General features: G+C 41.4%; 776 protein-coding genes, 12 tRNA genes, 3 rRNA genes, 31 pseudogenes, 1 CRISPR repeat array and 2 riboswitches (2 of these 825 running past the window's edge). Of the genes and pseudogenes, 417 read left to right on the top strand and 405 right to left on the bottom strand.

The window, feature by feature from the left end; translation table 11 throughout:
* Positions 1–637 carry the 5' portion of a Crp/Fnr family transcriptional regulator gene (locus ACR5KR_RS25135; protein WP_094349203.1) on the bottom strand. Its footprint begins 65 nt before the window's first position, so 637 of the gene's 702 nt are visible here — the first part of the coding sequence; it begins with the start codon at positions 635–637; the stop codon falls past the left edge of the window.
* A gap of 634 nt (positions 638–1,271) precedes the next feature.
* On the opposite strand from ACR5KR_RS25135, the gene ACR5KR_RS25130 reads away from it, so the two are divergent.
* Together ACR5KR_RS25130 and ACR5KR_RS25125 are read left to right on the top strand one after the other, a co-directional pair.
* Positions 1,272–5,357, top strand: coding sequence for a hypothetical protein (locus tag ACR5KR_RS25130; protein ID WP_448268420.1), 4,086 nt, complete (start codon positions 1,272–1,274; stop codon positions 5,355–5,357).
* A 458-nt stretch (positions 5,358–5,815) separates the two neighbouring features.
* Complete coding sequence (locus ACR5KR_RS25125) at positions 5,816–6,469, top strand: sugar transferase (RefSeq protein ID WP_445629977.1); 654 nt, start codon at positions 5,816–5,818, stop codon at positions 6,467–6,469.
* Positions 6,470–6,499: 30 nt separating this feature from the next.
* Here the strand turns inward: ACR5KR_RS25125 and ACR5KR_RS25120 are convergent, their stop codons facing one another.
* Positions 6,500–7,336 carry a carbohydrate ABC transporter permease gene (locus tag ACR5KR_RS25120; RefSeq protein ID WP_334716902.1) on the bottom strand — a complete coding sequence of 279 codons (837 nt, stop codon included), beginning with the start codon at positions 7,334–7,336 and terminating at the stop codon, positions 6,500–6,502.
* A 201-nt stretch (positions 7,337–7,537) separates the two neighbouring features.
* Between ACR5KR_RS25120 and ACR5KR_RS25115 the strand changes: the two genes are divergently transcribed.
* Positions 7,538–8,170 carry a DUF416 family protein gene (locus ACR5KR_RS25115; protein ID WP_448268419.1) on the top strand — a complete coding sequence of 211 codons (633 nt, stop codon included), beginning with the start codon at positions 7,538–7,540 and terminating at the stop codon, positions 8,168–8,170.
* 357 nt (positions 8,171–8,527) lie between these two features.
* On the opposite strand, the gene ACR5KR_RS25110 is transcribed toward ACR5KR_RS25115, so the two are convergent.
* The 6 genes from ACR5KR_RS25110 to ACR5KR_RS25085 all read right to left on the bottom strand — a co-directional run bounded on the left by ACR5KR_RS25110 (position 8,528) and on the right by ACR5KR_RS25085 (position 14,743).
* Entirely contained in the window at positions 8,528–9,538 is a 1,011-nt protein-coding gene (locus ACR5KR_RS25110) for a catalase family protein (protein WP_448268418.1), read from the bottom strand.
* A complete protein-coding gene (locus ACR5KR_RS25105; protein ID WP_448268417.1) occupies positions 9,535–10,152 on the bottom strand; it encodes a 5-formyltetrahydrofolate cyclo-ligase in 618 nt (205 codons plus the stop codon). The genes ACR5KR_RS25110 and ACR5KR_RS25105 overlap by 4 nt, the downstream gene beginning before the upstream one ends.
* Before the next feature lie 67 nt (positions 10,153–10,219).
* Complete coding sequence (locus tag ACR5KR_RS25100; protein ID WP_445629981.1) at positions 10,220–11,164, bottom strand: GDP-L-fucose synthase family protein; 945 nt, start codon at positions 11,162–11,164, stop codon at positions 10,220–10,222.
* Between the two features lie 23 nt (positions 11,165–11,187).
* Positions 11,188–12,267 carry a GDP-mannose 4,6-dehydratase gene (gmd, locus tag ACR5KR_RS25095; protein WP_445629982.1) on the bottom strand — a complete coding sequence of 360 codons (1,080 nt, stop codon included), beginning with the start codon at positions 12,265–12,267 and terminating at the stop codon, positions 11,188–11,190.
* Positions 12,268–12,733: 466 nt separating this feature from the next.
* The gene (locus tag ACR5KR_RS25090; RefSeq protein ID WP_445632027.1) at positions 12,734–13,489 is read right to left on the bottom strand and encodes a sugar transferase; all 756 of its coding nucleotides are present in this window, start codon (positions 13,487–13,489) and stop codon (positions 12,734–12,736) included.
* Positions 13,490–13,600: 111 nt separating this feature from the next.
* A complete protein-coding gene (locus tag ACR5KR_RS25085) occupies positions 13,601–14,743 on the bottom strand; it encodes a glycosyltransferase (RefSeq protein WP_445629983.1) in 1,143 nt (380 codons plus the stop codon).
* Positions 14,744–15,022: 279 nt separating this feature from the next.
* On the opposite strand from ACR5KR_RS25085, the gene ACR5KR_RS25080 reads away from it, so the two are divergent.
* The 3 genes from ACR5KR_RS25080 (at position 15,023) to ACR5KR_RS25070 (ending at position 18,264) form a co-directional block, all read left to right on the top strand.
* On the top strand, positions 15,023–15,961 hold the full coding sequence (locus ACR5KR_RS25080) for an NAD-dependent epimerase/dehydratase family protein (RefSeq protein ID WP_448268416.1): 939 nt from the start codon (positions 15,023–15,025) through the stop codon (positions 15,959–15,961).
* 273 nt (positions 15,962–16,234) lie between these two features.
* Positions 16,235–16,765: a hypothetical protein gene (locus ACR5KR_RS25075; RefSeq protein WP_448268415.1), complete on the top strand. Its 531-nt coding sequence runs from the start codon at positions 16,235–16,237 to the stop codon at positions 16,763–16,765.
* 77 nt (positions 16,766–16,842) lie between these two features.
* Positions 16,843–18,264 carry a protein kinase domain-containing protein gene (locus tag ACR5KR_RS25070; protein ID WP_448268414.1) on the top strand — a complete coding sequence of 474 codons (1,422 nt, stop codon included), beginning with the start codon at positions 16,843–16,845 and terminating at the stop codon, positions 18,262–18,264.
* Positions 18,265–18,371: 107 nt separating this feature from the next.
* Here the strand turns inward: ACR5KR_RS25070 and ACR5KR_RS25065 are convergent, their stop codons facing one another.
* Positions 18,372–19,112, bottom strand: coding sequence for a hypothetical protein (locus tag ACR5KR_RS25065; protein WP_448268412.1), 741 nt, complete (start codon positions 19,110–19,112; stop codon positions 18,372–18,374).
* A 178-nt stretch (positions 19,113–19,290) separates the two neighbouring features.
* On the opposite strand from ACR5KR_RS25065, the gene ACR5KR_RS25060 reads away from it, so the two are divergent.
* The 5 genes from ACR5KR_RS25060 (at position 19,291) to ACR5KR_RS25040 (ending at position 21,963) form a co-directional block, all read left to right on the top strand.
* Entirely contained in the window at positions 19,291–19,935 is a 645-nt protein-coding gene (locus ACR5KR_RS25060; protein ID WP_448268411.1) for a L,D-transpeptidase, read from the top strand.
* Between the two features lie 135 nt (positions 19,936–20,070).
* A complete protein-coding gene (locus tag ACR5KR_RS25055) occupies positions 20,071–20,295 on the top strand; it encodes a hypothetical protein (protein WP_448270435.1) in 225 nt (74 codons plus the stop codon).
* Between the two features lie 79 nt (positions 20,296–20,374).
* A complete protein-coding gene (locus tag ACR5KR_RS25050) occupies positions 20,375–20,614 on the top strand; it encodes a hypothetical protein (protein WP_448268410.1) in 240 nt (79 codons plus the stop codon).
* Between the two features lie 35 nt (positions 20,615–20,649).
* Positions 20,650–20,967, top strand: a complete 318-nt coding sequence (locus ACR5KR_RS25045; RefSeq protein WP_448268408.1) for a hypothetical protein — start codon at positions 20,650–20,652, stop codon at positions 20,965–20,967.
* Between the two features lie 120 nt (positions 20,968–21,087).
* On the top strand, positions 21,088–21,963 hold the full coding sequence (locus tag ACR5KR_RS25040) for an SMP-30/gluconolactonase/LRE family protein (RefSeq protein ID WP_448268407.1): 876 nt from the start codon (positions 21,088–21,090) through the stop codon (positions 21,961–21,963).
* Positions 21,964–22,252: 289 nt separating this feature from the next.
* On the opposite strand, the gene pgsA is transcribed toward ACR5KR_RS25040, so the two are convergent.
* On the bottom strand, positions 22,253–22,789 hold the full coding sequence (pgsA, locus tag ACR5KR_RS25035) for a CDP-diacylglycerol--glycerol-3-phosphate 3-phosphatidyltransferase (protein ID WP_445629991.1): 537 nt from the start codon (positions 22,787–22,789) through the stop codon (positions 22,253–22,255).
* A 214-nt stretch (positions 22,790–23,003) separates the two neighbouring features.
* Here pgsA and ACR5KR_RS25030 point away from each other — a divergent pair, with 214 nt between their 5' ends.
* From ACR5KR_RS25030 to ACR5KR_RS25000, 7 genes are all read left to right on the top strand, one after another.
* Positions 23,004–24,425 (top strand): aspartate ammonia-lyase, encoded by a 1,422-nt coding sequence (locus ACR5KR_RS25030; protein WP_448268406.1) that lies wholly within the window; start codon positions 23,004–23,006, stop codon positions 24,423–24,425.
* A 167-nt stretch (positions 24,426–24,592) separates the two neighbouring features.
* Complete coding sequence (locus tag ACR5KR_RS25025) at positions 24,593–25,564, top strand: DUF362 domain-containing protein (RefSeq protein WP_448268405.1); 972 nt, start codon at positions 24,593–24,595, stop codon at positions 25,562–25,564.
* 1,123 nt (positions 25,565–26,687) lie between these two features.
* A complete protein-coding gene (locus tag ACR5KR_RS25020) occupies positions 26,688–26,873 on the top strand; it encodes a hypothetical protein (RefSeq protein WP_104905165.1) in 186 nt (61 codons plus the stop codon).
* Between the two features lie 404 nt (positions 26,874–27,277).
* Positions 27,278–27,790 carry an inorganic diphosphatase gene (locus ACR5KR_RS25015; protein WP_445629994.1) on the top strand — a complete coding sequence of 171 codons (513 nt, stop codon included), beginning with the start codon at positions 27,278–27,280 and terminating at the stop codon, positions 27,788–27,790.
* Between the two features lie 178 nt (positions 27,791–27,968).
* Complete coding sequence (panD, locus tag ACR5KR_RS25010; RefSeq protein ID WP_292729447.1) at positions 27,969–28,352, top strand: aspartate 1-decarboxylase; 384 nt, start codon at positions 27,969–27,971, stop codon at positions 28,350–28,352.
* A gap of 11 nt (positions 28,353–28,363) precedes the next feature.
* Positions 28,364–29,266, top strand: a complete 903-nt coding sequence (locus ACR5KR_RS25005) for an MBL fold metallo-hydrolase (protein WP_448268403.1) — start codon at positions 28,364–28,366, stop codon at positions 29,264–29,266.
* 47 nt (positions 29,267–29,313) lie between these two features.
* On the top strand, positions 29,314–29,526 hold the full coding sequence (locus ACR5KR_RS25000) for a hypothetical protein (RefSeq protein WP_448268402.1): 213 nt from the start codon (positions 29,314–29,316) through the stop codon (positions 29,524–29,526).
* Positions 29,527–29,536: 10 nt separating this feature from the next.
* Here ACR5KR_RS25000 and ACR5KR_RS24995 read toward each other — a convergent pair whose 3' ends face one another.
* From ACR5KR_RS24995 to ACR5KR_RS24980, 4 genes are all read right to left on the bottom strand, one after another.
* Positions 29,537–30,538, bottom strand: a complete 1,002-nt coding sequence (locus tag ACR5KR_RS24995; protein WP_448268401.1) for a WD40 repeat domain-containing protein — start codon at positions 30,536–30,538, stop codon at positions 29,537–29,539.
* A 225-nt stretch (positions 30,539–30,763) separates the two neighbouring features.
* Positions 30,764–31,981 (bottom strand): HhoA/HhoB/HtrA family serine endopeptidase, encoded by a 1,218-nt coding sequence (locus ACR5KR_RS24990; protein ID WP_448268400.1) that lies wholly within the window; start codon positions 31,979–31,981, stop codon positions 30,764–30,766.
* A gap of 268 nt (positions 31,982–32,249) precedes the next feature.
* Positions 32,250–33,572, bottom strand: coding sequence for a D-alanyl-D-alanine carboxypeptidase (locus ACR5KR_RS24985; protein ID WP_448268399.1), 1,323 nt, complete (start codon positions 33,570–33,572; stop codon positions 32,250–32,252).
* A gap of 822 nt (positions 33,573–34,394) precedes the next feature.
* Positions 34,395–35,465, bottom strand: coding sequence for an LOG family protein (locus ACR5KR_RS24980; protein WP_445630001.1), 1,071 nt, complete (start codon positions 35,463–35,465; stop codon positions 34,395–34,397).
* A gap of 764 nt (positions 35,466–36,229) precedes the next feature.
* Here ACR5KR_RS24980 and ACR5KR_RS24975 point away from each other — a divergent pair.
* The 3 genes from ACR5KR_RS24975 to ACR5KR_RS24965 all read left to right on the top strand — a co-directional run bounded on the left by ACR5KR_RS24975 (position 36,230) and on the right by ACR5KR_RS24965 (position 40,733).
* On the top strand, positions 36,230–37,024 hold the full coding sequence (locus ACR5KR_RS24975) for a GNAT family N-acetyltransferase (RefSeq protein WP_445630002.1): 795 nt from the start codon (positions 36,230–36,232) through the stop codon (positions 37,022–37,024).
* Between the two features lie 124 nt (positions 37,025–37,148).
* Positions 37,149–38,828 carry a glycosyltransferase family 39 protein gene (locus ACR5KR_RS24970; protein ID WP_448268398.1) on the top strand — a complete coding sequence of 560 codons (1,680 nt, stop codon included), beginning with the start codon at positions 37,149–37,151 and terminating at the stop codon, positions 38,826–38,828.
* Positions 38,829–39,116: 288 nt separating this feature from the next.
* Positions 39,117–40,733 carry a glycosyltransferase family 39 protein gene (locus ACR5KR_RS24965; RefSeq protein WP_448268397.1) on the top strand — a complete coding sequence of 539 codons (1,617 nt, stop codon included), beginning with the start codon at positions 39,117–39,119 and terminating at the stop codon, positions 40,731–40,733.
* Between the two features lie 494 nt (positions 40,734–41,227).
* On the opposite strand, the gene ACR5KR_RS24960 is transcribed toward ACR5KR_RS24965, so the two are convergent.
* The 5 genes from ACR5KR_RS24960 to ACR5KR_RS24940 all read right to left on the bottom strand — a co-directional run bounded on the left by ACR5KR_RS24960 (position 41,228) and on the right by ACR5KR_RS24940 (position 44,280).
* Positions 41,228–42,406, bottom strand: coding sequence for an ATP-binding protein (locus tag ACR5KR_RS24960; RefSeq protein WP_445630005.1), 1,179 nt, complete (start codon positions 42,404–42,406; stop codon positions 41,228–41,230).
* Positions 42,407–42,563: 157 nt separating this feature from the next.
* Positions 42,564–42,644, bottom strand: a complete 81-nt coding sequence (locus ACR5KR_RS24955) for a hypothetical protein (protein ID WP_448270327.1) — start codon at positions 42,642–42,644, stop codon at positions 42,564–42,566.
* Positions 42,635–42,880 carry a hypothetical protein gene (locus tag ACR5KR_RS24950; protein WP_445630006.1) on the bottom strand — a complete coding sequence of 82 codons (246 nt, stop codon included), beginning with the start codon at positions 42,878–42,880 and terminating at the stop codon, positions 42,635–42,637. Before ACR5KR_RS24950 ends, ACR5KR_RS24955 begins: the two co-directional genes overlap by 10 nt.
* A gap of 112 nt (positions 42,881–42,992) precedes the next feature.
* Complete coding sequence (locus ACR5KR_RS24945) at positions 42,993–43,187, bottom strand: hypothetical protein (RefSeq protein WP_322713506.1); 195 nt, start codon at positions 43,185–43,187, stop codon at positions 42,993–42,995.
* Positions 43,188–43,368: 181 nt separating this feature from the next.
* A complete protein-coding gene (locus ACR5KR_RS24940; protein ID WP_448265662.1) occupies positions 43,369–44,280 on the bottom strand; it encodes an IS982 family transposase in 912 nt (303 codons plus the stop codon).
* 357 nt (positions 44,281–44,637) lie between these two features.
* On the opposite strand from ACR5KR_RS24940, the gene ACR5KR_RS24935 reads away from it, so the two are divergent.
* On the top strand, positions 44,638–45,135 hold the full coding sequence (locus ACR5KR_RS24935) for a GNAT family N-acetyltransferase (RefSeq protein ID WP_445630007.1): 498 nt from the start codon (positions 44,638–44,640) through the stop codon (positions 45,133–45,135).
* Positions 45,136–45,203: 68 nt separating this feature from the next.
* Here the strand turns inward: ACR5KR_RS24935 and ACR5KR_RS24930 are convergent, their stop codons facing one another.
* The 6 genes from ACR5KR_RS24930 to ACR5KR_RS24905 form a co-directional block, all read right to left on the bottom strand.
* Positions 45,204–45,821, bottom strand: coding sequence for a class I SAM-dependent methyltransferase (locus ACR5KR_RS24930; protein ID WP_445630008.1), 618 nt, complete (start codon positions 45,819–45,821; stop codon positions 45,204–45,206).
* Between the two features lie 145 nt (positions 45,822–45,966).
* Positions 45,967–48,435, bottom strand: coding sequence for an EAL domain-containing protein (locus tag ACR5KR_RS24925; RefSeq protein WP_448268396.1), 2,469 nt, complete (start codon positions 48,433–48,435; stop codon positions 45,967–45,969).
* A gap of 21 nt (positions 48,436–48,456) precedes the next feature.
* Complete coding sequence (locus ACR5KR_RS24920) at positions 48,457–49,494, bottom strand: sensor histidine kinase (protein WP_445630010.1); 1,038 nt, start codon at positions 49,492–49,494, stop codon at positions 48,457–48,459.
* A 75-nt stretch (positions 49,495–49,569) separates the two neighbouring features.
* A complete protein-coding gene (locus tag ACR5KR_RS24915; RefSeq protein ID WP_335000001.1) occupies positions 49,570–49,998 on the bottom strand; it encodes a response regulator in 429 nt (142 codons plus the stop codon).
* Between the two features lie 15 nt (positions 49,999–50,013).
* A complete protein-coding gene (locus ACR5KR_RS24910) occupies positions 50,014–51,507 on the bottom strand; it encodes a sensor histidine kinase (protein ID WP_448268394.1) in 1,494 nt (497 codons plus the stop codon).
* Between the two features lie 34 nt (positions 51,508–51,541).
* On the bottom strand, positions 51,542–51,703 hold the full coding sequence (locus ACR5KR_RS24905; RefSeq protein WP_445630012.1) for a hypothetical protein: 162 nt from the start codon (positions 51,701–51,703) through the stop codon (positions 51,542–51,544).
* Positions 51,704–52,361: 658 nt separating this feature from the next.
* Between ACR5KR_RS24905 and ACR5KR_RS24900 the strand changes: the two genes are divergently transcribed.
* The 8 genes from ACR5KR_RS24900 to ACR5KR_RS24865 all read left to right on the top strand — a co-directional run bounded on the left by ACR5KR_RS24900 (position 52,362) and on the right by ACR5KR_RS24865 (position 58,585).
* Positions 52,362–52,649 carry a Mo-dependent nitrogenase C-terminal domain-containing protein gene (locus tag ACR5KR_RS24900; RefSeq protein WP_445630013.1) on the top strand — a complete coding sequence of 96 codons (288 nt, stop codon included), beginning with the start codon at positions 52,362–52,364 and terminating at the stop codon, positions 52,647–52,649.
* A 169-nt stretch (positions 52,650–52,818) separates the two neighbouring features.
* Positions 52,819–53,493 carry a response regulator transcription factor gene (locus ACR5KR_RS24895; protein ID WP_448268393.1) on the top strand — a complete coding sequence of 225 codons (675 nt, stop codon included), beginning with the start codon at positions 52,819–52,821 and terminating at the stop codon, positions 53,491–53,493.
* A gap of 202 nt (positions 53,494–53,695) precedes the next feature.
* Positions 53,696–54,664 (top strand): arsenosugar biosynthesis arsenite methyltransferase ArsM, encoded by a 969-nt coding sequence (arsM, locus tag ACR5KR_RS24890; RefSeq protein ID WP_448268391.1) that lies wholly within the window; start codon positions 53,696–53,698, stop codon positions 54,662–54,664.
* A gap of 143 nt (positions 54,665–54,807) precedes the next feature.
* A complete protein-coding gene (locus ACR5KR_RS24885) occupies positions 54,808–55,773 on the top strand; it encodes an anion permease (protein ID WP_448268390.1) in 966 nt (321 codons plus the stop codon).
* Positions 55,774–55,816: 43 nt separating this feature from the next.
* Positions 55,817–56,824, top strand: a complete 1,008-nt coding sequence (gene arsS / locus ACR5KR_RS24880; protein WP_448268388.1) for an arsenosugar biosynthesis radical SAM (seleno)protein ArsS — start codon at positions 55,817–55,819, stop codon at positions 56,822–56,824.
* A complete protein-coding gene (locus ACR5KR_RS24875) occupies positions 56,824–57,594 on the top strand; it encodes an SDR family NAD(P)-dependent oxidoreductase (RefSeq protein WP_448268387.1) in 771 nt (256 codons plus the stop codon). Before arsS ends, ACR5KR_RS24875 begins: the two co-directional genes overlap by 1 nt.
* A gap of 230 nt (positions 57,595–57,824) precedes the next feature.
* Positions 57,825–58,139, top strand: a complete 315-nt coding sequence (locus ACR5KR_RS24870; protein ID WP_448268385.1) for a ribbon-helix-helix domain-containing protein — start codon at positions 57,825–57,827, stop codon at positions 58,137–58,139.
* A 2-nt stretch (positions 58,140–58,141) separates the two neighbouring features.
* Complete coding sequence (locus tag ACR5KR_RS24865; RefSeq protein WP_448268384.1) at positions 58,142–58,585, top strand: type II toxin-antitoxin system VapC family toxin; 444 nt, start codon at positions 58,142–58,144, stop codon at positions 58,583–58,585.
* Positions 58,586–58,656: 71 nt separating this feature from the next.
* Here the strand turns inward: ACR5KR_RS24865 and ACR5KR_RS24860 are convergent, their stop codons facing one another.
* Positions 58,657–59,577, bottom strand: a complete 921-nt coding sequence (locus ACR5KR_RS24860; RefSeq protein ID WP_448268383.1) for an alpha/beta hydrolase — start codon at positions 59,575–59,577, stop codon at positions 58,657–58,659.
* A gap of 56 nt (positions 59,578–59,633) precedes the next feature.
* Between ACR5KR_RS24860 and ACR5KR_RS24855 the strand changes: the two genes are divergently transcribed.
* Positions 59,634–59,795 (top strand): hypothetical protein, encoded by a 162-nt coding sequence (locus ACR5KR_RS24855; protein ID WP_445630020.1) that lies wholly within the window; start codon positions 59,634–59,636, stop codon positions 59,793–59,795.
* On the opposite strand, the gene ACR5KR_RS24850 is transcribed toward ACR5KR_RS24855, so the two are convergent.
* Together ACR5KR_RS24850 and ACR5KR_RS24845 are read right to left on the bottom strand one after the other, a co-directional pair.
* The gene (locus ACR5KR_RS24850; RefSeq protein WP_322671179.1) at positions 59,784–60,080 is read right to left on the bottom strand and encodes a hypothetical protein; all 297 of its coding nucleotides are present in this window, start codon (positions 60,078–60,080) and stop codon (positions 59,784–59,786) included. The genes ACR5KR_RS24855 and ACR5KR_RS24850 overlap by 12 nt on opposite strands.
* Before the next feature lie 259 nt (positions 60,081–60,339).
* Positions 60,340–61,977, bottom strand: a complete 1,638-nt coding sequence (locus ACR5KR_RS24845) for a hypothetical protein (RefSeq protein ID WP_448268381.1) — start codon at positions 61,975–61,977, stop codon at positions 60,340–60,342.
* Between the two features lie 87 nt (positions 61,978–62,064).
* Here ACR5KR_RS24845 and ACR5KR_RS24840 point away from each other — a divergent pair, with 87 nt between their 5' ends.
* Positions 62,065–65,400, top strand: coding sequence for an alpha-mannosidase (locus tag ACR5KR_RS24840; protein WP_448268380.1), 3,336 nt, complete (start codon positions 62,065–62,067; stop codon positions 65,398–65,400).
* Positions 65,401–65,737: 337 nt separating this feature from the next.
* On the opposite strand, the gene ACR5KR_RS24835 is transcribed toward ACR5KR_RS24840, so the two are convergent.
* From ACR5KR_RS24835 to ACR5KR_RS24825, 3 genes are all read right to left on the bottom strand, one after another.
* Complete coding sequence (locus ACR5KR_RS24835; protein WP_445630023.1) at positions 65,738–66,127, bottom strand: hypothetical protein; 390 nt, start codon at positions 66,125–66,127, stop codon at positions 65,738–65,740.
* A gap of 583 nt (positions 66,128–66,710) precedes the next feature.
* Positions 66,711–67,262, bottom strand: coding sequence for a DUF2231 domain-containing protein (locus tag ACR5KR_RS24830; protein ID WP_448268379.1), 552 nt, complete (start codon positions 67,260–67,262; stop codon positions 66,711–66,713).
* 33 nt (positions 67,263–67,295) lie between these two features.
* The gene (locus tag ACR5KR_RS24825) at positions 67,296–68,036 is read right to left on the bottom strand and encodes an LmeA family phospholipid-binding protein (protein WP_448268378.1); all 741 of its coding nucleotides are present in this window, start codon (positions 68,034–68,036) and stop codon (positions 67,296–67,298) included.
* A 244-nt stretch (positions 68,037–68,280) separates the two neighbouring features.
* On the opposite strand from ACR5KR_RS24825, the gene ACR5KR_RS24820 reads away from it, so the two are divergent.
* From ACR5KR_RS24820 to ACR5KR_RS24805, 4 genes are all read left to right on the top strand, one after another.
* A complete protein-coding gene (locus tag ACR5KR_RS24820) occupies positions 68,281–68,847 on the top strand; it encodes an HD domain-containing protein (protein WP_448268377.1) in 567 nt (188 codons plus the stop codon).
* 184 nt (positions 68,848–69,031) lie between these two features.
* Positions 69,032–69,568, top strand: coding sequence for a hypothetical protein (locus tag ACR5KR_RS24815; RefSeq protein WP_445630026.1), 537 nt, complete (start codon positions 69,032–69,034; stop codon positions 69,566–69,568).
* A 21-nt stretch (positions 69,569–69,589) separates the two neighbouring features.
* Positions 69,590–70,426, top strand: a complete 837-nt coding sequence (locus ACR5KR_RS24810; RefSeq protein ID WP_448270325.1) for a CheR family methyltransferase — start codon at positions 69,590–69,592, stop codon at positions 70,424–70,426.
* A 201-nt stretch (positions 70,427–70,627) separates the two neighbouring features.
* A complete protein-coding gene (locus tag ACR5KR_RS24805) occupies positions 70,628–71,407 on the top strand; it encodes a hypothetical protein (RefSeq protein ID WP_334999967.1) in 780 nt (259 codons plus the stop codon).
* Between the two features lie 253 nt (positions 71,408–71,660).
* On the opposite strand, the gene truB is transcribed toward ACR5KR_RS24805, so the two are convergent.
* On the bottom strand, positions 71,661–72,545 hold the full coding sequence (gene truB, locus ACR5KR_RS24800; RefSeq protein WP_448268376.1) for a tRNA pseudouridine(55) synthase TruB: 885 nt from the start codon (positions 72,543–72,545) through the stop codon (positions 71,661–71,663).
* Between the two features lie 448 nt (positions 72,546–72,993).
* Between truB and ACR5KR_RS24795 the strand changes: the two genes are divergently transcribed.
* Positions 72,994–73,500, top strand: coding sequence for a hypothetical protein (locus ACR5KR_RS24795; protein ID WP_445630029.1), 507 nt, complete (start codon positions 72,994–72,996; stop codon positions 73,498–73,500).
* A gap of 180 nt (positions 73,501–73,680) precedes the next feature.
* Here ACR5KR_RS24795 and ACR5KR_RS24790 read toward each other — a convergent pair whose 3' ends face one another.
* The 3 genes from ACR5KR_RS24790 to ACR5KR_RS24780 all read right to left on the bottom strand — a co-directional run bounded on the left by ACR5KR_RS24790 (position 73,681) and on the right by ACR5KR_RS24780 (position 78,626).
* Positions 73,681–75,471 (bottom strand): ATP-binding protein, encoded by a 1,791-nt coding sequence (locus ACR5KR_RS24790; protein WP_448268375.1) that lies wholly within the window; start codon positions 75,469–75,471, stop codon positions 73,681–73,683.
* Between the two features lie 277 nt (positions 75,472–75,748).
* Positions 75,749–76,222: a response regulator gene (locus ACR5KR_RS24785; RefSeq protein ID WP_445630031.1), complete on the bottom strand. Its 474-nt coding sequence runs from the start codon at positions 76,220–76,222 to the stop codon at positions 75,749–75,751.
* A gap of 52 nt (positions 76,223–76,274) precedes the next feature.
* Entirely contained in the window at positions 76,275–78,626 is a 2,352-nt protein-coding gene (locus tag ACR5KR_RS24780) for an ATP-binding protein (RefSeq protein WP_448268374.1), read from the bottom strand.
* Between the two features lie 315 nt (positions 78,627–78,941).
* Here ACR5KR_RS24780 and ACR5KR_RS24775 point away from each other — a divergent pair, with 315 nt between their 5' ends.
* On the top strand, positions 78,942–79,184 hold the full coding sequence (locus ACR5KR_RS24775; RefSeq protein ID WP_445630033.1) for an AbrB/MazE/SpoVT family DNA-binding domain-containing protein: 243 nt from the start codon (positions 78,942–78,944) through the stop codon (positions 79,182–79,184).
* The gene (locus ACR5KR_RS24770; RefSeq protein ID WP_448268373.1) at positions 79,178–79,621 is read left to right on the top strand and encodes a type II toxin-antitoxin system PemK/MazF family toxin; all 444 of its coding nucleotides are present in this window, start codon (positions 79,178–79,180) and stop codon (positions 79,619–79,621) included. Before ACR5KR_RS24775 ends, ACR5KR_RS24770 begins: the two co-directional genes overlap by 7 nt.
* 46 nt (positions 79,622–79,667) lie before the next feature.
* On the opposite strand, the gene ACR5KR_RS24765 is transcribed toward ACR5KR_RS24770, so the two are convergent.
* Positions 79,668–81,443, bottom strand: coding sequence for an alpha/beta hydrolase (locus tag ACR5KR_RS24765; protein WP_448268372.1), 1,776 nt, complete (start codon positions 81,441–81,443; stop codon positions 79,668–79,670).
* 507 nt (positions 81,444–81,950) lie between these two features.
* Complete coding sequence (locus ACR5KR_RS24760) at positions 81,951–82,874, bottom strand: DMT family transporter (protein WP_448268371.1); 924 nt, start codon at positions 82,872–82,874, stop codon at positions 81,951–81,953.
* Positions 82,875–83,158: 284 nt separating this feature from the next.
* On the opposite strand from ACR5KR_RS24760, the gene ACR5KR_RS24755 reads away from it, so the two are divergent.
* A complete protein-coding gene (locus ACR5KR_RS24755) occupies positions 83,159–85,321 on the top strand; it encodes a cytochrome-c peroxidase (RefSeq protein ID WP_448268370.1) in 2,163 nt (720 codons plus the stop codon).
* A gap of 263 nt (positions 85,322–85,584) precedes the next feature.
* Here ACR5KR_RS24755 and ACR5KR_RS24750 read toward each other — a convergent pair whose 3' ends face one another.
* Complete coding sequence (locus ACR5KR_RS24750) at positions 85,585–86,886, bottom strand: serine hydrolase (protein ID WP_448268369.1); 1,302 nt, start codon at positions 86,884–86,886, stop codon at positions 85,585–85,587.
* Positions 86,887–87,766: 880 nt separating this feature from the next.
* Here ACR5KR_RS24750 and ACR5KR_RS24745 point away from each other — a divergent pair.
* Positions 87,767–88,024 carry a hypothetical protein gene (locus ACR5KR_RS24745; protein ID WP_448268368.1) on the top strand — a complete coding sequence of 86 codons (258 nt, stop codon included), beginning with the start codon at positions 87,767–87,769 and terminating at the stop codon, positions 88,022–88,024.
* 422 nt (positions 88,025–88,446) lie between these two features.
* On the opposite strand, the gene ACR5KR_RS24740 is transcribed toward ACR5KR_RS24745, so the two are convergent.
* Complete coding sequence (locus ACR5KR_RS24740) at positions 88,447–89,625, bottom strand: GNAT family N-acetyltransferase (protein ID WP_448268366.1); 1,179 nt, start codon at positions 89,623–89,625, stop codon at positions 88,447–88,449.
* A 420-nt stretch (positions 89,626–90,045) separates the two neighbouring features.
* Here ACR5KR_RS24740 and ACR5KR_RS24735 point away from each other — a divergent pair, with 420 nt between their 5' ends.
* The gene (locus tag ACR5KR_RS24735) at positions 90,046–90,366 is read left to right on the top strand and encodes a DMT family transporter (RefSeq protein WP_445630041.1); all 321 of its coding nucleotides are present in this window, start codon (positions 90,046–90,048) and stop codon (positions 90,364–90,366) included.
* A gap of 360 nt (positions 90,367–90,726) precedes the next feature.
* Here the strand turns inward: ACR5KR_RS24735 and ACR5KR_RS24730 are convergent, their stop codons facing one another.
* The 4 genes and pseudogenes from ACR5KR_RS24730 to egtC form a co-directional block, all read right to left on the bottom strand.
* Positions 90,727–92,391 (bottom strand): FAD-dependent oxidoreductase, encoded by a 1,665-nt coding sequence (locus ACR5KR_RS24730; protein ID WP_448268365.1) that lies wholly within the window; start codon positions 92,389–92,391, stop codon positions 90,727–90,729.
* A gap of 64 nt (positions 92,392–92,455) precedes the next feature.
* Complete coding sequence (locus ACR5KR_RS24725) at positions 92,456–92,665, bottom strand: hypothetical protein (RefSeq protein WP_334720607.1); 210 nt, start codon at positions 92,663–92,665, stop codon at positions 92,456–92,458.
* A gap of 707 nt (positions 92,666–93,372) precedes the next feature.
* A pseudogene (locus tag ACR5KR_RS24720) lies at positions 93,373–94,713 on the bottom strand (IS4 family transposase).
* 177 nt (positions 94,714–94,890) lie between these two features.
* On the bottom strand, positions 94,891–95,703 hold the full coding sequence (egtC, locus tag ACR5KR_RS24715; RefSeq protein WP_448268364.1) for an ergothioneine biosynthesis protein EgtC: 813 nt from the start codon (positions 95,701–95,703) through the stop codon (positions 94,891–94,893).
* A gap of 264 nt (positions 95,704–95,967) precedes the next feature.
* Here egtC and ACR5KR_RS24710 point away from each other — a divergent pair, with 264 nt between their 5' ends.
* Positions 95,968–96,570, top strand: coding sequence for a hypothetical protein (locus tag ACR5KR_RS24710; RefSeq protein WP_448268363.1), 603 nt, complete (start codon positions 95,968–95,970; stop codon positions 96,568–96,570).
* 274 nt (positions 96,571–96,844) lie between these two features.
* On the opposite strand, the gene ACR5KR_RS24705 is transcribed toward ACR5KR_RS24710, so the two are convergent.
* On the bottom strand, positions 96,845–98,176 hold the full coding sequence (locus tag ACR5KR_RS24705; protein ID WP_448268362.1) for a serpin family protein: 1,332 nt from the start codon (positions 98,174–98,176) through the stop codon (positions 96,845–96,847).
* Positions 98,177–98,573: 397 nt separating this feature from the next.
* Positions 98,574–100,169, bottom strand: coding sequence for a S8 family serine peptidase (locus ACR5KR_RS24700; protein ID WP_448268360.1), 1,596 nt, complete (start codon positions 100,167–100,169; stop codon positions 98,574–98,576).
* Between the two features lie 240 nt (positions 100,170–100,409).
* Here ACR5KR_RS24700 and rpe point away from each other — a divergent pair, with 240 nt between their 5' ends.
* Positions 100,410–101,117, top strand: coding sequence for a ribulose-phosphate 3-epimerase (rpe, locus tag ACR5KR_RS24695; protein ID WP_094349276.1), 708 nt, complete (start codon positions 100,410–100,412; stop codon positions 101,115–101,117).
* Positions 101,118–102,322: 1,205 nt separating this feature from the next.
* Here rpe and ACR5KR_RS24690 read toward each other — a convergent pair.
* The 3 genes from ACR5KR_RS24690 to ACR5KR_RS24680 form a co-directional block, all read right to left on the bottom strand.
* Positions 102,323–102,670: a HetP family heterocyst commitment protein gene (locus ACR5KR_RS24690; RefSeq protein ID WP_448270323.1), complete on the bottom strand. Its 348-nt coding sequence runs from the start codon at positions 102,668–102,670 to the stop codon at positions 102,323–102,325.
* Positions 102,671–103,979: 1,309 nt separating this feature from the next.
* Entirely contained in the window at positions 103,980–104,102 is a 123-nt protein-coding gene (locus tag ACR5KR_RS24685; RefSeq protein ID WP_448268358.1) for a hypothetical protein, read from the bottom strand.
* 527 nt (positions 104,103–104,629) lie between these two features.
* Positions 104,630–107,059, bottom strand: a complete 2,430-nt coding sequence (locus ACR5KR_RS24680) for a GH116 family glycosyl hydrolase (protein WP_448268356.1) — start codon at positions 107,057–107,059, stop codon at positions 104,630–104,632.
* Between the two features lie 773 nt (positions 107,060–107,832).
* Between ACR5KR_RS24680 and ACR5KR_RS24675 the strand changes: the two genes are divergently transcribed.
* Both ACR5KR_RS24675 and ACR5KR_RS24670 read left to right on the top strand, forming a co-directional pair.
* Positions 107,833–111,024 carry an nSTAND1 domain-containing NTPase gene (locus ACR5KR_RS24675; RefSeq protein WP_448268355.1) on the top strand — a complete coding sequence of 1,064 codons (3,192 nt, stop codon included), beginning with the start codon at positions 107,833–107,835 and terminating at the stop codon, positions 111,022–111,024.
* Positions 111,025–111,312: 288 nt separating this feature from the next.
* Positions 111,313–111,785 (top strand): annotated as a pseudogene (locus ACR5KR_RS24670) (hypothetical protein).
* Between the two features lie 276 nt (positions 111,786–112,061).
* Here the strand turns inward: ACR5KR_RS24670 and ACR5KR_RS24665 are convergent.
* On the bottom strand, positions 112,062–112,439 hold the full coding sequence (locus ACR5KR_RS24665) for a CU044_2847 family protein (RefSeq protein WP_322668253.1): 378 nt from the start codon (positions 112,437–112,439) through the stop codon (positions 112,062–112,064).
* Positions 112,440–112,506: 67 nt separating this feature from the next.
* On the opposite strand from ACR5KR_RS24665, the gene ACR5KR_RS24660 reads away from it, so the two are divergent.
* The 4 genes from ACR5KR_RS24660 to ACR5KR_RS24645 all read left to right on the top strand — a co-directional run bounded on the left by ACR5KR_RS24660 (position 112,507) and on the right by ACR5KR_RS24645 (position 119,060).
* Positions 112,507–116,697, top strand: coding sequence for an nSTAND1 domain-containing NTPase (locus tag ACR5KR_RS24660; RefSeq protein WP_448268354.1), 4,191 nt, complete (start codon positions 112,507–112,509; stop codon positions 116,695–116,697).
* Between the two features lie 376 nt (positions 116,698–117,073).
* Positions 117,074–117,478, top strand: a complete 405-nt coding sequence (locus tag ACR5KR_RS24655; protein WP_445630051.1) for a DUF4112 domain-containing protein — start codon at positions 117,074–117,076, stop codon at positions 117,476–117,478.
* Between the two features lie 39 nt (positions 117,479–117,517).
* Complete coding sequence (locus ACR5KR_RS24650; RefSeq protein WP_448268353.1) at positions 117,518–117,652, top strand: hypothetical protein; 135 nt, start codon at positions 117,518–117,520, stop codon at positions 117,650–117,652.
* A gap of 202 nt (positions 117,653–117,854) precedes the next feature.
* Positions 117,855–119,060, top strand: a complete 1,206-nt coding sequence (locus ACR5KR_RS24645) for a glutathione S-transferase family protein (RefSeq protein ID WP_445630052.1) — start codon at positions 117,855–117,857, stop codon at positions 119,058–119,060.
* Between the two features lie 4 nt (positions 119,061–119,064).
* On the opposite strand, the gene mtnB is transcribed toward ACR5KR_RS24645, so the two are convergent.
* The 4 genes from mtnB to cutA form a co-directional block, all read right to left on the bottom strand.
* Complete coding sequence (mtnB, locus tag ACR5KR_RS24640; RefSeq protein WP_445630053.1) at positions 119,065–119,700, bottom strand: methylthioribulose 1-phosphate dehydratase; 636 nt, start codon at positions 119,698–119,700, stop codon at positions 119,065–119,067.
* Positions 119,691–120,320, bottom strand: coding sequence for an HAD-IB family phosphatase (locus ACR5KR_RS24635; protein WP_445630054.1), 630 nt, complete (start codon positions 120,318–120,320; stop codon positions 119,691–119,693). Before ACR5KR_RS24635 ends, mtnB begins: the two co-directional genes overlap by 10 nt.
* 142 nt (positions 120,321–120,462) lie before the next feature.
* Complete coding sequence (locus ACR5KR_RS24630; RefSeq protein ID WP_448268352.1) at positions 120,463–121,017, bottom strand: 1,2-dihydroxy-3-keto-5-methylthiopentene dioxygenase; 555 nt, start codon at positions 121,015–121,017, stop codon at positions 120,463–120,465.
* Between the two features lie 199 nt (positions 121,018–121,216).
* A complete protein-coding gene (gene cutA / locus ACR5KR_RS24625) occupies positions 121,217–121,531 on the bottom strand; it encodes a divalent-cation tolerance protein CutA (protein ID WP_448268351.1) in 315 nt (104 codons plus the stop codon).
* A gap of 115 nt (positions 121,532–121,646) precedes the next feature.
* On the opposite strand from cutA, the gene ACR5KR_RS24620 reads away from it, so the two are divergent.
* Positions 121,647–121,757 carry a hypothetical protein gene (locus ACR5KR_RS24620; RefSeq protein ID WP_448270321.1) on the top strand — a complete coding sequence of 37 codons (111 nt, stop codon included), beginning with the start codon at positions 121,647–121,649 and terminating at the stop codon, positions 121,755–121,757.
* 260 nt (positions 121,758–122,017) lie between these two features.
* Here ACR5KR_RS24620 and ACR5KR_RS24615 read toward each other — a convergent pair whose 3' ends face one another.
* The 5 genes from ACR5KR_RS24615 to ACR5KR_RS24595 form a co-directional block, all read right to left on the bottom strand.
* A complete protein-coding gene (locus ACR5KR_RS24615) occupies positions 122,018–123,022 on the bottom strand; it encodes an aldo/keto reductase (RefSeq protein ID WP_448268350.1) in 1,005 nt (334 codons plus the stop codon).
* A 259-nt stretch (positions 123,023–123,281) separates the two neighbouring features.
* A complete protein-coding gene (locus tag ACR5KR_RS24610) occupies positions 123,282–124,553 on the bottom strand; it encodes an MFS transporter (RefSeq protein WP_448268348.1) in 1,272 nt (423 codons plus the stop codon).
* Positions 124,554–124,753: 200 nt separating this feature from the next.
* The gene (locus tag ACR5KR_RS24605; RefSeq protein ID WP_448268347.1) at positions 124,754–125,857 is read right to left on the bottom strand and encodes an aliphatic sulfonate ABC transporter substrate-binding protein; all 1,104 of its coding nucleotides are present in this window, start codon (positions 125,855–125,857) and stop codon (positions 124,754–124,756) included.
* 99 nt (positions 125,858–125,956) lie between these two features.
* A complete protein-coding gene (locus tag ACR5KR_RS24600; RefSeq protein ID WP_445630060.1) occupies positions 125,957–126,175 on the bottom strand; it encodes a TauD/TfdA dioxygenase family protein in 219 nt (72 codons plus the stop codon).
* A 345-nt stretch (positions 126,176–126,520) separates the two neighbouring features.
* Positions 126,521–127,600: a TauD/TfdA dioxygenase family protein gene (locus tag ACR5KR_RS24595; protein WP_448268346.1), complete on the bottom strand. Its 1,080-nt coding sequence runs from the start codon at positions 127,598–127,600 to the stop codon at positions 126,521–126,523.
* A 318-nt stretch (positions 127,601–127,918) separates the two neighbouring features.
* Here ACR5KR_RS24595 and ACR5KR_RS24590 point away from each other — a divergent pair, with 318 nt between their 5' ends.
* Complete coding sequence (locus ACR5KR_RS24590) at positions 127,919–128,578, top strand: DUF1003 domain-containing protein (RefSeq protein WP_448268345.1); 660 nt, start codon at positions 127,919–127,921, stop codon at positions 128,576–128,578.
* 356 nt (positions 128,579–128,934) lie between these two features.
* Here the strand turns inward: ACR5KR_RS24590 and ACR5KR_RS24585 are convergent, their stop codons facing one another.
* Both ACR5KR_RS24585 and ACR5KR_RS24580 read right to left on the bottom strand, forming a co-directional pair.
* Positions 128,935–130,032 (bottom strand): sulfate ABC transporter substrate-binding protein, encoded by a 1,098-nt coding sequence (locus tag ACR5KR_RS24585; RefSeq protein WP_448270319.1) that lies wholly within the window; start codon positions 130,030–130,032, stop codon positions 128,935–128,937.
* Between the two features lie 440 nt (positions 130,033–130,472).
* Entirely contained in the window at positions 130,473–130,706 is a 234-nt protein-coding gene (locus ACR5KR_RS24580; protein ID WP_448270317.1) for an EF-hand domain-containing protein, read from the bottom strand.
* A 712-nt stretch (positions 130,707–131,418) separates the two neighbouring features.
* On the opposite strand from ACR5KR_RS24580, the gene ACR5KR_RS24575 reads away from it, so the two are divergent.
* Positions 131,419–132,831: a hypothetical protein gene (locus tag ACR5KR_RS24575; RefSeq protein ID WP_448268343.1), complete on the top strand. Its 1,413-nt coding sequence runs from the start codon at positions 131,419–131,421 to the stop codon at positions 132,829–132,831.
* Positions 132,832–133,512: 681 nt separating this feature from the next.
* On the opposite strand, the gene ACR5KR_RS24570 is transcribed toward ACR5KR_RS24575, so the two are convergent.
* Complete coding sequence (locus ACR5KR_RS24570) at positions 133,513–134,661, bottom strand: alanine--glyoxylate aminotransferase family protein (protein ID WP_445630064.1); 1,149 nt, start codon at positions 134,659–134,661, stop codon at positions 133,513–133,515.
* Between the two features lie 529 nt (positions 134,662–135,190).
* On the opposite strand from ACR5KR_RS24570, the gene ACR5KR_RS24565 reads away from it, so the two are divergent.
* The 5 genes from ACR5KR_RS24565 (at position 135,191) to ACR5KR_RS24545 (ending at position 143,710) form a co-directional block, all read left to right on the top strand.
* Positions 135,191–140,923 carry a putative Ig domain-containing protein gene (locus ACR5KR_RS24565; RefSeq protein ID WP_448268342.1) on the top strand — a complete coding sequence of 1,911 codons (5,733 nt, stop codon included), beginning with the start codon at positions 135,191–135,193 and terminating at the stop codon, positions 140,921–140,923.
* Positions 140,924–141,279: 356 nt separating this feature from the next.
* Complete coding sequence (locus ACR5KR_RS24560; RefSeq protein WP_448268341.1) at positions 141,280–141,669, top strand: DUF1499 domain-containing protein; 390 nt, start codon at positions 141,280–141,282, stop codon at positions 141,667–141,669.
* 269 nt (positions 141,670–141,938) lie between these two features.
* Positions 141,939–142,604, top strand: a complete 666-nt coding sequence (locus ACR5KR_RS24555; protein ID WP_445630067.1) for a DUF1345 domain-containing protein — start codon at positions 141,939–141,941, stop codon at positions 142,602–142,604.
* 114 nt (positions 142,605–142,718) lie between these two features.
* Positions 142,719–142,964 carry a ChaB family protein gene (locus tag ACR5KR_RS24550; RefSeq protein WP_445630068.1) on the top strand — a complete coding sequence of 82 codons (246 nt, stop codon included), beginning with the start codon at positions 142,719–142,721 and terminating at the stop codon, positions 142,962–142,964.
* Between the two features lie 179 nt (positions 142,965–143,143).
* Positions 143,144–143,710, top strand: a complete 567-nt coding sequence (locus tag ACR5KR_RS24545; protein WP_448268340.1) for a GNAT family N-acetyltransferase — start codon at positions 143,144–143,146, stop codon at positions 143,708–143,710.
* An 18-nt stretch (positions 143,711–143,728) separates the two neighbouring features.
* Here ACR5KR_RS24545 and ACR5KR_RS24540 read toward each other — a convergent pair whose 3' ends face one another.
* From ACR5KR_RS24540 to ACR5KR_RS24525, 4 genes are all read right to left on the bottom strand, one after another.
* Positions 143,729–144,211 (bottom strand): cupin domain-containing protein, encoded by a 483-nt coding sequence (locus tag ACR5KR_RS24540; protein WP_445630070.1) that lies wholly within the window; start codon positions 144,209–144,211, stop codon positions 143,729–143,731.
* 515 nt (positions 144,212–144,726) lie between these two features.
* Positions 144,727–144,894 (bottom strand): hypothetical protein, encoded by a 168-nt coding sequence (locus ACR5KR_RS24535; protein ID WP_445630071.1) that lies wholly within the window; start codon positions 144,892–144,894, stop codon positions 144,727–144,729.
* A 286-nt stretch (positions 144,895–145,180) separates the two neighbouring features.
* On the bottom strand, positions 145,181–150,223 hold the full coding sequence (locus tag ACR5KR_RS24530; RefSeq protein ID WP_448268339.1) for a PAS domain S-box protein: 5,043 nt from the start codon (positions 150,221–150,223) through the stop codon (positions 145,181–145,183).
* A gap of 348 nt (positions 150,224–150,571) precedes the next feature.
* Complete coding sequence (locus ACR5KR_RS24525) at positions 150,572–150,763, bottom strand: EAL domain-containing protein (RefSeq protein ID WP_448268338.1); 192 nt, start codon at positions 150,761–150,763, stop codon at positions 150,572–150,574.
* A gap of 386 nt (positions 150,764–151,149) precedes the next feature.
* On the opposite strand from ACR5KR_RS24525, the gene ACR5KR_RS24520 reads away from it, so the two are divergent.
* On the top strand, positions 151,150–152,151 hold the full coding sequence (locus ACR5KR_RS24520; RefSeq protein ID WP_448268337.1) for an ABC transporter ATP-binding protein: 1,002 nt from the start codon (positions 151,150–151,152) through the stop codon (positions 152,149–152,151).
* The gene (locus tag ACR5KR_RS24515) at positions 152,152–152,964 is read left to right on the top strand and encodes an ABC transporter permease (protein WP_448268336.1); all 813 of its coding nucleotides are present in this window, start codon (positions 152,152–152,154) and stop codon (positions 152,962–152,964) included. It abuts the gene before it with no gap.
* A 28-nt stretch (positions 152,965–152,992) separates the two neighbouring features.
* Here ACR5KR_RS24515 and ACR5KR_RS24510 read toward each other — a convergent pair whose 3' ends face one another.
* Positions 152,993–153,367, bottom strand: a complete 375-nt coding sequence (locus ACR5KR_RS24510) for a four helix bundle protein (RefSeq protein WP_448268335.1) — start codon at positions 153,365–153,367, stop codon at positions 152,993–152,995.
* Between the two features lie 148 nt (positions 153,368–153,515).
* Here ACR5KR_RS24510 and ACR5KR_RS24505 point away from each other — a divergent pair, with 148 nt between their 5' ends.
* From ACR5KR_RS24505 to ACR5KR_RS24490, 4 genes are all read left to right on the top strand, one after another.
* Complete coding sequence (locus ACR5KR_RS24505; RefSeq protein ID WP_448270315.1) at positions 153,516–155,348, top strand: GldG family protein; 1,833 nt, start codon at positions 153,516–153,518, stop codon at positions 155,346–155,348.
* A gap of 185 nt (positions 155,349–155,533) precedes the next feature.
* Positions 155,534–156,160, top strand: a complete 627-nt coding sequence (locus tag ACR5KR_RS24500; RefSeq protein ID WP_448268334.1) for a DUF4340 domain-containing protein — start codon at positions 155,534–155,536, stop codon at positions 156,158–156,160.
* A gap of 96 nt (positions 156,161–156,256) precedes the next feature.
* Positions 156,257–157,111, top strand: a complete 855-nt coding sequence (gene purU / locus ACR5KR_RS24495; protein ID WP_448268333.1) for a formyltetrahydrofolate deformylase — start codon at positions 156,257–156,259, stop codon at positions 157,109–157,111.
* A gap of 119 nt (positions 157,112–157,230) precedes the next feature.
* Entirely contained in the window at positions 157,231–157,632 is a 402-nt protein-coding gene (locus ACR5KR_RS24490; protein ID WP_445630079.1) for a nuclease A inhibitor family protein, read from the top strand.
* A gap of 66 nt (positions 157,633–157,698) precedes the next feature.
* On the opposite strand, the gene ACR5KR_RS24485 is transcribed toward ACR5KR_RS24490, so the two are convergent.
* The 4 genes from ACR5KR_RS24485 to ACR5KR_RS24470 form a co-directional block, all read right to left on the bottom strand.
* Positions 157,699–158,544: a DNA/RNA non-specific endonuclease gene (locus tag ACR5KR_RS24485; RefSeq protein ID WP_448268332.1), complete on the bottom strand. Its 846-nt coding sequence runs from the start codon at positions 158,542–158,544 to the stop codon at positions 157,699–157,701.
* 334 nt (positions 158,545–158,878) lie between these two features.
* Positions 158,879–159,061 carry a hypothetical protein gene (locus ACR5KR_RS24480; RefSeq protein WP_448268331.1) on the bottom strand — a complete coding sequence of 61 codons (183 nt, stop codon included), beginning with the start codon at positions 159,059–159,061 and terminating at the stop codon, positions 158,879–158,881.
* Between the two features lie 188 nt (positions 159,062–159,249).
* Entirely contained in the window at positions 159,250–160,083 is an 834-nt protein-coding gene (locus tag ACR5KR_RS24475) for a hypothetical protein (RefSeq protein ID WP_445630082.1), read from the bottom strand.
* The gene (locus ACR5KR_RS24470) at positions 160,080–160,325 is read right to left on the bottom strand and encodes a hypothetical protein (protein WP_445630083.1); all 246 of its coding nucleotides are present in this window, start codon (positions 160,323–160,325) and stop codon (positions 160,080–160,082) included. Before ACR5KR_RS24470 ends, ACR5KR_RS24475 begins: the two co-directional genes overlap by 4 nt.
* A gap of 372 nt (positions 160,326–160,697) precedes the next feature.
* Here ACR5KR_RS24470 and ACR5KR_RS24465 point away from each other — a divergent pair.
* The 18 genes and pseudogenes from ACR5KR_RS24465 to hemL all read left to right on the top strand — a co-directional run.
* Positions 160,698–161,391, top strand: a pseudogene (locus ACR5KR_RS24465) (ISAzo13-like element transposase-related protein); the annotation flags it as partial.
* A 641-nt stretch (positions 161,392–162,032) separates the two neighbouring features.
* Positions 162,033–163,037, top strand: coding sequence for an oxygen-dependent coproporphyrinogen oxidase (gene hemF / locus ACR5KR_RS24460; protein WP_448268330.1), 1,005 nt, complete (start codon positions 162,033–162,035; stop codon positions 163,035–163,037).
* A gap of 657 nt (positions 163,038–163,694) precedes the next feature.
* On the top strand, positions 163,695–163,967 hold the full coding sequence (locus tag ACR5KR_RS24455; RefSeq protein WP_448268329.1) for a hypothetical protein: 273 nt from the start codon (positions 163,695–163,697) through the stop codon (positions 163,965–163,967).
* Positions 163,927–164,553 carry an L-2-amino-thiazoline-4-carboxylic acid hydrolase gene (locus tag ACR5KR_RS24450; protein WP_448268328.1) on the top strand — a complete coding sequence of 209 codons (627 nt, stop codon included), beginning with the start codon at positions 163,927–163,929 and terminating at the stop codon, positions 164,551–164,553. The genes ACR5KR_RS24455 and ACR5KR_RS24450 overlap by 41 nt, the downstream gene beginning before the upstream one ends.
* A 5-nt stretch (positions 164,554–164,558) precedes the next feature.
* Positions 164,559–165,992, top strand: a complete 1,434-nt coding sequence (locus ACR5KR_RS24445) for an FAD-binding protein (protein WP_448268327.1) — start codon at positions 164,559–164,561, stop codon at positions 165,990–165,992.
* Positions 165,993–166,089: 97 nt separating this feature from the next.
* Complete coding sequence (locus ACR5KR_RS24440) at positions 166,090–167,544, top strand: glutamyl-tRNA reductase (RefSeq protein ID WP_448268326.1); 1,455 nt, start codon at positions 166,090–166,092, stop codon at positions 167,542–167,544.
* Between the two features lie 40 nt (positions 167,545–167,584).
* Positions 167,585–168,649, top strand: coding sequence for an aromatic ring-hydroxylating dioxygenase subunit alpha (locus ACR5KR_RS24435; protein WP_448268325.1), 1,065 nt, complete (start codon positions 167,585–167,587; stop codon positions 168,647–168,649).
* Positions 168,650–168,879: 230 nt separating this feature from the next.
* Positions 168,880–170,208: an IS4 family transposase gene (locus tag ACR5KR_RS24430; RefSeq protein ID WP_448270096.1), complete on the top strand. Its 1,329-nt coding sequence runs from the start codon at positions 168,880–168,882 to the stop codon at positions 170,206–170,208.
* Positions 170,209–170,411: 203 nt separating this feature from the next.
* Positions 170,412–171,464, top strand: coding sequence for a uroporphyrinogen decarboxylase (hemE, locus tag ACR5KR_RS24425; protein WP_448268323.1), 1,053 nt, complete (start codon positions 170,412–170,414; stop codon positions 171,462–171,464).
* 5 nt (positions 171,465–171,469) lie between these two features.
* Positions 171,470–172,456: a hydroxymethylbilane synthase gene (gene hemC / locus ACR5KR_RS24420; protein WP_448268322.1), complete on the top strand. Its 987-nt coding sequence runs from the start codon at positions 171,470–171,472 to the stop codon at positions 172,454–172,456.
* 120 nt (positions 172,457–172,576) lie between these two features.
* On the top strand, positions 172,577–173,569 hold the full coding sequence (gene hemB, locus ACR5KR_RS24415; protein ID WP_448268321.1) for a porphobilinogen synthase: 993 nt from the start codon (positions 172,577–172,579) through the stop codon (positions 173,567–173,569).
* Positions 173,570–173,617: 48 nt separating this feature from the next.
* Positions 173,618–174,117: pseudogene (locus tag ACR5KR_RS24410) on the top strand (alpha/beta fold hydrolase).
* 319 nt (positions 174,118–174,436) lie between these two features.
* Entirely contained in the window at positions 174,437–175,474 is a 1,038-nt protein-coding gene (hemF, locus tag ACR5KR_RS24405; protein WP_448268319.1) for an oxygen-dependent coproporphyrinogen oxidase, read from the top strand.
* A 219-nt stretch (positions 175,475–175,693) separates the two neighbouring features.
* A complete protein-coding gene (locus ACR5KR_RS24400) occupies positions 175,694–176,884 on the top strand; it encodes an ABC exporter membrane fusion protein (protein ID WP_448268318.1) in 1,191 nt (396 codons plus the stop codon).
* Between the two features lie 158 nt (positions 176,885–177,042).
* Entirely contained in the window at positions 177,043–178,218 is a 1,176-nt protein-coding gene (gene devC / locus ACR5KR_RS24395) for an ABC transporter permease DevC (protein WP_448268317.1), read from the top strand.
* Positions 178,219–178,324: 106 nt separating this feature from the next.
* Complete coding sequence (locus ACR5KR_RS24390; RefSeq protein ID WP_448268316.1) at positions 178,325–179,071, top strand: DevA family ABC transporter ATP-binding protein; 747 nt, start codon at positions 178,325–178,327, stop codon at positions 179,069–179,071.
* Positions 179,072–179,106: 35 nt separating this feature from the next.
* A complete protein-coding gene (locus tag ACR5KR_RS24385; RefSeq protein WP_448268315.1) occupies positions 179,107–179,679 on the top strand; it encodes an SOUL family heme-binding protein in 573 nt (190 codons plus the stop codon).
* A gap of 160 nt (positions 179,680–179,839) precedes the next feature.
* Positions 179,840–181,138 (top strand): glutamate-1-semialdehyde 2,1-aminomutase, encoded by a 1,299-nt coding sequence (hemL, locus tag ACR5KR_RS24380; RefSeq protein ID WP_448268314.1) that lies wholly within the window; start codon positions 179,840–179,842, stop codon positions 181,136–181,138.
* A gap of 20 nt (positions 181,139–181,158) precedes the next feature.
* On the opposite strand, the gene ACR5KR_RS24375 is transcribed toward hemL, so the two are convergent.
* The 3 genes from ACR5KR_RS24375 to ACR5KR_RS24365 all read right to left on the bottom strand — a co-directional run bounded on the left by ACR5KR_RS24375 (position 181,159) and on the right by ACR5KR_RS24365 (position 185,919).
* Positions 181,159–184,689, bottom strand: coding sequence for a WD40 domain-containing protein (locus ACR5KR_RS24375; protein WP_448268313.1), 3,531 nt, complete (start codon positions 184,687–184,689; stop codon positions 181,159–181,161).
* A 481-nt stretch (positions 184,690–185,170) separates the two neighbouring features.
* The gene (vapC, locus tag ACR5KR_RS24370; protein ID WP_448268311.1) at positions 185,171–185,578 is read right to left on the bottom strand and encodes a type II toxin-antitoxin system tRNA(fMet)-specific endonuclease VapC; all 408 of its coding nucleotides are present in this window, start codon (positions 185,576–185,578) and stop codon (positions 185,171–185,173) included.
* The gene (locus tag ACR5KR_RS24365) at positions 185,575–185,919 is read right to left on the bottom strand and encodes a hypothetical protein (protein WP_448268310.1); all 345 of its coding nucleotides are present in this window, start codon (positions 185,917–185,919) and stop codon (positions 185,575–185,577) included. Before ACR5KR_RS24365 ends, vapC begins: the two co-directional genes overlap by 4 nt.
* An 856-nt stretch (positions 185,920–186,775) precedes the next feature.
* Here ACR5KR_RS24365 and ACR5KR_RS24360 point away from each other — a divergent pair.
* Positions 186,776–189,064: an FUSC family protein gene (locus ACR5KR_RS24360; protein ID WP_448268309.1), complete on the top strand. Its 2,289-nt coding sequence runs from the start codon at positions 186,776–186,778 to the stop codon at positions 189,062–189,064.
* Between the two features lie 324 nt (positions 189,065–189,388).
* Here ACR5KR_RS24360 and ACR5KR_RS24355 read toward each other — a convergent pair whose 3' ends face one another.
* The 3 genes from ACR5KR_RS24355 to ACR5KR_RS24345 all read right to left on the bottom strand — a co-directional run bounded on the left by ACR5KR_RS24355 (position 189,389) and on the right by ACR5KR_RS24345 (position 190,239).
* Entirely contained in the window at positions 189,389–189,589 is a 201-nt protein-coding gene (locus ACR5KR_RS24355; protein WP_448268308.1) for a hypothetical protein, read from the bottom strand.
* 98 nt (positions 189,590–189,687) lie between these two features.
* Complete coding sequence (locus ACR5KR_RS24350; RefSeq protein WP_445630107.1) at positions 189,688–190,014, bottom strand: DUF3140 domain-containing protein; 327 nt, start codon at positions 190,012–190,014, stop codon at positions 189,688–189,690.
* Positions 190,015–190,023: 9 nt separating this feature from the next.
* Positions 190,024–190,239: a hypervirulence associated TUDOR domain-containing protein gene (locus tag ACR5KR_RS24345; protein WP_445632034.1), complete on the bottom strand. Its 216-nt coding sequence runs from the start codon at positions 190,237–190,239 to the stop codon at positions 190,024–190,026.
* A 43-nt stretch (positions 190,240–190,282) separates the two neighbouring features.
* Here ACR5KR_RS24345 and ACR5KR_RS24340 point away from each other — a divergent pair, with 43 nt between their 5' ends.
* Positions 190,283–190,492: a hypothetical protein gene (locus ACR5KR_RS24340; RefSeq protein WP_445630108.1), complete on the top strand. Its 210-nt coding sequence runs from the start codon at positions 190,283–190,285 to the stop codon at positions 190,490–190,492.
* Between the two features lie 72 nt (positions 190,493–190,564).
* Positions 190,565–190,762: a hypothetical protein gene (locus ACR5KR_RS24335; RefSeq protein WP_448268307.1), complete on the top strand. Its 198-nt coding sequence runs from the start codon at positions 190,565–190,567 to the stop codon at positions 190,760–190,762.
* Here ACR5KR_RS24335 and ACR5KR_RS24330 read toward each other — a convergent pair.
* From ACR5KR_RS24330 to ACR5KR_RS24320, 3 genes are all read right to left on the bottom strand, one after another.
* Entirely contained in the window at positions 190,740–191,081 is a 342-nt protein-coding gene (locus tag ACR5KR_RS24330) for a hypothetical protein (protein ID WP_448268306.1), read from the bottom strand. The two genes, ACR5KR_RS24335 and ACR5KR_RS24330, sit on opposite strands and share 23 nt — an antisense overlap.
* Before the next feature lie 146 nt (positions 191,082–191,227).
* On the bottom strand, positions 191,228–192,523 hold the full coding sequence (locus tag ACR5KR_RS24325) for a sensor histidine kinase (protein WP_448268305.1): 1,296 nt from the start codon (positions 192,521–192,523) through the stop codon (positions 191,228–191,230).
* 17 nt (positions 192,524–192,540) lie between these two features.
* Entirely contained in the window at positions 192,541–193,218 is a 678-nt protein-coding gene (locus ACR5KR_RS24320) for a response regulator transcription factor (protein ID WP_448268304.1), read from the bottom strand.
* A 65-nt stretch (positions 193,219–193,283) separates the two neighbouring features.
* Here ACR5KR_RS24320 and ACR5KR_RS24315 point away from each other — a divergent pair, with 65 nt between their 5' ends.
* The 4 genes from ACR5KR_RS24315 to ACR5KR_RS24300 all read left to right on the top strand — a co-directional run bounded on the left by ACR5KR_RS24315 (position 193,284) and on the right by ACR5KR_RS24300 (position 196,815).
* A complete protein-coding gene (locus ACR5KR_RS24315) occupies positions 193,284–193,679 on the top strand; it encodes a hypothetical protein (RefSeq protein ID WP_445630112.1) in 396 nt (131 codons plus the stop codon).
* Positions 193,680–193,807: 128 nt separating this feature from the next.
* Positions 193,808–194,011 (top strand): putative sulfate exporter family transporter, encoded by a 204-nt coding sequence (locus ACR5KR_RS24310; RefSeq protein WP_448270313.1) that lies wholly within the window; start codon positions 193,808–193,810, stop codon positions 194,009–194,011.
* A gap of 273 nt (positions 194,012–194,284) precedes the next feature.
* Positions 194,285–195,913 carry a Na/Pi cotransporter family protein gene (locus ACR5KR_RS24305; RefSeq protein WP_448268302.1) on the top strand — a complete coding sequence of 543 codons (1,629 nt, stop codon included), beginning with the start codon at positions 194,285–194,287 and terminating at the stop codon, positions 195,911–195,913.
* A gap of 200 nt (positions 195,914–196,113) precedes the next feature.
* Positions 196,114–196,815: an ATP-dependent Zn protease gene (locus ACR5KR_RS24300; protein WP_448268301.1), complete on the top strand. Its 702-nt coding sequence runs from the start codon at positions 196,114–196,116 to the stop codon at positions 196,813–196,815.
* Positions 196,816–196,908: 93 nt separating this feature from the next.
* Here the strand turns inward: ACR5KR_RS24300 and ACR5KR_RS24295 are convergent, their stop codons facing one another.
* Positions 196,909–198,174, bottom strand: a complete 1,266-nt coding sequence (locus tag ACR5KR_RS24295) for a glycoside hydrolase family 10 protein (protein ID WP_445630115.1) — start codon at positions 198,172–198,174, stop codon at positions 196,909–196,911.
* Between the two features lie 372 nt (positions 198,175–198,546).
* Here ACR5KR_RS24295 and bchI point away from each other — a divergent pair, with 372 nt between their 5' ends.
* Both bchI and ACR5KR_RS24285 read left to right on the top strand, forming a co-directional pair.
* The gene (gene bchI / locus ACR5KR_RS24290) at positions 198,547–199,671 is read left to right on the top strand and encodes a magnesium chelatase ATPase subunit I (protein WP_448268300.1); all 1,125 of its coding nucleotides are present in this window, start codon (positions 198,547–198,549) and stop codon (positions 199,669–199,671) included.
* A gap of 194 nt (positions 199,672–199,865) precedes the next feature.
* Positions 199,866–200,162 (top strand): hypothetical protein, encoded by a 297-nt coding sequence (locus ACR5KR_RS24285; RefSeq protein ID WP_094348316.1) that lies wholly within the window; start codon positions 199,866–199,868, stop codon positions 200,160–200,162.
* A 69-nt stretch (positions 200,163–200,231) separates the two neighbouring features.
* On the opposite strand, the gene ACR5KR_RS24280 is transcribed toward ACR5KR_RS24285, so the two are convergent.
* On the bottom strand, positions 200,232–201,326 hold the full coding sequence (locus ACR5KR_RS24280; protein ID WP_445630117.1) for a nucleotidyltransferase domain-containing protein: 1,095 nt from the start codon (positions 201,324–201,326) through the stop codon (positions 200,232–200,234).
* Positions 201,327–201,592: 266 nt separating this feature from the next.
* The gene (locus ACR5KR_RS24275) at positions 201,593–201,826 is read right to left on the bottom strand and encodes a Nif11-like leader peptide family natural product precursor (RefSeq protein ID WP_448268299.1); all 234 of its coding nucleotides are present in this window, start codon (positions 201,824–201,826) and stop codon (positions 201,593–201,595) included.
* 555 nt (positions 201,827–202,381) lie between these two features.
* Here ACR5KR_RS24275 and rplU point away from each other — a divergent pair.
* The 4 genes and pseudogenes from rplU to ACR5KR_RS24255 all read left to right on the top strand — a co-directional run.
* The gene (gene rplU, locus ACR5KR_RS24270) at positions 202,382–202,789 is read left to right on the top strand and encodes a 50S ribosomal protein L21 (protein WP_448270311.1); all 408 of its coding nucleotides are present in this window, start codon (positions 202,382–202,384) and stop codon (positions 202,787–202,789) included.
* Positions 202,790–202,818: 29 nt separating this feature from the next.
* Positions 202,819–203,115, top strand: coding sequence for a 50S ribosomal protein L27 (rpmA, locus tag ACR5KR_RS24265; protein WP_375480351.1), 297 nt, complete (start codon positions 202,819–202,821; stop codon positions 203,113–203,115).
* Positions 203,116–203,457: 342 nt separating this feature from the next.
* On the top strand, positions 203,458–203,808 hold the full coding sequence (locus ACR5KR_RS24260; protein WP_448266046.1) for a transposase: 351 nt from the start codon (positions 203,458–203,460) through the stop codon (positions 203,806–203,808).
* 25 nt (positions 203,809–203,833) lie between these two features.
* A pseudogene (locus ACR5KR_RS24255) lies at positions 203,834–204,280 on the top strand (transposase); the annotation flags it as partial.
* A gap of 59 nt (positions 204,281–204,339) precedes the next feature.
* Here ACR5KR_RS24255 and ACR5KR_RS24250 read toward each other — a convergent pair.
* The 4 genes from ACR5KR_RS24250 to ACR5KR_RS24235 form a co-directional block, all read right to left on the bottom strand.
* The gene (locus ACR5KR_RS24250; RefSeq protein ID WP_448268298.1) at positions 204,340–204,510 is read right to left on the bottom strand and encodes a carbohydrate porin; all 171 of its coding nucleotides are present in this window, start codon (positions 204,508–204,510) and stop codon (positions 204,340–204,342) included.
* A gap of 95 nt (positions 204,511–204,605) precedes the next feature.
* The gene (locus ACR5KR_RS24245; RefSeq protein WP_445630120.1) at positions 204,606–206,342 is read right to left on the bottom strand and encodes a diflavin flavoprotein; all 1,737 of its coding nucleotides are present in this window, start codon (positions 206,340–206,342) and stop codon (positions 204,606–204,608) included.
* A gap of 285 nt (positions 206,343–206,627) precedes the next feature.
* Complete coding sequence (locus ACR5KR_RS24240) at positions 206,628–207,140, bottom strand: phosphate-starvation-inducible PsiE family protein (protein ID WP_012407378.1); 513 nt, start codon at positions 207,138–207,140, stop codon at positions 206,628–206,630.
* Positions 207,141–207,277: 137 nt separating this feature from the next.
* Positions 207,278–209,008: a diflavin flavoprotein gene (locus ACR5KR_RS24235; protein WP_448268297.1), complete on the bottom strand. Its 1,731-nt coding sequence runs from the start codon at positions 209,006–209,008 to the stop codon at positions 207,278–207,280.
* A 219-nt stretch (positions 209,009–209,227) separates the two neighbouring features.
* On the opposite strand from ACR5KR_RS24235, the gene ACR5KR_RS24230 reads away from it, so the two are divergent.
* Complete coding sequence (locus ACR5KR_RS24230) at positions 209,228–210,175, top strand: 1-aminocyclopropane-1-carboxylate deaminase/D-cysteine desulfhydrase (RefSeq protein ID WP_448268296.1); 948 nt, start codon at positions 209,228–209,230, stop codon at positions 210,173–210,175.
* Between the two features lie 25 nt (positions 210,176–210,200).
* Here ACR5KR_RS24230 and ACR5KR_RS24225 read toward each other — a convergent pair whose 3' ends face one another.
* The 6 genes from ACR5KR_RS24225 to ACR5KR_RS24200 form a co-directional block, all read right to left on the bottom strand.
* Positions 210,201–211,358, bottom strand: coding sequence for a cysteine desulfurase family protein (locus ACR5KR_RS24225; protein WP_448268295.1), 1,158 nt, complete (start codon positions 211,356–211,358; stop codon positions 210,201–210,203).
* Between the two features lie 5 nt (positions 211,359–211,363).
* Positions 211,364–211,990 carry a restriction endonuclease subunit R gene (locus ACR5KR_RS24220; protein WP_448268294.1) on the bottom strand — a complete coding sequence of 209 codons (627 nt, stop codon included), beginning with the start codon at positions 211,988–211,990 and terminating at the stop codon, positions 211,364–211,366.
* Between the two features lie 171 nt (positions 211,991–212,161).
* The gene (locus ACR5KR_RS24215) at positions 212,162–212,389 is read right to left on the bottom strand and encodes a hypothetical protein (RefSeq protein ID WP_448268293.1); all 228 of its coding nucleotides are present in this window, start codon (positions 212,387–212,389) and stop codon (positions 212,162–212,164) included.
* 29 nt (positions 212,390–212,418) lie between these two features.
* Positions 212,419–212,817 (bottom strand): hypothetical protein, encoded by a 399-nt coding sequence (locus tag ACR5KR_RS24210; protein WP_448268291.1) that lies wholly within the window; start codon positions 212,815–212,817, stop codon positions 212,419–212,421.
* Between the two features lie 52 nt (positions 212,818–212,869).
* Positions 212,870–213,349, bottom strand: a complete 480-nt coding sequence (gene bcp, locus ACR5KR_RS24205; RefSeq protein ID WP_448268289.1) for a thioredoxin-dependent thiol peroxidase — start codon at positions 213,347–213,349, stop codon at positions 212,870–212,872.
* Between the two features lie 143 nt (positions 213,350–213,492).
* Positions 213,493–215,259 carry a protein kinase domain-containing protein gene (locus ACR5KR_RS24200; protein WP_448268288.1) on the bottom strand — a complete coding sequence of 589 codons (1,767 nt, stop codon included), beginning with the start codon at positions 215,257–215,259 and terminating at the stop codon, positions 213,493–213,495.
* A gap of 234 nt (positions 215,260–215,493) precedes the next feature.
* Here ACR5KR_RS24200 and ACR5KR_RS24195 point away from each other — a divergent pair, with 234 nt between their 5' ends.
* From ACR5KR_RS24195 to ACR5KR_RS24185, 3 genes are all read left to right on the top strand, one after another.
* The gene (locus ACR5KR_RS24195; protein WP_448268287.1) at positions 215,494–216,435 is read left to right on the top strand and encodes an FAD-binding domain-containing protein; all 942 of its coding nucleotides are present in this window, start codon (positions 215,494–215,496) and stop codon (positions 216,433–216,435) included.
* A gap of 55 nt (positions 216,436–216,490) precedes the next feature.
* Positions 216,491–216,919 carry a hypothetical protein gene (locus ACR5KR_RS24190; RefSeq protein ID WP_445630130.1) on the top strand — a complete coding sequence of 143 codons (429 nt, stop codon included), beginning with the start codon at positions 216,491–216,493 and terminating at the stop codon, positions 216,917–216,919.
* A 1,061-nt stretch (positions 216,920–217,980) separates the two neighbouring features.
* Positions 217,981–218,301 carry a hypothetical protein gene (locus ACR5KR_RS24185; RefSeq protein WP_322673634.1) on the top strand — a complete coding sequence of 107 codons (321 nt, stop codon included), beginning with the start codon at positions 217,981–217,983 and terminating at the stop codon, positions 218,299–218,301.
* A 43-nt stretch (positions 218,302–218,344) separates the two neighbouring features.
* Here ACR5KR_RS24185 and ACR5KR_RS24180 read toward each other — a convergent pair whose 3' ends face one another.
* The 7 genes from ACR5KR_RS24180 to ACR5KR_RS24150 all read right to left on the bottom strand — a co-directional run bounded on the left by ACR5KR_RS24180 (position 218,345) and on the right by ACR5KR_RS24150 (position 227,803).
* A complete protein-coding gene (locus tag ACR5KR_RS24180; RefSeq protein WP_448268286.1) occupies positions 218,345–218,689 on the bottom strand; it encodes a DUF2103 domain-containing protein in 345 nt (114 codons plus the stop codon).
* Between the two features lie 5 nt (positions 218,690–218,694).
* A complete protein-coding gene (clpS, locus tag ACR5KR_RS24175; RefSeq protein ID WP_448268285.1) occupies positions 218,695–219,021 on the bottom strand; it encodes an ATP-dependent Clp protease adapter ClpS in 327 nt (108 codons plus the stop codon).
* A gap of 360 nt (positions 219,022–219,381) precedes the next feature.
* Positions 219,382–221,412: an FAD-dependent oxidoreductase gene (locus tag ACR5KR_RS24170; RefSeq protein WP_448268284.1), complete on the bottom strand. Its 2,031-nt coding sequence runs from the start codon at positions 221,410–221,412 to the stop codon at positions 219,382–219,384.
* Positions 221,413–221,477: 65 nt separating this feature from the next.
* Entirely contained in the window at positions 221,478–221,711 is a 234-nt protein-coding gene (locus ACR5KR_RS24165; protein WP_445630133.1) for a hypothetical protein, read from the bottom strand.
* A gap of 267 nt (positions 221,712–221,978) precedes the next feature.
* Positions 221,979–225,932 carry a DUF4912 domain-containing protein gene (locus tag ACR5KR_RS24160; RefSeq protein WP_448268283.1) on the bottom strand — a complete coding sequence of 1,318 codons (3,954 nt, stop codon included), beginning with the start codon at positions 225,930–225,932 and terminating at the stop codon, positions 221,979–221,981.
* Positions 225,933–226,425: 493 nt separating this feature from the next.
* Positions 226,426–227,532, bottom strand: a complete 1,107-nt coding sequence (locus tag ACR5KR_RS24155; RefSeq protein WP_448268282.1) for a precorrin-8X methylmutase — start codon at positions 227,530–227,532, stop codon at positions 226,426–226,428.
* A 133-nt stretch (positions 227,533–227,665) separates the two neighbouring features.
* Positions 227,666–227,803, bottom strand: a complete 138-nt coding sequence (locus ACR5KR_RS24150; RefSeq protein ID WP_448268281.1) for a hypothetical protein — start codon at positions 227,801–227,803, stop codon at positions 227,666–227,668.
* A 199-nt stretch (positions 227,804–228,002) separates the two neighbouring features.
* Between ACR5KR_RS24150 and ACR5KR_RS24145 the strand changes: the two genes are divergently transcribed.
* The 5 genes from ACR5KR_RS24145 (at position 228,003) to ACR5KR_RS24125 (ending at position 237,102) form a co-directional block, all read left to right on the top strand.
* Positions 228,003–229,943 (top strand): heavy metal translocating P-type ATPase, encoded by a 1,941-nt coding sequence (locus tag ACR5KR_RS24145; RefSeq protein ID WP_448268280.1) that lies wholly within the window; start codon positions 228,003–228,005, stop codon positions 229,941–229,943.
* Positions 229,944–230,180: 237 nt separating this feature from the next.
* Entirely contained in the window at positions 230,181–231,041 is an 861-nt protein-coding gene (gene rsmI, locus ACR5KR_RS24140; RefSeq protein ID WP_448268279.1) for a 16S rRNA (cytidine(1402)-2'-O)-methyltransferase, read from the top strand.
* Between the two features lie 494 nt (positions 231,042–231,535).
* Positions 231,536–231,814, top strand: coding sequence for a GlsB/YeaQ/YmgE family stress response membrane protein (locus tag ACR5KR_RS24135; protein ID WP_289796500.1), 279 nt, complete (start codon positions 231,536–231,538; stop codon positions 231,812–231,814).
* A gap of 68 nt (positions 231,815–231,882) precedes the next feature.
* Positions 231,883–232,791, top strand: coding sequence for a hypothetical protein (locus ACR5KR_RS24130; RefSeq protein ID WP_448268278.1), 909 nt, complete (start codon positions 231,883–231,885; stop codon positions 232,789–232,791).
* A 690-nt stretch (positions 232,792–233,481) separates the two neighbouring features.
* Complete coding sequence (locus ACR5KR_RS24125) at positions 233,482–237,102, top strand: response regulator (protein ID WP_448268277.1); 3,621 nt, start codon at positions 233,482–233,484, stop codon at positions 237,100–237,102.
* A 321-nt stretch (positions 237,103–237,423) separates the two neighbouring features.
* Here the strand turns inward: ACR5KR_RS24125 and ACR5KR_RS24120 are convergent, their stop codons facing one another.
* The gene (locus ACR5KR_RS24120) at positions 237,424–238,440 is read right to left on the bottom strand and encodes a ribose-phosphate pyrophosphokinase (protein WP_445630140.1); all 1,017 of its coding nucleotides are present in this window, start codon (positions 238,438–238,440) and stop codon (positions 237,424–237,426) included.
* Between the two features lie 1,401 nt (positions 238,441–239,841).
* On the opposite strand from ACR5KR_RS24120, the gene ACR5KR_RS24115 reads away from it, so the two are divergent.
* Positions 239,842–241,590, top strand: coding sequence for a protein kinase domain-containing protein (locus tag ACR5KR_RS24115; RefSeq protein WP_448268276.1), 1,749 nt, complete (start codon positions 239,842–239,844; stop codon positions 241,588–241,590).
* On the top strand, positions 241,590–242,285 hold the full coding sequence (bioD, locus tag ACR5KR_RS24110; protein ID WP_448268275.1) for a dethiobiotin synthase: 696 nt from the start codon (positions 241,590–241,592) through the stop codon (positions 242,283–242,285). Before ACR5KR_RS24115 ends, bioD begins: the two co-directional genes overlap by 1 nt.
* A 228-nt stretch (positions 242,286–242,513) precedes the next feature.
* Here the strand turns inward: bioD and ACR5KR_RS24105 are convergent, their stop codons facing one another.
* The 3 genes from ACR5KR_RS24105 to ACR5KR_RS24095 all read right to left on the bottom strand — a co-directional run bounded on the left by ACR5KR_RS24105 (position 242,514) and on the right by ACR5KR_RS24095 (position 246,992).
* Complete coding sequence (locus ACR5KR_RS24105; protein WP_448270309.1) at positions 242,514–245,225, bottom strand: PAS domain-containing sensor histidine kinase; 2,712 nt, start codon at positions 245,223–245,225, stop codon at positions 242,514–242,516.
* A gap of 154 nt (positions 245,226–245,379) precedes the next feature.
* Entirely contained in the window at positions 245,380–245,517 is a 138-nt protein-coding gene (locus ACR5KR_RS24100) for a hypothetical protein (protein WP_448268274.1), read from the bottom strand.
* Positions 245,518–245,690: 173 nt separating this feature from the next.
* Positions 245,691–246,992: an adenylate/guanylate cyclase domain-containing protein gene (locus ACR5KR_RS24095; RefSeq protein WP_448268273.1), complete on the bottom strand. Its 1,302-nt coding sequence runs from the start codon at positions 246,990–246,992 to the stop codon at positions 245,691–245,693.
* Positions 246,993–247,116: 124 nt separating this feature from the next.
* Here ACR5KR_RS24095 and ACR5KR_RS24090 point away from each other — a divergent pair, with 124 nt between their 5' ends.
* Both ACR5KR_RS24090 and ACR5KR_RS24085 read left to right on the top strand, forming a co-directional pair.
* Complete coding sequence (locus tag ACR5KR_RS24090) at positions 247,117–248,700, top strand: DEAD/DEAH box helicase (RefSeq protein WP_448268272.1); 1,584 nt, start codon at positions 247,117–247,119, stop codon at positions 248,698–248,700.
* The gene (locus tag ACR5KR_RS24085; RefSeq protein ID WP_448268271.1) at positions 248,630–249,844 is read left to right on the top strand and encodes a DUF790 family protein; all 1,215 of its coding nucleotides are present in this window, start codon (positions 248,630–248,632) and stop codon (positions 249,842–249,844) included. The genes ACR5KR_RS24090 and ACR5KR_RS24085 overlap by 71 nt, the downstream gene beginning before the upstream one ends.
* A gap of 57 nt (positions 249,845–249,901) precedes the next feature.
* On the opposite strand, the gene ACR5KR_RS24080 is transcribed toward ACR5KR_RS24085, so the two are convergent.
* A complete protein-coding gene (locus tag ACR5KR_RS24080; protein WP_448268270.1) occupies positions 249,902–250,924 on the bottom strand; it encodes an aromatic ring-hydroxylating dioxygenase subunit alpha in 1,023 nt (340 codons plus the stop codon).
* A gap of 81 nt (positions 250,925–251,005) precedes the next feature.
* On the opposite strand from ACR5KR_RS24080, the gene ACR5KR_RS24075 reads away from it, so the two are divergent.
* Positions 251,006–251,425 (top strand): mCpol domain-containing protein, encoded by a 420-nt coding sequence (locus ACR5KR_RS24075; protein WP_448268269.1) that lies wholly within the window; start codon positions 251,006–251,008, stop codon positions 251,423–251,425.
* A complete protein-coding gene (locus ACR5KR_RS24070; RefSeq protein WP_448268268.1) occupies positions 251,422–252,204 on the top strand; it encodes a hypothetical protein in 783 nt (260 codons plus the stop codon). Before ACR5KR_RS24075 ends, ACR5KR_RS24070 begins: the two co-directional genes overlap by 4 nt.
* A gap of 18 nt (positions 252,205–252,222) precedes the next feature.
* Here ACR5KR_RS24070 and ACR5KR_RS24065 read toward each other — a convergent pair whose 3' ends face one another.
* From ACR5KR_RS24065 to ACR5KR_RS24020, 10 genes are all read right to left on the bottom strand, one after another.
* Positions 252,223–252,621, bottom strand: coding sequence for a type II toxin-antitoxin system VapC family toxin (locus tag ACR5KR_RS24065; protein ID WP_448268267.1), 399 nt, complete (start codon positions 252,619–252,621; stop codon positions 252,223–252,225).
* Positions 252,618–252,863 (bottom strand): type II toxin-antitoxin system Phd/YefM family antitoxin, encoded by a 246-nt coding sequence (locus ACR5KR_RS24060; protein WP_448268266.1) that lies wholly within the window; start codon positions 252,861–252,863, stop codon positions 252,618–252,620. Before ACR5KR_RS24060 ends, ACR5KR_RS24065 begins: the two co-directional genes overlap by 4 nt.
* Before the next feature lie 36 nt (positions 252,864–252,899).
* Positions 252,900–253,190: a 2Fe-2S iron-sulfur cluster-binding protein gene (locus ACR5KR_RS24055; protein ID WP_448268265.1), complete on the bottom strand. Its 291-nt coding sequence runs from the start codon at positions 253,188–253,190 to the stop codon at positions 252,900–252,902.
* Between the two features lie 52 nt (positions 253,191–253,242).
* Complete coding sequence (locus ACR5KR_RS24050) at positions 253,243–254,436, bottom strand: P-aminobenzoate N-oxygenase AurF (RefSeq protein WP_448268263.1); 1,194 nt, start codon at positions 254,434–254,436, stop codon at positions 253,243–253,245.
* Positions 254,437–254,475: 39 nt separating this feature from the next.
* Positions 254,476–255,381, bottom strand: coding sequence for a ferritin-like domain-containing protein (locus tag ACR5KR_RS24045; protein WP_448268262.1), 906 nt, complete (start codon positions 255,379–255,381; stop codon positions 254,476–254,478).
* Positions 255,365–256,426, bottom strand: coding sequence for an aromatic ring-hydroxylating dioxygenase subunit alpha (locus ACR5KR_RS24040; protein ID WP_448268261.1), 1,062 nt, complete (start codon positions 256,424–256,426; stop codon positions 255,365–255,367). The genes ACR5KR_RS24045 and ACR5KR_RS24040 overlap by 17 nt, the downstream gene beginning before the upstream one ends.
* A gap of 5 nt (positions 256,427–256,431) precedes the next feature.
* On the bottom strand, positions 256,432–257,172 hold the full coding sequence (locus ACR5KR_RS24035) for a hypothetical protein (RefSeq protein WP_445630154.1): 741 nt from the start codon (positions 257,170–257,172) through the stop codon (positions 256,432–256,434).
* Positions 257,173–257,431: 259 nt separating this feature from the next.
* Positions 257,432–258,436, bottom strand: coding sequence for a Rieske 2Fe-2S domain-containing protein (locus tag ACR5KR_RS24030; RefSeq protein ID WP_448268260.1), 1,005 nt, complete (start codon positions 258,434–258,436; stop codon positions 257,432–257,434).
* Positions 258,420–258,836 (bottom strand): Mpo1-like protein, encoded by a 417-nt coding sequence (locus ACR5KR_RS24025; protein ID WP_448268259.1) that lies wholly within the window; start codon positions 258,834–258,836, stop codon positions 258,420–258,422. The genes ACR5KR_RS24030 and ACR5KR_RS24025 overlap by 17 nt, the downstream gene beginning before the upstream one ends.
* Positions 258,837–258,960: 124 nt before the next feature.
* Positions 258,961–260,910 carry a tetratricopeptide repeat protein gene (locus ACR5KR_RS24020; RefSeq protein WP_448268257.1) on the bottom strand — a complete coding sequence of 650 codons (1,950 nt, stop codon included), beginning with the start codon at positions 260,908–260,910 and terminating at the stop codon, positions 258,961–258,963.
* Positions 260,911–261,365: 455 nt separating this feature from the next.
* Here ACR5KR_RS24020 and ACR5KR_RS24015 point away from each other — a divergent pair, with 455 nt between their 5' ends.
* Both ACR5KR_RS24015 and ACR5KR_RS24010 read left to right on the top strand, forming a co-directional pair.
* Positions 261,366–261,542: a hypothetical protein gene (locus ACR5KR_RS24015; RefSeq protein ID WP_448268256.1), complete on the top strand. Its 177-nt coding sequence runs from the start codon at positions 261,366–261,368 to the stop codon at positions 261,540–261,542.
* A 169-nt stretch (positions 261,543–261,711) separates the two neighbouring features.
* Positions 261,712–262,026 (top strand): helix-turn-helix domain-containing protein, encoded by a 315-nt coding sequence (locus ACR5KR_RS24010; RefSeq protein ID WP_334716995.1) that lies wholly within the window; start codon positions 261,712–261,714, stop codon positions 262,024–262,026.
* Positions 262,027–262,069: 43 nt separating this feature from the next.
* On the opposite strand, the gene ACR5KR_RS24005 is transcribed toward ACR5KR_RS24010, so the two are convergent.
* The gene (locus ACR5KR_RS24005; protein ID WP_448268255.1) at positions 262,070–263,824 is read right to left on the bottom strand and encodes an N-acyl-D-amino-acid deacylase family protein; all 1,755 of its coding nucleotides are present in this window, start codon (positions 263,822–263,824) and stop codon (positions 262,070–262,072) included.
* 250 nt (positions 263,825–264,074) lie between these two features.
* On the opposite strand from ACR5KR_RS24005, the gene ACR5KR_RS24000 reads away from it, so the two are divergent.
* A complete protein-coding gene (locus ACR5KR_RS24000; RefSeq protein WP_448268254.1) occupies positions 264,075–264,524 on the top strand; it encodes an orange carotenoid protein N-terminal domain-containing protein in 450 nt (149 codons plus the stop codon).
* Between the two features lie 550 nt (positions 264,525–265,074).
* On the opposite strand, the gene ACR5KR_RS23995 is transcribed toward ACR5KR_RS24000, so the two are convergent.
* The 4 genes from ACR5KR_RS23995 to ACR5KR_RS23980 form a co-directional block, all read right to left on the bottom strand.
* Positions 265,075–265,380: a hypothetical protein gene (locus ACR5KR_RS23995; protein ID WP_322673668.1), complete on the bottom strand. Its 306-nt coding sequence runs from the start codon at positions 265,378–265,380 to the stop codon at positions 265,075–265,077.
* Between the two features lie 287 nt (positions 265,381–265,667).
* Positions 265,668–267,887, bottom strand: coding sequence for a CHASE2 domain-containing protein (locus tag ACR5KR_RS23990; protein WP_448268253.1), 2,220 nt, complete (start codon positions 267,885–267,887; stop codon positions 265,668–265,670).
* Between the two features lie 108 nt (positions 267,888–267,995).
* Complete coding sequence (locus ACR5KR_RS23985; RefSeq protein WP_448268251.1) at positions 267,996–268,775, bottom strand: DUF928 domain-containing protein; 780 nt, start codon at positions 268,773–268,775, stop codon at positions 267,996–267,998.
* Between the two features lie 252 nt (positions 268,776–269,027).
* Positions 269,028–269,705, bottom strand: a complete 678-nt coding sequence (locus ACR5KR_RS23980) for a Mo-dependent nitrogenase C-terminal domain-containing protein (protein ID WP_448268250.1) — start codon at positions 269,703–269,705, stop codon at positions 269,028–269,030.
* A gap of 385 nt (positions 269,706–270,090) precedes the next feature.
* On the opposite strand from ACR5KR_RS23980, the gene ACR5KR_RS23975 reads away from it, so the two are divergent.
* The 9 genes from ACR5KR_RS23975 to ACR5KR_RS23935 all read left to right on the top strand — a co-directional run bounded on the left by ACR5KR_RS23975 (position 270,091) and on the right by ACR5KR_RS23935 (position 277,072).
* Positions 270,091–271,191 (top strand): glutamate-cysteine ligase family protein, encoded by a 1,101-nt coding sequence (locus ACR5KR_RS23975; RefSeq protein ID WP_448268249.1) that lies wholly within the window; start codon positions 270,091–270,093, stop codon positions 271,189–271,191.
* A gap of 549 nt (positions 271,192–271,740) precedes the next feature.
* Complete coding sequence (locus tag ACR5KR_RS23970; RefSeq protein ID WP_448268247.1) at positions 271,741–272,097, top strand: hypothetical protein; 357 nt, start codon at positions 271,741–271,743, stop codon at positions 272,095–272,097.
* Positions 272,098–272,346: 249 nt separating this feature from the next.
* A complete protein-coding gene (locus ACR5KR_RS23965; RefSeq protein ID WP_448268246.1) occupies positions 272,347–272,886 on the top strand; it encodes a Dps family protein in 540 nt (179 codons plus the stop codon).
* 34 nt (positions 272,887–272,920) lie between these two features.
* Positions 272,921–273,163, top strand: coding sequence for a hypothetical protein (locus ACR5KR_RS23960; protein WP_448268245.1), 243 nt, complete (start codon positions 272,921–272,923; stop codon positions 273,161–273,163).
* A gap of 53 nt (positions 273,164–273,216) precedes the next feature.
* Positions 273,217–273,984 (top strand): ChaB family protein, encoded by a 768-nt coding sequence (locus tag ACR5KR_RS23955; RefSeq protein WP_448268244.1) that lies wholly within the window; start codon positions 273,217–273,219, stop codon positions 273,982–273,984.
* 373 nt (positions 273,985–274,357) lie between these two features.
* On the top strand, positions 274,358–274,591 hold the full coding sequence (locus ACR5KR_RS23950; RefSeq protein WP_094352841.1) for a hypothetical protein: 234 nt from the start codon (positions 274,358–274,360) through the stop codon (positions 274,589–274,591).
* Positions 274,584–274,865, top strand: coding sequence for a hypothetical protein (locus ACR5KR_RS23945; protein WP_445630171.1), 282 nt, complete (start codon positions 274,584–274,586; stop codon positions 274,863–274,865). The genes ACR5KR_RS23950 and ACR5KR_RS23945 overlap by 8 nt, the downstream gene beginning before the upstream one ends.
* 772 nt (positions 274,866–275,637) lie before the next feature.
* Positions 275,638–276,201: a hypothetical protein gene (locus tag ACR5KR_RS23940; protein WP_448268243.1), complete on the top strand. Its 564-nt coding sequence runs from the start codon at positions 275,638–275,640 to the stop codon at positions 276,199–276,201.
* A 319-nt stretch (positions 276,202–276,520) separates the two neighbouring features.
* Positions 276,521–277,072: a L,D-transpeptidase gene (locus ACR5KR_RS23935; RefSeq protein WP_448268242.1), complete on the top strand. Its 552-nt coding sequence runs from the start codon at positions 276,521–276,523 to the stop codon at positions 277,070–277,072.
* 295 nt (positions 277,073–277,367) lie between these two features.
* On the opposite strand, the gene ACR5KR_RS23930 is transcribed toward ACR5KR_RS23935, so the two are convergent.
* Together ACR5KR_RS23930 and ACR5KR_RS23925 are read right to left on the bottom strand one after the other, a co-directional pair.
* Positions 277,368–278,597 carry a glycosyltransferase family 4 protein gene (locus ACR5KR_RS23930; RefSeq protein ID WP_448268241.1) on the bottom strand — a complete coding sequence of 410 codons (1,230 nt, stop codon included), beginning with the start codon at positions 278,595–278,597 and terminating at the stop codon, positions 277,368–277,370.
* Between the two features lie 10 nt (positions 278,598–278,607).
* Positions 278,608–279,141 (bottom strand): annotated as a pseudogene (locus ACR5KR_RS23925) (sensor histidine kinase); the annotation flags it as partial.
* Between the two features lie 68 nt (positions 279,142–279,209).
* Here ACR5KR_RS23925 and ACR5KR_RS23920 point away from each other — a divergent pair.
* Positions 279,210–280,321, top strand: a protein-coding gene (locus ACR5KR_RS23920) for an IS630 family transposase (RefSeq protein WP_445631798.1) whose coding sequence is annotated in 2 segments (ribosomal slippage) — positions 279,210–279,630 and positions 279,630–280,321 — 1,113 coding nt in all. Because the reading frame shifts where the segments join, the coding sequence is not laid out codon by codon here.
* Between the two features lie 733 nt (positions 280,322–281,054).
* On the opposite strand, the pseudogene ACR5KR_RS23915 reads toward ACR5KR_RS23920, so the two are convergent.
* Together ACR5KR_RS23915 and ACR5KR_RS23910 are read right to left on the bottom strand one after the other, a co-directional pair.
* Positions 281,055–281,360: pseudogene (locus ACR5KR_RS23915) on the bottom strand (response regulator); the annotation flags it as partial.
* Positions 281,360–287,326 (bottom strand): AAA family ATPase, encoded by a 5,967-nt coding sequence (locus ACR5KR_RS23910; RefSeq protein ID WP_448268240.1) that lies wholly within the window; start codon positions 287,324–287,326, stop codon positions 281,360–281,362. The pseudogene ACR5KR_RS23915 and the gene ACR5KR_RS23910, both read right to left, overlap by 1 nt.
* Positions 287,327–287,828: 502 nt before the next feature.
* On the opposite strand from ACR5KR_RS23910, the gene ACR5KR_RS23905 reads away from it, so the two are divergent.
* A complete protein-coding gene (locus ACR5KR_RS23905) occupies positions 287,829–288,008 on the top strand; it encodes a hypothetical protein (protein ID WP_448268239.1) in 180 nt (59 codons plus the stop codon).
* A gap of 138 nt (positions 288,009–288,146) precedes the next feature.
* Here the strand turns inward: ACR5KR_RS23905 and ACR5KR_RS23900 are convergent, their stop codons facing one another.
* A complete protein-coding gene (locus ACR5KR_RS23900) occupies positions 288,147–288,779 on the bottom strand; it encodes a response regulator transcription factor (RefSeq protein WP_445630179.1) in 633 nt (210 codons plus the stop codon).
* Positions 288,776–289,612 carry a S1C family serine protease gene (locus ACR5KR_RS23895; RefSeq protein ID WP_448268238.1) on the bottom strand — a complete coding sequence of 279 codons (837 nt, stop codon included), beginning with the start codon at positions 289,610–289,612 and terminating at the stop codon, positions 288,776–288,778. The genes ACR5KR_RS23900 and ACR5KR_RS23895 overlap by 4 nt, the downstream gene beginning before the upstream one ends.
* Positions 289,613–289,704: 92 nt before the next feature.
* On the opposite strand from ACR5KR_RS23895, the gene ACR5KR_RS23890 reads away from it, so the two are divergent.
* A complete protein-coding gene (locus tag ACR5KR_RS23890) occupies positions 289,705–290,055 on the top strand; it encodes a hypothetical protein (RefSeq protein ID WP_448268237.1) in 351 nt (116 codons plus the stop codon).
* 118 nt (positions 290,056–290,173) lie between these two features.
* On the opposite strand, the gene ACR5KR_RS23885 is transcribed toward ACR5KR_RS23890, so the two are convergent.
* A complete protein-coding gene (locus ACR5KR_RS23885) occupies positions 290,174–291,085 on the bottom strand; it encodes a S1C family serine protease (RefSeq protein WP_448268236.1) in 912 nt (303 codons plus the stop codon).
* A gap of 310 nt (positions 291,086–291,395) precedes the next feature.
* On the opposite strand from ACR5KR_RS23885, the gene ACR5KR_RS23880 reads away from it, so the two are divergent.
* From ACR5KR_RS23880 to ACR5KR_RS23860, 5 genes are all read left to right on the top strand, one after another.
* Positions 291,396–292,250: a uroporphyrinogen-III synthase gene (locus tag ACR5KR_RS23880; protein ID WP_448268235.1), complete on the top strand. Its 855-nt coding sequence runs from the start codon at positions 291,396–291,398 to the stop codon at positions 292,248–292,250.
* 103 nt (positions 292,251–292,353) lie between these two features.
* Positions 292,354–292,668, top strand: coding sequence for a ferredoxin (locus ACR5KR_RS23875; RefSeq protein WP_445630185.1), 315 nt, complete (start codon positions 292,354–292,356; stop codon positions 292,666–292,668).
* Positions 292,669–293,274: 606 nt separating this feature from the next.
* Positions 293,275–294,051, top strand: a complete 777-nt coding sequence (locus ACR5KR_RS23870; protein WP_448268234.1) for a class I SAM-dependent methyltransferase — start codon at positions 293,275–293,277, stop codon at positions 294,049–294,051.
* 117 nt (positions 294,052–294,168) lie between these two features.
* Positions 294,169–294,867 (top strand): glutathione binding-like protein, encoded by a 699-nt coding sequence (locus ACR5KR_RS23865; protein WP_448268233.1) that lies wholly within the window; start codon positions 294,169–294,171, stop codon positions 294,865–294,867.
* 66 nt (positions 294,868–294,933) lie between these two features.
* Positions 294,934–295,506 carry a GNAT family N-acetyltransferase gene (locus ACR5KR_RS23860; RefSeq protein WP_448268232.1) on the top strand — a complete coding sequence of 191 codons (573 nt, stop codon included), beginning with the start codon at positions 294,934–294,936 and terminating at the stop codon, positions 295,504–295,506.
* A gap of 75 nt (positions 295,507–295,581) precedes the next feature.
* Here ACR5KR_RS23860 and ACR5KR_RS23855 read toward each other — a convergent pair whose 3' ends face one another.
* Together ACR5KR_RS23855 and ACR5KR_RS23850 are read right to left on the bottom strand one after the other, a co-directional pair.
* Positions 295,582–296,934 (bottom strand): cytochrome P450, encoded by a 1,353-nt coding sequence (locus tag ACR5KR_RS23855; protein ID WP_448268231.1) that lies wholly within the window; start codon positions 296,932–296,934, stop codon positions 295,582–295,584.
* Positions 296,935–297,043: 109 nt separating this feature from the next.
* Positions 297,044–297,940 carry a helix-turn-helix transcriptional regulator gene (locus tag ACR5KR_RS23850; RefSeq protein ID WP_448268230.1) on the bottom strand — a complete coding sequence of 299 codons (897 nt, stop codon included), beginning with the start codon at positions 297,938–297,940 and terminating at the stop codon, positions 297,044–297,046.
* A 205-nt stretch (positions 297,941–298,145) separates the two neighbouring features.
* On the opposite strand from ACR5KR_RS23850, the gene ACR5KR_RS23845 reads away from it, so the two are divergent.
* The 8 genes from ACR5KR_RS23845 to ACR5KR_RS23810 all read left to right on the top strand — a co-directional run bounded on the left by ACR5KR_RS23845 (position 298,146) and on the right by ACR5KR_RS23810 (position 310,526).
* Positions 298,146–299,450 (top strand): O-acetylhomoserine aminocarboxypropyltransferase/cysteine synthase family protein, encoded by a 1,305-nt coding sequence (locus tag ACR5KR_RS23845; RefSeq protein ID WP_448268229.1) that lies wholly within the window; start codon positions 298,146–298,148, stop codon positions 299,448–299,450.
* A 171-nt stretch (positions 299,451–299,621) separates the two neighbouring features.
* Positions 299,622–300,683 carry a homoserine O-acetyltransferase MetX gene (gene metX / locus ACR5KR_RS23840; protein WP_448268228.1) on the top strand — a complete coding sequence of 354 codons (1,062 nt, stop codon included), beginning with the start codon at positions 299,622–299,624 and terminating at the stop codon, positions 300,681–300,683.
* 415 nt (positions 300,684–301,098) lie between these two features.
* The gene (locus tag ACR5KR_RS23835) at positions 301,099–304,386 is read left to right on the top strand and encodes a cyclic nucleotide-binding domain-containing protein (protein ID WP_448268227.1); all 3,288 of its coding nucleotides are present in this window, start codon (positions 301,099–301,101) and stop codon (positions 304,384–304,386) included.
* Between the two features lie 185 nt (positions 304,387–304,571).
* On the top strand, positions 304,572–306,212 hold the full coding sequence (locus ACR5KR_RS23830; protein WP_448268226.1) for an FAD-binding oxidoreductase: 1,641 nt from the start codon (positions 304,572–304,574) through the stop codon (positions 306,210–306,212).
* A gap of 170 nt (positions 306,213–306,382) precedes the next feature.
* A complete protein-coding gene (locus ACR5KR_RS23825; protein ID WP_448268225.1) occupies positions 306,383–307,369 on the top strand; it encodes a hypothetical protein in 987 nt (328 codons plus the stop codon).
* Between the two features lie 26 nt (positions 307,370–307,395).
* Positions 307,396–307,587 (top strand): hypothetical protein, encoded by a 192-nt coding sequence (locus ACR5KR_RS23820; RefSeq protein ID WP_448268224.1) that lies wholly within the window; start codon positions 307,396–307,398, stop codon positions 307,585–307,587.
* 438 nt (positions 307,588–308,025) lie between these two features.
* Entirely contained in the window at positions 308,026–310,230 is a 2,205-nt protein-coding gene (locus ACR5KR_RS23815) for an adenylate/guanylate cyclase domain-containing protein (protein WP_448268223.1), read from the top strand.
* 122 nt (positions 310,231–310,352) lie between these two features.
* Positions 310,353–310,526 (top strand): hypothetical protein, encoded by a 174-nt coding sequence (locus ACR5KR_RS23810; RefSeq protein WP_448268222.1) that lies wholly within the window; start codon positions 310,353–310,355, stop codon positions 310,524–310,526.
* A 53-nt stretch (positions 310,527–310,579) separates the two neighbouring features.
* On the opposite strand, the gene glmS is transcribed toward ACR5KR_RS23810, so the two are convergent.
* Together glmS and psaC are read right to left on the bottom strand one after the other, a co-directional pair.
* Positions 310,580–312,451: a glutamine--fructose-6-phosphate transaminase (isomerizing) gene (gene glmS / locus ACR5KR_RS23805; RefSeq protein WP_448268221.1), complete on the bottom strand. Its 1,872-nt coding sequence runs from the start codon at positions 312,449–312,451 to the stop codon at positions 310,580–310,582.
* Positions 312,452–312,966: 515 nt separating this feature from the next.
* On the bottom strand, positions 312,967–313,212 hold the full coding sequence (gene psaC / locus ACR5KR_RS23800; protein WP_012411495.1) for a photosystem I iron-sulfur center protein PsaC: 246 nt from the start codon (positions 313,210–313,212) through the stop codon (positions 312,967–312,969).
* A gap of 624 nt (positions 313,213–313,836) precedes the next feature.
* Here psaC and ACR5KR_RS23795 point away from each other — a divergent pair.
* Positions 313,837–314,844 (top strand): methyltransferase domain-containing protein, encoded by a 1,008-nt coding sequence (locus ACR5KR_RS23795; protein ID WP_445630222.1) that lies wholly within the window; start codon positions 313,837–313,839, stop codon positions 314,842–314,844.
* Between the two features lie 168 nt (positions 314,845–315,012).
* Here ACR5KR_RS23795 and ACR5KR_RS23790 read toward each other — a convergent pair whose 3' ends face one another.
* Complete coding sequence (locus tag ACR5KR_RS23790; protein WP_448268220.1) at positions 315,013–315,249, bottom strand: hypothetical protein; 237 nt, start codon at positions 315,247–315,249, stop codon at positions 315,013–315,015.
* Positions 315,250–315,458: 209 nt separating this feature from the next.
* Here ACR5KR_RS23790 and ACR5KR_RS23785 point away from each other — a divergent pair, with 209 nt between their 5' ends.
* Entirely contained in the window at positions 315,459–315,827 is a 369-nt protein-coding gene (locus tag ACR5KR_RS23785) for a Dethiobiotin synthetase (protein WP_322713264.1), read from the top strand.
* Between the two features lie 113 nt (positions 315,828–315,940).
* Here ACR5KR_RS23785 and ACR5KR_RS23780 read toward each other — a convergent pair whose 3' ends face one another.
* The 6 genes from ACR5KR_RS23780 to ACR5KR_RS23755 form a co-directional block, all read right to left on the bottom strand.
* Positions 315,941–316,552, bottom strand: a complete 612-nt coding sequence (locus tag ACR5KR_RS23780; RefSeq protein ID WP_448268219.1) for a hypothetical protein — start codon at positions 316,550–316,552, stop codon at positions 315,941–315,943.
* Positions 316,553–316,795: 243 nt separating this feature from the next.
* Positions 316,796–318,013, bottom strand: a complete 1,218-nt coding sequence (locus tag ACR5KR_RS23775) for an ABC transporter permease (RefSeq protein WP_448268218.1) — start codon at positions 318,011–318,013, stop codon at positions 316,796–316,798.
* Between the two features lie 11 nt (positions 318,014–318,024).
* The gene (locus ACR5KR_RS23770) at positions 318,025–319,494 is read right to left on the bottom strand and encodes an efflux RND transporter periplasmic adaptor subunit (RefSeq protein ID WP_448268217.1); all 1,470 of its coding nucleotides are present in this window, start codon (positions 319,492–319,494) and stop codon (positions 318,025–318,027) included.
* 397 nt (positions 319,495–319,891) lie between these two features.
* On the bottom strand, positions 319,892–320,092 hold the full coding sequence (locus ACR5KR_RS23765; protein WP_448268216.1) for a hypothetical protein: 201 nt from the start codon (positions 320,090–320,092) through the stop codon (positions 319,892–319,894).
* The gene (locus ACR5KR_RS23760; RefSeq protein ID WP_448270307.1) at positions 320,093–320,161 is read right to left on the bottom strand and encodes a hypothetical protein; all 69 of its coding nucleotides are present in this window, start codon (positions 320,159–320,161) and stop codon (positions 320,093–320,095) included.
* Between the two features lie 26 nt (positions 320,162–320,187).
* Positions 320,188–320,538 carry a hypothetical protein gene (locus ACR5KR_RS23755; RefSeq protein ID WP_448268215.1) on the bottom strand — a complete coding sequence of 117 codons (351 nt, stop codon included), beginning with the start codon at positions 320,536–320,538 and terminating at the stop codon, positions 320,188–320,190.
* Positions 320,539–320,850: 312 nt separating this feature from the next.
* Here ACR5KR_RS23755 and ACR5KR_RS23750 point away from each other — a divergent pair, with 312 nt between their 5' ends.
* Positions 320,851–321,762 carry an IS982 family transposase gene (locus ACR5KR_RS23750; RefSeq protein ID WP_448265662.1) on the top strand — a complete coding sequence of 304 codons (912 nt, stop codon included), beginning with the start codon at positions 320,851–320,853 and terminating at the stop codon, positions 321,760–321,762.
* Between the two features lie 228 nt (positions 321,763–321,990).
* On the opposite strand, the gene ACR5KR_RS23745 is transcribed toward ACR5KR_RS23750, so the two are convergent.
* From ACR5KR_RS23745 to ACR5KR_RS23725, 5 genes are all read right to left on the bottom strand, one after another.
* Entirely contained in the window at positions 321,991–322,593 is a 603-nt protein-coding gene (locus tag ACR5KR_RS23745) for a hypothetical protein (protein WP_448268214.1), read from the bottom strand.
* A 45-nt stretch (positions 322,594–322,638) separates the two neighbouring features.
* Complete coding sequence (locus tag ACR5KR_RS23740) at positions 322,639–323,664, bottom strand: glucokinase (protein ID WP_448268213.1); 1,026 nt, start codon at positions 323,662–323,664, stop codon at positions 322,639–322,641.
* Positions 323,665–323,749: 85 nt separating this feature from the next.
* Entirely contained in the window at positions 323,750–324,397 is a 648-nt protein-coding gene (locus ACR5KR_RS23735) for a histidine phosphatase family protein (protein WP_448268212.1), read from the bottom strand.
* A gap of 165 nt (positions 324,398–324,562) precedes the next feature.
* Positions 324,563–324,910, bottom strand: coding sequence for a DUF1493 family protein (locus tag ACR5KR_RS23730; protein ID WP_448268211.1), 348 nt, complete (start codon positions 324,908–324,910; stop codon positions 324,563–324,565).
* Positions 324,911–325,286: 376 nt separating this feature from the next.
* Positions 325,287–328,523 carry a WD40 repeat domain-containing protein gene (locus ACR5KR_RS23725; RefSeq protein WP_448268210.1) on the bottom strand — a complete coding sequence of 1,079 codons (3,237 nt, stop codon included), beginning with the start codon at positions 328,521–328,523 and terminating at the stop codon, positions 325,287–325,289.
* A 322-nt stretch (positions 328,524–328,845) separates the two neighbouring features.
* Between ACR5KR_RS23725 and ACR5KR_RS23720 the strand changes: the two genes are divergently transcribed.
* From ACR5KR_RS23720 to ACR5KR_RS23700, 5 genes are all read left to right on the top strand, one after another.
* Positions 328,846–330,384 carry an ArsA family ATPase gene (locus ACR5KR_RS23720; RefSeq protein WP_448268209.1) on the top strand — a complete coding sequence of 513 codons (1,539 nt, stop codon included), beginning with the start codon at positions 328,846–328,848 and terminating at the stop codon, positions 330,382–330,384.
* A 54-nt stretch (positions 330,385–330,438) separates the two neighbouring features.
* The gene (locus tag ACR5KR_RS23715; protein ID WP_448266169.1) at positions 330,439–331,560 is read left to right on the top strand and encodes an IS630 family transposase; all 1,122 of its coding nucleotides are present in this window, start codon (positions 330,439–330,441) and stop codon (positions 331,558–331,560) included.
* Entirely contained in the window at positions 331,538–331,909 is a 372-nt protein-coding gene (locus ACR5KR_RS23710; protein ID WP_448268208.1) for an ArsA-related P-loop ATPase, read from the top strand. Before ACR5KR_RS23715 ends, ACR5KR_RS23710 begins: the two co-directional genes overlap by 23 nt.
* A 45-nt stretch (positions 331,910–331,954) precedes the next feature.
* Positions 331,955–332,239, top strand: coding sequence for a hypothetical protein (locus ACR5KR_RS23705; RefSeq protein WP_448268207.1), 285 nt, complete (start codon positions 331,955–331,957; stop codon positions 332,237–332,239).
* A 237-nt stretch (positions 332,240–332,476) separates the two neighbouring features.
* Positions 332,477–333,445 carry a WD40 repeat domain-containing protein gene (locus ACR5KR_RS23700; RefSeq protein WP_448268206.1) on the top strand — a complete coding sequence of 323 codons (969 nt, stop codon included), beginning with the start codon at positions 332,477–332,479 and terminating at the stop codon, positions 333,443–333,445.
* Between the two features lie 312 nt (positions 333,446–333,757).
* Here the strand turns inward: ACR5KR_RS23700 and ACR5KR_RS23695 are convergent, their stop codons facing one another.
* Positions 333,758–334,150: a hypothetical protein gene (locus ACR5KR_RS23695; protein WP_448268205.1), complete on the bottom strand. Its 393-nt coding sequence runs from the start codon at positions 334,148–334,150 to the stop codon at positions 333,758–333,760.
* A 148-nt stretch (positions 334,151–334,298) separates the two neighbouring features.
* On the opposite strand from ACR5KR_RS23695, the gene ACR5KR_RS23690 reads away from it, so the two are divergent.
* Complete coding sequence (locus ACR5KR_RS23690; RefSeq protein ID WP_448268204.1) at positions 334,299–335,336, top strand: PDDEXK nuclease domain-containing protein; 1,038 nt, start codon at positions 334,299–334,301, stop codon at positions 335,334–335,336.
* Positions 335,337–335,429: 93 nt separating this feature from the next.
* Here ACR5KR_RS23690 and ACR5KR_RS23685 read toward each other — a convergent pair whose 3' ends face one another.
* Together ACR5KR_RS23685 and ACR5KR_RS23680 are read right to left on the bottom strand one after the other, a co-directional pair.
* A complete protein-coding gene (locus ACR5KR_RS23685; RefSeq protein ID WP_445630237.1) occupies positions 335,430–335,747 on the bottom strand; it encodes a hypothetical protein in 318 nt (105 codons plus the stop codon).
* 161 nt (positions 335,748–335,908) lie between these two features.
* Entirely contained in the window at positions 335,909–336,160 is a 252-nt protein-coding gene (locus ACR5KR_RS23680; RefSeq protein ID WP_099068605.1) for a gas vesicle protein GvpG, read from the bottom strand.
* Between the two features lie 212 nt (positions 336,161–336,372).
* Between ACR5KR_RS23680 and gvpN the strand changes: the two genes are divergently transcribed.
* From gvpN to ACR5KR_RS23585, 19 genes and pseudogenes are all read left to right on the top strand, one after another.
* Positions 336,373–337,545, top strand: a complete 1,173-nt coding sequence (gene gvpN / locus ACR5KR_RS23675) for a gas vesicle protein GvpN (protein ID WP_448268203.1) — start codon at positions 336,373–336,375, stop codon at positions 337,543–337,545.
* Positions 337,542–337,889, top strand: coding sequence for a gas vesicle protein (locus tag ACR5KR_RS23670; protein WP_448268202.1), 348 nt, complete (start codon positions 337,542–337,544; stop codon positions 337,887–337,889). The genes gvpN and ACR5KR_RS23670 overlap by 4 nt, the downstream gene beginning before the upstream one ends.
* Positions 337,876–338,310 (top strand): gas vesicle protein K, encoded by a 435-nt coding sequence (locus ACR5KR_RS23665; RefSeq protein WP_445637992.1) that lies wholly within the window; start codon positions 337,876–337,878, stop codon positions 338,308–338,310. The genes ACR5KR_RS23670 and ACR5KR_RS23665 overlap by 14 nt, the downstream gene beginning before the upstream one ends.
* 36 nt (positions 338,311–338,346) lie before the next feature.
* On the top strand, positions 338,347–339,117 hold the full coding sequence (gene gvpF / locus ACR5KR_RS23660; protein ID WP_448268201.1) for a gas vesicle protein GvpF: 771 nt from the start codon (positions 338,347–338,349) through the stop codon (positions 339,115–339,117).
* 111 nt (positions 339,118–339,228) lie between these two features.
* On the top strand, positions 339,229–341,055 hold the full coding sequence (locus tag ACR5KR_RS23655) for an AAA family ATPase (RefSeq protein WP_448268200.1): 1,827 nt from the start codon (positions 339,229–339,231) through the stop codon (positions 341,053–341,055).
* Positions 341,056–341,138: 83 nt separating this feature from the next.
* Positions 341,139–341,828, top strand: a complete 690-nt coding sequence (locus ACR5KR_RS23650; protein WP_448268199.1) for a GvpL/GvpF family gas vesicle protein — start codon at positions 341,139–341,141, stop codon at positions 341,826–341,828.
* Between the two features lie 239 nt (positions 341,829–342,067).
* Positions 342,068–342,289, top strand: coding sequence for a gas vesicle structural protein GvpA (gene gvpA / locus ACR5KR_RS23645; protein ID WP_163931998.1), 222 nt, complete (start codon positions 342,068–342,070; stop codon positions 342,287–342,289).
* 75 nt (positions 342,290–342,364) lie between these two features.
* Positions 342,365–343,060, top strand: coding sequence for a gas vesicle protein GvpC (locus ACR5KR_RS23640; protein WP_448268198.1), 696 nt, complete (start codon positions 342,365–342,367; stop codon positions 343,058–343,060).
* Between the two features lie 430 nt (positions 343,061–343,490).
* On the top strand, positions 343,491–344,894 hold the full coding sequence (locus tag ACR5KR_RS23635) for a response regulator (RefSeq protein WP_448268197.1): 1,404 nt from the start codon (positions 343,491–343,493) through the stop codon (positions 344,892–344,894).
* A 128-nt stretch (positions 344,895–345,022) separates the two neighbouring features.
* Positions 345,023–345,385 (top strand): response regulator transcription factor, encoded by a 363-nt coding sequence (locus ACR5KR_RS23630; RefSeq protein WP_448268196.1) that lies wholly within the window; start codon positions 345,023–345,025, stop codon positions 345,383–345,385.
* A 14-nt stretch (positions 345,386–345,399) separates the two neighbouring features.
* A complete protein-coding gene (locus ACR5KR_RS23625; RefSeq protein WP_448268195.1) occupies positions 345,400–345,933 on the top strand; it encodes a chemotaxis protein CheW in 534 nt (177 codons plus the stop codon).
* A 280-nt stretch (positions 345,934–346,213) separates the two neighbouring features.
* Positions 346,214–351,454: a GAF domain-containing protein gene (locus ACR5KR_RS23620; RefSeq protein WP_448268194.1), complete on the top strand. Its 5,241-nt coding sequence runs from the start codon at positions 346,214–346,216 to the stop codon at positions 351,452–351,454.
* Positions 351,455–351,591: 137 nt separating this feature from the next.
* The gene (locus ACR5KR_RS23615; protein ID WP_448268193.1) at positions 351,592–354,741 is read left to right on the top strand and encodes a hybrid sensor histidine kinase/response regulator; all 3,150 of its coding nucleotides are present in this window, start codon (positions 351,592–351,594) and stop codon (positions 354,739–354,741) included.
* 18 nt (positions 354,742–354,759) lie between these two features.
* On the top strand, positions 354,760–355,014 hold the full coding sequence (locus ACR5KR_RS23610) for a four helix bundle protein (protein ID WP_448268192.1): 255 nt from the start codon (positions 354,760–354,762) through the stop codon (positions 355,012–355,014).
* A gap of 14 nt (positions 355,015–355,028) precedes the next feature.
* Positions 355,029–355,136 carry a hypothetical protein gene (locus tag ACR5KR_RS23605; RefSeq protein ID WP_448268191.1) on the top strand — a complete coding sequence of 36 codons (108 nt, stop codon included), beginning with the start codon at positions 355,029–355,031 and terminating at the stop codon, positions 355,134–355,136.
* Between the two features lie 51 nt (positions 355,137–355,187).
* A complete protein-coding gene (locus ACR5KR_RS23600) occupies positions 355,188–356,210 on the top strand; it encodes a chemotaxis protein CheW (protein WP_448268190.1) in 1,023 nt (340 codons plus the stop codon).
* Between the two features lie 142 nt (positions 356,211–356,352).
* On the top strand, positions 356,353–357,603 hold the full coding sequence (locus tag ACR5KR_RS23595; protein ID WP_448268189.1) for a GAF domain-containing protein: 1,251 nt from the start codon (positions 356,353–356,355) through the stop codon (positions 357,601–357,603).
* Between the two features lie 131 nt (positions 357,604–357,734).
* Positions 357,735–359,957 carry a hypothetical protein gene (locus ACR5KR_RS23590; protein WP_448268188.1) on the top strand — a complete coding sequence of 741 codons (2,223 nt, stop codon included), beginning with the start codon at positions 357,735–357,737 and terminating at the stop codon, positions 359,955–359,957.
* Between the two features lie 196 nt (positions 359,958–360,153).
* Positions 360,154–360,522, top strand: a pseudogene (locus ACR5KR_RS23585) (rhomboid family intramembrane serine protease); the annotation flags it as partial.
* Here the strand turns inward: ACR5KR_RS23585 and ACR5KR_RS23580 are convergent.
* Positions 360,523–361,665: an IS4 family transposase gene (locus tag ACR5KR_RS23580; RefSeq protein ID WP_448268187.1), complete on the bottom strand. Its 1,143-nt coding sequence runs from the start codon at positions 361,663–361,665 to the stop codon at positions 360,523–360,525.
* A gap of 178 nt (positions 361,666–361,843) precedes the next feature.
* Between ACR5KR_RS23580 and ACR5KR_RS23575 the strand changes: the two are divergent.
* Together ACR5KR_RS23575 and ACR5KR_RS23570 are read left to right on the top strand one after the other, a co-directional pair.
* Positions 361,844–362,224, top strand: a pseudogene (locus ACR5KR_RS23575) (rhomboid family intramembrane serine protease); the annotation flags it as partial.
* Between the two features lie 233 nt (positions 362,225–362,457).
* Positions 362,458–363,129 (top strand): rhomboid family intramembrane serine protease, encoded by a 672-nt coding sequence (locus tag ACR5KR_RS23570; RefSeq protein WP_448268186.1) that lies wholly within the window; start codon positions 362,458–362,460, stop codon positions 363,127–363,129.
* A 148-nt stretch (positions 363,130–363,277) separates the two neighbouring features.
* Here the strand turns inward: ACR5KR_RS23570 and ACR5KR_RS23565 are convergent.
* From ACR5KR_RS23565 to ACR5KR_RS23535, 7 genes and pseudogenes are all read right to left on the bottom strand, one after another.
* A pseudogene (locus ACR5KR_RS23565) lies at positions 363,278–363,529 on the bottom strand (lipopolysaccharide biosynthesis); the annotation flags it as partial.
* A gap of 21 nt (positions 363,530–363,550) precedes the next feature.
* Positions 363,551–364,616: pseudogene (locus ACR5KR_RS23560) on the bottom strand (IS630 family transposase).
* Positions 364,502–366,607, bottom strand: coding sequence for a GumC family protein (locus ACR5KR_RS23555; protein WP_448268185.1), 2,106 nt, complete (start codon positions 366,605–366,607; stop codon positions 364,502–364,504). The pseudogene ACR5KR_RS23560 and the gene ACR5KR_RS23555 overlap by 115 nt, the downstream one beginning before the upstream one ends.
* Before the next feature lie 220 nt (positions 366,608–366,827).
* Complete coding sequence (locus ACR5KR_RS23550) at positions 366,828–368,186, bottom strand: polysaccharide biosynthesis/export family protein (protein WP_445630256.1); 1,359 nt, start codon at positions 368,184–368,186, stop codon at positions 366,828–366,830.
* A 234-nt stretch (positions 368,187–368,420) separates the two neighbouring features.
* Positions 368,421–369,143: a cyanoexosortase B system-associated protein gene (locus ACR5KR_RS23545; protein ID WP_448268184.1), complete on the bottom strand. Its 723-nt coding sequence runs from the start codon at positions 369,141–369,143 to the stop codon at positions 368,421–368,423.
* 184 nt (positions 369,144–369,327) lie between these two features.
* Positions 369,328–370,221, bottom strand: coding sequence for a cyanoexosortase B (gene crtB, locus ACR5KR_RS23540; protein WP_448268183.1), 894 nt, complete (start codon positions 370,219–370,221; stop codon positions 369,328–369,330).
* Positions 370,222–370,334: 113 nt separating this feature from the next.
* Positions 370,335–371,528 carry a DegT/DnrJ/EryC1/StrS family aminotransferase gene (locus ACR5KR_RS23535; RefSeq protein ID WP_448268182.1) on the bottom strand — a complete coding sequence of 398 codons (1,194 nt, stop codon included), beginning with the start codon at positions 371,526–371,528 and terminating at the stop codon, positions 370,335–370,337.
* A gap of 741 nt (positions 371,529–372,269) precedes the next feature.
* On the opposite strand from ACR5KR_RS23535, the gene ACR5KR_RS23530 reads away from it, so the two are divergent.
* Positions 372,270–373,823, top strand: a complete 1,554-nt coding sequence (locus ACR5KR_RS23530) for a GAF domain-containing sensor histidine kinase (protein ID WP_448270306.1) — start codon at positions 372,270–372,272, stop codon at positions 373,821–373,823.
* A 331-nt stretch (positions 373,824–374,154) separates the two neighbouring features.
* The gene (locus ACR5KR_RS23525; RefSeq protein WP_445630260.1) at positions 374,155–375,573 is read left to right on the top strand and encodes an IctB family putative bicarbonate transporter; all 1,419 of its coding nucleotides are present in this window, start codon (positions 374,155–374,157) and stop codon (positions 375,571–375,573) included.
* A gap of 77 nt (positions 375,574–375,650) precedes the next feature.
* Here ACR5KR_RS23525 and ACR5KR_RS23520 read toward each other — a convergent pair whose 3' ends face one another.
* Positions 375,651–375,929: a WGxxGxxG family protein gene (locus ACR5KR_RS23520; protein ID WP_448268181.1), complete on the bottom strand. Its 279-nt coding sequence runs from the start codon at positions 375,927–375,929 to the stop codon at positions 375,651–375,653.
* Positions 375,930–376,110: 181 nt separating this feature from the next.
* Entirely contained in the window at positions 376,111–376,578 is a 468-nt protein-coding gene (gene smpB / locus ACR5KR_RS23515) for an SsrA-binding protein SmpB (protein WP_094349892.1), read from the bottom strand.
* A gap of 619 nt (positions 376,579–377,197) precedes the next feature.
* On the opposite strand from smpB, the pseudogene ACR5KR_RS23510 reads away from it, so the two are divergent.
* The 3 genes and pseudogenes from ACR5KR_RS23510 to ACR5KR_RS23500 form a co-directional block, all read left to right on the top strand.
* Positions 377,198–377,755, top strand: a pseudogene (locus ACR5KR_RS23510) (response regulator transcription factor); the annotation flags it as partial.
* 180 nt (positions 377,756–377,935) lie between these two features.
* The gene (locus tag ACR5KR_RS23505; RefSeq protein WP_448266395.1) at positions 377,936–379,078 is read left to right on the top strand and encodes an IS4 family transposase; all 1,143 of its coding nucleotides are present in this window, start codon (positions 377,936–377,938) and stop codon (positions 379,076–379,078) included.
* A gap of 20 nt (positions 379,079–379,098) precedes the next feature.
* Positions 379,099–379,233 (top strand): annotated as a pseudogene (locus ACR5KR_RS23500) (response regulator transcription factor); the annotation flags it as partial.
* A 62-nt stretch (positions 379,234–379,295) separates the two neighbouring features.
* Here ACR5KR_RS23500 and ACR5KR_RS23495 read toward each other — a convergent pair.
* From ACR5KR_RS23495 to murC, 4 genes are all read right to left on the bottom strand, one after another.
* On the bottom strand, positions 379,296–379,775 hold the full coding sequence (locus ACR5KR_RS23495; RefSeq protein WP_445630263.1) for a low molecular weight protein-tyrosine-phosphatase: 480 nt from the start codon (positions 379,773–379,775) through the stop codon (positions 379,296–379,298).
* A 69-nt stretch (positions 379,776–379,844) separates the two neighbouring features.
* Positions 379,845–380,192, bottom strand: a complete 348-nt coding sequence (locus ACR5KR_RS23490; RefSeq protein ID WP_322673862.1) for a YbaB/EbfC family nucleoid-associated protein — start codon at positions 380,190–380,192, stop codon at positions 379,845–379,847.
* A gap of 193 nt (positions 380,193–380,385) precedes the next feature.
* On the bottom strand, positions 380,386–381,387 hold the full coding sequence (murB, locus tag ACR5KR_RS23485; protein ID WP_445630264.1) for a UDP-N-acetylmuramate dehydrogenase: 1,002 nt from the start codon (positions 381,385–381,387) through the stop codon (positions 380,386–380,388).
* 123 nt (positions 381,388–381,510) lie between these two features.
* Entirely contained in the window at positions 381,511–382,974 is a 1,464-nt protein-coding gene (murC, locus tag ACR5KR_RS23480; RefSeq protein WP_445630265.1) for a UDP-N-acetylmuramate--L-alanine ligase, read from the bottom strand.
* 403 nt (positions 382,975–383,377) lie between these two features.
* On the opposite strand from murC, the gene nadD reads away from it, so the two are divergent.
* Both nadD and ACR5KR_RS23470 read left to right on the top strand, forming a co-directional pair.
* Positions 383,378–384,004: a nicotinate (nicotinamide) nucleotide adenylyltransferase gene (gene nadD / locus ACR5KR_RS23475; protein ID WP_445630266.1), complete on the top strand. Its 627-nt coding sequence runs from the start codon at positions 383,378–383,380 to the stop codon at positions 384,002–384,004.
* 117 nt (positions 384,005–384,121) lie between these two features.
* Positions 384,122–385,135: a type I glyceraldehyde-3-phosphate dehydrogenase gene (locus ACR5KR_RS23470; RefSeq protein ID WP_322681363.1), complete on the top strand. Its 1,014-nt coding sequence runs from the start codon at positions 384,122–384,124 to the stop codon at positions 385,133–385,135.
* Between the two features lie 72 nt (positions 385,136–385,207).
* On the opposite strand, the gene thiL is transcribed toward ACR5KR_RS23470, so the two are convergent.
* Positions 385,208–386,251, bottom strand: coding sequence for a thiamine-phosphate kinase (thiL, locus tag ACR5KR_RS23465; RefSeq protein WP_448268180.1), 1,044 nt, complete (start codon positions 386,249–386,251; stop codon positions 385,208–385,210).
* An 89-nt stretch (positions 386,252–386,340) separates the two neighbouring features.
* Between thiL and ACR5KR_RS23460 the strand changes: the two genes are divergently transcribed.
* A complete protein-coding gene (locus ACR5KR_RS23460) occupies positions 386,341–386,922 on the top strand; it encodes a Uma2 family endonuclease (protein WP_448268179.1) in 582 nt (193 codons plus the stop codon).
* Positions 386,923–387,022: 100 nt separating this feature from the next.
* Here ACR5KR_RS23460 and ACR5KR_RS23455 read toward each other — a convergent pair whose 3' ends face one another.
* Positions 387,023–388,129 carry a peptidylprolyl isomerase gene (locus ACR5KR_RS23455; RefSeq protein WP_448268178.1) on the bottom strand — a complete coding sequence of 369 codons (1,107 nt, stop codon included), beginning with the start codon at positions 388,127–388,129 and terminating at the stop codon, positions 387,023–387,025.
* 343 nt (positions 388,130–388,472) lie between these two features.
* On the opposite strand from ACR5KR_RS23455, the gene efp reads away from it, so the two are divergent.
* The 3 genes from efp to ACR5KR_RS23440 all read left to right on the top strand — a co-directional run bounded on the left by efp (position 388,473) and on the right by ACR5KR_RS23440 (position 390,106).
* On the top strand, positions 388,473–389,030 hold the full coding sequence (gene efp, locus ACR5KR_RS23450) for an elongation factor P (RefSeq protein ID WP_448268177.1): 558 nt from the start codon (positions 388,473–388,475) through the stop codon (positions 389,028–389,030).
* A 108-nt stretch (positions 389,031–389,138) separates the two neighbouring features.
* Entirely contained in the window at positions 389,139–389,696 is a 558-nt protein-coding gene (accB, locus tag ACR5KR_RS23445) for an acetyl-CoA carboxylase biotin carboxyl carrier protein (protein WP_448268176.1), read from the top strand.
* Between the two features lie 62 nt (positions 389,697–389,758).
* The gene (locus ACR5KR_RS23440; protein WP_448268175.1) at positions 389,759–390,106 is read left to right on the top strand and encodes an ArsR/SmtB family transcription factor; all 348 of its coding nucleotides are present in this window, start codon (positions 389,759–389,761) and stop codon (positions 390,104–390,106) included.
* A gap of 85 nt (positions 390,107–390,191) precedes the next feature.
* On the opposite strand, the gene ACR5KR_RS23435 is transcribed toward ACR5KR_RS23440, so the two are convergent.
* Positions 390,192–390,803, bottom strand: a complete 612-nt coding sequence (locus ACR5KR_RS23435; RefSeq protein WP_445630271.1) for a GerMN domain-containing protein — start codon at positions 390,801–390,803, stop codon at positions 390,192–390,194.
* Between the two features lie 562 nt (positions 390,804–391,365).
* The gene (locus ACR5KR_RS23430) at positions 391,366–393,174 is read right to left on the bottom strand and encodes a proline--tRNA ligase (RefSeq protein ID WP_448268174.1); all 1,809 of its coding nucleotides are present in this window, start codon (positions 393,172–393,174) and stop codon (positions 391,366–391,368) included.
* Between the two features lie 174 nt (positions 393,175–393,348).
* Here ACR5KR_RS23430 and ACR5KR_RS23425 point away from each other — a divergent pair, with 174 nt between their 5' ends.
* The 3 genes from ACR5KR_RS23425 to ACR5KR_RS23415 all read left to right on the top strand — a co-directional run bounded on the left by ACR5KR_RS23425 (position 393,349) and on the right by ACR5KR_RS23415 (position 397,000).
* On the top strand, positions 393,349–393,918 hold the full coding sequence (locus ACR5KR_RS23425; RefSeq protein ID WP_448268173.1) for a Uma2 family endonuclease: 570 nt from the start codon (positions 393,349–393,351) through the stop codon (positions 393,916–393,918).
* Positions 393,919–394,190: 272 nt separating this feature from the next.
* Positions 394,191–395,573, top strand: coding sequence for a 1-acyl-sn-glycerol-3-phosphate acyltransferase (locus tag ACR5KR_RS23420; protein WP_448268172.1), 1,383 nt, complete (start codon positions 394,191–394,193; stop codon positions 395,571–395,573).
* A gap of 497 nt (positions 395,574–396,070) precedes the next feature.
* A complete protein-coding gene (locus ACR5KR_RS23415) occupies positions 396,071–397,000 on the top strand; it encodes an XDD3 family exosortase-dependent surface protein (protein ID WP_448268171.1) in 930 nt (309 codons plus the stop codon).
* 336 nt (positions 397,001–397,336) lie between these two features.
* Here the strand turns inward: ACR5KR_RS23415 and ACR5KR_RS23410 are convergent, their stop codons facing one another.
* The 17 genes from ACR5KR_RS23410 to ACR5KR_RS23330 all read right to left on the bottom strand — a co-directional run bounded on the left by ACR5KR_RS23410 (position 397,337) and on the right by ACR5KR_RS23330 (position 410,103).
* The gene (locus ACR5KR_RS23410; RefSeq protein WP_448268170.1) at positions 397,337–398,530 is read right to left on the bottom strand and encodes a PD-(D/E)XK nuclease family protein; all 1,194 of its coding nucleotides are present in this window, start codon (positions 398,528–398,530) and stop codon (positions 397,337–397,339) included.
* Between the two features lie 258 nt (positions 398,531–398,788).
* Positions 398,789–399,331 carry a (2Fe-2S) ferredoxin domain-containing protein gene (locus ACR5KR_RS23405; protein ID WP_448270303.1) on the bottom strand — a complete coding sequence of 181 codons (543 nt, stop codon included), beginning with the start codon at positions 399,329–399,331 and terminating at the stop codon, positions 398,789–398,791.
* Between the two features lie 136 nt (positions 399,332–399,467).
* Positions 399,468–399,671, bottom strand: coding sequence for a putative nitrogen fixation protein NifT (nifT, locus tag ACR5KR_RS23400; RefSeq protein ID WP_069070440.1), 204 nt, complete (start codon positions 399,669–399,671; stop codon positions 399,468–399,470).
* Entirely contained in the window at positions 399,646–399,933 is a 288-nt protein-coding gene (locus ACR5KR_RS23395; protein WP_069070441.1) for a nitrogen fixation protein NifZ, read from the bottom strand. Before ACR5KR_RS23395 ends, nifT begins: the two co-directional genes overlap by 26 nt.
* The gene (gene nifV / locus ACR5KR_RS23390) at positions 399,920–401,053 is read right to left on the bottom strand and encodes a homocitrate synthase (RefSeq protein WP_448268169.1); all 1,134 of its coding nucleotides are present in this window, start codon (positions 401,051–401,053) and stop codon (positions 399,920–399,922) included. The genes ACR5KR_RS23395 and nifV overlap by 14 nt, the downstream gene beginning before the upstream one ends.
* A 371-nt stretch (positions 401,054–401,424) precedes the next feature.
* Positions 401,425–401,622 (bottom strand): DUF2949 domain-containing protein, encoded by a 198-nt coding sequence (locus ACR5KR_RS23385; RefSeq protein ID WP_094349915.1) that lies wholly within the window; start codon positions 401,620–401,622, stop codon positions 401,425–401,427.
* 302 nt (positions 401,623–401,924) lie between these two features.
* Positions 401,925–402,170 carry an Asr1405/Asl0597 family protein gene (locus ACR5KR_RS23380; RefSeq protein ID WP_448268168.1) on the bottom strand — a complete coding sequence of 82 codons (246 nt, stop codon included), beginning with the start codon at positions 402,168–402,170 and terminating at the stop codon, positions 401,925–401,927.
* A gap of 125 nt (positions 402,171–402,295) precedes the next feature.
* Positions 402,296–403,036, bottom strand: coding sequence for a serine O-acetyltransferase (gene cysE / locus ACR5KR_RS23375; RefSeq protein WP_448268167.1), 741 nt, complete (start codon positions 403,034–403,036; stop codon positions 402,296–402,298).
* A gap of 924 nt (positions 403,037–403,960) precedes the next feature.
* Positions 403,961–404,437, bottom strand: coding sequence for a hypothetical protein (locus ACR5KR_RS23370; protein ID WP_448268166.1), 477 nt, complete (start codon positions 404,435–404,437; stop codon positions 403,961–403,963).
* 90 nt (positions 404,438–404,527) lie between these two features.
* The gene (locus tag ACR5KR_RS23365; RefSeq protein WP_448268165.1) at positions 404,528–404,968 is read right to left on the bottom strand and encodes an HNH endonuclease; all 441 of its coding nucleotides are present in this window, start codon (positions 404,966–404,968) and stop codon (positions 404,528–404,530) included.
* A gap of 9 nt (positions 404,969–404,977) precedes the next feature.
* A complete protein-coding gene (locus tag ACR5KR_RS23360; RefSeq protein WP_445630284.1) occupies positions 404,978–405,232 on the bottom strand; it encodes a hypothetical protein in 255 nt (84 codons plus the stop codon).
* 25 nt (positions 405,233–405,257) lie between these two features.
* Positions 405,258–405,482 carry a type II toxin-antitoxin system HicB family antitoxin gene (locus ACR5KR_RS23355; RefSeq protein ID WP_445630285.1) on the bottom strand — a complete coding sequence of 75 codons (225 nt, stop codon included), beginning with the start codon at positions 405,480–405,482 and terminating at the stop codon, positions 405,258–405,260.
* Between the two features lie 2 nt (positions 405,483–405,484).
* On the bottom strand, positions 405,485–405,745 hold the full coding sequence (locus ACR5KR_RS23350; RefSeq protein ID WP_445630286.1) for a type II toxin-antitoxin system RelE family toxin: 261 nt from the start codon (positions 405,743–405,745) through the stop codon (positions 405,485–405,487).
* A complete protein-coding gene (locus tag ACR5KR_RS23345) occupies positions 405,738–405,968 on the bottom strand; it encodes a hypothetical protein (RefSeq protein ID WP_335215026.1) in 231 nt (76 codons plus the stop codon). Before ACR5KR_RS23345 ends, ACR5KR_RS23350 begins: the two co-directional genes overlap by 8 nt.
* A 15-nt stretch (positions 405,969–405,983) precedes the next feature.
* Positions 405,984–407,411, bottom strand: a complete 1,428-nt coding sequence (locus tag ACR5KR_RS23340; RefSeq protein WP_448268164.1) for a HEAT repeat domain-containing protein — start codon at positions 407,409–407,411, stop codon at positions 405,984–405,986.
* A gap of 52 nt (positions 407,412–407,463) precedes the next feature.
* Complete coding sequence (locus tag ACR5KR_RS23335) at positions 407,464–409,596, bottom strand: NACHT domain-containing protein (protein ID WP_448268163.1); 2,133 nt, start codon at positions 409,594–409,596, stop codon at positions 407,464–407,466.
* A gap of 333 nt (positions 409,597–409,929) precedes the next feature.
* The gene (locus tag ACR5KR_RS23330) at positions 409,930–410,103 is read right to left on the bottom strand and encodes a hypothetical protein (RefSeq protein WP_448268162.1); all 174 of its coding nucleotides are present in this window, start codon (positions 410,101–410,103) and stop codon (positions 409,930–409,932) included.
* 156 nt (positions 410,104–410,259) lie between these two features.
* Between ACR5KR_RS23330 and ACR5KR_RS23325 the strand changes: the two genes are divergently transcribed.
* The gene (locus ACR5KR_RS23325) at positions 410,260–411,867 is read left to right on the top strand and encodes a PQQ-dependent sugar dehydrogenase (protein ID WP_448268161.1); all 1,608 of its coding nucleotides are present in this window, start codon (positions 410,260–410,262) and stop codon (positions 411,865–411,867) included.
* Positions 411,868–412,138: 271 nt separating this feature from the next.
* Here the strand turns inward: ACR5KR_RS23325 and ACR5KR_RS23320 are convergent, their stop codons facing one another.
* The gene (locus tag ACR5KR_RS23320; RefSeq protein ID WP_445630290.1) at positions 412,139–413,101 is read right to left on the bottom strand and encodes an NAD(P)-dependent alcohol dehydrogenase; all 963 of its coding nucleotides are present in this window, start codon (positions 413,099–413,101) and stop codon (positions 412,139–412,141) included.
* Positions 413,102–413,344: 243 nt separating this feature from the next.
* Here ACR5KR_RS23320 and ACR5KR_RS23315 point away from each other — a divergent pair.
* Positions 413,345–413,527 (top strand): annotated as a pseudogene (locus ACR5KR_RS23315) (element excision factor XisI family protein); the annotation flags it as partial.
* Between the two features lie 39 nt (positions 413,528–413,566).
* On the opposite strand, the gene ACR5KR_RS23310 reads toward ACR5KR_RS23315, so the two are convergent.
* A complete protein-coding gene (locus tag ACR5KR_RS23310) occupies positions 413,567–414,145 on the bottom strand; it encodes a Uma2 family endonuclease (RefSeq protein WP_448268160.1) in 579 nt (192 codons plus the stop codon).
* A gap of 1,135 nt (positions 414,146–415,280) precedes the next feature.
* On the opposite strand from ACR5KR_RS23310, the gene nifB reads away from it, so the two are divergent.
* Together nifB and ACR5KR_RS23300 are read left to right on the top strand one after the other, a co-directional pair.
* Positions 415,281–416,726 carry a nitrogenase cofactor biosynthesis protein NifB gene (gene nifB, locus ACR5KR_RS23305; RefSeq protein WP_322698465.1) on the top strand — a complete coding sequence of 482 codons (1,446 nt, stop codon included), beginning with the start codon at positions 415,281–415,283 and terminating at the stop codon, positions 416,724–416,726.
* Positions 416,727–416,829: 103 nt separating this feature from the next.
* A complete protein-coding gene (locus ACR5KR_RS23300) occupies positions 416,830–417,150 on the top strand; it encodes a 4Fe-4S binding protein (RefSeq protein WP_448268159.1) in 321 nt (106 codons plus the stop codon).
* Positions 417,151–417,211: 61 nt separating this feature from the next.
* Here the strand turns inward: ACR5KR_RS23300 and ACR5KR_RS23295 are convergent.
* Positions 417,212–417,686: pseudogene (locus tag ACR5KR_RS23295) on the bottom strand (transposase); the annotation flags it as partial.
* A 197-nt stretch (positions 417,687–417,883) separates the two neighbouring features.
* Here ACR5KR_RS23295 and ACR5KR_RS23290 point away from each other — a divergent pair.
* From ACR5KR_RS23290 to ACR5KR_RS23280, 3 genes are all read left to right on the top strand, one after another.
* Positions 417,884–418,363, top strand: coding sequence for a helix-turn-helix domain-containing protein (locus ACR5KR_RS23290; RefSeq protein ID WP_448265850.1), 480 nt, complete (start codon positions 417,884–417,886; stop codon positions 418,361–418,363).
* A 68-nt stretch (positions 418,364–418,431) separates the two neighbouring features.
* Entirely contained in the window at positions 418,432–418,683 is a 252-nt protein-coding gene (locus ACR5KR_RS23285; RefSeq protein WP_448265851.1) for a hypothetical protein, read from the top strand.
* Positions 418,628–418,969 (top strand): transposase, encoded by a 342-nt coding sequence (locus tag ACR5KR_RS23280; protein WP_448265852.1) that lies wholly within the window; start codon positions 418,628–418,630, stop codon positions 418,967–418,969. Before ACR5KR_RS23285 ends, ACR5KR_RS23280 begins: the two co-directional genes overlap by 56 nt.
* 222 nt (positions 418,970–419,191) lie before the next feature.
* Here the strand turns inward: ACR5KR_RS23280 and ACR5KR_RS23275 are convergent.
* Positions 419,192–420,126, bottom strand: a pseudogene (locus ACR5KR_RS23275) (IS630 family transposase); the annotation flags it as partial.
* A gap of 1,134 nt (positions 420,127–421,260) precedes the next feature.
* Here ACR5KR_RS23275 and ACR5KR_RS23270 point away from each other — a divergent pair.
* The 6 genes and pseudogenes from ACR5KR_RS23270 to ACR5KR_RS23245 all read left to right on the top strand — a co-directional run bounded on the left by ACR5KR_RS23270 (position 421,261) and on the right by ACR5KR_RS23245 (position 428,550).
* Positions 421,261–421,806 carry a helix-turn-helix domain-containing protein gene (locus tag ACR5KR_RS23270; protein WP_445630294.1) on the top strand — a complete coding sequence of 182 codons (546 nt, stop codon included), beginning with the start codon at positions 421,261–421,263 and terminating at the stop codon, positions 421,804–421,806.
* A gap of 75 nt (positions 421,807–421,881) precedes the next feature.
* Positions 421,882–424,899: a peptidase domain-containing ABC transporter gene (locus tag ACR5KR_RS23265; RefSeq protein ID WP_448268158.1), complete on the top strand. Its 3,018-nt coding sequence runs from the start codon at positions 421,882–421,884 to the stop codon at positions 424,897–424,899.
* Positions 424,785–425,850, top strand: a pseudogene (locus tag ACR5KR_RS23260) (IS630 family transposase). Before ACR5KR_RS23265 ends, ACR5KR_RS23260 begins: the two are co-directional and overlap by 115 nt.
* A 24-nt stretch (positions 425,851–425,874) precedes the next feature.
* Positions 425,875–426,105 (top strand): annotated as a pseudogene (locus ACR5KR_RS23255) (multidrug ABC transporter permease); the annotation flags it as partial.
* Between the two features lie 46 nt (positions 426,106–426,151).
* The gene (locus ACR5KR_RS23250) at positions 426,152–427,681 is read left to right on the top strand and encodes an HlyD family efflux transporter periplasmic adaptor subunit (RefSeq protein ID WP_448268157.1); all 1,530 of its coding nucleotides are present in this window, start codon (positions 426,152–426,154) and stop codon (positions 427,679–427,681) included.
* 104 nt (positions 427,682–427,785) lie between these two features.
* On the top strand, positions 427,786–428,550 hold the full coding sequence (locus ACR5KR_RS23245; RefSeq protein WP_448268156.1) for a peptidylprolyl isomerase: 765 nt from the start codon (positions 427,786–427,788) through the stop codon (positions 428,548–428,550).
* On the opposite strand, the gene ACR5KR_RS23240 is transcribed toward ACR5KR_RS23245, so the two are convergent.
* From ACR5KR_RS23240 to gnd, 12 genes are all read right to left on the bottom strand, one after another.
* Positions 428,532–429,461, bottom strand: a complete 930-nt coding sequence (locus ACR5KR_RS23240; RefSeq protein WP_448268155.1) for an MsnO8 family LLM class oxidoreductase — start codon at positions 429,459–429,461, stop codon at positions 428,532–428,534. The genes ACR5KR_RS23245 and ACR5KR_RS23240 overlap by 19 nt on opposite strands.
* A 63-nt stretch (positions 429,462–429,524) precedes the next feature.
* On the bottom strand, positions 429,525–430,544 hold the full coding sequence (locus tag ACR5KR_RS23235; protein WP_448268154.1) for a ThiF family adenylyltransferase: 1,020 nt from the start codon (positions 430,542–430,544) through the stop codon (positions 429,525–429,527).
* 18 nt (positions 430,545–430,562) lie between these two features.
* Entirely contained in the window at positions 430,563–431,606 is a 1,044-nt protein-coding gene (locus ACR5KR_RS23230; protein ID WP_448268153.1) for a T3SS effector HopA1 family protein, read from the bottom strand.
* A 17-nt stretch (positions 431,607–431,623) separates the two neighbouring features.
* Complete coding sequence (locus ACR5KR_RS23225; protein ID WP_448268152.1) at positions 431,624–432,577, bottom strand: aminoglycoside phosphotransferase family protein; 954 nt, start codon at positions 432,575–432,577, stop codon at positions 431,624–431,626.
* Between the two features lie 127 nt (positions 432,578–432,704).
* On the bottom strand, positions 432,705–432,914 hold the full coding sequence (locus ACR5KR_RS23220; protein WP_445630302.1) for a hypothetical protein: 210 nt from the start codon (positions 432,912–432,914) through the stop codon (positions 432,705–432,707).
* 423 nt (positions 432,915–433,337) lie between these two features.
* Positions 433,338–434,453: a T3SS effector HopA1 family protein gene (locus ACR5KR_RS23215; RefSeq protein ID WP_448268151.1), complete on the bottom strand. Its 1,116-nt coding sequence runs from the start codon at positions 434,451–434,453 to the stop codon at positions 433,338–433,340.
* A gap of 22 nt (positions 434,454–434,475) precedes the next feature.
* Complete coding sequence (locus ACR5KR_RS23210; protein WP_448268150.1) at positions 434,476–435,636, bottom strand: phosphotransferase; 1,161 nt, start codon at positions 435,634–435,636, stop codon at positions 434,476–434,478.
* Positions 435,636–436,244 (bottom strand): helix-turn-helix domain-containing protein, encoded by a 609-nt coding sequence (locus tag ACR5KR_RS23205; protein ID WP_448268149.1) that lies wholly within the window; start codon positions 436,242–436,244, stop codon positions 435,636–435,638. Before ACR5KR_RS23205 ends, ACR5KR_RS23210 begins: the two co-directional genes overlap by 1 nt.
* A 352-nt stretch (positions 436,245–436,596) precedes the next feature.
* Positions 436,597–436,740 carry a hypothetical protein gene (locus ACR5KR_RS23200; RefSeq protein ID WP_448268148.1) on the bottom strand — a complete coding sequence of 48 codons (144 nt, stop codon included), beginning with the start codon at positions 436,738–436,740 and terminating at the stop codon, positions 436,597–436,599.
* A gap of 19 nt (positions 436,741–436,759) precedes the next feature.
* Positions 436,760–438,214: a GMC family oxidoreductase gene (locus ACR5KR_RS23195; RefSeq protein WP_448268147.1), complete on the bottom strand. Its 1,455-nt coding sequence runs from the start codon at positions 438,212–438,214 to the stop codon at positions 436,760–436,762.
* 74 nt (positions 438,215–438,288) lie between these two features.
* Entirely contained in the window at positions 438,289–439,668 is a 1,380-nt protein-coding gene (gene zwf, locus ACR5KR_RS23190; RefSeq protein WP_445630311.1) for a glucose-6-phosphate dehydrogenase, read from the bottom strand.
* A gap of 11 nt (positions 439,669–439,679) precedes the next feature.
* A complete protein-coding gene (gnd, locus tag ACR5KR_RS23185; RefSeq protein ID WP_445630312.1) occupies positions 439,680–440,702 on the bottom strand; it encodes a phosphogluconate dehydrogenase (NAD(+)-dependent, decarboxylating) in 1,023 nt (340 codons plus the stop codon).
* 1,027 nt (positions 440,703–441,729) lie between these two features.
* Here gnd and ACR5KR_RS23180 point away from each other — a divergent pair.
* From ACR5KR_RS23180 to ACR5KR_RS23170, 3 genes are all read left to right on the top strand, one after another.
* Positions 441,730–442,161, top strand: coding sequence for a hypothetical protein (locus ACR5KR_RS23180; RefSeq protein ID WP_445630313.1), 432 nt, complete (start codon positions 441,730–441,732; stop codon positions 442,159–442,161).
* 140 nt (positions 442,162–442,301) lie between these two features.
* Positions 442,302–442,502, top strand: a complete 201-nt coding sequence (locus ACR5KR_RS23175) for a hypothetical protein (RefSeq protein ID WP_445632278.1) — start codon at positions 442,302–442,304, stop codon at positions 442,500–442,502.
* Between the two features lie 170 nt (positions 442,503–442,672).
* Positions 442,673–443,536: a DUF6671 family protein gene (locus tag ACR5KR_RS23170; RefSeq protein ID WP_445630314.1), complete on the top strand. Its 864-nt coding sequence runs from the start codon at positions 442,673–442,675 to the stop codon at positions 443,534–443,536.
* 402 nt (positions 443,537–443,938) lie between these two features.
* Here the strand turns inward: ACR5KR_RS23170 and ACR5KR_RS23165 are convergent, their stop codons facing one another.
* Together ACR5KR_RS23165 and ACR5KR_RS23160 are read right to left on the bottom strand one after the other, a co-directional pair.
* Positions 443,939–444,076 (bottom strand): hypothetical protein, encoded by a 138-nt coding sequence (locus ACR5KR_RS23165; RefSeq protein ID WP_448270301.1) that lies wholly within the window; start codon positions 444,074–444,076, stop codon positions 443,939–443,941.
* Between the two features lie 301 nt (positions 444,077–444,377).
* Positions 444,378–444,533, bottom strand: coding sequence for a hypothetical protein (locus ACR5KR_RS23160; RefSeq protein WP_448270300.1), 156 nt, complete (start codon positions 444,531–444,533; stop codon positions 444,378–444,380).
* A gap of 507 nt (positions 444,534–445,040) precedes the next feature.
* On the opposite strand from ACR5KR_RS23160, the gene ACR5KR_RS23155 reads away from it, so the two are divergent.
* Together ACR5KR_RS23155 and ACR5KR_RS23150 are read left to right on the top strand one after the other, a co-directional pair.
* Positions 445,041–446,576: a phytoene desaturase family protein gene (locus ACR5KR_RS23155; RefSeq protein ID WP_448270298.1), complete on the top strand. Its 1,536-nt coding sequence runs from the start codon at positions 445,041–445,043 to the stop codon at positions 446,574–446,576.
* A gap of 112 nt (positions 446,577–446,688) precedes the next feature.
* Entirely contained in the window at positions 446,689–446,937 is a 249-nt protein-coding gene (locus tag ACR5KR_RS23150; RefSeq protein WP_445630316.1) for a hypothetical protein, read from the top strand.
* A 78-nt stretch (positions 446,938–447,015) separates the two neighbouring features.
* On the opposite strand, the gene ACR5KR_RS23145 is transcribed toward ACR5KR_RS23150, so the two are convergent.
* Positions 447,016–447,420: a hypothetical protein gene (locus ACR5KR_RS23145; protein WP_448268146.1), complete on the bottom strand. Its 405-nt coding sequence runs from the start codon at positions 447,418–447,420 to the stop codon at positions 447,016–447,018.
* A gap of 13 nt (positions 447,421–447,433) precedes the next feature.
* Here ACR5KR_RS23145 and ACR5KR_RS23140 point away from each other — a divergent pair.
* From ACR5KR_RS23140 to ACR5KR_RS23120, 5 genes and pseudogenes are all read left to right on the top strand, one after another.
* Positions 447,434–448,296 (top strand): annotated as a pseudogene (locus ACR5KR_RS23140) (protein kinase domain-containing protein); the annotation flags it as partial.
* Positions 448,297–448,341: 45 nt separating this feature from the next.
* Complete coding sequence (locus ACR5KR_RS23135; protein ID WP_445630317.1) at positions 448,342–448,710, top strand: hypothetical protein; 369 nt, start codon at positions 448,342–448,344, stop codon at positions 448,708–448,710.
* Positions 448,707–448,862, top strand: coding sequence for a hypothetical protein (locus tag ACR5KR_RS23130; RefSeq protein ID WP_448268145.1), 156 nt, complete (start codon positions 448,707–448,709; stop codon positions 448,860–448,862). Before ACR5KR_RS23135 ends, ACR5KR_RS23130 begins: the two co-directional genes overlap by 4 nt.
* A 22-nt stretch (positions 448,863–448,884) precedes the next feature.
* Positions 448,885–449,265, top strand: coding sequence for a transposase (locus tag ACR5KR_RS23125; protein WP_445630319.1), 381 nt, complete (start codon positions 448,885–448,887; stop codon positions 449,263–449,265).
* 299 nt (positions 449,266–449,564) lie between these two features.
* Complete coding sequence (locus tag ACR5KR_RS23120) at positions 449,565–449,693, top strand: hypothetical protein (protein WP_445630320.1); 129 nt, start codon at positions 449,565–449,567, stop codon at positions 449,691–449,693.
* 260 nt (positions 449,694–449,953) lie between these two features.
* Here ACR5KR_RS23120 and ACR5KR_RS23115 read toward each other — a convergent pair whose 3' ends face one another.
* On the bottom strand, positions 449,954–450,535 hold the full coding sequence (locus ACR5KR_RS23115; RefSeq protein WP_445630321.1) for a Uma2 family endonuclease: 582 nt from the start codon (positions 450,533–450,535) through the stop codon (positions 449,954–449,956).
* A gap of 182 nt (positions 450,536–450,717) precedes the next feature.
* Positions 450,718–452,262, bottom strand: coding sequence for a fdxN element excision recombinase XisF (gene xisF / locus ACR5KR_RS23110; RefSeq protein WP_448268144.1), 1,545 nt, complete (start codon positions 452,260–452,262; stop codon positions 450,718–450,720).
* A 136-nt stretch (positions 452,263–452,398) separates the two neighbouring features.
* Here xisF and nifS point away from each other — a divergent pair, with 136 nt between their 5' ends.
* The 5 genes from nifS to nifD all read left to right on the top strand — a co-directional run bounded on the left by nifS (position 452,399) and on the right by nifD (position 458,014).
* Positions 452,399–453,607, top strand: a complete 1,209-nt coding sequence (nifS, locus tag ACR5KR_RS23105) for a cysteine desulfurase NifS (protein WP_445630323.1) — start codon at positions 452,399–452,401, stop codon at positions 453,605–453,607.
* A 103-nt stretch (positions 453,608–453,710) separates the two neighbouring features.
* Positions 453,711–454,610, top strand: coding sequence for a Fe-S cluster assembly protein NifU (nifU, locus tag ACR5KR_RS23100; RefSeq protein WP_445630324.1), 900 nt, complete (start codon positions 453,711–453,713; stop codon positions 454,608–454,610).
* A gap of 224 nt (positions 454,611–454,834) precedes the next feature.
* Complete coding sequence (locus tag ACR5KR_RS23095) at positions 454,835–455,191, top strand: globin domain-containing protein (protein ID WP_322709718.1); 357 nt, start codon at positions 454,835–454,837, stop codon at positions 455,189–455,191.
* Positions 455,192–455,529: 338 nt separating this feature from the next.
* Positions 455,530–456,423, top strand: coding sequence for a nitrogenase iron protein (gene nifH, locus ACR5KR_RS23090; RefSeq protein WP_445630325.1), 894 nt, complete (start codon positions 455,530–455,532; stop codon positions 456,421–456,423).
* A gap of 148 nt (positions 456,424–456,571) precedes the next feature.
* The gene (gene nifD / locus ACR5KR_RS23085; protein WP_448268143.1) at positions 456,572–458,014 is read left to right on the top strand and encodes a nitrogenase molybdenum-iron protein alpha chain; all 1,443 of its coding nucleotides are present in this window, start codon (positions 456,572–456,574) and stop codon (positions 458,012–458,014) included.
* 372 nt (positions 458,015–458,386) lie between these two features.
* Here the strand turns inward: nifD and ACR5KR_RS23080 are convergent, their stop codons facing one another.
* Positions 458,387–459,070, bottom strand: coding sequence for an HNH endonuclease (locus ACR5KR_RS23080; protein ID WP_448268142.1), 684 nt, complete (start codon positions 459,068–459,070; stop codon positions 458,387–458,389).
* A gap of 469 nt (positions 459,071–459,539) precedes the next feature.
* Here ACR5KR_RS23080 and ACR5KR_RS23075 point away from each other — a divergent pair.
* Positions 459,540–459,667 (top strand): annotated as a pseudogene (locus tag ACR5KR_RS23075) (restriction endonuclease); the annotation flags it as partial.
* A gap of 281 nt (positions 459,668–459,948) precedes the next feature.
* Here ACR5KR_RS23075 and ACR5KR_RS23070 read toward each other — a convergent pair.
* From ACR5KR_RS23070 to ACR5KR_RS23005, 14 genes are all read right to left on the bottom strand, one after another.
* Complete coding sequence (locus tag ACR5KR_RS23070) at positions 459,949–460,182, bottom strand: hypothetical protein (protein ID WP_334973154.1); 234 nt, start codon at positions 460,180–460,182, stop codon at positions 459,949–459,951.
* Positions 460,182–460,469, bottom strand: coding sequence for a type II toxin-antitoxin system HigB family toxin (locus ACR5KR_RS23065; RefSeq protein WP_448268141.1), 288 nt, complete (start codon positions 460,467–460,469; stop codon positions 460,182–460,184). The genes ACR5KR_RS23070 and ACR5KR_RS23065 overlap by 1 nt, the downstream gene beginning before the upstream one ends.
* Before the next feature lie 122 nt (positions 460,470–460,591).
* Positions 460,592–461,200: a hypothetical protein gene (locus ACR5KR_RS23060; RefSeq protein WP_448268140.1), complete on the bottom strand. Its 609-nt coding sequence runs from the start codon at positions 461,198–461,200 to the stop codon at positions 460,592–460,594.
* A gap of 264 nt (positions 461,201–461,464) precedes the next feature.
* Positions 461,465–462,991: a slipin family protein gene (locus tag ACR5KR_RS23055; RefSeq protein WP_448270296.1), complete on the bottom strand. Its 1,527-nt coding sequence runs from the start codon at positions 462,989–462,991 to the stop codon at positions 461,465–461,467.
* 744 nt (positions 462,992–463,735) lie between these two features.
* Positions 463,736–463,808 (bottom strand) — tRNA-Ile (locus ACR5KR_RS23050).
* A gap of 216 nt (positions 463,809–464,024) precedes the next feature.
* Complete coding sequence (locus tag ACR5KR_RS23045; RefSeq protein ID WP_448268139.1) at positions 464,025–465,086, bottom strand: reverse transcriptase family protein; 1,062 nt, start codon at positions 465,084–465,086, stop codon at positions 464,025–464,027.
* A 397-nt stretch (positions 465,087–465,483) separates the two neighbouring features.
* Positions 465,484–465,558, bottom strand: a tRNA-Met gene (locus tag ACR5KR_RS23040).
* A tRNA-Met gene (locus ACR5KR_RS23035) sits at positions 465,558–465,633 on the bottom strand. The genes ACR5KR_RS23040 and ACR5KR_RS23035 overlap by 1 nt, the downstream gene beginning before the upstream one ends.
* A gap of 140 nt (positions 465,634–465,773) precedes the next feature.
* Positions 465,774–466,268: a COP23 domain-containing protein gene (locus tag ACR5KR_RS23030; RefSeq protein ID WP_448268138.1), complete on the bottom strand. Its 495-nt coding sequence runs from the start codon at positions 466,266–466,268 to the stop codon at positions 465,774–465,776.
* Between the two features lie 131 nt (positions 466,269–466,399).
* The gene (locus tag ACR5KR_RS23025) at positions 466,400–466,657 is read right to left on the bottom strand and encodes a hypothetical protein (RefSeq protein ID WP_448268137.1); all 258 of its coding nucleotides are present in this window, start codon (positions 466,655–466,657) and stop codon (positions 466,400–466,402) included.
* Positions 466,658–466,847: 190 nt separating this feature from the next.
* Positions 466,848–467,891: a phytoene desaturase family protein gene (locus ACR5KR_RS23020; RefSeq protein WP_448268136.1), complete on the bottom strand. Its 1,044-nt coding sequence runs from the start codon at positions 467,889–467,891 to the stop codon at positions 466,848–466,850.
* Entirely contained in the window at positions 467,888–468,430 is a 543-nt protein-coding gene (locus ACR5KR_RS23015) for a phytoene desaturase family protein (RefSeq protein ID WP_448268135.1), read from the bottom strand. The genes ACR5KR_RS23020 and ACR5KR_RS23015 overlap by 4 nt, the downstream gene beginning before the upstream one ends.
* Positions 468,431–468,623: 193 nt before the next feature.
* Positions 468,624–468,971 carry an immunity protein TriTu family protein gene (locus ACR5KR_RS23010; RefSeq protein WP_448268134.1) on the bottom strand — a complete coding sequence of 116 codons (348 nt, stop codon included), beginning with the start codon at positions 468,969–468,971 and terminating at the stop codon, positions 468,624–468,626.
* Positions 468,972–469,032: 61 nt separating this feature from the next.
* Positions 469,033–469,611 carry a hypothetical protein gene (locus ACR5KR_RS23005; protein WP_445630332.1) on the bottom strand — a complete coding sequence of 193 codons (579 nt, stop codon included), beginning with the start codon at positions 469,609–469,611 and terminating at the stop codon, positions 469,033–469,035.
* A gap of 274 nt (positions 469,612–469,885) precedes the next feature.
* Here ACR5KR_RS23005 and ACR5KR_RS23000 point away from each other — a divergent pair, with 274 nt between their 5' ends.
* The 4 genes and pseudogenes from ACR5KR_RS23000 to ACR5KR_RS22985 all read left to right on the top strand — a co-directional run bounded on the left by ACR5KR_RS23000 (position 469,886) and on the right by ACR5KR_RS22985 (position 475,568).
* Positions 469,886–470,536: a TraX family protein gene (locus tag ACR5KR_RS23000; protein ID WP_448268133.1), complete on the top strand. Its 651-nt coding sequence runs from the start codon at positions 469,886–469,888 to the stop codon at positions 470,534–470,536.
* A 447-nt stretch (positions 470,537–470,983) separates the two neighbouring features.
* Positions 470,984–472,105 carry an IS630 family transposase gene (locus ACR5KR_RS22995; RefSeq protein ID WP_448268132.1) on the top strand — a complete coding sequence of 374 codons (1,122 nt, stop codon included), beginning with the start codon at positions 470,984–470,986 and terminating at the stop codon, positions 472,103–472,105.
* Between the two features lie 439 nt (positions 472,106–472,544).
* Positions 472,545–473,933, top strand: a complete 1,389-nt coding sequence (nifE, locus tag ACR5KR_RS22990) for a nitrogenase iron-molybdenum cofactor biosynthesis protein NifE (RefSeq protein WP_448268131.1) — start codon at positions 472,545–472,547, stop codon at positions 473,931–473,933.
* 522 nt (positions 473,934–474,455) lie between these two features.
* A pseudogene (locus tag ACR5KR_RS22985) lies at positions 474,456–475,568 on the top strand (IS630 family transposase).
* A 1,582-nt stretch (positions 475,569–477,150) separates the two neighbouring features.
* Here ACR5KR_RS22985 and ACR5KR_RS22980 read toward each other — a convergent pair.
* Positions 477,151–477,930, bottom strand: a complete 780-nt coding sequence (locus ACR5KR_RS22980; RefSeq protein ID WP_448268130.1) for a hypothetical protein — start codon at positions 477,928–477,930, stop codon at positions 477,151–477,153.
* 706 nt (positions 477,931–478,636) lie between these two features.
* Between ACR5KR_RS22980 and ACR5KR_RS22975 the strand changes: the two genes are divergently transcribed.
* Complete coding sequence (locus tag ACR5KR_RS22975) at positions 478,637–479,062, top strand: hypothetical protein (RefSeq protein WP_448268129.1); 426 nt, start codon at positions 478,637–478,639, stop codon at positions 479,060–479,062.
* Between the two features lie 291 nt (positions 479,063–479,353).
* Here the strand turns inward: ACR5KR_RS22975 and ACR5KR_RS22970 are convergent, their stop codons facing one another.
* Positions 479,354–480,238, bottom strand: a complete 885-nt coding sequence (locus tag ACR5KR_RS22970; protein ID WP_448268128.1) for a glycoside hydrolase family 75 protein — start codon at positions 480,236–480,238, stop codon at positions 479,354–479,356.
* 161 nt (positions 480,239–480,399) lie between these two features.
* Here ACR5KR_RS22970 and ACR5KR_RS22965 point away from each other — a divergent pair, with 161 nt between their 5' ends.
* The 3 genes from ACR5KR_RS22965 to ACR5KR_RS22955 all read left to right on the top strand — a co-directional run bounded on the left by ACR5KR_RS22965 (position 480,400) and on the right by ACR5KR_RS22955 (position 483,816).
* Positions 480,400–480,621, top strand: a complete 222-nt coding sequence (locus ACR5KR_RS22965; RefSeq protein WP_448268127.1) for a hypothetical protein — start codon at positions 480,400–480,402, stop codon at positions 480,619–480,621.
* Positions 480,618–482,804, top strand: a complete 2,187-nt coding sequence (locus tag ACR5KR_RS22960; protein WP_448268126.1) for a sensor histidine kinase — start codon at positions 480,618–480,620, stop codon at positions 482,802–482,804. Before ACR5KR_RS22965 ends, ACR5KR_RS22960 begins: the two co-directional genes overlap by 4 nt.
* 364 nt (positions 482,805–483,168) lie before the next feature.
* Positions 483,169–483,816, top strand: a complete 648-nt coding sequence (locus tag ACR5KR_RS22955) for a class I SAM-dependent methyltransferase (protein WP_448268125.1) — start codon at positions 483,169–483,171, stop codon at positions 483,814–483,816.
* Between the two features lie 201 nt (positions 483,817–484,017).
* On the opposite strand, the gene ACR5KR_RS22950 is transcribed toward ACR5KR_RS22955, so the two are convergent.
* The gene (locus ACR5KR_RS22950; RefSeq protein ID WP_445630340.1) at positions 484,018–484,815 is read right to left on the bottom strand and encodes a dienelactone hydrolase family protein; all 798 of its coding nucleotides are present in this window, start codon (positions 484,813–484,815) and stop codon (positions 484,018–484,020) included.
* Positions 484,816–485,263: 448 nt separating this feature from the next.
* On the opposite strand from ACR5KR_RS22950, the gene ACR5KR_RS22945 reads away from it, so the two are divergent.
* Positions 485,264–485,803, top strand: coding sequence for a DUF2267 domain-containing protein (locus tag ACR5KR_RS22945; protein WP_448268124.1), 540 nt, complete (start codon positions 485,264–485,266; stop codon positions 485,801–485,803).
* Positions 485,804–485,868: 65 nt separating this feature from the next.
* Here the strand turns inward: ACR5KR_RS22945 and ACR5KR_RS22940 are convergent.
* Positions 485,869–486,225, bottom strand: a pseudogene (locus ACR5KR_RS22940) (XisI protein).
* A 236-nt stretch (positions 486,226–486,461) separates the two neighbouring features.
* Here ACR5KR_RS22940 and ACR5KR_RS22935 point away from each other — a divergent pair.
* Together ACR5KR_RS22935 and ACR5KR_RS22930 are read left to right on the top strand one after the other, a co-directional pair.
* Positions 486,462–487,064 (top strand): hypothetical protein, encoded by a 603-nt coding sequence (locus ACR5KR_RS22935; RefSeq protein WP_445630342.1) that lies wholly within the window; start codon positions 486,462–486,464, stop codon positions 487,062–487,064.
* A gap of 123 nt (positions 487,065–487,187) precedes the next feature.
* Positions 487,188–487,757: pseudogene (locus ACR5KR_RS22930) on the top strand (Uma2 family endonuclease).
* A gap of 60 nt (positions 487,758–487,817) precedes the next feature.
* Here ACR5KR_RS22930 and ACR5KR_RS22925 read toward each other — a convergent pair.
* The 3 genes and pseudogenes from ACR5KR_RS22925 to ACR5KR_RS22915 all read right to left on the bottom strand — a co-directional run.
* Positions 487,818–488,339, bottom strand: coding sequence for an alpha-ketoglutarate-dependent dioxygenase AlkB (locus tag ACR5KR_RS22925; RefSeq protein WP_448268123.1), 522 nt, complete (start codon positions 488,337–488,339; stop codon positions 487,818–487,820).
* 258 nt (positions 488,340–488,597) lie between these two features.
* Positions 488,598–488,867: a UPF0175 family protein gene (locus tag ACR5KR_RS22920; protein WP_448268122.1), complete on the bottom strand. Its 270-nt coding sequence runs from the start codon at positions 488,865–488,867 to the stop codon at positions 488,598–488,600.
* A gap of 165 nt (positions 488,868–489,032) precedes the next feature.
* Positions 489,033–490,376: pseudogene (locus ACR5KR_RS22915) on the bottom strand (site-specific integrase); the annotation flags it as partial.
* A gap of 178 nt (positions 490,377–490,554) precedes the next feature.
* Here ACR5KR_RS22915 and ACR5KR_RS22910 point away from each other — a divergent pair.
* The 12 genes and pseudogenes from ACR5KR_RS22910 to ACR5KR_RS22855 all read left to right on the top strand — a co-directional run.
* Positions 490,555–490,722 (top strand): annotated as a pseudogene (locus tag ACR5KR_RS22910) (nitrogenase molybdenum-iron protein alpha chain); the annotation flags it as partial.
* Positions 490,723–490,942: 220 nt separating this feature from the next.
* Positions 490,943–492,478, top strand: coding sequence for a nitrogenase molybdenum-iron protein subunit beta (gene nifK, locus ACR5KR_RS22905; protein WP_445630346.1), 1,536 nt, complete (start codon positions 490,943–490,945; stop codon positions 492,476–492,478).
* A gap of 207 nt (positions 492,479–492,685) precedes the next feature.
* A complete protein-coding gene (locus ACR5KR_RS22900; protein WP_448268121.1) occupies positions 492,686–493,033 on the top strand; it encodes a Mo-dependent nitrogenase C-terminal domain-containing protein in 348 nt (115 codons plus the stop codon).
* A 162-nt stretch (positions 493,034–493,195) separates the two neighbouring features.
* Positions 493,196–494,578 (top strand): nitrogenase iron-molybdenum cofactor biosynthesis protein NifE, encoded by a 1,383-nt coding sequence (gene nifE, locus ACR5KR_RS22895; protein ID WP_445630348.1) that lies wholly within the window; start codon positions 493,196–493,198, stop codon positions 494,576–494,578.
* Positions 494,578–495,909 carry a nitrogenase iron-molybdenum cofactor biosynthesis protein NifN gene (gene nifN, locus ACR5KR_RS22890; protein WP_448268120.1) on the top strand — a complete coding sequence of 444 codons (1,332 nt, stop codon included), beginning with the start codon at positions 494,578–494,580 and terminating at the stop codon, positions 495,907–495,909. Before nifE (ACR5KR_RS22895) ends, nifN begins: the two co-directional genes overlap by 1 nt.
* Before the next feature lie 193 nt (positions 495,910–496,102).
* On the top strand, positions 496,103–496,516 hold the full coding sequence (nifX, locus tag ACR5KR_RS22885; protein ID WP_445630350.1) for a nitrogen fixation protein NifX: 414 nt from the start codon (positions 496,103–496,105) through the stop codon (positions 496,514–496,516).
* Positions 496,513–496,989: a NifX-associated nitrogen fixation protein gene (locus tag ACR5KR_RS22880; protein ID WP_448268119.1), complete on the top strand. Its 477-nt coding sequence runs from the start codon at positions 496,513–496,515 to the stop codon at positions 496,987–496,989. Before nifX ends, ACR5KR_RS22880 begins: the two co-directional genes overlap by 4 nt.
* 133 nt (positions 496,990–497,122) lie before the next feature.
* The gene (locus tag ACR5KR_RS22875) at positions 497,123–497,323 is read left to right on the top strand and encodes a CCE_0567 family metalloprotein (protein ID WP_100900533.1); all 201 of its coding nucleotides are present in this window, start codon (positions 497,123–497,125) and stop codon (positions 497,321–497,323) included.
* Positions 497,320–497,637, top strand: coding sequence for a nitrogenase-stabilizing/protective protein NifW (gene nifW, locus ACR5KR_RS22870; RefSeq protein WP_322674579.1), 318 nt, complete (start codon positions 497,320–497,322; stop codon positions 497,635–497,637). The genes ACR5KR_RS22875 and nifW overlap by 4 nt, the downstream gene beginning before the upstream one ends.
* 10 nt (positions 497,638–497,647) lie before the next feature.
* Positions 497,648–498,445 carry a HesA/MoeB/ThiF family protein gene (locus tag ACR5KR_RS22865; protein WP_322709710.1) on the top strand — a complete coding sequence of 266 codons (798 nt, stop codon included), beginning with the start codon at positions 497,648–497,650 and terminating at the stop codon, positions 498,443–498,445.
* Between the two features lie 280 nt (positions 498,446–498,725).
* Positions 498,726–499,097, top strand: a complete 372-nt coding sequence (locus tag ACR5KR_RS22860; RefSeq protein ID WP_322681497.1) for a HesB/IscA family protein — start codon at positions 498,726–498,728, stop codon at positions 499,095–499,097.
* Between the two features lie 228 nt (positions 499,098–499,325).
* Positions 499,326–499,625: a 2Fe-2S iron-sulfur cluster-binding protein gene (locus ACR5KR_RS22855; RefSeq protein ID WP_445630352.1), complete on the top strand. Its 300-nt coding sequence runs from the start codon at positions 499,326–499,328 to the stop codon at positions 499,623–499,625.
* A gap of 415 nt (positions 499,626–500,040) precedes the next feature.
* Here ACR5KR_RS22855 and ACR5KR_RS22850 read toward each other — a convergent pair whose 3' ends face one another.
* Positions 500,041–500,250 carry a TOBE domain-containing protein gene (locus ACR5KR_RS22850; RefSeq protein WP_322667910.1) on the bottom strand — a complete coding sequence of 70 codons (210 nt, stop codon included), beginning with the start codon at positions 500,248–500,250 and terminating at the stop codon, positions 500,041–500,043.
* A gap of 298 nt (positions 500,251–500,548) precedes the next feature.
* Between ACR5KR_RS22850 and ACR5KR_RS22845 the strand changes: the two genes are divergently transcribed.
* The 5 genes from ACR5KR_RS22845 to ACR5KR_RS22825 all read left to right on the top strand — a co-directional run bounded on the left by ACR5KR_RS22845 (position 500,549) and on the right by ACR5KR_RS22825 (position 505,063).
* Positions 500,549–501,430: an AAA family ATPase gene (locus tag ACR5KR_RS22845; protein ID WP_448268118.1), complete on the top strand. Its 882-nt coding sequence runs from the start codon at positions 500,549–500,551 to the stop codon at positions 501,428–501,430.
* A 35-nt stretch (positions 501,431–501,465) separates the two neighbouring features.
* Entirely contained in the window at positions 501,466–502,605 is a 1,140-nt protein-coding gene (gene lysS, locus ACR5KR_RS22840; protein ID WP_445630354.1) for a homocitrate synthase, read from the top strand.
* 327 nt (positions 502,606–502,932) lie between these two features.
* Positions 502,933–503,421, top strand: a complete 489-nt coding sequence (locus tag ACR5KR_RS22835; RefSeq protein ID WP_448268117.1) for an ankyrin repeat domain-containing protein — start codon at positions 502,933–502,935, stop codon at positions 503,419–503,421.
* Positions 503,384–504,670, top strand: coding sequence for a nitroreductase family protein (locus tag ACR5KR_RS22830; protein WP_448268116.1), 1,287 nt, complete (start codon positions 503,384–503,386; stop codon positions 504,668–504,670). The genes ACR5KR_RS22835 and ACR5KR_RS22830 overlap by 38 nt, the downstream gene beginning before the upstream one ends.
* 18 nt (positions 504,671–504,688) lie before the next feature.
* Positions 504,689–505,063, top strand: coding sequence for a hypothetical protein (locus ACR5KR_RS22825; protein WP_445630357.1), 375 nt, complete (start codon positions 504,689–504,691; stop codon positions 505,061–505,063).
* A gap of 15 nt (positions 505,064–505,078) precedes the next feature.
* Here the strand turns inward: ACR5KR_RS22825 and ACR5KR_RS22820 are convergent, their stop codons facing one another.
* The 5 genes and pseudogenes from ACR5KR_RS22820 to ACR5KR_RS22800 all read right to left on the bottom strand — a co-directional run bounded on the left by ACR5KR_RS22820 (position 505,079) and on the right by ACR5KR_RS22800 (position 507,094).
* On the bottom strand, positions 505,079–505,558 hold the full coding sequence (locus ACR5KR_RS22820) for a hydrogenase maturation protease (RefSeq protein ID WP_445630358.1): 480 nt from the start codon (positions 505,556–505,558) through the stop codon (positions 505,079–505,081).
* A gap of 18 nt (positions 505,559–505,576) precedes the next feature.
* A pseudogene (locus ACR5KR_RS22815) lies at positions 505,577–505,936 on the bottom strand (XisI protein).
* Positions 505,937–505,945: 9 nt separating this feature from the next.
* Positions 505,946–506,305: a DUF5615 family PIN-like protein gene (locus ACR5KR_RS22810; RefSeq protein WP_445630359.1), complete on the bottom strand. Its 360-nt coding sequence runs from the start codon at positions 506,303–506,305 to the stop codon at positions 505,946–505,948.
* 2 nt (positions 506,306–506,307) lie between these two features.
* Positions 506,308–506,532, bottom strand: a complete 225-nt coding sequence (locus ACR5KR_RS22805; protein ID WP_445630360.1) for a DUF433 domain-containing protein — start codon at positions 506,530–506,532, stop codon at positions 506,308–506,310.
* A gap of 139 nt (positions 506,533–506,671) precedes the next feature.
* Positions 506,672–507,094 carry a hypothetical protein gene (locus tag ACR5KR_RS22800; protein ID WP_448268115.1) on the bottom strand — a complete coding sequence of 141 codons (423 nt, stop codon included), beginning with the start codon at positions 507,092–507,094 and terminating at the stop codon, positions 506,672–506,674.
* Between the two features lie 232 nt (positions 507,095–507,326).
* Here ACR5KR_RS22800 and ACR5KR_RS22795 point away from each other — a divergent pair, with 232 nt between their 5' ends.
* Positions 507,327–507,536, top strand: coding sequence for a type II toxin-antitoxin system HicB family antitoxin (locus tag ACR5KR_RS22795; protein ID WP_448268114.1), 210 nt, complete (start codon positions 507,327–507,329; stop codon positions 507,534–507,536).
* 92 nt (positions 507,537–507,628) lie between these two features.
* Positions 507,629–508,210 (top strand): hypothetical protein, encoded by a 582-nt coding sequence (locus ACR5KR_RS22790; protein ID WP_448268113.1) that lies wholly within the window; start codon positions 507,629–507,631, stop codon positions 508,208–508,210.
* 267 nt (positions 508,211–508,477) lie between these two features.
* Here the strand turns inward: ACR5KR_RS22790 and ACR5KR_RS22785 are convergent, their stop codons facing one another.
* The 4 genes from ACR5KR_RS22785 to ACR5KR_RS22770 form a co-directional block, all read right to left on the bottom strand.
* Complete coding sequence (locus tag ACR5KR_RS22785) at positions 508,478–510,073, bottom strand: nickel-dependent hydrogenase large subunit (protein WP_448268112.1); 1,596 nt, start codon at positions 510,071–510,073, stop codon at positions 508,478–508,480.
* Positions 510,074–510,338: 265 nt separating this feature from the next.
* Positions 510,339–511,301 (bottom strand): NADH-quinone oxidoreductase subunit B family protein, encoded by a 963-nt coding sequence (locus tag ACR5KR_RS22780; RefSeq protein WP_448268111.1) that lies wholly within the window; start codon positions 511,299–511,301, stop codon positions 510,339–510,341.
* 440 nt (positions 511,302–511,741) lie between these two features.
* Positions 511,742–511,939: a hypothetical protein gene (locus tag ACR5KR_RS22775; RefSeq protein ID WP_445630365.1), complete on the bottom strand. Its 198-nt coding sequence runs from the start codon at positions 511,937–511,939 to the stop codon at positions 511,742–511,744.
* A 93-nt stretch (positions 511,940–512,032) separates the two neighbouring features.
* Complete coding sequence (locus tag ACR5KR_RS22770; RefSeq protein WP_448268110.1) at positions 512,033–512,872, bottom strand: Rpn family recombination-promoting nuclease/putative transposase; 840 nt, start codon at positions 512,870–512,872, stop codon at positions 512,033–512,035.
* A gap of 470 nt (positions 512,873–513,342) precedes the next feature.
* Between ACR5KR_RS22770 and ACR5KR_RS22765 the strand changes: the two genes are divergently transcribed.
* From ACR5KR_RS22765 to ACR5KR_RS22750, 4 genes are all read left to right on the top strand, one after another.
* Positions 513,343–514,311 (top strand): hypothetical protein, encoded by a 969-nt coding sequence (locus ACR5KR_RS22765; protein WP_445632044.1) that lies wholly within the window; start codon positions 513,343–513,345, stop codon positions 514,309–514,311.
* Positions 514,312–514,517: 206 nt separating this feature from the next.
* Positions 514,518–514,784: a hypothetical protein gene (locus ACR5KR_RS22760; protein WP_445630367.1), complete on the top strand. Its 267-nt coding sequence runs from the start codon at positions 514,518–514,520 to the stop codon at positions 514,782–514,784.
* Between the two features lie 8 nt (positions 514,785–514,792).
* Complete coding sequence (locus ACR5KR_RS22755; protein ID WP_445630368.1) at positions 514,793–515,017, top strand: hypothetical protein; 225 nt, start codon at positions 514,793–514,795, stop codon at positions 515,015–515,017.
* A 63-nt stretch (positions 515,018–515,080) separates the two neighbouring features.
* Positions 515,081–515,926, top strand: a complete 846-nt coding sequence (locus tag ACR5KR_RS22750; RefSeq protein ID WP_448268109.1) for a NifU family protein — start codon at positions 515,081–515,083, stop codon at positions 515,924–515,926.
* A gap of 161 nt (positions 515,927–516,087) precedes the next feature.
* Here ACR5KR_RS22750 and ACR5KR_RS22745 read toward each other — a convergent pair whose 3' ends face one another.
* On the bottom strand, positions 516,088–516,309 hold the full coding sequence (locus tag ACR5KR_RS22745; protein WP_448268108.1) for a hypothetical protein: 222 nt from the start codon (positions 516,307–516,309) through the stop codon (positions 516,088–516,090).
* 208 nt (positions 516,310–516,517) lie between these two features.
* Between ACR5KR_RS22745 and ACR5KR_RS22740 the strand changes: the two genes are divergently transcribed.
* The 7 genes from ACR5KR_RS22740 to hypB all read left to right on the top strand — a co-directional run bounded on the left by ACR5KR_RS22740 (position 516,518) and on the right by hypB (position 524,071).
* Positions 516,518–517,732: a hypothetical protein gene (locus ACR5KR_RS22740; RefSeq protein ID WP_448268107.1), complete on the top strand. Its 1,215-nt coding sequence runs from the start codon at positions 516,518–516,520 to the stop codon at positions 517,730–517,732.
* Complete coding sequence (hypF, locus tag ACR5KR_RS22735) at positions 517,722–520,070, top strand: carbamoyltransferase HypF (RefSeq protein WP_448268106.1); 2,349 nt, start codon at positions 517,722–517,724, stop codon at positions 520,068–520,070. The genes ACR5KR_RS22740 and hypF overlap by 11 nt, the downstream gene beginning before the upstream one ends.
* Before the next feature lie 81 nt (positions 520,071–520,151).
* A complete protein-coding gene (locus tag ACR5KR_RS22730) occupies positions 520,152–520,409 on the top strand; it encodes a HypC/HybG/HupF family hydrogenase formation chaperone (protein WP_448268105.1) in 258 nt (85 codons plus the stop codon).
* 129 nt (positions 520,410–520,538) lie between these two features.
* A complete protein-coding gene (gene hypD, locus ACR5KR_RS22725; RefSeq protein ID WP_448268104.1) occupies positions 520,539–521,720 on the top strand; it encodes a hydrogenase formation protein HypD in 1,182 nt (393 codons plus the stop codon).
* Positions 521,721–521,778: 58 nt separating this feature from the next.
* Positions 521,779–522,882 (top strand): hydrogenase expression/formation protein HypE, encoded by a 1,104-nt coding sequence (gene hypE, locus ACR5KR_RS22720; RefSeq protein ID WP_448268103.1) that lies wholly within the window; start codon positions 521,779–521,781, stop codon positions 522,880–522,882.
* Positions 522,883–522,902: 20 nt separating this feature from the next.
* Positions 522,903–523,244 (top strand): hydrogenase maturation nickel metallochaperone HypA, encoded by a 342-nt coding sequence (hypA, locus tag ACR5KR_RS22715; protein ID WP_445630376.1) that lies wholly within the window; start codon positions 522,903–522,905, stop codon positions 523,242–523,244.
* The gene (gene hypB, locus ACR5KR_RS22710; RefSeq protein WP_448268102.1) at positions 523,235–524,071 is read left to right on the top strand and encodes a hydrogenase nickel incorporation protein HypB; all 837 of its coding nucleotides are present in this window, start codon (positions 523,235–523,237) and stop codon (positions 524,069–524,071) included. Before hypA ends, hypB begins: the two co-directional genes overlap by 10 nt.
* A gap of 149 nt (positions 524,072–524,220) precedes the next feature.
* On the opposite strand, the gene ACR5KR_RS22705 is transcribed toward hypB, so the two are convergent.
* The 7 genes from ACR5KR_RS22705 to ACR5KR_RS22675 form a co-directional block, all read right to left on the bottom strand.
* Positions 524,221–525,105: an Rpn family recombination-promoting nuclease/putative transposase gene (locus ACR5KR_RS22705; RefSeq protein ID WP_448268101.1), complete on the bottom strand. Its 885-nt coding sequence runs from the start codon at positions 525,103–525,105 to the stop codon at positions 524,221–524,223.
* A 385-nt stretch (positions 525,106–525,490) separates the two neighbouring features.
* Positions 525,491–525,865 (bottom strand): hypothetical protein, encoded by a 375-nt coding sequence (locus ACR5KR_RS22700; RefSeq protein WP_322667938.1) that lies wholly within the window; start codon positions 525,863–525,865, stop codon positions 525,491–525,493.
* Positions 525,855–526,862, bottom strand: coding sequence for an LLM class flavin-dependent oxidoreductase (locus ACR5KR_RS22695; protein WP_445632045.1), 1,008 nt, complete (start codon positions 526,860–526,862; stop codon positions 525,855–525,857). Before ACR5KR_RS22695 ends, ACR5KR_RS22700 begins: the two co-directional genes overlap by 11 nt.
* A gap of 149 nt (positions 526,863–527,011) precedes the next feature.
* Entirely contained in the window at positions 527,012–527,374 is a 363-nt protein-coding gene (locus ACR5KR_RS22690) for a hypothetical protein (protein WP_069068421.1), read from the bottom strand.
* Positions 527,375–527,787: 413 nt separating this feature from the next.
* The gene (locus ACR5KR_RS22685; RefSeq protein ID WP_445630380.1) at positions 527,788–528,099 is read right to left on the bottom strand and encodes a hypothetical protein; all 312 of its coding nucleotides are present in this window, start codon (positions 528,097–528,099) and stop codon (positions 527,788–527,790) included.
* A gap of 2 nt (positions 528,100–528,101) precedes the next feature.
* On the bottom strand, positions 528,102–528,389 hold the full coding sequence (locus tag ACR5KR_RS22680; protein ID WP_445630381.1) for a hypothetical protein: 288 nt from the start codon (positions 528,387–528,389) through the stop codon (positions 528,102–528,104).
* Positions 528,390–528,424: 35 nt separating this feature from the next.
* Positions 528,425–528,847 (bottom strand): hypothetical protein, encoded by a 423-nt coding sequence (locus ACR5KR_RS22675; protein WP_448268100.1) that lies wholly within the window; start codon positions 528,845–528,847, stop codon positions 528,425–528,427.
* Between the two features lie 1,017 nt (positions 528,848–529,864).
* Between ACR5KR_RS22675 and cysK the strand changes: the two genes are divergently transcribed.
* From cysK to ACR5KR_RS22655, 4 genes are all read left to right on the top strand, one after another.
* The gene (gene cysK / locus ACR5KR_RS22670) at positions 529,865–530,824 is read left to right on the top strand and encodes a cysteine synthase A (RefSeq protein WP_445630383.1); all 960 of its coding nucleotides are present in this window, start codon (positions 529,865–529,867) and stop codon (positions 530,822–530,824) included.
* Between the two features lie 579 nt (positions 530,825–531,403).
* The gene (locus tag ACR5KR_RS22665; protein WP_448268099.1) at positions 531,404–532,099 is read left to right on the top strand and encodes a LabA-like NYN domain-containing protein; all 696 of its coding nucleotides are present in this window, start codon (positions 531,404–531,406) and stop codon (positions 532,097–532,099) included.
* 210 nt (positions 532,100–532,309) lie between these two features.
* Positions 532,310–533,020, top strand: a complete 711-nt coding sequence (locus ACR5KR_RS22660; protein WP_448268098.1) for a response regulator transcription factor — start codon at positions 532,310–532,312, stop codon at positions 533,018–533,020.
* Positions 533,021–533,025: 5 nt separating this feature from the next.
* Positions 533,026–534,114 (top strand): sensor histidine kinase, encoded by a 1,089-nt coding sequence (locus ACR5KR_RS22655; protein WP_445630386.1) that lies wholly within the window; start codon positions 533,026–533,028, stop codon positions 534,112–534,114.
* Positions 534,115–534,517: 403 nt separating this feature from the next.
* On the opposite strand, the gene ACR5KR_RS22650 is transcribed toward ACR5KR_RS22655, so the two are convergent.
* From ACR5KR_RS22650 to ACR5KR_RS22640, 3 genes are all read right to left on the bottom strand, one after another.
* A complete protein-coding gene (locus ACR5KR_RS22650) occupies positions 534,518–535,399 on the bottom strand; it encodes a succinate--CoA ligase subunit alpha (protein ID WP_448268097.1) in 882 nt (293 codons plus the stop codon).
* Between the two features lie 296 nt (positions 535,400–535,695).
* Positions 535,696–536,922, bottom strand: coding sequence for an ATP-grasp domain-containing protein (locus ACR5KR_RS22645; RefSeq protein WP_445630389.1), 1,227 nt, complete (start codon positions 536,920–536,922; stop codon positions 535,696–535,698).
* 443 nt (positions 536,923–537,365) lie between these two features.
* Positions 537,366–537,518, bottom strand: a complete 153-nt coding sequence (locus ACR5KR_RS22640) for a hypothetical protein (protein WP_322697736.1) — start codon at positions 537,516–537,518, stop codon at positions 537,366–537,368.
* A 53-nt stretch (positions 537,519–537,571) separates the two neighbouring features.
* On the opposite strand from ACR5KR_RS22640, the gene ACR5KR_RS22635 reads away from it, so the two are divergent.
* Positions 537,572–539,326, top strand: a complete 1,755-nt coding sequence (locus ACR5KR_RS22635) for a hypothetical protein (RefSeq protein WP_448268096.1) — start codon at positions 537,572–537,574, stop codon at positions 539,324–539,326.
* Between the two features lie 182 nt (positions 539,327–539,508).
* Here ACR5KR_RS22635 and ACR5KR_RS22630 read toward each other — a convergent pair.
* The 5 genes from ACR5KR_RS22630 to rsmA all read right to left on the bottom strand — a co-directional run bounded on the left by ACR5KR_RS22630 (position 539,509) and on the right by rsmA (position 543,070).
* Positions 539,509–539,580: transfer RNA gene (locus ACR5KR_RS22630), tRNA-Gly, on the bottom strand.
* 171 nt (positions 539,581–539,751) lie between these two features.
* Complete coding sequence (locus ACR5KR_RS22625; protein WP_448268095.1) at positions 539,752–540,363, bottom strand: sporulation/spore germination protein; 612 nt, start codon at positions 540,361–540,363, stop codon at positions 539,752–539,754.
* 331 nt (positions 540,364–540,694) lie between these two features.
* The gene (locus ACR5KR_RS22620; protein WP_445630392.1) at positions 540,695–541,024 is read right to left on the bottom strand and encodes a DUF3082 domain-containing protein; all 330 of its coding nucleotides are present in this window, start codon (positions 541,022–541,024) and stop codon (positions 540,695–540,697) included.
* Between the two features lie 163 nt (positions 541,025–541,187).
* Positions 541,188–542,141, bottom strand: a complete 954-nt coding sequence (ispE, locus tag ACR5KR_RS22615; protein ID WP_448268094.1) for a 4-(cytidine 5'-diphospho)-2-C-methyl-D-erythritol kinase — start codon at positions 542,139–542,141, stop codon at positions 541,188–541,190.
* A 104-nt stretch (positions 542,142–542,245) separates the two neighbouring features.
* Positions 542,246–543,070 (bottom strand): 16S rRNA (adenine(1518)-N(6)/adenine(1519)-N(6))-dimethyltransferase RsmA, encoded by an 825-nt coding sequence (rsmA, locus tag ACR5KR_RS22610; RefSeq protein ID WP_448268093.1) that lies wholly within the window; start codon positions 543,068–543,070, stop codon positions 542,246–542,248.
* A gap of 687 nt (positions 543,071–543,757) precedes the next feature.
* Here rsmA and ACR5KR_RS22605 point away from each other — a divergent pair.
* The 4 genes from ACR5KR_RS22605 to ACR5KR_RS22590 all read left to right on the top strand — a co-directional run bounded on the left by ACR5KR_RS22605 (position 543,758) and on the right by ACR5KR_RS22590 (position 549,741).
* Positions 543,758–545,248 (top strand): 16S ribosomal RNA (locus ACR5KR_RS22605).
* Between the two features lie 370 nt (positions 545,249–545,618).
* Positions 545,619–548,515: ribosomal RNA gene (locus ACR5KR_RS22600) — 23S ribosomal RNA — on the top strand.
* A 122-nt stretch (positions 548,516–548,637) separates the two neighbouring features.
* A 5S ribosomal RNA gene (gene rrf / locus ACR5KR_RS22595) occupies positions 548,638–548,755 on the top strand.
* Together the 16S, 23S and 5S rRNA genes form the textbook arrangement of a ribosomal RNA operon.
* A gap of 182 nt (positions 548,756–548,937) precedes the next feature.
* Positions 548,938–549,741, top strand: coding sequence for a prohibitin family protein (locus tag ACR5KR_RS22590; protein WP_445630395.1), 804 nt, complete (start codon positions 548,938–548,940; stop codon positions 549,739–549,741).
* Positions 549,742–550,015: 274 nt separating this feature from the next.
* Here the strand turns inward: ACR5KR_RS22590 and ACR5KR_RS22585 are convergent, their stop codons facing one another.
* Positions 550,016–550,477, bottom strand: a complete 462-nt coding sequence (locus tag ACR5KR_RS22585) for a hypothetical protein (protein WP_445630396.1) — start codon at positions 550,475–550,477, stop codon at positions 550,016–550,018.
* Between the two features lie 497 nt (positions 550,478–550,974).
* Between ACR5KR_RS22585 and ACR5KR_RS22580 the strand changes: the two genes are divergently transcribed.
* Positions 550,975–551,247: a hypothetical protein gene (locus ACR5KR_RS22580; RefSeq protein WP_445630397.1), complete on the top strand. Its 273-nt coding sequence runs from the start codon at positions 550,975–550,977 to the stop codon at positions 551,245–551,247.
* Between the two features lie 179 nt (positions 551,248–551,426).
* Here the strand turns inward: ACR5KR_RS22580 and ACR5KR_RS22575 are convergent, their stop codons facing one another.
* The 3 genes from ACR5KR_RS22575 to ACR5KR_RS22565 all read right to left on the bottom strand — a co-directional run bounded on the left by ACR5KR_RS22575 (position 551,427) and on the right by ACR5KR_RS22565 (position 554,023).
* The gene (locus tag ACR5KR_RS22575) at positions 551,427–551,855 is read right to left on the bottom strand and encodes a DUF2358 domain-containing protein (RefSeq protein ID WP_445630398.1); all 429 of its coding nucleotides are present in this window, start codon (positions 551,853–551,855) and stop codon (positions 551,427–551,429) included.
* A 12-nt stretch (positions 551,856–551,867) separates the two neighbouring features.
* A complete protein-coding gene (locus ACR5KR_RS22570) occupies positions 551,868–553,022 on the bottom strand; it encodes a glycoside hydrolase family 10 protein (protein ID WP_448270294.1) in 1,155 nt (384 codons plus the stop codon).
* 182 nt (positions 553,023–553,204) lie between these two features.
* Entirely contained in the window at positions 553,205–554,023 is an 819-nt protein-coding gene (locus ACR5KR_RS22565) for a DUF1206 domain-containing protein (RefSeq protein ID WP_448268092.1), read from the bottom strand.
* Positions 554,024–554,228: 205 nt separating this feature from the next.
* On the opposite strand from ACR5KR_RS22565, the gene ACR5KR_RS22560 reads away from it, so the two are divergent.
* The 5 genes and pseudogenes from ACR5KR_RS22560 (at position 554,229) to ACR5KR_RS22540 (ending at position 558,990) form a co-directional block, all read left to right on the top strand.
* A complete protein-coding gene (locus tag ACR5KR_RS22560; protein WP_448268091.1) occupies positions 554,229–555,092 on the top strand; it encodes an alpha/beta fold hydrolase in 864 nt (287 codons plus the stop codon).
* A 310-nt stretch (positions 555,093–555,402) separates the two neighbouring features.
* Positions 555,403–555,858 (top strand): pentapeptide repeat-containing protein, encoded by a 456-nt coding sequence (locus ACR5KR_RS22555; RefSeq protein WP_094353507.1) that lies wholly within the window; start codon positions 555,403–555,405, stop codon positions 555,856–555,858.
* 211 nt (positions 555,859–556,069) lie between these two features.
* Positions 556,070–556,273 (top strand): annotated as a pseudogene (locus ACR5KR_RS22550) (hypothetical protein); the annotation flags it as partial.
* A gap of 96 nt (positions 556,274–556,369) precedes the next feature.
* On the top strand, positions 556,370–557,626 hold the full coding sequence (locus ACR5KR_RS22545) for an MFS transporter (RefSeq protein WP_448268090.1): 1,257 nt from the start codon (positions 556,370–556,372) through the stop codon (positions 557,624–557,626).
* Between the two features lie 179 nt (positions 557,627–557,805).
* Positions 557,806–558,990, top strand: a complete 1,185-nt coding sequence (locus ACR5KR_RS22540; RefSeq protein WP_448268089.1) for an anion transporter — start codon at positions 557,806–557,808, stop codon at positions 558,988–558,990.
* Between the two features lie 90 nt (positions 558,991–559,080).
* Here ACR5KR_RS22540 and ACR5KR_RS22535 read toward each other — a convergent pair whose 3' ends face one another.
* From ACR5KR_RS22535 to ACR5KR_RS22520, 4 genes are all read right to left on the bottom strand, one after another.
* The gene (locus tag ACR5KR_RS22535) at positions 559,081–559,434 is read right to left on the bottom strand and encodes a hypothetical protein (RefSeq protein WP_448268088.1); all 354 of its coding nucleotides are present in this window, start codon (positions 559,432–559,434) and stop codon (positions 559,081–559,083) included.
* 4 nt (positions 559,435–559,438) lie between these two features.
* The gene (locus tag ACR5KR_RS22530; RefSeq protein WP_448268087.1) at positions 559,439–560,833 is read right to left on the bottom strand and encodes an RNA polymerase factor sigma-54; all 1,395 of its coding nucleotides are present in this window, start codon (positions 560,831–560,833) and stop codon (positions 559,439–559,441) included.
* A gap of 179 nt (positions 560,834–561,012) precedes the next feature.
* Entirely contained in the window at positions 561,013–562,338 is a 1,326-nt protein-coding gene (locus ACR5KR_RS22525) for a sigma-54-dependent transcriptional regulator (protein ID WP_448268086.1), read from the bottom strand.
* Positions 562,331–563,779 carry a sensor histidine kinase gene (locus ACR5KR_RS22520; protein ID WP_448268085.1) on the bottom strand — a complete coding sequence of 483 codons (1,449 nt, stop codon included), beginning with the start codon at positions 563,777–563,779 and terminating at the stop codon, positions 562,331–562,333. The genes ACR5KR_RS22525 and ACR5KR_RS22520 overlap by 8 nt, the downstream gene beginning before the upstream one ends.
* A 344-nt stretch (positions 563,780–564,123) precedes the next feature.
* On the opposite strand from ACR5KR_RS22520, the gene ACR5KR_RS22515 reads away from it, so the two are divergent.
* Positions 564,124–565,086, top strand: a complete 963-nt coding sequence (locus ACR5KR_RS22515) for a hypothetical protein (protein WP_445630410.1) — start codon at positions 564,124–564,126, stop codon at positions 565,084–565,086.
* 208 nt (positions 565,087–565,294) lie between these two features.
* Here the strand turns inward: ACR5KR_RS22515 and metK are convergent, their stop codons facing one another.
* Both metK and ACR5KR_RS22505 read right to left on the bottom strand, forming a co-directional pair.
* Positions 565,295–566,569 carry a methionine adenosyltransferase gene (gene metK, locus ACR5KR_RS22510; RefSeq protein WP_322688170.1) on the bottom strand — a complete coding sequence of 425 codons (1,275 nt, stop codon included), beginning with the start codon at positions 566,567–566,569 and terminating at the stop codon, positions 565,295–565,297.
* A 260-nt stretch (positions 566,570–566,829) separates the two neighbouring features.
* A complete protein-coding gene (locus tag ACR5KR_RS22505) occupies positions 566,830–567,834 on the bottom strand; it encodes a phosphoribulokinase (RefSeq protein WP_445630411.1) in 1,005 nt (334 codons plus the stop codon).
* A 1,218-nt stretch (positions 567,835–569,052) separates the two neighbouring features.
* On the opposite strand from ACR5KR_RS22505, the gene petH reads away from it, so the two are divergent.
* The 4 genes from petH to ACR5KR_RS22485 all read left to right on the top strand — a co-directional run bounded on the left by petH (position 569,053) and on the right by ACR5KR_RS22485 (position 572,846).
* On the top strand, positions 569,053–570,399 hold the full coding sequence (gene petH / locus ACR5KR_RS22500) for a ferredoxin--NADP reductase (protein ID WP_445632047.1): 1,347 nt from the start codon (positions 569,053–569,055) through the stop codon (positions 570,397–570,399).
* Positions 570,400–570,524: 125 nt separating this feature from the next.
* Positions 570,525–571,811, top strand: coding sequence for a homoserine dehydrogenase (locus ACR5KR_RS22495; RefSeq protein ID WP_448268084.1), 1,287 nt, complete (start codon positions 570,525–570,527; stop codon positions 571,809–571,811).
* A gap of 364 nt (positions 571,812–572,175) precedes the next feature.
* Entirely contained in the window at positions 572,176–572,430 is a 255-nt protein-coding gene (locus tag ACR5KR_RS22490) for a FitA-like ribbon-helix-helix domain-containing protein (RefSeq protein WP_445630413.1), read from the top strand.
* Positions 572,427–572,846 carry a type II toxin-antitoxin system VapC family toxin gene (locus ACR5KR_RS22485; RefSeq protein WP_448268083.1) on the top strand — a complete coding sequence of 140 codons (420 nt, stop codon included), beginning with the start codon at positions 572,427–572,429 and terminating at the stop codon, positions 572,844–572,846. The genes ACR5KR_RS22490 and ACR5KR_RS22485 overlap by 4 nt, the downstream gene beginning before the upstream one ends.
* A gap of 127 nt (positions 572,847–572,973) precedes the next feature.
* Here the strand turns inward: ACR5KR_RS22485 and ACR5KR_RS22480 are convergent.
* The 5 genes from ACR5KR_RS22480 to glcD all read right to left on the bottom strand — a co-directional run bounded on the left by ACR5KR_RS22480 (position 572,974) and on the right by glcD (position 579,348).
* Positions 572,974–573,045, bottom strand: a tRNA-Lys gene (locus ACR5KR_RS22480).
* 62 nt (positions 573,046–573,107) lie between these two features.
* Positions 573,108–575,357 carry a GAF domain-containing protein gene (locus ACR5KR_RS22475; RefSeq protein WP_448268082.1) on the bottom strand — a complete coding sequence of 750 codons (2,250 nt, stop codon included), beginning with the start codon at positions 575,355–575,357 and terminating at the stop codon, positions 573,108–573,110.
* 347 nt (positions 575,358–575,704) lie between these two features.
* Positions 575,705–576,268, bottom strand: a complete 564-nt coding sequence (locus ACR5KR_RS22470; protein ID WP_445630432.1) for a hypothetical protein — start codon at positions 576,266–576,268, stop codon at positions 575,705–575,707.
* Positions 576,268–577,506 carry a glycoside hydrolase family 10 protein gene (locus ACR5KR_RS22465; RefSeq protein WP_448268081.1) on the bottom strand — a complete coding sequence of 413 codons (1,239 nt, stop codon included), beginning with the start codon at positions 577,504–577,506 and terminating at the stop codon, positions 576,268–576,270. The genes ACR5KR_RS22470 and ACR5KR_RS22465 overlap by 1 nt, the downstream gene beginning before the upstream one ends.
* A 369-nt stretch (positions 577,507–577,875) precedes the next feature.
* Complete coding sequence (glcD, locus tag ACR5KR_RS22460) at positions 577,876–579,348, bottom strand: glycolate oxidase subunit GlcD (RefSeq protein ID WP_445630434.1); 1,473 nt, start codon at positions 579,346–579,348, stop codon at positions 577,876–577,878.
* Between the two features lie 224 nt (positions 579,349–579,572).
* Here glcD and vapB point away from each other — a divergent pair, with 224 nt between their 5' ends.
* Both vapB and ACR5KR_RS22450 read left to right on the top strand, forming a co-directional pair.
* The gene (gene vapB, locus ACR5KR_RS22455; protein WP_448268080.1) at positions 579,573–579,809 is read left to right on the top strand and encodes a type II toxin-antitoxin system VapB family antitoxin; all 237 of its coding nucleotides are present in this window, start codon (positions 579,573–579,575) and stop codon (positions 579,807–579,809) included.
* Entirely contained in the window at positions 579,806–580,195 is a 390-nt protein-coding gene (locus ACR5KR_RS22450) for a type II toxin-antitoxin system VapC family toxin (protein ID WP_448268079.1), read from the top strand. Before vapB ends, ACR5KR_RS22450 begins: the two co-directional genes overlap by 4 nt.
* Before the next feature lie 84 nt (positions 580,196–580,279).
* Here the strand turns inward: ACR5KR_RS22450 and miaA are convergent, their stop codons facing one another.
* Positions 580,280–581,182, bottom strand: a complete 903-nt coding sequence (gene miaA / locus ACR5KR_RS22445; RefSeq protein WP_448268078.1) for a tRNA (adenosine(37)-N6)-dimethylallyltransferase MiaA — start codon at positions 581,180–581,182, stop codon at positions 580,280–580,282.
* A gap of 365 nt (positions 581,183–581,547) precedes the next feature.
* Here miaA and gyrB point away from each other — a divergent pair, with 365 nt between their 5' ends.
* Positions 581,548–583,485 (top strand): DNA topoisomerase (ATP-hydrolyzing) subunit B, encoded by a 1,938-nt coding sequence (gyrB, locus tag ACR5KR_RS22440; protein ID WP_445630438.1) that lies wholly within the window; start codon positions 581,548–581,550, stop codon positions 583,483–583,485.
* 293 nt (positions 583,486–583,778) lie between these two features.
* Positions 583,779–584,405, top strand: a complete 627-nt coding sequence (locus ACR5KR_RS22435) for a fasciclin domain-containing protein (protein ID WP_445630439.1) — start codon at positions 583,779–583,781, stop codon at positions 584,403–584,405.
* 451 nt (positions 584,406–584,856) lie between these two features.
* On the opposite strand, the gene ACR5KR_RS22430 is transcribed toward ACR5KR_RS22435, so the two are convergent.
* A complete protein-coding gene (locus tag ACR5KR_RS22430) occupies positions 584,857–585,039 on the bottom strand; it encodes a hypothetical protein (protein ID WP_445630440.1) in 183 nt (60 codons plus the stop codon).
* Positions 585,040–585,930: 891 nt separating this feature from the next.
* On the opposite strand from ACR5KR_RS22430, the gene rpoD reads away from it, so the two are divergent.
* Complete coding sequence (rpoD, locus tag ACR5KR_RS22425) at positions 585,931–587,100, top strand: RNA polymerase sigma factor RpoD (RefSeq protein ID WP_322669476.1); 1,170 nt, start codon at positions 585,931–585,933, stop codon at positions 587,098–587,100.
* 141 nt (positions 587,101–587,241) lie between these two features.
* On the opposite strand, the gene ACR5KR_RS22420 is transcribed toward rpoD, so the two are convergent.
* From ACR5KR_RS22420 to gyrA (ACR5KR_RS22410), 3 genes are all read right to left on the bottom strand, one after another.
* Positions 587,242–587,427 carry a chlorophyll a/b-binding protein gene (locus tag ACR5KR_RS22420; RefSeq protein WP_109009401.1) on the bottom strand — a complete coding sequence of 62 codons (186 nt, stop codon included), beginning with the start codon at positions 587,425–587,427 and terminating at the stop codon, positions 587,242–587,244.
* 311 nt (positions 587,428–587,738) lie between these two features.
* Positions 587,739–588,197, bottom strand: a complete 459-nt coding sequence (locus ACR5KR_RS22415; RefSeq protein WP_448268077.1) for a GNAT family N-acetyltransferase — start codon at positions 588,195–588,197, stop codon at positions 587,739–587,741.
* 9 nt (positions 588,198–588,206) lie between these two features.
* A complete protein-coding gene (gene gyrA, locus ACR5KR_RS22410) occupies positions 588,207–590,738 on the bottom strand; it encodes a DNA gyrase subunit A (protein ID WP_448268076.1) in 2,532 nt (843 codons plus the stop codon).
* 471 nt (positions 590,739–591,209) lie between these two features.
* Here gyrA (ACR5KR_RS22410) and ACR5KR_RS22405 point away from each other — a divergent pair, with 471 nt between their 5' ends.
* The gene (locus tag ACR5KR_RS22405; RefSeq protein WP_448268075.1) at positions 591,210–591,608 is read left to right on the top strand and encodes a response regulator; all 399 of its coding nucleotides are present in this window, start codon (positions 591,210–591,212) and stop codon (positions 591,606–591,608) included.
* Between the two features lie 199 nt (positions 591,609–591,807).
* Here the strand turns inward: ACR5KR_RS22405 and ACR5KR_RS22400 are convergent, their stop codons facing one another.
* Positions 591,808–592,701: a tetratricopeptide repeat protein gene (locus ACR5KR_RS22400; protein ID WP_448268074.1), complete on the bottom strand. Its 894-nt coding sequence runs from the start codon at positions 592,699–592,701 to the stop codon at positions 591,808–591,810.
* A 466-nt stretch (positions 592,702–593,167) separates the two neighbouring features.
* Here ACR5KR_RS22400 and ACR5KR_RS22395 point away from each other — a divergent pair, with 466 nt between their 5' ends.
* The 6 genes from ACR5KR_RS22395 to ACR5KR_RS22370 all read left to right on the top strand — a co-directional run bounded on the left by ACR5KR_RS22395 (position 593,168) and on the right by ACR5KR_RS22370 (position 600,984).
* Positions 593,168–593,659, top strand: coding sequence for a hypothetical protein (locus tag ACR5KR_RS22395; RefSeq protein WP_448268073.1), 492 nt, complete (start codon positions 593,168–593,170; stop codon positions 593,657–593,659).
* 100 nt (positions 593,660–593,759) lie between these two features.
* Entirely contained in the window at positions 593,760–595,367 is a 1,608-nt protein-coding gene (locus tag ACR5KR_RS22390) for an efflux RND transporter periplasmic adaptor subunit (protein ID WP_448268072.1), read from the top strand.
* A gap of 22 nt (positions 595,368–595,389) precedes the next feature.
* Positions 595,390–596,670: an ABC transporter permease gene (locus ACR5KR_RS22385; RefSeq protein ID WP_448268071.1), complete on the top strand. Its 1,281-nt coding sequence runs from the start codon at positions 595,390–595,392 to the stop codon at positions 596,668–596,670.
* Positions 596,671–596,735: 65 nt separating this feature from the next.
* A complete protein-coding gene (locus ACR5KR_RS22380) occupies positions 596,736–597,407 on the top strand; it encodes an ABC transporter ATP-binding protein (RefSeq protein WP_445630447.1) in 672 nt (223 codons plus the stop codon).
* Between the two features lie 114 nt (positions 597,408–597,521).
* Positions 597,522–598,934 (top strand): TolC family protein, encoded by a 1,413-nt coding sequence (locus tag ACR5KR_RS22375; RefSeq protein ID WP_445630448.1) that lies wholly within the window; start codon positions 597,522–597,524, stop codon positions 598,932–598,934.
* A gap of 382 nt (positions 598,935–599,316) precedes the next feature.
* Entirely contained in the window at positions 599,317–600,984 is a 1,668-nt protein-coding gene (locus ACR5KR_RS22370; protein ID WP_448270067.1) for an IS1634 family transposase, read from the top strand.
* A 497-nt stretch (positions 600,985–601,481) separates the two neighbouring features.
* On the opposite strand, the gene ACR5KR_RS22365 is transcribed toward ACR5KR_RS22370, so the two are convergent.
* Positions 601,482–603,746 carry a cation:proton antiporter domain-containing protein gene (locus ACR5KR_RS22365; RefSeq protein ID WP_448268070.1) on the bottom strand — a complete coding sequence of 755 codons (2,265 nt, stop codon included), beginning with the start codon at positions 603,744–603,746 and terminating at the stop codon, positions 601,482–601,484.
* Positions 603,747–603,918: 172 nt separating this feature from the next.
* Complete coding sequence (locus ACR5KR_RS22360; protein ID WP_448268069.1) at positions 603,919–604,737, bottom strand: class I SAM-dependent methyltransferase; 819 nt, start codon at positions 604,735–604,737, stop codon at positions 603,919–603,921.
* Between the two features lie 45 nt (positions 604,738–604,782).
* On the opposite strand from ACR5KR_RS22360, the gene ACR5KR_RS22355 reads away from it, so the two are divergent.
* Positions 604,783–605,493: a class I SAM-dependent methyltransferase gene (locus tag ACR5KR_RS22355; RefSeq protein ID WP_448270292.1), complete on the top strand. Its 711-nt coding sequence runs from the start codon at positions 604,783–604,785 to the stop codon at positions 605,491–605,493.
* A gap of 72 nt (positions 605,494–605,565) precedes the next feature.
* Complete coding sequence (locus tag ACR5KR_RS22350; RefSeq protein WP_448268068.1) at positions 605,566–606,255, top strand: Uma2 family endonuclease; 690 nt, start codon at positions 605,566–605,568, stop codon at positions 606,253–606,255.
* 65 nt (positions 606,256–606,320) lie between these two features.
* Here the strand turns inward: ACR5KR_RS22350 and ACR5KR_RS22345 are convergent, their stop codons facing one another.
* Together ACR5KR_RS22345 and ACR5KR_RS22340 are read right to left on the bottom strand one after the other, a co-directional pair.
* Positions 606,321–606,617 (bottom strand): hypothetical protein, encoded by a 297-nt coding sequence (locus ACR5KR_RS22345; RefSeq protein ID WP_445630453.1) that lies wholly within the window; start codon positions 606,615–606,617, stop codon positions 606,321–606,323.
* 28 nt (positions 606,618–606,645) lie between these two features.
* Positions 606,646–607,113, bottom strand: coding sequence for a VOC family protein (locus ACR5KR_RS22340; protein ID WP_448268067.1), 468 nt, complete (start codon positions 607,111–607,113; stop codon positions 606,646–606,648).
* Positions 607,114–607,190: 77 nt separating this feature from the next.
* On the opposite strand from ACR5KR_RS22340, the gene ACR5KR_RS22335 reads away from it, so the two are divergent.
* Positions 607,191–607,664 (top strand): DUF4385 domain-containing protein, encoded by a 474-nt coding sequence (locus ACR5KR_RS22335; RefSeq protein WP_448268066.1) that lies wholly within the window; start codon positions 607,191–607,193, stop codon positions 607,662–607,664.
* A gap of 170 nt (positions 607,665–607,834) precedes the next feature.
* Here ACR5KR_RS22335 and ACR5KR_RS22330 read toward each other — a convergent pair whose 3' ends face one another.
* From ACR5KR_RS22330 to ACR5KR_RS22315, 4 genes are all read right to left on the bottom strand, one after another.
* Positions 607,835–608,191 carry a GNAT family N-acetyltransferase gene (locus ACR5KR_RS22330; RefSeq protein ID WP_448268065.1) on the bottom strand — a complete coding sequence of 119 codons (357 nt, stop codon included), beginning with the start codon at positions 608,189–608,191 and terminating at the stop codon, positions 607,835–607,837.
* Between the two features lie 420 nt (positions 608,192–608,611).
* Positions 608,612–609,631, bottom strand: coding sequence for an aldo/keto reductase (locus ACR5KR_RS22325; protein ID WP_448268064.1), 1,020 nt, complete (start codon positions 609,629–609,631; stop codon positions 608,612–608,614).
* A gap of 231 nt (positions 609,632–609,862) precedes the next feature.
* Positions 609,863–610,198: a cytochrome c6 PetJ gene (petJ, locus tag ACR5KR_RS22320; RefSeq protein WP_448268063.1), complete on the bottom strand. Its 336-nt coding sequence runs from the start codon at positions 610,196–610,198 to the stop codon at positions 609,863–609,865.
* Between the two features lie 52 nt (positions 610,199–610,250).
* Complete coding sequence (locus ACR5KR_RS22315; protein WP_445630459.1) at positions 610,251–610,475, bottom strand: hypothetical protein; 225 nt, start codon at positions 610,473–610,475, stop codon at positions 610,251–610,253.
* 191 nt (positions 610,476–610,666) lie between these two features.
* On the opposite strand from ACR5KR_RS22315, the gene ACR5KR_RS22310 reads away from it, so the two are divergent.
* On the top strand, positions 610,667–611,467 hold the full coding sequence (locus tag ACR5KR_RS22310; RefSeq protein ID WP_445630460.1) for a histidine kinase: 801 nt from the start codon (positions 610,667–610,669) through the stop codon (positions 611,465–611,467).
* A 202-nt stretch (positions 611,468–611,669) separates the two neighbouring features.
* On the opposite strand, the gene ACR5KR_RS22305 is transcribed toward ACR5KR_RS22310, so the two are convergent.
* The 4 genes from ACR5KR_RS22305 to ACR5KR_RS22290 form a co-directional block, all read right to left on the bottom strand.
* Positions 611,670–611,861 (bottom strand): YqaE/Pmp3 family membrane protein, encoded by a 192-nt coding sequence (locus tag ACR5KR_RS22305; protein ID WP_322695459.1) that lies wholly within the window; start codon positions 611,859–611,861, stop codon positions 611,670–611,672.
* A 126-nt stretch (positions 611,862–611,987) separates the two neighbouring features.
* Positions 611,988–612,389 carry a phage holin family protein gene (locus ACR5KR_RS22300; RefSeq protein WP_448268062.1) on the bottom strand — a complete coding sequence of 134 codons (402 nt, stop codon included), beginning with the start codon at positions 612,387–612,389 and terminating at the stop codon, positions 611,988–611,990.
* 344 nt (positions 612,390–612,733) lie between these two features.
* Positions 612,734–613,075 carry a 2Fe-2S iron-sulfur cluster-binding protein gene (locus ACR5KR_RS22295; RefSeq protein ID WP_448268061.1) on the bottom strand — a complete coding sequence of 114 codons (342 nt, stop codon included), beginning with the start codon at positions 613,073–613,075 and terminating at the stop codon, positions 612,734–612,736.
* Positions 613,076–613,088: 13 nt separating this feature from the next.
* Positions 613,089–615,248 carry a Tex family protein gene (locus tag ACR5KR_RS22290; protein WP_448268060.1) on the bottom strand — a complete coding sequence of 720 codons (2,160 nt, stop codon included), beginning with the start codon at positions 615,246–615,248 and terminating at the stop codon, positions 613,089–613,091.
* A 500-nt stretch (positions 615,249–615,748) separates the two neighbouring features.
* On the opposite strand from ACR5KR_RS22290, the gene ACR5KR_RS22285 reads away from it, so the two are divergent.
* The 8 genes from ACR5KR_RS22285 (at position 615,749) to ACR5KR_RS22250 (ending at position 624,188) form a co-directional block, all read left to right on the top strand.
* Positions 615,749–615,967, top strand: coding sequence for a hypothetical protein (locus ACR5KR_RS22285; protein WP_445630465.1), 219 nt, complete (start codon positions 615,749–615,751; stop codon positions 615,965–615,967).
* A 1,300-nt stretch (positions 615,968–617,267) separates the two neighbouring features.
* Complete coding sequence (locus ACR5KR_RS22280; protein WP_448268059.1) at positions 617,268–617,456, top strand: hypothetical protein; 189 nt, start codon at positions 617,268–617,270, stop codon at positions 617,454–617,456.
* Between the two features lie 399 nt (positions 617,457–617,855).
* Positions 617,856–618,245, top strand: coding sequence for an EamA family transporter (locus ACR5KR_RS22275; protein WP_448268058.1), 390 nt, complete (start codon positions 617,856–617,858; stop codon positions 618,243–618,245).
* A gap of 18 nt (positions 618,246–618,263) precedes the next feature.
* Complete coding sequence (locus ACR5KR_RS22270) at positions 618,264–618,620, top strand: EamA family transporter (protein WP_322695464.1); 357 nt, start codon at positions 618,264–618,266, stop codon at positions 618,618–618,620.
* A gap of 82 nt (positions 618,621–618,702) precedes the next feature.
* Positions 618,703–620,007 carry an NAD(P)/FAD-dependent oxidoreductase gene (locus ACR5KR_RS22265; protein ID WP_448268057.1) on the top strand — a complete coding sequence of 435 codons (1,305 nt, stop codon included), beginning with the start codon at positions 618,703–618,705 and terminating at the stop codon, positions 620,005–620,007.
* 45 nt (positions 620,008–620,052) lie between these two features.
* Positions 620,053–620,877, top strand: a complete 825-nt coding sequence (locus tag ACR5KR_RS22260) for a glycosyltransferase family 2 protein (protein ID WP_448268056.1) — start codon at positions 620,053–620,055, stop codon at positions 620,875–620,877.
* A 309-nt stretch (positions 620,878–621,186) separates the two neighbouring features.
* Positions 621,187–622,659: a TldD/PmbA family protein gene (locus ACR5KR_RS22255; protein ID WP_448268055.1), complete on the top strand. Its 1,473-nt coding sequence runs from the start codon at positions 621,187–621,189 to the stop codon at positions 622,657–622,659.
* A gap of 188 nt (positions 622,660–622,847) precedes the next feature.
* Positions 622,848–624,188 carry a TldD/PmbA family protein gene (locus ACR5KR_RS22250; RefSeq protein WP_445630471.1) on the top strand — a complete coding sequence of 447 codons (1,341 nt, stop codon included), beginning with the start codon at positions 622,848–622,850 and terminating at the stop codon, positions 624,186–624,188.
* 65 nt (positions 624,189–624,253) lie between these two features.
* Here the strand turns inward: ACR5KR_RS22250 and ACR5KR_RS22245 are convergent, their stop codons facing one another.
* The 4 genes from ACR5KR_RS22245 to ACR5KR_RS22230 form a co-directional block, all read right to left on the bottom strand.
* Positions 624,254–624,694: a pentapeptide repeat-containing protein gene (locus ACR5KR_RS22245; RefSeq protein WP_322695469.1), complete on the bottom strand. Its 441-nt coding sequence runs from the start codon at positions 624,692–624,694 to the stop codon at positions 624,254–624,256.
* 294 nt (positions 624,695–624,988) lie between these two features.
* Positions 624,989–626,002: an aspartate carbamoyltransferase catalytic subunit gene (locus ACR5KR_RS22240; protein WP_448268054.1), complete on the bottom strand. Its 1,014-nt coding sequence runs from the start codon at positions 626,000–626,002 to the stop codon at positions 624,989–624,991.
* 525 nt (positions 626,003–626,527) lie between these two features.
* Positions 626,528–627,880: a magnesium transporter gene (gene mgtE, locus ACR5KR_RS22235; protein WP_448268053.1), complete on the bottom strand. Its 1,353-nt coding sequence runs from the start codon at positions 627,878–627,880 to the stop codon at positions 626,528–626,530.
* Between the two features lie 435 nt (positions 627,881–628,315).
* The gene (locus ACR5KR_RS22230) at positions 628,316–629,437 is read right to left on the bottom strand and encodes a glycosyltransferase (RefSeq protein ID WP_448268052.1); all 1,122 of its coding nucleotides are present in this window, start codon (positions 629,435–629,437) and stop codon (positions 628,316–628,318) included.
* A gap of 1,926 nt (positions 629,438–631,363) precedes the next feature.
* On the opposite strand from ACR5KR_RS22230, the gene ACR5KR_RS22225 reads away from it, so the two are divergent.
* Positions 631,364–634,570: a glycoside hydrolase family 15 protein gene (locus ACR5KR_RS22225; protein WP_448268051.1), complete on the top strand. Its 3,207-nt coding sequence runs from the start codon at positions 631,364–631,366 to the stop codon at positions 634,568–634,570.
* Between the two features lie 41 nt (positions 634,571–634,611).
* On the top strand, positions 634,612–634,989 hold the full coding sequence (locus tag ACR5KR_RS22220; protein ID WP_445630478.1) for a GxxExxY protein: 378 nt from the start codon (positions 634,612–634,614) through the stop codon (positions 634,987–634,989).
* Between the two features lie 133 nt (positions 634,990–635,122).
* Here the strand turns inward: ACR5KR_RS22220 and ACR5KR_RS22215 are convergent, their stop codons facing one another.
* The 3 genes from ACR5KR_RS22215 to ACR5KR_RS22205 form a co-directional block, all read right to left on the bottom strand.
* Positions 635,123–635,443: a YkvA family protein gene (locus ACR5KR_RS22215; protein WP_445630479.1), complete on the bottom strand. Its 321-nt coding sequence runs from the start codon at positions 635,441–635,443 to the stop codon at positions 635,123–635,125.
* A gap of 193 nt (positions 635,444–635,636) precedes the next feature.
* Positions 635,637–637,358 (bottom strand): protein kinase domain-containing protein, encoded by a 1,722-nt coding sequence (locus ACR5KR_RS22210; RefSeq protein WP_448268050.1) that lies wholly within the window; start codon positions 637,356–637,358, stop codon positions 635,637–635,639.
* Between the two features lie 295 nt (positions 637,359–637,653).
* The gene (locus ACR5KR_RS22205) at positions 637,654–638,502 is read right to left on the bottom strand and encodes an alpha/beta fold hydrolase (protein ID WP_445632048.1); all 849 of its coding nucleotides are present in this window, start codon (positions 638,500–638,502) and stop codon (positions 637,654–637,656) included.
* A gap of 321 nt (positions 638,503–638,823) precedes the next feature.
* On the opposite strand from ACR5KR_RS22205, the gene ACR5KR_RS22200 reads away from it, so the two are divergent.
* Positions 638,824–640,356, top strand: a complete 1,533-nt coding sequence (locus ACR5KR_RS22200; protein WP_448268049.1) for a SagB/ThcOx family dehydrogenase — start codon at positions 638,824–638,826, stop codon at positions 640,354–640,356.
* 193 nt (positions 640,357–640,549) lie between these two features.
* On the opposite strand, the pseudogene ACR5KR_RS22195 reads toward ACR5KR_RS22200, so the two are convergent.
* From ACR5KR_RS22195 to ACR5KR_RS22160, 8 genes and pseudogenes are all read right to left on the bottom strand, one after another.
* Positions 640,550–640,752, bottom strand: a pseudogene (locus tag ACR5KR_RS22195) (IS4 family transposase); the annotation flags it as partial.
* A gap of 417 nt (positions 640,753–641,169) precedes the next feature.
* The gene (locus tag ACR5KR_RS22190) at positions 641,170–641,898 is read right to left on the bottom strand and encodes an ABC transporter ATP-binding protein (RefSeq protein WP_322669515.1); all 729 of its coding nucleotides are present in this window, start codon (positions 641,896–641,898) and stop codon (positions 641,170–641,172) included.
* Between the two features lie 308 nt (positions 641,899–642,206).
* Positions 642,207–642,431, bottom strand: coding sequence for an indolepyruvate ferredoxin oxidoreductase subunit alpha (locus ACR5KR_RS22185; protein ID WP_104907250.1), 225 nt, complete (start codon positions 642,429–642,431; stop codon positions 642,207–642,209).
* Positions 642,432–642,743: 312 nt separating this feature from the next.
* Positions 642,744–643,958, bottom strand: coding sequence for an ATP phosphoribosyltransferase regulatory subunit (locus tag ACR5KR_RS22180; RefSeq protein WP_445630482.1), 1,215 nt, complete (start codon positions 643,956–643,958; stop codon positions 642,744–642,746).
* On the bottom strand, positions 643,958–644,914 hold the full coding sequence (locus tag ACR5KR_RS22175) for a J domain-containing protein (RefSeq protein WP_448268048.1): 957 nt from the start codon (positions 644,912–644,914) through the stop codon (positions 643,958–643,960). Before ACR5KR_RS22175 ends, ACR5KR_RS22180 begins: the two co-directional genes overlap by 1 nt.
* Before the next feature lie 74 nt (positions 644,915–644,988).
* On the bottom strand, positions 644,989–645,801 hold the full coding sequence (locus tag ACR5KR_RS22170) for an inositol monophosphatase family protein (RefSeq protein WP_445630484.1): 813 nt from the start codon (positions 645,799–645,801) through the stop codon (positions 644,989–644,991).
* A gap of 236 nt (positions 645,802–646,037) precedes the next feature.
* Positions 646,038–646,583 (bottom strand): thermonuclease family protein, encoded by a 546-nt coding sequence (locus tag ACR5KR_RS22165; protein ID WP_448270289.1) that lies wholly within the window; start codon positions 646,581–646,583, stop codon positions 646,038–646,040.
* 74 nt (positions 646,584–646,657) lie between these two features.
* Positions 646,658–647,026 carry a 2Fe-2S iron-sulfur cluster-binding protein gene (locus ACR5KR_RS22160; protein WP_445630485.1) on the bottom strand — a complete coding sequence of 123 codons (369 nt, stop codon included), beginning with the start codon at positions 647,024–647,026 and terminating at the stop codon, positions 646,658–646,660.
* Positions 647,027–647,132: 106 nt separating this feature from the next.
* On the opposite strand from ACR5KR_RS22160, the gene ACR5KR_RS22155 reads away from it, so the two are divergent.
* Positions 647,133–647,217, top strand: a tRNA-Ser gene (locus ACR5KR_RS22155).
* 354 nt (positions 647,218–647,571) lie between these two features.
* Here ACR5KR_RS22155 and ACR5KR_RS22150 read toward each other — a convergent pair.
* Positions 647,572–649,806: a glycoside hydrolase gene (locus tag ACR5KR_RS22150; protein WP_448268047.1), complete on the bottom strand. Its 2,235-nt coding sequence runs from the start codon at positions 649,804–649,806 to the stop codon at positions 647,572–647,574.
* 78 nt (positions 649,807–649,884) lie between these two features.
* Complete coding sequence (locus ACR5KR_RS22145; RefSeq protein ID WP_012408256.1) at positions 649,885–650,115, bottom strand: NifU family protein; 231 nt, start codon at positions 650,113–650,115, stop codon at positions 649,885–649,887.
* A 498-nt stretch (positions 650,116–650,613) separates the two neighbouring features.
* Here ACR5KR_RS22145 and ACR5KR_RS22140 point away from each other — a divergent pair, with 498 nt between their 5' ends.
* Complete coding sequence (locus ACR5KR_RS22140; protein ID WP_445630487.1) at positions 650,614–651,042, top strand: hypothetical protein; 429 nt, start codon at positions 650,614–650,616, stop codon at positions 651,040–651,042.
* 165 nt (positions 651,043–651,207) lie between these two features.
* Here the strand turns inward: ACR5KR_RS22140 and ACR5KR_RS22135 are convergent, their stop codons facing one another.
* Both ACR5KR_RS22135 and ACR5KR_RS22130 read right to left on the bottom strand, forming a co-directional pair.
* Positions 651,208–652,971 carry a sensor histidine kinase gene (locus ACR5KR_RS22135; protein ID WP_445630488.1) on the bottom strand — a complete coding sequence of 588 codons (1,764 nt, stop codon included), beginning with the start codon at positions 652,969–652,971 and terminating at the stop codon, positions 651,208–651,210.
* Between the two features lie 179 nt (positions 652,972–653,150).
* Positions 653,151–653,387: a hypothetical protein gene (locus ACR5KR_RS22130; RefSeq protein WP_094353260.1), complete on the bottom strand. Its 237-nt coding sequence runs from the start codon at positions 653,385–653,387 to the stop codon at positions 653,151–653,153.
* 660 nt (positions 653,388–654,047) lie between these two features.
* Between ACR5KR_RS22130 and lepA the strand changes: the two genes are divergently transcribed.
* From lepA to ACR5KR_RS22105, 5 genes are all read left to right on the top strand, one after another.
* A complete protein-coding gene (gene lepA, locus ACR5KR_RS22125) occupies positions 654,048–655,859 on the top strand; it encodes a translation elongation factor 4 (protein WP_448268046.1) in 1,812 nt (603 codons plus the stop codon).
* A 599-nt stretch (positions 655,860–656,458) separates the two neighbouring features.
* A complete protein-coding gene (locus tag ACR5KR_RS22120; protein WP_448268045.1) occupies positions 656,459–659,131 on the top strand; it encodes a PAS domain S-box protein in 2,673 nt (890 codons plus the stop codon).
* 210 nt (positions 659,132–659,341) lie between these two features.
* Positions 659,342–660,529 (top strand): glycosyltransferase family 4 protein, encoded by a 1,188-nt coding sequence (locus ACR5KR_RS22115; protein ID WP_445630491.1) that lies wholly within the window; start codon positions 659,342–659,344, stop codon positions 660,527–660,529.
* Positions 660,530–660,812: 283 nt separating this feature from the next.
* Positions 660,813–662,678 (top strand): alpha-amylase family glycosyl hydrolase, encoded by a 1,866-nt coding sequence (locus ACR5KR_RS22110; protein WP_448268044.1) that lies wholly within the window; start codon positions 660,813–660,815, stop codon positions 662,676–662,678.
* 331 nt (positions 662,679–663,009) lie between these two features.
* Positions 663,010–664,056: a cyanophycinase gene (locus ACR5KR_RS22105; protein ID WP_322696019.1), complete on the top strand. Its 1,047-nt coding sequence runs from the start codon at positions 663,010–663,012 to the stop codon at positions 664,054–664,056.
* A 610-nt stretch (positions 664,057–664,666) separates the two neighbouring features.
* Here the strand turns inward: ACR5KR_RS22105 and ACR5KR_RS22100 are convergent.
* On the bottom strand, positions 664,667–665,167 hold the full coding sequence (locus tag ACR5KR_RS22100) for a hypothetical protein (protein WP_445630493.1): 501 nt from the start codon (positions 665,165–665,167) through the stop codon (positions 664,667–664,669).
* Between the two features lie 802 nt (positions 665,168–665,969).
* Here ACR5KR_RS22100 and ACR5KR_RS22095 point away from each other — a divergent pair.
* The 3 genes from ACR5KR_RS22095 to ACR5KR_RS22085 all read left to right on the top strand — a co-directional run bounded on the left by ACR5KR_RS22095 (position 665,970) and on the right by ACR5KR_RS22085 (position 668,249).
* On the top strand, positions 665,970–666,662 hold the full coding sequence (locus ACR5KR_RS22095; protein ID WP_445630494.1) for a phosphoribosyltransferase: 693 nt from the start codon (positions 665,970–665,972) through the stop codon (positions 666,660–666,662).
* Between the two features lie 347 nt (positions 666,663–667,009).
* Complete coding sequence (locus ACR5KR_RS22090; RefSeq protein ID WP_448268043.1) at positions 667,010–667,747, top strand: SDR family oxidoreductase; 738 nt, start codon at positions 667,010–667,012, stop codon at positions 667,745–667,747.
* 367 nt (positions 667,748–668,114) lie between these two features.
* Positions 668,115–668,249, top strand: coding sequence for a hypothetical protein (locus ACR5KR_RS22085; RefSeq protein WP_448268042.1), 135 nt, complete (start codon positions 668,115–668,117; stop codon positions 668,247–668,249).
* Here ACR5KR_RS22085 and ACR5KR_RS22080 read toward each other — a convergent pair.
* Positions 668,233–668,529, bottom strand: coding sequence for an ABC transporter substrate-binding protein (locus tag ACR5KR_RS22080; RefSeq protein ID WP_448268041.1), 297 nt, complete (start codon positions 668,527–668,529; stop codon positions 668,233–668,235). The genes ACR5KR_RS22085 and ACR5KR_RS22080 overlap by 17 nt on opposite strands.
* A gap of 83 nt (positions 668,530–668,612) precedes the next feature.
* Between ACR5KR_RS22080 and ACR5KR_RS22075 the strand changes: the two genes are divergently transcribed.
* The 3 genes from ACR5KR_RS22075 to ACR5KR_RS22065 all read left to right on the top strand — a co-directional run bounded on the left by ACR5KR_RS22075 (position 668,613) and on the right by ACR5KR_RS22065 (position 674,593).
* Positions 668,613–671,063, top strand: coding sequence for a hypothetical protein (locus ACR5KR_RS22075; RefSeq protein WP_448268040.1), 2,451 nt, complete (start codon positions 668,613–668,615; stop codon positions 671,061–671,063).
* 457 nt (positions 671,064–671,520) lie between these two features.
* Complete coding sequence (glgP, locus tag ACR5KR_RS22070; RefSeq protein WP_448268039.1) at positions 671,521–673,734, top strand: alpha-glucan family phosphorylase; 2,214 nt, start codon at positions 671,521–671,523, stop codon at positions 673,732–673,734.
* A gap of 103 nt (positions 673,735–673,837) precedes the next feature.
* Positions 673,838–674,593, top strand: a complete 756-nt coding sequence (locus ACR5KR_RS22065) for a Uma2 family endonuclease (RefSeq protein ID WP_448268038.1) — start codon at positions 673,838–673,840, stop codon at positions 674,591–674,593.
* Positions 674,594–674,713: 120 nt separating this feature from the next.
* On the opposite strand, the gene ACR5KR_RS22060 is transcribed toward ACR5KR_RS22065, so the two are convergent.
* The 6 genes from ACR5KR_RS22060 to ACR5KR_RS22035 form a co-directional block, all read right to left on the bottom strand.
* A complete protein-coding gene (locus ACR5KR_RS22060) occupies positions 674,714–676,855 on the bottom strand; it encodes a hypothetical protein (RefSeq protein WP_448268037.1) in 2,142 nt (713 codons plus the stop codon).
* Positions 676,856–677,413: 558 nt separating this feature from the next.
* Positions 677,414–679,450 (bottom strand): NAD-dependent DNA ligase LigA, encoded by a 2,037-nt coding sequence (ligA, locus tag ACR5KR_RS22055; protein ID WP_448268036.1) that lies wholly within the window; start codon positions 679,448–679,450, stop codon positions 677,414–677,416.
* 87 nt (positions 679,451–679,537) lie between these two features.
* A complete protein-coding gene (locus ACR5KR_RS22050) occupies positions 679,538–679,729 on the bottom strand; it encodes a hypothetical protein (protein ID WP_448268035.1) in 192 nt (63 codons plus the stop codon).
* 393 nt (positions 679,730–680,122) lie between these two features.
* On the bottom strand, positions 680,123–682,414 hold the full coding sequence (glgB, locus tag ACR5KR_RS22045) for a 1,4-alpha-glucan branching enzyme (protein ID WP_448268034.1): 2,292 nt from the start codon (positions 682,412–682,414) through the stop codon (positions 680,123–680,125).
* Positions 682,415–682,685: 271 nt separating this feature from the next.
* Positions 682,686–683,018, bottom strand: coding sequence for a hypothetical protein (locus ACR5KR_RS22040; RefSeq protein ID WP_445630504.1), 333 nt, complete (start codon positions 683,016–683,018; stop codon positions 682,686–682,688).
* A gap of 687 nt (positions 683,019–683,705) precedes the next feature.
* Positions 683,706–683,945: a hypothetical protein gene (locus ACR5KR_RS22035; RefSeq protein ID WP_445630505.1), complete on the bottom strand. Its 240-nt coding sequence runs from the start codon at positions 683,943–683,945 to the stop codon at positions 683,706–683,708.
* Between the two features lie 488 nt (positions 683,946–684,433).
* On the opposite strand from ACR5KR_RS22035, the gene ACR5KR_RS22030 reads away from it, so the two are divergent.
* The 4 genes from ACR5KR_RS22030 (at position 684,434) to ACR5KR_RS22015 (ending at position 689,597) form a co-directional block, all read left to right on the top strand.
* Positions 684,434–685,111, top strand: coding sequence for a hypothetical protein (locus ACR5KR_RS22030; protein WP_448268033.1), 678 nt, complete (start codon positions 684,434–684,436; stop codon positions 685,109–685,111).
* Between the two features lie 360 nt (positions 685,112–685,471).
* Positions 685,472–687,310 carry a peptidoglycan D,D-transpeptidase FtsI family protein gene (locus ACR5KR_RS22025; protein WP_448268032.1) on the top strand — a complete coding sequence of 613 codons (1,839 nt, stop codon included), beginning with the start codon at positions 685,472–685,474 and terminating at the stop codon, positions 687,308–687,310.
* Positions 687,311–687,587: 277 nt separating this feature from the next.
* Complete coding sequence (locus ACR5KR_RS22020) at positions 687,588–688,685, top strand: iron-containing redox enzyme family protein (protein WP_448268031.1); 1,098 nt, start codon at positions 687,588–687,590, stop codon at positions 688,683–688,685.
* Positions 688,686–688,901: 216 nt separating this feature from the next.
* Positions 688,902–689,597: an SAM-dependent methyltransferase gene (locus ACR5KR_RS22015; RefSeq protein ID WP_448268030.1), complete on the top strand. Its 696-nt coding sequence runs from the start codon at positions 688,902–688,904 to the stop codon at positions 689,595–689,597.
* A gap of 260 nt (positions 689,598–689,857) precedes the next feature.
* Here ACR5KR_RS22015 and ACR5KR_RS22010 read toward each other — a convergent pair whose 3' ends face one another.
* On the bottom strand, positions 689,858–691,027 hold the full coding sequence (locus ACR5KR_RS22010) for a DUF3466 family protein (protein WP_448268029.1): 1,170 nt from the start codon (positions 691,025–691,027) through the stop codon (positions 689,858–689,860).
* A gap of 35 nt (positions 691,028–691,062) precedes the next feature.
* Positions 691,063–692,055 carry a glycerophosphodiester phosphodiesterase gene (locus tag ACR5KR_RS22005; RefSeq protein ID WP_448268028.1) on the bottom strand — a complete coding sequence of 331 codons (993 nt, stop codon included), beginning with the start codon at positions 692,053–692,055 and terminating at the stop codon, positions 691,063–691,065.
* A gap of 627 nt (positions 692,056–692,682) precedes the next feature.
* Here ACR5KR_RS22005 and ovoA point away from each other — a divergent pair.
* A complete protein-coding gene (gene ovoA / locus ACR5KR_RS22000) occupies positions 692,683–694,020 on the top strand; it encodes a 5-histidylcysteine sulfoxide synthase (RefSeq protein WP_448268027.1) in 1,338 nt (445 codons plus the stop codon).
* A gap of 201 nt (positions 694,021–694,221) precedes the next feature.
* On the opposite strand, the gene ilvC is transcribed toward ovoA, so the two are convergent.
* Positions 694,222–695,217: a ketol-acid reductoisomerase gene (ilvC, locus tag ACR5KR_RS21995; RefSeq protein WP_448268026.1), complete on the bottom strand. Its 996-nt coding sequence runs from the start codon at positions 695,215–695,217 to the stop codon at positions 694,222–694,224.
* Positions 695,218–695,299: 82 nt separating this feature from the next.
* Positions 695,300–695,470, bottom strand: a complete 171-nt coding sequence (locus ACR5KR_RS21990; protein ID WP_448268025.1) for a hypothetical protein — start codon at positions 695,468–695,470, stop codon at positions 695,300–695,302.
* 309 nt (positions 695,471–695,779) lie between these two features.
* Between ACR5KR_RS21990 and ACR5KR_RS21985 the strand changes: the two genes are divergently transcribed.
* Positions 695,780–696,355 carry an SMI1/KNR4 family protein gene (locus tag ACR5KR_RS21985; protein ID WP_448268024.1) on the top strand — a complete coding sequence of 192 codons (576 nt, stop codon included), beginning with the start codon at positions 695,780–695,782 and terminating at the stop codon, positions 696,353–696,355.
* A gap of 24 nt (positions 696,356–696,379) precedes the next feature.
* Here ACR5KR_RS21985 and ACR5KR_RS21980 read toward each other — a convergent pair whose 3' ends face one another.
* Entirely contained in the window at positions 696,380–697,828 is a 1,449-nt protein-coding gene (locus tag ACR5KR_RS21980) for a HEAT repeat domain-containing protein (RefSeq protein WP_448268023.1), read from the bottom strand.
* A gap of 300 nt (positions 697,829–698,128) precedes the next feature.
* Here ACR5KR_RS21980 and ACR5KR_RS21975 point away from each other — a divergent pair, with 300 nt between their 5' ends.
* From ACR5KR_RS21975 to ACR5KR_RS21945, 7 genes are all read left to right on the top strand, one after another.
* Positions 698,129–698,341 carry a hypothetical protein gene (locus ACR5KR_RS21975; RefSeq protein ID WP_448268022.1) on the top strand — a complete coding sequence of 71 codons (213 nt, stop codon included), beginning with the start codon at positions 698,129–698,131 and terminating at the stop codon, positions 698,339–698,341.
* Positions 698,342–698,532: 191 nt separating this feature from the next.
* The gene (locus ACR5KR_RS21970; protein ID WP_448268021.1) at positions 698,533–699,465 is read left to right on the top strand and encodes a DUF4349 domain-containing protein; all 933 of its coding nucleotides are present in this window, start codon (positions 698,533–698,535) and stop codon (positions 699,463–699,465) included.
* A 234-nt stretch (positions 699,466–699,699) separates the two neighbouring features.
* A complete protein-coding gene (locus ACR5KR_RS21965; RefSeq protein WP_448268020.1) occupies positions 699,700–701,055 on the top strand; it encodes an NAD(P)/FAD-dependent oxidoreductase in 1,356 nt (451 codons plus the stop codon).
* 156 nt (positions 701,056–701,211) lie between these two features.
* Positions 701,212–702,447, top strand: coding sequence for an LL-diaminopimelate aminotransferase (locus tag ACR5KR_RS21960; RefSeq protein WP_448268019.1), 1,236 nt, complete (start codon positions 701,212–701,214; stop codon positions 702,445–702,447).
* Between the two features lie 137 nt (positions 702,448–702,584).
* A complete protein-coding gene (locus ACR5KR_RS21955; protein WP_448268018.1) occupies positions 702,585–703,223 on the top strand; it encodes a Uma2 family endonuclease in 639 nt (212 codons plus the stop codon).
* A gap of 136 nt (positions 703,224–703,359) precedes the next feature.
* Positions 703,360–703,674 carry a hypothetical protein gene (locus ACR5KR_RS21950; protein WP_448268017.1) on the top strand — a complete coding sequence of 105 codons (315 nt, stop codon included), beginning with the start codon at positions 703,360–703,362 and terminating at the stop codon, positions 703,672–703,674.
* 9 nt (positions 703,675–703,683) lie between these two features.
* Complete coding sequence (locus tag ACR5KR_RS21945) at positions 703,684–704,100, top strand: DUF559 domain-containing protein (RefSeq protein WP_448268016.1); 417 nt, start codon at positions 703,684–703,686, stop codon at positions 704,098–704,100.
* Positions 704,101–704,350: 250 nt separating this feature from the next.
* Here ACR5KR_RS21945 and ACR5KR_RS21940 read toward each other — a convergent pair whose 3' ends face one another.
* From ACR5KR_RS21940 to ACR5KR_RS21930, 3 genes are all read right to left on the bottom strand, one after another.
* A complete protein-coding gene (locus tag ACR5KR_RS21940; RefSeq protein WP_448268015.1) occupies positions 704,351–704,644 on the bottom strand; it encodes a hypothetical protein in 294 nt (97 codons plus the stop codon).
* A gap of 57 nt (positions 704,645–704,701) precedes the next feature.
* The gene (locus ACR5KR_RS21935) at positions 704,702–706,030 is read right to left on the bottom strand and encodes a voltage-gated chloride channel family protein (RefSeq protein ID WP_448268014.1); all 1,329 of its coding nucleotides are present in this window, start codon (positions 706,028–706,030) and stop codon (positions 704,702–704,704) included.
* Between the two features lie 95 nt (positions 706,031–706,125).
* A riboswitch (Fluoride riboswitch) is annotated at positions 706,126–706,209 on the bottom strand.
* 30 nt (positions 706,210–706,239) lie between these two features.
* Positions 706,240–707,427 carry an MFS transporter gene (locus tag ACR5KR_RS21930; RefSeq protein ID WP_448268013.1) on the bottom strand — a complete coding sequence of 396 codons (1,188 nt, stop codon included), beginning with the start codon at positions 707,425–707,427 and terminating at the stop codon, positions 706,240–706,242.
* A 201-nt stretch (positions 707,428–707,628) separates the two neighbouring features.
* Between ACR5KR_RS21930 and ACR5KR_RS21925 the strand changes: the two genes are divergently transcribed.
* From ACR5KR_RS21925 to ACR5KR_RS21915, 3 genes are all read left to right on the top strand, one after another.
* A complete protein-coding gene (locus ACR5KR_RS21925) occupies positions 707,629–708,153 on the top strand; it encodes a Chromate resistance protein ChrB (RefSeq protein ID WP_445630523.1) in 525 nt (174 codons plus the stop codon).
* 271 nt (positions 708,154–708,424) lie between these two features.
* Entirely contained in the window at positions 708,425–709,294 is an 870-nt protein-coding gene (locus ACR5KR_RS21920) for a zinc metalloprotease HtpX (protein ID WP_448268012.1), read from the top strand.
* A 230-nt stretch (positions 709,295–709,524) separates the two neighbouring features.
* Positions 709,525–709,929 carry a hypothetical protein gene (locus ACR5KR_RS21915; RefSeq protein WP_448268011.1) on the top strand — a complete coding sequence of 135 codons (405 nt, stop codon included), beginning with the start codon at positions 709,525–709,527 and terminating at the stop codon, positions 709,927–709,929.
* 181 nt (positions 709,930–710,110) lie between these two features.
* Here ACR5KR_RS21915 and ACR5KR_RS21910 read toward each other — a convergent pair whose 3' ends face one another.
* On the bottom strand, positions 710,111–714,094 hold the full coding sequence (locus ACR5KR_RS21910; protein ID WP_448268010.1) for a beta strand repeat-containing protein: 3,984 nt from the start codon (positions 714,092–714,094) through the stop codon (positions 710,111–710,113).
* 913 nt (positions 714,095–715,007) lie between these two features.
* Here ACR5KR_RS21910 and ACR5KR_RS21905 point away from each other — a divergent pair.
* The 3 genes from ACR5KR_RS21905 to lnt all read left to right on the top strand — a co-directional run bounded on the left by ACR5KR_RS21905 (position 715,008) and on the right by lnt (position 720,704).
* Positions 715,008–716,327 (top strand): chloride channel protein, encoded by a 1,320-nt coding sequence (locus ACR5KR_RS21905; RefSeq protein ID WP_448268009.1) that lies wholly within the window; start codon positions 715,008–715,010, stop codon positions 716,325–716,327.
* 152 nt (positions 716,328–716,479) lie between these two features.
* The gene (gene gyrA / locus ACR5KR_RS21900; protein ID WP_448268008.1) at positions 716,480–719,083 is read left to right on the top strand and encodes a DNA topoisomerase (ATP-hydrolyzing) subunit A; all 2,604 of its coding nucleotides are present in this window, start codon (positions 716,480–716,482) and stop codon (positions 719,081–719,083) included.
* On the top strand, positions 719,064–720,704 hold the full coding sequence (lnt, locus tag ACR5KR_RS21895; protein ID WP_448268007.1) for an apolipoprotein N-acyltransferase: 1,641 nt from the start codon (positions 719,064–719,066) through the stop codon (positions 720,702–720,704). The genes gyrA (ACR5KR_RS21900) and lnt overlap by 20 nt, the downstream gene beginning before the upstream one ends.
* Here lnt and ACR5KR_RS21890 read toward each other — a convergent pair.
* Positions 720,701–721,348 carry an rRNA large subunit pseudouridine synthase E gene (locus tag ACR5KR_RS21890; RefSeq protein ID WP_448268006.1) on the bottom strand — a complete coding sequence of 216 codons (648 nt, stop codon included), beginning with the start codon at positions 721,346–721,348 and terminating at the stop codon, positions 720,701–720,703. The genes lnt and ACR5KR_RS21890 overlap by 4 nt on opposite strands.
* Positions 721,349–721,435: 87 nt before the next feature.
* Positions 721,436–721,663 carry a hypothetical protein gene (locus ACR5KR_RS21885; RefSeq protein WP_322698644.1) on the bottom strand — a complete coding sequence of 76 codons (228 nt, stop codon included), beginning with the start codon at positions 721,661–721,663 and terminating at the stop codon, positions 721,436–721,438.
* Between the two features lie 841 nt (positions 721,664–722,504).
* Between ACR5KR_RS21885 and ACR5KR_RS21880 the strand changes: the two genes are divergently transcribed.
* From ACR5KR_RS21880 to ACR5KR_RS21870, 3 genes are all read left to right on the top strand, one after another.
* Positions 722,505–723,497 (top strand): 2-hydroxyacid dehydrogenase, encoded by a 993-nt coding sequence (locus tag ACR5KR_RS21880; RefSeq protein WP_448268005.1) that lies wholly within the window; start codon positions 722,505–722,507, stop codon positions 723,495–723,497.
* 77 nt (positions 723,498–723,574) lie between these two features.
* Positions 723,575–723,671: riboswitch (TPP riboswitch) on the top strand.
* Between the two features lie 7 nt (positions 723,672–723,678).
* A complete protein-coding gene (gene thiC / locus ACR5KR_RS21875; protein ID WP_448268004.1) occupies positions 723,679–725,052 on the top strand; it encodes a phosphomethylpyrimidine synthase in 1,374 nt (457 codons plus the stop codon).
* 419 nt (positions 725,053–725,471) lie between these two features.
* Positions 725,472–726,563, top strand: a complete 1,092-nt coding sequence (locus tag ACR5KR_RS21870; protein WP_448268003.1) for a DUF6745 domain-containing protein — start codon at positions 725,472–725,474, stop codon at positions 726,561–726,563.
* A gap of 24 nt (positions 726,564–726,587) precedes the next feature.
* Here ACR5KR_RS21870 and ACR5KR_RS21865 read toward each other — a convergent pair whose 3' ends face one another.
* Positions 726,588–727,118 (bottom strand): hypothetical protein, encoded by a 531-nt coding sequence (locus ACR5KR_RS21865; protein ID WP_448268002.1) that lies wholly within the window; start codon positions 727,116–727,118, stop codon positions 726,588–726,590.
* Between the two features lie 2 nt (positions 727,119–727,120).
* Here ACR5KR_RS21865 and ACR5KR_RS21860 point away from each other — a divergent pair, with 2 nt between their 5' ends.
* Positions 727,121–727,345, top strand: coding sequence for an ATP-grasp domain-containing protein (locus ACR5KR_RS21860; RefSeq protein ID WP_448268001.1), 225 nt, complete (start codon positions 727,121–727,123; stop codon positions 727,343–727,345).
* A 1,031-nt stretch (positions 727,346–728,376) separates the two neighbouring features.
* On the opposite strand, the pseudogene ACR5KR_RS21855 reads toward ACR5KR_RS21860, so the two are convergent.
* Positions 728,377–730,367, bottom strand: a pseudogene (locus tag ACR5KR_RS21855) (S8 family serine peptidase).
* 478 nt (positions 730,368–730,845) lie between these two features.
* Between ACR5KR_RS21855 and ACR5KR_RS21850 the strand changes: the two are divergent.
* Together ACR5KR_RS21850 and ACR5KR_RS21845 are read left to right on the top strand one after the other, a co-directional pair.
* On the top strand, positions 730,846–731,409 hold the full coding sequence (locus tag ACR5KR_RS21850) for a hypothetical protein (RefSeq protein ID WP_448268000.1): 564 nt from the start codon (positions 730,846–730,848) through the stop codon (positions 731,407–731,409).
* A gap of 98 nt (positions 731,410–731,507) precedes the next feature.
* Positions 731,508–732,392 (top strand): DUF4351 domain-containing protein, encoded by an 885-nt coding sequence (locus tag ACR5KR_RS21845; protein ID WP_448267999.1) that lies wholly within the window; start codon positions 731,508–731,510, stop codon positions 732,390–732,392.
* A gap of 98 nt (positions 732,393–732,490) precedes the next feature.
* On the opposite strand, the gene ACR5KR_RS21840 is transcribed toward ACR5KR_RS21845, so the two are convergent.
* The 6 genes from ACR5KR_RS21840 to ACR5KR_RS21815 form a co-directional block, all read right to left on the bottom strand.
* Entirely contained in the window at positions 732,491–733,642 is a 1,152-nt protein-coding gene (locus ACR5KR_RS21840; RefSeq protein ID WP_448267998.1) for a hypothetical protein, read from the bottom strand.
* A 120-nt stretch (positions 733,643–733,762) separates the two neighbouring features.
* On the bottom strand, positions 733,763–735,019 hold the full coding sequence (locus tag ACR5KR_RS21835) for a diaminopimelate decarboxylase family protein (RefSeq protein WP_448267997.1): 1,257 nt from the start codon (positions 735,017–735,019) through the stop codon (positions 733,763–733,765).
* 39 nt (positions 735,020–735,058) lie between these two features.
* Positions 735,059–736,873 carry an asparagine synthetase B family protein gene (locus ACR5KR_RS21830; protein WP_448267996.1) on the bottom strand — a complete coding sequence of 605 codons (1,815 nt, stop codon included), beginning with the start codon at positions 736,871–736,873 and terminating at the stop codon, positions 735,059–735,061.
* A 5-nt stretch (positions 736,874–736,878) separates the two neighbouring features.
* Positions 736,879–737,502: a DUF3859 domain-containing protein gene (locus ACR5KR_RS21825; protein ID WP_448267995.1), complete on the bottom strand. Its 624-nt coding sequence runs from the start codon at positions 737,500–737,502 to the stop codon at positions 736,879–736,881.
* A 626-nt stretch (positions 737,503–738,128) separates the two neighbouring features.
* Complete coding sequence (locus ACR5KR_RS21820; RefSeq protein WP_448267994.1) at positions 738,129–738,383, bottom strand: DUF7219 family protein; 255 nt, start codon at positions 738,381–738,383, stop codon at positions 738,129–738,131.
* Positions 738,384–738,684: 301 nt separating this feature from the next.
* Positions 738,685–740,505 carry a ShlB/FhaC/HecB family hemolysin secretion/activation protein gene (locus tag ACR5KR_RS21815; protein WP_448267993.1) on the bottom strand — a complete coding sequence of 607 codons (1,821 nt, stop codon included), beginning with the start codon at positions 740,503–740,505 and terminating at the stop codon, positions 738,685–738,687.
* A 207-nt stretch (positions 740,506–740,712) separates the two neighbouring features.
* On the opposite strand from ACR5KR_RS21815, the gene ACR5KR_RS21810 reads away from it, so the two are divergent.
* The 3 genes from ACR5KR_RS21810 (at position 740,713) to ACR5KR_RS21800 (ending at position 746,972) form a co-directional block, all read left to right on the top strand.
* Entirely contained in the window at positions 740,713–745,866 is a 5,154-nt protein-coding gene (locus ACR5KR_RS21810) for a CHAT domain-containing protein (RefSeq protein ID WP_448267992.1), read from the top strand.
* Between the two features lie 188 nt (positions 745,867–746,054).
* Complete coding sequence (locus ACR5KR_RS21805; protein WP_448267991.1) at positions 746,055–746,675, top strand: hypothetical protein; 621 nt, start codon at positions 746,055–746,057, stop codon at positions 746,673–746,675.
* Between the two features lie 223 nt (positions 746,676–746,898).
* Positions 746,899–746,972: transfer RNA gene (locus tag ACR5KR_RS21800), tRNA-Val, on the top strand.
* Between the two features lie 261 nt (positions 746,973–747,233).
* Positions 747,234–747,843: direct repeats of the CRISPR family, unit length 37 nt; unit sequence CTTTCAACCCACCCAGTACCTGGAGGGTTGTTGCCAC.
* A 445-nt stretch (positions 747,844–748,288) separates the two neighbouring features.
* On the opposite strand, the gene cas12k is transcribed toward ACR5KR_RS21800, so the two are convergent.
* Complete coding sequence (cas12k, locus tag ACR5KR_RS21795) at positions 748,289–750,208, bottom strand: type V CRISPR-associated protein Cas12k (protein ID WP_448267990.1); 1,920 nt, start codon at positions 750,206–750,208, stop codon at positions 748,289–748,291.
* An 81-nt stretch (positions 750,209–750,289) separates the two neighbouring features.
* Between cas12k and ACR5KR_RS21790 the strand changes: the two genes are divergently transcribed.
* The 4 genes from ACR5KR_RS21790 (at position 750,290) to pglX (ending at position 758,730) form a co-directional block, all read left to right on the top strand.
* A complete protein-coding gene (locus ACR5KR_RS21790; RefSeq protein ID WP_448267989.1) occupies positions 750,290–750,742 on the top strand; it encodes a MerR family transcriptional regulator in 453 nt (150 codons plus the stop codon).
* Positions 750,743–751,032: 290 nt separating this feature from the next.
* Positions 751,033–751,626 carry a DUF1788 domain-containing protein gene (locus tag ACR5KR_RS21785; protein WP_448267988.1) on the top strand — a complete coding sequence of 198 codons (594 nt, stop codon included), beginning with the start codon at positions 751,033–751,035 and terminating at the stop codon, positions 751,624–751,626.
* A complete protein-coding gene (gene brxC / locus ACR5KR_RS21780; protein WP_448267987.1) occupies positions 751,623–755,159 on the top strand; it encodes a BREX system P-loop protein BrxC in 3,537 nt (1,178 codons plus the stop codon). Before ACR5KR_RS21785 ends, brxC begins: the two co-directional genes overlap by 4 nt.
* A 64-nt stretch (positions 755,160–755,223) precedes the next feature.
* On the top strand, positions 755,224–758,730 hold the full coding sequence (gene pglX, locus ACR5KR_RS21775; RefSeq protein ID WP_448267986.1) for a BREX-1 system adenine-specific DNA-methyltransferase PglX: 3,507 nt from the start codon (positions 755,224–755,226) through the stop codon (positions 758,728–758,730).
* Between the two features lie 48 nt (positions 758,731–758,778).
* On the opposite strand, the gene ACR5KR_RS21770 is transcribed toward pglX, so the two are convergent.
* Both ACR5KR_RS21770 and ACR5KR_RS21765 read right to left on the bottom strand, forming a co-directional pair.
* A complete protein-coding gene (locus ACR5KR_RS21770) occupies positions 758,779–759,132 on the bottom strand; it encodes a XisI protein (RefSeq protein ID WP_448267985.1) in 354 nt (117 codons plus the stop codon).
* Positions 759,120–759,536, bottom strand: a pseudogene (locus tag ACR5KR_RS21765) (XisH family protein). The gene ACR5KR_RS21770 and the pseudogene ACR5KR_RS21765 overlap by 13 nt, the downstream one beginning before the upstream one ends.
* 100 nt (positions 759,537–759,636) lie before the next feature.
* On the opposite strand from ACR5KR_RS21765, the gene pglZ reads away from it, so the two are divergent.
* Together pglZ and brxL are read left to right on the top strand one after the other, a co-directional pair.
* On the top strand, positions 759,637–762,204 hold the full coding sequence (gene pglZ, locus ACR5KR_RS21760; RefSeq protein ID WP_448267984.1) for a BREX-1 system phosphatase PglZ type A: 2,568 nt from the start codon (positions 759,637–759,639) through the stop codon (positions 762,202–762,204).
* Between the two features lie 91 nt (positions 762,205–762,295).
* Complete coding sequence (gene brxL, locus ACR5KR_RS21755; protein WP_012411909.1) at positions 762,296–764,314, top strand: protease Lon-related BREX system protein BrxL; 2,019 nt, start codon at positions 762,296–762,298, stop codon at positions 764,312–764,314.
* Here brxL and ACR5KR_RS21750 read toward each other — a convergent pair.
* Both ACR5KR_RS21750 and ACR5KR_RS21745 read right to left on the bottom strand, forming a co-directional pair.
* Positions 764,311–764,940: a BrxA family protein gene (locus ACR5KR_RS21750; protein WP_448267983.1), complete on the bottom strand. Its 630-nt coding sequence runs from the start codon at positions 764,938–764,940 to the stop codon at positions 764,311–764,313. The two genes, brxL and ACR5KR_RS21750, sit on opposite strands and share 4 nt — an antisense overlap.
* A 243-nt stretch (positions 764,941–765,183) precedes the next feature.
* Positions 765,184–765,396: a ribbon-helix-helix domain-containing protein gene (locus tag ACR5KR_RS21745; RefSeq protein WP_335049635.1), complete on the bottom strand. Its 213-nt coding sequence runs from the start codon at positions 765,394–765,396 to the stop codon at positions 765,184–765,186.
* Positions 765,397–765,526: 130 nt separating this feature from the next.
* Here ACR5KR_RS21745 and ACR5KR_RS21740 point away from each other — a divergent pair, with 130 nt between their 5' ends.
* From ACR5KR_RS21740 to ACR5KR_RS21730, 3 genes are all read left to right on the top strand, one after another.
* The gene (locus ACR5KR_RS21740; RefSeq protein WP_448267982.1) at positions 765,527–766,084 is read left to right on the top strand and encodes a hypothetical protein; all 558 of its coding nucleotides are present in this window, start codon (positions 765,527–765,529) and stop codon (positions 766,082–766,084) included.
* Positions 766,081–766,383, top strand: coding sequence for a helix-turn-helix domain-containing protein (locus ACR5KR_RS21735; protein WP_448267981.1), 303 nt, complete (start codon positions 766,081–766,083; stop codon positions 766,381–766,383). The genes ACR5KR_RS21740 and ACR5KR_RS21735 overlap by 4 nt, the downstream gene beginning before the upstream one ends.
* A 103-nt stretch (positions 766,384–766,486) precedes the next feature.
* Positions 766,487–766,687, top strand: a complete 201-nt coding sequence (locus ACR5KR_RS21730; RefSeq protein ID WP_448267980.1) for a hypothetical protein — start codon at positions 766,487–766,489, stop codon at positions 766,685–766,687.
* 206 nt (positions 766,688–766,893) lie between these two features.
* On the opposite strand, the gene ACR5KR_RS21725 is transcribed toward ACR5KR_RS21730, so the two are convergent.
* The 7 genes from ACR5KR_RS21725 to ACR5KR_RS21695 all read right to left on the bottom strand — a co-directional run bounded on the left by ACR5KR_RS21725 (position 766,894) and on the right by ACR5KR_RS21695 (position 774,902).
* Positions 766,894–767,544, bottom strand: coding sequence for a hypothetical protein (locus tag ACR5KR_RS21725; RefSeq protein WP_448267979.1), 651 nt, complete (start codon positions 767,542–767,544; stop codon positions 766,894–766,896).
* Between the two features lie 37 nt (positions 767,545–767,581).
* Positions 767,582–768,577 (bottom strand): ImmA/IrrE family metallo-endopeptidase, encoded by a 996-nt coding sequence (locus ACR5KR_RS21720; RefSeq protein WP_448267978.1) that lies wholly within the window; start codon positions 768,575–768,577, stop codon positions 767,582–767,584.
* A 202-nt stretch (positions 768,578–768,779) separates the two neighbouring features.
* Entirely contained in the window at positions 768,780–769,316 is a 537-nt protein-coding gene (locus ACR5KR_RS21715; protein WP_448267977.1) for a TniQ family protein, read from the bottom strand.
* Complete coding sequence (locus tag ACR5KR_RS21710; RefSeq protein WP_448267976.1) at positions 769,313–770,143, bottom strand: TniB family NTP-binding protein; 831 nt, start codon at positions 770,141–770,143, stop codon at positions 769,313–769,315. The genes ACR5KR_RS21715 and ACR5KR_RS21710 overlap by 4 nt, the downstream gene beginning before the upstream one ends.
* A 3-nt stretch (positions 770,144–770,146) precedes the next feature.
* The gene (locus ACR5KR_RS21705) at positions 770,147–771,901 is read right to left on the bottom strand and encodes a Mu transposase C-terminal domain-containing protein (RefSeq protein ID WP_448267975.1); all 1,755 of its coding nucleotides are present in this window, start codon (positions 771,899–771,901) and stop codon (positions 770,147–770,149) included.
* Positions 771,902–772,199: 298 nt separating this feature from the next.
* A complete protein-coding gene (locus tag ACR5KR_RS21700; RefSeq protein WP_448267974.1) occupies positions 772,200–772,592 on the bottom strand; it encodes a hypothetical protein in 393 nt (130 codons plus the stop codon).
* Positions 772,593–772,607: 15 nt separating this feature from the next.
* Positions 772,608–774,902: an ATP-binding protein gene (locus tag ACR5KR_RS21695; RefSeq protein ID WP_448267973.1), complete on the bottom strand. Its 2,295-nt coding sequence runs from the start codon at positions 774,900–774,902 to the stop codon at positions 772,608–772,610.
* Between the two features lie 346 nt (positions 774,903–775,248).
* On the opposite strand from ACR5KR_RS21695, the gene ACR5KR_RS21690 reads away from it, so the two are divergent.
* The gene (locus tag ACR5KR_RS21690) at positions 775,249–776,439 is read left to right on the top strand and encodes a transporter substrate-binding domain-containing protein (RefSeq protein WP_445630548.1); all 1,191 of its coding nucleotides are present in this window, start codon (positions 775,249–775,251) and stop codon (positions 776,437–776,439) included.
* A gap of 214 nt (positions 776,440–776,653) precedes the next feature.
* Here the strand turns inward: ACR5KR_RS21690 and mazG are convergent, their stop codons facing one another.
* Together mazG and ACR5KR_RS21680 are read right to left on the bottom strand one after the other, a co-directional pair.
* Positions 776,654–777,478, bottom strand: coding sequence for a nucleoside triphosphate pyrophosphohydrolase (mazG, locus tag ACR5KR_RS21685; RefSeq protein ID WP_445630549.1), 825 nt, complete (start codon positions 777,476–777,478; stop codon positions 776,654–776,656).
* Between the two features lie 51 nt (positions 777,479–777,529).
* On the bottom strand, positions 777,530–778,117 hold the full coding sequence (locus ACR5KR_RS21680; protein WP_448267972.1) for a metal-binding protein: 588 nt from the start codon (positions 778,115–778,117) through the stop codon (positions 777,530–777,532).
* A gap of 144 nt (positions 778,118–778,261) precedes the next feature.
* Here ACR5KR_RS21680 and ACR5KR_RS21675 point away from each other — a divergent pair.
* Positions 778,262–778,334: transfer RNA gene (locus ACR5KR_RS21675), tRNA-Val, on the top strand.
* 139 nt (positions 778,335–778,473) lie between these two features.
* Here the strand turns inward: ACR5KR_RS21675 and ACR5KR_RS21670 are convergent.
* From ACR5KR_RS21670 to ACR5KR_RS21660, 3 genes are read right to left on the bottom strand one after another with little or no spacing between them, the layout of a single operon-like run.
* Positions 778,474–779,862: a TniQ family protein gene (locus tag ACR5KR_RS21670; protein WP_448267971.1), complete on the bottom strand. Its 1,389-nt coding sequence runs from the start codon at positions 779,860–779,862 to the stop codon at positions 778,474–778,476.
* Positions 779,852–781,003: an AAA family ATPase gene (locus ACR5KR_RS21665; protein ID WP_448267970.1), complete on the bottom strand. Its 1,152-nt coding sequence runs from the start codon at positions 781,001–781,003 to the stop codon at positions 779,852–779,854. Before ACR5KR_RS21665 ends, ACR5KR_RS21670 begins: the two co-directional genes overlap by 11 nt.
* Positions 781,000–783,690 carry a TnsA endonuclease N-terminal domain-containing protein gene (locus ACR5KR_RS21660; RefSeq protein WP_448267969.1) on the bottom strand — a complete coding sequence of 897 codons (2,691 nt, stop codon included), beginning with the start codon at positions 783,688–783,690 and terminating at the stop codon, positions 781,000–781,002. Before ACR5KR_RS21660 ends, ACR5KR_RS21665 begins: the two co-directional genes overlap by 4 nt.
* A gap of 174 nt (positions 783,691–783,864) precedes the next feature.
* On the opposite strand from ACR5KR_RS21660, the gene ACR5KR_RS21655 reads away from it, so the two are divergent.
* The 4 genes from ACR5KR_RS21655 to ACR5KR_RS21640 all read left to right on the top strand — a co-directional run bounded on the left by ACR5KR_RS21655 (position 783,865) and on the right by ACR5KR_RS21640 (position 787,403).
* Positions 783,865–784,125 (top strand): helix-turn-helix domain-containing protein, encoded by a 261-nt coding sequence (locus tag ACR5KR_RS21655; protein ID WP_448267968.1) that lies wholly within the window; start codon positions 783,865–783,867, stop codon positions 784,123–784,125.
* 50 nt (positions 784,126–784,175) lie between these two features.
* A complete protein-coding gene (locus ACR5KR_RS21650) occupies positions 784,176–785,165 on the top strand; it encodes a TniQ family protein (RefSeq protein WP_448267967.1) in 990 nt (329 codons plus the stop codon).
* 118 nt (positions 785,166–785,283) lie between these two features.
* Entirely contained in the window at positions 785,284–785,451 is a 168-nt protein-coding gene (locus ACR5KR_RS21645) for a hypothetical protein (protein ID WP_448267966.1), read from the top strand.
* A 5-nt stretch (positions 785,452–785,456) separates the two neighbouring features.
* The gene (locus ACR5KR_RS21640) at positions 785,457–787,403 is read left to right on the top strand and encodes a P-loop NTPase fold protein (RefSeq protein ID WP_448267965.1); all 1,947 of its coding nucleotides are present in this window, start codon (positions 785,457–785,459) and stop codon (positions 787,401–787,403) included.
* A gap of 121 nt (positions 787,404–787,524) precedes the next feature.
* On the opposite strand, the gene ACR5KR_RS21635 is transcribed toward ACR5KR_RS21640, so the two are convergent.
* The 7 genes from ACR5KR_RS21635 to ACR5KR_RS21605 all read right to left on the bottom strand — a co-directional run bounded on the left by ACR5KR_RS21635 (position 787,525) and on the right by ACR5KR_RS21605 (position 795,435).
* Positions 787,525–790,179, bottom strand: coding sequence for a type I restriction endonuclease subunit R (locus ACR5KR_RS21635; protein ID WP_448267964.1), 2,655 nt, complete (start codon positions 790,177–790,179; stop codon positions 787,525–787,527).
* A 3-nt stretch (positions 790,180–790,182) separates the two neighbouring features.
* Positions 790,183–790,428, bottom strand: a complete 246-nt coding sequence (locus ACR5KR_RS21630) for a hypothetical protein (RefSeq protein WP_448267963.1) — start codon at positions 790,426–790,428, stop codon at positions 790,183–790,185.
* Between the two features lie 54 nt (positions 790,429–790,482).
* Positions 790,483–791,748 (bottom strand): restriction endonuclease subunit S, encoded by a 1,266-nt coding sequence (locus ACR5KR_RS21625; RefSeq protein ID WP_448267962.1) that lies wholly within the window; start codon positions 791,746–791,748, stop codon positions 790,483–790,485.
* The gene (locus tag ACR5KR_RS21620) at positions 791,745–793,358 is read right to left on the bottom strand and encodes a type I restriction-modification system subunit M (RefSeq protein WP_448267961.1); all 1,614 of its coding nucleotides are present in this window, start codon (positions 793,356–793,358) and stop codon (positions 791,745–791,747) included. The genes ACR5KR_RS21625 and ACR5KR_RS21620 overlap by 4 nt, the downstream gene beginning before the upstream one ends.
* Before the next feature lie 76 nt (positions 793,359–793,434).
* Positions 793,435–794,712: a hypothetical protein gene (locus ACR5KR_RS21615; RefSeq protein ID WP_448267960.1), complete on the bottom strand. Its 1,278-nt coding sequence runs from the start codon at positions 794,710–794,712 to the stop codon at positions 793,435–793,437.
* Positions 794,713–794,846: 134 nt separating this feature from the next.
* On the bottom strand, positions 794,847–795,131 hold the full coding sequence (locus ACR5KR_RS21610) for a hypothetical protein (RefSeq protein ID WP_094340309.1): 285 nt from the start codon (positions 795,129–795,131) through the stop codon (positions 794,847–794,849).
* Entirely contained in the window at positions 795,124–795,435 is a 312-nt protein-coding gene (locus ACR5KR_RS21605) for a hypothetical protein (protein ID WP_448267959.1), read from the bottom strand. The genes ACR5KR_RS21610 and ACR5KR_RS21605 overlap by 8 nt, the downstream gene beginning before the upstream one ends.
* Before the next feature lie 107 nt (positions 795,436–795,542).
* Here ACR5KR_RS21605 and ACR5KR_RS21600 point away from each other — a divergent pair, with 107 nt between their 5' ends.
* Positions 795,543–795,794 carry a helix-turn-helix domain-containing protein gene (locus ACR5KR_RS21600; protein ID WP_229461300.1) on the top strand — a complete coding sequence of 84 codons (252 nt, stop codon included), beginning with the start codon at positions 795,543–795,545 and terminating at the stop codon, positions 795,792–795,794.
* A gap of 234 nt (positions 795,795–796,028) precedes the next feature.
* On the top strand, positions 796,029–796,310 hold the full coding sequence (locus ACR5KR_RS21595; protein WP_448267958.1) for a hypothetical protein: 282 nt from the start codon (positions 796,029–796,031) through the stop codon (positions 796,308–796,310).
* 70 nt (positions 796,311–796,380) lie between these two features.
* Here the strand turns inward: ACR5KR_RS21595 and ACR5KR_RS21590 are convergent, their stop codons facing one another.
* The 5 genes from ACR5KR_RS21590 to cas6 form a co-directional block, all read right to left on the bottom strand.
* Complete coding sequence (locus ACR5KR_RS21590) at positions 796,381–796,557, bottom strand: hypothetical protein (protein ID WP_448267957.1); 177 nt, start codon at positions 796,555–796,557, stop codon at positions 796,381–796,383.
* A 183-nt stretch (positions 796,558–796,740) separates the two neighbouring features.
* Positions 796,741–797,409, bottom strand: a complete 669-nt coding sequence (gene cas5, locus ACR5KR_RS21585; RefSeq protein ID WP_448267956.1) for a type I-MYXAN CRISPR-associated protein Cas5/Cmx5/DevS — start codon at positions 797,407–797,409, stop codon at positions 796,741–796,743.
* Entirely contained in the window at positions 797,406–798,374 is a 969-nt protein-coding gene (locus ACR5KR_RS21580; protein WP_448267955.1) for a CRISPR-associated protein, read from the bottom strand. Before ACR5KR_RS21580 ends, cas5 begins: the two co-directional genes overlap by 4 nt.
* The gene (cas8a1, locus tag ACR5KR_RS21575) at positions 798,358–799,929 is read right to left on the bottom strand and encodes a type I-MYXAN CRISPR-associated Cas8a1/Cmx1 (protein ID WP_448267954.1); all 1,572 of its coding nucleotides are present in this window, start codon (positions 799,927–799,929) and stop codon (positions 798,358–798,360) included. Before cas8a1 ends, ACR5KR_RS21580 begins: the two co-directional genes overlap by 17 nt.
* Before the next feature lie 2 nt (positions 799,930–799,931).
* Positions 799,932–800,594 (bottom strand): type I-MYXAN CRISPR-associated protein Cas6/Cmx6, encoded by a 663-nt coding sequence (gene cas6 / locus ACR5KR_RS21570; protein WP_448267953.1) that lies wholly within the window; start codon positions 800,592–800,594, stop codon positions 799,932–799,934.
* Between the two features lie 421 nt (positions 800,595–801,015).
* Here cas6 and ACR5KR_RS21565 point away from each other — a divergent pair, with 421 nt between their 5' ends.
* On the top strand, positions 801,016–801,147 hold the full coding sequence (locus tag ACR5KR_RS21565) for a hypothetical protein (protein ID WP_448267952.1): 132 nt from the start codon (positions 801,016–801,018) through the stop codon (positions 801,145–801,147).
* Positions 801,148–801,260: 113 nt separating this feature from the next.
* On the top strand, positions 801,261–801,836 hold the full coding sequence (locus ACR5KR_RS21560; protein WP_448267951.1) for a Uma2 family endonuclease: 576 nt from the start codon (positions 801,261–801,263) through the stop codon (positions 801,834–801,836).
* Between the two features lie 153 nt (positions 801,837–801,989).
* Here ACR5KR_RS21560 and ACR5KR_RS21555 read toward each other — a convergent pair whose 3' ends face one another.
* Both ACR5KR_RS21555 and ACR5KR_RS21550 read right to left on the bottom strand, forming a co-directional pair.
* Positions 801,990–807,554: a WD40 domain-containing protein gene (locus ACR5KR_RS21555; RefSeq protein ID WP_448267950.1), complete on the bottom strand. Its 5,565-nt coding sequence runs from the start codon at positions 807,552–807,554 to the stop codon at positions 801,990–801,992.
* A gap of 129 nt (positions 807,555–807,683) precedes the next feature.
* Entirely contained in the window at positions 807,684–809,039 is a 1,356-nt protein-coding gene (locus ACR5KR_RS21550; RefSeq protein WP_448267949.1) for an ATP-binding protein, read from the bottom strand.
* A gap of 286 nt (positions 809,040–809,325) precedes the next feature.
* On the opposite strand from ACR5KR_RS21550, the gene leuC reads away from it, so the two are divergent.
* The 7 genes from leuC to ACR5KR_RS21515 all read left to right on the top strand — a co-directional run bounded on the left by leuC (position 809,326) and on the right by ACR5KR_RS21515 (position 818,302).
* A complete protein-coding gene (gene leuC, locus ACR5KR_RS21545) occupies positions 809,326–810,729 on the top strand; it encodes a 3-isopropylmalate dehydratase large subunit (protein WP_448267948.1) in 1,404 nt (467 codons plus the stop codon).
* Between the two features lie 162 nt (positions 810,730–810,891).
* A complete protein-coding gene (leuD, locus tag ACR5KR_RS21540) occupies positions 810,892–811,500 on the top strand; it encodes a 3-isopropylmalate dehydratase small subunit (protein WP_448267947.1) in 609 nt (202 codons plus the stop codon).
* A 104-nt stretch (positions 811,501–811,604) separates the two neighbouring features.
* The gene (locus ACR5KR_RS21535) at positions 811,605–813,545 is read left to right on the top strand and encodes a DUF4209 domain-containing protein (RefSeq protein WP_448267946.1); all 1,941 of its coding nucleotides are present in this window, start codon (positions 811,605–811,607) and stop codon (positions 813,543–813,545) included.
* Positions 813,542–813,976, top strand: coding sequence for a type II toxin-antitoxin system VapC family toxin (locus tag ACR5KR_RS21530; protein WP_448267945.1), 435 nt, complete (start codon positions 813,542–813,544; stop codon positions 813,974–813,976). Before ACR5KR_RS21535 ends, ACR5KR_RS21530 begins: the two co-directional genes overlap by 4 nt.
* Before the next feature lie 559 nt (positions 813,977–814,535).
* Positions 814,536–816,080, top strand: a complete 1,545-nt coding sequence (locus ACR5KR_RS21525) for a calcium-binding protein (protein ID WP_448267944.1) — start codon at positions 814,536–814,538, stop codon at positions 816,078–816,080.
* A 789-nt stretch (positions 816,081–816,869) separates the two neighbouring features.
* Positions 816,870–817,951 (top strand): IS630 family transposase gene (locus ACR5KR_RS21520; RefSeq protein WP_448265160.1). Its coding sequence is split into 2 segments (ribosomal slippage): positions 816,870–817,344 and positions 817,344–817,951, totalling 1,083 coding nucleotides; the frame shifts between segments, so codons are not numbered across the junction.
* 9 nt (positions 817,952–817,960) lie between these two features.
* A complete protein-coding gene (locus tag ACR5KR_RS21515; RefSeq protein ID WP_448270287.1) occupies positions 817,961–818,302 on the top strand; it encodes a DUF6174 domain-containing protein in 342 nt (113 codons plus the stop codon).
* 422 nt (positions 818,303–818,724) lie between these two features.
* Here ACR5KR_RS21515 and ACR5KR_RS21510 read toward each other — a convergent pair whose 3' ends face one another.
* The gene (locus tag ACR5KR_RS21510) at positions 818,725–819,915 is read right to left on the bottom strand and encodes an FAD-dependent oxidoreductase (protein WP_448267943.1); all 1,191 of its coding nucleotides are present in this window, start codon (positions 819,913–819,915) and stop codon (positions 818,725–818,727) included.
* 716 nt (positions 819,916–820,631) lie between these two features.
* Between ACR5KR_RS21510 and ACR5KR_RS21505 the strand changes: the two genes are divergently transcribed.
* The 4 genes from ACR5KR_RS21505 (at position 820,632) to ACR5KR_RS21490 (ending at position 824,836) form a co-directional block, all read left to right on the top strand.
* On the top strand, positions 820,632–821,180 hold the full coding sequence (locus ACR5KR_RS21505; RefSeq protein WP_448267942.1) for a (2Fe-2S)-binding protein: 549 nt from the start codon (positions 820,632–820,634) through the stop codon (positions 821,178–821,180).
* The gene (locus tag ACR5KR_RS21500; protein ID WP_448267941.1) at positions 821,167–822,144 is read left to right on the top strand and encodes an FAD binding domain-containing protein; all 978 of its coding nucleotides are present in this window, start codon (positions 821,167–821,169) and stop codon (positions 822,142–822,144) included. Before ACR5KR_RS21505 ends, ACR5KR_RS21500 begins: the two co-directional genes overlap by 14 nt.
* Positions 822,145–822,237: 93 nt before the next feature.
* The gene (locus ACR5KR_RS21495) at positions 822,238–824,427 is read left to right on the top strand and encodes a xanthine dehydrogenase family protein molybdopterin-binding subunit (RefSeq protein WP_448267940.1); all 2,190 of its coding nucleotides are present in this window, start codon (positions 822,238–822,240) and stop codon (positions 824,425–824,427) included.
* Between the two features lie 163 nt (positions 824,428–824,590).
* The gene (locus ACR5KR_RS21490; RefSeq protein ID WP_448267939.1) at positions 824,591–824,836 is read left to right on the top strand and encodes a hypothetical protein; all 246 of its coding nucleotides are present in this window, start codon (positions 824,591–824,593) and stop codon (positions 824,834–824,836) included.
* A 488-nt stretch (positions 824,837–825,324) separates the two neighbouring features.
* Here the strand turns inward: ACR5KR_RS21490 and argJ are convergent, their stop codons facing one another.
* The 3 genes from argJ to ACR5KR_RS21475 form a co-directional block, all read right to left on the bottom strand.
* Positions 825,325–826,488 carry a bifunctional glutamate N-acetyltransferase/amino-acid acetyltransferase ArgJ gene (argJ, locus tag ACR5KR_RS21485; protein WP_448267938.1) on the bottom strand — a complete coding sequence of 388 codons (1,164 nt, stop codon included), beginning with the start codon at positions 826,486–826,488 and terminating at the stop codon, positions 825,325–825,327.
* Positions 826,489–826,774: 286 nt separating this feature from the next.
* Entirely contained in the window at positions 826,775–828,289 is a 1,515-nt protein-coding gene (locus ACR5KR_RS21480) for an ATP-binding protein (protein WP_448267937.1), read from the bottom strand.
* An 18-nt stretch (positions 828,290–828,307) separates the two neighbouring features.
* On the bottom strand, positions 828,308–830,284 hold the full coding sequence (locus tag ACR5KR_RS21475) for a PAS domain-containing sensor histidine kinase (RefSeq protein ID WP_448267936.1): 1,977 nt from the start codon (positions 830,282–830,284) through the stop codon (positions 828,308–828,310).
* 546 nt (positions 830,285–830,830) lie between these two features.
* Between ACR5KR_RS21475 and ACR5KR_RS21470 the strand changes: the two genes are divergently transcribed.
* The 8 genes from ACR5KR_RS21470 (at position 830,831) to ACR5KR_RS21435 (ending at position 839,712) form a co-directional block, all read left to right on the top strand.
* The gene (locus ACR5KR_RS21470) at positions 830,831–831,454 is read left to right on the top strand and encodes a hypothetical protein (protein WP_448267935.1); all 624 of its coding nucleotides are present in this window, start codon (positions 830,831–830,833) and stop codon (positions 831,452–831,454) included.
* A gap of 651 nt (positions 831,455–832,105) precedes the next feature.
* Positions 832,106–832,567, top strand: coding sequence for a hypothetical protein (locus ACR5KR_RS21465; RefSeq protein WP_448267934.1), 462 nt, complete (start codon positions 832,106–832,108; stop codon positions 832,565–832,567).
* Between the two features lie 286 nt (positions 832,568–832,853).
* Positions 832,854–833,033 carry a GNAT family N-acetyltransferase gene (locus ACR5KR_RS21460; protein WP_448267933.1) on the top strand — a complete coding sequence of 60 codons (180 nt, stop codon included), beginning with the start codon at positions 832,854–832,856 and terminating at the stop codon, positions 833,031–833,033.
* Positions 833,034–833,625: 592 nt separating this feature from the next.
* Positions 833,626–834,549, top strand: a complete 924-nt coding sequence (locus ACR5KR_RS21455) for a formylglycine-generating enzyme family protein (protein WP_448267932.1) — start codon at positions 833,626–833,628, stop codon at positions 834,547–834,549.
* 172 nt (positions 834,550–834,721) lie between these two features.
* Positions 834,722–837,127, top strand: a complete 2,406-nt coding sequence (locus ACR5KR_RS21450) for a sulfatase-like hydrolase/transferase (protein WP_448267931.1) — start codon at positions 834,722–834,724, stop codon at positions 837,125–837,127.
* Between the two features lie 163 nt (positions 837,128–837,290).
* A complete protein-coding gene (locus ACR5KR_RS21445; protein WP_448267930.1) occupies positions 837,291–838,163 on the top strand; it encodes a bile acid:sodium symporter family protein in 873 nt (290 codons plus the stop codon).
* Positions 838,164–838,272: 109 nt separating this feature from the next.
* Positions 838,273–839,154 (top strand): class I SAM-dependent methyltransferase, encoded by an 882-nt coding sequence (locus ACR5KR_RS21440; protein WP_448267929.1) that lies wholly within the window; start codon positions 838,273–838,275, stop codon positions 839,152–839,154.
* A gap of 117 nt (positions 839,155–839,271) precedes the next feature.
* Positions 839,272–839,712: an SDR family NAD(P)-dependent oxidoreductase gene (locus ACR5KR_RS21435; RefSeq protein WP_448267928.1), complete on the top strand. Its 441-nt coding sequence runs from the start codon at positions 839,272–839,274 to the stop codon at positions 839,710–839,712.
* Here ACR5KR_RS21435 and ACR5KR_RS21430 read toward each other — a convergent pair.
* Positions 839,698–840,222: an IS630 family transposase gene (locus tag ACR5KR_RS21430; RefSeq protein ID WP_448270086.1), complete on the bottom strand. Its 525-nt coding sequence runs from the start codon at positions 840,220–840,222 to the stop codon at positions 839,698–839,700. The two genes, ACR5KR_RS21435 and ACR5KR_RS21430, sit on opposite strands and share 15 nt — an antisense overlap.
* Before the next feature lie 47 nt (positions 840,223–840,269).
* Entirely contained in the window at positions 840,270–840,770 is a 501-nt protein-coding gene (locus tag ACR5KR_RS21425; RefSeq protein WP_448265554.1) for a helix-turn-helix domain-containing protein, read from the bottom strand.
* Between the two features lie 47 nt (positions 840,771–840,817).
* Here ACR5KR_RS21425 and ACR5KR_RS21420 point away from each other — a divergent pair, with 47 nt between their 5' ends.
* On the top strand, positions 840,818–841,102 hold the full coding sequence (locus ACR5KR_RS21420; protein WP_448267927.1) for a hypothetical protein: 285 nt from the start codon (positions 840,818–840,820) through the stop codon (positions 841,100–841,102).
* Between the two features lie 13 nt (positions 841,103–841,115).
* Here the strand turns inward: ACR5KR_RS21420 and ACR5KR_RS21415 are convergent, their stop codons facing one another.
* From ACR5KR_RS21415 to ACR5KR_RS21405, 3 genes are all read right to left on the bottom strand, one after another.
* A complete protein-coding gene (locus tag ACR5KR_RS21415) occupies positions 841,116–841,313 on the bottom strand; it encodes a hypothetical protein (protein ID WP_448267926.1) in 198 nt (65 codons plus the stop codon).
* Between the two features lie 109 nt (positions 841,314–841,422).
* Positions 841,423–841,752, bottom strand: coding sequence for a hypothetical protein (locus ACR5KR_RS21410; RefSeq protein WP_448267925.1), 330 nt, complete (start codon positions 841,750–841,752; stop codon positions 841,423–841,425).
* Positions 841,753–842,081: 329 nt separating this feature from the next.
* Positions 842,082–843,020 (bottom strand): DNA-methyltransferase, encoded by a 939-nt coding sequence (locus ACR5KR_RS21405; RefSeq protein ID WP_448267924.1) that lies wholly within the window; start codon positions 843,018–843,020, stop codon positions 842,082–842,084.
* Positions 843,021–843,245: 225 nt separating this feature from the next.
* On the opposite strand from ACR5KR_RS21405, the gene ACR5KR_RS21400 reads away from it, so the two are divergent.
* Together ACR5KR_RS21400 and ACR5KR_RS21395 are read left to right on the top strand one after the other, a co-directional pair.
* A complete protein-coding gene (locus ACR5KR_RS21400; protein ID WP_448267923.1) occupies positions 843,246–843,899 on the top strand; it encodes a class I SAM-dependent methyltransferase family protein in 654 nt (217 codons plus the stop codon).
* A gap of 3 nt (positions 843,900–843,902) precedes the next feature.
* A complete protein-coding gene (locus ACR5KR_RS21395; protein WP_445630598.1) occupies positions 843,903–845,123 on the top strand; it encodes a glutathione S-transferase family protein in 1,221 nt (406 codons plus the stop codon).
* A 230-nt stretch (positions 845,124–845,353) separates the two neighbouring features.
* Here the strand turns inward: ACR5KR_RS21395 and ACR5KR_RS21390 are convergent, their stop codons facing one another.
* The 5 genes from ACR5KR_RS21390 to ACR5KR_RS21370 form a co-directional block, all read right to left on the bottom strand.
* Positions 845,354–845,623, bottom strand: coding sequence for a hypothetical protein (locus ACR5KR_RS21390; RefSeq protein ID WP_448267922.1), 270 nt, complete (start codon positions 845,621–845,623; stop codon positions 845,354–845,356).
* Positions 845,624–845,764: 141 nt separating this feature from the next.
* Positions 845,765–846,178: a class I SAM-dependent methyltransferase gene (locus ACR5KR_RS21385; protein ID WP_448267921.1), complete on the bottom strand. Its 414-nt coding sequence runs from the start codon at positions 846,176–846,178 to the stop codon at positions 845,765–845,767.
* 405 nt (positions 846,179–846,583) lie between these two features.
* A complete protein-coding gene (locus tag ACR5KR_RS21380) occupies positions 846,584–847,921 on the bottom strand; it encodes an LLM class flavin-dependent oxidoreductase (RefSeq protein ID WP_448267920.1) in 1,338 nt (445 codons plus the stop codon).
* A 33-nt stretch (positions 847,922–847,954) separates the two neighbouring features.
* On the bottom strand, positions 847,955–848,281 hold the full coding sequence (locus ACR5KR_RS21375) for a MetQ/NlpA family ABC transporter substrate-binding protein (protein WP_448267919.1): 327 nt from the start codon (positions 848,279–848,281) through the stop codon (positions 847,955–847,957).
* A 424-nt stretch (positions 848,282–848,705) separates the two neighbouring features.
* Positions 848,706–850,694: a M48 family metalloprotease gene (locus ACR5KR_RS21370; RefSeq protein ID WP_448267918.1), complete on the bottom strand. Its 1,989-nt coding sequence runs from the start codon at positions 850,692–850,694 to the stop codon at positions 848,706–848,708.
* Positions 850,695–851,205: 511 nt separating this feature from the next.
* On the opposite strand from ACR5KR_RS21370, the gene ACR5KR_RS21365 reads away from it, so the two are divergent.
* Complete coding sequence (locus tag ACR5KR_RS21365; RefSeq protein ID WP_448267917.1) at positions 851,206–852,513, top strand: glutamate-5-semialdehyde dehydrogenase; 1,308 nt, start codon at positions 851,206–851,208, stop codon at positions 852,511–852,513.
* A gap of 62 nt (positions 852,514–852,575) precedes the next feature.
* Here ACR5KR_RS21365 and ACR5KR_RS21360 read toward each other — a convergent pair whose 3' ends face one another.
* Both ACR5KR_RS21360 and ACR5KR_RS21355 read right to left on the bottom strand, forming a co-directional pair.
* Entirely contained in the window at positions 852,576–853,085 is a 510-nt protein-coding gene (locus tag ACR5KR_RS21360) for a GNAT family N-acetyltransferase (protein ID WP_448267916.1), read from the bottom strand.
* 80 nt (positions 853,086–853,165) lie between these two features.
* Positions 853,166–854,581: an isochorismate synthase gene (locus ACR5KR_RS21355; protein WP_448267915.1), complete on the bottom strand. Its 1,416-nt coding sequence runs from the start codon at positions 854,579–854,581 to the stop codon at positions 853,166–853,168.
* Between the two features lie 310 nt (positions 854,582–854,891).
* Between ACR5KR_RS21355 and menA the strand changes: the two genes are divergently transcribed.
* From menA to ACR5KR_RS21340, 3 genes are all read left to right on the top strand, one after another.
* Positions 854,892–855,788 (top strand): 2-carboxy-1,4-naphthoquinone phytyltransferase, encoded by an 897-nt coding sequence (gene menA, locus ACR5KR_RS21350; RefSeq protein ID WP_448267914.1) that lies wholly within the window; start codon positions 854,892–854,894, stop codon positions 855,786–855,788.
* 75 nt (positions 855,789–855,863) lie between these two features.
* Entirely contained in the window at positions 855,864–856,859 is a 996-nt protein-coding gene (locus ACR5KR_RS21345; RefSeq protein WP_448267913.1) for an o-succinylbenzoate synthase, read from the top strand.
* The gene (locus ACR5KR_RS21340) at positions 856,844–858,226 is read left to right on the top strand and encodes a 2-succinylbenzoate--CoA ligase (RefSeq protein ID WP_448267912.1); all 1,383 of its coding nucleotides are present in this window, start codon (positions 856,844–856,846) and stop codon (positions 858,224–858,226) included. The genes ACR5KR_RS21345 and ACR5KR_RS21340 overlap by 16 nt, the downstream gene beginning before the upstream one ends.
* Here the strand turns inward: ACR5KR_RS21340 and ACR5KR_RS21335 are convergent.
* Genes ACR5KR_RS21335 through ACR5KR_RS21325 form a run of 3 tightly spaced genes read right to left on the bottom strand, consistent with a single transcriptional unit; the run spans position 858,219 to position 859,415 of the window.
* Positions 858,219–858,665 (bottom strand): acyl-CoA thioesterase, encoded by a 447-nt coding sequence (locus ACR5KR_RS21335; protein WP_445630611.1) that lies wholly within the window; start codon positions 858,663–858,665, stop codon positions 858,219–858,221. The genes ACR5KR_RS21340 and ACR5KR_RS21335 overlap by 8 nt on opposite strands.
* Positions 858,666–858,693: 28 nt before the next feature.
* Positions 858,694–859,152, bottom strand: coding sequence for a type II toxin-antitoxin system VapC family toxin (locus tag ACR5KR_RS21330; RefSeq protein ID WP_448267911.1), 459 nt, complete (start codon positions 859,150–859,152; stop codon positions 858,694–858,696).
* Positions 859,149–859,415 (bottom strand): FitA-like ribbon-helix-helix domain-containing protein, encoded by a 267-nt coding sequence (locus ACR5KR_RS21325; protein WP_448267910.1) that lies wholly within the window; start codon positions 859,413–859,415, stop codon positions 859,149–859,151. The genes ACR5KR_RS21330 and ACR5KR_RS21325 overlap by 4 nt, the downstream gene beginning before the upstream one ends.
* Between ACR5KR_RS21325 and ACR5KR_RS21320 the strand changes: the two genes are divergently transcribed.
* Positions 859,415–859,546 (top strand): hypothetical protein, encoded by a 132-nt coding sequence (locus ACR5KR_RS21320; protein ID WP_448267909.1) that lies wholly within the window; start codon positions 859,415–859,417, stop codon positions 859,544–859,546. The genes ACR5KR_RS21325 and ACR5KR_RS21320 overlap by 1 nt on opposite strands.
* Here ACR5KR_RS21320 and ACR5KR_RS21315 read toward each other — a convergent pair.
* The gene (locus tag ACR5KR_RS21315) at positions 859,529–859,744 is read right to left on the bottom strand and encodes a hypothetical protein (protein ID WP_179065221.1); all 216 of its coding nucleotides are present in this window, start codon (positions 859,742–859,744) and stop codon (positions 859,529–859,531) included. The two genes, ACR5KR_RS21320 and ACR5KR_RS21315, sit on opposite strands and share 18 nt — an antisense overlap.
* A gap of 466 nt (positions 859,745–860,210) precedes the next feature.
* Here ACR5KR_RS21315 and ACR5KR_RS21310 point away from each other — a divergent pair, with 466 nt between their 5' ends.
* Both ACR5KR_RS21310 and ACR5KR_RS21305 read left to right on the top strand, forming a co-directional pair.
* Positions 860,211–862,277, top strand: a complete 2,067-nt coding sequence (locus tag ACR5KR_RS21310) for an NACHT domain-containing protein (RefSeq protein ID WP_448267908.1) — start codon at positions 860,211–860,213, stop codon at positions 862,275–862,277.
* A gap of 68 nt (positions 862,278–862,345) precedes the next feature.
* A complete protein-coding gene (locus ACR5KR_RS21305; protein WP_448267907.1) occupies positions 862,346–862,699 on the top strand; it encodes a four helix bundle protein in 354 nt (117 codons plus the stop codon).
* A gap of 51 nt (positions 862,700–862,750) precedes the next feature.
* On the opposite strand, the gene ACR5KR_RS21300 is transcribed toward ACR5KR_RS21305, so the two are convergent.
* Positions 862,751–862,835, bottom strand: a tRNA-Ser gene (locus ACR5KR_RS21300).
* Positions 862,836–862,966: 131 nt separating this feature from the next.
* Positions 862,967–863,887: a TIGR04168 family protein gene (locus ACR5KR_RS21295; RefSeq protein ID WP_448267906.1), complete on the bottom strand. Its 921-nt coding sequence runs from the start codon at positions 863,885–863,887 to the stop codon at positions 862,967–862,969.
* Positions 863,888–864,036: 149 nt separating this feature from the next.
* Here ACR5KR_RS21295 and nadA point away from each other — a divergent pair, with 149 nt between their 5' ends.
* The 3 genes from nadA (at position 864,037) to ACR5KR_RS21280 (ending at position 865,380) form a co-directional block, all read left to right on the top strand.
* Positions 864,037–865,011: a quinolinate synthase NadA gene (gene nadA / locus ACR5KR_RS21290; protein ID WP_448267905.1), complete on the top strand. Its 975-nt coding sequence runs from the start codon at positions 864,037–864,039 to the stop codon at positions 865,009–865,011.
* Positions 865,012–865,135: 124 nt separating this feature from the next.
* Positions 865,136–865,221: transfer RNA gene (locus ACR5KR_RS21285), tRNA-Tyr, on the top strand.
* A gap of 87 nt (positions 865,222–865,308) precedes the next feature.
* Positions 865,309–865,380 (top strand) — tRNA-Thr (locus ACR5KR_RS21280).
* A gap of 238 nt (positions 865,381–865,618) precedes the next feature.
* On the opposite strand, the gene ACR5KR_RS21275 is transcribed toward ACR5KR_RS21280, so the two are convergent.
* The 3 genes from ACR5KR_RS21275 to ACR5KR_RS21265 all read right to left on the bottom strand — a co-directional run bounded on the left by ACR5KR_RS21275 (position 865,619) and on the right by ACR5KR_RS21265 (position 867,053).
* A complete protein-coding gene (locus ACR5KR_RS21275) occupies positions 865,619–866,197 on the bottom strand; it encodes a hypothetical protein (RefSeq protein ID WP_448267904.1) in 579 nt (192 codons plus the stop codon).
* Between the two features lie 33 nt (positions 866,198–866,230).
* Complete coding sequence (locus ACR5KR_RS21270; protein ID WP_445630621.1) at positions 866,231–866,908, bottom strand: group I intron-associated PD-(D/E)XK endonuclease; 678 nt, start codon at positions 866,906–866,908, stop codon at positions 866,231–866,233.
* A gap of 72 nt (positions 866,909–866,980) precedes the next feature.
* Positions 866,981–867,053: transfer RNA gene (locus tag ACR5KR_RS21265), tRNA-Arg, on the bottom strand.
* 358 nt (positions 867,054–867,411) lie between these two features.
* Here ACR5KR_RS21265 and ACR5KR_RS21260 point away from each other — a divergent pair.
* The 3 genes from ACR5KR_RS21260 to ACR5KR_RS21250 all read left to right on the top strand — a co-directional run bounded on the left by ACR5KR_RS21260 (position 867,412) and on the right by ACR5KR_RS21250 (position 870,092).
* Positions 867,412–868,071, top strand: a complete 660-nt coding sequence (locus tag ACR5KR_RS21260) for an Npun_F0813 family protein (protein ID WP_322669652.1) — start codon at positions 867,412–867,414, stop codon at positions 868,069–868,071.
* Between the two features lie 140 nt (positions 868,072–868,211).
* Positions 868,212–869,063, top strand: coding sequence for a hypothetical protein (locus ACR5KR_RS21255; protein WP_322669653.1), 852 nt, complete (start codon positions 868,212–868,214; stop codon positions 869,061–869,063).
* A gap of 21 nt (positions 869,064–869,084) precedes the next feature.
* Complete coding sequence (locus tag ACR5KR_RS21250; RefSeq protein ID WP_445630622.1) at positions 869,085–870,092, top strand: transposase; 1,008 nt, start codon at positions 869,085–869,087, stop codon at positions 870,090–870,092.
* 80 nt (positions 870,093–870,172) lie between these two features.
* Here the strand turns inward: ACR5KR_RS21250 and ACR5KR_RS21245 are convergent.
* Both ACR5KR_RS21245 and ACR5KR_RS21240 read right to left on the bottom strand, forming a co-directional pair.
* Positions 870,173–871,114: pseudogene (locus ACR5KR_RS21245) on the bottom strand (ADP-ribosylglycohydrolase family protein).
* An 87-nt stretch (positions 871,115–871,201) separates the two neighbouring features.
* On the bottom strand, positions 871,202–872,143 hold the full coding sequence (locus tag ACR5KR_RS21240; RefSeq protein WP_448267903.1) for an ADP-ribosylglycohydrolase family protein: 942 nt from the start codon (positions 872,141–872,143) through the stop codon (positions 871,202–871,204).
* A 391-nt stretch (positions 872,144–872,534) separates the two neighbouring features.
* On the opposite strand from ACR5KR_RS21240, the gene ACR5KR_RS21235 reads away from it, so the two are divergent.
* The 5 genes from ACR5KR_RS21235 (at position 872,535) to ACR5KR_RS21215 (ending at position 879,755) form a co-directional block, all read left to right on the top strand.
* Positions 872,535–873,074, top strand: coding sequence for a hypothetical protein (locus ACR5KR_RS21235; RefSeq protein WP_445630624.1), 540 nt, complete (start codon positions 872,535–872,537; stop codon positions 873,072–873,074).
* 239 nt (positions 873,075–873,313) lie between these two features.
* Positions 873,314–875,230, top strand: coding sequence for a sulfite reductase, ferredoxin dependent (sir, locus tag ACR5KR_RS21230; RefSeq protein ID WP_448267902.1), 1,917 nt, complete (start codon positions 873,314–873,316; stop codon positions 875,228–875,230).
* 88 nt (positions 875,231–875,318) lie between these two features.
* Positions 875,319–876,158 (top strand): RsmE family RNA methyltransferase, encoded by an 840-nt coding sequence (locus ACR5KR_RS21225; RefSeq protein WP_448267901.1) that lies wholly within the window; start codon positions 875,319–875,321, stop codon positions 876,156–876,158.
* 68 nt (positions 876,159–876,226) lie between these two features.
* Positions 876,227–877,291, top strand: coding sequence for a tetratricopeptide repeat protein (locus ACR5KR_RS21220; RefSeq protein ID WP_448267900.1), 1,065 nt, complete (start codon positions 876,227–876,229; stop codon positions 877,289–877,291).
* A 145-nt stretch (positions 877,292–877,436) separates the two neighbouring features.
* Positions 877,437–879,755: a VIT domain-containing protein gene (locus tag ACR5KR_RS21215; RefSeq protein WP_448267899.1), complete on the top strand. Its 2,319-nt coding sequence runs from the start codon at positions 877,437–877,439 to the stop codon at positions 879,753–879,755.
* Between the two features lie 34 nt (positions 879,756–879,789).
* On the opposite strand, the gene ACR5KR_RS21210 is transcribed toward ACR5KR_RS21215, so the two are convergent.
* On the bottom strand, positions 879,790–880,350 hold the full coding sequence (locus tag ACR5KR_RS21210; RefSeq protein WP_445630629.1) for a hypothetical protein: 561 nt from the start codon (positions 880,348–880,350) through the stop codon (positions 879,790–879,792).
* A gap of 517 nt (positions 880,351–880,867) precedes the next feature.
* On the opposite strand from ACR5KR_RS21210, the gene ACR5KR_RS21205 reads away from it, so the two are divergent.
* Positions 880,868–881,503: an esterase/lipase family protein gene (locus ACR5KR_RS21205; protein ID WP_448267898.1), complete on the top strand. Its 636-nt coding sequence runs from the start codon at positions 880,868–880,870 to the stop codon at positions 881,501–881,503.
* A 107-nt stretch (positions 881,504–881,610) separates the two neighbouring features.
* On the opposite strand, the gene ACR5KR_RS21200 is transcribed toward ACR5KR_RS21205, so the two are convergent.
* Complete coding sequence (locus ACR5KR_RS21200; protein WP_322696621.1) at positions 881,611–882,042, bottom strand: VOC family protein; 432 nt, start codon at positions 882,040–882,042, stop codon at positions 881,611–881,613.
* A 403-nt stretch (positions 882,043–882,445) separates the two neighbouring features.
* Between ACR5KR_RS21200 and ACR5KR_RS21195 the strand changes: the two genes are divergently transcribed.
* From ACR5KR_RS21195 to ACR5KR_RS21170, 6 genes are all read left to right on the top strand, one after another.
* Positions 882,446–883,267: a DUF92 domain-containing protein gene (locus tag ACR5KR_RS21195; protein ID WP_448267897.1), complete on the top strand. Its 822-nt coding sequence runs from the start codon at positions 882,446–882,448 to the stop codon at positions 883,265–883,267.
* 382 nt (positions 883,268–883,649) lie between these two features.
* Entirely contained in the window at positions 883,650–884,432 is a 783-nt protein-coding gene (locus ACR5KR_RS21190) for a peptidylprolyl isomerase (RefSeq protein WP_445630633.1), read from the top strand.
* On the top strand, positions 884,381–887,083 hold the full coding sequence (locus ACR5KR_RS21185; protein WP_445630634.1) for a type I secretion system permease/ATPase: 2,703 nt from the start codon (positions 884,381–884,383) through the stop codon (positions 887,081–887,083). Before ACR5KR_RS21190 ends, ACR5KR_RS21185 begins: the two co-directional genes overlap by 52 nt.
* 347 nt (positions 887,084–887,430) lie before the next feature.
* A complete protein-coding gene (locus ACR5KR_RS21180; protein ID WP_448267896.1) occupies positions 887,431–888,360 on the top strand; it encodes an SPFH domain-containing protein in 930 nt (309 codons plus the stop codon).
* Positions 888,361–888,363: 3 nt separating this feature from the next.
* Positions 888,364–888,582: a hypothetical protein gene (locus tag ACR5KR_RS21175; protein WP_445630636.1), complete on the top strand. Its 219-nt coding sequence runs from the start codon at positions 888,364–888,366 to the stop codon at positions 888,580–888,582.
* 697 nt (positions 888,583–889,279) lie between these two features.
* On the top strand, positions 889,280–891,040 hold the full coding sequence (locus ACR5KR_RS21170; protein WP_448267895.1) for a S8 family peptidase: 1,761 nt from the start codon (positions 889,280–889,282) through the stop codon (positions 891,038–891,040).
* Positions 891,041–891,374: 334 nt separating this feature from the next.
* Here the strand turns inward: ACR5KR_RS21170 and ACR5KR_RS21165 are convergent, their stop codons facing one another.
* The 5 genes from ACR5KR_RS21165 to ACR5KR_RS21145 form a co-directional block, all read right to left on the bottom strand.
* Positions 891,375–892,883, bottom strand: a complete 1,509-nt coding sequence (locus ACR5KR_RS21165) for an HlyD family efflux transporter periplasmic adaptor subunit (RefSeq protein WP_445630638.1) — start codon at positions 892,881–892,883, stop codon at positions 891,375–891,377.
* A 64-nt stretch (positions 892,884–892,947) separates the two neighbouring features.
* Positions 892,948–893,823 carry an SDR family oxidoreductase gene (locus tag ACR5KR_RS21160; RefSeq protein WP_445630639.1) on the bottom strand — a complete coding sequence of 292 codons (876 nt, stop codon included), beginning with the start codon at positions 893,821–893,823 and terminating at the stop codon, positions 892,948–892,950.
* Positions 893,824–894,872: 1,049 nt separating this feature from the next.
* Positions 894,873–895,961, bottom strand: a complete 1,089-nt coding sequence (locus tag ACR5KR_RS21155) for a fatty acid desaturase family protein (RefSeq protein WP_448267894.1) — start codon at positions 895,959–895,961, stop codon at positions 894,873–894,875.
* Between the two features lie 634 nt (positions 895,962–896,595).
* Positions 896,596–897,498, bottom strand: coding sequence for a S1 RNA-binding domain-containing protein (locus ACR5KR_RS21150; RefSeq protein WP_445632052.1), 903 nt, complete (start codon positions 897,496–897,498; stop codon positions 896,596–896,598).
* Between the two features lie 127 nt (positions 897,499–897,625).
* Positions 897,626–898,366, bottom strand: a complete 741-nt coding sequence (locus tag ACR5KR_RS21145; RefSeq protein WP_448267893.1) for a dienelactone hydrolase family protein — start codon at positions 898,364–898,366, stop codon at positions 897,626–897,628.
* 270 nt (positions 898,367–898,636) lie between these two features.
* On the opposite strand from ACR5KR_RS21145, the gene ACR5KR_RS21140 reads away from it, so the two are divergent.
* Complete coding sequence (locus tag ACR5KR_RS21140) at positions 898,637–899,620, top strand: GntR family transcriptional regulator (RefSeq protein WP_448267892.1); 984 nt, start codon at positions 898,637–898,639, stop codon at positions 899,618–899,620.
* A 54-nt stretch (positions 899,621–899,674) separates the two neighbouring features.
* Positions 899,675–900,874 (top strand): FAD-dependent monooxygenase, encoded by a 1,200-nt coding sequence (locus ACR5KR_RS21135; protein ID WP_448270285.1) that lies wholly within the window; start codon positions 899,675–899,677, stop codon positions 900,872–900,874.
* Positions 900,875–900,888: 14 nt separating this feature from the next.
* On the opposite strand, the gene ACR5KR_RS21130 is transcribed toward ACR5KR_RS21135, so the two are convergent.
* The 4 genes from ACR5KR_RS21130 to tig all read right to left on the bottom strand — a co-directional run bounded on the left by ACR5KR_RS21130 (position 900,889) and on the right by tig (position 905,890).
* On the bottom strand, positions 900,889–901,809 hold the full coding sequence (locus tag ACR5KR_RS21130) for an alpha/beta fold hydrolase (protein WP_448267891.1): 921 nt from the start codon (positions 901,807–901,809) through the stop codon (positions 900,889–900,891).
* Positions 901,810–901,995: 186 nt separating this feature from the next.
* Positions 901,996–903,336 (bottom strand): ATP-dependent protease ATP-binding subunit ClpX, encoded by a 1,341-nt coding sequence (gene clpX, locus ACR5KR_RS21125; RefSeq protein WP_292775233.1) that lies wholly within the window; start codon positions 903,334–903,336, stop codon positions 901,996–901,998.
* A 9-nt stretch (positions 903,337–903,345) separates the two neighbouring features.
* On the bottom strand, positions 903,346–904,044 hold the full coding sequence (gene clpP / locus ACR5KR_RS21120; protein ID WP_445630643.1) for an ATP-dependent Clp endopeptidase proteolytic subunit ClpP: 699 nt from the start codon (positions 904,042–904,044) through the stop codon (positions 903,346–903,348).
* 406 nt (positions 904,045–904,450) lie between these two features.
* Positions 904,451–905,890, bottom strand: coding sequence for a trigger factor (gene tig, locus ACR5KR_RS21115; protein ID WP_448267890.1), 1,440 nt, complete (start codon positions 905,888–905,890; stop codon positions 904,451–904,453).
* 1,090 nt (positions 905,891–906,980) lie between these two features.
* Between tig and ACR5KR_RS21110 the strand changes: the two genes are divergently transcribed.
* The 4 genes from ACR5KR_RS21110 to ACR5KR_RS21095 all read left to right on the top strand — a co-directional run bounded on the left by ACR5KR_RS21110 (position 906,981) and on the right by ACR5KR_RS21095 (position 911,820).
* Positions 906,981–908,018, top strand: a complete 1,038-nt coding sequence (locus ACR5KR_RS21110) for an aspartate-semialdehyde dehydrogenase (protein ID WP_448267889.1) — start codon at positions 906,981–906,983, stop codon at positions 908,016–908,018.
* Positions 908,019–908,166: 148 nt separating this feature from the next.
* Positions 908,167–909,051 (top strand): 4-hydroxy-tetrahydrodipicolinate synthase, encoded by an 885-nt coding sequence (gene dapA, locus ACR5KR_RS21105; protein WP_448267888.1) that lies wholly within the window; start codon positions 908,167–908,169, stop codon positions 909,049–909,051.
* A gap of 280 nt (positions 909,052–909,331) precedes the next feature.
* Positions 909,332–911,104, top strand: coding sequence for a ribonuclease J (locus tag ACR5KR_RS21100; protein WP_448267887.1), 1,773 nt, complete (start codon positions 909,332–909,334; stop codon positions 911,102–911,104).
* 155 nt (positions 911,105–911,259) lie between these two features.
* Complete coding sequence (locus tag ACR5KR_RS21095; protein WP_448267886.1) at positions 911,260–911,820, top strand: Uma2 family endonuclease; 561 nt, start codon at positions 911,260–911,262, stop codon at positions 911,818–911,820.
* 180 nt (positions 911,821–912,000) lie between these two features.
* On the opposite strand, the gene ACR5KR_RS21090 is transcribed toward ACR5KR_RS21095, so the two are convergent.
* Complete coding sequence (locus ACR5KR_RS21090; protein WP_448267885.1) at positions 912,001–912,612, bottom strand: hypothetical protein; 612 nt, start codon at positions 912,610–912,612, stop codon at positions 912,001–912,003.
* Positions 912,613–913,133: 521 nt separating this feature from the next.
* Between ACR5KR_RS21090 and ACR5KR_RS21085 the strand changes: the two genes are divergently transcribed.
* Positions 913,134–913,511, top strand: coding sequence for a Mo-dependent nitrogenase C-terminal domain-containing protein (locus tag ACR5KR_RS21085; RefSeq protein WP_445630648.1), 378 nt, complete (start codon positions 913,134–913,136; stop codon positions 913,509–913,511).
* 110 nt (positions 913,512–913,621) lie between these two features.
* Here ACR5KR_RS21085 and ACR5KR_RS21080 read toward each other — a convergent pair whose 3' ends face one another.
* Complete coding sequence (locus ACR5KR_RS21080) at positions 913,622–915,478, bottom strand: caspase family protein (protein WP_448267884.1); 1,857 nt, start codon at positions 915,476–915,478, stop codon at positions 913,622–913,624.
* 203 nt (positions 915,479–915,681) lie between these two features.
* On the opposite strand from ACR5KR_RS21080, the gene ACR5KR_RS21075 reads away from it, so the two are divergent.
* From ACR5KR_RS21075 to ACR5KR_RS21065, 3 genes are all read left to right on the top strand, one after another.
* Positions 915,682–916,173, top strand: coding sequence for a hypothetical protein (locus ACR5KR_RS21075; RefSeq protein WP_448267883.1), 492 nt, complete (start codon positions 915,682–915,684; stop codon positions 916,171–916,173).
* Positions 916,174–916,369: 196 nt separating this feature from the next.
* Positions 916,370–916,543, top strand: a complete 174-nt coding sequence (gene rpmF / locus ACR5KR_RS21070) for a 50S ribosomal protein L32 (protein WP_445630650.1) — start codon at positions 916,370–916,372, stop codon at positions 916,541–916,543.
* 295 nt (positions 916,544–916,838) lie between these two features.
* On the top strand, positions 916,839–917,441 hold the full coding sequence (locus tag ACR5KR_RS21065) for a sulfite oxidase-like oxidoreductase (protein ID WP_448267882.1): 603 nt from the start codon (positions 916,839–916,841) through the stop codon (positions 917,439–917,441).
* Between the two features lie 121 nt (positions 917,442–917,562).
* On the opposite strand, the gene ACR5KR_RS21060 is transcribed toward ACR5KR_RS21065, so the two are convergent.
* Together ACR5KR_RS21060 and ACR5KR_RS21055 are read right to left on the bottom strand one after the other, a co-directional pair.
* Positions 917,563–918,945 carry an aldehyde dehydrogenase gene (locus ACR5KR_RS21060; RefSeq protein WP_448267881.1) on the bottom strand — a complete coding sequence of 461 codons (1,383 nt, stop codon included), beginning with the start codon at positions 918,943–918,945 and terminating at the stop codon, positions 917,563–917,565.
* Positions 918,946–919,135: 190 nt separating this feature from the next.
* Positions 919,136–920,281: a hybrid sensor histidine kinase/response regulator gene (locus ACR5KR_RS21055; RefSeq protein WP_445630653.1), complete on the bottom strand. Its 1,146-nt coding sequence runs from the start codon at positions 920,279–920,281 to the stop codon at positions 919,136–919,138.
* Between the two features lie 470 nt (positions 920,282–920,751).
* On the opposite strand from ACR5KR_RS21055, the gene ACR5KR_RS21050 reads away from it, so the two are divergent.
* Positions 920,752–920,967, top strand: coding sequence for a hypothetical protein (locus ACR5KR_RS21050; RefSeq protein WP_448267880.1), 216 nt, complete (start codon positions 920,752–920,754; stop codon positions 920,965–920,967).
* 76 nt (positions 920,968–921,043) lie between these two features.
* On the opposite strand, the gene ACR5KR_RS21045 is transcribed toward ACR5KR_RS21050, so the two are convergent.
* From ACR5KR_RS21045 to ureC, 4 genes are all read right to left on the bottom strand, one after another.
* The gene (locus ACR5KR_RS21045; protein ID WP_448267879.1) at positions 921,044–921,415 is read right to left on the bottom strand and encodes a type II toxin-antitoxin system VapC family toxin; all 372 of its coding nucleotides are present in this window, start codon (positions 921,413–921,415) and stop codon (positions 921,044–921,046) included.
* Complete coding sequence (locus ACR5KR_RS21040; protein WP_233718030.1) at positions 921,409–921,624, bottom strand: hypothetical protein; 216 nt, start codon at positions 921,622–921,624, stop codon at positions 921,409–921,411. The genes ACR5KR_RS21045 and ACR5KR_RS21040 overlap by 7 nt, the downstream gene beginning before the upstream one ends.
* Positions 921,625–921,748: 124 nt before the next feature.
* A complete protein-coding gene (locus ACR5KR_RS21035; protein ID WP_448267878.1) occupies positions 921,749–922,702 on the bottom strand; it encodes a transposase in 954 nt (317 codons plus the stop codon).
* A gap of 3 nt (positions 922,703–922,705) precedes the next feature.
* Positions 922,706–922,746, bottom strand: the end of a protein-coding gene (gene ureC, locus ACR5KR_RS21030) for an urease subunit alpha (RefSeq protein WP_448267877.1). The gene runs 1,675 nt beyond the window's last position; the window shows 41 of its 1,716 coding nt (coding positions 1,676–1,716); its start codon lies beyond the right edge, outside the window — the gene reads right to left on this strand; its stop codon occupies positions 922,706–922,708.

Genomic DNA, 922,746 nt, shown 5'->3' with positions numbered 1-922,746 from the left:
TCAAGCCTTTTTTTTCTAGCCTTGTCAATACTCGTGTCACCGTTTCCCGCGCCAGTCCGCTCAAACTACTCAATTCCCGATGAGGTAAATTGGGGATTTCGGTTCCAGTTTGCCCTTTTTTTCCCTGTCCTTCTGCCAAAAATAACAACGTATCTGCTACCCTTGACTGGCTATCAGATTCCCGCAACCGCAATCGGCGATTTACTTGCCGCAAACGTCGTGCCATGAGTTGCGCCAATCGAACTCCTGCCAAAGGTTCTATCTGAAGTAATTTGACAAAATCCTGAGCAGGCATACTACCAATTACCGTTGGGGCCAAGGTAATCACATCCGTGGATCGAGGTGCTTCATCTAGCGCCGCCATTTCACCAAACAATTCACCTTTGCCAATAATATTTAGCGTTACCTCTTTTCCTTCCAGATTGTAGGTGCGAATTTTTACCCATCCGTCCATAATAAAATACACAGAACCACCCCAGTCATTTTCCAGCAGAATCACCTGATTGGCTGGGTGAGTGCGGGTAACGAGATGGGTGAGGGCTGATTCCACAGCAGTTTCTGGCAACCCTTGAAAAAAGGGAGCGGAGGCGATCATCCAGGAATTAGCCTGTGCTTGCAAGCTATATCGATCTTCCATTACGACATCTTTAACTCAAGCTGCTATGTACACACAAAAAACAGGAGCGCCATTTGTAGCCTAAGCTATCATTGCACAGCTCCCTTTCAAAGAAAAAACTAAACTATGCTACACAAGAAAGCGACAAGAAGTTTTTCTAAATAATCTTTACCTATAAGTTTAAACGGGATAAAAGTTTTGCAAAAAGTAGTTTATAGCCTGCGGTTGGATTGCTTAGGGGCTAGCTGCACTGCAAACTTGATTAGTTATGAATATAGGCAAACAACATTAATGATACTAAAGGGAGTAAATTATTGCTCAGGTATTTTAGCGATTTTCAAAAATAGGCAACCAATGACCTGGAAAATTAAGCTTTTCGAGCAAAGGCTGTCTGAAGAAGACAAGGAGAGGGAAAGACAAGGAGATGGGGGGACAAAGAGAAACTTTTTTCCTTGTTTTCTTCGATGATTGAAGATTGCCACGACTCCCAGTAATCCATAACATAATGACTAGTCACAATTCCAAGTAGCGGCTTTGGCCACTCAAAATGTCTTCTATGGTCGACGCTGCGCGTAGCAAGATCCCCATAGAGATACAGTGATTGTAAATTAATTGTCATATTCGTTGACATACATTTCTAAGTAAGGTAATCAAAGTGACTTTTAGTACAGATGAAATTCAAAAGCTGATCGCAGACATTGACAACTTACTTGCCAACGGTGGCAAGCGCCTGTCTAAATTTCTGTCTGGTCAGGCACAAGAGCCTAAAGAAGTTTTAGAGCGAATTCGTGACTTCTTGGTGAGATTACAAGAAAAAGAAGCATTAGAGAGCAGCATCCCAAATCAGTCTTCTGAAGAACCGCCAACGCCAAGGGCGATCGCAAAGCCATCGCCTTTGTTAACAAAATTTATCGATCGCGATCGTAACCAGTATCCACTACCGCAGCCCGAACTCACTCAGGAACCGAGTCCTGTTGGCACCGGACAATTAAATAATGAATTTTCCAGATTGATTCAGCCGTTGCGATCGGAATTAGAATTGCTTTTGCAAGAGCGAGCCACTCTCATACAAGAAATTCGGCAACTAGAACAAAAGCGATTGCAAAACTACTCGTTAGCGCAGCAGTTGACCAACCAGGAACAAATGATTACCGAGTTTTTACAGGTACTCATGAGTCGCCTTGTGCCAACTTTAACACCACTGATGGGACAGACAAGGGAAAATTCCACCAGTTCTTCAGGAGGAACTAATTACACAACAAACTCTACAACTCAATCTTTATTAGAATCCTCTGACGATGTGGAGCGCTTAACCCAGCTAGCTAGGGAGTTAGATCGACGCCTATTATCACTAGATGGGACGGTGAATGTAGTCTTTGAAGCACTACAGCGCAACATTAATACTTATTACGAATCCCTGTCGCAAGCACTGGCAAGAATGCATAGCAAGGGAATGCAAGGCGAACAGCTGATGGCCAGCTTTGTCAACAATTTGACCCAGCATTTGCAACCAGAATTCCCTAGTTCGCAGTCATCTTTCTTGGCAGGAGAATCTGAGACACTATCATCATTGACTGAACCAGCCGAGATTGCAGCTGGAGTTGCGCCCCAATCCTTGGAGCTTATCCAGCCAGAAACTTCATCTCCACTCACAATTGAGCAACAGGAAACTACCCTAACGGAGGATTTAGATGCAGTGCTGTTGCAGCTTGGTGTAGACTCATCTGAATATTCTCAAACCCCGACCGAATTACCGGAAGATATTTCTGCGGCAATTGGTGATGAAGTAGACCAACTTTATGCCAGTTTGTTTGATGCTGGTGATGTTAATAATCCCAGCCTCAATGTTCCCACAAATGACTTATCTGCTGCCACAGCCTCTCCATCACCGTTGAACATCGCCCAGACCCCGCCTGTCTCTCCAAGCGTGGATTCTGCGGCTGTAACTCCAGATACGGGTCTTTCAACTCAAGAGACTTTAGGCGAAACCACAGATTCATCAGAGCCACAGGAAGAACTATTTTTTGAAGAAGAGACTGACCTAGATTCACCTCTTAGCTTCTCTACTCCACAAATAGACAGTTTGTCACAAATCGGCACTCAGCCAGCTAGCGTTGATACAATTAATACTCTAACTGAGTTATTACCTGATGCCGATAGTGAACTGCAATTGCAGGAAGTCTCATCTTCTGTAGATAATGCCACAACTACAGCAACTGACTTATTGCCCGATCCAGATAGCGAACTGCAACTTCTGGAAGTCTCATCTTTTGTGGATGATGCCACAATCACAGCACCAGTGACTCCAGAAGCACCAGAAATTGAGTTGGTAGAGCCTAGCGAAAGTATCGTTACATCGGAAGTATTAATTAACAGCGATCGCTCCCAACTGTCTTCAGATAACTATATTGCTGCTTCACCCCAAGAAAACTTACTTTTTATTGAGTCAAACCAGTCTCCAGCCATACCAGATATTTCTTTAGATGAAGAACAGTTGCAGCAATTAGATCGGGATTTGGCTAATTTCGATCGGCAGCTAAATTCTGAGTTGCAGCCAGCTACCAACTTGGATGTTTTCTCGGAACCACTTGATAACATTCAAGACACAATCCCCACAACTTCCCCTGAAAATCCCCAAATAGCAGAGAATACATCAACTGCTGCTTTCTCCAGTTTGGCAGTTCCCCAGGTAGAAACTGAAAAAAAAAAGGAAGTCACAACTCCTGTTCCAGAAAGTTCTTTACCTCCAATTACTCACTCCATAAATAATCCAGAAGTTTCGTCCAATATTTTAGAATCAGTCTGGTATTTAGGAATTGATTTAGGTACAACAGGAATTTCCGCTACATTATTAAATCGCTCGACTTTTGTTGTACATCCTATCTACTGGTCAGCAGAAAATCCGCCAGGAACAAGTTCCTTTCAGCAATCATTTCGTTTACCAACAGAGGTTTATCTGCCTACAGCTTCTGTACCCCACGGTGAAAACGAAACTATCGAAGCACATGAGCAGACAGCACCTGCGGCTGTTGCTCAAGATAAAGCACCCGATCGCTCGGCTACTACTTCTGCAACACCAAAATCGACAGCAGATCCGACGCAAAACAATCTCTACTCGGCGCAGTTGAAACCCTATCTACAAGTAGCCATTCCCTACAAGAGCGAACGACAGAAATGGGAACCTGTTTTGCAATTAAATGAATTTTCGGCAGGGCCTTTGATTTGGGTTGTGCGATCGCTCTCTAAGTTACTATTAACCCTCAAATCCGAAAAAACAAGTACCACCCCTAGTTTAGTGGCTGCCGCTGTTGGAATCGGCGAACAAGATTTTCCCCAGATTATCAATAATATTGCTGGTGTAATTTGTACCTGTCCATCTAGCTGGTCGGAACAATACCGCTTTAACGTACGGGAAGCTTTACTCACTAGCAAACTTATTCAACATCCGCAGCAAGTCTTTTTTGTTGAAGAAGCGATCGCTAGTCTACTTTCGGAACTCGATGCTGCTAATGGCGAGCAAGTAAAACTAAGCGATGCTCAAGGTACTCATCCAGCAAAAACTAGCGAACATCCGATTGTTGGCAACACCCTGGTGATTAACATTGGGACAACTGCCACAGAAATGTTGCTGGTGAATCTACCAGAAACCTTGCAGCAATTGACATACAATGATTTCATGCTCCACAGTTTTGCTTATGCTGGCAAGGGTATTGAACAAGATATAATTTGCCAACTGCTATTGCCACCGAAATCTCGGCAATCACGCAGAGAAACACCAAGCGATGGCAAAACTACCACGAGTAATTCTTGGCAATGGCAGCCGTCAATTCCCGGTTTAGACCAAATGCATTGGCAGACTTTAGGGTTGGAAGAATTAGAACTACCTAGAGTCGGAGAACCAGATATCACTGCTCGCATTCGTCTCCAACAGCGTCTAGAAAGTTCTTTACTGGGACAGGCGGTATTAGATGCGGCATTAGCCCTAAAGCTGATTTTGCAACACCAAGACTCTTTTACCCTAGAATTAGCCGATCAGCGGTGGGTTTTGCAGCGACGAGACTTAGAAAGCCAGGTATTTATTCCCTTTGTGCGCCGCCTGAACCGAGAACTTAACAAGTTATTGGTAGCTCGTGGTATCCCCACAGAAGCGATTAATCAAGCGATCCTGACTGGTGGAGTGGCTTGTGTTGGGACGGTGAACCGCTGGTTACGCCAAAAACTTCCCAGCACTAAGATTATTCAAGATTTATATCTCGGCGAAAACGGCGCTCCCAATTGCAGCCGGGTTGCTTATGGTTTGGCGATGCTGCCTCTGCATCCGCAGATTTTAGATATACCCAGGCAACAATACACTGATTATTTCTTGTTTACAGAGTTGTTGCGACTGCTACCAGACCGTCCCTTATCTTTCGGTGAAGTTATTCAGTTATTTGAGGGTCGTGGGATTAATACTCGCATTTGTCAGCAACGGCTGCTGGCTTTTTTGGAAGGTGAACTGCCTTCCGGTTTGATACCTTCAGTCACAGAATTAACCTGGCTGACCCAGAGTTCGCAAGAAAATCCTGACTATCAGGCGATCGCCACAGCACCACTATTTGAAAAACAAGGAAGTCTCACTTATCGTCCCAATTCTCAACAACTGTTGTCTTTACGTCGCTATCTAGATGCAATTAAGGCTAGTAATCAGCAATCACTGGAGGAACCATATACGGTGAATTTTGCCTTAGAGGTCGATTGTTGAGACTACTACCGCAAGGCGGAATTAAAAATTAAAAATGAATACAGCATCAGGGTTTCGTTGATTTGAAGTGATTGGTTTATTTCCGTCGTGTTGTACTAGTAGATCGCGCTAGAAATAAGAATACTACTCAAAATTCCAAATGCTCATAACATCAGCATTTGGAATTTTGCGAATTACTACTAGTACTTCAGCACAGTAATTTTTGGGATATGTGGGATATATACGATAGTATTATCTTTTTATTAGTTTTTATTAGATGCATAAAATACCGTAATTTTACAATCTATCACTTGAATTGAAAGATTCTGTAAATTTTGAGTTTTTGATTTTTATATTGGTTAAAATTTATGTATATTAACACTCGGTAGTAGACAACAGCAGTAAAAATCGCCTAAGAATCACGTCTATGTCTACCCTACTAATGTAAAAATTCTTGTTATAAAACTAAGTTAGTTCTTGTGAATAATCTTTATCTTTATTCAGTTAATTGTTTGCAACAGCCTTCACACCCGTCAACGTTAAGCGTGAGAAAACGATTAATTGACATTGTTGGAGCCATTGTGGGGCTGATTGTTACATTTATAATAGCAATTCCTGTAGCAATTGCTACCTTTATTCATGAGCCAAGTCCAATATTTTATTCTCAAATTCGCTGTGGTTTAAACGGAAAAACTTTTCGCATCTGGAAATTCCGCTCCATGATAGTCGATGCTGATAAACTCAAGCATTTGGTTGAGAACCAAGCCAAAGGTCACATCTTTAAATCTGTTGACGATCCTCGCATTACTCCTGTTGGGAAATTTTTGCGGCGTACTAGCTTGGATGAATTCCCTCAATTTTGGAATGTTCTGATCGGGGACATGAGTTTAGTTGGTACTCGTCCACCTACTCCTGATGAAGTCAACAATTACGATCCACACCACTGGGATAGATTGCGAGTCAAACCAGGCATTACCGGAGAATGGCAAGCTAATGGGCGTTCCAGCATTACAGACTTTGAAACCATTGTGAAAATGGATATGGATTATCAACGCAAGTGGTCTGTAACTTACGATCTGAGTCTGATTATTAAAACTATCTGGGTAGTCTTGAAAAAGACTGGGGCTTATTAAATTGGGGGATTGGGCATGGGAAAAATATTTTTATCCCTTAACGCCGCTACCTGTTTCTGTAGGTACAATATAACGTTGTAAAAACAGGAATAGTAATAATACTGGGGCGATCGCAATTACTGAGCCAGCAGCTACCAAGCGCCAGTCAAGAGAAAATGTACCTGCTAGTTTTGCGACTCCCAAAGGAAGAGTGTATAAATTTTCGTCTTGGATGACAATTAAAGGCCACAAAAAGTCACTCCAAGCACCAATGAATACGAAAATAGCTAAAGTTACCAGTGCTGGGCGAACTGCTGGTAACATAATATGCCACCATAATCCTAACTCTGAGCTGCCATCCATCCGGGCGGCTTCTTCTATTTCTTTCGGGACACTCATGAAAGCTTGGCGCAACAGAAAAATGCCAAAGGCAGAAGCTAAACTCGGAAAAATCATCCCTAAATAAGTATTTCTCAAACCCATCTGGACTGTCAAAATATAAAGGGGAATCATCACAATTTGGAAGGGAATCATAATCGTAGAGACGATCGCTACAAAAATCCAGTCTCGTCCGACAAAGGACAATCTTGCCAACGGATAGGCAGCTAAAGCGCAAAATAGCAGATTTAAGCCCACAGTCAGTACTGATACTAAGGTACTGTTATACAGGTATTGTCCAAAAGGTAGAGAGTTCCACACACTAGAAAAGTTATTCAGTGTCGGTTGACTGGGTAGCAACTGTGGTGGCGACTGAAAAATATTTTCCGTTGGCGATTTTAAGGCTGTACTAATTAGCCATAGTAAAGGAAAGAGCATCAACAGTGCGATCGCTCCCAACAGTGCATACATTAGTAGAATCTGCGATCGTGATTTTTTCCAGTTCAGCATTTTATTACGAATTTTCAATTTTAATTATACAATTTGGTTAAAGCAATTCTATATTGTTCGTTATAAACAAGATCGCCAAGTTTTTTGAGAATTCGGGGATCTATGACTTTCAGAATGTAAGAGTGTCAATCACAATTAATAATAAAGTAAATATTAACCCTTATGCACTACTGCCTTGATAGGCATAGCACTATAAATAAGATGAATCTTAAACTTTACGAATTTAATGTTTTGGAAGCGGAGTTAACAGAATTATCACCTGTTCACAGACTTGTCTTTGCTGCTAGCTGTTGCGAAAGACTTTTACCTAACTATAGTCTTGTGAAGCAAGAAGATGGTTGGGGCGATCCTTCTATCCTTAGAAATGTACTCAATGAGGTATGGTCATTTCTTGAAGGAAAACCAGTAAATGCCAAACAAATTTGTCAACTATTGAAAGTATGTGACGAAGCAGTTCCCAATGCAGATTATGTTTCAGGATCGCAGTATGATGTTGAAGCACAGGAAGCTGCTTCTGCAATTTGCTTTACTTTGGAAGCTTGTCTTGATCCAACACCAAAAAATATTATTAAAGTAGCAAAGTGTGTAATGAATACAATTGATGGATATCTTTCTGCCATGAAAGATATTGAAGATCCTAATTGGTGGGATGAAAAATCACTTGAAGAACAAAAAGAAGAATTTAGTAACCATATGTTTGCCATACGAGAAATGGCAAAGCAAAGCGAAGATTTACAAAAGTTAAAAACCGTTGATAAATTAGATATTAATTTTCTACAATGCTTTCGTACTTCATTTATTAATCAACGAAAAAGTCTGATTGATTTACCTTGAGTTATATAATAATACGCCTTGATTTTTGAAGTTATTTGCGTAGGTAGCGAGTAGGGAATAAGCCTTTTCCAGATGTACGGAATTTTTTCAAAAGTCAAACAAATTCTGCTATATCTATAGCATTGCTAAAAAGATTCGTTAAAAACCAATATGCTTGGGTTAAGTCTAATTGTAAATTAGCTTTAACTTAGGGATTTTGGCACTAACCCAAGCGTATTGCCTCAAAGACAATATCACTGACTTATTTTAAAAGTAGGTAATTGAGGCATTTCAATTTTCGCTAATCAGATAATATTGTCATGATTCAAGTTTCTGTACAACCTTTTCACAGCTTTTTTTTAAGTGAATTGAGAGTAGTTAATCTTCAATCGCTACATAAGGTTGTGGTTCCCGCGAACGTTGGGCAATTTGTTCTCGCCGATACTTTGCAAGTTCGCTGTAAAGCCTCTTGCGAGAGAGATTTACACTGCCAACAGGCTCATGCTCTAGCAGCGTATGCCAAGGGGAAAACAATATACCCTCATCTAAACGTTTGCGTTCTTCAAAGTCAAATTTCTGACTGGGAATACGGACAGTTGCAACTTTAATAAATGGTGAATCTGCTTCTTGCCATTCTTGAACGTGGTCTTCAATCGGTGTTTTGTCGTCATCTACATAAAACTGAATTAAAAAGTCAAAAGACGCTTCTCGACCTTCTTCAGTCAAATATTTGACCAGCGTTTCTCGAAGGTAATTTTCTGATTCTGGAAGTGTTTCTGGTGTTTTTTCAGGCTGTTGAGATTTGACAGATAGTTTTACAATCCGCTCACCAAATTTAAACGGAGCCATACTCCAATATTGAATCAAAAGTGGATTTCCTAACTTTTTGCTACCAATTTTTTGCAAGATAGCAAAGGCGTAACCAAGTTCTTCCAGCCGTTCTGGGGAAAGTTTTCCACTACCTGCTTGGGAAAGATCGGCGTAATCACGAACATCTTTAGTCAAGAAAATAGGATAATTGTTAAGTATAAAATCTTGAGTTTTTTCTTCATCATCCAAGACTTTTTGCCCCTCCACATTCATCACCTTGATGGCGATACCGCGAACATCAGGCTGGCTATCGGAGTGGAATTTACCACGTTTTTCAGGCGAACCACCACTAGAGAAACGAATCCATGCAGGATAGGTTTGAGGCGTTTTGAACAAACCTACTCTTAGGTTTTCAGGAAGATTGGGTTCAATAATAAACTCTCCCCAAACGAGTCCATGACTTTTGCTATGAATTTGGCGGAGGTCTGGGCCGTTTTTTTGTTGAGCTTGGAGACTAGTTGCTATAATTTCGTCAATTATTGCTTCTTGCTCAGTGGTAGATGACGTTGGATTAGTCATAAAACATTTGATAATGTGTCCTCATTATCCTGAATCCTGGAACCTTTATGAGTCAATCCGGTTTCCGTACAAATAACTTGTAGTGGTTTATCCCAAGGTTCAATAGGTATATGAGACAAATAGGCAAAATCAAAGACAATTCCGATAGTCGGCTTTGTCTGCCATTGCGGTAAACTGAGTAAGCGATCGTAATATCCGCCGCCATAACCTAAACGATATCCTTGATAGTCGCAAGCTACACTGGGGACGAGAATCAAATCCACTTCAGCCGGATCTAATATTAGAGCATCGGCGTGCGGTTCAGGAATGCCATAAGCGCCTGTTTGGAGAGAATCTTCAGGTGTCCAAATATGCCAACATAGGGATTTATTAACGCAGCGAGGAAATCCCCAACGATATCTGGTGTTGGCAAATAGTGGACTGAGATCGGGTTCTTGACGAAAGCTGAAATAAGCGAGTATTGTTTTTGCTTGGGTGAATAAAGTAGAGTTTTGTAAATAAGAGCATAAGCGATCGCTTTTTTCTCTCCATTCTCTAACGGACATTGATTGACGGGTTTTGAGTAGAGTGCGGCGCAGTTCTACTTTATTTAGTTGATAATTAACTTTATCCATAAAAATAGTCAAAAAAATAAGCTGGGCATTACCCAGCTTGGATCGCTTTACATTCACCAGAACATAGTTATGCAGCGTGTTGACGATACCACTCAATGGTATTCTTTAGCCCTTCTTCAAAGCTCACCTGAGCCGTGAAATTAAAGGCTTGTTTTGCTCGTTCAGTATCTAAACAGCGGCGGGGTTGACCATTAGGCTTATCAGTTTGCCACACAATTTCCCCCTTAAACTCCATTAATTCGCAGATTAGAGTTACTAAATCAAGAATGGAGATTTCATAACCGGTTCCCAAGTTAACTGGTTCCGATTCGTTATAGAATTGAGTCCCCATCACAATCCCCCGTGCTGCATCTTCTGAATAGAGAAACTCACGGGTAGGACTGCCATCACCCCAAACTTGAAGTTCCTTTTCTGCATTAATTTGGGCTTCGTGAACTTTGCGAACTAATGCTGGAATGACGTGAGAACTTCCGGGGTCAAAGTTATCTTCTGGCCCATATAAATTTACTGGCAGTAGGTAAATTCCATTAAAACCGTACTGCTGACGATAAGATTGCAATTGAACTAAAAGGGCTTTTTTTGCAATTCCGTAAGGGGCGTTGGTTTCCTCTGGGTAGCCATTCCACAGATCGTCTTCTTTGAATGGCACTGGAGTGAATTTAGGATAGGCGCAGATTGTGCCAACACAAACAAATTTTTCTACTCCCGCTTGGTAGGCAGCGTGAATTAGCTGGGTTCCCATGATCAAGTTATCGTAGAATAGCTCTGCGGGTTTTTCACGGTTCAAACCGATACCACCCACATGAGCTGCTAGATGGATGATTATGTCTTGCTGGTCAACTGCACGTTGGCTATTTTCCCAGACACGCAAATCGGAATCGCGCGATCGCGGTATTGTAATTTTCTCGCGATCGGCTCCTGCTTTACACAGTTGATCTATCACCTGACGGCCTAGAAACCCCGATCCACCAGTGACTAGAATCCGTTTATTTTTTAGTTCTAAGGCGGTCATATTTTATCCTCTGTGATGCCAAATCAAAAGTGCAAAGCGCCCAGTGTTTGACGAATAGTCGCAATGTCATCTGGAAATTGTGAACCTTTTCCATTGGGTGAAGTATGACCCAATGCTTGTAAGTCTGCTTCTACCATTAGGGAAACTAGTTCTTCAAAGGTTACTGATGGTGTCCAGCCCAAGTTCTGCCGTGCTTTGGTAGAATCGCCAATCAACAACTCTACCTCAGATGGACGCAGGTAACGCTCATCAAACTCTACATAATCTTGCCAATTAAGATTCACATAACTAAATGCCAGTTCCAAAAACTCTCGTACCGAGTGGGTTTCACCAGTAGCAATTACGTAATCGTCTGGCTGGTCTTTCTGCAACATCAACCACATTGCTTTAACGTAATCCTTGGCATAGCCCCAATCTCGCTTGGCATCTAGATTACCCATATAAATCTTTTTCTGCTTCCCAGCAACGATACCAGCCACCGCTCTAGTAATTTTGCGGGTTACAAAGGTTTCACCCCGCCGTGGTGACTCGTGGTTAAAAAGTATGCCATTACAAGCAAACAAATTATAAGATTCACGATAATTTACAGTTTGCCAGTGAGCGTAAACTTTCGCACAGGCATAGGGACTGCGGGGATAAAAGGGCGTTGTCTCAGTTTGAGGTACTGCTTGTACTAAACCGTACATTTCTGAAGAACCTGCCTGGTAAAATCGCACCTGAATTCCGGTACGATGCTGGTAGTCTCGAATTGCTTCCAACAGACGCAATGTCCCCATTCCTACTGCATCTACTGTGTATTCTGGTGAATCAAAGCTGACTCTGACGTGGGATTGAGCGCCGAGGTTGTAAATTTCTACTGGCTTTACTTCTTCTAAAATACGCCGTAACGTTGTACCGTCTGTCAAGTCACCGTAGTGAAGAAACAAGCGTACTCCCTCTTTGTGGGGGTCTTCGTAAATGTGATCGATGCGGTCTGTGTTGAAGGTAGAAGTCCGGCGAATTACCCCATGAACCTCATAACCTTGTTCCAACAAAAACTCACTTAGATATGAACCATCTTGTCCAGTAATACCAGTAATCAACGCTCGCTTCTGTTGCGTCATGCTCAATTATCCCTTATTGTCTTTGATTAAAAAGTTACAGCCAATCTTATACAACCTAGCAACTAATTGCTGAATTGCCTAATGGGAAACCTACGAGTTCTTGTTGTTATGAGACTTTTTCCGTAAATAAATATACTGAAGAAAAAGCAATCTAGCACGTAAGTCCAACATTTAGATAACTCAAAATTATTTAACTATGTATATTTTCTTTTACCAGATACGAGATTATTTTTATGTATATTTTTTTTTCAAAACTTCATATATCTCTAGTTATGTGAAGACTTAATAAAATAGCCATTTGAAATTAGACTTCTGGCAAAAGTGCCAAATATCTACACTCACAGAAGTCTGAATTAAGTAGAAAAGCACAAATGATAGAGATAAAAATGAGCAATCCTTGAGCGTGAGGGGAGAATTAGTACTTAGGGGCATTAACTGCCCCACAGAATTCACCCTAAGTATTTACTCAGTAAGCACCATTATTTTTAGTTAGAATTACTACATCAACAGTTTTCAAGATGATCCATAAATCAAGCCAGAAATTCCTAAATTTGACATAATGCAGGTCTATTTGGACTCTCCGAGGATAAGGAATGTCATTACGTCCAGATACCTGCCACAAACCAGTAATTCCTGGACGGATTGTTAAAATCTCATCAATATGATAACCGTATTTTGGCAATTCTTCTGCTACCAAGGGTCGGGGGCCGACTACACTCATATCCCCTTTTAAAACATTCCAGAACTGGGGAAATTCGTCTAAGCTAGTAATTCGTAAAAATCGACCAATTTTGGTAATCCGGGGGTCTTGTTTTAGCTTAAAACTGCTCTCAAATTCTTGTCGCAACTCGGGCGATGTTTCCATCATTTGCATGAGGATTTCGTCCGCATTGCTTACCATTGTTCGGAATTTAATACAATTAAACGCTTTGTAATTTTTCCCTACCCGTTCCTGGATATAAAATATTGGCCCTTCTGAGCTCAAGGCAATCAGCAAGGCCAAAATTAAGTAGACGGGGAAGAACAAAATCAATACCGACAGCGAAAACACTATATCGAAGAGTCGCTTGGCAAACTCTCCGTTTAAACCCTGAAAAGATAAACCTTTGGGCTTAACTTTTGGCGTCTTCGTTTTTTGACCGCGTTTTAAGAAACGCACAGACGCTCTAGTGTCTTGCCTTACGCCTCGCTTGCCGGAGAGGAGTGAGCTCTGGGCAGTCATCATACTCCTTAATAATCCACACCACACATAGTCCCAATATTAAAGCCAAAATGAGATGCTTCTGGGGGAAATTGCCAAAAGCCTAAAAAAATAAGATGTTAATCAAGACCATCATTGCAAAAATGGTCTTTTTTCGTTGCACTTGTTTACAAAATCTAGATAACGATCTGCAAAGATTTGCGGTGAAAACTGCGCAGCGTGCGATCGCATATACTCGGAACTGAACGAACCCTCATACATTTCAAATTTTTCTACTGCCTCCACCAAAGCCGCCTCTGTTTGCGTCTTGAAAAATATACCTGTCCCTGTATCCGCACCAGAGCGAATATCTCGCACTGTTTCTAGAGCACCCCCTGCACCATAAGCAATTACTGGCGTGCCGCAGGCTTGTGCTTCCACTAGGGCAATACCAAAATCTTCACAAGCTGCATACACAAATGCTTTAGCCCTAGACATATATTTTTTTACCACATTATCGGGTTGCCAACCGAGTATTTGGATATTTGAGTTTGCCATCTTGCGAATCTTATTCATTTCATCTCCTGTACCAATGACTACTAATGGTCGTTTTAGTTGATTAAAAGCCTTGACAATCAACGATATTTGCTTGTAACTCACTAACCGGGAAACTGTCAGGTAAAAGTCCTCTTTCTCAGATAGAAACGGAAATTGAGCAATATTCACTGGTGGATAAATGACTGTTGCTTCTCGCCGATAGCAACGCCAAATCCGCCGAGCTGTATGTTGCGAGTTAGCAATGAAATAATCAACGCGATTGGCACTCAATACATCCCACTGGCGCAAACGATGTAATAAATATCGCGTCACCCATCCAGGTAAGCCACTACCCAGTTTACTGTGGCGCAGATAATCAAAGGTCAAGTCCCAGGCATAGCGCATAGGGCTGTGACAGTAGCAAATATGCATCTGTTCGGGAGTGGTAAGGATTCCTTTGGCAACAGCATGGGATGAAGACAGAATGACATCATAATGCCGCAAATCCAGTTGTTCAATTGCCAAGGGCCACAAAGGCAAGTATTTTTGTATACCGTTGCGGGCATAGGGAAAGTTCTGGAGAAACGTCTTGCCAATTTGACGCTTATATAAATAACTTTCTCTGTTGCTGGATTCAAAATCTATGAGAGCATACAAATCAGCATCAATGTGATTCAAAATTTCTCGGACAACGAGTTCTGAACCACCTGTGGCTTTGGGTGTCAGCCACTCATGAACTAGGGCATATTTCAAGGGCACAGCTAAACAATTCAAAATTCACGCATTCAAAATTGAAGATAGTTTTTTTAGACTCCGACTGAAAAGTTTCCTATTGTAATTAATTAACGGGAAGTGCTTCAGATTAGCAAATGGGACGGAATCTTTCCCTCAGAGGTTCCAGATGGATCTACAACCTGATAACCTCAGATTGGGAATGGGGTATTGGGTATTGGGGATGGGTTATTCTCCTTGTCTTCTTAGTCCCCAGTCCACAATACCTACTCTCTTAATGACAACTGATATAGAAAGGGTGAATTTATGCGAATTCTGATTATGGGTGGTACTCGGTTCATTGGTGTCTATTTGACTCAACTACTAGTGGAAAAAGGACACGAGGTAGTGCTGTTCAATCGTGGAAATCGGCCAGCACCTCCTTTACAGGGAGTAGGACAAATTATAGGCGATCGCACAGATGCTACTCAATTAAAAGCAAAATTATCACAAGAAAACTTCGATGTCATTTTTGACAATAACGGTCGAGAACTTACTGATACTCAACCACTAGCAGAAATTTTTCAAGACCGAGTGCAACATTTTGTGTATATGAGTTCTGCGGGAGTGTATCTCAAATCCGATCAATTGCCCCATGTAGAAGGCGATGCAGTAGATCCCAAAAGTCGCCATCAGGGTAAACATGAAACAGAAGCTTACCTGACTCAATTGGGATTACCATTCACTTCTATTCGTCCTACTTATATTTACGGCCCTCGTAATTATAATGAGTTAGAAGGCTGGTTTTTTGACAGAATTGTGCGCGATCGCCCCATTCCCATCCCCGGAAATGGCTTGCATATCACCCAGCTAGGTCATGTAAAAGACTTGGCAAAAGCTTTGACTCAGGTTTTGGGCAATGAAAAAGCCATAGGACAGATTTATAATATCTCAGGCGATCGCTTTGTCACTTTTGATGGTTTAGCCCGTGCTAGCGCTGTTGCGGCTGGCAAATCACCCGATGCTGTCAAAATCGTCCATTACGACCCGAAAAAGTTTGATTTCGGCAAACGCAAAGCTTTTCCGATGCGGGTGCAGCATTTCTTTGCTTCGGTAAATAAAGCGCAAACAGAATTAAACTGGCATCCTGAATATGATTTGATTTCTGGGCTGACTGATTCTTTTGAAAATGATTATTTAATATCTAAAAGCGAGCGAGCCGAGGTTGATTTTTCTCTAGATGAAGAAATTTTGCAAGCTTTATAAGACTAATTTAAGGCTTGTACTTTTGGTTGGGTTTAAGCGACGGTTGCCCGTAGGGCAATCGTCAATTTCACATGAATTGACCATTAATAATTACGCAAAATATGGTAATCCATAATTTGGATTAATACTTTTAGACCGATTCTGCTTGATTAATACAAAAGTTTAAAATTCGATGACACATCATTCAAACATAATTATAAATCTGTATAATATTTTCAGGAATCAAACCATACTGAATTGTAATTATCTGTAGAAAGTTACAGGGTTGTAATAATGAATACACTAACTTTACAGTGTGCAATTACTTTCCAATGGAATGATGCTGGTAACAGAAGAATTAAGATAGCACATAGAGAAAAAGTTCGTGCCTTGAGAGAAAAAAAACCTGCATATAACAAGCTTTTATTAAAAAATGAATGTTCAGAACCTGTGTATGTTGCTGCTAGCTTCATCGCTTTAGATGATGTATTACAAACTAAAGGTTGGTTTGTTCTGCAACCTAATGGTGGAGAATCATCACCTGGTTATTTGACAATATCTGATGGAATATTTTTACACGCAACAATTAACAAAGGCGATCGAGAACCTCCGATAAAAGGGGAAGGAGATAAAACAAGCACTATAAAAAGAGTTGTTACAACAAAAGAATTTGACTATATTGAAGAACCTTTTCTCGATCCAAATGAAGAAAGCAAATCAGTTGAGGTTTTTTACAAAGTTAAATTTGATTTTCCCCCAACTATTGGAGATGAGTACACAACTAAAACTTTTAAGTGTAAGGGAAATACTTTACAGTTAAATTAATATTAATGGGCATAGGGCAATTCTAGTTTTCCAAAAGTAATACAAGACGTTAAGTAACATCCTATAAAATTACATGGATGGTAATGAATACAGTTCTTCGGAAACGTTACAAAATCTTAGGCAGCTTGGGAAGTGGTGCATTTGGCGACACCTATTTAGCTGAAGATTTAGATTTGCCTAGCAAACCTAAATGTGTCGTCAAACACCTTAGACCTAAAAATGTCAAACCAGAAGTTTTGATGCTCGCTAGACGCTTATTTGAGAGCGAAGCAGAAGCTTTATATCGCTTAAGTAATCTTAGTAAGCAAATCCCTAAACTATTTGCTCATTTTGAAGAAAATGGCGAATTCTATCTGGTGCAAGAATTTGTGGATGGGCATGATTTAGCAGCAGAAATCATTCCTGGTAATCCCTGGAGTGAAGATAAAATTGTTCAACTATTGCAACAGATTCTAAAAGTTTTAGTTGTCGTTCATCAGCAGAACATCATCCACCGTGATATAAAACCCCAAAATTTGATGCGTTGCCGTAAGGATGGCAAGATTGTACTGATTGACTTTGGAGCAGTTAAAGAAATTAAAGGTTTGGCGGCGAATTCTGAAGGTCAAGTTACTTCAACTATTATTATTGGCTCTAGTGGCTATATGCCAGATGAACAAGCTAATTCTAAGCCAAAACTATCTAGTGATATATATGCAGTAGGAGTGATTGGTATTCAAGCTTTGACAGGCAAATTACCTAAAGACTTTCAAGAAGACCGCAACAATGGAGAAATAATTTGGCGAAACGAAGCAAATGTTAGCAATAAATTAGCTAATGTTTTAACTAAAATGGTGCGTAAAAGATTTAGTGAGCGATACCAAACAGCAAGCGAGGCTTTGCAAGCACTGAATTCTGTATCTCCAAGACTATCAAAATCAACAACGTCGTGGAAATTACCATTTCGCCAAAAAGTTTTAGTTGCAACTGGAGTAGGAGCAGGAATACTTGCAATACTTGTGTTAGCTCCTTTAATTCTATTGTCTACCAAAACGACCGAAAACTTTACTCAACTACCGTGTGATGCTAAACTATCTTCATTAGAATTAAATTTACCAAAATTACCAGATAAACCAGATAGAAAGTTTAAGAATAATATCAGCTATTATGGCTCTTCTGATGAGAATAATAACTTCAGCGGTAAGGGAATCTTAGTCTTTAAAAATGGTGATAGATATGATGGAGATTTCAAAAATCATAAGCGTGATGGTTGTGGAAGATTTTCATTTATAGGTGGAAATGTATATGAATATTATATAGGTCAGTACGTAGACGATCGGCCTAACGGTCTAGGAAAATTAAGATGGAAAAATGGTGATGAGTATAGAGGGAATTTCAAAGATTATGAATGTGAGGGGGAAGGAGTATTTAAACCTGCAAATGGATCTTCTAAAAGTGGAATTTGGCATAAAGGTAATTTGTTAGGAGACAACATATCCATATCATGTAATCAAAAGTAAATATAAATATTATATTGGGTAGATTTTAATATTTGAAATTAGTAAAGATTAGTTTAATGATAAACTAACCGTAAAACAGCAGACATCAAGGAATAAGGAAAAATGAATCAAAAGCAATGTGAAAAATCAAAATTTATCTCTAGTGCAGTTTCTTTACTCTTTTTAACTTCTTGTTTCAGCTTTGCGATTCTCCCACAAATAGGATTGGGACAATCTACAAAGCAAGAAACACCCACTAATAACACCACAGAACCAAATAGCACAGGGCAAGCAACACCACCTGCTTCTGACGAAATCAAAAACCCGATAACACCTACTAATAACACCACACAACCAAATAATTCACAGCCAGCAACACCACCTGCTTCTGACGAAATTAATCCAAATACTGGCAATACCACAACGCCGACTAATCCAAATACTGGCAATACCACAACGCCGACTAATTCAAATACTGGCAATACCACAACGCCGACTAATTCAAATACTGGCAATACCACAACGCCGACTAATCCAAATACTGGCAATACCATAACGCCGACTAATCCAAATACTGGCAATACCACAACGCCGACTAATCCAAATACTGGCAATACCACAACGCCGACTAATCCAAATACTGGCAATACCACAACGCCGACTAATTCAAATACTGGCAATACTAAAAAGCCGACTAATTCAAACACTGGCAATACTAAAAAGCCGATTAATTCAAACACTGGCAATACTAAAAAGCCGATTAATTCAAACACTGGCAATACTAAAAAGCCGATTAATTCAAACACTGGCAATACCAAAAAGCCGACTAATTCAAATAATGGCAATACCACAGAGCCAACATATCCCATTCCAGGACGAGGATAAAACTTATTTGATTAGTGAGATTTTGCAAAATAGTTGAGTAAAAATTCAGAATTCAGACTTCAAACTAGTTGAAATTTGAGTTCTGAATTACTATTAATAAATAAAAGCAAAATTAAAAATTAAATATTTTATAATAAACTTATAAATTTAATGCAATAGATTATGAACAATAGTGTGTATTATCGTAATGTTCTCAAGTTGGGATTAATCTCAATTGCTTTGCTTTTCTGGCTTCAATTACGTGCTATTGCCAAAACTACAATTGAGCAAAGAGTAACGGAGAAGACAATAATTAGTCAACTGAACTCTCCTCCCGCGCAGCCAAATCTTCCTAGCACTTCTGAGCGAATGATGCGTTTACTGCTGAGGCTAAAGCTTCCAGTGCAGACAACCCCTCCTAATACTTCTGAGCAAAATATCCATTTACTACTCTTTCTCAAACAACGAAAACTTTATGTTTATCGGGGGGATGTTTTACAAGCCAGCTATCCCGTAGCTATTGGTAAACCAAAGTGGGAAACGCCTACAGGCAAATTTAAAGTGCTTAATATGGTTAAAAACCCAACTTGGCGAAATCCATTTGTTAATTACACAGAAATTATTCCTCCAGGTTTAGAGAATCCTCTAGGAGAACGTTGGATTGGATTTTGGACTGATGGAAAAGACCAAATCGGATTTCATGGTACTTACAAGCGAGACTCTGTAGGGAAGGCAATTTCTCATGGTTGCGTTCGTATGTATAATGAGGACGTGCGAAAATTGTATGAAATGGTGACAATAGGTACTCCTGTAATTGTAGTTCCTTAAATACAGATAAATGTACATAAATAACGATGATTTATTCGTTATTACCGTTGTTCATCTATGATTTCGGTTTCGTAAAATTTTGGTGATAAAAAATAAATTTATCGAGAGATGTTTTCAATCAGCAGTGTTAGCTTTTTGTTGGCAAAAGATAAATATCCTGAATATGATTTTATTTCTGGTTTACAAGATTCTCTGAAAAATGACTATTTAGCTGTGGACAGAAGGTTTCGCGCAGAAGTTGGGGTTGAAAAAGGTGAAATTCGTCAGGCAAACCAGAGTCCTCTGGGTATTCACTGGGAAGATCGTACATTGTTGGTAGGGTTTCTTTTGAAGGACGAGGGGGGTCTGTTTGGTACATAACGGGAATCCTGACCGACTAATTTTAAGTTAACAGATCGCGATAAAGGTTTGGCAAAAATCAAAAGACAAATTTTTGAAAATGAATGAACGCGAAAATATTCAACAATATTTCAGAAATCTTCTAGAAATTATTGAAAATCAAAGACCTGGATACATTGCTGTTTTAAAAGATGGTTTACTCGATGATGAAATTCAGAATAGCATTACAACTCATCCAATTCCTGAAGGTTTAATCGCTATATATTCATGTGTTAAAGGATGTTGTTTTGAACTTCCTAATAATTTTAATTTTCCTACATACTTCCTGGATACAATTTAATCGAAATTGATAAAGTAGATAGCGTTATAAATCGTTTGCATAGCGTACATAAAGATCCAGACTATTGGGGATGGCAACCAGATATGATTCCTTTTTTATATGGTAGCGGAGGTGATTACTATTGCGTCAGAACTTTGCCAGACAATCAATCAGTTGTATGGACTCCTAAAGATGATGTTCTATATATAATTTGTCAAGGTATTAAAGATTTTATTTTAATAATTACGGAATGCTATAAACAAAATGCTTATTTTTTGGATGAAGATAGAGATTTAGAATGTAATTATGATTTAGAAGAAAAAATTATAGTAAAATTCAACCCAAATTATTATTATCAAAATGGGTTAAAATAAAAATAACGATCAAACGCATAAAATCCATTTGTTATAAGTTAAACCAAGAACTTAAGAGTAGAGATTGAGTTGACATTGGGTAAAGATGTATACTTCATTTAATATTTAAATTAACTGCTTATGGGACAATATCCACTCCACAATGTTCTACAAGCCCGTGCCCGTTTAGGTGAAAGCCCCATCTGGGACTGTACCAGAAGCTTACTGTACTGGGTTGATATTTATAACCATCAAGTGCATCAGTTCAATCCTATTACGGGGGAAAACTGCTTTTTTGATGTAGGAGATGTAGTAGGTGCGATCGCAACAGCAGGTGCAGATAGATTAATTATGACATTACGTCATCACTTGGCATTCCTCAATACCCAGACAGGCGAAGTTACTCCCATTTTGGAGATTGAAGGAAATCTGCCAGATAACCGTTTTAATGATGGTAAATGTGACCCCCAAGGCCGCTTTTGGTTCGGCTCAATGTGTTCTTTAGAAAAACCCCAAGCTAGTCTTTATCGTTATGATGCTGATGGTTCATTGCATATCATGGAAACGGGATTGACTATCTCTAATGGTCTGGGGTGGAGTCCGGATCAAAAGACGTTTTACTTAACAGATTCTCCTGAGCAAAAGATATATGCTTACGATTTTGATTCAGTTACAGGTAGCATTACTAATCGCCGGATTTTTGTTGATTTAACTCATGAATCTTTCTATCCAGATGGGTTGACAATAGATAGTGAAGGACATATTTGGTCAGCTATGTGGGATGGATGGTGTGTGATTCGTTTTAGCTCTAAGGGCGAAGAGATATTGCGGATAAAGCTACCCGTGCAAGTGCCAAGTAGCTGTACTTTTGGGGGCGAGAATTTGCAAACACTCTACATCACCACTGCTTCAGTTGGACTCAGCCAAGCGGAAATTGAAAAAAGTTTCTACTCAGGTGATTTGTTTGCTCTCCAAACTGATGTTACCGGATTACCTAGCTATGATTTTGAGAAATAAAGTATTAGCTGTGTAAAAGTGAAGCGCTAAATTGCCTCTCGCATTCGTTCAACTCGACTCTTTACTTGTTTGCAAATTATAAAAATTCCGAGTTGCGAGTTCCGATCTCGAAGTTTCCAGTTGCGATCGTGAAGTTCCGAGTTTTGAATCTCAAGTTTCGAGTTTTGATCTCGAAGTTTCCAGTTCAGATCCTGAAGTTCTGAGTTTTGATTTCAAAGTTCCGAGTTTTGATCTCGAAATTCCGAGTTTTGAGGTTGTTGCCAATATTCCTGTGTAGCTTATTCCTGGTTCATTTTACATCTAATAGAGTATTTTCCTTAATTGGATTTTGCGGCAAAAGATAAATACCACCAGAAATTAAAGTTAGGGCAACAGAAATCCAAAAGGCAATTATAGAGGGAGTTTGCCACACTTCAGGTAGGGGTGCAATTAGAAGTGCGATCGCAACTATTTGACTAATAGTTTTGAGTTTACCCCAAATATTCGCTCCGGTAATTGTTGTTTGATTTACTCGCCAACCAGCGATCGCTAATTCTCGCGCTAAAATCAAAAACACTCCCCAAGCCGGTATTTTTTCTAGTTCAATCAAAACCATCAATGGCGCTAGTACCAGAAATTTATCCACTAAGGGGTCAAGAAATTTACCCAACTCACTAATTTGGTTGAGTTTCCGCGCCAAATAGCCATCTAACCAATCAGTTAACGCCGCAACGATAAAAATCGCCAAACATATCCACCTAGCTTGTGGTGTGGGGTTGTACAAGCCATAAAGCAAAAATGGTACACCCAGAAGGCGAGAGAAGGTAATCCAGTTGGGTAGAGTCATAGGATATTGGGCATTGGGCATTAGGAGTGCTGTTAGCGTCAACGGGGCGTTTAGCCCGTGCTGAGTTAAGAGTTAACAGTAGAGACGCGATTAATCGCGTCTCTACAAGAGTTAGGAGTTTTGTTTACCCCCTTGTCACCTTGTCTCTAATTCTCCCCACTTTCTCCCTAAGCGTGGGAAAATCTGTTTTCTGAAGCTCTCTTAAAACAATACTATGACTGAATACACAGACTCTCAATTCCGCATCGAACGCGATTCGATGGGCGATCGCCAAATTGCTAGTAGCGTTTATTACGGCATTCAAACACTACGGGCGATTGAAAACTTTCCCATTAGTGGCATCAAGCCTTTAGCTACTTACGTAGATGCTGGATTGATAATTAAAAAAGCTACAGCAATTGTGAATGGAGAACTAAATTGTATTCCCCAAGATATTAGTCAGGCGATTGTGCAAGCAACTGATGAAATCTTAGCTGGGAAGTTCCGCGATCAATTTGTTGTGGATGTTTATCAGGCGGGTGCTGGAACATCCCACCATATGAATGTTAACGAAGTTCTCGCAAATCGCGCCTTAGAAATACTTGGTGAAGAAAAGGGCAATTACAAACGTGTTAGTCCCAACGACCATGTTAATTATGGACAGTCTACCAATGATGTGATTCCGACTGCAATTCGCATCGGTGGTTTATTGGCATTATCTAAAACATTACACCCAGCAATAGATGGAGCGATCGCATCTTTAGAAAACAAAGCTGTAGAATTTCAAGATATCGTCAAATCTGGCAGAACCCACTTACAAGATGCTGTACCCGTGCGTTTGGGTGAGAATTTTCGAGCTTGGGCGCAAATTCTTACAGAACACCAAAACCGAATTTATACCGCCTCTGGAGATTTGATGGTGCTGGGTTTGGGAGGTAGCGCAGCCGGAACGGGATTAAATACTCATCCTTTGTATCGCGCCCGTGTGGTAGAAGTTCTCTCAGAATTGATTGATACTCCTTTAGAACCTGCGCCCCATCTCATGGCAGCTATGCAAAGTATGGCTCCATTTGTGAATGTTTCTGGTGCGTTGCGGAATTTAGCCCAGGATTTAGCCAAAATATCTCATGATTTACGGTTGATGGATTCGGGGCCAAAAACAGGCTTGAAAGAAATTCAACTGCCTCCAGTGCAACCCGGTTCCTCGATTATGCCAGGGAAATATAACCCAGTCATGGCAGAGATGACATCAATGGTGTGCTTTCAGGTGATGGGTTACGATAGTGCGATCGCTTTAGCCGCACAAGCCGGACAATTAGAATTAAATGTGATGATGCCGCTAATTGCCTATAACCTAATTCACAGTATCGAAATTCTCGGCAATACCATCGCTGCACTCACCGAACGCTGCATTGAGGGAATTACTGCCAATCGAGAACGTTGTTTAGCTTATGCCGAAGGCAGTTTAGCTTTAGTAACCGCACTAAATACCCATATCGGTTATTTAAATGCCGCAGCTGTCGCCAAAGAATCTTTAGAAACTGGTAAATCTCTGCGGCAAATTGTTTTAGAACGAGGATTAATGAATGAAACAGATTTAGCCACAGTGTTAAATCTAGAACAAATGAGTGGTATCTTACCGCTCAAAACAGAATAATAGTTTATGGGGCATGGAGCATTGGGTAGGGCATGGTATTCTCCTTGTCCCCCTCATTCTTGACCCTGCGTGAAGCTTTAGCTACTTTTTATTTAGTCTTTTCTTCAATTTTGAATTTTGAATTTTGAATTTTGAATTGATTTCTCCCTCTATCCCCTACCTATACTATGCAGACTCAAAAACCAGCTGTTAGTCTCATTCGAGCTACATCTTACGAACGAGAGGCTTTACGAGAATCCTTAGTCACACTGCTGGAACCTTTTGGAGGAATAGCAGCGTTTGTCAAAAAAGGCGATCGCGTTTTACTCAAACCGAATCTACTTACCGGATCGCGTCCTAGTAAAGAGTGTATCACCCGTGCCGAACTAGTTTATGAAGTTGCCCAAATGGTAATTGATGTTGGCGGTAAGCCATTTTTGGGCGATAGTCCTGCTTTTGGTAGTGCCAAGGGCGTAGCAATAGCAAATGGCTATCTGCCTATTTTAGAAGAACTCAATCTTCCCATCATCGATTTTCACGGTCAGCGTTACCAAACCGTTAGTGATAATTTTAACCATTTGCGCCTGTCTAAAGAAGCAATGGAAGCAGACGTAGTGATTAACCTACCGAAAGTTAAATCACATGCTCAGTTGACATTAACACTGGGTGTAAAAAACCTGTTTGGTTGTGTCCCCGGCAAAATGAAAGCTTGGTGGCACATGGAAGCGGGAAAAGACGCGAATAGATTTGGTGAAATGTTAGTAGAAACTGCCAGAGCGATTAACCCTGACTTAACCATATTAGATGGCATCATCGGTCACGAAGGTAATGGCCCCAGCAACGGGGAACCTCGCCAACTGGGCATTTTAGCAGCCGCATCAGATATATTTGCCTTAGATCGGGCAATGGTAGAAATCCTCAATGTTTCTCCTGAACAAGTGCCCACAGTTGCAGCTTCTCAAAGGCTAGGAGTTTGTCCAGAACTTGCTGCCATAGAGTTTCCACATTTAAATCCTGACTTATTAAAAATAGAAGATTGGCGGCTACCAGACAAGTTAATGCCCATTGATTTTGGTATGCCCCGCGTCATTAAGTCTACCTTTAAGCATCTTTACACCCGATTTATCAAGGAACCAATCAGTGTTTATGCAAGGCAGTAGGGGGCGGGGAGATGAAGAAGCAGGGAGGCAGGTGGTCACTGAGCGTAGCCGAAGTGGGAGCAGGGGGAGAATAACTCTTAACTCCTAACTCATCTACGGATAAGGGTTAATCGCGTCTCTACTCCTAACTCAGCACGGGCTAAACCCTAGCTATCCGCTAACAGTACTTAGCACTCAGCACTGTTTTGCTCAATGCCCAATTTAGTGCAAACGTCGTTACAGCAATTTCATTTATTAGCAGAATAATCTGTAATTACCCTCCGATCGCTTAACTAAACCGCCCTATTATATTTAGTGGCGGTTTTTTTCGCTGATTAATTTGTTATACAATTTTTCGTCTGAGATTTTGATTTATTCAAAAAGTTATACGGATTTAGGATCTGGAAATTGGCATTAGGTATTTTGTTCAGATATGGGGATTTGGTAATAACTTACTATACCTCTAGGCCACTTTCTCAAACTTATTTACTCTATCTTTATGTAGATTGACAAAATGGCTGTGATATTACACAGATTGCAAAATTTAAATTCTTAAATATTTGTTTAGTGATATCACTGAATCCATTCTGCCTTATACAGTTGATGTATCTGTGTTTATTCGGTAGTTATCATTGGTTACAAAAATCGTTACTACTATTTCTTCTCTGGTGTCAAATATTTTGTGTATAACTACTATATAACAATCAATTGCACTGAATATCTATCAGTGCAATTGCGGTTTTGTGTCCTGTATCACAAATTAGCAATTCCAGTAAAATGACCTTATCAAAAGCTTTATAGAATGTTATAATCATGAAGTATCGGATAAATATGTTTTGCTAATTAATCTTTAATCAGCGAAAAAATGTAACTTATGATGCTGTCAAAGTTTGCTTTGCGTATGCAACCCGTTACACCATACAAAGAAACACCTGAAAATATTAATTACAAAATAAAACATGATTTGTTTAATTGTAACTTTGTATTAAGAATTCTATGTATAAAAAGCCTACTATGACAGTTGTATAACTGGTTTAAATTGTAGAATGCTACACATTTTACAGTTTAAAAATAGCTAAAATAGCATTAATACTCTCACTGAGAGAGTAAACCTACACAGTGTTGCGAAGAACTTCAATTTTGTATGAATTCAAATAGCCAGTCTGCCAATGCCGATACATATTCCCAACGTTTGGCAGACATTGTGGGAACTGCGATCGCTCTATTGACTCTTACCCTACCCGTATTTGTCATCGCCCACTATTCTTCAACCAATGTTCAAAATAACCAGCAACCTCTGATCCAAAATATACAAAGAAATCAAGATTGATCGAGCTTCATAGTCGCATTTTCTCATGAGGATATCTACAAAAAAGCAGAACACTGATTTTGTAGACAATCTCTGAAGATGTGGGTGTAGTTAGTCAAAAATAAGCTAAATCTGGATTGTGTGACTCCAGATTTCAGTTGTCTTAACAAAGTTAGGGCAGAAATCCCCCTAACAGCAATTAAGGGCGGAGAATATCCATAATACCCTCTTGGAAAAAGCGTTGCGAGCAAACTTCGTAACGCTTTTTCTATTTTTTCCCCTCCGCACCTCTGCTTCTTGTACCCAACGGCCCCATGCCCTGGAATAAATACCTTGGGAAGAGATCCATATTGCCCTAAAATTCTACACGGGGAGCGAAGCTGACAGAGTGCCCCCATGATTCACAGTTATCAGAGGAGTTTTTTGTGGACTTATCTCGTATTCCTGCCCAACCAAAACCGGGTCTAATCAACGTTCTGATTGAAATTACTGGCAAAAGTAAAAATAAATACGAATACGACAAGGAACTACAAGCTTTTGCTCTAGACCGAGTACTTTATTCCTCAGTACAATATCCTTATGACTACGGCTTTGTACCTAATACTTTGGCTGATGATGGCGATCCCCTAGATGGTATGGTCATAATTGATGAGCCGACCTTTCCCGGCTGTATTATTGCTGCGCGACCAATTGGCTTTTTGGAGATGATTGACGGTGGCGATCGCGATGAAAAAATCCTTTGTGTTCCTGACAAAGATCCGCGCTACACTCAGGTAAAATCCCTGAATGACGTAGCACCACACCGCTTAGAGGAAATTGCTGAATTTTTCCGTAGTTATAAAAATTTAGAAAAAAAGGTGACTGAAATTCTCGGTTGGCAAGATGTAGACAAGGTTGCAGCTTTAGTTGAAAAATCCGTCAGAGCTTATAGAGGATAATAGAAAAGTTAGGAGTACAGACGCGATTAATCGCGTCTGTACATGAGTTAAGAGTTAAGAGTTAAGAGTTAAGAGTTAAGAGTTATGAATTTTTATTCCTCACTCCTAACTCCTCACTTCACTTTGCTAACTTTCCCTTGTTACGGATTTTATAATCTGCCACCAAACCCAAACCAGAATGCAGCGTACTCTCCTTTTGGCAAAAATTCATAACTGCACCCTTACAGGGGCAAATATCAACTACGTGGGTAGTATCAGCATTGATGAAATCCTTTTGGAAAAAGCTGGTATCTTACCTTATGAGCAGGTGCAAGTAGTTAATAGTGCCAACGGCCAGCGCTTTATTACTTATGCGATCCCTGCTCTAGCTCATTCAGGAATCATTGAGCTAAATGGAGGTGCGGCACGTCTAGGCATTATTGGCGATCGCTTGATTATAATGACTTACGGGCAGTTTACTCCAGAAGAGTTAAAAAGTTACTCTCCTACGGTAGTCATTGTGGACGAAAAAAACAGGTTGTTGGAAGTGCGGCGCTACGATGACCTGCTCAGTAAGGTCTAATTTCAAGGAAAATGTCAAATTTTGAGTTGTCGGATTCCCAGAGCTACATAACAGAAAAGTCATCTACCCTGCCCAGTAGCCCAGCAGATGAATTTATCGTGCAATTTTGGGGTGTCAGAGGTTTGATACCCACTCCCAGTAGCAACACCAATCGTTATGGTGGTAATACCGCTTGTGTAGAAATATATGTGGCTGGGAAACGCTTGATTTTTGATGGCGGTACTGGCTTACGCATATTGGGTAAAACTTGGCAAGAACTGCAACAGCCACTAGAAGCCCATTTATTTTTTACCAACTGCCAATCAAACCGAATTCAAGGGTTTCCCTTTTTCGCTCCTGCATTTATTGGGGAAAATTGCTTCCATATTTACGGCATAGCTGCCTCAAATGGAGCCTCAATCAAACAATGTCTGTACGATCAGATGCTCCAGCCACACTTTCCTTACCCTTTACAGGTAATGCAGTCAGAATTGCAATTTTACAATCTGACCCCAGAAAGTGACGTAAAGTTAGATGATGTCACCATTACCACTGCATTAATTAATCAAACTCAGCGGTCAGTTGGCTACCGAGTTACTTGGCAAGAGTATAGTGTTGCCTACATCACAGATTTGCACCAAAATGCCGATCAAGTGGAGCGAGAGCGGATTTTAGAGTTTATTCAAGGCGTTGACTTGCTGATTGCCAATGCCACTTACACTCCGCCGACATCTCACAACCATGATTCTGCTGATTTACTCTGGCAAGCTGCGGTGAATGCAGCTCTGAGTGCTGGCGTCAAACAGCTAGCTATTTCTCATCATCACCCAGATGACCATGATGATTTTCTCGATCGGGTGCAAGTCGATATTAAATCTGCTTTTCCTCAAGCGATACTAGCCCATGAAGGTCTAGTATTAGTTGTTGGTAAGTGATTTAGACACGATCGAGTTTCTAAGATCAGTTGATAGTCTAATTGATCGTGAGTACTCTCAATCGAGTGCTGAAACACTCTTTGCAACTTTACCCTGAGCAGCAAGAAATGCCGATCGAGATTCTCCAAAACCGCCACCGCGAAAATCGTCGTGCAGAAATAGCGACGGATGCCCAACAAACGCTAGCTGATTTTCATACAGGTAAATTTCGGCATCAGTCAGCCCAAGATGTTATTTCAGCATTACGTGGGGTTAGCTAAGACAGATGCTTTAATGATTACAGCAACTCCCATTACTATGCCAAACTTTGATGCTGTCATTAAACGCATAGCTGACAATGGTTTTCCCATCTAGGCTAATTGTGAGATTGTCAATCCTAGACTTATGCCCATACAGTACACAAAGCTGCTGCCTATTCTCTAGATCCCAAACTTCAATTTCGTTAATATTGCCAACGGCAAGCAGTGAACCATCAGGTGTCATAGCATTATGAGGCATACCCGAATCAGGTTCACGCTGGCTGATACCAAGTGTATAAAGGAATTCCGTAGTTTGTATATCCCAAATGGCAACGGTCGTTTCTTTTACTAAGTTTGGTTTGTCCCTTTGTGCCACAGCAGCAATGATTTGACCATTTGGGCGAGTTGCAACTGCATCAAGCCAATGCCTACAAAGACAATTGGGGAAATGGAGGGAATAATTTGAAGCTAGAGCATTAAATGTGCTGATAACTTGCCCATTTTGCCAATCCCAAACTTGAGTTAGGAGATCAAATGCTTGAGCTACCAAAATACTACCATCTGGGCTGGCTAGTAAACAGCGGATTGGAAGATATGCATTTGCAAATAGCAAGGTGCGGAGTAATTTTCCCGTTGAGGATTCAATAACATTAATCTCAATGGTGGCATTCGTACCATAAGGAGCTTTGCAGGTAGCTGAAAATAATACTTTTCCATCAGGAGTAAATGCTAAAGCACTGGAATCTCCTTGAAAACAGAAGACTTCCTCTCCTGTCCAAAAGTCATAGGTTCGGAGATTGCCATAGCTATCATTACTGATGATGCTTTTCCAGTCTGGATTTACCAAAGTATTAAAGTGACCATACCGATCTCCATGCAGTTCAAATGAATGGTTGGTATTCCCAGTGGTTAAATCCCAAACCTTGACAAGATTGTGAAAACAGCCTACCAGAAGAATTCCATCTGGGCTTAAGCTTAAGCTGTTTAAGTACTCTGAATGAGGTTCATCAAAGGTATGAAGACATGGAAACATAAACAGACTCTAGAAAAGAGTTCAGCGATAATAAATTTTTTAAATTACATATTTAGGTGGACAAGAAGGTAGAATCGGGAAATCTATCTCATTGGGCTGCTCCTAGTAAACGAGGCGGAGCCTCACAGAGGGCATTCCCAGCCAGAGGCTGGGAACGAGAGAAACGAGAGAAAGCTTTTCTAGACTGTCTAATATGCTTAAGTTGACACCAATAACAGATGTGTTCTACGAAGCATTTTGCAACTCGGCTGTGCGGACTGAAAGCTGCTCTGTCTTATTACCTCGTTGCACTTTTACCTGTAATACTTGACCAAGGCGACTGTCTTCCACAACATTCTGCAATTGTTCGGCACTGGTAATTGCTTTACCATCAATTTGCAGAATTACATCTCCGCGTCGGATACCCGCAGATGCAGCTGGAGAATTGGGGACAACTCGCATAACAAAAACACCATTAATTTCTGGTATCTGAATCGGAGAGTTGGGATCGGTATTATTTTGCTTGGCGAGATCGGGTGTCAAAGTTAGCATTTGCACACCGAGATAGGGATGAGCAACTTTGCCATCGCGTTGTAGTTGCGCGGCGATCGCTTTAGCTTTATCAATAGGAATGGCAAATCCAATACCCATTGCATCAGGGCGAATGGCTGTGTTGATACCAATTACTTCACCTTGACCATTCAGTAGTGGCCCGCCAGAGTTACCAGGGTTAATAGCAGCGTCTGTCTGAATGAAATCCAAACGTTTGTCACTAATGCCGACTTGGGCGCTGGAACGTTTGAGGGTACTGACAATTCCCAAGGTAACAGTATTATCAAATCCCAAAGGATTACCGACTGCGATCGCCCAATCTCCTACTTGTACATTACTAGAAGAACCCAAAGGCGCGACTGGTAAATCGTTACCAGCGTTAATCTTGACTACTGCCAAATCTGTAACTTCATCAATACCTTGAACTTTACCTTCAAAGGTGCGACCATCTTTGAGTCGGACTGTTACTTTATCAGCTTTATCGACCACATGAGCATTAGTCATAACTAACCCGCTCTTGTCAATAATGAAACCTGAGCCTAAACCACGTAACTGTTCAGACGGCGGCATCTGTTGGGAGAAACCGTCACCAAAAAACCGACGGAAAAAGGGGTCTTCCATAAATGGATCGACGCGGCGAGTAATTGTTCGCTCAGTATCAATGCGGACAACTGCTGAACCAACACGATTCACTGCTGCTGTCACAAAGCTACTGCTTCCGATCGCAGCACTAGCTGGTGATTGCCGTTGAGCAATTAGATTTGAAGTATCAACAGCAGTTATTGTGGGTGCTGGTTCGGCTTGGGAGGGTGACACCTGCAATGTGCTAATCGCTAGCACAACTCCTAGCGCGATCGCTAAAACATGAGTAGTGAGTTGACGTAGAGACCGAGATATTTTGGGAAATCGCATAATCACAACCTAATTTATAAGCTTAATTGTTGCTTAGTCGTGACAAATCTATTTACAGTTATTTTTATTTCAGGTTTCGCCTGCTCTTTCCCCTATTGGGGTTAGGGTATTTTGCGAACTACCTGTAATCAACTTAATAGAAAATTTAACCCAAAAGCTATTATGGACATTTACCCTTTACAAGTTCGGTTTTTACCCATCAATAAAACTTTTGGATTGCGAATAAGATTAGTCCGCTCTCTGTTCTAACTGTAGACTATGGAAGTCCCTAACTTTTGTATAAAATTTCATTGCGATTAGCTGCACCTAGCTGGGGTAAAGAGTTGATGGCTGAGTGGGGAGTGAGGTTAACAGGAACAGTTAGAGGTAATTGTAATTGTTTGACAACACTTTGCAAGAGTTGGTCTTGTCCAGTCCGCAAACCCCAGACATTTGTGCCACGGTTGATAATAGCAAACCAAACCAAACCGCGATCGCGTGTGGGCATCACTCCCGCTAAAGCGCTCACATCCCGGAGAGTACCAGTTTTGATCACAGTCGCCAGGGGAATGTGTCTGGTGTGTAGTGTCCCCCGATGATCGAATCCAGACATCGGGAACAAGTCAGCTAGATTCAGTTGATGGGCAGATGCCTCAGCTTGAATAGCCATAAACATGGCACACACAGCCCTGGGGGAAATGCGATTTTCCGGCCCCAATCCAGAACCATTGATTAACTGGATTTCCGCTTGTGGCACTCTCGCCAGATTAGCAGCAGTTGATTGGACTACAGGCGCTCCCCCTACTGAATCTGCTAGCATCTCTGCCATATCGTTGTTACTATAAACGTTCATTTCCTTGAGTAGTTGCTTCAAGGGCAATGAGCGATGACGCAGTAACAAAGTTTGTTGAGGGTTTGGTTGCGCCTCAACTTTCACCGCGCCAGCAATCACAACTTGAGGCTTGGGTGTTCCCTTGGGCATGATTGAGTGGGTGTAAATCGCAGGGCGTCCCCAAGTGGCACGATTTAGCGTTTGCTTGAGCATCAGACCGGCTAGCATTGGCTGACGTTGAAAATTCATGGCAAAACTGCCAGTAATAATCAAATTCCCCTTTACTTGCTTGATGCCCATTTGATTGAGAGTATTACCAAGAGCGATCGCTTCTTCCCAAACAAACAAAGGATCGCCACGCCCTGTAACCACCAAATCGCCCTGCACAACTCCATTTACCACAGGGCCAGTCACACTCACCAAAGTATCAAATTGATAATCTGGTCCCCAAGTTTTCAAAGCAACTAGTGAAGTGGCAATTTTAGTTAAAGAAGCAGCCGGCAGAGGTGTCGTACCTTGGTGATTTGCCATCAGCATCGGCCCTGACTGCATCCAAATTCCCTGACTCTCAGCCAGATTTTGCGCCACCACTTTTGATGTAATCAGCTTTTTCAAATATTCCTGCACCGTAGTCGCCCCAGTTGGATTTGGATCGGGGGCAAGAACAAAGCCAGGGCTACTTTGCCAAGTTAGTGCATCTAAGGCATCTAGAGGTTTGATTTGTACTCCAGCCATTTCCAGCCAAAGCGACACCAAACCTGAACCCAATAATTCCAGCATTTTTTATTCCTCTGTTAGGATCTCAAGCGTTGTTTACTGTGCTAATATACAAGCTTTTTTACAAAAATCAGTATTGAGTCATAATAACTGGTGTTTTTCTCATCTGTAAGTAGGGTGATTATATTGTTTTCGTGGCTTGCTTGGACAATGCCAAAATCCTCACTGCTCATGAAGATAGCCGCATGAATATATAAAATATTTTTGATTTGTGGAGAGACTACGCCGTTGGCGATGTCGACGACGGACTGTATTGTACCCCTACAGGGAAGCAAGGGAAGCTTGCGGTAGCGTCTCCAACAGAAGAAGACTCGCTCTCAGCTGCCTACTCCTACAAAGAAGCAAGCTACGCCCAGGGTGTCGCAGCCTGATAATAAAAGGCTTTATGCTGTGCGATCGCTCTTGGTAATTTCATAACCTTGAAACAAGGAAAGGGAGAGTATTCAAAATTCTCTCCCTTTTTTCCCTTAATACAAGGTGAGTTCGATGAACCTCTCCCGGACAACCTCCCTCTCCCACGGGTCAAGGGAGGAGCAACGAGAAATTAGGGTTTTGGCTTTCCTCTCCGTGTCCAAGAGGGGTTGCGGGAGAGGTCAAAAAAGGGCTTGTCGAACTCCTAAGAAACAAGGCAGGAGGCAGGAGGCAGAAGGCAGAGGGGAAGAGGATTTGACTTGTTTCTTTCGCCCTTCCCGCAGGTGCGCCTCCGTTGGAGACTCACGTTAATACATTAATCAGCATTCAAGTTGCATAATCAGGGCGGATAAGATGTCCGCCCCATAAGATAGTGAGAAAATTTTAATATGCAAATTAGATGTGTTTTATTACCTACTTTCTTTCTGGATGCGCTACATCCTCTAATGAAGGAGTACCCATCCGGTTAATTGTGGCAATCATCTGATACAAACGTCCCAAATCGCGTTGATTGAAGTACAAAATGAGGCGAGGTAGTCCAACAGTTTCATCTTGTGCTTCTTGAGGTAATGCCTGACTTTTTTCAATTCTTCCTTGAATAATAATGTCGCTAAAATCAGCATTAAGTTTTTCTAACAGAGCGTCTGATATATCTGTCTTCAGACGGATGACTAACTTATTGCTGACATAACGACTGGAATGATAAACCTGGTAAAAACGGGTGATAGCATCACAAGCCACATCCAGGTTATCTGTCACCGTGTAAAGGCTGGGGTCTTCAGGATTGACCAGACCGTTTTGCACTAGTTGCTTATCAATATATTCGCTCCAAGAGCGCCAGTAATCACCACCAGGGCGATCGATTAAAACTAAAGGTACTGGCCCAAATTTACCAGTTTGGCTTAATGTCATACATTCAAAAGCTTCATCTTGAGTACCAAAGCCTCCCGGAAACAAGGCTACAGCATCACTTTCTTTGAGAAGAAACAACTTGCGGGTAAAGAAATATTTGAAGTTAATTAGCTTGGGATCGCCCTCGATAAAAGGGTTTGCTTGCTGTTCAAAGGGTAACTGAATGTTTAATCCAAAGGAATTTTCTCGCCCAGCACCTTCATGACCCGCCTGCATGATTCCACCACCGCCACCAGTCATCACCATAAATCCTAATTGAGAAACAGCGCGAGCAAACTCAAGGGCCATTTGGTATTCTGGTCTATCTGGCGCTAGACGAGCAGAACCGAAGATGGTGACTTTGCGAACGTGGCGGTAATCATAAAAAAGCTGGAAACCGCGCTCCATATCTGCTAATGCAGCGGATAATATTTTCCAATCGAGACGCTCAATTTCGGTATCAGCTAGACGAACAATAGTAGTAAGTGCTTGCTGAATAAATTGCCGATTTTTTAATGTCGGTAAACGAACGATCAACTCAGCGATATCCGCCTGTAAAGACTCTAATGTGTCAAACGACGCAGATGAGGTCATGAGAACTGCCGCAACAATGGCACTATATTTTACGTGAACTACTTACACTCTAGCAAGCGGGAATAGCTCTCTGATGTGCAGTTAGCAAATTCAGAACTAGTTTTGAAGCTGGAAATTCTAAAAATCTTTTTGATAAAGCTTGTTGCGATACTTAAACTTTTGAACACCATCGCAAGTTCTCTCGGTCGACCAATTGACATAACTCCCTCACTTAGGTTAATTATCGTCACAATATACAGCATTCAAGTTGGTGAGGTACACAAGCTCACGTCTGTTGCCCAAATATAAAACGTGTTTTACCCCTGAATTCCGAATTCTGCTGTATATCAGAGTTTGTGTCAAATGCTATGAATTACATCTATAGCGTATATCAAAAGAAAATTTTGTATCTTATTGCCAGATTTTTTAGGAATTAATGCTCATAATAAAAGCACTCTAACCTTAATCTAAGAAAGTAAAAAAGCTCTTAGACCACAATACCGTTCAGTGAAACCTAAAATCCTTGCTAGAGACGCGAAATTGAACCGAGCAACTCTTGGAGATGCTGCGCGATCGCCCCGCTATGCTAACATCTTGCTGCGCTAACGCGTCTTTATAGGTCAAAAATCAGTATAAAAAATCCTTAACTGAAGGGTATTGGTCTAAAGGATCTTTTGTCGAAAACTGTCTCAATTACACTTCGACACATTAATGCATAATGTGACCTGTTTGTTTAGTGCCTAAATCCTAGTAGAATAATTTCGCAAATCTAAGTAGGAAGATAGATGGAAGTTTCTGGACGCAACATCAATTACCCACTGAATCCTCCTTCCCCTCTTGAAGATTTTCCCGTCCTTCAAACTGAAAAATATACCCTACGACTGGCTTCAACTGAAGAAGAATTAGAATCCATTTTTCGGTTGCGTTTTGAGGTGTTTAATCTGGAACTAGACTTAGGATTTACTGCTTCTAACTTTAACCAGATGGATATAGATAAGTTTGATGCGGTTTGCCATCATTTAATCTTAATCTCCAAACAAACGGGTAAAACGATTGGAACTTATCGGATGCAAACTTATACAATGGCTTCTCAAAAATTGGGTTTTGATGCTACCGATATATTTAATCTTAATGGAATTCCCAATTCTGTACTTCAGGTAGCAGTGGAAGTTGGGCGTGCATGTATAGCGAAAGAATATCGCAATATTCAAGCACTTTTACTGCTCTGGGAAGGGCTGGCAAATTATCTCATCTGGAGTAAAAACCAATATTTCTTTGGTTGTGCATCATTACTGACACAATGTCCTTGGCAAGCAACTTGCGCTTATAATTATTTTCAGCATAATGACTTCATGCATCCGAGTATTTTGGTTTATCCAAATCCACAATTTTGTCTAGAAATGCCTCAAAGTTGTCCAAATAAATATAATAATTTTGAAATTCCTAAAATTTTGCAGGCATACTTGAATATTGGAGCTAAAATATGCAGTGTTCCAGCTATCGATCGGCAGTTTAAAACCATTGATTTTTTAACTATATCTAATGGCAAAGACTTTGCTAGATGGCGCTATCAAATTTGATAACACTCAATCAAATTACCTAAGCTGTATCTGATGAACAAACTCAGATATAATTCCTAACGAACGTATCTCATTTAGTCCACCTAACTGAATTATATTAGACAAATTATTGGGAAAACTACTTATGCACCATCTCAAATTGGCTCCGAGTTGGTTGCGATTTTTAATTATTTTATTATTGACAATGGGTATATTGTTTCGTTTTTCTAATCTTGATGGGAAAGTTTTTTGGCACGATGAGACTTTCACTTTATTACGGATTTCTGGTTATACGGCAAATGAAGCTAAACAACAACTTTTTAATAATCGGATCGTTAGTGGAGAAAGTTTTGCCCAGTTTCAAGGTGCAAATCCAGAAAAAAGCTTAAATGATACAATTATGTCTTTAGCAAAACAAGATTCTCAACATCCACCGTTATATTACATAATAGCCAGATTGTGGGTGGAAATCTTTGGTAATTCGGTGACGGCAATTAGAAGTTTATCAGCCTGCATTAGTTTGCTGGTTTTCCCTTGTGTTTATTGGCTATGTCGAGAATTATTTAATGTGCCATTATCGGTTCCTGGTGTTGCGATCGCACTCATGGCTATCTCTCCAATTCACCTAGTATACGCCCAAGAAGCACAAGAATATATTCTTTGGTTAGTCACCATTTTACTATCCAGTGCGTCTCTGCTGCGAGCCATGCGGCTAGAAGATGAGCTAGCAGAAGAACGACAAAAACCAGATTTATTTGCTATTTGGAGCCTTTACGCAGTCACTTTAGCCATTAGTCTTTATACATTTATTTGGAGTGCATTTGTAGCAGTTGCTCACGGAATTTATGTAATGATAACTGCTAAATTTAAGTTTACTGAAACTGTGAGAGCTTATCTGCTAGCATCACTAGTTGGTTTTTTAGCTTTCATGCCTTGGATAACAATTGTAATTGGTGACTTTTTTCAATTTTTAATTTCAGCAGACAAAACAACAACACAATCCGATTTAATACCTATATTTCCATTTTTTTCAATGCAGTTAAGCCGGATTTTTTTTGATATAGACCTTAGTTCCGAAAATCCTATAGGCAATTTAATTGCACTAAGCTTTTTAATTTTGGTAGGATATTCTATTTATTTTATTTGCCGAGTAACTAACTATATAGTCTGGTCTTTTATCATCACATTAATTGTAGTACCAACATTACCCATAATATTGCCAAATTTAATTATTGGAAGTATGCGAGCGTCTACTGAAGCATATTTAATTCCATCTTATTTAGGAATCCAAGTAGCTGTTGCTTATCTACTAACTACGCAACTATATAATGGCAGCAGATCGCGTCGGAGCTTTTGGCACATAATCATGGCATTAGTGATTATTTGTGGTTTGATTTCTTCTAAGGTGAGTTCCCAGGCAGAAACTTGGTGGAATAAGGGTATGAATTATGGCAATCCTCAAGTTGCCCAAATCATTAATCAGAGTAATCGTCCACTTTTGATTAGTGATGCTTTGGGTAATAATTATGGTGATGTCTTTTCTTTAAGCTATCTTTTAGAACCAAAAGTGCGATTTCTGTTAGTGAACAATCAAAAAATTCCTAAAATTCCTGATGGGTTTACTGATGTGTTTTTACTTAATCCTTCAAAGGCTTGGGGTAAAATCATAGAAAAAAAATATAAATTCAAAACAGATATTGTTTATAGCGATAACTATTATTCAATTTGGAAATTTGCTAAGACTCGTAATTTGCGCCGACGTAATATCTCACCTAATAATCAATTACCTGCCGAGCTATCAACTAAGCCAACAATTCTTCCATAGCTCCAACTCTTGAAAAGTTCTTTGTTGCCCAAATAAGCCTGCTTGGAGTACATAAACCCACTTCTCCCACTTCACTAAAAAAAAAGTTTTTGTAGCTAAATATACAATTATTATCATGTACAAAAAACTACTGAGTTTAATTACTACCTCCGCTACTTGACTAACTGACTATTTATAATTGCAACCCACCACTATTTGGTTAGATATTTTTAATAACTAGTTTGGAGAGTTATAAAGTTGTTTCGTTAAAGTAGATAATTGTTGTACAAGTTATTGTGAAATTTAGTTATGCGGCTCCAACTTGCTCCCAATAGGTTGCGGTTTCTCATTGTAGTTTTGTTAATGGTGGGTATATTTTTTCGTTTTTTTAACCTCGATCGCAAAGTTTACTGGCACGATGAGACTTTTACTTCATTGCGAATTTCTGGTTATACGTCAAATGAAGCCAAGCAGCAAATATTTAATGGTCGCATAATTAATAAGGAAAGTTTTGCCAAATTCCAAAATCCCAATATGGAGAAAGGCTTACGTGACACAATTATATCTTTGGAAGTAGACGATCCACAGCATCCACCACTGTATTATATACTCGCTCGGCTTTGGGTGGGAATCTTTGGCAATTCGGTAACGGTAATTAGAAGTTTATCTGCCTTTATCAGTTTGCTGATTTTTCCGAGTATTTATTGGCTGTGTAGAGAATTATTTAAATCATCGGCATGGGTATCGGAGGTTGCGATCGCACTCATGGCAATCTCCCCTATTCACTTAGTATATGCCCAAGAAGCACGAGAATATATTCTCTGGATAGTGACTGTATTACTATGCAGCGCTTCATTACTACGAGCATTACGATTGGAATCACAAGGTGGAGTACTACGTATACTAAATTGGGGAATGTATGCAATCACCTTGGTGCTTAGTCTCTATACATTTTTATTCAGTGGATTTGTTATAGTCGCTCATGGGATTTATGTAATTGCCACTGCAAAATTTAGGTTTACTAGAACAGTAAAAGCTTATCTATTAGCATCTTTAGCAGGGTTTTTAGCTTTTACACCTTGGATACAGGTTGTGATAGTTAACTTGTTGCAATTAAAAAGTTCAACAGCTTGGACAAAAAGACATTTACCCTTAGATGATTTAATTAAATCTTGGCTTTTACAGTTAAATCGGATTTTTATTGATTTAGACTTAGGCTTTGAAAATCCGTTTACCTATGTAATTACGCCATTTTTTTTAGTTCTTTTTGGATATTCTATTTATTTTATTTGTCGAAAAACTAACTATAAAATTTGGTTGTTTATTATCACGCTAATTATGGTTCCTGCATTACCTTTAATGCTACCAGACTTACTTTTTGGGGGTATACGCTCACTTGCCGAACGTTATTTATTGATTTCTTATTTAGGAATTCAATTGTCTGTTACTTACCTACTCGCTACGCAGCTACATAATAAGAGTTTAGTACGCCGACGAATCTGGCAAATAATCATGGGACTAGTGATTATTGGTGGACTAGTTTCTTATGGAGTGAGTTCTCAGGCTGATACTTGGTGGAGTAAGGTTATTAGCTCTGGTAATCCACAAGTTGCAAAAATTATTAATCAGACTAATCATCCACTTTTGATTAGTAATGATTCTGGTATTAATTATGGTAATGTCTTTTCTCTCAGTTATCTTTTACAACCAAAAGTGCAGTACCAATTAGTAAAAGGCCGTTCTATCCCCAATATTCCTGATGGTTTTACTGATATTTTTTTACTAAATCCTTCAGATACCTGGCGTCAGCAAATAGAAACAAATTATAATTATAAAACTTTTGTAGTGTACGGTGACAAAAATTATTTGGTCTGGAAAATAGAAAATCCACGTAGCGATGTATTTTTTGAAAAAATTAGGACTTAAGCAAAACTAGACGCTGTAGTTATGGGCAATTCATATAAATGAATTCGCGTCAGATAAAGAAGGAACTTAATTGTGTTTCAACTATTATTTGCATAACTTTATCTTCCAAAATATTTCCATATATTTTTGATGGCAAATACGCCAACGCAGGTTGCAAATTTTAGCAGGTAATAAAACTTGTCCAACACCAAATTCCCAAGCACCAAAATAAGCAGAGGAGCAGAGGGGTAGGGGGCAAGGGAGCAGGGAGCATACTTCGACTCCTTTCGACTTCGCTCAATGACCAACGCTCAGTAACCGGGGAGCAGGCGGAGAATAGCTCTAACTCAACTCATTACTCATTACTCCTAATGCTCAATGCTCAATGCCCAATACTTCGACTACGCGGTAGTTGAGCGCAGTCGAAACTCAGTACAAGTGCCCAATGATGGCAGTTGCTCCACTTGGGGAGACCCCAATACCCAATGCCCAACTATGATAATTTACTTGCCTAATTATTGTAGTGGCAGAGTGACAATTACTGTTGTGCCGACACCCTGCTCACTTTCTAATTGAATATGACCACCATGTAACTCCACACATTTTTTAACTATAGTGAGTCCCAGTCCTGTTCCTTGAATTACACCCACATTGCTGGCGCGATAGAAGGTTTGAAATAGATGAGTTTGATCTTTGAGAGGAATCCCCATTCCCCGATCTTTGATTTGGAAAATTGCGAGGCGATCTTTGCAAATCAAATCAAACCAAATAGTGTCACTTTCAGGAGAATATTTAATGGCATTGGAAATTAAATTAGTTAAGATACAATTTAGTAGGTCTTCATCAATTTGGGCTTGGGTTGATTCACCTTGACAAGTAAAGATAATGCTGTGCTTACTACCTGCATTGAGTTGAAGAATATCTGTGAGTTCGCTACAGAAATTTTCTAAATTTAAAAGTGTAGGTTTGTATTCGAGTTTAGCTGCTTCCGTTTTACTCAAGAACAATATCTCATCTAAGAGATTAATCATCTGGTTGATAGCATTTTGTATTCGATCGAAATATTTAATTCTCCGGATATCAGTTAGTTTATTGCTGTTGTATTCCAGGATATCTACAGCCGTCCGAATCGTAGTCATAGGGGTGCGGAACTCGTGAGAAACCATTGCTACAAAGTTTGACTTTAACTCGTTAAGTTCCTGTTCTTTTGCCAGTGCTTGACGGGTGCGTTCTTCACTCTCGCGTAGTTGGTTGAGAATTTCGCTTCTTTCAATGGCATAGCGAATGGCACGCACTAACCATTGGATAGTGATTTTATCTTTAACTAGATAGTCTTGCGCTCCTTCTGCTAATGCTTGCAGTGCTAAATCTTCATCATCAACACCTGTTAATATTACAACTGGGATATCAGGTACTGCTGCCCTAAATTCTTTCAACGTGTCCAGTCCAATAGAGTCTGGAAGGCTGAGGTCTAACAAAACTAGGTCGAATCTGCGTTGCTTTCGACTCTCTATCTGAGAATTATCAAGGTTAGACGTAGAATTTTCCCTGCTAGCTTCTATCGCCTCAGATAACCGTTCAACATGTAACATCTGCCATTGTTCTTGATCTGAATTTAAAAATATCCGGCGTAGGAGATAAGCATCACTTGCACTATCTTCTACTAATAGAATGTGAATTGTGAGCTTTTCCATAGTACAGGGTTATATCAATTTGTTAGATAATCACCTGATTTCCTATTTTGTAGATAGGGCTAGAATTCATTCGCTTATTAGAGGGTTAATAAGCGGTTATTAAATATATATTTAAAGATACCTTAATTTGCGTTGAAGGTAAAATAAAATACTGTTCCTACGTCCGGCCTAGTTTCGACTCAGCCCAGATGCGATCGCCATATCGCTCAACGATTTTTTTGTAGATAGCTAGACTAATGCCAGTACCAGAAACTCGACGAGTATGAAGACGGCGGAAAACCTCAAAGATTTGCTCAAGATATTGAGACCATTATCCTGAGCGATCGCTATATGTAAATTACTAAGAGCTAGACTGGGAGCAGTATTACAGTCAACGAGAACAAATTGATGATTGCGAGTACCCACACGAGAATAAACATAGCTGCGGTAAGCTACGCTAACGCCCCAACGTAGAGACAATGCAATTTTTGACATAAAAACAAGTGGAGATGTAGTGTAACACCACATTTCCACTCTAAATTTAGTGTATTAGGGTTACAACAAAAGACCCCACGAGCTGATTAAAACTTGAGAAAGTTCAAATTAATTAACGTGACTCAGTTCCTTGATTGGGGCTACCTGCTACACCATCGTTTTCTGGAGCTTCTGGAGTAGCAGTGGATTTAGCATCACTGCCTTGCGCATCACCAGTTTTGCGGATACTTTCGTCAGTAGGGGTTTCGCCGTCAGCAGAAGCAGTAGACGCAGGTTGTTCATTATTAGATTTTTGTTGTTCAGCCATGATTACATCCCTAATTATTTATCGTTGAGATGATCTTAAAAAATTAGGAGTATGAATGCATCTATCCAGATATAGTTATGGCTGATTTCTACCTCTATCGGAAGTATTGCTTAGTATTACTCATGTATGCTGAAAAAATCCAGAAATGTAGAGTTATTTAACCTTAACGTGAGTTCGACGGTTAGAAAACGGCAGGAGGTAGTGCAGGTAAATCTTTTGGGTAAATATCAATCGATGGTTTTTTGGGTAAATAGGTGTAAGCAGTTAAACCAGCCATCAGATTGACCAAAAAGTTAAACACACTACGATGCCGAGAGTGTTCTATTTGACACATATTTTTGAGATGGTCATTGACTGACTCAATTACAGCCCGTTTGCGTAAAAGAATTTTATCAATCAGTTTTACCAAACGATTTTTCATTTTCTTCTTAGATTTAGTAACTAACTCTAAACCTCGTTCGTATAACTCTTCAAATAATTTTTGCGAGATATATCCTCTATCTCCAAAAAGTTTACCAATTAAGTCACGAGTCATATCTGGAACTGGTTTACGGTCATCAACATTTGCCGGAGTTAGTTTGAATGCCAGTAATTCTCCTTTATCGTTAATAATTAAATGAAGTTTAAAGCCAAAGTGCCAGCCCACAGCATTTTTACCCCATTTCACTAACCCTTTAAAAACTTTATGGGCGTGTGCCCGGCAATTGTGACAAACATCAATTGGGGTGGAATCGATAAAACTAATCCCTGTAATTTCTCCTGTCCGTGTATGCAAAAAACAACACAGCAACATTAAACTCCAGGGCAGAAGTTCCACAAATCTTGTGTAACTGACCAAATTTGGAAACGCTCCACGCCAGCTTTGTAGCACATGCAACGTGTAGAACTCCTTGAAAGTTTTATAACCACTACCATGAAATGCGATCGCGATTGTCATCACCTCTGATAAATGCATTCGGGAAGTGCTACGACGCTCTCCCTTTGTGGATGGTAACTGTGGTACTTGTTCCCACAAATTCTCCCACTGGTTACAAAAATCATCTACGTCACAGAATATTTGTACGATATCGAGGCGAGATACAATGGTAGACATAGCCGAGACCCTTATTTTTCTGAGATATTTTTAGTCTCGGCGTTTTTTTGTGCCTTTTTTGCTCATTCTCAATTAATCTTAGCGATCGCCACCACCAGGTGCTTCGCGCCATCGCAACACCTACCCAGTTTCTCATGTTTCATATCTAGCAAGCTTTTTGCCGTTTTCTATCCGTCGAACTCACGTTAACCTTACAACCCTTCCTATCGCTAAGGGAGAACCTGGAACGGGTTTTATGTCTAAGATGCTTTTAAAATTGCTTTATTGATAGTTGCCAGGAAATAGCAAGCGATCTGAGTCTGGCTAGGCGAATAATATGGTTTGATGATGGTGATACAAACTATCAAAGTCTAATTAATGAACCAGAACAATCTATCGTTACCATCTGGATGTATCCTTCGCAAGGCAACCTCTGGGGATCAGTGGTCGATTCGATTGCTGGTATTTTCAGCGAAACTCGATCCAACCCAATTAAATTGGCAGCAATTTTGGGTAATTGAATACAATCAGAATCTGATAGCTTGTGGACAGCTACGTAATTTCTCAGGGGCACAAGAACTTGGTAGCTTGGTCGTTGCATCAGCTTGGAGAGGTCGCGGTTTGGGTAGTTTGCTAACGCAGCATTTGATTAATACAGCAACGCAACCACTTTATCTGGAATGCTTAGGTCAACGGCTGGTGCAGTTTTACAGTCACTTTGACTTTGTGCCAATATCTTTTGAAGATTTGCCACAATTTCCCAAGACAATAGGCTTATCTACGCTTAAAGAGAAATTTAGATTCTCGCAGTTAGCTAAAAGGCTGCTCAAAGTTCCTGTGGTATTTATGGAATATCGAGGTCAGGCTAATTCGTAATTCGTAATTTCAGATATGCAGAACAAGGCTTGATACAAGATGTTTCCAACTTTTTATTGCCTCCATTTTCAAATCGGAGGTTTAGCAAAAATTGTTAGTAAGACAGGCCCTAGTAAATAATGGTGATTCAAACACAATAGCCCAGCAGAGGAGCCAAGAAGTTGACGTTGATTAGGGCTGTAGAGTCTAATTCCACGGGGAGAGACTGGCAATAATTGAGGTTCTGTCTCTTTTTTGGAAGTCATGTCAACTAAATAAAAGCGTCCACCAGGAGAAAGTACCCGTGCTATCTCACTAACCACCTGTTTTGGTTCCAAATAGTGCAAGAAGCTGATAGTATTGAAAACGGCATCAAATTGACCATCAGCAAAGGGAAGAGACTCAGCTTTGCCCTCAATATAAATTAAGCGTGGACGGTGGCGGTTGTTCTGTCTTGCTACCCGCAACATATTAGCAGACAAATCCAATCCGGTAGCTTGGAGATTGGGAAACTGAGTAGCAAGGCGCTCAAGCAAGCGTCCAGTACCACAGCCGATATCAAGTACATTTGCTGGCTCTGGTAAATCGACGTACTCCAGCAACCGTTGGTGAATGGCTCGATAAAACACTGAAGGAAAGAACCAATCGTAACTTGATGCCCATAGGTCAAAAAATAGCTTTTTGTTTTTGAAAAAGTCATCAGTCATTAGTTTTCGCAGCTTTCTTAAAGCTTGATGCTTTTTGAGGGTAAGTTTAGCTGCGCCTCCAAGAATTTGGTTAACAACACAAATTAACTATAGCGGTTCTGAATTAGTTGTAATATGTTGCTCTTGTCAGGTTATTTAAACTAAGCTAACTAGGTTCAATGCCATATAAAATCAATGTTTCTACCGACTTGTTATCGAGGGGTTGGGAGAAAAAATATCCCTGTGCATATTTGCATTTCATCACTTGAAGTTGCGCCAGTTGTTCTAGTGTTTCTACGCCCTCTGCGATTACATCTATATTTAGACTCTGTGCTAGAGCGACGATCGCTTGAACAATCTCTAAGTTTTCTCCATTAGCACCAATCTTAGCAATAAAGGAACGATCAATCTTCAAGGCATTACTGGGAAAGCGATGCAGATAACTCAAGGATGAATAGCCGATGCCAAAATCATCTAAGTGTAATTGAATATTCATCTGTTGCAGTTGCGATAGCATAAAAGTTGCTAATTGCATATTCTCCATAAGTACGCTTTCAGTAATCTCCAGCTTTAAACTGCCAACTTCTAAACCAGTCTCTTGGATAATTTGGTTAATTTTCTCAATCAGCCCAGGTTGGGAAAACTGCTTAGTAGAAAGATTTACACTGATCGTTAAAGGTGGGTCAGTAGGAAATTGTACTTGCCAAGCCCGCATCTGCCGACAAGCCTCGCCTAGTATCCAATAACCAATAGGGATAATCAACCCAGTTTCTTCTGCCAGGGGAATAAAGCTGTCTGGAGATATTAATCCGTGTTGCGGGTGCTGCCAACGAACCAGAGCCTCGAAGCCAATAATTTTGTAAGTTTCTAATAAAACAATTGGCTGGTAGTAAACTTGAAACTCCTGGCGTTCAACTGCCCGTCGTAGATCCATCTCTAACTCTAATAGCTGGGTTACTTGGGCGTACATGGTTGAGTCAAATATTGCATGGCGTGCCTTACCCAATGCTTTAGCGCGATACATTGCAATGTCAGCATCGCGCAAGAGTTCCTCCGGTCGGTTATAACTACCCTTGCTCAGGGCGATGCCAATACTAACGGTGGTGAATACCTCGTACCCACTGAGTTGGAACGCAAATGTCAGAGCTTCGTGTATCCGCTCCACTACGGTGATTACGTCATTGGCATTTTGGAGATCGTCAAGCAAAATTGTAAACTCATCTCCCCCTAGACGGGCAACTGTGTCTCCAGTACGCAGGCAATTTTCCAATCTCCGAGCAAGGGCAGTTAGCAGTCGATCGCCAATCATGTGACCGAGACTGTCGTTGACAACTTTGAAGCGATCTAGGTCTAGAAACAGAACAGCGAATGTATAGTTCGCGCGTCGTTTTACCTGCATGAGCGCACGTTCTAGCCGTTCCATAAATAAGGCACGGTTTGGCAGGCCGGTTAAGACATCGTGAAAGGCATCATGAATTAATTGTGCCTCCGCAAGTTTGAGAGCGGTAATGTTGCGAGAAATACTTAAAACAAAATATACTGAACCATCACTAGTTAATTCAGGCACAAGGCGGGTATGGTAATGTTTTGTTTGCTGGCCGATCGCTAAACTGCATTCAAACTCCGTTTCTTCTTTGGTTTGAAAAACTCGCCGAAGCTTGCGATCGCATATCCAGCAAAATTCTTCTGGTAGACTTAACTCTGCATTTGTTTTGCCGATAAATGTCTCGGCTGATATTCCTGTAACTTTTTCAATAGCTGGATTAACGTAAACGTAGCGCAATTGAGGGTTAAATCTGGAAATAATATCAGGTGCATTTTCAACTAGTGCTTTGAATTCTTGCTGGCGACGCGCTAGTGCCTCTAGAATTTGGTTGCGTTCGGTGATATCCTGAAAGACCAAAACTGCACCTGTGATATTACCGTTGTCATCTTTAATCGGTGCAATACTATCATCAATTGGTATTTCTGTACCGTTTTTAGCAATAAGTATCGTCTGTTCTGGTAGACCGACAGTAACGCCCGACTGAAGGACTTGCTCTACAGGATTTTCAATTATTATACGAGTTTTTTCATGAGCAATATTAAATACTTCTGTTGCTTCTTTCCCAAATGCATCTGCGTAATTCCAACCCGTCAGTACCTCCGCAATTGGATTCATAAAATTCACAGTTCCAGATTCGTCGCTAGTAATCACAGCATCTCCAATACTTTTAAGTACAGTAGTCAGCCATTGTTCATTCTGTTTTAATTTTTTTTCCGTCCGATGTTTAGAAAGAGTAATTTCAATCGTGAACTTTAATTCTTTTTCTTTGAAGGGCTTGAGAATGTAGCCAAACGGCTCTGTTACCTTTGCTCGATTCAATGTTGATTCATCTGCATTAGCAGTCAGATATATGATTGGAATATTAAAAAGATTATGAATTATCTGAGCAGCCTCCACACCATCCATTTTTCCTTTGAGGTGAATATCCATTAGAACTAAATCAAGAGAATCATCTGCTGCTTTCCTAATTGCTTCTTCTCCCGAATCGGCAAGCGCCATAACACTGTATCCAAATTTCCTCAGCCGACTTTGTATATCCATTGCCACGATGATTTCATCTTCAACAACTAATATATTTACTGGGTTCATGATTTTATTTAACTTCTAAATTTAGAAAATTTTATTCGTAAATATAATTTTATACTCTATTCCCTTGTTGTTGGTAAAATCGATATTGCCTTGTAACTGATGTATTAGACCTTTGACTAATCGTAAACCTAATGATTCTGTAGCTTGAAAGTCAAAATCTTGGGCAAAACCAACACCATTATCACCTATAGTAAGTGTAAACAAATTTCCTTCTGTGGAGCAAAAGTCAATATAAATTTCTCCTGGTTCTCTTTGGGGAAAGGCATATTTTAGGGAATTTGAAATAAGTTCGTTGATAATCAAACCGCAAGGAATAGCTGCATCAATGGCTAGAAAAACCTCCTCAACATTCATTTTCAAGGTAATATCGCTGGAATTAACGTTGTATGAATAAAATAAATTAGTTACTAAATCTTGGATATAGTCGGCAAAATTAATCCTTGCCAAGTCTTGAGATTGATATAGTTTCTCGTGGATCAGAGCCATTGATTCAATCCGGTTCTGGCTATCTTTGAATACCTCAAGAGCTTGATTGTCCTTGAGATACTCTGCTTGCAGGTTGAGCAGACTAGAAATAATCTGCAAATTATTTTTTACCCGGTGATGAATTTCTTTCAATAGCACTTCTTTTTCTTGAAGCGATGCTTTAATCTGCTCCTCTGCTTGTTTACGCTCCCGCCTCACCAGTGCCTCACGCAACTCGCGGGTAACAGCAGGGGTAAGCCGTGCTAGATTGCCTTTGATGATGTAGTCATGGGCACCAGCTTTCATAGCGGCTACTGCCGTATCTTCACCAATCGTGCCTGAGACGATAATAAATGGCAAGTCAAGTCCACTTTCCTTAACCTGCTTCAGTGCAGCCGGGGCGCTAAAGGTGGGCATGGAATAATCGCAGATCGCGATATCCCATGTTTGCTCTGCGATCGCAGCTTTCATAGCTGTGGGTGTATCAATTCGTTCAGAGGTTACTTCATAGCCTCCACGTTGCAGTTCGCGCAGTATCAACAAAGCGTCGTCTTCTGAATCCTCAACAAGTAATACACGCAGTGGTATACCCATGTAATTCGTAATTCGTAATTCGTAATTGAGAAAGTCAGCTTTGCATCTATAACCTGATTTTGGAGGATTGGTAAGCTATATTCTTGGTGGTGATTCATTTAAGACAAACCAGTACAATCCTAGTTGTCGCACTGCTTCACTGAATTGGGAAAAGTCTACTGGTTTGCGAACATAGCTGTTGGCTCCCAAGCTGTAACCATTGATTAAGTCTTGCTCCTCTTTGGAGGAGGTGAGAATGACGACGGGAAGAATTTTTGTCCTGTCATCGGTTCGTAGGTGTCGCAAAACTTCTAGACCATCCATTTTAGGCAACTTCAAATCTAGAAGGATGAGATTCGGCATAACGCTCATGTCGCGATCGGCGTATACACCTTTACCAAAGAGATAATCTAGGGCTTCTACCCCATCGCGCGCTACTACTACCTCGTTCAGAATATTGTTTTTCTTAAGTGCGCGTAGAGTGAGCGCTTCATCGTCAGGATTGTCTTCTACAAGTAAAATCATGTTCTATTCCTCTAGTTAAAGGGTGAAGTAAAATGTTGCACCTTGCTCCACTACGCTTTCTGCCCAGACACGGCCACCATGACGGTGAACAATGCGCTGTACAGTAGCTAGTCCGATGCCAGTACCTTCAAACTCAGTCATAGCGTGTAGGCGCTGAAAAGCACCAAAGAGTTTGTCAACATAAGCCATATCAAAGCCTGTGCCATCATCACGGACAAAATATACATGGCTGTCATTTTGCTGTAAAAGCCCAAATTCTATCCGTGCTTTTTGATGTTTACCTGTAAACTTCCAGGCATTACCCAGTAGGTTTTCTAGCACGATCCGTAACAGATGAGCATCACCATTAGCAACCAATCCCGACGTAATGATAAACTCTACTTGGCGTTCTGGTTGGGTTTTGTGCAACTCTGTAGCGATCGCCTCCACCAATGCGCTCAGATCGACCTTTTCGTAACGCATCTCACTACGCGTTAATCGTGACAGATTTAGTAAATCGTCGATCAGTTGTGCCATTCGCTGGGTGGCTGCACGCACTCGCTGGAGGTAGTTTTGACCTAGTGCGTCCAGCTTGTCAGCATAATCTTCTAGTAGTGCTTGGCTAAAGCCGTCGATGCTCCGCAAGGGAGCGCGCAAGTCGTGAGACACAGAATAACTAAATGCTTCCATCTCTTTGTTAGTGGCTTCGAGTTGTGCTGTGCGTTCTGCAACTCGTTGCTCAAGCTGGACGTTCAGACGCAGAATCTCTGACTCCGCCTTTTTACGCTCATTAATTTCAGTTTGCAATTCTTCGTTAGTGTTTCTCAGTTCGGCAGTCCGTTTGTTAACCTCTATTTCTAATTCATCGCGAGCCTTTTGCAGAGAATTTTCCATCCGTTTACGTTTGACAAGTTCCTGATTGGTAATCGTGGCTGCCAAACCAACGATCGCAGAAGCGATAATGCTGCCAAAAATAGTCAGCAAAGTTGTTTGATGAGCGCTGGCGTTCGCCTCCATTGACCGCTGTTTCAACAACTCATTCTCTTCGTTCTCCATAGCTGTGGTCAGCATTCGGATGTCCTCCATAATCTGCTGACCCCGATCTGTCTGAACTATTTGCAGCGCGGACTCTAAATTTTTGCTCCTAGCGTTAATCGTCTGTTCAATCAAAACCAGTTTTTTAGTTATCAGAGGTTCAAGGCGATCGAGCCGCCGCTGTTGATTCGGGTTATCCGCAGTCAATTGGCGTAGAGTCTTAAGTTTCTGAGCAATCTCGCCAGTTGCACTGCGATAGGGTTCCAAATACCGTTCTTTGCCTGTGAGAAGATAGCCTCGTTGTCCAGTTTCTGCATCTTTGATCTGTGACATTACTTCTTTTGTCTTTTCAAGCACCTCGCGTGTATGTGTTACCCATTGAGCGTTTTCTCTATACTGAAGCAAACTAAGATATGAGATGATGCCAACACCAGTCATAATTGCGACTGCTATTACAAAACTGCCTGTATTCTTTTTGTAAATAGCCCATTCCATTTTTTACCTTCCTAGTTGAAAAAGTAGCTGCTGGCTAAATTGGTAAAAACGGTGAGCCAGTGCTGTAGAACGGTAACAGTTGCTCTCTACTGGCTATCTTCTTTTCTTTAGGAGAGGCTGCGTTAGTGTCGTTAGGATCGTCACGCGTTCCCGTCTCTGAAACAGAAGGGTGACTAGCAGCCCAACTACTCGTCATAGTTTTAGTAACTGATACCAAGTTTCTTAACTTTGAGAGCGAATTAGCCCTAATAAAGGATATCTATAATTAGTTAATGATTGTGACCGTATATTTTCTGAGACATGAGAAAGCAAATAATAAATTTTGTTAAATGATTCAGTATATTTCCGCAGCCATATTCACGATATTTTCGCTTGCATAAATTATATCAATGTGCTAAGTCACATCAGCAATTGCACTTAAAAATCTTTACTTATATTAGCTTGATATTAAATTGATTGGCAAATACGTAGACTAAATAGAAACATAAATTACTATCAGTAACCTGAAAAATTCTGCATCGTCCAGGGATTGAGGCGAAATGTTTGTCAAATAGTGCCAATTTGCCCAAAAGCGTTGTCCTGTAACCTTTTTGCCCTGAAAATCGAGCTTCTTTACGAGAGAAAGGTTAGGAGGTTAGGTTTTGGATAGATTTTTCAATATGAAGTGAAAAGTCAGGACAAATTATCGGGAACTGTAGTACTTGAATGTGTAGTTAACACTACAATTTCTACCTCTGTAGAGAACCAAAGAAAAAGTAATAAGTGCATAAAACTATAAAACCGATCTGTATCTATTTATAGAGGTTCAAATACAAAAAACTCAATCTAGTTTGAAATTATCAAGGTGAAAAATTATGACAAGCTTTATTCAAGTTCGCTCACACAATGACCTACTGCACCCAGTCCGCGAGTGGTTGGAAACGATAGAAATTCATAACTCCAAATTGGCTCATTTTCTATGCAAAGCTATTCCTGCTCAATGTCCCTTTGAGCGAGACATCATGCTGCTTGGCCGGAAGCTATTTCATATTCCACCTATGTGTAAATTAAATCCTCTATACGAGGAAGTGGTTGGTTTGCGTTTTAGAGCGCTCTGTTATCTCGCCGATGAATGTGGTGAAGATATCACAGCTTATTGCTGATCGCCAGTTGGATTGTTCTTCGATCGAGCAGCGATCGGTAATTGCAGATTTACGGTTGTTACTTACTCAGGTTTATACTAAGCTAACGTACACCTAATTAGATGTTTGGCTATTAAGTAGCTGGCACTATTGTTGCTTCCCGTATCCTGCTGAAATTATTAAGATCATCATGACGCACATCTTACTGATTGAAGATGAGGTCAAACTGGCACGATTTATCGAATTGGAATTGAATTATCAAGGCTATCAAGTCAGTATTGCCTACGATGGATTAACTGCACTCACCGCAGCCAGGGAGTTGCATCTGGATTTAGTACTTTTAGACTGGATGTTGCCTGGTTTGTCGGGGTGGGAAATTTGCAGCCGCCTGCGGAGTATCGCCCAGAAAGTGCCGATAATTTTATTAACCGTTAAAGATGAAGTAAGCGATCGCATTGCAGGTTTAGACGCTGGTGCTGATGATTACCTGGTTAAACCCTTCAGCGTTGATGAATTATTAGCCAGAGTCAGCGTTCGCCTACGAAGAAGCAATCAAGTAGAGTACGCAGATGTTTTAGAATTTGAAGACCTAAGTTTAAATCGTCGCACGCGGCAAGTGTACCGAGATCGGCGGTTAATTGAGTTAACTGCGAAGGAATTTGATTTACTAGAATATTTGTTGGCCCATCCGCGACAGATAATTAGCTGCGATCGCATTTTAGAGGAAGTCTGGGGTTATGACTTCATGGGCGATGCCAACATCATTGAACCCTACATTAACTACCTGCGCCTGAAACTTGAAGCCAATAACGAAAAATGTCTCATTCAAACTGTGATTGGTGTTGGCTACACATTGCATGATTGAATTGGGGATTGGCAAAGACAAGCGAAAGACTTTTCAATAATTCTTCTTTATTCTCTCGGTGCCTATTGCTTAAAAGCAAAGCATTTAAATATAGCGAACTTTGGCGTTTTTGGCAATCTCTACAAAAACTCATCCAACTTAGAGTTAATTATATTAGGATGCACAAAGCTATCATCATCCAAAATCCAAAACTCAAAGTGGCATGACCTATCTAGAAACAGCAGCGCAATTCTACCGCGAAGTTGCCCAAACCCCGCAAGTTGGACTTTGTTGTGTACAAAGTACGCCCCTGCAACTACCAGGATTGAAAATTCCTTTACCAATGCAGGAAATGAATTATGGTTGTGGCACCACTGTTCACCCCACCGAACTAGGAAACCAACCTACAGTACTGTACGTCGGCGTTGGTGGCGGCTTAGAAGCGTTGCAATTCGCTTATTTTTCCCGTTATGCAAGTGCTGTAATTGCCGTTGAACCGGTTGGGGCCATGCGGGAAGCAGCTGCACGTAATTTGGAAATTGCTGCTCAAGAAAACCCCTGGTTTAACACCAGATTTGTCGAAATCCGCGAAGGTGATGCTTTCAACTTACCTGTTGCTGATGGTAGCGTCGATATCGTGGCACAAAATTGTCTTTTCAACATCTTTGAACCAGAAGATTTAACTCGTGCTTTAAAAGAAGCATATCGGGTGTTAAAACCAGGTGGACGCTTGCAGATGAGCGATCCAATTGCGACTCGTCCCATTCCAACACATCTTCAAGATGATGAGCGGCTAAGAGCCATGTGTTTATCAGGCGCACTCACATATCAAGAGTATACTGAAAAGATTATAAATGCTGGTTTTGGTCAAGTTGAAATTCGTGCCCGTCGTCCTTATCGCCTACTAGATTCCCAGACTTATAATTTAGAAGAAAACCTACTTTTAGAAAGTCTGGATTCAGTCTCATTTAAAGTTGTCATTCCAGAAGATGGTGCTTGCATTTTCACTGGAAAAACAGCAATTTATGCTGGTTCTGAACCCTTCTTTGACGATTTGGCAGGTCATATACTTCAGCTAGGTATTCCGACTGCGGTGTGTGATAAAACGGCTGCTAAACTTGCTGCTAGTAACCCAACAGAAATAATTGTTACCAATTCAACTTGGCACTATAACGGTGGTGGCTGCTGTTAATTTATTCAGAAAGAATTCAGGTGTCGGAATTCATTCAGAATGGTTCTGTGCGACTGGATGATGAATGCACAAATTAAATATTTCACTAATTACATTCTGAATTCTAGATTCTGAACTATGACTTCTTTTTTATAAACTCAAAAATGTTGTTAATAAATCTATTTTTAGCCACGCTTTTTTTAGCATATTCAAATGGAGCGAATGATAATTTTAAAGGTGTAGCAACGCTGTTTGGTAGCCGAACTAGCAGCTATCAAACAGCAGTTTTATGGGCAACTTTCACAACTTTTGCTGGTGCAATAACTGGGATTTTTTTAGCAGGAGCATTAATTAAAAACTTCTCTGGAAAAGGACTATTACCTGATGCGATCGCTAATTCTCCAGAGTTTCATCTCGCAGTGGCGATCGCTACTGGATTGACTGTAATCATTGCTAGCCTCATGGGGTTTCCCATTTCCACAACTCACAGTTTAACAGGTGCGCTGGCTGGCGCTGGATTAGTTGCGATCGGACTGCAACTTAATTTTGCCGCTTTAGGAACTTCCTTTATTTTGCCTTTATTACTCAGTCCAATCATGGCTATTCCCTTGTCCGCAGGAATTTACAGCTTATCTGGCTATATTAATTCCAAATGGCATCTACCAGTCAACCAAAAAATGATTGATGCTTGTCATTTTTTCAGTGCGGGAATTGTCAGTTTTGCTAGAGGATTCAATGATACTCCGAAGATTGTTTCACTCATCCTAATTATTGAGTATTTCTCGATTCAGGGAGGAGCGATTTTGATAGCGATCGCAATGGCACTTGGTGGTTTACTCAACTCCCAAAAAGTTGCAATAACCATGAGTGAAAAGATTACTTCAATGAATCATACTCAAGGCTTATCAGCAAATATAGTAACTGGAGTTCTAGTCATTGCAGCTACTCGGTTTGGGCTTCCAGTTTCTACGACTCACGTTTCAGTTAGTTCTATTTTTGGTGTTGGATTAATTAACAAAAAATCTAAATCTAATACTCGCGTTTTTTATCAAATTCTACTATCGTGGATTTTAACTTTACCAACTGCTGCAATTATTAGTGCGATCGCCTACAGATTACTGCAAGGTTAGAAAAATTGAATGTTGTTGTGCAATTTTTTAGGAGTAGTAACTAATGCAAACTCAAGCAAAAATTATCCGAAATCCAGCAATCACAGCCTTTCAAAATAAACTCAGTTCACCTTTGACCAAGAAAGGAATCACTGTTTTACAAGTTAATCTAGGCAAACGTTGTAATCTTGCTTGTACACACTGTCATGTAGAAGCCGGGCCAAAACGTACAGAAGAACTTTCTCCTAAAATTTGCGAACAATTGACTTCACTAATCCATAAATTTCCCGAAATTAAAATTGTGGATTTGACTGGTGGCGCACCTGAAATGAATTATGGATTTAAGCCACTGGTAGAAGCAGCAAAAACAACTGGTAAACAAGTAATTGTCCGGTCTAATTTGGCGATTTATTTTGAAGATGGATTTGGTTATTTACCAGAATACTTTGCTAAACATCAAGTAAGAATTGTGGCTTCTCTACCCTGTTACCTAGCAGATAATGTTGATAAAATGCGCGGTACTGGTGTTTTTGATAGTTCAGTCAAAGCTTTGCAGTGGCTTAACCAACTCGGCTATGGTAAAGACCAACATTTAATTCTTGATTTGGTTTTTAATCCTCAGTTACCCACTGAGGAAAAATTTTCTTTGGCTCCCGAACAGAGCAACCTAGAACGAGATTACAAAATGTTCTTACAAGAACATTTTAATATTGTGTTTAACAACCTCTTTACCTTTACTAATCTACCAGTTGGTAGAACCAAAATGCATTTAGAACGTAGAAAACTGTACGCTAGCTATTTGCAGTTTTTAGAGTCGCATTTTAATCCCAGCACAGTTGAACATTTAATGTGTCGCGATGAACTTTCAATTGACTATCTGGGCAATGTATATGATTGTGACTTTAACCAAATGATGAATTTGCCTGCAAAAACTCGTAATGGTGAAACTTTGACAGTTGGCAAATTGTTAGAAGCTGGCAATTTAGACCTGATTAATGAGGTACAAACTGCTGCTTATTGCTATGGTTGTACTGCTGGGTGTGGTTCTAGTTGTGGTGGCGCTTTGCTCTAATGTCTTTTATCGATGAAATTAATCCTGTCAATGCTTTGATTGTGGGAGCCAGCCAAGGTATTGGTTTAGGTTTTGTGAAAAAATTGCTACAAAATCGCACAATAGCTAAAATTTATGCAACTTCTCGTCAACCGAAATTGGCCTCAGAGTTAATAGCTCTTGCAAACGAATATCCTGAGCGATTAATTTGTTTGGAGATGGATATTACTGACGAGTTACAAATTATTGAAGCTGTTCAGAAAATACATACTCAAGTTGACAAACTGCATTTGGTAGTCAACTGTGTAGGACTGTTACATGAAGATACTTTGCAACCTGAAAAAAGCTTAAGACAGATCAATTCAGAAAATTTGTTGCGCTACTTTCAGATAAATAGTATTGGTGCTGTCTTACTGGCTAAACATTTATTGCCTCTGTTTCGTCATGGAGAACGCAGCGTGTTCGCCACTATTTCTGCTAAATTGGGCAGTATTGGCGATAACCAACTTGGTGGATGGTATGGCTATCGGGCTTCTAAAGCAGCACTTAATATGTTGATGCGAACTGCGGCAATTGAGTATAAAAGAAGTTGTCCGAAAGCATTAATAGTAACATTGCATCCTGGTACAACTGATACCCGCCTTTCTCGTCCTTTCCAAAGAAATGTCCCTGCGGAAAAATTATTTTCAGTAGAACGTACTGTTACCCAATTATTGGCTGTCATCGAACAGCTTCAAGAAGGCGATAGTGGACACTTTTTCTCATGGGATGGGAGCAGATTGCCTTGGTAATTGCGTTACGCTGGTGTTAGTAGTCTGCAAACCTAAAAATACTAAGTGAGGACTGGGAAAAGGGGAAAGGGGAAAGGGTAAGGGATTTAAACCCTTTTCCCCTTCCCCCTTACCCTTTTACCCCGCCAAGTCACGAAAGCGAACTATTTGTGAAACTCACGTTACTTGTAACCAAAGCCTATGAAGTTTTTTGTGCCAGCAACCAAGGATAATATCAAAACGGAGAAGGTATGACTAACATTCATATTTCCTTACCTGAGTCGATGAAAGTCTTTGTCGAAGAACAAGTAGCTAAAGGTGGTTATAGTTCAGCCAGTGAATATCTTCAAGAGCTAATCTTTCAAGATCAACAGTGCAAAAGCCAAGAAGGAAAATGCGCTCAGTTGATGGCAAAGCTTCAGACACAAGGTCAACTGAACAATGAGGAGTTTGAAGTCGTTGCAGATAAGTTAGCTGACGAATTTGCGCTATGTGTTGGGTCAAATTTAGCAGTCCTGTCAGATTATGCTGTGACTCGTGAGAGTATTTATGAGGATCATCCTTAGCAGTGGTATATCTCATAGACACTAACATCCTACTGCGTTTTGTAGATCGCACTCACCCACTACACCCAATAATACGAACTGCAATCCAAAAACTGCGACGCGATGAACATACACTGCAAATCACCGTGCAAAACTGCGTTGAGTTTTGGAATGTTGCTACAAGACCAGCCACAAAAAACAGATTTGGCTTAACACCAACAGATGCAGATCGGCTGCTGCGACTGATTGAACGCCTCTTTCCATTGTTGCCTGATATGCCTACTATTTACCCTGAGTGGCGTAGGCTTGTTGTTGCATTCAATGTATCAGGTATCCAAGTGCATGATGCTCGTCTCGTTGCTAATATGAAGGTGAACAGCATAACGCATATTTTGACATTCAATATTAGAGATTTCATTCGCTATGCGTCTGAAGGAATTGTAGCGGTTGATCCAACAACACTGTAGTTGTTATTTTTCAATGTGCGATCGCTAGGATACTATAGCCATAGAGTTAATCAAGCCTCAGTACTGAAAGGCTAAGAATTAGGAAACTCTAACTCAGCGCTTCCTCGTGCTAACTGCGCTATCTCAGATGGTAGGTGTCGCTCTAACCAATCTTCCAAATCAGCCATTACCTCTCGATAATTGAGGTCACTCTGAATCTCATGATAGGCTCCTAGATACTCAATTCTCAGCTTATCTTTGCAGTTTATCCGTTGGCAAAAAATGTCGCTTCCTGCTGGCAAAGCTACTCGGTCTGCACCACCGTGGAGAATTAATAATGGTAATTGCCAATCACCTGCATGAGCATTAATCCAATCAACTGTTGCAAAGAATTCTGTAGCCAGACGGGCAGTAGCAAGGGTATGTCGCAGTGTATCCTGAGCGATCGCAGCTAAAACCTGCGGATCTCGTGAAGCAGTACTGATGTCAATGCCTGTATTCAGTGTGAAACGCGGCCACACCCGTGAAAGCATTTTTCCTAAAAGTACCCGAATCGGTGAAACCCCAACTTTCCCCAAGGTTGGCGCAAGAGCGATCGCACCCTGCAATAATGATGCTTGTTGGGGATAGCGCAGAATGTAATCTAAGACAATCACCGCGCCTAAGCTGTGACCCAAGAGAAAAACTGGACATCCAGGATTTTGAGTCTGAATTAACTGTAAAAAAGCTCCCAAGTCTTCACGAAACTCACTCCAAGCGTTGATATAGCCTTGCTGACCTGGTGAGCGTCCATGACCGCGCAAATCTAAGGCGTAGATAGCGTATTGCTTGGGTATCAAATGTTCAATGATATTACTGTAGCGATCGCTGTGCCCTCCGAGTCCATGCACAATGGTTAATATTGCCCGGACTTGACCCTCTGGATGCCAGCTTTGGTAATACAGTTCAAGTCCTCCAACACCTGTAAATCTGCCTTCTTTACGAGAAGCTAGGCGATCGCTATGGTCAATCATAGGGTTAATTTTTTACGTATTCTCCCAACAAGCTACTAAAAAGTCAACTGGAACGGGTGTGGAAAGAAGAAATTGCTGTCATAGAAGCGGCTAAAGCAGGAAGGCAAGATTTAGTTGAGCTAGCCGCAGCAATTAAACAGACAGTACCCACAGGGGAAGACATGCATACACTGCGACAAATAGAAATCATATATTGTGGTAAGAGATTATTTTTCTAAAAAGTTTGTAACTTTGAAATTTGATGTTCCCTCCCAACAGTGGTTCAAAAATGCACTTACCTGGGCATCTACTGAATCAGCCGATTCCCTAGATGCATTAAATTGTACTGCTGTCACAATGTATTCAAAGATAATTACAAACTGCTTTTGCGGTGAAATTCTTTCGACTACAATTGTTTCACCTATCTTCGGGATTTGAGGCAGATTTACCACAAACGTCTCAATTTTCGGTTTATCTAATGGATTTTTGAAATTGAAGTATTTACAGTAAACAATAATTTTCACTTAGACAACCACCAATAACAATTCAAAATTCCAAATTCACGCATTCAAGAATATGTAGGGTATCTGTGAACAGCTTTTGCTTAAGTAAGTACCATTCGTCCTATAATTTCTTAAAAAATATCTACCAGTTTATACCAACTCACCCAAATCAGGCTACAGATGTAAATCTAGAAACCCAGATGCAATCTGACAAGTCTTAATTACGAATTACGTAGCTTGCTTCTCGCCTTTGGCGAGTATTACGAATTACGAATTAGTCTTATTTCCCTTGCCACAGCTGCCGCAACGACTGAAAAACCTTTACAAATCTTTCTTCTAGCCAGACCATAACATAATCAAGCCATTCCAAAAGTTGCTCTAAGGGGTGCTTTTCATAACCAGTTGAAGTTGCTGTGGTTTCTATCCAGTCTGGCTGTGCCTCAACTTGACTACTTTGATGAAATTGCTGTTGCAAAATTTCCCCTTTACGACTCTCGCTTTTAGTTTGGGAAATACGGGTTTGAGTTTGTTTTACAGAGGCGACTTTTCCAGATATTTTTTGACTTGAGGCGAGATTACTACTTGGTTGTTTTCTTTGTACCAAACCAGATCCGAATTTAGGTTGTTTTACACTCAAATTTTTTTGTGGAAAATGCCTTATTGATAAACTTGGGGCTAAAGCAGGATTTTTCCCCTCAGAAAGTGTAACTGACTTGTCAGCAACGGTTTTGGTGTCACCAAATAAATCATTCCACGTTAGCCAAGGATCGTTTGTAAAATCCTGGTTCTCTTCCACAGGGCTTTTGGATAAGGCTTTTCTCAGGCGTGACGAAAAGAGTTTACCTGGCATCTCATTACTAATTGTTGTCTCAAGTGTTTTTCTATTACCAACACCAAAAAAGTAATTAAGCGCCGCCTCAATCAAAGCCTGAAAATTCTGTGAATGAGTCTCTAAACCATCAGCGTTGGGAGCAATCTCTCCTTTAGCAGCTAATCGATCTTTGCCATAAAGAAATATGTTTAACTGGGTTTGGGCAACTTGGATAACTTCCTGACTACGTTTTTGCGCTGGGACTAAAGCATTCGATTCCAACTTCGCAACGGTTATATCTAGAAATGCTAATAATCTATTTGTATTAAGTAAATCTTTTGGTATACCCTCGGCTAAAACTGGAATTTTAGCTGGATTTACGTCAGTGAGTTTTGCTAATAATTGGTCAATTTGTGGTAATAGCCGCGTTTCTTTTTTAGCTATAATCAAACGCCAACACTGCCAGTAATTAGCAACTTCGTTAATAATTCGGTCTTCTAATTTTGCCTGTTGTTTGGGTGTTAAGATATCTAGAATTTCATTGTCGGCAGTAACAAGTACTAAATTTCGATTCATCAAATTTGTGGCAATTCCTTGCACTATTGGAAGACGTTGTTGAAGGGCATTGTCTAATTGTGAAGGGTTGAGACTGAGAGCTTGATTAGCGGTAATATTTGATGATTGAGTAAGATTAGAGTTCTTTTCAACGAATTTCAGCCGAAAAACTCCCAATAAAGCCAAGGGATTGAAATGTTCAGATGCTTTCGTAGGAGTGGAAGCGGGTTCATCTGGTGACAGGTGATTGACTGCCTCTAGTACATTTTGAATGGGACTATCAGCATCGGGTAGAGTTTCAGGCTGGAAATCGGTATCATTTGGTTGTAACTTTAATCTAGTTTGTGGTTCTCTAGTATGTAGCGTTTTCCCAGATGATTCAGATGACTGAAACAGTAGATACACTGGGTAAAGTAGTACCTCGACACCCCACTTAGTGGCGACTTGCAAATGCCGAAAGGTATGTTCCCACTGTTGTGTCACCCGCCGAGATTGCTGGTGGACAAAGTTAAATAGTCTGCTTTGATAACGACCAGAGGAACCAGAAGACATAGTAGTAATTTTTTAGTTCAAGTCTTGTTAAGTTGTGAGACTCGCGCCAAACAATAAAAACGACCAACACCTCATCTTAGCGAATATATGACCCCGACTGTCTCTCAATCCCAGACCAAATTTATCTCACAAACAATTGAGCAACTGCGCTCTTTTTGTCAAGTTAATATCCAGTCTACGTGGCTGTATCAAGAATCTGACTTAGTTATTACTGATGTTGTAGCTGCTGATTTGTCTCATTGGCAACCTGTCCAGTTGAATGCTAAAGAACATATTGCTTGGACGGGCGGGAAAAAAGTGCTATGGCTGGTGCAAAGATTGGTAGTTCCCCAAGATTTACACGGTTATCCCTTAGCGGGGTTATCTTTGCGGCTGGCGCTGGTTTGGTGGGCGGATTCTGCTGAGATTTATGTAAATGGCGAGTTAGTGCTGGAGGGTGATTTATTTGATTGTTCGCCGAGAGTGCTTCTCAGTCAAGGGGTGACGCCAGGGGAAGAATTCACTGTGGCTTTGCGGTTAGTGAGTCCGGGACATTGTGATGGTGCTTTAGTGCGATCGCTCCTAGTTTATGAGTCTTATGTTGATAATAATCCCGATCCGGGTTTTGTGGCTGATGAGTTAGCTGTGGTGCAACTTTATTTGGAAAAATTTGCGCCGGAGAAGTTGGATGTTTTGGCGGCGATGGTGGGGGAGGTTACGAACCGCCAAGACGCCAAAGACGCCAAGGAAGAGTTAGTAAGATCGTTTTTATCTCTACGCCAAAATTTAATTCAATCCGATATCTTAGCCCCCCTTTTGAAGGGGAGCCACTGCGGTCTTGGGGTCTCCCCAAGTGGAGCAAGTGGCGTGGGTTGGGGGGATCAAAAATCTAAAATTTTCTTGTTGGGTCATGCTCACTTAGATTTAGTATGGTTATGGCCTGTAAGTGAAACTTGGAATGCGGCGCAAAATACTTTTGAGTCGGTTCTGAAGTTGCAAGCAGATTTTCCTGAGTTAATTTTCTGTCATTCAAGTCCCGCACTTTATGCTTGGATTGAAGAACATCGCCCGGATTTATTTAGGGCAATTCAAGCACAGGTAGCCGCCGGACGTTGGGAAGTTGTCGGCGGAATGTGGGTGGAACCGGAACTCAACTTAATTGCTGGTGAATCAATAGTCCGTCAGCTACTATATGGTCAGCGCTACATTCAGGAGAAATTTGGCAAGCTTTCAACTGTGGAATGGGTTCCAGATTCTTTTGGTTTCTGTGCAACTTTACCGCAGTTTTTCGCTAATGCCGGAATTGAGTATTTTGTGACGCAGAAGTTGCGGTGGAATGATACTACTAAATTTGATTATGGGGCTTTTTGGTGGCGATCGCCTGACGGTAGCGAAGTCTTTAGTTTGATGTCTGCACCCATCGGTGAAGCTATAGACCCAGTTAAAATGGCATCCTACGCTCTTGAATGGCAAACTCAAACTGGTTTACCAGAATCCCTCTGGCTTCCCGGTGTCGGCGACCACGGCGGCGGCCCTACCCGTGATATGTTAGAAACCGCCCAACGCTGGCAAAAGTCACCTTTGTTCCCAGACTTAGAATTTACGACGGCTGAAAAGTATTTACAGCAACTTGTAGAGACGCGATTCATCGCGTCTGTTAATAATCATGATTCTTCTCCTGCCTCCCCATCCTCCTCATTCCCTACTTGGAATGACGAACTATACTTAGAATTCCATCGCGGTTGTTACACTACCCACGGCGATCAAAAACGCTGGAATCGTCGTTGTGAAAATTTATTATATCAAGCTGAACTATTTGCTACCTTGGCGACTGTAAGCTGTGGTGTGGCATATCCGAAAGCAGAAATTGAAGCAGCTTGGAAACAAATGTTATTTCAACAGTTTCACGATATTTTACCTGGTTCTTCAATTACCCAAGTTTACACAGATGCCTTGCCCCAATGGCAGCAAGTGGAACAAGTAGGAACGAAAATATTACAGGAATCACTTTTAGCGATCGCATCTCACATTACCCTATCAGAGCCACCAAAACCCGATAGTCTGCCTATTTTTGTTTTCAATTCTCTCAATTGGCAACGTTCTGAGGTAGTCTCTGTAGCCTTACCCACACCACCAACAACTACCCAGGAATGGCAGATTTACGATGCTTCTGGAAACCAGCTTGTCTCCCAATTATCTGAACCATCAACGCTACTATTTCTCGCCACCGAAATTCCACCTGTAGGCTACCGCATATTTTGGCTTTCCCCTTCACTCTCTAGTCCAGACGAGATGAATCGCGTTTCTCCCTCATCTCCCGCACTCTTCCCAGACTGGATTTTAGAAAATGAATTCTTGCGAGTTGTTATAGATCCCGACACCGGAGATTTATCAAGTGTTTTTGACAAAACTTATCAGCGAGAAGTTTTGAGTGGGGCGGGGAATCAACTGCAAGCTTTTAAAGACAGTGGGCAATATTGGGATGCTTGGAATATAGACCCCAATTATGCTCAACATCCCTTACCTTCAACAAATCTTCAATCTGTTCAGTGGTTAGAACAAGGCCCAGTGCAAAGTCGTGTGCGCGTGGTGCGTCAGTTGGGTGAATCGGAATTTTGCCAAGACTATATTTTGCAAGCTGGTTCACCTCTGCTGAACATTGCTACAACTGTCAATTGGCAAGAAAATCATGTCTTAGTGAAAGCTGCTTTTCCTCTAAATATTGAAGCTGACTTTGCTACTTATGAAATTCCCTGTGGCGCGATTCGCCGCCCAACTAAACCGCAAACTCCCGCAGAACAAGCAAAATGGGAAGTTCCTGCTTTGCGTTGGGCTGATTTAACAGCAGAAAACACACAGACAGAAGATACCGCAATCCCAAATCGTTATGGTGTCAGTTTGCTCAATGATTGTAAATACGGTTATGACAGCAAACCAAACCAACTCCGTCTAACACTGCTACGCAGTTCTAATTGGCCAGACTCAAAAGCCGATCGAGGTTTTCACGAGTTTAAATATACCTTGTATCCTCATGCTGATAGTTGGGAATCAGCCCATACAGTACGGCGTGGCTATGAATTGAATATACCATTGCAAGTGATATTCAATTGGCCACTGGCAAAACCCTCCACTGCTGCTATCGGCACTATTGAAGGAGTAAGTTTCCTAGATTTATCAGCTGAAAATTTAATCTTGATGGCCTTAAAGCCATCTGAAGACGATCCACAGCAATTAATTCTGCGATGTTATGAACCTCACGGAGAAACAGCCGAGTTATCTTTGCAAAGTGATTTAGGGTTAAATCTTGGAAATACAGTAGATTTATTAGAGCGTTCCGCCAGTACTGAATTTTCATCTTTGCAACAAAAACAAATATTGATTATACAACCTTGGAAAATCGCCAATTTTAAGGTGATACCAGCGATTAATCCCAGGCTGAAGTGAGCCACCATATTTAATGTTTAGTAATTAATAGAACAACTACTGGCGTGGCAAGGCTAAATTTGTGCATTAGCAAACTCTTGTGGGATAAGCTCTCTAGCCCGTCTTTTTTGGCGGGCAAGATGCCCGCCCCACAATAAAATTTATTGCAACATTTTTGTCTTGTCACGCCACTACTAACCATTAGACATCTGGTGAACTAAATATGTGTTATCCGAAATATTTAGTAGGCAAAATTCATGTAGCTGGAGGCTTCCCATAGCATTTTCTGGAAGCAAGCTACGCGTAGCCTTTCCATTAAGAGAAGGGTATTATGCCTACGTCATTTTTACTCCTATCTCTAATAGCGTCGGCGGATAATCTGGTATCGTCCGTAGGGCTGCCGTCGTTCGATAATCTGGCGTTGTCTAAAACGCTGCCGTTGTTGGATTCTCTGATATCGTCCGTAAGGCTGCCGTCGTTGGATTCTCTGGTATCGTCCGTAGGGCTGCTCTCGTCGGATTATCTGCCGTCTCTCGTAGGGTTGCCCTCGTCTATAGTATCGTCTTGACCACCGTTGAGCAATTAAAAGCTCTCCGGTTTTATTTCCAACCAGGTTAGCATCTGGTGCAACGCTCTGTTCATTCAGAGTATTACTTAGAGAAATATCTTTGGCTTCAGCTAATGAGGGCGGAGACACAAAGGCAAATAGCAATACTGCTATTGAAGATAACTTCCTGAAACCTTTCATGTTTTTGCTTCTCTAAACTTTCGGTAATAACTTTATTAAAACACTTTAAAGTCTGAAAGTTAGCAATCGCGCACTTTTTTAAACTTAATTTAGTATGAAATTCAATCTTGCAATTTCACTCTTTTGTATAATTGCAATTTTTATAAGCTTGTGTATATAAAGAGTTAGTATATTAACAGGATGTATTTTTTTTACCACATAGACAAAGTATACAGTTATTAATTAAACAAGCTAAATTTTTTATTGTAATATGAGTTTAAAAGCCTTGCTGGGCAAGGAAAATATCCTCCCAAATTTTAATTTATAAAAACTTTAGCTCGGACTTATCTCCATTCCCCAAGATGTATCAAAACTGTATCCAATGCAAACGATAACTGCTAAATATTCTTAGCGTAAGCTGTAAATAATAATCTGTCATTGGATTTGTAGTTTCAGGCAACTATCTTGTTAAATGCTGCATTTTTCCTATTTTCTGCCTCACTTCTCTACAAGAGGCTGCGGCAACGACTACGCTCAGTGACCACTTGCTTTCTGCCTCCTGTCTGATTGTTGAGCGTAGTCGAAACACTGCCTTACACATCCTTTAAGGATATCTTCTGCTACCTCCACCCACTACACCAATTTTGTGGCGATAGGAGAGTTCAGCGCCGAACCAACCAGAAGCACTGGTTAGCGTACCGACAACAAGCGAGATTAACAGTCCCCAAGGTAGTATTCGAGATTCAGCGTCACCTAAACGTAAGAGAAAGTTAACGAGTGATAAAACTAGTATAGAAACGTTAAGTATCAAATGCGTCCAACCGGCGGCGCGCTTGCGGACTCGTTCAATTTTCACAAAGTCGCTCAGACCGATTGTAGATGCAAGGATGCCTCCAGCTAATCCAAGTCCGATTAACCATAGCGAAGCTCTAGCCCAAAAGAAATCGCCAGTTAACCAGTAACCAATGTCACTTCCCAAAGCAGCGGCTAAAAATGCTATGGGAAAGATCACACTCAAGGGGTGTAGGGGATGTCCGGCGATCGCAACTGTACTAGGTACACCAGTATCACGATACTCACTGTCGTTACTTTCAATAACTGGTGGAATATTTGGAAAAGGGGTTGAACCTGTTTGCGTTGTTTCTGTAGTTTCCATTATTAGTATCCTGAATTTATGAACGTTACATTTTTAAGCTGAAGGAATTTTTTCCACATAAGCTTCAGCCTGTAGGATTAGTTTACCTACTTCTACTTTTAGTTGGTTGACTTGCAAACTCATACCATCTAAATCAAAGTTACTTAGATTCAAAATTTCGCTAGTTTGATCGATCAAAGCTTTTGTCAACTCTGGCGATATTTCCTCACTTTCGCCATATTCGACATTTTCCAAAGCAACACTTTTTCCATTACTGCTAATTTTGGGAACTGCGGAAAAAGCAACTTGCTGATTTTCATCAGTTTCTACTAACTTTATGCTGGCATTTAGTGCTACTTTCCCATTACCCGGTAATCGAAAATCTACATCTTGAGGTTCAATAGTCCTCAGCTGCTCGTTAATATGGATTTTTTGACTTTGCAGTTGCGATCGCACATATTCGGAGTTGAAAGCACGATTAATATCAGCTTCGGTTAACACAACCTCTGCATTAGCTTCAGTCGGTTTAGTTAGTTCAATTTTACCAAAAGCCACACTTAGAGGATTAATAGCAACATTAGTCATTTGCATTTCCAATTCCTCCATCCGGAGGTCTTTCTGCATAACTAAACCTTCACCTTCAATCGTGACTTCATCCACCTCTCCCTGAACCAGTTTCAGCGGGTCTGTTTTGATGTCTACATCTAAATTTTCGACTTCATCTAATTGACTAGATAATCCTATTTCTGCCGCTTTATTGAGAGCTTGCTCTCCTAATCCAGGATTGTCTGGCATTATGTAAATTAACTCCTAGTTGAAAACACATCCTTGAGTAAATTTAATCAACTAACAGCAGAGTTTTATCTATCTGTCGATGGAATATAGATTTAAATATTATCTATCTAATTTCAAATTCAAACTTTACTTGTATACTCATTTCATCCTTTATTACCTCTGCACTTGGAGCGATTTGTTATAAAATTGACACAAACCCAATATTTCGGTTGAGTTATTCTGACTGCTGGAATTTTTTTATACAATGCTCTCAGAACGTTTTACCGCAGCCCTGATCTACGCCACCCAACTACACGCCAACCAAGTTCGTAAAGGTTCAGGTGTCCCTTATGTTGCCCATTTATTAGGTGTCACCAGTATTGCTTTAGAATACGGGGCAAATGAAGATGAAGCGATCGCAGCTCTTTTACACGATGCGATCGAAGATCAAGGTGGCGCTGCAACACGAGAAGAAATTCGCCGTCGCTTTGGTGACAATGTAACGGCAATTGTAGATGGTTGTACTGACGCTGATACAACTCCAAAACCCCCTTGGCGACAGCGAAAGGAGGCATACATTGCTCATATTCCTACAGCTTCCCCATCAGTACTGCTGGTGTCATCAGCTGATAAACTTTACAATGCCCAGTCTATTCTCAAAGATTATCGCATTTTGGGCGAATCACTTTGGGAACGTTTTCATGGACGTAAAGAAGGTACTCTTTGGTATTATCGGGCGCTTGTAGATGCCTTTAAAAAGACTGAAAGCACTGTAATAATTGAGGAATTAGAACGGGTGATTTCGGAAATTGAAGTCTTAGCATCTACATAAAAAATTTATTTACCCAGAAGTAGATAAAAGATTTATTAGAACTAGACAAACGGATTTTTTACAAACACGATATAGTCATGTTTCTCACGAATAAATTTTGGCTTTTAGGTTCTCTCTCTAGATAAAAAACCTTTCTCTCGGTAGATAGGTGTACTGACATGATTGTGACTGGTATGTTACCAATATGACGATAGTAAGACAAAACACCCTAAATCCAACTGTAAATCCTTCAGTAAATCCTCCAGAAAACTTGGCAGAAAAATATGCAGAAGCAGAGCGGATGCGTGATGTTCTGCTTTTACTGCAAAACTTGATTAACAGTGAAGAAGCCACTGTAAAACTAATTCTGGATTGTCTTTATGATGTTGGTTCAGTCAATTTGATTAATCAAAAGCTTCGCCTAAAACCCTTAAACAGGGTGATGAAATTAATTGCCCGAATGTCTAAACCAGTTTTTAGAATCTTAGCTTTAAAATGGTTTAAAAAGAACTGTCCGCAACTGATTACTAATTGGCTACACACGCAAGTCTCCTTTGAAAATCTCCAAAAGACACCTGAACAAGTAGCTATTGAAGTTGTACAACTAGAACCATATTCCATCCCACAGAGAGAAAGCCTGAGCCAAGAGATAAAAAATCTGCGCTATCAGGTTAGATGGCTAGCTGGAATTTCAATAATTGCGATCGCTGTTTTAGTAGTAAAAGCCATTCGGTTAAACTGAAACCGATGAATTATGAATATTATGCCTCTGCCCAAACCGATCTTGGAGGACATAGAAATACACTTACTCTTAGAAGGTGTATATCAGTACTACGGTTATGACTTTCGCAATTATGCTCTTTCATCACTCAAGCGCCGTATTCAGGGCTTCATGCAATTAGAAGGGGTAGCAAATATTTCTGCATTGCAAGAGCGGTTACTACATAATCGCGCCTATTTAGAAAGATTTTTGCTGGCTCTGACGGTGAATGTAACATCAATGTTTCGCGATCCCAGCTTTTATAATACCTTCAGAAATCAGGTTATTCCTTTCTTACAAACCTATCCGTTTATTCGGATCTGGCACGCTGGATGTTCAACTGGTGAAGAGGTCTATTCAATGGCAATTTTACTGCAAGAAGAAGGACTTTATCACCGTTGCCGCATATATGCCACTGATACGAATGAGAAGGTATTACAAAATGCTAAAAGTGGGATTTTCTCGTTGAAAATGATGCAGGAATATACTCACCTGTATCTAAAAGCAGGCGGCAAGAAATCTTTCTCAGAGTATTATACAGCAGCTTATGACAATGCTATTTTTCGAGCGTCTCTAAGAGAAAATGTGGTTTTTGCCCAGCATAATTTAGCCACTGATAGTTCTTTTAATGAGTTTAATGTGATTCTTTGTCGTAATGTCCTCATATATTTTAATCAGGTACTTCAAAAGCGAGTACACGAACTGTTTTATAATAGCCTTTGTACTTTTGGCATCTTGGGTTTAGGAAGACAAGAATCTATCAGATTCACCTCTTATGAGCCTTACTATGAAGAGTTAGTAAAGGGTGAGAAAATATATAGGAAAATAGTAGGTATGTGAAAAGAATGCTTTGAACGGGTAATTGAATTATGAATTATGAATTATCTGAAAATAACTAATACTCAATATCCCAAAAATTATGAATAAAATTGCGCTCGTTGTCAAAAGACAGTCTGTCAAACATTTATTATTGTGTTCAGAAGATAGATTTAGCGAGCGTTTAAGGTAAATTACACATTAAAGTATTAAAGGAGATTGTCGATGCAACTTCTCGAATGTCCTCCTGTTGCAGTCATTGCTGGAGAAAATGCGGTTCATGTTTCTCAACTACCTTCTATATGGCAAGACATTGCTAGAGGAACCACGAGTGTCGGACTTTCCCAACCCCAAAGCTATGTTGAGATGGCACAGCTATTTTTGTATAAATTAGAACGTGGTGATGTTGATTTATTTAGCGATCGCCCCCAACTAGCTCACCTAATACCCTCATTTTCTCAGCTATTTGCACAACTAGCATGGGAAACCTTAGAGTTTTTTGGACAAGACTTTCTCAAACACAGCTATCCGAACTTTGCAGAAATTCTTTGCGATGTGGAGTCAAAAGGAATTGATTACGCTGATGAAGTAAAAGTGGCTCGCATCGGCATAGATTTATTTAATGAATTTGGTTATGAACTACCTGCTAGCTTTTATCACGTGCATTTAGCACCAATTTACCGCGATCATGTTTTTGAAGAACGTGCTTTGCGATTCGATCGGCGCGATATTGAGCATAAACGTGCTTGGGATGCCATACTCCATGCAGGTAAGGTATTTGCTATTCAAATGAAGGTGCAAAGTATTGCCTCCAAATACGGTTTTACTTATCAGCATGGCTGCGGTTGCAACTCTCATCTATCTTCTATTGATGTATCTCGTGGGGCGTTTGAATATGAATTGAGTTCCGACAAGCGCCAGCGATGGATTCGCAGTTTCATCTGGACTGCTTGGTATGAGTATGCTTTCTTTGCGATCGTACCTAATACGAGTTATTTAGTTTAACAAGAAAGGAGTCAGGAGTCAGAATTCAGAATTGAATTGTGTCTCGTTCCCAGTCTCCGACTGGGAATGCTGTTCTAGAGGCTCCGCCTCCTTATTGAAGTGCATTTCCAGCCTAGAGGCTGGAAACGAGATTTGAAAAGGCTTTCAGCTTAAGTTGACACCAATGCGACTTAGCGTACCCTTGCAGCGAATAAAGCAAGCTGTAGGGAGCGTCTCCGGCTCCAATCCTAAATTCTGACTCCTGAATTCTTCTTTAAGAAATCGCCTCAAAAACCATTTGCGGAATCAACACTTCATCTTGTAATTGTCCAATACCTAAAAAGTGAGTCTCTTCTTGATAAACTCGCACTATCCCAGTAATATCAGAATCTAGAGAAACTCGCTGACCTTGACACCATTTTTGAGCAGGTATTGCTGGTAAAGTCACAGACAACAAATGTTGTAACGCCGCATCAGGGGCGAGAGGTTGAAATGTCCCGCCTTGCAATTTAGCTTCTAAGTCGGTGAAAGTGAGACTATCTGTTAAATCGAAACCACTGCTTTGGGTACGGAGCAAAGCCGCAAGTGTGCCACCAGTTTCTAAGATTGCACCTAAGTCACGAGCGATCGCTCTAATATATGTACCAGATCCACAGGCGATCGCCACATCCAATTCGGGAAAATCTCCTTCTCTCCAATCCAAAATATCTATCTGAAAAATTTCCACTGTTCGCACTGGAACTTCCACTATTTCACCTTTACGTGCTAAGTCGTAGAGACGTTTCCCATCCACTTGAATTGCACTATAACTCGGTGGTATTTGCTCAATCTTGCCTTCAAATTGTGCCAGTGCAGTTTTCACCTCTGCCAAACTCAATCCAGCACAAGCTTGAGAACTAATGATTTCACCTTCTAAATCATCGGTTGTAGTCCGCACACCCAGACGAATGGTAGCCTTGTAAGCTTTGTTTTCTGGCAGATATTGCAATAATCTTGTGGCTTTACCAAGTGCGATCGGTAAAACCCCTGTTGCTGCTGGATCTAAGGTTCCCGCATGTCCTACACGTTTGAGGCGCAACAATTTTCGCACCCGCGCTACGCAGTCGTGGGAAGTCCAGCCAAATGGTTTGTTTAAGTTGAGAAAACCTTGAAATAACACAAAATCAATACTTACAGCTTCTAAACTCTATTAAATACTTATTTAATCCTCAAAGCATTAATCTTTAGCAATTAAAGTTTATCGAAACAGAATTCAGAAGTCAGGAGTCAGAATTCATTCTGACCGAAAAAGCGGATAGCGAGTCGTAGAGAGCGTCTTGATTCAGAATTTTGAATTCTGAATTCTGCATTTTTTTTCAATTAAGCATTATTTTATCAGTATCAAGACATTCTCTAAGCACTTTACCGAATAATATCCAAAAAGTGCAGATAATGCCGAGTATTTTCCGCAAATATCACGATGTCATTTATAACTTCCAAGACATAAAACTGTAATATTCAAGAAATCTCATAGAAAACTTAATGAAAGTTTTGATTGTCATTCAAAGATTTTATCTGTAGGGCTTTTAGCCAAACAACTATCAATAGGTTTTACGAACATAAATCAAATGAAAAAATCAATCTTCACTACTACATTGTTTTTTTGCTCTATGTTGATTATGAGTTGTAGTAACTCAGACAATATTGCTTCTCAACAGAATAAAGTTAATTTAGCAAATACTGCAACAGCTAGGCAAGTTAATTCTGAATCTATTTCTGTAAATCAAGTAAAACTAGATAACAGCAAAAAAACTATTAAGTCAGCATCAACTGAAAAAACATCTCCTAAAAACAATCAATCCAAAGAAATTAAAAACGATAATCCAAGTTCTGGTACTATCAAAGATATGCAAAACGGAGACTTGAAATGCTACGTTACTGTTGTCGATGAAAATGGCAAAGTATATGAAGGTGTCGGTGCAGTCTTTGAGGTTTGCGAACCAGAGAAATACGTCAACAAAAAAGTAAAAATGTCTTATTCTCTAGAGAACGTCAGTGATTGCCAAAGTTCTGAGCCTTGCGGGAAAACAATCAAAGAATGGTTAATTAGCAAGATAGAAATTCAAGATCGATAATTACAATATGCTTTTTAAAATTATCTAAATCAACGTGAGTTCGATGAACCTCTCCCGGACAACCTCCCTCTCCCACAGGGAAAGGGAGGAGCAACCAGAAATAGGGTTTTGGCTCCCCTCTCCGTGTCGGAGAGGGGTTGGGGGAGAGGTCAAAAAAGGGCTTGTCGAACTCACGTTTTATCAAGTGGATGATGGGGATAATTGACCAGTTGGGCATATTTTCGGTAAGCTAACTGTAACTTTAGTTCCTTGCCCCACTTCACTTGACAAAGTAATATTGCCACTATGTAACTCGACACAAGCTTTAGCGATCGCGAGTCCTAAGCCAGTACCAGGAATTGTGTCAACGTTACTTCCACGACTGAAGGATTGAAACAAATTTTCTCGATCTACCATCGGGATGCCAATTCCCCAATCTTTGATGTAAAAAATCGCTTCTGATTCTTTGCCGATCAGGTGAAATTCTACACTACCTCCATCTGGAGAGTACTTAATTGCATTGGACATTAAGTTAATAAAAATTTGTTGCAAAAGTCCGCGATCGCCCCAAAATCCATGATGATTACCAGTAATTTTAAAAATCAATTCGTGGCGATCGCTTACTGTTTCTCGCTCTTGTTCTAAAAGGTCAGAAAAAAATTGTAGTAAATCGACTAAGATTGGTTGAAACTTGGGTTTTTCCAGTTCAAGTTGGTTAACCAGAAGCATATTATCCACGAGTTTGGACATATACCTTGCTTTCTGTTCAATGATTCCCAAGAACCTCTGTTGTTTGGACTCATCTAGTTGCTGGCTATGTTTTACCAAAGTTGATGCCGCAGCCAGAATTGAAGTTAGCGGCGTTCGATACTCATGGGAAACTGTTGTAATTATTTGGGATTTAAATACATTGAGTTGCTTTTCTTTGACAAGGGCTGCTTGAGTTTGGGCTAACAATTCCGCCTGTTGAATAGCGATCGCTAACTGTACTGATACTTCATTGAGCATTTCTGCATCATCAGTTTGCCACTGTCGCTCTCCGGAATTATGGTGAGCAATCAATAAACCCCAAAGCTTAGGGGTTGGGTTTCCATTGTTGCTCAGATTAATCGGAACTACCAGATTTGCCTTAGTATTAAATTGCTCTTTTAGGCTGACACAATTACACAAGCCAAGCTCATAGATATAAGGCATTGGCGATTGGGAATTAGGCACAAAAGGCAGAGGGGCAAGGGGGCACAGGGGCAGAGGGGAAAGACCTACTGCAACTTCCCCCTTGCTCCCTGCTCCCTGCTCCCTGCCCCCTGCCCCCTGCTCCCTGCCCCCTGCCCCCTGCTCCCTGCTCCCCTGTTCCCCAGTCCCAGCGCCAACCCGATCGCACAATGCCACAGTGCTGTATGACTCAACTGAAGAGGCAACTATTTTACCATCTGTATCTGGGGCAAACTGATAAACCATGACGCGATCGCACTTCAGAAGTTGCTGTACTTCGGCTACAGCCGTATTCAAAATTTGCTCTAGGTTAAGAGACTGGCGAATTCGTAAAGCAGTTGTGGCAATTAGGCGTTGTCTCTCCTGAGTTTTGAGCAGTTGGGCTTGCAAGCACGACTGCTTAATGGCGTTGCGGACTGCTAGTTGCAGCACATCCTGTGTAAGATTTTGCTTGACTAAGTAATCCAAAGCACCTCGTTTCATTACCTGCACAGCGATTTCTTCATCACCGCGCCCTGTCAACATAATCACGGGGACAGAAGTCTTAAATATCTTCTGCTGGATGCGATCGAAAAATTCTAACCCACTCATATCAGGTAGGCAAAAATCCAGCAAAATGACATCGCAGCGTACTTTTTGGCACAAAGCAAGTCCTTCTTCTGCACAGTCTGCCTCTAAAATCTGGTAGGACTGGTGCGGATCTTTCAAAAGATATCGACGATAGATTTTCCGATCTGCGGCACAATCATCGATGATAAGTAGCGTCCATGTGTCCAACATAAGGTTATGAGGATCAGGGAGCTATATAGATCCCTTTTATCCAGATTGTGTTTTCTTGCATAATTCTAAAAATAATATAAAATAAGTGTAAATAAAATCTAAATTCTTTAGTAATCCTAAAGAAATACCAAATAGTCAAAAACAGTAAAATAGGGAAAAAATCTAACAGAGACAAACAGACACAGTGACTCAAAGAGGAAAATGTCTCTGTGTCCTCTGAGCCGTCTCCTTTATTATCGGTTATCCCCTACTGCTAGATCGACAAAAAATAAATAAATTAATCCAACACAGGCGGCGTATTGGCTTCAAGCCAGTAGTCTACAAATGCCTGGATCGTCTTTTTTAGTTCCTGAGCATCCATCGGTTTTACCAGATATCCATTTGCGCCTCTTTGGTAGCACAATTCAATATCTTTGGGGTTAGATGATGTGGTAAAAACAACGATGGGGATTCCCTTAAAACTCTTATCTTGCTTGAGCCGATCTAAAATGTCACGCCCATCAATACCTGGCAAATTGAGATCGAGCAAGATTACAGAGGGTCGTAATGCTACTTTTGAGTTGGGTAAGTCTTCGTCCTTAGCGTAGGCATCGTTTCCCTGTTGATAAAGGAACTCTAAAACCTCATCCCCATTCGTACAACGGTGTATGGGGTTCTGGACGGACATACGCCGCATCAGACGTTGCAGCATCCGAAAATCTTCATTGCTGTCCTCAACAACGAGCAGCGGTTCATGAAGTTTTTTTGTCATTCTTGGTCTTAAAAGAGCTTAACAAAAATATATATTTAGTCATTATCTTAAACTATTCCAGCGTAAAATAAAAAATTGAGCCAACGCCTACGGTAGATTCAACCCAAATGTGACCGTTATGAAGCTCAACAATCTTCTTAACAATAGCTAGTCCTGCACCTGCTCCTCCACCGTACTTTTGCTGGGAATGGAGCCGCTTAAATAATCTAAAGATAGTTTCTAGGTGATGCTGTGGAATTCCAATGCCGTTATCTCGGACATAAAATATTGGGCATGGGGCATGGGAAAGAGGCAGAGGGGCAGGGTGCGGGGGGCAGAGGGGAAAACTCTCCTCCCTTGCTCCCTGCTCCCTGCTTTCTTGCTTCTTCCCTTGCTCCCCTGTTTCTTCTTGAGAAAAGTAGCCAATCTCAACCCATTGCTCTGTCTTATCGTTATATTTGAACGCATTACCAAGCAGATTACTGAAGACTTCATTAACCAGGACTCGATCGCACAAAACTGTTGGTAAAGGCCGAGGAATGCGAATATCCACAAGCCCAGAGTCTTGGCGACTAGCACGAAAAATGTCAATTACTTGGTTGAGTAATTCGTTGAGGTCAGTTGCTTGCAAGCGCAGTTGGGCTTGTCCTAACTGCGATAACCGCAGCAGAGCATTAATCAGAGTTTCCATGCGTACAGACAAGGATACTACCGTTTGCAAGCACTCAATTCCATCATCATCTAATACTTGGGCATAGTCTTCTAACAGCACTGTCGAGAAGTTATAAATGCCCCGCAAAGGTTCCTTGAGGTCGTGGGAAGCGGCGTAGGCAAAGGATGCTAGTTCTTGATTGCTGCGTTCTAACTCCAGGTTGATTTTAGCTAATTCATCCGCTTTCGAGAGTACAATACCAACGATCGCATTATTCAAAGCGATCGCACTGTCAAGTTCGCAAGGTTTCCAAGGTAGAGAAGTTAATCTAACCGTTTCTTGCCATTGTTCAAAGGATTTACGGGGAGACAGGGTATAGCTACCGTCTGCCTGTGCTTGCATGGATTCTTGTGGATTTCCTGCCCAGTGTACCGTTTGAAGAACTTCAGGGCGAAACCAAAGGATATAATAGCGCCGAATTTTAGAAATCCGCAGTAGCAACAAGCCACTAGCAGTATCTTTAAATACTAGTGCCTCTTGGTAAAGCTTCGGCAGAGAATCAGTAGCAAACAGATTGTCACTAACTTGGGTATTCGCCCATTCAATCAGTGCCCGAACTTCATCAATATTTGGTGTTGTCCCCACAAGGGTAATTTCATTATCCAGACAAACCGCAGCTCCAGAAGCACTAACAAGATCGAGCAAGCGAATTTCCGGTTTAATTAAGGCATCGATAAAATTGTCTGCTTGGGAAATAGACTCAAGGAACTCAGACTGTAGCGATTTGAGTTTTACTTTATAATCCCATTCCGAGTTACTAATTTTGTGTGCTAATTCTGAAGATGCAATCTGTCCCAAAAATTCGCACATCTTGCGGACTTCGTAAGAAATATACTTTGGTGTTTGATGGTGACAGGATATTAATCCCCAAAGCTTTTGCTCTTGAATAATTGAAATCACCAAAAGAGCCTTCACCCCCATATTTTGATGATATTCAGTACAACACCAATCAAAACTCCGCAGCAGACAGTAGCTTAAATCAAGATGCTGATGTGTTGTCGGATTTTCCGTTGGAACTAGTTTGACAGGTTCGGCAGTCAAATCGGGGAGAAATCTCAGAAAGCAGCGCGTGTATAACTCCCTAGCCTGCGCTGGAATATCTGTAGCGGGATAGTGGAGTCCTAAATAAGGTGATAAATCTTCCCGTTTAACTTCTGCAACCACAGAACCCGCTTCTGACTCGTCAAATTGATAGACCATCACTCGATCGAAACCGATGATTTTTTGGACTTCTTGTGCTACTAAATGCAAAAATTCTCCCAAATTGGATGTCCTTTGCATTTTAGCGATCGCTTCACTCGCAAAACTATGAAAGTTTAAGAAACTCATCTCAAATTCCGAGTCAGTTGGTTCTAGCTCCAGAATCACAGCTTCTTCTGTACGATGAGCAATAGCATCAAAGTATATTTCCCCATGTAAAGTATTTATTGATACTTTAAAAACATTAGCGCTGCCAACCTTTTTGACTAAGCACTGCTTGACAATTTCCACTGGCTGAGGTTCAAGTAAATAGCTCAAAGGTTTACCGAGCAAATCTTCTGGAGCTTTATACAAATACACTTGGGTATTGTTGCTAACTTGCAGTATCTCTAATTGAGTACTGAGTGCCAGGAGAATGCCATGAGGTTGAATAGAGCCAGGTATGTGAATAGGTTTGCGATCGTGGTTAGTCAGGGCAGTAGCTTGGGCTGTAGTATATTCCGGCTGGCTCATAACTGAACTTATGTAAAGCTAGTTTTAAAATAGCGCAATTAAATGTCATATTTCTTTAAAGTATATGTCCTAAAGTATGAATGCGATCGCATATATCTGTACTGCTTATGGTTTTTACACTAATTAAGGTAAGTGCAAATAACTAGAAGATGGTGTAGTGGCGTGGCAAGGCTTCCATAACATAGCGAAAATACAAATTAATTATGGTATATTCAAAGTAGATACAAAAAAGAGTCCAAAATAGGTGCGTCAAGCTCCGAAAGTTTTATGTTTGGGTGTGAAATTTTTTAAGAAAGCATTTATTTGGAGGTAGTTATGACTACAGTTGTTACGAAGTGGGGAAACAGTCTAGCTATTCGACTTCCGAAAGCTTTGGCTGAACAAGTTAATGTCAAAGAGGGGACAGATGTAACTTTCAGCATTTCAGGCAATAGTATTGTCATCACGCCGCAGCAGCGAAAAAAATATACCCTTGATGAATTATTGGAAGGTATGACTCCAGATAATTTGCATTCTGAAATTGATACTGGATCTGCTGTGGGGAATGAAGTTTGGTAGTTAAACTATACATTCCAGATAGAGGTGATATTGTCAAGTTAGATTGCGGAACTACAAAGCAAATTACGGCTGATTCGATCCGACGTGTATTAGCCCTGAGAACATCAGGAATGTCATTTGAAGATATTGCTGAAACCCTTAATGCTGAATTAAAACCTCAAGGGCGTGAGCAGATGGGCTATCGTCCTTTTTTAGTTATGTCGCCGTTAAAATACAATCGAATGGCTTCTATAGTTCTAATTTGTCCAATTACTAATCAAAAAAAAGGTCTTAACTTTGAGGTTCCGCTTCCTGACGGAATGATAACCAGTGGCGTGGTGCTAGCCGATCGGCTCAAATCACTAGACTGGAAAGCTAGAAAGGTTTTGTTTGTAGAGAAAGTTGAACAAAAGTTAATTGAAGAAGTGCAAGCAAGAATTGAACCTCTAATTTTATAAAGGTGCAAATAAATTTTACAGACGTAATTAATTACGTCTGTACAAATCAAATAAAAATCATTACATGCAGTAATGCAACACCAATATCCAACATCCAAAATCCGAAGCTGACTATGGTGTTGGGAACTTTTTTGTTAACGAGTTTGGCTCCTTTGATATCTAATAATTGTGCTAATTCAGTTGTATTCAATGACTTAACGAGACTCAAGCCAAGAGGCTTACTAGAAATGCTTTGAGTGTAAGCGGCGTTTAGGTAGGGTGTGTATTGCGGCTTGCCTGCAATGTATGTTTGGAAGAAAGGTAAACTCAAAACATTTATGTAACGACGCGCTTGAGAAGCATCACCAATCATATCGGCAGGTAATGCTACTTGTTGATTTGCAGGGTTTGCATTGCCAATGGTGGAAAAGTGTGTGCCACCTATAAGCATGACGAGATACTTTTGGGAATTTGTCAACCAGGAGAAAGGTAAAATTTGCTCGGATAAAGCTGGTGCAACTGTATCATCACTACTGCTGACAATCATCACTGGAGTTTTAATTTGACTTAAGCCAGCTTTGCCGAAAATCGAACTCGTAATGGGATTAACTGCGATCGCAGCTTTGACTCTCTCATCCCGCAGGTTATAATCTTTGCCAAATTTGCTAATGCTCAATTCTAAAGCGCGACACTGGAGCAGTAAAGACATATTCCAGGTATTTTGGAGTGCTGCTGGTTGACAGTCTTGTTTTAGCTGCTCAAAGTTAATTTTAGCGCCTGCCAGGGCTAAGGCTGTATAGCCTCCCAAAGATTGACCAAATACTCCGACTTGTTGCAGATTTAAGCGACCTTTAAACCGTGAATCAGATTGATTACCTTTTTGCAATTGATTCAGTATATATGTTATATCCCTTGGTCGGTCTTGAAATTCGCTTGGTTCTGCTACTTCAATAGCGCGTCCTTTTAACAGAGAACGCAATTGTTTCGCATCACTACCAGGGTGATTGGGAACAACGACGGCAAATCCGTAAGAAGCTAGATGAGTGGCTAAATATTGAAAGTTACTGCTATCTAAACCCAAGCCGTGAGAAATGACAATTATCGGTGCAGCATTCTGGACATTGGGAATGTAAACATCAGTCAATAAAAGTCGATTGCGGGTTGAGTCGAAAAACTTCAAGATGTATTTTTGCGACTTAAATTTTCCCGGAACCTTTAAATCGGGCAATTGCGAGAAATTTGGTGGAGAAATGCTCTCAGCTTCTATTTTAGACTTTTGGGAAACAGCTGCGACCGCTTGATGAGTTTGGTTAACAAGTTTCTCCAATTGTGTAGCTATTTCAAAAGTCTCGGCGACATCAAGGCGAATGCTGCTGCTGGGATATTTACGCAACACATTTAAAAGTGTCAAGCCTCCCGATTCTCCAGAGGCTAAAATTAGCGCCGAACGCAAAGTACCAAATCCTGGTTCTGGCTGATTGGTTTTAATCACTTGCGCCAATCGATGCAGTAAAAATTCTCCTTGGGGTGTGTAGAGAAGTTGCGAAACTACTACTGGACTAACTTTCACGCGATTAAGTAAAATCCGCCGCAATTCTTGAAGCTGTTCTAAAGGCAGATATCGCTGATAAGCTGCTAAGTCTTCGTTAATTACACCTGTTTTGGCGTAGTTCTCTAAAGTCCTGACTGAAATGGAAAGCTCTAAAGCTGAATAAGATGCATAAATCCGCTCTGCTGCCAAGACAGAATTACTAATTCCAAACGTTGGCAACACCATTGAAAGAACCAGCAATAAAGAATTTTTTCTGAGGGTGCTGGCCCAATTACCAAACAAACTATTCATCGCTCAACTGTTTCGGTGGTCTGGTTTTATCAGGTGTTGGCTTTGGTAGTTATTCGGGCGCCCTGCTTGGTTTACTTAAAGTTATTAGCCTCAATTTTATCAAAACAGAATTTAGGAGTCAGTAGTTATAATTGACGATGAATTATGTATGACTTGCGAATGTAGCTGGCTGAAAATAATGGGTATAAATGGGTTTAAATTTTCCACCAAATTTGAGATTTAGTAGTCAAAAAAAGTAGTGATTCCCAATGCCCTAGTAATTTCTTCTGACTCCTGAATTATGATTTCTGAATTCTTTTGCAAGGATATTTCGGCTATAAAGTCAACAATCAAATCCTACAAAGTCACGCAGATGGGTAAAGTATCCGACTGACTTCAGTAGTTTGCCTTCACTATTAAATCATAACAAATAAAAAATAGTTTGCCTCAGTATTTATGTTGTAGCTTTGAATATTGCACAAATTTACTAGATGAAAAAGCCAGTAAAAATCCTGAAAAACATGGCATTTAATCAGCTTTTCCCAAGGCGATCGCTACTGAACCTATAACTACTAAACCCGCTCCAAATATTGCTATGAGGGTGAAGTGTTCTGGTGGTGTCCAATCAGGTGCAATAACTGATACAATCGCTACTGCTATTAATGTCACAATGGGAGCTAAAGCTAATACTGCACTTACTCGTGATGCTTCCCAATGTTGTAATGATTCAGAAAAAGCACTGTAGGCGATTAAGGTATTCAAGGCACAAAAAATCAACATTCCTAAATGGAAAGGATCGAGTATAAAAAGTGATTTAACTTTTGCTAGAGGAGTGAATAATAAAGTACAACCTCCATAAATAACCAACATGATGCTGGTGGAAGATAAAGATTGTAATAACTGCTTTTGCGCCAAAGCATAAATAGCCCAAGCTGTCGATCCTAGTGCGATTAAAATACTACCTAGTATATATGTGCCATGTGCTGTAATTAAACTCGTTAGTTGCTCGCGAAAAAACAAAAGATAACCACAAATCATGACACTAACGCCAATCCATTGAGACAGCCGATAACGTTCTTTAAAAATTACTAACCCTCCAAAACCTAATAAAAGGCTAGATAATTGAATCAGAACTTCAGCGTTAGCAGGCGATGTTAATGCTAAACCTTGGATAAACGAAAAGTAATTAATCCCTAAAAATATTGTCGCGATCGCTAATAATTTTCCAGAAGCAGAGCGCAATTGTTCTAATTTTGGTAATTTGCCGCGTATCCCTAAATACACAGCAAGCAGTACAAATGATACCAAAAAGCGAAACCAAATTACGGTATAGACATCAAGTACTTGTAGAATTACTGCAAGAGCAATAGGTAAAATTCCCCACAAGAAGACTGTCAATAGCGATAACATTAGTCCTAAGCGCCACCGACCAGAACTTTGATGTATTAACATTAAAATATCCCAAAAATAAGATTGATAAGTAAGTTATATCTAATTTAAATATCTAAACATTTTATCAAACTCTTATCGATAAAATATATTAATAGTTTAGTTCATCCAAATTCAATATAGAATAACCAATTTTTTCAACTCAATTTATAATTCGTAGCCCGAAGAGGGTGTTTTTTTTGTATTCACGTAAAATTCGTAATTTGCGTGTTCATTTTACATGAATATTAAATTTCAAACTTCCTCAAAAATGTATACTTTATCTTGGTGTTACTTTAGAAAAAACTATGGGGATTATACCCATAATCAGCTTAGTAATCTTCACCACCGCTTTATCAAGTTACTTATTGCTGACCTCAAGAGGTCGATTTTTGCTCAAATCTTTGGTGACAAAAATAAAGCGGCAAGAGTGGAAATTCAGATATGGCAAAGCTAATTACTTAAGATCGAGATTTTTAAGGACTGTAACAATTGCTGCCATTATTCTCGTAGCAGTAGTAGCCGGAAATACTGTATCAGCAGTTACAGGCCCGTCTCCAGTTTCTCTCAAGAGTGTATCGGTTCCAGAACCTGACAATCTTGGAGACTTCGTAAAAGACAAAACGGCTGCAATCAAATTAGGAAAGACTCTTTTTTGGGATATGCAGGTTGGGAGTGATGGAAAGACCTCCTGTGCTAGTTGTCACTTCCATGCTGGAGCTGACAATAGATCCAAAAATCAGATTGCTCCTGGGCTTTTGCGGGTCAACGCCGATGGTACAGAGAATCCAGATTCAGTTTTTAATGTCGGCGGACTACCAAACTATCAGCTTAAACCAGGAGATTTTCCCTTCCACAAGCTGTCAAACCCAAACGATCCTAAAACTGTTGTATCTGACCGTAACGATGTCAGTTCTTCTCAGGGGATCTTCAATACGAAGTTTGTGGATGTCACACCTGGGAATGCAGAAGACAAAGTTACCACTGAGCCAGATCCGGTGTTTAACGTAAAAGGTATCAATGTGCGGCGCGTCGAGCCGCGTAACACGCCAAGCGTGATTAATGCCGCATTCAACTTTCGCAACTTTTGGGATGGAAGGGCACAAGATATCTTTAATGGGGTGAACCCCTTCGGTTTAAGAGATCCTAACGCCGCTGTCGTCAAGGCTATAAACCCAATTAGGGCAGAATTTGTGAAAGTCAGCCTCAATAACTCGTCTTTGGCATCTCAAGCTGTCGGGCCGCCACTCAGTTCTTTTGAGTCATCCGCAGATGGTCGCACTTTTCAAGAAATTGGTGATAAGTTCGGGAGTGATAAGTTGGGGCTAATTGACAGAATATCTTTCACCGCTGGTAAGGGTAAAAAGCTCCCCCGAAAACTTGCGAAAAAGTTATTACCTCTTAGACCGCTAGCTAAACAGATTGTGCATCCACAAGACAGCGTTTTAGGTAAAGATAGTAGATCGCCTAAGCCTGGACTTAAAGATAAAACATACGAGCAGATGATTCAAGATGCCTTCAAGCCGGAGTGGTGGAATTCTACTCGCCTCATCCAAGTTGACTCTGACGGTAAACGGACTATTGTCAAGAGGCCCGATCGCTCTTTGACGACTAATGAGTATACATTGCTAGAGTACAACTTCTCGCTATTCTTTGGGCTGGCAATTCAGTTGTACGAGTCTACGCTCATTTCCTATGATACGCCCTACGATCGCTACTTGGAAGGAAACACCAGCGCCCTAACCGCGCAGCAGCAACGAGGGAAAGGACTGTTTGAGGGCAAAGCTTTGTGTATTGCTTGCCACAGTGGAGTAGAATTAACAGCTGCTTCAGTCAGCAACGTGGCTAAAGAAGGACGAATCAAACGTGCGCCGTTCGCGCCAAACTCCCCAGAAGACACTGGTTTCTTCAATATCGGTGTCAGACCAGCCACAGACGACCCCGGTTTGGGTGGTTATGACGGTTTACAGAGTAAAGGTCAACGTAATCCGCTTTCAGAGGCACGATTGGCTCAGTTGGGTAAATTTAAGGATCTCCTTGGCGAAAACCCCCCAGCCCTTAATCCACCGTTGAATTCCACTGAGCCTGTGTTTGCAAATGGAGCTTTCAAAGCACCTGGACTTCGCAATGTGGAACTAACTGCTCCCTACTTCCACAATGGAGGTCAGGCGACTCTAGAGCAAGTGATTGATTTTTACAATCGTGGTGGTGATTATGGAGTACTTCCACCGCTAAATCTGTCATCAGTAGAAAAACAAGAATTAGTCGCCTTTTTAAAAGCGCTGACTGATGACCGAGTTCGGTTTGATAAAGCGCCCTTTGACCATCCACAATTGTTTATCCCTAATGGACATGTGGGTAACACTAATTACGTTGTCAATGACGGCACTGGTAAAGCTACAGATGACACAGTGGAAATTCCTGCTGTTGGTAGGAGTGGTAATGGTGGTACACCAAATTTCCTAAGTTAATCTCATTTCACGACGAAATACCTGAATACAGATAAATATCTAGGGACGTACAGATGCACGTCCCTATTTTTACGATTTAGTGCAATTGCGAAGTTCGTAGTGAGGGCTTTAGCCTTCAAACCAAGGACTAAAGTCTTTACTACAAACTTATTCACCCTACTCAATACTCAGCACTCAGCACTCAGCACTCAGCACTCAATACTCAGCACTCAGCACTCAGCACTCTTCATTGATGTGGTGGACTAGTAATTACGATCGCTTGACTAACGAGTGGGCTCGCCAAGTATTGGTTGTATATTGCTAACTTTGGTATTGTCTAGGTAATTATAGACTCTTCTGGAAACTTCACGGACAAAATCGCCGGCTCTTGAATCGTAGTTTGGTCTTTGCACCAAAACACCTGCTAAATAGCTTTTGCCGTTGGGCATTTGAATAATACCCGCATCACCAATGATAAATCTCAATGTACCAGTTTTGTGGGCAATGGTAGCTCCTTGGCCGATACCGGCTGGTAGTAAACTATTGGTTTTCACATGGCGCATAATGCCTAAAACTCGATCGCGGCTAGTTGGGGATAACAAACGATTATTAGAAACTAACGCCGCCAATCTGACCAAATCTTTGGAACTAGTTGTATTTGTGCCACCGATGTCTGGAAGTAGATTCCGAAGTGCTGTATTTTGCAATCCCCAGCTACGAAAACGTTGACTAACTTTTGCGGTACCACCCAAGCGATCGAGAATTAAATTGGTGGCGGTATTATCGCTGATTGTCATCATCAAGGTAGCAGTTTCCAGGACACTAAATTTAGTGCCAATGGGTTTGTATTGCATAATTCCAGATTCACCCACCTTTAAATCGCGCCGCATCACTAATTTATCGGTAAGTTTAATTCTACCTGCATCTATTTCTTGGAAAAGAGCCACTAATAAGGGGAATTTGATTGTACTGGCAGCAGCAAATCTTTTTTCGCCATTAATATCTATATAGTTTCCTGTATCTAAATCCAAGAAAAATATTCCCGGATTTAAGGTTTTATAACTTGCTAACAAACTGCGAATCTGAGAAGTAATACCAACCATTTCTTGACCAAGATTCACAACTCCAGCAAATGTCGATGCATCTGTGGATTTGATGGCAATATCTTCTCGATTTTCCCCAACAATGGGATTACTTTGGCGGTTAAATGAATTGAATTTGAAAATCCAATGAGAAAGGGAATCTCCTTTAACTGATATATTTTGGGAAGTCACATCATAACCCGGAGCTAACTCGACGACAAAACGAGTAGTTTGAGAGTCTGGTTTGCCGAGGCGAATTTCTTTCACCGCCTTACCAAAACTTCGTTTGACAGTATCGGAATTAAAATTAGTTCCGGGTAAGTCAATCACTAATCGATTCGGATTATCTAATAAAAAGGCTTTTGGTTCTATTCCCGAAGTGGTAGTTAAGTCTAATTGATTTTGGCTAGAATCATAGTACCAAGACTGTAATTGTGAAGCTTTAGCTTGTCCTGCAACTAAAACCAAACTGCTTAAACCAATCGCCAGTAGATGTGATTTCATGTTGTGAATGTGGGTGTGCAAGTTAGGAGAAACTAATCAGGTTTACTTAGATTGTTTTCTGATGACTGTGCTGAACTTCCGGAGAAAAAGTCAGAAATCCCGTTGAGTTATTTTTACCAGATGATATTGGGGATTAGATAAGCACGATAAATCATCATTACTTATTCAAAGTAAATCGCTGATAGTTTTATTTGTGGTGTGAGTTGATAACAACAGAAATTGTTAATCTAGCGGAAGGACGAGCAAAGGATTAATTATGTTTCCAACTTATGTTTTGTAGAGAGAGAAAGTAAAATTTATTCACTAAAACCCTAATACATATAGATTTCGCGTAGACGCACGCATTGCCTATTAGTGTCAACTTAACGTAAAACTCTTGTCAAGACATGATATAGAGTTCATTCACTTACGGTTATTTACTGCGTCACCCCACCCTAACCCTCCCCTTATAAACTATGCGTTACCCACATCTTTCTTTACAATCTTAAAACCCATGTTTTCTAAGCATCTTAGAGACTGAGGGGTTAGGCATACTTGACAAATTAGCTCTTAGTCTTATCGCTAAAACTGTGTTTTTATTGAGAATTAACGACGAACTAATCAGGGTTACAAAAACCAGAGCGATCGCTCTCGCAAATGTTAAGAAAGATCCGGGTAATGGATAGCCCTTATAAAGGGGAGCCACTGCGTTGGACGGGTTTCCCGGCTTGTACCGCTAAAGCGGAACCCGCAGGGTAGCAAGGTGAGGGAACTAGATTTCTTTTTTCCCCCCCAATAAACGGGGGGATTAAGGGGGGTAATTCGACTTGTGTACACCGTAGCCTTTATAAGGAAAGGGAATTAGAAGTTCTAGTTTTCCCTTTCTGATGTTATTTTGGCGATGCCTGGGTTGGGGTACGCCAACGCATTTGTTGATTTGGCGAACGCATTTGTTATTTCGGCGAACGCATTTGTTGATTTGGCGAACTCATTTGTTGATTTGGCGAACTCATTTGTTGATTTGGCGAACTCATTTGTTGATTTGGCGAACGCATTTGTTATTTCAGCGAACTCATTTGCTATTTCGGCGAACGCATTTGTTATTTTGGCGAACTCATTTGCTATTTCGGCGTGTCCAGAACGCACTCTACTGGCGTGACAAGGCTAAAATAGTGCATTAGCTTGACTCTTGTGGGATGGGCGTCTCGCCATTGGTGTCAAGTTAAGCTCAAACTCCTTTTCAAACCTCGTTTCCAGCCTCTGGCTGGAAATGCAACTCAAAAGCGGCTCTGCCGCAAGTCTTGAGGCAGAGCCTCAACGACGAACATCCCCAGTCGGAGACTGGGAACGAGACAACCGAGAACAGGCAAACTGGGGAATAGAATAACATTTATACGCAATAATCTTGGTGAGCTAAAAGTTCCTTCTTGGGAGATTGACATAACTATCTTCACCTTCTCCCACGCCTCACTTCGACAGACATCCCTCTGGCTGGTTTTGACTACGCAAAACTATCCCTCTCCGACTCTCAAGAAGAGCAGACTTGAACTAACACAGAGAAAGATTCGTTGACAGATGATCTTAAAAGAAATCAGCTACCCAAGGAGAACTACCTGCAAAGATTTGCGTAGCTGCTGAAATAGCGGTTTCTGTCCCATGCAGTTTTCCGGCTATTTGCAAATGGTAGGGAGCGAACAAACTTGTATATAGTGGTGCTAGTTCCCGAATATCTAACTGCAATTCACCCTTTCCACCTTTGGTAACTTCACCGCGTCCATTGGCAACAGAAAGAATAAATTTACCATTGTTTGCATCTAGCAAATTATCTTTAATATCTAAATGCAATTCAGTTTCAATTCCCGAAGGATAACCCCGCATGGACAGCGCCTTGACTACATCTACTATTCGGAGCATCCAACGCATCGTATTCTTAAGCTTGGCAGTTTGCTCTGGTAGCAGCAATGTCAAGGAATCAATTGCAGAACTCCTCCATCGCACGCGTTCAATTTGGGAGCGATGACTGGCAAGAAAAGACCAGAATGTTTGTGCAGCCGCAGTTGTGAGAATTACCCAATCTTTGATTCGCAGAATTGCGCCATCTTCTTTTGGATGTTGACTAAAAAGGATGTAACCTTCGGGTTTCTCTTTGGTACCGATAAAATACGCGTAAAATGTTTCCTTCTCATCTGGTTGAATTAAGCGTTCCCAGATTGCTCGATGTCGGTCTAAATATCCATGCGTTAGTTTCGCCTGCTGCTGATATAGTTCGTGAAAGACTTGATGATTAATTGGCACTATTGGTTGTAAAGGTAGAGGTTGCTCCCGCAGTTGGATACTTTTAGTTGCAATTTCCCAATTACACCAGCTACCCCCCTGCTCATACCCGACTTTTCGATACAAGCCTTGAACTGCTGGATAAAGAGCAGAGAGCGGTATACCTCTAGCATAAAGTTCCTTGAGCGTCTGCTGCATGAGAGCGATCGCAGCTCCCGAACCGCGATACTCTGGAGCAATACCCACAACGGCAATTCCTGTCATTGGTACGCGCACACCACCCCACCACTGACCCATATCCAGAGTTGCCAATCCACCAACTAATTGCCCAAATCCCCGAATAATACGGAAATTTTCTACACCAATGAGATTGATATAAGCTTCTTCACCACCAACTCCGCTGATGAAACACTGCTCAAGGATATATATCAGCTGCTGAATATCCTGTGGATCGGCAAGAGTGCTGTATTCAAATTGAGCCGTCATTTCTTCTACCATTAGTAGGACAAAAACACAATCACACTACAGCAGATGTTGCTCGAATGCTTGAGCAATTTATCGCCATAAAGCCCCGGAATCAGCCTCAATTATACTACTGCACGTTTGGTTTTAAATGTTGGACTACTTGTCAATATGCTGGATTCAGGGTTATTGGTCTAGATAATTAGTCTTTCAAAACGCGAACAATCGCGTCTCTATATAAGGGTTTTGTGGCTCTATCTGAACTGTATTTACTTAAATCGTTTCTTTGTGAAGCTGCATATATTTGCCTTCGCAACACTCTTCCTCCAAAGCATCTTCATTGAGAATTGATATTACACTTGTAAAAATTTTTAATGAGTTACTTCAGGAGTGTTTATTCTATTTTTAGGGCGAGTTGCTCTTAACTAACCACTTACAAAAAATATGTCAACAAGTTGGATTTACCTTATATTAGCAATCCTCTTTGAGGTTTCAGGCACAACTTGCATGAAATTATCACAGGGATTTACTAAAATAGTTCCTTCAGTATTAATATTTGTCTTCTATGGACTTTGTTTTACTTTTTTGACCTTTGCTCTCAAGAAACTTGAAGTAAGTATCGCCTATTCTGTCTGGGCTGGATTAGGAACTATTCTAGTAGCTCTTATTGGGATTATTTGGTTTCGGGAATCTGCCACATTCATCAAACTTGTGTCGATCGCCTTAATCATCATCGGGGTAATTGGGATCAACGCAAGTCAATGAAGGGAGCAGGGGGCAGGGGGCAGGGGAGCAGGGGAGCAGGGGGGCAGGGGGCAGGGGAGCAGGGGAGCAGAGGAGAGGGTTTGCAGATTAGACTTCTTGGCATTTGTCGGGAAAAGGGTAAAGGGTAAGGGTGAAAGGTTTGTTATTTTCCTTTTCCCTTTTCCCACAAGAGTACAAAAAGAACTTTTGCAAGAGACTCTATGAGTGGAACTCACAAGGAACAATAAAAATATCTCTTCCCCAGTCCCCAGTCCCCAGTCCCCAGTCCCCAGTCCCCAGTCCCCAGTGCCCAGTCCCCAGTCCCCAGTCCCTATTTTTAAGGCAGGTCTATTTTATACAGCTTAGTATTGGCTGCTTTAGCTAAACATTACTTAGGTAGCGGTGAACGAATTGAATGGCGATCGAACCTTCTCCGACACCGGATGCCACCCGTTTAATTGAGCCATAGCGGACATCTCCGGCTGCGAAGATTCCGGGAATGTTGGTTTCTAATAAGAAAGGAGAGCGTTCTAAAGACCAACCACGAGGAGATTTGCCATTATGCGCTAAGTCCGGCCCCGTGATGATAAACCCCTGAGCATCGCGTTGAATAACGCCATCGAGCCAATCGGTTTTGGGGCTAGCACCGATAAAGATAAACAGCGATCGCGCCGACACGGTTTCGATTTGTCCAGTGTTAGCATGGGCGATCGCAATTGCTTCTAAATGTTCCTCTCCCTTCACTTCCACGACGGTGCAACCCGTGCAAACTTTGATATTTTCAGTTGCAGCAATTTGGTCAATCAAATATTGAGACATACTTGATGCTAGTGATTGACCCCGTACTAACATAATCACTTTGCTGGCATACTTAGAAAAATGCATTGCTGCCTGTCCGGCAGAGTTTGCCCCGCCTACCAAGTAAACCTCTTCGTTGGTGCAGGCGATCGCCTCAGTCATGGCAGCACCGTAATAAATTCCTGCTCCTGTGAGCTTCTCGGCTCCTGGAACCTTTAGCAAACGGTAGGAAACGCCTGTTGCAACTAAAAGTGCATGGCAACTAATCTCGTTACCATCTGCTAATTGCAGAATCCGATAAGGATCTTCTAGTCGAACGCTAGTTACTACTTGAGGAGTGAGAATTTCTACTCCAAATCGCCGCGCCTGGGTGACTCCCCGCCTTGCCAAATCACTACCACTCAAACCAACAGGAAACCCCAAATAGTTCTCAATCCGCGAACTCGTACCTGCTTGTCCTCCTGGCGCTTCCCGCTCAATTAAGACAGTACTCAATCCTTCAGAAGCGCCATAGACGGCAGCTGCTAATCCGGCGGGGCCAGCACCCACGATCGCTAAGTCATAAAAGGGACGCTCTGCCTGAGTTTGCAGTCCAATTTTGGCGGCAATCTCTAAATTAGATGGTTGAATTAATCGGGAACCATCGGGAAACATCACTAAGGGTAATTGTTGTCTACAATCAGCTTGGGCGAATTCCACCAATTTTTCTGCATCCGGCTCCAGTTCAATATCTAACCACTTAAATGGAATCTGGTTACGTGCTAGGAAGTCTTTCACCTGATGTGAAAAAGGCGACCAGCGATTACCAATGACTCGAATGCCTTCAAAGGGTGGGCGAAATCCTGCTAGCCAGTCATCTAGCAAATCATCTAAAACCGGGTATAGTCTCTCTTCTGGTGGATTCCAAGGCTTGAGTAAGTAATAATCAAGTCTGGCACTATTAATCGATTTAATCGCAGCATCCGTATCTGCATAGGCCGTCAACAAGGCACGTTTCGCATCGGGAAAGATGCTTTTTGCTTGTTCCAGAAACTCCACGCCTCCCATTTGGGGCATACGTTGATCCACTAGAAATAAAGCAACTGATTCATTGCGCAATTTTAGTTGCTGCACCACATCCAGAGCCGCGATCCCGGAATCTGCCCGGACAATGCGGAAGCGATCGCCATACTGATGACGTAAGTCTCGTGACACCGCTTGCAATACTTCTGGATCGTCATCGACGGTTAAAATTGCTGGTTTCGCCATAACTACTGTTACTTAACAATTGCAGTGTCTAGCCGTTATCTTCAAAAATCTGCTGTCAAAATATCTACTGTTTAACCAGTTGCTTTAAACGAAAGTATGCCTCTTCTGGTGTCAGCGGTTCCGATTGACTTTCATTGGGTATATAAAATACCCAGGTATCGGGAAAGTAATGCACCACAAAGCTAGGAATCAAACCTAAGCTTACTGCTTGCTTGCCGAGTTTTTCAGTTTGTTCCTCTAAACTCAGTTGGTCATGAAATGAGTGTTCAGCCATACTTTTACATCTCCCTGTACTTTATTTGACCCTGGAAGAAGGTTCAAAACCAGCATTGCACGAATTTAGCTAAAGGTGATTTACACCATGTTTTAGAATGAGCTTGAGAATATTTTGGTAGTAAACCTAAATAATTTCAAATATGCTTTCGTAGAGAATCATAAAACTATTTGGGTCATTCAGGGTAACTGAAATTGGATTGAATCAGGCAACAGGGCATTTTTGGCGTTGAGGTCTGAGGAAATCATCTGTTTCCCTCTATACTCGTAATCGGCACTACAAGTAAGTATGCGATCGCTCCTGCTTGGCTGTGTACAGTGATGGACAGAGTACAAGGGAGCCATAAAATGAATGATGATTGCGTCACCGATGACTCGCTAATACCAATTTAAAAAAAGAATGCGACAAATAGACCACTTGTAGAGACGCGATTCATCGCGTCTTTAGCCAAAAATGTGTTGCAATCATTAATTGAATTGGTATAACGCATCTCTACAAGACGCACTCGCGTTCGCTATCGGTGACACTAGCTAGCTCCCAGAGGAGTTGAAAGACGGATAATTTATGTTGTCTCTCTCATTTGCTTCCAACTGTTGCCTTTTGGCACAAGCAATAACAATGCTTGTCTACCATCACACCAACTTTAGGGACTTCCAAAGAAAAAAACATTCAATTTTTATTGTGGGGTGGGCGTCTTGCCATTGGTGTCAAGTTAAGGCATCAGCCCAAGTGTAAAGCGAGGTTGCGGCATTGCGTCGGTGTCGCTGACGCACTGCTTTTACCAAGCCCATAGAGCGGTGATGCTCAACTAACCAAGGAATAAGTTGAAGTTGTGAGTTTTGCAAGAGTGCGCGATGGAAAAAATATAAACTGCGGAAAACCATTTCCACGGAAATTCGCTCTATTGGTTGTTGCAGAGCGAGTGCGACATCAGCACACAAATCATTGAGAACAGCATAGAAAATCCATGTAGCATAAACTTGCATCTGTATACCATTATTGCCACCAACCCAGAGATAGGACAAACCCAACAATCTTTTTGTGAGTAAAAATGCATCTTCGATTTGCCAACGTCGGCGATACAACTCACAAACTGATTGTGGTGAAAGTTGTTGTGGGTCAAGGACATTGGTTAAGTAATGATACCAAGTCTTTCCCCAGAGTACAGATACTTGTCGCATCGGGTAGTGACAAGGATCGGTATGGTGAAGACCCATTTGAATGATTTCGTCTTTGTAATGAGAACCACTAGAAAGCACGCGCACAACTTGATAGCGCACTTTGGCTTTTTGTCTGGTTAAAACATATTTTCTGGCTTCAGTTAGGGTATCAAACCATTCAAATCCATAGAAGCCCATATCTGTTATCAGTAAACCGCCCACTGGTAAGCGTACTTGTAGTTCTTGCCACCACTTAGTTTCGTTACGTTTGGCATCGGCATCAAAAAACGCTGCCACTGGGCGATGGCTGAATGCTTCCACCACCATCAACATCTTCCCACCCAACACTGCGTTTGTTTTTTCTTGGAGTTGTCCTAAATGTTTTTTGACTGCTTCTAGAGTTGATGCATCCGCTATCCATACTGCACTGAACTCTTCAACCACCGATGACCACCGGGGGTCAACTTCTGTAGGATTTTTTTTGACTGCTAGACGCTCTATTACTTGCTCAAACAGTCCAACAAACAGCTTCGCTGGCAAGCTTTCAAGCCGTTGAGATAGCGCTTGCCGACTCACAGACATTGCTTCTACCCACAATAATCCTTCAACTTCTAGGCAGCACAGCACATCTGTTAAATAATTTATTTGTCGATACACTAAACTCAGCACTATTGCTGCCATCACTGGTAGCGTTAGTACCCGCGATGCCTACGGCGGGCTGCGCCTACGCAAATTCCGCTGTTTGTCTTTTACATCTTTGAGATTGGCAAATGTCCCTGGAGTTACCAGTTCAATCAATCGTGATTCTATCTCCTGAGTTGTTGGGGCTGGGCAACTTACCCGATGTCGAAAATCTGGATTCCCTTGTTTTTTACGTGGCTTACTCATGGCTCAATCAACACCCTTGTGTTGAGTTTAGCCATTAAGTTTTACCCACTTGACAAGTCTCCTTTTTTCTTAACTTGACACCAATGACAAGATGTCCACCCCACAAGATTGAATAATTTATTTCTTGGTAATCCCTTAGAGGGAAAAGCTCAATTTCCACAAAATCGCAATCCTTTTTTAAACCCCAATGGGAACAAATCTCTCCAATATGCTAATTGTTGGCTGTAATGATTGGGCTTCAACAAATAGCGCACTTTGCTCATCAAAAGCAGTCCAATTTTGGTGATTGGATAAAGGCTCAGAAGCAACAATAACTTGGTTTGGCTGCTTGAGTTCATCATAAGACCAATAAAGAGTAGGTGCTTGTGTGCGATAAGCATAGCGAATTGCTGCAACTGCTTGACCATCACTGACAATTACATTGGCACTAAAGCTGGTGTCGTGTTCTGATGCCAACTTAGTCAATTTTTGAACTGTGGCATTTAATGCTGACAACAGAGTGCTGTTTGGAGACGACTGCCACATTTCCACTAGTAGGGCGAAGATGTGTTCAGAGTCAGTCGTACCTTTAATCAGGCGGTAAGTGGAATCAGAAAGGCTCTTACGTATTGGTCTACAAAGAGTTTGTTGAAAGTTTGATATCTCGCCATTATGTACAAACAAAAGTTTCCCACTACGAAATGGCTGACAATTGCTAATGTCGAGCGATTCACCTGTTCCAGCTAATCGGACATAGCCTAAAGTACAACTGGATTGTACATAGTTGCTCAACTCTTCCAGATTCGGCTCGTTCCACAGCGGGATAGTATTTCGGTAAATGAATGGTTTACCCACTTCATCGTACCAGCCTACACCTACTCCGTCTCCACAAACTACTCCTGATTTTAATTCCAAAGGACTGTAACTTTGTTTGTAGAGCGAATGCTCTTGTTTATACAGCAACTCATCTAAGAGGATGGCGTTACCAAGATAGCCAATTAATCTACACATAAAAAAACGATGTTGCTGAAAGAGTAAGAAAAATCAGTCACAAGCCCCGATAGAAATCGAACCTTTTAACTGGACAATTATTGCAAATCATTACTAATTTAACAATTATTGTTGATCTTGTGTATGTTTGATCTGTGACTTTAGTCATGGTTTTGTTGTCTTGCTAAAGATATAGAACAGAAGCTAAAGTAATATTTATTCCTTACCTTTGTTTGAGCTTGATTTGTGAATTATCCGTTCACATTCAAAGGATTTTAGAGAACTATGCCAATTAACAAACACATTAATCTTAATCAAGGATGTTTCCTTAATCCGGCAAATAAACAGATAGTTGTTAATTTAGCTAGTGAAGATATTTTAAATTTAATCACGCAAGAATTAAAAAATCGTTACTCTCCAGAAACTCAAAAAAACCTACTTGAGGAGAGTTCAAAATTATTACCTAATTTTGTATTTCAAGAATTATTACAACGCCAACAGCAGGTAGTAGATATTAACCCAGATAGTTTAATTGTGGTTAGCTGTCAGATAGCAGAGGCAGAAGTCGATGATTTGGGATTTGATTTAAATGTCGAAGTATATTTTGTAGTTGGAGATATAAAAGGTCAAAACCATTTTCGGGCTAATCAAATAGTCCTTTGGTCGAATATATGGGGTGATGAAGAACAGCCTTTTGATTTAGAAGATGAACTAGGCGAACAATTCTGGACAAGTTATCAAATTCAGTTGCTTTTTGATGAAAAAGAGCAGCAAACAATTGAACTGGAACTATCACAAATAGATGATTATGCCGCGAGGTTAGAATTTTTTCCATCACTAAAAATATTTTCACCATCCATAGTTCCCTTTACGGATAATGAATTCTAAAAATTATTATCCGCAGATACAGTGAATGTAAACCTCGTCTAACTTGAAAACCGTAGTTTTATAAGTTGGGTACAGCGATAGCGTAACCCAACATAAAATTTGGTGGTAATGTTGGGTTGCGTTTCACTCCACCCAACCTACAAAAATATATTTTTTAAAAAATTCTATATCTTAACATAGATCGGGTTTAAATTAATCATTTATATTCACTGAATATTTTATTTTTTGGAAGTTCTCTTTTAAAAAGATGAAGTCTTCAATCCCTCCTACATTCTCATTGTGGTTCGATAATTGAACCCATAAACAAAATGTTTCCCGTCTGATTATCCCTGATGGCACAGAAGAAGGGGCGATCGACAATCATTCGGAATGGTTCTGGTTCTTGTCTGGCAGATGTTGCTACTATTCCCACTGAAGTAGCCGCAGCCGCTTCAGTGCCTTCTTCGTTCACTTCAACAAAAGTTTTATGCTTAACTTGGCTAATGGCAAAATTTTTACCCATGCCAGAAAAATTGGCTTTGTTGCTGAAAGCCTCCCCCATACCTAAAGTTTTTAAAGCATCATTGAGTGTAATCTCGTAATCTGTTTTGAAGCGGGGTAGGCGAATAAACCCTTTTTGATTGTTGAACTGAGTCATCCATTTTTCCCAGTTCTCAACATTCAAGTCTTGATAAAATGCTTTGAGGTTGGAATTCTTTTTGGGTAAGAATATATAAAAACTTATCTTACCATCTTTCCCATAAGGTAAACTAACTGCCTGAGATTTTTCGCTTTCATAGTATTTATAATCACCCTCCTGTGACATCATTGGGTGTTGTTTTTGCCTGCCAGATGTGATGTAAAAAGGGTATGAAGCAGTTTCTTTCTTGTCAAATTGGTTACTCCAATTACCTTTAAAATATATGGCATTAATCAGAAATAATACCTGATTTGGTTCAATTTTTTCAACTATTTTAGTGATTTTACCGTTAGTATTTTCTTTGACCCAGTTATTGATAATGCTAGATGCGGCGGCATCTTGAAAGTTTAAATTGCTGATTTTAGCTTGATAGAAGTCCTGGGTTCTCTTGAGAAAGTCTGGTGCAAAGCTAACATTTTGATTTGCCCAAAGGGAGTTAGCAATTTTCAATTGCACTTTCGTATCCGAATTGTCTAAAAGCTGTTTTAATACCGCCGCATAAGAAGAGTTGATTTCTGGTAGATTCATCCCTTGTAATTCCAGGGTTTTTGCCATTGCTTGTTGAGTCGAGCCGCTAGCGCCGTTATAAGTCATTGCAAGAGCGATCGCAACACTCGAAGGTGAGATAAAAATATTCTTCTCACCTCGATCGTTTTTCAGAACTTCTGAAAATAGTTTGAAGCCAAACTTGTTGCTAGACTCAACAATTTTTGTATCAGTGTTGGCTGTTTTTTTTTGCAATGGAGTTTCTGGCTGAGGTAAACTAGATTGGGCAAGGGCACTTTTATTACTATCGACTTGAGAACACCCTAATACACTGAATAGAACAACGCTTGCAGCTGCCAAAGCATAACGTCTGCCTAGACTAACACCGTAACGTCTTTGCAGGAAATTTTCTTTTGCATCACTCAATTTATGGCGATTCATTCTGCTACCTCACTTGCCAAAGATTCCCGATTTGTGCTCAGAGTTGACGCAGATACTGTGTCAATGATTAACTATTGCATTTACTCCAATAGAAAAATGGGACTGTTACAGTTTTTGTAACAGCAAATTAGTAGCTCAGAGTAATTAAACACAACTTGTGGAGTTGCTAATTCCTTATTGAGACGGCTATACAGACGAGTTAGAAAAATTTTGATTTCTAAGAATTTTTATCTTTACGTATAAACGTATTGTAAGTTACGCAATCATAAAATAACCACTTCTGTGAGGTTTTTAGAGCTCGAATAACGTTTCTTAGAGGCAGAAAATCTCGTTCCCATGCTCTGTATAGGAACGAGAAAACGCTGTAATTTTACACAGATATTTGTGCTAACTTATTTCAATTAATCGGTACACTCCACCAAGCTAAACTGTAGGGTTGAGTCGCTTCATTGAACTTTTGACGAAACTGGACGCGGATTTTGTAATTGCCAGTAGCAGTAACGGGGCAGAAAATATGTTCTACACTATCAATTTGGCTGATTGAGGAGCAAACAGCGCCAGCTTCAGAATTTTGAGCATCAGCTTTTACTAAGTAGAGGTCGAGATTATTTAAGCCGCGATCGCGAAAATTTTCGCCTACATCATATTGCTGGTTTTTATTTTTATCGTTGAGTTCTACCAATCGATCCCAACTCAGGGTGACAGCAACAAAACTTCCCTGCTTTAACGGTTTTGCTAATATATAGTCAACAGATGCTCCAACATCAACTGTGCGATAATCCCAACCAATAGCCGGAACCGCAGCTGATGCTTGCCATTGACCAGCATTAAATTGCTGATAAGCGCGAAACGCGTTCAAATGACCTGCTCCCATTTGGGCATCCAAAGGAATTTTTGGATCTTTATAAGCATCAGAATCTAGCCAGTTTTGATTTTGTTTATCAATTAGCGTCCGAGTCATTCCCAACTTTAAGCCATCGCCGCTATCTAGAAGTTTATCTGCTGAATTCAGCAATATAGCTTTCATCACTTGATGCCGCCGAGAATCAATGCTCCAGTGGGGTTGTTTTGTTCGCATCTGTCGGTCTGCCAGTTCCTGCAACAGAGCAACGGTAGCTGTAACTTGAGGCGCCGCAAAACTTGTACCTGTAACCTTGTTCAATTTGCCATCTGGATTGAGCAAAGAAATATTATTACCAGGAGCAACTAAACTGATAGCGCGACGCCCATCAAGGTCAAATTCCTTTCCAGCTAGTCTTTGATTCACCCCTTGGTTAACACCCGCCAGATTAGCCACGTCTACTTTGTTAAAAACTCCCCCTCGGCGGGATGAAAAAGCCACATTTATTCCGTTAAAATTATCTGTAGGAATAGGAATGCCGCCTTTGCCCTGGTTGCCTGCGATCGCATACAAAACATCATGAACGCGACTAGACCAGTCAACACATAAAGTTAGTAAAGCATTGCCGTCTAAAGTAGCTTCCGGTCTAGGATCGCGGCTCAGAGGTTCCCCAAAGCTAAAGTTGATCGCACGGACATCGCCACCATTTTGGAGCGCTATGTGCTGTGCCGATAAGCACTCTTCTGGCTGACCCATGTTTTTAGTCGAACCCACTGCTGATGAATACAATCGCGCTCCCGGCGCAACTCCTGGCAAAGCTTTGTCTTGACTCACCATCACACCAGCGACATTGTAGGCGTGAGGGTCAACACCGCTATTAGACTTAGCTGGGCCATTGCGTAAGAAAACCGCTGCTAAAGATATGGCACGATTTTTAGACACCGCCTTATCCCACCCAAACATTCCCGGCCGACCAATTTCCACTTGACCAATAGCAATCTTGCGACCGATTAAATTATAAGGAGGTTTGTGTAGCTTTAGAGCATCAATGCCATTAGTTCCTAGTGCAGATTCTAAAGCTGAAGCAATTACCGGCGCACTCAGACAAGAAGCAGTTAATCCCCAAAATATCCAGGTTAGTTTTTTAGTCATTTGTTATTAGTCATTGGTCATTTGTCATTTGTCACTTGTACTGAGCGTAGTCGAAGTATTTGTCATTGGGTATGTGAAGAGACGACAAGATAAGAGGATCTAACTTTTGTCCCCTTGTCTCCTCTGCTCCCCTGCTCCTCTGCTTTCCCACTCCCCAAAAAACCGGGATCAAAATTATGAGTCTTGTTCAATGTTTTGTTACAATGCGTACAGAAGAGGACGCTTAAAAACCCACTAGCCATGACCCAAAACCTATCTCAAAAGCCCATTGTAATTTCTCCATCTATCCTATCAGCCGATTTTAGTCGCTTGGGTGACGAAATTCGTGCCGTAGATGCAGCTGGAGCGGATTGGATTCATGTTGATGTCATGGACGGTCGTTTTGTACCTAATATTACGATAGGCCCTCTGATTGTCGAGGCGATTCGTCCGATTACAACCAAGCCTCTGGATGTCCATTTGATGATTGTGGAGCCAGAAAAGTATGTAGAAGGATTTGCTAAGGCTGGTGCTGATATTATCTCCGTACACTGCGAGCATAACGCTTCCCCACATTTACACCGCACCTTGGGGCAAATTAAAGAGCTTGGTAAAAAAGCTGGTGTTGTACTTAATCCTGGTACTCCTCTAGAGCTAATTGAATATGTTCTAGATTTGTGCGATTTAGTACTAATTATGAGCGTCAACCCTGGTTTTGGTGGTCAAAGCTTTATCCCTGGTGTGTTACCCAAAATCCGCAAGCTACGCCAAATGTGTGATGAACGTGGTCTCGATCCCTGGATTGAAGTGGATGGGGGGCTGAAGGCAAATAATACCTGGCAAGTTTTGGAAGCGGGAGCCAATGCGATCGTCGCCGGTTCAGCTGTGTTTAATGCTAAAGATTATGCTGAGGCTATTACAGCAATTCGCAACAGCAAGAGTCCTACTCCAGAATTAGCTAAGGTTTAATTCTTTTTTGAATTAACCAATCATTAAATATGGAAGTGAAAAAGAATGTAGAGACATAGCGGTACTACGTCTCTACAAGACTTCTAGATTAATTTCACCAGATATCTATTATCCACAAAAAATAAGGTGGGCAATTTGCCTACCTTATTTCTTTTTATATACAGATAAAAAACTGGAAGCTATTTAAGTTTTGAACTTCCAGTAGTGTTATATAAATTGAAAGTTTATAAACCAAAGATAATCCCGGTTGGGAGGACTAGGATTACAATAGTCGAAAGAGAAGCGTATGAGCTACTAGTTCTACCAGCCAAGGACAACAATTTCACCGTAACTTTTCTATTTCCGTTCCTGAAATTGATGTTAAGCGTTTGCAATATTTAACTAAAGCAACACCAACCACAGGATAGAAAGTTTGATCGGCATTACTCGCACCGTCTGCAGTCAGTGAAAGCTGTGTAAAATTTGGCTTGGGGGAATCCACCTCCTCAAATTCTTTTTGCTCAAACTTCCTCAGAAAAAGAACCACCAGTAGCAACGTTGGATTATTGGTCTTGGTCTAGGAGTTATTTACTCCATCAAATTCTGATTACTTTTGTAATCAGTTTGATTGATTTCATAGTTAGAACTAATCGTTGATTTTATTTTTTAAATTAACTTGCTTGCCAAATCACCTCTATTTTGGTTGAAGTTGTATTTGTTATTAGTTTACCAATATCATTAGTATATATTTGCCATTTTGGCAGATTTTTGCCAAATTTATGAAATTAATGACTGCGATAGAAAACCTGCTATGCTATAAATTTTAAATTAGCATCGCAGGCTTTCAGATAATCAATCAACTTTAGAGCAGAATCTATTGATTCCAAATACTTTTTAATTGAATCCACAGGATTTCAAGGAAACGTCTTGAACATTTTCTGGTTTTAATGGCGATTTGCTTGATTGATGTTCGTTAATTTGCTGTGTCAATCTCTGGTCTAAACTCCCACTAAGGATTTATCAAAAAAGTTCGGTTTAAAACCTCGCCCTCGTAGGCGAAAAAATCCTTGTCTCACTCGGTAGGTGGAAACCCCACTCATATTGTGGGTGGCTGTATTTAATGCGTGAATTTTGTTAGCGCCGGCGGCAAGCAAGCGAGTCCGTGTACTCTTACAGGGAAGCAAGCTACGCGCAGCATTTCGTAGAAAGCGTCATTTTGAATTGATTCATGCTTTTTGTTTTCTAACTACTTCTAGATAAGCTAAGTCTTTAATTTTGCTTAAGCAGCTTGATGACGCATTATTCTCAGACTGAGAATCATGAGCGTGTTTCAGCATTTTTAGATTTTCAGTTTGCTGTTGTTTTGTCCTATCGGCTTGAGAATTTTCTTTGAGCAATCGATTGTAGGTGCGATATGGAATGTAATGGAGAGGATTATAACCACCAAATCGCAGCATTAAAACACATGCCCAAGAATACTTTCCAGCAAGAATTGCCTCAACTACTTTGTCAAATTGTTGAGCTTTTACTGTCTTATCTAAGTTACTACTAATACCAGCAATGTCTTGATTCATCATAGTTTTAGTTATCCTGGATGAAGTAAACTATTTTCTTTTTTTGCGATTGTTGGTGTTTCAATTGAGGCGTACAGACTGCACTAGCCTTTTTGAAAAGGTTGAATTGCTTGTGGCCAATTATTAGCACTACAGCGGTGTGAAATGTTTACAAGAGATAAAAATCCATAAGTAAATGATTTTTCTTGGTTCACACGCTTATATTTCTTACTACTGTTTAATTAGGCAATTTCCGGGAAGTTTGCATATTTTTTTAGACTAACAAAAAAAATATATTATCTTTGAGCGGTATTAGCACCATTCGTATTTATACTATTTTTTGTCGTTCATGTCATCTGCTAATTTAGTCTATTGGTAGGTTAAATTTACTGAATGTATTTAGATACTTACTTGTGGATTGTGCAGCTTTTAGTTTTGTCCCCTTTGGCTAATTCTTGAGGGGTGTTACCCCTCACCCGATATCATTTTAAAACCTTTATTATTATCGAGTAACTAAAAAATAGTACCATTAACTAGAATGTAAAACAACTAGATAAAAATATTAGTAAATCGGTGATAAAACCATTGCCAGCAATAGTATTGAGCCTATTTTTCAATAAGTTAACTTGGACAATAAGACTTATTAACCTTGTCTTTATTGGTTGGCAAAAGCTACAGCTTTAGCGTATCTAAATAAAATTGTTGTCAATCAATCGGAAATATTTCATAATGCTTGGATAAGAATCATAAAATAGCCCATACTTCAAAGATAAGTTTTGGCTAATAATATATATAGATAATTCTAATGCTCGTTAGCGGAGTTAATAAAAACATCCGCAGATGGATACCTTTATAAAAAATTAGTAGTCTAAGTTTGTACAATATTAGAGAATTTGAGAATAGAGATAAAGCTAATTAACAAAGAATATTATGAACTTGATTTAGCAGTGATTTCTCTAATGTCTAAATATCTATAAAAATCTGCTTTGATTCGGAGAAATTATTTGCATGGTGCGCGTTCGCAAAGCGTCCCGCAGAGAAGCGCAGCGCAAGCGCGATAGGGAGAGACCAGGGAACGGGGAACAGGGAAGAAAGAATAAAAGTATACTGAGTTTTTTTCAAAAATAAAATGCGAGTCTTGTAGCAGATTTAAAAAATTGAGATTACAAATGTAGTAACAATTGGGCTAAATGGCGTACAAGATCAAAAATCAATATGCGATCGCCTTTATCTCTCCAGACAACTACACAATGAATTACTTGACAACGAGCTATCCAAGGGTTATAGTATGAGTCCAGCTTACTTAAAACTAGTCCTTACTGATAACGCTTCACATCTTGCAAGTTTGGGCTGCTTCTAGTAAAGGCTGGTGAAATGCACCTGTAAGATTTACTGGCGTTAAGTTACGCAAGCTGTAGGGATTTAAGCGTATGCACCAGTGCTGGCTAATCATTGCCAAACACGAAGCGCTACAATCCGATCAACTTTGCTGTTGAGTAAAGTAATAGGCACGTTATAACCTAGCTTTTGATTGCGAACGTAATCTAGGAACTATCAGCAATATTTATAGCTAAAGCTAGTGATATTTGCATTTTTTGAAACATTAGGCTTATAATTCTCAATGCTTCAACTCTTACCATTACTGAAATTTTCCTTCGCTTCCGGAAACACTCGGAAAATAAAATCGCAAATCTAAATTTTACTTTTCCAAATGAAGGCAAGTTAAATTCTGTAGGGACGCACATCTGTCATAGGTGTCAACTTAAGGTAGAAGTTATTTAAGAGTAAGGGTTCTATGCCCTCATCCCCTAACCCCTTCTCCCAATATGGGAGAAGGGGAACTGGAGAATTTGCTTCCTTTTGCTAATTTTGGGAGAGGGACTGGGGACAAAACTTATACAGTCAGAAGATTTCAGCTTAAGTTGACACCAATGACATCTACGTGTGTTGTATCAAAACGAGAACCGCTTTGATAGTCAATCAATTAATCACTAAGTAAATCCCCCAAATCGCCATTGGCCGCAGGTAAGTGCTAGCGCGGAAAGTACCAGTTGCGGTGATAGCTTCTGGCGTGCGAAATTGTAGACCATTTTCATAAATTTGCTGCACCACAGCTTGCGTCAACCTCAACGCTTCATCTTTCATTCCCATTTGCACGAGAAAAGCCGCCAGCCCAAAGTTTATCCCCGTCCAAACTTCTAAAGGATGAGTAGCTTGGGGATTTTCTGGCGAGCCATCACGACGAACACCATTAGCAGCACCAAATTCACCATTACAGAATTTCAAAAAGCAAGCGTCATAAACGGTTTTCAGCGCCGAAAGGGCGCGATCGCTTGGTACAATATCAGGTAAGTCCAGCAGACGTGCATAAAACTGTCCGCACAATTGATCTGCCATCACTACATCGGAACCACTTTTACTATCAAGTCGGTAATATTCCCCATTCCAGAGTTTTTCTTGGTAAATAGGCAGAGATTGTTGTAACCAAGTTTCATAAGTGGATTTTTGCGCTGCCAACTCCGTTGTGTTACTTGTCTGGTAAGTTAATAAAATATCGCTGATGGCGATCGCAGCCTCTAGCGCCGCTAACCATAACCCACCACAATAAGCACTGACACCTTGTAACCGCCAATCATCAAAGGTTTGGTCAGGCGCACCAGAATTTTCCGGAATCCCATCGCCATCGAGGTCAAAAGTTTTCAGGTAGTCGAGCGTTTGAACAATCGCATTCCAGCAATCTGCCAGGAATTCTACATCGTCAGCACCCGTGAGTAAAAAATCACGGTATACTTGCAAAACGAAATCACTACCTAAATCTTTCCATAAATTACAGTCTTGATAGCTGGTGTAGTTGGTTTTCTCCCAAACGTGTTCGTTCGGTGCGCCTAAATCGTGGGGTGTTGCACCTGCAACTTTGCGAACTGCAATCGGGCTTTCGGCCTTAATTGTCATGTAATAGCCAATGATTCGGGGAGTATCATCACCTTGAGGAATCGCCCGTGCAAATGCCCGAATCACCGACTTTTCTAATTCTGGAAACAGCATCAGCAGGGCAAAAGAGCCATACAACCGTACATCTAGACTTTCATACCAACGGTAATCTAGGCACTCCAGCACTGCAAACTGACCGATAGGGTTAAGTTCTGATGCTGCACTCCAGAGAGTACCGCCGCTGGTGAGGTCATAAAGCTCATTAAATAGAGCCATTTTAAACCAGTTGGGTAAATCTTCCCGGTCGAGAATGGGTTTTTGCCAACTTTGAATTTGCGATCGCCAGTTTTGGTATTCTTGTAATGCAGTGGATGCGATCGCCCAAGCATTGTTGCCATTTTTACCAAAAAAATCTGTATATCTGCGGTAATAGTTGACTCCAGCCGCAAATTCTGTAATAGGCAAATCCCAAGCGACGACAAAAGGAATTTCCAGAGTTTCACCTGGTTGGAGAGTGAAGCGGATTGCGATGCCTGCGGCCGGCGTAGCCATCGCAGCCCCGATTTGTGTATTCTCTGTTGCTGGAGTAGTATCAACATAATTAGGCAAAGAGCCATCTTTAGCAAAGCTTTGCCATACCTCATCACCCCTACCTTCAGGATTCCAGCGGCTATGATGAAATACTTCCACCTGCGGATGTTTCAGCGTCGCAATACACCAAGTTCCGTCACCTTCTTGCAAAGGTTCATTACTACCAACCCGACCTAAAACACAGCCAAACTGTTGTTTATTTTCAACTATCTGGTTGTAGTTTCCTTGACTTTCGCCCCAGCGTGGTTGGTATTCGTAAACCGGACTTCCATCATCGCGCACGCGCACTTCGGGAGATTTGAGAGCGTTTGTAAACCAGCCCACCATATTTTGCCAAGTGAGCATAATGCCCAGAGTAATCGGTGTATCTGTGGGGTTGTGGGCATTCCAGACAAATATTGCCACAGGATAGCTAGTTTCTTGGTAATTACCTGCCCACACTGGGGAAAATTGCTCACAAGTCAACTGTGTTTGAAATACATTTTTGTATACAAACCAGCTACGTGGATATAGCGCGTGATAATCGCCCGTTCCCTCTGTGTCGGGAGGTGTCGGATACCATTGCCACGCTTTGAGAGTGTCATCAACAGGCGCTTGCGTAGATAAAGCGTAGGTTTGGGAAGATGTGCTATTGGATTCAAACACACTGAACTGACAAGCGGGAACGTTTTTGAAGGTATGCTCGCCGCCGTCGATGTGCCACAAGTTAAAGTCTCCCCGTGAAGAACGACCAATGCAACCTGCACCAAAGCCGCCTAAAGGCATACCATGCCAAGGGCCATCATCAATATTACTTGCATAGCGGACTGTATAAGGTTTATCCCAGCCTAAGCCGATGGGACGGCTCCAAGTGCAAGAGGGAATTTTCAAAGAGAGTTGATTTGTCATCGCCTAATGTTACAGCGTGCAGTTACGTCAATAGACCTCTTGCAAAAGTTACTTTTGCAAGAGGCGGGAAAAGGGGAAAGGTCAAAGGGGAAAGGTTTTTTTATTCCTTTTCCCTTTCCCCCTTACCCTTTTCCCTACTTCTGCAAGAAGTCTAATGAAGACTAGCGCGATGTGAGATTTTTCTCAAGGTAGTAGCACGGTAATGCCCATTGGTATCTAAAACTTCTCGCTTTGTGCATTTTTTATTCAGAATCGGGTTTTGGGAAAAGGTTAAGGGTTGAATGGCACGCTTGTTAAAATACAGCCCTTGCTCTGACTGGTTAAGAGCCTCTAGGCTCTTAACCCATTCTGGGAGGCTCCGCCTCCAGTAGCTTGACAAGAGGCAGAGCCTCTTTTAAATACATTCCCAGCCTGAAGGCTGGGAACAAGACAACACAAGCCTTTGGGCTTTACAAGTGTGCCATTCGGGTAAGAGTTAAAGGTTTTTTCTTTTCCCTTTAACCGAGAAGTATTGCATTAGTGTCAACTTAAGTTGAAATTTTTTAACTGGTCGTAGCCCGCCCTTAGACATTGCTGCCGTAATTACTACTGAACCACAAGGTATAGAGCTTATCCCAGTCACTAAGACTTTAATATTGTGCTTTTACTGCGTGTTACTCAACTGCTACTTGAACTTGAAATCTAGAGTTTTTAACTCTAGTGGGTAAATAACTCGTTAATTTGGGTATTTTAAAGCACAGAGGTAATTTTCTCAATAGTTTTAACAAAACAAGATGACACAATACGCCCTTGTAGTTGAAATTGCTCACAATGACAACAGTTTCGGCAGCCTGACTAAACCTATTGATGATGCAGAGACTGTGGTTAACACAGAAAAATTTTTGCTGGTGGTAGATGAGTTTGAGAAAGTATTTACAGTTTGTATAGATAAAGAAGAACGGCAGAGATTTATTGAACTACTGACTGGGGTAGTAGAGATTCATGATTCGCGGTTAGCAGTTGTAATTACTATGCGAGGCGATTTTCTGGAATCCTATTTAGATAATCCTTCTCTGACTCACCTGGTTCAAACCCCAGTAGTTGTTATACCGCCTTTAACTGGAGTTGATTTCAAGGAGACAATCGCCAAACCTGCCCAGCTTCAGGTTCATAGCGTTGAAGAAGCAGGAGGATTAAAAATTCTCCAAAATCTTCAACAAAAACCAGGAAATTTGCCATTGTTAGAGTTTGCCTTAACTAAACTCTGGGAGAAACGCGAGCAAAAGAAACATCAACTTACCCAAGAAGAGTATGAGAACTTGGGAGGATTAACTGCGGTGTTAAATCTCTATGCAGAAAATGTTTATCACTACCAAGATTATCAGAAAGAATATCCAACTCAAGAACGCACTCAGCAAGAAAAGGAATGGATTAAGCAGATTTTTCTGCGGTTAGTGGGAACGGGAGAGGGAGGAAAGGATACCCGACAGCACCAACCAAAAGCCACATTATTAAATATTGCAGGTGATGATGCCAATCAACAGCAACAACTTAGTGAGTTGCTAGATGGTGAAACAGGATTGGTTAAGGGACGCTTATTAGTTTCTGAGAAAGATGAAAAAGGAGAAGTCTGGATTAATTTAGCTCATGAAGCTTTAATTGAAAGTTGGCAGCAGTTTGCCCAGTGGCGACAACAAGACCGAGACTTGCGACCGTTGAGCGAGTCATTAGAAAATACCCGACGGGAATGGTTGAACGAAAGGCCGGATGACAAATATTTAATCCAAAAGGGATTGCTGGCCCAAGTGAGAGATAGCTGGCAACAATTGCAGGCCGATTTGCAATCATCCCAACAAGATGAGGATTTTTACCAGCATAGTGATGCCGACGACAAAGACCGGATTGCCGAGATGGAAAGGGCGCTTACTGAATCCCAGTTGCGAGAAAAAGCGGCTAGAGTAGACGATTTATTGCCCTTACAACCCCTAGATAGTCTAGTTTTGGCAATTCAAGCTATGGGGGAAAATCAAGAGAAACTACCCCAGCAGATTCTTGCATCAGTTCAGAACAGTTTGAATCGGGTAGTAAATAAAGCAAGAGTCTTGATTCCCTTCTGTGGTCATGAAGGTAATGTCTTTTCTGTCGCTATCAGCGCTGATGGGCAGACGATTGTCAGTGGCGGTGAAGACGGTACTGTACTGTTGTGGAATTACCAAGGTCTTTCCTTAGCTGAACCTTTGCGTGGTCATCAGGGTAATGTCAATTCTGTCGCTATTAGCGCCGATGGGCAGACGATTGTCAGTGGCGGTGCTGACGGTACTGTACGGTTGTGGAATTACCAAGGTCTTGCCTTAGCTGAACCTTTGCGTGGTCATCAGGGTAATGTCAATTCTGTCGCTATTAGCGCCGATGGGCAGACGATTATCAGTGGCGGTGAAGACGGCACTGTACGGTTGTGGAATTACCAAGGTCTTGCCTTAGCTGAACCTTTGCGTGGTCATCGGGGTAATGTCTCTTCTGTCGCCATCAGTGCCGATGGACAGACGATTGTCACTGGCGGTGCTGACGGCACTGTGCGAGTGTGTAACCGCCAAGGCCTTCCCTTAACTAAACCATTGCGTGGGGATAAAAATGATGTCTCTTCTGTCGCCATCAGTGCCGATGGGCAGACGATTGCCAGTGGTGGTGCCGATGGAATGGTGCGGTTGTGGAATTACCAAGGTCTTCTCTTGGCTGAACCTTTGTATGGTCATGAGGGGAATGTGAGGTCTGTAGCCATCAGCGCCAATGGACAGACGATTGTCAGTGGCGGTGCTGATAGTACGGTACGGTTGTGGAATCGCCAAGGTCTTTCCTTAGCTGAACCTTTGCGTGGTCATGAGGGGAATGTGAGGTCTGTGGCCATCAGCACCGATGGGCAGACGATTGTCAGTGGCAGTGATGGCGGCACTGTGCGGTTATGGAATCGCCAAGGTATTGCCTTAGCTGAACCTTTGCGCGGTCATGAAGGCAATGTTAGGTCTGTCGCTATCAGCACTCATCGTCAAACAATTGTTAGTGGTAGTACTGACGGCACGGTGCGGTTTTGGAACCACCAAGGTCTTCCCTTGGCGAAACCTTTGCGCGGTCATAAGGGTTGGGTTTATTCTGTTGCCATTAGCATCGATGGTCAGACGATTGTCAGTGGCGGTACTGACGGTACGGTGCAGTTGTGGAATCACCAAGGTCTTGCCTTAACTGAACCTTTGCGCGGTCATCAGGGTTGGGTCTATTCTGTCGCCATTAGCACCGATGGTCAGACGATTGTTAGCGGTGGTAGTGACGGTACGGTGCGTTTGTGGAACCTGCAAGGTCTTGCCTTAGCTGAACCTTTGTATGGTCATCAGGGTTATGTCAATTCTGTCGCCATCAGTGCCAATGGGCAGACGATTGTTAGTGGCGGTGATGACGGCACTGTGCGGTTGTGGAATCGTCAGGGTCTTCCCTTGGCTGAACCTTTGCACGGTCATCAGGGTTTTGTCAATTCTGTTGCCATTAGCGCTGATGGGCAAACGATTGTTAGTGGTGGTACTGATGGCGCTGTGCGGTTGTGGAATCTGCAAGGTCTTCCCTTGGCTGAACCTTTGCGCGGTCATAAAGGCTGGGTTTATTCTGTCGCCATTAGCGCCGATGGGCAGACGATTGTTAGTGGCGGTGATGACGGCACTGTGCGGTTGTGGAACCTGCAAGGTCTTCCCTTGGCTGAACCTTTACGCGGTCATGAAGGTTGGGTTTATTCTGTCGCCATTAGCACCGATGGGCAAACGATTGTTAGCGGCGGTGAAGATGGCACTGTGCGGTTGTGGCGCGGTGACTGGCGTGCATGGTTGCAAGTTTGTTGTGACAGGTTACGTTACCATCCCGTCTTCACCAATCCGCAAACAGAGGAGGCAAAAGCCGCTTGTGAAACCTGCCAAAAATATGTTTGGAGTAAAGTCAGTGGGTAACAACACAGTATTACTGTGCCTCTAAGAAGGTTTGTATTAAACTCAATTGCAAACGGCTATCAAGCAACACATCCTTGGGTAAAGACGCGATAAATCGCGTCTCTACAAGTGGTCTATTTGTCGCATTCTTTTTTCAAATTGGTATAAATTATGGTGAGCTAAAGGCTTAGGCGTAACCCGCACTTTGACAAAGCTCACCTTTTGTCTTTGGAATTTTTATTGGTGTTATTGAAATTATGATATATTTAAGCACTTTAAAACTAAACAAAATACTGTAGACTAATTTCTATGTCCACAGCCCCAATTAGTGCAACACTAGCGCAATCAGATAGAGATGCTGTGTTGCAAGCGATCGCTACAATTAAAGAAAAGCTACCATTTTTGATTGATTTAAGTAACGAGGAGCGGAAAGCTTTACCCAAGATGGGAGATAAAAGCCGCGCTTTTGTAAGCATTGCATTAGAAGTGGCGACACAGAACCCAGAGTTTTTACCGCGATCGTTTGACCTTAATGAGATACGAAAGACGTACAATTATTTGAAGCTTTGTATCCAGTAGTGCTGTCTTTGTCACAATTACAAGAGTTGCTGGACGATACATCTATAGCAGTGGGTAGTGAAGCTTATGCAGCCGCGTTGCAGGTATATAACTATGCCAAAGCTAGTGGACAAGGCGCTGGTTTAAATGGAGTAGTTGAGGAAATGGGGCAAAGGTTCGCCCGTAAATCTCGGAAATCCAAGCCTCAAGCCGCAGCGTTGTAGAAAATAGCTCGGCGATATCGCACTTCTAAGGTGCAATGTTGAGGCTAAGAACTCGGATGTTGGAGTAAAGTGCTCGGTGTTCCGAGTTCTGAACTCGAAGTTTCAACCTCAGAACATGGAAGTTCGAGATAAGAACACGAAACTTGAAGCTATGAACAGCAATGTCCGAGATCCAAAGGTGAATCAAAAGCGTAGACGTAGCCCATCAAAAACATCGCTTTCATAAATTCATAGCAGAGTTGAAGGTACAAAGCTTATCCTTGGCAAAGCAAAACCTTAAGTGCTGGAATTTTGCTTATTTTCAGGAAACTTACACTTCACCTCAATTTCAAAATTACTCTCCGCCGAACCTTCAGTTACGAAGGGGATACCAGTTTTTCCGCCTATCTTCAAGCCAAACTTCAGAGTTACCTCTTCGACTTCAGCAGCACCTAAATTTTTAAAAGCGCCAATGGCATATTTGGTATAAGCTCGAATTTGATGGTGAACTTCCTCAATCTTGACAAATGCCTCTTCCCGAAAACCGTAGGATTCTTTCTCCTCATCAACTTCCGGTGTGACAACTTCTGGTATATTTGGCGTTTCCTTTGACTCGAACAAAATGGTATAGATTTCCCCGTCTTCTTCAAAGACTAAACGTTCTATGTTCGACATCAAGCCCTCAGATTTTAGGTGTATTTAAGTTATCTTATTCTGTAACAGACAACTTAAATACGTATAGATGGCTCGTTACGCGCTTGTAGTTGGCATTACAGATTATACAAATCAGCTTTCTAATCTCACAAAACCAGTTACGGATGCCGAAGCAGTCGCGCAGGTACTAAAAGCGCATGGTGATTTTGAGGATATCGTTGTTCTCAAAGGGAAAGTTAGTACAACTAAGTTGGCTGAAGCTTTAAAAACACTTTTGCAACAACAAGCAGTTAAAAACGAAGCGCTAATTTACTTTACAGGGCATGGCATCACTGTATCTGACAGCTTAGGAACACTACAAGCATATCTAGCAACCTCTGACTTGACAATTGTCACTCAAGGCAATCAGATTATTGAGCAAACAGGTGGGATTAGTCTTTTAAGTCTCAACAATTTAATTAGAGACTCCGACTTGAGTAGTCTAGTAGTGCTGTTAGATTGCTGTCATAGCGGTGAATTTTTAGAACGCAATCTCATCGAGAAAACTCTGACTGCCTTTATTTCACAGCGCGATTACTACTTTATTGCTGCTTGCAGAGGTTTTCAACAAGCTTATGCCAAAAAAAGCGAACAACACAGTATTTTTACAACAGCTTTGTTGGCTGGTTTGTCACCAGACAACACTAACGATCGCGGACAGGTGACAGGCGATCGCCTCTTCGATATACTTGCTACAGAACTCAAAGGTAGTGGACAAGAACCAATCCGCATGGGTTGGGGGCGTTCCATTACTCTAATTAACCACAACATTCAAACCCAAGCTCAAACCTTTGAGGTAAAAGAAGAATGTCCTTACCAAGGTTTAAAAGCCTTTGAAGCGGAACAAAAACAGTTTTTCTTTGGGCGCAAGCAGGTTGTAAGAAAGATTCTGGGGAAACTGGCACAAAATCCCTTTGTTCCAATTATTGGCGCTTCCGGGAGTGGTAAATCTTCTGTGGTTCAGGCGGGTTTGATTCCAGAATTAGATCGTAGAATCTGGCAAATTTTACCGCCAATCAAGCCAGGATTTCAGCCTTTGCAGGAATTGAGAGGAGTTCTGAAAGTATTTTTTCCAGGAGCGAGAAAAGAAAAATTGCTTTGGGAGTTGATTACTAATGAAACGAATCCTTTACCTGTAATTTTGGAGCATCTCACAGGTGCAGAAAAATTTTTATTGGTAGTAAACCAGTTTGAGGAATTATTTACTGTCTCTGTTGCTGAAGAAAAGCAGAGATTTATTGAATTGCTGACTCAGGTAGTAGAGATGACCGATTCGCGGTTGTCAGTTGTGATTACCATGCGATCGGATTTTCTCGAATCATGTTCAGATTATCCGTCTTTAAATAAATTAATTGAAAATCAGCTTGTTTTGATGCCGCGGATCACTGGAGTTGATTTAAAAGAGACAATAACCGAACCTGCTAAACTTCAAGGTCATAGTGTTGAAGAAGGACTATTACTGAAAATTTTAGAAGATGTTGGTAAAGAACCGGGATACTTGCCGTTGATGGAGTTTGCTTTAACTAGACTCTGGGAAAAACGCGACCAACAAAAGCATCAACTCACCCTAGAACAGTATGAAAACTTCCAAGGATTGACAGGGGCGCTGAATTTTCATGCAGAAAATGTTTATCTTTACGAAGATTATCAACAAGATTGCCCAACTCAAGAACGAAATGAACAGGAGAAGGACTGGATTAAGCAAATTTTTCTGCGATTATTGCGAACTGGAGAGGCAGAAAAGGATACGCGACAGCGCCAACCAAAAACTGAACTGTTAGCCATTGTAGGTAATAACCAAAAACAGCAACAAGCATTAAGTGAATTGCTAGATGAAGGATTAGTGAAAGGACGTTTGCTAGTAGCTGGGAAAGATGAACAAGGAAAAGCTTGGATTGATTTAGCCCATGAAGCCTTAATTGAGGGTTGGCAGAGGTTTCAAGAGTGGCGACAACAAGACCGAGATTTGCGGCGGTTGAGCGATAGGTTAGCAGATGTATTACGCGAGTGGGTGAACAAAGGGGAGAATGAAAAATACTTAATGCAGGGGGGATTGTTAGCAGAGGTGCGCGAAAATTGGGAACAGCTAGAGTTTTTATCATCACCTCAAGCGAAGAATTTTTATCAGCGCAGTGATGCGTATGAAAAAGACCGAATTAATATTTTAGAGCGGGCACTCACCCAAGCTACTTTGCGAGAAAAAGCTACAAGGGTATTGAATTTACTACCTTTCAAACCATTAGATGGTCTAGTTTTGGCGATTCAGGCAATAGGTGAGAATCTTGACAAGATGCCAGATCAGATTCTCACCCCAGTTCAGAACAGCTTGCATAGAGTGATGGAAACAGTTAGAGTGTCCATTCCCTTCCTGGGACATGAAGGTACTGTCAATTCAGTTGCTATTAGCCCGGATAGTCAAATGATTGTCAGTGGCGGTCTTGACGGAACAGTACGCTTATGGGATGTACTAGGCAATCCTATCGGTCAACCATTTCAGGGGCATGAAGACTCCGTATATTCAGTTGCTATTAGCCCGGATGGTCAAATAATTGTCAGTGGCAGTCGGGACAAGACGGTGCGTTTGTGGGACATTCAGGGCAATCCTATCGGTCAACCCTTTTACGGGCATGAAGCTTATGTTACTGCCGTCTCTTTTAGTGCCGATAGTCAAATGATAGTCAGTGGCAGTTGGGACAAGACAGTGCGGCTATGGAATCTAATAGGCCAACCTATCGGTCAACCCTTTTACGGTCATGAAGATGTTATCTTTTCAGTTGTTTTTAGCACCAATGGTCAAATGATAGCCAGTGGCAGTTGGGACAAGACGGTGCGTTTGTGGGATATCCAAGGTCACCCTATAGGTAAACCATTTTGGGGACACGAGCATGAAGTCTATTCAGTTGCCTTTAATCACGATGGACAGAAAATTGTTAGTGGCAGTCGTGACCGAACGCTGCGGTTATGGGATTTAGCGGGTAGCCTCATCGGTCAACCGCTTAGTGGACATGAAAATTCTGTCTTATCAGTGGCCTTTAGTCCTGATGGGCAAAAGATAGTTAGTGGCAGTAGCGACAACACAGTTCGGTTGTGGGATTTAATGGGCAACCCCATCGGTCAACCGTTTAGGGAGCATAAAAATGTTGTCTGGTCAGTGGCCTTTAGTCCTGATGGGCAAAAGATAGTTAGTGGCAGTCGTGACCAAACAGTGCGGTTGTGGGATTTAACGAGCAATCCGCTTACTTACCCCTTCAAGGGGCATGAAAGTTCAGTCAATTCAGTCGCCTTTAGTCCTGATGGGCAAAAGATAGTCAGCGGCAGCAGTGACGGGATAGTGCGTTTGTGGGATATCCAGGGCAAACCTATTGGTGAACCTTTTCAGGGGCATGAATATTCTGTGCGGTCAGTCGCTATTAGCCCCGATGGGCAAAAGATAGTCACTGGGAGTGATGACGGGACAGTAAGGTTATGGGATATACAGGGTCACTCCATCGCTCAACCCTTGCGTGGTCATGAGAATGTTATCTTTTCAGTTGCTCTTAGCTGCAATGGGCAAAAGATAGTTACTGGCAGTGATGACGGGACAGTAAGGTTATGGGATATACAGGGTCACTCCATCGCTCAACTTTTACGGGTAGATGAAGGTGAACTGACCGCCATTGCCTTTAGTCCCGATGGGCAAAAGATAGGTACTGGCAGTCGTGAAGGGAAAGTGGAGTTATGGGATATCAAGGGTAACCTGCTCAGTCACTCCTTACAGGATCACGAAGGTTCTGTCACCGCCATTGCTTTTAGTCCCGATGGACAAAAGATAGTTAGTGGCAGTATTGACAACACAGTGCGGTTATGGGACTTAGCAGGTAACCCCATCAGTCAACCATTTTGGGGGCACGAGAATTATGTTTGGTCAGTCGCCTTTAGTCCTGATGGGCAGATAATTGTTAGTGGTAGCGACGATAACACATTGCAGTTATGGGATTTAGCAGGTAACCCCATTGGTCAACCGTTTAGGGGACATGAAGATTCTGTCTGGTCAGTAGCTTTTAGCCCCAATGGGCAAAAGATAGTTAGTGGCAGCGATGATGGAACAATAAGGTTGTGGCGGGGTGGTTGGCGTGCATGGTTGCAAGTCTGTTGCGACAGGTTGCGTTACCATCCCATCTTCACCAATCCGCAAACCGAGGAAGCAAAAGCCGCCTGCGAAGTCTGCCAAAAATATGTTTGGAGTAAAGTAAGCGGGTAAAAACACGGCATTGCCGTACCTCTAAGAAGGTCTGTACTCGATTCAATTGCAAACGGCTATCAAAGCAGTAAGTGTCGATTTACGCTAGCAGAAACTTGCTGTTTACCTGCACCTACGAATACACTAATACACCCTGACCTTCCTGGATTTGCAATATATCTATGCATTGGTACGAGGGGTAAAGATGACTGGGCGGCAGAGATGTTAGAGAGTATGCAAACTTATGGAGAAAACGTCTTATATCATGTCTGGCTAATTAGTTATAATGCTTTTTTAGGCAGTATTCAAGATTTTTATTCACACTTGTTATTTCTAACGGTACAAGACAAAGAACTAAAAATGGTGCAATTTAAAAGTAGTGTAAATATGGTCAATTATGGACGCTGCCAAACGCCTTGCTACTCTAAATCGCATCCGCAAACTCAGCCGTCTGATGGATACATCAATACGTATCCCTTTGACAGGTTTTCGCATTGGCATAGACCCAATCATTGGTCTAGTTCCAGGTGCTGGTGATTTAATCAGTACAGCGTTTTCAGCTTACATTATATTTTTAGCTACTCAGTTTGGCATCCCGCGTCAAGACTTAGCCAAAATGATTTTTAATGTAGGTTTGGAAACAGTCGTTGGTACTGTGCCTTTAGTAGGTGATTTGTTTGATGCTTTCTATAAGTCCAACATTCGGAATTTGGCAATTTTAGAGCAACATTTGACAGTAGTTGAACCAGAACTAAAAAAAGTGTCTGATGAACTTTACTCTCAAAAATTCAGCAAAATTTAAGTAGGAAAAGAGCGCAATTTATGGCCATAGGCATCGCCATTGCACATTTACGATGTATTTTCTAGTACATTACTAGCCAGTTGTGGTGAAGCGATGACCGAGCGCTGTGGGTGGGCTGCTGAGTTCTTCTACAGCGTTGGGTCAACAACTGGCGATTTGCGTCTGTTCTGTTGATATCTCATTTAAAGGGCAATTCAAAGACAAGTTATGCCAAATTGCCAAAACCTTTGAAGGCGGTATCGTCACTTCAACTTTTTCTTAAAGAAGAGTGGAAAGAATTGATGGGCGAACCTATCGGTTAAATTCAGCCTTGGTGTAATTGAAAATATTGTAGAGTATAGAATTGTCCTAAGTATTGCTCTACGAAACTCCCCCTATGACTACCGCACCCTTAAGCTGGGAAGAACTAGAAACCCTCACGGACTATCAAATAGATACCGTTAATGGTCCCACCAACGCTAGAGCTAGGTTGCGCTTGTTTGGTCAGCCGGAATCTGATGTGCGGGTAACGCTGTACCGCGATAACCATGCTTGGTGTCCTTACTGTCAAAAAGTTTGGTTATGGCTAGAGGAAAAACAGATCCCCTACCGCATCGAAAAAGTGACAATGTTCTGCTATGGGGAGAAAGAAAGTTGGTACAAACGTAAGGTACCATCAGGAATGCTCCCCGCGATCGAGCTAGATGGACGGGTTATTAAGGAAAGCGATGACATTTTGATCGCTTTGGAAAAGATATTTGCTCCATTGAACCAAGGGATGGAAGACCGCACGGTGCTTCCTCTACGTCAATTAGAACGACTTTTATTTAGAGCCTGGTGCGTTTGGCTATGCTCTAGAACCGATTCCTCTCAACAAGAACAACGCAACCGAGAACAATTTATCGGAGTGGTGGCTAGGGTCGAGGAGGCTCTGAGTAGCGCCCCAAGCCCTTACTTTTTAGATAGCTTCGGCATCGTCGATGTCATTTTTACGCCATATCTCGAACGGATGAATGCGAGCCTTTACTACTACAAGGGCTACTCACTGCGGGAGGAAAACCCTCGTTTAAGCGCATGGTTTGCGGCAATGGAAAGCCGACCAACCTACTGCGGTACCCAGAGCGACTTTCACACCCACGCACATGATTTGCCGCCCCAGATGGGGGGCTGTTGGGAAAACGGCGAAACCCAGATGCTTCTCAATAAAGCGCGGGTGGATAACGGCCCCTGGTTTGGACTACCAGATGTTACTTATCCAGAGCCGAAAAACTCCCGTATGGAAGCTCTTAAACGAACTATCGACCACCGGATCAATATTATCCGAGTCAACCCCTTAGATGATAAATTGTTCGATCTAGCGCTACGTTGTGCTTTAACACACATGATGACAGGGGAAGACTGTGTACCCCCATCGGGATCTGATGTCGCTCTCCGATATTTGCGCGATCGCATTAATGTACCACGAGACATGTCTATCTACGCAGCCAAGCGATTGAGGGAATCCCTAGAAAAAACCGCAGCCCTTGCAGGTGATGGGCAGCCAGCCCCCATTGCCACTAAGCATCGACGAGATCAAGACCCCTCTAACTTTGCCATCAAGTAGAATTTCAGATATTTATGCCTAAGCGAATGGCAGCAACCATGTAGCGAAAGATGTAGTCTAATAACTCAATATAATTACGAGCAGCTTCAAGAGAACAAGCCCAAACTGTCAAACCATGATCTCGAATTAGTAATGCGGATATTTGCGGTGGAGTGACGGCAAAGCGTTGTTCAATATCACCAGCAATCTGGGCAACTTGGAAATGATTAGCAAAAATTGGCACTATACAACAGGAATTTTCTTGCCAAATTCCCAAACCTTTGAGCATTTCTAGGGGTGGTAAAAGTAAACTATCATCTTCAACCAAACGAGAAACCAAATTGCTCTCAACAGAATGTATATGATAACAAGCAAGTGATTCTGGAAACAGGCGGTAAACTAATTGATGAATAGCTGTTTCAGCTGAAGGTATCACCTGGGTGGCTGATGCTTCTATTTTGCCATCTGGAGCAATCAGAACAAAATCGTTGAGTAATAACTTACCCTTAGATTTACCACTAGCTGTAATCCAAAAACTACCATCAGCTAATCGAGCCGAGAGGTTGCCGGCAGTTCCTACCATCCAACCTTGTTGGTAAAAATACCGAGCAGTGCCAATTAGTTGCAAACGAGGATCTGCTATTGTTGGGTTTAACTCCATGATTTTGCTAAATAATCGCGGATTTGAAAAAAATCATCCCAAGAAATATAGGGTTTTTGGTGTTCATCTAAATATTTTGCTAAGGGAGAGCGTGCAAAGACAACAGAAGCTTGCAATCCCATATTTAAGTCGGTGATGGAGTCACCAATCGCGATCTTTTCATCGGCTGGGTACCGATCCATAACTTGCACTTTAGCGATCAGTTCTGTATCTCCTTCGTATTCAGAATTTACTTTTAAATAAGTACTGCTAATATCGACATCTACAGCATAAATTCTCTCTATTCTATGCACTATCCCATCCAAAACGACCTCTACCATTCCCCGTAGTCCCCCAGAAATTACTATTAATGAAACTCCCTGAAACTCCAAAAAATCCAACAATTCTATAAACCCAGGACGTATTAATTGAGGTTTAGTAAATTCCAGAATTTCTGGATAACTTGCAGATGGAATTGATTGCAGAATTTCCTTGACTCCCTCTCGCAGTGTCAGCCTTTTAGCATACATTTCAGGCAGTAGTTTTGCAGAAATTACTGGTGCAAACTTTTTTAGAACCGCGACAAAAGTTTCGTCAACTGTAATAGTGCCATCAAAGTCACAAAAAACAATCCGCTTCATACTAATTTGTAATTCGTAATGTTTGATAATTTAGAATTGAGCGAAGAAAGATAGAAGGCAGAAAATATATTTTTGTCCTCTGTGGAACGGGTTTAAAGTCCCTAAATTTATTTATGGGGATTACTTTCTGCCTTCTGCCTTTTCAACTCAGCAGAGGTTGGCGGGTGCGAATTTCTTTGCCTGTATATTGGGGTATCCAACCTTCTGTGGTGATGAAATAGCGTACTGCTTTCACTCGCTTTGCTGGGGTAAGATAAAACCAATGTTCGGTTCCAGCTGGAATGTTGATATATTCTTCTGGTTGTACTGTCAGTTCTACTTGACTACCATCAGAACGTACAAAGCCAAAAATTGCTTCTCCATCAATGATGTAGCGGACTTCATCATCTGCATGGGTATGAATTTGGTCAAACTTTGCCATTGACTCATCGAGGTTAGGAATCCCTTGATGAAGGACAACCAAATCACGAGATTTATAATCGGCTGTCTGTTGTAGTTGCTCAAAGTAACTATCTATTGCTTTGAGTACTTGTTCTTTTTCATCTTCGTTGAGACTATCCTGTGCTAACAAATGTTGGAGTCTGGGGTTATCTCCTACCGTTTGACGATTAATTTGAATATTCAGAGGGGCTAATTCCTGAGCAATGTGAATTAAATCGGTGTAGAGAGTTCCATTTTCTAGTTTGAGAATTGCCATTTTTGACCTCCAGTAAAATAGTTAGAATAAGCTTGTTGAGGCATAAGGAACTTCCAACTAAAAAAATATCCTATCGCTGTGTAAGTAGAGGAGAAGGCTTGCCGTGAGCGACTCGTGCCGACTTGTGCCGAGCGAAGTCGAGGTAGCAAAACTAAGGTAAGTCAAGGGAAGCAGGGGAAGAAATGGTATTAGCTAATTTCTATTGTGAGCGTGGTGAAACTTCTGCATTCAACCAATTGACAAAACCCTGATTAATTGCTGTTGGAGAAATTTCGGCGATAAAATTAGTATAATTAATATGCTCATGAATAAGTTTTTCGATTTCTAAAGCATAACCATCTTGAGTTTTGATAATTAAAACAACTTCTGGTTCTTCAGTAATGTCTCCTTGCCAACTATAAGCACAAGTAATCGGGAACCAATTGACACAAACTGCTAACTTACATTCTAGTAATGCCCGACCAATTTGACGCGCTTCATCTGTATTATTTAAAGTTACATAGTAGATTTTCATAAAAGTTTCCGAAATTGAGAAAGCCGCTATTGTAGCGAGAATTAAGCGAGAAAATTTCCATTGAATTGAGATTGATGCTGATTATAGAATGTGTCCATAATTACTACAACAGCAAATTGTTACAGATATTAAATCTGGGTTAATTCCTTTTTATATTACTGCTACTGTGGGAACAACCTCATCTCATGCCATAGATCCATTTACAGAAATAAATGCGATCGCTTGAGCGTAATAGTATCCCAGACCACTATTACCCCTTGTGGCGATCGCCGTTTTACTAGCTTTAATTGGTGTTTGCATCATGTTCAGCCTGTAAACTGAAAACCTATGTCAATTCAAGCGCAGCAGTAACAAGTTCGCGATGGTGGGGTACTTTGACCGCGATCGTCACCAAATCAACACCTGAATATGCTTACCCTGACTGAACAAGACGGAAAAACGACGTAGCACATCGCAATCCAAGGGTCGATCAAGTACTTAGTTGCTCTATGGGCGATTTCCAGAAGGGTACTCATGCCCTAAAATGGGATGGGGTGTGTAAGGTTCTTCTAGGAATTTGCGTTCTCGATCGGAGAGTTCTAAATCCACCGCCTCGACAGCCTCTTTGAGATGTTCGATCTTGCTAGCGCCTATTATGGGAGATGTTACACCTGGTTGATGTAATAGCCAAGCTAAGGCAATTTGTGTGGGTTTAACCCCTCGTTTTGTAGCTAATTCAACTACGCGCTCAACTATTTGAAAATCTGAATCTTGATAGTAGAGTTTGTGAGCGAATTCGTCAGTTTTTGCACGTAGTGTTTGCCCATAGTCTGACTTACTGCGATTCCCTGACAAAAAGCCCCGCGCCAGAGGACTCCAAGGAATAATACCAATCCCTTGATCTCGGGCTAGAGGTATGACTTCTCGTTCTTCTTCTCGATAGACTAAGTTGTAGTGATTTTGAATTGATACAAAGCGAGTCCAGCCGTGAATGTCTGCTGTATAAAGGGCTTTGGCAAACTGCCATGCGTAAACACTAGAAATCCCCAGGTAACGGACTTTACCTGCTTTCACAAGATCGTGAAGTGCTTCTAAGGTTTCTTCGATTGGTGTCTCATAGTCCCAACGGTGAATTTGGTATAAGTCTACATAATCGGTCTGTAGTCGCCGCAAAGAAGCATCAATGCTATCAAAAATATGTTTGCGAGATAGTCCTCGATCGTTTGGGCCATCGCCGACTTTCCCATGTACTTTGGTAGCAATCACAACCTGATCTCTGTTTGCAAAGTCTTTGAGCGCTCGCCCGACAATTTCTTCACTGGCGCCCAAGGAATACACATCGGCGGTATCAAAGAAGTTAATCCCCAATTCCAAAGCCAGTTTTATAAATGGGCGACTTTCTTCTTCTTCTAATACCCATTGGCGCAATTTACGGGAGCCATAAGTCATCGTGCCGAGGGTGACACGCGATACTTTGAGTCCAGTTTTGCCAAGATTTACATATTTGATCATACTGTCTGCTCTACTTTTGTTGGGATACTTAATAACGTTGTGACATTTCTACAGGCAGCTGGGAGGTGCAATTAACTTCATCGGTGCGTCCTCAAGCTAATTTTTAATGAATTACTAGAATGTTGTTACCAAAGGCTTTGCACTTTTCTCGTACACTCGATCTGCCTAAAGGATTGCAAAGCTATGAGCATTACTTTACAACAGCTAGGACTTAAATACTATATACCAATCGAGTTACCGGAGTTAATGATTATAAAATTTAAGAATCAATCCAACGGCTCACTGCTGGCAATTGTGCACAGAACCATAGCGCACCTAAGATATTTAGACTGCCACAGACGATCAAGGCATTAGTCGCACCAAAATTCTGTGCCAAAGTTCCAGCTAACAGATTCCCAAAGGGCATCATACCCACCATTGCTAGGGCATAAAAACTCATCACCCGTCCCCGCTTATCCTCGGCAACTAGGGTTTGGATAATCATATTACTACTGGTAATCAGAAGGATAGAAAAGCAGCCTGTAAACACCAGTATGATTATGGATAATCCAACTTGACGCGATAGTGAGAAGGAAATCAAACTTATCCCAATCAAGACTTGAGCGGCTACAATCAAACGCTCTAAGCCTGCAATCCCTCGCCTAACACTCAGATATAAACAAGCAAACAACGAGCCAATGGGCGCTGAGGTGCTGAGGTGAGCCATTGTAGTTGCATCCCCATTTAAAATCTTAGCTGCGAAGATGGGCATGAGCGCGACATGAGACATCCCGACTAAACCTTGTAACGCCAGTATTAATAAAATTGCTCTAATCGGCTGGAACTTGGAGACATATTCAAAGCCCTCCCGCAATTTCTGTAAAGTATCGCTAAGGCTCGTTAGGATCTGCGTAGGTCGGACTTTCAGCCGCATTGCTAGCAGGGTAAAGATAGCAGGAATATAGCTGAGGGTATCGTAGAGAAAACAATATTTCACCCCTAGCGTCGCAATCAAAATCCCGCCCATAGCTGGCCCCAATACCAGCGAGGAACTTAACATCACTGAATTCAAAGCGATCGCATTACTCCAATCGGCGCGATCGTCTACGGTTTCGGTGACGATTGTATGGCGCACGGGCATATCTAATCCCTTGAGCAAACCATTGAGAACACTCAATACCAATAGGATGGGAAACGTAATCCAATTCCTAAAGGTAAGAATTGTCAAAGCCAGGGAAACACTAATTCCCAATATCTGCACCAGCATTAACAAGTCACGACGACTCCAGCGATCGGACAATACGCCCGAAAACGGAATCACTAATAACGTCGGTAAAAATTGTACAAAGCCCGCAACTCCCAACAACCAAGCTGATTGAGTTAAATCGTATACCAGCCAAGGAATAGTTAACTGTTGGGTCATAAATGTCCCAGACATTGATAGTAACTGTCCCCCAAAAAACAGGCGAAAATTACGCCAGCGAAAGGCGGGTAAATATTGGTAAATGATATTACTTACGCGATCGCCTAGTTGTCTATTCCAAATTTTCATTAGCGGAATTATACGATGTTATCCTAAATCTTAGAGTACCTAATATTTAGTTTCGCAAATAATTATAGGATAATGCGTAGTTTCCCGCCGTAGGTCTTACCCTGAGCCTGTCGTACCCCTCCGGGGAAGCAAGCTACGCGGAGCGTCTCGTAGAGAAGGGCATCGCGTCTGGTTTTGTAACAAGCTTGCTGATTCAAAGATTAAGCCTTATTCCTAACGGCATCCGGTGTAATTGCTGCATACTGTTGGGCAGTTAGAGTTGCTCCTCGAATATCGACTAGTTTAGGCACAACTTTCAGTTGATATAGAAGATCCGCAATCTTTTGTTGAGCGCTAATTACTTCCTCAGTAATTGGTCTCATGTCATATTTTTTTCTTGTCAGCGTCAACTCCATAGTATCGACATCAGTCTTGACCTTCGGTGCCAGGATTTCAGCAGCAGCCCGCCTATTTTTATTTGCCCACAGCCCAATCTCATAGTACTCTGACAAAATTGCTTTCAAGAGGTCAGCGTTATTAGTGGCAAAATCTCGTGAAGCTAGGTAATAACCTCCTGGCGTCTTAATTCCTTGGGCGTTTCGTAAGACTCGAATAGTGCCTTCCCGTTGCAGCTTGATCAGACTAGGATCGCTTTCTACAAAAGCATCAACCGTCTTGTTCAAAAACGCTGCTCTTCCATCTGCAATTGCTAGATTCACTGATTCAATATCACTGATTTTTAGCCCTACCTCTTCAAACGCTTTCACCACAAAAAAGGTCTGAGCCGTCCCTCTAGAATAAGCAACTTTTTTACCTTTAAGACCTGCCAATGTTTGGATTGGAGAATCCTTTAGCACAACAATTGCTGAACCTTCTCCAGTACCTGGCGGCGTATTAACTACATAAATCAGATTAGTACCAGCTGCCTGAGCAAAAATAGGTGGTGTTTCACCTGTTGGCCCCATGTCGATACTACCCACATTTAAGGCTTCTAATAGCGGTGGCCCGGATACAAATTGAGACCAAGTAACACCTATTCCTTGAGGAGCTAAACGTTTTTCAATTACGCCTTTTTCGTGTGTTAGATCCCCAGAAACTTGGTAGCCAAGTCGAACCAGCTTGGTATTGCTACTACTCTTAATACTAGTGTTACTGGCAATGCTATTGCCGATACTGGTCTTGTTTGTACCACAACTGGCTAAAGTCGTAAAAGAAACTAATCCATAGAAAGCGTAGAGTAAATCACGTCTGGATATTGAATATTTGCCAATTTGCACTTTTCTCATAACTTTGATGTTGATACCTTTAGGTAAAAATTTAGGCACTGTTGTACTATGTTTTCTCCCTTTTCTCTCTAAGAGAAAAAGAAGAAAATGCTTTGTCTTTGTATCTGAAATAATCTACAAATGTTAGCTAGCTGAACTTTAGAACGGACGGCTAGCCCGAAGGCTGACCCGTTTCAGAACACGGGTTGCATTGGCATTAAATTCAGGACGGTAGTGAGATGTTGCCTGATTATCCCAATAAAGCAGGTCGCCCTTGCTCCACTGGTGCCGATAGGCAAACCGGGGTTGCTTAATATGCTCCTGCAACCTTGCAATTAGTTTTGCTCCTTCTACATGGTCATAATCGAGAATATTCACATCGCTGAATGTATTTAAAAAAGGCTCTGCCTCTTGTCAAGAAGATCGGAGGCAGAGCCTCCCAGAATGGGTTAAGAGCCTCTAATACCATTTTGGATTTTAGATTTTAGACTTCGGCTCCTTTCGACTTCGCTCAAGGCAAGTCGCTCAGTCGAACGATTTTGGATTGTGAAACATCCATTGGATAAATGTTTCAGTTTTCCATCTGTCGCAATCATTTTTCACGCTTGGTATAAGCTCTTAATCAGTCAGAGCAAGGCTGTATCTTAACAAGCGTGCCATTCGGTTCAGAGTACTTTTAAATTTACTCAGCACTGCTTTGAAAAAAGCTAACAGGACTCAGGTTTACGAAAGCACTGGTTGTGGTTCCTTAGACTCAGCTTTCTGCTTGAAGACAGTTGGTACTTCTGCGTTGAACACCTCACCTTGAACCACTTGGGAGCGGAAACCATCAACTCCAACTGGAACATCACCAGTAATAGTGGTGCGATATAACAGACGCTCCACATCCAAATGATCTAAATCTTGAGGAGCTAAATGCACAGTGGCGCGGTTATCCCAGAACGCGATATCACCATTGTTCCAACGGAAACGGGTGGTGTAGGCAGGCTTGGTGATTTGGTTGAAGAACAACTCAAGTAACAGTTTGCTCTCTTGTGGTGACACGTCAATAATGTGCGAGGTGAAGCCAGGGTTCACGAACAACGCACGTTCGCCAGTCTCAGGATGAACCCTGACTACTGGGTGGATTGAGACTAGTGGATTGACAGCAATGCGCTCGTCGAATTTGCCGTTGCGGGGCTGATACCCGCCCCCATTAAAGCGATGTTCAGCTTTCAATGTGTCTGCTAGTGCCCTAAGGGGTGCTGACAGTCCCTCATAAGCCGCAACTAGATTACTCCACTGAGTGTCACCACCGAAGCTGGGGACATTAACCGCGCGTAAAATTGACCCTGCTGGTGGATTAATAGCTGCCGTTACGTCTGTGTGCCAAGGACCACCAGTGCGAAAACCGTACTGCTTCTCATAGAGCTTACGATCTACGGGTTTGATCTGTGGGAATCCTGGTACTGGTTCAGGCTCTCCGAGTGGATGTGCGAAAGTTACTTCACCGAAACGAGATGTAAACTCAACCTGGGCAGCATGATCTATGTTCTGACCACGAAAGAACACAACTTTCCATTTCAATAATGCTTTACGGATTTCTTGAACTTGCTCGTCAGAAAGAGGATGGGAAAGGTCTACGCTACCGATTTCGGCACCGATGAAACCAGCAACTTGTTTAACTTCTATATGTTTGTAGCCCATGTAGATTCTCCAGAGTTTGATCTGTAGGGTGGTGTTCACACTCGCCTGTTTCTTTTGGAATTTTGCTAATATGCGATCGCAACATTCCTGTGCTGGGAGTAGAACTGAAAATATCATACATTATTCCGATAGATTTACCGTAGTATACAATGCTATTTAACAATTTCCTGTGTTTTTGCAGCTAGATTCGGAATTGAGACACTGATACCCTTCTCTACGAGAAGCTCTTGCTAGCTTGCTTAAGAGGAGGGGTACGGCAGGTTCGACTCCGCTCACCAGCCGCTTAGTGACCATCGTATACATCGCTGGGATTCTCACGAGCAATTACTTCTATTTATCGTTTTGAAAAAAAAGAATATTTGCTTCTATCGACAGTAAACCTTAATTTTAAAGTATCAAGCCAAACACATACTGAATTAACAAAACAGGTGTAGCATGAGTACAACCAAAAAAATATTGTCAAATAGCGTTGATGTACAAGCACTTCAAAACACTCAATTTGCACAGAAAGCTCCAGACGCATCAATAGAGCAATTAACGCCCGGACAACAGCTTGCTGATAAATTAGCAAACCATGTAGGCTCTTGGAAATTCCTGATTTGCCAAAGTACCATTTTGGCCGGATGGGTGGGAATGAACTTGACACCAGGAGTTCCCCACTGGGATAATTCACCGTTCATCATGCTCAACTTAGTGTTTTCATTTGCTTCAGCCTACACAGCGCCAATTGTATTGATGAGTCAGAATCGCCAGTCTGACACTGACCGCAGAAGTGCCGAAATCGACCACCAAGTGAATCTTAAAGCCAGTCAAAATATTGAACTACTACATCAGAAATTGGATGAATTACACTCTCAAAGGCTTAACGAACTAACTCAAATTATTAAAGACCAGCAACAAACTATTAATGAGATGAAAGAAACTTTAGTATCTAGTCCGACAGATAATAAAGAAGCTAAAGTGGTTCTATTACCAGGCTTGCATGTTCAAATTAATAGCAAATTTCCTAAACAAGCTTCTGGGAATAAATCTTTTACAGTTGCTCAAGCAGCTGGAGACAATAATAAGGTTGTTGAAAAACTGATTTATCACTAAAAATCAGCCATAAATGCTTTTTTTATTAGCAGATAAGAGTATGAACTTTCTCTTCATGATAGTCGATTTAGTTAAACTCAAGTTCTTTAAATAGTAATTTTTGTTTGGATATTTATCTAAGATTATAGACCATAAGCTTTTCTCTAATATGGCTTATGGTCTACATTAGACCTCTTGGCATTTGTCGCGAAAAGGGGAAGGGTGGGGTCCCCTGTGGGGATAAGGGGCGGGGGGAAGGGAAAAAGTTCTGCAAAAGTCCCTTTACCCTTTTTTCCCCAAGAGTGCAAAAAGCACAAATGCCAAGAGGTCTATTGATAATCATGTAGGTTGTAAAAATTCTGAGAATTTCAAGCTATTTATTTTGAAGATTTCTGAGCTTGAATTCGATCAAAAATAGCACCTTCATTAAAAAATTTCTGTTGAATATTGTTCCATCCTCCTAAATCTTCTGCTTTGAACAGAGTTTTAACTTTAGGAAAATTACTACCCAATTCTTTTACAATCGTATTATTTACAGGACGAAATCCTATTTTAGAAAATTCCCGTTGTACCTCTGGGGTATAGAGATATTGAACAAATGCTTCTGCAACTTTCCGAGTTCCATGTTGCTCGACGTTCTTATCTACCACAGCAATTGGATTATCAATAGATATATTCACATTAGGGACAATATATGAGAACTTTTCGCCTTTTTGTTTTGATAAAATCATTTCATTTTCATAGTTAAGTAAAGCATCCCCTTGACCTTGTTTAAAGAACAATTCGCTGGCATTACGAGCAGTCTTGGGCAGCACAGGTACATTTTTATAAACTTTGGAAGTAAAATCTAATGCTTGCTTCTCATTCTGACCAGTTTTTATTATGTAACCCCATAAACTTAAGAAGTTCCATCGCGCACCACCAGATGTTTTCGGGTTAGCTGTCAGTACGCTCACTCCTGGTCTTGTCAAATCTGTCCATGTTTTAATATTTTTGGGATTTCCCTCACGAGTAGCGATCGCACCTACGGATTGGGTGACAATTGCATTATTTGGTGCTTCTTTTTCCCAACCCGGTTGAATAAAACCTGTGTGAACCAGTTTGTCAACATCAAGGGCTAGTGATAGGTGTATCACATCAGCCTCTAAACCATCAATCACATTTAGGGTTTGAGAACCAGAGCCATCATAACTTTCAGTAAACTTCAGATTTTGGTTATGCTCTTTTTTCCATTTTTCTACAAATTGTGGAATAATTTGCTCGTATGCAGCCTTTGTCACTGAGTAAGAAACAAACGTTAGGTTGACATCACGCTCTGAAGTGGCGATTCTATTACCAGTGTTATCAACATTAGCTCCAGAGCAAGCACTCATCACTATACTTAAGCTTACTCCCGCCAAAAATAGGGATATAAACCCCCAGTTTCTTATAGCTTGCCAAGCTTTAATAGTACAAGTGTGAACTTGTTTCCTGATATAGTTTAACTTCCAACTATGCTGCCGCTTGTTTCTCAAAATTTTCCTCCTCTATTAAATTCGGTAAGCCGAGAGATTTACTGTAGTTTAGAGGTATTATAAGATAGTTGCGATTCATTGCATAACCTTTGGTTAACCTAAATTTAAACAATTTGTATATGTAGAACACCGAAAGCACTTCACCTGCCGGATCGTTGAGGCTCAAATGGTGTCAAGTTAACCTCAAACAAGCAACTAGTAGTTCGCCAAGGAAACGCAAGCGGGGTAAAGGGTAAGGGGAAAAGGGGAAAGGGAAAATAACAAACCTTTCCCCCTTTCCCCTTCACCTTTTCCCGACTTTTGCCAAGAAGTCCAATGACCATGAAAATTACAAATCCCTCAAAGCATGGGCTAGAGAGGGATTTTTGGTTATTGGGTATTGGATGTTAGAGATTGGGTTGCTAGTTTAAATTATTTGCTTTCTCAACTGCTTCCTTTAACTCTTCAAAAGTAATACTGCCGTCTTTGTCTGAATCATAATTTACTAGCAATTCCTGGGGACTAGTGGTATTTGTTTCTGATGAAATGATTGCACTTAAGCCAGGACTTAAAAAAAGGTCATTAATGGATACTTTGCCATCTCCATCGGTATCTAAGTTATTAAAAAGGGATTGAAGCTCTTGCTCGGTCATGATAAGTTTCTATCTGAACTAGTTTTTCAACTTAATATCTCATTAATCTTTGATTAATATCTCAAAATTAAAAAAACTTGTATCTTTAGACGTAGAAACGGCGATCGCTGGGGCTGAGATCGGTTGTACGCTGTGGGTTACAGGGTTTACAGTCTGACGACGAAAATAAATTGACTAGGCGCTCAGTGACCACCGCAGGCATCGACTTCTTGGTTGAGTACAATTTCAAAGCCTTGCGACAATTCATCAAATGCCTTACGGTTTAGTCCAGTCAATGCCCTCAGCAGGCGTCTTCTTTCAAAACCCGATTGATGTCTAGCATTTTTCTGTCTGATTCCAGTTGCTAATCGTTACTCTACCTTATGAAGCGACAAGTCTAAAGAAGACTAGTCAAAAATTCTTAGCTAATTTTCCGGAATGGGTAACAATGGCGTGGTAGTAAATATCAGAGCATCGATATTATACTGAACCTCTATAACTAACCTTCGGGGAATATATCCCCACTGTTTTCCCTCAAGAACCCGGTCATTAAAACCGGGTTTTTGGTGTTTATACCAAGTTACAGTCGAGCAAGTCAGGAACAGAGCGATGCCTACGGGTGGCTACACCAACGCAGCACTTCTCTCAATTGTCTGGGTATCAAATAAAACTATTGTCCAGAAACTTTTAAGAGATTTTATTGGTCTGGTTCTCCAAATTCTGCAAAAATTAACCAATGTCATCTTCTGCTCAAGGTATTCCCGGATTACCCGATTTGACGCATCCAGTTGAGCTTGTTCAATTTGGAACCCAAGCGCTCAAAGCTTCACTGTTATTAGTATTTTTGGTCGTAGCTTTAGGAGTTGCGATCGCACTCATCAGTTTTTCTCTGCGTCGCAGTCAGCCGGAACAGTTTATATTCATTGGCGAATGGGCTGTTCGTTATTCCCAACTGTTACGGGGATTACAGCATTTAACTCTAGTATTAGTCTTGTTAGTTCCGGGATTTTTTCTGTGTTCGACTTTGAGCAATCGCTATCACTACTGGGAACAAACAAAGGTAGCTCAAGTAGCTGAAAGTGTCGCAGGTGAAAAGCTCGAACAATCTGCCCCGCAGATCCGCTACACTATCCAGGAGCCATACTCTTATACCACGCAAGCCAATGGCAAGATAGTCAAAGTCAATGATACGCGAGAGATTAACCGGTTCTTAACGCTGGGTGGTTCGCAAATTCAAGTCAAGCTAGACCAAAGCGTAGATGTTCCAGGTCGCAGTTCAATTTATCGCGTGGAATACACTGCTGATTATAAAGTAGTTAACCAACTCAAGGATATTAATAATTTCTTTTTTGAAGCATCGCCACCTAACGGCTACACACTTCTTGCTGGCTACAAAGTAGAGCGTAACGGCACTAGGCTACAACAAACTAATCCGGGAGACTATGGCTTTCCCTTCCAGCTGCAACCAGGAGAAGAAACCACCTTTCGAGTCACCTATCAGGCTCAAGGCGGGCCTCGCTGGGTTTACAGCGCCGCCGGACAGTTGCTTTCTAATTTTCGCCTCACAGCAATTGCCAACTTTGCTCCGGCTGATTTTGCTAGTGGTGTTGTACCGAATGAGATTAAAGTTAATGGACGTAGTACTCAGTTTACTTGGAAATTTGACGATAATGTTTCAGTCAAAAATCCATTTGGGGTGTTTACTAACACTGACCCCATTCGTCATACTGGCATCATTCCCCGGCTTTTATTACTAGCACCGGCAATATTTTTGTGGTGGATATTGTTGTTATATTTGTCACTGCCAATGAGTTTTAGAAATATTGCGATCGCTGCTAGTATTTTCTTTGCTTGTCTGTTGACTTTGACCTATCTAGCTCGTGTTATCAATGCTCAATTGGCTTGGACTTTAATTTCCATCATTTTACTAATTTTAACATGGGGATTGGGAGCTAGCCGCAGTGCTTCCCTGGCTGCGATCGTGGCTACTATTGCTGGAGCAATACTACCTATTTTTGGATTATTAGTACCGTTTAGCGGACTAACCCTTAGTTTAGCGGGTTTGCTTTCAGCGATTTGGCTAGCAGTTCGTCACTGGTATGGCAATACTTTTCGGGTTTTGGGGAAAGGGGAAAGGGAAAAGGTTTGAATTTACCTTTACCCGCAAACCAAAAAAGAGATTGTTGGGTTTATCCGAAAAGTATTGATATCATGTCCGGCTAATCACTTATGATTACCGTATCTGTGCAAAAATCCCAAAAGTCTCTTTCCCCCTGCCCCCAGCAAGAACTGCCCTCTAAATGATAAGTCTTCAACCGGACATGATATGACTGGTACGGCTGGTACAGTTTGCACCCAGAAGATCAAAGATTGCAGACTCAGAAAAATGTTAAAGATTAGATGATTCCGCTATGATTAGCGAAGTTTTAACGTCGGGCATTTATGGATAACGATTTACTTGCTTTCTTTGCGGCTGCTGGGTTACTCATTCTCTATCTTATCTTCTCAGCTTTAACTGAAATGGGGACTAAATTGCCTTGGAAGAAATAAGCTGATGGGCTAAAAAGTTTACACTTCTAAACCTCATTGGGGTTGGAAAAAAAAGTAAACATCCTTTAGGCTTGGTTAATATATTTATTGTTCGAGATAGTACCAAATGCGCGATCCACAAAATAACCACATTAAAGTTGAGCCGGCAACCCTGGTTTTGATTGTATCTGTCTTAATACTTTTGCCTCTGCTGGTTGTTGGCTTTTTCTCGCAGTGAAGTTAGCGCGATGCTCTTTTTCTCAGGTGCGTTAAGCTACTTTTAACGCACCATATATCAAAACTACTTAGGCAAAACCTGCCGCAGTGCTGCTAAAAGTTGGTCAACACTTTCCTTTCGACTATTAAAGCCCATCAATCCCACGCGCCAAACTTTACCTGCGAGTTCGCCAAGACCACCGCCAATTTCAATATTATGTTCATTGAGTAACTGCTGTGCGATCGCTTTACCATCTACCCCGGCTGGAATACGGACAGTGGTAAGCGTTGGCAATCTATACTCTTGTTCAACGTGCATACTCAGTCCTAAATTCTCTAAACCTTCCCAGAGATATTCTACGTTCTTTTGATGCCGCTGCCAGGAATTTGCTAATCCCTCTTCTGCAAGCAAACGTAGTGCTTCCCGCAATGCATAGTATAAATTAATAGGTGCTGTGTGGTGATAGGTGCGTTCAGCGCCCCAATACTTGCCCAGCAACAACATATCTAAATACCAGTTTGCAACTTTCGTTTGTCGCTGTTGCAATTTTTCAACTGCACGCGCACTCATTGTAAAAGGAGAAGCACCAGGCGGGCAACCTAACCCTTTTTGGCTACAACTATAGGCTAAGTCAACTCCCCAAGTATCCAAAAACAAGGGGACGCCGCCCAAACTTGTCACCGTATCCACTAATAACAAAGTGCCAAATTCACGACACAAATCAGCGACCCCTTCCAAGGGTTGACGTGCGCCTGTGGAAGTTTCGGCATGAACTAGAGCTAAAATAGTTGGACGATGAGTTTTTAAGGCAGTTTGAATTTCCTCCAAGTTGAAGACTTGTCCCCAAGGTTTGGTAATGGTTCGCACATCAGCGCCATAACGCCCAGCCATATCCACAAGGCGATTACCAAAGTAACCAGCTACACCTATTAAAACTACATCACCGGGTTCTACAGCATTGGCAATGGTTGCTTCCATTGCAGCTGTTCCCGTACCGCTGACTGCAATAGTGAGTGAGTTTTCTGTTTGCCATACGTACCGTAGCAACGACTGAATTTCATCCATGAGTGCAAGAAAAGTTGGGTCAAGATGCCCAACGGGTGAAGTATTCATCGCTTGGAGAACTGTGGGATGGGCATTAGATGGCCCTGGCCCCAACAGCAGACGGGACGGGATTTCTAGCGGCGTGAGTTGCAAGCGCCCGGAGTCGTTAATTGAAATTGTTTGCGTCATAAATCTCTCTTCATTTAGACGATACTTACCGGATCATATAGGAATCCGATTTGATTCGGAGAACTTACTTGTCTAGGGAGGAAACAGGAAATCTAGCAATAGGGCATTGCAGAACAGTGCTATGAATTGAGGCAAGCAGAGGAAACTGAGGAAATTTTTGGACGTTGCTAAATCATTCCGCAAATATGCAACGTCAGGATATAGATGTGTACTCAACACGGTTCGGATAAGTCTTTTTAACTCAGAATTCCCTTTAGGAAAAGGTTACTGGGTTTGGGTTAGAGGTTTTTTCTCTCCCTTTCCCCTTTCCCCTTTCCCCAAACCGTATTGGATGTTTACTGAGTTTTTTATCAAAAGTTTCAGCTACTTTCTATGCCCAAAATTTCTAAATCTTCATTAATTAAACTGGTGGATTTACCGAGGGAAAGGATTTATTTTATTCCTACATTGAAAGTGAAAGCAACTACAAGAAACGATCTGCAAAAAGTTTCATTTTTGCTGAATATCAGGGATTTACCATTGGAAATTTATGATAAAGCATAATAGCAATAAAAACTTTACTATAAACAAAATATCTAACAGCATTAATATTAAATCAACTTTAGACTTGTATCCTACTCGCCTAGTTTTTATTGACCCACAGGTTGATGACTACCAAAGTCTGGTAATGGGTGTATTACCAGATACCTCAATTGTAGTCTTAGATGCCAACCAAGATGGTATTGAGCAAATTAGTCGAGTGCTGGAGTCTCATCAGGGAGTCAATAGCCTGCACATTGTTTCCCACGGCGCACCTGGGTGCATCTATTTGGGCAACAATCAACTCAACAACGAAACGCTCAATCGTTACGCAGCCCAACTTATGGGTTGGGCAAATGCTTTGGGTGAAGACGCACAACTACTGCTATATGGTTGCAAAGTCGCTCAAACCGAGCCAGGTGTATTGTTTATACGCTGTCTGAGCGAATTGACAGGTGCAGTAGTAGCGGCCTCTGATGACTTGACAGGGAGTGCTGCATTAGGTGGTGATTGGGAACTGGAGGTTTCTACAGGATCTATTGTTCCTCGTTTAGCGTTTGGGCAAGAAGTAATAACAGCCTACGCTTCAATTCTATCTGTAGTTCTCGATGCCAGCTTTGATAGTGATGGCAAAGTCACTACTGATATTGGTACTAATACCACTGACATTGCTAGAAGCATTGTCATACAAGACGATGGCAAAATTCTGCTAGCGGGAGTGAGTAATAATAACTTTGCTGTAGTACGTTACAACAGCAATGGTAGTCTCGACACTAGCTTTAATAGTACTGGCAAAGTCACTACTGACTTCGGCAATACTGACATAGCATACAGCATTGCCCTGCAAGACGATGGCAAGATTCTGGTAGCGGGAGCGAGTAGTAGTAACTTTGCTGTGGTACGTTACAACAGCAATGGAGGTCTTGATACCAGCTTTGGTACTGCTGGCAAGGTTACTACTAACTTGGGCAGTACTGACATAGCCTACAGCATTGCCCTACAAGACGATGGCAAGATTTTGCTGGCAGGAAAGCGCGGTAATGACTTTGCTGTGGTACGTTACAACAGCAATGGAGGTCTTGATACCAGCTTTGGTACTGCTGGCAAGGTCATTACTAACTTGGGCAGTACTGATATAGCCTACAGCATTGCCCTGCAAGACGATGGCAAGATTCTGTTAGCGGGAGTGAGTAATAATAACTTTGCTGTGGTACGTTACGACAGCAATGGTAGTCTCGACACCAGCTTTGGTACTGCTGGCAAGGTCATTACTGATATTGGTACTAATACCACGGACACCGCCTACAGCATTGCCCTGCAAGACGATGGCAAGATTCTGTTAGCGGGAGTGAGTAGTAATAACTTTGCTGTGGTACGTTACGACAGCAATGGAAGTCTCGACACCAGCTTTGGTACTGCTGGCAAGGTCATTACTAACTTGGGCAGTACTGACATAGCCTACAGCGTTAGCGTGCAAGCTAATGGCAAAATTATTGTGGCGGGTTCGAGTAACAATAACTTTGCTTTAGTACGTTACAACAGCAATGGTACTCTTGACACTGATTTCAACACTACTGGCATTATCACTACTGATATCGGCACAAAGACTACTGATAATGCCTATGCTCTCACCCAACACGATGGTACGGTAATAGTCGCGGGAATAAGCGCCAATAACTTTGCTGTGGCACGTTACAGGGTTAACCAAAATCCAGTACTAGTGAAGGAAATCGCAGACAAAGAGACTCCAGAAGACATAAATTTCAACTTCACAATCTCAGATAGCTTCCAAGATCAAGATCCTGAAGACATTCTCACTTACACTGCCACTCTCGAAAACGGTGACTCTCTACCGAGTTGGTTAACCTTGAATGCTGCAACCAAAACCTTCAGTGGCACTCCCTTGAATGAGAATGTGGGTAGCTTGAACATTAAAGTTACTACTACGGATACTTATCTTGCTCAAGTCAGTGATGTGTTTACGCTCACCGTTAAGAACGTCAACGATCCGCCAGAGGTATTTCAGGCGATCGCAGATAAACAAGCAACAGAAGATACAGTTTTCACCTTCACTATCCCAGACAACACCTTTAAGGATGTCGATGCTGGCGACATTCTCACTTACACTGCCACTCTCGAAAACGGCGACTCTCTACCGAGTTGGTTGAATTTTAATGCTGCAACCAAAACCTTCAGTGGCACTCCCTTAAATGAGAATGTGGGTAGCTTGAACATTAAAGTTACTGCTACGGATTTAGCTCTTGCCCAAGCGAATGATATTTTTGTACTCACCGTTAACAACACCAACGATCCGCCAGAGGTGGCGAATGAAATTGCTAACCAACAAGCAACAGAAGATACAGTTTTCACCTTCATTATCCCAGACAACACCTTTAATGATGTCGATGCTGGCGACACTCTCACCTACACTGCCACTCTCGAAAATGGTGAGTCTTTACCGAGTTGGTTAAGCTTTAATGCTGCAACCAAAACCTTCAGTGGCACTCCCTTAAATGCAAACGTGGGTAGCCTGAACATTAAAGTTACTGCCACGGATTTAGCTCTTGCTCAAATCAGTGATGTGTTTACACTCACTGTTAACAACACCAACGATCCGCCAGAGGTGGCGAATGAAATTGCTAACCAACAAGCAACAGAAGATACAGTTTTCACCTTCATTATCCCAGACAACACCTTTAAGGATGTTGATGCTGGCGATAGCCTCACTTACACCGCCACTCTCGAAAACGGCGACTCTCTACCGAGTTGGTTGAGTTTTAATGCTGCTACCAAAACCTTTAGTGGCACTCCCTTAAATGAAAACGTGGGTAGCCTCAACATTAAAGTTACTGCTACGGATTTAGCTCTTGCCCAAGCGAATGATATTTTTGTACTCACCGTTAACAACACCAACGATCCGCCAGAGGTGGCGAATGAAATTGCAAACCAACAAGCAACAGAAGATGCAGTTTTCACCTTCATTATCCCAGACAACACCTTTAAGGATGTTGATGCTGGCGACACTCTTACTTACACTGCCACTCTCGAAAATGGTGAGTCTTTACCGAGTTGGTTGAGTTTTAATGCTGCAACCAAAACCTTCAGTGGCACTCCTTTAAATGCAAACGTAGGTAGCCTCAACATTAAAGTTACTGCTACGGATACTGCTCTTGCCCAAGCGAATGATATTTTTGTACTCACTGTTAACAACGTCAACGATGCGCCAGAGGTATTTCAGGCGATCGCTCCTCAACAAGCAACAGAAGACACACTTTTCACCTTCATTATCCCAGACAACACCTTTAAGGATGTTGATGCTGGCGACACTCTCACCTACACTGCCACTCTCGAAAACGGCGACTCTCTACCGAGTTGGCTGAGTTTTAATGCTGCGACCAAAACCTTCAGTGGCACTCCCTTAAATGCAAACGTGGGTAGCTTAAACATTAAAGTTACTGCCACGGATTTAGCTCTTGCTCAAATCAGTGATGTGTTTACGCTCACTGTTAACAACACCAACGATGCGCCAGAGGTGATGAACGAAATTGCAAACCAAGAAGCAATAGAAGACACAGTTTTCAATTTCACTTTCTCAGAAGACACCTTTAAGGATGTCGATGCTGGCGATAGCCTCACTTACACCGCCACTCTCGAAAATGGGGATTTTCTACCTAGTTGGCTAACCTTCAATGCTGCTACCAAAACCTTTAATGGCACTCCCTTAAATGCAGATGTGAGTAACTTCAACATTAAAGTTACTGCTAGGGATATTTTTGGGGTTGAAGTCAGTGATGATTTTGCACTTACTGTTAAGAACGTTAACGATGCACCAGAGTTAGTTGAGGCGATCGCTAATCGAAAGGTACTTATAAATACGCAGTTCAATTTCACGATCCCAGAAAATACCTTCATTGATATTGATGCTGGCGATAGCCTCACCTACACTGCTACTCTCGAAAACGGCGATCCACTGCCCAGTTGGCTAACTTTTAATTCTGCTACCCGAAATTTTAGTGGTACTCCGACGATGGAGAATTTGGGTAATCAAAATATCAAAGTCACTGTCAAGGATATTTCTGGGGATGAAGCCAGTGATGTGTTTGTATTGACAGTTGCTAAGTTCAATAGTGCGCCAATTGTAGATCGGACGATCGCTGACCAAAAAGCCACAGCAAAAACTACCTTCAACTTCACCATTCCTGAAAACACTTTTAGCGATGTGGATATTGAAGATACCTTGACCTATACTGCTACCTTAGACAATGGCGATCCACTACCTAGTTGGTTAAGCTTCAATGCTAACGAGCTTACCTTCAGTGGCACTCCTACGAATGATGATGTGGGTAGCTTGAACATTAAAGTCACCGCCACAGATCCGGCTCTTGCTGAAATTAGTGATGTATTTGCACTCACAATTGCTAAAGCTAACAATCCACCAATTGTAGAGCAGGCGATCGCTGACCAAAAAGTTACGGCAGAAACTACCTTTAACTTCACTATCCCTGAAAACACCTTTAGCGATGTAGATATTGAAGATACCCTAACCTACACTGCTACCTTAGACAACGGCGACCCACTACCCAGTTGGTTAAGCTTCAATCCTAATAAGCGTACTTTCAGCGGCACTCCTACGAATAATAACTTGGGTAGCTTGAACATCAAAGTTACTGCCAAAGATTCGGTTGGGGCTGAAGTCAGTGATGTGTTTGCACTCACCATTGCTCAAGAAATTACTGCTGAGACTAAATCAACTAGCCTACTGACAAGAATTACAGGTGATATCTTTACGATCAAAAATCAAGTTGACGGTGAAAAAGCCAAACTCTCAGTCAAGATTAAAAGCAACACTTCTGAAGAAGTCAATGAACTGGGTGTATTTGTCGTTGACGATGCAGAAGGTAGGATTAATGGCGTAGCCCCTGGTGCTGCAAATTACACCGAACTAGCTCTCCAACGAGCAACAGTGCTTCTTTCATCTCTTGCCAAACTACCCAATGGTTTTAATCCCACTGACCTCAGCAGGTTACTGGAGTTCAACTCTGAGAGCAACCTAAGATTTTATTTAATCCGTAGCAGCACGACTCAGGCGGTGCTATCTGGACAAACCCCGTTTTCTCAGGTGCTTTTTTCCTCGGATACGAATGCGGACGATACAGGGTTCTCTCTCAACTTCCAGAATTTGGTTGTCAAGATTGCAGCAACAGAGCAAGATCCACCTCTAGGTACTGGTCTTCAAGGAAAGTATGAACCCGAACTAATTGATTTACGGGATGTGAAACAATTGGTGAAAGCCGAATTTGTAGTTCATAGAGAAGCAGCTTTTAACAACTTTGTTGGCTTTTATCAGATAACTGATGAGAATGGTGGCATCGATACCAATGGCGATGGTAAACCAGATGTGCTGGTTGGACAGGCGGGTTATACTCAAGCAGCTATTAGTCACCGTGTCGCTGGTATTGATTTGAGTGTAGCTAACGAAGGTACAGCAACTTTCACAGGTAATTTCCAACCTGGTGCTATTTTCGTCCCATTTATCATCGTTAATGCCGGGACTGATGCAATTCTTGATAGCAATACCAATAACGATCCGGCAGTTTACTTCTCCTTCTTGGGTGCTAACACTGACAAAGCAGATCATATTCGCCTATTAGGAAATAACGCTTTTGGCTTTGAGGATTTGGCTAATGGCGGCGATCGAGATTATAACGATTTGATTGTCCGAGTTAATTTGAGTATCGCCTAGTAGTTCGCTTTCGTAACTTGGCTCTTTAAAGGGCAAGGGGGAAAGGGAAAAGATGTTTACTCCTTTAACCTTTAACATGAACCCCTTTTCCCAGCCCTCACCTAACAATTTTGGGTTGGCAGACTACTAGTCTGAAGTAACTTGGTATAGGTGTAATATAGCCTGTAAGCTTTATTGAGCAAAGAATACAGGCTTTTTTTATGAAAAAGTCAAATATTGAGTTCATAAAGAGCGATCGCATCACCGATGTTTTAGTGAATCTGTCATTTGCCAGAAGATGCGATTACAGCAAAATATTACAGTGATTCAAACAAATGTGTGAGAGTATATTTATTCACTCACCCGGAGACATAATTATGGTTTTTGCTGGCAAACGACCAAATAATTTAGGTATTAGCAACGGTAAATTAGCATCTTGCCCTAATTCTCCCAATTGCGTTTCTAGTCAGAGTACAGATGCATCTCATCAAATTGCACCACTGACTTTTACATCTACTCCAGAACAAGCGATTACTAATCTTAAACAGATTATTGAGTCTTTACCAAGAACCAAAATCATTACTTTCAGTAATGATTATTTATATGCAGAATTTAAAAGTGCTTTACTGGGATTTGTGGATGATGTAGAATTCTATCTAGACCGGACTGCCAATGTTATCCATGTACGTTCAGCTTCACGTTTAGGTCAAAGCGATTTGGGTGTTAATCGTAAACGCATAGAGACGATTAGAGCCAAGTTCCAATAATTTTTAATTGAACTAAAAGCTGGAGATTAAAGACTGGGAAGATAAAGAAGTAGTTGGACAAAATTAATTACACAATGTCATTGCGAGTGAGACATTCCCAGAGTATTGGGTGATTCACAGAGTTTGCAATGGTTGTAAATATTTTTGTCCATCTACTTATGTGGATTTAGACTATTGTAAAATCTGGAATGAAGATTGTGGAATGTGGTGTAGTGTTTCACCAAAAATTATGAATTACGAATTAGTTAAACTCTGCGATCGCTAAATTTGTGAAATTTAATTTATTTAAAAACTTTGACTCTCGACCCCGACTAATTGTTGCTGTCGGATTTGCTGTATTAGTTTCAGTCATCCTGCCGCCTTCTCTGCACTTACCTACTCGCATTCTCTGCGCTTGGAACTCCGGTATTGACTTTTTCTTAGCGATAACGTGGTGGAAAATGACCAAGGCTAACCCAGAAAAAATTCGCCGTTATGCCGAGAGTGAATACGAAGGACATTTGGCTATATTTATGCTGGTAATTGCTGCGGCTTGTGCCAGTGTTTTAGCTATTGGGTTTTTACTTGATAAAAAAGGATTGTCAATAATTCAGCTTACCCTACACGTTGTACTTTCAATTATGACCATTGTCGGTTCCTGGTTATTAGTGCATACGATGTTTGCAGTGCAATATGCGCACAGTTATTATAAATATATTAATCGTAATCATAGTGAAGAAATCACTAGAGGTTTAGATTTTCCTCATAACGACTATCCAGACTACTGGGAATTTTTATATTATTCATTTGTTGTCGGCATGACCAGTCAAGTTTCAGATGTGCAGACAACATCACCCTATATGAGACGCTTGACTCTGTTACATGGCATATTATCATTTTTTTTCAATACCACCATTTTAGCTATGAGTATTAATATCATTGCATCGCTGATTTAAAAATTGTTTGACTCAGCCAAAAGTATGATTATTTAGTCTCTACTTAGAGAAGGAGGAAATTAGATTACCAGTTCTTTAGCATGGACTCAAGTTAAGATAATTCGGAGTGAGTTCATGCCTTATAACAAAATAGATGAATTAGCGGAAGACATCAAGGGACAACTGCCTGAACACGCACAACAGATTTTTCTTGCGGCATTTAATGCTGCTGAAAGTGATGGTTCGAGTGAAGAGGGTGCGCGCGATATTGCTTGGAATAGTGTAAAAAATGAATACGAACCAGGCAATGATGGTAAATGGCAGAGAAAGCCTGAAGACACTGCGATACATAATAAAGCTGTTGTATCTGGTGGAAACTAAGTAAATCTCACCTGTGGATAACTATCTAATCTCAAGGGTCTTATAAGGGTTTAAGGGGAATTTTATTCTTAGAAAATAGAGATAAAATTCCTCTTTTTTCACAAATTATGTCAGAATATAGATACTTTTAACGACTTATATTAATAGCTGCTATAAAAAATATTCTATCTATACAGGATATGCTGACTCGAAAAGGCGAAATATCTATTCGTCTCATGCAAGATGAAATGTATGATTATGAGTTGATGGCAAAATGGTTAACTAATGCAAAAGTTTTAGAATTTTATGAAGGAAGAGATAATTTTTTCCCTTTAGAAAGAATTATAGAAACTTACAAACCGATGGTTAGAGGAGATGAGCCGATTATTCCTTGCCTCCTCTACTATCAAAATATTCCCATTGGTTATTTGCAGTATTGTACGCTCAATGACTTATCGGAAACTGATAGACAATTGTATCATCTCGACCAAACCGATCGCGTCTATGCGATTGACTTATTCATCGGCGAAACCGGCTATTGGAACAAGGGAATTGGTACAAAAATGCTGTCAGTATTTATCAACTATCTTTTTGAACAGTGTCAAGCTCAGAAAATTGTTATAGATCCGCACGTTAACAATTACCGTGCTATTCGCTGTTATGAAAAATGTGGTTTTGTGAAAGTAAAGCTATTGCCGGCACATGAATTGCATGAAAGAGAATACTCAGATTGTTGGCTCATGGCAATAGAGCCAAAGAAATCATGAGGAAATGCATTCTACCTATTATGCCTTCTTACCTGCTACTGGTTCAGCTATATTTTCCATATCCACCAGATTCCACTTTAAACCTTTGCTCCTATATATACGCTTGTGCAAATTTGGATAATCACCGATATCATGCTCTAGCCTTTGACCAACTACTATACATTTGAATATAGAATTGCCCGTGTTTTTCAGGTTGTGCGGCTTACCACCAGCGCGATATCCAATAAAATCTCCTGCTTTCACTGGATAAACGCTTTCTCCAATTGTGGCTTCAGCTTCTCCCTCAAGAATGTATACGCACTCTTCTTCGTGATAGTGCATATGAAGCTCCGTTGATTCACGTCCAGGCTCTACTTCAATGATGTGGAAACCGATATTTTTTAAACCTGTCAAATCTCCTAAAGACTTATTTAGTCTGCGAGCATTAGAGTTGAGAAAATGTGTTTTTTCTAGTCCTTCATAAGACTCAATCTCTTCTTTGGTGACTAAATACTTTTCCATTTCTTGATACCAAGGTGCTAAGAAATTTGATGTTGAACAAGTGAGGGGCCTAAAGATCGATTAAGACGGAAGTTAAAACAGGTTCAAGAGGTTCCATCTCAGCAGAAGCGATGCCCTTCTCTACGAGACGCTCCGCGTAGCTTGCTTCCACGTTCGCGTAGCGTCCCGTAGGGAAGTGGTACGACAGGCTCAGGGTAAGACCTACGGCGGTAAACTACGCTTCTATTTGTGGATGGGATTATATCATCACCTCGTTATTAAGTGCAACTTCAGAGAAAATTGGTATCAGTTAATGTCTGACTGGATACCGAGAGTAGTAAGTAAAGCGGCGTGAATAATTCAAGGTTTGTAGTGTTCGCGAAGCGTCTCGCAGAGAGGCTTTCAGCCCTCAAAAGAGGACTAAAGTCCTCACTACAAACTAATCTCAATATTTTTTACATTACTTAATCTAGTTTGATTTCTTCTTACCGACTTACTTACATCAGTTTAGATCGTAGCTATAGTAGGTTACTAAATTAACTTGCGTGTTCCCAGTCACTAAGTAACTCATGTTGTTGGACTATTTTATGGGATTTACGAAATGGTACTTTGGGAGTACCAATACTCTTACCAGGAAAAGACTGTTTTTTCGTCTTGGGAGGTCTATTTTCTAGGGTTGTTGAACTGAACTGTTGGGTTTTCATTGGTAAATAAATCTCTGATTAAAACCTGAGCATTAATTTAACGTGAGTTTGACAAGTCTTATTTGACCTCTCCCCCAGCCCCTCTCCGATGCGGAGAGGGGAGCAAAAAGCTTAATTTTTCTTTCTCCTCCCTTTCCGTTTCGGAAAGGGAGGCTGGGAGGGAGAGGTTCATCGAACTCACGCTAATTTATAACATCAATTTGCAAACGGCAAATTTCTAAATAAAAATAAAAAATATATATTTAATTTGATTTGTAAAAGAAAGAAGAGAAATTAAAGAGTTTATTTACTCAGAAGGTGAAGTGTGCCCAATGAGACTAACGATCGCTGCGGCTAAATCCGCTGGATCGACGGGTTTAGGTAGATGTTTTTGAAATCCTGCTGTCATTGCTTGGTTGTAGTTAATTTCTCCTGCATAAGCAGTCAAAGCGATCGCCGGAATTTGTCCGCCTTGCTCTGGTGGTAATTTTCTCACTTCACGTAGCAACATATACCCATCCATGAAGGGCATTCCAATATCGCTTAAGAGGATATCTGGGTTTGATTGCATTAATGTTTGCAGCGCTTCATCTGCTGATTCAACTGCCGTTACCGTCGCGCCATATTGTTCCAGCGCAAAGCTAAAAAACTCTCGCACATCGGCTTGATCGTCCACAAGCAGGATTTGGACTCCAGCCAGTAATGTCTCTTCAGTACTGAGTTCTGCTTGAGAAGTCTCACTACTGCTAACTCGCAACTCAGAATTTTTGAGCAAAGGTAGTTTAACTGTGAAGGTAGCTCCTTGTCCTTCTCCGGGACTCTCTGCCTGAACTGTGCCACCGTGAAGTTCTACCAGATGACGCACAATTGCCAGTCCCAATCCCAATCCGCCAAATACTCTGGTTGTCTTAGCATCTGCTTGCCGAAAGTAATCAAAGACGTAGGGCAAAAATTCTGGGTTAATTCCTTTACCTGTATCAATTACCTGGATTTGGGCATCTAAACCAACTTGCTCGAGACGCACTTGTACAAGTCCATTCGTGGGTGTGAATTTAACGGCATTGGAGAGGAGATTCCACATCACTTGTTGCAAGCGATCGCCATCGCCGAGAACTTTGCCGATATCATTACTTAACACCGTTTGAATTTGAATCGATTTAGCTTCTGCTGCTAAACGCACCGTTTCTAATGCAGCTGCGATCGCTATTTTCAAATCCACTGCATGGAGATTTAACCTAACTTTACCTTGCAAAATCCGCGAAACATCAAGTAAATCTCCAATCAATTCGGTTTGTAACCTGGCATTGCGCTCGATTGTTTCCAATGCTCGGATTTTAGTAGCTTCGTCGAACTTGCGGGTTCTGAGTAACTTTGCCCATCCTAAAATTGGATTCAAGGGAGTTCGGAGTTCGTGAGAAAGGACAGCGAGAAATTCATCTTTAATTCGGTTGGCTGTCTCGGCTTGGGCCCTAGCAGTCTTTTCAGCTTCGTAAAGTTGAGCGCGGGCGATCGCCTGAGCACACTGCTGTCCCAGTGTCAACATAAATCCCCGGTCTTCTTCATTAAATATTTGTCCAGTCGTAAAGCTTAATCCCAGTGCGCCAATTACTTTACCTTCTACTACCAAGGGAATGGAAGCCCAGGCATTATTCCCCATAACAGTCACAACATCTGCTAACTCAGGATATCTAGCAATCATGGCTGCTAAATTTTCTAAAAAAATCGGCTGCCCAGTTCTGACTGTTTCTGCTATTTGGTTAGGTGCTGCGATCGGAAAAGTTGTCAAAGTATTGATGAGCGTTTGCGGATAGCCAATTGCTTGCACAACATTTAGGGTAGTATTTCCCTCAGTCAGTAAGACAACGGAACCACCAGTAGCTTCCAAGGCGGCAATGCCTTGGTTCACCACTACATTAGCTACTTGTTGGGGAGTTAAGGCTTCCGAGAAGGCAGCAGTTATTCTTTGTAAAAGTACTGTGCGATTGACAGACCGTTCAGTTTCCTGGTAGAGTCTGGCGTTGTCGATGGCTGTCGCTGCCCGCCGAGCAATATCTTCTGCTAAAGCCAAGTCTGTTTGTTGATAGTACCGACCAGATTCGGCGGTAAAAAAAGAGATTGCTCCAAATAATTGCCCGCGAGAACGAACTGGAATCACCATTAGAGAACGAATATCCAAACTTTGCAGCAATTGCAGATGTTCGTCGTCTTCAGACATCTGTAAAAGATGTGAGTCAGATAATTCGGGATAAAAGACAGATATTCCTAAGCGTAGCTGCCGTACCAGCTCTTTGGCTTTGGTTTTAGGTCGATAACGCCGTCGGATTTCGTCTAAAATATTCAGTTTTGTGGAATCGGCAATTGCGATCGCAATTTGTTTACTTGACCAATCTTCCTGGAAAACATCTACAATGCACAAATCGGCTAAAGTTGGAACTGCTAGATTAGCTACATTTTCTAAAGTTATTTCATAATCCAATGAGGCAGCTAGTAAGGTACTGGCTTCGACTAAAAAGTTTTGTGTGGCTTCAACTCGTTTGCGATGGCTAATATCTTCAATAATCCCTAATGCATACATTGGTTGTCCCTTCGCATTCCAAACCGCTGATGAAGTTAGATTTACCCAAACAATAGAACCATCTTTGCGGATGTAGCGCTTCTCTAAGGAATATCCACTAATTTCTTTTGCTAAAACTCGCCGAGCATTTTCCAAATCAACTTCTAAATCGTCAGGGTGGGTAATTTCCTGGAAGTTCATTTGCATTAACTCTTCATGGCTATATCCAGTAATTTCGCATAGGGCAGGATTAATTTGCAGAAATCGTCCATCCAACGCTACTAGAGTAATACCGACAGTTGCCTGATTGAACATTGCCCGAAACCTTTCTTCACTTTCTCGCAAAGCAACTTCTGTTTGCTTTGCTGCGGTCACATCTGCCAAAATAATCCCAATTCCTATTGTTTCACCCATTGCGTTATTAACTGGGTAATAGTTGCCCAGCCAGTAACCGTAACGTCTTGGTTGTTTTCTTGTCTCACCGCTGATTTCCATATTCAGCAGGGGTTCTCCAGTATCTAACACCTGCTGTAATTGTGGCTCTAACTCAGCCGCCATTGCTGGCAAGACTTCTTTAAATTTGCGTCCTAGATGTTCTTCTATATCTAAACCGTTAATGTCAGCGAAAACTTGATTAATGCGGATATATCGCAGTTCTCGATCCAAAAAGCATACAGCAATAGGAGCTGCTTCTAGCAGCGCATCTAGAAGAGATAGAGATTCAGCATAATGGACTAAAGCTTGGTGGATGTCTCGATAAAGTTGGGCATTTTCCACTGCTAAGGCAGCACGATGAGTAATATCTGTTGCTAAAGTTAGGTCAGTGCGATCGTAGCGACGGTCTGATTGAGTGCTGACAAAGGTAATACAGCCGAGTATGCGCCCTTTTGCGATTAACGGCACAATCATTACAGACTTCATCCCCAATTGCCGAACAAGTTCTAAGTGTTCCTGATTCTGAGTAGTTGCTACTAATAGCGAGTCAGATACTTCTGATATCAATTCACTTTGTCCAGTTTGCAGTACTCTAGTAATTGCACTTGCACTCTTGTAATCTGTCACATACTCCTGAAGTTTACGCGCCAATTCCGCTTTCGATGGGTCTGCATGGGCAATGGGTAGGCGGCGAATGGAACCATCTTCATTTAAAATATCGACGCTACACCAATCAGCTAGCTGGGGAACTGAAATTTTGGCGATTTGTTCTAAGGTTTGTTCATAATCTAACGAAGCAGAGAGTACACTACTAATTTGGGCAATATAGCGTAGTCTTTCCTCAGCCTGGTTGCGCTCTGTAATATCGAGAACAAAAAAAGCTCCTCGATCTACAGTCCCTTCAAAGTGGCTACCACCTATCAAAATCGGGAAGCGTGAGCCGTCTTTACGGATATATTCTTTTTGATATGGTGTACAAAAGAAACTGTCTTGTAATTGAGTTATTGCTTCTCGATCGAGTGGCACGTACTCTGTAGGAGTTAGGTCTTGCCAGCGAAGTGTTCCAGAAAGTAATTCTTCACGGGTATAACCGACCATATTCAGCAAGGCATCGTTAGCGTCTGTAATCCTGCCGTCTTTATCCCAGAAGCCGATACCAATCATGTTTGAATCAACCACACTGCGAAACTTAGCTTCGCTTTCTCGTAATGCTTGTTCAGTTTGTTTGAGTTGAGTAATATCAATTGAACTAATGCCCACTCCCAACAACTGTCCATTCGGCAAACACACCGGATAATAGCTGACAAGACCATAACGATATACCCCAGGCGGATAGGTTTCACCGCTCACTTCTTGATTGAGTAGGGGCTGCCTAGTTTCCATCACTTGCTGAAAAACAGGCTCAATTTGCGCCGCCCATTCTGGTAGTACTTCCCTAAAAGTGCGACCAATATGTTGAGTTTGCGGTACACCGTTAATAGCAGCTAGCGTTTCATTCGCATGAATGTAGCGCAGTTCAGGATCGAGAAAAGCCAGCGCCACTGGCGAACTAGTAAGCCAAGCATTGAGTAAAGCCAGAGATTCATCTTTTTGCCCAATAGCTTGTTGAAGTTCCTGGTGCAACCTGGCTTTTTCTAGTTCTGCCTGCTTGCGCTCAGTAATATTCACACCTGCACAGGTGATACCTAAAATGTTATTGTCTGCATCCCTTAGCGGTTCAACTAGCAAATCGTAGTAACGATTTTCTTGACCAATTGTCAAATAAACCTCTTGGCGGGTTACAACACCAGTTTTTATTACCTTTAGCTTAATTGCCTGCAATTGCGCTGCTACTGAGGCGGTAAATAATTCATCATCAGACTTACCTAACATTTCCTCAACAGTTTCTGGACTTTGAGGATTATGAATCCACTGATATCGCAAATCGCGATCTTGCTGAAAGACCACGATATCTGAACTACTTAACGCTAATCGAAATCTTTCTTCACTAACTCTCAGCTTTTGGAGATTTTCATCCGCTCTTGTTTTAGCAGTTTTTAATGCTTCACATAAAATACTAAAGAGCAATCCTTGCAATGCAAATAACCCAATTTGCACAGAATTAGATAAATTAAAACTCAGCTCATAAGCTGGAGGGAGAAAGAAATAATTGCTCAGTAATGCAGACAATGAAGTTGCTAACAACCCTGACTTAAAACCACCATACCAAGCACTCAACATTACAGCGCTAAAAAATAGTAGAAAAGGAGTTCCACTCATGCTTAACCAAGGGTCTAGGATTAACATTAGCACTAATGCTAGTGCGACAATTAATACAACAAGGACATAACGCAGTAACTGAGGATAATCAATATGGGGCATGAAAAGTTTTGGGAAAAACTAATACTCATTGCTGAGACTGTACATACCCTAAGCTAGTTTTTGATTTTTAGTAAGTTATCTACAGATAGATTTTTGCTGAGTTCTAAAAGTCTCTTTTGCCAGAGGTCAATGTTTTAGTTATCTGATATGTGGAGTAAACAATTAGCTCGACCCATCAAGATAAATAACATTATTTGGCTAATTTAAAATAATAAATACAAATACTAGCTAATTTATAACAAAAATTATCGAATAATATCTGGTTCAAGATAGAGAGAAACAGAAAATCTTGATTGTAGTTGTGAGATAACCTATTTAGATCGTCCAACTGCTTTTTAAATTAGCTTATCATTTGCCGAATTCACCAGAGGATAAATACATAGTTTGAGTTGCTAGAAGTATTTGTGCTGTCTCATATTTTAGAGGTTTAGAGAACAGATAACCTTGACCAAATTCGCATCTAAGTTCCTGTAACCATAAAATTTGTTGTGGTGTTTCAATACCTTCGGCAATAACGGCTAATCCGAGTTGATTGCTCAAAAGAGAAATGAGAAATAGTTTCTTTCAAGATACTCTTGCTTAATTAACTTGACACTGCTCCTAGTACAGATTGGCTATGGTGTACACACAAATCTAAAAAAGCTCGATTTTCCATTATTCTCTTGTTTATCTCGTTTCTATGCAGAGTATGAGAATGGCTTATTAGGGGCTGATGGCTTAATTTGACACCAATGGCATCTTATAGGGGACGGGTGAGGACACCCATCCCACAAGAAAGTTTGGGATGTTTTTTATTTGGAAGTGCCTAAAGAGGTTTTTCAGGAACTTTACCCATTGTCAGCTAATCTTTGTGTCAGTCCCCCATACTCAATATTGCGATCTAAGATTATTGGGTATTCTATAAATTTGCGATCGCCACTATACGGATGATTGAAGTTGAACATCTGAGTAAAATATACGGCTCTACCCCAGCAATTACTGATGTCACCTTTAGCGTCGAACCTGGGGAGATTTTAGGGTTGTTGGGCCCCAATGGCGCTGGAAAAACCACAACCATGCGGATTCTGGCTGGTTATTTACCGGCAACCAATGGAAATGCTCGAATTGCTGGTTATGATGTCCATGAGAATTCTTTGGCTGTGCGCCAACGCATTGGTTATTTACCGGAAACACCGCCATTATATCCAGACATGACGGTGGAGGGATTTTTGCATTTTGTCGCCCGAATTAAGGGAGTTCCAGCAGGCGATCGCCCCAACAAGGTATTAGCCGCCATCGAACGCTGCAACTTGGAAGATAAGCGGCGAGTAATTATTCGCAAACTCTCTAAAGGATACCGCCAACGGGTAGGAATTGCTCAAGCGATCGTTCACGATCCCCCAGCAATCATTTTGGATGAACCCACCGTTGGACTCGATCCCCGACAAATAATTGAGGTGCGGAATTTAATCAAAAGCCTCGCTGGTACTCACACAATTATTCTTTCCACGCATATTTTGCCAGAAGTGAGTATGACTTGTAGCCGCGTCGCCATCATCAATCGCGGTAAAGTGGTGGCAACTAATACACCAGAAAACCTGATGACTCAGTTGACAGGTGGTTCTGGGTATGAGTTGGAAATAGAAGGAGAAGCCGCCTTAGCGAAACAGGTATTGCAAAAAGTTGCGGGTGTGAGTTTGGTTGAATCAATTCCTATAGCTGGAGGTCATCAACCCCAGTCAAATCGCGCTTACCTGCGGGTAATATCGCAACCAGGAAAAGAACCAGGACGCGATATTGCCACAACATTAGTGCGTGCGGGATTTGGTTTACATGAACTGCGGCGGGTTAACGCCACCTTAGAAGACGTATTCTTGCAACTAACCACAGAAGAAAAAAATTTCGATCCTGAGGTAGACTTAGCAGCAGACAAAGAAGGAGCAGCGTAAATGGGTATAGTGCTGAGTAATATTATTGCCATTTATCGCCGAGAGTTACAGAGTTATTTTGTATCACCTTTGGCTTATGCGATCGCAGGCATATTTTGGTTGATCGCCGGGTTATTCTTCGTGATGATTTTGCTAGGGCCAGATGGCATTTTAGTAGGAGTCGCGGCAATAGATGCACAAGGGCAACAGCTGGGAGTGCCAACACCACCAATAGATGTCCCCTACGAATTTGTCCGAGCATTTTTAGATCGCATGGGATGGCTATTGTTATTTATCCTGCCCATACTTTCAATGGGACTCTATGCCGAAGAACGGAAGCGCGGTACTTTAGAACTTTTAGCCACCTCACCAATCACCAATTGGGCGGTAGCTGTAGGTAAATTATTAGGCGTAGTAACATTTTTTATCACAATGGTTGTACCCATGCTAGTGTTGGAAGCGATCGCCATCAGCGGCTCAAATCCACCAATGACGCCCTCAATTCCCTTACTGGGTCATATTGGATTAATCTTACTAGCAGCAGCAATTTTATCTGTAGGAATGTTTATTTCCTCATTAACAGACAGCACAATTTTATCTGCCGTTCTTACCTTTGCAGTCATCTTATTATTGTTATTGATTGATTTAATCGCCAAAATTGTCCCTGGCCCCGTCGGTGAAGCTTTAGGTTATCTATCGTTGCTGAAACATTACAACACATTAATCCAAGGCATTTTTGATACTAGCGCTTTAATTTTATTCGCCAGTTACATTTTTTTTGGCATCTTTCTTACAGCTCAATCAATTGATGCACTGCGTTTTCAAAGGCAATAGTCATTTGTCATTTGTCCTTTATCATTTGTTATTCGTCATCTGGGACATTGCCAATTGAGTTTAGGTAGGAGTTTAATTTGGGTGCTAGTTCGTTAATAATTGTTTTGATTGCATTTATCTGTTCGGTAGTTAATAATTTACGAGTGTAAGCGCGTCTTAACCAATGTTGAGTTTCATTCAAAGAGCCTCTTGCTATTTTTATAAAACGTCTATTTTCTTGAAAACTACCTCTTCCTACACCTTCTGCTATATTGGCACCGATACTGTCTGCCGAACGTACAATCTGTTTACCAATTGTATCTTTTGCAAAAAAATTCCATCCTTCAACAATTTTCCAAATGTCATCTGCTAGTTGTTCTGATAATTGATAAACCTGTAATTCTTGGAAACGCCTTGTTGCCATTCATGCACTTGTATTACTTATTTTTATCCACTCAATTTTCGTCGATATATTTTAAATTGTCACTATTTTTAGACAAATGACCAATAACCAATGACAAATGACAAATGACAAATGACCAATGACCAATGACAAATGACAAATGACAAATATGAAGATAGTTGCAAAAAAGAAACTGTGGAAATATCTGTTTTGGTTAGGCCCATTCCTAATTACTGTCGGCTTAACAGCTGGGTTAGTCTCTGACCAGTGGGGACTAATTCCATTAGTATTTCTGATTACAGGAATTGTTATTAGTGGGTTGGGGATAATATGGCAAAGCTACCAGAGTAACTGGTGGAATCGTCGTTCTACCCAAGCTGGGACTAATGCCCTAGTGGCAACTCTGGCAATATTAGCAATTTTGGGATTGATTAACTTTTTGGGAACTCGCTATCACTTACGAGCAGACTTAACAGAGGCTCAATTATTTACCCTCGCACCCCAATCACGTGAATTAGTAAGGGTTTTACCACAGCCAGTGAAAGTATGGGTATTTGATATTAACCAAAATCCCCAAGATAGAGAACTACTAGAAAATTATCAACGCCAAAGCTCAAAATTTAAATACGAGTATATCGACCCCCAAGCTAGACCAGGACTTGCAGAAAAGTTTGGCGTCAAAGATTATGGAGAAGTTTATTTAGAATCTGGCGATAAACGGCAATTAGTACAAACAATAAATGAAAATGAGCGATTGTCAGAAATTAGATTAACTAGTCGCCTACAACAATTAACAAATTCAACCACAGCTAAAGTTTACTTCCTCCAAGGTCATGGCGAACGCCAACTTTCGCCTGGTAAAGATGCAATATCACAAGCAGTTCAAGGATTAGGCGACAAAAATTTCACAACATCACCCCTGAATTTAGGAGAAACTTCCAAAGTTCCTCAAGATGCGGCTGTAGTGATAGTAGCTGGCCCCAAACGAGGGCTGTTTGAGGGTGAAGTCAAAGCTTTGCAAGACTACCTTAATCGCGGCGGTAACTTACTGCTGATGATCGATCCTAATACCGATCCCAAACTTAATAGCTTGCTACAAGAGTGGGGTGTTCGTCTGGATAATCGTTTAGCAGTCGATGTCTCTGGCGAAAGCGTTGTGGGACTTGGCCCTGCTGCGCCCTTAGTCACAGAATATGGACAACATCCGATTACCAAAGATTTCGGTAACGGTAATTCTTTTTATCCGATTGCGCGACCACTGGAAATTACCTCTGTGCCTGGTGTTCAGGCTACTCCACTGTTACGAACCAAACCCTACCCCAGCAGTTGGGCAGAAAGCGACCTCCAAAGCGAAAAATTAGAGTTTAATGCAGATAAAGACCTGAAAGGGCCTTTAACCTTGGGCGTTGCTTTAACAAGAAAACAAACACCCAAATCTGCTTCCACTCCCCAAGTTTCACCCACACCTTCACCTCTACCATCACCAACAACTCAAAGCAAGACTAGCCCGACTCCTTCCCCTTCTTCCAAGACTCCGCAAGCCTTACCCTTACCATCGCCAACAACTCAAAGCAAGACTAGCCCGACTCCTTCCCCTTCTTCCAAGACTCCGCAAGCCTTACCCTTACCATCACCAACTACTCAAAGCAAGACTTCTCCCACTCCCCCTACTTCCCCTGCCCCCTCTGCCTCCCCTGCCCCTCCTTCCTCTGCTGCCTCATCTCAAACAGCTACCGAGTCCCGGTTAGTAGTTTTAGGAAATTCCGATTTCGCCACTGATGGTTTGTTTCAACAGCAATTAAATGGAGATGTATTCCTCAACTCAGTTACTTGGCTGAGTCAACAAGATCAGCAACCCCTTTCCATTCGTCCCAAAGAACCGAAAAATCGGCGAATAACCCTGACAACCACACAAGCTAATCTTTTAATATTGTCATCTCTGTTAGTTTTACCCTTAATTGGGTTTGCGATCGCAGTTATTATTTGGTGGAAACGACGGTAAGAAGAGACGCGATTAATCGCGTCTGTACAAGAGTTAGGAGTTATAAATATTAACTCTTTACCAATGACAAATACTTCTCTACGAGAGGCTGCGCCAACGGCTTCGCTCAGTACAAGTGACAAATACTTCTCTACGAGAGGCTGCGCCAACGGCTTCGCTCAGTACAAGTGACAAATGACTAAAAAATGAAATTGCCACGAACGACTTTAATTTTGATACTGCTAGCGCTGGGTTTAGGTGGTTTTGTTTACTTCCATGAAATTCGAGGTGCAACTGTGCGCGAAGAAATCAAGGAGCAAAAGCAGAAAATTTTCTCTTTTGGAGAAGATGATGTGCAGTCTTTAACAGTCAAGACAAAAAAACTTACCCTGAATCTGGAACGTAACCCTGAATCTTCTAGTAAACCCAAGTGGTTAATCAAATCTCCAATATCGGGGCCAGCAAATGATGCTATTGTTTCTTATTTAATGGATTTGTTGGTCAAGGGTAATAGCGAGCGTACTTTATCAACTTCAGCAAAACAGCTTAGAGAATTTGCCTTAGATCCACCCCAAGCAACTATTAATATCACCCTGAAAAACCGACAAAGCCATCAGTTGATTTTGGGTAAATCTAACTTTAACGGTCGTTTATTGTATGCTCAAGCTGACCCTACTCCTAAACCCGATGGAAATATAAATGTGCTGTTAGTATCTACAGATTTTGCCAATGCCGTAAATCGGGAACTATCAGAGTGGAAACAACCTGTAGATAATAGTCAGAAGCTACCTGGACTCAGCACTCCTTTACCAACTCCGACAAATAGTAAATAAGCAATTACGGTTTCTGTGGTATGTTTCGGTAACGCACAATGGGTTAGCACATCTGTGCTACTCTACTTCAAATCTGACTAGTTTTTCTAAGTTACTATGACAAATCCCACAGCAACATTGCTGATTTCCTGCCCCGATCGAAGGGGACTGGTGGCGAAATTTGCTAATTTCATCTATTCTAACGGTGGTAATATTATTCACGCAGATCAGCATACAGATTTTGCTGCTGGGTTATTCCTCACCCGGATTGAATGGCAGTTAGATGGGTTCAATTTACCGCGAGAATTTATTGCCCCTGCATTTAATGCGATCGCCCAACCTTTAGATGCTAAATGGAAATTACGTTTTTCTGATACAGTACCACACATTGCTATTTGGGTAAGTCGGCAAGACCATTGTCTATTTGATTTAATTTGGCGACAACGTGCTAAAGAATTTGTTGCTGAAATTCCTTTGATTATTAGTAATCATTCTAATTTAAAGGTAGTGGCAGAACAATTTAATATTGACTTTCAGCACATTCCCATTACTAAAGATAATAAATCAGAACAAGAAGCCCAACAACTAGAATTACTCCGCCAGTACAAAATAGATTTAGTTGTATTGGCGAAATATATGCAGATTGTTAGTGCAAATTTTATTAATCAATTCCCACAAATTATTAATATACATCACTCATTTTTACCAGCTTTTATCGGAGCAAATCCCTATCACCGAGCTTTTGAACGTGGTGTGAAAATTATTGGTGCAACTGCTCATTACGCCACAGCTGATTTAGATGCAGGCCCAATTATTGAACAAGATGTAGTGCGAGTTACCCACCGTGATGAAGTTGATGATTTGGTAAGAAAAGGCAAAGATTTGGAGAGAATTGTATTAGCCAGAGCAGTGCGATCGCATTTACAAAATCGTGTATTAGTATATGGGAATAGAACAGTAGTATTTGAGTGATTTCATCTCCGAAGGAATGCAAGAGAGCGATTGCGGGAAGTTGTGAGATGATGTTTTCTAGACAGTCTTTGTCAATTATCTAACTCAAAAATCAATGCTCATAACCATAAATAAATTTTATGACTAACGAGATTACGGAAAAACTTAAACAAGCCTTTGATGGTTTGTTAATGATAAGTGAATCAGAGTATCCTTTTGAAGCTTTTTTGTGGTCTAATCAAGCGCAAGAACCTTTGACAAATCAAAAACTTCTCCAGTTAACAGGACATCCTCAAGAAACATCAGTTGAAGAAGTAGAACTAGATTATTTTTTTCGGAACTGTGCCCAAGAAAAAGAATGGCACGATGAAATACAACGACAAAATGTGCCAAAGTTTAAATCACTTGTCAAAAAACTAAGAGATTGCCTCACTAATATCAAGGTTTATTGCATAGGTACGATCAGTATTGATGTCTATATTGTTGGTAAAACTTCAGATAAAGATTTAGGCGGAATTTCGACAAAAGTTGTAGAAACCTAACGAATCAAACATCAGCCTATCTATAATTTGCAGATAGGCTTTAAGTTTTAAGTGAAGTAAGTATCCTTACAAATTGTCAACTCTAGACTCGATTACACTTTGAACAGACGAAGAAACATTAGAGAGCAAATTGTAACCAGTATTTGTTTCAATGGAATCAACACTAACTCTGTAGTTTGTCCAGTTATTATTTCTAATTCCCTGTGAATTAGGCATATTCACTGCAATTACTCTTGTGTTATTAGTAACGCTGCTAGCATCAGAATTTGATGAATTTAATACTACAATAACCTTCCACGTTCTAGTCGGAACTGTAACGTTACCATTAGCAATTGTGTTTTTTGTTCCATTCGACCCAGTTCCACCAGTGCCATAGGAGCCTGAAATAATATAGAGTTCTTTCCCCTGGTTTACTAAGTCTCTAGAATAGTTTTCTAGTGCAGCCCAAGGCCCCTGATTATTATCAGGTGACTGAGGAATTATATTCGTCATTAAAAAAGTAGCAGAGTTATTGGTAACTGTATTTGTCCTATCTGCTGAAGCAGTCATGTGTCCCCTATCAAAACCGCTACCAGTGTAATCGGAAGAAGTGACTCGGTAGCAGCTTGAAGGTAATGTAGTATCTGCACGAAAATCATCTTGGCGAGGTGCGCTTCCTAGCCATGATGTGTTTAGCTGCCAACTTACCCAATTTGGTGTCCCTCTATAGCAATTGTAAGAAACTGCGTATTGAGATTTGCTCAACAAAAGATTACTGTAACTACTGCCAGCATTACTAGGATTGCCCATTCTTAGATGAACGCTTGAGGGTTGTGCTGTTAGTGGCTTTTGTAGATAATTAAGCAGAGTGAAAGATATTGCTGTTGGTACAGCAATAGGTAGAATAGCCCTGAGAAAATCAGACTTCTTCATTTGTTACTATTTATTTGTTTAAACAAACTACAATTGTCTCTGTTAAAGTTACAGTAATTCAGTAAAACTTACCAATCGCAATATAGCTATGGTTGTATAAAGAGAGGTTAAAAAACTGTAAATAGTGCGTTAACATCTAGTAATTATTTAGGTGACGCTCTGAAATTAGATAATCACCTAAATAAGATGAAAAACTTATATATTATTTGCTTTAATAACTGAGTGATGGCGCGGAATGCCCGCGCCCAAGCGATCGCTATTTTCGCTCTACTGAGGCCTAGAGAGTATTTTGACTGATTGACAAAATACGCTCGATCTTAACTCTCATGAGAGCTTAGAAAGAGGAAGGAATATTAAAAAATAGTCCTTGGTCGAATTGATCTTTCAAAAAGTTTTCGAGTTCAATTTCGTCGTCATTCGGAATTTGAAACCAAGTCTTGATGTTGTGCTTCAAGAAGTAGCCGAAAGATTTCCAGCCGAAAAGTTGCTGCCCAATGCTTGTGATTGCGACGTTCATTGTATTTTCCTCAGGTTGTTTGAAGTATGTGATTAAGAATTGGTTAAACAAATTGGCGTTCTACAACAAATGGATAAATTCTGGCAAGCAGTTTTTGTACAGGGAAAGCAGGCAAAGAGATTTTATACTAAATCATCCCGCTTTCTCTGCAACGCCAACAAATTAATCATTGTTTAGCGATATTTACATTAGCAAATGTATTCAGGAATAGAATTATTCTTACTACAAGCGTCTAATTTGAACTGATTCAATATCTGCTGTAATTCCACTTCTGGTATATACTTCTCCTTAAGCGAGTTGAAGTACAACAGTGCAGTTTCATAGCAGGCGACAGTTATGTTAGTGCGCTCCTCTGAAGTTAGTGCTGCCACTATTTGAACTGTCTCCTCCACATGCTTTACGTCACTACCTAAACAACTGTGCATTCGCAGGCAGCGAGTAGCATAGGTATTAGGTGGTAGTATCGCTTCCACCAGTTGGATATGCTCTGCTTTAATATTCATTGCTAGACGTTCCATCGTATAGCAATACCCAACGCAACTAATTGGATCTGCTGCTTGTACGCTCTGAGTGAAGAAACTCAGCAAAGCCATAGCACTCGGAGAAACAAGTGTTTTTACTACAGCTTCCGCATCATATCCCATCGACTGAATATCAAGCAAGGCGAGGCGATCGTGACCTTGTTCTTCACGAGCTTTTTCTGCTGCCCACTGTGCTAAACTCCAGCGTCCCAATCTAGCAAAGCGCCGAGCTGCTTCTTCCATTAATAGCCCAGTAGAGTGAGTTAAATGGTAGGAAGCGGCAAGTTGCCAGATCCAATGAGAGGGAGTTAAGGCAGGTGGCTTGCAGTTTGGTAATGTATCTTTGGCAGCAGATACTATAGCTCTATCTAGAAGCTTGCGAGTCTCAGATATAGTGTCCCTGTTAAATATCAGTTGGATAAAGGGATTACTGCTCTTTAGACTTAATTCCTTACTTTTGTTAGGTTTGTCGATGTTAGTTGAACGAAATAATAGATTCATGGCAAATTTCTTTCATGGGTTGTTTCTACCCATTCACGAATAAGGTTGTAGAGGATAAAGCGTTGCATAACCTCTCTTTGGGCACAAAGAACTTTAAATTGTATCTTCAGAGACGAGGGAATGTATGCCTTGATATGCGTGATATTGTCTCGGTCTTCATCTAAGGTGTCAGTCGTGAAAGAAGAAGTTGGCCCATCAGCCTTTACCCATTCGCTAATTAATACTTCCAAGACTTCACTCATCTTTAATCCATATTGTGCACAGAGCGCTTTAAACCGAAACTTAAGCGCTTTCGGCATACTACCTTTAATCACCGTATATGCCTCTTGCTCCTCCTTATACATCCAGGTTACAAAAACGAAAGTTCAAAAGTCCTTTGTGATCTAGGGTAAGTTTTCTGAAAAATTTCACCAGTAAAGACTAGTGAAGTTAAGAAAAAAGTTATTTAGTAGTAACAACACTACAAGTATTTTTCTAGAAATTCCAGAAAATAAAATATACAAATATAATAATCATTCTGAAAAAACAGGGAGAGATTGGCGATCGCTAATCTCTCCCTCCCTTTTTGTAGTAAATTCAATGATGATTGGATTTTTGGGTGAACAGAGATGCCTATACAATTAACGGATTCACTGAAAAAGTTGTTGAAGGAAACTGCACGGCAATTAAAAGGTGCAGATAAACGTAAATTTATAGCACAAACAGTAGTGGCATTAGGATACGGAGGACAATCTCTAGCGGAGCGAGAGTTAGGATGGAATCGCGTAACTATTAGTAAAGGAATTAAAGAATTAACTACTAGTATTACTTGCGTGGATAACTATCGAAATAGAGGACGTAGTAAAGCAGAAGCAAAACTCCCAAATCTTTTAGAAGATATCAAAAAAATTGCCGATTCGCAAAGGCAAATAGATCCAGATTTTAAAGGCGAACGAGTGTATACACGCCTTTCTGCTGGTGAAGTGAGACATCAGTTAATTGAAAAGTTTGGTTATAGCGATCGAGAATTGCCAACTTCAGAAACAATTCGTGTCAAGTTAAATGATTTAGGATATTGCCTCAAGAAAACTGCTAAAATGCAACCTCAAAAAAGTACCCGAAAGAAAGTGACGTAGTTTTTGAGCAATTAGCTATAGGACATCAAGAAAATAAGCTTTAGATAAATCAGGTATTTTACATTTAAGTTAATATTGGCTCATTTACTCGTGGTGGTATAAATCAAGTGCTAACGGTAAATGATGACCATGATTTTACCCAAAAACAAGCATGACTCCTTACGGTATGTTTGTTTTAGAGCTATTTTTATATTGAATAATTTTCACTAATTACTTTCCTAGTTTCCAGTCCCTATTTTCAAGGCAGGTCTATTTACCAAAAATACAGTGTATCTCGCCTGTTTAAATGATTATTATTCTAGCAAGTTGTATATTTTATTTTCTGGAATTTCCTAAATATTGAAAAAGCGAAAAAATTAGTACAAGCGTAAATCATCGGTAACAATGTTTTGTCTTCTATCTAAAGAATGACATATTGATTATGTTTAAGTTAAAAATTAGCTAAAAATAACTTATTGTTTAGTTAAGTTAAAATTTTACCAAACAATTGATTTTAAGTGTGACTAGTTACGGTTATTGAAGTTATCCTGTTTTTCTTCTGCCAACTAGGCAATTACTTCTTAATAATTTCTTTATAATTTTCCTAAAATTCTAAATCTTCACTAGTAAAAATTTGGCTAACGGAAAAAAATAGATTACGAAAAGATTTAGGTAATGCGAAACCTAAAAGTAATTAACGCGAAAGGCTAGCTCTTTTCTTTCCAGATTTTGCTACAAAGCAAACATACTTAATCAATGAAACTCCAAGCTGACAACTTGAGAAGTAACTGCCAATTTTTATAGATTCCAAAATTTCTTCGGAAATAATTATTTAGTCACAACGAGGTCATCGTCATGGTTCAAATTCTTGAAAATCCAGCAGTCAAGCAACCACCAATTAGTAATAGAGTTGAAAGTTTTTTGTTAGATATGTTCGATAATGTTTGCGAAGCTATTGAGGAAATAGATGGAAGTAAACTTCACGAACAACGCTGGACAAGAGATGAAATAGGGCAATGGGTACAAGGTGAAAACAGTAACGGTGCTATCTATATCGACAAGTCGCTGCGGAGCGGTAATGTATTTGAAAAAGTAGGTATCAACTACGTATCAATGCAGGGTGAGTTACCTCCTGGTGTCACCTTTCGAGGATCGGATGTTGTGATGGCTGACCCAACAACTATAACCCCAGATGAAAAAGGTACTTCTTTCTTCGCTACGAGTACCAGTGTTGTGATTAATGCATATAATCCAATGGTGCCGACAGCACACGTTAACTATCGGTACTTTCAATTGGGTGATGGTACTGAACTTGGTTCTTGGTGGTTTGGCGGTGGAGGTGATTTAACACCAATTTACTTATTTGAAGAAGACGCAGTTCATTTTCATCAAGTACATAAAGCAGCTTGCGACCAGCACGATGCAGAACTCTATCCACGCTTGAAAAAGTGGTGTGATGAATACTTTTATCTTCCTCATCGCAGTGAGTGTAGAGGTGTAGGTGGAATTTTCTTTGACAATTTACAACATTCCGATGCCGAAACTCTACTTTCCTTTGTAAAAACTTGTTCTGAAGCTTTCATTCCTGCCTATTTTCCGATTGTCAAACAACGTAAGGATATAGAGTTTACGGAAGAGCAAAAATATTGGCAGCGCATCAGACGCGGACGTTATGCCGAATTTATTCTTCTGCATGATAGAGGTGTTCGATTCGGATTGGCAAGCGGCATCGTGAGTACCCAAAGTGTCCTCAATTGTATGCCTGGAGAAGCGTTTTGGAAGTATAACGACCAACCCGCTGCTGATAGCGAAGAGGCAAAACTTCTGGAGGTACTGAGAAATCCCCAAGAGTGGGTATGAAGAAAGGGAAAGGGGTAAAGGGGAAAGGGGAAAGGAAACTCCTGCCCTTTTAAAAGCAGGGGTTTCAAATATAGACACTGATTTTTCTCTCTGCGAGACGCCAAGGGCGAACGCACTACGTGTCTGCTCAATCTTCTTTTTTGTTCGACCTATTTAAAAACACTTGCTCTATACCTTGTGGAGAAAAGTTCTTTATTTGTGCCCTTTCCCCCTTTTCCCCTTCTTGGTAAAGGCGTTAACAGCAGATTTGAAAACATGGCTACCCAAATCCTAATGCCGTTTCACCTGAAGATTGATACAGATTGCAGGGAAATAAGAAAAGTAATTTGGATCGAAAATTGAGTGAAATGGTATAAGAAGCGCCTAATTTTTACTCTTCACATTTATTTAGAGATAGCCTATAAACAGGAAGTTACAAGGTGTTTATGGAAAAATTGCCGACGAGTATTTGGCTAAAAATTAACAAATCATTTCGTGGGTCTAACTCAACTGAAGTCGTCAACTTCAAAACTGAAATTACCAAATTTTTACCAATTCAATGGTTGAGTTATTTCTCCATTGAACAACTGCGGGAAGTTGACATTGTATTCCTGTGTATGTTTTTTAGCAGATATCTAGCGTTGACGCTCGTTTTACTATACTTATGGAGTTCTATTCATGCTAGTCCTGAATCGCCAAGGACATGCTAGCCCTGAATTAGTCAGGATAATAAACTCCATCTTTGAGCAGGATACCAAAGATTTGATTGACAAGTTATGTAGTCAATCGGAAGAATTTATGAGCAAAAGAGTTGATGGCGATCGCTATCTCCAATATAGCAGCGATCGCCCATTGATTACCTCGTTTTTCCAAGTCATTCAAATTAGTAAAAAAATACGGAGAAGTGCCAATGGACAACGTTATAGGTATTGGCGACATTACCATGAATGATGTGATGCAAATGGATTCTTCCAAAGCAGTGAGTATGTTTAGGAATCGATTTGCAGCCTACAAAAAGCTGGCAGATGAAATTGGAGAAGATGCAGCTTTTGAACAAATGATGTTAGCCTACCCCGCTCATCAAAAGGCTTTCATGGGTGCTTTCATCGATAATACCACCATAGCCAAAGGCTTTACCGATGCAATTCCGATCTTTCGGATCATGGGCTTCAAAATGCAAGTCGTAGATATTTCCCAACCAGGAAAAGATGCTGCACTAGAAATTCAACGAGTTTGTCCGGTTCTTACAATTGCCAAAGAATATGGGCTTGAAAGCCCTTGCCGAGTTATTTGTGAGATGGAACAAGAAGCAACCAGGAGAGCATTTCCTGGGATGAAAGCCGCAATTATTAGTAAACAGGCAGATGGTGACTGCGTTTGTATGTTCAAATATGAAAGACCTGCCAAAGGGTTAGAAGTAAAGCCACAAAAATCACCCAGCTTATTCTCTCATATTCTCGATTTGATTCGCTTGACTCCTAAAATCTTGCAGATTGGGATAAATCTTTTAAAAACGTCTCTTTCTAAAGGATCGTAACTTTTATGAATGGCATCATTCAAGACCTCAAGCATTTGATTGCAGGTGAAGTCAGCAACGCTTCAGAAATTTTGACAGAAGTTTCTCAAGATTTTGGTGGTATATTCCAAAAGTCTCCCCAAGTTGTTGTCACTCCTCAAAACGCTAACGATATTGCCCAAACTGTTAAATATGCCGCTCAAAAAGGATTAGTAGTTTCTTCACGTGCTGCGGGACATTCCTTAGGTGGTCAGTCTTTAAACCAAGATGGAATCGTTTTAAATATAAAGAATCTCGATAAAATTCGAGATATTCAAAAAGAGCAACTTTGGTTTAAAGCTGATGCGGGGACTTCTTGGAATCAAGTAATTGATGCTTGTATCCCTGATGGTTTAGTTCCTCCTGTATTAACCAATTATTTTGGTGTTTCTGTAGGAGGAACTCATTCTGCGGGTGGTATAGGTGCAGCCTCTTTTCTTTATGGAAATCAAGCTGATAATTGTCTTGGTGTAGAAGTTGTAACCGCAGAAGGCGAGATTCTCTGGTGTTCGCCTGAAGAAAACAGCGAACTTTTTAATCACGTACTTTGCGGTTACGGTCAGTTTGGAATTATTACCCAAGTTCAGCACAAACTTAGAATTTTCCCCTCTCAAACTCGCACTTATTTACTGTTCTATGACAACCTAGATGCTCTTTTGCATGACAAACGGGTTTTAGTAACCGAACAAAGAGTAGATCATCTCGTATCTTTCCCAGTTCCCTGTTTGCAAGGAGTATCTAGAGTAACAGGAATAATGCAACCTTTGATTCAATGGTTTTACACGTTGCGGATTACTGTTGAAGCAAATTGTCTTGACGTTATTGATGATAAAGAAATCTTTGCTGGCTTAAATTTTTACCGTCATATCCATACTGAAGACTTGGGATTTGAAAAATTCATCGAACCGATGATTCAAGTAGATAGCAAGGATATTGCTCACCCTTGGATGGATGTTTTTCTTCCGGCCTCATCTGCTAAAAATTACATCGAAACGGCTCTCAAACAGTTGCCTTCTTTTCTCGATATTAGTAAAGCGCAGATGGGCTGCTTTTGCTTGGTAAATCGCAATAATAAGATGCCGATGTTTCGTTTACCAAAAGAGGAAGAACTGATTATTGGGTTTGGAATTTATCCCAGCATTCCAAAATCGCAAGTTCAACCCATCTTAGCTGAATTGAAAAAGCTGAGTAATCTGAGTTTAGAAATGGGTGGAAAAAGATATTTAACTTGCTGGATAGATTTTACTATTCAACAGTGGCAAAGCCAATTTGGCGATTACTGGCCAAAAGTTAATGAAATTAAAAAGAAGTACGATCCCAAAGGGACATTTAACTCTGGCTTTTTTGAATACGAACAGATTGCCCAACCGGAAAACCAATTTGTTAAGGAAGTTGCTACAAAATCTGCGATCGCAGTATAAGTCACTTCTCAATCATCTTGTTTAAAATCAACTCTAATTCACCATCCATATTACTTGACCGAGGCTCTAGAAGAGGACAAACTTCAAAAGAGGAAACATGAATATTGCACTTGTAGGTCTTAGTCATAAAACAGCTCCAGTTGAAATTCGGGAAAAACTGAGTATTCCAGAGGAGCAAATTGAAAACGCGATCGCCCAACTGTGTAAATACTCTCACATTGAAGAAGCTGCTATTCTTAGCACTTGCAATCGTTTAGAAATTTACGTAGTTGTCAACAAGATAGACCGAGCAGCTGCTGAGGTGACGGAGTTTCTTTGCGAGTACAGTAAACTGCCTTTTTCAGACTTACATCAATACTTGTTTACTCTGCTACAGCAAGATGCTGTTAAACATTTGATGCAAGTTGCTTCTGGTTTAGATAGCTTGGTGTTGGGAGAAGGACAAATTCTGGCTCAAGTTAAACACGCCTACCAATTAGTTCAGCAACACAATCAAGGCGAACGCATCCTCAATCAGTTGTTCAAGCAAGCTGTTACCACTGCAAAGCGGGTGAGAACGCAGACATCAATTGGTACGGGTGCGGTTTCGGTTAGCTCTGCGGCAGTAGAATTAGCCCAAATCAAAGTAGAGAAGTTATCGGCTTGTCGAGTGACAATTGTCGGTGCTGGTAACATGGCTCGGCGACTGGTACAACATCTCATCGCTAAAGGCGCAACTCAAATTTCCATTGTCAATCGTTCCGTCGAACGCGCTCAGGAATTGGCGAATCAATTTAGTGATGCTGGAGTGCAATATTATCCGCTTGCTGAATTGATGTCATTAGTGGCAGCTTCAGATTTGGTTTTTACTAGCACTGCTTCAGTTGAACCTTTGCTTGATAGAGCTAAACTCAAAGCTGCATTGCAACCCGAACAGCCTTTGATGCTGGTTGATATTTCAGTGCCTCGTAACGTTGATGCCGACGTTAATGAGTTGCCTCACGTTCGGGTGTTTAATGTTGATGATTTAAAAACCGTTGTTGCCCAGAATCAAGAAAGTCGCAGGCAAATGGCAATAGAGGCGCAAGCATTAATCCAAGAGGATTTAGAAGCATTTCAAACTTGGTTGCGATCGCGAGAAACTGTTTCCATTATTAGCTGTTTGCGAGACAAAATGGAAAAAATTCGCGAACAAGAGTTAGAAAAAGCTTTGTCGCGTATGGGGTCTGATTTTGCTAAAAAACATCAAGAAGCCGTCGAAGCCCTAACTCAAAGGATTATCAACAAAATTCTCCACGAACCAATGGTGCAATTGCGGACGCAGCGAGATTTGGAAGCTCAACGTCTTGTCCTCCAGGTTCTACAAGTGTTGTTTAATCTAGATACAAAAGAGGTGCAATCTAATGTTGTTGCCCAAACATCCTCTTTATCAATCAGCACCATAGAGATAGCAGCAAAAAACATCAATCTTGGTCAAGTGAATCTTGAAAATGTCAAAGTTGCTCAAATGAGACTTGAAAGTATTGAAGTCCATGCAAAAGTTGAAGAAGTTATTGCTCAAAGCGTAACTTAAGAAACTCCATGATTCTTAATAGCAATAGCAGGAAGCAAGTATGTTAAAAAACTTCTGGTACGCTTGTGAGTTCAGCGCCGCCGTTACCACAAAGCCCAAGCAAGTTCGGATATTAAATCAGAAATTTGTCTTCTACCGTAACGCTAAAGGACAACTAATCGCTTTACAAGATCGGTGTCCCCATCGTGGCGCTGCCTTATCTCTCGGTTGGGTAAAAGATGATTGTGTCTATTGTCCCTATCATGCCTGGAAGTTTCAAGCAGATGGAAGATGTATTAACATTCCTGCTAATCAACCCGGAATTCCTATTCCTAAGAATGCTCGTGTAGATAGCTATCCAACACAGGAAAAATACGGTTTTATCTGGCTATTTTATGGTGATTTACCAGAACAAGAACGTCCGCCAATCCCACCATTGCCAGAATTTGAAGACCCAAGGCTACAGAAAATTTTCTTTGAATACGAACTGAACGCTCACTACACCCGCACGCTAGAGAATGATATGGATATGTCTCACGTATCTATTATTCATTCCAAGTCTTTCGGGAATGGGTTTGCATTAGAGCAAAAAATGGAAGATTACGAGTTGAATATAGGGGAGTGGGAAGGTCACGCTAAAGTTAATGTCCGAGATTATACCAAAGCCAAAGACATTTTCGCCTTTGTCTTTCGCCCATTGAAAGCCAATGTAAAGGTGACTCTAGGCTTTTATATGCCCAATATCACGCGCTTAGTGGTTGACTTCGGTCGTGGCAAGCTAGTTAATTTTACTGTTCACGTTCCTGTTGACGATCGCACCACCATTACTAAGCGAATTCAGTTCCGCAGTTTTTTAACTTTCCCTTGGGCTGATGGCATCTTTCAACGGGCAGCTTACAAAGTTGTGATGGAAGATAAGGGAGTTGTGGAGTCTGAATATCCGATGGCAGTCCCAGATAAGTTGTCAGACGAAGTTCACGTTCCTTGCGATAACTTATCTATTGCTTATCGCAAACTTCGGCAAAAATGTTTGGCGATGGGATGGGGTATGAAACCCGATCGAAACCCATCAAACAACTCGAACGGAAATTTAATCCAACCTTCTTCTGTTTTATTGAAGAACTAAATTTAGAGTTTGCATAACTAGGGCGGGCAAGATGCATTGGTGTCACCCCACCCTAACCCTCCCCTTTACAAGCTACGGTGTACACACAAGTCCAAGTAAAGTAATAAGGGAAGGAGTTGTGGGGAGAAAAAGGTGATGGAAAATCCAATCAAAAGACACGCGCAAGCAGTTGAGGGAAAAGCATTTGGAGACCCGCGACTCTCTAAAAGGGGGCAGCATTGTACGAAGCTTTGGGAAAAAATCAATCAGTGAGCATTCGCCAAATAAGTAAAAATAGAGCCGAACAAGTAGGATACTATCGGTTTTTGGAGAATGAGAATGTGACAGTAGGGGAATTAGTGCGAAGCCTATCAGACGAATGCGTAACTCATGTAGAAGGAAAGCATATATTAGCTATCAGTGATACAAGCGAAATTAACTTGCAGTCTCATGTAGGCAGGTTGAAAGCAAAGGGTGTCGGTGTAGTCGGAAACAACACGGATGTAGGATTTTATATTCATCCAACACTAGTATTAGATGCAGCAAATGGATTTCCCTTGGGGATAAGTACAGTACAACTGTGGACGAGAGATATTAACCATCAGGATAAGCATGAGCGCAATTACAGCCGATTACCAATAGAAAAGAAAGAATCATACAAGTGGCTACGTTCTGCCGAAGAAACGCAAAGATGTTTAACTATTGGCAATGCCAAAATAGTGACTCACATCGCCGACCGCGAAAGCGATATGTATGAGGAATTTGCTACAGTCCCAAATCAAGACAATCATGTGTTGGTGAGAGCGCGCATTGACCGTCGCCTTGTGGGAAAAACCCAATCACTTTATACATACTTAAATGAACAGCCCAGTGAGGGTACTTATACAGTCAATGTGCCGTCAGATGCACGCCAAAGTAGAACAGCAAGGGAGGCATTATTAATTGTTCGCCGTGCGGTAGTGAAAATTCAACGTCCAGATAAGTTGAATGGGCAAGATTATCCCCCTAGTGTGACACTTTACGCAGTGGAAGCAGTTGAAGTCAACCCACCATCAGGTCAAGCACCGATTCATTGGCGATTACTCACTACCCACCAAGTCGTTTGTTTAGAACAAGCACTACAGGTGATTCGATGGTACACATGGCGATGGCGAATTGAACAACTGTTTGCCACACTCAAAACTGCCGGATTAAATCTCGAAGCCACCCAATTAGAGTCGGTTACCGCCATTCAACGATTAACTATATTAGCCTTGTCTGTTGCTGTGCGAATTTTACAACTGATTGGTGGACGGGATCATCCTGATTTACCGGCAAATATTGCTTTTTCTCATGAGCAACAGCAATATTTATCTACTATTGCTCCTACTTTAGAAGGTAAAACTCGACTGCAACAAAATCCCTATCCTCCTTCAACTCTTGCTTGGGCGACTTGGATTATCGCTCGGCTTGGTGGTTGGTCTGGTTACAAATCCCAAAAACCTCCCGGTATTACTACTTTGAGCCGCGGACTTGAGCAATTTGAATCCACCTTTTTTGGCTGGAAGCTCGCTCTGGGCAAACTTGTGTGTACACCGTAGCCTTTACAAGGGGAGGGAACTGGATTTCTTTTTCCCCCTTTATAAGGGGGGATTAAGGGGGGTAAAGCGTATGTGGGACAAGCGTTTAAGCTGAAGTTGACAACCCCACAAGATTGGATTATTTGTTGCCAATGACAAATTTTTGAAGGCAATTGTGCATACTCGGTCTTGAAATGACAATTATTAAATCCAGGGAGAAATACATGGGAAATTATACGTTACTGCAAGCTGCGCGAGGTGAGGTACTCGATCGCCCTCCAGTATGGGTGATGCGCCAAGCAGGTCGCTACATGAAAGTTTATCGAGATTTGCGTCAGAAGTATCCTTCGTTTCGCGATCGCTCCGAAAACCCCGATCTGGCCGTGGAAATCTCGCTGCAACCTTTCCATGCCTTCCAACCCGACGGGGTGATTATGTTTTCCGATATCCTCACGCCGTTGCCTGGTATGGGTATCTCGTTTGATATTCTTGAAAGTAAAGGGCCGATATTCGAGCGACCAATCCGCACGCCAGCACAAATTGAGGCGCTGACTGCCCTTGAACCCGAAGCTTCTTTACCCTTCGTGCAGCAAATTCTGAGGACGCTACGCCAAGAAGTTAACACTCAAGCTACCGTTTTGGGGTTTGTGGGCGCACCTTGGACATTAGCTGCTTATGCAATTGAAGGTAAAAGCTCGAAAGACTACGCCATTATTAAGAAGATGGCTTTTTGCGAACCTGCAATGCTGCATCAATTCTTAGGGAAACTGGCAGATGCGATCGCAGTTTACGCCCGTTACCAAATTGATGCCGGTGCCCAAGTCGTGCAACTGTTTGATTCTTGGGCGGGACAACTAAGCCCTGAAGATTTTCAGACGTTTTCCCTACCTTATCTGCAACGAGTCGTGCAACAGGTTAAGGCAACGCACCCGGATACACCCCTGATTTTGTATATCAACAACAGTGCTGGCATTTTAGAGTTAATGGCGCAATCGGGTGTTGATATCATTAGCGTAGACTGGACTGTAGATATGGCAGTAGCGCGGCAACGACTTGGTGCAAATATTGGAGTCCAAGGAAATATCGATCCGTGCGTGTTGTTTGGTACTAAAGAACTGATCCGCGATCGCATTCTCGACACGATTCGCAAAGCGGGGAACCGAAAGCACATCCTCAATCTCGGTCACGGGATTTTACAGAACACTCCCGAAGAGAATGTTGCTTTCTTTTTCGAGACAGTCAAACAACTCAGCTACTCGTCAAACGATCTCAACTAAAAGTTATGACTTCAGTTCAACCCGCTTCATCTCACATCTCGACTCCGGTTCGCACCATCCGCATCGGTTCTCGGAAAAGCCAACTCGCACTCGTGCAAACTTACTGGGTTCGAGAACAACTCCAAAAGCACTTTCCCGATATTTCCTTTGAAGTCCACACTATGTCTACCCAAGGCGATAACATCTTGGATGTGGCGTTAGCCAAGATTGGCGATAAGGGACTATTCACCAAAGAACTCGAATTAGGAATGCTCAACCAGGAGATTGACTTTGCAGTTCACTCTCTCAAGGATCTGCCGACTTGTTTGCCAGAGGGGTTAGCGTTAGCAGCCGTAACAGAAGGGGAAAACCCGGCAGATGCTTTAGTTGTGCATGAAAAACACAAAGATAAGCAAATCGATAGCCTGCCAGAAGGCACAGTTATCGGTACTTCTTCCCTACGCCGCCTTGCACAATTGCGTTATCACTTCCCCCACTTTACTTTTAAGGACGTGCGCGGCAACTTAAATACGCGCTTGGCAAAGTTGGATGATGGAGAATACGATGCGCTAATTTTGGCAGCAGCAGGATTGCAACGATTGGGAATGAGCGATCGCATTCATCAAATTCTGCCCACCGAACTTTCTCTTTATGCCGTCGGACAGGGAGCTTTAGGGATTGAATGCCGCGCTGAGGATTTGCAAGTACTGTCATTACTCAAAGCAATCGAACACGTTCCCACCCGCGATCGCGTTTTAGCCGAGCGTGCCTTCTTGCGAGAACTAGAAGGCGGTTGCCAAGTACCAATCGGTGTTAATACGCAACTAGACGAGAATAATCTTACATTAACAGGATTAGTCGCCAGCGTCGATGGCAAACGTCTAGTAAAAGATTCTGTCACGGGCACTGCTAGCGAAGCGGAAAATTTAGGTATTCAATTAGCTCATAACTTGCGGCAACAAGGAGCAACAGAGATTTTGACTGAAATTTTCCAGACAGTCCAGCGAAGTTAAGGGCTTGCAACTAAGTAGGCAGGGAGGAGACAGAAAAATACGATTAAAAGGGTAAAGATTTTTTCGCTCGCTGCTTTCCCCTTTACCCCTTACCCTTTACCCTTTACCCTTTTTAATATTATGTTTCCAATTCATCGCCCGCGTCGGCTGAGAAGCCATCCCCAATTGCGGCGGATGGTGCGCGAAAATGTACTGACAACCAGCGATTTAATCTACCCGCTTTTTGCCGTACCGGGTAAGGCGATCGCCAACGAAATTAAATCCATGCCAGGAGTTTACCAACTTTCTGTAGATAAAATCGTCGAAGAAGCGAAGGAAGTATACGACCTCGGCATTCCAGCGATTATTTTATTTGGCATTCCTGAAGGCAAGGATTTAGACGCAACAGGCGGTTGGCACGATTGCGGCATCGTGCAGCAAGCTGCCACCGCCGTCAAACAAGCAGTCCCAGAATTAATCGTCATTGCCGATACCTGTCTGTGCGAATACACTACTCACGGACACTGCGGTTATTTAGAAGTAGGTGATTTAACTGGGCGCGTTCTCAACGATCCGACACTGGAATTGCTGAAAAAAACGGCAGTTTCGCAAGTCAAAGCTGGCGTAGATATCATCGCGCCTTCGGGAATGATGGATGGTTTCGTGCAAGCCATTCGTTCGGGTTTAGATGAAGCGGGTTATCAAGATACGCCGATATTATCTTATGCCGCCAAGTATGCTTCGGCTTACTACGGGCCTTTCCGAGATGCTGCTGAGTCTACACCACAATTTGGCGATCGCAGAACCTACCAAATGGACTTTGGTAACGGTCGTGAAGCCTTAAAAGAAATCGAACTCGACATTACCGAAGGTGCAGATATGTTAATGGTCAAGCCCGCCTTGGCCTACATGGATATTATCTGGCGCGTCAAGGAAGCAAGTAATCTACCCGTTGCTGCTTACAACGTTTCTGGCGAATACTCGATGGTTAAAGCTGCTGCCCTCAACGGTTGGATTGACGAAGAACGGGTGGTAATGGAAACATTGACTGGTTTTAAACGGGCTGGCGCTGACTTGATTCTCACCTATCACGCCAAAGATGCAGCCCGTTGGTTAGCAAAACTTGGCAATTAAACTTTCTAGTTTCGATTTCATGTCGTTCATCTAGAGGAAGAATTTATCATGTTCATTCCACTCGGTTTTGTTCAACGCTCCGTTTTAATTAGCTTGGGAAAGATGGCCTATTACACTAACCAAGGTGAACTTTGGGCAACCGATGGAGTGGGCGATACGCCATCGGGCACGTTACGCGAAACTTTGATATTCTTCCACGGTATTGGAGGTGGAGCATCTGCCTACGGGTGGTCGAAGGTGTATCCAGCATTTGCAGGAGATTATAGAGTGTTGGCACCCGACTTGATTGGCTGGGGGCGATCGGATCGTCCCGAACAAAGTTATCTGCCAAACGACTACATCGCGATGCTAATTGAGTTCATCGAGAAGACATGCCAAGCCCAGCGAAGTTTACAGGGCCGGACGTAGGGCGTCGCCTTGCAAATCTAAATCCACAAGCAATTCAAGCATTTATCGAACTAGAAAATGTAGGGTTGAATCCAGAACTGGAAGTGCCGGAAGTAATAATCGGATTAATTCGCAAGTTTTTGCCTGTGTTGGGGCAGTAAATTTTTGAGAAACTTCACTGTTTTCAAAGGCTGCGTATATCAATTGTATCAACGTGCTTCAGTTGTAGCTAAATCGAAATGGCTGCGGAAGTATCAAGCCAGTTATTCCAGATAAGAACCACTACCAATATAGTTCGGTTAAGATCCCCCCGCCTACGGCGACCCCCTTAAAAAAGGGGTAAAAGAGGTTTATAAGCCCCCCTTTTTAAGGGGGGTTGGGGGGATCTTCGAGGAATAAACACCTTAACTGAACCGTATTGGAACCACTACAAACTTTCAAAATATTCGCTATTAGGAAATAAAAAAATAGGTTGCTCTCATGAAAACTACTTTAACTCCTCAAGCAAATCAATCAAAATTTCTACCCCCAGTTGATGCCAAGACTAGGGTGAGCCAGTTCATGCGACAGCTGCAAGACGAAATCTGTCAGGGTTTGCAACAGCTAGATGGCGAAGGCACGTTTGCTGAAGATGCATGGGAACGACCCGAAGGAGGTGGCGGGCGATCGCGCGTCATCCGCGACGGTGCAGTATTCGAGCAAGGTGGAGTTAATTTCTCTGAAGTCTGGGGTTCTCATTTACCGCCTTCAATCTTGGCACAACGTCCAGAGGCTAATGGACATAAGTTTTATGCCACCGGAACTTCAATGGTATTGCATCCGCGCAATCCTTACGTGCCAACGGTTCATCTCAACTACCGCTACTTTGAAGCTGGCCCGGTTTGGTGGTTTGGCGGCGGCATCGATTTAACGCCTTACTATCCGTTTGCTGAAGATGCAGCTCATTTTCATTACACATTAAAACAAGCTTGTGACGCGCACGATCCCGAATATTATCCAGTGTTTAAACCTTGGTGCGACGAGTATTTTTATCTCAAACACCGTCAAGAAATGCGCGGCATTGGCGGCATCTTTTTTGACTATCAGGACGGTCAAGGTCAGCTTTATCGAGGCCCCGATCCCAAAGGAACAGCCGCATATAACAGCGATCGCGTTGGCATCCCAGCAACCCGCAATTGGGAAGAATTATTTGCATTCGCACAAGATTGCGGTAAAGCTTTTCTACCTGCTTACACGCCAATTGTCAAGCGGCGGCAGTCAATGGAGTATAGCGATCGCCAACGTAATTTTCAATTATATCGGCGCGGACGCTACGTTGAATTCAATTTAGTTTACGATCGCGGCACGATTTTCGGACTGCAAACTAACGGGCGCACAGAGTCGATTTTGATGTCTTTACCTCCGTTAGTGCGTTGGGAATACGGCTATCAACCCGAACCAAACACCCCAGAAGCCGAGTTATACGAAGTATTCTTAAAGCCTCAAGATTGGGCAAGCCTGACATCTCTTGTAGTTTAACTTTTGCCGTCAAAACATAAGAAATGTCATTTGTCATTTGTCATTGGTCATTTGTCATTTGTCATTCGTCATTTGTCATTCGTCATTTGTCATTTGTCATTAGTTATTTGTCATTAGTTATTTGTCATTCGTCATTTGGCATTCGTATTTACAAAGGACAAATGACTAATGACCAAGGACAATTTTACTAAAGTCCTCGCTGAAATTTGAAGGATTGACATGAATTTACAATCGCTCTCAAAACCTTCAACACAATGGATGCTGGGTGTAGTTGTGGCTGGTACTGCTCTTACAGGAATTATCGCTTTCTACGGTGTTTCTCAATCAAAACCAACCAGCAAACCTGTTGAAGTTGTGCAACCCAGACCAAAGATTGAGGAAATTACTGCTTTAGGACGGATAGAACCAGCAACGGAAGTCATTAAAGTATCCGTACCTGCTACCTTAAGCAACGATCGCGTAGCCGAACTACTCGTACAGCGGGGCGGTAGCGTTAAAGCCGGTCAAGTAATTGCAATTATGGATTCGCGCGATCGGCTGCAAAATGCTCTACTGGAAGCACAAGCACAAGTCAAAGTATCCCAAGCAGAGTTAGCCAAGGTGCAAGCTGGCGCCAAATCTGGAGAGATTGCCGCCCAAAAAGCTGAAATCGATCGCCTTGAAGAAGAGTTAAAAGGCGAAATATCTACTAGAGATGCCACTATCTCTCGCTGGCAAGCCGAAGTTAAAACTGCCAATAGTGAGTATAATCGTTATTCCTCGCTTTACCAAAACGGCGCGATTTCTGCTGTGGAAGTAGATCGAAAACAACTTGCTCTAGAAACAGCGCAAGCACAGCTTACCGAAGCTAGAGCTAACCAGAATAAGAGTGTAGATACCCTACGGCAGCAAATCGAGCAAGCTAAGGCCAACCTAAATAAGATTGCTGAGGTACGTCCGGTAGACGTGCAAGCAGCTGAGGCCGAGGTTAATAAAGCGATCGCCGCAGCCAAAAAGGCTGAAGCCGATCTCGCTGAAGTTTATATCCGCGCACCTATAGCGGGTCGCATTCTCGATATTAAGGCCAAACCCGGAGAAGTCGTTGGTGAGAAAGGCATTGCCGAACTCGGACAAACCAGTTCGATGGAAGCGATCGCAGAGATATATGAAACTGATATTGGCAAAGTTCGTGAAGGTCAACAGGCAACGATTTCGAGTGAGTCGTTCTCCCAACAGTTGCGCGGAACCGTTCGGCTGATTGGACTACAGGTGATCCAACAAGAAGTCACTAGCGGCGAACCTGGAGAAAACCTCGATCGCAAAGTTGTTGAAGTGAGAATTGCACTCGATCCCCAAGCTAGCAAACAAGTTGCAAACTTAACTAACTTGCAAGTACAGGTTGCCATTCAGCCGAATAACAATATCAACTAATAAAAGCGAACAAGCAAATTTAATACTAATTATCAAAAATAATGCGGCAAACAAACCATTTTGTAGAGACGCGATGAATCGCGTCTTCACTTCACCCAAAGATATGTTGCTTAAATTTTGAATTTTGAATTTATAATTTTGAATTGGAGCGAAGCAACTTGACTATATTCGGTAAATTATTTCGTAAAACCCCACTTGCTTGGCGGCAAATGAGCCGTCAAAAGACTCGATTGTTAGTTGCTATAGCAGGAATCGCCTTTGCTGATTTTTTAATGTTTTTTCAACTCGGAGTTAGGGATGCACTATTTGATTCGCAAGTTACTCCCTATACCACGCTTAAAGGAGATTTATTTTTAGTCAATAAACTGTCTGATAACTTGCAATCTATCAAAAGTTTTTCCAGAAATAAACTCTATAAAATAGCAGGTGTTAACGGTGTAAAATCCCTGGCGACGCTATATGTGAGTCAAGCATCGTGGCGAAATCCTGAAAATCTAGCTAGCCGTAAACTTTTCGTCTATGGAATCAATCCAAATCAGCCAGCATTTGACTTACCAGAAGTCAATGGACAATTGAATAAACTGAAGTTATTGAATCGAGCGTTATTTGATAGAGCTGGATTGGTTCCTCAGCTTGGAGACGTTCCTAGTTTGCTGAAAAAACAGAATTCGCTTATCGTCCAAACTAACGATTATCAAATTCAAATAGTTGGATTATTTAAGCTCGGTTCTTCTTTTTCTGCTGACGGCAATTTGATCGTTAGTGATTCTACCTTTTTACGACTCTTTCCCCAACGCCAAGCAAACGACATCGATCTTGGTATTATTGACGTAGAATCAAATGCCTCCATTGAGCAGATTCAGGCTGATTTACGAGCCAAGCTACCGGATGATTTACTAGTACTAAACATCGCTGAATTCACTGCTCGTGAAAGTGCATATTGGTCTACAGGCTCCTCTATTGGTCCGACTTTTAACCTTGGTGTCGCAATCGGTTTTTTAGTTGGAGCAGTCATTGTTTATCAAATTCTTTATACTGATGTTTCAGATCATTTGCCCGAATATGCAACTTTAAAAGCAATGGGTTACAGCGATATATATCTAATTAAAGTTATCGCTCAAGAAGCTTTTATTTTAGCAATTTTGGGTTTTATTCCCGGCTTTTTGCTCTCAAGTGGATTTTACATTTTTTTTCAATCCGTGACGTTTTTACCGACTGCAATGAAATTAGCTCGTGCGGTAACTGTGTTAGTGTTGACTTTCGTCATGTGTATTGGAGCGGGAACGCTTGCCATACAAAAATTACGAGCAGCCGATCCGGCTGATATCTTCTAAGTTTTGAGCGATCGAGTGATGATTTTTGAGTTGAAGTTTAGCAAAATATCCTATTTCAAAACTCATAGTTTTCTAGAACGAAACCCAAATTTACAGTTGAATTCTCATGCCGCAAGAAATTAGTCTCGTAACTCAAAGTTCAAAACTCAAAGTTCAAAATACTTCCCAACAAGCAGTTATTTCAGTTTGCCATCTCGATTACTACTTTGGTCGGGGACAACTCTGCAAGCAAGTCTTGTTTGATATTAATCTCGACATTTATTCTGGAGAAATCGTGATTATGACTGGCCCATCTGGTTCTGGGAAAACCACCTTACTAACACTAATAGGTGGATTGAGAGCCGCAAAAGAAGGCAATTTGAAAGTTTTGGGACAGCAAATGTGTGGGGCTAGTAAGCGGCAATTGATGGAAGTGCGGCGGCAGATTGGTTATATTTTTCAGGCACACAATTTGTTGACTTTCTTAACTGCCAAGCAGAATGTCCGAATGTCTTTAGAACTGCACGATGAATACCTAAAGCAAGATATAGATCGGCTGGCGACGGATACTCTCAAAAGTGTTGGTTTGGGCGATCGCATCGATTATTATCCAGATAGTCTCTCTGGAGGGCAAAAGCAACGAGTTGCGATCGCTCGTGCCCTAGTCAGTCATCCTAAAATTGTTCTTGCCGATGAACCTACTGCTGCTCTTGATAAAAAATCAGGTCGCGATGTTGTAGATATCATGCAGCGTTTAGCTAAAGAGCAGGGTTGCACCATTTTACTCGTCACTCACGATAATCGAATTCTTGATATTGCCGATCGCATTATCCACATGGAGGATGGACGGTTAGTACAAGAAGTGGGAAAGTAAGAAACGCATTAATTTTAATTATTTGTGGAAGTCTGATGAGTCAAACCGAAGAACCAAAATATTGCGTATTGCAATCTTATGATGATATTGAAATCCGGCAATACGAGCCAAAAATTGTTGCCGAAACACTCATTGAAGCCCAAAGAGATCGAGCAAACAAAGCTGCATTTTCGATTCTTGCCGCTTACATATTTGGTGAAAACACATCTGTAACAAAAATTGCCATGACCGCGCCCGTCACGCAATCCCAGCCAAGTGAAAAAATCGCCATGACTGCGCCCGTCATTCAACAAGAAGCGGGAGAAAATATTGCTACAAGCACTTGGGCGGTACAGTTCGTAATGCCCTCAGAATACACCCTGGCAACGCTGCCAAAACCAAAAGATTCTCGCATTGCTATCAAAGAAGTTCCCAGCAACAAAGTAGCAGCAATCCGTTTCTCTGGTTTAGCTGGGGATGAACAATTGAAAGAAAAGGAAGCCAAATTATATGCTTTTCTTGCTCGGCAAGGTATCGAGACAAAAGGTAAACCGATTTATGCTTTTTATGACTCTCCCTTCATCTTGCCCGCATTCAGACGCAATGAAGTCATGCTCGAATTGAAATAATATCTGCACGTTTTGATTGTCACTTTTAATAACTAGATTCTCGCTCTTTGCGATCGCATCATCCACAAAAAGGTAATCGAGTGGAAGAAAAACAAACTGCGCGTAAGTCCTATTAACTTTTAACTCTAGAACCCAAGCCAAAATCTCAGGAGAAAAAATTATGATTGCAACGACTCGCTTCATAACCACCCAATCGCAAGAAATCTTTGCTGCTGCCCAAAAATTAATGCCAGGAGGAGTCAGTTCTCCCGTGCGGGCTTTCAAATCTGTTGGCGGACAGCCGATTGTGTTCGATCGCGTCAAGGATGCTTACATCTGGGATGTGGATGGCAATCAATATATCGATTATGTCGGCAGTTGGGGGCCTGCTATCTGCGGTCACGCTCATCCTGAAGTTATTGCTGCTCTCCACGATGCCTTGGAAAAAGGAACTAGCTTTGGTGCGCCCTGCTATCTAGAAAATGTACTGGCACAGATGGTAATCGATGCTGTTCCCAGTATCGAAATGGTGCGTTTTGTCAACTCCGGCACAGAAGCTTGTATGGCTGTGCTTCGTCTAATGCGAGCTTTTACGGCGCGGGAGAAAGTAATCAAGTTTGAAGGCTGCTACCACGGACACGCCGATATGTTTCTTGTGAAGGCTGGCTCTGGCATTGCCACCCTTGGCTTGCCCGATTCTCCTGGCGTGCCCAAATCCGTAACTAGCAACACGCTGACGGCTCCTTTCAACGATTTAGAAGCAGTAAGAGTATTATTCGAGCAAAATCCCGATGAAATTGCTGGTGTCATTGTTGAACCTGTGGTTGGAAATGCAGGTTTTATTCCACCTGCTGCGGGTTTTCTTGAAGGTTTGCGAAAACTCACGCAAGAGCATGGAGCGCTGCTGGTATTTGATGAAGTGATGACGGGCTTTCGCATCGCTTACGGTGGAGCGCAGGAAAAATTTGGTGTTATTCCTGACTTGACTACCTTAGGTAAGGTCATCGGTGGCGGTTTACCCGTAGGCGCTTATGGCGGTCGCCAAGAAATTATGTCGATGGTTGCTCCAGCCGGAAACGTGTATCAAGCCGGAACGCTTTCGGGCAATCCACTGGCAATGACGGCAGGAATTAAGACGCTAGAGTTGTTGCAACGACCTGGAACTTACGAGTATCTCGATCGCCTTACAAAGCGACTCACAAATGGGATACTCGAAATTGCTAAACAAACAGGTCACGCGGCCTGCGGCGGTCACATTAACGGCATGTTTGGTTTCTTCTTTAACGAAAGCCCTGTTCGCAATTATGAAGATGCCAAAAAGTCTGACTTAAGTAAATTTGCTAGCTTCCATCGCGGTATGTTGGAACATGGAATTTATTTAGCTCCATCTCAATTTGAAGCTGGATTTACTTCTTTAGCTCATACCGAAGCAGACATCGATCGCACCCTTGAAGCAGTCCGAACAGTTATGTCTCAGTGAGCTAGGCTAATGATTGGAATTTAGATAACTGCTCCTAAAGAGGTCAACGTGGCAGTTGTCGCCTCAGTTAAACCTTTAACTCCGAAAATATTCATTTGTTCATAGGGCTTACTTGCTCTCATGGTTTTTAAGCATTTGCCTGCTACGATATCCCAAAGTTTAATCGTTTCATCGTCACCGCCACTAACTAAGGTTTGGTTGTCTGGACTAAAAGCAACCGACCAAACCAAGCCTGTATGTCCGTGCAAAACTTTCAGACACTCACCTGTAGAGACATCCCACAACTTGATTGTCAGATCGTGACTCGTGCTAGCCAGTATTTTGCCATCAGGGCTAAAGGCGATGGATTGCAACCAGTTTGTGTCTGCTTGTAAAACTTTGAGGCACTCGCCCGTGTCTGGATTCCACAACCTGATTGTTCGATCTGGACTGGCACTTGCCAAGATATTACCATCGGGAGCGATCGCAATTGCCCAAATCCAACTCGTGTGTCCTGCCAATGTTCTGAGGCACTCACCCGTCTGAATATCCCACAATTTGATTGTTTGATCCCAAGAGCCACTCGCCAATATCTCGCCTTGAGAGATGAAAGCAACTGACCAAACCGCAGCGTTATGTCCCTGTAAGGTTTTTAAAGCTCGACCAGAACGCATGTCCCATAGTTTTATAGTACAGTCTTCACTGCCACTTGCGATGGTTTGGCTGTCTGGACTAAAGGCAATCGATAAAACTGCGGCGCGATGTCCCTGTAAGGTTTTTAAGGTTTGACCTGAAGAAACATCCCATAGCTTTACTGTTTTATCTACACTACTGCTGACTAGGATATTTCCTTGATGATTAAAGATAACTGAATGAACCGAGTTGGAATGTCCTTTTAACACTTGGAGGCATTCGCCAGTTGCAACATCCCATAATCTCACAGTGCGATCGCGGCTGCTACTAGCAAAAATTTGACCAATGCTTGGTAAACTGGCACTAACAGGACTAAAACTAACACAGAGTATTTGATTGGTATATCCTTGTAGGGTCTTGAGGCATTCACCTGTCTCGACACTCCATAGCTTCACAGTTTGATCGTGGCCGCCACTAGCCAAAAGCTTACCTTGGGGACTAAAGGCAACTGAAAAGACCCAGCTGAAATGTCCTTGCAGCGTTTTGAAGCATTCACCCGTATTGACATTCCATAACTTCACCGTATGATCGTGCCCGCCACTAGCCAAAAAATCGCCTTGCGGGCTGAAGTCCACTGAAAAAACTCGATTAGAATGCCCCAGAAGTGTTTTGAGACATTCACCCGTTTGAGTCTTCCATAGCTTAATAGTTTGATCCTCGCTGCCAGTTGCTAGTATCTGACCATCTGGACTGGGGGTAATTGACCGGATTCCACTATTATGATGCTTTTGAAACGTTTGAATGCACTCTCCAGTGTTGATATCCCACAATTTAACGGTGCGATCGTCGCTACCGCTCAATAGTTGAGCATCTCCCCTAAAGACAACAGAGAGTACCCAACTCAAATGTCCCTCAAGTGTTTTGCAGCATTCTCCAGTGCTACTATTCCATAACTTCACGGTGCAGTCATCGCTGCCACTTGCTAATGTGCAATTATCTTGGCTAAATGCAACCGACCAAACCTCATTTGTATGCCCTTCTAAGGTGCGAAGGCACTGACCAGTACTAACATCCCATAGCTTTATTGTGTAATCTGTGCTGCCGCTAGCGAGAATATTACCATCAGGGCTGAACGTCAGTGATGTTACCCAACTTTTGTGTCGCGTGCAGATCAAGACTGGTTGCACATCGCTAACTTGGTACAGATGAATTTCTCCATTACTGTCACCTATGGCCAGAAGTTCTCCATCAGGACTAAAGGCTACCGCATGAATAGCGCCAAAGGTTTCAGTAAAGGTACACCTCGCTAGATTTGCATAGGCAAAATTCGTATTTTGCAAATTTACATCTCGCAGGTCAGCCTGCCAAATGGTTAAACCAGAGAAATCATAGCCCGTTAAATTAGTTTCTAGTTGATTGAGTAAGTTAAGAATATTACCTGCTACATATCCCGGCTCCAAGGGTGATTTCTCTCGCTGCTTGAGTAAGATTTGAGTCAGTTCATATTCCAAGTTTTTTTTACCTTGCAACAGTGGAATTAATCGGTTAATCAGGGGATAGAGAATCAGACGAATTTGAGTCTCTCTTACATAGTCTTTGGCAGTAGCTTTGATCAAAGCATGGCTTCTAAAAAGAGAAAACTCCTGCTTTGCAATCTCCTCACAAACTTGCTCAACCAAGCGACTTGTCACGTACTCCATCACGACTGGCTGTAGAGTGAAGCAAGTTGTATGTCGTTCAATAAGCGATCGCCGTCCCAAAGATTCCAGCGTTTCAACTAAATTGAGTTGGGGAAAAGGCGATACTAAATCTTCTCGTAACTTGGAGAGACTCACTGGCTCCCGATTAATCGCTAGCCAGTACATTACATGCTTTCCCTCATCAGATAAACGCTCAAATTGCTGCTCTAATAAATCGCGAAGATCGCCAAATACGGTGGTTTCTTCTTTTAAAAACTCACAAATATAACCATCAAATAAATCTTGAATTGTAGTTGCGACAATTTTTAAGGCTAAGGCATTGCCTCCATAGCGTGTAACCAGTGCGCTGAATTGAGTTTCTGAACCCTTAAGCCTTTTACTCTTAAGAATTTCCTCTCCCTCTCCTTCTTTAAGTCCACCCAATCGCAAAGTTCGCACTGGCAAGGCTTCTCCTTCTAGAGAGGCGACCTCTTTCGGTTTTTCTCGCGTTGTCAGTAGCAAGCAACTCTGATGGTCTGATTTACCTACTCGTTTGAGGAGTTCGCCATACTGCTCGTATCCAAGGCTATATTGTCCTGCTCGACTCCCACCACGTAATACAGCATCTACATTATCGAACACGACCAAGCAGCGCATTTCCTTAAAGTAGTTAAGCAACTGAGAAATCTTATCACTAACGCTTTCCGGCAATTCTGCCTCAGTTTCTTGCTCATCAGACAGAAACTGAATAATACTAGCCAAGAATGTATCAATAGGTGGAGCGTCATACAGCGATCGCCAGACAATACAATCAAATTTGTCTTGCATTAGTTCTGCCAATTTAATCGACAGAGAAGTTTTTCCGACTCCACCCATTCCGAGAATGGTAACTAATCGACACGAATCCTTCAGCAGCCACTCATCCAGAGTACTGAGTTCTTCTGTACGTCCGTAAAATGCTAAGACAGAAACAGCTTCCCCCCAATCTTGACGGCCATTGGAATCTGAGGTTGAATAGTAGCCTTCGCATAGAGAGCTATCAAAACCAAGAAAGAGAGCCTCAAGTGTTCGCTTGTCAACTCCCTTCCTACGGTTCAAAACTTTTCTAATTGTTAGAGGATCTAAGTTAGTGCGGTAGCTTAACTCTTCAAGAGTAAATCTCTTGCCAAAATTATCTCGAAACTCAAACTTGTGCCTTGCTTCCTCAAACTTCTGTAAACCAACAGAAGTGAGTATAACTCCGCGCTTGCGTCTTGGCATACCCAAATTCCTCTACAGACAAAGATAGATTTAGCACAGAACTTAAGTACTTTTTCACCCAAGATATATTTATAACTGTTTTCGGTTTTTTTTGATAATGTCAACAATGACTTTTTTCCTTTTAACCGAAACTTCCCAGAATTGACTAAAACGTTTTGCTAGAATCGCACAAGCGATCGCACTTTCCGAAAATCTCCTAGAACACCAGAAAAAGGCTTACAACAAAACTCTAGCTGAAAAGATGTGGATTTACCAAAAGCGCCAAGAAGAGCAAGTACAGAATGGGCTGGAAGTTATTCTCAGTAAATGCACCATAGTTTAATCGCTTTGGTTACAGACTTATCTTTGTCAATCGCACTTACAAAATCGTGTATGAGTATATGGTAGTACAATAGCGATACTTGATTAATTTTATACTAGTGTAAATACAATAGAACGAGTGCGGAAAGTTGTGAGATAATGTTTTCTAGCCAGTCATTTGTCAATTATCTATCTCCCAATCTTCAATCAGTAAGTTATTAATCCGCTTAAATTCTCTGGTGTTATGGGTAACAAGGCTTAAGTGATTTGTCAGTGCGATCGCAGCAATTTGTAAATCATAAGCTCCAATTGGAGTGCCTAATGCTTCTAGCTGAGATCGAATCATTCCAAATGCCATTGCTGCGAGATCGTCAAACGGTAGTGATATAAATTGAGCTAAAAATTCTTCCTGTAAGGTAAGATTACGTTCTGGGTTGGCACTTTTCATTGCGCCATAAAATAATTCAGCTTTGACGATTGAGCAAACGGCAATATCTTTAGTAGCAGTGGTTTCTAATTTCTGCTTTAAGGTGAAATTTTTACCACGCATATAGATAATGCAAGTGTTAGTATCTAGCAGAAATTTCACAGGATGGGTTCGCGTTCTTGTTGTTGTCCTTGGGAATGGCGAAAGAATGTTTCATCTTGAATACATCCATAGAATTTAGTCAAAGGATATTCTGGAGTTTCAATTTGGGTTTCTAGTTCTAGGGACTCAATAAGGGTTTTTAGCAATGTCAAGCCTCGGCTAAGGTCGAGTCCTTCGGTGAGTTCAGCCAAGGGGGATTGACGGAAGAATTCTGGAAGTTTGGTGGGTTGGTCTGGGTGGGTATTATGTGCAATCAGGTTTTGGGCAAGGAATTGGATAATATACAGTTTATCGTTGGGGGAAAGCTGAAGGAGTTGTTGTTCGAGTTCTGGGATAGCCATGATGGGGTTTAAGTGGAGGATAATTTTATTTTACTTTCACTCTTCAAGGGTTAATTTAGTTTGACTGGTTTTTTATCGGTTAATAGACCTAACCCCCTAACCCCCTTCCTGAAGCGGGAATGGGAAAAATTGGGATTAATCAGCTTAAAGCTATGAATCATTTAATTAACGAACTTTTTGTAAATATAAAATCAGACGACGAACGTGTACGCAGTAATGCAATTACTGATATATCATTCATCCTAGAAATTAATTCTTGGCAGTTACCACTAGATGAAAGACTGAGTAGATATGATAGTTTAATCAAAAAGGAGTTAATAACTATAAATTTAACTGAGAGCGAATAGGCAGAAATTGTAGAATTCCTAAAAAGAGAGATTATTGATTCAAATAGATCGAAGAGTAGTTTATTATTTGCTATAGGTAAATCTTCATCAAGAACCGGACTTTTAGCACTACTAGATATTATTCAAAATTCCTCTTCTGAATTTAATCCAAATGAGTCCTATCAAGCTTTAGTTTCTTTAGAGAGGATATTGTTCTGGAATAATTATGGATTATCTAATGAAGAAAAAAGAAACATTGTTTCTGAAATAAATCCTACAGCTTTTATAGAAAGTAAATTGGCATGGGCATTGAATAATTCTCATTCACCCCATTCAACCGGATTGCAGTATACTGCCGAAGGTTTACTAGATGGTTTAAGTCATTATCTCTAATGTTTTAAACTAGTCATAGTAAAAATTAAGCAACTCCATGACCTCAAAAGACATATTACAGACATCCGCCACGCTGTTATATCTGGCTAAAATGCTTTAAGAAGCGATCGCGCTTTGTTATAATCGCCAGTCTGATAATGTCATTTACAGATAAACGTCCTCTGGGTTGGTTGTTGCAGCAGTTTCAACTCCAGCCAGGTAAGCCCGCCCTTTCCACTGGATTGCGTAGCCTTTTTGTACTGGGTGTCCCAATTGGAATTGGCATCATTACAGGTCATACTGCTGAAAGTGCGATCGCCACTATGGCAGCTTGGTTTGTTGGGATGGTAAATGTTGACGGAGCTTACCGTCAGCGAGCAATTGCGATGATTGCAGCTACGATTGGGGTAACTGTGATGTTTTTAATCGCAAGTCTGGTTAGCAGTCATCTCTGGTTAGCTGTCCCGGCTACATTCTTGGTAATATTTATCGCAGGTTTAGCGAATCTCTATGGCAACGTGGCTGCATCTGTCAGCTTGATTACTTCGATCATGTTTGTGATTGCGCTGGCTAGATTCGCTTCATTTTCTAATTTGCCTACTCTTATTCAACACTGTGCGCTATGTCTAGCTGGTGGAACATGGACAACTGTCTTGTCATTAGGACTGTGGGTGGTGCGTCCTTATGTACCTGCAATGCAGATAGTTGCTAACTGTTATTTCTCATTAAGCAATTTTGTGGACTTAGCAGGCCACAGGGCATTAAATCCAAAGGATCGTCAGGAGTGGGAACAGCGATTTTTGCAAGCTCAGGATACAGTTATTCAAAACTTGACATCTGCCCGTAGCGTCTGGACAACGATCTGGACTAGGCAAAGAGGAGCTAACTTACGAGGAAATCAGTTACTCGTATTAATCGAGGATGTAAATCAAATTGTTAATTCTGTTGTCGCACTGAACGAACTATTAGCGATCGCATCGGAACATCAATTATTTTCTCGGTTACAGCCAGAAATTCAGCAAGTGATAGAACAGTCAGCAATTGCTCTGCAAATGTTATCAGAAGCGATCGCCAAAGGAAAAAACTCACCTCACTTAGGGGATCTCGATCGGAGTCTTGAAGCACTAGAACACCAAAGACAAGTTCTGCGATCGCAAGTCCTCAATCAAACCATCACTGCTCAAACAGATGATTATTCCGATCTCCTCAACCTTGGGAAAATTACAGCCAGTCTGACAAAGCTAGTAGAGCAAATTCATACTGATGCAGAGATTGTTACAGATTTAAGCCAAGGAAAACTGCGTAACAGCATTGCCCAACGAGATATTTCCCCCCCAGCCCAACCAGAACGTTCTACAATCATTGATACGCTGCGAAATAACTTCACTTTTGATTCAGTCCTCTTTCGTCATGCGTTGCGCCTCGCACTGATCGTAACTTTTGCTGAATTAATTGCATCGCTATTCCAACTACCTAGAGGCTACTGGATCACGCTCACAGCTTTAGTTGCACTCAAACCCAACTTTGGCGGAACGTCACAGACAACAGTCCAAAGAGTCATCGGTACTATTTTGGGTGGAATTATTGGCATTGCTCTGATTTTAGTAGTTAAGAATCAATTGGCGATCGCAGTTTGTTTCCTGCTGCTAGTATTTGTGGCGATGTCGGTGCGATCGTTAAGCTACAGCATATTTATCATACTGCTCACTCCGGCGATCGTATTGCTACTCAACATGATTAGTGCAGGTGGCTGGGAGGTTGGAGTATTGCGGATCTTCGATAGCTTTGCTGGGGGTGTCTTAGCACTACTTGGTAGTTATTTGCTTTTCCCTAGTTGGGAACGACAGCAACTTCCTGCACAACTGGAAAAGACAATTCGAGCTAATCTTGCTTACTTTCAGCAAGTAATAGCTAACTATCTTCATCCAGAACATAATGCGATCGCTGATTCTATCAACATGCTACGCCACCAAGCTGCACTAGAGAACGTCAACGCTAACGCCGCAGCTCAACGATTGTTCAGCGAACCTCGTCACATTCAGGGAGAAATCGAACCTGTAATGACGCTGATGGCATACATTCGCGGCTTTTTCAGTTCGGTAACAACTTTGGCAGAACATCTGCGGGAATTTAGCGGCGAGTACCAATTTACTGAACTCAAGCGACTTGCCGATACCATTGTCCAAGTTTTGGAAAACTTAGCAGATGCCCTTGGACAGGGACACTCACCCCAACCATTACCAGCGCTAGATAGCGATCTCGAAGCAATTCACAACCAAATCCAACAGCTACATACTGCTCGGTTATCAGAAATTGCTACCAATTCCAACACTTTAACTCCCACATTACAAGCCGTTCGAGAACAAACTCCACTTTCTACAGAACTGGATCGAATTGTGAATGAAATTAAAATTATGCACTGTGTAATTGCTCGTCTGCAAGAATAATTTTCTTTTCACGCTGGTGCTGCGTTTTGCGCACCACGCGGGTGTTAACCTCTTGATTTTTTGTGAGTCTGCGATCGCAGCGACTATTTTCGAGGGACGATCGGCTGCTTTAACGTGAGTTCGACAAGCTTTTTTTGACCTCTCCCCCAACCCCTCTCCGTGTCGGAGAGGGGAGCCAAAACCCTAATTTCTTGTTGCTCCTCCCTTTCCCCGTGGGAGAGGGAGGTTGGGAGGGAGAGGTTTATCGAACTCAGGTTGCTTTAGCAATGCGCCGAAGGATTTATAACCCGCAACTTGGGTTAGTACAACATTTGAAATTCGTAGCTAATCAAATTTGGCAATACGTTGCGATGCCAATGTATCCCTTTGCGATGCCAATGTATCCTTTTGCGATGCCAATGTATCCTTTTGCAATGCCAATGCATCCCTCTGCAATGCCAATGCATCCTTTTGCAATGCCAATGCATCCTTTTGCAATGCCAATGCATCCTTTTGCAATGCCAATGCATCCTTTTGCAATGCCAATGCATCCCCCTACATAAAAAATGCTATGCTTTTACGCAAAACTGTATTTAGGGCGATCGCAGGAATTTGCCCACCTCAATGGCGGGCTATGAGGTACTTTACTTAATTGGATCGTGTCCCCAATTCTTCAAAGAATAGCACCAGCGTGTGTCTTCCAAATCACCCGATGGCTGCTGTGCAAGATGACGATGGACGTAACTAATAACTTTCTTCATGTGCGAAAGATCGTCGTTGGTGTAATCATCCTTTTTCTGCAATAGCTCGATGATACGCCGTCCAGATTTATGACCGATTGACTCATCGTCGCCATCTTTTTGCCCGACAGTTTGTGACTCATCCGTATCTAGCCAAGACTCTAGTTCTTTAGGTGTCATATTGACAACTTGATGAAACTCGTCAATCACCCCTTTAACATCTTTACTCATGACTCAGCATTACTCCTCTACTTTCTTCAGAGCATCAGGCTTGTGAGCAGCTTGTTTTCCTGTCTTATCGCTTTCAACTAAATATTCGGGATTATCTTCACTTGCAGTAACATGGTGTTCTTTAATATCTGTAGGTGAAGTGAGCTTCTTTACAACTTTGCCAGTTGTCTTACCTTGTGAAGTGTTCCATTCAACGCGATCGCCTTTTTTAAATTCTTCAGCCACATTCATCCCCTATTTGATGTTTTATACCTACTAAATTCACATTATGTCTGCGACTGGAAAAGCAGCCATCATTCTGGTGATAGAGAAAAAAACAGCAAACAAGATTAGTCAGCGTTGCAGAGAAAGCGGGATGATTTTGCTAGTTTTGTGGGATGGGCCGAAAAGCCATTGGTGTCAACTTAACGTAAAACCGATGTCCTGCAAGGAACTTCAGTTCCTTGCTCATAGCAAAAGTCATCTAAAAGATGACTAAATATTCCGGAAAATCTTTAGTCTCTTTAGATGACTTGAGCTGTTAGCCTGGAACTTTAGTTCTAGGCGGGTGATGAAGCCAACAGTGAAGCCATTTCTAGCTAGACACGTATGGCATCTTGCCCGTCCCTTGTATTTCGCGGCGCTCGTGTCGCCCACCCTACAAGAATCATTCCTTGATTCAGCAACGCCGGTTAGTCTTCAGCAATCAAAATTAGATTCATGGGAACAACCTGAAGTATCGGAATTTAATCGTCATGAATTTGAATAGTTTCACCGTTGGCACGAGTAATACTAACTGCTTTGAACTCATTGTCGTCATAGTTGCCAACTACGGTGACTTGTTCTCCTACAGAGAGGTTAATGGGTTGTCCTAACTGAGGTTCTGCCTCAACGATGATTTGTCCCTTACCATCGTTGAGAATGAACTCGTCATCTAAAAGCTTACTAACTTGACCGGAGATAGTAGTAACACGAGCATTTGACAAATTCTCAATTTGGTTTGGTGCTTTCTGCGCTCCCACCTCAAAAGAAATTAGCAACGCAAACAAGCCAGTTAGGACGATGCTGGGTATAGGATTGAAATTCATTTGTTAAGTCCTCCAATCTGATGTGTAACTCACGCTTATTTTCAGATTGCCGGATAAAAGTAACTAGAAAGTAACAGCACGGTCTTAAGCTAAGAAATTCCTTCACTAACAATTAAAATCTTTGCTTGCCCAATATTAATTGCTTGTTATGGTGAGGGTTTAGGCATGAAGGGTAGCTTGATTTGAAATGTAGAGCCTTTACCCAAACAGCTGATTGCGATAATTTGTCCTCCATGTACCTGGACAATTTGTTGGGCGATCGCTAATCCTAACCCGAAGCCTCCTGTATGGCGCGATCGCACACTATCTACTCGATAAAACCGCTCAAAGATATGCGGTAAATCTGCGTCTGGAATCCCAATACCGCTATCCTGTACTTCAATTACCACCCAACGAGACTCTAAGAAGACTCGTAAGCAAACTTTACCTCCAGACGGTGTGTAGCGGCAGGCATTACTAAGAAGATTTGTTATTGCTTGCCGCATTAAATCTGGATTTATTCTCAACATTACCAATTGTTCAGGAAATTCGCTGGTGAATTCTAAGTTTTTTACTTTTGCTGAGTGAGTGTATTCCTCTACTAATGCTCCCAGCCAGCTAACCAAATTGACGAGGTGAAGTGCCTCTGGCTTTAACTGTCCTTCATTTCGAGCTAAGAATAATAAATCACTAATCAACATTCCCATTGATTCAGCAATCTGGTCAATATTTTCCAGGGAACTTTGCTGTTGATTGGGATCGATTGGTTCGAGCAAACTAAACTGAGCATGATTCCGAATTGCCTGAAGGGGTGTCCGTAGCTCGTGGGAGGCATCAGCTGTAAAACGCTGTAATTGCTCGTAGGATTGGCGAATTGGCTGCATGGCCATTCCACCAAGAAACCAACCTGTCAAACCAATTACGCTTAAAGCAATGGGTACACCTACTATTAAAAACAGTCTCAACGACCATAGAGTTTCTTCAACAGGCGCTAAAGAAGCGGCTATCTCTAGATAGCCAATTAATTGTTTATCCTGAAAAACAGGAACTGTTAATTGACGCAGCTGTTTATTTTGGCGAACACTGGTAGAAACGCGATCGCTTAACTCAATTGTTTGAAATCCTAATCGATTATTTAACTGCTCTGATGGAATGACACCAAAAAACTCTAGTAATTGCTTTTTGGGAGTGTACCAACGGGCATAAATAATTTTATTGTCAAAGGGCAAAGCTTCACCACCCAAGATCGGGACATCTTCGAGACTAATGCGTTGCTGTTCTTGGTAAAGTCCATCTTCAACGCCAGCCGCCATCAACTGAGTTGTGTTGTAAAGTTCTTGGTCAAATGCCCGCAATTGCTCTTTTGCTTCTAAAAAGTAAAGTATTGTTGCAAATATCGCCAGAATACTTCCCATAGAGAGCGTAAACCAGCGAGCTAGGTTACGCCGACTGCGGTTGAACATGTTAGGGATTAGCGATCTCATGATTCAGGAGCAACTAATCGGTATCCTATTCCGTAAACAGTCTGTAGCCAATCTTCTGCTTTGACTATCTGTAAGCGTTGCCGCAGTCGATGCACTAACATCGTTATTGCTTTACTATCTGGGTGTATATTCCACTCCCAAAGTGCTTGTTCGATTTGGTCATGAGTGAGTACCTGACTGGGATGTCGAAAGAAATATTCCAACAATTGAAACTCTCGACCCGACAACTGGACTGTAACTTCCTGGCGTTGTAACGTTAGAGTGTTGAGATGAAGTTGTAAGTCGGCTAACTCTAGCGTGTCGCCTTGCCAGAGTGGCACTCTGCGTCCCAATGCTCGTACTCGTGCCAATAGTTCGAGCAAACTAAAGGGTTTAACCAAATAGTCATCTGCACCAACATCTAAAGCAGATACTTTATCCAAAATTGCATCTTTAGCTGTGAGAATCAGCACTGGAGCCGTTTTTCCTGCTTGACGATACTTTTGACACAGACTAACACCACTCACCTTGGGCAACATCCAATCTAAAATTAACAGGTCGTAGTCTCTCTGTTGTATTAACCACTGGGCTGTTTCACCATCTTCAGCACCGTCTACAATATGTCCGACTTTCGATAGCGCCCCCTGTAGTGGTTGTAACTGAGTAACATCATCCTCTACAAGTAAAATTCTCATTCATCATGTCGCTGTACTTTTTTCTCTTTCCTATGATGAATTAATCATCAAACTTTTTCTGTATTATGGCTCGACCTCGTTGGTTGCAATTTCTCATTAACTTAGGACTAGAGTTTTGGCTGCCACTACCCTTAATCGGACTGTTTTTTTGGTTGAGTACGGGTTTGCTAACGCATCAAGTATTGAGTTATACCTATGACACAACTGCCCAAATCCACTCCGACTCAAAACATCAAATTCAGTTTTCTGTTTCACTAGCTGTCATGTCTATTGAAGCTGTAATTCAACGCAAAGAAAAGTTAACTGAAGTTAAAGTTTACACTGCTGATTCGCTTTTAAAGGAAATGGAATTTGAGTTTCCTGTGACTGAATTTGCTCAAGTTGATGCCGCGATCGCTCAAGCTTTAGGATTACCAATAACAGCAATAAAGCAGTTAATACGTTATCGCATTGAAAACTAATACCAAATCGTACCTCTAGCTTTAACTCATTCTAGGATTCCAAAAAAACACATAAATTAGATAGATTTACCGTATAATTAGTACACAATTTGAGAGTTAAGTGCTAATCAAGCGCAACATGGCTTGATATAGGTAAAGGAGCAATCGAAGCTGAAGACGATGATGCAGCGTTTGCGATCGCGGCAATTTTAGCATTAGGTGCGTTTGGGCTGTTTGTTTACCCACTGATTGGACATACCTTCGGCATGAGCGATCGTGCTTTTGGACTTTGGGCAGGTCTGGCGGTGGACAACACAGCAGAAGCTACAGCAGCCGGCGCGCTTTTGCCATAAACCACAGCCAATAGCCGCCCCCAAGCCCGCCGCAGTCTCGACATAGGCGGCTGTCGTAAAGCTCTGTGATTTAGAGAGCGCAGATTTTCTGGGAGATCCTTGTATTAGTTTGAATCTTTTTCAAAGAATATTGTTTTTCTTGAACTTCGGCATATTTAGCACTCAAGATTAACCTTTACCATATTTATTTAACCAAAAGTTAACTTATCCTTAAATACAGTATGTATACCAACTTACTGTATTTTTTGTAAGTTAGCAAAGTAAGGTGTGCTGATGCTGAAGACTCAAGATCCCACACAAGTGTTGATACTGTTAATTGGAGGTTCAACGCTACTTCTGTACGGAGTGAGACTAGTTACTGATGCAATGGAGCGGGCATTAGGTTCACGTCTGCGGCTGGTGATGATGAGGCTGGCGAGGCATCCTCTGGCAGCTTTTATATCAGGGATTATCGTAACTATGCTGACCCAAAGCTCCACAGCAACTGCCTCGGTGATGGTGGGACTGGTTAGCGCTCAGTTAGTACCCTTAGCAGCAGCAGTAATCATGCTACTGGGAGCTGCTGTAGGCTCTACATTGGTCGTACAACTGTTGGCGTTCCACATTACTGAATATGCACAAGAGTTCCTGGGTTTAGCGGCAGCGTTTGCGCTGTTGACTCAACGCAAGGCACTGCGGGATGTTGGTCGTGGTGTATTCAGTTTTGGATTGGTATTGCAGGGTTTAGCAATGATTGACGCGAGTAGCGCTCCTATTGCCGATAATCCGATTACGAATGAAATTATGCAGGCACTCTCCCAGTCTCCTTTAGTACTGATATTACTGGGTATCTTGCTGGCAGCAGCATTTGTCTCCAGCATCGCCGCAATCGGAATTGTTATGGCTTTGGCTGGAGGAGGTGCCCTCCCACTAGAAGCGGCTTTGGCAGTAATGCTAGGTGCCAATATTGGCACAACACTCATGCCCTTACTCACTGCATTGAACAGAGGCAGCGTTGTTGGACGCCGACTAGGATTTATCTATGTTGGCACTAGGCTTGTTGGGGGAGTATTGGTGCTGGCATTGCTCAATCCCTTGACAGTGTTATTGACTCGTCTACTCCCCAATCCTTCAACACAAGTAGCATTAGCACACCTGGGATTTAACTTAATATTGGCGATCGCTTTTGTGCCACTAGCAGGTCTACTTGCAGACTTAGCGACCAGACTTCTACCAGAGCCTGAGACAGAAAAGAAACTAAGTGCACGCTACCTCGATCCCAATGCATTGACGTTGCCTGCCGTTGCACTCGGTCAAGCAATGCGTGAGGTTATGCGGATGGCAGATTTGTCCGCAGAGATGTTACAGCTTAGTATTCAAGCGTTTGAAGACGGAGTGAAAGATTTACCTAAACAGATTGGGGCACTCGATAACCAGCTTGACGACATGGAAACTGCTATTAAGCATTATCTGATTCAAATAAACGATCAACTGCTAACGGCAGAACAGTCGCAACGGGAGTTAACATTGCTTTCTATCAGTACGGAGTTAGAGGCAATTGGCGACATCATCGACCGACAACTTATGCGATTAGCCCGACGCAAACGGCGCAAACAAATTGCTTTCTCTGAGCTAGAGTGGAACGACATTGTTGCTTACCACGGCGAGGTACTAGGACTGCTACAACGAACACTAACAGGGCTAGCTGCACAAGACTCAACTATTGCAGATGAAGTATTGTCTCAACGGCAGTGCCTCAATCAATTTAAGCGGGAAATTTATCTACGACATCTCCAGCATCTGAGTTCAGGAGATCCTGTCAGTCTTAATGCCAGTTCCATTCTCTTGGAGATGGTTAATGCAATGAGCCGTATTCTTTCTCATATCAGTAGCATTGCCCGTGCCATTCAGGGAGAGTTGTGATTTATTAACGGGACTTAAAGATTTTTGAGGAAAAAATAAGCCTCAAACCCATGCAGAGTAAGGTAAATAGACCAAAGACTAAAAATGGTTTAAACCCAGATATACCAATAAACAAAGCAAAACGATGTCGAAGTCTCTCTATAATATACATTAATTCCCACATAATGAAGAAATATTAAGTTGCATTCAGAAAACTTTCAATGAGCCAAACTAGCCTAAATTTAGTTGCAATATCTATCTTTCTCATGACCCTATCGGTATTGGTGGGGCCATTCTTCAACTTATCTCCGACAGTACCAGCACTTGCTACCTTCACCATCTTAGGCATCGCGACATTAGATAGTTTCAGCTTGCAAGGCAAGGGTGGTACTATCTTTTTAGATTGGATTGCTGGTTTTTCAAAAGAACACCGCGATCGCATCGTCCACCACGAAGCAGGACATTTCTTAGTTGCTTACCTGTTGGGCATTCCCGTTACTGGCTACACACTCAGCGCTTGGGAAGCGTGGAAACAGGGACAACTTGGCCAAGGCGGTGTCAGCTTTGATGATGGCGAATTAGCATCTCAATTAGAACTAGGTAAAATCAGCGCCCAAATGCTAGACCGCTACTGCACTGTTTGGATGGCGGGTATTGCTGCTGAAACCCTGGTTTTTGATAATGCTGAGGGTGGAACTGATGATAAAAGTAAGCTGATCGGAGTCTTGACAATGTTAGGCTTTTCTGAATCAGTTTATCAGCAGAAAATGCGGTTTCATGCTCTCCAGGCAAAAACTCTACTGCAAGAAAATTGGTCTAGCTATGAGACTTTAGTTAATGCTATGCGACAACGTACTTCGGTAGAAGATTGTCATGCTGAGTTAGCAGTAGGTAGTGGGAAGCAAGAAGTTGTATCAAGCTAGTAATGAAGAGTTTGTAGTAAGCACTTTAGTGCTTATAAAATAAGGACAAAAGTCCTTACTACGAACTTATTAACATTATCTTAAACAGAAAATTTATTCAGCTCTGGCGCGGAGTGCCGGAGATGGAAAAAGATTTGCAAATCCAGCTTGTCGTTCAGCTAAAGATTCTAGATTGTTGTTCCAAAGACTTTCATAATAAAAGAAGGTTACGCCTAGACCGCGTTCTTGGGCAGCCCGCACCTGAGACTTGATTTGCTGTATGGGAACAGGATTATTTCGTAACCCTGTCATAATTCCAACTCCAGTTGGAATTCTTTGTTGCGCTTCTTGAATTTCTGCGCGGGAAATATTTGCCACAAAACTTTTTAGATCCGGACGATAAATTTGCACAATTAACTCGTCCACAAGATTTTGTCGCATCCAACCTAGCCAATCTTGCAAGTGAAACTTGTAAGCAAAATCATAGTAATTAGGAGAAACAGAGAAAATCGCCTGGGGTTTTCTCTGTTTCACCGCTTGATTAAGTTTTCCCATGAATGCCGTAATCTTATCTGCCCGCCACTTTACCCATGCCGCATCTTGGGAATTTTTTGGGGGACGATTCTTGGTTTCTTTGGTGTACAAAGCAACTGTATATTGGTCGTAGCCAAACTCGTGAGGCAAACTCATGTGATCGTCAAACTGAATGCCATCGGCATCATATTGAGTAACAGTTTCTAGCACTAAATCGGTGATGAACTGTTGCACTTTTGGATGGAACGGATTGAGCCACATCACTTCACCAGCCGCACTGTTTGAAGTTTGGCTACCATCTTGCTTTTGTGTGAACCAATCCGGGTAATTCATTGCTAGTTCTGAGGTTGGGGGAGCCATGAAACCAAACTCAAACCAGGGAATCACTAGCAATCCTTGGCGATGGGCTTGGTTAATCAGGTCTGCCAAAATATCATGTCCATCTGAACCTTTGTAGACAAAAGGTTGAATACCTGCACGTTGTGCTAAGGCACTAGGATACATCACATAGCCAGAATTCCACACCACAGGATAAATTGTGTTGAAGTTCATCCGCCGCAGTTGACTCACTGCATCCTGCACCTTGTCTCGATTTTTGAGGGTGTCAAAATCATTAGTGGTCATCCAAACTCCGCGAATTTCCTGACGAGGTATCTGTGCGATCGCAGGGGTGAAACTGTCCGCCAACAATACACTAAAAAAGGATATTAAAATAAGAATCGGAAAAAAAGACTTCAGTAGTCGCCGCCAACTTTGGACAATAAAAGATGATTTCATAAATTTGAATGATGCATTAACTACCCACACACGCCATTGCTCACTTTTACGATTGAATCTACTAACCATATAGTCTACAAGTATTTATGCTTAGTACAGAATTGATGAGTTGGTAGTTGTTCGTTCTCTACTTATGGAACATTTGCACCAAAAAACTAAAACAGACAAATTAAGATAGTTGACGCAGCTAATAAGTATTTGTGCCCAATAGATATTGATATTGGGAATGGGGCATTGGGAAAAGACAAGGAAGACAAGGAAGAGGGGGGAGACAAGGAAGAAACTGGTTCAATAATTCTCCCTTGTCCCCCTTGTCCCCCTTGTCCCCCTTGTCCCCCTCATCTCCCCCTGCTCCCCTACTCCCGATCTTCACATTCCCCCATGCCCTACCTGTGTCACAATAAAGAACTGTAATAAGAAAAATATTGTTAAGGTAATTTAGTGAGTCCAACTGCTCAATCCACGGCAAGTGCGCGTCGCGTAGTATTTCCTTTTACGGCAATTGTGGGCCAGGAAGAAATGAAACTGGCGCTGCTATTGAACGTGATTGACCCCAAAATTGGGGGTGTAATGATTATGGGCGATCGCGGCACCGGGAAATCCACAACTATTCGGGCGCTGGCGGATCTGCTACCAGAAATTTCTGTGGTTCCTAATGACCCCTTCAGTAGCGATCCTAGCGACCCTGACTTGATGAGCGATGAAGTCCGCCAACTGTTAGAACAAGGGGCAGAAATTCCCATAGCTCACAAAAAAGTTCAAATGGTAGACCTGCCGCTAGGAGCTACAGAAGATCGAGTTTGTGGCACAATCGACATCGAGAAAGCTTTATCTGAAGGTGTCAAAGCTTTTGAACCGGGACTGCTGGCAAAGGCTAACCGGGGCATTCTCTATGTGGATGAAGTCAACTTACTAGATGACCACCTTGTAGACGTGTTACTCGACTCCGCTGCCAGTGGATGGAATACTGTAGAACGAGAAGGTATTTCTATCCGTCACCCAGCGCGTTTCGTGCTTGTGGGTTCTGGAAACCCAGAAGAAGGCGAACTACGCCCCCAATTACTCGATCGCTTTGGGATGCACGCAGAAATTCACACAGTCAAAGAACCAGCTTTGCGGGTGCAAATCGTGGAACAACGGGCGGATTTTGACCAAAACCCGCCAGTATTTCTCGAAAACTATAAAGCCCAGCAAGAGGCATTACAACAGCAAATTGTCAATGCTCAACAGCTTTTGCCAGAAGTGAAAATTGAGTACGATCTGCGGGTGAAAATTTCTGAAGTCTGTTCAGAACTAGATGTAGATGGTTTGCGGGGTGACATTGTTAGTAACCGCGCCGCCAAAGCGTTAACAGCTTATGAAGGACGCACTGAAGTTACAGTTGATGATATCCATCGCGTCATTACGCTATGCTTGCGTCACAGACTGCGGAAAGACCCTTTAGAATCGATTGATTCTGGCTACAAAGTCGCCAAAGTTTTTAGCCGTGTCTTTGGCGTCGAACTACCAGAAAGTGATACTGCACAAAAGAACGGCACAGGTCAAAAATTAGGAGCTAGAGGTTAAAAGTTAGGAGCGGAGCCGGAAACGCTCCGCCTCCGGTGAAGAATTAATAGTTAAGAGTTTTGAATGGAAAGCTGCTTCATATCTCACAATTTTATTTAATTCCTCACTCAGCACTGACTATATATAACTCCTAACTCCTGTACAGACGCGATTAATCGCGTCTCTACTTCTAACTCAACATTCAGCACTGAAATATGAGATTTTGGTCTTTTTGGTTCAACAGCTTTGTTCTATCTAGCCAATACAACCCGCCCAGGTTTGTAGAATTATTGATGCTCTTATTAGCGATCGCAATGCTGGCAATAGCCAGTATTTTACCTGACATACCCTATTTAATCTTAGGCTTGAGCTTAGTAGTTGGGGCATCTATTTCCATCTTAGTGCGGGAAGCGATCGCCCCCTCACCCCAAACACGAATTACCCAACTAACAGCATCTCTATTACTCATCATCAGCCTCTATGGTTTTGCTGATTTAATGTACACTCTTTAAAATTTGTCATTAGTCATTTGTCCTTTATCCTTTGTTCCTAATCAATAACCAATGAGCAATGACCAATGACTAATGACTCCATTTTTGCATTTCCACCAATTCCATACATAACTCATTAATTTGCTCCAAATCAGGTTTATGAGGTAGAGCAGATTGTTCGCAAACAACTTCCATTTCGGCGACCAAATCTTCTGCTATTTTCATCACCTGTTCATAAGAATACTCACCTTTTAAAATAGCTTTTAAATCTTCAACATCACCAGCTATTCTCCTATCTACAATCACTTCACCTCGCCGCAATATTTCTACTCCACTGCGTAACAATCTAATGCAGTGCATTCCATGTTTGAGGTCAAAACCCGACTTTCTTTCCATTTCTGCTCTAGCCGGATTTCTATTCTCCTGCCAAGATAAGTAAGCCTTCCATTCTCTTAATGCTATTTGATAGCTTTGACTTTTCTGAAGCAGACGGATAAAATCTTTACGGCTATTGGTTAACTTTTGGGTATATTCCAAAGTTTCATCAGGTAAAGCATATTGTTTTAATACTCCTTTAAAATCAATATCTGCTGTCAGCAATTGATATAATTGTTCTGCTTCTTCTAAAAACTCAATTCGTCCTCTGATTAAGTTATAAAGATACTCCAGAAAAGCATTTAGCTCATCTTTGCTCAGAGGTGCTTCGTCTTCTATAGCGAAGTCAGATGGTATCGGTTTTTTTTGCGGTGGCTTTAACAACCACTTCCGATGAGTTTCCATCTTTTTGATTTGGGCAAAGGCATAACCAGTGTAAGTATGTTTTACCTTTTTACTCAAAAATAACTGTTTACGATCTATTAAATGCTGTCCAACTGCGCTTAAAAAAGGATAGTTATTCAACCAAAGCAATTCTAAAACATTGGGATTTGCACCTGCTAATAACTGGAGGATTTTTCTTAATTCATATATAACTGTGTCTTTGTTACCATCAACGAATGGAAATATTCCTGGTTCATCCCAACCAGTATCTTTTTGTTCTATCCGATCGAATCCCAAATAGTACCTTTTGGGTGCGATAAATACTCCCCGATAATCAAAGTCGGAATCAGGACGATTTAAACCATAGCCGTGGCTACCAGCCAAACCAATTAAAATAGTTCTTTGCTCAACTTCTATTCTTTTCATATCACCTGATTAAAATATAGTCATCCTAACTCATGAATTAAGCAGGTGGCGAGATAGAGAGTAGAGAAAAGGTTTTTAACTCTCTTCAGATATTACATAGATACTGTCACAGCATAAATAAGATCCCCGACTTCTCTAGGAAATCAGGGATTTGAGCATTGTGTTTAACAGGAATACCCCTAAAGGAGATGATGCAACAGTATCCCCTTAAGGAGCAAAACTTGTCAATCATTTGTTTCTAGACTTTCGGTTTCCTAAAACAGGAATTATCTAGGATAAATGTGGCGTCTATTCCCCCATCCTGGATTGACAATGGCAGCTAAATCTTCTTCAGATAATTTGCTGATTTCACTATCCAGTTCTTTAGCGGTGAAATCATAGCCACGCTCTTGAGCAATTTTGATGAAGGCTTCTGGATCGGCTGTTGCTTTGAGTCTTTCCTGTAACGCTTGATCTTGTTTTACAGCTTGAAAAAGTCGGGCAGCATTTTGCTGTGTCATAACAATCAATCTCCTGTTTGAAATATCAGGTTTGAATGTGATAGTTTAACTCTTGAGGATTCACTAACTTTTGTAAAGAATTTATAAATGAGATTCCTTGTATTTCATCTTAAAACAAAGAAAAAAAATGTGTTGATTTTGATAAAAAAATATAACTTTCAAACTAATATTAACGTTAATTTTTTTAAAATCAGCCCTAAGATAGTAGCAATTTTTATCTATCAACAATGAATTCTGATTTCTTGTAAATAGAATTTACATTCGTGCGGGTGAGCGATGCTCATAACGACTATTGGCTAATTTCTCCCCACTCTTGGAAAATGAGCGATCGCACAGAGTAATTAACTGATTTTTCATCTTCAGGCTGACCAAATAGCAATGCCAAACGCAAAAAATCCTATTACAGCTTGACCTGACGCCTATTAATAAAATACAATGTTAGATTGTCTGTCTAATTCCTGCTCGGATCAGGTAGACATATTACAAAGGCTGGCAAAAGCATCTCTACAAGAGATAAAAACCAGCTACCTGTACGGCAACCTCAAGGACAATTCCATGACCTACGCGATTATTGAAACTGGCGGCAAACAAATACGAGTAGAGCCAGGGCGGTTTTACGACATTGAACTGCTGGCGGTCGAACCAGATGAAAAAGTTACAATAGATTCCGTATTACTCGTGCAGCACGATGGCGAAGTCACCATTGGACAGCCATTAGTAACAGGTGCGACTGTAGAAGGGACTGTACTGCGACATTACAGAGGTCGTAAAGTCCTGGTATACAAAATGAAGCCGAAAAAGAAAACCCGCAAAAAACGGGGGCATCGTCAGGAAATTACCAGACTTATGATTGATTCTATCACCCTCAACGGTGCAGTGTTTGCTGCCCAAGGAGAAGCAGAAAAGGAAACCCCCGTTCTAGATAACACTGCTGCTGAAGAAGTTGAAACCGCTGCTGAATAATAAAAGAAGTAGATACACAAGAGGAAATCATGGCTCATAAGAAAGGAACAGGTAGTACACGCAACGGTCGTGACTCTAATGCCCAACGTCTGGGTGTCAAACGTTATGGCGGTCAAGTTGTACGCGCAGGAAACATTCTCGTGCGTCAACGCGGCACCAAATTCCACCCTGGTAACAACGTCGGTATTGGCAGCGATGACACTTTGTTTGCCTTAATCGACGGTGTTGTAACCTTTGAGAGAAAGGGCAAAACCCGTAAAAAAGTTAGTGTTTATTTACCTACAACTGCTGCTGAGGCAGCTCCTGCTGAAGCAGTAGCAAGTTAGAGTATTAGGGTAGGCATCCTGCCGTTGGTGCCAAGTTAAGAGACCTCTTGCAAAAATATATTTTTGCACTCTTAGAGAAAAGGTTAAAGGGGAAGGGAAAATTCTATTTCTTTCCCCTTTCCCCCTTCCCCCTCCCCCCTCTTTCTGGGGCAGGTTTTTTTGATTAGACAAATTTTTGGGATTTTAAAACCAAAACCATTGTCTGAGAACTTAAAACTACGTTCAATAATTGAGAACATTCTCAACTATTTATCGAAAGCCTAAAAGCCTGCCCTTGAATCTATCCCACTAATACCAGCAATGTGATAATCTACTGTTGATGACGGTAAGTTATATCAGGGTATGGCTGGGCGATTTGAAGGATTAAGCGATCTAGAATGGAGGCTATTTGAAGATATATTCCCCAAGGAACCAGAAAAGCGCGATCGCGGAATGCCACACGCTCCATTTCGCCATGTGGTTAATACCTTGCTGTATATATTGATAACAGGATGTCGTTGGTGTGATGTTCCTTCAGGAGAAATATGGGCATCAAAAAGTGCAGCGCACAGATGGCTACAACGTTGGCAAACAGATGGAACATTAGATAATTTACAAGCACGTATATTAGGCATTGCAGAAGAAAAAGGATTAATCAACTGGAACTACGGCGCGGTGGACGGGTCTTTTTCCCCCTGGGAAAGGTGGCGGTGAGGGGGTTGCGTATGGTCGTAAGGGTAAAGGGATTTTGATACATACGCTCACTGAGGGGAACGGGATGCCCTTAGCTAATTGCACAACGCCTGCTAATGGCAATGAGCGAGAGCAGGTTTTACCACTTCTAGATAGCGTCAAAGTCAAAACGAATAAACCCGGTAGACCTCGTAAACGAGTTAAAGTTATTGCTGCTGATAAAGGTTACGATTCCAAGGATAAACGTGCAGCTTTGCGTAAACGTGGTATCAGGCCGCAATTACCCAAGCGTGTTTGGAAGAACAAGAAAAATCGAGGTAGACCAATTAAAATCTCAGTTCCACGTTTTCAACAAGAGCGTTGTTTCGCTTGGTATCAAAGAAAATACCGCCGTCTGGTTGTGCGATGGGAGCGAATTTCGGACTGCTTCAACGCTTTTCTTTCTCTAGCGACAATTCATATTTGGATTAATCGGATTTTATTAGTGGGATAGATTCCTTGAAAGCCCTCCCCCCTTCCCCTTTACCCCGCTTTAGTCACGAAAGCGAACTACTAGAAAGTAAAAGTTGTGCGAAGTGCGCCTACAATTGCTGTGTTATTAGCACTAAAGCCTTCCGGGCTAAAGATGAAATATACACCAGGGGTAATGGAGATATTGTCATTAACCCGATAGTTATAAAACAAACGTTGATAAATAACAAATGCCAAGATGTTGGGGTGCATGTTAAAGGTTACTGGATTTGGGAAAATTCCATACCTTTACCCTTTAACCCTTCCCCTTTTCCCCACAATGCCAAGAAGTCTAGTGAACAGTCAGATTAATAATAGCTGCCAGATTTACGATACTCTAAAGCAGTAACACCATCATTTTCCAACACTTCACCGCGATCGATGACGGCATAAATTAACCATCGATCGCCACATTCCAGCTGATTTTGCACTGTACATTCTAAATAGGCTAATGCCTCATTCAGAATCAAACAACCGTTAAGAGCAGTTTTTGTGTCAAGATTTGCAAAAGGATTATCCCCTAAAGTGCTGTGACGAGAAAAATAGCGGCGGACATTTCTTCCTTCTTTAAGGATATTCAGCACAAATTTATCGCCAGGATGATGCATTAACTCTGCATTTTGCTCGTTAGCGATCGCAATCATAATTCCTGGCGGGTTAAAAGTTGCCTGAGATACCCAAGAAGTTAAAACCCCTTTGTGAGTTTCTTCATCACGAGTTGTCACAACACACAGAGAACCAACGATCCGCCCCACCGCTTGTTCGGTACGATCTACATGGGTTTCTGTCACAATATGGCGGGAAGTCCGCAGTTTTTTAGTTTTCTTCAAGTTTTGGGCAAAAAAAGCACCAGCTTCTTGACATTGCTGAAGAATTTCAGGAGTCGGACTGAAACGCACCCGAATTGTTTCAAATCCTAGTTGATAATTAGCATCTTTGAGCTTGCTTTCGATTAAATCTATTGCCTCGCCACTCCAGCCATAAGAACCAAACACCCCTGCCAACTTAGTTTTAGCTGCCACCGAGAGGACTATTCCTAAAGCAGTTTGAATTTGAGTCGGTGCATGGCCGCCTAAAGTGGGTGAGCCAATAATCAAGCCATCGCAACTTTCTACAATGCGGTTAATCTCCGCAGAATCGGCTAGTTCGCAGTTGATTGATTCTACATTAACTCCATTTTGGATCAAACCTTGAGCGATCGCATTCGCCAGAATTGCTGTATTTCCATAAGCAGAAGCATAAAGTAAAGCGACACTCAATTCTTGAGATTTTTGTCCTTGACACCATTGACGGTAATCATAAGTAAAACGACTCAGGCTGTAACGAACAACTGGCCCGTGTGCTGGGGCATAACATCTGGCTCCCAAAACCGATATTTTATCTAAGGCTACTTCGACTTGTTTTGCTTGGGGGGCATGGAGACATTCAAAATAGTAACGACGTTCCGCATCTAAACCCTTCCAATCTTCATCAAACAAAGTATCTTCGCAAATATGAGCGCCGAAAAGTTTATCTGTGTAGAGTATTTTTGTCGCGGCATCGTAGGTACAAAGTCCATCCGCCCACCGAGGAGTTGGTACAGTAATAAATGATAGAAGATGTCCTTGTCCTAAATTTAGAGTATCTTGCGATCGCATCGCTTGAATAGGTGATTCCAATTCGGGAAAGGCAGTTCTAAGAGCATTGGCGGCGGGACGAGAACAAATGAGAGTGGCTTGAGGAACCAGAGAGAGTAATACTTGCAAGGTTGCTCTGCGGTTCGGATTGACATGACTCAGAACAATGTAATCGAGGGAGATGAAATCTAGATGTTGTGCTAGTTGCTCAAGGTAAATTTCGGTAAAAGATTCGCCGGGAGGGTCAATTAAAGCCTTTTTATCAGCTTGAATCAGATAAGAATTCGCTGTAGTTCCCCGTTGGCGGGAATATTCAACCTCAAATTTTAATCTGTCCCAAGTCCGCGACCGTAAAATCAGAGTATTTTTACCAATTTCAGCAACTTGTACATCTCTGCTATGGTTGGGCATTAATGTGGCAGCAGACATAATAACCTCTGTTAATAATGGGGAATTGGGCACTTGTACTGAGCGTATCGCTAAGGGACTTCCAACTAAAAAAATATCCGATCTTGGTGTAGGCAGGGGGAGAAAGAAAAATACGATCTGAGTAAATTGGATAATTTATTTTCTGGAAGTCGCTAAAGCCAAAGCTCCGCTAACGCACAGCGTCTCGTAGAGAAATATTAGGCATTGGGCATTGGACATGGCAGAAGATTATCTTCTCTACAGACACGATTAATCGCATCTCTACCCACTCCCTACTGCCTATTTTTAATGACCATTGTTTTGTATTAATTCGGACTTTGCTCGGCTTCTATAGCGTTTAGAGACTTCTTGTTCCGGGTCAATACCTTCAAAAGTAGGGGGTAGCCAAACTCGGAGAAATAGTAGTACTCCCAGGACTAATAAAAAAGCACAAGTTGCTAAAACTTGACTCCAACTTGTTTCTAGAACACCTTTAACAATGACTTCCCGCAAGGCGGAAACGATGGAAACTTCAACAGCTACTCCAATAGATACTCGATGTTCTTGCAGATAAATAATCAGCAATCGGAACAGCTCAACTAAGATAAGTAAAAAGAGAATATCGGCAGTAACAGCATGAAAATCTAAAGGTGGAAGTAACGAGAGAAACATATCTCTCACCTGAAGCACCATGAAGCTAAATAAACCGATACACAAAGAAATTACAATTACATCTTGGATAAATTCCAAGCTTCGGACAACGCGCCCACGATTGATTTCGTACATGGTAATCGGGGTATTTTCAACAGATTTATACATAGTTTTTTGGGAGACGCGATGAATCGCGTCTGTACAAGAGTGGGTAGAGACGCGATTCATCGCGTCTGTGGTAAGCAGGCAAATAAGGGAGGCAAAGGGACAAAGAGAATGACGAATGACAAATGACCAATGACTAATTAGTAATGATTGCCAATTTTGCGATGATGCGCAGCAGTAAGTGCATGTAAGTTGGCAACTCTTCCAGTTTGGACTGTGCTATAAATTACCCAATGATCTCCACAATCCATGCGGCTAGTAATTTCACATTCCATGTAAGCTAGAGCTTCAGCTAAAACGGGCGATTCATTTTTAGCTGGATATGTTTTCACTCCCGCAAATCTATCTGCACCAGGAGCAAAACGCTTGAGGAAATGTTTCATTAATCCTTGATATTTGCCTTCTTCTAAAACATTTAAAACAAAGCGATCGCCAACGTGCATCAAGGATTCAATTGCCCGATCTTTGGATACTGCGATCGCAACTCCCAATGGCTCAAGACTGGCTTGTGTCACCCACGAAGCCAACATCGCACTCTGAATTTCTCCTTTTTTGGCGGTGATAATGTATAATCCTGTGCTAATCCGCCCTAAAGCTTTTTCTAGCTCGGTATTGATAGATTTGATTTGTTTTATGGTGCGATCGCGGGTTAACCATTGACCCATATCTGTCCCCGCTTCATCACAAAGTTGTTCCGTTGCTTGGGTAGGAATTTCTTTAACTAAAATAGGTGGAAAAGCTTCTGTTAATCCCAATTCTTGAAACTTATTGCGTAACGGATAAATTGGTTCATCTTCTCCCCCTCCCGACTCTAATAAACCAATTGCTTGTTTCTTATGAACAGCAGCTAAAATTGTACTTAAAGCCGCTTGAGCTATTATCGAAGATTGCGCTGGCATGGCAATTATTAAACCAGAAGCTTGTGTAACTAATTCTCGAACTTCTTGAGGCTCGGCGCTATTGAAGTCTACTAATTCTATTGCCACACCTGTTTTCGCGCATCCATGAGCTATTGTACGGACTAAATGTTCGCTATGCCCGTAGCCTTCAACATAAAATAGAGTTACTAAAGTCTCTGTTTTGGCTTGTTCTAAACTCCAGTTTTGATATCGTCCCAGCCATTCGGAGATATAGTTTTGTAATAAAGGCCCATGTCCTGTAGCAACAGTTGCTATTTCTAACTTTTCAATCCGCTTTAAAGCTGCCAAAACAGACCGGGCATTCGGCCCCATGAGACAATCATAGTAATATTTAAAATCTTCCTCAAGTAAGGTGATATTTTCATCAAAAGTGTGGTCATCACAGTAGTGCATCCCAAACACATCGCAAGTGTAGAGTGTGGAAGTTTTATGGTCATAGGTCAAGATTGTGTCAGGCCAGTGTAAGTTAGGTGCAGAGATAAATTCTAATTCGTGTCCGTTGCCTAAATCTAAACGCTCTCCACTTTTCACTTGTATTGATTTAAATGGCTGGTGAACCATATTTTCTAAAAATTGAATAGCTACCTTTGCAGCAACAACAGTAATGGAAGGAGCTAATTCTAAAATATCTTTCACTAAGCCACTGTGGTCTGGTTCTGTATGGCTAATAATCAAGTAATCTATCTTAGTTGGATCGATTAATCCCGTCACTACCTCAAGATATAATTGCTCAAACTTACGATGAGATGTATCAACTAAGGCAACTTTTTCTCCTTGAATTAAGAAAGAATTATAGGTTGTACCATTTCGTAAACCAAACTCGATATCAAAACGTTCTCTATCCCAATCGAGACAACGTATAGCAGTCGTTTGAGGAGCAATTTCGACAGTTTCAATTGTCAAACGTCCAGGATTGGAAATAACTTGAGTAAGCTGTGTGAGTGCAACCATTTCTTTTCTCCAAAAGAATATTATCTGGAGCGAGTGTTATGTTTCTTATATTTACCTGAAACACTCAATTAGTAAAATGCCAATTTCTAAAGCTAATCATTAGAAAGATTTATTCATCATTTAGCTTGACTTACCATTGAATTACTCAATGTTTATCATTACTTTTATATTCGATAATGAATGTGAAAAAATGCAAATTATAAGTTAAAATCTTGACAGATGTCGTTAACTTTTCTTCCTCCTCCTCTACAACAAATCAACAGCGAAATCGCCCGTAACACTGATGTTGAACTGTATGTGCTGCGTCTGGATCTCCTGCACCCGTGGGTTAACGGCAATAAGTGGTTCAAGCTGAAATACAATCTTTTAGAGGCCAAAAAGAAAAATTTCACAACACTGCTAACCTTTGGCGGCGCTTATTCCAATCACATCTATGCAACTGCGGCGGCTGGTAATCTTTTCGGTTTTCGCACCATCGGCGTAATTCGTGGCGAGGAGAGGCTACCATTAAACGCAACGCTGAGTTTTGCTGTACAACAGGGTATGCAGCTTGTGTATCTAAACCGCGAAATGTATCGACAGCGCAACACGCCAGCGTTAGAGGAATATCTGCGACAAAGTTTTGGCGAGGTGTTTATCATTCCCGAAGGCGGGAGTAATTTAAATGGTGTGCGCGGCTGCACAGAAATAGTTAGTGATGCGACGATCGCCTTTAATCATATATGCGTAGCCTGCGGTACAGCCACCACACTAGCTGGAATAGCGCTTTCGTTGCATGAAAGACAAAGAGCGATCGCTTTTCCCGTATTGAAGAATGGCGCATTTCTTGCACCAGAAATCGAAAGTTTGTTGACAAATTACCTCGCCTCTGATTTACCTGCACCCTATAGTCCCGCTTCCTGGGAATTGGTATGTGATTACCACTTTGGCGGCTATGCAAAGGTGAACGACGAGTTACTACTGTTTAGCAAACAGTTTACACAGGAACATGGCGTACCTCTCGATTACGTATATACCGCCAAAATGTTTTATGGAGTGATGGATTTATTAAAGCAGGGATTTTTTTGTAAAGGCGACTCCTTGTTGCTAGTACACACAGGCGGCTTACAGGGCAATGCCGGGATAGAGGAGCGTTTTCAAAGGTTTGCTAAAATCTCAGAGACGTAGTATTGCTACATCTCTACAAGAGTTCTTACCGTTTATTTTGTAAACTTTGAATAGTAGCGATCGCATGTTTCGCTACAATATCAATCTCCGCTTCTGTATTAAACCTGCCAATGCCAAACCTTATCGAGGCATAAGCTAGCTGTTGGGGGTGTCCCAATGCTATGAGAACATGGGAAGGAGCAGTATTTGCTGACGAACAAGCTGAACCAGAAGAAACTGCCATTACTGGCTGCAATCCTAGCAAAAGCGCGGCTCCATCCACTTTCTCAACACTGATACTCAAGTTTCCCGCCAATCGCTGTTGAAGATTTCCGTTGAAATGAATTCCTTCGACTTGCGATAGCTGTTCCCATAATCTTTGTCTTAATTGGGTGAGGCGTTGGGTTTCTGTTGCTTGTTCAGCCAAAGCGATTTCTACAGCTTTCCCAAAGCCGACAATTTGCGGTGTATACAATGTACCAGAACGCATCCCCCGCTCATGTCCGCCGCCGTGCTGCTGGGGAGCCAGTTTTACTCTGGGGTTGCGTCTGCGGACGTACAGCGCTCCAATACCTTTGGGGCCATATACTTTATGTGCTGTTAGCGACATCAAATCAATTTTCATCGCTTGCACATCTAAGGGAATTTTACCAATAGCTTGGGCAGCATCGGAGTGAAAAATGATATCGTGTTCATGGCACATTTCCCCAATTTCTGCCAAAGGCTGTAACACGCCAATTTCGTTATTTGCAGCCATCACCGAGACTAAAATCGTTTCAGGACGGAAAGCTTTTTTTAACTCAGTTAAATCAATCAATCCATCTTTTTGGACAGGGAGAATAGTAATTTCAAAACCGAGACTTTTTAAATAATTACAAGGATCGATTACTGCACTATGTTCAGTGGCAACAGTAATAATATGCTGACCTTTTTTAAAATAAGTTTCAGCAACACCTTTTATCGCTAAATTATTGGCTTCTGTTGCACCACTCGTAAACACAATTTCTTCTGGTGTGGCGTTGATTGCTGCTGCTAAAATTTCTCGCGTTTGTTTGACAGCAGCTTCTGCTTCCCAACCATAAACATGACTAATACTTGCTGGGTTGCCAAATTTTTCTGTGAAGTAGGGAAGCATTGCTGCTAGTACCCGTTCATCTACGGGTGTAGTAGCGTGACAATCAAGGTATATAGAACGAATATACATAATTATTAACTCAAACTTTGACTCAAATTTTTTAATACACTTAGAACTTGATACAGTTCATTTTTTCTCCTCAACAGCGTAAATTCATCAGACAATGCATACTTTGGTATATTTTGTTGAGTCAGTTTTATAAAAATGAAATGACTACCATTTGTTACTAATCCAAAAGTAGGTTTATCTTGATTAGGATTAGCCAACATATACACAAGTGCTTGAGGTACGGCTTCTAAAAGAGAAAAGCTAGACCTTTTAGATTCAATTACTAATAACCAGAATTGTTCTTGAATAACTAAAACATCAATTCTATCTCTAATGATTTCTCCTTCATCTTCTGCCGAAATTTCGATTGATTCCTCGCCTCTCATATAAAAAGGCTCATCATAAAATCCAGCTAAATTGAGTAAAGGAGATAAAACTACTAATTTTACCGTTTCTTCTGACAAAGGAGGACGCTTGACTAAACGGAGAAAATGAAGTTTTATTCTGTCTAAATTTTGCTTTTCTAAATCTGTGATTTCCGGTAAATTTTCAAACCATTCTGTGAAAAATGCCTCATCTTCCGCTAGCTGTAGGCTAAATCTTTCTTCCAAGTAGGCAAGCCCGACATTTTGTGCTTGGATAAATTGAACCATAATTCATTTTAAAGGTGCAATATAACTATTATGACATTATTACAGTATTAACCTAATGGTTCCAGATAGTTTTGAGAGTTTGTAGTAAGCATTTTAGTGCTTAGTAAATAAGAACTTGCTTATATATCAATTTAAATTTGACATACGATTATATATAAAAAGCAAAGATAATTAATTTAAAACTTGACCTATTTTTTTTAATATATTCAAAATTTTATATAATTCATTCTCACGTCTATATAAAGTGAATCTATCAGATAAAGCATACATTAGTTTATCTTGTTTTATTAGCTTAATAAATTGGAAATCTTCTCCATTCATTACTAAGGAATATGCAGGATGCTCAGGCTGAGGATTTGCTAGCATATAAGTTAGTGCTTGTGGAATTGCTTTTGCCAAGGAAAAACTAGACCTTTTAGATTCAATTATCAGTAACCATAGTCATCTTGGAGAACTAAGACATCAATTTTTCCTTTAATAATTTCTTTAGTATCTTCGGTAGTTACTTCATTATCAATGATAAAAGTTTCACTAATTTCTACACTTTCTTCAGTAGCAATATAAAAAGGAGGACGATAAAAACCAGCTAAATCTAATAATGGAGATAATACTACCAATTTTACTGCTTCTTCTAAAAGAGGAGCATTTTCAAGTACGTTAAGATAGTTATTTTTAACTCTGTCTAAATATTGCTTTTCTAATTCGGGAATTTCCGGGATATAGTCAAAACACTCTGTAAAAAATTGCTCATCTTCAGATTTATAGAGAGCAAATTTTTTCTTTAAGTACGCAAGAGTAACATTTTGGGCTTGGATGACTTGAATCATGTTTATTTCTGACTTGAATTATCACCCTAGCAGTTTCTAGCATCCAGCCGCCTTACGTGGCTGCTAATTCCCGTAATTTAGTTAAAACTGCTTGAGCATGACCTTTGGTTTTGACGTTGGGCCAAGTATAGACAATAATTCTATCAGGTGAAATTAAAAAGGTTGACCGAGCAACACCCATATATTCTTTACCCATAAATTTTTTCAATCGCCAAGCGCCGTAGGCTTCGATTAAAAGATGTTCTGGGTCGCTTAAAAGAGCGATCGCCAAGTTATGTTTGCTGATAAATTTACAATGGGATTTACCCAAATCTGGACTTACACCTAAAATTTTCGCTCCTAGTGCGCTGAAGTCTTGATACAACTCGCTGAAATCTTTCGCTTCAGTGGTACAGCCCGGTGTATCATCTTTGGGGTAGAAGTAGAGGACAACCCATTGACTGCTGAGGTCGTCGAGAGTGACTAAATTGCCATTTTGGTCAGGAGTGGAGAAATCTGGTGCTGGTTGTCCGACTTGGGGAATGTTGCTCATAATGAAGGTGTGAGAAATTGGAATCGCTTTAGAATTTTACATAGATTGAGCGATCGCACGTAACCACTAATTACGAATAGTATTAGTTTTGGTTAAACAATAGCAAAACCCAAACAATTATAAGTAATTTTTCTGACAACTTACTACTTAACTGAAAAGGTACGAAGACTTGCTTCAAATATTGGTAATCGTTGTTCAAATTCATCTGCTCCAGTCGAAAAAATTATACTCCAAATAGTCCTGCCATCTTTAATGACATAATATATTTGTTTTCCGCTTCTACCTAGTGATGTTTCTGTGATTATCCATCCTACCTGATAATTATCAACCAACTCAGTTTTCATATCGATTATACGAATTTGAGTAGGAAAGTGCTTGCTCACCTCTTGTAAGTAAGTTTCTAAATTAATCGTAAAAGTTACTTGTTCTTTTGAGACAATTACATTAGTTAAAAAGCCTGAGTTACCCTTGACCGAATCTAAAGCCCAGATGACAAATGCTGAAGGATTTTGCTGGACTATTTTAACAAAGTTCTCAAGGTCTGGATTATGACTTCTTAAACTTGTCCTTAATTCGTCTAATTTATCGTTTAAATCTCCACCTTCCCAACTTGGAGGCAACCATAATTCTGCGCCACCACCCTCAAACTTCTTCCAACCAAATGGAACACCTGAAGGTGTGTTTTCTTCGGAAGTAGAAGGTTGCTGACTCGTTGAATCAGTATTTGCTTGCTCAGAATTACTTGTTTGTAAGTTAGTTGGTGTTGAAGTTACAACTGGTTGACTTGCATGAAAATCAAATAACTTATAAATTCCCCGACTACCAAATTTAATTAAAAAAAGTATAACGAAAGCAATTACTCCACCTGTAAATTGGGCGGCTTTGCTAGAGAATATATTGGTTTCAGTTTTTAAAGATTGAACTTGAGTAGTCCCTGAGGTTTGAAGTTGCCTACTTTGTTTAGGCTTTTCTATTTCTGTAGGTAGTAATTGTGATGCTGAAGAACCAGTAGAATATGACTGTACATTTGAATTAATTTCTGATAGACACCTCAAAATCATTTGGGCATTTTGAGGACGCTTTCCAGGAAATGCTTCCATTAGATAATCAATCAAACCAGCTACCTGCTTAGATGTTTGTAAGGCACTGTCTCGCCACATTAACTTACCAGTTCGTGGGTCTTCAGAAAATTGATCTGGAGATTTGCCAGTAAGTAAATAAACAAATGTGCGACCGAGGGCAAAAAAGTCTGATTGTGGTACGGCTTTACCATTGGCTTGTTCTAATGGTGTATAACCTGGTGAAAAAATCCCTGTTATATTCTGCCCTGCTGCTTTTTGATGATAGGTTAAGGTAACTTCTCTTGCTGTACCAAAGTCTATCAAAGCCAGATGTCCATCTGCTTTGAGCATAATATTTGGTGGTTTGATATCTCGATGAAAAAAGTTCTGTTGATGCACTTCATGCAAAATATTTGTCAACTGGGTTAGCCATAAAAGTGCTAAATTTTCATCTATGGGGCGATTACCTCGTTGTTCCATATATTGGTACAAATCCAACCCCTCGATTTTTTCCATTACCAAGCAATGTAGTGGCGTTTGGCGATTTTTGGGAGAGAAGGTAAAGTACCCATCTCCCTTTGGAATTCCGGGATGATTCAGATGGCTTAAGACTTGTGCCTCCTGCTGAAACAGTGATACTGCCTTGGTATCATCTAGCATCAGAACTTTTAATACTTTGAGGGTGTTAGCGTGGTTGACTTCAAATGTCTTGGCAAAACCACCAGCACCTAATTGACGAGTCACTCGATACTGTCCTTTCAAGAGCAATTCTGAGCCACAAGCTTGACAAAACAGTATATTTTCAGAATTTTGGGGTCTTGGGCATTGGAGATTGATGCAGAGGGTCATGGTGTTTTTTGCAACACAGTTTGCCCTGATAGTCTAGCCTTACGGTGATATTCACGTCACCAGTAAAAATTAGGACAATGAACGATTCCTGCGGTTATTGGTAGGCTACGCACTCATTCATCTTTGCTTAAGTTCTCTCATCAGGGTGAGAGCGATCGCTTATATTTATTCGCGATAATAATAACTTAACCTACAAGTATTTTTGTTTATCTATTCTTACTCTTCAACGTTCACATGCCTAAAGATATGCAACGCCAATTTACCAACCGCGATGAGTTGGTAGCCTACCTGCGCGAACAATTCCCAGGCGCAGCCGAACGCGATCGCCACATCAGCGAAACTGTGGGGGGACGCAAAGCGGCAGAAACAGCGCTACAAAAAATTGACCCCGTTCGCTACGCCCAAACACGTAATTTCTTCGCAGGTGCAGTCACGCGTCTTTCGCCTTACATCCGCTATGGGGTTTTGAGTTTGCGAGAAATTCGAGATTATGTTCTCAACCAAGTACAACAACAAGAGGATGCTACGAAACTAATTAACGAATTAGGTTGGCGCGATTACTGGCAACGGTTGTATATAAAGTTGGGGGATGAAATCTGGAAAGACCAGGAAGAGTACAAAACTGGTTATACTATGGGCGAATATGCATCCGAATTGCCGCAAGATATCAGAGAAGGAACTACAGGCAGAGTTTGCATTGACAGTTTCAGTCGTGATTTGAGAGAAACTGGCTATTTACATAACCATGCCCGAATGTGGCTAGCGGCTTATATTGTCCATTGGCGGCGTATTCGTTGGCAAGCTGGAGCCAAATGGTTTCTCGAACACCTTTTAGATGGCGATCCTGCTAGCAATAATATGTCATGGCAGTGGGTTGCTAGCACTTTTAGTCAGAAACCGTATTTTTTCAACCGTGAAAACTTAGAACGCTACACCAAAGGCATTTATTGCCAGAAATGTCCCCTTTATGGTCATTGTGATTTTGAAGGCAGTTATGAAGAATTAGAACAGCGACTTTTTCCCAAAGGCGAATTTAGCAAACAACCTAATAGCCAAAGTTGGCAGCGTGGAAAGAAAGGAAAGGGGAGCAGGGGGAGTAGGGGAGGACAAGGAGGACAAGGGGGACAAGGGGGACAAGGGGGACAAGGGGGACAAGGGGGACAAGGAAGAGAATAATAACTCTTGACAAATGCCAAATGACAAATGACCTATGACAAATGACAAATGACAAATGACTAAACCAATTGTTTGGGTACATGGAGATTGCCTCAGTCCAAATAATCCCACATTGCAAAAATACCCTGATGCCCCAGCTATCTGGGTTTGGGACGAGGCTTTGATAGAGGAATGGCAATTGAGTCTTAAACGTCTGACTTTTATCTACGAATGTTTGCTAGAGTTACCTGTTGTTATTCGCCGTGGCGATGTGGCACAAGAAATTTTAGCTTTTGCTCAAGAACATGATGCTAATTTAGTTGTCACAGCCAATAGTCCCAGTCCCCGATTTGATGATATTTGTAATCAAATGGAGCGTTCTATAGCAGTGGAAGTGTTAGAGGTAGAACCATTTTTTAGCTATGACGGCTATATTGACTTGAAACGGTTCTCGCGCTATTGGAAAGTGGCGCAAAATTATGTTTATCAAAAGCCCTTACCCTAAATCTCTTTTATATAGCGGTTTTCAATTGCGTGAAATACAGACCTAACCCCCAGCCCCTTCCCTGCTAGCGTTGGGGAGTAAGCCTCAAAGCCTCTCTCCTTTTACGCGACTACGGTGTATACACAAGTCAAAAAAAGTTTGATTTTCCATTGTTTTCTCGTTTATCTCGTTCCCATGCTCTGCATGGGAATGCTCCTCGTTGAGGCTCTGCCTCTAATCTAGCATTGAGTCAGAGACTCAATGAATGCATTCCCAGTCTCCGACTGGGAACGAGGAAATGTTGTGCCCTCCCCTTTATAAGCGATGCCCTGAGCTTGTCGAAGGGGGGAGGGTTAGGGCTTTCAAGGGCAGGCTTTTAGGCTTTCGATAAATAGTTGAGAATGTTCTCAATTATTGAACGTAGTTTTAAGTTCTCAGACAATGGTTTTGGTTTTAAAATCCCAAAAATTTGTCTAATCAAAAAAACCTGCCCCAGAAAGGAGGGTTAGGGTGGGGTAAAACCAAGATTTATCAACTACTTGAGACTTGTGTATACACGGTAGCCTTAATCACTGGAGTATAGCCCAATTTGGGAGAAGGGTTGGGGGATGAGGGCAGTTAATCTTACCTAAAAGATTTTGATTTTTTAAGTAAGATTAACTCATAAGTTAATTACAACAATTGCTGCAATCATTTAAACCTTTCTTATACATGACAGAACAATTGTTGCAAAGTATTAAGCCTTTCCAGCACTTGCTTATATATTTCTGGGAAAGACTTAAACCTTTCTTATACATGAAAGAACAATTGTTGCAAAGTATTAAGCCTTTCCAGCAAATGCTTATATGTTTTTTGGAAATACTTAAACCTTTCTTATACATGAAAGAACAATTGTTGCAAATGCTTCAATTTTGGCAACTAGTCTTGTCTTGCAGGTTAATGGAGTTACAAGTGCTGAGTTGCAAGTGAGATTTTTCAGTCAGCAGTTTTTATTCTATTGAGGTTTGTAAATAATTTGTATATCTGCAAGGAATATTCCTTTAGACTGAGTTTCAACTGAAAAAATGTGGGAATAAACACAAATGCATTCGTTAAATATATTTTGTCACGAATCTGTAGTTGCTGTTTCCTTTGTCGCTTGCATTATTGGACTGTTGTTACTGTGGGATGGTAAGCAGCAAACAAATGAGATGGAAGAAACAGAGCGAATTCTGTTTAGAATGAGCTTTAGTTACTGGCTAGTTTACTGTGTAGCTTTTGGCATCGAAAAAATAGTTTTACCTGGCTGGGAATCTGTAGTCATGACTTTGAAAATAACTACAGCTTTGTCATATTTCTTAACTTTTTCTTGTATTGTTAGTCTGCCGCTACATAAATTTGCAGTACATCGGGTTGAGGAATAGTTATTGGGTATGGGCCAAACAAGGCATGGGGCATTGAGTATGATTAACATTTCATCGCGATCGCTAATGCAGCTTCTAGTTTATCTTGGGACAAAGTTGTTAAAATAAACACCTCTTGTACCGTTTTCCCCTGCCGCGCAATGACTTTATAGCCGCCGCGAATCGGTACTGAGACGCGTAGTTGCATTTTTGGACTGTGACCTTTCGATCGTCCAATCACACCCGGCGTCACAGTTTGGATACCATCCTGCTGACAAAGACGTTCTAAAATGGGGATAAGACCAGAAAGGTGTGTTGAGTGATTCCAAACCAGTCTGGCGGCTTTTTGTGTTCGCGTAGCGTCTCGTAGAGAAGCCGTGCGGAGGGGATCTACGGAGGGTTTGCCCATAATAATTAAGCTGCTTCTAGAGGTGCCATTGTCAAACCTGCTCGGCGCAGCTGCTGGTGATAGAGTTCCGCAGGTTCTTGGGGCCCGACCCAGACGATCGCTTGACCTTCATAGTGTACCTGATTAGTCAGATCCCACGCGCGATCGCCAGTCATTCCCGGAATATATTTCATCAAACATTCAGACACATGTTGGAATGTATTAAAATCATCGTTTAATACAATCACTTTGTAATTTGGATAAGTCTTACGGATAACTTGATTAGACCGTTCAGGAGCTATAGTTGGTGCTGTGGACATCCTGTAAACATCTGCTGAAAGTGTCATAACCATAAAACAATTGGTCAAGATAATTTTACAAAACTACACTACAAGTAATTAGTTTAGTTCATTGTTTAGTAGTCTGTTGTCATTTGTCATCTGTCATTTGTCCTTTGTCCTTTGTCATTTGTCATTTGTCTTTAATCAATGACCAATGATATTGTGTCCGGCTAAGGACTTATCATTTATACCGCAGTTCTTGCTGGGAGAAGAGGTTTTTGGGATTTTGCACAGATTCGGTAATCATAAGTGATTAACCGGACTTGATATGACCAATGACCAATACTTCGACTACGCGGTAGTTGAATCTCGACTTCGCTCGATTACCGCGCAGTCGAAACTCAGTACAAGTGACCAATGACAAATGACAATCTATTTCCAATTATCCCAGTTTTCGTTAAAAATAGATGTATCTGGGAAGGCGGTAGGGTTGCCATTTTGTTGCAAAAGCCGTTTGAGTGCTTCTAGTTGTGGCTCTTGTTTAGGCAAATCATCAACTAGTTGGTAAGGTGCGATCGCATTTTTGAGTGCAAAACTAGCAATAGTTCCCGCAGCTGCGCCAGCAGACCATTCAAATGAGTGTACGCGATAGGCAGCAGCAGCAATATGACTAGTAGCAATACTTTTGCCACCTACGAGCAAATTATCAATTTTTTGGGGAATCATTGCCCTCAAAGCAATTTGGAAGGGATAAGCTTGACCCGCACCACGTCTTTCGCCGGGACGTTCTGTGTTTCCAGGGGCTTCTGGGGGACTATTCACCATGCAAGGATGGAAATCTATGGCGTAGTGACCAATACCCACAGCATCGGGGAAAATGGTAGAACGAGTCCGTCGCATTGCTTTGTCTGGTGGAACTTTACCGTCAATTACTGATATTGCTTCTAAACCTGCAACTGCTGCTCGTAGCCGACGATACATATCTGCTGGCAGAGTCTTTGAGTAATACTCATCATTATAATCTCGGCGGGAAATATCAATTTCTCCAATACTAAAGCCTTCAGCTTGCCCCCAACTGGGGCGGCCGATGATGCGCCGTCCTTCTCGCATATAAGGATATTTTGATAAACCATGTATTGTCCCCATTGGGGAATTTAAACCGGAAACAAAGCGGTTATTAGTTTGTGGCTGCTTGACACCATCCCCTAGTTGAGAATCTGTAGTCCCTGCTACCAACCAGTAATAAAAAGATAAAGCGTTTTCCTCAGCCTTGCGGAGGGTTTCTGTCCGCAGTCCTCCCATCCAACCCCCTGGTTCTAACTGTCCAGTAGCTTGTAATTGTTGGCGGGTATAAATTAAGTTATCTTGGGCTGTTCCGGGGCGGTAGTCGTTACCCCAAGTCCAGTTTTGCATTGAGATATCCCCTGGTGTAGGAGCATCAAAACTGACACCACCGAATTTTGCTGGTTTCCCTTTATTTGGACTCCAGATGCGACGATAGGTAAAAACTAAATCAAAGTTAGCCAGTCGCGTTAATTCATAGCTGAAATATGGCGCATATTCTGGATAAAATGCAGGCATTGTCTGCGGTTGCGGTTCCTTGGTGGCCTCCATTGCAAAGGTGTAGGTAAAGCCTTGAGGACAATAGGGGTCATTATTAGCACTGGAAGCAGAAGGTTCTAGGTAAGAACGGGCATCAATACCTAATCGGTAAGGAACATCAGCAAGGGCGATAATTTCTCCGGTTTCGCTAGCGTCTACGACATACCATTTAGGAGCATCTTCTTTCACTGGCTTGGGGATAAAACGAACAATCGTTTTAGTAAACCGAGACGAGTCTTCGTAGCGATAAGCATCTTCAATGCTTTGAGATAACGTAAAAGTATTGAGAGGTGGCGCGCCTTTTGCTGGTTGATGTTGAATTGCGATCGCACTATTAATTATTTTGCCATCAGCAGCGATTTCCAAATCCTTAATTACTGTGTTGGGAAACCATTGCAATTTCCCTTTGCCCTGCTTCTCCGCATCTTTAAGCATCTGGGCTAAAATGGCGTGAGCATCGCGGGGAAGAAAACACGATTCACTTACCCAGCAGTCACCGGGGTTAAGTTTACCGTATTTACGTCCAATGCGGTTTCGCAATTCCAGATAACCGCGAGAATAGAATTTTAAAGCTCGTTGAGTTGGGCGTTCATCTAATGCAGATGTCCCTTGAGCAGAAATTTGTCCTCCCAGCCAGTCTGTAATTTCTGTCAGACAAACTGTTCGCCCTGCTAGTAACCCCTCATAAGCTGTGGCTACACCAGAAAGTCCACCACCCACAACTAAAATCTCGCAATTTACACTTTTATCTGGGGTTCTCGGTGGTGCGGCGTTCGCCTCATCAAATACAACTAAGCTAGAGATTAAATTAAGACCGATCAGCGATGTTAAGCTAAAAGCTACTTTATGTCTATGTTTCATAGTTAAAAAAACCGCTCCAAATCCTGTGTCACCTTGTAGACGTTAGCATTTAGGAAATGTCTAGCTCAAGAAATTTTTCCAGAGCAAAAGACGCGATGAATCGCCGTTTTGACATACAGACGCGATGACGCCGTTTTGACAATACAGACGCGATGAATCGCCGTCTCTACAATACGCGATGAATCGTGTCTTTGTGATGATTTATCACATTTTTGCGATCTATAATTTTCATCAAAAAACCTTAATTGAATCGCATTGTAATCTCTTCTGCTAACAGGGATAAAAACAAAAGTTGGCATAATAAAATCCCCCCTTCCTACACTCCCTAAAAAGGGAGAATTGGGCTAGAGAGGAATGGCACTAACAAAAGATACAGCCCTTGCTCTAACTGGTTAAGAGCCTAGAGGCTCTTAACCCATTCTGTGAGGCTCCGCCTCCAGTAGCTTGACAAGAGGCAGAAGCCCACTTTAGATACATTCCCAGCCTCTAGGCTGGGAACAAGACGACACAAGCCTTAGGGCTTTTGTTAGTGCCATTCGGGTTAGAGGGGATAACTCAAGGTAATGTTAGCTTTCGGAAGTTTCCTGAGAGAACTTCTTATGGATAGTTCTGGTGGATTCCCCATCAGCAGCTACCGTGATCAGATAGTCCATTAGACCATCTGAAAAGGGGAGACGTAGGTGGAAAGTACCATCGGATTTAATTTTGATGGCATGACCGCCAATGTTTACGTTGGTATTTGGTTGAGTTGCTCCGTGAATAATTAACTCAGCATCAGCCACAAACCAAAAATCTCCGTGGGGACGACTGAATACCCGGACGTTAGCGGAACGCGCGATGAGTAACCAACGATCGCCATCAGCAATATAGCCAATTTCAACCATGTAATCGCGATCGCTCACCGGAATTGCCACAAAGCGATCGCGTGCTACTTCTTCAGATTCATACTGCTGGACAAGTTGGGGACTTTGATAGCTCAAGTCAATGCCAGTCACATCATAGAGCCGCACTGCTAATTGGGAACCGCCCTGTTGGCGTAGTGCTTCAGACTGAGCTTTGGAGATGTGCCAAGAGACATAAGCCCATTTGGGAGTGCGGGGTGTGAGGACAATACTGCTCTCTTCTGGGGCTGTTTCTGCTTCTACATTTGCCAAGCCAACAGCGGTTTCGCTGACTAATGGTACATTTTCAACAGTGGAATCTGTTGTCGGCTCTGTAGGCACTGGACTAAAGACACGAACGATCGCAGAACGGGCAATGAATAACCAGCGACCGCCATCAGCGACATAGCCAATTTCAGCTATGTAATCGCGATCGCTGATGGGAATTTCCACAAAGCGATCGTGTGCTGTCTCTTCACATTCATACTGCTGGACAAACTGCGGAGTTTGATAACTCAAATCAATGCCAGTTACATCATACAGTCGCACTACCAATTGAGAGCCGCCCTGTTGTCTCAGTGCTGCTTTTTTAGCTTCGGAAATCTCCCAGGAGACTTCAGCCCATTGGGAAGTGCGGGGTGTGAGGACAATACTGCTCTCTTGTTGGACATCTACCAAATCAACATCTGTTCGCTCCGCTTGCTCCGCAATTGCGACATCATCAACTACGGGATCTGGATTCACAGGGCCGAAGACACGAACAATTGCAGAACGGGCAATGAATAACCAGCGATCGCCATCAGCGAGATAGCCAATTTCAGCTATGTAGTCGCGATCGTTCAGGGGAATGTCCACCAATCCTTCGCTTTCTGTTTCCTCAGATTCATACAGCTTTACCAGCTGCGGAGTTTGATAACTCAAGTCAATGCCAGTTACATCATACAGCCGCACGATCAATTGAGAGCCGCCTTGTTGCCGCAGTGCTGCTTTTTTGGCTTCGGGAATCTTCCAAGCGACATGAGCCGATCCATCTGTATCTGGTGTGAGGACAATACTGCTTTCTTCTTGAGTATCTACCAAACCAATAGCTGTTTCGCCTGCGATTGCCACATCATCAACTATCGGATCTGGATTCACAGGGCTGAAGATACGAACGATTGCAGAACGGGCGATGAATAACCAGTGTTCGCCATAAGCGATATAGCCAATTTCAGCAATGTAATCGCGATCGGTCTGGGGAATTTCTACAACGCGATCGTCTGCTGTCTCTGCACATTCATACTGCTTCACCAGCTGCGGAGTTTGATAACTCAAATCAATGCCAGTCACATCATACAGCCGCACTGCCAATTGAGTACCGCCTTGTTGCCACAGTTCTGCTTTCTTGGCTGGGGAAATCTCCCAAGAGACATGAGCCGATGTATAAGTATGCGGTGTGAGCACAATACTACTTTCTTCATCAGCATCAACTGCAATCGTCTCATTTGGAGCATCCGCTCCAAAAGTGCTAGCCCAAGCGCCAACTCCCGCGCCGGCTGCTAAAGCTGCGGCTGCGGCCAAATCTGTGGAGTTAGCTTCCCCAACAGTCGGCTCGGCAGGAAGTTCTGACTCTGGCAAACTTAAAGTGGGTTCGGCTGCGTCCGCTACCACATTCAATGCATCTTGACTCAATACATCTTCTGGAAATTCCGGTAAATCGAGCAGTGAAGATGTATCTGTCTCTGATGCTTCCACATCGGCTGTGGTTTCGTCAGATTCCGCTAAGGGCAATTCATCGACTGAGGCTGTATCCTCAGTTGAGGTGATACTTTCTAGCCAGTTCAATTCTGCCTGAAGTTCCTCTTCTGCCCGATCTTCACTAATTGCTGTGTCCCAGTAGCCAAAATCAGATGATGCTTGTGGCACATCTGGTAATTCTGGGAGTGGGGCTGTCACCTCAGATGAAGGCAGTTCTACATCAGACAACTCTTCTGGAATGTTACCTGGATAAGGATATGAAGTATTTACTACAGCCGCCGGAGCTTCTATATCCCATGCAATTTCATCAGACTCAGGAGTGTATGTCTCCGTATAATTACTGTGATTGACAGTCTCATCAATGGCGTCTGTTTCTGTTTCTTTGTTATTAAAGGTAGACCAAGTAGCCGTCCCGATACCTGTGGCTATAGCTGCACCACCTAAAGCTGCGGCTCCCAAATTGTTATTTTCTGAGCCATTCGCTACGCTCGATGTCGCGCCTTCATAGAGGTTAGAAGTACCATTACTTGTCTCTTGGACTAAATTTGCTGTCTCCTGAGTAACATTTTGGTTCAGATCGGATTGTGTTTGAGCGTAAATGTTGAAAGGAGTGCGATCGGGGGTTTCTTGCTCTTGAAAGTGCGGTACTGCCTGCTCCTCCAGCGTCGTTCCATTCAGGGAGGAAACTGTGCTGGCATTGAGCGCCGCCGTTTCTCCATTAGGTGGATGAGGATTTGATTCTGGTAAATTATCTGTTTCCTCGGTGGGCGATGGGCGTTTTTTTAGAATCCACACTAGTAGAGATGCAGCTACAGTTATAAAAAAGACAGGTAGCAGCAACCACAATGGTGTTTCTTTATTTACAATTGGAGCGCTTTGTGTAGGTGCAGCCACAAAGGGCTGTTCGCCAAATGCAGAACTAGTGGCACTAGGGGAAGGCGTAGGCGCTGGTGTTGTTTGGACACCTGGAGAAGCTGCAACAGCAGGTTGTAAGACGCTGGCTGCGATCGCCTCGGCTTCGGCAGCTCTACCTTTTTCTATAGCTTGCTGTCCTGCGGGTGCTAGGGTAAAGCCAAGAAAATCTACTGCGGTTAAACTCTGATCTTTTTTGTAAACGTAAACTAAAGGTTGCGAGAAGGGATATCTCGCATCAGATGGCAAGGCTTGATGTAATTGCAGAACTCGCACATCTTTCAACTTCGACACCTGATTAGCTAATACATAGCTGATGCCGTCTTTGCCCAGTTGTTTGATGATTTCTGCGGTATTATCGTCACTTACTTGGGTAGCATTAGCCCCTGTAGCAAATTCAGCAGTTTTGAAGGCTGGATAAGTACGAAAAGTATTGCGAGTTTCACTGGTGTTCGGGCGATCGATGAATCGAATCTTGGCTGAAGGCCCTCCCAGTTGTGACCAATTTGTAATTTGTCCCCGAAAAATCCGGGCAAATTGCTTACTAGTCAAGCTTCCTTTGAAAGGATTTTCTGCACCAACCACGATCGCAATCTTCTCACGCTGCAAACGAACTTGCTCTAGTCCTTGAGCTTTTTCTGCTGGCGTCAACCCGCGCCCCATTGCGACTATATCGATTTTGCCATCTAGCAAATCTTTCAGCGCTTTCTCAGTGCCGTTAGCAGCAACTTCAACCTTTTTACCGATAAACTGTTTTTCAAAACTTTCTTTCAGGCTTTGGTTGATTGCACTTAAGCTACTGGAACCGTCAATCCTCACTATCGGTTCATTCTGCACTGTTTGTGGCAGTGGCGACGAGGTAGCTTCAGGTGTAGATTGTGCCAGCATCGGTGCTGATACCACCAGAGATGCTGCCATCGGGGTTGTAGCTAAGGCAACCCACAATAACAGCCTGACTATCGAAGTATCTTTTTTTTCTTGTTGCCACATAAGCCCCTTAATTAAAGTAAAAAATAGAAAGCCTGCCAGTCCTAAATCGCGATCTTTATAAAGATAATGGAGGAGACGGGCTAATTATACATCTGAGTTATCTTTAGTTCTAATTACTTCAAAGCACTTATGCTGATTTATACTTCGCTCTAGCTTGGATAGCATAATAATTTATACTCTAATTGTCAAAGTCTGTTTACTATAAATTCTTCTAAGTTATATTGCAACTTATAGCAAGTTAGTAGTTGATGACCGCGATTATGAATTATTGAATTACTAAAACTGGTAAAGTGTAGCAAATTCAATATTATTTAACAATATTATTTTCAGTAGTGCGGAGTCTGAGTGCTGAGTTATGAGTTATGAGTGCTGAGTTATAAGTTATGAGTGTTGAGTGTTGAGTAAAAATCCTAGTTCCTAGAACATTTTCATGCAAGGCATTTGAAACTCGTTTCACTGAGACTGTCTTAAATGAATACTTATTGTTCAGCACTCATTTGAGATAACAATGACAATCTGGCTTATCTATTAGTGACTCCACCAAAGCATTTAGGGCAGTTGCAGCTAATGCGCCACCTCCCAAAGTCCCTTCAACTGTAATAAAAGGTATCCCTTGTTGCATCAGTTGTCGCTTGGCTGCGGGAGCATGACTAAAGCCAATGGGCATTCCAATTACTAATGCAGGCTGAATTTTTTGGTTAGCAATCGCTTCACAAGTTTCGAGAAGTACTGAGGGAGCATAACCAACTACCAGCACACAACCATTACTTACTTGCAGCAATTTTTCTCGCCATTCTCGATGTTGCCAAAAAGCAACTTCTGCTTCAGTGGCAGTGGTAATATGGGGGTTATCAATCAAGGTTTCAGTGCGGCATCCTAAGTGAAGCAATCGGGTTTGATCTAAAGTAGCAGCAACCGTTTGAGTATCGACAACAATTTGACAACTTGCAGATAAAGCTTTTCGACTAGCTGCGATCGCATCTCGACTCAATTTCACAAAGGACACCAAACTGACATCGCCACAAGCCAAAACCAACTGAGAAATTAAGTGCTGTTCAATTTCCGAACGGTGAGACAGATCGGGTAGTAAGCGTTGTAGCGATTCAGTAAAAGCTTCTGAATGGGTATGAATTTCAGCATCCAAGCCACTCCAGAGATTTTCCAATCCCCCCAATCCAGCCTGAGTTTCAACATCAAGTAACTTCAGTTGCGCCAAAACTTCCGCCTGGATAATTTGACAATGGCGATCGCGTCCCAATAATCCTTCTAATGCTGAAGCTGTTTGTCGCAGTTGGGAGATTTGTTGCATCACCGCGCGATATTGCTGCTGGAGTTGTCCCATTAGGTTAGCCGTTGTATCGGCTTCTGGTTCCACCTCCAAAATATTGCGGATATGGTTTAGCTGAAACCCTTGCTGTTTGAGTGCGACAATCCGTTGCAACCGGAGGACATCTTTTTGGGTGTAGAGACGGTAATTGCTGCGCGATCGCACTGGTTGCGGTAGCAGCCCCAATTGATGGTAATGGCGCACCATTCGCGGAGTTAAACCTCCACCGACTGCATCAGTGAGTTCTTTAATAGTTAAGCAACCAGCATTCATAAATTTACTCTAATAACGGCAAAATTCTTTGTAATTCTCCACAAGCCGCCTGAAGAGACAGCGGCGCATTTTCATCTAAACCTTGGTAACACTGATTGACCAAGTTTTCTACATAAGGCTTGCAATCTCTACTCTACGCCAATTCATAAAGCCAACCCCGTGCAATCAGTTCTGAAATGGGTAATCCAGTATTTTCAGCAACTTCATTACTAATTTTTTTCACTCGTATAGGTGGATTACTTTGACGCTCAAACCAATAACCTAAATGCAATTTTAAACGTAACAGTTAAATCGTCGCATTTACCTTCTTTCCGCTTTTGAAAAACACTCAAAAAACACAGATAAAGATTTACTCTGCGTACCTTTGCGCTTCCCTCAGCGCCCCTTTGCGTTTCAAAATCATTATAAACCTTGACATTAACATTAATGTCAAGGTTTAGCCTAAGAGAGTCCTTGTAAATTCATCTCTCATGCTCTACCCCCAACGTTTGGGCCAATTCACCAAAGAACACACAGATACCATAGCCGCCCTTTTGTGTGGCTTATTGTTATTTCTTGGATGGTTCGCCTTGCATCTCGGTTGGCTAGGATTGGCATTCCTGTTGCTACCCGCTGCTTATATAATTGGCGGTTATGAAAGTGCGCGGGAAGGATTAACTACCCTTTTCAAAGAAAAAGAACTCGATGTAGATTTGCTGATGATTGTCGCCGCCATTGGTGCTGCTAGTCTTGGCTTATGGCGAAGAGAATATCATCTAATTATTGATGGGGCAATTTTGATTCTGATTTTTGCCATCAGTGGCGCATTAGAAGGCTATGCCATGCAGCGAACTGAGCGCAGTATCAGGAGTTTGATGAGTTTGACACCAGATACAGCAAGGGTTTTGCTTCAGGGAAGAGAAGAGGAAATTCCGATCGGTCAGCTAAAAGTGGGTGATGAAATTGTTGTTAAACCTGGAGAGCTAATTCCGACTGATGGGATAATTTTATCTGGTTACAGCACCCTCAATCAAGCTGCAATTACAGGCGAGTCTTTACCTGTAGAAAAAACAGTGGGCGCAGAAGTATTTGCTGGTACACTCAACGGCTATGGTGCATTGCAGATTAAAGTACACAAACCAGCCCAAAGCAGCTTGATTCAGCGGGTGATTCGTTTGGTAGAACAAGCGCAAACACAAGCACCACCTTCCCAAGAGTTTATCGATCGCTTTGAGAAAGGATATGCCAAAGTCATTGTAGTAGCTGGGATATTACTGGCAACTTTACCCCCATTTCTTTGGGGTTGGGATTGGGAAACAACAATTTATCGCGCTCTTACTTTCCTTGTAGTGGCTTCTCCCTGTGCGTTGATGGCCGCAATTATGCCCACCCTGCTTTCAGGAATCGCCAATGGTGCAAGACAAGGGATTTTATTTAAGAATGGGGCACAGTTGGAGAAAATTGGCCAAGTCCGAGCGATCGCATTTGATAAAACTGGTACTCTCACAACAGGACAGTTGCAGATATTTCAAATAGTTTCAGTTAGTGAATACACTCAACATGATGTATTAAAAAATGCTGCTAGTGTAGAATCCTCTTCCGAACATCCCATCGGTAAGGCAATTGTACAGGCGGCTGGTGATTTAGATTGGGTTGCTGCAATCCGAGTACAAGCTATACCGGGACAGGGAATTGTCGGAATTGCTCAAGAACAACAAGTGATTGTGGGTAATGCCGTTTTTGTACAGCAGTATGTGACAAATTTACCTGAAGAATTGCGAGAAATCGTTCAATTTTGGGAGCAAGAAGGTAAAACTGTGGTTTGGGTAGCACAGGAAGGAAGGGGAGCAGGGGCGCAGGGGAGCAGAAGGGCAGAGGTGATAGGTGTAATTGCGATCGCAGATCGGGTAAGAGTCGAAGCAGCCGCAACCATCAGCAGATTAAAGAAACTGGGAGTTGAACAAATTGTCATGTTAACCGGGGATAATGAAGAAACTGCTCGCAGTGTCGCCAAAGCAGTCGGAATCGATCGGGTGTATGCCCAACTTTTACCAGAGGATAAGCTGAATGTTATCCGCCGTTTACAGCAACAATATCAAACTGTGGCAATGGTAGGCGATGGCATTAATGATGCACCAGCTTTAGCGCAAGCATCTGTAGGTATAGCGATGGGAGTATCTGGTAGCGATGTGGCATTAGAAACCGCAGATATCGTACTAATGGCAGACAGGTTAGAAAAAATTGCTGTAGCGATGCATTTGGGTAGGCGATCGCAAGCCATAGTAAAACAAAACATAGTTGTAGCGTTGAGTTTCATTATGTTGCTTTTAGTCGGCAACTTTCTAGGAAATATTAACCTACCCATCGGCGTCATTGGCCATGAAGGTTCCACAGTATTAGTTACCCTCAGTGGACTAAGATTATTGAAATAAGATAGCCCGCAAGATAAGCAACAAAACCCAGTAGAGACGCGATTTATCGCGTCTTAAAAAACCATAAATACCCGAAATCACTAAAATTGATGAATTAGAAACTCTCATCGGGTCAAAAAAACCAAAATTTGAGTATGGAGTGTTATCAATACTCAATTCGTATTAAACATAAATTATTATTTTGACCTCCTAACTCCTAACTTGTAACCCCTAACTCCTAACTCCTAACTCTTGCTCATGCAAACCGATCCAAAACCAGGAACACTTTACGTTGTCGGTACACCAATTGGCAACCTGGAAGATATCACCTTTCGGGCGGTACGAATTTTGCAAACTGTGGATATCATTGCTGCGGAAGACACGCGTCATACGGGGAAACTGCTACAGCATTTTCAAGTTAAAACACCCCAAATGAGTTACCACGAACACAATCGTACCAGCCGTATTCCAGAATTATTAGAGCATTTAGTTAATAATAAAGCGATCGCTCTGGTGAGTGATGCGGGGATGCCAGGTATTTCCGATCCTGGATATGAACTAGTGAAAGCCTCTATTGAAGCGGGAATTCCTGTAGTTCCCATTCCTGGCGCTAGTGCAGCAATTACCGCTTTGAGTGCAGCTGGATTACCAACAGATCGGTTTGTCTTTGAAGGCTTTCTCCCAGCGAAAACCCAACAGAGACAAGAACATTTAGAATCTCTGCAAACAGAATCTCGCACCTTGATTTTCTATGAATCGCCGCACCGTTTGCGAGATACTTTACAAGACTTAGCTCTTATTTGGGGAAGCGATCGCCAAATTGTGCTAGGACGGGAGTTAACTAAATTGTATGAGGAATTTTGGCGAGGGACCATTGCCGAAGCGATCGCTTACTACACTCAACGAGAACCCCAAGGTGAATATACATTAGTAGTAGCGGGAATTCCAGCCAGTCAGCCCCAACTGACAGAAGCAGAACTGAAAGCCGAATTGAAACAGTTAATTAGTCAAGGGATATCGCGATCGCAAGCTAGCCGTCAGTTAGCAAAATTTACTTCCCTTCCCCGTCGCCAACTATATCAACTAGCTCTTTCTATAGTCTCCAGTCCTGAACCTTGAACGGCTGATATCGCTTTTTTGAAAATCAAAAATCTAGATGTGAAATGTCTATATTTCTTTGTTTTTTTTTCCTTTTCTGTCTTTCTCTACGAAATACTACAGACATCTTGAAAAGTAACTTTTGCTTTTTGGTTGGGGTGCATGTTAAAGGTAAGGGAAAATTCCATACCGTTACCCTTTAACCCACTTCTGTAAGAAGTCCTACGCTTACCCATACAGGGAAGCAAGCTACACCTCGTGTCTCATCTAGAATGCGGTTAGCTTCCCGATCTACATCTTGTATGATGTTAAATAGGACTGCTATACAAATAGTTTAATGTACAGAATGTGACGAATTTGTATATTCATCCTCAAAGGTGACTTGGCGAATATTCAAATGATATCTAAAGATTTCTGATATTAGTTCTTTAGATAGATCGAAAATTTTAGAAGCAAACTTTAATATGAAATAGTCAAATGCAAATAAAGCAGATTTTTAGTGAAGGAGAAATTCAATGACTAACATTATTGCTTGGTTGGTTTTGGGTTTAATCGCAGGTGCGTTAGCTAAGTTATTTTATCCTGGAACCCAAGGTGGCGGTATTATCTCTACCATTATATTAGGAATCCTTGGGGCCGTATTCGGTGGTTATTTGGGTCAAGTATTACTAGGAAGTAGTTCGGCAGCAGCTGCATCTGTAGGAGCTTTATCTCTGGGAAGTATTTTATTTGCTGTTATTGGTGCAATGATACTAATTTTCCTTTGGGGTTTACTGACTCGTCGCGCTGTGTAATTACCTCAAATACCTCAAATTGAGGTAACAATCTTGGGAATCACTTCTAACTGCAATAAACCGAGAAAATGACATTAGAGAAAGAGCGAAGAACTATAGGAGTTTTCGCTGGGTATTCCGATGCACAATTGGTACTTCAGGAACTAAAAGCTTCTAATTTTCCAATGGACAAAGTTTCTGTTATTGCACGGAATACAGAAGAAAGTGATATTGCTGGTGTTGAAATCATCGAAAACACTGGCAATACATCCTTAAAAGATGCTGCTGGAGCCGTTGCTAGTGATTCTTTAGGAAATATTGCTGCTTTATCAGTCGATATAGTCCTCTTGGTAATTCCTGGTATAGGCCCAGTCATCTTAGCCGGAGCGGAAGTAACAGCGATCGCTACCACTTTAGCAGGTGGTTTATCTAGTTTGTTCTTAAGTTTAGGAATTTCTGAAAGGCAAGCACAGGGTTATAGCGATCTTGTCTGTAAAGGTTACTATTTGGTAATAGTAACCGGTATAGACATAGAACTTCGTCTTGCCAAGAGGATTTTTAATCGCCGCGATGTTCAACAATGGGGAGTCTTTGAGCCATACTCGACCCCAAATAATCGCTACAAATATGCACTCGGTATTTTTTACCGACATCAAGACGCACAAGCAGCGGTTACTGAATTGAAAACCGCCGACTTCCCCATGAGTCAAATTTCAATAGTTGTTAAAAATACAAGCAATCTGGGTGATATCTCTGGGGTCAATATCAGCAGTTCCCAAGATAAATATACTACTTTAGGAATTTCTGATGAGCTAACTAAATATTACGATCATCATCTGACTCTTGGTCATTACTTATTAGTACTAAAAGGCACTGATATCTATGTGGCAGGTGCAAGAGCCATTTTAGAGAGTAACAAGGTTCAACATTTTAGTATTTATAGTCAATCCGAGCTTGATGCAGCTAGAAGCGATCGCCAAGTGATTAACAACTTCTAGTTAAATGTCAAGTTAATATCAACATATTTTTCAACACGCCATGATTGTGCATATTCCTAACAATACTTTTGTACTATAAATTATCTACTTCTATGGGTATAGGTTGTCTTTTAAAATCTTGACTTTCCTGGGGAATGAATGCTGCTGGCGATCGCTAAGGTTATGGTTGGGTAGATTGATGTACAATGGCATAGATGTTATATCTAACCGCAAAATGCACTATATCTAATGTCTAGATAAATTATGTTTTAATTAATTTAATTTTCCTGATTGGGCTGTTTAATTTTACTATCCAGCCTCTTTGTTAATCTAAAAATTATTTAACCATTATTATATAAACTTTAAAATACCTTTTTTTAGCTAATGTGAAATTTAGAATCTGAGCAAAAAATTTTACTTATCCCCGGCAATATTCAATCAAAAGCATAATCAAGTAGTTGCTTCTTTTAAAAGAAGTTATGCTACTGAATGATTTCTTGTCAAAATCTTAAATAAAAATATAGTATTTAGATATATAATTATTTAAGTACCGTTACATTTGTAAAAAATTAGGATACAAATGATAATAGTTGGCGTGCAAAAAATTAGGTATATCCTAGAGAAACTAAATATCCCCCATTGATTTTGCATAGCCAAAACATAATTAAATAGTCTCAAAAACAGAAATAATTTGAATACCTGCGTGGAGTAATGTTAAACCGTTTGAAGATTGGACCCAAGATTGGAGTAAGTTTTGCCTTGAGTTTGGCAACTCTGACCACCATTGGTTTAATCTCCTACCAAAGCACCAATGAGCTAATTGAAACTTCGCGCAAAGAAAGCCATACTTACGAGGTGTTAAGTCAGCTTGAAGACCTCAACTTGCAACTGACAAATGCTGAGACTGGGCAACGCGGTTACATTATTACTGGAGAACAGCGCTATTTAGAACCTTATGACGCTGCCATTCAAGTACTGAATCAAAAAGTTAGGGAACTTCAAAGGTTAACAGCAGATAATCCCAACCAACAAAATCGGCTTGATATTTTGCAGCCACTACTAACCCAAAGAATGGCTGTGATGAAAGATGTCATAGAGCTACGGCAAAGCCAAGGCTTAGAAGCTTCTCAAAAAGCTGTTCTGACAGACCAGGGTAAGCAACTGATGGATAATATCCAGAAAGTTATCCAGGCGATGAAAAATGAAGAGAATGCACTGCTCAAACAGCGTTCTGAGAAGGCACAAGCAGCCGGTCGGCAAACGCTCGCCAGCATTGTCTATAGTATTCCCTTCTTTTCTTTGCTCTTAGCTTTGATTGGCTTCACCTTGACCAGACATATTTCAGTACCTCTGAAGCAAGTTTCTGATTTGGCAGAAACAATGGCAGATGGGGATTTATCGGTAAGTTTACCAGATAGCGATCGCCAAGATGAAATTGGCGTGTTGACGCGCACCTTTAACCAGATGATCGTTAATCTGCGAAACACCACTCAAAAAAATGAGGAGCAAAACTGGCTCAAATCTAACTTAGCTGAATTTACTCAGATGCTCCAAGGGCAGCGAAATCCCGAAAGCGTGTCTAGTCTGATATTGTCGAATTTAGCACCGCTAGTTGGGGCATCACAGGGCGTTTTTTATGTGATGGACTCCATAAACGACCAGCCTATACTGAAGTTGCTGAGTGGTTATGCTTATAAAGAGCGAAAAAACCTAGCAAATCAGTTTCGTTTGGGTGAGGGATTAGTGGGACAATGCGCCCTAGAAAAACAAAGAATCCTGCTCACAGAAGTTCCCAGTGATTATATCCGCATCACTTCCGGCTTAGGAGAAGCCCCACCATTAAATATTATTGTCTTGCCCATACTATTTGAGGGGCAGGTAAATGCTGTAATTGAACTTGCCTCTTTTGGGCCTTTTAACCAGTTGCACCTAACATTTTTAGAGCAATTGAGTGAAAATCTAGGTGTATTTTTAAATAACATCGCCTCACAATTGCAAACACAGCAACTACTTGAAGAGTCTGTTGCTTTAACAGAAGAACTGCAAAGCCAGCAAGAAGAACTACAGCAAAGCAATCAACGCCTAGAACAACAGGCGCACGAGTTAGAAGAATCACAATTTCTTGTCAAGCAATCTAACGAAGAATTGCAACAACTAAATGAGGAGCTAGAAGAAAAAGCAGAATTGTTAGAAGTTCAAAATCGGGAAGTGGCCCGCAAGAACCAGGAAGTCGAGCGAGCGAGAAAGTCTTTGGAAGAAAAAGCTGCACAACTGGCCTTATCTTCCAAATATAAGTCAGAATTTCTGGCGAATATGTCCCACGAACTGCGGACACCATTAAATAGCTTATTAATTTTAGCAAGGCTACTGGCAGATAACTCGCTTAACAATTTGACCGACAAACAAATAGAGTACAGCCGGACTATTTACTCGGCTGGAACTGACTTGCTGGAATTAATCAATGACATCCTCGATTTGGCCAAAATTGAGTCGGGTACTATGTCGCTCGATATTGAGCAAATTGCTCTTGCAGATTTGGAAACATCTTTAGAGCAGACTTTCCGGCAAGTTGCCCACAATAAAGAACTCAGTTTTACTATTGAACGGGATAAGAAGTTACCCCCGACAATTTATAACGACTCCAAACGTCTGCAACAAGTGCTGAAAAATCTCTTAGCTAACGCCTTTAAATTTACAGAACAGGGAAGCGTAAAGTTACAAATATTCCAAGTAGATAATTCCACGATCGCTTTTGCCGTCAGCGACACGGGCATAGGCATTCCACCCGAAAAGCAGAAGATTATTTTCGAGGCATTTCAGCAAGCAGATGGCACAACTAGCCGCAAGTACGGCGGGACTGGCTTGGGCTTGTCCATTAGCCGTGAATTAGCTCAACTGTTGGGAGGGAGAATTGAACTACTCAGCCAGCCAGGACAGGGAAGCACCTTCACCCTTTACTTGCCCAAACAACAGAAAAAGAATAGTCAAAATATCACCACACCACCCCTTGAGCCAACCACCCCGATGCTCACAGCATCGACCATAAAAGAACTGCCAATGGTGGAAAACAGACCCACTGTAGACATCTCTCCATCAGTGAAAGTACTTCCCAGCTTACCCCACGATATTCCAGATGACCGAGAAATAATTCAACCAGGCGATCGCATTTTGCTAATTATCGAAGATGACGATAAATTCGCCCGCATCTTACTAGATATGGCACGTCAGCAGGGTTTTAAAACTATTGTTGCTTTGCAAAGCAAACAAGGTCTAGCACTAGCAGAACAGTTTAAACCCAATGCAATTATGCTAGATATCCACATGCCAGAGATGGATGGTTGGACGGTGCTGGATCGTCTAAAACATAAACCAGATACCAGACATATACCAGTACACATACTTTCTGTTGATGAAAGACAACAACGGGGATTACAGCTTGGAGCAATTACCTATCTACAAAAACCCGTGTCTCCAGAAGCGCTAACTCAGGTATTGACTGAGATTAAAGGCTTTATTGAGCGTCAGGTAAAAAATCTTTTAATTGTAGAAGATGACCCCGTACAAGCCCAAAGTATTATCGAACTGATTGGTAACGGCGATGTCCAGAGTACAGCAGTGGGTACAGGAGCAGAAGCTCTCTCGATTTTGCGATCGCATCACTTTGATTGTATGGTACTCGATCTTGGTCTGCCCGATATGAGCGGGTTTGCCCTAATTGAGCAGATAAAACTTGAACCCAAGCTTTTGAAACTGCCGATAATTGTTTACACAGGTAAAGAACTCAGCCGACAAGAAGAAACCCAGCTGCGGGGACTAGCAGAAACAATTATTATTAAAAATGTGCGATCGCCAGAGCGGTTGTTAGACGAAACTGCCCTGTTTTTGCATCGGGTGCAAGCAAATTTGCCCACACCAAAGCGGCAAATACTAGAGCAACTACATCAAACTGACCCGGTGCTGGCTAATCGGAAAATTTTGATTGTAGATGATGATCTCAGAAATATTTTTGCCCTGACCAGCTTTTTAGAAAGCTATCAAATGCAAGTGCTATTTGCCGAAAATGGCAGAGATGGCATAGAAAGACTGCAAGCTAATCCTGAGATTAATATAGTATTGATGGATATCATGATGCCGGAAATGGATGGTTACGAAACCACCCGTGCCATCCGCCAACAACAACAGTTTCGCTCACTACCAATCATTGCTTTAACTGCTAAAGCCATGCCAGGTGACAAAGAAAAATGCATCGAAGCTGGAGCCTCTGACTATATCACCAAACCTGTAGATACCGAGCAACTGCTTTCACTACTGAGGGTTTGGCTGTATCGGTAAGCAAGTAGAGAGTAGGGAGTCTCTCGTTCCCATGCAGAGCCAATCCCCGTTACAGCTCTTGTGCAGCGATTAGGGGTTTAGCCCACAAGGGACGTTATATCATTTTGGATTTTAGATACTTCGACTTCGCTCAGTACAAGTTTTGGATTTTAGACTTCGGCTGCGCTCAGTCGAACGGTTTTGGATTGGGAATTGCCTTGATGTGTCTGATTTAGTGTGAATCCATCTATTAGTGTTGGCATAATAATTAAAAGCAAAAACCCACACTGCACCCAATCAAGGAGTCAATGTGGGTAATTTATCCCTATAACGGGAATGTAGTTAGCGGAACATACTACTAACTGAAGTATCTTCATGAATCCGCCAGATAGTTTCTCCCAACAGATTAGCTACTGACAGCACCACTAGTTGTGGAAAACGATTGTTTTCTGGTATGGGAATGGTATTGGTAACAATAACTTCCTCAAACAAGCCACTAGACAACCGCTCCATCGCTGGTGGAGAGAATACTGCATGAGTTGCACAGGCATATACCTGACGCGCTCCTTCTTCACGCAGTAATCGCGCTCCTTCTGCGATCGTTCCCCCAGTGTCGATCATGTCATCCACTAACACTGCCGTTTTGCCTTTAACATCACCGATAACATTTAACACTTCTGCGACATTATGTGCCTGACGACGTTTGTCAATAATCGCCAGTGGAGCATCATCCAGTTTTTTTGCAAATGCCCTAGCTCGTGCTACACCACCAACATCGGGAGAAACAACCACCAGATCGGGGAGTTGTTTGCTGGCTAGATAATCTAGCAATACTGGTGAACCGTAAACATGGTCAAAGGGGATGTCAAAATAGCCTTGAATCTGAGCCGAGTGTAAATCCATTGCGAGAACGCGGTTGGCACCTGCTTCCACGATCAAGTTAGCAACCAGTTTGGCGGTTATTGACTCTCGTCCTGCCGTTTTGCGATCGGCACGAGCATAACCATAGTAGGGAATTACTGCCGTTACCTGTCGCGCAGAAGCTCGACGACAAGCATCAACCATAATCAATAATTCCATCAAATTATCGTTTACAGGTTGACAACATGGCTGGATTAAATAGACATCACAACCCCGAATGGATTCTTGGATTTGAACGTAAAGTTCTCCATCCGCAAATCTTTTGCGAATCATTGGTCCCAAGTCCATGCCCAGATAACGAGCGACTTCTTGAGACAGTTGTAAATTGGCAGAGCCAGAAAACAGCCGCAGGCGATGATTATCGTTCAGTCCTGTTGCAGATGGTTGCACTTTGAAAGTTGCAGAACTGAGCACAGCAGATCCTCTATGTGCATTCATAGTAATATTATCATTAGGGATTTAATAGATTTAACCAAGAAATAGCCTAAAAAAACATCTGTAAGTTTTGTTGAAGCTTCCATACAAAATTTAAACATTTTTGCATAAAATTATTATTCGCTACTTATCTAGTCTTCTTGGCAAACAAGCTATTCATAGCTTAACTGACATCAAGTCCATGCACTAGCTCTATAGTTCAATTTTTTAGTTGAGGTAAATAAGCCTAATTGCTTAAACATTATTGGTGTGCTAAGTTTTTATAATTACCTCATTGATAGCTGACAGTAAAGCATTGACAACTTTAGTGATATTAAAAAGTTTGTTCTCACACAGTATAGCACTTGTCACTAAGTAGTCAAAGAGTAGCTTATTACTCTATAATCTACGCATTGACAAAAGTGACAATTATTGTAAAGCCTAGAAAAAGCTGGCAGTGGACAAAATTTATCCACGCACTAGCAAGTTTTTAGATAAAGATTAAATAAAGATATTTTTTTGATACTTAATATTACTTAATGATAGTAATATTATTTAAATAGGTTATTGTAAATATTTTTACTTAAAAGTTGGTAGTTGAATATAGAAAAATTGTTCAATATCGATATTAGACCTCTTGCAAAAGTAACTTTTGCACTCTTGCGGTCAAAGGGGAAAGGTCAAAGGGGAAAGGTTTTTTTATTCCTTTTCCCTTTCCCCCTTACCCTTTTCCCTACAAATGCCAAGAAGTCTATTGAATTTGTCTGCGAACATTCTGTCAAGTAGAAACTACCAATCACATCTGAACTAGTGAGTGACCGTATTATTGCTGAGGAAAAATTCTACTTGAGGGTATACCTGATTTTTGAGTGGTTGCGATCGCTCTACTTAGGTGCAGCGAGAACTGCCTCTGCCCTGCGATTCATAGGGAACAGGGAATAGGGAATAGGGAAGAAGGAATAAATGTGTACTGAGTTGTTTTCACGCAATCAAATACGAGTCTTATAGCTCAAATAATAATTGACAAAATCAAGATTTGTAGTGCTAAAGAAATCATTATTGAGTGAGATAACACTATTCTTTATAAAGACGCTTGCTACCTATTTTATTGTGCAGAAGCTTGGCTGACACTAGCACAGTTAGCCGATTGCAATTTTTTCTTTTTCTACAGGATTGATTGAAAAAGAGATGAGTGATTTGTATAACTTCGATTCTCAAGTTAATTTTGAATATTTCAAAATTTATCGTTTTCCCAGGCAGAGAAATTGAATTGAGGAGTTATACAGTAGGAAACAACCTTCCTCTGGTAGAGTCTACTTGTTGAGTATAGTAGAATATTGCCGCAGGTAACTGTCCGTCGCCTCTTGGACTTAATCTTTGTGGGTGACTTCCTCCTCAGTTGCTACTACACTCAATCAACCGATCATGCAACCACCGATTACAGTTGGCACTGTCTTGCAAAACCGTTACCGCATAATTCAAATTCTCGGACAAGGAGGATTTGGTAGAACCTATCTGGCAGAAGACCAGAGGCGCTTTAACGAACTTTGCGCGATCAAAGAATTGAATTCAACAGCAAGGTCGGCTTTGGATTGGGAGAGGGCACAAGAGCTTTTTCACCGAGAAGCTGCCATTTTATATCAAATCGAACACCCACAAGTGCCGAAATTTCGGGAAAGATTTGAGCAAGACCAACGCTTATTTTTGGTGGAGGACTACGTTGCAGGTCAGACGTACCGCACTCTGCTGGCTGAACGTCAAGCTGTGGGTAAAACTTTCACAGAGGCTGAAGTATTGCAGCTGATAGAGTTGTTGTTACCCGTTTTAGAGCATATTCACAGTCGAGGAATTATTCACCGGGATATTTCGCCAGAAAACATTATTTTGCGAGATAGTGATGCGAAACCTGTGTTAATTGACTTTGGGGTGGTGAAAGAACTGGCAACGCGTTTACAATCGCCAAATAATCCCCTGCCAAAAACCACCGTAGGAAAATTAGGCTACTCTCCCAGCGAACAAATGCAAACAGGAGGAGCCTATCCTAGTAGTGATTTATATGCATTAGCGGTAAGCGCGATTGTTTTGCTGACTGGTAAAGAACCAAAGGATCTATTCGATCAAAACCAACTAACTTGGAATTGGCAGCGGTGGGTAAAAGTGAACCCGCGATTTGCTATGGTGTTGAATCGAATGTTGAATCATATACCGAGCGATCGCTATCAAAGTGCTACTAGTGTATCTCAAGCACTACAACCTTTACACGAAGTCAGTCCTCCGAATGTAAATGTGTCTAACTTGCAGACAATGGCAGTTAGTCGCCGTCCTGACTTAGTAGCACCAGCAACTTCGCCCAAGAAACCCGCTCCTGTAATTCCACCAAGTCCCACAAACTCAATTTTGGATAATCCATTAGCGATCGCCGCAATTGCCATTGTTGTCACGATCGTAGCAGGATTTGGTTCTTGGGCACTAGTCAGTTCCATCCGCAGTCAGTCAAAAACATCAGACGAGACGCTTCCACAAAATTTCCCTTCACCAGTAATTTCTGGTGGTACTACATTCACACCGACACCGACACTGACACTAACACCGACACCGATACCGACACCCACACCTACTAACGAGCCACCTGTTGTATCTACTAAGCGCCTCAACCTTACAGCATCTAACCCAATCAAGGTTGAAGGTACTCTCAAAGCAAATCAAATCATCCAGTACAGCTTTTTTGGGCGAGAAGGTACTAAATTAAACACGTTTATTGACCCAGAAAGCAACATTCTGCTAACAGTCTTAAGCCCCAATGGACAACCAGTTGATAGTACTGCCCAACAAGTCACATTTTATCAAGGCACATTATTGGTTACTGGTAGATATACTATTGAGTTAACTCTGCTTTCAGGAGTTGCCGAAAGCAATTACAATCTCAATGTTGCATTAGAAAAACCAGTCAAACCAACACCGACAGAGACACTCTTGCCAATTCCCACAGAAACACCTTTGCCAATTCCCACAGAAACACCTTTGCCAATTCCCACAGAAACACCTTTGCCACTTCCCACAGAGACACCTTTGCCACTTCCCACAGAAACACCCTTGCCAATTCCGACCATTACTGAAGCGCCGACTTTGCCGCCGACTGATGGAACACAACCATTTTCTGGCCAAAGAAATTAATGTTAAACACACTACTGATTACTGGAACTGATACGGAAGCTGGTAAAACTGTTTTAACAACAGCGTTAGCAGCTTATTGGCAAAAATATTACCCGCAGCGTCGCTGGGGAATTATGAAACCAATTCAATCGGGGATTGGCGATCGCGAGTGGTATCAAAAGCTATTCGTGCTAGAACAATCTGCTGAAGAAATTACACCTTTATACTTTCAAGCACCTCTGGCTCCGCCCATAGCAGCAGCACGGGAAAATCGCCAAGTAGATTTAGCACTTGTGTGGCAAGCTTTGTCTAAGTTGCGATCGCAGCGTGATTTTGTACTTATAGAAGCCTTGGGAGGTCTAGGTTCGCCAATAACTGAAGAATTAACGGTAGCTGATTTAGCGGGGGAATGGCATTTACCAACGGTATTGGTAGTACCAGTGAGATTGGGTGCGATCGCTCAAGCAGTAGCGAATGTAGCATTAGCTAGACAATCGCGCGTCAATCTCAAAGGCATTGTTTTGAACTGCGTACAAAGACGAACAGATGCAGAAATAGCCGATTGGACACCATCTCAATTGATTCAATCACTCACTAACACGCCAGTTTTAGGCTGCTTACCCTATCTAGATAACCTGACTGATTTAGATAAACTTGCTCAAATAGCATCAGATTTAGATTGGGAAACACTAATACCAATTCAAAATTCAAAATGACGCTCGCAGACTCGCTAACGCTGCGCTAACAAAATTCAAAATTAAGAAAGCCAGATAGAACAGGAGAAATCAATTCAAAATTCAAAACTTGTACTGAGCGTAGCCGAAGTATTCAAAATTCAAACATTTTAGAACTTCTGCCTCCTGCCCCCTGCTCCCTGCCCCCTGCCCCCTGCCCCCTGCCCCCTGCCCCCTGCCCCCTGCCCCCTGCCTCCTGCCTCCTGCCTCCTAAATAGCTTTCATTGACAGACTGACAATGAATGTCGCCCCCTGTCCAATTCCTGAACTTTGGGCTAACACTGTACCACCGTGTAATTCTACCAAGTGACGGACGATCGCTAACCCTAATCCTAGTCCGCCATGCGATCGCGTGCTGGAACTGTCAGCTTGACGAAAGCGTTCAAATACATGGGGTAGGAATTCGGCAGCAATTCCCGCTCCCGTATCACTCACCCGAATTTGCACGTAAGATTCAATGCACTCTAATTGCACATCAACTCTGCCGCCCTTGGGTGTAAACTTGACGGCGTTAGAGAGCAAATTCCACACAACCTGTTGCAAGCGGTTGGCATCGCCCACAACTATCTCCACTTTCGGGTCGAATTTACATTTGATACTAATCTCTTTAGCCTGGGCTGCTGGATACACAGTATCAATTGCCGCCTCTACAAGCGATACAAGTTCAACCCGCTCCCTCCTTAAATGGAGTGTGCCTCTAATAATTCGTGATACATCGAGAACATCTTCAATTAGTTGTGTCAGGGATCTAGTATTACGTTCAATTGTCTCTAGTGCCCGGCCAGTAGTAGCTCGATCGAAGTTGCGAGTTCTAAGTAGCTGTGTCCAGCCGAGTATAGCATTGAGGGGTGTACGGAGTTCGTGGGAGAGTGTGGCGAGAAACTCATCCTTCATTCGGTTTGCAGTTTCGGCATCGGCGCGTGCTGCTTGTTCGCGTTTAAGTAGTTCTTCGCGTTCTTGCTCTGCTTGCTTGCGATCGCTAATATCAATCATGAATCCATGCAGTAGCTGCGGCCCATTTTCATCCCGCACTACATTTACAATGTCATATAGCCAGACAACTCTGCCATCAGCAGCCAACATTCTGTATTCAAATTCGTAATTATTTAGTGATAGAGAAGATTCTTGGCAATACTCAATAGCCCACTTCCGATCTTCTGGATGCATATTTTTTTCCCAGAAATTATCGGTGTACCAGTCTGACAATGGATAGCCTAGAATCTCAACAGTTTGTGGCCCTACGTAAGTAAAATTCCCAGTATTGGCATTTACCTCCCAAGGAATCACGCGGACTTTTTCGGTAAGTGTTTTTAACCGTTTCTCGCTTTGTTTGAGAGCTGCTTCTGCTAACTTGTGAAGTGTAATATCTGTGACCAGGGCAACAAATCCTGCAACTTTCCCCTCTTGACTGAACTGGGGAATGTAAGTGACATTCACGTAACGGTTTGTGCCATCTTTATTGGGTAATTGGGTTTCGTAAGTTACTTGCTCTCCTGAAAGTACTGCTTCTACATAAGGAAGAATAGACTGATAAACCGACTCTCCCAAAATTTCTCTAATATGTTTACCAGAAATTTCGGAAGCAGGAAGCTCATACCAGTCTTCATATTCTTTATTATTAAAGCGATAACGCTGCTCGCTATCAACATAAGAAATCTTGACGGGCACAGCATTAGTAATTAGGCGCAGTTCATCTTCTCGTTGACGGAGTGCTGCTTCCGCTCGTTTGCGTTCTGTGATGTCGCGTTGAGTTCCCCACGCTCTCACTAAAAATCCATTTTCGACAATTCCCACTAGATTATTCAAAAAATATTTGGAATTACCTTGCTTATCTATTTCATGGGACTCGGCATCAATTAGTCGGTAGTTAGAACGGATAAAGTTACGCAGGTATGCAATATTATGTGGATCGGAGGCAACAAGAAAGTCTCCTAATCTGACACCGATGATTTCTTCGGCACGAGAACAGCCATACATCTGTGCCATAACATTGTTGCATTCTGCCAAGTAAACATATTGGTAAAAATGTTGAATTTGTTCATCTTCTGGACAATCTATTGAAATTGGTACTTCCAGTTCGATGCACCAAATACCTTCTGAACTCTGCTCCAAAAAAGTGCGGTAGCGTTCTTCGCTTTTGGAAAGGGCAAGTTCTGCTTGTTTGCGTTTGCTTATATCAATCACAAAAGAAATAATATCATTTTGGTTATTTTCTAACAAAGCAGAATCTAACAGAATAGGAACGCGGCTCTTATCTTTGCGGATATATTCGTTCTCAAAAGGCTGACACACGCCTTTAGTTGTGAGTTCTGCGATTGCACTGTTGTTAGTTTCAATATATTCTGGTGGGATCATGTCGTGCCATCTGACTCGTCCTGCTAGCAAATCCTCCTGAGAATAACCTACCATTCGTAAAAAAGCATCATTAGCTTCTGCGTAGGTGTAGCCCGCACTTCGACAAAGCTCAGTGACCGCCGTAGGCATCGCCCCGTCCATATTGGCTACAATTACCCCAATAATGTTGGACTCTACCAACCTTTTAAATCTGGCTTCGCTCACCTGTAGTTTCTGCAAACTCGTTTGAAGATGTTGTTTGGCAGTGCGTAATTCTAGGTTCAGCAAGTTAATAATTGTTGTTACCAGCACAAACAAGCCTAAGCGCAGTATGTTGTCTAGACTTGCAACCAAGAGCGAAAACACTGGTTCTAAGAAAAAGTAGCTGACGGCTAAAGTAGACAAAGCAGTAGCCAGTAACCCTGCTTCCATACCGCCATACCTGGCACTAACCGCTACGGCAGCAAAAAATAGCAGAAAAATACTTGGTTTGAGTAGTGGCTGTAGCAATAGTGTTAATAGCAATACGCTACCAACAGCCAATAGTGCCACAACATAAGGCGCTAGAAGAGAACGTGTTCCTCTCAATGTGGCTTCTCCTTTTATGCAGCTAGCTAAAGGATTATTCCCAAAATCAGCTAGAAAATGTGACGCCGATAGCGAGTCTTCTTCCAAGGGCGATAGCAGCATTAGCGAGTTATCGAGCGTCACAGATCGTCTTAGACCTCGCTCAACACCTAAATTATGCATCGGAAAAATACACATCTAAACCTCGTCTACCTTGAGAACCGTAGTTTTGTAGTTTTGTAGTTTTGTAGGTTGGGTGCAGCGATAGCGTAACCCAACATAAATCAGGTAGTAATGTTGGGTTGCGTTTCACTCCACCCAACCTACATAAATATATCTTTTAATATTTTTTAAAAAACTCTAGGTTTCAACATAGATGAGGTTTAATCAGTTAGTTGCTGCAAATCTATCTAAAGTAGTAAAACTGAGTTTTAACAAATGTTCAATGTTAAAATTTTCTGAACTATGAATTATGACTTCTATTTATTAAGTTTTTAAATTAATTCCCTTTAGTATATAAGTCATCATTTCACCTTTACCTTTCACTTTAATTAAACCTCGTTTTTCCAATAAATATTTATCCTTTAAAAGTTGATAAGTTGCTTCACAAACCTGGATACTACCTGCAATACCATGTGATTCCATTCTACTAGCTATATTGACTGTATCTCCCCAGAGGTCGTAGGCAAACTTTTTCAGCCCAATCACCCCTGCAACTACTGGCCCTGTACTAATGCCAATACGAATGCTAAAGGATTGGTTATTTTCTTCGTTAAAAGTAGCTACAGCATTTTGCATATCCAAAGCGATGTCAGCTATTGCTGGAGCATGATTGTTAGATTGATTTGGCAACCCCGCAACAGCCATATACGCATCGCCAATGGTCTTAATTTTCTCTACCCCATGACGTTCTGCTAATTGGTCAAACAGACAGAATATTGTATTTAATAACTCGACTAATTCCGCCGGGGAGGTATGAGATGAAAGCTCTGTAAAGCCAACAATATCAGCAAATAGCACCGTAACTTCCAGAAAGTTATCGGCAATAGTTGCTGGCTGTTGTTTTAATTGTTCTGCAATCATCTCTGGCAAAATATTTAGTAGCAGCCGTTCAGATTTATGCTGCGCTAGTTCCATTGCCTTACTAGCGTAAAATTCTTTTTTTCGTAATCGTTCGTATAAATAAACAGAGAAAACACAAATTATGCAAGTCCAAAATAAATATAATCCTTGCTCAATATAAAAAGCTAAGGGATTTTTCAAGATAGGATTATATACAATATATAAAGTTAAATAGCAAAGTATTGTGCCGATTTGAGATATTAAATGCATCCACCATTGGACTGGAATGATTGTAGCTTGAGTGATAAACATCAAAGTCCAAATATGGCTTCTCGGTTCTAAATTATTGAACAGCAAAGCTATATCAATTTGGACAACACAAGTTACAGACCAGCACAAACTTAAAAAAATTAAATCAGGATAACGGCGACCGATAGAAGTTTTGCATAAACCCCAACAAATAAGAGTGAATAATTCTACTACAAGACCAATTTTAAAGGCGTATATCTTGCCTTCTAATTGTGAATTTACCCAAAGAAAAAAAGCAATTAAAGTCAAGCCAGCTATTAATATAATCTGCGCCTGCAATTGCAACCGTTTCAGCAAAAAGCTCTGTCGCTGTTCTTTGTAGGATTCGGACAGGTTATTGTTGGTTTGCCGATAGGACATTCCATGACTAATGAGCGCATCTAGTTGGGTTTTGTCGGAGTTAGTTGGATGAATCATGCACTTTTTGCGTTATTAGTAATCAAAGGAGTGGGGGGATAAGGGAGATAAGAGAGAATAACTTTTAACTCCTAACTCCTAACTCCTAACTCTTAACTCCTCACTCAGCACTCAGCACTCTCAAATGGCTCGTACCCCTACATTAAATTTTGATCGTGGCACATTAATTTTGCATCCACCACCACGCGGTAAAGGTTGGATGGACTATGCTACGTGGGATGATAGAGTTGAAAAATTCCGCATCCCAGCAATTAGATACCGATCGCTAGTGGAAGCACTACAAGCGGAAGATGTGAATTTTATCGATGAGGCCAAGCAATTTTATCCTGTAGATTTGGTTCCTACTCTGGAAATGGAACCCTATCCCCACCAGACTGAGGCGCTAGCGGCTTGGAAACTGGCGGGTAGGCAAGGGGTGGTTGTGCTTCCCACAGCGGCGGGAAAGACTTATTTGGCGCAAATGGCGATGCAATCAACGCCACGCACGACGCTGATTGTAGTGCCAACTTTGGATTTGATGCATCAGTGGTATGCACATTTAGTAGCGGCTTTCCCCGATGCTGAGGTGGGATTACTGGGAGGTGGTTCGCGGGATCGAACGGCAATTTTAGTTGCAACTTACGATAGTGCCGCAATTCACGCTGAGACGTTGGGAAATCAATATGGATTGATTGTTTTTGATGAATGTCATCATTTACCAACAGATTTTAATCGAGTAATTGCAGAATATGCGATCGCACCTTATCGCCTGGGACTCTCCGCGACACCGGAACGTACTGATGGCAAGCACGCTGACTTAAATATCCTCATTGGTCAAGAAGTATATCGCAAACGCGCTGAAGATTTGGCAGGAAAGGCGTTAGCAGAGCATGAAATTGTCCAAATTAAGGTAAAGTTATCGCAACTTGAACGGGAAAGATACAACCAGTTAATTCAAACTCGCAACGACTTTTTGAAGCAATCAAAGATTTCTTTGGGAAGTTTGCAAGGTTGGCAAATGTTCGTGCAAATGAGTGCGCGATCGCAATCTGGACGTAGGGCAATGTTAGCGCATCGAGAAGCGAAAGATATTGCTTTGGGTACTGATGGAAAGTTGCGAATTCTGATTAATTTATTAGCAGAACATTATCCATCACGAATTTTGATTTTTACTGCGGATAATGCGACGGTTTACCGCATTTCTCAAGAGTTGCTGATTCCGGCAATTACTCATCAAACTCCTGTGAAAGAACGGCATGAGATATTAACCAAGTTTCGAGAGGGTAAATATAATACTTTGGTTGCTTCTCATGTGTTAAATGAAGGTGTTGATGTCCCGGCGGCAACTGTTGCAATTATTTTATCGGGGACTGGTTCGGCTAGGGAGTATACTCAGCGATTGGGTAGGGTTTTACGGAAGGGTAATATTGAGAATAAACAGGCGATTTTATATGAGGTAGTGGCGGAGGATACGAGTGAGGAGGGGACTTCGGCTAGGAGAAGAGGACAAGGGGACAAGGAGACAAGGGGACAAGGGGAGAAGAAAGGGAATTTGCAGGTTGTCTATGGGAGTGGGAAGGAACGGAGTTTGAAGGCGGCGGAACAGTTAGAAATTAATTATTCAATCCAAAATCCAAAATCTAAAATCCAAAATTCAGATGTTACCGACAGACTTACTGATGCATCGCCAAAACGGGGAGGAGATCATTCCGAAGAGACTGAAGATTGATCGAGCAACTTCAGATTTGGCGATTGAGTTAATTAATTATTTTCAATCAGCAGTGGGGAAGACTCAAGGTATGCTTGAGCGACAACTGACTGATTTTGAAGGAGATTCTACAGATTATCGGGTGAAGCGGGGGTTAGCTTATATTCTCAAAAGCAGTTTTTGTACTTTTGAGGTAGTTAGTCCGCTGGAACCACAGATGTTAAGAGAACGGGTATTTTCGTTGTCTGCAAAGTCTGTTGCTAGTCGAGAATCAACCCAAGTTACTTTGAGTAAAATTGCTGATGAGTTAACTCAAGAACTTGAGCGGGAAGTTTTATTAGAACAGGTTCGGAATGGATTATATGCTGATTTATCTGAGAATAAGATTTTGACAGTGTTTGATGCACCAACAGCGCCAGATTTATTAAATAGATATAACTTATCTCAGGTGCAAGGTGTGTTTTATAAAGCCAGTCAACTGGTGTTAAATGCTCACCGGAATGTTCCGGGAGAATATAAGTTGTTATTTCGCTATTTAAAGTTGTTTCAATTAATGGCTTATATTGAAGGTGATGCTGACCACGGGTTTACAATTACCATTGACGGGCCGACGAGTTTGTTTAATCCTAGTACGCGATATGGGTTAGCGATCGCTAAACTTATTCCGGCTTTACTTCACGTTACTAAATGGAGTCTTTCTTCGATTCTGCAAACCCGTGACCCTTATACAAATACCTGGAAAACTGGACGTTTTACTCTTAATTCTGAATGTGGTTTAGTATCTCACTATCCACCAGGTAAGCCCTACGATAGTATGTTAGAAGCATCTTTTGCTGATAAATGGGATGCATTGAAAAGTGGTTGGGCTTTAGAGCGAGAAGTTGATTTAATACCAATTCCTGGTAGTGTGATGATTCCTGATTTTCGCTTGGTACATTCTGATGGACGTACTTTTTTATTAGAAATTGTTGGTTATTGGCGACCAGAATATTTACAAAAGAAGTTTTCTCAGGTGCGGCGGGCTGGGCGTGATGATTTAATTTTGGCAATTTCTGAGCGACTTAATTTAGAGAAAGCGGGAGTAAAATTAAATGATGTCCCCGCCAGAATTGTTTGGTTTAAAGATAAGTTATTGCCAAAAGCTGTGTTAGCTGTGATGGATTGAACAAGGAAAAATGACTGGGAAAATCATAACTAATTTATGTGGAGATGATATTATTTTTTAAACCCAAAATGTAACTTTTACTGATTGATTTGGCAATAAACGCGGATCTTCTCCACGAGATATAGCTGCGATAATTGACTCCACAAATATATGAATTGTGTCCGCAGGTGTATTATAAAATTGTGTCCCGTATTTAGCGATCGCTTCTCCTTGAATACCTAAAATTTCCACGTCTTGACGGATAATATGTTGAGCAGTCCACCGCACAAAGGGACGCGCTAACTTATTCCAAATACCGTAGTTATAGGTGACATCGGTGTAAACCAGGGTTGAATTATCGGTTTCTGGAATAGATTGACTGGTAATGAATAAATGGCGATTGCGTACCATTTTATACTCTACAGAGGTAATATTTGGCATATAAAAGCGATCGCTATGTTTAATCTCTGCATTCTGCAAATTCAGAAAACGGCTGTACCATCCCAAATTAGTGTTTTCGTTGCGATACTCCACCAAAACCGAACCATTGCAGCGTTCTACAGTCATCTCTAACTTTTGTTGGCGGGAAGTACGGAAAACCCCAGGATGAACAAAAGCCGTATGGGGAATATCAATAAAGTTCTCTGCACAATTAGTCACATTGTTCGCAAAACGGTTAATTACCCGCACCGTCTCCCATCCGGTTTGTTGGTAGTGAGGCATAGAAAAGGGTTCAAGATCGACGCTTGGGGCATCAGCTAACCGCACATAAATATAGCCATCTTGTTCTTTGGTAGCGTAACACTTGGCTCGACGCTGTGGGGAAGGTTTGAAATCATCTCCCTCGGCTGGAACTGCAACAACATTCCCAGCGCCGTCATATACCCAACCATGATAGGGACATTGCAAAGCACCATCACAGATTTTACCTGTAGATAGACGGCTATTGCGGTGTAAACAGCGATCGCGCAAAGCTACGGGTTGTCCATCTTCACCCCGAAATATCGCTAACCATTCTCCTAAAATGCTACGTGATAATACCTTGTTAGGTTGTAGTTGGTTGCTGAGTGCGACAATATACCAAAAGTCTGCGAATTGCATAGTGGGTGAGAGCGATCGTATTTAAATTATGGCAATGTCTTGAGTAGAACTGCATTGCTGTATATTATTGTCAGGTAGTTGATGAGTTTTCAGCGAGGAGTTTCAAGAGGTAGCGTGTACAAAAACTCACTAATCTGTATAGGTGATGGCGATAACATCGGTGATGTAATTGATTTTTATCTACTTTCAGACAATCTTGAAGAAGCTAGTCAGTTTTCGTCCAAAGTAAAAGTAACTCTTGAAAATATAGCGGAACTAGCAGAGAGGGAAATTCATGCTTCTTTAGTTTACGTTGCTGGTGATGATATATGTTTCACTGTTTCAGCAGATTTAAATATAATTGAAATTCTGACTTACTATTCATATTTTTTTCTTAAAGAAACTGGAAAAACAATGTCATTTGGCATTGGTAGTACATCAGTTGAGGCATTAATTTCTTTAAGAAAAGCAAAAGTATCAGGTAAGGGATGCGTAATTAGTTTTGGCGGGGGTCAGAATTGAAAGCACTATATATTTTTGTAACTACTGATAGACCAGATCAATATGTTAATTCAATTGTCCGTTGTATTGAGGAAGGCACAAAGAAGATCATATTTGTTCAGGTTGAAGATAGTCAAACTGAACAAGTTAAACTAAATTTGTTGCGAACAAATGTTTATAACTTAATTCAGAACCTTTCAACAGGTTGTTACAAGTACTACATTGGCGATCGCAAAGATACAGTTATCTCCCTTGATACTGTTTACAATCCCGATGAATTTTCTAGATTGAAAGCAAAGTATAGCTTTTGTTTATCAGATAGTATCGATTGGGAAGTTGCAAGAATTCAATATCTCGACTTAAGACAATACATATCATCACTGAAAAAAAATAAAGACTTAATTATTGATGTTACAGCAGTATCCAAAGTTTATATAGGAGATATATTTGCTTGTTCTTTACTTGAAAATATTAAGAGTTTATATACGTTTGAATTATTAGTAAAGCCTGATTTTGATAAGCCTTGGAAAACACTTATTCATGAATTAGAAGATAGTAAAAAATATAAATATACTAATTTAGTCTCAACACCGATATTTAAGGAGAGTACTAAATCAGTCTTGATCAGAACAACTCCTTTGTTGATTTCGATATTTGGTACTGTTTTATTTATAGGCTTAACACTTGCAGCCATTTCTATTCTTGGTTTCAGTAGTGTGTTTGCACAAGCTATGAGTACTGTCGGAACGGTATTGGGAATTATTTCATTTTTCCTCATTTACTTTCCTATACGTACTTAAAAGATTACATAAAAATATTCACCATTTGGCAGCCCAAAGCAGGGAAATATCGTATTTATTGAACATTGAATCGGCACTGACAATCGTCATTTCTTCTATCTGAGCCTGTGCAATCAACATTCTGTCAAAAGGATCTCGATGATGCAACCGTAAAGCAGCCGCTTGTAAAGCATGAGACGCTGTAATTTCCAGCGATCGTACTCGCAACTGTGCCATCCGACTAGAAATATAACTATCTAAAGGATCTGGCAGTGGCAACTTGCCGATAGCAACTTTTATACCTATTTCCCAAATACTGGCAACTGATAACCATAATTCATTGTTTTCATCAGCAATGTGTGCGATCGCCTCCTCATTCAAACGCTCTGGTTGGGCAAACCACCATAACCAGCACTGCGTATCTAGCAAAAGTTTCACTCCTCACCGCCGTCAAATGCTACCAACATCTCATCCGGTAAAGGAGCATTAAAGTCCTCTGGCACTACAAAACGCCCTTTATCCTGTCCTAAACTATCGCGGCGATTTGATGAGGTGCGAAACGGAACCAACTTGGCAACAGGAATGCCTCTGTCAGAAATAATGATTTCCTCTCCATGTTCTACCCGCAACAAAAGCTGTGAGAGATTTGTTTCAGCTTGATGGATATTTACGGTTTCCATGATTTTATCTAAGTCTCTAAATTGAGTTTAACCAATTCATCTTTCTAGTCTACGAATTTCAACATTACCTGTAACATCAAGCTGACAGGCTAACCGCGTATGAAGATTATTAGGTGCTAATGTCTCTAACATTTCCTGTTCATCAGGTTGAGGAGGAGAAATATCACCAATAACCTCAACCAAACAAGTGCCACAAATACCAGTCCGGCAACCAAACAAGACAGGTGAATTTTGAATTGTGAGATGTTCAGATAAACTTTGATGACATTCCAGAGTGATAGGGATAAAATCACTTCCCGGAAACGATATCTTACAAAAGTCAGCCATAATACGCAACAATTTTACTTAAACAACACTCTCTAATTCCTCTCTGAGCCGGTCACTGAGCGTAGTCGAAGTGCTGCGTCTCTGCGTGAGATAAAAATAAATCCTCTTTATATTCAAAACCTTGAAATGCCTTTTTTTGAGTTGCCAAATATCGAGAAACTGAGTTAGTCGCCATTAGAGACATATCCCGATTACGTTGCCAAAGATAATCAAGCTTTTCAACATACACCTGATAAGATTTCATCGCCTCATGATGAGTTGAAAAACTGCGCTGTAATCCTTCCGATTCTTCTGTAAAACAACGCCGCATCATTTCTTTAGCATCCATGTCACTCATCTCAAAAATTGGCGATCGCAACACCCGATAAATCTTGTTATACAGCGCCGGATCGTACCAAAAAATTCCGTTAATCGCAGCCGAAAAATGGAAATGATCGCGCTGACATCCCAGCAATCCTAAATTAGCAACTAGTTGCTCAAAAGCAGTCGGTGGCTTCAGACAAGTGACAACATCGTGAGATATAATTGTCGAACTATTAAAATGAAAACTTTCATCCATGAAGTGATAATAGGAGACTTTAGCCGGAATTGGAGCAGCTTCAGGATGGGGATGTTTTTGATAATAATTGCTGAGTTTGTGTTGTACTAACTTGCCGTTTAGCGTCCGTACTCCCCGGACTGTAAAATACTGACAAGCCAAAAAAGTATTATTCGCAGAAATCAACCCAAAGTATTGAAGTTGAATTTTTTTCCACCAAGTTTTTAGGGCATTGGTGTCAGCATAAACCATCGTTTCTGTAAAGGGCCCGCGCATGGGGTAGGTAAAGATAAGTTCCCCAAATAACGTTTGTTCCACCTGTTTGGCAATTGTGCGGAAAGCGTTAATGTGCGATCGCTCTTGGGAAGATTCCAAATCTAAGGTATCGCAGATTAAGCGAAAATCTTCTTGAGCATAAAGTCCGGCTGCACTGGTTTGATTGAAAAAGATAGTTGCAATTTCAGCAGAAACAATTTGTGAGTAATAAGCTACCCAGTAAAGTTGGTTCAAAATTATACGCTGATGTTGGCTCGACTGTTCCCATAAAGGTGTACCATATAATAGGGAAAACTCTTCTGGGTTCCAATACTCGTTTTGACAATCCTCATAGCGAAAATTGGTAACTGCTTCATCCATTAAAGCAGTATGGTCTTGCTGTTTATTGCGAGTGTGGTTAATTTGTAATTTGCGATGAATAGTTTTTTCCATATCCGTTTTTATTTCATGCAGAGATAAGATTGAGATTTATTACACACATTGATGGGCGGGGAGTGGTTCAAAGGCTCCGCGTTCTTCTAAATTTTGCAGGATAGACTGGGCTGATGTTCCCCCCATGAGCGATCGCAATATTTGTAATCTTGTTCCACTATGGGTTTCAGTATCTAGTTCTTCTAAAATTTGGATTTTTTGCGATCGCGTCAGATGTCCTTTCACTTGTTCGATTGCTGATAGTACACTTTGCGGTCCCACCTGTACCATAAACAAAAACTGTGCCAATATATCGAGAATTGTTGTTTGACTGAATGCTGAAACAGTAATTTGATTAAACAAGGTGGTTCCTGTAGCGTGATGACGGGATTCAGATTGTAAAAAACTGGCAAAAAGTTCTCCTAAAACTGGATAACGGCATTCTTTAGCTAAACGCCGATAATGGCTTAAACCCCATCCTTCTAAAACAACTTGCAGCACAAACAATAAAACTGTTTTATCTGCACTTTCAACCACTTCTGATAGTAAGCACAAAAACGGATCGTTCGTGCTAGTTACTTCCATTGCTGGGAAAAAATGGCTAATTTGGTGAAGGTGGGTAGCTTCATCAGCCGTAAACAATCCATAAAGCATTCGTTCTTCAACTGTTTCGGCTAAAAGTACCATTTTTGCCATATAGCCAACACCTGCTTTCTCGATGAAATATGATTCTTCTAACAGACTACGGTTGGCAAGTTCTAGAATAGCAGATTGTTCATTAATATTAGATTGTTGAAAAATTTTGACTTGATGTAAGTTCAAAAATTCAGCATCCCAATAATTTAATTGTGGGTAATTAGTATAATTATTCTGATTAGATAAGGCTGCTGTTAATATCCGTCGCAAACGGTCATCAGAATTTGTGTGCGGTAGATTAAAACCGACAATGTTATATTTTGAATCCATGTTCAGGGCTAGGTATTGATAGGGTTTGAATATTTTGATAATTAACAGTTTCCCAAGTTCCCCAGCTTAAAGCTTTCTGGTGATTAACGTGCTGAATAAATTCCAGAATAGATCGATCTGCTTTAGTAGGAGTCTTTAAATCAAACTGAATTGTTTGAAATACCTGTGTATCCCCTTTTGCAAAGTAATTACCAACTTGCTGAGTTAACCATAACAAACCACGATTTAAAACCCATCCCCAAAATCCCGGACGCTTGGGAGTAACAAGAATTGTTTGCCCTTCAGTTTTACCACCTTCAATCATTCGCAGTGTAAATATAATGTAGAAGTGCAGAAAATCTGGCCCTAGCGTCACAGTGCCAGTACTGCCATACCAGTAACACATACTATAAGTAACTTCGTTGCGATATAGAGGACGAATCAGGCGAATTAACCAGGAATCATCCCCTCCCCGTGTAGTGTTGCTGAAGGTAATAGCATTGGGGTTGAGGTTTTGAGAATAAAATATAATCTCTAAAGGTAAATTGTGTACTGTATTGAAATGGTGAGCATCAATCGCATTAATTAGTAAGACATTGGGATGGCAGTTTTTGACAAATCGAGTCCCCAATATATGATCGCAATCTGTTTGTTCTAGTTCTGGTACAAAAGGCAGCAAACTTGGCTTTTCTTCTCCCACCCAAACCCAAATCATGCCGTACTTTTCTGCCGTATGCCAAGTTTTAATGCACACAGGTAGCGGTTTTCCGAGAGAAGGAACATCTACACAAATTCCGCGACTATCATACTTCCAATTATGAAAAAAGCAGCGAATTCCATCACCTTCTACCTTACCTTCTGCTAAATGAGCGCCCATGTGTGGACAATAAGCATCTATAGCTACTACCTGACCACTAACTCCCCGATAAATTGCCAGATTTCTACCTAGCAAAGTTATAGCTTTTACCTGGCCAAGCTTTAATTTTTTTGATGGTAATGTCCAGTACCATCCCTCTATAAATTGTGTTGGATTATTAAAGTTTAAATGTGGGTTGCTAGATGGCATAAAAATTAAATAAGAACACAATCTTGCACAAATTGTAACGATGATTCTGACTTCCACATCCGTTGTCCAGAACGAGTGAGATTGTCATAATTAATTTCAGTTAAACAAACTAATTCATCGCCTAACCGATAGCCAAGATTCTTTTCCTCGAAAAACTGGATATGAGGATTAGTTTGTCGTCCTGATGGAATTTCAATCAACCCTTCCCGTAAAATTTGGGGATGTGGAAACCGGACAATACCAGTTGCTTCTTGATATAAGTTACCATAATATTCCTGTGCCAAATTATCCATTAGATGCTTAACATCAGTAGGTGTTGTGACATCATAACGCGGATAGAAATCTTGCCAAAAAGTAGGGAGAAAACGATAAGTGCGAAAACCAGAGCAGATTAGTAGCCAGTAAAGTTTATTTTCTGCATAATTTTGACGAAGAAAATTAATGGCGGCAATCCAACTACGTGGTAGTGTTGTACTCGACCAAGCACTAGGATCAACAATAGTGTCGCCAGAATACACCACACTAATTTTTTCTCCCAAAAAAGTCTTTTGGGATAACAGCAAAGTTGAAAATCCTTTGAGTGCGTTGGATGTTTCATCTCTCAACAACAAAACCCAGTTTTTGCGCTCTAGATCAATTTCAAAACCATCCCAGGTTATACCTTGAAAGTGATTTTGCAGCAAAGCATACATGGCGGTGCGATCGCTTTGTTGCAAATTTTCAACAGGAATCAGCAAACTCTTCATTGCGCGGAAATTACCTAAACTTGATTTGTATTATATTTAATTAAAACTTTATCGACCATTATGGTAAATTTACGGTGCAATGTGACAGATTCCAGAATGGTTATCTACATTACAATTCTATATTTACATCTTGCACCTTTTAAATCAGAGTTGATGTAAATCACGCACTCTACAAAATAATTAAGATGTATTTAGATTGAGAAACAAAACGCAACATTATCAAAGCTTTTATTGGTTACGCGATCGCTAATCCAGTCTACTATTTTACACCCCTATTTTTTGACCATCGAGACGGTTCTAGCTGATTTACATACTCCATATATTCAGCTAATGGCCGATCGATACTAAGGAGTAAATTCGGATTAAAGCGAATATTATCGTAAATTTTGCCATCTTCATCTCTGAGCATATAGTAAGCCAAGCGAGTACAGAATAGCAAAAACTGACTAAGTAGATACCCTAGAATACCTTGACGTTTTTCAGTTACATAAATCGGTTGAATTCTCGTTTTTCCAGGTGAAATTGGAGTATAAGCATATATCATATACAGTGGCGGAAAAAGCCTGACATCTTTCATCATTGTTAACAAACCAATGCAACCATGAGCATAACGCATTGAATATTGATATGTAGAACCAAGAAATCTTTGACCTAACTTTTCTCTCCAAGTAGTTTGAGGGAATTGTCCCCGCATTGTAAAGTCAATTTGCGTTCCTAATTCACTGCGATGTAGCGACAAATTCATTTTGATGTCTAAATGATGAATTGTTTTTAAATGTTGAGCATCAATACCGTTCATCATACAAATATGATGATGGCAACTTCTGGCAAATGCAATATCAGCTTGTGCAACAATTTCTTTTCCCTTTAATTCATCAAAATCAGCTACTCTCTCTGGTGCTTTAGCATCTGGATAAATCCAGATAAATCCATACTTTTCCTCTGTTGCATAAGCTTGTAATTTAGCTTGAGTAGGAATTTCTGATTGACAGGGAATATTTTGACAAATTCCTGTTTCATCAAATGCCCAATGATGAAATGTACAACGAATCCAATTACCATCAACCTTCCCAATTCCTAAATCTGTCCCCAAATGAGGGCAGTAAGCATCTAAAGCCCGTACTTGCCCATCTTCACCTCTAAAAATGACAATTTTATGACCGCATACTTCTACAGATTTTGCTGTTTTTTTAGGGATTTCATGACTAGCACAGGCAATATACCAACCTTTAGCAATCACATCCCAATTATTGAATACTTTCATAATTGTTTAATAGATAATTATTTAATATTTCTTGTCGTTGGCGAATATCATCTCGATATTTCCCCGTCAAAATTCTAAATAACATTTTACCTAAACAATAAGAAGCCCGCCAAGAAAATACAGCATCTTGTAAATCAATATGGCTACGCTCAAATAAAAAATGTCCAGTTAATCCCAACAATTGAGTTAACGGTAGGCCCAAGAGCAACCAAAAATTTTGCAACTTCCAAGTATAAAAAAGTAAACTGTAAAAAAAGAATATCCCAAAAATGTGTAGAGTAATATTAATTGGATGTTGATGTTTAAGAATAAAAATGTCCCAATAGTTTGTAAAAGGATGATCAAGAATTTGATTATTAATCCGATTTTTTAACTTTTGTTGAGGATTATAATAATTCATGTCAAAACCTTCTAGAATTAATCTTTAGTTTAGTGCCAAGAGTGCGATCGCTCTACAGATAACGGCTAAGACCGCCAAAACACAACATTCTGGTACGTCAGTTGTTAGGTAGGTTTCGTTGGTTTTAAAAGTTTGAGCTTGCTAATCCATCTATATTTAGAGAATTTATCAGATCAATTATGTTTTGCTTGTTATGAGTATCGGGAGCAAGCTCTAATAATTTATGGAAATCAGAAATTGCTTGATTTAGTTGTTTAAGATGCAGGTAAGTATAGGCTCTATTAAAATATGCAGGTGCTAGAGATGGATCTAACTCTATGGCTTTCTCATAATCTAGAATAGCTTCGTTAAAACAACCCATAGTCTTATAAATATTTCCTCTATTAACATAAGCACCAGTATATTCAGGTTCTAACTCAATAGACTTAGAGTAATCGGATAACGCATTATCTAACTTATTTAATAAAAAATAAGCATTACCACGATTATAATATGCTTTAGAATATGTTGAGTTTATCTGAATTGCTATATTATATTCAGCAATTCCCTTTTCTATTTCACCAAATTTTACATACAAAATTCCTAAGTTGTAGTGTGGCATATCGTATTGTGGGTCTATTTCAATTGCTTGTTTATAATCTTCAAACGCTGCTTTTTCATCACCTATTTTTTTGTACAAATTTCCTCGTGAATTGTAGACAAGTACATATTTTATGTTTAATTGAATTACTATATTATAATCCTCTAATGCTTGTCTTAAATTACTTAAATCAGAATAAACAATTCCTCGGTTATAGTAGGCATTTATATAGCCATCATTAAGTTCAATTACTTTTGTATAGTCTAAAATCGCTTTCTCTGCTTCTTCCAAAAGACGATATGCGTTTCCTCGATTGTAGTAAGCATCTATAAAATTTTTATCGATATCTATTGCTTGAGTAAAATCAAGTACAGCTAAATCAAGTTTATTTAGTTCCGTATAAGTAATACCACGCCCATAGTAAGCATGAGAGCAGCTTCCATCTAGCTCAATAGCCGTTGAAAAATCTGACAATGCTTGAGTAGTATTGCCCATCTGAATGTTAGCAACAGCGCGATTGAAGTATCCTACCGGATGGCTATTGCCTGATTCTATACCTTTACTAAAAGCTTGTTCAATAAACTCATATTTTTCATTGAGAGCAATATTGACGAATCCTAAATAAAAATATAAATTTGCTAAACTTTCTTTGATTTCTTCATTGTTTACTGATTTCATACATTTTAAGGCATCTTCTAAGAAGAATCTAGACGATTTAAACTCATTTTTCCAGAAATAAATTTGCCCAATGGTAAATTGAACAAGGTAAGTAAATTGAAAAGGTAAATAATGATGAATGTAAATAGGAAAATCATCAGGTGGATGCATTAAATTTACAAACCTAGCAGGTATCTCATTTGGAATTATTAGTTTATCTTTTTGTAAAATAGTGTAGCGTGGAAAAATTCCTCCATCATCATAATGTCCCCAGATAAAAGCCGTAGCATTGTAACTCTTACCCACAGCTTTCATAACTTCAAATTCATTGCGTCTAAATACTTCCTTGACAGATTCGATTCTTACATCATTAAAATTAGATTTATTCAGAGAAGTATTGAGTGATTCTAGTATACTGCCAGTAACATCATAATTTACATTTTTGCTAGCATTAAAAAAATCAGCTATGAGGATAAGTATTTCATTATCTGAGGCGGGTTTTAATTCTTTAATAGAATTCTCCATATCTTGATAATATTGAGAATTTTTCCGCCATTTTTCAACTGCTAAGTGTAGGTCATTTATATATTTCTTAGCTTCACCGATAGTCCAGCCTTTACTCTGGCTTGTTCTTGTATCATACTTGTCATGATGTTCAAGACAGAGAAAAGCTAAATTTTCTAGTTTGCTATTACAGTTATTTCTATCCAAGTGAGCTATTTGTCCTGGCTTCTCACAAAAATCATTATTTAAACCAAAACAAAGACAGCACCTTCTACCACTTTTATACAGAACTTCAGTTTCTATATCACTAGATATTTTCTTTCGAGTCGTCATAGTATTTCATAAAAATAATGGATAGGTTATTAAGCAGAGGTTTGCATATAATTTATACCTTAATAGTCATTATCAGCCACACAAATACCTTTACATTTAATACCGTTCGTAGCAGTGCGCTGACAATGAGAACATAGAACTTTTTCGTTTTCTGTTTCTTTATTTATGTTTATATTAGTGTTTGCCTGTAGCTTGTCTTTGTCGATCGGGAGTTTTACATTCATAAGAATAAGCATGGAGGAATTTATTGCTGTTTAAATTTTACAAGCCATTGAGGAGTGATTGCCGATACAACTCTCCGTAAGATAATTCAACAAGGAAACAAAACACTTCCCAACCTTTCACGCCCCAAGCGATCGCTCACCTTGCCCACACAAACAACCTGAATCCCATTAATATAAGTTCGCTTTCATAGGTATATTATATCAATATATCAGATATGATATAACTACAGCATGGGAGATCAAAGTAAACCTTTAGTTTGGTTACATGGTGAAGTTAAAACCCCACCTTTCAGTCAAGAAGCACGCATAGAAGCGGGTGTTCTGCTCAGACAATTACAGGAAGATGAATCCCTTGGGTTGCCACATTCACGCCCTATGCCAAGTATAGGAATTCACTGTCATGAATGACGTATTCGAGATGCAGATAAAAACTGGAGGATCATTTATCGGATTGATGACGATGCAATCTTGATTGTTGAAGTCTTTAATAAAACAACGAGAACAACATCCAAGAAGATAATTGAGGTTTGCAAAAAGCGTCTGAGGAAATACGATACCGATCAACAGGAGTAATATGATGGATCAAGCGAAGAGAGAACGTTTGGAATCTAAAGGCTGGAAAATTGGCACAGTTTCAGATTTTTTGGAGTTAACACCTGAAGAAAATATCTTAGTTGAAATTAAGCTAGCTCTCAGCCAAAACTTGAAGGAGCGCCGACAAAAACTTATGACTCAAAGTGAACTCGCGGCTAAGATTAGTTCTAGCCAACCTCGAATTGCTAAAGCTGAAAATGGCGATGCTTCAGTATCAATTGAATTGTTGATCCGGGCAATGTTAGCAACAGGTGCAACTCCTCAAGATATTGGACAGGTGATTGCTGGTGTGGGGTAAAAGCAATTCAATGCTCTCCTCTCAAGCCTCCGTATGAGATAATTCAAACAGGAAACAAAACAGTTCCCAACTTTTCACGCCCCAAGCGATCGCTCACTTTCCCCCGACAAACAACCCGAACTCCATTAATATAAACTCCTTGCACAATCTCATCCGAACCGCGCTTAACCATCCGAGGTTCACCATCTAAAACTGGATCTGATATCTGCACTTGCGGGCTAATTGGCTGATTTAAAGCATTGGGATCGAGTAAAACTATATCTGCTTTTGCACCAACTTTCAGAACTCCCGTATCAAGACGAAACCAACCAGCAGGTTCTCCGGTAACGCGGCAAATCGCAGCTTCCGGTGAAAGAAATTTCGTTGCAACTGCTTGTTTGAGCAAAGACAAAGCTCCATCATAGTAGCCCAGGTTACGCACGTGAGCGCCAGCATCGGTAAAACCAGGCAAAATATGCGGATGCTGCATCATCGCTAAACGGGGTTTGAGGCGATCATTCGCTCCCGTCGCTACCCAGCGTAAATCTGTATCGTATTTTTGTAATGCGTGGATAAATAAATCCACTGGTTCTTGTTGCTTTTGACGAGCAATTTGGGCAAAACTTAACCCTTGCCAACTTGCTTCAGGACAGTGAATAACTTCCATCAAATCTAACTGACGATGGAATGATTTACGCCGTTTACTCAGCCATTCTTGGCGAAATTGACAACGAAAAACTTCCGATGCCCATAATTGTTGCCTTTCTTCTCGTGATTGACAACCATTGAGTTGTGCGCCTGTGGAGAATTCTTCAAATAAGGGAGTCACAGATCCATCAGAGTAAATGGTGAAAGGTTCGGTTAAGGTTTGAAAACGCACATTACCATTTAGAAGCCGATTCCAAATAAATAGTAGCGGGGAAAATATTCGCCAGAGGTTGCGATCGTGTACGGCATCTAAGGCTGAGAGGACTGTTAGCCGCAGTGGTTTTTGTCCAATCCCTGAACCCATCCGCAGAATATCTACAAAGGAAGCAAGTCTTTGTAAATTGGGTGTGACTTGAAAAACGCGATCGCACCGCCGACACAAATCCGCTAACATTGCATATTCTTTAAATTTCGCGTGTTGAGAGGGAATTGTGCAGCCTTGCCATTCTCCACTCATCCGATGCCAGGGAAACATATCAATAGAAATGCCAATAAAGCCAGCATCTATTGCATCTCTGGCTATGCGCTGCATAAGTTTTAGTTCAAATTTTGTCGGCTGAACAGTTAAGCTGCGTTCTAATCCCATCACATGAGCGCGTAAGGCACTGTGTCCAAACATTGGGGCAACATTGGGGCCGAGGGGTAACTGTTGCAAATGCTGTAAATATTCTGCTGGTGTTTGCCAGGAAACCGACTTTTGTAGCCATTTTGCAATCAGCCGATGGGAAAGTGTCTCTACTCTCTGAAAAATATCAGCCAGGATTTGGGGTTGGGCGATCGCAACAGACAAGCTACAGTTACCAATAACCACGCTGGTAACACCATGACGCACTGATTCGCTCAATCCTGGTGCAATTTCTAACTCTAAATCGTAATGAGTATGAATATCTATAAATCCCGGTGTCACCCATAACCCAGAAGCATCAACCACTTCACGCGCTGGGGTAGTTAAGAAGGGTGCAAGGGTGACAATCCGTCCGTTTTGAATGCCGATATCTTTGCGAACAGGTGGAGAGCCTAAGCCATCGAAAATTAACCCGTTTTGAATCAGCAAATCTAACATGATTGTTTGTTTTCCTTTGACATCGCCTACAGTGGGCGGGTACGCCATCGCACCACAGTATGACGCAAATATTCATTGCTACATCTTATACTACATAATCATGAACCCCTTCAAGCGATCGCTGAGAGTTTTCACATACATCGAAGCAGGCATTTTTGTAACTAGCAATTTCAGTTATCTATATCTGTCTTATGTAATAAGTTCTATACCTACCCTAAGTAGGGTTATCTATCTGTATTTGTTCGTTAAGTTGTATGAAGTTGAAAGCAAAATACCCTTAACTTAGTTGGAGTTTTTTATGACTTACACAATTGATGAAGCAACAAGACCAGCTTTAGAAACTTTTCAACGCTTTGATGTAGATACTCAGCTAGCCCTACTTTGGTTCGGTTATCTCGATCTTAAAGAGCAGCTACAACCAGCACCTCCTCCAAGCGTTGAACAGCCTGCCAAAGCAGTGTTTGACAAATTCCTGGACTTGTCTAAAGAAGAGCAACTGCAAGCACAACGCGACATTATTAATGGTGCAGCTAACGATATCAGCCAAACCTATAATAGTCTGAGTCCCAATGCCAAATTAGACGTTTGGTTTCTGCTGGCACAAGGAATGGAGGATGGAAGCATAATTCAAGTGCCCTCGGACTATCAACTTCCAACTGAAACAGATGAATTTGTCGCATCGATCAAAAATCTGGAGTTTGAGCAACGGATTAATTTTATGTTGAGTGTTGTGGAAACGTTCGGTTAGTTAAGTCCAAGAATTTTCAAACTTTCTAGAATTGGGGATAACTGAAAGTAGTAAATTAAGCTAGACCTGGCTGTTTTTACTCTACTTTAATAGACCTTAACTTAGAACTACCGCAGAGATGCTCATCTTTGCGGTAGTCTTGATGAAAGTTAATATCTGTCGGTTGACTCATTTTATAACAGTTTTCAGGTATGTATTTGAACCACATTGATTGTAGGGGCATAAGGTCTTCCGTCCCTAGCGCTTGATTTAGATTTTTCCAACCGCACGATCGCATTATAATCAAGTACACTTCGAGCAATCGCGATCTTTTTAAGCTTTCAACAGATTTATTTTATAAGTATCTAGGCATAATAAATTTCAAGTTTTTAGTAAGGACTTTAGTGCCGATTATCCTTGCTCTGAGCGATAAATCGCTCACTACAAACTAGGAGTTTATTTTATATTTAATTATGTCTACCTACTTAAATCTTTAAAGCAGTAGTTGAAATAAAAATCCCTGTCAACTGTCTGTGACAGGGATAGCAGTTTTGAGATAATAGCTTGTCTCTTAGCTAACAAAATCTTTGTGAGCAGCGACAAGCATCTGAGCTTGCCTTAAAACGTTTCCGAATAAATAAAAAGGAATCTGCCAAGCTGCAACGGTAACTTCTTTGACTATATCTTGTACGCTAACTGCGATTAATTCATGCTCTGGCGGCTCTCCCTCAACTGTACCAGACCAAGTAAAAGCTAATAAGAAATCATCATCTCCAGGCAAGGATGCAATCAAACATTCTTCTGGTGTTGGTTCGCAAATAATTCCATAATCATTTGCAAGTTCTACTAATCTTTGAAATTTGTTTCCGTTTGTCATTTGTTCTTAGGATGTAATTGAATCTCAGTTTTAGAAGAAATCATATTTTTAACTCCAGAACTCAAGTGAGTTGCTATATAGCAGAAATTACGAATTATTAATTATTCGTTGAAAATTATGAGTTATTGGAGTTAGATCGGGCTTAAGTCCAAAATATTACCGCGATCGCTTGATTGTATCAGCAACAATTGTTACTGTTTTAGAAAAAGCTATACTACCTACTTTTTCGGTTTACCCTATTTACATACACCTCCATTTGTTATCATTTCAAGATTGATGCTTTCATCTCACCCTAGTTGACGCAGTGCATTGAGAATTGCGATCGCTTTTGGGGGAACTGCTGTAAACCGAAGCAGAAAAAGATGCTCGTCAACATTAGACTGTTCGATTGCCTTGGCATAGATATCTTCTTCTGTAGCCATTTCTGCCTCAATCAATAACTGGAGTTTGAGATTACTCAAGAGTTCTAAAGAATGTGGCGATCGCAGCTGCGCTCCTTTTTCTGAGAGGCTAATCAATTCACCCATAAATACTGTTCCTACTGCATGTTTTCCCTGCAAAATGGAGTATTTTACAGGTATTTTTTGAGTAAGAACGATCATTTCTTCATCATATTTAGGCAAGAATAAATTATATTTACCACCAATGCCACGAATTTCACAAATTGTCACAGGGTGTTTTATGCCCTTGGGTTCTATTTGTGATTGCCCAGCAATTTGTAGGTCAATATTGGCATCCTTACAGGTATTTTCGGAAATTAAAATTTGTCCTCCCACTGTATAAGATTCAATTCGAGCAGCCAAATTAACATGACTGCCAATAACTGTATATTGAGCGCGTTTTTGAGAACCAACATTTCCCGCTACAGCCTCTCCTGTATTAATCCCAATTCCCATTTCCAGAATTGGGAAATTCATGTGCTGATTTTGTTCATTCACTTGCTGCATTGCTAACTGCATGGCAATCGCACAAGCGATGGCTCGTTGAGAATCATCCTTGCGACTAATTGGCGCACCAAACACCACAAAAATCCCATCACCCATGAACTCATTAATCGTGCCTTTATAGTGGTTAATCACATCTGTCATTATTCCCAGATAAAGATTCAAAATCTTTACTACTTCTTCCGGGGGCAATTGTTCGGAAATAGCCGAGAATCCTCTTAAATCAGATACGAGAACCGTAACTTTTCGGCGTTCTCCTCCTAGCTTTAACCCAGAAGGAGTTTCGAGGATATTAGCGACGATTTCATCAGTTAGATAGCGGCCGAGGGTTTTTCGCATCTCGGTAGCACTTTGGGCAATATACTGAGTAAGTGCGATCGCAGAACCTCCAAAAGCTAGCAATGAAGGGATAACGGGAATCCACCAACCAGCCAAAAACGCCAGAAAACTACCACCAATTAAACCCCCACCTGCCAATAAAACACTAACAGCCATGAGGATTTTCTGGTTGCTACTGTGGCGTTGCAGCCAACACAAGCTAGCACCAATAATTGACCAGATCAAAATTAATAGCCATTCTAGCGGGTCAGGTAAACACTTAATCAATGGACGGCCTTCCATTGCCGAACTTAAAATTTGACTAATCAAATTAGCATGAATTGTCACACCCGCCATCCGTTCCGGATCGGTCAACACATTACTGCTGTAAGGTGTATAGAATAGATCCTTTAAACTTTCAGCAGTAGCACCAATTAGTACCACCTTGTCTCGCATTAAATCTGGTGGAATGAGATTCTCTTGCACTTGAGTAAGAGAAACTTTAGTAAACTGCTCTATCCGTCCTCGGTAATTCAACAGCACTTGATAGCTTCCAGCATCAGCTCGGACGTAACCTCCATCATTAGGTTCAAAAATTGGGAAAATACCCCGATTTAACTGCAAGTAATTAGAGTTAGTTGCCGATGGCTTGGCAGTAATACCTTCAGGTTTCAAGTACAACAATGCCAGTTTTAACCCAAAACTTTCCAGAATCTCGTCATTATTTAAATTTACGTACAATAATGCTCGCCGAATTTTGCCATCTCCATCTATAGGTAAATCATTCGACCCAACTTGATTAAGTTTCTTCAGTTCTGGAGATGAATCAACCGCCGAACTATCAATAGTATCAGAGACTTTTTGGACTCCAATCAAATTAGGAGTAGACTTAAACACCTTAAGTAAGTCTTGATGACCGGGATTTACAGGTAAATCACGATAAATATCTAAACCAATCGCTCTGGGTTTTTGCTGTTTGATTTTTTCTAACAAACTAGCAAGTTTTCCATCAGGCATAGGCCACTGTTCCTGCTTGCGGACATCTGCCTCATTAATCTCAACTATGACAATGCGGGTATCAGCCGATTCTCTTGGACGAAGGAGAAAAAATTGATCTAGTGCTGCCAATTCCAACAATTGCAGTAATCCAGTCAAGCGTATTGCAATCACCAGGGCTGTAATATTGGGAACAGCAAATAAAACACCCCGCCATTGCCAAATGTGCGGTTTCAGCTTTGTCCACATAATATTTAGTGCTGAGTGCTGAGTGTTGTTAGCGGAAGCGGGGCGTTTAGCCCGTGCTGAGTTAGGAGTTAGGAGTTAGGAGTTAGGAGTTAAGAATTTTTCCTCAGCCTAATGCCCTCTGCCCAATGCCTCGTGCCCTTCTTTCGTAAATGTGCAACAATCAATCAATGGTTCGGAAGCGATCGCACTCAAACCTACAGACTTGAAAAATTGTTTCCAATCCAGCCTCGCTTTGAAATTATTCGGCTCAGTCCGGCGTAGCTGCACTAAACTAGTCAGCGCTTCATGCCAAATCCCAGCTTCTGCATAGATAGTGGGCAACTTGTACAAATTTGCCTTTGCTAACGCCTCTGACAAAGTTGCTCCTGGTTGAGTGCGTTCCACCCAACCATCTACAGTCGGATTTTCACTATTGTCTTGATTATCACAAATAATTGTTAGATACCAATGATAAGTTTTACCTACAGCGAGTGCAGGGGCACTGTCAGGAAGTTTAAAGCTAATAATTCCCGATTTATTTGGAAGTGTAAAAGAGGTTTCATAAAATACGTTCTGGTCTTCAGTCAAAAGCAGAAAATTGGCTGTTTTGAGTTGAGATGGAGGTATATACCAGAAAAATGTTGGATGTTGAGCAAATGTCAGCCCTAATTTATCTGGAGGTATTAAGGGAGTTATTAGTTGTTTGCCTTTTAGGCAAGAGCTACCACGGGTAGAACCACCAGCACTTGCAGGAAGTTTTCCCCGCTGTGGTGGTTTAAATGTTTGACTAATTTGCCAAGTTTTATTGGCATGGTACGACTGAGCTTGTACCTGTGCTGTTAAAGCAGAAAGCAAATACAAAGGTAAGGAAAAGGGTACAAAATATAAAGATGGTTTCATCCATTTCATATTGATAATGCCTGAGTTCTAGATTAGTCAGGTGAATAAATCAAGTATTCCCAAAAGCAGAGTTAGATTTTTCACTCAACTACAGAACTATTTATTGGGCATTGGGCATTGGGCATGGACAAGAGACAAGGTAGACGAGGAAGAGGAGGAGACAAGGGAGAAACTTGTTCAATAATTCCCCCTTGTCCCCCTTGTCTTCCTTGTCTCCCCTGCCCCTCTGCCCCCCTGCTCCCTACTCCCCTGCTCCCCTGCTCAAATATATGGCGATACATCTTCACCGCATTTATCTGCTAAATAGGAGAGGGCACGAAAACGTAAGCCTACCAGTTGCTCATATAACGGGTTAATTTTACACATCGGTGGGATATGCACAATTTTGCGTCCAAATAGGGTGACATCCCGTTCAAAGGGACACTGGGCGGGAATCATTTTACACAAAAAGCGGGCTACTCTTGGGTCTTGGATATCTAGCCCATCAAGCCAGTCTTGCAGGGGGTGTAGGGCATTGATTTGACGCTTTGTTAGCCCAGTGCTGGCGATAGTGGGGGTAATTTGCTGTGGGTATTCCAGAGTGTGGCGAAGGGCTTCGAGTAACTTCTGTGGCTGTTCCAAAGCTTGACAGAACTGTTGCAGAACTTCATCTTCGCTGGGAGAATAAGTACCATCTGCGATCGCTACCATTATCGCTGTCCTTAAGAAATTTTCTGCAGCTGGTGTACCTTTACCCAACGCTGCGGCTAATTCCTCTGGCGTAATTACCTCTAGTGAGTCAAATTTAATCTTAGGAGCTAATTCATTTTCGGTGATGCTGGCAATTAATTCCTGTTCTTGATCGTCAAAATTACCATCAGCCCAAGCAATAGTAAGCAGTCCACGCAACCAAGCGGCAATCTGTTCGCTGCTGTAGGGGGATTGAACGGTACTTGTCATAAACTCTATGTCTCAAGCTTTCCTCAGTCACTACTACGCTACCCTAACCAGTGACTATGAAGATAGTGGAAGCAGCACAGAAAAATAAATCAGAGAAGTTTTCAAATCGCAATAGTCGGTCTTAAGGTAAAATTCATTTGTAGGATTATTGAGAATATTTCTACTTAAAGTAAATTTAATTGGAGTATCTCAAATATTCATCAGGTTTAAGACTGTAATTTGCGCCACAGAATGATGGAGTTTTCTAAGTATGCAAACCTGCCAGCTAAATATCGCCGACGCTTTTCTCTAATGAATCGTTTACTGATATTACTTGCTTCTCTATAGAATTGCGATCGCTTGGCATTAGTGAAATTAGGTTAACTCTCAAAAATTAAGGTATATAATGTTTTTCTTTGGCATTGAACATGAAGTCGCGTTTTTGAACAATGAGGGGAAATTTGCTGATTTCTCCCACACAAAATTTGCTGATTTCAATCAAATTATTGCAAGGCTACCTACATATCCCAGTGATTATCCTCAACTCCGCGTTGGCGATGCGGGTATTAAAATGAAGAGATGGTACATTGAGGGATTTGAAAGATTTGCGGATTCTGATGAAGTCATAGACTGTCATGTTAAAGGTATTGAAATTAGAACAACTATCCACTCTAGTATTCTAGGCGCCATTACTGAATTATCAGAAAGTTTTAACTTGCTACGTCAGGTTGCCGCTGACTTTGGCTTATCACCAGTTTTGGTGAGTTTCAATCCTTACAATCCAGCTTTTGAGCCTCAACCCCCATTAAACAATTATGAAATTAAACAGCTAGAAGCTTTTCCTGACGAACAAACTGCTAATATTCACATGGTATCTTATGGGCCAGATTTAAATATTTCCGTGGCAGATTTGTCAACTGAAGATGTAATTGATATTGGCAGAAAGTTCACTTATTACAGCCCCTATATCGTTCCTTTTAGTTATAGCTCTCCCTTTTATAATGGAGGTTTATGGGATGGACTATCGGTACGAACATTTATCAGAACTGGAAAAAGACCAGCGACTCTGGTTTTTGTTCAAAAAGAAGAACAACTTATTAATAGTATACCTGCCTTAACAAAAATTGCCCGGATTCCGGCGGAAGTGGGACGCATCGAATTTAAAGCTTGTGATAGTTGTGATAATTTTTTAATCTATGCGGCTTTGCTGGTATTATTGAAAGGTTTGGTGTTAGATAAAACCTTACTGGGTAGAGCAACTGTACCGGATGCAGCGTTACACCAACTTTCTGCAAAAGAAGCGTTTGAAAACGAAGATATTTTTGAAAATGCCACAAAAATCTTCCAAGCAGCCGAAGTTGCTTTAGGAGATGACCCAGATGTTCATTATTTAACGCCCTTAAAAGTGCTGCTGGAAAAGCGAAAAACAAGATCCCATGAATTAATAGAAATGTTTCATCACGTAAATTCAATAGAAGAGGTTATAAGGCAGACTTATCAAGTTTAAAAAAAAGATTTATTTTTCTCCTTTTATTTATTAAGAGGGGATTAAGCAGAGTCTTTATATAATTATATAAATTAATACTTTACAAATGTCCTTTAAAGTGCATATTCCTTCAATTCCTTTAATTTGATAAAGTCCAGCTAACTGAACATAAATAGTATAGGCATTAGCTTGAAAAAACTAGATTAAGTCGATATACCTAGAGACTGATTTTATTCTAACTAAAGATGTAGTAAAATTCATTCTAGAGATTGATGCATACCCTAGCTTTTTCAAAGTAAAAGTGTAGACAGGGAACTGAAATGAAGGATTTCAATTATGAAATCTAATAATTTTGCTAAAGAATTAAGGTGGTATTTGCTTATTACGCCTTACTAATTCGATGCAGAAATACAAAAAATCTCTTCGTCAGGTTCGTTTTTCAAGAACTTCTAAATTGAAGCGGAGCTTGCCACTTTTATTATTGCTTAAAATTGCTGAGTAAGTAAAGGTATATGCTTCGCTCTTTCAGTAAAAGTTCTGCGTTGTTAAAGCTGTTATGGAGGATTTCAAATGAAGATGATTACTTCTGTTTTATCTTTTTTACGTCCAGTACGTTTTTTAGTAGTGGCCTTTACTTGTGCCCTACTCTTATTATCTAATGCTTTTCCTGCTTTTGCAATTGGTACCGACCCAAGTAACCCTACTGAAGCTACTACACAACTGCTTGACATTCAGCGCAAAACTGACGAAGCCGCTAAAGAACCACCAGAAGGATTGGAAAAGACTCAAAAGGAGGCTAACGAAGGACTGAATGAGGTTCAGGGAGCCGCTGATATTGATAAGCAGAAGCGTCCTGAAAATTCTCAGGGTGCAAGAACTATCGAAGAAAAAGCAAATAATTTATTTGACAAAATTACAGGTAAATAACAGAGTTAGTATCTTAGTAATTTTTTGGTAGTAATGGGTGATTGCATGAAAGCAGTCACCCATTACTACTTTTTAATGTGGCGATCGCAACTGAAATTAAATATAAAAATATGTTCATCCCTATTAAGGTGTAAGTATAGCTATGAAATGTGATGATTAATTTAAACTGATAATGTTTCCTTTGGTTGATGTGGATTATGTGGAAAATTTGGCAAGTTAATAAATAAGTTTGCTTAGGGATGGAAAATAATGCGTGCGATAAACATTGGTTTGACAGACGAACAGCGTCAAGGTGTAATTAATCTGTTGAATCAGGATTTAGCAGATGCCTATTTACTGCTGGTGAAAACCAAAAAGTATCACTGGGATGTCGTTGGCCCTCAGTTCCGCTCTTTGCACCAGCTTTGGGAAGAACACTACCAAACGCTGACTCTAAATATTGATGCTTTGGCAGAGCGGGTTCGCGCTTTGGGCGGTTATCCAGTTGGTACATTGGAAGGATTTCTCAAGCTTGCTACCCTTAAGGAACATGGTGGTAATGTGCCCACAGCAACAGGGATGGTATCTAATTTAGTGGACGATCACGAGCAGGTTATTCGTAATTTGAGAGACCATGTAGATCAGTCTGGTGAAAAATTCCACGATCAAGGAACTGCTGACTTTTTGACTGGACTACTCGAACAGCATGAAGAAATAGCTTGGATGCTGCGTTCATTTATTGAAGGCGAAGCACTAGATGCAGATGGCAAACAGCCAGCAGCAGGGGCTAAGACTCCCGTAGGTGTATAGCTCATAACATCTGAGTTAAGAAGGAAGGCTGTATGTGAAATCAATTGAGGGAGGATCGATTCCTCCCTCAATTGATGTGAAAGAATTAATCTGCCTGGATCTACTCATTCACCTTGCCAATTTGGGAATTGAAAATTGGTTCATGCGCCAATCCCACTTAACGCCAGTCCGCTCAAGTCGGAAATTCCGCCTACGCGGCTGGTTCATTTATGTATGCTGGGGAATCTGTCTAGTGCAGTGGTTCATCCCGATCGGTGCAATCAATCTAACAATATAAAAATTGATTGGTCATCTTCATTGCCAAAACAACATAATACAAGGAGTTTTTAAGTGTCAGAAGTATACAAAGCAGAACGTACTATTTCTGCTGTATTTAAAGAACAGAAGCAAATTGATGATGTGATTCGACGTTTACTAGACAGGGGTGTGCCTAGAGATCATATTTCGGTCATGGGCAGAAATTTCCAGTCGGAAACGAGAATTGCTGGCTTTATTAGTAAAAAAGATGTGATTCTAGGGGGTTTGAGAACAGGAGCAGTTTTTGGTTCTTTGTTTGGTTCCTTTCTCAGCTTGCTTACGGGTGTAGGCGTACTGTTTATTCCCTTTGTCGGCCCAATTGTGGCAGCAGGGCCTATTGGTGCAGTGCTATTGGGGGCTGCTAGTGGAGCGATCGCAGGTAGTGCAGGTGCTGGTCTAGTATCGGTTCTGACTACTTTGGGAATGCCAGAAGATAAAGCGGCTATCTACCAAACTCGCTTACAAGCTGGCGAATTTTTCGTGATGGCAGAAGTTCCGAGCGATCGCACTGGCGAATTTCAATTGCTGCTCGAAAGTGCAGGTGGCGAAGAAATTAACACGATTGAGAAAACTCTGGCTCGTCCTTGTTCTGGACAGTGTAACAGTCCAGCAGACTTGTCTCCTGAAGTTCGCGCTCATCTTTCTGATGAAGCTCAGAGTACATTCATTGAACGATATAATGCTGTACTCAATGAAAAAAGTGACGAGTTCACAGCCGAACAAGCTGCTTGGGAGACTATTCACCAACAATATGAAGAAGATGAAAATGGTGTCTGGTCTAAAGCTAAGGTCAAAGCCTGAAGAAGCCAGGAGGTAGGAGTCGAAACACTGACTCTTGCCTCTAGTGTGGAACTACTGTGCAAGACTAGATATCAGGGATTTATAACAAATAAATTATCCAATATTGTGGGGTGGGTTTTGTGGCTTACCCCACAAAAAGCAAGTATATTGGCAATAATCTGGGAATAATTGTAGATATTTATACGTATTATGGCAGGCGATCGCACTTAGATAGAAATTGCCTACTCTGGGTCTAGTTTGCATAATTTTGGGTACATTACCGCAAATGCGCTGATACTTTAATTTCTCCTCTTCATAAATTCCGCAAAAACACCGTTACGCTATTTGTGTTTGCGATCAAAACTTAGAGCATCCAGTTTATGAGGGCGGATTTATGACCAACCCTGTAAAGACGGTTATCCAAGTCAATCTGGAGATGGCTCTAGAAGTAGCTCAAGAATTAGAGCAAGCTCCATACACTCAACTCGGTGCTTATTGTTTGGAAATTTTACGGGAAATCGGATGTGCTGGTACTGAACTCCCAGTTAACTTACAAACTCGCGATCAGCAGCTAAATTTCATTACAGGCTTTGCATCTTATGCTTTTGGGGAGGTACAAAGTGTATAAAGCATTAATTGATGATATATTTTCTGATTCCGAAGATACAGAAGAAACTACCTTTCCTGCCACAAATGAAGATTTATTAATCTTAACAGAAAAATATTTAGGGTTTGAAATTCCCTCAAAGGTTTTCTTGCAAGCTATAGCCATTGCTGATTACGACGGTGCAGCTGCTTTTCGCTACGTTGATAATTATTTGATTACTCTCAAAAATAAGAAGAAGCGTAAGCAGAAGAAATTACTTGTGTTAGGTTGTTCGACTAGATTTGACAATAATTGACGTGTTTATTCACCAGTTAACTAAAAACCAATACGATTTAGATAAGATAATTTGCACGGCTGATGTAGAGGCGTTGTATTACAACGTCTCCGCACATTTGTTTCAAAAAGACAATAAACAACAATAACAATTTATCTAGAGTTAGTGGTAGGGCAAACGCATTTTATTTACTAATAAAAAATCAAAAGGATTCTCAAGTTATCTAATTGAAGAAGGCATGAGGCAGAGAGCAGAAGACAGTATTCATTCTGCCCTCTGCCTTTTTCGATAACTGTCATTGATGAGATTATAAACAAAACAAATCCGCTCTTCTCGGAAAATATCAATTAGCTTATTTTAAAATATATAACTCTTTAGTAAAAGTAAAAAACTCACGATTTGGGTAATGGATAGCTTTACCAAAAAGAGAGGTTGAGAGAGAGGTTCAGCCTCGCTAGATTAGGAAACGCTATATGAGATTTAAAACATTATTTTTAATCAACAAAGTAGTACATTAAACATATATCTAAAGAAATAGATTAATTAATAATTAACTAAACAAATACTGTCTAGAACATCACAAATTAATTTAATACCAGACCATACTTTAGGCAGAAGGTTAAGAAAATTAATTCAGTTAACTTAGTTAATTAAATAACAACTTATCGGCTCAATACTTTTGATTGAAATCCTTGCTTGGAGTTGAGAAATAGAAAAGCTTTTTCTATATTTCAACAAATTGCTTACTAGCATAAGAACCATTTAACTTTAAACTCAGCTTCAGGAGATACCAATGAACTTAAACCACAGTAAAAATTTGCTCAAAATGCTTGCTAGCCTCGTGGGAGTTGCTAGTACTGGTGCTTTAATAAGTCTTCCAGTATACGCTCTGCCCCAACCCATCTCTAGAAATTTGGAAACTAGTCAAGCCCCCATAGGTGATAGATTGTACTCTCAAGCAGGGCAATCTACAGGAGGTGATTCTACCACCGGAACGCAGCAGTATCCAAATAATGGCACTAGTGGTAGTGGAACTGGTACTAGTGGAACGCAGCAGTATCCAAATAATGGCACTAGTGGAATAAATAATGGTACTGGAACACAGCAGTACCCAAATAATGGCACTAGTGGAATAAATAATGGTACTGGAACACAGCAGTACCCAAATAATGGCACTACCGGAACACAGCAGTACCCAAATAATGGCACTACTGGAGCACAGCAGTACCCAAATAATGGCACTACCGGAACGCAGCAGTATCCAAATAATGGCACTACCGGAACGCAGGACAATACAGGAAGTAATAACACTACAGGTGGACAAAACACTGGTGGAGGTGTCAGAGCGCTCTGGTAATTTCTTAGCCCTATACGATATAGGCTAGAGAGCTTGTTAAGCTTGCTTCCTCTACTTAGATGATTTCAAATCATGACTGTTATCAACAGTAAATGCAGTAGAAAAGATGAGATGCCATGTCAATTGATTCGATTTCTACTGCAACTACTTTTGACAATTTTGTTTTACCTTCCTCACAAAATTACATATCTAATGCTAAACTCTTGTGTTCATCAGAATGATTCCTCAAATAACTACAGAGCATAATCAGCTCAAAAATTAAACAATTGATAATTAATTTGGTACTAAAATATTGATAGACAGAATTTAAAATTTAAAAATGTTCAAGCAATTAGATAAGTTAGTTATTTTTATTTGTGCATCTGGATTAAACTTTAATCCGGCTATGTCTTTAGCTTCTGAACTAAGAGTTCCTTCTCATACTTCAACCAACAATTTAGTCTCTCAAACGGCTTATATTAATAATAATTTAATTATTCAACCTCTTCACCTAGAGATCAGCCTTCGCAACCGTCGAGTAACCCTATATCGAGGAAAAAACCGAATTAAAAGTTATCCCATAGCAGTAGGCCGCCAAGACTGGGAAACCCCAATTGGTAATTTTCGAGTGCGTACAATGTTAGAAAACCCTACTTGGATAAACCCTTTTACAGGTAAAGCTATCCCAGGAGGAGACCCTGAAAACCCCCTTGGCAAATACTGGATTGGATTTTGGACAAACGGTAAAAATTGGGTTGGCTTTCACGGTACCCCTAATCCTGATTCAGTAGGTAAGGCTGCCTCACACGGTTGTATTCGGATGTACAACAACGATGTTAGAGAATTATTCTATCAGGTTAATATGGGAACACCAGTTACTGTGGTGCGATAGCTGATATAGGGTTATTACCGAGACAATTTTAGATTTTAGATTTTGGATTTTGGATTAAAGTCAAAATCCAAAATCTAAAAAAGGTTTCAAGCCTCTCCATTTATGGAGAATATTTAAAAAAATCATTATTGAAGCCTCTTCTTTAAAGGAGAGGTTAATCCTTGCATCGTAAATCCTTTCATCCAAAATCGACGTGACGAAAGTCTTAGTCGAGGGTAGCTAGTTATTAACCCGGCGTTGCGGCTTTTCATTTTAATCGAAAATCTAAAATCTAAAATTGTTCGGTCATTACAAATTACGGATTAGTATTACTTCTGGCAAGACAAACTTGTTCATAGCTTTTACCAGCAATATCCCAAGTGAATTCTGTTTCTACCAGTTGCCTGCCATTGTGAGACAATTCTGAACGCAGATGTGGACGATCGAATAGTTGACTAATAGCGGTGACGTACTCTGCTGGTTTATTGGCTCGTAATGCCCGTAATGGATGATTGGCAGCATCTACAGCTAATCCCTCTAAGCCGCGATCGCTGGCTACTACAGGTATACCAGCTGCCATTGCTTCTAAAGTTTTATTTTTAATACCAAACCCAGTCCGCATCGGTACAACGCAGATGGTGGCTTGATGTAAATATTCTGCCATCGAAGGTACACGCCCCAGCACATTAATTCCTGGTTTTTTATCAAGTGCCAAAACTTCTGCCACTGGGTGAGAACCGACAATATCGAAAGTAGTATCGGGATACAATTTTTGGATTTCTGGCAAAACTTCATTGCTGAAAAAGCAGACAGCATCAATATTTGCTAAATTATCCATTGCACCAATAAAAATTAGGCGATGTCCTCCGGGATCGGTGGTACGCTTGGGGAAAGAAACTAAATCTACGCCATTGGGAATAACTGTAATCTCACTATTGGGGTTAAATTCTTGTAGTTGAATTTTATCTTCTGCTGTTGTCGCCACAATTGCCGAAAATTTAGCGCAGTAGTTTTGCTCATAACGCCGCAAAAGTGGCAGATTAATTTTGTCTCTGAGTGAATTTTCGGAAATGCCTGTTGCTAATTGGTTCTGACAGGTAGCGTAAACAGAACTATGAACATTAACAATGGTTTTTAGCTGTTTCTGAAAATGTGGCTGCACATAAATCTCATTGACGCTATGTTCGCAAGTAATTACATCACATTTTCCCGCTTCCACCCAGTTATTAACCCATGTTTGCATCTCAACTGAGTAGCGGTTAAATACGCTTGGCGGTGTTCCCTGCTGCAAAAATCTGCCAAATCGTTGTATTTTTTGCAATATTCCCGTGGTTTGAGAATCTGGCGGGCGTTCAAAAATAGCTAGACGATCCACACAATCGCGTAATCCTGCTACTTCTGCGTCTGTAACATCACTTTCGCGTTGAGTCGCGAGGGTGACAGTATGACGTTGACTCAAGTACTTGAGTAAATTAAATGTCCTAACTTGGGTTCCTCCACGCGTTGCTGGGTAAGGAAAGGTGGAAGATAGCATTAAAATGTTCATATCAGCGTCTTCAAAAGTTTTTGGTTGAGCCAAAATAGGAAGGTGCAGCCAAAGTCAATTCTAAAGGGTGCGATCGCAGCGGAATTTTAATCATAAACTCTGTTCCCTGACCGGGTGCTGAAATACACGTTATTTGACCACCATGTTTAGAAACAACAATTTCCTGGCTAATCGACAAGCCTAAACCCGTACCTCTACCTACGGGTTTTGTTGTAAAGAAGGGGTCAAATAGGCGATCGCGTACTTCCTCTGTCATCCCGGGGCCAGTATCGCCAATCCTAATAGTCACAAACTCATTGTCAGTTACTTCGGTGCGAATCCGAATCGTGCTGCGGCAAAAGTAAATTTCTTGGGGCGATCGCTCTTTATCATACTCCTCCAAAGCATCAATTGCATTCGCCAGTAGATTCATAAACACTTGGTTGAGTTGTCCTGGATAACACTCCACAAGCGGTAGATCGCCATACTCTTTAACGAGTTGAATACCTAGTTGGTTAGAACTGGCTTTAAAGCGATTGTGCAAAATCAGCAGCGTGCTATCTAGTAGTCTGCCAAGCTAACTTTGCTAAGTAAAACCTTTAATTGGTAAACTAGCCAAAAACGGGGTATAACATGGCAAAAAAGTACATTGTAGACTTGAATGAGGATGAAGTTTCACAACTACAAGCAATAATTAAAAAAGGTAAGCACAAAGCAAGAACGATAATCCGTGCAAACATTCTTCTGATGGCTTCTGAAGGAGAAACTGATCAAGCGATCGCTGGCACAGTTAGAGCGCATGTTGCGACAGTACAGCGAATACGAGAAAAATTTGTCATTGGAGGGTTAGATTTTGCTTTAAAGGATGAAGTCCATCCACCAAAACCTAAAAAACTAAATGAAAAACAAGAAGCATTTTTAATTGCAACTGCTTGTTCTAATCCACCAGTTGGAAGAGTACGTTGGACAATGCAATTATTAGCAGATCATTTAGTGAACGTTGGGATCGTAGATTCAATTTCGGATGAAACAGTACGTCAAACTTTAAAAAAAATGAAATCAAACCGTGGTTAAAAGAACAGTGGTGCATTCCTGAAGTTAATGCAGAATATGTTTTCCGAATGGAAGATGTACTGGATTTATACAATGAGCCTTACGATCCTAAACGCCCCGTACTTTGCTTTGATGAGCGCCCATATCAATTAGTAGAAGAAGTAAGACTTCCTCTGCCACTAGAGCCGGAGCAACCTGAACGTTATGATTTTGAGTATAAACGGAACGGGACAGTAAATTTATTTGCGTGTTTTCAACCTTTGGCAGGCTGGCGGCATATTGAAGTTACACAGCGTCGAACTAAAGCCGATTTTGCTCTTCAGATGAAAAATTTAGTGGATGTTTGCTACCGAGATGCTGATGTGATTCGTTTAGTAGTTGATAACCTGAATATTCATACCCCCAGCGCATTATATGAAGTTTTTCAACCAGAAGAAGCGCGACGAATTGTTCAAAAATTAGAGTTTCACTATACTCCTAAACATGCCTCTTGGCTGAATCAAGTAGAAATTGAATTATCTGTTTTATCTCGCCAATGTTTAGAACGGCGTATTCCTAATGCAGAAATATTATCTTCTGAGATTGCCGCTTGGGAGAAACAACGTAATCAGCAAAAAGCCAGTGTCTATTGGGCTTTTCAAACCAAAGATGCTCGCCGAAAGATGCAGCGTTTATATCCAAGCTTAACCTAGCAAAATTGCCTTGGCAGACTACTAGTCCAGCGTGAATATCTACCAGCTTCATTTGGGCTTCATCGACGCGGGAAAAAATCCGTAACGACTGAATAATTTCGCGGATGCGGTCAGCCCCAACCTTCATCGAACTCAGCAATTTGGGCAGGTCTTCACTCAAAAATTCTAAATCTATCGCCTCAGTCAGCTTTTGAATTTCAGGTAGAGGTGAGGGAGTGTACTTGGCATAGAGGTTCAAGAGGTCGAGCAAGTCTTGGGTATATTGATAGGCGTGAGTCAGATTTCCATAGATAAAGTTGACAGGATTGTTAATTTCATGGGCGACACCTGCCACCAATTGTCCTAGACTGGACATTTTTTCACTATGAACCAGTTGGCTTTGAGTTTGTTGAAGTTGGCGAAAGGCGAGTTCTAGGCGATTGGCTTGTTCTCGATAGCGTGCTTCTGATTCTTGCAATGCTTGTTCTGTACAAATGCGCTCTTGAATTTCCTGTTGCAGCAGCTGATTAGATTGCTCAAGTGCAGATGTCCTTTCTTCCACGCGTTCTTCTAACTCAGATGTCAGTTTTAAGAGGGCGTTCTCTGCCTTAGTTCGCTCTTGAATCTCCTGCTCTAGATGCACATTTTGCTCTTGCAGTTTCTTCGTCAGATTTCGGATGCTTAAATGGATTTTGACACGGGCTAAAACCTCTTCATGCTGAAGCGGCTTAGTGATATAATCTACTGCCCCAAGATTCAACCCTCTGACCTTATCCACCGTTTCAGAAAGCGCCGTCATAAAGATTACGGGGATATCTTTCGTTGATTCTTGAGCTTTCAAATGCTGGCAAGTTTCAAACCCGTCCATACCAGGCATGAGTACATCTAATAAAATTAGATCGGGAAGAGCGTATTCGACCTGTTCAATTGCATCCTCGCCATCCTGCGCCACTAAAACTTGGAAGCCAGAATCAGCCAAGAAATCAAATAACACTCCTAAATTTGTTGGGTTATCATCAACGATTAAGATAATGCCATTTTCAATGTTGGAAAGACTCATTAATTTACTCCTATATTTTTTAAAATTTCACGGATTTTTTTAACTTGAAAACCTTTAGCTAATTGACGCAACTCTAAAGAAAAAGGCGCATATTTCACATCCATTTCTTCCAATTGATTAACTCGCTCCACAATACCTTTAAGATCGCCTTTCATTGCTAAATTCAATAGAGTAGCTATTTCCTCTGTCGAAGGAGTTACCAATGATTGCTGAGAATTTTCTGCTTGATTATCTTTAGATACTTGAGTTTCTCCATCATCATAAATCCATTCCAGTTTTAAGTGATACTGTAACTTTTCTAAAAGCTCTGTTATGCGAATAGGCTTAGGTAGAAAATCATTGCAACCCGCCTCTTTACTTTTGTTGAGATCGAAATCAAAAACACTGGCAGAAGTGCCAATGACGATCGCATTCTTTAGTTCAGGCGATCGCCGAATGCGACGGGTAGTTTCAAAGCCATTCATTTGAGGCATCAACAAGTCCATTAAAATACAATCTGGATTCGATTCAGATGCTTTATTGAGGCAATCTTGACCATCTATTGCTTCCATAATTTCAAATCCTAAAGGCGATAGCATCTTAACCAAGATTGCTCGATTTTCTGCTCTGTCATCTGCAACAATAACTTTCCGTTTATCGCCTTTAAAACTTTGGATATTTCGTTGCACTTTTTTGACAACATCAGCGTATTGAGAAACTTCAGGTAAATCTAAATCAAAGAAGAAAACGCTCCCTTTGCCTAAAGTACTCTTCACCTGGATTTCGCCACCCATCATCTGAACTAATTGGCGGGTAATTGCCAGTCCCAATCCTGTTCCTTCTGCTTTGCGATCGCGATCTCCTACCTGCTGGAATGGCAAAAATATCTCTTCTAATTGCTCTGGTGCCATACCAATTCCTGTATCTTCTACCTGAAACCGAATTTTACCTTCCTGATAGCCAACTTTGAAAGCCACGCCTCCAGTTTCAGTAAACTTAACGGCATTACCTAGTAAGTTAATCAAAGCTTGCCGTAACCGTTTTTCATCAGCCTTGACACCTGTAGGAAGTTGAGTAATCTGTTCAAAAATTAAGCAAATACCTTTTTGGTCGGCACGGATACGGCAGATTTCGGCAATGCCTTCGAGAAATTCTGGAAAATGAAAATCCGTTAGGTAGAGTTCCATTTTTCTCGCTTCAATTTTTGAGAGGTCTAAAATGTCATTGATCAGATTCAAGAGGTGGTCGCCACACTGATGAATAATATTCACACCATCTTTTTGTGAGTTAGTTAAACTTTTTTCACGCTTGAGGATTTGGGCATAACCCAAAATGCCATTAAGTGGTGTTCTCAGTTCATGGCTCATGTTGGCAAGAAAATCACTTTTAGCCCGGTTGGCTGATTGGGCGATTTCTTCTGCTTTTTGCAAATGCACATTTTTTTCCTGTAACTCTAAAGTTCGCTCTTGTACTTTAGCTTCTAAGTTAGTGTTGGCTAATTTTAAGTCTTTATAAAGACGAGCATTTTCAATGGAAATTGCTGCTTGCGAAGATAACAGTTGTAATACTTCTAAGCGATCTGATGTAAATGCACTAATGGTGAGATTATTTTCTAAATAAAGAATGCCACTAAGTTTTCCTTGATGAATGAGCGGTGTACACAAAACCGATTTAGGTTTATGGGTGGCGATGTATGTATCTGTGGTAAATGTTCCTTCACTAGTTGCATTGCTGAGGACAACATTTTCTTTAGTTCGGGCTACATAATTAATCAGTGAAATTGGTAACTGCTGACTAGTTGATACTGGGATTCCTTGTAGCACAGTTACATCAGTTTTGTCTACTGCTCCTGATGCTTCTATTAGCAAATCTCCTGATTTTTCTAAAATTAAGTAGCCTGTTTGAGCGCCAGCATTTTCTAGCACAATTGTCATTAACTTAGTTAGCAAATTGCTCAAAACTATTTCTCCAGAAAGAGCTTGAGATGCTTTCATAACTGTGGCTAAATCCAGCGAGTCTGAAGCATTTTCACTCGTAGAGCTAATTATCCGAGTCACGTTTGTACTGACGGTTTCTCGCTTTGATATCCGAAATAGTTGAGGATATCTTTTTTCCAAGTCTTTGACTTTTGCCTTCGCTCCCCAGCAACCATATCCATAGTAGGCATCGCTGAGATAGGTATTAGCAACTTTATCTCTCCCACAAGCAAAATAGAACTCTGCTGCTAGTTCCGAGGCTAGAGCTTCTTCTTGAATATATCCATGTTCTCTGGCTCCAGTTATGGCTCGATCGTAAAACGCGATCGCTTTGGCATCTTGTTGCAATACTCGCGCCTTTTCTGCTTCCACTAAATCGTACTTATGCTGATAGTTTGCATGAGAATGCAACGCCCATTGCTTCATTTTTTTCTGCTGCGCTACCACTTGGCTGAGATATTCTTGGCGCTCGCTTTTTGATGCACTGGGATACAAAGCTAGAAGAGTCAAAGAAGAGTATAACTTGTGTTCGGCTTTGTACATCAACCCTTGTCCACCTTGTTCGTATTTTTCTGCCGACAAGGCATTCTCAGCAGCGCGATCGTAATTTTTAAATAAATAACCCAGAATCAGTTTAGAAACATAGATAGGATAAATAGCCATATAATTATTGCTATCTATCAGAATTGGCAACATTTTATTTTCATCGAAACTTTCGCCAATTAATCTATATGGTTCAGCCGTTTTTTTAATTAAATTCAAACCTGTTTGTCGGACTATCTGAGCATAAATAATTTGAAACTCTTGTTTGGTTCTTTGCATCAAAGCAATATAATGCGCCTGTTTCTGGAGAGTTGTTTCTAGATTTTCACCGATAAAAAACAAATGCGTACAATAAAAACAAGCCGAATAAGAAGCATATTCTAAATCTCCTGTTTCCAGTCCTCTTTGGACACCCTCAATTAACGGTTCTATAGTATTAATAGCTGGCTCTTTCCAATGCCTGATAAAATAATTAAATGTTTCATAAATTTTCGCTGTCATCTCCTTGGCATTAAATTGATTTAATAGTTTTAAGCCTAGCTGACCAAATTGATAGCCAGAATCCATGTCTTCAAAAGCGCCACATAAGAACATTCCATAAAGTGCATACACATAAGCTGACAGAGGAGAGTTTCCATATTTGAGACAGAGATTGGTCATTTTAAAAACAACCTGGGGATAAAGTTCGGGAGCTGCAATATAAACCGGAGGAATCAAATTTATCAAAACTCGCAGTGCAGCTAATTTATAAACATCAGTCATTTCTGGCAATTCTATTAAATCCTCAATCCGTTTTCCTCCTAAATTCAATCTAGTCAATCTCGTCGGGGGTTTTTCTGATAAAGGCAACCCTAGCATTTTTAGCACTTGCATTCCAGTATTTAACGCAGCTTGCATTTGGTTTTTAGCAATATAAAACTGCATTTTTGTCTCATACACCTGGACTCGATCGAGCAGGGTTTTTGCCCGTGCCAAAACTACATCAGAAAGCATTTCTGCTCGCTCAAAATTAGTGTTGAGGAATTCTACTGCTGCTGTTTCTACATGGAGGTTGAGTGTCATGTCATACTGAGACTGCCAACTATCTGCTGCAAGTAGTTCCAAACCTAGATTTAAATATTTAACAGATGATTCATACGCTGTTGCTGCTTTTGCTTTCTGTCCAGCTATAAGATTGAGTTGAGCTAGTCTATCTTTTTGAGGCTGTTGGGTAATGAATTCAGCACCAACATTTAGTTGGTTGACAATTTCAAAAATGTTTTCTTCAATGTCCGTTTCCGAGGTATGTATTAGTAATAGTTCGCCGATTTTTAGGTGAGTCTGTTTTTTCCGATCGTCTGGAATGAGAGAATAAGACGCTTGCTGTACCCGGTCGTGTAAGAACTTATAGGTAATGGGTGATGGGCGATCGGTAATGGGCGATCGCCTATTCTCAGTTTCCATTTGTTCTGAGTCGAAAACGAGTGGTGTTTTGTAGGAGTTGTTAAGGGGTAGAACCAAACCTGATTGCAAAGCTTCCCACAAATCTGCGGCTGTTTCTGACTTAGATGTTTTATTAATAATTGCCAAGATATCTAAAGTAAACTTATCCCCAATGCAAGCGGCGAGTTTTAAGACATTCTGTGTTTTCTCAGATAGTTTTTGAATCTGATTTGCCATAAATTCAACGACATTATCAGTTATATTAACTCTTTGAATAAACTCAATATTCCATTGCCAAAAACCAATCTCAAAGTCAAAGAATAACAAGTTATCCTGATAAAGAGATTTGAGTAACTGAGTTAAGAAAAAGGGGTTGCCTTGGGTTTTTGTAAAAACTAACTCAGCTAACAGCTTTACTTTTAAAAGTTCGCTACGAAGAGTATCGGCTACTAACTGATTGACGTGAGCGATATCCAAAAGCTGGAGGATAATGTTATTTACGATCGCACCAGTCTGTTGAATCTCCTCTAAGGTCTGAATAAAAGGATGAGTGGCATTTACTTCGTTATCTCGATATGCACCAATTAGCAATAGATATTGGCTATCTGGGTCGGTCATAATTAACTGGATCAGCTTGAGGGAAGCTGAATCCGCCCACTGCAAGTCATCCAGAAACAAAACTAGCGGGTGTTCGGGTTGACTAAATACATGAATGAATTGTTGAAACACCCGATTAAATCGATTTTGTGATTCTGACGATCCTAATTGAGGAACTGCTAGCTGCGGGCCAATAATCCGTTCTAATTCGGGAATAACGTCTATAATCACTTGAGCGTTGGAGCCAAGGGCATCTATTAGTTTTGATTTCCAAACGGCTATTTGCTCATCGGTTTCTGTTAGCAATTGCCGCATCAAATCTTTGAATGCTTGAATTAAGGAAGCAAAAGGAATATTCCGCTTGAATTGGTCAAATTTACCGGAGATAAAATAACCCCGCTGGCGCACAATCGGTTTGTGAACTTCGTAAACTAAGCAAGATTTACCGATGCCTGAGTAACCAGAAACTAGCATCATTTCTGTACTACCAGAACTGACGCGATCGAATGCTTCTAACAAAGTAGCAACTTCTATTTCCCGTCCGTAGAGTTTTTGCGGGATCGAAAATTGACTGTATGAATCTAATTGACCGACAATAAAGTGGGAAATCTCGCCATCCGTCTGCAACTGAGTCAGACAGGTTTCTAAATCGGCTTTTAGTCCGAGAGAACTTTGATATCTATCTTCAGCGGTTTTAGCTAACAATTTCATTACAATGTCAGAAACCGCTGAAGGAATTTTGGGATTGAACTCTTGAGGGGTTATTGGTGTTTTGGCAATATGGCAATGAACAAATTCTAGAGGGTCAGCGGCATTAAAAGGCAGCGAACCTGTCAGCATTTCATAAAAAGTAACGCCTAAAGAATAGAAGTCGGTACGGTAATCAATTGACCGATTCATTCTTCCGGTTTGCTCCGGTGACATATAGGCGAGAGTGCCTTCTAATAAATTGGGATTGCTGATGCTTTGATTTTCTTTTTCTAACCGCGATGCAATACTGAAGTCAATAATTTTAACTTGCCCGGTTTTTGGGTTAATAACGATATTGTCAGGTTTAATATCTTTATGAATAATTTTGGCTTGATGCAGTTGAGTGAGAGTAGATGCTAGCTGAATGGCTATTGTGAGAAATTCGGTTAATGATAATTGGCGATCGCTAATATACTTTTTCAGAGATTCTGCACCAAAGTCTGCCAAAATTAGGGCTAGACCGTTATGATGATTTTCTAACGCTAGAGACTTGACAATTCCTTCTATATCTACTAATGTCTGCGATATTTTATATTCATGTCTGAGTCGGGTTAGTTCTTCGAGGCTGGGATACTCGGCTTTCAGGGCTTTAACGATCGCAAGGCTTTGATCTAACTGCTTGGAAGCGCGATAAATAACGGTATTCACACCTTCATGCAGAGCTTCAATAAGATTGTAACCGGGAAGGACAGGTATCATTTTTCTAAGCCTAAGTAATACGATGAACTGGGCATGACGCTAATAAACGTTATCTACAACTGTCAAATAAAAAGACAATCAGGTGCTTTCTTTAGCATTCCCAGCCAGCCCAAAATTTCTCTAAGGCTAAATAAAGCTCAACATTTGGAAATATATGCTTGGGTTAAGGATAATTGGTCTTTCAAGACGCGATAAATCGCGGGTCTTTCAAGACGCGATAAATCGCGTCTCTACGTCTGGGTTTTGTTGCTCATTCTGAACTGTATAGACGCTGCGTTATCCAATACGGTTCGGATAAGCATTTTTCACTTTCCTTGTGGTCTGGGGAAAGGATAAGGGGAAAGGATGTATTCAAAACCTTTCCCCTTTCCCCTTTCACCTTTAACCGAACTGTATTGCTGCACTATCTGCTTTTTCGGTCAGAATACCCAACTGAATTCTGTATTGATAACGTCTCATATTTTTAATAGACATCTTGCAAAAGTTATACCAAGCGTGAAAAATGATTGCGACAGATGGAAAACTGAAACACTTATCCAATGGATGTTTCACAATCCAAAATCGTTCGACTGAGCGACTTGCCTTGAGTTTCGACTGCGCGGTAATCGAGCGACTTGTACTGAGCGTAGTCGAAGTAAGTCGAGATTCAACTACCGCGAAGTCGAAAGGAGCCGAAGTCTAAAATCTAAAATCCAAAATGGTATTACTTTTACCAGATGTTGGGGTGCATATTAAAGGGTAAAGGAAATTCCATACCTTTACCCCTTACCCCTTACCCTTTTCCCCACAATACAATGCCAAGAAGTCTAATAACTAAAGATCAAAGCATAATCAAACCCAGTCGCACACCCACAGCAACAGCCTCAGTGCGGCTAGAGACAGTGAGCTTTTGAAAAATAGACGAGAGATGAAATTTGACGGTATGCTCAGAAATATGCAAACGTTTTGCGATCGCTTTATTTCCCAACCCCGATCCCAGCATTCCTAAAACCTCTATCTCCCGTGGTGTCAAGGTTTGTACGGGATTTGTTTCGATTTTTTCGCGGATAGACAGTAATTCTACAGCATTTGGGTGCAGCACCAGTAAACCAAAAGCGATCGCTTCCACAGCCGCAACAATTTCTGACTCTGTACTAGTATTAGGCAATATCCCGCGGATACCAGAACGTAACGCCGTCTCTAAGTCGATGCTGTCGAGTTCTTCAACAATGACGATTATTCCTAATGGGTATTGCTGTTCTTGAATAACTAGCAATTTTTCCCACACCGCTTGTTGAAAATTCCCGCTCAAATCGACCAGCACCACATCCGGCTGTAATTGCCCAACTTCACTCGCCAATACATCCAAATCGGATGCACTCCCCACAACCGTTAACCGAGGATTGGTAGTCACCACAGCTGATAACCCTGCCCGCACCACAGGGGAAGTAGCAACTACCATCACTCGGATCATGTCGCCTCCACAGCAGTTTTATCGGACTGCACTTCAACATAAATCACGAATTGCTGTCTACCCCGTAGGAGTTGTAGCGGCACAGATCCTTTACTTTCATGGAGATATTTGCTTAAGTCATTCATGCTAGTAAATAATCGCCCCGAAACTCCAATTAAAACATCGCCGATTTGTATACCAGCATTTTCTGCCGCACTGTTAGGTAAAATTGACAGCACCAATAAACCCAAGCTACGCCTACTTAAAAGCACAGGTTGCAGTGTCACTCCCAACTGCGGACGACTATTTCCCTGTAAAAAACGCTCAACGGTGTTGCTGGGAACTGCCACAGCCAAACCATTAACAATCATCGTATTAATTCCCACGACAAGGCCTTGACAATCGGCAAGTGGCCCCCCAGAATTACCAGGATACAGCTGCAAATCGGCCATAACTGCTCGTGGATTTTTTGCATGGATAATTCCAGTTGTCACAGCGCCACTGTCAGCAAAGGGATTACCCACCGCCAAGACTAATTCACCCACTCGTAGCGCTTCAGAATTGCCGATAGTTGCAGCAGTTAAATCAGTGGCGACAATTTTCAGAGCTGCTAAATCCTGCTGTGGATCGAATTGTGTACGCACCGCATCAAATACTCTTCCATCTGCCAATTCTACAGTTGCGCGATTGCTGGTTGCCACATGGGCATTAGTGATAATTAATCCGTCAGATTGCCAAATGACACCAGAACCGACTCCCTGAGAGCCGCTTTTTACTTTGACAGTGCGTAGGCGTAGTTTAGCAGCTACCTCTGTCAATTCAGCAGCGATGTTAGTTAATGTTGTGTTTGCCATGTTATACAATTTTTGAGCGTGTGAAAGTAGAATCTAGTGATGTCCTTTGTGATTTGTCCTTCGTCCTTTGTCTTTTGTCCTGAGAAATACAAATGACTAATGACGATTCGAGCAAAAAGGTGCAACTTCCGAGTTCAGAGGCTCAACGTTCCAGCAAAAAGGTGCAACGTTCGAGCAAAAAGGTGCAACGTTCGAGTAAAAAGGTGCAACGTTCGAGCAAAAAGGTGCAACTTCCGAGTTCAGAGGCTCAACGTTCGAGCAAAAAGGTGCAACGTTCGAGTAAAAAGGTGCAACGTCCGAGCAAAAAGGTGCAACTTCCGAGTTCAGAGGCTCAACGTTCGAGCAAAAAGGTGCAACTTTCGAGTTCAAAGGCTCAACGTTCGAGTAAAAAGGTGCAACTTCCGAGTTCAGAGGCTCAACGTCCGAGCAAAAAGGTCGAATGAATCAAAACATTTAGATAAATCTTGACAAAGCTAGTAGTCTGTCAATAAATAATTGATGGATCAATTACCTGTAGAGACGGCGATTTATCGCGTCTCTCTAACCCATCCCAAATTGGTATTATTCTTCCTTAGTAGGTCGTTCGCCAAGTGCGATCGCTAACTCAATTAACACTCCACCCCGGACAACTTGCACGTTGACAGTTTTACCAATGCGATCGCTACTATTGAGCAGCGCCAACACATCACCTGTATCGCTCACAGTTACGCCATCGAATGTTACCAAAACATCGCCAAGCAGTATACCTGCATTGTCAGCAGGCCCCGCAGCCTCAACGTTGACAACAATTACCCCAGTTGCCGAACTTAAATTGAGAGCAGTTTTTAGATTCTTTGGTAAACGTACAGGTTGCATTCCCACACCCAAGTAGCCCTTAGAAATGCGTCCTTTTGCTACTAATTGGTCAACCACGCGATCGACTGTAGCAGTGGGAATTGTCAGAGCAGTACCACGCCGCCCCGATGTATTCATGCCTACCACAAAACCAGCCGCATCTACGAGCGGGCCGCCCGCAAACCCAGAGTAAAGGGTGATATCTGGGCGGATAAATTGGTCAATATTCCCGCCACTCATACTCCGCCAAGTACCGCTAACCACACTTACTGCACCCATCGCCGCCCTTAAATCACCTTCGCTACCTCTTGCCAGTCCTAACACGAGATGACCAACTTTGAGCGTTTTAGCATCGCCAACTTTGGCCACAGGTATTTCTGCATTTTCTAGTTTAAAAACAGCTATATCGGTGCTAGAGTCATGACCGATGAGTGTTACTGGTGCAGTGCTACCATTTGATAAGGTAATCGTGATATCGTCATAGCGCTGGAGGCACTCATCAGAGGTAACAATGATGCCATTACGCCAATGAATGCCGCTTGGGGAAACACGTGTACCCCCATTCACCGCAACCACAGCACTCCCAGCTTGTTCTACGGTGTCAGCTAAACTGTTGGACAAAGCCAGTAATGAAGACATAAGATTTCCCGCAAACGTTTTTAGATGTTTATATCGTGCCGTTTTCTCAACACAGATGACATCGGAAAAATGGAGAGTAATTCATCCTAGAAAAATGGCTAGGATTTATATCAGCTTTTTGGCGTTGCTGAATTTTTATACTTCACTCAAGCAAGAACCGCTATATTTCAATATGCGTATTGCTCTCTACATCTTGTATTGCGCTATATTATTCAGCTTACGACAGCGAGGTGAGCGCTCACTCTAGCCGTCATCCAGAATTCATGCTGAATTCTGACTCCTGACTCCTGAATTCTGTTTCAAGAAACAAATGCACACCCAATCAAAACAAATCAACCTGCTGACTCCATCGAGAAACTTACCTCTCTATGGCAAGAGAATTTTAGTAACAGCACCGAGAAATTATGCTTATAGGTTATCCGAACAAATCATCAAAAAAGGTGGTTTACCTGTTTTCATGCCTACCATCGAAACCTGCTATTTATCAAACTACACTCAGTTAGATGCCGCTTTAGCCGATATAAATGAATTTGATTGGATTGTCTTTACAAGTAGAAATGGCATCACTGCATTTTTTCACCGCATAAATGATTTACATATTCCCATCTCTGCGGTGGAAAAATGTCACTTATGTGCATTAGGAAAAGATGCAGAAAGCTTATTGTCTTTTTGTGACAAGGTGGATTTGATCCCAGCAGAATCTAGCCCAGCCGGAATTGTGGCTGAATTAGCGAAACTCCCGCAAATTCACGAGAAAAAAGTGCTGATCCCGGCTCCAGAAGTTGTGGGTTTGCCTGAACCTGATGTTGTACCCAATTTAATTAGGGATTTGCAGCAATTGGGCACAGAAGTAACTCGCGTACCCACATATATTACGCAGGGTTTAGATAAAACTATCTATGGTATGGAATTAAACCTGATGCGCGAAGGAATTATTGATGTAATTGCCTTTAGTAGCACGGCGGAAGTAGAAAGCTTTTTGACAATGGTCAACTCGCAAAGCGATTACGAACATTGTGTTATTGCATGTTTTGGCCCTTACACCAGTGCTAATGCACAAAAGTTGGGTATGAATGTCTCTATCGTGGCTAGAGATTATAATTCATTCGAGGGATTTGCTGAAGCGATCGCAGCATTTTTTACTCTTACTTGCGATAAAAATTAAGCATCTTCAGATGCAAAATAATCAACCAAATTTCACTCTAGACTAGCTGCACATAAACCCGTAGTATCGAAAATGGAGTTTATATTGAGTTAGGAAGTTTTACATGGCAACTTACAAAGTTACATTACGTATCCCAGAAGGTGAAGAAAACGCAGGCGAACACGTAATTGAAGTCCCTGATAGTGAGTACATCCTAGAGATCGCTAACGAGGAAAATGGGCTTGACTTGCCCTATTCCTGTAACGCTGGTTCTTGCTCTACCTGTACCGGGAAGCTAATTTCAGGTACAGTTGACCAATCAGATCAGAACTTCTTAGACAACGATCAAATTGACGAAGGATGGGTTCTTACCTGCGTTGCCCGCCCCACTTCTGATTGCGTTATCGAAACCCATCAAGAAGAAGCGCTTAACGGTTAAGAATGGGTAAGGGTTAAGGGGATTAGTGTCATACTTAAACCCCAACCCTTTTCAAATCTTTTTTCTCCTGCTGAAAATGCTGCTCATAGGGTTACTGCCTCCGTTGCTGGCGATAGAAGCCGTCCATTGTATACATTACCCTAAAAAAGTGTGGAAATTAAGCTGCGATCGCAAGTAGTTATAAAATGTGCAGCAACATTTTGATAATTTGCATTCTCTGAAAGATTAGCTAAAACTTACAACCGCTTCCACAATTCCACCGCCGACATTAGACTTCTTGGCATTTGTAGGGAATTGGGTTTGGGGGAAAGGGAAAAGGAATAAAAAAACCTTTCCCCTTTGACCTTTCCCCTTTGACCGCAAGAGTGCAAAAGTTACTTTTGCAAGAGGTCTATTCAACAACTACGCGCGCAATAGGCAAAGAGTACTAAGCCTGGAGTAAAAAAGGGGAAAAAGAAGGGGACAGATGAGTTTGTCTGAGGTGCAGAATTATGGAATATCAGCCCTCACGCCAACCCCGCAGTGCTTGGACATGGGAAATAGAACTACGTCCGTGGGTAGAGAACTTCTAGCCTAGACAATTGTTACAAGAATAGTTTTGTAGGTATGAAAATTGATTTTGGTGCAACTGCTACTGATTATGCAAAACACCGCGCTGGGTTTCCTAGTTCATTATTTAATAAATTGTCTGAATATGGTATAGGTTTACCAGGGCAGAATATTGTTGACCTCGGTACAGGAACAGGGACACTAGCGCGGGGGTTTGCCGATAGAGGTGCTTATGTAATTGGCCTAGATCCATCAGCCTCACTTTTAGAACAAGCCAGACTGTTAAGCGAATCTGTGCAACTTAAAGTAGATTATCGAGTTGCAAGTGCCGAGAATACCGAGTTACCAAACGCCAGTGCGGATGTGGTGACAGCTGGACAGTGTTGGCATTGGTTTGACCGTCCGCGTGCTGTCAAGGAAATTACTCGCATATTGAAAGTAAATGGCTTGCTTGCGATCGCACATTTTGATTGGATACCCTTAAAAGGTAATGTAGTTCACGCAACGGAACAACTAATCAAAGCTCATAATCCCGCGTGGAATTTGGGCGGTGGTAATGGTTTGTATCCCCTGTGGTTACAAGATATTGGCGAAGGAGGATTCCGAGAAATCCGCACATTTTCTTACGATATGTTTGTGTCTTATACACACGAAGCTTGGCGGGGACGAATTCGTGCTAGTGCTGGTGTAGGAGCCAGTTTGACACCAGAAAAGGTAGAAGTATTTGACCAGGAATTGGCAACATTGCTTGAAACACAATATTCTACACCAATTCTTCAGGTTCACCATAGAGTTTGGGCAGCGATCGCAAAAGCACCACAATCTAATTCGTAATACTTCTCTACGAGAGGCTGCGCCAACGGCTACGCTCAGTACAAGTTCGTAATTAAGAGATGTCTGTAACACACTATTAACCTACAAAACAATCGCACAATTTTAGGAAAAATAACCATGATCGATCTTTATTATTGGACAACCCCAAACGGTCATAAAATCACCATTTTCTTAGAAGAAGTCGGCTTACCATACACCATAATTCCTGTAAATATTGGGGCTGGGGATCAATTTAAGCCGGAATTTCTGAAGATTTCTCCTAATAATCGGATACCTGCGATCGTTGACCGCGAACCAGCAGATGGAGGTGCGCCAATTTCGGTATTTGAGTCTGGGGCAATCTTGCTATATTTGGCAGAAAAAACCGGGAAATTAATCCCTCAAGATTTACGCGATCGCACTCAAGTTTTAGAATGGTTGTTCTGGCAAATGGCAGGATTAGGGCCAATGGCGGGACAAAATCATCACTTTAGTACTTATGCTCCCGAAAAGATTGAATATGCGATTAACCGCTATGTGAATGAGACGGGACGCTTATATGCAGTGCTGAATAAGCAACTAGCAGATAAAGAATTTGTGGCTGGCGATTATTCCATCGCCGATATTGCTGCTTATCCCTGGATTGTGCCGCATGAACTCCAAAGTCAAAACCTAGAAGATTTTCCTCACCTTAAGCGCTGGTTTGAGACAATTAAAGCGCGTCCGGCAACCATTCGCGCTTACGAGAAAGCCGAAGCATTGAAAACTCAAGCGCTCGATCCAGATAAGTCACGAAATTTGTTATTTAACCAGTCGGCGAAGACTATTCAGCCTTAAGCTTTTTGAATAGTTTTGTCACGGTGGCGATCGCTCATTTAGCTCTAACCCCAGATCATCGCAACTATGAGCAACGGCTTTTTACCATCTTCCTTTCCTCAATTAGAAACAGCAAGGCTGCTTCTTCGTGAGACAACGTTACAGGATGCTGAAGCTACCTTTGCTGTATTCTCCGATCCGAGCGTGACACAGTTTCACGATCTTGATACCTTCACTTCTATTAAAGAAGCGATGTCTACGACGGGCTACGCCTACGCTCTCATTGGACGTAGAGCCAAGCGGTTTGAGCGAGGAGATGGAATTCGCTGGGGGATTATTCATAAGCAAGACAACGTTTTGATTGGTTCTTGTGGGTTTACCTGGAACCCACAAGAACACTCAGCCGAAGTCGGTTATGAGCTTGCCAGTATTTTTTGGAGACAAGGTATTATGACTGAGGCAGTAAGTACTATCTTGCAATTTGGGTTTGAAAAAATGGATTTGCGTTTCGTTATTGCCCAAGTCATGCTGGAAAATATCGCTTCTAAAAATTTGCTAGAAAAGTTAGGTTTTCACAGTCAGGGTATACAGAAACAGTATGCCTTCTTCAAAGGACAGTATCACGATCTGGAGCAATTTGTGCTTAAAAAAACTGAGTGAATAATTTATACAAATTTTAAAAAAGAATGCGACAAATAAACCATTTGTAGAGACGCGATGAATCGCGTCTTTAACTTAGTTTCCCCATTCGATGTTGCTGACTTGCGCCTGTAATTTTCCTTCTACTTGAAACGGTAGTTGATAATAGTTGTTAGGTTCATATTCTGGTGTCACTTTCCAATCATATCGTTGCAGCAACGTTGCCAAAAAAATCTTCATTTCCATTTTGGCAAACTCTATTCCAATGCATATATGTTCGCCACCACCAAAACCAATTAAAGCAAAGGAGTCTTTTTTATCTTCTTCGCGGGGAGGGGCAAAGCGTTCTGGATCGAAACTTTCTGGGTTAGTATAAATCTCGCTCATGCGATGCGTTAATCCTTGAGCAACAATCACCACCCAACCAGGAGGAATGCGATAACCTGCATATTCAATTTCTTTTACAACTCCCCGAAACAGCACTACACCTGCGGGGTTGTAAAGTCGTTCTATTTCTTTGAAAAAATAAGTCATTTGATTAAGTTGCTTGAGGTGTCCCAAATTCAAAGGTTCATCTTTGACAACTTCTGTAAGTTCTTGGCGAAGTTTTTCACGCCATTGGGGACGCGCTGCCAATTCAACCATTGCCCACGTTAAAGATGTAGCAGTAGTGAAATGTGCTGCATTTAATAAGTGGATCAGTTCGTCTACGATCTGTGATTGGGCTAAAGCATTTCCCTCTTCATCTAATGCTGCCAAAAACAATCCTAATACATCACAAGACTCCTCTAAGTTGCCTTGAAGTTTACGTTCGCTGATAATTTTTTCTAAGAAAGCTTTCAACTGACGACGAGCATTTTGGGAACGACCATATTTTGTGAACGGTATATCTAACCGTAATAGCGCCAATGCTCCTTGCGTCAAAGTATTATACAACTGTTCGACTTGCTCAACTTCGTTTTGTAGTCGAACACCTAATAATAGCCGAATTCCAATTCGCAATGCTAACTGATTAAATTCATTCTTGATGGAAATTGGACTGTTTTGCACCCAGTTTTCTAAGCACTTGTTAACTTCAGCTTGCATAATGTCAAAATAATTAGCAATGGCTTTACTATGAAACGCTGGAGCCATTAAACGACGAGTCCGGCGATGTTCTTCACCATCCTGAAGCATCATAGGCCGCCCAAAAATATGCTCCATAGCCACTTTCCATCCTAAGTAGGAAGATACATAATCGGCTTTTTCTTGCAAAATTAGTCGATTTGCTTCCACTCCTACCAAAACTGCATATTTTTTTCCTAAAATGCTGGTTTTAAAAACTGGCCCATAGCGTTCATAGTTCTTCGCCAGTCCCCACCCTTGGGTAGCAAATAATCGGAGAGTTTCACCTAAAATGGGTAGCCCAAAGCTACCAGGCATTTCCTGGGCTGGTTTTAGTTGTGTCATTTTTTTTGACTACAGATTCAAAGTGTGGTGATAACTATTGAGTCTAGCTTTAACAATATCGTGCTGTCTCACGCAATCTTCCGAAAACTAGTGTTATCTTCCGAAAAGTTCAGTGTAGCTTTTTAAATGCTTGAGGAGTGATGCCGATATATTTGCGAAAAACCTTAGTGAAATGACTTTGACTTTGAAATCCTACTAATTGGGAGACTTGTATAACTGATAATTCTCGCTTCGCAAGTAAATACTTTGCTCTTTCAACTCGGCATTGGGTGACATATTGATGAGGTGCTATTCCCATTGATTGCTTAAACAAGCTAGCAAAATAATGCGGACTTATCTGGGCGATCGCCGCAATTTCTGCAAGTGACAAATTTTGGTCTAAGTTATCATTGACATAAGCGATCGCTTCTTTTAATTTATGTTTTGGTAATCCACCTGTGTATTCTCGAATGATAAATTTTTGCGTTGAGTAACGTTTCAATAAATGCACCGCCAGCAGATTTACTGCTGATTCCATATACAGTGAACTATCAAATCCACTAGTTTCTATTTCTTGTTTGAGTGTCAGGCCAATTTGTTGAATCAATGGATCGTGAGTTTGCAGTTGTTGTACAATTTCAACTGCATCAGGATTTACTGATTCGTAAGCAACACGAGTAATCATCGTTGGTTCAAAACCCAAGTGAATAAACCCTAATTCCTGTTCAAATTGTACTGCTGGAGAAATTTGGTGAGCAGGAAAAATCCCCACATCAGTTGTTGCATAAGATTTACTTTGCCAGTGTCCGTTAATTTTTAATTTTGCCTCAAACTCTCTACTGTAAATGGTAATAATGTGCTGAAAAGGCGATGTCTCAGGAAGTTGATAGTTTAACTGGCGATGATAGGCAAAATAAAAACCATTGCAACCTGTAACTGGGCTGGAAATAATTAAAGGTTTGGGAAGAAATTGCTTTAGTTTGTCTGGTTGGGCAGCATTAATTTTAAAAGGCTGGTCTATTTGCATGACGACTCACACGCTTGTTTTCTAAATATAAATTAAGAGGTGTTAATTCCCATTTTCTATTTTCCAACTTGTTGTGCTAGAGATGAGGAATCCTGGGCGCAAACAGTTAAAATACGGTAAGCCTTCCAAATTACCGTTAATTTCTCCCAAACAAGGCTCAATTATTCTTGCTTGTTTGTATAATTGGAAACTCAAATAACTGCTTATGTCAGAACAATATCGTTTTGAAACCTTGCAAGTTCATGCTGGACAAGAGCCGGCTCCTGGAACTAATGCTCGTGCTGTACCGATTTACCAAACGACTTCCTACGTTTTTGACGACACCGACCACGGAGCGCGGTTATTTGCTCTTCAGGAATTTGGTAACATTTACACCCGCATCATGAACCCGACGACAGATGTATTTGAAAAGCGGATTGCTGCTTTAGAAGGGGGTGTAGCAGCATTAGCAACTGCTAGTGGGCAAGCGGCGCAATTCTTGGCAATCAGTACAATTGCTCAGGCTGGGGATAATATCGTTTCCACTAGTTTTTTGTATGGAGGAACATATAATCAGTTTAAAGTTTCTTTACCACGTTTAGGTATTCAAGTCAAGTTTGTTGAGGGAGATGACCCAGAAAGTTTTCGTCAAGCGATCGACGATCGCACCAAAGCCCTATACGTTGAAACCATTGGCAATCCTCAATTCAATATTCCCGACTTTGCCGCTTTAGCTCACATTGCCCACGAAAACGGCATTCCTTTAATTGTGGATAATACCTTCGGTGCTGGTGGGTATCTAGTTCGACCGATTGAGCATGGTGCAGATATCGTAGTAGAATCTGCAACTAAATGGATTGGCGGACATGGTACTTCCATTGGTGGTGTAATTGTCGATTCGGGTAAATTTGATTGGGGTAACGGCAAATTTCCTCTATTTACTGAGCCAGCACCAGGCTATCATGGGCTAAATTTTCAAGAAGTGTTTGGCCCTAGTGGAACATTTGGTAACATTGCCTTTATTATTCGCGCTAGAGTCGAGGGGTTACGAGATTTTGGCCCGTCCTTGAGTCCATTTAACGCCTTTCTGTTACTGCAAGGATTAGAAACTCTCTCTTTGCGTGTAGATCGTCATACGAGCAATGCCCTAGAATTGGCTCGGTGGTTAGAGCAACAAGAGCAAGTATCTTGGGTTAATTATCCCGGACTTCCCAATCACCCACATCATGAACGAGCGAAAAAATATCTTCGGCATGGTTTTGGGGGAGTTTTAAACTTTGGTATCAAAGGTGGACTAGAAGCGGGTAAAGCTTTTATTAATCATGTAAAATTGGCGAGTCATTTAGCAAATGTTGGTGATGCGAAAACCCTTGTTATTCATCCCGCTTCTACAACCCATCAACAGCTAAGTAATCACGAACAGCTTTCAGCAGGTGTGACAGCCGATTTGGTGCGAGTATCAGTGGGAATTGAACATATCGACGACATCAAAGCAGATTTTGAGCAAGCATTCCAGCAAGTTAGGATTTAGTTTTTAATTGGGCATGGGGCATTGGGCATTGGCCATTGGGCGTTAGGAGTGCTGAGTAATGAGTAATGAGTAATGAGTAATGAGTTTTGTTTATTCCCTTGTCCCCTCACTCCCTCATCCCCCTGCTCCCTGCTCCCTGCTCCCCTGCCCCTCTGCTCCCCACTCCTAAATATGATCTACTCAGACTTCATCTCACCGCAAACCCAGTTTTACCAGCTAACAATACCATTTCAATTAGAAGGCGGCGAAACATTAATTGGGGTTCAGGTTGCTTATCGCACCTGGGGACAGTTAAATGCTCAAGGCGATAATGGGGTACTGATTTGTCATGCCTTAACTGGTTCCGCTGATGCTGATGATTGGTGGGAACCTTTATTTGGTTCAGAGAAAGCCTTCAATCCAGAACGCGACTTTATTGTATGCAGCAACATTTTGGGAAGTTGTTACGGTACAACTGGGCCAACCACTATCAACCCCATAACGGGAAACTATTATGGCGTATCCTTCCCTAAAATTACAATCCGAGATATGGTTTGCCTGCAAGTTGCACTATTAGAATACCTGGGTGTTCAATCTCTGCGGTTAGTAATTGGTGGTTCGCTCGGTGGAATGCAAGCACTGGAGTGGGCGTTGTTATATCCAGAAAAGGTGAAAGCGATCGCACCCATTGCTGTTTCTGGCAGACATTCAGCTTGGTGTATTGGATTAAGTGAAGCCCAAAGACAGGCAATTTATGCCGATCCAAATTGGCAAGGAGGGAACTACACCCCGGATGCGCCGCCAAACCAAGGACTAGCAGTAGCACGGATGATGGCGATGTCTACTTACCGTTCTTGGAATAGTTTTACAAACCGCTTTGGACGCGAGTATGATGCATCTGAGCAGTTTACTATAACCAGTTACTTACAGCATCAGGGTCAAAAGCTAACAGAACGATTTGATGCCAACACTTACATCACTCTCACCCATGCAATGGATCGCCACGATATTGCACGCGATCGCACCAGTCCTGATTTGTCAGATTATGAATCTATTCTGCAAAGCATCCAGCAACCAACTTTAGTTGTTGCAATTGATTCTGACATCCTCTATCCTCCAGTAGAACAACAAGAATTGGCAAATTTAATCCCTAATGCTCAACTGGCGTGGCTGAATTCAACCCACGGACATGATGCATTTTTAATTGATATGGCTGCATTGAATGAACTGCTGATCTCTTTTCGGCGTTGCTGAATCAAGGGATGATTCTTCTAGGGTGGGCGACACGAGCGCCCTGAAATACAAGGGACGGGCTTTTCGGCCCATCCCACAAAACTGGCAAAATCATCCCGCTTTCTCTGCAACGCCGTTTTTTCTTTCTTTGTCAGGACTAATAATAAAGGCAAAGCGGATGACCCGATTAAGTACTTCGCAGAAAGAGAGAATCAAGATTTAGGCGTGGTTAAATATCTGCGAAAGCCAGTCTCCAGGCTGGATTTGTCCGCTTTTCCTGCACCTTCACGAACATTTGTGCAATTACCTTAACTTCTCACTGATGGAGTGACCCATATCTTACTACTGGTATAATCTAGCCAATAAATCAGAATTCTTGGAGTTCTACAACTCCAGTCAACTTCCATAACCATACAGAATAATCAGGATTGCCACCATGTTTCATCGAGTTGCGGAAAAACAAATGCATTTTGTTAGATGGCTGCTCGTTATTGGCTGGATTTTTCTCATTTTATCGTTATTTTACGACCCAATTTCGCCATATCTCACCCAGCCTACTACTGGGTGGAGTATTTTCCGTCTAAACCCGAATCTCTTAGACCCGATGAAATGCCAAGAGGTTGTCACAGTCCAAGGAAAGTGTGTTGATGTCAAACCTTTTGCATTAGGAGCCAAAATCTTTTGGGGAATTGTAGTTCCTTGTGGAGTATTGATTATCTTTGTTTTAGGACATGAAACATGGCGGCGGATTTGTCCGTTATCTTTTCTATCACAAATTCCGAGAGCGTTAGGTAAGCAACGTCAACGCAAAATCACTAATCCTCGCACGGGAGCAGTGCGCTATGAACTAGCTAAAATAGCAAAAGATTCTTGGCTTGGTCGCAATCATTTATACTTCCAATTTGGGTTTCTTTGCATTGGTCTTTGCTTGAGAATTTTATTTATTAATGCCGATCGCCTGTTTTTAGGATCTTTTATTATTCTGACAATTCTATCAGCAATATCGGTAAATTATCTGTTTGCTGGTAAAACTTGGTGTCAATATTTTTGTCCTATGGGCCCCGTGCAGATGGTCTATAACGGGCCAAGGGGATTGTTAGGAAGTGAGGCTCACCAAGGTCAAAAACAGATTGTTACTCAGTCTATGTGCCGGACATCAGATAAAGATGGTAACGAAAAAAGCGCCTGCGTTAGCTGCCAATCTCCTTGTATGGACATTGATGCAGAACGGTCTTACTGGGAAATTTTTAACAAGCCAGGTCGGAGAATAGTTCAATATGGCTATGTGGGACTAGTCATCGGTTTTTATCTTTACTATTTTTTGTATTCTGGCACTCTCGATTATTACTATTCTGGAATTTGGAGTCATGAAGAAAATCAGTTAGCAACTCTTTTAAATCCTGGATTTTATATTTTTGGTAAGCCGATTCCGATTCCGAAATTAGTTGCAGTTCCTCTTACTATTGGGGCTTTTGTTGCAGCCAGTTACTTCTTATTGTCGAGGATAGAAAAAGAATACAAAGCTTATTGTCAACGGATTAATAAACCTCTCAGTAAACAACAAGTACAACACAATATTTTTGCAATTTCTACCTTTGTAGTTTTCAATTGTTATTTCTTATTTGCTGGTCGTCCCATACTCAAACAACTACCAAATCTCATAGAGCTAGGATTTAACGCTTTAGTCATTCTCGTCAGTACATTATGGCTGTACAGAACACTCAGCCGTAGTGCTGAAACTTATTCGCGGGAAAGTCTTGCAGAAAGTCTGCGTCGTCAGTTGGCTAAATTAACAGTTGATTTCTCTAAATTCTTAGAGGGTCGGTCAATGGCAGACCTGAAACCAGATGAGGTGTATGTTCTTGCTAAAGTACTGCCCAGTTTTAGTAAAGAATCTAGCTTTCAGGTTTACAAAGGATTGCTGCGCGAAGAATTAGAACAAGGAAATGTAGAGCCGGCAAATAGCTTAGATGAACTCAAACAAATCCGTTTGGAATTAGGACTTAAGGATGAAGAACACTTCAATATATTGACAGAATTGGGAGTAGAAAACCCATCTTTATTAGATCCAACTAAACGCAGAAGTCGGGAAAATCAGTTAAGAATTGAAAGCTATCGGCAAGCTTTAGAACTACAATTATTAGATTTGATCGAGATGGGAGTTCCCTTGCGTCAAGCACTCCAGCGCCGAGACAAGCAAATTCAAAGCCTGAAACAAGAGTATGGCATCACAGCAGAGGAAGAAGCACAAATTTTATCCCAAATGGTTGATGAAAACAGTGCTATTCTCCGCAAGGCAGAGATCCTACTTACACAGTTAAAGGAGCTAACTGTCCGCTACAAAGTTTTAAGTAATTTTCCCAGTCATCAAGCACCCGTGTTTGTCTTGCTGCGATTAGTCGCTATTGAAAACAAACAACTAATTATCACCAAGCAATTATTGAGTATTCTCGAAGTTTTGCAAGATGCGCCGGAAGCTGTGAAAATAGCTAGTACCATTGGCATACTTGCAGAAAATGTATTGCCAAATATCCTGAATGAAGCTAATAATACTTGGCGCTGGCAAGAAAGAATTGCTGAGGAAGCGATCGCACTTCTGCAACCCGATGATTTAGAATTAGCAGCAACCTTTGAGACTCCAGCACAGACAGTTGATGACGAAGCACCGACGCAAATATTTGTTGCTGGGCAACCAATACCAAAGGTGATAAGAGCCAATCATCAACCCTTTGCGATCGATATTCTTAAAGAACTTTTGCAAGAACTAGAGCCACTCATCCAAGCAGCTGCACTTTACGCCCTAGAGCAACTCGACCCACAGCAAGGCCGCGAACAAGCACGCCAGTTACTCAACTCCACAAAACCCGGAGATTGGCTAGTGCAGGAGACAGCAGAAAATATTTTGGGTCTGGATGAAGGACAGGCTGCTGCTTTGTTGCAAACTCTCATGGCTGAAGTGAAGGCGGAGGGAAAAATACAACAGCTTGTCTTTCAGCAATCAGCAGTGCAAGTGGGACGTAGTTTAGCAAATGATATCATCTTGCCCAATGCCAGAGTATCTCAGCACCACGCGATATTTCATCTTGACGAGCAAGAAGTGAGATTAACAGTGCTCAAAAGTGCCTATGGGTTACGTATTAATGATAAACGCATAGAAAATGATACCGTGCGTCTCCAGCCAGGAGATGTGATTCGGTTTAGCCCAGCAGAGGAACCAGCTATAACTGTGAGTTGGAAAAAGCAATCGCCAGTAGACTCAGCAGTAGCAAAAGAAACTTTCAGCACCCTGGATAAGCTGTTATTGATGTTTGAAACCAGTCTTTTGCGAACGGTGAAGCCGGAAGCGACGCTCGAACTGGCTCGCAAGGCTGAGATTCGAGTTTACCGTCAAAGAGAAATTATCTGTAAGGCTGGAGAACCATCTGATGAACTGCTGTTGTTGATCGATGGTGAAGTTGATGTAACGGTTCTGCAAGGAGATATTGAGGTTGTCGTCAATACAATTCGCTCAGGCGAAACTATTGGTGAAATGGGAGTTTTGACTAGGCAAGCGCGATCGGCGAATGTAGTTGCCAAGGCTGAAATCAATCGAGTTTTGGTCATAGAGGCGAAAGATTTTGAGACACTATTACGCAATGATTCGGAAGTGTCGAGGAGTTTGTTGCTGAACATGATTGGTCGTTTGCAAAGGTTAACTGCACAAGTTAAAGAAAGTCAGAAGTGAAAAGGGGATTGGGTATAAGAATGGGGAAAGGGAAAGGGGTAAGGGGGAAAGGGGAAAGATTAAATTTATTCCTTTTCCCTTTTCCCTTTAACCTTTTCCCCAAACCTCTTAGTTCAAAATGCTTATCCGAACCGTATTGATACCCAATGCTCCATAGCTAATAATTGAAACTTAGGAAGGTTGGTATGCTCAAAATCAAACTGTTAAACTCAAAAATACCCACAGAGAAACAAGAGTTAGACATATCGCCAGAACTTATGATTAATGGCGAATGTTTTATCGGTCGCTCCCGCAATTGTGGTGTAGTCCTGCCCAGTGTTGAAGTTAGCCGAGTTCACAGTAGTATCCGCTATGAAGAGGGCGAATATTACTTCTGCGATATGGCTAGCCTGACTGGCTCCCGCATTAATGACCAAGCGGCGGGTCTAAACCAAAAATATCTCCTGAAAAAGGATGACATTATTCGGATTGGCGAATTTATCCTCACTGTTGAAGCAACTGGATCGACAACAGATAATGCAGAGGTCGCACCAGTTCGGGAAGTCCAAAGCCAAACACCAACTCTTCCACAGGCGACATACACCACTCCTATTCCCCAAGTGAGTCAGCAAGCAAGTCAGCCGACTCGTTCGCCTAGTGAGTATATGCCGATCGCACTTGTGCCGCCAGAACAAATCAGTCGGTGGACAAAAGGTGATTTAATGGTTCGTTGTGTGGCAATAATTGACGAAACTGATGATGTGAAGACGTTTCGCTTTGCTGCTGACCCACCAATATTATTTACCTACCAACCTGGTCAGTTTATGACGCTGAACCTGGAAATCAACGATAAACCAGTCAAACGCTCTTACTCAATCTCTTCAACTCCTTCACGACCCCATACTTTAGAAATTACAGTCAAGCGTGTTCCTGCACCACCAGATGTTTTGGATGTACCGCCTGGTTTAGTTTCCAATTGGTTGCACGACAACCTCAGAGTCGGTAGTGAAATCAAAGTCAGCGGCCCTTTGGGAAAATTCACTTGTTTTGCCAACCACAGTGAAAAACTATTGTTTATTTCTGCGGGAAGTGGTATTACACCGATGATGTCTATGTCACGATGGATGATGGACACCGCTGCTGATTGCGATATTGTCTTTTTCCATTGCGCCCGCAGTCCTCGTGATATTATTTATCGCCAGGAACTAGAGTTAATATCTAGCCGCCAACCTAAGTTTCGTTTAGCGATCGCCATTACCAGACCCGAAGCAGGTCAAGCATGGTATGGCTTTATGGGCAGACTCAACGAACAAATGCTGTATGCGATCGCTCCTGATTTTTGGCAGCGTACAGTATATGTCTGCGGGCCGAGTCCTTTTATGCAAGGGGTAAAAACTATGCTAGAGCAAATCGGATTCCCCATGCAAAACTACTATGAAGAAAGTTTTGGCGGAGCGAAAAAGTCAAAACTCCAGCCATCGGTTCCGCCTCAAGTAGTCACTGAGCAAGTTACCAAAGTGACAACAGTAGTACCAAAACCAGTAATTTCCACCCCAGTTACTGTTCCAGTTAAAACAACAGGCTCTTTTACTCTAGTATTTTCCAAGTCTGGCAAAGAAATTACCTGCACTGGAGAAGAGCCGATTTTAGAGTTAGCTGAACAAGAAGGAGTGGCGATCGACAGTAGTTGTCGCAGTGGAGTCTGCGGTAGTTGTAAAACGCGGAAGCTTCAAGGAGAGGTGAAGTATTTAGGAGAACCTGATGCTCTCGATGAAAGCGAACAGGAGGAAGGCTATATTCTCGCTTGTATTGCTCACCCTAGAGACCGAGTTGCGATCGATGCTTAGGGATCGAATAAAATAATTGCCTTGTTTTTGGGCAATTATTTTATTCGCCGTTATAAATTTATCTGTTCTATAAAATTAGACTCAAATATTCCAGCTTGAAGTAAGCAGCATCTAATCTTACTTTTACAAGGTGTTTCAGATGTTCGATTTCTAATAGATTTCTAATAGAGATGAATTCACAAAACCAACAAAACTGGCTTTCCCAGCAAACATCCACAGAAAATATACCATATATCAGTAGTGATTTTACTGAAAGTGTTGCTAAGGTAAATAAATTTGTTCTAGCAGAGTTTGAGCGTGAAATTACCGAAAAGCAATTGTACTACCATACAAAAGATCATTTGATGGCTGTACAGCAACGCGCTCAATTAATTTTTCAAGTCATTCGTCCTTATTTGTCAGCTGATGTAGAGACAATTAAGAGGATGGAATTGTTACTGGATGTTTGTGCGATCGCTCATGACTTAGTACAAATCTTTATACCTCATCAACCGCACACATCCAGACGACGAGAAGCAGGTGTCAGTGAAAATGCAACTATAGAAATTCTATTGAATTATATACGAGTTTTAAATCAACAAATATCAGCATCTTATCCAAAAAGTGCGGCTCTTTTCACAGATACAGATTTGGAAATCATTCAAGAAGCGATCGCCGCTACAATTTGTGATTACGATACAACAGAGAAAGCCATTTATCAACCCTCTCTTTATAATCAGAACAAACCTATTTCACCAGTAGCTTGCATCATTGCTCTAGCAGATATTGGTTCTTTAGGAATCGAAGGAATAGCATCTTATAACCAGGAGGGTAGCCTACTCTTTTTAGAAGAAAATCCAGACATTATTCCTATCATTAAAAATCAGAACGTGCGAACTCTGGCTACAGATAATCCAGAACTGTACGAAAATATTAGACAACGTTTACTCAGACGTGCAAAATTTCAAGTTAATTTTGCAAAATCTCGCCTAAATCGGCTCTCTCGTGAGTTAGCCTCTTTACCAGCAGATGCAATCCCTACATTAACTCAAGCAGTTTTTCAATATCTAAATCTAGAAACCATACAAGAAATTGAAGCAACTACCCCCACAAATGAACAAACATCTTTAGAAGTGTTAATTAAATTTTTTGAATTTGAGCGATTTATCAGTAATTGAATTGGGAACTGGGAATTGCAAGAATTATGAACTCTTATTCCAAAATTCAGAATTCTGACACCAAAGGACATTGCCATGTCATGTTAATACTGCTTTTCTACGTTCGTAATGTTTTGTACGCCATTGAAAGTTCCCGTGTAGTTGAGGCGATACCCAGGATAGCGTTGAGAAAAGTGCATCATGTTCCAGACTATGTAGCTGGTTTATTTAATTACTGAGGTAAAATTGTACCAGTAATAGACTTATGTCATTTGATTAGTGGTAAATTTAGTCGCTTATGTCTAAGTACCCGCATTATTATGGTAAGCTACCCTAATCAGAATTCTAGATAACAATATTTAGGATTAATAGCAGAAAAAATTACAGAAACATTAAATAAATCAGAAACAGATTTTATAGATTCCGGTATTCGTGTTAAAGAAGCACCATATTTAGGAGGGACGTTGATGGATGAGAAAGGCATAATTCAGCGCATTCATTTAGAAAAACTGTTTGCTGAAGCAGAAAATACCTATTTATTGACATACTAATTGCCATTGTCTTTGGTTTGTATTTTAGTAAGTCCATAGTTCAAAAGCTGAGTGAATTAGTAAAAATTTCTTAGCATATAGCTAATAGTAATTCCACCGCACAGATAAAATCATCAGATAGACAAGATGAAATCGATAAACTACAAACTGCTTTTTCTATACAAGACTTACGCAACTATTAAAAAAGCAAGTCGCTCAAAAAAGTTTCGTCTGCGAACTGTTCTGATTGTTCCATTTATTATTCCCATTATTGCGTCAACTGGCTTGGTGGGGTGGTTCTCTTTTCGCAATGGACAGCAGGCGATCGATGATCTGGCAATTCAGTTGAATGGTGAAATTAGTGCCCGCATTAAGCAACACGTTTTGGACTATTTGAATAAATCTTATAATGTTCTGAAACTCACCGATGCGGGTATCCAAAGTGGCAATTTAAAGCTTGATGACTTTGAAGGATTGCAACGCTATTTCTGGCAGGTAGTGCGACACGATGGCTTAGAGAGCTATCTGTCTTTTGGGAACGAACAGGGCGAGTTTGTTGGTGTGGAACATCGAGAGGATGGCACAATTCAACTCAAAATTCGCACCAAAGCTACTGAGCCGATGCGCGAAATCTACTTGCTGGACGATCGCGGCGATCGACAAAAGCGGTTGAAATCGGCGAAGTACGATACCACCTTCCGCCCCTGGTATAGAGCCGCCGTGCAAGCTCGTAAACCTACGTGGAGTCCAGTTTATCCATTCTTTTCCCGTGAGAATACGTCTTTGGGGATTTCTCCAGTCCGTCCTGTCTACGACTCGAACGGCAAGCTGCTGGGGGTTTTGAGCGTTAACATCACCTTGATGCGAATCACAAACTTCCTGAAACAGCTTTACATTAGTCCCCACGGACAGAGCTTTATCATGGAGCCGTCGGGACATTTGGTCGTCAGTTCAACCATTCCGGAGCCATTCAAGGTTAAAGGTGGCGAAAGAGACGATCGCCAAATTGAGCGAATGCCAGCCGCTGATAGTCAAAATGCCACAGTGACTGCTACTGCCCGATATTTACGCCAGCATTTCGGCCTGTTTGAGGCCATTAAGACCAGTCAACACCTAAAGTTTCAAATTAACGGTGTGTGGCACTACGTTCAGGTCATGCCAATTCAGGATGGTCGAGGTATTAACTGGCTAGCGGTGGTGGTTGTTCCTGAAAATGATTTCATGGCACGGATTAATGCCAATACTCGTACCACCATTCTGCTGTGCGTACTGACATCTGCGGCGGCAACTGCGATCGGTCTTCTTACGTCTCGTTGGATCAGCCACCAAATTTTCAAACTTAACACAGCGTCTCAAGAGATTGCCAGTGGAAATCTCGAGCAACACGTTGAAGTCAACGGCATCATCGAGATTGAGAAGCTGGCTGATTCGTTTAACCGCATGGCATTTCAACTCCAGGAATCCTTCGAGAGATTGGAAACTCAGAAGAATTCCTTTGCCCGGTTCTTTCCCCCCGAATATCTCAAGTTTCTCAACAAGCATGGGGTAACAGACATCGAACTGGGCGATCACGTCAGCAAAGAGATGGCGGTCATGTTCTCGGATATTCGCTCCTTTACAACCCTATCCGAGAAGATGACTCCCAAAGAGAATTTCGATTTTGTCAATGCTTACCTGCGACGGGTTTCTCCAGAAATTCGCGCCCATGATGGCTTTGTAGTGAAGTTCTTGGGTGATGGCATGATGGCAGTCTTTCCTAATGGTGTGGATGATGCCGTTGCCGCAGGGGTTGATAAATTCAAACGGGTACAGAAATACAACCGGAAACGAGAATCTCAAGGCTACTTGCCAATTGATGTGGGCATGGGTATCCACGTTGGACACATGATGGTGGGCATGATAGGGGAACACAACCGGATTCAAGGGGATGCGTTCTCTGATAATGTGAATCTGACTGCTCGTTTGGAAGGATTGACAAAGTTCTATGGTGTTTCATTACTAATTTCTGAAGAGGTCTTGGAGCGATTGAGCAACCCAGAGCAGTACAAAATTCGCTTTTTGGATCGAGCGATCGTTAAGGGTAGAACTGAACCGATCGCGGTTTACGAAGTGCTCGATGCCGAAACAGAAGCAATCCGAAAACTAAAACTTGACACCTTGCAAACCTTTGAGCGAGGACTTCAACACTACTGTCGGGGCAACTTTACTGATGCCAAAGCCTGTTTTGAACAGGTACTTGCAGTGAACTCTCTCGATAAGACTGCCAAACTCTATCTAGAACGAGTCCAAGAATTGCTGCTAGAAGGTACTCCAGCCAATTGGAATGGCGTATGGGCATTTACACAGAAGTAAAATTCGTTCAATTTATAGCAGTCGCCAAGGCGACTCTTGACTCTCGCCAAATACTGAAACGCTGACTGGTCAATCTTTTCCCTTATGCCTTGTGCCTTCTGCCTTTTCCTATAGCTCCTTCCATGACAACTTCAATTTATCTACCCACTACATTTGCAGATGCGATCGCCTGCGTCCAACAATTTGCCTTGTGTAGAGAAATAATTCGGTTCAACAATTTCTTACTCTCGGAGCTTGAACCTATCGTTGCCTACCAAATAATTCGATTGAACAATTTAAGCGCACTCTCTACATAAGCCTTAATTGTCAGCAAAAAACTTGAATACGAATTATTCCTCCACAAAAAATACTACTCTACAGTGACACTTTTAGCAAGATTCCTTGGCTGATCGACATCTAAACCGCGACGGGCAGCAATATGATAAGCCAATAATTGCAGTGGAACTACTGTCAGAATCGGAGAAAGCAATTCATCTACATGAGAGACAGGGAGTAAATCGTTAAAGATTTCCGCAGCTTCGCCATCGTTGACGGGGGTAACACCAATTAACCGAGAATCTCTGGCTTTGGCTTCTTGGGCATTAGAAATAACCTTTTCGTAAACACTACCAGGAATTGCGATCGCAACTACTGGTACTTTCGCATCTAAAAGTGCGATCGGGCCATGTTTCATCTCTCCAGCTGGATACCCTTCTGCGTGAATATAGCTGATTTCTTTTAATTTCAACGCCCCTTCTAAAGCAATGGGAAAGTTAATTCCTCTACCCACAAAAATAAAATCTTTAGTTTCGGCAAATTCGTGGGCTAGCTGTTCGGTTAAACTTTCCTGATTTGCCAAAGTCGCCTCAATTTCTTTGGGAATCTGTCGCAACCCATTAATAATTTGATCTAGTGTATCTTTTGAAACTGTCTGACGACGAGCTGCTAAATCCAATGCTAAAGCATAAAATGCCATCAGTTGAGCGGTAAAAGTTTTCGTCGCTGCTACCCCAATTTCAATTCCTGCTAGGGTACTAATAATATGCGGTACCAGATGACCAAGGCTACTTTCGGGGCGATTAGTAATACCCAGTAGTCGCGCTTGATATTTGGGTTCTTTCCCTTGGCGACGTTCTTTTTCCATCGTCAAAGCTGCTAGGGTATCGGCTGTTTCACCTGATTGGGTAACGCCAACGATTAAGGTGTTAGCCGTCACGGGTGATGGTGCATAGCGATACTCAGAAGCATAATGTACTTGAGTTGAAATTCCTGCTAGTTGTTCGAGTAAATATTTTCCGATTAATGCTGCGTGCCAACTGGTACCACAGGCAACGATCTGAATTTGTTCTAAATCGGTATATAAGTCTTCAGATAAACCAAGATTGATTGGGGATTCGGTAGATTCGGCTGGATTGAAGTATGCGTCTAAACTAGCTCTTACTACTCCTGGTTGCTCATGAATTTCTTTGAGCATGAAGTGTTTGAATCCCTGCTTTTCTACCATTGCCGGATTGAAGTTGAGCAGCCGGGGTTGTTTTTTCAACCTGTCGCCAGCAAAATTGTAAATCTCAACGCCCAAAGGTGTGAGGCGGGCAATTTCGCCATTTTCCAGAGGTAGCACTGCACGGGTGTAAGCAACGATCGCAGGTGTATCAGAGGCACAAAATAACTCCCCTTGACCAAAACCAATTACTAAAGGTGCTTGTTGGCGAACAACAATCAATTCATCGGGGAAATCAGCAGAAATAACTGCAAGTGCAAACGCCCCGCGCAAGTGGTTAACGGCTTGGCGAACTGCCTCAAGGAAGGGAGATGAGGGGGGAAGATTCTTTAAAAATTCGGCTATCAGATGGGGAATGACTTCGGTATCGGTTTCAGAACGAAATTCGTGTCCTTTGGCTTTGAGTTCCTCGCGTAACTCGCGGTAGTTTTCGATAATGCCATTTTGCACCACCGCCACTCGTTTTGCCGTATCCAAATGGGGATGGGCATTATACTCTTCTGGTTTGCCATGAGTTGCCCAGCGTGTATGACCAATACCAATTTGGGCAGGGGTTTCTATTTGTTCCAATTTAGAACGCAGGTTATGGAGTTTACCTTTTGCCCGCACACAATTTACCTCACCTTCCCAAACAGTGGCGATTCCAGCCGAATCGTAGCCTCTGTACTCTAGTTTCTCCAGTCCAGCTAGTAAAATGTCTGTCGCTGCTTGAGTGCCTATATATCCAACAATTCCGCACATTCTTCACACCACTTTTTTTCAGGATGATTAAATCCAGTATAGTAGGTAGCATAAAGTGGACGTTTTGCAAAGAAAAAGGGAGTAAAATACTCCCTCTACCACTAGTAGTACGCCTTGGCAACGCAAGCGGGGTAAAGGGTAAGGGGGAAAGTGGGGTCCCCTCTGGGGATAAGGGGCAGGGGGAAAGGTTTTTTATCCTTTACGCTTTTCCCTTTAACCTTTACCCAACCTCCACCTAACATTTTTAGGTTGGCAGACTACTAGGTATTGTTATGGATTTTAGGTTTTTTTACAGCAGATTCTCCGTCAGCTTTTGACCTGACGGTACAAATACAACTTCTAGGATTAGATACCCAGAGATTATATCCCCAATCTAAAATTGCGATTTCATGAAGAGTGCTGAGTTCCGAGTTCCGAGTTCCGAGTGAAGAATCAAAAAATTGTATTTGTGATTTACTTCTTTTTATCTCAGCACTTAGCACTCAGCACTCAGCACTCCGATCGGCACTCAGCTTTTAGTAAGCTAGACCCATACTGCGAGTTGTTTCAGCGCCCAGGTAAACCCGGATGCTCAAAAAGTCGGTGGGACAAGCAGTTTCGCAACGCTTACAGCCCACGCAGTCTTCTGTACGGGGTGAAGAGGCAATTTGAGCAGCTTTACAGCCATCCCAAGGAACCATCTCAAGTACATCAGTTGGGCAAGCGCGGACGCATTGGGTGCAGCCAATGCAGGTATCGTAGATTTTTACGGTATGAGACATTGAAAAAACGGCTCCTTTCGAGTGTTCTTCTCTGCGAAAGAATCATAATCAACGCATAGTCTACCGCAGTGGTTGATAGGCCGTAATCAAAAGGCTACATAACTTTAAACAATGTAATAAGCACCGTTAAAATTTGCTTTTGCGAGATTGTCCCTATTGACTGATAATCAGCAACATCATTAGAGCGTATTTCCCCTATTGCATTACCAGAATTTGGTGAAAACGTAAAGATATATGAAACAAAATTCAATCTATAAAGATTACATCGGAGTTATCTATGGTACTTGTTGCTTAATAACTATGTACAGTCAAACAAACCAAATTTGTAACAAAATATTAATTATTATTTAAAGTTTCCAACTAACTGTATGCAGAATAATCTAATTTTGCGATCGCTAACCCGCCAAAACTAGGCGATCGCAGTCATAGTTTGCGTGATAATTGGCATAAAATATACTAATATTCTTAGTACAGTTGAGAATTAGAGGACTTCTATTTGATTTTTAAAATACACCTAAGATATGATTTTCCCACTAAATCCAGTTTTTGATGGGTAAAGCCTATCTTAATATTAATTCAAATTTTTCACAACTCATTTAGGATTGCTATATATAGGTGGTTACTATGACTAAACTTCAAAATCAAATGATAGTTAAATATGGTGTTTTATTTTCTAAAGTTTTTAGGTATGTCAGATATTATCCTGAAGATATAATTCGTATATTTTGGTTTGCTGTTTTTATCGGATTATTCTATTTATCTAATTGGCGCTCACCAAATAATGAAGAATTTATTTATTTAGTATATGCATACTTTTTACTTTCTCCACTTTCAGAAGAAGAACTTTTATTTTACAAAGATAATCTTGACAAAGGTAATTTTTCCAAAATTCAGGTTATTCTCTCTTATTTAATGTTACCAATTGGCATTGAACAAAAACTTTTTTCTCGAACAGGCATAGAGGCACATCACTTAGCAAGGGTCAAACTCGTACAGGAAATATTGCCACAGGCTGAGTATATTCTCGATTTAGGAGGTTCTTGCCCTGGTTCGCCAGAAGGTGCGCTCATGGTAATGGGTTATCCGTACCATCCGCAACAGTTGGATATTGTTGATCTCCCACAGGAGGAAAGAATTTATAATCCGCAATCTGAGGAACATCCCCAGCAATTCATAACTCCAGATAATCTCACAAAAATTAATTATATCTATCGCTCAATGGCAGATTTATCTAATTTTTCAGAACATACCGTTGACCTTGTATGGTCAGGACAAAGCATTGAGCATGTAACAGAAGAAGAAGCCGAAAAAGTAATTCAAGAAGTATTTAGAGTTATCAAACCAGGTGGCTCATTTTGTTTAGATACGCCAAATCGTCAGCTGACAAAGCTTTTGGTACGTAGAGGATTTGTACATCCTGAACATAAGATTGAATATACACCTGATGAATTGATTGCAAAAATTCAAAAAGCTGGTTTTATTATTAAAAAAAAATTAGCTGTTTCTCCAATGCCCTATAGTTTAAAAACCAAAAGATTTAGCAAACTGGAATTGATGAACAGTATTAACTTTTCGGAAAATATAAACCAAGGTTTTTCTTTTTTCATCTATTGTAGTAAGCCAGAGAACTGATAAAATGTTCGCATTTTACTTGCATAATTAGGGTCGGCAAGACTTCAGTGTGAATTGTTTGGTATCAAACAGGCGATCGCACTCAGCAATTTTTTTGCGATCGCTCACCGATAAATTGTATATTTAACTTTTTAAGTCTGATAATTTCATTATTTATATTCCTATATATTAAAGAATTTCCGAAATTGCAAATTCATCATTGATAGCAGTAATTTGGGTTTGAATATTTGGCTCAGTAGCGGTTAATTGCAGTTGTTCATCTAAATTTTCAGTATCAGTAAAATTATCTTTTGCATACTCATTTTCTCGAATTTTACGAACAATACTTTCTAACAACCAAAGTTGTTCTTCCACAGACAAGGCAAGGATAGAGCGCTCAATTTCTAGTAAATTCGGTGAGATCATTTTACTTTTGATTCCTATTTAGATGTATTTTTCAAAGATATTATATTCAGTCTATCTGGTTAACCTAGAGCATGGCTAATTCCCGATCGTTTTCCCCACGCTTATCATTTCACAAATCATCAGAGATTGCTATAAATAACTAGAAAGCCGTTTGATTACTTTTTAATTAAGTATTACTGCTGAAGCAAAATGTACGCTAAACTGACTACATGAATTACGAAACAGCTAGGAAACTCCTCATAGATCAGACAATCACAACCGAGGAAAACCCAGATGCGCTGTTAACGCGTATGAAACAGGGCAAACCGCCGGTACCCGGTCAGATCACTTCGATTTTGTTGGCATTGAAAGTGGTGTTTGAAGCCCTCAAAGATGCAAAGAGCGTAGACCGAGAACTGGCTTTAGCCCTTTATCAGTTAAGTATTAAGGCGCAACAGCTATTTGGCGCAGGGCGTAAAGCCGGGGTTGATTGGCCACCACTACTCAAAGAAGATTTACTACGAATTTCCTTAGCAGCTGAAAGTATCTTTTCGGGTATATGGCAAACCTTAGCGACTATGGAGTTGGGGAAGAGATGAGGGACAAGGGGACAAGGGGACAAGGGGACAAGGGGACAAGGAAAATAATTCCTCACTCCTAACTCAGCACTCCTAACTCAACATTCAACACTCAGCACTCAGATAGATGCCTATTAACGAATTTGCAGTTCATTTTCTAACTTGTCTAAGTCAGTTTTGAGCAAAACAGTCATTTGACCGGTAAAAGCTTTGCCATTCTTGGGTTGGGCAACTTCCACCCAGTATACATAGCGATCGCCTACTCGTAATTCTCCCTTTAAAGCTTCCCGAATCGGAGTTTTGGCTAGACGCGCCGAATTAACTACCTTCTGGTTGGGATATTGATACACGACTTGGGCGCGATCGTAGTCTTGATAAATCTCCAAGCCATAAATTACCCGCAAGGATTCTTGGAGACGCGCAAATGTCATGCCGTTAATAGCATCATACATAGTGATGCGCTCAGTCCGAATTGTGCCCCGGTCTTTGGAAAACTCCACCCTACCAGGAGGCAATACTGACGCTTGAAAAGTGAATCGTTGGGCAGCAGTATCAGTCTTTTGCACAAATAATTGCTCCCCTCTCCTGGGGCGCAGTGTCGGATGTGCTTTAATCCAAGTGCCTACCTCTTCTGTACTTTGTCCTGGTAAAGCATTGGCTGGGGAATCAAAAAGCGTTCCCACACAGAGCCAGGGCACTAGAGAAAAAGGCAAAATTAAACAGTTAAGTAGAGATTTTTTGAGCATTTTACTGTTCGGGATTTTTATAGAAATTTCCCCATTTGGGATTAACCATAGTCTTCCCGTTTTTCAGCAAAATTACTTCAATGGATTGTAGCGATCGCGCATCGATGCCTTTATCGATCGCTCAACAATAAAACTCATATCAATACTATTCGGTTAACGCAAGAGAGGCGATGAATCGCCGTCTCTACAATGATTAGTCGTTTTGTCTTGACGGCGATTTATCGTGTCTTTGCAATCGTTGATCTACGCACTTCTCAAAGCCACAATCGGGTCGAGTTTAGCAGCACGACATGCAGGAACAACGCCAAAGAATAAACCAATACCCCCAGAGACACCAACTGCCATAGTAATCGCTATAGGAGAAAGACTCGCTTCTAAAGGAGTCAAGGCTGCCACTAATAGGATGCCACTAATGCCAACCGCAGTCCCAACTAAGCCGCCAGCTGCGGAAACAATCACTGCTTCAATGATGAACTGTAGCAAAATATCTTGCTCAGTTGCGCCGATCGCTTTTCGCAATCCGATTTCTTGGGTGCGTTCGGTGACGGAGACTAGCATAATATTCATAATGCCAATGCCGCCGACAAACAAAGATATACCGGCGATCGCAGCTAGCATAATTGTCAATGCACCTGTAATTTGACCGACAGTTTGCAAAGCATCTTTCTGGGTGCGAAGAGTAAAGTCATCTTCACCATTAATTTTGTGTCTTAGACGCAGCAAATTAGTAATTTGAAATTCTGCTGCATCCACGCTATCGGAATCACGAGCGGCAGCAACGAGATAATCTAAGGCAATACCATAAGGAGAATTTTTGCCCACAAGTCGGTTTGCTGATGTGGTGATTGGGATTAAGGCAGCATCATCATAATCTGCTCCTACGCTGGAACCTTTGGCTGTTAACGTCCCAATCACTTGAAAGCTGGTATTTCCAACTCGTAATTGCTGTCCTACAGGGTTACTATTACCAAATAGTTTTTCTGCCAAATCTCCACCCAGCACTACCACTTGGTTATTTCGCTTGATGTCTACCTCAGAAAAAAACCTGCCTTTATCAGTTTCAAAATCCCGCACAGATAGAAAACTAGGAGTTGTACCAATGATGTTGACATCGGTATTTCTGTTGCGGTATGTAATTACCTGTCTTCTGTTTAACTCTGGTGCAACTCCTACTACTGTTGGTACTTGAGAAGCGATCGCATCCGCATCTTGCAACACCAGAGTTTTTGGCACTTCAAAGGAGATTCGCTGAGTTTCTCGATTACCTGGCAGTACAAATAGCACATTTGGCCCTAGTGACTCCAGCTGTTTATTCACATACTTCTGCCCACCTTCGCCAATGCCAATCATGGCAATCACCGAGGCATTGCCAATAACTATACCCAGCATGGTGAGGGCACTACGCAGCTTATTCGATAGCAGAGTTTTCCCCGCCATATTCATGCTTTCAAGGAAATTCATATCTTATATAATTACGAATTACTCTGTTCTTTAGCCTTCTCAATTTTGTAATCTTTGGGTGGGTTAACAAAAATGCGATCGCCTGCTTTAACTCCCTCTAAAATCTGAGTTTGGTCTTGAATTTGTGCCCCAACTGTAACTTCGCGGAACTGGGGTTTATTTTTTGCATCTGGTACGAGTACGCCAGTTTTACCTTTTTCGGTGACAATTGACACCGTTGGTAATACCAAGGCATTATTAACGCGATCGCCTAAAAAAGTCAGGTCCACATTTAAGCCAGAACGCAGTTTATCTATGCCAGTATCGATAGCAACCCGCACCTGAAAGGATGTCACACCTTGTTCCACCACTGCTTCGGGAGCAATCAGGCGTACATGACCTTTAAAAACTCGATCGGGATAGGCATCAGCGACAATTTCCACCTGCTGTCCCTGTTTCATTCTGCCAAGATCGGCTTCGGGAACTTGAGCTAATATTTCTAAACCCCTTGCTACGGCGACAATTGAACTGGAAGTTGCCGATGCACTAGTAGAAGCAGAGGTAGTGGGTGTGACAAATGCACCTGGTTCGGCATACTTTTGGGTAACAATTCCCGACAGAGGAGCGCGAATAATAGTATCTTCTAACTGCACTTGTACGCCCTTTAATTGAGCCTCAGCAGATGCAACAGCGGCTTGACGCTGGACAATTTCTTCAGAACGGGTTCCATCTTCTAACAGTACCAATGCTGCCCGTGCTTCATTAACAGCAGCTTGCCGTTGGTCGATTTCTTCACTGCGAGTGCCACTTTGGACTAAGGAAAATCGTTTTTTCGCTTCTTCTAAATTGGCTCTAGCACTTTTGTCGTCGCTGATGGCTTGATCGAGTAATTGTTTTTTCTCTGCTCCTTCTTTATATAGATATTGGTAACGCTTTACCTGTTCGCTGGTGTAATTCACCCTTGCTTGAGCCGCATCTACTTGGGATTGAGATTGAGCAATTTCTTGGGGACGATTACCAGCCTTAGCTGCGGCTAATTGAGCTTGAGCTTGTGCTAATCGGGCCCTTGCTTGAGCGATTTCTTGAGGACGACTACCAGCAAGGGCTTGGGCTAGCTGTGCTTGACTTTGGGCTAAGTTAGCACGGTATTGACTCCTTTGAGCCTCAATACTGGCACTATCCATGCGGGCGAGAATTTGCCCTTGTTGAATGCGATCGCCTTGTTCCACGTATAATTGCGACAGCACTCCGGGATTCTTCGGACTAATATTTACGCTCTGAACTGGCACGACTTTGCCACTAGCTGTAATCCGCAACGTCACGTTTTGGGCTGCAACTGGCACAGTTAGTTGAGCAATATCTTCTTTGTTTGTCCCTTGGTTTACCAAGGTGTAAGTTGTTATAGTACCCACAACCAAAGCACTCCCCGCTATCAGCCCAATCAGCCAGCGCGATGGATGCTTAACTTTGCCAATAACTGGAATTTCTATGTGCGTAGCCATATTTATAGAAGCCTGTAAATCTTGCTGTATAAAAATATTTTTTAGTTAGAGCAGAAGTGGAGAGTACGGAGTTGTTAAAGCTTTAGGATTAAATTTTTATAAGTTAACTAACAACTAGACGCATAATCAGCTTCACAGTTGCTTAATCTTACTTCATACTAGGCATTCGTATTTCTGTATGTCTTCACCTGAAAGGGTGACTTTAGCCACAGCATATTCATGCAATCTGGAACTATTCGTGAGAAACAAGATTCCCGACTTTTTTGAGAAACTGGGAATCTACGGCGGGCAATTCTCACAAATCAGATAGGATTGCTGTAGTGCGATCGCGCTTTAGTTGCTCGGTATCCTTTGCTTTTTCCCTACTCCCCATTCTCTACCGCAAAGCAGTTTGTAATTATTGCTGAAATTGGGTTAATAACCAAGCACCAACTTGACTTTGATTTATTTGACGAGTTTGCTCTAATGCATCGTTTAATAAAGAAATAGCTAATCCTGATAATACCTGAGATTCTGTAATCCGCCTACTACCTTGGTTTTCAATAGCAAAAGCCATAACTTGGACATTTTGGACATTTAAAATCCAGTATTCTTTCACTTATAAATCTTCGTATAAAAGTCGTTTTTCACCTCGATCGTCAGCAAGTGAGGTATTAGCCACTTCAATAACTAAATCTGGTGGTGAATATATATCTAAATTGATGATAGAAGTGCCGTAAGGAATGACATCAGCATTTTCACCAATATAGTAAGATAAGACACATCAGGTTGAGCTTCCTTAAAGCCTGTTTTGCGATATGTACAGTTATCCTTGCCATTTAAAGCAATGCCTTTGATGCTGGCAAACAAGTTAACAGCAAAGAGAATAATTGCATGGTCGCTGGCATGGTTATTCACGATTGCGTAGATTTCAATCCTCATCTGTCCATTGTGATAATAGCCCTTGGCTTTTTCGTAGGCAGGATTTTCAATTATTTGGATATATTCATCCCAAGTTACTGCTATCCAGGTATCGGTTACTAGTTGGGTCTGTAATTCGCTCATAATATTGCGAAAGAGGAACTTTAACAACGATCGTACAAGTTTAATTTTCCAACACTAAGCTGACAGCAAAGCTTTAACTGCCTCCTGCTATATATTAGGCCTGCAATTAATTACAAGGCTAATATAACGTGAGTTCGACGGATAGAAAACGGCAAAAAGCTTGCTAGATATGAAACATGAGAAACTGGGTAGGTGTTGCGATGGCGCGAAGCACCTGGTGGTGGCGATCGCTAAGATTAATTGAGAATGAGCAAAAAAGGCACAAAAAAACGCCGAGACTAAAAATATCTCAGAAAAATAAGGGTCTCGGCTATGTCTACCATTGTATCTCGCCTCGATATCGTACAAATATTCTGTGACGTAGATGATTTTTGTAACCAGTGGGAGAATTTGTGGGAACAAGTACCACAGTTACCATCCACAAAGGGAGAGCGTCGTAGCACTTCCCGAATGCATTTATCAGAGGTGATGACAATCGCGATCGCATTTCATGGTAGTGGTTATAAAACTTTCAAGGAGTTCTACACGTTGCATGTGCTACAAAGCTGGCGTGGAGCGTTTCCAAATTTGGTCAGTTACACAAGATTTGTGGAACTTCTGCCCTGGAGTTTAATGTTGCTGTGTTGTTTTTTGCATACACGGACAGGAGAAATTACAGGGATTAGTTTTATCGATTCCACCCCAATTGATGTTTGTCACAATTGCCGGGCACACGCCCATAAAGTTTTTAAAGGGTTAGTGAAATGGGGTAAAAATGCTGTGGGCTGGCACTTTGGCTTTAAACTTCATTTAATTATTAACGATAAAGGAGAATTACTGGCATTCAAACTAACTCCGGCAAATGTTGATGACCGTAAACCAGTTCCAGATATGACTCGTGACTTAATTGGTAAACTTTTTGGAGATAGAGGATATATCTCGCAAAAATTATTTGAAGAGTTATACGAACGAGGTTTAGAGTTAGTTACTAAATCTAAGAAGAAAATGAAAAATCGTTTGGTAAAACTGATTGATAAAATTCTTTTACGCAAACGGGCTGTAATTGAGTCAGTCAATGACCATCTCAAAAATATGTGTCAAATAGAACACTCTCGGCATCGTAGTGTGTTTAACTTTTTGGTCAATCTGATGGCTGGTTTAACTGCTTACACCTATTTACCCAAAAAACCATCGATTGATATTTACCCAAAAGATTTACCTGCACTACCTCCTGCCGTTTTCTAACCGTCGAACTCACGTTAATATAGTAGAAGTTATTAGTTATCGAACAGAATTCAGGAGTCAGTCGTCATAATTCAGTTGGGTATTCTGTATGACTGGCGGATGAATAATCAGCGTTTTTACACCCCTACCAAATTGAAAATTTGGTGGTGCGACAAAACAGTTGCGGGTCTGAATCCCCACTGAAAGATTGCTGAATTCTGAATTCTGTATTCTGTATTCTTCTTCAATTCACTTTTTCAATACTACATTGAAAGAATTTAAATACCCAGTAATGGTTTTAGCTAATGTCTTTTGCTGTTTTTTTGTAGTTATTGCCATTACTTGATATAGTCTTCCTTCGGCAACATACATTCTACTTATAGTAATTTTCCCTCCAGAATTGATGTACTGAATTTCTTTGCCCGGATGATTATTGTAACTACGAATGTTTCGTTGACTAATTAAATTACTTTTCGTAGTCTTTAAAGCCATATCCCGTGCATTATTAAGAACAACTTGAGGATCGGCCATTTGACCGTAACTATAAGGGAAATCATTGTAAGCAACTATGTATGCTACTTGCTGTTTTGGTGGTTGAGCGACAAATATTTCTAGGTTAATTTCCCCCATGTAAGTTTTTTGGGATTCGGTGTTTCTGCTGGGGCTTCCCGGCATCAAAATCGTAAAACGTCCATCTGGAGCGGTGAATAACTTCCATTGTGGCTGCACGGGTTGAGAAACCTTTGGTTTGACAACAGCTACCGGAGATTTGGGTTGACGCGCTTCCACAAGAACAGAGCCACCACAAACAATGGTGGCGGCTATTAGTGGTAACAGACTTTTAACTGTCATATTTTTTGCCCTTTGAGATGCCGATCTCACTGATGATGCCAGCTGTTATAACCTAGCAGCACATAAAGCAGCACCAATTAGGCCGACTTGCGAGTTGAGGATAATATACACGGGTATCTCTTCGAGGAGGCGGCGCATTCTACCTTTTTGGGTGAAATTTAACAAGAAACCGTTATTTTGAATTAAGGGGAGAATTTTAGGCGCAATCCCACCAGCGATGTATAAGCCACCGTAAGGTAGGAGTTTCAGGGCGAGATTACCGGCTTCTGCACCGTAAGCTTCTACAAATAATTGCAAAGTTTGTTCCGAGAGGCGATCGCGTCCTTCTAGTGCAGCCGTACCAATAACAGCACCAGGATCGACACTTTTCTCTTCTTGTCCGGCTTCTTGTTCCCAAGTTCTAACGATTTGGGCAATATCTGGTGATTCTGTGGCAAATTTGCGATCGCGCAAAAATTGGTAAATCGCCACAATTCCCATTCCAGAAACCACGCGTTCTACAGAAACGCGCTGGATATCATGTTTACCCAACAGGTATCTCAACAGTTGAAACTCGATCTCGTTGCGAGGGGCAAAGTCAGCGTGTCCACCTTCTGAAGAAAAAACTTGATAGTGGTTCCCCTGCTTAATTAAAAATCCTTGCCCTAAGCCAGTACCAGCACCAATAATTCCAATGGGGGTTTCGGGTTGAGGTTTGCCAACTTGTAACGTGTACAAGTCTTCTTTTTGTAAACCTGAAATGCCATAGCCAACCGCGGCGAAGTCATTAATCAAAGAAATATGCGGGATACCCAATTCTTCTTGTAGACGTTCGGTATCCAGGAACCAGGCTAAATTGGTCAGTTTGGCAGTATTTTTGACAATGGGGCCGGCGATCGCAAAACAAGCTTTTTCTGGTGTAGGTGTATTAGCTTTGACCAAAAACTCCTGCACTATCGGTACTAAATCAGGAAAATCGGCACTGTGGTAACTTTCCTGATAAATAGTATGTAAAGCTGGTGAGTCTGATTTTTCAACCAATTGCAGAATAGTTTTCGTACCGCCGATGTCTCCTGCTAGTAACAAAGTCATAGAATTTATTGGTGAATTAAATTACTTTTTTTGTAAGATATACTCAACCTAGCAGAAGTCATGAACACAAATCTCTATCAGAGGTTTAAGCAAATCGAATAACTTCTTCTATGTGGGTTAAATGGGAAGTATCTCCCGTTAGTTCTAATAACCATTCTGGGTCTTGGCGTACCACTTTTACCAGAGAACATAAAGAAGCTTTGACTTCTGTTTTGGCAATTTCCCCCACTAGCCCCATTGCTCCGCCCAATACAGATGCACCATGTGCTACAAGCAGGATATCTTCTGGGTAGAACTCAGTAGCTAAACATCTAGCAGTTTGTCCAGAACGTTCTCGCACTTTTTCGTGAGTTTCAGGATATTTGGCGGCGATGCGCGAGGTATAGCTGCTGTCAATTCTGGGGAATAACTCTGCTAACGCTGGAGTTGAGAGTCTTTTGGGTTCTTCTGTCATCCAAACTGGATTTAGCCATTCACTCAAGCCGGTTTCGAGTTTAATCGGCAAGTCGAGCATTTCTGCAACTGCATTTGCCGTTTGTACGGTTCGCAGGAAAGGAGAAGCAAAAATATGGCCAATATTTTCTTTTTTTAATCGTTTAGCTAACTGCTGTGCCTGCACCATACCATCATTAGACAAGGGTGGATCGTAGCGTCGTTCGGCGGTAAGAAACCAATCGGGGTTTACGAAGTCGAGGCGGTTAGCGTGTCTTGCTATCCAGACTATTTGACTCATGGGTTTAATTATTCCGATGAATAGAATTCGCCGCTAAACAAATATATAGATATCTGCAAGGAAGGCTGCAAATATTAATATAGGACAAAAATCGTAATAATATTTAATAATAATAATGATTAGAAAAACTTATCAGTATAAACTAGTTAAGATTGTGTAACGAACTTAAATGTAAATATCAGATTGGGACGGTTCAAACCAAACTCCACATTCAATAACTGATAGTAGATGGCTGACGGTAATTGTTTTGAGTGTGCCGTAACGTTTGCGATAGTAACACTTAAAAAGTAAAGAAAATAAATGTGGTTCTTCATGGAAGTAACGGTAAAAAACAAACCCCTGCCAATCTATGCCAAACTGTTCAGCGATTTTATAAAATAGTTCCTCAACATCATCACCATCTATTTTGAGGTCTTCCTGAAGCCGTATATTAAGAGTAATATCTTTTGTTTGCACGCCTAGTTCATTAGAAATAATTGCTGCAAGTTGGTTAAATCTATCTGTAAATGACATAAGCTTTTCAGGTGACAAACTCCAGTAGCAAGAATCCTATTAACAAGGAAATTATTACCAGGTAAATACTGGTCAAGCATCTATGAACTGGTAGCAAGATAGGGTTATTGTAGCCATCCAACTTTTGCAATAATCAGATTTAGTCGCAGATATTTTAACTCGTGAAATTATGCCAGTACTACTAACTGTTTATTTTCATCCAAGCTTTAGATGACTTAATTCTATTCCTGCAAATGTTGGGTTTCGTTCCTCAACCCAACCTACTAGTACGGCAAGCTTAATTTATTGAATTGAGTAATTCTGTTAATGATTGGACTTTGGTTTCCGTAAGTTTTTGAAACCCAATATTTTAAGCTTGCGGTGCTAGTAAGCCGAGTTATTGGTTCTCTGTGGGTACTGATTGCCAAGCAAGGCGATGTTTCCAGTGCGATGTGAAATTAAGTTGAACAACTTGCTTAAAGTCGTCCAAAGCTGCTGAAAACGCTTTCTCTTTTAGCTCACCTTGGTTGTTCAACTGTTTAGGGCATTGTAGATTCCATACATATTTTTGACAAGTTTGGTGGGCAATTTCTACATCGCTGCCATTTTCAGGATTTTGAAAGACGGGATGATAATGTAACCTGTTGCAGCAGACTTGCAACCATTCTTGCCACCCACATTGCCACAAGCGGACTGTTCCATCAAGACTACCACTGGCAATCAGTTTACCATCAGGGCTAAAAGCTGCGGAATTTACCCAATACTCATGCCCGCGCCAAGGTCTGCCAATGGGGTTGCCGTGAATATCCCACAAGCGCACTGTCGAATCATTGCTGGCACTGACAATCCACTGACCATCAGGGCTAAAGGCGACAGAATTAACTTCTTTTTCATGTCCGTGCCAAGGTTGACCAATGGGGTTGCCGTTGCTATCCCACAAGCGCACTGTCGAATCATTGCTAGCACTGACAATCCACTCACCATCAGGGCTAAACGCTACAGAATTAACTTCTTTTTCATGCCCGTGCCAAGGTTGACCAATGGGGTTGCCGTTGCTATCCCACAAGCGCACTGTCGAATCATTGCTGGCACTGACAATCCACTTACCATCAGGGCTAAAGACGACAGAATTAACTTCTTTTTCATGTCCGTGCCAAGGTTGACCAATGGGGTTGCCGTTGCTATCCCATAAGCGGATTGTAGAATCATTGCTGGCACTGACAATCCACTTACCATCAGGGCTAAAGGCGACAGAATTAACTTCTTTTTCATGCCCGCGCCAAGGTTGAGTCATGGGGTTGCCGTGAATATCCCACAAGCGGACTGTCGAATCATTGCTGGCACTGACAATCCACTGACCATCAGGGCTAAAGGCGACAGAATTCACTTCTTTTTCATGTCCGCGCCAAGGTTGAGTCATGGGGTTGCCGTGAATATCCCACAAGCAGACTGTCGAATCATTGCTAGCACTGACAATCCACTGACCATCAGGGCTAAAGGCGACAGAATTGACCCAATTCTCATATTTGCGCTGCGATCGCCTGATGACCCGATCTTGTAGTATTTGATCTAGCTCCCACAAACGCACAGTTTTATCGCCACCACTGATAATCAGCTTGCCATCGGGGCTAAAGGCTAGGGAATTAACCTGTCCCTCATGTCCCCGCCAAGGTTGAGTGATGGGGTTGCCATTTATATTCCACAAGCGTATTGTCCGATCGCAGCTACCACTAACAATAAACTTACCATCAGGGCTAAACGCTACAGAATTTACACGTCCTTCATGCCCGCGCCAAGGTTGACCGATGGGATTACCTTGGATGTCCCACAACCGCACTGTAGAATCACTACTACCACTGACAATAAACTTGCGATCGGGGCTAAAGGCGACGCAAATAATTTTTGCTTCATGTTTGTGCCAGGGTTGAGTAATGGCGTTACCTTGTAAATCCCACAAACACACCATTCCGTCAAAACCAACACTGATAATAGAATCGCCATTTGGACTAAAGGCGACGGAAATCACTCCTTCCTTGTGTCCGCGCCAAGGTTGAGTAATGGCGTTACCTTCTAAATCCCACAAACACACTGTTCCGTCAAAACCAACACTGACAATAGAATCGCTATTTGAGCTAAAGGCAACAGCAATAACTCCTTCCTCATGCCCCTGCCACGGTAGAGTAATCAGATTACCTTGTAGATTCCATAAACACAAAATTCCGTCAATACTGCCACTAACAATAAATTTGCCATCAGGACTAAAGGCTAGACAATTAACCTCTTGCTCGTGTCCCAGTAAAAATTGAGCAGTAGGATTGCCCGTGATATTCCACAAGCATATCGTAGAATCGGTACTGCCACTGGCAATAAACTGGCCATCAGGACTAAAGGCTAGACAATTAACCTCTTGCTCGTGTCCGCGCAAGCTATTTGCTTCTGTGGGCGTGTTTGTTGCTTCCTTTAAGCTTCCCAACACAGAAGCTAGAAGCTGGTTTGGGTATTTCTCTAAATTCTCACCTATTGTTTGAATTGCCAGCACCAAACCCTCTAGCGGTTGGACAGGAAGTAAATTCAAAACCCTGGCGGATTGTTCGCGCAGTTTTAATTGGGTCAGTGCAAGGTTTAACTTTTGAATCTCTTGTTCCTTTTCTTTCAAATGGCGATCGTGCCATTCAACAGTAGGATTAATAAATTGATTACTTTGTTCGTTGAAATAAACAAATATTTGCTCTTTTAGTTCTTGATAAGTCTTTGTTTTCAGAACCAAGTTTTGAATATTTTCGCTTTTCCACAGTGCATCTAGAGTGTATTCCAGAAGTGGTAAAGAATCACCTTGTTGGTGAAAATCATCAATAATTTGCTCAATTAGTCCTGGTTCAAAGGTCACGCCATATCTCGCAGCAGGTTCAGCGATCGCTAAATTTAATTCCTCATCGCTCATTCTAGTGAGAATACAACTATAGCGATCGTGGATCTTCGCAAGTTGCGGATACTCACTAAATCTATCCAAAAAATCAGAGCGCATTGTTAAAACAATTTTGACAGAGCTATCCTGCTGCTGACTCAGATGAAAGAGACTAGCAACAAATTTGTCACGTTCTGGCTTTTGAGTTTTCGTAAATAGTTCTTCAAATCTGTCAATAACAATCAGAACGCACTCATAATCTTGTTTAAGTATGGTGACAATTTTAATTAAAATATCTTCTCTTATCTCTTGACTAATGTCTGCTATTTTAAATTGTTTTCCATAGGTGAAATCAAAACATTTCTGTAAAGATTTAAAAGGATTTTCGTTTGGTTGAAAAGTTATGTTAATTAACGAGTTTTTATGATATCCTAAATAAGGAATTAAACCTGCCAGAATTAATGATGATTTGCCGCTGTATGCTGCTCCTAAAAGCAAGAGTGCATTATCTTTTTTTAGGCGATCGCTAATCTCAGTAATCCACTTTCCCCGACCAAAAAATTTGTCTTTATCTTTAATTTCAAAAGTTTTTAGTCCTAAGTAAGGAGAGTCTATTTTGAGTGGACGACGATGAATGTCCTCAGACTGACTGTCATAAAAAAAGTTGTATTCAGAAATACCTTGGATATGACATCCAATATTTATATCGCTTTCAGAACTGTTAACCATCTTATCTCCTTACCTTTGGACACCCCTGGCTAAATCTTTCCCTCAGTTATAGTTCCTCGGCTAATCTTTGTAAGTAACTCAACAAAATTAATTACACATTCTCTTGTGAAGCTTTCCCTGTCGCCACCCTATAGGATCGCAAGTCGAATTACCCCCCTTAATCCCCCCTTGCAAAGGGGGGAAACCGGAAAATCTAGTTCCCTCCCCTTTACAAGGGGAGGGTTAGGGTGGGGTAAAACCAGCTTTATTCAGCGAAATTACTTAAGTCAAATTTAAAAAATTGTAGTAACTTTATCCTAAAACGCCGGAAATGACAAACGAGATGGAACTTTTTGATCATCTACACCTTGCTATGTTTAGCGGCAAAGGTGGAGTCGGAAAAACAACAATCTCCTGCACCTTTGCATGTCGTTGGGCGCAGAAATTTGTCAACGAGCAAATTCTTTTAATCTCAACCGATCCGGCTCACTCTCTTGGAGATGTCTTACAAGTTGGCGTTGATGATATTCCTCGTCCCATAGCGGAACTACCTAATCTGCAAGTAAGGGCGTTGGATGCAAAGCTTTTACTACAAAAGTTTAAAGAACGTTACGCTCAGGTGTTGGAACTTTTAATAGAGCGGGGTAGTTTTGTTGAAGGAGAAGACTTGCTTCCAGTTTGGGATTTAAACTGGCCTGGACTGGACGAGTTGATGGGTTTGTTAGAGATCCAACGCCTTTTCAACGAACACCAGGTAGATCGAGTAGTAGTGGATATGGCTCCTAGCGGTCATACTCTCAACTTGTTTGGCTTGATGGATTTTTTAGACACTTTCGTGCACTCTCTCGAACTGTTTCAAGAAAAGCATCGGTATATTAGCAAGACCTTTGCTGGAAGTTACAAACCCGATCGCGCTGACGATTTTTTGCATACCCTGAAAGCTGAACTTTCCCAAGGTCGTCGTCTGCTTCAAGATCCTAAGCATACAGCTTGTTTGTTAGTTGCGATCGCCGAACCAATGAGTTGGTTGGAGTCAAAACGATTCCTAGAAGCCTTACAAACCATGCAGATGCCTTGCGGAGGATTGTTTGTCAACCAAGTTCTTAGCAGTGCCACTGACCCAGATCGTTACCAAGAACAACAACCGCTGATCGGTCAGTATACGGATCTTGCTAACGGAAAGCCGATTTTTATTGTGCCACAGCAAGATGAGGAGCCTTTAGGGATTCTAGCCCTCAGCCATCTGATCGACCAAATCCATATTCCTGAGCTTGAACCGCTATTTCCTATCAATCTACTCCCAGTTCAATGGCCTGAAACAATTCCTCCTAGCTTTGGAGATTTTCTCACCCAAGGTCGCCGCCTGTTACTAATTGGCGGTAAAGGTGGAGTAGGCAAGACTACAGTAGCAGCTGCGATTGGTTGGGCGATGGCTCAACGACATCGCGATCGCAAAATTCGCATGGTTTCTATCGATCCAGCGCACTCCTTGGGCGATGCCTTTGGTCTGAGTTTAGGGCACGAACCATATCAAATAACTGCTAATCTTCGAGGTCAGGAAGTAGATAGCGATCGCCTTCTGGAGCAATTCAGAGCCGATTACCTGTGGGAACTGGCCGAAATGATGAGTGGCGAAACCCAAACAAGCGAAGCTATTGAAATGGCATACTCTCCTGTTGCTTGGCGCAAAATTGTCGAGCAAGCTTTACCGGGGATTGATGAAATGCTTTCCCTGTTAACAGTAATGGAATTGCTAGAGCAACAAGAAGAAGACTTAATTATTTTAGACACAGCTCCTACAGGACATCTTCTGCGTTTTCTAGAAATGCCAACTGCACTAGCAGACTGGCTAGCTTGGATTTTCAAACTCTGGATCAAGTAAGCTAATCGGCACGTAAGTTGCATAATAAGAAGATGAAGCCGTTCAAAAGCAAGTATGCCACCAGCAGCCAAAAACTTTTTAACGCCAGAACAAATCACCAAGCTACAGGAAGCTCTAAAAGAAAGTGACTTACCACACGTTAGAGAAAGAATTTTAATTATACTGCTACAGAATGATGGAAAACCACAACACGAGATTGCTAAATTTTTAGGTTGTTCGCACAGAACAGTAGCATATTGGTGTATGCATGGAGATCCCGATGATTTAGAAACTTTACATAATAAAAGAGAATACGAACATTATCGAAAAGCCACCCCTGAATATGTTGAACTGTTATTAAAAACTGTTGATACAGAACCATCGACGTTAGGGTATGAATTTGGGAAATGGACGGCAGAGCGACTAGCTACATATTTAACCGAAAAAACAGGAATTGATTTAAGTAGTTCTCAAGTTAGGAGGATATTAAAGAGAAAAAAGTATAGTTATATCTGGTCTAAATATGACCTGGAAGATAAACAAAACCCAATCGAAAGAGCCAAGTTCAAGGAGAAACTTGCTCAATATCTATCAATCGCACGAGAGCAGCCAGAGCGTTTACAGGTATGGTTTTGGGACGAGAGTGGTTTTAGTCTACGTGTGATTCGACGCAAGAATTGGGGTAAAAAAGGAAAGCGCAAGAATGTTCCAGGGCAACGACGTTGTGGAGGTGTCAATGTGATGGGAGCAATCCGAGAATTAGACCGAAAACGGGTATGCTTCTTCGTCAAAAAAGGTAATGCAGATATTTTTTACGAGCAATTAGAACAATTAAATGAATTAATCAAACAGGAGTGGGTAAATCAAGGTAACTGTTCTGAAAATTTTGCTAAGTATGGGCCAAAAATTATTTTGATTTTAGATAATGCTAGTTTTCATAAACGCAAAGATGTTCTAGCTAAAATATCTAAACAGTTTCCGAATTTTGTTTTAGAGTTCTTGCCATCTTACAGCCCTGATTACAACATTATCGAGTTAGTCTGGCACTCATGTAAGGAATATATTGCTCATCGGTTATTTAAATCAGTAGATGAGTTAAAATCACTACTAGATAAGTTGTTGAATCAAGGCGAGTTAGTCATTAAGTGGCATCGGAAAATCAAAAACAAAGGTAATGTCAGTTATATTGCAGCTTAAATGCCGATTAGCTTATCAGAATGTCCTTGGTCGTACAGAGTTTATGGGGCGTTTACGAACTTTGCGACAGCGCGTAGTCAAAGCCCAAAAAGTGCTAAAAGACCCACAACAAGCAGAGTTCATTGGCGTTACACTTAACCAGGCTAGCGTACTTGCCGAACAACAACGCCTATTCAAATCTCTGCAAGAAATAGGTGTAAGCCAGAATTACCTTGTTCTAAACCGCTTTACTTCTACAGCGATCGTTAATTGCGATTTTCCAGGTTTGACAATGGTTCGCTTACCAGTGCTTCCTCGCTCAGTTCAGCCTTTAGAACGCATTCAAGCAGCAGCCCGCTGTTTATTTTAAGTGCTAATTAGACTAAATACTTTCATACCCAAAGAGAAATTTATTATGCATCGCACTCCAAATCGCGGACAAATTCAAGCCAAACTTAGCTCAATGCCTCCTCAACGTTCACAAGCAAGAGTTTACTTAAATGCTTACAAAATGATGGTAGAGAAAGAGCGTTTAGAGCAGGAACTACAGAAACTCGAAGCACGGCGACATCAGATTCAGCAGCGTCTTGCGATTTTAAATAGTCAAATCATTGCTGAAGAAGACACGAACCATCGGCAGGCAAATACTGACTTAGAGGACAATACATCAAAATTCAACACCATAACATTGGAATACTAATGTCTTGGATTAAGTAAGTAACAAACAAGAAAGGATAGAACTTGTCAAGTAAAAGCCTTTGCTGCAAGGGCTTATAGAGCCAATGTTTCGCACCTTGATTGCGACGCATTGGCTTGAATAAATTAAATTTTAATGTCCAAATATCTAACTATCAAGGCTTAACCTTTTTTGGGAATACTAACTCTCGCCCTCAATCGCAAAATTAAGTCTCGTTAGAAACTTAAATATTTCAATAAAATGTCTTTAGACTTCCATTGTCTGTTTAAAAGTCATTCATTTATCAGCTTAGATCGCCAATCGTCTTATGCTATTAGTCCAGATGGTCGTTTCCTGTTTGCTGGGGGATTAGAAGACAGAACTGTTCGTGTTTGGGATTTACAAACTGGGCAAATAGTGCGGACATGGATGGTTGCTGCTTTACATGGTCATCATGATGTGGATCGGGTCTACTGTTTAGACGTTAGTTCTGACAGTAAGATATTGGTGACTGGAGGAAGTCTAATTCAAGCTTGGAATTTAGATAGTGGTCAAAAAATTCGTACCTTCAAAGGCGGAGGTTGGGCAACTAGAATGTCCCTCAGTCCTGATATGAGTATTCTTGTTACTGAATTTGATAAACTCGTTTTTTGGGATTTTCAAACAGGTAAAAATAAATGTAAACTACCCGCTTCTATCTGTGGGCCGCTCGTAATTAATTCAGACAGTCAGTACTTAGTTAGTGCCGACTACAGCTTGAACAAAACTCGGACAAAGGGAGCATGGGAATATCAAATTAAAGTTTGGGATTTAAGGACAGGACAGGTTACTCGGACTCTTGAAAGCAAAGGTATTGAAACTACAATTCATGGGCTTGTTTTAAGTCCCAATGAACAATTACTAGCAGGTAGCAAAATTGATGCGATATTGATTTGGGATTTTCAAACAGGACAACAGATTCAGAAAATTGATAAATTCAAAAATGTTCGTCTACATAAACATTTAGATACTGTTTACAGCCTCATATTTAGCCCTGATGGGAAAGTGTTACTGAGTACTGGTACTGATGGGTTGATTCAGGCTTGGGATGTCAGTACAGGAAAACACATTGGTACTATACAAGGGCAAAATTTCATTTTTACAATTTTTATGAGTAATGATGCTCAAACGTTGGTTGGGATTGGAGGCAGTGGAAATCACAAGACTGCTGAAGTATGGAGAATGACATAATTGTGCATCAGGTGTATGTAACAAAATTAGCTCATACTTTTTTATTGAGATAGTCCCGACTGTGCAATAGAGATACACAGCATTAGCTGTCTGTTACCTTTATCAATAGTACATTTAAAGTAGACAAATTTTGTTGTTTCTTACCCATTGCTTACTTTTAGTGCGATCGCCATCTTCTATAGATTACATAAAACGAAGTGTAACCCAACAAATGATATTGAAAATACAGTAAGTTTATCAACACAATATCTACTTAAATAAAATTAACATTACTCTGGAGTGAGGAAGTGCGATCGCATCCATTACGAGTAATTATTTAACAAGCATTCGAGAATCGATATCTAAAAGCCAATTTTCATCAACAAACTCCAAATTTTCATCGTAAACAAGAACTAATTCGCCAATTTTTTGAGCATTGCTACTTGCAGTTTTCGTATTATCAGCAGCATCAGCTATGAGCAAAAACTTTAGTTGTAAAAAACGTTCTTCGTGAGTAACGCCTATTGAACTGCTAACTAATTCGGCTTCTAGGGTACGAGGTAACGTAATTTTCTCATAATATTCATCTTGTTCATCCCAATAGCCACACACTTGATAATCACACTGGTCAAGATGTTCTTGAACAAGAAGATTAGCATCTAAACTTTGTAATATTTCAGTTAAATCTTGCCAAACTTGATGATTTTTTAATTCGAGCCTTGTCATAGTTATGTGGGTTTAATGTTCTGTTACCAAACGAGGGAAATGCAATATAATTCAAATGTTTACAAGTTCACTAGTTAGATTGTAAACAAGTAGAAAGTACACTGTTGGGGCAGTAATGTATCAGTAAGCTGGGAAAGAATTAACCGAAATGGACAATTATGACAATTTCTTGCGGGAGCTAAAAGAACACATACGCAACGCTCAGGTACGAGCAGCATTATCTATTAACCGCGAATTAATATTGCTCTATTGGCAAATTGGGCGAGATATTCTTCTTCGACAACAACAACAGGGATGGGGAACAAAAGTTATCGAACGTCTTGCCAGGGACTTAAAAGAAGCCTTCCCGGAGATGAAAGGATTCTCAGCACGTAATCTTAAGTATATGCGGGCTTTTGCTGAAGCTTACCCAGATGAACAAATTGTGCAGCAGGCTGCTGCACTAATTCCCTGGTTTCATAACTGTGTAATTTTAGATAAAGTTAAAAATAATTTTGAGCGGTCATGGTACATCCAGAAGACCATAGAAAATGGTTGGAGTCGCAATATTTTAACTCTACAAATTGACAATATACTTTTTGAGCGTCAGGGAAAAGCTGTCAATAACTTTGATACTATATTACCTTCTCCTCAATCAGACATTGCTAAAGAGACTTTAAAAGACCCTTATATTTTTGATTTTTTAACTTTAGGAGAAGCAGCACAAGAACGAGAAATAGAAAAAGAGCTTGTTAAACATATTACCCAATTTCTTTTAGAATTAGGTATAGGATTTGCCTTTGTTGGACAGCAATATAATTTAAAAGTTGGAAATGAAGATTTTTATATAGACCTGCTTTTTTATCATGTAAAATTACATTGTTTTGTAGTAATTGAACTAAAAACAGGTAAATTCAAACCTGAGTACGCAGGAAAAATCAATTTTTATCTTTCGGCTGTAGATGATTTACTTAAATCTCCTCTAGATAGTCCTTCAATTGGTTTAATTTTGTGTGCAAGTAAGGATAATATTATTGCTGAATATGCGCTGCGTGATGTCAATAAACCAATTGGTATTGCTGAATGGCAAACTAAACTTACTAAATCACTGCCCAAAGAGTTACAAACAAATTTACCAACTATTGAGCAGTTGGAAGCAGAATTGGAGAATTTGTCTGTAGAAGTAGGTAATGAAGAAAAGGAGTAATAGTGTAAGTTAATCTACAATGCTTGCTCGAATATCTTTTAAAGTCATCATTAGTGTAAATGGTTCTATTGGTGATACTTGAAACGGAAATCGTCATATCGTGCCGCAAGCCCCAGACTCATTAATCCGAAAAGTATAGTGGATTTTGCCTGGATGCTGTTCGCGGCATCGTAATGAAACTACTTCTAAATCTTTATCAACAAAATATTCTCCGCTATCTGGTTCAACTGCAACAAAGCAGTTGTAGTGAGTTTCAATTAATTCTGATTTTACTCGCTCAAAAATAGGTTTACAACGTTGGTAAAAAGCCTCGCGTTCGGCTTCATATCGTGCTTTTTGTTCTTCATTCCACTGAATTTCAGGGAATATTCGTCCCCTGCGTGCGGTACGAGTGGGTTTGGTTTCAGTCATGGCTGATTATATTCGGAATCGCAATACTTATATTTTCTCTCATCCACACATCACGGATTAAATTCGATGAAAAAAGCCTCGCCTTCGGGGGTGTAGTTCCTCCTCTGGAGACACTTGCGTGGGCGGGTTTTCCGACTTGAGCAAAGTGTCGTCCTCCTGCATCACTCTTGTGTGCGATCGCGTTCCTGCTTTTCTGCTTCCAGAATCGCTAATAAAAGAGCTTCTTCCTGAATTTCAAACTCTTCTTCCGGAATTTCTCCCATATCAAAAGCAAGTTGCAGTGCAAGAAGCTGCTTGCTGAGATTTTCTTTATCATCAATTTCAGTACTTGCTTGTTCTAAAATTTTTTCCCCAAGCCACGTTACCCCCATTAATGGGCCGGTAATCGGTAATAGTAAGAAGCGCAGAACCATATCACTTTACCCTCGTGTGGATTTATTAAAACTGTCCTCGCAAGACCGTAATCATGCTGATGACATAAATATAAAACATTACTAGTCTTGTGTTGATGCCAAAATGCGTGGGATTTGAGTCCAGTTAAGGCTTATTGACATCCGTATTTTATATATCCGATGTACAAAAAATTACTTTTACAAAAAATTCCTATTGAGGAGGTACTTAGAGCTTGACAACAGTATTAAATGCATCTCCCCAGCGATTTGTCAATACCCCTGCTATTCAACGCGTCGCTCAACGTGCTTTGCGCTATCTACAGTCAGGTTTTTCAGTACATTTACGTGGCCCGGCCGGAGTCGGAAAAACTACTCTAGCAATGCATCTAGCTGATTTGCTCAATCAGCCTATCATCCTCTTATTTGGAGATGATGAGTTTAAAACCTCAGACTTGATTGGCAATCAATTAGGTTACACCCGCAAAAAGGTTGTTGATAACTTCATCCACAGCGTTGTTAAAGTTGAGGATGAACTGCGGCAACACTGGGTTGACGCACGATTAACCCTAGCTTGTAAAGAAGGATTTACGCTGGTTTACGACGAATTCAATCGATCGCACCCGGAGGTAAATAACGTTTTACTTTCCGTACTTGAGGAAAGGCTATTAGTATTGCCAACAAACCAGCATCGAGCCGAGTATATCCGGGTTCATCCCCAGTTTCGCGCAATCTTAACATCAAATCCTCAAGAGTATTGTGGAGTCCATGCAACTCAGGATGCTTTGATGGATCGTGTTATTACCATCGATATGCCTCCACCTGATGAACTAACTCAGCAGGAGATTGTAATTCAGAAAACAGGCATAGATTCCGAGAAAGCAGACAAAATCGTGCGCTTAGTGCGGATGTTTTGGAGTCGCTCTGGCTCTGGACAAGGCGGCGGCTTACGTTCCTGTCTGATGATTGCTAGAATCTGCCACGAACACGAAATTTCTGTAAACTTTGAAGAGCCTAACTTCCAAGATATTTGTGCTGATATCCTGCTTTCTCGCACAAATCAACCTCGTATGGAAGCAACTCGGCTACTGGAAGAGGTTTTGCGTGAATTGTATCGTGGTACAAATACTCAATCTCAGTCAGCAGAAGAGATAATATCAGACAGTCAAAATCAGATTGTATTGGAACAACGAGTACCTTACGAGCATGAAGTCTATAACTACCTGTGCAAGTCTCCAGGAAAGCGTTTCTCTGATTTGGCAGCAGAATTAGGGATCGATCGCAGTCAAATTGTAGCTGCACTCAAGTCTCTCAAAGAGCAAGGAGTATTATTGCAAATGCAGGGTAATACTGAACTGCCGAACATATCACAAGTGGCTTTTGATTCAGGCCATTTAATAAACAAATGAGTACTCATACTAACCGGGGAGTTATTACAGCAACTCAAGGTTCTACCTTGGCAGATATTCTCGAACGGGTTTTAGATAAAGGCATTGTGATCGCAGGAGATATTTCTGTTTCCGTCGGCTCCACAGAACTGCTCAACATCCGAATTCGTTTGTTGATTTCTTCTGTTGATAAAGCCAAAGAGATTGGAATTAACTGGTGGGAGAGCGACCCCTATCTTAATAGTCAAGCTCGTTCCTTATTAACAACTAATCAACAACTTCAAGAGCGTGTTGCCAGTCTAGAAACAGAACTGCAATCGCTCAAAGCACTCAATCCTATTAATCATCAGAATGCAGGCGATTAGCAAATCAAAAGGTTCCGATTCCGGTTTAGCACCGTTGTTACTGACGGTTGTTGAGCTGATACGCCAACTCATGGAAGCTCAGGTGATTCGGCGAATGGATGCTGGCAACCTCAGCGACTCTGAGCTAGATCGGGCTGCCGAAAGCCTGCGACAGCTTGAGCAACAGGTTGTTAAGCTTTGCGAGGTGTTTGATATTGATCCAGCCGAGCTAAATATTAACTTGGGTGAAATAGGAACTTTACTTCCCCAATCTGGAGGATATTACCCTGGCGAAACCTCTAGTCAACCTTCTATTCTAGAACTCCTCGATCGCCTATTAAATACAGGTGTGGTAGTTGAAGGTGACTTGGACTTAGGACTAGCTCAATTAAACTTAGTTCATGCCAAGTTAAGATTAGTACTCACTTCTAAACCTTTGTAACTTTTTTATCTACATTCTTATTGGTAATACATTCTTATGAGTTATGGCTTTTACATTTACGGAATTTTAACCTTACCTGCTCCGCAAGATTTAAATTTAGAAGGGTTAGATCGTCAACCCGTACAAATTAAAATTTTGGATGGTTTTGCAGTAATCTACTCGGAAGCACAGCAAGAGCGTTATTTAGCAAGCCGTCGTAACCTGCTAAGTCATGAAAAAGTCCTTGAGGAAATCATGCAAGCAGGCGATGTCTACGACGGGCTACGCCAACGCAATTTACTGCCCGTGCAATTTGGACTTTTGGTTGCAAGTTGGGAAACGTTTTCACAACAATTAATTCGTCCTCATCAAGAAGAATTGACCCAGTTGCTAGCAAAATTATCCGGTCGCCGAGAAGTTAGCGTTAAAGTTTTTTGGGATACCGAGGCAGAAATTAAGGGATTATTAGCAGAAAATCCAGATATCAAAACCGAAAGGGATAAGCTAGCGGGTCAACCTCTGAATATAGAGCAGGTGATTCAAATAGGACAAGCCATCGAACAGGGAATGAGCGATCGCAAGCAAGGCATCATCGATGTATTTCAAGGCACGCTCAACTCCATTGCGATCGAAGTAGTAGAAAATACTCCCCAAATGGACACAATGATCTACAACGCAGCCTACCTAATTCCTTGGGAAGCAGAATCACAATTTAGCGAACACGTTGAAGCACTCGATCGCCAATTTGAAAACCGTTTGCGAATTCGTTACAACAATTTCACTGCCCCATTTAACTTTGCTCGTCTTCGATTATTGATTTCCAAATGAATTAATTTTTCCCGCTGTTGAACAGCAATAAAGATTAAAAATCAAAAATTATTGAAACTTTTAATTTTTTTGGAAATTAATTTTTTTCTGTCTTTTATTTAAGTAAAATCAATGGACGACATATTTAAAGGATTTGAACAGCTATTAGAAATTGCCAAAGCTTTAGAAGAAAAAGTAGAGAAAGGGGAGTTAAAAACTTCTATTGAAATTCGGTCTCATAATCTCAGCAGTATTCCCCGGCAAGGCAATATTCCGAGAAAAACTAGTTCCAGCCGAGTCAGATCCAATTCTACCGATGCAGCTATACCGATGGATAATGCTGATGATGTTACCACCCCATCAGCTAACAAGAACTCAAAAGCTTCTTGGCAAGGTGTCGGCGGCTTGGGTGATGTTCTCAAGGAAATCAGAGAGTTAGTTGAAATTCCCCTTAAACGTCCAGATTTATTGGTGAAATTAGGGTTAGAGCCTCCGCGTGGGGTTTTGCTAGTTGGCCCGCCCGGTACGGGAAAAACTTTAACAGCCCGTGTTTTGGCAGAAGAGTTAGAGTTAAACTACATTGCCATCAATGGCCCAGAGGTGATGAGCAAGTATTACGGGGAAGCAGAAGCTCGTTTGCGAAGCATTTTTGAGAAAGCAACTCGTTCTGCTCCCTGCCTGATATTTATTGATGAAATTGACAGTCTTGCCCCAGATCGCAGCCAAGTAGAAGGTGAAGTTGAAAAAAGACTAGTGGCGCAGTTGCTTGGGTTAATGGATGGGTTTGCCAAAACCGAGGGCGTACTCGTACTAGCAGCAACCAATCGCCCCGATTATCTAGATCCGGCGCTGCGTCGTCCGGGACGCTTTGATCGCGAAGTTCATTTTCGCGTTCCCGATCGCAATGGACGATTGGAAATTCTCACAATTTTAACAAGTGCCATGCCCTTGGAGACTGCGGTTGATTTAGGAGCGATCGCCGATTTAGCTGTCGGTTTTGTCGGTGCGGATATCAAAGCACTTTGTCAAAAAGCAGCCTACATTGCCCTGCGTCGTCAAGTCCCTTCGCTCAACAGTGCCATTCCTGAGAACATGACTGTTATGCAGCAGGATTTTCTCGAAGCAATTAAGGAGATAAAACCCTCAGTTCTCAGGTCTGTAGCAGTGGAAGCACCGAATGTCAGTTGGGATGACATTGGTGGTTTGGATGATGTGAAACAAAAACTTCAAGAATCTGTAGAGGGCGCACTCCTCTATCCCGAACTATACGAGCAAACCAGAGCCAAGCCTCCCCGTGGGATTCTGTTGTGGGGACCGCCGGGAACCGGAAAAACATTACTGGCAAAAGCGATCGCTTCCCAAGCTAGAGCCAACTTTATTGCTGTGAATGGCCCGGAATTACTCAGCCGATGGGTAGGAGCCGCAGAACAAGCAGTTAGAGAACTCTTTGGTAAAGCTCGGCAAGCAGCACCTTGCGTTGTGTTTGTAGATGAAATTGATACTCTGGCACCAGCACGGGGCAAATTCAGTGGTGATTCTGGAGTTAGCGATCGCGTTGTCGGTCAACTGCTCACCGAATTGGATGGGTTGCATGAATGCCCGAAAGTCCTTTTAGTAGGAGCAACCAATCGTCCAGAAACCCTCGATCCTGCCTTGCTCAGAGCCGGAAGACTAGACTTACAAATCAAAATCGATCTACCAGATCGAGCCAGCCGATTAGCGATTTTACAAGTTCACAATCTAGATCGTCCCTTAGTTGATGTCGATTTAGAAACATGGGCGACAGTTACCGAGGGTTGGAATGGCGCAGACTTAGCTTTGTTGAGCAATCAAGCTGCTTTAAGCGCAATTCGTCGATACCGCGCACAAGGATTGAGCGACTCCAGCTTGATTCAGATTACAAATGATGATTTTCAAGTTACATATCAGATGCTTGCTAATCAGCATCAATCTGAATAGTGATTCATCGCATTGAAGGCTTATAGATCCCCGACTTCTTTAAGAAGTCGGGGATCTGAACACCCCTAACCCATCGAAAATTTATGTCAATATACGCCTATGCTCTTCTAGTACCGATCGCATCACCGCTTATCCTACCTTTAGGGATGGAAAGGAATACCGAACTCGTTTACTCTTCTGGTTTAGCCGCGATCGTAGAGCCGGAAATCTCACTGGAAGCATTACAAGCAACCGATGAGCGTTTACTTCAATCTGTGTTAACCCACGATCGCGTGATTCGAGAACTTTTTCAACAAACTCCCCTTCTTCCCTTACGCTTTGGCAGCGGTTTTACCTCGCAAGAAAAACTGCTGAATCATCTAGAACAGCACCAAGAGCAATATCTAGAAACCCTAACTCAGCTAACAGACAAAGTTGAGTACACTTTAAAAGCTACACCCTGTAATTTGCTTGATGAGTCTGACACTATTGATGCTAGAGGAAAAGCCTATTTATTAGCGAAAAAACAACGCTACCAAACACAGCAAGCATTTCAAGCACAACAATGCCAACAGTGGGAACTCTTGCACCAGCTAATTCTCAAAACATATACGAATGTTATCTGTGAAACTCGACAGCAAGATGTGCGGCAAATCCACTTTTTGGCACAGCGCAACGATTCAACACTCAGTACGCAGCAGTTTTCCCTCTGGCAGGTACAATGCTCGCACTGGCAATTGGCACTCAGCGAACCTCTGCCACCCTATCATTCTCTAAAAAATACTCTTATATAAATTCATAAAAAATAATAATTATAACTTTCCCAGAAAAAATAAAGACAGGCTGATTTTTTCTTTAATTTTTTTCTGAAAAAATATTGTTAACTTTTTAGTATTTTTTTATTTTATTATATTTATCCCAGATTTTTGGGAACACTAAACTCAGGAAGAATAAAACACATTGTGTAAGTTTTACCTATTGCTCAATCAGAGCAAGATGAAATAAATAATTAGAGTTGTGAGAGGAAAATAAAATGGCTGTTGAAAAAGTTAACTCATCTTCAAGTCTGGCTGAAGTTATTGACCGCATTTTGGATAAAGGAATTGTAGTTGATGCTTGGGTACGCGTTTCTTTAGTTGGTATTGAACTGCTATCAATAGAAGCTCGGATTGTGATTGCTTCAGTTGAAACTTACTTAAGATATGCTGAGGCAGTTGGTTTAACATCTCAGGCTGCTGTTCCATCTGCTGCTTAACACTATATTAGAAAAAGGGAGTCTTCATGGCTCCTATTTAATATTTCTAGTTAACAAAATAGGAGATTTCAGCTGATGGCTCTCAAAAATTTATGGGAACAAGAGCGACAAGAGCGATTGCAAATAACTGCTGAACGCCGTCAAAAAGTTAACCAGTGGAAACACCTAACTCAAGAAGAATTGCAGTTGCAAGCAGATTTGCTTCATCATGAATTGAGCAGTTTTGTTACCAGCCTTCACAACAACAGAAAGTTACAACAGCAGCAATTTCAGCAAGAGATTGTAGAGCGCCAATTAGAAATATTGCAAATAAAAACAGATGTCTGCCAACGCCAACAAGAATACCGCCAACAACGGGCAGCAAAGGCTCAGGCATTATTCCAAGATTTGCAAAATTTCCGGGCAATTTTACATAAAAATGTTTGGGGCGATAGCACTCACAAACAAGTAGTTGCCCCGCCTCCTGCTAAAACAGAGAAATTAGTGCCAACGGTTCCAAAATGGTCAATTTCCCGTTCTGGAATTAAAGCTACTGGTTTTCGTCCTTCCGTCAATACCATGACTAGAAAAGTGCCTACATCGAATGCAGATACTAAATCTAAAGTGCAGCAATATATTCAGCAAGCCCAAGGAGCTACTCTAACAGAAATTGAAGAGTCGATCGGCTTAACGAGGGTGCAAACGATAGATATTCTGCGCTCCTTAATCAAGCAAGGGATACTAGAACAACGCGATCGCCAATACTTTATTCGGCAACAAGCAATTTCTTGACAAACTGGATTCAAGCTCATTTTTTGTAATTGCAGACTAGCTGCTCTTGCGCTCGCTTGTGTCTTTTGCCTAAAGCCGACATAGTACGCAATCGCTCGGCATTAAAGCTGGTCTATGGTTTGTAATATTCAACATTTCCATCTTTTTAAGGTCTGTATTGACAAGCAATTGTCTCAGTATATGTAACATTGCAAAAGTAATATAGATAACTTTTTTCTAATTAAAAAAAGAGCTTAAATCTTTGTTAGAGCTTCCGGTTTTGAACTTTCAAAATGTCTGGATTGGAAAGGGATATAACAAGCTGGGGTAGCTCAATTCAAGTTTTGAACTTTGCTATTGGCGATCGCATGATGAGGTTAATAAGCTGGATTGCTTGGGGAATTCTAATGTAAATGCAAAACTCAAGATATATATGGAGGTGCGATCCATTGTGAATCAATTGATCGAGCAACTTCAAACTAAATTATTCACAGGTAGGCTGAATCTTGAAGCAAGGGACGGGCCGACTTGGACGCTATATTTTCGTTTAGGACGATTAATTTGGCAGGCTGGCGGTTCTAATGCCGATGAGCGATGGCGACGGCACTTGTTGCAGTACTGTTCTAATCTGGATGTGACAAAGTTGGAGGGGCTGGTCTCTCCCCAGGAAAGTTATCGCGAGTATTGCATTCTTAGTAAATTGCGAGAACAAAAATTAATCGAACAACAACAACTTGTTAGCCTAATTACAAGCTTAATAGCTGAAGTCCTGTTTGATATAATCCAGTACGTTGAAGCCAAAAGAAATGGCAACAATCCAGCAGGGCAGTTGTCACCTACTACCGTTGTTGGTGCAGTTCCTGGATTTCTCCTAGCTGTAATACCAACTGAGGAAGTCTTAAAACAAGCTACACAAGCCTGGCAAGAATGGCGAGATGCAGGATTGGCTAGTTACTCGCCTAATTTATATCCTGTCATTGACAAACTTGAACTACTCCAAGGACAAGCATCCTCTAAACAGATTATTTCTCTAGTTGATGGCACAAAAACTTTACGAGGTCTAGGGCAAAAAAGCGGTCGGGATGCCTTAGTTTTGGCCCGGTTCTTGATGCCATTGGTAAAAACAGGGGCGATCGCTTTTTCACCCACTCCAAGCCCCAGAAAGGTTGCAATTCAGGAAACTGGCAACCCCTCCAGTGCAGTTAATAATCCCAATTCTTCACCCAAGAGTGAAGAAAACACTGTTATACAAGTTGCACCCCCAGCTACTAGCAAACTAATTGTCACGTCTAGTACAGTTAATCATCCCAATTCTTCCCAGAAGACAGAAGAGAACACTGTTATACAAGTTGCTCTCCCAGCGACTAGCAAACAAATTGTCAGTCCGTCTAGTGCAGTTAATCATCCCAATTCTTCCCGGAAGATAGAAGAGAACACTGTTATACAAGTTGCTCCCCCAGCAGCTAACAAAGCAATTATTGATGTCTCAAGACCTTTAGTAGCCTGTGTGGATGATAGTCCGACGATCTGTCGCAGTTTGGAGGAAATTCTCACCCATCAAAATTATCGCTTTGTTGGCATTCAAGACTCTTTGACGGCAGTTTTAAAGCTAATTAAAAGCAAGCCCGACTTCATTTTTTTGGATCTTTTGATGCCAAAAGTGAATGGCTATGAAATTTGTTCTCAAATCCGTAAAACTCCAAGTCTTAAAGATGTGCCAGTCGTCATCTTAACGGGGAAAGATGGAATAGTAGATCGGATGCGAACAAAATTAGTAGGCGCGACTGACTTTTTGGGTAAACCCGTAGAGGCAGACAAAGTACTTAATATGCTGCACAAGTATTTAAGCGTTTAGGTTAGATAAATCCGAATTTCAATCTCTTTCTCTATGCCTGGAGCGTCTGGGCGCGAGACAAAAAAAGTCTCCTGCCTCCTACCCTCTGCCTTATTTTCAAATTCTGAATTAAATAGTTAGGAATAAAAATGAAAAAAGTTCTTTTAGTTGAAGATAGCCTCACAGAATCCGAAAAGATGACGCGTTACCTCGAGCAAGGAGGATATTCAGTTTATGAAGTTCGCAGTGGTGAAGAGGCTCAACTGCGTTTGAAACAACAAAAACCTGACTTGATTCTACTGGATTTGATTTTGCCAGGCCAAAGTGGATTTGAGTTCTGCCGCAAGTTGAAAGCCGATCCGACAACAAAAGCAATCCCGGTAGTGATTTGCTCAACTAAAAACACAGATGTTGATAGAACTTGGGGCAATATGAGTGGAGCCGATGCCTATTTAGTCAAACCTGTAGATGAAAATACCTTGCTCCAGACTGTTAGTAAATTTATTCGCTAAAGGAAACTGGGGCAATGGTACAGGGCAACGATCGCTTTAAAGAGCTACCCATTAATAGCCAATTTCGACTTGAAAACTCTTCCCAAGGAAACAACCAGAGGTTTTTAAGATTTCCGTTGAATGGAAAGGTGAATGGTTTACTCCCACTAGCTGATTTGCGGGGAGTAATTCAGGTTGCGCTGACGGAGATTTTGCCAGTACCCCAGGTAGCAGAATTCTTGTTAGGCATCATGAATTGGCGGGGAGAAGCGATTTGGATTCTTGATTTAGCAGGTTTGTTGGGAGCAACACACTGGTGTCGGCGAGACAGTGTGCGTAACTCTGGCATGGCGATGCTCGTTCAAGTCCAGAATCAAACGGTTGGGCTGTTGGTGGAGCAAGTCAATACCATTGAAGTTTATGACTCCCAAGAGCGGTTACCGATTTCGACATCGATGTTACCTGCTCGACTAGGCTCGTTCTTACAGGGTTACTTTGTGGATTCTCAAGGTAGCCCTTTGATGTTAATTGACACCCATATTGTGATTCAAGCCCTTCAGCCTATTTAACACTAGACCTCTTGCAAAAATAGTTTTGCACTCTTGGGGGAAAGGGGAAAGGGGAAGGGGAAAAGGTAAAAACCTCCCGCACTTCGAGCCGCTACGCTAACATGGGCAACTTATTCATTCCTTTACCCTTTACCCTTTAACCTTTTCCCCTCTTTCTTATCCCTTTACCCTTTACCCTTTAACCTTTTCCCCTCTTTCTTATCCCTTTTCCCGACTCCTGCAAGAAGTCTACTCTGCATTTTACTCATTAACTCCGACAACCTTCATAGCAAGAAAGATTATGGTAATGCATACACCCAGCCAACCACACTCAAATTCCGGCAACGGTTATAAGGACACCGATAACGGGCATACCGACGATCTAAGAGCAAAACAGCAAATCACCTCCACTCTAGAAGAATTGCGGACTGAACTGGATCAAGCTGATTGGGTGGAAACAGGGCCATTGCGAGACAGAATCCGCAAGTTAAAAGAACTGGTAAGTGTGTTGCCATATCAAAACGGAGGAAACGGAGGAGATGGATTCGAGGTAGAGCAATTACAGGCGATCGCCAGCAAAATCCGCCAATTTTCCGATCTAGATACTTTGTTTGCTACTGCTGTCATGGAGGTACAAAATGCCCTGCAAGCCGATCGCGTCGTGCTGTATGAATTTACGAATCCGACGCTGGGGATAGTTGCTGCGGAGGCGATGAGGGATGGCTTTACCCCAATGCTGAAGGAAAAACTACCTGCGGTTACTTTTGGGTTAGGTTCTACCAAACTTTATCAACAAGACAAATTAGTAGCGATCGCGGATACTCATACTGCAAGCTTGTCTCCTTACCAAAAGCAGCTTGTAGATCGGTTTCAGGTCAGAGCTTGTTTGAGCTTGCCAATCTTAGCGAAAGATGGGGTTTGGGGTTTATTGGTAGTGCAGCAATGCGCTGCACCTCGCCAGTGGCAGAATGCGGAAATTAAGTCACTAAAATTACTCGCGCAGGAATTAGAAGCACAACTGCAAGTTGCCGCGATTCAAGCTACATTGCAACAAGAAGTAGAAAAAGACCAAATCCTTACCGATGTAGCAAGTAAAATTCTCCAGTCCAAAGATGTGGATACCATCTTTCGCATTGCCACCCAAGAAGTGCGACAGTCATTAAAATGCGATCGCGTGGCCATCTATCGTTTCCAGCCAGATTGGAGTGGGGAATTTGTGGCTGAATCTGTTGGATCTGAGTGGGTTTCTTTGTTACAAGAACAGCGAAACAACCCGACAATTGTCAAAAACGTTAACTATTGCAGTGTGAGGAACTTTGCAGACGAAGGGGGATTAGTTGGGACAACAGGGCGATCGCACGATAGCTACATTCAGCACACCCAAGGCAAAACTTTCCATCGCGGACAGATTTATCGAGTCACTAATGATATCTACAGTGCTGGTTTTTCTGACTGCTATATCAAAATTTTAGAAAGCTATCAAGCCAAAGCATACATTATTGTTGCCATCTTCCAGGGCGAACAATTGTGGGGCTTGCTTGCTGCTTATCAAAATTCCCACTCTCGTCAGTGGAGAGATAGTGAAGTGCGACTGATGGTGCAGGTGGCATCTTTGTCTAGCATTGCTATTCAACAGTTGCAATATCAGCAACAACTTTATCAACGCTCTGAAGAGTCAGCCAAACTTGTCGAACGAGAACGTACTGTTTTCGGCATCATTGAAAAGATTGGACAAGCAACGGAACTTCGTACCCTTTTCCGCACTACCACCCAAGAATTGCGGCGATTTTTAAAATGCGATCGCGCGATCGTTTATCAATTTTATCCAGACTGGAGTGGAGAAGTTATCGCTGAATCTGTGGCTGCTGGTTGGTCGTCCCTGTTGGATATTCAGGAACAAGAAAGCATTTTAAAAACAGGCATGGTAACTTCAGAGCGTTGCCATGTGAAGGAGTATGGCTCCCCTGGGAAACTCGATCCCGATACATATCTTAAGGAAACGCAGGGTGGAATCTACGCCAAAGAAAGGCGCTTCCGCAAAATCAATGATATTTATGCTGCTGGTTTTTCACCTTGCTATGTAGAAGCATTAGAAAAATTCCAAGCCAAAGCGTACATCATTGTTCCCATTTTCCGCGCTGGTAAGCTTTGGGGTTTGTTAGCAGCCTATCAAAATTCTGATGTCCGCAAATGGACTGAAGAAGAGACTGGTGCTTTGTTGCAGATCGGCGAATCCTTGAGCATTGCCCTCCAGCAAGCTGAATATATCGAACAGCTTCGGTTAAAAAATCTAGAAATGACCCAAGTAGCTGAAGTAGAAAACGCGATCGCGCGGATGGCGGAGAGAATGCGTCAGTCTCAACAGCTAGAAACGCTCTACCGCACTACCTTGGCAGAATTGCGGCAGTTGTTCAAATGCGATCGCCTGGCAATCTATCGCTTCAACTCTGATTGGAGTGGTGAATTTATTGCCGAATCTGTAGGAAGTGATTGGATACCTCTAATTGGCTCCGATGTCAAGACCATCTGGCAAGATGAATACCTACAGCAAACCCAAGGCGGGCGCTATCGCAACAATGAAACCCTTGCCGTCAATGACATTTACACTTCTGGTCATACCCAGTGCTACATTGACCTACTGGAGCAGTATCAGGTTAAAGCTTACACCATCGCCCCGATTTTTACTGGAAACAAACTTTGGGGTTGGTTAGGAGCCTATCAGAATAGCGGGTCGCGGCAGTGGAATGCCGATGAGGTGCGATTACTGAGCAAATTAGGTATTCAGTTGGGTTTAAGCGTGCAGCAAGCCGAGTATATCGAACAACTGAAAACCAAGAATGCAGAGTTGGCCAGAACAGCAGAAGAAGAACAAGTGCTGACAGGGATGGTAGAAAAAATCCGTCAGGCACAGGATACAGACACAATTTTTCGGAATTTGCTGCCAAGTTTACGCAAACAACTACAGTGCGATCGCCTAGCAGTATTTCGTTTTCATCCCGACTGGAGTGTAGAGTTTGTTGCCGAATCCGTAAAAGATCAATGGTTATCTTTAGCTGGTTCTGAAATCAAAACGATTTGGATGGACGATCACTTGCAAGAAACTCAAGGCGGACGCTATCGCAATCATGAAACCTTTGTGGTCAATGATATTTACGCTGCCGGTCACGTTCAGTGCTACCTAGAGATATTAGAAAAAATCCAGGCTAAGGCTTACACAATCGCGCCTATCTTTACTGGCAGCAAACTCTGGGGCTTTTTAGGAGCATACCAAAATACTGGTCCCCGACACTGGAAGCCCAAAGATGTGCAACTGTTGAAAAAACTAGCTGTGCAAATGGGTATAGGCTTGCAACAAGTTGAGTATATCGAACAGCTCAAGAAGAAGAATGCAGAGTTAGCGCGAACCGCAGAAGGCGAACGAGCCTTAACAAGGCTGGCAGAAAAAATCCGCCAAGTTCAAGAGCTAGATACGATTTTCCGCAATGCTTTACCAGAATTGCGATCGCACTTGGAATGCGATCGGCTGGCGGTGTATCGCTTCAATCCAGATTGGGGTGGGGAATTTATTTCCGAATCCGTAAGTCGTGAATGGGTGGCTTTGGTTGGCCCCGATATCAGGACTATATGGGAAGACGAACACCTACAACAAACCCAAGGTGGACGCTATCGCCACAACGAGACGTTTACGATCGATGACATTTACACTTCTGGTCATGCCCAGTGCCACATAAAAATTCTAGAGCAATTCCAGATTAGAGCCTATATCATCACCCCGATTATTGCCGGAAACAAGCTCTGGGGTTTGTTAGGAGCATATCAGAATGACGGGCCGCGGCATTGGCAAGATAATGAAATCAACTTGGTAGCGAAAATCGGTACGCAGTTTGGGGTTGCCGTCCAGCAATCGCAATACTTACAACAAACCTTAAACAAGAATGAGGAACTGACAAAACTGGCAGAACGGGAAGTAGCAAACGCCCGATTTTCCTATCGCCTGCCAAGTCGGTTAACAGAGATGGCTCAAACTCATGGTGATGTTCTGGAATTTGTCCAGTTTGCCACCCACGAACTTCGTCAACTGCTGAAAGTAGATCGAGTTGGGGTTTACCGTTTTGAGCCTGATTGGTCTGGAGAATTTGTAGTTGAGTCTGTAACCGGGGATTGGCCTAAGCTTGTGGGAACTAGCCTAGCCAGAGTTAGAGATACGTTTCTCCAATACAACAAAGGCGGGCGTTATGCCCGCAAAGAAAGCTTGCGGGTTGACAATATATATAGTGTCGGTCATGACGAATGCCACATTCAATTGTTAGAAACCTGGGGAACTAAAGCCTACATGATTGCGCCGATTTTTCAAGAAGATCGGCTCTGGGGGCTGATGGGAGTTTATCAAAATAGCACCCCGCGCCAGTGGGAGCAATCAGAGGAAGATGTTCTCAACCAAGCCAGCGTACAGATTGGTATTGCCCTGAATCTGGCAGAATACTTAAAACAGGTACGTACTCAAGAGCAGCAACTAGCAGAAGCAGCAGAGCGCGAACGCACTGCAAGGGAAAAACTGCAACAAGGAGCAGTACGCGTTCTCATGGCTTTGGAACCATCCTTCAGAGGCGACCTCACCGTTCGCGCTCCCTTATCTGAAGATGAAATTGGGACGATCGCTGATGGTTACAATACTACAATCCAAAGCTTACGAGATTTGGTGCGACAAGTGCAGATTGCTGCTAGCAGGGTGAGTGAAAATTCCAGCAGTAACACTACCTCAGTAGTACAACTATCTAACCAAGCTCAACAGCAAGCAGAACGGCTCGAACGCGCTTTGGAACAATTACAAATGATGGTAGCTTCCACCCAGGTAGTCGCTGTTGATGCCCAAAGAGTAGGACAGGCGGTTCAAGAAGCTAATAAAACCGTCCAAACTGGCGATTCTCTGATGGAAAAAACCGTAGATGGCATTCTGGAGATTCGGGAAACCGTATCGGAAACAGCGAAGAAGATTAAACGCCTCGGTGAAGCTTCTCAGAAAATCTCGAAAGTAGTGAGTTTGATTGAAAACTTTGCCACTCAAACTAATTTGTTGGCTCTGAATGCGGCGATTGAGGCTACCCGTGCCGGAGAGTACGGTAAAGGCTTTGCGGTGGTTGCAGATGAAGTGCGTTCCCTGGCTTATCAGTCAGCGAGTGCCACCACAGAAATTGAGCGACTCGTGCAAGAAATTCAAAGTGGAACCAACGAAGTTACCGAAGCAATGGAAGTGGGGATTACCCAAGTTGTCCAAGGCTCGAACTTAATCGATGAGACTCGTCATTCCCTGAGTGCGATCGTGGCAGCTACCAACGAAATTGGTGGACTGGTACAAGGAATTACTCAAGCAGTTTCCACTCAAAGTCAGCAATCTCAGATATTGACAGAAGCGATGATGGATGTATCGGCGATCGCCCGCAAGACTTCGCAAAGTGCCATTCACATTTCCGAGTCTTTTGAGGAACTACGGATGACTTCACAACAACTGGAAACCAGCGTTAGCCAGTTCAAAGTTGACTAATAGTTCGCCAAGGAAACTTGGCGGGGTAAAGGGCAAGGGGGAAAGGGAAAAGATGTTTACTCCTTTAACCTTTCCCCTTTTCCCAGCCCTCACCTAACAATTTTGGGTTGGCAGACTACTAATCTCGCAAAACTGTTATGAACCTCGATCTCAGTAATCAAGCGCAGTTAGAGCAGGCTTTTCTGGCTGAAGCGGCAGAGTTGTTGCAAACCATCGAACAGAGTCTCATCGGTTTACTTGATGAAAAAACCACCGAAAAAGTTCACGCCTTGATGCGAAGCGCCCATACTCTCAAAGGGAGTGCTGCCAGTGTTGGACACGAAACGATTAAGACAATTGCCCATCATTTGGAAGATGTATTCCAGGCGTTATACCCTCAAGAACTGGAAATCGATCCAGAATTGGGTGCTTTGCTTCTAGATGCTTATGAGTGCCTGCGAACTCCATTGAGTGCAACCTTGATGGGCTTATCCTACAATGAGGCAGAAATACTCGATAAAACTGCCTCAATCTTCGCCCAACTCCAACATAAACTAGGCGACTTTTTTGGTCGTGAGGCTCCGCTTCCCAGTTCGGAAGAACTTGGCTTTGATGTGGTAGAGTCAATCTTTTCGGGGAGCGTAACCCAGGATTTGCAACAGCTCGAAGCTGACATTCAAAGCCAAGATCCGCAACAAATTCAAACAACACTCAACTCTCAAGCAGAATTTTTTGCCGAACTAGCAGCATCTTACAGCTTATCTGGATTGGAAGAAATTGCCCAAGCGACACTAAACGCGCTCAATCAGCATCCAGACAAAGTACTGCAAATCGCTCAGGTGGCTTTAGAAAATTTTAAAGCGGCTCAAGCAGCAGTACTCGCAGGCGATCGCATTCAAGGCGGAGAAATATCTCCACAATTGCGAGAATGGGCAGGAATAACTACTCCTATTTCAGAACCGCAAAACCAGCCAGTTTCCATTGCTGCCCCACCCACACCAACGACTACAACTGAGAATCAGCCATCCCCCCTTCTCAGTGCCAGCGAAGCAGAATCAATTTGGTCGTTTTTCCCGAAGCGGACTGATAACTCCGTAGCGAAATCGCCGGAGGTACTGGAACCAATTTCTCAGGATTCAGTAGTAGCCCCCTCTGCCATAGATCGGATTTTACAGTCAATCTGGATAGGAGACCAAGAGACATCCAGCCGCTACTCAGAATCAGAACGGCCAGCTTCTCCACCACCAGCGCCAAGCCTCCAGGCTCAGTCATCGGCATCACTTCCCAGTATCCGAGTTGCGATCGAACAACTCGATCGCCTCAGCCATACGATTGGGGAATTGCTCATCAACGAAAACCAACAAAACCTCCAATCTAATCACATTCACAAAGCTGCTCAAGAGACTCTACTACACTTTTTGCACTGTCAACAACAACTTAGTAAAGTTTCTACTTGGTCGGATCGACAACTGCTGCCCGAACGCGCAAAGCAGCGATACCCACGCTGCTCAATTGTCCCTGCTTCCCCAACTACCCAGGCACAATCTAATTTTGATGCCTTAGAAATGGATAGCTATAGCGAGTTGCACATTCTCCTGCAAAATCTCACAGAAGACATGGTGCAATTAGGAGAACGGATTGAGACTTTTAATACTTTAGTTCAGCAATCTCGCTTCAGTCTCGGCAAGCGCAAGCAATTGCTCTCAGGAGCGCAGGAAGATTTGCTGCAAGCCAGAATGGTGCCACTGGGAACAGTGTTGAATCGCTTTCCCCGCCTCTTGCAACAGATGGTAGCAACTTATCATAAGCCTGTGGAACTCAAGCTTGGCGGTACGAAAGTACTGGTGGATAAAGCCATTTCCGAGCAGCTGTACGATCCCTTGCTGCACATGATTCGCAATGCCTTCGATCACGGCATTGAATCAGTAGAAACCCGTAGACAGCAGGGCAAACCAGAAACCGGAACAATTACAATTCAAGCCTATCATCAAGGCAACCGCACTACTATTGAGGTACGGGATGATGGTCGAGGCTTTAACTGGGAATCCATTCGTCAGCGAGGTATAGAAAAACACCTACTAACACCGGAACAAGCCGCCTACGCCTCCGAAGACCAACTGGCAGAGTTATTATTTGAACCGGGCTTTTCTACCGCTAACCAGGTTGGTGAGTTATCTGGTCGCGGTATCGGCTTAGATGTCGTCCGCACGCAATTGCAAGCTTTACAAGGTTCGATTTTGGTGCGATCGCTTTCAGGTCAGGGAACCACCTTCACCCTGCAATTGCCCCTGAGCTTAACAACGGCACGCTTGCTCGTTTGTCAATCTCAAGGTATTACTTATGCCTTGCTGTCTGAAGGAATTAGCCAAGTTTTATTACCGCAGCCAGACCAGATTCAAGTCCAGCAATCTTTACACGGTCAAGGTATGCAAAAATTCTGGCAGTGGGGAGAAGGGCAAAATCAGCAACTAGTTCCCATCCGCCCGCTTGCCAATTTGCTGGATTACAAATATCCTTTATTCACCCAAGACCACAATTTAACCCTCAGTCCTTTTCCAGTCAAACAACGCAACACCGTCGAACCTCTGCTACTGTTGCAAACAGAGCAGCAATACCTGTGTTTGCAAGTCGAGCAGATTTTAGTCGAGCAGGAATTAGTAATTAAATCCCTCGGCAGAGTCCTGACTTTACCTAGTTACATCCAAGGCTACAGCGTGTTGGGAAATGGTAGTCTCACCCTAACGATTGACCCGTTGGAGTTAGTTCGTCAAACCTGGGAGACAGATATAATGCCGACTTCCCCGGCATCAAGTCTGACAACTAAACTCTTGCCTGCGCCTGAGACTGTTCTTACTCTAGAGGGGCAGCAATCTGAGCTAACGATAACCCAACCGCAACAACAGCCAATAGAACTTAATACAGCCGTTGCTCAACCCAACCGACTAACAGTGTTAGTGGTGGAAGATTCGGTTGTCCAAAGGCAAAGTTTGGTGCAGACGCTCCAGAAAGCCGATTATCAAGTGTTGCAAGCAGGCGATGGTCGAGAGGGAATCGCGCAAATGCTTCAACACGGTAATGTCAATCTAGTGATTTGTGACATTGAAATGCCACGGATGAATGGATTTGAGTTTTTAGAACACCATCGCCAAGACGAGCGTTTGTCCGGAATTCCTGTAGTGATGCTGACTACTCGTAGCGGCCAGAAACACCGCCAATTAGCTTTAGCTCTAGGGGCGAAAGCTTATCTGACCAAACCCTATTCCGAACAGAACTTCCTAGCCACCATCGGCGAACTGGTTAATGGGTAAAGGGGAAAGGAGAAAGGAATGGAAAGGAAAAAAATTGAAACTTTTGAGGATTTAAAAGTATGGCAAAAAGGTATTGACTTAGTTAAGCAAATATACTTAATAACTAAGAAAGGTGAACTGAGTAAAGACTTTGGTTTAAGAGATCAGTTAAGACGTGCATCCGTATCAATACCTACAAATATTGCAGAAGGATTTGAACGATATTCTCGCAAAGAATACTTAAACTTTCTAAATATTGCTAAAGGGCTGCTGGTGAAGTTCGCAGTCTTTTAAGAGTAGCGTTAGAAGTGGGCTATCTAGACCAATCAACTTATACACAACTTTCTAATCAAGCTATAGAGTTGAGCCGTATGCTATCTAATCAAATTCAATCTATAAATCAGTCATTAAAATAATCAAACCTTTACCCCTTACCTTTTCCCCCTTCCCCTTCTTCATGAATATTTATGCTCAACACTCCCTTTCCGTTTAAGCGATTATCTGGCGCTGTGAGCGAAACCGACTCATTACGAGTCGTTGTTTTTGCGATCGCAGACTATTTATTTGCTCTGCCAGTTGGTGCAGTTCTCAAAGTGATTGCTTGTCCCCCTATTAGCAGTACGGTTGAAAGTGGTATCGGGATGGTCGATTTGGGAGCGCAAACTATTACGATTGTGGACTTGCGCCAAAAGTTAATTCCGCAATTACAAACCCAACAGGCGCATCAAGTTTCTGCGGTTGACACTTCAGGGCGCTTCCTACTCCTGACTCAAACGCGGACTGGGGAAATTTGTGGCATTTCTGTAGACAAGCCTCCTGCTTTAATCGATATTCCTTTGGAAGTTGTGCGTCCGGTGCCGTGGTCTTATCGGCAAGTGGCGGAGTTAAGCTGTGTGAGCCACATGGCTGTTTTGTCTGTAGCACCAAACGAGGAACCACTCAAAGTACTTCTTCTAGGCATGAGCCAGATATTGGCTGATAAGTTGGGGTTGCCCGGAACAACCCCAACCTTAACTCCTGGGCTGACATCAGGCGAACAACGGCAAAGATTTCTTCGTTTTTCCTTGGGCGATCGAGGAAGTGGATTGCTACCATTCCACTCATTACAGGACATTATTCATCTCGCTAGCCAAGAAATTTCCCCAGCCCCGGCCTTACCAAGTTGGATTTTAGGTTTCTATAATTGGCAAGGACAGATGTTGCGGGTGGTTGACTTAGAACATTTGCTTGGTTATGCGCCGCTTTTAAAGCGGCACTCACGACCAGAAAAGCCAATGGTTCTGGTTATCGAGCTGCAAAATCAGATAATCGGGTTTTTGGTAGCTCATGTCTACGATGTAGAGTGGCAGGATTTACAGCAAGCACAATCGGTACCAACCGACTTTTCTCCAAACAAACTGCAAAATTTTGTTCGAGGTATTCTGCCAGGCGATCGCTGGATTTTAGACACCAAAGCCATCGCCCAGACATTGCAATGGCAAACCCACTGATAAGAGGGAGGGGGCATAAAGGTACAAACCAAACTTCGTTCCGCTCCGCTAACACCCACAAGTGGCGTGATTTTTCCCCCTGCTCCCTTGCTCCCTGCTCCCCTGCTTTTTTATTTGACTTGATGCTGCCAAGGAGTTTTGTGTGACGATCGCAACTTTAGACCCTAATTTTGAAACCCAGCCTGACAATCAAATCCAGATAGAAGAAATTTTGGCTAATGTGGCTGTACTCAAAGCAGTCTTTCAATCTGCTAAGGGGCCAAAGGTCGCTCAATTGCAGCACAAGGTCAGTCAAATCGAAGCTTTTATCCAAGCTTTGACTCAGGATTCGCCCAGTAACAATGATGACTATGTGCAAAGGGCTTTTCAGTCCCAACGAGAACAACTGGCGGCAATTGCTCGGCAAATGCAGCAGGCAAAAGGCCAAACCGCACTTTTGGAAGCTACAGTCACCGCCTTGCGAGATGTTCTCAGTGCCGATCGCGTCCTGATTTATCGTTTTGAGGAAGATAATCGCACTCGAGCGATCGCTGAAGCTATACAACCGATTTGGACATCCTTGCTCAACCAATCCCTACCGATAAATTTGTTTGTTACTCAACCCGATGTTAGTGACCCAACTGAAGTATTAGAACTAACCCCACGCCAACAGCAATTTTGGCAACGCTTTCAGGTGCAAGCGAGTCTGTGCTTACCCTTGATTGTCAAACAACAGCCTTGGGGTTTGTTAGTGATTCAGCATTGCCTTGCACCCCGAAAATGGCAAGAAGCAGAGCGCAGTTTGCTGCAACAAGTAGGAATGATGTTGACAATTAACTTGCACTCGGCTGAAATAGTACCACCTGCTCAACAACTGTCACCGCCTCCCGAAAAGGCTGAATCTTTCGATCGCTCACAGTTATTAGTACCATTGCAGCAGGTGAGCCAGGCCGTACAACAAGGAGTAAGAATTGCCGAGCTAGAGCGCGAGTATTTAATGTCTATTCAAGATACTGTTACTTTTACTAATAAACAGCTGCAATACCTTGGTGAATTTTGCCAGCAAGCTTCTAGCTTTGTTGGCCTTGTGGAAGGCTTAAGTAGCAAAATTCAGATTTTGTCTTTAAATACAGCCATCGAAGCAACAAAAGCTAACGACCAGGAACTAAGTTTGTTAGCTGCTGCCGAACAGGTGGAAATTCTCGCCCGTCAAGCCCGTGAAAGCACCGTAAATATAGAGGAATGGTTTCAAGAACTCCAGGTAGCAACAACAGACGTTGCTTCTGCTATCGAACCGTGCGATCGCCAAATCAGTGCGGGGCTGGAGTCAATCGCGCAAATCCAGGAGCAATTTAAAGCGATCGCCGACATCGCTGCTTGTACCCTCAAATCAATAGACCTCTTGCAAAAGTAACTTTTGCAAGATGGGGAAAGGGAAAAGGTTAAAGGGAAAAGGGTTTTTCTGAGCCGCTTTCCCCTTTCCCCCTTCCCCTTTTCCCGACTTCTGCAAGAAGTCTATAGAATTGTCACAAACCAGGAGTTTCGATGAGTACCGATTTTGTCCCCCAACCGCAGAACGACGATCGCTTTCTAGAAGAAGCGATCGATTTGTTACTGTTCTTGGAGCAGGAGTTGCCTAACTATACAAAAGACAGTAACCCCGGTACAGCTTTGGCTCTCATGGAAGCTGCTGGCTCTCTACATTCGATTGCTATCGCAGCCGAGTTAGATACGATTGCTATAGTTGCGGCTGCCCTAGAAGAGATTTTTCAGCTTTTGTATCAGTATCGAGCAACTATTGACGGCACAATTGCCTCTCTGTTGTCGGAAGGATTAGATTGCTTACAAATGCTATTGATGGCATTTTTAACAGCCTCGAAAATTGAGGAAGTAGAAATTCTGGAGCGGATGTCTGCCATTGTTGCTCGTCTGCAAGCAGAGTTTAGGGATTCCCAGGATACACACCTTGATACATCGTTAGAGCGATCGCAGGAACATCAATCAGTTATCCAGTTTGGCGATTCCTTGGCCGAGGTGGAATCTTCTGCATCTCTACCAGAGAAAGTTATGGTTAAAGACAAGGAACTAATAAGCCAAATTACACAATCCGTTAGTGGCGTTTGTGACTTAGATACTGAGCAGCTCCCCGTTAAGGTAGGGGAACTAGCAAACTTGGAGGAGTATGGGGAAGAAGATTTTCAGGCTTGGTTGGGAGATTTTTTCCTGCCTGCTGAAATATCTGAAGCATCCTTAGTTAAATCTTCGAGCGATCGCCATCCACTCTCTTTGCAAGAATTCATTCCCACCATTATTGCAACCAGTATTCCAGCCGCTACACCCATCAATATTCAACATCTCGAACAACTAAACGCGCTGATTGCAACATTACTAACTAACTACGATCGGCAAGCTTGTCACGAAGAACAACAGCAACATACCATCGGGCAGTTGCTACGACAAGTGAAGCGATTACAACGCCTGTTGGACAATTTACAGGAATGGTCAGGACGTTTAGCAGCAATTTCAGATACTCTTTCTCCTCTAGCTGCTTCTCGCTCTCAGCAATTGTACAGTACTCTGCAATCTGTTTTAGCCCAAGCGTCTCAGGTGACATCAACTGTTCATTCCCTGAATAACGATCGCCATCAACTCAAACAAGAACTCATACAGCAGGAAAATTTACTTAATCGTTCTGCCGATTTAGTCAAAAAAGTTACAAACATTTCTTTAAAAGTAGCCTTAGAACCGTTGCATCGGCTTTGGTCACAGTTACAAGCTCTACAAGATAAGTCTGCTAGATTACATTTACAAATTAGCGATATCCAAGTCGATCGCGCGTTTAGCGATCGCCTCCGTGTCCTCCTGTTGCATATAAGTTGCTATTTACTAGAGCAAAGTATAGAATCTTCCCAAACACGCCAACAGCTAGGTAAAAATAGCAACGGAATTATTGAAATTCAAATTTACCAGCAGGGAAATCAATTAATTATTGATGGCTGTGATGATGGTGCAGGACTTAACTTATCTCAAATCTATCAACAAGCTTTAGCCCAAGGATTCGCCCTGACAAAACCAGGGGATATTTTACAAGTGACTGAGTTGGTACTTGAACCAGAGGTTTCATCTGTTTTGTGCGATCGGGCTGCCTTAGAGTTAGGAGCAGAATTAACCGAAGTTTGCAAGCAATTAACAGCTATTCAAGGAAGAATAGTATTGAAGTCTAAAGCTGGACATGGTACAGCCTTCTCGCTGCAAATTCCCCTAGAGCAAAAAATTGCTCAACTGATTGTCTGTCAAGCTAACTCCAGAGTATATGCATTTATTGCCGATTCCGTAGAGCAAATTTGTCTATCCCAGTCCGAACAAATTATCCAAACTCAAGCGGGACGTATGTTATTATTGCAGTCTTCTGGCACCAGTGGCTTCCTTGGTTATGCTGACGAGCATCTGACAACAGAAATGCTCGTCCCTATCTACTTATTGACTGATGTGCTGACTTGTCTTAACCACCTTCCCACTTCAGTTACTACCTACAGCACAGATACACTAAATGCTTTCAAGCAGGATAAGCCTTTATTAGTATTTCGTTACTTAGACAAACGATGTGCTGTAGAAGTAGATTGCATCATCGGCAAGCAATCCTCTGCAATCCATCCTCTGGGGGAAGCAATCCCAGTTGCTGCTTATATCCAAGGAACTAGCATTCTTGCCAATGGGCAACTTAGCCTGGTTTTAGATGGTCAGCTTCTCACAAAATCTCTAGAGTGAATCAATACCTGCCGAAAAAACTAAGTTACGACGATACTATCCTCAAATACTTTTGCAGTCTGGAAGACCCTAGAATTGAGGTAAGTCCTATAAGAAATCTCAAATATTAAACTGATATCTATCCACGAGGTAGAAGAAACTACTTACAAAAATCCGTATTGTAGAATTGCTGTCTTAAAATCAGGAAAAAACGCTCGTGGTTCCCATTAGAGATAATAATCCGACAAAAATCACACCTTATGTAACTTATGGGCTGATTGCTGCCAATGTCCTCGCTTTTCTTTATGAAGCAAATCTTCCTCCACAAGCATTAAATGGATTTTTACATCTTGCGGCTGTAGTTCCACGAGAACTGACTTTAAGTTTTGCGGGTATCTCTGTACATCAACCAGTTCCAGAGTGGGCGACTTTGATTACTTCCCAATTTTTGCACGGTGGTTTCTTGCACTTAGCTGGGAATATGTTGTTTCTCTGGATTTTTGGCAACAACGTTGAAGATAAGTTAGGTCATGCCAAATATTTACTGTTTTATTTATCTTGCGGTGTTCAAGGGGCGACAAGCGAGTTAAAGTGCTTGCTGTATAAGCGTCATAGCCCTTAACCCTCGCTGATAATATGCCTGCTTATTGCGAATGAAACCGAGCATTTCCTCGACCCATGCTTGACACCCTTGCATTGCTTCTATCCAATTGAAACCATATAAACCTATCCAGAAATTACTGTGACGTTTCTCAGTTCTATTTTTTTCTTCTTGGCGACAAATATAAGAATCAAGTTTTTGAAATTTAGTTCTTTGCCCATGTAACCAAGCACTGGTCATAGCCAAAGCAATTAAGAATATTATTCGTACAAGTCGATCAGGACTGGCTTGAGAGCTTTCCAAATTGTAGCCACCAGTTTTACAGTCTTTAAACATCGCCTCAATTCCAAAACGTTGAGCATATATTTTGAGAGCAGTGTTTAAATCAGGCAAATTAGTTAATAAATACCAAGCTTCTTTGTCTTGTTTCCCTCTGTACTTTCTTTTCCAATAAACAGCTAAATTGAACCTACCAAAACCTGGTTTTTGAGTAACTTTAACATCGGTATAAAAGGAGCGAACACCAGGATAAATCTCAATGCTACTTAAAGGCTGAAATTTTTGTCTTTTCTGACGAAAAGTAGTATCCTTTTTTTGACGAAATACAAAACTGAGTTTCTGCTTGTGGAGCCACTGCGCCAGTTCTATGCTATGAAATTCCCTATCCCCAATAATCACTAATTTGTACTTTTTTAACAAGCGGATTACTGGACGTAATACTTTTTGTTGTTCTTCTAAGTTACTGCTACCATCTTTCTCTAACAGACACCAATATATTGGCCAAGCTCTTTTTTGGTAAATCACACTCACCATTAACACATTATTTTCTCTCCACTGCGTTCTATCCATCGCAATAGTTAATTGTGACCCTACCTTAAAATGTTGGTTAATTATTGCTTCAATGATAGGAAACCACAACAATACTACACTTAAGGCATTTAGTGTTAAAAACCTTTGTATATGCCGTCTACGACTGTTTTGCTGTATTGGTAGAGGTAAGGTTGCTGCCAGTCTTTCTATCCTCACCTGTTTCTGATTTTGTAACAACCACACCAACATTTTCAGAGTTATTAACTGTGCTTTATTTAGGTATTTTTCTAAAAAGTTTTGGTAGAATGATGCCAGCATTATAATGACGGTCTTAATCAAATTACGAGACCGTTCTTTTTTACCATTAAACTGTACCCTACAGGTAGCCGCTTAATAACTGTACAGTTCATTCTCAATAAATACCCACATTTTTTAAGGGGTCTGTGCCTCTCAAACCTTTATCTGGCTAGGTTTAGAGGCGTTTGTCGCCCCTTGAACTTGCGGTGTTTTGGCATCCTTGACCCAGTGGTTCTTCGCTCAAGATTCTAGCATTCCTTCTTTGGGTGCAAGTGGTGCGATCGCAGGTGTTATGGGTGCATATATTCTTCGCTTTCCCAACGCCGAAGTCCTTGGCGTTGTACCTTTAGGGTTTTTCTTCCCAACTTTCCGTGTCCCCGCATATTTCTTTTTAGGATTCTGGTTTCTCGAACAAGCCTTCTACGGATTTACCAGCCTGGAAGCACGTACCAACATCGGTATGGAAAGCGGTGGTATTGCCTACTGGGCCCATGCAGGCGGGTTTATCTTTGGGGCAATTCTTGGCCCACTGTTGGGTTTATTTAGCGATAAATCTCAGGAAGAATCTTGGTACAAGTAATTTTTAATATAGGACTCGTATTTGATTGCGTGAAAAAAACTTAGTACACATTCATTAATTCTTCCCTATTCCCTCCCTACGCAAATAATTTCTCCGAATCAAAGCGGATTCCTATAGTATCGTTTTTAGCCTCAATTATGCTGATTGATTGAATAGGTGAAATTGTTTAACCTTCGCAACTGCTAGCCTGACAAGCTATATTGCAGTTAGTCAATAATTTAGGAAAAACATCTGTGTTTCCCCTCTACGATGAAAATCCGACGCGAATTACCCCGTATTTCACCTATGGGTTAATTGGCATGAATGTTTTAGTTTTTATTCACGAGGTGAGCCTGTCACATACACAATTGAATCAGTTTTTAAGTGAGTATGCAGTAGTACCTCAAGAGTTAACCACCAATTTGAATGGAGAGTGGATAACGTTATTTACGTCGCAATTTTTACATGGTGGTTGGTGGCACTTAATCTCTAATATGGTGTTTCTCTGGGTTTTTGGCAACAATATTGAAGATCGATTGGGTCATGCCAAATATCTGATTTTTTATTTGGCGTGTGGTGCTTTAGCTGCATTGTGCCAATGGTTTATTGGGATGAATTCTGAGATTCCTTCTTTGGGGGCAAGTGGTGCAATTTCTGGGATTTTAGGTGCGTACATTATCCGCTTTCCCCACGCTCAAGTCATGACTTTAATTTTTTTGGGGTTTTTCATCACCACAATCAGAGTCCCAGCACTAGTAATAATTGGACTTTTTATTGTGCAAAATGTAATTTCCGGTCTTGCTACCCTGCAAACAGCCGCTAACATGAGCGTGGAAACTGGTGGAGTTGCCTACTGGGCCCACATCGGTGGTTTTATTTTTGGGGTAATTCTTGCTCCCCTATTTGGCTTGTTTCGGCGCGACTAAATACAGCATTTCCTGAAACTCGTAGCACAAAAATTGCTACCTCTCAATTCTCTGTCCTAATCTTCTCAACGAAACGCTTCTCTTTCTGAGACGCTAAAGCGAATGCCAATGCCATACTCTGCGTTAAAATTTATACATTTGAAAACTATTAGTTTTTGTTGGCACTCGCTGAAACTTCTTCTGACTGTTCTACTTGAGATGTAAATGTTGATGATTTTGCAACTTCTTCAGGTACAGAAACGATGATATCAGCACCATTAATAATTGCTCCCAATAACCCCAGTTCAGATTCAACCAATTGATCGATAGCTTCACCGAGCATATTCTCTTGCGTATAGTTTGGTCGCGCCACTAGTACGATCCCATCGCTGTAGGGTTGAATTAACAATGGGTCATATGATGTCCGGCTAATTAACCATAATTAAGCTGCAAATTCAGACCACCAGTAAAAATTGGTTAAACCGCGAATGAGATCGGGACGGTCAATAATTTGGCGACAGCGCTCAAATAAAGCCTCCTCAACCCGATCCAAATTTTCAAAACTACGATTGGCAATTGGTTCATTGGTAAGTGTCCATAGGCGCTCTGCGGGTTGTAATTCTGGTGAGTGGGACGGTAGAAACAAAAGATGAATACCCTCTGGTACAGAGACTTGATTGCTTATGTGCCATCCGGCTTGATCTAGAACTAAAACAACTTGTTTGGTTTTACCAACATTAAAGTGACGAGCAAAATCTTGAAGTACGCGAGTAAACAATTCGATATTGACATAGGGTAAAATCCACCAATACGTTTGCCCAGATTTGGGGTGAACAAAACCATACAACCACAACCATTGAAATCGCCAGTTGACATTTGCAATCGGTACTGCCAATTCATCAACCCAAATACGACGAATCACTGGTTTGAGTCCAACACGATGTTCATCCATTGCCCACACTTCCACGTCGCAATCTGGGTTTGTTCGTTTGATCTGTTCGACTTCGTTGACCAAATTTTTTTTTCCATTCCTCTTGTTCAGTAGGACTTGGTTGAGTATGTTCAGGGCGAGGAACTCGCAATCGGTAGCGCATTTGTTTAAGATAATCCCATCCTCGCTGACGACTGACACGACGACCAATCAGCCTCCCAATCCAGTCTGCTACTTTACGACCGTTCCACAGTCCCCCTTCAATTGGTGGTTCCTGCAATGCTTGCCACAGATAAGCTTGTTGCACATCATCAAGCAATGGTTCGATACCACCTTGATTGTGATTGCGCTGGTCTCCCAATGTTTGTGGACCAATGCGGTTATAGCCCCAAACCAATTCATAAATCCAGCTACGACTGTATCCCGTCGCTGTGGCTACTTCTGCGGTACGCAATCCTTTGGCTAGTAACCAAATAATTTGATAATGTGTTCGCTCGACTGGTTCTTTCGCTTGGCGGTATCGGATCTCCAACTCTTCGAGGCTAAGATGCCCCTCGATTGTGATTCGTTTTGGCATGGCGATCGCTCTTGTACTACACCCTTCATCTTTATTATGGTTGATTGCCCGGACATCATATCATTGGATATGCTGAGTGGACTAGTATCTAAAATGACTAAATCAAATCGTTCGCGGACATCTTCTATCAGCCGCCGCATTTCGCTCGATTCAAGAATAGCAGCGGATTGCCGTACTGGGCCAGGGCTGGGAAGAATGTATAAATTTTCAACATCAGGAACTAAACGAATACATTCACTCAAATTAGCGTAATAACGTAGAGGTTCAATAGTGGCTTCAGGGTCAGGGATTACTTTCAAGGATGTACAACGGGAAGGCGATCGCAAATCTGTTTCGATAATTAAGGTTCTTTTACCTGCACGGGCGGAAGCGACACCCAAATTATAAGCACTTGCCGTTTTCCCCTCTAGGCTACTGGTGCTAGTAATCAATACTACCTTTAAGTTTTTACCACCAATCCGGCGCATATTACTACGGAATTTCTCATAAAATTCTAAATAAGGAGAATCTTGGGAAAATACTACCGGTACTGCATCTGGCTCCAAATCATCAACTGGCATTAAAGGCAATTCTCCCAACAGTGCCACTTCTCGTTGCTTGAGGCTCTCGCGAATATCCTCTCTGGTTTTGAAAGTCCCTTCCAGTGCTCCTAACAAAAATATCACCCCGCCACCAATCAATACACCTAAGAAACCACCCACAGCAAGGGTAATAGGCACACTCTTCGGAGGTTTAGGATCGACAGTAACTGCGGGGCGTCTGGCAATACTAAGGCTGCTAGTAGTTTCTGCCTCTGCGGTTTTGGCATCGGTTAGCTTCGCCTGCATTTGGTCATAGATGCCTTTTTTGAGTCCAACCTCCTGTTCTAAACGCGATCGCTCTAATTGCTTATTAGGTATCAGAGCATACTCTCGCCGGAGTCGCGCTTCTAGTTGGATTTCTTGAGCTAGTTGTTGTTGCAGTGTCTCCCGTTGGGTTTGTAAAGACACCATTTGGTTTGCCAATTGCTGGCGTGTTGGATCTAAACTGCTTTGAGTCCGAATACCTGCAACGCTACCCTGAAGCGGAGCCGCCGTTCCACCACCACCTAAAACTTCAGCAGCACGTTGTTGTAGTAATTCCTCAGCAGCTTGTTTCTGACGCATTAACTGCACCATCGTGGGATGTTCCGGCCGCAAATCTTTTCTGAGTACAGCGATTTGCGATTCACTTTGATAAATTTGCGCTCGTAAGTTAGCAATAATCGGATCGGCACTCAAAGCAGAAGAAACATAAGCTTGTCCGACTGTTAAGCCTAACTTATTTTGTAAACTGCGAACTTGACCATCAACCCCAGAAATAGTTAATTGAATTTGCCGTTGGAGATTTTGGCTGGCAGTAATGGCGCTTAACAAGCTGCCATTCTCTGCTGCTAATATTGCTGTTCGCTCGACGCGATCGTACTGTTCCAGCTTCTTTTCAGCAATTTGCAATTCCCGTTTAGCTTGTGGTGTGCGATCGTTAATCTTTTGAATAATTGCTTGTAAGCGCCCAGTATTGATGTCACTACTCAACTTAATCATTGCTTGCATCAATTCCGTCACTACCTGTATGGCTCGTTTGGCGTCACTATCTACATATTTAAGTTCAAAGGTAGAAGACTCTAATTCTCCACTCTTAGCATTTTTTTTAGGTAGAGCAAGAGCAAGACTTGCACCGAGTTGTTTCGGTTTGACACCAACTTTCTCCGCCACACCTGCAATTATCTGGTTTGATAGTAAAACTTCCTCATTTAGTTCCTTCCCTTGCTGTTGGATTTCATTACCAGTTGCAGAGAAAGAAACTGGTGGTCCACTATAAGTAAGTGCCCCAGATGCTATATAGCTAGTAGGTGGCTCTGGTTGCATAGCTACCACAGTCGATCCGGCGACAACTAAACCAAAACTAGCTAGTCCAATCCACTTATATTTATCAAAAGCAATCAGATAGCGTTTAACAATTGGTGGGGTCATGGTCGCTTCGCTCCAATTCAAAATTTAAATATTCAAAATTCAAAATTTAGGAAGCACCAAACTAAAGATAGTGGCTTTGATACAAGTATGCTATCAACTTCCTACTGTATATATCGGTTGATATCTTTAATATTTTTCCATTAATAAATTCAAATATCAGTTAGACATGTGGCTTCCTACACGCCAAACTATTTCTAGGTTGTATCCTTTTTTTATGTTACTATCTCGATCCACCTCCGATGTTGTCAAAAAACCGGAGAAAGGATTGAACATTGAAGAAAGGTTGGGTAATGGTGGTCAAGAAATTAGTAATTCTACCAATGAGGTTCCGACCAACAACAATAACATCGTTATCTTGAAGTGCTACATTTTGCGACGCATCACCGCCGAGAGCTTTTTTAGCATCAAGTTTTTGAGTAACAGCTTTGCCTCGTTCTGAATCAAAGCGAACCAGAGCAATATCTCTCAAATTAGCAGTGTCTAGATTTACACCTCCCAAAGCATCTACAAATGTACTGCCGTTGGGCAGTGCTTGAATGGAAAGACCACCCGCAGCGTAGTTTAAAACTCGGACTCTAATCTGTGGTGTGGCTAAGGATGAACGTGCTACTAAATTGCGGTCATAACCATCCTCATTACCAACTTCACGACGGGGCACGAGTATCGCATCTCCGTCTTGTAAGCGTAAATTCGGGATTGAACCGCCATTTTGCAGTGCTGCGTATAAGTCAATCGTTTGTGAAATCACAGAACCATCGATTAACTTTCGGCGTACTTGCACCTGTCGCAGGTCTGCATTCAACGTTGAACCACCAGATACTAGCAAAGCATCAGCAACACGGGGTGTTGGTGAATTAATTGGATAAATTCCTGGTCGAAATATTTCCCCGCTAATGGTAACTTGAACTGGTCGCGTTCCTGCTAAGGATACTACCACGATTGGATCTGGGAAAAAGCGACTCAAGCCCAGGCGAATTTTTTCTTGAGCTTCTTCCAAAGTTAAACCTTTTAATGACACCGTTCCCACTTGTGGCACGATGATGTTGCCTTCTGCACTAATTACAGCTTGAAAACTAAGGTCTGGACGCTGCGTTACTAAGGCTAAAACTATGATTGGATCGACGACATAACGATTTAGACCCAAGCGAATTTTTTCTTGAGCTTCTTCCAAAGTTAAACCTTGTAAAGAAACTGTTCCCAATAACGGCACCGCAATATTACCTTCTGGGTTAATTAAAGCTTGAAAGCTTAAATCTGGAAAGCGCTGAACCGAAACGCTAATTCCATCCCCTATGCCTAAACGGTATGGGCCAGGAGGACGCTGAAGCACAACACCAATTGCATCTCCTGGTCCCAAGAGGTAGCGACTGAGTTGCGGAGAAATTTCTTCATTCGTACCTTGAGGTATAACTTCAGTACTTGGCAAAGGCGAAGGGAATAGGCTTGGTGATTGTCCTTGAGATGGAAAAGGTTGGGCAACAACAAGTTGGATAGGTGTTGTTAAGAAAACTCCTACTTGAAGACTGACAAAACACAAGGCGCTGAATCCACGCATATAATAACTGGGATCTATGAACATCGGTGCAGAAAATATTTATATTAGAAATTAGTAGCGCCGAGGGGTTATTTTACTCTAAAAATGCCTTCAATGTCTCTTTTATCTACAAGTATTTACCAAGAGAAAGAGAATAACTTTGCTAAATTTAATTTCTAATTTCATGTTATTAACATCATTTTAGGTGAATTTCAACCTGAACATAATTTATAGAGATACTTTTGAAGAATCTCTGCACAAGTGCATCTATAACAAACTCTACAAAGGGCCTGCCATTAATGCAGCTTGTACCGTTTCCCCAATAGACTGGGCTAAAGGCCAAGATGTTTCTACCTGCCCCAAAGGTTCCATTGGAATCAGAATGCTCACGCCAACCCAAGGAGTGCGTTGCTTGCGCCATTGTGCCAGTTGATCTGCCAAGAACCAGTGAAAAGGTGATGGATTTCCACCGTCTGGCATCGCATACCATTGCAAAACAGCGAAGGTTTGCTGTGGTGTGGAGGCGCGAAAGAACCTAGCTTCTACTTTAGTTTCGACATTAGAAGCCAACTTTGCAGATGGTTTGACAGTAAATTCCGCAGAACGAGATTGAGCTACATCCCACTTTCCCCAGCGTGACCTTCCCCAACCGTTAACATCTGTCCACTCTACCTCTGGTTGATCCATAGGCCCATTTTGCGGCAACAAAAGCAGGATTGCTTGGGATTCGGAACCTTCTTTTTTAATTACTTGCAAAGACCAATTATGTTCGCCAATTTGCTGTTCTGCTTGTTCAATGGTTTGCCAACCAGGAAGGGTTAACCCAGTCTTGCGGATCTGTTTTAATTCGTGGAGGGTAGGAACAGGGGGCGGTTGTTTCCATTGCCAGTGTCCTGTCAGATATCCGGGAACCCCCGCCATTGCTAGCAGCAGTAGCAATAACAAAAGTGCTGCTACCTGAGTCAATTGGTTTTCCTTGAAAAATTTAGAGAAGGAAATCATCAGTAAAATTTGCAATACTTAGGCAAAATCTTACTTTATAAAATCACATTGTGAGTTCAGTAATATTTAGGACTTACGTATAAGCGATCAAAAATTAAGGGAGTGGAGAGTGGAGAACAGGGGAGAAGTTGCAGTAATTTTTCCCCTCTTCCTCTCTGCCTCTTGTGCCCAATGCCTAATGGTGCTAACTTTCTGCTTCTTGCTCAGTTTCTAGAGATGCTGAAAAATAGTTATTAATCCAATTCAGTAAGGGCACTAGTGACACCAGCATACAAGCAGAGTAGAGATCGCCACCCCAACCCTCATGCAGCCATTTAAAAGCGGCTTCTTGACCCGTGCCGTGAAAGAAAGTCAGTAAAGTATTACGAATGATATTGGCAGTAATACTAACGATCGCAGCAAGAGATAAAAACGATATAGTTGTCCGCCGTGAAGACAAAGCATCTGTCCAATAAAGCAGCATCAAACCAACGTAGAGAGTCGTAAACAACATTTTCAGCCCTGCACAATAGGGAGCAACTTCTACAATCCGTCCTCCCACATAAAGATTGATCTCATCTACGGTTACTTCCATACCAAATTGATTCAGTATGAAGCCTGCTGTGCCAGCGATGAAGCTTTGCAGAGGCATGGTATAAGGAGCAATAAGATAGGGTAATGCTGTTGGGGTTGCTAAAAATACTAGTAGTAGAGGGAATCCTTGTAATCGCAAACCTGCTATTCCCTTAAACCACAAGCATAATCCGATTAATATAACGGGCAAGGAAAGGTTAACCCACTCTGTAACACCGCTAAGATAAAAAGCTGCCCCTAATAACAATAAAACAGCGCCCAAAGGATTGATAGTATCTGGCAAACGTCTCCACTTTTTCCGGTTCATCCAGCCCAGATAAGCCGCAAATGGTAGACCAATAATCCCGTGGCTGAAATATTCGTGTTCTGTACTGATATTTTTGTGCAGCCAACCATCCAACCAGTGTAGCAATATTGGAGCATAAAGCAGCAGCAAAACGCCTAAAATAGCTAGATTTAACAAGCCTGATGCGTTTATATTTTTAACCTGTTGCTGGAGTGCCATGATTTTAAGTATTAGTCATTAGTCATTGGTCATTAGTAATTGGTCATTAGTCATTGGTCATTTGCAAAGGATAAATGACAAAGGACAAATGACAAATTAAGTATGAATTAACTTCAGGCTACCACGCTGCCCAGGTCAGCAGTAGATAGATTATCTACCTGATAACTTGTTGAGACTGCATTGGCGATCGCTGCTACAACTTCTTTAACTTGGCTACTACTTAAACCAGGATACATCGGCAATGATAATATTTGCTTTGACAACTTCTCTGCTTGGGGAAAATCTCCTGGTTGATAGCCTAAGTTAGTAAATGCTGGCTGGAGATGACAAGGAATTGGGTAGTGAATACCAGTTTGAATTCCCGCCGCAGTGAGTTTTTCCTGGAGTTGGTGGCGTTCTATTGGGCAAGAATCATCTACTTTAATCACATAAAGATGATAAACGTGTCCTGTATCGCTTTGATTTTCTATGGGGATAATTCCAGCAGTTGCTAAGGGTGCTAGTTCACTATTATACTGCTGGGCAATAGTCAGGCGATCGCGATTCCACTGCGGCAAATATGGAAGTTTTTTGTGCAAAATTGCTGCTTGCAAAGTATCCAAGCGGCTATTCGTACCTGGTTCAGTATGAAAATACTTTTGCGATGCACCATAATTGCGCAAGCGCACCATCTTCTGGGCTACATCTGAATCTCGTGTCAGCAGGATTCCTCCATCCCCAAATGCTCCCAAATTTTTGCTGGGATAGAAACTAAAAGCTGCTGCTATTCCTACTGAACCAGCGTAATATCCGTCTCTTTGGGCGAGATGTGCTTGGGCGGCATCTTCAAAAATTAGGAGTTTGTAGGTATCGGCAAAGTTCACTAGATCGCGTGGTGATACCATCTGACCATAGAGATGCACGGGGATGATTGCTTTAGTCTGAGGCGTAATTGCCTTTGCGGCTTCTCTTAAATCAATTAAAGCAGTTTGGCGATCGCAATCTACCAAAATTGGCTTGGCGCCAGCACGTAGCACCCCAATTAAGGTGGCGACAAAAGTATTTGCGGGTAAAATTACTTCATCGCCAGCACCAATATTACACGCTTGTAATCCCAAAGCGATCGCATCTGTTCCTGATGCTACACCAACTCCATAAGCCGTACCAGATACTGCTGCAAATGCTGCTTCAAAATCTGAGAGTGCTTGCCCTAAAATAAAATCTCCCCGTTCCAATACAGATTGGATTGCATCTTGCAATTGCGTTTGAATTGGTTCATGTTGTAAACTTAGGTCTACAAAAGGAACTCTAATAGTCATTTTATTCATTACCAGTCGTCCTCAAAAAATGTTTCCTCACATGGAAAAAATAGAAAACCTTGTACAATTTTCGACATGAAATTGTCATAGATTTAATCTATTAGATAAAGGCTTAGAGCAATTATTTAGTCGTCGATTATGGTTTTCAAAATCACGCCCTCTTAATTTGAGTGCCCAAAGTCGCCATCAGACTTCTCTAAAGCCGGCACTCCAACTTCTCTCAAAATTCAAAAAGTTCATAAACTGGGCTTTTCAATAATTTGGTAGTTTGCTAATCCGTAGAGATATGGTTGGCCTATTTAGGTCATCTTGCACTAGGATTATCATCTCTGGGTGCTAGTTGTTATCAGTAAAATGTCTATATTTAATTACACTAACATCTATTTTATTAAGTAAATCTACTTTGAATGTTCAAGTCAAAATTTTCCCTTATATACATAAAGAATGATAGCCCCTTTGTATTGTATCCTTAGCATTAGCTTACCCTGGCTGAATTCAAATCTAACGCAGTCTGATTGCAAAATCCCAAGCAATAAAGACTACATCAGTGCTAAATAAAGAACATTCAGCACCAGTAACTAGTAACTAGCAGACACCACATCTTGGCTTAGTGCAAGGGAGAAAAAATTTTTGCCCTAAATTTGTTTGTCAGAGGCAAAATTAGGGAATGCTTAAAAATAGCAATTGATAACCTAGAAATAGGACTTGGATCAATTACACGATAGAGAAATTATTAAGGTAGCAGTGGCAATGATAGAGCCTGAAAACAAATTATTTGCCCTAAAGGATGGTTGGGATTCTCATGAATCAAGAGAACAGCAACGCCTCAAAGCTTTGTCCGATTTAGGTTTGCGGCAACCAGAAACGATTCCGGTTTTTGAAGAAGCCACACAGACTGCTGCCCGCTTTTTGGAAGCGCCAATTTCCATATTGGGATTTGTGGATCAAGAACGCCACTGGTTCAAGTCGGCGGTGGGCTTATCTAGGCTGGGATTAATGAATCATTTAGCACAAAGCCGCCAACTACCACGCCGGGAATCATTTTGTACTCAAGTAGTAGAGACTTTCCAATACATTAAAATAAATGATACGCATAAACTTACCGACCCAATACTTGTTAGCAGTAAGTTGGTGCAAGATTATGGTATTCGTGCTTACTTAGGAGCGCCACTGATTGATGCTGAGGGACATTGTTTAGGTGCATTGGCGGTGATGGATTTAGTCCCGCGCAATTTTACACCCCAAGACATTGAGTTTTTACAAATCATCGCTCGTTGGAGCATGAGTGAATTTGAACGTAATAGACTCCTGCAAGGCAAACTCGAATCAACCCCTGCCAAGAACGTTCCGATATTTTCACTGAATGAGGAACGTAACACTGAGATTAAAATCACTGCATCCACTCAAGATAACGACTCTGTTTCTACTAAGCAACTGAAGCTAGAACTTTTGAGTCAGCTAACTCAGGAATTACGCACGCCCTTAACATCTGTACTCGGTATGGCTAGTGTTTTAGGACGTGAGATTTATGGGCCTTTGACGACTAAGCAGAGAGAATATTTAGAAATTATCCAACACAGTGGTCGGTACTTACTTTCCCTAGTAAACGAAATTACCGAACTAGGAGCGATGGATGAAAACTCAACTGTACTAAATCTAGCTCCCGTGGATATTGAAATGCTATGCCAACAAGCTATCAATACCCTAGAAGAAGTAGCTAATCGCCGCGAGCAAGATATTCGCCTGTCTATAGAACCGGGACGCAATCGCATTTGGCCTTTAGATAAAGACAAGGTGCGGCAAATGCTTTATCATCTGGTTTTCAGTGTGATTCAACTTTCGGCTACAGGTAGCATTGTTCGCATTCATGTTTCTTATAAAGAAGATACGCTCAACATTACTATTTGGGTTTCTCATCCCTGGTTAGGGGATGGCATAACAGAGGTCGATCCTTACTTCCGTCTCAATTCTTTGTCGCTGCTGGAGCTTACAGGTGAGGTCGCAACTTACAATACTCATACAGAAAGACAAGAACAACTAGATACTTCATCAGTAGCAGTGGAAAATTCCAAAAACTTGAGTGATTCTCACTCAAATTTCTTGGCTACTAGTTCAGGTATAAATTTAGCTAAATCACATGGAAGTCTTTCTCGTGAAAGCTTAGGTCTATTACTAAGCTGTCAACTGGCAGAATTACATGGTGGACATATTTTGATTCAAGGTTCACCAGAATCAGGATATCGTTATGTGCTTTCTTTGCCACTGCAACTAGCGACTTCCTCGCAAGCAATTAGCGATGTCTAATTGTGGGGATTGGGGAAGGTGGGGTCCCAAGAAGGGGATAAGGGGTAATGGAGATTGGGAAAGACGTATTTTCTATCTAGATTTGATTAATTCTCTGTGTGCTTCTGCGCTTATCTATGCCTTTAAATTTCAACCCTCAATTAGCCACTATTTTACATCAAGCTGTACTAAGTATATGAAGTAACTATTCTTAACTTCCTATTGGCTGATGGCTAGGAATAAGAGCGCCATCACGCGATGGGCAATTTCTGTTATTACCTTTTTATAGCTATAGGCATTATGATCGATTCCAAGTTCTGCGTCGGCAGGCTAATCGATCGCAATGTTTTTTATGAATTTAGTCTGGCAACGATTTACTCTATCAACTTTACCGCTCAAAGAATATCTTGCTACCAGTTATGTACACCGCTCTCTGGTGGGATTGCTAAGTTCTTGGCGGCAAACTAGCGTCTTGCTTCAATGGGGAGATGCGATCGCAGCGGCTTTACTCAGCTTAATATATGCTCTGGCACCTTTTGCTTCGAGTACATTGGTAGGCTTTTTGCTGGTGGCTTGTGTCGGATTTTGGCTGTTGTTGACTATATCTGATGAAGTAACACCAGCAAATGTCTCGTCAGTCACTCCCATTCACTTACTGGTATTGCTCTATTGGGGAGTTGCCGCAGTCGCAACAGCATTATCACCAGTGAAAAAGGCGGCACTTAACGACTTGGGAACCTTGACCTTGTATTTGCTACTATTTGTCCTTTGTGCCAGGGTATTAAGGTCGCCTCGCCTCCGTTCTTGGATTATCATCCTTTATCTGCACGTATCGTTAATTGTTAGTGTATACGGGTTGCGGCAATGGTTTTTTGGAGCCACAGCATTGGCGACTTGGGTCGATCCAGAATCTCCTATGTCTAAGACTACAAGAGTCTACAGTTATTTAGGCAATCCCAACTTATTGGCTGGATACCTCTTACCAGCAGTAATTTTTAGCTTAGTGGCAATTTTTGCATGGCAAAGCTGGCCTAAAAAAGCTCTTGCATTAACGATGCTAATTGTCAATAGTTCCTGCCTGATTCTGACTTTTAGTCGTGGCGGTTGGATTGGACTAGTGGTGGCAGTTTTAGCTGTGATGACATTGCTAGTTTATTGGAAAAGTGTGGAAATGCCTCGTTTTTGGCGTACTTGGTCAATACCGATTATTTTAGGAGGTTTGATCGGCGTATTGGTGCTAGCAGTGATATTTGTAGAGCCAGTGCGACTGCGAGTGTTTAGTATTTTTGCCGACCGTAAGGATAGCAGTAATAATTTTCGCCGAAATGTGTGGGATGCTGTTTTTGAAATGATTCGCGATCGCCCGATTTTCGGTATTGGGCCTGGTCACAACTCTTTTAATAAAGTTTATCCCCTTTACCAACGCCCTCGTTACACTGCTTTGAGCGCCTATTCGATATTGTTTGAAGTGACTGTAGAAACTGGCTTTGTTGGTTTAGCCTGCTTTCTCTGGCTACTAATTGTCACATTTAATACCGCATTTTTACAAGTGCAACGATTGCGACAAATCAGAAGTGTAGAAGGATTTTGGTTAATCGGAGCGATCGCTACTTTGTTGGGTATGCTAGCTCACGGCACCGTAGATACTGTCTGGTATCGTCCTGAAGTCAATACCCTCTGGTGGCTGATCGTTGCCTTAATTGCCAGCTACTGGACACCTTTAGCTCAAAACCAGACAAATACAACTAACTCAGATCCAGCAACAAACTAATATAAATAAGTCGTCAGTTGTTTTCTTACCGAACAACTGACAACTTTTGAATTTTGCATAAATAAATTTTGAATTGTCTAGTCTCTGTAGGTAGTGGCACTTGGAGCATTAGGGTCGCGATAAGCTACAGATTCGCGATCGTTCTTTTTACCAGCCAACCCGCCTAGACCGAATAAACCAAGCAATCCTAACCAACCCCAATCAAAATCGTTGCGGTTGTTAGTAGTCGTTGTTGGAGTAGTAGTGGTTCCAGTGTCATTAGTTGTTTGAGCTTGTGCAGATAGAGTTAAAGGTAAAACTCCCATACTCAAGGTGAGAATGCCAGCGCTAACAGCGGTAATGAAATTACTTTTCATAAGTTGTAAAAGTTCCTGATGCTATCCGAAGTCACTCACCACTGTATCGATTCTCAACTTTAACAAAATCAATCTGTGGCTATAAACTAAACATTTTCATAACTCACGCTGTAGACATACGACATAGCTTTTACAGCAATACGTTTCTCACTCTTTGTGGTAGTTTAGCAACACTGAATCCTCAATAACTTTTCATTGCCCGTTGAATGTCACGTTGGTCTTGGCGTCGTTTCAGGTCTTCTCGTTTATCGTGGAGCTTTTTACCTTTGCCAAGAGCTATACTGACTTTTAACCAGCCTCGTTTGAGATACATTTTCAAGGGGATTAAAGTTAAACCTTGCTGTTCAACTTTGCCAATTAGCTTACGGAGTTCTTGACGATGCAATAGAAGTTTACGTGTACGCCGTGGTTCATGATTAAAATATTGTCCACTAGCGTTGTAAGGCGAGATATGCACATTGATCAACCATGCTTCGCCATTGCGAAGCAAAGCATAGCCATCTTGGAGATTGACTTTACCCGCACGAATCGACTTCACCTCTGTTCCTGTCAACTCAATTCCAGCTTCGTAAGTTTCTAGAATTTCATACAAATAACGGGCTTGACGGTTGTCGCAAATAACTTTGTAACCTTCGTTCTTGTCGCTCATTGATAATTTTGTGTGCTTTAAATGTACCTAAAAAATTATTTGGATTGGCTTGTGAATTATACGGTGTATCTTAGAACCGCTATAAATGGTGAACTGTATATCACTAATTTAGCTTTTCTAAGTTCACAATTAAGGTTTTCTGACAATTTTAAGTTAGCTGATACCGATTACCTCTAAGATTTCATAAAACAAGTTGCTTGAGCAACTTGTCTCACCAAGCCAGATTTTGTGCAGTTTCACAAATAGGACTTACACATCAAGTAAAGGCAATACCTTGTGGTAAGCCGCTTCTCTAGGAAAAACTCCGTACAGAAAATCAAGATTTTCACTTTCTTTTTGCATAAGTCCTGACAAAGAATTGGTATGACACTAATGATGATGAGTTGTTACAAATTACAAAGCTCTCTATGCCTCCTTAGCACAGGGAGTCTAAGGTGGTTACACTTCGTTAACCTTCCTAATGATTTAAGATTTTCTTTATAAATAAACCCTGAGAGCAGTCATTAGCTGATAATCCTGTCATAGTATGAAACATAAGAACACTATTATTGTCTGTGTTCATTAACGGAGTACATAAAAGCAAATTTCTGAGTAAAAAAATGCTAGGGGTGTATTATCCATGCCCTTGACGATCCTTGTAGTGGATGATGATTTGGGCACTCGTCTGTCTGTTAGCGACTATCTTGAACTGTCTGGCTACTCAGTGATCGTGGCTAATGACGGTCAAGAGGCTTTGTTTATGGTGGATGAGTATCATCCTGATTTGATTGTCACGGATATTGTTATGCCACGGATGAATGGCTATGAACTGGTGCGCCGGGTGCGTCAACAACCAGTGTTTCGTTTATTGCCTGTAATTTTATTAACGGCACGCATTAAGACCCAAGAAAGAATTCTAGGCTACCAGTCAGGGTGCGATTTATATTTACCCAAGCCTTTTGAACTGGAAGAGTTAGCAGCAGCAATCCGCAATCTTTTGGAGCGATCGCAAATTATCCAATCAGAATATCGTTTTTCTCATAAAGATAGTTTGGGCATTTCCGGTTTGACAAAAGCGGGAGATGCCCATAATTCTCTGTCCACTCAAATTCAGAAATCCCATCTGCACTCATCCCTAACTCACAGAGAACAGGAAGTCTTAGAGTTATTGACTCATGGGCTTTCTAATGCCGAAATGTTCAAGGGGCGACAATCGCCGCTAAACCTAGCCAGCTAAAGGTTTGAGAGTGCCAGACCCCTTAAAAAATCTAGGTGCTTATTGAGAATGAACTGTACAGTTATTAAGCAGCTACCTGTAGGGTACAGTTTAATGGTAAAAAAGAACGGTCTCGTAATTTGATTAAGACCGTCATTAAAAATGCTGCCCTCATTCTATCAAAAGTTATTAGAGAAATACCTGAATAAAGCGCAGTTAATCACGCTAAAGATGTTGGTGTGGTTACTCCAAAACCAGAAGCAAGTCAGGATAGAAAGATTAGCCGCGACCCTACCTTTACCTATACAACAAAACAGCCGTAGACGACATTTACAAAGATTTCTAACGCTAAATGCATTGAGTGTAGTCTTGTTGTGGTTTCCTATCATTGAAGCAATAATTAACCAACATTTTAAGGGAGGGTCACAATTAACTATTGCGATGGATAGAACACAGTGGAAAGAAAATAATGTGTTGATGATAAGTGTAATTTACCAAAAGAGAGCGTGGCCTATATATTGGTGCTTATTAGAAAAAGATGGTAGTAGCAATCTAGAAGAACAACAAAAAGTATTACGTCCAGTAATTCGTTTATTAAAAAAGTACAAATTAGTCATTATTGGGGATAGAGAATTTCACAGTGTAGAACTAGCACAGTGGCTCCACAAGCAGAGTATAGGTTTTGTACTCCGTCAAAAAAAGGATACTACTTTTCGAGAGAAAAGACAGAAATTTCAGCCTTTGAGTAGCATTGAGGTTTATCCTGGTGTCCGTCAATTTTACACCAATGTCAAGGTTACTCAAAAACGGGGCTTTGGTCTGTTTAATTTAGGAGTCTACTGGAAAAGAAAGTATAGGGGTAAACAAGAGAAAGATGCTTGGTATTTATTAACTAATTTACCTAACTTAAACACTGCTCTCAAAATATATGCTCAACGTTTTGGGATTGAGGCGATGTTTAAAGATTGTAAAACAGGTGGTTACAATTTAGAAAGTTCTCAAGCCAGTCCTGATAGACTTGTACGAATAATATTCTTAATTGCTTTAGCTATGACTAGTGCTTGGTTACATGGGCAAAGAACTAAATTTCAAAAACAAGGATCATATATTTGTCGCCAAGAAGAAAAAAATAGAACTCAAAAACGTCATAGTAATTTCTGGATAGGTTTATATGGTTTCAATTGGATAGAAGCTTTGCATGGGTGTCAAGCGTGGGTCGAGGAAATGGTCAGTTTCATTCGCAATAAGCAGGCATATTATCAACGAGGTTTAAGGGCTATGACGCTTATACAGCAAGCACTTTAGCTCGATTGTCGCCCCTTGAAGCCGAAATGGGTCATCAGCTACACCTGAGTCCTCGAACTGTGGAAAAGTACGTTAGCAGTTTATTAAGAAAAACCTCAACCAGCAACCGCGCGGAATTAGTGCGTTATGCGATGAAGCATGGTTTAGTAGAATAAAAGTTAGGAGAAGAGACGCGATTAATCGCGTCTGTACAGGAGCAAGGAATAAAACTCCTAACTCATAACTCTTCCCTTTTAACTTTTGTCAGCAGACCTTCACAAGCATCGATCAGTAAATCAATAACCTGATTAAATCCCTCTTGACCACCATAATAGGGATCTGGAACTTCCTTTAGAGTGTGTCGAGAGCAAAACTCGCACATCAAACGCACTTTATGCTGATATTGCTTAGTTCGATCGAGAGTGAGGATGTTCTCATAATTTTCTCGATCCATAGCCAAAATCAAATCAAAGTCTTGAAAGTCTGACTTTTCAAACTGGCGTGCTCGACCACGCAGTTTAATTCCCAACTTAGTAGCAGCCGCCGCACTCATGCGTCTGTCAGGTGGACTACCAACGTGATAGCTAGATGTACCAGCAGAGTCACAGAGGATATGTTCGCTCAAGCCAGCCTGCTCAATTAGATGATTCATGATATTTTCTGCCGATGGCGATCGGCAGATGTTACCTAAGCAGACAAACAGCAACTTGTAAGGCATAGATATAATTTGTCAATAGTCAATAGTCATTTGTCCTTTGTCCAATGACTAATGACTAATGACCAATGATTAAAATCCAGGTAACTCCAACCCACTGGTTAATTCTTCCATGCGTTCTCGCATTGTTGCTGTGGACTTGTTGTAGGCTTCTTTCATTGCCACTGTTACAAGATCGGAAAGTACTTCTGCACCTTCTGCTAAAGCATCTGGAGAAATTTCTACCCGCTTGGGTTCTTGGTTCCCACTGACAATCACCCTTACAAGACCACCGCCAGATTCTCCTTGAATCTCCATTTGCTCCAATTCTTCTTGGAGTCGCTTTGCGCCTTCTTGAACTTGCTGCGCTTTCTTAAAAGCTTCGGCTAATTCTTTCATTTTTCCTAAGCCAAAGCCGAATCCCTGTCCTTTTCCTGTCATAATTATTTGTACGCGTATGCGTTGAATAACAAATCAAATTCAATTATAGATGCGGTAAGTAATTTGACTCTTTTTTTACCAATAATTAATGCGTCATTGAGTGGGGAGTATGGAATAGGGAGTAGGGAGTAGGACATTGGTTATTAATTCTTCTCCCTCATCTTCCAATTCCCCATTCCCCATTCCCCATTTTTTATCCACAAGCACCTTGAAACTCTCCGAGCATTTTAACTTCTGGCTCTAAATTAATAGACCAACGTTCTTGTACTTGATGTTGGATGTGACGAATGAGACAAAAGATATCACTAGCTTTTGCTCCACCACGATTAACGATAAAATTAGCATGTAGTAGTGCTACTTGTGCGCCACCAATTTGGTAGCCTTTGAGACCAGTTTGTTCAATTAACCAGCCAGCACTGTAAGGTTTGGGATTGCGAAACACACTGCCACAACTGGGGAAGTTGTATGGTTGAGTGCTTAACCTATGCTTTTTGTGTTCTTTGGTAATTGCCACAACTTTTGCTGGGTCTGCACCTGGCGCGAGTTGTAAGGTGGCTTGGGTGACTATGCGATCGCCACCTTGCAATAATGAAGTTCGGTAGCCATAACCTAATTGTTCCGGGGTAAGGGTTTCCAGCGTACCATCGGGTGAAAGTACCTCGGCACTAACTAACATATCTGCGATACAGCTATTATGTGCCCCTGCATTCATTACCACTGCACCTCCGGCTGTTCCAGGGATACCAACAGCCCACTCCAATCCTTGCCACCCTAACTCTGCTGCGGCCCATGCCAAACTAGGAATTGATTCTCCGGCAGCAACGGTTAATTGACCGGTTTGAGGGTCAAAGTTGCTGAAGCGGAGATGACGAGTAGCAATGACTAAGCCTGATATACCACCATCACTCACCAGCAAGTTAGAACCTGCTCCCAGTGTTGTCACCTTTAGATCGCGTTCTTTAGCGTATTTAAGACTTGCTTGCAGTGCTTCTAAGTTTCGGGGGGCAACGTATAAATCAGCGGCTCCTCCAACTCTATAGGAAGTAAACGCTGACAAAGAAGCCTGGGACTTGATCGCACAATCAGTATTGGGTAAGTAGATTACTTCACTCTCCACCGAATTTGTTATTTGGGGTTTCTTTGTATTCAAAGCAGAAACTGTGCAGACGTTTCCAGCTGCCTGGGAAATGGTCATCTTTACTTTATTTTGGTAAAATTTTTACATTAATTTACCGTAAATATACGGTAACAAAATTCACAAATGAACCGTTGCCAGAGGAGCGCTTTGCTCAGAAATAAAACTTCGCAAAGTCTCGACTTAAGATGTGGCTTTAGCCGGCTCACAAAGTGTCGTAATTATTTCAGGAATCACCTGGTTCAAGTTTCCAGCCCCTAAAAACAGTGCCAAGTCTCCTGGGCGTAGTGTTTGTAGTAAGTACTCACACACTGCGGGTAAAGTTGGTTGATAAACTACAGGAGAATGCTGTTTAGCAATTTCCGCCGTTAGACGTTCACCACTAATTTGCCCTAAATTAGGTTCGCCTGCACTGTAAATATCAGTCAACACCACCAAATCAGCGTGGGTAAATGACTCGGCAAATTCATCTAAAAAGGTCAGTGTACGACTATAGCGATGGGGTTGAAAGATGGCAACCACTCTTTGCCCTGGTCTTGCCTGTAAACGTGCTGCGGCGAGAGTAACGCGAATTTCGCTAGGATGATGAGCATAGTCATCAATGAAGGTAATGCCATTGACTTCACCTCGAAACTCAAAGCGTCGTCTTGCTCCTTCAAAGGTGGCGATACCTTTGGCAATTGCTCCAAATTCTAAACCCAAAGCGCGACCAACAGCCACTGCGGCTAAAGCATTGCTGAGATTATGCCGACTGAGCAACCTCAATGTCAACACGCCCAAAGCTTTGCCTTTTTCCCAAACCAAAGCCGTGGTACCATCAGCACGATAATCAATATTGGTGACGGTGTAATCAGCGTCGGTATCTGAGTGTAAGCTGTAGGTAATTGTGGGTTGCAAGCGATCGCGCACTGTCGCACAGTCAATGCTACCTATTAAAGTTTTACAACCCTTAGCAAATGTCTGGAAGGTGTCAATAACTTCTTCTAATGTATCGTAGTGGTCAGGATGATCGAGTTCAATATTGGTGATGATACCAATTTCGGGAGCGTGTTTTACTAAAGAACCATCCGATTCATCTGCTTCGGCTACCAAATATTGGCTGTGTCCCAATCGAGCATTACCGGACCATGCATTGACTTCGCCACCGACTAAAATTGTTGGATCTAGACCTGCTTCCAGAAGCATATAGCCAATCATACTACTAGTTGTAGTTTTGCCGTGTGTTCCTGCCACTGCAATACTGTAGTAATCCGCAATTAAAGCTGCTAGGACATCTGAACGATGAAAAACTGGACAACCTAATTCCAGCGCTGCTTTGTATTCTAAATTATTAGTGTTAATTGCTGTTGAACAAATGACTTGAGGCAATTTTGACTTAGTAGCAGTAAGTAATTCTTCTGGTGAATTTAATACTACTGGATTAGCTAATACCTGAGGATGAAAGAATTCGAGATTGCTTGCCTCTTGTTTACTAAAAATATGAGCACCGATAGATTCCAACTTGTGCGTAATGTGGTTAGGACGAAGATCCGAACCTGATACTGGAAATTGACGCTTTGCAAGAACGTATGCCAGAGCAGACATACCTATGCCACCGATACCAATGAAATGAAATGGTCTACCACTAAAATCTACAGAATTAGTCATTTATTGCTCCTTTTACACCACACCACACCATAATCACAAATGACACGCGTATCATAACAGGAATTTGATTTTTACCGTAACTACTCCTGTATCATGTTCATGTTTGATGCCCAAATGATGTTTCTGCTCTGGCTTTCCTGGTTGAGAATGATTTTACCTTGGTTGGAGGTTTTTGCTATTTCTGAACTGTTCTTAAGATTATTCTGAAAATTTTGGCTGCATCGGGAAAGAAATTCTTGTAATGTCAAATACATATTTTTGGCTACCTTACTGGAATTGGCTACATAATACATTGTTTAGTGAAACTAATTTGAAATTGCATCAAGTTTAGGCGTGAATTGAGTACAATAGTACATTGGTAATGAAACTATTTTTCAATTGCATATAACCCAGGCTTATCTGGATGCAGCAACTAGCAATTTTTGGTGGCACATTCGATCCAATTCATTGGGGACACCTGCTCGTAGCCGAGACAGCTTTGCATCAAGTATCCCTTGAAAAAGTAATTTGGGTGCCATCCTTAAACCCTCCTCACAAAGAAGCAGCATTGTTTGAGCATCGCGTGCAAATGCTGCAATTAGCCATCAAAGATAACCCAGCATTTACTGTCTCACTAGTGGAGACTAATCGCTCTGGCACTTCTTATGCCATTAACACCCTGATTGACTTATCTGCTTGTTACTCCAATACTCATTGGTACTGGATTGTGGGCTTGGATACTTTCCAAAGCTTACCCAGTTGGTACCGGGGACACGAATTAGCACAAATGTGTGATTGGTTAATCGCACCCCGACAGCTAGGTGGTGAGACTATAACTCAAAGCAAATTAATCTGCAAGCAAGTGGAGCAACAACTCAAAAAGAAGTCTTTGCTCATTCACTGGCAACTCTTGAATATACCAATAGTCGGAGTTTCGTCAAGTCTAATTCGCGAATTTTGCCGCGAACGCCAGTCAATTCGTTATTTAGTCCCAGAATCGGTCAGATCATATATCATTAACAACAATCTCTACTCTTACAAATCTGAATAAATTATGTGTTTTTTTATTGATCTAACACTTTATGGTTAAAAGTGCCCCCCCCCTTTGCGATATGATTGGGGTCAACGATATCAACATAATAAGCATAAATACAGAGGGCAAGACACTGTGATTAGAGTTGCAATCAACGGTTTCGGGCGGATTGGACGTAACTTTGCGCGTTGCTGGGTGGGTAGAGAGAATAGTCGGATCGATCTTGTCGCTATTAATGACACTTCAGACCCTAGAACCAATGCTCACCTGCTAAAGTATGACTCAATGCTAGGCAAGATCAAAGATGCTGAGATTAGTGCTGACGATAACTCTATCATCGTCAACGGTAAGACCATCAAATGCGTATCCGATCGCAACCCAGAAAACTTGCCCTGGAAAGATTGGGGAATTGACCTAATTATCGAAGCAACCGGGGTATTTACTAGCAAAGAAGGAGCGCTCAAGCACGTAAATGCTGGAGCCAAGAAAGTTCTGATTACCGCTCCTGGTAAAAACGAGGATGGTACTTTTGTGGTTGGTGTGAATCATCATGACTATGACCACAACAAACACCACATTATCAGTAACGCTAGCTGTACTACCAACTGCTTGGCACCAATCGCCAAGGTGTTGAACGATAAGTTCGGCATCATCAAAGGTACGATGACCACCACCCACAGCTATACAGGCGATCAGCGCTTGCTAGACGCTTCTCACCGGGATTTGCGACGGGCAAGGGCCGCAGCGATAAACATAGTACCTACTTCTACTGGTGCAGCAAAAGCAGTGGCACTGGTTATCCCAGACCTCAAAGGCAAGCTAAATGGCGTTGCCTTGCGCGTACCAACCCCGAACGTCTCAATGGTAGATTTCGTAGTTCAGGTTGAGAAGCGTACTATTACTGAAGAAGTTAACCAAGCTCTCAAGGATGCTGCCGAAGGCCCACTTAAAGGGATTTTGGACTACAGCGAACTAGAACTAGTATCTTCTGATTATCAAGGTACTGACGCCTCTTCGATTGTCGATTCCAGCTTGACTTTGGTTATGGGCAGTGACCTAGTAAAAGTTATGGCATGGTATGACAACGAGTGGGGTTACAGCCAGCGAGTCTTGGATTTGGCAGAGTTGGTAGCCGAAAAGTGGCAATAATTAATTTGTCATTAGTCATTAGTCATTAGTCATTAGTCATTAGAAAAAGGACAAATGACAAAGGACAAAGCACTATTGACTAAAATGTTGAAATCCCTGGCTAAGACTCAGAACTTGGTCGGGGAATTTTTTTTGCTCGTCGTGCAATATTACTGTCGATCCGGCTGTAATCCTGCCTGCGATCGCAGCACCTTCTCCAAGGTGTTGCACTAAGGCTGATGCCAATTCTTGTGGTAAGCACAGCACTAATTCAAAGTCTTCGCCACCGTATAGAGCATATTCCAGCGCTTGCTCTGGTGTCAGCCAATGGTTAAAAGTTTTTGGTAGGGGAATTTGTCTGTGTTCTAAGACAGCACCAACGCCACTCGCGCGGCAAATTTGAATAATCGCATCTGCTAAACCATCGCTGCTATCCATCCCAGCAATGGGAAGTCGGGAGTTAAGAGTTAGGAGTTGGGAGTTAGGAGTTAAGATTTTCCAGAGGATTGGTAAGACATCTAATCGTGGTTGTGGACGTTGATGTGCGCGGATTAGAGCCGTGCGTTCTGCATCTTTGAGGTTTTGTCCTAGTTCGGGATGTAAGAGCAGTTCTAAGCCAGCGTAGGAGGCTCCATGAACGCCTGTAACGACGATCGCATCACCTACAACAGCAGCAGAACGGCGGATAATTTGACTAGGGTTAACTTGACCAAAAGCGGTAATTGCCAGAGTAGTAACAGGCGATCGCACCACATCACCCCCAACAATTGGGGTATTGTATTTTTGCAGGCATTCCGTCATTCCCTGGTACAATCGCTCAACCCAACTCACCCTCAGTTCACCGGGTAGTCCCAACCCGACAGTGATTCCCAATGGAGAAGCACCCATTGCGGCTAAATCTGATAAATTGGCAGCAACAGCTCGCCAACCAGCATCTTCTGGGGAAGTGGTGATGTTGCTAAAATGTACGCCATCAACCAGTACATCTGTAGTCACTACCAAAGATTGCCCTGATGCAGTTTCAAGTACTGCGGCATCATCGCCGATAATTTCTGGTGGGCAGAAACGCTGTAATCTTTCTAAAAGACCTTGTTCGCCAATGTCTTTTACTTGTTGAGAAGATAACTCACTGTTCACAATCGGTTTTCCGTGTTGCAAAATTACGAAGAAAACTGATGATTTACTTTACTGTTTAAGATAAGGGTATCGTCTAGGAGTCAGTTGGAATGGTAACAACACCAGTAACCAGCATCACATTTGAGGAGTATTTAACCTATGATGATGGCAACGGTTTCCATTATGAACTGGTGGATGGCAAGCTAGAGTTAATGAACCCACCTACTATTGAACATTTCCTGATTGCCGATTTTTTGGATACTGCCTTGAAAGCAGAAATCAAACGTTGTAACTCTACTTGGCTGTGTTTTCGGGAAAGTGGGGTGAGAACGGGTAGAAATAAATCTAGGTTGACTGATTTGTGTGTAGTGACACTGGAACAAGCCAGAGAATTGTTAAATGCCTCAGCAGTATTTGAGTCACCACCGTTACTAATTGTCGAGGTGGTCAGTCCAGAGTCGGTGAAACGAGACTATCGTTATAAACGCTCGGAATATGCTGCTTTAGAGGTTCCTGAATATTGGATTGTAGACCCACTGGCAACAAAAGTTTCAGTGTTACTACTGGAAGATGGATTTTACGAGGAAACAGTTTTTACAGACACTCAGCAAATTGGATCGCGGACTTTTCCAGAATTAGCGATCGCACTCGATCGGATATTCACCGCCGGAAATCTGAATCAGGGGAGTTAGAAGTTAAGAGTTAGAAGTTAGTAGTAATTAATTATTCTCCCTCTGCTCCTCTGCTTCCCCGGTTACTGAGCGTAGTCGAAGTATGCTCCCCTGCCTTATCTTATGCAGCTTGCGGCTGAACCAGATTTTCTATTCCTTGAACCACTTTTGCTGATTCGATTTTGTCACCAGCTTTCAGTTTATCCAAAACTTCTTTGCCTTCGGTGAGATAGCCAAAAACGGCATAACGACCATCCAATAGGTTGCGTCCGGCGGGAGTGAGTTCTGGTTCAAACAAAAAGAAGAAAAATTGTGATGAACCTCCATTTACTTCACTTTCAGGACGAGCCATCACTACTGCACCAAAGGCAGAAAAAGGTAGAACTGGCATATCAACGTAACGACCAGCTTCTTCTAGAGTAATGCCATAAGTAGGTGCTTTATCTCCTTGAACTAATATTTCTAAGGGAATAGCGCGATATTTGCCTGTTTTGGGGTCAATGAAACCCACATCTTTCCCAGCAGGATCTCCAGTTTGGAGAAAGTAAGATTCTTCAGAACGGGTAAATTCTAAGCCATTATAAAAACCTCTCTGTACCAAATCTACAAAATTACCAGCAGTTACAGGGGCGCTATAACCGTCTACAACAAGGGTCAAATCGCCTTTGTTGGTTTTAATTTCTATAGTGGCACGACCTTGAAGTTGCGGCAGATTACTGTACTCAGCAGGTACTTCAAAGGGAAATTGTTTCACCATTGACTCTTCTAGCTGAGTAACAAGATTCAAAAGTTTGCTTCTCTCTTGCAGAATTTGTTCTTTATCTTTGCTGTTCGCCAATTCTTGTAATTTACTCACCCCAGATTTCAACTCGGTAATCCAAGCTTCGGCTTGGGGTTGGCGTTCTGCGGGAACGCTTGTTAAGATTTGGGAAGGTTTATCGAGAATGCGGGATGCTTGGCTGATGTCTTTGGAAATAGCACCCCAACGCCGATTCGCCCGCAGTTGGGCAGAGATGTCCTCTAAACTGCCTTGTAGTTGCCGCACAGATTTGTTATCTATCGGGAGTGCATACCGCAACAAAGCCTTTCCGTCGGTAATTGCATTGCCAGCTGGCAGTGCGGCGCTACTGGAGGGAGTCCACCCAGCTGTAGTTATGCCTAAAAATATTGTTATCAGCAGTATTGCCATTAGGCTGTTCTTCAGCCAGGATTTTAATAAGTTAAGCATGGGATAACTCAAATGCAGCAGTGAATTGTTGACTGGACGTAACCCATAAATAATCTTCCCACAGTATGAGTGCTGAGTGCTGAGTACTGAGTGCTGAGTGAAAATAAATGCAAGTGGATGGGGAGAGTGAGGGAGTGAAGGGACAAGGAAATAAACAAAACTCCTAACTCCTAACTCCTAACTCAGCACGGGCTAAACGCCCCGCTGACGCTAACAGCACGGGCTAAACCCCCCGCTATCGCTAACAGCACTCCTAATGCCCAATGCCCCGTGACTAAATAGCTAATTACTCCGCTTGAAGGGTACAATAAATGCCGATTGTCTTCCAAAATTTGAAAGTTTCATGATCTCCAGTAACGACTTTCGACCCGGTGTTTCAATTGTATTGGATGGGTCTGTATGGCGAGTGCTTGAATTCTTGCACGTCAAACCAGGCAAAGGTTCTGCCTTTGTACGAACTAAGCTAAAAAATGTCCAGAGTGGGAACGTTATGGAAAAAACGTTCCGCGCAGGGGAAACAGTGCCGCAAGCCACTCTAGAAAAAAGCACGATGCAGCATACCTATAAAGAAGGCGATGAGTTTGTCTTTATGGATATGGAAACCTACGAAGAAGGCAGATTGACTCGCGAACAAATTGGCGATCGCGTCAAGTACCTGAAGGAAGGTATGGAAGCCGAAGTGATTAAGTGGGGCGACCAAGTTCTGGGAGTAGAGTTACCTAAGTCTGTGGTTCTAGAAATTGTCCAAACAGATCCAGGTTTAAAAGGTGATACCGCTACAGGTGGCTCAAAACCAGCAACTCTAGAAACTGGTGCAGTTGTGATGGTTCCTTTGTTTATTTCTCAAGGAGAACGCATCAAGGTTGATACTCAGGAAGACAAATATATCAGCAGGGAATAACTTTCATCTCTACAAAGATGCAAGTCCCGATTTAAATCCCTACATAGGGATTAATTCCCTGCCACACTTAAGATGCTCATTTACGGATAGGTCGAGGTAATAAAAACTGTGCCATTGGACTTTAATGAAATCCGCCAACTTTTGGCAACTATCGCACAAACAGATATTGCAGAAGTCACGCTCAAAAGCGATGATTTTGAGCTAACAGTCCGTAAGGCTGTGAGCATTAGCAATCAGATGTTGTCGGTAGGTCAAGGGACTTTAGGCGGTGTGGTAGGTTCAGGCTTGACATCAGGTTCATCTGGGGGAAACCAGATGAGCGGAAGTCAGGTAACGGAGGTGTCCACATCTCGTGTATTTGAGAATGCTGGAACTAGCACACAAATGCAGTTATCAGTAAATTCTCCCTCAACCATTGACCAGAGATTAGTAGAAGTGCCTTCCCCAATGGTAGGAACGTTTTATCGCGCTCCTGCGCCTGGGGAAGCGGCATTTGTGGAAGTGGGCGATCGCGTCCGCAAGGGTCAAACAGTCTGTATCATTGAAGCCATGAAGCTGATGAATGAAATCGAAGCCGAAGTCTCTGGACAGGTGATGGAAATTCTCCTCCAAAATGGCGACGCTGTAGAATATGGTCAACCTTTGATGCGAATTAACCCTGATTAAGTATTAATGTATATATGACATGAGTCATTGTTAAAACTTTCAGTCCTTGTGGGTCAACCCTGATGAAACAAACGTTGCCTTTACCACCAGAAGTGGTGCAACAAGTAGCTGAATACTTCAGCCTATTAAGTGAGCCAATGCGCCTACGGCTGCTACACTTATTACGGGATGAAGAAAAATGCGTGCAAGAGTTGGTAGAGGCAACACAGACTTCTCAGGCAAATGTGTCAAAGCACCTGAAGGTAATGTGGCAAGCAGGTATCCTTAGCCGCCGCAGTGAAGGAACTTGCGCCTATTACCGGGTGGAAGATCAAATGATTTTTGAGTTGTGTAATCGGGTTTGCGATCGCCTCGCCACAAGGTTGGAGCAGCAAGCCCGTAATTTTCGCATATTAAATAGCAAACGTTAGGTCTTTTGTCCTTTGTCATTTGTCAGTTGTCATTTGTAAAAAACTTATGACCAATGACCAATGACTAATGACTAATGACTAATGACTAAAGCGGATAATCTTTTTGAAACTGTTCGCGAGTGAGTGGTTGTTGTAACTCTAGACCCTCACCGCCTAAAACATCCAACGGTTTGCCGTTTACGTCAATGTACACTTTGGCTTTGGGATTTAAAGTTGTTGCAGTGTAAACAACTTGTCCCACGCGGCCCATCATTGAAGTGCTACCACCACCGCTAGTAAAATCTTCAGATAAATTAACGCGAACTTCATCTTTTTCCGCCTTCAGCCCCAATAGCTTGGTTCCTTTGGGGATGGTTGTAGAATCTGTTCCTTCTGTTGGGCCTGCTAACAAACTTTGGAAAGCTGCTTCTAAAGCCTGGTTGGGTAGTACAGAAGCTACTTTAACAGGCTGGGGAACCAAAGCAACATTTTTGTCTTTTGGTCTTAGCCAATAAACGTTGGGGGTTTGCTCATTAGCTGGCTGCCTAGTTGATGGCTGTGCTGGCTGTTCAATTCGGCTAGAAGGGTTTGACGGTGTGGGAGGATTGTTGGATTGTGTGGTAAACCAAGCTACACCGCCACCCACCGCTACAACCGCTGCTGATACAGCTGCAATTACGCCTGAAGAAATACGATTAGATCCTTGTTGGTCTTTCATGTTCAAAACCTTCCTAACTGAGGGCTGATATGGTAGTTATGTGAGGAGCAGCCTGGTTAAAGACGATACTTATAAGTAGAGAGTTTCCCACAATCTAGAGGAGGCTTAAATGCTTCTTAATTCTGTAAGCCCCTAATTCAATTTTAGAATTTTTATTTCTAATCCGTCACCTACCAAATTATGTAAATTTTTGAGAATCGAGAGTGAAAAGTTAAGAGTTAGGAGTTAGGAGTTAGGAGTTAAGTAAGTCGGCGAGAAAAAACCTAACTAGGTTACGAAATGTAAATATACCTAAAACCCTTACAAATGAATAAGGACAAATACTTCGACTACGCTCAGTACAAGTGACAAATGACAACCCTCTCCTGAAGGAGACGCTGCGCGAACACTGGTTATCTTTATTTGCACCTATCTACTTAGAAGTTAGGGACAAAAGGACAAGGGGATAAACAAAACTCCTAACCTAGCCCTATAACTCTTAACTCTTGTACAGACGCGATTAATCGCGTCTCTACTCTTAACTCAGCACGGGCTAAACGCCCCGCTGACGCTAACAGCACTCCTAATGCCCTATTGCTTCTGTAATCCAACCTTTGAGTGTTGTTGTCACTTCATCAATGGCAATTTCTTGAGATTTACGGGTGGCTCTTTCTACAACTTCAACTTTGCCATTAGCGATCGCTCGTCCGGTTACAATTCTATAAGGTATGCCTATCAAGTCAGCATCTTTAAATTTAACTCCCGCCCGTTCGTCGCGGTCATCTAGTAGGGTTTCAATTCCGGCTTGATTGAGTTCTGTGTAAAGTTTTTGGGCGATTTCGATTTGTTGAGCATCTTTAATGTTAGGGATTGTGACGATCGCGTGATAAGGTGCGATCGCAACTGGCCAAATAATCCCATCTTTATCGTAAGATTGCTCAACGGCAGCTTGTGCTAATCGTGACACGCCTACACCAAAACAACCCATAACTAGCGGCTTCTCTTCACCCTGTTCGTTGGTATAAGTTGCACCCATCGCTTGAGAGTATTTCGTACCTAATTGGAAGATATGACCTGCTTCAACTCCACGGGCGCTTTGTAGGATTTGTTCTGGATTGTGGATGGCGCGATCGCCTGGTCTTGACTTACGAATATCTACTACTCGTTCTGGTAACTTAAATTGCTCACCCCAATTAGCACCAACTACGTGATAGCCTGCTTCATTTGCGCCTGTAACAAAGTTTTTTAAATCAACGGCTGTTCGATCTACCAAGCGCAAAAACTTGGGATGGATCTGTTTATTAGCAGTAATATACTCATCTGCGATATCTGGCGCAATGTAACCTAAAGGTAGAGATTTCGCTGTCCATGTTTGCTGGGCTTCTACATTTGGTACATTCAAACTAATAATAGTTTTAGCGCCATACTCAGAAGCTAATTTAGTCAGTTCATTTTGTAATTTGACCTCATTAACTTCCTGATCGCCTCGAATGCTCACTAGAACTAACACTGTTGCGCCATTATCATAAACTGTCTGATAAAGGACATTTTTCACCAATTGAGTCGCAGAACAGTTGAGGAGTTGACACACCTTTTCAATCGTTTCTGTTCCAGGTGTATCGCGTTTCTCATAAGTTGTAAACCGTGAGATTTCGGCGTCAATTGGTAAAGAAACAGCCTTTTCTACGTTAGCGGCGTATTTACCATCCTCAGTGTAGAGAACTTCGTCTTCGCCAGCTTCCGCCAAAATCATAAATTCTGTAGAACCAGAACCACCAATTGCACCAGAATCAGCTTCCACTGCCCGAAAAGCTAAACCAGAACGCCGCAGGATATTGCTGTAGGCTTTATACATATCCTGGTAAGTTTCTTTGAGGCTAGCTTCATCGGTATGAAAGGAATAGGCGTCCTTCATGATAAACTCTCGTCCGCGCATTAAACCAAAGCGGGGACGAATTTCATCGCGGAATTTGGTTTGAATTTGATAGAGATTTAGTGGTAGCTGGCGATAAGAGCGAATCATATCACGAGCGATCGCTGTAATTACTTCCTCATGAGTTGGGCCTAATCCTAATTGTTGCTCGCGGCGGTCAATTAGGGAAAACATAATCCCCTCAGCTTTGGTGTAAGTGTCCCAGCGTTCCGATTCCTTCCATAAATCAGCAGGTTGTAATTGTGGTAGGAGACATTCTTGTGCGCCTGTAGCGTTCATTTCTTCCCGCACAATTTGGGAAACTTTTTGCAGTACCCGCCACATTAGCGGCAAATAAGCATAGATACCACTACCGATGCGACGAATGTAACCTGCACGGAGTAATAATTTATGACTGGGAATCTCAGCATCAGCCGGATCGTCCCGCAGTGTAACAAATAACATTTGTGAAAGTCGCATCGTTTATTCCCTTTCCAGAATCTCTAATTTGTTTATAAACCAACTGGCGATTAGAAATCACGCGTCAGAAAAGCATCTTAGTTTTTGAACTTGCGTGGTGTGCGGTCGGCATCTTACAGCCATTAAGATATCGCATGATATAATCTTTGCAACTATTTAATCTCGGTCTAGGTTATGAGTCCTTTGACATTAAAACTAGACACCGTTCACTTGAGTGACGAACAATTTTATCACTTATGTCAAAATAACCGCGAATTGAAATTTGAACGCACTGCCAAGGGAGAATTAATCATCATGTCCCCCGTTGGCGGTGAAAGCGGCAATCGAGAAGCAGATTTAATTATCGATCTGGGAATCTGGAATCGGCAAACTGGCCTCGGTTACACTTTCAGTTCTTCTACTATATTCAAATTACCCAATGGTGCTGACCGTTCCCCAGATGCCGCTTGGGTTCAACGAGAACGTTGGCAAGCACTTACACCCGAACAAAGACGCAAATTTCCCCCCATTGCACCCGATTTTGTGATTGAATTAAGGTCAGCAACAGATGATTTGGAAATGTTGCGTTCCAAAATGCAAGAATATATAGATGCAGGGGTGCAATTGTCATGGTTAATTAACCCTCAACAACAGCAAGTAGAAATTTATCGCCAAAAACAAGATACGAAAGTGCAAAATTTACCCACACAATTATCGGGTGAAGATGTATTGCCAGGATTTAGTTTGAGTCTTTCTTGTTATTAAGTTTGCAAGTGCTGCTAAATCTCCACATCTGCCAACACTTTCCATTGCAGCAGAAAATACTTTATAAGTCTGCGTAAGTACGCTTCATTAAAATAATCTGCGTAGACTAAGAAGGTGTCCTATTTTTCTAACCTGAGTAACGTGCCAAGTACAGCACAATAGGCCAGTTCTACTTTGACTTCATTACTCAGGGCATATTACAGCCGTTAGGATATCTTAAAAGAAATAACCAGCAGGCGATTAGAATCAGGGAATCTTTAGGAGAAACTACTTTGGCAGATGTAATTTATCAAGCACAGGCACCCTTAGAATTTATTCCTCCCGCGTTTAACCCTTTATTGCTACGAGTTGTCCATCTATTACTACCCAGTTGGCTAAACTGGCAAACACCTATTAGCCAAATTGAAGCAGATAACGTAGAAGTTCTGGTGGATCTTTATCGCCAGTTTCAGGAGGGTAAAATCCGTTTTATGCTGGCATTTCGCCATCCCAAAACAGACGATCCGTTTTGTTTAGGTTACTTGCTATCTCAAATCGTACCAAAGACAGCGCGATCGCAAGGTACAAAACTACAATATCCCATTCACGCTCATTTTATCTACGATCGCGGTATTCCTCTCTGGGCAGGTTCCTACGTTGGCTGGATTGCTTCTCGTTTAGGTGGGACTCCGATTCAGCGAGGTAAGGCTGACTGGACGGGGTTACGTTCGGCGCGTGACTTGTTCGCCAATGGCAAATTCCCAATGGCGGCTGCGCCAGAGGGTGCAACCAATGGTTTATCGGAGAATATTAGCCCCCTAGAACCTGGTATCGCCCAATTAGGCTTTTGGTGTGCTGAAGATTTGCAAAAAGCTGGAAGCGACCAACAGGTTCTAATTGTACCAGTTGGGATTAAATATAGTTACGTTGATGCTCCTTGGGATGCGATCGCTGATCTTTTAAGTGAATTGGAAGCGGCTAGTGGTTTACCTGTGAATCCAGCAGAAAATGCTTCTATAGAGTCGCTTTATCCCCGGTTGTTGACTTTGGCAGAACATTTACTTTTACTCATGGAGGAATTTTACACCCGGTTTTATCATCAAAAACTGCCAGATCCCAAAATTGTCAACGGGCAAATTCCTGATAGAAATGAAGCATTAGCAGTTCGTTTACAAGCTTTATTGAATGCAGCGTTGCTCATCTCAGAACAGTATTTTAATTTGCAGTCAAAAGGTAGTTTGAGTGACCGTTGCCGACGAGTCGAGCAAGCAGGTTGGAATTATATATTTAGAGAAGAATTTAAAGATGTCAAAGGAGTATCTGCGGTTGAAAGAGCTTTAGGCGATCGCATTGCAGAAGAAGCGAATGCGCGGATGTGGCATATGCGTTTAGTAGAAAGTTTTGTGGCTGTTTCTGGTAATTATATTCGTGAAAATCCAACAGCAGAAAGATTTGCTGAAACGACTTTAATTTTATGGCAAATGATTGCTAAAATCAAAGGCAATAAAACTGTACAGCGTCCGCAATTAGGTAAGCAAAAAGTAAAAATAACTGTGGGTGAACCCATATCTATTTCTGAGCGTTACCCGGTATATAAGGAAAATCGGTTGGGTGCTAGACAAGCTGTTGCTGATATAACGAACGATTTGCAACACGCGTTGGAAGGTTTGATTTGATTAGAAAGGTTGCATTTTTTGCTAGAACCAGAATAAAGGTGTCAGTCGTCAGGAGGCTTATTCATTTCGACCCCTGTCTCCTGACTTCCTTAAATAGCAAGTTGCAATGTAAATGCCCAAGTGTTCATCCAAATCGGATATTACTTTCTAAAGTAGATCGCGCGTTTAGATGCTTTGTACGGAGATGCTGGCGGGATATGGTTTATTAAGCTTACACAAACCCAAAAGTTTTTTAAAACTATCTAATTCAATGGGTGCAGATAATCGTAGGCTACTAGACCTACTTGGCTTTGCTGCTATTTCACTTTAATACAATTGGGTTAGATAAAGGCAATTGTAACTAAATATGTCATTCTTTATTTGAGTTTTATAAAATTAACGTTAAGTTATCCAAATTATATTTTCCGAAAAATCACGCTTTTATATTTTTGTAATTCCAATTACAAATAGAGGAGTCCAAAAAATTGTGATTCTCTAAATCAATCAATTTATAAATAATGAAAACTCAAAACTTATTCAATTTACTGAAGGTTGGTATTGCTACTTTTGGAATCTTCTTTGTGGCTGGTCAAGGAGCCTATGCCTCAGACTTAAAGGGAACAGCATTTAGCATCTCTTTGGAGTGTCTGAACGACACTACCGGTCTTTTGATGGGTAAAAACTCCACTGATGCTAACGGGTGGCAGTATGCATTTGATTCAAACAAAGATGGGATGAACGGGAATTACTGGGTTGGTGCCGCGCCAGGGAAAGTAAATCCCTACGATATCTCTGGTATGGCTATCAAAGAAACTGCTACCAGCGTCATTGTGGCAATCAATGGCAATATGAAGTTAACAGGAGAGGCTGAACAGGGTGCTGCTGGTGGTCAGATTGGATATGGTGATTTGTTCTTCAATATGGCCGGTAAGACCTTTGGCAATGCTATGAGCAGCGGAGATTTGTTTGGTATTCATTTCGCTTCAGCGAATGCTTCAGGGGTACAACAACTAGGTGTTTATAGTAATGTTCAGGCAAAGACAGTTACTAATATCAAAGAAGGCTACACCATTGCTACATATGGTGGTTTAGCAGGAGGAGGGAATTCTTACGAAAGTCAGGTAAAACAAGGTGGTGGTATTGTCGGTTATGGTGATTTGACCAATAGTTACTTTACCAATAACGGCAAGGACAATACATTTAATCTCAATGTCATCAACTCTGGAAATTATCTGAGTGGAATCTCGTTTTTAGCGCAGGGTAATATAACCCAGCAGTTGCTAACCACTGGCTATGATGCCAGCAAATTTAATGGCACACAAACCATTGCATTTGAATTCAAGAAATCTTCTATTGTCCAATCGACTCCTGAGCCTGCTAGTCTCGCTGGTTTAGGAATCGTCGGTCTGGCTTTGGCTGGTACCAAGCTACGCAAGAAATTAGCGTAGCAATTGGGTAGGGACTATTCGCAATAGGGCTTGATTTCTCTTCAGTGATTATGGACAAGATAAAAGACTACTTTATCTCGTAATAAATGATAGCTGGAGTCATGAAATTTTGGATACAGCTTAAGCGAAAAGTATCCCAAGCTGTATAGATTTCCTCACTAAAGATTAAATAGGTAAACTTCAATGTCCTTACTTTTTAGCAAGGACATTTTTTTTATAAGATAATTATCAAATACAAAACTACTCAGGCAATTCTTTAAAGAATCTCGGTAACGCTTATGACATTTTTCAAACACAAGCAGACAAGCTGCTAGTTCTTCTGCAAGCTCTCGCTGATTAAACTTCACCGATAGAAGATGATAAAATATATGGGTCTTCTTTATCAGTTTCTGTAGTTGCTTCTATACTTACACCCTTCCAAGGAAAATCAAAATATTGTTCCTGAACCGTTTTTAATTCCTTTATTGACTCTTGGAAAAATGATTTAATAGCAGATACGTGGTTTTCTTCAGATAAAAAATCTTGTAAGCTTTTTCGATAATAAATACCTGACCATGCTGGCAAAACTTTTAAATTGCTAGGAGTCCATAAATTGGGTTTATCGTTAATTATTTTTTGCATAGATTCAATAATTTTTGGGCGTTGTCCAAATCTATGAGAAACCTGCAAAAATATACCTAAATATGGATAATCAGTTAAATTATTTGGATTTAAATTGAAGTATCCAAGACCACACCATAAGTCCCATGTTGAGGGAGAAAAGTGGGTGTAGATAATATATCTCTCGTCCCATTTCCATTGAGTCCTACTTGCTGCGCCTTTGATAACACCTCCAAAAGCTAGCTTGAATTCCTGCTGTACTTCTTCACTGAGAGTTGATTCCATAAGAAGGAGAGTTTTGTTGTAATTCACCATTGTCAATAAGTCAACTGATGAAAATTGATTAGTGTGAGACATTCTGTTATTCCTCATAAAAATTAGTATTTCTTGAGCTAAGATATCAGACGCGCGGTCTTTCAAGAAGCTATAAAACTGATACCACCTCAGTTGGAAGAAATTTATCTTGGGTGATAACTCAAGGCAATACTCTTTGATTGCTGGTTTTGGAGCATAATCATATTCCTTGATTTCTTCTTTTGGATCATAATCACGGGTGATGTAAATTAAAATTCGATGTCTGACATTTGGTAAATTACTCAAAATATCAGCATATTTTTTTAATGCATTGTTGCTATCACGAGAACCAATTTTTGATTCAATAAATATTACATCTGTATTTAAACCAGTTGATAGTTCAACTACAATGTCCAATCTACTATCTTCAGTATGGGTTTCAAGTCCTTGGTGTTCTTGTTGGGTTGAAATCTTGATGCTGGAATAATTATCATCACTAATGATTGAGTGATGCTTTAGCCAATCAATTAAAATATCCTTATTCAAGGATAAAAAATAAGCAACAATCTCAGTAAAAAAATCTTCACGCGGTTTGTTTCCTGAATGCAGATTGAGTAAATTTGTGAACAAAGACATTTATTTCTAAGTACTTAAGGTAATTGCAGAAAATTTATACAAAATAATCTAAGGTTGTAGTCCTGCTAGAACAAGTTGAACAAGACTACTGGAAAGTTTTATAAGTTATGTTTATATTCGGTGTTACTAACGTTGCAGCAGTTATAACTTAGCCGATCGCAGTTTGACAAGGGTGCTATACTATACCAACAAAAATAGGGGTAAAAATTTTACCCCTACAAATTTATGTATTATCTTAAGAATAACTAGAGAAGATTATTACTCTGTTAAGTGACTTTCTAGCAAAGTTGCGATCGCTTCTGGATGAATATTCTTGTATTTCTTTTTACCAAGCTGTAAAACACAGTTGGGAGCGCTACCACAGCATTTTTGGCAACTTGTGTGTTCAATGGTAACTTTGTCTAACAAACCGCGATCGCACAAAGTTTTTTCTAAATCTGATAATAAACCTTTACCACCACGTTTCAAGCAACCGCCCTTTTGACATACCATAATCCTCGCTTTGGTTTGAGGTGGTAAATCTTGCTTTGGACACACATCAATTGGTGTCACCTTATAGGCTTTAATTTTAATTTTACTTGTGCGCGAGTCTATCTTACTATGACCACAAACGCGAATTTTCTGACCAGGAACTAAGGATGAACTTAGTAACCGACGCAACTCTTTAGGCAGTTTAATTTCCACATCTCCAGATGGAACTGCCAATTGCAAGTATTTATATTTTCCTGGTTCACCACCAACAAAACCTAGTAACTGTCCCTCAAGGTTCAATTCTGATAACGTCAAATATTTGTTACCCATGATTGATAAAAAGTTATTGGGAATTGGGCATGGGGCATTGGGCATGGGTCAATTCAATTTTAGATTTTAGATTGAAATTTAATCCAAAATCCAAAATCTAAAATCTAAAATTCCCACTCCCTACTCCCTATTCTGGTTAAGCTAGGCGTTTAGCTTCTACTGTTTGAGGTAAGTTTGCTGTGTCTGGCAATTCACGAAATTCTAATTCCCAACCATTTGCTAGGGTGAGAATCTTGCCATCATTTCCATCGGTTTGTTTGACGACTTCTTCTTCCAGGTCTTTTTTAGCAACGTAAACTACTAAAGTGCCGGCATCATTCATCCGTAGCATTACTTTCATGAGACTCCTCAACCGATTCTAGTTCTTTTTTCTTGCAGCCGACGACAAACCCTGTTTCTAAGAAATGCACAGCATATATATAGGAAGTCTGCAAATATGTGCCTATACTCGCTATGTAACCGATATCTCCTTTGTTGACTAAAACTTGGCCGACTTCCTTACCAGGAAAGGTACCATCGTTTTTTAGCAGTTTACGAACTCTGACTTTTTCACCGATTTCAAAAGCGGGTGGCAAGTTTAGTTCTAATTCATCGCGTTGCATGAGAGTACCTCTGTTCTCTGACCAAATTCAATAGTTCTTCTGTCGTCAAACTACGTTTTTTCTGTACCGATTGATGGCGTACTGCATCTAAAACAGATTGGGTTTCTTGAGAGTTCAAGAAAATTCCATGCTGTTCTAGCAAGTTAGCAACTAAATGCCGTCCAGAATGTTTACCTACTACTAAACGCCGTTCCCAACCCACTTCTTCAGGAGCAAATGGTTCGTAGGTGATGGGGTTTTGCAATACCCCGTGAGCATGGATGCCAGATTCGTGAGCAAAGGTGTTTTCGCCAACGATCGCTTTCCAAGGTGGTACGCTAGCTCCTGATGCGGCTGCAACTAGTTGAGACAGTTCCAGCAAGCTGGGTGTGTCAATGCCTAAATTAACGCCATAGATGCGTTTAATCGCCATGACAACTTCTTCTAATGCTGCATTTCCTGCCCTTTCACCCAATCCGTTGACTGTGGTATTCACTGATGAGGCTCCGGCTTTGATACCCGCAAGAGCGTTGGCAGTTGCCAGACCAAAATCATTATGCGTGTGGATTTCTAGGGGAATCGTCAACGCTGAAACCAGCCTTTGGACTTTAGTGTAGGTGGTAAAGGGGTCGAGAACTCCGACGGTATCGCAGAAACGGAAGCGGGATGCACCCCACTCTTGAGCATAAAGTGCTACATCTAACAGGAAGTTTTCATCAGCCCTGGAAGAATCTTCTCCGCCGACTGCTACCCAAAGACCTCGATCGAGGGCGAAGTGGATTGAGTCTTTGAGTTTTTGTAAACTTACTCGCCACTGACCATGAAATTTAGTGGCAATTTGGATACCAGAGACGGGAATGGCAATATGCACCCGATTCAAACCACAGGCGATGGAAGCCTTAATATCTGAGATGACAGCGCGGTTCCAGCCCAAGAGTTTTGCTTGTAAACCCAAGTTAGAGATTGCGGCGATCGCACGCGTTTCTTCGTCACCCATTGCCGGTATACCCACTTCTAATTCCGGTATACCAATGGCATCGAGAAACTTCGCGATCGCTACTTTTTCTTGTAGAGTAAAGGCAACACCTGCTGCTTGTTCGCCATCACGTAATGTAGTGTCATTAATTATGATTTGATTCATTGCAAATATCCCTCTCTTGGAAGTATTCTTAATATCCTTTCCCTCTACAATCCCTCGTGATGGTAAATGCTAAAAATATCACAATTCATAATGTAGGATACATGATCCTTAATTATTGCCTTATTATTAGCATCACATCTGTATGACAGGGAACTAAAACAATGTATAAATTACTAATCGTTTTTACCGATGTCACTTGAAATGTCTTCGAGTAGCAATGAACTAATATAACTATTAGCAAATCCCGAACAAAGTAATACACAAAATCCAGCAATTAAGGATGTAATCATCTTCGTAACCTCATCTTTTCTAGTGCATTTTGGTGTAATTTAGGCAGGTAATGGTACTCAACACTAAGAGGTGCAAATTCGCTAACTTTGGTCTGCTAGCCAATCAAAAATTTTTCCTAGCTGCTCCAAGTCAACGAAACCATACTGCCAGAGAAGCATCGGTAGCGGGCCATTTTCTAATTCACGGTGTCGCAGAGCTACAGCAATATCGGCATTTGAAAGTTCAAGTTCATTGTGCAAAAAATTGAGGAGTTTTATATCTCTGTTCCGAGTCGCCATAATTGAACTTTCAATTTCTTAATTTGGGAAAAGGTTAAAAATTAGAAACTCCAATTTATATTTGGGAATTTCGCCTTTTTAATTGTTGCTATATGTCAGGGAAGTTTCAGATTTAGTAGACCCAACAAAATCTCAACCCCATCTAATCCATCTCAGTCTGCAATAAATTCTGCTAGCGGACAGTAGCTTCAAACTCTAAACATATTTGAGCTTTGTGCATCTATGAACAAAAAGAATGAAGTTCAGTAGTTGCGTCATGAATTCAAGATTAATCGTGCCTAAATTAGGTCTTTTTGAAATAATCATGACTCATCACTGTAATACCAGCAACGCTCTAGCCATTCTATTAATTCGTGACGAGAAGCAAGAAGTTGCATAACTGTACTACGAATTAGAATTACTTCGAGCAAATTGTTCACTTGCACTCGCAAAGAACCATCGGGGGGACAAGAGCAATTAATTTTTAACTCTTGCAAACGGTGATAGATTCGCCAGCGATCGCTCAAAGGAATCTGCAAAACTTGATCGCCTAAAGTGTCATTTGTCATTTGTCAGTTGTCCTTTGTCATTTGTAAGTCGTCCTTTCTCATTTGTCTGTTGTCATTTGCAAATGACCAATACTTCTCTGCGAGACGCTACGCGAACGACTACGCTCAGTACAAGTGACCAATGGCTAATGACTCTTAACGCCTAAAGTTTGCAGTTGTTTTTCGAGTTGTTCGATGCGCGAGAGCAAAGAACGAATCACGGTTGCTTCCACATCGGGTAGCTTTCCATGTTCTAAAGGAGAAAGGCTAGCGCTTTCGTTGCGAGAAATAATTCGACCGGGAACGCCTACAACAGTGCGATCGCTGGGGACATTCTGCAAGACAACGGAACCTGCGCCAATACGGACGCGATCGCCAATTTGCAGATTACCTAAAACTTTCGCACCCGCCCCAATCACCGCATTTTTGCCGACTGTGGGATGACGCTTACCAGTTTCTTTGCCAGTTCCGCCAAGGGTGACGCCCTGATAAATCAGTGTATAGTCACCCACGATCGCAGTTTCACCAATGACTACACCCATTCCGTGGTCGATAAACACGCCCTCACCAATCTCTGCACCTGGGTGAATTTCAATTCCTGTCAAAAATCGCCCCAAATGAGAAATTAAACGGGGGATAAAACCGACTCCTCGACAATGTAACCAGTGAGCAAGACGATGCAAACATAGCGCGTGCAATCCAGGGTAGCAAAACACCACTTCTAGCCAGTTCCGTGCTGCTGGGTCGCGCTCAAAAATAATGCGAAAATCACTCAATAATGGCTCAAAAAAAACGCCAGAGAGTAAATTTTTCAGCATGGATGTACGGGCAGAATCCTGCATTTTGGTACTTGGGGGATCGCTAATACTGTCTAAAGACTGTTGCATCGGTAATGTCTATCTGGTAAAAGAGTCATCTGCTATTTTTATGCTTATATCAGGTGACATCCAACTCGATAGAAAACCCAATGCTGATTGGATTTATTGGATTGATTGAGGTTGTACTCAAACGCCAAAACCCCGACTCTAGATAAACTTAAAATTTATCTTGGGGTAGGGGCGCTAGTATTTAATGATGGGGGTACTAGTATTTTTGGGGCAGGGGTTAAGAATTTCTGTTCATGCTACAAGAAACTTTACCCGTAAGCATTTGATAAGATTTTATCAAGATATTTTGCAATATATTAAGCTGTACTCAGATGCACTCAAATATGAATTTGGTAAGGCTATAAATCTATTTTTTGTATATCCTATTACTATTAGTATCTTATTATTGGGTAAGGCAAAAGACAGGTTTCTTTATTTTCTTTTAGGATTTGCTGTCTGTATGTATGTATACGTTTCAAAATATAGTTATCGCTCATTGTAACTGTTTTCTTATTATATAGATGTGTGAGAATAGCGATCGCCAAAATTTTTATAAATCTCGTTTCCAGATTTAAATCTCGTTCCAGGTAGAACCTAGAAATGTACTTCATTGCGACTCTGCCGCGAATTCGGGAGGTAGAGGCTGCAAATAGGCATTCCCAGCCACAGACTGGGAACGAGGTATCTGAAGATTTGTTAATGGAGTTCAAAGGCTCATTAATGGAGTTCAGAGGCTCATTAATGGAGTTCAGAGGCTCATTAATGGAGTTCAGAGGTGCATTAATGGAGTTCAGAGGCTCATTAATGGAGTTCAGAGGCTCATTAATGGAGTTCAGAGGTGCATTAATGGAGTTCAGAGGTGCATTAATGGAGTTCAGAGGTGCATTAATGGAGTTCAGAGGTGCATTAATGGAGTTCAGAGGCTCATTAATGGAGTTCAGAGGCTTAAGAACCAGACGCAGCTTTAGTAGGTCTACCTTTGATAGCTTTAAAGCGTTCGCCCAACTGTTCAGCGACAATCTTTAAGCCTGGAGTCTTTTTTGATGCAGTCTTGACATAATCATAAACAGTCAAACTGCTAGTCATAGCTTCACTACCGACAGCCATTAGGGTATCATCTACCTGTTCGCTGAGTTGCTGGATTGAGATTAAAAGTTCAGTCAGCGCTGCGGCTAATTGATAATCCCGAACAAGTTCTTCGACATCAAAAGTGGCTGGAAGGATTTCGCGGTTCGACTGAGCAGCAGTGATGCTATTGTTTACAAAGGCTAGGCTTTTGTCGCCCATTTTTACTACCTTACGGCGTTCTTCAGGGCTGAGAGTAACTAAAAAGGGTAGTTTTTGTTGGACTTTCTGTAGCGCGGCTTTAATTTCTTGGATATCTTGTGCAGAAAGGGATGCTGTAATATTTTGATAGGCCATCGTATATTTACCTTGGAAGTTCTAGGAGTTAAGTAGCAAGTGTAGCTAAGTATAGAATTCCCAATGGTGGATGCGATCGCACATCATAACCTATTTATTTATCTGTTTTAAGGCTGATGCTGAACGATACTGACCAGATGCAATCAAAGCTTGTCGCTCTACAAGCCTTTCATCACCGTTAAAATCTAAAATACGTGCGGTGACTTCTCCAATCTCTGTTTGATGTTGAATTACAGCGTCATCTAGTCGAAAATGCTCACCCCAAAAGTCTCTGCGTGGGTTAAAAAATCCTACAAGTTCGCCAGTTTGCCAATTAATTGACCCTAAATCCGTCCCTTTTTGTAGGTTACAGAAAATACAGGCATAAGAGAGATTATCTGCTGTTGTAGCGCCGCCGTGTTTGATGTCGATTATATGGTTAACTTGAAAGCTTAAGCCGTCTCTTTCTGGATATAAACAATACTCGCATAGATGGGCGGCGCGATCGCAAACTAAACGCCACTGTTCTGCATTAATATATGGACAAGGCATTTTGAATACTTACTTAGGGTTAATGTACTGATTAGCTCTTGCTTTTGCTAAAGTCATAATATGCTCTAGGGTGAGGAAATGCTGTAACTCTCGCTGGTCACTTCCAGTAAGACCTTCAGTTTTTGCGCAATAAACTAAATCCTCTAAACGGTCTTTGGCTGCATCCGAGAGTTTGAAATCGATAACACTTTGGGGAGTGGTTCCAGCAGCAATAAACTCTATAATTTCATCGTAGACTTTGGCTGTATTTATAGATGTGTTCATAAGCTACCTTTTTTCTTCCTAAATTTTATGCAACTTCCAAAGACTGTCCTAGCGTTTGAGGCTCTGGTAAAGTTTCACCGTCAGCTAAAGATGACTCAATCAGCATTTCTAAAACTTCTTGAGCATTTTTAAGAGCTTCTTCGTAAGTCTCTCCGTGAGTGCAAGGCTGCATTATGTCCGTAAACTCAGGTAGCGAAACCACATAACATTGATCTGCCTCTGACCATTGAATCACAATTGTATATTTCATATTTATTCATAAACTTCTTGCCGATGAGCAATAGTAGTTACCATAACTTTATTTGTTGCATCATCAACTTGATAAATTACTCGATAGTTACCAATGCGATAGCGATAATAAGCTGCAAAGTCACTTTTGAGAGGTTTAACATTAGGATGAAACCGAGGATTTTGTTCTAGTTGCTCAAAGCATCTAGCAACCTTTTTGGCTAAAGCTTGGTCTGCTGTAGCATAAAGATCCTCGGCTTTAGCGGATAACACAACGTTATACATCAGACCGAATTGTTCTCCAGCTTTTTACCCGACCTTCAGCAATATCTTTTTTACCTTCTTCAAATGATTCAATAAATCCAGGGATATCAAGTAACTCTTGGGTAGCATCTTCACTCTCCTTATCTGCTAGATATGCTAAAAAATCAGCAACCAGTTGTAAGCGTTCTGAAGATAATCCATCTAGATATTGGTTAATTTGCTGACGAACTTCTGTGTTGTTCATATTTTCACTGCTCTTTTACTTCTCTAATTGTGCCAACTTTTTCTGAGCATACTCCCGCACTTTCTTATCTGGGTCATTCTCTGCTCGGTCACGCAATAGTGGCAAAGTCTGGGGATGTTGAGAATATTGCTTGATAATTATCTCTAGTGCAATCCGCCGAGGGTTAGTGTCGCTGCTTTGCTTACGCTCAAAAGGGTCACAGAAAGCGCAGTTATAATAAGTGTCAAATAACTCAGGTTGATACCTGAAGTGCTTGGCTAATATTTGGATGGCTGTACATCGCACATCCGAATCATCATGTGTGGTTTGTTTTTGAAGGATTGTGTAGGTATTGGGGTCATCTGGACAATTGATAGCTAATGTTTCAATGGCTGCAAGTCGTACATTCCCAGATTTATCACTAGTGGCGTAGTCTTGCAGGGTTGTATCAGTATTGGTATCATCTGAAAAATTGCTCGCTAATGCTTGAATGGCTGCAAGTCTAACATCCTCATTTTTATCATCAGTGGCGCAGTGTTGAAGAATTGTACAAGTATTAGGATCATATTTGAAACTTCTAGCTAATGTTTGGATGGCTGCAATTCGTATATTCTTAGATTTATCAGCAGTGGTGCGGTCTTGGAGGATTGTGCAAGTATTGGGATTATATTTGAAATTCCTAGCTAATGCTTGAATGGCCGCAAGTCGCACATCCTCATTCTTATCAGCAGTAGCGCGGTCTTGGAGGATTGTGCAAATATTGGGGTCATATTTGAAATTCCTAGCTAATGCTTGAATAGCTGCGAGTCGCACATCCTCACTTTTATCATCGGTGGCACAGTCTTGCAGGATTGTGCAGGTATTGGGGTCATCTGGAAAATTGCTAGCTAATGTTTCAATAGCTGTACGTCGTACATCCGAATTATAGTCACCAATGGCACGGTCTTGGAGAATGGTATGGGTGTCCGGGTCATTTGGGAAATTTCTAGTTAATGCTTGGATGGCTGCAAGTCGCACATTTGCAAATTTATCAGCACAAACGTGAGCTTTAAGGATTGTACAGGTATTGGCATCATCTGGAAAATTTCTAGCTAATGCTCGTATGGCTGCACATCGCACATCGGAATTATCAGCAGTGGTGCAATCTAGAAAAAAGGTTTGAGTATCGGGATCATTTGGGAAATTTCTAGCCAATGCCACAATGGCTGCACGTTGTACATTTTCAGATTTATCAGTAGTAGCGCGGTCTTGGAAGATGGGGCGGGTATCTGGGTCATCTTTAAAATTCTTGGCCAATGCTTGGATGGCTGAACGTCGAACATTTCCAGATTTCTCAACAGTAGCAAGGTCTTTAAGCCAGTGTAATGTATCAGGATTATCTTTCCAAATTGAGCCGACTGTTGCAACTGCTTGAGTACGAATTTCCTGAATTAGCTTAGTTTCTTCTTCATCTTGATAGGGCACGTAATAGTACCAGAGGTCATATTTAGTTAAATCTTTTAGCTTGTTAAGTAATTTAGTAGCAGTTGACGCGATTCGCCGAGCGATTTCTCACCTCGACAAGACACTTAGCCGCTAAAAAGAGATTGACAAACTTTTCCTCTTCGCCATCTTGCTCCATTAAATAATCAAGAATCTCCCCAACAAATTTAGGCTCAATCATTCCCGCAATTAGCAGCAAAACTTCATGCCAACTTTCATCTTGCCAGTGTTTGCCAAAAACTTCATTTTTAAGTTGCTCAATAGTCAGTGTTTGCGTTTCTTTAAACTGCCAGACAAACTCCCAAGCACAGAAATATTCTAAAAATGTCCGATGCACAAAGGCATAGTAATCTGCACCCAGGAAACATAACATAAAGTTGCGAGTCCGCAGTTGATTAATCATTACCCGTGCAGCTTCTCTGGGTTTATCAAATTCTATAGTTTTGAGATAATCAGTCAAAACTTTGACTAAATCATTTTCATGAATCAAATTACCTGCCAAACCTTTATCACCAGTTTGCATAAGATAAGCAACCTGACGCAGCATCGCTTGCTTATCTTTATAATCAATCGTCTTCGGGTTTAACCTCTTATCTTCTGTCAAAGCGCGTTCCACATCCCATTGATGCAGCAGTACCCGCGATGCTTGATCGTAAAGTGTAGCTCTATCTCTTGGTAGCTCTTGATTACGATTAAGAATTGCCATCATCGTCAACAGCAGAGGATTTCCCGCCAATTCTGCAATAGATTTGGAAGCTGCAATTCCTCTTTGTAGCCGTTCCCGTTTTCTCACTTTATCTACAGCATCGGTAAAAGTTAACTCATGCCAACGGTAGATAAAATCCTGAATTTGTTCTGAGTCTAAATCTTGTAAAATAAAGTGGCGAAACTCAGCATTAAGCAATCGTTGCGGTTTATAACCAATAATCCGAGAAGTAACAATTACCTGCACATCAGGATAGTCATTAGTAAAGCGATGAATATCAGTGATTACATCCTCTCGCTTACCAGGGTCAAATACCTCATCCAAACCATCAAACATTACCAAAGCATTACCAGCTTTTAATTGTTTATCTAGTTCAAGCTGATTGAGATGATGAATTGCACCACTACCTTGATGAAAGAATTCGAGAAAATTATTGCACTCTTTATCTTCCCGTCGCCGCATATAAGTGCGTAATTCAATTAGCAACGGAATTGGTAATGAGATAACATTATCCAGTGGTGACTCTGCCCAATTCCAAGCCAGAAATTGCAACAATGTAGACTTACCTGAACCAGGATCGCCCAAAATCACAAGATATTTATAATCTTGCTTTTTATTGACAACATCTAAAACTGAACGGATCGGTTGTTCAAAATAAACTCTTTTGTGGCGTTCTAATTCTTCTAATTCAACAGCTTCTACTTGGTCACTTTCTCGCAGCCGTCTAAGATGTTCTTTAGGCAGTTCGTGAACTTGTGCTAAAACTTGATGAGTTTCCCGGACATTTTGAGCAGTAAAAATCCGCCATAATTTCAGTTCGTTATAAGCATAGCCGCTAGTATCTAAGCTATCTAATTTTAGATTGCCATAGCGTTCGCGGATTCCTTCTTGATATTTAACTAAATTAAAATCTACAATAACACCAGCAATTTCTTTTGTATTTATTTCAATATCAGATAACTTTTGTAATTCTAGGATATGGTGTAAATCTTTTGAATCTAAAAGAATTTCTTGGACTTGTGTTAGATACTGTTCTGTAATTGATTCCCAATTAAACTTAGATGGCAGAGGTTTTAATTGCAGCCTGTTCCAACTATCTTCTAGAGTTTTAGCGTCTAGAGATTCACAATTAATATCAAAAGCCTTACCAAGAGTTTCTGCAACCGACTTATCGCTGATAAACTTCTTGATGTCTTTGGTGTACTCTTTAATCTCAGTTTCAGCAAGTTTGCAACGAACCTTTAGCTGCTGCTGCGTGAGTTGCAAAAATTCCTTTAAGGCTTTACCAGCAGCAATTGCTATGTCTTCCTTCTTAAGCTTCTGGACAATCTTACCAGGAATGCCTTTTAATAAATCTTTAGCCCAATCTTTAGCAGCATCTTTGGCTAAGTCTTCCAGAATGGGTTTAAAAATCAACCCGGCGGCCTGAGTTACACCCCACATAACTAACCAGTCCAGCATAATCCTCGCTTCTGTTGAGATTTTGATTACGAGTATATCCACTAGCTGGAGTCATGTTTCCAGATTTCAGGGTTATTGCAGAAACATCACAGGTATTTGAAGAACCTCTCTCTAAATCTCTCACCTTTTAGGAGAGAGACTTTGAATTTTTCTTCTTCCTGCGTCGGAAAGGGCTTAGGGGGTAGGTTTCGCGTTAGTTTTTCGCAGATTAATCAAGATTATCTAGATTTATGCCGAGCGATCGCAATTTCCCCCATAGCAGGCTCACGTCACTCTCGCTACAATCATAAGCCGCCGCTAGTTATACCAAGGGATACGTGCAATCAATTACCACTATTTGAGAAAAACCAAGTCCTCAGCGTTGGGTTTGTCAAACACAAACTTGGCTTTTTGACCGAGAAGGAAGGCTGTTAAGACGCTCTGCATAATGGTTTCGAGGCTAAGTAGCTTGAGAAATATTTTAGTTGACAAGAGCGATCGCTCTACCTTTTTTATCGGTTCACCCATTTTTTGATGAGTTAGAAAAAATAGCAGTAGATAAAGATATTTTAAGTATTTAAAAAAAATAATAGTCCTGAGTTAACTTTGTTCAAATTCTTGGTTAAATCGGCTAGCCGAGAATTATGTGTAATATATCGCTACCAAGCTAGAGGGAAGTTCAAAATGGTTGCATCTACTCTAAAACCAACACAGATACTTGGACGCATACTATCCGCATCACTAATTAGTTTGATGTCCTTAGAGGTTCTTAGCACCGCAGCGATCGGTCAACCCCCCCCTGCGTCTGTTGAAACCAAGCTGAAAGTGCCTAGTACAATGACCTCTTGGCCCTTTAATATTCCCCGTTACTTGAAAGTGCCGCCCAATTTTTCTATCTCTGTTTATGCTCGCATTAACAAAGCTCGCTTTATGGCAGTTGCTCCCAATGGGGATCTTCTAGTATCACAGCCCAGTTCCGGTAAAGTGTTAATTGTCCGCCCAAATGGCAGCAAAGACCCGATTATTTCTGACTTTGTAACGGGTCTACGCAAACCACACGACATTGTGTTTCATAAGATTGATAACACCACATACGTTTATATCTCTGAGAGTCATCAAATTAACCGCTTCATCTACAACTCTGGAGACTTAATCGCAAAAAATCGTCAAATCGTTGTAGTTGCCTTACCAGACAGCAGCACACGGGAACTCAAAGGCGCTTATGGTCACGAACTGAAAAATATCGCACTTGATGCCAACCATAAACTTTACGTGTCGATCGCCTCTACATGCAATGCCTGTAAGGAAGATACCGTCAGTACTCCAAAGCGTGGTGCAATTTACCAGTACAACGCTAATGGAACCAATCAGCGGCTTTTTGCTCAAGGTTTACGTAATGCCGAAGGGTTAGCATTCTTACCTGGTACAAACGATCTTTGGGTAGTCGTTAATAATCGAGATAACATCGCCTATCCCTTCAACGATAGCAGTGGCAATTACGGTAAGATTATCCCCTCTTATGTAGACAACCACCCACCAGAAGAGTTTACGAAAGTTCGAGATGGCGGTAACTACGGTTGGCCATTCTGCAATCCCAATCCTGACACCTCAAATGGCCTTGACAATATGCCATTTGACCGCGACTATCAGTTCAATGCTAATGGAAGTGTTAATTGCAATGCAATGGACAGGATTAGCAAAGGTATCCAAGCCCATTCAGCTCCCTTGGGACTAACATTCTTACAAAATACCAACTTTCCCAGTCTATACTCAAATGGGGTAGTAACAGGGTTGCATGGTTCATGGAATCGGCAGAAGAAAACGGGCTACAGAATAGCTTACTTTCCCTGGAACAGTACAACAAAAACCCCAGGACAAGAGATAGATTTAGTCACCGGTTGGGTAGTTCCGACAACGCAAGAAACCTGGGGGCGACCCGTGGATATGGTAGTAGACCAGCAAGGTAATTTGTTAATTTCGGATGACTACAGCGGCGCTATCTATAAGCTTTCATACACACCGTCACAACAAGTTAAGGTCTACAGAGACCCTAACTTTGGCGGAATTTCCCAATCTTTTCCTACAACTCCAGGAGTATACCAAGCCAACCAAGGTGACTTAAATATTGTTGGTAATGACACTATTAGTTCATTCAGTATACCACCAGGTACACGGGTACGTGTGTGCCAACATGTAAATGGTAACGGTTTATGCCGTGAATATACTGCTGGTGATTATAAATCCCTTGGAAATGACCTTGATAATATCATCTCGTTTATAGAGGTCAAGTAGCACGACTCACCGAATTGTTGATTTTAAATTTTGGATTGAATACTTTAAAAGTTTTCTACTGAACGCTTACGCCGTACCCCTCCGGGGAAGCAAGCTACGCGTAGCGTTCTGCAAGAAAGTCCAAAATTTCAAAAGGTCTGATATCAAGTCCGGTTAATCACTTATGATTACCGGATCTGTGCAAAAATCGGAAACGCCTCTTTCCTCCTGCTCTCTGCGGTCTAAATTATAAGTCCTTAGCCAGACATGAGATAAGACGATGTTTGAAAAGTCAACTAGAAACTGCGATGTCTACGACGGGCTGCGCGATCGCAATTTTCCCCACTGCACGACCTGTTTCGCTGTAAGCATGAGCCGCTGCTAGTTCTTGTAAGGGATATGTGCGATCGATTACCACACGAATTTTACCCCCTTCAATCAATTCTTTCAGATAAATCAAATCTTGAGTGTTGGGTTTTTGCAAAATAAATTTCGCTTTTTGGCCGGGAAGCAACGCTGTTAAGACGCTCTCTAAGAAGACTTCGGGGCTGGGTAGTGTGGTGATATAAATTCCATTGGGTTTGAGGACTCTTTTGGTTTGAGAGAGCGATCGCTTACCCACTGCATCAAAGATAATGTCATACTGCGCTATATCTTCAGTGAAATCCTGCTGCGTATAATCAATCACGCGGTCTGCTCCCAGAGATTTCACCAAATCCAAATTTTTGCTACTGCTAACTCCTGTCACCACTGCCCCTAAAGCTTTAGCAATTTGGACTGCAAAAGTGCCCACACCGCCCGCAGCCCCATTAATCAATACAGTTCCTGTTTGAATATTTCCCTCATTTCGTAGCGCTTGCAGAGCGGTGAGCGCTGCTAACGGCACAGCCGCAGCTTCTTCATAAGATAAGTTCGTTGGTTTAAGCGCCACCAAGTTTTCTGGAACAGCTGCAAATTCGGCATAACTTCCTCCAGGGAAGCCAGTACAGCCATAAATAGCATCTCCTGGTTTAAAACGGGTGATACCAGAACCAACAGCTACGACATCTCCCGCCACATCGAACCCCAGAATCTTCGGAAATTTGCTGCCAGTAATTAAACTCAACATTCCCTGACGAATTTTCCAATCAATGGGATTAACGCTACTAGCACGAACTTTCACAAGTAATTGTGTTGGCTCAATTTTCGGTTGCTCCACGTCTTCATACTGCAACACCTCAGTCGCGCCATACCGACGGATAACGACTGCTTTCATCACATTCCTCCTGCTACCATATTTTGCTGAATGAACTCAGACAGCCTGTTTTTCCTGATAAATCTAGTGTAGCGATTTCCTAAAATAGAAATATCAGTCTAAAACTACACCTGTATGCCAGCTAGAGAGCTTGATCGCAACTGTTCGCTCGAAGCCGCGTTGGCGCAGCCTCTCCGAAGGAGACTCGCTATTTGTGGATGGATTTAGGTTGGGATGGCGAATGCCTACGGCACGCTACGCGATCGCCGCATTCATGGGTGTCTGGTTCATATTGACCTGATTGATGGCAAAATTTGGATTCAACGAGATGGCACGGAAGAAGGCATTGCAGCCGATTTAGAACGGGCTGGAATTCCTAAAGAACACATCGTCCTTGGCTTTCGTCCACCGGAGTTAAGACCTTACACAGGCTATGCAGTTGCTTGAGGAGCGATGCTTTTTAAAAGATAATAAAGAACATTCTCTTTATTCTTCAGTGGTAAATACAACACCTTCATACAGCAATTCAATTGGACATTCAAATTCAATGCTCGATAAAGTGACGATATCTCCAGCCGTGTAGCGATAGTAAAGCCACATCCTACCTTCACCCCGACAGTAACGTTCGACGGAGATTTGTTCTGAGTCAATCAAGATATATTCTTGCAAACTGGGGATTGTCAAATAATAAGTAAATTTTTCACCCCGATCTTTAGCGCTTGTACCTGGCGAAAGAACTTCGGCAATTAGCTTGGGATGGTGAATAAATTTGCGGGCATTAAGGTCTTGAGGGTCGCAACTGACAATAACATCAGGATAATAGTAGCGACTCTGGGGAGTGAGTTGCATTTTCACGTCTAATACATTCACTCGACAACCTCTGGAATGCAAATGAGGGCGTAAGGCAGTGTACAAGTTAAGTGCAATGTCGTTATGGGGTATTGTACCGCCTGTCATGGCAAATACTTCGCCATTGGCATATTCGTAGCGAACGTCTTGCTGAGGTTCCCATTCCAGATATTCCTCAACGGTCATTTTTGGCGGCTGTTGGGAAATGGCTATCATAACTTAAGATTTTTTCACGCTTGGTTTGATTGTAGCTAAATAGTATCAGCAACAAAGAGCGGTATCTAAAAATCCTCTCTTCTAGAAGAAGAAAGATTTTAAACTTTTCTTCTTTCCGACACAGGAAGGAGGTGAGGTTTTTTGTTAAGGTTTGTAGTGAGCAATTAAGAAAAATCATTGCGATCGCTCAATCATGTTAGATTATAGTTTGTTGTTTCTCTTAAACACAAAACCTGAGACTTTCCTGCCCATCTCCTCATTGTGGGAATGAAAAAAAAGAACTGAAAAGTTAAGTTTTTTGAAAACTATGTGCAGCAATACATCTATTCCCACTAGCTTATATGGCTTACCAGACAAGGCTTAAAGGCATAATTGAACATCATTTTCAAAGAAAACTTAAAAGAATATGAAGTGCATTTTTACCCTCAAAAAAATGATATGTTAGATACAGAATTCAATTTAGCGCGTTTATGGAGTAGAACAATATAGATTACTTCAGTTTTTCCCCCTCAAACCCTTAATATTTATTGCTTTTGATGCAAATTGAGGGCAATGTGAGTACACATTTAAATAACTAAAACCCTGTTGCAAATAGATTAAATTCTTTGCTGGGATTGGGTTGTGGCTGAGTACAAAGAAATCCTGAACCCCTATCTATAAACACTAGAACCCCAACCAAAAAATACCAGAACCCCTACCTGAAAAAATTTTTTTTAATTCTTGTAATGCTTGAAGAATTAGGGTTTTTAGTATTTGAGTACAAAAGTAATAAATCCAATAAATTCTATCCTAGAGAGATGCAACATCTGGCTGGGAGACGGCTGCTATAAATCTTATATCGCCAATCACCTAACGCTCTAAAACAAAGCGAAGAGTGAGTGGAGGGATGACATAGCACCATGCCAGAAGTGAATAGAAGTCGCGCCTTGGGGCACAAATTCTACCCAAGAAGCGAACGTTGACACACACCAGCAGAACATCAGATATCTATCGCCTGCTTTACTTGAAAACAAGTTACCCGAACCCAAGGGTTTGCAGGTAGTGTGGAAGACCCGACTTCAATTCTGGGCATGAAAGAGTAGCAACAGCATCTCCCACAGTGGCAGCCAAGTCCACCGACCTTTTGCGAAACTCAATGACATCACCGTCTACACGACTCCTCAACTCCAACGCTACGGAATCGCCAACCCAAGCAAAATCAGGTGGTTGCGGCTGCGACAGCACCAGCAGCACCACCGTGGAAAGGGACGAAAAGCTCCAAGAACGCATTGCGAAACATCCCTGCTACAGCGAAGACGCTCATCATCACTACGCCCGGATGCACGTTGCAGTTGCTCCCGCTTGCAACATTCAATGCAACTATTGCAACCGCAAATATGATTGCGCTAACGAAAGCCGTCCTGGAGTAGTTAGCGAATTGCTAACACCAGAAGAAGCCGCACACAAAGCTTTGGTCATTGGTGGCAAGATTCCCCAAATGACAGTTGTGGGAATTGCTGGCCCTGGCGACCCATTGGCGAACCCAGAAAAAACTTTCCGCACATTTGAGTTGATTGCAGAGCAAGCACCAGACATCAAGCTGTGCTTATCAACCAATGGTTTAATGCTGCCAGACTACATCGATCGCATTAAACAATTAAATATAGATCACGTTACGATCACCATTAACGCGGTAGATCCAGAGATCGGTGCTAAGATTTATCCTTGGGTTCACTACAGACGCAAGCGTTACAGAGGTCTTGAAGGCGCAAAAATCCTCCACGAAAGACAGATGGAAGGATTGCAAGCCTTAAAAGACGCTGACATCTTGTGCAAAGTCAATTCCGTGATGATTCCTGGAATTAATGACCAACACTTAGTCGAAGTGAATCGAGTCATCCGTGAGAAAGGTGCATTCTTGCACAACATCATGCCATTGATTTCTGCACCAGAACATGGCACACATTTCGGTTTAACCGGTCAACGCGGCCCCACACCCAAAGAACTCAAAGAAGTTCAAGACAACTGCTCCGGTAACATGAAAATGATGCGTCACTGTCGCCAGTGTCGTGCCGATGCAGTCGGATTATTGGGAGAAGACCGCAGCCAAGAGTTTTCTAAAGAGAAATTCTTGGAAATGGCTCCCGAATATGACATGGAACAACGCGCTACTGTTCACGAAGGAATTGAGAAGTTTAAAGAAGAACTTAAAGTAGCCAAAGATAAGGCGCTAGCCAGTAAGAAAATTGCCAATAGTCCGAAAGTTTTAGTTGCAGTAGCAACCAAAGGCGGCGGATTAGTTAACCAACACTTCGGTCATGCGAAAGAATTCCAAATCTACGAAGTGGGTGGAAACGAAGTTCGCTTTATCGGTCATCGCAAAATTGACCAATACTGCCAAGGTGGATACGGCGAAGAAGCTTCTTTTGAGCATATTATGAAAGCGATCGCAGATTGCAAAGCAGTTCTAGTCTCTAAGATTGGTAACTGTCCTCAAGAAAAATTGCAAGAAGCTGGAATCAAGACTGTTGAAGCTTACGACGTAATTGAAAAGGTTGCTTTGGAGTTTTACGAGCAATACGTTAAGGAATTAGGTAATTAGGAAATAGGTTACAGGTTACAGAGGACAGATTATTGCCTATCATTTGTCACCTGTAACCTCTACCCTAACTCTAATGCCCCGTTCCCCAAAAGGAGAATAAATCATGGCTTACAAAATTCTTACTAGCCAGTGTATTTCCTGCAATCTCTGTCTATCTGTATGTCCCACAAATGCAGTTAAAGTGGTTGACGGACAGCACTGGATTGACCCTGAACTTTGTACAAACTGTATTGGTAGCATTCATACCGTGCCTCAGTGTAAAGCTGGTTGTCCCACCTGTGACGGTTGCGTTAAGCAGCCTAGCGATTATTGGGAAGGCTGGTTTGCTAATTACAACCGCGTAGTCGCTAAATTAACAAATAAACAAGATTACTGGGAACGTTGGTTTAACTGTTATTCCTATCAGTTTATGCTATCAAACTAAGTAAAAGTTTGTTGAGTACATAAGCTTGTACCCCACGTTAAAGCGTTTCACGTCGCGCATCTCGGCTCAATGCCTTGTGGAGTAAAGTAGCTTGATAAATATCAGTTTTGATATCCTCGTCAATAGCACTTTTACACAAATATGCGTCAGGTATATTACAATAATCCAGCTTATCGCCGTATTTACGACGAGAGCGACGATTTGGGTCAGGATTTTGATAAGGTATATATAATGCCGAATCATGGCGCAATTTGGAAATTATGTGCAAGTTAACTTGTCTAGCCATCTGTAAGGCACTATTGTTCCCAAAGTGGCCATCTAATAGCCAAAACAACGTAGCCCAAGGTATGACTGTATGAAAAAATCTCAGCATCGTTCGATAACTACCACCAGTACCTGTCCAACGGGAAATTACTAACATCGTGACTCGGCCGCTCATTGCTAACATGGCGATGATTATCTGGTTCAATTGCCGCATAGTTGTAGCATTGATCTGCGGCAGCAGGCATTAGTAACAGTGATAGGATATCTAGCATGGGCTGAAGAGTAGTTTTTGAGTTGTCGTTGTGAGAGACAACAACTCTACTACGTCAGCCCTATCTCTTCATACTCTTTTTTTGGCGAAGGTATTGGCTATTCCATATTTCTTACCTTGTGCAAGTAATACCAATTCTGTATGAAGATGCGCCAAACTACGTCAAACTTATAGATGGATGCATTTAGTAATTTTGTGATGAGTGGTCCATTCCAAATCGAGATTTCAGAAAGCCTTGAAGAATTGGAGAAAGCTCTCAAACATTCCACAACGGCAAGCAGCAAAGAACGATTGCAAATGCTCTATTGGCTCAAGAGTAGTCAAGTCAGCAGCAGGCGATCGCTGGCAGAACGTTTAGGGCGTGATGAAGCAACCATAACTCGTTGGGTGAGAAAGTATAAAGATGAAGGAACAAGGGGCTTGCTTGAAGTCAAACATGCACCCGGAAAAGCTCCGAGCATCAGTGGTTCAGACTTAGAACGCTTGAAAAAGCGGTTACAGGAGCCATCTGGTTTTCAAAGCTATGGTCAAATTCAACAATGGCTCAAGAGCGAATTAGGGCTTTCACTGGCTTATAAAACGGTCTATGAAGTTGTTCGCAACCGTTTAGGTGCTCCCGTTGAAAGTACCTCGTCCTCAAAGCACCAAACAACAACCAGAAAGTCTATCTCACTTTAAAAAAAACTTCCTCTAGCATTCAAATTCTTGCAGGAGGAATTTGGAGAGGGGAAGAGATTAAGGTACTTGTGCGGAGCCGGAGACGCTCCGCCTCCGGTCAAGACGAAACACGATTAGGATTAAAGACAATTACAGGACGTTTAATTACAGCTAAAGGAGTTAAACCTGTTGGCTTAAGCCAGTGGCAACGCCAGAATTTTTATCTATACGGTGTTGTCGAACCTCTGAGTGGATACAGCTTTTTCTATGAGTTTCCCTACCTGAATGGGGATTGTTTCCAACGTTTTTTGGAATTACTGTCTGCTGACAAGAGGAGATGATATCGCAGTCATACAGTTCGACCAGGGGTCATTTCACAAAGCTAAAGCTCTCGATTGTCCAGATAATATTATCCCTATTTTTCAACCTCCTCACTCTCCCGAACTCAATCCGATTGAACGTGTTTGGGAATTTCTCAAATCGAAACTGCAATGGGAAAATTGTAAAACTCTTGTGCAACTACAGCAGAAGTTAACTGATGTACTAAAAACAATTACACCTGAGGTGATTGCTTCTCTGACTTCTTACGACTTTATTCTTGAAGCTTTATTTAGCGCAGCTTCATAAAGAAATGGTATAAGTACAAAAATCAAAGTGGACTGCTATAGTGATAGATGCGATCGCTTCACGATTAAGCACTACACTGGCACTACATAGCCAACATTGCGTAATTTATAGTACTCATTACTACTTTTATACGAACCTATCCCACTAATAAAATCCTTTGAATCCATATATGGATAGTTGCAAGGTCAATGAATGAATCAAAATATACTGTTTGACGTTCCCCGAAGAAATCAAAGCACAGAAACTGCCGCACCAAGGTTTTAGCTTGTAACCAAATATCTTCTATAGGATTTTGTGATGGGCAATTAGGAGCAAAGCGGACGCAGTGAATTTTCCATTGCTCTGGAGATAAACCTTGATTTATTTCGCCTAAAAAGTTTTGAACTAGATGTGAACGATGGTAAGAAGCGCCATCCCAAAAAAGAAGTAATCGTTGGTTAGGAGACTGGTCTAATAAATAACATAAATAATCAATCGTATTGTCAGAATTACCAGCATTGTAAGCTTTCAAAAGTAACTTGCCAAAAAGAATAGTCAACTGCCCCGTAGTATGTCTGTTTATCTCGTTCGTTAATAACTCTCACTGCAATTTCAAGATCGGTTTTTCCCCAAACGTATCCGGTTAAGTCTCCCCAGAGTAGATGACACTCATCTATTAAAAATACTCTTACTCTTCCTGATTTTATTTCCTCTCTGTTGCTTACCAACAATGAAGCAAGACTGTTTTTTTTGCAGCAACAGCCTCTTTGTAAGCTTTTGGATTCGAGACAGTGGTTTTCTTCCAACTAATTCCTGCCGCGTCAAACAAATCTTAATAGCTTCGTTTTGATTCGTAGATCGCATCATATTTAGATGCTAATTTGTACTCCAGTTCACCCAGTTCCCAAATATCCTTAGCTTGCAACCAATTTAATGCTTCTTCCCTCTGTTCATCGCTCAAATAACTCTTTTTCCCTTGATAATTTAAGCGTAGTCCCGAAATTCCATATTCCTTATAGGCGTTCTTCCAGCAGGTTAATCGAACCAACAGACGCATCTAAAATTGTTTGAATTTCCTCATACTTATAGCCTTGATAAACCAGTTTCACTGCTAAAGCTTTCCTAACTTTACGGGCATCTGGGCGATTATCTATAAATTCTTGTAGTTCTGCATTAGCAAAGCTTTCCGAAGGTATCGCTGCTTCTATATACTGGTTTATCATTGTTTGCTCTTAGACAGATATCTCCTTCCGTATTATCTCGCAACCTCTTTCAGAAATCAAATATGATTCCTATATAGTTAACAGTAACTTTACTCTCTAAGTCAAGTATGGCAACTATTATAGTTTTAAATTAATATGATAACTTCAGCTTTATATTGGATTTTCGCTAAAATTTTTGTCTGCTAGGCACTAAAAAACCGTTTTTTTCTGCAAAATTCATTTTTAGACAAGTTTATAGAGCCTTAAACTCTACAACGATATAGATTGATTAATATAATATTTACTTCTTTTGATGGATGTATTATCTATTATTAAGAATGAGTTAAGCTTAACTTATTTTTATTATAAAGTTTTGTTAAAAAATAATTAAAAAAAGAAAACCTTTCACAATATGTATCAAAATATCATCAGAGAAAAAAAGTAGTCCAGAATACAAATGGAGGAAATGGAGGAAATTTTGATTTTTCATTGGAATCGTGTTTAGAGAACTACTGATTTACAGCAATATCTAGATTAGAAAAGGGCTAAAATTTAGCTATTTCTAGTTTTCCAGCCATACAAAATGGCTCAAATTTCTTCGAGAATCAAACTTAACCTACGTAAATATATGAAGGTTAAACTATTAACTTGTTTCCCAGATTTCCTTAACATAGCCAAACTTCATAGTTGAAGAGGATGTTTGAAAAGTCCTTTTGTTGGTAGCAAAACGTTTTAAATCACCCGATAAATTGGGGGGGGTTGATTCCAGTTCCCCCTTTGTAGGGGGGCTAGGGGGGATCAAGAAATGCCTAAAATCACAGCTAACCACTTTTCAAACAACCTCTAAAGCCGTCAAAAGGTTTCTATGAGTTTTCCAATTTTTATCAACATTTCATAAACAGCAATTTTTTGCTCTAACAAATGTTCATTAACCCGGCTTCGATAGAAAATTAAAATCTTAGGATACCCAGGAACAACTCCCTGATACTGCCAAATCACTAGAGGAAACTCTCAGGGTTAATTGCTTATCCTTATGATTTGGGATTTCAGCAACAATTGCGGAGAAGAAACTCGCGCATATTTTACAGTTGAAAGCAATAGGTAATAATGATGACATATCCTTTCAATCAAAAACAAGCTTTTGAAAGCTATGACTTTAGTAAGAGTAAGTTCTTAACACCCTTTCAACGGAAGGTTTTGCTGAAGAATTTACATTTGAATTTGCTACCAGAATATCGTCGGAGGCTGCAAATTATGTTGTTGGCAGATCAGGGCAAATCTCAAACCCAAATCTGTCAAATGTTAGGTTGTTCTCAGGAGATGGCACGCTACTGGAGTGCTGTAGCACAAGCAGGTCTGGCGCATACATGGCAGGAGCGGGGGATAGGCAGACCTAAAACTGTAAACGACCAATATATCGAACGGTTGAAGGAATTAGTGAGCCATAGCCCTGGTGAGTATGGCTATGCATTTGGGTGCTGGACAGCCCAATGGTTGAGCAAACATCTAGCGACTGAATTTGGCATTGAAATTAGCGATCGCCACATTAATCGGTTGCTGAAACAAATGGGGCTTTCCACAAAACAAAAACGCTCTTTTGCTAAAGGAGCAACAAACCATACCAAGAATACTCGTATTACGATCTGCGACTTGTAATCCAATGAGGCTAGTTACCATTAGTCATTCAATTTGATTTAGACCAAGAAATAATTGTGTGTTGGAGGTGAGGGAATGCCATTAGTATTTTCCCAGGAACAGCTTAGTGAAAAAATTACCGCTAGCTTGGGTAATTCGCTTTCATCAAATGAACTGGCAAACTGTGTCAATGCGGTGGAAATCGTCGAGCCACCAGTAGCAAAGCAGTTTTGGCAAGCAGAAACCGCAAAGGGTGGGATCTACATCATCGTTGCGGGTAAAGTCAGACTAATGGATGGCTCTAATAACTTAATCACTACCCTAACAAGCGGGGCATCATTCGGCGAAATGACTCTGTTTCCAGAAGATGTCTTTCAACCTTACACCGCTAGAGCTTCTACAAGCTTAAAGCTTTGCTATCTCAAGGATGAAATTTTGCAACCTTTGATGGGCAAATATGTCAGTCTGAGCGATCGCTTATACCGCAAAGCAGAACTTTGGGATTTGCTGCTGTTGTGTTGCCGCGAGAATCAACTTCCTCGCAACACTTCTGTTGAGGAAATGCTCCGAGCCTTATCTTATTTCTCGCGGCACAATCTGGAGATTGGCACCCTGAGTCCAACATTATCCCAAGATTGCAAACTGTGGCTGCTGCGCCGGGGAGAACTGCAACATTCATCCGGTCAATCCTTGACACCTGCGAATATCTGCGCTGTTGGAAAAGGTATTTGGCAGGCAGTGCAACCAACAATTCTGTACAGTCTCAGCAATGCTGATTGGCAAACAGCACTCCAGCACTGGCCTGAGTTGGCATTGGTTGACTCTGACTCAATTACCGCCTCAGATGACCAACAGATGCCTCATAGCACATCTTTCCCAGAAGGATTGAAGAATGAGAGTAATGTTATTCCATTTCCGCAGCCAGTTTCAGAGCCAAAACAAAAGCAAAAGAAACGAGGAGCCTACTTTCCCAGTCCCAAGGTGACGGTGGGGCATTGGTGGAGAAGGATCGCCAAGCGCTATCCGTTCTTTGCACAACAAAGCTCCTCTGACTGTGGTGCAGCAACTCTTGTGATGATAAGTCGCTATTGGGGCAAGCACTTGTCGGTAAATCGCCTGCGAGATTTAACTAACACGAGTCGGAGCGGGGCATCACTAAAAGGTCTAGCTGCTGCGGCAGAAACCATCGGTTTTTCTACTCGTCCAGTAAAAGCCAGCCTTGACAAATTGGCACAACAACCCCTGCCTGCGATCGCCCACTGGGAAGGCAGACATTACGTTGTCGTCTATGAAATTACCAAAAAGCAGGTGATTGTAGGCGATCCGGCCCTTGGTCAACTCACCCTCACAAATAGAGAATTCAATGCAGGTTGGACTGGGTATGCATTGTTATTGCAACCCACAGCCCTACTCAAAGAAAGCCAGGAAGCAACTCAACCATTCTGGCAGTTTTTTGAGTTAATCAAACCCCACTGGATAGTACTGCTAGAAGTGTTCATCGCTTCTGTGTTTATTCAGGTGTTTGGACTGGTGACGCCACTATTCACCCAACTGCTGTTGGATCGAGTGATTGTCCAAGGCAGCACCCTCTCTTTAAACGCCGTCGGGTTAGGGTTGCTAATTTTTGGTTTGTTCCGCGTCGCCACGAACGGACTGCGGCAATATATGCTGGATCACACTGCCAACCGCATCGGAGTAGCGCTGATGGTAGGTTTTATTAAACATACCTTCCGGCTGCCACTGGCGTTCTTTGAGTCGCGTTACGTTGGCGATATTGTTTCTCGCGTCCAAGAAAATCAGAAAATTCAGCGCTTCCTCACCGGAGAAGCATTGTCAATCATTCTCGATTTGCTGACAGTGTTTATCTATGTGGGATTGATGTTGTGGTACAGCTGGCAAATGGCATTGCTGGTGCTGGTGATTGTACCGCTATTTTTTCTACTGGCGCTGATGACAACGCCTTTCTTGCGTCGCATCGCCAGAGATATTTTTAGTGCCGCAGCCAATGAGAACAGTTATCTGATTGAAGCCCTCACAGGGATTCGCTCTGTCCGCTCAATGGCAGTTGAGCAGACAGTGCGCTGGCATTGGGAGGAAAAGCTCCATCGTTTGATTAAAAAAAGCTTTGGTGGGCAGGTGATTGCTAACCGCCTGCAAATTTTCAGTTCCTCTATCGAATCGGTTGCCACTACAGCATTGCTGTGGTTTGGGGCATGGCTGGTGATTCAAAACCAACTCACCATTGGACAATTAGTTGCTTTCAATATGTTGTTGGGCAACATCATTCATCCTTTCCAACGGCTGGCAGTGCTGTGGAATCAAGTGCAGGAAGTGATTGTTTCTAGTGAGCGGATTAATGATGTCCTTGAGGCGGAGCCAGAAGAAGATTTACAACATCAACCCCGCCAGTACTTACCCAGACTTCAAGGGAGAATTCGCTTTGATAATGTCACTTTCCGCTATCACCCAGAAAGCGATATTAACGTGCTGGAAAATCTCAGTTTTGAGGTACTGCCAGAGCAAACTGTGGCGGTGGTGGGACGTAGCGGTTCTGGGAAAACTACCCTTTCCAAGTTGATTTTGGGTTTATATCCGCCGACAGATGGCAATGTGTTGATCGACGGTCAAGATGTGACAAGCATTTCCCTGAACTCGCTCCGTTCTCAAATTGGTGTTGTCGATCAAGATACCTTTTTGTTTGGCGGTACGATTCGGGAAAACTTAAGCATCGCTCATTCACAAGCCACTCTTGAGGAGATTATTGAGGCAGCGCGTCTGGCTGGAGCAGACGAATTTATTAAGCAATTGCCAATGGGTTATGAAACCCAAATCGGTGAAGGTGGCGGGATGTTATCTGGGGGACAACGCCAGAGGTTAGCGATCGCCCGTGCTTTGCTTGGGAATCCCCGCTTATTAATTTTTGATGAAGCAACCAGTCATATGATGTCCGGGCAATCAACCATAATAAAGATGAAGGGTGTAGTACAAGAGCGATCGCCATGCCAAAACGAATCACAATCGAGGGGCATCTTAGCCTCGAAGAGTTGGAGATCCGATACCGCCAAGCGAAAGAACCAGTCGAGCGAACACATTATCAAATTATTTGGTTACTAGCCAAAGGATTGCGTACCGCAGAAGTAGCCACAGCGACGGGATACAGTCGTAGCTGGATTTATGAATTGGTTTGGGGCTATAACCGCATTGGTCCACAAACATTGGGAGACCAGCGCAATCACAATCAAGGTGGTATCGAACCATTGCTTGATGATGTGCAACAAGCTTATCTGTGGCAAGCATTGCAGGAACCACCAATTGAAGGGGGACTGTGGAACGGTCGTAAAGTAGCAGACTGGATTGGGAGGCTGATTGGTCGTCGTGTCAGTCGTCAGCGAGGATGGGATTATCTTAAACAAATGCGCTACCGATTGCGAGTTCCTCGCCCTGAACATACTCAACCAAGTCCTACTGAACAAGAGGAATGGAAAAAAAAATTTGGTCAACGAAGTCGAACAGATCAAACGAACAAACCCAGATTGCGACGTGGAAGTGTGGGCAATGGATGAACATCGTGTTGGACTCAAACCAGTGATTCGTCGTATTTGGGTTGATGAATTGGCAGTACCGATTGCAAATGTCAACTGGCGATTTCAATGGTTGTGGTTGTATGGTTTTGTTCACCCCAAATCTGGGCAAACGTATTGGTGGATTTTACCCTATGTCAATATCGAATTGTTTACTCGCGTACTTCAAGATTTTGCTCGTCACTTTAATGTTGGTAAAACCAAACAAGTTGTTTTAGTTCTAGATCAAGCCGGATGGCACATAAGCAATCAAGTCTCTGTACCAGAGGGTATTCATCTTTTGTTTCTACCGTCCCACTCACCAGAATTACAACCCGCAGAGCGCCTATGGACACTTACCAATGAACCAATTGCCAATCGTAGTTTTGAAAATTTGGATCGGGTTGAGGAGGCTTTATTTGAGCGCTGTCGCCAAATTATTGACCGTCCCGATCTCATTCGCGGTTTAACCAATTTTTACTGGTGGTCTGAATTTGCAGCTTAATTATGGTTAATTAGCCGGACATCATATCACCTCGACGCTGAATCCGAACGGATCATTCAAAACAACCTCAACACCATTCTCAAAGGGCGGACAACCCTAATAATCGCTCATCGTCTTTCCACCGTGCGTAATGCAGACTTGATCCTGGTTTTAGATCGCGGCGGCGTATTGGTCGAAAGCGGTACTCACAAGCAATTAATCGCCAAAAAAGGTCATTACTACTACCTCAACCAGCAACAGTTGGCTCAAACTTAGTAAAAGTTATGAGTTATGACTTTTCACCCCTCACTCCTAAAAAACTATGCCTAACCCATCTCGTAATTCATCATCCCTAGTCAATGCACCTAAGTCAGCTGAAGATTCTAGTGAGGTTAAAGAGCGATCGCCAGCACAAACTCAAACCAGCGATTGGTTTTACGGCACCGAGGAACTACTGGATGCCTTGCCTCGGCGTTGGACGCGTTCAATGCTGTATTTGATCGTAGGCTTTACAGCGATCGCCTTACCTTGGGCGATGCTCTCTCAGGTGGATGAAACAGGAAGCGCCAGAGGACGTATTGAACCATTAGGCGCAACGCAAAGAATAGACTCTCCAGCGTCAGGAAACGTGATCGCTGTGAGAGTAAAAGAAGGTGAAACTGTCAAAGCAGGGCAAACTCTGCTCGAACTGGAATCTAATTTACTGCGAACCGATTTGCAGCAAGCGCAGGCAAAGCTTTCTGGGCAATTAAATCAGCAGAGGCAACTCGAACTCCTCAAAAATCAATTGCAGCTGACTATTCGTACCCAGCAGCAGCAAAACCAAGCGCAACAATCAGAAAAACTGGCGCAAGTGCAGCAGGCGCAACAGAACCTTGATACTCTCAAGAGTGCCTACAACTTACAAAAAGAAGAAAAACTCGCTAAAGTCAATCAGGCGCGGCAAGCGGTTGATTCAAGCAAGGCAGCCCGCGAGTTAGCCCAAGTTCGTTTCCAGGGTGCCAAGGAAAAAATACCACGATATAAAAAAGTTTATCAAGAAGGTGCAATTGCACAAGATCGATTTTTAGAAGTGGAACAGTCGGTCAAAGAAAACTACCAAAACCTAGTACAAGCAAAGTCGGAGATAGCTCAGGCTCAGTCGGGCTTGCAAGAGCAACAAAACAGTTATCAGAGGTCTATTAATCAAGCAGAGGCGGATATTCAGCAAGCGCAACTCCGCTTGCAAGAGCAGCAACGTAACCAAGATAGCTTGATTCATACAGGCGAACTGGCTGTGCTGAAAACGGTCGAACAGCTAAAAGACCTGCAATCACAAATTGCAGCGCTGCAATCAGAGATTGCTCAAATCAAAAGCCAGATCGCATCCTTAAATTTCCAGTTACAGCAACGAGTAGTGCGATCGCCTATTGATGGCACAATTTTTGCGTTGCCCATCGACAAGCCAGGGTCTGTAGTACAACCCGGTCAGATGATTGCTCAAATTTCCCCCAAGGAATCTCCTTTTGTACTAAGAGCTGAGATGCCTAGCCAACAGAGTGGCTTCTTGAAGGTGGGAGCGAGGGTCAAAATCAAGTTTGATGCCTATCCCTTCCAAGATTACGGAGTAATGCTTGGGCGCGTCAGTCATATTTCACCAGACTCGAAAGTTAAAGAAACTAACTCTGGCAAGATAGAAACTTTTGACTTGGATATTGCCCTACAGCAGCCGTATATCCAAAATGGCAACAAACGTATCTTAATAACGCCAGGTCAGACAGCGACTGCTGAGGTGATTATTCGGCAGCGTCGTGTGAGTGACTTAATCTTAGATCCGTTTAAGAAGTTGCAAAAAGGCGGTTTAGAGCTTTAGTAGAGACGTTGTATGCAACGTCTGTAGATTAGTCCTTAGTTAATTACAAAATAAAGGGCACTGAACAAATAACAAAATCCATTGATTATGGGAGGAATTGCAATATGTCAAAATCGATCAATGTATCCAACGAAGACATCCTTTATCAAATCAAAATTTCCGCTCAATTTCCTGGTTTAGTAGAAGCGATCGCCTGTCGCAAAATTATTACCGATACTGCCGAGAAAGTAGGCATTAAACTCGAACTAGAAGAACTTCAGCAGGCAGCAGATAACTTGCGGTTAACCAATAAACTCCTCAAAGCTGAAGATACCTGGGCATGGCTGGAAAAACATCATCTTTCCCTAGATGAGTTTGAAGCATTGGCATACACAAACCAGCTCTCTAACAAATTAGCGACACATCTATTTGCAGAGCAAGTTGAACCGTTCTTTTATGAACACCAACTCGATTATGCCGGAGCGGTCACTTATGAAGTAATTTTGGATGATGAAGACTTGGCTCTGGAACTGTTTTGTGCCTTAAAAGAAGACGAAATTAGTTTCCAAGAAATCGCCCGCCAATACATTGAAGAACCAGAAATCCGCCGCGCCGGGGGATATCGCGGAATACAACGCCGCCAAGATTTCCGACCGGAGATTGCAGCAGCGGTGTTTGCCGCCACTCCACCACAAATCCTCAAGCCGATAATTACGCCAAAAGGGGTGCATATAATTTTGGTTGAGGAAATTATTGAAGCCAAATTAAACGAGCAGCTGCGTGTTAAAATTTTGGCAGATTTGTTTGGAGTTTGGTTAAAGCAACAAATTGCGGAATTAGAAATCGTGACGCAGCTTAATTGCGATCGTACTCAAGTGGCACTTCCATAGGAGTTGTTAGAAGCGTGTACTGCCAACTCTTTGGTTTGGGCAGACACACTTGTTAATCTAAGCTCACCAGCAAGCAATTCGTAAGAACGTAAGCGGTCATTAAATTCCCGGCAGACATCAAAAAAGATGATTTCGTTAACGTCATAACGCTCTTGCAACGCCAGCAACTTCTCTTTACACTGATTGGCAGTACCTACTATGTTGAGCATAACAAAATTGTTGGCGTGCTGTTGTTGTAATTCGTATGCCCGAGCTTCAGTGTCCGCGCAAATGCCTGCCACGGCTATGTTACATCGGGGGGTTAGGACTTTTTCACCGTGGGGCTGGAAAGTTTCTCGGTATTGTTTGAGGATACTGGGGTCATCAAGACATCCTCGATGAAAGAGCGAATGGCTGTAGGCAAGACCTTTATGTGCAGCTACATGCATACTATTGAACCCGGTACCGAGAACCCAAACCTCCGGGTAGGTAGAGATAGCAGGTGTTGCCCGCACCTGTGAATTTCCCTGCAAGTAGTCTATCAGGTACTCTATTTTCTCTTTGTAAAGGTCGAGATCCAGTTCCCTAGTTCTACCGTCAAGAAGAGCTTGAGTTGTCAATGGATCTGCGCCACCACGACCAATCCCTAAGTCAATGCGCTGGGGAAATAATAATTCGAGCAACTTAAAATTATCGGCTACCTTTAAGGGACTATAGAAGGAAAGAAGAACTCCAGCCATTCCCACGCGAATCCTCTTAGTTAGTCCCGCAAGAATAGGAATTAACAGTTCCGGACTGGCAAGACCATCACCATGATGCTCTGCTAGCCAATAGCGGGAATATCCAAAAGCTTCAATCCGGGGAGCAAGTCTAATTGTCGTAGTGATTGAATCGCAGAAATCGAGAACACCAAGACTAAGTTTTTCGCTCATAAATTAAGTAACCTGATAGTAGTAGCCCGGATTGTTTTTGTCACAGACCTGGTAAATCAACTCCTACCACTCAGCAATCGTAACCATCTTCGCCTGGTCAGCATTGTACTGTAAGGTCGTGTTCAGAGAGAGCGGCTTTTTAATACCAGCAAGCAAATCGATCGCATCCGCGATCATTAAGGTTGCGATCATTGTATTGAGGTATGAAATCGACGACGATATAACTGTCGGAGAATTTTCATATTGCTGCTTTTCTATCTGTTGATTGTGCTGAATAAATTTTTCCATATGGCTCTTCTCAGTCAAGAGTGGACCTACTAAGCCATCATAAACTCTCACTCCTGAGAACGTACACGCTACATTTTCCTGTAGGCAATACTGTACGACCAATATCTGAATGGTAATTGGTGGGGTATCAGCACAACACACAATAAAATCCGGCTTTTTTAAGCCCTCTAAAGCTTGGTATAAACTTTCCAGAGAATTAATTTTTTGTTTACGAATATGAATTTTTATCTCAGGGTCTCTCGCTAAAATGTAGTTACGCAGTGCTTCAACCTTCGGCGTATTGATGTCAGCTTGGCTAAAACAAAACTGGCGATTAAAGTTTGTTATGTTCACAAGATCGTCGTCAATCAATATAAAGTTTTTAACGCCAGCAGCTACTAAATGTTGAACTGCAATATTTCCGGTTCCACCGCAACCGATGATACATACTAACTGTTTTAAAAGCCTCTCTTGTGCAGTATTGGGGTCTTCAACGAAATCTGAGAAAAACTCCACTTGCTTCTCAAACCGCGTCTCCTTAAAGTCATTTTCATACAAAGGTCGTACTACACCCTTTGAATCCAGAAGTGAAATAAGTTTCTCCAGCCTATCCCCAGGTAGTAAAGTGGCTAATTTCTCAAGTTGTGTTCCTGCGACCATTTGCTTTAAAGCTTGCACTACCTGGTCAGGGATATTCGATAGTATGAAATGTCGCAGACCATTGCTCAATATGGTTTTTTGTTCCTCAGATATGAACGATAAAGATGTGCTATGTTTTAAAACAATTCCTGTTTGGAATTTATTCAATATATTCATATAGTTAGCAAATTTATCTTAGAAGAAGTCGAATGGTGTGTAAATATCTTCAGAGTTAGGGTCGAGGTAGGGATGTTTTAAGTCTATTCCTTGAAGCTCGAACTGTTGGAGTATATGTGTCATCCTAGCTTCTTTTGATTCATCACCCTTGAGCCTCGCTTCCATTAAACCATTGGCAATAAGTTGGCAACGGATGCTACCAAAATCTTCTTTAGATTTAGGCATTTCTGCTAAAGCCAGTCCCGGTGCAAGTACCTTAGTAAACAAAGGAACCTGCGGCTGAAAGTGCGATTTGTTTTCTGCGTAAACAGTCTGTAAAACTGACCGAACTAATTCGTAGCTATCTACAGGAACTCGGAGAATTCCTGAATCATAGCGTCCAAAATGCAAAGGGTTGTCTAAAACATAGAAGCCGAAGGGTACTTTAAATTTGTTCAGTTGCGACGTTAAACTTTCCATGACGGCAACTGCACCTTCAGGGCTGAAGTTGAAGAATATTATAACTTTAGAGTATTCTTTTTTGCTATTACCAATTACATCTCCAACTGCCACATAGCATCGAAGTTGAAATAAATTATGGGGCATAGTGACTACAACCAAGTCCCCTATAGCTGCTTTTTGATCTACTAATTGGAGATGGCGGTTTGGCTGGATATGTATCCTCGTACCCATGCCTTGCTTTTCTACTAAGAGACTACCATCTGGTTCCTGTTTTAACACGCGATATCCCGACTCAAAGAAACCTTTCCCTTTATTACTCTTATCTAGTTGTTCGCAAAATTCCCAATCTATTCCTGCAACAGTTTTATCCCCTAAGACAGAAAAATCAGCCATCACTGCTTCACTTGCTTCTCCTACAAGTGAACCGTTGTAGTAAATGTCATATATAAATTCTCGCAGCATTGAACTCAGGATCTTAGCCTGAGTTTCTTGAGGTAATTGTTGCAACTGGGCTACTACCTCGGCTGGATGCTCTACTTTGTAATTAGGATGACTGACACAAAAGTCAGATTTAATTTGAACCTGAGTAGCAATGTCTTGAAGGGACTGTAGCAGTTGCATAAAAGTTACTCTTGAAGCTATTTAATAGAGGATGGCTCTAAATTAGTTAAATTAGTTATTTCTGATTCTGCCATCCCGAAAACAGCGTTAAATGATTGTTCTGGACGACACAATAAGCTCTTAGCAACTTGAAGTATGCAAAGACCTCTATTATTAAAGTTTTTTTGCCACTGACTTATTTCTACAATTTCATACAGCAAGCCAAGACCGACAAACTGAATAACTCGCGCCATAAAGTTAGGATAGTAATCTAGAATGGGAAAACTACTGAGATACGCCTGGGTAAGAGCTACAATTGAGGGGTGAAGTACCTCTAAAGGTATTGTTGCCATTTGCAGAGATTTTTGCAGTTCAATAACCGGATGCACAATTAAACTGTTAAGCCATATTAGTAAATAGTTAGAAATCACTGTTCCCAGATCAAACGCTGGATCGCCCCAACTCCAGTTTTCCCAGTTAATCAACTTAATAATGCCTTGATTTGACTGTTCTGTTTGAGAAATTAGTTTCTCCCAATCCCTGGATATTAAAATGTTATTTAACTTGAGGGTATTATATGTCAGGCAGCAGCGATGTTGATTGAGAGTAAGCTCCGCTACTGCTGATGTAAAACTTTCATGGCGATGATAATTTTTGAAAAAAATAATGCTTTCCTGAGTAAAATGACTGAAATATTCTGGCTCAATCCTGTTTAGGAGTTGAGCACAATAATTAGGATTTTGATAACCTAATTTACCAGGATCTGTTTCAGCAATGAATTGGTATAATTCCTGATGATTCAGGCTATCACGATGTAGCCTTGCTAAAGTAGTCCCTAATTGGGCAGCAATGGTAGAGGGAAAAGCTTTCTCTTGCCTGTAAAAATTATCTAGCTTTATATATTCTAGTGAAATAGTTTTTATTTCTTCTGGGCAAATACAACTATTAAGCAAGTATTGATAGATATTTTTATAGTTTAGTATGGTTTTCATAAGTGTATCCTCTTTAGATCGCGTCTAATATAAAAGTGAGAGTAAAGATAAAAATTATAAATCTTACTCCCACTTTAGATAAAAGCTCGATTGCGACTAACAAGCAAATGAGCATTAGATACAATATTTAGGTTCGGCTGCAAGTGTTGCCAATAATGATCACACTGCAAGCTATGCTACCACCTACATTACAAGCTATGCTACCACCTATACCTATGCTACCACCTTGGACATTAGCAATATCCTCAGAACCGATTTCAGTAATAAAACTTTCCGGATCGTTGAAAAACAATTCAGTTCCTGCGGGTTTTAAATCCTTAACAGTAATATCAGCCATTTGTGTTCTCCTTGAAATCAATGTTTTTTAGTTTTGGCTCAAACACTTCTGTTTGATTGCTTAATTACATACTAAGAATTTACCTTCTAAACTTCAAGCATTATTGACTGACTTTTCGGACATAATATCTATATTTATTGTTGAAATTCCAGTTAGTAACAACTTTATTAAGCCATAAGTTACCTGATTAGATATTCCTGATAACGAGGATTATTTGTGAAAAACATTTTCTAAGTTAGATGCATTTAATAAGTATCTAAGCCGAAAGTATGAGAAAAGATTAAAGTAATCATAAATGTATCTACTGATAGTAAGAGAAATAACTAAAGCAATTATTTCTCTTAATAATCCTCGCTGAACTAAAAAAGTAGGGGCACGATATATCGTGCCCCTACAAACGACTTATTTAGAGATTTGGAAGTATCAATCGCATAGCTTGATTGGTGCATAGATGTCTTCAGAGTTGGCATTGAGGTAGGCACGCTGCCAGTCAATTCCCAGTCGGGAGAATTGCTCAAAAATAGAGGTCAACCTCCCCTCTGGTGAGTCATCCCCTTTGTCGCAAGCTTCCAGCAATCCATTAGCGACAATCTGACACCGATTCATCCCAAAGCTTTCTCGGTCAGTAAACTTGTGGTCTGGTTCTTCTGCTAACCCCAACCCTGGTGCAAGCAGCTTGGTAAATAGGGGAACTTCTGGCCGAAAATGCGATCGCAATTGGTAAACTGTCTCAATCACAGAGGCGATCGCTTCATAGTCGCTCTTGTCAAAGTATAAAACTCCTGAGTCGTACCGGTTGTAATCAGCTGGGTTGTACAAAACCTTGAAGTTAAAAGGAATAGCCATTTCGTTCAGATGCTGCGTGAGAGCACTCATAACCGCAACTGCACCTTCTGAAGTCAAATTGAAGTAGATTCGCACAGTCTGCTGATGACCCTCTAAATCGAGACGCATTGGTCCTGCATTGCCCACCGCCACATAAAAACCGCTTTGGAGCAGATTTTTCGGCATACGGATAGCCACCTCTTCACCCACTACAACAGTAGCTTGTGCTGATTGCAGATGCCGATCGCGCTCAATATGCAACCGAAGACCATTCTTAGTCACAGCTACGCTGCCATCACTTTCTTCCCAGAGAACATACCAACAAGAGTCAAAGTAGCCAGTGCCGCTATTACTTTCGTGCAAGCGATTGTAAAAACCCAAGTCTACTCCCAAAAAAGTATTGTTCTCTAGATCCAGTGGCAGAGGATTGGAATCTGTTAGTTTTGCGTGGGTAGTTCGCATACCACCGTTGTAATAGATGCCGTACAGAAAAGAGCGCAGTTGCAAGCTCACATATTTGCGCTGAATCTCTACAGGGATTTGTTGAAAGCGGGCGATCGCCTCTGCTGGCAGTTCAAAGGGCTTGTAATCTGGATGACGAATGCTGAAGTCAGACTCGATCTGAACCTTGCTCGCAATTTCTTGCAGAGCATCCAGCACTCGCTTAGTTGCTACATCTGGCTGTTGAATTAGAGAATCTAGTAATTGTGTCATAGTTGAGTTGCGACTAAACATCTTAAGCAGCAGTACAGTTCAAACGTCCAGATTCAGCAGCAGCAGTGCCAAAAGTCGTTGACATGGATTGTTCTGGACGGCATAACAACGTCTTAGCTACCTGAAGCATGATTATTGCGATATTGCCGAAGGTTTTCTGATACTGAATCATCGCCAAAATCTGTTGAATCAATACAAGACCTGCAAATTGCACCACACGCCGCAAGAAATCAGGGCGCTGTTGTAAGATTTCTGGGAAGGTGTCGAAATAAGCTAGGGTCAGGACAGCGATCGAAGGCTGAAGCACCTCAAGGGGAGTCGCCGCTAGGCGCAGAGATTCTTCAATACTGAGTGCATTGCTGATGACCAAACTATTTAACCAAATTTCCAGATAGCTGGCGATAAGTGTTCCCAAATCAAAAGCTGGGTCTCCCCAATTACAGCGCTCCCAGTCAATTAAGCGCACAATGCTGTCACTCGATTGTTCCCAATTGGTGTGCAAGAGAATATTGTTCAACTTCAGGTCATGGTGCGTCAGGCAACAAGGAGCGAAAGCGCTGCCCAGTTCTCTTATCGCTGCCCCCAAGCTATCGTAGCGCTGATAGAGCGAAAAGAATTTTAGCGCATCTACGGGCACTCCTCCAAAAATTTCCGGTCCAATCCGTTCCAGCCCCCGAATCAAGTTAGGCACATGACCAGTGAGGACATCCTTTTGATTTTGATGGAGGAATTCTTGATAGTTCTGACGATTGAGGGTGGCACGATGGATAGTAGCTAAAACAGTGCCAATTGCAGAGGCGATTTGGCTTGGGAAGTTCTTTTCCTGAGCGTAGAAATCAGTCAAATCTTGATAGTCATCCAGATACCTGAAGACAATAATCGAATTCTCTGGGTCAAAATTAAGCACTATCGGCAGCAATGGGCGAAGCTGATCCAGTTCTGGAAATTGGTTTAAGAACTCTTGAACTCGCCATTCTCCCAAAAACTCACCAAATGTTTTCCCATCCTGATAGTGCCGCTCTTGCTTGACAAGGAGTTTAGAACCATCTGGTAAACTCACTCTCAAGTTAAAATTCTTGGCAGCTACTAACTCAATCTGAAGCTGGGTTTGTTCTTCTTGGGTACAAAGACCCAGCTGAAATAAATAATCACCTACGTTTTGGGAGCTTAAAAGCAGTGTCATTATACTTCTAAATTGCTATTGTTATTGGAGTTAATCAAATTGAGCGAACAGAGGACATTAGGCTCAAAGGAAGATTCGAGATCGCGAATTGCGATGCGAGACGAATCGCTTACTTTGTCTACTGTTTCGCATTTTCTTCGAGTCGAAAGCCCCATCTTCTTAAGCAAAAGGTTAATATTGCGATCGCCGATCGAAATCCCCAACTCTTTCTCTAGGTGCTTGCTTAACCATTGCGCTGTCCAGCGCCCAAATGGATATCCATAATCACGGGGACTATGGATTACCAGTTCTTTCAAACGCTCCAAATATTCCTCATTCACTACTTTAGGACGACCAATTGCAGACTCCTGCCATTGGTGCGCCATCCCACTACGTACTATGTGCATCCAATGCCTTGCTGTTGCTGGACAACACCCCAAGGTTTGACATATTTCGGTTTGAGATTTACCCTGGTCTGCTAGCAACATAATTTCAATGCGCTGGCGATAAGACTCAGGTAAATCGTCTTGCAAACTTTTTTGCAGCATTTTGCGCTGAAACGCTGTTAAAAATTTACCTATTGGGTTGTCCTGGCCTTTAACATCAGTTTTTGCTCGGTTATGAGACATATAATCAAATCAAACTGCTTGATACAAAACTTTGTAACAAGTTAAAGTTTTCCATTAATTTACTATTTTGGGATTTGAGATTAATGCAATTTAAATGTGCTCTGCTATGTTTTTACTTCTATCTGATGAAGTAATTTGCAATAAAGCTCTTAATAAACTTAGTAGGGTCGGGCAAAACCATAGAACCCATTTGACATCTTTCACTGTGTTGAAGTAAAGTTACCGCAAATAAGTTGTATCCAGCAGTTATACCATACTTTAGCAGCCTCACAGACGAAGAGTGACTGGGAGCAACACGATTTTCTCAAGTCAGACAAAAAACGAGCAATGCCTGCGGCGGGCGTAGCCATCGCTAAAATACCCCTCTTCGTGACTCATCCCGTTTCTTGTGGCGTTGAACCCTCTTAATTTGGCAACGGTATTGGAATAAAGAAAGATATTTCAGGCGATCGCGTAATATTGAAAAGTTCCGGCGAGTCAAACTTTTCTGGGTCATGATTCGCCGCTCCCAGTGTCTACACAGTTGTTAAAGCTGCCTGCTTTGAAACGCGATCGCTAGCTTTAATTAAATCTGCTGCTTTTTCGCCAATCATAATGGTGGGTGCGTTAGTGTTTCCCGTGGTGATAGTTGGCATAATTGATGCATCTACAACGCGCAAACCCTCAACACCATGTACCCGCAGTTCGGGGTCTACCACTGAATCGGAGTCGGTTCCCATTTTACAACTGCCGACGGGATGGTATACAGTATCACAGGTTTCTCTGACGTAAGCTGCCAGTGCTTCATTACTAGTTACATCAGTAAGGGGAGCAGCTTCCTCACCTCGGAAGTCATCAAATGCATTTGATTGAAATATTTGACGGAGAATTTTGATTCCTGCAACCAGCTTTTGCAAATCGGATTCACTTTGAAGACAATTCATCCGAATTACGGGTGAGTCATGGGGGGAAGCAGAACGCAAGGTGACACTACCACGACTTTGGGGATTTGTCAGACAGGCTGTAGCTGCAAATCCAGGGACTTGGCGGGCGTATGCAGGATGTGTCCACAAAACAGGGCCAGAGAAAAACTGTAAATCTGGCGCAACATCTAAACGACCTTCAGTATGCAGGAACAATCCAGCTTCGGCGATATTGCTAGTTGGAGCAGGTTCTAAATCCTGAGTCGCTTGATGTGCAACGGCGACAGTCAGGTGGTCTTGGAGGTTTTGACCGACACCAGGCAAATCAACAACTACAGGAATGCCTAGCTCACGCAGATGTTCTGCATTGCCAATTCCAGAAAGCATGAGTAGTTTGGGAGAATCGAACGCGCCAGCAGAAAGAATTACTTCCTGATTCACAAAGGTTTGATGTATCGTTCCCTCGTGCAGATATTCCACTCCAATAGTGCGTGTTCCCTCAAACAATAACCGAGTGACTAACGCACCAGTAGTAACGGTTAAGTTAGGGCGATTCAAAATTGGTACTAAAAACGCTGCTGCTGTACTGTGCCGCTTCCCCTCTTTAATAGTTAACTGATAAAGTCCTGCACCTTCTTGTTGTGCGCCATTAAAATCAGGATTAAGCTCATAGCCAAGTGCAACTGCTGCTTCTATAAATCGATATGATGTTAGGGCAGGTGCCAAGGGATCTGTGACACTCAGCAATCCATCGACCCCGTGAAATTCAGACGCGCCATGCTGCTGGTTTTCAGATTTCTTGAAGTAGGGCAACACATCTTGGTAACTCCAACCAGGATTGCCTAATTCTTGCCAGCGATCGTAATCATACCGATTGCCGCGAATATAAATCATGGCGTTGATTGAACTGGTGCCGCCTAAGGCTTTTCCACGCGGACAATAGATTTTACGGTTATTTAGGTAACCTGAGTTCGGGATAAGGAAAGGGACAGGTAAAACGCTGCGAAAGCCAGCCTCAATCGCTGGATTTGTCTCCTTTTCCTGCACCCTCGCAGACATTTGTGCCATTACCTCGATCTCTTACCTATGCCATTGCCTATTGCTTACAATAACAACCATTTTTGATTTCTGAGCAATATCTGCTACTCTCTTGGCAAAGGATTGTACCAGCGATCGCTTGGTAAGAGCAGTTTATCTGACTCAGCCGGGCCCCATGTATTTGGTTCATACTCGTAAACAGGTGTGACGTTATCGAGAATTGGCTGGACAATCCGCCATTCCTCTTCCACGGTATCTTCCCGTACAAATAAGGTGGGATCGCCCCGCATGGCATCACCCAATAGACGTTCGTATGGTTCCATCTCGTCGCCACCTCCGTAAAAGGCTAGGAGTTCAAGGGCAGAGCCTGTCATATCTTCTCCAGGAATTTTAGCGCGAGCGCCCAATCCCACAATTACCTCCGGATCGAGTAAAAAACGAACATAATTAGTGTTTTCTTTTCCTCCTTCTTGGAAGACATCTAAAGGCGGGCACTTGAGCTTGACCATCACCTCAGTAGTTTTAACAGGCAAATTCTTCCCAGCCCTGATGTATATAGGAACTCCTGACCACCGCCAGGTATTAATAAATAACCGCACGGCAGCAAAAGTTTCTACTTGGGAGTCAGGAGAAACACCTTCTTCGTTGCGGTAACCGCGAAATTGACCGCGAATAATCTCATTAGGTTGCAGTGAAGGTATAGCTTTAAGAATACGCTCTTTTTCATCGCGGATGGCATCAAAAGCCGTACTAGCGGGAGCATCCATGCACACTGAAGCCAATACTTGCAGCATGTGGTTTTCCACTACATCCCGAATCGCACCAGTCTCCTCATAAAAGCGCCCCCGTCCTTGAATGCCAAAGTCCTCTGCCATCACAATCTGGATGCTTTCAACGTAGTTGCGATTCCAGATCGGTTGCAGAAAAGAGTTGGCAAACCGAAAATAGAGTAAATTCAGCAGTGGTTCTTTGCCCAGGTAATGGTCGATGCGATAGATGGATGATTCGGGAAAAACTGATGCCAGAATTTGATTTAACTCGCGTGCTGATTGCAAATCCCGTCCAAATGGTTTTTCAATTACCACCCGCGCATTTTTAGCACAGCCTGATTTGCCCAATCCTGACACTACTTGTGCAAACAGACTCGGTGGAATTGCCAAATAGTAGAGGGGACTGGTTGCATCACCAAGGGCTTGACGTAATTTTTCGTAAGTTTCTGGTTTGTTGTAGTCACCTGCAACGTATTGGAGTTGTGCCGAAAGTTTCTCAAATGCGGTTGCATCTACACCGCCATGATGTTCTAAGCTCTCGCGTGCCCTTTGGCAAAGTTGCTCCGTCGTCCAAGGTCGTCCGGCAATGCCAATGACTGGGACATTGAGATGACCCCGCCGTACCATTGCCTGAAGGCTGGGGAAGATTTTTTTGTAGGCTAGGTCACCTGTTGCCCCAAAAAATACTAGTGCGTCTGAATCAGGAGTTCCCATGACTAACCTCTTTAGGAATTAGCTTTTTCATGATGGCCGCCAAACTGATAGCGCATGGCTGACAAAAGTTTGTCGGCAAAGTCTGCTTCGCCACGGGAGCTAAAGCGAGCAAACAACGCTGCACTTAACACCGGAGCTGGTACAGATTCATCGATCGCCGCGATCGCTGTCCAACGACCTTCGCCAGAATCCGATACGCGACCGCCAAACTCTTCTAAATTCGGGCTTGTCAATAAGGCGATCGCTGTCAAATCCAATAGCCAGGAAGCAATTACACTACCCCGACGCCAGACTTCGGCAATATCTGCGAGATTAAAGTCATACTGATAATGCTCTGGATTCCTTAATGGTGTGGTTTCAGCATCGATCTCGCGCTGATTCTTGCCGACGTTGGCGTGGTGAAGAATATTCAACCCTTCTGCATACGCCGCCATCACCCCGTATTCAATACCGTTGTGCACCATTTTGACGAAGTGTCCCGCACCGATGGGCCCGCAGTGGAGATAGCCTTGCTCGGCAGTACCGCCTGCCTTGTCTCGTCCTGGAGTGCGTTCAATTGCTCCTACACCCGGAGCTAGAGTTGCAAAAATGGGATCGAGGCGTTTGATGGCCATTGGTTCGCCACCTATCATCAAGCAATAACCCCGCTCCAATCCCCAAACACCTCCACTCGTACCGCAATCAACGTAGTGAATGCCTCGCTCCTTGAGTGTGGCCGCTCGACGAATGTCATCGTGGTAGTATGAGTTACCGCCATCTATAATAATGTCGTCTGGTTCGAGTAGCTCAATGAGCGTTTCAATGGTTTCATCCACCGAAGCCGCAGGCACCATCAACCAAAGGGCGCGGGGTTTAGATAACTTGCTGACTAGATCGGCGATTGAGCTTGCTCCGGCTGCAATTACACCTTCGCTGACCATTGCCTCCAATTTCTCAGTACGGCGGACATAGCCGACTACACGATGCCCAGCACGCATCAAACGCTGTGCCATGTTTGCGCCCATACGTCCGAGTCCAATCATTCCAAGTTCCATAGGTTTTTCGCCTCCTGGTTTTCAGCTTTTTGCGTTCAATAGCAGCCACGCTTGCTGCTATTCCTCTGTTGAGACACTTACGCTCAGACTGAGTTAAAGCAAGTGTAATTTTACTGCTCAATAACAAACTGGTAATCAAGGCGATCGCGATAATTAATATTCATTAGGTATCAGAAAGCGCGACGCCAGTCAGAATTATACTCAGGGACTTCCAAAAAATAAATCATACCAATTTGGGATTTTAAATAGAAAATCCTTACCATCAGGTAGTTTCATAAGTCTCAAAGGATACCAGCTATCCGTTGTTGGTATAAGTTGATGTCAATGATTATCGTTGGAATCAGGCAATAGGTTATAGGCAAGAAAATTTTTATTGTATATTTCTCTAGTTGTTGTATCTCTTCTTTTAAAGGTTGGTTTAAAATTCTTTTCGCGCTAAAAAATTTCCGTAACTTCTCTCTAAACCACTGTAGCTTAATTTAGGAACATAGTTCCGATACCAAATTTAAACGTGAATGATGGGCAGTTGCATAAAACTTTCAACACCAAACTATAAGTCAATGTATTGATGTTCATCTCAAATTATTTGCCATCAAGGCAGGAAAAACACACAATGTATATCCAAAAACTTTCTACTTCTCTATTTTCCCGAACTACCTGGTTAACTGGAACTAGTTTGGCCGTCATGCTTAGTTCTGCTTCTCTAACACTTGTGTTTGGTCATTCTGCTCGAGCGGAATAGCACTAAGAAAAGCTCTAAGCTATACAGGATAGGTGCTACAGATTTAAACAGTGTAGGGACGGGGCAGGCGATTGTCGTTGATGAAGTGTTGGGATCGCTAATAAAGTTTGCTCCTGGCGTAAGCGCCCGCCTTGTTGGGATGCTTGCGGCGGTAAACTAGACGATGCCTAACTCCAGACAGTGCAAAGATGTACGGGTTGTCCCAAAAATTTTTAGATAGGAAAAGCTTACTCGTTCATGGAATACTTTCCTTGAGACGAGCAAGCAAACATCATAAATACTACTGTGACACTACTAATACAAATCCTCAAGGATAAATTTAATTCATCTTTGGGATTACCTTTTAAAGAGTTGTTACCAACAAGTATAATTGAACAAGTAATGAAGGAGCTAAACATTAGATATTATCAGCGATTATTTGACCCAATAGTAACGCTTTGGGCGTTTTTATCTCAAGTTTTGGATACTGATAAAAGTTGTCATAATCCGGTGAGTAAAATCATTGCTTCTTTGGCAGGAGAAGGAGTAGAAATCCCATCAACTGATACAAGTGCCTATTGTCAAGCTTGGTCGAGATTACCAGAAATATTATTACAAAAACTTTTTCGTGAGACTGGACAAAGCTTAGAACAAAAAGTAACTACAGAATATTTATGGTGTGGACGAAATGTGAAAGTAATAGATGGGTCTACCAGGGAAAACGCATCTAAATATTGACAAAGTGGTAGGTAAGGTGTGTACAAAGTAGTACAAAAAAACTAGAAAAGGGCATCAGGAGCGATCGCTGGCTTGAGTGAGGGTTATTAATTGGACTGTAATGGTAAAGTCATAAGTAGAGTAAAGCCCCCAAAAAAAGCGTGAAGCTCAAGCCCAAAATCACCATTGCTGACCATTTTGCACAGATGTCAGACCCACGCATAGACCGCACGAAGCGACATAAGTTAATCGATGTGGAAGTAGCAGTTTTAACTTCTCCCACTGCTCGTTACTTAACTCACCTCGATTCATCAACACACTATGCCTGCGTTCGCCTATTTTTTAGGATACAACGAGTTTGAAAACACGCCCTAGCCCGCACTTCGGCAAAGCTCAGTGGCCACCGCAGGCATCGCTGCCAGTACGCTTGCTCTTAAGAAGCTCAAGCTAGTTTGCGGTGATAAAATCAGAAGAATCAGCCGTTTTAAAATTACGAAAAGCTACAAACTTAACTAATAGGGATTAGCGCAGAATGAATGACCAGCAATTATTTAACGATCGTCTGGCTGTGTTGGCGACAATGCACCAAAAAGAAAAGGTAATTGCTCCACTATTAGAACAAGAGTTAGGTATCAACGTTATAGTACCACAGGATTTTAATACTGATATTTTTGGCACATTTACTAGAGAAGTAAAACGTCCGGGAACACAAATCGCCGCAGCTAAATTCAAAGCAGAGAAAGCTTTAGAATTCACAGGAGAAAATTTAGCGATCGCCAGCGAAGGTAGTTTTACACCCCATCCATTAGTTCCTTACATTTACTGTAATAGAGAAATAGTTTTTTTCTTAGATAAAATCAACAATCTAGAAATTATTGGTCAGGAAATTTCTACAGATACTAACTTTAATCATCAAATTATAACAAATTTAGAAGAGGCGTATATTTTTGCTAAAAAAGTTGGTTTTCCAGAACATGGATTAGTTGTCTGGTTTGAAAACTTAGAAAAGAGACGTAATGAGATAACGAAAGGTATTACAAAAGAAATAGATTTGATAACATTAGTTGATTTTGCATTACATAATTCACCAAATAGTCAGGTAAATATTGAGACAGATATGCGGGCGATGTATAATCCCACTCGGATGAAAAATATTGCAAAAGCTACCCATAATTTAATCAATAAAATTAGTAGTTGTTGCCCAAAATGTAATACCCCTGGTTTTGAAATAACTGAAATAATTAAGGGATTACCCTGTGAATTTTGTCAGCTCCCAACCACCTTACCACTGACCGCAATTTATCAATGTAAAAAATGTGGTTTTAATCAAGAGAAACTATTTCCTAATGGTATGGAATTTGCGAATCCAGCCCAATGTATGTACTGTAATCCGTAGGTTATCTCTACACGGGGAGGATGTGGGGGATTGGTCAAAATTGCGATTGCTGGGGGTGCGTAGCTTGCCGCCGTAGGCATCCATCGCTTAACACCTAAAATACTGCTATGGTCAATCACTACCTGATGAACTAGTATTAAAATCTGTTTGCATAACTTGACAAAACAATCACTAATGAATGTTCAGCGCAGTTAAAATTGTGGTTTCTTATATTGCAACAAAAGAATTTGCAACATGAAGCCATTGTCAGTAGACCGAAAAGTTTTGCGATGCCTTCGGCGGGCGCAGCCATCGCTAAAAAATAGTAGTCTGTGATACCGTTTTTGGAGAAAGTGCAAAAGCTGAAAGACTTGGATAAATGATAAATTTAGCTTATTAATAAACTCCAAAAACCAACAAACATCAGCCGGACGGTAAATAAACTTCGCAGGCTACCCCATAGTTGCGGTCTACTGAACTTGTCTTCCTGTGGATCTTGCTGGCATCTTGATAAACTTGCTGTAGTAGTGCCTGTTGTGCTTGCAGATTAGGAGCAGCCAGTCCATTACTACGTCCATCTTGGTTGATTGCACTACCTCGGATAACTGCACAGCATAGAGAGTTTAAAAGTTCAAGCTACCTCGTAAGCTAAACGCTTTACTTCTCCACCTTTTTTTTAATTTACATTAAGCGCATTTGTATAGTTTTATACTGATTATATAATAGTACTTACTAATGTACAGGATATCAACAACAGAATCAAGGGTTACTATAAAACGTTTTACTAAACCCACTTTCCCACTTTGTACTTAAGTTTTATATAATAAAATATACAAAAAATTAATACGGCAAAATATTTAGTTTAATTACTACCTCTACACTTGACTAACTCTCGAGAGAGAATTGCAACCATCCCAGTCAAAAAATTTGGCGTTAATGATGTAATTGGTTCATTACACTGGGTGCAACTATTACGTAAGCCAGTTCCGCACAGGAAACAAAACTGCGATCGCGGCAATAACCATATCTCTTCAGAGCCTGTGCCTGGAGTCCAACAGTGAGGGCAAAATTTCAGAACATCTGACGCGACTATTGGTACACCGTGGACAACAGCATAAAGGTACTCAGATGGAATCTGCAATGGCTAACCCACGCTGACTTTTACTATTGAGCTTGGTAGTCATGCCTCGTTCAATCTTACCCAAGCTTTGAAGATGAATGCCTGCACATTTTTGAGGCACAAACAATCCTCAAACCCATACAGGGCAAGAAAAATACACTAAATGCTCAAAAATCAGTAAACCCAGATATATCAAGAAACTAGACAAAACCATGTTAAAGGCTCTCTGTATATAAATTTGAGGCTTTTTTCTGGCTACTTTTTGTCTAAGTCCCACTAACAAAATTCCCGCTTTGAAAAATGACACAGCAAACCCAAATATTAGAAAATCTGCTTTCTCCTCAGTTATTGAGAGTGAAAAACTTGGCACAATAACTATAGACTACGCACTAATGACTAATGACTATGAACCAAAAAGATGTAGTTGTAATTGGTAGTGGTATAGGGGGGTTGAGTTGTGCTGCTGTTTTGGCGCGATATGGCTTTGATGTGACTGTTTGTGAGAGTCATACAATTGCTGGTGGAGCGGCGCACAGTTTTGAACGTCAAGGATTTAAGTTTGATAGTGGCCCTTCTCTTTACTCTGGGTTGTCTTACACTCCTTCCGTTAACCCTTTACGACAAGTGCTAGATGTAATTGGTGTGGATTTGCCATGTGTGACTTATGATACTTGGGGTTGTCGGCTACCAGAAGGTGATTTTGATACATCTGTGGGTGCAGAACAGTTTTGTGAAGTGCTGGCAAGGCTGCGAGGTGAAGATGCAGTGTCCGAATGGCAACGCTTGCAAGCGGTGATGACACCACTAACCGCAGCGGCGATCGCTCTGCCTGCATCTGCATTACGTTTAGATATAGGTGCAGCTTTGACTATCAGTAAATTTGCTCCATCGTTAGCTAAACATACTGCCAATATTCTCAAGTTAACGGGGTCTTTTGACCGGATCGTGAATGGTGTTGTCCATGACCCCTTTATTATTAACTGGTTGAACTTGTTGTGTTTTCTCCTCTCTGGACTACCAGCGTCAGGAACTAACGCCGCAGAAGTCGCATTTATGTTTGCGGAGTGGTACAAATCAGGAGTAGCGTTAGATTACCCTGTTGGTGGTAGTGGTGCTTTAGTCAATGCACTGGTGCAAGGACTAGAAAAACATGGCGGGAAATTAATGTTAGGCTCTCATGTTGAGCAAGTTTTGGTACAAGGTAAACGGGCGGTAGGTGTCAAGCTGCGAAATGGGGAAGAAATTCGGGCGCGGCGAGCAGTTGTTTCTAATGCTTCGGTATGGGATACGTTAAAACTATTACCAGAAGGGGCAGTACCAAAAAAATTCCGCAGCCAACGCCAAGCCATACCAGAGTGTGATAGTTTTATGCACTTGCATCTTGGTATTGATGCTCAAGGTTTACCAGCAGATTTAGCTTGTCATTATATTGTGGTTAATGATTGGCAATTGGGCATTACTGCACCGCAAAATGTTGTGGTGGTATCAATACCCTCAATTCTTGACCCATCGCTTGCACCCCCAAGTAAACACGTAATTCACGTTTACACTCCCGGTAATGAACCCTACACACTTTGGCAAGGGCTAGATAGGAGAAGCCAGGAATATGAGCAACTAAAGCGATCGCGTGCCGAGGTGATGTGGCAAGCTTTAGAACGAATCATCAGCGATATCCGCACCCGTTGCGAAATCACCCTGGTTGGTACACCCCTCACCCACGAACGTTTTTTACGCCGCCATCGTGGTTCCTATGGCCCGGCAATTTCTGCCGCTAAAGGTTTGTTTCCTGGTCACGGTACACCTTTAGCGGGGTTGATGTGCTGCGGTGACTCCACATTCCCTGGCATCGGTTTACCCGCCGTCGTCGCTAGTGGGATGATTGTTGCTAATACCCTGGCTCCTTTGAGTAAGCATTTAGCTATGTTGGAGGAGATAAGTTAACGTGAGTTCGACGCTTAGAAAAAGGCAAAAAGCTTGCTATGTATAGATTTGCCAAACTGGGCACACAACAGCGATCGCTCCTGATGCCCTTTTCTAGTTTTTTTGTACTACTTTGTACACACCTTACCTACCACTTTGTCAATATTTAGATGGGTTTTCCCTGCTCTCTCTAGGTAACCGAGTTACTGATGTCTGGACTGCACACATTACCTATATCAAGATGTTAGATTACAATTTTGGCTACCAACGTAAAACTGATTTGGTTCCAGACTATCATCAATCCCCACCTGTAAAAAATTCCACCCCACCCAAAGAAGTTTGGGAGAAAAACGGGTTTTTGACCATGCATCCTGGTGTTTAAAGCCCTAATTTGAAAGTGATTGCCTATACGTAGATTCTCTGCGGCTTGCTCCCAGGCGATCGCTTTCAAATTTGCACACTATACAAATGCTGGTGCGTGGTTATTAGCTATATTGTTATACATTCTAGTAAGTTCCTGTAGACGCTCAACTTGATATGATTCAAGTGAGTAAAAAGAAGCTGATTTGATTATTTGTTTGAGTTCTTCTGCCCACTGTCTATAAGTTGAAGTGCCAATAGTTCCTTCAGACGACTGAATATAATTAACTAAAACTTGAGGATTGACTTTAAATGTACTAATTCCATATTTTTTAGCACATTGGAGTAAGAATTCATAGTCAGCAAATATTCGGTGGCAAAGATTCCATTTTAAAGCATGATTACGGTAATGAATGAATCCATTGCTATCAAAAATTTCTTGTTGACTAATGAATTTATCAAGTGTGCAGTTTGGGTTACTGGGAGAAAGAAAAGTTTTACTCATGCGTATAGTTTTATATCAAAGAACACTCGTGATGGTGTTGGAGGATTTTGGTGGGGAGTCATTAGCAAAATTGAGTTCTGAATTGCCCGAGTTTAGCCCAATGTCCCTGCCTGATTTCTTGCGTTTGGCGATTCAGCTCACAGAGATATTGGGTAACATTCACAGCAACAATGTCATCCACAAGGACATTAACCCCAGTAATATCGTTCTCAACCTAGCTACTGGGACGGTAAAAATTATTGATTTTGGTATTGCTACACGATTTGCTCGCACGAATCCGAGCTTTAAAAACCCTAATGTATTAGAAGGCACGTTGCTTATATCTCACCAGAGCAAACGGGAAGAATGAACCGGATGCTGGATTACCGCACGGATTTTTACTCGCTAGGAGTCAGTTTCTACGAACTGCTAGTTGGGCAATTGCCGTTTGTCGCAACAGATGTACTGGAATTGGTGCATAGTCATATTGCTCTTGAGGCTGTTCCACCCCACAAAGTGAATACAGAAATTCCTGAAATTGTTTCTGGCATCATCATGAAATTAATGGCGAAAAATGCTGAGTCACGATATCAAAGTGCTTGGGGAATCAAAGCAGATTTAGAGCAATGTCTGCACCAGCTAGAAAACACAGGTGGAATGGAAGCGTTCCAATTAAGTAGTCACGATGTTTATGATAAGTTTCAGATTCCGCAAAAACTCTATGGACGTGAAGCTCAAGTTGAGAAGTTATTGGCAGCGTTTGAGCGAATCAGTACAGCCTCAAGTTCAGTAGTAGATGCATCCACAAAGGGCAAGCCTCAAAGTGAGATGATGCTTGTCACAGGTTATTCAGGGATTGGCAAATCAGCCCTAGTGCAAGAAATTTATAATGTTATTGATATTTGCCACTAATTATTTGGTTAGTTATTAAGAGGATAAAAAATGAATCAAAATAAAAATTTCTTGCGGGCAGAAGAATTGAAAATAGGTATCTACAATCCAATAATCTGGAGATTGAATATACAAGGCAAAGAAAAGCCCAGCCGAAACGACTATATTCAAGGGTTTGGGCTTTTACCAGATTTTGTTCTTAAGGCTAATGGAATTTTAATATCTGAGCAAAAAGAGAAAGACAAAATCAGCGTAAAAACTGGGAATTTATCTATAATACACATCCCGAACACAGACTCATTACCGATGATGCTCTCCATAGAATTCCGGGTTTTGATCCAGACTTGGAAAACCTCAAGGCTAAGGTTCGCCAGCAAATTGAGGAGGAAATTAATCCTTTTATTTCTGATTCTTTTTTGAATAAGAGTACGAAGGAAATCATTCGTGCAGGGAATAACTTGGCAATCTGGCACACACTTTATCCTGATGATAAAGTCACAATTTTTCAGCAAATTGTCCATAACATCACTGTCCAAAACAGAGAAGTTAAAGAAGTTACTGTCAAAATTTGAAGGTTTATTTTAATTTGGGCTTATGAACACTCAAAAAATTTTTGATTTAAATAAACTTAGATGTGAAGTTGCTATGCAACAAGCTCTACAGAAATGGCAACCGCAGCCTAAAACTTATGGTATTGAATGTCCTCGATGCAATTCCACTCGGCTTGTAAAAAATAGTAGATATAATGGTATCCAAAAATATCTATGCAATGACTGCGATCGCACATTTCAAGAAAGACCATGGTTTGTGTGTGAATGTCTAATTCCAGGTAATCAGCTAAAGTGTCAGTCTTGTCCTCAGTTTAAAGAGTTTTTAGGCCTAGTCAAGCAAAGAATGGCGGAATTGCGTTTTTTGAGCTTTCAAGAGTTACAAAACCTCAAATCTTCTGATACTGTGACTGAAACACTTGATTAATCTCAATTGTTTAGTATAATTTATTACTAACTATCTGAAGCCGCTCCATAACACTTAATTCTCTAACAGATTTTCAAATCCTCCGAAAATTATTGCAAGGCGACTTCTTTCTCTACGGAAAAAGTGTCAAATTCCTTTATTCCAACTAGTTCAGTCCCTTTGTCAGTCTCTCAGTTTTGGGCATCTAAACTACTTGTTGAAAATTTTCTCCCAAAAAACTTTATTGGAAGCGACTGGCTTGCCATGAACAGAAAAGTTTTCAAATTTCGCTATCCTCATATTAACTAACAATAGTGCTTATGGCTTACGAATCTTGGTCACAAGTTGTAATTCGCACAGTTATTGAATGGGAAAAACGTAAAGCAGAGCTAAAATCTACCTCGGTTATTCCCGAACAAAAAACAAAGCGCAAACCCAAAACTGCCTAGTCACGATACTCAATGGCTGTTATGAAGTTGCCATCTACACATATTTTGTTGATGCAGCCATTGAGTATTGATCTCTTATCTTGAGTATTTAGTCTTTGCCAGTAATTTTTATTAGAAAAATCCTGTATAATTCTCTTCTTAGCAAACAGAGATTCTTTGGAGGCATTATTTGTTGTTCCTAATGCGATCGCCTATGGCGGGCGGGTACGCCATCGCAATCTGTTGTTTCAGGTAATTTTTTAATCCGGTACTTTCAAACTTTATTCTGCTTCGGCTCCTAATATAACCCTTTCATACAGTAGTGCGATCGCAAATTCAAATTCGATGCTGGATAAGGTAATAATATCTCCCTCAGTGTAGGGATAGTAAAGCCACATTCTTCCCTCTCCACGAGAGTAGCGTTCGACGGAGATTATTTCTGAATCTATCAATAAATATTCTTGTAAAGAAGGCATTTTCAGGTAATTAGTGAATTTTTCGCCCCTATCTTTGCTGCTTGTACCAGGGGAGAGAACTTCGGCAATTATTTTTGGGTTTTGAATAAATTTGCGGGCATTGAGGTCTTGAGAGTCGCAACTGACGATAACATCAGGATAATAGTAAGGACTTATAGGCGTAACTTGCACTTTCACATCCGACACATTCACCCGGCAACCTCTAGCACGTAAATGTGGATATAAGGCTCTGTAAAAATTAAGTGCAATGTCATTGTGGGGAATTGTACCACCTGTCATCGCAAAAACTTCACCGTTAATGTATTCGTAGCGAAGGTCTTGCTGGGGTTCCCATACAAGATATTCCTCGATGGTCATTTTTTGCGGTTGTTGAGAGATGGCTACCATAGCAAGATTTTTCCAGTTTGTTTTGATTTTAGCGAATAGGGTAGGGTGTTTTTCTCCCTCAGATATTCATAGTTGTCAGATCGCACCTTTTTTACCATATCTGCAACACGGCATGAAATTTGTCATGGTTGCAATGTAACAGTGCGATTGTGACATTTAGGAGATGTGGAAAACGCTTTAATCTAGTAACGATACTCAATGGCTGTAATAAAGTTACCATCTACGCATATTTTTTTAACGCAGCCATTGAGTATTGCTCTTTTATCTTGGGCATTAAGCCCTTGCCAGTAACTTTTATTAGAAAAAGCCAGTATAATTCGTTCCTTAGCAATCAAAGATTGTTTGATTGCATTATTTGTTGCTCCAAGTGCGATCGCAATCTGTTCTTTGAGGTCATTTTTTATTTGTTCGATTGCTGAACTTGGTGGCAGCGTTTCCAGAGTATTCAGCGATGCACGCAGAGTTTTGACTTCTGCCGATTCTTCTACAACAGTTTGCTCATCTGTTTCCACCAAATTTGCTAACCGTTCGGCTTCTTGTGCCAAGAAATCTACTACTTGGATGTCTAATATTTTTGATGAAATCATATTTTTATTGCTACAGTTGCCAGCTTTATACAAACGGCACTGAAAATAATAGATAGCTTGCCCATCCTTATTTACCCGTTTTGCATGGCGCGTCATTGAACCTCCGCAATGAGCGCATTTGATTAAATTAGAAAACGGGTTTACTTCGTTATCGTCTCTTGAAGCCCATCGGTTATGTCGATTGCCTCGGATAATCTGTTTTATTTGTTCATGTTCTGTGCAGGTAATGATTGCCTCTTCGTCGTGGGTTCCCCATTTTACCTTCCACTCGTCAAAATGTTTTCGCTTTCCCTTTGATTTAACGTAAGTATCAAAAGGCAAGCCTCCCGCGTAAACAGGATTTACTAATAATGCTTTTAAGCCTGCAATTGACCATCTCAGTCCAGACCACGGATAACGCAAGGGATGATTAGCTTTATTTGGTGTAAATACCATTTTATCTAAGTCATCGTCGCTGATAATCCTTGAACTTGTTTCAGGCTTATTCCAAGCAAAAGCTTTTGTTTCTATACCAAAATCGCAGTGCAGCTTACGAACAGTAGCAGCAACTGAACCGCACTCAAAAAAAGTATTAAAAATATATCGGGCCAGGTCAGACACCGTTAATTCTCTTTGTCCTTCCAACAAGCAAACGCATAGTGAGTCATCGCGTATATATTTATCCTTTTGGATACGGTATCCCAATGGGGCAACTCGGTGACTTTTTCCTTGGTCTATCCTATGACGACGTTCACTCTTTAACCTCTCTGTCACCATTCTTACCTCAAATTTGGCAGCAGCAAGCAACATATCAATCGTTAATTCCCCACCAAGACTCTCTGGGTCAACTCCTTGATCTAGAGCTATTAGTTTAATTCCCTTGGAGCGCAATACCTCCAACAATGAATAAAACAAACGCGATGATGAGCCGATACGATCGATCCGGGTAAATTGAAGTGATTTTACCTTACCCTTTGAAGATGTCTTCAAGTCATTAATTAATTGTTGTAGTCCTTCCCTGACTTCGGTTGTCCGTGATTGAATATCCCAGTATACTTTTGAACACCCAGCATCCTGCAAGCGTTCTATTTGTTTACGTAACGCACCTTTATCTGTCTGCTGCTCCTCACCGCTAACTCTTGCGTAACCCCAATTTTCCATAACAACGCATTGACACAACCTTTATTATATTTGATAGCAGATACTTCTATTCCCAGAAATACTCAGAACAGTTGCAAAAGCGCCAACCCCAAACAATTCGTAATTCGTAATTCGTAATTCATAATTGAAGACAACAATGCAAAATAACTGCATCTATCTCGATAATAATGCCACCACTAAGGTAGACCCAGAAGTTATAGAGGTAATGCTACCTTACCTTACAGATTATTACGGCAATCCCTCCAGTATGCATACCTTTGGTGGGCAAGTCGGTAAAGCAGTGAGAACAGCAAGAGAACAACTTGCAGCCATCCTGGGAGCCGATGAATCTGAAATTGTCTACACAAGTTGTGGAACTGAGGGAGATAACGCGGCGATTCGAGCCGCACTGTTGGCGCAACCAGAAAAGCGACATATTGTCACCACCCAAGTTGAACATCCAGCAGTACTCAATGTCTGCAAACAATTAGAAACCCAAGGTTACACTGTTACCTATTTATCAGTAAATCATCAAGGGCAGCTGGATCTAGATGAACTAGAAGCTTCCTTGACGGGTAACACCGCCTTGGTGACAATTATGTATGCTAATAACGAAACCGGCACGGTTTTCCCGATTGAGCAAATTGGGTTGCGCGTCAAAGAATATGGTGCTATCTTCCATGTAGATGCGGTGCAAGCAGTAGGGAAAATCCCCTTGAATATGAAGACTAGCACGGTGGATATGTTAACCCTGTCTGGTCACAAGCTGCACGGGCCGAAAGGAATTGGTGCTTTATATATCCGGCGTGGAGTTCGGTTCCGTCCCTTCATGATTGGGGGACACCAAGAACGCGGACGTAGGGCGGGAACAGAGAATGTTCCAGGAATTATTGCCTTGGGCAAAGCTGCCCAACTAGAACTGTTACACTTAGAAGAAGCGACAGCAAGAGAAAGAAAGCTGCGCGATCGCCTGGAACAAACTTTACTAGCTAAAATTCCCGATTGTGTAGTCAATGGTGACGTTACGCAGAGATTGCCAAACACAACCAATATCGGCTTCAAGTACATCGAAGGTGAAGCAATTCTACTGTTATTGAACAAATACGGTATCTGTGCATCATCCGGTTCTGCTTGCACCTCCGGTTCTCTAGAACCCTCCCACGTTCTGCGGGCAATGGGCTTACCCTACACAACTTTGCACGGTTCAATTCGCTTCAGTCTTTGTCGCTACACAACAGTTGCCGAAATCGATCGAGTCATAGAGGTAATGCCTAGTATTGTAGAACGTTTACGCGCTCTCTCACCATTCAAAAATGATGATGCAGGTTGGTTGCAAGGACAAGAACAAGCACTAGCGCATCGTTAGGAACTAGCGAATAGGGAATAGGGCATAGCGCATTAAGAATGGAACCTATGCCCCATGCCCAATCCCCAATCTAAAATCCAAAATCTAAAATCTAAAATTCGTTATGTGGGACTACACCGATAAAGTATTAGAACTGTTTTACGATCCCAAAAATCAGGGAGAAATTGAAGAAACGAGCGAACCTGGAATTAAGGTTGCAACGGGAGAAATCGGTAGCATTGCTTGCGGTGATGCTCTGAGATTGCACCTGAAAGTGGAAGTAGAATCTGATAAGATTCTAGATGCTCGTTTTCAAACCTTTGGTTGTACTAGTGCGATCGCATCTTCTAGTGCATTAACCGAAATGGTCAAAGGTTTAACTTTAGATGAAGCTCTGAAAGTGTCCAATAAAGACATTGCAGATTACCTGGGTGGTTTGCCAGAAGCAAAGATGCATTGCTCTGTGATGGGACAAGAAGCGCTAGAAGCTGCTATCTATAATTATCGTGGCATACCTCTAGCTTCCCACGATGATGACGATGAAGGTGCATTAGTTTGCAGTTGCTTTGGCATCAGCGAGTCCAAAATTCGCCGCGTGATTCTAGAAAATCATCTCACGGATGCCGAACAAGTAACAAATTATGTAAAAGCTGGTGGCGGATGCGGTTCCTGTCTGGCGAACATTGATGATATTATTAGATCAGTTCAACAGGAATACGCCTCACCTGCTCTCAACAATTACGGCGTACAAGTTGCCACAGAAATTGTTACGTCCAAAGAACGATCGCTAACAAACGTGCAAAAGATTGCTCTAATTCAAAAGGTTCTTGATGAAGAAGTCAGACCCGTACTCATCGCTGACGGGGGAGATGTAGAACTCTATGATGTCGAAGGCGATCGCGTTAAAGTTGTACTGCAAGGTGCTTGCGGTTCCTGTTCAAGTAGTACAGCAACCCTAAAAATTGCGATCGAAGCCAGATTACAAGATCGTGTCAGCAAGAGCCTTGTAGTCGAAGCAGTTTAGGAATTGCTGTAGGACTTAACGTAATCTACAAATACGCTCTAATATGCATTCAGCCAGGAACAGAAAGTAGGATTTGAACCATATAATTGTCTCCACATCAATGCTTCAATCCTACCGAGAACCGATAGCTAGATTAGCTATCACGGCTAACAGCATATAGGCTTCATACATTAAGCGCCTACTTGCTTTCTTTCATCATCCAACTCGCTTCAAAGGAACAGGATATGAGCACATTGTACGACAAACTTGGTGGACAATCAGCTATTGAACAAATAGTAGATGAACTCCACAAACGCATTGCCACAGACAGCCTCCTCAATCCCATTTTTGCTGGTACAGATATGGCGAAGCAACGTAATCATCTAGTTGCTTTCTTATCTCAAATATTTGAAGGGCCAAAGCAGTACGCCGGTCGTCCAATGGACAAAACCCACGCAGGATTGAATTTACAGCAACAACACTTCGATGAGATTGCAAAACTCCTGGGTGAATCAATGGCTGTGCGTGGAGAGTCGCCAGAAGATACCAAAGCTGCACTAGAGCGCATCTCAAATTTCAAGGGCGCTATTTTGAACAAGTAATAGGACCATGCATTGATTGTTGACAAATAACAACATCAAGTCCTATTGAATCTTGCAAGCTGAAACACATTATGACGTATTTGTAAATTGCGTAATTTTCTTTGTTCTTTGTCATTTTTTGACAAAGGACAAAGGACAAAAAGAAAAGAAATTTAACCACGAAATATATGTACCTACTCTCAATCATTTTAGCTGTGGAGCGATCGCCCCCAGCAGGCATTTATGCCAACGCTACCAACGATGCTCTACACGCGCTCACTACTGTCGCTCAACTGGCGTGAACGCAACTGACAAACGCACAGACCCACTAACCAACCAATTGCAGGGAAATACGAACCATGACAGACGAAAATATAAGACAGATAGCTTTCTACGGAAAGGGCGGTATCGGTAAATCTACCACTTCCCAAAACACCTTAGCAGCTATGGCAGAAATGGGTCAACGCATCCTCATCGTCGGTTGCGACCCGAAAGCTGACTCTACCCGTTTGATGCTGCACAGCAAGGCTCAAACAACCGTTCTTCACCTCGCCGCAGAACGTGGTGCAGTAGAAGATATCGAAATCGAAGAAGTAATGCTCACCGGTTTCCGAGGTGTACGTTGCGTAGAATCTGGTGGTCCAGAACCTGGTGTAGGTTGCGCCGGTCGTGGTATTATCACCGCCATTAACTTCTTAGAAGAAAACGGTGCTTACCAAGACCTAGACTTCGTATCTTACGACGTATTAGGTGACGTTGTATGCGGTGGTTTCGCTATGCCAATCCGCGAAGGTAAGGCACAAGAAATCTACATCGTTACATCTGGTGAAATGATGGCGATGTACGCTGCTAACAACATCGCTCGTGGTGTTCTTAAGTATGCTCACACAGGTGGCGTGCGTTTGGGTGGTTTGATTTGCAACAGCCGTAACACAGACCGAGAAATCGAATTGATCGAAACCTTGGCAAGCCGGTTGAACACCCAAATGATTCACTACGTACCTCGTGACAACATTGTTCAACACGCAGAATTGCGCCGGATGACTGTTAACGAGTACGCACCTGAAAGCAACCAAGCTAACGAATATCGGATTTTGGCTCAAAAAATTATCGACAACAAGAATCTGGCTATTCCTACACCCATCGAAATGGAAGAACTAGAAGAATTGTTGATTGAATTCGGTATTCTCGAAAGCGACGAAAATGCTGCCAAGTTAGTTGGTAAGACTGCTGCTGAAGCTCCTGTAGTCTAAGTCGCTGCTAATAAATAACGCTTTAGCACAAGGAAAAAGGAAGAGTTTTATATCTTACCTTTTCCTCTCTCTAGCATCTCCCCCCTAACCTTAGAGGGGACTCCTAGTCCCCCTATGCCCCGATCCTTACGAATCACAGAGGCTAAATATGACACCTCCAGAAAATCAAAACATCATCGAAGAAAGAAAAGAACTAATTAAAGAAGTTCTCAGTGCTTACCCAGAAAAAGCTGCTAAAAAGCGCGAAAAGCACTTAGGCGTATACGAAGAAGGTAAGTCCGATTGCGGCGTTAAGTCTAACATCAAATCCCTTCCTGGGGTAATGACCGCTCGTGGTTGTGCTTACGCCGGTTCTAAAGGCGTGGTTTGGGGCCCTATTAAGGACATGATCCACATCAGCCACGGGCCTGTAGGTTGCGGTTACTGGTCTTGGTCTGGTCGTCGTAACTACTACATCGGTACCACAGGTGTTGATACCTTTGGTACCATGCACTTCACCTCTGACTTCCAAGAAAGAGATATCGTTTTCGGCGGTGACAAGAAACTTGTCAAGCTGATCGAAGAACTAGATGTACTTTTCCCCCTCAACCGTGGTGTTTCCATTCAATCTGAATGTCCCATCGGTCTAATTGGGGATGACATCGAAGCTGTTGCTCGCAAGACATCGAAAACAATTGGTAAGCCAGTTGTACCTGTGCGTTGCGAAGGCTTCCGGGGTGTTTCTCAATCTTTGGGACACCACATTGCGAACGACATGGTTCGTGACTGGGTATTCACCAGAGCAGACAAAGCGAAAAAAGACGGTACACTTCAGTTTGAAAGTACTCCTTATGATGTAGCCATCATTGGTGACTACAACATCGGTGGAGATGCTTGGGCTAGCCGCATCCTGTTAGAAGAAATCGGCTTGCGCGTAGTCGCTCAGTGGTCAGGTGATGGCACCATCAACGAAATGTTGATGACCCCCAATGTGAAGATGAACCTCATCCACTGTTACCGGTCGATGAACTACATCAGCCGTCACATGGAGGAAGCTTATGGTATACCCTGGTTGGAATACAATTTCTTCGGCCCCACCAAGATTGCTGAATCTTTACGAGAAATTGCTTCCAAGTTTGACGAAACAATCCAAGCAAACGCTGAGAAGGTAATCGCCAAGTATCAGCCCACAATGGATGCGGTAGTTGCTAAGTACCGCCCCCGCTTAGAAGGTAAGACCGTTGCCATCATGGTTGGTGGTCTACGTCCTCGCCACGTTGTCCCAGCTTTCCAAGACTTGGGCATGAAGATGATTGGTACAGGTTATGAGTTCGCTCATAACGATGACTACAAACGTACCACTCACTACATCGAAAACGGCACCATCGTTTATGACGACGTTACCGCTTACGAATTCGAGGAATTTATCAAAGCGCTGAAGCCCGACCTCGTAGCTTCTGGTGTGAAAGAGAAGTACGTCTTCCAAAAGATGGGTCTACCTTTCCGTCAAATGCACTCTTGGGATTACTCCGAACCTAGCGATCGCACTTCAACATCATATAATGCAAGGTTTTTTTGCGGTGGAATAAAAAAGAGCCTATTTCTAGCCTAAATGCAAGTTGCAGGGTGATTTAGTATAAGTCAGTTTTGCTGGTTTATATAAAATAACTCTTCTTTTGTCTGGCTTTTCGGATTTTATGGCATTTTGCCCAAAGAAAAGCTGTAAAATGAAAGACTATTTTTAATGACGATTTTTTAGATTAAATGGTGCGATCGCTTTCACCGAACAATATGATGATTGACGAATGGGGGGTGCGATTAGCAAAAGCAAGAATAATTCTTCTGAAGGATGTCAAACCTAAATTTGCTTTAACGGCAAAACGCAGCGACGGCAAGTAAGCTCGAACTCAGCACCAGCGACTGCCAAAAGTCTGCTGTGGAGGGGTGTTAAACAGCTTTTTTGCCGTAATTCAAAACCATATACTTAGTGGCTTGCACCAAATATATTCTCATTATGGTACTTAATAAACTCTTCGCTGATACTATGACCAGTATTGCTCCGAATTTTACTGTTATCAAGCTTCATTACACCATAATCAAGCATTACGTGATGATTAGGACAAAGCACAATAATATTGCTCGCTATATCAGGGCCGTTATGTGGACGACCTAATGGTTTTATATGATGTGCTTCCGAATAACTCTTTTTGTTCACAAGAACAATGGAAGTATTACATAGCTGACAAAGATGATTATGTAAAAGCTTTATTTTACAAGTAAGTTGTGTATCTCGAAGAATGCGATAAGTTTTTTGTAGTACTCGCCCAGGCGCTTGATTACCACTTCCATGAAAATTTTGGTTATCAGCTACTTTGTTTTCATTATCACTTCCCTCGTCTATGTCAGATGCTTCTGGAGTTTCTGTAACAAATGAACGTAATCCCCAAACGCCACTTCCAAGACCTCTCACAGAAAAGAATAAATCTTTTCCCTTATATTTGGCTGAATCGGAAGAATGGTTTTCACTTGTCCCTCGAACGGTTGCAGCTAAATTTTGCGGATGTGGAAATGGACGAATTTTTTTGACTTCTTGGTAAATATCAGCTAGTGGAGCTACACCGTTAAGGTTAGCAAGTGCAGTAGCAATATCCTCGACCCATTTCCTCATGACCAATTCCCTAAAACTTTCACCAGTTCAATAATGCAAGGTTTTTTAGTGGCGATATAAAAAATAGCTATCGCCACAACCAGTTAAATAGTTTAACTAATTGATACAGTCATGAGATTTTTTAACATTAATGCAAATATCTCTTGTTTTGCTCAGATTGCCAGAGACTTGTTCAATGAAATGTCCTCCTTCGTAATGGCTTCCCTTTCCATGGCTGTTTGTTCCCCCGGATCTATGGCTACCTGTACGATTAGCTGCGTATGAAGGGCTTATAAACACACAGAAAATAAATAGAAAAGCAATACAGATAGTGAGTAATTTTTTCAGATGTTTGCTCATGATTATCAGTTATTTTGTTTATTCAACACCTCTTGTATAACTTTGCATTTTTTCTATAACATCGGAACTTATACGGAAAATCAATGAATGTAGTCTTGCTTTAACTCACAGTATATTTAGCTATAAACTTAGTACCAACCGCATAACAACGCTAAATATTTTGTATAGAATTTATGTTAGTGCTGAAAGAACCGCAAATTTCCAGATGACTCGTGGAATTTGCAAATAGATTTAGCAACGGAGGGTAATAAAAATGATTGAATTGCTTTTATGTGTGATCGCCTCAACTCGACAACATTGTAAAGATTATCTGTGAGATGGACAAGAAGTAGACCGTTGTAGCGATGTCTGCGACGGGCTACGCCTACGCCCTTACCCGACAATAAACTAGGCGATCGCATTAAACCGTCCAATCCTCAATTAACAATCCGGGTACTTTGTCCAAATCCCGATGGTTGCATGTTAATAAAACTAATTTACGAGATAGTGCGATCGCCCCAGTTCGACAACACGCCACTGTATATTCATCACTGGTGAAGTTAAGCGATCGCCTCTAACTCAGGAATGTGTTCAGTTTCGTAGTTTTCAATTAAAACACCAATAACTTCCATTAGAGATGCGAGTGGATGTGTCTCGTCTTCACCAACTTGATCGATGAGACAATCAAGGATCTCAACTAAGCGTTCATATTCCTCTTCTGTGTGAGGAACAAAGACGTTTTCGGCAATGGATGACCAAGCAGTGATGGTTTGATCGAGGTTGAAACTTTGCATTATTCTTTCCACTTTCCTTCATCATATTCTGAATGCGTTAACACAGCCCGAATGTAGATTTTCTGGCGGTTGTAGTGAATTGCAGCAATGAGTCGAACTTTGTTACCACCAATATTAAATACTGTCAATTTACCGACTTGATCTGCTGATGGAAACATTTCACGGAGTTCCACAAATGAGACAAACTCATTTCCCTTGACCAATCGATACCACTGAGCCAAGGCGTTATTTGTATCTGGATAAAGTTTAGCAAATTCATTCAGCCGTTTACGAGTAATAACGTGCATCTGAAGACCCTTGATGTCTTAATAATTCTGTCATCCATATAACTCACGTGCGATCGCTAATCTTATATTCTAATCATCGCCTCAACTCAGTAGTATATTCATCCACTTATGAGAATAAAGTGTTACACAAATTCACTACTGAATTTCTGAACTATTGTCTGCACAATTGCCAAAATCGCTCCTACGTTATCCAAGTAATATCTTTGCTTATCAAGCAAAGCTACTTTTTGCGAAAGTTGAAGAAACTGCCATACTTCTCCTGTTGTCACGCATCCATACACAGATATTTCTGTTTGTCCAGATGAACGATTGAATAAATCCGCCGCTACCATTTGCGCGATGCACTGTCCTAACCCAGCTTCAACATCATTTTTCTTCGCTTCCACAACAGTGATAATTGGGCTACGCAACGGTGGTAAAGGTGGAGCAATTGCTAAAATAAAATCACATTCCCCAATCAAGCCCTGTGCAGGATCGACATCAAGTCTTTGTCCAGAGAAAATAGCCAAGCTATCTTGGCTGAGATCCCGACAAGTTAATAAAATCGGTACAATAATAAATTCGCTCCGAGCCTTTTCACTAATTAGAGCTAATTGGGTTCGCTTTCCTAAAGTTTCATCTAACCACGAAGGAATAGAAAGAGGTACAAGCTTGGGAAACAAATCTGCTTCTTGGGTAGTGATTCCCAAAACAGCCGCAGCTTTTTCTAGAGTAAAATCGCTGTACGCCATAGTTTTGCACTGCTTTGAGTATATGACGTTTTTAATAAAAAGAAATTACTTCTATTTTACCTCTGTTGTAGAGTTGTCTAAGAATTCTGTGTGAAATGCTTCCGAAGTAGTACGTTCTAGCAATGGGCTAAAAGTGTCGCAAGTTTCAGTTAACCAGAGACAAACAATTTTTACAGGTTAGATTAGGCGCGATCGCAAACATTTTGTCACAATTAAATTCATCAATACGCCACCTAACCCAACTCTTAATTTTTAATAACTAAATCATTGCGGATTCATCCGAATCATGTCTGTCAAAAGATTATCCAAGCTGCCGTTAACTTGAATGCGATCGATCTTCTCTGCAATCCGCTCTAATACTTCGAGTTCTTTTAAACGCAATGCAACGGGATTATCCTCCATCACTTTGGCTGTGTTTAACATACTGCGGGTAGCAGCAGTTTCTTCTCTACGTCTGACTACATTTGCTTGAGCAGCTTTTTCGGCCTCAACTACTTTGCTCAAGATAGTCTTAATTTCGCCAGGTAAAATAATGTCTTTAACACCTACAGAATCTACTTCAATTCCATAGTCTGCGGCTTTCTGGCGAATATATTCAGAGATGCTTCTATCCATTGCACCTTTATCTTCTAATAAAGCATCTAAGTTGCGTTCGCCGACTGCACCACGCAAAGCAAACTGCAATTCTTTGTACAAAAACCCAGAAATATCTGATAAGCCGTTTTTTGCCCTTAATGGGTCTTGGATGCGGAAGCCTGCGGTCAAATTCAACCGCAGAGGTACTTTATCTTTAGAGAGGATGTCTTGACCGGATACTTCCATATTTTGCAGTCGGAGGTCAATGGTTTCGGTTTGAAAAGAGCGGCCAAATAACCACCAAGCATGTGTACCTGGCGATCGCAATCCTTGAAACTCTTGATTAATGTATACTAATCCAACGTGCTGGGCGGGAACTTGGCAAATATGCAAACAGTTACGACTGAGCAATTTCACTTCTGTTAAACCTTCAACTAACTCAGCTACTAAGTTAGGCTGTAACTGAGCATCAGCGCTGATGTCGAGAATTTCCACTGCAACACCTTGCCAAAATAACTTACGGCTGGTGGGTGGCAAAATAGAAATCACTTTCCCTCTATATCGCACAATTGCAACTTGCGAAGCCAGTAATTGCACGGTTTCACAGTAGGCAGCAATAAAGTCGGGATGTTTTTCAATGAGTACATCTTCCAGGGGAAAGTCTGGGTTAGGGATAATCCGGCTGAGAATTCGGACTGTAACATCTCTATCTACCGACCAAAAAGCATACTCTCCTGGTTCTAGAGGTCGCACAAAATTATTTTGCACATATAGTAGACCAATCTCATACTCTGAGATTTGGAACTTCTTCACTCCATTCAACGTAACTGAGCGCAATTGCTGCACAAAGGAACTAGGCAATTCTAAGCTTTCTTCCAAGTTGAATATATGAGACTCTACTTCGATAAAACCACGCCAAAAAGCAATCAATTTATTTGGTGCAACGCTTACCCAATTTTGACCGTAGCGGACTAATGCAACTTGATTGAATGCGGTTCTGATAATCAATAAGTGTTCTTGTAGTTCGGCTTGGTGATTTCGCAACAACAGTTCTAGGTTTTCAATCTGAGCTAGTGGCTGATTGAGGTCATAAATTTTTACTTGCCAATGCCGACCTAAATATGTATACGTACCGGGTTGCAAAATTTTCTTAAAGTCACTGCGGTGATATAAGATGCCGATTTCGTTAGGTTTAATATAAAACGTTTGCCACATAGTAATTTGCATAAATAATTTGTGTGATAGCTAAAGTAAGCTAGTTGATGCCTGGGTTGGGCATAGGCATCGCAACTAACTAAGAAGATTTGATAAAAACATTTATAACCTTGCTTGAACTAAAGTACCACCTGTATATCACAGTTTCAGTACGGCAACAGTCCGAATTTATCTTGAGGTTCTTAGGTTTTATAACCCTATAAACAAAGGCTAAAGGATTGGTTTTAGCTCTTTTGTATTATTATACTACACAAAAATATTTATACCAATTTTAAAAAAGAATGCGACAAATACATACTCCCAAATCTTTGTTCTGTCTAGCTTTCCTAATTTTGAATACTTCGACTACGCTCAGTACAAGTTTTGAATTTTGAATTGGTATTACTCTGTCAGTGCAGGTTTTTACAGTTCCGGTGCGGGCAAAAGCTTCTCCAAAGCTGGATTAAGATTGCTGTTACTTTTCCCAAATTGCTCAATGGCAATCTAAAAAAAGAGAACCGCGCTCAAATATGCCGTTCGCTTTGCCAATTCAGAATCCCCAAAGGAAAACCAAATGTAAGAAAAGGAAGGAACATACTCAAGTTAGGGAGAGATACAGTTGCGCTAGCTCTTTTACTGTTATAAATACCTGCATAACAGAGTAGAAAAAACAAAAAGTTTTTTTGATTGGGTCTTTTTGAATACCCAATAATTCTGCGGCCTTGTCCCTAACAAGGTGCCCGTACCCAGGGCGAGGGTTTTTGCCCGAAAGTATAGGAATCGAACCTACAAATAATCGGCGATACACCGATCGCTCTACCAAATGAGCTAACTTTCATGGTGAAATAGTTGAAAGTACTGGGCGGTATACGCTATTACCAGAGGTTAGCGTACCAGTTGGGTATACAGAACCCAAACTACAGCTTGGTGACTTTGTTACTATTCCGGTTCAAATCTAGCACAGGTAAAAAGTTAAAGGGTGAATTTCATTCGCGCTGGCTATTATTGGCTGAGGTACACCTAAAATGAGTCTTTTCTAGCTAAATAAGCAGCTTTAAAAACGTACTTCATCAGTTTGGGAGTCACCATATTTCTGCTTGATACGTTCCACGCTTGATTTAAATTCTGCACCTTTGGTCGGGTTAATCATTGCTACATAATTTGCAAACCCGGTAATTGCGGCAATTAAATTTGTTGATTTTCCCCAACTTTTTCCTGATAAACCTTCTTGTTCTATTTGATATAAAGTTGCGCGAAAAGCTTTTAATGTCTTTTTAGATATATTTAATTGCGTATTTACAATTATACCTGTTACTTCTTGCTGCACTGATTTACCGGAAATCTTGGTTTTATTATCATTAACGGTAAAATTTTCACTATGAATAATAAATTTAGTGTTTTTAATCAAATTAGATATTTTGGACGATGCATCCTCAGAAGTAGAAAATGTTAAATCGTCAGCGTACCGCGTATAGCAAAACCCAAGATTTTCAGCGATCGCAGCCAGACGACTATCGAGATTACGGCAAACTAGATTAGAAATAGCAGGACTTGCAGGCGAACCTTGAGGTAAATGGCGGTTTTCTGAAGCTGTATAGTTAATTTGTCCATTTATTGCTATTTCAGCGGTTGTACAAATCAACCCGAAAATTGTCGCCGTAGGTTCTGAATAACCAAACCCAGAAAATAATTCTTTGACACGCTTGTAAGAAATTGACTGAAAAAAATTCTGTAAATCAATATTGACTATTACATTTGCACCAACATGGGGTTTAGCATTGGTGACTATCGAACGATTTTTACAAAAGCCGTGCGCTGCATTATGAATTTCTAATTTCTCTAAAATATTCTCTAGAATCCACCTTTGAGCAGCTTTAAGTTCGGGCTTTGGTGCAGAAATAATTCTTTCTCCACCTGTCTTTTTTGAAATTTTGAAAGGGAGGTAATGTGTAGTTAGGGATGTACTAGTTGTTAAAAAGCGCAGTTTTTCTAAGCTTATCCCCATTGCCAAGGCTATTTCTTCGGCAGTATTATATTCAGCTAAACCATGCGATCGCAACTTTTCTAGATTACTTTCAGTCGCTAATGGGGTAGTGCTTAGATTTTTGCCGTACATAATACAAAATATTTTTTACTCTGCAAGTGCAAGTGTTTACAGTTTAGGTGTGGGCAAAAGCTTCTCCAAAGCTGGATTAAGATTGCTGTTACTTTTCCCAAGCTGCTCAATGGCAATCTAGAAAAAGAACCGCGCTCAAATATACCGTTCAATTTACCAATCTAGAATCCCCGAAGGAAAACTAGATGTAGAAAACGAAGGGACATACTCAAGTTAGGGAAAAATGCAGTTGCGCTTACTCCTTGACTGTAGCTACCGAACATTACCCTTACGAGTGATGACCGACAGCAGAACACTGCACCGCAGAGTTGAGAAAATGAGGGGTCTCGAATCTGTTAAGATTCGTACCATATTGGCTACCTTGGAAGGGTATTGTCTTTTAACCCGGACAGGGTTTTGGTTGAAAGTATAGGAATCGAACCTACAACACATCGATTATGAGTCGATTGCTCTACCAGTGAGCTAACTTCCTGGGGTTTGATACAGGAGTCGAACCTGTGACGGATCGATTATGAGTCGATTGCTCTACCAACTGAGCTAATCAAACGATGGTATAGTTTAAAGCCCTCGGCGGTATACGCTTATGCAAAAGCTTGGCGCACCAGTTAGGCGTATAGAACCTAAACTATAGCTTTGTAACTTTGTTACTATCCCGCTTCAAATCTAGCACAGGAAAAACGCTGTAATCTATTCTTTGGGAATCCCTAGATGTTCTCTCAAATCAACGTAAGGTGTTCTATTGCTTTTACTCAGGGGTTGGTGCCAAGCTAGGAGATTATTTAGCGCTTGCACACCATCTTCATTGGGTTTGAGGGTCAATATCAAGTTTTCACAGCGTCCACTAACTTGATTTGCGGTGCAAACCACATTTTGTCCGTTCATTTTGCCGACAGTAATAAACTTCAGTTCTCTGTTGCGGCGGTAAGTTTCCAAACGGTGGCTTACGTCTTGACAGCGCGTTAGTTTATTGTAGCCAGCGTCTCTGAAGTAATTAGAAGTCCAGCGAATCCAAGGCTCAGAAACACCTCTTGAATTGGTGTACACCGTCACGGGTTTGTTACCTGATGTGTCACAATAAAATCCTGGCCTACTTTCGGCTTGACTTGGCTGATTGATGGTTGCAGTCGCGCCGAGAGCGATCGCACCTGCAACCAAAACATTTGTCACTGATGCCAATTTCATGAGTATCTCTCAAATCTTCAGTAAAAAGTTTTTATTTACCTTGCATTTCACACTCTCCCTACTAAAAATAGAGAGAGAATATAAGAAGATTTGACTTCTTATATCTTAATTGCTTAAAGTTTCAGGCCTTTTTACTTGTATATATAATGAGCTGCCACCCACTTGCGACCATGATTTGTTTTTTCCCAATGTGCAGGAACTAGCACTTTCTTTTTCACTGGTGGTGTATAACGTTTAATTTGTGGTAGTTTGTTTGCAATTATTTGAGCAGGTCTATTATGACTATGGGGATTAACAATAACCTGTGATGCTGACGCTTGCGAGGGAATAGAAGTAACAGCAAATGGTAAAAGGAGCACTGCACCAGCAAGAATTTGTTTGATATTCATGACTAAATTTCCTTTAGTAAATTGTATGATTAAAGTTCTGGAAACCTTAATCTGGTTGATGTCTCATGTTTATAAGAATATGATTTCAAACAGCTATAGACTAGGGATAAAAGTAACTAGTTAAATTATGACTTAAGTAATATCTTATGTCTGGGTTTATCAATGTTATATACTCGTAAAGCTTTCTCTGTCACCTTCTCATGATGGTTGTCATAATCTTAAAAAAGCCGAATGCTCCATTTAAAACACCTGCTGTTTTCACTCCAGCCATCATCGCTCCCATAATGCCGAGTGAAAGTGTATCGACTCCGGTCAGGTATAGATTTTTAATTGGTGTTCTAGCCCCGATCCAGGATTGATCCAGGCGTTCAGGAATACAGGGAATGCCGAAGATAGCACCGCGATCGCTAGCATCAAAGTGTTCCACCGTCAGTGGAGTCGAGAGTTCGGTATACTCAATCAAATCCTGAAAGCCAGGATAGTGGCGCTCCACTAACTGAATCAGGGATTGGGTAATTTGGGCTTTCAGTTCAGTGTAATCCGCGCCTCGCCGTCGCCAGGATTGTTCTCGCCACTGCGAAAAGAAATCATAGTCAACGTAGGCAATGATTTCTGCCGTATGCCCCTCAGCTAATGGATCTTTCAGCGATGGAAACGAGAGATAGCAGAATTTAGGTAAATTATCAGCAGAGATGGGTGGATCTTGGAAAATTGCATCGTGGTTATAGGTCGTGTAAATCCAATGGTTCTCACCCTGAAACCCTAGTTGCTGTGGACTATCTTTTAACCCTAAATATACCGTCACCATACTGCTACTTTTTGGAAACGCTTGAATTTTCTGGCGCTCTGCCAGCGCGTAGTTGGGTGGAATCAGCTTCACATAAGTATTGAAGGCTCCGGCATCAGATACCACAATAGGTGCAAAGTACGTTTCCAGGTCTGCCTTGGTATGTGCTGTATCTTGGGCTTTCACTCCCACTGCCACCCCGGATTCCAACAAGATTTCTGTGACTCGGCGTTGGGTGATGACGACACCACCCCCCTGTTCAATCACGGGAATAATGGCTTGGGCGATCGCCTTTGCCCCACCCACAGGATACCAGCCGCCCTTAAAATAATGGGTAACAATCGCACCATGAATCCCAAAGCAACTTTGGGATGGCGGTAAGCCATAATTTCCCCACTGGGAAGCCAGTAATGCTTTGAGTTGGGCATCTTGAAAATGTCTGTTCAAATAATGCTGGGTCGTTTGTCTAGCAATAGCCCCAAAATGACGAACAAACCGCCTGAGTAGAGGATGCAGCAATACCGAAATAGCTCCAACATTGAATGCGCCCCAAACCAAAATGCCGCTTTCTGGACATCCTTAAAGTACCGTCGAATAGCTGTCTGCTCGCGAGGAAAGCGCTGGATTAGATCGGACTGAAAGCGATTGGGGTCAGAATAAACCTCAAAGGTAAAGTTCGGGTAGACAAATTTTTCAAACGGATCGGGCATCTTGTGCCAATTCAAATTGCCATTGGTGAGATAGTCAAACACAGCTTTGCCAGTGCCTCCATCTCCCATATTTCCAACATAGTGCAGCCCCACATCCCAAAGAAATTTTCCCTTGCGCTCAAAGGTATGGGTGAATCCTCCAGGGGTGAAATGCTGTTCTAACACTAAAACGCTTTTGTGATAAAGCTTAGATAGGAGCGCGGCAACCGTCAACCCACCAATTCCAGAGCCAATCACAATTGCATCAAACTGCTGCTGTCGAGTTGTTGTTAGCATAGTTGCTCTCACAAAGAATTCTCACAAAGAATGTAGATGTTGTCGCTGTCAACTTCAAGTGAGTTACATTTTGTCAAAACAAATTAGATGCTTTTCTCCTGAGGATCTGAGTCTGTTTATGGAGAGCAAATCAAATAGGATTGATACACTAAGAAAAACGAAAACGCTAGCACTTATTTATAATGGTTTTTAACTAAATATCGTCTGAATTAAGTCGCAACATATCACGTATAAAAATTACCAGTCTTGGATAGGTTCGATGAAATTCTTTTTCGTTATTGAACTGGTGACTTTCATAAAAGACATTGTTACTAGTAGATATTTCTAAAATATCCATCTCACAAGCTCCTGACTCCCAAACTGTTACTCTACCAAGATGTAATGAACTTTCAAAATCAAGACGCATAGCTGAATTATCACTAGGTTCACAGTAAGTCAGTGTATATTTCAGCCTATAAGCAGCGAAACGCGATCTTAATCCTGATTGAAATCTGTCAAAACCTCGTTTTAAAATTAGCTGCGTGAGTGGATTTAGATGCATTCCCGATATTGAAAGCAGAAGTATTATTAATTCTACCCTTCTCACGATTCATCTTTATGGCTCAATCTGGGAAAGCCAAACCAGTCATAGGGTCACGGATATACAGCCCTAACGTGAGACTACGGATTGCTTCATCCCAAACGGGTATTAGTTGTTCTGCTTGATCTGCCCAATAATCAAATGTAATTAAGCATTGAACATTCGACCCCAAACCAATGCAAGTCCGCGAAAAAGCTTCCCGTGGTTCTTCTTGAGTGTCAATGAACTTCATCTCTGTCCAGACAATTCTGGCAGTTTGACGCTTGACGGTAATAATTTCTCCCCTCTCAATGACGTTGCGGCTGTCGTCTTCCAGGATTTTCTTCAATGTGGATTTTAGCGGAAACTGGCTCCAGTCGTTGGGTGGGAGGCGATTAAAAGATACTTCCAGACAGCAATCATCGTTGGGCGGTTTTTTATCCATGAACTTGAAGGATTTCTCTTGTGGCTCAAACACCCAATTTTGGGGTACATTGAAGCGAACAGCGCCTCGATCTGCGACAAAAATTTTATAACCTGATGGAGATTCCCAGCGATGATCGGGTTTTAGTTCAAGGGTTTCTTTTATCCACTGAAGATTGCTTTTTTTACGCTTTGCCATAGTGTTTCTGGATTTTCTGCTGAAGAGGGCGTCACCAATAGCGTAGCGTAAAGCCTCTGGCATAGCTCTCTTTGAGACGCTACGCGTAGCTTGCTTCTCCGTAGGAGTATGCTTAAAGCGACACAGGAGGGTAACAGCCCATCGTAGACATTGCCCTTTTTATATATGTTATCAAATTGCTAGTATTTTGAATAACTCTTATATTAAATAAATAAAATTAAATAAAATTTTTGGGATTCTATTATATAAAAGAATCCAAGGTAACTGTGACATTGTGATTAAAGTTTCAGCTTTTAACATTAAAATCTTAGCCGCAGTGTTCATGGTTATGGATCATGTGTACTATTTGTTAATGCCAGAGTTAAGAATCTTGCACTTAGTTGGGCGATTCAGTTTTCCCCTGTTTGCATGGCTTCTGGTTAAAGGCGAAAAACACACCCAAAATGCATACCGCTATGGGAGGAGACTATTAATTACAGCAATAATATCTCAGCCTATTTATAGTATTGTTTTCCAGAGTTTAGCACTTAATATTCTCTTTACGCTTCTTCTGGGACTTGTGATGTTGCGCTTAGTAAGGCGTTATTCGCAATTATGGCAGCAATTAATAATTATCGGCTTGTGTGCAGTAGTTGCCGAGGGCTTGGGCGTTGAATATAGAGTATATGGGATTGGAGTAATTTTTTTAATGTCCCTAATAGAAAAACTAAAGCCTAATGTATGGTTGCTTTCCTGGTGCTTCTTTCACTTTATTTTAGTAACTCTATTTATAAGTGATAGAGTGCAATATTGGGCAATTATTGCAGGATTCATTGTTTTTCAATTCAATGGAAAACAAGGTTCACGAGCTAGATGGTTTTATGTGTTTTACCCGGCTCATTTAATTGTTTTAGGTATAATTAATTATTTAATCCAGTCCAAGTAAGATTGAGAATTTGAGCGGCTTCGCGTAGGCAGTATTATCTGATGTTTGTCATATTTTTTAAATTGCGATCGCTCCTCATTCTGTCAATCGCATCAATATTAAAAAGCTGATGTTACATGCAAGTCATTATCAACTGCGCAGTATCTTTTATACTAAAGCGGGACTTGAACGGTTGATTTGTGAGAATTACAGGTCGCAGATTCACTATCGCTATACATTATCCCAATGAATTGAGTATTTTTACAGCAAAAAATCAAAAGTTAAATCATTTTTTTAAAGTTATGCTAGGCTAACATTTAGAGAAACTAAGAATAGCAAAAGCATTCACAGGTCTTATTTCCTACAGAAACAAGATATCTGAGAGGAGTTGGCTATTTTACCTGAAAGTGCTAAGCTAATCGGCACGTAAGTTGCATAATAAGAAGATGAAGCCGTTCAAAAGCAAGTATGCCACCAGCAGCCAAAAACTTTTTAACGCCAGAACAAATCACCAAGCTACAGGAAGCTCTAAAAGAAAGTGACTTACCACACGTTAGAGAAAGAATTTTAATTATACTGCTACAGAATGATGGAAAACCACAACACGAGATTGCTAAATTTTTAGGTTGTTCGCACAGAACAGTAGCATATTGGTGTATGCATGGAGATCCCGATGATTTAGAAACTTTACATAATAAAAGAGAATACGAACATTATCGAAAAGCCACCCCTGAATATGTTGAACTGTTATTAAAAACTGTTGATACAGAACCATCGACGTTAGGGTATGAATTTGGGAAATGGACGGCAGAGCGACTAGCTACATATTTAACCGAAAAAACAGGAATTGATTTAAGTAGTTCTCAAGTTAGGAGGATATTAAAGAGAAAAAAGTATAGTTATATCTGGTCTAAATATGACCTGGAAGATAAACAAAACCCAATCGAAAGAGCCAAGTTCAAGGAGAAACTTGCTCAATATCTATCAATCGCACGAGAGCAGCCAGAGCGTTTACAGGTATGGTTTTGGGACGAGAGTGGTTTTAGTCTACGTGTGATTCGACGCAAGAATTGGGGTAAAAAAGGAAAGCGCAAGAATGTTCCAGGGCAACGACGTTGTGGAGGTGTCAATGTGATGGGAGCAATCCGAGAATTAGACCGAAAACGGGTATGCTTCTTCGTCAAAAAAGGTAATGCAGATATTTTTTACGAGCAATTAGAACAATTAAATGAATTAATCAAACAGGAGTGGGTAAATCAAGGTAACTGTTCTGAAAATTTTGCTAAGTATGGGCCAAAAATTATTTTGATTTTAGATAATGCTAGTTTTCATAAACGCAAAGATGTTCTAGCTAAAATATCTAAACAGTTTCCGAATTTTGTTTTAGAGTTCTTGCCATCTTACAGCCATGATTACAACATTATCGAGTTAGTCTGGCACTCATGTAAGGAATATATTGCTCATCGGTTATTTAAATCAGTAGATGAGTTAAAATCACTACTAGATAAGTTGTTGAATCAAGGCGAGTTAGTCATTAAGTGGCATCGGAAAATCAAAAACAAAGGTAATGTCAGTTATATTGCAGCTTAAATGCCGATTAGCTTAATGCTTCAGTTACAATTTTTTGTAACTGATTTGAAGAGAGCAAAAAACCAAAAATATCTAGACAGGGATTCATTTACTACCTGTTAAAGTTTGTGTGGTGTGTTGAACTTTCTCACAGGATATGTTGTAACCTGCCCTTATTTCGGAGGAGCTTAAACTTAGTTTGTGGCAGCTTTTGGCACACCTGAACACTTTTTTTGTGTAGCAAACTTAGTGTAAACACTCTATAAAACAGCTTCATTAGACTTCTTGCAAAAGTTACTTTTGCACTTTTATCGGAAAAAGGACTCATCTTTATTGGGGAAAGGTTTTTTTATTGCTTTTCCCTTTCCCCCAAACCCAATTCCCTACAAATGCCAAAAAGTCTATTGTACGGTTATAGTGCTTACTCCTTTTGCATAAATCTTCAGCGCGAGGTAAAGACATGAAAAATACCCAAGGAACAATCAACGAACTACTCAACGAGACACCCTGTGTACATCAGCAAAAAAAATTGCATGGCAACAAAAAACTGTCTTGCAATAAAGCAGCACAACCAGGTGCAACTCAAGGTAATTGTCCTTTTGATGGGGCAATGGTTTCTGTAGGAGCGATTACTGATGCGGCTCATTTAGTGCATGGCCCTGTTGCTTGCACTCATAACCCTTGGGCAACTCATGGTAGCCTCTCATCAGGTTCTCAACTACACCAAATTGGTTTTACTACTAACTTTGGTGAGAATAATGTTGTTTTTGGTGGTGAAAAAAAGCTGTATAAAGCTATTATTGAAGTTGTTGAACGCTACAATCCTGCGGCTGTTTTTGTCTACGCAACTTGTGTCACTGCTTTGATTGGTGATGATATAGATAGCGTTTGCAAAATGGCTGCAAAGAAAATTGGTATTCCGGTTATATATGTAGATGCACCAGGATTTTTAGGTAGTAAAAATTTTGGGAACCGCATCGGTAATGAAACTCTATTGCAATATGTCATTGGAACGGCTGAACCAGAATTTACCACACCATTCGATATCAATATTGTTGGTGAATACAACGTTGCTGGTGAATTGTGGAATGTTTTACCACTATTCCAGAGATTGGGTATACGCGTTCTCTCCAAAATTACAGGTGATGCTCGCTATGAAGAAGTTTGCTATGCTCATCGTGCCAAGTTGAATGTAGTAATTTGCTCAAATGTAGCAGTGCAAATGGCACTCTTAATGCAAGAAGATTATGGAATTCCTTATATTGAAGAATCTTTTTATGGTATAGAAAACCTCAACCATTGCTTGCGAAATGTTGCTGCAACATTAGGCGATAAATATCTTCAAGAACGTACAGAATGGTTGATTGCAGAAGAAACCGCAGCCCTAGATATTGCCTTAGCTCCCTACCGTTCTCAATTAAAAGGTAAGCGGATTATTCTTGCTAGTGGTGGTGTCAAAAGTTGGTCGCTTATTTTAGCAGCCAAAGACTTGGGAATGGAAGTTATTGCCACTACTGACAAAAAGAGTACAGAAGAAGAGAAAGCCAAAATTAAGCAATTGCTTGGTGAAGATGGCATGGTTTTGGCCGATGGAACTCCCCCGGCATTACTAAAGGTACTCAAGAATACAAAAGCTGATGTGTTGATTGCTGGGGCTGGCAATCAATATACAGCGCTGAAAGCACAAATTCCTTTTTTGGATATTAACCATGAACGTCATCATGCTTACGCTGGTTATGCGGGGTTAGTGGAAATGGCACGGGAATTGTCTGAAGCTTTGTATAGTCCTGTGTGGGAGCAAGTGAGAAAACCTGCTCCTTGGGATGAAAAAATTAGCTGTGGAGTATAAAAGAACTAGTGGGTTGCGTTGCGCGACTTTTCACAGCATCTGGAAAATCTCTTCTCTCTCCTTTTAGGCTACGGTGTACACACAAGTCCTAAAAATTTAGCTTCATAAGACTTTTCTCGTTCCCAGTCTCCAGCTGGGAACGCATTCATTGAGTCAGAGATTCAATGCCTGACTGGAGGCACAAGCCCCTAATAAGCCATTCCCATACTCTGCATGAGAACGAGATAAACCAGAGAAAAATGGGAAATCAAGCTTTTTTTGACTTGCGTGTACACCGTGGCCTAAAAGGAGAGACTTTGAATTTTTCCCTTAGAGCGTTAGGAAGCGGGTTAGGGGGTTATGTCGAAGATAAGTTGAGCCTCGACTTCATCATCTAAAACATCTCTTAACGATTCCGAATGCGCTCAATTTGGCATTTTAAATTAACAGATGCATTTCCCCAATCAAATCCTAGTAGTCTGCCAAGCTAACTTTGCTAAGTAAAACCTTTAATTGGTAAACTAGCCAAAAACGGGGTATAACATGGCAAAAAAGTACATTGTAGACTTGAATGAGGATGAAGTTTCACAACTACAAGCAATAATTAAAAAAGGTAAGCACAAAGCAAGAACGATAATCCGTGCAAACATTCTTCTGATGGCTTCTGAAGGAGAAACTGATCAAGCGATTCGCTGGCACAGTTAGAGCGCATGTTGCGACAGTACAGCGAATACGAGAAAAATTTGTCATTGGAGGGTTAGATTTTGCTTTAAAGGATGAAGTCCATCCACCAAAACCTAAAAAACTAAATGAAAAACAAGAAGCATTTTTAATTGCAACTGCTTGTTCTAATCCACCAGTTGGAAGAGTACGTTGGACAATGCAATTATTAGCAGATCATTTAGTGAACGTTGGGATCGTAGATTCAATTTCGGATGAAACAGTACGTCAAACTTTAAAAAAAATGAAATCAAACCGTGGTTAAAAGAACAGTGGTGCATTCCTGAAGTTAATGCAGAATATGTTTTCCGAATGGAAGATGTACTGGATTTATACAATGAGCCTTACGATCCTAAACGCCCCGTACTTTGCTTTGATGAGCGCCCATATCAATTAGTAGAAGAAGTAAGACTTCCTCTGCCACTAGAGCCGGAGCAACCTGAACGTTATGATTTTGAGTATAAACGGAACGGGACAGTAAATTTATTTGCGTGTTTTCAACCTTTGGCAGGCTGGCGGCATATTGAAGTTACACAGCGTCGAACTAAAGCCGATTTTGCTCTTCAGATGAAAAATTTAGTGGATGTTTGCTACCGAGATGCTGATGTGATTCGTTTAGTAGTTGATAACCTGAATATTCATACCCCCAGCGCATTATATGAAGTTTTTCAACCAGAAGAAGCGCGACGAATTGTTCAAAAATTAGAGTTTCACTATACTCCTAAACATGCCTCTTGGCTGAATCAAGTAGAAATTGAATTATCTGTTTTATCTCGCCAATGTTTAGAACGGCGTATTCCTAATGCAGAAATATTATCTTCTGAGATTGCCGCTTGGGAGAAACAACGTAATCAGCAAAAAGCCAGTGTCTATTGGGCTTTTCAAACCAAAGATGCTCGCCGAAAGATGCAGCGTTTATATCCAAGCTTAACCTAGCAAAATTGCCTTGGCAGACTACTAGTGCTTGTAGATGCATTGTAGACCATTGAGTATCAAGATAATGTCGAAAACATTCTGCTCTGTCGAGGCGTGAATCTATGTCAGGAACATCACGGACTGATTCCCTGACATTAGAATCAAGTATAGGAGTATCAATAATAACAGCATCAACATACTCAAATCGGCTACAAAGTCGGGTAATATGATACAAACCTAAAGTAGTGACACGTAGAGTATGTGGCATGGTTTGACCAGGTTGAGGTATCAAACGAGCAGCAGTTTCAATTAGCTTTTTTTTAGTGCTTATGACTAGAGCTTTGTCAATCTGGTCAGCAATAAAACCTATACCTTGCAAATGTTCATAAACAATAGATGTTTCTACAAATCCTCCATTAGAGCCAGAAGATCCTAATGAGTGAATTACCCCTATTAAGAGAGATAAAAGAAAGTGTTCTCTGGGATCGTTAGAAGAGATGTCAAAAAGATTGACAATAGGAGAGCGGTTAGAGTCATAGTATAAATTATCTCCAAAGATAACTGCTCTCAAAAACTCGTGTAAAGGCACAGTGTACCGACCCTTTTTATCATCACGTTGAATGTCAACAATCTTTTGGGTATCAACGTGACCACTACCGAAGAAATCTCTTACCAAATCTAGAGCCAATCGAATATTGCCGCCAGAGATATTATCAATACATTCACTAAGCTCTCTATTTATTTGTAGTGATCTTAAGAATGAGCATATAACAGACTCAAGTGAACTAAAGCGTACTCCCATTCCCGCTGGCAGAGCTTGAATTGGAATTTCGCCACGAGTAAGTTTAAGGGCAAAAGATAAACGTTTTTCAAGAACAAGATCAACTCTTGGTGGAGATACAGAAAATGCCTTAGGATGATATCCACTGAGTGCCCCCATTTGTTGAGAACGATGAAATGTCTCAGGGCGCAGAGTAACAAATACTGTAGTTGACCAATGTTCTGCTATTTCCTGGGATATAAGAAAGACTTGTTGTTGAGTATACTCATCTCTTTGATCTGAATTATCTAAGATCATGATGAGTTGCTTTTTTCGTCCATTTGCAACGTGTTTTAGTGATTGTTTAAGATGTTCTTCAGGAGTAGTAAACTTCTTTTCTAAAAATTCTAGCTCTTTATCTTTAAATCGTTGTGGATCTGTTTCATACAAATCAGAATAAATACCTTTTCGAAATCTTTGTAAATCTGAGTGATAAACGCCACGAAAAAAGTTACGTTCCTCTATGTCGATTTCATAGTTTTCTCTGAGTTGTTCTATTACCTCTTCAATTACAAATGACTTTAAATCCACTGAAAGAGTTGCTTGAGAACCCAAATCAATGTATAAAGTGATTGCTTTCTCAAAAACAGAGGGAGCTTCTATCTTCATCAAATTTCTTATAAAAGTTGTTTTGCCAACACCAACACTACCAATTAGAAGGATTGGCCGACGGCTGATACTTTCAGCCAATAGTTCTGGAGAAACGCCTTGTCTATCAGCTGCAGCTGCTTGCACTAAAACAGGTGCAGGGGTGTTGGAGTCAAAAAGTGCAGCATATCTTGCTTATAAAATTGTTTTGCTTGCAAAAGAATGTTGTGATAATGCGCCTGTTTTGCAGTAGCACTCTTCAAGAAATTCCTTCTCTAAAGCTTCAGAGCGTGTAAGATCCTCAATTACTAAATCACTAACAGTTTGAAGATCCGTCTGAAATATATTTCTACCTTTGATACCAGGATATATAACGATAGTTTCAGATAGTTTTCTGGGAAGCTGGGCTTGCAAATCTCCGATAAGCCTAGCCTGAAGTCTTTTTTCTTCTACTCCTGGTTTAGATAGTGCTTGCCAAAAATCTATAAACTTTTCTAGCATTCTTTCTAGAGAAGAAAATACTAATGCTTTCCCATCAAGTGGTGCTATGCCATCACTCCTTACAGCAATAAATGCAACAATTTGAAAGCGGTTAGAAACGGCTCCAAATAGAGCGCCGCGCTCCTGACAATATGCAGCACATTGAGATATTGCAGCTTTCAAATTAGTATTGTCCCTGGAAAGAGACGTTATTGAATACTCAAGTTGAGTTTTACCAGCAGGTATTTCAAAGTATTGGTCTTCCTTCTTAGCTTCAACTATTAAAATTCTTCTAGGAGCATTAAAAGAGTAGTCTGCATACTCTCCATTGTAATGCTCCTCCATGACAACATCATCTTTTGACCACCCTAAACACTCAAAGAAAATACGATCAATTATCTGAAACCGAGTAGTGGCTTCATTTCTATGGGCTGGCTTATACCAAGCTATAAGTTTTTCTAGATTTCTCCTACATTCCTCGTAGTCAGTTGTCATACTAATACCTATATAATCACAGTCAATTGGGCAACAAGATTAGTAAATTCTAAGCAAATTTTCTTAAATCGTCACCTTGACTCTGACTACCAACAGGTAAGATTTTAGCAACATCCTCACCGAAGACTGAAGCCGCATAACTATTACATGAAAGCGGTTTACAATTGTCGCAAAGGCGCAATGCACCTTACCTTGATACGTTCGGGTGCAACGCTTCTGTTAGAAGCCCCAACTAGTTTTAGGTCAAGAGAGCCTGTTGTTTGATTATTCGGGCTAGTTACTAATGATGCGATAGTCCTTAACTATAACTGATCACAGCATCAGGAAAATAGATAAAGTCAAATTTAGTAAGCAAAATGGCATTTGACTTACTCAAAAGCAGCTTTTACTTACTCATTTTGGTGTTTTCCGCAAGTCAAATAAGCTTTTACTTACTCAAAAGCAGCTTTTGCTTTCTCATTTTGGTGTTTTCCGCAAGCAAAAGCAGCTTTTACTTACTCATTTTGGTGTTTTCCGCAAGCAAAAGCAACTTTTACTTTCTCAAACCCCAGTTTGCTTTCTCATTTCAGTATTTCGCGCATTCATGACAAATATCGCGCTTGTAGCAAAAACCATTGCAGATTTGCCAGAATTCTCTCAGGCTGAATTATACGTAAGCCTTTTAAGGTAAAGAATATTAACCGTACTTTATTAGAAGGTGTAGATCGTGGCTCGGAGAAAAAGAACTTCTCTTGTACTAGAAAAAGCAGTGCGTCGGGCGGCTAGCATCAACTCAATCGATCCAAGTTTAGATTTAGGCAATGGACTTACTTTACCTGCCTTTTCTACTCTCATCGAAACGATGCGAACTAGAGAAAATGCATATAATAGTGCCCTTTCCAGCTTGGATAAATTGTATCGTGAAATGCTGGAAACAGAAGGCGAATTGGCAGATATGACAGAACACATGCTAATGGCAGTGGGGACTCGATACGGCAAAAGCAGTGTGGAGTACGGGATGGCGGGAGGAGTTCCTAAAAATCAGCGTCGTCAGAGACTACGAGGCGAGTCACCAACTCCCAGTAACGAGCAATTGTCATTCGTTGCCAGTGTGGAGAGCAAGAATGGAAACAAACCAGCAGCGACAACTTAGGATATGGGTTATTACTCAAAATTCCGAATTAGGTTTGGGGAAAAGGTTAAAGGGGAAGGGGAAAAGGTTTTTTCCCTTTTCTCCTTCCCCAAAACCTGACAAGTATTAGAGACTTCCAAATAAAAAAATATACAACTATTTATTGTGGGGTGGGCGTCTCGCCCGCCCTATGGACTGGGACGAAAAGCCGGTCCAGTCCATAATATTGGATAATTTATTTCTTGGAGTTCCCTTAGTTGTAACCGAACTCTGAGATGCGATCGCACCTCAGATTTTCCATCAGGTACACTTTTATAAAGACTCGATCCGTTCTACGCCACCCCATATTTCAAAGAATCGTTGAGTTTCAGCTTCTATTTCGGAAATTGTTTTTGGCTGTCCATTCCCAGAACCCGGAAAAACAATATAAATGATATCCTTGGGAATTCCTCGCTTGACTCTTGATTGTACTAATGGATCGTTTCCAACAGCCTGAGACAAAGCTATTGAACCCTCTCCAATCTGGTTTTTCGGGCCAACATCAGCATAAATTGCAAAAGCGAGTTTTTTGTTGTTACTGTTGTAAACAACTGCCAAATCTCCTAATTTAACGCCTGTAGCTTTTCTAAAACCATCATTTCCTGGAAGAACAATATACGGAATCTTTGTTGAATCAACATAGCGACGTGGATCTTGTTTAGCAAATCCAGAGTCGCATAATGCAGTTGTAGAAATATAGTATCCAGGATATGGATCGGTACTGCCTTGAATAAATGGATTGCCGTTTTTATCTACAGCTAGTGCCCACCAGTTATCTGAATACCCAGCATTTGCCAAAAAATCAATCCCTTTATCTGCGGGGTGATAAGCATTAGGCGCACCATCAGCATTAATGCTCATCCCTGCTTCATAGAAAAATGCAGATTCTCCATTCGCCTGGAGAATAGGAATTTCACCAATTTTCAGAACGGTCTTAATAGAAAATTTTGTGACTGGACTCAGGAATTTTTGAGCGACAAAACCTTCTAAAGTTTTTCCTTCAATAATAGTTGCAACCTTCCACCACTTTTCATTATCCGAATTTTGAATTTTAGATACAATATATCCTTTTGAAAGAGATGCTAATTGATTAGCTTCATCAACAATCGGTGCTGAACGTATATTCAAACTATCTGAGATTACTTGAAATTGCTGCATAAATTACTCCAAATTGAAAAGTTGAACTCATCAAAATACATTAAAAAAATCAAATTTGGTGCTGATGTGATTGCTAATATCTAGAATTAAACTCTGATTTTCCTGCTTTGAAGCAAGGCAAATACACGAAAAATAACTTCTGCAACGCACCCTAAATCTAAATGTCACTTACTAAATCGCTGGATTTAGATCCCCAACTGCTTGCAGACATCTGGAGAGTAGAAGTTGGGAATCTGGGCAGCAATTTTTGCCTAAGAAAGTACCATTCCACCCTAAAGCCGCCTTTGACTGGACAAAAAAATTTCAACAAATGTGAGTATGCGAACATCTTGGGAACTATAGAAGCAAATCAAATCAGCACAACTTTCAGCTTCCAGCAATGAAGACTCCCTATCTCGGCAAAGCTAAGGCGTTCCCATTACAGATTGTTCTTATTGTTCCCTTCCTGATCCAAATTTTTGCAGCGGTCAGCTTAGTAGGTTATTTGTCTTTTAAAAATGGGCAAAGAGCAGTTAACGACCTAGCCGAACAGTTGATAAATCGCACCAGCGATGTAGTGGATGAACACCTCAAGTCTTATCTTTCCATTCCACAAACCCTTAATCAGATCAACGCAGATGCTATTCACAGGGGACTATTGGATGTGGGCGATCGCCAAACCCTTGGCAAGTATTTCTGGGATCAGATGCAGGCTTATGACCTAACTTATATTGGTATTGGACTAACAACGGGTGAGGGGCTGGGAGTCGCTCGTTATGATGGCAAAACTATTACCATTGATGATTGGACTGCCAAGCTTTCCAATAATACTTTCACTTATGCCACAGACGATCGAGGTAATCGAACTCAAATAAATACCCGATGGACTTGGAACAATTTTACTGAATCTTGGTATACCCAACCCATCGCCGCTGGTAAACCTATTTGGGCAAAGATTGTAGCTGGAAATTATCCCACTGGCCCCTACATTGCCGCCTCTGCTAGTCGTCCGATTTATGATTCGCAAAATCGCTTATTAGGAATGATTGCAACAGACATTCACCTACTAAAACTCAGCGATTTTTTACGCAGTTTGAATATTAGTCAGTCTGGGCGAGTGTTCCTTTTGGAGCGGGATGGCACATTAATTGCCAGTTCCGGTACAGAGAAGCCTTTTGTCGTGGTCAATCAACAGACCCGGCGCTTGCACTCGATCGATAGTTCTGACCCAATCATCCAGAACGTTGGCAAACATTTCCAAACTTCTGGGTTTGGGTCTATTACCCAAGACACAGATTTTCAAATTGAGATGGAAGGAAAACGGCATTTTGTCCATGTTTTACCTTGGCGTGACAAATATGGTTTGAATTGGCTGATGGTAGTGAGTGTGCCAGAAAACACATTTATGTCCCAAATTAACGCCAACACGCGCACCACGATCGCTCTTTGTTTTGGCGCATTAGTTGTTGCTTCTGTGATGGGCGTGTTTACCTCCCATTGGATTGTCCGCCCGATTCTGCGCTTGAGTTGGGCAAGTGAGGCAATGGCGTTTGGTAATTTCAATCAGACATTAAAAACTAGTTCCATTCAAGAACTTAATACCCTATCTAACTCTTTCAACCAGATGGCAGGGCAATTGCATGAATCCTTTACTGCTTTAGAGAAAAGCAAAGAAGAACTAGAAGAACGGGTAGAAGAACGCACCACTGAACTTAAAAATGCATTGGGAGAATTGCAGCGTACTCAATCTCAAGTTGTTCAAAGTGAAAAAATGTCTAGTTTGGGACAACTAGTTGCTGGAATTGCACACGAAATTAATAATCCGGTTAACTTTATTCATGGCAACCTCGCCCATGTGCAGGAATATACTCAGGATTTATTAGCACTGATGCAGTTGTATCAGCAATATAATCCCTACCCTGCTGCTGAAATTCAAACCGTTGCTGAAGACATCGATCTAGAGTTCTTGCAGTCAGACTTGCCAAAAATGTTGTCTTCAATGAGAGTAGGCACCGATCGCATTCGCCAAATTGTACTGTCGCTGCGGAATTTCTCTCGCATCGATGAAGCAGAATTTAAACGGGTCAATATTCATGAAGGCATCGACAGTACTTTGATGATTTTGCAGCACCGCCTCAAAGCTAAACCAGAACAACCTGAAATTCAGGTGATTAAAGACTATGGCACTGTACCCCTAGTAGAATGCTATGCCGGACAACTCAATCAGGTATTTATGAATATTTTAGTAAATGCGATTGATGCGTTAGAAGAAAATAATACTAAACTTACCTATGAGGAAATTAAGGAAAATCCCAGTCAAATTAAAATTCGCACATCGGTAGTTAATTCAACGTGGTTAGAAGTGGCGATCGCTGATAACGGAGTTGGTATTTCTCAAGAATTTCTGCAACGAATATTCGATCCCTTTTTCACCACTAAACCCGTTGGCAAAGGAACCGGAATGGGTATGTCCATCAGCTACCAAATTGTCACAGAAAAACATAACGGTAAACTGGAGTGTTTCTCAACTCCTGGAAAAGGAACCGAGTTTATCATTCAGATTCCTCTGCGGCTAAAGAATGGTTGAACTATGAATTATGGCTGAGGTATGGGGGCACAGGAAGATGTAGAGAGTTTTGAATTATACAGCAGATTTCAAGTTGAGGAGGGGTGTACTTCATTGACTTGTAAACTGCTGTAAGTAACAATACCTTTGCTAATTTACGAAGCTTGAGCAATAATTTGCTGTTTAGGGCGATCGCGATTTTTGATAATACACCAACCAATCTTGTCACTTCGCTGCTATAGATATTGTTCGCTCAAAGGATATCGGAGAATTTATCTATTATAAAGTTTTTTTGTTGGTTAGAGAATATACAAGTTTTGGGCGCGAACAGATTATACAGTTGAACAGATAGTTAAAGTCAGTAGTTCTGTTTGTTAAAAAATCTATGCACATACATCAGGTGATTGAAACCTACGATCGGGGATCGATGGATTATGACGCAATTATGAAGCGTTACTGGCACATTGAGCGCGAACCCTTAATTGCCTCCTTGCAGCTCAAACCAGGACAAACCGTATTGGATGCTGCGGTAGGAACTGGCCTTAATCTTCCAGCCTATCCTGAAGGTGTAAGTGTCGTTGGTGTCGATCTTTCTGAGAAGATGATGGATGAAGCACGTAAAAAGCGCGTATCCGCAGACATCACCTTTAAGGTATCGGATCTCTGCAATCTGGATTTTCCTGATAATAGTTTTGATGCAGCAGCATCGGGATTTACCCTCTGTGTCGTTAGCGATCCAGTCCGCGCCCTTGCAGAGATCCTGCGAGTTACTAAGCCTGGTGCCTTAATTGCCATTCTCGATTACTGCAAATCACAAGATCCAGAGATTCAGAAATGGCAAGAGTTGATATTTGATTCAGCTTCACAGCTAGGCTTCCCGACTGGCAAGATCAAGTGGGATGCATTGATGGATTATGACAAATTGATTTACAACAGCAAGCTTACCATTGAAGTGCTTGCAGACGATCGCATAGAAAATCCAAACCCGTTTTTATGTGGTTGTCAATTACTGCTGAAAAACTCAAAAGTTTAAAGACAACAGTATCGCACTCTTGTCCAATGAGTGCGATCGTAGTATGTGTGTTATTACTCAAAATTTTGGCAAATTGAAATAAAAGCGATGCTACAAAATTAAGAAGATTTTGGAAACCAAGCTTAATAATTAAGAAGTTATAGCATCCTTAATTTAATAATCATTCTGGATTCTGACTTTTGATTCCTGAATTCTTACATTTCACAAGTGATTTTGAAACAGTTCTAAAACATGTTGCCAAGCATCAGGAGCCGCTTCAGGATTATAACTTGGGTGCTGTTCCATAAATGGGTACTTGTCTTTGAAGAATCCGGCGAAGAAACCGTGTCCGGCATCGTATCGAAATACACGATGATTAATGTGATGTTTCTTTAATTCTGCTTCAATTTGCTCGTTTTCTTCCTGTGAAACTAATGTATCTCTTGTACCAAAAAATGCATAAATAGTACCTTTAATTTCCGAGGTACGATTAACGGTTGGAGTGTCTTCACCATAACTAGCAGTGGTAATCCCGCCACCATAAAACGAAGCTGTGGCTTTGATATCCGGTAAAGTTGCAGCCATATAAGCAACATGACCGCCAAAACAGAAACCAATCACACCGATCGCATCATCTTTGACATTGGGTAAAGTTTTGAGATAAGTAATGGTAGCTTGAATATCACTGAATATCTCTTGATATTTTACTTGTTGATAATATTCCAACCCCAGCCGATAGGCTTCTGGACTAAATCCAACATCTTCAGCGCTAAAATCAGCCTCAAAACCCGGAGCAATACGTTGATACATTGCCGGAGCGATCGCTACATAACCTTGTTTGGCGATTAATTCGGTGATATCTCGAATATTACTGTTGATACCAAAAATTTCTGGAAAAACTATAACCGCGCCAAAGATTCCATTTTGTGCTGGTTGAGCTAAATAAGCATCGATTTTTAAGTCATTGTTAGGAACTTTGACATGGGAAGTGTGAATTTCGACGTTTGTTGTTTCTAGCATCTTTGTTTCGGCTGCTTTTATACTAACTCATTTATTTTGACTGTTTTTTGGTACCAATGGGCGATGTCTACAACAAGCAAAAACACTAGGAGTATTGCTCTACTCAATAGATTTCTTGGCATTTGTGGGGTAAAGGGTAAAGGGGAAAGGGTAAAGGATGGAATTTTCTCAAACCCAGTAACCTTTCACATGCACCCCAACGTCAAGGCAAAAGTTACAAATGCCAAGATATCTAATAGATATGATGTTTTCAGAAATTAAATATGTGCCCTCCAAAACCTTTGTTGGGGCGTAGTCCTGCTACCTGTATCCATGCAAATCAGATGGATTTCTAACTTTTGAATAGATGGCATCTCAAACTTCTGGATGATACTAAGGGTTTTTGATTTGTGCGACCTTACATAAGGTAAGCATAAAGACTCAAAATTAATAACCAAAAGAAAAAACAATGCCAGATCAAAGTTTTAGAACAGATATTCCAGAAATTGACCCAACGGAGATTGAAGATAATCGAACTGCGATCGCCGACGAACATCACTCATTTCTTGAAAAAGTTATGGTTCAAAGCGGATTTGCAGATTTGTATGATGCAAGAGACTTTACCGAAGTTGTGTATCGCGTTATGCGTGACTTAATGACTACAGACACAATCGATCGCGTCGAGTCAGAACTGCATACAGAGGCTGTGTCCACAGATGAAAAAGCACTCCAGTTAGAAGTGGCTGAACTCTGGAAAGACACCAATCCAATTGTGAGATTTATAAGTAAAATCCGTCAACCTTTAAAAGGCCCGGCTCCTATTGGAATTGATTCCAAACTATTTCTAACGCGGGTTGCTAATGAAGGAGGGGTTCCAGGATCGGTCAACGCAGAACAGGCAGTTAAAGCGGTGTTTTCTGCTACCAAAGACGAACTTTCCCCAGAGCGGATTCAGGAAGTTGCTGGCGCGCTCCCTGATGATGTACGTCAGCTTTGGGAACAGGCTTAATTAGAAAGGTGAAAAAGTCAAGTCTGTTTGCGAGTAGCGATCGCAAACAGGCTTTTTCAATAAGTTTAGCCTACAGCAAATGTATACTGCCGTACATGAGGTGCATGATATGCTATCACAATATCTTGCTTAGGCACTCCCTCGCTCACAAGTTGATCTGCGATGTCTACGACGGGCTACGCCTACGCATCCTCCGTTCCGTCATGCTGCACCCAAATCTTCCCATCCTTGATATCTATATGCAGCACACAGCCATAAATCCGGGTACTATTATCTTTCCATCCCACATGCACAAGCTGATAGTGGTCTTTTGTAGTATCAAAAATGGTTTGACTTTCTACTGGATCGCTCTTAGAACGCAACTTTGCTCGCGCCGTCAATAATTTCTGAATTAGTTCACGATACAAATTTAGCTTATCCATTCTGCAATCTTCTGTTTTTCTGTGTCATACACTAAAAGGGGAATTTTGTTACAGACAATGACCGTTTGAATAAATTTGCAGAACCTGAAAGCGATCGCGCAGTCTTTTGTAGAAAAAAGAATATATAGACTGCAAGATCGTATCACCTCACAAGTAAATCTGTGAGAAAATAATATTTTTATCTTATAGCCAGTGCAATGCCTCCGGCGGCCTACGACTTATGATTTTTACCAATTATGCCTTATAGTCAGTTTACAACTATCAGTAAAGTTAAAGAAGCTTTCGGGTTAAAAACGCAGGAAGGTGGGCGATTTATTCCTGCCACTGAACCAATTGAAGTATCTGCTACACTGACGGCATATCTTGAAGAAAGTCTGCCACTTGCTTCTTCAGCAAGTGAAAAAGCGCGTTCAGAAGGAATTATTTACCCAGTATTATTAGAAGTTAGACGAATATTAAATCGCCAAATTAGCTTATTCTCTGGAGAAGATTTTACAGTTGATGAAGCAGTTGGACTTAATGGAATGTGTGATTTTCTTTTAAGTCGTTCGCCGGAAGTTCTAGAAATTGAAGCACCTGCAATTGTAATTTTGGAAGCAAAAAAAGCTGATTTAAGAACAGGGTTTGGACAATGTATTGCAGAAATGGTTGCAGCACAAAGATTCAACGCCGCAAAAAATCGTCCAATTGCTGTAATCTATGGTTCTATTAGCAGTGGTACACAATGGCGATTCCTGAAGCTGGAGGATAATCTTGTCACTATCGATTTGACGGATTATCCCCTTCCACCTGTGGAACAAATTCTCGGATTTTTAGTTTGGATGGTTCAAAATAGTTGATAGATGCGTGGGCATCGCATTGCAGTACGATATCACCTCAGAAGCAAATCTGTGACAAAATAATATTGTTATTTTATCGCTAATGCGATGCCTGCCGGCGGGCATCGCCAACGCCTACGACCTATGATTTCTACTATCTCGCGCCGCTACAGCTTAGATGAATATCGGGCGATCGCAGAAAAAGCCGAAGGACGCAGCGAATATCGAGATAGAGAAATTGTACCCATACCTGGAGGAACGCTCAAACACAGCCGCATCGGTGGAAACATTTTGATCTATTGTTACCTCTGTGTTCCGCGATACTCAATTCGGGCCAATTAACAGCAATTTACGCCTGGGATTCCCGAACATCGACGCGGAGTATACCCAGAAGTAATGGTTTTTGACGGCGAACCGCAACTAAATGCAGAACGTTTAGATGAAGTATTGAATCCCATTTTGATTGTTGAAGTTCTATCACCTTCCACCGCAGATTACGATCGCCAAAGTAAATTTTGGATGTATCGATCAATTCCAAGTTTTAGCGAATATTTATTAGTCGAGCAGGATGAACCTTTTGTGGAACGCTACAGTAAACAAGCTGAAGGTTGGTTGCTCAGTGATTTCAGCAGCTTAGAGGTATCTATTTCTTTAGATTCAGTTGCGATCGCATTATCGATGACAGAAATTTATCGTGGCGTTGTTTTTGAGTAAATCAAGTTTGTAACGATGTATGATTTGGGAGGGGTGCATAGGTGTTGCCTGTCGTAGACATCATATAACTATTAATCTAAACGTGAGACTAATCCTTTCCCCAACTTCTGGAGCTTTCAAAATTGCGTGGAGCCACTGCTCTTGAATTTCATTTGACATATAAAGAAGTGAGCCATTAGGCAATGGGTAGCTAAACTCTATATCTTTTTTATGTTTATGACGATACACAATTGAACGCACAGATCCTAATGAAACAATTGCCACACCCGTCCCTTCAGCAAGCTCTTGACTAGAGTCAGAGTGAAAACCCATAGAAGAGTTGCCATTCGGATAATAGTTTAGCAAGCAATTATTAGGAAAAAAACCAAGAATCCTATGTATTTCTGTGCAAAGTTGCTCTATCTGGCTAGGCATAGAGGTTTGTTTATAAGAAATTTGAGAATAATTATAAGAGACACCGAAACTTGCAGTTTTGCGAGATTTCATACGCTCATCCCAAGAAACAGACTCTTTTAGATGCTGAAATAGAGTATCGGTTGAGTGGATAAAATCCGATTTGAGATAAATAGCAGGTGCGTCCATAATCAAGGAGTTAACTATATTATTACATTGTGCATAATTATTTTATATAATATTTATATTTTAGACTGTTTCATTCATACATATTTTAATACTTTCCATAACTTGACCTCCTAGCTTATTATATTGTCACATCTGTGATGCTAATACTTCAAATGCGCGATCGCCCCGTGGTTGATTACCATTTAAGAATGCTTATCTAACAACTTTTTAAATAAACTATCAGATGCCCAAAAATTGGAGAAGTATTGGAGACAATAATCATTCAGTAGCTAGTAGGTTACGAATCGCTTGAACATCTTCTTCTAAGTCTTCTTCAGTGTAGGGTAAATAAGCTTGTTCACGTTTGAGGAATTCATAAGTTTCCCATCGAGAAGATAAATTCAGCATTCGGTGAACTTCGGCGGCTCCAATGCGACCTTGGCGATAATTATCAGCTGCGATAAGTTCCAAAACTCTGCGGGAAATGTTTGTGGGCTGCACTTGTAATTGGTTGGCGATATCATCGGGGAGTTCAATGATAATTTGCATAAGTTATACTCCTTGTTTAAAAAGCGGACATATCTTTTTACCCATATTAACTGTATTTATATTTTTCCAGCGTAATTACTAAAAAACACCAATTGATTTATTTGGATGATTATTCCCTATAAATCATAGCAAAATATCTAAAATTGGTATGATTTATCAGTAAATTTAACTCTGTTTATAAACCATTTCCATTTTCAACTTCTCAACCTCTAATCTCAACTTATCATTCTCCATTCTCAACTTAGCATTTTCCTCTCTAATCAACTCAACTTCATTCCTCTTACTCAAAGCCTGATTAATTGCCAACTTTCGCATATCTAGCGAGAACCAACGTTGATAAGTTTGCGTGTGAACTTGCACACTATGTCCCAAATTATCTGCCGCCGCTTTAATTGGTATCCCCAAAATATGCGCCCGAATTGCCCAAGCATGACGTAAATCATACGGTTTAAAATCCAATCCTATTTTGCGAAACCACCAACTAACTCGCTGTGTTAACGCCGTTATCTCCGCATGATTGGTGTTATCTTTTTTAGCGATCGCACTCCTCAACATCTCCAAATACTTCGGATTTCTCAAATCAAAGTCATCAATCCATTGTCTATGTAAAGGTAATGCTTCTCTCTCACCAGTCTTACAATCTTTATCAACCTTCCATGTCAAATCTGTATTTTCTTGACTCAACCACCAATCAAGATCGGGATTAATAAAAAGTTCCCGTGGACGTAAACCAAAAACTGCTAACATTCCATAAGTCCACCGCCAAAGTTGCCAACTATCTTGAAGATTTTGATTAACTTGATTGCCTCTGTTATCCAAATAATCTTCAAACTTGAGAATTCCATCAGCTATTTCCGCATCTGTAGGAATATTGCGGGAATTATTCTCAGGCATTTTGGAATATTTAGATAAATCAATTTCGATATTGAATGTCACGCAAAATGCTGCAATCGCTCTAGCTGCATTATACTTAGCCCATTCCTTATCAATTTGTTCAATGGAACTTATCAAATTTTCAGCGATCGCTAAATCTTTAGAATTCGTAAATCGTTTAGTTCGGGAAAAATAATAAAAGAAAGTATGTTCGCTTTTTGTAGTTCGTTTATGGTTTTTAAAATACTCAGTTTCAAATCGTTCGAGTAATTCTCCTATAGTTTTAAATCCTTTTTTAATTGCCTCATTTCCTAAATATTTGTCATTCCATTCAAAAGTTTTACGAGCGATTAACTTTCCTAACTCATAAGCTTCTTCCTCAGCCGTCTTGAGTCCATCCAAGTTAGCGGGAATATTCAAACTGAGATTGTATTGCTTTCTCCCAGTACCGTTGCTATCTTTGTCTCCCGGCTTAATTGGTAACGTCGCCCGTAATTGCAGACTTCCATTCGATTCTCTAATTGTCACCTTTGCTTTTGCAGACTTCAAACGCAGATTAACTTTCTCTAATTCCAGTAGTACTTTCGTTCTCATGTGTTCTTTTTGCTGCTGTGCTTGCAGAGATGAGCAAAAAAACGGGCGATTGTTTAATCGCCTTGGCTCAGGACAACATTTAGATGATGCGTGAGTCCTGAACCTAATTATGCTGTGTTTTTAGCCTATATTTAGGCTAAAAATAAATGTGTTCTCAGAAAACAATGTTTATCGCTGACACTGTTTACTGCAAACATTAGACAGTTGAAAAGAATTAAACCACAAAAAGGATTACTCCGGCCCTTATCACGGTTATGACGGCTTCGCCATCTTCGCACGCGATATGGACTTGGCACTCAACAGCCCAACTTGGTCATTAATTGGCGCTCCTTGGAATGAAAAAGCTCAGGCTAAGAAGGCTGAAGCTAAGGCTAAGGCTGCCGTCTAGGGAAATGGGAGAGAGCGATAAGTAAGGATAACCTGGGGCTTAAAACCCCAGGGGGGAGTTGGGAATCCAAAATTCAAAATTGAAAGATTAAAATTTCTTTTGATTTTTGCATTTTGAATTTTGAATCATATTCTCACTCCCTTGTAGAGACGCGATTAATTGCCTCTCTCCCACTTCCACCTCGATTAGTAAAGAATTCAGTAAGCTTGGAGATCCAGAAATGCCTCAGAATCCAGAAAAAATTCAAGACCACGTCGAGTTATTCCACCAGCCTGAGTACCAACAGCTATTTGAAAACAAAAAGCAGTTTGAAAACGGTCACGAAACCGAAGAAGTACAACGGGTTGCAGAGTGGACAAAGAGTTGGGATTATCGTGAAAAGAATTTCGCTCGTGAAGCTTTAACCGTTAACCCTGCTAAAGGTTGTCAACCACTAGGAGCAATCTTTGCTGCTGTTGGTTTTGAAGGTACTCTACCTTTCGTTCAAGGTTCTCAAGGTTGCGTTGCTTACTTCCGCACCCACTTAACCCGTCACTACAAAGAACCATTCTCTGGTGTATCTTCTTCAATGACTGAAGATGCAGCCGTGTTTGGTGGTCTGCAAAACATGATTGACGGCTTGGCGAACTCTTACCAACTCTACAAGCCCAAGATGATTGCTGTCTGCACCACCTGTATGGCAGAAGTAATTGGTGATGACTTACAAGCCTTCATCAACAACGCTAAACAAGCTGGTTCAGTTCCTCAAGATTTCCCAGTACCTTACGCTCACACTCCTAGCTTTGTCGGTTCCCACATCACTGGTTACGACAACATGATGAAGGGAATTCTTTCTAACTTGACCGCAGGTCATAAGAAAGAAACCAGCAATGGTAAAATCAACTTCATCCCAGGTTTTGACACCTACGTAGGTAACAACCGGGAAATCAAGCGGATTGCTTCTTTGTTTGGCTTTGACTACACAATTCTAGCTGATAACAGCGACTACTTGGATTCACCTAACACAGGTGAGTTCGATATGTACCCAGGTGGTACAAAGTTAGAAGATGCAGCAGATTCAATCAATGCAAAAGCAACGATCGCTCTGCAAGCACACTCTACCCCCAAAACCCGCGAGTACATTGAAAAAGAGTGGAACCAACCAACTTCAGTTTCCCGTCCTTGGGGCATTAAGGGTACTGATGAGTTCTTGATGAAACTCAGCGAATTGAGCGGTATCCCCATTCCCGAACAATTGGAAATTGAACGCGGTCAGGCAGTTGATGCCATGACTGACTCTCACGCATGGATTCACGGTAAGCGCTTCGCTATCTACGGCGAACCAGATTTAGTATACAGCGTAGTTGGCTTTATGCTAGAAATGGGTGCTGAACCTGTGCATATCTTGGTTCACAACAGCAACGAAGTATTTGAAGCAGAAATCAAAGAATTGCTTGCTTCTAGCCCCTTCGGTCAACATGCAACTGTTTGGCCTGGTAAGGATTTGTGGCACATGCGTTCATTGTTGTTCACCGAACCAGTAGACTTCTTAGTTGGTAACACCTACGGTAAGTACCTGTGGCGCGACACCAAGATTCCCCTCGTGAGAATCGGCTACCCCATCATGGATCGCCACCACTTACACCGCTACGCCACCATTGGTTATCAAGGTGTGATCAACCTCCTCAACTGGACTGTAAATACCCTGTTTGAAGAAATCGATCGCAACACCAACATTCCTTCTAAGACAGATATTTCCTACGACTTGATTCGTTAGAAATTGCGTAGAAACACAACGTGTTAATTAAAGGGTAAAGAAGGGGAATAGGGAATAGGGAATAGGCTTGCCGTGACTTGTACTGAGCGCAGTCGAAGTAGCGTAGCCGAACGGGAATAGGGAAATATCCAAACCCAATGCCCGATGCCCAATCCCCCATCCCCAACTTTCCTTTTTCTTGATAGCATTTACCCAAGGGATTTATAAATGGAAACCATCAATCGCACTCACGAACATACTCACACTCATCCTCATCCTAATTACCATCCACCTAATCAGAAAAAACGAGGATGGTTCAACAATCTTATGAATCCGTTGCGTGGTGTAGTGGATGGAATTCAGGTTAAAAATAATCGCTTCGCTCATCTAATTTGTCAAACAATTCCTTGTTGTTGTCCCTTTGAGCGACAAATTAAATTATTTGGAAAGTGTATTGATATCCCACCACTATGTAAACTCAATCCTTTATATGACGAATTTGTAGGATTGCGTTTCCGCGCTCTATCTTACCTGACCGATGTCTGTGGAGAGGATGTCACAAAATACATTTGTTAGTCATTAGTCATTGGTCATTGGTCATTGGTCATTAGTCATTAGTCATTGGTAGAGACGCGATTATACTCTGCGAGAAGCCGCTCTTCGAGCGTCTACGCGTCTGTACAATAGTCAATTCAAAGGACAAATGACAAAGGACAATTAACAATTAAGAGAAGAGAGATGAAAAGCACCCAAGGCAAAATCAACGAGCTGCTGACTGAGACAGGATGCGAGCATAATCAGCACAAACAATCCGAAAAGAAAAACAAGTCATGCGCTCAACAGGCACAACCTGGCGCGGCTCAAGGGGGCTGTGCCTTTGATGGTGCAATGATTGCTCTAGTGCCGATCGCAGATGCTGCTCATTTAGTCCACGGGCCGATCGCCTGTGCTGGTAATTCCTGGGGCAGTCGTGGTAGTCTGTCGTCTGGCCCTCAACTCTACAAAATGGGCTTTACCACTGACTTGGGTGAAAACGATGTCATCTTTGGTGGCGAAAAGAAGCTCTACAAAGCGATTTTGGAACTTCACGAGCGCTACCAACCAGCAGCAGTATTCGTCTACGCCACTTGCGTTACAGCCTTAATTGGCGATGATATGGATGCTGTCTGCAAAGCGGCGGCTGAGAAAATTGGTATTCCTGTTGTTCCCGTCATTGCTCCAGGATTCATTGGCAGTAAAAATCTGGGCAACCGTTTTGGCGGTGAATCTTTATTAGAATATGTTGTCGGCACAGCAGAACCGGAACATACAACGCCCTATGATATTAACTTAATCGGTGAATACAATATCGCCGGGGAAATGTGGGGAGTAACACCACTGCTAGAAAAATTAGGCATCCGTATTTTGTCTAAAATTACGGGCGATGCTCGCTACAATGAAATTCGCTACGCCCACCGCGCCAAGCTCAACGTCATGATCTGCTCGCGAGCGCTGCTCAATATGGCGAGAAAGATGGAGGAGCGTTACAACATCCCTTACATTGAAGAGTCTTTCTACGGCATCGATGATATGAATCGCTGTCTGCGAAACATCGCCGCTAAATTAGGCGATCGCGATTTACAAGAGCGCACAGAAAAGCTAATTGCAGAAGAAACGGCTGCTTTAGATTTGGCACTGGCTCCTTATCGCGCTCGACTCAAAGGTAAGCGGGTTGTTTTATATACTGGTGGTGTTAAGAGTTGGTCGATTATTTCGGCGGCTAGAGACTTAGGCATTGAAGTTGTTGCTACCAGTACTCGGAAAAGTACTGAAGAAGATAAAGCCAAAATCAAGAAGTTGATTGGCAACGATGGCATCATGCTAGAGAAAGGCAACGCTCAAGAATTGCTCCAACTGGTTAAAAACACCAAAGCAGATATGCTGATTGCTGGTGGACGTAACCAATACACCGCTTTGAAAGCTCGAATTCCTTTCCTTGATATCAACCAAGAACGCCACCATCCTTATGCAGGTTATGTGGGAATGATTGAGATGGCGCGGGAACTGTACGAAGCTCTGTATAGCCCGATTTGGGAACAAATACGCAAACCCGCTCCTTGGGAAGAAGAGGAGGAAGTTTAATGGCGATCGTTACCGCTTCTAACAAAGCACTGACAGTTAATCCCCTCAAGCAAAGTCAAGCTTTGGGCGCAACCTTAGCCTTTTTGGGATTGAAAGGGACGATGCCCTTATTCCACGGTTCTCAAGGTTGTACTGCTTTCGCCAAAGTTGTCCTAGTGCGACATTTCCGGGAAGCGATTCCCTTAGCTACGACAGCAATGACGGAAGTCACGACCATTTTGGGTGGTGAAGAAAATGTGGAGCAAGCAATTCTCACTCTGGTAGAAAAGGCTAACCCAGAAATTATTGGTTTATGTAGTACTGGGTTAACGGAAACTAGAGGCGATGATATTGAAGGTTTTCTGAAGGAAATCCGCGATCGCCATCCTGAATTGAATGATTTAGCGATTGTTTTTGCACCTACCCCAGATTTTAAAGGTGCGTTGCAAGATGGCTTTGCGGTTGCTGTCGAAAGCATAGTTAAAGAAATTCCTCGCGCGGGTGGACTCAGAACTGAACAAGTCACAATTTTGGCGGGTTCTGCCTTCACGCCTGGGGATGTACAGGAAATCAAAGAGATAATCACGTCTTTTGGATTAGTGCCAATCTTTGTACCTGACCTTGGCGCTTCCCTGGATGGACATTTAGAGGATAATTATAGTGCGGTTACAGTCAGTGGAACTACCTTAAAACAACTACGAGAAGTCGGTAGTTCTGCCTTTACCCTGGCATTGGGTGAAAGTATGCGGGGGGCTGCCAAGATTCTCGAAGAACGCTTTGGTACACCTTACGAGGTGTTTGGCGAACTGACTGGATTAGAACCAGTAGATGAATTTATCCAAGCATTGGCGATTCTGAGCGGTAATAGCGTACCCGAAAAATACCGCCGCCAACGTCGTCAGTTGCAAGATGCGATGCTGGATACTCACTTTTACTTCGGTGCAAAACGAGTTTCCTTAGCACTGGAACCAGATTTGTTGTGGTCAACAGTGCATTTCTTGCAATCGATGGGAGCGCAAATTCATGCAGTGGTGACAACCACGCGATCGCCTTTGTTAGAAAAACTCCCGGTTAAAAGCATCACCATCGGCGATTTAGAAGACTTTGAGAGTCTAGCAGGCGGTTCTGATTTGCTAATTGGTAACTCGAATGTGGGTGCGATCGCAAAACGCCTCTCGATTCCTCTTTATCGTTTAGGATTGCCCATTTATGACCGCTTAGGTAATGGTCAATTTACCAAAGTTGGCTATCGAGGCACGATGGAACTTTTGTTTGGCATCGGCAACCTGTTTTTAGAGGCAGAAGAAGCGAGAGTTAAGCAGTTCCAAGAGTTCAGAACTGTGAGCGCTTAGTTTTGAATTCACACTTGAAATTCAAAACAGTTCAGTTAAAAATCGATCCTCCCTAACCCTCCTTTTTAGGAATAGAACAAGCCTTAAATTAGCCTCTCAATTTATCGGGGGATTGGGGGGATCTTCCGAAGCTAAATATTACTAACTGAACCGTATTGCTTCAAAATTCAAAACTTTAGAGAGGAGAATTACAATGAAAATAGCCTTCACGACGAGTGACCGAGTTCATATTAATGCTCACTTCGGATGGGCAAAAATGATTGATGTTTACGAAATTTCCGATGAGGGATATCACTTCGTAGAAACCCTCACCTTTGAAGGCGAACTCAAAGAAGACGGAAATGAAGACAAAATCACCCCAAAACTTGAAGCAATAGGCGACTGTACGATTATTTACGTAACAGCAATTGGTGGTAGTGCCGCCGCTCGGTTAATCAAGAAAGGTGTCACCCCAGTGAAGGCGCGATCGGAAGAAGAAGAAATTAGTGAAGTGCTAAACAAGCTAGTGCAAACCCTCAAAGGTAATCCTCCACCTTGGTTGCGTAAAGCTTTACAACCAAAAACCACAAACTTTGCTGATGAAATCGAAGACGAAGCAACAGTATGACCGCAAATAATAGTGTTAACGGAACCGCTACAACTGAAGTCTTGAACTCACCTTTTCTTAAGGTATTAATCAAACAAATCCGTGGTCAAGACAGCTATGGAGTTTATCGTACTTGGTCGGATGAGTTGATTCTCAAACCCTTTATTGTTAGCAAACAAAAGAAACGGGAAATCTCCGTTGAGGGCGAAGTTGATGCGGTAACTCAAGCCCGGATTTTGGCATTTTTTCGAGCTGTAGCAGCTGGGATTGAACAAGAAACAGGTTTGATATCCCAGGTTGTAGTTGATTTGAGCCATGAAGGATTTGGCTGGGCGCTAGTTTTTTCTGGTCGTCTTTTGCTAACTGTGAAAACTTTGCGAGATGCTCATCGTTTTGGCTTTGACTCCCTAGAAAAATTAGCAGAAGAGGGAGAGAACTACGTCAAAAAAGGTCTTGATTTGGCGAAGCGTTTTCCTGAAGTTGGCAAAATTTAATTAGTCATTGGTCATTGGTCATTAGTCCTTAGTCATTAGTCATTAGTCATTGGTCATTGGTAAAAGACAAATGACTAATGACAAAAGACAAAGGACGAAGGACAAAGGACAAAGGACAAAGGGCAAAGGACAAATGACAATTGAGGAACTACAAGGACAAATCAGACGGCTTAACAGCAAAGCAGGTCAAATGAAGATGGATCTGCATGATTTAGCTGAAGGTCTGCCAACAGATTACAACCAACTTATGGATGTTGCCGCTGCAACTTATGAAATCTATCGCCAGTTAGATGAACTTAAGCAACATCTAAAACAATTGGAGAATGCGAAATGACTGGAACTATTGATGAATTCAAGAAACTCGTAGATGCAGAAGAATTTTTTCAATTCTTTAATATGTCCTACGATTTAGAAGTTGTGAATGTAAATCGTCTACATATTCTGAAAAAGTTTTCTCAATACATCCAGGAAATTGATGATAATTCTCCTGACTTGAATCAAGAAGAGAGATTAAATCAATATTCTTTGGCTTTGCAAAAAGCTTATCAGGTATTTGTCGAATCAACACCCCACGAACAAAAGCTGTTCAAAGTATTTAACGACAAGCCGAAAAATGTAGTCACACTGACAGAAATCACTTCTGATTAGGAGGTATAAATTGGTTAACCTAACGCCTACCGAATTAGAACGCTATCGTCGCCAAATGATGCTTCCGAATTTTGGCGAAACAGCACAGAAACGCCTGAAGTCAGCGACAGTTTTGGTTACGGGTGTGGGAGGATTAGGCGGTACGGCGGCGCTTTACTTAGCAGTAGCGGGCGTTGGGCGGCTAATCTTAGTCCGGGGTGGTGACTTGCGGCTAGATGATATGAATCGTCAAGTTCTTATGACTGATGATTGGGTAGGTAAGCCAAGGGTATTCAAAGCTAAAGAAACTCTGGATGCGATTAATCCTGATGTCCAAGTGGAAGCTGTTCATGATTACATCACCCCGGAAAATGTAGATTCGTTAGTGCAATCTGCGGATATGGCTCTTGACTGCGCCCACAATTTTACAGAGCGCAATTTGTTAAATGAAGCCTGTGTGCGATCGCGTAAGCCAATGGTAGAAGCCGCAATGAATGGGATGGAGGCTTACCTGACAACGATTATTCCTGGTGTGACTCCTTGTTTATCTTGTCTGTTTCCAGAAAAGCCTGATTGGGATCAGCGCGGCTTTTCAGTTCTAGGCGCTGTTTCTGGAACACTAGCTTGTCTAACAGCTTTGGAAGCTATCAAGCTGATCACCGGGTTTAGTCAGCCTCTATTGTCGCAATTGCTGACAATCGACTTAAATCGGATGGAATTTGCGAAACGCCGTTCTTACCGCGATCGCTCTTGTCCAGTATGCGGTAATAGTGCGCCTTGGAGACACGCGCAATCCAATTCGATGGAACCCACAGTCAATAGTCATTAGTCATTGGTCACTTGTACTGAGTTTCGACTGCGCTCAACTACCGCGTAGTCGTAAAGCCTGCGGCATAGCTACGCTTCGGGCGCAGCCTCTCGTAGAGAAGTATTGGTCATTGGTCATTAGTAAATAACAAATGACATAGACGCTACTGCGGCTACTCTTCTCCTGACGGAGACGCTGCGCGAACGAGAACGCCAAGGGCGAACCCGCAGGGTAGGACAAATGACGAAGGACAACCCCACCTAAAATCAAAACAACTAATCGCTACAAATCAGGAGAACTGATGGCCGTTATTTTATCAGAAAAAGCAGAATTTCATCTGCGGGCATTCCTTAAAGGTTCCGCACCCGATGCTGATGGCGCAACTAAAGGTGTCCGTATCTCTGTAAAAGATGGTGGTTGCAGTGGCTATGAATATGCGATCGATATCACCAGCAAGCCCCAACCAGATGATTTAGTAAGTCAGCAAGGCAAAGTACTGGTTTACGTTGATGCTAAAAGTGCGCCTTTATTAGACGGAGTTATCGTTGACTTTGTTGAGGGAGTGATGGAAAGCGGTTTTAAATTCATCAACCCTAATGCAACTGATACCTGCGGTTGTGGAAAGTCTTTTAAAGCAGGCGACTGTACGCCTACTGGTGTACCTTGCAGCTAACATCATTCTATTAGTGCTAAGTCAATTGTAGAGACTTCTCATCAACGCACTCCGCAGAGTTTCAATGCCCTTGAGATAGCTTCTAGTTCGCATTGCATCCCTTATCTCTATAAAAAAGCTAACTAAACTTAGCATCTCTGTCAGAAGAAGGGAAGCAAAAAGTAGGATAGGTTGCTCAAAAAATTCGGAAATTAGACCAACTGTATAACGTTTGAGGAGAATCTGAAAATGGCTACCTACCAAGTTAGATTAATCAACAAAAAAGAAGACCTCGACACCACAATTGAAGTTGACGAAGAGACTACCATCTTAGAAGCAGCAGAAGAAAATGGTATTGAGTTGCCCTTTTCATGTCATGCAGGCTCTTGCTCTAGCTGTGTTGGTAAAGTTGTCGAAGGTGAAGTTAATCAAGACGATCAAAACTTTTTAGATGACGATCAGGTTTCTAAAGGATACGCTCTACTTTGTGTAACTTATCCTCGTTCTAATTGCACAATTAAAACACATCAAGAAGCATATCTGGTCTAAATTATTACTTTGGTTGCTGCCTTTCGCAACCAAATAAAAAATGAAGGATGAAGGATGAAAATATACTTCCTTCCTCCTTTCACAATTCCTAATTTATAATTAAAATATTTATCTGCTTTTGTGTTTTTGGCCGTTTATTATAATTATTGAGAATGGAAAAGCGAGGAATCGCAACTTTTTATAAAACTCAAAATAAAACAATCTTGAAAAAAATTGTATTAATAGGAATAGTAATAAAAAATCATATCAGATTGCAACAAGATTTTTTTGATTTGATCCTTCCTCAATCTTGATAACATAGATTTTGTCCTAGATTTAGAAAATATCCGAGCAATTTATGTTTTCTAATTGTATAAAGAAATGCAATTTTATATGAAAAAATAGAGTGGCTCGCAAAGGAAGCCAACTCTATTTTTTAATCAACAGCAACGATCACATCTGATGATTTAATCACAGCATAAGCTTGCTTACCTTCTGCAAGTGATAGCTTTTCTGCTGATGATTTTGTGATAATTGAGACTAGCTCTACTCCTGGCGCTAGTTCTAAAGTTATCTCAGTATTAACTGAACCATGTACAACTTTTTTGACAGTACCCTTCAGAGAATTACGAGCGCTAATTTCCATGTTTTTAATCCACTAATTTGAACTATTTATACTTTAGTAAGTTAGCAAGTTTTGATTTTAAAAATAGCTTTTATTAAAATATCTTAATAATTTTTAAATAACCTTATTTGTTTGACGAGCATTACGCAAATAGGTGGGACGGTCATTTGCTCCAAAAAGGTAAGACAAAAACTTTAAAAAAACTAACTATTAATGTATATTATCATCAATTTAAGATGGCTATTTTGTTATGTGGAAATACTGAGGTACTAATATGATTGCATCTTTATAATAACTAGTTTAAAAAGAGGTTCATATTGTGCAGGATCGAGTTAATACAACAAGGCAAAATCTATTTTTTGAACATTTAAGTCTAGGTGTAGGTGTAGGATTTCCTGTTCCTAAAGACTGGTTGCCAATAACAAGTTTCCCTTTACTAATCATAGTAGGTATGACTGGCGTTGGAAAAAGCACGATCGCGAAAGCTTTGGCTGAAGAAGGCTTGGATTTTACACTTTTACCTAATCGTCGTGTTTTAACCGAACGCGTAATAATTGCGCCAATGTTAAAAATGCAAGAGAAACTCATGCAACCCCATTGCCGGATTAAACGCCTAACTTATACTCGCCTTTATCGAGAACACTTTCCTGGTGGAATGGGTCACATTTTAGCTTCGCTACATATTAATCCACAACAAGTCAACTCTATGTTAGTTTTCGATAGTTTACGTGGTGAAAATGAGATTCGCTATGCAGCTAAGGCTTTAAAAAATGCTAAATTTGTAATGTTGACTGTACCAAATACTGTACGTTTAGAAAGACTTATAAAACGTCATGATTCTTTCGATCGAATTGCTAATCAAGAGTTAGACGATCGGATGCAAATTATTCCAGAAGTACTGAGCAATTTTGCTAGTTTGGGCGTACCAGAAGCTTCTGCTTATTTTACTCCTAAAGAAGAACAACAAATCTTAGAACTTGTCAATAAACAAGTTGTCACAGGTCTAGAATTGCAGGAAAAACTAAAAATATTTGTCGAAGAAAGTCAGAACTATGATTCGGTTTCGACGAAACAGATTTTAGAGGCGATGGATACGAGCGATCGCTCTCTTATAATTGATACTATAGCCAGTCCCCAAGAATCAGCCAAAGCAATTATTTCTCGATTATGCAAATCTGCTAATATAAAAACTAATAAGTGAATATCCTTAGTCAGAATTAGTATAGGGATTGCTCAATGTCGCTATCTGAATTTGCAATTGTAGAAAGTACTCTCCGTGAGGGCGAACAATTTGTCAAAGCCAATTTTTCTTCAGATGATAAAGTCGAAATTGCTGAGGCCCTTGCTGCATTTGGAGTGGAATATATAGAGTTAACATCACCAATTGCTTCACCTCAGTCTAGACAAGACTGTGAACGATTGGCTCGGTTAGGCTTGCCATCCAAAATATTAACTCACATTCGCTGTCACTTAGAAGATGCTAAAGTTGCTTTAGCAACAGGCGTAGCCGGAATTAATTTAACTATTGGTAGTTCTTCTTTGATGCGTCAGTTCAGTCATGGTAAAAATATTAATCAAATTATTGATTTAGCATCTGAAGTTTTAACTTTTATTCATCAACAAGCTCCCGATATTGAGTTACGGTTTTCAGCTGAGGATTCGTCACGTACTTCCATAGAAGATTTAATCACAGTTTATTCCGAGATTGAAAAATTAGGAATTGTCAAACGCATAGGAATTGCTGATACAGTAGGAATTATTACGCCAATGCAAGTATTTGAATTAGTGAAGACTTTACGCCAGTTCACCAATTTAGATATTGAGTTTCACGGTCATAATGATACAGAATGTGCAAATGCTAACAGTTATACAGCATTAGAAGCGGGAGCAACTCATATTGACACTTGTGTTTTGGGAATTGGTGAGCGCAATGGTATTACCTCACTAGCTGGATTCATCGCTAGGTTATATGCCACAAATCCAGAGCAGATTAAGTCGAAATATCGCTTGGAAGAACTTAGTTACTTGCATGAATTAGTTGCAAGAAAAGTGGGAATTTCTATTCCTTTTAACCACTGTGTTTTTGGTGAGAGTGCTTTTAGTCATAAAGCTGGCATTCATACTAAGGCTATGCTTAATAACTCTGAGACTTATGAAGCTATTAATCCCCGAAGTTTTGGTGTAACGCGCTCAATTTTAATCAATCATAAATTGGCTGGAAAACAGGCGGTTAATCACCGAGCTAATGAATTAGGACTTTCCTTTAATTTATCCCAGCTTCAAGATATTACCAATATGCTAAAAACTTTAGCTGACAAACAAAATCTTACTATCGAAGATGTAGACAAGATTTTATATTCTTATCATTGCCAGTAAATTTAAAAATATACGCACTTACTATTCAAGTACAGATCCCCGACTTTTTGAAGAAGTCGGAGATTTAAATCCACTTATATCTGCTATTAATCTATCTTCTAAAAGAAAACTGTAAAAATTACTGCTTTTCCATTATTTTTCCAGCTTTTTTAAAAAGAATATTTGCTGTTCTTTATAAATGATTCATAATTTAAACTTATAAAATTGATAGCATATATGTAAGTTAAAAGAATTTAAATAACATTTTTGCAAAAATGGTGAGCATTGCTCACCATTCTATTTGCCAAGCAAATTTATATTAGTAAAAAAGTTAACTTAGGAGTAGTTATGAATCGAACCAACAGTCAAAATTTGAGTGAAGCAACAACCCAATGGTTAATAGAAAAAGGCTATAATCTTAATCATTTAAATCAGCCGGGTGAAAATGGCGATACAGCTTTGATGAAAGCGACAAGAGAAGGAGTTTATACAGTCGTTAAAGAATTAATTGATGCCGGTGCGAATATCAATGCTCGAAATAGCGATCGCAACAATGCTTTGTGGTTTGCTTGTTTTGGTAATCACTACAATTTGATTAATTTACTGTTGGCTCACAACATTGACATTAATAACCAAAATGATAACGGTGCAACTGTTTTAATGTACGCAGCATCAGCCGGAAAGACAGAAGTCGTAAAGTTACTTTTACAACATCATCCTAATTTATATTTAAAAAACTTAGATGATTATAAAGCAATAGATTTTGCTAGCAACGTAGAAGTTTTGAGGATAATTAAAAATGCCATCAAGTCAGATATCGGGCAAAGCTTATCATGACGCTACCAAGCATTCTTACTTATCGGTACAACTCGATCCAAATTATGTAGATGCTTCAACACAGCCATCTTCATTTAAAGTTTATCCCAAGTTTTATCGGAGAGTGAAATTAAATCTCAATAATCCTGTTCACTCTTTTATCTCATTAACCAGTGCGATAACACTAGAAAAAGTATATAAAGATGGCCCATTAAAACTGCGAGTAAATCCATCAGCAGGCGCTCTGTATCCTACAGAAGTTTATGTACAGGTTCGCGGCATTGAGGGAATAGTAAATGGTATATACCATCTAGAAGTTGAGAATAATTGTCTAACTCTCATCTATGAATTAATTGATGATGGGTTAGAGAATTATATTATACCTGGTAAATGTATCAACGGATTCATCTTTTTAATTAGTTGTGTTTATTATAGGTCTAGCTGGAAATATCAAAACAGGAGCATAAGATATTGCTTCTTAGATAGCGGACACCATTTAGGTGCAGTTGCCGCTTCAGCTTTTCTCCACAACCGAGATATACAACTAGTTTTTGACTTTGATAAACTTACTCTCAATTCGGATTTAGGATTTGAGAATAAGGAGTTTATCACTGCTTGTGCGGTGTCAGGAGAAGTACAAGACAAGAAAATCAGACGCTTAAGGCTGAAAGTTCCTTTTGTCTGCGGTACTGATTATTTTGAATCCAATCAATTGATTGAAGATGCTTATCAAGCAACTGCTCTACAAAAGAGTCGCCAGCAGAAGTTAGAGTATCCTCAATTTGACTTTGATCGGGATAAATTTTATCAAGTTGTTTGGAATAGACGTTCTATTAGACGTTTCCGGAAAGAGGCTATTTCTCAAGAAGATTATTTATATGTAGTGCAACAACTTCAGCAGTCAATACCGACAGAAAACTATGAGGAGATAGAAATTTACTCAGTGGTGCATCGAGTAGAAGGAATGACACCTGGGTTATATAAAGGTACGTATCTGGTTAAAGCAGGTAACTTTAGTGAAAAGACAGGTTACTTATGTATTAATCAAGCTATTGCTAGAGATGGCGCTGTAACTTTATTTTTTGTGTCACATTATTTAAACTATCAAACTGCTATGCAAATAGCTGGTTTTCTTGGACATAGGCTTTATTTAACTAGTAATTATTTGGGTATTCAGTGTAGTGGTATTGGTGCTTATTATGATGATGAAACCCAGGAATTCTTAGAAACAAATAAAGATGTACTTTATGGAATGGTGATTGGAATATAAGCAGGAAGTGAAACAGAGATGGTTAGAAATATGTATTACTTTAATAATGATGACTCACATCCAATACAACCGACATCGGCAGATATTATACTGCGGCAGCAGCTAGAGGATTCTATTAGTAGATACTTTTATGACGCTTGCGATCGCACAATTCAAAATCTTCTGTCTGATTGTCGCTGGTATGTCACAACCCACGCCAATGCTCTAACATTAGTAATTGAATGTCCAGATCAAGTTATTAATTGGCGGGTTTTGCAAAAAATTGTGCCAATGGGGACATTGCTATATGGAATTGTTAGCAGTGCTAAAATTCGTGTTTGTCCGCCAGAAAGTCAAGGTGTACCTTTTGAGATGAGAGTAGATGAACTTTCTGTTTATCGGGATTGGGCTTAAAAAATAGTTAGGAGTTTAAAATTTCTGCTCATTATTTTGGCTGATGAGTGCAGCTACCTCTTCAAAAACTAAATCAGCAGAATGTTTGATAGCAGGGCTTAACTCTAGTCCCAAAGAAAGATTTGCAGCCTCAATTAAATAAACTGTCACATCTTCGGGAAAGTCATTTTGAAAGATTTTCCGTCCGGCGGCTAAAGCATTATCCCAACGAAAATCGTGCAAGTTATAACTAGGTTCGGGCATTGCTTCCAGTTCTTTTCCTGGAACTTTAAACACAGCACCCGGTTCAGAACCAGTTGAACTTGCATCAATAATTACTAATTGTTTACTACCTCTAGCTTGAAACATTACTTCCATCCCTGCGGTGCCACAATCATAAACACGCACTTTAGGATTGGGGTTTTCAGCTAGATATTTTTGTAAGCGTTGGGCGATGATTACGCCTACAGCGTCGTCACTGCGATTTAGATTGCCACAACCGATAATAGTGAGCATGGGATGAGATTTAATTGTTTAATTAGTTGCAAATTTAGTTAAAGCGCGTAGTTTACCGCCGTAGGCATCGCTCGGAGGATGAAAGGCTAACACAATATCACTTTGAGGAACGCCGGCGTTTAATAAGTCAGTGGCAATACCTTCTTCAGTCCAATCTTCTTCAATCCAAATTTTGTTATTTTTAATCCGAATATGTACAGTAATACCTTTAATTCGGCGATTTTTTTGCTAGCCAATCTGAAACCATAGATATCGATCGCGTTCATTATCGAGTGCTAAAAGGCTTTCTAAGTCCTCATCAGGCGAGCTATTGCAGATGCGGTCATATTCTATGAGAATATTTTTAATAATATTTCTGTAGTTACTTAGTTTATCCATTTGAAACTTTTACAAAGATACTTTTCTAAACCTGTGTCCATCTGGTTCTATAACTACAAATGCGCCTACCAATTCGACTTCCGAGTAAGTTTCTATAACTCGTATTAGTTCGTTATGAACTTTATTCACAGTTGTAGGTAGGATTCGGAGATAGATGACTCCAGATCCCATTGCTCGAACAAAAACAAGATTTCCATAATCTCTATCTCGCGTGATGAGAATACGGTTCTGTTCCTGTGCTGTTCTAAGTATTTCTTCATCACTTGCTTGCGAAAGACCAATCTGAGCAACAAGAACTACATCATGTCCGGTATCAACTAGAAATCTTGCTGTTACCGCATACACATCTTGATCTAGTAATAATCTCATGCTCAAATAGATACTAGGCGAATGTCTTCGGCTGCAACTAGAGCGATCGCGTATCCTAAGCAAGCACGAATATCCTCAATTTTTAGGTCTGGATAGTAGTCTTGGATAATTTCTTCAAATGAGAGTCCGTCATTGAGCAGTTCAAGAATGCTTTGTACAGTGATGCGTGTTCCTGCGATGCAAGGTTTACCGAAATGAATCTGAGAATTAACTACGATTCTGTCCATATAATTATAAACTAATAATATGTTTCCTAAATTATAAAATAAAATTGATTATTTCGAGTTTTTGCCATAATCTGCAAAATACGAGGCTTTGAATGATGGGATAGACAAAGCCTCTGAAAAATAATTTATCAGCAGGAAACTATAAAGCTACACCATGTTGCTTGGCAATTTCAGTCAGTTTCTCATACTGATGTTGTGATGCTTGAGTTAATATCTCTTCAGCCTGTTCTTTAGTACTTCCTTCTTTAGGAATTAAATACTTGACATAAAGAGATACAAAATCAGCAGCGATCGCTAAACCGGATAAATTATGTTTGTCAGCTTCTTTGCCAGCGATCGCAGCTACCAAACCGGCTTTAATAGGGTCTGGTTTAACTTTCATGAACTGATCGACAAGTTTAGGAACGTACTCTTCTGGTGGCAAATTATCTAACTTACTTCTGTCTGGAGTAAAGTTACATTCTGCGGCTTGAGCTTGCTCTAAAACACACCATTTTATGTATTCTTGCAATGCTGCATCGGGAACGCGAGGGAGATAATTATGTAGCGCTAAATCAGACACAAGCTTACCTTGTAAATTTCTGTTTTGTTGAAGTGAATTAAGGCAAGCCTAACGCACTATTTCTATAAGTTTTAGTGTGTTACGCTACGAGTTTTGAATATGAGGCATTGGGAATAGGGCATTGGGCATAGGTTATTTTTCCCTCATTTTGCCCAAATTTATCTTTTGGACAATCACTCAGGTAAATGACCGATCTAGTAAGCTGTAAGTGAGCGTTGTTGATGATTGTGATATGAAAACTTTTACTGCGATCGCTGAAAGAGATCCTGATACTAAGTTCTATGTCGGCTATGTCCCTGGCTTTCCTGGAGCGCATTCTCAAGGTGAAACCTTGGATGAATTGCAGGAAAATTTGCATGAAGTTATTGAGATGCTTCTGGAGGACGAGGATCTGGCGATCGAGACAGGGTTTGTAGGTATACAAAAGATTGTAGTTCAGTAGACTATGAGTAATGTTCCTGTTCTAAAACAGCGATTGCCTGTGGTGGTTATTTATTTTGTGCGATCGTTTCTAGCAGACGCTACTTGAGGAATATGAGTACAACAAGCAGCCTTTACGCAGAAATTTGGAGAAATAATCAATGGGAGCCAATCCCTGAAGCAAAGTGGTCAAAAGGCAAAAGAATACCAGTGTGTTGCCTGAGACTCGGTACACCATACGAACTATACGCTGCTCTTGTCGGTTATTATCATTACTCTCTTAGCTACTATCACTGGCATACAGAGAAAATAGTTCCAGTTTCGGAACCGCGTGGATTACCTGAAGACATGAATGTTATTTATAAGGATTATTTTGAAAATGATCGTCTCGGAATAGAACACCACTTTACTTGGTTTATGGTTCAAGAGATTATTGACTATGATTGGGATAGAAAATTTCCGCCATGTAAGGGTTATGTAAATCATCAGTATGCCTCTTTGTTCTCTAGTTTGGCTCCTTTTCCAGATGATTTACCAGACGATGAACTTATTTATATGACGAAAAAAGACAATACAACTGAAGTTACATGGGTAGAGAGTTATCGAGAATACGTGGGTTGTGTAGACTACTTTATTCAAGAATTACTTAAGTTAGGAAATCCCAGAGAAATTAGAATTCTTTTTTGGCTCCATTAAACATTTAATAACTGTATGACATCACGAAATAGGAACCGTTCAACGTGACGTATTTCTAGACTTAAAGAATTGTGAAAGTGTTTTGATGTTGAAAGATATGTAAAATAGTATACCAACTATTTATATTTACATCATACGTCTAGTATGATTATTACCGCTTTATGGCAGTTCTAAAGCATGAGATTATGCTGTTAGAGTTTCAACAAATGCAATAGTGATGAGCTAATGACTAACCAAATAATAATCAGCCATTAGCTATTACATTCTCTAAGCAGTCCGAAAACGCGCTAACTCTTCACCAGTCTTCGCATCATGGGCGTGAACTGTACACACCAAACATGAATCAAACGATCGCGCCACATGACCAACTTCCACCGGATCGCTAGAATCGTAAATGGGTGTGCCAATTAACGCTTCTTCAATGGGGCCGCGGATTCCTTCGCCGTCACGAGGGCCAATATTCCAAGTACCTGGGGCAATCACTTGGTAATTTTTAATTTTACCGCCCTCTACTTCTACCCAGTGACACAAAGAACCCCGCGCCGCTTCCGTTGCACCCCAACCCTTGCCATCTTTTTCTGTGGGTTTGATATACCAAGGGTCGTTTAATTTGAATTCGCGCAAACAGTGTTCGGCTTGCCGATATAACTTGACAATTTCGTGAAGTCGTGCTAGCTGACGCACATGAATACTAGGGCCGCCCATCCGTTTGAAGACATCGAGGATAAAGCCGTCGTAGTGTTGCCAAGATTCGCCATGTTTACCACCAGCTACTAACTGACGCGCTAAAGGGCCAGCTTCCAAACGTCCGAAGTCTTTGTGCAGGACTGCACTTGCCCAAGAGTAGGCGTTATCGAAGTCCTTTGTATTATTGGCAGTGGGTTTAGTATTGCGATCGCTAGGGTGAATATCTGCTGTCCCTTCATCGTACCAAGAGCGAGTTGTATTCTCGCGGGTAAATGACTGATCCATTAAAACGTGAGTGTCTGCGAAGCTGTCGTACACTCCACTTTTCATAATCATCGCCGCATTTCGTCCTTCGATAGTCGGCTTTTGGTATTTATCTTCATGGGCTAAATATCCCCAAGTCACATATTTCCCAACACCAGCGCCATATCTATCTAAACCGATATCTAAACCCATCCGCCAATAAAAACCTAAGTCGGAATCTCGATGATTGCGGTTTTCATCTAACCAATCTCTGAAGTCATCATAAGTTTGGATTTGTTCGTAGCGTTCTAAAGAACAACCTAACCACACTGGTTCTAACCAATTGGTGCGGAAATATTCGAGAAGCGCCCAAGCACGGGTAATATCTGTAAGAGTAGGGGCGCACATCACACCACCAGGAACCATATAACTGCTGTGAGGCCATTGTCCGCCCAATAGTGCATAAATTTCTACGGGTTTAGCAGAAATTGTGATGCCTAATTCATAAGATTTACCTGTGAAAGCAGCAAAGCGTCTGGTAGCTTCCTCATAATAGCGGCTATGACGGTATTTTTTATTGGTTAAATCAATGGCAAACAAACCATAAAAGTAGCGGGGAATGCTTTGAATTGTCTCGACAATTTGTCCGAGATTTCTCGCCAAAATTGCATTGCGGGGAACTTCTGTTTCCCAAGCTGTATCTAATGCCCAAGATGCACAAGTTAAGTGAGAACCGCCACAAATTCCGCAAATGCGAGGTGTGACAATTAATCCGGCTTGGGGGTCTTTACCGCGGAGGATAACTTCAAATCCTCGGAAAAGTTCGGCGTGTGTCCAGGCGTTGACTACCCGTCCATGTTCAATATCGACTCGGACATCTAAATCGCCTTCAACTCTACCAACGGGCGATATATCTAATGATTGAATTCCCATTTGTTATTTGTCCTTTGTCATTGGTCATTTGTCACTTGTACTGAGCGAAGTCGTTGGCGCAGCCTCTCGTAGAGAAGTATTTGTCATTTGTCCTTTGTCCTTTGTTATTTGTGATTGGTAATTATTCACTCGCCTCACTGCAAAATAGTCGAAACCCTTGATTTCTCGTTGAGAGGTATAGAGAAGTGTGAAAGGTTATAGTCATTAGTCAAATCACAAAGGACTAATGACTAATGACTAATGACAAAGGACTAATGACTAATGACTAAACTGTAAAAAAGTCTTCTTCTGCCCAAGGTGGTGCTGCATCTTTTGCAACCATTGTCAGTAAGGCGTATTCTTTTTTGTTCACCCCTGGCGGTAATTCTTTGGGAACTCCCATCACTGTTTGGGTTTTAAATACGGTTCCTGGTTTGAGGTCAAAGAAGGGAAATTCTGGTTCGGTGCAACCTAAACAAGGCATTCCAGCGCGAGTTTTGGAGGAGACGCGGTTCCATAAGATGCGGTTGCAGGAGGAATGGGTCATGGGGCCGCGACAACCCAAGTCATAAAATAAGCAACCTTTGCGCTGACCAAATTCGGCGGTTGATGCTTTGTAGGCAAAATGGACGTTGCGGGTACAACCTGTTTGGGTATAGGTGTTGAAAAAGGTTTGGGGACGATTTAGTTCATCCAGGGCAATATCTGCTATGCGTCCAGTAGCGATCGCAACTAATATCTGCGTAATCCAGTCTGGATGGGCGGGACATCCAGGTATATTAATTACAGGTAATCCGGCTTGTGATACGAAATCTTTCCCTAAAAAGCCGCCTTCTTGACGCTTGAGAAATTGCAAACCTTCCGATTCGCTGGGGTTGGGTGACATAGCAGGAATTCCCCCCCATGTGGCACAGTCTCCCACCGCGACGATAAATTTAGCAACTTTGGCGAGGTCTGCTAACCAATCTTTCATGGCGCGATCGGCAAACCGATTCCATTCACCAGTACCGTTGGGGGCATTAACAACGCTGCCTTCAAATACCAAGATATCTAAAGGAATTGTGCCAGAAATACAATTTCGTAGCAGTGTTTGCAAATCGTTGCCTAGTTCCAGCCCCAAGGAAGGATGCCAAAGTATATTGATACCAAAGTCGGCAATTAAATCGCAAACTGTCGGTTCTTCAGCGTTGAGAAATGACATGGTGTTACCCGAACAAGCACCACCCTGTAGCCATAGTACGTTAGTCATCGGCTATGCGTTTTTCTATTGTTTCCCATGCATGATGTAGGTGATAATGCTTGTAAAGTCTCACCTGTTTATCAATATTTATTTTTCAATGGTAAGATATTTTTTATTGAATTATCGTTCATTAAAAAAGAATTAATCATTAACCATAAATTAAATTTACTCAAGATTCTTTCAAGAACTACGTTTGTTATATATGTGACACATTTTACAAATGCAAAATAGTAAAAATAAACACTACCTCTTATTTTTAAATGTTTACATTCAACAAACTCAATTTGCTTAATTTATTACTGACAAAACTTTGTAATGATTAACAATTCCTGTAAACTGTTAATGCGCGTGAGGTAATGAGTATTTTAATTCATCAAATTTTCACGTAATAAATGAGCCAAAAATAGAGGCGCTAAACTTTGCGCCCCATCAACTATATATCAGTTGTTTTAGGATTTCGGTTGTGCAGCTTGCCTAACAACTTGTTCGTCCAAACCCAACGCTTGAGCTATCTGCTCAATACTGAAACCAAACGCTAATAACTGGGGTATGGCTTCTAATTTACCTTCTTGCTTGCCTTCTTGTATACCTTCTGCAAAAACATCTTGGTAAAATCTAGTTTGTTTTAACTCATTTAATCCAAACATTTTTCCAATCTCCTCCTGGCTCAATCGCGGCAACTTATAGATTGATATCGTCTCTATTAAACGCACAGTTAATCCTTTGCGCACTCTATTATTTTAGGATTTTGGTTGTGCAGCTTGCCTAATAACTTGTTCGTCCAAACCCAACGCTTGAGCTATCTGCTCAATACTTAAACCCAACCCTAATAACTGAGGTATGGCTTCTAACTTACCTTCTAACTTACCTTCTTGCCTACCTTCTTGTCTACCTTCTTGCCTACCTTCTTGTATACCTTCTTGTTTACCTTCTGCAAAAACATCTTGGTAAAATCTAGTTTGTTTTAACTCATTTAATCCAAACATTTTTCCAATTTCCTCCTGGCTCAATCGCGGCAACTTGTAGATTAATATCGTCTCTATTAATTGTATTATTTCCCTAATAGTAGTGACATCTGGAATTTGCTGTCGGGCAATGTTGACTATTTCGATAGCTCTTGTTGTCGCAGTTGATTCGGGTTCGATGATGAGTTTAACTGTCTCTATGCCGATTGATGATGCTTCAATTGAGCTTAATTCGTCAAGATAGACGCGAGTTACTCGTTGTGAGTTGAGTAGTTCTGTATATCTCTCGGTATCTCCAGTATCAACGCTGCGGTTGGGGTAGATAACAACACCACGCCAATTATTGGTTAATTCGGTTTTGTCAAGATAATTAAAGATTTCGGTAAATAAACGTGAATAAAACTTTTTATCTGATTGAAATTGCACTTCGGCAAAATAAATGGGTAGTTCTGCTGCATTTGGGAGGAAAACGCCATCGATTCTAAAGGCTAGTTGTTTGACTTCGACTGAAGAAAATTGGTAAACACTAGCTAGTTGCGGCGGTTGGTTAATCAGTTCAAAGAAAGTAGTGGGAATACTTTGAAAGAGCCGATAGAAAATACTGTCTGTTTTCAAGGTAGCTGGTTTTACAGTCGTTGATAAATATATTTTACACTTCGGCGATCGCGTGGCAAATTTTTAGAGTATACAAAAATTAGCTGGTAAGATAGTGCATATAAGTATGTCAACAATTCAATAAAGAATATTCGGATTGTGTCAAGTGATGATACAAAAAGTATTTTGAAAATATTAGGTGTTTAAAACTGACATTAATATTAGCAATTTCCCCCTAGAATTTTAGAAATAGGGTGTTTTATAGTAAAAAAATTGATTGGGCATGGGGTATTGGATATTGGACATGGAATCAAATCTTTTCCTAATCCTTCATTATTAGCCCTAGCCTCAGATACAAAAGGGGAATTCCGCCTAAAGGACTCGAAGCCTGCGTAAATCAGTATGGCCCGTGATGAAATGCGATCGCGCGTTTCGATTATTCATGGGTGTTAACAGACTCAATTCCCAATTGGCTAGAGTACGGCAGAGTTATGACCCCCAGCATTACAGATTCGGCGGTGAAGGCTGCGGTAGCAGCTGTTGCTTCAGAGTCAGCCTCAGCAGAGGAAAAAATCCAAATGCTGATTGAAATCGCACAGGGTTTTCAAAAAAAGCCCAAAGCTGCCCAAGACTTGCGAAATGCAGTTGGGTTATATTACCGGGCCTATGAGATGTGTGGTGAGGAGTATCCCCTATTAAAAGCCAGGGCCAAAGTGGGCATGGCGGGGACATTACAGGCAATACCGGATGCTGATTACCAACTGTTGATGCAAGCGAAAGTCGGTTATGAAGAGGCATTACCGATTTTACAACAATTAGCTTCTCCAGAAGAAGTGGCAGAAACGCAGATGAATTTTGGTTTGGTGTTGCAGTCGCTAGTACCATTTAATTTGGCGCGGATAACTGACAGCATCCAAGCTTATCATGAGGCTTTGCGGGTGTTTACTTGGGAAGATTACCCCCAAGAATACGCCATTTTGTATAACAATATTGCGATCGCTTACCTTTCTATGCCCCTAGCATCAGAACGGGAATACTTGCGTCAAGGTTTAGCTGTGCAATCATTTGAGGTGGCACTAAAGCATATTAATCTAATCGATCATCCTAGAGAATATGCGATGTTACAAAATAATTTGGGTAACGCATTGCAATATTTAGTGAGTTCCCATCCTGTGGAGAATAACTTGCGGGCGATCGCAGCTTATGATGAGGCGCTAAAAGTGCGTAATCTCCAAGATACACCTCTAGAGTATGCTAACACAATTTCAAACAAAGCCAACGCTTTATTCAACTTACCAGACGACTCAGAAAAACCAGAGCTTGGTAATCCTCAAAATCTTTTGCAAGCGCGTATCTACTATCAACAGGCTTTAGAAATATTTACGGAACACCAACAAATTGCACAAGCAGAAGTAGTAGTTCAAGCGTTACAAGATGTAGAAGCCGAAATGAAAGCTTAGGAGTGATGAATTATAGTTCTATAACGCTTTCCAGTTTAGTTCAATACAGACCTAATTCCCAGCCCCTTCCCTACAAGGGAAGAGGAGTAAGATTCAAAGCCTCTCTCCTTTTAGGAGAGAGGTTTGGAGAGAGGTCAAAATATATTGTATAAAAACCAAACTCCCTAGATTGAACTCTTGACTTTAACAATGAGTAAAAAACCAGCATGAGAGATATTGTTACTTACCCAAATTTGATAAATTTCCTCACAAGTTTAGCAGATGGCGATTTGAATCTAGCAACAGAATTCGTGTGGTTAATTATAGCAGCAGCCTTGTCTATGGTTGGTGGTGCTATTGGTGGAATGCTGTTAGCTGGAAAAGATATCGGCTATCAGTTTTCAGCAATGCTTGGTGCATTATTTGCTCCTGCTGGTGTAATTCCTGCTATTCTCTTAGGGTTTGTAATCCTAAATTTATTGACTAATTATTAGGAGTAAACATGTTAGAAATTGGATGGTTTTCTGCCAAGTTATTTTTCAAAGGGAAATTACTGCGCGATCCAATATATTTTGTTCAACGAACTGCTATTGCTACTGCTGTAGGTTCGTTACTGCTAGTGTTGTTTGCACAAATCGACATTCCCTTCTACTTACCAATAACATTATCTAGCCTCGTGACGGGCTTGATTATGCCATTTCTCCTCAAAGATTTCAAAATGAAGTAATTTGTCATTGTTCATTTATGAATAACCAATGCCCCATGCCCCATGCCCCATGCTTAATGACTAATGACAAACCTTGAAGAATTAGTTCGAGAAATTAACCGCTTTGAGGCAATTATATCCGAGTGGGATGAAAGCCAACGGTGTGTAGCAGTTGGACTAAAAAGGGCAATTGAAGCTTTGCATAAGGCAGCATTGACTAGTTTAATCAAAAGCCTCAAGCAAGAATCAATGTCAGGTTTGCGTCATGCTGTGACTGATGAAGTAGTGTACGCAGTGCTGCTTTATCACGAACTTGTAAAACCACCAAAACCACCATTAGCACAGCGAATTCAAACAGCCCTTGAAGAAGTTCGCCCAAGTTTAAAAAGCCATAATGGGGATGTAGAACTAGTAGCAATTAAGCCCCCAGATACAGTAGAAGTCAGATTAATCGGAACTTGCAGCAGTTGTCCGGCTTCTACTTTAACTTTATCTCAGGGAGTAGAACAAGCAATCAAAAACCATTGTCCCGAAATTACCAGAGTGGTTGCGGTCAATAATAACCCTGTTGTTAACAATGCAAGTTTTGGTTTAATTAGTCCATTCTCTTCAAAAATAACTTCTACTTGGATCAAAGTAGCGACTATTGAGCAAATTCCTGAATTTAGTGTATTGCCAGTACAACTTGCTGGTAATTCTCTAATTTTACACCGTCAAGGTATTACAGTAAAATGTTACCGTAATGCTTGCACTCATTTAGGTTCTACACTAGATAAGGGTAAGGTTGAAAATGGTATTATTACCTGTCCTTCCCACGGATTTCAATATAAGTTGGAGACAGGTGAATGTTTGACTGCACCTGATATTTCACTTCAGTCGTATCCAGTAAAAATTAAAGATGATAAGGTTTTTGTGAAACTGCAAAAATGATCGTGTAAAAGTAACATCTCAGCAAATATACTTGACGATTAGAAAATCACGGCTAATTTGCTTTTCATCTCAGTAGTTCGCGCATTCATTTTAGTGTTTGTTGGAAGCAAAATGCCTAAATGTTTTCTCAATAGACCGGAATCGTTTCTCATTTGAGCAATTCAATGATTCATTTTAGTGTTTTGAGAAAGCAAAAAGCCTAAATGCTTTCTCAAAAGGCTTGATTGCTTTCTCATTTCAGTAAATTTAGCAAGCAAAAAGCCTAAATGCTTTCTCAAAACGCCTGATTGCTTTCTCATTTCAGTAAATTTAGCAAGCATTTCGGTAGATTCAGCAAACAAAAAGCCTAAATGCTTTCTCAAAATGCTTAATTGCTTTCTCATTTCAGTACATCGCGCATTCATTATAAATATCGCTATGTAGCAAAAGCAACTTTAGGTTAGCAATAGGTTTTTAAAATTGATTAACATAAAAGTTGTTTAAAAATTTTAACTTAATTTGAAATAAAAACATCATGGAAAATTGTTACTGTTGTTACACGCTAATCAGCATTAATGTTTTTAAATAATTATCAGCGTCTATCTGCGGTTCATGGATATCCCAATTATAATTAATCCCATATCACAATTACCGCTAGAAGCAACAGAAATTTCTCAATATTTACCTCTCTCATCTCAAGGTGCAGAGGTAATTTTAGGTAACATTATTGAACCACAAAAATTAGTGATACCTATAGCACCTAGCCCCACAACGATGTTTGGGCCTCGTGGTGCTTGTTTGTTATTAAATGGCCCTTTATGGGTATCAGATACAGGACATCATCGATTATTAGGATGGAAAAAATTACCCACAATAGATAGTCAACCTGCTGATTGGGTAATTGGACAACCTGACTTCTATCATGAAGGACAAAATGCTAAAAATACACCAGGAAGCACAACCTTAAATGTACCAACAGGGATTTGTGCTTGCGCCGAAGGGTTAGCTGTCGCAGATGCTTGGAATCATCGAGTTTTAATTTGGAAAAATTTACCAGAAGATAACAATGTTCCAGCAGATTTGGTCTTAGGACAAGCTAATTTTATTGATAATGAACCAAATCGGGGAAGTCAACAAGCATCTGCCAGTACAATGCACTGGCCTTATGGGGTTTTCTATCATCAAGGGCAGCTATTTATTGCCGATACTGGTAATCGAAGGATATTAATTTGGCATCAATTACCAACAGAAAATGGTCAACCTGCTGATTTAGTTTTGGGACAACCAGATATGGTATCTCGCAATGAAAACGGCGGTGCTTCTCCAACCGCAGCGAGTATGCGTTGGTGTCACGATATCACCCTTTGGGGAGAAAATTTGGTTGTCAGCGATGCAGGTAATCACCGAGTGATGATTTGGCAGGGAATCCCAACAGAAAATAATGCCCCTTGTGCAGTGGTTTTAGGACAAAAAAGCTTTGATTTTGTGGAAATGAATCAAGGAGTTTATTATCCTAGCGCTAGTAGTTTGAGTATGCCTTATGGTGTGGGGGTGGCTGGAGATTGGTTAGTAGTTGCAGATACAGCTAATTCCCGGTTGTTAGGATGGAGAAAGCCAGAATCAATTTTATCACTGCAAGGTGTAGTGGCAGATGGGTTAGCAGGACAAATAAATTTTCAAAATAAAGGTGAAAATCGTAATTTCGGACTACCTAAACGAGATAGCTTAAATTGGTGTTACGGGATAAAAATTTGCGGTAATACAGCAGTGATAGCTGATTCTGGAAATAACCGAATTTTGCTGTGGCAGTTTAACTATGCCGACTGAAGAAATTAGAGTTCGTGGTACTGTTCAAGGAGTAGGATTTCGCCCTACTGTATATCGTCTGGCTAAAACCTGTGGTTTGCATGGAGATGTTTGTAATGATGGTGAAGGTGTATTAATTCGGGTATCTGGTAGTGAGGAAGCAATAACCAAATTTGTAGCCAGATTGCGAATAGAATGTCCACCGTTGGCAAGAATTAATCAATTAATTAGAACTCCTTATGAAGGTGAATTGAAATTTGATGATTTTGTAATTTCTAGTAGTGTCAATAATGCCATTAAAACAGAAATTACCCCTGATGCAGCCACTTGTCCGCAATGTCAACAAGAAATATTCGACCCTTTTAGCCGCTTTTATCGCTACCCCTTTACTAATTGCACTCATTGCGGCCCCCGCCTGAGTATTATTCGTGCCATTCCTTATGACAGATGCAATACCAGTATGTCTGCGTTTGCCATGTGTTCAGAATGTGGAAAGGAATACCATGATGTCGAAAATCGCCGTTTTCACGCCCAACCTGTAGCTTGTCATGTTTGCGGCCCCGCAGCTTGGTTAGAACGCGCTGATGGGAAATCGGTTACTGCTTCCATGTTTTCGATGTTGGATGATGTCGATGCTGTTTGTACCTTGTTGCAAAAAGGTGAGATTGTGGCAATTAAGGGGTTAGGTGGTATTCATCTGGCTTGCGATGCAACACAGAAAACCGTTGTACAAAAATTGCGTCAGCGAAAAAAGCGCTATCATAAACCCTTTGCTTTAATGGCACGGGATATTGAAATAATTGAACAATATTGTATTGTCAACACTAAAGAAAAAGAATTATTAACAAGTTCTGCTGCACCAATTGTTTTATTACAAGTTTCGGATAAAAAACAATTAGCATCGTCAGTAGCATCAGGGCAAAATACCCTTGGTTTCATGCTACCTTATACACCGTTGCATCATTTAATTCTGCGGCGAATGAATCGCCCAATTATTTTAACAAGTGGCAATGTTGCTGATGAACCACAATGTATTGATAATGACGAAGCAAGGGAAAAATTAGGGAAAATCGCTGATTATTTTCTCTTTCACAATCGAGAAATTATTAATCGGGTAGATGATTCGGTTGTGCGTGTTCTTGGTGATAAAGTTCAAACAATTCGCCGTGCCAGAGGATATGCACCAGCATCAATTAGTTTACCACCAGGATTTCACAAAATCCCGCAAATTTTAGCAATGGGGAGTGAGTTAAAAAATACCTTTTGCTTATTGCGTGAAGAAGAAGCAATTCTCTCTCAACATCTAGGAGATTTAGAAAATGCTGCGGCTTTCAACGCTTACCAAGAAAATTTAAATTTATACTTAAATTTATTTGAGCATCAACCAAAAATAATTGCCATTGATAAACACCCTGAATATCTTTCAAGCAAATTTGGTAAATCACTTGTAGATACAAATAAAATTAAAATTTACCCAATTCAACATCATCACGCGCACATTGCCGCTTGCATGGTAGAAAATGGCATTCCTTTAGATTCACCTCCAATATTAGGTATTGCTTTAGATGGTTTAGGCTACGGTGACGATGGCACACTTTGGGGTGGAGAATTTCTTTTAGCAGATTACCGAAAATTTCAACGACTCGCAACATTTAAACCAGTAGCAATGATTGGTGGCGAACAAGCTATTTATCAGCCTTGGCGTAATACTTATGCTCAATTAGTAGCTGCTAATCTTTGGGATAATTGCGAACAAAAGTATTCTGACTTAGAAATCGTAAAATTTCTGAGAAATAAGCCACTCAAACTACTAAATCAACTTATAGAGAAAAGAATTAACTCTCCTCCAGCGTCTTCCGTGGGGCGATTGTTCGATGCAGTGGCAGCAGCTATCGGTATTTATAGAGATGAATGTAGCTATGAAGGACAGGCTACGATCGCACTTGAAGCTATAGTAGATGTTAGCAGCTTAAATAATGATAAAGAAACGCTAATCTACCCTTTTAATTTTGGCTTTTTAGATAGTATTTACTGTATAGACCCGCGTCCAATGTGGCAAGCCTTGCTAAATGACTTACAGCAGCAGATTCCCCAAGCAGTTATAGCTGCCAAATTTCATCAAGGTTTAGCCAATGCAATTGTGGAAATGGTTAAGCATCTTAGTCAAGAGAATCTGATTAATCAGGTAGCTTTAACAGGAGGAGTATTTCAAAATTGTATATTGTTAAAGCAAGTTACCAAAAAATTACAAACATTGGGAATAAATGTACTCACTCACAGCTTAGTTCCAGCTAATGACGGCGGCTTATCTTTAGGACAAGCAGTGATTGCAGCCGCACAATTAATACATGAGTGTTGATATTTGAAAAAATTTCTCTCACAAATAATTCTCTTTGTATTCTCCGCGTGTCTATGGTTAATTTCTCTTAAAAAACAAAAAATGTGCTTAGGAATCCCCGGACAAATTATAGAAATTACCAACGTTAACCATAAATTAGCCCTAGTTAACATTGGTGGTGTTAAGCGCGAAGTAAATATTGCTTGTATCGTAGATGAACAACATCCTCCCGAAGCTTGTATTGGTGATTGGGTGCTAGTACATGTTGGCTTTGCGATGAATCGAATTAACGAACAAGAAGCGGCAGAAACATTACAACTTTTCCAAGAATTAGCAGCAAAAACAGGGATTAGTGCGTGAAGAAGGTAGGAGGTTGAAATCTAGATGAGGCTTCTCTAAAAGACTCTGTACAAACGCGGTTCGTTAAAAAACTTCCTACCAAAAAAGCGAAATTAACAGATAGATAAAACTCACTATTCCTCACTTCCTATGAAATATGTTGACGAATTCCGCGAACCGGAAAAAGCTAAAGCGTTATACCGCGAAATTGCTAAATTATGCCATCGACTAAAAAAAACCATCAAAATCATGGAAGTATGCGGCGGACATACCCATTCCATTTTTAAATATGGTATCGAAGAAATTTTACCCCAAGCCATTGAACTAATTCATGGGCCTGGTTGTCCAGTATGCGTTATGCCAAAAGGGAGATTAGATGATGCGATCGCAATCTCTCAAAATCATAACGTCATTTTTGCCACCTTTGGCGACGCCATGCGAGTTCCCGGTTCCAAAACCACTTTACTGCAAGCCAGGGCACAAGGTGCAGACATCCGTATGGTGTACTCTCCCCTAGATAGCCTACAAATTGCCAGAGACAACCCCGACAAAGAAGTAGTCTTCTTCGCATTAGGCTTTGAAACCACAGCCCCCAGCACCGCCTTCACCATTCTGCAAGCCGCCGCCGAAGAAATTCCTAACTTTAGTATGTTTTCCAATCACGTCCTCGTGATTCCCGCCCTCAAAGCGCTATTAGATAATCCTGACTTACAACTAGATGGATTTGTTGGCCCTGGCCATGTCAGCATGGTAATTGGCAGTGACCCATACCAATTTATTTCCCAACAATATAATAAGCCGATAGTCGTCTCAGGATTTGAACCCTTAGATATTCTCCAATCAATTTGGATGCTATTGCAACAGATAGTAGAAAATCGTTGTGAAGTCGAAAACCAATATAACCGAATTGTAGAACAAACTGGGAACACAGTAGCCCTGCAAGCCATAAATAAAGTTTTCGCCGTGCGAGATAGTTTTGATTGGCGCGGCTTAGGTGACATACCCTATTCAGGATTACAAATCAAACCTGAATATGCCCAATTTGATGCCGAACTTAAATTTACCATTCCTAATCTTAAAGTAGCCGACCATAAAGCTTGTAAATGTGGAGAAATCCTCAAAGGAGTCTTAAAACCTTGGGAGTGCAAAGTATTCGGTACAGCTTGCACGCCAGAAACACCAATCGGTACTTGCATGGTATCTTCCGAAGGTGCTTGTGCAGCCTATTACAAATATGGGCGACACTCCACAATAGCCAAAAGAACAATCGCCCAAAAACCAAAAATAACTCAAGAACCTCTCCCCGCCTGCGGCTTCTCCTCAGACTTATAATACTCAGCGTACCTCTGCGCTTCCCTCTGCGTTCCTTTGCGTTTAAAAAAAATTTAATATGAATATTTTCCCCACAAACCCAATCCAAAATCCCCTATTCCAAAAAATAGAAAAAGTCCGTCGTCGCCAAACTAAAGTGCAAGACACTCATATAACTCTCGCACATGGCAGCGGTGGTAAAGCCATGCGCGATTTAATAGATGATATTTTTATCAGCAATTTTGATAACCCAATTCTCTCACAACTAGAAGACCAAGCCAGTTTTAATTTAGCCAGTCTCATGCAACAAGGAGACAGACTTGCATTTACAACAGATTCTTATGTTGTAGACCCGTTATTTTTCCCCGGTAGTGACATAGGAGAATTAGCCATCAACGGTACAGTTAATGATTTAGCTGTCAGCGGTGCAAAACCTTTATATCTAACTTGTAGTGTAATTTTAGAAGAAGGATTACCTGTCGAAACCTTGCGCCGTGTCGCAGCCAGTATGAACGCAGCCGCAAAAAATGCTGGTGTTCAAATTGTCACTGGTGACACAAAAGTTGTACATCGTGGTGCTGCCGATAAACTCTTTATTAATACTGCTGGGATTGGTATCATTCCGCGAAGAGTTAACATTTCTGCTCATAATATTAAACCCGGAGATGCAATAATAATTAATGGTGAAATAGGCAATCATGGCACAGCAATTTTAATTGCCCGTGGAGAATTAGCTTTAGAAACTAATATTGAAAGTGATTGTCAGCCGTTACATAGTTTAGTAGAAACTATTCTCCATAGATGTCCCCAAATTCATGCTATGCGAGATGTTACGCGCGGTGGTTTAGCTACAGTACTAAATGAATTTGCCCTCAGTTCCGATGTGGGAATTCGTCTCTTTGAAGAATCTCTCCCAGTGCGTGAAGAAGTCAACGGAGTTTGCGAAATTCTCGGTTTAGACCCATTGTATTTAGCAAATGAAGGTAAGTTAATTGTGGTGGTTCCAAAAAAGAATGCTGAAAATGTTTTATCAGCTATGAAATCCCACCCAGCAGGTAAAGATGCTTGTATGATTGGCGAAGTTATTTCTTCACCCCCATGTATCGTATTACTAAAAACACTTTTTGGTGCTGAAAGGATTGTTGATATGTTAGTAGGCGACCAATTGCCACGAATTTGTTAATCTTTAATAGATTTTATAATATGCACGAACTTGGAATTACCCAAAATATTGTGGCAATTGTGACTGAACACGCCAAAGGCGCAAAAGTGCAGCGAGTTTTATTAGAAATCGGCAAACTTTCAGCCATTATGCCAGATGCTATCCGATTTTGTTTTGATATTTGCACTCAAGGAACAGTTTTGGCAGGGGCAAAATTAGAAATTTTAGAAATCCCCGGTTTAGCAAAATGTCGTCAATGCGGTGCAGAAGTTTATTTAGATAAACCGTTTAGAATCTGTAACTGTGGTAGCGTGCAATTAGATTTAATTACTGGTGAAGAACTTAAAATCAAAGAAATAGAAATCGAGGAATTATGTGTGTAACCTGCGGTTGTTCTGATGATGGCGAAACTAAAATTACCAATCTAGAAACAGGTGAAGCTGAACATCACCACCATCATCATACTCATACTTTACCAGATGGTACTGTCATCACTCACTCCCACAGTCATGACACTCATATAGAAGCACCTCAAATTCATGCCAAAATACATAACACAACCATATCTTTAGAACAGGAGATTTTATCAAAAAATAACCTACTAGCTGCCCAAAATCGGGGATGGTTTAAAGGTCGAAATATTCTCGCCTTAAATTTAATGAGTTCTCCCGGTGCAGGGAAAACAACTCTTTTAACGCAAACAATCAATGATTTAAAGCAGCAATTATCTATTAGTGTTATTGAAGGCGACCAAGAAACAGCTAACGATGCCAAAAAAATTAAAGAAACAGGTTCTAAAGTCATCCAAATCAATACCGGAACAGGCTGTCATTTAGACGCCTCAATGATAGAAAGAGGTTTACAACAATTGAATCCGCCACTGAATTCAGTTGTGATGATTGAAAATGTCGGAAATTTAGTTTGTCCAGCCTTATTTGATTTAGGAGAACAGGCAAAAGTCGTTATTCTCTCAGTCACGGAGGGAGAAGATAAGCCAATAAAATATCCACATATCTTCCGTGCTAGTGACATTATGATTCTCACTAAAATTGATTTGCTACCTTATGTAGATTTTGATGTTCAAAAGTGCATAGAATATGCTAAACAAATAAATCCCCAAATTCAGATTTTTCAGCTTTCTGCAACTACTGGTGCTGGGTTAGAAAAGTGGTATGCGTGGCTTACTAAAAAGGTAACAAGCTTGTCATAGGGTTAGAACTGGCGGTGCGATTGGGGGTGGATATTCGTTGCAAAGAGTGCGACGATCGCGCTACGCCAGTTTTAGTTTTTAGCTTTAACCCAAGCGTATTGTGGTATAAATGGCTAAGTGAAAAAATCACAAGTTTTTTTACCAATAAATCAATCACAAACTCGCTGTAGTTCCTCAACTGTATTTAAGGTTTTGATAGCCTGTTGAATCACTTTTAATCGCTGTAAATCTGTGATTTGGTAAATGATTGGCATTAAATCTAAGCCAGGAGTCCCAAATTTAATCTCCAGTGCCAATTCGATACCTGAATATAATTCCTCTCGTCGTCCGCGTGCTTCTCCGCGTGCTTCCCCGCGTGCTTCCCCGCGTGCTTCTCCTTCACGTAAAATTTCTTGATACCAAGGCGATTCACGCAACACAGCCATATCCCACCTCATGATTTCTTGGACTAGGGCACTCTCTATTACAAACGTAGCAAAAAAAGCCAAAACTGTTTCAAGTTGATTTAATTGTTCATCCTGACGCAGAATTTGCAAGGCTTCTCGAATTACAACCTCGTTTTCACCGCCTTTGAGGATGGGTACAAATGGAATTAAGGATGGTAATGGTGTCTCAAAGACAGTATTTACATCAACTTCCCATAAGTTAATCACCCGATAATCTTGAGTTGCTCTTAAACCTGCAACATTTGATGCATAACTTGTCGGTATTTCTGTATTAGTTCCTTTAAGAATGTTGATTAATACCGGATAGGTAGGTAAATTATATTTTTCTTCAGCTAGAGCTGCATAAGCACGCATCCGTCGTGGCATTTCCGGTTTATACCGCAGTTGTAATTCATTGATAACTAGAAATTTTCCATACTGCGGATTTTCGACACGGATAAGTACATCGCTTTCTCTACTAAGCCACTGAAATTCTGAGTTGAGAATTTCACCTACAATAACATCAGGAATTTGTGTTACCCATTTTACCCAGTTATCGGGTGCAAGACTGATTAGGCGTTTAGTGCTGATATCAGCAGGTTTGGACATAAGCAAGTAGGTACGTTGAGATAAGCGCTATTGCACTTTTATTTAGACTACCACTGATACCAATTCAAAATTCAAAACTTGTACTGAGCTTGTCGAAGTATTCAAAATTCAAAATTAAGAAAGCCAGACAAAACAAAGGTTTGGGAGTATATATATGTCGCATTATTTTTTCAAAAAGGTATGAGTTTGGAGATTGCGATCGCCTAAATATTTCTGTATCAAAATACAAAAATGAACCCAAATTACAATAGTTATTTCTACTTTAATAACTAACTGTATCCAATTAAAAAAAATCAATTTTATCTCTCAGAAAATACAACACCCTGCACTTTAAAAGTACAGGGTGTTAGATAGCGGTAAAGATGATTCCCAGTTTCTATTTACCTCAAAGCCAATCTCGATAAGCTGATATTTCATTAACGCTGATTTCAAACGGCGTTCCTTTACCGAATGGCGGATAAACGCGGATTTTACCATTGCTAGCAAACCGCTCTAGCCTATTACCTAACTGGGGAATATTGCTGACAATATGCCAGTAAGATACTAAGTCAGGGCAGTCAATAATTAGTGTGAGGATGGTAGCATTTGTTGTCAGATACCATTGACAATTAGATAACAGTACTCGCGTAATGCGATCGCAAGCTAGATAAAAGCATCTGCCAGTAGACTGTTCTAGCTCCATTTGCAGCATTCCATCCTGTTTCGTTACCTCAGTGGGAGGTAAATCATCGGGAGGAAGCAAGTATAGTTTAGAAGACATAATTTCGCACCTCTTGGTTGTAGCGCGTCAAACTCTCTAGGTTTTTTTGCAAATCCGCAGACGAGGGTTTGAGTGCTAGCGTACCTAAATTTAATTCGTCCTGAAATTTCTTGATTTTGTCTCGACAAGTCTCCACATCACCGATAATTGAGTTCTCAATCAAATAATCTTCATCGAAACAAATATTTGTGCGGTTAAATGGTTTTTGGTTGGGATTCGGATTATTCTGCAATAATTCAGCCGAATTAGCTTTCATTTTCTGGCTAAATTTGCGAACGAAAGGTAACGCTTCACTCACCGCCTCGTCAAATGTTTTGCCAACAAAAAAGAAGCGTGCCAGCACAAAGTTTTCCGCACCACTAGAATTTAAGGCTCGATATTTGCTAACAGTATCCTTCAATCTCTCTAGGGAAAATGGCGGCCCACCCATTAAGCTGAAGGAATGTTTAGCAGCAAGCTCAATACCGTCATCGCCACCAGTGGCAACATACACTGGTATTTGACTTTGCAATGGTTTTGGGTAAATCGTTAAGCGATCGCATTGATAATATCGCCCATTAAATGATACATCAGTTTCATATAAGAGCTTTTGAACTAGTGCGATCGCCTCTAGCATCTTGGGACGAGATTCACTTGGGAGGGTCGCAAAATGCTTGTTTTGTTGAGGAAATGGGCCGCCTTTGGCAACTCCAAATAATAATCGTCCATTGCATAGGTTATCCAAAGTGGCAATATCTTCCGCCACCCGAATCGGGTTATGGAATGGCAGCAACACTGCCGCAGTGCCTAATTGAATAGTTGATGTCAATCCCGCCAAATGTGCCATTAACACCAACATGGACGGGCTAAGATTAGATTCACTAAAATGGTGTTCGCTCACCCACGCTTCCTCAAAACCTAAGCTTTCTGCCTGTTTTACCAGTGCAACTTGCTCAAAGATGGCACGACGAGCATCTTGGTGAAAATTATCGTAATTGCAGAAAATTCCAGTTTTCATTACTTGCGTTGATACTTTGTATTCACCGTAGGTGCTGGTTATTCTAGTGGTCGATAGGTTTGTAGTAAGCACAAAGCGTGCTTAAATATTTGAGGAATAAAGTCCTCTCTACAAAAGAATTTACCCCTCTCAATTAATGCGATGAATCACTAAGTTGCAACCCACTGCAACTCCAACCATAAACGTGGGTTGTTCTCTTTGACCTTCGACATCGGATCGCGCAACAATCGCTTGGCATTCATACAGACAACCTGGATTAAACCCATGTTGTCTGCTACTTCTCTGAGTATTTCTTTTTGAGCTTGCACACAGGAAATCATTTCATCAGAGCAATAAATTCCTATATATTGCAAACGTCTAGCAGGTCGTCCCCAAAAACAGGTAATGACTTTCACATAACACCCATCCAGCAATTCTCCAACTTGCGGGTAGTAATGGTTGACGACTCTTGTGAATTCTTTGGCTAAGATATCTTCAGCAATCATTGGAACTGATATTTCTGTAGCGTCCATCACGCTATTTAATATAACATAATTTTATCAATTAAATATGACAAAATAGTTGATTAAGCTTAAATAAAACCTTAAATATTAATTATATAAAAAAAGAGGTGTACCTCATTTGGTCTCACCTCAGATTTGCGTAAAGCATCTTTATATTCAAGAAAATATCAAAGCATTAGTAATACCTTTACGAATAGAATGATGCCTCCGGCACGCCAAAGGCGAACGCAGCTATACAGACAAAACCTACCTGCGGGAATTTCAAATTTATTAATTCCGCGCAAATGGACGAAAGTTTATCTAGCCACAATTCCTATTTTCAGAGATATTTACTCTGATAGCAAAAATTATGAATTCAAATAGAATGCATTTAACTAGCATCTCTCAATATTGAATTCTCATTTTTGAATTGTTAATTATTATTAGCGAGCATTGCGTTCACAAACTAAGACCTCTGCTATGATTTCTGGCACATTTATAAAGTCCGTAAATCCTTCAGAACCCCGGATTGGTGAAATAAATGTATAGTTTGGATCGCACACTCCAGTGTCATATACTTGAATAAACCACCGATCGGGAAATCCTTCTATACCTAGTTCCACAGTGTACCAACTCTCGCCAATCAGACGAGAGTTAAAGATTGTAAACCACTCTCTGTTTTCTTCTGAAATATTCCAGTCTGCCATGAGCAGTTCTAAAGCTATTTGTCCCGCATCCGTTGAAGTCAACAGCATTTTTACTCCTTATTTGCAACTTCAGTATTTGCAACTTCAGTACTGGGAACTTCTGGGTATAAACCTAATTCTTTCGCTAGCTCACGTGCCACAAAAAATAAAAATTGGGCACCATCTTGATTGCCTTCATGAGCAAACATAGTAGCTACTTGTAACATTGTTTCTACTAAACCGGAATCAATCAATTCGGGTTTAGCTTCCAAAATTTCTGGTTCTTGACCATTCGGACATCTAAGTAACTCATCAATCAGATTAAAATACAAGCTTTGGCGTTGTTCTTGGTCTGTCATGGTAATTTTCTTGATTTTAGTAAATTGTGAATAAGTTACTGTTCGATACTTTGGCGCCACAGCCTTTCCAACATTTCAACTTGTTCTTTTAAAACAGCAGCACGATGAACCAGATATCTGTCGTAAAAGAGAATCCCTAACCCAACACAAATTGGGGTTAACAAGAAGAACCATTGCAGGATAGTGGCAAATTTATATTGTTCAGCAACAGTTAGCATTTGATGAACCACATTACGATCGAAGGATTGAATGCTAGTATGAGGGGAATGTGTACCCTCTATCTGGGGAGCCAAGATGGGAGCATTTGTAGTTGTGTTGTTAACTTCGTAAGCTAAATTCTGAGATTTTACTAACTCCAGATGTCGCTCCCAAATTATGCCAAATACTACTAGTCCTGGTGAAAGCATTGCTAAGGTAACGACGCAAACTGTAAGAACATTTAAAAGTTTGGCTTTCATCTTGGCTCTCCCTTGCTAGGTAATATGCACCCAGTAAGAAAATATCTTTTGCTGTTTATCTAAAGTAGTTATATAATTTCTACCTCTCAAACAGTTTTGATATTAAAATATGTGTAATCGGTAATTTTTACAATCATTAGTTACCAGTTATTTTTCTCGTCACTACTGACTACTGACTAATAAAAAGTTACCACCCTTTTCACAAAACATAGGATTATTCAGTCAGAAAGAACGCACTTAATTCGGGAATCTGGTTTCATCCTACTCTCAAAAGGGAGATTAAGAAGTCCCCCCTAGTTCACTAAGCTTTCGCTCAGGAATGTTGGGGGGTAGAGGGGAATCTCTGCGTAAATCCTATACGATTTATATCAGCCGCTCTCCACCAAACAGTTTACCCCAGCCCTGTTAAGATTATTAAATTCATTAGAATAGTACTCAAAGCCTGTAATCCACACCTGATAAGTCTTATAAAAATTCATTGGGGTATGGGTGCTAGTGTTTTTTGGATGGGGTTCTAGTATTTTTGAGGTGGAGTTCTGGCGTTTTTGCACTCAACCTCAAAGCAATATAGGCAATGGTTAAAGACTGTTTTAGATGCAATTTTTAATTGAAAAAATCTGCACTCAAAAGAAAACATCAATGTCTCTCGATCAAGATAGACTAATAAATTAAAAAAAGCAATTAAATATTTTGAAAGCCAATTAAATTTTCAGAATAAGTAGAAAATAATGGGAAAATATTCATATATACAGAATTATAAAAATTGAATCTCAACCCCAGGACAATAGTCAGCAATTCCAAATGGTAAACTAGAAGAATGGTAAGCTAGCCTCTTCTAAAGTGAGAATCAATGGGAATATCTCATAAAAGTTCTTCCTAAACTTTCATATTTTGTGGTTTAGTTAGAATACATAGTATATGCACTCATTGAAATTAAACGACAAAATAAATACATCAAAGCTTATTGTTACAAGTAAATACTCTGTACTTAAGATTTAGGATTTTAGGGGTTAAAGAATGCGAATTGCTCAAGACGTAACAGAACTGATTGGACGAACTCCTTTAGTTCAACTGAACAAGATTCCTCAAGCTGAGGGAGTAGTAGCAAGGATAGTTGTTAAATTAGAAGGGATGAACCCAGCGGCTTCGGTGAAAGACCGCATTGGGTTAAGTATGGTACTCTCGGCGGAAGCCGCTGGCTCAATTTCCCCTGGAAAGACCATTTTAGTTGAGCCTACTTCTGGTAATACAGGTATTGCTCTAGCAATGGTAGCAGCAGCGCGTGGCTACCGTTTAATTTTGACCATGCCTGAGACTATGAGCCAAGAACGGCGCGCTATGCTCAGGGCTTATGGTGCTTCTTTGGAGTTGACACCAGGAACTGAGGGTATGCGGGGAGCAATTCGCAAAGCCGAAGAAATTGTGGCTAATACTCCTGATGCTTTTATGTTGCAACAATTCCGCAACCCTGCTAATCCCAAAGTTCACCAGGAAACCACCGCTGAAGAAATTTGGACAGATACAGACGGGGAAGTAGATATCGTCATTGCTGGGGTAGGTACTGGTGGAACGATTACTGGGATTGCAGAAGTACTCAAACAGCGCAAGAAGACTTTTAAAGCGATCGCAGTTGAACCCAGCAATAGCCCAGTCCTCTCTGGTGGTGAAGCCGGTCCACATAAAATTCAAGGTATTGGCGCTGGATTTATCCCAGATGTTCTCCGCTTGGAATTGGTTGATGAAGTAATTAGAGTCAGCGACGAACAAGCGATCGCATTCGGGCGACGTTTGGCAAAAGAAGAAGGCTTATTATCTGGGATATCCTCTGGTGCAGCTTTGTGTGCTGCAATTCAAGTCGGTAAACGAAAAGAAAATGCCGGACGTTTAATTGTGATGATTCAGCCTTCCTTTGGCGAACGTTACCTCAGCACACCGATGTTTCAAGATTTGTCTTTAGAAACTGCTGGCGTGCGTTAAGCAAATAGAGGGATAAGAGAGCAACGAATCATCTCTGTCCTTCTCATTTGGCTCTTATATAAATTAATACAACTTACTTTTTGAGGTGCGATCGCATCCCGTATTACGTTATTAGTGCTTCTAACTCTTTGAAACTCTTACAGCTGCGTAAACATTGCTACGCTCATTCCCCCTAAAAGCCGTGGGATTCTTATGCGGAACTTGCTGATGTTGGCTTGCCCTCTGTTACAGGTTTATAGTTCCTACTTACCCAATTATAGATGTAGTGTTTCTGGGTTGAGTGCAATACAGACCTAACAAACAGTCCTTACCCTGACAAAAAGATTTATTTTCTCGAAACTCTTGCTGTCTGGGTGGGTAAAGATTAACATATCTGTGGGCAGAAGCAATATCTCGTGAAATCAACCATAACAATAGTGAAAACCTTGCGCTGTCTATTTTGAATCTTGTTTAGCACCAGTTAACCTTATCTGCATATAGTGACTTAAGACCATTACCTGCTAGGTTATAAATCAAGCACAGACTATACTATAGAAAATTTAGTCAAAATTCTTTACAGCTTTAAAATCAGAGGTATCAATGATTATAACTAATTTTAGCAAACAAAAAAATGAATTTAAGGAATCTAAAGTACTCAAAGCGAAACCACATTGGCAAGGGCAAAATTTGAGCGATACTGCTGCCAAAGGTAAAGATACCAAGATGCGAGATCCTGCACCTGATAGTTCGATTTTGAATAACTTAAATCGCGGTCGAGTTGCTATTTTTATTGATGGCTTAAGCCTGTTCCATACAGCCTTACAACTCGGCATAGAAATTGACTACGTTAAATTGCTTTGTCATTTAACCAGTGGTTCCAGACTGTTGCGTGCTTTTTTCTATACTGGAGTTGATATCAGTAATGAAAAGCAACAGGGTTTTCTCTTGTGGATGCGTCGCAATGGCTATCGCGTAGTAGCAAAGGAACTCGTTGTACCAACAGAGAATTTCAAAAAATCAAATCTGAACGTAGAAATTGCTGTAGATATGATAACTTTAGCTCCTTATTACGATACAGCGGTTTTAGTCAGTGGCGATGGAGATTTAGCTTATGCTGTGAACGCTGTCAGCAGAATGGGAGTTCGGGTGGAAGTAGTCAGTCTGCAAACAACCACTAGTGAAAGTTTGATTGATGTTGCTGACTGCTTCATTGACCTCGATAGTATTAAAACACACATTCAAAAAGATTCTAATCTTGGTTATAGTTATCGCACCACAACAAATTCAAATCTCTAGGTAATAGAGGGGGGAGACAAGGGAGACAAGGAAGAGGGGGTAGACAAGGAGAAAAGTCCGATCGGAGGTTTTCGACCATCAGAACTTCAAACAGAAAGATTGCTACCTTGTCTACCTTGTCACCCTTGTCTACTCTATCCCCCTTCCCTTGTACCCCTTATCCCTCTCATCTCCCACTCCTCGCATCTTTTTAAATCTGCGTATTTTCGGATGGATATTTTAATAGTTGAAGATGAACCAGAAATTGCTCGTTTAATCGAACTCTCTTTAGAAAAAGAAGGATTTTTTTGTCGCACTAGCCGCGATGGCATGAATGCTTTGCGGATGTTTCAAGAGCAACCACCGGATTTAATCATTCTAGATTTAATGATTCCTGGTTTGGATGGGTTGGAAGTTTGTGCCCGAATTCGCCAGAAACCAGGTGCGAAAGATCCTTACATTTTAATGCTTACTGCTAAGGGTGAAGAAATCGATCGCGTCATTGGTCTGTCTACTGGTGCTGATGATTATATGGTCAAACCCTTTAGCCCTAGAGAGTTAGTAGCTAGGGTGCGGGCACTATTACGGCGTAGCCTCCGCCAAGGGGGACAACATCAAGTCAATCGTACCCAACACTTTATTGTCGATGTAGACCAGCGCACTGCCAGTCGCCAGATGAATTCCAAAGAACCTGAGATTTTGGACTTAACTACCCTAGAATTTAACTTGCTAACCACCTTTGTCAGTAATCCTGGTCGAGTTTGGAACCGTACCCAACTAATTGATAAACTTTGGGGAGATAATTTTTTTGGCGATGAACGAGTGGTAGATACTCATGTAGCTCGGTTGCGAAAAAAGATTGAACCCGATCCGGCAAATCCCACTTTTATTAAAACTGTTGTTGGGGTTGGCTATAAATTTGAAGATCCTCTGGTGGCGTAAATGTTATGAAGATGGGGCTGAGAGGGCGGCTATTTTTCTCCCACTTAGTAGTAATGATCGTGGGGGTAGCTAGTCTGGTGAGCATCAGCAAAATCTCTTCCCCACGCTTATTTGTCTTGCATTTGGAAGGATTAGAAAATCAGGGGTTCGACTTAATCGATGTCCGTGCTGAATTGGTGACAGGATTTGAACTTGCTTGGCAGCGCAGCACTCTTTGGTCAGTCTTAGTGGGTACTACCGCCGCCGGAGGATTGAGTTACTGGGTGTCGAGACGAATTATGCAGCGATTGACCGAGATGGAACAAATCACCCAAAAATTTGCTGCTGGTCAGATGGATGCACGACTACCTGTATCTGACATTCCAGAACTTAGTGGATTGAGCAGTAGTTTCAACCACATGGCTGCCAGTTTAGAAGGCGTAGAAGCGCGGCGGCGAGAAGTGATCGGAGATATGACCCATGAATTACGAACACCATTAACTGTAGTGCGCGGTTATTTGGAAGAACTGGCTGATGGGGAAATTGAAGCGTCTCCTGAAATCTATCGGCGTTTAGCTAAAGAAACTCGACGCTTAGAGCGGTTGGTGAACGATTTACAAGAACTATCCAAAGCAGAAGCCGGTTATCTACCAATTAATATCCAACGGGTAAATTTGCGTCCATTGTTAGAGTCATTAGTGGAAAAATTTTCCGACCAACTATTGGAAGATGGGCCAGTTATGCTCTTGCAATGTCCATCTGTGCTACCTCCTGTATTAGCAGATATTGACCGCACGGAACAGGTATTGGTTAATCTGCTAGGTAATGCAGTTCGTTACACTAACGAAGGTTCAATTACCATTACTGTTGGGACTGAAGCTTCTCAACTCTCGATTGCGGTTAGTGATACAGGCATTGGTATCGCTCCAGAAAATTTGCCTCATGTGTTTGAGCGCTTCTGGCGAGCCGATCAATCGCGCGATCGCCATTCGGGAGGTACTGGTATTGGTTTAACTATTTCCCGCCGTTTGATTGAATTACAAGGCGGTCAAATTCAGGTAGAAAGCGAATTAGGAGTTGGTAGTACGTTTCGCTTTTTTCTGCCTTTGGCTTGAGTTGAGCCATAAAACCTTGAGATCCGAGGGATTGACACAAGGTAGTCACGGCTGTGTCATACCCAATTGCTAATTTGAAAGTATCCAAAATTCTAGCTTGTTGATGAATGCCAGGATTTTAGAAATGCATAGAGTGTAACATTATGTCTACTTTTATTTTGGCTGCTTTTTTGGTTAGTTTACTCAGTGCTTCGGGTTATGCTGCGATCGCCTACTTGTTCCCTCAAAATCGTTCATTAAAATAATTCGTAATTCGTAGTTAAAAATTGAATTACGAACTTGTACTGAACGTCTTGCCCTGACTTGTGCCGAGCGGAGTCGAGGTAGCGAAGTCGTAAAGCCTGCGGCATAGCTACGCTTAGGGCGCAGCCTCTCCAAGAGTTGGGAGCCGAAGTATTAGTAATTAGTTAATTTCTTTTCGCAATAATTCTGGAATTTGAGAAGGGCGTTCTGCTACTGTCACTTCTGCTTCTTTTAAAGCAGCTAATTTACTTTGGGCTGTGCCAAAATTGGGATCGCGTCCGATAACTGTTGCTAAAGTCCCGGTTTGACGCCAAGTTTTTCCTGGTGGTGCAAGTCTACCTGCAATGTAGGCAATTACTGGTTTATCAATTGCTTCAGCAATATACCGCGCGGCTGCTTCTTCACTACCACCACCGGGTTGACCGACTAAAACGATCGCTTGTGTGGTTTCATCCTCATCGAGAATTTGCAGCCATTGCAAAAATGAGGAACCGACGATCGCATCACTACCAATACTGACACTAATCGACTGCCCTAAACCTGCTTTTGTTAATTCGTAGGCTATTTCGTAGGTGAGGGTGCTGCTACGACTAACGATCCCCACTGTTCCAGGGGTATAAAATTCGCTGGGTTGAGTCCCTAAGAGAATTTTTCCCGGTACAATGATCCCCGGACTATTTGGCCCGATTACCAAAGTTTCACAAGCTTCGGCTTTGCGGAGTAATTGCACCATATCCAAAGGCGGCACACCAGCAGTAATAATAATAATCTGGCAAATATTAGATGCGATCGCTTCTAATGCTGCATCTAACACGTCGTAAGGGTCTACACAAATAATTGTCGTGTCAATTGCCCCAAATTGTTCTATTACTTCCTCTACTAAATCAAATACTGGCAGTCCATGCAATTCCTGTCCGCCGCATCCAGGATTGACACCAGCTACTAAATTTGTGCCATAAGCTTTCATTTGAGCAACATGAGTGCCTGATATAAATTCACAAAAGCCTTGAATTAAGACTTTACTTTCTGGCGTTAGGTTCATAAAAAATTACCTTAAGTTTGGCAACCAGTGCCTTCAACCACTGAGCATAGAAATGACACATTTACAGTGTCATATTGATTCAATTTTTACTGAAATTCCAAAAATTAGTCTGGAAGCTGAGTGTTCCAAAAGTGAGAAAACGCACTTCTAGATAGGAATATCCAGTTTGGATGTACTATATAATTTAGTCCCAGAAAGCAAAGCTGTACTTGATTTGAGCATCAAATTCAACAATTTATACCCGACGGTAAAAATTAATAATTTTTGATTTTTAAATTGGAACACAATGACATTCACTATCTTTTATTAACCGTTGGTTTAGCAAGGAGAACTGCTGCTGCCACTGCCTCATCTAAATTTTCTACCACGACAAGCGCATCGGTGCGGGTTTTTAGTGTTGTCAAATATTTTCTCGCAGTGTTAAATTCAGAACCAGCAAGACGGACAACTAAGGATGGAAAATTAAGCTCTCGCCGAACTTTACTACCATTAGAACGTACAACCTGTGATTGAAGTTCGCTGTCGTCTTGCTGCACTACTCTAGCTATAACTTCAGCCACTTCCTCAGTTTGCGGAATGCTACCTAGAAAGTTAATTAGTATTACTTGAATGCTTTTATCAGCCTCCAGCATTTTCAAACCTGTTTCTAGGCGATCGCGGAAGGTAGTTGGTGTAGTATCTGTAAGGAAAGCATGACGTAGATTCAAACAAACACCTGGATTGCCCCCAGCATTCGCAACTAAATCCAAAGTTGCCATCACTGAACCAGTACCGTTACCTAAAATACCGATTTTTCCATGCATTTGCACACCATCCCAGTCACCCAAAATACCGTTAATTTCAGTAGTAGTATGACGACTGATAATTTTTGCTGCCATCTCGCCGAGATCGGGATGACGCTTGATCGCCCGTTCGTTGACCCTGACTTTACCATTAAGAGCCATAACTTGACTAGTACTACTGACTGCCAAGGGATTAATTTCGACTAAATCCAAGTCTTTTTGGACAAATAACTCATACATCTTTTCCACAACGCTGCTTACCGACTGCATCAGCGTTCCTTGCAAACCCATTTTCAAAGCCAATCGTCGGGCATAAAATGGCGAGAATTCTTGTTCTACAACAACGTAGTGCATTCTTTCCCCAGCGGATTCCCAATCGATGTCTGCTTCTTTGCAACCTAAAAGTACCGGTCGGCAGACAGCAGTATCTAAAACCACTGCGAGATAAAATTCTTGGTTAGCGTCGTATTGGGATTCTGCCAGTACAACTTCCGGCAATTCACCCCATATTGGTAAACTAAAGATATTTTGAGCTGCTGCGATCGCATCGATAGTCGTTTGGGCAAATCTGACTCCACCAGCTTTTGCCCGTTCCGCTCCGTGGACTTGAGATTTCAGTACAATTGGAAAGCGAATTTTTAACCGTTTCAAATCTGTAGGATGGTCAATTCGTTGGGAAGGCAATACCGGGATGCCTATCTCCGCAAACCATTCTTTAACTTGGTACTCTAATAAATCCATTGATACACCTTGTATTGACACTTTCCAAGATTTTGGTTATTCCTGTCTTGATATTTTGCAGCACCTTTATTGCAGAATTAACCTTTTTGTAGCTATAAAAACTTATTTTTCACGGATCAATTTTATCGAATTCAGCAAATGAAGCATATTAATTTTGATAGTCAACTTGTTTGTGCCAGAGCCACAAGACATCATTAATTTCCTCAGCAAGTTTCTCAGCATAGAAGATAACTAGCTTTTTTGTCAAAACCCTCTGACATAGCATCGTTTTCTTAACCTTTAGATAATTTAGTAAAAATTGCTGTGCAACTAGAATTTCGCAAAGCAGTAGCTTTTGTGAATTTAATTATCGCAAAGTAATGCAGTGAAAATACCCAAACCTTCTATTATTCCCATTTTTTCTTTCTAATTTATACCTGAAGACAGATTATTTAATTTTGCATCTAGCGCTGTAAAAATGTATCGCCACGAACAATAACTACTTTCTTAATTTTTGGTGAAAAGTCAGAATTTGTGTTAGAAAGTTGGTCGTTCAGATTCTCAGGCTGTGGTTGGTTAAACTGTGCATTTGCATTCAATAAACCTAAAAAGTTCATTTCCTCCCCTTAAAGATAATCAAAACAATATAGAATTTCAGCGGGAAAGCTGTATGAAAGTAGCAGTCCAGCAGGAAGATTTACAGCTTTTAGCCAAGACTTTGCAAGAACAATTACTTGTAGAAGTCTCAACCGCTGAAGTCTTCGAGGTTAAGTGCGTCGTCAATAAAGGCGAGCTAATGATTTTAACGCAACACGCGTCAGATGTAATCGTTGACGCTCAACTAATTTTTGCAGTCATTGAGGAGGTACTTCAGTCTCTAACACCCCACAAAGAGCAACGGGTGCAATGTTTTCTGAGAGTTTTTGGCGAACAACTCCCTTATGCTAAATGTTTCTTGGCGTTGAAGCCGACGGGTGAATGGATAGCAGAGGGAAATGGGGAAGTACAAAAAGATGAGGAAGTAATATCCCCCTCATCATCTCTGACATATTCTCCATTAATCAATGAGAGCGAAGAAGAAAAAGAAGAACTGTTTGACCCGTTTGCAGATGTGCCGAATTTCTCGGTTTCAAAGCCAGGATTCCAGGCCAAACCTATCCTCCTGGGTGCAGCTTTGGTGGGAATTATTGTTTTAGGCGGTGGTGCTTACTTATTGACTCGCCCTTGCGTGATGTCTGAGTGTAAAGAAATACAAAACGCCGAGCAATTAAAAATAAAATCTCCGCAACTGATGCGCCGCGCTAAGTCTGAAAAAGAATTAGTTGCTGTACAACAGCAACTTACAGCAGCCAGCACAGACCTGAATGTAATTCCTAGTTGGTCGCCTCGTTACCAGCTGTCACAGGAACTAAAAGCAAGTTTATCTGGGCGATCGCAAAAAATCAATCAGGTGGTCAAAGCTTTGCAAACGGCATCTTTGGCGACACAAAAAGTTCAAACTCCAGCATCTAGCTTAGAGGAATTACAAACTAGGCAACACTTATGGCGACAAGCTATAGCGCCACTAGAAAGTATAAGTTCTAGTAGTGAACTCTATGGGCTAGTGCAGGGTAAATTACTGAATTATCGTGTCCGTTTGCACGCTGTAAATCAACAGATATTTATTGAGGAAAAATGGCTGAAAAAACTAACAATGGCAAAAGGTGTAGCTGTTGCAGCCGAGAAGCAGGAGGCTAATGCTAAATCTTTGAATGACTGGCAAAAGGCGCAATCTACTTGGCTGGTGGTAATTAATGCCTTGAATACGATTCCCCGAAATAGCGTTGGATACCAAGAAGCCCAAAAGCTGTTGGTAGATTATAAACCTAAGTTAGTATTAGTACGCGATCGCGCTACTAAAGAACAATTAGCTGTTAAAACCTACCAACAGGCCCTTACCACTGCTAAGCAAGCCAAAGTTTATGAACAACAAAAACAATGGCAAGCAGCGGCGATATATTGGGAGCAGGCTTTGCAAACTACTAAAAAAGTTCCCCAAGATAGCTTGTACTACACTCAGGCTCAGTCTCTCATCGAACCCTATTCATCTGCGCTCAAACAAGCACAAGAAAAAGTACAAGTTGTTAGTAGTTTGCAACAAACCCGCACTGACTTAGATAAGACTTGTATTAATGAAATTCGGATTTGCACTTTTAGCATAGACAATGCAGAAATTATTGTCCGACTAACCCCTGAGTATGACCAAATAAGGCAAAATAACTTGGCTAATCCTTATTCTCAGAATTCGGATACAGCTGTTGATGTTACCAATCACTTGCAAATCTTACGCGAAGCCCTAGCCGTAATTGGTGAAAATGCCAATCTGTCCCTTTTTCTTTATGATTCCCAAGGTCAGGTAATTTATACGCGGACTTTAGGCGGGTAAGTAGAATACCGATTGAAGTATAAAGGATGAATTGTAGATTAACTAATTATTTGTCAATTTAACAAAATACTACCACAGCATTTCAAATACCTAAAACCCTGACATAGTAAGGATTATGTCAGGGTTTTTCCTATTTCAGGAAAATAGCGATCGCACTACTGGCTAAAAGTTACAGATTTTAGAGCGGGCGATGGGACTCGAACCCACGACGTTCACCATGGGAAGATGACATTCTACCACTGAATTACACCCGCAAATTACTAACATAAATTTATGCCTAAAATTAAGCATACCACTATTTACAGCTGTTTTCAATTGGCTGGAAAATACACTATTTTGACAACTACTGATGCATAATTCCTGTAGGTGTTCAAATTAGGAAATTTTTTTAGCTAGCTAATGACGGCACTTATTACAATATTTAACTAAAGAACAATTTCCTCGCCTCGCTCCCTGAAGCGAACCTCTTTAATATTCCATTGAGCATTACTCGTTAAGGTTTTGCGGAGACTGCCAAACAGAGCAAACTGTTCGCAACTAGAAAGAGAACTTATTTGCCGCTTTGACTCAGGAGATATTCGTAAATCAACTGTAGCAATGCCATTTTTGATGTTGACACGATACCCAGATAAGCTAAAGTCGCTTGTATCTCGTTTTTCTAATATTTTACTTACAACATTTGTCACTGGTTCCTCGGCTGGTACTGAAACATTTTCTGGAATTAGTTTTTGACATTGGGTATCACTGGTGTATAGTGTTACATTAGTAGTTTTGCTAGTGGCAACCTTAGAAGTTGGTGAGGAAGGCGTATTTTCCTTAGAAGATTCTTGATTAGGAGATTTTTCTCTCAATTGAGCTACGCTAGGAATTTGGCTGGGAGACTGAGAAGGTAGGCTATTCGTCGGTGCTGGTACTGTGGTAGGGTATGAAGTTGCGCTATCAATATTACCTGCGGTAGGGTTAGAACTACAACTACCCAGGCTCACAACCATTGTCACAAAAATAGGGGGTAAAAAATATCTCTTGATTGTGTTCATAAATCTTGCTTATAAATAATGTTGTTATCGATTTCAGTGTTATTGGTATCAATTCCGCATAAATTTGTGAATATTGAGCCAGTCTATAAAGTGTCAACTCAAAATCTTTTAAAGTCAAATTTTATACTATTCACTCAAATTAAAACATCTGCTATTCAAGGAGCTATGTCTGACAACATTAGGGATACAATAAACTAGAGAATTACTAGAACCACTAGCACTGCATCTGCGCCTGTTGCTTGTGCTAAATAAATTTGGCAAGAGTAAAATCAACTCCTTGGAGAATATTAGAAAAACTTGTGCTTTTAGATGACTGATTAAAAGCAAATTACTAGTTTTCACTACTTTTTTGCTTCGTCAATTGCTGCACTAATAATTGCACTCCCAAAGCCAACAAACCAATTGCGACTATAGCAAAAATTCCGCTACCTAAAGCAACTACACCAACAACCAGAGTGCGGATAGCAGAAGAAATCTTTATCACCAATGGATTGATTGAATGGATCGGTTTACTAGCAAAATTTGTTGCGATCGCAATCATCAGCGAATAGGCTGCAAATGCCATACCTCCAGAAATCGCCGCCCCAGTAAAACAGCGTAACGGACTAGCTGTCACCTGTTCTTTAGCATTTGTTTGCGGCGTTAGATTTTGGTCATTCATAATATTTAGATTTTAGATGTTAGATTTTGGATTGGAGCATTAGGAATAATTATTGTTTGTCATTTAAATTGCGTCTTTGCGTTTTTTTGGTGATTTGAACTATGCAATTTCAAAGCTCATCCATCAGCTTATTCCTCATACTCCATTAACAATAAAGATTTATTTAAACTGAAGATGCCACCTGAATACCATGTGTAATTGTCCGAGTCACAAACAATTCTAAGTCTTCATCAGGGATTGCTTCCCTAACTTGCAGTTTCACTTGTTCTGCTTGCTGCTGAGACTCAACAAGAGCAAAAACTGTTGGACCAGAACCAGACATCATTGTTCCTAAAACGCCTTCTTGATTTGCAAACATTTCTCGCAACTGCAAGACTTGGGGATAGGCTGGCAATACCACGCGCTCTAAATCATTGTGCAGTTTTTGGGCAATTTCTCTAGCATCTTTATCCCAGATAGCTTTTACTATTTTTCCTGAATGAACTGCATTAGCGCGCGCTGCCAAGTTGTCGCTATCTCTAATATAAGAATGACCAAACTGCTGTTGATAGGTTTTATATGCCCAAGGTGTAGAAACTTCCAGACTGCGGTATTTCCCCAATACTATATATATGTTATTTAAACTCGGCAGGGGAGAAAGTTGCTCACCTCTACCTGTTGCGATCGCAGTTCCACCCGCTACACAAAAAGGTACATCTGAACCGAGTGTACTTCCCAGCTCCTCTAACTCTGACTGAGTTAATCCCAACTTCCATAATAAATCTATTCCTACCAACACAGCTGCTGCATTTGTCGAACCTCCAGCCAACCCAGCAGCTACAGGAATCTGCTTATTAACGGTAATCTCCACACCTCCATGTTTAGCAAAGGCTTCGGGAAATTGCCTCACCATTAATTCTGCTGCGCGGTATGCCAGATTACTTTTATCTGTCGGTACTTGTGGGTGGTTGCAGTGAACCCTAATGGTATCAGTGCTAATGGGACGCACATCAATTTTGTCGGCAAGTCCGATACTTTGAAGTATCATGGCTAACTCGTGATAACCATCGGGGCGATCGCCAATGATTTCCAGATATAAGTTGATTTTGGCAGGGGCAATTAGGCTGTAGGAACGCATTTTATGGGAGTGGTGAAGGTGGGGCCCCTGAAGGGGATAAGGGGTAATGGGGAGTGAGAAATGGGGAATGAAGAAGGAGGAATGGGAAAAATCTGCCTTGTTCCCTACTCCCTACTTTCTACTCCCAATTCATTTGCTAAAGTTACCCATTGCTGAACGCTGAGGTCTTCGGCTCTAGCTTGGGGATTTATTTTTAATTGTTCCAGTAAGTGGCTCAAGCGATCGCGTTCCATAACAGATTGCAAATTATTTCGTAACATTTTGCGCTTGGCACCAAATCCCAACTTTAAGAAATTCTCTAACTGTCGGGGATTAAGCGCTGGTATTTCTATTTTTCGGGGACGCAATCGCACCACTGCTGAATCAACTTTTGGCGATGGATAGAATGCGGTCGCTGGAACTGTGCAGATTAACTCACACTCAGCCAAATACTGTACCCGCACACTCAACGCCCCAAAAGCTTTTGAGCCTGATTTAGCATATAATCTTTCTGCTACTTCTTTTTGTACTAGCAACACTATGGAGTCAAATGGTTCGGGATTAGGGTTAGCGATGGTACCTAGTAGTTTCTCAATGATTGGCCCTGTAATATTGTATGGAATATTGGCTACTACCTTATTTAGCTGTTGGAAATTGGGAAAGGTTGCCAGATAAGATGGTAAATCTAGGCTGAGAAAATCCCCTTGCAGAAGTAAAAAATTTTCAGTCTTACCAAGTTGCTTTGATAACAGTTGGCATAAGTCGCGGTCTATTTCAACTGCAACCAGAGATTGTACTAAGGGTAATAAACGACGAGTCAGAAGCCCGGTTCCAGGCCCAATTTCCAGGACGCGATCGCTTTGTGTACACTCAGCTGCTTTTATAATTGCGTCGAGCGCCTTTTCACTTTTGAGCCAATGTTGAGCAAAGACCTTACGCGGTCGGATCATCTGTATTTATTGCCTAGTCTAGTTTTTAGCTGTTTATCAAAAACTCATTATAAATTTTGAAGTCCCTCTACAGTGCTAGATTCACTGTAACGCCTATTTTCTCCTCCAAACGCTTGGCGATCGTAGTGATGGCGATCGCGTAAATGTCCATATAAGCCTCACGTGTAGGATGGGAGTCTTAAACCGCAAGCTTCCCAACAACTATGCTCTTATATATCTTTTATATATAATTAATTGATTAGGGTATTTGGATTCAAGATACATACCTCCAGCAAGACTACCTCCTGCCTTTTTCAATAATTATTAATTACTTAACTTGCATCAGCTCCCATTTAGAGACAAGTAACGTCTATTATTCACACACTCAGGTTTAGCCACTTCGTTCTCGCCTCGCTCCTGTTGCTTAACCTATTAACCCAAAAGCAAGTCCAGGCAAGCGATTTGCAATTTTAGAAAAAAATAAATTTACCCCTTGACAAACTAGGGGATGACTAGTTACTCTAGTTAAGTGGAAAGGCGACAGACGCCAAACCACTGCTGAACCTGTAAAACATAATACTTTGAAAGCTTAAGAAAAAACCAATCCTCGTCAAAAGATTTTGCTTTTGGTAAATCCAAAAGGATAATCAAAATTAACAACAGGATTCCGGAAAATATTTTTTCGGAGCCACAAACTCGAAACACAACAAAACGGAGAGTTTGATCCTGGCTCAGGATGAACGCTGGCGGTATGCTTAACACATGCAAGTCGAACGGTGTCTTCGGACACAGTGGCGGACGGGTGAGTAACGCGTGAGAATCTGGCTCTAGGTCTGGGACAACCACTGGAAACGGTGGCTAATACCGGATGTGCCCTGTGGGGTGAAAGGCTTGCTGCCTAGAGATGAGCTCGCGTCTGATTAGCTAGTTGGAAGTGTAATGGACTCCCAAGGCGACGATCAGTAGCTGGTCTGAGAGGACGATCAGCCACACTGGGACTGAGACACGGCCCAGACTCCTACGGGAGGCAGCAGTGGGGAATTTTCCGCAATGGGCGAAAGCCTGACGGAGCAATACCGCGTGAGGGAGGAAGGCTCTTGGGTCGTAAACCTCTTTTCTTAGGGAAGAACACAATGACGGTACCTAAGGAATAAGCATCGGCTAACTCCGTGCCAGCAGCCGCGGTAATACGGAGGATGCAAGCGTTATCCGGAATGATTGGGCGTAAAGCGTCCGCAGGTGGCAATGAAAGTCTGCTGTTAAAGAGTCTAGCTCAACTAGATAGAAGCAGTGGAAACTACATAGCTAGAGTACGTTCGGGGCAGAGGGAATTCCTGGTGTAGCGGTGAAATGCGTAGAGATCAGGAAGAACACCAGTGGCGAAGGCGCTCTGCTAGGCCGTAACTGACACTGAGGGACGAAAGCTAGGGGAGCGAATGGGATTAGATACCCCAGTAGTCCTAGCCGTAAACGATGGATACTAGGCGTGGCTTGTATCGACCCGAGCCGTGCCGTAGCTAACGCGTTAAGTATCCCGCCTGGGGAGTACGCCGGCAACGGTGAAACTCAAAGGAATTGACGGGGGCCCGCACAAGCGGTGGAGTATGTGGTTTAATTCGATGCAACGCGAAGAACCTTACCAAGGCTTGACATGTCGCGAATCTTGATGAAAGTTGAGAGTGCCTTCGGGAGCGCGAACACAGGTGGTGCATGGCTGTCGTCAGCTCGTGTCGTGAGATGTTGGGTTAAGTCCCGCAACGAGCGCAACCCTCGTTTTTAGTTGCCAGCATTAAGTTGGGCACTCTAGAGAGACTGCCGGTGACAAACCGGAGGAAGGTGGGGATGACGTCAAGTCAGCATGCCCCTTACGCCTTGGGCTACACACGTACTACAATGCTTTGGACAGAGGGCAGCAAGCGAGCGATCGCAAGCAAATCCCGCAAACCAAAGCTCAGTTCAGATCGCAGGCTGCAACTCGCCTGCGTGAAGGAGGAATCGCTAGTAATTGCAGGTCAGCATACTGCAGTGAATTCGTTCCCGGGCCTTGTACACACCGCCCGTCACACCATGGAAGCTGGTAGTGCCCGAAGTCATTACTCCAACCATTCGTGGAGGAGGATGCCTAAGGCAGGACTGGTGACTGGGGTGAAGTCGTAACAAGGTAGCCGTACCGGAAGGTGTGGCTGGATCACCTCCTTTAAAGGAGACCTACACCCCTTAGAGATCGAAAAGCAAACAGCTATATAGATACTAAGTTGGTCATTCCTTAGGTCAGTCGAGATTGGTAAATAGCTTTCAAAGTATTATTGGTTTGGTAAGTCAAAGCACTTTAATATCATAAAGTATTGAGAAATCAGCAACATGACATTTGTCAGACTGCTGAGTAAATTCTCAGCCAGAACCATGAAAACTGCATAGGAACGCAAATTAGCAGGCAGACACAGACATTATCGAGTGCTGAGTGCTTCGGCTTAGAGTGCTGAGTAAAATCAGTGTGAAGTGACGAAGTAAGCAGAACTAACTATAAGTGATTGTGAATGCAATAGTTAAAAGACCAAAAAATTTGAGTGGTCAAGCGAATAAGGGCTAACGGTGGATACCTAGGCACACAGAGGCGACGAAGGACGTGGTTACCGACGATATGCTCCGGGGAGTTGGAAGCAAACATTGAGCCGGAGATTTCCGAATGGGGCAACCCTAGATACTAGCTGCTGAATATATAGGCAGTCAAGAGCCAACCCAGCGAATTGAAACATCTTACTAGCTGGAGGAAGAGAAATCAAAACAGAGATTCCCTAAGTAGTGGTGAGCGAAAGGGGAAAAGCCTAAACCAAAGGGTTTACCTTTTGGGGTAGTGGGACAGCGAGATCGAATCTGGAGGCTAGACGAAGCAGCTAAATACTGCACCAAAGAAGGTGAAAGTCCTGTAGTCGAAAGTTAAAGGATAGTAGCTCAATCCCGAGTAGCATGGGGCACGAGGAATCCCATGTGAATCAGCGAGGACCACCTCGTAAGGCTAAATACTACTGTGTGACCGATAGTGAACCAGTACCGCGAGGGAAAGGTGAAAAGAACCCCGGAAGGGGAGTGAAATAGAACATGAAACCGTTAGCTTACAAGCAGTGGGAGGACTATTAAAAGTCTGACCGCGTGCCTGTTGAAGAATGAGCCGGCGACTTATAGGCACTGGTAGGTTAAAGCGAGAATGCTGGAGCCAAAGGGAAACCGAGTCTGAAAAGGGCGAAACGATCAGTGTTTATAGACCCGAACCCTGGTGATCTAACCATGGCCAGGATGAAGCTTGGGTAACACCAAGTGGAGGTCCGCACCGACTGATGTTGAAAAATCAGCGGATGAGTTGTGGTTAGGGGTGAAATGCCAATCGAACCAGGAGCTAGCTGGTTCTCCCCGAAATGTGTTTAGGCGCAGCGGTAATGATTATATCTGGGGGGTAAAGCACTGTTTCGGTGCGGGCTGGGAGACCGGTACCAAATCGAGACAAACTCAGAATACCCAGAGGAGACATTGCCAGTGAGACAGTGGGGGATAAGCTTCATTGTCAAGAGGGAAACAGCCCAGACCACCAGCTAAGGTCCCGAAATCATCGCTAAGTGATAAAGGAGGTGAGAGTGCACAGACAACTAGGAGGTTTGCCTAGAAGCAGCCACCCTTGAAAGAGTGCGTAATAGCTCACTAGTCAAGCGCTCTCGCGCCGAAAATGAACGGGGCTAAGCGATGTACCGAAGCTGTGGGATTAATAATTAACGATTAATCGGTAGGGGAGCGTTCCGTCGTAGGTAGAAGCAGTAGCGGCAAGCAGCTGTGGACGAAACGGAAGTGAGAATGTCGGCTTGAGTAGCGCAAATATTGGTGAGAATCCAATACCCCGAAACCCTAAGGTTTCCTCCGCCAGGTTCGTCCTCGGAGGGTTAGTCAGGACCTAAGGCGAGGCCAAACGGCGTAGTCGATGGACAACGGGTTAAAATTCCCGTACTGATTGTAAGTTGTGCAGAGGGACGGAGAAGATAAGTGTCAGCCGGATGTTGGTTACCGGTTCAAGCGTCAAGATGTTGAGAGACGGCGAAAACGTTTTGAGTTGAGGCGTGAGTACGACCCACTACGGTGGGGAAGTGGCATAGTCTAGCTTCCAAGAAAAGCTCTAAACACGTTAACTTACAGTTACCTGTACCCGAAACCGACACAGGTAGGGAGGTTGAGAATACCAAGGGGCGCGAGATAACTCTCTCTAAGGAACTCGGCAAAATGGCCCCGTAACTTCGGAAGAAGGGGTGCCCACCGTAAAGAGTGGGTCGCAGTGAAGAGATCCAGGCGACTGTTTACCAAAAACACAGGTCTCCGCAAAGTCAAATCGACGCAGTATGGGGGCTGACGCCTGCCCAGTGCCGGAAGGTTAAGGAAGTTGGTCAGGGGGCAACCTTGAAGCTAGCGACCGAAGCCCCGGTGAACGGCGGCCGTAACTATAACGGTCCTAAGGTAGCGAAATTCCTTGTCGGGTAAGTTCCGACCCGCACGAAAGGCGTAACGATCTGGATGGTGTCTCAGAGAGAGACTCGGCGAAATAGGAATGTCTGTGAAGATACGGACTGCCTGCACCTGGACAGAAAGACCCTATGAAGCTTTACTGTAGCCTGGAATTGTGTTCGGGCTTGGCTTGCGCAGGATAGGTGGGAGGCGATGAAGTATTCCTTGTGGGGAGTATGGAGCCAACGGTGAGATACCACTCTGGCGAAGCTAGAATTCTAACCCATGACCGTTATCCGGTCAGGGAACAGTTTCAGGTGGGCAGTTTGACTGGGGCGGTCGCCTCCTAAAAGGTAACGGAGGCGCGCAAAGGTTCCCTCAGCACGCTTGGAAACCGTGCGGCGAGTGTAAAGGCATAAAGGGAGCTTGACTGTAAGAGTGACTACTCAAACAGGTACGAAAGTAGGCCTTAGTGATCCGACGGCGCAGAGTGGAATGGCCGTCGCTCAACGGATAAAAGTTACTCTAGGGATAACAGGCTGATCTCCCCCAAGAGTCCACATCGACGGGGAGGTTTGGCACCTCGATGTCGGCTCATCGCAACCTGGGGCGGAAGTACGTCCCAAGGGTTGGGCTGTTCGCCCATTAAAGCGGTACGTGAGCTGGGTTCAGAACGTCGTGAGACAGTTCGGTCCATATCCGGTGCAGGCGTTAGAGCATTGAGAGGAGTCCTCCTTAGTACGAGAGGACCGGGAGGAACGCACCGCTGGTGTACCAGTTATCGTGCCAACGGTAAACGCTGGGTAGCCAAGTGCGGAGCGGATAACCGCTGAAAGCATCTAAGTGGGAAGCCCACCTCAAGATGAGTGCTCTCACCACAATTAGTGGGTAAGGTCACCTGAAGAACACAGGTTAATAGGCGGTAGGTGGAAGTGCAGTAATGTATGTAGCCGAGCCGTGCTAACAGACCGAGGGCTTGACCTCACAAATAATTTGGTTGATTGGCGTTCCTGTGCAGTCTTCAGGGTTTTGTGAACAAGGGTAAAGGTTAAAGGTAAGTTTTTTCCTTTTTTCCCTTCCCCTTTCCCCCTTGCCCTCAAAGTTTTCCTGGTGTCTATTGCGCGGTGGAACCACACTGAACCCTTCCCGAACTCAGAGGTGAAACGCTGCTGCGGCAACGATAGTTTAGGGGTCGCCCTACGCAAAAATAGCTCGATGCCAGGTTTCATTTTTCTCACATCAAGCCCCACACTCATCTGGCGTGGGGCTTTTATGATAGATACACTCATGTTGTCTGGGACATGTTAATTTTTTTTGGATAAAGTCGAGCTAAAATCATGACGGAAAGAAGCTTATAGCTCCTAAAATATGTGTCTCTATACAAGATGCATACATGGTTCACACAGATGATAAAATTTACAAATTTCAACAGTGCCGGTAAACTGACCGCTCTTTTGTTCCTGATAACTCTATTCCTGACACCTTGTGTGATTGTAAATGCAGGAGAACGTGGTGTATTAATGAAATTTGGTGAAGTACAAAACCAGATATTAGGAGAAGGACTTCACTTAATTATTCCTATAGTCAATACTGTGACAAAGTTGAGTGTTAGAGTCCAAAAACAGGAAATTTCCACTGAGGCTTCTTCCAAAGATTTACAAAATGTTTTCGCTGATATAGCTCTCAATTGGCATATTATTCCCCAGGAAGCAAATGCCATTTTTCAAGAAATTGGAGATGAACAAAATGTAGTTATTCGGATTATTAACCCAGCTGTTGAAGAAGTGCTAAAAGCAGTAATAGCAAAATATACTGCCGAAGAAATTATTACTAAACGAGGAGAAATCAAAAGTGGAGTAGATAATGCGTTGTCCACACGATTGGGTAGCTATCACGTTGCAGTTAATGATATTTCTCTAGTTCATGTCCATTTTTCTGAACGGTTTGGTGAGGCAGTAGAGGCAAAGCAGATTGCTGAACAAGAAGCAAAACGAGCAGAGTTCATAGCACTGAAAGCAACAAAAGAGGCTGAAGCAAAAGTTAATTTAGCCAAAGGAGAAGCTGAGATGCACAGATTATTACGTGATGGTTTAACTCCAGAAATTCTGCAAAGGCAAGCAATAGAAAAATGGAATGGGAAGCTGCCATTAATTGTAAGTAAGGAGGCTCCAAAATTGTTGAATTTAAGTGAATTTTTAAAATTTGATTGAAAATTAATATTTTTGTTTGCTGATTAACTATCCATCCTGAGACTCAGAAACATCGAATGCCTGACTTACATTTTGGTTAAATCAGTATTAATCTTCGTAAATCAAAAATATTAAATTTGGAGATAAGGAACTTATCTAATAGTAAGATCCTAAAAGACCAACAACAAGTTGTCAAAGAAATTCAGAAAACAAATCGAATTGCTATAGATATAGCATGGACGTATAGAAGTGCGCCCATACTATCAATTCCCTTGTATAAAGGTGATAAACTAAATTAACTGTTGGAGAATAAAATGGGAGAATCAAGAATCTTCAACTGGAGCAATAGTATAATCAACAGGGTATAAAGTGTTGAAGAGATTAAACCTGTGAGCAATTCTTTTTTGAGGTTATGTTCTTGAGGTTCATTTTGAAAAATGTCCTTAGAACCAAATTGCATCAAGAGAATTCCTACAATGTTAGAGAGCCAATATCCGATAATTGAACAAGGTAGAAGCAATTTTGGAGAAAGAAAACTACATACATACCCAAAAGCATAAGCTATTGGCAGATTGAATAGTAGGTCATTCCACCAGCATAGCGGTGATAATAAATATCCTAGTACTACAAAAAATCCACCTCTAAGTTTTTTAAAAATGTCTTTTTTGAACTCTGCTGGAGTAGACTTTTGTAATTGCTCTAGTGCTGTGTCTCTTGTTCCATTCAACTCTTGACTAACGCTTTGGACGCTTTCCATAAAAACCCACTATTCCTATAGTCTTAAGGTAGTTTAATATATAAACTAAATCAACGTCTAGTACAGGAGTTATGATATTTTGGTTTTTTGATGCTGAAAGTTTTACCACTGCATAGTTTCAGCAAAATCGTCAAGAGCAAAATTGAGTTTAAATAAACTGCCACTTCACGATATCTGAATTTCTGCTAGAGACACATCAGGTAGTTCGCTTCTTGCAGAATTTAGGTTTTTCCTTGAATATCTGAGTAAGATAGAAAAATTGATACATAATTGAGGCAATCAACTTTATTTATTGCTCAATAAGTTTTTAAATCAAAATATATCTTTATAGATTATAGCACACCATAAGTTCCAATACCAATACTGCAATAGCCAGAGGCTTATTAGGTTGGTGTGAATGTTGAGTTGCAAAATTTTTATATTTTTGCATATAGCAGAAGCAGAAATTTTGACTAATAATAGCTACAATAAAAATGCTGAGATATTTTAATCGAAAAATGACAGATTTCACTCCAAACAGCACTTTTTTAATAGTAGGAATTGTTTTTATAACGATTGCTGTAATAGGTCAATCTAAATTAGCTTTTATTGAAATAAATCCTGGTTGTTTTGGGAGAATATTAGCTTTATTTATTGGTATTTCAAGCCTATTATATTCTTGGGGACTACTCAATTTTTCAACAGTAAATTTGGAATTATTAAGAACTTCTATGACAGACTTAATAAAACAGAGTATAAGTTCAATAAATGACATTTTACAAGGTTCGTAATAATTCAAAAAAATTAATTCATTTCTAACTCGATCTTAGAGGATGTTTTAAAAGTGGGAGGCTATTGATAAGAAAGCTCACAAAGTTGATGCTGAAATTTATCGATAACAGTACCTTGTGAGCGAATGACTAAAGCATACCGTAGCAATTTGATATGATGTCGATTATATAATAGCTAACTAGCTGTTTCCTTGTCTTTGCCAAAACTGTTGTAAAATCTCTCTTGGCTTTCTATCCCAGGTATCGATATGCTCGTATATCAAATTATCTTGATTGAGTTTATACGTTGAATAGCCATTAAAAAGCAACCCTGCTTTCCAGGGAACGCGCAACACTCCCCGCACCGTCCACTTTGCTAAAATCGTGTTTTCGGCTGACTGATAAACTTCATGTACATCAAAGTAAATATGAGTAAAAAATAGCCGCGCGTGAAATCGTAAAGTCCAAAATATAATGCGATAGTTAAATTTGTATTTGAATGTATTTACAGGGTCTTTAAAATAGATATCCTGTGTATAAATGTCATAGGAAATATCTTTTTCAAAAAGTGTCGGTAAATCTTCTTTTAAAGTATTAATTACCTTTTCCACTGGCAATTTATATTCCACGCGCCTTTTCCCTTAAAAAATCTTTTTTAACAAATTTTCCACTCCTAACCAAATAGAAGATGTCCTCTTGTGACTCACACCACCTGCACTCAAATCTGACAGAGTAGGAAATGATGCAGACTTAGCATAAGGCCCATTTCGCAAAACTTTAGCAAGGGCATTGTTATTCTCGTGCAAACCTTCGTAAAAAAAGAATACCTCTCCTTGAATGCCAAGTTGACGATTGTATTCAATTGTCTGCACCATATATTCTGCACTAATACAGTAAGAGCCAAGCTTCATCAGTATTCCCGGTGCTAACTTGGGCAGTGTTGTATCTGTAAACTGCTGGTTTACTAGTTTATCAACGATCGCACAATAACTCCTAAAGTCACGGCGATAAATCTGCGGCTGAATCAGATCAACTATTCCCCGTTTCAGCCATGTGGGTGAATCTTGCAGATATTCCTGAAATGCCCAATCATAGATATTAGGTGCGATCGCTACTAATAAATTAGGATTCACCCCTTTCACTTCCCGGTAGAGACGCGCCAAAAATTCAGTGAGAATATCTGCACGCCACTGTAACCATTGCCTATCCTTGGGGTTCTCTGGCGGATTGCGATCAAATTCCTGGCGATAGCGGCTGACAGTTAACTCATCATAGCCACCTTCACACGGGAATGCAGGGAAGCGATCGTCTCCTTGAACCCCATCTACATCATAATTCTTTACAACTTCCAATACCAAGTTCAAGAAGAATTCCTGCACCTGTGAGTCGAGGGCATTCAACCACTCAAAGCCGTTTTTCTTCAATAAGTTGCCATTAAAATCACGCGCAGCCCATTCTGGTTTTTTCTGTAAAAGTACGCCACCATTTAAATTGTAAGAACTGGCAAAACCGTATTCAAACCAAGGAATGACTTTCAATCCGACTCGCCGCGCCTCAACTATCACCTCTTCTAAAGGGTCGCGGCCTACAGACATCGGGTCAATTTCGACTCCAAATGTCTGCTGCATTATTTGACTGGGATACAGAGTTACCGCCTTATTCCAAACAACAGGAAACACCACATTAAATCCTGTCTCAGCCAGAAAATCCATCGCTTCAGCAATGCTTTCCTTTGACCTGAGAACTTGACTATCAGTAGTAGTCAACCAAATACCACGAGTTTCTATTATTGCCATTTCTTTGAAGAAGAATTCAGGAGTCACAATTCAGGAGTCAGAAGCAATTAGTGGGCCAAATTTTATTGTTTTGTAGGGGTTTTAAACCAGATTATTCGTCTGCCAATCGTACAGAATTAATTCTTAATTCTGACTCCTGACTTCTGAATTCTGTTTGATTGAAATTCTTGGCACTGCACCATCTAAACATTGACTAGCCGACGATACCGCGCCTGTATTATTGTGTAAATCCCATAGGCAACCAAACCTAGTGCCACAATACCTAAAAGCCATGCTCCATAAGGCTGTTGAGCTAGCGTCTGTAATACTTCATCTAAACCTTCGGCGGTAGCGGCGTTCGATTGCCTTGCAGCTTCAATTAAAAACCAACCAATAATGCAAAACACTATACCCCGTGCCGCTAAACCAAATCTGGAAATTCTCATTACCCATTGGGCTTGTGTGTTGCTTAACTCAGTTAAATTGAGTTCTTTACGAAATTTACCACTAAAAGCTTGATAAAACTGATAAAAACCTAGAGCAATTACAAACACTCCCACAGTTCCAACTAACCATTCACCAAAGGGTTGAGAAAGCAAACGTGCTGTCGAATCTTCAGTAGAATCACTACTATTTTTAGCGCTGCCTGTACCCATAACAATTTTCACCGCACTTAAGGCTAAACTTGCATAAATCAAGCCATTAACTGCGTAACTAATTCGCACTGCCAAACCTTTGGCATCGTTACCTTTATTTTCTGGGTCTTTAATTGCCTGTACAAAACGCCAGATTACGTATCCAATTAGCCCAATTGCAACTAAAGCCAGCAAAAACTTACCAAATGGCTGGTTGACGATTGTTTGGAGAGCGCCTTGGGTATCAGTTGTTTTACCACCCCTGCCAAAAGCCGCCTGTGCTGCCAGTAATCCAACTATACCGTAAACTACTCCCTTGGAAACATAGCCAAATCGTCCCAGTCGCTCAACCCACAATGAAGCATGGTTTGTCAACTGTTGTGTCATGGTAGTTGGAGATAATTATATCTACCTTTTACCAAGATTTACCCATGATTCACATCTATCCCAAGGCAAATTGTCTAATATTTTTGCAAAAACTCACTATCTTAATACTGTCTTTTAATAGATGTGAGACTGCTCAAAATAATATTACAGTCATGAAGTACAGTATTATTATTTAGTGTTTTTTAATGCTTAATTTGGATTAATTATGCCTTTAATAGAAACTTCTTGGACACACGAATATATAACTACCAATGGGGTAAAACTACACTACGTTACCCAAGGTGAAGGGCCCTTAATTTTGATGTTGCATGGGTTTCCTGAGTTTTGGTACTCTTGGCGGCATCAAATACCAGAATTTGCCCAAAATTTTAAAGTTGTCGCCGTTGACTTGCGTGGCTACAACGATAGTGATAAGCCAAATGAGCAATCAGCTTATGTCATGGATGAATTTATCAAAGATGTTGAGGGAGTAATTAGAGGATTAGGATACGAAAAGTGTGTATTAGTTGGGCATGATTGGGGTGGTGCGATCGCTTGGAATTTCGCATACACTCACCCCGAAATGTTAGAACAATTAATTATTCTTAACCTGCCTCATCCTGCCAAATTTGCTCAAGGGTTACGCACTCCCCAACAGTTGCTACGTAGCAACTACGTATTTTTCTTTCAACTACCGTGGATACCAGAATTACTTTTACAGTCTTCAGACTACCAAGCTATTGAAACAGCTTTTAAAAGTATGGCAGTTAACAAGAGTGCTTTCACCAAAGCGGATATTGACACTTATAAAAATGCTGCTGCAAAACGCGGTGCCCTCACAGCAATGTTGAACTACTACCGCAATATTTTTCAACAGAAAATGGTAAATCCAAATAGGAGCGTTCTGGAAGTGCCAACACTGATGATTTGGGGAGAAAATGACCCTGCACTTGGCAAGGAACTAACCTATGACACCACAGCTTATGTCAGGGATTTTCAAATCAAGTACATTCCTAATTGTGGCCATTGGGTGCAGCAAGAACAGCCAAAATTGGTTAATCAGTATATGCGAGAATTTCTGAAGACTTAAGCTAAACTATCAATTGATAAATAAAGTATAAATACTCATAAAATTAGCTATAGGGATAGCGCCAGCTTTTCATTTTTCAAGATTTAATAGTAATTTAAGAGGGGGCGTTTTTGAGGAATTATTCGGTAAAAATTGCCAAAAATTCCGAATTAATGGCATTTTTGACATTACTTTTATCTGGGTTTCAGATCGCAACTAACTTGTCAGGAGATAGATTGTCACAAGAGACATTGACCTCACGAAGTTTAGTGAGATAATAGAGTTGTGAGGGACAGAACGGACGCAACTTGATTATTAAGGGGGAAAATTTATGAAACTCCAGCTATTAGCGGCCATGGCCTTAGCAACACCCCTATTTTTCGCTAGCTCGGTTAGAGCCGAGAATCCACAAGATTTACAAAAGCTGCTTTCAACTGGGGAATGTGTTAAGTGCGAACTATCAGGAGCTAACCTCAGTGGCGCTCATTTAATTGGTGCTGACTTAAGAGGCTCGAAGCTTCAAGGAGCTAACCTTGTAGGAGCTAACCTCGAAGGTGCTGACTTAACTGGTGCAAACTTAGCAGGTGCTAACCTAACATCTGCTTATGTAACCAATGTGAATTTAAAGCAAGTTAATCTCAACGGAGTAAATTTTACTCGGGCTACGATTCACGATTCTAATGTGTATCAAGCATCAATGAACGATCTAAATCTTACTGATGCAGAAATATTTAACACTGGAATCGGGATTGGTGGTGAAGACGCTGAAATTCCTGATTGGAAATAGACTCAACTGAGTACACAAGTAGAAATCAATACAATATAGGTTTTGGCGGGTTTTAAATCAAATAAACTAGTTTTTTGCCAGAATTATCCTTAAAACCTGCCTCTACAAAAATATTAATCAAAATGAAATCCCCTTTGCGTTGTAATAACTTTACTATGGCAAAAGCAGAGGGGGTTTCTTTTTGCGATCGCACTGATATCCACACAAAAAAGTGCAATTAAAATCTGAAAATCTTTGTGATTTCCCATCAGATGCACAAAGAAGGTTTTCTCCCCAGATGCCCATTGATTTGGCTGACTTTTCACGGGATATGGAAAACCCCTCTCCCAACCTCTCCCCTACAAGGAGAGAGGCTTTGATTTCTCCCCCTTCCCTTGTAGGGAAGGGGGCTGGGGGGTTAGGTTTTCCGTTGGCTTTTCTACATGACGTGAAAACTCAGATTGATTTGGCACGATTTTTGCATAAGAGTATTGTGACCTCTCCGTTGCTCACAAAATACCACTAAAGACTTATGCAAAAAGAGCGAAGACCGAGTAAGAAGAGTTTGCGATCGCTTGATTACTTGAATGTGTTTCTCGCAGATGTGCGCGATGGTGTTGGGCCATATCTGAGTATTTACCTGAAAGCCTCAGCAAATTGGAACCCGGCTCAAATTGGATTGGCGATGTCAGCTTCGGCAATTGCCACAGTTATTGCCCAAACACCAGCTGGTGCATTGGTTGACAGGCTACGTCAAAAACGGATGTTGATTGTACTGGCGGCTGTGTTTGTTTCTATCGGCTCTATTGCTATGGGTTTGTTCCCCAACTTGCCTGTTGTCATTGGCTCTCAGATTATGATTGGGATTGCTGCTGCGATTTTTCCACCTGCGATTACTGCTATTACTCTGGGACTCGTAGGACATGAGAGATTAGATCGGCGGGTAGGTCGTAATGAAACATTTAACCATACGGGAAATCTGCTAGCTGCTACTCTCGCTGGTTTAGCAGGTTACTTCATTGCCCGCAAGGCAATATTTTTCTTGGTTGCAGCTATGGCTGTGGGCAGTATTATTTCAGTGAGGATGATTCGTGACAGAGAGATTGACCACGAATTAGCGCGTGGAGATGGAGAAGAGGGCGAAGAGGAAGATAAAGAAGAACATCAACAGCACCATGAAGGCATATTGCAATTATTGAGCGATCGCCAAATCTTATTCTTTAGTATTGCAGTAGTTTTGTTTCACTTTGCCAATGCTGCTATGTTACCGCTAGTTGGTCAAGAATTGGCACAGGGTAAAGGCACAAGTGACACAGTTTATATGTCTGCTTGTATCATTGTCGCTCAATTAGTGATGATTCCAGTGTCTAACTTGGCTGGGCGTTTTGCACATACAGCCCGAAAACCCATATTTTTGCTGGGCTTTGCCGTCTTACCGATTCGAGGAGTGCTGTATACGTTTTCAGGCAATCCCTATTTTCTCGTTTCTGTGCAAATTCTGGATGGTATTGCAGGCGGGATTTTTGGTGTGCTTTCGGTGTTAATGGTAGCTGATTTGACTAAAGGCACGGGACGTTTTAATGTTACCCAAGGAATGCTCAATACTGCTATTGGCATTGGTGCGGGTTTGAGCAACGTGCTGGCTGGATTTGTGGTTAAAAGTGCTGGTTACAATGTTGGTTTTTTGATTTTAGCAGCGATCGCAGTTGTGGCTTTAGCAGTTTTTTGGTTCTGTGTACCTGAAACAAAAACAGGAGTTAATAGAAAATCATCACATCAAACCGCTTAGGGCAGTCATTAGTTATTGTCATTAGTCCAATAGAAACCACGCCCGCTCTTTAACACAGCTTGAATTAGCCCCATGAAAGACAAAGTTTTTCCACCCACAAGGGGCGAGGTATGCACTAAAATCCAATGACCAATGACTAATGACCAATGACTACTTAATCAAAAGAATATAGCGAAATCATGATTGTTTTCAGATACATCATCATTGGACTGACTTATATCGGTTTGGGTTTAGGATATCTCCCTGGCTTGCGGATGAACCGAGCCAGTATTGCTTTAGTTGGTGCATCTTTGCTGATGGCATTTGGGGTATTAGACCTCAAAGAAGCATGGCAAGCGATAGATTATAAAACGCTGATTTTCCTGTTTGGGATGATGGTAATCAGTACAAACTTAGCTTACGCTGGTTTTTTCCAATTAACCCTTGATACAGTTACACACTTCACCCGCAGCCCTTTAGGTTTGCTAATTGTTTTAACTTTCGGCAGTGGAATGCTCTCGGCTTTTTTTCTGAATGATACCATCGCTCTAATTTTGACTCCTTTGGTTCTTGGTTTAACCCAAACTTTGAACCTCAATCCGATTCCTTACTTACTTGCTTTGGCGGGAGCAACTAATCTGGGTTCAGTAGCTACCTTAAGTGGCAATCCACAAAATATTCTGATTGGTTCCTTCTCTGGTATCAGCTATCTCGATTTTGCAAAAGCATTGACTCCCATCGCATTAGTAAGTTTGTTAATCCAAATTGGGTTACTGTGGTGGCTTTATCCTGATGTGCGTTCTACTAAATCTTGTGCGAGTGCAACCCCCGTGCGTTACCGCATATTTAAACCGTTGCTTACTAAAAGCCTATTGATAACTGGAGGACTATTAATTGCATTCTTAATTGGGATACCCCCAGCCCAAGCAACACTTATAGCTGCTGGTTTACTGTTCATTACTAGGCGAATCAAACCGCAACGAGTTTTAAATAAAGTAGATTGGGATTTACTGGTGATGTTTTCTGGACTATTTGTTGTGACTGCTGGAGTAGAAAAATTAGGAATATTGAATTTATTTAGCGGTTTAGTTTATAATCCCTTGAGCATATTAGGAATTACTGCTTTGCTTTCAAATTTAGTTTCTAATGTTCCAGCAGTATTATTACTACAACATTTAATTCCCCATCCAGACACGAAAACCTGGTTACTATTAGCAGCAGGATCTACTTTAGCTGGTAATTTAACTTTGTTAGGTTCAGTTGCCAATTTAATTGTTGCTGAGGCTGTTGCAAAACTTGGTTATCAGTTGTCATTCTGGGAACATTTGCGTTTTGGTCTACCGTTAACTGTCGTGACTCTTATCCTGGCTTATTTTTGGATTTAGTCATTTGTCATTTGTCATTTGTCATTTGTCATTTGTCATTTGTTATTTGTCATTTGTCATTTGTCATTTGTCATTTGTCAACAATCAAACTTAAAATTTCAGGTTCAAAGGTGCAACTTCCAGACTCAAAGGTGCAACGTTCAGGCTCAAAGGTGCAACTTCCAGGTTCAAAGCCGCAACGTTTAGGTTCAAAGCCACAACGTTTAGTTTCAAAGCCACAACGTTTAGTTTCAAAGCCGCAACGTTTAGGCTCAAAGCCGCAACGTTCAGGCTCAAAGCCGCAATGTTCACCTTCAAAGCCGCAACGTTCCGGTTTAAAGCCGCAACGTTCCGGTTTAAAGCCGCAATGTTCAGGCTCAAAGCCGCAATGTTCAGGTTTAAAGCCGCAACGTTCACCTTCAAAGGCTCAACGTTTAGGTTTAAAGCCGCAATGTTCAGGTTCAAAGGCTCAACTTTGATATTTCAAGAGACTTCCTTGCTTCTTGCTCTTGCTTCCCATCTTTTTATCAGTCAACTTGCGCTGATGTGATGACTTTATTCCGGCAATTTTACGGTATTTTGTGACTGTTCTGCGAGTGATTGGCAGACAAAATTGAATTTTCAAAAGCTGGGTTAATTGCTCATCAGTATAAGGATTGGCGGATGATTCTTCTGCAATTAACTGTAATAGCATCTGTTGAATTTGTTGAGGAGTACGTCCGCCTACTCCTACAGGAACACATAGTGAATGCAACGGAATTATCTGACTGTGTTGATTGCAAACTAATATATACCGTCCCCGCACAATCCGGCTGACTGTAGAGTTACTAAGTCCCACCGATTGAGCTACTAATTGCTGAGGGGTAGATACTAAGTCTAATTTATCCCGACTCTGCAAAAAAACTTGCTGACGCTCAACTAAAAATTTCCCAACTTTGAGCAGATTTTCCTGCCATTGTTGCAAAGCTGTGAGTAAATTTCTAGCTTTTTGTAATAATGCTTCTAATTGTTGGGTATCTCGCCTTGATTTTGGTGATTCCTGCAAAAGCTTAATGGCTTCGGAATTCAGACAAAAACGTTGTTTGACTTCATAAGCTAAAGAAATTTGCCAACTTCCAGCTATTAGCTCAACTTTTAAATCGGGGGTGACGATGGGAGCGTCGCAACAGCCGAAGTTTCTGGCAGGACGGGGTTCTAATTCTTGAATTTCATGAATAGCATTGGTGATTTTCTCGATGTCAACATTAATATTTTGGTTCAATTTTTGTAATAGTACTTGATAATTTTGCTTTGACTCGGAAGTATTGCCAATACAGTTTGCTATGTCTTCTAAATAATTTTTAACTAGTAAAAAAGCTAGGCTTTCAGGCTGGTCTTTAAGTTGTACTAACAGACATTCTTGTAGGGTTCGCGTACCAATTCCAGGTGGATCTAAACTTTGGAGAATAGGCACTACAGCCTCTAGTTCTTTTGCACTCCAGATACTACCATCTGCCCAAACTTCTGGAGTTTCTTGTAAGTAACCAGAGTTTGATAACCACTGAGTTAGATAGGTTAAGGCTTTACGTTGTCTTGATGGGATTGATAAAACTGATATTTGTCCGAGAAGATGCTCACTTAGGCTTAATTCCTGGGCGATGGGACTGTACCAATTAGGTTTAATATCGTCTAAAAGTACTTCGCTGTTATGGAAATCAGAATTTTCTATTATAAATGGATTGTGTTTACATTCTTCTCGAAGATGATCGAATACTCGTTTACCATTCCACGGCAAAAAGCGAACTAAATACTGTAGAGTTGGGTAAATAACAGTTTGAGTTTCTAAGTGGGTTTCTAGTGTAGATGCTGAGTTTAAGGAATTCATTGGTTAGGAGTTAAGAGTTAGGAGTTAAGAGTTAGGAGTTAGGAGTTAGGAGTTTTATCTCGTTCCGATGCTCTGCATGGGAATGCCCATCTATAGGCTCTGCCTATAGTCCAAGGAGGCGGAGCCTCGCCAAAGCCATTCCTTGGCAGAGCCAAGAAACGAGAAGTTGAAAGTTTTTGCTATAAATTCCATTGTTTCTTTTTTTGTTCAAAGCTTTCGACAGAAATTCCTAATGCTTTGTGGGGTTCTTGGGGATAAAGTGTTAAAGCATGACGGATAAAGTTTATTTCTAACTGAGCGATCGCTTGTTCTAAGTTCAAATTCATCTGATATTCTTGATTAAAAATGAGATGCTCTGAAAGAATGGTTCTTCCTCCAGAAAAAACTGCTGCTCTCTCTAAAGTATTTTGTAGTTCTCGCACGTTTCCGGGCCAACCGTAACCTCTCAGTTTTTCTAGGGCGGCTGAGGTGATTGCTAGATTTTTAATTCCATTTCTGAGAGCAATAGAACTTAAAAAATGTTGCGTAAGTTGTTCTAAATCTTCGGGGCGATCGCGCAAAGGTGGCAGTTCAATTCGTACTACATTGAAGCGATAATAAAGGTCTTCTCGAAACTGATTGAGGCGTACCAATTGTTCTAAATTCCGATTGGTGGCAGCTAAAATGCGGACATCTACAGTTTTGGTTTGGTTACTACCCAAGCGCTCGAAGGATTTATCTTGTAATACTCGCAACAATTTCCCTTGAATTATCTGGCTCAATTCTCCGACTTCATCGAGAAAAATTGTGCCGCCATTGGCTTGTTCAAAGCGACCAATTCGCAAGTGATTCGCTCCAGTGAAGGCTCCTTTTTCGTGACCGAATAATTCTGCTTCTAATAAATGTTCTGGGAGGGCTGCACAGTTAACTTTTACTAAAGGGCCGCGACTGCGAGGGCTAGCATTATGCAGTGTGGAAGCGACCAACTCTTTGCCAGTACCTGATTCGCCGACAATCAAAACTGTGGTGTTTCCTTGGGCAAGTCTACCAATGAGTTTAAAAACTTCTGCCATTTTAGGCGATCGCCCCAACAGTTCTTCTGGTTGTCCGAGATTTTGAATATTTGCTTCACCAATTTGCTCGGCGGCTGCTTGGGAATGAGCTAAAGCTTTTTGCGCCAAGTTGACTAAATCTTCTAAATCGAAGGGTTTAGTTAAATAATCATAAGCTCCCAACTGCATAGCTTCAATGGCTGTACGACTTGTTCCATAAGCTGTCATTACAATTACTGGCAGTTCAAATAACGTTTTGCTACCTAAAGTTTTCAGAACAGCATTACCCTGAGTTTTGGGCATTTTCAAATCTAGAAATACCAAGTCAGGACGAGATGTGGTATTTTGTTGAATTATCTTCAGTCCTTGCTCTCCGTCTCCCGCTTCTATTACGTCGTGGCCTTCATCTTTTAAAATCTGTGCCATCGCTTGACGCAAGGCTTTTTCATCATCAATAATCAAAATTTTAGCCATCGTTATGATTCTTCGGTAAGTAAACGCTAAAAACGGTGCAACCCGGTTGAGATTTAAAATCAATATGCCCTCCGTGTCGGGTGACAATCTCGTGGCTAATTGCTAAACCTAAACCTGTTCCTTGGGGTTTTGTAGAATAAAAAGGATCGAAAATGCGATCGCGTTCTTCTGGTGCTAAACCTGCACCAGTGTCTTTTACCCAAGTCACTAAGTAGTTTTGCTCTTGGCTGACACCAACCTCAACTTCGCTTGCTGGTGGACTTGCTTGGATGGCATTTAAGATTAAGTTAACCATCACCTGTCCTAACTCCCGGTGGCGTAGTGGTACTTGGGGCAAAGGTTCAGCAGCAGAGCGATAAAAAAGTGTTACTCCCTGTTCTTCGGCTTTGAGACGTAATAGAGAAACTGATTCAAAAGCGATCGCTTCTAGGGAAGTTGTTACCATTTCTTCTTGCTGATTTTGGTCAAAATACAATAGCCGTCGCACCAACATCTCTAAACGGTCTACTTGTTCTAGTAAACTAGCGATCGGTAAAGTCGTAATTCCTTGCTTTTTTAATTGCCGTTCTGTATATTGCAAATTGAGGCGCATACTAGCTAAGGGATTGCGGACTTCATGAGCTACCCCCGCTACCAGTTGTCCCAGAGAAGCCAAGCGCTCAACTCGGTGCAAGCGCTGCTCTAACTCTTGGCGATGGTATTGCATACTATTAATTGCAGTTCCCAACAGTCCCATTTCTGCGGGTAGCGGCGGAATTAGCGAAGCTTTATCCTCTTCCATTGCTTTAATACTTTGCTGGAGTCGCTGCACTCCCCACTGAAGTTGTAAGGCAATATAAAAAGTCCAAACTCCTACAACTAAAATTCCTAAAACTACGAAAACACTTAAAACTTTTTGATTGCTATCTTCTAGATGAGGCATACGTTTCATCGTCCACACTGCTCCCCACAGAGGTAGAGGGTCAGCACGCAGTACCAAGATATCCAGACCGGGGTGTAATACTAATTCCTGGGGTAAACCTTGGCTTGTGGCTCTCCGAGTCAATTGCAAAATTGTGTCTCGCTCAACAGGAGGAATATCTTTTTTGGGGACAGGACCCCCGTGGGTAGGATAGGCATAGCCTAAAAGCTGGTCTTGTTGCAGCAGATAAAATCCGCCTTCTACCCTTGGGAAAACAGTTAGGGCATCGTTTGAAAGTTCCGCCAACGGCTTACCTGGCTTTGGTGTTTGCCCAATATTTGATTCCCAAAACAGCTTAATTAGTCTGGTGTTGGCAAAAGCTAATTCTCTCTGATTTCTGGCAACAACAGCACCTTCCAGACTTTCAAATAGTTGTACCACTAACCATAAAGCAGCTCCACTTAAACCTAAAAAAAGGATGCTGAGGATTGTTAGCTGTCGCCGGAGTGTCCAACGTTGAGATAACACAATAGGTTGCATGGAATAAGGGTTAGAACTTCTAGAAGTGCAAAAACTATGCCAAATTCCAGTTGCTCATTTAAGAAGGGAATAGGGAATAGGGAACAGGCAATAGGCAATAGGGAACAGGGAATAGTTTTTCCTATTTTCTGTGCCTGGAGGGAGTAAGAGACCCCTACAACTATCAAGTAGCAAGTTATGTGTTGGTTTTAAATCACCATACATTACATTTTGTTCCCTGTTGCCCGTTCCCTGTTCCCTCTTTAATTTTCATCCTGCCTTACTAGCTAACGAGTGTCTTGTATCTATGGCACGAGTTTTGCACTCTTACAGTTCTAGTTAGGGATTAAATTGAATTAAAGTAGATGAATAACTCTAAAGTTCGCATTCCGAAAGAAATTGCTCCCGATGTTTTCGCTCTAGCGGCTCAGTTGTATGCCCAAGAAAATCAGGATTATTCTTTAGAAGAAATTATGCAGGCTGGAGCAGAAGTACAAATTCCTCCAGAGATGATTCAACAAGCAATACAGCAGATTCAAGCCAAGCAAATCCGAGAGCGCGATCGCCAACGCAAGTTAAAGTTAATTTTAACTAGTGGCGGCATCGGAGCCGCGATCGCACTTTTCGGTTTTTGGACATACAATACTTTTGCTAGTAATGCTACACCAAGCGGGCGATCGCTAGAAGCTAATTTCCCAAGTGCCAATTTAGCCAATCCTAATCCTCTAGATATTCCCCCAGCACCCCCGACACAATTACCCCCCACAGCCGGAACCACTTTCACTGGAGAGGTAAAACAGTATCTTCTCAACCCTGAAGGTAAGGTGGATGGGCTATTACTCAATAACGGGCTACAGGTGAAATTTCCTCCCCAGATGGCGGACAGTTTAGTGCGGATAATTACCCCAAACACGAAAGTGAGCATTTTTGGCGATCCTGGCTTTTCCACTCGCTTTGGACAGGAAGTGAGAGCCAAAAGCATCACCAATTCTCAAACTGGACAGACTTTAGTCGAACAACCTCCCACAACCGCCCCCCAACCACCCAGCTTGAGCAACTACAGTACCTTATCTGCACAGGGAACTCCTCAGAATTGGTTGGTGGGACATCGAGGAGAAATTAACGGCGTTATTATCTCTAATGGCACTATTGTCAAGTTCCCACCCCATGTAGGCGAACAGCTAACCAGTATGGCGAACATCAAAAACACAATTCAAGCCAAAGGATTCGGTACTCGCAATCGTTACGGCCAGATTTTAGAAGCTACAGCATTGTCAGTTAATGGGCAATCTGTATCTTTGCAACCAAAAACCATCATCGATCCGTAATCAGCTAAAAAACATCTAATTTGCATAAGGGTAAAGGATGTATTCAAAACCTTTCCCCTTTACCCTTTCCCCTTTAACCGAACCGTATTGGTAGTAGTTTTGCTTGTGGATATTCAGGTGGCTAGCAAAAAAATGAGGGTATTGCTAACTTGTTAAGTTGCCAATACCCTCACGTAGATAAACTAAGTTTTTGTAGTAGCCTATAAGTTTAAGTTACTGCCTGAGCAACTGCTGCCGAAAGTGACTCATTTGCTGCTTGCTTCAACAATTCGGCTTTATCGGTCTGTTCCCAAGGCAAGTCTAAATCAGCCCGCCCAAAATGACCGTAAGCCGCGACGTCCTGATAAAAACGTCCGCCTCGTTCACTTGGTAAGTTCCGTAAGTTGAAGGTATGAATAATCCCTGCTGGACGGAGTTCAAAGTGCTTGTTGATTAATTCCAGTAAGGTTTCTTCATCCACTTTGCCAGTGCCAAAGGTATCTACTAGGATACTTGTAGGCCGCGCTACACCTATGGCATAAGATAGCTGGATTTCAACTTTTTCTGCCAACCCAGCGGCGACAATATTTTTCGCTACATAGCGAGCCGCATAAGCAGCAGAACGGTCTACTTTCGTGGGGTCTTTGCCAGAAAATGCGCCGCCACCATGTCGTGAATAGCCACCGTAGGTATCAACGATTATTTTTCGTCCTGTAAGACCAGAGTCTCCTTGAGGACCACCAACGACAAATTTGCCAGTGGGGTTGACTAAAAAACGTGTTTCCTGATTGGGTTTAACGTCAATGTCGCCAAAAACAGGTTCAACCACTGCTGACCAGAGGTCTTGTTTAATTTTGGCTTGTACCGCCGCCTCATCCGTAATTTCCCCAATACTGGCTGTATGCTGAGTGGAAATTAGAATCGTATCAATACCTACTGGGCGTCCATCTTCGTAAACCACAGTTACTTGGGTTTTACCGTCAGGACGCAGGTATGACAGTTCACCTGTTTTACGGACTGCTGCCAATCGGCGAGCAATACGGTGGGCGAGACTGATGGGCAATGGTGTCAGTTCTGGTGTTTCATTGCTGGCAAAACCGAACATTATACCTTGATCGCCCGCACCAATTTTATCGAATTGTTCATCACTATCTTGTTCGCGGGTTTCTTGGGCGGTGTTAACGCCTTGGGCAATATCGGGTGATTGTTCGTCTAAAGCCAGCAGAACGCTGGTACTGTTAGCAGAAAAGCCATTGTCAGCATTGGTATAACCAATTTCAGCAATTTTTTTCCGGGCGAGATTGACGAAATTTACATTAGCTTTGGTGGTTATTTCACCAGTGATTAGCACCAAACCAGTATTAACTACGACTTCAGCCGCGACACGACTGCTCGGATCTTGTGTCAATAGGGCATCTAGAATAGTATCAGAAATCTGATCGCAGATTTTATCTGGATGACCTTCGGTGACTGACTCAGAGGTAAATAAATATCGACGAGACAAAAGAAATTCCTCCATCAAGAGTTTTTTCGTTGACTAAATGTGGGTATTTAGTTCAACTACTAATTTCTGAAATCATAACAATATTTATACTTCAGTCGTTAGTATCTTCTTGATATTGATAAAAACCACTAACTATAAGGTAAATATCCGTAAGTAAGATAAATGTATGCTAATTACTTTTTATTTTAAATGTATTTAATAACACAAAAAAAGGAGCACCCGGAAGCGCTCCCACAAGCTTTGACACAAACACTGCTGCTTTAAACCTGAATCGCTAACTTTGCTTCCGTAGCTGTCAACCGCTCATAAGCAGCACGCATTTTCAAACCTGTAAGCACTTGGAAGAAACCAGTACCATTATTGGAACCTGGATACTCGCGGTGCTGGAGTAACAAGTGAGTCAATTCACCCTGATATTTGGTGGATGTATTGCTGAGATGGGTTTCGATATAAATGACTTCTTCCAAGTTGTCAAATTGACCATCCACCTCTAGTACTGAGACATAGCGACCGTAGTAAACATCTGAACCGTAGTATAGTTGCATACCAGGATAAGAACAGGTCAGCTTGCGTCCACAGGGAGTCCAATTGATTGTTGACCCTTCATCAAATAAGTAAGTTGGATCGAAGCCTTCCTTACCTTCCCGCTGGAGCATACGTACCCGCAAGACTCTACGTTCTGTATCATTTTTGATCAAGTTTGTGGGCAATACCTGGAGAACCACATCAGCAAATTCTCTTTGTGGTTCGATAAATTTATCAAAGTCAGGTTTGCGGGAATTGATTTGTGCTAACACATCTTCGTAGCGATGACCGCGTTCAGCCATATCTCGCTGGATTTTCCAGGCAATTTTGACCTCATCGCTAATGTCAAAATAAACACTGAAGTCGATTAGCGATCGCACCCGCTCATCATATAAAGGATGCAGCCCTTCAACAACTATAATATGATTCGGCTCTATCCGCTCTGGCGGATCGATCAAGCCGGTTTCGTGGTTGTAAATCGGCTTATCAATCGCTTGACCACTTTTGAGCGCTTTAATTTGCTCATACATCAGGTCAAAATTGTTTGCTCTGGGGTCTAGTGCCGTTATCCCCGTTTCTTTGCGCTGTTTGCGGTCCAGCGAGTGATAGTCATCCAAGCAGATGACTGTCATTAACTCTTCACCAAACAAATCGCTCAAACGACGCAAAAACGTAGATTTACCGCAACCAGAGTCTCCGGCTACTCCAATCAGTACCACGCGTTCCGGCTTACTTGTCATAAATCTCCTCTAAAATACTAAAGTTGTGTCAATAATTTTTCACACAGCAGATTTTGAAGCCAGGAGTTTACCCCTTTGGTTTATCCTGCGTTCTTGCTACCTAGCACATCTATAAGACACCAAGCAAGTAGACAACAAAGTAATTAAGTTGCTACTCGTCGGACTAGCCTGAATGTTGGTGCCGGTAAGTATTTAATCCTAGTGATATATTTGATTTTAACAGAAGGGGGTATCCCATACAAGCTTGCTCTCAAGAAGAATTAACGTAGTTACTCAATCATTTTTTTGTTAATTTAGTTGTTAATTTAAAAATGGGGATCGTTACTACCCATCAGTGTTGCACCTTTATCAGTCTGCTACTTGTGACTCTATAGAATCAAGAGTATAAGGTATAATTTATTATTGCCGCAAATTTTCTAATGTTCCTAAATTGTAATTATTACTCGACAATACTTAATCTACTCAAAGCAAAAATCTATCCAACGAATGAGGAAATAACTTGCATTACCCAAATTATTGGCTGTAAATTTATGAATATGCTCATATAGAAGCGTTGACGTTATGGCAAAGTACTGATGCAAGGTTGACAGATTTTTCACATCAAGTGAAACTAATTACAGTTGCTGAAATTATGATTGTCTATCTCGTGATATTTGTGGCTGGAGTTGTCCTAGTTATGTAATTGTCCATAGATAGGTAATGAAGATAGCTAACAACATTCCAGAAGAGTAGTAGATTTGGAGAAGTAAAACCAATCGGAAGAAAACCTTCCTTTCTTGACATTCTCCGATTTCAACCCCTGGAGTAAGCAAGCACAAGGGAAGCTTGTGGAGGGTTACTTCAAGCGGTAGCTTCCGGCGATCGAAGTAACCCTCCGAGAATATATACTATTGTCAGATTGTGAGTCGATCGTAGGGTACTAAGGTAAAAAGCTATCTCCCTAATGGGGGTGGTAGTTAACGAAAAAAAGATTAAATTGATTCATTATTAACATTCTCCACAAGACTTATCCTTTACCTTAGAAGGTGAACAGGTGTGTTTTTTGCTATGCCTGCATGTCTTTGGTGAGTGTACTTAGCAAGGCATTAATTTAATGATGCCGTTTTTCCTTCTTTCTCCAGTTTTGTGAAACGAAAATCCGGTAAACTAAAGCTGGCAAGGTAGGGGAATAGTTTTTTTTGAAAAACGGTTAAGTAAATTATCGGAGTGGTAGAACGAATGTACAATCAAGGTGCTGTTGAGGGTGCTGCCAACACAGAATTAGGTAGCCGCATCTTCCTTTATGAAGTAGTGGGTTTGCGTCAGAGTGAAGAAACCGACCAAACTAACTACCCAATTCGGAAAAGTGGCAGTGTGTTCATCAGAGTGCCTTACAACCGCATGAATCAAGAAATGCGACGTATCACTCGTCTAGGCGGCACAATTGTTAGCATCCAACCCGTAACTGCTCTAGAGCCAGTTAATGGTAAAGCCTCACTTGGGAATGCTACAAGCGTTGTCAGCGAGTTAGCAACATCTGGGGAAACTGCTGACAGTGAAGGGAATGGTAAAGCCACACCTGTAAATGCTGGTAGTGAAGCCAAAGGCCTCGCTAAATCATCAGCTGAAGAACAGCTCAAGAACAAGGACAAGAAAGGCAACACCATGACTCAAGCGAAAGCCAAAAAAGACCACGGTGACGTTCCTGTTAACACTTACCGTCCCAATGCTCCGTTTATTGGCAAAGTAATATCTAATGAACCCCTAGTCAAAGAAGGTGGTATTGGTATTGTTCAACACCTCAAATTTGACATTTCCGCCGGGGATTTGAAGTATATAGAAGGTCAAAGTATTGGGATTATTCCACCAGGATTAGACAAGAACGGCAAGCCAGAAAAACTTAGACTCTATTCCATCGCCTCAACTCGTCATGGCGATGATGTGGATGATAAGACAGTATCACTGTGCGTCCGCCAATTAGAATATAAGCACCCAGAAACTGGCGAAACAGTTTACGGTGTTTGTTCTACACACCTGTGTTTCCTAGAACCAGGAGCAGATGTAAAAATTACCGGGCCCGTGGGTAAGGAAATGTTGTTACCCGATGACCCTGATGCTAATGTCATCATGATGGCAACCGGAACAGGTATTGCCCCCATGCGAGCTTATCTGTGGCGTCAGTTTAAAGATGCGGAAAGAGCAGCTAACCCAGAATACCAATTTAAAGGATTCTCTTGGCTAATATTTGGTGTGCCGACAACTCCAAACCTTTTATATAAGGAAGAACTGGAAGAAATCGAACAAAAATATCCTGATAACTTCCGCCTGACTCCTGCCATTAGCCGCGAACAAAAAAATCCTCAAGGCGGTAGAATGTACATCCAAGACCGCGTAGCAGAACATGCTGATGAATTGTGGCAGTTGATTAAAAACGAAAAAACCCACACCTACATCTGCGGTTTGCGAGGTATGGAAGAAGGTATTGATGCAGCCTTAACTACTGCTGCTGCCAAAGAAGGCGTAACCTGGAGTGATTACCAGAAGCAACTTAAGAAAGCTCATCGCTGGCACGTAGAAACATACTAAATTAGTCATTAGTCATTTGTCATTAGCAAAGGACAAAGGACAAATGACAAAGGAAGCAGGATAATCAGTAGGTAGGGCAAACGCTCTACCTACAATTGTTATTGGTGAAATCGGGTGCAAAAATTGTGGGTGTGAAACTAGGAATACTGGGATTAGGCACTGTGGGAACGGGAACAGTGCAGTTGTTGCAAGATAGTGCTGGGCGTCACCCATTGTTGCAAGAGATAGAAATTTATCGGGTGGGAGTTCGATCGCTAGAGAAACCCCGTACAGTAGAATTGTCTACAGAAGTTTTAACTACAGATTTAGAATCAATTGTCAACGATCCGGCGGTAGATATAGTTGTCGAGGTGATGGGTGGGCTGGAGCCGGCGCGATCGCTCATTCTCAAAGCTTTAAGTAATGGTAAGCATGTAGTAACAGCCAATAAAGCAGCGATCGCCCGCTTCGGAGCAGAAATTTTCACAACTGCCAATCAAGCTGGCGTATACGTCATGCTAGAAGCTGCTGTGGGTGGTGGTATTCCAGTGATTCAACCTCTAAAGCAATCTTTAAGTGTTAACCGAATTCATACTGTAACGGGTATCGTTAACGGTACAACAAACTACATCCTGACGCGGATGCAAACAGAAGGCAGTAACTTTAATGATGTTTTAGCTGATGCCCAACGTTTGGGTTATGCTGAGGCTGACCCCACAGCCGATGTAGATGGCTTAGACGCAGCTGATAAAATTGCCATCCTGGCATCATTAGGTTTCGGAGGACGCATCAACCTCCAAGATGTTTATACTGAGGGGATTCGGCAAGTGAGCAAAACAGATATTGCCTACGCCGAAAAATTGGGATTTGTGATTAAATTGTTAGCGATCGCTAAACGTGATACTCACTCGTCCTCCCTCTCTGTCAGAGTTCATCCTACTTTAGTACCGCAAGCCCATCCTTTGGCTAGCATCAACGGCGTTTATAATGCGATTCTTGTCGAAGGAGAACCTATTGGGCAAGTAATGTTTTTTGGTCCCGGCGCTGGTGCTGGTGCAACCGCCAGTGCTGTCACGTCGGATATTTTGAATTTAGTTGCTGTCCTCAAAACTAATACAGCAGTTACAAATCCATTATTAACTTGTGGGCATCAGGAATACTGCCAAATTGCACCGATGGCAGAGTTGATAACTCGATTTTACGCCCGTTTCCTCACCAATGACCAACCCGGAGTTATCGGTAAATTGGGTACTTGCTTTGGCAACTATGGCGTTAGCTTAGAGTCAGTTGTCCAAACTGGCTTTCAAGGGGAACTAGCAGAGATTGTGGTTGTCACCCATGATGTGCCAGAAGGCAATTTTAGGCAAGCTTTGGCAGAAATTCAGAATTTATCAGCGATTGAAAGCATTCCTAGCTTACTGCGTGTACTTTGAGATTATTTGGGAGTGAAGCTAGTCAACTTGCTTTGCTCCAATTTTTAATTACCTTAAATGTCTCATTATGAATGGGATATTGGTGGTTGCTGTACTCCCATATTGCAATCAAGCGAGAAGCGCAATATTAAATTCGGGCAATTGTTTATTGAATTCGGGCGCCCTTGCAATTGATTGCCTGCTATCCAAGCTACATTTGTAGCCCCAAAATACTTATATTAATTTTCACATAAGAAAGCTTAAAGAACCGGAGCCTAGCTTTACAGAAATATTGTGATGTCTCAAGACAAGCTGCTTTGCGTCTACACTTGCTAAACTAATTTTAAATCTTGAATAAAAGTAGAGAAAAAACAACCATAGAATTATGGCTCAAATCTTAGTTGAAAATTTAGATCCTATTATTCTAGAAAAGCTAGAAACTCTTGCCAAACAACACGGTAGGTCTTTGCAAGAAGAACTAAAGCAGATCCTACAACAAGCGACTGAAAAAGCGACACACTACCACACTGGCGGCGACATGGAAAGAACCAGAGAAGCTGTAGCACGCGCTCAAGTTAGATATACAGGAAAAATTTTTAGTGATAGTACTGAACTTATCCGCGAGGATAGAGAACGGTGAGTCAGTATGTTTTAGATGCTAGCATTGCTATCAAGTGGTTCATTCCTGAAGTCTACTCTGATGCAGCTAGGCGTTTAGTAGGAAGTAATCATACTTTCTTAGTTCCAGATTTTTTCTTCCCAGAAGTAGGAAACGTCTTGTGGAAACGAGTCCGTCGTGGTGAAGACACGGCTGAAAATGCAAGACAAATATTAGCAGATTTAAATGCAGTTCCTGTAGAGGTGTACATATCTCAACCTTTAATGCCACTTGCTTTAGATATTGCCCTTCAGACAGATCGTGCAGTGTATGACAGTTTATACTTAGCCCTTGCTATTACTCAACAATGCCAGATGGTAACAGCAGACGAAAAATTTTATAACGCACTGAAAACTAGTAGCTACGCAAGTAATCTTTTATGGGTGGAGAATATTTAAAAAGCTTTAATGTAGACTACCGCAGGCATCTCCCCTTCCACTGCTAAACTCAAAAACAACCCTTACTCCTGCAAAGGTAGCCTTAATTCATTTAGGCAAGGGGTTTTTCCTGAAAGGCTGGAAGTAGTGGGTGACGAGGGATTTGAACCCGCAACCAATAGATTAAGAGTCTACTGCTCTACCGTTGAGCTAGTCACCCGCACGAAAAACCATGATAGCAAACTTCTAACAGATTTGCCAGTGCCGCACCCAAAAAACGAATTAAAGGGGAAATTTGACGGTGAAGGTGGTTTGACCTGCTGCACTCTCTACATAAATTGAACCGCCTAAATGTCTGACCATTTTCTGCACTAATGCCAACTCCAGCCCCGTACCGCTATGTTTCCAAGGATCGTGTTTGGAAAGGTGATAGAAAGGTTCAAAAATCCGTGAGAGTTCATTGCTGGTAAGCTCTATTCCGGAATTGGTAATCTTAAGCTCGACTGCATCCCCTCTTAAGTGAGCAGACACTGCGATCGCTTCCCCGGCTGGGGTGTATTTGCAGGCATGGTTGAGCAGTTCGGTGACAATCCGCTCCAAATCAGTGATATCTGTCTCCAAAAGCGGCAGCGCCCGATCTACAGTCAGGTTTAACTGCTGTCGCTGACAGTTGGTGAGGTCTCGAAAAGACTCGATAATGGGGTGAAGCCAACTTTGAAAGTCAATGGCAATCAAGGTTGGCGGATCGGGTTCGGCTTCGAGATATGTGAGTGTGAGTAAGTCGTTAATTAACTTGCTTTCTCGCCCACATTCGTTATGCAGAATTTGCAAGAGTTGCGGCACTATTTCTATTTCTGATATTTCTGCTGGTGTGAGGACACTTTCGAGAGTTTGGACTGCAAGGCTAATGCTGGTTATTGGTGTCCGCAGTTCTTGGGATAAAGTTCTGAGAAATTGGTTTTTGAGCCGATCGCTTTTTTCTAGTTCTTTTACCTGTGCCTGGTTTTGTTTGTAAAGCTGGGCTTGACGAATAGCGATCGCACATTCATTTGCTACCTGCTGCACTAGCTCAATTTCAAATTCGTCAAAAGCCTCTTGTGATGGTCTTGTCAACCAAATATTTCCTAAAATTCCTTGAGGATCGAAAATTGGACAAGCCATCTGGGACATTACTAGCAACTTGGGTTCCCATCCTGGTAGAATTTCCAAAAATTGCAATGGTTGTTTTTGCAACAGCGGCTGATAAACTTCCAGATAATCTGCAATCTGTTTAGTTAAACCTTGACATTGAGGCAAATTAATACTGTATTCGTAAGCAATAGTAACTAGAGTTTGACAAGTACTGTAGAGTTCAATTTGGCAACGCTCAAGGTTTAGTAATTTTGCTAATTCCTGGGTAAGTGTCTGCAATACTTGAGTTTGATCGAGACTGTCGCGGATTTGTTCTGTCATCCGTCGCACCAAGGCTTCAAAGTTTCGCACCTGCTGCAACTGATTGATGTGTTTCTGCTTCTGTAACTCCATCTTGGCTTTGAGATCCTGGAGTTGCTGATGCAGTTCTGCCTGTTGGACTGCAATGCCGATTTGAGTTGCCAACTGCTTGAGTAAATCAGTTTCTGTTTGCTGCCATTGACGCGATTGGTGGCAATGCTGGGCAATCAATAGCCCCCACATATCTTGCTCTTGGAAAATCGGCACGACGAGATTAGCTCCGATCTGCAAAGATGTCAGGAAATCTATATGGCAAGGATGCAAGTCGGCTGCATAAATATCTTCGATAACTTGAATGCAACCTTGTCCGTAGTGTTCTGGATGTTTGCCACTCAAGCAGGGATCGGTGATGTTTTTGCCTAATAGGGGATCGCTGGTAGCTACAGTTGATTCGGCAATGATTACTCCACTGCCATCAGCCTCGAAACGATAAATCAACACGCGATCGCAATTCAAAAATTGCCGCAGTTCAATTGCTGTTTGATGCAGAATTGTCTCTAATTCTACTGATTGATGAATCCGTCCAGCGATCGCTTCTAGCAGTTGCTCTCGTTCAACCTGGAGTCCAATTGCTTGTTCTGCTTGCTTGGCAGGGGTAATATTGCTACTAGTACCAATCAATCGATAAACCTTGGAGTTAGCATCCTTTAGTGGCGTGAGAGTCGTACTCCACCAAGTGGGAACTCCCTGGAATTGCAAACATTGTTCGTAAGAAATAGTTGTGCCGAATCGCACGCAGTCCGCATAATGTTGACGCACCTTTGCAGCATCAATAGCAGAGAGAATATCCTCTGGTTTTTTGCCGCGAACATCGTCTGAGCGAATCCCTATCCACCGCTCATGAGTGGGATTAAGAGCCACATATCGAAAATCTCCATCCTCCAAAACATCAACTACAAATATTGATGCCTGTACAGAATCGTACATGCTTAGTAGAAACTGCTCGCTACTACTTTTTTCATCTACTTCTGTGCCAAAAAGAATTTGAGGTGGTGATAATTTTGTCAACTCCATAGTTGATTCCACTGGATTTAGATTCATGCGAGAGTCCCACTCTAGTATTACTGACTCTTCTAGGCGCTCTCTTGTCGTTAAGCTTGTAGTAGATGCACTGTAGCGCCTATAGCAAAGTATTGTCAGCTGTTGCTCATCGAAATTTTGATCTTTCTCTACTTCTTGTCAGAAATCTAGGAAAGCTAATAGGAGTCAGCTTAACAAAATCCTGCTTTCTGAAGGTGAAAATACATTTGCAAGTGAGGGCAAACTTATTGTAATTTATTATTAACAGTTTTTTAAGATTCTCGCATATATCTAAGTGTAAACCTAAATATATATCAATTAAGTTTATAATTCTTAATAAAAATGCGATTAATCGCGTCCGTGGCAACTTACAATCGCAATTTGTGAGCATTGATTCCTGTGAGGATACCAACCAGCAGCCAAGTGATGCCTAAGCCGATGACTTCGCCTAAAAATAACTGGCTTAAGTAGCGCCAGATTATCCCGACAGCAGAACCCACGGGGACAGCAACCGCCCAACTTGCCGCAGAGACGAATATCCATCGCCAAGCTACAGGCTGGGGAATTGCTAACGATTGTGCCAATCCAATCCCCAAGCCGCCAAGGGCACCATAAACCGCCCCTGACAAAATTCTCAAAGGAAGAATTTGAGTGCTAGGTACAATCCAACCCACCGCACCAATACCGATCGCAGTAATAATACTCCAACCCAAAAGACTTGACAAAATCCACCTGATACAAAATATAGGTTGTTTGAGAAGACAGCCTTGAGGAAGTGCGATCGCAAATCCGCCGATCGCAGCCTCTACCACTCCAACATCTGGCTTTTCGCCGACTTCAATTAAGAGTAAACTCAATAAAAATCCGCCAAAAGTAGCTAAAGTCCACAGCAATGTAAAGCCAAATCTAGTATTATTAGGCGCGAATGGCATCAAAGTTGCTTTGTTTGTAATAGTCTGACAGTTTTTGCATTAAACATCTCAAAAAAACCTTTGCGTCGCTGTTGGGGTGATTCCGGTACGATGTAACCCCACAGACTCTCCCAGTAGAAAAAGGAGATACCATCAAAATTGCGATCGCGTACTACCTGAACCTGTTCTCTAACTTGTGCCATTTTCACCGGATTACCTACCGTTCCTGTTGATATCCCAATACCTACAGGAATTAGACTTTGAGCCAATTTGATCGATGGAAGTTCTAGTTGAGCGATAAAAGACTTTTTGTCATTTCGATACACCTGCAAAATTAACTCATTAACTAAACCTTTTTTTACCCAATTTTCCCAATCTTGCAAATAGTATTTATAAGCAAAAGCTTGATAGTTAGGAGACAGAGATATTTTGAGTTTGGGCTTAACTGCCTTCACAGCTTGATAGATTTCTGCCATGAAATCAGTAATTTTATCTGCCCGCCACCGCATCCATTCTGGGTTAAAAGGGTCATTAGGGGGACTTTTGCCTTGATGTTCTTGCTGGTAGAGTTCAATAGTGAAGTGATCGTAACCGAACTGTACAGGCATCCCAAAATGATCGTCAAGTTGAATACCATCCACATCATAATCCCTGACTACTTCTAAAATTAACCCTTGGATAAACTCTTGTACTTGTGGATGTAAGGGATTCAGCCAAGCTTGTTTAGTGATTAAAAGATTGTCGATTTCTTCTGGTGGAACATCTTGAATAGAGTTTATACCTTCTTGTCCAATTGTCAACCAGTCAGGATAACGCCTTGCTAATTGTGAATAATGCGGCGTCATGAATCCGTATTCAAACCAAGGAATGACTCTCAAATCTTTATTTTTGGCAAGTGTGATTATTTTTGCTAAAACATCCTGTCCACCGTGCATGAAGTTAAGCAAAGGTTGAGTTTCTGAACCTGTAGTTATTTTGGCTACAGCACTTTTATAAAAAGTATGTCCTCGGTTCCAAACTACAGGATAAATCGTATTAAAGTTGAGAGTCGATAATTGATTTATAGCACGGTTAATACCCCAAGGGACAAATAGTACACCACTAGCAACATTAGTCAGCCAAACGCCGCGAATTTCTGTAGTTAAAGGACTGTTTTTTTGGGAATAAACTGGCAGTGAAGAGGGTAAAAAAACTGTTAAAGTGACTACTAATCCCAAACACAGCAAGTAAGCAACACAACGGCGAGCAACCCGATTCATTTGTAAGCGTGACCTAGTGCGATCGGAATATATATAACTACAAAATAAAGTTGTAATCCTCCGGATGATGTAAAGAAATGATGATTCAGAACTCAGAATTCAGAAGTCAGGAGTCAGGATAGTTGAAATAATACGGAGCCAGTTTTAGTTATGAATATACTTGACGATACCAAAACCTAATAAATTCTGACTCCCAACTTTTAACTCAATACGGTTCAAACCGCTACTTGTACAAAATCGTAGGTTTTTGAGACGCGATAAATCGCCGTCTCTACAAGTGTTTTGGTTTTATCTGAACTGTATTGACTCCTGACTCCTGTTAGCGGATAGCTAAGGTTTAGCCCATTCTGACTCCTTAATTCTTTCTTATTAAAATCTTTCCACACCTTCAAATTGTTTTAGTGTCGATGTATTTGCTGCTTCCCCACAAGTTCGTGGTGTGGGGAATATCTTTTCAGGATTTGCTAACCCTTTAGGATTAAAAACTTGCCGTACCCATTGCATGGTTTCTAAATCAACTTGGCTAAACATCTGTGGCATATAGCACCTTTTCTCTGCGCCGATGCCATGTTCGCCAGAAATACTACCACCAACTTGGACGCAAAGTTTGAGAATTTTTCCACCCATTTCTTCTACTTGTTCCAATGCACCAGACACAGAATTATCATAAAGAATTAGCGGATGAAGATTGCCATCGCCAGCATGAAATACATTAGCAACAGGATAACCGTATTGTTCACTTAATGTCTTAATTTCGTGCAGAACATAAGGCAACTGAGTTCGAGGAATAACACCATCTTGAACATAATAATCTGGGCTTAAATGTCCAGCCGCAGCAAAAGCAGCTTTGCGTCCTTTCCATAATTTCAACCGAGTTTCTGGGTCAGTAGCAGAAGTGACATTCCGCGCCCCATTCTTTTGACAAATTTCGGTAACTCGCTGTTTATTCCCTGCAACTTCAACTTCTAAACCGTCAATTTCTATTAGCAAAATAGCTGTAGCATCGCGGGGATAACAATTAGTTGCGACAACATCTTCAACTGCATTGATGCTGAAGTTATCCATCATTTCCATACCACCAGGAATAATGCCGGCGCTGATGATGTCAGAAACAGTTGCCCCGGCAGCTTCAATACTAGTAAAATCTGCCAACAGCACACAAATTGATTCTGCACTTTTGAGAATTCGCAAAGTAATTTCTGTGGCAATTCCTAAAGTACCTTCAGAACCAACAAAAATACCTGTTAAATCATAACCAGGCATTTCAGGAATTTGCCCGCCTAAATCGATAATTTCCCCCTCTGGCGTGACAATTTTTAATCCTAAAACGTGGTTAGTAGTAACACCGTATTTGAGACAATGTACGCCACCAGAATTTTCGGCAATATTGCCCCCAATAGAGCAAATAATTTGACTGGAAGGGTCAGGAGCATAGTAAAATCCAGCACCACTAACAGCTTGTGTTACCCAACTATTAATCACCCCAGGTTGTACAACAGTCCGTTGATTTTCTAAATCAATGCTGAGGATTTGCCGCATTAAAGAAGTGACAATTAAAACAGAATCTTCTAATGGTAAAGCACCGCCAGATAGACCAGTGCCAGAGCCGCGTGCTATGAAGGGGATAGAGTATTGATTGCATATCTTCACAATTTGGGCAATTTGTTCTGTAGTTCTGGGTAAAACCACCACAGCCGGACGTTGGCGATAACCAGTTAAACCATCGCATTCATAGGTAATGAGTTCTTCGCGGCGTTGCACCACACCATTTTTGCCAAGGACAGCCTCGAATGCTTTGAGAATAGGTTTCCAGTTGCGTTGTTTTTTATCTTGGGTAAGCATAGTTTTTTCAAATTCAAGGTAGATGTTCCAGGCTGGTTAGTATAGCTGTAATTACTATTGTTGCAAGAATAGCAGTCAAATGTGAGTAAAAGCGATCGCATAATTTAAGTACGGAAGGCGCGATGTCTTCTAAGGAGTACGTTGAATGATGGTAGAATTCAGATATTCTGTTAATTGTGGGGCTAGATTAACATAGAGTCAGACATTTAACAGGAGAGTGTGAAATGACTTACCAAGTTTTAGATTCCACCTCAAAATTAATTGCAAAGCTGCAAACCCTAGCACCAGAACAGCAGCAAGAGGTGCTAGATTTTGTCGAATTTCTCGCACAAAAATATGCTCAACCCCAACAAACAGACCAAAAGCGGGTACTAGGTTTAAACCAAGGTAAGATTTGGATAAGTGATGATTTTAATGAACCTTTACCTGATAAATTTTGGTTAGGTGAAAGTGAGGGATGAGACTATTATTAGACGCTCACGTAATTATTTGGTCAGCAGGAAACCCAGACAAACTATCGCAGAGAGTTAGAAATTTATTAATTTATACTAACAATTCTTGGGTAGTTAGTATGGCTAGTGTTTGGGAATTACAAATAAAATCTCAGCTTGGTAAGCTAAATTTAAGCTCGTCGCTTCCGAATTTCATCGAAACTCAACAGCGAGTGAATAATCTACAAATATTACCTATTGAATTGACTCATATCTATGCTTTAGAAGCTTTGCCAAGTAATCACCGCGATCCTTTCGACCGAATTTTAATCGCTCAGGCAATAGTTGAAAAGATGCCTTTGTTAAGTATAGATGCTGTCCTTGATATATACCCAGTTCAAAGGATATGGGAGTAAAAACACAGATTCGATAGGCTGAGATTGCGATTGCACTCATCTTCAGTAATAATTTCAATAGATGAATGAATAAAAAAATTCTCACTAACTTGCGCGAATTATAAACTCATTTATCCGATGCCAAACCTTCTCTAATAAATTAGGATCGTCTGCATCAAACCATTCAATTTTTGGATATGCTCGAAACCAAGTACGTTGTCGCTTGGCAAATTGTCGCGTATGCAAAATTGTTAATTCTTTCGCTTCATCTAAGGAAATATCCCTAGCCAAATATTGTTTAATTTCTTGATAGCCCAAAGTATTCAACAAAGACAAATCAGCGCCATATTTTTGACAAAGATTCTCCACCTCAGCGACCAAACCATTTGCTATCATTTGCTCAGTACGCTGTTGAATACGAGCAAGCAACTTTTCAACATCGCAATCTAAACCAATTTGCAAAATCGGATAATTGGGCGGATTCTCCCCTTGCTGTTCTGAAATCGGATATCCAGTAACATAATATACTTCTAATGCTCTTAAAGTTCGTACTGAATCATTGCCATGAATTTTTTGTGCTGCAACTGGATCGACTTGTTGTAAAATTGCGTGGAGTTGTGGTTGTCCGAGAGACTCAAGCTGCGATCGCAATTCCATCTGTGGTGCAACTCTCGGAATTTTCATTCCTTGGACAATCGAACGTATATATAAACCAGTGCCACCAACTAGAAACAGTGGTGTAACACCAACAGAAGCAATTAAAGCTTGTGCTTGCTGCTGATAGTCTGATACTGTCATCATATCTGCTGGATTGCAGATATCTATTAAATAGTGCGGCACCAATTTTTGTTCAGCTACAGTCGGTTTAGCTGTCCCAATATCAAACTCACGGTAAACTTGACGAGAATCAGCACTCAGAATTACACAACCCAAACGCATCGCCAAAGCCAAAGCTAAACCCGATTTACCCGTTGCCGTCGCTCCACAAATCACAATTAATTTAGTCATTTGTCATTTGTCATTTGTCATTTGTTATGGGGCATTAGGCATTGGGTATGGGGAAAGGGAAAGGGGTAAGGGGAAAAGGGGAAAGATTAAATTTATTCCTTTTCCCTTTAACCTTTAACCTTTTCCCCAGCCCCCCTGCCTCCCCTGCTCCCCCGGTTACTGAGCGCAGTCGTTGGCGTAGCCTCTCGTAGAGAAGTATGCCCCCCTGCCTCCCTTGGCTTTTTCCACGGTACTACAACCCCAGTATAAACTTCTCTTGAAAATGCCCTACAGACGCCAGCAAGGCTTTTGTGTTACAATTTTGGAGTGTTTTTCCTTTTATTTGCCTTTCGGCGATTTTAAACCCACACATCAGGAGAGTTTACATGACGAGCAGTTACAGTGCCGATCAGATTCAAGTTCTGGAAGGTCTGGAAGCCGTCCGCAAAAGACCAGGAATGTACATCGGTACCACTGGGCCGCGAGGACTCCACCATTTAGTTTACGAGGTGGTGGACAATTCAATCGATGAGGCTTTGGCGGGTCATTGCACTCATATAGAAGTGGATATCAACGCTGATGGTTCGGTGACTGTAACAGATGATGGTCGCGGTATTCCCGTAGATACTCACTCGCGTACTGGGAAATCGGCATTGGAAACCGTAATGACGGTACTGCACGCCGGTGGTAAGTTTGGCGGTGGTGGTTACAAAGTTTCTGGAGGATTGCACGGGGTTGGTATTTCTGTTGTTAATGCCCTATCTGAAGTTGTAGAAGTTACGGTTTGGCGAGATAAAAAGGTTCATCTTCAGCGCTATGAACGTGGTGTCCCAGTTAGCGAACTGCAAGTCAAGCCTTACAAAGAAGCTAGAACTGGAACTTCTGTTACTTTTAAGCCAGATATCCAAATATTCACTACGAGCATTGAGTTTGATTACATCACTTTATCAGCTCGCCTACGAGAATTGGCGTATCTGAATGCAGGTGTCAAAATTACTTTTACTGACCACCGTTTAGAACTACTAAAAAGCGATACAGCCAAGGTAGAAACCTACGAGTACAAGGGTGGCATTAAAGAGTACATTGCGTACATGAACCGCGAAAAGCAACCGCTGCATGAAGAAATTATCTATGTGCAGGGAGAACGCAACAACGTACAAGTAGAAGTTTCATTGCAATGGTGTACTGATGCTTACACGGATAATGTACTAGGTTTTGCTAACAATATTCGCACGGTAGATGGTGGTACGCACTTAGAAGGGTTAAAAGCAGTTCTGACTCGGACATTAAATGCGATCGCCCGCAAACGAAATAAAATTAAAGAAAATGAACCCAACCTCAGTGGCGAACACGTCCGCGAAGGTTTGACTGCGGTAATTTCGGTTAAAGTCCCCGATCCCGAATTTGAAGGACAAACTAAGACTAAACTCGGTAACACCGAAGTCCGGGGAATTGTCGATTCTTTGGTAGGAGAAGTCCTTACCGAGTATCTAGAATTTCATCCCAGCGTTGCTGATGCGATTTTAGATAAAGCTATCCAAGCTTTTAAAGCCGCAGAAGCCGCACGTCATGCACGGGAATTAGTCAGACGCAAATCTGTACTGGAATCTTCGCCATTACCCGGTAAATTGGCAGATTGTAGTTCTCGTGACCCTGGCGAATCTGAGATATTCATCGTAGAAGGGGACTCAGCCGGCGGGAGTGCAAAACAAGGACGCGATCGCCGTACTCAAGCTATCTTGCCTCTACGTGGTAAAATTCTCAACATTGAAAAAACCGACGACGCTAAAATTTATAAAAATAACGAAGTTCAAGCGTTAATTACAGCCCTCGGTTTAGGTGTCAAAGGTGATGAATTCGATTCCACCCAACTGCGCTATCACCGGATAGTCATCATGACTGATGCTGACGTAGATGGAGCGCACATTCGGACTTTGTTGTTAACATTCTTCTATCGATATCAACGATCGCTCATCGAACAAGGCTTTATTTATATTGCTTGTCCCCCACTGTATAAAGTAGAACGGGGACGTAATCATGAGTACTGCTATAGCGATCGCGAAAAAAATCAAGCGATCGCCAAATTTCCGGCTAACGCCAACTACACCATCCAACGCTTCAAAGGTTTGGGTGAAATGATGCCACAACAACTCTGGGACACCACCATGAACCCAGAAACTCGTAAAATGAAGCAAGTCGAAATTGAGGATGCCGCCGAAGCCGATCGCATCTTCACAATTTTAATGGGCGATCGGGTCGCACCCAGACGAGAATTTATCGAAACCTATGGCTCTAAACTCAACTTCACCGATCTAGATATCTAAGTACCAACAGTCCTAAATCATTCGTAAAAAACAAGATCCCCGATTTATTCGAGAAATCGGGGATCTTTAACTTTGAAATATTACTTGATATTCCTGCAACAGATTTTGCTAAAGACTTTATAGCCAAAATTATATAAAAACTACATCTTTTGGAGGATGACAAATTATGTAATTTATAAACTTGTTGTATTAATATTTTTACTACAAATTATGTCGTTAGATGAGTGACTATATCCACAAATTCATTAACTATTGTTAATAATTCCTTATTTAACTGGATTCTACACAAAGCTATGAGAGTGAGCAAAGGCATAGTAGGAACATTGTTCAATTTTATTGGCATCGGTAGCTTAGTTGCTCTGTCTGCCTGCGCTCAACCTGTTGTAGAAACTCCTACAGCAACTGTCCCTTCAACAACTGTCTTGCCCGTCACGCCAACTCCTACTCCCACTATTGCCACCCAAAATTTAGCAGAATTAGCAAAGTCAGCAGCTAATCAAGGACAGTTTAAAACTCTCATTCAAGCAGTGCAAGCTGCCGGATTAACTGAACAATTGGCTACACCAGGCCCTTATACAGTATTTGCACCTACTGACGCTGCTTTCTCTGCTTTACCAAAAGCTACTCTAGACCAACTCTTACAACCAGCAAACAAACAACAATTAGTCAAGCTTCTGTCCTACCACGTCATACCTGGAGGAATTACCTCGCAGCAATTGACATCTGGAGAAGTTAAAACAGTTGAGGGTAGTCCGGTTAAAATCGCAGTCGATCGCGCCAGCAACTCAATCACAGTCAACAACGCTAAAGTGACTCAGCCAGACATCCCAGCTAGTAACGGCATTGTTCATGTAGTTGACCAGGTACTTGTGCCACCTAATTTTCCTGCAAGTCTAAACACCACCCCAACACCACGCTAGTTTTGCAAAGTTCATAGTCTCCAGTTTTCAACTTTGAAAGCCACTCTGATTTTGAATTAATCTCTAATAATCAATTAAAAAAATTAATTTGACTTGTCATACAAGTGATAAGTTTACACTACAAAAATTACAAATACTTCAATTTTTCTGCTTGTAGAGCCATATAATTTACCAATTGTCAATATTGTCGAAACAATCAATGCTCAAATGTTAGCAAAACTACCAACTCTATTGGAAAGCTAGTCCAGATAATACTTTTTGCTCTGACTCGCTGATTAATTTGAACCACTAGCTAGAAACACATTTGTTATGCTTTAAGGAAATAACTAAATATCATCTATCCAACAGCAATTAATAAGTATTTTGAGGATTTCTCATCATTAGATGACAGTAAATTACCGAAGCTAAAGTATTTAAATTTACATTTAATTTACGTAAAAAAATTTTGTAACTAAATCATCAGGTAATCTGCTGGATTTTCTGTGTTCGAGATAATAGCTGTTGGAAGTACACACCAGAAGGCTGAAAACTTGTTAATATCTTCATGTAGTGCTGTGGCGATCGCGATCTTCTTGTATGTATCTAATGTACTTTTGCCTAAAAGTAAGATGAGATTGGCAAGTTCGCAGGACAAATTGTTTTTGAATTGATTAAAATATCCTTGTATACAATAAAAAAAGTTTGTCAAGTTTCATAGGGCTGAAATCACCACAGTGCGCTAACGTGTGAATAAGACCGAATTAGTAAACCTAAATCGATCTTCGATCGGGTCGATTTTGCCACCGCCTCAACTCCTCAGTTAAGGTAGGTAGTACGTAAAAGGTTAACTGCTTTCAGGCAAGCACCACCACGGTTGTTGTATTTACCCAAGGACAATACCCGTTTTAGTCTAAGGGATGCTTAATTTATGAAGGAAATGTAAAAATGGGTAGTTAAGACGAATAGTCTGAGTTAACGTATATTGCACTCTTTCTCAGTAATTAATGTTGTGTAAAATACATGAAATTCGGCATAAGCAAGCGTACTTACTTCGTAATGTAATAAGAGCGTCACTGCAATTCCGAAAAGTGGAGAAAAAATTCCAGGGTATAAATCCCGTTTTCAATGTCTTTTTGGTAAAAGTAGCTAAAAGTTGCTTAATGAATTCATGATTAATACACAAAAAGAGTGCAAATTCTGTGAAACAGGCTACAATCGGAAGAGTCTTTATACAAAAATCTGCCAACAGTATGAACTCATTTGTATAGAGTGGTAAATTTTTTGATAAAGGCGAGTCTTTCTTTTGACCAGTTAGTTGAAAGCAATATGTGATAGCAACACATATAACATTTACTAAAGTGAGCAAGTCACCTTTAGTAGTTGCTTAAACTAAAGTAAAAACCCTCCTACCGGAGGTCTAAAACCTCTGAAAATATCTCTGGCAAATCTGCCAAAAAGTTTATTTTCGGTTGGCAATTGGCTCGTTTAAAAGAGCAGTAAACACATCTTGAGTAATTGATTCTGCAAGGAGCATGAGGAACGCGGCATGAACCAGGCTAACAACGTACTCGAAAGCATATATCAGCCTGACCTAGAAATAATGAATCAGCCTGAGCTCGAGTTAGAAGAACTCTTAATAGACGATGAAGAGGACTTGCTGATCGTAGATGAAGGTGACGAGGAATTTTTAGAGCCTCAGTCTGATGAGGACGACGCAAAGTCTGGAAAAGCCGCTAAATCGCGTCGTCGGACACAAAGCAAGAAAAAGCATTACACAGAAGATTCAATTCGGCTTTACTTGCAAGAAATTGGTAGAATTCGTCTGTTGCGGGCAGACGAAGAAATTGAATTGGCGCGGAAAATAGCCGATTTGCTGGAATTAGAGAGAGTACGCGAAAGACTCTCGGAGCAATTAGATCGCGATCCTCGAGATAGTGAATGGGCAGAAGCAGTACAACTGCCACTACCAGCCTTTCGTTATCGCCTCCATGTTGGTCGTCGGGCGAAAGACAAGATGGTGCAATCTAACCTCCGTCTTGTAGTTTCAATTGCTAAGAAATACATGAATCGTGGTTTGTCGTTCCAGGACTTAATTCAGGAAGGCAGTCTCGGTTTGATTCGTGCCGCTGAAAAGTTTGACCACGAAAAAGGTTATAAGTTTTCTACATACGCTACATGGTGGATTCGTCAAGCAATTACCCGCGCGATCGCAGATCAATCCCGCACAATTCGGCTTCCAGTTCACCTTTACGAAACCATTTCTCGGATTAAGAAAACTACCAAGTTACTATCTCAAGAAATGGGTCGCAAACCCACTGAAGAAGAAATCGCCACTCGCATGGAAATGACCATTGAGAAGTTGCGATTTATTGCGAAATCTGCCCAGTTACCAATTTCATTAGAAACGCCAATTGGTAAAGAAGAAGATTCTCGATTGGGCGATTTTATTGAATCCGATGGTGAGACACCAGAAGACCAAGTTTCCAAAAATCTTCTGCGCGAAGACCTTGAAAAAGTCCTCGACAGTCTCAGCCCCCGCGAACGTGATGTCCTCAGACTGCGTTACGGCTTGGATGATGGTCGGATGAAAACCCTTGAGGAAATCGGTCAGATTTTCAACGTCACCCGCGAACGGATTCGTCAAATTGAGGCGAAGGCACTCCGCAAGTTACGCCATCCAAATCGTAACAGCGTTCTCAAGGAATATATTCGGTAGTCAACTAGTCATTAGTCATTGGTCATTAGTGAATAAACAAATGACAAATGACAACTAACAAATGACAAAAAATAAAAGCCTGGTAGTGAATTAGCACTCCAGGTTTTTTTATTTATAGGTCATCTTAAATATTAAAACTTATTATAGGATGCCCCAAAAATGTAGAAAGCCTTGACCAGAAAAAAGCTCAACCAAAACGGCTGCTAAAAAGCCAATCATTGCCAAGCGACCGTTCCAAATTTCTGCTTGTGGGGTAAAGCCCCAACGCCAAGCGTTGCGATCTTCAATTACGGGAGTAGTGACTTTTGTTGTGGTTGCATTTGTCATGGTTAGAACTCCAAATTCAATTTTTAATGTTTATTGCCTTATGTAAACTAATATAACAAATATTTTCATAAAGACAACATTTTTTATATTTTTGTTTCTATAGCTTGACATAAATAGAAATAGCTATTTATACAGACTAAAACATCAGCCTTCAGTAAGAGTTTCTGAGGTAAAAGAAATGTGATTCAGACTTTTAGCTTTATAAATAATTTTATACTGTTGAGATTATTTGTCAATTAATTTAATTAAATCGCTTGATTTTAAATATATTTTGCCTTTTAAAATAGAAAAATTATTGATAATTTAAGTGACTACCAGACAATTTCCATTTCTTTTGCAGTCGAGACAAAACCAAGCTTCTCGTAGATATGTTTACCATCCTCAGTGGCGTGAAGCCAGAGGCGTTTTGCCTCAGTTGCTCTCACAAAGTTAATAACTTCTTTTAATAAAGCTGTTGCAATTCCCTGTCCTCGCCACATCGGAATTGTATAAATGTTCATAAGGTAAGCTTCTAAGCCTGAGAAATTGCCGTTGTAAGGGGGTCGTTGAAAAAATACCAAGCCGCTAGTGGCAACAATTTGGTTATTCACTTCAGCTACCCAAGCTAAAAACTCACCCGTCGGTATTTTTTCGCCAAGATATTTTCGAGTTGCTTCTGCTAGGTTTGTGGTGTCATCAGCTTTAATATCGCCAGCTTCCCGCAGGAGTTCGAGACGCAGTTGGATTAGCGCCTCTAAATCCTGCAAGTTGGCTTGTCGCAAGTTGAACATCACCCTAATTTACGATCGCACTTCCGCCACGGTGATGATTTTTTCATCGCGGTTGAGTTGGAGGATGCTTTCACCTTTGACATCCCTACCTAAGAGCGGCACTGTTTCCACAGGTATCCGCACGACCCGCTCCTTATTCGTTACTAAAGCTATTTCGCCAGATGCGTTGGCGTAGCCCGCCGAAGGCATCGCCATGACCATACCAGCTAAGTTGTCAGTTTTGCTAGCAAATTTCAGCGCTTGCGTGCCTAAATCACCGCGATTAGCCGCTCTTAACTGACTCGCAGCCATCCGCTTGGCATATCCTTCTTGAGTAACTAGCAGCAGTTGGTCATCTTTACCGACAGTGACACAGCCAACCATTTGCTGATTTCTCAATAGTCGAAATGCTTGTAAACCCATTGCTGTGCGTCCCATGATCGGCAATTGTTCATCATTAACTGCAAAGCGCAACATTCGCCCACCGGAACTAGCTAAAATCAGATGATCCCCTGGTTTGGCGAACTGGGTAAATGACAATTCATCATCGTCTTTGAGCTTCAAAATCGTGATGCCGCGCCGAGTCAGGTTAGTGAATTCTCCCAGAGACAGACGCTTAATTCTTCCCTGTTTCGTTAAGAGAATCATCTGTCTAGTTTCGAGATTTTCCGGCAGCAAAAAGCGGCTGACAACAGCTTCTTGAGTGCCTTGAGCAGTACTACTGAGCATAGTGATCAAAGGTTTTCCTCGTGGAGAACGCCCAGTAGTTAGGGGAATTTCTCCCACATTCACCGGATACACTTTGCCGCCACCAGTTAGTATTAGCAAGTCTTTCCCTGTGTCAGTCAACACAGTTTGGATAATGAAGTCATTATCGTGCAGACCATTTTCAGCTTTTGACTTTCTCGCAGATGGTTGGGTGCGGCGGACATAACCCCGTTGGGTAAATTCTAAAATCGCTTCCTCTACTGGTTCTGAAGATTTAAGTTCTTCCTCCTCTACCCCTTTGCTTCTGTGCCCCTCTGCCCCTCTGCCTTTCTGCTCCTCTACCTTATACTTTTGCTCCTCTGCAATTTTCGTTCGCCGGGGATCGCTGTACTTGCGCTTAAGCGATCGCAAATCTTTTTTCAGCGCCTTCAATAATTCGCGGCGATCGCTCAGTAATAGCTCCAATAAGCTAATTTGTTCGCTGATCTGCTCAAATTCCTGCTGCAAATTTTGCTGTTCTAAACTAGTGAGGCGACGCAACGGCATAGCGAGAATTGCATCTCCTTGTACCTCACTCAAATCCAGTCGGCTACAAAGGTTAATTTTTGCCGTACTCCCATCGGGAGCTTGGCGCAAGATTTGAATTACCTCATCCAAATTAGACAGCGCTTTCAGCAAACCTTCTACCAAATGCACGCGATTTTGGGCCTTACCCAACTCGTAATTGTAACGACGGTTCAGTGTCTCTTCTCGGAATCTCAAAAACTCCTGCAACAGTTGACGCAAACTTAACTGGCGGGGTTGTCCATCTACGATTGCCAGCAGAATCGCCCCAAAAGTCATTTGTAAAGCAGTTTGCTGATATAAATGCTGGAGAACTTCTTGGGGATTGGTATCGCGTTTGAGTTCAATTACCACCCGCATCCCTTCGCGATCGCTCTCATCCCGAAGATCGGAAATTCCTTGCAAGCGTCCTTGATTGACTAAGTCCGCTACCTTCTCAATCCAGGCAGCCTTATTCACTTGATAAGGCAATTCTGTAATGATAATTGCCGTCCGGCGCTTGCTTCCCCTAGCGGCGGGAATTTCCTCTACAGTTGCGACTCCCCGCAGCAGAATTCCACCTTTACCTGTGGTATATGCTTCCCGAATTCCCGTTTCACCAACTATTTCCCCACCAGTGGGAAAATCTGGCCCTGGAATTAGCTCAAATAATTTTTCATCTGGCAAATCTGGGTTGTCGATTAAAGCAATTAACCCATCAACAACTTCCCCCAAATTGTGGGGTGGTACATTTGTCGCCATTCCCACAGCAATACCAGAACAGCCATTAAGTAACAGAAACGGCAACTGAGCAGGTAACACTGTTGGTTCTTGCTGGGAATTATCAAAGTTACCGACAAATTCCACAGTTTCTTCACCAATTTCTGTCAGCATTCCCTCATGGCTGATCGGTGCGAGGCGCGTTTCTGTGTAGCGCATTGCTGCTGGCGGGTCATTATCGACGCTGCCAAAGTTACCATGTCCTGCCAGCAAGGGATAGCGGCTAGAAAAATCCTGCACTAGTCTGACTAAGGCATCGTAAACTGATTGGTCGCCGTGGGGATGGTATTTACCCAACACATCACCCACTACACGAGCACATTTTCGATAAGGTCTATCTGGTACCAAACCGAGTTCGTGCATTGCATACAAAATGCGCCGATGCACTGGTTTTAAGCCATCACGCACGTCTGGTAGCGCTCGCCCGACAATCACGCTCATGGCATATTCTAGATAAGACCGTTGCATCTCGGTATGCAGGGCTGTTGGAATTACCTGTCCCGTTGAGAGAAGGTTTAACTGTTTTGCCATGAGTTTTTTCCCTGAAATTTAACTACACAAAAGCCGATGGAACTCAACACTGCGGCAACCACAGCATAACGGATGAAATGAGATTCATAACAAAATTTTGATAGTCACAGAAGAAAAAGCAGTAGTATCATCCTTATGACGAAGATGCACATTGACTATTAAAAAGGATGCACACGAGTATAATCTACATAAACTTAGTAGCCATGATACTTACCGAAGAAAAATTTATAATTCGGGAGACAGAATTCAAAATGGATTTTGTGGGACTGGATAGAAAATTCAGGTTTAGAGCAAGCGATTTTAAACGCGCGTAAAGAAAAAATTCTTTCCATGACTCTTACCCCTGACTTGAGTGTTGGGGTATTCTGTATTTTGAATTCTGTCTTCTGACTTCTTTTCATCATGATTGCAAATCTTTAATTTTGTATTCTGGAATTCTTGAATCTCTTCACCTCTATAACTAAAATTCTCATGAAAACTGTTTTAATTGTCGAAGACGATCTAATTAATGCTCGTGTTTTTTCCAAAATTTTGTCCAAGCGTGGTGGCTTGGGCGTAAAACACACTGAGAATGTCGAAGAAGTCATCAAAATTGCCCAATTAGGAGAAGCCGACCTGATTTTGATGGATGTTTCTCTCTCCAGAAGTGTTTACCAAGGCAAGTCTGTTGATGGAATTAAGATTACACAAATGTTAAAATCCGATCCAAAAACAGCAAACTTACCTGTGATTCTGGTGACAGCACATGCTATGGAAGGCGATCGCGAGAACTTTCTCAAGCAAAGCGGTGCTGATGGCTACATTTCTAAGCCAGTTGTTGACCATCAACAGTTCGTTGACCAAATCATCGCACTTCTACCCACAGACTAACACTGAGAATTAACGACTTATTTTCAGGAATACTTGCTTGCCAATGTTTTTGGGCAACTAATTCCTGTATTTATCTAGTATAGATGTACTACGAAAAGGTACTGTTAGGCAAGTGGTAATAGGAGAGTTAAGAGTTATCAGTGAGGAGTGAGGAGTTGAAATATTTAACTTTTAACTCCTAACTCCTAACTTCTAACTCCTATTGAGTCGGCTGTTTTCTAGGCGTAGGCGCTGATGATGAGTTTTCTCGTTGCTGTATGGCTGCTTGAATACGTGGTAATTCTAGGAATTTTTTCGTATCAGACAGTAGACGATCGCCCCAGAGATTTTCTTTGAGGAAATTCAAATTAGCATAGCGCGAATCGATACGGAGTGCAGCTTCTCCCAAGGTTAGTCCTTGTTGGCGATCGCCTTTAGTATACAGTGCCACGGCTAAGGCCAATAAAGGTTCTGCGGCTTGTTTTTCAAGGGTTACAGCAGATTGCCATCGCTTAATCGCTTCGGGGATATTACCCTGTTCGTAGTTGATTAAGCCAATATTGTTGAGCGCGGGCCAGAATTTTTTATCTTGGGAGACGGCTTTATCGTACTGGGCGATCGCATCTGGCAATTTACCCAGCAAATAGTAAGCATTACCCAAATCAAATAAACCCTCTGGATCGTTGGGTTTTAACTTCAAACCATCTTGATAATTGACAACAGCAGCCTGGTAATTTTTCTGCTGAAAATTCGCTGAACCCAAAGCAAACAAAATATCACCATTTTTGGGGTTGAGAGATTGCGCTTTTTTCAGACTAGCGATCGCCCCATCAAATTCTTTGGATTGCAACTGCAATCCACCTAAGAGCAACCACACTTTATCATTCCCAGGAGCGAGTTGACTAGCCAGCCGCGCTCGTGGCAAAGCTAAATCAACCTGTTGAAACTGAGCTAGTTGAGCCGCCTCTTGTGCCAAGCTCAATCCCTGTTTTTCTAACTTTGTCGCATCTAGTTGCAGTGTATGGGGTATTAATGCCTGCGCGTTAGCGGCTTTTGGCATACTCCATAAACTACACACCATTAGAAAAGAAATCAAACGAATATGTTTAGGCACATTACCGCCTTTAAGCCACTAATCAAAGAATCTTTCAGCTAGCTTAAACGATCTGCGCTGTTGACGGTAGCAAAATCTTACAAAGAAAGGCAGAAGGCAGGAGGCAGGGGGAGCAGGGGAGCAGGGAGACAAGGGAGACAAGGGAGACAAGGAGATAAACAAAACTCCTAACTCCTAACTCCTAACTCCTAACTCCTAACTCCTAACTCAGCACTCAGCACTCAGCACTCAGCACTCCTAACGCCCCATACCCAATAATTGATGACTTTGGTCATACATCAGTCTGGAATTACTAATGACTTTGGTCATACATCAATTTTGATGTTTTGAATGATAATTATTATGTATGAATTTATACGATGAGGTAAATATTAAACACTTTGATATCAAAAAAAGCAACTGTCTAAGATTGCTTAATCCATAGATCGACAGAATAGAACTTTAATGTAAATAAGGAGTCAATTCTATGTTGAAACCAAACCGGATATCGATTGTATTAGCTGCTGCTGCCCTGATCGTTGTTCCTACTCTCTTGACTGCGCCTGCAAGTGCCCAGACGAAAGTCTACGTTGGTGGCGATCGCGATCAAGATTGGAACCGCGACGGCAGATCCAATTCTAGGGAAGTCAGAAACTCTAGAGACAGGGATAATTGGAACCGCGATCGCAGATCCTATCCTGTAGAAGTCAGAAACCCTAGAGATCGGGATAATTGGAATCGTGACAACCAATCCTATAGCAGAGTAGTCAGACTTGGTAATGGTGATATCAGATATCCCAATGGGCAAATTATTCCTGCTAGATCCGTAGTCAGACTGCGCGATCGAGGTTACTTCAGACTTCCTAACGGAGATATTCTGCTTCCCAATCAGGAAATTGTTCCTGCTGGGAGATTAGTAAGAGTGCATGATGATTACTTCAGACTTCCTAGTGGATTGGTACTGCAAATAAACCTTTAAAACCCTAAAAACTCAAAATCATTGTCAGTATTAGGCTACCAGGCTATAGTTTTAGCCGTGAATAAATAGCTCGGTAGCCGTTCCTTATAGACAAAATGATATGAAAATTGATACACCAAATACCGTAGATTCATCAGTTTTAGTTCCAGAGATAAAGAAAAAAAAGGTCAGACGTAATTGGCTCTCTTGGCTAATTGCTCTTTGCCTTTTGGGTGGAATTGGCTATGCCGTTTATTACCAAGTAACGGTTGCTCCTCGTCAAGAAGCCAGACGCAGAGTGCTGACAAGACCTGTAGAAAGGCAGAGTTTAACAATTACAGTTTCAGCGAACGGAACGGTGAAGCCTGAGCGGTCAATCAATCTCAGCCCGAAAAATTCTGGCATCTTGAAAAGCCTATTGGTAAAAGAAGGAGATATCGTCAAACAAGGACAGATTGTCGCTTACATGGATGATTCCAACCTCCGGGGACAACTTACGTCCGCTCAAGGACAATTGGCACAAGCCGAGGCGAATTTGCAAAAAGCGATCGCAGGTAATCGCCCTCAAGATATTGCCCAATCACAGGGAGCATTAGACGAAGCCGAGGCGAATTTGCAAAAAGCGATCGCAGGTAATCGCTCTCAAGATATTGCCCAAGCACAGGCACGCTTGCAAAGCGCTCAAGCCGCCCTGCGCCAAGCAGAAGATGATTTTGCCCGCAATCAGCAACTTTACAATGCAGGCGGTATTTCCCTTCAGACTCTTAACCAAAACCGCTCCAATCGCGATAGCGCCCAAGCGAATGTAAATGAAGCACAGCAAGCACTGGCTCTGCAAAAAGCCGGATCGCGTCCAGAAGACGTTGAGCAAGCACGAGCTGTAGTGAAGCAGAGACAGCAAGCTTTAGCACTCCTGAAAGCCGGAACGCGCCAAGAAGATATTAATGCCGCTCGTGCCCAAGTAACATCGGCTCGTGGTTCGCTGCAAAACATCCAAGCCGAAATCAATGACACGATTATTCGCGCACCCTTTGATGGTGTGGTGACAAAGAAATATGCCGATCCCGGTGCTTTCGTAACACCCACAACTGCCAGTAGTGAAGTAGCTTCTTCTTCTTCTTCTTCAATCTTGTCTCTAGCTTCCACAAATGAAGTTGTCGCCAATTTAGCGGAAACAAATATTTCCAAAATCAGCCTTGGTCAAAAAGTCTCGATTAAAGCAGATGCCTACCCAGGAAAAACCTTTGAAGGTAAAGTCAGCCAAATTGCTGCCCAAGCAATAGTAGAGCAAAACGTCACCAGTTTTGAAGTGAGAGTATCACTTTTAGACCCTCAAAGACTATTGCGGTCTGGGATGAATGCAGAAGTAGATTTTCAAGTCGGTCAAGTTCAAAATGTTTTAGTAGTGCCAACAGCCTCGGTGGTACGTCAAGAAAATGCTACAGGCGTGTTTGTGCAAGGAAAAAATAACAGACCTGTGTTCACTCGCATTGAGACTGGCGTCACTGCGAATAACTTTACCGAAGTTAAGTCTGGATTGACAGGAGACGAAAGAGTATTGCTCAGTTTCCCACCAGGATCGCGTCCGCAATCAACACCAAGAGGAGGAGTTTTCCCAGGTCTAGGTGGAGGTGGAGCCGGTGGTGGCGGCGGAAGAGGAGCAGGCGGCGGAAGTCGTTCAGGCGGCGGTTCTGGGGGTGGTCGTTCTCAAAGCGGTGGTTCCCCTTAAAGTTAGTTTTAAATAAAACATTATGTTTAAGATATTTAAGGGCTTTTATAAAGCGAAGAATACCCGCACAGTACCATTGCTGGAAATATTGACAATGGCGGCAGAGACTCTGTGGAGTAACAAATTACGCACAGGTCTAACTATGTTGGGCGTGATTATTGGGATTTCTTCAGTTATTGCCATTACTTCTGTCGGTCAGGGAGTGCAAAAAGGGGTTGAGCAACAGATCCAAGCATTGGGTACAGATGTCATCCAAATTTTAGCTGGTGCGGCAAGAAGCGGAAATGTCCGTCAAGGAGTAGGTTCTAGCAGTACCTTAACCTGGGAAGATGCGAAGGCGATCGCTACACAAGCACCATCAGCACAGCTGGTTTCTGCTTATCTCCAACGGACTGCTCAAGTTGTCTATGCAGGACAGAACACCTCAACAACCATTTATGGCACTGATTTGAACTACCCAGAAGTCAGAAATACTCACCCCCAACAAGGGAGATATTTTACCCAAGAAGAACTAGATATTGCCGCACAGCTGGCGATTCTTGGCCCGACAGTTCAAAAAACACTCTTTGCACAAGGTGTAAATCCGATCGGTGAGAGAATTCGGATTCAGGGAGAGGCTTATGAAGTAATTGGGGTGATGGAACCTAAAGGCGCTCAGGGGCCGATGGATCGAGATGACCAGATTTTTATTCCTCTAACTAGTATGTCCAAGAGACTAGTTGGGAATAATGCCCTAGTAGGCGTTTCTGTAAGTGGAATTTTAGTTAAAGGCGCGAATCAGGAACAGTTAGAAGCCGCTCAGTTTCAAGTCACCAATCTTTTACGGCTGCGTCATAACATTTATCCGCCACAAGCTGATGATTTTCGGCTGACCAATCAAGCTGATATTGTTAGTACCTTCACTAGTATTGTGGGTTTATTTACAGTCATGGTGGTAGCGATCGCTGGAATTTCTCTAGTGGTTGGTGGTATTGGTATTGCTAACATTATGCTAGTTTCTGTAGTCGAGCGAACGCGAGAAATCGGAATTCGCAAAGCTGTAGGAGCAACCAATTCGGCAATACTTAATCAATTTTTAGCGGAAGCGATCGTGATTTCCATTGTCGGCGGAGGTATTGGGATGGCGACTGGCGTTTTATTAGCCTTTGTAGCTGCAAACAGTTTCAAATTTCCCTTTGTAATTTCTTTATTGTCGATCGTTGCTGGCTTTGCACTCTCGTTAACTGTTGGCTTAATCGCTGGGGTAATTCCAGCACGTAACGCCGCAAAATTAGATCCAATTACTGCTTTAAGAAGCGACTAAATAATTCGTAATTCGTAATTCCTAACTCCTAACTCCTAACTCCTAACTCCTAACTCCTAACTCTTATGCCAACAATGATTTGGATGGAATCCATTACTAAAACTTACCACTTGGGAGAAGTTAGCGTTCCCATACTCAAGGGAATTCAACTCTCTATTGAGGAAGGGGAATATGTCTCAATTATGGGTGCATCAGGTTCGGGTAAATCGACGCTGATGAATATTTTGGGATGTCTGGATCGTCCCACAACTGGAAATTATATTTTTGAAGGCAGAAACCTAACGACTTTTGATGATGATGAATTAGCCTATATCCGCAACCAAAGGATAGGTTTTGTGTTTCAACAATTTAACCTATTGGCGCGGGCGACAGCGTTAGAAAACGTGATGTTGCCAATGGTTTACGCTAACTTGCCCAAGCCAAAACGCCGAGAAAGGGCATTAGAAGCCTTAGAAAGGGTAGGATTAGGGGGACGTATAGCTAACCGTCCTAGTCAACTCTCTGGCGGACAACAACAACGAGTAGCGATCGCTCGTGCTTTGGTCAACCGACCTGCATTAGTTTTGGCAGATGAGCCAACAGGAGCTTTAGATACTGAAACTTCCCATGAGGTGATGAATTTACTGACTGAACTTAATGACCAAGGGATCACAATTGTGATTGTCACTCATGAACCTGATATCGCTGCTCAAACCAGAAAGATTATTCGAGTTCAGGATGGTTTGATTGTCGGCTAATTTGTTAAGATTAACCTTCTGAGGAGGAATTTAAGATTTAAATCTCTTAGGTCAATCAGGATGAAAACTTTTAATTATATCCTCAAAAAACCTAATTAATGACTATTCTAGATTATGAATTTCAGCTTATTCTTCGTGCATTCTGCCTGGGTTGCTGTGGCGTTGGCGATTCTTCTTCCAAATGCAGTAAGTGCAGCAACTGAGCTAAAAGCACAGAATTCTTCAAGCTCTGTACAAGTTCCCGATCGCCTCAACCCCAATCCCAACCCTCTGCAATTTCCAACTAAACCGGAGGAAGTAAGGATTCAGGGAACTGTGCCAATCAGTTTGGCACAAGCTTTGGAACTCGCAAAACGCAATAATCGAGACTTACAGGTAGCTATATTACAGCTAGAACGCAGTCGTTCAGCGCTACGCGAGTCTCAAGCTGCTTTGTTTCCTACTCTTGGTATTAACAGTAGTGTGACTAATAATGGTAATGGTTTTAAGAGCAATTCGTCTCAAGCCAGCACTTCTTTTAATGGTTCAGCACAACTGAATTATAATCTCTATACTTCTGGGAACACACAAGCGGCTATCCGAGCCGCCGAAGAACAGCTACGGGTAGATGAATTAAATGTTGAAAGTCAGTCTTTGACAATTAGCTTGAATGCGACCACTCAATACTACGATTTGCAACAAGCAGATCAACTAGTCAGAATTAATCAGTCTGCTGTGATCAATGCCCAGGCAAGTTTGCGGGATACTCTAGCTAGAGAACAGGCTGGAGTGGGTACGCGGTTCGATGTGCTGCAAGCTCAGGTGAATTTAGCAAACGCCCAACAACAACTGACTAATGCGATCTCACAGCAGCAAATTGCCCGTCGTCAGCTTGCTACGTTGTTAAGTTTGTCGCAGTCAGTTGATATCACTGCCTCAGATCCCGTACAATTAGCGGGTCTTTGGTCGCAGACGGTAGAGCAAAGTATTGTCCAAGCGTTTCAAAATCGTCCAGAGTTGCAACAGTTTTTGGCACAACGTAATATTTCTGAGCAACAGCGACGACAGGCACTTTCACAGCTAGGGCCGCAAGTTAGTTTGGTAGGCAACTACAATCTGCTAGATCGGTATAATGATGGCGCGAGCATTACTGATGGCTATTCAGTAGGACTTCAAGGCAATCTAACTTTATTTGAAGGAGGAGCAGCAAGAGCAAGAGCGGCTCAGTCGAGAGCTAATATTGCGATCGCAGAGACTCAATTTGCTAGTCAGCGCGACCTAATTCGCTTTGATGTAGAACAGTACTATGCTCAATTGCAATCCAATTTAAATAATGTGCAGACTTCTAGTGTGGCTTTAAATCAAGCTAGGGAAGCTCTGAATTTAGCAAGGTTGAGGTTTCAAGCTGGTGTGGGTACTCAAACAGAGGTAATTGATGCTGAAAATGACCTGACAAGAGCAGAAGGTAATCGAGTTACAGCTATTTTGGATTACAATCGCGCTTTAGCTAATTTACAAAGATCGGTAACATCCAGAGCTTCGCGCTAAGACCAAATCATTAGATATCTGGTGAAATTAAATATGCGTTATCTAGAACCTTTGTAGAGACATGGCATAGCTACGTCTCTACATTCTTTTTTGCAATGTTTATGAAATAAATAGTCCTCTTGCAAAAGTAACTTTTGCACTCTTGGGGGAAAGGGACTCATGTTAAAGAGGAAAGGTTTAGGCCCACATTCCGCACCCAAAAGTGGCACACAGAGAAAGCAGTAAGTAAATCAAGAATCTTAGTAAAAATTGAGACAATTAATATCCAGGAGCAAAGTTAGTAGCCAGAATCAGGGTAAAAGTCAAAAAATAAATAAAATTAGCACTCCATAAGCTTCCCAGAATGAAAAACTAAAAATAGTTGATGGAATGTAGTGTGAAAATGAATTTGCCCTTGAATATTGAGGTAAAAAATCTAGATCACCTGGGGATAGTAGCAGGAATCATCGATGAAATAGGGCTGGTATCCCAAATAAATAAAATACTCGGACAGCACCCACAAGAAAAGGTAAGTGGGGGTCAGGCGGTTAAAGCAATGATATTAAATGGGTTAGGTTTTGTATCAGGAACGTTATATATGTTTCCTAAATATATGGATGGCTACGCCTGTGAACATCTGTTAGGAGAAGGGATATTACCAGAATATTTAAACGATGACAGATTAGGAAGAGTATTAGACCAATTATATTTGAAGGGATTAAGTGAAATCTTCACTCTAATAGCGTTAGCAGCAGTAAAAAAATATGGAGTAGAGTTGTCATCATTGCACTTGGATTCAAGTTCAATGCACCTACATGGAGAATATGAAACAGGCTTACCAGAAGTAGTGTTTGAAAAAAATACAATCACAGAGAATGAAAATAGAGAAATAGAAGTAGCACCACAACCAATAAGTATTACCTATGGTTATTCAAGAGATCATAGACCAGACTTAAAACAATTTATTATAGAGTTAATCTGTAGTAGTGATGGGGATATTCCCATCTTTTTAAAAGCAGCGTCAGGAAATCAATCAGATACGAAAACTTTTGCGAAGACTCTCGTGAATTTTCGAGAAAATATTGATATAGATGCGTTAATGGTAGCAGACAGCGCATTATATAGTGCCGAAAACCTGAATTTGATGAAAAACCTCAAATGGTTATGCAGAGTACCATTGACAGTGGGGTTAGCCAAGCAAATACTATTAGAAATAGACTCCAAAAATTTCATCCAAAGTGAAATAACAGGTTATTCATATATAGTCAAGTCTAGTAACTATGCTGGTATCGAACAAAGATGGCTGATAGTTGAAAGTCAAGAACGCAAAAAAGCAGATTCTAAACAGCTGATGCGCCGTGTTCAGCAAGCTCAAATAAATGGTCATCAAAAGCTCACGAAATTATGTAATGAAGAATTTGCTTGTCATCGAGATGCGAAAAAAGCGGCATTACATCTATCAGAGCAATTAAAATATCATTGTTTGACTGAAATTAAAATATCTAAAAAACAGTTAAAGCCTCAAATTAAGAGCAAAAATAACTCTCAGACTGATTGGAAATATTGCTATCAAATTTCAGCGCAGCTAGAAGAGGATAAAGAGGCAATCGAAATAGAAAATCGCGCTTCGGGAAAATTTATTTTAGCAACTAATGTTATCCATGAATCCCAACTCAGCCACTCAGACATGATTAAAGAATATAAAGCTCAACAATCATGTGAGAGAGGATTTGCGTTTCTCAAAGACCCTTTATTCTTGACAGACAGCATATTTCTTAAGTCAAGGGAGCGCATTGAGGCATTATCAATGATTATGGGGTTATGTTTGTTAATTTATACTTTAGGTCAAAGACAGTTACGTGAAAGTTTATTAGCTCAAAATCAAAAAATAAAAAACCAATTAGGTAAACTCACATACCGCCCGACTCTCAGATGGATATTTCAATGTTTTCAAGGTATTCATTTATTAATTATTAATGGGGCCTCACAAATATTAAACCTCTGTGATGAAAGATTATCGATATTACAATTCTTTCCTAACGCTTGTCAGCGCTACTATTTGTTAATTTGATTTTCATTTTAATCAAGCATAATTTTTATCAATTTTTGTGAGTTACTCAATGATAGTACTCTACTTTTTTCTGCCGGATTTTTTATACTGATTTATTTTACTCCTCACTCCGGCTTAATTTTTAACTTTTCATCCTTCACAGTTTGGTTTTGAGTCAAAAACTGGCTACAAAATTTACGTCTCATTTCTTTTGTGACAGTTCTGGTGCGGAATGTGGGTTAGGGAGCCTTTTCCCCTTACCCCTTACCCTTTCCCCGACTTCTGCAAGAAGTCTAATGTATAGCTGTAGTCAGATATGTTATACCAATTCAATTAATGATTGGAACATATTCTTGGGTAAAGACGCGATGAATCGCGTCTCTACAAATGGTCTATTTGTCGCATTCTTTTTTCCAATTGGTATTAGGACAGTGTTGATTGCTCAAAGCTTTAAACCAACTGGGTTTATACTCAGGACGAGCTAAACGCCGAGCTACCGCTAACAGCACTCAGCACTCTTAAGGTACAGTAATTACCGCTACTGGACAATGGGCTTTACTCAGAATTGCATCGACTCTATGACCGAAGAAAACGCGACCCGTAACCATGCGGATACTACTCCCTAAAATAATTAAGTCAACTTCCTCGGTTTGGGCAAACTTGAGGATTTCCTTTTCTGGACTGCTTCCTTGAAGAATATAAGTTTTGACATCAGCACCCAGATTGCGGCCCATTTCTGCTTGCTGTTCGAGCATATCGTGAGCAATTTCCTTGACTGGAGCTAGCGATCGCTGTTCGTAAAGAATATACTCAACCTGTGGCAAATTAATTACGTTAACGATCGTCACTAATGCCCCGGTTTGAGCCGCGATCGTACTTGCGATCTCTACAGCATTTTTACTATATTCTGTCCCCACCGTTGGCACCAAAATCTTTTTAAGCTGTTGTTGAGGAATTTTGCATATCTCGCCTTTCGGTTGGGGTAGATGCGACTTTACCACCATCGTTGCACAAGGTGCTTCTTGGACAACCCGATCGACAAGCAAATTGAACAATGCTTTCTGGGGGCGGATCTGTTCTGAAGCTCCCAATACAATCAAGTCATAGTTTTTGTTTGCTTCATTCAAAATTACCTCCGCTTTATTACGCCCCGACTCCGTTTTTGTTTGCAGGGTGGTATCAGCAGGTAGCTGCATTTCCTCAGTCACAGCAGCTAGAGCAAGGTCTGCGGCAGTATCTTTTACCTGGGTTGCCTCCATCCGGCGTGCTTTGCTTTGAGGTTGCTTATCACTCAGAGCATATAGAGATGTAACTTCTATCGAGTTTTGGTGAGCCATGTAACCGACTAGTTGTGCCGCCAGTTGGATGTTGGGGCCACCACTAGTCGGTATTAAAATACGGTGAATCTGCTTGATAAAGCTGCGGCTATCCTGTTCTTCTCGTTGCAAACGTCGAGCTTCCTCTTCACCCATAACCACCTTTGACAAACACCAGCGCAGCAGGGGTGGAGCCATTAGGGAAGTAACGATCGCCACCATAACAATAATCGAGTACATCTGGGGATTCAGCACTCCCAAAGATAAACCAATGGTGGCAACGACAATTTCCATCGCCCCGCGAGCATTCATCCCGGAACCCATTGCCAAACCTTCCCAATGACTCAAGCCGCCCGCACGAGAACCAAGGTAAGCACCTGTAAATTTGCCCACACAAGCGACAGCGAGAACAATCAAGCCAAATATCAGCGTTTTAGGGACTAACAGAGTTTCCAAGTTAACTTTCAAGCCAGCTGAAGCAAAGAAAATTGGTGCTAGAAAGCTTGCTGTGAATACTTCTAGCATGTGTCCAGCTTCATTGCTAAAGCGGCGGGATTGACCTGCTAGAATCCCCAGTACGAAAGCACCTAATGCTGCTTCTAGACCTAATGCGTGGGTAAGTGCTGCTGCCGAGAGCGAAAGAATCAGCACAACCGACATACTCGCGGCAATTCCACCAACATAGTCATCAACCCACCGCAATATCTGGTCTATGATGGTACGCCCAATTGTAAAGGCGATCCCTAAAAATAATATGGCCGCGCTTACAGAATGGAAAATTGTCCCAAAGTCAAATTTGCCGCTACTAGCTAAACCTGAAACCACAGAAAGTAAAATCCAGCCGATGGTGTCGTCAGTCATTCCAGCAGCTAAGGTGACTTGACCAATGTCACGGCGAATCAGGTTTAAGTCCATCAGTACCTTCGCAATCACTGGTACTGCGGAAATACTCATTGCTGTGGCGATAAATAGACTAAATACCAATCGCTTTTCTGGGTCGGCTAAAAAACTATCTGGCAATAGCCAGCCCAGTCCAAATCCGGTGATAAACGGGACAATAATTCCGCCCAGTGAAATCAACAGAGCCGTTTTACCCTTACGCAGAATCAGCTTGAGATCCGTCTCTAACCCAGTCACAATCAGCAAAAATAACACGCCTAACCAAGAAATCACCGAAAGTAGATTAGACTGTTCTTGACTTTTGGGAAAGATGTGCGCCTGTAAATCTGGAAGAAGCAAACCAAATAAAGAAGGGCCCAGCACCACACCCGCCAGTAATTCTCCAACAACAGGTGGTAGGTTAATCCGGCGCATCAACTCACCTAATCCCCGCGCTACGAGAAGCAATAGTGACAGTTGCACTAGCACCAACAGCAGCTCGTGATGACCAAGAGGTTTAATTAAACCGTCACCGGCTGCTTTCTGCGCAGCGAGTACAGGCACTAACATTAGGGACAGGTTTTGCATATAAGCGTCCACAGGTTGGATTACAAATTTTTCAAGGGGCTGTTCAAGTAAATCCTGAAAATGTTTACTTACACACCGGTCTAGAAGCTTAAACTGTGATTGTGATTATTAACCACAAGATTATCATCTGCGATCGCCCTCAGCTGTCAGTTCAGCAGCAAAGCTCATCAACTTATTTTCGAGCGCGAACAAAGAACTTTGTAGTGTCTATCCAAAGACCTCGATCGGTTGCTAATTTCTCAATTTCTGCTTTGTACTCAACTTGCAATTGATTTAATTGTTCTTGTGATAATTTTGACAACAGAGGATTGCTTTTAAAATTTATATTAATTACTGTCATCGATAATCTGTTATCACTAAGAGGATGATAACGTCCTGATGGCTCAATCTTAATTTCGATATCTCTAAAACCTACCTGAGCAAGCAATTTCCGACATTTTTCTGGAGTTCCCAGTGGTTCAAGGATATGTGGTAGCGATACACCCAAAACTCTAGCGCAGATCCTCTGGTGAAGAGATGCCATAATAGCATTTTCGGGAGGACAGGTGAATGCCACAAATCCTCCTGGTTTCAAGAAGCGATACCACTTTTTTAAAATAGCAATTATATCAGGAAAAAGTACAATTGCCTCACAGCAAAAGACAACATCAAAACTACTATCGCTAAAGTTTAAATATTCTGCATCTGCCTCAATCAACTCGATATTTTGTAATTTTGTTGCTGCAATTTTTTGTCTTGCTTGATGCAACATTCCAGGGGTCATGTCAATTCCAATCACGTAGCCCTCTGAACCAACTTTTTGGGCTGCGGGTATCGCAACTAAACCCGTTCCAGTAGCCACATCAAGGATTTTTTGTCCCGGATGTAGCCCAACAAATTCAATTAAAAGCTTGGCTTCTAGAGGATGGCGAGTATCTTTTTCATGGTCATAAGTCGTTCTACTACCATAAAATTCTTTTAGTTGCTGCTTATAAATATCTATATCAGTCATAACCAAATGTCAAATTTTCTCCACTTTATAGTAACCCTTATTGCGATGTTGAGTTGTTCGCTGTTGAACCCAACCCTGACAGCACAAGCTGCGTCTTCATCTACCACTGTTTACGAACAGCGTTTTATCCATAGTCCAGATGGTATCGGCAAATACTACATGGGGCGCGAAATTGCCCAAGTTATGGGATACACTGGCGCTGGCTGGCTAGAACGTCCCAGCCGAGAGCGAGAAGAACAGCCAAGTAAGGTAGTCAACGCCCTCAATCTCAAACCTAATGATGTGGTGGCGGATATTGGCGCTGGTACAGGTTACTTAAGCTTTCGCATCGCGCCGTTATTAACAACAGGTAAGGTGTTAGCTGTAGATGTTCAACCAGAAATGTTGGAAATTATTGAGTTATTTAAAAAAGAGAAAAATATCACCAATATTGAGCCTGTTTTAGCCACTTTTACTGACCCTAATTTACCATCTGAAAGCATCGATTTAGCCTTGATGGTGGATGCTTATCATGAACTTGAGTATCCCCAAGAAGTGATGCAAGGAATTGTGAAAGCACTGAAACCAGGTGGGAGGGTAGTGCTGGTTGAGTATCGCGGTGAAAATCCTTTTATTATGATTAAACGTCTACACAAAATGACTCAAAAACAAGTCCGTAAAGAAATGCAAGCTGTTGGTTTGGTTTGGCGGGAAACTAAAAACTTGTTACCTCAACAGCATTTAATGGTGTTTGAGAAACCCAACACTAATTCGTAATTCGTAATTCGTAATTCGTAATTAAGGTTTCAAGCCATAATAAAGTAAAACTCCTTGCCAGAGCAGAAAATCATGGTCAATCTATCATTCAAGCAGCGAATTCCTTATTTAGAAAATGGCGATCGCCTCACTCGCTACGAATTTGAACGACGCTATCAAGCAATGCCCCGTCATCAAAAGGCAGAATTAATTGAAGGAGTTGTATACTTGGCTTCCCCATTACGCTTTGAAAGTCATGCCGAACCACATGGTCATCTTATCGGTTGGTTGTGGACTTACCAAATTGCCACTCTTGGTGTGAGATTGGGAATTGAGCCAACAGTCCGCTTAGATCGAGACAATGAACCGCAACCAGATGGAGTGTTATTAATCACACCAACATCCCAAGGACAATCTCGTTTGAGCGATGATGATTACATCGAAGGTGCGCCAGAACTGGTAATAGAGATAGCAGCTAGCAGTGTTGCTATTGATTTACATGACAAGAAAAAAGTTTATGGTCGTAATGGAGTCAAAGAATATATTGTTTGGCAAATATTTGAAAACAAATTAGATTGGTTTAGCCTGCAACAAGGAGAGTATGTATCTTTAGAAGTGGATGCAGATGGAATTATCAAAAGTCAAGTATTTCCTGGTTTGTGGTTGTCAATGTCCGATTTAATTGCTGGCAATATGCAGCAAGTATTGGCTGTATTGCAGTTGGGATTAAATTCAGTAGAACATCAAATATTTGTGCAGCAGTTGTCTGATGAAGGAAGATAGTTAGTGAAAATACATCCATCTGAATAGTTAAAGAATCAGGGAAGCATTTGATGACTGTTTTGGCATCAGTCTATTTTTTGAGGAATGAGACTGGCGCTTTTAGTTGCACTATCCCAAACAATCCAGTTAAGAGAATTATCTAAATCATCGGGGCTATTTGAAACTTTGAAATATAGCTTTTCTTCACGTTTTCTTTCAATGGCAAAGTCGGCATTTTGAGCATAAGCGACTATAAAACCTTTGTCTCGCAAACAATACATCGCCCAGGCTTTCAATGATTGCTTGTATGGTTCGTGTGGAATTGGTGGTTTTACGATCGCATCTTCAATTACTTTAAATATTTCCGTGAGTTTCGCGGTCATAGTAGATACTTTTGTTATTACCCTTAAGTTAACTAGCTTCTGGATCGCAACGAATTTCAATCATAAAGCCATCTGGATCGTAAAAATACACTCCTCTACCAGTAGGGCGGGTGACAGGGCCATGTGCGATCGCTATTTTATTTTCCCCGATTACTGTCACCGCGCGATCGAATAACTGGGGATCGATGTCAAAGGCGAGATGGTATGCTCTGGTGAATGTCTTCTCTGGATTGGAATCTGGTGGTGATAACTCTGGTTCCCCAAATAAATCGAGAATCGTACCATCCGGGGTGATAAAGTTGGCTACTTTCCCAGATGCAACAAGTTCCACCAGGGTTGCGGGTACTTCGTCGCCTGTGAGTTCGTGCAAACCCAGGATTGTGCCATAAAAGTGGCGGGAAGCTTGCATATCCTGGACGTTGAGGGCAATGTGATGCACTTTACGCAGATTTCCTGGCCCAAGGACACTGTTCGCGGATTGGGTGCTAGATAGCATAGTAGAACCAAATCTCAATACTTTGATAGAAGCTGAACTTTTTACTTAAAGTTTAGTATTCATAATAAAAATCTATCATGGCATTTGATTATTCTTTAGACTTTAAAAATATTGATTTTCGCCAACATCCTGAACTCTATCGTGTTGGCAAGGGTGAGCAGGGTGTACTTTTGGTTGAACCATACAAATCAGAAATTCTTCCTTACTGGCGGTTCAAAACTCCTGATATTGCTAGAGAGTCGAGTGAAAAAATTTATGAGATGTTTCTTGATTATCTAGAACAAGATGATTTTGTTGGTGCGGATATGGCACGAAAGTTTATCCAAATGGGTTATACTCGCTCTCGCCGTTATGCTAATCATAAAAGCGGCAGAAAATATAAACAGAATTCGGATACTTCAGGTGATAAAAAAGAAATTCTTCCTTATGAAGTAGACGCAGTGAAAGCGGAATCAGCAGCTATATTTAAAGCTAAGTGGGTAGAAGCAAAGACAAATGAGAAATATCAAGAGCTTTTAGCGAAACATAAGCAGATGTATGAGCTAGAGTAAAACATTATTAACTTTCAATTGAGCAGGTTTCGGAGAGTGTGTTATGTGAATGAACTTTGAACTTCGTCAATGAATTTTAGGTACTAATTGCAGAATGTTGTCACTCACATTGTGGGTAATTAATTTAAGAGTAACGCGATCGCATTTCGCCTTCACCAAAACGACAAAAATTATATTGCTCCATATTTCTTTTCAAGATAGTGAACTTCAGGATCATCTTCCCGTTGCCCTAAATCAACCCATCCGTGCTTGAGATAAAATCTCATTGCTACTCGATTCGTAGGACTGACGTTCAAGCGGGCTGACTGACAACCTAGACGCTTGAAAAAATGAGCTGCGTGTTGATCTAACTGCTTACCAAAACCCTGACCTCGAAACTCTGGAGTCAGGTAAAACAAATTGACGTAGCCAATGCTTGAATCGTGTTTCCAACACATCATCTCAATTTGCCCAATAATTTGCTCTTCTTTCCAAACGTGTAGACAACTGTTTGGGATTTCTGTCATTCGCTGTCTCAGCCACTGCAAATATTTCTCAGCTCCGCTTCCATCCTCTTTATAGAACCGAGCGGCTGAACCAAAGCTGCAAATGAAAGAGTCTGCTCTGAATTGAACGCATAAATCTTGATCTCGCGCTAGGTTGATAGGTTTGAACTCAAGCGTAGAAGATTGCAATCTTGTTTTTCCAGACTAAATTTGTACGTTGTTTCGGCAACTAAATGAATTATCCCGTGTCCCGTGAGATGAAAGACATCAAAATAGTCTTCTGGGTAGGATTTCACCAAATTGGCTAACTCTGCAACCGAGGCGCTTTCCTAGTTCAAAAGTTTGCTGTTGACTGAGGGCAAAGGCAAAGTTTAGCGGCATGGTTTGCAGGGGTAGATTGCACAATAACCTTCACCATATTATCAGTAAATTCAATCATCAACAAAGCCAACGCCTTAATGCTTATCGCCGATATTCGTCGCCGCAATCGCCGATTAGCTGATACAAATCGCGTGATTGGCGAGATACTGCATTGATGCGATCGCGATCGTCTTCATCTAAATTAAAACTAAATACTTTGGCGTTATCTTCTATATGTTCAGATACACCAAGTCTGGCACCAACTATTACACCGCCTACTGTTGGTCGATCTAAAATGTAACGCACTGCGACGTTAGAAATGCTGACCCCATGCTTATTCGCAATTTCCTTCAGAATAGCTAGCAACTCTTGAAATAATCGCCAACCACCCCAAGCATCGATCATATTTTTATATTTTTTCAAACTAGCAGTGGAGAGATCAAATCCTCGCGGTTCTGGTTTCCCCAAATAGTTTTCTGATAACAAACCGCCGCACAGCGTACCGTAAGTAAAAAGCTTGATGTCATGCTGCTGACAAAACTCCACCATATTAACTTCAGGACGGCGGTCAACTAGGGAAAATTGCACTTGGTTAGAAACAATTTTGATCCCTGCTTCAGTAATGATCTTTAAGTTTTCTGTGTCAAAATTAGTTAAACCTAAATGCTTAATTTTACCCTCAGTCTGAAGTTCAGCCATATATTTGAGGGCATCCAGGTAATTTTTATCCTGATATTCCCACCAATGGAATTGCATCAAATCTAACGATTGCACATTCATCCTTCTCAAGGAAATATCAATATTTTCCTCGACGAGTTTCTTGGTCATTTTCCCAGGACGAGGAACCCATTTTGTAAAAGCTTGTACCTGAGATAAAGCGTCTTTCCCACGAGTATCAATTAGTTGGCAACGAAACTCACCAATAAAGTCTTCCGCAGGGCCATAATGATCTGCTAAATCCCAAGTAGTAAAGCCTGCATCTACATATTTGAACATAGTCTCAATAGCGGCTTGGGGATTTATCTGTCCGTGTGCGCCGGAGACTTGCCACATCCCATTTAATATCCGGCAGATATTCAAATCGGGAGTAAATTGGAGACGACTAGCTGTGGGTAAGTTCATTTTCAAGTTTAGGAGGAGTGATAAGTGAGGAGTTAGGAGTTAGGAGTGAGGAGTTAGAAGTGAGGAGTGAGAGGAATGAAGAATTAGTGAGTTTGGAAGCATCTTATTACAACATTCTTAGCTTTTATGCCTTCTTAAGAACCATTTATAACAGCGATAATCAATAACTCTTAAATCTTAACTCTTAACTCCTAACTTTTGTACAGACGCGATTAATCGCGTCTCTACTTTCTAACGCCAGCCTTTTTCCGCTTGTTCGAGAACGTAAGCAGCAACGTCTTGAATTTGCTGTTCGCTGAGACGATCTTTGTAGGCTGACATATTATTTTTACCATTGGTAACTATAGATGTAACTGCCTCTATTGAATCCATATCATACTTTTTTAGGGCTGGCTTTTTGAGATTTTTACCACGCCTGATGATGTTGCTACCATTGATATGACAACCAGCACAATGAACGCTAAATATTTGTTCGCCGTTAACTGTGTCTGCTGCTTTAACAGGCAAAGTAAAAGTACTGATTAATAACAAAAATGTTACTAATATCAATGTAAGTATTTTCTTCAATTAATTTCTCCAGTGAACATATTAGTTGTAGGCAGAAGTATCAAAACCAATACTAGAGGGATTCAAAGTCAGTTGTAAATCCAGCAAAATTTGCACAATCTTCTTGAAAAGCTTCAGCATCGCTAACATCCTCAATTTTATAAGACATGATGCGCGTACCATTTGGCATTTTTTTGGAACCAATCAATTCACCTTGATATTTCGCTGCGATCGCTTTTAATTCAGTACCATAAATTTTCCAGGCATCATCCGAACAAGTAATATTTACTTGCCACATATTCTACTTCCAATTACTACCACTAAATACTCATCATCTCACAAATAGGCAATATCTTACACATCACCTCTTTAGGATTGCAATTTTATATCTAAAGGAAGTACCAAGCTAGTTTGGGTTACGCCATAATATGGATGTAGGAACATTTCTAGAAAATATTATCCCAATTAGTTAAATACTACGAGTTGAAAATGCCTAACAATATCAAACAACAAATTCAAGCCGACCTGCAACAAGCAAAAGAAACTGGACAATTAAGAACTGAGCGGATTCGAGAAATAGTAAAATCCGCAGTTTCTCAAGTAGCTTCTGAGTTTAAACAAGGTTCTACTGAAGTTCGTAGCATTGTGAAAGATGCTGTTTCTGCTGTAATTGAAAACTTCCAAGAAAAAGGCAGCGAACTCAAAGATGAAGTGACAGCTTCCATTGAAGGAGCGCTGGAAGGAATTAATAGCAAAAGACACGAAGACATTGCTAAAACTCAAACAGATATTAAGCGGCTACAGGCTCAATTGGATGGTGAAGAAGAACAACTCCAACAAGAGGTTGATGTAATTCTGGCAGAAATTGAAGAGACGGGTAAGGAAAAACCTGCAAGTACCAAAACTGCAATTGATTCTGCTATCAATGCGATTAAAGATAGTGAAGAAGTCGGGTTGTTAAAGAAACGTTACGCGCAACTGCAAGCGCAGCTAGCCATTGTCCGAGCTAATATGGCTGCACGCTATGGTGGGCGGAATATGGAAGTTCAAGATTATCTAGACGAGGCGAAACACTGGTATGATAAAGCTCGTCCCCAAGCAGAATCGATGGCTGTACAGGTAGAACAGAAGCGATCGCAACTAGAAGATAAACTGGGTGAAGCTGGTACATCTCTAGCCAGAAAAGAGCGCCAAATCAAACAAACCTTAAGAGAGTTACTTTTAACGGCGGCTGACTTATTCAAAGATAAGGAACCTGCTGCTAAAGAACGCGAGACTATTCATAAATAAGCTGTTTTAACGTTTAATTGACTTCTAAAAGTAGGGTGAAAAATTCTTCCCCTACTTTACTTTTGTTGAAAAATTAAAAACCCTCACTCACTCTAAATCCCTCTCCCAAGCTTGGGAGAGGGATTTTGAAAACTTTGAAATTAGCTCCTCTTCTCTCAATTTGGGAGAAGGGGTTGAAGGATGAGGGCTTTAATATTGCGTATTAGTAAATACGCCCTTCTCGATTAAGTTGTTCGTCATGCTTGGCTATAACCCAAATTGCATGAATACTACCAGGAAGCCAACCTAAAACAGTGAGTAAAATGTTAATCAACAGGGTGGGGCCAACTCCAACTGTCAAGAAAACACCTAAAGGAGGAACTAACAAACCTAAAAGAAAACGAACTAATTTCATGATTTTACAACTTTGTGATTTTGTTTAATTACATTCATTTGAGGATGCCGAATTAGGAAATCCACCTTTGGAGATTTTATGTAGGTGAGAAACGTGATTTAACTGACGTTTCTATTCGTTCTAAACTTATCTAGAAGAAGGTAGTTCAGCTTGATTCTTTACATCACCACTGCTGGTTAAAAGGTTTCTTTCAACAAAGTAGTTGTTAATAAAGGTGTTAGCAAAAGTTAAAATTACTGGCCCAAGCAGGAAACCAATAATTCCGCGAACTGAGAATCCAGGAACTAGCACTGCTGCTAACCAAAAACACAAACCGTTGACAACGAGCGAAAATGCTCCAAATGAGAGAAAGTTAAGTGGTAAAGAAAGACCAGACAGAATTGGTTTAACTGAACCGTTAATTAGACCAATTACTACAGCAGCAATTATAGCGGCGGGGAAATTAGCAATATTAACGCCTGGAACAACTAAATCAACAATCAACAGGCTCAAAGCTGTAGCTATCGCGGTTAAAAATGGAGTCAACATTGTTTCTTACCTAATCACTAAAGATTTTTTTGCGACTTCTTATATCATCTTTAACTATTTACTAGGGTTTCACCTCCCTTGCAAGATAGAATTTCTTTCTACCATTAGGCCTATCGTTGAGAAAAATATAGCGGTTCTAAATACATTTTATGGGCGCATAGCTGTATACCTATACATTAGACATAGGAGTAGAGACATAGCACTGCTATATGTCTCCAAGGGTTCTGGATAACGCATATTAATTTCTGAAGATTTCTAACGTATTGCCATGTTTTTAAGGGCACGTTAAACAAATTTAACGCACCCTCTAAATTTAAGATTAATTTAATGTTACAAAGCAAAAATCACTCAGATTGTCCCGACTCAGGCTTATAGTAAAGGGCTGATTTATATAAGACTTGTTCTTGATGGGTTTCTAAAGTGCAATCAGACAAAGGGTAAGTTACACAAGTAACAACATAACCAGCCTGTATTTCACTTGGACGCAGAAATTTTTGCTCGCTTTGATCGATTTCACCACTAATAAGTTTAGCAATACACGCAGAACATTCGCCTTGTTTGCACCCAGATGGTAAGCGGATACCAGCTTCTTCCGCCATATCTAGAATATATTGATCGTCTGGTACTGGAATGGTGCGATCTAATCCAAGTGTAGGATTAATCAATCGAACTTGATAAACTGCCATCTGCTGTTTCTAATTATTGTTTAACTGCTTTCATCGACAAACTAATCCGTTTGAGTTTCTCGTTGATTTCTAATACCTGGACTTTGACTACTTGTCCAACTTTGACAATTTTATTGGGATCGTCTACAAATCTATCAGCAAGTTGGGATATATGCACCAAGCCATCTTGATGTACGCCGATATCGACAAAAGCACCGAAATTGGCGACGTTCGTCACGATTCCCTCTAGTTCCATTCCCACCTTCAAGTCCTTGATTTCGTTAATTCCTTCTCTGAAGGTGGCATACTTAAACTCAGCACGAGGATCTCTACCTGGTTTTTCGAGTTCGTTGAGGATGTCGCGCAGTGTGGGTTCGCCGACGCTATCGGTAACGTATTTCTTCAAATTGGCCTTTTTGAGTTTTTCGGCAATTTGTGTTACCTGATTTAATGGCACATTTAGATCGGATGCGATCGCTTCTACTACAGAATAACTCTCTGGATGCACTGCTGTATTATCCAAAGGGTTATCACCGCCGCGAATCCGCAGAAAACCCGCTGCTTGTTCAAAAGCTTTTGGCCCTAACTTCGGAACTTTCAAAAGTTGTCGGCGATTTTTAAAGGCTCCATGCTGGTTGCGATGAGCGACAATATTATTGGCTACTGTTGCCGTAATTCCAGAGACGGATGTCAGAAGTTCTTTGGATGCGGTGTTTAAGTCTACGCCGACGTAGTTAACGCAGCTTTCTACAGTGTCATCCAATTTCTTTTTCAACAATTTCTGATCGACATCGTGCTGATATTGTCCCACACCAATCGATTTGGGATCGATTTTCACTAGTTCTGCTAAGGGATCTTGCAAACGGCGGCCGATACTAATTGCACCGCGCACGGTAACATCTAAATCGGGAAACTCTTCTAGCGCTACAGTACTTGCAGAATATATAGATGCGCCAGATTCATTCACCATCACCTTCACTGGTTTGCGTTCTATATTTTGCAATACTTGCGTGACAAACTCCTCTGTCTCGCGGGACGCTGTACCGTTACCAATGGCGATTAATTCAATCTTGTATTTTTCAATTAAATTTTTGACAGTTTGTGCAGCTTTGAGTCGCTGTTCAGCCGCTTGGTGAGGAAAAACCGCTTGGTATTCCAAAAATTTTCCCGTTTGGTCGAGGACAGCAACTTTACACCCAGTTCTAAATCCGGGGTCTATCGCCAGGGTTGGTTTCATCCCTGCTGGTGCAGATAGCAGCAACTCCCGCAGATTAGTTTCAAATGTCTTAATTGATTCTATGTCTGCATAAACTTTTTTCTCAGCAATAACCTCTCCCATAAGAGAGACTTTCATCAAACGGTTGAATGCATCTTTCAGCATCGCCTGATAAAAATCTCGAATTGTCCGGACTTTGGTTTTAATTTCTTTCGACTCAAGATAGTAAAGTACCGCATCCTCATCAAAAGCAATTTCAAAGCTTAATATTTTTTCAGTTTCACCCCGACACAACGCCAGCATATTGTGTGGTGCAATATTTTTTACCTTAATTTGATAGTTACGGTACATCTCAAATTTGGTTGTACCTTCAGGATAATCATCTTTGATGCGGGAGACAAATACCCCTTCTTCTAAAAGATAGTCGCGGATATATGCGCGTAACTCAGCTTTTTCAGCTACTTCTTCCGCCAAAATATCAGCAGCACCTTTGAGTGCTTCTTCTGCTGTTTTTACTCCCTGCGCTTCCGAAATATACTTAGCCGCTTCTGACTCCAAGGATGCAATTGCAGCATTTTTGATATTTAGCGACTTGATGAACTCTGCTAGTGGTTCGAGTCCTTTTTCTCTGGCGATAGTGGCGCGGGTGCGGCGCTTTGGGCGATAAGGTAGATATAAATCCTCAAGTTCGGTTTTTTGTAAGCAAGATGAGATTTTGGCTTTGAGTTCATCTGTAAGTTTACCTTGTTGGGCGATCGCACTTAAAATAACCGATTTTCGTTCTTCCAGTTCTGTTAAATAAGTATATCGATCGGCCAGTTCGCGTAGTTGCACTTCATTCATCTCATCGGTGCGTTCTTTGCGGTAACGTGCAATAAAGGGAATTGTTGCACCCTCCGCCAAAAGTTCCAGCGCGTTTTGCACCTGATGGGATTTGAGGTTGATTTCAGTTGCCAGTATTTGAGGAATGTTCAGCATTAGGTGTCTAAAATGAAAATGCTACTTCTAAAGGTAATATGCTAGATCCTTATCCTGGCGCAAGTCCAAAGTTTTAAGCTAATTTACTAGATGATTGTTCGCAAGAGTGTAATTGGCGAAATAAACAAAACGCATACGCAAGTTTTATAACCCTTTCAATTTAGCTTGGCTGAGTCAGGAGAAGGACAAAAATAGCATCACCCACAGAAATTGTCTGTTACTAAACACCACGCAATTTCGCGTAGCATCTCGTACCACATTTTAAATCTTGCTACGCACACACTCAAACACATAAAAAATAGTTGTCAAGCTTTTGGCGCTTCATCTATTGCAATAATTATTCCAATTGGCATAAAATCCAACCTTGCATAATCTTGATTTTCTATAATATTTATTTCGCTCGACTGTTGTAGCCAAAACCTGATTGGATGTAAGATTAACCACACTTCCAAAAAATTTGTTCTAAAAACACTACAACCTTTAGTTCAGAGGTTAGGAAAATGCTTTTGTTTTTCTTGATACCACTATGTACTGCTTTAGCTACAGGCTACTTGTTCAAAAACAGTACTGATGAAATAGCATATCTTGCAGGTGTATTCGCAGCGATTAGCTTGATCTTAAGTTTAATATTAGCACCTTGGCAGATTCAGTTTGGATTATTAATCATTGTCTTCGTCATTACCAACAGACTTTTGCAAAATAATGAGTCCAAACAATAGGAAAACAACCTAGAGAAACCTCTATCCAACCAAGAGAACTTAGCGTTGTTTTTCTTTATACCACTATGTCCTGTTTGAGCTACTACCTGCTTGTTCAAAAAGGGTACCAATGAAATTGCCTACTTTGCAGCGATTAGCTTGATTTTACTCAAGCATTAATATCTTGGCAGATTCAGTTTGGATTGTTAATCATGATTACCAACAGACCTTGATGAGGATAATCAGTCCAAATAATAAAAAAACCTCTACCCAGCGAAGGAAAATTGGCAGACTACTAACTCTATCTGAAATATGTAAATTTAGATGAATATTTTCTGAATAGATAAAAAATAATTCAAACTCTCGATTATCATCTAAAAATTCAGCTTGTAATTTAGTGTAACTTATGTAACACTGTCAACGCCAGTAGTCTTGTTCGAGTTTCAATTTTTCTTGAGTCAACTCTTAGCTTTGCATTATCGAGTCTAATACTAACTCTTTACTTATACAATTTTAGTACCATAAATTACTTCATAAATGTACAAATTTACCTGGCAAAAATTAAGAATAGCGGAAGATTTTTATTTTATGAAGTTTTTGTTTAATTGTATTTGTCAGTAGATAAATTTTTGATAAAGTATCACGATAAATTTGCAACATACCTTTCTCATGGTATTCTAGTAAGTAATTACATGTAACAATAAATTTGGAGGAAAAAGCCTATTTAAAAAATTACGCGGAAAAGTCAAGCAAAAATAATACTAGATGATGTAGAAATATCTCAAATTCAATGCAAACAATTTCAATTTCAAGTTAATTAGCCAACTCTAGTTTGCATTAGTTGTTTTGTAAAAAAGCTCCATTTGGACATCCAGTAAAATTCCCCATAAATCTGTAAAGCGTATTACTGTAGTGTAGATTGATTGATCTCTCTATTGATTTACGCAGCCAGTCAGACTTATATTACTTCTTGTGTTCCCATGCCCAAAAAGAGCACGTATACATACTCGATTTGAGTAAAAACCATTACTTTTATAAATCGGCTTAATTGCCAGCCGAGATTACAGATATGTCTGTGAGCCGGGAGAAGTTTTATGATATGTCAGTACATTAATCCACTTTTTTGGAGCAAATAGAGAATATTTCTCAATCCAGCTAGGTTTTATAGCTTGAGAATATCAATAGTATCTTCAAAAGATTTCTACAGCAGGATACAACTGATAGAAAGTTAATGAATGGATTAATCAAAAATTATGGTAATCCATTTTGATTTAAGTGCATCTGTTGAATATGTGGGTGGAATCAAAGTTCAACATCAACGATGTCTACGATGGTCACTGAGCGACTTGCCTTGAGCGTTCGCGTAGCGTCTCGTAGAGAAGTCGAAAGGAGCCGAAGTGCTAGCTACACCTACGGCACACTGCAAATGTGTATGTATAGAGAAGTTGTGACAAACTTCTCAGATTTCTCTATGTCTGTATCCACTATTAGATTATCGCGATCGCGCTAAAAATAGTGTTAGAGCAAACCTGGGTAGCACAGAAAATATCTGTAATTTACAGTTAGGCAAACTCTAAATTGATTGTGCAAATTGTCAAGCAATAAACTGGTTTGGTTGGGAGTATAATCCAGTCAAACAATTAAGCGTGCTTTACTACCAATCATATCGAACGCTGCCATGATAGAGCAACTATCCTGGAATACTACATAATATTTAGTTTTTAATAGGGCATAAGCTTCAAGGATCGTTTTAATATCAGTCACTTCAACATAGCTTTCCTAATTTGTTGTCTATTTACTGAAGTGGAAATCGAATTGTAGAGAAGTGTTGCCGAGATATGAAACATTTAAAAAGACTGGTTTTTTACTATTTGGTTCATACCTACCATCTTGATGAAGGCAAAGTACTATGAAATCGATGTCTCAAAATTCAAACTTTAAAATAACCCCTTATATTATTTTATTTGTAAGTATTTTACTTAGTATTTCTGGACAATTGCTCATGAAAAATGCCATGATTTATACAAATGAGGGAGTATTTACTTGGGATTTTATTCAAAAATTATCATTAGCTATTACTGTCTACTGTTTAGGAATAGTAAATTGGATATTGGCTCTGCGCTCTGTAAAATTAAGTATTGCCTATCCACTGACGAGTTTAAATTATGTTGGGATACTTTTCGGCTCATATTACTTTTTTAATGAGGTGATTACGCTAACTCGAATAGTAGGAGTCATTACTATCTTCTTGGGTGTTCTTTTAGTAGTTAACCCCATTAAAAAACTCAAATTTAGATAATTACTTGAACAATTAAAAATGAGTATTTTTACTTGGCTAAATTTAATGCTTGTTGTTTTGTTTGGAACAACTGCTCAACTCTCACTCAAGTATGGACTTTACATCTCTAACTCTAATAAAGGAGAAAGCGGCTCTATCAAAAATCTTTTATTATCTCGTTATTTTTTAATTTGGTTTATCTGCTATACATTTATGACTATATTGTGGCTTTATGTATTGCGGACAATTCCTTTAAGTCAAGCCTTTCCAGTTTTAGGATTAATGTATGCATTTGTACCCATTGCTTCTCACTATCTCTTAAAAGAAGAGGTTGTTTTTAGTCAATGGTTAGGGATTTCCGTTATCATAACTGGCGTAATTCTAGTTGTACATTAATCTTTTATGATTCAAATTATTAATATTAACAGTTTCGGAACATCATCTTCTAAAACATTTTCACAAAATCTAAATTTAATTTATGAATATAGGCATAGTTGGCGGAGGTATCACTGGGCTAGTATTAGCTCAACGTCTTTCACATCAAGGACATCAAGTCACTGTCTTTGATAGTAATAAGCAGCTTGGTGGACTTACTACCTATCATGATTACGGATTATTTACCTGGGATCGTTTTTATCACGTCATCCTACCTTCTGATACTCACTTAATAAATTTTATTAGAGATATTGGTCTTGGAGATAAACTGCGTTGGCATAGAAGTTTAACAGGCTTTTATGACAATAAAAAGTTTTATTCTATTAGTAACACTATAGAATTTCTGCGTTTTCCTCTATTTGGACTTATAGGTAAAATCAGATTAGCTTTTACTCTTCTATATGGTTCGCGCCTGAATAACTGGCGGCGCTTAGAGAAGATTTTAGTTGAAGATTGGCTATTGAAACTTGGTGGTAAAAACACATACGAAAAACTCTGGAAACCTTTGCTTTTATCCAAATTAGGAGAAAACTATAAGCGAATCTCAGCAGTTTTTATTTGGGCTTATATCAAACGACTATTTTCAGCGCGCGATTCTTCATTAAATAAAGAACAACTTGGTTATGTCTCCGGCGGTTATAAAACTGTTTTTGACCATATAGAAAAATTAATTTATGCGGCTGGAGGTCATATCCACAAAGGTGTTGCGGTTGAATATATCGCACCTCATCCCGGAGGTGGAATGTGGGTAGAATATCAGGGTAAAAAAGAGCATTTTGATAAAGTCATCTTTACTGGGCCAGTTAATATCTTGCAACAGGTTGCTGCGAGGGAACTAGTGAAAGTTGCAGACACTACTGAAACAGTAGAATACCTGGGTGTAATCTGCATGGTACTCATTACTCGTAAGCCTCTAATTCCTTATTACGTAGTGAACATTGCCGATAAAAATATTCCTTTTACTGGAGTTATCGGTATGAGTAACTTAGTTTCTTTACAAGAAACAGCAGGGTATCACATGACATTCCTACCAAAATATATCCTTTCCACCGACCCGTTGTTAAAACAACCAGATGACGAATTACGTCCAATATTTTTCCAAGGTATACGTTTAATGTTCCCCGAACTCAAAGCAGATGACATTGTAGCGGCACATATTAATCGAGCGATTAAAGTACAGCCACTACAAGTTTTAAATTATTCCAGCCTTGTTCCCAAAGTGAGTACTGAAAACGATGATTTTTTCGTTGTCAATACCTCACAGCTGGTCAATGATAGCGTCAATAACAACGCAGTAGTTCGACAAGTCGATGAATTTCTCAAAAAATCACCATTACTCAATTATTGAAATTTGAGTAATCACATTTGAATTGAAAAATCACACGAGGTTTTTATGAGTCTTTTTGTTCTTTTACCCGCATATAACGAACAAGAATCAATTCGACCCTTGTTCAAAAAGTTTCAAACATTGCAGCAAATCTTTAATATAGAGATAGAACTGATTCTTGTCGATGATGGCAGTAGCGATCAAACTGCTCAGACTGCAATAGATGAATCTCAATCACTAGGTATATTACTAAAATTAGTCCAACATCCCAAAAATGCTGGTTTAGGTCAAGCAATTAAAACAGGTTTTACAACTTTCTTGGAAATTTCTAAAGAAGGTGATTTCTTAGCGGCGATGGATTGTGATAATACTCAACCACCAGAGCTATTAATAAAAATGTATGACACTATGATAGCTGGTAGCTATGATATTGCGATCGCATCTAGATATCGCAAAGGTTCTAAAGTCATAGGCTTATCAAAATTTAGAGAGTTGATGAGTTACGGAGCCAGCTGGCTTTTCAGAATCGCCGCCCGTGTACCAGGCGTAAAAGACTACACTTGTGGTTACAGACTGTATAACCGTACTTTCCTCAATAAACTGGATATGTATTATGGGGACAATCTATTCACTGAAAGTGGATTTGCTTGCATGATAGATTTACTGCTGAAAGCCAAAGCCCTCAAACCAAAAATCGTAGAAATTCCAATGGTTTTGAGATACGATGAAAAGCCGACTGCTAGCAAAATGAAAATTCTTAAAACTATTACTCGAACACTAAAACTCTTGTTTAAGAACCTAGCATCAACACAGCCAACTTCTAATTTAGGTCAGACTTTCAAACAGCAAGAAACAGTTAAAATTCCACTAAGAATGGCAAACCGTAAATAAACCTGAGAAGAAAAGTCTGGATTCTTTAGTTGAGAAAAGTGCCAGTAAATATATAAATAGAACTGTATTTTATCCTACGCTGATACAAAAGCGGAGCTTTCCTTGCTCCGCTTTTGTATTTTGATTTCTGAATTCTTCGTCAAATAGCTCCAAATTTCTAGTCTGTGAGCGGATTTGCCAAAGCGTTGTTAAAGGGGAGGGAAATCCACACGTTTTTCTAGCAACTGTGGCTTTTGCTCATTTGTTAGACTGAACACACCAGGATTTTTCAGTCAAATCTCTGAACTACACCAGCAGACGAGGCTACCCATGCTTACAAGTACGCTACTTCTCTCGAATCAACTTCCCACTCTCCAATATTCTTCCACACCAGAGCGTTTCGATGAAACCTGGGAAGCCCCCCTGGCTACCCTTCTGGGACTAGGACGCGCCGCTGGTGCTGACTTCATCGAATTATTTTTAGAGCGTCGCAACTATATTAGTTCTCTTGCAGAAGATGACGCTATCACGAGTATTTCACCCAGTCTGTCTACAGGCGCGGGAGTCAGAGTATTTCGCGGCAAAGCCGACTGCTACGTTAGCACTAATGACCTTTCGTTTTCCGGTTTGAAAGCAGCCTTAGAAAAAGGTCTTTCTATCTTGGGATTACAACTACCCACTGCTAAAGCTTTCATCCCCGAAATCAACCTAGAATTACTTAGAGATTACGCTACCAAAAGAGGTAAAGATGCATGGCTACCGATGTGTAGCTCCATCCGAGAAATGGGAGAAATCCTCCTAGATGGTACAGCCCACCTGAAGCAAAAAGCTAGCCACGTCCAATCGCGCCGTGCTAGCTATTTCCGGGATTGGCAAGAAGTTTTAATCGCCGCTAGTGACGGGACTTTTGCCCGTGATATTCGCCTTACCCAGTCAGTAGGATTTAACTTATTGTGTGCTGATGGTGCTAATCGTACCTCAATTGGCGATCGCGCGGGTAATACTAGTGATGCCAACTTCTTGAGAACTTGGGATTCTCAACAAGCCGCCGAGAAAATAGCAGAATCGGCTGGAAAAATGCTCTACGCAGATTACGTGGAGTCGGGTACTTATCCCATCATTATGGCCAATCACTTTGGCGGCGTCATCTTCCACGAAGCTTGCGGACACCTACTAGAAACCACTCAAATAGAACGCAATACCTCTCCCTTTGCTGACAAAAAAGGCGAAAAAATTGCCCACGAAAGTTTGACAGCTTGGGATGAAGGGCGCTCTGAAAATGCCTTCGGGACAATTGACATGGATGACGAAGGTATGCCGGCTCAAAGAACCCTCTTAATTGAAAAAGGCGTTCTGAAAAACTTCTTAGCAGATAGAACAGGTTCCTCGCGCACCGGACACCCCAGAACTGGAAGTGGACGCCGCCAAAATTATACCTATGCTGCTGCTAGCCGGATGCGTAATACTTATATTGATTCTGGCGAATATAGCATTGATGAATTATTTGCCTCTGTTGATAAAGGTATTTACTGTAAAAAGATGGGTGGTGGTAGCGTTGGTGCTACAGGTCAATTTAACTTTAGTGTTGATGAAGCTTATTTAATTGAAAATGGCAAAATCACTAAACCACTCAAAGGAGCAATTCTCATCGGTGAAGCTAAGGAAATTATGAATAAAATTTCCATGTGTTCTCAAGATTTGGAAATTGCACCAGGCTTTTGTGGCTCAGTCAGTGGCAGTATTTACACCACGGTAGGACAACCCCACATCAAGGTTGATTCTATTACTGTAGGGGGACGATAAGAATTTTAGATTTTAGATTTTGGATTTTGGATTGTGAATGAGCAGGTGTTTCAGGCTAGAACAAAGCAGTTGGCATTACGAGTTATTTGTCTAAAAATATAAGTCATAACATCCAAAATCCAAACTTTAATATCAAAAATGGAATCGTTTCCAATCCAAAATCAAAAATCAAAAATCCAAAATTGACTATGCCGAATATCAATGAGATTGCAAATTCTGCTAAGGATAATGCTGATAAACTTGGCATTAAAAAATTTGACATTTATGGCTCAACAGTAGATGACACTAGCGTGCAAGTAGATCAAGGTGAGCCAAAACAGGTCAAAGCTTCAAACCGCTCTGGTGTTACTGTTCGTGTTTGGAATGAAGATAATACAATGGGTGTGACCAGCACCACAGATGTAGACCCCAAGGGACTGGAATTAGCTTTGAAAACTGCCTACGAAGCCAGTTTCTTTGGTGTTAAAGAGAACGTTCCTGATTTTAGTCCAGAGGCTACTGTTCCGATTCCAAGTAAACCCCCGCATAAAGCACCTCAAGCACCTGTTGCTGAACTTATAGAAAAATTGTTGGTAGCTGAAAAAGAATTACTAGCAGCTCATCCAGCAATTAAAGGTGTACCTTATAATGGTTTGTCTCAAAGAGATATTGACAGATTTTATCTCAATAGCGACGGTGCAGTAAGAACTGAATCTCACTCTTTGGCATCTGTTTATCTTTATAGCAAAACTGAGGAAGATGGCAAAAAACCGCGCAGTGCAGGCGCTTTTAGAATCAACCAAAGTTTAGATAAACTAGATATTAATGGTTGTATCAAAGAAACTGCCGATAAAACTATCAGTCACTTGAATTATGAAAAAATCAAAACTGGTAAATATCGAGTTGTTTTTTCAGCGGAAGCTTTCTTAAGTCTGTTGGGCGCTTTTTCTAACTTATTCAATGCCCAAAGTATTTTAGACAATCAAAGTCTATCTACTCCTGATGATTTAGGTAAGGAAATTGCTTCTCCTCTACTTTCAGTTTATGATGATGCACTGCACCCAGCTAACGTAGGTGCCGAAACTTTTGATGGCGAAGGAACACCTACTCGTCAAATTTCGTTGATTGAAAATGGTATTTTAACAGGATTTCTCCATAGTGCTGGCACCGCTAAAAGGTTAAATGCCCAACCAACGGGTAATGCTAGTATTGGTGCAAAAGTCAGCGTTAGTCCCAATTTTTATCACGTATTTTCAACAGCAACTCCTGAGCAAGAGTTGAGCTTAGAAACTGCTGAAAATGTGATTTTTATTGATGATTTACAAGCTCTCCATGCTGGAGTTAAATCCTTGCAAGGTTCCTTTTCTTTGCCGTTTGATGGTTGGCTAGTTAACAAGGGAGTAAAAACGAGTATTGAGTCAGCAACTGTTGCTGGCGATTTCTTGGAACTCTTGAAGTCAATTATTTATGTAGAAAAAGAGCCAGAGTTAACGCCAGGTGGAGTTTGCCCGAAAATCTGGGTTAATGAACTATCGATTACTGGCGAATAAAAATTAGTCAGTGCAGAGTTAAGAGTTTAACTCTTAACTCTTAACTTGGAAATCATGACTCACCATTAGTATTCACCACCAATGCTAATGGCAGTATTAAATACATCAGCACCGCTTAAATCAATACCAGCTAAAACAGCGCCATCTACGTCACTATTATATAAACGGGAATTACTCAAATTCACGTTGGTAAGATTGGCATTATTTAAGATGGTATCGCTGACGAATGCTTCTGTGAGATTAGCAGACTTTAAATTAGCGCCGGTTAAATCTGCACCTTCTAAGTTAGCACCTTCGAGATTAGCTCCTTTTAAATTTGCATTTCTCAAGTCAACACCGATTAGATGAGCGCCTTTGAGGTTAGCTCCTACTAGATTGCATCCGGAACATTCTCTAGTTTCTAATAAGCGGCGGACAGGGGCGGAATTTTCTGCTTTGACGGGAATGGGAGCAGCTAAAGATAGCGTGCTGAGTAAGGCTGCTGCCGTCAAAAAAATTCGTTTCATAATTTACCTCGGACACTTCTAGAAGTCATTAAATCCCGATCTTCTACGATACCAGTGTGCCAAGATTAGAGAATTTTGTCCTCATACGAGCGGAGGAATACATGATTTCTATAAGATTATGTATTTTTCTGTAAGGTAGTCCAATAGGATTAAAATTTAAGGATTTTAAGTCATAACTTAGGCGTATAACATTGGTAACAAGTTAAAAACGAGCAAATTTTGTCAATATGCCCAAGTACAGAAATTAAACAAATCTAATAATGATAACCAAAAAAACTTGAGTTTATCCTGTTATTAGGACTTGCCGCTGCCTAATAAATACAACAGTGCCATCCGAACAGCGACACCGCTGGTAACTTGTGATTGAATGAGACTAAATTCTGGGTCATCCATCAATTCAGAACTAATTTCAACACCACGGTTGACTGGGCCTGGATGCAAAACTTTGACGTTTGGTTTACAAAGTTGCAGTTTTGTGCTTGTAATGCCAAACAGTTGGTGATATTCTCGCAAACTTGGCAGCAAATGAGCCGTCATCCGTTCCTTTTGCAGACGTAAAGTCATGACAAAATCTGCATTCTGTAAAGCTGGTTCTAGCTGCCAATGTAGAAATAGTTGGGGATTGGGGGAATAATTTCTGTCTTCTACTTCCTCCAAGATAAACTCGGCAAAGAATTTAGGTAAGAGGGTTGGCGGTGCTGCCAGATGTACTTCGGCACCACTAGCAATTAAACTCCAAATATTCGATCGCGCCACACGAGAATGGAGAATATCCCCAACAATCGCAATCTTTTTCCCCTTTAAAAGTTCCAGTCGGGGGCGGTCTGGGTCAATTAGAGTAGTTATGGTAAATAAATCTAGCAGTGCTTGGGAAGGATGTTCGTGTTGACCATCACCAGCATTGAGGACGCTAACTCGGACACCGAGACGATCCATTTCAGCCGCGATCGCATTTGGTACTCCTGCCTCTCGATGGCGGACTACCATAATATCAGTTCCCATCGCCAAATAGGTTTTTGCCGTGTCGAGAATTGTTTCTCCCTTGGTCATAGAAGATGTAGCGGCAGCAAAGTTCAGCGTATCCGCACTTAAGCGTTTGGCTGCGAGTTCAAAACTGCTGCGAGTGCGGGTAGACGATTCAAAAAATAAATTCGCCACCACCTGTCCCTGCAAGGTTGGTACTTTCTTCGTCCGCCGTGATAGCACCTCTTGAAAACTGGCAGCAGTTTGCAAAACTGTATCGTATTCGGTAGTAGTAAAGTCAGCCAAGGAAAGAATGTGATGACGATTCCAGGTTGTAGTAGGCATAGGATTTGGGGAGAAGGAGGGCAGGGGAGAAGGAGGGCAGGGGGGCAGAGGGGCTTTCAAGGGGAGGCTTTTAGGCTTTCGATAAATAGTTGAGAATGTTCTCAATTATTGAACGTAGTTTTAAGTTCTCAGACAATGGTTTTGGTTTTAAAATCCCAAAAATTTGTCTAATCAAAAAAACCTGCCCCAGAAAGGGGCAGAGGGGCAGGGGAGATGAGGGAGATAGAGGGACAAGGGGACAAGGGGGTAAACAAAACTCCTAACTCTTAACTCCTAATACCAATTCAATTAATGATTGCGACACATCCTTGGGTAAAGACGCGACGCCAGTCGCTACAACGGGGGGAACCCCCGCAACGCGCTGGCTCATGAATCGCGTCTCTACAAAGGGTTTATTTGTCTCATTCTTTTTTCAAATTGGTATAACTCTTAACTCCTAACTCCTAACTCCTAACTCTTAACTCAGCACGGGCTAAACGCCCCGCTTCCGCTAACAGCACTCCTAATCCCCAATGCCCAATCCCTTCAAGTTGGTAAATGGAAAACGTTTAAAGCTAAAGAAATTAGGCTGAGGAATGTTAAAAATCCAATTGTATCTAGCATTGTAGTCACTAACGGGCCACTAACTAAAGCAGGATCGAGCTTCAGTCGTTTCAAAGCCATTGGTAGTAAAGTGCCGAGTGTAACAGCCACAATTGTATTAGTTGCCATTACCATTCCGGCAATAAAAGCCACCCATCGTTCTTGGGGTTGCGCCCAAATTAAAGAAAGCAGGATCATTGTTGTGGCTAAAGCAAGAGCTGTACCTAAACCAGCTAGAAGTTCCTTGCGAAGAATTTTTAAGGTATCTTTGGGTGTTACCTCTCCCACTCCCAAGCCACGAATTGTTACCGTTAATGATTGAATACCGACAGTACCACCAGTGTTAGAAAATATCGGCATGATCACTGCTAGAACTGGCACTGCGGCAATTACAGATTGAAAAGGGGCGATCGCACTGGCTGCACCAATATACAGAGCCATGATCCCTAATAGCCAAGGTAAACGGTTGCGAATGGTAAGTAAGGGAGAGGATAAAGCAGCTTCATCACCACTCACACCCGCCAGTTTTTGGATATCTTCTGTGGCTTCTTCTTCCAAAATATCCATGACATCATCAATGGTGACAATGCCCACCAATCGGTCTTCTCGGTCAACCACGGGGATCGCGATTAAGTCGTAGCGCTGCATAATTCGCGCTACTTCTTCTTGAGGGGTTTCGGTTCTAACTTTAATGACGCGATCGCTAGCAATATCTTTAATGAAAACATCGGGAAAGGTAAACAGCAATTGCCGTAGAGAAACTACTCTCACCAGCGTCCGGTTGTCATCTGTGACGTAGGCGTAGTAAATCGTCTCCTTGTCTTCATCCTGACGGCGGATTTTGCTCAAGGCTTCACCTACAGTCAATCCTTGCCGCAACCGGACATATTCGGTTGTCATCACCCGCCCAGCCGTACCTTCTGGATAGCCGAGAATCGTTGCTGTTGCTTGCCTTTCTTCTGGACTGAGTTGTTGTAATAGCCGTTTGATTACCCCAGCCGGTAGTTCATCAAACAATTCTGCCCGTTCGTCGGGACTCATCGCTTCTACAAGTTGCACTACCTGGACATCATGCAGAGAATTAATTAGTTCTTCCTGCACCTCTGTGGGCAGATACTCAAATACATCAATTGCCTGAGCTTTGTTGAGTAAACGAAATGCGATCGCCCGTTGTTGTTCGGGCAATTGTGTAATGTAGTCTCCCACATCCACAGGTTGTAAGCGATTTAAATCCCATTTCAACTGGTTTAAATCGGTAGTATCGGTCAACAAATCACGAATATCTTCTGTGAGCATGATATATATCTCCTAAGTCTCCCCCGCGCTGGGAGACTTCCTCACCACAGCTCAGAGGAGGTTGATACTGCCATCTTGTGGACTATGGTCCATAAAATTTCAACAAATCAATATCGATAGCTAAATTAAAGCATTGCTAGTCATCATCCTAACCCGGAACAGCGCTCTCCGGTAGATACAGAGAAAATTTTATATCTTTAGTAGCTTTATGTGCATTTTTGAGCTTGCTACCCTGATTTTTGAGGAATTATTCTCTAATCAGAGTAAGTTTTTCCACTGATATAATCTGTGAAAACTGGCGATCGCGAATAAATAACCATACGGATGGCTAAAAAAAGGGGAGTTGTCTCTAAACAAGTCATCAGAAAACTTCTGCTCATTAACAAATGCTTGAGGTTCAGCTTTCTAAATTGAGATACTCTTACTTGAGTGTCGTTAACTGATTACTAAATCATAAATAGCTTCTAGCTTGGCAGTTTGCTTGCGAATATCAAAATTTTCGCAAATAAACTCTCGTCCTTTTTTACCCATACTTTTAGCTAAAGCCCGATCGGACAAAAGAATATCTAATTTTTCCGCGAGAGAGCGATCGTCTTTTTCATCAACTAAAAAGCCAGTTTCTCCATCTAAAATAGCATCAGGGATAGCGCTATGCCAGGTAGAAGCTATTGGTAAACCAGAAGCGGCGGCTTCCAATATTGAAAGGGGTAAACCTTCGCTATCACCGTTTTTTGCTGTTTGACTGGGTAAAGAAAATATTTCTGCATTTCTCATAGTTTTTTGAATCACTTCATAAGGTTTTGCCCCCATAAAGTTTACTCTATTACTAATACCAAGCTCCTCTGCTAAACTTTTAAACTTTTCAGTCATTGTGCCATTTCCAATTTGGATAACTGACACATCTGGATGCTTATTGGCAATCCGGGCAAAAGCTTTTAATAGCGTATCAATTCCTTTTTTCTCAGTATGTCTGCCTACACATAAAATATATCTTTCACCTTTTGACTCACTGGCTGGAGCAAATTTTTCTAAATCTATACCACTATTTAGTTTAATAATTTTATCTTCGGGATAACCATATTCAATCATCTTTTTATACAAAAAACTAGAAAAAGCGATAAATTTAGATGCTTTTTGTTTTAATTCTTCTTCATGCAAAAGAAATTGATAGAATGCTGGATTACCTGACAGCCACATAGATTGACGCGAAACGGTGATATCAAAACCGTAAAATGTAACGAGGAAAGGAATATTTAATTTTTCTGCCAATCGCATTGCGTAAATCCCATCTGGCCCAAAATGTCCGTGAATTAATTTTAGATTTTTTAGTTCAGCTTCTTTTCCAAACATATTTGGTGAAGCAGAAATTATATGAAATAATTGCTTAATCTTCCATTGGTCATTATTACTAATAGCAATATTGTCAAAAGGAATATCTGCTAATAGTTTACAAGTCAGAAATAACGGTTTGTATGTTTGTAAATTATGTGCTTGTTCTCCGATAAAAGTTTCTGATACTCTCGGATAAGCTCGACGATACATCCCAACTGTTTTCATTGTGTTACTCCTATTTAAGATTAAAATTTCTCTTTCTCAAAAACGATCAAAATGTTGGATAAAAAACTTTTAATTTATTTATATATTTACGCCCTTGATTCTATCTTCTGCTATTTTTGATAAAATATTAATTACCTAATTCATTCACAGCAATAACAAGTATTGCTTTTTCAACAAGTTAATATTAGTCTAAATCAGAGCTTCAATTATTTATGTTAATAAGTGAAATAATAAGTTTTTCTGAAACTATTTTTTAGTAAATATCTTAAGGTTTAATCAAGCAAACTAGGATATTTATTTATGTCAACAAACTGATTAATTTTTTATGACTTAAGCATTGACAAGGAAGGCACAATAGCAACTATGCTTTTCAAGGCTTCTAGGTAGATTTTTGCGATGCCTGCGGTAAATGCTGTCTACGCAACTAATAAAATATGCTTTGTAAAAGGCTGAAGTCTTGATGTACATGCACAAAATGATTTATTTGTAAAGTGCATAAGTCTTATTTTATCAAACTTGATTGAGTTGAGGATAGCCTCCCTTTCTTAGCTGCAATTATTTGCTGAATTAACACAAACACATCAATTTTAAAACATATCTACATTAAAATTATATTTATTTAAATAAATATTTTTGTTAAAAAATGATTTACTTTATACCAGCATAAGCATAACCTCGGAGTAGTGATTTAGTTTAGACTACCATAAGCTCATCCTTCGGAGTTAGGCACTCTTGATTTTTTGACCTCATCCCAGCACTGATATTATGTCCGGCTAATTAGTTATAATTCCCGAATCTATGCACAAAGCCCAAAAAGCCCTCACCTCTGCGGTCTTAATGATAAGTCTTTAACCGGACACGATATTATTCCACCTACGCAGAGATCGATATTTCTAGAGAAGATTAACATTTCCCTATGCCCTACGGTACGAATCCAATCTCCATGTCCCATTCCCCATAGCCCAAGTGCAAGAAACTCACTCCTTCAAGGGGTTAAATTCTGCAACTAGTTCTAAACCAAACCATAAAAACATCTACCAAATTGCTAACTCGCCTGGAATATTACTACATCTATACAAGTAGTATTTGGCATCAAGCAACTTCATGCATAGTCACCTGGACGACGAAGAATCAGAAATGGGTTGGCAGGTTTCACTTCATAGTCGCGGTAAGGTGTTTGAGCTTTAGCGATCGCTCTTGGGTGTGTCTAGTTTTCTCTATACTTAGATAAACCTCATCTATGTTGAAACCTAGAGTTTTTTAAAAAATATATTTTTGTAGGTTGGGTGGAGTGAAACGCAACCCAACATTACCACCAAATTTTATGTTGGGTTACGCTATCGCTGCACCCAACCTACAAAACTACGGTTTTCAAGGTAGACGAGGTTTATATAAACAAAAATTTTATAAATGCTCTCTTAGGCAGTAAATTGCCAAAGTTTAACATTTCCATCACGATCTCCAGATATCAAATACTTATTACTGATAGCTAATGAACCGATCTCTGATTCGTGTTCACTTGGAAATTCTTGCAAAAGTTCTTTGCTTTCAGTAGTAGTGCTGTGAAAGATATCGTAATAAATTCTTTCCGCTTCATAACATCCTAAACGTTCTGCGATCGCTCGCTGAAATTAGCACTCGTTTATCTAATTTAAACTATCAACAAAAATAATTCATTATGCCTTAAGAAAATTATAAATTAAGTATAAAATATTACAAGCTTTAAGAAGAGTTTGAGTAAGTATCATATTTTAGTTCGGAATCACTAAAATTAAGTACCTAGAAACCTATTAACAGGAGATAATAATAAACTTACTACCCTCCGCTGTTCTTCCATCAACCATTACAGAGCTTGTTCTGACTTGGTTTAGGTAATTCAGTTCACAGTCACAGGGTCGAATTTTGCAAGTTGTTCTGAACCAAACCATGAAAACATCTACCAAATTGCTAACTCGCCTGGACTATTACTACCAGCAAATCAAAACAATCATCCTGACTCGGCAAAATCCGATTACGGGTTTACTACCTGCAAGCACAGCGATTACAGCCCACGGCGATTATACAGATGCCTGGGTGCGAGACAATGTTTACAGCATTTTGGCAGTTTGGGGTTTAGGACTTGCATACCGCAAGATTGACGACGACAAAGGACGCACCTATGAACTAGAACACAGTGTCATCAAACTGATGCGTGGGTTGTTATTTGCGATGATGCGACAGGCTCATAAAGTAGAGACATTTAAACATACTCAGTCGCTACTAGATGGACTGCACGCCAAATACAATACCGCGACGGGTGACATTGTTGTTGGTGATGACGAATGGGGACATTTGCAACTTGATGCCACATCTATATTTTTGCTGATGTTGGCACAAATGACGGCTGCGGGATTGCCAATAATTTATACGATTGATGAAGTAAATTTCGTCCAAAATTTAGTTTACTACATTGGACGAGCTTACCGCACGCCAGATTACGGCATTTGGGAACGCGGTAATAAAATTAATCGGGGAAATGCTGAATTAAATGCCAGTTCTGTAGGCATGGCAAAAGCTGCTTTAGAAGCTATCAACGGACTGGATTTGTTTGGTGTGCGTGGTAGTCAAGCATCGGTGATTCATGTGCTACCAGATGAAATCGCCCGTGCCCGAATTACTCTAGAATCGCTATTACCCAGAGAATCTGGTTCCAAAGAAATTGATGCGGCGCTGTTAAGTATTATTAGTTATCCTGCCTTTGCGGTAGAAGATTTGGAGTTACGCGATCGCACCTTAAACGATATTATCAACAAACTTGCAGGTAAATACGGCTGCAAACGCTTTCTGCGCGATGGACACCAAACGGTTTTAGAAGATAATCAACGTTTACACTACGAACCGTGGGAACTCAAGCAATTTGAGCATATTGAATGCGAATGGCCGTTATTTTTCACTTATTTAGTTCTAGACGGATTATTTCGCGGCGATCGAGAACAAGTTAAAAAATACCAAAATCTTTTAGAATCATTACTTATAGAACAAAATGGTTTGCGTTTATTGCCAGAACTTTATTATGTTTTGGCAGAAAACATAGAGGCAGAAAAATTAACACCTCAAACGCAACCACGTTTGCCCAATGAAAATATTCCCTTGGTGTGGGCGCAGAGTTTATATTTTCTCGGTGAAATGTTGAGTGAAGGTTTAATCGCAGTTGGTGATATCGATCCTTTAGGAAGACATTTGTGTGTGGGCAAACAGCGCGAAGCATTGGTACAAATTGCCTTGTTAGCAGAAGATGAAGATTTACAAACGAAACTAGAAGTTCACGGAATTGAAGCGCAAACGCCTACCCAAGTAGAACCGATTCAGGTGAGAAAAGCTGAAGAATTTTCAGCTATTTATACCCAAATTGGACGTAACGACAAACTTGGTTTAACTGGACGGCCAGTGCGGCGGCTGCGAAGTTTAACAACATCTAGAATCTTTCGGATTCGTGGTGAAACAATTGTATTTTTGCCTTCCTTTTCTGACTCTCAACAATTTTACTTAACTCTTGATTACCATTTTTTGCTGGATCAAATTAGAAGCGAACTAGCTTACATTCAAAAATATTGGAGCGATTTAGGGCGTCCGACTCTGACTTTAATGTTGACACACACCATGTTAGAAGCAGGTTCGGAAGCATTACTAGAACTGATGCAAGAACTCAAAGATGGTATTTGTAACGGCGTGCGGGTGAAATTAGGGCGGCTAAATCAGCTAATGTTAACAGCCGGAATCCAAAGAATTGATTTTCTACCAAATGCAGAATTCTCGCGATCGCCAGTAAAAAATGCTAGCCCACATTGCTATTATTTAGCTTATCATCCTGAAAAAAACTGGCGCTTAGGACATACCCAAGAATTTCAAATGGAATACGAAACTAACTTGGGGTCATTGCTTTCTTATTTGCGTTCATCAGAGAATATCTACGAGCAAATCGAGTTATTGCAAACATTAACTCGCTTGCAGGGAATGAAATTTGATACAGGATATGGTGGCCCAGGATATCCTGTCACCGTAGGCGATTTACTAGATGAAGTTTACACCAAAGCTGGAGATTTAGGCATTTGGGCAGTAGTGCGTCGGGCTGCGGGATTACGGCAAATGGTTGATATCAGCCTATCAGATGCAGTCACGAGTATTTTGGTGCGGGGTAAGCAAATTGCTGTGGGTAAAGCTTACAGCGAAGCCTCCTTGATTAGCGTACCCATGTCTCACGATGAAATTGCCGATAAAATTAATCATTTTTGTCGTGAGGATATCCGCGATCGCGTCCTCACACAAGAAATTTTAATCTATGTTGGTATTTTAATTCGCTCAGAACCCGAACTATTCCAAGGACTACTAACCTTGAGAGTCGGCTATCTGATCTTATTGATCGTCAGCGAACTAGCGCGGGAATTGCATGTCACTCAAGATGAAGCTTACGATCGCTTAATGCAACTTTCACCCTTTGAAGTGAAAATGCGCTTACGCCAGGTATTAACTGGATATACTGGCATGAGTAACCTGTTGCGCCAGCAAGAATCGCTGCACGTCAAACAAAAAGAAAGTGATATAGCTTGGGTCGTGTCACCAGGAATCGCCGAAGGGATAGAAGTTCCGCCAGGTGGTTGGCGGCGATTTCGCCAAGCCGAGGGTGCGACAGGGCGCGTACCAAAAGAATTTTTTAAGCAAGTTTGGCTATTAATGCAACATTGCAAAGGTCTAGTAATTGGTGATAAACTAGAGCGCCGCAATCGTTTAGATAGTGAGATAATGCTGTCGGAAATGACAGCCGGGGAAAGGAATTTTGCGCTGTTAGTTGAGCATTTGCTGAATAAAATCGAAGCTCCAGAATACCGCCAAGTAAATATTGAAGCATTAATCGAATTAGGAGCGATCGCTGCTAATAATCCCAAGCTGCAAATTGAAGGATATATTGTGTTAGATGTATTAATCGGTCATGCAGTGCGATTGGCGTGGTTAGAGAATCATAGTCAACGTAGCGATCGCTATGATGAGGATAAGGCGAGTGCATGGCGATCGTTTTACAATACTTCTCCTAGAGATTGCGCTAGTTATATTTTGAAGGCGTTCAGGTTCTTGACGGAATTTGTGAAGGATTTTTAAACGCAGAGGAGCGCAAAGGGAAGCGCAGAGGAACGCAGACGATGAGAGAGAATGAGTTGAGTGGGGTGATTATTGGGTGTGCGATGAGGGTGCATACTGCTTTGGGGCCTGGTTTATTGGAGTCGGCTTATGAGGAGTGCTTGGATTATGAGTTGAAGAAGGCTGGGTTAAGTGTTGGTAAACAAATTCCATTGCCCTTAGTTTATCAAGATGTGCAATTGGAATGTGTTTATCGATTAGATTTGATGGTCGAAAACCAAGTAATTGTAGAGATTAAATCTGTAGAGTCCTTCCACCCAATTCACTCCGTTCAACTCCTAACCTATCTCAAACTAGCAAATTGCAAACTAGGTCTTCTCCTTAACTTTAACGTCCTCCACCTCAAAGAAGGTATTAAACGCGTAGCTAACAACCTCTAACTCTCCCTGTCACTCTATCTCATCCTCTGCGATCCTCCGCGCTTCCCTTTGCGTCCCTTTGCGTTGAAAAAAAATATCCCCCACCTCCAATTCCAAAAGCAGGGGTTTATTCAATTTTATTTTGTTGTTAAAACTACTTAACAGAAACAGCATCAACATCAATAGTGCTTCCACTAGAGCTAGAGGTAGAACCCTCAGTAGTATTAGGTACTTCAGTACCCACCTCACCCTTACGAGCTTTCCAGCCTTCAATCACTAGCCCAGACACCTCACCAACTAGCAGAGTCAAGAGGAAAACATCATCAATCTCTCCCACAACGGGTATAAAATCTGGGAGAACATCAAATGGGCTGACCAAATAAACCAACGTTCCTAAAATTACCCACCAACGGTATTTGGGGTTACGAAGTACACTGCGATACCAGGTATAAAGTGATTGGATTGAAAATTTCATATTTTGAACCTCCAGTTATCATTTATTTTGACAAATCATCCTAAAAACTCACGGTGCGAATAACCGTCCTAGTTAGTTGGGAAGATGCTACTAGTAATCTGTCAACAAAAACAAATACAGTATTTGGTGCTGATATCTGCTGCTCTAGCCATAAGAGATATGCCTATATACTGATTTTTCTTTGCTAGAGATTTTATAAATTGCTCGGTATAGTCTTAAACTTCTGTGCAGATCCCAAAGAATAATCTTCTAATTTAAAATCAGCAAAAGGCTTCTTTTCTAACCTATTCCGTAGCGCCTCGTCAAGAATGACACCAGATGATTCTCTTTTAACACCAATAATTATCACACTTGTTTGATATGTCGTTAAATCTTGATTTGCCTGACAATCACTCCGTTGGAATTGACCCAAATTCAATAAGCGATCAATTTTGACACTTGGTGTATTAATAAATAATTTTTTAGCCAAAAGTTGTATTTGTTTAGAACGTTCTAAAGCCACACGTTCTTGAATTAATCTATCACCTTTACAAGAAGCTGTACCGACAGAGATAATCTCATTGGGAGCTTCAATTATATTTTCTATACCTTCTTGTTCTAAATTCAACTTTAAAAGGTCAACACTAATAATTTCATCATTGGATTTAATTTGAAAGTTGCTACCTAAAAGCCATTTATATTTTAGTGATAAAACCGCTATATTAAATTCAGCTATTCTTCCCTGACTATCCTTACCTTTTTGATAAGAAAAGTAATCTATATTACCTTTTTTTTCTGGATATTGTCTGTAATAAGATGTGTCAGGCAAATCTGATTTGCGTGTGGCTAAAGTAACTATACTAAGTAACCCTAATATTACTAATAGAACTGCAAAAAATGCTAATAACGGCACTTTTTCCGACTGCTTATTTGGAGATAATGAGTTGTGATTAATATCTACAGTTAAATGCTTAAAATTAGAAGAGTCTAGGATATTACTATTTGTCGGAGTCGTGCCTGTTAATTGAGTTTCTATTTCTTCTAGGGAATGCAATATTTCTTGAGTACTGGCAGGACGTTTTTCTATATCTGATGCTGTTAGCCAATCAATTAAATTCAATAGTAAGGGTGAAATATGGGCCGCATGATTTTGCCAGTGCAACAAATTTTGCTGGATATCATACATCTCCAAAGGATGATATCCTGTCAGCAAAAATACAAAAGTGCGTCCCAAAGCAAAGAAATCTGACTGCGGTGCTGCTTGACCATTCATTTGTTCTGGGGCGCTGTAGCCAGATGACATAAGTGCTGTCATCTTGTCGCCATTGCTTAGTTGGTCTTGGTAGGTTTTCTTAATTTCACTGGCGGTGCCAAAATCAATCAGTACTAGATTCCCCCAATCCTTCTCAAGAGAGGGTCTAACCATAATATTAGATGGCTTAATATCTCGATGTAGGTACTGTTTGCTATGTACTACATCTAAAATTTCTATCAATTGTCTTAACCAGTCTATGGCTTGTTCTTGGGATATGGGGTTATTTTGCTGCTGTAGCCACTGTTCTAAGTTGTAGCCATCGATTTTTTCCATTGCAATGCAATGCAACACTAAACCATTTCGGGTTTGATACTGGAAGTAACTATCTTCTTTGGGAATTCCAGGATGCTTGAATTGTCCCAACACCGTTATTTCTTGCTGAAATAGTTCTACTGCTTGGGCGTCGCCTGATAAATCTTCTTTGAGTATTTTGAGAATTTTGGGGGTATCTTGTTCGTATGCCTCATAAACTTTACTAAAACCTGTTTTGTCACTCAACAGGCACGTCACCCGATAACGCCCTAGCAATTCTAGATGGGAACCACAACTTTGACAAAAGCGGTTTTGCTGATTATTCGGGTGATTTGGTTTAGGGCAAACGGGATTGATACAAAGGCTCATGACAGGAGAGTGGGGAGTGGGGAGTGGGGAAGCAGGGGAGCAGGGGAGCAGGGGAGCAGGGGAGCAGGGGAGCAGGGAGACAAGGGGGACAAGGGGGACAAGGGAGACAAGAGGAAATTATTGAACAAATCTCTCCCAAATCTCCCCCATCTTCCTTGTCTACCTTGTCTCTTCTCCATACCCAATGCCCAATGCCCAATGCTCAATGCCCAATGCCCAATTCCCAATGCCTAATCCCCCTAGACATCGCTCCTATTAATTCTTCTGTTGCTGTATGACTAATCCCGTCTAATAATCATGAGATTTTTGATCTGTGTTCTGCCAAGAAAGCTGCCACAGTTTGGTTAAATGCCTCTGGTTGTGTCAAAAACGGCCAATGATTGCCGGGAACTTGGCAGATACGTAAGTTTTGAAGATAGGTTTTGTAGGGTTGAATTTGCCAATTTTGGCGGTTTAATCCTTGTTTTGGCTGAATGAATAGGGCAGGGATGTCAAGGGGAATTGTAAAACCGGGCACTTGCATGACTGCCTCAAAAATTCCGTCGCGGGCGGCTATAGTAAATTTGCTGCCCCAACTTCCATCGGGTTTTTGTTCTATTCCTGCTTGGAAGACTTGCTTTTGTAAAGAAGTCCATCCTTGATATTGCTTTAATTGCCGTGCTTGTTGTTCGGCTTCTTCTTGACTGGCAAAAGGCCCCATACTTTTAAGAAAAGGCAAGAAGCGATATAACATCGGGAAAGTTACCCTGAAAAGACTGGGCATTTTCCAGATAAAAATCGGATCGACAAGAATTATACTCCGTAAACGCTTTGGGTTTTGTCTTGCCCAGATGACGGCTAATTTACCTGTCCAAGAGTGACTTACAATATGGGCAAAAGTCCATCCAAGACTATCCATAAGCGCTTCAAGGTCTGCGATCGCACTTTCAAAGCTATAATCTATCTCTGGTTTACTACTTTGGCCATGTCCCCGCATATCTGGCGCAACTATGTGGTAATCCGCCGCCAAGTAATCTCCTAAACTAGACCACACCAAAGCATGATCGCCTAAGCCATGTAACAGCAGTAAAGGTTCTTGACCTTGATTCCATTCTAAATAAGAAAGTTGGATATCAGGCTTTGATAAAGTTTGACGTACAGGCATCATTGCACATCCAGGCTTAGATAGTTTTGCGTTTATATGGTACTGCGAAAGAAGATGGGGGGCAGCGGAGCAGAGGGGCAGGTGGTCACTGAGCGTAGCCGAAGTGGGAGCAGGGGAGCAGAGGAGCAGAGGAGGATAGATAATTAATGACAAATGACAAATGACCAATGACCAATACCCAATGCCCCATGCCCCATGCCCAATTCAATTGTTATCATCTACCACTTTATGACTCTGAGGATTGTACTAATTGACACGAAATAATGACGCTAATGAATGCCAAGATCGAGAAAAGGATGCCCCAAGGATATTAAAAGTACTATGCCAGAATTACATCAATCAATTGCCCAGCATTATCACGAACGGACTAAATACAACCCTGATACTCTCGCCTCTAAAAGTCAGCGGTTAGACTGGACTAAACAGCCAGTACCCTTTAAAGAGTACAAAATTGGCTCTACTTTTGATCTCAAACCCTATATCCAAGAAAAAGCAGAGGCTTATGCTAATAATCCAGATGCTAAATGGTGGCAAAGACTTTCACGGCTATTGTTTCGCAGTTATGGATTGACAGCGAGAATGCCTTCTATGGGTAGTGCAGTGTATTTACGCGCTGCTCCTAGTGCAGGTGGATTATACCCTGCTGAGGTGTATGTGGTTTCCCGTGGTACATCGTTATTGCCGCCTGGTCTATATAACTACCAGTGTCGAACTCATTCTCTCATGCATTATTGGGAAAGTGATGTTTGGCAAACTTTGCAAGCAGCTTGTTTCTGGCATCCTTCTTTAGAAAATACCCAATTGGCAATTATTGTGACTGCGGTATTCTATCGTTCTGCGTGGCGCTATGAAGATCGGGCTTACCGTCGGATTTTTCTGGATACGGGACATCTGTTGGGTAATATCGAGTTAGCTGGTGCGGTTACTGATTATCGCCCCCATTTAATCGGCGGCTTTGTCGATGAATCGGTTAACGATCTGCTTTATATCGATCCGCAACAAGAAGGTGCGATCGCTGTCTTACCTCTGGCAGACTTGTTAGATATTAATCAAAATTTACCATTGGGATGTACTGCTTTACCTTCCGCTACTGAAACCAGTTATCCTCAAATCCCTGATGGCGAACTACTAACATATTTCCATCAACATACCCAGATCCAATCAGGTGTAACTGGTAATCTTAATCTACCAACTATTAAACAAGAAAAATCTTTAGAGGATAAATACAATTTCCCTTTCTGTTTAAAAATTCCCACCACCACCGCACCGATAAACTGGGGACAAAAACTATCAGAACTAGAAACCACTATGTATAAGCGACGCTCTACCCGCGCTTACAATGGTGATGATTTAAGCTTCGATGAATTGAAAAGTTTACTCGATTTCACTTACCAACCGCAAAATTACATCGACCAAAGCTTAGATATTTCTCCAGACTACTTCGATCTAAATTTAATCGAAACATTCATTGCTGTTTGCGGAGTCAAAGGACTGGAGGCGGGTTGTTACTATTACGCCCCCAAAGCCCAAGAATTACGCCAAATCCGGTTTAAAAACTTTCGGCGAGAGTTACATTTTCTCTGTTTGGGACAAGAATTAGGACGGGATGCGGCAGCGGTATTATTTCACACAGCCGATTTGAAAGCTGCGATCGCACAATATGGCGATCGCGTTTACCGTTACTTACACATGGATGCCGGTCATTTGGGACAACGCCTGAATTTAGCAGCAATGCACCTGAATGTCGGCGTCAGTGGTATCGGTGGATTCTTTGACGACCAAGTAAATGAAGTTTTGGGTATTCCTGCTGATGAAGCTGTTTTATATATCACTACATTTGGACGCCCAAGATAAAAATAATTCCAGAGACGCTGAGAATCTAGAAAGTTTCTTTCTCTGTCCTTTACGTCTCTGTGCAAGCTTACGGGGCTACAACTTGGGCTAGAATGCAAGATATAGCAGGGGACAGGCAACAGGCAACAGGATCGAAAGTCGCTTGGTGTCTGGGTTTTATATTAGGTTTATGTCCTAAACGACTTGGCGACAGCTATAAAAGAAGCCTCATCGCCCTTTGTCCTTGTTGGTAGTACTGGTGCTTGTTAATACTTGGTATAAATAATTCGGTAACTAATTCGTAGGAATTTTTTATATCCATCCATATAATCCAATATAAAAACTGCTATGACGGCGAATAGTCCGTCCAGATTCTTTAATTCAACCGATATATTTTTGGATACCCATACATTTAATTTATGGTTGGGGTCTAAATACTCATCCATAACGTAATTCAGAATTGCGTTAACGCCGGCGGCAAGCGAGTCTGGGTACCCCTACGGGGAAGCAAGCTACGCTTTTAGCGTCTCGTAGAGAGCGTCATTGCGAATGGGATTTTGGTAAATCCGGGTAATTTACGTTTTAGTGAGTTTTTCCTGAATGAATGTCCTGTTTTGCCTCTCGACTAGCTGTAGATGTGATTAGAAACGGATTATTAGGGAGAATTCTTTGAGCATCGAAAACGACGGTCGCGGCAGTGGCAGGTAATGTTATGGCTTTTGTATTAGTTATAGATAGCGTCGGCGCAGCCCAACCTAGTCATCGCTATAGACTGGTGAAGCTCCGATATTAAGCTGGTGTTATGTTGAATGGGGCAAGAGTGATAAAAAAGGGTTAATGTCTCTTACCTGCTCCCAGATATAGCTCACCCACTTTCGGGTCATTCAACAATTCTTCACCAGGGCCGGAGATCGCATCACGTCCCGATTCTAATACATATCCACGATTAGCCATCTCTAAAGCTTTACGGGCATTTTGTTCTACTAATACGATCGCAGTACCTGCCTGATTAATTTGTTTAATCTGCTCGAACACTTGTGTCACCAAAATCGGCGACAAAGCAGCAGATGGCTCATCTAAAATCAGCAAACCAGGTTCCAACATCAAAGCTTTGCCCATCGCTAGCATCTGGCGTTCTCCTCCAGAGAGAGTACCAGCACGTTGACGACGGCGATCGCTTAATCTCGGAAACATAGTAAATATTTTATCTTTAATTGGTTTCAGGGGAGTGTTAAGCACAAAAGCACCCATCTCCAGATTCTCTTCAACACTTAGAGAAGGGAAAACATTGGCGATTTGCGGTACGTAGCACATTCCTCGTTGGACAATTTGATTGGACTTTAGCCCCACGATATTTTCACCTTTGAAAGTAATTGTGCCTGTGTGGGGGATCAAAAGCCCAAAAATTGCTTTTGCCAAAGTAGATTTACCTGCACCGTTGGGGCCAATCACTGTCACCAATTCTCCTGGTGCAACCTGAAAATTCACACCTTGCAGGATATCTACATCTTTGATGTATCCAGCGCGAACATTTTGAACTTCTAATAAATAGTCATTAGTCATTGGTCACTTGTACTGAGCGAAGCCGAAGTATTTGTCATTGATCAATCGATTTTGGATTTTAAATTTTGGATTTTGGATTGACCCCGACCACAACTTGTACTGAGCGTAGTCGAAGTAGGGTACGGGGCAAAATGATTTTAAATTTTGGATTTTGGATTTGTTCCGCTTGACTTCTCTACGAGACGCTACGCGAACGGACGGAGCATGAACCGGAATAATCTAAAATCTAAAATCTAAAATCTAAAATCTAAAATCTAAAATTGGCACGGTCAAGTCAAACATCATTATTGACTGTTGACTATGGACTATTACGGAGTTTTTTGCAACTCTGGTCGTTCTTCTGGAAGAATTGCCCCTTCTACAGGGCAAACTTGGAGACAGATACCACAGTCGATGCAAGTGGCAAAGTCAATCCAGTACCAATCTGTTCCCTTGGCATTTTTGCCTGGGCCATCATGAATACAAGCTACTGGACAAGCATCTACGCAGTCTGCAACACCTTCACAGACTTCTGTAACAATTGTATGCGGCATGTTCTCGATTCCCTCTCTTCTGTATCGGCTCTTTCTAGACTAGCAGGGGAGGGGAGAGCAGGGGAGCAGGGGAGCAGGGGGAGCAGGGGGAGCAGCACTTCTCTGCGAGACGCTCCGCGAACGACTACGCTCAGTGACCGAGGAGCAGGTGGTCACTGAGCGTAGCCGAAGTGGGAGCAGGGGAGACAAGGGGACAGGGGACAAGGGAGACAAGGGGAAATTCTTGAATCTCTCCCAAGTCTCCCCCCTCTTCCTTGTCTACCTTGTCTCTTCTCCATGCCCTGTTTGGCCCATGCCCAATGCCCAACTTAGTTAACGTAATGGTTCTATTTTTGGTGAACCATCAGCTTTGATCCAGGCAATTTGGGCAATGCGGCGATCGCTTGCATATTGGCGAATCGCTTCTGCATCTCTTCCTCCTAAGTCAATTTCTACTCGCACCAAATCAGTAGAATCTCTGAGTTTTTGTGCGTAGACAAAGGCGGCGGCGTTAGCACTAGCTGTCTCTGGTGCTACCAACCAGTCAGTCGCTGGAGTTTCTTGTGGTAATTGCTGAGTAGACAACAGAACTTGGTATAAATCTTCGATACTTAGTCCAAAACCAATTCCGGGAATATTTTCTCCTTGAGGATGATATAGCCCCAAAAGCTGGTCATAGCGACCACCGCGCCCTAAAACTCTGGCTTGAGATTCGGTATCGTTGACAACTTCAAATACAATACCAGTGTAGTAATCTATGGTTTGGATCAGGCTCAGATCGAGGATTAACGGAAATTTTTTCTCTGATTCTAGTAATTCTACTAGGGATTTGAGGTTATTCACTGCCTCTCGCTGTTCTTCATCTAAATCCAGACTACTAACTTTTTGCAACACATCTGTACTTGGCCCGCGCAAATCCATGATGATTTGGGCGCGATCGCGGAGTTTGTCACTTAGGGGTAAATTATCTATGGTGATGCGGTCAAGATGAGCGATCGCACTACGAACTCGATCCTGTAAATTAGCAGGAAAGGCACTCAGGAGCGATCGGGTAATTCCCGCTTCACCCAAAATTAAATGCCATCCCTGCAAACCCAATGCTGCCAAACAATCTGCTACTAACAGCAGGACTTCGGCATTTGCCAACAATCCGCCAGCACCTAACAATTCCACCCCAGCTTGATAAAACTCTTGCTGGCGATTATGCCTACTTTCCCAAGTGCGACGAAACACATTGGCGTTGTAATACAACCGTTGTGGATAAGTGACACCAGCCATCCGAGTGACAACAGTACGAGCAATAGATGCTGTTAATTCTGGACGTAGTCCTAATTCATCATCTTCACCATTTTGTTGTAGTTGAATCACCATCTGACGCTGGATTGCTTCCCCCGCCATCAGGGTATCCATCCGCTCTAAAGTCGAGGTGATAATCCTGTGATATCCCCAACGGTGAAACACCTGCTGTAACCGATCTTCAATCCAGCGTTTTTTCTCCACATCCAAGGGCAATAAATCCCTGGCTCCCGCTGCTGGTTGATACACCATTATTTTTTCTTCCCACCAAACAAACCACCGAACAAACCACTACCAGATTTATCTGGTTGCTTATCTCCATTATTGGGGGATGAAGTCACCTTCTGATCGCTAGGTTGTTGTCCTAAAGCCTTATCTATTTTAGGTTTCCATTGTAGAGCCGTTTCGTCACTGGGATCTAATTTTAGAGCGTTGTCAAAGTGGATTTTAGCCATTTTTAGCTGATTTTGCTTCAAATACACCATTGCAATTAAGCTATGACAGCGACTATTTTTTGGTTCTAGCTTCAGGGCCTCTTGCAACTCTACTTTGGCTGGGGCAAATTGGTTTTTGTCAATCAAAGATTGAGCGCGACGAATATACTGCTCTACAATCAAGTCTTCTTTTGGTGGTGCTGGTGCTGGTGTTGGTGGTGTATTTTTTGGTGTATTTGGTTGAGGTGTACCTGATTGGACTTTCGGTTGAGCAGGTGGCGGCGCGGCGGATGCTTTACCCGCACTCCGCATTAAATACACTAAATTCAACTCACTAGCTTGGGCAATGACTTGCAGTGCTTGTTCTAAAGAATCATATTGAGTTTGGGCTAGTTTGGCGATCGCAGTTTTATAAAAATGATCGATATTAGCTGCCTCAACTAACTGTTTAGCCAAGTCGGTATTTAGAGTTACCGCAGTTGATTCTTGTACCAGACGCTTGCCAATTTGCGACAAAATTAGAATATATTCAGTGCGAGTGCGATCGCCAGAGAGTTTTTCGTAAGCTGGGTTAACCAGCTTTGATAACAATTCATTACCGAGATGTTTTTGAGCAGCCGTTTCAGTAAGACTACTGTCTGGGTGCAAACGACGGGCGACTTGGAGATAGCGTTTGCGAATTTCTTTGACATCCGCATCAACAGGAGCGCACAGCACTGCGTGATGATCTATGAAATCATATTTAAATAGTCCACGATCTATTTTGAAAGACATATAGAGTTTTTACACCAAGGGAGCAGTTAGATTGCTTTTAGTGTACCCAAAGTCGTAGAGAAAGCCCCCATCTGCTACACCCAAGCTGACAGTGGCGGAACCCGTAAAAGTTCGTTACTGAGAGAGTCGTGAATATAACTATTTGTAGCAAGAATTCTACCTGACTCAATTTTGACAGCAGTACCATCGTAGGCGGTGATTTTGCCCCCGGCTTCTTGTACCAAAATTATCCCAGCAGCAATATCCCAAGGAGAAAGTCCCCGTTCCCAGTAACCATCGACACGTCCACAGGCAACATAAGCCAAATCGAGCGATGCCGAACCGCTACGTCTAACTCCTTGGGTAAGATGGGTAAGATGAGTAAATTCTGCGTAGTTGTTATCAGAGGTTTCGCGGCGATCGTAGGCAAATCCTGTTACTAGTAGGCTTTTACTCAGTTCAGATGTTAATGAAACCTTGATGGGCTGACGGTTACGCGTTGCCCCGAAGCCAGCAGCAGCACGGAATAGCTCGTTGTGGAATGGGTCATAAATTACACCGACTTGGGGAACACCATTAATTAACAGCCCGATGGAAACGGCGAAAAATGGGTATTGATGAGCGTAGTTGGTTGTGCCATCGAGAGGATCTATTGCCCAGAGGTACTCATTCTGTTGATTACCTAATTTCCCTGATTCTTCAGCGAGGATCGAATGCTGGGGAAAGTGGCAACGCAAAATTTCTAAAATTAACTCTTCTGAAGCTTTATCAGCAGCCGTGACTAAATCACCAGAGCGTCCTTTTTCAATAATTGCATCTTCTAACTTACCCAAGTAACCTTGCAAAATAGCACCAGCAGCCAAAGCCGCTTCTGTCGCAATATCTAGAAAAATTTGTAAATTTGTCATTTGTCATTTGTCACTTGTACTGAGCGTTCGCGTAGCGTCTCGAAGAGAAGCCGAAGTATTTGTCATTTGTCATTGGGTATGGGGAAAGGGAAAGGGGTAAGGGGAAAAGGGGAAAGATTAAATTTATTCCTTTTCCCTTTAACCTTTAACCTTTTCCCCAGCCCCCCTGCCTCCCCTGCTTCCCTGCTCCCCTGCTCCTCTGCCCCCTGCTTTCCCTGCTCCCTGCCCCCTGCTCCTCAAAGATTTTGGCGGCGAAACTCGGCGGGAGTGAGGCGCATGGGCTTTTCTGGGTTCCAGATTCCTTGCCCCATGAGTCTAGCCCATTGTTGGGCACGTTCTAAACGCAGGTCATACTTATGGTTAGGCGATCGCCCTACAAACATTGCATTCCCTTGTTTAACTAATTCTTCATTCAATAACACCTTATTTTTCCACACATAAGCTAGAGTTCGCCCGATTTTGTCTTTTGCTTCTAAATCAAACTCCAGCGTTACCGATTGTTCTACACCACCAATTAGATTCTCTAACTGTTCTTTTGCTGCTTCCCCCCAAGGGCGTTGTCGCAAATCTGGTGCATCAACACCCACTAACCGCACTTGGGAAATCAAATTTGGTTGTTCAGCCATGCCCAAAACTTCCAAACTTTGCCCACTAACTACCCGCGCTACTTTCACCTGGGCTTCATTGTTCGGCAGCTGGTTTTTACCTTGACAACTCACCAAGAGTAATAAGCAAGCCAAAATCGCTATTTTTCGCACCCAGTCACCAAAATTTACAGGCATCAAAAATTCGGTGATTTTGAATTGTTTATCGAGACAGAATTCTGAATTCTGACTCCTGAATTCTGAATTGTTCTTCATTCCTCATCTAAGGGTAAACCTGCTTTAACTCTTCCCCTAGCAAAATAGCGTCCAAACTGGAGTTCGTAAACTTCATCTTCATCTTGCGTCTCTACTTCCAAGTCAGAACGGGGGTAACTCACACACAACAAGGCATAACCTTGCTTACGTAAATCTGGCGACAAGCCGATCGCTTCTGGTTGGTAAATTTCTCCTGATAACACTCTCACAGCACAAGCAGTGCAAGCCCCGTTGCGACAGGAAAACGGTAGTTCCACCCCTTGTTTTTCGCCAGTGTGCAGGATGTAGCGGTCTTCTGGCACTTGTAGGGTGTATGTTTTGTTAGTGGCGCGATCGCGAACTTTAATTGTGTATGTACGGGACATCTGGATTTGCGTTTTGGGATTAGGACTATCAAATTCAATCTAGAATATCTTTCTTTATCTTTGCATTTTCTGGGATTTTATAGTATGATCGGAACTTATGACACCTGGAGAGGTGGCCGAGTGGTTTAAGGCGCAGACCTGGAAAGTCTGTTTAGGGAAACTTAACGGGGGTTCGAATCCCCCCCTCTCCGTTCTGAAACCCAGGGTGGTTTTATGTAACGAGAGAAAAACTAAAAATGGGTTTCAAAGCCTCTCTCCGCTTCGGGGAGAGGTTTGGAGAGGGGTCAAAATCTATGATTATACATGAGAAATCAAGACTTATGTATTTTTCTTTTTTCGTATGAAACCACCCTGCCCTCTCCGTTCTGAAACCTAGTCTAAATATATAGTTTGAACATAGCCAAATATATTTAAGACTAAAAAAATTAAATAAATATGATTTTCAAAAATCTTTGTAACATCAATGAATCATCTGTAGAGGCATACAGATGTACGCCCCTAAATATGTATTTCGTGAAATGGTATAACACCAAGAATATTAAATGTTAAGGCACCTCAATGGGAATCAAAGCATTTTCTGGCAAATAGTTGGAAAAACGCCCTTCATCTGCAAGCACCAAAATCAGACGCAGAGGATAATCTGGCGGAACTTGCAAGTCTGCCCACGGTACTGCCAACTCTAAACAACTATTTATTGCTACTTGAGCGCGACTGAAACGGGGATGCCATTGATGATTGTCTCCCGCTTCCCGGAACTGAATCGATTGCGTCAGCAAGTTAACTTCTAAAAGATGGTGGAAAAGGTAATTCAGTGGGGCTGCATCTGGTACATTTGCCAAGGGAACTGGGCTATTGACCATTGTTTTTTCTGGATAGAACCACAACAAATTCAATTCTGTTGGCAAATCCCGTCCTGGTGCAGCACCACTTTTAAAGTCTAGCCGTAAATAGAAATTTAAGTGATCGACCCCATACCAAAGTCGCTGGATGACACTACTATTGTGCATCGTCCCTCGCGCCCCGCCGATTTCTATGCGTCCAGCTTTGTCCCAATCTTGCTCATCACCCCTACCATCAATGACGGGATGAATAAATCCTTGTGGGGTGTGGTTTTTCTGTGCTTCGTGGATTTCTACTGGTTGCTTGAGATAGGGCGGTACAGGTTCATTTAATGCCTTGTAAATGCCAAACAGATGTTCTCGAAACAATCGGTCAAAGATGGCATCTTGATTTGAGGAGTGTCCTGCACCAAACCACCAGAACCAGTCGGAACCCTCTGCGGCATACAATGCTTCCCACGCTTCGGGGTTGTTTTCTTCCGTCGCTTCGGGATGATTTGCAAGCATAATTCTAGCTTCTGTCAAATAATCCCATGCACGATTTTTGGTGGGGTCACCGATCCAAGTGGTAAAACTGCCATCTACCCAAGAACCGCTATGTAGTTGTCCTCCCGGAATGGTGGCTGTGGCTGGAAATTCTTCGAGAAATTCGGAGACAGTGACGAGTTTGAGGCGAGGTTCATCGCTCAAACTTTGATATAAAGCTTCTAGGAAAGGTTTGCCATCTTGGGGATAAAATTCCCAGCAATTTTCGCCGTCCAAAGCGATGGTAACTAGCCAAGGTTGTTCGCTATGACTATCTCTTTGCATTTTAGCGATCGCTTGCAAATGTCCTACTAAATCGGCGGCTGCCTTTTTTGCAGGCATTGCACCATAAGTAAAACCAATCAAGTCTGATAATCTATGGTCGCGAAATACAATTGATAAATCACCCTCGGCGGTTTGCAGGCGATAGGGTCGATACAACAATTCTGGTTGCTCTACATCCCCCGCTCCATCCCGATGAAAAAAGTGTTTCAGCGTCCACCCTAAGACGGCTTCATCTGAGCATATCCACTTAAACCCTTGGTTAATAATGTGTGGAAGTATCTGTGGACTTACGGACTGCTCCGAAGGCCACAAACCACGAGGTATCTGTCCAAAGCGCTCTTTATAAAAGTTCCAAGCTTTCCGCAAGTGGCGGGGAATATCTTCTTCCCACTGAAAGCGCTGCTTTGGTAGTGTCATATTGGGCACAGCTACCCGACCGGAGTTGGTATCAGCTAGCAAGGGTAAAATCGGGTGGGTGTAAGGCGTGGTGGTAACTTCTAGCTGTCCCGCCTCCTGCATTTTCCGATGTTGGGGGATAATTCGGCTAAGAATTTCTCGCTGTTTAGAATAAATGCGCTGGCGATCGCTTAAAGTAAAATTCCGACCCTTTTTTAACCAAGCAGCAATTTCCGGGTCATCCCAAAACAGCGGATCGATCCAAGTCAAATTGTGCCAAGCTAGCAAATCACCATAATCTGGCAATTCCCAATTTGCTAAACACCAAGCTTGCCCTTTTTCCTGCCTTTGCTGGTACAACTCGGCATAGCGGGGATGAGGATCGATCAGGGTATGGTGATTGGCATCAAAAAAGTGTTGGATAATAAATTCACGCTGTTGCTGGGTGAGTTGCTCATCCGGTGTCAAGCTGGCTGTGAGGTAAGGGTCAAAAGCAGTGCCAGCAATATAATCTTCGAGTTGCAATATCAACGATGGAACTAAATTCACCGTTTGGTGTAACTTAGGATACCGCTCTAAGAGCAATACCAAATCCAAATAATCTTTAGTTCCATGCAAGCGTACCCAAGGGAGACGGTACTGCTGACTGGGAGATAGCGAAACGCCGCTGCCAGGGGACTTGTACAGCGGCTGATGTTGATGCCAGATAAAAGCAATGTAGAGAGGATGGGACATAGAAATAGTTAGGAGTTAAGAATGAGGAGTTAGGAGTTAATTCAAAACTCATAACTCCTAACTCCTAACTCCTAACTTTTACACCACTTGTTCAATTTCTGCAATTTCGGGAATCATTTCCTTAAGGCGGCGCTCAATACCCATTCTCAGGGTCATTGCAGAACTGGGACAAGATCCACAAGCACCTTGCAGCCGCAGTTTGACAACGGGCCCATCAAGTTCTACGAGTTCCACGTTGCCGCCATCAGACATGAGATAAGGGCGCATTTCATCTAAGACTGTTTCAACGTTGTCAATTGTGAGTTCCATAGTTTAGACCTGCTAAGTTAGGGATGGGCATGGGGAATGGGGCATGGGGCATTGAATAATAAAGATCCCTCTAACCAATGCACCCTTACTCATTAACCATTATCCAAAGTTTTATTTTCCAGCTTTGTTAAATCGATCCTAAATCTAATTGCCGCTAGATTGTCAGGCGTCAGTTTTTTATGACTTTTGACTCAACCACTGCTGGTTTTAGCAACTCGATATTAGGTTAGCTGAACAATTTCTCGTGCAAGCCCTCCTACTCTACTTTAGCTTTTAAAGTACTGAAGAGAACACAAACAGGTGAGGACAAGGAAGGTTTTTTCCAATACCCCTCAAGAGTGCTGAGTAATAAGTAATCTGACTTTTTCCGTTAAGTCTCTTTTGCAAGCTGCCAACCCTCACAGAGGTCGTATTGACATTTGACACTATGTTCGGGTTTTGGTAAAAACTGTACTATTTACTAATGTCGTAAAGAACGATTCCATAACGAAAAGGCTTATGGTTAATAGCAAATACTCAGATGAGAGTAAGTGGATATTTGTAAGACAGGATAATAACGCACCTGACGGTGAAAAGCAAGACTACAATTATGGCACCTTAGAAGATTGTTTATGGCGTATGCGTCTATGTATAGCTGATCGGCTTAATGACGAAGCCATACGAGAACTAGGTTATACATTTGATGAAGTAAGTAGAGCAGAAATATGGTTTGAGGAGCAAAAAGATTTTTGGGCGAATACAGAGGATACTTCAAAAACGAGGCAATATGCGGCTGCAATGACAGAAAAGGCTAAACGAATTTTAGACTCTCTTCAAGCTAGAGTAAACGAGAAACTACAAAGGATCAAAACCCAGTGTCTAACAACAGGAATTGTTAGTAGTACAAATTGGTTTATTAAATATAACAGCAATGACAATGAGGGGTAAAAGTAGTAAGCATGACATGGAGCAGCTACGTAACGTCTGAAAGTCTTGCTGCAATAACCGATTATGACAGTCCTGAGTGCAGAAGGTGGGTTAAATAATAATTACTAAAAAACTTTAAAGTTTAAAACTCAAAACCCACTATTGCCAAGTATCTAAACTCAGTACTTAGCACTCAGCACTACTTGTTGAGTCGCTATCGTTAGACGAAACCATGACTGGTTGTTGATATAGTGGCACGGTGAATGTGACTGTTGAGCCAAGTCCTTCGCCCAGACTATAAAAATGTACCTCGCCGCCCATTGCCTCCACTAGCTTCTGGGATATTGCCAGTCCCAAACCTGTGCCGCCGTACTGGCGAGTGCGGGAGCCATCCACCTGAGAGAATAATTGAAACAATTTATCTTGTTTGTCTAAGGAAACACCAATACCAGTGTCTGCCACACGTACTCTCACCATGCCAGGAAATTGCTGCTCTTGAAAGTTCGCCTTTTTGAGTACTAAATCAGCGCTGACGGTAACGCCACCCTCATGGGTAAATTTGATGGCATTACCTACCAAATTGAGCATGACTTGTAACAACCGTTGGTAATTGCTTTGAACAATGATTTCATCGGAGGTAGCAGGCATTTGCATCTGAAAGCTGAGGTTTCTCATTTCGGCTTGGGGACGCATGAAACCTTCTACATGACTGAATAGCTCATCTAGCTTGACTGGAGCGTAAGCTAGCTCCATTTTCCCAGCTTCGATTTTGGCAATGTCCAAAATATCGTTGATGATATTCAGCAGATGTATCGATAAGTGATGAGCTTCTGCTAAAAACTGATTTTGTTCTTCTGGATCGTCTGCCATCCCTTCTAAAATCAGCTTCAAAAAGCCAATCATACCGTTGAGGGGGGTACGAATTTCATGAGATACATTAGCCAGAAACTCGCTTTTGAGGCGGGAAGCTTCTTCGGCTTTTTGACGCGCTATTTCTAATTCTTCATATAAAGTAGCATGAGCGATCGCAGTTCCCAATTGATCTGCTGCTTCTTTTGCCAGTTCTAATTCTGATTCTGTTAATGTGTAGCATTCATCCTGCCAATTCAAGGCAACCAATCCATTAGCTTGGTCTTGATAGCAAGTCGCAACTACTAAAGTTTTCTGCCGCCCAGACTCTTTGTATCCAGGCACTTCCATCGTAACTGGTTCTAGGGTTGCCAAGGCTTGAGCAAAGGCAGGCTCAGAAGCTATATCTATGTCTAAGCCAAGCATTGATTTGAGTTCTGGCTGGCGATACTCAGCTTTCACCTGCACTTTTGAGCTTGAGGGCTGATAAGGACAAATAATGCAGCGTTCTAGCCGCAGTGCTTTCCCTAAACTGTCAACTGTTTGTTGCCAAATAATATCTAAATCTAATGTCCGGCGAATATTTCTGGTAATGCGATTTACCAGTTTTTGGTGCTGCTGCGAACGCAAAGCCAACTCTATTTGTGTGGGCGTTTTTGATGCCACACGCGCTTGTTTTTTGTTGAGTGTGGCTTGTACTAACCTTCCCATCACTAAAACGGTAGTGGCAGTGGTTCCCAAACTCGGCATAATCGGACTGATCGCTAAGTCCAACTCAAATAATTCCTGGTGGTAGCTAAACCAACATTGAAACCTTTCTGGCACCAAACTTGTCAAAATTCGGTGCAATCGTTCCAAATAACTAACCTTATCGACTGGGACAAAGGTTTGAGTCTGGTTGAGCTCGTCAACTATTTTTTCAGTATTTAACCCCAGGAGTTCGCTGTACTGCCAACAAAAGGTCAGATAGCGCCCTGCCCCATCTTGCGTATAAACTAACTCGGCTCCTAGAGTTGGTAATGAGCCATCAGTCTTACTGGTAATAGATTCCAGATTTTGGGAAAATACATTTGACAATTGGGAATTGGCAGTAATAGTCATTAATTGAGTTGGATAGACAAAGGGTATCCGACCGTAATTTTACTAAAGCCGCTGAAATTTAAACATAAATTTTTACAGCTTTTTTGTGTTTGATGGGGTATTCTTTGGTGTTCTGAAAACCAGATTGGCAAACTTTACTTTTTTTAACTTGCATTGACAGTTAAATAATGGTAATGGCGTTAATCGTTCCATTCACCGCGAGGAGGAACAGGGGTACGCACAGGTGTACGCGTTAGTTCGTCATCTCTAAGGAGTTCACCCCGTAACCACTGGCGAATCGCCACCTCAATTACTTTACTTGGGTCATTGGTGAGATGCTGAATTTGCTCTAGTAACTCGGAGTCTAGGCGGACAGCAATTTCTACCTTATCGGCTGGTGTATTTTCCGCTTTGGTAGTTTTCTCTCTCATATTCATAGGTTTATATACTCTGAATTCTTTGAATTGGTTTGGTCTAAAGCTTTGTAAAGTAGTTATATTCATTTATTTGGGCTAATTCGCTGAAAAATTTTCAAGGGCACAGTTCAATAGTTCCCTGAAATAGCACCAAAGTAACAGTTTTAAGTTTTAAATCGCATTTTTCATATAACTGACTAGACAATGGCTCTAGAAATTTTGCCGCTCGATCTGGCAATTACGGGCAATTAGCAGTCGCAATTGCCCACGATCCCGACACGATCCCTAGATGTACTTATTTACATTTATTGTACGCTCCTAACTGTTGAATACTAGCAGCGACAAATAGACCTTCATAATATTCTTAAACGTCCACCTATTTAGATCAAAAGTTCAAGATGGGGTGAAGAGGCGCAGGGTGCAGAGGAGCAGAGGAGCAGCACTTCGACTCGCTTCGACTCCGCTCAAGGCAAGTCGCTCAGTGACCGAGGGGCAGGTGGTCACTGAGCGTTGGTCATTGAGCGTAGCCGAAATGAGCCGAAGTGGGAGCAGGGGAAAAATAATAACTCTTAACTCCTAACTCAGCACTAAAAGCTAGCAGCGTCTTGGCTAAGAAAGCATTAAAATACATTAAGTAAATTGCCCTTTTAACTTTGGTTGCTGCTAAGGCAAAGATAGTATATGACTGACGTTCCCGCAGTTCGCATTCGCAATTTTTGTATTATTGCTCACATCGACCACGGGAAATCAACCCTCGCCGATCGCTTGCTACAAGCTACTGGCACTGTTGAAGACCGACAGATGAAGGAACAGTTTCTCGACAATATGGATTTGGAACGGGAGCGCGGCATTACGATTAAGCTGCAAGCTGCCCGGATGAACTACACAGCTAAAGATGGTCAGCAGTATGTGCTGAACTTGATTGATACTCCGGGACACGTGGATTTTTCTTATGAAGTCTCCCGCTCTCTTGTTGCTTGCGAAGGAGCGCTATTGGTAGTAGATGCGTCCCAAGGTGTGGAGGCGCAAACTTTGGCTAATGTATATTTAGCGTTAGAGAATAACTTGGAAATTATCCCGGTTTTGAATAAAATTGATTTGCCGGGGGCTGAACCAGAACGGGTAATTGGCGAAATTGAAGAAATCATCGGTCTAGATTGCAGTGGGGCGATTCTGGCTTCTGCCAAAGAAGGAATTGGGATTGATGAGATTTTAGAAGCAGTTGTTGAGCGGATACCGCCACCGCAAAATACGATAAATGAACGCCTACGAGCGTTAATTTTTGATAGCTATTACGACAGTTACCGAGGAGTAATTGTGTATTTCCGAGTGATGGATGGTACCGTAAAAAAAGGCGATCGCATCCATTTAATGGCATCGGGTAAAGAATTTGAAATTGATGAATTAGGTGTCCTTTCTCCGACGCAAAAGCAAGTTGATGAACTGCACGCTGGGGAAGTCGGCTATTTGGGAGCGGCAATTAAAGCTGTAGCTGATGCACGGGTAGGAGACACAATTACCCTCAGTAAGGCGAAAGCAGATGCACCCTTACCAGGTTACGCAGAAGCGAACCCGATGGTTTTTTGTGGAATGTTCCCCATTGATGCCGATCAATTTGAAGATTTGCGGGAAGCTTTGGAAAAGCTGGAACTCAACGATGCAGCGCTGCATTACGAACCCGAAACTTCGAGCGCGATGGGGTTTGGTTTCCGTTGCGGGTTCTTGGGTTTGCTGCACATGGAAATTGTCCAAGAACGTCTAGAGCGAGAGTATAACCTGGATTTAATCATTACAGCCCCCTCGGTGGTTTATAAGGTGATTACTGTCAAAGGTGAGGAACTGTACATCGATAATCCTAGCCGTTTACCTTCTCCCAACGATCGCGAAAGAATTGAAGAACCTTACGTGCAAGTAGAGATGATTACCCCGGAAACTTATGTTGGCACCTTGATGGAGTTGTCACAAAATCGTCGGGGCATCTTCAAAGATATGAAATATCTTGCCCAAGGACGAACTACACTTACTTATGAGCTACCTTTGGCGGAAGTTGTAACTGACTTTTTTGACCAGATGAAATCGCGATCGCGCGGTTACGCCAGTATGGAATATCACATCATTGGCTACCGTGAAAATCCTTTGGTGAAGTTGGATATCCTGATTAACGGCGATCCCGTCGATTCCTTGGCGATGATTGTGCATCGAGATAAAGCTTACAACGTCGGACGGGCAATGGCAGAAAAACTCAAGGAACTAATTCCCCGCCATCAATTCAAAGTGCCAATTCAGGCATCTATTGGCAGTAAAGTTATTGCCAGCGAACATATCCCAGCTTTGCGCAAAGATGTGTTAGCCAAATGCTACGGTGGTGACATCAGTCGGAAGAAAAAACTTTTGCAGAAGCAAGCAAAAGGTAAAAAGCGGATGAAATCTGTAGGTACAGTAGATGTACCCCAGGAAGCCTTTATGGCAGTACTGCGCTTGGATCAAAGCTAATTTAAGAGTGTTTATCCAAAAACAAACGGTTTGGTTAAAGGGTAAAGGGGAAAGGGTAAAGGGAAAAGGTTTTGAATACATCCTTTACCCGCAAACCCATTCCCCAGACCATAAGGAAAGTGAAAAATTCCAGCATCTTTTAAGAAATAGTGGTAACTTGCAATACTTGTCGGGTTTTAGGGAAAAGGGGAAGGCTTTCTGGGGCAGGTTTTTTTGATTAGACAAATTTTTGGGATTTTAAAACCAAAACCATTGTCTGAGAACTTAAAACTACGTTCAATAATTGAGAACATTCTCAACTATTTATCGAAAGCCTAAAAGCCTGCCCTTGAAAGAAAGGGGAAGGTGGGGCCCCAAGAAGGGGATAAGGGGCGGGGGAAAAGGGAAAGAAAAAACCTTTAACCCAACCCCAGTAACCTTTTCCCCAAACCAAATTCTGAGTTCAAAATGCACAAAGCGAGTAGTATTGTGGTAACTTGCTGTTGGTATATTTTCTAAGGTAGTGGTAAATATATAGTGATAGCAGAGACTGTAAACCCTTGCTATATAAGGACTGACAAGAGAAAAATCACTACTTTTATACCACTAGCCAAAATATCATGAGTCGCAAGCAGGCCCAAGAAAAACTCTCTGAGGCAGAGCGAAAATATCGCACTCTGGTAGAACAAATTCCGGGCGTTGTATATATCTCACCGATTAATACCACTGCAAATGAAGCTTATATTAGTCCGCAACTGAAACAATTATTGGGCATTGCTCCCGAAGATTGGAATCCTGGTTTCAATAGTTGGTTAGATTACACTCATCCAAACGATCGCGATCGCCTTTGGCAAGCTGTAAATACTACAATCGCTACCGGAGAGCCTTTGAGGATTGAGTATCGGATGATTAGGCGCGATGGCAGAATAATTTGGGTACGAAACCAAGCCAATCTCGTTTTTTGTGCCGATGGACAAACTCAGCTACTTCAGGGTTTAGTATTGGATATTAGCGATGTCTATGACGAGCTTTGTTTACGCAAACAAGCACAAGAGAGCGAAGAACTTTATCGTACCATCCTCGAAGACCAAACAGAATTGATTGCTAGAGGCTTACCAGATGGCACTTTTACCTTTATTAATGAAGCTTACTGTCGATTTTTTGGACTGGAGCGAGACACAATTATCGGTCAGCACTACAAACCTGTTGTGTTTGAGGAAGACCAAGAACGTGTTTTTAGTCTGGTAAATTCCATTAGCTTAGAAAATCCCGTTATCACAATTGAAAATCGCGTTGTAGCTTGCCAAGGAGTGCGGTGGACGCAGTGGATTGTTCGAGGGATATTTGATGACCGAGGTGCGATTGTAGAACTTCAATCTGTTGGACGAGATATTACCGATCGCAAACGGGTAGAACAAGCTTTAAGTGAAAATGAGCAAAAATTCCGGGCGATTTTCAATCAAACCATTCAATTTATCGGATTGCTTCAGCCGAATGGAATTGTATTAGAAGCCAATCAAACAGCACTAGACTTTGCTGGGATTAATCGGGAAGAAGTAGTTGGCAAGCCTTTTTGGGAAGCAAAGTGGTGGACAATTTCTCTAAATACTCAAGAGCAATTAAAAACTGCGATCGCAGCTGCTGCTAATGGTGAATCGATTCGCTATGAAATTGACATTGTAGGTCGAGATGGTCAAGCGATCGCGATTGATTTCTCACTGCGTCCTATACTTGATGAAACTGGGCGTGTGACACTACTGATCTCAGAAGGACGAGATATTACTGAATATAAAGTCGCGCTTCAGGAACGCCGCAAAGCTGAAGAGGCATTGCGCTCCAGTCAAGACTTTCTGCAAAAGGTTGCTAATACTATACCCCATATTTTGTATTTGTTTGACCTCTTACAAGGAACAAGTATCTATCTTAATCAGAAAAGTCTGGCTATTTTAGGCTACTCTCCAGAGGAATTTTGTAACGCAGATCCGCAGTGGCTAATAAATTGCTTTCATCCAGACGATCGATACCTCTGCCATAACTTACCAACTCGCTTTGTCAACCTTAAAGACAATGAAGTACTTTCCACTGAATACCGATTCCGACACAAAAATGGAGAATGGCGTTGGCTAAATACACGAGAAGTCGTATTTACCAGAGATGCTAACGGCACTCCAACGCAGATTCTTGGCTCGGTAGAAGACATTAGCACTCGTAAAGAAGCCGAAGTGATGTTGCGACAGCAAGCAGAGGGAGAACGGCTAATTACTGAAGTAACTCAACAGATTCGGCAATCACTGAATTTGGAGGAGGTTCTGAATACAACAGTAAATAGTATTCGCCAGTGTTTGGGTTCAGATTCCGTAGCTATCTACCAGTTACAATCTGACGGAAGTGGAAATTTTGCGGCAAAATCAGTGGGTGATGACTATCCTCAGAGATTAGAACTGACAATGCACCCATTTTCGCTCAAACGAGATTTTAGCGACTATTACCAGGGATTACCTAAAGTCTTCCATAATATTCAGGAATCTGATTTTTCAGCCGAGGTTTTTGAGTTATTACAACTCTATCAAGTTAAAGCGGCTATAATAGTGCCGATTTTGAATGAAGAGCATCTGTGGGGTTTACTCATTGCTCACCAGTGTACCGCACCTCGTTATTGGCAAGCGTTTGAAGTGAATTTGTTGCAGCAATTGGCTAGTCAAGTAGCGATCGCTATTCATCAATCAATACTTTACCAGCAAGTGCAAGCAGCCAATGAAGAATTACAAAGATTAGCTACCCTAGATGGCTTGACTCAAATAGCCAATCGCCGCCGATTTGATGAGTATCTTGAAGCTGAGTGGCAGCGACTCAAACGCGAGCAACTTTCACTGTCTTTAATTTTGTTAGATGTCGATTTTTTTAAACTCTACAATGATACTTATGGTCATTTAGGAGGGGATGATTGTTTGTGGCAATTAGCAAGTGCCCTCAAAAATATTCTTAAGCGTCCAGCCGATTTAGTTGCTCGTTACGGTGGAGAAGAATTTGCTATCATTCTGCCTAATACAGAGATTCAAGGAGCAATCTATGTAGCTCAAACTATTCGACAAGCAGTCCGCGACTTAGCCATTCCCCATGCTCAATCTCGCGTATGCGATCGTGTTACCGTTAGTCTAGGTGTTGTTAGCATTGTGCCAAATTCCGAAATTTCGCCGCCAGACTTGATTAATGCAGCAGACAAAGCACTTTATGTAGCCAAACAGCAAGGACGGGATCGAGTTCATGCAGTTTCCGTCGTTATCCCTTCTTGACAACTGAGTTGCCAGAGGCTCAATTGTTTTCATTACGAATTATTACTATATCTTGCTTTTTATCCTGGGCTTAAAGTCGATAGCCTTTAACAAAATCACTGTTAAAAAATCTAAAAATTCTAGTAAAAGTACTCACTACATTCGCCAGACTTGTATTTTTAGGTAAATGTAGTTTGTTAGATATTTATAAAGTGTTGGGGAGTCTAGTAGATGAAGATACTGGTACTGAGTTGGGAGTTTCCACCAAGGATTATTGGGGGAATTGCACGACATGTGGCGGAGTTGTACCCGGAACTGGTAAAGCTAGGACATGAAATTCACCTGATTACAGCTGAGTTTGGTCACGCATCGATGTATGAAGTAGTTGAAGGAGTAAAGATACATCGAGTGCCAGTGGCATATAGCAACGACTTTTTCCACTGGATAGTGAATCTCAACTTGAGTATGGGAGATCACGGTGGTAAATTGATTTTAGAAGAAGGGCCCTTTGATTTAATTCATGCCCATGATTGGTTAGTCGGAGATGCTGCGATCGCTCTCAAGCATAATTTTAAAATACCACTAATTGCCACAATTCATGCTACTGAATACGGACGCTATAACGGTATTCACACAGATACTCAAAGTTATATAAATGGCAAAGAAACTTTGCTCGCTTACAACGCTTGGCGGATTATTGTTTGTAGCGACTATATGCGCCAAGAAGTAGAACGAGCGCTACATAGTCCTTGGGACAAAATCGATGTCATTTATAACGGTATCCGAGCCGAAAAGAAACAGCATCATATCGATTTTCATGCTCTGGATTTTCGCCGCCAATTTGCCGCAGACGAAGAGAAAATAGTTTACTACCTCGGTCGTATGACTTACGAAAAAGGTATACCCATATTACTTAATGCCGCACCCAAAATCCTTTCAGAAATGGGAGGTAATGTGAAATTTGTAATCGTTGGTGGCGGCAATACTGACCATCTCAAGCGCCAAGCCTGGGATTTAGGAATTTGGCATCATTGCTATTTTACCGGTTTTCTCTCCGATGAATACTTAGATAAATTTCAAACTGTCGCCGACTGCGCGGTTTTTCCGAGTCTTTACGAACCCTTTGGGATTGTAGCTTTAGAAAGCTTTGCTTCTCGTGTACCTGTAGTAGTTTCTGATACTGGTGGTTTTCCAGAAGTGGTGCAACATACCAAAACAGGCATTGTCACTTGGGTGAACAATCCCGATTCTTTAGCTTGGGGAATTTTGGAAGTGTTGAAAAATCCAGGTTATCGCCAATGGCTGGTGGATAACGCTTATGAGGATTTAGAGCGCCGTTTTAGCTGGCCGAAACTAGCCAAGCAAACTGAACAAGTATATCAGCAAGTCGTCCAAGAGCGATCGCAAATACCGTGGTAAGATAGCTCCCCGATTTCTTCAAGAAGTTGGGGAGCTAAAATTTTATTTGAACTTGCATAAATCCTTAATCAACCTTTGATAAGTTTATAGCTGGTACTGCTGCAATTTCTGAAGTAGTGCAAATTTAATCTGGTTTTAGCTATTACAGCATAGTTCAAGTTGGTAAGGTACACAAGCTTCTGTTACCCAGGTAGAAAGCGTGTTTTACTCCTGAATTATGCTGTATTTTTGGAATTCCGAAATTAGTAACACTAGAAAAAGCTAATTCATCAAGGATGACTATATGAAACTGCTTCCTTTAGATAAACTAGGAGCTAGAGAAGCCAACGGTATTGTTGATTTTGGACTATTTTTGCCTTGGGTTTCTCAAAAGGATGGAAATCGACTAATAATTAAAATTATCCACGAAAAAGATCAATTTCTCCAAGATATTCAACCCTTAGAATTTGAACTCAAGCATTCTATCGACTCAGAGTATGGTGATTATTGGTCAACTCAAATAGATATCAAAACTCAATCAAAACCCAGTGCCAAATCCGCATGGGGAGAACCAGGTAGATATGTTTATCGCTATTGCTTACAAAATCCCAATCGGGGAGAAATAGATTGGATTATTGACCCTTTTGCCAGAGAATTTGGTGTAGGTAAATTATCCGCTTTCACACTTGGCTATCAACAATATGAGTGGAGCCAGAAAGAAAAAACCTGGAAAACTCCAAGTTTAAAAGATATTGTTCTCTACGAATTGATGATTGATGAATTCGGCGGCAATATTGATGGAACAATTGAAAAACTCGGCTATCTAGCAGATTTGGGAGTTAATTGTCTGGAAATCATGCCACTTTCCAATGTAGCCTTAACAGTAGATTGGGGGTTTTTACCAATTGGCTATTTTGGTGTAGATGAACGATTTGGTAACAGAAAAGATTTACAAAATTTAATTGATGCAGCACATCAAAACAACATTGCTGTAATTGTAGATGCCGTTTATGGTCACACTGGTGATAGTTTTCCCTACTCTTATGTTTACAGAAAACTAGGGTATCGTGATAATCCTTTTATGGGAAAATTTGCTAAAGATTTATTTGGCGAAAGTACAGACTATAATCGCAAGTTTACCCAAGACTTTTTCTATACAGTCAACTATCACTGGCTAGATGTTTATCATGTCGATGGTTTTCGCTATGACTGCGTACCCAATTACTGGGATGGTTCTACAGGAGTTGGTTACGCTAACCTAGTTTTTAACACTTACAAAACAGTCAAACAAAAAAGACAAGCTGGCGAGTATTGGCAGAGATTCTTTAACAATGACACAAAGGATGACACGATCAATTTGATTCAGTGTGCTGAACAATTAGAAGGGCCAAAGGAGATTCTCGAACAAACTTATACCAACTCTACCTGGCAAAATGAAACTTTTGGTGCAGCTGAAAGTGTAGCTCATGGAAATAAAGGTGATTTAGCTAATCTTGGCTTTAAACTTGGTCTAGATGGCTATCCTTCAGAGATTACAAACAATGGTGACAAAATTGCTAAAACAGCACTGCAATATATAGAAAATCACGACCACTCCCGCTTTGTTTGTAACTTTGGTACGATCGCCCGCGATAATGATTTATTAAAAGAAGGTAATCGTGACTTATGGTATAAAGTCCAGCCTTACCTAATTGGGATTTTCACTGGTAAAGGGATTCCGCTACTGTGGCAAGGTCAGGAATTTGGTGAAAACTATTTCCTGCCAGAACAAGGTTTTGGTAGAGTGATGTTGCTTCGACCTGTACGATGGGATTATTTTTATGACCCCATTGGTAAGAGCGTACTTTCCTTAGTACGTAAGTTGATTAAACTGCGTAGTCAGCAACCGCAGTTTACCGAAGGCGACCATTTCTTTTACAACGATTATGACCGCTATCATTCCAAAAATGTGCTGCTATTCTCGCGCAAACATGGTAACAAGTTTAGCCTAGTAGCACTTAACTTTAGCGATCGCGATCGAGATGTACCCTTCTGGTTCCCAATTGCTGGCAATTATCAGGAAGAACTAAATGGTGAAAACAATTTAATCGGCGTTCCCAGTTATTCAGAATATTGGGTAACTATTCCCAGTAACTACGGAAGGATCTGGACAGTGACAACCAACACCTAATCTATTTTAGGTTTCATCTGACCAGAATTAAACGCTACAAGCAATGTAGAGATTTTTGCACAGTAACGCAGAGAATTAGCGATCGCTCTGCGTTATTTTGCGTTAACAAACAGTACAAGACCTGTACGCTGGAAATTCTACCCGATCTAGTGCCACAGTTAAACTAGTGCGCGTCTAAATTGTACATTTTTCGTTAAGACTGCCCTAAGTCAATTGGTTATTCACAACAACTGATAAATGACTAATGACAAAGGACAAATTTCACGAATAAATAAGCAATTAAAATACGTCACAGCCTAGCAATAATTGCAGTTTGCTCTAGAAGTTTAGTATGACAAAGGCATTCCCAAGCATAGCAAGGCGCTTGAAAAGTACAGGAATCAAGTTGTTGAAGATGGGAACCTTCCTAATAACCCGTTTTATTGCAAGCTGGAAACGCTTCTTCCTGGGTGATACTGTTGATGTTCGCTCCTCCACTCCCTCCTTTGATGTCCGTCCCTCCTTAGCGGGCCCAGTCCTGAGTTTGGGTGGGGGAGGCCCCGATGTCGATGATGCTATCCAGTGGATGATTAACCAAGTTAGGGGAGGTAGTAACTCCAGCACTAAAGTTAATGTTGTAGTTCTCCGCACTAATGGTAATCACGATTACAATCGGCTAATTTATGCCATGAAGGGCGTAAATTTTGTGGAAACTCTTCTGGTTAGGGATAGACAAGAGGCAAACAAAGCTGAGATTTATGAAAAAATCCGAAATGCTGATGTAGTTTTCTTTGCTGGCGGGGATCAATGTCAATATATCCGCAACTGGAAAGATACCAAGCTTGAGGCTGCCGTTAAGTCAGTTTACCTTAAGGGAGGTGGAATTGGTGGCACTAGTGCAGGTGCAATGATCCAAAGTGATTGTGTCTATGATGCTTGCGCTTCTTCCGAAAAAGGCATTGAAACTAGAGACGCACTCGAAGATCCCTACCGAGACATTACTTTTACTTACAATTTTTTCAATTGGAGTAATTTGAAGGGAACTATCGTAGATACACATTTTGACAGGCGGGAAAGAATGGGTCGAATTATGACTTTCATTGCCCGTCAAATTAAGGATGGTGTATCTAGCAGTGTTTTAGGTATAGCGGTTAGTGAAAGTACATCGGTTCTTGTGGATAAAAACGGTTTGGTGAAAGTTATGGGTAGGGGTGCGGCATACTTTGTACTTGGCAATCATCTGCCAGAAGTATGCGAACCCCGAAAGCCTTTGACCTTTTCCAATTACAAAATTTGGAAAGTCCGCAGTGGCGACACCTTCAACTTAAGAAATAGACCAACTTCTGGATACTATCTCAGGAGTGTCAAAAGGGGACGGATTGATTCAAATCCCTATTGAGTGGGAGAGCTGATTCAGCTATTTCAAACAAGATTTGTGACGATGGTTAGCGAGAAAATTGTAAGTAAGGGTGACGATGAGATGAACATTGAAGCACTTAAATATTAGTAAAATAGTATTAGTAAAATAGTTCATTTTATCATCGGCACGCTGATAACAAAACAATCAATAAAACCTCTTGCAAAAGTCTCTAACACCCCACCCTCAATACGGTTCGGATAAGCACTTTTCATATTTGTTGTGGTTTGGGAAAAGGGGAATGGGTTTGCGGGTAAAGGTTTGAATTCATCTTTTTCCTTTTCCCTTTTCTCTTTAACCGAACTGTATTGCCCCAAATCCTCCCCGATGTTTTGGGCAGGGGAGCGTTTCCCTTAGCAAATGCGGGGTGGAGTTCTTTATTTTTGATGCAAGATGTCTAATTTTTAATTGTTATAACCCTTAATTTTTACTATCTTCTAATTTTGAAAATAGCTTTCAGGAGCTTTTAGCTTACTTGGTCAGGAGGGTTAAATAACAGTAATTTTAGAAAATAATTTGACAGAATCTGAGCTTCGGTTTTGCTCGGCTCAACTTAGCATATATAAGATTTTGAAAGCAATTTCGGGCAATATTAAGCGCTAATAGGTTGTTCAGATTCAATTAACTGATTATTCGGTACATCAAATCTAATAGTACTAGCTGCCCAGTCTTTGAAATCGGGTGCTAGCCAGACTAGCTTACGCAGAATTTCATCATTGACCCACAACACCAAGGGAAACTGAAACTGTTTCCGAAACTCATCTCGCATGATATTGGTACTAGTAATCAGTTGGTTAATTGCCACTACAGATTCTAAGCCTCGTACCATCAAAGCTTCGGGTTGAGTAGTACCAATTTCACTTTTAATAGCTGTGTATAATTTTTCGTCAGTAGGTGAGAGCAAAATTTCGTGGATATCTGCCGATGAAAATTCTGTTAGCAAATTCAGCACTTGCTCCTGCTTTTGAACACTGTTACAACAAGCTAATAACAGTGAAAACTGTCCACCAGAAACCATCATCGCCCTTGCCAGTCTCTTAGTAGCTGCTGTGCTGCTAACTGTGCCGTTTTCTGAATTGGTTAAGCCGATCATTAAAAACACCCTTCTTTTGATTTTCAAGCATATTCAGTAATTCTACCCTATTAATTTTTATTCAAAAGTGTTAATTGGGTAACTTTGATGACTTTTTTCTGTAATATTAAGCATTATATAACGAACAAGCAGATGGTGCATTATCTTATGTTCACAATTTAGAGATAATGTAAAGATAATATCAACACAAGGTCTGCAATAGGGGACATGCGAAGAATTAACAATTGCATTATCACTGGATTTTCATAGATTTTTGCATCTGCTAACAATTAAGTATTTTTTCAATTTATAGTAAAAAAGATACTCAGTAAAAGTCTAACAGTAAATGTTAGCAAGTGGCAAAACTTATAGCAGTTTTCAAATGCACCCCTACTTAAACATTAGGTTTTCCATATTACCCTTGTTTTGCGATCGCCCTATAACTTTGCTTCACGCTAACACCAGTTACCTACAGCAGTAAACCCCCCACAGTGAGAGTTAACCACGTCACAATCTCATTTCAACAAGCCATTTGGGGAAGGATATTGAGTGGGGAATAGTAAAATAGTCTCAACACAAGATGCAGAAATCTTGTGCATTAAAGCTAACTCATCCGTTTGATAGAACTGTAGATTGAAGATGTCGCTCCGTTAGTGGAGGACAGGAAATATTTAGCTTTCTAAGATCGATTTAGAACATCTGAACTATAACAACAAGTTTGGAATTTATTCAATTGCTCCATTTTTTGAAGTTGATAGCCTAATAACAAACGTATTGTAAATATTTATTTATTTTTTTGAAAACCAATTAGGAATATTACATCATGCTATTTAAAAATCGGAGGTTTGCGGGTCAAGTTTTGGCTAAAGAGTTAACTGCTTATGCTAACAACCCCAATGTTCTGGTATTAGGGCTACCAAGGGGTGGTGTACCCGTTGCTTTTGAAGTTGCCAAAACCTTAAATGCTCCCTTAGATGTTTTAGTGGTACGTAAATTGGGTGTGCCCGATCGAGAAGAATTAGCGATGGGAGCGATCGCTTCTGGTGGTGTGCGGATAGTCAATAAATATATTATTAACCTGGTGAAGATATCCGATGAAGTAATTGCCAGGGTAGCGCTACAAGAAGAACGGGAGTTAGAGCGGCGGGAACGCCTTTATCGCCAAAATCGCTCCTTAAAAGATTTGAAAGGACGTACAGTCATCTTGGTAGATGATGGTTTAGCAACGGGTGCAACGATGTGGGCTGCTGTGGTAACTGTGCGAAAACAGCAACCCGCTCAGATTGTGATTGCTGTGCCTGTGGCTGCACCTGAAACTTGCCAAGAGTTAGAAACTGAGGTTGACGAAATCGTTTGCATCTCCAGACCCAACCCTTTCCAGAGCGTTGGTCTTTGGTACGAAAGCTTTCCTCAAACGACCGATGAAGAAGTCTGTGACTTACTCGCAAAAGCGGCAAAGAACGGTGAAGAAAGGGAAAGGGGGAAAGGGGAAAGGGAAAGGGAACCAGTAACTTAAAAGCAGGGGTTTCAAATATGGACGCGGCTTACTTATCGCACTACGTGTCTTAAAAATCTTCTTTTTTTATTCTCCATATTTAAAAATAGGGGCTTCGTAACTTGTTGGGGAAAAGAACATTAGTGTATTGCCCTTTCCCCTTCCCCTTTACCCTTTTCCCCAAACCCGATTCCGAGTTAAAAATGCTTTACCCGAGAAGTATTGTAGCGGTTTGGATTAGTTATGTTGACCATACAAAAACGTCGATCGAGTATACAAACTAGTTGATATGGTTAAATAATGCTGAGTTCATCTGAAACAGCACCCGATGTTTCACGAGCCATACTCAATAATCCCCAGGAATAAATATGTCTCTGATTGAAAACAAAGTGGTAATCATCACCGGAGCCAGCAGTGGGTTAGGCGAGGCAACTGCCAAGCGACTTGCTGCTAGTGGAGCCAAACTGATGCTGGCTGCCAGACGCGAAGATCGGCTCAAAGAATTGGTTGGAGCGATCGCTAAATCAGGAGGGACTGCAACCTATCAAGTAACGGATGTAGCAGATAGCGCCCAAGTGGAAGCTTTAGCCAAGGAAACTTTGAGTACATACAGCCGGATCGACGTGCTAATCAATAATGCCGGATTGATGCCGCTTTCTGCCCTCGACCAAGTAAAGGTAGAGGAGTGGGAGCGGATGATCGATATCAACATTAAGGGCGTTCTTTATGGAATTGCTGCCGTGTTGCCGATTATGCGTCAGCAAAAGTCTGGTCACGTTATTAACCTATCATCAGTGGCCGGACATAAGGTGTTTCCGGGAGCAGCCGTCTACTGTGCCACTAAGTACGCAGTGCGGGCGATTTCTGAGGGGCTGCGGTTAGAGTCAAATGGTGAAATCCGTTCGACTAATATCTCACCAGGAGCCGTTGCCACCGAACTGGCTAACACGATTACCGATAAAGACGCAGCAGCGGGAATTAACCAACTTTATGAAATCGCCATTGATGCAGATGCCATTGCCCGTGCGATCGCATACGCCATTGAGCAACCCAGTGATGTTGATGTGAATGAAATCATCATCCGTCCGACACGTCAAGAACTTTAAATTTAGGCTTACAGAGCAAGCATTCGGCTCAGATAGCCACACGATATCTTGAACGCGCGAGTGAGTATACAATCTGACTAAAAAAAACTCTGTGTACCTCTGCGCTTTCTTTCTTTAGGGTCGCTTTGCGTTTAAAAACGTAACTAGACTTCTTGGCATTTGTAGGGGAATTGGGTTTGGGGTAAAGGGGAAAGGAATGGAATTTCCTTTTACCCTTTAACATACACCCTTTTCCCAACCGGAAAGCAAAAGTCACTTTTGCAAAAGGTCTACTATTTTAGGCAAAGCTGTATAAATTGTCAGTGTCAGATTAATAAGTCCAGTTTTGCTTAGTCTGTAAACTGTAGTAGCGTGGCAAGCAAAAAAATTGTGCATTAACAAAGTCTTGTGGGATGGGCGTCTCGCCCGTCCGGTGCGGGCTTTTCGGCCCACACCACAAAAAAATTTATTGCAACAATTTAGCCTTGCCACGCCAGTAGGCTTTATCACCTATGCTTTCTAAATCTGCAATGGGCAAGAGTAGCTGTGTAGAAAACCCAAATCACCCAAGCATCGATTTCACCTCGGCAAAATCGGGGCAGCGCCTTCGATTGTGTCAAATAAACTGGTTCAATGCCACTAAAATCGAGTCCGACTTTTGCTTGCGATCGCACAAACACATGATAAGCGCTTGAGCCTTTGTCAAAAGCGAGCTTTTTACCCTTTAGGTCGGCCAGCGTCTGAATCGGCGAATCTTCCGCTACTAGAATCTCTTGACCTTTGGAAGCGGTATAGGTCTTCACTATACATATTTATTTTGGTATTAATAAAAGTCGATACATGACAGATATATAATTGTTTCAACTTTGTTTTTGAGCAAATAAATATGAGTAATTTTGACCATTCTCAGTATCGAAAAGATTATCTCATTTTATTAGTAATTTGGCTGATAGCACTAGCTATAGATAGAACTTGGTTTTTCTTAGATGACTCGATTCCAGCCTACGATCAAAGCGCACATTTAGCTACAGCATTACGTCATTATGAAATTTTTCAAAACTTCAATATCTTTTCAGGAGATTGGTGGTTATCTCTGTGGCAATTAACTCCGAGTTATCGCGCTCCTTTTGTATATATTTGCACTGTCCCATTTTTGATGTTGTTTGGCCGTGGATATGACCAAGCAAGTTTGGTCAACTTATTGTATACTGCAATGATTATAGTTTCAGTATATCATTTAGGTAATTTTTTATTTGACAATCGAAAAATTAGCATAACTGCCAGCATATTTTGTGTGTTATTTCCTATTTTAGGAATTATTCGGACAGATTATTTATTAGATTATGGTTTAACAGCAATTGTTACAGTAACTTTTACAGTCCTGACAATTTGGAAAGATAGTTATATTGGGTTTTTCTCATGGGCATTAACTATCCTATTGGGCGTTGGAATAGGTTTAATCTTGTTGGCTAAACCGACAGGTTTTATTTTTATTTTAGTTCCTAGTATTTGGGTATTAATTAGTTTTATTAGAAAACGTAGATTTATCAAACTAATTCAAGCTTGCTTATCTTTGATAATAGCTTGGTTAATTTGTAGTTTTTGGTATGGCTTAAATTGGTTAACAATTATTACATCAGCATTAAACGCTAACCACGTTGGAAAAAGCGAGGGCGATCCTTCGCCTACAACTATTGCTGGATGGCTATACTATCCACAAATGATCCCAGAAAGCGTTGGTTTACCAATATTATGTGCGAGTATTGGCATTTTATTGGTTTATCTGATTAAATATAAATCTACTACTAATTTAATTTCAGCAAATCTCCATAAATCGGCTCGAATTTGGTTATTAGTTACCTTAGTAAGTAGCTATATAATTTGTTCTTTGGGCACAAATAAAGACATTAGATTTATTCTGCCATGCTTTCCAATAATTAGTTTAATATTGGCGGATTTATTTAATTTAGTTGAGAATAGATATTTTGATAGACTGAGATTAGCCACTTTAGTATTAAGTTGCATAGTTTTACTAAACAATTTGTTTCCATTACCCTTAATTCAAGCATGGGGTGGTAGACATCTACCTAATAATGATGCTAAAGAATATCCTCTAGAAAAATTGATACACAAAATAACCGAAACTAATTTATATTTAAGGTCTAATTTAGGGGTAATTCCTGTTTCTACACCACAGATAAATGAGTATACTTTAAATTATTTTGGGGCATTAGCAGATTTTCGCGTATCTGGTAGAAAATTAACAACCAAATTATCTCAGATAGAGCAAGATTTACAATATTTTTGTTGGTATATTACTAGGGATAATGAACCATATAGACCTGGAGAAAGTGGAGAGACTAAAAGGAAATTAAAATCTTTAGTCGAATCTTCTACTGATTTGAAATTACAGGGTGATTGGATATTACCTCATGGAGATAAAATGCGTTTATATAACTGTAAAAATCCTCCTGTAACTGTTGAAAAAATCAATAATAGCGAGTCTGCAATTAGTTTAGAAAAAGTGGCGATTTCTCAACAATTAATTTTAGATAAAAACAATCCTGTAAACTATGAAATAACAGGTTCATGGAATGATTTGCAAAATGGTATATTACTGTTAAAATGGCAAAATGGCCAATCATCCTGGTATCACGATCACGCTATTGGTTTAGGTAATTTATACTGTGGCATCAAATGTCATCCTGAAGGAACTTTCCGAGTGAAAGAAGCTTTAGCTACATTTATTCCGAAAACACTACCACTAGGAAAATATCAGCTATCAGCACTATATTTAGATAGAAGAAACAACAAAACCACATCTTTAAATATTCCAGATACTACTGTAAATGTGACAGATGTAGGAACAGTAGAAAAATCGCCAGCTTTAGATTTAGTTACCCGAACTTCACAGCTAGCGCAAGAGTTACAACAGGGTAAATTAAATAATATCTTTGCGCAGATAGGTCATTTCAATCAATACGATCCCACTCAGGATTATTTAAAACAAATTGATTTTGCGGCTAATTATTATCTGCAAACGGAGCCAAGTAATTTAAATTGGCGTTACACTTTAGTCTTATCACAACTTTTACAGCGCCAAGTCCCAGAATTAATCCAAAATTTAAAAGAATTAACTAAATATGATGCTCAAAATCCTTACACATGGATTTATTTAGCTTTTGTTTATTTATATAATTTTCAACCTACACAAGCTGAACCAAAATTAGCGATCGCAGAACAATTAAAACCAGATATACCAGAATTAAAAACTTTAAAAACCGTAACAAATGTTATGAAATTTTTGCCACTACAATGGTTTACTACCAAGGAATAAAAGAAATTCAGATAAAAAGCATTATTAGGATGCAAGTAGCTGTAGTTAAAAATTGACTATTATCAAGACATATAAATAACTTTAGTTGCTGATTGTAAAAATGTAAATAAATATTTACAATACAATAAAAAAAGTAAAATAATGTCAACGAATTTGATAGAAAAAACATATTAAATCTGTCCAAAAGTAGAGATAATTTTTAGAAGACGAAAACAATACAAACCATTTACTTGGATAAGGTTTGATGTCGAGAAACTGTTCCAACTTCAGGGGAGAATTCAGCACGTGAAGGCTCCGGTGTTATAAACCTGAAGAGTAAATAAAAGGGACTGGGCATGGAAAAGAGGCATCGGGCAGGGTGCAAAAGGGAAAATTCTCCCTTGCTCCCTGCTCCCTTGCTTCTTCCCCAGTTCCCGATACATAGAGAAAAAGTTAAGCGCGAGGACATAGATTTAGTATGGCTAATAGCAGTGCAATCACCGCAGCACGACACTTGAGTGAAAAGTTACCTTCACCGCTCAAACGTTTAGCAGATTTGGCTTATAACTATTGGTGGAGTTGGAGTGGCGATCGCATCTCTCTATTCCAAAGCATCGATCCCCAAGAATGGGAACGCTGTGGGCATAATCCAGTCGCAATTTTAGAGTCGGCAACTTATGAGCGTCTGACGCAATTAGCAGAAGACCCATTTTATCTAAAGCAGATATCCGCCCTCGCGCGTGAATTTGACCAATACATTAACCAGCAAGATACCTGGGTTAGTCGAGTTGCACCGCAAGTATCCAAACAGCATCCTATTGCTTACTTTTGCGCCGAATTTGGCATCCATGAGTCTCTACCCGTCTACTCTGGTGGTTTAGGAATTCTCGCCGGGGATCACTTGAAATCATCATCAGATTTGGGTGTGCCGTTGGTTGGTGTTGGCTTGTTATACCGCCAAGGTTATTTTCGGCAACGCTTGAACCGCCAAGGTTGGCAAGAAGATTATTATATTGACAATCCCTTTGGCCACATGCCCTTAGAGTTGATTAAAAATGAGCAAGGGGAATCGCTGACTATCGAGTTACAAGTTCGCCAACGAGTTGTAAAAGTGCAAATCTGGCGAGTGCAAGTTGGGCGAGTCACCTTATATTTATTAGATAGCGATCGCCACGATAACGATCCCATTGACCGTTGGCTAACGGGACACCTATACGGTGGCAACTTGGAAACCCGCATTGCTCAAGAAGTAGTTTTGGGAATTGGCGGTGTTCGCGCCCTACACGCTTTGGGAATTGAACCTTCTGTTTATCACCTCAATGAAGGACACGCTGCATTCTGCACCTTAGAAGTTGCGCGGGTAGAAATTGAGCGGACTGGTAAATCGTTCTATGATATCGAAGCCAAGGTACGGAATAGTTGCGTATTTACCACTCATACCCCCGTTCCCGCTGGTCATGATGTCTTCTCACCCGATTTAATCGATTCCTTCTTTGCCAGCTATTGGCCGCAATTGCGACTTTCTCGCGAACAATTTTTAGCATTGGGTGCAAGGCGATTGGGCGATCCTTGGGAACCCTTTGGCATGACCGTTTTAGCATTGCGGATGTCGCGTGCTTGTAATGGCGTAAGTGAATTGCACGGTCAAGTTTCCCGTAAAATGTGGACAGTTCTCTATCCGCAGCGATCCGAAGATAAAGTACCAATTGGTTACATTACCAATGGCGTTCATGCACCCACTTGGACTGCACCCTTGTTAGGTGACTTATATGAGGAATATTTGGGAGAAGATTGGAAAAATCGCGCCGTCGATCCCAAAATGTGGGCTAAAGTTGACGAGATTCCCGATGAAGAATTGTGGTCGCGGCATCTCATTCTCAAAGAAAGATTGATTGCCTTCACCCGTTATAAGGTAAAGAAATCACGGGAGTTGCGTGGCGAAAATTATGAACTCATTCAAGCAACAGAAAAATTACTCGATCCCAATGTCTTGACTATTGGATTTGCCAGACGCTTCAGCCCTTATAAACGCGGGGATCTGATTTTGCGCGATGCCCAACGCGCACTGAAGATTTTTGGTAATGCTCAACGTCCAGTACAAATTATCTTTGCAGGTAAAGCGCACCCAGCCGATGAAGAAGGTAAGCGGATTATCCAACGCTTGATGGAGTGGTGTCACAATTCCGGGATTATCAACCGAGTTGCCTTTATTGAAGATTACGACATTTACACTGGTCAAAAATTGGTGCAAGGCGTGGATGTTTGGTTAAATAATCCCCGTCGTCCTTTGGAAGCGTCTGGTACAAGTGGACAAAAAGTCTGCTTCAACGGCGGTCTTAATTGCAGCGTTTTAGATGGCTGGTGGTGCGAAGGCTACCAAACAGGGCCCGATGGTAAAGGAATTAACGGTTGGGCAATTGGTGAAGATGCTCATACTAGCGATCAAGAATTGCAAGATGGGATTGATTCGCGATCGCTTTATCAGCTATTAGAAGAAGAAATCGTTCCTCTATACTATGACCAAGATGCCCAAGGCATTCCTCACCGTTGGGTGCAAATGATGAAAACGTCCATTAAGACGAATGCGCCGTTATTCAACACCGACAGGATGATTGCCGACTACGTTTCACAGGTGTATGTGCCAGAGATTTCTAAGAGTGTGGAACCGATTTTAGCTAAAGTACTGCTTTAGAGCATTTTTACTTTCCTGGTTAAATAGGGGGCGGGTTTTCTGCCCCTTTTTTTGCTCCTAGTATCGCTTGCGATAAGATCGAGAATAAATTCGTGCTGTGTTTATGGCAACCCAACTCAGCCAAGCCAAATCACCAACAGAACTGGTAATCTCTTGGGAAGCCTTACCCAAAGATTTTCAACTAGAGGATGAACCAGTGGAGAATACCGGTCAGCCACTTTTAGCTGGTGCTTTGCGTGAAAGCCTAGAAATCAGTGGATTCATCCAACCCCAGATGTTGATAGCTTCAAACTTTGGTCTTTGTGCGACAGTCAACGAGCAATTTATTGCCAAGGCACCACACTGGGTTTATGTGCCGTCGGTTAATCAAGTGGTGGCTAACCGTAAAAGTTATACACCCAATTTAGAAGGAGATATTCCGGCGATCGCGATCGAATTTTTATCCGATACTGACGGTGGAGAATATTCGGTCAAGCGAACTTATCCACCAGGAAAATGGTTTTTCTACGAGCAAATTTTGCAAATTCCCATCTACATAATTTTTGAACCTGATGGCGGTTTATTAGAATATTATCAACTGGAAAATAAACGCTATGAGTTAAAGCAACCTGACGAAAATGGTCGTCATTGGATTGATGTAATGGGCTTATTTTTGGGAACTTGGCAAGGAACAAAAGAAGCGCGAACTGGTTATTGGTTACGCTGGTGGGATCGAGATGGTAATTTATTACCGTGGGCTGTAGAACAGATTGAACAAGAACGCCAACGCGCAGAAGTTGAACGCCAGCAAAAAGAACGACTAATTGCTTACTTACAATCTCAAGGTATTGACCCGAATAACTTGCCCCCGTTTGAGTAGAGGCAATTTCAAAGTCCCTCTCCCAAGCTTGGGAGAGAGATTTAGGGTCGGAAATCTGCGGCTTATAAATCGAAGAGGATTATTACAGAAATTCTAAATCATTATATGAATTAATACTCATCACTCTGGAAATATCTTTTTTAGTTCAGAAATAATATCAGAGTGGCTTGTTTTCCATTCTTCCCATGCATTTTGAATAGCTTCTTTTTGTTCTTGAGTTAATTGCCAAGAAAGTGGAGGATTAATTTTACCACGAGGGAATTTAATGGGAATATGCATAATTTGTATTCCTTTTTGGCAAGATTTATCTTTTAAAAATTGCTGCACTTTTTCCGGCTCATCATGCTTGTAGCCGCATTTATACTTGTCTGTCAAAAGTTCTATATTTAATGTATTGCCTTCGTTTTGTGTATCACTACGAACATTTAATAAAGCGAGCAATGAACCAATAACTTCCATCTGCCATCCCGGAGCGCCTTTTTCTTTTTGGGGATTCTCATCATCAGGAAAAGCATTTATTTGGATTAAAACAACTTTTTTAATTTGGGAAGATTGCTCAGATTCTAATAGTTGATTCAGTAAATCTATGCTAGTACCAATACCAAAGTTGTCAAAGTAACCACCATCACCTATATGATAATTCCATCTAGTGTCTTGACTAGGACGACACACAGGAGATACATAAGGAAAAGTGGCAGATAATCTAGCGGCTGTCGTCACATCAATATCATATTCTGGATAAAGGGTATTAAAATCTATAGATTTGCAATCCTTATGCGGACTAAAAGTCATTGGACTAACTAAAAAACGCCGTCCATCTTCAACTAAAGTTGCATTAAAAATAGGAATAGGAATAATTCCTTGGTCAATTTTGTCACTCCAGCTACCTAAACTTGCATTGGGATTTTTCATTTCCCCTTTCCAATCTATTTCGATAGCAGTACCACGGTCTTGCTCAGTTGTAGTATCTTTCTCTTTTGGTACGACAAAAGGTAAACCAACAAAACGAAGTAAATCTGGATAAGCAAATCCCCAGCCTGTAGCATCCAAACTATCTTCTGTAGCGCTTTGAAAAATCTGTTTTAATTGATTTTCTTCTGGATAACCCCGATCTCCAAATCTATCCAAATAAAACATTGTTCCGACAGAACCACCAGAAACCGAACTTATCCAACCAATAGCTTTGGTAAATTTAGATCCAAGTTCTTGCTGTAAACCAGTCAAAACTTTAGCTGTCCATCCAGATGCTTGAATACCTCCACCACTAGCACAAACTACTACTAAAGTTTTATCTTCAGTTTGTTGATTTTTCAGACGTTGAGAGATAACATTTATCCACTTTTCTTTTGCTGGTTTTAGCCAGTTATTTTTTGAGTATATTTTGTAAAAATGGTCTACCTGAAAAATAGCATAAGAACCAGATGAAATTGCTAAAAATAATAGCAATGTAGGTATGCGAGACACATCAATAAAGTAAGAAATTCCTCCTATCCACACTACAATAACTGACAAAATGAGAGTAATATAAAAAAGAGCAGGAGCTTCAAACCTATTACTAATTGGGTGAGGTTTCAAGATAAAATAACCTAACCCATAAACAATTAATAGAAAAACTGAAAATACGGTGATTGCAGCAATCCCGTAAGATAAATTACCATCTACATCTACATAACCCCTTTGTATTCTTTCTGGTAAAAAATAAATTATTTTCAATAAAACCTGTTTTAAAAACTGATTATGTTCAAAAAAATACTTGTTAAAGTAATTGGTTATTAACAATAAAGCTCCTGCAATGATGCCAAATATAATTCCCCAACCTTCCCAGCTACGATCTGCTTCTTGTATTTCTTTTTTAGAAAGCTGAGTTGCCTTGATGGCAATTGGAAGACTTAAGATAATAGCGATTAAATATTGGAGAAATACTGGAATTACTTGCTGCTGAGGTACATCAAAACGAAGATGAGAATTATACAAGATGATATCGAAAACTTGTATCGTAGCCAGTCCTGCTAAAACTGCACCTCCAATAACTACAACCAACTGATTATTAGCGCGCAGTACAAATAAGTTTTTTAACATTGCTGATAAACCAGGATTCACTGAAATTGTTGGCAAGAATAACAGCAATAAACCAACAATTATAGGTACTCGCAAAAAGAAAATATATTGCAATACACTGTAAAAGTTTTGTAGCATTAAACTCAGGAATAATAGTCCCAACCACAAGACAATGCCGTTAAAAACCTGTTGTCTTTTGTTCATAACAAATCTCTGTAAATATACAAAAATTTAATTGTTTTTGTTCGTATTGGCTTATATCTTGCACCCAGCTTTCAGATAAATGAGATTGAAGAATTCAGGAGTCACAATGGGCTAAACGCCCCGCTACCGCTAACAGGAGCAAAGCCGGAGACGCTCCGCCTTTGCTCACTCCGGTGAGAATCAAGACGCTTGTAGACTCGCTCTAGAAGCAAGATATAAGCTAATAAAGTTTGATACACAAGAAGATATCAAAATTCCGCAAAAGGGATTATGAAGTTATATTTATACCAATTCTCTAAAATCTGGCAACAGATTCAAACCCCGAAACCCAGATCATACCTGACTTTCTTAATTACGAATTGGTATTAGTTAAGTATTAAGGAGTGCTAAATATGTATTGATACCAGAGTCGAAAAAATATAAAACATAAGCAGATTTTATCACCCAAGAAAATAATACAGGTTGGAGCGGTTATACTTTTGAGCTAATTGATAAATATGGATTAATTGCCTGGATTCGTTCCCGAAATATATAGCTTTCCAGGCTATTTACCTGATTTTAATCTTTAAGCATCTCCAACAATTGCGTCTCATTTAACTGCGCAATTCCCAAGGAAATTGCTTTGTCTAACTTGGAACCGGCATCTTCTCCTAACACTAAATAATCAGTTTTTTTACTTACTGAATCAGTTACTTTTCCCCCAGCTTTTTGAATCAACGCCTTCACTTCATCTCGCTTCAAAGTTGGCAATGTACCTGTAATTACAAAAGTTTTACCTGCGAACTTTTGATTACCATCCCCAACTATTTTTGTTTCCTCAGTAGCTGTTAATTGCAATCCTTCTGCTTGCAAGCGTTCTATCAACCTTTGGTTAGCATCAATCCGAAACCACTGGTACACAGATTGAGCAATTTCAGCACCAATACCATAAATGCCTTCAATATCTGATTGCTTTGCTGTTGCTAACTGCTCTACAGTAAAATATTTCTGAGTCAACAATTGAGCGTTGACACTGCCAACATGACGGATGCCTAAACCATACAATACCCTTGACCAAGGTTGATTTTTTGACTGAGCGATCGCATCCACTAATTTCTCTGCCGACTTTTTCCCCATCCTTTCCAATGCAGATAACTTCTCTGCTGTCAACTCATATAAATCGGCAACACAATCCACCAAACCTTTATCAACGAGTTGATATACCAGCTTTTCGCCCATACCTTTAATATCCAAGGCATCACGACTTACCCAATGTTCAATGGAACCTTTAAGAATCGCCGCACAGGAAGCATTGACGCATCGAGTCACCGCCTCACCGGATTCTCGCACCACTAATTGACCGCAGACTGGACAATGGGTGGGCATAACGAAAGGTTCGGTGTCAGCAGGACGGAGTTCTTTGATTACCCTTAGCACTTCTGGAATGATTTCCCCAGCTTTGCGGACAATCACAGTATCGCCAATGCGGATATCTAATTGAGCAATGCGATCGCTATTATGTAAAGTGGCGCGGGAAACTGTTGTTCCCGCCAGTTGCACCGGGCGCATCTCTGCTAATGGCGTTAATGCCCCTGTTCGTCCCACATTTACAGCAATATTTTCCACACGGGTAGGTGCTTCTTCGGCTGGGTACTTTAAGGCTACTGCCCATCGGGGAAATTTTTGCGTAAATCCTAGCTGTTCCTGAAGTTTAAAAGAATTCAGCTTTACTACTACCCCATCAGTCATATAAGGTAAATTCAGCCGTTCCGTATCCCAGTATTCGTAATATTTTGCCACTTCTGCGATCGAAGCACAGAGTTTGTGTTTGGGGTTGACTCGAAAACCCATCTTTTCCAACAACTCCAACGCTTCCCATTGGGTATTAGCAATACTGGTGTCATCCCTACCAGGAATGTGCAAGGTGTAGCCAAAGAAATCTAAGCGCCGTTTAGCCACTATGCGGGGATCTAATTGCCTGAGTGTACCAGCTGCGGCATTGCGGGGATTGGCAAATAATTGCTCGCTGGCTTTTTGCCTTTCTTCGTTGATTTGTTTAAATACTTCCAACGGCAAAAACGCCTCGCCTCGCACTTCCACCCTTTCGAGAATTTCTAACCCTTCAAAATTCAAACGTAAAGGAATAGAGCGAATTGTCCGTACATTTTGGGTAATATCTTCACCCGTTACCCCATCACCCCTAGTTGTCCCTCTAACTAGAATGCCATTTTGGTAAGTTAGAGCCAAAGCAGAACCATCAATTTTCAGTTCGCTGACATATTCCACTGAATCTATTTTCGGTACTTGTCGCCGCCAACGCTGATCCCATGCTTGCAACTCATCAATATTGAATGCATTCTCCAGACTATACAAGGGGATATTGTGCCGCACCGAGGTAAACTGTGTTGCCGGTCTCTCACCTACGCGCTGAGTCGGACTATCGGGTGCTGTCAATTCTGGATATTGAGTTTCTAATTGTTGCAATTCTCGATATAGCTGGTCATAGATTGCATCCTCCATGATTGGAGCATCTAGGACGTAATAAGCATAGCTTGCTTGTTGCAATAACTGGCGCAATTCTTCTGTGCGCTTTACTTCCGGCTTAATCTGTGTCATAAAATTATAAAATATCTAAGACAAGGCTAACAAATCATACATTTGTACTATACAAAATTTTGGCTTTTGAGCCATATCCCCCGCTACCTAATACTTGCATAGGGCGATCGCATCGTAAACTTCAGTAGTAAGCTTCCCCTGAGTACTAAGTATAATTTTACGGGTAAAAAATTTAGAGCGATCGCGAGTCAATAAATCGCTATATAAAAGAATGTAGAGACATAGCAATGCTACGGCTCTACAAAGGTAATAACGCATATTTAATTTCACAGAGTCCATTAGAAAACTGGGTTGAGTAGCTGTAAATAGGCGAAATTATCTTTAGGATGGGACATCACCAAACCTCTTGCAAAAGTAACTTTTGCAAGAGGGGGGGAAAGGGAAAAGGTAAAAGGGAAAAGGGTTTTTATGAGCCGCTTTCCCCTGGTTGGTGAGCTTGTCGAACCATACCCCAAACCCAATTCCCCACAAATGCCAAGAAGTCTACCCAATACGGTTCGGATAAGCATTTTTCACAATCGAGTGTGGTCTGGGGAATGGGTTTGGAGGTATTGGGTAAAGGATGTATTCAAAACCAATACCTTTTCCCTTTTCCCTCGCCCCTTATCCCCAGAGGGGACCCCACCTTCCCCTTTAACCGAAGCGTATTGGGGCAGCACCCACCCCACATTTTTATCCAATTACCTCAGCAGTCTTCTTCTTATCCAACTTGAGAATCAACACACCCAAAGGTGGTAAACACAAATCCAGAGAATAAGGACGACTGTGCAAAGACCAATCATCTGTCCATTTACCACCTAAGTTGCCCATATTGCTGCCGCCATACTGACGCGCATCACTATTGAACAACTCCGTATAAAATCCCTTTTGCGGTACACCGATGCGGTAGTGAGAATGGGGTTGCGGTGTAAAATTGCAAACTACGATCGCAAAATCATCAGAATCCTTGTCACGACGCATGAAGGCAACTACACTATGGCGGTTATCGCTACAGTCAATCCACTCAAACCCCGGTTGGGCAAAATCCTGGGTGTACAATACTGGTTCCGAACGGTAGAGATGGTTCAATTCCCGGAAAAACGTTCTTAACTGTTGGTGGGCTTCATGCTGTAATAAATGCCACTCCAAATCATTCCAATCATTCCACTCACTCCACTGCCCAAACTCCATGCTCATAAACATGGTTTTCTTGCCTGGGTGAGCAAACATATAGCTAAATAAACAACGCACATTAGCTAACTTCTGCCATGTATCTCCTGGCATTTTACCGATGATATTGCTCTTGCCATGCACCACTTCATCGTGGGACAGAGCCAGCATGAAGTTTTCGCTGTGGTTGTACCACATACTAAAGGTGATGTTATTTTGGTGGAACTGGCGGAACCACGGGTCCATGCTGAAGTAATCCAGCATATCGTGCATCCAGCCCATATTCCACTTCAAGTTAAAGCCCAGTCCGCCTGTATAGGTTGGCCAAGATACCATTGGCCAAGAAGTGGATTCTTCCGCAATTGAGAGAATACCGGGAAAATAGCTAAAGATAATGTGATTTACCTGACGCAGAAAATCTGCTGCTTCTAGGTTTTCTCTGCCACCGTACTGGTTGGGCAGCCATTCTCCTGGTTCGCGGCAATAGTCGTTGTAGAGCATTGAGGCAACAGCATCAACACGAATCCCGTCAATGTGGTACTTGTCGAACCAGAAGAGGGCATTTGCGGCGAGGAAATTACTAACTTCATGGCGACCGTAGTTAAACACCAAAGTACCCCATCCTTTATGTTCGCCTTTACGGGGGTCAGCGTGTTCGTACAGGTGGCTACCATCAAAGAAAGCTAAACCATGTCCATCTTTGGGGAAGTGACCGGGAACCCAATCTACAATTACCCCTATATCATTTTCGTGACATTTGTCAATGAAATACATGAAATCTTCGGGTCTGCCAAAACGCGAGGTAGGGGCATAGTACCCAGTTACTTGATAACCCCAAGAACCATCAAAGGGATGCTCCGCAATGGGCAGCATTTCTATGTGGGTGTATCCTAATTCTTTGACATAAGGAATGAGTCGGTCAGCCAGTTCCCGATAGGTAAGAAAACGTGCGCCCGGTTTTAATCCAGAAACGACAACTACTGGTTCAGTTTCACCATTGGGAAGTTTCGCTGGTTCTGCACTCGAAGCGTGTAACCAAGAGCCTAAATGTACTTCGTAGACTGAGATGGGCTGAGTTAGCGGGTCAGTACGACGCCGCTTTTCCATCCAGTTTTCATCACTCCAACTATAAGCATCTAAATCAGTGACAATGGATGCTGTTTTCGGGCGAACTTCTTGCTGGAAACCGTAGGGATCGGATTTTTCGTAAATGTGTCCTTCAAAATTTTTGATTTCATATTTGTAAGACTCTCCTACACCAATTTCAGGAATAAACAATTCCCAAACCCCGGTGGGGCCTTTACGCATCTGGTGTTTACGTCCATCCCAAAGGTTGAAGTCTCCCAACAATGAAACGTTGCGAGCGTTAGGCGCCCAAACTGCAAAATAAACGCCTTTAACGCCGCCTATTTCTGTAGGGTGCGCTCCCAGCTTTTCGTATATCCGGTGATGGTTGCCTTCACTAAACAAATGCAGGTCAAAATCTGTCAAGTTGGGAGAACGGAAAGCGTAAGGGTCATAGGTGACACGCTCATGTTCCCCTTCTTTAATCCGTAACTGGTAGTTTGCCAGTTCTGGAGTGTCAATCGTGCATTCAAAAAAGTGGGGATGATGCACTGGTTGCATTGGGTATTCCTTGCGTTGTTCGGGAAGAACCACCCATGCTGCACTTGCATTTGGTAGGTAGGCCCGTACAGCCCAGACAGTTTTGCCGTCTTGCTGTATAGGATGAGAACCTAGTATTTCAAAGGGATCGTTATGCTGATTCCAAACGATGCTGTTAACCTGCTCAGGGGCGATCGTGGTCATGGACATGAAGCTACCTAAGTGAAATAACGTGATTGACTAAATCTACTTTTTTAATATCTATATATATTCTTTACATTTATTTGCAATTTTGTCGCCACCGTTATCCTACATCAGAATGGAGTATTGAGCATGAGGCGTTGGGTATAGGGCATAGGGCATGGGGCATGAGGGAGCAGGTGGTCACTGAGCGTAGCCGAAGTGGGGGCACAGGATCGGAGGAACGGGGGAGAATAACTCTTGACAAATGACAAATGACTAATGACTAATGACGAATTTATCAAAAATTTAAAAATGGAAAAAACTGCAATAAGGTTTTACGTAAGCGAAGCAAGAAAATCTGTTCTCGAATTTTGGGGTCTAGTTTTGGTGGCGGGACTTCTTGCAGCTGGGCTTGCAATTGAATATACTCAGCAGCTGTTAGGGATTTTCCATCAATAGGCGATCGCGCTTCTATAATAATCTTTGTCCGTAATATTTCTTCTGGTGTATCCTCTGGTGGCGGTAATGCTATTGCTGCCGATCTCCAATAGTTACTTAAAAAAATCAAAGTAGCACTAATTACTATTAAGCTGAGTAATTTTATAGATTTTCTCGTTTTAACTCTCCTCATCTCCTGAACTACGTTCACAACGCAGGATGAAAATCTGTTTTTCTTATACCCAAATTTTCCCAATAAAAATCTGGCAATATCAAGGGAGATTACCAAGTCTTTCCTGATACGGAATAGACTACAGGAATGCTCAAGAGCAATTGCCAGCGATCGCGATAAATTTTTTTACCCTCTCACAACTCAGTAGTATAAGTAATTTAAAATGCCAAATGAGAGAAGTCTTTGCCTAACAAAATAGCTTAGATTAACTCAACTCCCTTGGACTGAGAACAACGTTTGAGCGGGCGGGACTTTCAGAAGGACACTTGGTAAAGGACATAACCCTCTTTACCATACTGGTGCTGTTAGCGGTAGCAAGGCGTTTAGCCCGTGCTGAGTTTTGAAGTTGAGTACTCAGTACTTTTGCAGTATAGCAAAAGCCCCGCCCCTCTCTGCGAGACGCTGCGCGAACGTGGGCGGTCTTTTAACTCAGCACTCGGAACTAGGAACTCAGCACTCTTTACCAGTGTCCTCTACTTCCTGCCCTACTTAGTTGAGATTTGAGCAGACTCTCGGCTTTGATAAACCAGCATAAAAATGAGGTTTTTTCGTCAATCCAATTAATTCGAGCGATATTTCGAGCTATGTAGTGAGGAATGCTGTCACTAAGTAGTTCTGGGCGCTATTTAAACTAAAGTTTAAGATGCCTTATTTAGGTTTAGCGGGAGTAGTCGCTGCGGGAGTCGCTGCGGGAGTCGCTGCGGGAGTCGTTGCGGGAGTTGCTGCTGGGGTAGCGGCAGGAGTAGTCTTAACAGCAGGTGCATCAGTTGGTTCACCTGTAGCGGCTGGAGTAGCAGTACCAGCACCATCACCACCACCACCTTCACAGGCCCCAAGAATTGCAGCCAGACTTAACATTAAAGCAAAACCAAAGATTTTTGTTTTCATAACTCCTCTTTCACCAATTGTGGCTAGAACAATTTTTCGCCTGTTGAATACGATACCGTATTTATTGCTTTTTTTAAATTCTGCGAGATTACATACTTAAAAAAAACATTCCTTTGGGGTATTGTTTTTGGAATTACGTATCCTGATTAGTTTCTCTTAACTCAGGAGCAAAACGAAAAATACCAACTTATTTAGCAAACGGAGCTATGATAGCAAAAAATTTTATTTTTTTCACAGAGTATTGCATCTGGCTACCTGACGTTGCCATACTTTAGGTGCGATACCTAAAAGGTAAGCTGTCCAGTTTCTAATCGCTGATTGCAATTGCATATCTAGGCGATGCAAACATTGATACAGCTACCTATCAAAAAAGTTAAAAGGTATAGTCTGTTATGTGTGCTGGTTGCACAGAAGGTGATTTAAACCTTAGCAAAAAAGACAATCAATCTAAAAATGCAGTATTTTCCATCTAAAAAATTTAAAAATTTATGGTAGTTGCTCGTAAATCTACTGTTTCTACAAGGGGTAATTGGTTCCGGCGAGATTCTATCCTTTCTTTAGGAAGGCGACGTTCTGCGCCTATGGAGTCAGCAGCAGGGAGTGCTTCTACACCAGTATCGTCTTCAAGACAACAGCGTTCCTCGAAAAATTTAGCGGTTTCTCCCACAAATAAGGCAGTTATAGCTAAATCGGTGAAAGAGTTGGGTAGACAACAATTACCACTCAACGAACAGTTGAATGCGAACCAAAAGAGTCCGGAGGAAGGTTTTCTTGGGCTTCCCACAATGCCTAATTCTGGAACTGCACCTTTGTGGTTGTTGCGCTTGTATACCTTTCATCGTTATTCGTCAGTTGTGGCGTTCTTGTTAGTAGCATCGACACTTGCTGTTTATGGTTGGACAGTCTATTCTCAAGAGCTTTGGGGTCAGTCATATCGCAGACTGCAAAACCTCCAACGTCACGAACGGCTGCTAACGACAACCAACGCGACGCTGAAAAATAAAATGGCTAATGAAGCAGAACAACCAACAGCAGGGCTGGTATCACCAACTCCTGAAGGGGTGATTTTCTTGCCTCCCGCATCTGGGAGTCCTAAATCAGCATCGCCTAACACAACGCCAAATTCTGAAACCCAAGCGCATACACTCTCGCCACTGGGATATTAATCTCTAAGAGTCATTAGTCATTAGTCATTAGTCATTAGGACTGAGACTTCTGGTTAATCACAAAAGGCAACAGACAAAGCGCAAAGTCGAGCCAGTCACTTGGGCGGGTTCCCCGACTTGTGCGTTAGCGATAGCGAAGTGTAAAGCCTTCTCTACGAGAGGCTGCGCCAACGGCATGGCTTCGCTTAGAGCAAGTCCTCGAGCGTCAGCGGTAGCGACGCAGGAGCGTCACTGGCGTTGAGCGGAGGTTTCCTTCGTTGGCGTAGCCCGCCGCAGGCATCAGACGCCACTTGCTTCAAGCCGGGAGACCCGTCCAACGCAGTGGCTTAACTTTGTAAGAGAGGACAAAGGACGAACCCAATGCAGAAGTCACCAAGCAGAACAAAATTCAGAAAGTTTCAAAATCCAGCATTCACAAGCCAACAAAAGGGTTATAAACGAGGGCTTTTGGGAAAATTAGCCTCTAGTATGCAAGACCAAACATCCAACACTAAGTCCCGACTGTTCATCGTTTGGGGCGTATTAATGGCATCAGGGTTGGGGTTGGCCATTAACTTGTATAATCTCCAAATTGTCAAGGGGCCAAAGTTAACTGAGTATGCACGCAACCAACAAATGGTGAATGTGCGACCTTTTATGCCCCGTCGCCCAGTGGTAGATCGCAATAGCGATCTGTTGGCTATTGACCGCCCTGTATATACTTTGTACGCTCACCCCAAGCTGTTTGATAAATCTAATGAAGAGATGGCAGAGCGACTTGCGCCAATTTTGGCAAAAGATACTGCTGAATTGGTGAAAACTTTTGAAAGCAAAAGAAGCGGAATTATACTTGCGCCAGCCTTACCAGAAGAAATTATCGATCGCGTCATTTCTTTGCGTTTAAATGGCTTGGAGTGGGCTCAAAAATACTCCCGATATTATCCGCCAGATGATTTGGTTGCTGATGTGGTGGGCTACGTGAACATTGACCGCCGCGGTCAAGCTGGTGTGGAATACTCTCAAGAGAAGTTGCTAGAACGTCCTGTGCAAACGGTACGGCTCAGTCGGTCGGGAAATGGGGACTTAATGCCCGATCGCGCGCCCGAAGGTTTTTTGCATTTTGACGATTTGCGATTACAACTGACTATCGATAGCCGTCTGCAACGAATTGCTCGGATTGCGCTCAAACAACAGATGCAGAAGTTTGCCGCCAAACGTGGAGCGGTAATTGTCATGGATGCATTGGATGGTTCCTTACTGGCGCTGGTTTCTCAGCCTACTTATAATCCTAATGAATATGCTAAATCTGATATTTCACTATTTAAAAACTGGACAGTAGCGGATCTTTATGAACCGGGATCGACTTTTAAGCCTTTGAATGTGGCGATCGCTCTGGAAAATGGCATCATCAAACCAGATGATATGTTTAATGATTCCGGTTCGATTCGAGTCGCTAATTACACCATCAAAAATGCCATGAATAATGGTAATGGGCGAATCAGCATCGCTCAGATTTTGCAATATTCTAGCAATATTGGCATGGTGCAAATTATCCAACGTTTAAAGCCTTCAATTTATTACAACTGGTTAGAACGTTTAGGACTAGGACAAAAAGTTGATACAGATTTACCTTTTGAAGTCGGCGGAAGGCTCAAAAGTCAAGAAGAATTTATCGCTTCGCCAATTGAAGCAGCTACTACTTCCTTTGGACAAGGCTTTTCTATGACACCCTTGCAGCTAGTACAAATGCACGGTGCTTTAGCTAATGGCGGTAAATTAGTTACACCCCATGTAGTTCGCGGGTTGATTGATAGCAAAGGGCAGATGCATGATTCACCCACTCATACTATCCCCCGGCAAATTTTCTCAACCGCAACAACTCAAAAGGTTGTGGAAATGATGGAAACTGTTGTTACTCAAGGCAGCGGTAAGCCGGCACAAATTCCGGGATATCGCATTGCTGGTAAAACTGGTACAGCCCAAAAAGCTAGTCCCAATGGCGGATACATCAAAGGGGCGAGAATGACCAGTTTCGTGGCTATTTTACCCGTGGAATCTCCTCGCTATGTAGTGTTTGCACTGGTGGATGAGCCAAAAGGAGAAAGTGCTTATGGTTCTACTGTCGCCGCGCCAATTGTGAAGTCGGTGATCGAAGCACTGATTCCTCTTGAGCAGATTCCGCCTAGTAAAGCGATCGAGCAACAGAAGGGAGTGCCGTAGGGAGTGGCAGGGGGAGCAGGGAGTGAGGGAGTGAGGGAGTGGGGAGACAAGGAGACAAGGGGACAAGGGGACAAGGGGGAATTATTGAACAACTCTCTCCCAAGTCTCCCCCCTCTTCCTTGTCTACCTTGTCTCTTCTCCATGCCCAATGCCCCTTACCTCTGAAACTTAATTTTTCTTTATAACCAGGGAAAGAGGTACAGAAAGCTACTGGTGTGGAAACTTAGATATTAGAGGTGAAAGTAATTTCTCACTTTTCCAAAGTACCGAAGATTCCATGCAAAGCAATTTAGTTATATTTCCTAAGACTGAGGCTGCGAAAAATAGCACGCAAACTAAAGAAAGGACAATTACCAAATACGACCGTGCCCAAGAGCAATTTATAGAACTGCTAGCAATGGAGGATTTGGATCGTCAACTAGATGCAAAACCTTCAATAGCTAGTGACTTTGAACAGGCGCTCTCTATGGCAATTGCGGCTGCTTATGGAAACGATCGCTCTGATGAACAGGCTCACCGTTTTCTCCAACGGATACTTTATCGAATTAATCGGCTAAAGCTGTTTTGGTACGACGATTTGCGGCATTATAACAATGAGCGATCGCTATATTTGCAATCTTGTCGTAACCAAATTGAAGCTGCTTGGCAACAGTGGGAACTAGCACAAATCGATGTGGCTGCACTACAACAACTCGATGTCAAACAAGCTTTAATTGAGCGTGCATCTGCTGATTTAAATCCGCCTTTGTCGGAGAATAGCCGCTACATTCGTGAAGAAATGACTGAAGCTGGTTATCGTCACTTGCTAGCGATCGGTTCCTTTGATGGTTTGGTGGAAGGTAGCCGTCTTTGCTATGTATTGGGTGGTGCTGCTAATGAAGTGCAGTGTACGCTGGTGCGAGTACTACTAGAAGAATACGGCAATGGTCGTTTAGCCCGCAAGCACTCGACTTTTTTTGCTCAAATGCTGGCTGAGTTTGGAATGAACACTGAACCAGAAGGATACTTCGATTTAGTGCCTTGGGAAGTTTTAGCTTGCGATAATCATAACTTTTTGACTACCGATCGCAAACGCTATTTCCTACGTTACAGTGGCGCGTTGACATATTTTGAAGTGGCTGGCCCTGCGGCTTACAAAAACTATCTGGCGGCGGCGCAACGATTGGAACTATCAGAGGCGGCGATGGGTTATTGGGAACTACACATCAAGGAAGATGAACGCCACGGTCGTTGGATGTTAGATGATGTAGCTTTGCCTTTGGCAGAACGATATCCCAATGATGCGTGGGAACTGCTGCTTGGCTATGACCAAGAAAAACAAATGGGCGATCGCGCTGCTCGTGCTGTTGTGCGATTGATACGCGAAGCAGAATAAGCCGCCTTATTTGTATAAGCAATCTAAAAAATCAAAAATAGCAAGTTATTATTAGCCTTTTAATTTGACATCCTTAAATCATTTTATTGCTAATTCACTTGTGCTTAGATTTCTTTAGCAATCCTTTGCTAAAGGAAAAGTTTTTTTGCCTGAATACAAGGTAACAAACAACCACCTATTACATTGATTATACCTTACACCTGGAAATTAAATCAAATGAAAGATATCTTTTTTTGTCCTGAAGAATCTAATTTCTACTCAAATTGTTTAGAAAGCTTTGTGATCAGAAATTGTAAAAATTCTGAATCTATTGTAGAGTTTGGTTCAGGAGATGGCAGCCCTGTAATTAATTCCTTATTGAGAAACAAATTTAATGGAGTCATCCAGGGATTTGAATTAAATACTTCTGCATGGAAAGTCGCAAATTCAACCATCGATGAATACAATCTTACTAATAAATACATTATCCACAACTCTTCTTTGTTTAATTCTTCTCAACCCGATGCTGAGTATCTTGTAGCCAATCCACCCTATCTACCCGCACCAGATAACGACATTTATATGCCGCTTCTGTTTGGGGGTGTAGATGGAGCCACAGTTACCAACGAGCTTTTATCGTTAGGTTATGAAAATGTATTGGTTTTAATATCTAGCTTTTCTAATCCAATCAATACGTTGAACATCGCAAAACAAAATGGTTATTATGTTCAAAACTTCATGGTTTTACCTTTAAAGTTCGGCTACTATAGCTCTGACCCAAAAGTGAAGAAGCACATCGAAAAACTCCAAAAAAATCAGATGGCATTTTATTCTGGCGATTATTATTTTTTAGCTGGAGTTTTATTTAAAAAATCTCAGGAGTCTGTAATTGATTTATCTAATCAATTAGCTCAGGTGATGACTAGTTTGTGAAAATAAAGAACAACTTAAGTGATGCTATCCCTTGCTTAAAGTACAGATGTGTCTCGAAGCGTGGCTTAGAGACATATCCTTAAAGATTTTCAACCAGCATTTTTATAAATCCATATTCCCAAGTAATCATTTTGTCTGCCTGAAGTTATTGCATTAACTTCTTTGTTATATAGGACTCGTATTTGATTGCGTGAAAAAACTCAGTACACATTTATTCCTTCTTCCCTATTCCCTATTCCCTATTCCCTATTCCCTATTCCCTATTCCCTGTTCCCTATTCCCTGTTCCCTATTCCCTAGCTTAAGTGCTGCAAATAAAATTACACCAGCGCCGAACGACAAAATAGGAACACCTGAAGTTGGTTCAGCTACAGAGATAGATGAGATTGGCGTCAAGAGGAAGGCGTGTAATTCACCATTAACTGCACCACGACCGACAATTTGTCCCTTATTATTAATGGCAGATGCCGCTGTTAAGGTAAAGCCACCCTCTGAGCCAGGAGCAATCAGGTTATTTAAGTCGTACATAGTGTTATCACTATAAAGAAAAGCCCGTAAACCATTGCCGTCTGCGGCAAAAAAGTTATTGTTAGTACCAGAAAACCCGACTACTTGACCTAAATTATTGATCCCCAAACCAGTACTAAACAAATCTGTAGGACGTAACCTACCGAGGTCTTGGAGTCCCGTGCTGGAACTATACAGAAAAGCACGAGTATCATTTACGCCAGTGAGTCCCGAACTACCAACTACTTGTCCTGAGTCATTAATATCATTTGCTTGACTGTACCTGTCACCAGGGAGGGTACCGAGATTAGTGATTACACCCTTGTCGGATAAAAAGGCTCGGCCGGAAGAACCGAAAATGCCAACTACCTGACTTAGATTATTTATGCCATAGGCAACATAATTTTCTTTTAAGTTATTGTTAATAATAGTCGTCGTACCATTGCTGTATAGGAAAGCGGCTCCGTTGGGAAAGGCAAGTTTTGGGAATATACCGCCACCAGTTGTACCGCCAACTACCTCACCTGAGTCATTGATGGCATAAGGAATGCCTTTAAGACCAGTATTTTGCGTTATTCCATCACTGTAAATAAAGACGTTATTATCACCGTCGGTCTTACCGATGGAATTACCAACTACTTGCCCCAAGTTATTGATACCACTTACTGCAAGTACATTATCGCCAGGTAACGGACTAATTTTTTTGACCGAACCATTACTGTAAAAAAAAGAACTGTCCAAAGAATTAATCGCTACTTCACCTGAGTCATTAATGTCTGTAGCATAACTGTAGGCTTTTCCTGCAAGATTACCTAAGTCAGTAACTGAGTATAAAGATACCGCCAATGCCGACTTAGATCCAGTCAGACTGATTGCGGTGAAAGTTATTGCTGTTATACAGGATTTCCACTTAAGTAAAACCATGTTATCTTGCCGTGATTTTCTATTCCCTTACCAAATTACCACTGAAGAGTACGGTGGCAAGCTGCCGTATCTGGGTAATCGCTAAATACGCCATCAACACCTAAGCTGAAAAATAGTTCATATTCACCTTGAGGATTTCCTTGAAAATCCAATGGCAAAAAACAGTTTTCATTGCGGAAAGTCCAGACATGAACCAGCAAACCAGCCGCATGAGCATCTATCACCAATGATGTAGGCGAACGCAATTTACCATTGTTGTCTCTAGGAACCAGTAAATTTTTGTGAATCCCAATCGCTTGTGCATATTTGGCAATTTCTGCTAAACCTGATGCTGTGACTAAATCTGCATAAGTGCGTTCGCAGCCGCTAACGACAAAATCATAAGGTTTACCACTGTTATTCAGCAATTGCACTAGAGGTAAATCAGTCTTTGTGGATAAATCTTGTAAATTACCGACTTCAAAAGACTGGATAAAAACAGGTGCGTTAGCTCCCTGATAACCGTTGGCTGTTAAAGTTGCAAGTAGGGGTGCTTCTAAGGCTAACCCAATAGATTGAAAGTAAGTTGGGTGCTTCGTTTCTGGGTAAATGCCAATCGTCCGATTAATTTCGCCACTTTTAACCTTGACTAAATTGATGATTTCTTGCAGCGTGGGAATTTCTAAAAGTCCATCATAAGTGGTATTTTGCGATCGCAGTTGGGGAATTCGCTCTTTAGCTCGTAGTGTTTTCAATTCTTTTAAGGTAAAGTCTTCAGTAAACCAGCCAGTTTTTGATTCGCCATCAATTATTTTAGTGGTTTGCAGGTGAGCAAATTCTGTATGAATTGCAACGTCGGTGGTTTCAGAAATTTCATTTTCGTGACGAGCAATTAAAATACCATCTTTAGTGGAAACTAAATCAGGTTCGATATAATCAGCCCCAAGTGCGATCGCTAATTCATAAGCAGCTAAAGTATGTTCTGGACGATAGCCGCTAGCACCTCGGTGTGCAATAATAATTGGAGATGTATCTTGCATTGTAGTCATTACTTTACCCACCTGAGTAGGACGATGCAAACAATTAAAGGTTTGTAGTGAGGGCTTCACTACTCAACTTACAATTATTTTTCCCTTAATTTTAAATAAGTTAAGACAAATAAAACCCTCTTTAGAGAGTTGTAATTTTTCATTGGTAATAAATAGTTTTCAAGAGTCTTTATATTTAATCATATATAACAGAATTCAAAAGTAAAATAGCCTTTATTTCTAACTTTGAGACGAATAGTGTGTACTACACTTACCCGCAATCTGCTGTAGTTATATTGATTACCACTGAATGATTTCTTGGCTGAGAGTTTAATTATTCAACAAGTATTAAATTATTCAAAACCCTAGATTTACTACACTAAATCGATGCAGTTTTAGTACTATTTAAAAAACTAATATTAAATAATAAGTATTGCTATTAAATAATAAATCTGTCATATTTAAGAATCTTATTGATTTCTGCTTAAATCCTATTGTGTCTAACACATCCGATAAGATTAGTATTTTTTTTCAAAAAACTTAGTACATATTGTTTTTTTTTGTATTTTTTACTTATGCAAGTAAATTCAGGAATAAAATCGGAATTATAAATAATTTGTTTTATTGTTCATTAATAGGAATTAGACCATGAATAGTCTACAATCTGCTAAACCTCCAAAACTTGATAGTTGTAATAACCAAGCGATCCTCAATTACTTTGAGAATGCTTGGCAACTGGAAGATATATTATTGAAAAGTCTAGTTGGGGAAGAGACATTTTATCTCAATCCTGACCCTTTGAGAAATCCTCTAATTTTTTATCTGGGACATTCGGCTGTTTTCTACATCAATAAATTAATTCAGGTAGGGTTATTAGAAAAACGCCTCAATCCAGAGTATGAGATTTTGTTTGAAATTGGAGTAGATCCAGAAAAACCAGAAGAGTTGAATGCAGCGATCGCTCATCTGGAATGGCCGCAAGTTGCACAAACTTGGGAGTATCGAGAACAAGCATATTCTGTAATTTCTGAACTAATTAAAACCATCCCAATTACTTTGCCAATTCATCCCAATCATCCTCTTTGGGCTTTAATGATGGGGATTGAACACCAGCGTATTCACATTGAAACTTCTTCGATGTTAATTCGTCAACTACCAATTGAGAGAGTGAAATGTCCTCAAAATTGGCAATATGCTCCTTTTAATGGTTACACTCCTCAGAACGAAACGATCGAAGTTGCTGGTGGGGTAGTAAAACTTGGTAAAGCTTTAGATGATTCAACTTATGGATGGGATATTGATTATGGCGATCGCACTGTTGAAGTTGCACCCTTTTTAGCCAGCAAATATCTGATTACCAATGCCGATTTTATTTATTTTGTAAAAGCTGGTGGCTACAAAAATCAAGAATATTGGGATGAAGAATCTTGGAATTGGAAAACTCGATACGGTATTCAAAGTCCCAAATTTTGGTTACATGAAAATGGTAGCTACAAATATCGAGCTATGTTTGATGAAATCGACTTACCCCTAGATTGGCCTGTGGAAGTCAATCATTATGAAGCAATGGCTTATTGTCGTTGGCAAGGGAAAAATACTCGCTTAATGAGTGAAGCAGAATACCATTTAGCAACTTATGGTAATAGTTTATTAGATGATGTAGAAAATTATAATCTCAATTTCAAATTTGGCTCCCCTAGTCCTGTTGGGATGTTAGAAACAGCCAAAAGTTCTTCGGGATTGTATGATTTACGTGGGAATGTTTGGGAATGGTTGAGTAATAACTTAAACCCGCTTCCAGGATATCAGCCTCATTTTCTTTATGAAGATAATTCTGCGATATTTTTTGATGATAAACATCAAATGATGTTAGGAGGATGTTGGATAACTAATGGTACAGAAGCTTTAAAATATTATCGCAACTGGTTCCGTCCAAATTTTTATCAGCACGCTGGTTTTCGGATTGTTCAAGATGTCAAAGATTAACAGAATATGCCTCAGTCACATACTATAGCGGTTTGCAGTTGAGTCCAATACAGACCTAACCCCCAACCCCTTCCCTACTAGGGAAGGGGAGTAAGATTCAAAACCTCTATCCTCTTAGGAGAGAGGAATGGAAGTGAGGTCAAAACTGTGCTGCTTCTAAGCAATTGTGTATTTAAACTAGTGAAACCACAACTTAAGTGCTTAAGCTTTTTTCAACCAGCTAAACATAGCCCGTAAATCTTTACCAACTTCCTCAATTTTGTGTTCAGCTTCTTTACGACGCATGGCGGTAAATCCTGGTTTACCAGATTGGTTTTCCAGAACAAATTCTCGTGCAAATTGCCCAGATTGAATTTCGCCCAGAATCTTCTGCATTTCAGTTTTGGTTTGTTCGGTGACAATTCGCGGGCCACGGGTATAATCGCCATATTCAGCCGTATTAGAAATACTGTCGCGCATTTTGGCTAAACCGCCTTCTACAACCAAGTCAACAATCAGCTTGACTTCATGCAGACATTCAAAATAAGCCAATTCTGGTTGATAACCAGCTTCTACCAAAGTTTCAAATCCGGCTTTGATTAAAGCACTCAAACCACCGCACAATACTGCTTGTTCGCCAAATAAATCGGTTTCAGTTTCTTCACGGAAAGTAGTTTCCAGAACACCGGCACGAGTACCACCGATACCTTTAGCATAAGACATAGCGCGATCGCGTGCCTGACCACTGGCATCTTGATAAACTGCAAACAGCGCTGGTACGCCTTCCCCACCTTCATAAGTCCGCCGTACCAAATGCCCCGGCCCTTTTGGTGCAACCATCACCACATCGACGTTAGCCGGTGGTACAACTTGCCCAAAGTGAATATTGAAGCCGTGGGCAAAAGCTAAGACATTCCCTTCTTCTAGATTGGGTTCAATCTCGTTTTTGTAAATCGTTTTTTGGACTTCATCAGGTAACAAAATCATGATGAAATCAGCAGCATTGGCGGCATCGGCAACATTTTTCACAGTTAACCCAGCTGCTTCAGCTTTTGCAACTGACTTACTACCCGGATATAGTCCCACAATCACATTCAAACCACTATCTTTGAGATTGAGAGCGTGGGCATGACCTTGGGAACCATAGCCAATGATAGCAATAGTTTTTCCAGCCAAAAGGTCTAAATTGGCATCTTCGTCATAATACATCCGGGCCATAGAAGCATCTCCTGTCAGCAAGCATCATCATTTCTTGGCAGGCTTACGATTGTACCCCAAATTGAGTAACACAGATGAACTGTTAACGAGAAAAAGGCCAAGTTGATGAGCGATACTGCAATGGTGGCGATCGCCTGACCGACAAAGAATGGTCGATTATCCTCAACAAAACCATCAACTGTAACGGTGCTGAACTAGCACGAATGGTAGAAAAAGCGGCGCGTGCATATTTCATGTGGGGAAGGAAATTCATATTGGTTTTATTATTTCCTTACCCAAGAGTAGAGCATATACTCTTCACGCTTCAAGCCACCCTGATGTAAGAAAGGGCACTTAAGCAACGGCTCTAAAGTAAAGGCTGGCAATCACTTATGGTAAAGGTTTAGGGCTGCCAATACCTTGCAACTTACTTCTTGCGCGGGAGGAATGCGATTTTGTGTTATGTTTATGTTTATTACTGTTTAATAATATGATTGTTGCATATTGCTTAAACTAAATAGTTACTAATAGTTTAAGTAATTTTGTAAAACTATTAATCAAATAAAATATTACAGATAAAGTTATGATAGATTTTGATTGGAAAAGCTATATCAAGCAATGGAGTCGAAAGCATATTGAAGCACTTGATGAAATACAAAAATTAGAGTTACCACCAGAAGTTATTGAATCTGGTTACTTAGGTTACTCAGGAGCAGCCGATGACCAAATTGCTTCAACAGAAGCTCGATTAGGGGTAAGTTTACCCCCATCTTATCGAGATTTTATCAAAACTAGTAATGGGTTGTGTTCTACTTGGAAGTACGGCATAAAATTTTATTCAACAGAAGAAGTTGATTGGTTTGCTGCCAGAAATCAGGAATGGATAGATATTTGGACATCTGACATTGAAGAAACTCCATCTATACCAAATGAGCAATATTTCGTGTATGGAGAAGAGCAAGACTGTATTAATATTCGCAGTGAATATATGCAAACTGCCTTACAAATTAGTAGTGACTGTGATGGTTATATTTATTTATTAAATCCTCTGGTAATTACGCCCGATGGAGAGTGGGAAGCTTGGGATTTTGGTAATAAACTACCAGGGGCTTTTAGATATCGTTCCTTTCAGGAAATGATGATGTCTATATTAAAATAATTTAGATGTTACTAGAAAGCTATATTAGTTTAAACTAATTTCTTCTAATAAATCTGAAACAAATTGCCGAGTTTCATCATCTTGGCTAAGTTCTAAAATATCTCTTATAGTAGCAATAGCATTTAGATTACCCACACCAATTTTTACTAAAACATTAATTGTTTGCCAGAATACAGTAGGTTTTTTATCAACACTTTCTAAAAGTTCAATTAAAGTATTTATAGCATCTTCGTTTCCTATAGCAATTTGACTAATACTGTTAGTAGCTAAGTACCAGATATCGTCATCATTGTAAGTGCGTAATAAATGGAGTAGAGCGTTTATTGCATCTGAATTACTAATAGCAATTTTTCCTAAATCGCTGGCTATAGAGCGACATTCCTCTAAGTTTTTGCTTGTATATGCCAAGTTAATTAACGTATCAAGTACCTTCGGATTATCAGCACCTACCATTCTTAAACTACCGATAATATAGACGCGGGTTAGCCAGTCTTTTTTTGTATCAAGTAGTTCGATTAAAGCCGTAATAGCATCAGTATTACCTAATCCAACTGTTCTTAAACTATAAATTAATGATCTTAACATTTTTGCGTCTTGAGTATTACGTAATAAGCGAATGAGAGCATTAATAGCTTCTAAATTACCAACACTAACATTACCTAAATTACTAATAGCAGCCCGACGTTCATCTTCAGTTTGTCCATTCTCAGCTATTTGAATAATATTGCTGATACTAAGCTGATTATTAGGATGAATTTTTTCTAAAGTTTGAGCAATTGAATTCTTAATAATTTCATCTAAATTATGATCTTGTAAGATATTACTTAGTACATTAATAGCATCTACATTGCCAATAGCAGCTTTGCTTAAAATCCGAAGTATACGAATTTTTATATCATTGTTTGCTTGTTTTTGTAATAGATTAAGTAAGTCTTTAATAGTTTCTTGAGTACCGCTATCAATTTTACTTAAACTTTCAATAGCTTTCTGACAAGTGTACAAAACTTGACTATTATCTATTAAATAAATTAAAGTTTTACTTGCTTGTTGATTATCTTTACCAATCCGCCCCAGAATATAAGCTATAGCTTGACGAGTCACTTCATCTTTAGAACTTTGTGCCAAATTATCCAAAGCGGCAATAACCTGTTGATTGCTGGCAGCAATTTTCGCTAAACTTTGAGCTGCTATTCTTCGAGTAGGTATGCGTGATGTGCTTAATAGGCTAATCAAAGTTTGAATAACATCATGATTGCCATTGCCAATTTTACCTAAACTCTCAATTGCTATCCAACGTGTTGGTTCATCTGGTGTTGTACACACTAATTGAATTAAGGCAGTTATACTATCTGAATTATTATTACCAGTAAATCCAAGACCTTCAGCAGCTTGTTTAATAACTGTCTTATCCTGACTTGTGTATAATTGTTGAATTAAAAAATGTATATCATTTTGTTCTTGGTCGTTGCTCATTAAGGTTCTCAAATTATTTAAATAAGCGATATTTTAGCCTTTGCTATCAGCTACAGGCAAGTTATTAGCAAAAATAAGTCCTTCATTTTTTAAATCATATCTGAGGGCAAGCTACAAGCACCCTCGTCTTCAAGAATTACTGCTAGTTGACGAGACATAGCTTTCTAACTATCTTTAATACTTAAATTTAGTTTTCCCAATAACGGGTAAAGCACTCCCTTTGAAGTTGGCTTTCATGGCAAAGTAATTTTTATCACAACGGATGCGATAGAAGAAGGTATTCAGGAATATGCCTCAAGTATGTACGATCGCACAGGTGGTATAGAGATTGTGGTTTTGGATTGTATCAGCTTTGTGCGTTACTTTCTGCATTTGTTCCATAGGCTACGATCGCAATTTTTATCAGCCTATCAACAGCTAGTGCTAACAGAACCAGACAGTGCCGTTAGCCAACCTTTAAAAGAAGCTTTTTTAGCATTGAGACAGGCTGCTGAAAGCGCCAGAGAATTTTGATCGACAAGATACAGTAGGGGATTCTGAATTGGTATAAAGGCAAATTTACAAGCAGCGATCGCAGATCCAACTTGTTTTCAAAATCAAACAATATAAAAATGACAAACCCTGTTACATAAATTGCAACAATACAGGCTTTGAGTTCTTATTCAGTAATACTAGGGTTAACTTCATCTATCTAGGGGTAGATTATGTATACTGCAACGAAATTACCGCGCACATCTGCTTTATTTATAAGTGCGTTATTGGGAGGGATGATTTTCACTAGTTGCGCCTCTTCCCAACAGACAGCAAGTAAGTCTGCACCTCAATCTGCACCTCAAATTGCAGCTAATGACGGAGTAAATCAATTAAGTGCCCGTGAAAACAATATTTCCCAAAAGGCGGAAGCTGCACCAATAGCGCGTTCTCGTCCCCAACTGATCAAAAAGGCAGCAATTTCTTTGACTGTCAACTCTGTAGATAAGACTATTGATGCTGTTTCGCAAATTATCAATCAACAGCAAGGAGATTTAATCGGGTTGAAACAACAACAACCCAAAAACGACAACCCGCGTTACACAGCAACAATCCAATTGCGGATACCACAGGATCGGCTAGAACCTACTTTAGAGCAACTAGCTAAATTGGGCACTGTAAATAGTCGTAATATCACTGCTGAAGATGTAGGCGATCGCCTCGTAGATTTCCAAGCCAGATTAACTAATTTGCAAAAAACTGAAGCCAATTTGCAAAAAATTATGGATCGGGCTGGTTCTATTAGAGATGTGCTTAGTGTTTCTCAAGAACTGAGTAATGTCCGGCAAACCATAGAACAAATTGATGCCCAACTGAAAAACCTCAAAAATCAAGTTGCTTATTCCACGATTACGCTGAACCTAGAAGCAGCAGTTTCTAGTACCAGCCCTCAACCTGCCTTGGGTTTGCAAGTTAAGGAAACTTGGAATAACTCTACCCATTCTTTGAGTGCATTTTCCGTTGGCTTACTTAAACTGGGTATTTGGTTAATTGTTTACAGCCCCTATTTGTTAATTTTTGTTGCTGTTGTCTATGGCTTTAGGCGTTGGCGGCGAACTCATTCACCACGTTTGACACAAACACCAGAGTCAACTATTTCTGACTAAACTTGCATAAATTCTACATTTACCTCTGATAAATCTACATAGATAAACAAAAATTGAAAGATTTCAAACTCTTATTGTCTGTACCTTTCTCTTAAACAATTTTGTTTATCCTGTAATCTCGATTACTTTAATACTTTTTCAAATGTAAAGAGCAATACAAAATATATGATGACAATTTTGATACAAATCTGTTAAGAATAGTTACAATAGTCGGCATACACGATAATATTTCTTATGGTAAATTCACTTGACAATAATCCACCCCATAAAGTAGTAATCGTTGGCGGTGGTTTTGGTGGACTTTATGCAGCAAAAACACTCGCCAAAGCGGCAGTAAACGTTACTCTGATTGATAAACGTAACTTTCATCTATTTCAACCCCTTTTATATCAAGTCGCCACAGGTGCGCTATCTCCGGCTGATATCTCCTCACCGTTGCGTTCTGTTCTCAGCAAGAGCAAGAATACAAAAGTGCTGCTGGGAGAGGTGAATAACATCGAGCCAGAAGCGCAAAAAGTGATTGTGGGTGACGAAGCAATACCTTACGATACGTTAATTGTCGCCACAGGTGCGAAGCATTCCTACTTTGGCAAAGACAACTGGGAAGAATTTGCTCCCGGCTTGAAAACTGTAGAAGATGCGATAGAAATGCGTAGCCGGATTTTTTCAGCCTTTGAAGCCGCAGAAAAAGAAACCGATCCAGAAAAACGCCGTGCTTTGTTAACTTTTGTAATTGTGGGTGGTGGCCCAACTGGTGTAGAGTTAGCTGGTGCGATCGCCGAATTAGCAAATCAAACTCTCAAAGATGATTTCCGCAACATCGACACCTCAGAAGCCAAGATTTTACTATTAGAAGGTTTAGATCGGATTTTGCCACCCTTTGCACCAGAGTTATCACAAGAAGCGGAAGCATCACTGACGCGCTTGGGTGTGGTTGTGCAGACAAAAACATTGGTAACGAATATTGAAAATGATATTGTTACCCTCAAACAAGGCGATGAAGTTAAAGAAATTGCCTCAAAAACGGTATTATGGGCGGCAGGTGTGAAAGCTTCCGCAATGGGAAAAGTTCTAGCAGAACGCACAGGTGCAGAATGCGATCGCGCTGGACGGATTATCGTTGAACCTGACTTGAGTATTAAGGGACATCCGAATATTTTTGTAGTTGGCGATTTAGCAAATTTCTCTCATCAAAATGGTAAACCCCTACCTGGTGTTGCACCTGTAGCGAAGCAAGAAGGTGAATATGTAGCAGCATTAGTCCAAAACAGGCTTGCAGGTAAAAATTTACCACCCTTTGCTTATACCGATCATGGTAGTTTAGCGATGATTGGGCACAATTCTGCTGTGGTAGATTTGGGCTTTACCAAGCTGAAAGGTTTCGTTGCATGGCTGTTTTGGCTATTTATTCACATCTACTTCTTAATTGAATTTAACAACAAATTAGTAGTAATGATTCAGTGGGCATGGAGCTATTTCACCCGTAATCGTGGAGCAAGATTGATTACAGGAAAAGAAACCATCACGGAATTTGTAATTAGCGATCGCAACAGTTATTCAGCCGATAATAAACAGCCGGTAAATGTCTAATTGGGAAGAGGTGACAGGTAACAGGTAACAGGTGATAGGGAATAATCTGTACCCTGTAACCTTTACCCTATTCCCTTCTTCACTCCCCATAACAAAGTTATCGCCCTCATAAATTAGCAGTAAGCTATTTGAGGGCGTTTTTTCATAATCTACATAATGGCAACTATTAACGACAACTACCTAAAACTGAAAGCGGGTTATCTGTTTCCAGAAATTGCTCGGCGGGTGAATGCCTTTGCCGAAGCGAACAGTAATGCTAAAATCATCAGGCTGGGTATTGGTGATGTTACCGAACCTCTGCCGGAGGCTTGCCGCACAGCGATGATTAAAGCTGTGGAAGAAATGGGCGATCGCAATACTTTTAAAGGCTACGGGCCAGAGCAAGGCTACGCATGGTTGCGGGAGAAAATTGCTACTCATGATTTCCAAGCACGGGGAGCCGACATAGATGCTTCCGAAATCTTTATCTCCGACGGTTCCAAGTGCGATACAGGCAACATTCTAGAAATCTTCGGTCATAACAACACTATAGCCGTTACTGACCCAGTTTACCCTGTGTATGTAGACACTAACGTTATGGTGGGAAATACTGGGGATGCCAACGATAAAGGCGAATTTGAGGGTTTAGTTTATCTACCAATTACAGCTGATAACAACTTCACCGCCGAGATTCCGTTAAAGAAAGTCGATTTAATTTATCTCTGCTTTCCCAATAATCCCACTGGCGCAACTGCTACCAAGGAATATCTCAAAACATGGGTAGACTATGCCAAAGCTAATAACTCGATTATTTTCTTTGATGCAGCCTACGAAGCTTATATTACCGATCCGTCGATTCCGCACTCAATTTATGAAATTGAAGGTGCAAGAGAAGTTGCGATCGAATTTCGGTCTTTTTCCAAGAATGCAGGTTTTACAGGAACCCGTTGCGCGTTAACTGTAGTACCAAAGACACTCACAGCAAAAGCCGCCGATGGTTCCGATGTCGAACTGTGGAAACTGTGGAATCGTCGCCAATCTACCAAATTTAACGGTGTTTCTTACATCGTCCAACGGGGAGCCGAAGCGGTTTATTCTGAAGAAGGACAGGCACAAATCAAGGGATTGGTGAGTTTCTATCTAGAAAATGCCAAAATTATCCGCGAAAAACTCACAGCCGCCGGATTATCAGTTTATGGTGGCGTGAATGCACCTTACGTTTGGGTGAAAACTCCTAATGGTTTATCTAGTTGGGAATTCTTTGATAAATTGCTGCAAACCGTCAACGTTGTGGGGACACCTGGTTCTGGCTTTGGTGCTGCGGGTGAAGGTTACTTCCGCATATCGGCGTTTAACAGCCGGGAGAATGTGGAAGAGGCGATGAAGCGAATTGCTGAGAAGTTTAAAGTGTAGAGCGATCGCTTTTAGCCACTTTTGTTAAACTCATTCTATTAATCTAAAGGTTACGGTGGGCTGTATTATCCACCGCAACCTTATAGATTTTGAATTTTGAATTTTGAATTTTGAATTTTGAATTGGAGCGAAGCGACGTGACTGCTGCTATCCCCGTTTTAAAAGCTGTTAGTCAGATGCAATTAGCACCTGGTAGCACAGTGGCAATTCCAGATGTTACCTGGGAAGAATTTGAATCTATTTTACAAGAATTGGGAGACAAAAGAACTACACGAATTGCCTACAGCCAGGGTACTTTAGAAATTATGGCTCCTTTACCAGAACATGAAATACCCAAAGATTTAATTTCTGATATTGTCAAAATATTGCTGAAGGCTAAAAATATCAGATATCAACCTTTTGGTTCCACCACCTTTAAACGACAAGGTGTTGCAGGAGTTGAACCTGATGCTTGCTTTTATATTCAGAATTATCAACAAATGATTGGTCATCGCCGCTTGCAGCCTGATGACCCGCCGCCAGATTTAGCAATTGAAACTGATGTTACATCAAAAACTACTCTTGATGCTTATGAAGCCATTGGAGTTCCAGAACTATGGGTTTACCATAGCGGAAACCTTTCTATTTATTTGCTGAAAGAGGGAAAATATATAAAATCTAATACCAGTCCTAATTTTGAAGATATAGCGATTACTGAGATTATCCCTGCTGCCGTAGAACGTAGTTGGCAAGTAGGAAGTTTTCAAGCTTTAGAAGAATTGGAAGCGAGGATTTAGTAAACGATCAAACAAGCATTGCTTATTTTGCTTAATTATGATCAAGCTAGCAGTAATTACGTGTTATAAGCTGTTAAGCTGATGTGCATTTAAGTTGCAACATATTTCTAAAATCTAATATATTTCTCATTTTATTATGGAAACTCAAAACTTTAATGAAGAGTATGCAAAAGCTGTACAGTTTCTAATAGACGGACGAGAAAATGATGAAGCTATATTTTTACTATCTTGTACTTTTTTATCTTGTGATTCTGCTTCCTCTTGGTTCGAGATAAAACTTAAAACTCGACGACCTAATTATGATATTCTTCTTGATAAAGAACATTCTATTACTAAAGCTATTCATCGAGCTTTTGAAGCTATACTACCTCTTGATGAATGGGAAGTTAATAAACTGTATATAACTCCTGTAATAGAGTTATCGAATATTCCAGATATCCAAGCTGACTAGCATGATGATTTGCTGAAAAATGCTCTCAGAAGAAATGGAAATAATCAGGGTACATTCATTTCTGATGAAAAAGTAAAAAATTGGAATGGCTTTAAATTTGCATCCCTTAGTGAAGTCCAAATTGCAAAAGAATTAGATAAACTAGGTGTCTTATTCCTTCCGAACTGCAAAGCGCGATTTAAGGTTGGATATGGACGCGGTGAATGTTATCCAGATTTCTTAATATGTCATCAGGGAAAGTGGGGAATCCTGGAAGTGGACGGTCCACACCACAATACGCAAAGCTATATTCAGCGCGACCGTAGTCGAGATCAATCTTTAAGGGCCTACGGAGTATTTATTGAGCGCTTTGATTGGAAAGATTGTCAACAGCAGCCAGATTGTGTAGTTAAGCGTTTTTTAGACCTACTAGATAGTAACAGGTGATTATTAGTAAGTTTAATTAATAGGTAAAGAATATTGACATGAATTAACTAACCTATAATTTAAATAAGGATGCTAGCACTAAAGGTTTATTTTTCAGGGGAGACATAGCGCGATCGCCTTTACATCTTGCTTGCCAAGTTATATCATGTCCGCCTAATTAGTTATGATTCCTGAATCTGTGCAAAAACCAGGAAAACCTCTTTCCCCCTGCCCCCTGCTCCCTGCCCCCTGCGGTCTTAATGATAAGTCTTTAACCGGACATGATATTAGTATTTTGGCTCAGTTTAACAGAATTACTTTCTGGCTCTGAATACATAGCAAATAACTCACTAAAAACCTCTTCCCCATTAATCTCTCCACTACTAATAAATCGTTCTACCTCAACCGAACCATCCTCAAAAAATTCCACTTCCCATCGTTCACCAGCCACCGCCACATTAACCATAATGGTTTCATTTCGATGATGGGCTAAAGTGTAACTAATTTTCTCTTGTTCTAATTGATTTAGAAAGGTAACTAATTTGCCGAATCCATAATTATTCATTTGTCAAACCTCTTATCGGTTAACAACTCTCAATTATCAATTAATTACATCAAAAAATTATTCCTCAGAATTACTTCTTCCTTTTTTCCCATCATCAGGTAAATCAATTTTCGGTTGTCCATAATTAGCCAAAGTCACCCCTTCTTCTAAATATACAGCAGAGTATTTACTCAATCCAATACGCTGTGCAGAGTAAATTCCAGAATGACCTGAAAATAAGTAGCTAACTACACAGCCAATAGCAATAAATACTCCCGATTCCAGACCAAATAATTCAATTCCCATTAAAGTGGATGCCAATGGTGTATTTGCTGCACCCGCAAATACACCCACAAATCCCATTCCTGCTAAGAGTGGTGCAGGTAATGCTAAAAGTAACGATAAAGCATTACCTAAAGTTGCACCAATAAAAAACAAAGGTGTCACTTCTCCTCCTTTAAAACCTGCTCCTAAAGTTAAAGCAGTCAGACCCAATTTTGCTGCAAAATCCCAAGGAGGTAGTTGAGTGAAAAAAGAATCAACAATAGTAGGTATACCAAGCCCAATGTATTTAGTCGTACCACTTAACCCAACAATTACTGCTATCATCGCACCGCCTATCAAAAGACGCAGTGGAGGATAAGATATTTTTGCTTTAAATAAGTGGCTAATTTGGTGAGTTACTTTAGCAAAAAATCTCGCGACAATTCCAAAAATTGCACCTGCGATAATCGCAGAAATCAATCCCCAAATTGTGAGCGTCGGTATAGAGGGAGCGTGTCGGTATGCAGTATGATTTAAACCAAATAGTAAGGTTACTTGATTTCCGACGATCGCAGCAATTAAAGAAGGAAAAAGAGCATCGTAATGAATTTTACCAATCGCTAAAACTTCTAGACCAAATACGGTTCCAGCTAAGGGAGTACCGAAAACTGAAGCGAATCCCCCACTGATACCTGCCGTTAACAAAATTCGCCGATTAGCCCCTTGAAAATGCAATATTTTAGTTAATTGGTCTGCCAAAGAAGCACCCATTTGTAATGCTGTACCTTCACGACCGGCTGAACCACCAAAAAAATGTGTCAGGTCTGTTCCTAGTAAAACAAGAGGAGCCATACGAAAAGGAATAATCTTTTTGGGGTTATGAATTTCTTCGAGTAAAAGATTATTTCCTGCTTCTACAGTCCGACCAAATTGATGATAAATCCAACCACTTAAGAAGCCACCAAGAGGAAGCAAGGCGATAATCCACCGATGTGATTCTCGCCAATCAGTTGCCCATTCTAATGATGCTAAAAGAGCCGCCGAGGCCGTTCCAGCAAGAATGCCAACGACAAAGGAAATAGGCAACCACTTAATTAAGTGGGGTAAGGCAATAAATGGTTCAAACTGACGAAGGTGTTTCATACCATGACTCCTTGAGGTGCGATTTGTAGAGAGATACTTTCTACAGGGGAGTCAGGTAATGCATTTAGCCAAGCCCTACTCTCCCGCAGTTAGCAAGGAAAGTAGGAGCCATCAGCCTTCCAGTGATGAATTTTAGGACTGAAAAGGCGGTTTCGGCGAGCTCCATCGCCATTGATTTGATTTCAAATCAAGGATACCATTTTTGCTTTTCAATATTTGTTTTTTTGAGTAACTAACAATAATACAGCTGCCAATGCAAACAAGCTCCCAGCAATAAATGTCGCCTCTGCTCCCAGTGTTTGCCACAACCCACCAGCTAGCAAACTAGCAGGTAAAAGTGCTAATCCCAGTGCCAAGTTGAAGAATCCAAAAGCAGTGCCGCGCAGATTTGCAGGTATACTATTTGCTACTAGTGCTAACATCAGCCCTTTACTCATACCCAAATGCAGACCGTAAAGGGCAAACAATCCCCAGACTTGCCAAGATGTCTGCACGAAAGCGAAACCCAGATAGACTAAAGCGTATAGGAGAAATCCGCCCACCAGTAACCCAAATTTACCCATGCGATCGGAAAGTATTCCTAATGGGTAAGCGCTGAATGAGTAGGCGATGTTCATCACCATTAATGTCAATGGGATGAGTGAGGCAGAAATGCCTGTTTGTTCAGCTCGCAGTAATAAAAAAGCATTGCTAGAGTTACCTAAATTGAATAGTAATGCCACTATTACAATTACCCAGTATCCTTGACCCAAACTGCGTAAAGCTTCCCATTGCAGAGGGTTGCTTCGATTTCCTTGAGTTTCACTTGTTTGTGGTTCGCGCACTCCCACTATTAATAAAGCGACTGCGAAGAATCCAGGAATGAGTGCTAGCCAAAAAATCAAGCGGAAGTTGTTTTCGGAAGCAGTCATCAGAGCAAATGCTGCCAAAGGCCCCAAAAATGCTCCGATAGTATCGAGGGATTGACGCAATCCATAAGCTGCACCGCGTACATCTGCATTAGTGGAATCGGCGACTAAGGCATCACGGGGCGCTACCCGAATACCTTTGCCAATGCGATCGCCAAATCGAGCTATTAACACCCCAGTTGGACTGGTAGCTACAGCAAATAGTGGTTTAACAAAGGTGGATAAGCCGTACCCAAACACCGCTAATCCTTTACGATGTCCGAGATAATCACTCAACGCTCCCGAAAAGATTTTTAAAACTGAAGCTGTTGCTTCTGCAATGCCATCGATGATGCCCACAGTCAAAACATTCGCCCCTAAAACTGATACCAAAAATAAGGGCAATACAGAATTAATCATCTCAGAGCTAATATCTGTCAGCAAACTGACAAATCCCAATACCCAAACAGTGCCGGGAATTGTCTGGACAAATTTATTTTGTAGTTGCATATTTCCTGTTTAACTGACTGGCTTTTACTACATCAACTCTGTAACCCTTGAGAACCAATAAGTGAGCTTCCGACTTGATGATTCAGACTCATAATTTTTCTGGAATGCAACAGTTGTTTCATAAGTAGACTAACAATAAAATCAATTTAATGCAACACCTGTTACAATCTATCTATGGACAGAAAGTGTTGGAACTTATTGGTGTACAAAGTACCCGCACAGCCTTCAACGCAACGGGTGTATGTTTGGCGTAAACTCAAGGGCTGGGGCGCACTTTATCTACAGCAGTCGGTGTGCGTGCTACCGCATAGAGAAGACTTGCAACAATATTTGGCAGAATTGAAAGCAGACATTACAGCAGGTGGTGGTGAAGCAGATTTATTGACTATTTGGATTGATGAACCCGAGCAAAACGCTATGTTGGTAAATCGTTTTCACCAACAGGCAGATCGAGAATATCAAGAGTTTTTGGGGCAATGTCGGGATTTGCATAGCGAATTGAGCGAGGAACGGAAAATAGGTAATCTCACCTTTGCAGAATTAGAAGAGAACGAGGCGGAATTAAATAAATTGCGTTCTTGGTTGTCAAAAATCCGCGATCGCGATTTGTTTGATGCCCCAAAATACTCACAAGCCACTGAAGCTTTGAAGGCGTGCGAATTAGATTTTCAGCTATTTTCCCAACAGATATATCAAGCACAAGGAATAGACTCAGAATCTTTATAAGTAAATGGATCTTAACTAATAGTTAGGCATAGCTCAATCTAAGCATTACACTCGTAATTCCTGCCTAGATAAGCAATTTATTCCTATAGATAGATGTGTTTTTACTATCTATAGATATTTATTCTATGACTAAAACTTAAGTAGGAAAACCGTACTTATCTGATAGGTTTTCTCTACCATATATCTAAGTTTAGCTGGATAAAATCAAAATGTAGCTGAAGTAATGCTGTTTTCTGAAAAATTTACACAGCATTAGCAGGAGAGCAAAAACATGACAAATCAATTGAAAACGGCTACTTTGCTTGCGGCATTAAGTGGTCTTTTGATTGCAATTAGTTACTGGGTAATTGGCGGTTCTAGTGGCTTGATTATCGGCATTGGCTTGGCAGCAGTCACAAATCTATTTTCTTGGTATCAATCAGATAAAATTGCCCTAGCAGTATACCAAGCGCAACCTGTGAGTGAAAGGGAAGCACCAGGACTTTATCGGATGGTGCAGAGATTGAGCGATCGCGCTAACATTCCCATGCCTAAAGTTTATATCGTTCCTAGCCCTGGTGCTAACGCTTTCGCTACAGGGCGCGATCCAGAACACGCTGCTGTGGCTGTCACTGAAGGTATTTTAAATATATTGCCAGAGGATGAACTCGAAGGTGTTATCGCCCACGAGCTAACCCATATTATTAATCGTGACACTCTCACTCAAGCTGTTGCTGCTACTGTGGCTGGTGCGATCTCATTCTTAGCTCAAATGGTTAGTTACAGCCTATGGTTTGGCGGTGGTTCGCGAGATGACAATAGAGGTGGAAATCCAATAGGAGTTTTATTAACAGTCATGCTTGCGCCACTGGCTGCGACAATTATTCAGCTAGGAATTTCGCGCACACGAGAATTTTCTGCTGATGCAGGTTCTGCTAGATTAACTGGTAATCCCCGTGCCTTAGCTAGGGCATTGCAACGCTTAGAAGCCTCAGCAAAGCAAATGCCTTTAAATGCTAATCCAGCTTATGAGCCGTTATTAATTATTAATTCCATTTCTGGACAGTTTCTAGGTAACTTATTCTCCAGTCATCCAGCTACAGAAATGCGAGTTGCAGCATTGCTGAAATTAGAGCAACAACTGCCAACAAAAGCTTATTAATTTGTCATTAGTCACTTGTACTGAGTTTCGGCTGCGCGGCAATCGAGCGACTTGTACTGAGCGTAGTCGAAGTAAGTCGAGATTCAACTACCGCGTAGTCGTTGGCGCAGCCTCTCGTAGAGAAGTATTAGTCATTAGTCATTTGTAAAATAAATCAATGGCTAATGACTATTAAGATAGGGTGCAATTTTTATTGGAGAGTAAACTTTGCAATTAAGGATCTTTTAAGTATGAATTCTAACAATATCGAATCTACTGAATCCATAGTAATTGTAAAAATAAGTTCTGAAACCGACAAATTAGTGGAAACCGAAATGGCTGGTGAAACTGATGAGGTGAAGCGTGAAACCAAAGCGTTAATTGAGGCGCTAAAAAGACGCGCTCAAGCTGAGGCTGATTCAGCCGGTACTCTCACCCGTGAAACCTATTTGAAAGTTGTGCGCCAAGCACGGGAATTAATTGAAGGAAGGAAACTGATGCAACGCGATCGCTTAGAAAACTCTTGGGCGGTAATTCAAGATGAAGCTGAGAGAAACTGGCACTTATTGATGAAAGACTTAGTAGACTTCAGCTTTCGCGTGCAAAAGGCGGCTATTGCTGCTTGGGAAACCTTCAATAACCCTTACTCTCGTTAAATAGGGTGCGATCGCAGAAAACTGAAGTGACTTATTTGGGTAATTAGAATACTAATTCAGTATTCAAAAATTATCCTTCTTGGGGAGATAAGGGAGAAAATACTACCTCTTCTCCCCTATCTGTTTTAAGCACATCGCAATTCGACGATTTTCTATTTTTTCTGCTTCAAGTGATAGAGTGCTAATAAGGAGTAAAAAGCACAAAATTGTTGTTGGTTAGTGACAAGCCAGGAGATAATTGTGCAAACTGTACCTGAGTATTGACACCAGCACTACCATCCTCATCAAAGAACAATCCACCTGTAGTCGAGTTATATATAAATCGCTGATTACTTGTGGTTGCAGATGCTCCGATTGTAAACTGATTTGTCTTAAGTACACCTAGTGAGAAATCGTGATTAGGAAAACCATAAATTGATATCTTAATTAGTTCATTAGTGGTGTCAAAGTCATATAGGCGCTCGACGCCTTCACTGAAAGTATTGAAAACAAAGGTATCAGTACCAGCGCCACCATAAACGCTATCATTACCACTGCTACCTATGAGGACATCATTACCATTACCACCTTTGAGGGTATCATTGCCACTAATACCGTTGAGGGTATCATTACCATTATTCCCCACAATCAAGTCATTAGAGTAGGAACCTGAAATATTTAATCCTTCAATATTTTGGTAGCTAACTATTCTCCTACCCGCTGTAATTTCTCCCTTGTTAGTAGTAGCATTAAATGTTGTTGTGATTCCTGTAGTAGCATTTCCAAAATCGACGGACAACAAATCGTCACCTTTACCACCATCTATTGTGTCTTTGCCATCATTGCCCGCATCAAGTGTATCGTTTCCATTACTCCCTACAATCAAGTCATTGTATTGTGTACCTTTGATATTTAATTCTTCGATATTCTTGTAGCTAATTAGTCTTGTGTCCTCCGTAATTGAACCAATGTTATTAGTAGCATCAAATATTGTTGTGATTCCTGTGGTAGTATTATTGGAATAGATACTTAAGGAATCGTTACCTGTCCCCCCATCTATTGTGTCATTGCCACCATAGCCCGTATCGAGTGTATCATTTCCATTGCTCCCTACAATCAAGTCATCGTATTGTGTACCTGAGATATTTAATCCTTCGATATTCTTGTAGCTAACTAGTCTCGTGCCTTTTGTAATTGAGCCAATATTAGTAGTAGCATTGAAAGTCGTTGTGATTCCTTCACTAGGATCGTAGTAATTGTAATTGAAGTACAACAAATCGTCACCCTTACCCCCATCTATTGTGTCATTGCCACCAAATCCCGTAGAAAGCGTATCGTCGCCATTGCTTCCCACAATGAAGTCATTGTAGTCTGTACCTAAAATATTTAATCTTTCGATATTCTTATAGCTAACGCGATTATTGCCCGCCGTAATTGCTCCAATGTTAGTAGTAGGATTAAATGTTGTTGTGATTCCTGTGGTAGCATTGCTGTATTCGACAGACAACAAATCGTCACCTTTACCGCCGTCTATCGTATCTTTGCCACCACTATCTATGGAGAGAGTATCGTTGCCATTGCTCCCCACAATGTTGTCATCGTAGGCTGTATCTAAGATATTTAATCTTTCAATATTCTGATAACTAACTTGATACTTGCCTGCTGTCATTGAGCCAATGTTAGTAGTGGCATTAAATGTTGTTGTGATTCCTCCAGTAGCATTGCTATAATCCACGGAAAGCAAATCGTCAGCCTGACCTCCATCTACCGTTTGAGTCACTAAATAAGAGCGGACAGTATCTGGGGATGAGGTGCTTAGATACAAGGAATCATTGCCATCGCCACCAGAGAGTAAGTTATTGCCTGTTGAAATCTCAGCACGCAATGTATCGTCACCAGTGCCACCGTTGAGGGTATTATTACCTGAGGAGGGACCGTAAATATCTCCACTGCTGGTTCCGATGACAACGCCAGAGATGGAGAGTAAATCATTGCCATCGCCACCAGAGAGTAGGTTGTTACCTGTTGAAATTTCAGCAAGCAAGGTATCATCACCAATGCCACCGTTGAGGGTGTTATTGCCTGAGGATCTAAAACTATAGTCCGATCTATAATACTCAAGGCCAGAGGTGGAAAGATAATCATTGCCATCGTCTCCAGAGAGTAAGCTATTACTTTTTGGAGACTCAGCACGCAATGTATCGTCACCAGCGCCACCATTGAGGGTATTATTACCTGAAGAGCCAATAAAGTCGTGTCCCTCAGCAATAGCAAGCTCAGAGGCGTCAAGAAAATCATTGCCATCGCCGCCAGAGAGTAAGTTATTGCCTTGTGAACCCCGAGCATACAATGTATCGTCACCAGCGCCACCATCGAGGGTGTTCTTGCCTGTTGAAGAGTCAACATTGAAAGTATCGTCACCAATACCACCAACAAGAAAGTTATTGCCAGTATCCTCAAGGAGGATGTCATTCCCTACGCCACCAATAAGAGTATCATTGCCTGCACCACCCCGCAGTAAATCATTGCCACTTTTGCCATCAATAAGATCGTCACCCCCCTGACCATTGATGACATCATCTGAGTTGTCAAAGCCACTAACATTATTGTTCAGATCGTTAAGGAAGGTGACTGTGTTCTTGTTGAAGAGAGTACCTTGAGTGGAGTTGGCATTGAAGACATCAAAGCTGTCAGTAATGGTAGTTTGGCCAGAAAACAGGATATTGCCCGAGTTGACAGTTGCTCCTGTAGATAAGCTTAGGTTATCCAGGTTTTCTAAAGCAAAGTTTTGTAAGATGATTTTGGGACTAGAGTCCGCGTCAAAGGTGATTTCTAGATTGCTGCCATTTTGAGTCAGCACTAAATTTTGAGCAGTTAAGCCGTCGCCAGCGAAATTTAGGGTGTCTACTTCGGCAATTACTGCTGCTGTTGGATTAGTTCCTTTACCTACCCCACCGAAATCAGTGATTGTATCACTACTTGCACCCGAGCTATAAGTGTCGTAAACAAATGTATCCTTGCCACCGCTACCCGTTAAAGTGTCGTTACCAGGACTAGGTCTGATGGTATCATTGCCATTGCTCCCCACAATGTAATCATTGTAGGATGTGCCTGAGATATCTAATCGTTCAATATTCTTATAGTTAATCTGATATGTGCCTGTTGTAATCGAGCCAGTATTAGTAGCATGATTGAAAGTCGAAGTGATTGCCTCAGTCGCATTGGAATTGACGGTTAACAAATCGTCACCTGTCCCTCCGTCTATCGTTTGAGTTGCTAAGGAAGAAAGAGCAGTATCTGTAACAAACAAACTGAAGGAGTCATTGCCATCCCCTCCATTTAGGATGTTGCTACCCTGAACTCCAGGGGTGTAAAAGTAATCATTGCCATCTCCACCTGAAACCGTATTGTTGCCAGTAGAGTAGCTAATATCAAGGTAGTCATCCCCTGCATCCCCTGTGAGAATGTTATTTCCAGAAGAATAGGAAGCATCAAGGGTATCATTGCCCAGACTACCAATGAGAGTATTGTTGCCTGTACCACCCCGCAGCAAATCGTCACCACTTAACCCATCAATTTTGTCATTGCCCCCCTGACCATTCACCACATCATCTGAGTTGTCTAAACCTGTAATGTTGTTATTCAGGTCATTGAGGAAAGTTACCGTATTCTTGGTGGCGATGCTTGTATCAGTATTGGCATCCAGGACATCAAAACTATCAGTGATACTAGTTTCCTCAAACCCATTAAACAAGATATTGCCTATGGCTGGTCTTGTACCAGAAGCTTTCAGGTTATCCAAGTCTTCTAGTTTGAAGTTTTGTAGGATGATTTTTGTGGTGTCATATACGTTTTCAAAAGCGATCTCTAGATTGTTGCCATTTTGGGTGAGTAGCAAATTTCGCGCATTCAATTCATCCAAAAATTCGATCGTATCGACTTCCGCAATTACTGCTGCTGTTGGATTTGTTCCTTTACCTACACCACCGAAATCAGTGATTATATCAGTGCCGCCGCCTGACCTATAAAAAACAAATGTATCTTTACCGCCCCCACCCGTTAAAGTATCGTTGGCACCATAACCTGTAAAGATGATATCATTCCCAGCTTTACCGTTAATTATGTTGGGGTCGTTAGTGCCGTCTAGGGTGTCATTTCCATTGGTTCCAATGATAGTATGTGTCATTACTTTCTTTTTCCTTAATAGATGTTTGGCAGTAACTTTAAGTTTTCAACTTTTAGTGCTTAAAGGCACAAAAGTTCGCCGAAAATTGAGGCTTTCGACATACTTTTCTCACTCTTGAAGGTTAGAAATTTTTGATGAATATCCTCCTTTCAATCGACCTGCAAATATTACTTATCCAAGCACTTAGGACTATCTAAGTCTTAAGTCCGTCTAAAATTCATCAGCGTGTAGATTCGCAAAAAACTAATTTCAAGCTAATTTCAATCATCCTTTATCAGTCACATAGGCAAACATCTGCCATAGACATTGCTAAAGAAGAGTTGAAAAATTGAGCTTGAATGTCGAAAATCCACAACTCATAATTTAGTTATTTTGTCAATGCGTAAGTCTTACTACTAGCCCTTTCAATATGAACGTTTGTACTATCCAAAAAATGATCTTTTAAGCCATTTTTGGTATTTTGGCGGCTGCGATCGCTTAATTTAGAGTTCCAAAATTTAGAGTTTAATCCATAAATTCTTTATTCAATTCCAGCCGAAGCCTGAAATGCCGTAAAAACCTTGATAGTATATATGCTCACCTGAAAAGGGCTAGTCTTACTAATTAGAAAATAGGGAACACTTGATGGGCTATAGGGAAAGGAATTTTTGTCCTTTACCCTTGGGTATTTGGCTTCAAAATAGGAAATATCTAAATAACATTATAACTAACTCAATATAGAATATTTACTTAGCTCGACTTTATATATGCCTCATCGTAAAGGTAGGCATTCACTAAAAATGCGGGTTTTGCTGCATAGATAATATTTAAATATAGTAAATACAAGAAATAAATAATTCACTAAACTAAATAGCCTTTACCATAAAAAGCGTAAATATTCAGTACTCTAGGTTTCACAAATAGGAAATAAGCAGTGTTACCAAACAAGCCCCCCGCTAGTAATCAAACTCAACGCTGGACATTTGCTCAACTTTTTGGACTGGTAAAGCGTAATCCCCTAATGATTTCGCAGTGGGTCATCCGCTGGATATTCGTGGGGACTGCTGGTGGTCTATTTGCGGCGTTGTATTGGAATGTTCTAGAGTTTTTAACTCACAGACTCCAGCGATTTGAGGGTTTTAGCCTGCTGATAGTGATGCCACTTAGCGGTTTACTTATCGGTCTGGTGATTCATTTTTTGGGAAATCCCGGTGAAATCGCTGTGATTGTTGATAATATTCATTTTCGTGGCGGACGCCTAGATGTTCGCAAAAATCCTTCAATGATTCTGGCTTCTCTAGTCAGCATCTCGGCAGGCGGTAGTGCTGGCCCAGAAGCGCCACTGGTACAGGTAACAGGTTCTTTTGGTACTTGGATTGCCGATCGCTTAAAACTCCAAGGTGAAGACCTCAGAACTATGAGTTTAGCAGCAATGGCCGCTGGCTTCACTGCCTTATTTGGCGCACCTCTTGGCGGTGCAATGTTCGCCTTAGAGATTTTGCACCACGAGCATATTGTGGAATATTACGAAGCCTTAATGCCAGCCATTGTTTCGAGTTGTGCTAGCTATCTGGTGTTTGCAGCAATTACACATTTGGGTATTGCCCCCACTTGGCATTTTCCTCAGTATCACTTAGAAAGGATTGATGATTTTGCGATCGCGATCGCCTTTGGAACGATTGGGGCAGTGGCGGGATGGATTTTTATCGGTATTTTTCGCGGCTGCGATGCCTTTTGGCAAGCCGTTTCACGTTTGGGCATTTCACCAACTCCTGTTCCTATTTATGTACGCACAACACTAGCAGGAGTGGGACTTGGCATTTTAGCAGTTTTATTACCCCTTACCCGTTATTTTGGACATGAAGAGTTAGATTCAGTCTTGAGAGCTAACTTTGGTGCTGTTTTTCTCTTAACTCTAGCTTTTGGGAAAATGGCTGCCATTAGCATTACAGTAACAGGTGGGTGGCGCGGTGGATTCATCATTCCGCTATTCTTCACTGGTGCTTGCATTGGTAAAGCAATAGCAGTCTTAATTCCGGGACTCGATCCTGCCCTGGCCATGATTTGTACAATGGCGGCTGTCAACGCAGCCGTAACCCGCACACCGATAAGTACAACTTTGCTACTATCAAAACTGACTAACTTGAGTCCCTTGACGCCAATCCTTTTTGCCAGCTTGATGGGATTTTTTCTTGCCCCGAAAGTTCCTCTAATTGCTTCTCAACTCAAATCCCAGAGAGAAGTTACGGATTGAACAAGCGGCTGAGTTAGCTGCCCAGGCATAAAAAAGCAATATATGCTAAAATTGTATCAAATTATAGCAATTATTCAAGAGCAATTTAGAATAATTTTGCGCTTTGTTGAGTAAAAGAGCTAAAATCTACGATTTTTGGAGATTTTTAGGTTATGACAACCTCACAGGAGAGGATTATCCCGACAGACTTGCGAAACGAAATGTCGCAGTCTTATCTGGAATACGCCATGAGCGTGATAGTGGGTCGGGCGCTGCCAGATGCCAGGGATGGTCTAAAACCTGTGCATCGTCGCATTCTCTACGCAATGCACGAGCTAGGTCTGCTCCACGATCGCCCTTTTAAGAAATGCGCCCGTGTAGTGGGGGAAGTCTTGGGTAAATATCACCCCCACGGTGACACGGCAGTATATGACGCCTTGGTGCGGATGGCGCAAGATTTTTCCATGCGATCGCCATTAGTTGACGGACATGGTAACTTTGGTTCGGTAGATAACGATCCGCCAGCCGCTATGCGGTACACCGAATGTCGGTTGCAAGCTTTAACTAGTGCTGGTCTACTCCACGACATCGAGTATGAAACCGTAGATTTCGCCGATAACTTCGACGGTTCCCAGCAAGAACCGACAGTTTTACCAGCACGGATTCCCCAGTTATTGCTCAACGGTTCCTCTGGAATTGCCGTGGGCATGGCCACCAACATTCCCCCCCACAACTTGGGGGAATTGATCGATGCTTTGGTGGCACTCATCCACAATCCCGAAATCACCGATCTCGAATTAATGCACTATGTCCACGGCCCAGACTTTCCGACTGGGGCGCAAATTTTGGGAACATCTGCCATTCGAGAAGCTTACACTACCGGGCGCGGTTCCATTACCATGCGTGGTGTCGCTAACATTGAAACCGTTGAACAACGGGGACGCCCAGATAGAGAAGCAATTATCATCACCGAATTGCCCTATCAAACCAACAAAGCGGCGCTGATTGAAAAAATCGCCGAAATGGTGAATGAGAAGCGGCTAGAGGGCATTGCAGATATCCGAGATGAAAGCGATCGCGACGGGATGCGAGTTGTGATCGAACTCAAGCGTGATGCTTATCCCCGCGTCGTGCTGAACAACCTCTACAAGCAAACGCCACTGCAAGCCAACTTCGGCGCGAATATGCTGGCGTTGGTGAATAGCGAACCGCAAGTACTCACCCTCAAGCAGTTCTTAACTGTCTTTTTAGATTTCCGCATCGAATCCATTGCCAGACGCACCCGCTACGAACTGCGGAAAGCCGAAGAACGCGACCATCTCCTGCAAGGGTTATTAATAGCCTTGTCTCATTTAGATGCAATTATTGTCTTAATTCGTCATGCTCCCGATGCACCCACAGCCAAAGGCGAATTAATCACAACTTACGGACTCTCAGAAGTACAAGCAGATGCGATTTTACAAATGCAATTGCGCCGCTTGACTGCTTTAGAAGCAGACAAAATTCGTCTGGAACACGAAGAATTACAAGCGAAAATTGCCGATTTACAAGATATTCTGGCGCGCCGGGAGAGAGTGCTAGAAATCATTGAAACCGAAGTCACACAACTGAAAACTAGCTTTGCTACACCCCGCCGCACGGTGATTTTACCAGGGGAAGGGGAATTAGACGATCGCGACCTCATTGCCAATGAAAAAGCGATAATTCTGGTGACAGAGCAAGGCTACATCAAACGGATGCCAATTAACACCTTTGAAGCCCAAAGCCGTGCTACCAGAGGCAAAGCCGCAGCCAAGGTGAAAGATGATGATACCATTGAGCATTTTTTGACTTGCTGCGATCACGACAGTATTTTATTCTTTAGTGAGCGTGGTGTTGTTTACTGCTTAAAAGCGTATCAAATTCCCGTGAGTTCGCGTACCAGTCGCGGCACACCAATCGTTCAGATGCTACCGATTCCCAAAGAGGAAAAAATCACCTCGATTGTACCGGTTGACGAATTTAGCAACGAAGAATATTTGGTCATGCTCACCAAAGGTGGCAATATCAAGAAAACCGAATTGGCAGCTTTTAGTCACATTCGCGCCAATGGTTTGATTGCCATTTCCTTAGAAGAAGGCGACCAACTCCGCTGGGTGAGACGCGCTAGAGTCGAGGATAGTGTAATCATTGGTTCTCGTCACGGGATGGCGATTCACTTCCGATGCAACCACGAACAACTGCGTCCTTTAAGTAGGGCAACTCGTGGCGTGAAAGCCATGAAACTCAAAAATAAAGATGAACTCGTGGGTATGGATATTCTCCCCGCAGCAATTCTGGAAAGTTTGGATGTTGCAGAAGCAGAAATTGAAGATATCGAAACAATCGAAACAGAAGATATCGAAATTACCGAAATTACTGAAGAGTCCGCAGAAGTGCCTAGCAGTGGCATAGTTGGCCCTTGGGTATTGGTAATTACAATGGGTGGATATGGTAAGCGCGTCCCAGTTGCCCAATTCCGGCTGCAAAATCGTGCTGGTCAGGGTTTAATGGCAACCAAGTTCAAAAATCGTAAAACCAAAGACAAGCTAGCAACCCTACGCATTGTCAACAATGATGATGATGAAATCATGATGGTGACAAATCGCGGTATTATCATCCGTCAAGCGGTGAATGCAATTTCGATCCAATCGCGATCGGCAACTGGAGTTAGAGTGCAGCGTTTAGATGAAGACGACGCCATTACCGGAGTGGCAGTAGTTCCACCTGATGCTGGCGATGCAGAAGAAGCAGAGTAAGAAGCAGGGGGAGCTGGCGTTGCAGGGGAGGCAGGGGGAGAGGTTAACTTCCTTACTCCCTTACTGGATTGCCTTAGGTAGCGGCATTTTAATGGGGCTAACTGTGGCCCCAGTAGGTGCATGGTTATTGGCTTGGATTGCTCTAATTCCCTTATGGGTGTTAGTTGTCACTTGTGGCAAACGCAAAAACCAATTCCCTCCTGCTTTCTTCTGGGGTATTGGTTTTCACGGTGTCGCCCTCTGGTGGATTACCGGAATTCATCCGATGACTTGGTTGGGCGTTCCTTGGTTGCCAAGCTTGGCAATCACGGCTTTTTGTTGGGGATTTATCACTGTATTGGGTGGAGTATTCGTTAGTATTTGGGCAGCTGTAATGGTTCGCCTAAGCGGACAAAAACCGTGGTTACGTGTACTTATTGGTACATCTGTCTGGTGCGGCTTAGAAAGTCTATGGAGTGCTGGGCCTTTGTGGTGGAGTTCCCTTGCTTACACCCAAAGTCCGCATAATCTCGTAATTGTACATCTGGGTCAACTTTCTGGGCCTAATACTGTGACAGCAGCAATAGTTGCTGTGAATGGGTTAATTGCTGAAGGATGGATGAACCGCCAAGACGCAGAGGGCGCAGAGAGAATTTCCTCTGTGTTCTCCACGCCTCTGCGGTTCGTTAATAAATACTTAGTTACTGCCACAGGATTATTAATAAGTTTACACCTCATAGGTTTTATCTTATATAGCCGTCCCATTGCTCAACCCCCAGAAGCGGCTTTAAAAGTGGGAATTATTCAAGGTAATATTCCGAACCGACTTTTACGAAGTTCCGAAGGGTTTCGTCGCGCCCAAGAAAACTATACTAATGGATATCTCACTTTAGCAGACCAAGGTGTAGATGCAGTCCTGACTCCAGAAGGAGCCTTACCTGTTTTCCAGCGTAATTTGCTGGAAACGGCCTTAGTTGCAGCCGTGAAAGAAAAAGGTGTAGTTGCTTGGATTGGGGCTTTTGGCGAACGGGGAGATAGTTATACAATTAGTTTGTTTACTTTCAACAGTAAAGGTGAGATTGTCAGCCGCTACGACAAAGCTAAATTAGTACCTTTGGGAGAATATATTCCCTTTGAAGGCATTTTAGGCAAAATAGTTCAGCGCTTGTCGCCTTTGGATGCACACCAAGTAGCTGGTTCAGCAAATCAGCTATTTGACACTCCTTTTGGTCGGGCGATCGCTAGTATATGTTATGAATCTGCTTTTCCCGAACAATTTCGCCGTCAAGCGGCGGCGGGTGGACAATTTATTGTCAGTTCTTCTAACGATGCCCATTACACTGCATCCATGCCATTCCAGCATCATGCACAGGATATCATGCGGGCAATTGAAAGCGATCGCTGGTCAGCACGAGCAACTAATACCGGATATTCAGCCTTTGTAGATCCTCATGGCAGAACCTTGTGGATGTCTGGATATAATACCTACGAAACTCATGCTGAAACAATTTATCGACGACAGACAAAGACTTTATATGTGCGTTGGGGTGATTGGTTAACACCCTTGTTATTGATATCTTCTGGAGGAGCTTGGCTGGTAATTGGTAGTATAAAGAAATTTAGTAATGTTGCAAATCTCTAGCGTATTGAGTCTTTGGAATTATTAGCGAATTCCTCTGATGAGGTGGCTTTTCGAGGAAAACTTTTCGATTTACTAAAATTATGGATTTCAGAAGCGGTGAGGTCGCGCCATTGACCCAATTGTAAGTCATCTAATTGTAGGTGAGCTATGCTGACCCTGACCAATCGCAAAGTCGGAAACCCGACAGCCGCAGTCATACGCCGTACTTGGCGGTTTTTTCCCTCTGTCAAAGTCATTTCTAGCCAAGCTGTCGGGACATTTTTACGAAATCTAATTGGTGGGGTGCGTTCAGGTAGCTGTGGTTCTTCTGATAAGAGTCTAACTTCTGCTGGTTGAGTGCGGTAATCTTGAATTTCCACACCTGTTTGCAACCTTTTGATAGCTTCTGCATCTGGAATTCGCTCTACCTGTACCCAGTAAGTACGTTTATGACCAAAACGCGGATGGGCGAGGCGATGTTGTAATTGTCCATCGTTTGTTAACAGTAGCAATCCTTCACTATCCCAATCTAAGCGTCCCACAGGATACACATCAGACACATCAATATAATCTTTTAGGGTGCTATGTGTGGGGATATCTTTTGTAAACTGGCTGAGAACGCCGTATGGTTTGTAAAAAATAATATATCGGTAATGATTGGGCATGGGGCATTTAACTTTTGAATCCTCTTTTAACAATAAAAGCAGAATTGATAAATTTTACTTTAAACTTATAAGTTATCAAGTTAAAAATCAATCGCGGTTAAAACCACAACCTAAACAACGCATACAAACAGAGAAAGCTGCTAAAACTGAAACAATCTCAATTAGTAATTGAAATGACAAGGGAGCTAGAGCCAAACCCCAAATCAAAAGAATTGTTCCGCTGATCATAGCAGTAATGCGATTAATTTCATCTCTAGTATTGAAAACCAAGAATAATGTTCCTAAACCAATTAATAATAAGATTAAGCTACTCATAAACATATTCCTGACTTATACTTTTTCTTTGTAAAGCTGGATATACAGCAGAATCCAGGAGTAAAACGCGCTTCATATCAGGCTTTGAGACGAATCTTTGTGTACTTTACCTTCCTTGAAACCTGTTGTATTTCACCCCTGTAGTCCTATCGTTACTTGGGCGGACTAGAGGGCAGTCTTGTTATGTGCATCTTAATACAGAATGGGATAAACTCCAAGCTTGAAAATTGTAAAAACCTCACACAACTACAGCACAAGTTAACTGATGTCCTCAAATAAATTACACCTTCGATGTCGGTATATTAGACTTATTGCATAACTCGGTAAAAGGGGAAAGGGGAAGGGGGAAAAGGTTTTGCAAAAGTCCCTTTCCCCTTTTACCAAAACCTTTTCCCCAAGAGTGCAAAAAGCACAAATGCCAAGAGGTCTATTCTACCATTCAGGTGGCTGGATGATTTTTTCAGATGTTGCTGTCATTTCGTTTCTGTCAAAATTGACTATTAGCCGCTCGGCAAAATTATAAGAATAAATGTGATGGAAATATAAGCGAAATGCGGCGTTGGATATTTGTAGTAATTTGGAGCAGTTCCATTTAACCGAAGTGCGTAGGCGTAGCCCGCACTTCTCTACGAGACGCTCCGCGAACGGCATGGTTCGACTTCGCTCACCAGTCGCTCAGTGACCATCGTAGACATCGCTGATTTAACTTATCCTGCCAGAGTAAACGATTAAAAAATGTTTAAAATGCCGCAAATACGCTCGTTGTAGACATCGCTTTTCTAAACGTCAACGTATTATCTACTCGAACACCGTGCAGCATACATAAAGTCTGAGGTTTTGCATGAAAGTAGCAGTTTTCAGTACAAAAGCCTACGATCGCCAGTTTTTGTCAGCTGCAAATTCTCCTATCCAACACGAGTTAGTGTTTTTTGAACCCCGTTTAAATCGAGATACGGCTATCCTGGCTGACGGATTTCCGGCGGTTTGCGTATTTGTCCACGATCGGGTTGATGCCCTAACTTTAGAACTTCTCGCCTCAGGGGGAACTCGTCTGGTTGTCCTTCGCTGTGCGGGGTTTAACAATGTAGACTTACAAGCCGCAGCAGATTTAGGAATTACCGTTGTGCGTGTTCCTGCCTATTCACCTTATGGGGTGGCAGAACACGCGGTAGGATTGATTTTAAGCCTAAATCGCAAAATTCATCGTGCCTATAACCGTGTCCGAGAAGGCAATTTTTCCTTAAATGGACTGTTGGGATTTAATTTGCATGAGCGCACAGTCGGGATTGTCGGCACTGGCAAAATTGGTCTGATTTTAGGACAGATTATGAAGGGGTTTGGCTGTCACATACTCGCCTATGACGTTTATCGCAATCCAGAATTGGAAGCGTTAGGTGGAAAGTATGTAGAACTACCTGAGCTATTTGCCAAGTCTGATATTATCTCCTTGCATTGCCCTCTAACTCTCGAAACGCATCACTTGATTAACACTGAGGCTATAGAAAAAATTAAGCCAGGTGTGATGCTAATTAATACTAGCCGAGGAGCGCTGATTGATACCCAAGCTGTAATTGAGGGATTAAAGTCTGGTAAAATTGGCTACCTTGGTGTGGATGTCTACGAACAAGAATCGGAATTGTTTTTTGAGGATTTGTCTGGCGAAATTATTCAAGATGATATTTTCCAGCGTTTGACAACGTTCCCCAATGTACTGATTACCGGACATCAAGCCTTTTTTACAGCAGAAGCTCTCTACAATATTGCCGAAACAACTTTTGCTAATATTACCGATATTGAACAGGGTCGTCCTTGTGCGAATGAAATTCGCGCCTAAACCCGAAAATCCAAAATTGTCTTACCTCATAAATTGTTAACACCCTTGTCCCCAGAGATCGCCAAGGTGCTACACTACATCCATGCTAGGGGTGCCTACATAACGAGGCTGAGATCACACCCTTAACACCTGAGTCTGGGTAATACCAGCGGAGGGAAGCTGTTTATTGAGGAATCACAATATGCGGACTGAATGGGTTGCTAAACGACGTGGGCAGGTTAATGTATCTCAAATGCACTACGCCCGCCAAGGTGTTATCACCGAAGAAATGCACTACGTCGCCAAACGGGAAAATCTCCCGGCCGATCTGATTCGTGACGAAGTAGCGCGGGGAAGAATGATTATCCCCGCTAATATTAATCACACTAATCTAGAGCCGATGGCTATTGGCATCGCCTCTAAATGTAAGGTAAATGCTAATATCGGCGCTTCCCCCAACTCTTCTAATCTTCAGGATGAAGTTGATAAACTGAATCTGGCGGTGAAGTACGGTGCTGATACTCTGATGGATTTGTCCACAGGTGGCGGTAATTTGGATGAAATTCGTACCGCAATTATCAAGGCTTCACCTATTCCCATTGGTACAGTGCCAGTATATCAAGCTTTAGAAAGCGTCCACGGCACAATCGAAAACCTGACTGCCGATGATTTTCTCCATATCATCGAGAAGCACGCCCAGCAAGGAGTAGATTATCAAACTATCCACGCGGGGATTTTGCTTGAGCATTTGCCTTTGGTGAGAAACCGGCTCACTGGTATTGTCTCTCGCGGCGGCGGTATTTTGGCGCGGTGGATGCTACATCACCACAAACAAAACCCGCTTTATACCCACTTCAAAGACATTGTTGAGATTTTCAAAAAGTACGATGTCTCTTTCAGTTTAGGAGATTCTCTGCGTCCTGGCTGCGCCCATGATGCCTCAGATGAAGCACAATTAGCTGAGTTGAAAACTCTGGGACAGCTAACTCGCAAAGCCTGGGAAGATGATGTTCAGGTAATGGTGGAAGGGCCTGGGCACGTACCAATGGATCAAATTGAGTTCAACGTCCGTAAGCAGATGGAAGAGTGTTCTGAAGCACCTTTCTATGTTTTGGGGCCATTGGTGACAGATATTGCTCCCGGTTATGACCATATCACTTCAGCCATTGGAGCCGCGATGGCTGGATGGTACGGAACTGCGATGCTGTGTTATGTAACACCAAAAGAACATTTGGGTCTACCAAATGCCGAAGATGTGCGAAATGGGTTGATTGCTTATAAAATAGCGGCTCATGCGGCTGATATTGCTAGACATCGCCCTGGTGCAAGAGATAGAGACGATGAACTTTCTAAGGCGCGTTACAACTTCGATTGGAATCGTCAGTTTGAATTATCACTCGATCCCGAAAGAGCTAAGGAATATCACGATGAAACTTTACCAGCAGATATTTATAAAACTGCTGAGTTTTGTTCGATGTGTGGGCCTAAGTTCTGCCCAATGCAAACTAAGGTTGATGCTGATGCGCTGACAGAATTAGAGAAGTTCTTGGCGAAAGAGGCTGTGACTCAAAGTTAATTTATACTGGGACGGGGTGACGCAAAGAGAAATAGTTTTGTACTAACGTGATACAGCTAAAACAGTGTATAAATCTATTTCTTGTGGTGTGGCTATCTTGGCGCAACGGACGGGCGAGACTGTGCTTTTACCCATAATTTAACCTAAATTGTGAACCGTAACCTCACCAGAAATTGACACTTAAAGGATAAGATGGCCGCTTTTAAAAGATAAAGTGGCCATCCCAATTAAGTACAAATTCTTATTTTTACACTTTACGTAATCTGTGATGATAACTTCGTTAAGCTTCTCTTCTCTACCAGAGGCTACGCCAACAGACGCTAAACGTAGCTTATTCCGTTTTAGAATTAATGGAAATAATAATGGTTTAAGCTCTTAATGCGGCAACTTAGTTAATATTGTTATGTTTTCACACAAACATGTCCAATAAAAAAATTGAAAAACTAACTCCAGAAGAAGAAGCTTTAATCTCAGTTTATAAAAGCAAATGGGAAAATATTAGACTTTCTACTCAGCGAATTGATAGAAAAAAAGCAGAGTCCGCTGTAAAAGATGCTTATGCAATGGTTGGTTTACTCATTCCTCAAATTACTTTTTGTGATAGTCCTGACGCTGCGTGCAATTGGCTCTCTAACCATCTATCCTTTCAAAAGATAAAGAACTGGGAAAATAATCAAGATACTTCTTTAAATAATTTGCTATTTTACCACATATATGAAAAGCTACAAAATCCTCTATTTGAACAAATAGATAGTAAAGTTTACGAGCAATTCGGAGACATAATCTATTGCGGTCAAGGTGGAGGAGAACCATTTAACAGTCAACTATATAAGCATTTGTTAAATAAAATAGAAAGTAGAGTTTCAGAAAATAGTCAATTTCCTGAAGAATATCGTTATCTGGAATCTCAAATTAATGATTCTTTACAACCCGAAAATCATTTATGGGCAGCCATGTTTGATTTTGGCTTTTCTGTCTCAGGTCTTAGTGATTTTAAAGAAGACTGGAAAATATTTCAATCATTAGTTCAAGAATGTGGTTGGATTATTGAAGATAGTGATTTTTGCGTTATTTGCGATCGCCCTACAAAATTATTATTAGATAATCAACAGCGGTTACATGCAGAAGCTGAACCAGCTATTGAGTATGCTGATGGTTTTAGTGTCTACGCTTATCATGGTGTAAGATTACCAGAAAAATACAGTAAGTTGCCTCCAACAGAATGGGAAGCAAAATGGTTATTAGAAGAAGATGACTTGGAAGTGCGAGAATTGCTAATTGAAATAATTGGTTATGAAGGTATTAAAAAAGAATTACAAGCTGTTGAGTTAGATTCATCTCAAGGAGACACTTTACTAGCAATAGGTATAAAGAATAATGTAGAGCCGATTTACCTGTTGAAAATGACTGACAATGATACAGGAAAAATTGATATTAAGAGATTATCAGTTAATGTTAAATCAGTCCAAGAAGCAATTTTTTTGAACAATTTTGGAATTCATTGCTGCTAAATATCAATTGAGCAATTTTGAGATTTATTCGGATTTTGCTGTAATGGCTTGATAGCGCAAATTCACATCCACTTCTTCAGGCATTAAAATCCAAGCCCCTGGTATTTTGTCAGCAGTTAAATAAGTACCTATACATAAAGATTTACTATTAGGAAAGTTCAGTCTAAAACCACACATACTATAAAAACCATAATATTCATTATCGCGGGAAATCACTTCAATATCAGAAATAGGCTGAACCAGTAAAGATGCAAGTGAGTCTTGGCCTTCCATCCTCGGAAAAATAAAATATTTATAAGTAATTGCCTTGATGTTTTGATTAATTGGTTGACTTGGATCGCTAGCATCGAAAAGTAGAATATTTGCCATACCTTCATCTACATCAATATACAGTCGAGTACCACTATAAGTCTCTAAAAGTATAGAACCTAATTCTGTTCGCAATTCATCTTGAGGTTCTAAAGATGTTAAACGAGTTATAAATTTTATCCGATCATTTATTATTCGATGTATAAGTTTTAGGTTAAAATCAAGATTTTTATTTGATGAAATCATATATGCGTTACTTTGTCGTATATGGTAAACCTTTTGCCGCTTTACCAGATGAAGAAATTCCAGAGATTGTTTCTGAGTGTGTCAAGCGCATTAAAAGTCAATTTTTTTCAGTGGATGTAATAGAGCGTAGAGATGGTACTAAACGAATTGTAGAAATTGGTGACGGGCAAGTATCAGATATTGTTGGATGGACGGCTGAACGTTTTACTCAACTGTGGGTAGTGTGATGATTAAACCTTTGCGATCGCTATTCGTTTATAGCAATTTTCATGTATTTTAGCTGTAAGGTTAGTTGCGATGCCTACGGCGGTAAACTACGCACTTTTACTTCGTATAAGAGTAATCGTAGCCTCTCTTAGAGAAGGTATCGCTCCCCAATCAAAGCTAAATCAGTAATTCTGGTTGGTAATCTATGCGATCGCGTTTAATTACGCCTACTTACTTGTTTCTGATAACGTGAAGGCGGAAGCTGCTACAGACTGCGCGTAACACGGAAACGTGAAAGCGGAAGCTGCTACAGACTGCGCGTAACACGGAAACGTGAAAGCGGAAGTTCTTACAGGGAAGACGGAAGCTGCTACAGACTGCGCGTAACACGGAAACGTCAAAGCGGAAGTTCTTGCAGGGAAGGCGGAAGCTGCTACAGACTGCGCGTAACACGGAAACGTCAAAGCGGAAGTTCTTGCAGGGAAGAATATTTTGATTTTTGCTCCGTAATATGTAGTTATTTAACGTGAGTTCGACGAGTGCGATTTTGACCTCTCCCTCAGCCCCTCTCCTACCAGGCGCTACGGTGTACACACAAGTGTTGGTGCAGTGTATCTATCCCGCCTCGGAATAAATTCCGAGTCTCATAACGAAAGTCCTCTTTTAGAGGACTAATATCATGTTCGGTTAAAGACTTATCATTAAGATCGCAGGGGGGCAGTTCTTGCTGGGAGTAGGGGGAAAGAGGGTTTCCTGGTTTTTGCACAGATAGGCGAATTATAACTAATTAGGCGGACATGATATAAACTAAATTTCTTGTTTAGTCCTCTTTTAGAGGACTTTAACTATCAGCCCGGAACTTTAGTTCTGGGCGGGATATTTGCTCAGTGTAGGACTTTCACTTGAACAGAAATATTGGGTGGGTAGGATTTTTAGAGATGTGTGTACACCGTAGCGCCTTTTAGGAGAGGCAGGCTGGGAGGGAAAGGTCTGTCGAACTCACGTTTATTTAACATAAGTTGACACCAATACACAGCTGTGATCAACCTATTTAAAATCCCATTTCAATGGTTAAGCTGCGAATTTTTCCTGTATCTCCTTCAGCTTTATCTGCAACTTCCAGAGTCCAGGTTCCTTGGGGACTTTTACCTTTAAAGGCAGCAAGTTTAGGGGTGTTTACCTCGTCATAAGTTGTTTTGATATTATCTGTAGCTCCGCCCTGGCGATCGTGTAGATTTATGGGAAGTATGCCTATTTGCACTGGAGGAAGGAGAGTAACGATAAGATCCCCAATATAAGTATGCTCGATGTCTACATTAACTTTGATGGATTTCAGCAGGGTGGTATTAGCGATCGCCACCGATAATGTTGATGTTTGGAGATCGTTAATTGGCACATCTTGCGCTGCTTGGAACCTGCTGATGGGTGATGTTTGCGGTGGCTTGGCCAATTCTACAGCTTTCAGAGCATTGATTCGACCGTAACCGTAGAAGGGGCTGCGACCATTGGCATCATACTTACCTCCAGCTTGATCGATGCGATCGCAGGAGCGTTTTATAATGTCCCGCACTTCATCCCAACGCAGATTTGGGTTTCTAGCAATAATCAAAGCAGCGACACCTGCTGCACCTGGACAAGAACTGGAAGTTCCGCCGAACTCGTTCGTGTAGTTGCCTGCGGCCTCACCCAGATTTCGATTACCCGAATTATAGCCAAGTACACCAGAGCGATCGGTTGTCCAAATTCCAGTGGTTTGAGAAATATCACCATTGTTGCTGGGGAAGGCACACCAAACCGCCTGACCGAAGTCACTGTAAGCGCTTCTTGTGCCGTAGTCGTTACAAGCTGCCACCGCAATCACCTTTGGGTTGCTGGCGTAGCCGTCATTATCGACGCTTTCGTTACCATTGCCAGCTGCGAATAAAATTACACAGCCCTTGCCGTTGCGTCCTTTATTGATTGCAAAATCTATAGCAAGTCGTGTGGAATCAGGCAAAGGTACTTTTTGGTTGTGTGCGGGATCGTCTGGCTCAAACCAAGTACCGTCTGCTGGGCCCCAGCTGCAAGAAATAACATCAGCACCATTTTGAGCCGCCCAAATAAAAGCATCTGCTTCATCTTGTGACCCCAACGCTGAAGCTAAACGAATCGGCATGAGTTTTGCCCCCGGTGCTACACCAGATGCTCCAAAGTTACCGTTTGCACACGCTACTCCTGCACAGGATGTACCGTGGTTATTATCATTTCCCGGTCTGGGATTGTTCGTTTTACGTGTGACATCACGCGGGGCAACAATCTTGGCAGAGGAACGGAATTCTTCATGGTCGAGATCCACCCCATCGTCGATAATTGCAATAATTGTCCCCGTGCCATTGCTCAACTTCCAAGCTGCTTCAACGTTGGCATGGGCATTAATTGTTTTACCATTAATTGTTGTTTTCTTTAAATGCCACTGCTGCGGAAAAACCTGACGTTGGCGTGACTCACGCGCTAGTTCGGGATGGCACAGTTCAACTGATTCCTCATTTAAAAGTCTCTCGGCGATGTCAAAGACGGCTATACCAGTATTTGTAGGGGCACTGACAAAATAAGCATTTCGTGCGTATTCAAGTTGGCGTTTAATTGTTAAGTTGTAACGTCTTAAAACCTCTTGGCAGACTCTTAACTCTTCTTCACTATCAAATTTAACAAAAAGGTTTTCAGTATAAACTACAGGTTGTTGGGATACTGGATCGATTAAGACACGTCCGGCAAATTGGACTTCGGACTCATTGTTAAGGATTTCACGGGCGCGATATCGCGCAAAGCGACACCCTGATTCGGAACTTTTGCTTGCAAAATTTCTACACCCGCTTGCCGAAACCGGGTTTTTAACTCAAATTGATTGAGGATGCTACGAGCTGTAGGTGACACAGGTGCGACTTCAAAGGATCTTGCACCAACAATTGTGCTGCGGCTTTCGGTACGCACTACAACGTGTTCGTTACTGATAGCAAATTCATACTGTTGGCCGTTCTGTCCACCATAGCGAACCTGAACCATTGTTTAATCTCCTAAAATGTTTTGAAAATTGGGAATTGGGCATTGGGCATTGGGCACTTGTACTGAGCGTAGTCGAAGTATTGGGCATTGGGAATTGGGCATGGGGCATTGGGAATTGGGCATAACAATTCCCAGTCGTGAGTAAAAAAGTTAGGATTCTCTACTCAGCACTCTTAAGAGAATTGGAAAACCGTATTATGCCTTATTTTTAAAGCTTGCTGCACGTATTGTAGACTTACGTTTACTTTATGGATGCTTCTGATTTCATGTGTTATATGTGTATTACGATACAGAATTTAATCTATCTAAGTTCATAGAAACCTTCAATTCGTCTTTCCAGAAAAGAGGGGATTCAAAATCAGATTGTTTTAAGAATCTTCACTATCAGTAGGGGCGTATAACTAACTGTGAATCACGATGAAAAGAATGTATTCCATACCACTGAAAAACGCTATAACATCATTAGAACTTGAGAAAGATGTTTTATTTTCCGGTTGAGTATTTTCTACAGGTGTACTCTCTACCCCTGATTGGTGAAGTGAGATTTCAAAAAGACTACTTTTCTGAGTATCCTGAACAAATTCGCGTTAGTGGCGATGTAAGCCTACGCACTGCTGTATCCTACATTCGTAAACCTGGCTACTATGCAGTACACTATAATCAACCCGGCACTTTGGTAATAGGGGCAATTTTACGACTTAACGAGGGTGCGATCGCAGTTTTTTCAGGCGAACCCAATCAATCAGAACAGGGTACATTGAGTCCGGTTTATACACTAGAATCCAATGCTTCCTTAGCAGTACCAACTGGACTGGTTTTTATCCGCTTTGCTGAAGGCATTGATGTAGAGTCGCAGCACGAGGTAATTAATCGAGCGGGTTATGAAGTTGCACAAAGCCTTTCTTATGCGCCTCATACCGCTTGGTTGCGTGCTAAATCAGGTAAGATTGTTGATGCGATCGCTGGGATTTCTCAGTTAGAAGCGATCGCTAACGTTAAGAATGTCGAACCTCAAATGCTTATGGAAAGAAGTTTGAGATAAATTACAAATTATGTATGCATATTAGAGATATTCTTACTTCTCAGTTGGCGGTAATATAAGTACCATGCTTTACTATTGCCTAAATCTTTTTTGATTGAATGACTAGATTTATCCATGACCAATTTGCAAAAGATTATTTGGAAGAATTACTAAAACCTTATGGAGAAGTCCAAGGTTCTAGCCGTGTGGCAGGAGAAGTTCGAGAAATCGATGTTTTATTTTCTCCTTTAACCAAACAAAGCACGAATTTAGAAACACTAGGATTATTAGGAAGATTTGCCGCTACAGCAGCCATTTTTGAACCCTTCCGTAACGCTGCATCAAAAGAAGAAATTTGTGATTGTCTGTTAAAATTATTAGAAGTAAGGGGTGGATTACAACGTCAAGCAAATCGCAATAAAACTTCCATTCCAGAATTAGAACTTCCTAAATTATGGATACTCACCCCAACAGCATCTACAACGCTGCTGTCAGGATTCGGTGCTACTCAAAAGGTAGACTGGCTACCTGGAGTACATTTTATCGCAGAATATTTGCGGACTGCGATCGTTGCAATTCACCAGTTACCGCGCATCCAAGAAACTCTGTGGTTAAGAATTCTCGGTCGAGGAACAGTACAAAAACAAGCAATAGATGAATTAGAAGCACTATCATCAAATCATCCATTTCGCAGAGCAACGCTAGAATTACTTTATAACTTGCAGCAAAACTTGCAAGTTAATCAAAATTCAGAAGAAGACGATCGGGAGTTAATTATGCGATTAAAACCACTTTATCAACAAGACCGAGAACAAGCTGTACAACAAGGGGAACAACGTTTAATTATACGTCTACTAAATCGCCGTTTCGGTGAGATTGATTCATCTAATATTGAGCGAGTTCAAGGATTATCTATTGAACAATTGGAGGCATTAGGAGAGGCTTTGTTAGACTTTTCAGCTATTTCTGATTTAGAAGCTTGGTTAAACCAACAAATTGAATAAATCTAATCTGTAAATCAATTAAACAAATTTTATGTGAAACTGCGCTTTATTCATGTAGGGGCAAGTCATGAATTACCCCTACAACTGAAATGAGAATACTAACCAAAACTTTGCACAACGTACATATCATTTCCTGTATCGCCTACTAAAAGTAAGCTACTGTCATCACTTTCTAAATTTTGACTGCCAGCAATACCCTTTTGCAGAACTTTAATTATTCTTTGGGGAGTGAAAGATTCCAATTCCACAAACTTTCCAGATTCTAACCATGTTAATTCTTCAGCAGATAAACTTTGACGTATTTCTTCAGGCAATTGTTTAGCTGCTTGTGCCGACTCTGGAGAGGATTGAATGAACATTCCGCGTTTAGTAGCGATAATTTGACGTGGCGTTAGTCCAATATCAATAATCGTAATCTCGCTATTTAGAAACCAATTAGCATTGGTTCTCAAATTATGAACTAAACCAATTCCTTGGGGATTACAATCATGTATTGCATAGACTTTCAAATCGGGATTGCGCCGCAGCATTTGCATTGTGGTGTCAAAAATGCTTTGGGGATATCCAGTAATGCTGAGAATTGCACAGTTGTTTTCAAAGTGAAAATTATTAGCAATTAATAGTTGAGCAATACTAGTAGTATCACAAACGACTAATCTATCAAAACTATAAGCGGTTACTTCAGAATTAATCGTGGCTGGTGTATTTTCCTGCTTTGGTGAAGGAAGAATTTTGAGAATCGAACCATTTATTTGCTGCCAGCGATTTAGCCAATCTTTAACTTGAGATTCATAAATTAAAAAGTCTTGTGTTAATAATTGGATTCGCCCTAGCTGTCGAGTTCCTAAATATATAGGTAGCATTCCCACAATAACAATAATGACAAAGAGGGGAAATGACTTTAAAGCAAGAATTCCTATGGAAAGGATAATTACTCCTATAACTTGTAAATTCCTCGCATACTGTTTGCGACTTACAAGATTGAGTTTAGTTGATTTGCTACTTTCATGAAAAAAATTAATAAATGCAAGATTTACTATTAGCGGTATAAAAATCGTTAGTGATGTAACAAGATTAATAAATAGAAAAGGAAGTAACCAGCCAAATCGTGAAATTGACTTTGAGCTTTTTTTTAAACGATTATCTAGAAAATAAAGCAGCTGCTTGGGAGTAAAAAATAAGGTGTTATTTGCAGAAATGTCAGCGATCGCCTTTGCAAAAAAAGGATCGGTAATCTGAACATTACTCATACTAGTCGGTTCAAAGGCAAAGAGATGATTGCATTTTATACACCGACCTTGATTAGCTGTCCGGTCTTTTAGTCTATTATCAGTTCCGCAGTTAATACACTTCATAATGGTTATTTGATGTTAATTATCTAACACCTGATTTGTTAATAAAACACTGTAATCTTCGCGCCGACGAATCAGCCGATGTGTGCCATTTTCTAGCAAGACTTCAGCAGGTTTGGGACGGTGTAAAAAGTGAGACGACATGGCATAACCATAAGCACCGACATCTAAAATGGCAACGATATCGCCAATTTCTAAAACTGGGAGTTGGCAATTTTTCCCCAGATAATCTCGTGAATATGTTGTATTACCACAAATATCAGTTGTGAATAGGGAATGGGGAGTAGAGACGCGATTAATCGCGTCTGTACAAGAGTAGGGAAGTTTCCAAGTGATAATTTCTCGATAGCCGCCGTGTACTGAGGGTACTGAAAGATTGGCAACGGTGGTATCAACTCCAACAATCTGTTTTTTTCCTTGCCATTTTACCGAAACAACTTGAGCAAGCATTGTTGCACATCCTGCGATCGCACTTCGTCCCGGTTCAATCACCAAATCAATTTCCCGTCCTAAACGAGTAATTCTCTCGGTTAACTCAGCTCCAAATATTTCCCAGTCAAAGGCTGTTTTATTGTGGTGATAAGGATAGCCAAAGCCACCACCAAAATCTAAATATTCCCAATCAGGTAACTTTTGTGCTGTGGCAATTACCGTATCAATCGCTTGGGTAAAAGCGGCTGTGGCATTAGTTCCAGTCCCTCGATAGAAGTGTAAACCACTCAGCTTTACTCCAAACTTATGAGTTAAAGCGATCGCATCACCAAATTCCTCTGGACGTACACCAATGCGGCTATCTCCAGTAATTTCGGGCAAATTGAGACGTAAACCAAGGCGAATAGATTTCTCTGTGCGTTTGGGCAAAACTTTGCAGCACAACTGCAACTGAGCGAGGCTATCAAAATTGAGAGTTGTAACTCCCCAATTTAGGACTTGTATCATCTCAGCCTGATTCAAATTACTACCGCTATAAACAATCTCGCTAGGATCGAAACCAGCTTGCAATCCTAAATAAATATCTCCTGGTGTATTGGCGTGAAGTCCCCATCCAAAGGAACGAAAAATTTTTAACAAGGCAATATTGCCATTAGTAACACTAGCAAAGCGAAATTGCGTGCGAGGATAACCGACTGCTTTGCTAATTCGCTCAATAGTTTCGCGCAAGCGATCGCCATTATAAACATAAAGCGGAGAACCGTAGTTATTCAGTAACTCCTGAGCAAGTTCCCTAGAGCATAGGGGATTAAGACAATTTTGAGTTAAATTATTTGATACCATTTACCAAAAATACTAATAAAGTAAACTACGAATTACGAATTACGAATTACGAATTATTTTGTATTTTCTCCATAGCCAACGATGTAACCAAAAGGGATGATCCCAAGACTGTTTAGTTATTTCTTCATTTAAAACGTGCGATCGCCAAAGTTGCCACATAATTAGTAACCAGAGAGTCTCACCAATCCGTCGTCCTTGAATAGCTGCTCCTAAATTGCCTTCAACGATTTGTGCCGCAATGTGAGGATAAAAGTGATTGTTGGCGCGAAGTCTTTCTGGATTTAGCCAAATGCCCAATTGATGCCAAAAATCATTTAAACACCAAGAAGTTAAGGGAACCCCCATACCCCGTTTTTGTCGCCAGACAATTTCGGGTGGAAGCCAATTTTCTACAGCCCGTTTGAGGATATATTTTTCACAAGCTCCCTGTAAGCAGAGTTCTCCAGAGAGGCGGAATGTCCACTCAGCTAGAGGTAAATCGCAAAAAGGCGATCGCACCCATAACCCATGAGCAAACCCCAATGCAGTCGCACGGGGATGGATATTCTGCGCTCCTTTGAGCATCAAACTGGCACGGCGGAGGCGATGCAGCAAAGATGGACACTCATCGCGATCTAAAGCCGCCAATAGCCAATCTTCAGGATGCAAATTTTGGATATGTGCATAAACCTCTGGCTGATAAACTTGAGATTCGTATCCCCCAAGACGGTGAAAGGTGCGGAGATATTGCTGGATAAAAGTTTCCTGTCCGGCGGGATTTTCTGACTGATAAACACCTGCGGCAATTAAAGGTTTGTTCGTCCAACCAGCAAACAATTGATCTCCACCTTCACCGTTAAAAATTACTTGAGTTTCCTGACTCGCTCTTTGAGATAGAAGATATAACGGCACACACACGCCATCTCCAAAGGGCAAATCTAATGCTTGTACAGTCGGAATTAAAGCATTCTTGATGGAACTGGGGGTTACTGCAACTTTAACAAGTGGAATTTTGAGAAATTGGGCGACTTGTTCAGAGTATGGATATTCTGGAATACCTGCGTTCCCAAAATCTAAAGTGTAGGCGCAAACTTTCACCCCTGCTTGTACTAGCAGCGCCGCCACTACTGAAGAATCGAGTCCGCCAGAGAGAAACACCCCGACAGGCTCATCCTTTAAATCGGCAATTTGTCGCTCAATGGAGTTTTTCAGGAGAGTTTGCAATTGGGTAATTGCTGTAGCTTCATCTGTTAACTGTTTTGGCGCTTCCCGCCACGAGTGGATTTTTTTAGATTCAGGTGTTAGCAGCTTACCTGATTGGCGATCGCTCTGCCAAACTAATTCCGTCCCAGCCGTCACTGCAAACACTTCTTTAATAGGAGTTAAAGGTGTGGGAACGTAGGAAAAACAGCTATAGCCATATAACCCAGGAATGCTAACTTCTGACTGTTGCAAAATCGGTAAAAGTAATTGCAGTTGGGATGCAAACCAAATTATTTGTCCTTGTACAGTCCAATACAAAGGAACTCTTCCGAAAGGTTCTCTTCCCAAAATTAGGCAGTTGTTTTCTTGGATTACCCAAGCATCGGGTGAACTAAATAATCCTGATGCGGAGATGGCAGCAATTTGATTTTGTTGCGGTGGGGAATTGCCATCCAGTCCTATATGAACAACATTCCAGATGGGAAAAGGATAATTTTTCTGACCTAATCCCCTAACCCCCTTCCCTGCAAGGGAAGGGGGAAAGTTCAAAGCCTCTTCCCTTGTAAGGGAGAGGTTTGGAGAGAGGTTTTCCAAAACACTAGTTAACAGCGCTTCCAACTTTTGTTGAGCGCCGTAACCCCAATAGCCAAGAAACTGATGCGGGATACCCATCTAGACTATTTAACTTCAAAGGTTGCATCGCTAATCTGCCGACCTTCTAGGAACATTTGCACTTTCCAATTGCCAACAGTTGTAGCCTGGTTAATGGTGTAGCGACACTGGGTATCCCAGACAGACGTATTAATCTCGCGGGTTTGATAGTTGTTTTGCTTGACAATTTGACCGCTTGGGTCAATCCAATTACAAGAGAGAGCCAGCTTTTTACCCAAAGGTGCATCCTTTAAGGTGACACGATAGAACACTTCTGGATTGGTTTGGCGAGAAATTGTCTTTAAGTCGCCGCCATTATCTTGTGTCAAAGTGATGCGGTCTTGTTGAGTGGAAACACGAGAAAGTGTAGAACTTTGCTGCTGCATGAAAAATATTGTAAATGCAATGACAATTACTACAATTGCCACCACTCCAGAGGTAATCCATCGATTCCGGCGTTGCTGTACTTCCAGTGCTTGGCGGCGATTTAACTGAATCAGCGCTTCATCTAATAACTCTGGCGGTAAATTCAACTCCTGTAAAATTTCTTTAACCTGCTGTTGGTCTAGTTCCGCATCCCGACGCAATTGCAGACTTTCTACTTCTGTAACTATTTGTGATAATTGCTCTTGAGTCAGTCGCCGCGTCATAGCTTAACTCCTGTTGAAAAACTTTATGGCGATCGCTAAATCTCGCTTTTGTAGGTACATCATAAGCTACAAAATAAAGTTGTTGCTTTTCGGATTCTTTAAGAGATACTTTTGTAAACACAGACACGATGAATCGCCGGACTTCTTGGCATTTGTCGGGAAAAGGGGAAGGTGGGGCCCCCTCTGGGGATAAGGGGAGGGTGGGGTCCCAAGAAGGGGATAAGGGGGAAGGGGAAAAGGTACTGCAAAAGTCCCTTTCCCCTTTAACCTTTACCCTTTTCCCCAAGAGTGCATAGCGGACGAAAGTACTTGTGTGTACAGCGATCTAGAATTTTCATCAAAAAACCTTAACTAAACCGTATTGGCTTTGCGTCTATGCTGGTTCGTTGTTTATATAATTTGGCGCATCTTTATACAAAATTGGTATCACCTGTAACAACTTAAATTAACATGACATAACAGAACTGGTATTACCTGTAATAAGTAGAATTAACATGACGAAAAAGATACTTCTTGCAAAAGCCAAAAAACCGCCCTAAAATCAATTTCTGGGCGGCTCAAGTATTTTTGCAATAGTCTTTTTGCACTAGATTTAAAAAAATTACCAATGCCTCCTTCTTATTAGTTTAAATTTCTTGATTTCCGCCAATAGACAATTGTTTTTTGCTATGTTTCAACTCTTTCCAAAGAGACTTAATCTGCTGGTAAGCCTCTTCCTGAGACAATTTCCCCCCTGTCTCTAGGCAAGTGATGTAACTAATTTTTTGAGAGAATTCTTGGAGGTTAGCATTAAACACCAAATTCTCTGGCTGAAATTTACCATAATACCGACTACGAGGATAAAGAAAGCTGTTTTTGTCTTGCGAGTTAGATTGTGTCATAACTTTTCTTTTATAATTCTTTCCTTCTTAAATTTATAAACTAAAACTTCTCCCTTTGTGTATATACACAGGATAAAATTCAAATTTCTGAAGAAAGAAGTTAATTTTTTAGTTCAATATTAGGATAAAGCAGAAGAACAGCTAATTAACTGTGGAAAATACTGAAATCAGTGCGTCATCTACCAAAAGGAGTAAGTGAAATAGCATTTTAGAGCATTTTGCTGATTAAACTCGACTTCCTCAAATCCGGCTCAAATAATATCATGCCCGCATAATAAATTATAATTACCATAGTCTTTAGCTAGGGTTGATAGCGAAGACTAAAGTAAAAGCCATCATCCTGAGCGTTATTACCACGATCGCTCAGATCGATAAATGGAAATCCATAATCGAGGCGCAAAAACAGATTATCAATTCCCATTGCCTGATTCCAGATTAATCCTAAGCCTGCGCCCACTAAAAAAGTTTGATTGGGTAGCGGATTGGGGTTATCAGACTGATTCCAGACGGCTCCCATGTCCACAAATGGCGCAAGTTGAATTGTCGATAATCCAGATTCATTACGCTGGACTGTAAACCGATCTTCGATCGCTACCCGAAATCCATTATCCCCAGAACGGATATTTTGGCGATATCCCCTTACTGATTGTCCGCCACCAATGACAAATTGCTGGGAAGGTAAAAGGCTATCTGGTGTCAGCTGTAAGTCTGCTTGGACGAGCAATAAATGATCGTTACTGAGTTGCTGCACGCGCTGTATTTGACCTAGCCAACTGAAAAAGCGACCATCGGGTATGGGGTCATTGTTGATAGTTGCGTTTAATATATCAACGCCAAAATTAAATTGCGATCGCAAAAACCAAGCTCCTTTTGGTTCGCGCCTGATATAATCTTGAGCAAATTTAATTACACTGGTGCGGCTAACGCCATTGGCATCAGGCCCAATGCCAAAGGGAGTTGCGAGGTTATCAAACAGGAAGGTTTGACCATCTTGATAGGTAAATCCTAAAGATAGGGCAAATTCTTCTCTGGGCGATCGCACCAATGGTTGACGATAATTGATTTCATAAAGATCCTGGTTTGCCCGAATGTCAAAGGCATCAAAGGGTGGCTCAGTAATTTCGTTGCGATTAAATGCGGCTCGAATCTGCACTTTGCCGTTCATGGCGTTCACAGGAACCTGATAACTAAAATCAAAGGCATCGGAACCACCAGAGAGTGTATGGTAATAGGAGCCAGCTAACTCATCTCCCATACCGGTTAAATTGCGCGATCGCAATTCAACGCCCAATCTCTCCGCCCCAATACTAGGAGGCGAATAATTATCTACACCCAAACTACCAATTAAAGTTTTCGCCTCTTCAACTCTGACAACGAGAATACTTTGACCAACCTTACCCGTTGGACGCAAACTCGCTTCCACATTGGTAAATAAGGGATCGAGTCGCAACAATTTTAGTTGTTCTTCGAGCTTACCAGTATTTAGAGGAATACCAGCACCTAGTTGGATGCGACTACGAATATAAGATGGGTTTAATCGGCGCGTCCCTTGGATGTCAATCTCTGTCAAACGCCCTTCCAACACTTGAATTACCACAACCCCATTTGCGGTACTTGATTGTTGAGTATCTGGAATTGCTCTGGAATTTATATAGCCTTTATTTAGGTAAAGCTGGGTAACGGCATCGGCGGCTTGTCTAATTTCTTCTAAAGTTAAGTCCCGTTCTTCAAACGGTTTCACCACTGGATTAAAATCATTTTCCTGAAAAACTGTGCTACCTACAACCTGAATTTTCCGAACCCGAATCCGTTGTGGTGTTTCTGGTTGTGGGTTCGGGTTAGTTGCTGGAGTAGGTTCTGTTGACTGTACTATTTGTAACTCTGACTGACTGCTATTTTGAACCGAGTCCGGTGTAAAAATATTAGCTCTAGCTTTCAGTCCATTTGCAGTTACAATCCAGACGGTAGGTAGAATTAGCAAGCCGCACCGAAAGCTGAAACTGTGCTGACTGCATTTAGTAATTGCCAAACTCCGGCAATTATCTAACTGATGAAATAAATAGACAATTTTTTGCTGAGTCGTTGCTCTAGGCTGAACACCAGTTTCTGTTTCTTTTCTCATTTCTCTTCAGTGGAGTGCCTTATTTAACGACTGGGCTGATTTTGATTTTTGAGTGTGCTATGGCTGTATGAGTATTTCAATATCATATTTTTGATCTTCAAATTTCAAAAGATTTGTAACTAAAACTCTAATTAACAGCGATTTCTTCTAAGTGATAGTCCTTAGCATTATATTGTGGTAACAGGTAGAAAACTTGGGAAAACTTCGATGTCACCACTGATTTCCATTGTCATCGTCAATTACAATCGGGAGTCTTACCTTCAAGAAGCGATCGCTAGCGTCTTAGCGCAGACATGGCAAAACTTTGAGCTACTAATTTGGGATAATGGCTCTACAGATGGATCGGTGGCGATCGCTCGCGCTTATGCTCAAAAAGATGGGCGAGTGCGGGTGGTGGAGGCAGACAATCAAGGAGTTGCTGCGGCTTGTAAGGCAGCGATCGGCCAAACTAGCGGCACTTACATCGGTATATTAGACAATGATGATATCCTTGCCCCCACAGCTCTTGCTCAAACCGCTACAGTCCTCAATCGCCATCCAGAAACGGGATTTGTTTACACTGACTACTTAAATATCGATCGAAACGGCAAAGTTATCGGTTATGGTCATCGCTGTAACATTCCTTATTCTCAATCGGGTCTGTTGGTAGATTTCATGACTTTCCACTTCCGCTTGATGCGGCGATCGGTTTATGACCGAGTAGGAGGTGTTAACGAATCGTTCTCTTGCTGTGCTTATGATTATGACTTATGTCTGCGACTTTCAGAAGTAGCCCAAGTGCGCCGAGTCAAAGAGCCACTTTATTTCTACCGAAATCATTCTCAAAGTATCTCTGTTACTAGACAAAAAGAACAAATACTTTGGTCTAAACGAGCGATCGCTCAAGCACTTTGGCGGCGCGGATTAGCAGACAAGTTACAAATCGATGTAGAATTGCCCACAAGTCGCTTCAGATTACGCTGCAAAAAACCTCTACTACACAACATCGCCGCTTCAGTCTTAATTATTGCCTCGCTGGTAAATCCCAAATTAGCCCAAGCACAACAAATAGTTCCTGCTAACGATGGGACAAACACAATTGTAACTCCCAACGGCAATCGACTTGATATCACCGGCGGCACAACTTCAAGAGATGGTGCAAACCTTTTTCACAGCTTTCAACAGTTTGGAATTTCACCAGAACAAATTGCCAACTTTCAAGCTAGTCCGGCGCTGCAAAATATCCTTGGTCGAGTTACAGGCGGGAATGCCTCGGTTATCAATGGTTTAATTCAGGTAACAGGTGGCAATGCTAACCTTTTCTTGATGAATCCAGCCGGATTTGTTTTTGGAGCAAACGCTAGTTTAAATGTGCCTAGTGCTTTCACGGTGACAACAGCCAACGGCATCGGTTTTGGCAGCAGTTGGTTTAATGCTATTGGTGTTAATGATTACATAAATTTAGTTGGAAACCCCAACGGATTTGCCTTTAGTATGAACCAACCAGGAGCGATCGCCAATACTGGAAATTTGGTAGTAGGTGCTGGGCAAAATTTGAATTTATTCGGCGGTACTGTAGTCAACACCGGGCAACTTTCAGCACCGGGAGGGCAAATTAATGTGACATCAGTACCAGGACAAAATTGGGTGCGTCTCAGTCAGCCAGGAAATCTGCTGAGTCTAGAAATTCAGCCCCTCGCCTCTAGTAGCAGCCAACCCAATAACTGGACAATTCCCATCGCCTCAATACCCGAATTGCTGACAGTTGGTAACACAGGGTTAACTGCCAATCCTGATGGAACTGTAAAATTGACAAACTCTAATGTGACAATTCCCATAACTCCAGGTACAACAATTGTTTCTGGAACAGTGAATACATCGAGTCAAACAGGCGGTACGGTAACTGCTTTGGGTCAAAAAGTCGCGGTGATTGATGCCAATATTAACGCCTCTGGAAATAATGGCGGCGGTACTGTACTAATTGGTGGCGATTATCAAGGTAAGGGGACTTTACCCAACGCAGATCGGACTTATGTGGATTCAAAATCCGTTATTAATGCAGATAGTAATTTGAATGGAAATGGCGGACGGGTAATTGTTTGGGGTAACGACACAACCCAGTATTTTGGAAAAATTTCGGCTCGTGGAGGAGCAAATTTTGGCAATGGTGGTTTTGTAGAAGTATCAAGCAAAAATTTCTTGACCTTCAACGGTTTGGTAGATACTTCAGCCGTCAATGGCAACTTTGGCACTTTATTACTAGACCCCAGCACATTGACAATTATCGATGGTGCAGCCGGGACAGGTGATTTTGATGCTACAGCAGGCAATATTGCCTTTGGCGATGCAGATATTGGGGCGAATACAGTTTCTTGGGGTGCGATCGCCGCTTCAGGTGCAAATATCAACTTACAAGCTATAGGGAACATTACCATCGATGACATCACCGGAGCTACAGCCGGAGTAACGACTCCTGGTATCGCGACATTAAATTTGGGTGCTGGCGGTAGCTTCAACCTCTCCTCACAAACTGGTTCTGTAAACTTTGTCAATCCCACCAACACCATCCAGACAACTGGAGGAGCGATTAACATTTCTGGAGCTAGTTTATCACTGGGCAATCTCAATACAACTACTGATTTTTCTGGCAATAGTGGCAATGTCAACTTGTCTGCGACTGGCGACATCGTTGCGGGCAACATTATCGCCAGTGGCCAAGGCTACTTGGCAGGTAATATTACAGTCACAAGCAGCAGTGGTGGGATTACTCTAAATAATCTCGATACCAGCAACACTGAAGGGTTTAATACTATTAATACTGCTGGAACAATCAGTTTGACTGCCGCAGGCAATATTCTCACAGGTAGGATTGATTCTTTTTCAAATGATGCTAATAACTCAGGTCAGGCTGGCGATGTAGTCGCAACAACTACAGGCGGCAGTATTACCACAGGGGCAATTAACTCGTCTGTAGTCAAAGATGGAGGTGGCGATTTTATCGGCACAGCTGGCGCGATTAGTTTAACTAGCACAGATAATATCACTGTGAATGATGCCATTAACGCCTCAGCGATCGCCCTTGGAGTCGATGGAACTGGAAACCTTACATCTGGCAACGTTACTTTACAGACTACCAATACATCTGGTAGCAATATTCGTTTTACCAACATCAACACCCAGGCGATCGCAGACGACTTTGTTGATGGAAATACAGTTCAAGGTGGCAATGTGCAAGTGCTAACCAACGGACTGATTCAAGGAATTGGAACCGGTGAAGCGATCGCAACTGGTGGATTTTTTACTGGCGAAGGAGGTACTAACGTTCAACCTTCAGCAGGAGGTACTGTTAGCATTCGCCATGATGGTGGCCCAAACAATGTAGATTTTATCGTCGGTGATGCAAGTGTCAATGGTACAGCAGGGTCAATTAATACAGGTGACAATTCAATAATCGCTAATAGCTTTCCAGTCTTACCAAATGGTGGAGATGCTAGCGGTACACCAACCGGCATCACCATTACATCTGTCAACACACCGCCGACATTAACAGCAAACTCATCGCTACCCGATACCCAGACTAATCAACCAGTTACCTTAACGTTCTCTAGTTTGGCTCCACTGGTCAGCGATGCTAATAATGACATCACCTCCATCAAGATCGATGTCGTGAATACGGGAAATATCACTGTCAATGGCGTTCCCGTCATCCCTGGTGTTACAACCTTATCTAGCGGCGATACTTTGGTATACACACCTCCAGCAGATACAAATGGATCGCTAAATGCCTTTGTAATTAGTGCAAATGACGGCGTTTCCTCTTCTGCACCTGTACAGATAGGAATCAACGTCAGTCAGGCTCCTACCCCAATTCCTACTCCAAGTCCTACTCCAATTCCTACCCCAATTCCTACTCCAATTCCTACTCCAATTCCTACTCCAAGTCCTACTCCAAGTCCTACCCCAATTCCTACCCCAATTCCTACCCCAATTCCTACTCCAAGTCCTACTCCAAGTCCTGACCCCTGCACATTCCAATGCAATCTACCAAGTAAACCGAATAACCCTGTCCTCAATAATCCTCAGATTGATAACCCCGTTCTTAATACTGACCCCACTCCCGAAGACAATTTCACAGATGATTTTGCCGACCATTTAGGCATATCCAGCCCTAGAATCAAAACACTAGATGATGCCAAAGAAATTGCTCGTAAAATTGAAGAAGCTACTGGTATTAAACCTGCATTTATATACATCAGTTTTGTCCCTGTGGAAATTCAACCAGAAGTAAATTTAGGCAAAGTTCAAAAATTTACGAAACAGTTAAATACCGTAGCAGAAAAAGATAGCGACCAACTAGAAGTTGTAGTAGTAACTGGAAAAGGCGATCCTATCCGCAAGCGCATCCCAGAAACAACAAAAACCAAAGTTCTGCAAGTAGCTCAAGAATTTCGCGACCAAATCGTTAGTCCACAAAACCGTCGCCGCACCGGTTATTTGCGTTCATCTCAACAACTTTATCGCTGGATTATTGCACCACTAGAGGCAGATTTACAGGCGAGAGGAATCAACAATCTGGTCTTTTTACCAGATATTGGGTTACGTTCAACCCCAATGGCAGCACTTCACGATGGTAAGGGATTTCTAGTAGAAAAATATAGTATTGGCTTAATGCCTAGTCTTAGTTTGACTAATACCCTCTATAAAGACATCAAAAAATCTCAAATTTTAGCGCTGGGGATTTCTCAGAGTACTCAGGGACAAGAGCCTTTACCAGCAGTCCCCCTTGAGTTATCAACACTAGTATCTAAACTCTGGCAGGGCAAATTATTATTAGATAAGCAAGCCACCTTAGAAAATCTCAAAACAATCCGCCGCCAACAACCTTTTGGAATTATTCACATGGCAACCCATGCCGATTTTGCTAGGGGTGCTTTGAATAATTCCTATATTCAACTGTGGGAAGACAAGTTACGCTTGAATCAATTACGACAGTTGCGCTTGAATGAACCTGAAGTTGAAATGCTCGTGCTGAGTGCTTGTAGAACAGCTTTAGGGGATGAAGAATCCGAACTGGGATTTGCAGGTTTAGCAGTGCTGGCAGGTGTGAAAACTAGTGTTGCTAGTCTTTGGTCGGTTAATGATGCTGGCACAGCGGCGTTGATGACAAAATTTTATGAGAATTTAAAGACAACTCCAATCAAGGCAGAAGCTCTCAGACAGGCTCAGGTAGCTATGCTCAAAGGACAAATTTATGTCAAGGATGGACAAGTGCAAGGTTTAGGAGGAGTTGGAAATTTGCCTTTACCTGCTGATAGTGCTGATGAATCACTTATGCATCCTTATTATTGGGCTGGATTTACAATGGTTGGTAATCCTTGGTGAAGATAGAGAATATCAAGTCTTAGTAGGCAGGAGGCTGGAGGTTTTATTAACGTGAGTTCGATGAACCTCTCCCCGACAACCTCCCTCTCCCACAGGGAAAGGGAAGAGCAATGAGAAATTAGGGTTTTTGCGGATGAACGCTACAATCTATCAGAAAATCAAGAAGTAGTTAAATCTAGAGTGGCTTCATGACGGCTAATTTAACACCTAAAGCGACATTTGACTTTATTAACGTGCTATCCCAAGCTGCGGCTAAGTATAGAGAACCGAAAAGTATACGCCCTAGTGCTGAAATATTAGTAAAGGCATTGCTACAAGCAGAAAAAACTGGCAAGCAACAAAAGTTGACTTATCCGTTTGAGTTTCTGCTCGGTAAATGGCAACTTTGCTTTGTCACTGGCACTAAGAAAAACAGAGGTAGCGGCAAAATTGTCTTAGGCAACGGTTTCTATGTACCCAAGTTCATGACAATTCATGTTTCCTTTAATGCCACTTTGGAACAAAATTCAGACAGAGGCGAAATTGCTAATCAGGTTGAGCTTAACCCAGTTTCACTGAAACTCACGGGGCCAGTGCAATATTTCGGGAAGAAAAATTTATTGGCCTTTGACTTTAACCAGATGATTATCAGTTTGTTTGGTCGTGTTATTTACAACAGAGCAATCCGTGGTGGTAAAGTTCAAACAGAAGATTTCTACAACCAACCTATAGCGAAACTACCGTTCTTTGGCTTCTTTTTAGTCACAGAAGATTTCATTGCAGCTCGCGGCCGTGGGGGAGGATTGGCATTTTGGATTCGAGAAACTTAAAGATGTTTGCAGAAAATCAGGCAGTCTTGCTGGAGGCAAAAGGAAAGAGAATTTGACTTATTTGTTTGATTAGTAGCAAGTGGTGCAACCTTTTTACAAATCAAACAAATACTTCACATCATCTGCACTCGATTACTTAGGGAGCGATAGAGTTCGCCTGATTTGGTCTTTTATCTTGCATTATTAGAGAAGTATATGCTACTATTGATAATCGTGTGGTTGAGGACGTATAGCTCAGTTGGTTAGAGCGCTACGTTGACATCGTAGAGGTCACTGGTTCGAATCCAGTTACGTCCATTATTGTTGTTATACAGTGACTAATTATTTGTCGTCGGTGACAGATTAATGTCGTTGGGACTAATTAACTGTCGTCGGGACGAATTGATGTCGTTTAGGTGCCAGTGACAGATTAATGTCATTTATTTACAGAGACTATAGCGATAATGTCAACGTAGCGCTCTCTTTCAACCCTCCCTAATAAAAATTATGATAACCCACCTAGTACCTGGCAGGTTATTACAACATTTTTGTATGCGTGCATAATAATTTCAGATTTGCCTTTCAACCCACCCAGTACCTGGAGGGTTGTTGCCACTTCGCGGTGCTGATTCTGGACAATGCGGTTTAGAGTCCTTTCAACCCACCCAGTACCTGGAAGGTTGTTGCCACTTAAACTCCTCCAAATAACAATGAAAACCTACATCTTTCAACCCACCCAGTACCTGGAGGGTTGTTGCCACTTTACAGTCTCCTCATATCGCCCATCTGGATGAGTCTTTCAACCCACCCAGTACCTGGAGGGTTGTTGCCACAACTAGAGAAATTAAGAGCAGATTTTTCTGCAATCTTTCAACCCACCCAGTACCTGGAGGGTTGTTGCCACCAGCAACAGCTAGAAGCCAAAAGGTTCGTTGTCAACTTTCAACCCACCCAGTACCTGGAGGGTTGTTGCCACACACGCGATCGTGTGTGATTGGGTGTTTGATTATCTTTCAACCCACCCAGTACCTGGAGGGTTGTTGCCACCTTGCTCGTTTAAGCTTAATTGCCCAATTAATCTTTCAACCCACCCAGTACCTGGAGGGTTGTTGCCACGGGCTAAGGGTAACTGAGCTTTGCCGCTTGCGCTGGCTTTCAACCCACCCAGTACCTGGAGGGTTGTTGCCACCCACTCAGTTTCAAAATATTGTAGGGCAACTTTTCTAGATATCCTCAGCGCGTATGTCTCCCAATTTCCTATTTAAGCCTCAGTTACAAGAATCATATCTGTATGGAAAAACGATAAATTCAGACGGGGCAAGGTATTTGGAACTTGCGCGGAACTCTTAGAAATTTTGCCTTGATTTTAGTCCTTCAAATGAAGAATTGGGGAGGGTTCCCCCTTGATCGGGGGTGATTCAGTAGCCACTACAGCAGTACATCCGCGCCCTTATTGCTGGGAGCGCACCTATCCTGTCATAAAGACAGCAGCATCAGGGTGAGCAGCTACTAGGGTCAGAAAGCAAGACTATATTGCTACAGTCAAACTAACCCTCATTTAACACAGTTCAGAGGCTGCAAGCAGCATGAATTGCGGCGCTATTAATATTCTATTGTCAAGGTTCAGATATTTGTCAACTTCGCCTAGCTAGCCGATCATGGTAAGCAGAAAGTGCTAATTCCTTTGCTTGTTCATGAGGGCTACCTCTAACAGGTTGTTTTCCCTCTTCAATCACAATTCCTGCCTGACTACCTTTACTTTGAATACTCTGTATTAATCTGCCATAGCTCCACTTGTGAACATTAACTCGGTATTGTTTGGCGTATTTTTGCTGAACTTCTATGGAGCCTGGACATTTTGCTTCGGCTATAGCTTGAATTTCACTTTGGACAATCTCTCGCATATCCCCTAGCTTAGGCAAAACTATACTGCCAGCTTTATAGGTTTGTGCGATCGCAATAATTTCTTTAGCCAATAATCTATCTACATACTGCCCTAACTCAGATGTACCAAATTGATTGGGAGAGAAGCTTTTTTGTGCTTTGTGGCGTTCGTGAGATAGGTACTGCTGTTGTCGTCTCTGGCGATTGAGAAGATCGTAATTGTCACCAAGTAATTGTTTAATACTCCGGTAAGCTAAGACTTTGCCTGCGATCGCATCCACTACAGCAACACTTGCAGGTTTTTCCAGACCCAGGCTAACACCTACTAAAATGTGTGATTGACCTTGGTAAAGGCGTTGACTAGGACGCTCAAAAGAATTGTTAATTCGAGTTAGCGTTGATTCTTTACGTTTAATAAAAGCAAGCTGTGTTTCGCCGAGGTCACTTTTCTTCTTCATCTTGGTGATGAATTTGGTAATCTCCTCTCCTTTCTCTTGGCGAACCTGTTCTGTGCCTTCAGCACTCCACAGGCGATTGTCTACACAGCAATAAAGGGTCAATCGGTTAATTTGCCAAGGTTCACCTTTACCTTCGCCTTCTTGCCAAGCTAAACGACCATTTCTGAGAGTAAACAAGCCACTAGAATGCTGATTTTTGCTTTTGCGTTTAGTCTGTTGGTCTTCTAAGAAGCGTTTAAGCCAGTGCAGTTGACGGCGATCGCAATACACTTCAAAAGTTAAATCACTCAAGCCATTGAAGTGAACACAGAGTCTACCTTTTTCATTTTTTGACCAAACTAGGTCTTCGTTCGTTTCAAAAATTAACGGAAATGGAAGAGAACTTGATCTGGTTAACAGAATATCCTGCCAGCGTTTTGCTTCAGCATTGTCTTCTGGAAAGGTGGTTGTAGCAGTGAAGAGTGTCTCTAACCATTTAGCATTGGTTAAATCTCGACCCTTGGGAATTCGACTTGTTAGCTTGTCTGTTAGCCGTTGAATTTGGATTTCAACCTTACGGCGGCGTTTAGCAAATTTTTCGAGGTCTTCTTCTTTGTCATTAAGTTTGCAGCCATTTTTCAGCAGATAACTGATGGCGCTACGGCTGAGTATGTCGTCTGTTTCTTGGTAAGCATCAAATAATTTATGAGATAAGCTACGGTCAGGATTGGAAGCGGATGATTTTTTGGATTTTTTAGTCTTTCCTCTTTTGGTCAAAGGAGCATTAGAGTCAGATTCTGGCGTAGCCACTGCCAAAATCTCAGCAGCTTTGGTACGAATTGCCTCTAGACTACAGCCGCTAATTTCTACTAATTCAGCATCGCTATTGAGCATTTCTAGCCAGCGTATCTTGCCATCTAGCTGCTGCTGTAGCCGTTTCTGTATGGCCAGCCAAGATTTATAGATGTAATCCACAACATGAATTGCTGATAGATACAAACGGCTGGGTTGACCTGTAAAGCTAGGGTCAGTTTTTAAGGGTTGGCAAAGTTGGTTAACAACAGTTGACGGTAATTTGCCATTTTTTCGCCATTTCTCAAAATCTGGATGTTTACTAAGTTGTTGAAGCACTTCGTTTATTAGGGGTGTGTTCAATTCTGCCATTAACTCCCAGAGTTTTTGGCGGGTAGATTCACTGGCAATTAGACGACATTGAATAGTAATCTGGCTCATAAAAATAAAATATCACAAAAACACATAATGTTGTACAAAAAAATAATGTGTTTTAGGAGATGCTTCTATAGGATGATTCTTATGGAAGGAAAGTTCTACACAAGCACAGAAGCAGCAGAAATTACTCATTGCTCTCGCCGTCAGTTGCAGTATTGGCGGGAGAAGGGAGTTATAGTACCTACGGTTAACAGTACTGGCAAAGGTCGTAATGTTTACTATTCCAAAGCTGACCTGTTGGCGTTAACGGTAATGGAACAGTTGCTGTCAATCGGTTTAAATTTTGAGGTTTGCCGTGCAGCATTGGAAACACTGCGGGAACGGGAACCTTGGTTGTTTAATGAGTCTGTCCCCGAAGAAAAGATGAAGCGGCTAATGTTATTACCCACGCGATCGCATGAACAACCTTTGCAAATGGCAGAGTTTGATAAGCAAGCTGCCCTAGAAGCACTTTGTCAAGGACAAACTGTCATTCCCTTTTGGAGCGATCGCATTCACGAAGTCTTACACCAAAACCTCAAACGCTTTAGCGAGTAATATTAAGTACTATTACACCGCATAAGAATACTTGAGATTCAGTAACATTATGCTTTACCCAGAATCTGAAAAAGCCTAGACCTCTCTCAAAACTCAACAACAGCAGATCAAGCCTGTTGACATCTAGAAAAATACAATTTATTAATTGCCTAACAAAAGCCGTAAATTTACATACAGCTTGTAGCCATTGAACGATTATCCTTGATAAAAAATATTGAGGATGTATTTTACTTTGTATATAAATAAGCACTTGAATACAGTTAATTTAGCTGCGGGTTAATGCGGAAGTTATGCCCACATTGACCATTAATCAGCGTCTTGATGCACTACTACCAAAGCTGCAAGATGCACGCCTACTGAGTAACCGTGGCATTGGTAACGAAATTGGCTTTTATATTTTTGATTATGATGCTGAATATGAACCATTGGTACAGCGCTACGTCGATCGCCTGAAGCCGCAATTGACGAGTTCACCGATCCAGCTTATTTTGCTGGAAATCGACCTTTACAAGACTATCCTCGACATCTTGTCAGAAAGAGGGGTACTCAAAAAAGCTCTTGAGTTAGAAGCAACTAAAGGAAATGCTGCCCTAGCTAAGACCGTTGCGCCTCTTGTCCGACCTGACCAGGTTATTGCCTACATCCAAAAAAAACTTAGGGGTAATGAACAGCTTGTAATCATGACTGGAGTTGGTGCTAGCTGGCCCCTTTTACGATCACACAGTATTCTCAACAACCTACACCCAGTACTTGACAAAATCCCCCTAGTGATGTTTTTCCCTGGTTCTTACGATGGGCATGAACTACGCCTATTCGACACCTTTAAGGATGACAACTACTATCGGGCCTTCCCTCTGATTCCCCACCAACAACACCACTTATGAATATCGCCGAACTCTTCCAAAAGGACATTCACCGTAATATCAATGGCGTTATTAAAGTTGGGCAGAAGGACGACGAGAATATTCGTCAAGAATTGGAAGAGTATGTCGTTACCAACGAACTGGATAGGCACTTTCAGACATTTTTTGAACGCTACACTAATGCCCTAAGCAATCCTACTGATAAGATGGGCGTATGGATTTCTGGATTTTTTGGCTCAGGGAAATCTCACTTTTTGAAGATTCTGTCATACCTATTGGCTAATCATCAACTGGAAACTAGCCGTGCCTTGGATTATTTTGATGAAAAACGCATACCTGATCCGATGTTGCAAGCCTTGATAGCACAGGCGGCACATAGTTCTTGCGATGTGATTTTATTCAATATCGACTCCAAAGCTGATGCCAATAATAAAAACCATAAAGAAAGCATTACCAAAGTCTTTCAGAAGGTCTTTGACGAGCATTTGGGGTATTTTGGGACGGTTCTTCCCATTGCTGAGTTTGAACGTCAACTAGATCGCCAAGGTAAATATGCAGCTTTTCAACAAGCTTTCTTGGCAGAGAGTGGCTTGGAATGGAAGGAAAACCGAGATGCTTGGGGTTTTCATCAAGATGCGATCGCTAGTGCTTTACAAACTAGTACGGGCATGAGTGCAGAAGCGGCTAACCGCTTACTGGATTTCAGCGAACAAAATTATACTTTGAGTCCAGAAAAGTTTGCTGGCATGGTAAAGCAGTATCTGGATAGTAAAGGGCCGCAACATCGCCTAATTTTTATGGTGGATGAGGTAGGACAGTATATCGGTGAAGACAGCAAACTGATGCTGAACCTACAGACTGTTGTGGAAGATTTGGGTACTTACTGTTTGGGAAAAGCTTGGGTGGTGGTGACATCCCAAGAGGCAATGGATGAAATTACTAAAAACAAGATTAAAGGCGAGGATTTTTCTAAGATTATTGGTCGTTTTTATCGCCCACTAAATTTGTCTTCTGCTAATACCGATGAGGTAATTAAGTTACGCTTGCTGGGCAAAACTGATGCGGCGCGGGTTGGGTTGGAAGCTTTGTATAGCCAGAAGATTGCTATTCTGAGAAACCAAATTGCCTTTACTCAGGACAGCGCCGATATGCCGGGATATGGCAATCCTCAAGATTTCTTTACCGCGTATCCCTTTATTCCCTATCAGTTTAATCTGTTACAAAAGGTTTTTACTCAAATTCGCCTCATGGGTTCTGCTGGCAAGCACTTGGCATCAGGAGAGCGATCGCTATTGGATGCATTTCAGGTTGCATCCCAAGCGGTAGCCGGAGAACCCCTTGGTGTGCTGGTTCCGTTTCACACCTTTTACATGGCAGTAGAAGGCTTTTTGGATGGTATCATCAGCCAGGTAATTATTCAGGCGGCTCAAAACCCACGACTACAGCCCTTTGATATTGACCTGTTAAAAACCTTGTTTATGGTCAAGTATCTTAAGGAAATTCGGGCGAATTTAGATAACTTGACCACCTTAAGCTTGAATAATATTGACCAGGATAAGTTAGAACTGCGGCAGCAGGTACAAGCGGCGTTAGGGCGCTTGGAACATCAAACTCTCATCCAGCGCAATAGTGATGAATATATTTTCCTGACCCATGAGGAGCAAGACATTGGCAGGGAAATCAAAAACACTCAAGTTGATTCGGGAAAAATTCCAGCAGAATTGCAAAAACTTGTTTGGGGAGAAATTTTCCCTGATAAGCAGTTTCGTTACAGTCAGCGACACCAGTATAAATTCAATCGCAAGCTGGATGAACAACTCCATAGCCAGCAAAGTGATATCACGCTACATATTGTTACCCCCTACGTAGGGACAAGCTCACTACAGAATGAGAATTTCTGTATGATGTCTACAATGACTGGTTATGAGGTGCTGGTAAAACTTCCTGATGACGGGCGCTTACTGAACGACCTAGAAACCTTAGTCAAAACAGATGAATATTTACGTTTGAAGCGTCGTAACGACCTTAGCCCTAGCATCCAGAGAATTTTAACTACACGATCTGACGAGAATAATCAACGCCGTCAAGATTTGAAAATCATTTTAGAGGAGCTGATTACTCGTGCTGATGTATTTGCTTGTGGGAGTAAGTTAAATATTCGCAACCGAGATGCTAAGAGTCTGCTGACTGAGGGTCTTACTTACTTGGTAGACAATGTGTATCAAAAGCTCGGTTATGTGGCTAGTGGTTTTGAAAACGAAGATCAGGTAAGCAATGCCCTAACTCGTGAGAGTCAAGAACAAGATATTAACGGACAACCTGTTAATGTGGCTGCTCATAGTGAAATGCGAGCTTGGTTAATGGAAGAAACCCGCCTTCGCCGCCTTGTCAGTATTAAGGCATTGGTAGATAAGTTTGCAGGCCGTCCTTATGGTTGGTCGGAATTTGACACTTTGGGAGTGATGGCGGAACTTGCTAACAAGGGTGTAATAGAACTGCGACACGCTCAAGGCAACGTTAATCTGCATGATAAAGGTTTAGTGATGCAGTTGCGATCGCGCAAAGAAATAGATAAATATACCGTCCGCCTTACCGATGAAATTAACCCAGCAAACTTGAAGATTGCCAAAGATATGGCCAGCGACTTCCTCAATGGCAAGATGTCTAGCGATCCACAGATGCTATTTGAAGAATACAAAAAGGCCCTAATAAAACGCTCTCAAGAACTAGAAGGTTGGTTAATCCAAGCAGAAGGTGGGCTTCCCTTTGCCCAATTACTGCGTACTAACTTAGATTTGCTGGCTGAATTGTTAAGCAAGGACAGTGCGGCTAAGTTTTTCGACACATTTCGTCAGCGACGAGATGATATAGAAGAATTTATCGAAGATGTGCAAAAGCTGCAATCCTTCTTCAGCACACAAATTAAGCTGTTCCAGCAAGCTCGTAATGACCTAAAAACTTTAGAACCAGAACTACGCCATATTAGTGAGCCAGATTTGCTCAGGCGGGTGGATTTAGTTAAGCAAATTTTGGCGATGTCTGATCCCACTGCCAAGATTCCAGAATTAGCAATGTTACTCCTACCTGTTAAAGATAAGGTGCAGGAGGCGCTAAAAACTCAAATCTATCAGGTGGAGACTAAAAGCAAGGCAATGCGGGAGAAATTAGCTGAGTATGTGACTTCCGCTCACGAAGACATTTCTGCACAGCTAGACCTCAGCAATATCACTCAAGACATCGATAAAGTTGTCACCTCAGTTAACCAAGTAACAAGTATCGATTCTGCGATCGCACGTCAGAGTGAACTAGAAAACATCCTCCCACAATTGCTGCAAAAAGTAGATCAGCAAGCCAATGAAATCATTCAGCGTCAGTCAAACAATGGCAGTAACGGCAAAGCTACTTGTGTCAAACCCATCGTATCGGTGCAGGTAGCGAGAGTTGCGCCTAAACCCCTACTGGAAACACTGCAAGATGTGGATGTTTATCTAGAGGCGTTACGGAAAACCCTATTAGATGAGATTCAACAAAATCATCGCGTTCGTCTTGAGTAATATTACTTAGTTTTACCAATCATTTTCGTACCTTTACTGCATCACCCTATTCCCTTATTAGTTTATGAACCGCACTGCTATCAAAAACTTTGCTATTTGGGCGCGTCGTTACCTACGAGAACAAGTTAAAGCTCGTGCTGCCCAATTTGGTATAACTCACAAAAGTATTACAGAACCTCAGACAGTGGCGGGGGGACTATTAGTAGCTGGTCAAACGCTAAATACCACGGAAGCAAACCAGTATCATCAACTGCGAAATCGCTTGCAAGATTTAACGCTAAGTTCCAGCCAGTCCCAGGCGGTAGATGCGCTGATAGATGAAATTGCCTACACCTGGTTTAACCGTTTGGCGGCGTTGCGGTTTATGGAGGTGAATGGATATATCGGGCGGGTGTTGAGTAGTAGCGACTCCAATTTGGTAGACCCTGATTTGTTACGGGATGCTAGTTCTATTGCCGAAATGGGTGATTTACCTGGACTTGACTTCGATACTCTCAATGAGTGGCGCAGTTTTGCCAATCATGATCCTAATCCCGATGAGTTTCTCTACCGCCGTCTGCTGTTAGCTCAGTGTAAAGCTTTGGCAGAGGGAATTCCGGCACTGTTTGACCCTCGTCAGAACTACCAAGCGCTGTTTTTGCCTGGAAATTTGTTAAATCAGGATTCAATTGTACGGCGGTTGGTAAAGGAGATTCCAGAGGAGGACTGGCAGAATATTGAAGTAGTGGGTTGGCTGTATCAGTTCTACATTTCGGAACGCAAGGATGAGGTGATTGGGGCAAAGTCTAAGGTTGCAGCCGCAGATATTCCCGCAGCAACTCAATTGTTTACCCCCCACTGGATTGTTCGGTATATGGTGGAGAACAGTTTAGGGCGGTTGTGGTTAGAGTCTCACCCGGAATCACGCTTGCGTGAATATATGCCTTACTATTTGGAAAATCCTAACGATAATGGTGAGGGTGAAAAACCGCAAGCTTTAACGCCTCAAGAGTTGACTGTGATAGACCCTGCTTGTGGTAGTGGTCACATATTAGTTTATGCGTTTGATTTGCTATTTGAAATTTACAAAGAGCAAGGTTATTTAGAGCGAGATATTCCGGCGCTGATTTTGACGCACAATTTGTATGGTTTAGATATTGATGAACGTGCAGCACAGTTAGCGAGTTTTGCTGTGTTGATGAAAGCACGGGCGAAGAACTCGCGTATTTTGCGGAAATCTCTGGCTTTGAATATTACGGCTGTGCGTCCTACCCATAGTCAGACTTTACCACTTGCTACAGAATTAAATGCGGAAGATTGGCAACCGTTAATTGAGGCTTTTAAGGATGCGGAGAATTTAGGAAGTTTAATTACGCCGCCAGCTTTTGATCGTGAGAAGTTGCAATGGCAATTAGATAATTTAGAGGCGAGTGATTCGCTATTTCGAGCGTATGTTCCGGCTTTGCGGGGGTTGTTATTACAAGCGGAGTTGTTGAGAAATCAGTATTGGGTTGTGGTGGCAAATCCGCCTTACATGGGCGATGGTTCGTTTAATGATGTGGTTAAAAAATTTATAAATAAGAATTATAAAGCTGGTAAAGGTGATTTATATGCTTGTTATATTCTGAAAAATATTGAATTATGCATGGCTAATGGTTCATTGGCAATGCTAACCATACCTAACTGGATGTTTTTATCCAGCTTTGAGGATTTGCGTAAATTTATTCTAGAAACAACATTTTTAGAAAGTCTAGTACATAATGGTAGAGGCGTTTTTGGCTCAGACTTTGGTAGTTGTTCGTTTGTTATTCGTAATAAAGTTTACCAGGATGGATTAGGGGTATTTAAAAGATTATTTGATAAACAGGGCAGTGTTGCTAGTAATGAGGAACTAGAACAAAGGTATTTCAATAACAGTAATTATTATACTAAGCCTGCTGATTTTGCAAAGATTCCGGGGAGTGCGATCGCTTATTGGGTAAGCGAAAGAATTAAAGATATTTTTGCACAAGGAAAAGTTTTGGAGGAAATAGCGGAACCTCGTGTTGGTCTAGATACAGGTAACAATGATTACTATATTAAGTTATGGACAGAAGTAGGAATAGACAAGATAGGATTCTCTAAGAAAAGTATAAGCGAATTTATCAAAAGCAAAAAATTATATGTTCCACATACTAAAGGTGGTGAATATCGTAAGTGGTATGGAAATTTTTACTATATCTTAAAATTTGATTCTACAGCTTATGAGCAATTAGAAAATTCAGGAAATCACTTACCGTCAAGACAATACTACTTTAGAGAAGGGGCTAGTTGGACAAGAGTTACTTCTGCTTTATTTGCGATTAGATACACACCAGAAGGTATGGTTTTCAATTCAGCTTGTCCAACAATATTCTCAGAGCATAATAATTTACTTTTAGTTCTTGCCTTATTATCTAGTAAAATTATAAATAATTTTATTCTTGCGCTTAGTCCTACACTGAATTTTCAAGCTGGGGAAATTCGTAAAATACCAATTATTAATAATTTTAATCAAAGAATTATAGAGAATACTGAGCAAGCAATCAACATCTCCCGTCAAGACTGGGACAACTTTGAAACCTCCTGGGACTTCCAAACCCACCCTTTACTACGCCACAACACCAAACACCTCAGCGAAGCCTTCACCATCTGGCAAAGTAAATCAGAAACTGCTTTCCGCGAACTCCAACGCCTAGAAGAAGAAAACAACCGCTACTGGATAGAAGCTTATGGCTTACAAGACGAACTCACCCCAGAAGTACCCGACGACCAAATCACCATCCGCCGTGCCGACTTAAACAAAGATATCCGTTCTCTAATCTCCTATGCCGTCGGCTGTATCATGGGGCGCTACTCCCTCGACAAACCCGGACTCATCCACGCCGGACAACCTTTTGACCCCACCCTACACCAAACCTTAAGCGCCAGCAGTGATGCAATTATTCCCATCACAGACCAAGCATACTTTGATAACGATATCGTTACCCGCTTCATAGAATTTCTGCGAGTCGCCTACAGTCCCGAAACCCTTACCGAAAACCTCAACTTCATCGCCAACGCCCTCACCCTCAAAAACGGCGAAAGCGCCCAAGAACGCATCCGTCGCTACTTTCTGCAAGAATTCATTGCTGACCACATTCAAACTTATAAAAAACGCCCCATTTACTGGCTGTTTACCAGTGGAAAAAAACGAGCTTTTGGCGCATTACTATATTTACACCGTTACAGCGAAGATGCTCTTGCTCGTATCCGCACAGATTATGTTTTGGAATTGCAAGTCAAACTAGATGGGGAAATTGTCAGGGCGCAACAACAGCTAGATAATACCACTTCTAGCGCCGCTAAAAAAGCTGCCACAAACCGTCTGAAAGAACTGCAAGCCCAACAGCTAGAACTGCGAGATTACCAAGCCAAGCTACAAACCCAAGCCGATGCGCGAATTAATCTTGACCTTGACGATGGTATAGCGTACAACTACACCCGCTTTAAAGGTTTAGTTTATGAAGGTGCAGATTTAAAAATTGCTGACTTAGAAAAAGCCTCGCAGTGGAAAAGGGAATTGTTGAAATAATTCGTAATTCGTAATTAACAATAAATCATAGTCATTTACCCTGCCTCTTTAGGCTGTAGCAAATTCTGTGAAACCTCTTTTACTAGGATGATGGAACCCTAAAACAATATCAGTTTGGGGTATTCCGGCTGATAAAAAGTCATCAACAATGCATAAATTAGTTGCATCTTCTTCCACCCAAATTTTGCTGTTCTTAATACAGAGATACATGATAATATGCTGTATCTGCTTTTTGCCATCCCAGCCAAACCGAAACCAAATATATTGATCTCTTTCTTCATCAAAAGCCAAGCGATCGCTTGCTTCCACTTCTCCAGAGTTTGCAATCTCAGCATTAGTCATTTCATAATATTCAATAAGTATCTTCTTAATAGCATTGCGGTATTTTTCTATCTTATCCATTGCTGAATCTCCTTTTTATCTGTATTGACGACTATTAATAGAAGTTGATTTTGATTAATGACTGCTTGTACAGATTTTCGTTGAAAAAACTTATAATAAATAATATCATCAATAGCTAAATAAAGTGTATACTCTCGCTCAGTAAGCTGAATAAGATTTCGATAGACAATGTATTGTCCTAATGCACTGTGAAAATCATTAATGTATGATTTTCACAGAAAACTCTTGATTTCTACAACAATTTTCTGTCCCTGGCGTTCTGCGGCAATTGGTTTTTCTGCTGCTAAGTCGGCGTAGAGTTCAGCATTCTCATATTTGATAAAGTAAGGATCAGCCGTAATAGTCCAACCGTCTTTTATCAATGCGTTCTTGACTTCATCATGATATATGTCTTTGGCTGGCATGGTGGAACTATTCGAGTAATAGTTTAATTATAAAGTGTGTGCCATATTGGGTGGAAATTGGATTATAAAATACACTTTCTCATCACTCACCCTGCCTAGAATGAACACCACTCGTATCCAAAACACCCTAGAAACCCTCTTCCAAGATTCAGCCCGTTGGTTACACCCAGGACGGAGGGTGGTGTTTTGGTACGACCCCGAACAACAATTTATCAGCAGCTTCAATGAACTCCAACTCGAAGGCGTAGAAAAACTCCAACTCGCTGATACTGCCTTTACCGTCAAATATCACCTGCTAGTCGAGCAACCCAATCAAACTTTTCTACTGTACGCCCCCTTTGCCGAACCTGCGCCCCAAGAAAACTGGCTTCTAGACATCCAAAAAAGCGGTTTAACTTTCTCTGCTGACCCCGCCGCCCTCATATATGCAGATTTAGGATTGCGATCGCGCGGTCTGGAAATTGTCATCCGGGAACATGAGAAATTCTTTAAAAGCCGCAAACGAACAGAAGCCCTGCAAGCAATGGGTATTTCCCCCGACAGCGACGAACGGGGGTTACTCCTGGCTATGCTTTCCGTCCTCGCAGGCTTAAAAGTACCCGATGCAGGGACACTGATTCGGCGGGTGCTGCTGGGAGGGTTATTAGAGTCGGATAACGCCCTCTGGTCTGATATTGAGCGTTTTATCTCCCCTGAAGCTTTCTGGGAAGTAGTCCAAGAACACACGGACTTTCCTAAGCAAAACCCCAGTTTAAACAAGTTATTCGTGCAGCTGCTAATCACGCATTTTGCTAAATCTCTGCACGATACCATCCCGCCCCAGTTAGCAAACCAAGTCATCATTCCTGGACAACGGGCTTATGCTTTTATCGACCAGTGGATGCGCGACCAGCAGGATTCTCTAGGCTGGAAGATCCTCAGCAGTGAGGTGGCAGAACAATTACATATATTTGATGCTATAGAGAATTTAGAGCCGGAAGTTTTATTTGAAGCAGCGAGTTTCGAGGTGGTAGATAAGGTATTAATCCGCACCTGCGTTAAAACACTGCAAATGCAAATGGGGCAACAAATAACGGAATTGACACCCTGGCGAACTTGGTTACAGGCACGTCATACGCTGATTTGGTTTCCCCAGTATGAGAAGATTTATCAAGCATTAGAAGCTGCGATCGCTCTGTTGGAATTTAAGCAACAGTATCCAGAAGGATTCCGCCAGCCAGCCCCACTTCTCTTCAAAGCCTACGCCAGCGATTTACACTCTTTTGACAAAGCTTATCGCCACTTTATCGTCAAGAGCGATGCTGCCCAAGGGGATATCCTCAAGGGTTTAATTGACGATGTGGAAAATCTATACACCCAATGGTTCCTGGATAGTCTAGGAGAAGCTTGGTCTGATGCCCTTGGCAACAACAACTGGGAATTGGAGGGCATAGCATCCCAAACTAGATTTTTTGGTAGGCACGTATTCCCAATTTTAGAACGGAGCGATCGCGAAAAAGTATTTGTGATTATCTCCGATGCTTTGCGCTACGAAGTCGCCAGCGAACTCGAAGAGGTTATTAAAAAAGAAGTTCGGGGTGAAACCAGCCTAGAGGCACAATTGGGAGTTTTACCCAGCGTGACACGGTTGGGTATGGCAGCACTTCTTCCAGGGTCAAAACTAGAACTGATACCAGGTGATGATGATGTCCGACTGGATGGGCTTGGTACTAAAGGAGCATTAGCAAGGCAAAAGGTACTAAACCAAAATAGTCGGGTAGAAGCTACAGTACTTAGCGCCAAAGACCTGCTAGAGATGAATACTGACGAAGGACGGGCTGCTGTGCAACCTTATCGCTTAATCTACATTTATCACAACGTCATTGATGCGATCGGCGATCAGGCATCTAGCGAACGTCAAGTACTATCAGCTTGCGGAACAGCAATTAGCGAACTGCTACGGCTGGTAAAGAAAATTTGTAATTCTATCAATGGTACAAACGTTATCATCACCGCAGACCACGGTTTTTTATACCAACGTCGCCCCATTCAAGAGGCAGACAAGCGACCCCTACCAAGTGGTGAAGTAGTACTGGAAAGCAAACGCCGCTATCTGCTAGCACAAGAACAGTTGAATGACTCAACATTACTGCACTTTAGTCTGCCCTATACAGAAAATGGCACAGTCGCGATCGTACCTCGTGGTAGTTTACGCTTTGCCGTCCAAGGTGCAGGAGCGCAGTTTGTCCACGGCGGGGCATCTCTCCAAGAGATATGCGTACCAGTCATCACCTATCATCACCAACGGGCGGTTAAAGGAGACGAAGGCCCAGCCAGGAAAGTAGGGGTACAGGTAAGTGCCAGAGTTCGGCGGGTAACGAATAATCGTTTTACATTGACGTTAGTACAAAGTGATGCGGTTGAGGGGAGATGGCGATCGCGTCAAATTACAGTTGCTTTCTACGATCCCCAAACTAATACACCGATAACAGATGTGCGAGGAGCAAACTTAAGCAGCACTAGCCCACATCCTAGCGATCGGGAAAATAACTTAAGGTTGACCGTAACTACTGCTAATCCCCCTAGTAACGTCTATTTAATAGTTAAGGATGCAGACGATGAGAGTGAATTGCTCCGGGAAACCTGGGCAGTTAGTTTAGGAATTGCTAACGACTTTGGAGATTTCTGAGCCAATATAGTCACAAGATTTTAGATGTTGGATTATTAACCAACTGACTTCAATCATCTCAGAATAATCACCAGCAGTTCATAACCCTTGTATGCATGACCTGAATCAAAAGCTAAACAGCATTTACCCTGGAAAGGTAGTACGTAAAGACCTGACTAAACGTATTAAAGAAGGTGCTAATGTACCTGTGTATGTGCTGGAATACCTACTCGGTATGTACTGCGCGACCGACGACGAAACCACCATTGAGGAGGGCGTTACTCGTGTAAAAAACATCCTGGCACAGAATTACGTCCGTCCTGATGAAGCAGAACAGATCAAATCTAAAATTCGGGAATTGGGACGATTTACCATCATTGACCGGGTAACGGTAACGCTCAACGACAGAGATGACATCTACCAGGGAACTTTAATGAACCTGGGTGTCAAAGGCGTAGTCATTGACCCAGAAATTGTCAAACCCAACCAAAAGCTTCTGGGTGGTGGTATCTGGTGTATTCTACAACTTGAATATGAAGCAGGAACCAAACCCAGTCCCTTCATTGTGGGAAGCCTCAAACCTATCCAAATGCCTAGTGTTGATATGGATGAATTGTTTGCGGGTCGCCCAGCTTTTACCCGCAGTGAATGGATTGACCTGCTGATTCGGTCAACAGGACTGGAACCCACTACCGTCAGCGAAGATGTAAAATGGCATCTACTTGCCCGTTTAGTAGCCCTTTGTGAAAATAACTACAACTGCTGCGAACTTGGCCCCCGTTCTACAGGTAAATCACACGTCTACAAAGAAGTTTCTCCTAACTCAATCTTGGTTTCCGGTGGAAAAACTACAGTAGCGAATCTTTTCTACAATATGTCCAACCGTCGCGTGGGACTAGTAGGTTTATTTGACGTGGTTGCCTTTGATGAAGTAGCAGGCATGAGCTTCCATGATAACGACGGTGTGCAAATCATGAAAGACTACATGGCATCAGGTTCTTTTGCACGCGGTAAGGCAGAGATAACCGCTAATGCTTCTATGGTCTTTGTCGGCAACATTAATCAAAGCGTGGAATCCTTAGTGAAGACCTCACACCTGCTGGCACCTTTCCCCGAAGCCATGATTGACACCGCCTTCTTCGACCGTTTTCACGCTTATATTCCTGGTTGGGAAATCCCCAAATTTAGCCCAGAGAATTTCACCAACCAGTACGGGTTCATTGTCGATTACTTAGCAGAGTGGCTGCGGGAAATGCGTAAACGCAGTTTTGCCGATGCCATAGACCTCCACTTCAGACTAGGTAACAATCTTAAGCAACGAGATGTTCAAGCAGTTCGCAAAACTGTATCAGGGCTGCTTAAATTGCTTTTCCCAGATGGCTCATTTAGTAAGGAAGATGTGCGCGAAGCTCTAGTGTATGGGCTGCGGGTGCGACGGCGCGTGAAAGAACAGTTAAAGAAAATTGGTGGAATGGAATTTTACGATGTGCATTTCAGCTACATCGACTTGGAAACTCTAGATGAGCATTTTGTCTCAGTACCGGAACAGGGTGGTTCGAGCTTGATTAGTCAGGAAATGCTGACTCCCGGTCACTTGCACTTTGTCAGCACTGGGGATAGCGGCATAATCGGAGCATTCAAACTTGAACTGCAAGCAGTACCGGGTAGTGGCAAGTTAGTACGTACTGGTGTAGCAACGGCTGGCAAGATGAAGGATAGTTTAAACATTGCTATGAATTACTTTAAAGCTAACGCTCAAAGAGTTAGCAGTAGCATTCACCCAAGTAATTTGGATTTTTTGCTCCAGTTACTAGACTTGCAAGGGTCTGGCGCACCGCAAGAGAGTGGATTAGCATTGTTCGTTTCTTTATGTTCTGCTTCTCTAAAACGAAGTGTTCAAACGCAATTTGCAATATTTGGGGAAATGACCATTGGTGGGACGATTACACCAGTCAGTAACCTAGCGGGTAGTCTGCAAGTAGCCTTTGATGCTGGCGCTAAACGTATCCTCTTACCAATGGCAAGCGCCGTGGACTTAGGCAGTGTTCCGCCAGAATTGTTTGCTAAATTTCAAACATCATTTTACGCTGACCCCGTAGACGCAGTATTTAAAGCGTTAGCAGTCGATTAAAAATCAAGCATGAGAGTCAGGTAATGAGCTAGCCCATCAGCAAGTAATTGTTGACGCAAAGCTGATGGCACCGGAACAGAACGAATTTGATAATTTCCTTTTGGGGACGTGGGTTGCAATAGACCCGCATTTACTAGCACTAGTAAGGTGTTGCTAACAGCCTTTTTATAGGTGGAGTTTGACCATGCAGCCACAGTTGAATTTTGATCTCGCTTTCCTTCAAAGAAGGTTCGCAAGTCAGCAGTCGTTACGACATAATCAAAACCTTTAATTTTGTCCAGCAGGACTTCAGCGATGAGTTCGCGCAGAAGGCGGTGTTCTTGCAGAATCAGGAACAATATGGTGAATCGACGGGTATCAGGGTTACTAGTGGCAATTAATTGAATATATTCCTCTGGCACTTGTTGAAGGCGTTTGAGAACAGTTTGTAGCGCCCGCTCACGAGAAACTTGGGAGCGTAGTTGAAATAAATCATCCACCAATACCCGTTGCCGAATATCTTCCTGGGTTGCACCTTGATACATCAGTTCAGCAACTCGAAGGGTTTCAGTCAAAACAAAAGCGTGGTTAGTACGAGCAGCATAAGCCGTTTCAGTCATAGTAGTAACAGTAACAAAGACAGGCAAAAACTTTTCTCAAATCCAGACGGTAAGCTATCGTATAGCAATAATCTAGCTGAGGAAGGTTTTTGGCATCCTACTATGTAAGTCTCCCTTGATATATTCGTCAAGCATGGTAGCTAGAAATTTATATAGGAATACTGTTTGAGTCTTGCTGGGTATACTGACACTCTAGCCTTTGTCAGGCAAGGTTTAGACTTTTGTAGTTAAGCTTTTTTGGACACTCTACGCAAGCGATCGTATCACACATCATTTTCCCTGACTTGGAGGAATTTTACCTTCATTTTGCGCTTGTTTGATAGCTCGTTTCACAATTAACACTGCCATCTGAGACAAAGAACGCTCCTCTGCATCAGCCAACAATTGCAGGGCTTCTTTGTCTTCTTCTTCCATGTAAAGAGTTACTGTTACTTTTGCCATTTCATCATCATAAGCAATTTTGTTTGTTTTTATATTAAACACCTAAAAACACACTAAAAAACATAAATTCACTTTGTTTTAGCGTATAATTACTGATAAGTCAAAAGCCAGCCATCAACTTTCTCAGGGCGGATGCTGGCTTTTGGCCCCCATATCACAGGAGACATTTTCCATGTTAAAGCCTGTTAGCTACAAAACAGATCAACACAGAGCTTATCAACAAGCTTTAGATGATTTCGGCATCACAGAATTACTGGCAAAGCTCAACAAATACTCTGATGCTGACTTTGATAGTGCCTGCATACAACTCCAGCACCAAGAAATAGAAAGTCTAGCTGCGATTCTGATTTCTCAATTAACTTACAGCATCAATGGTAAGTTGATTGCCGCTTATCTCAATCTCATCCGGCACAGTAACCAAGATATAGCCCCAAGCTTGATTAACCTCAAATGCCCAGATGCATCTATTGAGCTTCCCGCTAACTTTCCCGATGTAGCTAAGACACCGAGATTTTTATATGGCGATCGCTTGCGTTGGCTCTCCACTGAAAGCGATACTGACTGGGGTATTGTCATTGGTCGATTTTATAGCAATGCTTGCGATCGCTGCTGCTGGAGTTGGTGCTACCTGATTTGGTTGGGCGAAGATAGCCCCAGCGCCGCTTGGACATCTGCCGATATTGCTTGGGAAGAAGATTTAGAACCAATCAGCGAGGAAACAGACTTATGAATCCTCATCCACTCAGGCAGCGAGAGCAAGATTTGATTCAACTCTACAGCTACTGTCAATTGGGAATGACTCCCAAGCAGTTTTACTCCAAGTGGCAGGTGAACTACGAAGAAATTGCTCAAATTTCCTCTCGTTCCCTGTCCACCGTTCGACGCTGGTTTGCTAGAGGTAAAAACTACCGCCGCCCCATGCCAGCCGATTTACGCCACCTTGCACTGATGAACTTTTTGCTGGAACATTTTGAGGATATCCCCGAAGAAGTGTTGCAGAAGCTTTGTTTTCCAGACAAGAGTGAGTAGGAATTGAATCTAATTTCAATATCAATTTGATATTTCTTGCCAGCCACCGTCACAGTAGGCTGGCTTTTGTCTTGGAAATTACAGATTTTATCAGGAGAATTCGATGACCTACCTTGAAAAACTCAGTCCTTGGTGTATAGTCCGACTTAAACCTAATATGCAGAACCAGATTGTAGCTCGTTTTCGTCGTCGCAGTGATGCAGAAGCTCATTTACAAGTTTTATGCCGACTCATCCCCAGCATAAGTTTTACAATAATTTTCAATGTGGTGTTAGAGCAACAAGACCTGACTGCTTTAAAGTAACATCAGGCATAAAACACTTACCGCAAAATCCTTCCATTAAGTTTATCAAGATAAGGAAGGATTTTGCAGATTAATAGGCTTTTAGATAACAAGTAAATTGAGTAGCGATCGCATTTATGAAAGATTGGAGCAAAAATCCAAATTTATAAATTTATACAACACTAAGTATTTCAATAAAAATTAGGCAAATTATAAAGTTTTTAGTCTTATAGTTTTGTCTGGGCAACTAAAACAGAATCTATCAGTAAATCTCCTGTCTTTGCACGTAAGTCTTGGATTGCTTGGTTCAGCACTTTAACTGCATCCTGGTGTTTTGTTTGTTTACCCAACTGAAATGCCTCGGAAATAACTTGGTCACAAGCATCTGCCGATGCCATTCTACGACATACCAAGTCAAATCCAGCATGGTCAATTACATGAATTATTAGCTGCTCTAAACAAATAGCTTTTTTATGCAATCTTTGTTTAACGTCTTTGAAGCTAGATAATGCTAACGATTTTAAAAATCGTTTATCTGACGTAAGCAAATAAAAATCTTCTTCCGTTTGAGTTGCAGCAACAAGTAAAGCCTCACCCACATCAATTCCATCTGTACAAGCTAACATTTGGTATTCTGAAGTACTACAGATAGCATAGTCATCTATTGTTTTACATCTATCCGCTATTTGTTTCGCCCTTTCTATGCTAGTCGGTTTAAATTGCTTACTAATTTTTCGAGAACCGCTAAAAACTTTCGCCGCAGTAGGCAATATACGAATATTTTCGTTTTTAATATTTAAGCTAGCAACCATTTCCCAAAAGATTTGGTAGGCTGCCAGCTTTAAAATTACATCGTTATCTGTAAAATACAGCAGCAAAGACTTGCTCCTATTTCACTCCTTTACTTAGGAGCAATTATACTCCTGTTACGAGTTTAAGGTATTCTTCGCTGTCTATGTCTAATTTTTCCCAATTTAGCTCTTTTTCAAGATAACTATTGATTTTAACTGATGCATTAGCTACAGGTTCAATTATCTTTAATGCACCTTGGGCAATTGCCCAGTCTTGTTTTTGTTCTGCTTGCCAAGCATAATTTAATGCTAAAGCGCCAGGATCTACTGCATCTTTATTGCCTAATTGCCGCACCATTCGCGTTAGTTGTATCGAGTCAGATATCTTAGCCCATGCATATTTATTTTTCTCCCCAAAAAGAATAACCTCAGCAAACTCATTTGCTTCTTGCTCTTCCTTATCTTCTGCTTCTTTAACTATCTTTTCATCAATCAGAACACAGTCTTTAACATGACCACTAGCGATATGCCCAATTTCATGAAGAATGATAAAAAGCAAGTAAGCAGAGTACCTACGATTAGAACTAAGTACAATTACTGGACGGTCATTAATCACTGCCGCCATACCATCCATCTTAATGCTTCCTCTAGGAAACTCAGAAAAATGGACTACTGGAATACCATAATTCCAGCAAAATCTGAGAATAGCATCAAGGTCTATGTAAGAATTATTTTTCAGGATAAAATTCCTAATTTCAAATGCATTTGTTGCCATATCTGTAAAAGGTCTTTTACAGGCATACGTAACCATCTCAGCTACGCGAGTAGCTAGCCCTTGAGCAACAATTAATCGGCTCTCATCAGAATTTTTTTGTATCTTCTTAAATTTAGGGCGAATTACTTGCTTAAAAGTAATAGGAGCATCAGGATCAAGAACTGATGCCATATCTAGCCCTAAACGTTTAGCAATACGTCCTGCCGCTTCTAAAACAGCTACAGGATTATTTTCAAGTTCTGCATCCCACCATTCAGGTAAGGCTTTTTCTTGAATAAACTTTGGCGGTAATCCCACTTTTGATAAGCGTTTATACAGCATTGGCATTTCAAGGGTCTTATTCATAATTTCCCTCCTCTGCCTATTCTCAATATGTGGCCCCTTGTTGTGAATTACTATCTATATAGTGACACCATTATGCCACGATGAAAATTGCCTTTACATTGAGTATGCGAATATGTAGCAAAAAGAACCAGAGTTTTAAACAGACTATTCCTCTTATTATAGTACATTTGTACTTAAGCTATACAGCTATCACTACTAATAATCAAGAATCAGCATCTAAGCTTTTCAAGTTAATAACAGGCTTCTGATACGCTGCCATTTCCGCAAACGGTCTTCGACACCTATGACAGCACCCATCCTCCCACAGCGCAGGCATTTTGAGAAGAGCTTCACAATTTGGACACTTCGCTAAAAGTTTGAGTTCGTGGCGATCGCACTTCCACACCGACTTATACTGCCACTCAATTTGGTGACAAGGTGCTTCAGCATAACAAGCCCCACACAAGCGAATTGGCTCATGCTGCATTCCCACTCCAGCAGGTGGTAACATCTGGGCTAACCTTTGGGCATCCACTTCTACCACAGATGCGATCGCTTCTAATTCTTGCTGACTAGGGCGAGGATTAAAATGAAATCTTTCCCAACGTGCCACTACAGCACCAATTCCTGCCAAGCTACCCAACCCACTCGGAGATAAATGGTTAGTACGTCTGAACCTACCAAGAAAGTGGCTCAGACTCTCTCCTTCATAGGCTTCAATCAAGAATAGCCAAGGTTTAACATTTGGTGCTTCTATCATTTGTACTCCTTAGCTACTTCCTGTAAAACAGCCTTGTCAATCTTCTTCAGTCCCCTTGATAAAGAACGAATTGCTGCTTCCCTCAGAATCTCATCAAGGCGACCAATGTAGCCTTCTGTTGCTGATGTGAGAATCCTAAGCATATCCTTACTCGTTAGATTAGAAGATACTGGTAGTTTCAAAACCATTTGTTCCCACATATCTACAGTCTTCTTGAAATCCTCTCCCGACAATTTACCAAAGCGAAGATGTGGCATAAAGCGTTCTTTAACCTGCTCATCCCTCTTAATTACTGCATCCAAACGGTCTGTTCCTACCAGTACCACAGCAATTCCTAAATCTTCAGCAATATCTCGCACATCAGCAAAAGTTTCAGGTTTAAGACGATCAGCTTCATCAATAATCAGCATCTCTACGCCACAACCCTTAAGTACTTCTATAGCCCTATCGCGAAAATCAGATACTGTTCCTTTGGTTACTCGATATTTGAGGTACTCAGTAATCTTCTTAAATAAATCCTTGGGGCCACATTTTTGGTTAGGTCGAATATAAACGACAGGCACAATTGGTGGTCTTCCGGCTTCCTGCTGTGGCTTATGCCTTAATCTATAGGCATCACAAGCAACTGTCTTACCAGTTCTCGATTCCCCAACTACTCGGCAACATTTTCTGGCTTTGCGCTTGCCATCTAACCAATCATGGAGAGTTTTGACCTGCTGTAACGGCACAATACTCTTAGCCTTCAAACGAGCAGTTTCAGCTTGTAACCACTCCCCATCTGGTTTTACCCCTCCCAATTGTTGGGCGATCGCTTGAGCTTCTGTCATTGTTTAAAACCCATATTCTTCACGAAGTTGTTCATAGTCCCACACCTCAATGTCTTCGTATTGAGAGTGAACCGTTTCTGTAGATTCCACTTCATCTGGTTCAATTATTTCAGAAGGCAAGGATTCTGTTTTACTTTCATCAACCGCAGCAGATCGCAAAACAGCCTGTTCCAATTTTTGACGCTCTTTACGACTTTTCTTGCTAGCCACAAGAGCATCACGGTCAACAACTTCTTGCAATAATGATTGGTTACTGATAGTTTTCCCTGCGGTACGGAGTCTGCGACTTGCTGCCTCAGCCTCATCCAATGCCAGCTGCTCTGTCTCCAAACCTTGAGCGTGAGCGCGAGTTAAAAATACTTCCTGATTTTTCTCTTGGCGATAAACCAAAATTGTTGTAATATCTCTGGGATCAAACCTTAAGTTCACAGTTTCTCCGGCATAACCAGCCAGATATTCTCCTCGATACATCAAGTTCTGGAACTGCAAGCAACCACCTCTTTGTACAGTGCGCCGTGATTGCTTCATTAAACAGATATCCAAATCTCGTTCTGGTATTGGTACTGGTACTGTAGGCAAACCTGCTTCCCAACGCTCAAAGCGAGTTTGGTCGCCCATCCGCGCATCAATACTTTGGTTGTAACGATCTACGATGTAACGTACAAGTAACTGTTCTAGTTCCCGTAAAGAAAGTCTTGCGTCTTTCTCCGCATCTTCTGGGCGTTCCTGTACATTAGATCCGGTGTATCCAGGAAGCGTGGAAAATAGTTGGTCATTTAATGTTTTGAAAGGACGTTCCACTACTCCACCTTCAGAAGGGCGATGGCGTAAGTGACAGACAAACCCTAATTGCGCTCCAATCTGACTCAAGTGGTTAGAGCGAAAGTCTTTGCCACCATCTGTATAAAAGTGTTCTGGTTTCCCATAAGTTCCCCACTCACAATGCAGTTTATAATCTGAACCGTATCGCTTTGGCAAAATCGCATGACGTAATGCTAAGGCTACTACCACCGAACTAGGGGCATCAAAACCCAAATTGATACCCATGATGCAACGAGAGTAGGTGTCAATTACTGTTGTTAGCCAAGGACGACTTAGAATTTCACCATGTTGATCTACCAGCAACACATCCACGCGGGTATGGTCACATTGCCAAACATGGTTACTGTAATCAACCGATAAATCTTTTCCTTCACGAGTTTTAACCGAAAGCGTAGTTCCTCTCCAACCTGGGCTACGGATACTCTTGGCTTTTTCTTGCTTTTCCAATAAAGGCGCTAATACCCGTAACACGGTTCTGTAATTGGGTGGCTTTGAATCCTCCAACTCACGGGCTTTAGCCTGGATTCTAAGGGCAACTTGTTTAGGGGTCATGCGTTTACTACCCTTGTTACCCTCCCGGTAGGTTTTGAGAATAAAGTTTTCCCAGAACTCACCAATTCGATGCTTTCCTTTATCACCCCTGCCAGTTTGAGTGAGTCCGACTATGCCATCTTGCTCCCACTTTCTGACTAATCGCTGCACCGTTCGCACCGATACACCTAGTTTTTCAGCAGCTTCTTTCAACTTCTGCCCATAAGTAGTGCGATCGCAGGGTTCCAGTAAACTTTGGATTACCTCTAGCCTTACTTGCGCTTCCTCTGATAGTTGTGTGGCAATTACATTCTTCTCAAGAGTTGTAGCACTTTCTCCTAGTAAGCCTTCCATAGGAATTGCCGAGGGATGAACAGCTAAATCAGGATTTTGCTGACTGTTCATAATGCAAAGCTTTTTTATAAAAACATACTGTTATTCTATCTTTACACAAAGCGACAGTCAATTTGTCATTATGAAAATACACAAAAGCTTTTTTCCTCTAATGAAGCGACAGCTAATTTGTCACTATTACAGGAAATGACAGCTAATCTGTCACTGTCAATGATGTATTCTAGTACTGCTAAACCGCTATAACCTATACTGAGTCAGGATTTAATGAATGACATTAATTTGTCACGGCGACAAATAATTAGTCACTGTACAGTTGTACAGTGACTAATTATTTGTTGTGTGACTTTATTCATAAGTTTGGTGCTTTACCATAGCAAGCCCCATATAGGCGAATTGGCTCATGCTGCATTCCTACGTCAAAAGGTGGAAGTATTTGAGCAAGCCAGTCTGCATCTACTTCTACTACAGATGCGATCGCAATTGTAGCTTTTGCGAACTCAATTGTAGCTTTTGCGATCGCAATTGTATGTTTTGCGATCGCAATTGTAGCTTTTGCGAACGCAATTGTAGATTTTGCGATCGCAATTGTAGATTTTGCGATCGCAATTGTAGCTTTGGCGTTCGCAATTGTAGCTTTGGCGAACTCAATTGTAGCTTTGGCGAACGCAATTGTAGCTTTGGCGAACGCAATTGTAGCTTTGGCGAACGCAATTGTAGCTTTGGCGAACGCAATTGTTACCAAAAGCTTAATTGTGCATTAAACTTGTTTGCTATTTTTGGTCAGGTTCGCTACCACTTTCACCAACTCTTCTGGCTCAATTGGCTTGGATACATGAACTTGGAATCCGGCTTCCAGAGCTAGTCTGTGTTCTTCTTCTCTAGCAAATGCCGTTAGTGCTACAGCTAGAATCTTCTCCCCTTGCTCTGTTTCCTGCACCCGCACTTTCCGAATCAGAGAATAACCATCCTCATCTGGCATTCCAATATCACTGACTAGCACATCTGGTTTTAATCGTTCTAGTGCTTCTAGAGCTTCACCTACTGAGCTAACTGCCGTCACCTGCCCTCCAGACTTTTCAAGAATGAAGGCAATTAACTCGCGTGTATCTGCATTGTCATCGACAACAAGTATTTGCAAGCCGTTGAGTATTGAGAGATTCTCGACTTTTTCTTTACTTTCTTTAATTAACTGTTCTGGTTGCGGTTCTACCAGAGGCAACAACACTGTAAATTTTGCTCCCCTTCCTTCCCCTTCACTAACTGCGCAGACTGTGCCTGAGTGCATTTCTACTAAATGGTGTACAATTGCTAGCCCCAACCCCAAACCATTGTCCGATCTAGTAGTTGTGCTATCAGCTTGACGGAAACGCTCAAAGATATAAGGTAGAAAGTCAGGACTAATTCCTTTACCTGTGTCAGAGACAGTTATCTGGACATTTGAGTTTACCTGTTCCAAATGCACTTCAACTCGCCCTCCGTTAGGTGTGAACTTGACGGCATTAGAGAGCAAATTCCAGACAACTTGTTGTAGGCGTTCGGCATCACCCATAACTTGACCAACTGAAGAATCAAGATCGAATTCAACTTGAATATCCTTAATTTCAGATGTGGGATGTACAGCTTCAATTGCCGCCTGAATTATCGGTACAAGGTCAACTTTACGGATATTTAGGCGAATTTGTCCTTGTACAATGCGTGAGATATCCAGGATATCTTCAATCAGTTTTCTTTGAAGTTTAGCATTCCGCTCGATTGTCTCCAATGTCTTAGAGGTAGTTGCTTCATCCCATTTGCGAGTACGTATTAGTTGAACCCAACCCAGCATAGAATTGAGAGGTGTACGAAGTTCATGGGAAACGATCGCTAAAAACTCTTCCTTGATGCGGTTAGCTTCTTGGGCTTGCCGATAAAGCTGGGCATTATCAATGGCGAATGCTGCTCGTTGAGCAAGTTCTTCAGCCATTTCTAGGTCTACAGTCGTGTAATGGCGTTCTGGTTGTGCAGACGCAAATAGAATTGTCCCCAGTTTGCGTTCGCGTACTAATAGTGGTACTATCATCTGAGATTTAATTTCGAGTCGGCGCAGCAGACTAAAGTGTTCCTCGTTCGAGGACCTTTCCTGTAATGAAGACTCAAGAATATTTGTAATCAGTTCCGGCTGACCAGTCCGTAAAACTTTCGGTGGCCCGTAATCAGCATCAATAGAAATTGGATAGCGTTGTTGGAGTTCTCTTAGCAGTGCTTGCTTTCCTGGTTCAGATGCAACGATGACTGGGTTAGTAAAGATTGGCAAATTATCTTCGATGACATCCACAATACACCAATCGGCAAAAGTAGGCACTGCTAATTGCGCGACGCTCCTTAGGGTAGTGCGATAATCCAAGGAAGATGCCAATACACTACTTGCTTCAGCTAAAAAATTAGAGCGTTTTTCTGCGGCTTCGGCTGCAATTCGGGCGGCTTGCTCATTAGCAAATAACTGCTGGCGCTGCAACTCTAAATGCTTACGCTGGCTAATGTCACGCATTAGCCAGCGCAGAGCAACTGGCTCACCTTTTTCGTTACGAACGGTAACTACTGTCAAAGCAACATCAAAACAGATTTTTTCTCGTGGTTGTAAACACACCTCCCATTCTCCACCTCGGTCGAGCTGCCGCAACTGAGTTAGGTAATTAAAAAAAGCTTGATGATCTGACTGGGCAATGAAAGTAAGTAGCGGTTTGCCAATCAAAAATCGCTGTAAAACATTGAGTTGCACAGTAGCAGCACGGTTAGCTTCCAAGATAATGCCGAATGTATCAGTTACCAAGTAACCATCAGGCGCAAAATCAAATAATTCTTGGTAGCGCTGACGTTCTTTCTCTACTACCATTCGTGTTGCTTGTAGTTCCTCGGAGGCAACTTTTAGTTCTTCCAAAGTGATTTGCAGTTCCTCAAAAGTTTCTGCTGTTAGCTCGTGCTGTGAATACGCCTCACTTGTAGTTTTTTGCAGGAATCCCGTTACCCATGAGCGCAATGTCTCTATTTGTTGACTGAAATCGTCTACATCCATATTGCTCACTTTGCCAAGACTAAGAAGGGCACACCAGAGAAAACATTAGGCTAAATATAAACCCAAATCTACCCTAGCTAAAAGCCGATCTCAAAACTATTGCTCAAAAGATAGAAGTTTGTTTTGCGCGAGTTCTAGAAAGTGAATTACACACAATAAGGGGAAAGGTTAAAGGGGAAAGGTTAAAGGGGAAAGGGGAAAGGGAAGAAATATCTATTTCCCCCGCCCTTTATCTCCAGTCGCCGTAAATTTGAAAAAAATCGGTTTTATGGAGATGATGAATGCGATCTTTGGTATAGGGTGGGCATGATAAATAGATTATGCACACAACCCTGAGAGAATTCAGATGATAAATGCGATCGCTAGTAGATTTCGCCAATTTATGGCTCGGAAAAACAGCCTAATTGGCAGATATGACCCGAAAAACAAAACCAAGCGTTCCTTAGCACTGTATACCTGCATAGGATTAATAGGTGGAATTCTGGCATTGTTGTTAATGGCGTCCCCAGGAGTAGCCCAAAAACCACAACTCCAACAACCGTTATTAGTAGCGACACGAGTTATACCGCCCTTTGTGCTATCAAACAAAGGTGAGCTATCAGGATTCAGTATCGACCTCTGGCGCAAAATCGCTAACCAAATAGGTGTAGAGTCTAAATTTATAGAATATTCCACAGTGCCGCAAGTGCTTTCGGCTATTAAGGAAAGCAAAGCCAACTTGGGAATTTCAGCCATCTCAATTACAGCCGAACGCGAGCAGAATTTTGATTTTTCATTACCTATTTTTGCTGGGGGGCTGCAAATTATGGTGAGAAACCCAGAGCAAAACAACAGTGCCTTCCCAAATATTTTGCAATTGTTTTTCTCCGGTAGCCTTTTGCAAGTAATAGGCGTTGCCCTAGTGTTAATTATCGTAGCAGCCCACATTATTTGGTTATCTGAGCGTCATCACAAAGATGGGATGATTCCCAAATCATACTTTCCTGGCATTTTCAAAGCCTGTTGGTGGTCGGCTGCCACCTTAGCAACCCAAGCTGATGAAATGCCCAAGGGAGTAATGGGACGCTTAGTAGGTATTGTTTGGATGTTCATCGGAGTACTTTTTGCCGCCTACTTTACAGCCAGCGCGACTACCTCCTTGACAGTGCAACAGCTTCAGGGCGATATCAGGAGTATAGATGATTTACCCGGCAAGGTAGTAGCCACAACTGCGGGTAGCACAGCCGCCACATACCTGCGAGAACATAAGATTTCAGTTTTAGAAGTTACCAAAATTGAGCAAGCTTATAATGCTCTGCAAACAAAAAAAGCTGATGCCGTAGTGTTTGATGCACCTGTACTCCTCTTCTATGCTGCCAATGAAGGCAAAGGGAAAGTAGAGATTGTAGGCAGTATCTTGCGTGAAGAAAGCTATGGCATCATTCTGCCCAATAACAGTCCCTACCGCAAACCAATTAATCAGGCTTTGCTAAGTCTCAAAGAAAATGGCACTTATCAATCGCTATATGATAAGTGGTTTGACGTTGAAAAATCTTGAAGAAGAGAGCAGGGGAGCAGCACTTCGGCTACGCTCAGTGACCGAGGAGCAGGGGAGCAGGGGGACAAGGGGGACAAGGGGGACAAGGGGGACAAGGGGGACAAGGGGGACAAGGGGGACAAGGGGGAATTATTGAATAAGTCTCTCCCAAGTCTCCCCCCTCTACCTTGTCTACCTTGTCTCTTCCCATGCCCAATTCCCAATGCCCCATTCCCTACTCTCCATTCCCTTCTTTCGCCAGTTGAGCTTTTGCCTGTTGCCACAAGTTTTCTAACTCATGCAAACTGTAATCAGAAAGAGGACGGTCAACAACCGCCTCCATTTTTTCTAATCGCTGGACAAAGCGCTGATTTGTGCCTTGTAAAGCGGTGCTGGGGTCAAGATTATGCCAACGCGCTAACTGAATGACGGCAAATAGTAAATCGCCTAATTCTGCTTCTTGTCGTTCCGGTGTTTCCTCAGCTAAAGCTTGCTCGAACTCTCCCAACTCCTCATGAAACTTATCCCAAACACCCTGAATATTTTCCCATTCAAACCCGATCGCCGCAGCCTTTTGAGAAATTTTCATCGCCGCCGTCAGTGGGGGAAGGGTACGCCCATAACGAGCGAGTTTAGCACTAAATTTTTGGGCATCTGGAGATGCTTCGCCCTTTTCCTCCGCTTTGATTTGTTCCCAATTTTGCCGCACCTCATCCACACTGGCCACCGACACATCACCAAACACATGAGGATGACGGCGAATCAACTTTTGGGAAATCCCCTGAGTAATTTCTTTGAGAGAAAATTGCCCCGATTCGCTAGCGATTTGGGCTTGCAATACCACCTGTAATAATAAATCGCCTAACTCCTCTGCGATCGCACCCTTATCCCCACTCTTAATCGCATCCACCACCTCATAAGCTTCCTCAATCACAAAGGGCGTCAAAGTTTCCGCAGTTTGCGCCAAATCCCAAGGACAACCACCATCAGGCGATCGCAACTTCGCCACCACCTCAATTAATTCTTGCAACGCCGCCAAACTCTCATTTTCCTTTTCCATACCTCTGCGTACCTCTGCGCTTCCCTTAGCGTCCCTTTGCGTTTAAAAAAATTATTTCTTCACTCTCGCCCGACGACCGCCACTCCTCACTTTCCGCCTCTTAATTTTGCCACTAGGAAGCAACCCCCGAACCCCCTGCTTTTTAAACCGTTTATAAGCTGATCCCCCCCAATCGCTAAGAGAATGACTCATTGCACCGAGTTCTAAACCCAAAAACAAGGCGATATATTCAGTATCGTATTGCACGAGCGATCGCCCGACAGTTTGTCCCAAATCTTGCCAACTAAAACTCAGATTCCATAACCTTTGAGCGATCGCCAAAACGAAAATTGCCAAAATAGCAAGTAAACACCCCAGATAAAGTATCCGCAAAATCGTGCCAATAATCGGCCCGTGGGATAAAAAAGAACGATGCCGCAGACTTTTTTGATAAGGTAGCCAAATCCAGCGCAAGAAACCCCAGCGTTGGAATTGCACAGAGTAAATATCCAAATCGGGGCCAAACATCAGCCCACCAAAGAGAAACCCGCCTGCAACCAACAAAGTCGCATTGCTACTGCGAGTCTGCCAGAAAGTAACACCCGCCACCAACGGCAGAGCATACATAGTAATGCGATCGTGCGTCCGACCAGAGGGCATCCTAAATCCTGTTAGCGATAGCGGGGGCGTTGAGCCAGTGTTGAGTAACTGAATACTGAGTCAGTATAAGACAAAAAAAGATTTTCTTGAAACTACTAGCGCAATGCGAAATGTTTTGCTATATTGGTTAAGGATTAGTAAAACGGGCGGTTAGCTCAGTTGGTAGAGCGCCTGCCTTACAAGCAGGATGTCATCAGTTCGAGTCTGGTACTGCCCATTCAGTAAATTAAGGCTAGAAACAGCTTAGTGTGACTTTACCCATAACTTTGCCGCAACGGCAAGTTTATGCTTCCAATAAAGGGTGGCAAGGTTATGGTTCCACTTTTCTAAGCTGTTATAGTTTTACATATAACAGCTTACAAACTAAACTCACGTCGTGCATCATTAAAAGCAGCACGGACTTGTTTATATCTAAAACACCCCGGATTTGGCATTAATTCACAAACGCGACCTTCTGTGGGATGCACACCCTGAGCATTAAGGCTAAGGACAATCTCTCTAACTTCGCTGCAAAATTTTTCTATGCTTTTGAGACGACAAACTTTATTGTAATCACGACATTTAGCAGAAATAGCACTACACAAATCTGGAAAGTGTCTAGAAATAGTTCTGTTGTGATGACCTAAACGCTTTGCAACTTCTTCCATTGTTGGTGGTGGTTCTTCATTACCTGCAAGTATTGCTAATAAAGCATCTCTTACGTTATATTGGTCGAAAACTTTTGGAGATACCCTTGGGGTGCGAGAAAGCTGGAGGTACTTCTGCGAGATTTTTGTAAAAGATTTAGTAATCAGATTTTTTGGAGTAAGAAATTCTACCAAAGATATCTCTAATTCGTAACAAATCTTCAGAAGAACATTTAGTTGTGGCAAGGTGTTAGTAGACTGCCACATCCACAAACTATTTTTTGGTACTCCAATAATACGAGAAAATGCAGCCGCATTATTTTCTGCAACTTTATCAATAACTAAATTTAACGATTTTGTAATGTTTTCTTTTGATGGGGCAGATTCAAAGCATTGAGCAGATGAAATTAGCTCTCCTACAACATTAGCAGCCCAAGACTGGCACTCAAACTGTAATTTTATTGACGCTTCACCATCTGTAAATGTCTTAAGGTATTGATTTATGCCTAACCACTCTCGACACTTTGAGCAGTAACCAGGTCTTGAGTGCCAGTTTAATAAAGGTGATTTATGATTACAGTGAGGGCAAAGATCAACTAAGGGTTTTTGATGTTGAGGGCAAATTGTAATTAGGTTGATTGTCCAAAGCAATTGCTCATAAACTACCTGCTCATTTTGATGCCGCTCTTGATAACAAATTGGACACCAAGCTTTGTTGGTGCGAAATAAATTGCGTGGAGTCAAAATGTTAGACCAAAACAGCATGGTTAAAAAACATAAGTCATCTCTAAGCGTCAATTTTTGTAACACTTGAACTAAATCTGCTGCCATCTCTCCCATGCCATTTAACGCTTGACTACGGTTGAATATTTCACGAAAACCTCGATTAGCTCCATTTTGGAAATATAGTTTATTGACAAGCGGAGCAATTTCTCTAGTCATCAAGACCCCTGGAAGAACTCCATGCAACTCTGCTATCCGTGCGATATAACCTGTTAAACTCTCTATGTAAGGAGTCCCAAGACCTACAGGTTGAGGTTGATAGAGGCGACTACGTTGTGGAATTAATGGCTTTTTAAAATCCCAAGATTCGTATGTTTCTAATGCACTAGCTAACATCTTGCTGCACTCCGATGGGATCTCTTTTAGGTTTGCGTTTGCCACGCTTTCTTGGCGGAGGAGTAGTTTTTGGAGTTTCTTCTGGCTGTGTAATCGTCTCTTTTTCAAGTTTTAGATCAGAGCGTAACTTTTGTATGTCTGTTTCCTTTTCAGATAATTGTTTTTCGCCCTCTTTAATTTCGTTGAACATTATCTGACACTGAGCAACCGACCAAGCACGTTTTTGTAAGTCTTTTAGAGTGACGGTTGTTGCTTCTTGATCCAAAGCATCTTTAAGAGCGCGTGTTAGCCAATTTTTCAGTATGCCAACACATCCTAATGTACGTTCATAAAGATATTCCCAATGAGTAACTAAATCTGGAGGCTCTGCAAGTGGCATCCGCTGCTTGAAATTCAACAATACACTTTTAAAAGCCTTTACGTCTTTTGGGGTGTCAGCACAATAACGGCGAAAATGAATATCGACGCTACGGCGTGAAAGTTGACCGCTTAAATTACGGAATGTCAGTAATTCGTAAGTTCCTAATAGACAATGCAAGATACCTGTCATATTTGCCACAGATTTAAGGCAGTCTAATTGATCTTGTAGCTTGTATCCACTTGCCATCTTGCCAAAATGTTGTGCTTCATCTACAAAAAATACGTCTGGATGACGATGGATGAGAGCATTTTCTAATGCTCTGCGTAAAGCAGGTGCAACTACTTTTGACTCAACATTAACTTTGCCAAAATTATCGCGAGAGATACCACGCACACCGTAATCAAACTTGTAATCGATTAAGGGTTCCTCTAAGGCGATTAAGGCGCGTGTATAGTAATCTTTCCAGTTGAAGTTTCTCGATTCTGGGGCTACAGCTTCAACACCAACAACAGGAACACGACCGCGATCGCTTTCCAGTTTAGGTAATGCTAATTCTGTTAATTTCTGCTCAACAAACAGTCGTAAAGTTGTTTTACCAACACCACTGGGGCCATAAATAAAGATAAATGAGGCTCCTGCGGGTTCGGCAATTGTTCGCATAAGAATTTCAGCGACTTCATTAAGTCGAGGATGTCCTACGGTGTAATTCTCAAAGTATGCCAGCCTTTCTAGAGCAGGTCGTGTGAGGAGTTCAAGCGGAAGTCCAGTAGATTTTTTCATAATGAAAACTCCTCATACACTTCAAGGATATCTTCATCTTCAGCCACTTGAGTATCAGTATTTTCAAAAGGAACTTGAATAATTTTTGGTTGTTCGTTAAGGCTTGTTGCCGCTTTTCCGCTCCCAATTACTATGAGGGCTTCCTTAAGTTCTGCATCACGTAAACGCTGTTCTAGTAGAGCTTCTTGTGCTTCTACAGATGCTAAAAACTCTGCTAACTTCTTAGCTGAAACTTGAGATTGTCGTCCATGATTTTGCTGGCGTTTGCGTAACTCAGCACTAGCTAATTCAAATTCTTTTTCTGAGCGACCTTGGAGTTCTGCATAATATTGAGAAATACACTGTACCCAGTATCCTCGAACAAAGGCGTAAGCGATACCAATATTAAACGGGTCATATCTGATTGGGACAGAGGTATTTTCAATTTGGGGGTCGTGGAAACTATTAGACCAGTAGTAAATTGAGTTAATTTTTACACCACGTCCAGCTTGAACTTTTGCTTTCCCCTTTAAAGTTGTAGGTAGGGTAAGAATCTGAAAGTTTTCATCGTAAGCAATCATACGGTGAACCCGACTGCCACCAATCGCCATACCCGCAGCAAACGCATCCCTCGGACTCTGGAAAAGTGCCGGATGTTCGTCTGTATCGTAAACTTCGTAAGCCCAAGTACAAAGATATTCATAAAGTAAACCAAGTGTCCATATAGCTTGATTTTTAGGGTTAACTGACTTGGTGACTTGGCGGACATTACGAGTTATTTGTGTATTACCGCGTAAGTTATGAACAAATTGAGTATTGGAAGTTCCAAATAGCCGTTCGCAAACCGAACCAAAACGTGATTTGGCTGGAGGTCTTTGCTTTTTTGTAGATTCAAGAGTAGCTAGTAATGTTTCAAAGTAACCGCTGTGAAACTCTGGGCCGTTATCTATCACTACAATTTGGGGAAGCCTACCGTGACGCTTGACACAAATTCTTAGTACCATTAAGCAAGAACGATATGAGGGTGAGTCAAAAGTTAGGTAAACTGCCAGTAATCGCCGAGAGTAAGCATCTACGAGAAATGTTGCCCAAGGTCTGCCAAGCTTGCTACCTGTACGAGAGCAAACTATATGTGCATCTAACTTAGTATGATCTATATGTCCAATTTCAAAGGGGCGATCGCCGTGTATTGGGGTAGTTTGAGTAAGCTTCCAATAGAAGGATTCATGCTGGTAAGCGGCACGATGACCTTGGCGTTTTTTAGTCTGTTCGTAATTAGGACGGCGTTTTACTTCTTTGGTAAATGCTTTGTAACTCGGAGCAATTACACCAGATTGTTCGCAAGCGCGAACTAAAGCACCGTAAACCTCCCACATTCTTTTTTGTTTAAGAGTTTCATAGTCTTCTAAAATAAACTTTTCCATGATTGCTAAGGTGTCTTCGGGCAACTTGCGCTGACGATTACCTTTGACACTGCGATGGGACAAAAGCCCAATGTAGCCGCAACCGTATTTTTGAAGTGCAGTTAGATATTTAGCTTTCCAGTGACGAATGGTACGGGCTGGTATTATTTCGTTTTCTGGGGGATGACCGTTTAAGTATGGTTCGATAGCTTTGTAGCGTTCAAGGGCTTCTGCTTGGTCTTCTGGACTAGCTTGATAAAATCGCTGCCAAGATTCTGTGCTAATAGGTGTTTTTTCTGGTGTTTGCAGACTTGTGATTTTTCCTTGACGAACCAGATTCTCAAATATAGCTTTTTTGAGTTCAATTAACTGATTATTTTCTGCGCCAAGTATAACCTCTGTTTCTCCGACATGGATAATATTTAAACCTTTGCCGTCCCAATTAACAGTCGTTCCAGTAACAATATTGACTACAGGAGAGATAGCCGAAAGACTTACACTTGGCTGTTCAACCATTAATCTATAAGCACCAGCAGTTTGTTTGTCACGGAAGATTAGACATCTTTCTGGTTCAGCAAGTGCTGTAGCATTTAAATCAAAATAGATTCGCTCTTGAAAAATTAAGGTGTAGATATCGTCAGATTTAGCTCCTGTTGACCCATTGAGTAATTCTGCTAAAGTGATTCCTGGTTGAGATGATACAACTGCAAGTAATGATTGAGCGATCGCTTCTTCCACTACTAGAGATTCTGAGCGATAATAATCTTCTAAAAATTGCAGATTACGTTGCAGAACCCAATTGATTTCCTTATCTGAGCGAATGCGGTAATAAAGCCCAAACTGGTTAGCATAGTCTTCTCCTGGCGGACAATGCCATTGATTATCTTCTTGAGAGTAAAAGTAACGATTGGGGTTTTTCTCTGCTAATTTTTTCAAATCCTGCTCAGTTTTACACTCTTCCCAACCAGCCGAGTTGGTTCGGATGACAAAGAAATCTGGGGTGTGTAAAACGCCTAATCTACGTCCGTTACTTGCTTGATAGTCAAGTTTAATTTGTGGTGGTTGATCGTAGAATTCTAGAACATCTTTATCGTGTTCTAGCTGATAGATAATTGGCAGTTCAACCCGATGAGACTCAAATTGAATCGTGACTCCCATCTTGCGACTAGGGTAGCGTCCCGAAACATTCTTGCTACCGCCACCAACGCGACGGGATGGTTCAGATGAGCGAACTTTCTCAATAATTTTTTGCCCTGCCTCGGATATTGGAAGGCGAGCAACCCATTGTTCAAATTGCTCTTTCATATATTCCGTACTAAGCACTTTGCGTTTTATTTTATGAATCTATCAAAATAAGGCCATAAAGTTAGGAACTTGCTTGTGTGATGTTATATTACTTACCTTTTATACCACTCATAGTGTGCAAAAGTCCACTGGTAGTAGATAGATTTAACGGCGATACTAGTTCAGTATTGTTTAGTGACACAAAAACACTTCACTATTGAGTACCGCTTTGGCAGAGCGATTAGGCGGCGAAGGCGAGAGCTAGATTTATCCCAAGAAGAACTGGCTGAAAGGTCAGGGCTTCATCGGAACTACATCTCAGGAATTGAAACCGGAGAGCGTAACCCTTCGTTGAAAAATATTGTTAAGTTAGCGGCAGCTTTGGAGATATCTGTCTCCGATTTCTTTGTTAATTACGGCATTGAGGTTAAGAGTGAATCGGAAACTAATTTCTGAAATTTGGCTGTTAAAACTAAAGTACTAGCGTTTAGGTTAATCCAAGAGGGATGACTATTTACTTAGAACATTGGAACCTAAAACCTCCAGAAATCCCGCAACGGAGTCGGTTATTCTCTCTTAAACCTGTGGTAGTGGGAACTCCCTACGCAGAAAGTCTTAGTAGCTATCTCCATCGTTTGGCACAGGCGCACTGTTTAACATCTCAAAAGCTCGTTATGGGAGAGATTGCGCCACTTATTCTCAAAGATGAGGATAAATCTGAGCTATTGGCAAAAAATCTGAGTCACTTATTGGGAAATAGCGATGCTAAACCGACTATCAACGGAATGCGAGAAATGACAGGAAAGTTAGTCACTGTCTTAGAAGAGTTAACAATGCGTCAGGATTTACGCTTTTTGACCCTTTTAAGCTGGAAAGGACTGATTTATGACAAGGGATTATTTCGGAACTATCGCGCTTGGTGTCCTTGTTGTTGGCAAGAGTGGAAGCAGGATAACAAAACTATCTATGAACCATTATTATGGTCATTTAAAGATGTAGAATTTTGTTTGATTCACAAACAGCGATTAATAGAAGAATGTCCTCATTGTGGTTCGCGTTTACCTGTGATGGCTAAGTTTTCGCCTGCGGGATTTTGCTCTCGTTGTTACGGGTGGTTAGGACAAGAAATTAAAGGCGAAGAAGAAATAGAGAAATATCGAGTTAATATTCAAGGAATTAGTGAATTAATTGCACTGACTCCCCAATTAGGATATGAACCCATCCCCATCGAGTTAACCCGAAAATTACAATTAATTTTGTTTGTGTTTGAACAAGCAATTGGCAAGGATGTGAAGTTATTGGGAGATTTAGGGGGACTTATGGAGTCGTTGAGGATAGCCTCAACAACAAATCAAAGTCAACCTTATCATTTGGTGAAGTTGATTATTCCTGTGTGCGAGAAGGCGAAGATTAGTGTATCCCAGTTGTTTGGGTCAGACTTTCAGGAATTGGGCAAGATATTGTTCGGGAATTTTAGTCTGGAATTAAAGTTATAGAAGTTTAGTATAAATAAAGATTGATATCAATTCCGGTTACATCGGTATTATTCCCTTTTTCACCTAACGTTTCAGGAGTATTTTGCTGCTAGGGAAATTTCGCTAGAGAAATTTCTTTGTGTTTGGCTTCAGGGAGTGCGATCGCTTTCCATTACTGAAAATATGGGATAGAATCATCCGACTGATACTAGAAAAAAGTACGTATCTTAAGAGCTTGCTTTTTATTGTCATGGCGATCGCTGCCAAGATGAACGACGAGAAAGCATTAACTTTAGTAATTTTGTAAGCAACATGACACAGCATAACCCGTCAGATAACAGCGATGTCACAGAGTATTTAGACTATTACTGTAATTTACCTGATCCGCCTGGATTTGCCGTTTTACTTAAAGGAGAGTGGGGATCTGGTAAGACATGGTTCATCAAAAGGTACTGCAAAAGCTTAAGGGAGAAAAAGCGGAAATCCTTGTATGTCAGCCTTAATGGAGTGACTTCATTTTCTGAAATAGAAGAAGCCTTCTTGCAACAACAAATTCCTTTTCTAGCATCCAAGCCAGTGGCGATAGGAAGAAATCTTATTACACAAGTTTTAAAGAATAGTTTAAAACTAGATGTAAATAATGATGCAACATTAAATCTTACAACTCCAAGTATAAAGCTTACTGAGCTTTTTACAAATCTTGATCAAAGTATATTAATTTTTGATGATTTAGAGCGATGCAATATACCCCTTGGTAACATACTGGGGTATATCAACAGTTTTGTAGAACAAAAAGAGTTAAAAGTAATTATTATTGCCGACGAGGAAAGGCTAAAGAAAGACGATTACAAAGTGTTCAAAGAAAAAGTAATTGGTCAAACTCTTGCAATTTCCCTAGAATTTGACAAGGTACTCGAAAACTTTCTACAAGTGGTAAAAAATCAAGATGCTAGCAAGCTATTGTCTGACAATACTGAATTAATCCAAGACTTATACCAGCAAGCAAAATGCAAAAATTTAAGAACTTTAAAGCAAGTTGTTTTAAATTTTGAAAGGATTTTTCATGTACTACCAGAAAAAGCGAAGAATAAGCCGGAACTCCTTCAAGAAATTTTAAGGTTCCTTGTGCCTTTTTCAATTGAAATCAGAAGTGGGAAAATGCTGCCTAAAGATATCAGCAGTTTGCTACAAGAATCTGCAAATATGAGGATGGAGATTAAACCTGGGTTCACTAATTCAGATACAGGGCAGAATGATAGCGAAGGAAAAACACTTCAGGAAGTAATTAGGAAATATCCTTCCTTAAGGTTGTACGATCCATTTCCTAGCGCAAGATGGTGGCATACTTTTTTTGATAAAGGCATCTTAGATTTACAAGAACTCAATCAATCACTTGCTAGCAGTATATATTTTCAAGATGAAAATACACCTAAATGGATGAAGCTATGGTATTTTCATCATCTTAGTGATGACGAATTTATTATTTTGCTCAATGAAGTTGAAACACAATACTTAAACAAAGACACAGAATTTTCCGATCTCGGAGTTCTAAAGCATGTAACAGGGCTTCTACTCTATTTTTCTGACATCGGGCTATATTCAAAAACCAAAGAAGAAATTTTGACTAGTTCAAAGCTCTTTATTGATTGGCTGAGAAATAATAATCAATCAAAACTGGCATCTTATTCAGTTTCTATGGCTGACAGTATATCTGGGGCATACAAAGGGCTTAGTTTTCAAGGTGCAAAACTTCAAGAATTTCAAGATTTTTGTACATACCTTGAAAAAGCTCAAGAGTTAGCAAGGGTTGAGATTTTGCCTGATCTTAGGAGAGACCTACTTGCTATCATGCAAAGCGAACAATGGAAATTCCATGACATAATTTCCTTAAATAACTCGCATGACTGGGGTGTGCCAGGACTGAGATATGCTGAAATACCTATATTGAAAGACATAAAAACAACTGAATTTGTAGAAGGCTTACTACAACTCAAATTTGAACATCAGATGACTATTGGTTATGCAATAAAAGAACGATATAAGTTCGATGGCAACAATGAAAAATTACTTGAGGAATTAGATTGGCTAAAATCTGTTCGGGATTCATTACTGGATGAGGCTGCTCGGAGAAAGGGCAAGCCGAGTGGACACTCTCTACAAGTACTAATCGAGCTTGATCTGAATGAAGCGATTCAAAAGCTTGAAGCAACAACACATCGATTACAGCAATCGCAAAACGACACAGCGATAGACAAATAATTGTCAAAAGCAGGTGGTTTGTGAGGGGCAATTGACGATCGCTTTACTTAGGATTGAGAACAGGAGGGAGATCGCTTTATTTGTTGCTACGCACTGGGACGCGATCGCTTTGAGAACTGTTTTATTCTTCCTCCCCAAGCTCACCAAGAGCGTCATCAAATTTGTTGATGATATCGAGTAATTTTGATACGACTCGCGCAAAGATTTTTTTACGATCTAATAATTTGGGTTTTTCGTTACAAGCACTCAGCACAGTTTCTCTTAATGGCTCTTTTCCTGAAAATTTATAGTCGGCAATCATTTGATTAACAACTTCGACCTTGAGATTTTCCTCTATACAGAGTTGCTGAATTGCTTCAACACGTTCTTGAGTCCAGAAGTCTTGAAAGACGGTTTCGACTTTTTCTTCGGGTTCGAGGGTGGGTAGCCGCTCTTCGATAAATTTCTCCAGCAGATCCCGTTTACTTCGTAATTGAGTTTCCTTACCAATGAGTTCCAGGATAGAGGCTTTTTGGCTCTGGTACTCTTCTGACGTGACATCTGCTTGCCGAACTCGCTGGAGTTTAGCCACCAGCTTGAGAATATAGGCGACATTGATTTCGTCTCGCTGGATCAGTTCCAGTTCAAAATCGACTTCCTCAACCAAAGATTCTTTCTCGTCATCGGGTTTGGATCGCGTTTTATCATAGATGTCCAGATATTTGCTTTTATAATTTTCAAAGGTTTGTTCATCCAGATTCAAGTCGGAAAAACTAAATTCAGTGAATGATTTACTTACATTCTGTAAACGGATAAGATTACGAAAGGCTTTAACGAACTCAACTTGGTCGTCTTCACTAATAAGCTTATTGACATCGTTAGGGATAGTGGCGATCTCTCTCAGTTCTTGCACACCTTCATTAAATTTCTCAATGTAGTATTCGTAAGGTTCAATGAAAATTTCTTCATTAGCATTGGGATCGGAAAAGAGGGCAACTGCTTGATCGGTATTCTCCTTAAGATTGCGAAAGCAAACAATATTACCCTGAGATTTAAGTTCGCCCAAAATGCGATTAGTACGGGAGTAAGCTTGAATTAACCCGTGGTACTTCAGATTTTTATCGACATAGAGCGTATTGAGTTTCTTAACATCAAAACCCGTAAGAAACATATTAATGACTAACAGAATATCAGCACGTTCCTGATCCTGAAAGTTTTCCCGATCCCTATCCTTCATTCGTTTGGAAATATCTTTGTAGTAGGCATAGAATGCCTGACTATCTTTGGCTGAATGTTGGGTTTGATACATCTGGTTATAGTCCGCGATAAATTTATTCAATTTGTCGCGGCTATGGCTGCGGCTGCTCGTATCTGTGCTGATATTGAAATCAGGTTCTCCGATTAAGCCGTTTGCGTCTTCGTCTTCTTCGTTATCGCTGGGGGTAAAAATAGTAATGACCCGTAGATCATGTAATCCCTGTTTCTGTTTATTTTTAAACGTTTCGTAATAAGTGATTAGGGTATCTACGTTACTGACACAGAGCATAGCAGAGAATTTTCTGCCGTGGGTTTTACGGTTATGGTTGGCAATAATCCAATCAACAATCAGGGAAATTCGGTCGGGATTTTCAAAGAATTCTCGGTCTAATTTTGGCTCTGTAATGAGTGTTCCATCTTTGCGTTTGAGTTTACCCCAATACTCGACGGAAAATTTCAGAACATTTTCATCAGCGATCGCATTGGTAATCACATATTTATGCAGACATTCTTGGAATAGGTCTTTGGTAGTGCGTTTACCGTGTTGATTACTGGCAGCGTTATCGGCAAAGATGGGAGTCCCGGTAAAGCCAAACATTTGGGCTTTGGTGAAGAATTTGACGATATTTTTATGGGTTTCGCCAAATTGGGAACGGTGGCATTCGTCAAAGATAAACACAATGCGCTTATCTTTCAAGCCTTCCATTGCAGCTTCATGACGTTGGGATTTGATGGCTCGGTTGAGTTTCTGGATAGTGGTGACGATCAGGCGACTATTCCCAGCTATTTGGTCAACGAGTTGTTTGGTGCTATCAGTGGTGTCTACGCATCCCTCGCTAAAATCATTAAATTCTTTGCTGGTTTGGTAGTCGAGGTCAGCGCGATCGACGACAAACAGCACTTTATGCACTTTGGGCAGTTGGGTGAGAATTTGGGCAGCTTTGAAGCTGGTGAGGGTTTTGCCTGATCCGGTGGTGTGCCAGATATAGCCGTTTTTATCGGTATCCTTGACTCGCTCAATGATCGCTTCTACTGCGTAGTATTGATAGGGGCGTAGCACCATCAGCACTTTGTCGGATTCGTGCTGGACAATGTATTTACAGATCATTTTGGAGACGTGGCATTTCTCCAAAAAGCTATCGGCAAAGTCTTCGATCTGGGTAATCAGGGTGTTGTCTTGGTTTGCCCAGAAGAAGGTTTGTTTATATTCTTGTTTGCGGTTGTTGGCGTAGTAGCGGGTATCGACACCGTTTGAGATAACGAATATTTGGACGTACTGGAATAGCCCATTGTCTGCACCGTAGGAGTGGCGCTGGTAGCGGTTGATTTGGTTGAAGGCTTCTTTAAGTCCCAACCCTCGGCGTTTTAGTTCAATTTGGACGAGAGGCAAACCATTAATCAGCAGGGTTACGTCGTAGCGGTTTTTGTACTTGCCTTGCTGGCTGATCTGGTTCGTAATTTGGTATTGGTTTTGACACCAGTGTTCGATGTTGAGCAAATTAATGTGAAAGGTGGTACTGTCGTCGCAGTTGAGTTTCATGTTTTAGCGCAGGCGTTTGGCGCGATCAAAGACGTTACCTTTGTCGAGGTAGTTGAGGATTTGCTTAAATTCTTCGTGGCTAAACTGGGTTTTATTATACTTTTCTAGTTGGGCTTTATTATGTTTTTCCAGTTGGGCTTTCAGGTTGGCTTTGAAATCTTCAGCATTGCGAAGGGTGACGGGTTCGTAACCTAGTCCAGTTAGGCGATCGATCAGCTTTTGTTCCAGTTGTGCTTCAGATTCCGACATAGACGTTTACCAGATGGCTTTTTACTCTGTTTCTAATATTCCCCAAACACCCCATTACACAAACATTTTTTGGAGTAAGCCTTTTTTAAATTGTTCGGTTTGGTCGATTTGGCGGGAGAGAGTTTCGATTTTGCGATCGATGGTGGTTAGGAAGTTGGCTATTTTTTCTTGTTCTTGAATACTAGGATAGTGAATCTTTATTTTTTTTAGTGATTTTTGATTTATTCCCTTGGCTGTAGTACCTGTTGATAAAGATTGCAACATTTTTTGAAAAACAGTACTCCATATAAGCTGAATAAGAAAATGGTTATTGATATTTAATTTTGTCTTAAATAGAACTACACGCTGGCTAAGAATGTATTTTCGAGAATCTGGAATTAGTGTTGCATTACCTAAAGGAGCTTCCATTGTAAAAACAATATCTCCTTTTCTAACATCTACTTCACTCATCCATCTTTCATACAATTCTTCTGACGCTAAATTACATTCTGCCTGAAAATCTATATAGCCATTTTTAACATTATTAGCTGAAAGACTAGGAATATCACCACCTCCCCATTCCATACCTAACTTAAGTGGAGTACGACCTCTAAAATCCACAACCTCATTGAGGCAGTCATAAAATGAACTAAAATGCCAAGCAGGGAAGGGGGAGCCGTCGGGTTGTTTGAAGCGGATTTTTTGTGAGAAGATTTTTTGCATTACGCCGCGTTTGTAGGTCTGCAAGAGTTCCTGTTTGCGGCGGAGTTGGGTTAAACGGCGATCGACAGCCCCTAAAAAACTAGCAATCTTTTTTTGTTCAGCGATCGAGGGATAAAATAATAAGATTTGAGATAATGAATCTTGATTTATATTCGTATTAGCGCTAGAAGTGGCAAAAGATAAGATTTCTTTTCTAAATGATGATTCAGCGAAACAGTATTTTTTATACAGATGATAAAGAGTATTAGATTTCTCTCGGAATCTAATGATAAACCCACTGTAAATAGTATCTTCAAAATGGTCATTTACTAGGCATGATTGACCAACACCTTCCCTTTTTACTGAGGATCTGACGAATAAGACATCACCTTTTTGAATTTTGTATTGCTCTAATTGTTTTTCTGGAATTTCTACTCGTTCAAGATATGTCTTTTGTATCTCACTTTTGCCAAAAATATCCATTAAATTGACAAATTCTACGCCAGATCCAAATGCTTGTTTATCTGCGTTAAAACCATTTTTTAAGTCGCCAATTTGATCGAGATAATTAGATTCCCAATTATCCTTAAAATCAGGAAATCTCAACTGAGGAACTTTTTTCTTTAACTTCTTACTCATAACGGCGCATCGATCCCTAACTCATCACAAAACCCCTTAATCGCCTCATCGATCACCACCATATCGTGATCGCACTGCTTCAACTTTGCCGCTACAGCCGCCAGATCAATCTCCTCCTCCTCCTCAAACGTATCCACATAACGCGGAATATTTAAATTAAAATCATTCTCGGCAATCTCCGCTAATGGGGCGCGATAGCTATACTTTTCCTCCTCTATCCTTTGGCGATAAGTGGAAATAATTTTGTCAACATCCTCATCCCGTAAATAATTTTGATTCTTCGCCTTCTCAAAATAGGCACTGGCATCAATAAACAAAACATCTTCAGGACATTCCCGGCACTTTTTCAACACCAGAATACAAGTCGGGATACTCGTCCCATAAAAAATATTCGCAGGCAACCCAATCACCGCATCCAACCAATTCCGCTCCTTGATTAAATACTGGCGAATATGCCCCTCCGCACCTCCTCGAAACAAAACCCCGTGGGGCAACACCACCGCCATAATGCCGTTCTCATCTAGGTGATGCAGCATGTGCTGCACAAAGGCAAAATCAGCCTTAGAAGCCGGGGCTAACTTCCCATATTGACTAAAGCGATCGTCCGACTCAAACAGCTTATTCGCACTCCACTGCGCCGAAAACGGCGGATTCGCCACCACCGCCTCAAACCGCATACCCTCATGCTGGGGGTTCTCTAACGTATCTTCCTGGCGCAGATCAAAATTTCGATAATGCACCCCATGCAAAATCATGTTCATCCGCGCCAGGTTGTAAGTCGTGCGGTTCATTTCTTGTCCGTAAAAATCCCCGACTGATTTCACCTGCCGCGCCACCCGCAGCAGCAACGAACCCGAACCACAAGCCGGGTCATAAACTGACTTCAGCCGCTCCTTTCCCGTCGTCACAATCTTCGCCAATACTTTAGACACCTGCTGCGGCGTGTAAAACTCTCCTGCCTTTTTCCCTGCACCACTAGCAAACTGCCCAATCAAATACTCATAGGCATCCCCCAGAACATCGCTCTCGGTGTCTCCCAACCGAAAATCAATCTTATCCAGATGCACTAAAATCTTGGCAATTAAAGCATTCTTCGCCTTCGGAGTCCGCCCCAACTTCGTCGAATTCAGATCCAGATCCTCAAACAAATGATCAAAATCTTCCTCACTTTCCTTGCCCATTGTGGAGCGTTCAATACTGTTAAGCACCTGGGCGAGATCATCCAAAATAAAATTTGACGACTCAAAATCCTCATCCCTCAAATTTTCTTCATGGGCTTTTTTCGCCCCTAATGCCCGCTCCGCTAAAGAACTGAACAACTCTGACGGCTTCAGAAAATATCCCAGCGTGGCAATCGACTCTTCCCGAATCACCTCTAAATATTCTTGCCCCTCCTCCGAAGATTCATCAATCTCCAGAAAGTCAATGCCATCCTCCGCTAACACTTCATTAGCGTAAAGATGCTGACGCTCGGATAGGTACTTATAGAAAATAAACCCTAAGCAATAATCCCGAAACTCATCGGCGTTCATCTTGCCCCGTAGCGAATCGGCAATATTCCAAAGCTGAGTTTCTAATTTTTTCTTTTGTCCGTTTTGTCCGTTGGTCATTTATCTCTCGTACTGGGCGATCATTAGCACCGCCAAGAAGTGGTATCTAAGCAACGTAAGATTAACACACAATATGCTAGCTTTCAGTTGGAACGAAACTCAGTGTTTGTTCAATTGACTTTAGCGCTGATTGAATATCTGTACTCAGCGCATCTGCCTCAACTTTAATTACAGATACACCCTTCCCAATTTCTGTGAGAGATTTTTTGATAGTTCTGATTCGTCCCAAAGCTGTGCGGATTTGCTGAATTTGTTGTTCAACAGCAGTTACATCCAGTTCTGATTCAAAGGTACGCAATTTATTTAACCTTTGCTGGATCACCAAAAAGCGGATAGCAATGATTAAAAATGGATGGGTTGTGGCAATCCAATAACCCGACTCAGAAACTCCCTCTGCCCAATCACCGATTTCTTGAGCTAATCCCTCGCGGGAATAACTTAAAAAAATTGCCGAATTTGCAGAACGCCGCATCATTGCTGACTGTAAATGTTGAGTGATTGCTTGGCGACCAAAAGGTTTTGAAGGTCGTTTCCTAGCTTCAATCACTATTGACAGTTCAATTACAACTAACGATTTACTGGTGAACTTTAGGAGAATATCGCCAGTGTCTCCATCACGTCCAATATGCTCCACCTCTACTCCACTCAATTTTGACCAATTTCGTAGTTCGACAACCACTAACTCTTCATGGTTGATGCCTTTTGCAGTTGTCTGCTCAAGTACTTGTTGTGTCACCTGTTGATCTCGAATTTCTCTGGTCAGTTTTTCCACTTGTTCGGTTAATGGTTTCACAGACTCAGAAACCACATTTTTTACTGCCGCGGACAGAGTACCATTTTCCTTAGTCGCATTTATTAATGCTGCTTTAAATGCGCCTTGAATGGAATCAGAGCGTTTGGCATCTAAGAGTTGACGTAATGAAGAGAGAAAGCGGCCAACAACAGAAGTTTCTCTGGCGGGATCAATTTCGAGTGTAAGTAAAGTACTGACGCTATTGAGTTTTTCAGTGAGGATGGCTGAAGTCAGATTAATTTGATTTTGCAGTGGAGCTAATAATTGACCATTATCTGTCCCTACTTGATTAATTAATTCCTGCTGGAAAGACTCTGCAATTACCTTGACTGCCTGCTGAAACTCCACCAATAAGGATTCCATCTGCTGCTTAATTAATTCGTTGCCATGACGAGTTTGAGCAGTTTGCAAGCAAAGAAATCCTAACTCAAAAGCGTCCCGGCAAATATCCTCATATTCTGACTGGGGAAATTGTTTTAAGTAGCTGATTGCATTTTTGAGAGGGATTGCCATGCGATGAATCAGGACATGGCTTTGGGTCAATTCAATACTGGAGGGCAAGTAATAGGAGTCATTGGTGGAGCGGTTCATGGAGCAGTGGGTAGGCAGGTGACGATAAATTGACCCTACTACCTATTTTTTATGCCAGTCAAGGTGATGGAGAAAAGTTTTGTCAATTTGCAAAAACTGAAGAATTAATTTGGTGGTGGAGAATTATGCCACTGTTCCAACAGAGGGTTAATTACTTCGGCGTTAGCGAAAAGAAAATCAGCCACAGCCATAATTCTCTGATAAGGTAATCCAGCTTCTCGGCGGCTGGCTTGTCCACCCAACCAGTGATAAGCCGTAGATTTAGAGATGGCACAGATTTTTGCTAATTCTTCGTAACCCAATCCCCAACGATAGCTAAAATCTTGGGGGGACATGAACATTTGGTTGTGCAGTTCTAGCAACTGCTGATGTTGTTGAGCTTCAGACATGATTGCCCTGAAGCCTTTCCAAGAATGAGTTATCCAGGGGTTCGATATCTTCCTCGAAAGCGAAGTCGCAGGTGCAAATTTTACGAGAGGGGCTGCGCTCATCTAAAAGAACCAAGTAATGTAAGCCAGTGGCAATGCAACTGGCTTGTTGCGTGTAGATTACTCCGATGACGCGGCCAAAGTCACCGTTGGGTACTTGAAACCATCGCACCCATTCACCGAGATGAAATCTCTGCTGAGGGAATTCGCTGGGAATTACTTTTGGCATCGCTACTGGCGGAATCTGAGGAAATGTATTCGTCATATTTATTGCGGATAGCGTTGCACCAATATTTTTAAATTAACATATAGTGTGCAAAACTCAACTTATTGTGTATAGATTAATTATCTACACTCCCTCACGATGGTTCTGTGAGGCAAAAAAACCAAGATCCAGATATTGAATATCGCTTTGGCAAAGCTATTAGACGGCGACGACGAGAATTAGACCTTTCTCAAGAAGAGTTAGCTGAAAGGGCTGGTCTTCATCGCAATTACATTTCCAGTATCGAAACAGGGACTCGTAATCCTTCACTAAAAAATATAGAAAAGCTTGCACAGGCGCTGAACATATCTATTTCTGCTTTTTTTGCAGATTACGGTATTGAAGCAGAGAGTGAGTAAAACTGGGATTTTTGAGCGTTATAGCACAAGATCGCCTTTATTGGCAGCCTCTGTGAAACATTTTTCACAGCACAAACGAGTAAGAGCGATGCCCAACGACCGGCTTAGGGTAAGACCTACGGCGGTAAACTACGCTTGCGTTAAGTTTGCTCTCAGAAGGATGAAATTTGGTAACGGGTTTTGATAACCTAGCACCGTTGGAACATAAGACGATCGCAGTAGTCCAGTTTATCCATGCAATCTCATAATCAGACTCAAGAAATTACCCCAGAATTCTTTATAAATGCAGGAGTGAACTTAGATACAGGAGGAAATCAAGAAGATTTGCTAACTATGGTAAATCTGAGCAAGCAACAACTCAGGGATAGATGGTTTACTCCAACAGGGCAAAATATTCTTATACGCTGGAAAACAAATGGTTTCAAGCGAAACGTGTTAGATCGAATGGTTGGCAAGTACTATTTGATGACTCCCTTGCTGGTAGCAATTTTAGTCAGGAAGACCATAGGCGATTAGGTGATTTCTTGTCTGCAAAACTAAACAGAACTGCAACTAAAGCCCTCGAGATAAAGTTTCTCAGAAGGGCTTATGCGATCGCAGTCAGTAATTTGACCTCAATATTTGAACAACGCCTAACGGCATAAAGCCACGACTCATCAACCTGTTGCATATATTCCAAAAACTCTGGGAATTGAGCAACGCCTAACGGCATAAAGCTACGACTCACAGCAAAGGCTAAAACCCTTGAATGATGAAGGCTCACTCACAATTTTACAAGTACCCCTCAGCCAGAGACCCCAAAAAGACAAAACTTATCAATTTCTTGTATTTCTTCAACCTCTAAAACTCAATCCCTCTAACTCTTTCAAGGATTTGCAAGCACCTTTTTCTTTATCTAAATGGCTATATCCCTTAACCCTGTAATCCTTTCCGTCATTTTTTACCCTCAATTCCCCTGGCCAGCAAGGGTACTTGTCAAATTGAAGTATTGAATCATCGTCCATGCCAAATCAGGAGGTGGTGAGCTTGGCATTTCCTCAATCCGATACCTCAAAAATCGGGTATTTCTTGACCCCACATGGTCAACCCAATAAGGTAAAGTTAACCTGCCTTGATTATCCCTAATCGCCCACTGTCTCACCCCCTCTAGATAATCTTCCGAGACAAGTTTAATCGTTTTAATCAACTGGTCACTTTCTCCCAAAAATAAACAACCAAAACGTCTTACTAGCTCAGGATGGTCAAACGCTAACTGTATCCTCTCCCTTAAACTTGGTTGTATCTTCTCTCCGTTAGAACGAACCCAAATCAAACACTTCAGATTAGACAAAATTTCTTGATAACAAGGAATAACATTCTCTGGATGGCTAAAATCAGCATTCTTAAACCGTCTCATTTGACGCAAAATTCGTGACTTCTTGGGGCTAGATAACATTGCGATCGCCAATTCGACCCCACAGTGGCGATAGACATTCGTTTCCCCTACCAAAGACAACAACATTCCATACACTGTCGCTGGAGGAGGAACAGGATAGGTTTTTCCCATTTCCCTTGCATGGGACTCCCGAAAAGTCGTAAATGGAACATCCAAATAGAGAATTAATGGTGCAATCATTTTGATTCCTCTAAGCCCAAATCTCTTTTAATAACTGTTTTCAAATTTTCAATCAGTTCATTTCGATTACGATAAATATGCGCCTTTTTAAAAGGAGAATCATCAAAATTATTTAATTGCTGTAACTCCTTAACAATTGTTCCCCCAATCCACAATTTACTAGGGTCAATCTGTCCGCATTCCACTTCATCTATAAACTCTTTTGTAAATTTTGCTTCCTTGCTCTTAGGATCGCAATATTCAAAACAATAGGAAATATACGAAGCAAAATGATTTGTCCATTGAAATACAAAACTATCGGAACAGAAAGGATAATTAAAAACATTACTACTTCCTCCTACCTTGGGCAGATTCATAATCCCATCTATCACAGGTAAAATCCGTGAAAAATCTTTGAGATGAGTGGCATTAATTCCAAAATAATATTGATATCGAGTTGCATGATATTCTGTAAAATGGAGCGATGTGCTATCCTTTTCTCTGCCACTTTTTGCCCCTAACTTGAGTGCGCCATCATAAGGCGTTAGCGAAACAGCCATATTCATCCCTAAAGCACCCATTCGTTGATTAGGAGTACTAACTTTTGTTTGTTTATTTTTTTTCTTTGTTTTTGAAGTCTCCTCCTCTGTTTCAGCAGACTCTAATAAAGCAAACCCAAAAATATCGTCATCATAAAATTGTTCTGGATCGAAATCTTCACTTGTTAACCGATTAATATTTTCGTTCTCATCCCAAACTCGATTAACCAAATAACCTTGCTTTTGAAGATAAAAACGTAACGCCCAACGGATTGCACTTGAACCTACAAAAGAATGAATTTTACCATTCCAATAGCCTTTTTGCAGAGTAGTCTTATTTCCTCGTCTCATGTCATGATTTAAGGACGCTAACCCATAACGAGTGAGAACTGTTCCGTAAAGATAATAATTGGGGATATTATTGATACTCTTATTCTGGCTCATCATTAATTTTTTCTAATTCTTGATTATCTAAGGATAAATTATCATCAGTATCGGTCGGTTTATCTTTGGGTTTATAACCGGCGATCGCTAACAATGACCAAATTCTTAGTTCTTGCCAAGGTGATTTTTTAATTAGTAGTGAAATTTCTTCTTGATGCTGATTAAAATACTTATTTAATCCTCCTCTTACTAAAAAGTCGGATAAATATTCCTTAAACGACAATTCATCATAACAATAGTTTAACTCTGCCCTTAATCGTTCAACTTTATTCTTAATTGGAGGCTCTTTTCCTGACTCTGTTTTGGCATACATTTTAGCAAAGTTACCCTTCATAGCTTGCTGAAATACCTTAATAAAAATAAGATACTGCTTGTCTTCTTCACTGTTCTCTGCCATTATTATGAATCCTTTTCCATTGGAAAATAACTGGTTAAATAAATATCCTTTTGAATCCTCTATCACCAATTTTTCCCAAAAATTAGACCACCAATGGATTCCTTTCACTAAATTATCAGCAATCAGGGAACGAATCGGATTCACTTTAATAAAAATTTGCTTAGGTCTAATCTTCTGATAATTGGTTTGAAAGTATTTTTGAACCTGTTGATAAGTAGTTAAAGTATTGTTATTAATTTTAATTTCTTCTATACTCATCAATGTCCTTTGACGAGAAGCTTGATTCATTTTTTCATATAACCAAACTTGACAAGCTTGATAGTAGCCGCTTTCAGTGTGAATATCGTCTAAGCTGTAATAAAGTAATCCTGCTTCCCCAAGGCTACTAACATGAAGCTGTTTAATTTCTAATTGCTGTAATCGCCATCTCCTTTGAGAAGCATCTTCAAAATCTTTGATTTCTGGAATCACCACTAGATAGCGATGGGGTTTCCTTTCCTTCAAGTCTTCTGATGGTATATGAATTAAGCAATAATGACAAACTACTGGTACAAATAATAATGCTAAAGCGTATTCAGGTTTCTCTTCTAGTTTTGTAGTATTCTGCGTCCGAGCATGGCGAACAATTCCCCCTAAATACAACCAACTGGTTATTTGAATATAATCATGTCTGAGTTGTTGGGTATCTGCCTCACATAACTTCTCTGCAAAGGTTTGATGTGCGTACCAAGTTAGGGATTTATATTGATACTCGACTGTTTTTTCTTCAACTGTTAGTTCAGTGTTAACTATCTCTCCTGCTTGATAAAACTTATTAAGACGCAGGAAAACAGCACATATTCCCTCATGAATATGGATTTTCTGACTGAAATCTATTGCATCATTGTCTAATCCTGTTAAATGAATTAAACCTGTATCATCTAGTTGAAAAGACTTCTTAATTAACCAAGATAGGGCAACAAAATCATTCCCTTGCCAGAATAATTCAATAGTATCAGCAGTCAAAAACCATGATATCTGTCCTCCCCGTTGACGAGATAAGGGATATTGCTTTTCTAACCGCTTTAAAGTCATGTAAAGCCCCGTCATTCCCACGCGGTGCATTATTGTCGTATCCGCAGCGTCGAGAGATAGGGAAATTTTGGGTTGGGTAGCAACCATGATCAGGTCTCCTCTTCTTCCTTGCTGCGAGTCGCTGCGACAAATATTCCACACATCATCTTTCGTTTCCCGCCAATTCCCTGTTCTTGCAAGGTTAAGGAATCTTCTGGGTTGAGTTCGCTGATTTTTATGCCAAATCCTCTAACTTTAAACTGTTTTCCTTGTTTATTGATGGTTAATTGTCTTCGTTGAGGCGTTCCATCTTGTCGGGTAAGAAGTTCAATTTTTCCTTGTATTCCTAAATTATCCAGTTGCCGTTGCACAGCTTCAAGAAAGTTAGTAGAGTCTTGAAACCCTTTAATTATGACTAATCTGGAATAGACACTTTCTGAAGAAATTAATGGTTTGTAGTCGGGAATATCTAGTTGATAGGAATTTTTATCTATATGAAAAGCTTGACCCGCTAAATAAGGATAAACTAAAGGAATTTGTTGATGATAAATCCGAATTTTTAGACGAGATTGAGCAGTGAGTTCAAGCAAATTGTTCCTGTCCGGTATTCCAGCAATCGGATGAATACCAATAGACTTTAGTTCGTGAAGGCTAGGACAAATCCTGGACAAAGCACTATAGATAGCATAACCATTATCAAGAGGAATCGGTGCGCCTCTCAGCTTAAACGTTAAGTCTACATATTCCTCACTATGAAGTAATATGGCTACCATAGATGGAAATTCCCAGAAAAATTTAAAAATGTCAGAGTTTGTTTAATACATCAACATCCTCTTGTGCAAAATTGCCCTCATCGCCAACTACTTTGGTTAGAGTGGCAGCTTAGGCTATTGTTCGCAATGTTCTCACTGATTAGGAGGAGCTTCCAATACTCCAGTAATTACTCAGAACAGAGAGATAGCCGAAAGTTTCTATCCCATACCAGCATGAACCGCTTCTGCTCTATTCTAGAAAAATTCGGTGCTTTCCTGCTTTCTATGCTTGATTGGACTCACGGCAAGCTTATCCTTCCAATTTGGACTAGCGGCAAATTTATGGTTCCAAACTGTCAATTTCATCCAAAATTAGCTGACGCAAGAATGAGGGTTATAGTGTTGTTGACGGCAAAGTTATGGTTCCAGTCGCGGCAAACTTATGGGTAAAGTCACACTTAGCCCTATTGAATGGGAGCGATCGCAGCCAAGGCCAATCCAATTCGCGGCTAGACAAAGTTTTGTCCGCCTGTACGGACAACGGGTTGGAGTGATGAGGTTAATTTACGGCTGAGGCATTGCACCAAAATACTGTAAGTTACTATTTCATCCCCTTTGATTGTGGTGTAGAACAAAATGGATATAGGTTTGTAGCCCACTCAGCGAACAAAAACGGGAGATACTCCTATGACAGCACTTACATTAAACCTCAATTCTGTAATTAAACTGACAAGAGAGCAATTTTATCAATTGTGTGTAGAAAATCCCGATTTAAAATTAGAACGCAATGCCCAAGGAGAATTGATTATAATGCCGCCTACAGGAGGAGAAACAGGAAAAAGTAATTCTGCTATTAACGCTCAAATATGGTTCTGGAACGACCAAAATCAATTGGGCGAAGTTTTTGATTCATCAACTGGATTTACTTTACCTTCGGGGGCTGACCGTTCTCCAGATGTTTCTTGGGTAGAAAAATCTCGTTGGGATGCTTTGACTAAAGAGCAAAGAGAAAAATTTATTCCCATCTGTCCTGATTTTGTTATCGAGATCCTCTCACCTAATGACAGCTTGAAAAAAACTCAGAATAAGATGCAAGAGTATATCGAAAATGGTTGTCGTCTAGGTTGGTTGATAAACAGAAAAAAACAGGAAGTAGAAATTTATCGTCCAGGACAGGATGTGGACGTTTTAAAATTACCTCAAATTCTTGACGGGGAAGGTACTTTACCTGGTTTTGTACTCAATATGCAACGAATTTGGTAAAAGCTCAACGAAGAGACAGGGGACAGGCTTGCCGTAAGCGTAGCCGAACGAGAGCAGGGGGAAATGACCACTTCTCTATTTGCTTTCTCAACCTGCTTCACAAAGGATGCTCGTCTTGCAAAAGACTTTGGATAATTTATTTCTTGATAATCTTTAACGTGAGTTCGACTCTGATTCAACCTTGGCTTGATTCGCCAACTCTTTCGCTCTCGCCTGGGAATCAAACTTTAATTTATTATTCCACTGCTGCGCTTTGCCAAACTTATTAACAGCACCATTAATATCATTATTTCGCGCTAAATTCTCACCTTGGATGACTAACGTTGTCGCCCCTTGCGCCAAACGAGATGGAGTTTGGCACGATTGCAACTCTTCTAACACTTCTGGATGGCCAATGAAGTAATTATTTAGCAAGTTGCAACCACTAAGTAATAAATTATCGAAATCCAAATCCCATAAAATTATTGTCTTGTCATAACTTGCAGAAGCTAACTGTTGTCCATTGGGGCTGTAGGCGACGCTAATGACCGCATCGCTATGACCAGTCAGGGATTTGAGGAGTTGACCACTGCTGACATCCCAGATTTTGATCGTCTTGTCATCACTTGCAGAAGCTAACTGTTGTCCATTGGGGCTGTAGGCGACGCTAATGACCTGACTGCTATGACCAGTCAGGGATTTGAGGAGTTGACCACTGCTGACATTCCAGATTTTGATCGTCTTGTCAAAACTAGCAGAAGCTAACTGTTGTCCATTGGGGCTGTAGGCGACGCTAGTGACCACACTGCTATGACCAGTCAGGGTTTTCAGGAGTTGACCACTGCTGACATTCCAGATTTTGATCGTCTTGTCAGAACTAGCAGAAGCTAACTGTTGTCCATTGGGGCTGTAGGCGACGCTAGTGACAAAACTGCTATGACCAGTCAGGGTTTTCAGGAGTTGACCACTGCTGACATTCCAGATTTTGATCGTCTTGTCAGAACTAGCAGAAGCTAACTGTTGTCCATTGGGGCTGTAGGCGACGCTAAAGACCCTACTGCTATGACCAGTCAGGGTTTTTAGGAGTTGACCACTGCTGACATCCCAGATTTTGATCGTCTTGTCAAAACTAGCGGAAGCTAACTGTTGTCCATTGGGGCTGTAGGCGACGCTAAAGACCACACTGCTATGACCAGTCAGGCTTTTCAGGAGTTGACCACTGCTGACATCCCAGATTTTGATCGTCTTGTCAGCACTTGCAGAAGCTAAGTGTTGTCCATTGGGGCTGTAGGCGACGCTAATGACCCCACTGCTATGACCAGTCAGGGATTTGAGGAGTTGACCACTGCTGACATCCCAGATTTTGATCGTCTTGTCAGCACTTGCAGAAGCTAAGTGTTGTCCATTGGGGCTGTAGGCGACGCTAAAGACGGTACTGCTATGACCAGTCAGGGATTTGAGGAGTTGACCACTGCTGACATCCCAGATTTTGATCGTCTTGTCATCACTTGCAGAAGCTAACTGTTGTCCATTGGGGCTGTAGGCGACGCTATAGACCTCACTGCTATGACCAGTCAGGGATTTGAGGAGTTGACCACTGCTGACATTCCAGATTTTGATCGTCTTGTCAAAACTAGCAGAAGCTAACTGTTGTCCATTGGGGCTGTAGGCGACGCTAATAACGTAATTGCTATGACCAGTCAGGGATTTGAGGAGTTGACCACTGCTGACATCCCAGATTTTGATTGTGTTGTCAAAACTAGCAGAAGCTAACTGTTGTCCATTGGGGCTGTAGGTGACGCTATAGACGGTACTGCTATGACCAGTCAGGGATTTGAGGAGTTGACCACTGCTGACATTCCAGATTTTGATCGTCTTGTCAAAACTAGCAGAAGCTAACTGTTGTCCATTGGGGCTGTAGGCGACGCTAATGACCGTACTGCTATGACCAGTCAGGGTTTTCAAGAGTTGACCACTGCTGACATCCCAGATTTTGATCGTCTTGTCATCACTTGCAGAAGCTAACTGTTGTCCATTGGGGCTGTAGGCGACGCTTCTGACGGTACTGCTATGACTAGTCAGGGATTTGAGGAGTTGACCACTGCTGACATCCCAGATTTTGATCGTGTTATCAGCACTAGCAGAAGCTAACTGTTGTCCATTGGGGCTGTAGGCGACGCTAATGACCGTACTGCTATGACCTTCTAAAGTATTCACTTCGATCGCACGGTTTTCTTTCTTTTCATTTGGCTTTAAATAAACCGCTTGCTGTAAAGTTGCCACAGTTTGCATTAAGATATCGCTTCTGTGCTGCGCCCAAATTGTATGCTTGAGTTTGCTACCTGCTTTTAAGGCTGCTATTAAAGCATCTGGGTATTGTCCAGAGACAGCAAAGGCTTCAGAAGAAGTATTGATGGCGCTAATTTGATTAACATTTGCCTCTAGTGACCACTGGAATGTTGCTGCTGCTAAAGCAGCAAATCCTAAACCTGCGGCCACAGTACCAAAAAGGGCGCGTTTGAGAAAGCTATTTAGTTTCGCCTCACTCAGTTTTCTTTCTTTTCGTTCCTTTTCCAGTTCCGCCATCACCTGTTTTAACTTCGGTTCCTGTTGCTGGCGGATAAAAGCGGCGATGTAGTCATGTACTAATTGATAACGGTCGGCGGGGTTTTCTGGTAGCAAAACCACTAAGCCGGATTGGACAAAAATTTCTAAAATCAAATCTAATTTACTGATTTCAGAAGCTTGTTTCGCCCTAGCTTCCGATCCCCCCGCCTGCGGCGACCCCCTTAAAAAGGGGGTTGAAAGAATAAAGCCCCCCTTTTTAAGGGGGGTTGGGGGGATCTCCGAGAAGTACGGCTCAAAATCTGCTTTCAATTCAGCGCGAGTCTTTAAAGGGCGCGTTCCTTTTTCATCCGTCAGCAAATACAGTAATATGTCTGCTGCTTGGTGATTTTCTTCACCACAATCATTAACAACTTCATGCAAATAACGCTTAACCAATTCGTCCTTAGTGCCACGCTGCCGATATTCTGCCAGAGTTGTAATATTCTCCGTTTGCAGTTGCGCCCCTACAACCTGCAACTCAATAGGACGAACTTCGCCCAATTCTCCGGCTAAATCTTGTACCAGTTGTTCAACTAAAGCAGGTTCTAAATGAAAACTAGTATTTTCAGTTAAACGCTGAATAATTGACTTGGTATCAGCAGGTGAGAAGTTCCCCAACTTGTAAAGTACATTATTACTGAGAATGTCATTGCCAATAATCTTCAGACTGGACAAATCATTGCACTCCAGCAAGTAATGGATGTAATCCACCCGCAGCGATAAGATAACTTTCACCGATAGAACATTCAAACACTCTCCCAGAAACTCAAAGAATTGCTTTCTTTGCGCAGGTTCGGTGTAAACAAAGAAAAATTCCTCAAATTGATCGAAAATTAACACCGTGCGGAGGTTACACTGTTCGTTTTCTTTGAGTTTGGATATTAAATATTGCGTAGTTCCGAGTTCTGAAGGTGAAAGTTGACCTTCCGAGGGTGGAAGTTGACCTTCTGAAGATGAAAGTTGACCTTCTGAAGGTGAAAGTTGACCTTCTGAGGGTGGAAGTTGACCTTCTGAGGCTCGACGTTGACCTTCTGAGGGTGAACGTTGACCTTCTGAGGATGAAAGTTGACCTTCTGAGGGTGAACGTTGACCTTCTGAGGGTGGACGTTGACCTTCTGAGGGTGAACGTTGACCTTCTGAGGATGAACGTTGACCTTCTGAGGGTGAACTTCCAAGTTCAAAGGTCGAAACTTGAAGTTCTAACTCCCCCTCATCCCCTTCTCCCCTGCCCCCTGCCCCCTGCCCCCTGCCCTCATCCCCTTCATTCCCCAAAAGCCTCCCCAACTCTTCCGCCCAGTTAGTATAAACCCGCATTACCACCGGCATATAATCTTGAACACCGATCGCTTTATCCTTTAAAGCTGGCACTAGTCCCGCATTCACCAGGGAACTTTTGCCTACACCTGATTGCCCATGAATTACTATCAACTTATAATCAGGGCGACCCATGCGTTCAATCAAACGTTCTACATCCAACAGGCGACCAGATGCAGCAATTTCTGGGGCAATGTTTCCTTGAGGAGAGTTTGAGCGCAATGTCTCTACAAATGCCTGCTTTGTCGCTTCTAACCTACCCGCACCAATAAAAGCCCGCAAGCCAAATTGTTGTTCAATGGAACGCTGTTGCTGTTTGATTTTGTATGCTTTGAGATATTCTTTCTGCTCAAAATAAAGCTGCTGCAAAAATCTGATAATATCCAAGTAAAGTCTGACATTTTTTAAAGGATTACCCACATCTCTAGCAGTTTCTAAGCTGAGAGTTGCCTGTTGAAGTTGACCTAAATGGTATTGAGAACGACCTAAAATAAATCGATATAAACTCAAATCTTTTGATTTTATATCTATTTCGGAAATCTCAGATCCAACCCCTGATATACTCGCTGATTCCACATTGGGAATTGTAATAAAAACTTTCAAGGCTTGCTGAACAAGCTGATTTGCTTCAACCCAATTTTTTTTAGCCAAAGCCACCTCAGCTAAAAAGCCGTAATCTTTGGCTAATTCCCTTAGCTGGTTATTAGTTTGATGTACTACTAAAGCTTTTTCTGTAAGACTCTGCAAAGCTTCCCACTTTTGCAAGTCTCGCAAGATATCGCCGAATTTAACTACTGCATTAGCAATTAAATCTGGTTGAGAATATGGAAAACCTTTCTCCAAACCTCTCTCCTGCAAAGAGAGAGGCTTTGAATTCTCCCCATTCCTTAATAGGGAAGGGAGTTGGGGGGTTAGGTTTCGCCTTAACTTTTCCAGATTAGGTGAAAAGTCAGTTAAATCTGGAGTTCGTAACTGGTTAATACAATTTATATACTCTTGAATATAATGCCAAGTCACTTGCCAATCGGGATGATTGATATCTTGATGTTTAAAAGCTTTGAGATAATAACAAAAGCTAATTTCACCGAGGATTTTTATCTGATGTTCTATATTATTACTTTGCTGCCATAGCTCAAAAGCTTTGTGATAATGCTGTAGCGCCAAATCTTTTTGATTATTTATCTGTTTGATAAAACCTAACAAAGATTCTAAATTAGCTTGAATTTCTAAATTATAAACATCTGGCTTTTTAAGTAATTCTCTTTGTGCTGTTTCTAGCTCATCTTCCAGTTTAAGATATACATTGACGCTAAAATTTAATTCATTGGTAAACCATTGATTAGCCGTTTGGATAACAAAATCTACTAATTGTTGTGTTGATATATCAAAATTTCTCGTAGTTGCCCAACTTTCCAAATCTGGCGCAAGCTGTATTAGTTGTTTGTAGATTTCATCGTCAATCCAGAATACTAAGGGAAAAGAAAAATTCTTGCGAAACTCTTCCCGCACCTGATTTGCAGAAGTTAACATTACAGACAAATTCTGCACTGATTCTAAACCCACAACCATTACACAGGCTGGTATTTGTTCGCCGAATTCTTCCTGAATCGCAGTATAAAGAGTTCTGTTCGATTGCTGCACCGCCAAGACACAAATTTCGACTTGACAAATTTCTTGCAGTCTGGAGATTAAGCGATCGCGCAAACTAACATAATTACATCGGGCCAAAATCAGCTTAAACTGTCCCACAGAGGACTCAATCGCCCAAGCTAATTGTTGCAATCCCTTTTCATTTTCAGGTTGCTGTGAATCTGTCATACCAATTTGGAATTTGGGATTTTGGATTAAAAAAGCCAGGGCGAATAGTAGATGTGGGGTGTGTACCGCGAAGCATAACGCACCGGAAACCGGAGATGGTGCTTACGGAAGCCGTAACACACCCTACCGTTAAGAAAGGTTCAACTCCCTGGCTTCTGCCAAAACGGGATTAACATCAAACCAAGACTCGCCACTATCGCGATATTCAAAGACAAACCGACTGCGGATCAGTTTTTGATATCCCTGGTCATCACTCACCTTTTTCCTTTCCTTGACATGACGTAACAATTGCCACTCATCCTCAGAAATCGGCAACATTATTTCATTCCGCCGCGAACGAATAACTTGCTCTAAGGTTTCACGGGTTAAAGGAAGACTCATTTCTTCCATAATCCAAGTATTCAGCAGCCTCAGCACATCGCGCACATGACCACCGCTCATTTGACATAAACGCTCAAGGCTAGCAGCACTATCAAAAATCTCAGTAACTTGATTTAAACGCTCTTCTGGTGTCAAATCAGGGAAAGCTCTAGCTAGTACCAATTGCTGCATGAGTGACATTCCCTGTGTATGAACGCTGCCATCAGCCCATTGGATAGGAACCATTGGTAACACCTTGGGGTCTTCTGGGAAACGCTGAGTCAGCATTCCATAATCGTTGGAAAACTTCAAAGATAAGGGCATGGTGTAGATGAGATGACAATTCAGCTTCGTCAAAAACTCACCTTGATCGACAAATAAATATTCTTGCTGCGGACGACCCCAAGGTTTGGCACGATTATCTATGCGGTCAAGATTATCGACAATTACCACCAGACCATTTTTACCCTGCTGTTTGAGTTTAGCGATCGCAGGTTCTAATAATTCTTGATTAATCGCTTCCAGTAGCTTAGTTTTTTGCGGTGCTAAATACTGATTGAGTTTTTCTCGCAGCGCTGGGTCATTTTTCATCTTCGCGGTGATTTCACCAATACCCACAGACAGAGAAAACTTATCTTTATCTGCCGATAAACCGACATCACCAACCCCCGGAAGCTTAACTTTTCCCGCCGTCACCTCAGCGTTTAAGACCTTCCAAGCACCTTGCAGCAACTCATTAAACTTGTTGGGTGACTCCAGTGTAATTTTATCCAAACTTTGACTTACACGCCGAGCGATCGCTAGCAGCACATCAGCAATATCAACATCGGTCATTTCCAGGTCATCACTGGACTCAAAATAGACCACATGGAAACCTAACTTTTCCAGTTCTGCCTGTAACCGTAATAGTTCTGTCGATTTTCCACAACCAATATGCCCAGTAAATAAAGTGCAAGTGGGTTCATTCGGCTTAAAAAAAGTAATTTTCTGCTTCAGCTTGCCAAGAATATCACCACCTCGTACCGAGGAAAAATCTATGTAATACTTGCCATCAGAGCTATTGCTGACAAACAGAGTTCTGCTGGGATCGCTAGCCTGATAAAATTCCCGTAAATCTATGGGCATAATCTGGTAGTGCAATTATCTCGTATTGTCTTAACATATCCTTGTTGAAAAGGATGAAGTTATTTACATCTTTGCACCTCAATATTTCGGATTTACTGCGTCAAAAGTGACATTTTCTCTCTGACTCTGTGTTCTCTGCGCCTCTGCGGTTCGTTAAAAAAGAATAAAACCACTGAAGCACAAAGGGCACAGAGAAATAAAATGTAACTATATGAAGCGATCTGCAAAAATCCAGACTTTTTTTTGATACTATTTAAGACCGGACTCTTTAAATACTGATTGACGTATGAGCAAAGGTACCCTGTTTGATAAAGTTTGGGACTTACACACCGTCGGTACACTTCCCTCAGGGCTGACGCAACTATTTATCGGGCTTCATTTAATTCATGAAGTCACCAGTCCCCAAGCCTTTGCTATGTTACGCGAGAGAAGTCTAAAAGTACTGTTTCCAGAGCGGACTGTCGCCACAGTCGATCATATTGTGCCCACAGAAAACCAGGCGCGTCCCTTTGTGGATAGCTTGGCAGAGGAAATGATTCAGGCGCTCGAACAAAATTGTCAAGAAAATAACATAACTTTTTACAATATTGGTTCTGGTAGCCAGGGTATAGTTCACGTGATCGCTCCCGAACTCGGACTGACTCAGCCAGGAATGACGATCGCTTGTGGAGATAGCCATACTTCCAGTCATGGTGCATTTGGTGCGATCGCATTTGGTATCGGTACTAGCCAAGTCCGGGATGTTCTCGCTTCCCAAACCCTCGCCCTCTCGAAATTGAAAGTCCGCAGAATCGAAGTTAACGGCACTCTCAACCCAGGAGTTTACGCTAAAGATGTGATCCTGCATATTATCCGCACCCTTGGCGTGAAAGGTGGCGTAGGCTATGCTTACGAATTTGCAGGGACGACATTCGAGCAAATGAATATGGAAGAGAGGATGACTGTCTGCAATATGGCGATCGAAGGCGGTGCTAGATGCGGCTACGTCAATCCCGATCGAGTCACTTATGATTACCTCAAAGGCAGAGATTTTGCACCCAAAGATGCAGATTGGGATAAAGCAGTGGCTTGGTGGAATTCCATCAAGAGCGATGCTGATGCCCAATATGATGATGTAGTGGTATTCGACGCTGCCGAAATTCCCCCTACCGTCACCTGGGGAATTACTCCCGGTCAAGGTATCGGTGTCCACCAATCAGTACCTCAACCAGAAGAACTGCTGGAAGAAGACCGATTTATTGCCGAAGAAGCTTACCGCTACATGGATTTATATCCCGGTCAACCGATCAAGGGCACTAAAATCGATGTCTGCTTTATTGGTAGTTGCACCAACGGTAGAATTAGTGATTTGCGAGAAGCGGCGAAAATTGCCAAAGGTCGCCACGTTGCAGAAGGAATTAAAGCCTTTGTTGTCCCTGGTTCGGAAAGGGTGAAAGAAGAGGCGGAAGCTGAAGGACTAGATAAAATCTTTCAAGAAGCCGGATTTGAGTGGCGCGAACCGGGATGTTCTATGTGCTTGGCGATGAACCCCGATAAGCTACAAGGAAGACAAATCAGCGCTTCTTCCTCCAACCGCAACTTTAAAGGCAGACAGGGTTCCTCCTCCGGTCGGACATTGTTAATGAGTCCGGCGATGGTCGCCACTGCTGCCATTAAAGGCGAAGTCTCTGATGTCCGTGAACTCTTGTAATTATAGAGGGGCATTGGGAATGGGGAAAGGGAAAGGGGTAAGGGGGAAAGGTTAAATTTATCCTTTTACCCTTTACCCTTTAACCTTTTCCCCTGCCCCTCACCTCCCCTAGTCCCCAGTCCCTTTTTCAACAGTCTGTCATTGAAAGAATAGATAAAGTTTATGGTGAGTGAAGTTAAAACAGTTTCAGGGCGCGGTATCCCCTTAGTAGGCAATGATATAGATACCGATCGCATCATTCCCGCGCGATATTTGAAAGCCGTTACCTTCAATGGGTTAGGCGAAGGCGCATTTATTGATGACCGCACAGCACTCAAAGGCGAACATCCCTTTGACCAACCCCAATACAAAGGGGCGAATATTTTAATAGTCAACCGTAACTTTGGCTGTGGTTCATCGCGGGAACATGCACCCCAAGCGATCGCAAAATGGGGAATCCAAGCTTTAATCGGTGAAAGCTTCGCAGAAATCTTTTTCGGTAACTGTGTAGCAATGGGCATACCTTGTCTGACAGCCGATGCTGCTGATGTTAAACAACTACAAGAGTTAGTTGCTGCCAATCCTCAAGCCGCCGTGACAGTGAATCTGGAAACCTTGCAAGTGGAAATTGGCGATTATATTGTTTCAGTTGCGATCGGTGAAGGTACAAGAAGCACATTTATTTCTGGAACTTGGGATGCTTGCGGTCAGTTAGTAGCTAACGCTGACCAAGTTCGAGCAACAGCTACAAAATTACCCTACGTCGGTTGGAGCAATTTAGCCGCAAGTTAGGATTCTCTTATTCCCTGGCTCTGCTGGGGAATGTTAATTTATAGATTTTACCTACATTATTTCAGATTTGGCATAGTAGATATATAGCCAAGTAATTCTAGACTATGCCATTAATAAACCCTCCTCTCACTAAAGAAGATTTTATTAACTCTCGCTGGCAGGACGTGATTAATAGCAGCGAGAGAAAAGAGTGTAGTGCTTACAACAGAGTCTTCTGGAACAAGGCACGGGAAGCAAAAGAGGCAGGAAATGTCAGAGAACAGTCTGTCTTTGAGATTCTGGCGTTCGTAACCGGTGCTGCAATCAAGCCAGAATCAACAGAGAAGTTTTTTGCTGAAGTTTTCCAAAATCTTACTGATGAACATTTAAATTTTCTTACTGAAATTGCTCCTGAAGTATCAGATCCAGAACTTCAAGCACGAATTGCGGACATTCTCTGGGTCAAAAAGCACAATTATCGGATGGCACAGTTAGCAGTTACAGCCTACTTACAATCCGCCACAGAATTAGAAGATCCTGAAAAATGGAGTCGGTGTTTCGAGAGGATTGAACGGGCACTTCGGCTAGCACGCAAAATTAATTATCAAGCTGAAGTAGTTGTTGCACACATAGAGGCAGTCCTTGAGCGCTACAACGGAGAAGATCCACTGTGGCTGTCAGCAAAGCTTATGGAGCTTTTGCAAGAATACAAACTCGGTAATCCAACTAAATATGCTGCTCTTGCTGAGAAAGCTGCAACCTTAGCAGAATCAAACAATGATTGGCGTAGGGCTAGAAATTATTGGGAAATTAAAGCACAATGGCATCGTTTTGAAAAAGATGAACAGAAGGAACGTACAGCGCAAATGCAGGCGGCTGAAACTTATATAAAAGAAGCTGAAGATAGCCTTAAGGGTACAGATCCAAGCTATCTGCGTGCATCACATTTTATGGAGAAAGCTTTTGAAGCTTTTATGAATGTTCGAGGTACTAAGGAAGAAACTATCGCTGCAAAGGAAAAAGCTGAGGAGGTTCGCAAGCTTCTTAGCCAGTATCAGGAGCAATCTTTAAATGAGTTAGTTCCGATTTCTCATGAGACAGATATTAGTGTTCAGGTTGAGATAGCCAAATCACGCGTCAAAGGTAAAGAATTTTCTAATGCACTCTTTTATCTAGCATTTTTGGGGGCACCACCTAAAGTCTCTCACCTCCAACAAGAAGTGTTGGAAATAGCTGTTGAAAATCCTATCTATCATTTATTTCCATCTGTAAAGATTAATGAGATGGGTAAAGTTGTAGCTCGTCAACCCAAGTCAGCTTTATCCAATGATCCAGAGGAGGTAGAAAGAGCAATTCGTTTTGAGATGTATAAAAATGCAATTTTCTATCAACAACTTCACACCCTAGCTTATATCGAACCAGCCAGGTATCAAATAAATATGGAACATAGTGTAGAAGTAAAAGACTTATTTCCATTTGTTTCAAACAACTTCTTTGTGCCACCTGGGAGAGAATATCAGTTTGCAAAAGGGCTTTACGCTGGACTAATCGGAGACTTCTTCACATCCACTCATATTCTCATTCCTCAAATTGAAAATTCTATCCGTTATTTACTCCGAAGGCAGGGTGCGTTACCCTCAAAAATTGATATTGATAAGGGAATTGAAGATGAACGCGATTTGAATACTACTCTTTTCCCTCGCAACTATCCACAAATAAACTCAATTTTTGATGAAGATACACTTTTTGATCTCCAAGGCTTGCTAATTGAACGTTCCGGTTCAAATTTAAGAAACCGCATGGCTCACGGTTTAATTAATGATAGTGAGTTCAACAGCCCTATCATGTCTTACTTATGGTGGGTTACATTACGGCTTTGTTGTTTGCCAATGTTAAAACATGAACAACAGGTTGAAGAGTCTAATCCTTGGGTTAAGTTTGATGGTATTTTCAAAGATGACCCACTTTTTGATGATTTTCTAGAAGATATGGATGCAAATCGATGTGAATTAGATGCAGAAATCGCTGCTTATGAAGCTTCTTTAGAGGAGAATCAGTCAGCTTGAGTCAATATATCCTCGATACCGATCATGTTACTCTTTCTCAACATGGTAATTCTCAAATTCTACAACGCGCTCAAGTTGTTGGCAGTTCCAATATATTTGTTACGACAGTTACACTCGAAGAACAATTAAAAGGCAGATTAGCTTCTATCAGTAAATGTGCTAATAAACCACAATTTTTAGCAGTTGCTCATAGAAATTTGCGAATAACCCAGATTTACTTTTGTAGTATGAATTTGCTGGAGTTTGATGAGGCGGCATACAATTGCTACCAAAGTTTGCGCTGGCAAAAAATTCAGATAGGTACACAAGACTTAAGAATTGCTGCGATCGCTCTGGCTAACCAGTCAATTATCGTTACGCGTAATCACAAAGATTTTAGCAAAGTTCCTAATTTATCTCTTCAAGATTGGACTATGGATGGGTATTGTTAAAAACACATGAAACTAAATCATGTGTTGAATATAATGCCTATTACACTAGGTAAGATACTGATTGCACTTTTTGTCCTAACGCTTGAAATTATTTTTTGGCATTGCTTTTAATGAAATTTGGATCTTCTGATAAAAGTGATTGACGATTGTGCAATCAATACATTTGAAGCAATGTATGTACTTAGCAACTAGGTGGTAAATTTAACAAGTAGGTATTTAATCCTCGCAGAGCAGAAGCACTATTTTGAACTTTAGCGAAAATCGTTCAATCAGTCGAAAGCTAGTTTGCAAAAGGCATTCACGAGTTAATCTTTCTTTTTGAAATGACGTGAAAAGTCAGCATACAGTCAGGTATGTCTCTAAAATTCATAGTGAAGAAGTTTTACAAAAACTAATTTCTGCATAAAAGAAGAAAATATCTCTGATTAATACTTAGCAGCTAAAAACTATAAGTTTTCTAGTTCATAGAGAAAAACTAGTAATTCCATACATTTCTTAAAAATGAAGTACTAGTAACTCATTGTTCGCTTAAAGAAATTAAGAATTAGGAGTATTAATCATGGCAGTAACTTGGATTCCAGGCCCAGGCCCGACTAATGGAGCAGATGTAGGTATTAGTAATGCCGCTTCTGATAACTTCAATGGTTTGGATGGAAATGACAGCCTTTTCGGAAATGCTGGTAATGACCTGTTACGAGGTGGGGATGGTATTGACTTTCTATCCGGTGGGAACGGGAATGATACCCTAATCGGAGATCGTGGTAACGACACCTTCATCGGTGGAAACGGCAACGATCGCCTGATCTGGAACAATGGTGACGGTAGCGATAGAATGAGCGGTAATACTGGCTTTGACGTGGTTGAGGTCAACGGCGCAGGTGTGGGAGACAACTTCCGCCTAGAACAAGATGCTCAAGGCAGAGCAATCTTTGATCGCCTGAACCTGGTTCCCTTCACTCTGACTGTAGACAGTGCAGAGAGGTTTGAAATTAATGGTGGGGGTGGTGATGACACCCTCGATGTCAACAACCTGTCAGGAACTTCTGTAAATGCAGTCTGGTTCACAGGCGGGGCTGGAAATGACTTGCTTGATGGTAGTGGTACAGCGACACCGTTAAGAGCCTTGGGTGGTGAGGATAATGACAGCCTGACAGGTGGTACTGGCAATGATAACCTCTATGGTGATACAGGTAATGACCTGTTACGAGGTGGGGATGGTATCGACTTTTTATCTGGTGGGGACGGCAACGATACTATACTCGGAAATCGTGGCAACGACACCTTTACTGGCGGAAACGGCAACGATCGCCTGATCTGGAACAATGGTGACGGTAGCGATAGAATCAGTGGTAATGCTGGCTTTGACGTGGTTGAGGTCAACGGCGCAGGTGTGGGAGACAACTTCCGCCTAGAACAAGATGCTCAAGGCAGAGCAATCTTCGATCGTCTGAACTTGGTTCCCTTCACTCTGACTGTAGACAGTGCAGAGAGGTTTGAAATCAATGGTGGTGGCGGTGATGACATCCTCGATGTCAACAACCTGTCAGGAACTTCTGTAAATGCAGTCTGGTTCACAGGCGGGGCTGGCAATGACTTCCTTGATGGTAGTGGCACAACGACACCGTTGAGAGCTTTCGGTGGTGAGGGGAATGACGTTCTCTATGGTGGTGCTGGCAATGACTTACTCTATGGAGATGCTGGTAATGATATTTTACGAGGTGGTAAAGGTAATGACATTCTGACTGGTGGTGCTGGTAGCGATCGCTTTGTATTCAACTCAGGTGCTGGGTACAATGGTGCCGATCTCGGTGTAGATAAAATTACTGACTTCAGCTACTTTAGCGATAAAATTGTCCTTGATAAGACAACTTTTACCGGACTCAATAATCTGTCCCAAATTAAGATAGTAGCTAATGATGCAGCAGCTGCAACTAGCTCTGGACTCATTACTTACAGTCTTGGAACTGGCAACTTGTTCTTCAACCAAAACTTGACATCACCAGGCTATGGGACAGGTAGTTTGTTTGCCAACATTGATAACGATAACAATCAATTCACAGCCCCACCATTATTATCAGCGACAAACTTTGAGATTGTTGCATAAACATTTCTCAAAATCCATAGAAGCTAAGGCATGTCTGCAAGCTGACAGCTAAATCCAAATTAGCAATCATCAATATTACTAATTTGGGATAATTGAATCCTCCTCATACTTCAAGGATGGGGAGGATTATACAGCAGTTTTCTTTGCATGAAGTACGAGGCTGCAAAGGCGTAGTCAGCCGTAGACATTAGACCTCTTGCAAAAATATGTTTTTGCACTTTTAGGGAAAAGGTTTTGGTTAAAGGGAAAGGATTTTGAGTTTCTTTACCCTTTTCCCCTTGCCCTTTATCCTGACAAATGCCAACCAAGAAGTCTATTGCTTTGGAAAATGAGGCAATTTTGGGCGATCTAAAATATTCCAAAAAAGTTCCTAATTTATGTATTGAAAGTTAGATTATAAATGGATATTCTTCAAAATACAGCTTTATTTATCTACATAAAAAGTTAATTCTAAGATAAAGTTTATTCAAATATCATCTTTGTAAATAAGTTAAAATTTGCTGTAACATAATAATAGGAAGATTTTGTAACCTAATAAATCGATTAATATGCGTTTACCTACCATCATCAGTGCAACCCTATTGCTTTCTTTAAGTATGAACCTACCAGCTATATCCGAAACTAGCGTAGAGAAAGCACAATATCAAACGCAAGCGAATAATAGCTTGAATTCAAGACGATTGAAATTTAATAAGCGTTTGTGGGAGCGGGCAAATATAGGAATCCTATTTGATTTTTGAAAAAGATTACGAGAAAATACGGCTGAGTGTACAAGTGTAAGAGTAGACAATGATAAATCAGGATCTACAAACGGCAACACTGCCTGAGACAGTGGCGACTGCGATCGCGGAGTTACAGAATTTTATCGCCACTTGTCGCGATGCCCGTGAGGCAAGAAAAGCCTTGGCAGTCAAATTGGTTTACCAAGATTACTTGTACGAAGAAATCCAAATTATTTTAGATGTGTCTTTAGGCTCGATAACAGGTTGGAAACAGGCCTACGAGCAGAATGGAATTAATGGGCTGTGGTCGAACTACAAAGGCAGGAAAAGCCATCTGAGTGTCGAACAGCGAGAAGAGGTGTTGAGTTGGCTCTCTACAAAGGACTGCTGGGAGCTGGGAGAATTGGAGCATAAACTAGCGTTTGATTATGACGTGGTTTATGAGTCAAAACAAAGTTACTATGACTTATTCGATGCAGCTGACATAAGTTGGAAGAAAACCACAAAGCTAAATCCCAAAGCCAACCCAGATGCTGTTGCAGAAAAAAAAAAGAGATTGAAACATTGTTGGCAAGCAACCGTTCCGAAATCGAAGCCGGATTATTGAGAGTATTGTTAATTGATGAGTGTCATTTAATGTGGGGAGACTTAAGCGGTTATGTCTGGGGGCGAAGTGACGAGGAAATAACGGTTCCAGTCGTAAATGAGCGAGAGAAACAAACATATTACGGAGCAGTTGACTATCTTGAACGAAAATTACTGCTTAAAGCTTACGGCAAGGGAAATTCAGAAAATACTATTGATTATCTGCAATATCTGCTAACTGAGTCTGGCGACCAGCGATTGCTGATTTTTTGGGATGGTGCTACTTACCACCGTTCCAAAGAAATCCAAAGCTTTTTAGACGAACTAAATCAAGGTTTACCACCAGAACAATGGAAAATTCACTGCGTTCGTTTTGCTCCTAATTGTCCAGAGCAAAATCCTATTGAAGATATCTGGTTGCAGGCTAAAACATGGGTTCGACGTTTTTGTGCCTTGATTCCAACATTCTCTCATTTAAAGTGGATGTTTGAGTGGTTTATTCGACACACTACCTTTGATTTCGCCACTCTTCAGATGTACGGAGTCTTTTCAAAAATCAAATAGGAGTCCTATATTTATAACTATAGTATTACGGTTAGCAACAGTTGCTTCTGCATACCAGATGCTAGAGGGCCAGTAGTTATTCGAGTACGTAATGGTCAACCAATTTCAGTCACTTCTGTAGCAACTGGTAAACCAGTTAATCCAGAATTCTTTCAAAAATACGATACAATTCCCGAACTCTTTAATGTGATTCAAGATGCTATCAACCGTAAGGCATTCAACCTGGATGTAGAATACAATGCTAAACTTGGCTATCCCACTAAAATTAATATCGATTACAATAGTCAAATAGCTGATGAAGAAATCTTTTTGACAATTGAGAATTTTCAAGAACTGAAAACTACACGCTAAACTGATTACTTGCGCTTAATCTCGACCGGAAATAGGGGTAAATTAGCAACTCCAAAGCGAGATTTAATACTTAAATTTACCCCAAAAAGCTAATAGCGATCTAATCCGCTTGAGTTAAAGGTCATTCGTGTAGATAATTGGTTTTTCAAGATGCGAGAAATCGCCTCTCTACATCTGGATTTTGTTGCTTATTCTGAACTGTATTGGATAGCTATTAGCTTTTCATAAAAATTAACACTTTGATTAAGTTATATTGATTTTGCGCGACTAATTCTCAATTATTCAATGAATTTGTTGTGTTTGAGGGCTTGACTAAAAACAGCTACTTCTGATAGCCTCAAATTACTCGATAAGATTAGCGCTTGCTGTAAGTTTATGCACTAGTTGCGATCAAAGTAACTTTACTAATGCCACACTAGAATTTAACTTTTTACAGATGGCTTAAAGTTGTACACCCATTTGTGAAAATCATCATTCATACTCATTTGCCGCTCTTGCGTCTGCCCAGTAGATGCCGCGGTGTTAATGTCGTAGTACCGCATTTCACCCAAGGCACTACGAGCTTGAATGAGTTTTGTCCGCTCGATGCGACACTGTTCGTAGCTAGTCAAAGCTTCTTGCAGATTAGCTGAATCAGAAAAACACTCTCGCAGTTGGTATGCATCTTCAAAAGTGGTATTGGCTCCTTGTCCCATTGCAGGTGCCATTGGATGAGCGGCATCGCCTAAGAGAGTGACTCTGCCTTGACTCCATTGAGTTAACGGTGGGCGATCGCAAATCGGCCCTTCCCAAATTTCCTCGGCTGGTGTCGCTTCTACCACTTTTCGGAAGGATTTATCCCAGTCGGCTAATTCATGGAGAATACGAGACTTCACTTCATCAGCGCTGTGCGAAAGGGAATACTCAGGCGAGAACTTGCGACTAATCCAACTGGTATAGCCGTCGCCTACATTCAAAAGGTACATAAACTGTTGATTGCCTTTGGCAAAAACTAGTTCATAGTCATTAAATAGCTCGTGGCGATACTCAATGACGGCACGCCAACACATACTACCGATATAATTAGGCTTACCCTCGCCAAATAAAGTTTCTCTGATGACAGAGTTAACGCCATCAGCCCCAATCAGCAAATCTGCATCTACCGATTTTTTGCCATCAAAATGAATTTTCACACCGTTTGCATCTTGTTCAAAACCGATGCAGCGATGATTGAGGTGAACGATATCAGACGGCAATCTCGATGCTAAGACTTGTTGTAGACGATACCACCAAACAGTCAATAACGGTTGTCCGTATTGCTCTAAATATTTAGTGGCGCTAGTCCGAATTGTTTCTCCTTGAATACTCTTTAAAACCGTGTGGTGAACTTCGCATCCCGAACTTTTGAGAGTTTCGACAATTCCCGGCGCGATCGCATCTAGAGAATTCAAGCCGTTGGGAGCTAGTCCGAGTCCAGTTCCCGCCGGACGAAATTCTTGGGCTTTTTCGTATACTTGCACCTCTATCCCTTGGCTTCTCAGTGCGATCGCCGCAGCTAAACCGCCTGGGCCAGCACCGACAATAGCAACTTTCTCTACTATGGGTTTAGAGAATTTCTGAGTGTTTGTGTTCATATTATTAAGTCAGAATTCTGAATATTCCCGTGAATATATACACTTATTCCATGCCTGAAGGCAACTCTATCTTTCAGCTAGATCCACAGTTATTACTTTGACTCCTAAATAGTTTTTTAGTCAATCTTCCTTAAGAATCAACCTGAATTCGTATTCTAATGGATTGCGATCGATTTTGCGGTTGCTGGTAGTAACAAAAACTGCACGCTTCAGCATTTTTTCCTAATTCGACAAACGCAAATAAATACCATTACGCCGATTTGAGCGATAAATTCATTAAATTTGACGTAATAATTCAGCACCCAGGTAGTCGCCGAGCGTTGGTCATTGAATTTCGACTACGCTCAATTACCGCGTAGCCGAAATGAGCCGAAGTTAGTCAGAAGTCAGAATTTATCAGGAGTTTAGTATAACTAGAGGAATCCGGTTTGATTTCTGAAAAAAATCCCTACACTTATAATCCTCTTCTTCACTATTGCCTATTGCCTATTGCCTGTTCCCTGTTCCCTATTGCCTATTGCCTATTGCCTATTGCCTATTGCCTGTTCCCTGCCTCTACGAGTAATTTCAAAAACCAAATACTAGTCCTATAGGAGATTCATTTACCAAATCTGACTTTATGCCTTTTGCCATCCGTTATTGCCGTTATCTTGGATTCTAAATGTCAGGAAGTATCGCTAGTATAGTAAATGATGTAATTATTATCTACATGAGACATGAAAGAAAATTCCTTAGCTTCAAGAACTTCAGACTCACTTACTCAAAAAGTGAAAATATTCGGTTCAGAGGAAGTAGAATTATCACTGAATGTTAATAATACATCTTACTCCTTGGAGATAGAACCTCGTGTTACATTACTAGATGCACTTCGAGAAAAACTAGGTTTGATGGGCACTAAAAAAGCTTGCGATCGCGGTGAATGTGGTGCATGTACTGTATTAGTTAATAATCGACGAATTAACTCTTGTATGACTTTAGCAATCATGCACATCGGTGCTGAAATTACCACAATTGAAGGATTAGCACAAGATGGTCAACTCCATCCTATGCAAACAGCCTTTATTACCCATGATGCTTTTCAATGTGGCTACTGTACATCAGGTCAAATTATCTCAGCCGTAGGGATGATATTAGAAGAATTACCAAAATCTGAAGCAGAAATTCGAGAAAATATGAGTGGAAACCTTTGCCGTTGTGGAGCATATCCAAATATTATTGCGGCGATTCGAGATGTGCTAGAGGAAAAGCAAGATGCAGCCATTTAGTTATGCTAAAGTTACCTCAGAAGAAGTGGCGATCGCCACAGTTGAGCAAGACAAAACTGCTGCATTTATTGCTGGTGGCACAGATTTGCTGGGGTTAATGAAAGATGGAGTCCAAACAGCGAATATATTAATTGATATTAATAGTTTGCCCTTAGCAGATATTGAATCTCAACCTCAGGGAATCCGCATTGGTGCGATTTCTCGAATGAGTGATGTCGCTTTTCATCCCCAAATTCAGGAATGTTATCCCGTAATTAGCCAAGCTTTATTACAAAGCGCTTCACCGCAACTGCGAAATATGGCAACAGTAGGCGGTAATTTACTGCAACGAGTCCGCTGCGCTTACTTTCGCGATCCGGTTTTTCCTTGTAATAAACGCACTCCCGGTATAGGTTGTTCGGCAATTACAGGTTACAATCGAATGCATTCCATTTTCGGAGCTAGCGAACATTGCATAGCCGTTCATCCTTCCGATTTAGCTGTAGCTTTGACGGCATTAGATGCAGTGATTTGCATCCAAGGAATAGAAACATCACGGCGAATTTCAATTCATGATTTTTATCTCTTACCAGGCGACACACCAGCAAAAGAAACTCTATTACAGCCTGGAGAATTAATTGTGGCGATTGAAGTTCCAGATTTTGCCTATAAATCCCATTATTTAAAAGTAAGAGATCGAGCTTCCTACGAATTTGCTCTCGTTTCCGTAGCTGTTGCTTTAGATATAGAACAAGACACGATCAAATCAGCACGCATCGCTTTTGGAGGAGTAGCACCCAAACCTTGGCGTGCAAGGGAAGCTGAGGAATTTCTCAAAGAAAAAGAAATTAACGAAGATATCTTTACAGCCGCAGCAGTAGCAGCCGTCAAAGCAGCAAAACCGCAAACGCACAATCAATTTAAAATTGAGTTAGTCAAACGCGCTTTGGTACGCGCACTTTCAGTTGTAGCAGAAGGGGAATAGGGGGAGTAGGGGAGTAGGGGAATAGGGGACAAGGGGGACAAGGGGGACTAGGGAGACAAGGGAGACAAGGAAGAGGAGTAATAATTAATTGATATGAATAAAATTATTGGGAAACCACTCGATCGCGTTGATGGTAAGCTGAAAGTAACGGGAGAAGCGCCTTACACAGCCGATGTGCCAATCGAGAATTTAACTTATGGAGTGATTTTTCAAAGCGCGATCGCCAGTGGTAAAATTATCCAAATAGACACATCCGCAGCCGCAGTCTCCCCTGGTGTGCTAGATGTCATTACTTACCAACAAACCCCATCTCTAGTAAAAATACCTTTCTTTGGGCCTCCACAACCTCAGTCAACTGAAAAAGACCATAATATCTACTACGATGGTCAACATCTGGGGGTTGTAATTGCCCAAACTTTAGAACAAGCCGAAACTGCTGCCTCTAGGATAAAAATTATCTACGAAGAAGCCATTCCCACAGTCACAATGGCACATACAGAGATATTTGAACCCGAATCGATATTTTTGGGCATGATGCCGGGTAAAATCACCAGAGGGGATGTTGAATCGGGAAAAGCACAGGCAGATGTCTTAGTAGAGCAAGTTTATACTACGCCAGTAGAACATCATAATCCTCTAGAACCTTCTGCAACGATCGCAATGTGGTCAGGGGATAACTTGACATTATATGAAACCACTCAAGGCGTTTCTGCAACCCAAGGCCGAATCGCATCGATTCTGAATATTCCCGAAGAAAATGTCCGCGTCATCTCCAAATATTTAGGCGGCGGATTTGGTTGTAAGGCACTGCTGCGATCGCATACGATTTTAGCAGCGATCGCCGCTCGGCAAGTAAAACGCCCTGTAAAAGTAGTGCTAACGCGATCGCAAATGTACACTGCTTGCGGCCACCGTTCTGAAACTCAGCAGCAGCTAACATTAGGTGCAACCAAGGAAGGCAAATTAACTGTAATTGAGCAAATTGGGACATCTTTAACTTCCCTGTTTGATGACTTTGCCGAACCAGTGGGTGCAGCAACAATCATGATGTACGCCTGTGCCAATTTGAAAATAAAATACCGATTGGGACGGATCAACGCCGGCACACCGACCTTTATGCGTGGCCCAGGAGAAGCGCCGGGAATGTTTGCCTTAGAATCGGCAATGGATGAATTGGCATACACCTTAAATATTGACCCAATTGAACTAAGACTGAGAAATCATGCAGATATCGATCCCCATAAAGGATTACCTTGGTCAAGTAAATCCCTGAAAGAATGTTATCAAAAAGGAGCAGAAATTTTTGGATGGGCACAACGCAATCCAGTTCCTCGTTCCATGCGAGACAATCATTTCCTGATTGGTTGGGGAATGGCAAGTGCGACATTTCCCACCAATGCTAGAACTGCATCAGTCAAGGTAGAAATTTTTGCCACTGGAGAAGTAAAAGTACAAAGTGGTACTCAAGATATCGGTACTGGTACTTATACAGTGATGACGCAGGTAGCTGCTGAAGTATTGGGATTACCAGTGCAGTTTGAATTAGGTGATACTAATCTTCCCAAAGCCCCAATTACAGGAAACTCAGTTACAGTTGCGAGTGTTTCCCCAGCGGTGCATCAAACTGCGATCGCTGCACGGGATAAGATAATTAAAATGGCGATCGCAGATGCAAATTCTTTGCTTTACGGTTCGCAAGCAGAAGATATTGCCGTTGAGTCAGGGCAAATATTTTCAAAACAAGACCCATCAAAGCGAGACAGCTACACCGATATTCTGCACCGTCACGGATTAGAAAGTTTAGAAGTTACAGAGGAATCCTCACTCAATCCAGAGAGCCAACAATATGCCAAACACTCTTTTGGGGCGATATTTGTGGAAGTTGCAGTTGATGAATTGTTAGGAGAAATCAAAGTTAGACGTTGCGTAGGCGTTTATGATGCAGGGCGAATTCTCAACTTCAAGACAGCACGCAGTCAAGTTATCGGCGGAATTACCTGGGGAATCGGTATGGCGCTGATGGAGAAAACTGTAATAGATGCTAATCAGGGCAGAATAGTTGGTGCTAACCTTTCGGATTACCTAATTCCGGTTCATGCAGATATCCCCAATATGGAAGTGCAATTTATTGAAGAACGCGATCCTTATGTGAATGCACTAGGAACCAAAAGCTTGGGGGAACTGCCGATTGTGGGGGTAGCGGCTGCCATATCTAATGCAGTTTATCATGCCACAGGTAAGCGGATTCGGGATCTGCCAATTACACCAGATAAGTTGTTGTGAGCGAATCGGTTGGTAATTACAGCAGAAATCATCTATTTGAACCACATCTGTTGTAGGGGTGCAAGCCCTTGCGCCCCTACCGCGCGGTCTATTTAGCTGAAAATAGCTGTAATATCATGTCCGCCTAATTAGTTATGTTGCAATATTTCGTATTAATATCGTGATGTTTGCCATGAATATTGCAATGTTTGCCATGAATATTGCAATGTTTGCCATGAATATTGCAATGTTTGTCATGAATATTGCAATGTTTGCCAGGAATATTGCAATGTTTGCCATGAATATTGCAATGTTTGCCAGGAATATTCCAATGTTTCTTATTAATATTAACGTGAGTTCGATGAACCTCTCCCCAACCCCTCTCCGAGGCGGCTACCGTGTATACACAACTCCTAAAAACCTAGCTTGATAAGACTTTCCTCGTTCCTAGTCTTCGACTGGGAATGCATTTCATTGAGTCTCTGACTCAATGCTAAATTGGAGGCAGAGCCTCAACGAAGAGCATTCCCATGCAGAGCATGAGAACGAGACAAAACCCTAATTTTTTCGTTGTCAACTAAGAATATTTCTGCCCCTCTCCGCCTCGGAGCTACGGTGTATACACAAATCTGAAATAGCTGATAAATCACGGTTTTACCCCACCTAACCCTCCCCTTATAAAGGGGAGGGAACTAGATTTCTTTTTCCCCCCAATATATCGGGGGGATTAAGGGGGGTAATTTGACTTGTGTATACACGGTAGCCAATACATTAGGGGGATTAAGGGGGGTCTATTCGACTTATGCAAGAGGCTCCCAAGTTTGACAGAGTAACTTTGGAATTCGCTCCCCTTCTGCCAATTTTGGGAGAAGGGGTTAGGGGATGAGGGCAAATTTTACATTTGTGCAAGAAGTCTAATCAAGTTGAGTATTTACCATTAATTTCTATATAACCCTCTGAAAGATCGCAACCCCATACAGTTGCAGAGGCATCGCCAATATTAAGGCTAACATAAATATCTACTTTATCTTGAGACATAATTTGCCGTAACTGCTCTAGATTTTCTTCAGTTAAGCTACTAGGATAAACTTTTATCTTATCAAAACTAATAACAACTTTATCTTGATTTATCTGGTGTTCGTTTTCACATTTGCCTATAGCCATAGCAACTCTTCCCCAATTCGGATCTGCTCCATAAACAGCAGTTTTTACTAATGGTGAATTTACAATTGCCTTCGCTACTGTTTTAGCTTGTGCATAGTTAATCGCTGAATCTACAGTTACCTCAATTATCTTAGTAGCACCTTCTGCATCTCTTGCAATTTTCAGCACTAATTCCTGTGCAACTTCTTGCAATGCCCTAGCAAAATCTGGTTCTGAAACTTCACCAGCTATTCCATTAGCTAAAATCACGGCAGAGTCACTAGTAGAAGTATCCGTATCTACGCTCAAGCAATTAAAAGTTTTATCTATAGTAGAACGAAAAATAGAACGAAGGCTATTTGCAGAAATTGCAGCGTCAGTAAAAAAGAAAGTTAAAAGGGTAGCCATATTCGGCTCAATCATGCCAACACCTTTGGCAATTCCTACTAGCTTGGCATTTCCTATTTGCCGTGTAGCTAGTTTCGCGACTGTATCGGTGGTCATAATACCACGAGCGGCGGCATGAAAATCAGCATCAGTCAATTTTTTGCCAAATCCTAATAAACCAGCCCGGATTTTTTCAATGGGGTAACGTCTGCCAATTACACCTGTAGAAGCGATCGCGATATTATGTGCAGCAATTCCAGTTTCAGTCGCGACTAATTGTAGAACTTCTTGGGCGTCAGCGATGCCAACAGAACCATTAGCTACATTTGCATTTTTAGATATAACGACAATTGCTTGTGCTTGTGAATCTTTTAAATTATCGCGGCTAATAGTAACACTTGGCCCAGCAAAAAGACTTTGAGTGAAAACTCCATCTGCAACACAAGGAACTGATGATTTAATCAATACAAAATCATCAGTTGTATCTCGTATTCCTAAATTCGTGATGAATGCACTAAAACCTTGAGGTGTAGAAGATATAGTTAATGACATTTTTCGATATTTAATAATTTGGTTTAATTATCTCATATCAAGTTCAGTCATTAGTCATTTGTCACTTGTACTGAGCGACTTGCCCTGACTTGTGCCGAGCGGAATCGAGGTAGCGTAGTCGTAAAGCCTGCGGCATAGCTACGCTTCGGGCGCAGCCTCTCCAAGAGTTGGGAGTCGAAGTATTTGTCATTTGTCCTTTGTAATGACAAATGACCAAGGACAACCATAACAAAAATTTTTACAATCTCATTTAGGATTACTATAGCAATTTCTGGATTATTGAGTACTATAAATCAATTAATGTAAGAGTGAATGTAGTCCATCCATTGCCACTTTCTACTTGAATGTTTCCTTGTAATTGTTCCACTAATTTCTGGACTATAGATAAACCTAAACCCGAACCACCTTGATTCCAGATATCTGCATTGGGTAGACGATAAAATTTATCAAATATCCGTGGTAACTCTATTACCGGAATTTCTACTGAATTACTAACAGTAATAATTGTTTTTGCAGGTGTTTCCAAGGAATTGTGACTTACACTTAAGACAATTTCACCACCCGCAGGTGTGTATTTACAGGCATTATTGAGCAATTCTACTATAATGCGTTCCAAGCTAATGCCATCTGACAATAGCGGCGGGAGATTTGTGGGGAGATTCGGCTGTAGAGTTTGCTGATGTTGTTGAACACGAATTTGAAACGGCTCGATAACCCAAAGTAACCACTGTTGTAAGAGCAACGCATCAGGTGTAATAGCTGGATAGGATGAGCTTTCTAGCCGTTGTAAGTCTAGTAGATCGTTAACTAATTCTAGTTCGCGATCGCACTCGCTTTCCATTAATTTTAGATAGCGTTGAGTCTCCTCAGTATTATTAGATAGTTGTATCATTTGAATCATCATCTTAATATTACTCAGAGGCGATCGCAGTTCGTGAGAAACTAAATTCAAAAAGTCATTTTTGAGTTGATTTATCTCTTCCCATTGCACCACAAGTTGCTCTTGCTCAATTTGCTTTTGACGCGCCTCAATCGCTCGTTTGCGCTCAGTAATATCTCGAAACACTAATACAGCGCCTGTAATATTATCTTTGTCATCTTTAATCGGTGCAGCGCTGTCATCAATTGGTATTTCTGCACCATCTTTATTAATCAGAATTGTTTCTGCGGGGAGATGAACGATAGTACCATCTTGAATAACTTTTATAATCGGACTTTCAAGAGAATTATGAGTTTCGCCATTAACAATATTAAATATCTCTGAGGAATTTCTGCCACAAGCTTCTTCTTGTTTCCATCCAGTCAGATTTTCGGCAACCGGATTCATAAAAGTGATTGAATCTTGTAAATCGCTAGCAATTACACCATCGCTGATACTTTTTAAAAGTGCATCCAGCCATTTTTTATTAACTTTTAATTGCTTTTCCAAACCATGTTTAGTCAAAGTTATTTCAATATTTGTTTGTAGTTCTCTTTCTTTAAAAGGTTTCAAGAGGTAGGCAAACGGCTCAGTTATCTTAGCTCGTTCCAATGTGTTCTCATCTGCATAAGCAGTCAAATAAATTACTGGAATATCCAAACGCTTATAGATTTCTTCAGCAGCTTCTATCCCGTCCATTGAGCCTTTAAGCTTGATATCCATCAGTACTAAATCTGGAGATATTTCTATTGCTATATTAATCGCTTCTTCTCCTGAAGAAGCAATCGCAGGCACTGTGTATCCAAATTTTTTAAGCCGATATTGTAAGTCTTTAGCAACAATAGCTTCATCTTCCACAACTAAAATTTTTGCCTTTGTCATCTTTGATTAATTGTGTATTTATGGTAAAGGAAATGTCACCTGACACTCTACTCCAGTGGAGCCTGTAATATTTATATTTCCTGCTAACTGATGGGTTAAAGCATCTACCAACTCCCATCCTAATGATGCGAGTTTTTGAAAATCAAAGTTTGGTGGTAAGCCAATCCCATTATCACGAACTATGAGCATTAAATTACGATCAATTATTTTTTTTATTTCAATATCGATCGCACCACTCCTACCTTTGGCAAATGCGTATTTTAAAGAATTAGATACAAGTTCATGGATAATTAAGCTACAAGGAATTGCTGTATCTAAACCGAGAAAAATACAATCTTCCGTATTTATTGTCAAAGCGATCGCATCTTCATTGACTTCATAAGCAGTAAATAAACTTGTTACCAAATCTCGAATATATTCACCAAAATTAATCTTTGCTAAGTCTTGAGATTGATACAATTTTTCGTGAACCAGAGCCATTGATGCAATCCGCTGCTGGCTTTGTTGAAATATTGTCAAATCTTCTTTGTCTTTGATATAAGCAGATTGCAGGTTTAACAGACTGGAAATAACCTGTAAATTGTTTTTGACCCGATGGTAAATTTCTTTTAATAACACCTCTTTTTCTAATAGTGATGCTTGAATTTGCTCCTCCCACTGCTTGCGTTCGCGCTGTGCAGCTTTTCGTTCGTTAATGTCTTCGACCACAGAAATAAAATATTTTGGCTCTCCATTAGATTCGCGCATTAAAGACACACTGAGATTAACCCAAACTAAGGAATTATCTTTGCGGAAATAGCGCTTTTCCATCGAGTAAGTTTGAATATTATCTGCTAAAATCTGCTCAACATATTTCAGGTTAGTGTTAAGATCGTCTGGGTGAGTAATATCTTGGAAAGTTAACAATTGTAGTTCTTCGAGTGTGTAACCGAGAATATCGCAAAGCTTCTGATTAACTAACAACCAGCTGCCATCGATTGCGACATGGGCAATGCCAACAGCAGCTTGATGGAATGCAGCCCGAAATCGCTGTTCGCTCTCTCGCAATGCTTCTTCTATTCGCTGGCGTTCAGTAATTTCTGTCTGTAGCGATTCGTTGATTTTTGTTAACTCTGCTGTCCTTTCCTCAACCTTGCTTTCTAATTGGTTAAGTAGGCTATTTAGTCTCTCCTCTGCTTGCTTGCGATCGGTAATGTCAGTATGTGAGCCTGCCATTCGTACTACATTACCATTTTCATCCCACTGTGCTTGCCCTCGATCTAAAATCCATTTATAAGTGCCGTCTTTACATAAAGCTCGATACTCGCTAATGTAAAACGGTGTTTTCTGAGCAAAGTGATCTTGAACTGCCTGTTTCACCCGCTCAATATCGTTGGGATGCACTCGTGTCACGCATTCATCTAAATGGTTAGAAATTTCGTGGTTTTCGTAACCGAGCATTTCTTTCCAGCGAGCCGAGAAGAAAACTTCATTGGTTTTAACATTCCAGTCCCAAATTCCATCATTATTGCCTCGCAAAGCTAATTGCCAGCGTTGTTCGCTTTCCCTCAACACTTCCTCAGTCCGTATGCGTTCAGCAATTTCTTTTGCTAGTTGGTAGTTTGCAGCCTCTAGTTGGGCAGGACTCGGTAAAGCTAGCACCTGTGGCAGTAATGGCACAAGCTCTATAGCGGTTAATACGGATACAAAAGCAGTGATAGCTTTGATTAACCCTGATAGCCAATAGGTAGGATACCAAAGCGTCCATATATCCATTAAATGAGTTGTGCCACAAGCAACGATGAATGTGCCAAACATTAGGAATATCCAGCCGAAAGGCATATCTCGCCGTTTACGAACAAAATAAACCAACATCACTGGAATTGAATAATAAGCAAGTCCAGTTAATACATCTGAAATCAGATGCAACCACACCAATTCTGGTTTCCAGAGATAGCAATGTCCGTGGGGAATAAACTGGCTAGTAGAGAAAAAATTATTTAAAATTTCCATCATAAAAACCTACATATTGCACGAGTCTTCACCAAAGCCTGAAGTGCGAAAGAAGAGGTTTTTAGCCTCAGACCTTTTGTAAATGCGTATACACCTAGAGAGTGGCTCTCATATTCTCAAGGAGAACTACGTTTGGCATTTGTCAAAGTTTTACCGTACTAATTTTATGCTAGAATTGATTACTAGCTTGAGCTTCTACATTCTGTGTTCGTCATCTTTTCTGAGTTTTTTAATCTGAATAATATAAGATTTATTAAAATTAAAGTACCGCGATCGCTTTGGTTATCGTTACCGTATATCCTCTGAAATCAACCATTTACATATATAAAAACCTTCAAAAATTACAGTAATATTTCGGTTATATACTAATCTAATTTTAATCTAGCTGCATACGTGTATTTGCGGCTTAACTTGTATTGATAAAATCGACTGCTAAGTAAGTCGGTAAGAATAAATCAAACTAGATTAAGTAATGTAAAAAATCTTGAGATTAGTTTGTAGTCAGGGCTTTAGTCCTCTCTGCGAGACGCTTCGCGAACACTACAAACCTTGAATTATTCACGCCGCTTTACTTACCATTACTCAGATGGCTTATTACTTATCTTGGAGTCAGACATTGGCTATTGGGCGCGATCGCTCCTACTACACACCGCACAATCCCCTACAGCGATCGAGGCACAAGGGACAGAGGGGCGATTTCACTTGAGTGCCAAAAAAACTTTGCTGATTGTTCCTACTTTTCCGAAAAAGAGGAATCGTAATGTGATTACCATTATAGAAAACTTCCAATGCTTATTTTTATTAAATAAAAAGGATGCACTAACTATGAGTACAGAGAATGGAAAAAACTCTTTAGTCGAAACACAGTCTTTAGTTGAGGAAAGTAAACAACCATCAACTCTCAATGATTCAAAAGGTCAGCAAGGTGTACAACAAAACGCTGAGGCAGTAAATAATACTTTTAATCTGCCACAAAACTATATACAAACAGACCCCTGGATTTACCGCATGATTGTTGGTACACTTACCTCTACAGTATTAATTTGCCTTATAGGTGCAATTGGTCTACAAGCAAAGGGCAGCAAACAAATTCCTGAACTTCTAACCGCTCTTGGAACTGGTTCTTTGGGTGCTTTATCAGGATTACTAGCACCATCCCCTATAAAAAAATAGTGTTTTCGTAATGCATCTTTTTTTATCCAATCTTTCTCGTACTTAACGCTGATTTTACCTTGCAGGACATAGCACTCAAGGAGCCTATACTGTATTTTTCGCGTTTCGCTTGACAGCGACGAATTATTTGACCACAGCGACAAATAACTTATCAAGTTCTTCAACCTTGTAAGCTTTGCTCTAAAGAAATCTGATTTGAATACGTTTCCGATCTAAAGCTATAGAAATTGCTTGAACAAGCAAGAAGAATTTGGATTTTTGACAAAAAATCTGTCGTTTTGGTCAAATAATTTGTCCCTCTACACTTACTACCCCTGCTACAATAGCCTACATACCGCTTTGGGCGATCGCATAGGCAATTATTAAGTTTTGTGAGGATATAGAGAGTTTTGCATAAAACTTGTATTTTTTAAGCCGAGTCATAGGTAGAAGTTAGATTGAGTGTCATTAACTTCAAACAAAAATTAGACCAAAATAGGTGTAATTAGAGCATTGCTAAATTCAGGTATGAAAATGATTTTGCGTGATTTAAAAGCCTTTGTAGACAATAGTAATTGCTAGTCTCGGCACCTAGATTAAGACATTTAATCAGCAACTCAGATTTTAGTTGACTCAATGCAAAGTATAACTCAATCAAAAAGGAAGTCTCTAATGGTTAATACTTTGAATGCTCGTCAAATTAGAAAGACAACAAACCGTTTTGTTATTGCTACTGCTGCAATGGCTATTGCTTGCAGTAGCATTGCTTTAACTCCAGCTAATGCTGATGCCGTTATTCGTGACTATTCATGTAGTAAAGGAGGTTTTACAGGCACAATTAAAATCGATTACAATCAAGGCTTAGGAGGAAGAATAGGCTCAATAATCAGAATCAACTACAAAATTAACAAGGGAAGTAATCGCGGCGGTAATAAAGCAAATGTTACGTATGTTGACAACGGAAATCTACCCGCTACAGTATTTAAAACCGGAGATGCAGGCATCCAAGATAATAAATGGCGTTACTTGGGTGGCAGCTATTCACGAGGTGGTGGGAATATCTATGTTAAGTTCATTTTTGATAAAAGCTTCGCTGCCGATCCTAGCTGTAAAGTAGACATCTCCAAATATTAAATATGCATTATCCAGAACCTTTGTAGAAACGTAACAGTGTTACGTTTCTACATTTTTTTTCAGCAGATAATTAGTGAAAATTACATCATCAAGGAAAGATTGAAGTCATCGAAAAAATCCCTTGCATTTATGTAAGTGTCACCCTAACAAAACCCAACGGATGCTCCCTTACCTGACGCATCAACTCTTGAGAAAATATAGAACGAAATATTGAGCGATGGCGTTTTGCCCAGCGTAGCTAATCGCAAGATTAATTGCTTTGTAGCAAACTGGAAGGGAAACTTAATTGCCTTTTGTATTTTGGCGCTCGTCCCTATGGACTACTGAGAATGTAATTACTCATCTTGATTATCGTCGCCAAGGTGTAGGAAAGCGCCTGATACATCATGCGTTCCAATCTGCATGGAGTCATAATTGTTACAAAGTAATGCTCCGAAGTGGAAGGCAAACCAAGGAAGTACTTTAGTTTTACGAAAAAACTGGGTTTAAGAAGGGTATCAAAACTGGTTTTGTGGCTACACCAATATCTGACTGAGGTGGTGTTAAGCTTTTTCGTAGCTAAATATATATAGTGCTTGACTTATGTTTTCACAAGATGTAATTTATCAATATTAGATAAAACATCGGTAACTTAATCGGTTTTTAGTATTTTGGGAAAAAATGAATATCTTTGTTATAAAATAGCCGAAAGTTTAGAGCTAACAGTTTCTGCATAGGATCGAACATTGAAAATCTTCTGAAAATATGGATTTTTTCACCACAACTAATGCCATGCGAAAAATAGATTACTGATAACTACAACGAAAAGGGAATTTTTCATCTAAAACCAAAATGATATAAGTTTGAAGCAAAGTTGAATCTTATTGATGAACTACAGGCATTCAATTAGAACTAGCAAAATTGAGAATATTAGAGATGTAAAAAAATATTACTTTCTCACACTAATATTCATTCAAGGAATAGCGATCGCACTTTTATTCATCAATACAACTGCATTGGCAGCCACAGTCAGCCCCTGTCCCGAAAGTATGGCGATGATTTCAGGAGGAACGTTCAAAATGGGGTCTGATAATGACAATTTTGTGGAGGAGCGATCGCCTGGAGATGTAACGGTGACTAACTTCTGTATTGATAAATTTGAGGTAACAAATGCGCAATTTGGTGAATTTGTCAAAGCTACAGGATATCTGACAATTGCAGAGCGTCCCTTATCTGAAGAACAGTTTCCCGATTTACCCGATGAGCAGCGATTACCGGGTTCTTTAGTGTTTGAGATGGCAAAACCGGGTGTCAAACAAGTTTCCTTTCTGAGTTGGTGGCATTGGACTACTGGCGCGAATTGGCAACATCCTTTTGGCCCAGACAGTGCAATCGCTAGCAAATCCAACTATCCAGTTGTTCACATAGCTTACGAAGATGCCCTAGCCTACGCCAAATGGTCAGGAAAATCCTTACCCACCGAAGCGCAATGGGAATATGCCGCCCGTGGTGGCTTGGATGGTGCAATTTATGCTTGGGGCAATGAATATTCTGAACATAGAGCCAACACTTGGCAAGGAATTTTTCCCTTTTTCAACACCAAAGCCGATGGTCACTTGGGCATTGCTCCCGTCGGTTCTTTTGCACCCAATGGTTATGGACTCTATGACATGACCGGCAATGTGTGGGAATGGACTACTGATTTCTTTCAAATCGGACGCGATGCCTACGGCGGGCTACGCCTACGCAAATCCGATCGAATTAATCCTATTGCCTTAAATCAAAGCTTCGATCCCAAAAAGCCAGATGAATCAAACTTACACGTAATCAAGGGGGGATCGTATCTCTGCGCTCCCAATTACTGTAGCCGCTTCCGTCCGGCGGCGCGGGAGTCAGAATCACCCGATACGGGAACTACTCATATCGGGTTTCGGCTAGTTAAAAATTTGGCTGATTCTAGCACACTATCTTTGATGAGCAACAATAATGGCACAACTGACTGATCCTCAAAAGAAAGATTCTTTGTATAGACATCTCCGAAAATTAATCCATGACCCCTCTCCAAACCTCTCCCCGAAGCGGAGAGAGGCTTTAATTCCCCCTTCCCTTCAAGGGAAGGGGGGTAGGGGGGTTAGGTCTGCGCCTGAATTTAAGGTTTCTAAATCAATTCCTGAGATGTCTTATGCATCTCTCAAGTTAACTTCTGGTGCGATCGCGCAGCGTCTCCGTTCGCGCAGCGTCTCCGATAGGAGAAGGAGAATCGCTTTTTTGAGTGCCCTGACGCTAATATTTTCTAGTCTCTTACCTCTACCTGCTTGGGCAGACTATGGCGACAAATTGCCATTACCCCAACCATCTTTTCAAGGCAAAATTGGCCTGACTTACAAAGAATCCCAACCAGACTTCCCCAAACCAATTAAAGCTCCAGAAAATGCACCAAACGTATTGCTGGTGTTGCTTGATGATGTCGGTTTTGGACAACCCAGCACCTTTGGCGGCGCGATCGATACGCCTAATTTAGACCGTCTAGCAGCAAGGGGATTGCGTTATAACCAATTCCACACTACAGCACTCTGCTCTCCTACCAGAGCCGCATTGCTCACGGGACGCAATCACCATTCTGTGAATACAGGTGTAGTTGAGGAGTTAGCCACAGGCTATCCAGGTTATACTGCGATTTTACCTAGAAGTGCGGCAACGATCGCCGAAGTATTGCGAAATTATGGATATAACACCGCAGCCTTTGGCAAATGGCACAATACCCCAGACTATGAAACCAGTGCAGCCGGCCCATTCGATCGCTGGCCGACAGGTTTAGGTTTTGAGTACTTCTATGGATTTCTGGGCGGTGATACCAATCAATGGAGTCCAGCCTTGGTGGAAAATACCCAACATATTCAAAAACCAAATCGCCCTGATTATCACCTCACTCCCGATCTAGCAGACCATGCGATTAAGTGGATTCGCACCCAGCAAGCGATCGCTCCTGATAAACCCTTCTTTACCTACTTTGCCACTGGCGCAACCCATGCCCCACACCATGCGCCCAAGGAATGGATCGACAAGTACAAGGGTAAATTCGATCGAGGTTGGGATAAATTACGCGAAGACATCTTTGCTCGTCAGCTAGCATTGGGTGTAATTCCCGCCGATACTAAGCTGACTCCTCGCCCGGCGGAACTCCCGGCTTGGGATTCCCTCACTCCCACCGAGCAGAAAGTTTATGCGCGTCAGGCGGAAGTCTTTGCAGGTTTCCTCAGCCATACCGATGCACAAATTGGTAGAGTTATTGATGCCATAGACCAACTGGGTGAATTGGATAACACCTTAGTCTTTTTCATCGCCGGTGATAATGGTGCGAGTGCTGAAGGCGGCTTAACAGGTAGTGTTAATGAATTAAAAGTCTTTAATGGCGTAGCAGAAAGTCCTCAAGAAGTTCTCGCGGCTTTTGATGATTTAGGTGGGCCAAAAACCTTCAATCATTTTCATGCAGCTTGGGCTTGGGCAGTGGATAGCCCCTTCCAATGGACAAAACAAATTGCTTCTCACTTCGGCGGAACTCGCAATGGTTTAGTTGTAGCTTGGGGCGATCGCATCAAAAATCGTGGTGGACTGCGGAGCCAATTTCATCATGTAATTGATATTGCGCCTACAATTCTAGAAGCTGTGGGGATTGAAGAACCAGAGGTAGTCAACGGTGTAAAACAACAACCCATCGAAGGTACTAGCCTTGTTTATAGCTTTGACGATCCGGCTGTAGCATCCCATCACAAAACCCAGTATTTTGAAATGTTGGGCAATCGTGGCATTTACGATCGAGGTTGGGTAGCAGCCGCCCGTCATGGACGCTTACCTTGGGAGCGTGTCTCCAAAACCACCTTCGATGAGGATAATTGGGAACTATACGATATTACCAAAGACTTCAGTGAAGCCAACGATTTAGCCAAGCAGAACCCTGACAAGTTAGCGCAACTACAAAATCTATTTCTGAAGGAAGCAAAGAAATATAAAGTTCTACCTTTGGACGATCGCTTACTTCAACGGTTTGATGTCAAAATCCGTTCCAACCTAATCACAGGACGCAATAGCTTTACTTATTACACATCTGTTGCAGGGATTCCCGAAGGTAGCGCTCCCAATATCAAGAATCGCTCCTTTAGCATCACTGCCGATGTGGATATTGCCAAAGATGGTACTGAAGGCGTTTTAGTTACCCAAGGCGGACGTTTTGCGGGTTGGAGTTTCTTCTTGCAAGAAGGTAAACCCACCTTTGCTTACAACTTCTTAAATAGCAGTCGCACAATCATTCAATCTTCTCAACCAATTGCGATCGGCAAATCCCAAATCAAATTTGACTTTACTTATGACGGTGGCGCTCCGGGAGCAGGCGGTACTGGTAAGCTCTCGATCGACGATCGACAGGTTGCCGAAGGCCGCATTGATAAAACCGTAGGCTATCGATTTGGTTTAGATGAAACCTTTGATGTTGGTCAAGATACTGGCACACCTGCGGTAGATACTTACCAAACACCCTTTGCATTCACCGGTAACTTACAGCAAGTCACCCTGGAATTGAAGTAATAGGGACTGGGCATCCCTTCGGCTTCGCTCAGGGCAAGTGGGCATTGGTTATTCTCCTCTGCCCCCCTGGTTACTGAGCGTAGTCGAAGTATGCCCCCCTGGTTACTGAGCGTAGTCGAAGTATGCTCCCCTGCCCCTTTGCCCTCTGCGTGAAAAAAAAATCATGAACGAAATCTTATCACTAATTGATAAACTCGCACTTTTCACATTTATCGTGTTCACCATGCTGGGTGCAGGGTTAAGTCTCACGGTACAACAGATTTGGGAACCACTCCGCAACCTCCGCTTAGTCATATCATCGCTGCTAACAAATTTTGTGCTAGTGCCAGTTTTTGTATATTTGTTACTACAAGTAGTACATTTCAGTGAACCACTCAGAGATGGCTTACTGATCATGGCAGTAGCATCAGGGCCTCCAGCATTACCTAAACTTGCCCATATAGTCAAAGGCAATATAGCTTTCTCGGTGGGATTAATGATGTTGCTAATGCTGGGCACAATTTTTTATATGCCGATTGTACTGCCCTTAGTGGTGGAAGGCGTGCAAATTAACTCCTGGGACATTGCCAAACCCTTATTGTTAATGATGGTTAGCCCATTGATCGTTGGGTTATTCATCAAAGCAAAATTGAGTGCGATCGCTCCCATTATCCAGCCGATTTTGTTCAAATTATCTAATGCTGGATTGCTTTTAGGTTTAGTAGTCAGGCTGATAGTTCACACTAACGATATCATTGGTTTATTACAAACAGGTGCAATTTTAGTTTGTGCTGTTTTCATAGTCTTCTCCTTTAGCGTCGGTTATCTTTTAGGCGGCCCTGGTATCGATACCCAACGAGTGCTAGGAGTAGGAACAGCTCAACGTAATTTTGCCGCAGCATTATTAGTAGCTACAAGCAATTTTGAAGATCCCAGCGTCGTGAGCATCATCATGGTGACAAGTATTTTAATGATGATTGTAGTTCTGATCGGCGGGCCAAAGTTCATAGAACTAGACCAAGGAACGGGTGTAGAGATAGAGCAGGTAGAGGTTTGAAATTCTCCCTAAGAACTGTGCTTGGCAAATACGCTAAGTCAATAGCTTTACCGTATTATGTATTAGATACACAATTAGATCAGATAAAAAACTATATGTGAGGTAGCAGATGGTTCAATCACAAGCAAGCTATTTTGATGCAATTAGTCCAACAGCTTTGATGGTAGCTTATACTAGGCAGTTTACTGATATCCCTTATGGCAAGGAATTAGCTCAATTAGTTAATGCCGAAAGCTTCATGGAACAACTGCAACAAAAAAAATTAACTCAGCCTGCTGAAGTGTCTGTTCTTGTTGAGGCTCGTTACAAAGCTGTTAATCAAGTAATATCTCAACACTTGCAATTTGAAACTACCCAAATTATCGAGTTAGCATCTGGATTATTGCCTCGTGGTATAGCAATGTCTCAAAACAAAAATATCACTTTTGTTGAAAGTGATTTACCTGCAATGATTAGTCAGAAGCAGCAACTCGTAAAACGATTGATTGGAGAACGGCATAATTTGTATTTTGAAGCAATTGATGCTACTAATCAACCTAGTCAGTTTCCTTTGAACGTAAATTATTTACATCAAAAGCAACCTGTAGTTGTTTTATGCGAAGGATTGTTAACATACCTAACCTTAGCAGAAAAGCAAAAAGTGTTTGCTAATGTTCGTGAGATACTGCGAGTTTACGGCGGTGTATGGATTACACCTGACCTAACCACTTTTGATGGCTTGAATCAACTACGGCAAATTAGTCCTGGGTTGCAAAGACTCAATCAAACTGCAAGTAATGTCTCAGGTCGAGCTATTAATAATTATCACTTTGAAAACATCGACCATGTGAAACAGTTCGCTTATGAACAAGGGTTTGATATTAAAGAATATAGTATGCTCGAAGTGATGAATCAAATTACTTGTTTAAAGCCTTTAGGGATTGAGCCAAAGGTTGTTAAATCAATGTTGGCTATTGGCTCTACTTTTGTTTTAACCCTTTGCAATTCTTGATGTCTTTACTGGTTTTTTTGTATGTACCCTCGAAAAGGGGGAATGTCCTAACTGCTTTTGAAGTATTTCGCGATCGTTTAGTCATATGGTTCAAATCACAAGGGAGAACTTGAGGATATGGCAAATATTGCATTAATTGTTGGGGCTGGTAGTGGACTCAGTGCCTCATTAGCCCGTTTATTGGCAAAAGAAGGCTTTACTATTGCTTTAGCAGCAAGGCAAATTGATAAGCTCAAAGCATTATCTGATGAAATTGGAGCCGTCAGTTTTACTGCTGATGCTTCTCAACTAGATGAAGTTGAACAACTATTTACAGATGTCGAACAAAAACTAGGAGTACCAACATTAGTTGTGTATAATCCTAGCTGGCGGGTTCGGGGTTCTTTTGTGGAACTTAACCCAGTCGATGTTGCCAAAACACTAGAAATTACTGCCTATGGTGGCTTTTTAGTAGCACAAGCGGCGGCAAAACGTCAGTTAGCTGTGGGTGGAGGAGCGATCTTTTTTACAGGTGCATCCGCCAGTGTTAAGGGTTATACCAATTCACGAAAAGCCTGATACAAATAAAGCATCCAGAATAAAACCCCAACCTGTAATAGAAGCAACAATTGATGTGTTTAATTCCTCAAGACGTTGCCAGATAACTGTTCTTAACTCGTCCAAACTAGCAAAGCATTCCCAACTTAGATTTCTTTTGACTTCTTCCCATAAACGTTCAATTGGATTGACTTGGGGAGTATGTGGAGGTTGAAATAAGAAAATAATATTTTCGGGAATTTTAAGAGTCTGGCTTAAATGAAAAGCACCGTTATCTAATTGAATAATATGTATATCTTGCGAATATGTAGCAGCAAACTGTTCTAAAAAAATGTTAAAACAAGCTGTGTTGAGATGAGAGAATTCCCAAATATAATACTCGCCAGTTAAGGGTTCTACTAACCCGTATAAATAGAAGTTTTCTCTCTTCCATTGCATGATGCCGATAGGTTTTATGCCACAAAGCGTAATCAGCCTCCCCAATTCTGTTTTTAATCCTACACGGCTTTCATCACCACACCAATATCTAATTCTTTTGTGTTTATCTTTTGGCTCTATAGCGTGTTTTCTAATGACTTCTAGGTATTGTGGCAGTTTTTTTTAAATTCTAATTCTGCTTCTTCATTGTGTTTTATCCCTACTGCTCTTGGTACTTTTAACTTCGCTTTCATTCGATAACGTACTGTATCGTGTACTACTTTGTATGACGCTTCTACTCCTTCCACCGCTTTCAACCATGTTCGGATTTCCTCATAACTTTTAAATCCTTCTGGCTGTTCAAGTTCTTTTAAAAGTTGTTCTTTAGCCAAACCATTAATAATTGGCGGTCGCCCTGTACTCTTGTTTACTGACAACAGACCATTTATTCCTGACTTTGTATAAATTGAGAGCCATCTTTGCACCGTCACCCTTTCTCTGCCCACAACTACAGCTGCATCCTGTACCGTTCTCACCTGGCCCATTTTCAGCAAATACAAAGCTTGAATTCGTTCGCGGCTTGATGCTGTTTTCTGGTTTAAGAGCAGTTCATGCAACTCTTGGACTGATTCTTTGATTTCAACTTTGGTGATTCCAGCCATTTTCACCCGTTCATATTTATTCCTATTTTATCTGTATCACACTTTTAGTGAATTGGTATTATCCTCAGTCTGCACCGTTTGCAATGGGTAAATTTGCTTTACGGGGTTTGGCTCAAAGCATTGCCCGTGAATTGGCTCCTCAGAATATCCATGTGGCGCATTTCGTGATTGATGGAGCAATTCGTTCTGCCACCCGGATAGAACCAGACGATCGACCAGATAGTTTACTCGATCCAGATGCGATCGCTCAAACCTATCTCAGCATTCTGAGCCAACCTCGCAATGCTTGGACTTGGGAAGTTGAATTGCGACCTTGGGTAGAAAAATTTTGATTTTCACTCTGCTCTAGATATACATAGCATAGTAATCATTGTAAATTTCTGTATTAGTCATGACTGTGAGTTCTATTTGTTTCTGTTCTTCATCTGTTGCCGAACTCGTAGCCTGGTCTAAGCTTTCTTGAGGAATAAAATCACCACAGTATTCATTCGCAGGTACAGCTGCATCCATCTTTTGGGGGTAACTCAATTTGAGATTATTCATGATGGTAATGAATTGACTGCGGCTGCGATACTCGTTCCGAGTCGCTCCGCGAACGCTAAATCTGGGATTAAGCCGCTTTTCTTCGCCAATGGTGGAAACAGTACGCCCTTTATGTATAACTACTAGTTACAGGGTCAAAAAATTGCCGAAATAGGAAAGTTGACTGCGGTATCTCTACACTGTCATCGCTGAACAAAGGCTTCGTCGGAATAGTCCGCACCCGCACTGGTAGCGACTGCAACAACGCCTTAGATAATTCCTGCGCCTGTCCCCGTAATTCTGGAACGGCGATAGTTTCCCACAAGTCACCCTTGCACGGAGTTCCCAAGGTATAAAACAGCGTCGAAATGTTACCGTCTGCTGCATATAAAGTACCGTGGGTATCTGTATCTAGTCCTAAACCGATGGTATTGGGGCGAATTAATTTCTGCGATCGCAAATCAGTAATCAGAGGATGAGGCGATCGCCCAAATTTGGCGTATGGGTGTATCTCCTGAAGAAATTCCTCATAATTATAACAAGTGATAAGGCTGGATCAGACATTAAACTAGTACATCTGTGAGAGCGATCGCTAATTAATAAATTGTCTAATTGCAATATGAAACTCAGAAATCGTTGAAGCTGCTAGAAATGCCGACTGCTTATAATTTTGTGAACTGGTTACATACAATATTGAATATCTGTCTTAATTCTATGAGGCTCCAAGAGAGTAATGATACTGAGAAGGTTAACCTTACTGAGTTTAGCCACAGTTTCCCCTGAGACAGATTAATCTTCAAAACGATACTGGCTTCCGATCAAGTATTCTTCGTTTAACTCAAAAGCTATCCATCGTCTCTGTAAATTTTCTGCAACAAACCCTGTTGTGTTTGAACCTGCAAACGGGTCTAGTACAAGATCATTCTCATCAGTTAAGAAATTAATAAAGAAATCGGCAAAAGATGCGGGAAAACGTGCCGGATGAGGTTTCATCCCTGTTTCTTTGCATTTACGCAGATAAGAACTGTTTGATTCTGTGTTAGCAGCCTCAATAAGATTAGGTGGAATTGCTCCTGAATTATCTTTTTGAAATTTTGTAGAAATATCGTGACCGCTAGGACGCAACTTAGCCTTATAGCCATTTTTGATTAACTGTTTCATGCTTTCACTGTAAGGCTTTAAGACTTTCCTATTGTCAGCTTTTGGATTTTCAATTTTTGACAACCACCAAACTACGTTAACTGAATCTTTAACTCGAATACGCCTAACAGTAACCCATTCTGCCGGAGTTGGCAGTCTTGCTGGATTGTAATGATAAAACTCTTGCGCTAAGAAAAAACCGACTTCTTTACAAAGGCGAACCAATAATTCGTATTGATATATGCTACGAACTGGATTACCAGGAAGATAAGCACCTCCTAAATCAATAACAAATGAACCATTTTGAGTAAGTATTCTTTTAAATTCGTATGCAAATGGAAGAAACCAGTTAACATATTTCTCTGCACTTTCGTTTCCATATTCCTTTTTACGGGTAAGTGCAAATGGAGGAGATGTCAAAATGAGATTTACACTACAATCTTTAATATTTTTTATAAGCTCAAGACTATCTCCTAAGTACGCTGCTCCATAAGTCTGAGTGTAATAGGGTTGAATGTTTACCTCTGATTGTCTAGTTATTTTTTGCTTCTGAAATAACCCTAATTGCTTGGAGCCTGCTTGAGCCATGCTTTTAAATAGTAATTATGTACTGTTATAATATCTCGATAGTAAAGATAGCACAACTTCAAATTCTTTTTTCATTTCTAACAGTCCAAAGGTAATCATGCAGAATAAGACTTGATTTTATGCAAACGTCTATGATAATCTTTCATTCATTCATAAACTACAGTTATTTGATAGACTAACCGTAGTTGTGAGTTTACAGTGTGCATCAAACAGGAATCACGCATTATGCCAAAAGATTGGTATGAATGGCACGACCTCTACGACACTGAGCCAAAATTGCAGCAGCGTCTAGAAATCGTGCAGGAATATATTGCTTACAGCTTGAATGCGTCGCCATCTGGAACTATCCGTGTCGTAAGTGTTTGCGCGGGTGATGGACGAGATTTACTAGGAACTTTAAAAAATCACCCTCGAAGAAATGACGTATATGCACGACTTGTTGAACTCAGCCCCCAGTTAGTTGAGCGTGGACGAGCAACTATAGAGTCTTTGGGTTTAGCCAAGCAAATTGAGATTATCAATGGTGATGCAACTCTTGCCACTAACTATGTAGGAGCAGTACCAGCAGATATTGTGATTGTGTGTGGTATCTTTGGCAATCTTGAGGAAGCTGAACTCAATCGCTTACTAGATAACCTGAGTTTTCTGAGTAAACCGGATGCTTTTGTCATTTGGACTCGTGGACACTCCAACGGTATTACCTACTCTGACAATGTACGGAAAATTTTAAGTGCATCTGGATTTGAAGAAGTAAACTTCAAGCTTACGGCTACAGGAGATATGGGTGTTGGTCTTCATCGATACCTTGGTGAAAATTTACCTCAACCCAAAGAACAACAGTTATTTGTGTTTTCCGGCGTTCCTAGTAAAGCGAGGTAAAAAATGTCAATTCAAAACACAGTGTCAACTTGGGAAGAAGTTTTAGAAACTGCTAGAAAAAATACCTCTGCGCGTAGGGTAAAGAGGACAGGACAATCTCCTTCTACTGCACCAATACCCAGCAGTTTACATAAACTTCCTCCAAATGCAGAACCGCCAGTCTTGCTTTATCGAGATACTAATTCCTGGTGTCCTTTCTGCGAACGAGTTTGGTTTGCTCTGGAAGAAAAGGAAATTCCCTTTGCAACGGAGTTTATTGATTTAAGTAATAAACCCAAATGGTACACTGACTTAGTTCCCACAACTCTTGTCCCAGCAGCCAAAATTGAGGGAAAGTTAGTATATGAATCCAAGGATATTCTCTTAGCTTTAGAAGAAAGGTTTCCACATCCAGCATTATTGCCTGAGAATTCAGAGGAAAACGCTGTTGCTAGGCAGTTGGTTGAAGAAGCTGAGACTAACGGTTTTAGAGAGATTGCTTACAAATTCCTGAGAGAAACACTTGTAGATGCTGATGAGTTGGCATTACAAGCAGCATTTGAGGCGAAGTTAGATGAACTTGAGCAAGCTTTGGCTAAATACCCCGGCCCCTACTTTGTCAGTACATTTAGCTTAGTAGACATTCTGTATAGCCCCCATTTAGATAGATTGGCTGCTAATTTACCTGTATATCGGGGATATCACCTCAAAGGAAATCCTCGCTTTCCTCGAATTAATGCTTGGTTTGACGCACTTAATCAGCGTCCTGCTTATCATAGAGTTAAATCGGATAATATTACCAATAATTTACTGTTGCGTCGCAGATGGGGTGTAGAACCGATTGGAAATCCCTTACCTCTGGATGTGGCAGATAGTGAGCAAATTCAATATCGAGCCGAAGCAGCTGAGAGATTGAGTGATAATCGGGAAGTTGCGATCGCAGATATTATCAAAAATTCTGGAGTCCAAGCAATAGCCGCAGACGGTGATATTACCACAATTAAGGACGCTGTTGATTTTCACCTGCGACAACTAGCTGATTATCTCATTCATGGCAATGGCGAAACTTTACCGGGTGGAAGGACTGGTGGTAAAAATAGTAGTGTTGATCCTATCTTCGCTGCTGTGGGTGCTATTACTTTCGCATATTTGAGAAATCGTATCTGCGCTCCTCGTGATATGAGTGCTGGTGCAGCAACGGCGTTTCGCGCTGCGATCGATAAATTGTTGACTTCTGTTTATTAATTTTGTGGGCGTTGCTGAAGGCAAAATGCGATCGCGCTCACTTGCTCCTATAGCAATGAAATCGAACAGAGTTTGCAATTCCGATGAGTTAGCTGTGACAGGAACCGAAAACTGAATATTCTACTCAAGGGATTTAAAATCCCATACACAACAGGTGTTTGTGTTGGGGTAACAGTCTCCCTTACAAAACGTAACTGTTTAATCATATCTGCAAAATGATTTAGAGAAGATTACAATCGGTGGGCTACGTATAAAGTAGTTAAGTAACCTTTAGTAATTTGACCATTGAACTTGGTATTAATTAATTCAGCGATCGCATCAAAAAAACGCGCTTTTGTAATGCGATCTAAATTTATATGACCGGAGTAAGTATTTAAGAGATTGAGATAACTTGCACTGTTGTATATTGTATCCCATCGATAAGATCGATAAATTACTTCACCAAACAAACCTGTTTGCTCAATCTCACCTGTTTTATTAGGGACTTTCTGCTCGCGCAAAGGAGGCTCATCGTCTTTAACCAGTTGAGGAGCTAAACTTTGATATAGCTCCTGTACTTCTTCAAAGAAGCCATTACTAGCATCACTATATACATGTTCATTCCAAAATAGCGCGATGTCTTACGACAAGCCGCTCCGCGTCTACGCTCCTTTAGATGTGAGGGCAAGATCCGTTTTTTTGTAAGCAATACTTGGGTCAAGCCAGTGGAAAGCAGTCGCCGAAATCACTAAATCAAAAGCATTTTCTTGGATCGCCCAATCCTCAAAAGCGATGTTACGCACTTCTACTTGCGGATAAGCAGCCAGATTTTTTTGGGCAACTGTAGCAAGATTCTCACCCAATTCAATGCAGAGTATACGATAACCCCGGCGGGCAAAGGGCACAGTTGTCTGACCAGTACCACAACCAATCTCTAATATCCTTCCGTTTGGAGTGATTTCTGAAAGAGACACCACATCGTCAAAAAGCGCTTCTGGATATCCTGGTCGAACTTGGTCATACAACAGTGCTACTCGATCGAAAGTGGTTCTTAACTGACTTCTTTCATCTGTCATTGAATTTTAGATTTTGATATTGATTCATAGTTTAGTAGGATGCGGTTATATAAATTAGCTCTAGACACCATTAAGATTTGCGGTGCATAACGAGAACAGCGATAATACACCCTACGAAACTGTTCCTCGTTCCCTTTTCCCCAATTACAAATTAGGGTAAATATTCCAGCCATCAAGAACATTAAAAAGTTGCGTTTTCTAGATACTGTTAGCATAATGTATTGTCAATTTTTTCTGGCTTAATGTTCACCAAGCCCCTTCGGGGCGGGAACAGGGAACAAGGAACAGGGAACGGAACAAGAATTAGCCCCGAAGGATATGGGTCTGAAGCCCCTAAATTTTATGAAAAGAGGTAAAAAAATTTTTTCGAGACACGTAGTGTAAGAAAAAATACGTTCTCGCAGTTTACACCAGACTAGTTTGGAAGAAGCGATTAGCAGGGCGCGCCAGACCGAGATTTTCGCGCAGGGTTGTACCCTCATACTCTTGACGAAAAATCCCACGGCGTTGGAGTTCTGGCACAACCTTATCTACAAAATCGTTCAACCCTTCAGGAAGATAAGGGAACATGATGTTGAAGCCATCAGAGCCTTCCTCAAACAGCCATTGCTCCATCTCATCGGCGATGGTTTGGGGTGTGCCGACGAAAGCCAACCCGCCATAACTGCCAACGCGTTGCGCCAGTTGTCGAATCGTCAAGTTCTCACGTTGCGCTAAGGCTATTACTCTTTCTCGTGAAGAGTGACCAGCGTTAGTCGGTGGGATTTCTGGCAAGGGGCCATCTGGATCAAAACCTGAAACATCGTAGCCAAGCGCACTATTTAAGCTAGAAATTCCACTGTCATAATGTACGAGGCTATCCAAATAAACACGCTTGGCTTGTGCCTCGGCAACGGTTTCTCCTACAACGACTAAAGCACCTGGAAGGATTTTTATACTGTCTGGGTCGCGTCCAATGGCCCGCGCCCGTCCCTTAATATCTGCAAATAAAGCCTTGCCAGCCTCCAGATTACCAGCAGGTGCAAACACAGCCTCGGCGGTTTCGGCGGCTAATTGCCGTCCGGCTTCGGATGCGCCAGCCTGAACGATTACTGGCCAGCCTTGGACAGGTCTGGCGATGTTCAATGGCCCCCGCACCGAGAGATATTTTCCTTGATGATTCAGAACGTGAAGCTTGTCGGGGTCAAAATAAATCCCGGCTTCCACATCTCGAATAAAGGCATCGTCAGCAAAGGAATCCCAAAGACCTGTGACCACATCATAAAATTCTCTAGCCCGTCGGTAGCGTTCATCATGCTCTATCTCTTCTTCTAATCCAAAGTTGAGCGCTGCGTCTGGATTGGCTGTGGTGACGATGTTCCAGCCAGCGCGACCGCCACTAATATGGTCGAGAGACGCGAAGCGACGCGCGATATGGTAAGGCGCGTCATAGGTTGTGGAAGCGGTGGCTACTAGCCCGATGTGTTCGGTGACGCTAGCGAGGGCAGAAAGCAGGGTAAAAGGTTCAAAGGATGTGACAGTATGGCTGCGCTTGAGTGCGTTGATTGGCATATTCAGCACCGCTAAGTGGTCAGCCATAAAGAATGCGTCAAACTTGCCTTGCTCTAATTTCTGGATGAATCGTTTCAGTGCTGGAAAGTTAAAATTAGCGTCAGGCAAAGCCCCAGGATAGCGCCAAGCGCCTGTATGTATGCTTACCGGGCGCATAAAAGCACCTAGTTTTAATTGCTTCGATTTACTCATTAGCCCTCCGGATGTGTAATTCGTAATTCGTAATTAAAATGCGGGCGCGATCGCCCCTTTGTGATAGTTATTAATGTAGTCTTTCAACTTGGGATCGATAACCAACTGATTCAGTTTTTGGATATTAGGATCGTTTGCTTTTGATTGTACAGTTGCTAAACCCACCGCATAATTTTTGTTAGCTATGCCAATCTCATCTAACACAATGGGGTTTTGAGATACCTTTGCTTGCACAAGGAAGAATGTAGATATCACAGCTAAATCTAAATCGTCTAAGGCTCTAACAATAGCGTAATTATCTAACTCCTTAATTTGGATATTTTTGAGATGCTGTAATACTCCCCTGGCTTTTCTTTTCAATTGATAAATTCGATGTGTTTCAGGTTAGGGTTTTGGCACTGATTTTGCCTTTTTACCTTTGTTTTCAAGATTATTTTTGATATTTAACTAAGAATTGGCATAACAGGTACTGAAGAACCTTTTTTAATACCTTCTAGGAAGTTGCGTAATTGATTGTTAACACGTCGGGATGAAACAGTAATAGCTTAATATTTGCAATCATCTCGATAGAGTTTGGGGTTCCTGCCATCTATTTTTGCACCTATAAGATGTACTAAAAATCGGTAGATTTATAGTAGTATACTATGAGATTTGCATAGGTGAGGATAAAAAACAAGGTGTATCTTCCCAGTCCTTAAAAAAAGGAGGCAGTTACTAACCACCTCCTGACAAATTAAAGCTTGGATGGACTGAGAAATGCTTTGACAGCAGGCTAGAAACTCAGCTAGCTGCGGCTCAAAAACATAGTCAAGACCACTCCCAGGATAATCGATCCACCGCCAAGGATGAATGACCAGAAGCGATGGTAACTGTTGACGATAGTGCCATTTTCGCTCTGGAGTTGAATTAAATCCATCCAAGGCGCAACACCTCGACGGAACCAACCCACAGCTCCAACTTGTTCGCCTATCAAGCTTTGGACTCGCTTCATCCCAAACAGGAAATTGCCGATAGGGCCAAAGCGTGAGGCGTAATGCAGATAAAGCATTCCGCTACGATCTTGAATTTTTAAATCGGAACCAAATTTATAACCAGCGTCGCCACGACCAATAAGTTGACCTTCCAGTTTTGCCGGTTGTCCGCGTAACGGACTGGCATAAGGGTCTGACATCAGAGTGAGAATATCGGTTTCTGGTGCTTGCTTGTAGTCGGGGAACATCACCAAAGCTTTGATGAGAATTCCGATTCCTAAGCCAATTAGTGGCGCACCCAATACTAAACCTGTGTTTGGCGAACTTGACAACAAAATCACGCCTATTATCAAGCCAACTAAGAAACCAATTGTTTCAGCACCGTAGAGTATAACATCTAAAAAGAAGTTGCCGTAAAGTCTACTTTTATTAAGACTTTTACCTTCTCCAATAACTCGCCCCATATCAAACTCAGTCGGTAAACCCAATTGTTCCGCATAGGTACTTAATGCACGAACTCGTTTACCTGTCAAGGGATGAGTAGAATTTAACTCCATCCACCAGCCCCAAGGGTTAAACATATCCCACAGAAAGACGCGACCAATTTTTTGAGTATCGGATGCAATGCGGTAGGCGGTTCCTGTGGAAGCGGCGGCTTTATGGTCATATATACCCAAGGCGCGAGTTCCTTCAATTAAACGGCTGGGTTCTTGTGTGCGCGAACCTTCTTCTAAAATTCCGTAGGCAATCTTCACTAAAGCGCGAGACAGTCCATTGGGATTACCCGTACTTTCGGCTGCAAAGTGGTCGGCAAAATATTCTCGTGTGCGGGAGAGGTACAGCACTAGATAAGTACCGACGACATAAAACACGTAAGCAACTAAGGCAGCAGTTTGCATTGCATCTTTAATTTTGCTATCGCCACCACCGCGCCCAAATCTTCTGGCTGTGCTGTAAACCAAGTAACAAATTTGCACTAAGGTAGAAGCTACTGTCATCACTGCAAAGTCCCAGTGGACGATGTGCCCCAGTTCGTGAGCGTAAACGGTAGCTATTTCATCGTCATCCAGGTATGTGAAAAGTCCCTGACTGACGACTAAACGGGCGCTGTTCGGCAATGAGCCATAAGTAAAAGCCGTGGGGTTTTGGTCGTTAATAATTCCCAAGCGCGGCGTTTTCAGCTTTTTCTGCTCGCAGACTTGGCGAATAACTTTAGCTGTCTCTGGACTGAAGGTTTCAACTTCTGCCAACTCTACCCAGCGAGTTTGGTAAAGCCAGCCTTGGGTTAAGTCCATGATGAATGGAGATATGAAAAAGGCGGCAATATTAAAAACTAGAGTAATACCAATAGCGATCGCTAATCCTTGGAGTGGATTATCGCTACCCAAAATAAATACTAAGCTTAAACCTAAAGCTAACACCATGCCAAACAGCAAGGTCATGGTGACACCAGAAGCTAACGCCAAACTACCACCCACTCCCCCCATCGCTAATTTCATCCCAGTCGTAGCGGCACGACCAGCTTTTTGGCTAACGTTAGATGGTGTTTGGCGGAAGGATTGATTGGCTTGTTCTGCCCAACTGCGAACCTGTGGGTTTTCGCTCATCATTAGCTTTTGACACAGAACCTTGGCTTTTTCGGTTTCGCCTGTGGCTTGATAAGCTTTCATCAGCCACATCTGTGCTGAAAGATAATCTGAGGAATTGTGTTCAGCGCAATCGCGGCAGAATTGTTCGAGTAATTCGACCGCTTCTTGATAACGTTTTTGGTTTAAGGCATTTAACGCAGATTGCAATGACATAGGATCTCCCTACTAAGGAGTGGTATTTGATCTATCAATACTCAATAGATTCAGCGATGTCACTGCAATTTCGTAAAAATTTAATTAATAACAGTATAAAATATCTACTTAAGTAAAAGACTAGAGAAACATATATTATTATGTCTCTCTAGCCTGGGGAACGCATAAATCATGTTTAAGACTTTCAAATAAAACCTGTAATAATACTTATAATGTTTTTGCTGCGGTAAACTTACTACCTCTTTGCCCGTGTTTGATATTTAGAGAATAAATGTTTTCAACCCAGCCTTGCTTCACCCGATTAGAGTAATTATTGATTACCCAAATGGTTCACCCGATTGGAGGAAGACGAATGATGAACATAACCCAATACTTTTGGGTTAATGGGGAAAGGGAAAAGGCTTGAATTTATCTTTTCCCCAGACCAAAAGAGAGATTATTGGGTTTATCCGAAAACTATTGGAACATAACCTGAGATTGATAAGATGAGGAAAAAGTAAAGATTTGTACTATGACTATTTTTGATATTGGTTCTCCCCTAATTACGATCGCCGGACAAACTCGCCAAGCTGCAAGTAAGCTAGCGATTCTCTCCACTGAGGCAAAAAATCAGGCACTTGAAGCGATCGCCCAAGCTTTAGAATTAGCTAGAGATGAAATTTTACAAGCAAATATTGCTGATTGTAAAGCTGCTACTGCTGAAGGAATTTCCCAACCACTTTATAAGCGCTTGCAGTTGGATGAACATAAATTAAGAGATGCGATCGCTGGAGTACGAGATGTTGGTAAGCTAGCCGATCCAATTGGTAAAGTGCAGATTCACCGCGAACTTGATACTGGCTTAATTCTCAAACGAATTACTTGTCCTTTAGGCGTTTTGGGGATTATTTTTGAAGCACGTCCAGAAGCAGCGATTCAAATTGTTTCTTTAGCAATCAAATCGGGAAATGGTGTAATTCTCAAATGTGGAAAGGAAGCAGTACGTTCTTGTGAAGCGATAGTGAAAGCTATTAAACAAGGATTATCGCAAACTGCTGTTAATCCAGATGCGGTACAGTTGCTCACAACTAGAGAAGAAACTCTAGAACTTTTGAAATTAGATAAATATGTAGATTTAATTATTCCTAGAGGTTCTAATTCTTTTGTCAGATTTGTACAGGAAAATACGCGCATTCCGGTACTAGGTCACGCCGATGGGATTTGTCATCTTTATATAGATCAAGCCGCCGATATTTCTAAAGCAGTTCCGATTACCGTCGATGCTAAAGCACAATATCCTGCTGTTTGTAATGCAATTGAAACTTTGCTAGTTCACCAATCAATTGCTACAGAATTTTTACCGAAAGTTGCTGAGGCTTTGCAAGAACGCCATGTGGAATTAAGAGGCGATCGACGTACCTTGCAAATTTTACCTAACATCGTACCTGCAACAGAAATCGATTGGGAAACAGAATACAACGATTTGATTTTGTCGATAAAGATTGTAGACTCTATAGAAGATGCGATCGCACATATTAACGAATATGGTTCCCGGCATACTGATGCGATTATCTCTGAAGATTCTGCGGCTGTAGAAAGTTTCTTTGGACTTGTGAATTCAGCCAATATATTTCACAACTGTTCCACCCGTTTTTCTGATGGCTTCCGCTATGGTTTCGGTGCAGAAGTTGGAGTTAGCACTCAACAAATGCCACCCCGCGGCCCCGTTGGTTTAGAAGGATTAGTTACATACAAATATCAAATGACTGGCGATGGACATATTGTAGCTACTTACACTGGGGCAAATGCTAAAGCTTTTACTCATCAGGATTTAGTATAAAATATCCTCAAAAGTATATGCTTTAGTAACGCTAGAAATACACCGATTTATCCGGTGTTTTTTTATGTTAATAGTTTATTTGAGTTATCAAAAGTTTTAATTGGGCCATGCCATCGCTCATCATTTAAAAAAACCTCTTTAAAAGCTCCATTAGTGTATTGACTAACTACCTTACCCCAAAAAGTTTGTGCGCCTAAGTTCAAAGCAGTCTGCGGTACTTCCCAACAGCCGGGAAACTGGTTGAAAATGTGAGTAGCTACCTGTTCTCCAATACCCTGATTTCGATATTTATTGAGGATAAAGAACTCAGCAATAGACTTAGCATTGTTATTTTGATGAAGGTAGGTATGCTGATTAATAAGTACAAACCCTGCTAGTTTATCATTAACCTTAATTAGAAATGGGTGTCGTTCAGGTTCTGTCCAATAGTAATCAAGATATGAATAGCCAAACAAGCCACAGTCATCTACATCTTTAGCTTCTATCTCACTTAAGTCATATTGGTATAGTTCCATTAAGTTACACAGTACTGACTTCTGTTGTTGAGTAGCTTTTACCACTTTAATTTTCATAAAGCATCTACGATACAGGAACTAAAAGATATGCTTTTATGTAGAGAAACTTTTAAAGGTTTTTTAATTTGAAAGCCTCTTTAAACTAACGCTTTCAATAACGCCTGAAGTTTCAGCTGCACCTCTGCAAACTCTTTATCAGGATCGGAGCCAGCCACGATACCAGCACCAGCATACAATCTCGCGCGATCGCCATCAATCAATGCTGAACGAATTCCCACAATAAACTCGCAGTTACCCTGAGAATCTATCCAACCCAGAGGTGCAGCATATAAACCTCTCTCGAAGCTTTCATAACGACGAATTTCGGCACAAGCAACATCTCGTGCTGCACCTGCAACGGCTGGTGTAGGATGCAATTGTCCGACAATCTTTAATGGGTGTATGTCAGCAGGAACTATTGCACTGATTGGTGTCCACAAATGCTGGATATTCGATAATTGTCGCAGTCTGGGTGCTAATATTTGCGGTAATAAACCTAGTTGGCATAGTCGTTGTGTAATGAAATCAAGCACTAGTGAATGTTCGTGCTTTTCTTTTTCACTATTTAGTAAGCTATTGGCATTAGCTGCATCTTCAGCAGGGGTTTTACCTCGTGGTGCAGAACCAGCTAAAGCATCAGTAATTAACTGTTGATTATTAATACTAATTAATCTTTCTGGACTTGCACCAATAAAATTTTGTCCTTTGCCATTACTTGTAGAAAAAATATAACAATTAGGATGATTTTGTCTAAGATTATTTAATGATTTAACTAAGCTAAAGTGGTTGTTTGATTTTACATCTAATATATCTGCTAGGACAATCTTACTTAAATGGGTAGATCGAATTTTTTCCAAGACAGATACTACTGAGCGTTTAAATTGGGCAGAGTTAGTGACAGATTTTTTATATAAGTTTTTAGGAAAATAATCAATATGAGCAGAGTAATTTTTTAAAGATTGGATAAATTCAATTTTATTTTGAATCTTCTCCAATAATTTTTCAATATTTACATTTGGATTGATAATTATATTTGTTACTAATATGCAACGCTGATTTTTTACAGCTACTTGCCAACGTGGAAGAAAAATGGTAGCGGATGGAAATGGATAATCTACTTGGGCGTTGTTATCAAAAAAGCTGAAATAGCAAAAAAAGTGAGGCCCAGAAAAAGGTTGGTTTGCGTTACCAAAATTAATTATATTTTTGAGACAAGATTTGATAAAATATTCTGTTTGAGTAAAACGCTCTGAGCCATCGATCTGTAATTTTGCTACAGCATCAATTGCCGCGATCGCTTCTCCTTTACCTCTATCCTCAAAGTAAAAATTTATTTCATTTGCTTGTGTAAGTTTATCTAATACAAGTAAAGGGTCAACTAAATCAATTTCTTGGGAGACACTGACAATTTGTCTGCAATTATTTTTGACGCACTTTTCTTGCACTGTTACCAGAAATTGATATAAATCTTTGTGCTTTACAAAGAAGTTGCTACGACATGGTGAAACTGTCATGGATTTAACGATAGTAAATTTTTTTTAAGTTCACTTCCTAAAGTGTAATTAATCGTGGTCGTATTTTTACAGGTAACATATTAAGTTACTATTTCACCAGCGTAGAGTTTAGCTTATTTGTGGTGTTCTCAGACTATGATAAGACAGTTTCAGCCTGAGACTGCAACGTGAAGGTGAGTGTTAACAACACAAGGTTAAGAAGCCATAGTAAAAGTGACAGTTGTTTGTATATCACCCATATCTAGCGTCTCTTGAAATCATAAAATCTCAAGTGTGAGTAATATTCTAGTAATTTAATTAATCACAACTAATGACTACCAAGCAAATTTTATATCCCGACACTAAGTTATGGATGGCAGCGATTAAACCGCCAATGTATAGCGTTGCCATTATGCCCATTTGGGTGGGAACAGCAGTAGCATTTGCCGAAACGAAAATTTTTAATGGTGTAGTATTTTCTACTTTTGTAGCTGCGGCAATCTTAATTCTAGCTTGGGAAAATATCAGTAATGATGTGTTTGATTCCGAAACTGGTATTGACCAAAATAAGCACCATTCTCTGGTGAATTTAACAGGCAATAAACCATTAATATTTTGGATAGGAAATTTGTGCTTAGGTTTGGGATTGCTGGGCATACTAGCGATCGCCTTTTGGCAACATGACCTAACTGTTATCGGTATAATACTGCTGTGCTGCGGTTTAGGCTATACCTACCAAGGACCTCCCTTTCGTTTAGGATATCAGGGTTTAGGCGAGATTATTTGCTTTTTTGCCTTTGGCCCCTTAGCAGTGGAGGCAGCATATTATAGCCAAACCCAAACTTGGTCTATGACAGCTTTAGCAGCTTCAGTAATTGTCGGAATTGCCACAACCTTAATTTTATTCTGCTCACACTTTCACCAAGTTAAGGATGACATAGCCGCAGGTAAGCGATCGCCTATCGTCCGTCTCGGAACAGCAAAAGGGGCCAAACTTTTAGTTTGGTTTACTGGTAGCATTTATCCCCTCACCTTGCTATTTGTGCTATTGGGGATTTTTCCAGTTTGGACGTTACTAAGTTGGGTAAGTTTACCCTTTGCTGTCAAATTATGCCGCCACGTCCAAGAAAATCACAACTACCCCGACAAAGTTAGTAACTGTAAATTCATTGCCGTAGCTGTGCATTTCTGGGCTTGCTTGCTGTTGGGATTGGGATTTATGCTTTAGGGCATTGGGCATGGGGCATTGGGTATGGGGCATTGGGCATTGGGCATGGGGCAGAAAGAGAATGACAAATGACTAATGACTAATGACTACAGATTTGAATTTCGTTCTTATCAGCGAAGATTTTTGCGATCGCTGACTACTAATCATGGTAAGTGGGATATTCGTGAAGGTATTATCCTCCGGCTTACCGATGAATCAGGTAAAGTCGGCTGGGGAGAAATCGCCCCCATTAGCTGGTTCGGTTCCGAAACTCTAGAGGAAGCCTTAGATTTTTGTCGCCAACTCCCAGAAGAAATCACAGACGAGATAATTTTATCGATCCCAGATGAGTTACCTGCTTGTCAATTTGGCTTTGAGTCAGCATGGGAGTGGGAAAGTGAATTATTTTCAATGCCCAATGCCCCATGCCCAATGCCCCATGCCCAATCTTTCAGTGCCTTATTACCATCTGGGAAAGCGGCTTTAAATCAATGGGAAACTTTATGGCAGCAGGGATATCGCACATTTAAGTGGAAAATTGGTGTGGATGCGATCGCTGATGAACTCAAAATTTTTGAGTCGCTGATACACACTTTACCAGCCTTTACCAAACTGCGATTAGATGCCAACGGTGGACTCAGCTATGAAGAAGCTAACTTATGGCTGCGGACTTGCGACAATCTCAAGGCAAATGCAGAACTACCCCTAGAAATTGAATTTATCGAACAACCGCTCCCCGTTGAACAATTTCAGCAGATGTTGGAATTGAGTACAAGTTATGAAACTGCGATCGCTTTAGATGAATCTGTCGCCACACTTGGACAACTCGCCGCCTGTTATCAACAAGGTTGGCGAGGGGTTTTTGTCATCAAACCTGGGATAGTTGGATCGCCATCTCGTCTGAGAAAGTTTTGCCACCAGCATCAAATTGATACTGTATTTTCGTCAGTATTTGAAACTGCGATCGCTAGACTTGCAGCACTCAAGCTAGCAGCCGAATTGTCCCCAAACAACAGAGCGATTGGTTTTGGCATCGACCATTTTTTTGAACAAGAAGAAACGTGGTTTCAAAGTTTATGGAACGACCTTTAGACTATCTTAATAAGCTAGCTCAAAATGATTGGCTAATCGGTTATGATCGCCATCAATTTAATCAAATAGCTCAACAATTATATTTAGAATTAACACAACTATCAGCATCTGGAATACCACCAAAAATCATCTTAGCTGAACGCGAACCAGTACGATTTTTAGCAAGTTTTATTGCCGCTTGTGCTGCTAATTGTCCAGTTTTTCTTTGTAACCCAGACTGGGGAACACAAGAATGGCAACAAGTCTTTGATTTAGTACAGCCAGATATTATTTGGGGAATGGGGCATGGGGCATGGAACATAGGGAATGAGAATAATATCCAATGCCCAATTCCCAATAGCATCATGATTCCTACGGGTGGTTCATCAGGACAAATTAAATTTGCCATCCACACTTGGGAAACTCTCACAGCATCGATACAAGGATTTACAGAATACTTTCAACTAAAGCAAGTCAATTCATTTTGTGTGTTACCGCTATATCACGTTAGCGGTTTAATGCAATTTATGCGTTCTTTTACCACAGGAGGTAAACTAAATATTCAACCATTTAAAGCTGTAGAATCTAGTCAAATATTAAATATTAAACAATCAGAATTTTTCATATCTTTAGTACCCACTCAATTACAACGCCTCCTGCAAAATCCAGAATTAACTAAATGGCTATCCCAATTTAATACAGTACTTTTGGGAGGTGCGCCAGCATGGAACGAACTATTAGAAAAAGCCAGATTTCATCGCATTCGGTTAGCACCTACCTATGGGATGACAGAAACCGCCTCTCAAATTGCCACCCTTAAACCGGATGATTTTCTGAGTGGTAAAATTAGCAGTGGTCAAATTCTTCCCCATGCCAAAGTAACTATTCGCAATCAGCAAGGCGAGATTTTAAATTCTAATCAAATCGGAAATATCACAATTCAGGCTCAATCTTTAGCCCTTGGTTACTATCCAATAACCAGAGAAAATCAAACTGATTTCCAAGTAGATGATTTGGGCTTTTTAGACGAACAAGGATATTTAAATATTGTCGGACGTAACAGCGATAAAATTATTACAGGTGGCGAAAATATTTACCCAGCAGAGATTGAATCAGCTATACAAGCCACTCAAATGGTTGCTGATATTTGTGTAATTGGCATTCCAGATAAACACTGGGGACAAGCCTTAACAGCGATTTACATTCCCAATAAATCAGATACCTCTGCCTTAAAAATCCAAACCCTACTCAAAGACAAACTGAGTAGATTTAAAATCCCTAAATATTGGATTCCCCAGCAAAACTTACCCCGTAACTCCCAAGGTAAAATTAACCGCCAACAATTACAACAAATAGCCACAGAATTCCTTCAAAATCCCATCACATAATCTCCCTCGACCTTCTTCTCTCTGCGTCCTCTGCGTCTCTACGGTTCGTCTCCAACCACTGAACTATCTCATCAGATAATTCCTGTTTACTTCTACTAGTGGCATCAATACAAACATGGCGAGTAATAGCTTTAGCAACTACCACCTCAGCCACAGTAATCTCGTAACTAATTTCAAATTTATCACTACCTATTTTTTGGGGAATTAAACTAATCAGTAACTTGTCCCCACCAAACATAGGACGCATAAAATCGACACTAGCATGAACGATGGGGAAAGCTACAGAAGGATTAGTAAAAAAATCTTTGAGATTAATACTTGATGCTTCTAGAGATTCTTCATAAGCTTCATGGCAAATACTCAAAACGTTAGCAAAATAAACTACCCCAGCAGCATCAGTATCTTGAAAGCGAACCGTGCGGTTATAAGTAAAAGGCATTTTTGATAATTAAATTACGAATTACGAATTATGTTGACTCCAACGGCGGAACCTCGAAGTCATTAAACGAGGAAACATTGTAAGACGAAGCCTCTAAAGCCTTCACCAGCTTACCGTCAAGAGTCAGCAAAGTAGCACCTACCTGCTGTGAAAGTGCGACATAAGAGCCATCGTAGGCGGAGATTCCATAATTTAATGCGATCGCCACTGCATCCGCCATCAAATCAGCCGTAGACACAACACGCAAAGGGAAAGCTTTGAGACTAGCTAAATTCCCTTGAATCAAAGAAACATTGTAACGACTTGCACGAGCATACTTCCACAAAACGTTTGCACACTCAATGTAAAACAGGTCAGGTACAAAGATTTCTGTCTGGGGATAGGTAAGGTGAGCAAATAATTGATTAACCTTGGCTGTTAACGGATCGGGAATAAATTGCTTAACCGACACACTCGCATCCACAAGGCATCTAAAAGAAATTGTCATCTGTCCCGATCTTCTCTAATCATGGCAGTGCTGTCAGGCCATTCGATATCAGTTGGTAGCTGTTCACGGCGAAGACGAATTTCCTCTAAAAGTTTTGGGACATTTTTTCGCTTTTCGTCTTCCGTTTGCTGTGTTTTTACCTGCAAGGCATTCTGCAAGATTGTAATAACTTGAGCATCAACTGAGCGATTTTCAGCTTTAGCTAACTGTTGCAGCCGTTCGTATAACTCATCGGGAATATCTAGCGCATGAAGGCTAGCCATTGATTGACCTCCCAAAAGAATTTATTGGTAATGGTAACATGACGGCAGTAGGGGGCGATCGCCTTTGGTTTGTGAATGCGATCGCTTTATTATCTCTACTACCCATCTGTTTCTTAATCCTTCTCTTCTGATTCCTCTGACAGAGATTTTAGTGATGTTTTTCGTAAAACCCAATCAAGATAAAGTACAAGAATCTGCATTTTCAGAAAGTTGTTAGCATTTTTGATATTTGCATCACTTAGCACCCATTTACAAAACTTTTCCAGCAGTATTCCAACAACAACTTCAACAGACTTATTTACAACCAAAGGGATTAATGTTTCTAGCATTGCGATCGCCTCAGTAGCTTGACTGAGTACAATGTCGCAATTTTCTTTTGTAGTTATTTATCTGACTTACCTTGACTTAGCCTGACTTAAACTGATTTAACTCCACATTTTGATAAAAACTTTGGCTACACTGGCTTATAAGTAATTGTGGGAGTGGTCAATGTCTATACCAGAGGACTTTCTTAAGCAACTGGAGCAATACAGTGAATTGTCGCATCGAGAGAAAGAAGTCTTTCTGGAAATATTCGGTCGTAGTAAGAATCGAGTCCACGTAGCTCAAGAATTAAACATTTCTGAAAGTAACCTCAGCACTTGCCTCACAGGTATTTACAAAAAATTTTGTATCGCTGGTAATGGCCCTGTTAAAGAAAGTCGCTTACGGGAGTATCTGAGCAAAAGATACTCACAGCAAAAACCCTCTGGTCATTTAACTACAGATGATATAGATGATTCTATTGATACTTTAGTGCAAGAAATCCGTAAACAAATCAAACCCTACATCAAAGAAAAGTGCGGAACCATGAAGGTATTAGATATGCCTAAGCCAATTGAGTTGACAGGAAAACAAGGTATTTACACAAATGTCAATATTTTGGAGGAAATAACAGGACGAAGACGACTAAAAGTTGCGGAACTAATGCAAAGCTCTGATCATGATAACTTTGAGCGACTTGGACTTAGCCGAGTAAAACAGAAACGAGTCTCAGGATTAGAGGTTGTACAGCGCTATAGTAAGTTGATGGTTTTAGGTAAACCAGGAGCAGGAAAAACCACTTTTTTAAAATATCTAGCAATGCAGTGTATTGAAGGGAGATTTCAAGCAAACAGAGTTCCCTTGTTTATCACTTTAAAAGATTTTGCAGAGGCATCTAAAAAACCAGATATTTTGAAATTTATTGTTCAACTATTATCAAACTGTGGGGTAACTCATACCAGTGTGGCAGTAGAGAAACTGTTGAAACAGGGTAATGCATTGGTATTGCTGGATGGGTTAGATGAAGTACGAGAGGAAGACACCAAGCGTGTTTTACGACAAATTCGGGAATTTTCTGACTTGTTTCATACCAATCAGTTTGTAATTACCTGTCGGATTGCTGCCAAAGAATACACCTATCAAAATTTCACAGAAGTAGAGATGGCAGATTTTGACGAAAAACAAATAGCCATTTTTGCTCAAAATTGGTTCCAGTTAACTGATACTGTTAAAAGTCAAAGATTCATTCAAAAACTAAAGGAGAATGAACCAATCCAAGAACTAGCAAGTAGTCCTTTACTTCTGACATTACTGTGTTTGGTGTTTGGAGATAGTGGAGATTTACCAGCAAATCGTTCTGAACTTTATCAAGAAGGATTAGATATATTGCTGAAAAAATGGGATGCCAAACGCTATATTGAACGGGAACAAGTCTATAAAAACCTGTCTTTACAGCGCAAGGAAGATTTATTAAGTCAAATTGCCTTAACTACTTTTGAGCAGAAAGACTATTTTTTTAAGCAAAAAACGACTGAATCATACATTGCTGATTTCATCCGTAACTTACGTGATGCTGACACAGATCCAGAAGTATTGAAACTCGATAGTGAAGGCGTTTTAAAGTCTATTGAAGCACAGCATGGGCTAATAGTAGAACGAGCAAAAGGTATCTATTCCTTTTCTCATTTAACGTTTCACGAATATTTTGCTGCCAGAGAAATAGTTACTAACTCTGCTTATGAAACTTTGGTTGTTCATATCACAGAGAAACGTTGGCGAGAAGTATTTTTGCTAACTGCTAGTATGATGCGAAACGCTGATAATCTATTGCAGTTAATAAAGCAAAAAACTGATAGATTATTAGTTATAGATGAAAAGTTACAGCATTTTTTAATGTGGCTAAATCAAAAATCTCTTTCTATTACAGCTCCCTATAAACCATCAGCCATCAGAGCTTTTTATCTGCGGAATGAATTTGACTGTATAACACTATCCGATGATTTTTTGAATATTGATAGTAGAATTGACCGTAATTTTGAATTTATCGAATATGCTGAATATGACTTTAGCAAACTCTCTAGTTATGAAATATGTTTTCCTCTTGATAGCGCTCTTAGTTCTATTTTGAATAAAGCTCATAGACTTTCTTCTTTATTACATAATTTACCTAATATAAATAGTAAGTCTTTTAAAGAAAGTTATAGTTATTTTCGTGACTATCAGCTTGATGAATGTTTTAACTTTATTCGCGATCACAAACTACATGACGAAATAAGCAAACTTAAAGAGGAATTACCTACATTAAATTCTCGGACAATACATTGCTTAGAATGGTGGCAAAATTATGGTCATAATTGGACTGTAAAGTTAAGAAAATTGTTAATTAAACATCGTAATATTAGACATGACTGGCAGTTTACTGATAAGCATATTGAATTACTATGCCAGTATTACAATGGAAATAACTTACTAATAGATTGTCTCAATAGCGATTGTTATGTAAGCCGGAAAGTTAGGGAAGAAATTGAAAATACTTTGCTGTTACCAAATAAAAATTAAACATTTATTAGAAGTTGATAATACAGCTACAAGCAGATAAATCAGCCAAAATATAGTTAAATCTACCTGTGAAAAAAGATATTTGCGATCGCACTTTTACTTTTTCAGTTCGCATAGTCAAATTGTGCCAGTTTTTAGATGACAAACCAGGAGTAGGGCGAACACTTGCTCAACAGTTGTTAAGGTCAGGAACATCGATTGGAGCTAATGTAGAAGAAGCACAAGCTGCTCAAAGCAAAGCAGATTTTATCAGCAAGCTCATGATTGCACTAAAAGAATCCCGTGAAACTCGGTATTGGTTAAGATTGCTCATTGCTTCCGAAATAGTACCTCAAGCAAAAATTAGTCAACTCCAAACCGAAGCCGAAGAACTAACAAAAATTCTTGGTGCCATCATTATCTCCACCAAAAGCCACACCTAACCTCATCCTCCTCAATTTTTAATTTTTAATTTTCAATTTTTAATTCCTAAACGGAGAGGGGGAGATTCGAACTCCCGGAGGTTTTAGCCTCATCCGATTTCAAGTCGGACGCAATCGACCACTCTGCCACCTCTCCAGTAAATCTGTCAAACTTGTGCTTATCCTAGTTTCAGACGCTATTCAGGCGCTTTTGTTGGTTAGCACTAAACTTGACAGATCATACTATACCCTATTCTCTACGCAGATTGCACTACTGGATGCGAATGTCTACGACACAATACGCGATCGCTCGTACAAAATTTCCCCTTTAGCCACCTGAAAATCATTTCCCACCCAAACTAGGGAAACTTGCGAAACCACACCCGCCTCTAGGGTGACAATGGAAAAATTACGCAACTTCTCGCCACCATCTTCCACAATCCTGGGGACACTAGCCGCATTCAAGTAAATTGTCCCCTCTGGACTTCTAAAGATGGGTTTACGCTGCACCTTCTTGGTATGGCGTAAATCTCGGTGCATGTGACCAAATGTCACCAGAGGAATGGTTTTACCAGCAGTCAAGGCTTGAGAAATCGCCTCGCCCAAATCTGGATCGCCAAAATCGCCGCCAATTGGGTGCCAGTCTTTGCCGCAGGGGTCTTCGGGGCGATCGCCTAACCCACTAGGCCCATTGTGACCCAAAAATATAATTGTCTCGTAAGCGGCGCTTTTAACAGCTTTCACGATGCGATCGGCGGATTCTTCCAAACTCGTCACACCGTAACGTTCTTTACAGATTTCCGCGAATTTCCACTCTGGGCCACCCCAAGTAAAAGGACGACCCCCCACTACAGTTAAATTCCAAGCGGGAAAATCCAGCTTACCGTAACCGACATGGGACGAACCTAATAAATCGAGTTGTTCCTGTACCCAGTCTTCCTTAGAGCGGTCATAAGGAGCCTTTTTGCGTCCCCATTCGGTGGCGGTGTACCAGGCATCGTGGTTGCCCATTACGGCTGCTTTGGGAATATCGAGAGATGCGATCGCTCTGACCACTTCCACCGACTCATTGCCAAAATCCCCAACAAACAGCACTAAGTCAACACCCAAATGCTTGAGTGCAACGCCATCTTCCACTTCCCATTGGTCGTGAATATCTCCAACTACAGCAATTTTGAGGTTTATCGATTGAGTTTTTTGACTGGTCATGCCACTTTCCTTGCCGTCTATCTCCAGGATATGAAACTCAGCCCAATTTGGACACAACCCCAAAAGATCAACCGTCCACTATTTTTGGTAAAAACTACTATAATTGAATCCACAGGACATACATTTGCAACATAAAGCACCCCTAAACTGTGTTTACCACTGCACTAGCTCAACGAGAAAACACCCAACTGGGTGAATTACCACTAGATTTGTTTGCCGCGATTCAGAGTCTCAAAAAAGAACTCAACGCCGTTATCCTGGCGCATTATTATCAAGAGCCAGATATTCAGGATATTGCAGACTTTATTGGGGATTCATTACAACTAGCAAAAGCCGCAGAAAAAACTAATGCGGATGTAATTGTCTTTGCTGGCGTTCACTTCATGGCAGAAACAGCAAAGATACTTAATCCCGATAAATTAGTACTTTTACCAGATTTGAATGCTGGTTGTTCTTTAGCAGACAGTTGTCCAGCAGACGAATTCGCAGCTTTTAAAGCAGCGCATCCCAATCATCTGGTTGTGTCTTACATCAACTGCTCTGCTGATATCAAGGCGATGAGCGATATTATTTGTACTAGTTCCAATGCTGTGAAAATTGTCCAGCAGATACCGAAAGAACAGCCGATTATTTTTGCCCCAGATCGCAATTTAGGGCGGTATGTAATGGAACAGACAGGACGAGATTTGGTGCTATGGCAAGGTAGCTGTGTTGTCCATGAAACCTTTTCAGAAAAGAAAATTGTCCAGTTAAAAATTGCTCACCCAGAAGCAGAGGCGATCGCACACCCAGAATGTGAAAGTAGTGTATTGCGCCACGCCAGTTTTATTGGCTCCACAGCCGCCTTACTCAAGTATTGTCAAAACAGCCCCACCAAAGAATTTATCGTTGCGACAGAGCCGGGAATCATTCACCAAATGCAAAAATTAGCTCCTGACAAGCATTTTATTCCTGCACCACCGATGAATAACTGTGCTTGTAACGAATGTCCCTTTATGCGGTTAAACACCCTAGAAAAGCTCTACTGGGCAATGAAAAATCGTACTCCCGAAATTACCATGTCAGAGGATATTCGGCTGGCTGCACTGCGACCAATGCAACGAATGCTGGGGATGAGCGTGTAACCAGTATTTTTTATCTAGATGGTAGAGACGCAGTTTTATTGCGATCTCTACCCACAAGTTATTTTTTCCAGTCACTTGCAATTTCTAAAACATAGTGCTAAGATTTTAAATCGTGAGACAAATCGGGTCGGTGTCCGAGTGGTTAATGGAGACGGACTGTAAATCCGTTGGCTAGCGCCTACGCTGGTTCAAATCCAGCCCGGCCCACCACTTACGAAGTTATAAGTTATAATGACTGGGTTAAGAGCAAAGCTCCCAGCATTGTAACTTAAAACTAAAAAACCCAAATTATATTTTGCCCGTGTGGCTCAGTGGTAGAGCACACCCTTGGTAAGGGTGAGGTCACGAGTTCAATCCTCGTCACGGGCTTTTTAAATTGATAAAACAATCAACGTAAAAGCAAGGGTTTCAGGCTTTTGAAGGAATTAAAATGCTGAAAAGCTAATTATCTTACTTGTATTTGTAACTATTTTGACTATGATTTTGACTATCAGGTTAGAATTTGGGGTATCCAGCTTGTTTTTTTGGCTATGATTTTGTAGGCTCAGTATAAGCCACAGAAACATTTATCCTACGATTCAGCAATGCCCTTTTTTCACTCTCTCCTCTAAAGTCCTTGGATCTGATTACGAATTTCATTATCAATCTGTGATTCCTGAATTACCGAAAAGTCATCCGAATCGTCATGTAATCCGTGAGAAGCGATAAATTTACTCCCATCTTCTACTTCAAACAGTAATCCAATTTCATTTGCAATATCTGCGTATAGTGCGCTGCTATAGCTTCTTTTTAAAATAGTTATATTTGATATACGCTGCCCTACAAACCTAGCCCAAAAGTTATTACTGTATACTGCATCTGTCGCATCTACTGGATAAAGCTCATTATCTTCTTCAGCTAGTTCTTCACTTATTTCAGCAGCCTCGTTTTTCTCAACCCAGATAGTAACTGAGTTTTTTGATGGTTGACTTCCATATCCAATAACTAGCCCTGAGTCAAAGCTCATAATAAGACAGCCGGCTGTCAGTGAAAAAACTTCTTTTGCTTCAATGCCGTATTCCAGAACCGCCCTATCAGGTGGCTGCCAACTATATCTAGTCAAATTCAGTATCGCAAGTCCCTTAAGAGAGTCTAAAACCTCACTCCGATTAGATGGAATATCTGATGTATATAAAAAAGTTTTCATTGATTTAGTTTTTTTGAGTAAACTCAATAAGTTTCAATTTTCCTCATGGATTGTTAACTGTCCTTCTACTTTTCCATAAGCTTTCTTCACCCAATACCCTCTAGGTGGCTTTTCTATCCCATAAGCCTTACACCACTTTTCTACAGCCTTATCAGACACCCCAAAATCTCTGCCAATTTGTGCTGTTGGCTTTTCCCAAACTAGTTTTTCTAGTTCTTCTTTAGATGGCCTTTCAACTTTTCTAGTGTGAATTCTAGAATCTGGGTTAACCTTTCTAGTTGTTAAATCAACGCCAAACTCCTTGTAGGTTCGCTTAGATGCTACTTCAGTTAAGTCTGTAAAATCTTCCCACCAATAAAAAGGATTGGGTGATTTAGGTGGCGTTGTTCTGATACCGCAACCGCCAAACGTGATTGATGGATATACTACTTTGTTTATATCTGGCAAATAAAGACCATAGAAATCAAAGTCATTAGATTTATATTTTTTCTCATGACAACCATTCTTGTCTGCCCAATTGCTTTTATTTTTCAATGTGCCATCACAACTGTACTTAGCTTGAATTCTGTAACATTTGCCATCTTTGTAGGCAATCAAATCAAAGGGTGCATGTTCAGTTACTACTGGTACAAAAACCGAATATTCTTTCTCGACTAAATCTGCTATTACTTTAGCAGCTGCTAGATCGCCCTTATCTTTTGTGTGGTGCATTTATATGAACTCTCAAGCCTATTTGGTAAATTACCATGAAAAGGCTTTTTTAGGGTTCGTATTAAGTTAAAACGAGCGCGGCAGGGTTCGAACCTGCGACCAACGGATTAGAAATCCGTGGCTCTATCCACTGAGCTACGCGCCCAAAACAAAATTATGGCTCCCAAAGGAGTCATCTAAACCATTATATCGTCTTCGCGTACCAAGAAGCAATCGAAAATTGCAGATTTACCACTAGCAAGGCTAAGATGCTAGTCGCTAGTTAGTGCAATCTACACCGAAAACGAAACAGATGGGGTATTGGTTTAGATATATTGTGTTGTCAAGGGGTTATTTGCCCGTTAGCGCTAACGTCCTCTGGGCGGCTACCTTCGGGAAGAATCTGGCGATCGCGAGGCTCATTCCTACAGTATGCTAGGTAATTTCAGCCTTGGCGATACTGCCAAATGCCATTATATATTCCATATTAAGAGTGCCCCTGTGAGGAGTTATTTGCTAGTGCCATGTTTATTCTCAAACGGCAGGATGTTGAAATATCAAGCATTCAGCACCCAAAAAAGGATCAGCAGGTGCCGATCCTCAGTTATCAAGGGCAGACTTTTCGCTTGATTAGCGTATTCAAAGCTAGTCAAGAGGAAGAAGCTAGAGCCTTATGGAGAGAATTAACGGATAACCGAGGTAAAGCCTGTGTTTTGCTGGAGGAACCGGAACGCTTTAGTGTTTGGGGTAAAATCCGTTTAGAGCAACTAGATAGTGACACAGGTAATCATGGCAAAACGGCGATTTTAATCCAAGCCGGTATTTTGCTGTTGCAGGGTGTTTCTATCGACATTGAAGAGTTTTTAGGTGCTAGACAAGCTGCATTATTTGAAAAAGATATTGCGGAGGTGTTCAAGCAAAAACAATTTCCCCAAGCATCTTCCTTAGAAGCAGTGAAATATCTGGTATCTACTAATCCTTTGCCAACAGCCAAAATACCTGATTGGCAAGAAAATCATGTAGTTATCCTGTTACAAGAACTGCATCGATTAGGAAAGGCCTATTTTGGCAATGCTAATTTTACCAAACAAGTAATTTATAAGCTAGAAGATATGCCAGAAGCCGAGCGATCGCTGTTTATCACTTGGCTAAATCAATCGCCACTGGGTAAACTATGGCAGTAGCATGGAAATTTTTTCACAAAAATCCTGCCACTGGCACTTGCTTTTGGTGTCCGATTGTGTATTACCTGATAGACACACTGCTAGATATACAGTCCTTTAACTCAAAATACTGCCAGAGTGCATCTACATAGTCAAGTCCTATGAGTAACTCTTACGAGAATTCGTTCCTTTCTAAATCAATTTTCACTACTCAGAACATTGTCTTAGCTAATATTGGCTGGGCCGTACTGGCACTGCTATACTTTTTGTTATTTAGTGCCAAAGTTCCTGGAGCCGATGGCATAGAAAGCCGAGCTGAGTGGTATGTGATTGGCACAAATATTTTTGAAGCTTTAGCTTATTTGGGTGCCAGTATCTTATGCTTGAGGAACTGGCTGAGTCCGCAAATCGTCAGTGGCCGGAATGTTTGGCTCTTAATTGGGCTAGGTATGCTTTCTTATTTCGTTGGAGGGATAATTTTCGGCTATACCGAAATAGTTTTAAAAGATGAACCGGATGTGTCTGTGGGCGATATATTTTTTGTACTGACTTATCTATTACTTGGCGCAGGCATGATTTTAGCTGTGGCTTCCAGGCGAATCAATCTGGAAAAATGGCAGTGGCTAATTGTATTAGCAATTGCAGTGTTCGGTAGTTTATTGGCATGGTGGATTTCTATGCAACAAGAAACACCCTCAGAACTGCTAGTCGCTATTTTGAATTGGTTTTACGTAGTTAGCGATGTAGTTTTGTTAATTATTGCTACCACTCTGCTACTAGCCTTTTGGGGGGGAAGAGTTTCCCAGTCTTGGCGAATGATTGCAGCGGCGGCCTTTTCGCTCTACATTGCAGATATGTGGTTTAAATATGCCCAAGGCCCCAATTATCAAAGTGGAGAAATATTAGAAGTGTTTTGGGTGTTTAGTGGAGTGTTATTTGGTATGGGCGCTGCCTTAGAATATGACGCATCACTAAGACGAACGCGGCGTACCAGCGGACGTAAACGAGCTTAGTAAGGATTTTTGGTATCTACCGTGAGAAAACTAACAGACTCTGACAAGCAAGAAATTCTGAAGTTATATCGAGAGACTGCTGAAACAACCTCAACTTTGGCAGACCGCTATGGTGTGAGTAATTCGACAATTAGTCGCCTGCTCAAAAGCACTTTGCCAGAAGATGAGTATGAATACTTAGTCTCCTTAAAGCGGGCTGCGAGAACTCCTGAAGGAAGGGCACAGGTTAGCTACGAGCAGTTACCACTGCTGAGTCAACCAGAACCAGAGCCGGAGATAGAAGTTCCAGCCAGCGAAAGCCAACCCTTGGAAGTGCCAAAGGTTGAGCCACTACCACGTAAGATAATTCGTGTAGAGCAGGAACTTAACTCAGAGGAAACGGCGGAGTCAATTGCTGCTAGCAGACGGGTGCGGCGACGCCCCTCGGCTGCGGAAAAACCGAAACTCCGAGTCACAGCAGATAAATTAGAAACTCCAGAGCCAAAGCCGCCGGAAATAGTCAGCATCCCCATCCCACCGCTAAAGAATGAACATCCAGGAGCGGCTGTTATCGCGCATATGCTGGGCGAAGATTTGCTCGACGAATCCGAAGACTTGGATGATTTAGATGATGATGATTTAGAGGATGACGACTTTGAGGAAGAAGACTTTGATGATGATGACCTGGATGAGCAAAGACCTTTAGTTACAAGAAGAAGACCAGGTGAAGCATCAGTTGAAGTTTTACCACTGTCGATAGCCAATTTGCCCAAAACTTGCTATTTGGTAATTGACCGTTCCTCAGAATTAATTACGCGACCTCTGAAGGACTTTGGTGATTTGGGACAAATTCCCAGCCTGGAAACCCAGCAAAGAACTCTGCCGGTGTTTGATAACCATCGCGTCGCCAAGCGTTTTTCTACTAAACGCGATCGCGTGATTAAAGTTCCTGATAGTAAAATGCTCCATAAGGCTCGGACTCATCTCCAAGCTAAGGGCATTACGCGACTGTTGATTGATGGTCAGGTCTATTCTTTGTCTACGGTTTAACATTGGGCGATTCAATTTTGGATTTTAGATTTTGGATTAAATTTCAATCTAAAATCCAAAATTTAAAATTCTTACTCCTTTCAACTGTATACAGCCCTTGCAAAACGTTCTGCTAAGTAAATAATGTCTTGTTTACGAGCAATTTGGTTTATCCATTATTTGGGAATATTTTCCACTCCATAGTAAATTCCCGCTAACCCACCGGTGACGGCGGCGGTTGTATCGGTATCTCCGCCTAAGTTGACAGCTTTCAGTACTGCTTCAGAATAAGACGAGCTATTTAATAGACACCACAGGGACGATTCTAAGGTATCAATCACATAGCCACCAGAATTAATCTCTTCTACTGGTATCTTGGCAATCTCACCACTGAAAATTCTGCCAAAATGCGGCTTCTCTAATAAAAATTCTCGGACAGAATAAATTGTTTGGATATCTTGCAGTCCTTGTAAATAAGCTGTTTGCAGGTCAGCCCCTTCTAAAAGCGCCACTGCAATACTAATATAAATGCCGCAGGCCATTTGAGAACGGAGATGACCGTGGGTAATGGAAGAAACTTGATGCACCCGCGCAATCAATTCATCCAGAGTTAAACTTTTGTAACAATAAGCCATCGGCAAGATTCTCATCAGAGAACCATTGCCATTACTATTTTCACTAGTACCACCTGCTTTTACGGGCGGAGTTCCTTGTTTCCAATTGACAATTGCTAAAAATGTGGTGTTACCAATATCAAATACTTCGCCTTGAGGAGTCGAGTAACTTTCGTGATACCAGCGCCAGAAAGAATTAGCAATCGCATCGAGTGAAAATCCCTCACAAAGACATTCTGCCAAGCAAAACGTCAGCGAACTGTCATCTGACCAAGTACCAGCAGGAACATCCCAAGTTCCATAACCCAACATCGTTGTCACTGGAGATTTTACTCGTTCAGCACGGCTGGTGAACTCCACTGGCACACCCAATGCATCACCAACACATAAACCCATCAAACCAGACAACGTTTTTGCAAAAGTTAGCATTGTTCAACCAGCATGAAACTTTTCTACAACTGATTTTACTTGCGATAAGTTGCTGATTAAATAATTGGTATACTTTCTAATTCCAAACTAGCTGTACACAGCCCTAGCAAAACGCTCTGCCAAGTAAATAATGTCTTGTCTACGAACAATTTGGTTTATCCATTTTTGAGGAATATTTTCCACACCGTAGTAAATTCCCGCTAATCCACCAGTGACAGCAGCAGTAGTATCGGTATCTCCGCCTAAGTTGACAGCTTTCAGTACTGCTTCAGAATAAGACGAGCTATTTAACAAACACCATAAGGATGATTCTAAGGTATCAATCACATAGCCTCCAGAATTAATCTCTTCTACTGGTAGCTTGGCAATTTCACCACTGAAAACTCTGCCAAAATGCGGCTTCTCTAACAAAAACTCCCGCACAGAATAAATTGTCTGGATATCTTGTAGTCCTTGTAAATAAGCTGTTTGCAGGTCAGCCCCTTCTAAGAGCGCCACTGCAATACTAATATAAATGCCGCAGGCCATTTGCGATCGCGCATGAGCATGGGTAATTGCGGAAACATCATGCACTCGCGCCAGTAATTCCCCTAAAGTCAAACTTCTGTGACAATAAGCCATCGGCAAGATTCTCATCAACGAACCATTGCCATTACTATTTTCAACCTTACCGCCCGCTTGATGGGGAACAACTCCCTGCTTCAGGCGCATAATTGCTGTGTGGGTAGTTTGACCAATATCAAAGACATCGCCACGGGGAGTCCAATAAGCCTCCTTATACCAGCGCCAGAAGGAATTAGCTATTGCATCCAAAGAATACCCTCTACAAAGGCATTCTGCCAAGCAAAAGCTTAAGGAACTGTCATCTGACCAAGTTCCTGGTGGTTGATTCCATGTGCCATAACCCAACATCGTTGTCACTGGAGATTTTACTCGTTCAGCACGGCTAGTAAACTCCACTGGTACACCCAACGCATCACCGACACATAAACCCATCAAACCAGACAACGTTTTTGCAGCGGTTAGCATTATTCAATCTCCACGAAAATTGCTCAAAATTAACTTTATAGATTCCCTCTATAGCTTGTTGCAACAGATGTTACAGCCTACTTCATCATCTGTGAAAAGCTCGGCAAAAATTATTAATCGGGTATTTTATTTACCATACCCAGACTTCATTTTAGTTCCAAATATTGTGACAGTTTTAAAAGCGTCTGTTGGGGGAACAAACAGCCAGAATGGAAAGACATTGAGATGTAATTATAACAGCTTATTTATCAATTTAAAGGATAGTTATTCTCTAAGCGTTATACATTAACAACAACAATTTTTTCATACAAGTTGGGAATCATTTGGAACATTATCACTTTATTTTCGACCTGGAATATACAAGTAAAAAATACAAAATTTGGTAAAAATTATGAAACGCTTACTCAAGTCTTTCGTGACAATTTCTGCATTGTCTTCCTTAATAGTTGCTCCTTTTGTTCTATCAGCTGGTCAAGCTTCTGCTGAAACTAAAAAGGGTACTGATGCTAGCTATGTTGGTGCTGGTGTTGCAGCTGGCGTTACCAGTGGCGGACAAGGTATCAACGATGATGCCACATTTGGTGGTAATGTTACAGGTCGCGTGAAATTAGGAACTACGCCATTTTCTGCACGCGGTAATGTCCTCTGGAGTGATAAAACAAGTGCCATTATCCCAGAAGTTTCTGTGGATGTGCCTATCGCTAATAGAACTAATGCCTATTTAACTGGTGGTTATTCTTTTGTAGAGAAAGATGGCTCACCAACTCCTATAGGTAACAAAGATTCAGTAGTGGTAGGTGCTGGTGTTGAATCAGAAGTTGCTAATAACTTCCTCGTCTATACTAATGCCAAAGTAGGACTTGGTGCTTACCAAAATAGCGATGCTTCTGCTGTTAGCATCAATGGTGGTATTGGTTATCGTTTCAAATAAAAGATTATTGAGTCCTCAGTCAGTTTATACTTTACTTAGTACTTAGGACTCAGCACTTCTTCACTCACTACTCCAAAAAGCTGGTTTTGTTAAGTATTACATCACTGACAAAGCCAGCTTTTGCCGTGATAAAATTAAAATATTCCTCATTATTCCGGCCGGATTACCGGGGATAAACTAGCTGAAAGGTGCTGATTCGGCGTCTACTAATGCTTTATTGAGAATACTATACAAGTCTAATGGTTAAATCTGCTCCTTCCCCCATCGCAACCCGTAAGCCTTCCAAAGTAGAAGGGATCAAGGAAAATAGTAATTTTTTGCGCGAACCTGTAGCAACTGAGATTCTTCAAGACACTACCCATTTTACTGAAAATGCGGTACAGCTTTTGAAGTATCACGGTTCTTATCAGCAGGATAACCGCGACAACCGCACCAAGGGACAGGAAAAAGATTACCAGTTTATGCTGCGGACAAAAAATCCGGGTGGTTTAGTACCGCCGCAGCTGTATTTGGCTTTAGATAAAATAGCTGATGAGTATGGCAACCACACATTACGAGCAACTACCCGTCAAGGTTTCCAACTGCACGGAATTTTAAAGAAGAATCTTAAATCAGCAATTGCCACCATTGTCAACAACCTGGGTTCGACTTTGGGAGCTTGCGGCGACATCAACCGCAACGTGATGGCACCACCAGCGCCCTTCAAGAATCGCCCAGAGTACCAGTATGCTTGGGAGTATGCCCAGAATATTGCTGACTTGCTAACAGCACAGACAGGCGCTTATTACGAAATTTGGTTAGATGGGGAAAAAGCAATTAGTGCTGAAGAAGCTCCAGAGGTAAAGGCAGCCCGACAGCGCAATGGCAATGGCACAATTATCCATGACAACGAAGAACCGATTTATGGCACTTACTATATGCCCCGCAAGTTTAAAATTTGCGTGACAGTGCCAGGGGATAATTCGATTGATTTGTATTCTCAAGACCTGACGTTGGTAGTGATTACCAATAAGAAGAAGCAATTAGAAGGATTTAATATTTTTGCTGGTGGTGGTTTAGGTAGAACCCACGGTAAAGAAGAAACTTTCGCTAGGTTAGCAGACCCCATCGGTTATGTGGCGAAGGATGATGTTTACGACATAGTAAAAGCGATTGTTGCGACCCAGAGAGATTATGGCGATCGCACCGACCGTCGTCATGCCAGATTAAAATATTTAATCAACGACTGGGGCCTAGATAAATTCCGCACTCAAGTTGAAGAATATTTCGGTAAATCAATTGAAGCCTTCAAACCACTGCCAGAGTTTAAATTTCACGACTTCCTCGGCTGGAATGAACAAGGTGATGGCAAGCTATTTTTAGGAATTTCCATTGACAATGGTCGAATCAAGGATGAAGGTTCGTTTCAACTAAAAACCGCTTTGCGAGAAATTGTCGAGCAGTTCAACTTACCCATCCGTCTTACACCCAACCACAATCTGATTTTTTACGATATCGAACCAGATAGCAAGCAAGCTATTCAAGACATTCTCAGCCGTCACGGTGTCGTAGACGACCCCAGTCAAATCGAACCTTTAGTGCGGTATGCAATGGCTTGTCCAGCTTTACCCACTTGCGGCTTGGCAATCACAGAATCAGAACGGGCAATACCGGGTATTTTGGAAAGAGTTCGCGCCCTTTTGGATAAAGTTGGTTTACAAAAAGAACATTTTGTGGTAAGGATGACAGGATGCCCCAATGGTTGCGCTCGTCCCTACTTAGCAGAATTGGGCTTTGTCGGTAGCGCTCCAGAATCTTACCAATTATGGTTGGGGGGTTCGCCAAATCAAACTCGACTGGCACAACCTTACATAGAAAAGCTGCACCATAATGACTTGGAAACCTTCTTAGAGCCGATTTTTGTTTACTTTAAGAAATCTCGGAAATCGAAGGAAAAATTTGGTGATTTTTGCGATCGCGTTGGTTTTGATGCCATCCGCGAATTTGCTGCTAGCTACGAACCGCAAACAGCTAATGGTGCAAACAAATCGCGCCATCGAGTCAATTTGAAAGAAGAGGTTTATGGCAAGCTGAAAGAAGTAGCAGAAAGTCAAGGTAAGCCGATGACTCAGTTAGTTACTGAAGCGCTAGAGGCTTACTTCCAGAATCTTTCGTAAGCTGAATAAATAATTAAACCATGAATGGACACAGATGGACTTATCTGTGTCCATATTTGATTTGATATTCTTAAAATTCCCAAATCTCATGTCTCAACTGCAAAGAATTGCGATCGCACCTTCTCAATTCCAACAAGGGCAAATTTTACTCACCAAAGAACAGCAGCATTATTTGGGGCGTGTGTTGCGCTTGCGTGAAGGCGATCGCTTTATTGCAATGGATGGTAAAGGAAAATGGTGGTTGGCGCAGCTAGCAGGGGAACAAGCAGAGGTTTTAGAATCGCTTTTGGTAGAAACAGAATTACCTGTATCAATTACGCTGATGGTGGCGTTGCCCAAAGGCAATGGATTTGATGAAGTTGTGCGGTGTTGTACAGAGTTGGGAGTAACTTGTATTGCACCAATATTGAGCGATCGCACTTTACTTCATCCTAGTCCTCAAAAGCTCGAACGCTGGCGGCGCATCGCAGCCGAAGCCGCCGAACAATCAGAGCGCTCATTCGTGCCCACAATTTTAGAGCCTGTTGCTTTTAATATCGGTTTGTCATTAGTCATTGATCATTTGTCATTTGCAAACAGTCAGCAATATATCTGTGAAGCGCGTGGTGAGTTTCCCCATTTAAAAGATTGCTTACACCACAAAGGACAAATGACAAATACTTCGACTACGCTCAGTACAAGTGACAAAGGACAAATGACAAATACTTCTCTACGAGAGGCTGCGCCAACGACTACGCTCAGTACAAGTGACAAAGGACAAGAAACAATTGTTATTGCTACTGGCCCAGAGGGAGGATGGACAACACAAGAAATTGAAAATGCGATCGCAGTTGGATTTCAACCTGTTTCCCTTGGTCGCCGCATCCTGAGAGCAGTTACAGCCCCAGTAGTAGCATTATCCTTGATTACCGCAGCTTGTGAAGTATAAATGATTTATAGCTCACGCAAAATTCCTTTTGCGCGAGACATCACTCCAACGTGTATTAAAAGTAAGTGATGATTGAGCAAGTTGCGATCGCCTTTGAGCATAAAGACTATAAAACAGCAGCTAAATTACTCAAACAGCTGCAAAAAGAATCACCCGAAAATCCTTGGGTACAATATTATCTCGGTCGGCTCCATGAAGTATCTCAAAAGCGCCAAGATGCAGAACAAATTTATCGGCAATTGCTACGAGATACAAGGAACGCCAAAATAGTAACGCTCGCACGCCAAGGTTTGCGACGGCTACAAGAAGTGGAGCTAGAAGAAAGACAAAGAGCTATTTCCCAAGCAAAATCTGAACCAAATAACACCGAACTTGGCGTACTGGTCTTAGAGCCACTCAGCACCGAGATGAAAACAGAAGCATCTCGAAAATTTGCTCAGATTATGCAGCTAGATCCCTACACTGCACGGCTGATACTCCCAAGTCGTGGCTGGAGATTGTACCGCACTGGCCAAGTAGGAGAACTCAAATTTTATGGCAAACAGCTACAGCAGGCTGGTATTCCTTGCTTTTGGGCAACAATAGCGCAAATTCAGCAAATTCAAGTTTATCAAGTCAAACATTTCCAAGCATCTACCCCACAAGCTACTGTTGTTTGCCGAAACGAAGTCAATCAACTCGGTTCTCTCACCTTTGACTGGTCAGAAGTTACAGCAAGAGTAGTGGGACTTTTGCCCATTTTTGAACAAGTTGTAGATGTTGATGCCCGCCGTAAACTGGAATGGAAAACCCAAACACAAGACTATGCTCAGTTTTGTGATTTACACATCCCTGGTAGGCGTTCCATTCTCCGACTTTATGATAACGGCTATGAATTCCAGCAAGGTTTAGAAATCATTCCTCAAGCTAGCCAAAATACAATCAGAATTAATTGGAATAGTTTATCAAGTTGGATTGACCAGCAACTACCTCAAGTCAAAATCTGGTCAGATTTCACGCCTTTTGCAGATACAACATTAGATCAAACAGAAATGTTGAGTCATATCAAGTCTCACATCGATCTGTTTCGTAGGGAACAGACTAATTGGGATTCAGCTTTTCATTTGTATAGTGGACTGGTGTTTGTTAAATAATTCGTAATTCGTAATTCGTAATTCGTAATTCGTAATTCGTAATTTGTAATACTTCGGCTACGCTCAGTACAAGTTCGTAATTCGTAATTAAGTTACTTATTACCTACTTGAAAAAGTAAGTTCACAAATTAAATAGGAGTGTTCTATGAATATAGTAAGCGCTAAAAACCAACAGCGAGGGGGTTTGTATGTTCAATCGCCTCAAGGAGAGCAACTAGTTTTTCCACTTAAACATACAGAAGTTCTAGCAAAAATTGCGGGTAACTTGTCACGAGTTGATGTCATCCAAAGCTTTGAAAATCCCTTCACGCAGCCTTTAGAAGCAGTTTATATCTTTCCGTTACCTGATGAAGCGGCGGTGGATGACATGGAAATCAAGATAGGCGATCGCATTATCAAAGGTAATATTAAAAAACGTGAAGAAGCACAACAAATCTATGAAAAGGCCAAACAAGAAGGACGCACCGCCGGACTTTTAGAACAGGAACGAGACAACATTTTTACCCAATCTCTAGCTAACATCAAACCTGGCGAACAAATTGATGTCACAATTCGTTACACCGAAAGTTTAAAATTTGAGGCGGGAAACTACGAATTTGTTTTCCCGATGGTAGTAGGGCCAAGATATATTCCCGGAACGCCAATAGATGGTAGCGGGGACACAGACAGGGTTCCTGATGCTTCCCGCATTACACCGCCTGTAGTCTTAGAAGGAACGCGCTCGCGTCACAATATTAATGTCATTGTCGAAATTGATGCGGGTTTGCCAATTTCCGAAGTGCGTTCTCCTTCGCATCAATTAAAACTTGAACATTCAGGTCAAATTGTGCGGATTCAATTAGCTGGAGAAGATACAATTCCCAACAAAGATTTAATTCTCCGCTACCAAGTTTCTGATAAAGAAACTCAATCTACAGTATTAACCCAAGCCGACGATCGCGGCGGACATTTTGCCATATATCTGATTCCAGCTTTGGAATATTCTACTGATGAGATTGTCCCCAAAGATGTCGTATTTTTGGTGGATACTTCCGGTTCCCAATCTGGCGATCCGTTGCAAAAGTGTCAGGAGTTAATGCGGCGATTTATCAATGGTTTGAATCCCAACGATACTTTCACAATTATCGATTTTTCCGATAGAGTCAGACAGTTATCGCCAACACCTCTGCCGAATACATTAGAAAATCGTGCCAAAGCGATCGCTTACATTAACAATTTACAAGCTGATGGCAGCACAGAAATGCTCAATGGCATTCGTAAAGCCATAAATTTCCCTACACCAATCGGAAGATTACGCAGCGTTGTACTCTTAACTGATGGCTATATCGGCAACGAAAATGAGATTTTAGCAGAAGTACAACAGCATCTCCAACCAGCAAATCGCCTTTATAGTTTCGGTGCTGGTAGTTCAGTTAACCGTTTTTTACTAAATCGCATTGCTGAAATTGGCCGAGGAATATCTCGGATTATTCGTCACGATGAACCCACAGAAGAAGTAGCCGAAAAGTTTTACAGGCAAATCAACAACCCCGTACTCACAAATATTCAAATTTCTTGGCATGGTGACACAGAGTCGCCTGTCATTTACCCAAAGGTAGCGCCTGATTTATTTTGCGAACAACCATTAGTTTTGTTTGGTCGCAAACATGATAGAACTAGCGGAAATCTGCAAATTTCCGGTATTGCTGCGGGCGGTAAGCACTATGGAAAAACGTTTAACCTCAAATTTGAGGAAACAGGAAATCTTGCTGTAGCGCAGTTGTGGGGACGCGCTTGTATTAAAGACTTGATGAATCAAATGGTGAGTTTTGAAACCAAAGCTGGTGTAGAAGCAGTTACAGAAACAGCCTTAACTTATCAACTGCTTTCTCAATACACCGCTTTTGTGGCTGTCAGCGATGACCTGCGGGTTGAACCAAAAAGCGAATACGTGTCTATGCAGGTGCCAGTGGAAATGCCGGAAGCAGTTAGTTACGAAGGAGTGTTTGGCAATGCCCCGGCAGGTGGTTTTGCGCCTCAAATGGAATTCTTAACCTTATCAGCACCAGCTCCAACAGAAGCTCCAGATTTTCTTCGGCAAAAGCGATCGCCACAATCCCCAGCAGCCAAAGAAGTCGAGATATCTTTGAGCTTTGATTTCGAGGAGATGGCACAAGATGAAATTTTAGACGCAGCCATCAACCATCAGTTAGAGGTCATCAGCATCACTGGCTTGGATAATACAGAAATTGCTAATCTAACTCGACACCTTCAGCAACTAAACCTTCCTTCAAGCTTCAGTGGTGAAATCGTCTTTGAATTCACCGTCAAGAAAGGTCGGGTAAAACGGGTAGTTTTGGATGAAGAAACCTCCACCCTAAAAGATCCAGTTGTAGTGGAGAAAATTAAGCGATCGCTCTTACTTTGGAGAGTTCCCTCAATTACAACTGGCAAAGTTATCTTAACCTTGCATCTTCACACTTAATCTATAGAGACCGTAAATTTACGGCCTCTATGAATTATTTAGGTGTTTTAATTTGACGTGCCATGTCTAGATAAGCAGTCATATTCGCTCCTGGACGACGACGGCCATTAGAGCTAGTAGCCGAAGGAGCCAGATATTTTGGTGCAAAGGTTGTTTCTTTTGGCTCCTCTTTCAGAACTTTGGCTGCTGCAGCTTTTTCCTTTTTGCCCGGTTCAACTTTCAGACCCTCAGCAGTCTGAACTAGCGTAACATCAGCTGGTTTGGGATTTTTAGCTGATTTTTCCTTAGTCTTAGCCTTAGTCGCAGCAGTTTTTGTTCCATTCAATGAATCTGGTTTAGATGGAGTTGGTGCTTCTGATGAAATTGTCTCTGCTACTTTCTTAGCATTCGATGCAACTGTCGATGTAACTGTATCTGCTACTTTCTTCGCGTTCGATGCTACCTCTTTAGCAGCATCTTTGGCAGCATCTTTGGCTTCGTCCAATTCTAAGAAATAGCCGTTGCTTTTTTTCCCTGGTAACAATCCAGTAACAAAACCCAGAATCCCACCAAAAAAACCCTGAATACCCGAAATTAACTTTTTGATAAAATCCATTACAATTACTCCTGCCTTTTACCTTTTATATTTTGAACTCGACCGTAATTGTTAAAAATTACGACAAAATGTTACATTATCTATTTGGCATCACCCCGTTCTGGTGACAACCCTTATAGGTTTGTACTTAATTAACATTGTAGTAAAACCACAGGGCAAATGTTCTATTGCAAGCATTTGCAACCTGCACGCACCAAGAACTAATTATTAAATTTTACTGTAGCTAAGAGCAAGATTCTGAAAGCAAGCTTTACAATAATTAACATTTCTTTGTTTGGTAAATACCCAATTGAAGTTAAATAAGCAGTTTGCTCCACCCAGTCGAAAGAGTGTCATAGCCTATTGGCAAACGAACTGATTAATTTGTAAAACTTTATACAAATTCTCTTTGGAAGCATTTTAGTTTTGTTTGCCACAATAACTTTTAAAGAATCCGAAAAACAATAGCTTCAGTTTGTAGAGCAGTATGTGTCTACAAAAGTTAAATACACCCCTGAATCTTAGTTAGATTTTGTAAATGAACATTGAAAATCAACAACGCAATCCCGTTTTGTTAATACATGGCATTGACGACACAGAAGCAGTTTTCCATAAAATGGCGGCTCAATTAAGACTACAGGGTTGGTCTGTATATTCCCTGAATCTCTTACCTAATAATGGTGATGTGGGTCTTGATGAATTGGCAAAACAGGTAGCCGATTATGTTACAGCCACCTTTGCACCAGAACAAAGTTTAGATTTAATCGGCTTTAGTATGGGAGGAATTGTCAGCCGTTACTATGTTCAGCGATTGGGAGGAATTAACCGCGTGCAGCGGTTTATTACCATCTCTTCACCCCATTATGGAACTGTGGTTGCTTATGGTTCTAGGCGTCCTGGTTGCCTACAAATGCGCCCCGACAGCATTTTTCTCAAGGATTTAAATTCTGATGCTGTAATGTTGGAACAGCTAGATTTTACGTCTATCTGGACACCTTATGATTTAATGATTGTCCCAGCAAATAGTTCACAAATGCCCGTAGGCAGCCAAGTAATAGTACCAGTTACTCTACACCCTTGGATGCTGACAGACCCCAGGAGTTTAAGAGTAGTCACAACAGCTTTAGCAAAGCCTATTAAGCTACCCTTGCTGAATAAAAAATCCAGTCAGTAGCTAGAATGCTTGCTACGTTTGATTTATTCATCTTTGATTACAAATTACGAATTACGTTAGCGCCGGCGGCAAGCGACGCAGGAGCGTCATTACGAATTACGAATTTCTTAAATCCTATCCCCAATTTGCGTATGTTCGTAACTCCCAAAAATCGCCTCTGGGTGACGATAATACTTGAACTCCATGAGATTATAAAAGGGATCTTCTAAAAAGAAAGTGCGATGCTCAAGAGGAGAACCCACAAAGCGATTTTTGGTTTCTTCACGAAAAAGCAGCTGTTGTTGTTGTGCCCTTTGTAGTAAGTCTTGCCAGTCACGTTCTTGGGTAAAAATTAACCCAAAATGTCTGGGATAGATAGTTTGTTGCGGTGCCAAAGGTTCTTTTGTGACATGAGCTACTAATTGATGACCGTAGAGATTGAGTATCAGGGCGTGGTGGTTTTCACGACCAGGAATGCAGCCCAAACCATCTACATAATATGCTTTTGTTTGGGCAATGTCAGTTACAGGAAAAGCTAGATGGAATAAAGTTTGGCTCATAACTTAATCTGAAAAATACTAGTAATTTCTGCTATCTACAATTTATGCTATTAAGTTTTGATTGTGGTTAACTTGGACACAGTTTTTATTGACATTAACTTATATTCTTTATCCTTATTACTAAGATTGGGGACTAAGCGATACTTTTGCCACTTTACTCTGCGGCTATGGAGAAGAGTCTACCTAACTCAAAAGAAGTTTTGCATTTTGTTTAATCATTGCAGCGTATATCTAAGACATCATTGATGGTTTGAGACTCAGCTTTCAGAATGATGCCTACGCAATTTAGTGAATAATACAAACATATTACTTTATCTAGAGAGGTTGCAAAAATAAAGTACTAAGCATCACAAATTCGTTATTCTGTTGATATTCAGACAAAATTACTCATGATTAATTGCTGATGTCATCCTCAATAGATTCTGTAAATCCCTGGTTAGTAGCAGTAGTATTAAACACAATTTTATTGGGTTTAGCTTGGATTGCTCCCAAAAAGCTACTTACCCCTGCTGGATTATTCCACGCCTGGTTCCTGGCCATCTTAATTTGGGTAACTCTAGGCTGGCAAGGATATGCAGTAGTAATGTTCTATTTTTTGGTTGGTTCTGGCGTTACCCGCATCGGGATGGCGCAGAAGGAAGCAGAAGGAATTGCTGAAAAGCGTTCTGGGGCAAGAGGCCCAGAAAATGTTTGGGGTTCGGCTTTGACTGGGGCGCTGTGTGCTTTGGGAGTAGGAATAATAAATTCGGGATTCCTCGTACCTACTACCCAGTCGGTAATCCCCAATACTTCGGCTTCGCTCAGTACAAGTCTCCTGTCTCTATTATTGCTAGCCTATATAGCGAGTTTCAGTACCAAGCTAGCTGACACCACTGCCAGCGAAGTCGGTAAAGCTTATGGGAAAAGCACCTTTTTGATTACCACACTCCAACCAGTACCTCGCGGTACAGAAGGAGCGGTAAGCTTGGAGGGAACTTTAGCCGGGATTGTGGCTTCTGTGGCGATCGCACTTGTGGGTTGGGGAGTTGGCTTAATCGATCTATTGGGAGTCGCTTGGTGTGTGCTGGCAGCATTTATTGCTACTAACCTAGAAAGTGTGATTGGCGCAACACTGCAATCTAAGTATACCTGGCTGACCAATGAAGTAGTAAATATTTTTAATACATTAATCGGTGCGATCGCATCTGTGCTACTTGCTTGGACATGGATAACTTTCATTAACTAGACTGGCGAGAATAAACAATTACCATTACTCGTTTAAGTGGGGCATTGAGCAAAACAACTCTGTTAGCTGATAGCGGGGCATTTAGCCCGTTACCAGTCCCAGATTCCCCACTCAGCACTTTTGAAGAGCATTGGTAGAAAATAACTAATTTGCCTTACTACTGCGCCACCACTAATATTTTCAATCCTGATTTTGTCCCCACTAGACTGTAAAAACGATCGTGGCAAATTATTTTATTTACTAGTTATATAATTTTTTGACCATTTAGATGTAATTAGTTCATGGAATCTTTATCATTTTTATCTATAAATGACTAGATGATTTCTATATGATTGAATTTAAAAGTACTATAAGTGTTTAACAATTTTCACATAATTAGTTCATGGAATCTTTATCATTTTTGACAATTAATGACCAAATAATTTCTATAGAGCAAGCAGTAAAATACTTGCAAGCTTCTGGAAAATTGGGACAATTCATTGGGGATATTCTCCGGCAGTACGTAATTGAGGAAGAAATCCGAACACGAGATGATATTGAAATTGGTACCGCAATAACTGAACAGGCAATTATTGACTTTCGGCTGAAAAATCAACTTACTGACCCCCAAAGTTTTCAAGAATGGTTAAAGACAAATAATACAGATTATGCTAATTTTCACACATCGGTTGCTTTTGGTTACAAGTTAGAAAAACTGAAAGCTGTAGTCACACAAACAAAACTCCCAGAATATTTTATTGAACGCAAGATTTTTTTGGATCGGGTGGTACTTTCCCGGATTGTTGTTGATAATCGAGAATTGGCAGACGAACTCCAAACCCAAATTGAAGAAGGAGGTAGTTTTGAGCAACTAGCTAAAGAGTATTCCCTTTCAGACGATCGAATTGTGAATGGCATGATGGGAATCGTCAGCCGAGGTAGTATGCCGGATATATTACGGGCAGCTATTGATGTGGCCAGTCCTGGACAATTGATCGGACCAATAGAAATCGTTGGCAAAGACTCTCCCCAAGGAGAAGGGCCTTATGGTTTGTTTCGAGTAGAACAATTTCTACCAGCGTCTTTAGAAGATACTCAACTACAGCAAGCACTACAAAATGAGTTGTTTGAAAAATGGCTAGCAGAGAAAATTCAAAAACTGACAGTCAAGTTACAAGTGAGTTAAAAATTCTGGATAATGAATCTTTACGATTAAAAGTGCTAGCTTCTTTGCCTTGGAATCAGCCACCGCTATCCTGGCTGACTCCCGAACAACAATCCCGATTGGAAAATGAGTGCCAAACCCGCCAGTATCGTCTTGGAGAAAAAATCTGGTCAAACGATGTCGGTGGCTATCAATTTTTAATTGTGGCTGGAAAAGTCCGCTTGCGAGAAGAGGGCGTTGGCAAACCAATAGCCGCCCTAGATGTAGGGGATTGGTTTGGCGACTTCCAAAAGCTGTCTGCGGATTTTAAAGCTGTAGCTGCTAGTAAAGAAGTGATAGTAGTTTATTGGGATACTGCGCTGTGGGCAGAATTTTCTCATCCACAAATTCAGGAATTTTGGCAAGCGTTACCAGTAGAGATGGAGGGACAAAGAGAGACATTTTCCTTCTCTAGCACTCCTTCAGTAACTTCAGGCTCAAACGGGACTTCCAGCCCCCACAGCCTCCAACCCCAAAAAGGACTCCCAGCCGCCAATTTAATCACTGCAATTTATCCGTTTGTTGCCAGTTGGAATACCGCTGCTGCGTGTTTAACAATGGTGGCGCAACAGTTAGAAAATTCTGTGCAACTGGAATGGGTGCAGCGTCAACTCAGAGGACAACGCCCAAAACAGGTTGTGGAAGCAGCAGAAAAGTTAGGGTTAGTGTTGCGGCGCTTACAAGTGAGTTGGAGTGAGTTGCGACAGTTGTCATTTCCAGCTTTATTGCTGTGGAATTCTGACTCACCCCAGAGTCCATCCTGGGTGGTGGCTTATGGAGTTAAAGGCGATCGCTTAATTATCGCTAATCCTCTAAATCCCGAACGGACTTGTGAAAGCTTGCCGCAGTCGATAGTTGAGGCGTCTTGGGATGGACAATTGTGGCAAGTAGAACTAATATCCCAGCAAGAAAAATTTAACCTTAGTTGGTTTACCCCAGCAGTTTGGAAGTATAAAGGATTGCTCACAGAAGTATTGTTAGCATCTTTTACCTTGCAGCTTTTGGGGTTAACAACACCGTTAATTACCCAAGTCGTCATTGATAAAGTGATGGTGCAGGGGAGTTTGCCAACTCTCGATGTGATGGCGCTGGCACTTTTATGCGTAGCCATATTTGAATCCGTACTGGGTATTCTGCGCCTATTCATCTTTACCCATACAGCTCGCCGTCTGGATTTGAGTTTATCAGCGCAGCTATTTCGCCATTTGATGCGTCTGCCATTAGCTTATTTTGAGTCGCGCCGCGTCGGAGACACAGTAGCACGAGTCCAGGAACTCGAACAAATTCGTCAGTTTCTCACAGGTACAGCATTAACTGTAATTCTAGATAGCATCTTTGCTGTAGTCTACCTGGCATTGATGTTTTACTATAATATCCCACTTACCTTTGTTGCCTTAGCAGTACTGCCGTTGTTTGCTACATTGACGATAGTTGCAACACCAATTCTGCGTAACTGGCTCAACGAAACTTTTAACCGGAGTGCTGATAGTCAATCATTTCTAGTGGAGACAGTGACGGGGATTCACTCCGTTAAAGCCCATGCAGCCGAACCAGTAGCCCGCGATCGCTGGGAAGGCTTATTTGCCCGCTTCATTCGCACTGGCTTTAAAGCTTCTACCACCTCCAATATCAGCAGCAACATTGGTGACTTTCTCACGAATTTTTCCACGATGCTGATTCTTTGGTATGGAGCCAAGTTAGTCATCGAACAAAAACTCACAATTGGACAGCTTGTTGCATTTCAAATGCTGTCTGGTAGAGTTACAGGCCCGCTTTTGCGCTTAGTACAGTTGTGGCAAAACCTTCAACAAGTGCTACTTTCTGTAGATCGCATTGGTGATATTCTCAACGTTTCCCCCGAAGCTGAACTGGGAACTGGCTTAGTTTTGCCACCCCTGAAAGGACAAATCACCTTCGAGCAAGTATTTTTCCGCTACCGCCCGAACTTTGACGCAATTCTGCGGGGAATCTCTTTCAGTGCCGAACCAGGGCAGTTTGTTGGCATTGTCGGACGTAGCGGTTCTGGAAAAAGTACCCTGTCTAAACTATTACAACGCCTCTATCAAATTGAATCAGGACGCATCCTGATTGATGGTTTTGATATAAAAAGTGCCGATTTAGCCTCACTCAGGCAACAAGTTAGTGTAGTTCTCCAAGAAGACTTTTTATTTAACGGTTCTATTTTGGAAAATATCACTCTCGGTAGTCCTGACATTACCGCAGAGCAAGTAGTAGAAGCGGCAAGATTAGCCGTGGCACACGACTTCATTAGTCAATTACCATACGGTTACGAAACCAATGTTGGCGAACGCGGTACAGCTTTATCTGGTGGACAAAGACAACGTATTGCTCTAGCAAGGCTATTTCTTTCCCAAGCGCCGATTTTAGTTTTAGATGAAGCTACTAGTGCTTTGGATAGTGAAACAGAACAACAAGTGCTGCAAAATCTGCAAAAAATTTCCACCAACCGTACCGTGTTTCTGATTGCTCACCGCTTTGCACCCCTTAAACGTGCTGACTTGATTTTGGTATTGGAGCAAGGCGTGATTGCCGAACGTGGTACTCACTCACAATTGTTGCAACAAAAGGGTTTGTACTGGTCACTATATCAACGACAGCAAGCAAATATCTAGTGATGCCAAGTCTAGATTTAACATTACCTTTAGTAGTTCAGCTTTTAAAACACTTCTTGGATAAGCAGCCAACCCATATTTAACCTCAATAATTCAACTAAAAGCGCTCTCAATCCTAGAGAGCGTTTTGCTGTTTGGTAATGGTCTGGCTTTCTTACTTTGCCCAAATCTTATACTATTGACAAAAATCTTTGCAACACATGAATCGGTTATATGGGCGACATTTATACGCCCCTACTAGCTGTATTCTACACAATCGAAAACAGCTAATACTTAGTCAATTGCTACTTTTTTGTTATTATAATGATATCATTTTAATAGCAAGAAACAAATTACAGAAATAGATAATGAAGCAGCCAATCGAGGAATTTCCAGCGTTTAAAGTCAATGGCTTCATAGCTTTGAGCATAATCCTAGCTTTAGCAATTTTTGGCAGTTGGCAGGTTTGGGCAACAATACAGGGATTAATAGAAGTATTAGGCAGAAGTCTTAAAATCGAAGACTTTGGCGATTTAGCAGAAATAGGTGCATGGTTGGGAGCGACACTGATCGTAGTAGTAATTCCTTCACTGTCGGGTTTGTTTACAGTTGAGCCGAATCAAGCAATAGTACTAGTCTTTTTAGGGAGTTATGTTGGTACTGTCAAAGAAGCAGGGTTTTGGTGGACTAACCCTTTAACCAATAAACGCCAGGTATCTTTACGGGTTCGCAACTTTAACAGCAAAATATTGAAAGTAAACGATGCTCAAGGCAGCCCGATAGAGATTGCAGCCGTGGTAGTGTGGCAAGTAGTAGAATCAGCCAAGTCTAGATTTGCGGTTGATGACTACGAGCAATTTGTTGCCATCCAGAGTGAAACAGCAATACGCGCCCTAGCAATCCGCTATCCTTATGACGCGCCTGATGAACAATCAATTCCTTCGTTACGTGCAGTACCTGATGAAATCGCGCTTTTCCTCCAAAAAGAATTGCAAGCGAGACTGGAAGTTGCAGGAGTTGAAGTATTAGAAGCGAAACTTTCTCATCTTGCGTATGCTCCAGAAATTGCTCAAATGATGTTGCGTCGTCAACAAGCCAAAGCAATGATTGATGCACGGCGGCAAATTGTTGATAGTGCAGTAGGAATGGTTGATGAAGCACTAAAACGGATCAGTGAACAACAAATGATTGACTTGGATGATGAACGTAAAGCCGCTATGATTAACAATCTGCTGGTTGTCCTAACCTCAGAACAGAACATCCAACCAGTGATTAACACTGGCAGCCTTTACGCCTAAGACATGAGCCAAAAAAAACGGTTTTTACTGCGTTTAGACCTTGAGTTATACGAAGTGCTGGAAAAATGGTCTTCTGACGAATTAAGGAGCGTTAATGCTCAAATTGAGTATCTCCTGACAGAAGCAGCACGCAAAACAGGAAGATGGAAACAAGATAAGCGCCAAAAAAATATTAAAAAGCACAAGCCGGATACACAGGCGCAAGACACATTAGATGATTAATCCTAAATCCAATACTCGTAAGGTGTGATGGGAATGGTGTGCTTTTAAATCAGGTATTTGTTGTCTTATACCAATTCATAATTCGTAATTCGTAATTAATAAAGTCAGATATGGCAAGGCTTTCGGGGTTTGAATGTGTTGCCTCATTTTAGAGAATTGGTATTATTGGCTCACTGGTAAGGGAACTAGAAACAATTCTTTTTAAGGTATAAAAATAGCTGTATTAACGGAGCGTAACGCACCGTACTGTCATGACACAGTTAAGGTAGTGTATTAAAAATACGTGAGTTCGATGAACCTCTGCCTCCCTCACGGGGAAAGGGAGGAGTAACGAGAAATTAGGGTTTTGGCTCTCCTCTCCGACACGGAGAGGGGTTGGGGGAGAGGTCAAAAAAGGGCTTGTCGAACTCACGTTAAAAATTTCTGGAAACTCTAATTTCAGAAATATAATGCAATTTTTATATTGCACCAATTTCGACTAGTTAACTAGCAATAATTTAAAATCGACTTGATTAATTAACTCTTAAGAAAACCCACTTTTTTTAAAATGTTTTTTGGTAGTAAATTTAGCAATTTGTTATGAAATTCCATAGTAATTTTTGACAATGGAGTTTTTTCACACATTAAAACCTTTTTTTGAAAGGTTTTAACGCTTCAATCTGTCAAAAAAAGATTGCTATCTTTGAGAAAAAAATTTATGAGCATTGATGATGTTAATAACAATGTGTTGTCAAATAAACGGCTCAATGTCACTTCAATCTCCTCATTAGATAGCTTTAATACGAAGGATGACTACAGCCTTAACTTCAGCAGACATAGTAGCTATAACTCAGCCGATGCTGATGTGCGGTTATTAAATAACGGTGACTCCGAAAATAGCAATAACGCTACTGCTAATACTTTTAACGCTCAAAATTATAACTCTACTAATGGCTATGGCTTGATTAATGGAGCAGCAGCAGTGGCTAGAGCTATTGGTCAAAATACCTTTGCTGATGTTCCCGATCTCGGTGGCAATAATTGGGGAGCAGACCTAATTAAAGCACCGGAAGTTTGGGCACATGGATACACAGGTAAAGGCGTTGTTGTCGCTGTTGTAGATACTGGAGTTGACTACAACCACGAAGATTTAAAAAATAATATCTGGACGAATAGCAAGGAAATTGCAGGTAATGGTATAGATGATGATGGCAATGGCTATGTTGATGATACTTACGGCTGGAACTTCGCCGATCAAAATAACAACACCCTAGATGACAACGGTCATGGTACTCATGTTTCCGGCACGATCGCAGGAGAAAATAATAACTACGGTGTCACTGGTATTGCCTACGATGCCAAGATTATGCCTGTCAAAGCTTTAGATAGCTCTGGCTCTGGTTCCTATAGTTCCATATCTAAGGGTATTCGCTACGCTGTGGATAATGGAGCTAATGTGATTAACCTCAGTTTAGGAGGCTCATCTTCTAATCGCACTCTAGAGTCAGCCATTGACTATGCCAGCAGTAAAGGAGTGATTGTTGTCATGGCAGCAGGTAATGATGGTGGCTCATCACCAGAATATCCCGCCCGCTATGCATCCAAGTCGGGAATTGCCGTTGGGGCAGTAGATAAGAATAACAATTTGGCCGATTTCTCTAACCGCTCTGGAACAAATCCAATCGCTTACGTCACAGCTCCCGGAGTCAAGATTTATTCATCAGTTCCGAATAATCAGTATGCAACTTATAGCGGCACATCTATGGCTGCTCCCCACGTTGCTGGTATCGTTGCCCTGATGCTTAGTGCTAACCCTAACCTGACTGATGCCCAAGTACGTCAGATTGTCACAGAAACCGCAGAAAATAGTACACAAACTACAAGCTCTAGTTTTAATATTTCTCATGTCAGTTCTCTAGCGAGTCAGGTAATTGCAGAAACCGCAGGAAGTAACACACAAACTACAAACTCTAGTTTTAATATTTCTCATGTCAGTTCTCTAGCGAGTCAAGTGATTGCAGAAACCGCAGGAAATAACACACAAACGACAAACTCTAGTTTTAATAGTTCCAATTTTGGCTCTCTAATCGGTCAGGGAATTACAGAAACCACAAGATATCTAACACCAGAAAATATCGTTAGTTTTAATAATTCCAATTTTGGCTCTTTAATCGGTCAGGGAATTACTGAATACACAAGATATCTAACACCAGAAAATATCGCTAGTTGGAAGAATTCTGATTTTAGCCCTGTAATTGGTCAGGCAACTACAGAAACCACAAAATATCTGATATCAGCCGAAGGTAATAACATATCAACAAATCCAGAATTATGGTCGCAATTTCAAAATTATGAGAATATTCTGGGCAGTATCAATGTAAATAGCAATCAGGATGAGAATAATCCAGATTTTGTCAAACTACTAGAGGGAATGCAAAAACAAATAGATCAGTATAGAAAATTTTTGGGTATAGCTTGAAAATTATAGCGATTTGCAGTTAAGTTCAATACTTCTCGGTTAAGAGAATTAACTTGCTCATCATTAGTGAATAAATGTAGGGTTTCATTGGTGTCAACTTAACGTGAAAGCCAGCCGAGAACAAGCTTTTAGATATTGTCTCGGTTGTCTCGTTCCCAGTCTCCGACTGGGGATGTTCGTCGTTGAGGCGGAGCCTCAAGACTTGCGGCAGAGCCGCAATGAGCAGCATTTCCAGCCAGAGGCTGGAAACGAGGTTATGAAAAGGAGTTTGAGCTTAAGTTGACACTACTGAACAATACTAAACCCTTACTTTTTGCTAATCTAACAGACTTTTCTACCTAACAGAAAATGCCTCGCTGAATCGCCGCGTCACAGGTTCAGTAATGAATGTCAAAATTGACTTTTTACGAGTAACAATTTCACCTGTAGCAGCCATCCCTGGTGTAAATTCTACTTCTTGACCCCGGACGTTTACTGAGTGTTTATTTAGCTTAATTCTCGTCGGAAAAACTAAACCTAATTCTTTATCAGCAATTGCATTTGGACTGACTTGCGTAACTTCACCATCGACAATCCCAAATTCTTGGAAGGGAAAAGTCGCCATTTTCACTTTTGCCTTCATTCCTTGACGAATGAATCCAATATCGCGGTTGAGAACTTTCACCTCTAGAAGCATTTCTTCCCCTTCCGGCAAAATTGACAGCAATTCTTCACCCGATTGTACTGGTCCCTTGGTGGCTTTGACTTTATAGATTGTACCGGCTACGGGAGCCTCAATCGTTTCTAAAGCTTGTTGCTTCCTTGCCTGCTCTAATTGACCTTGTACAGTTGTCAGTTCTTCTTTACGCTTATTAAACTGCGTCAAAATTTCGCTTTGGCGTTCTGATGCTACACGCTGGGCCTGACTGCGTGCAGCGTTGTAAGCTTGTTCTGCTTGGCGAATTTCCTGGACTTGAGCAGCAATATCTTTTTCTAATGATGTGACTTTATCTTGAGCCTCTGTGATTCTATTCTGGGCGTTGATGACTTCATCTTGCGATCTAGTGATTTCTGTCTTTGCACGAGTTAATCTTTCTTGGGCATCCAGGTAATCGACACGAGGCACAGCGCCAGGAGTAATTAGAGTACGTAGGCTTTTTTCCCTTTCTTGAGCAAGGGCTAAATTACTTTCAATTTTAATTCGGATGCTGTCTGCATTGACAAGGTTGGTTTGAGCATTCGCAAAGCTGCTTTTAGCATTAACTAAGTTATCTTGTAACCTGCTCAAGCGGACTTTAGCTTGATCGATGAGTGCTATTTGGCGATTTGCTTCTGCTTCTGCTGCTGCTTGACGCGCTTGGAAGTCTTGGAGGCGGGAACTTAAAAGTTCATCTTGCAGTTTCGTCCCAGCAGTTTTGCCTCCAACGCGTTCTGCATCCAAACGTTGTAAATCGTCTTGAATCAATCTGCTAGATTTAGCTAGGCGGGATACATCGGTTACTTGCAAGTCTGGATCTTTTTGAATCAGAACTTGACCTTTAGTAACGCGATCGCCTTCTTGCACTTTTACAGCGACAATTGACCCTCCACCCAAAGATGTCACCGGTCTTACCTGTGTAGAAGCAATTAATTCCCCCGGTGCTGTTGCGACTTCATCGATTTGTGAGAAGTACGCCCAAGCGATCGCCCCAAATACGATGGCGCTCATCGTTCCTGCTAATAATCTCGTGTACAGGGGCGGTAATTCCTGTACCGCCTTCCCCAACTCATAAGTAAGTTGTTCCTCCGGTTGGGCGAATCGCTCTTTTGTCTGACGTGCTTGAGCAGCATTTACCATATATTTTTGTCCTTTATCATTTATCATCTGTCATTAGTCATTTGTCCTTTGTTATTCACTAATGACAAATGACTAATGACTAATGTTTAATTCAAACTGCTAAATAGCGCCGCAAAAAAGTTTCTAATGTCTCTAATTGGAAGTTAAAAATTGCCTCTAAATTGGCAATTTCATCTTTTGTACAGAAAAATTCATTTGCTAGCAATGTGCGATAAGTACCCAAAGCTTTTTGGATTTTGGGATTAAATAAACCCAATGCACCCTGTAACCCATCAATGACAAATAGGGGTGAGTTAATTATTACTGGTTCTTTGGCGAAAATCCGACCAAAAATCCGAGGAATATCTTCTCGCAATAAAATCTCCGGCCCTCCGACGGGTAAAATTTGGTTACGAGCGCCTTCAACTGTCACAGAATCCACTACTATCTTTGCTAAATCATCAGTACTGACAATTGAGGTACGGTTTTTGCGATCGCCAACCAGCAGATACAATCCCGTTTCTCGAAATCTTTCTACTAGTGGCAGCAAGTTAGATGCTAATCCAGATGGGCGCAAAATAGTGTAATTTAAGCCACTAGCTGCCAAATATCGCTCTACTGCTCGTTTAGCTTTAAAAACGGGAGCGTTTTCATAACCGCGATCGGCTCCCAGAACAGAAATGAAGACAAAATGCTCTACGCCATTGGCTTTTGCCTGGTCGATCAGTTCAATATTGGCGCGGTAATCTAAAGATAGGGCATCGCTATCAGAACCGTGGGCGCTGATAATATACCGCACACCCTGACTAGCTTTCTGGATATATTTTTCCTCTAGCAAGTCACCAATGAAAATTTCTGCACCCCGATGTTCTAACTCGCTATAGCGCGAGGTAAGGCGGACAAATGCCCGCACAGACTGTTCTCGTTGTCGTAGGAGTCGCACAACTCTGCGACCAATTCCTCCGGTTGCCCCAGTTACTAGAAACATACAAATACCTAAATTGAATAGTTACAGCGTTTATAGTTGTCAAAATGCTCGATATATGGTCAAAATCCATTGAGCAATACTTAAATAGAGATATGAGCATATTTTTATACTTTGTTACCATGCTCAAGATATTCTCACGCCAATAAGTCACACCTTATTCATTTTAATACTCTGAAAATGATCCCCCATATTTTTGTAGATGTCGGGGATAGATGAATAAGACGATGCAACACGAAAAAGGGGGATGTCGGGGATGCAGAGGAGGCAAAATAATGAATAAAGAAGCAATTAAAGAAAGATCATACGTGCAATCCAAGAAGCATTAGATAAAGATAGAGAAAAGTAATCTTAAAGAAATAGTTGTCATAACTGTGAGAATTACTGGTATCAGTCAGCAATCAAGCATATTGCTTTCTTAATATGCTTGATTGCTTGCGGAAAACACCAAAATGAGAAAGCAAACTGAGGTTTGAATCAGTCAAACGTTATTTTACTTGCGGAAAACACCAAAATGAGAAAGCAAACACAGCTTTTGAGTAAGTCAAACGTCATTTTGCTTGCGGAAAACACCAAAATGAGAAAGTAAATACAGCTTTTGAGTAAGCAAACTGGGGTTTGAGTAAGTCAAATGCCATTTTGCTTATTAAATTCGACTTTATATATTGTTTCGAGCAAGTAATTAGTTATTGTCAATCGTGACTTTTTCGGCTTATTCCCTGGCTTGGATGTAATCAATATTTATTGCATAACTTAACGTGAATTCGACGAGTACTATTTTGACCTCTCCCCCAGCCCCTCTCCTACCAGGAGAGGGGAGCAAAAACCTGTAATCTCGTACTCCTTCCTCTCCTGACACAGACGCACTCGCGTTCGCCTTTTAGGAGAGGGAGGCTGGGAGGGAGAGGTCTGTCGAACTCACGTTAACTTAGCAGCGTCGATGCTTGAAACCCCTATTTTTAAATATGGGGTTCCCCCTTCCCACTTCCCCCTTCCCCTTTCCCCCTTCCCCTTCCTTTCTTCATCAGCGTATTCATTTGCAATAAACCTTTTTACTTGTCGCTTGTAGGACAAGGAACAGACTTTTCTCCTGACCAATCTGTAAGAGTATTTTCATCTTTATAATGCCGGGGAGTTTGCAGCAGCGAATTCCAAGCCTCCCCAGCATCTAATAAATTAAAGTTTTCAGAATGGTGAGTTTCTAACAAATCCCTAACTATAACATAATAGTCCGAGTTCATTCCTGGGAAAATATGATGTTCAGTGTGGTGAGAAAAATTTAAATGCAACAAGTCAAATATTTTGTAAACCCGGAGAGACATACTATTAATGAGTGGATCGTTAACGTTGGTCATCGGACAAAGTAAATGATTTGTATAAATATAAAAAATTACTCCAGCATAACCAATCGCAATCGGTAAAAAGTAAGCAAGTATGAGCTTTATAGGGTCAAATTGGAGATAGATGAGGATACTCAGATGAATCACGATCATCATCAATAATTCCCCTGCGATCGCTCGACGATCTTTAGGACTGACTGTAAATGCAGCAGGAACATAATCGACGGATTTATGATTGAAAAACAGCACAGATGTCAGATTGCGAAAAGTATGTACTCCCCAAGCAGAAGTCATTCCCACTATGAACCATACAGGATTGACTTCAGTTGAAGGCACAAATAAGTCCTGAATCCATTTTCCCCAGGTTGAAGATTGTTCATACAAGTAATTACGATCTGGGTCGCTTAAATCATTAGTGTGATTATGATGCACTCGATTATGAACTGCTTTCCATAATGTTGGTGGCATCCACAACATTGTTAGTCCTATAAAGCTAATTATATAGATTAATCGGGGGTTTTTAATTACGCTACCATGCATCAAATCGTGGGTGCTAAATAGTAAGACAACGACGCTATTGCCCATAACTATGCTTAAAGGTACATAAAGCCATAAAAGGTATGGCGACCAAGAATCTAACCGCACTGCTATCATCCAACCCAGGATTAAAATTGCCAGATTAATGAACAAGATAATTAACTTACTTGGATCGGGAATGAATGCTTCATGTGGCATCAGGGAACGTAATTCTTTCGCATATATTTTCTGGTGAAGAAGTGTTTTATCTGTACTAACATTCATAAATAATTTTCCAGTTAGATAATTTTACTGAGTAAAGTTTTGCGGGAAATCGTAGCGTTTTTCAACTGGAATAATTAAATTCACAAGTAGGTAAGTATTTAAATCCTAACACAAAATATTTCTGCGGTAGACTTCTTGCATAATTTTGGCATTGCCTACACGTCTTCCTCAGAAGAATTTCTGTGGTTCAAAGTGAAAGTTATCTGAAGCTGACTAAAATTATTGTTTTATTCATATTACTAGCTAGAGGCTATTAATATGTCAATTTTATCTTGGTAAGTAATAATTGTTTTAGTAATAGCTTTAGTCGTTATTTTCTAATCACTAAAGTGCTTACTAAAAACCCTCGATATTAGGTTGAAAAATTATACTAATTGAAAAAAAGAATACAACAAATAGACTATTTGTAGAGACGCGATTCATCGCGTCTTTACCCAATAATGTGCTAAAAAAAGTTAATTAAAAGTTTTCCCAATTTTCAATCCCCCCACATCTTTATAGATGCAGGGGGAATAATAAAATAACCCACAATTTGGATTGTCGATCGATTTTTGGGCACTATTCACCGATTAATCCCACATACGGAAGGTGCGATTGCACTATTTATACTTTGTGCAAGCAGCCCATCTCAAAACTATTCAGACGCTTTGTTATTAGCTCTATTAGCACGCGCCTCAGCTGAAGCCATGACCTCATCGAAATTTTCTAGCACTTCACCAGGAAAGTTTTCCAAAACTCTGGTAGAAAGAGCAACCCGCCCTTTACCCTCATCCAAATCAATAATTACAGCTTTAATTGGTTGACCAACTTGAAATACCTTTTCTAAAGAATCAATAAATTTCTGGCTTACCTGCTTGATATGAAGTAAGGCGCTCATGCCATTTAAATCAACAAACACACCAAAAGGTTTGATGCCAGTAACTTTGCCTTCCACCAATTGACCTAGTTCTAATAAGCTGAAGTTGCTAGAACGAGTTGCTAAACGCTGGGAAAGGATGAGTTTGTTGGTGCTTTTATTAATTTCCAAAAAGCCCACAGTCAGATTTTGACCTTTGAGTGCTTCTAAATTATCACGCTCTGCTAGGTGCGATCGCGGAATAAATCCTCGCAAAGAAAGAATATCAACGGTTACACCACCTTTATTCACACCCATAACTCGTACTTGCACAGTCTGAGCATTTTCCTGCATTTCGGTCAGTCGTTCCCAGATATGCTGAATTTCCAACTGCTTTCGAGAAAGGGTGACTTGACCTTCTGCATCCTGTTCTCGGATAATCAAAAACTGCATTTCCTCTTGCAATGGCAGCACCTCCGATAAATCGGTAACTGCTCTCAAAGAAGCCTCATCGCGCGGCAGAAAAGCTGACGACTTGCCACCAATATCAACGTATGCTCCATCATGGTCAAGTTGGAAAACTTTGCCATTTACAAGCTGTCCCTTTTGAAATTGATAGTCGTGTTTTTCTAATGCTTTGGCAAAATCGTCCATTGTAAAGGACGAATTGGCTGTTTGAGAAAGTTTCGATTCGGAATTCATGACTTTTGAAGATTGGTTGTTATTTGAGATGGTGCAACTGAAGTTTAGATTGTCATTTGTCATTTGTCATTTGTCCTTTGTATTTACCAATGACCAATGACCAATGACTAACTTGGCTGCGTATGCTTCAGTTTAGTTGACCAAAGAGTTTTTTTACTTGCTCCCAAGCATCGGCCGCAGCTTTAGGATTATAACTGGCACGATGGTCGCAGAAAAATCCGTGATCAGCTCCATCGTAGCGAAACACACGATGAGGAATTTTATATTTTTCTAACTCTGTTGCAATTTCATCTACTTGTTCGGCTGGGATGCTAGCATCTTCTGTGCCAAAGAAGGCATAGAGAGTGCCTGATATTTCTCTGGTGCGGGTAACAGTGGGAGCGCCACCTCCCGGTGTGCGGGTAGTAATTCCAGCACCGTAGAAGGAAGCCGTGGCTTTAATATCTGGCAAGGTGGCTGCAAGATATGCGACATGACCGCCAAAGCAAAAGCCAATACAGCCAAAACTATCTTTTTTTACTTGAGGCAGATTTTTCAGGTAGTCAATTGCTAGTTGAATATCGCTCAATAACTCTGAGGCTTGAGTTTGCATGGCGTAACTTCTGCCTGTTTCAATATCTTCGAGTGTGTATCCAGTTTCAAAACCAGGAGCAGTACGTTGAAAAAGGGCAGGTGCGATCGCTACATACCCAAGTTGGGCAATCCGTTCTGTAACTTCCCGAATGTGAACGTTGACACCAAAAATCTCTTGTAATACTACAACTCCTGGGTAAGAGCCAGGTTCTTTTGGCTCTGCAAGATAAGCAGACACTTGAATATTATCTTGCAAAAGATTAACCGTTGTGGTACTTATTGCTTGCTCTGTCATAATAATTTTTACCAGTGCTATGTGATTAGCCGTGTGTTTATTTGATATAACTATGCCAGTATGCCTAGCTTTTTTCTAATTAAATTATCAATAACCAATAGTGAGCGCATTAGAAATTTGTATCAGAAAAACTTTATATGTAAAAAAACATATTTGAGATGTAGCAAATGTAGCTGGTCACAAAAGGAGGGCTGAGTAAAAAGTGTTGAGTATAAAAGCAACACTCAGAACTCAGCACTCATTAGCACTTAGTATTCAGGAGGTTTGGTGATGATTCAATTCCGTATTCAGCCAGACAGCGAAATTCCCGCATCAACCCAGCTGTTTAATCAAATCCGGTTTGCGATCGCTTCTCGGCAATATCCCCCTGCTTACAAATTACCAAGCACACGCGCGCTGGCAATGCAAACAGGGTTACACCGTAATACCATTAGTAAAGTTTACCGTCAACTGGAGGAAGACGGATTTGTTGAAAGTATGGCTGGTTCGGGTATTTATGTTCGTGCCCAAGGTCATGAGGGCGGTAGTAGGCTGCAATCACCAATTCTCAAACAAAATCCTGATGCATATCAAGTTGTCCAGCAAGCACTTGATGAGTTGCTTTCTCAAGGATGTACGCTGAATCAAGCTAGAGAGCTATTTTTAGCGGAAATCGACTGGCGCTTGCGTTGTAGTGCGCGGGTACTGGTTGCAGTGCCATCTTATGATATGGGTGCTGGTGAGTTAATGGTGTATGAATTAGAGCGATCGCTAAAAATACCAGTCCAGTTGGTAGCAATGGAAGAATTAACCGCAGTGCTAGATAAAACCACCTCTGCGACAGTCGTCACAAGTCGATATTTTATCAGTAATGTGGAAGCGATCGCAGCTCCAAAAGCTGCACGGGTAATTCCTCTCGATATCTACGACTACAGCAAAGAACTCAGCCTATTGAAAACCCTACCAAAAGAAAACTGTGTTGGGATAGTTAGCCTCAGTTCCGGGATTGCACGAGCCGCAGAAGTCATCCTCCACGGTTTGCGGGGCGATGAACTATTGGTGATGACTTCGCAGCCAAAAGATGCTTACAAACTTCAGGCAATGGTTAAGCGAGCTGAGGTGATTATAAGCGATCAAGCCAGTTTTGCAGCAGTACAAGCAGCCGTACATGCCTCTGATGAAGATATTATTCGTCCACCAAAGCTGATTAAGGTTGACAATTATATCGGCGCTAACTCGATTAACTTGCTAAAACGAGAACTGGGTTTAAGTTAATCTCAAGATAATTCTATCAACATCTTTGAGAGCAACTGATACTGGAGGGATGGGATAGTGCAGATTGTGATAGTAGGCGCAGGCCCAACAGGTGTAACCCTTGCCCTGCTCCTTGTAAAACGTGGTATTGCTGTAACGTTAATTGAAGCAGCAAAAGACTTTCATCGTGTATTTCGCGGTGAAGGATTAATGCCCAGTGGCTTAGAAGCTTTAGAGGAAATGGGTCTATCGGCGTTGTTGGAGGATATTCCCCATCGACAACTCAACGCGTGGGAATTCATTATCGGGGACAAGCAGTTGTTTCGAGTTGATGAACCAATGGGAGCAACCCGACCCTGTACACTGGTTTCACAACCACCACTGCTCAAAGCACTGATTTCGTCAGCTCAAACCAATCATGGGTTTGAATTCATTCAGGGTGTTCCGGTCAAAGATTTGCTTTGGAGCAATCAACGTGTCGCAGGTGTAGTACTGAGCGATGGCAGAGAACTTAAAGCTGACTTAGTGATTGGGGCAGATGGTCGAAATTCCCTGGTGCGTCAACGTATAGGCTTAGAATTGGTACGCCAGCCCAAAAATATTGATATTCTTTGGTTTAAACTTGCCGCCAGCCCTGAGTTTGCAGCCGATAATGTGTTTCGTACTATTGTAAATGGCGATCGCGTATTTACCATCTTTCACGGAGCAGAATCAGGAAAACTACATCTGGCTTGGGTGATGTCGGCAACCGAAAACACTGACTCCAAACAAGCCAACTGGGCAGAGATTTTTGCCTCACTATCACCCTCATGGCTAGCAGAGCATTTCCGTAATTATGCAGACACTATCGAATCTCCCATTCGGCTTTCTGTTGTGGTTGGTTATTGTCGGCAATGGCACGCACCAGGGGTACTGCTTCTAGGTGACGCTGCACACCCAATGTCTCCTGTCCGTGCCCAAGGAATTAATCTCGCATTCCGTGATGTGATTGTCGCTGCGAATCATCTTGTGCCGTTGTTGCAAAAAGAAACTGGACACCAGGATATTGACATGACACTATCGCAAATCCAAGGGGAACGTGAGCCAGAAATTATCCGCGCCCAGCAACTCCAGTTAGCGGAAGCTAAACAAGGCGAACTACTGCGAAAAAATGCCCTGGTGCGATCGCTGTTAATTCAACTTCCTCCCTTACTCCGTAAAATAATTAAAAAGTCTTGGTTAAGGCGACAATATAAAATGCGTCAAGGTATCACACAGGTACACTTAAATGTCTAAAAAACTGCCAGCAGTTATCCGACTTGTGGTTGTGGGGTGTTAATTTGCAAAAACTCTTGTACCTGTTGCATATAAGTTGGCGCATCTTCCAACATTGGAAAATGGGCTGTGTTACGAATCATCACAAATTTCACTTTGTCACTCAACGCAGCCGCTTGACGCCCCATCTCGGCTGGAATAATTTTGTCATACTCCCCTGCTACAAGCAGAGTCGGCACTGTTAGCTTGGCAAACTCTTGCGGCATCACTTCAGATTGAGCCTTGCTGACTGAAGTAAAAATTGTTCCTAAAGCCGCATCGTAATCTGCTTCGAGAAAATCTTCTAAAAAAGCTTGCCGCTCAGAATGTGGTATGGAACTATGCAGAAATCTGGCCATAAACATCCGGTCAACAAATGGAATTTTGCTTAACCACTTGGGACGGAATTTCACTACATAGCCACCAAATTTATGAAAAGCACTAAAAGATTTTTCGTCGTACTCAAAAACGCCGCTACAAGTTAAAATTCCTCGTTCTACTCGTTCGGGATAGCGGTTAAAAAATAAAGTGGCAACAGAAGCGCCCATTGAATGAGCATTGATATAAACACGCTGAAGATGTAACCCATCTAGCAAACCTGCCAAATCATCAGCGTATTCCTCTAATTTATAGGTTAGCTCTCTGATTGCCTGTGATTCTTCCTGGGGGGAATCAGATTCGGCAACAGCTTCACTTGCTTGGGTGATGGTTGGCTTCCCACCAGAACGGCCAAATCCCCGCATATCGTAGAGTAAACAATCAAATTGTTCTGATAAAGCATCAGCAGTATTTTGCCAATATCTAGCCGAACCAGCCCAACCATGCATAAAAACCATCACTGGTTTTACCAAAGAACCGGATGGTCTTTTCACCCATTCGTAGTAATGCTCAACGCCACGAACATTAATATAAGGCATTAGTCATTTGTCCTTTGTCAGTTGTCATTAGTCCCTGGTATATGGTTATTATTCCTTATTTTTTGACCAATGACTAATGACCAATACAACTCTTTGAGAGGCTGCGCCAACGACTACGCGGTAGTTGAATCTCGACTTCGCTCGATTACCGCGCAGTCGAAACTCAGTACAAGTGACTAATGACTATTAAGCTGATTCTGGCTTCGGTAGTGAAGACGGATGTATTATTAGTTCAGCAGTCGATCGCTTCTCGACCATTTCCCTTGTAACTGTACAGCGTGTCACATCCTTACGGGATGGTAACTCATACATTACATCCAACATTAATTCTTCGACAATACCACGTAATGCTCTCGCACCAGTTTTACGGCGGTAAGCTTCTTGAGCGATCGCTCGTAAAGCATCTGCTTTAAAATCTAACTGAACATTATCCATCTTCAGCAGCTTTTGGTACTGCTTGACTAAGGCGCTGCGTGGTTGAGTAAGAATCGCCATCAGCGCTTCTTCATCTAGCGGATCTACTACTGCTACCATTGGCATCCGCCCAATAAATTCTGGAATCAGGCCAAATTTTACTAAATCATCCGGTTCTAGATGGCGAAGCGTATCTGCTGCTCGTTTCTCCTTCGATTGACCTTCACCCGGTTGCACAAAGCCGATTGCTTTTTTGCCAACTCTCTGATCTACAATCTTTTCTAAGCCCACAAAAGCACCACCACAGACGAACAAAATATTACTTGTATCAATCTGGATGCAGTCTTGATAAGGATGCTTCCGCCCTCCTTGGGGTGGTACATTGGCGATCGTTCCCTCTAACATTTTCAGCAAGGCTTGCTGCACGCCTTCGCCAGAAACATCGCGGGTAATTGATGTGTTCTCGCTCTTACGAGCAATTTTGTCAATTTCGTCAATGTAAATAATTCCCCGTTGCGCTTCCTCTATATCCAAATCTGCCACCTGTAACAGTCGCAGCAAGATATTTTCTACATCTTCTCCCACATACCCTGCTTCCGTCAGCGTCGTTGCATCGGCTACGGCAAAGGGTACATCCAAGATTTTCGCTAGAGTTTGCGCTAAGAGGGTTTTGCCGCAACCAGTCGGGCCGATTAACAAGATGTTGGATTTTTGCAGTTCTATGGCATCATCCGCCCCAGGTTTGCCACTAGCTTTAGATTGAATCACTGCCAGCCGCTTGTAGTGATTGTAAACAGCTACTGACAGCACTTTCTTGGCTTCGTCTTGACCAATAACGTGTTCGTCTAGATACTTTTTAATCTCTCTTGGCTTGGGTATTTGATTAAACGAAATACTAGCAGAGTGGGTACGCCGTTTTTCAGGTGGCTCTGCTCTTGGTGCTGGTTGTGCTGCTGCACCATTAGTATCGAGTAACTCCTCGTCTAGTATTTCATTACACAAGTCAACGCATTCATCGCAGATGTAGACTCCCGGCCCTGCGATTAATTTACGCACCTGCTCTTGGGACTTGCCACAAAATGAACATTTCAAATGGGAGTCGTACTTAGACATACCAGCCTCTTATTTCAGAATGGTGACGTTTTCCCCTGCTACGGGAAGATTTTGCCTGGAAATGACTTGATCGATCAAACCGTAGTTTTTTGCCTCTTCTGCCGACATAAAAAAGTCGCGCTCAGTATCTGCTTCTATTCTTTCTAAGGGTTGACCAGTATGGTGAGCCATTAACTGATTCAACTTAGCCTTTACGTAAAGAATTTCTCTGGCTTGAATTTCAATGTCAATGGCTTGACCTTGAGCGCCACCAAGTGGTTGGTGAATCATAATCCGGGAGTCGGGCAGAGACATTCGCTTACCGGCAGCCCCTGCTGTCAACAAAAATGCCCCCATGCTCGCGGCTAATCCAAAACAGATGGTAACAACATCAGGGCGAATTTGCTGTATTGTATCATAGATTGCCATCCCTGCGTAGACGGAGCCGCCAGGAGAATTAACATACAATTGGATGTCTTTTTCTGAGTCTTCGGAATCTAGGAATAACAACTGAGCCACAATTGAGTTGGCTACGGCATCGTCTATTGGCGTTCCTAAAAAGATAATCCGCTCTCGCAGCAGGCGGGAGTAGATGTCGAAGGCCCTTTCTCCCATACCTGATTGTTCTACCACCATCGGCACGATGTTGCTAGGGCTGCTCAACTGGGAGTTAATGTTTATTCGACTTAAGTTGCTGATTGGGGAATTTCCCGACTGCGATTCAAGCATACAAGCTTTCTTTGACGATTATTTAGGACAAATGCTTCAGCAGCGGATGCTGAGTGTTCAACGAATGGAATTTTTATAAGCTACGTGTTAACCATTATGCCTCATATAATTTCCTCTCGTGTAACACAGTATCAAGCTCAAGTGATAACAGGTGTCACTATTTGCCGAAAATTCATTAATTCTTTAATTATTTTGACTTCATTTCTGAGTCATTGGGCATTGGGCATTAGGAGTGCTGTTAGCGTCAGCGGGGCGTTGAGCCAGTACTGAGTGCTGAGTTAAGAGTTAAGAGTTTTGTTTACCCCTTGTCCCTTTATCTCCCTCTAATTTCTCATCTCCCTTAGCTTACCCATTTCACCAGAACTTTAACTCAGAACTGGTGAACTCATGGTTGTGGGATTTTTTATTATCCTTCTGTAACTTCTGTAGAAGCTTCGCTGTTTGCTTCCTCTATCTGAGGTGCATCAGCATCAGCGTCTAATTCTGCGTCTTCCGTTTCCTTTGCAGGACTCAATGAACCTTCCGGTACAAGTTCAACTGATGAGTGTTCTAAGAGCCAATCGATGATTTTTTCGGTTAATAGTTCGTTTTCCACGATTGACCGCAGTTTATCTTCATCAACGTCTTGTTCCTCTCGGTACTGTTCCAAAAGTTCTGTGACTCTGGCTGCGATTTCTTCTGGTGTTACCTCGATAGATTCGCGTTTGCCGATTTCTCGTAAGGATAAAGAGCGTTTGATACGTTCAATTGCTTCAGTACGCGATCGCTCCCGCAATTGCGGAATAATATCTTGAGTAAACAGCTTTCTTACATCCAATCCCTGCTGAGACAGCCGGATTGCTGTTTGCGTTAGCATTGCATCCACTTCTTGCTCAATCAAGGTTGCTGGTAAGTCAACTTCTACGTGCTTGAGCAGTTCTGTTAACAAGGCTTCCTGCTTATTGGTTTTTGTTTTGTCGTCCGCCTCTTTTTGATATTGCTCTACCAAAGAAGCGCGTAACTCCTCTAAGGTTTCAAAATCACTGACTTCTTGAGCGAAATCGTCATTTACTTCTGGTAGCTCCTTTTCCTTTAATTCTTTGAGCGTCACGGTAAAAGTTGCCGCTTTTCCAGCTAAATCTTCATTAGCATACGGGTCTGGGAACTGCGCCGCAATTTCTTTCGTTTCTTCCGGATTCATCCCCACTATTCCCGAAATAAAGCCTGGAATAAACTTATCTTCCTGCAACTCAACTTGAAAATCAGTTGCTTCGGCTCCGGGAATCGGTTCTAGTTCAGCTGTTTCGTCTTCGCCCTCAACTCTGGCGAATGAACCTTTAAAATCGACTACAGCAATATCGCCGATTTGGGCTGCACGCCCTTCCACAGGAATCAATGTTGCCAATTCTTGACGTTGCTTATCCAGTGTATTCTCTACTCGTTCTGGATCGAACTTGACTTCTTCGGCTTGGAAAAGCAAATCAGTGTACTGAACTAAATTCACTTCTGGTTCTACATCCACAGCAGCCGAAATGGTTAGGGGTTTTCCAGGTTCATAATTATTAATCAAATCCTCAAAGGAGGAGCGTAACTGCGGCTGACCGATTGCTGGGATGGCTTCTTGTTTGACTGCTTGCTCAATGCCATCTTGAATTAGTTCTTCTAGGGCCGCTGCCTTGATTCGAGTTGTACCCAGCCGTTGTAGTAATATCGGCCGAGGCACCTTGCCTTTACGAAACCCAGGAATATTGGCAGTACTCGCTAAGTTCTTAATGACCTGTTCGTAAGTTTGCTTGGTAATTTCCGGCGTAATCTCTATTTCCAGGCCAATTTGGCTGGCGGGAAGTTTTTCCTGGGTAACTTTCATGCTTCGTCTCTAGTTTTCTGGTATTTTATACTCCGAGTACATACAAGACGCAATAAAATAATTGTTTGCGTTTATGGCTTGATGTCTCTTAGGGGTAATGGGAGTTTGCCCAAAGGTCTTGTGACATCCAAGGAAGGATGTTTGTCCTGGGGCAAAGATCCAGTTTACTGCCAATGACCAAGGACTTGACATTTTACCTTCATAACAATTTGGTTAATAGGGCATTGGGATTAGGGGGAAGTTCACGAAGAGGGGTAAAGGGGAAGGGGGAAGGGGGAAAGGGAAGAAATTATTGGAAGAGGATTGTGACCCCTCCCAATAATTAACCCCCTTTTAGGGGCGCTTCAAACCCTTATAAGGTGAAAGAAAAGAAAAAAGTTTATGCGTGTTGCGAATAACTTGTTAACCTTTCCCCTTTTTTCCTTTCCCCTTTCCCCCTCCCAGATAGGTGACAGGTGGTAGGTGCTAGAGAATAAATCTGTACCCTGTAACCTGTAGCCTATTCCCTTCTTCACTTCCCTCTCACTCTAAAACTTGGGAATTAATTATTCAGTGGGCTAACGCCGTGATATCCTGGTCTCAAAGAGTGGTTAGTACTCCAATTTAAAGTTATAGTATTGAGTCTAGCTATTATCTAGCTATTATTAAGTTATGTGTTGGTACAACAGTGCATCTGTTACTTAACCGCATAGCTCAGTTTTGAGTTGTGCTGGCTTTTTGCTTTTAGATTCTAATATATTCATCATCTTGGTAAGCAAGTTTGTAGCCAATACATTTGTTTCTTTACAAGAAGGATGCTTGTTAAACCCCTAAATGCAGATATCTCCCTTTTTCTGAGAAATAGCGGTTTATTGTATAATATATAGTTATAGTTAAAATCAATGAAAAAATCGCCGTTATTTTAAAATGCAACATCACTTAACTTATTAAAAAAATGTATTATTAAATATATTAAAGAGATATTAAATTAAATAAAAATCTTAAGCTATTAAAAATCTATTTCCAGACTGCGATCGCTATTTAAATATAACTAAATTGTCCATCGTTCCAAGAAATTGCAGATTAAGTATCTTATAAGGAGGAAGCAAGTTTGTCGAAATCCTATCGTCTAGCTATTTTAGGAGCTACTGGTGCAGTAGGCACAGAGTTGCTGGAATTATTAGAAAGCCGTAATTTTCCGGTTGCTGACTTGAAGTTATTAGCATCAGAGCGGAGCGTAGGGCGATCGCTGCGATTTAAAGGTGAAAATATACCAATAGAAGCAGTGAGCGATCGCGCTTTTGAAAATGTCGATATAGTACTAGCTAGTGCAGGCGGTTCCACATCCAAAACTTGGGCAGCAGTTGCCGTGGAAAAGGGCGCAGTGGTAATTGACAACTCCAGTGCCTTTCGGATGAACCCGGAAGTTCCGTTAGTAGTTCCGGAGGTGAATCCCCAAGCCGCGGCGCATCACCAAGGTATTATCGCTAACCCCAACTGCACAACAATTTTAATGGCTGTGGCAGTTTGGCCGTTGCATAAAGTTAAACCAGTGCAACGCATTGTCGCTGCAACCTACCAATCTGCTAGTGGTGCTGGAGCCAGGGCAATGGCAGAAGTCAAAACCCAAACAAGCGCTATACTACAAGGACAGCCACCAGTTGCCGAAATATTGCCTTACCCATTGGCATTTAATTTATTCCCGCATAACTCCCCATTAAACGATTTGGGTTACTGTGAGGAAGAAATGAAAATGGTCAACGAAACCCGAAAAATATTTGGCACGCAACAAATCAGAATCACTGCGACTTGTATACGGGTTCCCGTACTTCGCGCCCACTCAGAAGCGATTAATTTAGAATTTGAGACTCCCTTTAGTGTGAAGGAAGCCAGAGAAATTTTAAATTCCTCCCCCGGAGTAAAATTGATAGAAGATTGGGGAACGAATCATTTTCCAATGCCCATTGAAGCAACAGGTCGAGATGAAGTTTTAGTGGGAAGAATTCGCCAGGATATTTCTCATCCTTGTGGCTTGGAATTATGGTTATGTGGCGACCAAATTCGCAAAGGCGCAGCATTGAATGCAGTACAAATCGCTGAGTTGTTGGTAGAGAAAAATCTACTCAAACCATTAGCTATTAGTCATTAGTCATTGGTCATTAGTCATTGGTCATTGGTAAAGTGACAAAGGACTAATGACAAAGTAAAAATGACACTTGAAAGCAATTTGCAGATAGGTTATTACAATAGAGAACCACCAAGATATAAAAACATGGGTAATCAGGAGTGAAAAAAGGGTGGGAGATTTTGGCAATGTTTTAACCGCTATGATTACGCCATTTAAAGCAGATGGTAGTGTCAATTATGATGTAGCGGCAGAACTGGCGGCGCATCTAGCTAACAACGGTACAGATACATTGGTGATGTGCGGCACAACTGGAGAATCCCCAACGCTAAGTTGGGATGAAGAATACCAGTTGTTTGTCGAGGTATTGCAGTCCGTGGCCGGAAAAGCCAAGGTAATCGCAGGTTGTGGATCGAATTCCACCAAAGAAGCGATCGCAGCCACCCAAAAAGCGTCTAAAATAGGAGTACATGGTTCCTTACAAGTTGTTCCTTATTACAACAAACCGCCGCAAGCGGGATTGGAAGCGCACTTTAAGTCAATAGCACAAGCCTGTCCCGACTTACCGTTGTTGTTATACAATGTCCCCGGTCGTACCGGACAAAACCTTCAGCCAGAAACAGTTGCCCGGTTAGCTGAGGTTAGCAATATTGTCGGGATTAAAGAATCCACTGGCAATATAGATCAGGCAAGCGAAATTCGTCGCTTGACACCAAAAGAATTCCACATCTATTCTGGTGATGATTACATGACTTTGCCCTTGTTAGCGATCGGGGCAAAGGGTGTGGTAAGTGTAGCTTCTCATCTGGTAGGAAACCAACTACAGCAGATGATTCAAGCTTTTAGTGCGGGAAAAATTGAGGTAGCAAGCGACATTCATCTCAAACTGTTCCCGTTGTTTAAAGCTTTATTTCTTACTTCAAATCCCATTCCAGTGAAAAAAGCACTGCAACTTCAAGGTTGGGAGGTGGGTTCAACTCGTCCGCCGCTATGTGAAGCTGATTTAGAAGTAAGTCAAAAGTTAGAAGCGGTTCTGAAAGAACTTAGTTTAATTTAACCACCAACTTATTTAAATGCTGGTAGTCTCCTCCTTGCCAAAGATACATATAAACAACGATGTAATTGTTCATAAATTGCAATTTAAAAATCTGTGCTAGGACTGATAGATATACTATGAATCCTTGAGTTTTACAGTTGATTTTATTGAATAAAAAATTGAAATCTTCAATTAAAACTTGATTGCTTTGGACTGACTTAATAGACAGATGATGTTGTCTTAAATACAAGGAAAGTTAACTATCAACTTAATTAACCACAAGTAACAATCTAAGGAGAAAATGGCTAAAAACGAAGCTAATAATTCCGCCTTGAAAATTATTCCTTTGGGCGGTTTGCATGAAATTGGTAAAAATACCTGTCTTTTTGAGTATGACGATGAAATTATCCTGTTAGATGCAGGATTAGCTTTTCCCACAGAAATGATGCATGGAGTCAATATTGTTTTACCAGATATGACCTATCTGCGGGAAAATCGGCACAAAATTAAAGGGATGATCGTTACTCACGGTCATGAAGACCATATCGGCGGGATTGCCTTTCATCTCAAGCAATTTGATATCCCGGTGATTTATGGCCCCAGACTAGCAATGGCAATGCTAGAGGGTAAATTAGAAGAAGCAGGAGTCCGCGATCGCACAGAAATCAGAACAGTTCTACCACGTGATGTAGTGCGGATTGGCAAAAACTTTTTAGTTGAATATATCCGTAATACCCACTCCATTGCTGATAGTTTTACTGTTGCTATTCATACTCCCCTGGGTGTTGTCATTCACACAGGGGATTTTAAAATTGACCATACCCCAGTGGATGGTGAAAAGTTTGACTTGCAACGCCTAGCAGAACATGGGGAAAAAGGCGTTCTTTGTTTACTGAGTGATTCCACTAACGCAGAAGTGCCAGGATTTACACCTTCAGAACGTTCAGTTTATCCCAATCTGGAGAGAGTATTTAGTCAAGCACCTGGACGATTATTTGTCACGACCTTTGCTTCTAGCGTCCATCGCATCAACATGATTTTGGATATTGCCAAGAAGCAGAATCGTGTAGTGACAGTTGTCGGGCGTTCCATGTTGAACTTGATTGCTCATGCCCGCAATTTAGGTTACATCAAGTGTGAAGATAATCTGCTGCAACCATTGCACGCTGTCCGCAATCTACCTGATGAAAGAGTGTTGATTTTAACTACAGGCTCTCAGGGTGAATTGATGGCAGCAATGACCCGCATTGCCAACAAAGAACATCCTCACATTAAAATTCGCCAAGGAGATACGGTAGTATTCTCTGCTAACCCAATTCCCGGAAATACGATCGCTGTAGTCAACACCATTGATAAATTGATGATTCAAGGTGCAAAAGTGGTCTATGGACGGGATAAAGGAATTCACGTCTCCGGTCACGGCTGTCAAGAAGAACAAAAACTGATGATTGCCTTAACTCGACCCAAATTCTTTGTGCCATTTCACGGCGAACATCGGATGCTGGTGAAGCACGCAGAAACGGCTCAGAGTATGGGCATTCCCGCAGAAAACACGATTATTATTCAGAATGGTGATATTGTCGAACTGACAGAAGATGCCATTTGCGTCGCTGGGAAAGTGCCATCTGGTATAGAACTGGTGGATACTACTAGTTCGGGTATGGTAAGCGCCAAAGTGCTGCAAGAACGGCAACGCATGGCTTCAGAAGGCATTATCACGATCGCAGCTGCCATTGATTGGAATGGTAAACTGCTAGCAAAACCAGAAATCCACCTCCGGGGTGTAGTAACAAGTGTAGAGCGATCGCTCCTGCAAACCTGGGTAAAACAACGCATTGAAGAAATCCTCACCGTGCGCTGGACAGAATTTGCTCCTGAGCAAGGTGAAGCAGCAGATATAGACTGGGGTGGATTGCAAGGAACTTTAGAACGAGAATTGCAACGTTCTATCCGTCGGGAATTGCAATGTCAACCATCTGTGACTTTGTTGATGCAAATTCCTGATGAACCACCTGTAAAAGTTGCTGATGGGAGAAGACGGCGGACTCGGACTGCTGCTCAGGTAGCATCATAGAGAATTTTAGGTAAAAATCTCAGGCAGAAGCGCAAAGACGCAGAGTTTTTCTGAACGTCTTTGCGCTTTGGCGTGAAATACAGTTTTTGAGTATAAGTATAGAAGTCGCAGCAGCTTGTATTTGCTTATAGTTATAGTTATTGGAGGCGATCGCTATGACTAAAACACCAATAAGAATTAGTACTCTTGAGGAATACATCAATTTTGATGATGGTACCGACAAGCGCTATGAAATTGAGGATGAGGTGCTGGTAGAAATGCCTCCTGGTACTGGCAAACATGAGGCGATTATCACCCTACTGTTAGTTCGCTTTTTTTTAGAAATTCAAAAAATGGGACTGCCTTTACAACCGCGCCCTAACGGTACAGAAATACTGACCAATAAACAACTTAGAAGACCTGATGTTTGTGTAATTACCAATGAACAGGCAAAAAGTATTGAGACTACCTCGGCTATCCTCAAAACTGCTCCACCCCTTTTAGTTGAAGTGGTAAGCCTTGAATCTATTGACAGAGACTATAACCAAAAAACCTTTGAGTATGCGGCGATGGGTGTGGTCGAGTATTGGATTGTCGATCCTCTGGAAAATAAAATAACTGTGTGTTTGTTAAATCAGAGTAGTTACAAGCAAACTACGTTTATCGAAGACCAACGGATTATTTCTCAAACGTTCCCAGAATTAACCTTGACAGCCCAGCAAGTATTTTCAGCTTAAGTGAAATCAAAAAAATACTGATTGCCTTCGTCGTTCGCGTAGCGTCTCGTAGAGAAGATGTTGCCGTTGGCGTTCGCGTTAGCGTCTCTGGAAGAGAAGCCTCTCGAAGAGAAGGCATCGCCTAAGTCTTGCAATGTTCAACTCGGCAGAGCGATCTAACTATGTCAGGTTGCTGTCGCCTCAAGCAACTGCAACCAATATCTCCTCATTTTTCTCGGCTGCTGAAAGATACAAATTTCTCCATCGCTCGAAGTCTTCAAAACACCATTCATTTCTTGCAAACAGTGTTTCAGGATCGATCTGTCGCAAAATGCTGGCTCCTTCACTGACTAGCTCGCGAGATATAAGTCCCAATGACTCCTCTGCTGACAACATTGGAGCAAGAGTTCGATCTCCGAACATCAGCTTTTCAACAATCTTATCAGCATTCGCAAACTTTCTTCTGGATAGCTCTTGCGATAAACGTTTCTCGATCTCAACAGATGTTTTTTCTAGTAATGCTCTTCTATCTTCAATCCCTGGATAGGCTTGGCGAGTAAGCCTTAACTCAGATTGCAATTGAGCGATTACCCGATCTGCTTCTAGCTTAAATCCAAAAGTCTCTTGGTGTGTTTCGATAACATCTTCAAGGATTTCATTAATCTCTTCAGCCTCAATCTCAAAAAAGCGGAAAATGCCGCAACCATAAGGGAAAAGAGAAACTACAAGGACGCTGAGTGCCTTTTGAGCCTGAAGGCGCGCGTACAGCGTACTGTCAGGAGGAATTGCGCTGTAGAGTACGGAAACACCCATAAGCCAGCTCATCTGAATTTTAACGCTTCAGACTGTATCATTTTTAAATTGCCACTGCTAACCTAAGTTTTGTGAAATGCGATCGATTCTACTCAATCAAAAATCACTACTTCTACGGTATTCAGCCAGCGATGAAAAGGATGCACTTACGTGAGAAAGTGGGAACACGGAGAGGAAAAATGCCTTCTAGAGTATTACTGATGTTTATACTTAGCAAAAATTCTTTTAGAAAGACCTTATATTAAGTTCTGTAAATGTTACACTAAAACCTATCCAATGATGGATGTCTTTATTAAAATTTAAACTGTGTCAAGTTATGAACAAGATCGTAATATTACACTACCGATCCTCAGAAATTTGCGATTAACTTGACGTAGTAATAAATTAGGTTCTGACTTAAGTGGCTAATCAGGTATTACATTATATCGCAGTCAGAACGCGATTTTTCCGGGAAAGTTCGTTGCCACGTTGTATATATTCATCAAAAAGATGAATAGCCTCAATAACACAGAGGGTTAACCATGAAGGTATTCGACAATACCACAAAAAAGATTTTTCTGGCTAGCTGGGTATCAATCAATCAAGCAGAGACTACTGACCATAAAGTAACCCAGTTAAACCATTCTCCTTCCAAGCCTTACTGGGATATTCTCCAACCCTTACGGCAGCGAGTAGAAAACATTCAAGTCCGCGATCGCCAACTAGCTCACCGTTTGTGCAAACTGATTCCATCTCAATGCCCCTTTGAGCGCGATGTCAAATTATTAGGCAAGACCTTGTTTCACATCCCGCCGATGTGCAAGCTCAACCCCTTATATGAAGAAGTGGTTGGTTTACGTTTCCGAGCGCTGTGCTATCTAGCCGACGAGTGTGGCGAAGATGTATCGCAGTACTGCTAATACTGAGATATGAGCGCTGAGGAAAAAGTTAGGAGTCAGGAGTAACAGTCCGGGGATCAATAATATAACTCCTAATTCCTAACTACTAACCATTTTTTATTATTTTTTTACTATTTCTTTTGCCATTTTTGGATGGCATCCTGAGCATCTTCGTAAGCGCCTGTCTCCTCTGGCACTAAAGCTGCGGTGGCAATTGCGGCGTTACGTTCTCCTTCGGCGGCGCGACGCTTGGCCAGGTCTAAAATTTTCTCACTCCAGTTATTGATCGATTTTTGGGCTGTATCAAAGCCTGGTTGTCCGGGTGGTACTTTCTTGGCAACTTCGATCGCCCGATTGTAGGTAGATGCCTGTTCGGACTTAATTAAGGCATTCGCTGCATCTAAAAGAGTTTTGTTACTCACATACTGCTTACCCTCTAAGCGCCACAGGTTAATTGCTGCTTGTGCCTTCGCGTAGGGGGCTTCATCTTTGGTGATTAATCGAGCCGCAGCAATAGCGCTAGCATACTGTCTTTGTTTAGCACGACCCTCTGCTAAATCTAAAATCATCTGGCTCCAAATCTTAATATTCTCCTGAGCTTGTTCGTACAGTGGTTCGCCAGGTTGAATTTTCCGGGCCGTAGCGATCGCCATGCTCAAATCGCTCGCCTGAGTTTGTCTGAGCGACATTTTCGCCAGGTCTAATACTGCTTGATTTCGCTTTTTTGACTGGGAACTAGAAGTTATTTGGGCGCTAGATTGGTTGTTGAGTCTAACTGGTGGAGTGCGGTCGCTTGGTAAATTTTCGACAACCTGGCGATCGCTAACAGTAGCATTGGGTGATGCACTTGATATTTGCTTAATTCTAAAAGTCTCTTGATTACGCAGAAAAACTACGGCGATTAAACCTGCTACCAACAAGCTGCCTCCGCCCCACAAGATAAACTGTTTCCAAAAAGGGATGCTTGGCTGATTCGCTGGCAATCGAGAGACGTAACCTTTAGAGGAATTGGGGATAAATCTTCCTTTGGCATTCACTCCCAAGGAAGTTTCCGGCATTGGTTGGGCAACTAATCTGCTACCTGACTCTTGGACTTTTTGACCTTTCGCCTGTTGGGAAGAGTTCACACTAGCTTCTCCCCGTCTGCCCTGAGTTGCTGAAGTTTTAGAGGAATCGTCAAGGGGAGGGGCTGCAAGGGCAACAGCAAAAGATTCTTCCGGATAAATTCTCGGTTCCGGCTGAAAATCACTTTCCATTGCCAATTTTGGCAAGATTACTTGCTGCCTTGATGGAATAATAGTGGCAGGATTTTGGATAGGACGCCAGTGGTGGTGACATAACTTTGGCACGATCAAGCTTAGGTAGCTTTCTAAATCTGCCAAGTTACTGCCATTACCAGAACGTAAAGCTTCTAACAAAGCTGCTGTAAAAAATCCGTGACCTAGTTCGCTACTCTCATGGGAAAATTGCTCTGGTTGGCAAGAAAGAATTGTCGCCAGTTGTAGTTCTTGGGCTAGTTCTATTGTTTCTTCACCAACGGGAGCATCCGCTTGAGTGCCAAAGGCGCGGTTGATATCCAGTAGAAGCAATACATTCAAGTTAGCAAGTTGCAGACTTTGCATTAGCGATCGCAATTCTATGCCAGTCTCTTGCACGAGTTCCGGGTTGCCCTCTGCTGGCATTAAGTAATCTTTCCCCTTGTAGTTGACTCCATAACCGCTAAAAAATAACCACAAATAATCTTCCGGCTGCCAACTTGTTGCTGCCAAATCCTCAAGCAGCAGCAAAATATTTTCCTTCGTCGGGTAAGTCGGTCTATCCCCAATCGGCGGCGAAGTATCTGTCATCACCAGACAGTGCTTGGGGAGAAAACCTGCCTCTGTCACCAAAATATCTTCTAGTGCCTCAGCATCAGCTTGGGCACAACTTAAAGGTTGAAATAACTGATATTGATTGATACCAATCGCGATCGCCCAGTAATTTGCCATCCCGCTCTTTGTCAGTTATTGTTGTTTGCTGGTCTTAAAATTGCGGTTGGCTTTGCCAAAAAAACAAAGCTAACCTATGTCTTATAGTCTAGGTGATTCCGATCGAATCTTAAGTTAGAATGTAATTTTTATTACGTTAATTAGCCGGAAAAATACCTTTACCTAATTTCAATAACAGATCGTTACTAAGGAGATAGAAGGTCATGAGCCAAATTTCTGCTCACCTACCATCATCGCTCGCTCCCTTTTCAGTTATTAGCCAAATTGCCAGAAGAATCCGGATAATTCCTTTAGTAGTTTTGCTCATATCTACTGTTCCTGCGTGGTTTTTGATGGAAGCGATCGCACCGCAGCTTGTGCGAGCTTACACCGCTAGAGTCGATCTAGCTATTGACCGCCTGCCGGAAGAAAACTATGAAACCGTTCTCAGGAGGGCGGAAGCGGTCGCTAGAGCAGCTGCTCAAAGGAGCTTCGACCAAGATATCTTGGTGACAGATGTTTCCATCATTGTGTCCGTACAAAATTATGGAGCGATCGCACCAGTCCTGACATTAGATGTCAGTCGTCCTCAATGGCGATCGCGTCCTGATGCTCAAAACTGGGCCACTTACTTTAAAACTGCGCGATCTTTACTTTTCTTTGAAAATAACTCTAATCAAGTTCCAGCAGCTAGCGCTGTATCAACGCCAAAATGAGGGGTTGAGCTAGAAGTCCGAGCCAAGAAAGCTTTGGCTCGGAACCTTGGAGGATTTAAAGAAAGTCATTCTTGCTGTTCCCGCCTCCTGGCGTCAGTCTTAACCCAACTTACTTATTCCTGACTCAACTGTTGTCTTTGGCGTCAGTGGATGGCCTAGAATAAGAAGGTTGTCAAGAATCGCGATATCTGCTGACATGGCTGTTCCTAAGAAGAAAACTTCCAAATCAAAACGAGATAAACGTCGAGCTACCTGGAGGCATAAAGCCGTCGTTGAAGCTCAGAAAGCCCTATCTCTGGGCAAGTCAATTTTGAGTGGACGTTCTACATTTGTTTATCCAGCTGCTGAAGAAGAGGAAGAAGAATCATAATTTCTCAGTCAGGAAAAGCACGAACAGCACCGATAGATTTGATTGCCAAACTCAACAATCAAACTTCCGATCGCTAGATAAATGCTTTTTCTTAGCTTTCCTGATTGCATTATGAATCATAGACACTCTACATAAGCTCATTAGATCGAAAAAAATTGGTAGTGAGTAATTGGAAATATCCATTACCCATTACCTATCATTCAAGAGTTCATATAAAGAGTAAAACATCTGATACTGTTGGCAACTCAGCAAAAAAGCTTGTAAACATTTTGAGAAAACTTATTTTTCTCTAACTATGCTAGGAAAATTTTTTCAGAAACCAGGCAAAGAAGAAAGCGATCGCGTCCCTCCTGGTCAACACTTAGCCAAAGGTTTTCCCGTATTAACTTACGGTGAAACTCCCCAAGTCAGCACTGAAGAATGGGAGTTTCGAGTTTGGGGTTTAGCAAAATCTGCTACTTTTAGTTGGTCAGACTTTATGGCGCTACCTCAACACGAATTCACAGCTGACTTCCACTGTGTAACGCGCTGGTCTAAACTTGATGTCAAATGGACTGGCATTAAAGTTACAGATTTCATGAGTCTGATTGAATTAGACCCGGAAGTAGCCCACGTTATGGAACACTGCTATGGCGGCTACACCACCAATATTTCTGTAGAAGATTTTCTGCGCGAAGAAAACTTCTTTGCTTTTAAAGTCTTTGGTGAAGACCTTCCATCTGAACACGGTGGGCCGATGCGGCTAGTTGTACCCCACCTCTATGCTTGGAAAAGTGCTAAGTGGATTAATGGTTTGGAATTTTTAGCTGCTGAAGAACTTGGTTTTTGGGAGCGCAATGGCTACCATCGCCGTGGCGAACCTTGGGCTGAGGAGCGTTACAGCAACGCTTTTGGCTAATAATTAATAGTTAAGAGTTAGAAGTTAGGAGTTAGGAATTTAGAGTTAAAAATTTATAATTCCTAACTCCTAACTCACAACTCATAACTCTTAACTCCTAACTCACAACTCCTAACTTTTTTTAACCCAGAAGTTTCTTGATTAGCGGCAATTTGCCCTGATATGGAGCATATCGCCATTTTAGATCCAGCCAGAAGGAGTTTTGCAATACACTTTTTTTATGGGAAAAGGTGTCAAAACTAGCTTTACCGTGATAGTTGCCGATACCGCTATCTCCGACTCCACCAAATGGTAAAGACGAGACACCAACCTGCATAACTGTGTCGTTAATACAGACTCCACCAGAGGAAGTTTCCTGCAAAACTCGCTTTTGTAGGTTTTTATCTTGAGAAAATAAGTATAACGCCAAGGGTTTGGGTCTAGAGTTAATCAAGGCGATCGCTTCTGTAATGTCAGTATATTCAATGATCGGTAGAATAGGCCCAAAAATTTCTTCTTGCATTACAGAATCTTCTAGCGAGACCTTATCAATCAGTGTTGGGGCAATATAACGCTCTGAAGGTTGATTTTCTCCACCGATAACAACTTCACCGTCTTTGAGAAAACTAACCAATCTCTCAAAGTGTTTTTCACTGATAATCCGGGCATAATCAGGACTGCTTGCTGGATTCTCGCCATAAAATTCTTTTAAAGATTTTTCCAGACCATCTATTAAATCTTTTTTGATTGTTTTATTAACTAAAAGATAGTCGGGAGCGATACAAGTTTGTCCAGCATTAATGAATTTTCCCCAAGTAATCCGTCTGACAGTGTGTTCAAGATTAATGTCAGTATCTACAATACAAGGACTTTTCCCACCCAATTCTAAAGTAACTGGTGTAAGGTATTTTGCCGCTGCTGCCATAATGATTTTGCCGACGGCTGTGCCACCAGTAAAAAAGATATGGTCAAACTTTTCTGCAAGTAGTTTTTGACTTACTTCCACGCCTCCTTCAACCACTGCAAGATAAGCAGGGTCAAAATGTTTGGCGATAATCTTAGCAATGACATCAGACGTATGAGAAGCAATTTCTGAAGGTTTGATAATTGCACAATTACCAGCTGCGATCGCACCTATTAACGGTGAGATAATTAACTGAAATGGATAGTTCCAAGGGCCGATGATTAAGACAACCCCTAATGGTTCTGGATAAATTTTCGCTGAGTAGGAAAAAAAATCCCAGGAAACCGCTGCTTTTTGGGGTTTAGTCCAGTTTTGAAGATGTTTGATGGCGTAATCAATATCCTTAATTACGCTGATTTCTGTAAGATAAGTTTCTACTTCTGGTTTATGTAAATCCGCTTTTAATGCCTCAACTATTGACTGTTCATGCTCAATGATTGCTTGCTTAAGATTTTTCAGTTGTTCAATGCGAAAATTTACATCTTTAGTTTTGCCCGTTTGAAAAAACTCTCGCTGACTCTGGATAATATTGCTAATGTTAGATAATTCAGTGGTAATCATTGTTTTGTCCTATCAAAAACTATTTAATACTAATGCTATTATCTCAGCATATTTGATTCGTCAATTTTTAGCGTTGGATTTTCTAAGTGAATTTTTTACTTTCAATTATCGTAGATAGTAGTAAGGTTATAAATCATGAATTACCAGGATAAAAAACTCTATAATTCATAATTTATAATTACTAATTTTTTCATGCTTTGGTGGGTAGAAGCACAATAAATACACTACCTTTGCCCAACTCGGAATTAAGCAGAATAATGCCTTGATGTGCCTCGACAATTCGACGAGCAAGATACAGTCCTAAGCCACTACCAGAACTCTTATGACTGCCTTGGCGAAATCGTTCAAATATAGTGGCTTGTTCTTCAGGGGGAATACCTGGGCCTGTATCCGCTATTTCAATTCTAATGTAGTCAACGGAATTGGATGTTTCAGAGAACTGAAATTGATTACTTTTATTGAACTGGCGTTGAGAAGTAAAACGAATAGTAATAGACCCGGAGTCGGTAAATTTGATCGCATTCCCTATGAGGTTGGTAAATAGACGATGCAACTCTAAGCGATCGCCCATCACTGTGTTTGTGATTAACTCTTCAGTAACATCCAAATTTAGGGAGAGTTTTTTGTCTTGAGCTAAGGGTGACAATTCTCCAATCACTTCATCTAGTAATTGACTCAGATTAACTGGTTGAAATGCTAAACTTTTGCGACCTGCTTCAAAACGATAAACTTCCAATAAGGTATTAACCATAGAAAGCAGGTTGATGTTGCTACGCGCCATGATGGTGATTACTTCCTGCATTTGTGCTGATAATGTTCCCAATGCTCCTTGCTGAAATAGCATCAACATACGATCGGCGGCTACCAAGGGAGTGCGTAAATCGTGGGTGAGGCGGGAGACAAAATCTTCTCGCTGACGGGCAATTTCATCACGTTCATCCATACTATGCTTCAAACGCAGAAGCGATCGCACTCTTGCCAGCAATTCATCTACCGTTACAGGTTTGCGGATAAAATCATCAGCACCCAAATCTAATCCGTGGGCGACATTGGGCGCATCGTGGGCAGTGATCAGCAGTATGGGGATATATTGCGGCAATTTCATCTCTCCACGAATATGCTTGGTGACTTCGTACCCATCCATACCTGGCATCATTAAATCCAGTAATACCAAGTCACAAGGAGAAGCTTTCAATTCTGCTAAAGCCGAAATTCCATTTTCTGCGGTGCTAATGGTGTAACCTTCTTCCTCCAAAATAGTTTTAATCAAAAACACGTTATCAGGAGAGTCATCGACAACTAGAATTTTGTCAGAACGAGAAGATTGTGAAGTCATATAGATGCAAGGTACGGGGTAAAAGTAAATTTTTGATAAGGCTAGCTGTATTTGTAACAATTTGTCTAGCTATATGTGTGTGAATCGTTCTCTTTTGTTGGCTCAGGCAGAGACTTTAGAGATGTTTTGAGCAAAATCCAATCAAGATAGAGTATAAGAATCTGCATTTTCAGAAAGTGGTTAAGACATTGAAAGCTTTCATCCCTCAGCAGCCATGCCCAGATTTTTTTCAGCAATAGCACTAGGATAACTTCAATAGATTTCTTGAGAATCAGAGTAATTAATATTTCTAACATTGCGATCGCCTCAGTTGCTTGACTGAGTTCATCGCACTTTCACCAGAAAGTAGGCGATTCGCTCATTCTCTAGAAGCGAGATTATCTAAAACTTGCTGGAATTGTGCTGTGTAAGGAATAGCGATCGCACTCTCACTATAAAACAGACGATCGGCGCGTTATGCCAATACATCGGTGTGTTATGCCAATACATCGGTGTGTTATGCCAATACATCGGTGTGTTATGCCAATACGTCGGCGTGTTATGCCAATACGTCGGCGTGTTATGCCAATACGTCGGCGTGTTATGTTAATGCATCGACGTGTTATGCCAATACATCGACGTGTTATGCCAATACGTTGGCGTGTTACGTTAATGCATCAGAGCGATCGCTCATTCTCCAGACGTGAGATTATCTAAAACTTGCTGAAATTCTGCTGTGGAAGGAATTGCAATCGCATCCTCAAGCTCAAGCATCGCACCCCATTACACAATTTGTACTGACCGAGTGTTAATTTCTGTTAAATTAACCAATCTTAGATCATTTGTAAATAATGTTGCATTTAGAGATTTTGCAGTTGCTGCAATTATTGCATCAGGAAGCCTGAGTTTGTATTGTTTGCGAAATGCAATTGTTAAATTTTTAATATTATTATCAATACCAATGATTGTAATTTTATTTAAAAAACCAATAATTTGTGTTTCTTCATCTGAACTGAGACTCGGATAAGAGAGTAATTCAATCTCAGTAATCACTGAAATAAAATATTGTCCTGATGGTAGTGGGTTTACTAAGCGACCACCCAAAAAGTATAAGACTATATTTGTATCTAAAAAAATCAAAGGTTGTGTCAACACCACTCATCCCTAATTTGCTGTTGATATTCCAGAGGGTCTTGAGTTAGTTGAATTACACCAGCATACTGGTTTAAATTAAACTCTTGTTTTTGTTGTGATTGATGAGCTTCTAATATCTTCTCAATTTGCTGCCAGTCCTGATAATCGATCAACACTGCTACCGGACGCATGGCTTCATCAGTCACAATTTTTTTCTTAAAAGGTAGCATGATTTTCTGTATCAGATGCAACGTTTAACTATTTGATCGTAACTCCAAAACAAAAAATTAATGAGGGCAATGTTCTCTAATCTTTAAGAGCGATATCTGGCAACAAGCCGCTCAATGTCTACGCTCATTTCGCAGAGGTGAGGTTATCTAAAATTTGCTGAAATTCTGCTGTGGAAGGAATTGCGATCGCACTTTTGAAAAGCATTTTTAGCACAGATGGTTCTTCTATCCCATTGATAACTTCGATAATAGAGCTTGGCACTTCTGGAAACCGCGTTTCTAGAACTGTAATTATGCTTTCTCTAGCATTTTCGACAATTCCTTCTTCTTTTGCTAGCCTTTCAATACTAGTTACGTACCGCATTCTATCTGCCTCCTCGTAACTTCTTACTACTGTTTTAAAATCAAGTGCCAACTCTTTTGGCAAAACCATTATCCAGTCGATAAACCGAAATAACTCCCGAATATCTTCCCGACTATATCCCCTTTCATACAGCCGTCTGACTAGGCTTAGTTTCCACTGTAGCCGATTTTGTGGGTTTCGTTGCGTTGCTTTGGTCTTGAGATGCGCCATCACAATTACACCAAAGGGGTTGGTTGTTTGCTCTAGAGTTTCCCACCCTTGCTCATAGTCCAACAGTTTCGCCACAGGAAACTCTAAGCTGACGCGACATCCACCTAGTTGATAGCTGTAGCTGGAAGGTCGCCAATTCGCTTGTTCATCTGCTAAAACTGCTAAACTAATAACTCGCTTTTTATGACGGTCAAACAAGCGGTAATTATATGTGTACATCCGTTCGGCAAATTGGCTGTCATATTGTCCTTGGACTTCCACATGAACCAATACCCAAGCTTCCTCTCCATCCAGTAGCCAAACTTTTGCGACTTTATCGACCAAACGCCGCCCGATTTCTGCATCCGGTTCTAGCTGTTGCAGTTCTGTGTCCAGAAATTCATAAGGTCGCGTCCAGTCGATTTCGGCATAGGCTTGGGTGAAAAAGAATTCTAGAAAGCGGGGAAAATATAGCTCAATAACTTCTTTCCAAGGACTATCGTAATCAGTAAGTTGCTCAGTCATGAATTAAAACAGAAAGTACCTCTGTGCCATCGGCAAAACTGTCG

This window comes from Nostoc sp. DSM 114159 (assembly GCF_053470285.1).
The sequence above is the reverse complement of the archived record's forward strand: the minus strand, read 5'-3'. Positions and strand labels throughout refer to the sequence as shown.

Excerpts from the sequence above, each read along its gene's own strand:
- ACR5KR_RS24280 (WP_445630117.1), bottom strand. The coding sequence starts at position 201,326 with ATGAAAAGAATAGAAGTTGAGCAAAGAACTATTTTAATTGGTTTGGCT.
- ACR5KR_RS22530 (WP_448268087.1), bottom strand. The coding sequence starts at position 560,833 with ATGAATTCCTTAAACTCAGCATCTACACTAGAAACCCACTTAGAAACT.
- smpB (WP_094349892.1), bottom strand. The coding sequence starts at position 376,578 with ATGAGCGACAAGAACGAAGGTTACAAAGTTATTTGCGACAACCGTCAA.
- ACR5KR_RS21370 (WP_448267918.1), bottom strand. The coding sequence starts at position 850,694 with ATGTCATTGCAATCTGCGTTAAATGCCTTAAACCAAAAACGTTATCAA.
- ACR5KR_RS22365 (WP_448268070.1), bottom strand. The coding sequence starts at position 603,746 with ATGCAAAACCTGTCCCTAATGTTAGTGCCTGTACTCGCTGCGCAGAAA.
- ACR5KR_RS22730 (WP_448268105.1), top strand. The coding sequence starts at position 520,152 with ATGTGCTTAGGAATCCCCGGACAAATTATAGAAATTACCAACGTTAAC.
- ACR5KR_RS22620 (WP_445630392.1), bottom strand. The coding sequence starts at position 541,024 with ATGAATGACCAAAATCTAACGCCGCAAACAAATGCTAAAGAACAGGTG.
- ACR5KR_RS24010 (WP_334716995.1), top strand. The coding sequence starts at position 261,712 with ATGGATCAAGCGAAGAGAGAACGTTTGGAATCTAAAGGCTGGAAAATT.
- hemF (WP_448268330.1), top strand. The coding sequence starts at position 162,033 with ATGGTTCAAATTCTTGAAAATCCAGCAGTCAAGCAACCACCAATTAGT.
- nifH (WP_445630325.1), top strand. The coding sequence starts at position 455,530 with ATGACAGACGAAAATATAAGACAGATAGCTTTCTACGGAAAGGGCGGT.
- ACR5KR_RS21595 (WP_448267958.1), top strand. The coding sequence starts at position 796,029 with ATGCAATCTCATAATCAGACTCAAGAAATTACCCCAGAATTCTTTATA.
- ACR5KR_RS23230 (WP_448268153.1), bottom strand. The coding sequence starts at position 431,606 with ATGCAACTGCTACAGTCCCTTCAAGACATTGCTACTCAGGTTCAAATT.
- ACR5KR_RS21710 (WP_448267976.1), bottom strand. The coding sequence starts at position 770,143 with ATGACAGAAGCTCAAGCGATCGCCCAACAATTGGGAGGGGTAAAACCA.
- ACR5KR_RS23520 (WP_448268181.1), bottom strand. The coding sequence starts at position 375,929 with ATGAAAAGTAATTTCATTACCGCTGTTAGCGCTGGCATTCTCACCTTG.
- ACR5KR_RS23905 (WP_448268239.1), top strand. The coding sequence starts at position 287,829 with ATGATTGCGACAGATGGAAAACTGAAACACTTATCCAATGGATGTTTC.
- nifD (WP_448268143.1), top strand. The coding sequence starts at position 456,572 with ATGACACCTCCAGAAAATCAAAACATCATCGAAGAAAGAAAAGAACTA.
- ACR5KR_RS22685 (WP_445630380.1), bottom strand. The coding sequence starts at position 528,099 with ATGCTGTTGACTTCAACGGATGCGGGACAAATAGCTTTAGAACTGCTC.
- ACR5KR_RS23010 (WP_448268134.1), bottom strand. The coding sequence starts at position 468,971 with ATGCATCTAAATCCACTCACGCAGCTAATTTTAAAACGAGGTTTTGAC.
- cas6 (WP_448267953.1), bottom strand. The coding sequence starts at position 800,594 with ATGGTAGCCATATTACTTCATAGTGAGGAATATGTAGACTTAACGTTT.
- ACR5KR_RS21185 (WP_445630634.1), top strand. The coding sequence starts at position 884,381 with ATGGCTAGCAGAGAAAATTCAAAAACTGACAGTCAAGTTACAAGTGAG.
- ACR5KR_RS22525 (WP_448268086.1), bottom strand. The coding sequence starts at position 562,338 with ATGGCTAAAATTTTGATTATTGATGATGAAAAAGCCTTGCGTCAAGCG.
- hypD (WP_448268104.1), top strand. The coding sequence starts at position 520,539 with ATGAAATATGTTGACGAATTCCGCGAACCGGAAAAAGCTAAAGCGTTA.
- ACR5KR_RS24480 (WP_448268331.1), bottom strand. The coding sequence starts at position 159,061 with ATGAACGTCGCAATCACAAGCATTGGGCAGCAACTTTTCGGCTGGAAA.
- ACR5KR_RS22465 (WP_448268081.1), bottom strand. The coding sequence starts at position 577,506 with ATGAATCGGGTTGCTCGCCGTTGTGTTGCTTACTTGCTGTGTTTGGGA.
- ACR5KR_RS24120 (WP_445630140.1), bottom strand. The coding sequence starts at position 238,440 with ATGAATGCACATAGAGGATCTGCTGTGCTCAGTTCTGCAACTTTCAAA.
- nifT (WP_069070440.1), bottom strand. The coding sequence starts at position 399,671 with ATGAAAGTAATGCTACGGATGAATGATGCCGGCACTTTAGTAGTTTAC.
- ACR5KR_RS21835 (WP_448267997.1), bottom strand. The coding sequence starts at position 735,019 with ATGGTATCAAATAATTTAACTCAAAATTGTCTTAATCCCCTATGCTCT.
- bcp (WP_448268289.1), bottom strand. The coding sequence starts at position 213,349 with ATGAGCAACATTCCCCAAGTCGGACAACCAGCACCAGATTTCTCCACT.
- ACR5KR_RS23700 (WP_448268206.1), top strand. The coding sequence starts at position 332,477 with ATGTCTTTAGACTTCCATTGTCTGTTTAAAAGTCATTCATTTATCAGC.
- ACR5KR_RS22035 (WP_445630505.1), bottom strand. The coding sequence starts at position 683,945 with ATGAAAACAAAAATCTTTGGTTTTGCTTTAATGTTAAGTCTGGCTGCA.
- ACR5KR_RS23405 (WP_448270303.1), bottom strand. The coding sequence starts at position 399,331 with ATGGGTAACAAATATTTGACGTTATCAGAATTGAACCTTGAGGGACAG.
- ACR5KR_RS21885 (WP_322698644.1), bottom strand. The coding sequence starts at position 721,663 with ATGAGTAGCTTAATCTTATTATTAATTGGTTTAGGAACATTATTCTTG.
- ACR5KR_RS21405 (WP_448267924.1), bottom strand. The coding sequence starts at position 843,020 with ATGGCTCAAGCAGGCTCCAAGCAATTAGGGTTATTTCAGAAGCAAAAA.
- ACR5KR_RS23875 (WP_445630185.1), top strand. The coding sequence starts at position 292,354 with ATGGCAACTTACAAAGTTACATTACGTATCCCAGAAGGTGAAGAAAAC.
- ACR5KR_RS24860 (WP_448268383.1), bottom strand. The coding sequence starts at position 59,577 with ATGATTGACCATAGCGATCGCCTAGCTTCTCGTAAAGAAGGCAGATTT.
- ACR5KR_RS23665 (WP_445637992.1), top strand. The coding sequence starts at position 337,876 with ATGCAGGCGATTAGCAAATCAAAAGGTTCCGATTCCGGTTTAGCACCG.
- ACR5KR_RS24295 (WP_445630115.1), bottom strand. The coding sequence starts at position 198,174 with ATGGTTAGTAGATTCAATCGTAAAAGTGAGCAATGGCGTGTGTGGGTA.
- ACR5KR_RS21605 (WP_448267959.1), bottom strand. The coding sequence starts at position 795,435 with ATGACGAATACATTTCCTCAGATTCCGCCAGTAGCGATGCCAAAAGTA.
- ACR5KR_RS23080 (WP_448268142.1), bottom strand. The coding sequence starts at position 459,070 with ATGAGGAAATGGGTCGAGGATATTGCTACTGCACTTGCTAACCTTAAC.
- ACR5KR_RS22450 (WP_448268079.1), top strand. The coding sequence starts at position 579,806 with ATGAGACTATTATTAGACGCTCACGTAATTATTTGGTCAGCAGGAAAC.
- ACR5KR_RS21850 (WP_448268000.1), top strand. The coding sequence starts at position 730,846 with ATGTTTTATTTTCCGGTTGAGTATTTTCTACAGGTGTACTCTCTACCC.
- zwf (WP_445630311.1), bottom strand. The coding sequence starts at position 439,668 with ATGGGAACTCCTGATTCAGACGCACTAGTATTTTTTGGGGCAACAGGT.
- ACR5KR_RS22190 (WP_322669515.1), bottom strand. The coding sequence starts at position 641,898 with ATGACTAATGACTATTTATTAGAAGTTCAAAATGTTCGCGCTGGATAC.
- ACR5KR_RS22675 (WP_448268100.1), bottom strand. The coding sequence starts at position 528,847 with ATGAAAGCCAAACTTTTAAATGTTCTTACAGTTTGCGTCGTTACCTTA.
- ACR5KR_RS21920 (WP_448268012.1), top strand. The coding sequence starts at position 708,425 with ATGACAAATCAATTGAAAACGGCTACTTTGCTTGCGGCATTAAGTGGT.
- ACR5KR_RS22805 (WP_445630360.1), bottom strand. The coding sequence starts at position 506,532 with ATGGACAGAATCGTAGTTAATTCTCAGATTCATTTCGGTAAACCTTGC.
- ACR5KR_RS22780 (WP_448268111.1), bottom strand. The coding sequence starts at position 511,301 with ATGACTAACGTACTATGGCTACAGGGTGGTGCTTGTTCGGGTAACACC.
- ACR5KR_RS21815 (WP_448267993.1), bottom strand. The coding sequence starts at position 740,505 with ATGAGAAAAGAAACAGAAACTGGTGTTCAGCCTAGAGCAACGACTCAG.
- ACR5KR_RS24665 (WP_322668253.1), bottom strand. The coding sequence starts at position 112,439 with ATGTCGAACATAGAACGTTTAGTCTTTGAAGAAGACGGGGAAATCTAT.
- ACR5KR_RS22230 (WP_448268052.1), bottom strand. The coding sequence starts at position 629,437 with ATGAAAACAGTTGGGATGTATCGTCGAGCTTATCCGAGAGTATCAGAA.
- ACR5KR_RS22280 (WP_448268059.1), top strand. The coding sequence starts at position 617,268 with ATGTCTACGATGGTCACTGAGCGACTTGCCTTGAGCGTTCGCGTAGCG.
- ACR5KR_RS24915 (WP_335000001.1), bottom strand. The coding sequence starts at position 49,998 with ATGATTTTACTTGTAGAAGACAATCCTGACGATGAAGCGCTCACTCTA.
- ACR5KR_RS21505 (WP_448267942.1), top strand. The coding sequence starts at position 820,632 with ATGAAAGAAAATTCCTTAGCTTCAAGAACTTCAGACTCACTTACTCAA.
- ACR5KR_RS21990 (WP_448268025.1), bottom strand. The coding sequence starts at position 695,470 with ATGAATTTCCTTCCCCACATGAAATATGCACGCGCCGCTTTTTCTACC.
- brxL (WP_012411909.1), top strand. The coding sequence starts at position 762,296 with ATGCATGACCTGAATCAAAAGCTAAACAGCATTTACCCTGGAAAGGTA.
- cysK (WP_445630383.1), top strand. The coding sequence starts at position 529,865 with ATGCGAATTGCTCAAGACGTAACAGAACTGATTGGACGAACTCCTTTA.
- nadD (WP_445630266.1), top strand. The coding sequence starts at position 383,378 with ATGCAGCAACTAGCAATTTTTGGTGGCACATTCGATCCAATTCATTGG.
- hemL (WP_448268314.1), top strand. The coding sequence starts at position 179,840 with ATGATTGCAACGACTCGCTTCATAACCACCCAATCGCAAGAAATCTTT.
- ACR5KR_RS22810 (WP_445630359.1), bottom strand. The coding sequence starts at position 506,305 with ATGAGATTATTACTAGATCAAGATGTGTATGCGGTAACAGCAAGATTT.
- ACR5KR_RS22375 (WP_445630448.1), top strand. The coding sequence starts at position 597,522 with ATGAATTTCAGCTTATTCTTCGTGCATTCTGCCTGGGTTGCTGTGGCG.
- ACR5KR_RS22185 (WP_104907250.1), bottom strand. The coding sequence starts at position 642,431 with ATGCCGCATACAATTGTTACAGAAGTCTGTGAAGGTGTTGCAGACTGC.
- panD (WP_292729447.1), top strand. The coding sequence starts at position 27,969 with ATGCAGCGTACTCTCCTTTTGGCAAAAATTCATAACTGCACCCTTACA.
- ACR5KR_RS24170 (WP_448268284.1), bottom strand. The coding sequence starts at position 221,412 with ATGAAACATAGACATAAAGTAGCTTTTAGCTTAACATCGCTGATCGGT.
- ACR5KR_RS24325 (WP_448268305.1), bottom strand. The coding sequence starts at position 192,523 with ATGTTCAACCGCAGTCGGCGTAACCTAGCTCGCTGGTTTACGCTCTCT.
- ACR5KR_RS21195 (WP_448267897.1), top strand. The coding sequence starts at position 882,446 with ATGTCATCCTCAATAGATTCTGTAAATCCCTGGTTAGTAGCAGTAGTA.
- ACR5KR_RS22570 (WP_448270294.1), bottom strand. The coding sequence starts at position 553,022 with ATGGCAATAATAGAAACTCGTGGTATTTGGTTGACTACTACTGATAGT.
- ACR5KR_RS21065 (WP_448267882.1), top strand. The coding sequence starts at position 916,839 with ATGCTAGGAAAATTTTTTCAGAAACCAGGCAAAGAAGAAAGCGATCGC.
- ACR5KR_RS23555 (WP_448268185.1), bottom strand. The coding sequence starts at position 366,607 with ATGACCCCACCAATTGTTAAACGCTATCTGATTGCTTTTGATAAATAT.
- ACR5KR_RS21180 (WP_448267896.1), top strand. The coding sequence starts at position 887,431 with ATGAAGCAGCCAATCGAGGAATTTCCAGCGTTTAAAGTCAATGGCTTC.
- ACR5KR_RS24935 (WP_445630007.1), top strand. The coding sequence starts at position 44,638 with ATGAACCAGAACAATCTATCGTTACCATCTGGATGTATCCTTCGCAAG.
- ACR5KR_RS21715 (WP_448267977.1), bottom strand. The coding sequence starts at position 769,316 with ATGATAGAAGCACCAAATGTTAAACCTTGGCTATTCTTGATTGAAGCC.
- ACR5KR_RS22405 (WP_448268075.1), top strand. The coding sequence starts at position 591,210 with ATGAAAACTGTTTTAATTGTCGAAGACGATCTAATTAATGCTCGTGTT.
- ACR5KR_RS22750 (WP_448268109.1), top strand. The coding sequence starts at position 515,081 with ATGACAAACCTTGAAGAATTAGTTCGAGAAATTAACCGCTTTGAGGCA.
- ACR5KR_RS21090 (WP_448267885.1), bottom strand. The coding sequence starts at position 912,612 with ATGGGTGTTTCCGTACTCTACAGCGCAATTCCTCCTGACAGTACGCTG.
- ACR5KR_RS23335 (WP_448268163.1), bottom strand. The coding sequence starts at position 409,596 with ATGCTGGACTGGTTAGTTATGTGGGGTGTAACTCAGGCCGCCGGGTTG.
- ACR5KR_RS23145 (WP_448268146.1), bottom strand. The coding sequence starts at position 447,420 with ATGAGTAAAACTTTTCTTTCTCCCAGTAACCCAAACTGCACACTTGAT.
- ACR5KR_RS24470 (WP_445630083.1), bottom strand. The coding sequence starts at position 160,325 with ATGAGTGAAGTCTTGGAAGTATTAATTAGCGAATGGGTAAAGGCTGAT.
- ovoA (WP_448268027.1), top strand. The coding sequence starts at position 692,683 with ATGAATAGTCTACAATCTGCTAAACCTCCAAAACTTGATAGTTGTAAT.
- ACR5KR_RS23460 (WP_448268179.1), top strand. The coding sequence starts at position 386,341 with ATGGTAACAACACCAGTAACCAGCATCACATTTGAGGAGTATTTAACC.
- rsmA (WP_448268093.1), bottom strand. The coding sequence starts at position 543,070 with ATGATCCGACCGCGTAAGGTCTTTGCTCAACATTGGCTCAAAAGTGAA.
- ACR5KR_RS23250 (WP_448268157.1), top strand. The coding sequence starts at position 426,152 with ATGCCTAACCCATCTCGTAATTCATCATCCCTAGTCAATGCACCTAAG.
- ACR5KR_RS24020 (WP_448268257.1), bottom strand. The coding sequence starts at position 260,910 with ATGACGACTCGAAAGAAAATATCTAGTGATATAGAAACTGAAGTTCTG.
- ACR5KR_RS24180 (WP_448268286.1), bottom strand. The coding sequence starts at position 218,689 with ATGGGCAAACCCTCCGTAGATCCCCTCCGCACGGCTTCTCTACGAGAC.
- ACR5KR_RS25080 (WP_448268416.1), top strand. The coding sequence starts at position 15,023 with ATGCGAATTCTGATTATGGGTGGTACTCGGTTCATTGGTGTCTATTTG.
- ACR5KR_RS24240 (WP_012407378.1), bottom strand. The coding sequence starts at position 207,140 with ATGTATAAATCTGTTGAAAATACCCCGATTACCATGTACGAAATCAAT.
- ACR5KR_RS23885 (WP_448268236.1), bottom strand. The coding sequence starts at position 291,085 with ATGTCTTCATTACTGGCTTTGTCCAACAGTTTAGCTGACACCGTAGAA.
- ACR5KR_RS24195 (WP_448268287.1), top strand. The coding sequence starts at position 215,494 with ATGCCTAAAGATATGCAACGCCAATTTACCAACCGCGATGAGTTGGTA.
- ACR5KR_RS24895 (WP_448268393.1), top strand. The coding sequence starts at position 52,819 with ATGACGCACATCTTACTGATTGAAGATGAGGTCAAACTGGCACGATTT.
- ACR5KR_RS22515 (WP_445630410.1), top strand. The coding sequence starts at position 564,124 with ATGAATAACTCTAAAGTTCGCATTCCGAAAGAAATTGCTCCCGATGTT.
- ACR5KR_RS22005 (WP_448268028.1), bottom strand. The coding sequence starts at position 692,055 with ATGACTACAATGCAAGATACATCTCCAATTATTATTGCACACCGAGGT.
- ACR5KR_RS22635 (WP_448268096.1), top strand. The coding sequence starts at position 537,572 with ATGAAAGTAGCAGTCCAGCAGGAAGATTTACAGCTTTTAGCCAAGACT.
- ACR5KR_RS21080 (WP_448267884.1), bottom strand. The coding sequence starts at position 915,478 with ATGGCAAATTACTGGGCGATCGCGATTGGTATCAATCAATATCAGTTA.
- ACR5KR_RS21100 (WP_448267887.1), top strand. The coding sequence starts at position 909,332 with ATGGCTAAAAACGAAGCTAATAATTCCGCCTTGAAAATTATTCCTTTG.
- ACR5KR_RS21845 (WP_448267999.1), top strand. The coding sequence starts at position 731,508 with ATGACTAGATTTATCCATGACCAATTTGCAAAAGATTATTTGGAAGAA.
- ACR5KR_RS22095 (WP_445630494.1), top strand. The coding sequence starts at position 665,970 with ATGCTATTTAAAAATCGGAGGTTTGCGGGTCAAGTTTTGGCTAAAGAG.
- ispE (WP_448268094.1), bottom strand. The coding sequence starts at position 542,141 with ATGCGTTCCTACAGCCTAATTGCCCCTGCCAAAATCAACTTATATCTG.
- ACR5KR_RS21640 (WP_448267965.1), top strand. The coding sequence starts at position 785,457 with ATGACACAGCATAACCCGTCAGATAACAGCGATGTCACAGAGTATTTA.
- ACR5KR_RS22950 (WP_445630340.1), bottom strand. The coding sequence starts at position 484,815 with ATGCTAGAAACAACAAACGTCGAAATTCACACTTCCCATGTCAAAGTT.
- ACR5KR_RS24735 (WP_445630041.1), top strand. The coding sequence starts at position 90,046 with ATGTCAACAAGTTGGATTTACCTTATATTAGCAATCCTCTTTGAGGTT.
- ACR5KR_RS23505 (WP_448266395.1), top strand. The coding sequence starts at position 377,936 with ATGCTGCCCTCATTCTATCAAAAGTTATTAGAGAAATACCTGAATAAA.
- ACR5KR_RS25110 (WP_448268418.1), bottom strand. The coding sequence starts at position 9,538 with ATGACTAATCCAACGTCATCTACCACTGAGCAAGAAGCAATAATTGAC.
- crtB (WP_448268183.1), bottom strand. The coding sequence starts at position 370,221 with ATGGCACTCCAGCAACAGGTTAAAAATATAAACGCATCAGGCTTGTTA.
- brxC (WP_448267987.1), top strand. The coding sequence starts at position 751,623 with ATGAATATCGCCGAACTCTTCCAAAAGGACATTCACCGTAATATCAAT.
- ACR5KR_RS22585 (WP_445630396.1), bottom strand. The coding sequence starts at position 550,477 with ATGGAAAGCGTCCAAAGCGTTAGTCAAGAGTTGAATGGAACAAGAGAC.
- ACR5KR_RS21160 (WP_445630639.1), bottom strand. The coding sequence starts at position 893,823 with ATGTTTCTAGTAACTGGGGCAACCGGAGGAATTGGTCGCAGAGTTGTG.
- mgtE (WP_448268053.1), bottom strand. The coding sequence starts at position 627,880 with ATGCTCACAGAAGATATTCGTGATTTGTTGACCGATACTACCGATTTA.
- ACR5KR_RS23070 (WP_334973154.1), bottom strand. The coding sequence starts at position 460,182 with ATGCAAAGTTTCAACCTCGATCAAACCATCACTGCTTGGTCATCCATT.
- ACR5KR_RS24610 (WP_448268348.1), bottom strand. The coding sequence starts at position 124,553 with ATGAAAATTTGGAATAGACAACTAGGCGATCGCGTAAGTAATATCATT.
- ACR5KR_RS21480 (WP_448267937.1), bottom strand. The coding sequence starts at position 828,289 with ATGACAAAGGCAAAAATTTTAGTTGTGGAAGATGAAGCTATTGTTGCT.
- ACR5KR_RS24400 (WP_448268318.1), top strand. The coding sequence starts at position 175,694 with ATGAATTTACAATCGCTCTCAAAACCTTCAACACAATGGATGCTGGGT.
- ACR5KR_RS22135 (WP_445630488.1), bottom strand. The coding sequence starts at position 652,971 with ATGACTATTACTGCCAATTCCCAATTGTCAAATGTATTTTCCCAAAAT.
- ACR5KR_RS23240 (WP_448268155.1), bottom strand. The coding sequence starts at position 429,461 with ATGAGCGAAAAACTTAGTCTTGGTGTTCTCGATTTCTGCGATTCAATC.
- ACR5KR_RS22705 (WP_448268101.1), bottom strand. The coding sequence starts at position 525,105 with ATGTCCAAACCTGCTGATATCAGCACTAAACGCCTAATCAGTCTTGCA.
- ACR5KR_RS24115 (WP_448268276.1), top strand. The coding sequence starts at position 239,842 with ATGCAACCACCGATTACAGTTGGCACTGTCTTGCAAAACCGTTACCGC.
- ACR5KR_RS22935 (WP_445630342.1), top strand. The coding sequence starts at position 486,462 with ATGCCTTATAGTCAGTTTACAACTATCAGTAAAGTTAAAGAAGCTTTC.
- pglX (WP_448267986.1), top strand. The coding sequence starts at position 755,224 with ATGAACCGCACTGCTATCAAAAACTTTGCTATTTGGGCGCGTCGTTAC.
- ACR5KR_RS21445 (WP_448267930.1), top strand. The coding sequence starts at position 837,291 with ATGAACGAAATCTTATCACTAATTGATAAACTCGCACTTTTCACATTT.
- ACR5KR_RS24775 (WP_445630033.1), top strand. The coding sequence starts at position 78,942 with ATGACTACAGTTGTTACGAAGTGGGGAAACAGTCTAGCTATTCGACTT.
- ACR5KR_RS23265 (WP_448268158.1), top strand. The coding sequence starts at position 421,882 with ATGCCATTAGTATTTTCCCAGGAACAGCTTAGTGAAAAAATTACCGCT.
- ACR5KR_RS22030 (WP_448268033.1), top strand. The coding sequence starts at position 684,434 with ATGGTAGTTGCTCGTAAATCTACTGTTTCTACAAGGGGTAATTGGTTC.
- ACR5KR_RS23785 (WP_322713264.1), top strand. The coding sequence starts at position 315,459 with ATGAATTACGAAACAGCTAGGAAACTCCTCATAGATCAGACAATCACA.
- ACR5KR_RS22875 (WP_100900533.1), top strand. The coding sequence starts at position 497,123 with ATGACAATTGAGGAACTACAAGGACAAATCAGACGGCTTAACAGCAAA.
- ACR5KR_RS23775 (WP_448268218.1), bottom strand. The coding sequence starts at position 318,013 with ATGAATTTCCTTGAAAGCATGAATATGGCGGGGAAAACTCTGCTATCG.
- ACR5KR_RS21810 (WP_448267992.1), top strand. The coding sequence starts at position 740,713 with ATGTCACCACTGATTTCCATTGTCATCGTCAATTACAATCGGGAGTCT.
- ACR5KR_RS21975 (WP_448268022.1), top strand. The coding sequence starts at position 698,129 with ATGTACGATCGCACAGGTGGTATAGAGATTGTGGTTTTGGATTGTATC.
- ACR5KR_RS23245 (WP_448268156.1), top strand. The coding sequence starts at position 427,786 with ATGTCAAAATCGATCAATGTATCCAACGAAGACATCCTTTATCAAATC.
- ACR5KR_RS22210 (WP_448268050.1), bottom strand. The coding sequence starts at position 637,358 with ATGAGCCTTTGTATCAATCCCGTTTGCCCTAAACCAAATCACCCGAAT.
- ACR5KR_RS21170 (WP_448267895.1), top strand. The coding sequence starts at position 889,280 with ATGAGCATTGATGATGTTAATAACAATGTGTTGTCAAATAAACGGCTC.
- ACR5KR_RS23170 (WP_445630314.1), top strand. The coding sequence starts at position 442,673 with ATGAATGACCAGCAATTATTTAACGATCGTCTGGCTGTGTTGGCGACA.
- ACR5KR_RS21840 (WP_448267998.1), bottom strand. The coding sequence starts at position 733,642 with ATGAGTAATGTTCAGATTACCGATCCTTTTTTTGCAAAGGCGATCGCT.
- ACR5KR_RS23975 (WP_448268249.1), top strand. The coding sequence starts at position 270,091 with ATGTTTTTCTTTGGCATTGAACATGAAGTCGCGTTTTTGAACAATGAG.
- ACR5KR_RS21380 (WP_448267920.1), bottom strand. The coding sequence starts at position 847,921 with ATGAGTAAATCGAAGCAATTAAAACTAGGTGCTTTTATGCGCCCGGTA.
- ACR5KR_RS22215 (WP_445630479.1), bottom strand. The coding sequence starts at position 635,443 with ATGAAATTTTCAATCCAATCACTTTATACCTGGTATCGCAGTGTACTT.
- ACR5KR_RS23630 (WP_448268196.1), top strand. The coding sequence starts at position 345,023 with ATGAAAAAAGTTCTTTTAGTTGAAGATAGCCTCACAGAATCCGAAAAG.
- ACR5KR_RS21385 (WP_448267921.1), bottom strand. The coding sequence starts at position 846,178 with ATGACAGATGAAAGAAGTCAGTTAAGAACCACTTTCGATCGAGTAGCA.
- ACR5KR_RS24190 (WP_445630130.1), top strand. The coding sequence starts at position 216,491 with ATGACTAAACCAATTGTTTGGGTACATGGAGATTGCCTCAGTCCAAAT.
- ACR5KR_RS24285 (WP_094348316.1), top strand. The coding sequence starts at position 199,866 with ATGAGATTTTGGTCTTTTTGGTTCAACAGCTTTGTTCTATCTAGCCAA.
- ACR5KR_RS24505 (WP_448270315.1), top strand. The coding sequence starts at position 153,516 with ATGAAGATAGTTGCAAAAAAGAAACTGTGGAAATATCTGTTTTGGTTA.
- ACR5KR_RS24785 (WP_445630031.1), bottom strand. The coding sequence starts at position 76,222 with ATGACAAAAAAACTTCATGAACCGCTGCTCGTTGTTGAGGACAGCAAT.
- ACR5KR_RS23330 (WP_448268162.1), bottom strand. The coding sequence starts at position 410,103 with ATGGGTGAACCGATAAAAAAGGTAGAGCGATCGCTCTTGTCAACTAAA.
- ACR5KR_RS21130 (WP_448267891.1), bottom strand. The coding sequence starts at position 901,809 with ATGCCTTATATTAATGTTCGTGGCGTTGAGCATTACTACGAATGGGTG.
- ACR5KR_RS21210 (WP_445630629.1), bottom strand. The coding sequence starts at position 880,350 with ATGGATTTTATCAAAAAGTTAATTTCGGGTATTCAGGGTTTTTTTGGT.
- ACR5KR_RS22175 (WP_448268048.1), bottom strand. The coding sequence starts at position 644,914 with ATGTCTTTCAAAATAGATCGTGGACTATTTAAATATGATTTCATAGAT.
- ACR5KR_RS24250 (WP_448268298.1), bottom strand. The coding sequence starts at position 204,510 with ATGCACCCCAACATCTTGGCATTTGTTATTTATCAACGTTTGTTTTAT.
- ACR5KR_RS22695 (WP_445632045.1), bottom strand. The coding sequence starts at position 526,862 with ATGAAAACTGGAATTTTCTGCAATTACGATAATTTTCACCAAGATGCT.
- efp (WP_448268177.1), top strand. The coding sequence starts at position 388,473 with ATGATCTCCAGTAACGACTTTCGACCCGGTGTTTCAATTGTATTGGAT.
- ACR5KR_RS24060 (WP_448268266.1), bottom strand. The coding sequence starts at position 252,863 with ATGGAAACCGTAAATATCCATCAAGCTGAAACAAATCTCTCACAGCTT.
- ACR5KR_RS23125 (WP_445630319.1), top strand. The coding sequence starts at position 448,885 with ATGAACACTCAAAAAATTTTTGATTTAAATAAACTTAGATGTGAAGTT.
- ACR5KR_RS21680 (WP_448267972.1), bottom strand. The coding sequence starts at position 778,117 with ATGCCCTCTGGTCGGACGCACGATCGCATTACTATGTATGCTCTGCCG.
- ACR5KR_RS22065 (WP_448268038.1), top strand. The coding sequence starts at position 673,838 with ATGGCAACCCAACTCAGCCAAGCCAAATCACCAACAGAACTGGTAATC.
- ACR5KR_RS22305 (WP_322695459.1), bottom strand. The coding sequence starts at position 611,861 with ATGAAATTAGTTCGTTTTCTTTTAGGTTTGTTAGTTCCTCCTTTAGGT.
- ACR5KR_RS21985 (WP_448268024.1), top strand. The coding sequence starts at position 695,780 with ATGATAGATTTTGATTGGAAAAGCTATATCAAGCAATGGAGTCGAAAG.
- ACR5KR_RS24655 (WP_445630051.1), top strand. The coding sequence starts at position 117,074 with ATGGACGCTGCCAAACGCCTTGCTACTCTAAATCGCATCCGCAAACTC.
- ACR5KR_RS21630 (WP_448267963.1), bottom strand. The coding sequence starts at position 790,428 with ATGTCGGAATCTGAAGCACAACTGGAACAAAAGCTGATCGATCGCCTA.
- ACR5KR_RS23670 (WP_448268202.1), top strand. The coding sequence starts at position 337,542 with ATGAGTACTCATACTAACCGGGGAGTTATTACAGCAACTCAAGGTTCT.
- ACR5KR_RS23415 (WP_448268171.1), top strand. The coding sequence starts at position 396,071 with ATGAAAACTCAAAACTTATTCAATTTACTGAAGGTTGGTATTGCTACT.
- ACR5KR_RS21040 (WP_233718030.1), bottom strand. The coding sequence starts at position 921,624 with ATGCTACCTTTTAAGAAAAAAATTGTGACTGATGAAGCCATGCGTCCG.
- ACR5KR_RS21365 (WP_448267917.1), top strand. The coding sequence starts at position 851,206 with ATGACTATTTTTGATATTGGTTCTCCCCTAATTACGATCGCCGGACAA.
- ACR5KR_RS24015 (WP_448268256.1), top strand. The coding sequence starts at position 261,366 with ATGGGAGATCAAAGTAAACCTTTAGTTTGGTTACATGGTGAAGTTAAA.
- ACR5KR_RS24645 (WP_445630052.1), top strand. The coding sequence starts at position 117,855 with ATGACTACCGCACCCTTAAGCTGGGAAGAACTAGAAACCCTCACGGAC.
- ACR5KR_RS24780 (WP_448268374.1), bottom strand. The coding sequence starts at position 78,626 with ATGAGCCAGCCGGAATATACTACAGCCCAAGCTACTGCCCTGACTAAC.
- ACR5KR_RS22395 (WP_448268073.1), top strand. The coding sequence starts at position 593,168 with ATGTTGAAACCAAACCGGATATCGATTGTATTAGCTGCTGCTGCCCTG.
- ACR5KR_RS23845 (WP_448268229.1), top strand. The coding sequence starts at position 298,146 with ATGTCAGAACAATATCGTTTTGAAACCTTGCAAGTTCATGCTGGACAA.
- ACR5KR_RS21525 (WP_448267944.1), top strand. The coding sequence starts at position 814,536 with ATGGCAGTAACTTGGATTCCAGGCCCAGGCCCGACTAATGGAGCAGAT.
- gnd (WP_445630312.1), bottom strand. The coding sequence starts at position 440,702 with ATGGAACTTGGAATGATTGGACTCGGACGTATGGGCGCAAACATGGCA.
- ACR5KR_RS23910 (WP_448268240.1), bottom strand. The coding sequence starts at position 287,326 with ATGATACCTGTCCTTCCCGGTTACAATCTTATTGAAGCTCTGCATGAA.
- ACR5KR_RS23780 (WP_448268219.1), bottom strand. The coding sequence starts at position 316,552 with ATGCTCAAAAAATCTCTACTTAACTGTTTAATTTTGCCTTTTTCTCTA.
- ACR5KR_RS23055 (WP_448270296.1), bottom strand. The coding sequence starts at position 462,991 with ATGTGGCAAACGTTTTATATTAAACCTAACGAAATCGGCATCTTATAT.
- ACR5KR_RS22350 (WP_448268068.1), top strand. The coding sequence starts at position 605,566 with ATGGTCAATCTATCATTCAAGCAGCGAATTCCTTATTTAGAAAATGGC.
- ACR5KR_RS22545 (WP_448268090.1), top strand. The coding sequence starts at position 556,370 with ATGCAAAAAGAGCGAAGACCGAGTAAGAAGAGTTTGCGATCGCTTGAT.
- ACR5KR_RS24160 (WP_448268283.1), bottom strand. The coding sequence starts at position 225,932 with ATGTGGCAACAAGAAAAAAAAGATACTTCGATAGTCAGGCTGTTATTG.
- ACR5KR_RS22420 (WP_109009401.1), bottom strand. The coding sequence starts at position 587,427 with ATGACAAATGCAACCACAACAAAAGTCACTACTCCCGTAATTGAAGAT.
- rplU (WP_448270311.1), top strand. The coding sequence starts at position 202,382 with ATGACCTACGCGATTATTGAAACTGGCGGCAAACAAATACGAGTAGAG.
- ACR5KR_RS23895 (WP_448268238.1), bottom strand. The coding sequence starts at position 289,612 with ATGGCAAACACAACATTAACTAACATCGCTGCTGAATTGACAGAGGTA.
- ACR5KR_RS24135 (WP_289796500.1), top strand. The coding sequence starts at position 231,536 with ATGACTAACATTATTGCTTGGTTGGTTTTGGGTTTAATCGCAGGTGCG.
- ACR5KR_RS23940 (WP_448268243.1), top strand. The coding sequence starts at position 275,638 with ATGAACTTAAACCACAGTAAAAATTTGCTCAAAATGCTTGCTAGCCTC.
- ACR5KR_RS22835 (WP_448268117.1), top strand. The coding sequence starts at position 502,933 with ATGAATCGAACCAACAGTCAAAATTTGAGTGAAGCAACAACCCAATGG.
- miaA (WP_448268078.1), bottom strand. The coding sequence starts at position 581,182 with ATGACTAAATTAATTGTGATTTGTGGAGCGACGGCAACGGGTAAATCG.
- ACR5KR_RS22380 (WP_445630447.1), top strand. The coding sequence starts at position 596,736 with ATGCCAACAATGATTTGGATGGAATCCATTACTAAAACTTACCACTTG.
- ACR5KR_RS23610 (WP_448268192.1), top strand. The coding sequence starts at position 354,760 with ATGGAAAGGAAAAAAATTGAAACTTTTGAGGATTTAAAAGTATGGCAA.
- ACR5KR_RS23205 (WP_448268149.1), bottom strand. The coding sequence starts at position 436,244 with ATGTCTCATAACCGAGCAAAAACTGATGTTAAAGGCCAGGACAACCCA.
- ACR5KR_RS23225 (WP_448268152.1), bottom strand. The coding sequence starts at position 432,577 with ATGAAAACCATACTAAACTATAAAAATATCTATCAATACTTGCTTAAT.
- ACR5KR_RS24870 (WP_448268385.1), top strand. The coding sequence starts at position 57,825 with ATGACTAACATTCATATTTCCTTACCTGAGTCGATGAAAGTCTTTGTC.
- ACR5KR_RS24985 (WP_448268399.1), bottom strand. The coding sequence starts at position 33,572 with ATGCTGGAATTATTGGGTTCAGGTTTGGTGTCGCTTTGGCTGGAAATG.
- ACR5KR_RS25040 (WP_448268407.1), top strand. The coding sequence starts at position 21,088 with ATGGGACAATATCCACTCCACAATGTTCTACAAGCCCGTGCCCGTTTA.
- pglZ (WP_448267984.1), top strand. The coding sequence starts at position 759,637 with ATGAACACCACTCGTATCCAAAACACCCTAGAAACCCTCTTCCAAGAT.
- ACR5KR_RS24660 (WP_448268354.1), top strand. The coding sequence starts at position 112,507 with ATGGCTCGTTACGCGCTTGTAGTTGGCATTACAGATTATACAAATCAG.
- gvpA (WP_163931998.1), top strand. The coding sequence starts at position 342,068 with ATGGCTGTTGAAAAAGTTAACTCATCTTCAAGTCTGGCTGAAGTTATT.
- ACR5KR_RS22795 (WP_448268114.1), top strand. The coding sequence starts at position 507,327 with ATGAAAACTTTTACTGCGATCGCTGAAAGAGATCCTGATACTAAGTTC.
- ACR5KR_RS22355 (WP_448270292.1), top strand. The coding sequence starts at position 604,783 with ATGTTGAGTTGTTCGCTGTTGAACCCAACCCTGACAGCACAAGCTGCG.
- ACR5KR_RS22270 (WP_322695464.1), top strand. The coding sequence starts at position 618,264 with ATGAGTATTTTTACTTGGCTAAATTTAATGCTTGTTGTTTTGTTTGGA.
- ACR5KR_RS24810 (WP_448270325.1), top strand. The coding sequence starts at position 69,590 with ATGCCTCTGCCCAAACCGATCTTGGAGGACATAGAAATACACTTACTC.
- ACR5KR_RS22590 (WP_445630395.1), top strand. The coding sequence starts at position 548,938 with ATGATAAAATTTACAAATTTCAACAGTGCCGGTAAACTGACCGCTCTT.
- ACR5KR_RS21400 (WP_448267923.1), top strand. The coding sequence starts at position 843,246 with ATGCCAAAAGATTGGTATGAATGGCACGACCTCTACGACACTGAGCCA.
- ACR5KR_RS21500 (WP_448267941.1), top strand. The coding sequence starts at position 821,167 with ATGCAGCCATTTAGTTATGCTAAAGTTACCTCAGAAGAAGTGGCGATC.
- ACR5KR_RS22660 (WP_448268098.1), top strand. The coding sequence starts at position 532,310 with ATGGATATTTTAATAGTTGAAGATGAACCAGAAATTGCTCGTTTAATC.
- ACR5KR_RS24960 (WP_445630005.1), bottom strand. The coding sequence starts at position 42,406 with ATGGAAAAGCTCACAATTCACATTCTATTAGTAGAAGATAGTGCAAGT.
- ACR5KR_RS21690 (WP_445630548.1), top strand. The coding sequence starts at position 775,249 with ATGATAAATGCGATCGCTAGTAGATTTCGCCAATTTATGGCTCGGAAA.
- ACR5KR_RS21345 (WP_448267913.1), top strand. The coding sequence starts at position 855,864 with ATGACTAATGACTACAGATTTGAATTTCGTTCTTATCAGCGAAGATTT.
- ACR5KR_RS21495 (WP_448267940.1), top strand. The coding sequence starts at position 822,238 with ATGAATAAAATTATTGGGAAACCACTCGATCGCGTTGATGGTAAGCTG.
- ACR5KR_RS21950 (WP_448268017.1), top strand. The coding sequence starts at position 703,360 with ATGGAAACTCAAAACTTTAATGAAGAGTATGCAAAAGCTGTACAGTTT.
- ACR5KR_RS22300 (WP_448268062.1), bottom strand. The coding sequence starts at position 612,389 with ATGTTGACTCCATTTTTAACCGCGATAGCTACAGCTTTGAGCCTGTTG.
- ACR5KR_RS21980 (WP_448268023.1), bottom strand. The coding sequence starts at position 697,828 with ATGAGCAACGACCAAGAACAAAATGATATACATTTTTTAATTCAACAA.
- ACR5KR_RS21960 (WP_448268019.1), top strand. The coding sequence starts at position 701,212 with ATGGCAACTATTAACGACAACTACCTAAAACTGAAAGCGGGTTATCTG.
- pgsA (WP_445629991.1), bottom strand. The coding sequence starts at position 22,789 with ATGACTCTACCCAACTGGATTACCTTCTCTCGCCTTCTGGGTGTACCA.
- ACR5KR_RS21825 (WP_448267995.1), bottom strand. The coding sequence starts at position 737,502 with ATGACGCGGCGACTGACTCAAGAGCAATTATCACAAATAGTTACAGAA.
- ACR5KR_RS24000 (WP_448268254.1), top strand. The coding sequence starts at position 264,075 with ATGACTTACACAATTGATGAAGCAACAAGACCAGCTTTAGAAACTTTT.
- ACR5KR_RS21790 (WP_448267989.1), top strand. The coding sequence starts at position 750,290 with ATGGAAGGAAAGTTCTACACAAGCACAGAAGCAGCAGAAATTACTCAT.
- ACR5KR_RS21415 (WP_448267926.1), bottom strand. The coding sequence starts at position 841,313 with ATGAATAATCTCAAATTGAGTTACCCCCAAAAGATGGATGCAGCTGTA.
- nifV (WP_448268169.1), bottom strand. The coding sequence starts at position 401,053 with ATGAATCAAATCATAATTAATGACACTACATTACGTGATGGCGAACAA.
- ACR5KR_RS22275 (WP_448268058.1), top strand. The coding sequence starts at position 617,856 with ATGAAATCGATGTCTCAAAATTCAAACTTTAAAATAACCCCTTATATT.
- nifE (WP_448268131.1), top strand. The coding sequence starts at position 472,545 with ATGAAAAATACCCAAGGAACAATCAACGAACTACTCAACGAGACACCC.
- ACR5KR_RS21225 (WP_448267901.1), top strand. The coding sequence starts at position 875,319 with ATGTCTCAACTGCAAAGAATTGCGATCGCACCTTCTCAATTCCAACAA.
- ACR5KR_RS23755 (WP_448268215.1), bottom strand. The coding sequence starts at position 320,538 with ATGAGCGAATTACAGACCCAACTAGTAACCGATACCTGGATAGCAGTA.
- purU (WP_448268333.1), top strand. The coding sequence starts at position 156,257 with ATGACAAATCCCACAGCAACATTGCTGATTTCCTGCCCCGATCGAAGG.
- mazG (WP_445630549.1), bottom strand. The coding sequence starts at position 777,478 with ATGGAAAAGGAAAATGAGAGTTTGGCGGCGTTGCAAGAATTAATTGAG.
- ACR5KR_RS23680 (WP_099068605.1), bottom strand. The coding sequence starts at position 336,160 with ATGGTTCTGCGCTTCTTACTATTACCGATTACCGGCCCATTAATGGGG.
- ACR5KR_RS24995 (WP_448268401.1), bottom strand. The coding sequence starts at position 30,538 with ATGTTTCCATGTCTTCATACCTTTGATGAACCTCATTCAGAGTACTTA.
- nifW (WP_322674579.1), top strand. The coding sequence starts at position 497,320 with ATGACTGGAACTATTGATGAATTCAAGAAACTCGTAGATGCAGAAGAA.
- ACR5KR_RS24185 (WP_322673634.1), top strand. The coding sequence starts at position 217,981 with ATGCATTCGTTAAATATATTTTGTCACGAATCTGTAGTTGCTGTTTCC.
- ACR5KR_RS21260 (WP_322669652.1), top strand. The coding sequence starts at position 867,412 with ATGTTTATTCTCAAACGGCAGGATGTTGAAATATCAAGCATTCAGCAC.
- ACR5KR_RS21465 (WP_448267934.1), top strand. The coding sequence starts at position 832,106 with ATGGTTAATACTTTGAATGCTCGTCAAATTAGAAAGACAACAAACCGT.
- ACR5KR_RS23745 (WP_448268214.1), bottom strand. The coding sequence starts at position 322,593 with ATGACAGTTAAAAGTCTGTTACCACTAATAGCCGCCACCATTGTTTGT.
- lysS (WP_445630354.1), top strand. The coding sequence starts at position 501,466 with ATGTCGCTATCTGAATTTGCAATTGTAGAAAGTACTCTCCGTGAGGGC.
- ACR5KR_RS23880 (WP_448268235.1), top strand. The coding sequence starts at position 291,396 with ATGCACACCCAATCAAAACAAATCAACCTGCTGACTCCATCGAGAAAC.
- ACR5KR_RS22345 (WP_445630453.1), bottom strand. The coding sequence starts at position 606,617 with ATGACCGCGAAACTCACGGAAATATTTAAAGTAATTGAAGATGCGATC.
- ACR5KR_RS21890 (WP_448268006.1), bottom strand. The coding sequence starts at position 721,348 with ATGCCCAATCATTACCGATATATTATTTTTTACAAACCATACGGCGTT.
- ACR5KR_RS24950 (WP_445630006.1), bottom strand. The coding sequence starts at position 42,880 with ATGTCAAAAATTGCATTGTCTCTACGTTGGGGCGTTAGCGTAGCTTAC.
- ACR5KR_RS23005 (WP_445630332.1), bottom strand. The coding sequence starts at position 469,611 with ATGGCAAAGCGTAAAAAAAGCAATCTTCAGTGGATAAAAGAAACCCTT.
- hypA (WP_445630376.1), top strand. The coding sequence starts at position 522,903 with ATGCACGAACTTGGAATTACCCAAAATATTGTGGCAATTGTGACTGAA.
- ACR5KR_RS21360 (WP_448267916.1), bottom strand. The coding sequence starts at position 853,085 with ATGAAAATTAAAGTGGTAAAAGCTACTCAACAACAGAAGTCAGTACTG.
- ACR5KR_RS23850 (WP_448268230.1), bottom strand. The coding sequence starts at position 297,940 with ATGCAAATAGACCAGCCTTTTAAAATTAATGCTGCCCAACCAGACAAA.
- ACR5KR_RS22170 (WP_445630484.1), bottom strand. The coding sequence starts at position 645,801 with ATGACAAATTTACAAATTTTTCTAGATATTGCGACAGAAGCGGCTTTG.
- ACR5KR_RS22785 (WP_448268112.1), bottom strand. The coding sequence starts at position 510,073 with ATGGGAATTCAATCATTAGATATATCGCCCGTTGGTAGAGTTGAAGGC.
- ACR5KR_RS22980 (WP_448268130.1), bottom strand. The coding sequence starts at position 477,930 with ATGACAACTGACTACGAGGAATGTAGGAGAAATCTAGAAAAACTTATA.
- murC (WP_445630265.1), bottom strand. The coding sequence starts at position 382,974 with ATGACTAATTCTGTAGATTTTAGTGGTAGACCATTTCATTTCATTGGT.
- ACR5KR_RS21325 (WP_448267910.1), bottom strand. The coding sequence starts at position 859,415 with ATGGCTAGCCTTCATGCGCTAGATATTCCCGATGAGTTATACGAACGG.
- ACR5KR_RS22505 (WP_445630411.1), bottom strand. The coding sequence starts at position 567,834 with ATGACAAGTAAGCCGGAACGCGTGGTACTGATTGGAGTAGCCGGAGAC.
- ACR5KR_RS21740 (WP_448267982.1), top strand. The coding sequence starts at position 765,527 with ATGTTAAAGCCTGTTAGCTACAAAACAGATCAACACAGAGCTTATCAA.
- hemB (WP_448268321.1), top strand. The coding sequence starts at position 172,577 with ATGTTTCCAATTCATCGCCCGCGTCGGCTGAGAAGCCATCCCCAATTG.
- leuD (WP_448267947.1), top strand. The coding sequence starts at position 810,892 with ATGGTGAGTGAAGTTAAAACAGTTTCAGGGCGCGGTATCCCCTTAGTA.
- ACR5KR_RS24875 (WP_448268387.1), top strand. The coding sequence starts at position 56,824 with ATGTCTTTTATCGATGAAATTAATCCTGTCAATGCTTTGATTGTGGGA.
- ACR5KR_RS23625 (WP_448268195.1), top strand. The coding sequence starts at position 345,400 with ATGGTACAGGGCAACGATCGCTTTAAAGAGCTACCCATTAATAGCCAA.
- ACR5KR_RS24700 (WP_448268360.1), bottom strand. The coding sequence starts at position 100,169 with ATGACTAAAAAACTAACCTGGATATTTTGGGGATTAACTGCTTCTTGT.
- ACR5KR_RS23590 (WP_448268188.1), top strand. The coding sequence starts at position 357,735 with ATGAGTACCGATTTTGTCCCCCAACCGCAGAACGACGATCGCTTTCTA.
- ACR5KR_RS23750 (WP_448265662.1), top strand. The coding sequence starts at position 320,851 with ATGTCTACCATTGTATCTCGCCTCGATATCGTACAAATATTCTGTGAC.
- ACR5KR_RS23155 (WP_448270298.1), top strand. The coding sequence starts at position 445,041 with ATGAACCAAAAAGATGTAGTTGTAATTGGTAGTGGTATAGGGGGGTTG.
- ACR5KR_RS23280 (WP_448265852.1), top strand. The coding sequence starts at position 418,628 with ATGGGGATTGTTTCCAACGTTTTTTGGAATTACTGTCTGCTGACAAGA.
- ACR5KR_RS22850 (WP_322667910.1), bottom strand. The coding sequence starts at position 500,250 with ATGGAAATTAGCGCTCGTAATTCTCTGAAGGGTACTGTCAAAAAAGTT.
- ACR5KR_RS21820 (WP_448267994.1), bottom strand. The coding sequence starts at position 738,383 with ATGACACAATCTAACTCGCAAGACAAAAACAGCTTTCTTTATCCTCGT.
- ACR5KR_RS24970 (WP_448268398.1), top strand. The coding sequence starts at position 37,149 with ATGCACCATCTCAAATTGGCTCCGAGTTGGTTGCGATTTTTAATTATT.
- rpe (WP_094349276.1), top strand. The coding sequence starts at position 100,410 with ATGACCCAAAACCTATCTCAAAAGCCCATTGTAATTTCTCCATCTATC.
- ACR5KR_RS21270 (WP_445630621.1), bottom strand. The coding sequence starts at position 866,908 with ATGCACCACACAAAAGATAAGGGCGATCTAGCAGCTGCTAAAGTAATA.
- hemF (WP_448268319.1), top strand. The coding sequence starts at position 174,437 with ATGAAAACTACTTTAACTCCTCAAGCAAATCAATCAAAATTTCTACCC.
- ACR5KR_RS22335 (WP_448268066.1), top strand. The coding sequence starts at position 607,191 with ATGGCATTTGATTATTCTTTAGACTTTAAAAATATTGATTTTCGCCAA.
- nifK (WP_445630346.1), top strand. The coding sequence starts at position 490,943 with ATGCCTCAGAATCCAGAAAAAATTCAAGACCACGTCGAGTTATTCCAC.
- ACR5KR_RS24835 (WP_445630023.1), bottom strand. The coding sequence starts at position 66,127 with ATGAAAGGTTTCAGGAAGTTATCTTCAATAGCAGTATTGCTATTTGCC.
- ACR5KR_RS21145 (WP_448267893.1), bottom strand. The coding sequence starts at position 898,366 with ATGACAGAGCAAGCAATAAGTACCACAACGGTTAATCTTTTGCAAGAT.
- ACR5KR_RS23730 (WP_448268211.1), bottom strand. The coding sequence starts at position 324,910 with ATGTCATTTACAGATAGATTTAACCAACTTGCAGCAATTATTTCTAAT.
- ACR5KR_RS22370 (WP_448270067.1), top strand. The coding sequence starts at position 599,317 with ATGAATTTGCCCTTGAATATTGAGGTAAAAAATCTAGATCACCTGGGG.
- ACR5KR_RS22260 (WP_448268056.1), top strand. The coding sequence starts at position 620,053 with ATGAGTCTTTTTGTTCTTTTACCCGCATATAACGAACAAGAATCAATT.
- nifX (WP_445630350.1), top strand. The coding sequence starts at position 496,103 with ATGAAAATAGCCTTCACGACGAGTGACCGAGTTCATATTAATGCTCAC.
- ACR5KR_RS23220 (WP_445630302.1), bottom strand. The coding sequence starts at position 432,914 with ATGGCTGATATTACTGTTAAGGATTTAAAACCCGCAGGAACTGAATTG.
- ACR5KR_RS23990 (WP_448268253.1), bottom strand. The coding sequence starts at position 267,887 with ATGTGGACAAAGCTGAAACCGCACATTTGGCAATGGCGGGGTGTTTTA.
- ACR5KR_RS23980 (WP_448268250.1), bottom strand. The coding sequence starts at position 269,705 with ATGACAAGTACCGTTCAATCCCCCTACAGCAGCGAACAGATTGCCGCT.
- ACR5KR_RS22060 (WP_448268037.1), bottom strand. The coding sequence starts at position 676,855 with ATGAACAAAAGACAACAGGTTTTTAACGGCATTGTCTTGTGGTTGGGA.
- ACR5KR_RS25115 (WP_448268419.1), top strand. The coding sequence starts at position 7,538 with ATGAATCTTAAACTTTACGAATTTAATGTTTTGGAAGCGGAGTTAACA.
- tig (WP_448267890.1), bottom strand. The coding sequence starts at position 905,890 with ATGAAAGTTACCCAGGAAAAACTTCCCGCCAGCCAAATTGGCCTGGAA.
- ACR5KR_RS23115 (WP_445630321.1), bottom strand. The coding sequence starts at position 450,535 with ATGGTAGCCATCTCTCAACAACCGCAAAAAATGACCATCGAGGAATAT.
- ACR5KR_RS23410 (WP_448268170.1), bottom strand. The coding sequence starts at position 398,530 with ATGTCTTTGTTCACAAATTTACTCAATCTGCATTCAGGAAACAAACCG.
- ACR5KR_RS24615 (WP_448268350.1), bottom strand. The coding sequence starts at position 123,022 with ATGATCAAATATGTAAATCTTGGCAAAACTGGACTCAAAGTATCGCGT.
- gvpF (WP_448268201.1), top strand. The coding sequence starts at position 338,347 with ATGAGTTATGGCTTTTACATTTACGGAATTTTAACCTTACCTGCTCCG.
- ACR5KR_RS21490 (WP_448267939.1), top strand. The coding sequence starts at position 824,591 with ATGTTTGCCATGAATATTGCAATGTTTGCCATGAATATTGCAATGTTT.
- ACR5KR_RS24005 (WP_448268255.1), bottom strand. The coding sequence starts at position 263,824 with ATGGCGTACCCGCCCACTGTAGGCGATGTCAAAGGAAAACAAACAATC.
- ACR5KR_RS21075 (WP_448267883.1), top strand. The coding sequence starts at position 915,682 with ATGAGCCAAATTTCTGCTCACCTACCATCATCGCTCGCTCCCTTTTCA.
- ACR5KR_RS24245 (WP_445630120.1), bottom strand. The coding sequence starts at position 206,342 with ATGTCTGCTGCCACATTAATGCCCAACCATAGCAGAGATGTACAAGTT.
- ACR5KR_RS22970 (WP_448268128.1), bottom strand. The coding sequence starts at position 480,238 with ATGCAGCAATTTCAAGTAATCTCAGATAGTTTGAATATACGTTCAGCA.
- ACR5KR_RS24235 (WP_448268297.1), bottom strand. The coding sequence starts at position 209,008 with ATGGTTGCACTCACACAGCTTACTCAAGTTATTTCCAATCCTGGACGT.
- ACR5KR_RS23815 (WP_448268223.1), top strand. The coding sequence starts at position 308,026 with ATGAAATCGATAAACTACAAACTGCTTTTTCTATACAAGACTTACGCA.
- ACR5KR_RS24025 (WP_448268259.1), bottom strand. The coding sequence starts at position 258,836 with ATGAATTATTATAATCCTCAACAAAAGTTAAAAAATCGGATTAATAAT.
- ACR5KR_RS21805 (WP_448267991.1), top strand. The coding sequence starts at position 746,055 with ATGACGGCTAATTTAACACCTAAAGCGACATTTGACTTTATTAACGTG.
- rpoD (WP_322669476.1), top strand. The coding sequence starts at position 585,931 with ATGAACCAGGCTAACAACGTACTCGAAAGCATATATCAGCCTGACCTA.
- ACR5KR_RS24680 (WP_448268356.1), bottom strand. The coding sequence starts at position 107,059 with ATGACAAATCAACTCTCTTTGAAAATTCCCTCTTGCACTTGGAGCCGT.
- ACR5KR_RS24045 (WP_448268262.1), bottom strand. The coding sequence starts at position 255,381 with ATGGATTCAAAATATAACATTGTCGGTTTTAATCTACCGCACACAAAT.
- ACR5KR_RS23810 (WP_448268222.1), top strand. The coding sequence starts at position 310,353 with ATGACAACTTCAATTTATCTACCCACTACATTTGCAGATGCGATCGCC.
- ACR5KR_RS24575 (WP_448268343.1), top strand. The coding sequence starts at position 131,419 with ATGTCATCTTCTGCTCAAGGTATTCCCGGATTACCCGATTTGACGCAT.
- ACR5KR_RS23060 (WP_448268140.1), bottom strand. The coding sequence starts at position 461,200 with ATGGCGTACAGCGATTTTACTCTAGAAAAAGCTGCGGCTGTTTTGGGA.
- ACR5KR_RS23695 (WP_448268205.1), bottom strand. The coding sequence starts at position 334,150 with ATGACAAGGCTCGAATTAAAAAATCATCAAGTTTGGCAAGATTTAACT.
- ACR5KR_RS23320 (WP_445630290.1), bottom strand. The coding sequence starts at position 413,101 with ATGAAAGCAGTCGTTATCCGTCGGTATGGCGCGACTGAGGTGTTGCAG.
- ACR5KR_RS22240 (WP_448268054.1), bottom strand. The coding sequence starts at position 626,002 with ATGCCTACTACAACCTGGAATCGTCATCACATTCTTTCCTTGGCTGAC.
- ACR5KR_RS22825 (WP_445630357.1), top strand. The coding sequence starts at position 504,689 with ATGGTTAGAAATATGTATTACTTTAATAATGATGACTCACATCCAATA.
- ACR5KR_RS21870 (WP_448268003.1), top strand. The coding sequence starts at position 725,472 with ATGTCCAATAAAAAAATTGAAAAACTAACTCCAGAAGAAGAAGCTTTA.
- ACR5KR_RS24805 (WP_334999967.1), top strand. The coding sequence starts at position 70,628 with ATGCAACTTCTCGAATGTCCTCCTGTTGCAGTCATTGCTGGAGAAAAT.
- ACR5KR_RS24510 (WP_448268335.1), bottom strand. The coding sequence starts at position 153,367 with ATGGCAACAAGGCGTTTCCAAGAATTACAGGTTTATCAATTATCAGAA.
- ACR5KR_RS21335 (WP_445630611.1), bottom strand. The coding sequence starts at position 858,665 with ATGCCTTTTACTTATAACCGCACGGTTCGCTTTCAAGATACTGATGCT.
- argJ (WP_448267938.1), bottom strand. The coding sequence starts at position 826,488 with ATGTCATTAACTATATCTTCTACACCTCAAGGTTTTAGTGCATTCATC.
- cutA (WP_448268351.1), bottom strand. The coding sequence starts at position 121,531 with ATGAAAATCTACTATGTAACTTTAAATAATACAGATGAAGCGCGTCAA.
- ACR5KR_RS24590 (WP_448268345.1), top strand. The coding sequence starts at position 127,919 with ATGAGTACAACCAAAAAAATATTGTCAAATAGCGTTGATGTACAAGCA.
- ACR5KR_RS23135 (WP_445630317.1), top strand. The coding sequence starts at position 448,342 with ATGAATCAAAATAAAAATTTCTTGCGGGCAGAAGAATTGAAAATAGGT.
- ACR5KR_RS24545 (WP_448268340.1), top strand. The coding sequence starts at position 143,144 with ATGCTGACTCGAAAAGGCGAAATATCTATTCGTCTCATGCAAGATGAA.
- ACR5KR_RS23095 (WP_322709718.1), top strand. The coding sequence starts at position 454,835 with ATGAGCACATTGTACGACAAACTTGGTGGACAATCAGCTATTGAACAA.
- gyrA (WP_448268076.1), bottom strand. The coding sequence starts at position 590,738 with ATGGCAAAACAGTTAAACCTTCTCTCAACGGGACAGGTAATTCCAACA.
- ACR5KR_RS24080 (WP_448268270.1), bottom strand. The coding sequence starts at position 250,924 with ATGCAATTCGCAGACTTTTGGTATATTGTCGCACTCAGCAACCAACTA.
- glgP (WP_448268039.1), top strand. The coding sequence starts at position 671,521 with ATGGCTAATAGCAGTGCAATCACCGCAGCACGACACTTGAGTGAAAAG.
- ACR5KR_RS21395 (WP_445630598.1), top strand. The coding sequence starts at position 843,903 with ATGTCAATTCAAAACACAGTGTCAACTTGGGAAGAAGTTTTAGAAACT.
- ACR5KR_RS23430 (WP_448268174.1), bottom strand. The coding sequence starts at position 393,174 with ATGCGACTTTCACAAATGTTATTTGTTACACTGCGGGACGATCCGGCT.
- ACR5KR_RS22255 (WP_448268055.1), top strand. The coding sequence starts at position 621,187 with ATGCTTACAAGTACGCTACTTCTCTCGAATCAACTTCCCACTCTCCAA.
- ACR5KR_RS24560 (WP_448268341.1), top strand. The coding sequence starts at position 141,280 with ATGGTTTTTGCTGGCAAACGACCAAATAATTTAGGTATTAGCAACGGT.
- ACR5KR_RS24535 (WP_445630071.1), bottom strand. The coding sequence starts at position 144,894 with ATGAAAACCCAACAGTTCAGTTCAACAACCCTAGAAAATAGACCTCCC.
- gyrA (WP_448268008.1), top strand. The coding sequence starts at position 716,480 with ATGACAACCTCACAGGAGAGGATTATCCCGACAGACTTGCGAAACGAA.
- psaC (WP_012411495.1), bottom strand. The coding sequence starts at position 313,212 with ATGTCTCATACCGTAAAAATCTACGATACCTGCATTGGCTGCACCCAA.
- ACR5KR_RS24990 (WP_448268400.1), bottom strand. The coding sequence starts at position 31,981 with ATGCGATTTCCCAAAATATCTCGGTCTCTACGTCAACTCACTACTCAT.
- nifU (WP_445630324.1), top strand. The coding sequence starts at position 453,711 with ATGTGGGACTACACCGATAAAGTATTAGAACTGTTTTACGATCCCAAA.
- ACR5KR_RS21580 (WP_448267955.1), bottom strand. The coding sequence starts at position 798,374 with ATGATGAGCCAGAATAAGAGTATCAATAATATCCCCAATTATTATCTT.
- ACR5KR_RS24840 (WP_448268380.1), top strand. The coding sequence starts at position 62,065 with ATGACCCCGACTGTCTCTCAATCCCAGACCAAATTTATCTCACAAACA.
- ACR5KR_RS24225 (WP_448268295.1), bottom strand. The coding sequence starts at position 211,358 with ATGTATATTCGTTCTATATACCTTGATTGTCACGCTACTACACCCGTA.
- ACR5KR_RS23720 (WP_448268209.1), top strand. The coding sequence starts at position 328,846 with ATGGAACTTTTTGATCATCTACACCTTGCTATGTTTAGCGGCAAAGGT.
- ACR5KR_RS24220 (WP_448268294.1), bottom strand. The coding sequence starts at position 211,990 with ATGGTTCAATTTATCCAAGCACAAAATGTCGGGCTTGCCTACTTGGAA.
- ACR5KR_RS23615 (WP_448268193.1), top strand. The coding sequence starts at position 351,592 with ATGAACCTCGATCTCAGTAATCAAGCGCAGTTAGAGCAGGCTTTTCTG.
- ACR5KR_RS22965 (WP_448268127.1), top strand. The coding sequence starts at position 480,400 with ATGTCACTTACTAAATCGCTGGATTTAGATCCCCAACTGCTTGCAGAC.
- ACR5KR_RS24945 (WP_322713506.1), bottom strand. The coding sequence starts at position 43,187 with ATGGCTGAACAACAAAAATCTAATAATGAACAACCTGCGTCTACTGCT.
- ACR5KR_RS22295 (WP_448268061.1), bottom strand. The coding sequence starts at position 613,075 with ATGGCAGTTTATCAAGTTCGATTGATTAATCCTACACTTGGATTAGAT.
- ACR5KR_RS21330 (WP_448267911.1), bottom strand. The coding sequence starts at position 859,152 with ATGACAATTTCTTTTAGATGCCTTGTGGATGCGAGTGTGTCGGTTAAG.
- ACR5KR_RS23380 (WP_448268168.1), bottom strand. The coding sequence starts at position 402,170 with ATGACAAATGACACTTTAGGCGATCAAGTTTTGCAGATTCCTTTGAGC.
- ACR5KR_RS24515 (WP_448268336.1), top strand. The coding sequence starts at position 152,152 with ATGGGTATAGTGCTGAGTAATATTATTGCCATTTATCGCCGAGAGTTA.
- ACR5KR_RS21660 (WP_448267969.1), bottom strand. The coding sequence starts at position 783,690 with ATGAAAGAGCAATTTGAACAATGGGTTGCTCGCCTTCCAATATCCGAG.
- ACR5KR_RS24450 (WP_448268328.1), top strand. The coding sequence starts at position 163,927 with ATGGACAACGTTATAGGTATTGGCGACATTACCATGAATGATGTGATG.
- ACR5KR_RS22340 (WP_448268067.1), bottom strand. The coding sequence starts at position 607,113 with ATGCTATCTAGCACCCAATCCGCGAACAGTGTCCTTGGGCCAGGAAAT.
- ACR5KR_RS21860 (WP_448268001.1), top strand. The coding sequence starts at position 727,121 with ATGCGTTACTTTGTCGTATATGGTAAACCTTTTGCCGCTTTACCAGAT.
- ACR5KR_RS22470 (WP_445630432.1), bottom strand. The coding sequence starts at position 576,268 with ATGCCATTCGCGCCTAATAATACTAGATTTGGCTTTACATTGCTGTGG.
- ACR5KR_RS21695 (WP_448267973.1), bottom strand. The coding sequence starts at position 774,902 with ATGGATGTAGACGATTTCAGTCAACAAATAGAGACATTGCGCTCATGG.
- ACR5KR_RS24550 (WP_445630068.1), top strand. The coding sequence starts at position 142,719 with ATGCCTTATAACAAAATAGATGAATTAGCGGAAGACATCAAGGGACAA.
- ACR5KR_RS24750 (WP_448268369.1), bottom strand. The coding sequence starts at position 86,886 with ATGAAATCACATCTACTGGCGATTGGTTTAAGCAGTTTGGTTTTAGTT.
- ACR5KR_RS24335 (WP_448268307.1), top strand. The coding sequence starts at position 190,565 with ATGAAGCCAACAGTGAAGCCATTTCTAGCTAGACACGTATGGCATCTT.
- ACR5KR_RS23550 (WP_445630256.1), bottom strand. The coding sequence starts at position 368,186 with ATGTTCATAGATCCCAGTTATTATATGCGTGGATTCAGCGCCTTGTGT.
- ACR5KR_RS21830 (WP_448267996.1), bottom strand. The coding sequence starts at position 736,873 with ATGGGTATCCCGCATCAGTTTCTTGGCTATTGGGGTTACGGCGCTCAA.
- nifE (WP_445630348.1), top strand. The coding sequence starts at position 493,196 with ATGAAAAGCACCCAAGGCAAAATCAACGAGCTGCTGACTGAGACAGGA.
- nifB (WP_322698465.1), top strand. The coding sequence starts at position 415,281 with ATGACATCACCGTCTACACGACTCCTCAACTCCAACGCTACGGAATCG.
- ACR5KR_RS22150 (WP_448268047.1), bottom strand. The coding sequence starts at position 649,806 with ATGTCCCATCCTCTCTACATTGCTTTTATCTGGCATCAACATCAGCCG.
- ACR5KR_RS22015 (WP_448268030.1), top strand. The coding sequence starts at position 688,902 with ATGAAAGATATCTTTTTTTGTCCTGAAGAATCTAATTTCTACTCAAAT.
- cysE (WP_448268167.1), bottom strand. The coding sequence starts at position 403,036 with ATGCAACAGTCTTTAGACAGTATTAGCGATCCCCCAAGTACCAAAATG.
- ACR5KR_RS21565 (WP_448267952.1), top strand. The coding sequence starts at position 801,016 with ATGGGTAAAGTCACACTTAGCCCTATTGAATGGGAGCGATCGCAGCCA.
- ACR5KR_RS24930 (WP_445630008.1), bottom strand. The coding sequence starts at position 45,821 with ATGACTGATGACTTTTTCAAAAACAAAAAGCTATTTTTTGACCTATGG.
- xisF (WP_448268144.1), bottom strand. The coding sequence starts at position 452,262 with ATGGAAAATTGGGGTTACGCAAGAGTTAGCGGTGAGGAGCAGCAGACA.
- ACR5KR_RS23365 (WP_448268165.1), bottom strand. The coding sequence starts at position 404,968 with ATGCCTTGTCCATATATTAATGCAGAACAGTGGCGTTTAGTTTGCGAT.
- ACR5KR_RS22540 (WP_448268089.1), top strand. The coding sequence starts at position 557,806 with ATGATTGTTTTCAGATACATCATCATTGGACTGACTTATATCGGTTTG.
- ACR5KR_RS23950 (WP_094352841.1), top strand. The coding sequence starts at position 274,358 with ATGACCAACCCTGTAAAGACGGTTATCCAAGTCAATCTGGAGATGGCT.
- ACR5KR_RS21865 (WP_448268002.1), bottom strand. The coding sequence starts at position 727,118 with ATGATTTCATCAAATAAAAATCTTGATTTTAACCTAAAACTTATACAT.
- ACR5KR_RS24390 (WP_448268316.1), top strand. The coding sequence starts at position 178,325 with ATGCCGCAAGAAATTAGTCTCGTAACTCAAAGTTCAAAACTCAAAGTT.
- ACR5KR_RS22010 (WP_448268029.1), bottom strand. The coding sequence starts at position 691,027 with ATGGTTTTACTTAAGTGGAAATCCTGTATAACAGCAATAACTTTCACC.
- ACR5KR_RS22790 (WP_448268113.1), top strand. The coding sequence starts at position 507,629 with ATGAGTACAACAAGCAGCCTTTACGCAGAAATTTGGAGAAATAATCAA.
- ACR5KR_RS22665 (WP_448268099.1), top strand. The coding sequence starts at position 531,404 with ATGATTATAACTAATTTTAGCAAACAAAAAAATGAATTTAAGGAATCT.
- ACR5KR_RS21235 (WP_445630624.1), top strand. The coding sequence starts at position 872,535 with ATGAAACGCTTACTCAAGTCTTTCGTGACAATTTCTGCATTGTCTTCC.
- lepA (WP_448268046.1), top strand. The coding sequence starts at position 654,048 with ATGACTGACGTTCCCGCAGTTCGCATTCGCAATTTTTGTATTATTGCT.
- ACR5KR_RS21935 (WP_448268014.1), bottom strand. The coding sequence starts at position 706,030 with ATGAAACACCTTCGTCAGTTTGAACCATTTATTGCCTTACCCCACTTA.
- ACR5KR_RS22560 (WP_448268091.1), top strand. The coding sequence starts at position 554,229 with ATGCCTTTAATAGAAACTTCTTGGACACACGAATATATAACTACCAAT.
- ACR5KR_RS21650 (WP_448267967.1), top strand. The coding sequence starts at position 784,176 with ATGACTATTTACTTAGAACATTGGAACCTAAAACCTCCAGAAATCCCG.
- ACR5KR_RS23360 (WP_445630284.1), bottom strand. The coding sequence starts at position 405,232 with ATGAACACATCTATAAATACAGCCAAAGTCTACGATGAAATTATAGAG.
- ACR5KR_RS23290 (WP_448265850.1), top strand. The coding sequence starts at position 417,884 with ATGAGTGGTCCATTCCAAATCGAGATTTCAGAAAGCCTTGAAGAATTG.
- ACR5KR_RS22200 (WP_448268049.1), top strand. The coding sequence starts at position 638,824 with ATGCCAGAATTACATCAATCAATTGCCCAGCATTATCACGAACGGACT.
- ACR5KR_RS22290 (WP_448268060.1), bottom strand. The coding sequence starts at position 615,248 with ATGCTGAACATTCCTCAAATACTGGCAACTGAAATCAACCTCAAATCC.
- ACR5KR_RS21665 (WP_448267970.1), bottom strand. The coding sequence starts at position 781,003 with ATGAAAAAATCTACTGGACTTCCGCTTGAACTCCTCACACGACCTGCT.
- ACR5KR_RS21610 (WP_094340309.1), bottom strand. The coding sequence starts at position 795,131 with ATGTCTGAAGCTCAACAACATCAGCAGTTGCTAGAACTGCACAACCAA.
- ACR5KR_RS23270 (WP_445630294.1), top strand. The coding sequence starts at position 421,261 with ATGACATATCCTTTCAATCAAAAACAAGCTTTTGAAAGCTATGACTTT.
- ACR5KR_RS23370 (WP_448268166.1), bottom strand. The coding sequence starts at position 404,437 with ATGGCCTATCAAAATATTACAGCATCCCTTTCTGCACAAGATATCCAA.
- ACR5KR_RS21620 (WP_448267961.1), bottom strand. The coding sequence starts at position 793,358 with ATGACCAACGGACAAAACGGACAAAAGAAAAAATTAGAAACTCAGCTT.
- ACR5KR_RS22025 (WP_448268032.1), top strand. The coding sequence starts at position 685,472 with ATGCAGAAGTCACCAAGCAGAACAAAATTCAGAAAGTTTCAAAATCCA.
- ACR5KR_RS21175 (WP_445630636.1), top strand. The coding sequence starts at position 888,364 with ATGAGCCAAAAAAAACGGTTTTTACTGCGTTTAGACCTTGAGTTATAC.
- ACR5KR_RS24095 (WP_448268273.1), bottom strand. The coding sequence starts at position 246,992 with ATGATTCATCCAACTAACTCCGACAAAACCCAACTAGATGCGCTCATT.
- ACR5KR_RS24790 (WP_448268375.1), bottom strand. The coding sequence starts at position 75,471 with ATGTTGGACACATGGACGCTACTTATCATCGATGATTGTGCCGCAGAT.
- ACR5KR_RS22130 (WP_094353260.1), bottom strand. The coding sequence starts at position 653,387 with ATGAATATGAGAGAGAAAACTACCAAAGCGGAAAATACACCAGCCGAT.
- ACR5KR_RS21705 (WP_448267975.1), bottom strand. The coding sequence starts at position 771,901 with ATGAACAGTCAGCAAAATCCTGATTTAGCTGTTCATCCCTCGGCAATT.
- ACR5KR_RS22075 (WP_448268040.1), top strand. The coding sequence starts at position 668,613 with ATGAGTAATTTTGACCATTCTCAGTATCGAAAAGATTATCTCATTTTA.
- ACR5KR_RS21915 (WP_448268011.1), top strand. The coding sequence starts at position 709,525 with ATGAATTCTAACAATATCGAATCTACTGAATCCATAGTAATTGTAAAA.
- ACR5KR_RS21455 (WP_448267932.1), top strand. The coding sequence starts at position 833,626 with ATGGGGTCTGATAATGACAATTTTGTGGAGGAGCGATCGCCTGGAGAT.
- cas5 (WP_448267956.1), bottom strand. The coding sequence starts at position 797,409 with ATGATTGCACCATTAATTCTCTATTTGGATGTTCCATTTACGACTTTT.
- ACR5KR_RS21295 (WP_448267906.1), bottom strand. The coding sequence starts at position 863,887 with ATGACCAGTCAAAAAACTCAATCGATAAACCTCAAAATTGCTGTAGTT.
- ACR5KR_RS22520 (WP_448268085.1), bottom strand. The coding sequence starts at position 563,779 with ATGCAACCTATTGTGTTATCTCAACGTTGGACACTCCGGCGACAGCTA.
- clpP (WP_445630643.1), bottom strand. The coding sequence starts at position 904,044 with ATGCTTGAATCGCAGTCGGGAAATTCCCCAATCAGCAACTTAAGTCGA.
- metX (WP_448268228.1), top strand. The coding sequence starts at position 299,622 with ATGATCTACTCAGACTTCATCTCACCGCAAACCCAGTTTTACCAGCTA.
- ACR5KR_RS22360 (WP_448268069.1), bottom strand. The coding sequence starts at position 604,737 with ATGACTGATATAGATATTTATAAGCAGCAACTAAAAGAATTTTATGGT.
- hemC (WP_448268322.1), top strand. The coding sequence starts at position 171,470 with ATGACTTCAGTTCAACCCGCTTCATCTCACATCTCGACTCCGGTTCGC.
- ACR5KR_RS25105 (WP_448268417.1), bottom strand. The coding sequence starts at position 10,152 with ATGGATAAAGTTAATTATCAACTAAATAAAGTAGAACTGCGCCGCACT.
- ACR5KR_RS21770 (WP_448267985.1), bottom strand. The coding sequence starts at position 759,132 with ATGGATAAGATAGAAAAATACCGCAATGCTATTAAGAAGATACTTATT.
- ACR5KR_RS22860 (WP_322681497.1), top strand. The coding sequence starts at position 498,726 with ATGGCCGTTATTTTATCAGAAAAAGCAGAATTTCATCTGCGGGCATTC.
- ACR5KR_RS23725 (WP_448268210.1), bottom strand. The coding sequence starts at position 328,523 with ATGGTTAACAGTTCTGAAAGCGATATAAATATTGGATGTCATATCCAA.
- ACR5KR_RS23215 (WP_448268151.1), bottom strand. The coding sequence starts at position 434,453 with ATGACACAATTACTAGATTCTCTAATTCAACAGCCAGATGTAGCAACT.
- ACR5KR_RS22245 (WP_322695469.1), bottom strand. The coding sequence starts at position 624,694 with ATGAAACGAATTTTTTTGACGGCAGCAGCCTTACTCAGCACGCTATCT.
- ACR5KR_RS25025 (WP_448268405.1), top strand. The coding sequence starts at position 24,593 with ATGCAGACTCAAAAACCAGCTGTTAGTCTCATTCGAGCTACATCTTAC.
- ACR5KR_RS23025 (WP_448268137.1), bottom strand. The coding sequence starts at position 466,657 with ATGAATATCAAACAAATTCTTGCTGGTGCAGTGCTCCTTTTACCATTT.
- ACR5KR_RS22680 (WP_445630381.1), bottom strand. The coding sequence starts at position 528,389 with ATGACAGACCAAGAACAACGCCAAAGCTTGTATTTTAATCTGATTGAT.
- ACR5KR_RS24320 (WP_448268304.1), bottom strand. The coding sequence starts at position 193,218 with ATGAGAATTTTACTTGTAGAGGATGATGTTACTCAGTTACAACCACTA.
- ACR5KR_RS25030 (WP_448268406.1), top strand. The coding sequence starts at position 23,004 with ATGACTGAATACACAGACTCTCAATTCCGCATCGAACGCGATTCGATG.
- ACR5KR_RS22435 (WP_445630439.1), top strand. The coding sequence starts at position 583,779 with ATGAGAGTGAGCAAAGGCATAGTAGGAACATTGTTCAATTTTATTGGC.
- petH (WP_445632047.1), top strand. The coding sequence starts at position 569,053 with ATGTACAATCAAGGTGCTGTTGAGGGTGCTGCCAACACAGAATTAGGT.
- ACR5KR_RS23620 (WP_448268194.1), top strand. The coding sequence starts at position 346,214 with ATGGTAATGCATACACCCAGCCAACCACACTCAAATTCCGGCAACGGT.
- ACR5KR_RS23935 (WP_448268242.1), top strand. The coding sequence starts at position 276,521 with ATGTTCAAGCAATTAGATAAGTTAGTTATTTTTATTTGTGCATCTGGA.
- ACR5KR_RS21190 (WP_445630633.1), top strand. The coding sequence starts at position 883,650 with ATGGAATCTTTATCATTTTTGACAATTAATGACCAAATAATTTCTATA.
- ACR5KR_RS22755 (WP_445630368.1), top strand. The coding sequence starts at position 514,793 with ATGTTAGAAATTGGATGGTTTTCTGCCAAGTTATTTTTCAAAGGGAAA.
- cas8a1 (WP_448267954.1), bottom strand. The coding sequence starts at position 799,929 with ATGGTTGCTACCCAACCCAAAATTTCCCTATCTCTCGACGCTGCGGAT.
- ACR5KR_RS23985 (WP_448268251.1), bottom strand. The coding sequence starts at position 268,775 with ATGAAATGGATGAAACCATCTTTATATTTTGTACCCTTTTCCTTACCT.
- hypB (WP_448268102.1), top strand. The coding sequence starts at position 523,235 with ATGTGTGTAACCTGCGGTTGTTCTGATGATGGCGAAACTAAAATTACC.
- clpS (WP_448268285.1), bottom strand. The coding sequence starts at position 219,021 with ATGGTTATGACACTTTCAGCAGATGTTTACAGGATGTCCACAGCACCA.
- ACR5KR_RS21035 (WP_448267878.1), bottom strand. The coding sequence starts at position 922,702 with ATGACTGAGCAACTTACTGATTACGATAGTCCTTGGAAAGAAGTTATT.
- ACR5KR_RS22225 (WP_448268051.1), top strand. The coding sequence starts at position 631,364 with ATGAAAACATCTACCAAATTGCTAACTCGCCTGGACTATTACTACCAG.
- ACR5KR_RS24940 (WP_448265662.1), bottom strand. The coding sequence starts at position 44,280 with ATGTCTACCATTGTATCTCGCCTCGATATCGTACAAATATTCTGTGAC.
- ACR5KR_RS24350 (WP_445630107.1), bottom strand. The coding sequence starts at position 190,014 with ATGAGTAAAGATGTTAAAGGGGTGATTGACGAGTTTCATCAAGTTGTC.
- ACR5KR_RS24675 (WP_448268355.1), top strand. The coding sequence starts at position 107,833 with ATGACACAATACGCCCTTGTAGTTGAAATTGCTCACAATGACAACAGT.
- ACR5KR_RS23860 (WP_448268232.1), top strand. The coding sequence starts at position 294,934 with ATGAGCAACGGCTTTTTACCATCTTCCTTTCCTCAATTAGAAACAGCA.
- ACR5KR_RS24975 (WP_445630002.1), top strand. The coding sequence starts at position 36,230 with ATGGAAGTTTCTGGACGCAACATCAATTACCCACTGAATCCTCCTTCC.
- ACR5KR_RS24690 (WP_448270323.1), bottom strand. The coding sequence starts at position 102,670 with ATGAATCAAGACATTGCTGGTATTAGTAGTAACTTAGATAAGACAGTA.
- ACR5KR_RS23300 (WP_448268159.1), top strand. The coding sequence starts at position 416,830 with ATGGCTTACAAAATTCTTACTAGCCAGTGTATTTCCTGCAATCTCTGT.
- ACR5KR_RS23930 (WP_448268241.1), bottom strand. The coding sequence starts at position 278,597 with ATGAACATTTTAATGCTATCTTCCACCTTTCCTTACCCAGCAACGCGT.
- egtC (WP_448268364.1), bottom strand. The coding sequence starts at position 95,703 with ATGTGTAGATTAATTGGCTATCTTGGTAACGCCATCCTCTTAGATGAG.
- ACR5KR_RS23795 (WP_445630222.1), top strand. The coding sequence starts at position 313,837 with ATGACTAAACTTCAAAATCAAATGATAGTTAAATATGGTGTTTTATTT.
- ACR5KR_RS22165 (WP_448270289.1), bottom strand. The coding sequence starts at position 646,583 with ATGCCTGTAAATTTTGGTGACTGGGTGCGAAAAATAGCGATTTTGGCT.
- ACR5KR_RS22100 (WP_445630493.1), bottom strand. The coding sequence starts at position 665,167 with ATGATCGGCTTAACCAATTCAGAAAACGGCACAGTTAGCAGCACAGCA.
- glgB (WP_448268034.1), bottom strand. The coding sequence starts at position 682,414 with ATGTCCATGACCACGATCGCCCCTGAGCAGGTTAACAGCATCGTTTGG.
- arsS (WP_448268388.1), top strand. The coding sequence starts at position 55,817 with ATGCAAACTCAAGCAAAAATTATCCGAAATCCAGCAATCACAGCCTTT.
- ACR5KR_RS21880 (WP_448268005.1), top strand. The coding sequence starts at position 722,505 with ATGAAAGTAGCAGTTTTCAGTACAAAAGCCTACGATCGCCAGTTTTTG.
- mtnB (WP_445630053.1), bottom strand. The coding sequence starts at position 119,700 with ATGGAGTTAAACCCAACAATAGCAGATCCTCGTTTGCAACTAATTGGC.
- ACR5KR_RS25070 (WP_448268414.1), top strand. The coding sequence starts at position 16,843 with ATGGTAATGAATACAGTTCTTCGGAAACGTTACAAAATCTTAGGCAGC.
- ACR5KR_RS24530 (WP_448268339.1), bottom strand. The coding sequence starts at position 150,223 with ATGCCCCATATTGATTATCCTCAGTTACTGCGTTATGTCCTTGTTGTA.
- ACR5KR_RS24055 (WP_448268265.1), bottom strand. The coding sequence starts at position 253,190 with ATGGCTGACTTTTGTAAGATATCGTTTCCGGGAAGTGATTTTATCCCT.
- ACR5KR_RS24540 (WP_445630070.1), bottom strand. The coding sequence starts at position 144,211 with ATGGAAAAGTATTTAGTCACCAAAGAAGAGATTGAGTCTTATGAAGGA.
- ACR5KR_RS22040 (WP_445630504.1), bottom strand. The coding sequence starts at position 683,018 with ATGAGGAGAGTTAAAACGAGAAAATCTATAAAATTACTCAGCTTAATA.
- ACR5KR_RS24075 (WP_448268269.1), top strand. The coding sequence starts at position 251,006 with ATGAGTTTTCAGCGAGGAGTTTCAAGAGGTAGCGTGTACAAAAACTCA.
- ACR5KR_RS22050 (WP_448268035.1), bottom strand. The coding sequence starts at position 679,729 with ATGGACTCTGTGAAATTAAATATGCGTTATTACCTTTGTAGAGCCGTA.
- ACR5KR_RS23870 (WP_448268234.1), top strand. The coding sequence starts at position 293,275 with ATGAAAATTGATTTTGGTGCAACTGCTACTGATTATGCAAAACACCGC.
- ACR5KR_RS23580 (WP_448268187.1), bottom strand. The coding sequence starts at position 361,665 with ATGCTGGCATCATTCTACCAAAACTTTTTAGAAAAATACCTAAATAAA.
- ACR5KR_RS22855 (WP_445630352.1), top strand. The coding sequence starts at position 499,326 with ATGGCTACCTACCAAGTTAGATTAATCAACAAAAAAGAAGACCTCGAC.
- ACR5KR_RS23650 (WP_448268199.1), top strand. The coding sequence starts at position 341,139 with ATGTCAATATACGCCTATGCTCTTCTAGTACCGATCGCATCACCGCTT.
- ACR5KR_RS24435 (WP_448268325.1), top strand. The coding sequence starts at position 167,585 with ATGTTAAAAAACTTCTGGTACGCTTGTGAGTTCAGCGCCGCCGTTACC.
- ACR5KR_RS21340 (WP_448267912.1), top strand. The coding sequence starts at position 856,844 with ATGGAACGACCTTTAGACTATCTTAATAAGCTAGCTCAAAATGATTGG.
- ACR5KR_RS23600 (WP_448268190.1), top strand. The coding sequence starts at position 355,188 with ATGCTCAACACTCCCTTTCCGTTTAAGCGATTATCTGGCGCTGTGAGC.
- ACR5KR_RS23640 (WP_448268198.1), top strand. The coding sequence starts at position 342,365 with ATGGCTCTCAAAAATTTATGGGAACAAGAGCGACAAGAGCGATTGCAA.
- ACR5KR_RS23065 (WP_448268141.1), bottom strand. The coding sequence starts at position 460,469 with ATGCACGTTATTACTCGTAAACGGCTGAATGAATTTGCTAAACTTTAT.
- ACR5KR_RS22285 (WP_445630465.1), top strand. The coding sequence starts at position 615,749 with ATGCTTTTGTTTTTCTTGATACCACTATGTACTGCTTTAGCTACAGGC.
- ACR5KR_RS22565 (WP_448268092.1), bottom strand. The coding sequence starts at position 554,023 with ATGACACAACAGTTGACAAACCATGCTTCATTGTGGGTTGAGCGACTG.
- ACR5KR_RS24315 (WP_445630112.1), top strand. The coding sequence starts at position 193,284 with ATGGCTCGACCTCGTTGGTTGCAATTTCTCATTAACTTAGGACTAGAG.
- ACR5KR_RS24500 (WP_448268334.1), top strand. The coding sequence starts at position 155,534 with ATGAAATTGCCACGAACGACTTTAATTTTGATACTGCTAGCGCTGGGT.
- ACR5KR_RS21940 (WP_448268015.1), bottom strand. The coding sequence starts at position 704,644 with ATGAATAATTATGGATTCGGCAAATTAGTTACCTTTCTAAATCAATTA.
- ACR5KR_RS23455 (WP_448268178.1), bottom strand. The coding sequence starts at position 388,129 with ATGCTTAACTTATTAAAATCCTGGCTGAAGAACAGCCTAATGGCAATA.
- ACR5KR_RS23820 (WP_448268224.1), top strand. The coding sequence starts at position 307,396 with ATGAACTCTTATTCCAAAATTCAGAATTCTGACACCAAAGGACATTGC.
- ACR5KR_RS24035 (WP_445630154.1), bottom strand. The coding sequence starts at position 257,172 with ATGAAGAGTTTGCTGATTCCTGTTGAAAATTTGCAACAAAGCGATCGC.
- ACR5KR_RS21200 (WP_322696621.1), bottom strand. The coding sequence starts at position 882,042 with ATGAGCCAAACTTTATTCCATCTAGCTTTTCCTGTAACTGACATTGCC.
- ACR5KR_RS23210 (WP_448268150.1), bottom strand. The coding sequence starts at position 435,636 with ATGACACTGCTTTTAAGCTCCCAAAACGTAGGTGATTATTTATTTCAG.
- ACR5KR_RS22105 (WP_322696019.1), top strand. The coding sequence starts at position 663,010 with ATGACAAAGGCATTCCCAAGCATAGCAAGGCGCTTGAAAAGTACAGGA.
- ACR5KR_RS24330 (WP_448268306.1), bottom strand. The coding sequence starts at position 191,081 with ATGAATTTCAATCCTATACCCAGCATCGTCCTAACTGGCTTGTTTGCG.
- ACR5KR_RS23355 (WP_445630285.1), bottom strand. The coding sequence starts at position 405,482 with ATGAAATATACAATTGTGATTCAATGGTCAGAGGCAGATCAATGTTAT.
- ACR5KR_RS25120 (WP_334716902.1), bottom strand. The coding sequence starts at position 7,336 with ATGCTGAACTGGAAAAAATCACGATCGCAGATTCTACTAATGTATGCA.
- ACR5KR_RS23825 (WP_448268225.1), top strand. The coding sequence starts at position 306,383 with ATGAATTCACAAAACCAACAAAACTGGCTTTCCCAGCAAACATCCACA.
- ACR5KR_RS22945 (WP_448268124.1), top strand. The coding sequence starts at position 485,264 with ATGCCAGATCAAAGTTTTAGAACAGATATTCCAGAAATTGACCCAACG.
- ACR5KR_RS21970 (WP_448268021.1), top strand. The coding sequence starts at position 698,533 with ATGTATACTGCAACGAAATTACCGCGCACATCTGCTTTATTTATAAGT.
- clpX (WP_292775233.1), bottom strand. The coding sequence starts at position 903,336 with ATGTCTAAGTACGACTCCCATTTGAAATGTTCATTTTGTGGCAAGTCC.
- ACR5KR_RS24475 (WP_445630082.1), bottom strand. The coding sequence starts at position 160,083 with ATGAATCTATTATTTCGTTCAACTAACATCGACAAACCTAACAAAAGT.
- ACR5KR_RS21215 (WP_448267899.1), top strand. The coding sequence starts at position 877,437 with ATGAATATAGTAAGCGCTAAAAACCAACAGCGAGGGGGTTTGTATGTT.
- ACR5KR_RS21095 (WP_448267886.1), top strand. The coding sequence starts at position 911,260 with ATGACTAAAACACCAATAAGAATTAGTACTCTTGAGGAATACATCAAT.
- ACR5KR_RS22180 (WP_445630482.1), bottom strand. The coding sequence starts at position 643,958 with ATGGTGTATCAACCAGCAGCGGGAGCCAGGGATTTATTGCCCTTGGAT.
- ACR5KR_RS21150 (WP_445632052.1), bottom strand. The coding sequence starts at position 897,498 with ATGAATTCCGAATCGAAACTTTCTCAAACAGCCAATTCGTCCTTTACA.
- ACR5KR_RS21055 (WP_445630653.1), bottom strand. The coding sequence starts at position 920,281 with ATGACTTCACAATCTTCTCGTTCTGACAAAATTCTAGTTGTCGATGAC.
- ACR5KR_RS24090 (WP_448268272.1), top strand. The coding sequence starts at position 247,117 with ATGGCTCGTACCCCTACATTAAATTTTGATCGTGGCACATTAATTTTG.
- ACR5KR_RS23900 (WP_445630179.1), bottom strand. The coding sequence starts at position 288,779 with ATGATCCGAGTGATGGTAGTTGCTACTTCCCCTGTGGTGCGGGCAGGG.
- ACR5KR_RS22645 (WP_445630389.1), bottom strand. The coding sequence starts at position 536,922 with ATGGATTTATTAGAGTACCAAGTTAAAGAATGGTTTGCGGAGATAGGC.
- ACR5KR_RS22390 (WP_448268072.1), top strand. The coding sequence starts at position 593,760 with ATGAAAATTGATACACCAAATACCGTAGATTCATCAGTTTTAGTTCCA.
- ACR5KR_RS24885 (WP_448268390.1), top strand. The coding sequence starts at position 54,808 with ATGTTGTTAATAAATCTATTTTTAGCCACGCTTTTTTTAGCATATTCA.
- ACR5KR_RS21425 (WP_448265554.1), bottom strand. The coding sequence starts at position 840,770 with ATGGCTGGAATCACCAAAGTTGAAATCAAAGAATCAGTCCAAGAGTTG.
- ACR5KR_RS21535 (WP_448267946.1), top strand. The coding sequence starts at position 811,605 with ATGCCATTAATAAACCCTCCTCTCACTAAAGAAGATTTTATTAACTCT.
- arsM (WP_448268391.1), top strand. The coding sequence starts at position 53,696 with ATGACCTATCTAGAAACAGCAGCGCAATTCTACCGCGAAGTTGCCCAA.
- ACR5KR_RS21930 (WP_448268013.1), bottom strand. The coding sequence starts at position 707,427 with ATGCAACTACAAAATAAATTTGTCCAGACAATTCCCGGCACTGTTTGG.
- rpmF (WP_445630650.1), top strand. The coding sequence starts at position 916,370 with ATGGCTGTTCCTAAGAAGAAAACTTCCAAATCAAAACGAGATAAACGT.
- sir (WP_448267902.1), top strand. The coding sequence starts at position 873,314 with ATGGTTAAATCTGCTCCTTCCCCCATCGCAACCCGTAAGCCTTCCAAA.
- ACR5KR_RS21240 (WP_448267903.1), bottom strand. The coding sequence starts at position 872,143 with ATGCTAACCGCTGCAAAAACGTTGTCTGGTTTGATGGGTTTATGTGTC.
- ACR5KR_RS23710 (WP_448268208.1), top strand. The coding sequence starts at position 331,538 with ATGTCAGTTATATTGCAGCTTAAATGCCGATTAGCTTATCAGAATGTC.
- lnt (WP_448268007.1), top strand. The coding sequence starts at position 719,064 with ATGCAGAAGAAGCAGAGTAAGAAGCAGGGGGAGCTGGCGTTGCAGGGG.
- ACR5KR_RS21475 (WP_448267936.1), bottom strand. The coding sequence starts at position 830,284 with ATGATGGAAATTTTAAATAATTTTTTCTCTACTAGCCAGTTTATTCCC.
- ACR5KR_RS23890 (WP_448268237.1), top strand. The coding sequence starts at position 289,705 with ATGACTAATGACGATTCGAGCAAAAAGGTGCAACTTCCGAGTTCAGAG.
- ACR5KR_RS22325 (WP_448268064.1), bottom strand. The coding sequence starts at position 609,631 with ATGAACTTACCCACAGCTAGTCGTCTCCAATTTACTCCCGATTTGAAT.
- ACR5KR_RS23310 (WP_448268160.1), bottom strand. The coding sequence starts at position 414,145 with ATGATAGCCATTTCCCAACAGCCGCCAAAAATGACCGTTGAGGAATAT.
- ACR5KR_RS21965 (WP_448268020.1), top strand. The coding sequence starts at position 699,700 with ATGGTAAATTCACTTGACAATAATCCACCCCATAAAGTAGTAATCGTT.
- ACR5KR_RS22640 (WP_322697736.1), bottom strand. The coding sequence starts at position 537,518 with ATGAACTTTTTAGGTTTATTGAATGCAAATGCACAGTTTAACCAACCA.
- glmS (WP_448268221.1), bottom strand. The coding sequence starts at position 312,451 with ATGTGCGGAATTGTTGGATATATAGGCACTCAAGCAGCGACAGACATT.
- ACR5KR_RS23790 (WP_448268220.1), bottom strand. The coding sequence starts at position 315,249 with ATGATCTCACCGAATTTACTAGAAATTGAGCGCTCTATCCTTGCCTTG.
- ilvC (WP_448268026.1), bottom strand. The coding sequence starts at position 695,217 with ATGGCCCGGATGTATTATGACGAAGATGCCAATTTAGACCTTTTGGCT.
- ACR5KR_RS21910 (WP_448268010.1), bottom strand. The coding sequence starts at position 714,094 with ATGACACATACTATCATTGGAACCAATGGAAATGACACCCTAGACGGC.
- gmd (WP_445629982.1), bottom strand. The coding sequence starts at position 12,267 with ATGACGCAACAGAAGCGAGCGTTGATTACTGGTATTACTGGACAAGAT.
- ligA (WP_448268036.1), bottom strand. The coding sequence starts at position 679,450 with ATGACACAGATTAAGCCGGAAGTAAAGCGCACAGAAGAATTGCGCCAG.
- ACR5KR_RS22625 (WP_448268095.1), bottom strand. The coding sequence starts at position 540,363 with ATGAACACAATCAAGAGATATTTTTTACCCCCTATTTTTGTGACAATG.
- ACR5KR_RS22830 (WP_448268116.1), top strand. The coding sequence starts at position 503,384 with ATGCCATCAAGTCAGATATCGGGCAAAGCTTATCATGACGCTACCAAG.
- ACR5KR_RS22140 (WP_445630487.1), top strand. The coding sequence starts at position 650,614 with ATGGTTAATAGCAAATACTCAGATGAGAGTAAGTGGATATTTGTAAGA.
- ACR5KR_RS24300 (WP_448268301.1), top strand. The coding sequence starts at position 196,114 with ATGAGCCAAACTAGCCTAAATTTAGTTGCAATATCTATCTTTCTCATG.
- ACR5KR_RS22925 (WP_448268123.1), bottom strand. The coding sequence starts at position 488,339 with ATGGACGCACCTGCTATTTATCTCAAATCGGATTTTATCCACTCAACC.
- ACR5KR_RS23345 (WP_335215026.1), bottom strand. The coding sequence starts at position 405,968 with ATGAACAACACAGAAGTTCGTCAGCAAATTAACCAATATCTAGATGGA.
- ACR5KR_RS23425 (WP_448268173.1), top strand. The coding sequence starts at position 393,349 with ATGAGTCCTTTGACATTAAAACTAGACACCGTTCACTTGAGTGACGAA.
- ACR5KR_RS24905 (WP_445630012.1), bottom strand. The coding sequence starts at position 51,703 with ATGACGAGTAGTTGGGCTGCTAGTCACCCTTCTGTTTCAGAGACGGGA.
- ACR5KR_RS25050 (WP_448268410.1), top strand. The coding sequence starts at position 20,375 with ATGAATGAACGCGAAAATATTCAACAATATTTCAGAAATCTTCTAGAA.
- ACR5KR_RS23015 (WP_448268135.1), bottom strand. The coding sequence starts at position 468,430 with ATGCTAACAACAACTCGACAGCAGCAGTTTGATGCAATTGTGATTGGC.
- ACR5KR_RS24145 (WP_448268280.1), top strand. The coding sequence starts at position 228,003 with ATGCTCTACCCCCAACGTTTGGGCCAATTCACCAAAGAACACACAGAT.
- ACR5KR_RS23835 (WP_448268227.1), top strand. The coding sequence starts at position 301,099 with ATGTTTCATCGAGTTGCGGAAAAACAAATGCATTTTGTTAGATGGCTG.
- ACR5KR_RS22415 (WP_448268077.1), bottom strand. The coding sequence starts at position 588,197 with ATGTTCAACTTGCGACAAGCCAACTTGCAGGATTTAGAGGCGCTAATC.
- ACR5KR_RS23385 (WP_094349915.1), bottom strand. The coding sequence starts at position 401,622 with ATGGCGACTCGGAACAGAGATATAAAACTCCTCAATTTTTTGCACAAT.
- ACR5KR_RS24485 (WP_448268332.1), bottom strand. The coding sequence starts at position 158,544 with ATGAAGAAGTCTGATTTTCTCAGGGCTATTCTACCTATTGCTGTACCA.
- ACR5KR_RS24820 (WP_448268377.1), top strand. The coding sequence starts at position 68,281 with ATGCTCTCAGAACGTTTTACCGCAGCCCTGATCTACGCCACCCAACTA.
- hypE (WP_448268103.1), top strand. The coding sequence starts at position 521,779 with ATGAATATTTTCCCCACAAACCCAATCCAAAATCCCCTATTCCAAAAA.
- ACR5KR_RS21560 (WP_448267951.1), top strand. The coding sequence starts at position 801,261 with ATGACAGCACTTACATTAAACCTCAATTCTGTAATTAAACTGACAAGA.
- ACR5KR_RS22655 (WP_445630386.1), top strand. The coding sequence starts at position 533,026 with ATGAAGATGGGGCTGAGAGGGCGGCTATTTTTCTCCCACTTAGTAGTA.
- ACR5KR_RS24965 (WP_448268397.1), top strand. The coding sequence starts at position 39,117 with ATGCGGCTCCAACTTGCTCCCAATAGGTTGCGGTTTCTCATTGTAGTT.
- ACR5KR_RS24230 (WP_448268296.1), top strand. The coding sequence starts at position 209,228 with ATGTCGTTAACTTTTCTTCCTCCTCCTCTACAACAAATCAACAGCGAA.
- ACR5KR_RS23995 (WP_322673668.1), bottom strand. The coding sequence starts at position 265,380 with ATGACAAACGGAAACAAATTTCAAAGATTAGTAGAACTTGCAAATGAT.
- ACR5KR_RS24360 (WP_448268309.1), top strand. The coding sequence starts at position 186,776 with ATGTCATTTACAGATAAACGTCCTCTGGGTTGGTTGTTGCAGCAGTTT.
- ACR5KR_RS23740 (WP_448268213.1), bottom strand. The coding sequence starts at position 323,664 with ATGACTTTGTTACTAGCAGGAGACATCGGCGGTACGAAAACTATTCTG.
- ACR5KR_RS22955 (WP_448268125.1), top strand. The coding sequence starts at position 483,169 with ATGCACATACATCAGGTGATTGAAACCTACGATCGGGGATCGATGGAT.
- rpmA (WP_375480351.1), top strand. The coding sequence starts at position 202,819 with ATGGCTCATAAGAAAGGAACAGGTAGTACACGCAACGGTCGTGACTCT.
- ACR5KR_RS21785 (WP_448267988.1), top strand. The coding sequence starts at position 751,033 with ATGCCCACATTGACCATTAATCAGCGTCTTGATGCACTACTACCAAAG.
- ACR5KR_RS24030 (WP_448268260.1), bottom strand. The coding sequence starts at position 258,436 with ATGAAAGTATTCAATAATTGGGATGTGATTGCTAAAGGTTGGTATATT.
- ACR5KR_RS23490 (WP_322673862.1), bottom strand. The coding sequence starts at position 380,192 with ATGACAGGAAAAGGACAGGGATTCGGCTTTGGCTTAGGAAAAATGAAA.
- ACR5KR_RS22250 (WP_445630471.1), top strand. The coding sequence starts at position 622,848 with ATGCCGAATATCAATGAGATTGCAAATTCTGCTAAGGATAATGCTGAT.
- ACR5KR_RS22555 (WP_094353507.1), top strand. The coding sequence starts at position 555,403 with ATGAAACTCCAGCTATTAGCGGCCATGGCCTTAGCAACACCCCTATTT.
- ACR5KR_RS21435 (WP_448267928.1), top strand. The coding sequence starts at position 839,272 with ATGGCAAATATTGCATTAATTGTTGGGGCTGGTAGTGGACTCAGTGCC.
- ACR5KR_RS22315 (WP_445630459.1), bottom strand. The coding sequence starts at position 610,475 with ATGTGGCAAGTAAATATTACTTGTTCGGATGATGCCTGGAAAATTTAT.
- ACR5KR_RS24745 (WP_448268368.1), top strand. The coding sequence starts at position 87,767 with ATGCCTGGGTTGGGGTACGCCAACGCATTTGTTGATTTGGCGAACGCA.
- ACR5KR_RS22115 (WP_445630491.1), top strand. The coding sequence starts at position 659,342 with ATGAAGATACTGGTACTGAGTTGGGAGTTTCCACCAAGGATTATTGGG.
- ACR5KR_RS24050 (WP_448268263.1), bottom strand. The coding sequence starts at position 254,436 with ATGGAAAAAACTATTCATCGCAAATTACAAATTAACCACACTCGCAAT.
- ACR5KR_RS25060 (WP_448268411.1), top strand. The coding sequence starts at position 19,291 with ATGAACAATAGTGTGTATTATCGTAATGTTCTCAAGTTGGGATTAATC.
- ACR5KR_RS21205 (WP_448267898.1), top strand. The coding sequence starts at position 880,868 with ATGAACATTGAAAATCAACAACGCAATCCCGTTTTGTTAATACATGGC.
- ACR5KR_RS24910 (WP_448268394.1), bottom strand. The coding sequence starts at position 51,507 with ATGGAATGGGCTATTTACAAAAAGAATACAGGCAGTTTTGTAATAGCA.
- ACR5KR_RS23200 (WP_448268148.1), bottom strand. The coding sequence starts at position 436,740 with ATGACCCAGAAAAGTTTGACTCGCCGGAACTTTTCAATATTACGCGAT.
- ACR5KR_RS24200 (WP_448268288.1), bottom strand. The coding sequence starts at position 215,259 with ATGACCCTCTGCATCAATCTCCAATGCCCAAGACCCCAAAATTCTGAA.
- ACR5KR_RS24365 (WP_448268310.1), bottom strand. The coding sequence starts at position 185,919 with ATGGCTATCCCAGAACTCGAACAACAACTCCTTCAGCTTTCCCCCAAC.
- ACR5KR_RS21255 (WP_322669653.1), top strand. The coding sequence starts at position 868,212 with ATGAGTAACTCTTACGAGAATTCGTTCCTTTCTAAATCAATTTTCACT.
- ACR5KR_RS23495 (WP_445630263.1), bottom strand. The coding sequence starts at position 379,775 with ATGCCTTACAAGTTGCTGTTTGTCTGCTTAGGTAACATCTGCCGATCG.
- ACR5KR_RS22110 (WP_448268044.1), top strand. The coding sequence starts at position 660,813 with ATGAAACTGCTTCCTTTAGATAAACTAGGAGCTAGAGAAGCCAACGGT.
- ACR5KR_RS23030 (WP_448268138.1), bottom strand. The coding sequence starts at position 466,268 with ATGAAATTGGCATCAGTGACAAATGTTTTGGTTGCAGGTGCGATCGCT.
- ACR5KR_RS23970 (WP_448268247.1), top strand. The coding sequence starts at position 271,741 with ATGAAGATGATTACTTCTGTTTTATCTTTTTTACGTCCAGTACGTTTT.
- ACR5KR_RS22765 (WP_445632044.1), top strand. The coding sequence starts at position 513,343 with ATGACCCCCAGCATTACAGATTCGGCGGTGAAGGCTGCGGTAGCAGCT.
- ACR5KR_RS24710 (WP_448268363.1), top strand. The coding sequence starts at position 95,968 with ATGCCAATTAACAAACACATTAATCTTAATCAAGGATGTTTCCTTAAT.
- ACR5KR_RS23530 (WP_448270306.1), top strand. The coding sequence starts at position 372,270 with ATGATAGAGCCTGAAAACAAATTATTTGCCCTAAAGGATGGTTGGGAT.
- ACR5KR_RS23855 (WP_448268231.1), bottom strand. The coding sequence starts at position 296,934 with ATGACACAACTAAAACCAGCCCAGGAAATGCCTGGTAGCTTTGGGCTA.
- ACR5KR_RS21730 (WP_448267980.1), top strand. The coding sequence starts at position 766,487 with ATGACCTACCTTGAAAAACTCAGTCCTTGGTGTATAGTCCGACTTAAA.
- ACR5KR_RS22145 (WP_012408256.1), bottom strand. The coding sequence starts at position 650,115 with ATGGAACTCACAATTGACAACGTTGAAACAGTCTTAGATGAAATGCGC.
- ACR5KR_RS24760 (WP_448268371.1), bottom strand. The coding sequence starts at position 82,874 with ATGTTAATACATCAAAGTTCTGGTCGGTGGCGCTTAGGACTAATGTTA.
- ACR5KR_RS22995 (WP_448268132.1), top strand. The coding sequence starts at position 470,984 with ATGCCACCAGCAGCCAAAAACTTTTTAACGCCAGAACAAATCACCAAG.
- ACR5KR_RS24085 (WP_448268271.1), top strand. The coding sequence starts at position 248,630 with ATGTTACCGACAGACTTACTGATGCATCGCCAAAACGGGGAGGAGATC.
- ACR5KR_RS24305 (WP_448268302.1), top strand. The coding sequence starts at position 194,285 with ATGCTGAAGACTCAAGATCCCACACAAGTGTTGATACTGTTAATTGGA.
- ACR5KR_RS25065 (WP_448268412.1), bottom strand. The coding sequence starts at position 19,112 with ATGGGATATGTTGGCTCTGTGGTATTGCCATTATTTGAATTAGTCGGC.
- ACR5KR_RS24340 (WP_445630108.1), top strand. The coding sequence starts at position 190,283 with ATGTCTGCGACTGGAAAAGCAGCCATCATTCTGGTGATAGAGAAAAAA.
- ACR5KR_RS22385 (WP_448268071.1), top strand. The coding sequence starts at position 595,390 with ATGTTTAAGATATTTAAGGGCTTTTATAAAGCGAAGAATACCCGCACA.
- ACR5KR_RS23045 (WP_448268139.1), bottom strand. The coding sequence starts at position 465,086 with ATGTACGGCAAAAATCTAAGCACTACCCCATTAGCGACTGAAAGTAAT.
- ACR5KR_RS22020 (WP_448268031.1), top strand. The coding sequence starts at position 687,588 with ATGCAAAGCAATTTAGTTATATTTCCTAAGACTGAGGCTGCGAAAAAT.
- ACR5KR_RS23435 (WP_445630271.1), bottom strand. The coding sequence starts at position 390,803 with ATGAAAGACCAACAAGGATCTAATCGTATTTCTTCAGGCGTAATTGCA.
- ACR5KR_RS21165 (WP_445630638.1), bottom strand. The coding sequence starts at position 892,883 with ATGATAAATGATAAAGGACAAAAATATATGGTAAATGCTGCTCAAGCA.
- ACR5KR_RS23525 (WP_445630260.1), top strand. The coding sequence starts at position 374,155 with ATGAATTTAGTCTGGCAACGATTTACTCTATCAACTTTACCGCTCAAA.
- ACR5KR_RS24825 (WP_448268378.1), bottom strand. The coding sequence starts at position 68,036 with ATGCCAGACAATCCTGGATTAGGAGAGCAAGCTCTCAATAAAGCGGCA.
- ACR5KR_RS22745 (WP_448268108.1), bottom strand. The coding sequence starts at position 516,309 with ATGAGAAAGCAATTAAGCATTTTGAGAAAGCATTTAGGCTTTTTGTTT.
- ACR5KR_RS21220 (WP_448267900.1), top strand. The coding sequence starts at position 876,227 with ATGATTGAGCAAGTTGCGATCGCCTTTGAGCATAAAGACTATAAAACA.
- ACR5KR_RS24125 (WP_448268277.1), top strand. The coding sequence starts at position 233,482 with ATGTTAAACCGTTTGAAGATTGGACCCAAGATTGGAGTAAGTTTTGCC.
- ACR5KR_RS22650 (WP_448268097.1), bottom strand. The coding sequence starts at position 535,399 with ATGAACCTAACGCCAGAAAGTAAAGTCTTAATTCAAGGCTTTTGTGAA.
- ACR5KR_RS24155 (WP_448268282.1), bottom strand. The coding sequence starts at position 227,532 with ATGAATGCTGGTTGCTTAACTATTAAAGAACTCACTGATGCAGTCGGT.
- ACR5KR_RS23655 (WP_448268200.1), top strand. The coding sequence starts at position 339,229 with ATGGACGACATATTTAAAGGATTTGAACAGCTATTAGAAATTGCCAAA.
- ACR5KR_RS23690 (WP_448268204.1), top strand. The coding sequence starts at position 334,299 with ATGGACAATTATGACAATTTCTTGCGGGAGCTAAAAGAACACATACGC.
- ACR5KR_RS24740 (WP_448268366.1), bottom strand. The coding sequence starts at position 89,625 with ATGACGGCTCAATTTGAATACAGCACTCTTGCCGATCCACAGGATATT.
- ACR5KR_RS21550 (WP_448267949.1), bottom strand. The coding sequence starts at position 809,039 with ATGCCCATAGATTTACGGGAATTTTATCAGGCTAGCGATCCCAGCAGA.
- ACR5KR_RS23715 (WP_448266169.1), top strand. The coding sequence starts at position 330,439 with ATGCCACCAGCAGCCAAAAACTTTTTAACGCCAGAACAAATCACCAAG.
- ACR5KR_RS24440 (WP_448268326.1), top strand. The coding sequence starts at position 166,090 with ATGAATATTGCACTTGTAGGTCTTAGTCATAAAACAGCTCCAGTTGAA.
- ACR5KR_RS23235 (WP_448268154.1), bottom strand. The coding sequence starts at position 430,544 with ATGAATATATTGAATAAATTCCAAACAGGAATTGTTTTAAAACATAGC.
- ACR5KR_RS24040 (WP_448268261.1), bottom strand. The coding sequence starts at position 256,426 with ATGCCATCTAGCAACCCACATTTAAACTTTAATAATCCAACACAATTT.
- leuC (WP_448267948.1), top strand. The coding sequence starts at position 809,326 with ATGAGCAAAGGTACCCTGTTTGATAAAGTTTGGGACTTACACACCGTC.
- vapB (WP_448268080.1), top strand. The coding sequence starts at position 579,573 with ATGACTTACCAAGTTTTAGATTCCACCTCAAAATTAATTGCAAAGCTG.
- ACR5KR_RS24210 (WP_448268291.1), bottom strand. The coding sequence starts at position 212,817 with ATGATTCAAGTCATCCAAGCCCAAAATGTTACTCTTGCGTACTTAAAG.
- nifS (WP_445630323.1), top strand. The coding sequence starts at position 452,399 with ATGCAAAATAACTGCATCTATCTCGATAATAATGCCACCACTAAGGTA.
- ACR5KR_RS25020 (WP_104905165.1), top strand. The coding sequence starts at position 26,688 with ATGAATTCAAATAGCCAGTCTGCCAATGCCGATACATATTCCCAACGT.
- ACR5KR_RS23965 (WP_448268246.1), top strand. The coding sequence starts at position 272,347 with ATGCGTGCGATAAACATTGGTTTGACAGACGAACAGCGTCAAGGTGTA.
- ACR5KR_RS24900 (WP_445630013.1), top strand. The coding sequence starts at position 52,362 with ATGACAAGCTTTATTCAAGTTCGCTCACACAATGACCTACTGCACCCA.
- ACR5KR_RS21155 (WP_448267894.1), bottom strand. The coding sequence starts at position 895,961 with ATGAATGTTAGTACAGATAAAACACTTCTTCACCAGAAAATATATGCG.
- ACR5KR_RS24755 (WP_448268370.1), top strand. The coding sequence starts at position 83,159 with ATGGGGATTATACCCATAATCAGCTTAGTAATCTTCACCACCGCTTTA.
- ACR5KR_RS21140 (WP_448267892.1), top strand. The coding sequence starts at position 898,637 with ATGATTCAATTCCGTATTCAGCCAGACAGCGAAATTCCCGCATCAACC.
- glcD (WP_445630434.1), bottom strand. The coding sequence starts at position 579,348 with ATGCTTACCCAAGATAAAAAACAACGCAACTGGAAACCTATTCTCAAA.
- ACR5KR_RS23705 (WP_448268207.1), top strand. The coding sequence starts at position 331,955 with ATGCATCGCACTCCAAATCGCGGACAAATTCAAGCCAAACTTAGCTCA.
- ACR5KR_RS23545 (WP_448268184.1), bottom strand. The coding sequence starts at position 369,143 with ATGATTTCCTTCTCTAAATTTTTCAAGGAAAACCAATTGACTCAGGTA.
- ACR5KR_RS23120 (WP_445630320.1), top strand. The coding sequence starts at position 449,565 with ATGGCTTACGAATCTTGGTCACAAGTTGTAATTCGCACAGTTATTGAA.
- ACR5KR_RS24130 (WP_448268278.1), top strand. The coding sequence starts at position 231,883 with ATGACATTAGAGAAAGAGCGAAGAACTATAGGAGTTTTCGCTGGGTAT.
- rsmI (WP_448268279.1), top strand. The coding sequence starts at position 230,181 with ATGCAAACCGATCCAAAACCAGGAACACTTTACGTTGTCGGTACACCA.
- ACR5KR_RS24635 (WP_445630054.1), bottom strand. The coding sequence starts at position 120,320 with ATGAAGCGGATTGTTTTTTGTGACTTTGATGGCACTATTACAGTTGAC.
- bioD (WP_448268275.1), top strand. The coding sequence starts at position 241,590 with ATGTTAAACACACTACTGATTACTGGAACTGATACGGAAGCTGGTAAA.
- ACR5KR_RS23865 (WP_448268233.1), top strand. The coding sequence starts at position 294,169 with ATGATCGATCTTTATTATTGGACAACCCCAAACGGTCATAAAATCACC.
- murB (WP_445630264.1), bottom strand. The coding sequence starts at position 381,387 with ATGACCATTTCCCAGGCAGCTGGAAACGTCTGCACAGTTTCTGCTTTG.
- ACR5KR_RS24275 (WP_448268299.1), bottom strand. The coding sequence starts at position 201,826 with ATGACACAGCAAAATGCTGCCCGACTTTTTCAAGCTGTAAAACAAGAT.
- nifN (WP_448268120.1), top strand. The coding sequence starts at position 494,578 with ATGGCGATCGTTACCGCTTCTAACAAAGCACTGACAGTTAATCCCCTC.
- ACR5KR_RS25075 (WP_448268415.1), top strand. The coding sequence starts at position 16,235 with ATGAATACACTAACTTTACAGTGTGCAATTACTTTCCAATGGAATGAT.
- ACR5KR_RS21355 (WP_448267915.1), bottom strand. The coding sequence starts at position 854,581 with ATGACAGTTTCACCATGTCGTAGCAACTTCTTTGTAAAGCACAAAGAT.
- ACR5KR_RS22310 (WP_445630460.1), top strand. The coding sequence starts at position 610,667 with ATGCCTAACAATATCAAACAACAAATTCAAGCCGACCTGCAACAAGCA.
- ACR5KR_RS24920 (WP_445630010.1), bottom strand. The coding sequence starts at position 49,494 with ATGGGTATACCACTGCGTGTATTACTTGTTGAGGATTCAGAAGACGAC.
- ACR5KR_RS23195 (WP_448268147.1), bottom strand. The coding sequence starts at position 438,214 with ATGGCACAAATGTCTGCGAGGGTGCAGGAAAAGGAGACAAATCCAGCG.
- ACR5KR_RS24795 (WP_445630029.1), top strand. The coding sequence starts at position 72,994 with ATGAAAAAATCAATCTTCACTACTACATTGTTTTTTTGCTCTATGTTG.
- ACR5KR_RS22090 (WP_448268043.1), top strand. The coding sequence starts at position 667,010 with ATGTCTCTGATTGAAAACAAAGTGGTAATCATCACCGGAGCCAGCAGT.
- ACR5KR_RS24725 (WP_334720607.1), bottom strand. The coding sequence starts at position 92,665 with ATGGCTGAACACTCATTTCATGACCAACTGAGTTTAGAGGAACAAACT.
- ACR5KR_RS22690 (WP_069068421.1), bottom strand. The coding sequence starts at position 527,374 with ATGGACGCTACAGAAATATCAGTTCCAATGATTGCTGAAGATATCTTA.
- ACR5KR_RS24595 (WP_448268346.1), bottom strand. The coding sequence starts at position 127,600 with ATGATATTTTCAGTTCTACTCCCAGCACAGGAATGTTGCGATCGCATA.
- ACR5KR_RS24445 (WP_448268327.1), top strand. The coding sequence starts at position 164,559 with ATGAATGGCATCATTCAAGACCTCAAGCATTTGATTGCAGGTGAAGTC.
- ACR5KR_RS21670 (WP_448267971.1), bottom strand. The coding sequence starts at position 779,862 with ATGTTAGCTAGTGCATTAGAAACATACGAATCTTGGGATTTTAAAAAG.
- ACR5KR_RS24765 (WP_448268372.1), bottom strand. The coding sequence starts at position 81,443 with ATGAATAGTTTGTTTGGTAATTGGGCCAGCACCCTCAGAAAAAATTCT.
- ACR5KR_RS24980 (WP_445630001.1), bottom strand. The coding sequence starts at position 35,465 with ATGACCTCATCTGCGTCGTTTGACACATTAGAGTCTTTACAGGCGGAT.
- ACR5KR_RS23735 (WP_448268212.1), bottom strand. The coding sequence starts at position 324,397 with ATGAGTCAAATAGTCTGGATAGCAAGACACGCTAACCGCCTCGACTTC.
- ACR5KR_RS23350 (WP_445630286.1), bottom strand. The coding sequence starts at position 405,745 with ATGTATAACGTTGTGTTATCCGCTAAAGCCGAGGATCTTTATGCTACA.
- ACR5KR_RS24845 (WP_448268381.1), bottom strand. The coding sequence starts at position 61,977 with ATGTCTTCTGGTTCCTCTGGTCGTTATCAAAGCAGACTATTTAACTTT.
- ACR5KR_RS24630 (WP_448268352.1), bottom strand. The coding sequence starts at position 121,017 with ATGGCAATTCTCAAACTAGAAAATGGAACTCTCTACACCGATTTAATT.
- ACR5KR_RS22960 (WP_448268126.1), top strand. The coding sequence starts at position 480,618 with ATGAAGACTCCCTATCTCGGCAAAGCTAAGGCGTTCCCATTACAGATT.
- ACR5KR_RS25100 (WP_445629981.1), bottom strand. The coding sequence starts at position 11,164 with ATGACCGCCTTAGAACTAAAAAATAAACGGATTCTAGTCACTGGTGGA.
- ACR5KR_RS22490 (WP_445630413.1), top strand. The coding sequence starts at position 572,176 with ATGGCTCAAATCTTAGTTGAAAATTTAGATCCTATTATTCTAGAAAAG.
- ACR5KR_RS23685 (WP_445630237.1), bottom strand. The coding sequence starts at position 335,747 with ATGACTGAAACCAAACCCACTCGTACCGCACGCAGGGGACGAATATTC.
- ACR5KR_RS22740 (WP_448268107.1), top strand. The coding sequence starts at position 516,518 with ATGGATATCCCAATTATAATTAATCCCATATCACAATTACCGCTAGAA.
- ACR5KR_RS24570 (WP_445630064.1), bottom strand. The coding sequence starts at position 134,661 with ATGACGCAAACAATTTCAATTAACGACTCCGGGCGCTTGCAACTCACG.
- ACR5KR_RS22120 (WP_448268045.1), top strand. The coding sequence starts at position 656,459 with ATGAGTCGCAAGCAGGCCCAAGAAAAACTCTCTGAGGCAGAGCGAAAA.
- ACR5KR_RS22760 (WP_445630367.1), top strand. The coding sequence starts at position 514,518 with ATGAGAGATATTGTTACTTACCCAAATTTGATAAATTTCCTCACAAGT.
- ACR5KR_RS22775 (WP_445630365.1), bottom strand. The coding sequence starts at position 511,939 with ATGTTTGGATTAAATGAGTTAAAACAAACTAGATTTTACCAAGATGTT.
- ACR5KR_RS21635 (WP_448267964.1), bottom strand. The coding sequence starts at position 790,179 with ATGAAACTCAACTGCGACGACAGTACCACCTTTCACATTAATTTGCTC.
- ACR5KR_RS21440 (WP_448267929.1), top strand. The coding sequence starts at position 838,273 with ATGGTTCAATCACAAGCAAGCTATTTTGATGCAATTAGTCCAACAGCT.
- ACR5KR_RS22880 (WP_448268119.1), top strand. The coding sequence starts at position 496,513 with ATGACCGCAAATAATAGTGTTAACGGAACCGCTACAACTGAAGTCTTG.
- ACR5KR_RS24705 (WP_448268362.1), bottom strand. The coding sequence starts at position 98,176 with ATGAATCGCCATAAATTGAGTGATGCAAAAGAAAATTTCCTGCAAAGA.
- ACR5KR_RS22475 (WP_448268082.1), bottom strand. The coding sequence starts at position 575,357 with ATGAATCTAAATCCAGTGGAATCAACTATGGAGTTGACAAAATTATCA.
- ACR5KR_RS23325 (WP_448268161.1), top strand. The coding sequence starts at position 410,260 with ATGGTTGCATCTACTCTAAAACCAACACAGATACTTGGACGCATACTA.
- ACR5KR_RS24925 (WP_448268396.1), bottom strand. The coding sequence starts at position 48,435 with ATGAACCCAGTAAATATATTAGTTGTTGAAGATGAAATCATCGTGGCA.
- ACR5KR_RS21060 (WP_448267881.1), bottom strand. The coding sequence starts at position 918,945 with ATGATTACCACTGAATTATCTAACATTAGCAATATTATCCAGAGTCAG.
- ACR5KR_RS24385 (WP_448268315.1), top strand. The coding sequence starts at position 179,107 with ATGAGTCAAACCGAAGAACCAAAATATTGCGTATTGCAATCTTATGAT.
- ACR5KR_RS24730 (WP_448268365.1), bottom strand. The coding sequence starts at position 92,391 with ATGGCGAAACCAGCAATTTTAACCGTCGATGACGATCCAGAAGTATTG.
- cas12k (WP_448267990.1), bottom strand. The coding sequence starts at position 750,208 with ATGAGCCAGATTACTATTCAATGTCGTCTAATTGCCAGTGAATCTACC.
- ACR5KR_RS22160 (WP_445630485.1), bottom strand. The coding sequence starts at position 647,026 with ATGTCCCGTACATACACAATTAAAGTTCGCGATCGCGCCACTAACAAA.
- ACR5KR_RS24565 (WP_448268342.1), top strand. The coding sequence starts at position 135,191 with ATGATAAAGCATAATAGCAATAAAAACTTTACTATAAACAAAATATCT.
- thiC (WP_448268004.1), top strand. The coding sequence starts at position 723,679 with ATGCGGACTGAATGGGTTGCTAAACGACGTGGGCAGGTTAATGTATCT.
- ACR5KR_RS21510 (WP_448267943.1), bottom strand. The coding sequence starts at position 819,915 with ATGAACACAAACACTCAGAAATTCTCTAAACCCATAGTAGAGAAAGTT.
- ACR5KR_RS24455 (WP_448268329.1), top strand. The coding sequence starts at position 163,695 with ATGCTAGTCCTGAATCGCCAAGGACATGCTAGCCCTGAATTAGTCAGG.
- ACR5KR_RS24520 (WP_448268337.1), top strand. The coding sequence starts at position 151,150 with ATGATTGAAGTTGAACATCTGAGTAAAATATACGGCTCTACCCCAGCA.
- ACR5KR_RS22265 (WP_448268057.1), top strand. The coding sequence starts at position 618,703 with ATGAATATAGGCATAGTTGGCGGAGGTATCACTGGGCTAGTATTAGCT.
- ACR5KR_RS24685 (WP_448268358.1), bottom strand. The coding sequence starts at position 104,102 with ATGATTAGCCAGCACTGGTGCATACGCTTAAATCCCTACAGCTTGCGT.
- hemE (WP_448268323.1), top strand. The coding sequence starts at position 170,412 with ATGGGAAATTATACGTTACTGCAAGCTGCGCGAGGTGAGGTACTCGAT.
- ACR5KR_RS23440 (WP_448268175.1), top strand. The coding sequence starts at position 389,759 with ATGAAACAAACGTTGCCTTTACCACCAGAAGTGGTGCAACAAGTAGCT.
- ACR5KR_RS22920 (WP_448268122.1), bottom strand. The coding sequence starts at position 488,867 with ATGCAAATTATCATTGAACTCCCCGATGATATCGCCAACCAATTACAA.
- ACR5KR_RS24490 (WP_445630079.1), top strand. The coding sequence starts at position 157,231 with ATGACTAACGAGATTACGGAAAAACTTAAACAAGCCTTTGATGGTTTG.
- ACR5KR_RS21085 (WP_445630648.1), top strand. The coding sequence starts at position 913,134 with ATGAAGGTATTCGACAATACCACAAAAAAGATTTTTCTGGCTAGCTGG.
- ACR5KR_RS23770 (WP_448268217.1), bottom strand. The coding sequence starts at position 319,494 with ATGGCTACGCACATAGAAATTCCAGTTATTGGCAAAGTTAAGCATCCA.
- ACR5KR_RS23830 (WP_448268226.1), top strand. The coding sequence starts at position 304,572 with ATGCTCAAAATCAAACTGTTAAACTCAAAAATACCCACAGAGAAACAA.
- ACR5KR_RS21720 (WP_448267978.1), bottom strand. The coding sequence starts at position 768,577 with ATGAATAAGACCCTTGAAATGCCAATGCTGTATAAACGCTTATCAAAA.
- gyrB (WP_445630438.1), top strand. The coding sequence starts at position 581,548 with ATGACGAGCAGTTACAGTGCCGATCAGATTCAAGTTCTGGAAGGTCTG.
- ACR5KR_RS21275 (WP_448267904.1), bottom strand. The coding sequence starts at position 866,197 with ATGAAAACTTTTTTATATACATCAGATATTCCATCTAATCGGAGTGAG.
- ACR5KR_RS24830 (WP_448268379.1), bottom strand. The coding sequence starts at position 67,262 with ATGGAAACTACAGAAACAACGCAAACAGGTTCAACCCCTTTTCCAAAT.
- ACR5KR_RS22900 (WP_448268121.1), top strand. The coding sequence starts at position 492,686 with ATGGAAACCATCAATCGCACTCACGAACATACTCACACTCATCCTCAT.
- ACR5KR_RS24165 (WP_445630133.1), bottom strand. The coding sequence starts at position 221,711 with ATGCCAACTTTTGTTTTTATCCCTGTTAGCAGAAGAGATTACAATGCG.
- ACR5KR_RS22205 (WP_445632048.1), bottom strand. The coding sequence starts at position 638,502 with ATGCCTGTACGTCAAACTTTATCAAAGCCTGATATCCAACTTTCTTAT.
- ACR5KR_RS24815 (WP_445630026.1), top strand. The coding sequence starts at position 69,032 with ATGACGATAGTAAGACAAAACACCCTAAATCCAACTGTAAATCCTTCA.
- ACR5KR_RS22220 (WP_445630478.1), top strand. The coding sequence starts at position 634,612 with ATGAGAGAGAATGAGTTGAGTGGGGTGATTATTGGGTGTGCGATGAGG.
- ACR5KR_RS21450 (WP_448267931.1), top strand. The coding sequence starts at position 834,722 with ATGTCTTATGCATCTCTCAAGTTAACTTCTGGTGCGATCGCGCAGCGT.
- ACR5KR_RS23535 (WP_448268182.1), bottom strand. The coding sequence starts at position 371,528 with ATGAATAAAATGACTATTAGAGTTCCTTTTGTAGACCTAAGTTTACAA.
- ACR5KR_RS22580 (WP_445630397.1), top strand. The coding sequence starts at position 550,975 with ATGACAGATTTCACTCCAAACAGCACTTTTTTAATAGTAGGAATTGTT.
- ACR5KR_RS21625 (WP_448267962.1), bottom strand. The coding sequence starts at position 791,748 with ATGAGTAAGAAGTTAAAGAAAAAAGTTCCTCAGTTGAGATTTCCTGAT.
- ACR5KR_RS22700 (WP_322667938.1), bottom strand. The coding sequence starts at position 525,865 with ATGTCTTCTAAACTATACTTGCTTCCTCCCGATGATTTACCTCCCACT.
- ACR5KR_RS25005 (WP_448268403.1), top strand. The coding sequence starts at position 28,364 with ATGTCAAATTTTGAGTTGTCGGATTCCCAGAGCTACATAACAGAAAAG.
- ACR5KR_RS22820 (WP_445630358.1), bottom strand. The coding sequence starts at position 505,558 with ATGCTCACTATTATCGGTTGTGGCAATCTAAATCGCAGTGACGACGCT.
- ACR5KR_RS25090 (WP_445632027.1), bottom strand. The coding sequence starts at position 13,489 with ATGACTGCCCAGAGCTCACTCCTCTCCGGCAAGCGAGGCGTAAGGCAA.
- ACR5KR_RS24260 (WP_448266046.1), top strand. The coding sequence starts at position 203,458 with ATGGCTGGGCGATTTGAAGGATTAAGCGATCTAGAATGGAGGCTATTT.
- ACR5KR_RS21315 (WP_179065221.1), bottom strand. The coding sequence starts at position 859,744 with ATGCTAGAAACATTAATCCCTTTGGTTGTAAATAAGTCTGTTGAAGTT.
- ACR5KR_RS24375 (WP_448268313.1), bottom strand. The coding sequence starts at position 184,689 with ATGCCAAGACGCAAGCGCGGAGTTATACTCACTTCTGTTGGTTTACAG.
- menA (WP_448267914.1), top strand. The coding sequence starts at position 854,892 with ATGACTACCAAGCAAATTTTATATCCCGACACTAAGTTATGGATGGCA.
- ACR5KR_RS21555 (WP_448267950.1), bottom strand. The coding sequence starts at position 807,554 with ATGACAGATTCACAGCAACCTGAAAATGAAAAGGGATTGCAACAATTA.
- hypF (WP_448268106.1), top strand. The coding sequence starts at position 517,722 with ATGCCGACTGAAGAAATTAGAGTTCGTGGTACTGTTCAAGGAGTAGGA.
- ACR5KR_RS21735 (WP_448267981.1), top strand. The coding sequence starts at position 766,081 with ATGAATCCTCATCCACTCAGGCAGCGAGAGCAAGATTTGATTCAACTC.
- ACR5KR_RS23395 (WP_069070441.1), bottom strand. The coding sequence starts at position 399,933 with ATGCAACGCGATGAATTAGAACTAAACTTGCCACCCGCTTTTGAAATC.